Here is a 909,737-nt window from a genome sequence, read left to right on the forward strand (position 1 = left end):
GGCGCTTCCGCGGGCCTCCTCGCGGGAGGCATCGTGCTGCGCCTCACGGGGAGCGGCGATGCGGACGCCCCCGGCAGCGACGCCCCCGAGGCGGATGCGGGGCCCCGCCATGCTTGACGCCCTCGCGATCCTGCTCGGCGCGGTCACGACCTACCTCACGCGCGCCCTCTTCCTCGTGTCGAAGAAGCTCCGCCCACCGCGCGCGATCGCGCGCTACCTGCCGCTCGTCGGCCCCGCGGTGCTCGGCGCGATCGCCATCCCGGGGCTCATCGCGCCGGGAGGCGAGCTGTCGTTCGCGGCGACCGCGCCATCCGTCGTCGCGGCGCTCGCGGCGTGGGGCGCGTGGCGACTCGCGCGCAAGCAGATGATCGTGGGCCTGCTCGTGGGTCTCGCCGTGTGGTGGACGCTGTACTGGGCGGTCGCCCAGCTCGGCTGGTGACCGCCCAGTACGGCGTCTGATCAGGGGATCCCGCGAAGCGAGCCGTCAGGCCTTCTGCTCGGCGTGCTTGCCCTCGGCGATCTCCTCGACGACCTTCTCGCAGAAGGCGGGCAGGTCGTCGGGGTTGCGGCTCGAGACGAGCCCCGCATCGACGACGACCTCCTGGTCGACCCAGTTGGCGCCCGCGTTCTTCAGGTCGGTCTTGAGCGACGGGTAGCTCGTGATCGTGCGGCCGTCGACGACGCTCGCCTCGATGAGCACCCACGAGCCGTGGCAGATGACCCCCACGGGCTTGTGCTGCTCGAAGAACGCCTTCGAGAACTCGACGGCGTCGGCGTCCATACGCAGGTGGTCGGCGTTAACGACGCCACCCGGCAGCACGAGCGCGTCGAACTGGTCGGCGACCACGTCGGCCACCTGCCGGTCGACCGTCTGCGTGTGGCCCTTCTCGCCCGTCACCTCGCCCGACTTGGGGGCCACGAGCACCGCCTCGGCTCCGTGCTCCGTCACGGCCTTCCAGGGCTCCGTGAGCTCCGAGTCCTCGAAGCCGTCGGTCAGCAGGAAGGCCACCGTCTTTCCGGTCAGATGCGACATGTTGCTCCTCTTTCCTTCATCGGTTCTTCCACGCTAGGGAGCCGACGGGGGAGCGTCACGGGGCTTGCCGCCCGGATGCCGGTGCGCTACTCGGGGTCGAGTCGCCTCCGGCGCTCCTCGGCTCGCGCGAGCACGTCACCCGCCTTCTCGAGCTCGCGCTCAAGGCGTGGCCCTTCGCGCCCGATCGCCCGCAGCTCGGCCTCCGCATCGTCGAGGCGGCGCTTCGCCGCGGCGAGCTCCGCCTCGAGTCGACGCACCTCGTCGGCCTGTTGGTCGCGGTCGGCGCGGGCCCCGTCGACGCGTTCGTCATGCTCGCGCCGGGCGGCTTCCGCCTCCGCGTGCCGCGCCCGCGCCGCCTCGAGCACCTCGTCGGCCTCCGCGCGCGCCCGCGCGAGCTCGGCATCCGGATCCTTCACGACCCGCAGCCGGGGGCGCGGCGGCACCGAGGGGGCGTCCGCGTCGAGCGCGACCGCGCCCTCGAGGTCGACGGCGTCGAACCCGGCGGGCTCGAGCGCCCGCACGAGCAGCCCCGAGCGCACGGCGGCCGCGGCATCCGCGTCGCCCATCGCCGCCTGCAGCGTCTCGGCGACATCGTCGAGCACCGCACGGGTCGCGTTCACGCCGTGCTCCTCCGCGATCGCCGCCGCGACCTCGGATGCGTCGCGCAGCGCCGCGCGCCGCTCGTCGGTGAGCCGCGTAAGTGCCTCGCGATCCGCGTTCTCGAGCGCGGCGCGCAGCTCGTCGCCGAGCGCCACGAGCTCCTCGAGCAGCTGGGAGTCCTCGGCGGCGAGCATCGTCACGAGCCACGCGGCGGGGGAGGCGCGCTTCAGGGCGCCGATCGCGTCGGAGAGCGCCCGATCGGATGCGCGCAGCTCGGCCCGGCGTGTGTTGCGGGCCGCGACGAACTCCGCGGGCGGGAGCCGGTAGAGCTCGCGCGCCTCGTCGGCCAGCGTCCGCGCCGCCATCGGCTACTTCTGCTTCGGCGCCCGCAGCCGGAGGAACCGCTGTTGGCCCTCCTCACGCAACTCGACCTGCCCGGAGCGCGACTTCACGAACTCGGTGAAGCTGTCGAAGCCGAGGCTCTTCTCGGCGAACTGCGAGTTGAGGCGCTTCATCTGCGTCTTGACGGCCCCCGCGGGGCTCCAGCCGTCCGCGTCCTTCGCCACCAGCGCGAGCGCCTTGATGAGCAGCTTCGAGGCACCCGGGCCGCCGATCGCCTGCCCGGCCGCGCCCGTCTGCGCGGGCGCGGGGGTGGCATCCGGCTTCTGCGCTCCCTCGTCGGCCTCGGCGACCTCGCGCTCGTCGGCGGCGCGCGTGGCGCGCTCCTCCTCCTGCGCGACGTCGTCGTAGTACTCGAACTCGTCGCACGCAGAGATGAGCGCGCGGCTCGTGCCGCCCGCGACGCCGATGCCGACGACGACGCGGCCGAGACGGCGGCAGCGCTGCGCGAGCGCGATGTAGTCGGAGTCGCCCGCGACGATCACGACGTGGGTGATGTCGGGCAGCCGGAAGAGGTCCTCGAGCACATCGACCGAGAGGCGGATGTCGGCGCCGTTCTTGGTGCCGGATGCCGGGAAGAGCTGGGTCAGGTCGATCGCGCGCTCGACGAGCTGCTCCTTGTAGCGGGCGTTCGCGGCGACCGACCAGTCGGCGTAGGCGCGCGTGACGGCGACCGTGCCGAAGGAGGAGGCGTAGTCGAGGATGGCGCTCACGTCGACGCGGGCCTCGTCGAGCTTCTCGACGACGGCGGGTCCGGCCTTCCACGCGTTCGTCTTGCGCCACGAGCCGTCGCCGTGCAGCTGGTCGAAGCGGGAGATGACGATGTTGTCGAAGTCGATGTAGACGGCGACGCGGTCGGTGTCCGTGAGATCGGGCATCCGGGCCTCCTTCGGTTCGCTCCCGACCCTACCGCCGGGCTCCGCGCGGCTCAGGGGGTTGCGGAGAGGAAGATGAACGCCGCGAAGAGCACGAGATGCACGACGCCCTGGAGGCGCGTGGCGCGCCCGGGCACGATCGTGAGGGTCGCGACGGCGACCGTGAGCAGGAACTCGACGATCTGCACGGGCCCGAGCCCGAGGGTGAGCGGCGTCGGCAGCCAGATGGAGGCGACGGCGATCGCGGGGATCGTGAGACCGATGGATGCCATGGCCGAGCCGATGCCGAGATTGAGCGAGGTCTGCAGGCGGTTGCGCGCGGCTGCTTTCGTCGCGGCGAGGCCCTCGGGCAGCAGCACGACGAGCGCGACGACGACGCCGACGAAGGTGTCGGGGATGCCGGCCGACTCGACGATGCCCTCGATGGCGGGAGACATCCCTTTCGCGAGGCCGACGACCGCGACGAGCGAGGCGAGCAGGAGCGCGAGGCTGATCCAGGTCTGACGGTTGCTCGGCGGATCCGAGTGGCTGTCTTCGTCGATGATCTTCCCCGACTTGCTGACCGGCAGGAAGAAGTCGCGGTGGCGTCCCGTCTGCAGGAGGATGAACGCGCCCCACAGCACGATCGCCGCGACGGCGACGAATGCGAGCTGCAGGGGGGTGAACTGGGCACCGGGCTCGGAGACGGTGAACGAGGGCACGACGAGCGTGAGCGTCGTGAGGGTCACGACGACGGCGAGCGCCCCTCCCGCGCCCTCCGGATTGAAGCGCGGGGTGTTGTGCCGCAGCGAGCCGACGAGGATCGAGAGGCCGACGATGCCGTTAAGCGTGATCATGACGGCCGCGAACGCGGTGTCGCGTGCGAGGGTCGAGGCGTCCTCCGACGACTTGCCGAGCATGAGCGTGATGATGAGCGCGACCTCGATGACGGTCACCGCGACGGCGAGCACGAGGGAGCCGTACGGCTCGCCGACACGCGCCGCGATGACCTCCGCGTGGTGAACGGCCGCGAGCACGACGCCGACCAGCACGGCGCCCACGACGACGTAGCCGATGGTCGGCAGCTCGCGCTCCCAGCTGCCCGCGAGGGCGGCGAGACCGAGCAAGGGGACGACCCACACCCAGGAGCGGCCGATGCGGCTGATGGTCGAGGTCGGGGTTGTCGAGGCGTCGGCCATTCACTCATTCTCCCAGAGGCATGCTGAACGTCGCGCGCGCTTGACGCGAACGGTCACGCGTGCACCGCGTCGGGTGCGGTGGGGCGCGCGGCGGGCGGTAAGGTGGGCGCTATGAAGGTCGTCGTCTTTGTGGTCGCGTTCGCGATCTTCGTCGCGTCGCTGTTCGCGTTCGGGTACTCGTTCCAGTTCCCCGACGAGCAGGGTCTCCTCGCGATGGCGCTGTTCCTCGCCGGCATCCTCGGCGTCTCGGCGTCGTTCGCGATCCCGTTCCACCTGCTGCCCGCGCTCGACTGACGCTGCGGGTCGCGCCGCCACCTCGCCGGTCGAGTAGCGGCGCAGCCGCGTACCCCCGCTGGTTGAGTAGCGGCGCAGCCGCGTATCGAAACCCGACGAGCGGATGACGTCGGCTACGCCAGCACCCGCGACGCGAACGCGTCGAGCCGCCGCAGCAGCCCCGCTCCCCGGTCGGCGACCACGGCATCCGGGTTCGGGTCCCACGGGCTCCCGTGCGGCGCGATGCGGATGAGGTGCGAGCACCCGAGGTCGGCGCAGATGTAGGTGCCGACGCTGTCGCCCGCGTCGCCGGCGTCGCCCGCGCGCAGCGCCGAGAACAGGCGCACCTGCCCGGCGGGCTGCGAGATCTGGCACAGCGAGCACATCGCGGAGCCGCCCGCGAGCCGCGTCGAAGCGGCACGCAGCACCATGCCGACGAGCCGGTCGTCGCGCCAGTACACGAGGTAGCCGCGGTTGGCGGTCGAGCCGTCGCGCCATCCGAGGAACTCGCGGTCGTCCCACAGCACCTCGTGGAGGCCGGGGAGCGGGATGCGGTCGCGGTCGAGCGACCCCGCGTTCACGAAGGAGTCGCGGATCTGCTCTGCGGTGACGGGAAGCATGTCCCGCCAGGCTAACCCGAGCGGATGCGGCGGCGCTCAGATGCCGCGGACGACCATCTCGACGACGCCGCGTCCCGCCATGAGGCGCACATCATCCGGGAGCTCGTGGAGCGGGCCCTCGAGCACGAGCATCGCGAGGCCGTGCACGGCCGACCAGGCGAGCAGCTCGGCGCCGGGGCGGCGCTCCTCGGGCAGCGCGCCGAAGCGCACGAGCTCGTCGAGGGCGTCGGCGAGCAGCCCGAAGGGGCTCGCGCCGCCGGGCCCGGCTTTCTCGGCCACGAAGGCGCGCTCGAGGTTGCCGGGCACACTGAACGCGGCACGGAAGAGCCCGGGCTCGTCGCGCGCGAAGCGCAGGTAGCCGATGCCGACGGCGCGGAGTCGTTCCTGGGCGCTCGCGACGTCGGTCGCTCGGGGGACCTCGGCCAGCTCCGCCTCGATGGCGGCGGCCGCGGCGCCCTGCGCGGCGTCGCTCACGGCGTCGACGAGCGCGGCGCGGTCGGCGAAGTGCCGGTAGGCGGCGTTGGGGGAGACCCCGGCGCGGCGCGTGACCTCGCGCAGCACCACCGCATCCGGGCCGCCCTCGCGCGCGAGCTCGACGCCCGCCTGGATGAGGGAGCGGCGCAGGTCGCCGTGGCGGTAGGTCGCGCGCGCGGTGCTCATGACGCTCGTGGCCCTCCTCGATCGGGTCGCGTCGCCGTCGACGCTCGATGTGGACAGTGTACACATGGTCTGCGGGGTGCCCGTGGGTCCGCCATCATCGGATGGTGACCGCGCAGCCCGAGGCGACCCGCGAGGACGAGAACGTCCGCGACCGGCTGCCGCGCGCGCTGCGCCCCTTCCGGTTCGGACAATACCGGCTGCTGGCCGTCGCCCTGACGCTCTCGCTCTTCGGCGCGGGGGTGTGGCTCATCGCGGTCGTCTTCCAGATCCGCGCGACGGGCGGCGGCCCCGTCGAGGTGTCGTTCGTCGCGACGGCGAACGCGATCGGCCTTTTGCTCGCGGTGCTCGTGGGCGGGGCGGTCGCCGACCGCGTGCCGCAGAAGCTCATCCTGCTGACGGTCGAGATCGTCAAGGGCGTGCTCGTGACGGCGGTCGCGGCGCTCGCGTTCACGGGCGGCCTCGAGGTGTGGCACCTCGCCCTCGTCGGCCTCGTGCTCGGCGTCGCCGACGGCTTCTTCATGCCCGCCTACTCGGCGATGCTGCCAGCGATCCTGCCCGAGCAGCAGCTGCTCGCCGCCAACGGCTTCGAGGGGATGCTGCGCCCCGCGATCCTGCAGGCCGGCGGCCCCGCGGTCGCGGCCGGTCTCATCGCGCTGTGGTCGCCCGCCGCCGCCTTCGCGATCATCGCCGTGACGCAGCTCGGGGCGATCGCCCTGCTCGTGGTGCTGCGCCGCACGGCCGTGCGCCGCGAGGTGCCGAGCGAGCGGCATCCGGCGATCGAGCTACTCGTCGACGTGCGCGACGGCTTCCGCTACCTCGTGCGCACCCCGTGGCTCTTCGCGACCCTCGTCTTCTCGTGCGCGCTCGTGCTGCTCATCATGGGCCCGTTCGAGGTGCTGCTGCCGTTCGCCGTGACCGAGCAGACGGGCGGCGACGCGGGCAGCTACGCGCTCGTGCTCGTCGCCTTCGGCGTCGGCGGTGCGGTTGCGGCGATCGCCGTCGCGTCGTGGCGCCTGCCGCGGCGCTACCTCACGACGATGACGCTCGCGTGGGGCTTCGGATGCCTCCCGCTGCTGCTCGTGGCGTTCACGAGCTCGCTGTGGGTCATGGTGATCGCGGCGTTCGCGGTCGGCATGGTGTTCTCGGGTGCGGGCGTCATCTGGGGCACGCTTCTGCAGCGCCGCGTGCCGCCCGCGATGCTCGGGCGCGTGTCGAGCCTCGACTTCTTCGTGTCGCTCGCCCTCATGCCCGTCTCGACGGCCGTCGCGGGCCCGCTCGGCGAGGCGATCGGCTACGGCCCCGTCTTCGTCGTCGCCGCCGTCGTGCCGCCCGTGCTCGCCGTCGTCGCGGTGCTCGCGGCCCGCATGCCCCGCGACGAGCTCGCCCACCCCCTCGACGCCTGACAATGGACTCGTGACGATCCCCACCCTCCGCGCCGACCTCGAGGCCGCCCGCTACCGCGTCGATCGGCTCGACGAGCTGTGGGGCGCCGCGGCGGGGGCGGCTCTGCAGCGCGGCAACCGCGTGCCGGCCTCGCGAGCCCTCGCGGCATCCGCCGATCCCGCGGCCCTGCTCGCGCGCCTCTTCGTGCTCGGCGAGAGTGCGGATGACGCCGAGCTCGCCGCCGCCCTCCCGACCCTCGGCATCGCGGGAGCCGTCGAGCTCGGGCTCGTGACCGTCGACGGCGACCGCGTGCACCCCCTGCTCGACCTGCGCCCCTACGCCTTCGTCGATCCGCACGGCGCGGGGGAGTGGTGGATCGCCTCCGACCTCGGCGAGCTCGCGACGGGCGCCGCGCTCCGCGTCGACCACGTGCTCGGTGTCGGCGGCGCCTCGACGACGCTCGCCTCGCTGCAGTTCCCCGACGACGTCGAGAGCGTGCTCGACCTCGGAACCGGATGCGGCATCCAGGCCCTCCACGCCCGTCGCTTCGCGAAGCACGTCGTCGCGACCGACATCTCGCGGCGCGCCCTGGACTACGCGCGCCTCAACGCCGAGCTCAACGGCGTCGACGGCATCGAGTTCCGCCTCGGCAGCCTCTACGAGCCCGTCGCGGGCGAGCGCTTCGACCGCATCGTCTCCAACCCGCCCTTCGTCATCACGCCGCGCACGCCGGGCGTGCCCGAGTACGAGTACCGCGACGGAGGCCTCGAGGGCGACGCGCTCGTCGCATCCGTCGTCGCGGGCGCCGCCGAGCACCTCGTGCCGGGCGGCACGGCGCAACTGCTCGGCAACTGGGAGTACCGCTGGAACGCCGACGGTCTCGAGCGCGCGGCCGACTGGGCGACGGACGCGGGACTCGACGTGTGGGTCATCGAGCGCGACCTGCTCGACCCCGCCCGCTACGCCGAGACCTGGATCCGCGACGGCGGAACGCGCGCAGGCACCGCCGAGTTCGAGCGGATGTGCGCCGCCTGGCTCGACGACTTCGCACGTCGCGAGGTGGCGCAGGTGGGATTCGGCTACCTCGTGCTGCGCGCCCCCGACGGCACGGTGCCGTTCCGCCGTGCCGAGCGCGCGAGCGCCCCGCTCGACGGCGTCGCGGGCATCGGGGCGCACCTGTCGACCGCGCTCGCGGCGCGCGACCGGGTCGCCGCGCTCGATGACGACGCCCTTCTGGCGATCGAGCTCACGGTCGCCCCCGACGTCACCGAGGAGCGGAGCCACTGGCCGGGCGAGCCCGACCCCTCTGTCATCGTGCTGCGGCAGGGCGGCGGCCTGCGCCGCGAGCTCAAGGTCGACGCGGCGCTCGCGGCCGTCGTGGGCGCGTGCGACGGCGAGCTGCCGCTCGGCGCCATCGTGGGCGCGGTCGCCCAGCTGCTCGACGTGGATCCGGATGCGATGCGCCCCGCGATCCTCGTGGAGCTCCGGGAGCTCGTCGCCGACGGATTCCTGCTGCCTCCCGGCGCCTGAAGCGGATGCCGGGCGCGCTGACAGTCGCGTCCCAGCCCTCGCCCAGCCCGCATCCGTACCGTGAGCGACGGAGGCACTTTCATGGGATTCCTGGATCGGCTGTTCGGCAGCGGAGAAGACCAGGCGCGCGCCGTCCAGCCGGCTCCGTCCGCGGCGCGCACCGACGACGAGCGGGCGGTCGAGCGCTACCGCTACCTCATCCGCACGGCTCCGCCCGAGACGATCGAGCAGGTGCACGCGGAGGCGTTCTCCCGCCTCACCGACGGCCAGCGCGCCCTCATCTACGAGGAGCTGAGCCGCGGCGCCGGCACGGGCGAGCGTCCCCTGTCGAGCGAGCCCGCCACCCTCGCTCGCGCCGCGACGCGCGCCGAGATGCGTCAACCCGGCTCTCTCGAGCGCGCCCTCTCGGGCAGCTCCGCCGGCGTCACCCCGGGTGCCCCGGGCTTCGGGTCGATGCTCGCGAGTTCGATGCTCGGCACGGTCGCGGGCTACGTCATCGGCTCCGCGCTCGTGAGCGCCTTCCTCCCGTGGGACGCCGGCTACGACGCAGCGGCGTCCGAAGCCGACGCCGGAGCGGGCGACGGAGCGGATGCGGCGGGCTCCGACTTCGGGTCGGCGGACTTCGGCGCGGCCGATTTCGGCGGCGCGGACTTCGACCTCGGCTTCTGACCCGCCGCGAGCATCGCGACCGCGATCGCGTAGCCGACGGCCGCGACGAGCGCGAGCCAGACGTCGAGGCCTTCGATCGCGATCGCGACGACGGGCGGGATCGTGAGCAGCGCCGCCGCCGCGAGCACGACGACGCTCGCCGGGCGCGAGAAGGCCGGAGGACGCTCGAAGCGCCCGAGCGCCAGTGACAACAGGGAGACGAGTCCGAGCACGACGAGGAAGACGATCGGGCGCGTCCCCCACCACGCAGCCGTGCCCGCATCCGGTGCGACGGCCGGCACGAGGAGCCCGAGGCCCGCGATAGCGAGGATGAGCGGGAGGTGCCACAGGTACACGGTCATGAGGCGGGTGCCCACGACGAACACGATCGCCTGCATCGCGCGCGTGCGCATGAGAGCCGCGAGCGGCGGCTTGAGCAGCTGCAGGAGGGCAGCCTGCCCCGCGCCGAGCGCGACGAGCGGCACCGTCGGCGGGTTGAGGTTCGTGAGCATGTCGTCGGAGTACGGCCCCCACGCCGTGAGCGGCACGAGCGCCGCCCAGCCCGCGGCGGCGATGAGCACGAGCTGCCACCAGGCACGACGTGCGAACCAGCCGTCGGCGTACCAGAAGCCCAGTTGCTGCACGAGCGGCCAGACGAAGAGCAGGTTGAGGTAGCCGACGACGCTCGCGCCCGCCTGGTCGACGGGAGCGCCCGAGATGCCGAAGCGCGCGACGTCGACGGCCACGACCGCCGCGAACAATACGGCGAGCGTCGCGCGCGGTGCGCGCTCGTGCCACGCGAGGAGGGATGGAGCCGCGAGCTGGCAGATGAGGTACGCGCCGAGGAACCACAGCGGGCTCCCGACACCGGTCGCGACGGCGTCGAGCAGCCCTGCGTCGACGCCGAGGAGCGTCGCGACGCCGAGCGCGACCGCGAGGAAGACGAGCAGCGGAAGCGAGGGTCGCGCGAGGCGCTGCATGCGCGTGTGCACATAGGTGCGCGCCACGGCATCCGTACCCCGACCCGCCTCGATCGCCGGTCGCCGTGCGCTGCGCAGCGACGTCGCCGTCGCGAAGCCGCCCACGACGAAGAAGAGCGGCATCACCTGGCCGACCCACGTCGCGGCCGCGAACCACGGCAGCTCCTCGAGCGGGCGGCTCACCGAGATGCCGCCATCGGCATCCGGCCCCACGCCCACGAAGAGCAGGTGCACGGCGACGACGACGAGCACGCAGAACACGCGCGCGAGATCGAGCGTGAGATCGCGACCGCTCAGGTCGACGCTCTTGCGGGAGGTGTGCTCCGTCGTCACGAGCACACTGTAGCGGCGGGGCTGTCAGGCCTCCGCGAGGATGCGCACGGCCGTGTTGAGGTCGTACGACTGGCCGACCTCGACCGAGGTGTTGAACACCGGGCCGCTGAGGCTCACGAACACGGGACCCGCCTCGAGCACGTACCCGATGACGTGCGCTCCGTCGCGCACACGATGCACGTCCTCCAGCACCCGCTCCACATCGAGCTCGGTGCGTGTCGAACGCGATTCGACCGTCAGATGCATCAGCCACCACCCCTTCCGACCCTGCCCCGTGTTCGGGGGGCATACCCCGTCGCTGTCCCCCATTGAACGCCCGCCCGAACCCCGCGACAAGAGGCTTTACAGGGAATCCACCGCGTGTTACATGCGCGTTACATCAAGACACCGCTCCCACGGGATGCGGAGGCTGATGCCAGGCTTCTGCCAGGTACATCCGTCAACGTTGATGACGGCCCGGGCGCCCGGTGTGACCATCACCACCGTTCCCATCGCCCGACAACACGGCCCGACCGATGATCCGACGGCGCGCAGCTGCGCTCTCCCGCCCCGAGGCGGGACAGAAACCCCGAGAGACCCGTTTTCCGTGCCCCTTTCGTTCCCGAACGCTTCCGTGCGTCCTTCCGACGCCTCCCACATCCGACTCGGCATCTTCCGCCGCATGAGCCGCCGCCGCCTCGGCGTGTTGACCGTGCTGCTGAGCATGTCGCTCGTCGTCATCCACGACCTGCCCGCCTCCGCGACGACGATCGCGCAGGAGGAGAGCTCGACCCTGCCCGGCCAGGAGCTCGTGCTCACCGACGCGTCGTTCGCCGCCTCCGCGATGAAGGTGCCGGTCATGAACGACCGCGACGACTTCTCGCTCACCTACTACACGCCCGTGCAGTGGCCCATCAACCCCGGCAGCCCCATCTCGAGCTACTTCGGCGGCCGCGCCGCCCCGTGCGCGGGCTGCTCGACCAACCACCACGGGGTCGACTTCACCCCGGGCGCCGGCGTCCCCGTCCACGCGATCGCCGACGGCGTCGTCGTGTCGATGCCGATCGGGGGCCTCGGAACCCAGGTGGTCATCAAGCACGTCATCGACGGCCAGACGGTCTACAGCGCCTACGGCCACATGCAGTCGGGCTCCGCCACCGCCGTGGGCACCCGCGTGCGGATGGGCGACGTCGTCGGGCGCGTGGGCAACACGGGCATGAGCTCGGGCACCCACCTGCACCTGGCGATCATGGTGGGCGACTGGAACTTCATCGACCCGCTGCCGTGGATGCGCGCGCACGTGACCGAGGCCTGGAACGGCTGATCCCGGCGTTCCGAACGGGGCGTCTGAGGGCTACTCCTCGCGCGGCCGGTCGCCGGTCTCGTCGTCGAGCAGGTCCTGAAGGGCTCGGTCGACGTCGTCCTGCTCCGGCTCGTCGCCCGTGAGGCGCGCGATGAGCAGCGTCGGGTCGTCGATGTCGGCGTCGCTCGGCACGATGTCGGGGTGCGCCCACAGGGCGTCGCGGGAGTCGGCGCCCACGGCATCCGTGACCGCCTGCCACATGGCGGCGGCCTCGCGCAGCCGACGCGGACGCAGCTCGAGTCCCACGAGCGTCGCGAAGGCCGACTCGGCTGGACCACCCGCGGCACGGCGGCGGCGCACCGACTCGGCTACCGCGACCGACTTCGGCAGGCGCACGGTGGCCTGCGCGGTCACGACGTCGACCCAGCCCTCGACGAGGGCGAGCATCGTCTCGAGGCGGTGCAGCGCCGCGACCTGCTCGTCGGTCTTCGGCGGGATGAGCTTGCCGCTCGTCATCGCCTCGCGCAGCGACTCGGGGTTGGCGGGATCGAAGTCGGCCGCGAGCTCCTCGAGCGGCGCCGTGTCGATGCGGATGCCGCGCGCGTAATCGGTGATCTGCGTCAGCAGGTGCAGGCGCAGCCACTTCGCGTGCCGGAAGAGGCGCGCGTGGGCGAGCTCGCGCACGGCGAGGTAGAGACGCACCTCGTCGACGGGGATCTCGAGGCCGCGGGCGAAGCCGTCCACGTTCTGGGGTACGAGCGCTGCCTGGCGCTGCTCGCCGTCGAGCAGCGGGATGCCGATGTCGCCGCCCGAGACGACCTCCTGCGCGAGCTGCCCGACCACCTGGCCGAGCTGCATCGCGAAGAGCGTTCCGCCGACGTTGCGCATGAGGCGGCCGGCGTCGCCGAGCATGCTCGTGAGCTCCTCGGGCGCCTGCTCCTCGAGCACCTCGGTGAGAGCGGATGCGATGGAGTCGGCCACGGGCTCGGCGAGCTGCGTCCACACGGGCATGGTCGCCTCCGCCCAGCCCGCGCGCGTGAGCAGCGTGGGCTCGGTCGTGAGGCCCGTGATGCCGGTGGCCTCGTCGAGCCAGAGCGCCGCAACGTGGAGCGCCTGCTCGAGCGCGGAGACCTCGGCGGGCGTCGCCGTGACGGCCGAGCGGGAGGCGAGGGCCGTGGCCTGGTCCTTCGCGAGCGACCAGTTGATGCCGTCGCCCGAGTTCTGGAGGGCCGCCTGCAGCTGACCGATGAGGCGCTGTACGAGCTCGGGGTCGTTGGGGAGCCCGGCGGCGCTCGCGAGCTGCGCCGGGTCGAGGTCCGAGTTGCCGGCGAGGAAGTCGCGCAGCATGTCGCGGAACTCCTCGCCGGGGTCGTCGCCCGATCCGGAGAACGGGTCGCGGGGCTCGTCTGCCATGCGATCCACGGTAGTGCGCCGCCCGGGTGACGCACCGGTGGAATGCCCTAGGCTGACCCGGTCTTTGCTGCGCCCGCAGCGAACACGGAGGACCCTGTGACGACCGACCCGGTCACCTCGAGCGCTGCCGAGCCCCGCGAGCCCGCGCCGCGCCGACAGCTCGTCGGCCAGGGTCTGCTCATCGCCGGTCTGCTCGGCACGGCGCTCGTCGGGATCTCGCCCGCGCCGTACGTCATCGAGCGCCCCGGACCGGTGTACGACACCCTCGGCGATACGACCGTCGACGGCGACGAGGTGCCCGTCATCGAGGTCGAGGGTGCCGAGAGCTTCCCGACCGACGGGCGCCTCGACCTCCTCACGGTGTACCTCGACGGCTCGCGCGAGAACCCGCTCGACTGGTTCGAGGTGCTCGGCGCATGGCTCGACCCCCGGCGCGCGCTGCTGCCCGTCGAGGCGGTCTTCCCCGAGGGTCGCACGGAGCAGGAGTCCGACGAGAAGAGCGCACGCGACATGACGGCGTCGCAGCGCGCCGCGATCGCCGCGACCCTCACGCAGCTCGACGTCCCGTTCACGTCGACCGTCGTCGTCGACGAGGTGTCGCCTGGCGACCCCGCCGACGGCGTGCTCGAGGCCGACGACGAACTGCTCACGATCGACGGGCGTCCTGTGACGACCGACGCCGAGCTCCGCGCGGCGATCGCGGATGCGGGGGTCGGCGCTCAGCTGGAGCTCGGCATCCGCCGCGGGGGCGCTGAGAGCACCGTCACCGTGATGACCGCGGCGCGTTCCGCCGCCGACGAGACGCCCATCATCGGCGTCGTGCCGCGCATCGAGTACGACTTCCCGATCGACGTGACCATCAACCTGCCCGACGTCGGTGGCCCGAGCGCGGGCATGATGTTCGCCCTCGGCATCTACGACACCCTCACGCCCGGCCCGCTCACGGGCGGCGAGCACGTCGCCGGCACCGGCACGGTCGACGCCGAGGGCCGCGTCGGGGCGATCGGCGGCATCCGGCAGAAGATGATGGGGGCAGCGGATGCGGGGGCCGAGTGGTTCCTCGCGCCCGTCGCCAACTGCCGCGAGGTCGTCGGGCACGTGCCGGCGGGACTCGAGGTCTTTGCGGTCTCCGAGCTCTCCGATGCGATCGACGTCGTCACCGCGATCGCCTCGGGCGGCTCCACCGGGGGCTTCGCGCGCTGCACCTGACGGCGCCCGCTCCCAGAGCGCGCCCAGCGCAGCGCCCCTAGGATGGTGCGCGAGCCGCCGGGGCCGAGACGCCCCGACTGACCCGCAGGAGCGCACCCCGTGACATCCGCAAGTCCCTCCGACGTCCGTTCCCGTGGACGCAGCACCGCCGCGATCGTCATCGCCATCCTCGCGGTGCTGGTCGTCGGATTCCTCGCCTTCTCGTACCTCTACGCCGACGTGCTGTGGTTCGACCAGCTCGGCTTCCTCGGCGTGCTGACCACGCAGTGGTGGGCGGTCGCCGTGATGTTCCTCGTCGGCTTCGCCGCGATGGCGATCGTCATGTGGGTGAGCATCTACATCGCGTTCCGCTCGCGCCCGCTCTACCAGAAGCTCGGGTCGCAGCTCGACCGCTACCAGCAGGTCGTCGAGCCGCTGCGCCGCCTCGCGATGATCGGCATCCCGGTGCTGCTCGGCCTCTTCGTCGGCGTCTCGACCGCCGCGCGCTGGACGACGGTGCTGCAGTTCGTCAACCGCACGCCCTTCGGCGAGAAGGACCCGCAGTTCGGCCTCGACGTGTCGTTCTTCATCTACGAGCTGCCGTTCTACCGCGGGCTCGTGGCGTACGCGTCGGCCATCGTGCTCATCTCGGGGCTCGCCGCGATCGCCACCCACTACCTCTACGGCGGCATCCGCATCAACGGCCGCGAGGTGCGCGTGACGCGCGCCGCACGCGTGCAGATCGCCGTGACGGCCGCGGTCTACATCGCGCTGCAGGCGGCGAGCATCTGGCTCGACCAGTTCGCGACGCTCACGAACGACTCGGGCGTCGTCACGGGCGCCACCTACACGGATGTCAACGCCGGCATCCCCGGACGCGCGATCCTCGCGGGCATCGCCGCGCTCGTCGCCGTGCTGTTCATCGTCACGGCGGTCATCGGCCGCTGGCGCCTGCCGCTCATCGGCACGGGCCTCCTCATCGTCTCGAGCCTCGTCGTCGGCACCGTCTATCCGGCGATCGTGCAGCGCTTCACGGTCGACCCGAACGCGAAGCGCGTCGAGGCGGAGTACATCCAGCGCGCCATCGACGCGACGCGCAAGGCGTACGGCATCGACGACATCGACGTCGTCTCCTACGACGCCGTCACGACCGCGACCGAGGGTCAGCTCAAGGAGGACGCCCAGACCACGGCGAACATCCGCATCCTCGACCCCGCGATCGTGGGCGACACGTTCAAGCAGCTCGAGCGCGTCAAGCAGTACTACCAGTTCCAGAACCACCTCGACGTCGACCGCTACGAGATCGACGGCCAGACTCAGGACACCGTCATCGCGGTGCGCGAGCTCAATCCGGCGGGACAGAGCAACAAGAGCTGGTACAACAACACGCTCGTCTACACGCACGGCTTCGGCGTCGTCGCGGCGTACGGCAACAAGCGCACGGTCGACGGCCAGCCGGAGTTCCTCGAGTCGGGCATCCCGTCGCAGGGCGAGCTCGGCGAGTTCCAGCCGCGCGTGTACTTCGGCGAGAACTCGCCCGTCTACTCGATCGTGGGCGCGCCCGCGGATTCGACGGCGATCGAGCTCGACTATCCGAGCGGCGGCGAGGACAGCGACGTCAACGCGACGTTCACCTTCGACGGCGACGGCGGGCCCGTGCTCGACAACGTCATCAAGAAGCTCGTCTACGCCCTCAAGTTCCAGTCGGCCGATCTCCTGCTGTCGGACGCCGTGACCGCCGAGTCGCAGATCCTGTACGACCGCAACCCGCTCGACCGCGTCAAGCGCGTCGCGCCGTACCTGACGCTCGACACCGACACGTACCCGGCCGTCGTCGACGGCAAGATCGTGTGGATCGTCGACGGCTACACGACGACCGCGGACTACCCGTACTCGAGCATCCAGCAGCTGTCGTCGACCATCGCCGACACCTACACGCCGAGCCCGGACTTCCCGCTCGACGACGTCAACTACATCCGCAACTCGGTGAAGGCGACCGTCGACGCGTACGACGGCTCGGTCACGCTCTACGCATGGGACACCGAGGACCCGCTGCTCAAGACATGGCAGAAGATCTTCCCGACGACGCTCAAGCCGGCATCCGAGATGAGCGACGACCTCACGGCGCACGTTCGCTACCCGGCCGACCTCTTCAAGGTGCAGCGCGCGATCCTGCAGACCTACCACGTCGACGACGCCGGAACGTTCTACTCGGGCGACGACGCGTGGGCGACCCCGAACGACCCGACCGTGCCGCAGGCGCAGGCCAAGTCGCAGCCCCCGTACTACCTGACGATGCAGGTGCCGGGAGCCGACAAGCCGTCGTTCTCGATCTACTCGACCTACATCCCGCAGGCGCAGACGGGCGACGCCGGCCAGAGCATCCTCACCGGCTTCCTCGCGGCGAACGCGGATGCGGGGGAGGACTACGGCAAGCTCACGCTGCTCACGCTCCCGAAGCGCGACACCGTGCCCGGCCCCGGCCAGGTGCAGAACTCGTTCAACACCGACACCGTCGTGGCGAACGAGATCAACATCCTGCAGCGCGGTGACACGACCGTCGTCTACGGCAACCTGCTGACGCTCCCGGTCGGCGGCGGTCTGCTCTACGTGCAACCCCTCTACGTGAAGTCGACGGGTGAGACGAGCTACCCGCTGCTGCGCAAGGTGCTCGTGGCCTTCGGCGACCAGGTCGCCTTCGAGGACACCCTCGACCAGGCCCTCGACGCCCTGTTCGGCGGCGACTCCGGCGCGCCCGCGGGCGACACGGATGCCGAGCCCGAGCCCGGCACGGACGAGCCCGGTACCGAGGAACCCGGCACGGGCGAGCCCGGTACCGGTTCCGACGCCGACAACGCGGCCCTGCAGGAGGCCCTCGCGGACTACAAGAAGGCGCTCGACGACCGCACGAAGGCCTACGCGGAGGGCGACCTCGTCGCCGCCGCCGAGGCCGATCAGCGGATGCGCGACGCCATCGAGGCCGCGATCGAGGCCGCCGGCTGATGTCCGAGGAGCGCGAGACGGGCGAGGATCCCCGGGAGCCCGTCGACCGGCACAGCGGGGAGTGGCTCGACCGCAACCGCGCCCGCTGGGACGAGCTCGTCCCCATCCACATCGCGTCGCCCATGTACGACCGCACCGCCCTGCGCGAGGGCCGCGGCCGCTTCATGACGCCCATGGAGGAGGACGAGCTCGCCGCCTACGCCCCGGACGGCTGGGCGGGCAAGCGCGTGCTGCATCTGCAGTGCCACTTCGGCCAGGACACGCTCGTCTTCGCGCAGCGAGGCGCCGAGGTCGTGGGACTCGACTTCTCGATGCCCGCGATCGAGGAGGCGCGGGGGCTCGCATCCGAGCTCGGCCTCGCCGACACCGCGCGCTTCGTGCACGCGAACGTCTACGACGCTCGTCACGTGCTGCCCGAGCCCGGCAGCTTCGACGTCGTCTACTCCACGTGGGGCACGATCGGATGGCTCCCCGACGTGCCGGAGTGGGCGCGCATCGTCGAGTGGTTCCTCAAGCCCGGCGGCCGCTTCTACTTCGCCGACAGCCACCCCGCCGCGTGGGTGCACGAGGACCGGAAGTCGGGTCGCGGGCTGCCGGAGCTGCGCTACGAGTACTTCGCCGACGGCCGTGCGGACGTCTGGGACGAAGAGGGCGACTACGCCGACGACGACGCGGTCGTGGAGAACACGATCACGTGGGAGTGGGCGCACACGACGGGGGAGGTGATCAGCTCGGTGCTCGACGCCGGTCTGCGCCTCGACTTCTACCACGAGCACGATCTCGTGCCGTGGCGCTTCTTCCGCGCGCTCGAGGAGAAGCAGGAGGGGCTGTGGGGCTGGCCTGCCGAGCGCTGGCTGCCGCTCACGTACTCGCTCGGCGCCACCCGCCCCACCGCTGGTTGAGTAGCGGCGAAGCCGCGTATCGAAACCCCGCGACGGTCAGCACCCGTCTCCGACCCGTGCTAGGCTTTCATCTTGTGCCGCGGGGTGGAGCAGCTCGGTAGCTCGCTGGGCTCATAACCCAGAGGTCGCAGGTTCAAATCCTGTCCCCGCAACGAAAAGAAGAAGGTCGTCCGCAAGGGCGGCCTTCTTCGTATGTCAGAGCTCGATGTGCTCGGGGCGCGTGAGCAGCCGCCATGCAGCAGGTCGCCGCGCTCCCGTCACCGGACTCAGCCGATCGGCTGCGGCGAGATGCCCGACATCGAGGTGCGCGAGCGCACCGATCTCCGTGACGGGCACCTGGTACGTGAGGTACGGCTCGATGGGCGGTGGCTCGTCGCCGATCCCCGCCCGACCGCCGATCCCGATCGACTCCAGCGCGGGCGTCTGGTCGAGCAGGAAGCCGGCCGCGCGTAGCTCGCGGGAGCCGGCCCCCGCATCCGCAGTCCACGCCGCGATCTTCCAGAAGCGCCGGGGGATGCGGATGCCGCGGTACGGCGGGTCGTCGGGCTCGAGCACGGGCCCGGTGAACACGCTCACACGGTGCGCGTGGGCGCGCGCGTAGGCGAGCACGTGGTCCTCGAGGCCCACCCACAGCGTCGGGCCCTGGTTGAACGGGGCGGCCTGCGGTGCCGCGTTGGTGTACGCGAAGGTCGCCTCGTTCGCAGCCGCTGCCACCGCGCGATCGCCCCACACGGGGTCGCGCCGGCGCACGAGGTGCCCGCGGTCGAGGTCGTTGCGCGTGTACACCTCGGGCCCCGCCTGAGCGGATGCCGGAACGCGCTCGTCGAGGTGCCACGCGCCGGCGCGGCCGAGGTCGAGCAGCGCTGCGCCGTCGATGTTGACGCCCGTGCTCGCGGCGAGCCGCCGCTCGGGGTCGAGCAGCACCGTGAAGTGCGGCGACGGCAGCTCGACGACGGCCCGACCGTCGGACGGACGGGGGAGCGCGACGGGGACCCCGAGGAAGGCCGCGTCGTATCCCGTCGTCTCCGTCACGGCTGCGGCGTCACTCCAGCACGAGCGACTCGTGGATCGACATGAAGATCGTGCCGATCTTGTCGCCGTTCGGGAGGAACGAGATGAGCGTGCCGGAGTCGGAGACGCCGACGACCGCTTCGGCGGGGAAGAACTGGCCGTAGGAGGCGCTCGCCGCGTAGCCCGACAGCACCTCGGGGTCGAGGTCGAAGTCCCACACGCCGACGCCCGGCTGCACGTAGTCGATCGCGAGCACGGCGTCGACGGGGTCGTACTGGATGTCGGCCTCGCTCGCCGCGATGACGACGCGCGTGGGGTCGGTGAGGTAGCCCTCGATCGCGGCGGTGTTGCCGCTCGCGACGGCGTCGGCGAGGTTCTGTGCGCGCTCGTCGCCCTCCGCATCCGCGTCGTCGGCGGGGTCGACGCTCGGGCTGTCGCTCGGGTCGACGGCGCCGTCGCTCGGCTCGGTGTCGAGGGGCGAGGGCGTGCCGACGGGCGACGCGGGCTCGGGGGCGCACGCGGTGAGCGCGACCGCGGCGAGCGCCACGGCGGCGAGCGGCGCGAGCACGCGCGCGACGAGCGGAGCGGAGAGGGGACGGCTGGGCGACGCGGACATCCTGCACCTCGCGACTGGGGGGTGTGTGCTGTGGTGGGTCGATGATATCTCGGTTGTCGTCCGCGACCCGGGCGTAGGCTGACGACATGAACGCCGATGACGCGCCTTTCGCGGTGGCGGTCGCGCAGTTCGCGCCGAGCGCCGACACCGCGGCCAACCTGGAGGAGATCTCGCGCCTCGCCGTCGATGCCGCCTCGCGCGGCGCGATGCTCGTGGTCTTCCCGGAGTACTCGTCGTACTTCACGCCCACGATGGGCGAGGACTGGGTCGAGGCGGCGCAGACGCTGCACGGCCCCTTCGTGCGAGGGCTCGCGGAGATCTCGGCCGAGCTCGGCATCCACCTGGTCGCCGGCCTCCTCGAGGTCGTGCCGGGTGAGCCCGCGCGCGCGGCCAACACGATCGTCGCGCTCGACCCCGACGGCGAGCTCGTGGCGCACTACCGCAAGCAGCACCTCTACGACGCCTTCGGTCAGCGGGAGTCCGACTGGATCGTCGCGGGCGCCATCGAGGAGCCCCGCACGTTCGTCGCGGGCGGCTTCACGGTCGGCATCCAGACCTGCTACGACGTGCGCTTCCCCGAGGTGACGCGTCGCCTCGTCGACGCGGGCGCCGAGATCGTCGTGCTGCCGGCCGAGTGGGTGCGTGGCCCGCTCAAGGAGTCGGCCTGGCGCACGCTCGTGACGGCGCGCGCGATCGAGAACACCGTCTTCGTGGCGGCCGCCGACCAGGCGCCGCCGATCGGCGCCGGCAACAGCATGATCGTCGACCCCATGGGCGTCGAGCTCGCGACGATCGGCGACGCGACGGATACCGCGGTCGCCTGGATCACGCGGGCGCGACTCCGCCAGGTGCGCCACCTCAACCCGGCGCTGCAGCTGCGTCGCTACCGGGTCGAGCCGGTGCCCCCGGGGGCGTAGCCGCTAGACGGCGACCTCCGTCTTGCCCGAGGTGCGCGCGCGGATCGCGATGACGACGAGCACGACGCCCGCGATCACCGCGTACCAGCCGAGCATGAAGATGAGGCCGATGAGGGCCGACACGGGCGTCACGAACAGCAGGATCGCGAGCAGGACGCCGAAGAGGATCGTCACGACCGAGAACACGATCCCGAGGGTCTTCGCCGAGCCGCTCGCGAGCGAGGCGGCGGCCGGGATGCCGAAGATGCCGTCGACGATGGCCCAGATCGCGATCGTCCAGAGCAGCACGAGCAGTGCGAGCGCGCCCGCCGCGGCGGGGAAGATCATCGCGACGAGGCCCGCGATGACGCCGACGGCGCCGATCGCGAGCAGCCACACCCACTTGGAGTCGGTGCGCCGCACCGAGATGGCGTGGCCGATCGTGAACACGCCGTCGACGAGGGCGTAGACGCCCCACACCCACACGAACGCGACGGCGGTCGCGACGGGCCACACGAAGGCGAGGACGCCCAGGATGATGGCGAAGACGCCGCGCAGCAGCACGAGCCACCACACGGACCTGATGAGACTGCTGTCGGCCCCGAGGGCCGCATCGTTCGACATGGCGGTTCTCCTTCGATCCCCGGCGGGTCGCGGTGGCCCGTCGACGAGGCAGAGCCTAGCGACGCGGCCCGTTGACGGCCACCCTCTCGGCGTACCGCGCGAAGATCTGCTTGCCGGGGGTCGTGTCGTCCACATCCGCGTCGACGGCGCGCTCGAGCAGCATCTTGAGCCCGTCGGCGACGACGTCGATGAGCTGGCCGGGCGCCGACATGGCGACCCCCGAGCCCATGACGCTGATGACGGCGGCCACCGCGTGCGGGTCGGCGTCCTCGCGCACCATCCCGGCGTCCTGCAACGCGGGGAGCAGCTCGGGGTGCACGGTGAGGTCGGGCACCGCGGCGACGCCGTCGATCGACCGCATGACACGGTTGAGGCCCGCCGGGTCGTCGATGTAGAGCGCTCGCGCGAACGGATGCTCGAAAACGGCCACGAGCGCGTAGCCGAAGATGCGTGAGGGGAGGCCGCCGCGCGGGTCGCGTTCGACGTTGTCGACGACCCCGTGCAGCAGCTCCTGCGCCTCGCGCGTGAAGAGCGCGGCGAGGAGGTCCTCGAAGACGGGGTAGACGCGCCTGACGGCGTCGACATCCGTCCCGAGACGTTGGGCGAGGGTGGTGTAGCGGAGCGTTTCGACGCCGTCGCCGATCACGATTGCGGAGGCCGCGTCGAGGATCTGCTCGGCGGTGGGAGTGGTGGTGTCCATTCGCTGCCGATCGAGTGTGGTGTGAGGCAAGCCTAAGGGGGCCTCATGCCGCAACGTGCACCCCCTTCGGGGGCGCGTCCTCAGGCGGGACGGATGTCGGCACCCGCGAGCCGCTCGGCCGCCTCCCGCAGCACCTCGACGCGCTTGCAGAACGCGAACCGCACAAGGGACCGGTACGGCGCACGCCGGTCGGGGTGCACGAAGGCGGTGAGGGGAATGCCGACGACGCCCGCGAGCTCGGGGAGCCGACGGCACAGCTGCTCGGCGTCGTCCACCCCGAGCGGCGCGGCATCCGCGATCACGAAGTAGGAGCCCGACGGGCGGCTGACCTCGAAGCCGGCCGCGCGGAGCCCGTCCGACAGTAGGTCGCGCTTGGCCTCGAGCGTCGCGGCCGCGTCGTGGAAGAACGCGTCGGGGAGGTCGAGCCCCGTCGCGACGGCGGGCTGGAAGGGCGCGCCGCCCACGTAGGTGAGGAACTGCTTCACGGCGAGCACGGCATCCCGCAGCTCGGGCGACGCCGTGAGCCAGCCGATCTTCCATCCCGTCGTCGAAAAGGTCTTGCCGGCACTCGAGATCGTGATGACCCGGCCCGCGGCCCCGGGCCGGGTCGCGGCGGGCACGTGCGCCCGTCCGTCGAACACGAGGTGCTCGTAGACCTCGTCGGTCACGACGAGGGCGTCGTGCCGGTGTGCGAGCTCGATCGCGAGGTCGAGCAGCCCGGTGTCGAGCATCGCGCCCGTCGGGTTGTGGGGCGTGTTGAGCAGGATGATGCGCGTGCGATCGGTGACGGCGGCGCGCAAGGCGTCGGGGTCGGGCAGGAAGTCGGGGGCGGTGAGCGGCACGGGCACGTGGCGTCCGCCCGCGAGGGCGATGATGGCGCCATAGGAGTCGTAGACGGGCTCGAGGGTCACGACCTCGTCGCCCGGCTCGACGAACGCGAGGAGCGTCGCGGCGAGGGCCTCGGTCGCGCCCGCGGTCACGAGCACCTCGCGCTCGGGGTCGACGTCGAGCCCGTAGAAGCGCTTCTGGTGACGGGCGATCGCCTCGCGCAGCACGGGCATCCCGAGTCCCGGCGGGTACTGGTTGACGCCCGCCGCGATCGCGTCGCGCGCCGCCTCGAGGATCTCGGCGGGGCCGTCCTCGTCGGGGAAGCCCTGGCCGAGGTTGAGGGCGCCGGTCGCCGCCGCGAGGGCCGACATCTCGGCGAAGATGGTGGGCCGCGCGACGCCGTCCGGGCCGATCAGCAGGGCTCCGCGCGCGGCTCGCCTCCAGGGTGCGTCGGTCACCCGCACACGCTACCCGGAACCGGGATGCACAGGCGAAGTAGGCTCGAAGGCCGAGCATAGGGATCGTTCAGCTTGGCACCTCACGCTGGCGACTGCGTGAAAGGAGCGCCCCCATGTCCGACCTCGAGTCGTCTGAGAACACCACCCCCGAAGCCACCGAGCCTGCCGCCCCCGAGCAGCCGGCCGCCGCGCCCGTCGAGCCCGCTCCCGTCGCTGCGGCGTCCGCCCCCGCGGAGACCGCCCCCACGGAGCCCTTCGTGCCGCTTCCCGGCACCCCCGCCGCGTCCGCCGCCCCCGCATCCGGCCAGGTGCCGCCGAGCCTCGGCGGTTCGGCGGCGCAGCCCTCCCCCGCCGCAGACGCGCCGAAGCGCCAGCGCTCGGTCGCCGTGCCCGTCATCGCGGCCGCGATCGTCGCCGCCCTCCTCGGCGGCGGAGCGGGTGCGGGCGTCGCGGCGTGGGCCATCACGAGCCAGCAGGCCGAGCAGTCGCAGGGCCAGTCGCAGCCGCAGACCATCACGGTCAACAACCCCGACGGCGCCGACGTCGTCACCGCCGTCGCCGCGAAGGCCCTCGACTCGGTCGTCACGATCCGCGTCTCGTCGAGCAGCTCGGGCGGCTCGGGCTCGGGCGTCATCCTCAGCTCCGACGGCTACGTGCTCACCAACACCCACGTCGTGACCCTCGACGGAGCCTCCGCCGACGGCACGATCGAGGTCACGACCGCCGACGGTCGCATCTTCCCCGCGAAGGTCGTGGGCCTCGACCCGCTCGTCGACCTCGCCGTCATCAAGCTGCAGGGCGCATCCGGGCTCACCGCCGTCGAGTGGGGCGACTCCACGAAGCTCGACGTCGGCGACCAGGTCGTCGCGATCGGCGCGCCGCTCGGCCTCTCGAACACCGTCACCGACGGCATCGTGAGCGCGCTCGGCCGCAGCATCCAGATCCAGTCGTCGGCCGTGCCCGACTCGGGCGACGACGACGCGACCCCCGACGACCGTCAGAACGGCGGCCAGGGCCCGTTCGACTTCTGGAACTTCGACCCGGAAGGCGGCGACGGCGAGCCGCAGCAGCGCCAGCAGTCGTCGACGATCTCGCTGCCCGTCATCCAGACCGACGCGGCCATCAACCCCGGCAACTCGGGCGGCGCGCTGCTCAACGACACGGGCCAGCTCGTCGGCATCAACGTCGCGATCGCCTCCACCGGGGGGTCCCTGTCGAGCAGCCAGAGCGGCTCGATCGGCGTCGGGTTCGCGATCCCGTCGTCGCTCGCGAAGCGCGTCGCCGAGGAGATCATCGAGAACGGCGAGGCCACGCACGGCCTGCTCGGCGCGACCGTCAGCACTGCCACCTCGGCCGAGTCGGACGTCGTGGGCGCCGTGATCCAGGACGTCACCCCCGGCGGCGCCGCCGACAAGGCCGGTCTCAAAGAGGGCGACGTCGTGACGCGCTTCAACGGCACCGCGATCACGAGCAGCACCGACCTCACGGCCCAGGTGCGCGCCCTCGCGGCGGGTGCGGATGCCGAGCTCGTCTACCAGCGCGGCGGCGCCGAGCGCACCGTCGACGTGACCCTCGGCGAGCTCCAGCTCTGACACGCACCGCGGGCCCCCGCTGCGCCCTCCCCGTTCCTCCGGGGCGCTCGGCGGGGGCCCGTCGCGCGCTGCCGTGACACCCCGCGTTGCTAGGCTCGACCGAGCCGCATCCGCGGACACAGGAGGACGCATGGCACTGCCGGACCCGGCGCCCGGCGTCTCGTACGTCATGCCGGTGCTCAACGAGGTCGCGTACATCGCGGACGCCGTCGGCTCGGTGCTCCGCCAGGAGTACGACGGCCCCGTCGAGGTGATCCTCGCGCTCGGCCCGTCGACCGACGGCACAGCGGATGTCGTGGCCGGGCTCGTCGCCGCCGACCCCCGCATCCGCATCGTCGAGAACCCGGGGATGGACATCCCGATCGGGCTCAACCTCGCGATCGAGGCGGCCCGCTATCCCGTGATCGTGCGCGTCGACGCGCACACCGAGCTCGCGCCCGACTACACGGCCCGCGGCGTGGAGACGCTCGCGCGCACGGGGGCGGCGAGCGTCGGCGGAGTCATGGCGGCGGTCGGCAAGCCGGGCGTGCAGGCCGCGATCGCGCGGGCCTACAACAGCCGCTTCGGCCTCGGCGGGGCGAGCTACCACGACGACGACGCCGTCGAAGAGGGTCCGGCCGAGTCGGCGTATCTCGGGGTCATGGATGCCGCGGTGCTGCGCGAGATCGGCGGCTACGACGGCAGCCTCCGCCGCGGCGAGGACTGGGAGCTCAACTTCCGTCTGCGCAGCCAGGGCCACCTCGTGTGGTTCGACCCCGCACTGCAGGTGCGCTACTGGCCTCGGTCGACGTGGGGCGCCCTGACCCGCCAGTTCTGGGCGACAGGAGTGTGGCGCGGGGAGCTCGTGCGGCGCCTCGGCGGCCGCAACTCGCTGCGCTACTTCGCCCCGCCGCTCTTCGTGCTCGACCTCGTGCTGTGCGTCATCGCTGCGCCCCTCCTGCTCACGGGCCTCGTCTCGGGCTGGGTCGCCTGGGTCCTCGCGCTCGTCTATCTCGGGCCCGTGCTCTACCTCGCGCTGCTCGCCTTCGCGGCGCTCCGCTCGCAGGGCGGGCTGCTCGACCGGCTGCGCGTCGCCTACGCGATCGCCGTCATGCACGTGAGCTGGGGCTCGGGCTTCATCGTCGGCGTCACGCGCGGCGCGGGCGACGCCGTCGACACGTCGCGCACGGAGTCCTGAGCCTGCGACCGAGCCTCGGGCTACAGCCAGCCCGCGTCGATCATGCGCTGCACGAGGCGGCGTCCCGCGTCGCCGTCGTCGAGGGGCGTGAACCGCTCGCGCCACCGCGTCGCCTGCTGGCGGTACCGCGCCCGCGCGACCTCGGCATCCGCGATCGCGTCGAGCAGCTCCTCGCGCGTGCGCACGACGGGCCCGGGAGCCTCGGCGAGCAGATCGAAGTAGAACCCGCGCAGGTCGGAGCTGTAGTGGGCGAGGTCGGGCGTGAAGAACACGATCGGCCGACCCGTGGCCGAGAAGTCGAACATGACCGAGGAGTAGTCGGTCACGAGGACGTCCGAGACCTCGAGCAGGTCGGCGACGTTCGGGTAGCTCGTGACGTCGATGAGCCCGTCGGCCTCGAGGTCGCGCCCGTAGCGCAGGGTGCGCGAGTGGCCCCGCACGAGCAGCACGTGGTCGGGGCCGAGCTCGCGCGCGAAGCTCGTGAGGTCGAGGTAGTCGACCATCTCGGTGCGGTCGTCGCGCCAGGTGGGCGCGTAGAGCACGACGCGCGCGTCGTCGGGGATGCCCACCGCGCGGCGGATGGAGTCGGCGTCGGCGCCCGAGACGAGGCGGTCGTTGCGGGGATAGCCCTCGTCCCACGTGCCGCGCGTGAACGCGTACGCGGAGCGGAAGATGCGCGCGCTGTAGGCGTTCTGTGCGAGCAGCGCGTCCCAGCGGTCGCTCTCGCGCTTGACGGCGATGCGCGTGCGGAGCCCGACGTTCGGGCGGTCGAGGCCGAGGCGCTTGAGCATCGTGCCGTGCCACGTCTGCAGCACGTGCTGATGCGGGCGCTTGCGGTAGCGCTTGCGCAGCCAGTCGTTGACGACGAGCACGCGCGCGGCGGCCCGCACGCGCCACCACTCGCGGCTTCCCTCGATGAGGCGGATGTCGCCCTCAGGAATCGCGACCGAGCCGTCGACGACGCTCCAGTACCGCGCGACGTCGGGCCGCATCCGGCGCAGCGTGCGCGCGATGCCGAGCGGGTTGTCGGAGGCCGACTGCCCGTAGAAGCTCTCGAGGAAGACGGCGTCCTCGGGCGTCGGCGCCGAGCGGCGGTACGCGCGCTCGAGTCGGCGCTGCGCACGCGGGCCGCGCTCGTCGTCGGCGAGCGGCGCCGACACGCGCAGCACGAGCCCGCCGGCCTCCGCCCCCAGCTCGGCGTGGAAGAGCGGATGCGCGAGGCGCCCCGGCAGCTCGGTGTCGACGTGCAGGCGGCTCGTCGGGACCTCGCCCTCGAGGAACACGCGGTACTCGCCCGAGGGGAGCGCGAGCTCGGACGAGCCCCAGCGTTCCGCGAGGAGGGGCAGCAGCACGCTGAGGCTCCCGCCCGCCTCGACGGGCGCGTCGACGCGCGCCCGCGAGCCCTCGAGCCGCACCGCCGCGACGGGCCGCGTGGGGTCGGCGATCGTGAGACGCAGCGCCGGGCCGTCGGCCGCATCCTCGAAGTGCGCCTCCACGACGCGCGCGCGGGGCAGTCGACCGTCGGGCACGTGCGCCTCCGACGGCGTGCCCGTGCGCGCGAGGATCTCCGCGAGCACGCGCTCGGCGCTGCGGCCATCGAGCCGGTCGACATGCTCCTCGCGCAGCCACACCGTGTGGTGTGCGATGCTGCGGCCGAGCTCGGTGTCGGTGCCGGCCGCGTCGAGGTGCTCGAGCACGTGCTGCCAGCGGTTGACGTAGCGGTCGTCGCTGAAGACACGGTAGTTCTCGTAGAGGCCGCGCTTGCGCGCGTAGAGCTCGACGTCGGGGGCGAAGAACACGACGGGGCCGTCGGTGAGGGCGTAGTCGTAGGCGATCGACGAGTAGTCGGTCACGAGCGCGTCGACGCCCGCGAGCGCGGGGGTGACGTCGACGAGCCGGTTGTTTCCGAGCATGCGGATGCGGTCGGAGACCGCGGGACCCGCCGCGTAGTCGCCGAGGCCGAGCGGATGCGCGCGCACGAGCAGCACGGCGTCGCGCGCCTCGAGCCAGCGGGCGATCATCGCCCACTCCTCGCCCGTCGGCGCACCCGGGTCGGGGGCGCCGTCGCGCCACGTGGGGGCGTAGAGCACGACGCGCGCGGCATCGTCGATCGGGCCCGCGGCATCCGCGAGCAGCATGCGCGCATCGGCGCGCACCTCGGCGGGGTCGCGGCCGAGCAGCGCGTCGTCGCGGATGTCGCCGATCGCCGGGATGCGGTCGGGGCGCACCCCGAACGCGCTCGCGATGCGGGGCGCCACGAGCTCCGACGCGACCGGGAACAGGTCGATGCCGCGCCCCGCGAAGCGGTACGCCCGCGCGAGCAGCGCGCGCACGTAGCGGTGGTCGGGCACGCCGCGGATCTTGAGCGTCGCGGGGGAGTCGAGGTGCAGCTTCTTGAGCGGGATGCCGTGCCACAGCTGCACGACGAACGCGCCGCTCGTCGCGTAGCGGTTGACGTCGCCGAAGCCGTGCGTGACGACGACGACACGGGCGCGCAGCGTCAACCAGAAGCCGCGCCACGAGCCCTTCGCGACCGCGTCGAGGCCGCGCGAGGTCGCCTCGGCGAGCTCGGCATCCGTGGTCGCGAGCCACACGAGCCGCGTGCGCTCGTCGAGCGTCTCGCGCGCCAGGCGGTAGAGCGGCAGCGCGCCCTCCGCGAGCCCGATGCCGCATCCGAACACCCACACCCGAGCGGTGCGGGGCACGAGCAACGCGGCAAGCGCGCCGAGGGCGTAGAGCGGCAGGCGGAGCAGCTTTCGGGCGTTGCCCGCGCCGAAGGTGAAGGTCGCAGGCATCGGCACGATTCTGTCACGCGCACCCCCGGGTGCGGGGCATGTCCCGACGCGCCGCGCCGCGCCCGCCGACGCGTCAGATCGTGTAGGTGCGGGGGCCCGGCGCGTCGGCGTAGGCGGCCGAGGGCGGGGGTGGCGGGGGAGTGGTCGGCTGCTCCGTGAGCACGAAGTGGCGACCCGAGACCTGCGTCGGCTCGATGCGCACCCAGATGGGCTTCTCGGTGTTCAGCTGGTTGCGCAGACCCGCGCGCTCGGCCTCGGCGATCTCGACCGGGCTGGTGATCATGCGGGCCTTGCCCTTGAGCACGACGCTCCACGCGAACCCCGGCTCGCGTCCGTCGATCTCGAAGGCCACATCCGGGTTGACGGTCAACTCGAGCAGCTTCGAGCCGGGCGCCGTGCGCAGCAGGATCGTGCGGTCCCAGGCGAGGTAGTTGATCGGGGTGATGTCCATGACGCCGAGCGCGTTCGTGGCGAGGCGCCCGAAGCGCTCGCGTTCGAGCAGAGCCCAGCACTGGTCATCGGTCAGACGGGTGATCGGAGAGGTGGCCATGCTCTCATCCGATCGGATGCCGCGGGCGGCCGGGGAGTGCCGAAGGTCCCGCGCTGCGGCAACCGATCGGTAACGATGCCCGCTCGCGGGCCGTCGCCCCCAGGGTCGCCTGGTGTAATTGTTCGGGCGCCCCGGCGCCTGCTGACGGGGGAGGACCACGCATGGGCATCGCGAGCGACCTGAAGGCCGCGCGGAAGGTTCTGACCAACGCGCTGCGGTCGCGCACGACGCGTCGCGAGCTCGCGCACCGCATCGAGACCGAGGGCACGGGCGAGCCGCGCGAGGTGCAGATCGCTGTGTACTTCGCCGACACCCGCGTGAACCTCTATCAGATCCGGCAGTGGTACGGGCCGCTCGCCGAGCTCGCGAAGACGCACCCCGTGACGATCCTCACGCGCAGCCCCGGCGCGACGCTCACCCTCAAGGACGAGGCTCCCGTTCCCGTCGTCTACTGCCGCCGCGTGACCGACCTCGAGGCCTTCGTCGGCCGGCACGACGTGCGCATCGTGTTCTACGTCAATCAGAACATGAAGAACTTCCAGATGTTCCGGTACGGGCGCATGTGGCACGTGTTCATCAACCACGGCGAGTCCGACAAGATGTACATGACCACGAACCAGTTCAAGGCGTACGACTACGCCCTGGTCGCCGGTCAGGCCGCCATCGACCGCCTCTCGGCGAAGCTGTGGGGCTACGACGTCGCCACGAAGGCCATCCCCATCGGTCGCCCGCAGGCCGACCACTTCGCGGGCGAGGTGCCCTACCCGAAAGACGGCCGCACGGTCGTGCTCTACGCGCCCACGTGGGAGGGCGACCGCCCCGCCGCCGCCTACGGCTCGATCGCATCGCACGGCGTCGCGCTCGCGGATGCCGTGCTCGCGTCGCCCGCGCACCGGCTCGTGTACCGGCCGCATCCGCGCTCGGGCGTCATCGACCGCGAGTACCGCGAGGCGAACCAGCGCATCATCGCCGCGATCGCGGCCGCGAACGCCGCCGACCCCGATGCCCACCACGTGTTCGACGACGGGCCGCAGCTCGGCTGGCAGCTCGCCGACGCCGACGTCGCCATCACCGACATCTCGGCGATGGTCTACGACCGTCTCGCGGTCGGCAAGCCCATTCTCGTGACGCGTCCCGTGTCGCCGGATGCCGAGGTCGACGAGCAGGGCTACCTCGGCGCGGCTGAGTGGCTGACGGCGGCCGACGCCCCGAACGTGCTCGCCGCGGTCGACCGCGCCCTCAACGACCCGAAGGCGCGCGAGACGCTCGCCCATTGGTCGCAGCACCACTTCGGCGACACGAGCCCGGGTGCCGCGACCGAACGCTTCCACGCGGCCGTCGAGAAGCTCATCGCCGAGTGGGATCGCTACGCGGCGCTCCACGCGGGCGACCCCCGCACATCCGAATCCGACCCGTTCGACGACGACGAGGACGACGAGGGCATGCCCGCCTCGGGCGACTGATCGACGGCTAGAACGCGACGCGCCACAGGTACTCCTCGCCCGTCGGGCGCAGCCAGCGGATGACGAGGGTCGCGTTGCGCGCGAGGTCGTCGTCGCGGATGACGAACGCGAGCTCGTCGCCGGGTGCGAGCGCGCGGGGGTGGCCCGCGGGCATGACGCCGCTGCCGAGCAGGGTCGCCGTCACGCCGCGCACGGTCTCGACGCCGCGGTTGCGCAGCACGTAGCGCGGGGCGTCTCGACGGTCGAACGCGAACGGGATGCGATACGGCTCCATGCCGCGCACGCTAGAACCCACCCCGGACCCGAACACCCTTTCGAGGGATAACTCGCCGCATCCGCCCCTGTGCACGACCCATCTCTCACTGACCGGTCGGTTTCTCGCTCTATACGGGCCGAATGAGACCGGAAACCGACCACTCAGCGGGGGACGACGGGGCGCGGGGTGCTCAGGCGGGCGGTGGCGGTGGTGGGGATGCGGGGGGCGGGGGCGGGCTGCTGCGCTTCGCGGCGCGGAGTGCGCGGCGCTCGCCCGCCGCGACGGCTCGCTCGGCGCGGCGCGAGGCGCGCGGGCCCGGGGCGACGACCTTCGGCTGCGTGCTCACGGGGAACGCGGCAGGGGGCGGCCCGAACGCCGTGCGCGCCGTCTTCACGACGCGTCGTCCGAGGATCTGGTTCGCTGCGCCGCCCACGACCGCGCCGACGCCGAACGGCAGCACACGCCCGACGATCCCGCCGCCCGCGGATGCCATCATGCGCGGCAGGTACACCTTGCGCACGCGGTCCATGAACTGTGCGACTGCGGTGCGCGGCAGGTTCTTCGCGATGAGCGTTCCCCAGAACTCGGGTTTCGCGGGGCCGCGGCCGGTCGCCTGGCCGGTGAACTGCATGATGAGCTCCTGCGACGGCCCACCGACGACCATCGCGAGCACGAGGGCGCGCCCGCGGTCGGGATCCTCGACGGGGATGCCGTGCAGCTCGGCGACCGACTGCGCGAAGAGCGCCGTCGACTCGAGGAACAGCACCGTCTCCGCACCCGAGAGCGCGAGAGCCGCACCCGTGCCGACGGCGGGTACGGCAGCGGCGACGCCCACCCCGGCACCGCTCGTCGTGACGGTCGTCAGGTAGCGCCGCTCGAGCACGCGCAGCACCTGCTCGGGAGTCGCATCCGGGTACTTGGAGCGGATGCCGCGCAGATGCGCGAGGACGGCCGGCCGGTGCACCGACATGACCCGGTCGAGGATCGCGTCGATGCGCGAGAGGCTCACGGCATCCGACGCGCCCGTCTGGCCGTCGTCCGCGACGGGCGCACCGAGGTCGCCCGGCAGCACGGAGTCGGCAGGCAGCACGGAGGGCGTGACGGGCACGAGCTCGCCCCCCGCCGCGTCGCGGGGTGAGGCGTCATCGGCCGGGACCTGCATGCCTCCCACGGTACGCGACGCGAGCGGCGCGATCCTGGGATCGCGCCCGACGTCTCAGCGGTTGCCGTAGTCGGCGTTGTAGCGGTCGACGACCTCGCGGATGGAGGCGTCGAGCACGAGGGCGCCCTTGTCGAGGTAGAGGCCGCGCTTGCAGAACCGAAGGAGGTCGCGCTCGCTGTGCGAGACGAAGAACAGCGTGCGACCGCCCGCGAGCAGCTCCTCGATGCGCGTGTAGCACTTCTCGCGGAACGCCTTGTCGCCCACCGCGAGCACCTCGTCGACGAGGATGACGGGCTCCTCCAGCCGCGAGATGACGGCGAACGCGATGCGCACCTTCATGCCGCTCGAGAGGTGCTTGTAGGGGGTGTCGACGAAGTCCGCGATCTCGGCGAACTCGATGATCTCGTCGAAGCGCTCATCGATCTCGCGCTTCGTCATGCCGTGCAGGCCCGCCGTCAGGTAGACGTTGTCGCGCACCGAGAGGTCGTTGACGAAGCCGCCCGTGATCTCGATGAGCGGCGCGACGCCCGCGTCGACCGACACGCGCCCCTCGTCGGGGTAGACCACCTGCGCGACGAGCTTGAGCAGCGTCGACTTGCCCTGGCCGTTGCGGCCGACGACGCCGATCGCCTCGCCCGGCATGACGTCGAAGCTCACGTCGCGCAGCGCCCAGAACTCGCCGGGCCGCGTGCGGCGGTTGCGGCCCGCGAAGAGGTCCTTGAAGCTGCGGCGCGACGAGCGATTGCGTTTGAAGCGGATGCCGGCCTCCCGCACCGAGATGACGGGAGCGGCATCCGTTCCCGGCCTCGTGGGGGCTTGGGTGACCTCGGCCATCAGATCTCCTTCAGCACGGTGCGGATCGTGCGCTGGTAGACGGCGAGGCCGATGACGAACGCGAGCACGCTCATGCCGGCGCTCACGGCGACCGCGAACCAGTCGAGCTGCTCGGGGAAGAACGCCGCACGGTAGAGGGTGAAGATGCCGGCGAGCGGGTTGAGCGAGCCCCAGAACTCGAGGCCGATCGCCTCGAGATCCTTGAGGCCGTAGATGATCGGCGAGGCGTAGAAGAGGAAGCGCAGCACGAGCTTCACGGCGCGCTCGAGGTCGCGGAAGAACACGACGAGCGGGGCGACGATGAGCCCGATGCCGACGGTGAGGATCGCCTGCAGCACGACCGCGAGGAGCGACCACAGCGCCTCGACGTGGAAGTGGGCGGGGTTCGCGGTCCACGTCGTCGCGATGGCGAACGCGATCACGACGGGGATGCTCAGCACGAACTCGATGCCCTTCGACAGCACGAGACGCGCCACCCAGATGGTGCGGGGGATCGTCGTGGAGCGGATGAGCTTGGCCTCCTTCGTGAAGGCGCGCGTGGCATCCGTGATGGCCCCGTTGAACCACATCCACGGCAGCAGGGCCGTGAGGAGGAAGACGATGTACGGCTCGGCGCCGACGGTGCGCTGGAACACCTGCGTGAAGACGAACCAGTAGATGGCGCTCATCGCGAGCGGGTCGAGGATCGACCAGAAGTAGCCGAGGAACGACGTGGAGTAGCGCACCTTGAGGTCGCGCGTCGTCAGCAGCCACAGCGAGCGCCGGTACCGAGTGAACGGCGACCAGTCGCGTCGGGACAGCGCGGCGGAGGTCACCGCCTCAATCTAGGCGATGCGAACGACGAAACCGGTTAACGTGCGGATGCCGCGACTCTCGAGACACTCGCGCCCGATCGGCAGTCGTTTTCGGGCGCGACCGCGCTCGTGCCCGAAAACGGCCGGCGCCGCGGATTACCGCGGCGCTCAAACAAACAGATTCGCGCGCTCGAGGTCTTCGGCGAAGTCGATCTCGACCGCGTAGAGGTCGGAGATGTCGACCGGCTGGAAACGGACGCCGTCGTGCTCGATCGCGAGCTCGATGCCGCGCTCGAAGTAGTCCTGGGCGTCGACGCGCTGCAGCTGGCGCACGAGGGCGGCCTTGTCGCGGCTCGACACGAAGTTGATGCCGACCGCCTCGCCGAGGCCGCCGCGCACCGTCTTGGAGAGCAGCTTGATGTAGCCGCTCTCGTCGACCGTGTACTTGACCTCCTCGTCGGACACCTTCGAGGTGTTGACGGAGACGAAGCTCTGGTCGCGGGCGACGAGGTCGCCGGCGCGCACGAGGGCCTCGGGGTCGAAGACGACGTCGCCGTTCATCCAGAGCACGGGCGCGTCCTTGGTCGCCTGGAGGGCGCGGAGGAGGCTCTTGGAGGTGTTGGTCTGGTCGTAGGCCTCGTTGTAGACGAAGTCGGCCTGCGGGAACGCCTCGATGATGTGCTCGAGCTTGTAGCCGACGACGATCGTGACCTTGACGTCGCGTCCGAACGCCTGGTGGATGTTGTCGAACTGCTGCTGCATGATCGTGCGGCCGTCGCTCAGCTCGGTGAGCGGCTTCGGAAGCGAGCGGCCCAGGCGGCTGCCCATTCCTGCGGCAAGGATCACGATCTGCGTGGTCACGGGGTCTCCTCAGTGGTCTGTGCTGCGGGGTTCCGTGGTGCTGTGGGCCCCGCGCATCGGTATCGGGACACGCCGTTGTGCTCGTGAGAGTTTATCGGCGGGGGTTGGGAAGTCACGGGGAGTTCACCGTTTGTTCTCGTTTCGTGATAACCGTTTCACTCCACTCGTGAGCCGCGAGTCCTCCTCGGGGATGAATCTGCGAGGGGCCGTCAGTCCCGCGGTCGCCGTGTTGATACGGTGGGCCGGTGGAGTCAGAGCCCACCACGCCCACCACTTCTGCCCGACGCCCGTCGGGCTCTTCCGCGCGTCGCGGCTCGGCTTCCGCGGCGTCGCGTGCCCGCTCCGGTGCGGCCCGTGTCGACCCGCCCCGCCCGGCTGCCGCCGTCGCCCTCGAGATCGAGGCGGATGCCGCGGCGCTGAGCGAGGCGGAGGTCGAGTCGGCCGCGCCCGACGCGGCAGTCGACGAGACCGTCGCCCCCGTCGAGAAGCCGGCACCCAAGTCGAAGGGCCGCTCGTCGCGCACGAAGGCCACTCCGCCGCCCGTCGAGGAGGAGACCCCCGAGACCGCGACCGTCGTCGAGCCCGAGACGACGGAGGAGGAGCCGCAGCCGGAGCCGGAGGTCGCATCCGAAGCCGAGGCCGCATCCGACGCCGAGGCCGACGTCGCCACCGACGTGCCCGTCAAGCCCTCCCGCCCCAAGCGCAAGCCCGTGCGCGCCGTCGCACCCGAGGTGCCCGCGTCCGCCCCCGCCGGCCTCGAGGTGGCGCTCTCGGTGCAGGGCCTCACGAAGTTCTTCGGCGACCGCCCCGCGGTCGACGGCATCGACCTCGAGGTCGCGCCCGGCTCGTTCTACGGCATCGTCGGCCCGAACGGCGCCGGCAAGACGACGACCCTGTCGATGATCACGGGCCTCCTGCGCCCCGACGCGGGCGTCGTGCGGGTGTTCGGGCTCGACGTGTGGCACAACGCGACGCTCGCGAAGCGCAAGATCGGCGTGCTGCCCGACCGCCTGCGGCTGTTCGACCGGCTCACGGGTGCCGAGTTCCTGCACCACGCGGGCGCGCTCCGCGGCCTCGACCGCGCCACGATCGCGCAGCGCTCGGCCGACCTGTCGGCCGCCTTCGGTCTCGACCACTCGCTGCACCGTCTCGTCTCCGACTACTCGGCCGGCATGACGAAGAAGATCGCGATCGCCGCGGCGATGATCCACGCGCCTCGCCTGCTCGTGCTCGACGAGCCGTTCGAGTCGGTCGACCCGGTGTCGACGGCGGTCGTGCTCGAGGTGCTGACGAAGTTCACGCAGGCGGGCGGCACCGTCATCCTGTCGAGCCACAGCATGGAGCTCACCGAGCGCGTGTGCGACGCGATCGCGATCATCGCCGACGGGCAGGTGCTCGCATCCGGCCCGCTCGCCGACGTGCTCGAAGGGCGCAGCCTCGAGGAGCGGTTCGTGGAACTCGCCGGTGGCGAGGCGGCCGTGGAGGGCATGGAGTGGTTGCAGAACTTCTCCGACTGAGGCTGCGGATCCTCGCGAACGGATTCCGGCGGCCGCCCCTGCAGGTCGTCGCGATCGTCGTCGGCCTGCTCGTGGCGATCGTCGGCGTCGTGCTGCTCTGGCAGGGTGCCGCGTGGGTCGGCAGCCTGCAGGACGACACCTTCGCGATGCGCGCCAACACGGTCGTCGGATCGTGGCTCACGCTCGCCGCGATCCTCATCCCGCTCATGGCCGTGCGCCGCGTCGTGCTGTCGCCGCGCGCGTTCCTCGGGTACCCGATCAGCTCGGTGGGTGTGGGTGTCACGATGCTCGCGTACACGCTCATCGGCCCGGGCATCCTGCTCGTGCCGATGGCGCTCGCGACCGTGCGCGCGTGGCCGGATGCGTCGTCGGTGCAGGTCGCGTGGGCCGCCGCGCCGCTGCTGTTCCTGCAGACGCTGCTCACCATCCAGCTCGCGCGCGAGCTCGGCGTGGCGCTGCGCCGGCATCCGCGGATCGCCGGGTGGGTCGACTTCGTCTCGGTGCTCGTGCTGCTGCTCGGCGGCGCCGTGGTGCTCGCGATCATCGCGCCGCGCGTCCCCGCGCTGCTCGACGTGGTGCGCGCCGTGCGGCCGCTCAACCACTTCCTGCTCGCCGTGCCCGACGTGCTCGCCGAAACGCCCCTCGGGATGCTGTGGGCGGCCCCAGGCCATGCCTCGACGACCCTGCGCGACCCGTCGAGCGCCTGGCAGCTCCTCGGCCTCTCGGCGCTCATCGTGCTCGCCCTGCTGCTCGCGTGGCTCGCGGTCATCGCCGTCAAGCTCCGTCCCACGCGCCGCCTCCCCGCCCCGCGCCGCACGCGCGTTCCCGGGTGGTTCCGCCACTTCCCGGCCACGGCATCCGGTGCCATCGCGGCCCGCTCGGCGACGTACTGGCTGCGCGACCCGCGCTACCGCGCCGTGTACGAGGTGCTGCCGTTCGTGCTCGTGGTGACGTTGCTCGCGCTGTGGATCGGCGGCGTACCGTTCGCGTGGGCCGTGCTCGTTCCGCTGCCGCTCATGACGGTGCTGCTCGCGTGGTCGACGACGCACAACGACGTCGCCTACGACAACACCGCGGTGTGGCAGCACGTGGCGGCGCAGACGGCCGGATCGGACGACCGCCGGGGTCGCTCGGTGCCCGTGCTCATCCTCGGGTTCCTGCTGCTCGCGATCGGCATCCCGCTGACCGTGTGGGGCCACGGCGACATCGCGATCGCGCCCGCGCTGACGGGGTTCTGCGTCGCGTTGCTGCTCGGCGGCATCGGGGTCGGCAACCTCTACTCGGCGCGCTTCCCGTACGCGGCGCCGCGCCCGGGCGACCAGGCGTGGGAGACGCCGCAGGCGGCCACCAATCAGGGCGTCGTGGCGCAGGGGATGTCGGTGCTGCTCGTGCTGCTGGCCGCCGCGCCGACGTTCGCGCTCGCGATCATGTGGTGGGTCCGCGGCGGCACGTGGGGCTGGCTGGCCCTCGCAGTCGGCGTCGTGAGCGGTGTGCTCGTGTACCTCGTCGGCGTGCGGTCCGGCGGCCGCACCTTCGACGCGCGCGGCCCCGAGTTGCTCGCGTTCACGCAGCGCAACTAGGGGAACGTTCAGGCGAGGCGCCCGCGATCCGTCGTAATCTGGGCGGATGAGCGAGCTGGATGCGGATCGGATCGGCGGGGGCACCGACGTGCTCGACCGGGAGCTCGAGAAGCTCCTCGAGGGCGAGCTCACGGAGGACGGTGACCACGACCGCTTCGCGCACTACGTGAAGAAGGACAAGATCGTCGAGTCGGCGGTCACCGGCAAGCCGGTGCGCGCGCTGTGCGGCAAGAAGTGGATCCCAGGACGCGATCCGTCGAAGTTCCCCGTGTGCCCGGAGTGCCAGAAGATCTACGACCTGCTCAAGTAGCAGCGTCACCCCAGGTGGTCGAGGAGCGCCGCGCGCAGCGCGACGCGTTTCGAGACCACCGTGCGGGGCAGCCCCCTACAGGTACCGCGTAGGGATCGCCGCGTCGCCCCGCGACAGCCGCAGCGCGTTCCGCGGCAGCTCCGCCACCGCCGACGCGTGGTGCTCCCGCGCCGCCTGCACACCCTCGGCTCCGAGGGCCCCGGATGCCGTCTCGCCGTCGACGACGAGCGGCACGTGCAGCGCACGGCCGACTGAGGCGTCGAGCGCCTCGACGGGTGGGTCGTCGACGTGGATGTCCTCGGAGACGGCAACGCCGTCGCGCAGTCCCCGGATGGGCTGCTTGCGGCCGCCGACGGTCGACTTGCCCGCGGAGGTCTTGCCGACGCCCACCCAGCTGCCGTCGGCATCCTGGCGCGACACGAGCTTGTAGACCATGCCGGCGGCGGGCGCTCCCGATCCGGTGACGAGCGCGGTGCCGACTCCGTACGAGTCGACGGGGGCGGATGCGAGCGCCGCGATCGCGTGCTCGTCGAGGTCGTTGGTGACGGTGATGCGGGTGCCGGTGGCGCCGAGCGCGTCGAGCTGCTCGCGCACCTCGCGCACGACGACGGCGAGGTCGCCCGAGTCGATGCGCACGGCGCCGAGCTCGGGGCCGGCGGCGCGGATGGCGGTCTCGACGCCCGCGCGGATGTCGTAGGTGTCGACGAGCAGGGTCGTGTCGGTGCCGAGGGTGGCGAGCTGGGCGCGGAACGCCTGCTCCTCGTCGGGGAAGAGCAGTGTGAACGCGTGGGCGGCGGTGCCCATGGTCGGGATGCCCCAGGTGCGTCCGGCTTCGAGGTTGCTGGTGGCGGCGAACCCGGCGATGTAGGCCGCGCGTGCGGCCGCGACGGCGGAGCGTTCTCCGGTGCGGCGGGATCCCATCTCGGCGAGCGGGCGTCCTTCGGCGGCGGACACCATACGCGCCGCGGCGCTCGCGACGGCGGAGTCGTAGTTGAGCGTCGAGAGGGCGAGGGTCTCGAGCACGACGCCCTCGGCGAAGCCGGCCTCGACGACGAGGATCGGCGATCCGGGGAAGTAGAGCTCGCCTTCACGGTAGCCGCGGATGTCGCCGGTGAAGCGGTAGGCCTCGAGCCAGTCGAGGGTGTCAGAGGAGACGACGTTCTCGCGCTTGAGGTAGGCGAGCTCGTCGGGTTCGAAGCGGAAGTCGGCGATCGCTTCGAGCAGGCGACCGGTGCCGGCGACGACGCCGTAGCGGCGGCCGGTGGGGAGTCGGCGGGCGAACAGCTCGAAGACGCACGGGGTGTCGTGGGTGCCGGCCTGGAGGGCGGCGTCGACCATCGTGAGCTCGTATCGGTCGGTGAGCAGCGCCGTCGACGTCATGTGCCCAGCGTAGGGCGGGGCGTCGTGCGCTGGTGGCGCCTACTGAAGTGGTCGAGGAGCGCCCGGCGCAGCCAGTCGCGTCTCGAGACCACCGCCCGGGTGCCTCAACACCCCGGCCCGCGAGGCGCGACGGTGCAGTCGCGGTCCACGAGCACGGTCTTCGCGCCGCCCGCGGTGATGTGCAGCTCGTTGGCCGGCAGCACGATCGTGCCCGCGATGGGCACGAAGGCGCCGCCCGCGATCCGGTACTCGGCGCGATACCGGATGCTGAGGGTGATCGTGTAGTTCCCCGGCGCCCGGTAGACGTGGCTCGTCGGCGTCGCGTCGAACTCGCGGAGCCCGAGGCCGGACCACGTGTCTCCTTTCGTCAAGAGTGTCGCGCGCGTGCCGTCGCCGTAATCCCAGTGCCACGAGATGGGCGTGAACCGCACGTCGGCCGACTGCCCGAGCAGCTCACCCGGCACGACCTCCCGGTCGACGAGCGAGTAGATGTTCGCCGGCAGCCCCACGACGACCCACCCGTCCGGCTCCATACGCTGTACCCCCGGTGTGGGCCGGAATCGGGCGATGTCGGCGAGAGTGATGACCACGACGTCGAAGCCGTCGCGAGGGTCGCAGTCGTCGATGCGGGGGCCCGGCGGGCAGATCGAGCCCTGGATAGCGCCGGGCGGGGCATAAGCGCCATCGCCGACGTCATTCCTGGCAGACGTCCCAGACCCGTCGTCGTTCACCACAGCATCGAGCACTGCCTCGTTGCGCTCGATGCCCGACCCGATCGCACAAAGCCCCGCGTCAAACTCGACACGCGTGCATGGTTCGCCGCTCGCCACGGCGCCAACGAACGCCATGGACAAGAGGGCGATAGACAGGCTTCCCGCTAGCACACCCCACCCCCGTCCCAGGCTTCTTGTGACGAAAGAACCAGCGAATCGTGCCACACAAACTCAACGACGGACGCCGCGAGATCAGGGCGGTCGCCCAAGACCACGGAGCGCCCCTCCGCATCGACGATGTCCAGGCCAGAACGGTCGTCACATACATAGGCGACAACACCGCCAGCCGCGAGATCAGCGCGCTGGAGTTGCATCGTGAACGTCGTAGAGCCAACGCCCCGCCAACCGTTCGACGCAAACTCCTCATAACCAGCGGACTCTTGCTCGAATAGCTCCTCGGTGAGGAGAGGCCGAAGTCGCTCCGGCTTGGCGCCACCATCGGCCATTACCACTGCGACTGTTTCGAGGTACTTGCCGTATGCCTCTTCCGCCGCTGCCAGCGCCTCCTCCTCCGACGCGAAGACGGGAGTCGCGTCCGGCGTGGGTGGGGGAGTCGGCGTCGGATCGGAGGGGACGCATCCGCTCAACAAGAGCGCGGCGAGCATCGCGGGGGCGACGAGACGGTGGGATCGGCGCATGCCCGACACGTTAGGGCACGCAGGTTTGTCCACAGCAGGGGTATCCACAGGCGCTGGTCGATCGAGGTGTCGGCGAGGGCCGCTGAGCATGGCGCGCGCGGTCAGCGCCAGCGGGCGGTGATGCCAGCACGCGGCGGGAGTAGCTACTCCCGCCTGGCCTACGTCGCCGCCCCCGCGTGCGGTTGCTCCCGCCGAAGGGGATGTTGCTCCCGCCGCTAGGGGGCGAGGGTGGGGGTGGTGCGTCGGCGGTGGTCTCGAGACGCGTCCGGCTTCGCCGGGCGCTCCTCGACCGCCTTGGTGGGAGCGGGCGCTCCTCGACCACCTCAGGAAGAGCGGGCGCTCCTCGACCACCTCGTGGGGCACGCGGCGGCGCCCGGTGGCGACGGCGGGCGCGGGTACGCTGGGAGACCGTGACCGCATCCGACCCGTCGAGCGCAGCAGCGGGGGTTCCCACCGACGCGCCGATCGGCGTGTTCGACTCCGGTGTCGGCGGGCTCACGGTGGCCCGCGCGATCCTCGACCAGCTGCCGAACGAGGCGATCCTGTACGTCGGCGACACGGCGAACGGGCCGTACGGTCCGCGTCCGATCGCCGAGGTGCGGGCGCTCGCGCTCGGTGTCATGGACGACCTCGTCGCGGAGGGCGTGAAGGCGCTCGTGATCGCGTGCAACACGGCGTCGTCGGCCGTGCTGCGGGATGCACGCGAACGCTATGAGGTCGGCGCCGGCATCCCGGTCGTCGAGGTCATCCAGCCCGCCGTGCGCGCTGCCGTACGTGCGACGCGCAACGGCCGCGTGGGGGTGATCGGCACCGTTGGCACGATCCAGTCGCGCGCCTACGACGACGCGTTCGCCGCCGCCGAAGGGCTCGAGCTCGTGAGCCGCGCGTGCCCGCGTTTCGTCGAGTTCGTCGAGGCGGGCGTCACGAGCGGCCCCGAGCTCTTCCAGGTCGCGCAGGAGTACCTCACGCCCCTCATCGCGGCGGATGTCGACACCCTCGTGCTCGGCTGCACCCACTACCCGCTCATGTCGGCGGCCATCCAGTACGTCATGGGCCCCGGCGTGCGGCTCGTGTCGAGCGCCGAGGAGACCGCGGCCGACGTCTACCGCACGCTCGTCTCGCACGGCATCGAGCGCACCGCGTCGACCCCGCCCCGGCACCGCTTCGAGTCGACGGGGGATGACGAGCGCGCCTTCCGCAGCCTCGCGGCCCGCTTCCTCGGCCCCGAGGTGCGCCACGTCGAGAACTTCCCGACGGGCGCCATCCACCTTCCCGCGGGCGCGCTCGCGCCCGACGCCTGACCGCCAGCCCACCGCATCCGCCCGATCGGAGATCCACCCATGACCGAGACCCGCGCCGACGGCCGCACCCCCGACCAACTCCGCCCGGTCACCATCGAGCGGGGCTGGAGCGCCCAGGCCGAGGGCAGCGCCCTCATCTCCTTCGGCAACACGAAGGTGCTGTGCACCGCGAGCTTCACGAACGGCGTGCCGCGCTGGCTCACCGGCAAGGGCACCGGATGGGTGACCGCCGAGTACGCGATGCTGCCGCGCTCCACGAACGAGCGCATGGACCGCGAGTCGGTGAAGGGCCGCGTCGGCGGCCGCACCCACGAGATCTCGCGCCTCGTGGGCCGCAGCCTGCGCGCCATCATCGACACGAAGGCGCTCGGCGAGAACACGATCGTCATCGACTGCGACGTGCTGCAGGCCGACGGCGGCACGCGCACCGCCGCCATCACGGGCGCCTACGTCGCGCTCGCGGATGCCGTGGAGTGGGGCCGCGCGAAGGGCTTCATCGGCAAGAACTCGCGTGCGCTCATCGACACCGTCTCGGCGGTGTCGGTCGGCATCATCGACGGCGTGCCCATGCTCGACCTCGCCTACGTCGAGGACTCGCGCGCCGAGACCGACATGAACGTCGTCGTCACGGGCCGCGGTCTCTTCGTCGAGGTGCAGGGCACGGCTGAGGGGGCTCCCTTCGACCGCCGCGAGCTCGACGTGCTGCTCGACCTCGGGCTCGCGGGCAACGCCGAGCTCGCTCGCATCCAGACGGAGGCGCTCGCGGGCTAGTCGGCTTCGCCGGGTGCCTCGGTTCCGCGAGCCGCGCCGTCGTCGGCGGGCGGCATCCGCCCCATGAGCCGGAAGGTCGCGAGGAACCGCCGCACGAGGGGCGTGTGCAGCCCCTCGCCGACGTGCAGGTAGCCGGGCCAGCGGTTCGCCTGCTGCCACGCGCCCGCCGCGCACAGCAAGCTCGTGCCGATGTCGCGACGTCGGAACTCTGGCACGACGTGGATGTGGTGCACGAGCCCGTCTCGGAACCAGCGCACCTCGCCGAGCTGCGCATCCGCCGCGACCCCGAGCTGCGCGAAGCCGTGCGGGCCGACGATCGTGCCCTCGGGCAGCTCGCCGCTCGCGAACGCGGCCAGCACGCACGCCGGCGGCAGCCCGCGCGGCTCGTCGATCGCGACGTACCAGAGGGCGGGCGCGTCGGGCGCGCGCTCGAACGGGATGCCGACGTGCAGCAGCCCCTCGGGCGTCGAACTGCTGCGCCAGACGAGCGCCGCGTCGCCCGGCTCGTCGTCGACGTAGGCGCCCTCGAGACGGCCCTCGCCCTCCCACGCCTCGGCGACCCGCAGACCCTCGGGCGTGGAGCCGAGCTCCCGATACCAGATCGCGGGTCCGCCCTGAGCGTGCACAGCCTCGACCCCCTCACGCGGAGTCGGGCCGCCGCCTTCCTGCGTCACCGCCGCCGGTGCCGTACCCGGATGGTACGTCCGCCCGCGAGCGGAGGCCACCCCCCCGAACGAGCTCGGAGACGTTTCAGCGGTGCGATCCGCGGCCGCCTCTAGGCTCGACGGGTGACCACGTTCGTCCTCGCCACCCACAACGCCCACAAGGTCGGGGAGCTGCGCCGCATCCTCGGCGAACGCCTCGGCACCCACGAGCTCATCGGCTACGACGGCCCGGAACCCGTCGAGGACGGCGACACCTTCGAGGCGAACGCCCTCATCAAGGCGCGCGCCGCGAACGCCCACACCGGTCTCCCCGCGATCGCCGACGACTCCGGCATCTCGGTGCGCGCCCTCGGCGGCGCCCCCGGCATCCACTCCGCGCGCTACGCGGGCACGCGCAGCGACGTCGACAACTACACGCTCCTGCTCGAGAACCTGAAGGGCGAGACGGATCGCGCTGCCGAGTTCGTGTGCGCCGCAGCGCTCGTCGACGGCGACCGCGAGGTCGTCGTGCGCGGGGTGTGGCCGGGCGAGGTGCTCGAGGCGCCGTCGGGGGAGCACGGGTTCGGCTACGACCCGGTGTTCAAGCCGGAGGGGGTCGCGACGAGCTCGGCGGAGCTCACGGCCGACGAGAAGAACGCGATCAGCCACCGGTCGCGGGCGTTCGGGGCCCTCGTGGAGGAGCTTCGGCGGCTGTACGGGTAGGGCCTCGAGGCGGTGGTCTCGAGACGCGTCGCTTCGTGGCGCTCCTCGACCACCTGGGCGCGCGGCAACTGAGAACGGTGCTCGTTCCCGAGAAGAGCGGATGCGCCTCCCGGGCTCCCGGCGCGGCCTAGCCTGGACGGGTGGGGCACGATCACGCGCATGAGCACGCGGCCGCGGCGGGAGGCAACCGCACGCGGCTCGCGATCGCGCTCGCGATCACGGCATCCGTTCTCATCGCGCAGCTGATCGGCGCCGTCGCGTCGGGATCGCTCGCGCTGCTCGGCGACGCCGGCCATATGTCGAGCGACGGCATCGGGCTCGCGGTCGCCCTCGTCGCATCCGTCATGGCCGCACGCCCCGCGACCGACCGCCACACCTTCGGCTTCCAGCGCATGGAGGTGCTCGCGGCGCTCGCCAACGGCGTCATCCTCGTGGTGGTCGCGGCACTCGTCGGATTCGAGGCGGTGCGCAGGCTCGTCGAGCCGACGACGGCCCACATCGAGGCGGTCCCGATGCTCATCGTGGCATCCGTCGGTCTCGCCGCGAACGTGGTCGCCTACCTGGTGCTGCGTGGGGGCGACCGTCGTTCGCTCAACCTGCGGGGAGCCCTGCTCGAGGTGCTCGGCGACATGCTCGGCTCGATCGCCGCGATCATCGCCGCGGTCGTCATCCTGCTGACCGGCTTCGCCGAGGCGGATGCGATCGCCTCGCTCGCGATCGCCGCGCTCATCGTGCCGCGCGCGTTCGTGCTGCTGCGTGACGTCGTGCGCGTGCTGACCGAGTCGGCGCCGCACGACCGCGACGTCGCGCAGATCCGCGACCACCTGCGTGGGGCCGCGGGGGTCGTGGCCGTGCACGACGTGCACATCTGGAACATCACCTCCGGTGCCCCCGTCTTCACGGCCCACGTCGTCGTCGAGCCCGAACTGTTCGAGCGCGGCGACACGCACGCGCTGCTCGACGAGCTCGGGGGGTGTCTCGCCGAGCACTTCGACGTGGCCCACTCGACCTTCCAGCTCGAGCCCGCAGGGCATCACGAGCACGAGGAGCACGCTCATCGCTAGAACCGCGTCGTCGACCATCGAGGACTACCTCAAGGTCATTTACAGCCACACCGAGTGGCAGGAGACCCCCATCACGGGCTCGCAGCTCGCCGCGCGTCTGGGGCTCGTGCCGTCGAGCGTCACCGAGATGATCAAGAAGCTCGTGAGCCAGGGGCTCGTGACGCACGCGCCGTACGGGGCGATCACGCTCACCGACGCCGGCCGCGCCGAGGCGCTGCGCATGGTGCGCCGTCACCGGCTCGTGGAGACGTGGCTCGTGGAGGGCTTCGGCTACACGTGGGACGAGGTGCACGACGAGGCCGAGGTGCTCGAGCACGCGCTGAGCGACCGACTGCTCGCGGCGATCGACGCCCAGCTCGGCCACCCCGTGCGTGACCCGCACGGCGACCCGATCCCCGACGCCGACGGCGTCGTGAGGAGACCGGATGCCGTGCTCGCCTCGCAGCTCGAGCCCGGCACCCGCGGCCGCGTGGCCCGCATCAGCGACCGCGACCCGGAGGTGCTGCGCCGGCTCGGCGACGAGCGGATCGGCCTCGACACCGTCGTCGAGGTGGGCGAGCTGCCGGATGGCGCCGCGGACTCCGTATGGGTTGAGGTCATCCGCTAGGTTTTCGGTATGCCGAAAACTCGACGTCGGAGTGGGCTGTGGCCTCTCCTGGGTCCCGCGATGGTCGCGGGCGTCGCGTACCTCGACCCGGGCAACGTCGCGAGCAACGCGAGCGCGGGCGCCGAGTACGGCTACCTGCTCGTGTGGGTCGTCGTGCTCGCGAACGCGATGGCGTGGCTCATCCAGTACCTCTCCGCGAAGCTCGGCGTCGCGACGGGCAGCAGCCTTCCCGCCCTGCTCGGGAAGCGCATCCGCAGCCGCCCGGGCCGCTACGCCTACTGGCTGCAGGCCGAGCTCGTGGCGATGGCGACCGACATCGCCGAGGTGATCGGCGGCGCGATCGCGCTCAACCTGCTCTTCGACCTGCCGCTGCTGCTCGGCGGCGTCATCACGGGCTCGGTGTCGATGGCGCTGCTCGTGCTGCACAGCCGACGCGGTCCGCAGATCTTCGAGCGCGTCGTGGTGGGGCTCGTCGCGATCATCGCGATCGGGTTCTGCGCGGGGCTCGTCGTCGCGCCCGTCGACGGCGCCGAGGCCGTTGGGGGTCTCGTGCCGCGCTTCACGGATGCCGGCTCGGTGCTGCTGGCCGCATCGATCCTCGGCGCGACGGTCATGCCGCACGCGATCTACGCGCACTCCGCACTGACGCGCGACCGCTTCGGCCGCGTCGAGGAGGGTCCGCGCCGGCGGCTCGTGCTGCGGGCCACCCGCGTCGACGTGACGATCGCCCTCGCGATCGCCGGAACCGTCAACCTCGTGATCCTGCTGCTCGCGGCGGCGACCCTCCCGGGCGTCGCGGGAACCGACACCCTCGAAGGCGCGCACGAGGCGATCGGCACCGCCCTCGGCCCCGTCGTCGCGACGCTCTTCGCCGTCGGGCTGCTCGCATCCGGGCTCGCGTCGACGTCGGTGGGCGCCTACGCGGGCGCCGAGATCATGCAGGGGCTGCTGCGCGTGCGCATCCCGCTCATGGTGCGCCGACTCGTGACGCTGCTTCCGGCGCTCGGGCTGCTCGTCGCGGGCGCGCCGCCGACGCTCTCGCTCGTGCTGAGCCAGGTGGTGCTGTCGTTCGGCATCCCGTTCGCGCTCGTGCCCCTCGTGTGGCTCACGACGCGACGCGAGCTCATGGGCGACGCGCGCAACAGCGCCTGGACGACCGTGCTGGCATCCGTCTCCGCGGCTCCGCTCATCGCGCTCAACGCGACGCTGCTCGTGCTGCTCGCGACGGGGGCCTGACCCGCGCTGCGGGCCGACGACCCTCAGTCGTCGAGCAGGTCGGGGTCGAGCACGATCTCGGCGTCGGTGAGCGGCTTCTCGCCCTCGCGGCGGGCCTTGCGCGCCTTGATGACGCCCTGGATGTAGTGGAACACCGTCGGGATGACGGCGAGCGCGATCGCGCACAGCAGGATGACGTCGATGTACTCGGTGACGAACGCGGCGACGGGCGGGATGAAACCGAGCAGGAAACCTGCGAAGGTGAGGCCCGCGCCCCAGATGAGCGCGCCGACCGCGTTGTAGAGCGAGTAGCGCTTGTAGTTCATGTGCGCGACGCCCGCGGCGACAGGGGCGAAGGTGCGCACGATGGGCACGAAGCGGGCGATGATGATCGCGATCGGGCCCCAGCGCTCGAAGAACTTGTTGGTGCGGATGACGTTCTCCTTCGAGAACAGTCCGCTGTCTTTGCGCTCGAAAATGCGCGGCCCGCCCTTGTGGCCGATGAGGTAGCCGACTTCACCGCCGAGGAACGCGGCGACCGCGATCGAGAGGCACACCCACCAGATGGGGATCTGGATTCCGGTGCCCGACTCGGTCATCGTGCCGGCGAACGTCACGAGGCCCGTGATGATGAGCAGGGTGTCGCCGGGGAGGATGAACCCGACGAGCAGACCCGTCTCAGCGAACACGATGAGGCACACGATGAGCAGGGCCCAGGGGCCGCTCTCGACGATGGCGCGGGGATCGAGCCACGGGATGAGCGCGGCGGGGAGTGCTGCGATGAAGGTCAGTACGGCGGTGGTGAAGGGCACGCGGGAGTCTCCTGTGCGTCGGTCGCTGAGCGATCGGCGGGGGTTCGGTTCAGCGTAGCCGCTCGCACGGGCGGTCTACCTGGGGGTTCACCCCCGGAAACCGGTCAGCTCTCGGTGCAGGGCCCCTCGAGCGGCTCGGGGTGGACCTCGATGCGCTGCTGCACGGGGATCTTGCCGTGGTTCTCGTCGTCGATCCAGAGGCGGAAGGGCGGCTCGCCGTCGGCGGGGTTCGGCACCTCCTCGTAGACGAGAATGGCGCGGTCGCCGCGCGTCACGGCGCTCGCCTCGGTCGGGGCGTAGCTGCCGGTCGCGCTCGGCGAGGCGGGCGCGCTGCGCAGCTGCCAGTCGAACTGCCACGGCCCGCGGAAGTCGCCGCACACCCGGCCGGTCCACGTGATCTCGACCGCGATGCCGCTGCCCTCGAGCGTGTAGCCGTAGGTGACGCCCTCGAACTTCCACCCCGGGGCACCGTAGCGCACGGTCGCCTGGTGGCCGCCCTTCGGCGTCCGGGTGCTGAGGTGCACGCGGTACTCGGGGTCGCCGGATGCCGTGAAGGTGAACGTGCCGTGGCCGGTCGCGGAGGCGGGGGAGACGGAGCCGTCGCTCGTGGCGGCCTCGATCACGGCATCCGGGATCTCCTCGCCCGTCTTCGGGTCGATGACGCGCGCGTCGAAGCGCGCCTCGTCGCCGTCGGCGAGCGTCGTCTCGCCGCGGGTGTCGACGACGATGCGCACGCACAGGCCCTGGCGCTCGCGCAGCTCCTCGGCGCGATCGGCGACATCGGAGGCGGCGCCCGCGAAGGCGTCGAGCTGCGCGCCGGCGAGTGTGATGGCGTCCTTCTCCGTGACCCCGGGCCCGGTGGTGGCCGACCATGTGCCGCGCGTGTCGCTCAGGTCGCCGCGCCCATCCCATCCGGTGAGGTCGGCGTCGACCGTGAACTCGATGCCCGTGACGCTCGTGCCGTCGGCGCCCTCGCCGCCGCCGCCCATGTCGACGCGCACGTCGCGCAGCGAGATCGTGCCGTCGGACTCGGGCACGACGGTACCCGACGTCGTGATGTCGACGTTCACCATCGCCCCGCCCGAGAGGATGCGCCGGCTCACGACGACCTCGAACTCGCCGGCCGGCTCGCCGGGTGCCGCGCACGGCACCGTGGTGCTCGTGCGCCTGATCGACTCGATCGATCCGCGACCCGTGTCGGGATCGCCCGTCGTGCCCACCTGGTCGTGCACCGACACCTCGCGCTGGTCCCGGATGGTGCTCGTGCGCGTGTCGGTGATCACGGTCGGTCGGCCGCTCACCGTACCGGTCGTCGTCGTGCTGTGGTCGGTGACGACGGGCAGGTCGACCCCCGGGGTCCCGGTCGCGGCGACGGGCGTGATCGCGAATGCCGCGGGTTCCGTGCCGCTCATGCCGGCATCGCTGATGGCGCGTGCGAGCTCGCCGTCCACCCGCTCGGCGAATGCGGCCGAGCCGTCCGCGAGCGCCGCGATGCGCTCCTCGAAGGCCGCCTCGAGCGCATCCGCGTCGGGGCCCGCGTCGAGCCCGAGCACCTCGAAGACGCTGCCGCGCGGCGGCTCGGGGAACGGGTCGCCCGCGGGGGCGGTCGCGCACCCGGCGAGGAGGGCGACGGTGGCGATTGCGGGCAGCACGGTACGGTGCAGGCGTCGGGACCTGAGCATGATCCCAGGGTCGGCGGCCCGGTGTCCCGGATGCGAGGGGCGGTCGTCCTCGATCGCGCGGCGGTTCGGGCTTTCGTGCGGGAGGCGGGGCTCGAACCCGCACGCCGTGAGGCACAGGAACCTAAATCCTGCGTGTCTACCGTTCCACCACTCCCGCGGCCGGTTCAGTCTACGGCCGGGCCTCCCGGGTGGCGGCGGCATCCGCGGCCCCACGCAGCACGCGCAGCACGCTCTCGGCGGGCACCTCGCACGGCCGCAGCGCGGCGCCGCGGGAGGTGAGCCAGATGTTCGCGCCGAGGAGCTCGCCGTCGGCGAGCCGCTGCGCGTCGAACGTCACGACCCCGCCCCCGGCGCGCGTCGTGCGCGTGATGCCCCACGCGTCGCCGTCGAGCCGCATCCGCGTCCAGCCCTCGGGGATGGCATGTACGAGCGCCGCGAGGTCGTCGCGCTGCGCGTCGCTCATGGGGTGCTCCTCGCTCGGCGGCCGGTTCCGACGACACCCGATGCAACGCCGGATGCCGCACGTGCCTTCCCGACGACCTGTGGACAACGCGCGCGGCGGGTCGGGGCGGCGCGGCATCCTGTGCGGGTGACGAGCGCGGTCGGGGTCATCGCCGAGCAGGTGCGCGAGCGCGTGCGCCGCGACGGGGTCGACCTGCACGGCGACCGCGAGCTCGCGGCGCGGCTCGTGCGCGACGAGGTGCAGCGGTACGCCGAGCGCGCCCTCGGCGGCTCGGTCCCGCTGCTCGACGACGAGGCGCGCATCGCGCGACAGGTCGTCGATGCGCTCACCGGCCTCGGCCCACTGCAGCCCTACCTCGACGATCCGACCGTCGAGGAGCTCTGGATCAACGCACCCGACCGCATCTTCATCGCCCGCGACGGCGTCTCCGAGCGCGTGCCGCTCGCCCTCACCGACGCCGAGGTGCGCGAACTGCTCGAGCGGATGCTGCACCGCACGGGCCGCCGCGTGGACCTGAGCTCGCCGTTCGTCGACGCATCCCTGCCCGACGGTTCGCGCCTCCACGCCGTCATCCCCGACGTGACGCGCGGGCACGTCTCCCTCAACATCCGCCGCTTCCGCACGGGGATGCGCAGCCTCGTCGACCTCGTCGCGCTCGGTTCGCTCACGAGCCAGGCGGCGGGTTTCCTGCACGTCGCGGTGCGCACCGGCCACAACATCCTCGTGACGGGCGCCACCCACAGCGGCAAGACGACGCTGCTCGGCGCCCTCCTCGGCTCGTGCCGCCCCGCCGAGCGCATCGTGACCGTCGAGGAGACCTTCGAGCTCGCCCTCGACGCCGAGGACCACGTCGCGATGCAGTGCCGGCAGCCTAGCCTCGAGGGCACGGGCGAGATCAGCCTGCGCCGACTCATCAAGGAGTCGCTGCGGATGCGCCCCGACCGTCTCGTGGTCGGCGAGGTCCGCGAGGCGGAGGCACTCGACCTGCTCATCGCGCTCAACTCCGGGATCCCGGGCATGTGCTCGCTGCACGCGAACAGCGCCCGCGACGCGCTCGCGAAGCTCTGCACCCTGCCGCTGCTGGCGGGGCGCAACATCGACGTGTCGTTCGTGACGCCAACCGTCGCCTCGGCGATCGACCTCGTCGTGCATGCCGAGCTCGCGCGTGACGGACGCCGCCGCATCGTCGAGATCGTCGCGCCCACGGGCCGGGTCATCGCGGGCGCCGTCGAGTCGGTCGTGCTCTTCCGGCGCGAGTCCGGCGGTCTCGTCGCGACGGGTGAGCTGCCCCCGCGGATGGCGGGCTTCGAGCGCGCGGGCGTCGACCCCGCGGCGATCCTCCGCGAGACGCCGCGGGCGACGGATGCGGAGCCCGCCGCATGATGCCCGCCGCTCTCGGTCTCGCGCTCGGCGTCGGCCTCGTGCTCGTCGCGGCGCCGTGGCTGTGGCCGGCGAAGGCAGTCGAGCGGCGGCTGGCGGCGCGGCGCGGGCCGATCGCCCGGCTGGGGGAGCGCATCCGTCAGGCGGGGTTCGGTCGGGTGTCGGTGCCGACGGTCGTCGCGGTGGCTCTGCTCATCGGGGTCGCTGCCGCCGCCGTCGTCTTCGCGTTCGTGCCGGTCGTGGCGCTCGCGATCGCCGCGGGAGCCGCCGCGACCGCGCTTCCGTTCGCGGCGATCTCGGCGCGGGCGCGGGCGCGCCGCCGCGCGATGCGCGCGGTGTGGCCCGACGCGCTCGACCACCTCGTGGCGGGCCTGCGTTCGGGGCAGTCCCTCCCCGACGCGCTCGCGGCGCTCGGCGAGAGCGGACCGACGCCGTTGCGGCCGTCGTTCGTTTCCTTCTCCGCCGACCTCACCGCCACGGGTCAGCTCGCCGTCGCGCTCGACGCCCTCAAGCAGCGGCTCGCCGACCCCGTCGCAGATCGCGTCGTCGAGACGTTGCGGGTGGCACGCGAGGTCGGCGGCACCGAACTGCCCGGGGTGCTGCGGGCGCTCGCGGCTCACCTGCGAGCGGATGCCGCCATCCGCTCCGAGGTCGAGGCGCGGCAGAGCTGGGTCGTGAGCGCCGCCCGACTCGGCGTCGCCGCACCGTGGGTCGTGCTGCTGCTGCTCGCGGCGCGCCCCGAGGCCGTGCGCGCCTACAACTCGCCCGCGGGGTTCGCCGTGCTCGCCGTCGGGCTCGTGGTCACCGTCGTCGCCTATCGCGTCATGGTGGCGATCGGCCGTCTTCCCGAGGAACGGCGGTGGTTCGCATGAGCCCCACGCTCGCGGCAGCCGTCGCGCTCGGCGTCGTGCTCGGGCTCGGACTCTGGACGCTCGTCGCCCTGCTGCCTCGCATGGGCGCGGGTCGACTCGCCGACCGGGTCGCGCCGTACGTGCTCGACGTCTCCGCGGATGCGCGCGAGTTGCGGTCGCGCCGCGGCGGCGAACCCGCCACGGTGCTCGCCGAGCTCGTCGCGCCCACCATCCAGCGGCTGACCCGCGGTGTCGCCGCACTGCTCGGTGGGGATGCGACGGTCGCGCGCCGCCTCCGACAGGCCGGGTCCGGCGCGACGGTCAGCGCCTTCCGTGCGCGGCAGCTGCTGTGGGCGGCGGGAGGGGCCGCCGCGGGTGTCGTCGTCGCCATGCTCGCATCGCGTTCGACGGCGGTGTCGCCCGTCGTGCCGGTGGTCCTCGTCGCCGTGGCCGCGGCATCCGGCCTCCTGCTTCCCGAGCAGCTGCTCGCTCGCCGTGCGCAGGCGCGCCTCGCGCGGATCGCCGACGAGCTGCCGACCGTGCTTGAGTTCCTCAGCCTCGCGCTGTCGGCGGGTGAGACCGTGCGCGACGCGCTGCGCCGCGTGGCCCGCATCGGCTCGGGCGACCTTGCGCGCGAGCTCGGTCACGCGATGGCCGACGTCGAGGTCGGCGTACCGCTCACCGAGGCGCTGCAGCGCTGCGCCGCATCCCTCGAGCTCCCCGCGCTCAGTCGCACCGTCGAGCAGCTCACCACGGCGCTCGACCGCGGCAGCCCGCTCGTCGAGGTGCTGCGCGCGCAGTCGCAGGACTCGCGGGATGACGCGAAGCGCCAGCTGCTCGAATCGGCAGGCCGCAAGGAGGTCGCGATGCTCGTGCCGCTCGTGTTCCTCATCCTGCCCGTCACGATCGTCTTCGCCCTGTTTCCGGCGACGCTCGTGCTCGAGCTCGGGCTCTGACGCCACCTCACGGGGCGGCTGTGGACAACTTCCGCGGCGCTCACACGTCCCGCACCACACTGTCCGCATGCGCCGACTCCTGCACCGCCTCGCCGACGACCGGGGCGACGTCCCCGGCTGGGTTCTCATCACGCTCATGACGGCTGCGCTCGTCATCCTCATCTGGGCGCTCGCGGGCCCCGCGCTCGCCGACATCTTTCAGAACGCGATCGACAAGGTCTCCGGGATCTGAGGTGCGGATGCCGCAGCTGGCCGACGACCGCGGCTCGGCGCCCGTCGAGTTCGTGCTCGTTGGGGTGCTGCTGACCTTCCTCGCGCTCGCCGTCGTGCAGCTGACGCTCGCCCTCCACATCCGCAACACCGCGCTCGACGCCGCGGCCGAGGGCGCCCGCTACGGCTCGCTCGCCGACAACGAGCCGGCGGATGCCGTGCCGCGCACCGTCGAGCTCATCACGACCGCGATCGGCCCCGACTACGCGAGCGATGTCAGCGTGCGCGAGGGGGAGTGGATGGGGGTGCCCTCGGTGATCGTGTCGGTGCGCACGACGCTTCCGCTGCTCGGGCTGCTCGGCCCCGATCGCGCACTGGAGGTGGAGGGGCATGCGGCGCGCGAGACGCTGGAGTGAGGTGCGCGAGCTGCGCGACGACTCGGGTTCGGCGTCGCTCGAGTTCATCACGGCGGGCGTGATGCTGCTCGTGCCGCTCGTCTACCTCGTGCTCGTCGTGTCGGCGGTGCAGGCCGGGTCGCTCGGCGTCGAAGGCGCCGCGCGCCAGGCGAGCCGCGTGTTCGTGCAGGCGCCCACCGAGGCGGATGCGCGCGCGGCCGCCGAGCGTGCCATCCGCGTGACCCTCGCCGACTACGGCGTCGACGCGGCGCAGGCGCAGGTCGCGGTGACGTGCCGCCCCGATCCGTCGGACTGCCTCGCACGGCAGGGCTTCGTCACCGTCGAGATCGCGGCCGTCGTGCCGTTGCCGTTCGCCCCGCCCGTGCTCGGACTCGACGTCGCCCTCGCCGTGCCGGTGCACGCCGTCGCGACCGAGCAGGTCTCGCGCTTCCGGGCGGGACCGTGAAGCGGATGCGGGCGGCGCTCGCCGCCGACGACGGGTCGACACTGCCGCTCGTGGCGTTCTTCACCTTTCTCGGACTGCTCATCGTGCTGCTCGTGACGGCCGCCACGTCGCTGTACCTCGAGAAGAAGCGTCTCTTCACGATCGCCGACGGCGCGGCACTCGTCGGGGCCGAGTCGTTCGAACTCGAGTCGGTGCAGGTGGGACCGGGCGGGCCGCGACCCCTCCTCGACGACGCGGGGGTCGCATCCGCTGTCCACGACTACCTCGCCGGCAACCCGGCACCCGATCTCCACGGGCTCGGCGTCGAGCGGGCGTTCACCGCCGACGGGCTCAGCGCGACGGTCACGATGTCGTCGTACTGGCGGCCGCCCGTCGTGACGGTCTTCGTGCCCGAGGGCATCCGCGTCGAGGCGACGGCCACCGCCCGCTCCGTCTTCGGCTGACGTCACCCGCCCGCGCGCCAGTCTTCGGCCGAGCGCGCCCGTCTTCGGTCGAGCGCGCCCGTCTTCGGTCGAAAGGGCGCCAGTCTTCGGCCGAGCGCGCCAGACATCCCTGGCGCGGCGAGCCAAGGGCTGCAGCGTTTGGCGAAACCGGCCTACGGTGACTGCGTGGACGTGAGCGCGTGGATCGAGCACCGGCGAGCCGACGGGGAGCTGGTCGGGTGGATGCGGCCCGAGGGGGACGGGTTCGTGCCGGTCGACCTGCTCGGGCGGGATCGCGCGGGCGTGCTCGACTGGCTCGCGGCGGAGGAGCTGCTCGACGGGCTCGGGATCGGGTACCTCGCCGACGCGTACGTGCTCGAACGGCCGGGGCGCGCGCCGCTGCGCGTGCGGATCCTCGAGATGTCGACCGACCGCATCCGGGTGAAGCGCGACGACTTCGGGGCGATCGACGTGCCGCTCGAGTCGCATGAGCTCGCATGGCCCATGCCAGCCGAGCTGCGGCCGCTCGAGCCGGGTGAGCACACGGGGGAGTGGCCGTTCGCCGCCGAGGCGTGACCTGATCGTGCCTTGACCACCGCGCGGCCGAGCGGCGAGGCTGCGTCGAGAGAGCGTGTCATCCCCCCCTCGAGCCCCGAAAGGGACCGCCATGAAGACCTCGCCCCGCACCACCACCGCCACCACCGCAGCAGCCGCCGCGGCGCTCCTGCTGCTCGTCGCCCTCGCCGGGTGCGCGCCGACCGAGGCCGAGCCGACGGCGACGCCCACGGCATCCGCGACGCCCGACGAGGCCGAGACGGAGACGCCGACGCCCACGCCGACGCCCGAGGAGCCCGTGCTCGACGCGTCGGAGCGTGCTGCGATCGTCGAGGGCGTCGAGACGGGCGAGCCCGCCGCGATCGGGCCGCACCTGGCCGACCCGGTGACCTACATCCTCGCGTCGTCGGAGTGCTGCGGGCCGCTCACCCCCGTCGACGCGCTCTCGGAGCTGCTGTCGTACACGGCCGGATCGAGCGGGTGGAGCACCGACGTCGACCCGGCGTACCTCGACCAGGTGCGGGTGAGCCCGTACTACGCCGACTACGTGCCCGCCGACGTCATCGCGATGAAGGCGTCGTCCGACGACCTCGTGGTCATCTTCGGCGTCGAGGGCGAGTACATCACCTCGGTGCTCGTCGGCTTCGAGGACATCCTGCTGTTCAGCTAGCGGCTCGGCCGGGCTCAGCCGCCCCGCGCGCCGCTCGCTCGACGCGGCCGCCCGCGTAGCGCGGCACGAACACGCGCAGGTCGAGCGCGCCCGCGAGGCCGAGCGCGCCCATGACGGCGGCGGCGACGGGCAGCGACGCGGCGGCCGTCAGCGCGGCGATGAGCACGGGCGCGACGGCTGCGCCAGCATCCGCCGTGAACCGCCACGCGCCGAGGAAGGGACCCGGATGCGCGGGGTCGGCGAGGTCGGCCCCGAGCGTCATGAGGATGCCCGCGCCGATCCCGTTCGAGAGCGACAGCAGGCCCGCGACGACCGCGAACCACACGACCGCGCCGGGCACGTCGTGCGTGAACGCGAGCAGCAGGTGCGAGACCCCGAGGCCGATCATCGACGGCACGGCCGTCCACAGGCGCCCGAAGCGGTCCATGATCCAGCCGCCCGCATAGAAGAGCGCGACGTCGAGGCCCGCCGCGGCGCCGATGATGATCGCGGTCGTCACCTCGTCGACGCCGATCGAGAGCGCCCACAGCGGCAGGATGACGTTGCGGCTCGCGCGCAGCGCCGCCACGAGCGCGGCGCCGAGGCCCAGCGTGCCGAGCACACGGCGGTTGTCGGCGATCGTGCGGAACAGGCCCTTCTGCTCGCCGGCTGCCTCGCGAGCCGCGGGTCCCGGGCGGGTCGTGACGACATCCGCCGGGTCGTGAAGCACGAGCAGCACGATGATCGCGGCGACGCACGCGGCGAGGTGGATCCAGAACGCGTTCGCCGCGATGCCGGTCGCCTGGATGACACCCGCGGTCGCGAAGGGGCCGATGAGATAGCCGAGGCGGAACGTTCCGCCGAGCGTCGAGAGGGCGCGGGCGCGGTAGACGGGCGGCACGAAGCTCGTCATGAACGCGTGCCGCGCGAGGCCGAACGCGGCCGTCGCGACGCCGATCACGAGGATGCCGATGCCCAGCACCCACGGGTTCGGCGCGGCGAAGGCGATCGCGACACCGGCGATCGACAGCACGGATGCGCCGATCATCGCCGTGCGCTCGCCGATGCGCGCGACGAGCGCGCCCGCGGGGAGGTCGCCGAGCAGCTCGCCGATCACGATCATCGCCGCGATGAGACCCGCACCCGAGAGCCCCGCCCCGAGGTCGTGCGCGACGACGGGGATGATCGGCAGGATGGCGCCCTCGCCGATCGAGAAGAGGATGGTGGGCAGGAACGCCGCGACGACGACCTGCCGCCACGGGAAGCGATCTGGGGGAGCGGCATCCGTCATGGGCGATTCCACGTTACGCCCCTGTCGCGGTGAACACCGCGACGGCGCCGCTCCCGGCACGCGCTTACGTGAGGCACACCTCGTCGAGCGGCTCGGGGTGGATCTCGACGCGGCTGTGGGTGGGGGAGCGCTCCGAGTTGACCTCGTCGGTCCAGAGGCGGAACGGCGGCTCGCCCGGCGCGGGCTCCTCGACCTCCTCGTAGAGCAGGATGGCGCGTTCGCCGCCCGGGGGCGAGTCGAGCCGCGCGGGCGTCATGGGCAGCGTGAAGCCGTGACTCGCGACGGGGCTCGTCACGAGCACCGTCACCTCCCACTCGTCGTTGAACACCCCGCACACACGACCGCTCCACACCGAGCTCGTGCCGACGGGGCCGAGCACGGTGTCGACGATGTAGTCGTACGAGACGCCCTCGAACCGCCAGCCGGGCGCGTTGAACTGCAGCAGGGCGCTGTGCCCGCCGAGGGGCGTCGTGGTCGTGAGGATGCCCAGGTACGACGGCTTGCCGCGCGCCGTGAAGTCGAACGTCGTGCGGCCGACGCCCGAGTCGGGCGTGATCCTGCTCGACATGCCGCCCGCCTCGAGCGGCGCATCCGCGATCACCTCGCCCGTCGCGACCTCGACGACCCACGCGTCGAACGGCGTGGTGTCGCCCTCCGCGAGCTCGTGCACGCCGTGCGTGTCGACCTGGATGCGCACGCACAGCCCGCCCTCCTCGCGCAGCTTCTGGGCGCGCTCGACCGCGCCCTCGACGACGTCCTCGTAGGCGCTGAAGGCGAGCACGGCCGCGGCGACCGCCTCGTCCGCATCCATCCCCTCCGGCAGCTCGACGGCGCGGAACTCGCCGCGCGTCTCGGTGATCGACTGCTCGGGGTCCCACGCGTTCACCTCGACCGCGACCTCGATGTGCCGTCGTGCCGTCGTCGTGCCGCCGCTCCCCGTCGAGGAGTCGAGCGTCGCGCGCACGCCCCGCAGGTCGACCGTGCCGTCGGGCCGACGCTCGAAGCGGCCCTCGAACCGCATCCGGATCTCCGTCGTCTCGCCGTTCCTCGTGACCGTCTGCACGCGATCGACCTCGAACTCGCCCGAGACCTCGGCGCCCTTCTCGCACACGGTCTTGCGCGTCGTGGCCTCGACGCTCTCGCGCGCGCCGTCGGTCGCGGGGTCGCCGACCGTCTCGACGGTGCCGAGCGTCGTCGTCTCGACCTGCTGCTCGATGCGCCCGGATGCGGTGGTCGTGCGCGTCGCGGGCCTCCCGCCGATCTCGCGGTCCGACACCTCCTGGCTCTGCGTCACGATCGGCCGGTCGAGGCCGGGCACGCCGGCGCGTCCGAGGGCGCTCGACTGCACCGCAATGGCCGGCGCGGCGCCCGGCGCGGGGGCCTTCGCGGCCGTCGGCTCGTCGAAGACCGCCGCGCGCAGCTCACGGTCGGCGCCTGCTGCGGCGTCCTCGGCGCGCACCACGGCATCCGCGATCCGCTCGCCGAGCGTCTGCTCGAGCAGCTCGTGGTCGGGCCCGGGGTCGACGCCGAGCACCTCGGCGAGCACGATGCCGTCGGTCGACGGCCACGGCTCGCCGTCCGGCTCGGGCGCGGGGGAACCCGGAGTGCACGCCGCGAGCGACGCGACGAGGCAGAGGGAGAGGACGACGGATGCGGTGGAGGCCGCTCGGGTCGGGCGCATGCCCGAGAGCCTCGCGAGCCCGCCGTCCCGGAACCCAGAGACGCGTGTCCTCGAAATCATCGTCAGCGTCCGCACGGCCGCGCATCGCTAGGCTGGGTGGGCCATGCTCGATGATCTCCCCGGCCAGCTCGCCGCCCTCCGCAGCACCTTCGACGACATCCGCGCAGTCGTGGGGGTGGAGCGACTCGAGAAGGAGATCGCCGAGCTCTCCGAGAAGGCGGGCGCGCCCGACCTGTGGGACGACCCCGAGGCCGCGCAGAAGGTCACGAGCTCTCTCAGCCACCGCCAGTCCGAGCTCGCCCGCGTGACCGCGGTGCAGCGCCGCCTCGACGACCTCGACGTGCTCGTCGAGATGGCGCGCGAGATGGACGACGCCGACACGGCGGCCGAGGCGGAGGCCGAGTTCGAGTCGCTCAAGAAGACCGTCGCCGACCTCGAGGTGCAAACGCTCCTCGACGGCGAGTACGACGCCCGCTCGGCCGTCGTCACCATCCGCTCGGGCGCCGGCGGCGACGACGCCACCGACTTCGCCGAGATGCTCATGCGCATGTACCTGCGCTGGGCGGAGCGCCACGGCTACCCCGTCAAGGTCATGGACACCTCCTACGCCGAGGGCGCGGGCATCAAGTCGGCCACCTTCGAGGTCGACGCTCCCTACGCCTACGGCACCCTCTCGGTCGAGGCGGGCACGCACCGCCTCGCCCGCATCAGCCCCTTCGGATCTGCCGACAAGCGCCAGACGAGCTTCGCGGCCGTCGAGGTCATCCCCGTCATGGAGGAGGCGCAGGAGGTCGACATCCCCGAGAGCGACATCCGCGTCGACGTGTTCCGCTCCTCGGGCCCCGGCGGCCAGAGCGTCAACACGACCGACTCGGCCGTGCGCATCACCCACCTTCCGACGGGCCTCGTCGTGTCGATGCAGAACGAGAAGTCGCAGATCCAGAACCGCGCGGCCGCCATGCGCGTTCTGCAGACGCGACTGCTGCTGCTCGAGAAGGAGAAGGAGGCCGCCAAGAAGAAGGAGCTCGCGGGCGTCATCACCGCGAGCTGGGGCGACCAGATGCGCTCCTACTTCCTCTACGGGCAGCAGCTCGTGAAGGACCTCCGCACGGGCTTCGAGTCGGGCAACCCGGCGACCGTCTTCGACGGCGACCTCGACGGCTTCATCGCGGCCGGCATCCGCTGGCGCAAGTCGTCGCACGACGAGGACTGACCCGGGACGGCTGCCTCCGCCGACGTCCCGAGACGCGGGACGGATGAGGGACCGGGCTCCCTGCCGACGGGACGCACCCCGTTCCTAGCGTCGGGGGCATGACGAATCCCACCACCACCCCCGCGCGCACCACCCCCGCCCCCACCACCACCGCGCGCCGCCGGACGCGGCGCACCCCCGTCGCGGCCCTCGCATCCGGGCTGGCCGCATCCGGCCTGGTCGCGAGCGCCGTGCTCGCCCCGATCGCGGCATCCGCCGACCCCGGCGACGACACGACCGCACCCATCTCGACCGTGCACCGCGGCACGCCGCCGGCCTCCGGCTGGTACACGAGCGCATCGGTGCCCGCGCGCATCACCGCCTCCGACGCGGGCGCGGGCGTCGCGTCGATCAGCTACGCGATCAACGGCGGCGCACCCGTCACGGTCGCGCGTGACGACGTGAGCATCGCGCTCGTCGACGAGGGCACGACGACCCTCACCGTGTGGGCGACGGATGCGGCGGGCAACGTCGAGGAGCCGCACGACTCGGTCTTCCGCATCGACCGCAGCGCCCCGACCGTCGAGGTCGTCGCGCCGACGCTCGTCGAGCGGGGAGCCGCCGTGCTGTTCCAGTACCTGTGCGCCGACGCCGCCTCGTACGTCGTCTCGTGCTCCGCGCCGATCGCGGCGGGCACCCCGCTGCCGACCGACGAGCTCGGCGAGCACACGATCGACGTCACGGCGACGGATGCGGCGGGCTTCACCACGACCACGACCCACCGCTACCTCGTCGCCCCCGACCTCACGGCGCCCGAGGTGTCGCTCGCGATCGCCCCGACGCCCGCGAACGGCTGGCACACGATGCCCCTCGGCATCGGGATCGTCGCGAGCGACGCATCCGGCATCGCGTCTCGACACTGGTGGACGGATGGCGCGGTCTCGATGAACGGCGACGTCACGCGGGAGGAGGAGGACGCGGTCTTCACGCTCGACTTCGACGGCGTCACCGACATCTCCTTCTGGGCGTACGACGTGCACGGCAACCGCTCGGACGGGCGTCACCGCGTGCAGCTCGACACCGTCGCCCCGACCGTCGCCGTGGGCGGGGCGCTCCCCGAGCTCGCCGCGCCGGCGACCCCGAGCTACCGCCAGGGCGAGGTCGCCACGATCCGCGCCGTCTGCGACGACGTCACCTCGGGCGTCGCTGAGTGCGGCATCCTCGAGTCGCCCTCGGGCGTCGTGCCGACGGGCGCCCTCGGCGACCACAGCCTCACCCTCTACGCGGTCGACGTCGCGGGCCACCGCACCGAGCTCGCCTACGACTACCGTGTCGTCGCCGCACCGGCCGGGGGCGGGGCCACGGCGGGCGGCCAGGCGGGCGGCCAGACCCGCGGCCAGACGGGCGGCCAGGCGGGCGGCCAGACCGGCGAGCTCGCCGCGACGGGTGCCGACCCCGGCGGCCTCGCGGGGCTCGTGATGCTCGGCGGCCTGCTCATGGGCGCCGGCGTCGCGGCCCTCGGACTCCGGCGGATCGCCACGAGCTGAGCACGCGGTTCCCGGCGGGGGGAGTGTCGCGACCCCCGTCGGGAAAGCGCGTGCTTAGGCTGGCTCCGCCATGATCCGTTTCGACCAGGTCTCCAAGACCTACCCCGGCACCACGCGTCCTGCCCTCAACAACGTCGACCTCGAGGTGCTGAAGGGCGAGTTCGTGTTCCTCGTCGGGGCCTCGGGATCCGGCAAGTCGAGCTTCCTGCGGCTCATCCTCAAGGAGGAGCGGCCCAGCAAGGGCAAGATCCACGTGCTCGGCAACGACCTCACGACGCTCGCGAACCGCAAGGTGCCGTACTTCCGCCGCAACCTCGGCGTCGTCTTCCAGGACTTCCGCCTGCTGCCCGCGAAGACCGTCTTCGACAACGTCGCCTTCACGCTGCAGGTGATCGGCAAGTCGAAGGGCTTCATCCAGGAGGCCGTGCCCGACGTGCTCAAGATGGTGGGACTCGCCGGCAAGTCGAGCCGCTTCCCGCACGAGCTCTCGGGCGGTGAGCAGCAGCGCGTCGCGATCGCGCGCGCCATCGTCAACAAGCCGGCCATCCTGCTCGCCGACGAGCCCACGGGAAACCTCGACCCCGCCACGAGCGCCGGCATCATGACGCTGCTGTCGACCATCAACGCCAACGGCACGACCGTGCTCATGGCGACCCACGACTCGGGCATCGTCGACACGATGAAGCGCCGCGTCATCGAGCTCATCTCGGGTCAGGTCGTACGCGACGAGCGCCAGGGCGGCTACCAGACGCAGGCGATCCCCGTGCAGGAGTTCCGCGACCAGCTCGAGCGCGAGCAGCTCAAGGTCGCGGGCGCCCCGGCTCCGGATGCGCTGCGCGCCTCGGTCCCGCCGCCCGCGCCCGCCCCGTCCCCGGCCGCCGCGCCCGCCCCGGCCACAGCGACGGCGCCGCCCGCCTCCGCGTTCGCGCCCGCCGCATCCGCTGCGCCCGCGCGTGAGCAGCCGCCGCTCACGGCGTCGTTCTTCGTGCCCAAGCAGCCCGCCGCGTCGACCGAGTCCACGCCGCCCACCACGGCATCCGCACCACCCGTGCCGCCGCCGCTCGTCGAACCGGGAGGCCAGTCGTGAGGCTCGGGCTCATCCTGTCGGAGGTCGGGCAGGGCTTCCGCCGCAACCTGTCGATGGTCGTCTCGGTCATCCTCGTGACGTTCATCTCGCTCACGTTCTTCGGCGCCGCGATCCTGCTGCAGATGCAGATCGGCGAGATGAAGGACTACTGGTACGACCGCGCCGAGGTCACCGTCTACATGTGCATCCCCGCGGTGCCGAGCTGCGAGGGCGCCACGGCGACCCAGGAGCAGATCGATGCCGTCGCGGCGCAGCTCGACGGGCCCACGCTGTCGGAGTTCGTCGAGAAGTGGACGCTCGAGACGCCCGAGGAGGCGTTCGCGCGGTTCCAGGAGCAGTTCGCGGGCAACGACGTTGTCGACCTCGCGACGATCGAGTCGTTCGCGTCCGACTTCCAGATCAAGCTCGTCGATCCGAGCAACTCCGACGTCATCATCGACGCCGTGAGCGGTATGCCGGGCGTCGACGAGGTCGCCGACCAGCGCGCGCTGTTGCAGCCGATCTTCGACGTCATGAACGCGGCGAGCTACACGGCCGTCGGCATCGCGGCGCTCATGCTCGTCGCGGCCGTGCTGCTCATCTCGACGACCATCCGGCTGTCGGCGTTCTCGCGCCGCCGCGAGCTCGCCATCATGCGGCTCGTGGGGGCGTCGAACCGCTTCATCGAGACGCCGTTCATCCTCGAGGGCGTGCTCGCGTCGCTCGTCGGCTCGCTCCTCGCGAGCGGCGCCGTCATCGCGATCGTGCACTTCTTCGTGGGCGGCTACCTTGCGGAGCGCATCACCGACTACACCTTCATCGGGCTGCCGGAGGCGGTGCTCGTGGCGCCCATCCTCATCGGCGTGGGCGCGCTGCTCGCCGCCCTCTCGGCGAGCGTCGCCATCCGTCGCTACCTCAAGGCCTGACCCTCAAACGCTGCAGCGGTTGGCCGAACGCGGCAGAGATTCCTGCCGCGCGACGTCGAGGGCTGCAGCGTTTGGTTAGACTGAACGGCTGCCCGCGGTCGGCGCGGGCACCGGATGCGAACGCAGGGAGGTGCGTCATGCCCCGTGAGAAGGGGGAGAAGGTCGTCGCGACGAACCGCAAGGCGCGCCACGACTACCTGATCGAGGACACCTACGAGGCCGGCATTGTGCTGTCGGGCACCGAGGTGAAGTCGCTGCGCGAGGGAAAGGCGTCGCTCGTCGACGGCTACGCCTACATCGACGGCGGCGAGCTGTGGCTCGACGCCGTGCACATCCCCGAGTGGGGTTCGGGCTCGTGGACGAACCACGCCACCCGCCGCAAGCGCAAGCTCCTGCTGCACAAGGCGCAGATCGTCAAGATCAGCCACCGCACGAAGGAGGGCGGCTACACGCTCGTGCCGCTCTCGATCTACTTCAAGGACGGCCGCGCCAAGGTCGAGCTCGCGGTCGCGAAGGGCAAGCGCGAGTACGACAAGCGCCAGGCGCTGCGCGAGCGGCAGGACAGGCGCGAGGCCGACCGCGCCATGGCGAGCCGCCGCCACCTGGGGGAGTAGCGGCTCAGCTCGCCTCGAAGCGCGCGTCGACCGAGACCGCGACCTCGATGTCCTCGGGCGTGAAGTCGAAGGATGCGCCGCCCGGCGCGGGCGCTGCGAACGCGGCCGCGCGCATCATGCTCGGTGCGGGGTTCTCGCCGCCGCCCTGCACGCCGAGCATGCCGGGATCGGCGATCGCCGTGGCCGAGACGTTCGCGAGGCCGATCGCCTGCGCGAACACGCGCGCCTTGTCGGCCGCGTCGCGCACGGCGCGCGAGCGCACCTCGGTCGTGACGGCCGTGCGCTTCGCCTCGGTGAGCGTCCAGTCGATGCCGTTCACCTGCACGCCGGGCACGTTTGCGATCTCGGCGAGCCACTCCGAGAGCGCGTCGAAGTCCTTGAACTTGACCGAGATCGAGATCGCCGCGTGGTGCACGGGCGCGAGCTGCTTGCCCTCGTTGTTCCAGGGGCGCTGCGCCCACACGCGGATGCGGTCGGACGACCACCACGTGACGGGTCCGGCATCCGCGTCGTGGAGCCGCTTCACGGAGTCGGTGACGGTCTGCACGGCGGCGCTCGCGGAGGCGAGCACCTCCTCCCGCTTCGCACCGTCGAAGCCGACGGCGAGTCGGACGGTGGCGCGCTCGGCGGGGTACCACGCGGTGAAGTGCCCCTGAACGGTGATGACGGTGCTCATCGCCTCATCCTGCCAGGGTGGGGTCGGCTCGGCTATCATGAAGGGCTGCGCCGGAATCCGGCGCGGTTTGGAAACTCCACAGCGCGTGATGACGGCCCACCTCTCAGGGACGAGCTCCCGAGGTGAGCATGGGGATGATCGGTTTCGACATCGCCTGTGAAACTGCGAGAAGCGGGCCGAGGATGCAGGGTTATCTCGTTAACGATCTCTGCAAACCATAGGTGCCAACGTTAAGCGCACCGACGTCGCTCTCGCTGCCTAAGCAGAGTTGAACGTCCGTCAGACCGGACTCGCCCTCGATCCGGCTCCTGGCGTCATCTAGAGGGCTTGCTGCGCGGCTGAGTTCCAGGGTCGCGCGGGACTTTCACTGGGGCTGGGCTCGTCGACCTAGGTGTTCGTGACAAAGGTCGGAGCCGAGTAGAACGTTCTCACGGACTGCGCCCGGAGAAGGCGCAGGATCTCAGCGATGGACGGGGGTTCAATTCCCCCCATCTCCACCATCATCGGTCGTCATCACGCGCTGTGCGAGCCCCTCGTCGACGGCCTCCGCGGCCCACCCTGGTCTTGCGTTCTGGGGTCGGTTGCCGGTGTCGCTTCGGCATCCGCGGGAACACACTGGTGCTCCGGCCGGGTCCTCGCCCGGTCGGCACCTTCCCCGGATGGAGTCCTCACATGTCCTCGCACCACCACGCACCGGCGCGCCGCGCGATCAGCGCAGCCGCCCTCATCACCGCATCCGCGGCCGTCCTGACCGGCTGCAGCCTCCTGCCCTCGGGCGGCTCCGACGCGAAGGCCGTCGACTTCGACGACGTGCAGTCGGCGACCGTCTACTTCAAGGGCCAGGGAACGTACATCATGCCCGGCACGACGAGTTCGTCGGAGGTCGCCTGGATCGGCTCCGGCTTCCTCATCGACGAGAACGGCCTCGCCGTCACCAACAATCACGTCGTCGTGGGCGCCGGCACGCTCTCGGGCTTCATCGGCGGCGACCCCGACGAGGAGGTGGGCGTGAAGGTGCTCGGCGCCTCCGAGTGCCTCGACCTCGCGGTCGTGCAGCTCGACGGCGCGGGCTTCCCGTTCCTCGGATGGCACAAGGGCGAGATCAAGTCGGGTCTCGACGTGTACTCGGCCGGCTATCCCCTCGGCGCCGCCGAGGAATTCACGCTCACGCGTGGGATCGTCTCGAAGAACGACTTCCCGTTCGACACCCAATGGGCCTCGCTCGGGCACGTCATCGAGCACGACGCGCGCATCCGCGGCGGCAACTCGGGTGGCCCGCTCGTCGACGCGCAGGGTGCCGTCGTGGGCGTCAACTACGCGGGCGACGACTCGCTCGACTACAACTTCGCGATCCACCGCGATGTCGCCCTCGACGTCGTCGACGAGCTCGCGAAGGGCGAGCGCATCTCGTCGATCGGCATAAACGCGAAGGCGTGGGTGAGCGAGGACGGCTCGCTCGCGGGCGTCTGGGTGCAGTCCGTCGAGGCCGGCGGACCCGCGGATGTCGCGGGTGTCGAGCCGGGCGACCTCATCTACACCTTCGGCGGAGTGAGCGTCGGCACCGACGGCACGCTGCGCGACTACTGCAAGGTGCTCGACACGCAGGGCGCCGACGCGACGATCGACCTCGAGGTCTACCGCCCCACCGCGGATGCCGTGCTGAGCGGACAGGTGAACGGCAAGGAGCTCGAGGTCACGGCGACGAACGTGCTCGGCGGCGACACGACGACGACCTCAGGCGGCTTCTCGACCGTCGCGGACGACACGGGAACTGTCTCGATGAGCGTGCCGAGCGAGTGGCGCGACGTCGATGGCTCCTCGGTCACGGGCGGCGACGGGCGCACGTGGTACAGCGTGGCCGCGTCGAGCGACCTCGCGGGCTTCCAGTCGAGCTTCACGACTTCGGGCGCCCAGCTCGTGGCTACCGAGGGCAGCCTCTCGGCGGCGGACGCGCTCGCGATGTTCGACTTCTCGTCGCAGTGCTCGGTGGTGACCGCGAGCGGCGCCTACGACGACGGCTACTACGCGGGCGTCTACAACGAGTTCGACTGCGCAGGCACCTACGAGCTCGTGCTCGCGACGCAGGACACGGGCGGCGTCGGCACGGTCGTGCTCATCGCGCAGCTCAACTCCGACTACGAGAAGGACGCGGTGCTCTCGCAGCTGCTGAACACCTTCCAGCTCGGCTGACCGGTGCCCGGGCCGGGTCGCACGAGGACCGGCCCCGCCCGGGCGCCCCTCACCGCATCCGTCCTCGACCGCCGCCGCAGGCGCCCCGACCACCACGGGCGCCTGCGGCTCGGCGTGTGGGGCGCGTCACGTGCGGCGTAGTCTGCGGGGGCGACCACATCGGTCCGAGACGATCGGGCCGCGCGCGTCGCCGCACGGCATCGTCGATGGGGAAGGGAGTCACCGTGATCAGCGCGCTCAACCACCTCGTTGACGTCGTCGAGTCCCGACTCGACGGCGAGATCGATGTCGCCGGGCTCGCCTCGCGGTACGGCACGACCGAGTACCACGTGCGGCGGATGTTCTCGTCGCTCGCCGGGATGCCGCTGTCGGAGTACGTGCGGCGGCGCCGCATGACGCTCGCGGCCGCGCACGTCATCGACGGCGACGAGCTGCTCGGCATCGCCGTGCGGTTCGGCTACGGCTCGACCGAGGCGTTCTCGCGCGCGTTCCTCGCCGTCCACGGCGCACGCGTCGCTGATGTGCGCGCCCACGGCGGCCCCCTTCGCACACAACCACAGCTCAGGTTCCGCCTGACCGTCGAAGGGAACACCCCCATGAATGCACGCATCGTCGACCGCCCCGCCTTCCGTCTCGCCGGCCACAGCGCGCGGGTGCCGCTCGTCTACGAGGGCGTCAATCCGCACATCCAGGCCGTCGTGGCATCCATCCCGCCCGAGGAGCACGCGCGGCTCAAGGCGCTGAGCGACACCGAGCCCGCGGGCCTGCTGCAGGTGAGCGCGGATGTCGAGCCGGATGCCGCGGAGGGGAGCGAGCTCACCTACCTGCACGGTGTCGCGCTCGACGCCGCTACCGAGACCCCGGCCGACCTCGACGTCATCGAGGTGCCCGAGGGCGCCTGGGTCGTCTTCCGCGTCGAGGGGGAGTACCCCGCGGCGCTGCAGAACGCCTACGCGGCGTCGGCGACCGACTGGTTCCCGTCGAACCCGTGGCGACTGCGGCCTGGGCCGTCGATCGTGGCCGTGCTCGAGCGCGCCGAGGACTTCAGCGCCGCGACGTGCGAGCTGTGGTTTCCCGTCGAGCGCGACACGCCCCGCGGGGATCAGCCGTAGTCGGGCGCCGCGGGGAGCCCGTAGTACTCCTCGAGCGTCTTGATGCCCTTCTCGTGCATGTCGGTCGCGACGTCGACGCCCACGTAGCGGTAGTGCCACGGCTCGAACGTGTAGCCGACGATCGGGTTCCACCCGTCGCCGTAGCGCAGGATGAAGCCGTACTTCCAGGCGTTCGCCGCGAGCCAGATGCCGCCCGGCTTGTCCTTGAAGCACACGCTGAGGTTGCAGCCGGTGCCGTCGTCGAGGTCGAGCGCCAGGCCCGTCTGGTGCTCGGAGTTGCCGGGGCGGGCCGAGTGGGTGTCGGCGCCCGCGACGCCCTCGTTGCGCACGAAGCGGTTGTAGATCGACTGCTGGTCGGCGTAGCTGCGGTAGGCGCTGCCGATGCGCAGCGTGATGCCCTCGGCGGCCATGTCGGCCTGCATGCGCAGCAGGTCGGCGACGAGCACCTGGCGCACGGGCTGGCCGTTGTTGTTCGGCACGCCCGCGGGCATCACGAGATCCGGCGGCACGTAGTCCGCGGGGAGGCCGCGTCGCTTGTTGACGACAACCGTGACGGATGCGGGGTCGGGGACGCGCACGCCGGAACCTCCCGGGGTGGGGGCGCGGGCCGCCTCCGACGACGCGATGACGGCGTCGACCGCGGCGCGGTAGGCGACGAGCGCGTCGGCGAACCCGGAGGGCTCGGTCGTCGGGACGGCGTCGAGCTGGGACTGGAGGGCGGCCTTCGTCGTGTCGTCGGCGTCGCCGCGATCGGCGAGCACGGCGGCGCCGACGGCCGCGGCGCTCTCGAGGTAGGCCGTCATGGCCTCGCCGAGCGAGGTCGCGGCCGCGTCGGCGCGCTCGGCGCGCGCGGTCTCGGATGCGACGTTCGCCTCGAGCGCGTCGGCCCGCGCCCGGAAGGCGGCAGCGTTCTCGCGGTCGCCGATCCGCGGGTCGAGTGCCGCATCCGGCACGTCGGTGAGGCCGGATGCCTCGGCGACCTCGGTCGCGACCGTCTGCGCGGCGTCGCGCGCCTCCTGCAACGCGGGGCGGGCGGCCTCGTCGAGGCCTTCGCCCGCAATGGCGAGGCCCGCATCCGCGACGGCCACGAGCGCCGTGAGCGCGGCGACCGACTCGTCGGCCGCGGCCGTCGCCGAGGCGAGCTCGGCATCCGCATCCGTCGCCGCCCCCTGTGCGGACGCCAGCTCGTCGGCGGCCGACTGCGCGCCGATCGCGTTCGCGACGAGCAGGCCCGCGACGAGCGCGACGACGACCGCCACCGCGATGCCGACGATGAGCAGAACGCGGCCGCGCTTCGTGAGGCGCAGCTTCGGCGACCCGCCGCGGTTGTCGCGGGGGCGACGCAGCTCCTGCTCGGGCTGCGGCGCGGGGGCTGGGGCGAGCACCTCGGTGGGCGGTGCGGCCGACGGTGCGGCAGGCGTCGCCGCAGGGGGCGCAGCAGCAGGGGCCGCCGTCGGCAGCACGCGCGTGGGCTCGTATCCCGCGGGGATGAGCTGCGTGGGCTCGTCCGCGGGGATGCTCGGGTCGTTCGGGTAGGTCATCGTCCCTTGAAGAGGTTCTTGAGCACGTCGCGGGCGATCCTCATGCCGCCCGAGACCACTTCCTTCTGGATGCGCTCGGCCTGACGGCGCTTCTCGCGTGCCTCGCGCTCCGCCGCCTCCTTGGCCTTGCGCTCGGCGCGCGCCTCGGCCTCGGCCTGCTTGCGCTGCTGCGCCGGGGTGAGGGTAGCACCGGCTGCCGTGCCCGAGCCGGACGCGGCAGCCGCATCCGCCGGGGCCGCGGCCTGCTGTGCCCGCTCGGCGAGGATTGCGGCGGCGCCCTTCGTCGCGGTCGACGCGGCGTACTTCGCCGAGAGCGGCGACGCGGCGACGGCGGCCAGAAGGGTCGCATCCGGGGTCGGGTCCATCGAGCCCTCGGGCGCGCGCATGCGCGTCCAGGCGACGGGCGTCGGGGCGCCCTTCTCGTTCATGACCGTCACGATCGCCTCGCCCGTCGCGAGCGTCGTGAGCACCTCGCCGAGGTCGTACGGCGAGTTCGGGTAGGTCGAGATGGTCGCCTTGAGCGCCTTCGCGTCGTCGGGGGTGTGGGCGCGCAGCTGGTGCTGCACGCGGCTGCCGAGCTGCGCGAGCACGTCGCTCGGCACGTCCTTCGGGGTCTGCGTCACGAAGAAGATGCCGACGCCGCGCGAGCGGATGAGGCGCACGGTCTGCGTGACGATCGCGAGGAAGTCCTCGCTCGCGTCGCGGAACAGCAGGTGCGCCTCGTCGAAGAAGAACACGAGCTTCGGCTTCTCGACGTCGCCCACCTCGGGGAGCGTGGAGTAGAGCTGCGTGAGCAGCCACATGAGGAACGTCGAGAACAGCTCCGGCCGACCGAGCTGCGTTCGCACCTCGAGCAGGCTCACGACGCCGCGTGTGACGCCGTCGGGCCCGAGCTCGGTGCGGAAGAAGTCGGCCGTGTCGATCTGCGGCTGGCCGAAGAACACGTCCGCTCCCTGCGAGGCGAACGCGACGAGCTCGCGCAGGATGACACCCGCCGTCGCCTTCGAGAGGCCGCCGAGGCTCTCGAGCTCGGCCTTGCCCTCGGCGCTCGTGAGGTGCTGCAGCACCGCGCGCAGGTCGTCGAGCGTGACGAGCGGCAGCTGGTTCTGCTTCGCGTAGTGGAACACGAGCCCGAGGCTCGACTCCTGCGTCTGGTTGAGGCCGAGCACCTTGCTGAGCATGACGGCGCCGAAGCCCTCGACGCTCGCCCGGATCGGCACGCCGATGCCGTCGCCGCCGAGCGCGTAGAGGGTCGTGGGGGAGGGGTGCGCGACCCAGTCCTGCCCGAGCGCGCGCGTGCGCGCCAGGAGCTTCTCGCTCGAGGTGCCGGGCGAGGCGATGCCCGAGAGGTCGCCCTTGATGTCGGCGGCGAACACGGGTACGCCCGCGGCGCTCAGCTGCTCGGCGAGCACCTGCAGGGTCTTCGTCTTGCCCGTTCCCGTCGCGCCCGCGACGAGCCCGTGCCGGTTGACCATCGAGAGCGGGATGCGCACGGGCACGTCGGCGCGCGCGTCGCCGTTGACGAGCGCGCCCATCTCGATCGCGGGGGCGTCGAAGGCGTAGCCCGCGCGGATGGCGTCGACTGCCGCCTCGGGGAGCGGCCCGGCGGGCGGCTCGGCGGATGCGGCGGGCGCTTCGGGTGCGGCGGGCGCGGCGGATGCGGCGGGCGGTGCCGGCGCGGCGGATGCGGCGGGCGGTGCGGTCCGGGCGGCGGCCTCGGCGGCGGCGAGGGCGGCCTGCGCGTCCTCGAGGGCCTTGCGGGCAGCCGCGACCGCGTCATCCGTGTCGGTCATGGCACGAGCCTAGCGACGGCAAACGCGGTCGTAAGGCCGTCCACCTCTCGTGACGCAGGTGGTCGAGGAGCGCCGCCGGAGGCGACGCGTCTCGAGACCACCCGTCCGGCTCACTCCTCGCGCGGGAGCGCCGCGAACTTGCCCTCGGGGTCGAGCTTGCGCGTGATGGCGCTCGCGATGGCGGCGAGTTGGCCGAGCTGCTCGCGGTCGAGCGAGTCGATGACGGTCCGGCGCACGAAGTCGATGTGCCCGGGGGTCGCGCGCACGAGCTCGCGGCGGCCGGCATCCGTGAGGCGCGCGTTGGTCGCGCGACGGTCGTCGGCGCTCGGGAGGCGCTCGACGAGCCCGCGGTTCTCGAGGCGCGTGACGACGTGCGAGAGGCGGGGGAGCGTCGCATTGGTCGCGACGGCGAGGGTGCTCATGCGCTGCGTCTGCTCGGGGGAGAAGCGCAGGTTCGAGAGCACCGCGAACTCGAAGTGGGTGATTCCGGAGTCGCGCTGCAGCTGCGAGTCGAGGGCGCTCGGGAGCAGCTCGAGGAGCGTCACGAGCGAGAGCCAGGCCTCGGACTCCTCGGCGTCGAGGCGGGGGACGAGTCGGGTCATGCGCTCGAGTCTAGCGGAATAGTTGCACCGACAACCATGTTGCACTTATTGTTGATACAACAACCTTTTGGAAAGGAACTCGTCATGACTTCGATCAGCATCATCGGCACGGGCAACATGGGCGGCGCGATCGCCGGACTCGCGGGCGCGGGCGGCGCCGACGTGCAGCTCGTCGCGCGCGGCCACCACGAGCTCACGGGCGACATCGTCGTGCTCGCCGTCCCGTACCCGGCTGTCGACGACGTCATCGAGACCTACCGCGAGCAGCTCGCCGGCAAGGTCGTCGTCGACATCACCAACCCGCTCGACTTCGCCACCTTCGACGGCCTCGTCGTGCCCGCCGACTCCTCGTCCGCCGCCGTCATCGCCGCGAAGCTGCCGCAGTCGAAGGTGCTCAAGGCCTTCAACACCAACTTCGCCGCGACTCTCGCGTCGGGCGTCGTGGGCGACCAGCCGACGACCGTGCTCGTCGCGGGCGACGACCAGGACGCGAAGGATGCGCTGCTCGCCGTCGTGCGCGCGGCCGGCCTCCGGGGTGAGGACGCCGGCGCCCTCAAGCGCGCTCGCGAGCTCGAGGCGCTCGGCTTCCTGCAGCTCACCCTCGCCGTCGGCGAGAAGGTCGGCTGGACGGGCGGGTTCGCGGTCGTCAAGTAACCCGCAGACACAAGGAAGGCCCCGCTTGTATACAAGTGGGGCCTTCTTGGGCTATTCCGTAGCGTAACCAGGCTTCAGTGTATACATTGAAGCTGTGAGTATGCCCGGGGCGCGCGCGAGCGATCGCGCCTACGAGACGCTGCGGGACGAGATCCTGCAGTGGCGGCTCGCGCCCGGCACCGTGCTCGGCGAGGTCGAGCAGGCCGCCCGCCTCGGCGTCTCCCGCACTCCCATCCGCGAGGCGCTCTCGCGACTCTCCGCCGAGGGGCTCGTCGAGGCCCAGTCCGGCCGGGGGCTCGTGGTCTCCTCCGTCGATATCGCGGATGTGCGCGGCCTCTTCGAGCTGCGCGAGGCCCTCGAGACCGCCGCCGCCGCGATCGCCGCCGAGCGCCGCGACGCCGAGACGTTCGCGCAGCTCGCATCCGAGTTCGACGGAGCCGCGACCCTCGTGCGCACGCACGAGCTCGAGGCCTACTACGGCCTCGTCGCGCGCTTCGACGACGCCATCGACGCGAGCATCGGCAACGCCGCCTTCGCGAGCGCTCTCCGCGGCGTGCGCACCCACCTGCAGCGCATCCGCCGCCTCGCGCAGGACGACCCCGCGCGCCTCGAGCGCGCTGCCGCCGAGCACCGCCTCATCGCCGAGGCGATCCGCGACGGCGACCCCGACCTGGCCCGCCACGCGACCGCCGTGCACCTGCACGCGAGTCTGCGCCACATCCTCGAGGCCACCGCCTCATGAGCAAGAAGGAGAGCGCATGAAGCTCCACACCGTCCGCACCCACCGCAGCGACGAGGGCCTCGCCCGCGAGGACGAGCTCGCCTGGAAGGTCGCGCAGGTCGCGGTCGACCCGGTCGCCGTCGAGCCCGAGGTGACGGAGATGATCATCAACCGCGTCATCGACAACGCGTCGGTCGCGGTCGCCTCCCTCGCGCGCGGGCCCGTCGTCGCCGCCCGCGGTCAGGCGCAGGCGCGCCCCCAGGCGGATGCGCGCCCCGGCCGCGCGGGAGCCCGCGTCTTCGGCGTCGAGGGCGACTACCAGCCCGAGTGGGCCGCGTGGGCGAACGGCGTCGCCGTGCGCGAGCTCGACTACCACGACACCTTCCTCGCGGCCGAGTACTCGCACCCGGGCGACAACATCCCGCCGATCCTCGCCGTCGCCCAGCACGCGGGTGCCGACGGTGCGGCCCTCGTGCGCGGCATCGCGACGGGCTACGAGATCCAGATGGACCTCGTGCGCGCCATCAGCCTGCACAAGCACAAGATCGACCACGTCGCGCACCTCGGCCCCTCGGCCGCGGCCGGCATCGGCACCCTCCTCGGCCTCGACGCCGAGGTCATCTACCAGGCCGTCGGCCAGGCCCTCCACACGACGACCGCGACGCGCCAGTCGCGCAAGGGCCAGATCTCCACGTGGAAGGCCCACGCCCCGGCGTTCGCGGGCAAGATGGCCGTCGAGGCGATCGATCGCGCGATGCGCGGCCAGACCTCGCCCGCGCCCATCTGGGAGGGCGAGGACGGCGTCATCGCGTGGCTGCTCGACGGTCCAGAGGGCCGCTACGAGGTGCCGCTGCCCGAGTGGGGCGAGGCGAAGCGCGCCATCCTCGACAGCTACACGAAGGAGCACTCGGCCGAGTACCAGGCGCAGGCGTGGATCGACCTCGCCCGCCGTCTCGGCAACGAGCACCCCGAGCTGCGCAACCCCGACGCCATCCGCGCGATCGTGCTGCACACGAGCCACCACACGCACTACGTGATCGGCTCGGGCTCGGGCGACCCGCAGAAGTACGACCCGACGGCGAGCCGCGAGACGCTCGATCACTCGATTCCGTACATCTTCACGGTCGCCCTGCAGGACGGCGCGTGGGACCACGTCGGCTCGTACGCCCCCGAACGCGCCGGCCGCGCCGACACCGTCGCCCTGTGGAACAAGGTCACGACCGCCGAGGACCCGGAGTGGACGCGCCGCTACCACTCGGAGGACCCCGATGAGAAGGCCTTCGGAGGCCGCGTCGAGATCGAGCTCGCCGACGGCGGCCGCATCGTCGAGGAGATCGCCGTCGCCGACGCGCACCCGCTGGGTGCGCGCCCCTTCGTCCGCGCGGACTACGTCAAGAAGTTCCGTACCCTCGCCGCCGGCGTGCTCGCCGACGCCGAGATCGAGCGCTTCCTCGGCCTCGCCGAGCGCCTGCCCGAGCTGACCGCGTCCGAGGTCGCCCAGCTCAACGTCGTCGCGTCGGGCCTCCCGACCGCGCCGGAAGGACTCTTCTGATGCTGCACTCCACCCTCACCGCATCCGCCAAGCGCCGCGCGTTCCGCGAGAGCCTCGCCTCGGGCGAGCTCGTGCGGATGCCGGGCGCCTTCAACCCGCTCTCGGCGAAGCTCATCGAGGACAAGGGCTTCGAGGGCGTCTACATCTCAGGCGCCGTGCTCTCGGCCGACCTCGGGCTTCCGGATATCGGGCTCACGACCCTCACGGAGGTCGCGGGCCGCGGCGGCCAGATCGCGCGCGTGACCGACCTGCCGACCCTCATCGACGCCGACACGGGCTTCGGTGAGCCCATGAACGTCGCGCGCACCGTGCAGATGCTCGAGGATGCCGGTGTCTCCGGCATGCACCTCGAGGACCAGGTGAACCCGAAGCGCTGCGGTCACCTCGACGGCAAGGCCGTCGTCGACGAGTCGACGGCGATCAAGCGCATCCGGGCCGCCGTCGAGGCGCGTCGCGACCCCGACTTCCTCATCATGGCGCGCACCGACATCCGCGGCGTCGAGGGGCTCGAGGCGGCCAAGGACCGCGCGAAGAAGCTCGTCGACGCGGGCGCCGATGCGATCTTCCCCGAGGCGATGGCCGACCTCGCCGAGTTCGAGGCCATCCGCGCCGCGGTCGACGTGCCGATCCTCGCCAACATGACCGAGTTCGGGAAGTCCGACCTGTTCACGACGCAGCAGCTCGCCGACGTCGGCGTGAACATCGTCATCTTCCCCGTGAGCCTCCTCCGTCTCGCGATGGGCGCGGCCGAGCGCGGGCTCGAGACGATCCTCGCCGAGGGCTCGCTCACGAGCCGCGTGCCCGAGATGCAGACCCGTGCGAGGCTGTACGAACTCGTCGACTACGCCGCGTACTCCGAGTTCGACGCGGGCGTCTTCACCTTCGATCTGACCAACAACAGGAGCTGACATGGCAGACACCGACATCAAGAAGGGGCTCGCGGGCGTCGTCGTCGACGTGACCGCGATCTCCAAGGTCAACCCCGAGACGAACTCCCTGCTGTACCGCGGCTACCCCGTGCAGGAGCTCGCCGACACGTGCACGTTCGAGGAGGTCGCCTACCTGCTGTGGCACGGCGAGCTGCCGACGCCCGTGCAGCTCGAGGAGCTGCAGGAGTTCGAGCGCGCGCACCGCGCGCTCTCACCCGTCGCGAAGCACGCGATCGACCTGCTGCCGCTCGAGGCGCACCCGATGGATGTCGTGCGCACCGCCGTCTCCGCGTACGGCGCCGCCGACCCCACCGTCGCCGACCAGAGCCCGGAGGCGCAGCTCGAGCAGGCCAAGCGCCTGTGGGCCCAGCTGCCCGCGATCGTCGCCTACACGCAGCGCCGCTTGCGCGACGAGGAGGTCGTGGAGCCCCGTGACGACCTCGGCTACTCGGCGAACTTCCTGCACATGACGTTCGGCGAGGTGCCCGACCTCGTGGTCGTCACGGCGTTCGACGTGTCGATGATCCTGTACGCCGAGCACTCGTTCAATGCGTCGACCTTCACGGCGCGCGTCGTGACCTCGACCATGGCCGACCTCTACTCGGCGGTCGTCGCCGCGATCGGCGCCCTCAAGGGCCCCCTGCACGGCGGCGCCAACGAGGCCGTCATGCACATGTTCGACGAGATCGTCTTCGCCGACCGCGCGGAGGAGTGGCTGGATGCCGCCCTCGCCGAGAAGCGCAAGATCATGGGCTTCGGGCACCGCGTCTACAAGAACGGCGACTCGCGCGTTCCCACGATGAAGGCCTCGCTCGACACGCTCCTCGCCGAGTACGACCGCCCCGACCTGGGCGAGCTCTACGCGGCGCTCGAGAAGGCGATGGACGACCGCAAGGGCATCAAGCCGAACCTCGACTACCCGTCGGGTCCGGCCTACCACCTCATCGGCTTCGACACCGAGCTCTTCACGCCGCTCTTCGTCGCGGCGCGCGTGACGGGCTGGACGGCGCACATCCGCGAGCAGGCGGCGGCGAACGCGCTCATCCGCCCGCTCTCGGAGTACGTCGGCGTCGAGCAGCGCAGCGTCGGCTGAACCCCGGGCGGGGCGTCAGCGCGTGATGTCGCGCACGACGCCCCGCTCGAGCCGCAGTCGCCGGCCGGCGCGCTTCGCGACTGCCGAGTCGTGGGTCACGACGATGAGGGTGAGCCCCTCGGCGTTGAGCTTCTCGAGCACCGCGAGCACCTCGTCGCGCGTGGCCTCGTCGAGGTTCCCGGTCGGTTCGTCGGCGAGCAGCACGCGCGGCCGCTTGGCGATGGCGCGCGCGATCGCGACGCGCTGCTGCTGGCCGCCCGAGAGCTCGCCGGGCAGGTGACCCGACCGCTCGGAAAGGCCCACGTGCGCGAGCGCCTCCGTGACGCGCTCGCGACGCTCGGCGCGCGGGATGCCGAGCGGTTCCAGCCCCATGTCGACGTTCTCCGCCGCCGTGAGGGTCGGGATGAGATTGAACCCCTGGAATACGAAGCCGATCTCCTCGGCCCGCACCCGCCCGAGTCGTGAGGCCGAGGCGCTCGCGAGGTTCAGTTCCCCCAAGCGCACGTCGCCGCTCGTGGGCCGGTCGAGCGCGCCGAGCAGCTGCAGAAGCGTCGACTTGCCGCCGCCGGTCGGGCCCTGGATGGTGATGAACTCGCCCTCGGCGATGTCGAGGTCGACGCCGTCGAGCGCGGTCACGTCGCGCTTGCCCTGCACATAGCGACGGCTGACGCCTGCCAGGCGATAGAGGAGAGCGGATGCGGGGGAGGCCGCCTCGGCGGCGATGGCGTTCGTGTCGGTCATGGTGATCCCCTGTCGTGTCGTGTCGTGTCGTGTCGTCGATGCCGCGGGGTCAGGCGACCGAGCGCAGCGCCTCGGCGGGGCTCAGGCGGGCGGCGCGCCAGCCGCCGAAGGCTCCCGCGAGGAGACCGGCCACGACGGCGAGGCCCACGGCCACCACGAGGATCCAGCCGGTGAGGGGCGCGTTCAGCACGATCTCGGTCGTCGACGACGCGCCGGCGCCGTCCATCAGGCCGGTCGGTCCGCCGCCCCCGGGACCGAAGCCGCCCGAGTCGGGGCCGAACGCGCCCGGGCCCGCCTGCGGCTCCGATGCGCCCGCGGACGTCGCGATCGTCGGCGAGATCGCGTTGATCGCCCAGATCGCCCCGAGGCCGAGCACGAGACCCGCGACGCCGCCGATGAGACCCTGGACGAGCGACTCGCCCGCCACCTGGCCGACGACACGGCGGTTCGACCAGCCGATCGCCTTGAGGGTGCCGAGCTCCCGTGTGCGACGCGAGACGCCCGAGATCGTGAACAGCACGGCGAGCAGCACGGCCACGGCGAGCACGATGATCGAGAGCCACGTGCCGAGGTTCTGGATGAGCGACGACGCGCTCGAGAGCGACCCCGAGATCCCCGCCGCGAGGTCCGACTGGGAGCTCACGGTGGCATCCGGCAGCAGCTCCTCGAGCTCGGCCTGGACGGCCGCGATGTCGTCCGCGCTCTCGGCCTGCACGTACACGGTGGAGACGACGCCGTCCGCGTCGGCCAGCTCCTGCGCGAGGGCGATCGGCAGGTAGACCTCCGCAGCGGTGTCCGCCTCGCTCGACGTCGATGCGACGGTGCCGACGATCTGGATCGTCGTGCCCGCGACCTCGATCGTGTCGCCGACCGAGAGCTCCTCGCTCGTCGCGTAGGACGCATCCAGCACCGCCACCCGGGCGTCGGCATCGTCGGCGTCGAGAGCCCGCCCGTCGGCGACCTCGACCGCGGAGAGCGGTCCGACGCCCGAGGCGGCGGGGTCCACACCGAGCACCGTGAAGGTGTCGATCCCGAACGAGCCGCCCGCGAAGCCGCCTTGTGCCGGCGGCTGACCGGGGCCGCCCTGGCCGCCCTCGGTCTGGCCGCCTTCGGAGGTGGGAGCCTCGGGCAGCTCACCCGAGAAGGTCATGTGGCTGAGGCTGAGGGCGCTCGTGGCCGCCGCGACGCCGTCGACGCCGGAGACCTCGTCGAGCACCGAGGCATCGAGGGTACCGCGGCCGGGCTCGACCGTGAGCCGCGACTGCGAGAGCGACGTCGTGCCGTCGTCCTCGGTGCGTCCGCCGTCCTCGCCGAACTCGAAGCGGCCGGGGCCGCCCTCGCCGGGCTCGCCGGGGACGGCGGCGGCACCGGTCACCGTCAGGTCGGTGCCGACGCCGTAGACGGATGCGAGCGCCGCATCCTGTGCCTGGCGCACGCCCGCAGACAGGGCGTTCACGACGATCACGAGCGCGATCGCGACGGCGAGGCCGGCGGCGACGATGACGGTGTGCTTCTTGCGCCCGCCGAGCTCGCGGCGCAGGTAGGTCCAGTACATGGGTCTCCCTCTCGGCATCTCGGGTGATGCCGTCGGCGAGACGCTATGGGTGTCGGCTGAGCCGCTCATTCACCGGACCTTGGTCGCGGATGTGAGCGCCGCCGGAACGCCGAGGGGCCGCCCGCTTCGTGCGGACGGCCCCTCGGAATCAGTCGACCTAGGTGCGCATGATCGAGCCGCCCGCGCGCACGCGCGACACGGCGTCGACCGTCGCGGCGAGCACGAGCACGCCGCCCGTGACGATGTAGTTCACGCCCGCGGGCAGGTTGAGCAGGCCGAGGCCGTTCGCGATGACGGCGATCACGAGCGCGCCGATCGCGGCGTGCATGAGGCGACCGCGGCCTCCGAAGAGGCTCACGCCGCCGACGACCGCGGCCGCGACGCCGCTCAGCACGGTGTCCGTTCCGAATCCGGCGTTGATCGAGCCGACCTTGCTCGCGCTGAACACTCCCGCGACGACCGCGAGCACGGAGCACACGATGAACGCGATCCACCGGATCGTGATGACCTTGACGCCCGAGCGGCGCGCGGCCTCGGCGTTGCCGCCGATCGCGTAGATGTAGCGTCCGAACTTGGTGCGGTCGAGCACGAACGTGCCGATCCAGAGGATGAGCAGCACGATCGGCACGACGATCGGCACGCCCTCGATGACCTTGATGCTCGACGAGCGGTTCGAGCTGAGCACCGCCACGACGAAGCCGCCCGCGAGCGCGATGACCGCGAGCTTGGCCCACACGAGGGCGATCGTGCGGTTGGGCACTCCCGCGCGCGTGCGCAGCCGCCGGTCCCACATCGACATGCCGAACGAGACGAGGAGGATGACGCCGAGCATCGTCCAGCCGGCCCAGATCGGCAGGTTCGCGTTCTGGATGGCCAGGAACTCGGGGATCTGGATGCGGAACACGCCGCCGTCGCCCAGCACGATGAGCGTGACGCCCTGGAGCCCGATGAAGAGACCCAGCGTGACGACGAACGACGGGATGCCGACTCTCGCGACGAAGAAGCCGTTGAAGGTTCCGATCGCGACGCCCACGAGGATCGCGATGACGAGCGCGAGCACCCAGTTCATGTTGATGCCGTCGGGCTTCGTGAGCACGACGAACGACGAGAGCGCGACGCCGGCGGTGACACCCGCCGACAGGTCGATCTCGCCGAGCAGGATCACGAACACGAGCGCCATCGCGAGCATCACGAGCGACGCCGCCTGGGTCAGCAGGTTCGCGAAGTTGCGCTCCGTGAGGAAGAACTGCTGCCCGAGCATCGTCTGGCTGAGGATCGAGAACAGGATGACGAGCACGACGAGTCCGCCGATGGCGGGCAGGGCGCCCATGTCGCCATGGCGCACGCGCTGGAACCAGGCCTGCACCTGGTCCCGGATGCCGCCCTCCTGGCCGCTTCCGATGAAACCGCCCTCGGCGGGGAGGTTCGTGGTGTCCTCGGTGGGAGGAGGCGGGGTGGCGGGTGTGGTGGTCATACGTTCACTCCGTCGTAGGTCTTGCTGCCGGTGATGTAGCCCACGACGTCGTCGCTCGTGGTCTGGCTCGTCGGGATCGAGGCCACCATCGTGCCGAGGTAGAGCACGCTGATGTAGTCGGCCACCTTGAAGACGTCCTGCAGGTTGTGGCTGATGATGATGACGGCGACGCCCTGATCGGCGAGGCGGCGCACGAGGTTGAGCACCTGCTCCGTCTGGGCGACGCCGAGGGCGGCGGTCGGCTCGTCGAGGATGACGAGCTTGGCCTTCTTGAGCACCGAGCGCGCGATCGCGACGGTCTGGCGCTGGCCGCCGGAGAGCGACGAGACCTTCTGACGCACCGACTTGACGGTGCGGACGGAGAGCGAGCGCAGCGTCTCGCTCGCCTCGCGCTCCATCTGGCCCTCGTCGAAGACGCCGCCGACGGTCTCCTCGCGGCCGAGGAACATGTTCTGGACGATGTCGAGGTTGTCGCACAGTGCGAGGTCCTGGTACACGACCTCGATGCCGAGAGCGGATGCGTCGCGCGGCGAGTGCAGGTGCACCTCCCGGCCCTCGAAGCGGACGGTGCCGCCGTCGTAGGGCTGCACGCCCGCGAGGCCCTTGATGAGGGTCGACTTGCCGGCGCCGTTGTCGCCGACGAGGGCCGTGACCTTGCCCGGGAACGCCTTGAGATTCACGCCCTTGAGGACGCTGACCGGCCCGAAGCTCTTGACGACGTCGGTGAGCTCGATGAGGGGGGTATCAGCCATGGGGGCCCCTCCTTTCTGGGACGCCTGCGTCCCGTGAGTGTGATGTTCCCACTCGAGAGCGGGTACCGCCGTAGGAAGGGCCCCGCGTCACGGATCTCTCCCGACGCGGGGCCCCACCACGGTGGTGTTACTTGATGCCGAGCTCCTCGCACTTCGCGGCGACCTCACCGGTGCAGATCTCCGACGCGCTGGCGTTGCCGTCGTCGATGACCTGCTGCACCTCGTCCGGTCCGACGAGGACCGGGGTGACCGCGATGTACGGCGTGCCGTCGTCGAGGGTCTTGTCGGCCGTCGGGGTCTCGCCGTTCAGGAGCTTGATGGCGAGGTCCGAGGCGGCCTTGGCCTCGAGCTGGAACGGCTTGTAGACCGTCGCGGTCTGCTTGCCGAGCAGCACGTTCTGCAGACCGGCGACCGAGGCGTCCTGACCCGAGACGGGAACGACGAGGCCGTTCTTGTCGAGGATCGAGATGACGCCGGCGGCGTTCGCGTCGTTGGCCGACCACACCGCGTCCACCTTGCCGCCGAGCGAGGTCAGCGCCTGCTCGAAGTTGGTGGCCGACTTCTCGGTGTCCCACACACCCGTGGGCTCGGCGGCGGGCTTGATGCCCGCGGCCTCCATGACGGAGACGGCGCCGTCGTGGAACATCTTCGCGTTGCCGTCGGAGGCGTCGCCGCCCATGTAGACGACGATCGCGGTGGCCGGGTCCTTGCCGGCGGCCTTGAGACCGTCGACGACCGACTGGCCCTCGAGCTCGCCGACCTTCACGTTGTCGAACGAGACGTAGTAGTCGGCGCCCTCGATGGGACGGTCGTAGGCGATGACCGGGATGCCCTCGGCCTTGGCCTTCTCGACGACGGCCACGCCCGCGCCCTGGAAGTCGGTGACGAGCATGACGCCGCAGCCCTTCGAGAACTGCTGGTCGGCGATCGTCGCCATCTTGTCGGTCGAACCCTGGGCGTTCTGGATGTCCGCCTCGAAGCCGGCGTCCTTGAACGCCTTCTCGAGCGCGGGGCGGTCGCCGTTCTCCCAGCGGTCGGACGACTCGGTGTCGGGCAGGATGACGCAGGCGCGCGTGGAGGCGGTGCCGCCTCCACCTCCGCCGTTGCCGTTGTCGGTGGCACAGCCGGTCAGAACCAGCGCGGAGGCGCCGGCGAGTGCAGCGATGGAAATCAGCGATGACTTCTTCACGTCACTCCCTTTCTCATGGTGGTGAGGGGGAACTTCCTCGAAGTACCACTCTCGGCATTGAACAGTGGCAGTGCGATTGTGCACTGACTTCAAGAGTTGAAGATACCCGCCGCGAGAAGAATTCGGTAACTATTCGATAACAGCCCTGGAAACCAGGGGAGGCGTCACCGTGCGACGACGCATGCCCTCTCGCGCATTCACTTCACGATGTGAACGATTAACCTGCGAAGGCGCCGAGGACCTCGTCGTGGAGCAGCCCGTTGGTCGCGACGACGTTGAGCTCGTCGAGCGCGGGCGAGCCCGAGATCGTCGTGACGCGACCTCCGGCCTCCGTCACGATCGGCACGAGCGCCGCGATGTCCCACGGCTTCACGTCGAACTCGCCCGCGATATCGATCGAGCCCTCGGCGAGCAGCATGTACGACCACAGGTCGCCGAAGGCGCGCGTGCGGCCCACCCGACGGGAGAGGTCGACGAGGGTGTCGAGATGCCCGTACTGGTCCCACGTCTGCAGGTTGTTGTAGCTGAGGGTCGCATCCGTCAGCCGGTCGATCCTGCTGACCCGGATGCGCTGCGCCTCGCCGCCGTGGTGCTGCACCCACGCCCCGAGGCCCGCCGCGCCCCACCAGCGGCGCTCGAGCGCAGGCGCGCTCACGACGCCCACGACGGGCACGTCGTCGACGAGGAGCGCGATGAGCGCGCCCCAGATGGGCACGCCGCGCGCGAAGTTGCTCGTGCCGTCGATCGGGTCGACGATCCACTGCCGGTTCGAGGAGCCCTCGCTGCCGAACTCCTCGCCGAGCACGGCGTCGTGCGGTCGGGCCTCGGCGAGGTGCGCGCGGATCATCCTCTCGACGCGCGTGTCGGCATCCGTCACGATCGACTTGTCGGCCTTCGTCTGGATGCCGAGGTCCTGGGCGCGGTAGCGGTCCATCGCGATGAGATCGGCCTCGGCGGCGAGGGTCAGCGCGACCGCCAGGTCGTCGGCGACGGAATAGTCGGGGGAGTCGCTCACGCCTCGAGCCTAGCGAGCGACGCGAGCAGCCTCCGGAGCGAGTCGACGCGCGCGGGGTCGAGCTCGCCGCGCTCGACGGCCTCGTCGAGCGCGCAGTCGGGTGCATCGGCGGCGTGCGTGCACCCGCGCGGGCAGTCCTCGGCAACGGCCGCGAGATCCGGGAACCCGCGCATGACGTTCGCGGGGTCGACGTGCCCGAGGCCGAAGGAGCGCACGCCGGGGGTGTCGATGATCCAGCCGCCGGTCGGCACGCGCAGCGACACCGTCGACGAGGAGGTGTGGCGTCCGCGGCCCGTGACCGCGTTGACGACACCCGTCGCGCGATCGGTGCCCGGCACGAGCTCGTTGACGAGCGTCGACTTGCCGACGCCGGAATGTCCCACCGCGACGGTCGTGTGGCCCGCGAGCAACGGGGTGAGCTCGTCGACGGGCCACGCGCCCTGCGCGCTCCGCACGACGGGGATGTCGAGGCCCGCGAAGTTCGCGAGGAACGGCTCCGGGTCGGCGAGGTCGGTCTTCGTGATGACCATGAGCGGCTGGATGCCCGCGTCGTAGGCGGCCACGAGATAGCGGTCGACGAGGCGCGGGCGCGGCTCCGGATTGGCGGCCGCGACGACGATCATGAGCTGGTCGGCGTTCGCGACGATGACGCGCTCCACGGCATCCGAGTCGTCGGCGCTGCGGCGCAGGAGCGTCGTGCGGGGACGGATGCGCACGATGCGGGCGAGCGTGCCGGGCTCGCCCGAGACGTCGCCCACGAGGTCGACGCGGTCGTTCGTGACGATCGCCTGGTCGCGCAGCTCGCGCGCACGTGTCGCCGTCGCGGTGTGCTCGCCGGGCGTGTCGGCATCGACGAGCACCGTGTAGCGGCCACGGTCGACCGAGAGCACGCGGCCCTCGACGGCGTCCTCGTGCGCGGGGCGCACCTTCGTGCGCGGTCGGTTGCCCTTCGGGTTCGGCCGCACGCGCACATCCGACTCGTCCCACGCGTCGAAGCCGTCGGGCTCGTCGTCGTCGCCGTCCAGCCAGCTCATCGGACACGCCTCAGGGTCGACCTCACCGTGCTCGCCTCACCGTGCGTTCCTCACAGTGCGAGCGTCTCCCAGCGCGTCGCGGCGGGCTCGCGCCCCAGCATCCGCGCCCACAGCTCGGGGAACTCGGGGAGCGTCTTCGCCGTCGTCGCGATGTCGTCGACCGTCACGTCGGGAACGACGAGACCGGCGAGCGCTCCGGACGTCGCCATCCGGTGGTCGGCGTAGGCCTCCCACGCGCCGCCGTGCAGGGGGCGCGGGCGGATCTCGAGACCCTCGTCGAGCTCGACGACCTCACCGCCCAGGCGCCCGATGTCGGATGCGAGGGCCGCGAGGCGGTCGGTCTCGTGCCCGCGCAGGTGACCGATGCCCGTGATCGCGCTCGGGCCGTCGGCGAACGCGAGGAGCGTCGCGATCGTCGGGGCGAGCTCGCCGCCCGTCGAGAGGTCGAGGTCGACCGCGTGAACGGGGGAGCCCCCGAGCACGCCCGCGCCGCCGTCGACCGTCACGGCGTCGCCCTCGCGCGACACCGTCGCGCCGAGCATGGGCAGGATGCGGAGGAGGTCGTCGCCCACCTGCGTCGTGCTCTCGGGCCAGCCGCCGATCGTGACCGTGCCGCCCGCGACGAGCGCCGCCCCGAGGAACGGGCCCGCGTTCGAGAGGTCCGGCTCGATCGTCACGTCGACGGCTCGGATCGGCTGCGGCGCCACGACCCACACCCCCGGCTCCGGCTCCTCGACCGTCACGCCGCGCGCCCGCAGGCATTCGATCGTCATGCGGATGTGGGGGAGGCTCGGCAGGCGCTCGCCCGTGTGGCGCAGCGTCAGGCCCTCGTCGAAGCGCGGCGCCGCGAGCAGGAGGCCCGACACGAACTGGCTCGACGCCGACGCGTCGATCGCGAGCTCGCCGCCGCGCACGCCGCCCGTGCCGTGGACTGTGAACGGCATCGTGCCGCGCCCATCGTCCTCCACCTCGACGCCGAGGCCGCGCAGGGCGTCGACCGTCGTGCGCATGGGCCGCTTCCGCGCGTAGGGGTCGCCGTCGACGTTCGACGGGCCGAGCGCGAGGGCCGCGACGATCGGCAGGAAGCGCATGACCGTGCCGGCGAGCCCCGTGTCGATCGTGCCGCCCAGCAGCTCGCCCGGCGTCACTCGCAGGTCGGGGCCGAAGTCGCCGTCGCCCGGCACCTCGTCGAAGCCGACGCCGAGCGCGCGCAGGCCCTGGATCATGAGCGCCGAGTCGCGCGAGTGCAGGGGGCGGCGGATCGTCGAGGGGCCGTCGGCGAGGGCAGCGAGCACGAGCTCGCGGTTGGTGAGGCTCTTCGACCCCGGCAGCGTCAGCCGGGCCGAGAGGGGGCCCTCGGCGACGGGAGCCGCCCACGGGCCCGCGGGCGCATCCTGCACGTGCACGACGCCGTACAGCGGCACCGGCGGCTCCTCCTTGCCCGGGATCTGGAGGTGCAGTTCCTCATCGCGGCCGGAATATCCAAGAACGCCCATCGGTTGACAAGGGTAGTGCCCGAGAGGGCGGGAAGGAGTCGCGGTGCTGGTACTCGACGTGCCGACCATCGGCCGGGTGGGAGCGCTCGGCATAGACTCGACGCCGATGGCAGACAGCGCACGCCCCGAGCACACCCCCGACGAGCTGCGGAGGCTGTTCGCCGAGCAGGCGATCCCCTTCATGGACCAGCTCTACGCGGCGGCGATGCGCATGACCCGCAACCCCGCCGACGCGGGCGACCTCGTGCAGGAGACCTACACGAAGGCCTACGCGGCGTTCGCGGGCTTCGAGCAGGGCACCAACCTCAAGGCGTGGCTCTACCGCATCCTCACGAACACCTACATCAACAGCTACCGCAAGAACCAGCGCAACCCCTACCAGGGCACCCTCGACGACCTCGAGGACTGGCAGCTGGGCTCCGCGGAATCCCTCACCCAGGGGCGCACCACCCGATCCGCCGAGGCCGAGGCGATCGACCACCTCCCCGACAGCGATGTCAAGGAGGCCCTGCAGTCGATCCCCGAGGACTTCCGGCTCGCCGTCTACCTCGCCGACGTCGAAGGATTCTCCTACCAGGAGATCGCCGACATCATGAAGACCCCCGTCGGCACCGTCATGAGCCGACTCCATCGCGGACGCCGCATGCTGCGCGAGCGCCTCGCCGAATACGCCCGCGAGCGTGGGTACACCGCCGCGGACACGTCATCCGGGAGCAAGAAATGACCGACTGCGGTTGCGACAAGGCCAAGGCCGAGCTCGAGGAGTTCCTGCACCGCGAGCTCTCCGAGCAGGACCTCGCCGACATCCAGGAGCACCTCGACGGGTGCGAGGACTGCTCCACGGAGCACCTCGTGGGGCTCACGCTCATCCAGAAGGTGCAGCGCGCCTGCCAGGAGAAGGCGCCCGACGAGCTCCGCGCCTCGATCCTCGCCAAGCTCGACGCGTAACTCGGGGCGGCCGGGGTCACCCGGGGCGGACGGGAGGCGATCCGTCCCCGAGCCGCATGCCCCCGCGTGCCGCCTTCGACGGCACGCTCCCGTCAGTCCCGATGCCAGCGTCTCGGGAACGGATCGCCACCCGTCCTCGATGTCATCCCGCCGTGCGACCCCAGGTGGTCGAGGAGCGCCGGGCGCAGCCCGACGCGTCTCGAGACCAGCGCCCCTGGTACGCGAAGAGCGCCGACCCCTTGGGGGCCGGCGCTCTTCTGCGTGAGGCTCGTTAGACCTCGAGAGCCTTCGCGATGAGCGCGGTCTGCTCGCCGGCACTCCGCTTCGAGGAGCCCGTCGCGGGCGACGCGGATGCGGCGCGCGACGAGACCAGCAGCTTGCGGTCGCCGAGCTGCGGCGCGAGCTCGACCGCGAGGAACGGCCAGGCGCCCTGGTTCTCCGGCTCCTCCTGAACCCACATGATCTCGGCATCCGCGTAGCGCTGGAGGATCGGCATGAGCTGGGCCGTCGGCAGCGGGTAGTACTGCTCGAGCCGCACGAGCGCGAAGGCTCCGGCATCCGCGCGCTTGGAGACCTCGTTCAGCAGGTCGTAGTGGATCTTGCCCGAGTGCAGCAGCACGCGCTTGACCGTCGACGGGTCCTGGATGCGGGCGTCGTCGATGACCGGCTCGAAGCGGCCCTGCGTGAAGTCGGCGACCTCGCTCGTGGCACCGCGCAGACGCAGCATCGACTTCGGCGTGAAGACGACGAGCGGGCGGCGCGGACGCGCGTAGGCCTGGCGACGCAGGAGGTGGAAGTACGACGCGGGCGTCGACGGACGCGCGATCGTCATATTGTTCTCCGCCGCGAGCTGCAGGTAGCGCTCGATGCGCGCCGAGGAGTGGTCCGGCCCCTGGCCCTCGTAGCCGTGGGGGAGGAGCATGACCACACCGGAGCGCTGGCCCCACTTCTGCTCGGCGCTCGAGATGAACTCGTCGATGACCGTCTGGGCGCCGTTCGCGAAGTCGCCGAACTGCGCCTCCCACAGCACGAGGGCATCCGGGCGCTCGACCGAGTAGCCGTACTCGAACGCGAGGGCCGCGTACTCCGACAGGAGCGAGTCGTAGATCGCGAGTCGCGCCTGCGTGTCGGAGAGGTTGCCGAGCGGCAGCCACTCCTGGCCGTTCTCACGGTCGTGGAACACGGCGTGGCGCGAAACGAAGGTGCCGCGGCGCGCATCCTGGCCGACGAGGCGCACGGGGGTGCCCTCGAGCAGGAGCGAGCCGAGGGCGAGCAGCTCGCCGAAGCCCCAGTCGATCGAGCCGTTGCGGCTCATGTCGAAGCGCTTCTTGATGAGCTGCTGCAGCTTCGCGTGCACCGTGAAGTTCGCCGGCGGGTTCGCGTGCGCGTCGCCGATGAGCTCGACGACGCCCTGGTCGACGGCCGTCGACGCGGGCTCGCCGGATGCGTCGTCCTGCTGCGACACGGGACGCTCGAGGTCGGCGACGGGGCTCTGGTCCTTCGCGACGACCGGGATCGAGCCGGTCTGGGCGGCGTGCGTCTCCGCGAAGGCGCGCTCGAGGCGCTCCTGGAAGTCGGCCTGCGCCTGCTCGAACTCCTCCTGGGTGATGTCGCCGCGACCGACGAGCGCCTCCGTGTAGAGGGTGCGGACGCTGCGCTTCGCCTCGATGAGGTTGTACATGAGCGGCTGCGTCATCGACGGGTCGTCGCCCTCGTTGTGACCGCGGCGGCGGTAGCAGACGAGGTCGATGACGACGTCGCGCTTGAACTTCTGGCGGTACGCGAAGGCGTGCTCCGCGACGCGCACGACGGCCTCGGGGTCGTCGCCGTTCACGTGGAAGATCGGCGCCTGGATGGTCTTGGCGACATCCGTCGAGTAGACCGAGCTGCGCGCGTCCTGCGGGGTCGTCGTGAAGCCCACCTGGTTGTTGATGACGACGTGGATCGTGCCGCCCGTCTTGTAGGCGCGCAGCTGCGACATCTGCAGCGTCTCGACGACGACGCCCTGGCCCGCCATCGAGGCGTCCCCGTGCACGAGGATCGGGAGGGTGCCGAACTGGCCGTCGCCCTTGCGGTCCTGCTTGGCGCGGACGATGCCCTCGAGCACGCCGTTGACCGCCTCGAGGTGCGAGGGGTTCGCGGCGAGGTACACCGGCACCTCCTTGCCGCTCATCGCGGTGAAGGTGCCCTCGGTGCCGAGGTGGTACTTGACGTCACCGGAGCCCTGCACGGACTTCGGGTCCTGGGTGCCCTCGAACTCGCGGAACACCTGACCGTACGTCTTGCCCGCGATGTTGGTGAGCACGTTGAGGCGACCGCGGTGCGCCATGCCGATGGCGACCTCGTCGAGGCCGTCCTCGGCGGCACCCTGCAGGATCTCGTCGAGCAGCGCGATGGTCGACTCGCCGCCCTCGAGGCTGAAGCGCTTCTGGCCGACGTACTTCGTCTGCAGGAAGGTCTCGAAGGCCTCCGCCTCGTTGAGCTTCGCGAGCACGCGCAGCTGCTCGTCGTGCGTGGGCTTGACGTAGGGCTGCTCGAGGCGCTCCTGGAACCAGGCCCGCTGCTCCGGGTCCTGGATGTGCATGTACTCGACGCCGACGGTGCGGCAGTACGAGTCGCGCAGCACCCCGAGGATGTCGCGCAGCAGCATAGTGCGCTTGCCGCCGAAGCCGCCCGTCACGAACTCGCGGTCGAGGTCCCAGAAGGTGAGACCGTGGCTCGCGATGTCGAGGTCGGGGTGCGAGCGCTGGCGGTACTCGAGCGGGTCGATGTCGGCCATGAGGTGGCCGCGCACGCGGTAGGAGTTGATGAGCTCCTGCACGCGGCTCGTCTTGGAGATGCGCTCCGAGAGGTCGACGTTGATGTCCTCGGCCCAGTGGATCGGGTCGTAGGGGATGCGGAGGGCCGCGAAGATGCCCTCGTAGAAGTCGCGCTGCCCGATGAGCAGCTCGTGCACCTTCTTGAGGAACTCGCCCGAGCCGGCGCCCTGGATGACGCGGTGGTCGTAGGTGCTCGTGAGGGTGATCGTCTTGCCGATGCCCATCTCGACGAGCGTCTTCGGCGAGGAGCCCTGGAACGCGGCCGGATACTCGAGGGCGCCGGCGCCGATGATGCAGCCCTGGCCCTTCATGAGACGCGGCACCGAGTGCTCGGTGCCGATGCCGCCGGGGTTCGTGAGCGAGATCGTGACGCCCTGGAAGTCGGCGGCCGTGAGCTTGTTGGCGCGGGCGCGGGCCACGACATCCTCGTAGGCGGCGAGGAACTCGGCGAAGTTCATCGTGTCGGCGCGCTTGATGCCCGGCACGAGCAGCGATCGCGTGCCGTCGGGCTTCGGGAGGTCGATCGCGATGCCGAGCGTCACGTGGGCGGGCGCGACGACCGACGGCTTGCCGTCTTCCGTCTCGCGGTAGAACACGTTCTGGCTCGGGAACTCCTTGAGCGTCTGCACCATCGCCCACGCGATGAGGTGCGTGAACGACACCTTGCCGCCGCGGGCGCGACGCAGGTGGTTGTTGATGACGATGCGGTTGTCGATCATGAGCTTCGCCGGCACCGTGCGCACGCTCGTCGCGGTCGGAACCGTGAGGCTCTGGTCCATGTTGGTCGAGAGCGTCTTCGCCATGCCCTTGAGCACGGTGACGGTCTCCTCGGGCTCCGCCGACTCCGCGACGACCGGGTTCGAGGCCGTCGTGGGCGCCTGGGCCGGGATCGGCTGCGGCTTGGCGGGCGCGGAGGTGGTGCGCGCGATGGGCGTCGTCGGCGGGGCCGCCTCGGACGGCGCGGATGCGGGCGCGACAGCCGCCGCGGGCTCGGTCACCGCCTCGGGCACCTGCGACTCGCCGCCCACCTGGCTCTTGGGGGCCTCCGCGTCGGCGGGAGCCGCATCCGGTGCCGCGGGAGCGGTCTCGGGCTGGGCGGGCGCCTCGGGCTGGGCGGGCGCCTCGGGCTGCTGCGCCTCGGGGGACGCCACGACCGGGATCGCCGAGGTGGGCGTGGGGTCGTCGACGGGCCGGTAGGACTCCAGGATGGGCCACCAGCTCTTATCGACAGATTCCTTGTCGACGAGGTATCGCTCGTACATCTCGTCGACGAGCCACTCATTGGCTCCGAACTCTCCCGAGGCGTTCTCCTCGGGCGTCACTCCGGTGACGGGGTTGGACACAGCCGACCGCCCACTCTCACTACTCGCCGGTGCCAGGGATCCGGGTGATCCCCGCTGGTCACACCGACGACAAGCCTAACGTTTCACGGAGGCCTTCGCGGACGTTCTGCGGGGTGTCAGGGAAGCTCCCAGTTGCGCCCCGTGCGGGCGCCGGTCGCACGCCCTACCGTGGAGGCATGCGCTTCACGGGACAGGTTCCGGCACACGACCTCACCTACTCCGACGTCTTCCTCGTCCCGAGCCGCTCCGCGGTCACGAGCAGGCTCTCCGTCGACCTCGCGACGACCGACGGCACGGGGGCGCAGCTCCCCATCGTGTCGGCCAACATGAACTCCGTCACGGGCCCGCGCCTCGCCGCGACGCTCGCTCGCCGCGGCGGCCTCGGCGTGCTGCCGCAGGACCTCCCGCTGCAAGAGCTCGACGCCGCCATCCGCTCCGTCAAGGCGCAGCCCGTCGGCTGGGACGCGCCCATCGAGCTCTCCGCGGATGCGACGGTCGCCGACGCGCTCCGCATCGTGCCCGCGATCGCCGCGGGTGTCGTGGTGCTGCGCGACGCCGCGGGGGAGGAGGCCGGATGCGTCCCCGCCGCACGCCTCGCGACCGCGCTCCCCGACGCGCGCCTCGGCGACCTCGTGCACGGAGGCGTCACGTCGCTCGACGCCGACGACCTCGAGGGGCCGCGGGCCGCGTTCGACCTCCTCGTCGACGCGGACGTCGAGGTCGCTCTCGTGCGCCACCACGGCCACATCGTCGGTTCGGTCACGCGGCGCAGCGCCCTGCGCTCCACGATCTACCAGCCCGCGGTCGACGCCTCCGGGCGCCTGCGTGTCGCCGCGGCCGTCGGCATCAACGGCGACGTCGCCGCGAAGGCGCGTGCGCTCGCCGACGCGGGGGTCGACGTGCTCGTCGTCGACACCGCCCACGGCCACCAGGAGGGCATGCTCGCCGCCCTCCGCACGATCTCCGGGCTCGGCCTCGACGTCCCCATCGTCGCGGGCAACGTCGTGACGGCCGACGGCGTGCGCGACCTCGTCGACGCGGGCGCCTCCATCATCAAGGTCGGCGTCGGCCCCGGCGCGATGTGCACGACGCGCATGATGACCGCCGTCGGCCGCCCGCAGTTCTCGGCGGTGCTCGAGACGGCGCAGGCCGCACGCGAGCTCGGCGCGCACGTGTGGGCGGATGGCGGAGTGCGCTACCCGCGCGACGTCGCCCTCGCGCTCGCGGCGGGCGCTGCATCCGTCATGATCGGCTCCTGGTTCGCGGGCACGATCGAGGCGCCCGGCCGGCTCGAGTCGGACGCGAGCGGCCGCCTCTACAAGGAGAGCTGGGGCATGGCCTCGACGAAGGCCGTGCAGGAGCGCTTCGGCCGCCTCGAGCCCTACGAGCTCGCTCGCAAGGAGCTCTTCGCCGAGGGCATCTCGAGTTCCAAGATCTACCTCGACCCGAACCGCCCCTCGCTCGAGGACCTGCTCGACATGATCACCTCGGGCGTGCGCAGCTCGTTCACGTACGCGGGCGCCGCGAACCTCGCCGAGTTCCACGACCGCGCCGTCGTGGGCTTCCAGTCGGCCGCGGGCTACGAGGAGGGCAAGGCGCTCCCCGTCAGCTGGTGACGCGTCATCCGTTCCTCGTCGCCAAACGCTGCAGCGTTTGGCCCGGCGCGCTAGGAATGGCTGGCGCGGGATGCCGAAGTGTGCCGCGCCAGCCGCCGAGATGAGGCGTGCAGCATTGCGGGCGCCTCGGCGAGCGTCGCCCAGGTGGGCCGCGGCAGCGAGCTCGGAAGGCCCGCCCCGCGCAGGATGTCGTAGAAGCGGGCGAGCGGGCGCAGGTCCGCCGGGTCCCAGTGGAGCACGCTCCGCACGAGCGGATGCGCCATGAGCTCTCGATCCCTCGACTTCTCGGCGCGGAAGACGTCGGCGGGCTCACGTCCGCGCAGGTAGGCCGGGTCGAGGTACTTCGCGCGCCCGTCGCACTCGCCGGCGATGCCGTAGTGCTCCCACCAGAGGTCCGCCCGCCTCCTGCCCGAGGGCGTCTCGAACTCCCGCTGGAGCTCGGGGCGCGGGAACCCCAGCAGCACGGCCGCGAGACGGGATTCCGTCTCGGGCGGTGACTCGGCCCGGCCGTCCGCCTCGGCGACGACAGCTCGGGCGCGTCCCAGTCCACGGCCGCGCGAGGCGGCGTCGAGTCGGGCCCACAGCAGCTCCTTCGACGTCAGACTCGCCCGACCGAACGACGTGCCGAGGGCGGAATCGGCGGCGACGACCCCGTCGACGAACGGGAGGATGCGGGCGAGATCGACGATCGTCTGAGCGGGTGAGGTGACAAGCAGGCCGTCGAGTTCGACGATCTCGCGGTCGTCCAACCCCAGAGCGCGGCGGCGCACGCGTCCGCTCGATCGGCCGCCACCTGCGGGTTCGACGAGCACGTCCACCACGGACGGCCACGCACCGCGGATGCGGATGCCCCACAGCGCGGCGGCGGCGAGGTGGGAGTAGACCTGCTGGCCCTCGGCTCGCTCGGCCGTGCGGAGGACGAGCTCGCGATGCTGAGCGAGCCGGTCCACGGCAGCCCATTCGTCGACCAGGGCGAACTCGCCCGGCCGGACACGATGGAGAGTCCCGGTTCGAACGAGCTGGGAGAGCTGCCGATCGGTGATCCCTTGATCGAGAGCCTCTGAGCGGGTGATGCGGCGGAGCGTGCTGTGCATCGCTGCAGCGTCCGACAGATCGGAGCGGTGTGTGAGGCCTCCGTCCACGATGGGGGAGTCCGCATCCGGAGTCCGTCCGTGGACGAGAGGACCGTCGGCGCGGACGGATGCCAAGCCGCGGCCGTCGGACGCCGAGCAGCGGCCGTCGGACGCCGGATAGCGCGGCAGTTCTCGGCCGAGCGCTGTTGTGATCACTGCGGCGCTCGGCCGAACGCTGCAGCGTTTGGCGAAGAACCCGCGACCGAGGTGCTTGGGCGGGCGCACTGGCTCGGGCGGGCGCACAGACGCGGGCGACGAGGCCCCGGCATCCGCACAGCGACCGGGTTCGCCCTCCCTGTAGGCTGGCGCGATCATGGATGACCCTCCGTCTTCGACGTCAGAGCCCCATCACAGTCCCGCGCCGGTGAGCACCGCAGGGGGTGACGCCCGATGAGCCCCGAATGGTGGATGTTCATCGCCGGCATGCTCCTCACGGTCGGCACCGGCCTCTTCGTCGCGAGCGAGTTCGCGCTCGTCAACCTCGACCGGCACGACCTCGAGAACCGTCAGAGCAAGGGCGAGACGATGCTCGGGCCCACCATCCGGGCTCTCAAGGTCACCTCGACCCACCTGTCGGCGGCCCAGCTCGGCATCACCCTCACGACGCTCCTCGCGGGCTTCACGCTCGAGCCGGCGTTCAGCGCGTGGCTGCAGCCGCTCTTCGACGCATGGGGCCTCGGCGCCGCCAGCTCGCGCGTCGTCGCATCCGTCGTCGCAGTCGCCGTCGCCACCCTGCTGTCGATGATCATCGGCGAGCTCGTGCCCAAGAACTTCGCCCTCGCGCTGCCGCGTCAGACGGCGAAGCTCGTCATCCCCTTCCAGATCGTCTTCACGACGGTGTTCAAGCCGTTCGTGGCCCTCCTCAACGGCACCGCCAACGCGGTGCTCCGGGCCGTCGGCATCGAGCCGAAGGAGGAGCTCAGCTCCGCCCGCACCGCCGACGAGCTCAAGAGCCTCGTGCGGCGCTCCGCGAGCGAAGGCTCGCTCGACCGCGACACCGCGACGCTCCTCGCCCGCACCCTCGCGTTCTCCGAGCACACCGCCGCCGACGTCATGACGCCGCGCCCGCGCCTCGCCGCCGCACGCCGCACCGACACGGCCGAGACCGTCATCGAGCTCGCGCGACGCACCGGCTACTCGCGGTTCCCCGTCATCGACGAGAGCCCCGACGACATCGTCGGCGTCGTGCACATCAAGCAGGCCGTCGCCGTGCCGCGCGAGCGGCGCGCATCCGTGCCCGTCTCCGCCCTGCAGACGGATGCGCTGCGCGTGCCCGAGACGATGAAGCTCGACACCCTGCTCGGCGAGCTGCGCGCCCGCAGCTTCCAGATCGCGGTCGTCGTCGACGAGTACGGCGGCACCGCGGGCGTCGCCACGCTCGAGGACCTCGTCGAGGAGCTCGTCGGAGAGGTGTCCGACGAGCACGACCGCTCCCGCCCCGACGTCGTGCGCAGCCGCGACTGGCTCACCTTCCCCGGCGCCCTGCGCCCCGACGAGCTGCTCGACCGGGCGGGCGTCACCGTGCCCGAGGACGGCCCCTACGAGACCGTCGCCGGCTACCTCATGAGCGAGCTCGGCCGCATCCCCGCCGTCGGCGACACCGTCGACATCGACGCAGGCACCTTCCGCATCGAGCGGATGGACGGCCGCCGCGTCGACCGCGTGCGCTTCACACCCCGGCCCGCCGACGAGCAGGAGGAGGGACGATGAGCGCCAACGACTGGTGGGGCATCGCGTGGCTCTTCATCCTGCTCGCCGCCAACGCCTTCTTCGTCGGCGCCGAGTTCGCCGTCATCTCCGCGCGCCGCTCCCAGATCGAGCCGCGTGCCGAGGCCGGATCGCGCGCCGCGAAGACGGCGCTGTGGGCCATGGAGCACGCGACCCTCATGCTCGCGACGAGCCAGCTCGGCATCACCGTGTGCTCGCTGCTCATCCTCAACGTGTCCGAGCCCGCCATCCACCACCTCCTCGAGGTGCCCTTCGGGCTCACCGGATGGCCCGAGGAGGCCATCGCGACCGTCTCGTTCATCGTCACGCTCGTGCTCGTCTCGTTCCTGCACGTCGTGTTCGGCGAGATGGTGCCGAAGAACATCTCGTTCTCCGTGCCCGACCGCTCCGTGCTCCTGCTCGCCACGCCGCTCGTCGCCATCGCGACGGTGTTCCGCCCGATCATCCGGGCCCTCAACGCGACCGCCAACGGCGTGCTGCGGCTCTTCCGCGTCGAGCCGAAGAACGAGGCCACGAGCGCCTTCACCGTCGACGAGGTCGAGCTCATCGTGCGCACCTCCACGCGCGAAGGCGTGCTCACCGACACCACCGGCACCCTCAGCAACGCCTTCGAGTTCACCACCAAGAAGGTCGCGGATGTCGCGGTCGGCATGGACGCGCTCGTCACCCTCCCCGAGGACGCCACCCCGTCCGACGTCGAGCACGCCGTCGCCCAGCACGGCTACAGCCGCTACGTGCTCGTCGACGACGACGGCCTCCCCAGCGGCTACGTGCACCTCAAAGACGTCATCGACCTGCGCGACGACGAATACGACGACCCCGTGCCGCCCAAGCGCATCCGCCAGCTCATCTCGCTCTACCGCGGGATGGAGCTCGAAGACGCGCTCGCCATGCTCCGCCGCGCCGGCAGCCACGTCGCGCGCGTCTTCGACGAGAGCGGGGCGACGCGGGGGGTGCTGTTCCTCGAGGACATCATCGAGGAGCTCGTCGGCGAGGTGCAGGACGCGACGGATCGTCGGTCCCGGTAGTCATCACGGGGGTCGGGTCGGGGATCCGCTTCCGAGTCGCATGCCCTCGCGTGCCGCCTGTCGGCGGCGCGCTCCCGCCCGACCCGGTGCCAGCGACTCGGAAACGGATCCCCGACCCTCCTGCTCGTGACTGCACGTGCGGGCACGGCGTTCTGTCGGGCGTCGGGGGCGTCGAGGGCTCCGTCGGCGGGCTAGGGGCGGGGCTTGGCTCGGAGGTACTGCGGGGGCCAGTAGGGGAGGTCGACGCCGAGGGCCGCGGCGGCGCGCAGGGGGAAGTGCGGGTCGCGCAGGAGCTCACGGCCCATCATGACGGCGTCCGCACGGCCCGAGCGGATGATGTCGTCGGCGTGGGCGGGATCGGTGATGAGACCGACCGCCGAGACCTCGACATCCTCCTCGGAGACACGCTCCGCGAGCGGCACCTGGTAGCCGGGGGAGAGCGGGATGCTCTGGTGCGCCACGAGGCCGCCGCTCGACACGTCGAACAGGTCGGCGCCTGCCTCCCGCGCCCACGCCGCGACCGTCGCGGTCTGCTCGGCATCCCAGCCGCCCTCCGCCCAGTCGGTGGCGGAGAAGCGCACGAGCAGGGGCACGTCGTCGCCGACCGCCTCGCGCATCCCCCGCACAGCCTCCAGCAGCAGCCGCGCCCGGTTCTCGAGCGAGCCGCCGTACGCATCGTCGCGCAGGTTCGACAGCGGCGACAGGAACTGGTGCAGGAGGTAGCCGTGCGCCGCGTGCAGCTCCACGACGCCGAAGCCCGCGCGCACGGCGCGACGCGCCGCATCCGCGAAGCCCCGCACGATCGCGGGCAGCTCGTCGACGTCGAGGGCGCGCGGCACGGCGTAGCCGTCGAACGCGACGGCCGAGGGCGCGACCGTCTGCCAGCCGCCGTCGTCGGGCGGCACGGTGCCGTGCTGGTCGAAACCCCACGGGGCGAACGTCGACGCCTTCCGGCCGGCGTGCGCGAGCTGGATGCCGGGCACGGCGCCCTGCGACCGCACGAACGCGGCGATACGCGCCCAGGCGGCCTCCTGCTCATCGTTCCAGAGCCCGGTGTCCTGCGGCGTGATGCGGGCGTCGGGCGAGATCGCCGTCGCCTCCGCGATCACGAGACCCGCGCCGCCGCGAGCGAGCGCGCCGAGGTGCACGAGGTGCCAGTCCGTCGGCACGCCGTCGCGCTCCGGCACCGAGTACTGGCACATGGGCGCGACCCACAGCCGGTTGCGGATGTCGGTCGAGCGGACGCTGATCGGGTCGAAGAGCCCCGGCATCTCAGGACTCCTGCGCGAGCGACTCGAGGAAGGTGCGGAGGCCCTTCACGCTCGTGAAGACGTGGCCCGTGACCCCGAGGGCCGTCGCGCTCTCCACGTTGGCGACCTTGTTGTCGACGAACACCATCTCGGCGAGCTCGATGCCGAGGCCCTCGGCGGCGCGGCGGTAGATCTCCGGGTCGGGCTTGAGCAGCCCCATCTCGGCGCTCACGAAGACCTTCTCGAAGCCGTACGAGAACGGCGCGTTGCGGAATGCGTCGCCGAAGTCGAAGCCCGCGTTCGACAGCAGCGCGAGGCGTGTGCCGCCCTGACGCAGCTCGTCGATGAGCTGCACGGTGCCCGGTTCGACCGTGATCCAACCGCGGAAGTCGATCGCCCACAGGCGCTGGATCGTCGGGAGATCCCACGAGGCCCCGAGATCGGCCGCGACGCGCTGCCAGTACTCGACGACGCGGATGCTGCCCGAGTCGAGCGCGTCGCGGTGGTGCCAGTAGACGGGCCAGAAACGACCGGCCTCCTGCTCGGCGGCACCGAGCAGCGCGAGCGTGTCGTGCTCGCTCGGAGACATCGAGATGACCTCCCCGTAGTCGAAGACGACGACACGACCGGGGATGCTGATGCTCACCGTCCCAAACTATCGTGGCGCCATGGGTGCTGATTTCACGCCGGAGCGGGCACGCGACTGGATCGCGGTCCCGGGTCCGGATGACGACAAGTACTCGCGCGGGGTCGTCGGCTTCGCGACGGGCTCGGCACGCTATCCGGGCGCCGCGGTGCTCGGCGTCGAGGCCGCGCTGCACACCGGCGTCGGGATGGTGCGCTACCTCGGAGCGGGGCGTCCGACGCGGCTCGTGCTGCAGCGCCGCCCGGAGGCTGTCACAAGCGTCGGCCGCGTGCAGGCGTGGGTCGTCGGCTCGGGGCAGGACCCGGATGCGCTCGACGAGTACTCGGCGTCGGTGCGCGACCGCGCGCTCGCCGACGCCGTGCCGACCGTCATCGACGCCGGCGCGCTCGGGCTCGTCGACCGTGCCGAGGGCACGCGCGTGCTCGTGCCGCACGCGGGGGAGCTCGCCCGGATGCTCGGTCGCGACCGCGACGAGGTGCTCGCGGATGCGCCGGGCGCGGCCCTCGAGGCGGCGTCGCGCTGGCAGGCGGTCGTGCTGCTCAAGGGCCACACGAGCTACGTCGCCGACCCCGACGGCGGCCTGCTCGACGTGAACTGCGCGCCGCCGTGGACCGCGACGGCGGGCGCGGGCGACGCGCTGGCGGGCGTGCTCGGAGCGCTCCTCGCGACCCACCATCTCGAGCTCGACGCCGACCCCGGCGCGGCCGCTCCCGTCGCGGCGACCGCCGCCGTGCTCCACGGCCTCGCGGCGGAGCGTGCGAGCCGGGGCGGACCCTTCACGGTGCTGCAGCTGTGCGCGGAGCTGCCCGGCGTCATCCGGGACCTGCTGCGCGGCTGAGCCCGTCCGGCCACCAGGCCGGCCGCCCCGACGGCCCGGCCGTCAGCCCCCGAGCCGCGCGAGGAACTCGCGCGTGCGGGCCTCGCGCGGCGACGCGAAGAGCTCGTGCGCCTGCCCCTCCTCGACGACGACCCCGCCGTCGAGGAACAGCACGCGGTGCGCGACGTCGCGCGCGAACGCCATCTCGTGCGTCGCCATGAGGATCGTCGCGCCGTCGGCTGCGAGCTCGCGCACGAGGTCGAGCACCTCGCCCACGAGCTCCGGATCGAGGGCGCTCGTGATCTCGTCGAGAAGCAGCACCTCGGGGTCGGTCGCGATGGCGCGCACGATCGCCGCGCGCTGCTGCTGGCCTCCCGAGAGGCGGTCGGGGTGCTCGCGCGCCTTGTCGGCGAGGCCGATGCGCTCGAGCAGCCGCATCCCGCGCTCCTCCGCCTCGCCACGCGGGGTGCCGTGCACGACGCGCGCCGCGAGCGTCACGTTGTCGAGCACCGAGAGGTGCGGGAAGAGGTTGTAGTGCTGGAAGACGACGCCGAACCGGGCGCGCACGGCATCCGGCTTCACGCGTGGATCGGAGATGTCGTCGCCGCCGAGCAGGATGCGCCCGTCATCGATCGGCTCGAGCAGGTTGAGGCAGCGCAGCAGAGTCGACTTGCCCGAACCGCTCGGCCCGATGAGGGCGACGACCTCGTGCTGCTGCAGCTCGAGCGAGATGCCGCGCAGCACCTCCTTGTCGCCGAACGCCTTCCAGAGGTCGGTCGCGGTCAGCACGGCGCTCATACGATCGACCCCATCTGCTCGCGGTCGCGCAGGCGCGCCGAGTACCAGTCGGTGAGACGGATGGTGGGGATCGCGAGCAGGATGAACAGCACGCCTGCCACGATGTAGGGCGTGAAGTTGTAGCTCTGCGCTGCCGCGTTCTGGGCGGCGCGCACGGCGTCGACGGCGCCGAGGATCGACACGAGTCCCACGTCCTTCTGCATCGACAGGAAGTCGTTCATGAGCGGCGGCGTGACCTTGCGCACCGCCTGGGGCAGCACGATCCGTCCGAGCGTCTGGGTGTAGCCGAGCCCGAGCGCGCGTGCGGCGAGCCGCTGGGAGGGGTGCACGGCCTCGATGCCCGCCCGCAGCACCTCGGCGACGTAGGCCGAGTAGGTGAGCGTGATCGCGAGCACGCCGAGCACGACCGGGGGGAAGCGGGTGTTCGTGATGGTCGGGATGCCGTAGCCCACGATGTAGAGCACGATGATGAACGGCAGCCCGCGGAACAGGTCGGTGTAGCCCGCCGCGAGCACGCGCAGGGGGAAGAAGACGGGGCCGCGGAGGGTGCGCAGCGTCGCGAGCAGGAGCGCGACGACGCCGACCGTCAGCACCGAGATGCCGAGCACCTGCAGGTTGAAGAGGAAGCCGTCCCACACCTTCGGCAGGAAGCGCCAGGCGATCTCGGGGTCGAGGAAGAACCGCTGGACAGCGGCCCAGCCCTCGGTGTTGATGACGGTCGCCCACACGATGACGGCGACGACGACGGTCGACAGCGCGGCGATGAGCACCGAGCGGATCTGCTGACGGCGCCGGTAGGCACGACGTTCGACCTCGAGCCGGCTCGGCTCGCGAAGAGCCGGCCGGCCCGAGGCCGGAAGCGGAGAACTCACGTGGTGACGCTAGCGCGTTGTCACTTGAGCAGGGTCACGCCCTGACCCGAGCCGAGCCACTCATCCGTGATCTTCGCGAGCGTGCCGTCCTCGCGGAGCTCGTCGAGGGCCTTCGTGACCTTCGCGGTGAGCGGCGAGTCCTTCGGCAGCAGGAGGCCCCACTCGTCGGGGATGCCCGCGCCGGGCAGCTCACCGACGATGAACGAGCCCTCGATATAGACGCCCGTCGCGTAGTACGCGGTCGGCAGGTCGAGCACGAGCGCGTCGATCTGGCCCGCCTTGAGCGCGGCCACGGCGTCGTCGTTCGAGTTGTAGAGCTGCGGCGCGACGTTCGGCGCGATGGCCTCGTCGATCGTCGTCGCGCTCGTCGAGCCGGCCATGGCGCCGATCACGAGGTCCTTGAGGCCCGCGATCGAGTCGACGCCGTCGGCGGCGCCGCCCTCGATGGCGACGACCGCCTGGCTCGCCTGGTAGTACGGCGACGAGAAGTCGACGGCCTGCTTGCGCTCGTCGGTGATCGTGTACTGCTGGATGTTGAAGTCGAAGTTCTTCGGGCCGGGCGCGATGGCCGACTCGAAGCTCGTGCGCACCCACTCGACGTCGTCGGCGTCGAAGCCGAGCTTCTCGGCGACGGCGTACGCGACGGCGGCCTCGAAGCCCTCGCCCGAGGCGGGGTCGTCGTCGATGACATACGGGTAGTACGCGGTCTCGCCGGTGGCGATCGTGAGCTTGCCGGGCGTGACGTAGCCCTCGTCGTCGCCGGAGGGCGTCGACGACGGCGAGCTCGCGCACGCGGCGAGGCTCAGGGCGAGCGCGGCGGCGCCGGCTGCGGCGATGAGGGGACGGATGCGGGACACGGGACCTCCCAGGGCTGTGGTCGTGAAGGGTGCCTGGCTATCATCCCGCGTCGCGCATTCCGCCGCCGGGCCGCGCGTCATGTCGCGTCATCGTCGCCGTTACGCTGGATCCCATGACGGATGCGGCGCTGGCCTCCGGCGTCCGCGAGCGGGCGCGCGCCGTCGTCGTGCACCCGGTCACCCTGTGGTCGGCGTTCGTGCTCGTGCATCTCGTGCTCGGGCTCATCTGCCTCACGCATCCGAGCCTCCCCATGGGAGACGTCACGATCGTCTACGAGTTCTGGATGCGGCGCGGCGTCGAGGCGGGCCAGTGGGTCGGCATCGACACGGCGTGGGTCTACCCGCTGCTCGCCATCGTGCCGATGCTGCTCTCGGCGGTGTTCGGGTGGACGTTCTTCGCGAGCACGTGGCTCACCCTCGCGCTCGCGGTCGACGCCGCGGCGTTCGCCGTGCTGTTGCACCGCGGCCGCCCCGATCGCGCGACGTCGGGAGTCGCATGGTGGTGGATCGCCTTCCTCGTCGCGGTCGGGCCCATCGCGCTCGGACGCATCGACGTCTTCGCGACCTCGGTCGCGATCATCGGCGTGCTCGTGATCGTCGGGCGCCCGGGACTCGGGGGCGCGCTCCTCACGATCGCCGCGTGGATCAAGGTCTGGCCCGCCGCGCTCGTCGCCGCCGCGGTCATCGCGCTGCGCCAGCGCCTCGTCGTCGTGAGCGCGGCCGCCATCACGACGGCCGTCGTGCTCGTCGTGGGCGTCATCCTGGGCGGCGGCGTGAGCCTCTTCAGCTTCATCACCGAGCAGACGGGCCGCGGGCTCCAGATCGAGTCGGTGCTCGCGGTGCCGGCCATGTGGGCCGCGTGGGCCGGGGCGGGAACCTCCATCTACTACGACCGCGGCATCCTCACCTACCAGCTGCAGGGGCCGGGAACAGAGCTCGCCGCCGCGCTGTCGACGCCGCTGCTCGTGCTCGCCGTCGGCGCGATCGTCGTGCTCGGCGTCGTCGGCGCCGTGCGCCGCGTGCCGGAGGAGCGGATGCTGCCCCTCCTCGTCCTCGCGCTCACGGTCGCGCTCATCGCGTTCAACAAGGTGGGCTCGCCCCAGTTCGCGGTGTGGCTCGCCGCGCCCATCGTCTTCGGGCTCGTGAGCGCGCGCCTCGCGGGCGGGCCGTCGTTCCATGTGCCGGCGCTCCTCGCGCTCGCGACCGCGGCGCTCACCCAGGTGGTCTATCCGTACTGGTACGGGAAGCTCCTGGGCCTCGACGTGGTTGTGCTCATCGCGCTCTCCGCGCGCAACGTCCTCTACCTCGTGCTGTTCGCCTGGTCGATCGCGGCACTCGTCGTCACCATCCGCAACGCCATCCGATCGGAGCCCCAGCTCGCGTGAGCACCTCGTCCCTCACCGCCCCCGTCCCCACGCCCGCTCCCTCGCCGTCGCCGCTCCGCGTCCGCCTCGCACTGCTCGCGCTCGCGCTCGGCGGGTTCGGCATCGGCGCCACCGAGTTCGTCGCGATGGGGCTGCTGCCGCAGATCGCGCGCGACCTGCTGCCGGCCGCGTGGGCGGCATCGTCCGACGACGCGATCGCGCAGTCGGGCACGATGATCGCGGCTTACGCGCTCGGCGTCGTCGTCGGGGCCCCCACGATCGCGGTGTTCGCGGCCCGGCTGCCGCGCCGCCGCATCCTGCTGGGGCTCGCGATCGCCTTCACGGTCGGCACCGCGGCATCCGCTCTCGCGCCCACCTTCGAGCTCGTCGTGCTCTTCCGCTTCCTCGCGGCGCTGCCGCACGGCGCGTACTTCGGCATCGCGGCGCTCGTCGCGGCGTCGCTCATGGGACCGGGCAAGCGCGGCCAGGGCGTCGCGCTCGTGCTGTCGGGCCTCACGGTCGCGAACGTCGTGGGTGTGCCGCTCATCACCTTCCTCGGCCAGCAGGCCGGATGGCGCGTCGCCTACCTCGCGGTCGCCGGGATCTTCGCGCTCGCGGTCGTCGCGATCGCCGTCACGGTGCCGTGGCAGCCTGGCGACCCCGCGGCGACGGCGCGGCGCGAGCTCGGCGCGTTCCGCCGTCCCGCGGTGTGGTTCGCGCTCCTCACCGGTTCGATCGGCTTCACGGGCTTCTTCGCGGTGTACAGCTACGTCGCGCCGCTGACGACCGAGGTCACGGGCCTTCCGGAGACATGGGTGCCGTTCGCACTCGTGACCCTCGGCCTCGGCATGACGGTCGGCAATCTCGCGGGCGGATGGGCGGCCGACCGCGGCGTCCTGCGCGCACTCTTCCTGTGCTTCGGCGTGTTCGCCGTCGCGCTCCTCGGCCTCGCGCTCACGGCGCAGACGCTCGTCGGGCTCTTCGCGTTCCTGTTCGGCGTCGGGGCGGCGGCGGCCGCGCTCTCGCCCGCGATCCAGACGCGGCTCATGGACGTCGCGGGCGACAGCCAGACGCTCGCCGCGGCCGTCAACCACTCGGCGCTCAACATCGGCAACGCGCTCGGCGCAGCCCTCGGCGGGGCCGTCATCGCGGCGGGCTGGGGCTACGTCGCGCCGACGTGGCTCGGCCTCGCGATGTGCGCACCCGGCGTGCTCCTGGCCCTCGCTGGAACGTGGGTGACCGCATCCGCCGCTCGCCGCGCAGCGGGAGCCACGACCGCGTAGCGGGAGGCGTTTCTCCCGCCGTCGTGTCGCGGCTCCAGCCGCGCCACGGGACCGATCAGAAGGTGCCGGTGGGGGCGTCCTGGATGAGGATGCCGTCCTGGATGGCGCGGCGACGCAGGGCGACCTTCGTGCCCACGTCGATGCCGGCCACGCGGTACTTCTCGCGGATGCGCTTGAGGTAGCTCTTCGCGGTCTCCTCGGAGATGCCGAGCTGGAAGGCGACCGACTTGACTGGCTCGCCGCCGCCGTAGAGCGCCATGACGCGGCGCTCCTGTGCCGAGAGCTTCGGGGCGCCCCCGATGTCGCTCGCGTTGATCGCGAGGTCGAGCTCGGCGGAGATGAAGCTCTCGCCCTGCGCGGCGGCGCGGATCGCCTCGACGATCATCGCGGCATCCTCGCTCTTGACGAGGTAGCCGAGCGCGCCCGCGGCGAGGGCCTCCCGCACGACGTTCGGCTCGGAGTACGTGCTCATGAGCACGACGCGCACGCCCGTCGACTTGAGGGCCGAGATCTTGACGGCGACCGGGATGTTGTCCTTGAGATCGAGGTCGAGCAGCACGACGTCGACGGGGAAGGCCGGGTGCGTGAGCAGCTCGGGCCACGTTGCGAGCTCGGCGACGACGTCGATCTCATCCGACGCGCTGCGGATCCAGTTCGCGAGACCGCTCAGGATCATGCGGTGGTCGTCGACCACGGCGAGTCGGATCGGGGCGGCCATTCGGTCTCCTTCGGAGGTACGGGGGGGGTTCAGACGTCGGCGGGGTTGTCTACCGCCGCCTCGATATCGACGCGGAGGCTTCCACCCTCGGTGGAGTCAGAGTATCGCCCGACTCGACCGAGAGCGGCCCAGATCGAGGGATCGACGCGATTCCGCCGGATGCCGGAGCTCGTGATCGTGATCGGCACGATGATCTTGTGGTCGGTTCGGGGCGTGCCCGTGGGGGCGAGCGGTCCGAGCTGGATCGTGATGCTGCGGTTGAGCGCGGCCTTCTTGCGCGTGTCGCTTACGAGCATCCACGCCGCCGACAGGAGGCCGTCGCGCTGCGGGGCGTCGAGCAGCCCCGCGAGGGCGGACTTGTCGACGAGCGTCACGGAGCGGCCGAGCAGCTCCGACTCGCTCACGGCGTGATAGAGCCAGGTCTCGCGTCGGCCCTCGATGAGGTGCAGCCGCAGCTCGGTCGCGAGGGATGCCGCGAGCGAGGCCGTCTTCGGCGTGAGGGGGAGGGCGGTCTTCTTGGTCGCGATCGAGTCGAGGAGGCGTTCGGCGGCGAGGTCGAGGCGCGCGAGCTCCTCGGAGGCGAGCATGCCGACCGCGTAGCGCGGAGCCGAGACGTTGCTCTGCACGAGCACGCGGTCGAGCTCGAGCTGCACCATGCGGCGGTAGCCCTGCACGACGGTGACGCCGATGACGGCGGGCAGCACGGCGAACGCGATGGCGGCGAGCTGGGGCGCGAGGTGGTCGGCGTCGAACGGGGTACCCGGCGGCGTGTTGATGAAGATCGCGACCGCGAGCCCGAGCCCGAGGGTCCCAGCGGCGATGAGCAGCTCCGCGGCCCCGCGTTGCGTGACGACGAGCAGAAGCGCGGCGCCCGCGGCCGTCGCGGCGGTGAGCGTGCGCCCGAGGTCATGGAGGTCCCAGACGGCGATGACGTCGAGCACGACGGTCGCCGCGATGCCCGTGAGCACGAGCGCGAACGTCCAGGTCGGCATCGTGTCACCGCCGACGCGGGAGGCGATCGCCGTGCCCGCGATGACGAGGATGAGCACGCCCCACGCGGATGCGGCCGCCCCCGGCACGGGGTAGCGGTCCCAGAGCGCGACGAACCAGCTGAGGCCGTACACGGCCCGCAGCACGACGAGCACGTCGGCGCCGAGGGCGAGGAACGAGGATCCGAGGCTCGGACGGGCGCCCGCGCGGCCGAGGCGCTTGGCGGTCTTCGAGACCGCGCGCGCGGCGTTGCCGACGACGATGCCGAGGGTGTTCTCCTCGGGGATGCCGGCGGTCATCGGGGCACCTCCAGCACGACGGTCGTGCCCGCGCCGGGTGAGGAGAACAGGCGCGCGTTCCCGCCCACGTCGCGCAGACGCGCCACGACCGACTCCGCGAAGCCGAGCTTCGCCTCGTCGATGTCGGCGATGTCGAAGCCGATCCCGGCATCCGTCACCATCGCGCGCACGGTGGTCTCGTCGTCGGTGATCGTCACGTGCGCCTCGGTGACGCCCGAGTGCCGCCGCACATTCTCGAGGCACTCGGCGAGGGCGAGCAGGAAGGCGTCGAGCACCTCGCTCGGCAGCAGCACCTGGCCTGTGCCGTGCCAGCTGACCGTGAGCCCCATCCGTCCGAAGCGCTGCTTGACCGACTCGAGGGTGCGGCCGAGCACGGGCTCGGGCTCGCCGCCCGACTCGAGCTGGTAGCTGCCGGAGGCCTGCGGCGTCGGGGTGGAGCCGAGGCGAAGCTGGCGCAGGAGGCGCGCGTCCTCGGCGGCCTGCTCGCGGAGCGCCTGCGGCGTGACCCCGACGCCCGAGTGGGCCAGCAGCGTGAGCGTCGCGAGGACCGTGTCGTGCAGGAGGCGCGCCGACTGACGGCGCTGCGCCTCGAGCTCGCTCGCCTGCCGCTCGGCGCGGTGCGCGCGGCCGATGCTCGCGATGCGCTTGCTCACCTGCGGCACACCCGCGGTCACCCAGAGACCGATGCCCGCGGCGAGGATCCAGCCGAGCAGAAGGAGCCCCGCGGTGCGCAGCGAGGCCTGCGACTCGGGCGTCACGAGCAGGAGCGTCGCACCCGCGACGCCGAGGAACGCGACGCCGAGGCCGATGACGCGCCAGACGGTGCCGGTGAGCACGATCGCGACCGATGCGAGCGACCCCGACACGAGCAGCTGCATGGCCGTCATGCCGCCCTCGCCGAGGGCGTGCGAGCCGAATCCCGTCGCGGCGGCCACGATGCCGAGGCCCGCCGCGAGGGCGAGCACGGCCCACGCGGGGTTGCGGCTCACGCCGACGACGAATTGGGCGCCCGCGAGCACGAGGTAGAGCACGCCGCCGATCACGAGGGCCGTCGTCGTGGGGGCCGCGCCCGGCAGGACGAAGCACAGGGCGGAGGCGAGCGTGAAGCCGAGACCGTACACGCGCGCGCCGCGCTGCAGTACGCGGTCGCGTTCCTTGGCGATCAGATCCATCGGGCACACACCACCGGTTCGGGCGACCGGGGCCTCCTTGGCACCATCGTGGCAGATCGCGGCACCCGAATGGGGGGAGGACGGGGCCGCGTGTCTCCGCTCAGGCCTCGAGGAGGCGCGCGAGCTCGGCGCCCACGAGGGCGTCCTCGATGAGGAACGCGTCGTGGCCGAACGGCGAGGAGATGACGACGGGTTCGGGGCCGCTCAGGCTGTTCGGCAGGTGGCGCGCGATGACGCGCTGGCCAGGCACGGGGAAGAGGCGGTCGCTGTCGATGCCGAGCACGAGGCCGAGGCCCGTCGCGCGACCGAGCGCCGCGGCGACACCCTCGCGGTCGCGGCCGATGTCGTGAGAGTTCATCGCGTCGACGAGCACGAGGTAGCTGTTCGCGTCGAAGCGGCGCGTGAACTTGTTGCCGTGGAAGTCGAGGTAGCTCTCGACGGCGAACCGGCCGCCGCCGCCCATGGGGTTGATGCCGCTCTGCCAGCTGCGCGCGAAGCGGTCGTCGAGCTCAGTGGGGGAGCGGTAGTTGAGCAGCGCCATGCGGCGCGCGAGCGCGAGGCCACGGTGGGGCCCCTCGCCGTCCTCGGCGTTGTAGTAGTCGCCGCCCGCGTATGCGGGGTCCATGCGGATCGCCTCGCTCTGCACCGAGTTGAGCGCGATCTGGTCGGCCGACGAGGTCGGGGGCGCCGCGAGCACAGCGAACTTCTCGACGCGGTCGGGGTGGCTCACGGCCCACTCGAGCGACTGCATGCCGCCCATCGAGCCGCCGATGACGACCGCCCAGCGCCGGATGCCGAGGGCGTCGCTCAGGAGCCGCTGCGCCTCCACCTGGTCGCGGATCGTGAGGTACGGGAATCGGGCGCCCCACTCGACCCCGTCGGGGGCGACGGATGCGGGCCCCGTCGAGCCCTGGCATCCGCCGAGCATGTTGGGGGCCACGATGAACCAGCGCTCGGGGTCGAGCACCTTGCCGGGGCCCACGAGACCCGACCACCAGCCGGCCGTCGGATGGCCGGGGGAGGCCGGGCCCGTGACGTGGCTGTCGCCGGTGAGCGCGTGCAGCACGAGCACGGCGTTGTCGCCCGCCTCGTTGAGCCGTCCCCACGTCTCGTAGGCGATCGTGACGTGCGGGAGGCTGCCGCCGCGCTCGAACTCCATGGGGCCGAGGGGCTGGAAGATGCGCTCGCCCGGGTCGTCGCCGATGCGCCACGCCCCGGATGCCGGGGGCTTCGCCGAGATCGCCCGGCGGTTGGACTCGGTGACGAACGCCGACGGTACGGCGTCCTCGGGTGTCTGCCAGTCCATCCCGCCATTCTCTCGGGTGCGCGGGACGTGTTACGCCACATCCGGCCTGTCGGGGCGTGGGCGCAGCCGAGGGGCCGGGCGCTCGCGCGCCCGGCCCCTCGACGCAGTGCGGCGGATTATCGCCGCGCGGATTCAGCGCTGGCGCGGCGCGCGGCGTCGAAGCCTGCCTGCAGGTCGGCCTTGAGGTCGTCGACGTTCTCGAGGCCCACCGAGAGGCGCACGAGGCCGGGCGTGACGCCCGTCGTGAGCTGCTGCTCGGGGGTGAGCTGCGAGTGCGTCGTCGACGCCGGGTGGATGATGAGGCTGCGCACGTCGCCGATGTTGGCGAGGTGGCTGAAGAGGCTCACGTTCTCGACGAGCGCGCGGCCGGCGTCGACGCCGCCCTTGAGCTCGAACGACAGCACCGCTCCGACGCCGCGCGGGGCGTACTTGTTGGCGGCCGCGTACCACGGGCTCGACGGGAGGCCGGCGTAGTTGACCGAGGCGACATCCGGGTGCTGCTCGAGCCACTCGGCGATCTCCTGCGTGTTCTGCACGTGGCGCTCGATGCGCAGCGAGAGCGTCTCGACGCCCTGGATGAGGCTGAACGCGCTGTCGGGCGAGAGGGCCGCGCCGGTGTCGCGCAGGAGCGTCACGCGCGCCTTGATGACGTAGGCGATGCCGTCGCCGAGCACGCCCGTGTAGCTCGCACCGTGGTACGAGGGGTCGGGCTCGGTGAGGCCGGGGAACTTGTCGACGTGCTGCGACCAGGGGAACTTGCCGCCGTCGACGATGAGACCCGCGATGACGGTGCCGTGACCGCCGAGGAACTTCGTCGCCGAGTGCACGACGATGTCGGCGCCGTGCTCGAACGGGCGGATGAGGTACGGCGTCGCGATCGTGTTGTCGACGATGAGCGGCAGGTCGTTCTCGTGCGCGATGCCCGAGACGAGCTCGATGTCGAGCACGTTGATGCGCGGGTTGCCGATGGTCTCCGCAAAGAACGCCTTCGTGTTGGGGCGCACGGCTGCGCGCCACTCGTCGGCGTCGTCCTGGTTCTCGACGAAGGTGACCTCGATGCCGAGCTTCGCGAGCGTGTACTTGAAGAGGTTGTAGGTGCCGCCGTAGATGGAGCTCGACGAGACGATGTGGTCGCCGGCGCTCGCGATGTTGAGGATGGCGTAGGTGATCGAGCTCGACCCGGATGCCGTGGCGAGCGCCGCGGTGCCGCCCTCGAGCGCCGCGATGCGGTCCTCGATGACCGCCTGCGTCGGGTTCATGATGCGGGTGTAGATGTTGCCGAACTCGGCGAGCGCGAAGAGGTTCTTCGCGTGGTCGGCGTTGTTGAAGACGTACGACGTGGTCTTGTAGATGGGCGTCGCGCGCGCGTTGGTGACCGGGTCCGGCGCCGCGCCGGCGTGGATCTGCAGGGTCTCGAACTTCCAGTCCGACATGGTTCGCTCCTCGTTCGGGTCGGCGGGCTCGATGCTCGCCCGCTTGCCGGGAACGTTACGTGCGCCCCGGTCACGCGGCAATTCCCGACGAAACGCCGCGTCACATCCGCTCGTCCGGGGGTCAGCCACGGCGGCGCGCGCCCGTCGGGTCGGTGCGGGATGCGGCAGCCGGCCTCTCGTCGCGGTCGACGAAGAGCCAGTTCGGCTTCGGCTCGATGAGCGGACGGAAGACCTTGCGCACCCACGGGCTCGCGAGCGCGACCGAGATCGCGAGCGACGCGAAGACCATCGTGAGCAGCCAGATCGCCGAGGAGTGGTCGTCCTTGAGCACTCCCGACTCGCGGATCGGGTACAGCACGAACGAGTGCAGCAGGTAGACGTACATCGTCGCCTGGCCGAAGCCCGTGAAGAAGGTGCCGCGTCGGGGGATGAGAGCGAGGAACGCCGCCGTGAGCAGCACCGCGAGGCCGATGAGCCCGAGGCGCAGGAGGCCCGCCCACCACTCGGGCTCGCCGAGCGCCTGGTACGAGTCGTCGTAGAAGAACCAGAACCGCAGGTCGAAGGCGCGGAAGGCCTGGATGTTGACGATCACGACGCCGAGCCACGCGAGCAACACGCCGATCGCCACGAGCCGCCCGCCCCACACGGCGCCCGTCGGCAGGTGCCGCCACCGGTCGACGATGCCCCACGAGCGCAGCTTCCAGCCGAGCACGAAGAACGGGAGGATCCCGATCGCGCGCGAGAGCGAGAACGTCGAGTCGACGTTGGCGAGGTAGCCGACCCCGACGGATGCGACGACGGCCCACAGGAGCGGCCAGCGCAGGAGCGCGAGGTAGGGCAGCACGGTGCGGAAGATCGCGAGGGCGAGCAGGAACCACAGCGTCCAGTGCGGCTCGCTCGGGTTGAAGGCGTTCTTGCCCTCGACGAGCCACTGCACGAGCGACCAGATGCCCTGCATGATGACGTAAGGCAGAACGATGTCGGTGAGCACGCGGCGCATCTGGCGGATGCCGGGCGGTGTCGCCTTGGAGAAGAACCCCGACACGATCGCGAACGCGGGCATGTGGAACGCGTAGATGAACAGGTAGAGCGTGAGCGCGTTGTCGGAGTCGCTCGTCTGCCGCTGGATCGCGTGGCCGATCACGACGAGCACGATGCACGCGAAGCGCGCGTTGTCCCAGAACGGCACGCGCACGCGCGGCTTCGTCGGCACGGACGCGGTGTCGGTCATCCGTCCAGCGTAGGTGCGCATCCCCAGGTGGGCGAGGAGCGCCCGTGCAGCGGACGCGTCTCGAGACCGCGGGCGCGCCGGTACCGTGAGGGCATGGCATATCGCGTGGTCGTGACAGGGGCGAGCTCGGGCATCGGGGAGGCGACGGCGCGACGGTTCGCCGCGCACGGCTGGGACGTCATCGGCGTCGCACGTCGCGCCGAGCGTCTCGACGCGCTCGCGGCGGAGGGCGTGCTCACGCCGATCGTGGCCGACATCACGGTCGAGGAGGATGTCGCGCGCGTGCGCGCCGAGGTCGAGGCGGGCGGTCCGCTCCACGCTCTCGTCAACAACGCCGGCGGCGCGCTCGGCACCGAGAGCGTCGAGGACGCGATCCCCGACGACTGGCGCGCGATGTACGAGGTCAACGTGATCGGCACCCAGCGGATGATCGCGGCGCTGCTCCCGGCGCTGCGGACCGGCTCGGTCGAGCGCGGCTCCGGCGACATCGTGGCGGTCACCTCGATCGCGGGCCACACCGTCTACCTCGGTGGCGGCGGCTACAACGCCGCGAAGCACGCGCAGCACGCGCTCATGGCGGTGCTCCGTCTCGAGCTCGGGGGAGAGCCGCTGCGCGTCGTCGAGATCGCGCCGGGCATGGTCAAGACCGACTTCTCGCTCGTGCGCTACCGCGGCGACCAGGAGGCCGCCGACGCCGTCTACGCGGGCGTCGAGAATCCGCTGCGCCCCGAGGACATCGCCGAGGCGATCGTACACGCCGTCGAGCTGCCGAGCCACGTCGACCTCGACCTCGTCGTCGTGAAGCCCGTCGCCCAGTCGGCCGTGCGCACGATCCACAAGGGCGCGCTCGCACCCAAGGCGTAGCGGCGGCTCACGCGGCGGGCTCGACCTCCGGCAGCAGGTCCTCCTCGACGTCGGCGAACGCGAGCTTCGGCACGAAGAACAGCAGCACCATCGCGACGAGCGCGCCGCCGCCGCAGATCGCCCACACGGTCATGTAGCCCGCGAGGGGCGCGACGGTCGTCTCCGCGACATCCGCCGCGGCCGTCACGAGCACGACGCCGAACACGGCCGACGCGAACGCGCCGCCGATCGTCTTCGTCGTGTTCGTCATGCCGGATGCGACACCCGTCTGGCCCTGCGGCGCTGCGGCCGCCGCGGCCGCGGGGAGCGCCGCGACGAGGGCGCCCGAGCCGAGGCCCGCGACGACCATGTTCGCGATGACCTGCCACACCTCGAGGTGGAAGGGCAGGAAGGCGAGGTAGCCGACGGCGACGAAGGCCGTCGCGACGATGAGGGCGAGGCGCGGGGCGACGCGGCGCGAGATGGCCGCGAACAGCAGCGCGCCGATGATCATCGCGACGAGGTAGGCGCCCACGAGGTAGGAGCGGGTGTCCTCGTCGAGCCCGAGGCCGTATCCGTGCACCTCGGGGTCGGTCGCGGAGTAGGTGAGGAGCGGCGCCTGCGCGCCGAGCACGCTGATGCCGAAGAGGCCCGCCGTGACGAGCACGGGCCACATCGCGGGCTGCCGCATGACGCGCAGGTCGATCGCGGGGTCGGGGTGCCGCAGCTCCCAGCGGGCAAAGGCGTAGAGCACGGCGCCGCCGACGACGACCGCGACGGCGAGCGCGATGACGCGCGCCTCCATGAGGATCTCGACGTCGCCGATCGTCGAGATGCGCAGGAAGACGAGGCCCGCGGTGATCGTGAGCAGGCCCACCGTGAGCAGCGCGAAGCCCACGCCGTCGAGGCTGCGGCGGCCCTGCGGTTCCGACTCGGGAACTCCGAAGAGGATCGCGAAGAACACGAGCGTCACGGCGATCGCGGGTACGAAGAGGGTGAGCATGAGGTCGCCGTCGACCGCGCGGAGCACGCGGCTCGCGCCGAGCGCGCCGATGATGGCGCCCGCCTCGAGCGCGACCACGAGGAAGCCCGCGGCGCGGCGGGTCTGCGAGCGGCCCGAACCGCTGCGGCGCCCGCGGTCGAAGATGAGCGCGACCTCGAGCGGCAGCCACACGACGTAGAACGCCTGCAGCGACCACGCGAGCAGGAACGAGGTGAAGTCGCCCGCGACGGCGAGCCACCACGTGGCGCCGGCCGTGAGCGCGGTCGTGACGAGCAGCATCCGCTTGTGCCCGTACATGTCGCCGAGCTTCGAGAAGATCGGCACGACGATCGCCGAGAGCAGCAGCTGCGCGGCCTCGAACCAGTTGAAGTCGCCGTCGTGGATCTCGAGGTGGCTCACGATGTTCGGGATGAGGGGCACGTAGAACCCCTGCAGGATGCCGCTCGTGAGCTCGACGAGGAACAGGTAGCCGATGAGAGAGAACGTGATCGCACCGGTCGTGCGGGCTCGGGTCGCCATGATCGGATGCTAGACCCCGCGGAGGGTCGGTACCGTTGAGGCATGGCGGATGCGGAGCGCGAGATCCTCGACTGGGAGCTGTTCGGGCGCGCGTCGCGCGAGCTCGCGGAGACGATCGCCGCCGACAGGTTCCGCCCGGATGCGATCGTCGCGATCGCGCGCGGCGGACTCCCGCTCGCGGGTGCGCTCGGCTACGCCCTCGACGTCAAGATGCTCGGCAGCCTCAACGTCGAGTTCTACACGGGCGTCGAGACGCGGCTCGACGAGCCCGTGCTGCTGCCGCCGACGCTCGACCAGGAGTCGCTCGTCGGCAAGCGCATCCTGCTCGCCGACGACGTCGCCGACTCGGGTCGCACGCTCGCGCTCGTGCTGCAGCTGCTGCAGGCGGGCGGGGGAGAGGTGCGCACGGTGTGCCTCTACGCGAAGCCCGGAACGGTGCACGAGCCGCACTACACGTGGCGGCGCACCGACCGCTGGATCATGTTCCCCTGGAGCTCGGCGGGTCCCGTGGCCTTCCCCGACGACACCGACGGCGCCGCCGGGGCCGAAGCGGCAGAGGGCGCCGCGTGAGCGTGCACCTCGTGGGCGGCGGATGGTCGCCGGGCGGCGACCCGGAGGTCACGTCGGTCTTCCTCGCCGAGGCTGCCGCGCGCGCCGCGGTGAGCGGGCGCCTCGTGCCGCGCGTCGGCGTGCTCATCGTCGTCGACGACGACACCCCGTCAGAGGAGTACCGCGCGGGCTACCCCGAGTCGTTCCGCCGCGTCGCCGCGTGCGAGCCCGTCGTGACGATCGTCCCGTCGGGGGAGACGTTCCCCGCGAGCGTGCTCACGGGCATCGACGGCCTCGTCATCGGGGGCGGCCTGACGCCCGCCTACCTCGCGGCGGTCGACCCGCTCGTGGAGGAGATCCGGCTGCTCGTCGCCGACGGCCTCCCGTACCTGGGCTTCTCGGCGGGCGCGATGATCGCCGCCGACCGCGCGATCGTGGGCGGCTGGCGCATCAACGGCATCGCCGTGTGCCCCGAGGAGACGGCGGAGGACCTCGACGAGGTCACCGTCGTCGAAGGCCTCGGCCTCGTCGACCTCGCCGTCGACGTGCATGCCGCGCAGTGGGGCACGCTCAGCCGCCTCGTCGCGGCCACCGAGGCGGGGCTCGTCGACGGCGGCGTCGCGATCGACGAGAAGACGGCGCTCGTCGTGGGCGACGACGGCTTCGCGGTGTTCGGCGAGGGCAGCGTATGGCAGGTGCTCGACGAGCCCGCGGGCGTCATCGTGGGCACGCTCGGCGCATGACGCCGCCCCGCCCCCTCTCCGAGCTCGTCGACCGGGGCTGGGCCGCGGCGCTCGAGCCCGTCGCACCCCAGATCGCGCGGATGGGCGAGCTGCTGCGCGCGGAGGTCGCCGAGGGCCGCCCTTACCTGCCGGCCGGGCCGAACGTGCTGCGCGCGTTCACGCATCCGTTCGACGACGTGCGTGTGCTCATCGTCGGCCAGGACCCGTACCCGACCCCGGGGCATCCGATCGGACTGTCGTTCGCCGTCGAGCGCGACGTGCGGCCCCTCCCGAAGAGCCTGCAGAACATCTACAAGGAGCTCGCCTCCGACATCGGCGTGACGCCGCCCGAGCACGGCGACCTCTCGGGGTGGAGCGGCCAGGGCGTCATGCTGCTCAACCGCGTGCTCACGGTGCGCGCGGGCGCATCCGGATCCCACCGCGGGATGGGGTGGGAGGCCGTGACCGAGCACGCCATCCGCGCCCTCGTCGCGCGACACGCCCCGCTCGTGGCCATCCTGTGGGGCCGCGACGCGGGAACGCTGCGACCGCTGCTCGGCGAGACGCCCGTCATCGCCTCGGCGCATCCGAGCCCGCTCTCGGCGCACAACGGCTTCTGGGGCTCGCGGCCGTTCAGCCGCGCGAACGAGCTGCTCGCGGCGGCCGGCGCGCAGCCCGTGAACTGGGACCTGCGCGCGCTCGACGTCGTCTTACCCGCCTGAGCGACGTGCCGCCTCCGCCAGAAGGGGGAGGCGCGCGGATGCGGGTCTCGATAGCGTGGGCGCCATGGCCGGGCCTGTCATCGAGATCCAATCCCTGACCAAGCGTTTCGGCGGCACGACAGCCGTCGACGATCTGAGCTTCCGCGTCGAACCCGGCGTCGTGACGGGCTTCCTCGGCCCGAACGGCGCGGGCAAGACCACGACGCTGCGTTCGCTCGTCGGCCTCGTGAGCCCGACGAGCGGGCGCGCGACCTTCGACGGCCGCAGCTACCACGAGCTCGAGTCGCCGCTGCGCACGGTCGGCACCGCGCTCGAGGCGGCGAGCTTCCACCCCGGGCGCACGGGCCGCGACCACCTGCGTGTCATGGGCGCCGCCGCGGGCATCCCGACCGGCCGGGTCGACGAGGTGCTCGCGTGGGTCGGACTCGCGGATGCCGGCCGCCGTCGCGTGGGCGGCTACTCGCTCGGCATGCGGCAGCGTCTCGGGCTCGCGGCCGCCCTGCTCGGAGACCCGGGGGCGCTCGTGCTCGACGAGCCCATCAACGGCCTCGACCCCGAGGGCATCCGCTGGATCCGCGTCTTCCTGCGCGACCTCGCGGCGCAGGGGCGCACGGTGCTCGTGTCGTCGCACCTGCTGAGCGAGGTGCAGCAGACCGTCGACCGGGTCGTCATCATCTCGCACGGCAAGCTCGCCTACGAGGGCACGCTCGACGGGCTCGAGAACGGGGGCACGACAGCACGCGTGCACGTGGACGCGGCCGACCGCGAAGCCCTCGCGCGCGCGTTGCAGGCGGCGGGGGCGCACGTCGACGCGGCCGCGGACGGCCTGCACGTGACCGGGCTCGACGCCGACGCGATCGGCCGGGCCGCGCTCGCCGCGGGCGTGCCCTTGCGATTGCTCGTGCCGCAACGGGAGGGGCTCGAGAACGTGTTCCTCGGGATCGTCGGCGAGGGGGAGATCCGCTGATGCTGCGTTCACTGCACTCCGAGCTGCTCAAGATCGCGACGACGCGCGCGTGGTGGCTGCTCGCGCTCATCCTCTTCGTCTGGACCGGCTTCAACGCGGGCGTCATCGCGGCGCTCGGCGGCGTGCTCGTCGAGGAGTCGGGCGGCATGATCGGCGAGGGCTCGATCCCGCCGCTCGTCTACAGCACCGCGACGTCCGTCGGCTACGTGTTCCCGCTGCTGTTCGGCGCGCTCGCCTCCACCTCCGAGGCCCGCCACCAGACGCTCACCCCGACCTTCCTCGCGACGCCCCGCCGCGGCATCGTGCTCGGCGGCAAGATCGGCGCGGGCATCGTGTGGGGTGCCGTCTTCGGCATCGTCGGCCTCGTGGCCGCCGCGGGGCTCGGCGGGCTCATCCTGCAGCTCGTGGGCGTCGACCCGGGCTTCGGCTCGAGCGACACGTGGGCGCTCATCGGGCGCGCGCTCCTCGCGATGGCGCTGTGGGCGGTCATCGGCGTCGGGCTCGGCGTGCTCATGCCGAACCAGGTCGCCGTCATCGTGACGGTGCTCGCCTTCACGCAGTTCCTCGAGCCGCTCCTGCGCCTCGGGACCTCGTTCTGGGAGTGGACCGCCGCGGTGGGCCGCTTCCTGCCGGGCGCCGCGACCGACGCGCTCGTCGGCTCGAGCATCTACTCGCTCGTCGCCGGCGGTGCCGCGGACGCCCTCGAATGGTGGCAAGGTGGACTCGTGCTCGCGGGCTACGCCGCGCTGTTCCTCGCGATCGGCGGGCTCACGACGTGGCGCCGTGACGTGACCTGACGCTCGAGGAGGCGGGATGCTCGAAGAGGAATACAACCCGAGACGTCAGCTGCCGCCCCACCTGCGCAAGAAGCCGGACCCCGAGCCCGACTTCTCGTTCACGATCCGCGACGCGACCGAGCAGGACCTGCCCGACATCCGGGAGATCTACAACCACTACGTGGCCAACTCGACGGTGACGTTCGACGAGGAGCCGCAGACCCTGCGGGAGCTGCGCTCCAAGTTCCGCCACAACGAGAAGCTCGGCTACCCGTGGCTCGTCGCGGTGTCGCCCTCGGGCCAGATCCTCGGCTACGCGAACGCGTCGCCGTGGAAGCAGAAGGCCGCCTACCGCTACACGGTCGAGAACTCGATCTACCTCGGCCCGGCGTCCACGGGCAAGGGCCTCGGGAAGGCGCTCATGGCCGAGTTCCTGACGCGCGCCAAGGATGCGGGCATCAAGGAGGTCATCGCCGTGATCGCCGACAAGGGCGCGGAGGCGTCGATCGCCATGCACCGGTCGTTCGGCTTCAAGGAGATCGGGCACATGGGCAAGGTGGGCTTCAAGTTCGACCGCTGGCTCGGCACCGTGCTCCTGCAGAAGAGCCTCAAGTGAGCGCACTGCAGCTGCGGCTCGTGCTCGAGACCGACGATATCGACGCCGCGCTCGCCTTCTACCGCGACGCCCTCGGGCTGCCGGTGCAGGAGGCCTACGAGGCCGAGGGCGATGCGCGCGTCGTGATTCTCGGCATCCCGTCGGCGACCCTCGAGATCGCGAACCGCTCGCAGATCGACTACATCGACCGTGTCGAGGTGGGCCGTCCCGCTGCGCACGCCTACCCGCTCACGATGCGGGTCGCGCTCGAGGTGGCGGATGCGGGGGCGGCGACGGATGCGGCGGTCGCCGGGGGTGCGCAGCTCGTGGCCCCGCCGACCGAGACGCCCTGGCGCTCGCTCAACGCGCGCCTCGAGGGCCCGGACGGGGTCGCCCTCACCCTGTTCCAGGAGCTGGAGCAGAGCGAGGGCGACGGGGCCTGAGCGGTCAGCTGCGCGGGGTGGCCCTCCGCAGCAGCAGGTGGCCGAGGCCGGCGGCGAGCACAGCGGGCACGAGGAGGCAGCTCGCGACGCCGAGCGTGCCGAGCTCGACGACGCCCTCCCAGAAGGCGGGCCAGCTGCTCGTGAAGGTCAGCAGTGCGACGCCCGCGACCACGAGCACGCCCAGCACGAGCAGTGCTGTGGTGAGACCGACGGCCTTCCAGCGCACGAACACGGCCGCGAAGATCATGCCCGTGAAGAAGAAGAACACGAACCAGCAGAAGTAGATCCACCACTGGGCGAGCCAGCCGGCGTCGGTCGCGAAATAGAACGAGCCGAAGAAGCTCCCTCGCACACCCCAGCCGCCGGTGAGCTGCTCGAGCCACCGACCGACCGTCATGACGAGCGCGTAGCCCGCCGAGAGCATGAGGAAGGTCAGCCCGGCTCCTGTGCTGAACGCCCTCCGCGTGGAGCCGTAGCCGAGCGCGAGCGGGAACGCGAGGTTCACGGCCTGCACCGCGACGACGAGCATGTAGAAGAAGATCCACGCGCTCGCGCCGTTGTACTGGATGCCCTCGGCCGCGTCCGCGGCGTCCGACGGAGACACCGAGGCCATGATCATCCACCAGATGAACCAGGTGCCCAGGAAGATGAGCCCGAGGATGAGCAGCGGCATCCCGATCGTCGTGGCCGGGTTGGCCGTGAGCAGGCGCACGATGCGCCAGATGCGCGTGCCCGGTGAGGCGGGCGAGTGGGTGGTGGTCGTGACGGCGGTCATGCGACTTCTCCGTTCGTGCGATCGGCGGTCTCGCCGGTGGTCGTGCGGATGACGAGCTGCTGGAGCGAGACGGGCGCGAGCTCGAGCCCCGCCTCACGGGCCGCGGCCCGGCCGGCCTCGTCGAGGCCCGCGATGGTGGCGGTTGCGAGGCCGCCGAGGGCGCTGCGGTGCAGCACCTCGCGGCCCGAGGTGAAGGACTCGACGGCGCCGCGCGCCCCCACGACGTCGATCGCCGATCCGCGCAGGTCGTCGGCATCCGCGTCGATGATGATGCGGCCCTCGTCGATGACGACGACGTGCTCGAGCAGGTTCGAGACCTCGTCGATCAGGTGCGTCGAGAGCACCACGGTGCGGGGGTGCTCGGCGAAGTCGGCGAGCAGCGTGTCGTAGAACAGCTGGCGGGCGACGGCGTCGAGGCCGAGGTAGGGCTCGTCGAAGAACGTCAGCGGGGCGCGGCTCGCGAGGCCGACGATGACGCCGACCGCCGAGAGCTGTCCGCGGGAGAGCTTCTTGACCCGCCGGTTCACGGGGAGGCGGAAGCGCTCCACGAGGTCGTCCGCGAAGTCCTCGTCCCACTCGGGGAAGAACCACGGGGCGCTGCGCAGCACGTGCTTGACGCGGAAGTCGTCGGGGTAGCGCTGGCTCTCCTTGATGAAGCACACGCGGTCGAGCACGCGGGCGTTCTCGACGGGGGACTCGCCGAAGACCTCGACCGTCCCCGCGTTCGCGAACTCCTGCCCCGTGAGCAGCTGCATGAGGGTCGTCTTGCCGGCGCCGTTGCGTCCGAGGAGGCCGTGGATGCGGTTCTCCTCGAGCGCGAAGCTCGCGTCGGCGACGGCGCGTACGGTGTTGGCACCGTGGCCGTAGGTCTTGCCGAGTCCTTCGACGCGGATCACCGTGCTCATCGTCCGTCCTCCCGGATCATGGTGGCGAGCTGGTCGGGCGTGATCCCGAGCCGCTCGGCTTCGGTCAGCAGGGGAGCGAGGTACTGCTCCCGGAATCGATCGCGGCGCTGGGCCACGAGGCGGGCGCGCGCGCCCTCGGCGACGAACATGCCGATGCCTCTCTTCTTGTAGAGGACCCCCTGGTCCACGAGCAGGTTGACGCCCTTCGCGGCCGTGGCCGGATTGATGCGCAGGAACGCGGCGAGCTCGTTGGTGGAGGGGACCTGGGTCTCTTCCGGGAGGCGGCCCGCGACGATGTCGTCCTCGAGCTGTTCCGCGATCTGCAGGAAGATCGGGCGGCTGTCGTCCACGTGCGGCTCCCAGTTGGTGGGTGGGTTCATTACTTGAGTAACTAACCAACCATCTGACGCGGCGGATGTCAAGTCCGGCGTCGGCCTACGCTCGGGAGGGTGTTCGAACTCCACCACCTCACCGCCGTCGAGCAGCTGGACTGGCTGCGCCGCGGCGAGGTGACCGCGCGTGAGCTCGTCGAGCACTACCTCGCCCGCATAGCGCGGCTCGACCCCGAGCTCGGCGCGTTCGCGCTCGTGGATGCGGATGCCGCCCTCCGCCGGTCGGACGAGGTCGCGGCGCTCCCGCACGCGCTCGCCCTGTGGGGCCTCCCGCTCGCCGACAAGGCGCTCCTCGCGCGGGCCGGGCGCGAGACGACGTTCGGCTCGCGCGCCTTCGCGGGCTTCGTGCCCGAGGAGAGCGACGAGCTCGTGAGCGTGCTCGACGGTGCGGGCGCGGTGAGCCTCGGGGCGACCGCGTCTCCCGAGTTCGGCTTCCCGAGCTACACCGAACCCCTCGCCGGGCGACCGGCGCGGAACCCCTACGACCTCGCGCTCGGCGCGGGCGGCTCGAGCGGCGGGGCCGCCGTCGCGGTCGCCGCGGGCCTGCTTCCCGTCGCGCCCGGCTCCGACGGCGGAGGATCGATCCGCATCCCCGCGGCTGCGACGGGGCTCGTGGGGCTCAAGCCGTCGCGCGGGCGCGTGCCCGCGGCATCCGGGTTCTCGTCGCTTGCGGGGCTCGTGCAGGCGGGGCCGCTCGCGCGGACCGTCGCGGATGCGGGCCTGCTGCTCGACGCGCTCGCCGCGCCACCCGGCACACGGGCCTCGTGGGCCACCGTTCCCCCCAACGAGGGCGGCGACGGGCCGTTCCTCGCGGCCGCGACGCGCGGTGAGGGGCGGTTCCAGCTCGCGGTGACGTTCGACTCGCCGTGGGCGACCGCGTACGAGCTGACGATCGACCCCGGGGCGCGCGCGGCCGTCGAGCTCGCGCTCGCCGAGCTCGACGCGCTCGGCCACGGCGTCGAGGAGCTGCGCGTGCCCGACGAGCCGGGCTATGCATCCGCGTTCCGCGCGATCTGGCAGGCCGGGGCTGCGACCCTTCCGCTCGACGACGACAGACTCGCGCTCGTCGAGCCGCTCACGCGCTGGCTCGTGGACCAGGGGCGCGCGCTCGGCGCGCGCGAGCTGGGGGAGGCCCTCGACTGGCTCGCGGGGTTCGAGCGCCGCACGATCGCGCGGTTCGCGCCCTACGACGCCGTCGTCACGCCCGCCCTCGCGCTCACGCCCCGGCCGGTGGGCTGGTACGACGCGGACGACGGCGAGGAGAACTTCGCGCAGCAGGTGCGCTACACGCCGTTCACGAGCTTCGTGAACGTGTCGGGGCTGCCGGCGATCACGCTGCCGGTCTCCGTGACCGACGACGGGCTGCCGATGGGCGTGCAGCTCGTGGGGCGTCCGGGTGGGGAGCGGACGCTGCTCGCGATCGGCGCGCAGCTCGAGCGGCGGCTCGGCTGGCAGCGCCGGCATCCGCCCGCCTGGAGCGCGTGAGGTGGAAGCCTCGGCGGACTTGCAGCCACGTTAGGTAAGGCTGACCTATACTGATGGCGATGCTCCTCTCCGACGTGCTCCCCGCCACCATCGCCTGGAACCCCAGCCAGGGCGACTCGGTGCTGCTCGGGGCCGTCGACGCCGACCTCGCGATCGTCGAGACCGTGCTCGCCACGCTCCCCGCGAAGGCCCGCGGCCAGGTGTTCGTGGAGGTCGCCGACGAGGCGGCCGTCCGCACCATCGCGGCCCCCGGTCGCGTGTGCGTCACGTGGCTGCGCCGCGACCTCGGCCAGAGCCTGCGCTCGGCCCTCGACGCGTGGCTCTCGGAAATGCTCCCCGTCGAGGCTGAGCGCGAGCACCAGGTGTACGCGTGGATCTCGGGCGACCGGGCCGCCCACTCGCTCACCTCGTACTGAGCCGAACCGAGGACGGCCGCGTCATCCGTCGGATTCGACGTGGCTGTCGAGTGCGGGGCCGGGGCGCAGCACGCCGTTGACGATCGCGGTGATCGCGAACTCGCTCGCCTCGCCGAGATCGATCGAATCGGGATCGAGCAGCCACTGGAGCTGCAGCCCGTCCATGACCGCGAGGATCGAGGCGCTCGCCGTTGCGATCGTCGAGCGATCGGTGATGCCCTCGTGAGCGCACAATTCCTCGAACGCCGCTCGTACTTCGCCGCGAAGGGTGCGGAACCGATTCTGGAAGTACTCGCGTGCGGGGTGGTCGTCGGTCACCGACTCGGATGAGAGCACGGCGTAGACCTGCACGATGCCGGGACGGAGAGCATTCGCGTACGCCGTGCGCACGAGGTGACGGAAGAGCTCCGGTCCGCCCGGGATGTGCTGGTCGACGAGCTCCGCCACGTCCGACTCGTCGCGATAGGTGAGCACTTCGAGCAGCAGCTTCTGTTTCGAGCCGAAGTGATGGAGCACGCCCGCGTGCGTCATGCCGACCTGCTCCGCGATATCCGCGAGGGTGCCGTTGGTCGACCCCTTCGCACCGAACGTCTCGATCGCGGCCTGCAGGATCTCGGTGCGCTTGCGTGCTGTCTCGGGTCGGCTCCGCGTCGCGCCGGTGCTGCTTCGCGTCAACGGAACCCTCCTCGCACGCCGGTCTTGCCACCGGACTTTCCGGTCTGTAACCTTAGCGCGTCAGTTTACTTACTAAGTGGTAAGTAAGGTGCAACCCCGCCCAAGGAGAAGCAATGAAGCTCAGAAAGTCCTTGATCGCCGTCGGTGCGATCCTCACCCTCGGTGCCACAGCCCTCGCCGGATGCTCCGCAAGTACGGACTCGGGATCGGCGGGCGGCGCAGCCCTCACGATCGCCAAGCCCGACGGCGCGATCACCACCGAGTCGCACAACCCGTTCCTCGGTGACTCGTCGGCGTCGAAGTACGGCTACGCGAAGGTCATCTTCGAGCCCCTCGCGCTCGTCAACCCGACTGGCGACCTCGGCACGACGCCGTGGCTCGCCGAGTCCGTCGAATGGAACGACGACTACACCCAGCTGACGGTCGTGCCGCGCAGCGGCGTGAAGTGGAGCGACGGCGAGGACTTCACCGCCGACGACATCGTCTTCACCTTCGACATGCTGAAGACCGGCAAGCTGACCGACGGCGGCGCGCTCAAGGTCGCCGACGTGACGACCGACGGCGACAGCGTCGTCATCAGCTTCGACGGCTCGAAGTACACGGCGCAGTCGCGCGTGCTGCACACCGCGATCGTGCCGGAGCACATCTGGGCGGACATCGACGACCCCAACGCCGACCCTCTCACCGGCGAGGGGATGGCCGTCGGCACGGGTCCGTACGTGCTCGACAGCTGGACGACCGAGTCTGTCACCCTCACGGCCAACCCCGACTACTGGGGCGGCGACCTCGCCGTGCCGGAGCTGCACTACGTCTCCTACGGCGACAACGCCGCCCTCACGACGGCTCTGTCCTCGGGCGAGGCCGACTGGGCGCAGGCGTTCATCCCGCAGATCGAAAGCAGCTACCTCGCCGCCGACGAGGACAACCAGTTCCTGGCCTCCCCGACCCTCGGTTCCGGGACGCTCTTCCTGAACCTGCAGGCCAAGCCGTTCGACAACGTCGCGCTGCGCCAGGCGCTCGCCTGGACGATCGACCGCGACGCGTACGTCGACATCGCCCGCGAGGGCGCCAGCACGCCGATCTGGAGCAAGACCGGCCTGAGCGAGCTCCTCGACGACGAGATCCTTCCGGAGTACAAGGACGACACGTACTCGGTGGACGTCGACAAGGCCAAGCAGATCCTCACCGACGCGGGCTACTCGTGGGCCGACGGCAAGCTCATCGACCCCGACGGCGAGGCCGTCAGCTTCTCGATCTCCGTGCCCGCCGGTTGGAGCGACTGGAACACCGAGCAGGCGCTCATCGCCGAGGAGCTCAAGGAGGGTCTCGGCATCGAGGTCAAGATCGACCAGCCCGACTGGGGCGGCTGGGACGCCGCGCGCCAGGAGGGCACCTTCCAGGCGATCATCCACTGGCTCGAGGACACCGGCAACGCGTACGGCCTCTACACCTCGACGATGGACCCCAAGTGGATCGTCGACGGGAAGGCGCAGTTCGACTTCGGTCGCTTCGACGACCCGAAGGTGACGGCGGCACTGAACGAGTACGCCAACGCGTCGGACGACGCGAGCCGTCAGGCTGCGCTCGCCGTCGTGCAGAAGGCGTTCGTGGACAACGTGCCCGCCATCCCGCTGGGGTCGCACCCGCTGCTCGGCGAGTTCAACACCCGCAACTACGTCGGGTGGCCGTCGGAGGACGACCTCTACGCGTCCGCCGACCCGACGCAGCCGGGCATCGTCCAGATCCTCACCAAGCTCAAGCCCGCCGAATGAGGATGTCGCACGGGGCGGCCGCTGTGCGTGCAGCCGCCCCGTGCGCACGAGAGACGAAAGCAACACCGACGATGCACGAACCCCTCCTCACCGTGCGCGACTTCTCGGTCGTGTACGACGTCGACCCGCCCGTCGCGGCCGTCAGAGACGTCACCCTCGAGCTCCACCGAGGTGAGATCCTCGGACTCGCCGGCGAGAGCGGATGCGGCAAGACGACTCTCGCCTACGGAGTGCAGCGGCTGCTCAAAGCCCCCGCAGTGATCACGAGCGGCTCCGTCGTCTTCCACGACGCATCCGGCACCGACATCGACGTGAACGCGCTCGACGCCGAGCAGATGCGCCGGTTCCGCTGGGACAAGATCTCGATGGTCTTCCAGGGCGCGATGAACGCCCTCAACCCCGTCGCCCCGATCGGGCGCCAGCTCGAGGACGTCTTCGAGGTGCACCGTCCCGGGATGCCGCGGGCGACGCGCCGCGCGGAGGTCGCCGAGCTGCTCGAGATCGTCAAGGTGGGCGCGGCCCGTGCCCGATCCTTCCCGCACGAGCTCTCGGGCGGGATGCGGCAGCGCGTCATGATCGCCATGGCGCTCGCGCTGCGGCCGCAGCTCATGGTCATGGACGAGCCGACCACGGCGCTCGACGTGCTCGTGCAGCGCGAGATCCTGCGACAGATCTCGCAACTGCGGCACGAGTTCGGGTTCTCGGTGATCTTCATCACCCACGACCTCCCGCTGCTGCTCGAGATCAGCGACCGCATCGCGATCATGCGCGAGGGGGAGATCGTCGAGCTCGACACGGCTGAGCGCATCTGGGCCGAACCGCGGGACGAGTACACGAAGACGCTGCTGTCGTCGTTCCCCCGGCTCACGGGGGAGAGAGGGGTCGTAGCGCGATGACCGTGCTCGAGTTCGACCACGTCACCAAGATCTACAACGTGCGTGGCGCCGGCCAGATGAAGGCGCTCGACGACGTGAGCTTCACCCTCGAGTCGGGCCGCACGCTCGGCCTCGTCGGGCAGTCCGGCAGCGGCAAGTCGACGATCGCGAAGATCCTCACGCAGCTCGAGACGCCGACGACAGGACGGGTGCTGCTCGACGGCGCGCCGATCCCGCGCCGCGGCAAGGCGCTGCGCCGCTATCGGCAGCAGCTGCGGATGGTCTTCCAGGATCCCTTCGCGTCCCTGAACCCGTACCACTCGATCCGCTACCACCTGGAGCGTCCGCTGCGGCTCGACGCCGTCGTGCCGCGCGATCAGGTCGAGACCGAGGTGCGTCGCCTGCTGGAGCGCGTGCGCCTCGACGCGGATGCCGTGATCGAGCGCCGCCCGCACGAGCTGTCCGGCGGCCAGCGACAGCGAGTCGCGATCGCCCGGGCGCTGGCGTCGCGCCCCCGGCTGCTCGTGGCCGATGAGCCGGTGTCGATGCTCGACGTGTCGATCCGACTCGGCGTGCTGCGCCTGCTCGCCGAGCTGCAGCGCGAGGAGGGGCTCGGGGTGCTCTACATCACCCACGACCTGGCCACGGCGCGCCACTTCAGCGACGACATCATGGTGCTCAACCAGGGCAGGGTCGTCGAGCACGGCCCGGCCGACGACGTGATCCTCAATCCGCAGGACCCCTACACGCGGGAGCTGCGCGCGGCGTCCCCGGACCCCGAGAGGCACTTCGCCGCCACGGGCCGCATCGAAGGAGGCAGCCGATGACCGCGGTCCAGCCCACGCTCGCCGAGACCGGGCCCGACGCGCTCGAGGTCGGCACGACCGCGACGAACACCACGAAGGGGCGCGGCCGCATCCCGTGGCGCTTCCTCGGGGGCCGCGCCGCGTTCTACCTCTTCACCTTGTGGGCGGCGATCACGATCAACTTCTTCCTGCCGCGCCTCATGAAGGGTGACGCGGTCGACCAGTTCCTCGCCCGCAACCGCAACGTGAGCCCCGAGGCGGCGGAGGCGCTCCGCGCGCTCCTCGGTCTCGATACCGACAAGTCGCTCGTCGAGCAGTACATCGACTACTGGGCGCATCTGGTGCGGGGCGACCTCGGGGTCTCGCTCCTGCACGGGCTGCGCCCCGTGACCGAGGTGGTCGGCCAGGCCCTCCCGTGGACGGTCGGCCTCGTCGGCTTCGCGACGATCGTCGCGTTCACGATCGGCACCGTGGGCGGCGCGATCATCGGCTGGCGCCGCGGCAGCAGGCTCGACGTCTTCATCCCGATCACGACGTTCCTCAACACCATCCCGTACTTCTGGCTCGGGATGCTCGCGATCGCCGCGTTCTCCGTCAACCTGCGGTGGTTCCCCATCGGCAAGGCCTACGGGGTCGGCGTGCGGCCGGAGTGGTCCTTCGAGTTCATCGGGCAGGTCGTGCACCACGGCACGCTCCCGGTGCTGACGATCGTCGTCGCATCCCTCGGCGGATGGATGCTCGGTATGCGCAACATGATGCTCACGGTGCTCGACGAGGACTACATCACCGTCGCGCAGGCGAAGGGCATGCCGAACCGCCGTGTGCTGTGGGGGTATGCCGCACGCAACGCCGTGCTGCCGCAGATCCAGAGCTTCGCGCTCTCGCTCGGATTCGTCGTCGGCGGGACCATCGTGATGGAGATGGTGTTCAGCTATCCCGGCATCGGAAAGCTGCTGCTCGACGCCACGAATGCGAAGGACTACGCGCTCATGCAGGGCGTGTTCCTCGTCATCACGCTCTCCGTGCTCATCGCCAACGTGCTCGCCGACATCGCCTACGCGTTCCTCGACCCGCGCACCCGTCAGACCGAGGCCTGAACCATGACCGACAAGAGATCCGAGGGGCGTCGCGCGGCCAACGCGCCCGAGACCTTCCTGCTGCGCACCGTGACCTCCCGCAGCGGCGAGCGCGACACGGGCTGGTGGGCGCGTCTCGGTTCCGCGTTCGCCATGTTCCGCAACGGCAAGTCGGTCACGGGACTCGCCATCCTCGCGTTCTTCGTGCTCGTCGCGATCTTCGCCGACGTGCTCGCCCCGTACTCGCCGACGAAGATCGACCCGACCCAGCGCCTCCGTCCGCCGTCGCCCGAGCACTGGCTCGGCACGACCCACATCGGCGAGGACGTGCTGAGCCAGGTGATCCACGGCACCCGCGGCGTCATCGTGGTCGGCTTCCTCGCGGCGGCGATCGCGACGGTCATCGCGATCACGGTCGGCGTCATCGCCGGCTACCTCTCGGGCTGGAAGAGCGAGGCCCTCTCGGCCCTCACCAACGTCTTCCTCGTCATCCCGGGCATCCCGCTCATCATCGTCGTTGCGTCGATCTTCGAGGACCCGCCCCTGTGGGCGATCGCGACCGTGCTCGGACTCATCGGCTGGGCCTGGGGCGCGCGCGTGCTGCGTGCCCAGACGATGTCGCTGCGCAATCGGGACTTCGTGCTCGCGGCGCGCGCGAACGGCGAGCCGCTGCGGCGCATCATCCTCGTCGAGATGCTGCCGAACCTGCTCGCGCTCATCGCCGCGAGCTTCGTGGGCACCGTGACCGCGGCGATCCTCGGGCTCACGACGCTCGCCTACATCGGCGTCATCCCGGTGACGGCCTACAACTGGGGCACGATCCTCAACTGGGCCTCGGCGCAGGGCGCGTTCCAGCAGAATCAGTGGTGGTGGTACCTGCCGCCGGGTCTCTGCATCGCCCTCATCGGCGTCGCGCTGTCGCTCATCAACTTCGGCATCGACGAGTACGTCAACCCCCGCCTGCGCTCGGCGGGGGAGCGCGCTCGCGCCATGCGGACGAAGGGGCTCGACGTCAACGACGCCGTGACCGCCGTCCGCACCGACCTCTCCATCCCCACCGACGACCCCGAGCCCACCGACACCGCGGCGACCCGCGAGAAGGCCACCGCATGACCGAGCCGTACCGCGATCCGACCCTCTCGACGTCGGAGCGCGTCGCCGACCTGCTCTCGCGCATGAGCATCGAGGAGAAGGTCGGGCAGATGCTCCAGCTCGACGCGCGCGGCGATCTGATCGACGTGGTGCGCACACGACATGCGGGGTCGATCCTGCATACCTCGCCCGAACGCATCCTCGAGGCGCGACGGCTGACGCTCGAGACTCGCCTGCGGATCCCGCTCCTCGTGGCCGAGGACTGCATCCACGGCCACTCCTTCTGGCCGGGGGCGACGATCTTCCCGACGCAGCTCGGCATGGCCGCCTCGTGGGACCCCGAGCTGCTCGAGCGCGTCGCCCGCGTGACGGCGATCGAGGTGGCGGCGACCGGCATCCACTGGACGTTCTCGCCCGTGCTGTGCATCGCGCGCGACCTGCGCTGGGGCCGCGTCGACGAGACGTTCGGCGAAGATCCCCACCTCATCGGGGAGTACGCCTCCGCGATGGTGCGCGGGTACCAGGGCGACGGGCTCTCCGACGAGACGGCGATCCTCGCGACCGCGAAGCACTTCGCGGGCTACAGCGAGACGCAGGGCGGGCGGGACGCATCCGAGGCCGACATCTCGCGTCGCAAGCTGCGCTCGTGGTTCCTGCCGCCGTTCGAGCGCGTCGCGCGTGAGGGGTGCCGCACATTCATGCTCGGATACCAGACGACCGACGGCGTGCCCATCGTCGTCAACGACTGGCTGCTGAGCGACGTGCTCAAGAACGAGTGGAGCTACTCGGGCGTGCTCGTCACCGACTGGGACAACGTGGGCCGGATGGTGTGGGAGCAGCGCGTGCAGCCCGACTACGCCCACGCGGCGGCCGCTGCGACGCGAGCGGGCAACGACATGATCATGACGACGCCGAGGTTCTTCGAGGGCGCCCTCGAGGCCGTCGAGCGCGGGATGCTCGCGGAGGACGCCTTCGACGCCGCCGTCGCGCGCATCCTCGCCCTCAAGTTCGACCTCGGTCTCTTCGAGGATCCCCGGCTGCCGCGCGCGGGTCATGAGTCGATCGTCGGCCAGGCGGCGCACGCCGAGCTCAACCTCGAGACCGCACGGCGTTCGATCGTGCTGCTCGAGAACGACGGCACGCTCCCCCTCGGGGTGGAAGCGGGTGCCGCGGGCGCGGCGTCCCGACCGCTGCGGATCGCGGTCGCGGGCCCTCTCGCCGATGACGCGCAGTACCAGCTCGGCGACTGGGCGGGCGGATCCGGGCAGGCGGGCTGGCTCGACGGCCAGCCGCGGGAGATGATCACGACCGTGCTCGACGGGCTGCGCGAGCTCACTCCCGAGGGGTCGCACGTGAGCTACGCCCGCGGGGCCGACATCCTGACGCTCGAACCGCATCCGGACGGCCCGTTCTTCCCCGACGGCCAGCCCCGGCCGCCCGTCGTGCGGGCGTGCCCGCCCGACGAGGCGCTCATCGCCGCGGCCGTCGAGCACGCCCGCGACGCGGATGCCGTGGTCGCCGTCGTGGGCGACCACATCGAGCTCGTGGGAGAGGGGCGCTCGACCGCGACGCTCGAGCTGCTGGGCGGCCAGATCGCACTGCTCGACGCGCTCATCGCGACGGGCACCCCCGTGATCGTCGTGCTGATCGCCTCCAAGCCGCTCGTGCTGCCGGCGTCCGTCGAACGGGCGGCCGCGGTCGTGTGGGCGGCCAATCCGGGCATGCAGGGCGGGCGCGCGATCGCAGAGATCGTGCTCGGCCACGTCGAGCCCTCGGGTCGCCTCCCGATCTCGTTCGCCCGCCACGTGGGTCAGCAGCCGACCTACTACAACCAGATCCGCGGGCAGCACGGCGACCGCTACGCCGACCTCACCCAGTCGCCCGCCTGGGCGTTCGGGGAGGGGCGCTCCTTCACGAGCGTGGCGTACTCCGACCTCCGCCTCTCGGGCGCCGAGTTCGGCGCGGACGACACGGTCGTCGCCGAGGTGACGGTGGCCAACACGGGAACGCGTCCCGTGCGCGAGACCGTGCAGCTCTACCTGCGCGACGACGTGACGAGCGCGAGCTGGGCCGACAAGGAGCTCAAGGGCTACCGCCAGGTGACGCTCGAGCCGGGCGCATCCGAGCATGTGCGACTCGAGCTGCGGGTCTCCGACTGCACGATCGTCGACGCGCGGGGTGAGCGGGTCGTCGAGCCGGGGGAGTTCGACGTGCTCGTCGGTCCGTCGTCGCGTGACGAGGTGCTGCTCGCGGCGCGCTTCAGCGTCCGCTAGCCGCGTCGGGTCAGGCGTAGCCGCCCTTCTCGAGCCCCGCCTCGACCTCGAAGCGGTTGGTGCGCGCGACGCGCCCCGCTGCGAGGTAGAGAACGGGCATGCTGAGCCCGTAGCGCCGCCATTGCGCGCGATGCACGGCCTCGTGCTCGAGCACGCTGTCGGTCAGGTTCTCGCGCGTGAGGTAGATCGCGCCGATCGTCGTGCCGCCGCGGCCGAACGACCAGCGGGGGAGTCGGTAGATGACATGCAGTCCGTGGCTACGTCGGTGCCGCCCGAACAGGACCGTGCCCCACACGAAGGCGCAGCCCGTCGCGAACCAATAGCCGGGGAGGGCGACGACGCGCGACAGCAGCACGCGCCGCATCCCGGGCACGCGCACGACGCCGCGCACGAGCGAGGCCGCGGCCCGCTCCATCCGATTCGGATGCTCGGGGCGCACGGGTGCGATCACGTGCCGGCCCCGGGGCGGCCGAGCGCCTCGAGCCAGCGCAGCCAGACCTCGCTCACGGTCGGGTAGGCGGGCACGGCGTGCCAGAGGCGGTCGAGCGGCACCTCGCCGACGATCGCGATTGTCGCCGCCTGCAGCAGCTCACCCACATCCGGACCCACGAAGGTGGCCCCGACGAGCACGCCGCGGTCGAGGTCGACGACGGCGCGTGCCTGTCCGCGGTAGTCGTCGGCGTAGACGGTCGCGCCCGCGATCCACGAGAGGTCGTAGTCGAGCACGCGCGTGCGCAGGCCCGCCTTCTCGGCGGCGGCGGCCGTGAGACCGACGGATGCGACCTCCGGGTCGGTGAAGGTCACCTGCGGCACCGCGCGATGATCGGCGGTCGCGACGTGCGCGCCCCACGGGGCGTCGCCGACGGCTCGGCCCGCGGCGCGTGCGGCGATCGCGTCGCCCGCGGCGCGCGCCTGGTACTTGCCCTGGTGGGTGAGCTTCGCGCGGCCGTTGACGTCGCCGACAGCGTAGAGCCAGTCGTGGCCGGGAACGCGCATCGTGTCGTCGACCTCGATCGCCGTACCGGCCTCGAGACCGAGCTCTTCGAGCCCGAGATCGTGGGTGCGCCCGACGCGGCCCGTCGCGACGAGCACGCGTTCGGCGAGCACGCGCGAGCCGTCGCCGAGCGTCAGCACGGCGTTCTTCTCCGCCCGGTGGGCCTCCACGACATCCGTGTCGGTCAGCACGCGCACGCCCTGCGCCTCGAGCCCGTCGCGCACGAGCTCGCCCGCGAACGGCTCCTCGCCGCCGAGGAGCCCGTGGCGGGCGATGAGCGTGACGCGGCTCCCGAGACTCGCGTAGGCGGTGGCGAGCTCGCAGCCGACGACGCCGCCGCCGAGCACCGCGAGCGTGTCGGGCACCTCGGATGCCGCGGTCGCGTCGCGCGAGGTCCACGGATCGAGCTCGGCGAGGCCCGGCACGTCGGGCAGCACGGGCACGGATCCTGTGCACACGGCGACGGCGTGACGGGCCACGAGCTCGGTGACGGTGCCGTCGGATGCCGTGACGGTCATGCGGCGGGGCCCGGCGAAGCGTGCGTGACCGCGGATGAGCTCGATGCCGGCGCCGTCGACCCACTCGACCTGCGAGCTGTCGTCGCGGTCGTGCGTGATGCGGTCGCGGCGGCGGAACACGGCGCGCGGATCGACCTCGCCCGTCACCGCCTCGGCCGCTCCCGCGACGGCGCGTGCGGCGCGGATGGCGGCCCCCGCCCGCAGGAGCGCCTTCGACGGCATGCACGCCCAGTACGAGCATTCGCCGCCCACGAGCTCGGCCTCGACGAGCACGGTGCTCAGCCCGCCCTGCACCGTTCGGTCGGCGACGTTCTCGCCCACCGCTCCGGCACCGATCACGACGACGTCGACCTCGCGCGCGCTCATCCCCCGAGCGTATGCCTCGCGCCCGCGGGCGGTCGAGGCACGTCGCGCTCCTCGACCAGCGGTGTTCGCGCAATCGCCTGACTCGCCAGTTGAGTAGCGGCCGGAGGCCGCGTGTCGAAACCAGCCGTCGGATGACCCACCCGTGGTCGGCGCGTCAGCCGCGTAGCGCCGCGATGAGCCGCAGGATGGTGGGCGCGTCGTCGACCGCGCGGTCGGCCGACTCGGGTGCGAACGACGCGATCGTCGCTCCCGCGAGCGGCAGACGGGCGACGAGCGCCTTGACGGCGGCGGCGAGCTGCGCGGCCGACACCCCGAAGGGGATGGGCTCGAGCAGCCCGTCGAACTCGGCGGGGTCGAGCACGTCGAGGTCGATGTGCACGTAGACGCGTGTCGCACCCGTCGCGGCCACGGCATCCGCGAACGCCGCGGCATCCGCGAGGCCCGCCACGTCGACGGATGCGATGCCCTTCTCGGCCGCGAAGTCCTCCTCGGCGGCGTCCCACTCGCGAGCGCCCGCGACGATCACGCGGGCGGGGTCGACCGCACCGTCCTCGATGATCGATGCGAGCACCATGCCGCCGAACGCGCCCGAGGGCGACGTCGACGGGGTGTTGAGATCGGGGTGCGCGTCGAACCACACGACGGCGAGATCGGGCCCGGCGACGTGCGCGACCGCGGCCGCCGAGACGCCGCAGTCGCCGCCGATGACGACCGCGGCATCCGGGAGCGCACGCAGGGTCTCGGCGAGCCGCTCGCGCACGATCTGCAGCGAGCCGAACCGCGCGACTCCCGTGCCCTGCTCGTCGCCCGCCTCGAGCGGCACCTCGACGTCGCGCGTCGAGGATGCCGGGAGGTCGGAGCGGATGGCGTGCGCGCCCTCGGCGAGGCGCATCGCGCGGCTCGAGGGGGAACCCTGCCACTGCGGGACGACGACGAAGGTCATGCGCGCTCCGGTCTCTCGCGCGACGCTCGCGCGATGTTCGGCATCCTATTCCGCGCCGCGCCAGGTCACCCGACCGTGAGCTCGCCCACGATCCCGTCGACGGCGACCCACGTGCTGCCGTCCCGCGACGCGAGCGAACCCTGTGCGACGACCTCGTACACGCCCGCGGGGAGGTCGACCGCGCGCTCGGGCTCGGCGACGTCGCACCCGCGCAGCACGAAGCTCACGGGCACCGCGTCGGCGCCGGCGGGCACCGCGTACGTGCCGCCCACGGCATCCGAGGTGCCGTAGCCCGACACGACGCCGTCGCGCACGAGCACGAGCCCGCGCACCTGGAGTTCGGCGGGGACCTCCTGCACCGACGCCGCGTCGATCGCGAGCTCCGCGCCGAGCAGGCCGGCCGCATCCGCCGTGACCGAGGTCGGCACGAGCGCGAGCACGGGGGAGTCGGCGGACGACATCGCGGCTCCGCAGGGCACCTCGACGGAGGTCGAGAGCGCGCCGGCCTCGCCGTCCGCCTCCCACTCCTTCGCCGTCTCGGGGGCGAGCGCGGCGCCGCCGCTGTCGTCCATCGCGCTCATCTCCTGCGGCACGCCGACGCCGACCCCGACGGCGACCGGCACGACGACCGCGGCCGCCGCGAGCCCGCTGAGAGCCCCGATGGCGACGCGCTTCGGCCGACGACGCGCACGTGCCAGGCGGATGATGCGGTCCGCGTCGAGGCGGCTCCCGTCGCCGCCCTCTCCGTGCAGCAGGGCGCGCAGCTCAGATTCGGTGGGCACGATCGCCCTCCTTCGCGTCGGGTGCGGCGGACGCGGCGGGTGCGGCTGGACCGGCACCCGCGGTGTCGCGCCGCAGCGACGGCGTGCGCAACGGAGTCGTGCCCGTGCCGGGTCGCGCCCCGCCGGGCCCGAGCCGGTCGGCCGCGGTGCCGTCGTCGGCGAGGGCGATCGCCATCTTCGCGAGCCCGTCGCTCAGGTAGCGCTTGACGGCCCCCGAGCTGATGCCGAGGGTCTCGGCGATGTCGTCGACCTTGAGGTCGTCGTAGTAGCGCAGCACGAGGCACGCGCGCTCGCGCGGGCTGAGCTTCTGCAGCTCGCCGTGCACGTCGATGCGCAGGTCGGTCGCGGCGTCGGACGACGGCAGCTCGTCGGGCTCGTACTGGGTCGGGGCGACCTTGCGCCAGCGGGTCACGCGGCGCCCGCGGTCGACGGATGCGTTGAGGATCGCCCGGCGCACGTACGACTCCGCGCTCGCGACCGTGAACCCGTTGCGCAGCCGCCCGAAGGTGCGCACGAGCGCGTCCTGCACGAGGTCGGCCGCGTCGTCGGCGCTGCCCGTCAGCAGGGTCGCGTAGCGCAGGAGGGCGTCGCCACGCTCGGCGACGAGCTGCGTCACGACACGCTCCCACTGGGCTTCGCTCACGGCGTCCTCCCTCCTACCTACTCAGACGGACGGTACGCGCGAAACGTTGCCCCCGGGAGCGAGGCGCTCCGCGAGCTCGGCGCCGGCGCGCTCGAGCCAGCGCGGGGCATCCGTCATGGCCGCGTCGGCGGAGCCCGCGAGCTCCGTGAGCGACACGGCAGCACGAGCGGATGCCACCCCCACGTCGATCGAGCCCGCGACGATCGCGACGGGCACGCCGGCATCGTCGGCGCGGCGCATGATGGCGCCCGCGACCTTGCCCGTCGCGGTGGCGGCATCGACGCGTCCCTCACCCGTCACCACGAGATCGGCGGTGGGGATCGCGGCGTCGAGCCCCGTGAGCGCCGAGACGGCCGCGGACCCGGATGCGACGCGCGCACCCCACGCCGACACGAGTCCGTAGGCGGTGCCCCCGGCAGCCCCCGCACCCGGTGCGTCGGGATCGCCGCCGAGCACGCTCGCGAGCCGCGCGAGCGCCGCGTCGAGCACGCGAACGTCGTCGGGCGTCGCACCCTTCTGCGGCCCGAAGACGGATGCCGCCCCGCGTCGACCGGTGAGCGGCGCCTCGACGTCGCACCACAGCTCGATCTCGGCCGGGGGAGTGCGCAGCGCGGACAGGTCGATGCTGTCGAGACGAGCGAGCGCGGTGCCGCCGTCCGGGAGTTCGCGCCCCTCGGCGTCGAGGAACCGCGCGCCGAGCGCCGCCAGTGCTCCCGTGCCGCCTTCGGTCGAGCCGGAGCCCCCGAGACCGATCACGATGCGCGTCGCGCCCGCGTCGAGCACGCGCCCGAGCAGTGCGCCGAGGCCGCGCGTCGAGGCGCCGAGCGGGTCGGGGCGCTCCATGCGCCAGAGCCCGACGCAGTCGGCGAGCTCGACGAGCGCGCGCCCGTCGGGCAGCGCGAGCCAGCGACCGGGCGCGGGGCGACCGTCCGCGCCCGTCACCTCGCCCGCGTCGTGCAGCACGGCATCCGGCACCGCCTCCGCGACGACGTCGAGCGTGCCGACGCCGCCGTCGGCCTGCGGCAGCACGAGCAGCTCGTCGCCGGGGCGCACCGATCGCCAGCCGCGCGCGATCACGAGCGCGGCGTCGCGTGCCGAGCACGAACCAGTGAAGGAGTCGGGGGCGAGGACGACGCGCATGAGAACAGTGTGGCCGGTCGTGCCCTCGCGCCCCACCGGCACGGCCGTCACGCGGCTGCGCCGCGCGCCGGAACCGGCGGCGGGGACCCCGGTGTAGCGGCTGCCTAGATGTAGAGAAGGCCCCGCTTGCAGCGGGGCCTTCTCTACATCGTGCCCTCGACACGATTCGAACGTGCGACTTCTTCCTCCGGAGGGAAGCGCTCTATCCACTGAGCTACGAGGGCGCGGCACTTAGGCTATCAGCATGCCGTCCGCCCCCTCCGCCGTCAGACGCCCGTGACGCTCCGGCGCGAGGTGCGTTCGAGTCTGACCCTCCGGGTCGGCGATCCGACCGCCTTCGCGCTCGCGCTCGCGGTCGCCGAGGGGGTGCCGACGACGGTCGAGACGCTCCGCGTGTCGCTCGACGGCGAGCCCGTCACGACCCGACCGCTCGCCGACGCGCACGGCACGCGCCTCGACCTCTTCGAGACGGCCGCCGACGGCATCCTGCAGGTCGACTACACGGCGACCGTCACGGGCCGCGCCGCTCCGGCATCCGTCGACCCCCTCGACGCTGTCGTCTACCTGCGCCCGAGCCGCTACGTGCCGTCGGACGCCCTCGTGACCTTCGCCCGCGACACCTTCCCGGGGCTCGAGGGCTGGCCGCTCGCGCGCGCCGTGGGGGAGTGGGTGCACGACCATCTGCGCTACGACGCCTCCGCGACCTCGCCGGCGGGCGGGGCCGCCGAGACGCTCGAGGCGGGCGCAGGCGTCTGCCGCGACTTCGCGCACGTGACCGCGGCCATCCTGCGCGCTCTCGACCACCCCGCGCGCCTCGTGTCGGTGTACGCACCGCAGCTCGAGCCCATGGACCTGCACGCGGTCGTCGAGGTGCTCGTCGGGGGCCGCTGGGTCGTCGTCGACGCGACACGGCTCGCCCCGCGCGCGGGCCTCGTGCGGATCGCGACGGGCCGCGACGCCGCCGACACCGCGTTCGAGACCAACACGCTCGCCGACGTCGAGCTGCTCGCGATGTCGATCGACGCACGCGCCGACCGCGAACTCGACGACGACCCCGACGAGCCGGTCGAGCTCCGCTGACGTCCGGGCGCCCGCGGCGTCAGAGCGCCGAGAGCGCCGCGTCGACGAGCGGTGTCGCGTCGCCCGGGTCGGTGAACCACACCGAACGCACCACGAGCCAGTACGAGCCGTCGAAGGCGATCGCCTCACCCGCGCCGTCCGCCATCCGGAACCAGCCGTAGGGCGCGCTCGTGCCGGATGCGGCATCCGCCTGTTTCTCGGCGATGCCCGCCTCGTCGAACGACGCCACCGAGACGTCGATCGTGTCGCCGCTCGTGTCGTTCTGCCAGCGGCAGGCGACGCCGTCGGCGGCCACCGCCTGCCCCGCCGCCGAGCCGGCGGAGGGCGACCAGGAGTCGATCAGCGAGAAGTTCGGGTTGAAGTCGTACATCGCCTGCGGCGTCACGAGCTCGTCGCAGCGGATGTCGACCGGGCGCGAGCTCGGCGTCTCCGACGGCTCGGGCGACGGCTCGGGGGTCTCGCTCGCGCTCGGTGAGGTGCTCGAGGTCGGAGCGGGCTCGGGCTCGGGCGTCGTGCACGCGGCGAGCAGGGCCCCCGCGAGGACGAGGACGGATGCGGACGACACGAGCTGCAGGGGACGGCGCATGGGCCCATCATCGCCGCTGCTCGACCGCTCACGGGGGAGCGACGGGCGGGACGACTAGGATCGAACCTCGTGAATCCCGCCGAACTCGCCGCCGTCCTGCTCGATCACGTACGCCGGGCGGCCGCCGAGCGAGGCACCGACCCGGATCAGATCGCCCCCGAGGACGTCGCGCTCGAGCGCCCCCGCAACCGCGACCACGGCGACTGGGCCTCGAACGCGGCCCTCAAGCTCGGCAAGCGCCTCGGCATCGCCCCGCGCGAACTCGCGGAGCAGCTCGCCGCATCCCTCGCCGAGGTCGACGGCATCGCGGGCGCCGAGGTCGCCGGGCCCGGCTTCCTCAACATCACGCTCGACGCGGCGGCCGCGGGCCTGCTCGCGGCGCGCATCCTCGAGCAGGGTGAGCAGTACGGCCGCGGCACGCTCTACGACGGCGTGCGCATCAACCTCGAGTTCGTCTCCGCCAACCCGACGGGCCCCATCCACATCGGCGGCACCCGCTGGGCGGCCGTCGGCGACAGCCTCGCCCGCCTCATGGAGGCGCAGGGCGGCCTCGTCACGCGCGAGTACTACTTCAACGATCACGGCGCCCAGATCGACCGCTTCGCGCGCAGCCTCGTCGCCGCGCACCGCGGCGAGCCGGCGCCCGAGGACGGCTACGGCGGCGCGTACATCCTCGACATCGCCGCGCGCGTCGAGCAGGACTACCCGGGCGACCTCGACGCCCTCCCGCGCGAGGAGCAGCAGGAGGTCTTCCGCGAGCTCGGCGTCGCCCAGATGTTCGGCGAGATCAAGGCGAGCCTGCACGACTTCGGCGTCGACTTCGACGTCTACTTCCACGAGAACTCGCTGCACGAGTCGGGAGCCGTCGACCGCGCCGTCGCGCGGCTCCGCGAGCTCGGCCACATCTACGAGGCGGACGGCGCGACGTGGCTGCGCACGACCGAGTTCGGCGACGACAAGGACCGCGTCGTCATCAAGTCCGACGGCGAGGCGGCCTACATCTCGGGCGACCTCGCGTACTACCTCGACAAGCGCGAGCGCGGCTTCGACCGCTGCCTCATCATGCTCGGCGCCGACCACCACGGCTACGTCAAGCGCCTCATGGCCATGACGGCCGCGTTCGGCGACGTGCCCTACGTCAACCACGAGATCCTCATCGGCCAGCTCGTCAACCTCCTGAAGGACGGCGAGCCGCTGCGGATGTCGAAGCGCGCGGGCACGGTCGTCACGATGGAGGACCTCGTCGACGCGGTCGGCGTCGACGCCGCGCGCTACGCCCTCGTGCGCAGCTCGATCGACTCCAACATCGACATCGACCTCGACCTGCTGGCGAAGAAGACGAACGACAACCCCGTCTTCTACGTGCAGTACGCCCACTCCCGCACGCGCGCCGTCGCACGCAACGCGGAGGGCGCGGGCGTCACGCGCGACGGCTTCGACCCGTCGCTCCTCGAGCACGAGACCGAGAGCGAGCTGCTCGGCGCGCTCGCCGAGTTCCCGCGCATCACGCTGCAGGCCGTCGAGCTGCGCGAGCCGCACCGCGTCGCGCGCTACCTCGAGGAGCTCGCGGGGTCGTACCACCGTTGGTACGGCTCGTGCCGCGTCATCCCGCTCGGCGACGAGCCCGTCGAGGCCGTGCACCGCGCCCGCCTGACCCTCAACGACGCGACGGGCCAGGTGCTGCGCAACGGCCTCGCCCTCCTCGGCGTGAGCGCCCCCGAGCGGATGTGACGTGACGTCGACCGCGCCCCTCGCCTCGCCGGAGCTCCCGCCTCGGCGCCGTCGGGTGTGGCCGTGGGTGCTCCTCGTCGTGGGCGCGCTCATCGTCGCGGCGGGCGTCGCGCTCGACGTCCTGGCCCGCAGCCTCGCCGAGAACGCGATCGCCGACCAGGTGCGCTCGTCGCTCGAGGTGCCCCCGGGCACCGAGGTGCGCGCGTCGATCGGGGGCGGCCCCATGTTCGTGCAGGCGCTCTCGGGCGGTCTCGAGCGCGTCGACGTCGACGTGCCGGGTCTCGCGCTCGGCGCGCTCACGGGCGACCTCGAGATCGTCGCACAGGGGGTGCCATTCGACACCGCGGCGCCCACGCGGGACATTGAGGTGCGCTACGCCGTACCCGAGGAGGCGCTCGTCGCCGTCTCGCCGGAGCTCGCGGGCGTGACGGTCGAGCGCGTCGCGATCGAGGGCGGCGAGGTCGTCGCGTCCGGCAGCACCAGCGTCTTCGGCTCCTCCTTCTCCCTCGGCCTCGGGCTCACGCCGTCGGCGGTCGACGGCGAGCTCGCGTTCGACCCCACGAGCATCCGCATCGGCGACTCGACCCTCACCGCGGAGCAGCTGCGTGCCGACCCGCTCTTCGGCGGCCTTGCCGACGCGCTCCTGCAGGCGCGCCGCATCTGCATCGCCGACGCCCTGCCCGCGGCGCTCGTGCTCGAGAAGCTCGAGATCGACGGCTCCCACCTCGTCGCGACGCTCGACGCGTCGGGCGCGGCGATCGGCGGCGAGGGCTTCAGCGCCAAGGGCGTGTGCGCGTGAGCGCACCCGACGCCCCCGTCGCGCCGCGGCTCCGGAGCATCGCGGCGCGCCTCGCCTGGGTCTCGGCGCTCGGCGGCGTGCTGCTCGCGCTCGTGCTCGCCCTGCTCGGCGTGGGCGCGGCGAAGGGCGACGGCGAGCTCTTCGCCTCGCTTCTGCCGGCCGTGCTCGCGATCGGCCTCGGGATGGCGGTTCCCCCGTTCCTGCTCGCCGTCGCCGCGATCGCCCTCGCCGGCCTCCGGCGCTCGCGCCGCGCCGACATGATCGCAGCGGCCATCGGCGCAGTCGTCGGTGCGTTCATCTCACCCGTCGTCTTCTACCCGGCGTCCGCGACGCTCGGGCTCTCCGTCGCCCTCGTGATCGCGGTCGCGGCAGGATGCGGCTACCCCCTCCTCGTGCGCGGCCTCTGGCGGCGGGCGTCCTGAGCGCCCCCTCCGCCTCGGCTAGACTCGTCACGGCTTCAGGGACCAAGCCGGGTTCGCTCGCCTCACTCTTCGTTCCGACGTCCCCGTGAGGTTCGCATGACCGCCAGCCCTCTCGCCCCCGAGCGGCTCGCCCATCCCGACGACGCGAACGCGCTCGATCCGCGCGTGTGGCCCGCATCCGCCGGCCGCGCCGCCTCCGGTGCGCTCGTCATCGGCGGCGTGAGCGCCCCCGCCCTCCACGCCGCATACGGCACGCCGCTCTACGTCATCGACGAGACCGACGTCCGCGCGCGCGCTGCCCGCATCCGCGACGCCTTCGCCGCAGCGTTCGCTCCCCTCGGCGTGCGCACGACCGTCTACTACGCCGGCAAGGCCTTCCTCTCGATCGAGGTCGCGCGCTGGATGGCCGAGGAGGGGCTGAGCCTCGACGTGTGCAGCGGGGGAGAGCTCGCGGTCGCGGAGGCCGCCGACCTCGACCCGCGCCGGCTCGGCTTCCACGGCAACAACAAGAGCCTCGCCGAGATCGACCACGCCGTCGAGATCGGCCTCGGCACGATCGTCATCGACAGCCTCGCCGAGATCGAGCGCGTCGCCCAGGCGGCCGAGCGTCACGGGCGTCGGCAGAACGTGCGCCTGCGCATCAACAGCGGCGTGCACGCCTCCACCCACGAGTACCTCGCGACCGCCCGTGAGGACCAGAAGTTCGGCATCCCGCTCGCCGATGCCGCGGATGCCGTGGCGCGCATCCGCTCGCACTCCAGCCTGCGCTTCCTCGGCCTGCACTCGCACATCGGCTCGCAGATCTTCGAGTCGGGCGGGTTCCTCGAGGCGGCCCGGCGCCTGCTCGAGCTGCACGCGACGCTCCTCGAAGGCGGCGAGGTGCCCGAGCTCAACATCGGCGGCGGGTTCGGCATCGCCTACACGAGCGCCGACGAGGTGGCGCCCATCGAGACGATCGCGGCCGACTTCGCGGAGGTCATCGGCTCCGAGTGCGCGCGCCTCGGCATCCCCGTCCCCGCGATCGCGATCGAGCCCGGCCGCGCCATCATCGGCCCCGCGGGCATCACGCTCTACGAGGTCGGAACCATCAAGGACGTGCTCGTCGAGGGTGCCGCCGTACGCCGCTACGTGAGCGTCGACGGCGGCATGAGCGACAACCTCCGCACGGCGCTGTACCACGCCGACTACACGGCCCGCCTCGCGAACCGCGTGACGGATGCCGACCCGGCCCTCGTGCGCGTCGCCGGCAAGCACTGCGAGTCGGGCGACATCGTCGTGCGCGACGAGTACCTCCCGGGCGACGTGCGCCCGGGCGACCTGCTCGCGGTCGCCGCGACGGGCGCCTATTGCTGGTCGCTCTCGAGCAACTACAACTACCTCGGACGCCCCGCGGTCGTGGCCGTCCGTGACGGGGGGAGTCGCGTGCTCATCCGTCGCGAGAACGCACACGACCTCCTGCGGCGCGACTCCGGCTACTCCTCGGGCGCCGAGGAGATCGACATCGACACCATCCTCGACCGGGAACACTGAACCACGACATGATCGAGTACCGAAACCTGAGAATCGCCGTCCTCGGCGCCGGATCCGTCGGCGCGCAGGTGGCCTCGCTGCTGCTCACGCACAAGGAGGAGCTCGCCGGGCGCGTCGGCGCCGGGCTCGAGCTCGTCGGGATCGCCGTGCGCGACCTCGACGCCCCCCGCACGGCGGAGCTGCCGCGCGAGCTGCTGACGACGGATGCGCGCTCGCTCATCCTCGGCGCCGACATCGTCATCGAGGTCATGGGCGGCCTCGAGCCCGCGCGCGAATACCTCGAGCTCGCCCTCACCTCGGGCGCCGACGTCATCACGGCCAACAAGGCGCTCCTCGCGACCCACGGCCCCGAGCTCTTCGCGATCGCGGAGCAGGTCGGAGCGCAGCTCTACTACGAGGCGGCCGTCGGCGGCGCGATCCCCATCATCCGCCCCCTGCGCGACAGCCTCGCGGGCGACCGCGTCAACCGCATCCTCGGCATCGTCAACGGCACGACGAACTACATCCTCGACCGCATGGACCGCGAGGGCGACACCCTCGAGCAGGCGCTCGCGATCGCGACGGAGCTCGGCTACGCCGAGGCCGACCCGACGGCCGACATCGAGGGCTACGACGCCGCGCAGAAGGCCGCGATCCTCTCGAGCCTCGCGTTCCACACGACCGTTCCGCTCGAGTCGGTGCACCGCGAGGGCATCACGTCGATCACGCACGACCAGGTGCTCTCGGCGAAGAAGGGCGGCTTCGTCGTCAAGCTGCTCGCGGTGTGCGAGCGCCTCGTCGACCCGGAGACGGGGGAGGACGGCGTGAGCGCGCGCGTGCACCCCGCGCTCATCCCCGCGACGCATCCGCTCGCCGCGGTGCACGGCGCCAACAACGCCGTCTTCGTCGAGGCGGAGGCCGCGGGCCCGCTCATGTTCTACGGTGCGGGCGCGGGCGGTGTCCAGACCGCGTCTGCCGTGCTCGGCGACCTCGTGTCGGCCGCGCGCCGCCACGTCGTCGGTGGCCCGGGCGTCGCGGAGTCGACCCACGCCGACCTGCCGATCCTGCCCATCAGCCGCGTCTCGACGCGCTACCAGATCACCCTCGCGGTCGTCGACCTGCCCGGCGTGCTCGCGCAGATCGCGACGCTGTTCGCCGAGCACGGCGTCTCCGTCGAGGCCGTCCAGCAGACCGTCGGCGGGGAGCCCGGTCCGGACGGGCATACGCCCGGCGCTACGCTGGTCATCGGCACGCACCAGGCGACCGAGGCCGCGCTCGCCGCGACGGTCGCCGATCTCGCCGGCAGCCCCGTGGTCGAGCGGGTCGAGAGCGTGCTCCGGGTCGAGGGACTGTAAGGAAGACAATGGCTCACCAGTGGCGCGGCGTGCTGCGCGAATACGCGGATCGTCTCGACGTGACGGATGCGACGCCGATCATCACGCTCGGCGAGGGCGGCACGCCCCTCATCCCCGCCCCGGCGCTCTCCGCGCGCACGGGCGCGAAGGTGTGGGTCAAGTTCGAGGGCATGAACCCGACGGGCTCCTTCAAGGACCGCGGCATGACGATGGCCGTCTCGAAGGCCGTCGAGCACGGCGCGAAGGCCATCATCTGCGCGTCGACCGGGAACACCTCGGCGTCCGCCGCCGCCTACGCGACCCACGCGGGCATCACGGCCGCCGTGCTCGTGCCCGAGGGCAAGATCGCGATGGGCAAGCTCGCGCAGGCGATCGCCCACGGCGCCGAGCTCCTCCAGGTGCGCGGCAACTTCGACGACTGCCTCGACATCGCGCGCGATCTCGCGGCGAACTACCCCGTGCACCTCGTGAACTCGGTCAACAACGACCGCATCGAGGGCCAGAAGACCGCCGCGTTCGAGGTCGTCGAGGTGCTGGGCGACGCGCCCGACTTCCACTTCATCCCGGTCGGCAACGCGGGCAACTACACCGCCTACTCGCGGGGCTACAAGGAGGAGGCCGACCGCGGCGTCACGACGAAGCGCCCGCGGATGTTCGGCTTCCAGGCCGAGGGCTCGGCGCCCATCGTGCGCGGCGAGATCGTGCGCGACCCCGACACGATCGCGAGCGCCATCCGCATCGGCAACCCCGCCTCGTGGGAGCTCGCCCTCACGGCGCGCGACGAGACCGACGGCTACTTCGGCGCGATCAGCGACGCGAAGATCCTCGAGGCGCACCGCATCCTGTCGAGCGAGGTCGGCGTGTTCGTCGAGCCCGCGTCGGCCGCGTCGGTCGCCGGCCTGCTCGACCGTGCCGAGGCTGGGGTCATCCCGCAGGGCGCCACCGTCGTGCTCACGGTCACGGGCCACGGCCTCAAGGACCCGCAGTGGGCCCTCAAGGCCGCCGACGGCTCGGACGTGCAGCCCACGAGCGTCTCCGTCGACGTCGCCGAGATCGCCCAGGTGCTGGGCCTCGCCTCGAGCTCGGCGTCTGCATGAGCCTCGTCGGCCGCTCCGTCACGGTCCGGGTCCCCGCGACGACCGCGAACCTCGGTCCGGGCTTCGACACGCTCGGCATGGCGCTCGCCGTCTACGACGAGCTGCAGGTGACCGCGCGTGAGCAGCCGGGTGCGACCGTCCGCGTCATCGGCGTCGGCGAGGGGGAGGTGCCGACCGACGAGTCGAACCTCGTCGTACGTGCGATCGCCCACACCTTCGCGTCGGTCGGCCAGGAGCTCCCCGGCCTCGACCTCGTCGCCCACAACGCCATCCCGCACGGTCGGGGCATGGGCTCGTCGGGCGCCGCGATCGTCTCGGGCATCATGGCCGCGAAGGGCCTGCTCGAGGGCGTCGTCGAGTTCACCGCCGACGACCTGCTCGCGCTCGCGACGGAGCTGGAGGGCCACCCCGACAACGTCGCCCCGGCGCTCTTCGGCGGGCTCACGATCACGTGGGTCACCCCCGACGGCCCCCGCTACAAGAAGCTCATCGTGCACCGCGGCGTGAGCCCCCTCGTCGCCGTGCCGCACGAGCGCACGATGTCGACGGCGCTCGCACGCAGCCTCCAGCCCGACTCGGTGCCGCACGAGGACGCCATCTTCAACGTCTCCCGTTCGGCGCTGCTCATCGCGGCGCTCGTCCAGAGCCCCGAGCTGCTGCACGCCGCGACCGAGGACAAGCTGCACCAGAGCTACCGCGCGAGCGCGATGCCCGAGACGGATGCGCTCATCCAGCTCCTGCGCGCCGACGGCCTCGCGGCGGTCGTATCGGGCGCAGGGCCGTCGATCCTCGTGCTCGGCTCCGACCCCGCGCAGCGCCTGCGGGCGGCCGAGCTCATCGCCGGAAACGCCGAGTCGACCTGGGAGTGCCTCATGCTCGCCGTCGACTTCCGGGGTGCTACAGTGGTGCTGCACTCGGACGACGCCGCGGCTTAGACCGGCGCGGAGTGCATTCCACCGGCACTCGCCAACCGCGGTTTCCCGCATCCTCATGCAACCCGAACCGCAGCGAGCGGTGCCGCCATCCCGGGAAGTTCTGTGCCCGGGCCGAAAGGACGATTCAGTCGTGACCGACACCACCATTCCCGCGAACCCCGCGGGAGATCGCGCCGCCCTCAGCCGACTGCGGCTGGCCGAGCTCCAGGCTCTGGCCGCCGCCCGCGGCATCAGCGGCGTATCCCAGATGCGCAAAGGAGATCTCGTGGACACTCTCTCCGGACTTCCCGCCGACGCCGACGAGGCCGTGACCGAGCAGGTCGCGCCCGAGCAGTCCTCGCCCGAGGGCGAGGACGCTCCCGTCGAGGAGACTCCCGTCGAGGAGACTCCCGTCGAGGAGACCCCGGCCGAGGAGACCCCGGCCGAGAGCGCCGCCGCGGAGGACGCCCCGATCGAGGAGGCCGCCGTCGAGGCGCCGGCCGAGGAGGCTTCCGCGGAGACGCCCGCAGAGGAGACCTCTGCGGAGACCCTCGCCGACGCTCCCGCCGCGCAGGAGGCGCCCGCCGCCGAGCAGCCCGCCGGCCGCAGCCGCCGCGGCTCGCGCCGTGCGAGCGTGCCCTCGGCCGACGCCGCCGCGATCGCCGCCGCGCTCCCGCAGATCGAGCTCCCGGAGCCCGCCCAGCGCCGCAGCGCCGCGCAGCACGCCGCGCAGGCCGAGCTGGGCCTCGAGCTCGACAAGCTCGTTCCCGCCTCCGAGCAGCCCGAGTCCGAGGGCGAGACCGAGGGTCAGCCCTCGGGTCGCCGCAACCGCAACCGCCGCGGCGGCCGTGGTGGCCAGAACGGTCAGAACGGTCAGCAGCAGGACGCCCAGCAGGCCGCCGAGGGCGAGGACCAGAGTCAGGGCGGCAAGGGCCAGAACGGCCAGAGCGGCCAGGGTGGCCAGAACGGCCCCGCCCAGCAGCAGGAGGGCCAGGGCGAGGGACGTCGCGGGCGCAACCGCGACCGCAACCGCAACCGTCGTGGTGGCGGCGCGGTCGACGAGATCGAGCCCGAGATCTCCGACGACGACGTGCTCATCCCGATCGCCGGCATCCTCGACGTGCTCGACAACTACGCCTTCGTGCGCACGACCGGCTACCTGCCCGGCCCGAGCGACGTCTACGTCTCGCTCGGCCAGGTCAAGAAGTACAACCTGCGCAAGGGCGACGCCGTCGTCGGCGCCATCCGCCAGCCGCGCGACGGCGACCAGCAGGGCGGACGCCAGAAGTACAACGCGATCGTGAAGATCGACTCGATCAACGGCCAGTCCGTCGACGAGGCCGCGAACCGCGTCGACTTTGGCAAGCTCACGCCCATCTACCCGAACGAGCGCCTGCGCCTCGAGACGACGCCCGAGAAGCTCTCGACGCGCATCATCGACCTCATCGCGCCCATCGGCAAGGGCCAGCGCGGCCTCATCGTCGCGCCGCCGAAGGCCGGCAAGACGCTCATCCTGCAGGCCATCGCCAAGGCGATCGCGGTCAACAACCCCGAGGTCCACATCATGGTGGTGCTCGTGGACGAGCGGCCCGAAGAGGTCACCGACATGCAGCGCTCGGTCAAGGGCGAGGTCATCGCATCGACCTTCGACCGTCCCGCCGAGGACCACACGACCGTCGCGGAGCTCGCGATCGAGCGCGCCAAGCGCCTCGTCGAGCTCGGCAACGACGTCGTCGTGCTGCTCGACTCGATCACGCGCCTCGGCCGCGCCTACAACCTCGCGTCGCCGGCATCCGGTCGCATCCTGTCGGGCGGGGTCGACGCGTCGGCGCTCTACCCGCCGAAGCGCTTCTTCGGCGCCGCGCGCAACATCGAGGGCGGCGGCTCGCTGACGATCCTCGCGACGGCGCTCGTCGAGACCGGCTCCAAGATGGACGAGGTCATCTTCGAGGAGTTCAAGGGCACCGGCAACATGGAGCTCCGTCTCTCGCGCGCCCTCGCCGACAAGCGCATCTTCCCGGCGGTCGACATCTACGCGTCGAGCACCCGCCGCGAGGAGGAGCTGCTCTCGGCCGACGAGGTCAAGATCACGTGGCGTCTGCGCCGCGCGCTCGCAGGGCTCGAGCTGCAGCAGCAGCTCGAGGTCGTGCTGTCGAAGCTCAAGGAGACCGGTTCCAACACCGAGTTCCTCGTGCAGATCCAGCAGTCGCTCCCCAATGGGGGCGCGGGCAACGGCAACGGCCACAAGGGCTGACGTGTTCGAGTCGGTCCAGTCGCTGCTGGCCGAGCACGAACAGCTCCAGCAGCTGCTCGCGGATCCCGCGATCCACGCGGATGCGGCGCGCGCGAAGAAGGTCAACCGGCGCTACGCCGAGCTGAGCCAGATCGTCGCGGCGCACGACGCGTGGCAGCAGGCGCAGTCCGACCTCGAGGCGGCGCGCGAGCTCGCCCGCGAGGACGAGGCGTTCGCCGAGGAGGTTCCCGCGCTCGAGGAGGGCGTGCAGGCGTCGCAGGAGAAGCTGCGGCGGCTGCTCATCCCGCGCGACCCCGACGACGGCCGCGACGTCATCATGGAGATCAAGGGCGGCGAGGGCGGCGAGGAGTCGGCGCTCTTCGCGGCCGACCTCCTGCGCATGTACCTCCACTACGCGGAGTCGCGCGGCTGGAAGACGGAGCTGCTCGAGCGCACCGAGTCCGACCTCGGCGGCTACAAGGACGTGCAGGTCGCGATCAAGTCGAGCTCGTCCGATCCCGCCGACGGCGTGTGGGCGAGCCTCAAGTACGAGGGCGGTGTGCACCGCGTCCAGCGCGTGCCGGCCACCGAGTCGCAGGGTCGCATCCACACCTCGACGACGGGCGTGCTCGTCTTCCCCGAGGTCGACGAGCCCGAAGAGATCCACATCGACCCGAACGACCTCAAGATCGACGTCTTCCGCTCCTCGGGTCCCGGCGGCCAGAGCGTCAACACGACCGACTCGGCCGTGCGCATCACGCACGTGCCGACGGGCATCGTCGTGTCGATGCAGAACGAGAAGTCGCAGCTGCAGAACCGCGAGGCCGGCATGCGCGTGCTGCGCGCCCGTCTGCTCGCGAAGCAGCAGGAGGAGCTCGCCGCGGTCGCGTCCGACGCGCGCCGCAGCCAGATCCGCTCCATGGACCGCTCGGAGCGCATCCGCACCTACAACTTCCCCGAGAACCGCATCGCCGACCACCGCACGGGCTACAAGGCGTACAACCTCGACCAGGTCATGAACGGCGCGCTCCAGCCCCTCATCGACTCCTGCATCCAGATGGATGAGGAGGCCCGGCTCGCCGCGCTCGGCGGCGCCGAGGGCTGAGGCGCCGATGACCGCGCCGATGATCCCGAAGACGGTCGCCGAGCTCCGTGCGCACGGCATGCGCGTGCTCGAGGGCGCCCACGTGCCGACGCCCGAGGCGGATGCCGAGCTCCTGTTGGCGCACGTGCTCGGCCTCAGCCGCGGCCAGGTCCAGGCGAAGGTCGTCACGGGTGCGGGCGTCGGATCGGATGAGCGGGTCGCGTACCTCGAGGCCGTCGAGCGCCGCGCCGCGCGCGAGCCGCTGCAGCACATCACGGGCGTCGCGCCGTTCCGCTCGATCGAGCTCGCCGTGGGACCCGGAGTCTTCGTGCCGCGCCCCGAGACCGAATTCGTCGCCCAGCTCGCGATCGACGCCCTCCAGGCCGTCGCGTCGCCCTCGCCCGTCGCCGTCGACTTCGGCACCGGATCGGGCGCGCTCGCCCTCGCGATCGGCACCGAGGTGCCGCACGCGACCGTCGTCGCCGTCGAGAACTCGCCGCGCGCCTTCGTGTGGGCGAAGGAGAACGTGCGCCGCGTGGGCGCCGAGAACGTGCGCCTCGTCTTCGCCGACCTCGCCGAGGCGCTGCCGGAGCTCGACGGAACCGTCGACGTGCTCGTCTCGAACCCGCCCTACATCCCCGACGACGCCATCCCGCGCGACCCCGAGGTGCGGCTCCACGACCCCGCCGCGGCGCTCTACGGCGGTCCCGACGGGCTCGACGTCGTGCGCGCCCTCTCGCAGCGCGCCCTCGCGCTCGTGCGGCCCGGGGGAGCGCTCGTGCTCGAGCACGGCGAGCTGCAGGGCGCCGAGCTGCGCGCCCTCCTCGAGGCCGACGGCTGGCGCGCCACCGCGACCCACCGCGACCTCCTCGGCCGCGACAGAGCCACGACTGCTGTGGCGCCGCGATAATCCGCGGCGCGTGCCGGAAACGGGCACGAGCGCGGTCGCACCCGTTTCCGGGGTGACCATCGGGATGCGTGAACGCAGGTGGTCGAGGAGCGCCGCGCAGCGACGCGTCTCGAGACCGCCGTCACGCCGCGAGGCGCTCCGCCGCGAACCCCTCGATCGCGGCGTGCAGCCCCTCGGCCGTGCCGTAGAGGTACGTCGTGATGCCGAGGGATGCCGCGGCCGCCACGTTCTCCGGCAGGTCGTCGACGAAGAACGCGTCGGTCGCATCCGCGCCGTAGTGCGCGAGCACGCGCTCGAAGACGCGCGGGTCGGGCTTGCGCGCCCCGTAGCGGCTCGTCGTGCGCAGATGCTCGCCGAAGATGGGGGCGATCTCCGGCGCGATCGTCGCGAGGTGCTCGTCGAGCAGGGGGCCGTTGTTGGTCAGCAGGCTCACTCGTCCGTGCCCGGCCGCGCGCTCGACGGCGGCGATGGCATCCGGTCGCGGCGTCATCGCCGAGCGGCGGTTCGCGACCCACTGCTCCGCCGTGACCTCGACGCCGAGCGCCTCCACGAGCGCGAGGCGGTACGTGTCGCCATCGGCGAAGCCGCCGGCCTCGGCCGCCCATTCGCCCTCCTCGTGCCACCAGCGACGCCGCAGCTCCGCGACCTCGAGGCCCGTGAGCGCGCTGAGCCCCCGCATCCGGGCGCGCCAGTCGTAGTCGTAGAGCACGTCGTCCATGTCGAAGAGGAAGAGGAGAGTCATCCCGACCATCCTCGCGCACGGTCCCTGGGTGAGGCGTGGAGCGGGCTCCCCGCTTCCCGCTCCTAGGATGGGTACGCCATGGCGATCTACGACACGGGCGTCCCCGAGCAGCTGATGACAGGGATGCGTCTCGCCCGCGGCGCTATCGCGCGCGGGGAGCTCGTCGTCATCCCCACCGACACGGTCTACGGCGTCGCGGCAGACGCGTTCTCGCCCGAGGCCGTGCAGCGCCTCCTGGATGCGAAGGGCCGCGACCGCACGGCGCCGCCGCCCGTGCTCGTGCCGGGCGTCGCGACGCTCGACGCGCTCGCCGACCCGATCCCGGATGAGGTGCGCGCCCTCGTGGAGGAGTTCTGGCCCGGCGGCCTCACGGTCATCCTGCGCGCGCGGGCGATGCTCGACTGGGACCTGGGGGAGACCCGGGGCACCGTCGCGCTGCGCATGCCGTCCGACAAGGTCGCGCTCGAGCTGCTCGCCGAGACGGGGCCGCTCGCGGTCTCGAGCGCCAACCTCACGGGACAGCCCGCCGCCCTCACGGCGGCGGAGGCGCAGGCGATGCTCGGCGAGAGCGTCGCCGTCTACCTCGAGGCGGGGCGCGCGGGGGCGTCCTACCCCGACGCCGCGGCGCACACCGGCTCGACGATCGTCGACGCGACCAACCTCGAGCATCCCGACGGGCGACTCCGGATCGTCCGCCACGGCGTCGTGCCGGACGAGGAGATCATCCGGGTCGTCGGGGCGGATCGATGCGCGTAATCGCCTACATCGCCACGGCGGGCGTCGCCGCGATCATCTCCTTCGCCTTCTCGATGGTGATCTGGAAGCTCTCGCACCGCTACCGGCTCTACCCGAAGATCCGCGAGCGCGACGTGCACACGCGTCCGACGCCGCGTCTCGGCGGCGCGGCCATGTTCCTCGGCGTCGTCGCCGCGTTCGCGGTCGGGGCGCTCATCCCCGAGCTCGCGATCGTCTACTCGCAGCCCGCCCACGTGTGGGGTCTCCTCGGCGGCGCGCTCATGATCGTGCTCATCGGCGTGGCCGACGACATCTGGGACCTCGACTGGCTCACGAAGCTCGCGGGGCAGATGCTCGCGGCCGTCCTGCTCGCGTGGAGCGGCATCCAGTTCCTCTCCTTCCCGCTGCCCGGCATCATCGTGCAGCTCGCGCCCTGGCAGTCGCTCGTCATCACGGTGTTCGTGATCGTGCTCGTGATGAACGCCATCAACTTCATCGACGGCCTCGACGGCCTCGTCGCGGGCGTCGCGATCATCGCCAACGGCGTCTTCTCGGTCTACGTCTTCGTGATCTCCTCGGGGCCCACGGGCCAGAGCGACTACTTCAACCTCGCGCAGCTCATCTCGGCGGTGCTCATCGGGGCGTGCCTGGGCTTCCTGCCGCTCAACTGGCACCGCGCGCGGCTCTTCATGGGCGACGCGGGCGCGCTCCTCACGGGCCTCCTCATGGCGGCGTCGACGATCGCCGTGACGGGGCAGATCGACCCCGGCGCACTCGAGGAGACGGTCGGCAGCGCGCGGCAGTTCCTGCCGGCGTTCATCCCCCTGCTGCTGCCGTTCGCCATCCTCATCGTGCCGCTGCTCGACTTCGGCCTCGCGGTCGTGCGTCGCCTTCGGGCGGGCAAGTCGCCGTTCACGGCCGACCGCAAGCACCTGCACCACCGCCTGCTCGACATGGGCCACTCGCACCTGCACGCCGTGCTCATCCTCTACGGGTGGACGGCCGCCGCGTCGATCGGCATGCTCCTGTTCCTCTTCATCGACACGTGGTGGGCGGCTCTCGCGACCCTGCTGGGTCTCGTGACCTGCACTCTCATCACCCTCGCCCCGCTCAGCAGACGCAAGGCCGTCGAGGCGGCCGCCCAGAGCACGCCGACGGATGCGGAGCTCGCCCGGTTCGACCCGCTCGACGCCGCCGCGGAGGACGCGCCCGCGCCCACCGCCGACGACGCCCGCGAGGTGCTCGAGGCGATCCACGAGCACGACAAGGAAGGCACGGCATGAGCGCCGCCCCCAACCGCATCCTCACGACCTCTCTGCGCTGGGGCGCCCTCTTCGCGACGGGCCTCGCGGTCGTCGCGGGCGGGATCGGCGTCCTCGTCGCCGGTCTCCCCGGACTGTGGGGCGGCCTGCTCGGCGCGCTCCTCGCGTTCGCGTTCCTCGCGCTCACGGCGGGAAGCATCCTGCTCGGCCAGCGGCTCACGGTCGACGACCCGAACAGCCCGCTGTTCTACGGCGTCGTGCTCGGCGCGTGGCTCGTCAAGCTCATCGTCTTCTTCGTGTTCATGTTCTGGCTGCGAGGCCAGTCGTGGCTCGACCCCTGGGTGTTCTTCCTCACCGTGATCGTCGCCGTGCTCGGCTCCCTCGTGATCGACGCCCTCTCGTTCGTGCGCTCGCGCACGCCGTACGTCGACGTCGAGCTGCCGGGCGACGAAACCGGCAAGTGAGGACGTCCTGACGACCGCCTCAGCACTGATAGGCTGAGATCAACCCCATTCCATCGCCGCGTGCGCGCACGCCCCGAGTCTGGAGTCAGCGCTGCTAGCTTCCGCCTTCATCCCCCTGGTTCGGTCCAGCGACGACACCGACGGCGGATTCCACGGCCCGTCGCTCGAGGAGTTCTTCCCGCCCGCCGTGCTCTTCGCGGACACGCCGTTCGAGATGAACCGCATCATGATCATCCGCGTGGTGATCACGGCGCTGCTCATCCTCTGGATGGTGCTCGCGACGCGCCGCATGCGCATCGTCCCGACGCGCGGCCAGGCCGCCAACGAGTTCCTGTTCGGCTTCGTCCGCAACAGCATCATCATCGAGACGCTCGGAGAGAAAGACGGCCGCCGCTTCATGGCGCCTCTCTTCGCGATGTTCTTCCTCATCCTGGGGCTCAACCTCACCGGTATCGTCCCCGGCCTCAACATCGCGGGAACCTCGGTCATCGGCACGCCGCTCGTGCTCGCGGTCGTCTCCTACGTGATGTTCATCTACGCGGGCATCCGCAAGCACGGGTGGAAGTTCTTCAAGAACTCGCTCTTCCCGAGCGGGGTCCCGTGGTTCCTCTACATCGTCGTGACGCCGATCGAGCTCATCTCGACCTTCATCCTGCGCCCGGTCACGCTCACCCTCCGTCTCCTCATGAACATGGTCGCGGGCCACATGCTGCTCGTGCTGTGCTTCTCGGCCACGCAGTTCTTCTTCTTCACCGTCCTCGCGGACGGCAACTTCCTGGGCCTCCTGGGCGTGGGCACCTTCGCCTTCGGCGCCGCCTTCACGCTCTTCGAGCTCATGGTCGCCGCCCTCCAGGCCTACGTCTTCACCTTCCTCGCCGCCGTCTACATCCAGCTCTCGCTGGCCGACGAGCACTGACCATCCGGCACCCGCCGGGACCAACCCCGCAACACATCACAGAAAAGGAAATCCCGTGATCGTTGGATACCTCGCCCCCATCGCGTTCGGCCTGGCCTCGATCGGCTCGGCCATCGGCGTGGGCCTCGTCGTCGGCAAGACGATCGAGTCCGTCGCCCGCCAGCCGGAGCTGCAGGGTCGCCTGACCGGTCTGATGTTCCTCGGCATCGCGTTCACCGAGGCGCTCGCCTTCGTCGCGATCGCCGTGGGCTTCATCCCCTTCACCGCCCCCGCCTGATCCGCATCCCCACTGACCGAAGGAGGCTGGGATGCTGACAGCATTCCTCGCTAGCGCGCCCACTAAGGATGTGAACCCTCTGCTGCCGGCCGATTACGACCTGCTGTGGTCGTCGGTGATCTTCGTCGCGCTGCTCATCGTCGTCGCCGTCTACGTGCTGCCGCGCCTCAACAAGGCGCTCGACGCACGTGCCGAGGCGATCGAGGGCGGGCTGAAGAAGGCCGAGGAGGCCCAGGCCGCCGCGGCCGCCGCGCGTGACGAGTACACCGCGCAGCTCGCCGAGGCCCGCGCCGAGGCCGCCCGCATCCGCGAGCAGGCTCGCACCGACGGCCAGGCGATCCTCGCCGAGCTCAAGGAGAACGCGCAGGCGGAGGCGGCTCGCATCGTCGCGAACGCCCAGACGCAGATCGAGGCCGAGCGTTCGGCCGCGATGGTGTCGCTGCGCGCCGAGGTCGGCAGCCTCGCGCTCGACCTCGCGTCGGGCGTCATCGGGGAGACCCTCTCGGACGACAAGAAGGCCGCCGCCGTCGTGGACCGCTTCCTCGCGGACCTCGAGGCGGACGAGAAGGCGAAGGCGGGCAAGTAGATGGGATCGGCGTCACGCGTCGCGCTCCAGTCGGCGACGCAGCAGCTCTCGGGGGCGACGGGCGTCAACCTCGCCACCGGTGAGCAGCTGCTCGCCGCGAGCCGGGCGATCGAGTCGTCGGCGCAGCTGCGCTCGGCACTCGCCGACCCCGCGGTCGAGAGTGCACGCAAGAGCGGGCTCCTCACGGCGATCTTCGGCTCGCTCGACGGCGCCGCCTCGCAGGTTCTCACCGGCGCTGTGTCGTCCCGCTGGTCGTCGCCTGACGAGCTCGTCGACGGCATCGAGCAGCTCGGCATCCGCGCGATCGCGCAGGCGGCCGGGGCCGACGCGGGGATCGAGGGCGAGCTCTTCGCCTTCGGCCGCGCCGTCTCGAGCGACAACGAGCTCGAGCTCGCCGTCGGCAGCAAGCTCGGCTCACCCGAGGCGAAGGCCGCGCTCGTCGACACGCTGCTCGCCGGCAAGGCGCAGCCCGCGACCGCCGCGATCGTGCGCCACCTCGTGCAGAGCCCGCGCGGACGCCGCATCGGGCAGCTCCTGAGGGGCGCCGCCGACATCGTGGCCGACACCGCGGGCGCGCGCATCGCGACCGTGACCTCGGCAGCACCGCTCACGGCCGCCCAGCTCACCGCGCTCGAGAAGACCCTCGGTGCGCGCTACGGCCAGGCGCTGCGCATCAACCTCATCACCGACCCCACCATCGTGGGCGGCCTGCGCGTGCAGATCGGCGACGACGTCATCGACGGAACCGTCGCCGCCCGCCTCGCCGACCTCCGCATCCGACTCGCCGGCTGACCCGGCGCACCGACGCACCACTCCAAGGAAGAGACATGGCAGACATCACGATCAGCCCGGACGAGATCCGTTCCGCGCTCAAGGACTTCGCCGCCGGCTACCAGCCCGCTGCGGCCACGACGACCGAGGTCGGCACCGTCATCGACGCCGCCGACGGCATCGCGCACGTCGAGGGCCTCCCGGGCGCCATGGCGAACGAGCTCCTGCGCTTCGAGGACGGCACGCTCGGCCTCGCGCTGAACCTCGACGAGGACTCGATCGGTGTCATCGTGCTCGGCGAGTTCACCGGCATCGAGGAGGGCCAGCCGGTCACCCGCACGGGCGAGGTGCTCTCGTCGCCCGTCGGCGACGGCTTCCTCGGCCGCGTCGTCGACCCGCTCGGCAACCCGATCGACGGTCTCGGCGAGATCAAGGCCGAGGGGCGCCGCGCCCTCGAACTCCAGGCTCCCGGCGTCATGCAGCGCAAGTCGGTGCACGAGCCGCTCCAGACCGGCATCAAGGCCATCGACGCGATGATCCCCGTCGGCCGCGGCCAGCGTCAGCTCATCATCGGCGACCGCCAGACGGGCAAGACCGCGATCGCGATCGACACGATCATCAACCAGAAGGCCAACTGGGACTCGGGCGACGTCAACAAGCAGGTGCGCTGCATCTACGTCGCGATCGGCCAGAAGGGCTCGACCATCGCCGCGGTGAAGGGCGCCCTCGAGGACGCCGGCGCGATGGAGTACACGACGATCGTCGCGGCTCCGGCCTCCGACCCCGCGGGCTTCAAGTACCTCGCGCCCTACACCGGCTCGGCCATCGGGCAGCACTGGATGTACGGCGGCAAGCACGTCCTCATTGTGTTCGACGACCTGTCGAAGCAGGCCGAGGCCTACCGCGCCGTGTCGCTGCTCCTCCGCCGCCCGCCGGGCCGCGAGGCGTACCCGGGTGACGTCTTCTACCTGCACTCGCGTCTGCTCGAGCGTTGCGCGAAGCTCTCGGACGAGCTCGGCGCCGGCTCGATGACGGGTCTGCCGATCATCGAGACGAAGGCGAACGACGTGTCGGCGTACATCCCGACCAACGTCATCTCCATCACCGACGGCCAGATCTTCCTGCAGTCCGACCTCTTCAACGCGAACCAGCGTCCCGCGGTCGACGTCGGCATCTCGGTGTCGCGCGTCGGCGGTGACGCCCAGGTCAAGTCGATCAAGAAGGTCTCCGGCACGCTCAAGCTCGAGCTCGCCCAGTACCGCGCCCTCGAGGCGTTCGCGCTCTTCGCGTCGGACCTCGACGCCACGAGCCGCCGCCAGCTCGAGCGCGGTGCGCGCCTGACCGAGCTCCTGCGCCAGCCGCAGTACTCGCCGTTCCCGGTCGAGCGCCAGGTCGTCTCGATCTGGGCTGGCACCAAGGGCAAGCTCGACACGATCCCCGTCGAGGACGTTCTGCGCTTCGAGGCGGAGCTGCACGACTACCTGGCCCGCAACACCCAGGTGCTCGACACGCTGCGCGACACGAACGTGCTCGACGACGCGACCGAGGCCGAGCTCGAGAAGGCGGTCGACGCCTTCGTGCTCGAGTTCCAGCCCGGCGAGGGCGCCCCGGGCGTCGGCAGCGAGGAGTTCGAGGCCGCCGAGGTCGAGGACGTCAACCAGGAGCGCATCGTGAAGGGCAAGCGCTGATCCGCCTCGGCGGCAGCGTCCTCGACGAGACTCACGACAGGAAGAGATAGGACATGGGAGCCCAGCTTCGGGTCTACCGGCAGAAGATCCGCTCTGCCCAGACGACCAAGAAGATCACCCGTGCCATGGAGCTGATCGCGGCGAGCCGCATCCAGAAGGCGCTCCAGCGGGTGTCGGCGTCCGCGCCGTACGCCCGCGCGGTGACGCGCGCCGTCTCGGCGGTCGCCACGTACTCGAACGTGAGCCACGTGCTCACGACCGAGCCCGAGGTCATCCGCCGCGCAGCGGTCGTCGTCTTCACCTCCGACCGCGGTCTCGCGGGCGCGTTCAACGCGAACGTGCTGCGCGAGAGCGAGGAGCTCACCAAGCTGCTCACCGAGCAGGGCAAGGAGGTCGTCCACTACGTGGTCGGCCGCCGCGGTGTGAGCTACTTCAACTTCCGCAAGCGCACTCCGGAGCGCGCGTGGATCGGCGACACCGACACCCCCTCGTTCTCGACCGCACAGGAGATCGGCGAGGAGATCGTCGCCCGCTTCGTGCAGCCGACGGACGAGGGCGGCGTGGACGAGATCCACATCGTCTACAACCGCTTCGTGTCGATGCTCACGCAGCAGCCCGAGGTCGTGCGCCTCCTGCCGCTCGAGATCGTCGAGGGGGTCGAGGAGCCCGGCGACGCCGAGATCTTCCCGCTCTACGAGTTCGAGCCGGAGCCCGACGCGGTGCTCGACGCCCTGCTTCCGGTCTACATCGAGTCGCGCATCTTCAACGCGCTCCTGCAGTCCGCGGCCTCCAAGCAGGCCGCCACGCAGAAGGCGATGAAGTCCGCGAGCGACAACGCCGACAAGCTCATCCGCGACTACACCCGCCTCGCGAACAACGCGCGCCAGGCGGAGATCACCCAGCAGATTTCCGAGATCGTGGGCGGCGCTGACGCCCTGGGCTCGGCGAAGTAATACGACAGGAAGAGAAACCATGGCTACCGCTACCAAGAAGGCAACGGCGTCGGAGGCTCCCGCCGCGGGCGGCGTCGGACGCGTCGCGCGCGTCACGGGCCCCGTCGTCGACATCGAGTTCCCGCACGACGCGATCCCCGAGATCTACAACGCGCTGCACACCGACATCACGATCGGCGACTCCACCACGACGATCACGCTCGAGGTCGCGCAGCACCTCGGCGACGACCTGATCCGCGCGATCGCGCTCAAGCCGACCGACGGCATCGTCCGCGGCCAGGAGGTGCGCGACACCGGCGCCGCCATCTCGGTGCCCGTCGGCGACGTCACCAAGGGCAAGGTCTTCAACGTCACGGGCGAGGTGCTCAACGGCGCCCCCGGCGAGACCATCGAGGTGAGCGAGCGCTGGCCGATCCACCGCAAGCCCCCGGCCTTCGACCAGCTCGAGTCGAAGACGCAGCTCTTCGAGACCGGCATCAAGGTCATCGACCTCCTCACCCCCTACGTGCAGGGTGGCAAGATCGGCCTTTTCGGTGGTGCGGGCGTCGGCAAGACCGTCCTCATCCAGGAGATGATCCAGCGCGTCGCGCAGGACCACGGTGGTGTGTCGGTGTTCGCCGGCGTCGGCGAGCGCACCCGTGAGGGCAACGACCTCATCCACGAGATGGAGGAGGCGGGCGTCTTCGACAAGACCGCGCTCGTCTTCGGCCAGATGGACGAGCCCCCGGGAACGCGTCTGCGCGTCGCCCTCTCGGCGCTCACGATGGCCGAGTACTTCCGCGACGTGCAGAAGCAGGACGTGCTCCTCTTCATCGACAACATCTTCCGCTTCACGCAGGCGGGTTCCGAGGTGTCGACGCTGCTCGGCCGCATGCCCTCCGCGGTGGGCTACCAGCCGAACCTCGCCGACGAGATGGGCATCCTCCAGGAGCGCATCACCTCGACGCGCGGTCACTCGATCACCTCGCTGCAGGCGATCTACGTGCCGGCCGACGACTACACCGACCCGGCCCCGGCGACGACCTTCGCGCACCTCGACGCGACGACCGAGCTCTCGCGTGAGATCGCGTCGAAGGGTCTGTACCCGGCGGTCGACCCGCTGACGTCGACCTCGCGCATCATGGACCCGCGCTACCTGGGCGAGGACCACTACCGCGTCGCCACCTCGGTGAAGGCGATCCTCCAGAAGAACAAGGAGCTCCAGGAGATCATCGCGATCCTCGGTGTCGACGAGCTCTCCGAAGAGGACAAGATCACCGTCTCGCGCGCGCGTCGCATCCAGCAGTTCCTCTCGCAGAACACCTACATGGCGAAGAAGTTCACGGGCGTCGAGGGTTCGACCGTCCCGCTGCGCGACACCATCGAGTCGTTCGACGCGATCGTGCGCGGTGACTTCGACCATGTCGCCGAGCAGGCCTTCTTCAACGTGGGCTCGATCTCGGACGTCGAGGAGCGCTGGGCGCAGATCCAGAAGGAGAACGGCTGATCATGGCGCTCAACGTCGCCGTCGTCTCGGCGGAGCGCGAGCTGTGGTCGGGCGAGGCCACGCAGGTCGTCGCCCGCACCACGGAGGGCGAGATCGGCATCCTGTCCGGTCACGAGCCCGTGCTCGCGATCCTCGCGCCGGGGGAGTCGCGGGTCACCGCGACCGACGGCACCGTCGTCACCGCGCGCCTCGAGGACGGGTTCCTCTCGGTTCAGGGTGACACGGTCACCCTCGTCGCGGGCAACGCCGAGCTCGTCTGAGCATCCCCCACCCGGGGGATGCGCCGACGCGCGCGAATCGTAGAGTAGAGCCATGCTCATCGTGATGGCGGGCCTCCCGGCAGCCGGGAAGAGCACGATCGCCGAAGTGGTCGGCAACCGCATGGGAGTGCCGGTCGTGTCGGTCGACCCGATCGAGGCGGCGATCCTCTCCGCGGGGATCGACGCCGACCAGCCGACCGGGCTCGCGGCGTACCTCGTCGCGGAGGCGTTCGCCGACGCCGTGCTGACCGGCGGCGGCAGCATCATCGTCGACGCCGTGAACGCGGTGAACCCCGCGCGCGAGCAATGGGTGAAGCTCGCAGAGCGCCAGAAGGCCGAGCTGCGCTTCATCGAGGTGATCTGCTCCGATGGCGAGCTGCACGGCGAGCGTCTCGCCGCGCGCACCGCGCGTCTGGAGAAGACCGCGCTGCCCGGTGCCTTCGCCGTCGAGCAGAGCCTCGACGAGTGGGAGGACTGGTCGGGCGCGAGCGGCGCGATCGCCCGCATCACGCTCGACTCGGTCGAGCCGCTCGGCATCAACGTGGAACGCGCGATCGCGTTCCTGCAGCGCTGACGTGCTGATCCTGCTGCCGCCCTCCGAGACCAAGCGGGAGGGCGGAGCCGAGGGGAGCGGGCTCGACCTGAACGCGCTCGGCTTCGCCGGGCTGGCATCCGCTCGTCGCACCGCGCTCGACGCCCTCGAGGAGCTCGCGAGCGACCCGGAGGCGTCGGCGAAGGCGCTCAAGCTCGGCAAGACGCAGGCGCACGAGGCGGAGCGCAACCGCCGCATCCGCACCTCGCCCGTCATGCCGGCGCTCGACCGCTACGACGGTGTGCTCTACGACGCCCTCGATGGCGCGACCCTCGACCGCAGCGCACGCGGGTTCGCCCACCGGCACGTCGCGATCGCCTCCGCGCTCTTCGGGATCACGCGCGCGCTCGACCCGATCCCCGCGTACCGCCTCTCCGCCGACTCGCGCCTGCCCGGTGTGCCGCTCAAGAAGCTGTGGGCGCCCGCGATCTCGACCGAGCTCGCCCGGGAGCCGGGGCTCGTGCTCGACCTGCGGTCGGAGGCGTACGCCTCTCTCGGCCCCGTTCCGTCGCGCCCGGATTCGGTGTTCGTGCGCGTCGTGACGGAGGACGGCGGGCGCCGTCGGGCGCTCAACCACTTCAACAAGGCGGGCAAGGGGCGCCTCACCCGCGCACTTGTGCTCGCGGGGATCGACCACCCGGACGTGGACGCGCTGCTCGCCTGGGCGGCGTCGGAGGGCATCCGACTGGAGCCGGGCGCGCCGGGAGAACTCGACCTCGTGGTGTGAGACGCGCCGGCGCGGTGAGCGGCGGGGGTCAGCCCTCGGCGCGCCAGCAGCCGGCGACGTGGTCGTCGACGAGGCCGGCCGACTGCATGAGGGCGTACATCGTCGTGGGGCCGACGAAGCGGTAGCCCTGCTTCTTGAGCGCCTTGCTGAGGGCCGTGGCCTCGGGCGTCACCGCGGGGATGTCGGCGAGTGCGCTCGGTCGCGCGCCCGGCTCGGGCGCGAACGACCAGATGAGCCGGTCGAGCGCTCCTGGATCGTCCGCGACGAGTTCGCGCGTCACGCGCGCGTTCGAGATGGTCGCTTCGATCTTGGCGCGGTTGCGGATGATGCCCGTGTCGGCCAGGAGGCGTGCGATGTCGTCGTCACCGAACTCGGCGACCGCCGCGTAGTCGAAGTCGTGGAACGCGGCGCGGAAGGTGGACCGCCGGCGGAGGATCGTGATCCAGGAGAGCCCCGCCTGGAACCCCTCGAGCGACATCTTCTCGAAGAGGGGCCGGTCGCCGTGCAGCGCGTGGCCCCATTCCTCGTCGTGATAGCGGCGGTACTCCGCGTCGTGGCCGACCCAGCCGCAGCGCGCTCGTCCGTCGTCGCCCACGACGACGTCGGCGCGGCTCACGCGGCCGACTCCGCGCCCGGGATGTCGAGCGTCGGCGCCTCCTCGGGCCGCATGAGACGCGGCACGCGGTGCGGGATGTTCTCGTGGTCGAGGAGCCACGACTTCGTCGGGATGCCCTCGCCACCGGAGTAGCCCGTGATGACGCCCGTGGAGCCGAGCACGCGGTGGCACGGGACGATGATCGGCACGGGGTTGGCGCCGACGGCGCCTCCGACGGCGCGGCCCGCCGTGGGCCGGCCCGTGCTGCGTCCGAGCTCGCCGTAGGAGACGACCTCGCCCCACTGCAGCTCCACGAGCCGCTCCCACACGTCGAGCTGGAACTCGGTGCCGTGAAGTGTGACGGGCACGTCGAACTCCCGGCGCGCCCCCGCGAAGTACTCGCGGAGCTGCGCGACCGCGAGCCGCGTGACGTCGTCGGGTCGCTCCGCGAGCTCGTCGTGGGGGAGGAGCCCATCGCGTTCGATCGACAGGGCGATGATCGCGGCGCCGTCGCTCACGACCTCGATGCGCCCGATCGGGCTGTCGAGACGCTCGAGGGCGACCGGGTGCGCGGGCACGGGCACCGGGGTGGTGGCCGGATCGTAGACCGGCTCGGAAGCCGGGGCGACGGATGCGGTGTCGGGCGTGGTCATGGCACGAGCGTAACCCCGGCATCCGACGCGCACCGGCGGGAATCGGACATGGCGTGGACGGTCGTCATACAGCCGATCGGGGGAGGAGCGGACGCGTAGTCTCGGGGCATGCAGACGCGCGAACTCGGCACATCCGGCATCCTCGTCTCCGTCGTCGGCCTCGGCTGCAACAACCTGGGACGCAGCGGCACCCGCACCGAGACGCAGGAGGGGGCGACCGCCGTCGTGCACGCCGCGCTCGACGCGGGGGTGACGCTCTTCGACACGGCCGACATGTACGGCGCGACGTTCGGCCTGAGCGAGACGCTGCTCGGGCAGGCCCTCCGCGGCCGTCGCGACGAGGCGGTCGTCGCGACCAAGTTCGGCCACCAGCAGTTCCCGACCCCGCTCGCCGACATCGGCCCGCGCGGCGGCCGCGCGTACATCCGCGCCGCCGTCGAGGGCTCGCTCGCGCGCCTGCAGACCGACCGCATCGACCTCTACCAGCTGCACACGCCCGATCCCGTGACGCCCATCGAGGAGACCCTCGGCGCGCTCGACGAGCTCGTGCGCGAGGGCAAGGTGCGCGCCATCGGGCATTCGAACCTCGACGGCGACGCCATCCGCGCGGCCGACGACGCGGCCACCGAGCTCGGCACGGCGCGCTTCGTCACGGCGCAGAACGAGTACAGCCTCCTCGCGCGCGGCGCCGAGGCGGATGTGCTGCCCGCCGTGCGCGAGCGCGGCCTCGGCTTCCTGCCGTTCTTCCCCCTCGCGAACGGGCTCTTCACGGGCAAGTTCAGCCGCGCCGAGCGCCCGGCCGACAGCCGCATCGCGCGGCAGCGCCCGCACATCGCCGACCAGGCGCCCTGGGACGCGATCGAGGCCTTCGAGGCCTTCGCGGCCGAGCGGGGCATCGGCATCCTCGAGGCGACCTTCGGCTGGCTGCTGTCGCGGCCGGAGCTCTCGAGCGTCATCGCGGGCGCGACGAAGCCCGAGCAGGTCGTCGCCAATGTGCGCGCGGGCGACGGATGGCGCCCCACGTCCGATGAGGTGGCCGCGATCGACGCGCTCTTCCCGGCTGCGTAGGCGGGTCTCGAGACGCGTCCGCTGCGCGGGCGCTCCTCGACCAGTCGGGACGTCGCGGCTCAGTGCCCGACGAGCGGCCCCATGACGCGCGCGACGAACGAGCCCCGGCGCGTGACGCGCTCCTCGACGTCGGCGGCCGTCATCGCGACGAGCCCCGCGTTCGCGCCGAGGAACCGCAGCGGCTCGATCTCCCAGTCGGGGGAGCGGTGCCCCGCCCATGGCAGGCGCGTGAGCTCCGTGTCGGCACCCGTGAGCAGGTCGGCGAGGGTGCGGCCCGCGAGGTTCGTCGTCGACAGGCCGTCGCCGACGTAGCCGCCCGCCCATCCGATGCGCGTCGCGGGGTCGAACCGCACGGCCGCGTGCCAGTCGCGCGGCACGCCGAGCGGCCCACCCCACGTGTGGCTGACCTGCGCGTCGCCGATCGCCGGGAACAGCTCGCCGAGGGTGCGCCGCAGATGCGCGAAGACGCGGTCGACACGGTCGTAGTCGGGCTTGATGGCGCTGCCGAAGTGGTAGCGGGCGCCGCGGCCGCCGAAGGCGAAGCGGTCGTCGGCCGTGCGCTGCCCATAGACGAGCAGGTGCCGGTAGTCGCTGAAGGTGCGCCCGTGCGGGATGCCGACCTCGTCCCAGAACGCGGCGGGCAGGGGCTCGGTCGCGATCATGAGCGAGTAGAGGGGCAGGATGCGGCGGTGTGTCTGGGCGAGCGCGGCGCCGTAGCCCTCCACGGCGATCACGACGCGGTCGCACGTCACGACCCCGCGGTCGGTCTCGACGCGACCGGGGTCGACGCGCGTGACCGTCGTGCCCTCGGCGATCCGCACGCCGCGCGCCTCGACGGCCGCGGCGAGCCCGCGCACGAGCTTCGCGGGGTGGAGTCGCGCGCACGCGGGGTCGTAGACCCCGCCGACGGCGCCGACGGCGGCGACCCGCTCGGGGCCCCACCACTCGAGCTCGTCGACGCCCCACTCCGCGGCATCCGCGACCTCCGCGCGCGCCGCCCGCTCCTGCACCGCCGAGCGCGCGTAGACGACGGTGCCGGCGCGCACGTAGTCGCAGTCGATGCCCGCCTCGACGGATGCACGGCCGACCTCGTCGACCGTGTCGATCATCGCGCGGCGCATCGCGAGGGCGGCGTCGCGTCCGTGCTTCTTGGCGAGCGAGGCCGTCGAGCGCGGGAAGAGCGCCGAGCACCAGCCGCCGTTGCGGCCCGAGGCGCCGAAGCCCGCGATCTCCTTCTCGAGCACGAGGATGCGCGCATCCGGTTCGCGCTCGGAGAGGTACCACGCGGTCCAGAGGCCCGTCAGCCCGCCGCCCACGATGACGACGTCGGCATCCGCATCCCCGTCGAGGCCCGGGCGACGCTCGAGAGCGTCACCCGCGGCCGCGACGGAGTCGTGCCAGTACGAGAGCGCGCGGTAGCCCGCGGTCGGCGCGTCGGTCACGCGAGACTCAGAGCCGAGACCAGGCCTCGGTGAGCACCGAGCGCAGGATGCCCTCGATCTCGTCGAACTCGGCCGGCCCGATCGTGAGCGGCGGCGCGAGCTGGATGACGGGGTCGCCGCGGTCGTCGGCGCGGCAGTAGAGCCCCGCGTCGAAGAGCGCCTTCGAGAGGAAGCCCCGCAGCAGCCGCTCCGACTCGTCGTCGTCGAAGGTCTCCTTCGTGGCCTTGTCCTTGACGAGCTCGATGCCGAAGAAGTAGCCCGCGCCGCGGACGTCGCCGACGATCGGCAGGTCGGTGAGGCGCTCGAGCGCCGCGCGGAACAGCGGGGAGTTCTGCTTGACGCTGTCGGTCAGGCCCTCCTCCTCGAAGATCGCGAGGTTCTCGAGGGCGACTGCGCTCGAGACGGGGTGACCCCCGAAGGTGTAGCCGTGGTAGAACGCCGTCGTGCCGTGGCGGAAGGGCTCGTAGAGCCGGTCGCTCACGATGCACGCGCCGATGGGGGAGTACCCGCTCGTCATGCCCTTCGCGCACGTGATCATGTCGGGCTCGATGCCGAGCGTCGTCGACGCGAACATGTCGCCGATGCGCCCGAAGCCCGTGATGACCTCGTCGGCGACGAGCAGCACGTCGTACTTGTCGCAGATCTCGCGCACGCGCCGGAAGTAGCCCTTCGGCGGCGGGAAGCATCCGCCCGAGTTCTGCACGGGCTCGAGGAAGACGGCCGCGACGGTCTCGGGGCCCTCGAAGACGATCATCTCCTCGATGCGGTTGGCGGCCCACAGGCCGAACTCCTCCTCGGTGCCGCCCGGGAAGCCCATCTCCTCGGCGCGGTAGAAGTTCGTGTTGGGCACGCGGAAGCCGCCGGGGGTGACGGGCTCGAACATCTCCTTCATCGCGGGAATGCCCGTGATGGCGAGGGCGCCCTGCGGCGTGCCGTGGTAGGCCACGAAGCGCGAGATGACCTTGTGCTTCGTGGGGCGGCCCTGGAGCTTCCAGTAGTACTTCGCGAGCTTGAACGCCGTCTCGACGGCCTCGCCGCCGCCCGTGGTGAAGAACACGTGGTTCAGGTCCCCGGGCGCGTAGTCGGCGAGCCGGTCGGCGAGCTCGATCGCGGCGGGGTGCGCGTACGACCACAGCGGGAAGAAGGCGAGCTCCTCGGCCTGCTTCGCGGCGGTCTGCGCGAGGCGCTTGCGGCCGTGGCCGGCGTTGACGACGAAGAGGCCCGAGAGCCCGTCGAAGTACCTGCGCCCCTGGGAGTCCCAGATGTGGTGCCCGTCGCCCTTCACGATGATGGGCGCCCCGTGCTCCTCGAGCACCGACTGGCGTGCGAAGTGCATCCAGAGGTGGTCCTTGGCCTTCTGCTGCAGCTCCGCCTCGGTCTGCGCGCTCAGGGCGTTGTCGGTCATTGTCATGGTGCGATCACCTGGTTCCCCAGTTGTAGTGCTGCTTCTGCAGCTTCAGATAGACGAAGGTCTCGGTCGCCTGCACGCCCTCGACGCGGCGGATGCGCTCGTTGAGCAGCTCGATGAGGTCGTCGTCGTTCTCGCACACGATCTCGGCGAGGATGTCGAAGCTCCCCGCGGTGAGGACGATGTAGTCGACGGCGTCGATCTCCGCGAGGCTCTCGGCGACCTTCCGGCTGTCGCCCGTGACGCGGATCCCCACCATCGCCTGGCGGTAGAAGCCGAGCTGCATGGGGTCGGTGACGGCGACGACCTGCATGACGCCGGCCTCGGTGAGCTTCTGCACCCGTTGGCGGACGGCCGCCTCGGAGAGGCCGACGGCCTTCCCGATCTCGGCGTAGGAGCGGCGGCCGTCCTCTTGCAGCTGCTCGATGATCCCCTTCGACACATCGTCGAGGGCGATGGGTCGGTTGCGCGGCGTCATGCGCTCGATTCTCTCATCACGGTGAGGCCTCGACAAGCGATTCCGCAATGTCGGCGGGTCGCGGCGACGGAATCAGAAGTTCCGAGCGGGTCGACGACGGGTTAGGGTGTGCACATGGCCGAACGGATCCTGCGCAACTTCATCAATGGCGAATACGTCGACGCGCGCGCCGACGACAGCTTCGAGGTCATCGATCCCGCGACGGAGCAGAGCTACGCGAGCTCGCCCGTGTCGGGACAGGCGGATGTGGACGCCGCGTTCGCCGCGGCATCCGCCGCCTTCGAGACGTGGGGCGAGGCGACCCCTGCGGAGCGTCAGCTCGCGCTCTTCCGCATCGCCGACCGCATGGAGGAGCGGGCGGAGGAGTTCGCCGACCTTGAGTCGCAGGACACGGGCAAGCCGCGCACGACCCTCGTCGACGACGAGATCATGCTGTCGGTGGACCAGATCCGCTTCTTCGCGGGCGCCGCGCGCAACCTGGAGGGCCGCGCGACCGCCGAGTACATGAAGGACCACACGAGCTCCATCCGCCGTGAGCCGATCGGCGTCATCGGCCAGGTGACCCCGTGGAACTACCCGCTCAACATGGCGGTGTGGAAGTTCGCCCCCGCCGTCGCGGCGGGCAACACGACGGTCATCAAGCCGTCCGACACGACGCCGCAGACGACGCTCCTGCTCGCGGAGATCGCGGCGGAGTTCCTGCCGCCGGGCGTGCTCAACGTTATCACGGGCGACCGCACGACGGGCGCGAAGATGATCGAGCACAAGACGCCGCAGATGGTGTCGATCACGGGCTCGGTTCGCGCGGGCATGGAGGTCGCGCGCGCGGCCTCGTCGGACCTCAAGCGCGTGCATCTCGAGCTCGGCGGCAAGGCGCCCGTCATCGTGTTCCCGGATGCCGACATGGCGAAGGCCGCGGAGGGCATCGCGATCGCGGGCTACTTCAACGCGGGCCAGGACTGCACGGCCGCGACGCGCGTGCTCGTGCACAAGGACGCGCACGACGCCTTCCTCGCCGCGCTCGCCGACTACGTGAAGGAGAACGTCACGACGGGCGCGCCGAGCGACCCCGACACCTTCTTCGGACCGGTCAACAACGCCAACCAGCTCGAGCGCGTCATGGGCATGCTCGACGCCCTCCCCTCGCACGCGCAGGTCGTCGCGGGCGGTGCCCGCAAGGACGGCGCCGGCTACTTCATCGAGCCGACGATCGTCGACGCGCTGCGCCAGGACGACGACGCCATCCAGACCGAGATCTTCGGGCCGGTCATCACGGTGCAGACCTTCTCCGACGAGGCGGAGGCCCTCGCGTGGGCGAACGGCGTGCAGTACGGCCTCTCGTCGAGCGTCTGGACGAGCGACCACGGCCGCGCGATGCGCTTCGCGAAGCGCCTCGACTTCGGATGCGTGTGGATCAACACGCACATCCCGCTCGTCGCCGAGATGCCGCACGGCGGCTTCAAGCACTCCGGCTACGGCAAGGACCTCTCGATGTACGGCTTCGAGGACTACACGCGCATCAAGCACGTCATGAGCTACATCGGGGAGTGATCGGCGAGTAGTCCCGACCGCCTCCCCCTCTGGGGATACGGTTGCCCGGGTCGGGCGGGAGAGAATGGACGTTCGACCCGGGAGGGGGTGAGCCGCGCCGTGCACGAAGACACCGACGACACCGTCCCGCACGCCGTGCGGGACCGCCTCGCGCGCCAGGTCGTGGACGTCGACGAGGTCGAGGTCGCTCTGGGCGACACCGTCGTGCGCGCGGGCGGCGGGCTCGAAGTGGCCGTCGCTCCCGAGCCTCGCGAGCATCCGGAGCTCCCGCCCGTGCCGGCGGCTCTGCGCCCGCGTCACCGTGTGCGGGTGGGGCTCGAGGAGCCCGTCGAGCTCGATCGGCCCGTGCTCATCGGGCGCCATCCCCGTCCGGGCCGCGTGCCGGCGGGCGAGCCGCCGCGCCTCGTGAGCGTCGAGAGCGCCGACGGCGGCATCTCGAGCACGCACCTCGAGGTGCGGGAGCAGGGGTCGGTGGTCGTCGCGACCGACATGCGCACGCTCAACGGGAGCGAGGTCATGGTGCCGGGCTCGCCCGTGCAGTCGCTGCAGCGCGGCGCATCCGTCGTCGTCACGCCGGGCACCCGCATCGATCTGGGAGAGGGTGTCGTCGTGGAGGTGCTGGGACCCGTGCGCGCGGTGCCGAGAGCGGGGGGTGCGGCATGACCCGCCATGGTGCAGACGAGCAGCGTCGCGAGTTCGCGATCCCCGGGCGTCCGGACGAGCACGTCACGCTCGCGTGGGCCGCCGTGACGGACGTGGGCCGCCGCCGCCACGCGAACGAGGACAGCCTCATCGTGCAGCCGCCCGTGTTCGCCGTCGCCGACGGGATGGGCGGGCACGCCGCGGGCGACCGCGCGAGCGCCGCGGCCGTCGACCGGCTCCAGGAGCTCGCCGACCGCGGCGTCGTCGACCGCTCGGTCGTCGCGGAGGCGCTCACGCTCGCCGCGCAGGACATCGACGACCTCGCCGAGCACCTGCCGCTCGGCGCGGGCACGACGGTCACGGGCGCCGTGCTCGACATCACGGCCGACGACTCCGCCTTCGTCGTCTTCAACGTCGGCGACAGCCGCGTGTACAGCTTCCAGGGCAACGACCTCGCGCAGATCACCCACGACCACTCGGTCGTGCAGGAGCTCGTCGACGCGGGCATCATCTCGGCGGACGACGCCGAGGGGCACCCCGAGTCGAACGTCGTGACGCGCGCGCTCGGCTTCCGTGAGATCCCGCGACCCGACTACTGGCGGGTCCCCATCCGGGCGGGGCTGCGGCTGCTGCTGTGCTCGGACGGGCTCACGAAGGAGCTGCCCGCCGACCGGCTGCGGCTCCACCTCGCGGCGCGTCTGTCCGCGATCGAGACGGCGGGCGCGCTCGTCGACGCGGCCCTCGCGGCGGGCGGTCGCGACAACGTGACGGTCATCGTCATCGACGTGCTGGAAGCGCCCGACGGGGCGGAACGGTCTGCCTACAATGAGGGCACGACGGGGGCGAGGGGGTAGTCGTGGCACGACGTCTGCCGTCTCAGCCGCCTGTGCTCCCGGGCTTCTCGTACGTGCACGTGCTCGGGTCGGGCGGTTTCGCCGACGTCTTCCTGTACGAGCAGAACATGCCGAGGCGCCAGGTCGCGGTCAAGGTCATGCTGAGCGAGGTCGTCAACGACCAGGTGCGCCAGATGTTCCAGGCCGAGGCGAACCTCATGGCGCAGCTCAGCACGCATCCGTCGATCCTCACGGTCTACCAGGCGAGCGTGTCGAGCGACGGGCGCCCCTACCTCGTGATGGAGCTGTGCTCCTCGTCGCTCTCCGAGCGCTACCGCCGCGAGCCGATCCCCGTGCCGGAGGTGCTGCGCATCGCCGTGAAGATCGGCTCGGCCGTCGAGACGGCGCACCGTGCGGGCGTGCTGCACCGCGACATCAAGCCCTCGAACATCCTGCAGACGGCCTACGGGCACCCCGTGCTCTCGGACTTCGGCATCGCGTCGACCCTCGGCAGCCAGAAGGACGAGGACTCGGTGGGTCTCTCGATCCCGTGGTCGGCTCCCGAGGTGCTGCTCGACGAGACGCCCGGCTCGATCGCGTCGGAGGTGTGGTCGCTCGGCGCGACCGTGTACTCGCTCCTCGCGGGGCGGTCTCCCTTCGAGATCCCGGGCGGCGCGAACACCTCGAGCGATCTCATGGGTCGCATCGCTCGCGCGAAGCCGCAGGCCATCGGGCGCCCGGATGTGCCCGCGAGCCTCGAGGCCGTGCTGCGGCGCGCGATGTCGAAGCGCCCCGAGCACCGCCCTGCGAGCGCCCTCGAGCTCGTGCGCGAGCTGCAGCTCGTCGAGTCGGAGCTCGGCCTCCCGCAGACGGCGGCCGAGATCGCGATGGACGACTGGGCCCTCGGCACGGTCGCCGACCAGGAGGAGCGCACACGTCTGCGCCCCGTGAGCACGGGCAGCACGGTGCCCAAGCCCGGCCGTCGCCGTCGGCGCCCTGCCGCGGCCGAGCAGTACGCGCCCGTCGGCACGGTGCGCGAGCGCAGCGGCCCCGAGAGCCCGTTCTCGCGCAGCACGCCCGAGGCGAGCCCGGGGATGCGCCGGATGGCGTGGGTGCTCGCAGGGGCGGCCGCGCTCGTGACGGTGCTCGGCGTCATCGCCCTCGTCGTGCTCGTGCGCGCCGTCGGCGAGGGCGTGCCGACCGTGTCCGACATCCGCGCCGAGCTCGGCGCCGGCGGCCGCGTCGAGTTCAGCTGGCGCGACCCCGGCATCGTGGCGGGCGACCGGTACCAGATCACGGTCACGGAGGACGGCATCGCCTCGACGCCGGCGCTCCAGGAGGCCGACCGCTTCGTCGTCGACGCCGACCCGGGCAGTACCGTCTGCCTCTCGGTCGCCGTCAACAGGAACGGCACGACGGGACCCGCGAGCGCGCAGAAGTGCGTCGACGCGGTCGGGGGCTGACGGTGCGCCGCTGGCTCTCCGCCCACCGCTCGTCGTTCGCGGCCCTCGCGAGCGGCACGGTCGTCGCTGCCCTCGTGGCGGCCCTCGCGATCGTCTCCACGGGCTATACCGCGCAGCGCATGGACCTGAGCGACCCCTCGGTGTGGGTGTCGTCGCGCGAGGAGCAGGCCGTCGGCCGCGCGAACACCCAGGTCTTCGAGCTCGACAGCGTCGTCCCGGTCGACGCCGACGCGCCCGAGGTCGTGCAGTCCGGTTCGACCGTGCTGCTCGTCGACCCGGGCAATGCCACGGTGCGCCCGATCGACCCCGCGACGGCCGAGCTCGGCGAGGACGTCGCGCTCCCGCCGCAGGGCCCCGAGCTCTTCCTCTCGGGCGACCGTGTCGTCATCGTCGCGCAGGGCACGGGCGAGGTGTGGTTCGTGCCGCTCGCCGACCTCGCAGCGTTCGACGCCGCGGCGCCGTCGAACCTGAGCCTCGGCGCGGATGCCGTCGTCGCGGTGAGCGAGACGGGCGCCCTCTTCGCGTACGTGCCCGAGACCCGCCAGGTGTGGCGCGTCGCCCCCGACGACGTCGCCGTGGGCGAGCGGTGGGAGGTCGAGTGGGGGGCGGACGCCGAGGCATCCGACTCCGTGCAGCTCACCACGGTGGGCGAGCACTGGGCCGTGCTGGACGTCACGACGCTCGAGGTCGCGACGGAGGCGGGCGTCCGCAGCGTCGGCGACGAGGTGACGGGCGGCTCGGTGAGGATCCAGCGGCCCGGGCAGGCGAACGCGCGCGTGCTCATCGCGCACTCCGAGGGCCTCGTCGCGGCGGACATGCAGGCGGGTGCGCCTACCGTGCTCGTCGACGACGCATCCGGTGTGCCCGCGGCGCCCGTCGTCGTCGCCGGATGCCGCTTCGCCGCCTGGAGCTCGGGCGACGCGTGGCGCCGCTGCGGCTCGGCCGCGGCCGACACGCTCTCGCTCGCGGGCATGCGCGGGGGAGCGGCGCTGTCGTTCGCCGTCAACGGCGCGAGCGTCGCGCTCACGGATGCCACGAGCGGCTCGAGCTGGGCCGTGCAGTCGCGCGGCGAGCTCATCGACAACTGGGCCGACCTCATCACCGACGAGGAGACCGAGCAGGAGGAGCCCGAGGCGGACGAGGACACCCCGCCCGAGCTCGAGGAGCTGCAGCAGCCGCCCGTCGCCGTCGACGACGTCTTCGGCGCGCGGCCCGGGCGCTCGAGCCTGCTGCCCGTGCTGCTCAACGACTACGACCCGAACGGCGACGTGCTCGTCGTGACCCAGGTGACGCCGATCGACGAGAGCATCGGCCGCCTCGACCTCGTGAGCCGCAATCAGCAGCTGCAGATCACGCTTGCGCCCACGGCATCCGGCTCCTTCACCTTCGGCTACACGATCAGCGACGGACGCGGCGGCACGGCGAGCGCGACCGTGACCCTCGAGGTGCGAGGCGAGGACGAGAACTCGCCGCCGCGTCAGGTGCGCACCTCGGATGCGACGGTCGGCCAGGGCGGCCGCGTCTCGACGCAGGTCATCGGCGACTGGGTCGATCCCGACGGAGACGCCATCTACCTCACGGGCGCCTCGATCGCCGCGCCCGACCAGGTCGCCTACAAGCCCGACGGCGTCGTCGTCTACACCGACGGCGGAGAGGCCACGGGCCTCAAGACCGTCGCGCTCACCGTGTCGGACGGACGCGTCGAGGCCGCGGGCGTCCTGCAGGTGACGGTGCGCGCGCGCGGCGACGTGCCCATCCAGTTCCAGCCGTGGGTCGTGCTCGCGACGGCGGGCGACGAGGTGACGGTGCGACCGCTCCGCTACGTGCGCGGCGGCAACGGCGCCATCCGCCTCGGCGGCGTGCCTCCGAAGTCGGGCACGACGATCGTGCCGAGCTTCGAGGCGGGCACCTTCACGTTCCAGTCCGAGCAGGTCGGCACCCACTACGTCGAGTTCACGGTGACCGACGGCACGCAGACCGCGACCGGCACCGTGCGCATCGACGTCGCCGCACCCGCCGACGCCTCGACGCGGCCCGTCACGGTGCCGAAGACGATGTTCATCACCTCGCAGAGCTCGCAGACGGTCGACCCGCCGACGACCGACATCGACCCCGCGGGGGGTGTGCTCGTCGTGACGGGCGTCATGAACATCCCGCTCGGCTCGGGCATCCAGGCCGAGGTGCTCGACCAGCGCCTCATCCGCGTGACGCTCACGGCACCGCTCGACGCGCCCGCGATCTTCAACTACCGCATCAGCAACGGTCTCGCGGAGGCCGAGGGCACGATCACGGTCGTCGAGATCCCGACGCCGCAGCGCCTCCAGCCGCCCATCGCGACCGACGACCAGATCACGGTGCGCGTGGGCGACACCGTCGACATCCCCGTGCTCGACAACGACGAGCAGCCCGACGGCTTCGACGTCACCCTCCTGCCCGAGCTCGCGCAGCAGCTCGCCGACGACGCCGGCCTCCTCTTCGTTTCGGGCGACCGCCTGCGCTACCTCGCGCCCGAGGTCGCCGGCAACTACACCGCCATCTACTCGATCGCGGGCCCCGACGGCCAGACGGCGCAGGCGCGGGTGACGATCTCGGTGCGCGAGCGCAACGCCGCGACCAACAACCCGCCCGTGCCGCGCACGGTGACCGCACGTGTGCTCGCGGGCAACACCGTGCGCATCGAGGTGCCGACGAGTGGCATCGACCCCGACGGCGACGCCGTGCAGCTCATCGGGCAGGTGACGAACCCCGAGAAGGGCAGCGTGCTCTCGGTCGAGGGCAGCACGATCGAGTACCAGGCGGGCGACTACTCCTCGGGCACCGACGTGTTCCAGTACGCCGTCGTCGACGGGCTCGGTGCGCGAGCGACGGGCACCGTGCGCGTCGGCATCTCGCCCGCGCTCGAGGGCGGCCGCAACCCCGTCGCGAACCTCGACTCCGTGCTCGTGCGACCCGGGCGCACGATCTCGGTGCGCGCGCTCCTCAACGACTCCGACCCCGACGGCTCGCCTCTGCGCATCCGTCAGGTCGAGCCGACCACACCGGACGTCGCGGCCGAGATCGCGGGCGACGACGTCGTGACGATAACCCCGCCCCGCGAGCCGGGCGACTACAGCGTCATCTACACGATCGAGAACGAGACCGGCGGGACGAGCTCCAACTTCATCCGCGTGACCGTCGACGAGAACGCGCCGCTGTCGCGGCCGAGCGTCAGCGACTCGGTGCTGAGCGTGACCGATGTGCTCGACCGCGAGACGATCGACGTCGCCGTGCTCGACCGCGTGTTCTTCGCCGACGGCGAGGTGGGGGAGCTCGGCGTCGAGCTCGTCCCCGGCTTCGGTTCCTCGGCGAGGGTGCTGAGCGACAAGCGCATCCGCGTCGAGATCGGCGACCGCAGCCAGATCATCCCGTTCGCCGTCGTGCACCCCGAGAACTCCGCCGTCCGGGGCTACGCCTTCATCCGCGTGCCCGGTTACGACGACGCCCTCCCGCAGATCAACACCAAGGCTCCGCCGCTGCGGGTGAACAGCGAGTCGACGCTGCGCATCGACCTCGCGGAGTACGTCGTCGCGCTCGGCGGGTCGAGCGTGCGCATCACCGACCCGAGCACGGTGCGCGCGACGCACGCCGACGGCAGCTCGCTCGTCGTCGACGAGAGCACCCTGCAGTACCGCTCGGCCGACCGCTACTGGGGCCCGGCGTCGATCAGCTTCGAGGTCACCGACGGCGAGTCGGCATCCGACCCCGAGGGCCACGTGACGACCCTCTCGCTCCCCATCGAGGTGCGCCCGCGCGAGAACCAGCCGCCGATCTTCACGGGCGGCGTCGTCGAGTTCGAGCCCGGGCAGCAGAAGGAGCTCGACCTCGTCAAGCTCACCAAGTACCCCTACGACGACGACATCGACGAGCTCACCTACACCGTGCTCGAGCCGCTTCCCGTCGGGTTCAGCTACCAGCTCAACGGGCAGCGGCTGCTCATCACCGCCGACGCGGCGGCCGTCAAGGGCACGTCGACGAGCATCACCCTCGCCGTGCGCGACGCCCTCTCGGAGGGGCAGACGGGGCGCGTGCAGCTGCGCGTCGTGCCGTCGACACGGCCGCTCGCCCGACCCGCGCCCGACCGCGCCGTGACGAAGCGCGGCGAGACGACGGTCGTCGACGTGCTCGCGAACGACGCGGCGACCAACCCCTTCCCGGAGGTGCCCCTGCGGGTCATCGCCATCCGCGGCCTCGACGGCGCCTCGCTGCCCCCGGGCATCAGCATCACGCCGAGCGCCGACCGCTCGCGCCTGTCGGTGACCGTCTCCGAGACGGCCGAACCGCTCGACGCGACCCTGCAATACCAGGTGGCGGATGCGACGGGCGACCCCGAGCGCTTCACATGGGGGATCGCGACGATCTCCGTGCAGGACGTGCCCGATCCCGTGAGCAACCTGCGGGTCACCGAGTTCGGCGACCGGATGCTGCGCCTCTCGTGGGCGCCGGGCGCCTTCAACAACTCGCCCATCACCGAGTACCGGGTCACGGCATCCGACGGTGCCGGCGGGGTCGTCTCGACGACGAGCTGCACGATCACGGCGGGCTGCACGATCACGACGCCCGGCAACGGCCCGGACCACGCCCTGCGCATCTCGGTCGTCGCCGTCAACGCGATCGGCGACTCCGACCCGACCCAGCTGCCCGGCACGATCTGGTCGGACGTCATCCCGCCGCCGCCCGCATCCGTCGCCGCGACCCCCGTCGACCACGGCCTGCGCGTCGTGTGGCGCAAGCCCGCCTCGAGCGCGGGCACGCCCATCGACTCGTACGTCGTGACGGTCGCGGGCAACCAGGTCGTCGTCTCGGTCTCGCCGAACGACCCCGTCGGCACCGAGTACAGCCGCATCGTCACCAACCCCGCGATCCAGAACGGCAGCGCCGCGGGCTTCAGCGTGAGCGCGCGCAACAAGGCGCCCAACTCCCTCGCGACCTGGAACGAGGCGGGCGGCACCGCGACGCCCGCGGGCCCGCCGATCCTCACGGCGAACCCGAGCGCCGCGGCGTCGACGACCGACGGCACGACCGCGACCGTCAACTGGGCGGGCTCCTTCGCCGACAACGGGCGCGCGATCTCCGCGTACTACGTCGCGCGCCACGGCGGTACGCCGCCCGCCTGCACCGTGACGGGCGTCGACACGGGCTCGCCGAGCTTCACGCCGCCGTCGGGGCCGAACGTGCAGTCCGTCGGCACCGGCACGACCGCGACGTTCACGGGTCTCTCTCCCGACCAGACGTACAGCTTCACGGTCTACGCGTACAACGGTCAGGGCTGCACGGCATCCGGCACGGTCACCGCCATTCCGCGCGCCCAGCCCGGGCCCGTGGTCGACATCGCCTACGATCCGGCCGCGCCGCGAGACGGCGGCTACTGGGACTACCGGCTCACGGGCGTGACCACCTCCGGCGGGTCGTCGCCCGACTCGTTCATCTACCGCCTCACGGGCGGCACGACCGACGCGAGCCAGATCGGGCCCGTGGACTTCAACACCTACCTCACCTCGGGTGTCACCCACTACGGCAACGACATCTCCGTCGAGGTGAAGGCATGTCGGCACTACGAGGTGCTGCTGTGCAGTGAGAACTGGTCGGCGCCGTTCCACCTCGGACGCGCCATCAGCATCCAGCTCGGCGGCCTGCAGGCGATCGAGACCAAGCCGCCGCTCACCGCGCTCGACCCCGGCGAGGGCTACTGGACGTGGACCGCGGCGCCCGGCCTCGCGGGCGGCGGCCCCGGATACGACAGCGTGTCGATCGCGTGCGGCCCGTCCGATGACCCCGGCACCCCGAACCAGTGCGAGGTGATCGGCGGCGGTCTGCTCGGAGCCGACTACCCGGACCTCGTCGTCACGGTCGGGGCCAACGGAACGACCTATACGCGAACATACAACTGGGCCGGCGCCCCCCACTGACCCCGACCCGACCACTCGAGAGGACACCCCATGACGATGACGCCCGAGCAGGCGAGCGCCTTCCACGAGACGTTCGGCCGCCTCGTCTCCGGCGTCGAGCAGGTACTGCTCGGCAAGACCTTCGTCGTGCGGCTAGGCTTCATCGCGCTCTTCAGCGAGGGCCACCTGCTGCTCGAGGACTTCCCCGGCACCGGCAAGACGTCGCTCGCGCGCGCGATCGCGCAGAGCGTCGACGGCACGAGCAACCGCATCCAGTTCACCCCCGATCTGCTGCCGGGCGACATCACGGGTGTGAGCATCTACGACCAGCGCGCGGGGCGCTTCGACTTCCACGAGGGCCCCGTCTTCGCGAACGTCGTGCTCGCCGACGAGATCAACCGCGCGAGCCCGAAGACGCAGGCCGCGCTCCTCGAGGTCATGGAGGAGGGGCGCGTGACGGTCGACGGCGCGACCCATCCCGTCGGCTCGCCGTTCATGGTCATCGCGACCCAGAACCCCATCGAGCAGGCGGGCACCTACCGACTGCCCGAGGCGCAGCTCGACCGCTTCCTGCTCAAGGCCTCGATCGGGTACCCCGACCATGCAGCGACGGTGCGCATCCTCGAGGGCTCGGGCGTGCGCGCCCACGACACCGTCATCCCGTCGGTCATCGGGGCCGCCGAGGTCGTCGAGCTCGCTGCGCTCGTGCGCACCGTGCACGTCGACCCGACCATCAACGACTACGTGTCGCGCCTCGTCGAGGCCACGCGCTCGGCCACCGAGGTGCGCCTCGGCGTGAGCGTGCGCGGCGCCCTCGCCCTCGTGCGCGCCGCGAAGACCCTCGCCGCCGCGAGCGGTCGCCACTACGTCGTGCCCGACGACATCAAGTCGCTCGCCGAGCCTGTGCTCGCGCACCGGCTCGTGCTCGACCCCGAGGCCGAGTTCGACGGCGTCACCGCGTCGAGCATCATCGCCCAGCTGCTGCTCGAGACCCCGCCCCCGAGCGATCGGCAGGCCGTGTGAGCAGTACCGGTCGATCGACGCGCACCCGGGAGTCGACGAGCACCGACACGACCGGGCTCGGGACGACGCGCGCCCGCATCGTGGGCGCGCGGACGGGCGTGCTCGCGGACAGCATCGTCGCGGTCGTGCGGGGCGCTCGTGCGGTCGGCCGGGGGTTCGCGCGCGTCGGCCGACGCCTGAGCGGTGTCATCACGCCGCTCGGCTGGGTCGTGCTGCTCGTCATCCCCGCCGCCCTCGCCGCGGGCTACCTGCTCGGCTGGCTCGAGTTCGTGGCCGTCGGATGGGGTGCGCTCCTCCTCGCGCTCGCCGCGTCGTGCTTCCTCATCGGCCGCGCGCCGTACCGGATGACGCTCACGCTCCCGCACCGCCGGGCCGTGGTCGGCGAATCGGCGCGGGGGGCGATCACCGTCGACAACCCCGCCGGACGCCGCCTCGGCACCGTGCTCGAGGTGCCGGTGGGGGAGTCGGTCGTGGAGCTCGCGCTGCCCGGCATGCGCCGCCGTACGAGCCACACGCAGGACTTCGCGATCCCCACCGAGCGACGCGGCGTCATCGCCGTCGGACCCGTCCGCACCGTCGTGGGCGACCCCCTCGGGCTCATCCGCCGCGAGCACAGCTGGACCGACCGCCTCGAGCTCGTCGTGCACCCGCGCACGGTGAGTGTGCCCTCGACGAGCACGGGCCTCATCCGCGACCTCGAGGGCACCCCGACGCGCGACCTCACCGCGAGCGACGTCGCGTTCCACGCGCTGCGCGAGTACCAGTCCGGCGACGACCGGCGCTACATCCACTGGAAGTCGACCGCCAAGACGGGCACCTACATGGTGCGCCAGTTCGAGCAGACGCGCCGCAGCCACCTCGTCGTCGCGTTGAGCCTCTCGACGCACGACTTCGCGAGCGAGGACGAGTTCGAGCTCGCCGTGAGCGTCGCCGGCTCCCTCGGGGTGCGCGCGATCCGCGACGGGCGGACGGTTTCGGTCGTCGTGTCGGCCGTGACGCCCGAGTTCGCGAAGCGTCGCGTCTACGCCGTGCATCCGCTCGCGACGCACCAGCCCGACCGCCTCCTCGACGAGCTGGCCGTCGTGGGGGCGTCGATCGACGCGCTCCCGATCCGCGACGTCGCGCGCATCGTCGCCGACGGCACCCCCGGCATCTCGGTCGCCTTCCTCATCTGCGGGTCGCGTACGGGCACCGCCGAGCTGCGCGCGGCGGCCGCGGGCTTCGCTCAGGACGTCGAGGTCGTCGCCGTCGTCTGCGACCCGGATGCCGTGCCCGGCATGCGACGCCTCGCGGGTCTCAACGTGCTCACGATCGGCTACCTCGACGAGCTGCGGCTCGCCCTCGCACGATCGGCGGCGGTGGCATGAGAGGCCGCCTGACGCTCGCCTCGCTCGGCGACGTGCTGCAGCTGTGGCTCATGCTGGCCATCGCATCCGCCACGCTGTGGCCCGTCTACCGCTCGGCGTCGTTCGTCGTGCTCGCGGTCTCCGCCGTGCTCATCGGGACCCTCATCGCGGCGCTCGGCGCTCTCTTCCGCTGGAAGGCGTGGATCGTGCTCCTCATCACGGTCGGGGCGTTCACGGCCGTCGGCGTGCCGCTCGCGGTGCCGTCGAAGACGGTCTCCGGCGTCCTGCCGACCGTCGACGGGCTCGTCGACCTCTATGCGGGCGTCGCCCTCGGCTGGAAGCAGCTGCTCACCATCACTCTCCCCGTGGGCGACTACCAGGCGCTCCTCGTCCCTGCGCTCGTGCTCCTGCTGTCGTCCACGGTCGTCGCGATGAGCATCGGGCTCCGCTCGCGATACGGCGAGTACGCCGTCATCCCGCCCGTCATCGTGTTCATCGCGGGCATCGTATTCGGCCCCGCGACCGCGACCATCCCCATCCCGCTCGGAATCGGGCTGCTCGTCTCGGGCATCGGCTGGATCAGCTGGCGGCGCTGGCGGCGCCGCCGAGAGGCGACGCGCGGGCGCGAACGGGAGATCGCCGCCGGGCTGCGGATCGGGGTCGAGACGCGCGCGCTCATCGGGGGCATCCTCGTGTTCGCGATCGCCGCCTTCGGATCGGTCGCCACGGCGAGCGTACTGACGCCCGAGGCCGACCGGCACGTGCTGCGCACGGTCGTCGAGCAGCCCTTCGAGCCCCGCGATCACACGAGTCCCCTCGCGGGCTTCCGCCGCTACCTGCGCGACGACCGTGTCGACGAGGTCATGATGCGCGTGACGGGCCTGCCCGCCGAGGCGCGCATCCGGATCGCCGCGCTCGACAGCTACGACGGCGTCGTCTACGCCGTCGGCAGCGCGAGCGTCGACTCGGCGTCGGGCGTCTTCGTGCGCGTGCCCTCCCGCGTCGACCAGTCGGCATCCGGAGGCGAGCGGGTGCGTCTCGACGTCGCGATCGACGGCTACGCGGGCGTGTGGGTTCCCACGGTGGGGCTCCTCGAGGACATCGCGTTCCGCGGCGACGACCGCTCGCGCCTCGAGGACGGCTTCGCCTTCAACACGACGAGCGGCACCGCCGTCGACCTCGAGGGCGTCGGGACGGGGGACCGCTACCTGCTCGACGCCGTCGTGCGCCGTCCCGTGCCGCTCGAGCGCCTCGCGACCGCCGTACCCGGCTCGGCCGACGTGCCCCGCGGCCCCGAGGCGCCCGAGGAGCTCGCGACCGCGCTCGAGGTGTACCTCGAGGGGGTCGACGGCGCGGGCGCCCAGCTCGTCGCGGCGATCGAGAACCTCCGCGCGGAGGGCTACATCAGCCACGGGCTCTCACCCGACGAGCCGGCGAGCCGCGCCGGCCACTCGCTCGACCGGATCGCGGAGCTCTTCGACGGCTCGCGCATGATCGGCGACGCCGAGCAGTACGCCGTCGCCGCCGCGCTCATCGCGACGCGGCTCGGCTTCCCTGCCCGCGTCGTCGTCGGGTTCGCCCCCGAGGTCGCGCCCGACGGGGGAGAGACGATCGTGCGCGGCGGCGACATCACGGCGTGGATCGAGGTCTCGACGGCGCACGACGGCTGGGTCGCGATCGACCCCGTGCCGCCGGAGCGCCCCATCCCCGAGGAGGAGCCCGAGGAGCCGACCCCCATCTCGCGCCCCGAGTCGATCGTGCCGCCGCCCGTCGACCGGCCGGAACCCCGCGAGGAGCAGGTCGACTCCGACACGACGGCCGACGAGCCCGCCGTGCCCGACTCGACCCTCGAGGTGCTGCTGCAGGCGGCGCGCATCATCGGCATCGGCGCGCTCGTCATCCTCGTGGCGCTCTCGCCCTTCCTGCTCGTGATCGGTGCGAAGGCACGTCGACGCCAGCTGCGTCGGAAGGCCCCCACGCCGCTCGACCGCATCCGCGGCGGGTGGGACGAGTTCGCCGACATCGTCGTCGACCGCGGGCTCGCGGCGCCGCCGTCGGCTACGCGCGCGGAGTTCGCGGCCGCCGTCGGCACGCTGCCGTCGCGCGTGCTCGCGGCCGTCGTCGACCGCGCCGTGTTCGCGCCCGAGCCGCCGAGCGACGCCGATGCCGAGCGTGTGTGGAGCGCCGTCGGGGAGCTGCGCCATTCGCTCGATGCGACGCGCACCCGGCGGGAGCGCGTCCGCGCCCTCGTGTCGGTACGCTCCCTGGGCGGGGGAGCTGTCCGGCAGCTGCTCCGACGACCGAGGAGCGTCCGATGAACTGCGCGTACTGCGGCACCCCGCTGCCCGCGGGGGCCCTCTTCTGCGTCGAGTGCGGCCGCTCCGTCGCGGACCCCGCGCCGGTCGTGCGCGCGACCGTGCGCGCGCCGCTGCCGCCCGCCGCGATCGAGCTGCACGCGCCGCACTGCCCGCAGTGCGGCACCGCGATCGACGAGGGCGACGTGTTCTGCGGCGAGTGCGGGTTCGTTCTGCGGCCCGTGACGGCGGCCGTGCCGGTCGTGGCGCCGATCAAGGAATCCGCGGGCGACGAGCCCGCGGCCGAGGAACCGGCCGAGCCGCCGTCGGAGCTGGAGTGGAGCGAGGACCGGGTGCCCGAGACGGCGTTCCTGGGCGTCGTCGAGGCTCCGGCTTCGGCGTTCGCGCCCGAGACGGCGTCCGCGCCCGCGCCCCCTGCGGAACCGGCGACCCCCGCCGAGCCGCTGCCCGCAGAGCCGAGCCTCGCGGTCGCTTCTGACGCGCATCCGCTCGAGGACATCGAGAGCACTCGCATCGTCGCCCGTCGCGCGCCCGGCGAACGCTACGTGCTGCAGTTCAGCACGGGCGAGAGCGTCGTCGTCGCGGGAACCGGCCTCATCGGCCGCAACCCCGCGCCCGAACCGGGGGAGTACGTCGACGAGCTCGTGCCGATCTTCGACGTCGGCAAGTCCGTGTCGAAGTCGCATGTCGAGTTCGGGCAGGAGAGCGGGCGCTTCTGGGTCGCCGACCGGTTCTCGACGAACGGCACGGTCATCCGACAGCCCGACGCGGAGCCCGTGCGCTGCGAGCCCGGGAAGCGCTACATGATCGCGCGGGGCAGCCGCGTCGAGATCGGCGAGCAGTTCTTCGTCGTGAGCTGATCCTCCCCAGCCGCCGCGCTGCCGGTTCGTCCCCGGATGCGGCGGGTGGCGATCCGCGCGGCTCTCGGGCGTGCTGCGATGGTCCGGATGACCCCGAACGTCGATCGCATCGCCCTCCCCGTCGTGCCGGCGCCGCCTCGACGCACCGGGGTGCCGATCGTCGCTACGGTCGCGCCGCTCGGCCTCGCCGTCGCGCTGTGGCTCGGCACGGGCTCACCCTACGCGCTCCTCGTGGGGCTGCTGGGCCCGCTCATGGCGGTCGGCACGCTCGTCGACGGGAGGAGGGCCGCCCGTCGCTCGCGACGGAAGGCGGTCGCCGAGGCGCGGCAGGAGCTCGAACGGATCGGCGCCGACGTGGCCGACCGCCTCGCCACGCGAGCCGCGCAGCTGCGGGCGGCCGCGCCCGAGCCCGACGAGCTCGTGCTCGCAACCGGGCGACGGGGCTGGCGGGTGGGGACGGGCCCGGTCCCCTCGGGGATCGAGTTCGCGGGCGAGGTGCCCACTGAGCTGGCCGATGAGATCGAACGCCTCCGCGCATCGTGCGCCGAGATCGCGGAGGCTCCGCTCGTGGTCGACGACGGCGAGGAGTTCGCCGTGCTCGGGGTGGAACCCCTCGTGCGAGCCTTCGCCCGCGGGCTCGTGCTGCAGGCCGTCGCACGCTGCCCTGTCGGCACCGCGCGCGTCGAGGCGCCCGACGGGGAGGCCTGGGCGGACGAGCTGCCGGCGCCGGTCGCGGCGGGTCCCGACTGGAGCGTCTCGAGCGACGGTTCGGTCGTGCTCCGCATCCGGGGCGTCTCGGAGGGTTCGGCGGCCAGGCGCGTGGAGTTCCCCGCAGATGGTTCCGCGCCGCGCCTCGACGGTGCACCGGGGGAGTGGACCCCGGCGCTCCTGTCCGCTCCCGAGGCGGCGCACATCGCATCCCGGCTCACGGATGCGGCGCGCGCGGCGGGTTGGCGGGCTGCGGGCGATCTCCCGCGCGAGGTCGCGCTCGGCGAGCTGCTCGACGGGGCGGCGGGTGCGGAGTCGGCTGCCTGCGTCGGCGTCGACGACGCGGGCGTGGTGCTCGTCGACCTCGAGCACGACGGGCCCCATGCGCTCGTCGCGGGCACGACCGGCTCGGGTAAGAGCGAGCTGCTCGTCACGTGGGTGCTCGCCCTCGCCGCGCGTCGGCCGCCCGCCGAGCTCGCGTTCCTGCTCGTCGACTTCAAGGGCGGTGCCGCCTTCGCACCGCTTCACGCGCTCCCGCACGTCGTCGGGGTCGTGAGCGATCTCGATGAGACCCTCGCCGCGCGGGCCGTCCAGAGCCTCCGCGCGGAGCTCCGGCGCCGCGAGGCCGTGCTCGCGGGGCATGGAGCCCGCGACGTCGCCGAGCTTCCGGCGGGTGCGCTTCCGCGGCTCTACGTCGTCGTCGACGAGTTCGCAGCCCTCGTCGGGGCGGATGCCGAGCTGCACGCGGTCTTCACCGACCTCGCGGCCCGCGGCCGCTCGCTCGGCATGCACCTCCTGCTCGGCACGCAACGCCCCGCAGGCGTCGTGCGCGACGCGCTGCTCGCCAATGTGACGGTGCGGGCGTGCCTGCGTGTGCTCGAGCCCGGCGAGAGCACGGCGACGGTGGGAGTGCCGGATGCGGCGGCCATCGACGCCGACGCCCGCGGCCGGGCGGTGCTCGCCGACGGCTCGGGGCGCCGGCTCGTCCAGGTCGCGCTCGCAGATGCCGTCCTCGTCGATCGCGTCGTCGAGCGCTGGCGCGACGCGCCCGTGCCCGCCGCGCGACCCTGGGTCGACCCGCTGCCCGCGGTCCTCCCGCTCACCGCCGTACCCAGGGGTGCCGTCGGACTCGTCGACAGGCCCGAGCTGCAACGGCGCGAGCCGCTCGTGCTCGACCCGTGGCGCGCCGGCGCCGTGCTCGTCCTCGGCGGCGCCGCATCCGGCCGCACGGGCGCGCTCGCGACGCTGGCCGCCGTCGCCCGCGAGCACGCGCGCGCGGAGGTGCGCTGGGTTGCTGGTGAACCCGCCGAGCTGTGGCAGGCGATCACGACGCCGTCGAAGGCCCCCGTGCTCGTGATCGCCGACGACCTCGACGCGCAGCTCGCCCGCGGCGACCCCGAGCAGCGTGCAGAGCTCGCCGAGCTCATCGCGCGCGCGGCGCGGGAGGGAGGTCGCCGCGGCCTCGCGGTCGCCGCCTCGGCACGCGGCGCGGGAGGAGCCCTGCTCACGGCCGCGGCCGCCTTCGAGCAGCGCGTGCTCCTGCGCCTCCCGAATCGCGAGGAGCACCTCCTCGCGGGCGGGGAAGGGCGCGGGTACCGTGTGGATCGCGGCCCGGGTTCGGGGCTGTGGCACGGTCACGAGGTGCAATTCGCCCTCGACTCGGGCACGCCTGCAGCCTGGCGTGCCGCACTCGAGGCCGTGCGGCCGGCGGGTGGCGGGTGGGGCGTCGTGACATCCCGACCCACCACGTGGCTCGCGCGACTCGACGCCGCCGGCGTGCGCGCGGCATCCGTCGACCGCCCGGATGCCGACCCGGCCGACGTGCTCGTCGGCGACCCCGACGGCTGGCTCGCCGCTCACCCGGCCCTCACGGGCATCCGCCGCTCGGGGCGGCTGCTTCTGCACGGCTGCGCGCGCGCCGACCACCGACTGCTCACGCGTTCACGTGAGCCGCTGCCGCCGCTCGGGGGCGATGACGAGGCGTGGCTCCTCGAAGACGGCGCCACGCGCCGCGTGCGCATCGGCGGGACGGATGTGCGGCCCGCCTGAGCGGTCAGGCGAGGCCGAGCGCGGAATGCTCCGACTCGAGGCCGTGCGCCGCCGCGACCGCGGCGTTCACGACCTTGCCCGCGTGCACGTTGAGTCCGCGTGCGAGGGCGGAGTCGGCCCGCAGAGCCTCTTGCCATCCCGCGTTCGCGATCGCGCGCACGTAGGGGAGCGTCGCGTTCGTGAGGGCGTACGTCGAGGTGTTCGCGACCGCGCCCGGCATGTTGGCGACGCAGTAGAAGAGCGACTGGTGCACCGTGAACGTCGGGTCGGCGTGCGTCGTCGCGTGCGAGTCCTCGAAGCAGCCGCCCTGGTCGATCGCGATGTCGACGAGCACGCTGCCCGGCTTCATGCGGGCCACGAGTTCGTTCGTCACGAGCTTCGGGGCCTTCGCACCCGGCACGAGCACCGAGCCGACGACGAGATCGGCGTCGAGCACGGCGCGTTCGATCTCGAAGCTGTTCGAGGCGATGGTGCGCACGCGGCCCGCGTAGTGCGCGTCGAGCTCGCGCAGACGCTGGATGTTCGTGTCGAGCACCGTCACCTGGGCGCCGAGGCCCGCCGCGACCGCGACGGCATTCGTGCCGGCGACGCCGCCGCCCAGCACGACGACGTTCGCGGGGCGGGTGCCGGGCACACCGGGCACGAGCAGGCCGGGGCCACCGTGCGGCCGCATCATGACGTTCGCGCCGACGATGGGGGCGAGGCGTCCCGCCACCTCGCTCATGGGGGCGAGCAGGGGGAGCGCACCGGATGCGAGCTGCACCGTCTCGTAGGCGATGGCCGTGACGCCGCTCGTCATGAGCTCGCGCGTCAGGCGCTCCTCGGCGGCGAGGTGCAGGTACGTGAAGAGCACGAGCCCCGACCGGAAGTGGCGGTACTCGGGCTCGATGGGCTCCTTGACCTTGAGCACGAGCTCGGCCTCGCCCCACGCGGCGTCGGCATCCGCGACGATGCGGGCGCCGGCCGAGGCGTAGTCGTCGTCGGTGATCGACGAGCCGAGCCCCGCTCCGCTCTGGATGAGCACCTCGTGGCCCGCGGCGGTCAGGTCGTGCACCCCCGCCGGGGTGATGGCCACCCGGAACTCGTTGTTCTTGATCTCGCTCGGAACTCCGATCCTCATGGCGTCAGGCTACTCGTCGAGACAGAGGAATCCGAAGGAGAAATCGTCGAACAGTGCTGATTTCGTGAAATCTATGTTTCGAAATGGACGCTTTTGGCAGTTCCGTTCATCTAAGCCTCCATCGTGTGCCAATATCGACCCACGGCATCGCCGCCTGTGCCCGACGCACCCCGTGAAGGAGTCCTCTCAGATGTCCCGGTCTCTTCCCGAAGATCCCCTGATCCGCAGCCTTGTCATCCAGGCCCGTCGCGCGCAGGTGAGCCGCCGCGCGATGCTCCAGGGAACCGGCATGGGCGCCGCCGCCCTCACGCTCGCCGCGTGTTCGACCGGCGGATCCGGCAAGCCCGAACCCGCGAAGGACAACTCCGCGAACGACCCCACCCTCACGTGGGCGAACTGGGCCCTCTACCTCGACGAGGACGACGACGGGAACCACCCGACGCTCGACCGCTTCGTCGAGGAGACCGGCATCTCCGTCGACTACCGTGTCGACGTCGACGACAACAACTCGTACTACGCGAAGGTCAAGGACCAGCTCGCGCTCGGCCAGGACATCGGCGCGGACACCGCGTGCCTCACGGACTGGATGGCCGGCCGCTGGGTGCGCCTCGGCTACACGCAGGAGTTCGACGACGCGAACCTCCCCAACAAGAAGAACCTCGAGCCGAGCCTGCTCGACGTCGACTTCGACAAGGGCCGCAAGCACACCCTTCCGTGGCAGGGCGGCTTCGCGGGCATCTGCTGGAACAAGGCCAAGGTGCCGCAGGGCCTCCGTACCGTGAGCGACCTGTGGAACCCCGCCCTCAAGGGACGCGTGGGCGTGCTGAGCGAGATGCGCGACACGATCGGCCTCATCATGCTCGAGAACGGCGTCGACATCTCCGGCGACTTCAGCAACGACGACTTCTCGGACGCCATCGAGGTCTTCCGCAAGCAGGTCGAGGTCGGCCAGATCCGCAACATCAAGGGCAACTCGTACATCGACGACCTCGCCAACGAGGACACCCTCGCGGCGATCGTGTGGTCGGGCGACGTGACGACCCTCAACGCGGAGAACGGCGACCGCTGGGAGTTCGCGATCCCGGAGGCCGGCGGCACGATCTGGAACGACAACTTCCTCATCCCGATCGGCTCGCCCCGCAAGGCCAACGCCGAGAAGCTCATCAACTACTACTACGACCCCGAGGTCGCGGCCGAGGTCGCGGCGTGGGTGAACTACATCACCCCCGTCGTGGGCGCCAAGGAGGCGGCCGAGGCGATCGACCCCGAGCTCGTGGAGAACCAGCTCATCTTCCCGAACGAAGAGACTCTCTCGACGGTGAAGCGCTTCCGCACCCTCACGCCGGCCGAGGAGCAGTCGTTCGGCGCCGAGTTCCAGTCGGTCCTGATCGGCGCCTGATGGCAGGATCGTTCGACGAATCCGGTGCCGACCTCGAACTGGTCGGCGTCACCAAGCGTTTTCCCGGGTTCACGGCGATCGAGAACCTCAACCTGACGATCCCTGCGGGGTCGTTCTTCGCGCTGCTCGGTCCGTCCGGGTGCGGCAAGACGACCACGCTGCGGCTCGTCGCGGGGCTCGAGGAGCCGACGGCCGGACGCATCCTCATCGGCGGCAAGGATGTCACCGCGACGAAGCCGCACCAGCGGCCCGTCAACACGGTGTTCCAGAGCTACGCGCTCTTCCCGCACATGACGGTGCTCGCGAACGTCGAGTTCGGCCTCAAGCGCCGCGGCATCGCGAACGCGCACGCTCTCGCGCACGAAGCCCTCCGCCTCGTGGAGCTCGACCACGTCGCGGGCCGCAAGCCGAGCCAGCTCTCGGGCGGTCAGCAGCAGCGCGTCGCGCTCGCGCGCGCGGTCGTCAACCGGCCCGCGCTGCTGCTGCTCGACGAGCCGCTCGGCGCGCTCGACCTCAAGCTGCGCCGGCAGATGCAGATCGAGCTCAAGGCGATCCAGGGCGAGGTCGGTCTCACCTTCCTCCACGTGACCCACGACCAGGAGGAGGCCATGACGATGGCCGACACGGTCGCCGTCATGAACAAGGGACGCATCGAGCAGATGGGCGCGCCGGAGGAGCTCTACGAGCTGCCGCGCACCACGTTCGTCGCGAACTTCCTCGGCCAGTCGAACCTCTTCACGGGCGACGTCGTCGAGTCGGGCTCTGACGCGATCACGGTCGACGTCGCGGGCGTCGGCGTGAAGGTTCCGCGCGAGCGCGCGCAGCGCCACGCGGGCGAGGTGACCATCGGCGTCCGTCCCGAGAAGCTCACGCTGCACACGCGCAAGCCGGATGCGGCTGCGGGCGTCAACGTGCTCGGCCCCGGCACGATCACGGATGTGTCGTTCACGGGCGTCAGCACGCAGTACCTCGTGCAGATCCCCGGGCTCCCCGTCGTCACGGTGTTCGCGCAGAACATGGCGTTCGGCCCGGTCGCCGAGCAGGGCGCCGAGGTGTGGGTGTCGTGGCGCGTCGAGCACGGCTTCGGACTCGCCGACGAGGCGGGGCCCGAGCCGCGGTTCGCGGACGACGACGACACGCGCTCGATCGCCGTCCAGCGTCGGCAGAGCCTCGAAGACGAGCTGGACGAGGCCTGACGTGGCATTCGGTGCGTTCGCCAACACGGGCCCCGATCTCTCGGCTTCGGCGCCCCGTCGGCGCAGCTACGTCGCGCTCATCCTGCTCGCGCCCGGCATCCTGTACCTCGTCGCGACGTTCGTCGCGCCGCTCGGCTCGCTCGTGCTCACGAGCTTCAAGGAGCCCGGCGGCGACTTCGAGGTCGGCGAGTACGTCTACGCGTTCCGCTGGGAGAACTACGCCGAGGCGCTCGGCCGCTTCGGCGAGATCTTCCTGCGCACGTTCGGGTACTCGCTTCTCGCGACGATCTTCGCGCTCATCATCAGCTACCCGCTCGCGTACTTCATCGGCGTGACGCTGCGGCGCTTCCCGCTCTGGCAGAGCCTCGTGCTCATCCTCGTGATCGCGCCGTTCTTCATCAGCTTCCTGCTGCGCACCCTCGCGTGGAAGGCGGTCTTCTCCGACGAGGGCCCCGTCGTGGGCTTCCTCCAGGCGATCGGCGTGTTCGGGCCGGAGCAGTACCTCAACGGCACCGCGTTCACGGTGGTGTTCGGACTCACCTACAACTACATCCCCTTCATGACCCTCCCGATCTACGCATCCCTCGAACGGCTCGACCTGCGCTACGTCGAGGCCGGCGGCGACCTGTACGCGGGCCCCGTCCAGCGGTTCTGGCGCATCATCCTGCCGCTGTCCCTCCCGGGCGTCGTCTCGGGCACGCTCCTGACGTTCATCCCGGCATCCGGCGACTACGTCAACGCGAGCAAGGACTTCCTCGGGTCGACGAACACGGTCATGGCGGGCAACGTCATCAACGACCTGTTCTTCCAGAGCTTCTACCCGGTGTCGGCGGCGGTCTCGATCCTCCTCATGGTCGCGATCCTCATCCCCGTCATCGCGTACGTCGCCAAGAGCGGATCGGAGGACCTGCTGTGACCACCCAGGAGGCCGCGGCGATCGCCGAGGCGGACACGGCGCCCCGCCCGCGCGGTCGCGCACGCAGCGGACGCGGCGGAGCCGGATCGTGGGTCGTCGGGGCGTACTCGCTCATCGCGCTCGCGATCATGATGATCCCGATCGTCTACACGATCGTGTTCTCGTTCAACGACGCCCGCCGCACCAACATCGTGTGGCGCGGGTTCACGCTCGACAACTGGCTCGGCATCTGCGACGACGACCGCGTGTGCGAGGCGTTCGGCAACAGCATCGTCGTCGGCGTCACGGCGACCATCGCGGCGACCGTGCTCGGCACGATGATCGCCATCGCGATCGTGCGCTACACCTTCCGCATGCGCACCCTCATCACGGTGCTGCTGTTCCTGCCGATGGCGACCCCCGAGGTCGTGCTCGGGTCGGGTCTCGGCTCCCAGTTCGTCAACATGGGCGTCGAGCGCGGCCTCTGGACGATCATCGTCGCCCACATCATGTTCTGCATCAGCTTCGTCGTCGTGACGGTGCGGGCACGCGTCGCGAGCCTCGACCCCTCGCTCGAGGAGGCCGGACGCGACCTGTACGCGAGCCCCGGCCAGGTGTTCTGGCGCGTCACGCTGCCGCTGCTCATGCCGGGCATCCTCGCCGCTGCGCTGCTGTGCTTCGCGCTCAGCTTCGACGACTTCATCATCACGAACTTCGTCTCGGGCAACGCCGAGACCTTCCCGAAGTTCGTCTACGTCGCGGCCAGCCGCGGCATCCCGCCCCAGTCGAACGTCATCGCGTCCGCGGTGTTCTTCCTCGCGATCATCCTCGTGGTCATCGCGCAGCTGTCGGCGGGCGCCCGGCGCCGCAAGCTCGCCAAGACGGGGTGACGATGTACGAGGACCGCACGCGTCTCGCGAAGCTGTGGGAGGCGGAGCTCGAGCTGTTCCGCAGCCTGCACCCGCGCTCGGGGCGGCTCTGGCAGGAGGCCCGGGCCCACCTCCCGGGCGGCGTGCCGATGCTCTGGATGTCGAAGTGGCCGGGCGACTGGCCCGTCTACGTCGAGGAGGCGCAGGGCGCGCACTTCCGGTGCGCCGACGGCATCGACCACGTCGACCTGTGCCTCGGCGACACGGGCGCCATGGTGGGCCACGCACCCGCCGCATCCGTCGCCGCGATCGCCGAGCGGCTCGCGAAGGGCTCGACCTTCATGCTGCCGACCGAGGATGCCGCGGTCGCCGCGTCGCTCCTCGCGGAGCGCTTCGGGCTGCCCGAGTGGCAGTTCACGCTCTCGGCGACGGATGCCAACCGCCACGTGCTGCGCTACGCGCGCCAGGCCACCGGTCGGCGCAAGGTGCTCGTGATCGACTACTGCTACCACGGCACCGTCGACGAGGCCTACGCGACGCTCGACGACGACGGCCGCGTCGTGTCCCGCCGCCGCAACATCGGCCCGCCCGTGCCGCTCGACGAGACGACGGTCGTGGTCGCGTTCGACGACATCGCCGGGCTCGAGGCCGCGCTCGAGACCGGTGAGGTCGCGGCGGTGCTCGCCGAGCCGGCCATGACCAACATCGGCATCGTGCTGCCCCAACCGGGTTGGCACGAGGCCGTCCGCGCGGCGTGCGACCGCACGGGCACGATCCTCGTCATCGACGAGACGCACACCCTGTGCGCCGGCCCCGGCGGGATGACAGCGCGCGACGGGCTGCGACCCGACGTCGTCGTCGTCGGCAAGACGATCGGCGGCGGCATCCCCGCGGCGGCGTGGGGCATGACGAGCGAGCTCGCCCGACGCGTGCGGGAGAGCCTCGACTGGGCGGGCGAGGGCCGCGAGGACCTCGACGTCGGGGGAGTGGGCGGCACGCTCGCGGGCAACGCCGTGTCGATGGCCGGCATCCGCGCGACCCTCAGCGAGGTGCTCACGCCCGAGGTCTACCCCGGCATGATCGACCGCGCAACCGAGTGGACCGCCGGCGTGCAAGCGGCGATCGACGAGTTCGGGGCCCCGTGGCAGGTGACGCAGATCGGATGCCGTGCCGAGTACAGCTTCCGGCCCACGCCGCCCGCGAACGGGCGCGAGGCGGCGGAGGCCGACGACTTCGAGCTGCAGCAGTACCTGCACCTGCATGCCCTCAACCGCGGCATCCTCATCACCCCGTTCCACAACATGGCGCTCATGTCGCCCGCCACGACCTCGGAGGATGTGGCGCGGCACACGGAGGCGTTCCGCGAGGCGGTCGCGTCGCTGTACGCGTAGCGCGGTCGCGCGAGTTCACCGCTGGTTGAGTGCCGCGCGCCGCGCCCGCAGGGCGTGACGCACGGCGTATCGAAACCCGACGGACGGATGACGTGCGGAGGTCTCGTCTGCTTGGCCCGCTGTTGAAACGTCGGTGCGAGGGTTTCGATACGCGTCGCGCACTTCGCGCGCGGCGCTACTCAACCAGCGGGATGGGGGTGCTCCCGCACGTCATCAGAGGTGCGGTCTCGATACGCGCACTCGACCAGCGGTAAAGCGGTCGCGCGAGTTCACGCTGGTTGAGTGCCGCGCGCCGCGCCCGGAGGGCGTGACGCACGGCGTATCGAAACCCGACGGACGGATGACGTGCGGAGGTCTCGTCTGCTTGGCCCGCTGTTGGAACGTCGGTGCGAGGGTTTCGATACGCGTCGCGCGCTGCGCGCGCGGCGCTACTCAACCAGCGGAGAAGGGAAGGGTTTCGATACGCGTCGCGCGCTGCGCGCGCGGCGCTACTCAACCAACGGAGAAGGGAAGGTTTTCGATACGCGTCGTGCCGCGCGGAAGCGCGTCGCGGCGCTACTCAACCGGCGGGAAAGTGGACCCCTCTCAGGGCGCCCGTGCCTAGAAGGCCACGCGCAGCGTCGTCCACGGGTCGGCGAGGGCCGCGAGGGTGTCGTCGGCGACCTCGCGCGCGAGCAGACCCTCGCGCACGAGCAGCTCGAGACCGACGGGGGTCGTCGCACGGTGCGCGCCGTCGAGGGACTTCACGGCGACGGCCTCACCGCCGGGCGTGACGAGCACGAGCACGCCCTCCGCGCCGAGCTTCGCGACGAGGCCCGTGCGCTCGATCGTGACGGTGTTGGCCCGTCCGGGGCCGTCGATCGCCCACGGGTGGCGGCGGATGGCGTCGCCGAGGTTCGTGCCCCCGCGCGCTGTGCGCGACGCGACACGCGCGAGACCGGTGAGGCTCAGCGTCGGGATCGGGGCGCCGCATCCGTCGACCCCCACGTGCCGGATGGTCTCGCTCGCGAGCGCCTCGACGGTCGTCAGCACCTGCTGCTGCACGGGGTGCCGTGTGTCGAGGTAGTCCGCGGTGTCCCAGCCGCGTTCGACGCACGCCGCGAGGAACCCGGCGTGCTTGCCGGAGCAGTTCATCGTGATGCGACGGGGTCCGGATGCCGCACGGCGGGCCGCGGCGTCGCCCGGCCAGTCGGCGGGGCACCCGAGCGCGTCCTCGTCGAGCCCGGCGCCTTCGAGCATCCGCTCGACGACGGCGACGTGGGCGGGTGTGCCCGCGTGGCTCGCCGCGGAGAGCACGGTCTGCTCCTCGTCGAACACGACGCCGAGCAGCTCGACGGCCGTCGCCTGGGCGAGCTTGAGCGTCGAGCGCGGGTAGATGAGCGCGTCGGAGTCGCCGAGGGCACGCACGACCGATCCGTCGGCGTCGACCAGGACGGCCGCGCCGAGGTGCCGCGACTCGGGCACGGCCGAGCGCTCCACGAGCGCGAGCTCGACCGAGCCCGCGGCGTCGAGCGGATGCGTCACGCGCCCGCCGCCGCGAACGACTCGGCGAGCACCTCGACGGCGTCGGCGAGGAGCGCCTCGTCGAGCGCGAGGCTCGGCAGGAAACGCAGCACGTTGCCGTAGGTGCCGGCGGTGAGCACGAGCACGCCGCGCTGGGCGGCCTCGGCCGCGATCCGCGCGGGGAGGTCGGCCCGCGGCTCGTGCGTCTCCGGGTCGAGCAGCTCGACGGCGAGCATGGCGCCGATGCCGCGCACCTCGGCGATGACGGGGTAGCGCTCGCGCAGCGCCTCGAGGGCGGGTCGCAGCCCCGCCTCGATGCGCGCCGCCTCCGCGAGGAGACCATCGCGCTCGATGCGGTCGAACACGGCGACGGCGGCGGCGCACGCGACCGGGTTGCCGCCGAAGGTGCCGCCGAGGCCGCCGGGCTGTGCGGCATCCATGATCTCGGCGCGTCCCGTGACGCCCGCGAGCGGCAGGCCGCCCGCGATGCCCTTCGCCGAGAGCACGAGGTCGGGCACGAGGCCGAAGTGCTCGCTCGCGAAGTACGCGCCCGTGCGGGCCATGCCCGACTGGATCTCGTCGGCGATGAAGACGACGCCGTTCGCGGTGCACCACTCCTGGAGCGCGGGCAGGTAGCCCTCGGCGGGCACGATGAAGCCGCCCTCGCCCTGGATGGGCTCGACCACGAGGCACGCGAGGTCGGCCGCCCCGACGGTCTTCTCGAGGTACGAGATGGTGCGGGCCGCGGCCTCCGCGCCCGAGAGGCCGTCGTGCAGCGGGTAGGAGTTGGGGGCGCGGTAGACGTCGCCCGCGAGCGGGCCGAAGCCGGCCGCGTACGGCATGGCCTTGAAGTTCATGGCCATCGTGAGGTTCGTGCGGCCGTGGTACGCGTGCTCGAGCACGGCGACACCGCGGCGGCCGGTGTACTTGCGCGCGATCTTGACGCCGTTCTCGACGGCCTCGGCACCCGAGTTCACGAGCACGGTCTTCTTCGCGAAGTCGCCGGGGGTGTGCTCGGCGAGCAGCTCCGCGACGCGCACGTACTCCTCGTAGGGCGTGATGGTGAAGAGCGTATGCGTGACCTCGGCGAGCTGGGCGGCGGCGGCGGCGACGACCGCGTCATCCGTGTGCCCGATCGTCGTGACGCCGATGCCCGCGCCGAGGTCGATGAACTGGTTGCCGTCGACGTCGACGAGGATCGCGCCGTGCGCTCGCTCGATGAAGACGGGCAGGGCGCTCGAGACGCCGTCCGACACGACCTGTCGACGTCGCTCCTGCAGCTCGGTCGACCGCGGTCCGGGGATCGCGGTGACGACGCGACGCTCGAGCTCGAGCGGCGCTACCGTGGGAGGGGTCAGCGTGTCGGTCATGGCTGCGATCCTACCTCCGAGCCCGGATGCTCGGATGCTGCTGATTCCGCAGCCGTGGCCTGCTCAGAGTGAGGAATCACATGCACCACCGCCACGAATACGCGGTTTCCGTCGAATGGACGGGCAACCGCGGCACGGGCACGTCCGGCTACCGGGACTACGGGCGCGACCACATCGTGCGCGCGGAGGGCAAGCTCCACGAGCTCGCGGGCTCGAGCGACCGCGTCTTCCACGGCGACCGTGAGCGCTGGAATCCGGAGGAGCTGCTGCTCGCGGCGCTCAGCCAGTGCCACCTGCTGAGCTACCTGCACGTCGCGTCGTCCCGCGGCATCGTCGTCGTCGGCTACACCGACGAGGCGACCGGCACGATGGAGCAGACCGCGAACGGCGGCGGCCACTTCACGGAGGCGACGCTGCGTCCCGTCGTGACGATCGCGGCGGGCGACCCCGCCGTCGCCCTCGAGGCCCACCACGAGGCCTCGGAGAAGTGCTTCATCGCGGCATCGGTCAACTTCCCCGTGCACCACGAGCCGCGCATCGTGCTCGCGGACGACCCCGCGAACGCGTAGCCCCGCGCCGGGCTAGGTGGCGGGCGCCGACCGGCTGTCGAGCTGCGAGTACAGCTCGGCGCGCTGGGCGTCGAGCGATTTGAGCTCCTCGATCTTCGCGTTGTACGCGTCGACGTCGGCGTTGAGCTGCACGCGCTCCTGCTCGAGCGCCTCCTGACGCTCGAGCAGCTTCGCGCGCTCGCGCTGGAACGCCTCCTGCGAGGGGAAGGCGCCCACGGTGTCCGCGCGGCGGTTGAAGTCCTCGATGTCGGTGTCGAGCTCGGCGATCGCCGCGTCGTAGGCGGCGGAGCGCTGCTCGAGGTCGGCGAGGCCCGCGTCGAGCTCCGCGCTCAGCTGCTCGATGCGCGCCGAGTACTCGTCGATCTGCGCCGTGCGCGCCTTCTCGAAGGCGACGACGCGGGAACGGTCGGCGAAGATCCGCGCGTAGTGCTCCTCGAGCTCCGCGGGCAGCTCGAGGTAGCCCGTGCCGATGCGGGAGTGCCACTCGTCGGCGTGCTGCTTCTCGGCGTAGCCCGCGACCGTCGCGATGTTGGGGTCGCCCTCGGGCAGCGACGCGACGACCTCGGCGACGATCGCGTCGACGCGCGCGCGGTCGTCGCGCGACATCCGGTCGTACACGGCGTGCAGCAGCTCGTGCGCCGCGGTCGCCTCGACGGTGCCCGAGAGGCGCTCGTCGGTCACCTCGTAGATGAAGATGCCGCCGCCGCCGTAGCAGCCGAGCACGACGCCGCCCTCGAGGGGGCAGTGATCCTGGAAGTCCGTCGCGCCGTCGAGCTGAGGTCGGCTCGCGAAGAAGATGCGCCGCCCGGTCTCGGTGAGCGTGAGGTCGACGGCGAGCTGCTCGATGCGCTCCGGCGGCGGCTCGGTCCAGACGACCCACTGGTCCGCCCACGCCTGCCGGTTCTGCGGGTTCCACGGCGCGGCGATCGCGACGGCGACGGCGAGCGCGGCGACGAGCACTGCCGCGATCCAGCGGCCGGCGCGTCGACGCCGCCGCCGCGGGCGCAGCAGGGGCGCCCCGGCATCCGGGCCCTCGTCGGGCTGCGGGAACGGGTCGGTCACCGTGGGGATGCGGTCGGCGGGAGCGTCGGCCATGTCGTCCTCGTGCGGGGCGGCTTACAGGGCGGCGAGGGCCTCTTCGAGCACACCCGCCGCGTCGTCGATCAGCTCGTCGCTGATGACGACGCTCGGGAGCAGCCGCAGGACCGAGTCCCACGATCCCGCGTCGAGCGGGATGACGCCGTTCGCGGTCGCGTGCCGCAGCACGGAGGCGAGAGCGGGGGCGTTGGGCTTCGTCGTGCCCGGCTCGACGAGCTCGATGCCGAACATGGCGCCCTTGCCGCGCACCTCGCCGACGACGTCGAAGCGCTCGGGCCAGTCCCCGATGCGTGCCCGGATGCTGCGCTCGACGCGCTGCGCCTCGGCGATGAGCCCGTCGCGCTCGATGATCTCGAACACCTTGAGCGCGGCGGCCGTCGAGACGGGGTTGCCGCCGAAGGTGCCGCCGATGCCGCCGGGCTGCACGGCATCCATGATGTCGGCGCGGCCCGTGACGGCGGCGAGGGGCAGACCGCCCGCGATTCCCTTCGCGGTCGTCACGAGGTCGGGCACGACGCCGTGATGCTCGATCGAGTACCACGCGCCCGTGCGCGCGATGCCGGCCTGGATCTCGTCGGCGACGAAGACGATGCCGTTCTCCTCGCAGAAGCGCTTGATGGCGGCGAAGTAGCCGGGGGCGGGGATGACGATGCCGCCGTCGCCCTGGATCGGCTCGGCGAAGAAGGCCGCGACCTCGGAGGCGCCGATGTGGGTCTCGATGTAGTCGATCGTGCGGGCGGCGGCCTCCTCGCCCGTGAGCCCGTCGCGGAACGGGTACGAGACGGGGACGGAGTACAGCTCGCCCGGGAAGGGGCCCATGCCGGCGCGCTCGGGCCACGGGCGGTAGGTCATCGCCATCGTGAGGTTCGTGCGGCCGTGGAAGGCGTGGTCGAGGCTCACGATCGCGCGGCGTCCGGTGAAGCGGCGCGCGATCTTGACGGCGTTCTCGACCGCCTCGGCACCCGAGTTGACGAGGATCGTGTGCTTCTCGAAGTCGCCGGGGGTGATCTGGGCGAGCTTCTCGGCGACGCGCACGTAGTTCTCGTACGGCGTGACCGTGAAGAGCGTGTGGGTGAGCTTCGCCGCCTGCTCGGCGACGGCCTCCGCGACCTCGGGATGCGCGTGGCCGATCGTCGTGACGCCGATGCCGCAGCCGAGGTCGATGAGCTGGTTGCCGTCGACGTCGACGAGGATCGCGCCCGAGCCGTGGTCCATGTAGATGTTGGCGAGGGTCCCGGCGCCACGGGAGACGGATGCGACCCGTCGTTCCTGGAGGGCGCGGGACTGGGGGCCGGGGAGTTCGGTGACGAGCTTCCGCTCCTGGGGGACGCTGAAGGCCATGCCCTCGAGTCTAGGCGGCGTCTGCTGGGGTCCCGCCGGGCGCGGCCGCGCGATGCACCCCGATGCACCCCGATACACACCTCGCACCGAGGAACCATGGGGCAGGATGGAGCCTCCTGCTTCGCACCCCGAGGAGTCACCGTGCCCCGCGTCCTTCCCGTCCTGACCGTCGCCGCGCTCGCGGTCGCCCTCGCCGGGTGCACCACCGGCGACCCCGACACGGGCTCGACGCCCGACCCCTCGGCCTCCGCATCGGGCGAGCGCGTGTGCGCCACGCCGGGCGACGGCACCGACAAGGTCGACGTGACCGGCGAGTTCGGCGCCGTGCCGACGGTCGTCGTGGACTCGCCCATCGAGGTCGACGACACGGAGCGCCGCGTGCTCATCGAGGGCGAGGGCGAGGCGGCCGCCTACGGCGACACCGTGCGCGTCGACTTCACCCTCTACAACGGCACGACGGGCGAGGCCGCCACCCAGACCGACTACGCGGAGGGCGCCCAGGCGCAGTTCGTGCTCAACGAGGCCGCGTTCATCCCGGGTCTCGTGAAGACGATCGAGTGCTCGAAGCCCGGCGCCCGCGTCATCGGCGTCGTGCCCGCGGCGCAGGCCTTCGGCGAGAACGGCCTCGCCGACTTCAACATCTCGGCGGGCGACACGGTCGTGTTCGTCGTCGACGTCGTGTCGGTCGACGCTCCGCTGCAGCCCGCGGAGTGGACCGAGAACGTGCCGACCGTCGAGCGCGACGCCGACGGCATCCCGGTCGTGACGCTGCCCGAGGGCGCCGCGCCGACCGAGCTGCTCGCGACCGTGCTCGAGGAGGGCGACGGTGCGACCGTCGTCGCCGGCGACAGCGTCACCCTGAACTACCAGGGCACGAGCTGGGAGAAGAACGAGATCTTCGACCAGAGCTTCGGCGGCGACCCCGCGACCTTCGCGACGACGCAGGTCGTCCAGGGCTTCGGCGCGGCCCTCGTCGGGCAGAAGGTCGGCTCGACCGTGCTCGTCGTGATCCCGCCGTCGCTCGCCTACGGCGACGACCCGCAGGCGCACCAGCTCGGCGGCCAGACGCTCGTGTTCCTCATCGACATCCTGGGCGTCAACGGGGTCTGAGCGCCTCGGCCGGTCACGGCCGCTCGCTAGGCTCGCGGCATGAGTCGTCGCCGCGTCCTCGTCCTCGGATCCACCGGATCGATCGGCGTCCAGGCCCTCGAGGTGATTGCGGCGAACCCCGACCGCTTCGAGCTCGTGGGCATGGCGGCGGGGCGGAACGCGGATGCGCTCGCCCGCCAGGCGGCCGAGACGGGCGTCGCGCGCACGGCCCTCGGCATCGACGAGGCCGTCGCGCTCGTGCGCGAGCTCGAGGCGGATGTCGTGCTCAACGGCATCACGGGCTCGGTCGGCCTGGGGGCGACCCTCGCGGCGCTCGAGACGGGCGCGACCCTCGCGCTCGCCAACAAGGAGAGCCTGATCGTCGGCGGTGAGCTCGTGCTCGCGGCCGCGGCGCCCGGCCAGATCGTCCCCGTCGACTCCGAGCACTCGGCGCTCGCCCAAGCCCTCCGCGCGGGGGAGCACGGCGAGGTGCGCCGCCTCGTCGTCACGGCATCCGGCGGCCCGTTCCGCGGGCGCTCGCGGGAGGAGCTCGCGGCGGTGCGGCCGGAGGACGCCCTCGCGCATCCGACGTGGGACATGGGGCGCGTCATCACGACGAACTCCGCGACGCTCATCAACAAGGGCCTCGAGGTGATCGAGGCCCACCTGCTCTTCGGCATCCCGTACGACCGCATCGACGTCGTCGTGCACCCGCAGTCGATCGTGCACTCGATGGTCGAGTTCGTCGACGGGTCGACGATCGCGCAGGCCTCGCCGCCCGACATGCGGCTGCCCATCTCGCTCGGCCTCGACTGGCCGCACCGGGTGCCGGGAGTCGGCGCGCCCATCGACTGGACGATGGCGCAGCAGTGGACGTTCGAGCCGCTCGACGACGACACCTTCCCGGCCGTCGCGCTCGCGCGCCGCGTGGGTGAGCTCGGCGGCACGTTCCCCGCGGTCTACAACGCCGCGAACGAGCAGGCCGTCGACGCCTTCCACGAGGGCCGCGTGTCGTTCCTCGGCATCGTCGAGACCGTGCGGCGGGTCGTCGACGCGCACGAGCCCGGGCCTGTCACCCTCGAAGGGGTTCTCGCCGCCGAGCGCTGGGCGCGCGACGAGGCCGATGCGCTGCTCGCGGAAGGGGTCGACGGATGACGAGACGGTTCTTCGCGGGATCGGCTGCGGCCGCGCTCGTCGCGGCGGTGCTCACGGCTGTCGGTCTCGCGTCGCCCGCGGCGGCGTGCGCGTGCGGCGCCCCGACGCCGCCGGGAGGGATCAGCGTCTCGGTCGGCGAGGAGCGCGCCATCGTGACGTTCGACGGCGCGGTCGAGCGCATCGACCTCGTGCTCGACATGCTCGCCGACGGCGCCGACACGGGCCTCGTCATCCCGACTCCGACGCCCGCGACGGTGAGCCTCGGCGAGCGCTCGCTCTTCGAGGCACTCGAGCGGCAGACCGCGCCCCGCGTCGAGTACGTCGAGGATTGGTGGGGCGGCATGGGTGACGGCTCGGCCGGCGGCGCCCCCGAGGTGCTCTCGGAGGTCGATCTGGGGCCCATCTCGGCCGTCACGCTCGCCGCATCCGACGCCGCGGGCCTGCAGGCCTGGCTCGACCAGAACGGCTACGGCATCGACCCGGCCGTGCAGGCGCTCTTCGCCGACTACATCGCGCGCGGCTGGTCGTTCGCGGCGTTCAAGCTCACGGGCGAGGAGCCCCTCGACGGCGCGCTCGACCCCGTGCGGCTCGAGTTCCCGGCGACCGACGTCGTCTACCCGCTGCTGCTGTCGCAGGCGGCGCAGACGCCCCAGACGGTGCGCCTCTACCTCTTCGGCGACGACGGCATGCAGGCGACGTTCCCCGACGGCACCGTCGCGGGCGAGGTCGTGTGGGCGGGCCGCGTGACGCAGGCAGGGCTCACGCGACTCGGCGCGTACCTCACGGTCATCGAGGCCTACTTCTTCGACCCCGCCACCCAGATCACGGGCGACCTCACGATCACCTCGACGGGTGCGCGCGACGACTTCACGCCCGTCGAGACGCGCGTGAAGTACGTCGACATCGGGGGAGTCCCGCTGGGTTACGCGATCGCGGGCGTGGCCTCGGTGTTCGGCCTCATGCTGCTCATCGTGGTCGTCGGCGCGATCGTGCACGCGCGCTCCGAGAAGCGGCGGCGGCGGGCCTACTAGCCGCGCGGCGGCGCAGGGCTCGCGGGCACTTCGCGTGCACACGGCGCGCGCATAGCCCCGCCTCGGCACGCTCCCAGCGCGTGTGGCCTAGGGTTTCGCCGTGGAAACCGTGCTGCTCTACGTGCTCGGCGTCGTCATCGTCGCGATCGGGCTCGCCCTCTCGATCGGTCTCCACGAGATCGGCCACCTCCTCCCCGCGAAGCGCTTCGGCGTCAAGGTCGGCCAGTACATGATCGGCTTCGGGCCGACGCTGTTCTCCCGCCGCAAGGGCGAGACCGAGTACGGCGTCAAGCTCATCCCGCTCGGCGGCTACATCTCGATGGCGGGCATGTACCCGCCCGCCCGCGAGGGCGAGGGCGCACGCACCTCGAGCACGGGATTCTTCGACACCCTCGTGCAGGATGCCCGCGACCAGTCGGCCGAGACGGTCACGCCGGGCGACGAGGAGCGCGTCTTCTACAAGCTGCCCGTGCACAAGCGCATCATCATCATGCTCGGCGGACCCGTCATGAACCTGCTCATCGCGATCGTGCTCTACGCCGTCGTACTGTGCGGTTTCGGCGTGTACCAGTACTCGACGACACTCGGGAGCGTCAACGAGTGCGTCGCGACGGATGCCACGCAGACCGAGTGCACTCCCTCCGACCCCGCAGCCCCCGCCGCCGAGGCGGGCCTCCTGCCCGGCGATCGGCTCGTGTCGATCGCCGGCACGGAGGTGACGGACTGGGACCAGGCGAGCGGCATCATCCGCTCCCACCCCGAGGAGACAATCCCGTTCGTCGTCGAGCGCGACGGCGAGCTCCTGACGCTCGACGTGACCCCCATGCTGAGCGAACGGCCCGTCGTCGACGACGCCGGGCAGGCGGTGCTCGACGAGGACGGCGAGGTCGTCACGCGTGAGGTCGGCTTCATCGGCGTGGGGCCGGCGACCGAGAAGGTTCAGCTTCCCGTGACGGCCGTGCTGCCCGCCGTGTGGGACAACTCGGTCGGCGTCGGCAAGATCATCGTCACACTGCCGCAGAGGCTCGTGCAGGTCGCGCAGGCGGCCTTCGGGGGCGACGAGCGCGACCCGAACGGGCCCATCAGCGTCGTGGGCGTCGGACGCCTCGCGGGCGAGATCTCCTCGCTCGACGCGGCGCCCGTCGCCGATCGCGCGGCGAGCCTCATCCAGATGCTCGCGGCCCTCAACGTGGCGCTCTTCGTGTTCAACCTCATCCCGCTGCTCCCGCTCGACGGCGGGCACGTCGCCGGGGCGATCTGGGAGGCCATCCGCCGCGGCGTCGCGAAGCTGCGGGGCAAGGCCGATCCCGGTCCCATCGACATCGCGCGCTTCATCCCCGTCACGCTCGTCATCGTCGCGGTGCTCGGCATCTCGAGCGCGCTGCTCATCTACGCCGACATCGTCAACCCCGTCACGCTGCAGTAGCCCCTCGCGAGCGTCGGGGGGCGGTGGCAGGATGCCGCCATGGGCGATGAGCTGCGCGTGGTGCCCGCGAACGAGGCGAGCTGGCACGAGCTGCAGACCGTGCTCGGTGCGCGCGGCGAGGCCGCGTCGTGCCAGTGCCAATGGTTCTTCCTGCGCGACAAGGAGTTCACCCCGATGCCGCGGGAGGAACGGGCGGCGCGCTTCCGCGAGCAGACCGCGTGCGGGCATCCGCACGCCGAGACGACGAGCGGCATCGTCGCCTTCCTGGGCGACGAGCCCGTCGGGTGGTGCGCCGTGCAGCCGCGTGCCGACTACGTGCGGCTCGCACGCATGCGCGTGCCCTGGGCGGGGCGCGAGGAGGACCCGGGCGACGACGGCGTGTGGGCGATCGTGTGCTTCGCGATCCGCTCGGGCTACCGGCGGCAGGGGGTCGCGACGGCGCTCGCGATCGCGGCCGTCGAGCACGCGCGCGCCCGCGGGGCTCGCGCGGTCGAGGGCTACCCGAAGCAGCTCGCGCCCGGCAAGGAGGAGATCTGGGGCGAGCTCTACGTCGGCACGCCCGGCATGTTCGAGGCTGCCGGCATGCGCGTGGTGTCGCGTCCGACGTTGCGTCGCCTCGTCATGCGCCGCGACTTCGCGTGAGCCGTCAGGCAGGAGCGGCGGCTCCGGTCGCCGTGCCGAGCAGCTCCGACTGCACGTGGCGCAGGCGTTCGCGCAGCGCCCCGACGAACGCCTCGATCGCCGGCTGCCGGAAGGTGTCGGAACGGGCGACGAGCCAGTAGGGGAGCGTGCGCGCGATGCGGTCGGGGAACAGGCGCACCAGGTCGGGGTGCCGGTCGGCGAGGAAGCACGGGAGCAGCCCGAAGCCCGCACCCGCACGCGTCGCCTCCACGTGCACGTAGACGTTCGTGCTCGTGACGGCGTCGAACATCGCAGGGATCGTGCGGCGCGCATCGTCGAGGCTGTCGACGTGCAGCATCGACTCGATGAAGTACACGAGCGGCTTTCCCGTGAGCGCGCTCGGCGACTCCGGTGTGCCGATCCGTTCGAGCAGCTCCCGGCTCGCGTAGAGCCCGAGCACGTAATCGGCGAGCTTGACGGCCTCGGCGCGGCGCACCTCCGGTCTCCCCACGACCACCTCGAGGTCGGCGGCCGCGCGCTGCCGCGAGGCCTGCCGTGTGACGGCGACGATCTCGAGCGCGAGCTGGGGGTGCCGCGCGCGCAGCTCGGCCATCGCGGGCGCGGCGATGTAGCCGCTGAACCCGTCGGTGGCGGACAGACGGATGAGGCCCGCGAGCTCTCCGCCCGGCTCGGCGCCCGTGAGGCGGCCCATCGCGCTCTCGACCTCGCTCGCGACGGCGACGGCACGCTCTCCGAGGGGCGTGAGCATCCATCCGGCGGGGCCTCGCCGCAGCACCGGACCGCCGAGGGCCGACTCGAGCGAGGCGATGCGGCGCGCGATCGTCGTGTGGGTGACGCCGAGTTGCTGGGCGGCCGTCGTGTAGCGGCCCGCTCGAGCGACGGCGAGCAGCACGAGGAGGTCGTCGGGGCTCGGGGGGAGCGTGGAGAAACGAGCATCCATATGTGCAAGATCGCACAGTCTCCCGCCGATTGCGAGCGCTTGTTGTGCACTAACGTGCACAGCATGCAAGGTGGCACGTCGGAGCTGACGGGGCGCCGCGCCCTCATCACGGGCGGCGGCAGCGGGATCGGAGAGGCGTGCGCGCGCGCTCTCGCCGGCCGAGGCGCCCACGTCGTCGTCGCCGACGTCGACGCTGCGGCCGCCGAGCGCGTCGCCGCGGAACTCGATGGCGAGGCGTGGGTCGTCGACCTCACGGACACGCCTCGTCTCGAGGGGATGCGGCTCGACGCCGACATCCTCGTCAACAACGCGGGCATCCAGACCGTCGCCCCCATCGAGCAGTTCGACCCCGAGCGGTTCCGCCTCATGCTCGATCTCATGCTCGTCGCCCCGTTCCTGCTGATCCGGGCCGCGCTGCCCGAGATGTACGCGCGCGGCTGGGGTCGCATCGTCAACGTGAGCTCGGTGCACGGCATCCGGGCGAGCGCCTACAAGTCGGCCTACGTCACCGCGAAGCACGGGCTCGAGGGGCTCTCGAAGGTGACGGCGCTCGAGGGCGCGGCGCACGGCGTGACGAGCAACTGCGTCGATCCCGGCTACGTGCGCACCCCGCTCGTCGAGAAGCAGATCGCCGACCAGGCGCGCGTGCACGGCATCCCGGAGTCCGAGGTCGTCGAGAAGATCATGCTCACCGAGGCGGCCGTCAAGCGCCTGCTCGAGCCGGCCGAGGTCGCCGACCTCGTGGCGTGGCTGTGCGGGCCGACTTCCGGCATGGCGACGGGCGCCTCCTGGGTGCTCGACGGCGGCTGGAGCGCCCGATGACGACCGTCGCGACGTGGCGGGCGGATGCCGTGCCCGTCGAAGGCGGACGGCTCGCCCTCGGCGTCGCGGGCGACGCGGACGGCCCCGCCGTGCTCGCCGTGCACGGCACGACCGCGAGCCACCGCGCCTTCACGGCCCTCGCGCGCCGCATCCCCGACCGCCTGATCGTCGCGCCCGACCTGCGGGGCCGCGGACGCAGCTCGGAACTGCCCCCGCCCTACGGCCTGCGACGCCACGCCGAGGACCTCGAGGCGGTGCTCGACGGCATAGGCGACGAGCCGGTGACGGTCGTCGGGCACTCGCTCGGCGCCTTCGTCGCGGTCGCTCTCGCCGCTCGGGCGCCCGAGCGCGTCGCGCGACTCGTGCTCGTCGACGGCGGGATGCCGCTCCGGCCCACGACCGGTCGCCCCGTCGAGGAGGAGGTCGCCGCCGTGCTCGGCCCCGCGGCCGAGCGTCTCCGCACGGTCTTCGCGGGTCGCGAGGAGTACCGGGCCTTCTGGCGCGCCCACCCCGCCGTCGGGGCAGCGTGGAGCGCCGACCTCGAGGACTACGTCGACTACGACCTCGTCGAGGCGCCGGACGGGTTCCGCCCCGCGACGGCCGAGCGCGCCGTGCTCGACGACGGAGCCGAGCTCTACGGGCCGGACTGGTATCTGGAGGCGCTGCGCGGCATCCGCGTGCCCGTCGTCCTGCTGCGCGCCCCGCGCGACCTGCTCGACCGCGAGGGCGGGCTCTACCCGCCCGGAAGCCTCGACGACTCGACGCGCCTCGTGCCGCAGCTCGAGCTCGTCGAGGTCGCGGGCGTCAACCACTACACGATCCTCTTCGACGGCCCCGGCCTCGACGCGGTCGTCGCCGCCGTCACCGCACCCACCGAACCGTGACCCCCCGAACCGTGAACCACCGAACCGTGAACCACCTGAGACCCGAGACGAAGGAGTCCCGATGACCGCCACCGCCACCCTCCTCGACGGCATCGTCGCGCACCGCGTGACGACGCCCCGCCTGACCGCGAACGTGCTCGAGCGCCCCTCCGACGGGGCGACCGACACCGTCGTCTTCGTGCACGGCAACGTGTCGTCGTCGCTCTTCTTCCAGCCGCTCATGCGCGAGCTCCCGGCGCACCTGCGCGCCCTCGCGATCGATCTGCGCGGCTTCGGCGAGAGCGAGACGCTCCCCGTCGATGCGACGCGCGGTGTGCGCGACTTCTCCGACGACGTCGCGAGCGTGCTCGACGAGCTCGGCATCGCATCCGCTCACCTCGTCGGCTGGAGCATGGGCGCGGGCGTGCTCATGCAGCTCATGATCGACCGCCCCGAGCTCGTCACGACCGCGACGCTCGAGGCACCCGTGTCTCCTTACGGCTTCGGCGGCACGGGCCACAGCGGCGTGCTCCTCACCCCGGATGCCGCGGGCACCGGAGGGGGAGCGGCGAACCCCGACTTCGTCGCGCGCATCGACGCGGGCGACACGGGCGACGAGGCGCAGACCTCGCCGCGCGCCGTCTACCGCAGCTCCTACGTCAAGCACCCCGAGTCGATCGCGCACGAGGACCTGTGGGTCGCGTCGATGCTCTCCACGAAGACGGGGGAGACCAACTACCCGGGCGACCTCGTCGCATCCGAGAACTGGCCCGGCTTCGGTGCGGGCACGCGCGGCGTGCTCAACACCATGGCGCCCACGCACTTCGACACGACGGGCATCGTCGACATCGCCGCGAAGCCGCCCGTGCTGTGGATCCACGGGACCGACGACGCCATCGTCTCCGACGCGTCGTTCTTCGACCTCAACTACCTCGGCAAGCTCGGCGTCGTGCCCGGCTGGCCGGGCGACGAGGTCGCGCCCCCGCAGCCCATGAAGCAGCAGATGCGCGAGGTGCTCGCGCGCTACCGCGACGCGGGCGGCGAGATCACCGAGCTCGAGCTCCCCGACTGCGGCCACGCGCCTCACCTCGACCGTCCCGCCGAGTTCCGCGCCGCGCTCCTCGAGCACATCGCGCGGTGAGCCGTTCACCGGCGCCTCTCGGCGAGCGGTCCTAAGCTGGACCAGTGCCTGCTGTGAATATCGGGATGCCGAAGCCTCCGCCCGAGGTGCTGGCTCCCCGTCGCAAGTCCCGCCAGATCAAGGTCGGGAAGGTGCTCGTCGGAGGCGACGCCCCCGTGAGCGTCCAGTCGATGACGACGACGCCGACGACGAACATCAACGCGACGCTCCAGCAAATCGCCGAGCTCACGGCATCCGGATGCGACATCGTGCGCGTCGCCGTGCCGAGCCAGGACGACGCGGATGTTCTGCACATCATCGCCAAGAAGAGCCAGATCCCGGTCATCGCCGACATCCACTTCCAGCCGAAGTACGTGTTCCAGGCGATCGACGCGGGCTGCGCGGCCGTGCGCGTGAACCCGGGCAACATCCGTCAGTTCGACGACAAGGTCGGTGAGATCGCGAAGGCTGCGAAGGACGCGGGCGTCTCCCTGCGCATCGGCGTGAACGCGGGCTCGCTCGACAAGCGCCTGCTCGAGAAGTACGGCAAGGCCACGCCCGAGGCGCTCGTCGAGAGCGCCGTGTGGGAGGCGAGCCTGTTCGAGGAGCACGACTTCCACGACTTCAAGATCTCGGTCAAGCACAACGACCCCATCGTCATGGTGAAGGCGTACCGCATGCTCGCCGAGCGCGGCGACTGGCCCCTCCACCTCGGCGTGACGGAGGCCGGCCCCGCCTTCCAGGGCACCATCAAGTCGGCGACGGCGTTCGGCATCCTGCTGTCGGAGGGCATCGGCGACACCATCCGCGTCTCCCTCTCGGCGCCGCCCGCCGAGGAGGTCAAGGTGGGCCTGCAGATCCTGCAGTCGCTCAACCTGCGAGAGCGCAAGCTCGAGATCGTGTCGTGCCCGTCGTGCGGTCGCGCCCAGGTCGATGTCTACACGCTCGCCGACTCGGTGACCGAGGGGCTCAAGAACGTGACCGTGCCGCTGCGCGTCGCCGTCATGGGATGCGTCGTCAACGGCCCCGGCGAGGCGCGCGAAGCCGACCTCGGGGTCGCCTCCGGCAATGGCAAGGGCCAGATCTTCGTGAAGGGCGAGGTCATCAAGACCGTGCCCGAGGCCGAGATCGTCGAGACCCTCATCGCCGAGGCGCGTCGCATCGCCGACGAGATGGGCGCGGACGCCCCCGTCGGCGAGCCCGTCGTCGTGACGAGCTGACGCCCCGGGAACGTTGGGTAGCGGATACCGGGCGCGCCCTCGTAGCGTGACCGCATGGTCCAGCGCCCTCTCCTCGCGCTCGCCGCGGCGGCCCTCGCGGCATCCGCTCTCTCGGCATGCGGCCCGACGGCGCGCACGTGCGTCGACTGGGTCGTGTTCGACGACGCGCAGGGCGCGTTCGACGAGGCGACGCTCGTCGTGATCGGCGTCGCGGACGAGGCCGACGGTTCGATCGAGCTGCTGCCCGGCCCGGGCGAGCTGCACCGCGTCGACGTCGAGCGCGTGCTCAAGGGCGAGCTCGCGGTCGAGGAGCTGCGCGCGGCGGCCCCGCGCGACTACTGCGTCGCCGAACCGCCGCAGCCCGCCGACGACCCGATCCCGGCGGGGGAGCGCGTCATCCTCTTCCTGCACCCCGCGAGCGCCGACCCGGAGGCGGTGCGGCCCGACGACCTCGCCGAGGTCGAGCATTGGGCCGGGCTCACCCCGCAGTGGACCGCGATCCGGCTCCTCGAGGGCGAGGACGTGCCGTTCGACACGGGCGGGTGAGTCCGCGCGGCTAAAGTTGACGCGTGCCCACGCTCCTCTCCCAGCTCTTCGTCCGCACCCTGAAGGAAGACCCCGCCGACGCCGAGGCGACGAGCCACAAGCTGCTCGTCCGCGCCGGCTACATCCGCCGCCAGGCGCCGGGTGTCTTCGCGTGGCTGCCGCTGGGGCTGCGCGTGCGCGCCAACATCGAGCGCGTCATCCGCGAGGAGATGGCGGCAGCCGGTGCGCAGGAGGTGCTCTTCCCCGCGCTGCTGCCCCGCGAGCCCTACGACGCGACCGGTCGCTGGGAGGAGTACGGCGACAACATCTTCCGCCTCCAGGACCGCAAGGGCGCCGACTACCTGCTCGCCCCGACGCACGAGGAGGTCTTCACGCTCCTCGTGAAGGACCTCTACTCGTCGTACAAGGACCTGCCGCTCACGATCTTCCAGATCCAGGACAAGTACCGCGACGAGGCGCGTCCCCGCGCGGGCCTCCTGCGCGGCCGCGAGTTCACGATGAAGGACGCCTACTCCTTCGACTACACGGATGCGGGGCTCGACCTGTCGTACCAGGCCCAGCGCGACGCCTACGAGCGCATCTTCGCGCGCCTCGGTCTCGAGTACGTCATCGTGCAGGCGGATGCGGGCGCCATGGGCGGGTCGCGCTCCGAGGAGTTCCTGCACCCGACACCCATCGGCGAGGACACCTTCGTGCGCTCGCCCGGCGGCTACGCGGCGAACGTCGAGGCGTTCACGACCGTCGCCCCCGAGGCGCTGCCGATCGACGGCCTCCCCGAGGCGGTCGTGCACGACACCCCGAACACGCCCACGATCGCGACGCTCGTCGACGTCGCCAACGCGCAGGTCGCGCGCGACGACCGCGCGTGGACCGCCGCCGACACGCTCAAGAACGTCGTGCTCGCGCTCACGCACCTCGACGGCACCCGCGAGCTCGTCATCGTCGCCGTGCCCGGTGACCGCGAGGTCGACATGAAGCGCGCCGAGGTCGCGTTCGCGCCCGCCGAGGTCGAGCCCGCGACCGAGGCCGACTTCGACAAGAACCCCGCGCTCGTGAAGGGCTACATCGGGCCCTGGTCGCCGACCGGGCCCGTCCTGGGGGAGGAGTCGGCATCCGGCATCCGCTACCTCGGCGACCCCCGGGTCGTCGACGGCACGAGCTGGGTCACGGGCGCCAACGTCGAGGGCAAGCACGTCTTCCACCTCGTCGCGGGCCGCGACTTCACCTTCGACGGCACGGTCGAGATCGCCGAGGTGCGCGAGGGCGACCCGGCGCCCGACGGCTCAGGCCCCGTCGAGCTCGCGCGCGGCATGGAGATCGGCCACGTGTTCCAGCTCGGCCGCAAGTACGCCGAGGCGCTCGGGCTCAAGGTGCTCGACGAGAACGGCAAGCTCGTGACGGTCACCATGGGCTCGTACGGCATCGGCGTGACGCGCATCCTCGCGGCGATCGCCGAGACGACGGCCGACGACCGCGGTCTCCTGTGGCCGCGCGGCATCGCGCCGTTCGACGTGCACGTCGTCGCGACGGGCAAGGACGACGTCGCCTTCGACCTCGCCGCGAAGCTCGCGGGGGAGCTCGAGGCAGCGCGCTTCGAGGTGCTCTACGACGACCGACCCAAGGTCTCGCCCGGCGTGAAGTTCGGCGACGCGGAGCTGCTCGGCGTGCCGACGATCGTCATCGTGGGCCGCGGCGCCGCCGACGGCCTCGTCGAGCTGTGGGACCGCCGCACGAACGAGCGCACCGAGGTGGCCGCAGCGGAGCTCGTGGCGCGCTTTCAGGCGTCGCTCTAAGCGGCGAGCCCGAGCTCCTCGGCGAGCTCGACGCGGATGCGGTCGCGCTCCTCGACGAGCCACGGCACGCCGTCGAGGAAGGCGAACTTGTCGGCGACCGTGCCCGAGCCCTCGGTGACGTCCTCGACGACCCACGTCATGAAGGTCTCGGCGAAGTCCTCGACGACGTTCGACGCGGCGTAGTCGCTCACGAAGTCGTCCTCGTAGGCCTCGTAGAACGCGTCGATCTCGTCCTGGTCCTCGCCCGGGATCTCGTCGCCGTAGCCCGCCCAGAACTCGGCCCGAAACGCCTCGAGCACGGAGCCCGGCAGCGGGCATCCCTCCCACAGACGCTGCTCGTCGGGGCACTCGCCCGCGGGGTCGAGTTCGTCGACCGCGAGGCTCAGGATGTGGGCGTACTCGTGCACGAGCGTCGCGATGAGGTCGGTGCGGTCCTCGCTCGTCGCGAGGTTCGCCGCGAGGATCCACAGCGACGGGTCGGACTCGTCCTGGTACACGTAGGCGAGCGTGTCGCTGTCGGGCGCGTCGCCGACGCGGAACTGCACGAGGGATGCCGAGGTCGCCTCGGGGGTCGCGATGCGTGTGAAGAGCTCCCAGATCTCGGCGGTGAGCCCGCCCGCGTCGGGGGAGAGGCGACCGGCGTCGTCGACCTCGTAGACCTCGACGGTGCCCCAGTCCTCGTCGTCCTCGACCGCGACGGCGCTCGGGGCGCGATCCGAGCCGGTCGCCGTACCCGGATCCCACCCCGTGACCCAGACGATGGCGCCCGAGACGAGCGCGCCCACGAGCACGGCGGAGCCGATGACGATCCAGAGCAGACGTTGCACGGCTCGACGCTAGCGGCGCACGACAGCACGAGAGGCCGCGCCGAGCGCCCCAGAAGCGGGGCAGAACCCGCGGTCCCTCCCGCGGTCCCTCCCGCGCGCGGAACGCGGAACGGCCGGGTCGAGGGAGTCGACCCGGCCGTCCGGTGAACCCGCGCGCTTACGCGGCGGGGTCGATGAAGGGCTCGATCTGCATCGGCTCGGGGAGCTCGATGACGCCCTCGACGAGCGACACGATCGTCGTCCAGAAGTCGCCCTCCGGGTTCTGGAAGGCGTAGCCGGGCACGAGCCAGGCGTTGCCGTCGACGTCCCACAGCAGCAGGAGCGTGGCCTCGGCGCGGTCGAGCGTCACGGTGACGGTCTCGGGCGTCGGCTCGGGCAGGGGCTCCTCGGTGGGTTCCTCGGCGGGCACCTCGGGGTCCGTCACGGGGGCGTCGGGCTCGCCGGGCGTCGGCTCGGGGAGAACGACACCGGGGTCGCCCGGGTCGCCCGGCTCGGACGTGCCCGGCTCGACGGGTGCGACGGGGTCGGAGCCCGCGCCGGCGCCCGAGCTGTCGGCGGTGTCGCCGCCCCCGGCCTCGCGGGCGAGGCCCGCATCCGCCGCGTACATGACCATGCCGCCCAGGTAGTCGGGGCCGGCCGCGCCGTACCAGCGGCCGTCGGCGATGCGATCGACCGCCGCGACCTGCGACACCGTGTCGAAGCCGCCGCGCTCGACGACCTCGACCGAGTGCCCCGTGGCCCACGAGATCGCGCCGAGCGGCGACCACGCGACGCTGTACTCGAGGGCCGCGGCCGTGCCGTCGACGACGAGGTTCGCGCTCGCGAGCGTCTGCCAGCTGTCGACCGAGACGCGGATGTCGGACTCGGCGACGTCGAGGCCCGTCGCCTCGAAGATCTCGGCGGCGAGGGCGCGCGCCTCCGCCTCGGAGGGCGCCTTCGACTCGGACGCCGGGATCTCGGGCTGCGTGCACTCCGGGTAGGTCGCACCCTCGGCGGCGCCCTCGATCTGCACGTCGACGCACACCGGCGCGGGGTAGGCGCCCGGGTCGTTGTACCACCAGCTGCCCGTGCCCGACCAGCCGAGCGTGATCGAGGGGCCGGTGCCGTCCTCGGGCCCCACGACGTAGCTCGGGTACTGCGGGTCGGAGTACTGCGACTCCTCGGGCGAGCCCGAGACGCCGAGCGCCCGCGCCGCGTCCGCGAGCACGCCCTCGGGGGTGCCGACGCGCTTCAGCTGGTAGACCGAGCCGCGGCCGCCGTCCGAGGAGAGACCGGGGCCCGCGACGTAGCGGTAGTCGACCCACCATGCGAGTTTCGTGTCATTGAGCGCCGCGGCCTCCTGGCCGCCCGCCGAGCCCGAAGCGGCCGCGAAGAGCGGGGCCCGTGGGGCGAGCACTCCCGGCACGACGAGCGCGCCGACCGAGACCGCGGCGATCGCGGTGAGCGAGATGCCGGCGGCCCGAGCGGCACGTCCGCGACGGACGAGACGCGGGGCGCGGCGATCGGGGGCGCCCGTCACGAGCGCGGGGTCGAGCTCGGGGGCGACGGGAGCGGATGCGGCACGCCGGAGGCGGGCCTCGGCGTCGTCGAAGAGGTCGTTCATACCCTGTCTATGTCGCGGGGGCGGCGGATCTTTCACCTGGCGCATCCGGATTCCCGCCGGGCGCGCGCAGGGCGTCGGCGAGTGCCTTCTTCGCGCGGTGCAGACGGATGCTCGCGGCGTTCGCGGAGACGCCGAGCGCGATCGCCGCCTCGGAGACGGCGAGCCCGTCGAGCACGACGTGGGCGAGCACCTCGCGCTGGGCGCCCGTGAGGGAGCGCCAGGCGCGCGCGAGCTCCGGGTCGCCGTCGAAGGCGGCGTCGGCGGCGGGAGCCGCATCCGGGGCCGAGAAGAGGGCGAGCGCGTTCGCCCGCACGGCGGCGCGGCGGCGGTGGTTCGCCACCTGGTACGACGCGATCCGGTAGAGCCACGGCAGCTCCTCGCCCTCCGTGACGGCGCCGCGCTTGCGCCACGCGATCGCGAAGACGTCGGCAGCGAGGTCCTCGACGTCGGCTCGATCGACACGGCGCGCGAGGTACGCGCTCACAGCGGGAAGGTGCCGTCGGTACACGGCCTCGAACTCGGCGCGCGCGTCGGGCATGGTGCCAGTCTGGAGGCACGGGCGGCGGATGTCGTCCCAACGTTCGCGGCGAGCCGGACGTCTCGTGCTCTCTCACGCAGGCTCGGGTAGAGTGGGCGGTCGCGGCATGCAGGGCGATGCCGTTCGAGATCTGAATATCGGAGGCTGACGTGGACATCGACCTCGCCGTTTTGCGGCTCATGGAGCGAGAGCGGGAGATCCCCTTCGACGAACTCGTCCAGATCATCGAGCAGGCCATCCTCACCGCCTACCTCAAGCACACCGGACAGGGCCCCGACTCGGGCGCGCGCGCCGAGCTCGACCGCAAGACCGGGCACGTCGCCATCTACGTCCCCGAGCGCGACGACGAGGGCGAGGTCATCGGCGAGGCCGTCGACAGCCCCGACGACTTCGGCCGCATCGCCGCCTTCGCCGCGAAGCAGGTCATCAACCAGCGTCTGCGCGACATCGGCGACGACAAGGTGCTCGGCGAGTTCCGCGGCAAGGAGGGCGACATCGTCGCAGGTGTCATCCAGCAGGGCCCCAACCCCCGCATGGTGCACATCGACCTCGGCACCGTCGAGGCGATCCTGCCGCCCGAGGAGCAGGTGCCCGGCGAAGAGTACCCGCACGGCCAGCGCATCCGCGTCTACGTCACGAGCGTCGCGAAGGGCCTCAAGGGCCCGTCGATCACGGTGAGCCGCACCCACCCGGGGCTCGTGCGCAAGCTCTTCGCACTCGAGGTGCCCGAGATCGCGTCGGGCGTCGTCGAGATCGCGTCGCTCGCCCGCGAGGCCGGCCATCGCACCAAGATCGCCGTGCGCGCGACCCAGCCGGGCGTCAACGCGAAGGGCGCCTGCATCGGCGAGCTCGGCGCGCGCGTCCGCGCGGTCACGAGCGAGCTCGGCGAGGAGAAGATCGACATCGTCGACTGGTCCGACGACCTCGCGACCTTCGTGTCGAACGCCCTCAGCCCTGCCAAGGTCACGAGCTCGTTCGTCGTCGACCCGAACCTCAAGGCCGTGCGCGCCCTCGTGCCCGACTACCAGCTGTCGCTCGCGATCGGCAAGGAAGGGCAGAACGCGCGCCTTGCCGCGAAGCTCACGGGCGCGCGCATCGACATCCAGCCCGACTCCGTCATGGAGGCGTAGGCCGCGTCGGAGACACGCGACGCAGCGGGCGGCGGCCGACAGGCCGCGACACGCCCGAGCCGGAACCGGAACGGGGGAGGGGGTAGGATGGAACCCGTCAGAACCTGCCTGGGTTGTCGGCAGCGCGCTCCCCGCCCCTCACTCGTGAGGGTCGTCGCGCGCGACGGACGGGTCGCGGTCGATACTGCGGCACGGCTCCCGGGTCGCGGTGCATGGGTCCATCCGGATCTCGGATGCGTCGCGAACGCCGTCCGGAGACGCGCCTTCGGGCGCGCGCTCCGCCAGGAGGGCCCGCTCGACACGAGCGAGCTGACGAACCTCTATCCAGTCCCTGAAGAACAGGCTGAACGGCACATGGACAAGTAATGAGCGGCTCGAAATGAGACCCCTCCACCACTAACGTCCGCTCCTGCCTGGAGCGGAACCCAGACAGGAGAATTGTGGCCAACCCCCGCGTGCACGAGATCGCAGCAGAGCTCGGCATCGAATCCAACATCGCCCTTGAGAAGCTCAAGGAGATGGGCGAGTACGTGAAGTCGGCGTCGTCGTCGATCGCGCCGCCCGTCGCGCGCCGCCTCAAGCAGCAGCTCGAGGCCGACGGCGTCGCCAAGCCCAAGCCGGCGCAGCCCAAGCCGGCCCCGAAGCCGGCCGAGGCCAAGCCCGCGCCCGCGCCCGCCCCGGCCCCCGCAGCCGAGAAGCCGGCCGCGCCCGCGGCCCCGGCCCCGGCATCCGAGGCGCCCGCGGCTCCCGCAGCGCCCGCCGCCGGTGGTGGCGACCGCCCGGCCCCGGCCGCCCCGCGTCCCGCGGGAGCACCGCGACCCGGCGCGCCTCGGCCCGGCAACAACCCGTACGCGCCGAGCCAGGGTATGCAGCGCCCCGGCGCCCCGCGCCCGGGCAACAACCCCTTCTCGTCGACGCAGGGCATGCCGCGTCCGGGCGGCGGCGCGATCCCGCGTCCGGCCGCTCCGCGTCCCGGTGCCCCGCGCCCCGGCGCACCCCGTCCCGGCGCTCCGCGTCCGGGCGCCCCGCGTCCCGGCGCCCCGTTCCAGCAGCGCCCCGGCGGCCCCGGTCGTCCCGGCGGTGCCGGCGGCGGCTTCGCCGGTCGCCCCGGAGGCGGTGGCGGCTATGCCGGACGCCCCGGTGGTGGCGGCGGCCGCGGCCGTGGACCCGGCGGTGGAACCGCGGGTGCGTTCGGCAAGGGCGGCGGCAAGTCCAAGGCCCGTAAGTCGAAGCGGACGAAGCGCGCAGAATTCGAGATGCGGGAGGCCCCGCAGCTCGGAGGCGTCGCGATCCCGCGCGGCGACGGCAGCCGCGTCATCCGCCTGCGCCGCGGTGCGTCGATCAGCGACCTCGCCGACAAGCTCGAGACGCTCACCGGCTTCTCGGTGCAGCCGGGCTCGCTCGTGACCGCGCTCTTCCACCTGGGCGAGATGGCGACCGCGACCGAGTCGCTCGACGAGGCCACCTTCTCGATCCTCGGTGAGGAGCTGGGCTACAAGATCCAGATCGTCAGCCCCGAAGACGAGGACAAGGAGCTCCTCGAGGGCTTCGGGCTCGACCTCGAGCAGGAGCTCGAGGACGAGGACGACGCCGACCTCGAGATCCGGCCCCCGGTCGTCACGGTCATGGGCCACGTCGACCACGGAAAGACCAAGCTCCTCGACGCCATCCGTCAGGCGAACGTCGTGGCGGGCGAGGCCGGCGGCATCACCCAGCACATCGGTGCGTACCAGGTGTGGACCGAGCACGACGGCATCGAGCGCGCCATCACCTTCATCGACACCCCGGGTCACGAGGCGTTCACCGCCATGCGTGCCCGCGGTGCCCAGGTGACCGACATCGCGATCCTCGTCGTCGCGGCCGACGACGGCATCATGCCGCAGACGGTTGAGGCACTGAACCACGCGCAGGCGGCCGGTGTGCCGATCGTCGTCGCGGTCAACAAGGTCGACAAGGAGGGCGCGAACCCCGCCAAGGTGCGCCAGCAGCTCACCGAGTTCGGTCTCGTGGCCGAGGAGTACGGCGGCGACACGATGTTCGTCGACGTCTCGGCGCTCAACAACATCGGCATCAACGAGCTGCTCGACGCGGTGCTCCTCACCGCCGACGCCGGACTCGACCTGCGCGCCAACCCCAACAAGGACGCGCGCGGTGTCGCCATCGAGGCGAAGCTCGACAAGGGCCGCGGCGCCGTCGCGACCGTGCTCATCCAGTCGGGAACGCTGCGCGTCGGTGACGCGATCGTCGCAGGCACGGCCTACGGCCGCGTCCGTGCGATGCACGACGAGAACGGCGACCCGGTCGAGGAGGCCGCACCGTCGCGTCCGGTTCAGGTGCAGGGTCTCTCGACCGTGCCCCGCGCCGGCGACACCTTCCTCGTCACCGAGGAGGACCGCACGGCCCGGCAGATCGCCGAGAAGCGCGAAGCCGTCGAGCGCAACGCCCAGCTGGCCAAGGCCCGCAAGCGCATCTCGCTCGAGGACTTCACCCGCGCGCTCGAAGAGGGCAAGGTCGACTCGCTCAACCTCATCATCAAGGGTGACGTCTCCGGTGCCGTCGAGGCGCTCGAGGAGTCGCTGCTCAAGATCGAGGTCGACGACAGCGTCCAGCTCCGCATCCTGCACCGCGGTGTCGGTGCGATCACCGAGTCGGACATCGACCTGGCGACGATCGACAACGCGATCGTCATCGGCTTCAACGTGCGGCCCGACGTCAAGGCACGCGAGCGCGCCGCCCGCGAGGGCATCGACGTGCGCTTCTACTCGGTCATCTACTCGGCGCTCGACGACATCGAGTCGTCGCTCAAGGGCATGCTCAAGCCGGAGTACGAGGAGGTCCAGTCGGGCGTCGCGGAGATCCGCGAGGTGTTCCGCTCCTCCAAGTTCGGCAACATCGCGGGTGTGCTCGTCCGCTCCGGCACGATCACGCGCAACGCCAAGGCGCGCGTCATCCGCGACGGCGTTGTCGTCGGCGACAACCTCGCCATCGAGTCGCTGCGTCGCTTCAAGGACGACGTCACCGAGGTCAAGACGGACTTCGAGGCCGGTATCGGCCTCGGCAAGTTCAACGACATCCAGATCGGCGACGAGATCGAGACGATCGAGCTGGTCGAGAAGCCGCGCGGCTAGTCATCACGGGTGACGGCGGCTTCGGGGGACGGATGTCCCTTCTGAGTCAAGAGCGGGGGCCCCTTCCCCGATTGACTCAGAAGGGACATCCGACCCCCTCCGCCGCCTGAGTCCTTTTTCCGGCCGCGCTTGCGACCACCTCATCGAGAGGGCAGGAGAGAACAATGGGTGAGAACCCTCGGGCGGCCAAGGTCGCCGACCGCATCCGCGAGATCATCGCGCAGCGCCTCGAGCGGGGGCTGCGCGACCCGCGCCTCGGTTTCGTGACCATCACCGACGTGCGCGTCACGGGCGACCTGCAGCACGCGAGCGTCTTCTACACGGTCTACGGCACCGAGGAGGAGCGCGCGGACTCCGCCGCGGCGCTCAAGGCCGCCACCGGCATGCTGCGCACCGAGGTCGGACGCAACCTCAACCTGCGTCTCACGCCGAGCCTCGAGTTCATCGCCGACGCGATCCCCGAGAACGCCGCCGCGATCGACGCCCTGCTCCGCGAGGCGACCGAGCGCGACAACGAGGCCCGCGCCCTCGCCGCGAACGCGGCCTACGCGGGCGACGAGGACCCCTACGTCAAGCCGCGCGAGCTCGACGACGAGGACGAGGAGTGACCGCTGGGCTGATCTCGACACGCGGCTGCGCTGCTACTCGATCAGCGAGTTGCACGCTGGTTGAGTAGCCCGCGCAGCGGGCGTGTCGAAACCAGCCCCCGGAATGACCCCGCGTCCGCTCGCGTTAGGCCCAGGGTGACACCCGCGCTCTCCGTCCTCGACCTCGTGCCGGTCCGCACCGGCCAGACCTCCGCGGATGCCGTGGCCGCGTCGCTCGCGCTCGCCCGCCTCGCCGACGAGCTCGGCTACGAGCGCTACTGGTACGCCGAGCACCACAACATGCCGTCCGTGGCGTCGACCACGCCGCCCGTGCTCATCGCCGCGACCGCCGCGCGCACCGAGCGCATCCGCGTCGGATCGGGCGGCGTCATGCTGCCGAACCACGCGCCGCTCGTCGTCGCCGAGCAGTTCGCCGCGCTCGAAGCTCTCGCGCCCGGTCGCATCGACCTCGGCATCGGGCGAGCCCCGGGCTCCGACCCCGTGATCTCCGCGCTGCTGCGCGCGAGCGGCCCCACGAGCGAGGTCGACCGCTTCGAGGGGCACCTCGGCGACATCCGCGCCCTCGCCGGAGAGGGCGCGACCGTCACGGTCAACACGCGCGACGGCCTGCGCGACTACGAGGTGCGTGCGACCCCCGCCGCATCCGGTCTGCCGGAGCTGTGGCTGCTCGGCTCGTCCGACTACTCGGCGCACCTCGCCGCCAAGCTCGGCCTGCCGTACGTCTTCGCCCACCACTTCTCGGGCGAGGGCACCGAGCGCGCGCTCGCGATCTACCGCAGCGAGTTCCGGCCCTCCGAGACGCTCGCCGCACCGCGCACCTTCCTCACCCTCAACGTCGTCGTCGCCGACACCGCCGAGGAGGCGTACGCACGCGCGCTCCCATCGCTGCAGAACATGGCGCGCCTGCGCACGGGAAAGCCGCTGCGCCCGCTCGACACGGTCGAAGTCGCCGAGCGCGAGGAGCTCGACGTCGCCTCCCGCCACGTCATCGACGCGATGCTCGAGCGCTGGGTCGTCGACGCGCCGGATGCCGCGGCAGGCCGCATCCGGGAGCTCGCCTCGCGCTTCGGCGTCGACGAGGTCATGGTGTCGCCCGGCGCCGGCTCGCGCGAGCACGAGCCCGCCGGCCGCGCGCTCGGTCGCGAGCGCACGCTCGAGCTGCTGGCCGCGTCACTCGCCGGTTGAGTAGCTGCGGTCTCGAGAGGCGTCCGCTGCGCGGGCGCTCCTCGACCACCCGGGTGCGGCCCTACTTCAGCAACCGGTCCATCACGCGGTCACTGAGCTTCTTGCCGCCCGTCTGACACCCCGGGCAGTACTGGAAGGTGCGGTCGGCGAAGATCACCTGCTCGATGCGCGTTCCGCACACGGGGCACGGCTCGCGAAAGCGCCCGTGCACGCGCAGGTTCGACTTCTTCTCGGCCTTGAGCTCGGATGCCGGCGTGCCCTCGGCGCGTGCCACCGCATCCGCGAGCGTCGTGCGGAGCGCCTCGTAGAGCGCGGCCGAATCGTCGTCGCCCATTGCGGCGGGCTTGAACGGCGACATGCGCGCGACGTGCAGGATCTCGTCGGAGTACGCGTTGCCGATGCCGGCGACGACGGACTGGTCGCGCAGCACGCTCTTGAGCTGAGCGCGGCCCTGTGCGGCGAGGATCTCCCGGAAGCGCGCGAGGGTGAAGTCGTCGGCGAGCGGATCCGGCCCGAGGCGGGCGATGCCCGGCACCTCTGCGGGGTCGCGCACGACGTAAAGCGCGAGGCTCTTCTTCGTGCCCGCCTCGGTCACGTCGAAGCCCGATCCGTCGTCGAGCACGAGTCGCGCCGCGAGGGGGCCTGCGCCCGGGCGCCCCGAACTCTGCGGCGCCGCGGCGCGCCAGCGGACCCAGCCCGCGCGTGCGAGATGCATGACGAGGTGGAGCCCGCCGTCGGTCGCGAGGTCGAGGAACTTGCCGTGGCGCGTCACCCCGGCGATCCGCTCGCCCGCGAGCGACTCGACCGGCGGGTCGTAGGTCTTGAGCGCCGGGAAGGCGACGATCTGCAGGCGCGCGATCTCGCGACCACGCAGCCGCGCATCCAGGTCGGATGCCAGCGCGTGCACCTCGGGCAGCTCCGGCATGCCGACAGTGTGCCGCAGTCCGCCGACGCGCGCTGGATCAGGCGCCCGTGACGACGCGCGGATCGCGTCAGGCGCTCGGGAGGGCGTAGCCCGCGTCGCCCGCCTCCACGAGGCCGTCGGCGAGGAGCCCGGCGAGGGCGCGCTCGCGCTGCACGGCATCCGGCCAGAGCTCCGCGATCCGCTCGGCGGGCACCGGCAGTTCGCTCGCGCGCAGCTCGCGCAGGATGCGTCCGCGCACCTCGCGGTCGGACCCCGCGTACGGCTTCTGCTTGGGCGCCATCGGGCCCGTGTAGGCGGGGTAGCCGGCCGCCCGCCACACGCACGCGTCGGCGATCGGGCACGCCTCGCACGCGGGAGCGCGGGCCGTGCACACCGTCTGACCGAGCTCCATCATCCCGGCATTGGCGAGCCGCGCCCGCCCGGCATCCTCGGGCAGCAGCGACTCCATGAGCGCGTGCTCCTCGCGCGTGCGCGCCGGACCCGGCTCGCCGACGCCGCGCACCGCCCGCGCGAGCACGCGGCGCACGTTGACGTCGACGACGGGCACTCGGATGCCGTACGCGAACGCCGCGACGGCGCGCGCCGTGTAGGGGCCGACGCCGGGCAGCGCGAGCAGAGCGTCGACGTCGGCGGGCACCTCTCCGCCGTGCCGCTCGGTGATCGCGACGGATGCCGCGTGCAGGTTGAGCGCGCGCCGCGGGTAGCCGAGGCGGTCCCACGCGCGCACCGCCTCGCCGGGCGGAACGGCCGCGAGGGCGGCAGGGGTCGGCCAGCGCGCGAGCCATTCCTCGAGGCGCGGGATCACGCGCGCGACGGGGGTCTGCTGCAGCATGAACTCCGACACGAGCACGCCCCACGCGGGGAAGCCCGGCGCCCGCCAGGGGAGCGGGCGGTGACCCGCTGCGAACCAGGAGGCGACGCGCTCGCCGATCCCGGCATCCGTGCGTCCCGCCACCCCTCCAGCGTAGGCGGGGCCGCGCGTAGGCTGACGCCATGGCGAGATGGGCACCGCAGCGCCGCGACGTGATGGCCGCGACCGTCGACGAGATCCTCGGCAACTACCGACGCGGCCGGATCACGATCGGCGTCGACGGCCGCACGGCCTCGGGGAAGTCGACGTTCGCCGACGACCTCGCGCGCGAGTTCGAGCGGCGCGGGTACGTGACCGCCCGCGCGTCGCTCGACGACTTCCTCAACCCCGCCGAGCAGCGCTACCGGCGCGGACGGTACTCGCCCGAGGGCTACTACCGCGACGCGTACGCCTACGACGTCTTCCGGCGCGTGCTGATCGAGCCGTTCCGCATGGGCGGCTCGGCCGCGTTCGTGACGGCCGCCTACGACAAGGTGCGCGACGTGCAGCTCGAGCCGAAGTGGCGCACGGGGCCCGACGACGTCTTCCTCGTCGTCGACGGCGGGTTCCTCGACCGCCCGGAGCTGCGCGGCGTCTGGAACTACACGATCTGGCTCGACGCCGACGACGACGTCCGGGCGAAGCGCCTGCACGCGCGCGACGGCATCGAATCGGCGTCCGAGCTCGCCGCGCGCTACGAGGGCGCCCACGAGCTCTACGAGCGCGACGCGCATCCGCGTCAGACGGCGACGGCGATCATCGACAACACCGATCCCGAGCACCCGAGACGCGTCTTCGCCGACGCGTGCTGAGCAGCTAGCGCGGCGGCACGCGTCGCACGACCTCGGCGGGCGGGATGAACGAGCCCGTGCGCTCGACCTCGTGCACGAGCTCGACGATCGCGCTGTTGACGGGCGCCGCGAGGCCGTGCTCGGCGGCGGCGTGCACGGTGGCGCCGTTGAGGAACTCGATCTCGGTGAGCTGTCCGCGACGGATGCTCTGGAGCGTCGAGCCGGGATTCGGCACCGAGCCCATGCGGCGCGCGAGCAAGCGCGGGAACTGCTCGCCGAGCGCGAGGGGGAGCACGCCGAGCAGCCCGATGACCGCGCCCGACACGCCCTGCACCTTGCCGAAGCGCACCCCGATGCGGCGTGCGACGCGCACCGTCTCGCGCATGCTCGCGGTCATGATCCGCCGGAGCCCGGCATGCGCGACGACCTCCTGCACGCTCAGCCCCGTGATGGCGGGCAGGGCGTTGACGTGGTTGATGAGGAGCTTCGTCCACTGCGCGCCGGTGATGTCGTCGGTCACCTCGACGGGGAGCGCCTCGCCGATCGTCGCGGCGACGCTCTCGAGGAGGGCGCGGTCGGCACCTGGGCCGGCGCCGATGACGGTGGGGTTCGGGCCCGTGACGGTGACGTGGCCGGGCTCGAGGTACGACGCGGCGAAGAGCGCGAGCGCGCCGAGCACGGGGGAGTCGGGCAGCTCGCGGTGCGCGACCTCGAGCCCGCCGAGCCCGTTCTGCACGACGAGGAGCGGCACCCCCTCGAGAGGCGTCGCGTTCGCGGCGAGGGCGGTCGCCGCATCCTGCGCCTTCGTCGCGAGGATCGCGAGTTCGGGGCGCTCGGTGAGGGTCGCGTTCGCCGCGACCCGCACGCGGCGCTCGCCCCAGCCGCCGTCGAGCAGCAGCCCGCTCGCGTTGATGGCCTCGAGCTGCGCGCCGCGCGCCGTCACCTCGACGTCGTGGCCCCTCGCCGCGAGCAGCGCCCCGAAGGTGCCGCCGACCGCTCCCGCCCCGATCACGCCGATCCGCATGCCCCGAGCCTAGGCGTCGGCGGCACCGGGGCCGTGTTTGTAAAGCGTGCTAACATTCGGCGCAACGCGAACGACGACGTGACCGGGGCGGTGATGGCGCGCAGTTCTCCTCAGCCCGCTCGTCACGCCCTCGCCGCGCCCGACAACGGTTCGGCGGTCGAGGGCTCGTTCGACGCCCTGAGGGTCCTCGAGGCTCACGCCGTCCCCGTGGCGCCCACCGTCGCCACCCGACTGCATCGTGAGCTCCGCGGCGATCCCGCCGCGATCGTGCAGACCGCCGCGTGGATGACGGAGGCGCAGCGGCGCGGCACGGAGTCGCTGCCCGACCCGCTGCCGCTCCTCGACGCGGTCGAGGATGCGGTGGGCGACGGACGCCTCGAGCCGTGGGAGTTCGAGGTGCTCGTGGCGGCCTGCGTGTGCGTCGACGACCGCACCGAGGTGCTGCTCGAGTTCGCCGCGCGACCGATCGACGAGCTCATCGCGGGAGGCGTGAGCCGCCACCTCGCGTTCGTGGCGGGGCACTTCGCCTTCGCCGATCCGCGGATGCGCGTGTGGGTGCACGGGAGCGCATCGCTCGCGGAGCGCACGTCGGTGCACGCCGCCCTCGCCGCGATCTATGCGCGACACCGCGACGACGACCTCGCGACGTGGCACCGCGCGCTCAGCACGCTGCAGGGCGATGCGGCCCTCGTTCCGCCGCTCCTGCGCATGGCGCGCGACGCCCTCGCGCGCGGCGAGGCGGAACGAGCGCACGCCGTCGCGCGAGAGGCGACGAGTCACGCGCCCGATGGACCACCGCGCGAGCAGGCGCTCCTCGTGACGGGTGTCGCGGCCGCGGCGGCCGGGCTCGTCGACGACGCCGTGCGCGCCCTCGCGGCCGTCGTCGGCTCGGCGGATGCCGAGGTCGCCGCCGAGGCGATGCCGGCCTACCTCGCGTGCCTCGCGTGGCGGTCCGGAGGGGAGCCGGGCGCGGCGCTCGAGGGGCGTCTGGACGAGCTCGCGCGCGGCGGTGTGCGCGCGCGTCGAGCCGTCGCCCGGGCCCGCGCCCTCGCGGCGTGCCTGTGCGCCGAGCGCGGCGAGCGGGCGGCGGCTCGCCGATGGGCCGCGGCGATCGACGAGGTCGAGCATCCGGGCGAGCATCGCGTCGCATACGCGTGGATGGCCGTGCACGCGCCCGACCACGATCCGTCCGCGATCGTGGCCCTCCCGGTCGGGCAGGGGCTCCTGCCGGTGCTCGCGGGGTCTCTCCTCCTCGCGCTCGGCGGTGACGTCGCGACGGCCGTCCGTCACGCGGGCCAGGCCGTGCCCGCGGGCCTCGTCCGGCGCGACGACGTGATCGCGGGGCTCGAGTGCTCACCCGTGGCGCGTGCGTATCGGGCCGTCGTCACGGCGCTCCTGCGGACCTGGGCGGGAGACGTCGCGGGTGCGCTCGATGCTCTCCGCCGCGGGTCGCTCGAGGGGCCCGTCGCGACGCCGTTCGACGGGCTCGCGCTGCGCCTCGCGCGCAGACTCGAGATCTCCGTCGACGGGCGGCCGGGCGTGCTCTCCCGTTCGCTCGCGACGACGGGCGCCGGCACGAGCCCCGCCGACGCGCTCCTCGACCGCGCGCTCGTCGACTTCCTCGCGGGCCGGGACGACGAGTCCGCGACCCGGGCGACGCTGCATCGCGAGCTCCACGGCCCGCGCGGCGTGCTCGCGATCCCCGGCGTCGACGAGCTGCCGGTCGGCGACGAGCACGGCCCGGATGCCGGCGTGGGCGAGCGCATGCCGCCGGACGCCGCGCTCGCCCGCCGCGCACGCGCCCTCGCGGCCGGCGCGACGCATCCGCGCGAGCTCGAGGCGTCGATCGCGCTCGCACGCGACATCGAGTCGCCCTTCGAGCGCGCGCGCGCAGAGGCCGCTCTCGGCGCCGCGTGGGCCTCATTCGGCGAGCACCTCGTCGCGCGCCGCCACCTCGTCGCGGCCGAGACGCTCTTCGAGGAGGCGGGTGCGGATGCGTGGCGCGCCCTGGCACGTGAGCGCATGGCGCGCCTGCCGCACGAGCGCGACGCCGCATCCGTCTCCACGCACGACACCGCGAGCAGCCGCACGGACGTGCTCGCATGGAGCGACGTGCTCACCGAGCGCGAGCTGGAGGTGGCGCGGCTCGTCGTCGAAGGCGCGGGGAACCGCGAGATCGCGGCGCGGCTGTTCGTCTCCGTGCGCACGGTCGAGGTGCACGTGGGCAGGATCCTCGCGAAGCTCGGAGCCCGCTCACGCGTCGAGCTCATCGTGCTCGCACATCGCGCAGGCGTCACGACCTGACGCGACGTACGTGGGAACACGTACGCGCGAGCTCCTCCCGCCCCGCTTCATGTGGAAGCCCCGGACGCGCGCCTCCCGCGCGCGCTCGTAGCGTGGGCGGCACCAGGCGCGTCGACGCCCTGTCGCCGCGCCGACCTGAAGACAAGGATCGACATGACGAGAACGAGATACCGCACGCGCGGCATCATCGCCGCGCTCGCGACGGGTGCGATGGTGGCGACGCTCGCGGGGGTGACGGCGGGTTCCGCGGTCGCGGCTCCCGGGGCGGCGACCGCCGCTCAGGAGACCGCGGTCAACGGCTACCGCAACGTCGGCTACTTCGCCCAGTGGGGCGTCTACGGGCGCGGCTACAAGCTGAGCCAGCTCGACCGCTCGGGCGGCGCCGACGACCTGACGCACATCAACTACGCCTTCGGCAACATCCACTATCAGAGCCTCGAGTGCTTCATCGCCAACAAGGCGCAGGGAACGGGGCCGAACGGCTCCGACGGCGCGGGCGACGCGTGGGCCGACTTCGGCATGGGGTACTCCGCGGCCGACTCGGTGTCGGGGGCCGCGGATGCGTGGGATCAGCCGCTCGCGGGCTCGTTCAACCAGCTCAAGCAGCTCAAGGCGAAGCACCCCGGCCTCAAGGCGCTCATCTCGCTCGGCGGATGGACGTGGTCGAAGAACTTCTCGGCGGCCGCGGCCACGGATGCGTCGCGCAAGAAGCTCGTGAAGAGCTGCATCGACCTCTACATCCGCGGCAACCTGCCCGTCATCGACGGGCGCGGGGGCGCGGGGGCCGCCGCGGGCGTGTTCGACGGCATCGACATCGACTGGGAGTGGCCCGGTTCGCCGAACGGGAACGAGGGCAACATCGTCGACCCCGTGAACGACCGGAACAACTTCCGCCTCCTGCTCAAGGAGTTCCGCACGCAGCTCGACGCCCTCGGCGCCCAGACCGGCAAGCACTACCTGCTGTCGGCCTTCCTGCCCGCGAACCCCGCCGACATCGCTGCGGGAGGGTGGAACGACCCCGAGATCTTCGACTACCTCGACTACGGCAACATCCAGGGCTACGACCTGCACGGAGCGTGGGACCCCTCGCGCACCGGGCACCAGGCGAACCTGTACGACGACCCCGCCAACCCGCTCCCTGCGGACAAGCGGTTCAGCGTCGACAAGGCCGTACGTGCCTACACGGGCGCCGGCATCGACCCCTCGCAGCTCGGCATCGGACTCGCGGCGTACGGACGCGGCTGGACCGGTGTCGCCTCGTCGACGCCGTGGTCGGCCGCCGGGGGAGCGGCTCCCGGAACCTACGAGGCGGGCATCGAGGACTTCTACAAGCTCGCGAGTGTCGGCACGGGCTACTACAGCTCGACGGTCGGCGCGGCCTGGCGCTACGACGGCTCGCGGTGGTGGAGCTACGACAACACGCAGACGACGCAGCAGAAGGCGCAGTACGTGATCGACAAGCGCCTCGGCGGCACGATGTGGTGGTCGCTCGACGGCGACCGCGACAGCGTGCTCGTCTCGGCCGCCGCCGACAAGCTGCGCTCGGGCGTGCCGGGAGAGGGGACGGATCCGACGGACCCGACCGACCCGACCGACCCGACCGACCCCACCGATCCGACCGATCCCACCGATCCGACCGACCCGACCGACCCGGGCGAGTGCAGCGCTGCCGCGTGGAGCGCCGGTGCGGTCTACACGGGCGGCGCGACGGTGTCGTACAACGGCACCGAGTACCGCGCGAAGTGGTGGACGCAGGGTGAGACGCCGGGAACGGCCCAGGTCTGGGAGCTGCTCGCGGCGTGCGACGACGACGGCTCGGACCCCGGCGATCCGGGCACGGGTGCCGCCGCCTGGAGCTCGACGAAGGTCTACGTCGCGGGTGACCTCGTGACGTACCAGGGCTCCACCTGGCGCGCCAAGTGGTGGACGCAGGGCGACACCCCGGGCGCCGGGGAGTGGGGACCGTGGGCGAAGCAGTAGTCGCACGGTGAGCTGACGGTGCGGGCGTCCGGGTGGCCGGACGCCCGCACTTCCTGTCGTCAGGGCTGCGCGACGAGCTCCCGCTCGGGAGCCGCCGCGGCGGTCGGTCGGCGAGGAAGCCGCCCCGCGGGGAGCAGCACGGCGGCGAGGGCGGTCGCGGCGACGACAGCGGCTCCCGTGAGCACCGCCGGCACGGCCGCGTCGACGTAGCCCGTCGGGGTGAGCTGTCCGCCCGCGCCCGTGAACACCGCGGTCAGCACGGCGATGCCGAGCGCCACGCCCACCTCGCGCACGGTCGAGTTGGTGCCGGATGCCTTGGCCGAGTCGCTCTCGGCCATGTTCGCGAGCACGGCGGTCGACGAGGGCGCGAAGACGAGCCCCATGCCGACTCCCGCGAGCACGAACGGCACGACGAGCTCGGTGTAGGCCACGTCGGCGCTCATCACGAGGCCGATCCACGCGAGCGCGGAGGCCTGCAGCGTGAGGCCCGTGACGATGAGGGCGCGCGTTCCGACGCGGCCGGATGCGAGGCCCGCGAGCGGCGCCACGACCATGGGCGCCATGGTCCACGGCATCGTGAGCACGCCCGCCTCGAGCGGTGAGTAGCCCTGCACGATCTGCAGGAACTGGATGAGGATGAAGACCGAGCCGAACATCCCGAAGCTGAAGCCGAGGCCGACGACGTTGGCGATCGCGAAGGAGCGGTCGCGGAAGAGCCGCAGGGGGAGCAGCGGCGCGGGGGCGCGCAACTGCCACAGGATGAAGAGCGCGATGAGCACGCCGCCGCCGATGAGGCCCGTGAGCACCTCCGCGCTGTCCCAGCCCGCCTCGTTGCCGCGCACGATGCCCCACACGAGGCCGAGCACGCCGAGGCCGGCGAGCACGACGCCGAGCACGTCCGCGCGCACGTGCTGACCGAAGGGATTGGGCAGCAGCGCGAGCACGACGGGGATGGCGAGGATGCCGATGGGCACGTTGAGCCAGAAGATCGCGTTCCAGTTCCAGCCCTCGACGACCGCGCCGCCCACGAGCGGTCCGAGTGCGACGGCGAGGCCCGCCGTGCCGCCCCAGATGCCGATCGCGAGGCCGCGTCGGCGCTCGCTCACGGCGCCCGCGAGGAGCGAGAGCGAGAGCGGCATGATGGCCGCTCCGCCGAGGCCCTGCACGGCGCGCGCGACGATGAGCTGCGTGGGGTCGGTCGCGAGCGCCGCGGCGGCGGAGGCGAGCGTGAAGAGCGCGATGCCCGCGGCGAAGACGCTGCGGCGCCCGAGGCGGTCGCCGAGCGCCGCGGCCATGAGGATGAAGCTCGCGAACGCGAGAGTGTACGCGTTCATGAACCACTGGAGCTCCTCGATGCTCGCGCCGAGGTCGAGGCGGATCGCCGGGAGGGCGTTCGTCATGACGAGGTTGTCGAGGGTCGCCATGAACATGGGGAGCCCGGTCGCGAGGAGCACGAGGCCGAACGGCACGCGGCGCTGCGGGCGGGTCGCGGTGGCGGGGGCGGGGGTGGCGGACATGATGGCTCCGTGGGATGGATGCGCGGTAGTTGTAATCGGATGATTACAAGACCGGACATTAGTAATCGGTTGATACCATGTCAACCATGAGTTCGCCGATGACGGAGCAGGGCGCCACGCGCATGCGCTCCGACGAGCGCCGCGCCCTCGTGCTCGAAGCCGCCACGCGCGTCTTCGGCGAGCGCGGGTACCACGGCGCCACCACCGACGCCGTCGCGCGCGAGGCGGGCGTGAGCCAGCCCTACGTCGTGCGGATGTTCGGGGGCAAGGAGGCGATGTTCCTCGCCGTGCTCGACCGCGCGATCGACCGCATCCTCGGCGCCTTCGAGGCCGACATCGTCGCGCTCGAGGCCGAGGGCCGCGCGTCCGACGAGGACGCCGTGAGCGCGTGCCTCGGCCGCAGCTACGTCGATCTGCTCGGCGACCGCGGCCTGCTGCTGAGCCTCATGCAGGCCTTCATGCTCGGCTCCGAGCCCGTCGTCGGCCGCCACGCCCGTGAGGGTTTCCGTCGCGTCTACGCCTACCTGCGCGAGCGCGTCGGTCTCGACCCCGACGCCGCACAGGACTTCCTCTCCCGCGGCATGCTGCTCAACACCGTCGTGGGCCTCCGGATGGTCGACGACTACGAGAGCGACGCGAACGTGCACGAACTGCTCGACGAGCTGCTCCCCACGAAGATCGACGTGCTGCTCGCGCTCAGGGGCGACGCGACGTGACGAGCGGCATCCTGCTCGTCGACAAGCCCCAGGGCGTCACGAGCCACGACGTGGTCGCGCGCGCGCGACGCCTGCTCGGCACGCGCAAGGTCGGGCACGCCGGCACCCTCGACCCCATGGCGACGGGCCTGCTGCTTCTCGGCGTCGACAGCTCCACGCGCCTGCTGACCTACCTCGTGGGCCTCGACAAGGAGTACACCGCGACCATCCGGCTCGGCGTCGCGACCGACACCGACGACGCCGAGGGCGAGATCGTCCGGTCGACGGATGCGTCGGAAGTCGCCGACGACGCGATCGAGCGGGGCATCGCCGCGCTCACGGGCGCCATCGAGCAGCGCCCCTCGAGCTACAGCGCCATCAAGGTCGACGGACGCCGCGCCTACGACCGTGCGCGCGCGGGGGAGCAGGTCGATCTCGCCGCCCGACCCGTCACGATCCACGCCTTCGAGCTGCTCGCGACCCGCCGCGACGGCGCCGACGTCGACCTCGACGTGCGCGTCGAGTGCAGCTCGGGCACCTACATCCGCGCTCTCGCGCGCGACCTCGGGGCGGACCTCGGCGTCGGCGGCCACCTCACGGCGCTCCGCCGCACGCGCATCGGGCCGTTCGCGGTCGCCGACGCGATCGAGCTGCCCGACCCGCGCGCGCATCCGGATGCCGTGGCCCCCGAGCTGCGGGACCCCGCCGAGGTCGCGGCGCGGCTCTTCCCCGTCGTGCGGCTCGACGCCGACGCGACGCGCGATGTCGCCCACGGCAAGCGCGTCGAGCTGGACGCGCCCGACGCCGAGCTCGCGGCGGCCCTCACCCCCGACGGGCGGCTCGCCGCCCTCGTCGAGCTGCGCCGCGGACGGCTCCGCGTGCTGCTCGGCCTGCCGACCCAGGAGGTCCTCCCGTGATCCTGCCCTTCACGATCGTGCTGCTCGCGGTCGCGTGCCTCGTCGGCCTCGTGTGCGTCGCGCTCGGGCTCGCGGGGCGCAAGCCCGACGACCTCACGGTGCTCTCCGTCGCGCTCGTCGGCGTGCTCGTCATCGCGCAGGTCGTCATCGCGATCGTCGCGCCGCTCGTCGGCAACCAGCCGACGGGCAACCTGCTCGAGTTCTGGATGTACCTCGGCACGGCCGCGATCATCCCGCCGCTCGCGATCGTGTGGTCGCTCATCGAGCGCAACCGCTGGTCGAACGTCGTGCTCGGAGCCGCCGCGTTCGCGATCGCCGTCATGACGTGGCGCATGGAGCAGATCTGGAGCGTGCAGCTGGCCTGAGGCCGCAGGCGCGGCGCACTACGCTGGAGGGCGATGTCCGCCCAGTCCCGCACCCGCGTATCCGGTATCGGCCGCGTTCTCGTCGCCGTCTACGCCGTGCTCGCGATGGCCGCCCTCGGGCGATCGATCTTCCAGATCATCGACCGCTTCGACGACGCCCCCATCGCCTTCTCGCTCTCGGCCGTCGCGGCCCTCGTCTACGTGCTCGCGACCATCGCCCTCGCCGCCGGCTGGGACCGCCTCGCGTGGGTCACGGTGAGCTTCGAGCTCGCGGGCGTGCTCATCGTGGGCGCGATCTCGGTCGTCGCGCCGCAGCTGCTCGGCCTCGAGGAGGTCGACCCGTTCGGCCGTGAGGCCACGGTGTGGAGCGTGTTCGGCGCCGGCTACCTCTTCATCCCGCTCGTGCTGCCCGTGCTCGGCATCCTGTGGCTGCGCAAGCGCGCCCGGGTGGCGGTCGAGGACTGATGGAGTTCTTCGACGGGCTCGCCGCGGTGCCCGCGGGCTACGGCCCCAGCGCGGTGACCATCGGCAAGTTCGACGGCGTGCACTCGGGGCACCGCGCGATCCTCGCGCGCCTGCGCGCCCTCGCCGAGGAGCGCGGCGACCTCGCCTCGGTCGTCGTGACGTTCGACCGGCATCCGCTCTCCCTCCTCGCACCCGCGTTCTGCCCGAACCCGCTCGTGAGCAACCCGCAGAAGGTCCACCTGCTCGCCGACTCGGGTATCGACGCGACCCTCATGCTGACCTTCGACCAGGCGCTCGCCGACCTCGAGCCGGAGGAGTTCGTGCGCCGCGTGCTCGTCGAGGCCCTCGACGCGCGCCTCGTGCTCGCGGGAAGCGACTTCCGCTTCGGCCGCGAGGGCGCGGGCGACGTGACGGTGCTCAAGGAGCTCGGCCGGGTCCACGGCTTCGAGGTCGCGCTCATCGACGACGTGCGCGAGGGCTCGGAGCGCGGCGAGCGGCGCGCATCGTCGACGTGGATCCGCGAGGCCCTCGAGGCCGGTGCCGTCGACGAGGCTGCGCGCGTGCTCGGACGTCCGCCCGTCGTACGCTCCGTCGTCATCGAGGGGGAGCGACGCGGGCGCGAGCTCGGCTTCCCGACCGCCAACCTCGACCCCGCACGGCTCGAGGGCTTCCTGCCCGCCGACGGCGTCTACGCCGCATGGGCCACCGTCGACGGGGTGCGGTACCCGTCCGCCGTGTCGATCGGCAACAACCCGACCTTCGAGGGTGTGCCGCAGCACCAGGCCGAGGCCCACCTGCTCGACGTCGACCTCGATCTCTACGGCCGAACGATCGAGCTCGCCTTCGTCGCGCGCCTGCGCGGCATGGCGCGCTTCGACTCGCTCGACGAACTCATCGCCGCGATCCGCGCCGACGCCGACGCCGCGCGCCGCGCTCTCGCGGTGAACGGGTGACGGCTCCGCGGCTCTGGCAGGGCCGCACACTCGCTCTCGTGGGTGTCGTGCTCGTGTCGCTGAGCCTCCGCACGCCCGTCGCCGCGTTGTCGCCCATCCTCGATCGCGTGGCCGCCGACATCCCGCTCGACGCGTTCGCCCTCGGCCTCATCGGCGCGGCGCCGCCCCTCGCGTTCGCCGCGAGCGGCCTCGTGGCGCCGGCGCTCGCGCGACGCATGGGCCTCGAGCAGGCGCTCGTCGCATCCCTCATCGCGATGGTGCTCGGTCACCTCGCGCGCGCGGTCGCTCCCGAGGTCGTGTCGCTCGCACTCGGCACGGTGCTGGCCCTCGTGGGAGTGGGTCTCGGCAACGTGCTGCTGCCGCCCGTCGTGCGGCGCTGGTTCCCCGACCGGGTCGGGTTCGTCACCTCGCTCTATGCGACCCTGCTCTCGATCTCGACGGCGGTGCCGGCCCTCGTGGCCGTTCCCGTCGCCGACGCCGTGGGATGGCGCGCCTCGCTCGGCACCTGGACGCTCGTGGCGCTCATCGCGGCCGTGCCGTGGGTGACGGTGCTCGTGCAGCGCCGCGAGCCCGTGCAGCCGACCCTCGACACGGGCGCCGTCGACCTCGCGCCCGCGCCGGGCCGGCTCGGGCTCCGGATGCTGCGCTCGCCCACCGCGTGGGCCATCGGCGTCGCGTTCGGCTCGTCGAGCCTCGGCGCCTACGCCGCGTTCGCGTGGCTGCCGCAGCTCCTCGTCGACCGCGCGGGCGTCGACGACGCGGCCGCGGGCGCGCTCCTCGCCGTCTTCTCGATCATGGGCTTCCCGGGCGGCCTGCTCGTGCCGGTGCTCGTCGCCCGCTTCCCGCGCAGCACCGCGCCCCTCGTGCTGCTCGGCGGCGTGCTGTTCGCGATCGGCTACCTCGGCCTTCTCGTGGCGCCCGAGACGGCGCCCGTCGTGTGGGTCGTGAGCGCGGGTCTCGGACCGCTGCTGTTCCCGCTCGCGCTCGTGCTCATCAACCTCCGGTCGGCCTCGCAGCGCACGACCGTCGCGCTGTCGGGCTTCGTGCAGACGGTGGGCTACCTGCTCGGCGCCGTCGGGCCCTTCGTCGTCGGCATCCTGCACGACGCGACGGGCGACTGGACGGCGGCGCTTGTCTTCCTCCTGGCCGCCCTCGTGCTCGTGCCGTTCTCGGCGATCGTGCTCGCGCGCGGCCGCCTGGTCGACGCCGAGGTGCGCCCGGCGGGAGTCGGCGGCGCGGCGTAGCGTGGTGCCGTGGAGGCGATCCGGCTCGAGCGCGACATCGACCTCCCGCGCGCCATCGTGTGGGAGGCGCTCGTCGATCCGGTCCTCGTCGAGGGCTGGCTGCATCCGAGCGAGCGGCTCGTGGCGGGCACGACGCCCGTCGAGTTCCGCGAGCCCGACGCCGCATCCGAGCCCGCCGTGCTCGAGGTCATCTCGCCCGCCTTCGGCGACGTGCGCATCGTGCTCGACCGCGTCGACGGGGGAACGCGGGGTGAGGGCACGCGCGTCGAGCTCACGGTGAGCGACGAGTGGGGGAGGCGTTCGGAGCGCGAGGCGCTGTGGGCCCTCCGGCTCGAGCAGCTCGCCGAGCTCGTGCGCGGGCATCCGGTCGACTGGGCCGACTGGCCGACGCGTCACCGTCTCGAGGATCGGGCCGCGCGCAGTGAGGCCGCCCACCGCGCGGCACGCTGACGCGCATCCGCGTGCGTGCCTCCGGCGCTCTGCGCATATGAGCAGCGCCGTACGCGGATGTTGGCGCACGGCCCCCGGCGGGATACCGTCGAAGGGAAATGATGGACGACGAACTCCTCGCTGTCCGCGTCGCGGAGCTCTACTACGACGAGAACAAGACGCAGGACGAGATCGGCGCGCTGCTCGGCATCTCGCGCTGGAAGGCCGGGCGCCTGCTCGCGCAGGCGCGCGAGCAGGGCATCGTGCGCATCGAGATCGTGCACCCGCGCGCCCGCCGCCTCGCGATCGAGCGCGCCCTGCGGGAGCGCTTCGGTCTCGCCGACGCCGTCGTCGTGCCCACCCCCGAGAACGAGGTCGGCGTGCAGGGGCGTGTCGCCCAGGCCGCCGCCGACTTCCTCACGGGCCTGCGGCCCGTTCCGCGCGTGCTCGGCGTCAGCTGGGGTCGCACCCTCACCGACGTGGCCGACCGCATGCCGGACGGCTGGGCGACGGGCGTCACGGTCGTGCAGATCAACGGCGGCGTGAGCCTCAACCGTCGCCCCGGCACCGCGGCGACGCTCGCCTCGACGATCGCCCAGCGCGGTCGGGGCCACGCCGTGCTCCTGCCGAGCCCCGCCATCCTCGAGCGTCTCTCCACGAAGAAGGCGATCGAGGGCGACCGCACCGTCGCCGCCGTGCTCGACCGCGCGGCGAACGCCAACGCGTTCCTCTACAGCGCGGGGGTCGTGGGCGCCGACTCGGCTCACGTCGAGAGCGGCTACCTGCGCCCCGAGGACATGGAGGAGCTCGCTCTGCGCGGCGCGATCGGAGACGTCGTCGGCCGCTACATCGACGCCAACGGCAACATCGTCGACCCCTCGCTCGACGAGCGCACCCTCGGCATCTCGCTCGAGACGCTGCGCGCCGCCGCCACCGCGATCCTCGTGGTCGCGGGAACCCCTAAACACGACATCGCGCGAGCCGTCGTCACGGCCGGCCTGTGCACCGTGCTCATCACCGACGAGGCCACCGCCCGTGCCCTCCTGGAGGACTCATGACCATGCAGACCACCTCGCTCGCCCCCGCGGAGCGCGCCGTGCGCGTGCTGGGCGGCGACCTCACGGAGCGCAGCCTCCGTCAGTACCTCGAGGGGCTGAGCGGTGTCGACGCCGTCGGCCTCGAGCAGCGCGCCGCGGGGCTCGCGACGCGCTCGATCAAGACGAGCTCGAAGGCGTGGGCGCTCGACCGCATCATCGAGCTCATCGACCTCACGACCCTCGAGGGCGCCGACACCCCCGGCAAGGTGCGCTCGCTCGTCGCGAAGGCGCTCACTCCCGACGCCACGGACCCGTCGACGCCGCGCGTCGCCGCCGTGTGCGTCTACGGCGACATGGTGCCCGCCGCCGTCGAGGCGCTGGGCTCGGCCCACGGCGACCCGGATGACGGCCTCATCTCCGTCGCGGCCGTCGCGACCGCCTTCCCGTCGGGTCGCGCCTCGCTCGCCGTCAAGCTCGGCGACACGCGCGACGCCGTCGCCGCGGGAGCCGACGAGATCGACATGGTCATCGACCGCGGCGCCTTCCTCGCCGGTCGCTACGGCAAGGTCTTCGAGGAGATCGTCGCCGTCAAGGAGGCGTGCCGCCGCGACGACGGCAGCTACGCGAGCCTCAAGGTCATCCTCGAGACGGGCGAGCTCACCACCTACGACAACGTGCGCCGCGCCTCGTGGCTCTCGATCCTCGCGGGAGGCGACTTCATCAAGACCTCGACGGGCAAGGTGACCCCCGCCGCGACCCTCCCGGTGACGCTCCTCATGCTCGAGGTCGTGCGCGACTGGCACCGCCTCACCGGCGAGTACGTGGGAGTCAAGCCGGCGGGCGGCATCCGCGCCTCCAAGGACGCCGTGCGCTACCTCGTGACGGTCGCCGAGACCGTCGGTGAGCAGTGGCTGCAGCCCCACCTCTTCCGCTTCGGCGCGTCGAGCCTGCTCAACGACGTGCTCCTGCAGCGCCAGAAGCTCCGCACCGGCCACTACGCCGGCCCCGACTACGTGACGATCGACTAGGACGGCATCCGCTCTGCCGCCGGTCGAGTAGCCGCGCAGCCACCCCACCGCTGGTTGAGTAGCCGCGAAGCGGCGTATCGAAACCCCCACGAAGGACATGAACATCATGAAAGACATCGAGATCAGCGGCCGCGGCTTCCTCGACTACGCCCCGGCGCCCGAGTCGACGTCGGTGCTGCACCTGCGCGACTCGTACGGCCTCTTCATCGACGGAGAGTTCCGCGACGGCACGGGCGGGTCGTTCACGACGATCTCGCCCGCCACCGAGAAGACGATCGCCGAGATCGCGAACGCCTCCGATGCCGACGTCGACCAGGCGGTCGCCGCCGCGCGCCGCGCCTACGACAAGACGTGGTCGCGCATGTCGGGCGTCGACCGCGGCAAGTACCTGTTCCGCATCGCCCGCCTCGTGCAGGAGCGCGCCCGCGAGCTCGCGGTGGCCGAGTCGCTCGACAACGGCAAACCCATCAAGGAGAGCCGCGACACCGACATCCCGCTCGTCGCCGCGTGGTTCTTCTACTACGCGGGCTGGGCCGACAAGCTCGACTACGCGGGCCTCGGCGCGAACCCGCGCGCGCACGGCGTCGCCGCGCAGATCATCCCGTGGAACTTCCCGCTGCTCATGCTCGCGTGGAAGATCGCCCCTGCCCTCGCGGCGGGCAACACGGTCGTGCTCAAGCCCGCCGAGACGACGCCGCTCTCGGCGCTCCTCTTCGCCGAGATCCTGCAGCAGGCCGACCTCCCGCCCGGCGTCGTCAACATCGTCACGGGCGCGGGGGAGACCGGCCAGGCGCTCGTGCGGCATCCGGATGTCGACAAGGTCGCGTTCACGGGCTCCACCGCCGTGGGCCGCGAGATCGCGAAGGCGATCGCGGGCACGCGCAAGAAGGCGACGCTCGAGCTCGGCGGCAAGGCCGCCAACATCGTCTTCGACGACGCACCCATCGACCAGGCCGTCGAGGGCATCGTTAACGGCATCTTCTTCAACCAGGGTCACGTGTGCTGCGCCGGCAGCCGCCTGCTCGTGCAGGAGAACGTGCACGACGAGGTCGTCGACCGCCTCAAGCACCGCCTCACGACGCTGCGCCTCGGCGATCCGCTCGACAAGAACACCGACATCGGCGCCATCAACTCGGCCGAGCAGCTCGAGCGCATCCGCACGCTGAGCGACATCGGCGAGCAGGAGGGCGCCGAGCGCTGGACGGCGCCGTGCGACATCCCCGAGAACGGATTCTGGTTCGCGCCGACCGTCTTCACGAACGTGCAGACCTCGTCGACGATCGCGCGTGAGGAGATCTTCGGCCCGGTGCTCTCGGTGCTGACCTTCCGCACGCCCGCCGAGGCGATCGCGAAGGCCAACAACACGCCCTACGGGCTCTCCGCGGGCATCTGGAGCGACAAGGGCTCGAAGATCCTCGCGGTGGCCGACAAGCTGCGCGCGGGCGTCATCTGGGCCAACACCTTCAACCGCTTCGACCCGGCGAGCCCCTTCGGCGGCTACAAGGAGTCGGGCTACGGCCGCGAGGGCGGCCGCCACGGGCTCGGCGCCTACCTGCAGCCCGCCACCACCGCCGTCGCCCCGAAGGGAGCCTCCAAGTGAGCCGTCTCACGATCCCCAAGACCTACAAGCTCTACATCGGCGGCAAGTTCCCGCGCAGCGAATCGGGCCGCAGCTACGAGATCCGCGGCGCCGACGGTGCGTTCCTCGCGAACGCGTCGCTCGCCTCCCGCAAGGACGCCCGCGACGCCGTCGTGGCCGCGCGCGCCGCGGTCTCCGGATGGGGCGGTGCGACCGCCTACAACCGCGGCCAGGTGCTCTACCGCGTCGCCGAGGTGCTCGAGGGTCGTCGTGCCCAGTTCGTCGAGGAGCTCCGCGCGTCGGAGGGCCTCTCGGCCGCCGAGGCCGCGCGTCAGGTCGACGAGACGATCGACACGTGGGTCTGGTACGCCGGATGGGCCGACAAGTTCGTGCAGGTCGCGGGCTCCGGCAACCCCGTCGCGGGCCCCTTCTTCAACCTCTCGGTGCCGGAGCCGACGGGCGTCGTCGCGATCGTGGCGCCGCAGGGCGAGGGGAGCCTCCTCGGTCTCGTGCGCGTCGTCGCCCCTGCGCTCGTCGCGGGCAACGCGGTCGTCGTCGTGGCCGACGAGGCGCATCCGCTCTCCGCGATCAGCCTCGCCGAGGTGCTCGCGACGAGCGACGTGCCGGGCGGGGTCGTCAACGTGCTCACGGGCTCGCCCGCCGAGATCGTGCCGTGGCTCGCGTCGCATGCCGACGTCAACGCGCTCGACCTCGCGGGTGCGGGGGAGCTCGACTGGGTCGACCTCGAGATCGCGGCCGCGGACACGCTCACGCGCGTGCTGCGTCCCGAGCCGGGCGTGCCCGCTGCGACGCTCGACCGCATCCTCGCGTTCACCGAGACGAAGACGGTCTGGCACACGAAGTCGCTCATCTGAGGTGTCGAGGTGGTCGAGGAGCGCCGCCGCAGGCGACGCGTCTCGAGACCACCGACCCCCACTGGCACGCCGTAACGATTGAATAACAGAACGGTAACGTTCGTGCTACAGTCGGCACACCTCGCGAGGTTGCGGGGAACCCGACTCGAAAGCGGATGTGCCGATGGTGACGCACCCTGCACGACGGATGGTCGCATCCGCCGTCGTCATCCTCGCCCTCGTGGCGGTGCTGCTGCTCGTGCCGGATGCCGTGCGCGTCTACGCGACGAACATGATGGGGTCGCTGCGCGCGCCGGGTGAGCCCGCCTTCATCGCGGGGCACCGCGGGGATCGCGCGCACGGGCCGGAGAACACGATGCCCGCCCTCCAGAAGGCGCTCCAGTCGCGCCTCGAGTTCGTCGAGACCGACGTGCGGCTCACGGCCGACGGCGTGCCCGTGCTCATCCACGACGACACGGTCGACCGCACGACCGACGGCACGGGCGCGGTCGCCGACCTCAGGCTCGAGCAGGTGCGGGCACTCGACGCGGGCGCGTGGTACGGGCCCGAGTTCGCGGGCACGCGCGTGCCGCTCTTCGACGAGTTCCTCGACTCGCTCGCCGTGCACCGCTCCAAGAAGGCGCTCGTCGAACTCAAGGGCCACTGGGGGCCCGAGGGGCTGCGCACGGTGCTCGACGCGATCTACCTGCGCGGCGTGCAGAACCGCGTCGTGTTCGCGAGCTTCAACCTCACGACCGTGGCCCGCCTCGCCGACACGGCGCCCGCCATCCCGCGCGTCATCATCAAGCGCGATCTGCCCGAGGACCCGGTGGGCCTCGCGCAGTACTACGGCGCGATCGCGATCATCACGACGCCGAACTCGCTCGAGAGCGACCCGGAGGCGGTCGCGCGCATGCACGAGGCGGGCCTCGGCGTGCTCGTCTACACGCTCAACAGCGAGAAGCGCTGGTCGGAGGCGCTCGCCTACGGCGTCGACGGCATCATCACCGACCGCCCCTCGAAGCTCGACGGCTGGATCGCCGCGACCGCGCCCGGCACCTAGGTCCTCCGTTCCTCGCCAAACGCTGTAGCTTCTGGCCAGGGGACGCAGAGATGACGCGCGCACAACGCGCAAAGGTGGCGCGCACAGTGTCGGGACCGGCACATCCGTGTCTCGTGAGGCTCGCCTGGCGCTCCCGGCGCCCCGGACACGCGCTACATGTCTTGGCTTCGGGCGGCAGAGATGACGCGTGCGGGAGCCCGAACGCTGCAGCGTTTGGCCGGGAACGACTAGAGGCGTCCGACGAGGGTGTCGAAGAACGCGATCGCGCGGCGGTAGGTCGCGACGCGGATGCGCTCGTCGATGCCGTGGATCGACTCGAGCTCCTCCTGGCGCAGATCGAACGGCAGGAAGCGGTAGACCCGGTCGGAGATCGCCGCGAAGTGGCGGGAGTCGCTCGCCTGCAGCATGACGTACGGCGCGACCGCGGCATCCGGGAACACCTCGCGGATGCTCGCCGCGATCGCGTGCCACGCGGGGCCGTCGGCGGGGGAGACGGGCGCGGGGTCGGTGCCCTCGAGCACGCGCACCTGCACGGCCGGGTCGTCGATCGTCCGCACGATCGCGGCGACGGCCGACTCGACCGTCTCGCCCGGCAGGATGCGCGAGTTGATCGTCGCGGTCGCCCGTTCGGGCACGACGTTGCGGCTCGACGAGCCGCGCAGCTGCGTCACGGCCCGAGTCGTGCGGGTCATCGCGGCGAGCTGCGGGCTCGTCTTCGCGAGGGTCTTCGCGAGCGGGCCGCGGAAGGTGCGCGCGTGCCGCAGCATCCAGCCGCGTGCACCGCCCAGCCGCGCGCCCATCGACTCCAGGAGCCCGACGACGGGCTCGATGAGGTGCGGAGGCTCGGGCTGGTTCTCGAGCCGCAGGATGGCGCGTGCGAGCACCGCGGTCGAGCCCCCGGGCAGCGGGATGGCCGCGTGGCCGCCCGACTGCTCCACGGAGAGCTCGACGTTCATCATGCCCTTCTCGGTGACGCCCACGACGGCGGTCGGTCCGAGACCCGGCAGCAGCTGGTCCATGACGGCGCCGCCCTCGTCGATCACGAGCCAGGGGCGGATGCCGCGCTCGTCGAGCAGCGCGACGAGCTGCGCGACGCCGGAGCCGCCGGCCTCCTCGTCGTGTCCGAAGACGAGGTAGACGTCGGATGCGGGCCGGAAGCCCGCCTCGAGCCGCGCCTCGACGGCCTCGAGGATCGCGACGAGCGTCGCCTTGTCGTCGAGCGCCCCGCGCGCCCAGATCGTCGCCTCGTCGCCCTCGCCCGTGAGCTCGGCGGAGAAGGGCGGATGCGTCCACCGGCTGTCGTCGTCGACAGCCACGACGTCCTGGTGCGCCATGAGCACGGCGGGAGCCCCGTCGCCCGAGCCGCGCCAGCGGTAGAGCAGGGTGCGGCCCGCGACGACCTCGCGCTCGAGCTCCGCGTGCACGCGTGGGAACAGCCGCTCGAGCGCCGCATGGAAGCCCGCGAACGCCTCCTCGACGCCCCCGGCGCCCTCGTGCGAGTAGGTGGGGAATCGCAGCAGCTCGCGGAAGCGGTCGAGGGTCGGGTCGCTCATGCTCCGATCGTAGGCTGCGCCGAACCGGCGACTCGGCTGGTTACCCTGAGGGGGTGAGCTCATCCCGCCCCGCTTCCCGTTACGGCGACCCCGGTTGGCGCAGGATGGCGCTGGCCCCCGGTCTCATCGCGGCCGTCGTGCTGTTCGTGGGCATCGCCCTCATCGGCCAGGACGCCTTCGTCTTCGTGAGCTGGGGGGTCGCGGTGCTCGCCCTCATCGTGCTCGTGTTCTCCATCCAGGCGCGCCACTGGTGGTGGGCGCCCGTCTTCGCCGCGATCGCCGTGCTGTGGAACCCCGTCGCCCCGTTCGGCTTCGACGGGCCGCTGTGGCTCGGAGCGCAGTACGTCGCGATCGCGGCGTTCATCGCGGCGGGCGTTCTCATCAAGGTGCCGACGCCGGGGGAGGGCTCGCGCCGATGACGGATGCCGCCCCCGCGCCGGCCGCCTCCGCTCCGGTCGTGGAGCAGACGGGCCCTGTCGCGCCGCGTCGTCGGCGTCCGGGCCCCGGCTGGTTCATCGCGGGCGGCGTCGTGCTGGCCCTCGCCGCTGGCGCGCTCGTCGCGATCCCGCTCGGCGGCTGGGACACGGTCGAGCTCGAGACCGCGGCGGTGCCTGAGCTTCCCGCGGGCGACATCTACGAGGGCAGGCACTACTCCGTGCGCCTCGACGAGGCGTGGGTGGGCGACGTCATGCCCGACGAGTACGACGTGCCCGAGGAGGGCATGACCTTCGTCGTCGTGCGCGCGATGCTGCGCAACGAGTGGCGGGAGCCCGATGCCGCGGGAACGCGACTGCTGAGCTTCGCCGCCCTCGAGGAGCTGCCGAACGTCGACCGCCGCGCCGACATCCGCGTCGCCTCCGACGGCGTGTACTCGGGCGTGCTCCCGCCCGGCGTCGACATGGAGGTCCTCATGTTCTGGGAGGTCCCCGTCGGCTCCGTGCGCGCGGGCGAGCCGATCGCGTTCGGGGTGACCGACGGCCGACCCGACGAGGCCGTGCTCTACAGCGGCACGGCGTGGCGCGACGAGCACACGGCGGTGCAGACGACGCTCGTGCCGCGACCCTCCGGCGAGCTGGAGTACCCGTGGGAGCGTTGACCCGCCCCGTGCGCATCGTCGCGGCCCTCGGCCTCGTGGCGCTCGCCTTCGTCGTCGCGCGCACCGAGCCGCAGGAGGAGCTCTCCTTCGCGCCGTTCGCGGTGCGCGTCGATGAGGGGGAGCTCGGCGAGGGTCGCGACCTGCAGGCGGTCGTCGACGAGGTCCTCCTCGCCGACGAGGTGGCGCTGGGTTCGTGGACGGGCGAGACGGCGGGCGTGTGGCTCGTCGTCGCGACGCGCATGGCGACGACCGAGAACGGCTCGCTCGGCTACGCGACGCTCACGGTGGGGGAGAGGCGCTGGACCGCGAGCACGCGCCCCGGCCTCCCGGCCATGTCGTCGGCGTCCCTCGACCCCGGCCTGCCGATGGCGGGCTCGTTCTTCTTCGAGCTGCCGGCGGACATCGCCGACGACCCCGGTGCGCGACACGCCGTCGTGCGGCTCGCCCAGGACTCCGACGCGCGCCTGCGCACGGTCGTCGAGACCGAGGTCGACCTCACGGCCATCCCGCACGAGGCGTTCGCCGAGGTCGCCACGAAGGAGCGGATCACGTGGTGAGCGGGCTGGGCTGGTGGCGGCGTTCGAGATGGGCGCTCCTGAGCCTCGTCGTGCTCGTCCCCGCGGCGATCGCGGCCGCGCTGAGCGTCGACGCGTTCGACTACCTCCTCACACGTCCGAGCGCGGTGACCGTCGTCGAGCGCGGCGAGACCGGGCAGATCCGCGACGGGGCGACGATCCGCGTGATCGACAGCTGGGCGGTCGGCGCCGGATCGCCCGCCGGCGAGGAGTACGGGGTGCCGGAGGGCGCGGTGCTCGTGTCGGTGACGCTCGAGCTCGACGCGAGCGCGGCATCCGACGCCTTCCTCTGCCGCGTGCAGCTGCTCGAGGCCGACCGCAGTCGCCGCTGGACCTCGAGCTACAGCACCGACTACTTCCCGGGTCGCGGGCTGCCCGACGACGTGCCGAGCGGATGCGCGTGGCACGACACCGCGTACCCGTTCGAGGAGACGTTCCTCATCCCGCTCGACGCGCAGGACCGCGTCGTGCTCGAGGTCATCGAGCCGGCCGGTCTGCCTCGCGTGCTGCACCTGAAGCTGTGACGGGCTCGCCCCCGTCGGTCCCGGGCCGGGAGCGGGCGAGGGCCGTGTCGTAGGTCGACGCGACGAGCGCGAGCTGCAGCGGCACGACGAGCGCCACGACGAGCAAGCCCACGGGGTCGTCGACGGCCGTCCAGAACGCGAACTCGTGCGGCCCGAGCAGCCGCAGGATGCCGACGGCGAGCCACTCGCCCGCGGCGTGGACGACCGCGTAGGCGAGCAGGAAGCCGCCGAGTGCGAGGGGCCCCACCGACCACACGAGCCGGAGGGCGCCCGCGATCGGCAGCCAGCGTTCCTGGAATCCGCCCGTCACCGATGTGAGCACGGACCGCAGCCAGCGGGGGAGCCGCGCCCAGCGCGCGGTGACGGCGGCGCGGGCGCGTGCCACGCGCGCGTTCGGGGCGGGTGCCGCGGCGCGTGTGCGGGCTCCCGCGAAGACGACGGCCGCGAGCGCGACCCATGCGAGCGGCTGGAAGACGACGTCGCCGAGCTGCGTCATGAGCCACGAGAAGGCGTCGCCGAGCACACGGAACCACTCCTGGTCGTCGCGCCAGCGCGCGATCGCGTCGGCGACCGGGGCGAACATCCGTCGCGTCGCGATCCAGCCGGGCACGCCCGCGAGCAGCTCGCGGATGATGAGGAGGGCGACGAGCACCCACACGGCCTCGAGGTAGGCCGAGAGGGCCGTCGTCCAGCGGGGGAGGCGATCGCGGAAGCGCTGCAGCAGGAAGCGGCCCGCGAAGGCGACCGCGACGATGCCGAGCGACCACACGTCGACGACGACGTCGAGCGCGTTCGCGGAGTCGCCCGCCCAGAAGTCGGTCTGGTCGAGGGCGGCCGCCGCGTAGTCCTTCGAGTCCTCGGAGATCATGCCCCACGCGGCGTAGATGACGAAGAACGGCAGGATCGCGGCCGACACGGCCCCCGCCCACCGCGCGAGGAAGCCGAGGCGCGTGCCGTCCGCGCGCGGCGGGTCGGCATCCTCGACGTTCGGGAGCGCGGAGCGCAGCACGAGGAACATGGCGACGTAGCTCGCGAGACGCGCGATGACGGCGAGCGGAAGGATGAGCTGGCCCACGAGGGGCAGGTCGTTGCCGACGGCGGCCGCGAGCCGCAGGAGCAGCAGCCGCGCCGTCCAGCCCGCGAGGAACCACGCGAGGAGCGCCGGCCAGCAGCGCGCATAGGCTCGGGCGGCGGTCGTCAGCACATCCTCACCCTAACCGGCGGTTCGGATGCCGCCGCGGGCGCCGTGCGCTAGACTCGAAGCGCCCACCGCCCCGCCGGCCAAGCCGGATCAGGGGATCAGCGGTGGCGATCTGCACCGAGAGCCCGGTCCGGCGGATTCTGCCGGATCGCCACGAGAGGCGACGTGATTCGTCGCGATGGGGCCGCACAGCCCCCGAGGAGAACGATGGCCACATCCGGCCAGAAGACCCGCAGCGGGTCGAAGTCGTCCGCGTCCCGCAGCACGCAGCGGCGCCGCGCCCACCAGGACGAGACGGGCATCATCCCCGTGCTCGCGCGCGTCGTGCGCGGCATCGAGAACGCCGCCGAGCGTGGCAAGGTCAACGCCGCGAACCGCGTGCGCTACCGCGTCGTCGCGGTGCTCGCGCGCGAGGAGCGCGCCCGCATCAAGGCGGATGCGGGCCTCTCCGAGGCGGAGCGCACGAAGGAGCTCACGCGCCTCGACGGCATCGCGACGATCATGGCGAAGACGGCCGCACGCGACGCGAGCCTCATCCAGCTGCTCACCGACACGGCGCCGCTGAGCCCCGCGGCGCAGGAGGTGCGCCGCACGCTCCTCATGGAGGCCGGAACGCCGCTCGCGCCCGAGGACCTCGTCGTGGTCACGGAGCCCGAGGCGAAGCCCGTCGTCGAGGAGAAGCAGGTCGTGCCGGTCTCGGTGCGCCAGTACCAGATGTCGAACCCGTTCCTCGCGCCCGACTTCGCGGCCTACCAGCAGCCGAAGCCCAAGCCGCGCGGCGACCTCGACAGCTGGGAGCTCATCGAGCCGCTGTTCCGCTCCTTCGAGGTCGGTGCGGGCGGCGGCGCCGCGAGCATGGAGCTCCCCGAGGCCCGCTCGCTCGCGACGCCCGGCGGCATCGAGCTCATGCGCCACCAGGCACGCTTCGTCGAGTCCGCGCGCGAGGGCCACCGCACCTACCTGCTCGCCGACGAGCCGGGCCTCGGCAAGACCGCCCAGGCGCTCCTCGCGGCCGACGTCGCGAACGCCTACCCGCTCCTCGTCGTCGTGCCGAACGTCGTCAAGGTCAACTGGGCGCGCGAGGTCGAGAAGTGGACCCCGCATCGCACGGCGACCGTCGTGCACGGCGACGGCGACGACGTCGACGCGTTCGCCGACATCGTGGTCGTGAACTACGAGATCCTCGACCGTCACGTCGCGTGGCTCTCGCGTCGCGGTTTCCGCGGCATGATCGTCGACGAGGCGCACTTCATCAAGAACAAGGAGTCGCAGCGCTCCAAGAACGTGCAGGCGCTCTCGGCATCGATCCGCCGCCAGTTCCCGAACCCGCTGCTCGTCGCCCTCACCGGCACGCCCCTCATCAACCAGATCGAGGACTTCCGGATGATCTGGCAGTACCTCGGCTGGATCGACGAGAAGAAGCCGCTCCCGGCGCTCATGGAGCGCCTCGAGGAGACGGGCCTCACGCCCGTCGACCCGGGGTTCTTCGCCGCGGCGCGTCGCGTCGTCGTCGACATGGGCATCGTGCGCCGCAAGAAGGTGGATGTCGCGGCCGACATCCCCGCGCGCCGCATCGCCGACATCCCCGTCGAGCTCGACGGCGAGGCCGGCCGCTCGATCCGCGAGGCCGAGCGTGCGCTCGTCGGCCGCCTGCTCGAGCGTCTGCGCCGCCTCCGTGCGTCGCGCCCGGACTCGGAGCTCGCCGACCTCATCCGCCTCGTCGCGGCGGCCGAGCTCGAGGAGTCGAAGCAGTCGGAGTCGTCGGGAGTCAACGTCTTCGCGATGGTGCGCCGCATCGGCCAGGCGAAGGCCACACCGGCGGCGGACTACACCGTCAACCTCGCGCGCAACGTCGGCAAGGTCGTGTTCTTCGCGAAGCACATCGACGTCATGGACGCGGCCGAGGCGCACTTCGCGAAGGCGGGCCTCAAGACGATCTCGATCCGCGGCGACCAGAACTCGAAGGTGCGCCAGGCGGAGATCGACGCGTTCCAGAACGACCCCGAGGTCTCGGTCGCGGTGTGCTCGCTCACCGCGGCGGGCGTCGGCGTCAACCTGCAGGCGGCGTCGAACGTCGTGCTCGCGGAGCTCAGCTGGACGAACGCGGAGCAGACGCAGGCGATCGACCGCGTGCACCGCATCGGCCAGGAGCTGCCGGTCACGGCGTGGCGCATCATCGCCGCTCAGACGATCGACGGACGCATCGCGGAGCTCATCGACGCGAAGGCCGGTCTCGCGGCCCGCGCGCTCGACGGCGAGGCGGGCGAGGCGGCCGAGGGCTCGGTGCAGCTCGAGGCGCTCGTGGCGCTTCTGACGGATGCGGCGCGCTCCCTCTGACCCTCAACCATCTAGCGAGACTTCACGTCTTGTGCCGCATCGGCGGCTGAGTAATCTCTTCATCACTGGAAGGCACGGATCCCCTCGGGGGTCGGCCAGAAGGTGACAGAAAGGCCCCCGGGCTCGACGAACCCCGGCGCTTCGGCGCAGGCGGAACGCGGCGACGGGGGCCTTTCGTCGTGCCGGCGTACGGGGCGAAGAGTGGCACGCCGCGCGCGGCCGCGTCAGTCCCCCGCTCTGGGGGGAGCGGTCGCGGGGAGCGTGCTCATATCGTGATGACTGCACTAGTTGGGGGACTAGCAGGCGGCGGTGATCCTGTCATCATCGCGATTCCGATACGGGGGTATGAGGGATCGCGGACAGCATCACCGCCGCCAGTATTTAACCCGTCGGGCACCCTCAACCATCTAGTGAGACTTCACCTCTTGCGGCCCCTCCGGCGCTGAGTAATCTCTACTCAACCGATGAGGCGCGAACCCGAAGCCACCGGAGAGATCCGGAAGCCGAGGGGCTCGCAGCCGACGTCGGCGGTGATCTCCACGAACCGAGCGGGTCAGCCCGCGCGGGGTGTGGAGCGGCCCCAAGGGTATGCGGAGCGAGAGTTCCGTCCGTGGGGCAGCACCGGTGGTACGGATGACGTCCCGCAGCCGAACGACGGCGGGCCCCTGGGCCTGTCGACGACCGAGCGGGACCGATTCCGCGGGGCCGAGAGGCTCCGCGGGGGAGATCCCGCCGCCGGCGCCGCCTCGGGTGCACGCGGTCCGCCGCGCGCCTCCGAGCTGCCGCCGACCTGGCGAACGCCCGACCCGAGAGCTCGCGGGACGCGGCGGCCTCACCGACACAGAAGGGCCCCGGACCAGCTACCCGGGGCCCTTCGTCGTGTGCGCTGGATGCGAGGTCACTCCGTGCGCGCATCGAGCGCGGCGTTCATGCGCGCCGTGAGCTCCGCGTCGATGGCGCGAGCGGCGCCGTCGACGGCGCGCACGGGCGCGACGTGACGCACGCTCGAGACGAGCCACGCCGCATCCGCCGCTGCGAGGTCGTCGGGCGTCAGCAGCTCGTAGCCCGTCGCGAATCCGGCCGACTCGGCCCACGCGAAGAGGTCGGCCTGCGTCGTGCCGGCGAGGATGCCGATGTCGACGCGCGGCGTCACGAGACGGCCGCCCATGCGCATGACGAGCGTCGACGTCGGGCCCTCGAGGAGGTAGCCGTCGCTCGAGACGAAGAGCACGTCGTCGGCACCGCGTCGCGCGGCCTCGCGCTGCACGGCGCGGTTGACGGCGTAGCTGAGGGTCTTGGCGCCCGCGAGGAGCCACGGCGAGGTCTGGGAGACGTCGTGGCGGTAGCCGCGGTCGAGGAGCACGATGCGGATGCCGTCCGTGCGATCCGCCGTGAAGTCGGGTGAGTCGGTGCCGAACACCCAGCCGGTCGGCACCCCTGCGCCCTCGACGCCGCGCGTGAGAACGAACTTGATCGACCCCTCGGTCACCCCGCCCGCGGTGAGGGTCGCACCGACCTCGCGCACGGCATCCCGCCACACGTCGATGTCGGGTGCGGGGAGCTGGAGCATCGCGGCGGACTGCACGAGCCGCTGCAGATGCGCCTCGAGCGCCTGGACGCTGCCGTGGACGAGGCTCGCGGTCTCGAAGATGCCGTCGCCGCGCGTCGCGCCGAGGTCGGTCACGAGCAGCTGCGGCGCATCCGGGTCGACGAGGCGGTGGCCCGTCGCGGCGCCCGCGGCGTCGAAGTCGATGAGGGCGACGACGTTCATGCGGTCCTCCGTCGGGTGCGGTCGGCGTCGAGCATGCTCCAGACGGTCGTCGACAGCGGCGGGTAGGCGAGCGCGATCTGGCGCAGCATCCGGTAGTCGACCTCGCGGCTCGGGCGGCGGTCGTTGTCGGCGTGGATGAGTTCCGCGCGCAGCGTCAGCACGACGAGCTCGTCCACCGTGGGCAGCTCCTGCATGAACTCCCACGGGTCCTCGCCGGCGCGCAGGCGCTCGTGCACGACCGTGCCCAGCTCGTCGCCGGCCTCGGCGCGCAGTACCTCGAGGCTCGCGCGGCGGCGCACGCCGGTCTCGTCGCGGGAACTCACCCCTCGAGCCTATGTCGCCCTCGCGCGCGGCACGCGCACCGCGCCCTACGATCGATGCGTGCCCGACAGTCCGCTCGCCGCGTCGCCCTACGAGGTGCTCGGCGTCGCTCCGACCGCGAGCGAGGCCGAGCTGCGGCGCGCGTACCGCAAGAGGCTGCGGGAGACGCATCCGGATGCGGGCGGTCGCGCCGACGAGTTCCACGCCGTGCAGGACGCCTGGGAGCTCGTGGGAAGCCCGGAGGCGCGCGCGGCGTACGACGCGCGGGGTCTGCGCGTGTCGACCCCCGAGCGGCCCGCCTACGCGCCGCAGGCGCCTCGCGCGCGCACCGACTCCCGCCCCCAGGCTCGCTCGAGCGGGCATCCGGGCGGTTGGTACCGCGAGCGGTACCTCGCCGAGCTGCGCGAGTGGGCGGGTCGCGGCGTCGAGATCCCCGATCCCTACGACGTCGCCCTCGTGCGCTCGGCCCCGCGGCAGGTGAAGCACCTCCTCGCCGCCGCGATCGCGGAGGAGCGCTCGGCGCGCGAGCTCACGATGCTCGGCATCGGATACAGCGTGTGGCACGACGTCGCCACGCGCGCGGGCAAGATCGACCACATCGTGCTGGGCCCGAGCGGCCTCTGGGCGCTCCTGAGCGAGGACTGGGGCGGCGAGGTGCGCACGAAGGGCTCGGAGCTCGTGGGGCCGGCCGTGGGCGGCGAGAAGCCCGTGCACGAGCTCTCGGTGCGGGCGCGCGCGTTCGGCCGTGAGGCGCGCGTCAAGTTCTCGGCCATCGGCGTCGTCGTGCCGGATGCCGACGCACCCTCCGTCGTCGACCTCGGCTCGCTGCGCGGATCCCGCGCCCTGCTCATCCCGCAGCCGCAGCTCGCCCACGTCGTGCGCACGGGCATCCCGGGCGTGGGCACGGGCGGAACCGACCTCTTCGAGCTGCGCTCGCGCATCCAGGCGGCCGTGCGCTTCGCCTGACCCACGCCGTCTGCCCCGGGTGCCAGGATGACGGCATGGATCCCGAGGTCGTCCGAGCTTCTCGTCACACCCCGTTCAGCGATCCCGGCGCGTTGCGCGCCCGCTGGGAGGCGCTCCCCGCGGATGCGGACGTCGCCGCGATCGGCGCCGTCGTGCGCAACCTGCTGTACCACTACCGAGCAGATGGGATCGAGGTGCCCGAGGAGCGGCGGTCCGACATCGACGCGCGCTGGGTGCGACGCATCCTCGCGCTCGACGCGCAGCGGCATCCGGAGCCCCTCGACGTGCCGCGCGAGCGCGCCGAACGGGTCGCGGGGTGCTGCCGCGACTACACGCTCCTCGCGGTGTCGGCCCTGCGGGAGCGCGGCGTGCCGGCCCGCAGCCGCGTGGGGTTCGCGGGCTACTTCGGCGAGGGGTTCCACCACGACCACGTCGTCGTCGAGTTCCATGACGGCGGGCGCTGGGTGCGGGCGGATGCGCAGCTCGAGCCCGCCTGGCATCCCTTCGACACATGCGACCTGCCCGCGGCGGGACTCGCCGGCTTCGCGACCGCCGCGGAGGTGTGGCGGGCGATCCGGGCGGGGGAGGCGGATGCGCGCTCGTTCGGCGTGTTCCCGGGCTCGCCGTTCGCGGGTGAGCCGTTCGTGTTCGACTACGTCCTCCGCGATCTCGCCCACCGCATGGGCGACGAGCTGCTGCTGTGGGACATCTGGGGCGCCATGTCGGAGCAGCCGACGGATGCCGAGGCGGCCTGGATGGACGGGCTCGCCGCTCTCACGATCGCGGCCGACGCGGGGGACGACGACGCGGCGAGCGAGCTCGCGCGCCGGTACGAGCGAGACGATCGCCTCAACCCGCGCGGGCGCGTGCTGCAGGCGAGCCCGTACGGTCAGCCCGACGTCGAGGTCGACCTCGTGGCCGACGCACCCTGAGGTGCGTCAGATGCGGTGCAGCGGGGCTCCGAAGTCACCGCGGTTGTCGGGCGCGAGGTCCATGCCCGGGTGACCGCCCGCCGACGGGAGCGAGCGCGCGGTCGACGGGGCGGTGCCGAGCGGCCCGCCGTCGTTCGGCAGCGGAACCGGCTGCGGCCCCGTGCGTGGCGCGGCGCTGTCCGCGGATCCTGCCGAGGTGAACCCGAGCGACGCGAGGTGCGCCGAGTTGCCGTCGACGGCGCCGGACGGGGAGTTCGGGGGGAGCTGCGACACCGACGGCACCGTCGCCGGAGGCGCCATCGTGGGGTGGGGCGCGTCGGGGGCCGACGCGGGGGTCGGCACAGACGGTGCCGCAGCGCTCGTGGGCGATCCGCCGCCGAGGAGGGCGGGGAGCGCGAGGATCGTGGGTGCCGGGGTGAAGCCGGGGATGCTCGAGCCGCTCGACGGCCCCGCCTCGAGCTCGAGGGCGGGCGACGACGCGGGCGCGGGCGCCGAGGCGTAGGCGGAGGGTGACGGCGCGGCCGAGTACGCGGAGGCGCCGATGCCGGGGGGCGCGACGCGCGGGAGCTCGGGTGCGGGCGGCGCAGCGGATGCGGCGGGCGCGACGGGCACACCCTGCGCGGGAGTCGCGGGGCCGAGCACGGTGGGCGTCACGGCGGGCGTGACGGACGGTGCGACGGACGGTGCGCTCGTCGGCGCCTGCCGGTTCAGGAACTCGGCGGGCACCTCGGGCACGCGGGGTGCGGCGGGCTGCGCCTGGGCCGCCGGCGCGACGGGCGCGACAGGAGGGGCGGTGGGTGCCGCGGCGGGCGGGACCTGTGCTGCGGCGGACGGCGCGGGCTGGCCGGCATAGGCCGGCTGAGCAGCGCTCGGCTGAGCCGCGGCCGGCGGCGCCGGGGGAGCGGAGTTCGCCCACGGAGCCGGGGCGGGAGCGGCCGCGGCGGGCGGTGCGACGCGCTGCGGCTCGGCTGCGGCGGGTGCAGGCGCCGCCACGGCGGGTGCTGCGGGCGGGGGCGCCGACGCGAGCGCCGCGGCGGGTGCCTGCGGTGCGACGGCCTCCGGGCGCGCGGGGGCGGGCTGCGCTGCCACGGGCTGCGACTGCATGGGCTGGGGCTGGGCCGGCTGCGCCTGCACGGGCTGAGCGGCGACCGGCGGGTATGCGGGCGCGGCGGGAGCCTGCTGCTGCTGCGCGACGGGCTGCTGCTGCACGACGGGCTGCTGCGGAGCGGCAGGCTGCTGCGGAGCGGCAGGCTGCTGGGGAGTCGCCTGCTGTACCGGCTGCGGGGCCTGGTGGACGGGCTGGGCCTGCGGGGTGGCGTGGACGGGCTGGGCCTGGGCAGGCTGGGCGACCGGAACAGGCTGCTGAGCCTGGACGGCCGGAACAGGCTGCTGTGCCGAGGGCTGCTGCGCGGGCTGAGCGGGATGCTGCTGAGCAGGCGGAGCAGGCGGAGCAGGCGGAGCAGGCTGGGCGGCAGGCTGCTGCGACAGCTGGTACGGGGCCGGCATGTCGCTCGACGGCGCCGTGGTCGGCGCGGGCATCGGGGGAGGCGGCGGTAGCGGCGACGTGTACGCGGTCCAGGCGCGTCCGTCCCACCAGCGCTGCATCCCTGCGTCGCTCGGGTCGGGATACCAGGCCGCTCGAGGCGACGTCCCCATCATGTTCGACACGTTCAAAGCCCCCACAGTGTCCGTGATGCCTTGAGCCTATGTGTCGGCGAGCGAACCGCTCAGTCCCCCATTCGGGTGATGATCGCGGTCCGCTCGCCGGGTAGCAGGTGGATCAGGGCAGCTTCGGCAGATGCCACTTGCGCTCGGTCGTCGCCGTCTCCGTCTCGGGGACGCCGAGCTTCGCGGCCTCGGCCTTCGCCTTGGCGGCGGCGGCGCGCGCGGCAGCGACCGAGATCGGGCGGCCGTCGTCGTTCGGGGCGAGGCTCTGCAGCGCGGGCGCCTCGGGCTCGGGCTCCGGAGCGGATGCGGCGGCAGCGGGCTCCGAAGTGCCGGCGTTCTTGGACGCGCGCTTGGCGGCGAACGCCGCGCGGGCCTGCGCGACCGAGGTGAAGTGCTCCTCGCCGCCGCCGGCCGCCGGAGGTGCGGGTGAGGCGGACGGGGCGGCGGGAGTCGTGGCGCCGGCGGCCTCGACCGCGGCGAGTCCTGCGGCTGCCTGAGCGGCTACCTGGGCGGCGGCCGCGGCCGCGGCAGCGGCCTTCTCCGCCTGCGCGGCGGCGAAGGCGGCGCGGGCGGCGGCGACGGACTGGCTCTCGTCGACGGCGGGCGCTGCGGGCGCGACGGGAGCGGCGGGCACGACGGCCTCCACCGGGGCCACCTCGGCCACCGGTGCGGCGGCGGGCACCTCGACGGGCGCCGGCGCGACCGCAGCCGCCTCGACGGGCGCCGCGGTCCCGGGTGCGGGCGGAGGTGCCGCGGCGATGCCGGCGGTGCCCGCGGCGGGAGCCGGGGCGGCGGCGAGGGCCGCCGCGAGCTGAGTCGGGTCGGGCGCGGCCACCGCGGGCGCGGGCGGGGCGGCGGGCACGGGCGGAGCGGGCGCCGCGGCGACGGGGTCCGGCTGCACGGGAGCGGAGGTCGGCGGCGCCTCCGGGATGTAGGCCGTCGCCGGGTCGGGCGTCGGCAGGCTCTGCGGCACCTGGGCAGGGCGCGGGCGCGTGTGCGAGGTCCAGCCGAGACCGTCCCACCAGCGCAGCGAGTCGGCGTCAGTCGGGTCCGGGTACCAGGCGGCGACCGGAGCAGCGGCGCTGAGGCTCACAAGTTCCTCCCCCTCGAGATGCAGCCTCCCCTTCGGCTGCTGTGAGGAGTCTAGGGACGCCCGAACGGGGCACGTGAGCCCCATTTGGGGTGACCCCGGTCGTGGGGTAGACAGCCCCGTCAGGCGTCCGAGCCGTCGCCCTCCGCGTCGGACTGCAGCTCGCGGCCCTCGTCGAGGGGCACGACGGGCTCGTACAGGTGCTCTGCTCGCCCCGCGCCGCCCTCGAGCAGCTCGCCGGGCGAGAACGACTCGCGCGCGAGCGACTCGCGGGCGCGCAGCGCGTCGTCGACCTGGTCTCGATCGGATCGGTTCTCGCTCATGGCCCGAGGGTACCCCGCGGCGCCGCCGGCGTCAGGGCCGACGGGTCGGAGTCGAGCGGTCAGCGGATCAACGGATCGCGAAGGAGTAGCTGTAGTCGCCGTGGTCCGAGTCGATGCTGACCCACAGCTTGCCCTCGCCGCCATCGGGGCGCGTCACGGCGCACGTGTAGATCGAGCCGACCGTCATGGTGTCGGCGATCGGCGGGCACGACACGGCCGAGGCCTGTCCGCTGCCGACGAGCTCCTGCCGGATCTCGTACTGGATCTTCGTCGCGATCTCGACGCTCGTGAGCGCGCCGGCGCCCCACGCCGCGGCGGGGCCCCCGAGCAGCAGCACGGCCGAGATGGCCCAGCCGATGAGCTGTCCCCAGCTCTTGGGGAGCTTGAGGGCGCGGATGAGCAGGTAGACGGGCGCCGTCAGGAGCACGGCCGCGAACGGCGGCGGCGTGTGCCCCCATCGGGCGAGCTTGCGGCGGTCGAGGATCGCCACGACGACCGTGACGAGGTAGACGAACGCGAGCACGATGCCCGCCACGAGGAACGTCGGCTCGACATAGAGCCAGGCCCACACTCCGACGAAGAGCGCCGCGAACAGCAGCACGGGCGTGAACGCCACGATCCAGCTCTCCATCGTGGCGGTCGGGCGGATGCGCGTGCGGCTGCGCACGGCGGCGGGCCCCGCGAAGCTCTCCTCGAGGTCGTCCGCGGCGTCGAGGTCGGGCTTCGACTGCGTGTGGTCGGTCCAGGCGATGCCGTTCCACCAGCGCACCTGAGCGGGGTCGGACGGGTCCTCGTACCAACCGGCCGGAACCACGCGGATCGCCTGATCGGTCACGCGGGTCACCTCTTCTTCTCTCGGGTCGGACTCGGAGCGGTCGTACTCGACCATGTCGGGGAGACTCATCGGTTCGTCGAGAAGACGCCCCAGTCGTCGACGCGCCAGTCGATCCAGCCGTTCTTGCGCTGGAGGCTCACGACGACGTTCGCCACCTTGGTGGGCGTGACGGCGCTGCAGACCATGGTGTCGCCGACGAGCAGCGGCGGCACGTCCGGGCACGTGGCGTTGACGTTCGCTCCGATGAGGGTCGCCTGCTCGGAGATCGACTGCTCGGCCTCGTCCGAGAACACGCCGGGCGCGAGCGCCATGACGATGCCCGGGATGGCGACGGCGGAGCCGATGAGCACGATCGTGAGGGCCGACCAGGTGAGGAACGGACGCAGGCCACGGCCGGTCTCGCGGACGACGTTCGACATCCGCGCGATGAGGTAGACGGGGGCTCCGAGGAACGCCCAGTCCCAGTTCGCCGTGCGCGTGTGGCCCATGCGCGTGAGCATGACGCGGTCGATGACCGCGAGCACGATCGTCGTGAGGTACGAGCCGCCGAGGATGATGCCCGCGAAGAGCGTCGAGTCGCGCCCTGCGTCGCCCGCGACGAGGAACATGAGCGCGAGGATGAGCATGATGATCGGCATGAGCGCGATGATCCACACGGGTCCCGTGTTGATCGAGAGGCCGTTCTCGGCCATGACCGCGCGGCGCGTGAGCGGCTGCGCGGGGTCGTGGTCGGCGAGCACCGAGGGTGTGTAGGTGAAGTTGCTGAACGACGACGGGTCGAAGTTGGTCGTCGTGAAGGTGCCGACGCCGGCGGCCGCGTTCGGGTCGACCTGGAAGGTCGGCATGGGCTCGAACGAGGGCGTGAAGGCCGGACGCGCCGCGGGCTGCTGCGCCTGCGTCGGGTCGATCGGTACGCCGAGCAGGTCGTCGTAGCTCGTGTCGAGGAGGAACGGCGCGCTCGTCGGCGCGTCCTCGATGACGTGCTCCTGGGCGTACTTGAGTCCGGGGGAGACGACCTCCTCCTCGAGCCGCAGCTGGGCAGCGGGAGCCTCGAGCGACTTGACGGGGTCGGCGGCCGCGAAGGCGGGCTCGGCGGTCGGCTGAGCCGAGCCGCTGTCGGTCGCGAGGTCCTCGCGCTGCGTCAGGGGCTCGTCGTCGTCGGCGTAGGCGAGCTTCGCCGTGACGGTCTCCTGGGCGACCATCGGCTGTCGCGCATCCGAGGTGTGCTCGGTCCAGGCGTGGTTGTCCCACCAGCGCAGCTGGGGAAGCCCGAGCGGATCGGGGTACCACCCCGCCGGCACATGGCCTTCCTCTTCCGCCATGAGATACCTTCCTCACCGCGTCCCTCGGGGAGGGAGTTCGGATGCTTCCCCCCGGCGGAACGACTCGTTCGTCGTCCGTCATGATATGGGCGGCCTCCCGGGCCCCGATAGGTATGAGGCTCCCCCCAAGCCTGGGGACACGGGCGTCCACCCCCGTCGTGGGGCAGACTCGTCGGATGGCCTCTGACGACCTCGTGTCGCGTCTCCCGCATCCGTGGGATCCCGACGCGTTCCTCGAGGCGTTCGACGCCTGGGCCCGCTCGCGCGGTCTCGCGCTCTACCCGGCGCAGGAGGAGGCCGTGCTCGAGCTCGCGCTCGAGAGGCACCTCGTGCTCAGCACGCCGACGGGCACGGGCAAGTCGCTCGTAGCGGTCGCGGCGCACGCGATGGCGATCGCGCAGGGGCGCCGCTCCTTCTACACGGCGCCCCTCAAGGCGCTCGTGAGCGAGAAGTTCTTCGAGCTCGTGGCGCTCTTCGGAGCCGAGAACGTCGGGATGGTCACGGGCGACTCGAGCGTCAACCCCGACGCGCCGATCGTGTGCTGCACGGCGGAGATCCTCGCGAACATCGCGTTGCGGCGCGGGGCGGATGCCGAGGTCGACTCGGTCGTCATGGACGAGTTCCACTTCTACGCCGACCCGGAACGCGGATGGGCGTGGCAGGTGCCGCTGCTCGTGCTGTCCCGCGCGCGCTTCGTGCTGCTCTCGGCGACCCTCGGCGACGTGTCGCCGATCGCCACGGACCTCGAGCGGCGCACGGGACGCGAGGTGGCGCGCGTGACAGGCGTCGAGCGCCCCGTGCCGCTGCACTACCGCTACCTCGTGCAGCCCGTGCAGGAGGTCGTCGAGGAGCTCCTCGCGGACGGCCTCGCCCCCGTCTACATCGTGCACTTCTCGCAGGCCGCGGCGGTCGAACGGGCGCAGGCCCTCGCGAGCGTGCGCGTCGCGACGCGCGAGCAGCGCGACCGGATCGCCGAGGCGATCGGGGGCTTCCGCTTCTCCACGGGCTTCGGGCAGACGCTCGGCCGCCTCATCCGCTCCGGGATCGGCGTGCACCACGCGGGAATGCTGCCGCGCTACCGACGGCTCGTCGAGCAGCTCGCCCAGCAGGGACTTCTGCGGGTCGTGTGCGGCACCGACACCCTCGGCGTCGGCATCAACGTGCCCATCCGCACCGTGCTGCTCACAGGGCTCACGAAGTTCGACGGCACGCGCATGCGCCAGCTCACGGCACGCGAGTTCCACCAGGTGGCGGGCCGCGCGGGGCGCGCGGGCTTCGACACGGCGGGGGAGGTCGTCGCGCTCGCGCCCGAGCACGAGATCGAGAACGCGCGCGCGGCGGCCAAGGCCGGCGACGACGCGAAGGCCAAGCGCAAGATCGTCAAGAAGCGGGCGCCCGACGGGTTCGTGAGCTGGGGTCCCGCGAGCTTCGAGCGGCTCATCGCGGCAGAGCCCGAGCCCCTCGCGAGCTCGATGCGGATGACCGCCGCCATGCTCCTGCAGCTGCTGTCCCGTCCGGGCGCCGACGCGCCCGCATCCGAGCCCGGGAGCGCCTTCCGCACCGTGCGCGACCTCGTGCGCGACAACCACGAGCCGGCGGCGCGCCGCGCGGCCCTCGCCCGCCGCGCGATCGCCCTGTACCGCACTCTCCGCACGGCGGGCGTCGTCGAGCAGTCGGGCGGCGGATTCGACGGGACGGCTCGCGTGCGCCTCACGGTCGAGCTCCAGCCCGATTTCGCCCTCAACCAGCCGCTCTCGCCCTTCGCGCTCGCTGCTCTCGAGCTGCTCGACAGGGATGCGCCGGGCTACGCCCTCGACGCCGTGAGCGTCATCGAGGCGACGCTCGACGACCCGCGGCCCGTGCTCGTGCAGCAGGAGTTCCGCGCGCGCGGCCAGGCCGTCGCCGCGATGAAGGCGGAGGGGATCGAGTACGAGGAGCGCATGGAGCTCCTCGAGGAGATCACGTGGCCCAAGCCGCTCGCGGAGCTGCTCGAGCAGGCCTACGAGACCTTCGCGTCGAGCCAGCCCTGGATCCGCGACTACGAGCTGCGCCCCAAGTCGGTCGTGCGCGACCTCTACGAGCGCGCGATGGGCTTCGGCGACTACGTCTCGTTCCTCCAGCTCGGCCGCAGCGAGGGGCTCGTGCTGCGCTACCTGAGCGACGCGTACCGTGCCGCGCGGCAGACCATCCCCGACGACGCGAAGACCGAGGAGCTGCGCGACGTCGTCGAGTGGCTCGGCGAGCTCGTGCGCCAGGTCGACTCGAGCCTGCTCGACGAGTGGTCGGCGCTCATCGACCCCGAGCGCGCGACCGAGGAGGCCGCTGGGCCCGCCCTGCCGCCCCCGCCTCCCGACGTCACGACGAACCGCCGCGCCTTCATGGTGCTCGTGCGCAACGAGCTGTGGCGACGCGTGCAGGCCGCCGCGCTGCAGAACGACGACGAGCTCGTCGCGCTCGACCCCGACGCGGGGTGGCCCGAGGCGCTCGACGCCTACTACGACGAGCACGACGTCATCGGCACCGGTCCGGATGCGCGTTCCTCGGCGCGCATCGTCGTGACCGAGCACGCCGACCGCTGGGAGGTGCGGCAGATCGTCGACGACCCGGCGGGTCATCACGACTGGGGCATCGACGCGGTCGTCGACCTCGAGGCGTCCCGCGCGGAGGGCACCGCGGTCGTGCGCGTCGCGGGGCTCAGGCGGCTCTGAGGGGCGTCAGCGGGTCGTCGACTCCTCGTCGTCCTCGTCGTCGCGCACGCGAGCGGACGGGCCGCGGGAGTAGTCGACGTCGGTCTGCCGCGCCTCGCGGCGCGTGCTGAGGTTCTGCACGATCCAGAGGACGGCGGGCACGACGGCCCCCACGAGTGCGACCGCTCCCACGAGTGCGAACGCCGTGGCGACCCCCGGCGTGACGCGGTCGGTGCACGGGTCGGTGGTGTCGAGGCAGCCGCTCGCGGCCGAGGTCGAGATGTCGACCACGGCGAAACTGACTGCTGCGACGATGATCGCCGCGATGGCGATCACGCCGAGCGCTCGAGAGCGCATGCGAGCTTCTCCTGCCGGTTCGGGCCGACTCCTGGTCCGGATGCTAGGGCCGCGTCGCGCGGCGCGACATTCCCCCGTCCGGGGGTTTCGGTCACGAGTTGCCGGGCATTCCCACGGCATGTTTGGATAGCCCGCAGTGGACCCCCTGATTCTGGTAGCGCTCGTCATCGCGCTGGCCCTCTTCTTCGACTTCACCAACGGCTTTCATGACACCGCCAACGCGATGGCGACCCCCATCGCGACAGGCGCCATCAAGCCGAAGGCCGCCGTCGCCCTCGCGGCGGTGCTCAACCTCGTCGGTGCGTTCCTCAGCACCGAGGTGGCGAAGACGATCTCGGGCGGCCTGATCCGCGAGGGCGACGGCGGTGTGCAGATCGGGCCGGAGCTGATCCTCGCGGGACTCATCGGCGCGATCGTCTGGAACCTCGTCACGTGGCTCCTCGGGCTGCCGTCGTCGTCGAGCCACGCGCTCTTCGGCGGCCTCATCGGCGCGGCGATCGTCGGCGCCGGCATCGGCGCGATCGACGGCGGCGTGCTCACCTCCAAGATCCTCATCCCGGCGATCCTCGCGCCCGTCACGGCGGGCCTCGTCTCCTACCTCGCCACGAAGATCGCGTACAAGATCACGCGCAAGCGCGAGCGCGACGGGTTCAAGAAGGGCCAGATCTTCACCGCGAGCCTCGTGTCGCTCGCGCACGGAACCAACGACGCGCAGAAGACCATGGGCGTCATCACGCTCGCGCTCATCGCGGCGGGCTTCCAGGAGGTCAACAGCGGTCCGGAGTTCTGGGTGATCGCGGCGTGTGCGGTGGCGATCGCGGCAGGCACCTACTCGGGCGGCTGGCGCATCATCCGCACGATGGGCCGCGGCATCACCGAGGTCGAGCCCGCGCAGGGCTTCGCGGCCGAGTCCGCGACGACCGCCACGATCCTCGCGTCGACGCACCTCGGCTTCGCCCTCTCGACGACCCAGGTCGCGTCGGGCTCCGTCATCGGAACGGGCCTCGGCCGCAAGGGCGCCTCGGTCAAGTGGCGCACGGCGGGTCGTATCGCCCTCGGCTGGCTCATCACGATCCCCGCGGCAGGTGCCGTGGGCGCCGCCGCGGCGCTCCTCGTGAGCCTCGGCGTGTGGGGCATCGTCGCGGCCGTCGTGCTCGCGCTCATCGCGATCGGCGGCATCTTCCTCTGGTCGCGCCGCAGCCACGTCGACCACCGCAACCTGCACCAGCCCGAGCCCGGCGTGTTCGTGCGTCCCAAGAAGCGGAAGGCCCGCCGATGACCATCGACTGGTTGGCGTTCTTCACGGTCGTCATCGCATCCCTCGTGTCGGCGTGCCTCGTCGTGACGCTCTTCTCCCTCGGTCTGCGTCTCGGCGACGGCAAGGCGGCCTGGCGTCGCCCCGTGTCGGTCACGATGTTCGTGCTGTGCGGCATCGCCGTCGTCTTCGGGCTCTACCTCATCGTGGGCGACCATCTCATGGTGCTCTTCGGCGCCGCCTGATCGCTCATCCGAGCCGACCGACGGGGCCCGCGCGCTCGGACGCGCCCCGCGGGGCGCACATGCGCACGCCGACATAGACTCGCATCACACCCCATCGAAGGAGATGCGCGATGTCCGACACGACCGGTCTGACCGCCTCCGAGCAGTTCATGGTCGTCGAGGGCGACCACATCACGACGGGCCCCGATCGGGCTCGCGAACTGCTCGCAGGCGACGGCCCCACCCGCACCGAATCCGACTCCCTCGGGAGCTTCGAGATCCCCGCCGACGTGTACTGGGGGATCCATACCGCGAGGGCGCTCGAGAACTTCCCGATCACGCGCCGCGCGATCTCGAACTACCCCGACCTCATCCGGGCCCTTGCGCGCGTCAAGCAGGCCGCGGCACGCGCCAACCGCGAGATCGGCGTGCTCGACGCGACGAAGGCCGAGGTCATCGACCGGGTGTGCGAGCGCATCGTCGCGGGGGAGCTGCACGACCAGTTCGTCGTCGGCGTCATCCAGGGCGGCGCCGGCACGAGCACCAACATGAACACCAACGAGGTCATCGCGAACGCGTGCCTCGAGGAGCTCGGCTACGAGAAGGGCGACTACGCCCACCTGCACCCGATCGACGACGTCAACCGCAGCCAGTCGACGAACGACGTCTACCCGACGGCCATCAAGCTCGCGATGGTGTTCAGCCTGCAGCGCCTGCTCGCCGAGCACGTGCTGCTCACGGCGAGCTTCCGCGCGAAGGGACGCGAGTTCGCCCACGTGCTCAAGGTCGGCCGCACGCAGCTGCAGGACGCCGTGCCGATGACGCTCGGTCAGGAGTTCGCGGGCTTCGCGACGACCCTCGCCGAGGACCACGACCGTCTCTCCGAGGTGGTCAAGTGGCTCAACGAGATCAACATGGGCGCGACGGCGATCGGCACGGGCATCACGGCCGACCCGCGCTACGCGGAGGCCGTGCGACGCCACCTCGAGGAGGTCACGGGCATCCCGCAGGAGACGGCGCCCGACCTCATCGAGGCCACCGCCGACGCGGGCATCTTCATGACCCTCTCGGGCACGCTCAAGCGCGCGGCGGTCAAGCTCTCGAAGATCTGCAACGACCTGCGCCTGCTCTCGTCGGGCCCCCAGGCCGGGCTCGGCGAGATCCACCTGCCCGCGCGCCAGGCGGGGTCGTCGATCATGCCCGGCAAGGTCAACCCCGTCATCCCCGAGGTCGTCAACCAGGTCGCCTTCAGCGTCATCGGCGCGGATGCGACGGTCACGGCGGCAGCGGAGGCCGGGCAGCTGCAGCTCAACGCGTTCGAGCCGGTCATCGCGCACTCGCTCCTGCAGTCGCTCTCGTGGATGACGAACGCGTGCCGCACGCTGCGCGTCAACTGCGTCGACGGCATCACGGCCAACGAGTCGCGGCTCGCGGGCCAGGTGGCGTCGAGCGTCGGCGTCGTCACGGCGCTCACGCCGTACATCGGCTACACGGAGGCGGCGGCGCTCGCCCACACCGCCCTCACGACGAACGAGTCGATCGCCGACCTCGTCGTGGGTCGCGGGCTCATGGCGCGTGACGACGTCGAGCGCGTGCTCTCGCCCGAGCGGCTCTCGGGCATCGTGCCGCCGACCGGGGCGATCCCCGTCGTCGTCGGCAAGATCGTCGAGTAGCGGATCGGGCGGGCGCGCGGCTCAGGCTGGACGCTCGTCGTCGAGGGGGACGTCCTCGTCGTCGTCCTCCTCGATCCGCTCCTCGGGATCGATCGTCGGCGGGGGAGAGGGCTCCTCCTCCTCGAGCGGGACGGGGCGCTCGTCGTCGAGGTTGGGCTCGTAGTCGATGCCTTCGCGGTCCATGCGTGCTCTCCTTCCCCTCATCCCATTGTGCTCTCCCACCGCACGTCGGCGGGGGACTTGTCGTGGCGCCAGCCGCGCCACACCGGATGCCGGAGACGCCCGTCGCCGGTCGCCTCGCTGTACTCGACCTCGCCGACGAGCTCGGGGCGCACCCAGCGGGCGTCGCGGGCGTCGGCGGCGGGCACGCCCTCGATGCCCGGGGTCTTGCGAGCGAGGGCGTCGAGGCGCTTCCGCGCGGCCGTGAGGTCGCGGTCGCTGAATCCCGTGCCGACGCGGCCCGCGTAGCGCAGGCTCCCGTGCCCGTCGGGCACGGCGAGCAGGAGCGACCCGATCGTGTCGGCGCGCGCCCCGTTACCGGGACGCCAGCCCGCCACGACGACCTCCTGCGCGAGGGTGTGCCGGAACTTGAGCCAGTCGCGGCTGCGTCGGCCCTCGCGGTAGGGCGAGTCGACGCGCTTCGCCATGACGCCCTCGAGCCCCAGCTCACGACTCGTCGCGAGGGCGGCCTCGAGGTCGTCGCCCGCGTCCGGCGGGACCTTCACGAGGTCGTTCTCACGCACGAGCTTCGCGAGGCGCGCACGGCGGTCGGCGTAGGGGAGCGACGTGAGAGAGCGGCCCGCCTCCTCGATGACGTCGAACGCGAAGAACTGCACCCCGACGGCCTTGCGGGCTCGCTCGACGTCGCGCGGGTTGGTGAGCCCCGCCCGCTGCTGGATGCGCGAGAAACGCGGCACGCCGTCGTCGTCGGGCGCCACGATCTCGCCGTCGAGCACGGCGTCGCCCCGCACGGCCTCGGCGAGCACGGAGAGCTCGGGGAACGTCGGCGTGAGGTCGAGGCCGTTGCGCGAGGTGAGCGTGACCTCGTCGCCCGAGACGCGCGCGACGGCGCGGAAGCCGTCCCACTTCATCTCGAAGCGCCATCCGTCGCTCCCCGCGAGCTCGGAGGGCTCGGCGGCCGTCGCGAGCATGGGGTGCACCATTCCCGCGCTCTGCTTGCGCGAGCCGACGACCGTCTTGCCGCGGCGGAGGCCCCGCCCCGCGGACGTCGACGGCGGCTTGCGGTAGGGCTTCGCGTCGTCGTGCTCGGGGTGGGGCGTCTGGTCCTTCATGAGGTGGATGAGCCACTGCGGTTTGGCGTCGTCGCCGCCCGTGCGGATGAGGGCGAGCCGGTGCGAGCCGTGGTTGCGACCGTGGATGGTCACGATGACCTCCTCGCCCTCGCGCCACTTCTCGAGCTCGTACGTGCCCGTGTCCCAGATCGTCACGGTGCCGGCGCCGTACTCGCCCTTCGGGATCGTGCCCTCGAACGAGCCGTACTCGATCGGGTGGTCCTCGGTCTGCACGGCGAGGCGGTTCTTCCCGGGGTCGGTGGGCAGGCCCTTCGGGATGGCCCACGAGACGAGCACGCCCTCGTGCTCGAGGCGGAAGTCGTGATGCAGGCGCGTCGCGTGGTGCTCCTGGATGACGAACATCGGCTCGTCGGCGTCGCCCGCCTCGCGCCCGCCGCCCATGGGCTCGGGCGTCTTCCCCGCGTCGCGCATCGAGCGGTAGGTGCCGAGGCGCTCGTCGACCTCAGTCCCGAGGTGGGTGGCTCGCCGAGAGTTCGGCGAGCGGATCCCCCTTCTTCGCGAGGCGCTCGAGCACCTCGCCGAACTCGAGCTGACGGAGGTTCGGCGAGAGCAGCTCCCGCCACGTGCGCGGCGCCGCGACCGTCGGGCGGAGCCGCCCGCGCAGCGAGTACGGCACGATCGTCGTCTTCGAGCCGTTGTTCTGGCTCCAGTCGAGCAGCACCTTCCCGCCGCGCAGCGACTTCTTCATGTCGCTCACGACGAGGTCCGGGTGGTCGGCCTCGAGCGAGCGTGCGAGCTCGTGCGCGATCGCCGACACCTGGTCGCTCGACTGCTTCCCGTCGAGCGCGGCGTACAGGTGGATGCCCTTGCTGCCGCTCGTGACGGGCAGCGGGTCGAGGCCGATGTCCTTCAGGATGTCGCGTACGAGCTTCGCGACCTCGACGCACTCGGGCAGCCCCGCGCCCTCGCCCGGGTCGAGGTCGAGCACGAGCCGGTCGGGGTTGCGGCGCGTGCCGCCGCGCCCGAAACGCCACTGCGGCACGTGCAGCTCGAGCGCGTTCTGCTGGGCGAGCCACACGAGCGTCGGCAGGTCGTTGATGAGCGGGTACGTGTTGACGTGGTCGCTGTGCTGGATCTCGCGCCGTGCGATCCACGAGGGCGCCGAGTCGGGCAGGTTCTTCTCGAAGAACACCTGCCCGGGCTTCTCCGAGGTGCCGACGCCGGACACCCAGCGTTTGCGCGTCGCGGGTCGGTCCTTCGCGTGCGGGATGAGGAAGTCCGCGACGCGCGTGTAGTAGTCGATGACCTCGGCCTTGGTCGTCCCGGTCTCCGGGTACAGCACCTTGTCGAGGCTCGTGATGCGCAGGCGGTGGCCGCCGACGCTCACGTACTGCTCCGCGTTCCGATCGCTCGGGGGTGTCATCCGGGCACCCTATCCCGCGCTCCACGGGCCGACAATGGGGTTCCCAGCGGGGGCGCGGGGGACGACAATGACGGGATGCGCTCGATCTGGAAGGGCTCGCTGAGCTTCGGCCTCGTGAACGTGCCGGTGAAGCTCTACTCGGCCACCGAGGACCACGACGTGCCGCTGCACCAGGTGCACGACAAGGACGGCGGGCGCATCCGCTACAAGCGCGTGTGCGAGATCGACGGGGAGACCGTCGACTACGAGCACATCCAGAAGGCGTACGTGGACGGCGACCAGACGGTCGTGCTGACGGCCGACGACTTCGCGGCGCTGCCCGTGGAGCGCTCGCGCGACATCGACGTCGTCGAGTTCGTGCCGACCGAGCAGATCGATCCGATCATGTTCGAGAAGAGCTACTACCTCTCGCCCGACTCGAAGTCGACGAAGGCCTACGTGCTGCTCATGCGCACGCTCGAGGAGTCCGACCGTACGGCGATCGTCAAGTTCGCGCTGCGCCAGAAGACGCGCCTCGCCGCCCTGAGGGTGCGCGACGGGGTGCTCATGTTGCAGACGCTCCTGTGGGACGACGAGGTGCGCGAGGCACGTTTCCCCGAGCTCGACGAGACGCCGCGCATCTCCGAGTCCGAGCTCAAGATGTCGAAGCAGCTCGTCGAGAGCTTCGCATCCGACTTCACGCCCGAGAAGTTCACCGACGACTACCAGGAGCAGCTGCGCACGCTCGTCGAGGCGAAGCTCGAGCAGGGCGACGCCCTCGACACGGAGGCGACCTTCGGCCGCGAGACGGAGGAGGGCGGCGAGGTGCTCGACCTCATGGAGGCGCTCAAGCGCTCCGTCGAGAAGCGCCGCGGCGGCGATGCGCCGGCGAAGAAGGCCCCGGCCAAGAAGGCCCCGGCGAAGAAGCCCGCGGCGAAGAAGGCGTCCTCGTCGTCGTCGAGCTCGACGAAGAAGGCCCCGGCCACGAAGTCGACGACGGCGTCGAAGACCTCGACGAAGTCGGCGACCAAGAAGACCCGCAAGTCGGCCTGACGACGTCCGGCGACGCCGCGGCGAACTGGCATGCTGGGGACGTGGAGCCCGTCGCCGTCGCCCGAGACCCGCGTGCGCTCATCGCGGCGTCGGGCGTCGCGGCATCCGCTCTGCTGCTCTTCGGCTTCCAGCTGCCCGGCTGGGGTCACCTCGTGCTCGTCGCCTCGATCGTCTTCGCGTCGTGGGTCGACCGCGAGCTCTCCGTCGACCTCACCCTCGTCGGCGTCGGCATCGCGATCGTCTCGTCGACCTCGGTCGAGGCGGATGTGTCGTGGCCGTCGTTCTTCCGCATCGGCATCGTGCTCGCGCTCGCCGTGGCCGCGCCGTTCGTGCTCGACAGGTTCCTGCTGAGGCGGCGCGAGATCCGCTTCCCGTGGCGCAGCCGCGAGAAGAAGACGCGCCTCGAGATCGCCTACCTGTTCCTCGTGCCGTTCCTCGGCTGGCTCATCCTGCCGTTCTACTTCATCCGCTCGGGCGCCTACGCGAACTGGCCGCACATCACCGACGCATCCCAGCTCGGGCGCTTCTTCGTCGGCGTCAACGCGGTCGGCACGTGGGACGAGCTGTTCTTCATCTGCACGGTGTTCGCCCTGCTGCGCCGGCACTTCCCGGTGTGGCAGGCGAACCTCGTGCAGGCCGTGATCTTCGTGTCGTTCCTGTGGGAGCTCGGCTACCGGGCGTGGGGACCGCTCCTGACGTTCCCCTTCGCCCTCCTGCAGGGGTACCTGTTCGCCCGCACGCGGTCGCTCGGGTACGTGCTCGCGGTGCACCTGCTGTTCGACGCGATCGTGTTCCTCGCGATCGTGCACGCGCACAACCCCGAGTGGATCCCGATCTTCATCTATTGACGGGCGGAGCCCGGGCGGCGCGGTCAGTGGTTGCGGATCATGTCCACGAGCTCGGACTTCCTCTTGCCCGAGTAGCCCGAGATCCCGAGCTCCTTCGCGCGCGAGCGCAGCTCGGTCACCGTGCGGTCCTCGAGGTTCTCGGCCTTGCCCCCCTTGCGGCTGACCGACTTCTGGCCGCGGGAGGCGACGGCGTTCGAGATGCGCGCGGCCTTCTCCTTGCTGTTCCCCTTGTCGCGAAGCTCCTCGTAGAGCTCCGGCTTCTTGAGGGAGTTGTTCCGCGATCCAGGCATCAGAGCCCCTTTCCGCCCGTCACGGGCACGATCGCCCCCGATACGTAGGAGTTCTCGGGGGAGGCGAGGAAGACGTAGGCGTGCGCGAGCTCCGCCGGCTGACCGGCGCGGCCGAGCGGTGTGTCCTGGCCGAACTCCGGCAGCGACTCGGGCCAGCTCGTCGCGGGGATGAGCGGCGTCCAGATCGGCCCCGGCGCGACCGCGTTGACGCGGATGCCGCGGCCTCCCAGCTGCTGCGCGAGCGCCTTCGTGAAGGCCACCTGGGCTGCCTTCGTCATGGCGTAGTCGATGAGCTTGGGCGAGGGGTTGAAGGCCTGGATCGACGACGTCGTGATGATCGAGGCGCCCGGCTTGAGGTGCGGGATCGCCGCTCGCGCGATCCACATCGGCGCGAACAGGTTGGTGTCGAAGACGCGCTCGATCTCGCGCGTCGGGATGTTCTCGAGCCCGTCGCGGTTCTCCTGGTAGGCCGCGTTCAGCACGAGGATGTCGAGCCCGCCGAGTTCCGAGATCGTGCGGTCGACGAGCGCGTTGCACTCGTCCTCCGAGCGCACGTCGCCCGCGTAGCGGCACGCCTTGCGCCCGGCCTTCTCGATCCACGAGGCCGTCTCGACGGCGTCGTCCTCCTCCTCGGGGAGGTAGGAGATCGCGACGTCGGCGCCCTCGCGGGCGAACGCGATGGCGACGGCCCGACCGATGCCGGAGTCGCCGCCCGTGATGAGGGCGCGCATGCCCTCGAGCCGACCCGACCCGCGGTAGCTCTCCTCGCCGTGGTCGGGCGTGGGCTCCGTGCGCGAGGTGAGGCCGGGCTGCTCCTGCTCCTGCGGGCGGAACCCGTCGGACGGGAAGCGGGTCGCGGGGTTGATCAGTTCGTCGCTCATGACACCAGCCGACCCCCGGCGAGTCGATGCCTCAAGGGGGTTCCGCATCCCCCGGGTGCGTGCTAGCCGTGGACTCCCGGGCGTCCCGCGCCGTCGTCGCGGGCCTCCTCGAGGATGCGGCGGGCGGCGGCGACGTCCTCGTCGCGCTGACGGGCGATCCAGTGGTCGCGCGTCACGTCGCGCGCCGGGAGGCGGATGCTCTCGGTCGCGTCGATGCCGCGCGCGAGCTGGCGCAGGCGCACGAACTCCGCGTCGAGCTCGGCGCCCGCGACGAGCGCGAGGTTCGTGATGTAGCCCCACAGCAGCGCGACCAGCAGCGTTCCGATCGACCCGTAGAGGGCGCCGTACGCGCCGACGATCGTCACGTAGAGCGCGTACCCGCCCGTCGCGACCGCCCACGTGCCGATCGCGAAGAGCGTGCCGACGCTGACCCACACGATCCGTTCGTGCCGCACGTTGGGGGTGAGCGCGTAGAGCGTCGCGACGAACAGGAGTGCGAGCAGCACGAGCAACGGCCACCGCGCCCAGTTCCACACCGTCGCGGCGATCGGCGCGAGGCCGCGTCGGCCCAGGATGTCCTCTGTCGCCGAGGGCGTCGCGAGCAGAGCGAGCACGATCGTGGTCGCGAGCACCAGGAGCAGCACCGCGACGAGCAGCATGCGCCCCCGGAACGCCCAGAACGGCCGGCCCTCCTGCACCTCGTAGACCGCGTTGACCGCGCGCCCGAAGGCCGTGGCGTAGCCGGACGCCGTCCACAGCAGCAGGATGAGCGCGACAGCGAGCGCGATCCCCGCGTTCTCGAGCCCCAGGAGCTCCTCGAGGGGCGCCGCGAGCGTGTCGGCGATGTCGGCGGGCAGGAGCGTGCCCGCGAAGGCCACGAGGTCCTGCACGGCCCGCTTGCGGTCCGCGGCGAGCGCGAACCCGGATGCGAGGGCGAGCGCCGCGGGGAACGCCGCGAGCGTCGTGAAGAACGTGAGCGCTGCGGCGGCGTCGATGCCGCGGTGACGCACGAAGCCGTGCCACGCCCGCACGACCGCGACGCGCCAGCTGCCGCGGGGGAGCGTGGCCTTGCGGGGACGGGCCGACGCCTCCATCAGGTGCGCCGCATCCGGATGCGCGCGAGGCCGGGCGCCACGAACCACGCGCAGATGCCGAGCACGAGCACGGCCGCGCCCGCGATGAAGCCGATGCCGTGCCCGACGACCATGTCGAAGATGAGCACCGCGGTGCCCGAGAGCGTCACGAGCACGGCCGCGAGGGTCGCGATGAGCAGCACGTTCGCCGTCGCGACGATGTGCTTCTTGGCGCGCTGACGGAAGAGGGTGCGGTGCAGGCTCACGGGTGCGATGGCGAGGATCGTCGCGAGCGCAGCGAAGCTCACGAGCACGAGGTACACCGTGAGCTGGTAGCCGTCGAGGTCCTCGAAGCGCTGCTGGAAGGCGATCGCGAGCAGGAAACCCGTGAGGATCTGCGTGCCGGTCTGCACGACGCGGGTCTCCTGCAGGATGTCGTTCCAGTTGCGGTCGAGGCGCTCCGTCTCGGTCTCCTCGCGCCCGTCTCCCGGCATGGCGTCGTCGTCTAGGGCCATGGCGGCATGCTACGGCTATCGTGTTCGCGTGACCGCCCCGTTGCCCGACCCTGCGGCGGATGCTAGCGCCGCCGCAGCAGCCGATCCCGTCGCGCTCGACGCCGCCATCGGCCCGACCGACTGGGCCGCTCCCGTGCCCGGTTCCGTGCGGTCGGTGTTCGAGGCCCCGAGCGGTCCGCTCGCCGTCGTGTCGCTCGGCGACCCGTCGCATCCGCGCGTGCTCCTCGCCCCCGGGGCGACCGGGTCGAAGGAGGACTTCGCGCTCATGCTGCCCCTGCTCGCGGAGGCGGGCTACTACGTGCAGGCCTACGACCTCGCGGGCAACTACGAGTCGGCCTCGGCCGGTCCGCCCCGCGGCGGCCACTACGACTACCCGCTCTTCACGGCCGACCTCGAGGCGCTGCTCGAGTCGGGCGGCCCCGCGCACCTGCTCGGGTACTCGTTCGCGGGCATCGTCGCGCAGCTCGTGACCGCCCGCCGCCCCGAGCTCGTGCGCTCGCTCACCCTCCTCACGACGCCGCCCGACGCGGGCAACTCCTATCGCCACGTCAAGCGGATCGGCTGGATCTCGCACCTCGTGACGCCGCGGCAGGGCGCCGGCCTCATGATCTGGGGCATCGGGTCGAACCTCAACAAGGTCGACGCGTCGCGCCTCGCCTTCGTCATAGGCCGCTTCGACCTCACGCGCCGCGAGTGCATCGACGACATCGTGGGGCTCATGAAGGCCGCGCCGGATGTCGCCGAGCGCGTTCGCGCATCCGGCGTGCCCGTGCTCGTGGCGACGAGCGAGCACGACCTGTGGCCCGTCGAACGCTACGCGCTGCACGCCGAGCGGCTCGGGGCGCGGATGGCCGTCTACCGCACCGGCCACAGCCCGTGCGAGACGACGCCGCACCAGCTCGTGCGCGACATGCTGCGCCTCTACCGCGACGCCGAGGGGCGCTGAGCCTCTGCCTCAGCCTCTGCCTCAGCCGCGGCGGATGCGCGCCGGCGGGCGCTGGGACGCGTTCCAGCGGCGACGCGAGCGCCGACGCGCCCACGGCGTCTCGTGGTCGCGCAGCGTCGGCACGACCCAGCTGACGCGGCGCTTGAGGCCCGCAAACGTCGCGAACGGCCGCGCCGACACCTGCACGCGGAACTGCGCGTCGTAGACGACGCGCATCCACGGCTTGATGTGGAGGCTCAGGTCGAGGTCGTCGTGGATCTCGCGCGTGTTGCGGTGCACCTCGGTCGCGAGCTCCTCCCACACCTCGCGACGCATGACGAAGTTCGAGCCGAAGATCGGCGGGTGGCCGAGGTAGGGCGTGAGGGCGACGAGCATGCCGCCGAGGTAGATGACGCGGCCGAGCGTGTGCACGAGCGGCGTCGCGCCGTAGAAGTCGCCGATGCCGGTGAGCACCCCGAGCTCGGCCTCGCGCTCGAAGCGCTCGACGGCGTGCTGGATCCAGTCGGCGGGCGGCACGCTGTCGGCGTCGAGCCGCGCGATGAGCTCGCCCACGGCGGCGTCGTAGCCCGCCGAGGCGGCCTGCGGGATGCCGGGCTCCGCCTCGAAGACGACCCGCGCCCCCGCGGCACGCGCCACGAGCGCGGTCGTGTCCCAGCTGCCGTTGTCGACGACGACGACCTCGTCGGCGGGGCGCGTCTGCGCCGCGAGCGCCTCGAGACAGGCGGCGAGCATCTCAGCGTCGTTGCGGGCCGGGATGACCACGGAGATCGTCGTCACGGCTGACAGATTACGCCCGGCGGGCGCTCGCGCGCGCGGGCCGCGCCCGCCACAGGTGCAGTGCCGCGTAGCTGCGCCACGGTGACCACCGCACGGCGTGCCGCGCGAGGCCCGTCCGGTCGTCGGGGAGCCCGAGCGCGGCGGCGCTCTGGCGGATGACGAGGTCGTCGACGGGCAGCACGTCGGGGGCGCCGAGCGAGCGCATCGCGAGGTAGTCGGCGGTCCAGGGCCCGATGCCGCGCTGGGCGAGCAGGGCGGCGCGGAAGTCGGCAAGCGGCATGCCGATGTCGAGCACGAGGCGGCCCTCGGCGAGCGCCTCCGCGACGCCCACGATCGCGTCGATACGGCTCGCGGGGCCGCGCAGCACCTCGCGTCCGCGCGCTGCGATCGTCTCGGCGCTCGGGAACGCGCCGCCGCCGAGGTCGGCGACGAGCCGGCCGAGCGTCGTGCGGGCCGAGGCGACCGAGATCTGCTGGCCCACGAGGGCGCGGAAGAGCGCCTCCGCCGGGTCGAAGGAGCCCGCGATGCGGATGCCGGGGATCGCCGCCGCGAGCGGCGCGAGCACGGGGTCGGCGCCGAGTGCGTCGTCGATCGCGACGGCGTCGGCGTCGAGGTCGAAGGCGCGACGGATGCGCGAGACCGCGACCCCGACATCCGCGAGCCGCGCGAGCCGCACGGTCGCGCGCAGCCCCGAGCGCTCGCGGTCGGCGCGCACCTCGATCGTCGCGGGCCCGCCGGGCAGGGCGAGCGGACGCGTGAACGAGGTGTCGTCGCCGTGCTCGAGCCCGGGCACGGCGTGGTCGGCGAAGAAACGGAAGAGGCCCGCCGTGTCGAGCGGTGCGCGCGCCGCGAGGTGGAGCGTGAGCGCGCCGCCCGCCGCATCCGGGTCGACGGCCGCCCCCGCGCGCCCGCGACGGCTCAGCGCGCGCAGCTCGCTCGGCGTCGCACGGTACACGGCGGCGATCGTGTCGTTGAACTGGCGGAGGCTGCCGAAGCCCGCCGCGAACGCGATGTCGGCGATGGGCAGCTCGGTCGAGGCGAGCAGCGTGCGGGCAGTCTGGGCGCGGTGCGCGCGGGCGAGGGCGAGGGGACCTGCGCCGAGCTCCGTCGTGAGCACGCGCGTGAGGTGGCGGCTCGAGTAGCCGAGGCGGCGGGCAAGCCCCTCGACCCCCTCGCGCTCGACGACCCCGTCCTCGACGAGGCGCATCGCGCGGGCAGCGAGGTCGTCGCGCAGGTTCCAGTCGGGGGAGCCGGGGATCGCGTCGGGCTGGCAGCGCTTGCACGCGCGGAGCCCGGCCTCGTGGGCGGCCGCGGCCGTGCGGTAGAAGGTCACGTTGCCGGGCTTGGGCGTGACGGCGGGGCAGCTCGGGCGGCAGTAGATGCCCGTCGAATGCACCCCCGCGATGAACTGGCCGTCGAAGCGCGAGTCGCGCGAAGCGAGCGCGCGGTAGCGCGTGTCGAACAGCGTCTGCTCCTCACCCATGCCTTCACCCTCGCACGCGCCGGCGACATCGACTCGCGGTTTTCGGACACAAGCTCCCGGGGCGGCCACCACCCGGGTGGTCGAGGAGCGCCACCGCAGGCGACGCGTCTCGAGACCATCGACCCGGCTAGCCTCGAACCGTGCTGGACGAACTGCGAGCCGAGCTCGGCGAGGCCCTCGTGACCGCCCCCGCGGCGCTCGACGCCCTGCGCGCCGACAAGTCGGGACGCGTGTCGGCATCCGCGCCCCTCGCGCTCGTCGAGGCGCGCGAGCTCGCCCACGTGCAGGCCGCGCTGCGCTGGGCGAGCCGCCACGGCGTACCGGTCGTGCCGCGCGGCGCCGGCACGGGTCTCGCGGGCGGCGCGATCGCGGAGCAGGGCGAGCTCGTCGTGTCGACGGCGCGCATGAACCGCATCCTCGAGATCTCGCCCGACGACGAGCTCGCCGTCGTCGAGGCGGGGGTCGTCAACGCCGACCTCAACACGGCGCTCGCCGCTCACGGCCTCTGGTATGCACCCGACCCTGCGAGCCGCGCCATCTCGACGATCGGCGGCAACATCGCGACGAACGCCGGCGGGCTCATGTGCGTCAAGTACGGTGTCACGCGCGAGGCCGTGCTCGGGCTCAAGCTCGTGCTCGCCGACGGCCGCCTCCTCGAGCTCGGGCACCGCACGGTCAAGGGCGTCACGGGCTACGACCTCACGGCCCTCGTGATCGGCTCCGAGGGCACCCTCGGCATCGTCGTCGAGGCGACCCTGCGGCTGCGTCCGCTCGCGCGCGGCGAGGTCGTCACGGTGAGCGCCGCGTTCCCCGACGTCGAGAGCGCCGCGCGCGCCTCCGCTGCCATCACGGCATCCGGTGTGCGCCCCGCCGCGCTCGAGCTGCTCGACGCCTCCGCGACCGCCGCGATCGGCGAGTACCTGGGCATCGAGCTCGCGGGCACTCAGCTCCTCGTGCAGACAGACGGCGCGTCCGCGGGGGAGGAGGCGGATGCCGTGGCCGCGCTCATCGCGGAGCACGGCGGCGTCGCGCGTCGCGCCGCCGACGCGGCCGAGGGCGAGCGCCTCTTCGCGGTGCGTCGCGCCTTCCACCCCGCGATGGAGCGTCTGGGCGCCGTGCTCATCGAGGACGTCGCCGTGCCGCGCACCGCCCTGCCGGCCATGTTCGCGGCGATCGGGGACATCGAGCGGCGGTACGGCATCCGGATCCCGACGGTCGCCCATGCGGGCGACGGCAACCTGCACCCCAACTTCGTCGTCCCGGACGCGGGCGCGGGCGGGCACCTCGAGGTGCCCGACCACGTGTGGGCGGCCGCCGACGAAATGTTCCGCGCGTGCCTGCGCCTCGGCGGCACCCTCACGGGCGAGCACGGCGTCGGCACCCTCAAGCGACGCTGGCTGCGGGAGGAGCTCGGCGACGACGGGTTCGAGCTGCAGCGCCGCATCAAGGCCGTCTTCGACCCCGCGGGCATCATGAACCCCGGCAAGGTGTTCTGAGCACTCGCAGGGTGCTCACAGCCTGCGCTCGGGAATGATCCGGCCCCGGGGGATGTTGTAGCAGTCGATATGACTACGCGCCTCGCCGTCCCGCGCCCGACCACGGGCGTCCTCCGCCTGCGCCCGACCCTCCGGGGCCGGGGCTTCGTCGTCGGCACCGTGGATGCCGCCGGACCCGACACCAACGGCTTCGCACCCCGCGATCGCGTCGCCTGGCGCGACTCGGGCGAGGAGCTGGGTGAGCTCGTGCTGCGCCCGCAGCGCGACGTGCTCGGCGTGCCGCGCTGGATCACCGACGAGCAGGTCGTCTCGTACCTCGGCCCGGGACTCGTCGCACGAGCCCTCGTCCGCACGCGCCCGTTCAGCCGCGGCGACGGCGTGCGCGTCGTCTCGCAGGAGCCCATCGTGGCCGAGATGACCGCCGCGTGGGCTCGCTCGCTCGGCGCCCGCATCGTCGACGGCGAGGGCGACCTCGCCATCCATGACGACCTCCGCGCCCGTCGCGCGGTGCTCGCGGGCCACGGCAAGCTCGCCGAGGCCGCCGTCGAGGTCTTCCAGGCGATCCGACGCGGCGTGTTCGACGAGGTGCCTCCCGTCGACACGTCGTCCGCCGTCGCAGCCTGACGTCGCGGGCCGAGGTGCGTCCTAGGCTGGGCGCATGACCTTCCTGCCCATGTCCGAGGACGCGGAGCTCTCCGCGGAGGCCCTCGCCGCGGCCGAGCGCCAGGTCGAACTGCACGGCGGCCGCATCACCAACATGAAGCGCACGCTGCTCGGCCACGTGCCGAGCTTCGACGCCTACATGGAGTGGTACACGCTCAAGGACGAGCTCGAGCCGTACATCGGCGAGCGCGCCGTGTCGCTCTTCTCCTACGCGATCTCGGATGCCAACGACTGCCTCGTGTGCTCGGTGTTCTTCCGCCGCATCCTCATCGAGTCGGGCGACGACCCCGACAACCCCCAGGTCACCGAGACCGAGCAGCTGCTGCTCGAGTGGGGGCGCATGATCGCGACCGAACCCAACAACATCCCCGCGGAGTTCCGCGCGCGGCTCGAGCAGGCCTTCTCGCCCAAGCTGCGCCTCATCCTCGTGGCCTTCGCGGGGCTCATGGTCGCGACGAACCTCTTCAACACGGTAGGCCGCGTGCCGCTCGACGAGGTGCTCTACGACTTCCGCAAGCCCGGGGACACGCGTGTCGACTGAGCGTCCGCTCGCGGGACGCACGGCCCTCGTGACGGGCGCCGCGCACGGGCAGGGTCGCGCGATCGCGCTCGCCCTCGCCGAGGACGGCGCGAACGTCGTGGCGCTCGACGTGGGCGCGCAGCTCGAGTACCCCGCGTACGCGCAGGGCACGACGGCCGAGCTCGAGGAGCTCGTCGTCGCGATCGGCGAGGCGGGCGGCCGCGCCATCCCCGCCCTCGCCGACGTGCGCGACGCGGATGCCGTGCAGCGGGCCGTGGACGCGGCCGTCGCGGAGTTCGGCGGCATCGACATCCTCGTCAACAACGCGGGCATCGTCGCCTACGCCGAACTCGAGTCGATGACCGACGCCGAGTGGGACGCGATGATCGGCATCAACCTCACGGGTCCGTTCGTCGTCGCGCGCGCGGCCGTGCCCCACCTCAAGCGCTCGGAGCACGGCGTCATCGTCAACAACTCGAGCGTCATGGGGCTGCGCGGCGGCAACCGCCTCTCGCACTACGTCGCCTCGAAGCACGGCCTCACGGGCCTCACGAAGGCGTGGGCGATCGAGCTCGCGCCGTTCGGCGTGCGCGTCGTGTCGATCCACCCGACGGGCGTCGACACACCCATGAACGACGGGCTCGCGGCGATGGAGGGCGCGACGCCGCAGGAGATCGCGGAGCGCAGCGCCGGCAACCTGCTGCCCGGCGTGCCGTGGATCGAGACCTCGGACGTCGCAGAGCTCGTGCGCTACCTCGTGAGCGACCGCGCCCGCTACGTCACGGGCGCGCAGTACACGCTCGATGCGGGTCTTCTCACGCGTTAGGCCAAACGCTGGCGCGTTTGCCGTGCCGCGCCAGCTATCTCTGCCGCCCGACGCGAAGGGCTGCTGCGTGTGACCGCTCGGTGAGTTGGGGTCAGGGTGACCTGAAGTGATAGGATGCTCCTGTTCGGGTCATTCTGACCTTTACCGGAGTCCCCATGAGCACAGGCATCGACCTCGCGGTCTCGACCGTGATCTTCGCCCTGCGCCCGGACTCCGCCGGCACGCTCGTTCTCTCGATCCCGCTCGTGCGCCGCACCCGCGACCCGTTCGAAGGCCTGTGGGCGCTGCCGGGCGGCGCCGCGGATGCGGGGGAGAGCCTCGCCGACACCGCCGCCCGCAAGCTCGCCGAGACGACGGGCGTGACCCCTGCCTACCTCGAGCAGCTCTACTGCTTCGGCGAGCCCGACCGCTCACCGTCGGGCCGCGTCGTCTCGGTCGTCTACTGGGCCCTCGTGCGCGGCGACGAGGTCGAGCTCGTGACCGACGACAACGTCGCGTGGTTCCCCGCCGACGAGCTCCCGCAGCTCGCCTTCGACCACAACCTCATCGTCGAGTACGCGCTGTGGCGCCTGCGCACGAAGCTCGAGTACTCGCGCATCGCACACGCCTTTCTGGGCCCCACCTTCACGCTGACCCAGTTGCGCCAGGTGCACGAGATCGTGCTGCAGAAGCCCCTCGACCCCGCCAACTTCCGACGCCAGATCGAGGCGAGCCGCGTGCTCGTGCCGACCGGCGAGCACGTCACGGGCGGGCGGCACCGACCGCCGCGCCTCTACCGCTACGACGCATCCGTCGAGCTGGTCGACAACGGCCCGCTCACCTCGGCCGGCGTCCGCTGAACCCCACCACCCGACAGAAAGTACGACCGTGGCCTCCGTCGACACGACCATCCAGCTGATCCGCACGACCGGGCGGGATGCCGCAGGCAAGCCCGCCGAGGCGTGCAGCCCCGCGCTCGCCAAGGCTCCGTGGGAGTTCGACGGCGTGCTCCAGTACGGGCCGGGCTCGTCGATGGGCGACGTCATCCCCGTCGGCTCGCCGCGCCAGGGCGCGCTGCCCGTCGAGTACCAGCGCGCGTCGACCGAGGAGCTGCACGCGCGCATCCGGGCCGCGAAGCAGACGCTCGGCGACCGCGTCGTGATCCTCGGGCACTTCTACCAGCGCGACGAGATCGTGCAGCACGCCGACTTCCTCGGCGACTCGTTCCAGCTCGCGAACGCCGCCCAGACGGTGCCGAACGCCGAGGCGATCGTGTTCTGCGGCGTGCACTTCATGGCCGAGACGGCCGACATCCTCGCTCAGCCGCACCAGCAGGTGATCCTGCCGAACCTCGCCGCCGGCTGCTCGATGGCCGACATGGCCGACATCGACTCGGTCGAGGAGTGCTGGGCCCAGCTCGAGGCGCTCTACGGCACCGAGCCGGATGCGGATGGGCGCGTGCCCGTCATCCCCGTGACCTACATGAACTCCTCGGCGGCGCTCAAGGGCTTCTGCGGTCGCCACGGTGGCATCGTGTGCACGAGCTCGAACGCCGAGACGGTGCTCGAGTGGGCGTTCGAGCGCGGGCAGCGGGTGCTGTTCTTCCCCGACCAGCACCTCGGCCGCAACACCGCGAAGAAGATGGGTGTGCCGCTCGAGGCGATGCCCATGTGGAACCCGCGGAAGCCCCTCGGCGGCAACGCGGGCGACGACCTGCTCTCGGCGCAGGTCATCCTGTGGCACGGCTTCTGCTCGGTGCACAAGCGCTTCACCGTCGATCAGATCGACCAGGCCCGCGCCGAGCACCCGGGCGTGCGCGTCATCGTGCACCCCGAGTGCCCCATGCCCGTCGTCGACGCGGCAGACGAGGCGGGCTCGACCGACTACATCCGCAAGGCCGTCGCCGCGGCGACCGAGCCGACGACCTTCGCGATCGGCACCGAGATCAACATGGTCAACCGCCTCGCGGCCGAGTACCCGCAGCACGAGATCTTCTGCCTCGACCCCGTCGTGTGCCCCTGCTCGACGATGTACCGCATCCACCCCGGCTACCTCGCGTGGGTGCTCGAGGCGCTCGTCGCGGGCGAGACGCTCAACCGCATCGAGGTGCCCGCGACCGTGGCCGCGGATGCGCGGGTCGCCCTGCAGCGCATGCTCGACGCGAAGCCGAAGGCCTGACATGCGCGTCGTCGTCGTCGGCACGGGCATCGCCGGTCTCATCGCCGCCTACCGGGCGAGCGCCCGTCACGACGTCGTGCTCGTGACGAAGGCGGAGCTCGCGGAGTCGAACACGAAGTACGCGCAGGGCGGCATCGCGGCGGCGCTCTTCCCCGACGACTCGGCCGCGTCGCACATCGAGGACACGCTCCGCGCGGGCGCGGGCCTGTGCGACGTGCCGGCCGTCGAGGTGCTGTGTACTGAGGGACCGCAGCGCGTGCGCGACCTCATCGCGCTCGGGGTCGAGTTCGACCGGGCCGCCGACGGCGAGCTCGCGCGCGGACACGAGGCGGCGCACTCGGCGCGGCGCGTCATCCATGCGGGCGGGGATGCGACGGGGCTCGCGATCGAGGTCGCGCTCCTGCGCGCCGTGCGCTCGATCGCCGTGGAGGTGCACGAGCACACCTTCATGCGCGACCTCGTCGTCGCGCGCGACGCGGACGGTGTCGAGCGAGTGGTCGGGATCGATGCCGTCGGCCCCGACGGCACGGGGTTCCGCCTCGACGCGGATGCCGTCGTGCTCGCCTCGGGGGGCGCGGGGCAGCTCTACCGTCACACGACCAACCCGGCCGTCACGACGGGCGACGGCATCGCCGCCGCATGGCGTGCGGGCGCGGAGCTCGCCGATGTGGAGTTCTACCAGTTCCACCCCACGGCCCTCGCGGTGCCGGGCAGCCCGCTCGTCTCCGAGGCCGTTCGCGGCGAGGGTGCCGTGCTGCTCGACGAGCACGGGCATCGCTTCATGTTCGACGTGCACCCTGATGGCGAGCTCGCGCCCCGCGACGTCGTGGCCCGCGGCATCGCGGCGGCCATGGCGCGCCAGGAGGGGCGCCCCGTGCTGCTCGACGCGACGGGCGTGGAGGCAGCGCACGAGCCCGGCTTCCTCGCCGAGCGGTTCCCGAGCATCACGCGCGTCACGCGCGAGCACGGTTTCGACTGGACACGCGAGCCCGTACCCGTCACCCCCGCGGCGCACTACTGGATGGGCGGTGTGCGCACCGACCTCGACGGACGCACGAGCGTGCCGGGCTTGTACGCCGTCGGCGAGGCGGCGTGCACGGGCGTGCACGGCGCGAACCGCCTCGCGTCGAACTCGCTGCTCGAGTCGCTCGTGTTCGCGTGGCGCGCGGCGGACGCGCTGGATGCGGATGCCGCTGCCGCACCGCAGGCGGTCGAGGAGCGCGCGGCGCAGCCGCACGCGTCTCGAGACCACCGCCTCCAGGTCCTCCATTCCGCTGATCTCGAGGCGCGGCCGCCCGCGGCGGACGCCCCTCGATCACCTGGTCGGGCCGACATCCAGAACCTCATCTGGGCCGCCGTCGGCCTCGAGCGCGACGCCACCACGCTGCGCGCCGCGGCCGAGACGCTCGCCGAGTGGTCGGTCGACGCGACGACGGTCGCCGAGCTCGAGGACCGCAACCTCCTCGACCTCGCGCGCCTCGTGACCCACGCGGCGCTCGTGCGCGAGGAGTCGCGCGGCGCCCACGACCGCACGGATGCGCCCGAGACGCGCGAGGAGTGGCGGCACTCGCTCGCGTGGCGGCTCGAGACCGCCGCCCTGACCGAGGAGGTCCCCGCGTGAGCGAGCAGGTCGACGACATCATCCGCCGCGCCCTCGCCGAGGACGCCCCGTGGGGCGACCTCACGAGCGAGGCGTTCGTGCCGGAGGCGGCCACGGCATCCGCTCTCCTCGTCGCGCGGGAGCCGGGCGTGTTCTCGGGTGCGGAGGTCTTCGCGCGCGTCTTCGAGCTCGTCGACGCAGGCACGACGGTCGAGCTGGGCCTCGCGGACGGCGAGCCGTTCGCGGCGGGCGCCGTGCTCGCGAGCGTCGACGGCCCGGCGCGGGCGGTGCTGCGTGCCGAGCGCATCGCGCTCAACCTCGTGCAGCGCATGAGCGGCATCGCGACCCTCACCGCGCGCTACGTCGCGGCGATCGACGGCACGAGCGCTCGCATCGTCGACACGCGCAAGACTACGCCGGGCCTCCGCATCCTCGAACGCCAGGCGGTGCGCGACGGCGGCGGGCGCAACCACCGGTTCTCGCTCTCGGATGCCGTCATGGCGAAGGACAACCACCTCGCCGTGCTCGCCGCCCAGGGCATGGGCGTCGGCGACGCCATCCGCCGCGCACGCGCGCACCTCGGGCACACCGTGCACCTCGAGGTCGAGGTCGACCGCATCGACCAGGTCGAGGAGGTCGTGGCGGCGGGGGTCGACACGATCATGCTCGACAACTTCACGCCCGACGAGCTGCGCGAGGGCGTGGCCCTCGTCGCGGGCCGGGCGATCGTCGAGGCGTCGGGCGGTGTCAACCTCGACTCCGTGCGGGCGATCGCCGAGAGCGGGGTCGACGTCATCTCGGTCGGCGCCCTCACCCACAGCGTGCGCTCGCTCGACCTGGGGCTCGACGTCACGGTCGCCTGACATGGACGAGCTGCTCTACCTCGACACCGCCGCGACGACGCCCGTGCGCCGCGAGGTGCTCGAGTCGATGTGGCCGTACCTCACGGGCGACTTCGGCAACCCCTCGAGCCACCACCAGCTGGGGGAGCGCGCGGCGCACGCCGTGCAGGCGGCGCGCGCGACGATCGCCGAGCAGCTCGGATGCCGCCCCTCCGAGATCGTGTTCACCTCGGGCGGCACGGAGGCCGACAACCTCGCGATCAAAGGCATCGCGCTCGGCGCCCCGCGAGGTCGCCACGTCGTCACGAGCGTCGTCGAGCACGAGGCGGTCGCGGAGTCGGTGGACTACCTGAGGCGCCTGCACGGCTTCGAGGTCACCGTGCTGCCCGTCGACGGCGAGGGGCTGGTGTCGCCCGACGAGCTGTCGGCGGCGCTCCGCCCCGACACGACCCTCGTGAGCATCCAGCACGCGAGCAACGAGATCGGCACCGTGCAGCCGATCCGCGAGCTCGCGGCCGTCGCACACGAGCTCGCCGTGCCGTTCCACACGGATGCCGTGCAGTCGGCCGACGCGCTCGACGTCGGTCTCGAGGCGCTGGGCGTCGACGCCGTGTCGATCGCGGGCCACAAGCTCGGCGCACCCAAAGGCATCGGCGCCCTCGGCGTGCGCGGGTCGCTGCCGCTCGAGCCGCTCCTGCACGGGGGCGGCCAGGAGCGCGGCAGGAGGTCGGGCACCGAGAACGTCGCGGGTGTCGTGGCACTCGCGACGGCGCTCGCCCTCGCGGCGCTCGAGCGCCCGCACAAGCAGAACGTGATGGCGGCGCGCGACACGATCATCGACGGCGTGCTGTCGCGCGTGCCGGGCGCCTTCCTCACGGGCTCGCGCACCGAGCGCCTCCCGGGCCACGCCTCCTTCTGCTTCCCGGGCACGAGCGGCGAGGCCGTGCTGCTCGAGCTCGAGGCCCGCGGCATCGTCTCGTCGTCGGGGTCCGCGTGCGCCGCGGGCAGCGACGAACCCTCGCCCGTGCTCCTCGCCCTCGGCATCGCGCCCGAGGTCGCCCAGACCGCCGTGCGCTTCACGCTCCCGTCCGACGTGACGCCGGCGCAGGCATCCGAGGTCGTCGATCGTGTCGTCGCCGCCGTCACCACTCTCGGCAGCCTCGACACTCGCCGTTAGTTCCCGTTCCGCGCGATAGTCGCCGAAGGAACGGGTGCAAAGACGCGGAACGGGAACTATGGAGGTCAGGGGTGCGGGGTGGCGGTGAGGCCCCAGTCGCGACCGTCGAGCGCCGCGACGACGTCGAGCACGGCGGCGATCGAGGGCACCCGGCGGGAGCCGTGCTGCGCGACGACCTGGATCGAGCGGTCGCTCGACGGCGAGGTCGCCCGCACGGCGGCGCCCTCGGGCGGCACGGCCGTCGCGAGTGCGAGGCGGGGGAGCAGCGCGACCCCGAGACCTGACGCCACGAGGTTGAGCACCGCGATCGCGTTGTCGGTCTCGAGCTCGATCTCGGGCTCGACGCCCACCGCCTCGCACGCCGCGAGCAGGTGGCCGCGGCACAGCGGGCATCCGGCGATCCAGCGCTCGCCCCCGAGGCGTGCGAGCTCGACGGGGCCGCCGTCGAGGGCGAGCGGATGCGACTCGGGCAGCGCGATGACGACCGGCTCCGTGTAGAGCAGCTCGGTCTCGACGGGACCCTCCGACTCGCGGTGCGGGTCGGCGCGGTCGCCGGGATAGGCGAAGGTGATCGCGAGGTCGACGAGCCCGTCGCGCAGCATCCCGAGCGCCTCGGGCGGCTCGGCCTCGACGTAGCTCACCGTGAGCCCCGGATGCCGCTCCCGCAGCCCGCGCAGGAGCCGCGGCACGATCGTCGACGACGCCGTGGGGAACGCCGCGAGGCGCACGGTGCCGGTGCGGAGCCCCACGATCTCGGCGAGCTCGCCGCGGGCGGCGTCGAGCGCCTGCCCGATGGACTGCGCGTGGCGCGCGAGCACCATGCCGGGCTCGGTGAGGCGCACGCCGCGGCCCGCGCGCACGACGAGCGGTACGCCGAGGCGCTGCTCCGCGCGGCGCAGGTGCTGGCTCACGGCCGGCTGGCTGTAGCCGAGGGCGCGTGCGGCGCGGCTGATCGAGCCGTGCTCGGCGATCGCCCGCACGATGCGCACCGACTGCAGGTCGAGGTCGACGTCCATTCCATAACGCTACCGAATGGATGCCATCCGAGACATGACCTTGTGCGATACATCATGGGCACCCACGCTGGAGGGGTGAGCATCCTGACCGCGCCCTCCCGCGAGCTGGCCGCAGCGATCGCCGAGTTCGGCGAGCCCCGCGGCTACGTCGCGACCGCGTCCATCGGCATCCCGCCGCGCCGCGCCGTCGAGGCGCTGCGCGCCGATCTCGACGCCTGGGCCCGCGCCGACCGCGACCCCCAGGGCTACGACCCCGTCATCGAGCGCACGCGGGCGTCCTACGCGCGGCTCGTCGGCGTCGATGCCTCGCGCGTCGCGATCGGCTCGCAGACCTCCGTGCAGGCGGCGGTCGTGGCGGCATCCGTTCCCGCGGGCGCCGAGGTGCTCATCGCCGAACGCGACTTCTCGTCGCTCGTCACGCCCTTTGCGCAGCGTCCGGGCGCGAGCGTGCGCGCCGTGCCCCTCGAGGCCCTCGCCGAGAGCATCACCGACGACACCTTCCTCGTCGTCTACTCGCTCGTGCAGTCGGCGACGGGGGTCGTCGCGGATGCCGCGGCCATCGGCGAGGCCGCCGCGCGTCACGGCGCCCTCACCTTCTGCGACACGACCCAGGCGACGGGCGTGCTGCCGGTGCGCGCCGACGACTTCGACATCACCGTGTGCCACGCCTACAAGTGGCTCTGCTCGCCGCGCGGAGTGAGCTTCCTCACGGTCGGCTCGGCCGCGGAGACCCTCCTGCGCCCCACGCAGGGCGGCTGGTACGCGGGCCAGGAGGTCTGGCAGAGCTGCTACGGCCACGACATCACGCTTGCCTCCGACGCGCGCCGCTTCGACGTCTCGCCCGCGTGGCAGGCGTGGATCGGCGCGGAGCAGTCGATCGGCCTCTTCTCCGAGCTCGACATCGCGGAGATCTGGGACCGCGCCGCGGGGCTCGGCGAGCTGCTGTGCGCGGAGCTCGGACTGCCGCCGCAGCGCCAGGCGATCGTCTCGTGGCCCGACCCCGACGGCGCGCAGCTCGCTGCGATGGCGGCCGCCGGCATCCGCATCTCGGGCCGCGCAGGCCGGGCGCGTGCGTCGTTCCACCTGTGGAACACGGAGGAGGACGTCGCCGCGATCGTGCAGGCCGTGCGCCGAAGCTGAGCGCGCCGCGGCGGTGCGATGCGGCCTGGCCCGGATCGGTAGGCTGGGAGTTCTCATCTCGCACCGCGCAAGCCGGCGCGGCCCGATCATCAGGAGCTCCCCGTGGCGACGCCCAACCCCCTCGACCAGGTCATCTCCCTCGCGAAGCGCCGAGGTTTCGTCTACCAGGCGGGTGAGATCTACGGCGGCTCGCGCTCGGCGTGGGACTACGGCCCGCTCGGCACCGCGCTCAAGGAGAACATCAAGCGCGAGTGGTGGAAGTTCATGGTGCAGCGCCGTGACGACATCGTCGGCATCGACTCGTCGGTCATCCTGCCCCGCCAGGTGTGGGAGGCATCCGGCCACGTCGAGGTGTTCTCCGACCCGCTCATCGAGTGCCTGCACTGCCACAAGCGCTACCGCGAGGACCACCTGCTCGAGGCCTACGAGGAGAAGAAGGGCCGCGCGCCTGAGAACGGCCTCGCCGACATCTTGTGCGAGAACTGCGGCACGCGCGGTCAGTGGACCGAGCCGCGCGCGTTCTCCGGACTGCTCAAGACCTTCCTCGGCCCCGTCGACGACGAGGAGGGCATGCACTACCTCCGCCCCGAGACGGCCCAGGGCATCTTCGTCAACTTCGCCAACGTGCTCTCGAGCGCGCGCATGAAGCCCCCGTTCGGCATCGCCCAGATCGGCAAGAGCTTCCGCAACGAGATCACGCCCGGCAACTTCATCTTCCGCACGCGCGAGTTCGAGCAGATGGAGATGGAGTTCTTCGTCCAGCCCGGAACGGACGAGGAGTGGCACCAGTACTGGATCGACGCGTCGTACGACTGGTATCGCGGCCTCGGCATCCGCGAGGACAACCTGCGCTTCTACGAGCACCCCAAGGAGAAGCTCAGTCACTACTCGAAGCGCACCGTCGACGTCGAGTACCGCTTCAACTTCGCCTCGGGAGAGTGGGGCGAGCTCATGGGCATCGCGAACCGCACCGACTTCGACCTCAAGACGCACTCGGAGCACTCCGGCAAGGACCTGTCGTACTTCGATCAGACGACCGGTGAGCGCTGGGTGCCGTACGTCATCGAGCCGGCGTTCGGTCTCACGCGCGCCCTCATGGCCTTCCTCATCGACGCGTACCACGAGGACGAGGCCCCCAACGCGAAGGGCGGTGTCGACACCCGTACCGTGCTGCGCCTCGACCGTCGCCTCGCGCCCGTCAAGGCCGCCGTGCTCCCGCTCTCGCGCAACGAGCAGCTGTCTCCCGTCGCGCGCGAGCTCGCTGCCGACCTCCGCGAGGACTGGATGATCGAGTTCGACGACGCGGGCGCCATCGGCCGCCGCTACCGCCGCCAGGACGAGATCGGCACGCCGTTCGCCGTGACGGTCGACTTCGACACCCTCGACGACAAGGCCGTGACCGTGCGCGAGCGCGACACGATGGCGCAGGAGCGCGTGTCGCTCGACCGCCTGCACGGCTACCTCGCCGAGCGCCTGCGCGGCGCCTGATGAGCTGGGGGGAGCCCGCGGACGCTGCGCAGCCGTCGGACGCAGCGGGCGCCGTGCCGCCGCCCTACCCGGCGGGCGGACCCGTCCCGTACGAGCTCGCGCGATCGGCGCTCCCGGCCCCGGTTGAGGATCCGGCGCCCTACCACCGCCTGTTCCGCACCGGCCCGCGCTACGCGTGGTGGCGTCCGCTGGTGGCGGTCGCGCTGTTCGGCGTCTTCTTCCTCGTCGCGTCGGTCATCGTCGCGGTCATCTGGTTCATCATCGCGTTCGCGACGGACGACGTCGACTTCACGACGGTCTCCGACCAGAACGCGCTGCTCGCGCACCTGAGCGACACGTCGAACCCGTTGAGCCTCGGCTACCTGCTCGTCTCGGTCGCGATCATGCTGCCGTGCGTTCCGCTCGCGATGCTGTGCGCGGGACTGCGCCCCGTCGGGCTGCGGCACTCGGTGACGTTCCGGCTGCGCTGGGGATGGATGCTGTGGTGCGCGATCCCGGCGCTGGCCATCACGGTCGCGAACGTGGGGCTGTCGTTCGTGCCGCTCGCCTTCGGCGAGACCCTCGAGCCCGTGCCCGTCGACGCGGGCGTCTTCGTGGCATCCGTCGTCATCATCCTGCTGCTCGTGCCGCTGCAGTCGGCGGCCGAGGAGTACGTGTTCCGCGGGCTCATCATGCAGACGCTCGGCGCGTGGGTGCGGCCCGTGTGGATCGGCATCGTGCTCTCGACGATCATCTTCACGGTCGGCCACACCCAGTACGAGCTCTGGGGGATGCTGTCGGTCGCCGTCATGGGCGCCGGCTTCGCGATCGTCACGTGGCGCACGGGCGGCCTCGAGGCCGCCATCGCGCTCCACGTCGTCAACAACGTCATCTCGTTCCTGCTGCTCGCGAGCGGCGTCCTCGGCACCACCGTCATGAGCTCGGAGGGCAGCACCGTGCTCGCACCGCTCATCCAGCTCGTCTTCACGGTCGGGTACCTCGCGTGGGTCGAGTGGGGCGCGCGGCGGCGGGGCATCGCGCGCGTGCGAGAGCTCGCATCGGGCGCTCCTGCCTGACCCCGACGGATCCTCACCCGAGGTCTCTCGCCAGGAAGATGTCACGGGGATTACACCGAAGCCCCTCGTGTGAACTCCGTGTGAACATCGCGCCGTTGGGCACCCGGATGCGTTGACATCCCGCTCGGGCCGGTGAGACAGTCTGCCATCAGCCGATGGCGTACCGGATACGCGCCCCCGATCTCGCGTTCCCGATGCTCTCTCGCCAGCGGTCGACGGCGACCCCACCGCGGATGCGCGTGACCTGCGCGCCGCCGCGGTGTCGGTAGACAGCAGTTCGACGTCCTTTCCCCCCGAGGAGTCCCGATGCGTCATTCCGTCGTTCCCGCTTCCCCCGCACCGACCGCGCCGTCCGACTGGATGGACGACGTCCAGTTCAGCTGGGCGTACCTCGGCGACCTCGTCGCCGGCATCGCGCCGTACTTCCCGCTCGCGGTCGCCGGCCTCATCGTCTGGTCGCTGTGGCTCTATCGCGTCATCCTCTCGGCGCGCAGCAAGGCGATCGTGACCGACTTCCGCACGACGACCTCGGTCATCGTGCCGTCGTTCCACGAGGATCCCGACATCCTCATGCGCTGTCTCGAGACCTGGCGCGCGCAGAACCCGACCGAGATCATCATCGTGCTCGACGTCGCCGACCTCGATGCGTACGACCGGATCGTCGCCCTCGGCGACGATCGCATCCGCCCCATCCTCTTCCACCACGCGGGCAAGCGCTCGGCGCTCGGTGTCGGCATCCGCCTCGCGACGAGCGAGATCCTCGTGCTCGTCGACTCCGACACCTCGTGGACACCCGGACTGCTCGAGAACGTCCAGATGCCCTTCGCGGACCCGCTCGTCGGCGGCGTCAGCACCCAGCAGAACGTGTATCAGCGGCACACGAGCCTCTGGCGCATGGTCGCCGATTGGCTCGTCGACCTCCGCTACTACAACTACGTTCCCGCGATGGGCAGCAAGGGCGCCGTCGCGTGCATCTCCGGCCGCACGGCGGTCTATCGGCGGGCGGCCGTGCTGCCCGTGCTCGACAATCTCGAGAACGAGTTCTTCCTCGGGCGTCGCTGCATCGCGGGCGACGACGGGCGCCTGACCTGGCTCGTGCTCGCCTCCGGGTACAAGACGGTGCACCAGCGCTCCGCCAAGGCGCTCTCCATGTTCCCCTCGAGCTTCCGGGCGTTCGTCAAGCAGCGGGTCAGGTGGAGCCGCAACTCGTACCGCACCTACCTCACGGCGATCTTCAAGGGATGGCTGTGGCGCGTGCCGTTCGTCACCAAGATCACGGTGCTCCAGATCCTCCTCACTCCCGTCACGATGGGCCTCACCGTCGGCTACATCCTGCTCAGCCGCCTCGAGCTCACGACCGTGGGCATCTGGGCGGTCGTCGCGTGGCTCCTCATCGGGCGCGGCATCCGCGGGATGTCGCACCTGCGGCGCAGGCCGCTCGACCTCCTGATCCTGCCGATCGTGACGCTCACGGTCATCCTCATCGCGCTGCCGCTCAAGGCGTACGCGTTCGTGACCTTGAACAAGCAGGGCTGGCTCACCCGGCACGCCGACACGGTCGGGGGCGACGGTCAGACCGCGCGCACGCTCGTCCCCGAGGTGGCGTGATGTCGCGCCGCGCGCCGCTCATCGGAGCCCTCGCCGTCGGACTGGCGCTGACCCTCGTCCCGCTCCCGGCTCACGCGGCGGGTCCCGCCGACCCCGAGGTCATCACGGGCGACCCCTATCCCGGCGACCCGGCGCTCGAGGCGCTGCTCGTGGGGAACGAGGAGCGACGGCTCATCGAGGTGCGGTCCATCTCGAATGCCGTCGGCTGGACGAACGTCAACCAGGGGCGCCCGTACCGCCTCGTGACGGGCAACACCTACACGCTCGTGCTCATCCGCCGGGAGTCCCCGTACACCCTCGACGACCTGCTCGAGTACGCGCCGAGCACCTTCGTGCGGCAGCCGGACGGCAGCTACCTGCTGAGCGAGAACATCGTCGTCGAGCAGGGTGCGACCCTCCGGCTCGCGTCCAAGGACGGGCTCGTGCTGCACATGGAGAGCACTCCCGACGCCTTCGTGTCGATCGTGACGATCGGGGGGAGCGTCGAGATCGTCGGCACGGCCGATCGCCCCGTCGAGGTGAGCGGATGGGATCCCGTCGCGCAGGGACCCGACACCGAGACCGCCGACGGACGCGCGTACCTGCGCGTGACGGGCGGCCACGCGAGCTTCTCGCACGTGCGATTCCACGACCTGGGTTTCTGGTCGGGTGCGACCGGCGGCATCGCCCTCACCGGGACGGCGCCGCCCGACACGCTCTCCGAGCACGCACCCGACAACCGCGTCGTCGACGTCGAGGCGCCGTCCGTCTACGGCACCGAGCTCTTCCCGGTCGGCGCGGCCGAGGTGCTCGACATGCCGCCGGACCTCGGTGCCTACAGCTTCGTGTCGGCCGACATCGACGACGTCGAGAGCCGCGACAACGCCTTCGGCATGTTCGTCACGAGCGCCGCCGGCGTCGACATCCGCGACTCGACCTTCTCCCACAACCTCGTCGACGGCCTCGTGCTCCACCGCGGCGTGACGAAGACGGTCGTGCACAACACCTCGACGTCCGACAACGGCGTCGACGGGCTGCGCGTCACGCGTGCCGCGACGGGGGTGCAGATCGACAGGCTCACCTCCGAGGCCAACGGACGCAATGGCGTGACGATCGAGGGCGGGCCGCTCGCCGACGGTCCCAGCGCGACGGGCACCCCCCTCGGCAGCTACGGCAACAACGCCGTGGGCGACTCGCTCGTGGCCGGCAACGGCCGCTACGGGATCGAGGTCGTCGGCGGGCGCCAGATCGTGCTCGACGGCAACACCGTCGAGGGTCACGAGATGGGCATCGTCGTGGCCGATGACGTGATCGGCGTGACGATCACCGACAACATCGTGGAGGATTCCGCCGAGCACGCGATCGCCCTGCGCGACGGAGTGAGCGAGGCGCTCGTGCAGGGCAACGCCGTGTCGGGCGGCGAGGTCGGCATCTACCTGCGCGACGCATCGGGCACGATCGACCGGAACACGATCACCGACGTGAGCAACCACGGCATCACGCTCATCCGCGACCTCGGCACCTCCACGATCAGCGACAACTCCGTCGCCGGCCGCGGGCCGAGCGCCATCGACACCGCGCGCGCCGAGACGGAGCCGATCGTCGACGGAAACGACGTCGGCGCCTGGCAGGGCACCAAACCGCTCGACGTCATCCTGCGCAGCATCTTCCAGCCCCTCACCCTCGTGTGGATGCTGCTCGGGCTCATCGTGCTCGTCACGGCCATCCGCGGGTTGCGGAGGCGGAAGCCGCGCCGTGAGATCACGCACCCGTACAGCACGCACGTGCCGCTGTCGGACCTCACGGCCGGGATCGCGGATCCGCGCGACTTCGGGCGCGAGCCGGTCGAACTGCATCGGGCCACGCGCGAGCCCCGCGAGGAACGACCGGGAGAAGCCGCATGATCGCCGCGCTCGTCTCGCGTCCGTGGCTCCTCGCGGCCATCGCGTTCGTCGCCGGCGGCGTCGTCGTCGCGCTCGTCTGGACGGTCAGCACGCTCGCCTCGACGCCGCGCACGCCCGTCGCCGTGTCGACGGCGACGCCCGGCCGCACCGAGTCGCCGCGACCGACCGAGACCGCCGGGGGAGAGGCGCCGGCATCCGTCCAGGAGGTGGTCGGGTGCCCCGCGCCCACCGTCGACGTCACCGACGCCGACGAGCTCTCCGCGGCGCTCACCTCGGCTGAGCCGGGAGACGTGATCGTCATGCAGCCCGGCACCTACGCGGGGAAGTTCGTCGCGACGGCTTCCGGCACCCAGAACGAGCTCGTCACCCTGTGCGGCCCCCAGGACGCCGTGCTCGACGGCGAGGGGGTCAAGGGCGGCTACGTCTTCCACCTCGACGGCGCGCAGTACTGGCACCTCATCGGCTTCTCGGTCACGAACGGGCAGAAGGGCGTCATGGCCGACGGCACGGTCGGCACGACGATCCAGAACCTCACGGTCTTCCACATCGGCGACGAGGCGATCCACCTGCGCAAGCACTCGACCGACAACCGCGTCGTGGGCAACGACATCAGCGACACGGGTCTGCGCCGCGACAAGTTCGGAGAGGGCGTCTACGTGGGCTCCGCCGACAGCAACTGGTGCACGATCACCGACTGCGAGCCCGACCGTTCCGACCGCAACCTCGTCGAGGGCAACTACATCCACGGCACGACCTCCGAGGCCATCGACATCAAGGAGGGCACGACCGGCGGTGTCGTTCGCGGGAACACCTTCGACGGCTCGCGCATCGTCGCGGCCGACAGCTGGGTCGACGTCAAGGGCAACGACTGGATCATCGAGGGCAACACCGGGCGGAACTCGCCGCTCGACGGATTCCAGACGCACGAGATCGGCACCGGCGGATGGGGCACGCGCAACGTGTTCCGGGCCAACGTCGCGATCGTCAACGGACCCGGCTTCGGGTTCTCCCTCACGCCCGTCAACGACAACCGCGTGACGTGCGACAACCAGGTCTCGGACGCGGGAGAAGGGTTCAGCAATGTGACCTGCCGCTGATCCCGCCTCGCGCGCCCGCAGCCGCCAACCCGATCCGTGCGGCCCCCTCGAACACACCCCCGCATCACCTCACACCCTGGAGGTTCCGTTGACCCACCCCACCGCGCCCCACGTCGAGAAGCCCCGGATGACCGTCATCGGCACCGGCTACCTCGGCGCCACCCACGCCGTCTGCATGGCCGTGCTCGGCTTCGAGGTGCTCGGCGTCGACGTCGATCCCGCGAAGGTCGAGCTGCTCGCGTCCGGTCGCGTCCCGTTCTACGAGCCCGGCCTGCCGGAGAAGCTCCAGGATGCGCTCGCGTCGGGCCGGCTGCGCTTCACGACCTCGTTCGACGAGGCCGCCGCGTTCGGCGACGTGCACTTCGTGTGCGTCGGCACCCCGCAGCAGCCGGGTTCCCACGCGGCCGACCTCCGGTACGTCGATGCGGCCTTCACGGAGCTCGCCCGGCGCATCGACCGCAAGACGCTCCTCATCGGCAAGTCGACCGTCCCGGTCGGGACGGCCGCGCGCCTCGCGCAACTCGTGCGCTCGGTGTCGCCGCTCGGCGACGAGCTCGAGCTCGCCTGGAACCCGGAGTTCCTGCGTGAGGGTTTCGCGGTCGAGGACACCCTCCACCCCGACCGCCTCGTCTTCGGCGTCGACTCGGAGTGGGCGGAGCGTCAGCTGCGGGTCGCCTTCCGGCCGCTGCTCGACGAGGGCACGCCCCTCGTCGTCGCCGACACCGCCACCGCGGAGCTCGTCAAGGTGGCGGCGAACTCGTTCCTCGCCACCAAGATCTCGTACATCAACGCGATGGCCGAGGTGTGCGAGGCCACGGGGGCCGACGTCAACCTCCTCGCGACGGCGCTCGCCTACGACGACCGCATCGGCGGTCGCTTCCTCAAGCCCGGTCTCGGTTTCGGCGGCGGCTGCCTGCCGAAGGACATCCGCGCCTTCCGTGCGCGCGCCGAGGAGCTCGGGGTGGGGCAGGCCGTGCGCTTTCTCGACGAGGTCGACCAGATCAACCAGCGGCGGCGGTCGCGCACCGTCGACCTCGTGCGGGAGCTCGCGGGCGGCTCGTTGCAGGGCGCCCGCATCGCGGCCCTCGGGGCGGCTTTCAAGCCGAACTCCGACGACGTGCGCGACGCGCCGGCGCTCGACGTGGCCCGGATGCTGTACCTCGAGGGAGCGCGGGTCGTCGTGTACGACCCCGAGGCGAACGCCAACGCCCACCGCGTCTATCCGGACCTCGACTACGTCGGCACCCTCGCCGAGGCCGTCATGGACGCGGATGTCGTGGTGCTCCTCACGGAGTGGGACGAGTTCCGTCGTGCCGACCCCCGCGACCTCGGCGCGCTCGTCTCCGGACGCCGCATCGTCGACGGTCGCCACGCCCTCGACGCGAGCCGCTATCGCGCCGCCGGGTGGGAGTACCGCGCCCTCGGGCGCCCCGCGGAGGCCGCGACCGCGCAGCTCGTCGAGAACGACAAGGACTCGGTCGCCCACGCCTGATCACGCCCGCAGAGTTCTGCCGGGGCCCGGCTGATCGGGAGCCGAGCCCCGGCAGACGCCTGCCCGGGAATGGTCCGCGGGTCGCCGGCGTTGACACTCATCGTGCCCGAACCTCTCAAGATCGACATCTGGTCCGACATCGCGTGCCCGTGGTGCTTCATCGGCAAGCGCCGCTTCGAGGCGGGAGCCGCCGAGGCCGGCGTGCCCGTCGAGATCGAGTACCACTCCTTCGAGCTCTCCCCCGACACGCCCGTCGACTTCGAGGGCAGCGAGGTGGAGTTCCTCGCACACCACAAGGGCATCCCCGAGGCGACCGCGAAGCAGATGATCGACCGCGTCACCGGAATCGCGGCATCCGTGGGACTGCACTACGACTACGACGCGCTGCAGCACACCAACACCGTCAAGGCGCACCAGCTGCTGCACTATGCGAAGCTCCGCGGGCGCCAGCTCGAGATGAAGGAGCGCCTGCTCTCCGCCTACTTCCAGGAGGGCCGCCACGTCGGCCGCATCGAGGACCTCGCCGACCTCGCGGCCGAGCTCGGCTTCGACCGCGACGACGTCATCCGCTCGCTCGAGGCCGATGAGCACCTCGCCGACGTGCACGAGGACCAGGCCGTCGCGCGTGACTTCGGCATCCAGGGCGTGCCGTTCTTCGTCATCGACCGCAAGTACGGCGTCTCGGGCGCGCAGGAGTCGGCGACCTTCGCCGAGGTGCTGCGCCAGGTCGCTGCGGAGAAGGCGGATGCGGGGGTCGCGTCGTGAGCGGCCTCATCCCGCTCGGCGACCCGTCGGCCGTCGCGTGCGAGGGCGACGTGTGCGAGGTCCCGCAGGCCCCGCCTCGCGAGAGTTCCCGTTCCGCGTCTTAGTCGCCGAAGGAACGGGTGCGAACACGCGGAACGGGAACTATGGACGGGCGGGAGCGGGGTCGCTGATATCGGCGACAGCGGCGCCGAGCCCCGCGATGAGCGCGTCGGCGTCGACGAAGAGGCTCGTGCCGTGCTCGCCCGCGCCCATCGAGACGCGACGTCCGACGATCCGCTCGTCGACATAGACGGGCCACGCGTTGGTGGAGCCGAGCGGCGTGATCGTGCCGCGCTCGTATCCGGTCGCCTCGAGGGCGACGGATGCGTCGGGCAGCTGCAGCTTGTTGACCCCGACGAGCGCGCGCAGCTTCGGCCACGAGATGACGCGGTCACCCGGGATCTCCGCGAAGAGGAAGGTGCCGTCGCTGCGCTTCACGACGAGCGACTTGACGATGTCGGCGGGCGTGATGCCGAGGATCGCGGCGGCCTCCTCGAGCGACGCCGCCGCCTGGCGCTCGACGAACTCGACCTCGATGCCGCGCGCGGCCGCATCCTCCGCCACGCGTTCGCGTCCCGTGCCCATGTCCGGTCTCCTCACGGCGTCATCTGAAAGAATCGAGGGGATGTCCACCCTATTCGCGCCCCCGGCGCCCGCGCTGTCGATCGGCCCGCTGCGCCTCGACGTGCCCGTCGTACTCGCGCCCATGGCGGGCATCACCAACACGGCGTTCCGCCGCCTGTGCCGCGAGTACGGCGCGGGCCTCTACGTGTCCGAGATGATCACGAGCCGCGCGCTCGTCGAGCGCACGCCCGAGTCGATGCGCCTCATCAAGCACCACGAGTCGGAGACGCCCCGCTCGATCCAGCTGTACGGCGTCGACCCGAAGACGATGGCCGAGGCGGTGACGATGCTCGTCGCCGAGGACCGTGCCGACCACATCGACCTCAACTTCGGCTGTCCCGTGCCGAAGGTCACGCGCAAGGGCGGGGGAGCGGCGCTCCCGTGGAAGCTCGACCTGTTCCGCGGCATCGTCGAGGCAGCCGTCAAGGCCGCCGGCCCGCTGCCGCTCACGGTCAAGATGCGCAAGGGCATCGACGCCGACCACCTCACCTACCTCGAGGCGGGCCGCATCGCCGAGGGCGCCGGCGCCGCCGCCGTGGCCCTCCACGCGCGCACGGCCGCCGACTTCTACTCCGGCACGGCCGACTGGTCGGCGATCGCGACGCTCAAGCAGACCGTCACGAGCATCCCCGTGCTCGGCAACGGCGACATCTGGTCGGCGGCCGACGCCGTGCGCATGGTCGAGGAGACCGGATGCGACGGCGTCGTCGTCGGACGCGGGTGCCTCGGGCGCCCGTGGCTCTTCGGCGACCTCGCGGCCGCGTTCTCGGGCCGCGAGCACAAGGCCGAGCCGACGCTCGGCGAGGTCGCGTCCGCGTTCCGTCGCCACGCGGAGCTGCTCGTCGACTTCTTCGACGGCGACGAGGGCCGTGCGTGCCGCGACATCCGCAAGCACGTCGCGTGGTACTTCAAGGGCTACGCCGTCGGCGGCGAACTGCGCGCGGCGCTCGCGCGCTCGTCGAGCCTCGACGAGATCGACGAGCTGCTGGGCCGCCTCGACGTCGACCAGGCCTACCCGGGCGCCGACGCCGAGGGCCAGCGCGGCCGCGCCGGCACCCCGAAGCAGCCGGCGCTGCCCGAGCGCTGGCTCGACTCGCGCGAACTCCAGGAGACGCACCGCGTCGCCCTCACGGAGGCGGAACTGGACACGAGCGGTGGCTGAGCTGACCCCCGGGTACTCCGCGGCCGACGCCGAGCGGATGCTGCCCGAGGAGCACTCGACCCGCCGCAGCGACTTCGCGCGCGACCGCGCCCGCATCCTGCACTCGAGCGCGCTGCGGCGCCTGGCCGTCAAGACGCAGGTGCTGAGCCCCACCGCCGGGCTCGACTTCGCGCGCAACCGCCTCACGCACTCGCTCGAGGTCGCGCAGGTGGGCCGCGAGCTCGCGCTCAACCTCGGCCTCGACCCCGACGTCGTCGACACGGCGTGCCTCGCCCACGACCTCGGGCATCCGCCCTACGGCCACAACGGCGAGCGCGCGCTCAACGACTGGGCGGCCGACATCGGCGGCTTCGAGGGCAACGCGCAGACCCTGCGCCTGCTGACGCGACTCGAACCGAAGGTCTTCGATCGCGAGGGCCGCGCCTACGGCCTCAACCTCACGCGGGCGAGCCTCGATGCGAGCTGCAAGTACCCGTGGCCCGAGCAGGAGGGCATCCCCGACCCCTCGGGCCGCAGCAAGTTCGGCTTCTACGCCGACGACACCCCGGCCTTCGCCTGGCTGCGCGCGGGCGCCCCGCCGCGCGTGCGCTGCATCGAGGCGCAGGTCATGGACCTCTCCGACGACATCGCCTACTCGGTGCACGACCTCGAGGACGCCATCATCACGGGCTACCTCGACGTGCGCGCCCTGTCCGCACGCGTCAACCACGACGAGCTCGTCGACAGCATGGTGGAGTGGATCGGGGGAGAGCTCGACCACGAGACTCTCATGGCCGCCTTCGACCGCCTCGACAACCTGCCCGACTGGGTCGACTCGTGGGAGGGCTCGCGTCGCGACCAGGCGCGACTCAAGAACCTCACCTCGCAGCTCATCGGCCGCTTCGCGGGCGAGGCCGTGCGCGCCACGCGCGAGGCCTACCCGCAGGCGTCGCTCGCGCGCTTCGGGGCGGATGTCGTGGTGCCGGTCGAGACGCGCGCCGAGATCGCGGTGCTCAAGGGCATCGTCGCCGCGAACGTCATGTCGACGAACGCCCGCAAGCCGATCTACGCGCAGCAGCGCCGCATCCTCAAGGAGCTCGCCGATGCGCTGTGGGCCGCCCCGTCGCACCTCGACGCCGGTTTCGCGGCCGACTTCGCGGCGGCCCCCGACGACACGGCGCGCAAGCGCGTGATCGTCGACCAGGTCGCGTCTCTCACAGATCCCTCCGCCAACGCCTGGCACGAGAGGCTGTGCTAGTTCGACGGCGTCGGGCGCGGGTCGCACCGGCTCCCTAGAATCACTGACATGCCCGGTCTCATTCGTCGAAGCGACATCGACGAGGTCCGGTCCCGGGTGAACATCGCCGACATCGTGGGCGACTACGTCACCCTCAAGTCGGCGGGCGTCGGCTCGCTCAAGGGCCTCTGCCCGTTCCACGAGGAGCGCAGCCCGAGCTTCCACGTGCGGCCCGGTGTCGGCCGGTACCACTGCTTCGGCTGCGGCGAGGACGGCGACGTCTTCACCTTCCTGCAGCGCATGGACCACGTGAGCTTCCAGGAGGCCGTCGAGCGCATGGCGGCGCGCGCCGGCATCGAGCTGCACTACGAGGACGGCGGCGCCGCAGCATCCGATCACGGCAACCGCGCCCGGCTGCTCGCGGCGAACGCGGCCGCCGAGCAGTTCTTCCGCGCGCAGCTCGCCGAGCCGGGCGCCCAGCCCGGTCGCGACTTCCTCGGCGGGCGCGGCTTCGACCAGGCCGCCGCCGAGCGCTTCGGCGTCGGCTACGCGCCCAAGTCGTTCGACGCGCTCAAGAACGCGCTCACGAAGCAGGGGTTCTCGATCGAGGACCTCACGGCGGCCGGGCTCCTGTCGACGGGCGACCGCGGCAACAGCTACGACCGCTTCCGAGGCCGTGTCATCTGGCCCATCCGCGACGTCACGGGCCAGACGGTCGGCTTCGGCGCACGCAAGCTCTTCGACGACGACCAGGGCCCCAAGTACCTCAACACCCCCGAGACGCTCGTCTTCCACAAGTCGCAGGTGCTCTACGGGCTCGACCTCGCACGACGCGACGTCGCGAAGTCGAAGCAGGTCGTCATCGTCGAGGGCTACACGGATGTCATGGCCTGCCACCTCGCGGGCGTCACGACCGCGGTCGCGACGTGCGGCACGGCGTTCGGCGTCGACCACATCAAGGTCGTGCGCCGCGTTCTCGGCGACCACGACAACGCCGCCGTGTCGCAGACGGGCGAGGTGGTTTTCACCTTCGACCCGGACGAGGCGGGCCAGCGGGCGGCGAGCCGTGCGTTCGCAGAGGAGCAGCGCTTCGCCGCGCAGACCTTCGTCGCGGTCGCTCCCGGGGGCCTCGACCCGTGCGACCTCCGCATCCACCGCGGCGACGAGGCCGTGCGCACGCTCATCTCCGACCGCAAGCCGATGTTCGAGTTCATGATCCGCCGGAGCCTCGCGGGCCACGACCTCGAGACGGTCGAGGGTCGTGTCGCGGCTCTCCGCGCGGGCGCGCCCGTCGTGGCAGGCATCCGCGACCCCGCACTGCGCGGCGGCTACGTGCGCAATCTGGCGGGCTGGCTCGGCATGGACCCGGGGGAGGTGTCGCGCGCCGTCTCGAGCGCGGGCAACGCCTCGCGGCGCGCCGAGCCGCGCGCGGAGGGCAACCGACGACCGGAGGGGCAGCCCGTCGAGGAGCAGCGGCCGCGACAGGCGAACCTCATGGAGCTGCCGACCGACCCCGTCACGCGTATGGAGCGCGACGCGCTCATGGCGATCCTGCAGTACCCCCAGTTCGTCGGGGCCCCCCTCGTCGCGAAGGCCGTCGAGGCGCGCTTCACGAACGCGACCCTCGCGATCGTGCGCGACGCGGTGCGCGCGCAGCTCGACCAGCTCGAGTCTCCCGAGTGGCTCCAGCGCGTGGGGGAGGAGGTGCCCGCGGGTTTCGAGTCGCTCGTCACGCAGCTCGGCGTCGCCCCCATCCCGGAGCGCGCGGAGCAGCTCGGGGTGTACTGCCGCGGCGTCGTGACCTCGCTCGTCGACCGCGACCTGCTGCGCCGCAAGGGCGAGCTGCTCGGTGCGATGCAGCGTGCGCGCTCGGAGGGCGACCGCGAACGGGAGGCAGCGCTCAGCCGCGAGTCCGTCGCGCTCGAGGCCGAGCGACGCGAACTGCGCGGTGAGTGAACGCTCTTCGGCTATTTTGTCGCAGGATCTTGCAACATGCGTGCGTAGACGCACGAAACATGCGCTGAACATTTCACCGACGTTAACTGCGTGCACTCCGGTCATCCGGTTGTGCGAGCGTGCCTCGACACCGTGGTAGACCTGATGGTCGGGCGACTCTGAGGTCGCCCGCCCTTTCACATCCCAAGGAATGAGGTCCACGGACATGGTTTCCGTCTCTCACAAGACCCGCGTGCTCGCCGCGGTGGCGCTCCCCGTCACCGCTGCTCTCGTGCTCGCGGGCTGCGCCTCGGACGCCGGCGACAACGGCGGATCCGACGGCGACAGCATCATCGTCGGCACGACCGACAAGGTCACCTTCCTCGACCCGGCCGGGTCGTACGACAACGGCTCCTTCGCCGTCATGAACCAGGTGTTCCCGTTCCTGCTCAACTCGAAGCAGGGCACCTCGGACGTCGAGCCCGACATCGCCGAGTCGGCCGAGTACACCGCCGACGGCGAGTACACGGTCATCCTCAAGGAGGGCCTCAAGTTCGCGAACGGCAACGACCTGACCTCGTCGGACGTCAAGTTCAGCTTCGACCGTCAGCTCGCGATCGCCGACGACAACGGCCCCTGGTCGCTGCTCGGCGCGATCGACAGCATCGAGACGCCCGACGACGTGACCGTCGTCTTCCACCTCAAGAACGGCAACGACCAGACCTTCCCGCAGGTGCTCTCGAGCCCCGCCGGTCCGATCGTCGACGAGGAGGTCTTCTCGGCCGACGCGATCACGCCCGACGACGAGATCGTCGCGGGTGAGGCGTTCGCCGGTCCGTACACGATCACGAGCTACAAGTTCAACGAGCTCATCCAGTTCGCCCCCAACGAGGCGTACGAGGGCGTGCTCGGCGCTCCGGCGAACGCCGGCGTCACGCTCAAGTACTACACCGACGCGTCGAACCTCAAGCTCGACGTGCAGGAGGGCAACATCGACGTCGCGCACCGCAGCCTCTCGGCGACGGACATCGCCGACCTGCGTTCGCAGGACTCGGTGAAGGTCGTCGACGGCCCCGGCGGCGAGATCCGCTACATCGTGTTCAACCTCAACACGCAGCCCTTCGGCGCGACGACCCCCGAGGCCGACCCGGCCAAGGCCGTCGCCGTGCGCCAGGCGATCGCCTCGGTGGTCGACCGCGAGGAGATCGCGTCGCAGGTCTACAAGGACACCTACACCCCGCTGTACTCCTACGTGCCCCAGGGCCTGACCGGCGCCACCGAGGTGCTCAAGGACCTCTACGGCGACGGCGACGGCGGCGCGGACATCGAGAAGGCCAAGGCCACCCTCGAGGCCGCGGGCATCTCGATCCCGGTCGCGATCAACCTGCAGTACAACCCCGACCACTACGGTGAGTCGTCGGCCGACGAGTACGCGCTCGTCAAGGACCAGCTCGACGCGAGCGGCCTCTTCACGGTGAACCTCGGCTCGACCGAGTGGACCCAGTACTCGAAGGACCGCACCGCCGACCTGTACCCGCTGTACCAGCTCGGTTGGTTCCCGGACTACTCGGACGCCGACAACTACCTCACGCCGTTCTTCGTGACGGACAACTTCCTCCAGAACCACTACAGCAACGCGGAGGTCGACGACCTCATCGTGAAGCAGCAGACGGAGACGGACGCCGACGCGCGTACCGCGCTCATCGAGGAGATCCAGGCCAAGGTGGCCGCCGACCTGTCGACCCTGCCGCTGCTGCAGGGCGCGCAGGTCGCGATCACCGGCACGGATGTCTCGGGCGCGGTGCTCGATGGCTCCTTCAAGTTCCGCTTCGGTAGCCTGACCAAGGGCTGAGCGAAGCCGGACACGTCCGCAATGTGAACGGGGCGGCCACTCGCTGGCCGCCCCGTTCCCCGCGTCGAGAGAGACGAAGCAACGACATGACGACGGTCACGGCCCCGGCCGCGCCCCCCGGCGCGGGAACCGCGGGCATCAAGAAGGCGCGGGGCGGGGGCTTCTGGCGCTACCTCCTGGTGCGCTTCCTGCTCATTTTCCCGACGATCTTCATCCTCGTCAGCCTCGTGTTCTTCCTCATGCGGCTGACGGGCGACCCCATCACCGCGTCGCTCGGAGACCGCCTCTCGCCCGACCAGCTGGCGGAGCGCATCCACGCCGCCGGCTACGACCGCCCGATCCTCGTGCAGTACCTCGAGTACCTCGCGAACGTCTTCACGGGCAACTTCGGCAGCTCGATCACCGACGGCCGACCCGTCACCGAGATCCTGTGGACCTACGGCTCGGCCACGCTCGAGCTCGTCTTCTACTCGCTCATCGTCGCGTTCATCGTCGGCATCCCGCTCGGCATGGTCGCCGCCTACTATCGCGATCGCTGGGGCGACGCCTCGCTCCGCGTGTTCGCGATCCTCTCGTACGCGACCCCCGTGTTCTTCGCGGGCCTCGTGCTCAAGCTCGTCTTCGCCGTGTGGCTCAAGGTGCTCCCCGTCGCGGGCCGCGCCTCGACGCGCACCGAGATCAAGCTGCAGGGCCTCGACGACCCGACGGGCATCTACCTCATCGACGCGATCCGCACGGGCAGCTCGGCCGCCGTCGGCGACGTGCTCGCGCACGCGGTGCTGCCCGCTCTCGCGCTCGGCCTGCTCACGGCGGGCGTCTTCCTGCGCCTCGTGCGCACGAACGTCATCGGCACGCTCTCGCGCGACTACGTCGACGCCGCCCGCTCGCGCGGCGTCCGCGAGTTCCGCCTCGTGCGCCGCCACGCGCTCAAGCCCGCGCTCGTGCCGATCATCACCGTCATCGGCCTCCAGATCGCGATGCTCCTCGGCGGTGCCGTGCTCACCGAGACGACGTTCGAATGGAAGGGCCTCGGCTTCCAGCTCGCCGAGTACCTCGCGAAGCGCGACTTCGTCGCCGTCCAGGGCATCGTGGCGCTCCTCGCCGTCATCGTCGCCCTCACCAACTTCATCGTCGACATCGTCGCGGCGATCCTCGACCCGCGGGTGAGGTACTGATGACCACCCAGACACAGAACCCGGCCGCCGAGGGCGCGGCCCGCATCCGTCCGCCGTGGTGGCACCGCCTGCCCGTGCTGCAGCAGCTGAGGCAGAGCGTCGGGCTCCAGCGCGGCATGCTCGTCGTCGGCCTCGTGGTCACGTCGGTCTTCGTGCTCGTCGCGATCCTCGCGCCGCTGCTCGCGCCCTACGGCTACAACCAGCTGCGCGGACCCGAGGGCCTCTTCGGCGCGCAGCAGCCGCCGAGCGCCGACCACCTGCTCGGCACGACGGTGGGCGGCTACGACGTGCTCTCGCGCGTCATCTGGGGCGCGCAGACGGCGCTGCTCGTGATCCTCGTGGCGATCGTGCTGTCGGTCTTCATCGGCATCGCGCTCGGCCTGCTCTCCGGCTACATCGGAGGCTGGTTCGACCGCATCACGATCGTCATCGCCGACGCGATCTACGCGTTCCCGAGCCTCCTGCTCGCGATCGTCGCGGCCATCGTCATCTCGGGCGGGCAGTCGAGCCTGTGGGGCGGCATCCTCGCGGCCGCGATCTCGATCACGGTCGTGTTCATCCCGCAGTACCTGCGCGTCGTGCGGGCGGAGGTCGTGCGCGTGAAGTCGGAGGCGTTCGTCGAGTCGGCGCGCGTCATCGGGGCGAGCAACCGCCGCATCATGTTCCGCCACGTGCTGCGCAACTCGACGCGCACGCTGCCGCTCGTCATCACCCTCAACAGCTCCGAGGCGATCCTGACGCTCGCGGGCCTCGGCTTCCTCGGCTTCGGCATCGAGCCGAGCGCCGCGGCCGAGTGGGGCTACGACCTCAACAAGTCGCTCTCGGATGTCACGAGCGGCATCTGGTGGACGTCGATCTTCCCGGGCCTCGCGATCGTGCTCGTCGTGCTCGGCATCACGCTCGTGGGCGAGAGCCTCAACGACCTGGCCGACCCGCGCCTGCGCGCACGGCGCAAGCCGGCCGAGACGCCCGCGCAGGCGGTCGCCGCCCAGCAGCCCGCCGCGCGCGAGGAGATGGGGGACGTGGTCTGATGGCGACCCATGACACGGCTGTCGACATCCGCGACCTGCGGGTGAGCTTCGACACGGACGGCGGCACCGTCGAGGCGGTCCGCGGCGTCGACCTGCAGGTCGCGCCCGGCGAGGTGCTCGCGATCGTCGGCGAGTCGGGCTCCGGCAAGTCGGTGACCTCACGCAGCATCCTGCGCCTCCTGCCCGAGACGGCATCCGTCAAGGGCGCGGTGCTCGTCGGGGACGAGGATGTCGTGCGCCTCGACCCGGCCCGGTTGCGGCAGCTGCGCGGCACGAAGGCCGCGATGATCTTCCAGGAGCCGTCGACGGCGCTCAATCCCGTCTTCACCGTGGGGTGGCAGATCGCCGAGGGCCTGCGGGCTCACGGCAGCTACTCGAAGAAGCAGGCGCGCGCCCACGCGATCGAGATGCTGCGCAAGGTCGGCATCCCCGAACCCGAGCGCCGCGTCGACGACTACCCGCACCAGTTCTCGGGCGGTCAAAAGCAGCGCATCGTCATCGCGATGGCGCTCGCCCTCGACGCATCCGTGCTCATCGCCGACGAGCCGACGACCGCGCTCGACGTGACCGTGCAGGCCGAGATCCTCGACCTGCTGCGTCGCTGCCGCGACGAGTTCGGCACGGCCATCGTGCTCATCACGCACAACATGGGCGTCGTCGCCGACCTCGCGGATCGCGTCGCGGTCATGTACCTCGGCGAGATCGTCGAGACCGCGCCCGTGCGCGAGCTCTTCGCCTCGCCGCAGCACGAGTACACGAAGAAGCTGCTCGCGGCCGTGCCGCGCGTCGAGCTCACCGAGCGGGCCGCGCCCGAGACGGCTGCCGCCGAGGCCGTCGTGGAGGCGACGGGGCTCGAGATCGAGTACCCGGGCCGTCTCGGCAAGAAGGCCTTCCGCGCCGTCCACGGCGTCGACCTGCGCATCGGCCTCGGCGAGGTCGTCGGCCTCGTCGGCGAGTCGGGCTCGGGCAAGACGACGATCGGGCGCGCGATCGCGGGCCTCGCCCCCGTCACGGGCGGCTCGCTGCGCGTGCTCGGCACCGAGATGCGCGGCGTCAAGGAGCGCGCGTTCCGCGCGAAGCGCCGCGAGCTCGGCTTCGTCTTCCAGGACCCGGCGACGAGCTTCAACCCGCTCCTCACGATCGCGGAGTGCGTCGCCGAGCCGCTCATCGTCCACGGGGTCGCGAGCTCGGCATCCGATGCGCGCGACCGCGTCGACGAGCTGCTCGACGCCGTGCAGCTCGGCGGCGCCTACGGCGAGCGCTACCCGCACGAGCTCTCGGGCGGCCAGCGCCAGCGCGCGAGCCTCGCCCGCGCCCTCGCGCTCGACCCGAAGCTGCTCATCGCCGACGAGCCGACGAGCGCGCTCGACGTCTCGGTGCAGGCGCGCGTGCTCGAGCTCTTCGAGGAGCTGCAGGAGCGCTTCGGCTTCGCCTCGCTCTTCATCACGCACGACCTCGCCGTCGTCGACCGCGTCGCGCACCGCGTCGTCGTGCTGCACCACGGTGAGATCGCGGAGGAGGGGCCGACCCCCCAAGTGCTCGGGACCCCGCAGGATCCCTACACGCGGCGGCTCCTCGCATCCCTCCCCGTGCCCGACCCGGACGAGCAGGCGCGCCGCCGCGAGGCACTCGCCGCCCTGCAGGGAGACGCCGGATGAGCCGTCGCCCGGTCACGGATGCGGCGGTGCTCGCCGACGACCTCACGCTCGGCTACGGCCGCGACGAGGCGCCGGCGATCAACGGGGTGTCGTTCCAGGTGGCGCCGGGGGAGACCCTCGGGCTCATCGGCGAGGCGGGATCGGGCAAGTCGACCCTCGCGCGCGCGATCGCGGCCCAGTCGGCGCCGGGGGAGCGGGAAGCGCCCGAGATCCGCGGCGGCAGGCTCGCCGTTCTCGGCCAGGACGTGCGCGGCGCGAGCCAGCGCGCGCGCGACCGGCTCGCCCTCCGCGTCGGCTACCTGCCGCAGGACGGCGGCTCGTCGCTGCGGCCGCACTTCACGGTCGGCGAGAACGTCGCAGAGCCCATCTTCCAGCGCGACAAGGACTTCGACCGCGTCGAGGCGGGCTCGGCCGTCGCGACCCTCGTCGACGCCGTGCGCCTGCCGCTCTCGGTCATCGAGAAGTTCCCGCACGAGCTGAGCCGCGGTCAGCGTCAGCGCATCGCGCTCGCGCGCTCGCTCGTGCTGGAGCCCGAGCTGCTCGTCGCCGACGACCCGACGATGGGCGTCGACGTTCTCGTGCGCGGCCCGATCCTCCAGGTCGTGTCGGAGCTCCAGAAGCAGCTCGGCTTCAGCGCCCTCATCGTCGGTCACGACCTGCGCGAGCTGCGCACGATCGTCGACCGCATCGCCGTGCTCCACGCGGGCCTCATCGTCGGCTACGGCACGGTCGACGACGTGCTCGCGAACCCGCTGCACGCGTACACGCGCACGCTCGCGAGGATCCACGCGTGACCTCGCTCCTGATCGGCGCGTACGGACCCGACATGGGCGGGACCGCCCGCGGGATCGCGGCAGGGGCATCCGTCGTCGACGGGCCGATCGCGCTGACGGGCGTGGAGAACGCGGTGCTGTCGCCGTCGTGGCTCGCCGTTCGAGGTGACCGCCTCGTCGCGACGCTCGAGGGCGAGGGTTCGCTCGCCTGGTTCGTGCGCGAGGCAGACGGATGGCGCGCCGACGGCGTCACGCACCTCGCGGGAGACTCGCCGTGCCACGCGGCCTTCCTCGACGACGACACGGTCGCGGTCGCCTGCTACGGCGACGGAGCGGTCGTCGTCGCGCGCGCGGCGGAGTCCGCACCCGTGCAGCGGCTCGACGGCTCGGGCTCCGGCCCGCTCCCGGCCCAGGAGGGCCCGCACGCCCACCACGTGCACGTGCTGCCCGACGGCCGCGTGCTGACCCTCGACCTCGGTGCGGACCGACTGCACGTGCACGTGCGCACGGATGCCGGCCTCCTCGAGCGGGTCGACTCGCTCGCGCTGCCCTCCGGCACCGGTCCGCGCGACCTGCGCGCCCTGCCGTCGGGCGAGCTCGCGCTGCTCGGCGAGTGGAGCTGCGAGCTGCTCGTGCTCGACCCCGCCGGCCACGAGTTCGAGATCGAGCAGATCCTCGCGCTCCCGGATGCGACCCCCGGCGAGGATCAGGCGGCCGCGCTCGGCGTGAGCGACGACGGCCGCTTCCTGTACGCCGGCATCCGCGGTGCCGACCGCGTGGCGGTCGTCGCCCTCGAGGACGACGGCGTGCGCGCCCTCGGCTCGGTGCCCTCGGGCGGGCGTTGGCCTCGCCACCTGATCGTCGACGGTGGTCTCTTGCACGTCGCGAACCAGCAGTCCGACGAGGTCTCCACGTTCCGCCTCGGGGGCGACGGGATGCCCGTGCTCATCGGCTCGACGACGACCCCCTCGCCGACGTGCGTGGTCAAGAACACCCCCGAAGCTTTGCTAAGCTAGCGAAGCTGTTTTCGCAGCGATCCTCGGTAGCTCAATTGGCAGAGCAATCGGCTGTTAACCGATAGGTTCTTGGTTCGAGTCCAAGCCGGGGAGCCAAAACTGGCTTCTAACCAGGGCTTTTCCTGAGTGCTGCATCCGCACCTTCGGGTCTATTCGCCATCTATCCGCTACAAACGGTGATCGACGACGGCGAATGACGCCAAGTCTCGGGGCTCCGGAGACACGAAGAAGCCCCGACAGCGGGGCTGCCGGGGCTCTCTTCTGGGCGGTTTTCACCGAAGCAGGTGCGAGTAGTCGGGCACCTGCACCGTCGTCTTCTCGACGTAGTGCCTCTTCGCGACCATGGGGTCGTCACCGATGGCGAACGCTGCGGCCTCGATGCCGGCCGACTCGGCGATGCGCGTCGCGACCGTGCGGCGCAGCGCGTGGAACGTGAAGTTGGTGCGCTCGGGGTTCTGAATGCCGGCAAGCTCCATCATCCGGCGGAGACGTCGACCGACGTTCGCCTGCGTCTGGAAGCCGCCCTTGTCGTTCGGGAGGATGTACTCGGACGTACGGGGGAGACGCCGGAGGAGCTCGATGTGCCGCTCGCCGAGTGGCACGCGCCGGTCGACGCCGTTCTTCGTCCCGTCTTTCACCTGGTAGGAGCCGCGGAGCTGCCGACCCATGAGCTCCGACTTCTCTCTCGACACGCGAGACACGCTCTTGCGGACGGTGATGTACACGCGTCCGTCCGAGAGCGGCTCGTCCAATCCCTCGACGTCGTCCCATCGGAGGCTGAGGACCTCTCCGATGCGACCGGCGATGGCGTACCCGAGCTCGATGAGCGGAGCGACCGGCACGAGGGCGTGACGGCCGGACGTGCGGAACTCGCCCCGGTCGTATCGGGCGGCCGCGTCCCGGAGGGCCGCGAGCTCCGCCTCGTCGACGACGCGCGGCTGGTGGCCGCTGCCATGCGCGTACGGGTCAGAGAACTTCGCGGCGCCCGTGACGGGGTTGCGCTCGATGAGCCCGAGGGTGACCGCATGGCCGGCGGCGAGGCTCAGGAGCGTCCGCAGCGTTTTCACCCGGCCCGGCGTCGTGCTGTGGACCTTCGCGAGGAGACGGCTCACGTCCGCGGTCGTCAGCTCCGTGATGGGCTTTGCGCCGAGCGACCCGGGGACTGGCCCGTCGCCCGGCTCCGCCGCGGGCGCGTCGCCGAGCGGCATCCCGTTGATGAGACCGCTGATGGTGGACCGGTATGCGATGCAGGTGGCGTCGGACCACCGTCGTGCCCGCTCGCGGAACACCTCTTCGACGAGCTCGGCGACGGTCGGCGAGGTTGGGGCGCTCGATTGCGCTTGCCAGTCGGCGAGCGCACGCACGAGTGCGCGGCGGGCGGCCGCGGCGGACTTGCCATCGCGGGCGACCCGGACCCGACGGGTCTCGGACTCCCGATAGTACGTCTCGGCGCTGAACACGCCCGGGCGTCGTTCGCGGACGGAGATGGCGCCGTACGCGCCCACGGGGGTCGCAGGACGACCCATCAGGCGACCGCCTCGGCGCGGGCCGCGAGCCACGCCTGGACTTCGCTGCGATGGTAGCGGATGTGCCGGCCGATGCGGATGCCACGCGGGCCTTCGCCGAGCGTGCGCCACTTGTAGAGCGTCGCGACTGGGATGACGAGATATGCGGAGAGGTCCTCGACCGTCATCAGCGGCTCGGTGTCACCGAACGGCAGGTGAGAGATGGTTGCGGGGTTGTTGGTCACGGATGGTCCTTCTCGGTGGTGGGAGCCACCCGGTGTGGCTTCCGTTCCACTCCTCTATGGGCGGCATCGGCCTCACCTGAACGGTGATGGCCTGTCAGCGGCATCCGTGCCCAGGGTCGAGAGCTTAGGCTCGACGTCAGACACGGTTGTCCGACGGTCCCTATGCCGGTCCTCCGGGAGCGGGTGCGACCTCGCCCGGATCGAGCATCGTCCGCGCTGCGGTCCTCATCGCTTCGCGCTACTTTGGCGTCCGGATGCGATCTGGTCGCGAGGCGGAAGACGCTACCTTTGGCCCCATGCGCACCAACCACGCGGACGACCCCGGTGCCGTCTACGACGCGATGCGCGAGGCGGCGAACAGACTCCTCGGGGTCCTCGTATCCCGCAGCGACCTGCGCGCTACCGGGCTCACCGATGAGCTCCTGCGGGCGCAGGACGTGCGCCGCCGCATCCGCGCTGTCGACCTCGACGACCTGGACGCGCAGCGGAAACTTGCGGCGGAGCTGCGTGCAGAGCGCGAACGCCTGACCTGACCGGGCGCTCACGCGCCCGGCGCCGCGACGTGTCGTCGTCTCGTTCGGCGGTGGGTCGCCTGGCGCTGCGGTGCGTGTGCGGGGTGTTGGTTACCCGCTGAGGTCAGCACCGGCGATGTAGGCGCCGTCGAGATCGACGGTGTGGAGCTCGAGGAGGTTGAGAGCCTTGTGAGCTGCGTCTCCGAGGGGCATGCCGGCGTCGCGCTCGATCTCGAACTCCTCTCGGTCGGCGAGGGCGAAGTCGATGGCGTCGTCCAGCGGCAGGTCGTGCGCGACATCCGCGACGAGCCATGCGACCTGCGTCGAGTACGCGTTGAGGTCGAGGTCATCGGCCGAGTAGCGCGGGAGGGAAGGGCTCACGCCGTGGCGCGAGGGTCGGCGACTCGTGCGACGGGAGCCGGAGCGGATCAGGTGGGGCATTGGGAATGTCTTCAGTGTCAGGCGGTCGTGCTCGGGCATCGCCGTAGCGGCTGCGGTTGTGGGCGACCGCGAGGACTTCGGTTTTGAGGAAGAGAGCGCGCTACTCTCAGCGACATGCCAGCGATCGCGCGCTACGCCATGCGAAATCTGAACGCCATGTCGGCGGTCGACCACCTGGTACTAGCCGCACGTGACTGGGACGCCGGAGACCACGTTGTGCTCGATATGGGACGTGTCCGCACCACGTGGCCAAACACGACCGCGTACTTCTCCTCCGTGCTCGCATACCTCCGTCGGGAGCGTGGAATCACTTTCGCCGTCGATCACCTACACCCGAACCAGGCCAAGGTGCGGCTCGTGCAACCAGGTTCGATCGGCGATCTCGGACCACTCGCTCACCCAACTAACACGGTTTGGGAGTATTCGTCAGAGGAGGAGGCGCACAAGATCGCGGATCACTTCATGACCTCGCTCACCGACATGGTCGTGTGCCAGGCCGGCGTGATCGACGCATTCAACTGGTGCCTATTCGAGGTTCTCGACAACGTGTTCCAACACAGTCAAGCCACAAGTGGATTCGTAATGATGCAGGTCCACATCGCGAACCGCACGTGCGTCATCGCTGTTACCGACTCCGGCAGAGGGATCCACCGCGCAATGGTCGATGCGGCGCAAGGAAGTTCGGTTGATCGAACGCGGGTGGTCAGGGCGGATGCCGCGATCGCACATGCTCTCGAGCAGGGCGTCACTAGCAAGGGCAAGCTCAATCAAGGCAATGGGCTGCACGGCCTGCGACGAGCCGTTGGCATCAACGGCGGGCAACTCACCGTGCAGTCGGGACGAGGCACCTGGCGATACGAGCACGGTGCGGAGTCCACGAGCCTTGACATGAACCGGCCCCTTCTCGACCGCAACGCGAGTCATTCGACGACAATCGACTGGCGACTCGACTGCGCCCGGCCCGTAAGCATCAACGAGGCACTCGGGCGCCCGGAGCAGCCGAGCCCATTCCTCGAGACCATTGAGGTAAGTGCGCACCACTATCGCATCGACGCCGCAGAGCTCGAAGCACTCGTTGGGTCTCGCGCGCAAGGCACTGAAGTGCGAAACCGCATCCTCAACTACCTTGCTGCGGGCGCCCGTGAGATCGTGCTCGATCTCAGGGGTATACCGATCGTCTCTTCGAGTTTCGCCGACGAGGTGCTTGGCAAACTCGCACTCGAACTGGGGGAACTCGAGTACCGACGGCGAATCTTCCTCGACGGAGCCTCTGCCACGAATAGGGGACTGATCGAGCGGGCGATCGAGCTCCGACTGCAGGCCGGGGCTTGAGAGCATCGAGGCGTAGTGCGTTTCTGAGCCACGGTCATACCCGGTCATGCGCGGGACGTTGCGCCTCTCGCCGACCTGGACGGATGGACCTTCCTCTGAGACGCGAAGTACCTGCTCCGACGTAAGGCGTAGCACCATGCCTCCGAGGGCTGGCCGCGCCAGAGACGATGAAGGCGCTATGCCGCGAGGTTCGACCGGGTGTGACCTCGTATGGCGGGCCTGCTCGACGCAGGTGGGGCGACCCGGCAAAGAGTGGTTGCCGAGCCGCACCGCCTGCGCGAGCCGCTACCAGTTGCGGAGGATCTCCTCGGCGATGGCGGTGGCAGGCGTGCCGGCGTAGCGCTCGATCTCGAACCTCGTTCGGTCGGCGATGGCGAGGTCGATGGCGTCATCCAGCGGCAGGTCGTGCGCGACCTCCGCGACGAGCCACGCTACCTGCGTCGCGTACGCGACGAGCTCGCGGTCATCCACGCCCATCTCGAGCCAGGCGCGGTGCATCCTCAGGAGGGCGCGGTCGAGGTCGCCGGCCGAGTAGCGCGGGAGGGGGCGGCTCGCGCGGTGGCGCGAGGGGCGGTGACTCGTGCGACGGGAGACGGAGTGCATCAGGTGGGGCATTGGGGTTGTCCTCAGTTTCAGGCGGTCGTGCTTGCGCACGGAAGCAAGCAGGCTGCGTGCTTCGCTCGCCTCTATGCCGCCGTTGATCGACCGGGTGTCAGCTCGAATCGGGAGGCGCCGCTCTCGTCTTCGAGCGCGACCCTTTCCGTCTGTGACTTGGGTGCGACCGAGCCAGGGAGGGACTTCGATGGCGGGTGTCGAATGGCGGGAATCTCTATGGAACCCGTGCTTCGTACTAGGCACCGCAGTGGCGACACGATCCAGTAGACGCCTGGGCTGCGCAGGAGCCCCACGTGGAGGTCTCTCCATGCCGCTCCTAGACGCGGACTTCTCGCGAATCCGGCACTACCGCAGGTCGGCCGTCGGCCTGGTGGGAATCCCGACGGGGGACGGGCTGGAAGGGGTGTCCTGTCAGGAGGCAGGCGCGCTCACCGGCGGGCGATGCACGGGCTCCGGTGGAGTCGCGAGCCGTTGGGTCAAGGCGTACGCGATTGCGAGGTCGCTTACGTTGTAGAGCAGGGCGTTCGAGGCGGCGTCGCGCACGCTGGGTTCTGGATCGTCTGCTAGCGCGAGGCGCAGACTTTGTGGCAGCGACGGGTGATAGGCCGCCGCAACGCGAAGCTGCGGATCATTCGCGCGCGCCGCAGCCGTCAACGCGGTGAGGCTCGCATTCATCGGGAGTCGTGGGCGGGACAACTCATCGTCTTGAGGCTGGGGACGAGGCACGGAGAACTCCGGTTCTGCGTCGCGGGTTGCGACGCTCGCCCTGAGAACATGCGGCAAACGGGGCCCTCGACCCTCCGCGTGCCAGCGGGGACCTCTGCGAACGGCCAGGTGGGCATCATGGATGCTGTTCGTGGGTTCTTCGGCCGTGCTCTACCGGAGCTGATCATCAGGGGACTGATGACGACCGAACCCTAGTAAGTAGGGGCCTCGGGGCGCTTCCAGAACCCACATCATCTGTCCCTTACCTCTTTTTCGAGAAAGTAGAAGAGGAAGAAGAAGAAGAGAAGAAGCGGGCCCACAGAAGGGGTTCATTCATGGCCCTCAGCGCAGCCGCAGATCCCGCTGATGACACTGGTGATCTGATGACAGGTCGGCGAGGTCGCACCTGGTTGAAGGGTGCCGGCATAGGGCGGGTATGACCACAGAAACCCGGCCCACGAGAGCACAGCTGTACGACAGCATCCGCGTCGCGCGCGGTGCCATCGCCATCGACCACGACGCTGCAGAGTCCTACTGCAAGAAGTGGGACCTTGGCGCGAAGAACAGCAAGCTCGCTCGACGCTTCCTCACCCGCTTCCGCGGGGGAGAGCAGACGGTCACCGTGGTTCCCTGGTTCGACCCCACCGAAGATACCGGTTTCGTCGACCTCGAGCTCGCTGCCACCGGCATCGACCCACGTGACTTCCTGTTCGACAAGCCCTCCGCCATCGACGTTCATCCGTCCACCCCGCGAGAGTGGCTGCACTCGGCTCCCACGGTGCTGGTAGTGCCGGGATGCGAGGAAGCTGACCGCGCTCTGGCTTCCTTGCTGCAGCCGCACTCTGTCGCGAGCGACATCGCCGCGCTGTCGGCCGACCCCGCAAAGCACGTCGCTGCGATGCTGGCGCGCCTGCCCGAAGCACAGCGGACGCTCGTCATCGCCGCTCGTCCTCAGGCGTTCACGTCGGGACACCCTGTCTGGTTCAAGCTGCCGTTCGCCGGCCGGACCGTGTGGATTCATCCCGAGCGTGACGTGCACGCTGACCTGGGCGCGTGGCGGAGGACACAGCATCTGTTCTCCATGCTGGAGTCGAGCTGCGGCGCACAGCCACTGCTCGTGGACCTCTGGCAGAGCGAGACCGCAGGTCGCGCGCTCACCACGCGAGCGTCGTACGGGCTGGCTGAGTTCCTCGCCGAAGCGGACTCCTGGCAAGACTTCAAGTCCCTCGCCGTCGCAGACCTTCCACCGCGCCCGAACAGGTCAGCCGACGAGGCACCTGTCGGGGCATGGCGCGTCACCGAGGACGGCCTCAATATCGAGGAGCAGGTGCAGCTCTACGACGCGCTCAACCGACCTGCCGGCACCCGGTGGGAGGTTCGGGCGGACATCGCAGCCCAGGTGATTGGCAGCGACGCTATCCGACGCCCTACGCGCGACGAACGTCACGGAGGCGCATTCGACGAGCGCGCGAACGTTCGCGCGAACCGCACCTGTCGGGTCAAGGTGCGCTGGCTGGACGACAACGGCTACTCGCTGGAAGCCGAGGTCGAGGGACCTGAGGTCATCCTCGAACACCCGCCGACGGAGTGGAGCTCGCTCGGAGCGAAGGTCCCCAGCGAACTCCGGCTGAGCTCAGTGTGGCCTATCGCGGGCCAGGATGGTCGCCGGTGGCTCCGAGCCATAAAGGCGTACCGGCCGGAACAACCCGTCTTCCGGACGAGCTGGGAGACCATGGGATGGGTACCCGTTCCCAACGACACTGTGCACGCGTTCATCGTCGGCACTCAGGTGCTCGCTGACAACCCTCGTGCCGAAGAGCTCACCATCGCTGGGGTGGCGAACGTTCTTGCTGGTGCGGACCGTTTCGGAGTGGATGACTCGCTCGGAGCTGAAGTGCTCGCAGACGCCGCGGCCCTCGAGCGGCTCCGTAGCGACCTGCGACGGCTTCTCGACTGCTACATCGAGTCATCGCCCTGGTCGGCGGCTACGGCAGCCATCAACCTCGCCGTCGGCCTCCGGCCCGCGATGCCCGTTCCGACGCACGCCGTCGTCTACCATCACGGCCCGCCTCAGAAGGGGAAGACCTGGAGTGCGAGGCAGCAGCTCGCCTTCTGGCAGGCCCGACCTGGCACCTGGCAGCACAGCGTCACCGGCAGCGCAGGAGACACGCCTGCAGCTTCCGAGGATGCAGCTTCGCGCACGCCCATCTGGGTCCTGGACGACCTGGCCCCATCGAGCGACCGCCGGCGCGCAGCCGCGCAAGAGGACGCTACGGGCAGCATGGTCCGTGCCGTCCACAACGAGTCGGCAAAGCGCCGCATGGCCCCCGACATGACCACCCGAGTGGTCAACGAGCCCATCGCGCTGCTGGTCGTCACCGCTGAGAATGAGGCGAGCATCAGGTCTATCGGGCAGCGCATGCTCCGCGTCCAGTACGACGGGCTCGTCAGCGAGAACATTCTCGCGATGGAGACGCTCAACTATCGGAGCACCACGGCCTCGCGTGTCACCGCGGCACTCATCCGCTACCTCATGGCGGAGGGGCGTCGAGAGGGGTGGCGCGAACTGGTTCGACAGCTGCAAACGACCATGGCTGACGACTGGGAGCGCGCCCGCGCAGTGCTGGTCGAGAGCGGCGTGAAGCCCGAGAGTTCGACCCGCGCTGCCGGCATCGCCGCCGACCTCATGCTCGGATTGCGCGGCCTTGAGATGCTTCTGCGTCACATCGGAATGCAGGACGACGCGAACCGATTCTCGTGGAACGAGGGTGGGCTGTATCGGAGCCTCGCGCTGCACGCGGCCGAGAACGCAGGCGACGATGTCGCTCCTTCGCCGGGCAAGGGACTCCTCGACAGCATCCGCGGCGTGCTTCGTGCCGGGCACGCGCACATCGACAACTGGGACCACCCCGGACAGCCCCCTGCGGGGCCCCCTGCTTCGGGGAGCACTCACTCCCACGCGGAGTGTCCGGCGCCGGTCGGAGAGACCTCCTGGAACCAGCTCCTCGGCTGGCATGTCGAGGACGACACGTGGAAGCCGCGCGGTCGACGCATCGGCACGGTGAAGCACGTGAAGAACAAGGGGTGGGTCGTCATCATCTTCGATGAAGAAGCGTTCAACCTCGCGCAGCGCCAGTACCCGGAAAGGCTTCCGCACGGCACCAAGTCGCGCAGCGCCTGGAAGGACCTCTGGCAGAGCGGCCTCGGCCACCCTGCCTGGCCAAACCGTCAGGGCGGCCGCAACAACGTCCAGTTCCGGCTCGGCGACGCCGCCCACTACGGCCAGCCGTTCACGCTCGAGCAGCTCGTGAAGTAGCGACTCGCCGGCGGCCGAACACCATGCCCCGAGCGAAAGTGACCACGACGCGGGTGCATGCCGATCGAAGTGCCTCAGGATGTACCCCGCTGGTGTCGGTGCCGGTCGGACGCTGTTGCTTCGTATCCATCGAAGGCCCCGGCAGGATACCGGAACCCCGATGGGCCAACGGTCCCTCGGTGGGGCAGCTGGCGCAGATCGAGTCGGACCCGGTTCAGTGACCATCGATCAGGCGCGTGATCGAAGTGACTTCGGTGGTGATCCGGGTCGTCATCGGTACACCGGGGAGCGAGAGGTCGACGAGGAGAGCAGCAGGCTCGCCCATCCTGCACGCCATCAGGGCCAGCAGACGGAATGTCGCGCCATCCCGTCGAAGGGCAGCGGAGTCCGTGTCGGCGCCGGCCGGGAGGCGTACACCTTCTCGTTTGTCGAGGTCCAGGAGATAGGCCGTGCCGGACGCTGTCGTCACACGCCAGGTTCCGTCGTCTTCGTCGTTGAGCTCTGATGATCCGACGTTCTCGATGTGCCTGGTAGCCATGCTGTCATTATCTACGGACGCACCGACACTCGAGTTCAGGGGTCGGGAGTGCGATCGAGTGGCGGCCAGAGGTCCCCGAGGTGCACCTCGAGCTTTCGCAGGGACTCGGTATCGAGCCACGCGCTTCCGTCGAGGGCCGCCTTGATGCTCATGCGTGAGACACCGGTAGCCGCTTCGATGTCTCGAAGGGAGCGGTCGCCGACGGCGTTGCGCAGGTTGACGGCGAGCTGTCGCGCCGCCTCGGCGGGGGCGTCCATGCTGCGCACTTGAGGCCATCCCGGGCTGCGATCAGCTGGGCTGCTGCGCTTCGGGCGAGGCATGTCGTCAGAGTACCGCTTGAGATGACCGGCAGCGATTGCTACAGTCCCGATCCATGTCAGTAAGAACTGCACCTCGTCGGCGGGGAGAGTTGCGGCGCGCGATCGAAGCGCGCGATGCCGCCACGATCCTCCGCCTGATCAGGGAGCGGGTTCATGAGGACCCCGCGGGCTGCTGGATCTGGCGGCGAGTGTCTCCTCAAGGCTACCCAGCGGTCTCCCGTGACCCCTCGGTGCCGGTGCACCGGCTGGTCGTGTGGGCGACGCGGATGGGCTGCAAGTCGGAACTCTCGGCTCTGCCTCCGGTTCATCACACCTGCGCGCGAACGGCATGCGTCAACCCCGACCATCTCGTGCCGGTCAGCTCGGCGTTCAACAGCCTCGAAGCTCTCGCGCGCAAGGCTGCGCTCTCTCGAATCGAGGCACTCACGCGCGCCCTCGAGCAGGCGGCTCCCGACCACCCGGTGCTCAAGGAGTGGCCCGAGATCGAGCTACTCCCGCTCGGCCAGCTCATCCAGGAGCGGCGACGCAGGCCGGCATCGATGTCGTCCGCGCTCCTGCAGCGGAAGCAACGCGAAGCCGAGCACGCCAGACACCGCTTCGCCCAGGTCGCCGAGGCCAACAAGCTGCTCGAGCAGGGTCTCACCCGTCGAGAGGTCGCCCAGCGGCTGGCCATCGGCGTAGCGACGCTAGACGCGTGGCGCCGCAAGGTTGCCGAGGCCTCGCGCGCCCCCGAAGATGCCGTCGTAAGCGATGCGGCCTAGACACGGCAGCTGGCCCCCAAACGAGGCTCTCTGGAGCACTGCCCCGTAGAACGATATGGGACCGCCAAAACGCGCCGTGAAAAAGGGCGGAGCTGATCGCCATCGCCGCGATGAGAATGCCCATTTTCACCCAGGGCACGGTGTACTGCGGGGGCGGACTCGCTCCGCATTCCTCCTTGACGTCGGAAGTGCGTCGCTTCTGCCGACCAAGCCCCGTGCAGGTGGAGGCGTGCGCCGCCGTCACGCCTGCGGCGTGCCGTCGTCGCGCCTCGGTGGACGCTGTTCGCGTCCACGCTCGGCGGGCTCGTCTCCCTTACGGTCGACGCGCCCTCGGGGGCCCGCAGAACTGTCACCCCGTCGGGGTGCCTGTTCTGCTCGGTCGCCGGGGCGGCTTCCGCTCGCGTCCCGCGGGCGTCCCGTCGCCGGTCCGCTGCTCCGCAGCATCGCCCGGTGACGGCACCACGGGAGCACGGGCGCTCCGCGCCCGTGGCAGACGTATCGCCGAACGCCGAGCTGGCGAGCCGACGTCGATACGCGTCCCGCCCCCGTGCCGCCACCGTGCCGCCCGCGCCTCGCAGGCGTCGGGGCCGCAGGCCCCGAGTCGCAGGCGCACCGCCCACGCCAAGCACGCGCCCCGCACGCACGGGGCCGAAGGCCCGGCCACCGCCCCCGCAACGCCACCACCACGACCCACGTGCCGCAGGCGGGCGAGCCGCAGGCGAGCCCCGAAACGACACCGCCACGCTGCGTGGACCGGTTGTGGACGGTTGTCGATCCCGGGAGGAGGGGTCGTGATTCCCTCAACGCGCGCGTGCGCGGGAGATGGCGCGCCTGGTGACTTCTGCAGCGTCGATCACGCCCTCGACGTACTCCGAGAGATCGGCGTTGAACTGGGGTGAATGTTGCACCCCGTCGAGGCGGGAAGAACCGATCACGTCTCGAACCGCGCGGGCACTGCCGGTGCCTTCCAGGCATAGTCGTCTCCGAAGATCGCGACGCACTCCTCGAAGATGCGTTGAGCGGTGATGTCCACCTCCTCGCGCGAAACGTTCGTCTCGTTCATTGGGGTAGCCCCTTCGTTCAACACCGATTCCGTCGGCGGAGCGGGGCCTCCCTGATGCGGCAGACCGACCCGTTCTCAATGACTCAAGAAAGCGTCGGTCTCCCGCAGGGCGAGATGGTGAAGGTATCTCACAAATGAGAATAATTGTCAATAGATGTTGACTCGCTGACGCTATGTGCCTCGCCCATCTCTACGAGAACCTCGCGCGTCTGTCGATCGAGACAGCGCACTAATCCCTACAGTCGGGACATGGCCCAAGTCCGTGTCACCGCCTTGCGGTTCTCCAGCATGTTGGAGAACCGCGGCATGCAGGCGACGCACGTACGGGACGGGCTCAAGGTAGAGGTCGATGTCGAGCGGCTGGCCTCGGAAGATCTTGACCTTGAGTTCGAGCAGCTCGTGGCCCTGGCCAAGCGGTTCAAGAAGCCGTGGCCTTACCTGCTTGTTGACGCACCTGAAACGCTCGGGGCACGTCCGCGCGACAACCGCACGCTCGCCAATCGGCGGCACCCGCTCTCGCCGGAGTTGGTCGACGAGGTGATGCGCGTTGAGGCGATGCTCGAGGCTTCCGCGGACTTGTTCCCCGAGATTGCTTTCGAGGTACCGACGAGCGCGATCACGCTGAATACGCCTGTGGTGGACGCGGCCGCCGCAATCCGGGAACTGCTCGGTGTCTCGTGGGAGGCCCAGATCGGCGCGCGCGGCGACTACGCCTCGCTGCGGCTCTGGAGTCTCGCTCTCCAGGAGCGCGGCATCTACGTCTCGATGCGTCGGCTCGAGGACGCGACCGTGCGCGCCTTCAGCCTGGTCTCCGGCGAGCAGGCGGTCGTGGTGGCTGACACCCAGGACGTCCCCTATGCGCGAATCTTCTCGCTTCTGCACGAGTACACCCATGTCGTGCTCCGCACGGCTGGGGTCTGCGATCTCGATGATTACGACACAGTGGAGCGCTATTGCAACGCGGTCGCCGCCACGGTTCTCATGCCTGGAGCACTGCTGCGTCGGGAGCTTCCGAAGCGCACGTGGGGGACGTCGATCGAGGCGGACGAGAAGGAGATAGCCGCCCTCGCAAACCGGCTGGGCGTCAGCAAGGCCAGCCTGCTCATTCGGCTGCGGGACTACGGAACGCTTTCCCAGGAGCAGTACGACGTGCTGGAGCGCCGCCGCAGCGAGCGCCGAGGCGGCGACGAGAAGCCGGGAGGCACCTACTACCCGGCGGCAATCAACAAGGTCGGCCGCCGGTTCGCCCGCGGCGTCGTCGGGGCGTATGAGGCCGGCACGATCGACCGGCAGGACGCGAGCACCCTGCTCGAGATTCCCGAGCACAACTTCCACTCCTTTCGCGTCGAACTCGCGAAGGCAGGACGGGGTGAATGATGTCCGACCCTTCGGCGCTGTTCACGATCGATCCCCGCTACTGCATCGACACCAACGTGATCGTCTCGTTCCTGCACGAGGACGACGAGGAGCCCTATCGCCGGGACGCGTTCGCCGACCAGTGGGATCGGATCGAGCAGATGATCAACTCCGGCGAGATCGTGGCACCGCGCCGGGTCGAGCTGGAACTCGTCAAGTGGGAGAAGGAGATCCCCTCGATGAAGGGCTGGCTCGCCAAGAGGGGTGGGATGTTCGTCGACATGACGACCGAGCAACTCGTGGTCGCCAAGCGCATCGTCAATGACTTTCCCGCCTACGGCAGCAGCGACAACTACATCGCCGATCTCGAAGTGATGTCGCTCGCCAGCACCCGAGCGCTGGCGGTGGTCACCAACGAACGAGTCCGGCCGACCATGAGTCTTGACACCCCGAAGATCCCCGAGGTCTGCGGGAAGTACGGCATCGAGTGCTTGTCGGTCTCGGGGTTCCTTGCCCGTGAGATGCCGAAGCGTGCATCGTAGAGAATCGCTGCATGGACGTCTCTGGTGACCTCGACGAGCCGCCGGTTTGTGAGCAGTGCGGCCTCGTGTTGGAGCTGGTCCCGGATAGGGCAGGCGAGCACCTCGCTGTCCGCCTCGACTGCCTCTTGCACGGCCCGCAGCTGATGTGGACGCCCTTCGGAGACGATGCGGAGAGGGGGCGCCCTTCGATGGAGTGGAGCCGCGCCGGCCTTCAAGCAGCTGGCTTCAAGGGCTTCGTATCCTTCGCCAAGCTGAAGGCCGCCAAGGTCCCGCCGGATCCTGGCATCTACGTCGTGCTGCGTCCGAGCACCTCAGTGCCGGAATTCGTCGAGCGTACGGTGGCCGGGGATCACCATGGCAGAGATCAGTCCGTGCCGGTGTCGCTCCTGCGGGAGAAGTGGGTGCCCGATGCGGAGGTCGTCTATATCGGCAAGGCCAACGCCAGGAAGCCGCGTCCGGGGCGAGCCGCACCGCGCCCAGCGCTGCGCACGCGTCTTGCTGAGTACCGGCGCCTGGGGGAAGGTAAGGACTCGCCGCACCGCGGTGGCCTCTACATTTGGCAGCTTGCCGACTACGACGACCTACTGGTCGGCTGGAAGACGTTGCCGGACGAGTTCGTGAAGGCGGAGGAGACGCGGCTCATCGCGGAGTTCGTCAAGACCTACGGACGCCGGCCGTTCGCCAACCGGAAGGACTGATCACCAGCTCGGCAGCGCCTCGCGCCATTCATGCTCAGGTGGCAGCCCGACGCGCGGGTCGGTCGCGAGGTCCCGGTAGTGCTTCGGGAGCAGGACGGGAGCCTTGTCCTGGCCATCGAGGAGCAGGTCCCAGCGTCCCTCGTAGTCCTTCAACGTCATCATCCACACCCGCGCACGCTCGACCGGCGCGTTGCGCTGGCCCGCCGGGATGCCCGGCTTCGTGAGCCAGTCCATATGTTCTATCCACGCGGCAGCCGCGACGTGAATGCGCGGCACGACGAAGTCCCGGGGCGGCAGCGACAAGTCATCGGGGATCGCGACCATGACGAAGAACTCGTGCGGGCCGCGGCTCGGGCCCTGCGACTTCGGGCCGAGCGGCCAGCTGATGCGCTCGACTTTCGGACCGCGAGCCGCCTTGACCTGGATTTCCACCGGACGGCGATGATCTCCCTCGGCAAGCACCGCCAGGATGTCGGTGCGCTCCAGGCCGTCCCGCGTCAGGGCGGGTGCCCAGCCGCGGCGCGCCAGCTCCGAGGCGACGTGATGCTCGCCGATGGTCTTGGTCTGCTTGGTGTCGGCCATCGCGATGAGGCTACCTGGCAGCGCGGAAGCCGATGTATGTGAACGTGCCTGATGCAGAGAAGCTCAGATTGAGCGCCATGACCCCGGCAAGTGAGCCAATGTTCCAGAACCCGCCCCGGAGGAACGCGCGAGGTGCCGAGTCCGCGTAGTTGGCAAATATCTGACCAGTGCCGTTGCTTGCCTCCCACGCAATTCCAGTAAGGGTGGGGGTCGAGTTGAGGGTCTCCGGGCGGGAGACGGGAGCGAGGTTCCCGAGAGATAGGGAGCCGTTGCTGTAGTCGCGCCAGTCGAAGCCGCTATCGCTAGAGACCCCGATGTTCGAGACGGTCAATGTTGGCGTGCCGAGGGCTTGCTGCGTCCATTCCCAGACATTGCCGGAGAGATCACAGATCGCCTCACCACTCCTCAGCCACAGGATGCGGGAGCTGTTGGTGCCTGGTGTCGTGCCGGTGCCGCCCGTGATGCCGAACAGCCCTGGCTGTCATTCGTCGACGCTGCGAGGCTGCTGGCGGGGTTGTTGTTGACGTGGCCTTGGTAGATGTGGCCGGAGCCGACCGCGCCGCCGCTCCAGTTGTGCTTGACCGACAGCACATCAGCGGCAAGAGTCATCCACTCCGCCTCGGTGAGGAGGTGGCAGCCGGAACAAGCTGCGGCCGCGACAGCGATGGCGTTGGTCTGTGAGATCGAGACCCACGGCGTGCCGGCGGCAGTAGAGACAGCGTTGCCGGAGCCGTCGTTCTTGGCCTCGTACTTCATGACGCAGAATTCGGAGGTCCCGAGCGTGCTGTTGCCGTAGACGAAGACGTAGCCGACCGGGCACTCGATGCTGTTCCGAGTCTTGTGAACATCCGCCGCGCGCTTCCACTGGGCGAGGTCAGATTGCATCGTGGCTGTCTTCGCCTGATTGGTGATGCCGGTGGCGGAGACCCATTCAGTTATGCAAATGGGGGAGCGAGTACTGCGGCCACCGGCGGAGGTGGCGCCCATAACGTCCTTGATCCGTACATCGTCTTGCGTATGGCGATCAAGTACTAGCGCACATTGAAGAGGCGCCAGCCGGCCCAGACGAGACCTCGTGAGTCTCTAGTCCGGGCCGAGCTGGCGCATTGTTAGTTGCCGAGCGTCGGCAGCGGCGGGATGGGCGTGAACGGGAGTCGCTCCGCCTTCTCGGCGGGGACGACGTCCACGTCCTCGATCTCGGGCTCACGGGAGAGCTTGATCATCGCCCAGTGGACGGCTTCCCAGTAGTCTCGGTTGGTCACGCGGGTGCGATGCCTGACTCCGGCGAGTTTCACCGTCACGACATGCGGCACAAAGGTTGTGAGCAGCTCGAGCACGTCGGATGCGACGTCCGTGGTGTTGCCATCGGCGTCGGGATAGCCCACCAGCGCGACATCGCCGACGAGCGCCGAGCGGTCCCGGATCTGCGGAACGTGGTACCACCACAGGAACGTCGCGCGCAGGTTGGGCTCCAGCCCTTCGGCGATGCCGTTCTCGTTGACGTACATCGTGACCGGTCCGAAGCTCGGCACGTCCGCCGCTTCGATCCAGCCGCCCACGGCGGCCCGGTAGTCCTCGAGCGTGCGGTAGTCGCGCTCCTCGACCTTCTTATTGCCGTCCGCCGGGACGAACAGTCCTCTGACCATGTCCTTACTCCTTGATGCGTGCGGCCGGCGATCCCGGTGGATCTCCGAACGAGCCGCGGCGCAGCAACGAGGGGATGGGGGAGAGCCGCCCCGGGAGAAAACTGGCGGGAAGCGATCCCGCTGTTCTCGATCCCGGGGCGACTCGTGGTCAGGCGTCGTCGGCCTGCTTGGCACCGCGCGGGCTCGACTTGGGGCCGGCCTTCCCGGTGCTCTCGCCGAAGATCGCGGCGATGGCGTTGCGCTTGGTCTCCGCCTCGCGCTCGATCTCAGCGCGGACGGACTCGGCGCGTTCCTTGACGGACGGATCCGTCTTCGACCGCTCCACCCAGTGCTCCAGCGCGACGCGAGTCTCCTCGGTCAGGGAGCGGTCGTTCAGCTGGCTGAGGACCTCGAGCTGCGCCCGCGTGTCCTCATCCATCCGAATAGAGAGCACCCGGTACGCGGCCGCGTAACCGGGGATCTGGCTGTCACTCATCGAGTGGCCTCCTCGGTGTTGATGCGGCCGGCGAACCCGGTGGTTCCCCTGACAAGCCGCACGGCACCGAGGAAGAGAAGCGCCCCGCTCCGTCGCTGGGCAGCCCTTGTTATACGCGCCGCGGCGGAGGGTGCAAGAGTCCGGCCGGGTGTCTTTTCGCTCGAACTTCACGAAAATCCCTGGTCATGTCATATTTAGGCCAGCATTCAACCGCCGGTTCGAGCAGAGCTCCCGGCGGGCGAATCACCCGAAAGCGGGACGTGGGTATGTCGGCGGTCGCCGGTAGCCTGAGAAACCCCTGTACTACGAGCAATCACACCGCGCATCGAGGCGCGAAGGAGACCAAACACAGCCATGGCGCGACCCGCGAAACCCAAACCTCAGAAGACGCTGGAGCAGACGCTCTGGGAGGCGGCCGACAAGCTCCGCGGCAATCAGGAGCCGAGCGAGTACAAGCATGTCGTCCTCGGTCTCGTGTTCCTGAAGTACGTCTCGGACCGTTTCGAGGAGCGGCGCAAGACACTCGAGCAGGAGCTTGTCGCGGACGGCATCAAGCCCGAGCGCCTCGCCTCGTTCCTAGAGAACCGGGACGAGTACGCGAGCCACAACGTGTTCTGGGTGCCGGAGCAGGCCCGCTGGGGTTACATCCAGAGCCGAGCCAAGCTGCCGAGCGTCGGCCAGGACATCGATCAGGCTATGGATCTGGTCGAGAAAGAGAACCCTTCGATCCGTGGCGTGCTGCCGCGCAATTACGGTCGCGACGGCTTGGACAAGCGCCGCCTCGGCGAGTTGGTCGACCTCATCGGCTCGATTGGTTTCACCAGTACCGACGACCACGGAGCGGATGACGTCCTCGGGCGGGTCTACGAGTACTTCCTCGGCCAGTTCGCCGGCAAGGAGACGGGCAAGGACGCTGGAGCCTTCTACACGCCCCGCTGGGTCGTCCGGACGCTCGTCGAGATGATCGAGCCCTACAAGGGCCGCGTCTACGACCCTGCCGCAGGATCCGGAGGCATGTTCGTCCAGTCGGCGGAGTTCGTGAAGGCGCACGGCGGTAAGCGCACCGACATCTCCGTCTACGGCCAGGAGTTCACCGACACCACCTGGAAGCTCGCGAAGATGAACCTCGCGCTGCGAGGCATCGAAGCCGATCTCGGCACCCACTCCGCGGACTCGTTCACCGAGGATCTGCACCCTGACCTGCGGGCCGACTTCATCCTCGCCAACCCGCCCTTCAACGTTTCCGACTGGTGGGACGCGAAGCTCGCCGACGACCCCCGCTGGAAGTACGGCACGCCTCCGCAGGGCAACGCCAACTTCGCCTGGGTGCAGCACTTCATCTACCACCTCAGCCCCAAGGGCACGGCTGGCTTCGTTCTTGCCAACGGCTCTTTGTCGTCGAAGAGCAGTGGTGAGGGAGAGATCCGCCGCAAGCTCGTCGAGGCCGACCTCGTCGACTGCATCGTGGCGATGCCGGACAAGCTCTTCTTCAACACCGGCATTCCGGTATCGCTCTGGTTTGTCTCCAAGGACCGGCACGGCAACGGCCACCGCAAGCGTGAGGGCGAGGTGCTCTTCATCGATGCTCGCAAGCTCGGTGTGATGGCCAGTCGACGCCTCCGCGAGCTGACCGAGGACGACATCCAGAAGATCGCGGGCACGTACCACGCCTGGCGCAACCACGACGGCGGCTACGAGGACATCCCTGGCTTCGCTAAGGCTGCCTCGCTCGAGGAGATCACCAAGCACGGCTTCGTCTTGACGCCGGGCCGCTACGTCGGTGCCGAGGACGCCGAACTTGACGAGGAGCCGATCGAGGAGAAGATCGAGCGGCTCACCAGTGAGTTGTTCGCCGAGTTCGAGCGGGGGCGTGAGCTGGAGGAAGAGGTCCGAAAGCGGTTGGGGGAACTCCGCTCATGACGACTCATTGGGCGACGACGACCTTGGGACGGGCCGGGGTATGGGTGTCTGGCGGGACGCCGTCGACGTCGACGTCCGAGTTCTGGGACGGCGACATTCCTTGGATGAGTTCCAAATCGCTCACCGAGTTCTATGTTCGAGATTCCGACCGTCGCGTCACCGAGCGCGGAGCCGCCAACGGTACTCGCCTGGTTCCGGAGAACACGATCCTGATGGTCGTGCGCGGAATGAGTCTCAAGACCGAATTCCGCATGGGCATCACCCGCCGCGAAGTGGCACTCAGCCAAGACCTCAAGGGGTTGCTGCCGTCTGATGGTTTCGATCCGTTGTTCCTCGCGTACGCGATTCGCGCTCGCACGCGTGACATTCTCGACATGGTCGATGAGGCAGGGCATGGCACCGGGCGACTCCAGACCGATCGTCTCTTTGCGCTTGAGCTTCCTGTGCCGCCGATGCCGGAACAACGGTCCATCGCCGCAACGCTCGGTGCGTTGGACGACAAGATCGGCTGGGTGCTTCAAGTTGCCGAGCGGGAGCGATTCTTGGCAATCACTCGCCTGTCAAATGGGGATGAGCGTGTCCGCGTCGGCGACGTCGCCGAGCTCCAGAAGGGGCTTTCATACAAGGGCTCGGGCCTCAATGACGGCTCAAGCCCGAATGCCCTGAAGATGATCAATCTTGGCAACTTCTCCTTGAACGGTGCCCCGAAGCTCGACGGCACGAAGTACTACACGGGTGATTACAAGTCCAAGAACTTGTTGTCGACATGGGACTTGGTCGTGGCCAATACCGATCTAACGCAGGACCGGGAAGTCCTCGGACGAGGGTTCCTCGTGCCTTCAGTACTGGACGGGGCGATCCACACGCATCACACCTCTGCTGTGCGATTTACGAGTCGGCCTGAGCTGGCGCTTGTCTTGTGGGCGCAACTGCAGTCGCTCGACTTCCGAGATCGAGCCAAGGGCTACGCGACGGGAACAACGGTGACCGCGTTGCCTCCAGCCGCAGTTCTGGATTTCGAAGTTCGTGTTCCAGAGGACCTCGAACGAAAGCTTGAATCCGCTCGATCGCTCATCGAGCATTCGTGGCAGCTCGAAAGCGAAGCGGCGGCGCTTCGCCGCACCCGAGACGCGCTACTCCCCGAACTGCTCTCCGGCCGCGTCCGTGTCCCTGCGGAGGCCGCGGCATGAGCGTCATAGATGTGGCCTGGGCGATCACGTGTTTGAAGGATTTCATCCATGCCACCGATCAGGTGCCCTACGACAACTCCGGCGGCGGTGTGCTCGTGCTCGGCACCCATCAACGTGTCCCTGACGCGAAGGCTGCCGAACATGCCTACGTGGCAGAACAGATCCTCGATCGCGTGCTCCCCGAATGGCGCGCGGCCGACAAGGACGGCGAGCCCAAAGGTAAGGGCCGCTGGAAGCACCTCCGCGATTGGGCTGGTCGGGCCATTGCAGCACTTGAGCGAGAGTCCGAGCTCCGCGAGAAGCTCGGTGACACGGCGCCGCGCGTGTCGGCTGGTGACTTTCATCCCTGGATCTGGAGCGGGGCGCAATCTCTCTGGCAGTCTGGCCACTATCGCTCAGCCGTCGAGGACGCCGCTAAGAAGCTGAACGCTGAGACTCAGAACAAGCTCGGCCGCCGAGATGTCAGCGAAACTGATCTCTTCAAGCAGGCTTTCAGCCTCGACCCGCCTGTGCCTGGCAAGGCCCGCCTGCGCCGGGCGAAGGACGACGGCAGCGACACCTATAGGTCGATGCAGCGCGGAGCTATGGCGCTGGCCGAGGGAATCTACGCGGGCATCCGCAATCCGTTCAATCATGAAGACCCTCGCGATATCGACGAGCAGATCGGGCTCGAATACCTCGCCGCGCTGAGTGTTCTGGCACGCTGGGTGGACGAGTCTGAACTGGAGGTTGCCCCGTGACCTCCTTCAACGAGAACACCGTCGAGCTCGCTGCGCTGGAGTACTTCGCCGAGCTTGGCTACCACACCCTCCACGGCCCGACCATCGCGCCCGGTGAGCAGTTCGCCGAGAGGTCTTCCTACGAGGACGTCTTCCTCTGGGAACGGCTGCGCGACGCCATCGGGGTGATCAACCCCGGATTGGATCGATCCGTCCGCGACGAGGCGGTCAAGCGGGTTCAGCGCGCCGAGTCGCAGAGCGCCATCGACGAGAACTTTCGCCTCCACAAGCTCATCACCGAGGGCGTGCCGGTCGAACACCGCGGCTCCGACGGCCAGGTCCGCACGACCCGGGTATGGCTGATCGACTTTAAGCGGCCGAGCAGCAACGACTGGCTGGCCGTCAATCAGTTCACAATCATCGAGAACGGCAAGAACCGCCGGCCCGACGTCCTCGTATTCATCAACGGGTTGCCGCTCGCACTACTCGAGCTGAAGAATCCGGCCGCCGAGCACGCGACGCTCAAGTCAGCCTGGAATCAGATGCAGACGTACCGCTCGGACATCCCATCGGTGTTCGTGCCGAACGCCGTGACGGTCATCTCTGACGGCACCTCCGCGGCGATGAGTAGTTACACCGGAGGCTTCGAGCACTACGCACCGTGGAAGACCATCGAGGGCAGGGAAGTCGTCACCGATCGACCGGCTCTCGAAGTGCTCATCAAGGGTGTCTTCGACCAGAAGCGATTCCTCGATCTTCTGCAGAACTTCATCGTCTTCTCGGACGAGACCGCGACCGACAAGAAGTCTGGTCAGCCGATCCGGGCGTTGGTCAAGCGGGTGGCGAAGTATCACCAGTACTGGGCGGTCAACGCGGCCGTCGAGAGCACCGTGGAAGCATCGAGCCCGACTGGCGATCGTCGTGGTGGTGTCGTCTGGCACACCCAGGGCTCAGGCAAGAGCTTCGAGATGGTGTTCTATGCCGCCAAGATCATGCGCGACCCGCGGATGAGCAACCCGACGCTGGTGTTCATCACGGACCGCAACGACCTCGACGACCAGCTCTTCGGCGAGACCTTTGCACCGGCGCGCATTCTGCCGGAGACGCCCGTGCAGGCGGAGACTCGGACTGATCTCCGCACCAAGTTGAAGCGGGCATCGGGCGGCATCATTTTCACCACGTTGCAGAAGTTCGCCCCGGGGGAGGACGGAGACGCCAACCCGGTTCTGACCGACCGCCGCAACGTCGTCGTGGTGGCAGACGAAGCCCACCGCAGCCAGTACGGGTTCGGCGAGACCATCGACTCGCACGGACGTATCAAGGCCGGCCTTGCCAAGCACATGCGCGACGCGCTGCCCGGCGCGACCTACCTCGGCTTTACCGGAACGCCGATCGAGTCGGGCGACAAGAGCACTCGCTCCGTCTTCGGCGACTACATCGATGTCTACGACCTGACCCGCGCTGTCGAAGACGGCGCCACGGTCAAGATCTTCTACGAGTCGCGCCTGGCCAAAGTCGATCTGTCCGTCGACGACCTAGCGGCACTCGATGACTTGGCTGACGAGATCACCGAGACCGTCGAGGAAGACGCGGCCACGGCGGCCAAGTCGCGCTGGGCTCGACTGGAGGCCATCGTGGGCGCGGAGGAGCGCCTGGACCTCATCGCCCGCGACATCGTCGAGCACTGGGAGAAGCGCCGGGAGGCTCTCTTCGGCAAGGGCATGATCGTTGTCATGAGCCGCCGCATCGCGGTGAAGCTCTACGAGAAGATCACCGCCCTGCGCCCCGACTGGCACTCCGACGACCCGGCCAAGGGGAAGATCAAGGTTGTCATGACCGGCTCGGCTGCCGACCCCGCCGAGTTCCAGCCGCACATCCACTCGAAGGATGTCCGGAAGGACCTCAAGCTCCGGGCCAAGGACCCGGACGACGAGCTGGAGCTGGTGATCGTCCGAGACATGTGGCTGACCGGCTTCGACGCTCCGAGCATGCACACGATGTACGTCGATAAGACGATGCAGGGCGCCGGACTGATGCAGGCCATTGCCCGGGTCAACCGCACCTTCCGCGACAAGCCCGGTGGCCTCATCGTTGACTACATCGGCGTTTTCGCCAACCTGCAGGCTGCACTCGCCGAGTACAGCCCGTCCGACCGTGACCAGGCCGGCGTGCCGATCGACGAGATGGTTGCCGTGATGATGGAGAAGCACGACATCGTCCGCGGCCTGCTGCACGGCGTTGCCTACGATGCCTCGCCGCTGCTGTCGGCGTCGCAGCGGTTGGCGGAGTACGCCAAGGTGCTCGACTTCGTCATGGCCGATCCGGACCGCACCAGTCGTTTCAACGACCAGGTGCTGGCACTGGCCAAGGCGTTCGCGCTGGCTGGCGCCCGTGATGAGGCCGCCGCCATTCGCAACGACGTCCGGCTCTTCACTGACGTCCGCGCTGCCATCCTTAAGATCCAGAACCCCGACTCCGGGCGTGGTGGGTCCGGCGCGGTTGCGGTCGACACCGCGCTCGGGCAACTGCTCAACGAGGCGGTCGCTGCTGATCAGGTGATCGACATCTACAAGCTCGCGGGTGTCGACACGCCGGAACTGTCTATCCTCAGCGACGAGTTCCTCGACTCGTTGGCGCAAAAGGAGAAGCCCAACCTCCAGATGGGACTGCTTCGCCGCCTGCTCAACGATCAGATCAAGACGGTCCAGCGAACCAACCTGGTGCAGGCACGCAAGTTCTCCGAGCAGCTCGAGGAAGCCATCAACCGCTACACGAACCGCTCCCTGACCACGGCGGAGATTATCGCCGAGCTGGTCAAGCTGGCCAAGCAGATGCGCGACGACCAGAAGCGGCATTCCGAGCTGGGGTTGCGCGAGGACGAGATCGCGTTCTACGACGCCATCGCCCAGAACGATTCAGCAGTGCTCGAACTTGGCGACGAGACCCTAAAGGCCATCGCCCGCGAACTTGTGACGGCAGTGCGAGCTTCGGCAACCATCGACTGGAATCTCAAAGACTCAGTACGCGCCGCCATGCGGTCCAAGGTGCGACGCCTGCTGGCCAAGTACGACTACCCGCCAGATGCCGAAGAGAAGGCTATCGAGCTGGTGCTAGAGCAAGCGGAAGTGTTTGCGCGAGGCGAATCCGAACCGTGAGCGATCCGAACTGGCTTCTCTCGACGCTCGCGCAATCGACGGCTGCGATCGTGGCGATCGTGGGCGGGTTCCTCGTGAGCCGCCTGGTTCAGCTATCGAGCGAGAAGGAGGGGCTCCGACGTCGGCTCACCAACGCGCGCGATGAACAGAAGCACGTTGCCCAGCTCTTCGAGGTGGCGCATGAGTACCGCCTGGAGAACAGCAGGGAGGCCTTCTTCGGGTGGGTGCTGGACGATCTGGTGAAGCGCGACGAGGACTTCGATCCCCAGGCTCTGCTGGAGAAGAACATCCCCCGGGGCAGCTCTCTCAATGAGATGGCGGAGTACCTCGACGAGATCATTCCGCGAGTCGACGCCGCGCTCGCCAACGTAGGCGCCTACCTGAGCCCGAGCGACACGCGAGACGTCACGATAGAGGACCTGGAAGCACGCGGCATGAAGGTGCCGCCTGAAGACCGGGAGATCTACGACAACATCGAGTACAACGTGCTCGACGACCTGCCTGAGCGAACCTATGACGCAGGCCCGCACGGACTGCTCATCAATCCTGTGCCGCACTTGCGGGTGCCGCTGATGGAGTCTCCCGCGATCACCACGACGGAGCTGCGGCGGCTCGACGATTCCATCCGTGAGGAGCAGGAACTGCTGAGCCGCCGGTCGATGCTCGAAGCGGAGATTGCCCGACTGGCCGCCGCTATCGAGCAGATCGGCAAGCCCGTGGCCGTCACGCCTGCCGTCTGGATTCTCGGCATCTACTCGGTCCTCGGCATCGTCGCTCCGGTGGCGGTCATGGCGTTTTTCCCGTTGACGATCGACGCCTGGCTGGCCTGGGCGCTCGTCGGCATGTTCGTCGTCGGCCTGGCGCTCGTGGTGATCTACATCTATTGGTACGCCAGGTCGCTCAATGCGGGCGCCTCCAAGCAGCCGGTCGGGGGCGAGAAGTAGTGGCCTCCGTCGATAGCCAGATCCTGAACGCGAGCGCGACGATCTCGGAGAACATCGAGGTGCTCGCTTCGAACCGGAGCCTCCTGTCTCGCAATGTCCTCAAGCAGCTGCGCGACCTCACCGAGGGCGTCATCGTTCGGATGCATCTGCGGGACGGGTCGGCCGAGTTCAGCCAGGACGCCATAGAGGCTGCGACGTCATGGGTTGGTTCGGCGAGCAAGAAGGTCAACTTCCTTCACCGCTTCCACAAGCTCCTGCAGATGAGCGAGTCGCACTACACGTTCGAGGGGGACATCTCCGAGCGGCTGATGCTCAAGTACTACGAGTACCTCCTCCGCATCCGAACCCTGCTCCACGACGAGTGCGGCATCGATGTGCTCGACAATCTCGAGAAGTTCCCCGTCGACCTTGACCCGTCGCTACGGGAGTACCACGAGAAGATCGCCGAACGAATCGACGCGGTCGGTCTCACCCCGCCAGACGCCGCGAAGGAAGACCACTACTACGTGCGCGCCGTGCGCCCGTTCATCACGGGCGGGCGTGTGTTCTACGAAGTCACCTTCTCGCACATCACCGATCGGCCCAACAAGTTCGACCGCATCATCGCCTTCACCGACATCGATATGACGTCAAGGTACGCGGCCAACCTCCGCCTCGAAAGCGATGAGATCGAGGTGCTCGGCCGGCGCATGCCGATCATCATCATCCGCGGATGGAAGGTGGCGATTCGGCCGTGCGAGTTGAACCACTTCGCCGAGATACTCGGGATGTCGACCTCGGACAGCCGCACCGTCGAGTACCACGCCCTGATGCAATACCTGACCGACACCGGCGCGAGCCTGCTCGATCTCGTGGATATGCCGGACGCGCTGTATGAGCACATCAAGGCGCGCGCGACGGCCAGCGCGAAGCCGCCGCGGATTTTCCCGGCGTTCGACAAAGCACGGGCGATCATCCGGGCGAAGGCCCCGGGGACGAACGTGCTGCGCTACCTGCTGTTGGAGATGAACAACCGGATCATCAAGCTGCAGCAGGACGGACTGCCGAATCGCTACCTGTCGAGCCTCCACCTAACGAGCAGCGCGCGTCCCTTCGACACGATGCCCTTCGCCGCGGCACCGCGGGGGCATGTGCCTCGCATGGCAGATCTTCTCGAATGCATCGATACGACCGGGCGCGAGCACGAGCTCTTGGCGAAGCGCATCAAGACGAACGTTGAGCGGCACGGCATGTTGTATACGCCCGCGGCCGACCTCGGGAGCTTCGGCGCGCTCGAGGATCTGATTGCGACGCACAACCGGACGATCCCGCCGACACCTTCCCACGCTGGCAGGGTTCTGGAGATGGACCGGGACCACGTCTTCATGCACGAGTATGAGGACGGCACGGTCGCGATCATCGAGAAGCTGCAGGCGCTGGCGACCGAAGGCGTGGACGGCTGGGAGGTCTCCGTCGAACGGTGGCTCGACGAGACGCCGCTCAAGATCGACGACGAGGTCAAGAAGGCGGCGCTGAGGGCGCTCTTCGCCTCCTCGCGCGTGGCGCTCATCTACGGTGCGGCAGGTACCGGCAAGTCGACGATGGTCAACTACATCGCCAACTACTTCGGCGAGAATTCCAAGCTCTTCTTAGCTCATACCAATCCCGCCAAGGCAAACCTGGAGCGCCGGGTGACGGCACAGCAGAACGCCGAGTTCCGTACCATCAGCAGCCAGATCGGGAGGACGGGGCCGCAGCCCAACTATGACGTCTTGGTTATCGATGAGTGCAGCACGGTCAGCAACTCCGACCTGCTCAAGGTGCTGGACAACACCGACTTCAAGCTGCTGGTGCTCGTCGGGGACGTCTTCCAAATCGAGGCGATCCAGTTCGGTAACTGGTTCAGCATCGCGCCGAACTTCCTGCCGCGCGGATCCTCGTTCGAGCTGACGAAGCCGTGGCGCACCGACGATCGCTCGCTGCTCGACTTCTGGGCGAAGGTGCGCGGGCTGGAGGAGGGGATCGACGAAGTCCTCGCGCACTACGGCTATTCCGGCGTGCTCGACGAGTCGCTGTTCGCCCCTAAGCGCGATGACGAGATCATCCTCTGCCTGAACTATGACGGGCTGTACGGGATCAACAACATCAACCGCTTCCTCCAGGCCGGCAACCCCGGGAAGGCAGCGACATGGGGTGCCGCGACGTACAAGGTGGGTGACCCGGTGCTCTTCGGTGAGTCCGGCCGGTTCCATCCGCTGATCCACAACAACCTCAAGGGGCGGATCGCCGACGTCGAGGCGTTCGCTGATCGGATCCAGTTCGACATCTGGTTGGACCGCCGCGTCACCGAGCTGGACGTGTGGGCGTACGAAGGTCTCGAGTACGTCGGTGACTCGACAGTGCGGTTCAGCGTGGTGCCGCGGGCAAACACGGACCAGGACAACGAGGACCTCGGGTCGATCGTGCCGTTCCAGGTCGCGTATGCGGTGTCCATTCACAAGTCGCAAGGTCTGGAGTATGACTCGGTCAAGGTCGTCATCACCGATGCAAACGAGGACGACATCACGCACGCCATCTTCTATACGGCCATCACCCGGGCGCGCGAGTCGCTCACGATCTACTGGACCCCGGAAACGCAGCGTGCCGTCCTCAGCGGACTCAAGCGGGTTGGCAACGGCCGGGACGTCGGTCTACTGAAGGCGCGGCGAGGGCTCAAGCGCATCGGGGCTGGCTCGGGGGCGCAGTGAGCGGGCGGAGAGCGAAGGCCGCGCGCCGCGCTGCCCGTATCGCGGCTTCCGACATCAGAACCATCATGATCGAGACCGCCCAGCGAGTCCTCGCCGTGGACCTCAGCATGGTGCCTGCCACCCGCACGGTCCAGTTCGTTGTCGGCTGGACACGAGCTGCGTTCGAAGAGTCTCGGGCGATCGCCGTGCTGACTCGGGAGGGACTCGCGCACGCCGCCGCCCCCAATCGCCGAAGCTTCGCCGAGCTGATCCTCCGCCTGCAGTGGCTCCATTCCGTCAAGCCCGACCAACGTGCGGGGGCGCTCGACGGCATGATCGAGGAGGAGAAGGGCCTGACGCGCAAGTTCTACGGGCATCTCAAGCACATGGGCTACGACGCGCAGCCAGACCTCTCGGACATGGAGCAGGTGCTGACGGACGTCATCCAGGACGGGCGGCTCGTCGATCAGGCGAAGCGGATCCTTGCAGCGGCCAAAGCCACCGATGGTGCGGCGATAGGCATGTACTACGCCTGGCGGGAAGAGACGCAGTACATGCACGCGACGGCTCAACTTGCTGCCGCCTACGCTCCCGAGATTGAGGGGCGACTTGGATCTGGACGACCGCCGGTCGTAGACCTCGAATTCGAGGGGCATCGGACGGCCACAGTTCTTGCTGTGGCGCTGGCGTACCGGCTCCTTGTCGAAGAAGGAGTCGACGAGCACACGGCCTCGTTGCTCATTGACGCGTTCTTCGGCTGAGCCACTTCAGGGTGTATGCAGCTCCTACCAGTCCTGCGGAGGCGCCCGACTTCGGACAATTGACCCCGTTGCGCTCATGCTTCAGAATCAGGCGCAGATATGGCGCGACGGGCATCCCGCACCAGTTCTGGTCCTGTCTCCTCGGCACGTCGAGGCTTGGAAGACATACGGGGCTTCACCATCGTGGAGCTCCTGATCGTCATCGTTGTGATCGGCATCTTGGCCGCGATCACGGTCGTGGCGTACACGGGCATCACCAACAGCGCCAGTGTCCGCGTCGCTCTTGATCTCCCATCCGCTCAAGAAGGAACCCACTACCGCGACATCCACCCGACGGCGGCCTTCCTCGAGTCCCAACTCATGTCGTACGAGCGCACCAGGCTCCATCGACAGGGTTAGGAAACGGTCGAGGGCAAGACGGATCTCCACGTCGCGCACACCCCGAGGATAGGTGCACTTACGTCAGCCACCCGCGTGCCTATCCGTGGGCCGCGTCTCGTCGATGGCCAGCCCGAGGCCTTTGAGCTACCACGTACCGGTCCGCTTCGCCTTGTAGCCGTCGCGAGGAAGACCCCCCGTTCTTGGAGTGCCTGGATGAACGAGCGGAGCGTCCACGCACGGGCGCGGCCCTCTGCCTCGCAGAACTCTTGGAAGCGCTGTAGATGAGCTCGGCCTTTTCTCGGTGGGATGCCCTGGCAAGTCGAGGGGCGCCGTTCTCAGCCCTGAAGCACGCCCCGGCGGCACCCTGGTTGCTCTGGTGTGCCATCGAGGTCGCACCCGGTCTCCGCCAGGCGGCATAGGGGCGGGTGGAAGCAACCGCTCCCATCCGTACCCAGTAGAAAGGCACACCCGTGCACACCGACCTCGAGCTCGAGCTCCTCGACGCCATGCCCGCGACCTTCACCCCTGACACCTGGCACCCCGCCGTCGCCCTCATGGAACTCCAGGCGGCCTTCAGCGCCCACTGGACCGAGGAGCCCGCCGACAAGCTGCCGGCCCCGACGGAGGCGGGCGCCTACGGCATCAGCTTCGCGCAGTACGCCGCGTGGCTCGCCCTCCTGCTGATGGCCGACGGCGCCCCCACCCGCGACGCCTACGATGCCGTCCACGCCAACGCCCACAACCTCGTGCGCGTGTTCCGCGAGGGCAAGTCGCCCGTGGTGCTCGTCGAAACCGTCCGCGAGTTCATGTAGCGCCCACTCGCGGTGTCGCCTCGGGACATGGCCGTGCTACTGCGAGGTGGCGCGTGTCCCGGGGCGGGACAGCGCGCGTGGGACGGTTGGTGCCACGTCACACCAGGCGCTGTCGTGGGACGTGTCCCTAGGCAACCGTGTCGGCGGACCGCACTAGCGGGCTGCAACTGGAACCGGTGTCGCCAAGTCCGCTACTGCGGTACCGCACGAGGGGCACACCGGTGATGCAAAGTCGTCACCACTGAACGGGTCGATAGCCGCGACAAGGCCATCCACTCGCAGCTCCTCTCCTCGGCCAGAAACTTAGCGGCCGGACACCTGCCAAATGTCGTGGCCGATCTCCGCCGCATGTACCTGCAGGACACCCTGGACAGAACGGACAACTCATGAGACGCGACATCGGCTCGACCAAGGATGCGAAGGCGCGCCGCGTCTTCTGGCGTCGGCCGGACGCGACCATTACCTTCGAGCGCGCGGACGACGGCACCATCCTCGAGATCGAGCTGCCCGGCGCCTCGACCGAGGGCTACTACGTCGATGAACACGGTCAGCGCGTCAACAACGTGACCGCTGCCGAGCGAGCGGCCGCTGCAGGCGCTGCCGATCCGGCGTCGCGGGCCTCGGCGGCGGAGTGAGACCGACGATGCATCCGCCCGCACCGCGACGGGTTCCGACGTGCTGAGCTATACGCCGCTGCGTGCGGCCGTCTACCTCATGGGCGGCGAGGAACTGGTTGAGTTCCAGCGCGAGGAGTTCATGGAGGGCGTGCCGTTGAGGATCGTCGTCATCGGGTTGCCAGACCATCGCGTTCACCTCCTTGGCCTTGTCGGCGACATCGTCGAGGACAGCGTCACTTTGCCCACGGAAGAGTACGGGGCCGCCGTACTCGAGATGGGCAGGCGCCTGATCGGGGAGTGATTGTTCTGCAGGAAAACCTGCAACTTGGAGTGCAGGAAAACCTGCAACTTCGTTCGACTTTCAGCCCCAGATCGGGTAGACACCAGCCGTAGCCGTGTGAAAGCGCCCAGTGCCGCGCATAGACAAGAAGACGGAGCATCAGGGCCTTGGGGGGCTACGCTCCGCAGTTCCTTCCGGAGACAGCGGGAGGGCATCGTGCGTGGTGTCCGGTGCCCTCCGCTGCCGGTGCGGCCTCGTAGACTGAACACCTAGCGGCGGCCGGGCCGGCACTACCAGCTCAGCCAACCCGGAGAAGACCTGATGGGGTCGAACAGGCGGTACGCCGATCACTACGACCGGCTCATGGACGCTCGTGTCGCCGAGGTCGTCGCCCGCGGGCACGAGCCGGACACGCTCACCGCGGAGGAGCTCGACCTCACACACGAGCCGCTCACCCGCACCCCTATCCCGCGGCCTGTGCGCGCGTGGGTGAGATACGGCGGTGTGCCGTTGCGCGTCGACGCCGAGCTTGTCGCGTGGACTCGTGCTGCGGCGGCGATCAGGTGGCGACTCGGCGACATCCAGCACCGGGCATGGGTGTGGGGGCCCGCGGTGGAGGACCGCAACGACACCGGCGGGCGGTAGCGTGAGCGCGATGTCCGATCCCGACCTCTTCAGCGTGTCGGCACCGAGCTGTACGCACGGCTACCACCATCCCCACGGCGCACCTCACGCGTGCGATGGCTGCTGTCGTGCACCGGCCCCCCAGGGCGAGCGGCTCGTGATGCCGGTCTCGGGCCGGACGACCGTTGTGATCTTCGCGCCGACGTGGAGCGCCATCATGGCCGAGGCGCGACGCCGGGACCTCTCGTTGGCCGCGTGGACGGGTGCCGTCGTACGCGGGCTCGCGGAACCGCTCGTTCTCGAGCATGACCCCACCCCGTCCGTCACCGGCGTCACTGCCGCCGTCGCTGCCTCGGCGATCGCCGCCGAGCTCGCTGAGGGGCGACCCGACCAGGCGTTCCGCAGCTTCATCTCATATTCGGACGCGCTGGCGAAGGCCGACGCCGCTGGCCGCGTCATCCTCAGCGCCGCAACACCGGCGACGACCGACGACGCCGCCTGGGACGCCGCACTCGCCGCCGCGACCGAGTACTGGCTCGACGCCGCCACCGCCCCGAAGCCGGCATGGCTCGCCGACCCCTGGCGGCGCCTGGACGCGCCACAGACCCTCTCGTACAGCCGGTACGTCGAGCCGCCTGACCCTGCCGAGGTCCCGCCGCAGTTCATCGCGCGGAACATCCTCGTCGCCAGCTCGACGCTCGAGAGCGTCTGACACCCAACCCCAACCCAGCCCGCTCGCGGCGCGAACAGCGCCGCCCTCGCTGCCCACAAGCGACCAGACCGGGGGCCTCCGCCCGTTGCGCGTGCTCCGACCCCCGGCGCTGGCGGAACGCCTGGTCGGGTCGCTGCCGGAACCCCGCTGGCGTTGCGTCTCGCGGGAAGCGTGCGCGTCGCCTGGTCGTGCAGGGGCGTGACGCGGGCGTGACGTGAGGCTGCGCGCCGCTGGGCGTTCCGTCGACGTACTGCGGGGCGTGACGGTGACGGTGAGCTGGCGGAGAGGGCGCCGTGTCGCCGGAACGTGTCGGTGCGCTACGCGGGCAGGAAGAGCCCACACCGCAGGCCCGGCACCGCAGGTGACGCCACCGTCGACGACACGCAGGCGGAAGCGATGCACGCCCCGCAGGCAGCGGCCGAAGGCCGCCGCAGGCGCACCGCAGACCACCGTGAACGCAACGCGGCGCCGGCGGAGCCCGGAACGACCGGAGCGAACGGCGAGAGGAGCGACGCGACGGAGGACGAGCGCCAGCGAGGACGACGGGAGCGAGAGCGACGAACGCAGAGAGCGCAGGGAGCGGAGGGCGGAGCCGGTCTACTGAGGTTCGCCCCCGAGCTCGAGCTCATTCTTGATCTGGTCCGCAGGGATCTCGCCGGCGATCCAGCGCCCGACGGCGCGGTTGAACCTTTCCGAGTGCGGGGCGCCGTCAAGGGCACCGCTTGCGAGCACCTGCCGTGCGACCTCCGCACGGCGGGACCTCTCAGCGTCCGTGTACTCGTCGGGCATGCAGCCCACGATACGACCACACGCCGACCTCTCCCGACCCAGGGGGAGCGTCGTGCGTTCCGCGGACGCCCGCCGTGAGCAGCCGGCGGTGGGGGCCGTGCGCCTCGTGAACTTGCCCGCCGGCTGGGAGCGGTGTGGCGCTCCGGGAGCGCGCAGAGCGTCCCCACCCTCGCCTGCGCGGCCGCTCTGGCGGGTTATCCGCCACTTATCCGCTATATATACGGCGGACGAGCGCGATACACCGACGAGCAATGAGAGGTCTCGCGGGTGGACTACGCTGGAAAACCACCGGTTCACCTGGGATTTTGCAGGTCTCGATCAACGATGACAGGTGTCGAGAACACTCCGAGAGATTAGGGATGTTTATCGATAGGTTCTTGGTTCGAGTCCAAGCCGGGGAGCAGAATCCCAGGTCAGGCCCCGGTTTTCGGGGCCTTTCCCATGTGCACCGCCGCTCGGGTGCAGCGCGGGGTCGTCGTTCGCTCGACATCGGGCCCCGTGCGGCACGCCGAGTCGTATGCGCGCGGGCTGCCAGTACGGTGGATGCGCACGTCCGTGCAGACGTCTCCTGATTCGTGCGACCGAGGCGACACCCGTGACGAATGTCCAGATCAGTTTCGATCTCGGGTATCTCGAGCTCATCGGACGCCCGGAAGCAGACGACGCGAGCGAGCCCGCGCCGACGAGCATGGCCGGGCTGATCGCCTCGCGAAGGGGCGGCGTCCGGCTCGCGACAGGCGCGTGGCTCGGCATCGCCGACGTCGGCGTCACGGTCGCCGGCGAGCGGCCCGAGTCGGTCGAGGCAGGTTGGGATGTCGACGGCGAGTGCTCGACCGAGTTCACGACCGTCGAGCTCGTCCTCTGTCACCCGTCTCGCGAGGAGATGGTCGCCATCCGCGAGAGGCTGGGTCGGACGGGCTGGCATCGGGTGCGCGCACACGCCAGGAGGCGAGGTGACGACGTCGATGGGGTCGCGCTTCGTTCCGCTGAGGAGCGGTACCACCTCGTGATCTGGCCATCCGCGGGCGACGAGCCCCCCGCGCTGCTGATCGGAGAACCTGTCGTTCCTCGCCCGGCGCCGACGACGCCTCTCCGAACACGCACGCGCGTCGGTTCCGAACCCGATGACGCGGCCCGGCCGCTCAGCGAGTCGGAGCGTGCTGATCTCAAGACGGCGAGCGTGGCGCGGCTGCGCGAGGAGATCGACGCGCTCGACGAGCAGATCGCCCGGCTCGCTGCGCGGAAGCGCTCCCTTCGCCAGCTCGTCGCGATGCTCGAGGCGGGAGAGCCCCCGCGCTCGTGACGTCCGGAGTACTCCCATGGGAGTACCCCGCCCCCGACCCTCGGCGGATCCACGCGCCCACGGCCGCCGCGTAGCATGTCGCCATGCCCGGGCCGCACACGCATGCCGACGGCCCTCGTCGGGGCGGCGGACCCTGGGCGCTCGGAGAGAGCGATGGACGTCGGCCGGGCGGATCGCCCGCCCTGCGGCTGTGGATCCCCGTCATCCTGAGCGCTCTCGTGCAACTAGCGGGCGTCGCCGCCCTGCTGCGGTTCGGCCACCATCCGCCGGGCGTCGCGGCCCTCACGGTCGCGCTCGCCCTCGCGGGTCCTGCGGCGCTCATCGGCGCGCGGCGGTTCCCCGGACCGATCGTCGTCATCACGGCCGTGCTCGCGGTCGCCACGATGGCCTTCGGCGCGCTCGGGGGCCCCATCCCGCTCGCCTTCGCGTTCGCCCTCGCGGGTGCCGTCGTGCGCGGCGCACGCGTCTGGGCATGGGCCTCGCTCGCGGGCGCGTGGCTCGTCGTGCTCGTGCTGTCGCTCACCCTCGAGCAGCTCGCGTGGCCGCCGCCGCGCGTCATCGGCACCGCGCTCGGTCTCGTCATCGCGATCGGCTTCGGCGAGATGCTCGCGGCCCGACGTCAGCGGATGGCGGCGTTCCGCGCCGCCGCGGCCCGCCGCCGCCAGACCGCCGCGGAGGAGGAGCGGATGCGCATCGCACGCGAGCTGCACGACGTGCTCGCGCACTCCCTCAGCCAGATCAACGTGCAGGCCGGCGTCGGCCTCCATCTCGCCGACACGCAGCCCGGCAAGGCCGTCGAGGCGCTCGCCTCGATCAAGCAGGCGAGCAAGACGGCGCTCGACGACGTGCGCGCCGTGCTCGGCGTGCTGCGCGAGGACGGCGAGGCGCCTCGCGCACCCCAGCCCGATGCCGCGCGCATCGCCGATCTCGTCGCCGCGACCGACGTCCCCGGGGCCGAGGTCGTGCTCGACGACGGTCTCGAGGGCGAGCTGCCCTCACCCGTCGGGGCCGCGGCCTACCGCATCGTGCAGGAGGGCCTCACGAACGTCGCACGCCACGGCGCCGACGTCACGCGCGTCGAGGTGCGGCTCTCGCCCGAACCGGGCGGCATCCGCGTCGAGGTCGCCGACGACGGGCGCGCCGCATCCGTCGTCCCCGGCCGCGGGCTCACGGGGATGCGGGAGCGCGTCGAGCAGCTCGGCGGCGCGTTCGAGCTCGTGCCGGGCGAGGGCCTGACCGTGCGCGCGCATCTGCCGACGACCGCCTCGACGGGGGAGGAGCGCCCGTGATCCGCGTCGCGATCGCCGACGACCAGCAGCTCATCCGCGCGGGCTTCCGCAGCCTGCTCGCGGCCGAGCCCGACCTGCTCGTCGTGGGCGAGGCGGCGACGGGCCGCGAAGCGGTGTCGCTCGCGAAGCGCGAGCGCCCCGACGTCATGCTCATGGACATCCGGATGCCGGACGGCGACGGCCTGTGGGCCACGGAGCGCATCGTGTCCGACCCCGCCCTCGCCGGTGTGCACGTCGTCGTCGTGACGACGTTCGAGCTCGACGAGTACGTCGCGCAGGCGATTCGCGCGGGCGCGAGCGGCTTCCTCGTGAAGGACACCGAACCCGTCGAGCTCATCCGCGCCGTGCACGTCGTCGCGGCGGGCGACGCTCTCCTGAGCCCGAGCGTCACTCGCACGCTGCTCTCGCGCGTCGCAAGCGGCCTGAGCGCCCCGCCCGACACGGCGCGTCTCGCAGACCTCACCGAACGAGAGCGCGAGGTGCTCGCCCTCGTCGGTCACGGCCTCACGAACGAGGAGATCGGCGCGCGCCTGTTCCTGAGTCCGCTCACCGCGAAGACGCACGTGTCCCGCATCATGTCGAAGCTCGCAGCGCGCGACCGCGTGCAGCTCGTCATCGTCGCCTACGACACAGGCCTCGTCACCCCCGGCTCCTGAACCTGCGGAATGCTCCCGGGGGAGTAGGCACACGACGCCCTCGGGCGGATCCGCGGATGCGCGCGTGCGACGAGCCTGAGATCGCCGGCTCATCCGGGTCGGCGACGAAAGGAGACCCGACATGTTCACGACCATCGCCCTCGCCGGCGCCGTCGCACATCCCGGATGGGGGTGGGGCCCGGGGTTCTGGATCGTGCCCGCCGTCTTCTGGCTGCTCTTCATCGGCCTCATCGTGACGTTCATCGTCACGCGTCGCCGCCGCTGGCGTCAGGCCGGGTGGAGCGGCCCGTGGGGACAGGGCCCGTGGGGACAGGGCCCGTGGGGACAGGGCCCGTGGGGTCCCGGCGGCCCGTGGGCAGCGGCGCAGGCCGCGAAGAGCGCCGAGGCGGTGCTCGCCGAGCGTTTCGCGCGCGGCGACATCGAGGAGGTCGAGTACCGCGCCCGCCTCGAGGTGCTGCGCAGCCAGCAGCCGCAGCCGCCGACCGACTGAGGCTCCACGCCGCCGTCCGCTCCCACGGGGGCCGCGTCTCAGACGCGGCCCCCGTTCCACTACCATCGTGACGGCGCGACAAGCCTGCGGATCGCGCGCGACAGGAGGACGACGTGGACGCCTGGCTCGACGCGAACGCGACGTCCCTCGTCGTGATCCTCGCGGTCGCAGCCGCCGTGCTGCTGCTCATCGTGCTCGTGCTGATCGTGCTGTGGCTGCGCGCGCGACGCGGCGCCAGGCTCGCCGCGCGTGAGCGCGCTGCCGCGGAGCGCGACCGTCTCGATCTCGAGCTCACGCTCGCCGAGCAGGGCGGGCGGCTCCGGATGGTGCGCGAGCTTCACGAGGTCGCCATCCGCGCCCTCACGGTCATCATCGCGCAGGCCGAGGGCGCTCGATCGGCGGCCGCTCAGGACCCCGCCGTCGCCGCCCGCACCGCCGGCACGATCGCCGACTCGGCGCGCGCCGTCGTCGCCGACCTGCGCCGGGTCACGGATGTCGCCCTCGACGCCGAGAACGAGGCCGGTCCCGCGCCGGAGCTCTCGAGCGTCCAGGAGCTCGTCGACGCCACCCGCGCCGAGGGCATCGAGGTCGAGCTCGTCGAGAACGGTGAGCCGCACGCGCTCCGCGAGGGCGCCGAGGTCGCGGTGCTCCGCATTCTGCAGGAGGCGCTCGCCAACGCCGTCGCCCACGGCGGCCGGGGAACCCACGTGCGGGTCACGCTCGGCTGGACCGACGACGGCCTGCAGCTGCTCGTCGAGGACGATGGGGCGCGCGCGGCGGCGATCCGTGACGGCCTCGACCCGTACGAGGAGGCCCAGAAGCAGGGCTACACGGTCGAGGACGACCTCGCCGCGCTCACCCAGACGCCCGCCGGTCGCGGCATCACCGAGATGCGCGAGCGCGCCGAGCTCTTCGGCGGCGTCTTCGACGCGCATCGCGTCGCGGGCGTCGGCTTCACGGTGCAGGCGGTGTTCCCCGCGCTGCGCTTCCACAACGCGGTCGACGAGACGAGCCCGGGGCACCGGTGACCGACGCAGCACCACCCGCGCGGAGCCGCTCCGACGCGACGGGCGCCGCCGTACGCGCCGCGCTGAGCGTCGGCATCGCCGTCTCCGCCTACGGCGTCTCGTTCGGCGCCCTCGCCGTCGCGTCGGGCCTCGACGTCTGGCAGGCGTGCGTGCTGAGCCTCTTCATGTTCTCGGGCGGGTCGCAGTTCGCCCTCGTCGGCGTCATCGCCTCGGGCGGCGCCGCGGCGGGACCGGCCGCGATTGCGAGCGCGACCCTGCTCGGCATCCGCAACGGCCTGTACTCGATGCGGATGTCGCCCGTCGTCGGCGGGCCCTGGTGGCGTCGCGTGCTCGCCGCGCAGTGGACGATCGACGAGTCGACCGCCGTCGCGAGCGCCCAGCCGACGTTGCGCGGTCAGCGCGTGGGCTTCTGGGTGACGGGCGCCGTCATCTACGTCGGCTGGAACCTCACGACGCTGCTCGGCGCCCTCCTCGGCGACCTCGTGGGCGACGTGCGCCAGTACGGGCTCGACGCCGCCGCAGCGGCCGCGTTCCTCGGGCTCCTGTGGCCACGGCTCACCGCCCGCCAGCCGGTCGCCGTCGCCGTCGCCGCCGCCGTCATCGCCGCAGTGCTCGTCCCGGTGCTCCCGGCGGGGCTGCCCGTGCTCGTCGCCGCCGTCGTCGCGATCGTCGTGGGTGTCACGAACGTGCTCGGGAGGCGATCCGCGTGACCGTGTGGCACGTCATCCTGCTCGCGTCGATCGCGGTGTTCGCGCTCAAGCTCGTGGGCTATCTCGTGCCGCCGAGCCTGCTCGAGCGGCCCACGCCCGCGCGCGTCGCCAACCTGCTGACGGTCGCGCTCCTCGCGGCGCTCACGGCGACGCAGACCCTCGAGTCCGCAGGCGGCATCGTGCTCGACGCACGCGTGCCGGCCGTCGTGCTCGCCGCCGCGCTCTACGCGCTGCGTGTGCCGTTCATCGTCGTCGTCATCGCGGCCGCGGCACTCGCCGCCCTCGTCCGCCTGCTCGGCTGGATGCCCTGACGACGCGAGGACGCGGCGAGCGGATGCGTCACGCGATCGCGCCGGGACGCAGGAACTCGCGCTCGTGGTACAGCAGCGCGTCGTCGGGCTCGCCGAGCCCGCCATCCTCGATCTGCACGACGACGACGGCGTTGTCGTGCACGGGGTAGCGGCCGACGATCCGGCCGAGCATCCACGCCGGCACATCGCGCAGCAGGGGGAGGCTGAGCGGGCCGGGCTCCCAGTGGTCGCCGTCGAAGCGTCGATCGTGGTCGCCCGCGAGCTTCGCACCGACGGCCCGGTTGCGCGCGCCGAGGATGTGCACGATCACGTGGTCGGTCTGCTCGATCGCGGGCCACGTGCTCGCGACGCGCGCCATGTTGAAGGTCGCGAGGGGCGGCACGGCGGCGAGCGACGCGAGCGAGGTCGCCGTGAAGCCCACGGGTCGGCCGTCGGGCGTTCGGGCCGTGATCGCCGAGACGCCCGCGGCGAGCCGGCGGAACGCGAGCTTGAAGGCGGAGAGGTCGTCGACGATCCGGGGCTCGCTGCTGTCTTCCATCGTCACTTTCAACTGCTCTCGGCGTCCGGGCATTCCGGCTGCACCTACCATTGTCTCGCGATGATCCAGACCCTCGACCTCCGTGGCACCCGTCCGACCCGCGCCGAGCTCGGCGCCCTCATCCCGCGTGCCCGGGTCGACGTCTCCGTCGCGACGGAGGCCGCGCAGACCCTCATCGAGGACGTCCGCGAGCGCGGTTCCGAGGCGCTCCTCGAGCAGTCGGAGCGCTTCGACCGCGTGCGGCCCGCGCGCCTCCGGGTCTCGGCCGACGAGATCGCCGCCGCCGTCGAGTCGCTCGACCCGCGGGTGCGCGCGGCGATCGAGGAGTCCATCGGGCGCGTGCGCCTCGCATCCGCCGCCCAGGTGCCGGCGCCCGCGGTCACCGAGCTCGGTCCGGATGCGCGCATCGAGCAGCGCTGGCAGCCCGTGCGCCGCGCGGGCTTCTATGTGCCCGGCGGCAAGGCCGTCTACCCGTCGAGCGTCATCATGAACGTCGTCCCGGCGCAGGTCGCGGGCGTCTCGTCCGTCGTGCTCGCCTCGCCGCCGCAGGCCGAGTTCGGCGGCTCGGTGCACCCGACGATCCTCGCCGCCGCGGGCCTTCTGGGGGTCGCCGACGTGTTCGCGATGGGCGGCGCCGGTGCGATCGGCGCGTTCGCGTACGGGGTGCCGGATGCGGGCCTCGAGGCCGTCGACGTCGTCACCGGTCCCGGCAACGTCTTCGTCGCGGCCGCGAAGCGCCTCGTGCGCGGTGTCGTCGGCATCGACGCCGAGGCCGGCCCGACCGAGATCCTCGTGATCGCCGACGGCTCGGCCGACCCGGCGCTCGTCGCGGCCGACCTCCTGAGCCAGGCCGAGCACGACGAGCTCGCCGCCGCGATCCTCGTGACGGATGCGCCCGCCCTCGCCGAGGCCGTCGCCGCCGAACTCGATCGTCAGCTCGCAGGCACGACGCACCGCGAACGCGCCGCGGCGGCGCTCGACGGCCCGCAGTCGGCCGTCGTGCTCGTCGACGACCTCGCGGCCGCCGCCGAGTTCAGCAACCTCTACGGCCCCGAGCATCTCGAGATCCAGACGTCCGACGACGACGCCGTGCTCGCCGACATCAGCGACGCCGGCGCGATCTTCCTCGGCGCGTTCTCGCCCGTGAGTGTCGGCGACTACCTCGCGGGTTCCAACCACGTGCTGCCGACCGGCGGGCAGGCGCGCTTCTCCTCGGGCCTCGGCGCCGCGACGTTCCTGCGACCGCAGCAGGTCGTCCGGTACGGGCGCGAGGGGCTCTCGGAGGTCGCCGAGCGGCTGCGCGCCTTCAGCGACGCCGAGCAGCTCCCCGCCCACGGCGACGCGGTCGACATCCGTTTCCGGGGTCAGCCCATCTGAGCATCGCTTCCGAGCCGCGCAGCTGCGCGCGGGATACCCTGGACTCGATGTTCTGCCCCTTCTGCCGTCACCCCGACAGCCGCGTCATCGACTCACGGACGAGCGACGACGGGCTGTCGATCCGCCGACGCCGCCAGTGCCCCGAGTGCGGGCGGCGGTTCTCGACGACCGAGACCGCGAGCCTCAACGTCATCAAGCGCTCGGGCATCGTCGAGCCGTTCAGCCGCGAGAAGATCGTGTCGGGTGTGCGCAAGGCCTGCCAGGGCCGCCCGGTGAGCGACGCTGACCTCGCCCTCCTCGCGCAGCGCGTCGAGGAGACGATCCGCGCCACGGGCGTCGCGCAGATCGACGCGAACGACATCGGCCTCGCGATCCTGCCGCCGCTGCGCGAGCTCGACGAGGTCGCGTACCTGCGCTTCGCGAGCGTCTACCAGGCGTTCGACTCGCTCGACGACTTCGAGTCGGCCATCACCCTGCTGCGCTTCGAGCACGAGCAGGCCGCCGCCCGCACGGCCGAGGCCGGCGACACCGCGCCGGCCGCCGCCGACTGAGCCGCTAGCCTGGGGGCGGCATGTACCGTCTCCTCTTCCGGCTCGTCCTGTCGCGTTTCGACCCCGAGACCGCCCACCACCTCGCGTTCGTCGTCATCCGCGTGCTCGGATGGCCCGTCCTGCGGTCGATCACGCGTGCGCTCACGAAGCCGGATGCGTCGCTCGCCGTGCGCGCGCTCGGGCTCGAGTTCCCGACGCCCTTCGGGCTCGCGGCGGGCTTCGACAAGGAGGCGCGCGGCATCGCTGGCCTCGGTGCACTCGGCTTCGGCCACGTCGAGGTCGGCACGATCACTGCGCAGGCGCAACCCGGCAACCCGCGGCCGCGTCTGTTCCGGCTCATCCCCGACCGCGCGGTCGTCAACCGCATGGGGTTCAACAACGCCGGCGCCGTCGCGTGCGCGCCCCGCATCGAGCGCGCCCGCCGCGCCCGCATCCGTCCCGTCATCGGCGTCAACATCGGCAAGACGAAGGTCGTCCCGGTCGAGCACGCCGTGGCCGACTACCTCGAGAGCACGCGACTGCTCGCGCCGCACGCCGACTACCTCGTCGTCAACGTGAGCTCGCCCAACACGCCCGGGCTGCGCGGTCTCCAGGAACTCGACCGGCTCGAGCCGCTGCTCACGAGCGTGCGCGACGCGGCCGGGGGAGTGCCCGTGCTCGTGAAGATCGCACCCGATCTCACCGATGAGCAGGCCCTCCGCATCGCGGAGCTCGTCGTCCGCATCGGTCTCGCCGGCATCGTGGCGACCAACACGACCCTCTCGCGCGAGGGACTCACGACGGATGCCGCGGTCGTCGCCGCCGCGGGGGAGGGCGGCCTCTCGGGGGCACCCCTCGCGGCCCGCTCGCTCGAGGTGCTGCGACTGCTGCGCGCGGCCGTGGGACCCGAGCTGTGCCTCGTCTCGGTCGGCGGCGTCACGACGGCCGCCGACGTGCGCGAGCGGCTCGACGCGGGTGCGACGCTCGTGCAGGGGTACACGGCGTTCCTCTACGAGGGGCCGTTCTGGGCGCGCGCGATCAACCGCGGGCTGCGCCGCGCGGCCTGACGCCCGTGGGACGCGCGATCAGGCGGGGAACTCGCCGCGCTTGACCTGCGGCTTCGGCAGACGCAGCGGGCGCAGCTGGGCGGCGCGCATCGCCGCGTACCAGCCGACCTTCTCGACCTTGTCGGCGCCGAACTTCGCGGCGAGCTTCTTGCGCAGCGTGCGCGCGAGGAAGATGCAGTCGATCACGACGATGAGCAGGAAGCCCCACACGGCGGCGAGCGCGTAGATCGCCACGTACTCGTTGGGGATGAAGTAGGTGAGGATGACCAGCACCATGAGGGGCAGCAGGATCTCGCCCACGTTCCAGCGGGCGTCGACGTAGTCGCGCACGAACTTCTTCTGCGGTCCCTTGTCGCGCAGGGGCAGGAACCGCTCCTCGCCCCGCTCCATGCCGAGGCGCGCACGGTCGCGCTGCGCGTTGAGCTCGGCGCGCGAGGCCTGGCGGGCCGCCTTGCGGTCGTCCGGCACGAGCGGGCGCTTGCGCGCGGCCTCGCGCTCCTTGCGGGTCGGCGTGGGGCGTCCCTTGCCGAGCGCGCCGTCGACCTCCGAGCTCTCGGGAGTGGGCGTCGCGTCGTCGGGGGTCTTCTTGGGCACGGGATTCCTCGCTGGTCGGGAGACTTAAGATTACCTGCATGGCTGAGACCGACCCGTCGACCGTGTCCGCATCCACCCCCCGAGCCGAGGAGCTGCGCGAAGCGGTCGCGGCGGGGCTGCCCGCGGCGATCGCCGACCTGTCGGGTCTCGTGCGCATCCCGTCGGTCTCGTGGGACGGCTTCGACTTCGCCCACGTGCGCGCGAGCGCCGAACGCGTCGCCGAGCTCGCGCGTGAGCTGGGCGTCTTCGAGGCTGTCGACGTCGTGCAGCTGCCGGTCTCCGAGCCCGGCTCCGACGCCCTCGGGCAGCCGGCCGTCGTCGCGACGCGCAAGGCCCGGAACGGCAAGCCCACGATCCTGCTCTACGCCCACCACGACGTGCAGCCCCCGGGCGACGAGGCGAACTGGGACTCGAAGCCCTTCGAACCCACCCTGCGCGGAGACCGCCTCTACGGTCGCGGCGCCGCCGACGACAAGGCCGGCGTCGTCGCCCACATCGCCGCCATCCGCGCCTACCAGCAGGTGCTCGGCGACCCCGAGATCGGGCTCGTGCTCTACGCCGAGGGGGAGGAGGAGTTCGGCTCCCGCTCGATCTCGACCTTCCTCGAGCACTACAAGGACACCTTCGACGCCGACGTCATCGTCGTCGCGGACTCGGGCAACTGGTCGAAGGAGATCCCCGCCATCACCGTCGGGCTCCGGGGTGCGTGCGCCTTCAACCTCCGCATCACGACGCTCGAGCACGCCTCGCACTCCGGCATGTTCGGGGGAGCGGTGCCGGATGCCATGCTCGCGGCCGTGCGCCTGCTCTCGACGCTCTGGAACGAGGACGGCTCCGTGGCCGTCGCGGGTCTCACCTCGCGCGACGCCGAGACGCCCGAGTACGACGAGGCGCAGCTGCGCGAGGAGACGGGTCTCCTGCCCGGCGCGACCCCCATCGGCCACGGTGAGATCATCTCCCGGATCTGGAACCAGCCGTCGATCACCCTCACGGGCATCGACGCGCCGAGCGTCAAGGACGCCTCCAACACGCTCGTCCCGACCGTGCGCGTGCGCATCAGCGCCCGCGTGGCCCCGGGCCAGCGCGCCGAGGAGGCCTACGAGGCGATCATGGCCCACCTGCGCGCCAACACGCCGTTCGGGGCGGAGCTCGAGGTCGACGGCCTCGACCTCGGCCAGCCGTTCCTCGTCGACACGAGCGGATGGGCGGTCGCGGATGCCAAGGCCGTCCTCGAGGAGGCCTTCGGCAACGAGACGGTCGAGATGGGCGTCGGCGGGTCTATCCCGTTCATCGCCGAGCTCGCGGAGCGGTTCCCGAACGCGCAGATCCTCGTGACGGGGGTCGAAGACCCCGACTCGCGCGCGCACAGCCCGAACGAGTCGGTGCACCTCCCGAGCTTCGAGAAGGCCATCCTCGGCGAGGCCCTGCTCCTCGCGCGCCTCGCGTCGCGGTGACCAGCGGGTTCCCGGAGTCAGCGGATACAATCGCGACATGACCGACACGCTCGAGACGACCCACGGGGTCTCCCTCTCCGACACCGCCGCGCAGAAGGTGCGGTCGCTCCTCGAGCAGGAGGGCCGTGACGACCTGCGCCTTCGCGTCGCCGTGCAGCCGGGCGGCTGCTCTGGCCTCATCTACCAGCTCTACTTCGACGAGCGCCTCCTCGACGGAGACGCCACGCGCGACTTCGACGGCGTCGAGGTCGTGGTCGACCAGATGAGCGTCCCGTACCTCGACGGCGCCTCGATCGACTTCGAGGACACGATCTACAAGCAGGGCTTCACGATCGACAACCCGAACGCGCAGGGCAGCTGCGCGTGCGGAGACTCCTTCCACTGAGATTTCCACATCGCCCCCGTACGGGGCACCGGACACGAGCCGTCCTCCGCAAGGAGGGCGGCTCGTTCGGCTATAGACTGAGTATCGAATCACCACGTCGAAAGTCCGAGAGGTTCCAGGTGCGATCCAACCGCCCACAGCGTTCACGACTCGCCCGCTGGGCGGTTGTCCCGATCGGCCTCGCCGTCGCGGTCATCCTCGCCGGCTGCACGCAGGAGCAGCTCAACGGCTACCTGCCCGGCGGCGCAGGCACGACCAACCACACCGACAACGTCATCGGGCTCTGGGTGACCTCGTGGGTCGTCCTGCTCGGCGTCGGCGTCGTCACGTGGGGCCTCGCCCTGTGGGCGGCCATCGTCTACCGCCGCCGCAAGGGCCAGACGGGCCTCCCGGTGCAGCTGCGCTACAACATGCCGATCGAGATCTTCTACACGATCGTGCCGTTCATCCTCATCATCGGCTTCTTCGCCTTCACGGCGCGTGAGCAGGCTGCCATCGAGAACGACCCGGGCAACCCGGATGTGCGCATCGAGGCGTTCGGAAAGCGCTGGTCGTGGGACTTCAACTACCTCAACGAGGAGGTGTACACGAAGGGCGTCCAGGGCCAGCCGAGCCGCACGGGCGAGCTCGACGAGGACACCCTCCCCGCGCTCTACCTGCCGGTCGGCCAGAAGGTCGAGATCCAGCTCGAGTCGCGTGACGTCGCCCACTCCTTCTGGGTCATCGACTTCCTCTACAAGAAGGACATGATCCCGGCGAAGTCCAACTACATGTACTTCACGCCCCTCAAGGAGGGCGTGTTCCGGGGCAAGTGCGCCGAGCTCTGCGGTGAGTACCACGCGGACATGCTCTTCACGGTGCACGTCGTGTCCCAGGCGGAATACGAGGCCCACATCGAGGAGCTCCGTGCCGCCGGCAACGAGGGCCGACTCGGACCCGAGTACAACGTGAACCAGAACCTGCCGGGCAACGGCGAGTCCAGCGAGAACGAGGACTGATCCCGATGACGACCACGGCTCCGGCCCCCGGCCAGACCACGACGCAGACGCGCACCGTCGCGCCCGCGAAGCCGACCCGCAAGGGCAACACCATCGTCAAGTGGCTCACCACCACCGACCACAAGACGATCGGCTACCTGTACCTCATCACCTCGTTCGTCTTCTTCTGCATCGGCGGCGTGCTCGCGCTCGTCATCCGTGTCGAGCTCTTCACGCCCGGCGTCGACGTGCTGCCCACGAACGAGGCGTACAACCAGCTGTTCACGATGCACGGCACGATCATGCTGCTCATGTTCGCGACCCCGCTCTTCGCGGGTTTCGCGAACGCGATCATGCCGCTGCAGATCGGGGCCCCGGACGTCGCGTTCCCGCGTCTGAACGCCTTCGCGTACTGGCTCTTCAGCTTCGGATCGCTCATCGCGATCGGCGGGTTCCTCACGCCTCAGGGCGCCGCGGGCTTCGGGTGGACGGCCTACACGCCGCTCTCGACCACGACCTTCTCGCCGGGCATCGGCGGCAATCTCTGGGTCTTCGGCCTCGCGCTCTCGGGCTTCGGCACGATCCTCGGTGCGGTCAACTTCATCACGACGATCATCACGATGCGCGCCCCCGGCATGACCATGTGGCGCATGCCGGTGTTCACCTGGAACATCCTCGTGACGTCGATCCTCGTGCTGCTCGCCTTCCCGGTGCTCGCCGGCGGCCTCTTCGCCCTCGGTGTGGACCGCGTCTTCGGTGCTCACCTGCTCGACCCCGCCAACGGCGGCACGATCCTGTGGCAGCACCTGTTCTGGTTCTTCGGCCACCCCGAGGTCTACATCATCGCGCTGCCGTTCTTCGGCATCGTCTCCGAGGTCTTCCCGGTGTTCAGCCGCAAGCCGATCTTCGGATACAAGACCCTCATCTTCGCGACCATCGCGATCGCTGCCCTCTCCGTCACGGTGTGGGCCCACCACATGTACGTCACGGGCTCCGTGCTGCTGCCGTGGTTCGCGCTCATGACGATGCTCATCGCGGTGCCGACGGGCGTGAAGATCTTCAACTGGATCGGCACGATGTGGCGCGGCTCGGTGACCTTCGAGACCCCGATGATCTGGGCCCTCGGCTTCCTCGTGACCTTCGTCTTCGGCGGTCTCACGGGCGTCATCCTCGCCTCGCCGCCGCTCGACTTCCACGTGTCCGACTCGTACTTCGTGGTCGCGCACTTCCACTACGTGGTGTTCGGAACCGTCGTCTTCGCGATGTTCTCCGGCTTCTACTTCTGGTGGCCCAAGTGGACGGGCAAGATGCTCGACGAGCGCCTCGGCAAGATCCACTTCTGGCTGCTGTTCATCGGCTTCCACACGACCTTCCTCATCCAGCACTGGCTCGGTGTCGAGGGCATGCCGCGCCGCTACGCGGGCTACCTCGCGGGCGAGGGCTTCACGTGGGAGAACCAGCTCTCGACGATCGGCTCCGCGATCCTCGCGGTCTCGATGATCCCGTTCTTCCTGAACGTCTGGATCACGGCGCGCAAGGCTCCCAAGGTGACCGTCGACGACCCGTGGGGCAACTCGCGCTCGCTCGAGTGGGCCACCTCGTGCCCGCCGCCCCGCCACAACTTCACGTCGATCCCGCGCATCCGCTCCGAGTCGCCGGCGTTCGACCTGCACCACCCCGACACGGTGCAGGTGGGCATCGGGCCCGCCAAGGACGCCCCGGACCGCCCGGTCGTCGACGTCGCCGATGGAGAGGTGAAGTAGCGCCATGCGCACCAATGCGAACCTGATGTGGATCCTGGGGGTCTTCTTCCTCCTGGCCGCTGCCGCGTACACGATCTGGGTCGGCATCACCGTCGAGTGGGACCTCAACAAGTTCGAGTGGGTCGGCACTGTCGCGATGACGCTCTCGGCGATCCTCGCGTTCTTCCTCGCGTTCTACCTCGGGCGTACGCACAAGGCGCAGGGCGGCGAGCTCGCGCAGGACACGCTGACCGCCGACATCGACGACGACGACCCCGAGCTCGGGCACTTCAGCCCGTGGAGCTGGTGGCCGCTCGCGCTCGCGTTCGGCCTCGCGTTCGTGTTCACCGGACTCGCTGTCGGCCCGTGGGTGTCGTTCATCGGCGGCCCGATCGTGCTCATCGCGATCGTCGGCTGGAACTACGAGTACTACCGGAACCACTTCGCCCGCTGATGACGGTGCGTGAGGCCCGCCCGGGCGACGAGGATGCGATCTTCGGCCTCGTCCAGCAGCTCGGCCACGCCTTCCCTCCGGACCGCGCAGCGTTCGACGCGACGATCGCGTCGTACCTCGCGGGGGAGCACCCCTCGGTGTTGCTCTACGTCGTCGACGACGATGAGGGCATCCGCGGCTACGCGCTGACGACCATCGTGCCGCTGCTGTCCACCAACGGTCCGTCGGCGCAGCTGCAGGAGATCGTGGTCGCAGCGGATGCCCGTGGTCACGACTACGGCACGAAGCTCGTGAAGGCCGTCGAGGCCGAGTGCGAGCGCCGTGGGGTCACACAGCTGACCGTCGCGAGCCGTCGTGCAGGCGGGTTCTACGACCGACTCGGCTTCCACGAGTCGGCGGAGTACATGCGCCGCTTCTTCTGACGCCGGCACCGTAGTGAGCCCAGGAGGGCCGCGTCAGAACGGCCGTCCGTTGTTGGACATGCTCGTCATCTGACCGGCTGTCGCCTCCTCGTGCAGCTTGACGCTCTTGAGCGCCTCCGCGCGGTCCCTCGGGTCGATGTGCTGCTTCGCGGCGCGCTTGTGCATGACGATCGTGCCGGCCATCCAGCCGGCGAGCCCCAGCACGGTCACGCCGAGGCCGAGCACGAGTGAGAAGGTCATGTCTCGTCTCCCTACGGGCGGCGCACAGACGTCATCTTGCCGGCCGCCGCGGCCTCGTGGAGACTCTTCGACTGCAGGGCGGCCGCGCGGTCGGCCGGCGGCACGAAGGTCTCGCCCGCATCGCGCTCACGACGACGCACGAGCACCGAGATCGCGATCCAGGCGCCGATCGCGACGATCGGGAAAGCGACTCCGATGATGAGCGTGAACTCCATGTGTCATTCTCCCACGGGGGAGCGGTCGCACGCGAGAGGGGCGGCACCTTTCGGCGCCGCCCCTCTCGTACCGAGCGGACTCAGTGGTGGTCGTGCTTCGAGGCTTCGAGCTCGGAGCGCGTCACCGGGGCGATGCGGTCCTCGAAGAACCAGCGCGACAGCACACCGCGGATGCGGCTGGCCACCGTGATCTTGCCCTTTGCGTTCGGGCGCACCATGAGCGGCGCGTAGTCGTCGTAGCTCACGAGACGCCAGCGCTCGTAGTCGGAGAGCTGCTCGTGCACCTCGATGTACTCGCCGCCCGGCAGGCGCACGATACGACCCGACTCGAAGCCGTGCAGCGCGATCTCGCGGTCCTTCTTCTGGAGCGAGAGGGCGATGCGCTTCGTGAGGAAGTACGCCGCGATGGGGGCGAGGATGAGCGCGAACTGCAGCACGTGCGTCACGCCCTCGATCGAGAGCCTGAAGTGCGTAGCGATGAGGTCCGAGCTCGCCGCCGCCCACATGACCGCGTAGAAGGTGACGCCTGCGGCGCCGATCGCGGTGCGGGTCGGGGCGTTGCGGGGGCGGTCGGCGATGTGGTGCTCGCGCTTGTCGCCCGTGATGAACGCCTCGATGAACGGGTACAGGGCCACGAGGATGATGAACAGCACCAGAACCGCGATGGGGATCAGGATGTACATCGTGAACGTGAAACCCCACAGCTCGAACTCGAGGTGCGGCGGGATGAGTCGCAGCATGCCGTCCGCGAAGCCGATGTACCAGTCGGGCTGGGTGCCGGCGGAGACGGGCGACGGGTCGTACGGGCCGTAGTTCCAGATCGGGTTGATCGTCACCGTCGAGGCGACGAGCATGATGACGCCGAAGACGATGAAGAAGAAGCCGCCGGCCTTGGCCGCGAACACCGGCATGATCGGCACGCCGACGACGTTGCCCTCGGTGCGACCCGGTGCCGCGAACTGCGTGTGCTTGTTCACGACGAGCAGGATCATGTGCACGCCGATCGCCGCGACGACGAGCGCCGGCAGCAGCAGGATGTGCAGCGTGTAGAGGCGTCCGACGATCGCCTCGCCCGGGAACTCGCCGCCGAACAGCAGGTACGAGATCCAGGTGCCGACGATCGGCACGCCCTTGACCATGCCGTCGATGATGCGGAGACCGTTGCCCGAGAGCAGGTCGTCGGGGAGCGAGTAGCCCGTGAAGCCCTCGCCCATGGCGAGCACGAAGAGCACGAAGCCGACGACCCAGTTGATCTCGCGCGGCTTGCGGAACGCGCCCGTGAAGAACACGCGCAGCATGTGCAGGCCGATCGAGGCCACGAAGAGCAGGGCCGCCCAGTGGTGCACCTGGCGCATGAGAAGGCCGCCGCGCACGTCGAAGGAGATGTCGAGGGTCGAGGCCATGGCGGCCGACATCTCGACGCCCTTGAGCGTGGGGTAGGAGCCCTCGTAGATGACCGGGGTCATCGACGCCTGGAAGAAGAACGTCAGGAACGTTCCCGAGAGCAGGATGACGATGAAGCTGTAGAGCGCGACCTCGCCGAGCATGAACGACCAGTGGTCGGGGAAGATCTTGCGACCGAGCTCCTTGACGAGGCCCGACATGCTCGTGCGGTCCTCGATGTAGTTCGCGCCCCAGTTGACGAAGCGCATGCCCTTGCCCGGTGCAGGGCGGGCCTCGGTCGTCTCCGCGGTGGACGTGGCGGTGGCGGTCACAGCGAACGCTCCCAGAAGCTCGGGCCGACGGGCTCCTGGAAGTCGCTGCGCGCGATCAGGTAGCCTTCCTCGTCGACGGTGATGGGCAGCTGCGGCAGCGGGCGCTTGGCCGGGCCGAAGATGACGGCGGCCTCACGCGTGATGTCGAACTGCGACTGGTGGCAGGGGCACAGCAGGTGGTGGGTCTGCTGCTCGTACAGGGCGACGGGGCAGCCGACGTGCGTGCAGATCTTGGAGTACGCGACGATCCCGCGGAAGTTCCAGTCCTCGCGGCCCTCGGAGACCTGGAGGTCCTCGGGCTTGAGGCGCATGAGCAGCACGGCCGCCTTGGCCTTCTCCTCGAGCGGGTGCGACGACTCGTGCAGGTTCTCGGGGATGACGTGGAAGACCGAGCCGAGCGTCACATCCGACGCCTTGATCGGGATGCCGTTGGGGTCGCGCGCGAGGCGGACGCCCTTCTCCCACAGGGTGTGCTTGAGGAGCTTCACGGGGTCTTCGGCGGGGGCGAAGTCGCGGAAGATGACGATCGCCGACAGCGGGGCGAGCGCGAGCGCGCCGAAGAGGCTGTTGCGGATGAGCTTGCGTCGCGTGAAGCCGGACTCCTTGTTGCCGAGCGTGAAGATCTCGGCGGCGCGCGCGATCGTCTCGGGCTTACCGCGGGTCTCGTGGCGCTCCTCGACGAGGTCGTGGCCGTCCATGAGCGACTTCGACCAGTGCACCGCGCCGAAGCCGATGCCGAGCAGGCCGAGCGTGAAGCCGAGGCCGAGGAGCAGGTTGTTCACCCGCACGGACTCGATGTCGCCCTCGTGGATGGGGAACACGATGTACGCGACGACCGCGAACACGCTTCCCACCATCGAGGCGAGGAACAGCCAGAAGATGCGCCGCTCGTTCTGGCGCTCCTTCACCGGGTCGATGTCGGAGACGCGCGGACGGAACGGCGGGAATCCCGGGTTCTCGACGCGGTCATCCGTGACGACGCCGACGCCCGCGGGCAGAGGCGCGCTCTCGTGCCTCTCGACTGCGGTGCCGGTTTCGGCCCCGTCGGTCCCTGCCATGCGCTTCCCTTCCTGTGCTTCCGTGCTCACGCGTCAGTTCGACTTCGCGGTGAGCCAGACGGTGATCGCCACGATCCCGCCGAGGGCGAAGATCCAGACGAACAGACCCTCCGAGACCGGTCCGAGGCTTCCGAGGTCGTAGCCGCCGGGCGAGGGGTTGTTCTCGAGGTACTTGAGGTACGTGATGATCGCCGACTTGTCTTCGGGCGTGATGTTGGCGTCGTTGAACACCGGCATGTTCTGCGGGCCGGTGATCATCGCCTCGTAGATGTGCTTGGCGCTCACGCCCATGAGGCCCGGGGCGAACTTGCCCTGGGTGAGCGCGCCGCCCGCGCCGGCCACGTTGTGGCACATGGCGCAGTTGATGCGGAAGAGCTCGGCGCCCGCCGCGAGGTCGCCGTCGCCCTGCAGGTAGCGCTCGTCGGGGATCGACGGGCCGGGGCCGAGGGATGCGACCCACGCCGCGAGCGCGGCGATCTGGGGCTCCGTGAACTGGATCGGCTTCTCTTCGGCCTGCGGGCCGTTGGCGGCCATGGGCATCCGGCCCGTGCCGACCTGGAAGTCGACGGCGGCGGCGCCGACGCCGATGAGCGACGGGGCGTCCTCGGTGCCCTCGGCCTGGAGGCCGTGGCAGCTCGCGCAGTTGGCGGCGAAGAGCTTCTCGCCCTCCTCCGTGAGCTTGGTCACCTGCGTCTCGCTCGCGGCGCCCGCGGAGGAGCCCGCGGTGAACGCCGTGTAGGCGCCGCCGGTCGCGAGGAGACCGATGAGCAGGAGGGCACCCGATGCGAGCGGGGAACGCCGTCCGGCGCGGCGGGAACGTGAGTTGTGAGCGGTAGTCGCCATGATCGTGGAGTGGATCCGTTCTGCCGGGCTATCTGAGGACGTAGATGACGAGGAACAGACCGATCCAGACGACATCGACGAAGTGCCAGTAGTAGGACACGACGATCGCGCTCGTCGCCTCCTTGTGCGTGAATCGCTTGACCGCGTAGGTGCGGCCGATCACGAGGAGGAAGGCGATGAGGCCTCCCGTCACGTGCAGGCCGTGGAAACCGGTCGCGAAGTAGAAGACCGAGCCGTAGGAGTCGGATGCGAGGCCCACGTGCTCGGAGACGAGCATGCCGTACTCGAAGATCTGGCCCGTGACGAAGACCGCGCCGAGGGCGTAGCTGAGGAAGAACCACTCGACCATGCCCCACTTGGTGAGGGCCAGGATGCCGCCCGTGCGCTTCGGCTGCATGCGCTCGGCGGCGAAGACGCCGAACTGCGCCGTGAACGACGACGCCACGAGGATGATCGTGTTGACGAGCGAGAACGGGATGTTCAGCTTCGCGGTCTGATCGGCCCACAGCTCGGGCGAGACGGCCCGCAGCGAGAAGTAGACGGCGAACAGGCCAGCGAAGAACATGACCTCGCTGCCGAGCCACACGATGGTGCCCACGGCGACGGTGTTCGGCCGATGGATGACCGGTGTGCTCGGGGCGCTGACGGCAGAGGAAGTGGTCACCTGACCATTATGGCCGATATCGCTCACGGCGAATTCACACCCGGGGGCCTGTCGCGCATCCATCCCCGGATTGGGGACATCGGCGACTCGCTACGATCGTCGCCATGCCCACCGAACTGACCTGGCCCGCCGTGCTCACCGAGCTCCTCGCAGGGGGAGACCTCTCGATCGCCGAGGCCGAGTGGGCGATGGGCCAGATCATGTCGGGCGACGCGACCCCCGCGCAGATCGCGGCCTTCCTCATCGCGCTGCGCGCGAAGGGCGAGACCGTCGACGAGATCGTCGGCTTCCGCGACGCGATCCTCGCGGCGGCGAAGCCGCTCCCCGTCGACCCCATGGGGCTCGACATCGTGGGCACAGGCGGCGACCGCTTCGGCACCGTCAACGTCTCGTCGATGTCGTCGTTCGTGTGCGCCGCCGCGGGGGTGCCGGTCGTGAAGCACGGCAACCGCGCGGCGAGCTCCGCATCCGGCTCGTCCGACACGCTCGCGGCGCTCGGCGCCGATCTGCTCATCGAGCCCGAGCGCGTCGCGAAGGTGCTCGAGGAGACGGGCCTCACGTTCGTGTTCGCCTCGCACTTCCACCCGGGGTTCAAGAACGCGGGTCCCGTGCGGGCGGAGCTCGGCATCCCGACGGTCTTCAACTTCCTCGGCCCGCTCTGCAACCCCGCGCGCCCCGAGGCCTCGGCCGTCGGTGTCGCGAACCTCGACAAGGTGCCGCTCATCACGGGCGTGTTCCAGACGCGCGGCGCGACGGCGCTCGTCTTCCGCGGCGACGACGGGCTCGACGAGCTCACGACGACCGGTCACAGCCACGTCTGGGAGGTGTCGCGTGGCGCCGTCGACGAGCACGACATCGACCCCGCCGACCTCGGCCTCCCGCGCGCGTCGATCGACGAGCTGCGCGGCGGCGACCCCGCGACGAACGCCGCGATCGCACGACGCGTGCTCGCGGGGGAGACGGGCCCCGTGCGCGACATCGTGCTGCTCAACGCCGCGGCCGGCCTCGTGTCGTGGGACCTCGCGCTCGACCACACGAAGGGTCAGGAGGACATCCGCTCGCGGTTCCGCGAGAAGATCGCCGTCGCCGCGTCGGTCATCGACTCGGGTGCGGCGATCGCGAAGGTCGACGAGTGGGTGGCGGCGACGCGCGCCTGATCGTCGACGCGGCTCACAGCCGCACGACGTCGTCGGGGCCGAACTCCGCGACCGTGCGATGGCCCGAGAGGCCGAGCACGAGATCCGTCTCCGCGAGGATGTCGCGCAGCACCTGACGAGCGCCGTCCTCGCCCGAGATCGCGAGTCCGTAGACCCACGCGCGTCCGACGCCCACGGCCGTCGCGCCGAGCGCGAGAGCCCGCACGACATCCGCTCCTCCCCGTACACCGGAGTCGAGCAGCACGGGGAGGCGGCCCTCGACCGCCTCGACGACACCCGGCAGCGCGTCGAGCGAGCCGATGGCGCCGTCGACCTGCCGCCCGCCGTGGGTCGAGACCATGACGGCGTCGACGCCCGAGTCGACCGCGCGCCGCGCGTCGTCGGGATGCTGGATGCCCTTGAGCACGATCGGCAGGCGCGTGCGCTCCCGCAGGAACGGCAGGTCGGCCCAGCTGAGCGACGGGCGCGAGAAGACGTCGAGGAAGGTCTCGACCGCCACCCGGGGTTCGCCCGTGCGGAGGTTCTGCCAGAACGGGCCGGGGTACCGCCGCGTCATCTCCACGAGCGTGCGGATCGCGGCGGGCGTGACGCGCGGCCGAGGGGCATTTGAGGTCCGCGACATCCGGGCGCGCACGAGCTCCCGGAAGACGGGGTCCGAGGTGTACTGCGCGATGCCCATGCCGCGGATGAAGGGCAGGAATGCGCGGTCGAGGTCGCGCGGGCGCCAGCCGAGCATGCCCGTGTCGAGCGTCACGAGGATCGCCTCGGCGCCCGCCGCCTCGGCCCGGCTCACGAAGCTCTCGACGAGGGCGTCCTCGCTCGACCAGTACAGCTGGAACCACCACGGGCCCGCGCCGTCGGCCGCGATGCGCTCCATGGGCTGCGAGGCCTGGCTCGACACGATGCTCGTGATGCCGAGCGAGCCGGCGGCACGCGCGATCGCGAGGTCCGCATCCGGGTCGACGAGCTCGAGCACGCCGATCGCCGAGGTCAGGAGGGGTGTCGGGTGCCGCCTCCCGAAGAGCTCGATCGAGAGGTCGCGCTCGGCGACGTCGCGCAGCATCCGCGGCACGAGCCGCCAGGCGTCGAAGGCGTCGTAGTTCGCCTCGGCCGTCGACTCGCGACCCGCAGCGCCCGCGACGTAGGCCCACGCATCCTGCGACATCGTGCGCTCGGCGGCGCCGACGAGGGCCGCCCATCCGGTCGGGACGGCGGGTCGCGTGCCGGATGCGCCTGCGCGGAAGATCTCGGACTGCCGGGCGCGGCCCGGGGCGGGGGAGCGGACCTCGTCGTCCATGTGTGCGTCTCCTGTGGTGATGGGTGTCGCTAGGCCTGCCCGTGCGCTGCGCGGGCCCGCCGCGACAGCGAGTCGATGATGACAGCGAGCAGGAGCACGCCGCCCGTGATCATGTAGCGGATCGAGGAGTCGAGATTGAGCAGGGTGAGGCCGTTCGAGATGGACTGGATGACGGCGATTCCGAGCAGTGCGCTCCACGCGGAGCCGCGGCCGCCGAAGAGGCTCGTGCCGCCGATGACGGCGGCGGCGATCGCGACGAGGTTCGTGTCGCCCGCGCCCGAGTTGAGGTTGACGGACATGAGTCGCCCCGCCGCGAGCAGACCGCCGACCGCAGCGAACGTCGAGCACAGCACGAAGACGGAGATGTAGACGCGGTCGACGCGGATGCCGGCGCGGCGCGCGGCCTCGACGGAGCCTCCGACGGCGTACACCTCGCGCCCCCACCGGGTGCGCGTGAGCACGACGTGCATGACCGCGACGAGCACGATGAAGAAGACGAACATGACGCCGACGCCGCGGTTCGTCGCGAGGTAGGCCACGGCGAGGGCGCACAGGGCGAAGAGGCCTCCCGCCTTCGCGGCCTGCCATCCGAGAGGCGAGGTCGTGAGGCCCGCGCGGAGGCGCCGGCGCCGGCGCAGCACGGCCGCGGTGAAGATGCCGCCCGCCCAGAGCGCGGCGAGCAGGTAGGCGACCCACGGCGGCAGGAACCAGCTCGTCGCGAAGAGCACGATGGGCGAGTCGGCCGGGAGGTTGATCGACCCGTTCGGACCGAGCACCTTGAGCTGGAGGCCGAGCACGCCGAGGAGGCCGGCGAGCGTGATGATGAAGCTCGGCACGCCGAAGCGCGTGAAGAGCACGCCGTAGAGGAGCCCGACGGCGGCGCCGGCCGCGACGGCGGAGACGATCGCGAGCGCGAGCGGCCAGCCGAGCTGCGTGAGCCCCACCCCGAGGATCGCCGCCGAGAGGCCGCTCACCGAGCCGACGGAGAGGTCGATCTGTCCGAGCAGGAGCACGAGCACGACGCCGATCGCGATCGTGCCCGTCGCGGCGCACTGGAGCGTGAGGTTCACGAGGTTGTCGGCCGAGAGGAAGCTCGGGTTCATGACCTGGAACGCGGCCCAGATGACGACGAGCCCGACGATGACGGGGAGAGACCCGAGGTTTCCCGTGAGCCGGGAGCGCGCGTCGTCGACGAGGCTCGTGACGCGCGCACGCATGCCGGGCGCCTCCGTGATGTCGCTCATCGCAGGGGTCCGATCCGGCGGGGGCGGGGGAACGGCGGATCGGGCATCGGGCGCGCGTGCTCGGTGGCGCCCGTGATGGCCGCGATGATGTCCTCGTAGCCCACGTCCGACGCGAAGAAGTCGCCGTTGTTGCGCCCGAGCCGCAGCACGACGATCCGGTCGGCGACCGCCTGCACGTCGGCCATGTTGTGGCTGATGAGCACGACGCCGTGGCCGCGTTCGCGCAGACGCTCGATGAGGTTGAGCACCTCGGCCGTCTGCGCGACGCCGAGCGCCGCCGTCGGCTCGTCGAGGATGACGACGCGCGGATCCCCGATGAGCGAACGCGCGATCGCGACCGTCTGCCGCTGGCCCCCCGAGAGCGCCGCGATCGGCACGCGCACCGACGGGATGCGCGCCGAGAGCTGGCGGAGGAGCTCCCACGCCTCGCGCTCCATCTCCTCCTCGTCGAGCGCCATCCCGGCGATCTCGCGGCCCAGGAAGAGGTTCGCGACGACGTCGAGGTTGTCGCACAGGGCGAGGTCCTGGAACACCGTCGCGATGCCGAGGGCGCGGGAGGCCGTGGGGTCGGGGATCTGCACCGACTGGCCCTCGAACTCGATCTCGCCGTCGTCGGCGGGGTGCACGCCCGCGAGGATCTTCACGAGCGTCGACTTGCCCGCGCCGTTGTCGCCGACGATCGCGACGACCTCGCCGGCGTGGATGTCGAGGTCGATGTCGTCGAGCGCCTGCACCTTGCCGAAGCTCTTCGAGATGCCGCGCATCGAGAGCACCGGGACCCGCCCGGGAGGACCGGGCACGGGGAGGGGCACGACGGCCTCGACGCTCACGTGAGCCCCGCCTCGCGGCACGCCGACGCGTAGTCGGAGGTGCACAGCTGCGCGACCGTGAAGAAGCCGTCGTCGATGACGACGGAGGCGATCTCGCCGCGCCTGACCGGGAGCGGCTCGAGCAGGAACGAGGGGATCCGCGCGTCGCCGACCGCGACCTCGACCTCGCCGGCGGGGCGGCGGTCGTTGACGAGGTCGATCGCGAGCTCGGCCGCGAGGAAGGCCTGCGGGCGCAGCGCCTTGTAGACGGTCATGTACTGGTCGCCCATGAGGATGCGCTGGAGGCCCGCGAGCTCCGCATCCTGACCCGTGACGGGCGGCAGGGGCGCGACCCCGGCCGCCTTGAGCGACGCGATCGCGCCTCCGGCCGTCGGGTCGTTCGCGGCGTAGACCCCCACGATGCGCGAGCCGAAGCGCGTGATCTGGCCCGACACCCAGTCCTGCGCCTTTCCGGGGTCCCAGCCCGGCGTGTCGAACTCGGCGAGCACCTCGTAGCCGCTCCCGTCGATGACGGCGTGCGCACCGCGCTTGAACTGGGACGCGTTGTTGTCGGTCGGCGAGCCGTTGACCATGAGGATGCCGCCGTCGGCCGGGTCGACGTCGAGCTCGCGCAGGCGGTCGACGAGCGCCTCCGCCTGAAGGCGGCCGACGAGCTCGTTGTCGAACGAGACGTAGTACGCGACGTCGGGGCTCTGGATGAGGCGGTCGTACGCGATGACGGGGACGCCGCGCGCGGATGCGAGGCCCACGATCGAGGCGGCCGAGACGCCGTCGAAGGGGTCGAGCACGAGCACGCTCACGCCCTGTGTGAGCATCGACTCCGCCTGCTGCTGCTGCTTCGCGGCGTCGCCGTCGGCGTTCGCGTAGAGCACCTGGCAGGAGGGGCACAGCTCGCCGATGCGCTCCTCGAAGTAGGGGCGGTCGGCGCTCTCATACCGTGCCGTGACCGAGTCGGGGAGGAGCAGCCCGATCTTGGCGGTGTCGGGGTCGCCCGTCGCGCCCGTCGTGACCCCGTTCGTGCACCCCGCGAGGGTGAGGACGGCGACGAGTGCGGCGGCCGCGAGTGCGAGCGCCCGGGGCGTGCGTGTCATCGCGTCACCCGAGCGCCACGCGGATGTCGGCCGTGCCCGCCGCGGGGAACGCGCTCGAGTGCTCCGCGGCGACGGCGAGTGCGCCCATGAGCGCGGCGCGCGGGCCGAGCTGCCCCGCGACGATCTCCGGGGCGGGGGCGAGGCGGCTCGCGAGCGAGCGGTCGACGACCTGGCGGATCGGCCCGAGCAGCAGCTCGCCGGCGCGCGCGAGGTGGCCGCCGACGACGACCCGTGCGGGGTCGAACATGCTCGCGACGTTGGCGGCGGCGACGCCGATGTGGGCGCCCGCCTCCGCGATCGCCCGGATGCAGACGTCGTCGCCCGCCATGGCGCGCACGATGACGTCGCTCAGCTTGAGGCCCGAGTAGTGCGACTTGAGCGACTCGACGACCGCATCGCCGCCCGCGATCGCCTCGAGGCATCCGAGGTTGCCGCAGCGGCACAGCGGGCCGTTCTCGACGATGACCATGTGACCGAACTCGCCCGCGCTGCCGCTCGCGCCGCGATAGCCGCGCCCCGCGACGAGGATGCCCGCGCCGATGCCGTCGCTCACCTCGACGAACATCGCGTCGTCCTGGCCCCGCAGCGCGCCGAGGCGGTGCTCCGCGAGGGCGGAGAGGTTGGACGAGTTGTCGACGACGACGGGCACCCGCAGTGTGCGCTCGACGGCGTCGGCGATCGCGATGCCCTCCCAGCCGCGCAGGATGCCGGGGCGCGCGACCATGCCGCTCGCGGCATCCATCGGGGCCGAGATCGCGACCCCCGTCGCGAGCAGTTCGTCGCGCTCGGCGGAGACGTTGTCGAGCATGTCGGCGAGCAGCATCCCGACGCGGCGGATCTCGTTGTCGGAGCGGTGGTCGCGCGCGAGCGGCATCTCGTGCTCCGCGACGACCGTGAGGCCCGTGTCGGCGAGCGCCACGCGCAGGTGGCGCTGGGAGAAGTGGATGCCGCACACGAGACCCGAGGCGTGCGCGAGCGTGACGTACTGGGCGCGGCGTCCGGAGCGCATCGACTTCGACGTGCTCAGCACGCCCGACTCGGAGAGCTCCTTGACGATGTTGGAGACGGTCGCGGGGGAGAGGCCCGTGGCTCCCGCGAGCTCGACCTGCGTGAGCCCGCCGTGCTTCTTGACGGCGTCGACGATGCGGCCGCGATTCGCCTCGCGCAGAGAGGTCTGCGACCCGGGGGTGCGCCGCTGGTCCGCCATGCCCGAAAGGATACCGGCGGAACGGCTCCGACCGGGGGAATCCGCTCGACCCGAACGGGGGACGCGCGTCCGGAGGAGGCCCCGCGGCGTTCTAGGCTTGACGGGTGACCAAGGTCTTGAGCTCCCTCCCCGTCGGCGAGCGCGTCGGCATCGCGTTCTCCGGCGGCCTCGACACCTCCTGCGCCGTCGCGTGGATGCGCGACAAGGGCGCGGTGCCGTGCACGTACACCGCCGACCTCGGGCAGTACGACGAGCCCGACATCGACGCCGTGCCCGGGCGCGCTCTCGAGTACGGCGCGGAGATCGCGCGTCTCGTCGACGCGAAGCGCGCCCTCGTCGAGGAGGGCCTCGTCGCCCTCCAGTGCGGGGCGTTCCACATCCGCTCGGGCGGCAAGACGTACTTCAACACGACGCCCCTCGGCCGCGCCGTGACGGGCACGATGCTCGTGCGCGCCATGAAGGAGGACGGCGTCGAGATCTGGGGCGACGGCTCGACCTACAAGGGCAACGACATCGAGCGGTTCTACCGTTACGGCCTGCTCGCGAACCCGCGCCTGCGCATCTACAAGCCGTGGCTCGATGTCGACTTCGTCACGGAGCTCGGCGGCCGCAAGGAGATGAGCGAGTGGCTCGTCGCCCACGGCTTCCCGTACCGCGACTCCACCGAGAAGGCCTACTCGACCGACGCGAACATCTGGGGCGCGACGCACGAGGCGAAGAACCTCGAGGAGCTCTCGAGCGGTCTCGACATCGTCGACCCGATCATGGGCGTCGCGTCGTGGCGCGACGACGTCGAGGTCGCGACCGAGGAGGTGTCGGTGCGGTTCGAGGCCGGTCGCCCCGTCGCGATCAACGGCGTCGAGTTCGACGACCCGGTGGCGCTCGTGCTCGAGGCCAACGCGATCGGAGGCCGCCACGGTCTCGGCGCGTCCGACCAGATCGAGAACCGCATCATCGAGGCGAAGTCGCGCGGCATCTACGAGGCCCCCGGCATGGCGCTCCTGCACATCACCTACGAGCGCCTGCTCAACGCCATCCACAACGAGGACACCGTCGCGAACTACCACGCGGAGGGCCGCCGCCTCGGCCGCCTCATGTACGAGGGCCGCTGGCTCGACCCGCAGTCGCTCATGCTGCGCGAGTCGCTGCAGCGCTGGGTGGGCTCGGCCGTCACGGGCGAGGTCACGCTGCGTCTCCGTCGCGGCGACGACTACACGATCCTCGACACGACCGGCCCGCACCTCAGCTACGCGCCCGAGAAGCTCTCGATGGAGCGCGTGGGCGACGCGGCCTTCGGGCCCGACGACCGGATCGGCCAGCTCACGATGCGCAACCTCGACATCGCCGACTCGCGTTCGCGTCTCGAGCAGTACGCCGCGCAGGGCCTCATCGGCGGCCCGACGGGCGAGCTCGTGGGGCGTCTCGAGCAGGGCTCGGCCGACGAGATCCTCGGTGCCGTCGAGGCGACGACCGCCGACGAGGAGGCCATCGACGCGCGCGTCGACGCGGCCAACGAGGCCTCGGCATTCGACCTCGGAACCGACTGAGCGCAGCCCCGGCGCGCGCCGCATCCGCCGATAGGCTGGGCTCTCTGAGAGCCACGCGAGAGAGGATGCGGCCATGCGGGAGCTGCAGAGCCAGATCATCGAGTCCCTCGGCGTCACGCCGCAGATCGACCCGGCCGCGGAGGTGGCCCGTCGGCGGGACTTCCTCGTCGACTACCTGCGCGCGACCGGTGCCAAAGGACTCGTGCTCGGCATCTCGGGAGGGCAGGATTCGACGCTCGCGGGGCGCCTCTCGCAGCTCGCGGTCGAGCGCATCCGCGAGGAAGGCGGCGAGGCGACCTTCACGGCCGTGCGTCTGCCGTACCGCGTGCAGGCGGACGAGGCGGATGCGCAGCTCGCGCTGAGCTTCATCCGCCCCGACGAGTCGGTCGTGTTCGACATCGCGGACGGCGTCGACGGCGTCGCGGCGGAGTTCGAGCGGGAGGCCGGGCGGCCGCTCGCCGACTACCACAAGGGCAACGTCAAGGCCCGCCTCCGCATGGTCGCGCAGTACGCGATCGCGGGCGAGCGCGGCGCGCTCGTCGTCGGCACCGACCACGCGGCGGAGGCCGTGACGGGGTTCTTCACGAAGTACGGCGACGGGGGAGCCGACGTGCTGCCCCTCAGCGGGCTCACGAAGAGGCAGGGGCGCGAGCTCCTGCGCAGCCTCGAGGCCCCCGCGCGGCTGTACGAGAAGGCGCCCACGGCCGACCTTCTCGACGACCGACCCGGACAGACCGACGAGACCGAGCTCGGCATCAGCTATGCGCAGATCGACGCGTACCTCGAGGGGCGCGAGATCGGCGTCGAGGCCGCCGAGGCGCTCGAGGCGCGCTACCTCGCGACGCGCCACAAGCGCACGGTGCCCGTCGGACCGGACGACGCGTGGTGGCGCGCGGTCTGAGCCGCTCGCGCTTGCGCGTCAGAGACCGAGCTTCGCGCGCAGGAAGTCGTTGACGAAGACGCCGCGCGGATCGTGGGTGCGTGCGAGCTCGCGGAAGTCGGCGAGCCGCGGGTAGAGGCCCTCGAGCACGTCGACGTCGGCGTGGAAGCGCTTGCCCCAGTGCGGGCGGGCGCCGAGCGGGAGCAGCCGATCCTCGAGTCGGGGGAGGAGCGCGTCCACAGCGGGCTGGTCGGGGAGCCAGGTGAAATGGAGGGCGACCGCATCCGTCCCGAAGGCGCCCGAGAGCCACAGCTCGTCCGCGGCGATCTCGCGGAGCTCCGACACCTGCAGGACGGGACGGATGGCGGGCGCGAGCCCACGCACCGCGCGGACGGCCTCGACGGCGTGCGTGCGGGGGAGGAGGTACTCGGTCTGCAGCTCGTCGCCCGCCGAGGGCGTGAACTCGAGGCGGAAGTGCGGAAGGCGGTCGAGCCACGGTCCGGCCACGCCGAGCTGAGGCGTGCAGTTGACGGGGTCGACACCGGCGATGGGGTGCATCTCGACGGGCGAAGGCCGCGAGCCGAGCACGCCCGAGGGTGGCTCGGGGTCGCGGTCGACGCGGCGCTTGAGCCAGAGCTGGTCGACCGTTTCGGGATCCGACCACGACGAGAAGAGGCTCACGCTGTAGCCGAGCGAGGTCACCTCGTCGAAGTGCTCCAGGACGAGGGCGAGCGGAAGGTCTCGGTACACGGTCTGCGCGACGGCGAAGCTCGGCTCGACGTCGAGCTCGAACGCGACGACGACGCCGAGCGCGCCGAGCGAGACGACAGCACCGTCGAAGCCGACATCGCCGCGGCCCAGGGCGACGAGCTCACCGGTGCCGTCGACCAGCTCGAGGGCGCGCACGGAGGTCGCGAGCGAGCCGTTCCCGACGCCCGAGCCATGCGTCCCCGTCGCGACCGCGCCGGCGACGGAGATGTGGGGGAGCGAGGCGAGGTTCGCGAGCGCGAGACCCTGCGCCTCGAGCACGCGCGCGAGCTCGCCGTAGCGGATGCCGGCGGGCACGCGCACGCTCGTGCGGGCCTCGGCGATCACGACGTCGGCGGGGTCGGCGAAGCCGCCCGACGAGACGAGCGTGCCGGGCGTGTCGGCGACGGGGGAGAAGGAGTGCCGCGTGCCGAGCGGGCGCAGGGAGCCCGGATGCGCCTCCCGCACGAGCGCGCGCACCTCGTCGACGGTGCGCGGGGTCGACAGGCGCTCCGCCGCGAACTCGAGGTTCCCTGCCCAATTGTGCTCGCGCATCCGTCTTCCGCCCACCGGACGATCGTAGGCGGCGGAGACGGGCGCCGGGTCGACGTCAGCCCGAGACGCCCGCGCCGATGGGGCGCATCGTGATGCCGAGCCCGTCGCGCCACGCCCGCACGGTCGTGCGCTGGCGGTCGTCGCACACGTAGCCGTAGCCGACCTCGACGTCCCAGTACTCGAAGCTGCTGACCCACACGCGGTGGTCGAGCGTCCAGCCGTCGAGGTAGGTGAGGGCGAAGCAGTCGGCCATCCGCTCGTGATCGCCCGCGAACGCGAGCAGCGCGCTCTCGGTCTCGACGGGGTTCGTGAACTGCAGCACGTGGGCGAACTCGTGGTAGGCGAGTCCGGTGCGGATCCAATCGGTCATCCACGGCGCCGCGTCGTCGGCGGCGTCGACGTGCACGAGGAGCGGGTCGTCGGACATGACGCACGCGAGCACGTCGGAGGCGCACAGCGCGTCGGCGTCGTCGCGCACCCAGGTCGCGTAGCCCGCCCCGAGGGCGTCGAGGTGCGTCTCGTAGGGGTTGCCGGTCGCGTCGACGGACGCCTCCGCCTCGGCCGCCGCACGGCGCTCGGCGAGCTCGGCGCGCGCATCCTCGACGCTCGCGATCGTCGTCTCGAGGGCATCCGCGTCCCATCGGCGGGCCCAGCCCTGCGCGGCGAGGGTCTGGAGGTGGTCCCACGAGACGAGCGTCGCGAAGGGCAGGCCCTCGTACGTCTTGACCTCTTCGAGGAGGCCCTGCATGGAGGCGGAGAAGGTGTCCTTGCGGTCGACGTACTCCTGCTGCTCCTCGATGCGGCGCTCGTTCTCGACGATCGTCGCCTTCGCCTCCTCGAGCTGCAGCACGTACCAGACGAGCGCACCTGCGGCGCCCGCGAGGCCGAGCGAGAGCAGGACGACGGCGACGATGAGGCCGAGGGGGCGGCGGGGCGGTTCCGGCGCTGGGGGCACGTACTGCAGCGGCGCCACCTGCGGGGCGAGGTACTGGGGAGGCGGAGCCTGGGGAGGCACGTACTGGGGAGGCACGTCCTGCGCGGGGGTGGGGGAGGCCGGCGGCGGGGGCGCGGACGGATCGGGCGCGGGCTGCAGGGGATCGGTCACGTCTGGTGGGCCTCCTCGTCGGTCGCGTCAGACTACCGCCGCCGCAGCACCGCGCGATGCGCCGAGTTCGGGGGAGAGTGCACCGACCGCCGCACGGCATCCGTGGCGCATGCACTCCTCGGTGGATGAGCAGTGCGTGAGAGGTCCCGTTCGCACCAATCTGACATAATCGCGCTTATCAGTGCTGCACCCGTATCCCAGACGCCGCAGGCGCGCCCCACCTGCCCATAGTTCCCGTTCCGCGTGATAGTTCCCGTTCCTTCGGCGACAAACACGCGGAACGGCAACTCTCGACGCCGCGGGTGCGCGTCACCTCGGGATGCGTCGTGCCGCGTCGTGCCGCGTCGCGTCGTCAGAAACGTCTTGGTGTGTGCGGGTCTGCGACGGGACGCTCGTACGGCGCGGGCACGGGCGCGTCGCCCGTGACGTGGAACGGATTCGCTGCTGCCGAGACGGGCGGTGCCCACGCCGGATCGGAAGCTGACATAACGCTGTGCTGCCCTGCGGGCGTCATGGGCGGCTGCGCGGGTGTCTGCGCGACGACCGGCGGCGGTGCCTGCGGCGTCACGGGCTGCCCTGACGGCGTCGGCGGATGCCGAGGTTGCGTCAGGGACGGCTGCGCCTGCTGCTGCTGCGGCACAGGCGCCTGCTGCTGCGCTGGCGCCTGCTGCGGCACCGGCGCCTCCTGCGGCGCAGGGGCTTGCTGCGGCACAGGTGGCTGCGCGGGCGCCGCCTGGGGCGTCAGAAGCTGCGGAGCGGGCGCCTGCGCGTTCGTGGTCTCGGCGGGACGCGACTGGAACAGCGCCGCGGCCGCGGCCGCCGCGTTCGGCTGGACCTGCGGGCGTTGCGGCACCGGCGCCGGGTCCTGCAGCGCGTTGGCCGATGCGTACGGCGTTGTTGCGTACGGGGCTACCGGCTGGGCGATTCCCGTGGGCGGCGCGAGCGCGCCCGTGGGCTGTGCGACGGGCGCGAGCGGCGCCCCGGGCGCGCTCGGCGAGATCGACACGATCGCGGCACCGTCGGCCGTGCGGGGCGCGAGCGCATCCGCGGATGCCTGCCGCTCCCCCGCATCCGTCCTCGACGGAGCCGCCTCGGCACCGGTGCGGCGCGGGCCGGCGACCGCGGCATCCCGCGCCCGCCGCTTCTCGTGCGCCCTGAGAGCGCTCAGCACCGCTGAGCGGATGACGAGCCACAGCAGCAGGAAGCCCACCGCGACCAGTCCGGCCGTGATGGCGAGCGACGTCAGAGCGTCGGATGAGAAGAGCTCGGGTAGCTCCATGCGTACAGGGCGCGCCTCGTCACGCGGGTTCACCAGCCCCGGTTCGGGGCACGCGGATGCCAGCTCAGGCCGTGCAGGACGGCAGCTCGCGACGGATGAGCTCGAGAAGCTGCGGCGGCTCGAAGCGAGGACGCTCGGCGAGCAGCTCGGCGAGGCTCCACCAGCGGTGCTCGAGCACGTCGACCTTCTCGTCGTCGGTCCACCCGTCCGGCGAGGGCTCGAACGCATCCGTCACGTGCGTGAAGAACTCGGCGTGACCGGTGTCGTGGTCTGCCGCATCCCACTCGACGTCGTAGTCGTGCGCCCACACGGGCCCGCGGAGGGTGTCGACGACGAGCCCCGTCTCCTCGGAGAGCTCGCGCCGGGCGGCTTCCTCGAACGTCTCCCCCGGGTCCACCCCTCCCCCGGGCGTGAGCCAGCGGGCGACTCCGGATGTATCGGGCGCGGTCGTGAGGAACAGCAGCACGCGATCGTCGCGGTCGAAGAGCAGCACGCGCGACACGAGACGGTGCCGGTGCGCGCTCACCATAGGACGACCCCGGTCAGTCGCCGACGAAGGAGCTGACGTCGCCCACGAGACGCGTGTTGTCCTCGGGGATCTCCTCGACCGCGGCGCGCGCGACCTCGGCGGCGAACTCCGCGACGTTGTAGAGCTTGCCCGCGGCCTCTCGGCGCGACTCGATGGCGCCCGGGTTGACGCGCTCGAGGAGCGTCGCCGTGATGGTGCCCTCGATCATGTCGCCCGACACGACGACGAACGAGACGCCGGCCGCCTGGAGCTCGGGGATGCGCGAGCGCAGGGCGTCCTCGCCGGCGCGCTTGCTGCGGGCGACGGCCTCGTACTCGGGCATGGTCGGCACGGTCTCGATGAAGTGCGCCTGGTGGCTCGTGACGAAGACGACCCGCGAGCCCGCGCCGAGCAGCGGGAGCGCCGCGTCGAGCACGCTCACCTGCGCGTCGCGGTTGAGGCGCATCGCGTAGTCCTCGCCGAGTCCCGACTCCATACCGCCCGAGGCGTTGAGCACGAGCAGGTCGAGGCCGCCCCAGCGCTCGCGCACCTCGGCGAACATCGCCGCAACCGACGACGGGTCGGTCAGGTCGGCGCCGACCGCGATCGCCTCTCCCCCGCGCTCCTCGATGCCCGCGACGACCTTGAGCGCGCGGGCCTCCTTGTTGCGGTAGTTGATGACGACCTTGGCGCCCGCGTCGGCGAGGTAGCCGGCGGTGTCGGCGCCGATGCCGCGGGACGAGCCGGTGACGAGGGCGCGCACGCCGCGCAGGGAGTCAGGGGGGAGCACGTTGTTCACGATCCTCCACACTAGCGACCGCCTCCGCACGCCCGGGCATCCGGTCCGCATCCGGTCCGCCCGCGCCCGCGGTGCTAGTTTCGAAGCACGACGTCGAAGGGATGCCGCCGTGGAACCCGATGTGATCTCGAGCTGGGCGTGGGTCTTCTGGCTGGGCCTCATCCTCGTGTTCGTCATCATCGAGGTGAACACTCTCGAGTTCACCTTCCTGATGCTCGCCCTGGGCTCCGTCGGCGGTCTCGTGGCGGGCCTCGTGGGCGCACCGTGGTGGCTCCAGCTCATCGTCGCCGCCGTGCTCTCCCTCGTGCTCGTGCTGTTCGTGAGACCGCCGCTCCTTCAGGCCCTGCGCAAGAACGCCGACCCAGCGCGCAGCAACGTCGACGCGCTGCTCGGCATCGGCGGCGTCGTGACGGTCGACTTCCGCTTCGGCGCCGGCCAGGTCAAGCTCGCCAACGGCGACGTCTGGACCGCCCGCGTCGCCGAGGGCATCGCGCCCGTGGGGCTCGACGAGGGCTCGCGCATCATCGTCACGGCGATCGACGGCGCGACGGCCGTCATCGTGCCCGCAACCGACCCCGCCCCTGAGGAGGCAGCTCAGTGAACGACACCGACCTCATCCCGACGGTCGTGACGATCGCGATCGTCGTCGTCATCGTCATCTTCGTGCTGACGATCCTCTTCAAGTCGATCCGGATCATCCCGCAGGCCTACGCGGGGGTCGTCGAGCGCCTCGGCCGGTACCACAAGACGCTCACGCCGGGCCTCAACATCCTCGTGCCGATCATCGACCGGCTGCGCCCGCTCGTCGACATGCGCGAGCAAGTCGTCTCGTTCCCGCCGCAGCCCGTCATCACCGAGGACAACCTCGTCGTCTCGATCGACACCGTCGTCTACTTCCAGGTGACGGATGCGCGCGCCGCGACCTACGAGATCGCCAACTACCTGGGCGCCGTCGAGCAGCTCACGACGACGACCCTGCGCAACGTCGTCGGCGGTCTCAACCTCGAGGAGGCGCTCACCTCCCGCGACAACATCAACGGCCAGCTGCGCGTCGTGCTCGACGAGGCGACCGGCAAGTGGGGCATCCGCGTGAGCCGCGTCGAGCTCAAGGCGATCGACCCGCCCGCCTCCATCCAGGACTCGATGGAGAAGCAGATGCGCGCCGAGCGCGACCGCCGCGCCGCGATCCTCACGGCGGAGGGCACGAAGCAGGCCGCGATCCTCAACGCCGAGGGCGAGCGGCAGGCGGCGATCCTCAAGGCCGAGGGTGACGCGAAGGCCGCCGTGCTACGCGCCCAGGGTGAGGCCGAGGCCATCCAGACGGTGTTCCACGCGATCCACGCGGGCGACCCCGACTCGAAGCTGCTCGCCTACCAGTACCTGCAGACCCTGCCGAAGCTCGCCGAGGGCGAGTCGAACAAGCTCTGGATCATCCCGAGCGAGCTCACCGAGGCGCTCAAGGGCATCGGGCAGGGCTTCTTCGCGCCGCGCGACGCGGCAGGCCCCGGGACGGATGCCTTCCCGCGCGCGTAAGGGTGAGGACGCCGGGTACTTCTCCCCCGCTCCGCCGCGGGTGCTCGCGCACCGCGGACTGGCCCTCGACGCGCCCGAGAACACGCTCCTCGCCTTCCTGCACGCCGTCAATGCCGGCGCCTCGCACATCGAGACCGACGTCAACGGCTCGGCCGACGGCATCGCGATGGTGAGCCACGACGCCGACCTCAAGCGGGTCGCCGGGCGCGACGTGCGCGTGAACCAGCTCACGGCATCCGAGCTGCGCCGGGTGTCACTCGGCGCGGGTCAGGGCTTCTGCTCGCTCGCGGAGGCGCTCGACGCCTTCCCCGATACGCGCTTCAACATCGATGTGAAGTCGGCGGATGCCGTGGCCGGCACCATCAAGGCCGTGCGCGACGCGCGCGCGACCGACCGCGTGCTCATCGGCTCCTTCTCGACGGCCCGTCGGCTGGCGGTCGTGCGGGAGCTGCCCGGGGTCTCGACCTCGGTCTCGGCGGGCGGTGCGCTCACCGCCGCCCACGCGGCGCGCGCGGGGGCCATGCGCCTCCTCAGGCGCGTGCTCGCGGGCGTCGACGCCGTGCAGCTGCCCGTCAAGGTGGGCGGTGCGTCGATCGCGACCGAGCGTGCCATCCGGAACTTCCACGCGGCGGGCGTCGAGGTGCACATCTGGACGATCAACGAGCCCGCCGAGATGCGCCGGCTGCTCGAGCTGGGTGTCGACGGCATCGTCACGGACCGCGCCGACCTCGCGCTCCCGATCGTCGCCGAGCGCCGCCGACCCCGCTGAGCGGCAGCGCTCGCGACGCCCTCCCCCACGCTCGTCCCCCGTCCGCTGCCAATGCGGGATGAGCGACCTGGGAATGCACTGTAAACGCTCTCACTCGGGGATGGGATCGGCCACGGTAGACGTTGTACATCGGGCGACGTGCGGTCCCACCGGATCGCGTCGTCCTCGCGCGTCCACGAACGCGCACACCTACCCCACACGGCGCACAGAGGAGGCCACACGATGGCGGATCGCAGTCTGCGCGGGATGCGACTCGGAGCTCAGAGCATGCAGAGCGAAGAGGGAGTCGAGTTCTCGCCCCGGAAGAAGGCCGTGTACCGCACGGACGACGGCTCGACCTTCGAGGTCGTCTTCGCCGCCGAGGCGGAGATCCCCGACACCTGGGAGTCCCCGCGCACCGGCCAGGAGGGTCGCCTCGTCGGCGACGACGGCCAGCTCGTCGAGAGCGAGGCCGCCGATGCGAAGGCCCCCCGCACCCACTGGGACATGCTGCTCGAGCGCCGTACGCGCGCCGAGCTCGAGGAGCTCCTCGAGGAGCGCCTCGCCTACCTGCGCGCCCGTCGCGGCGAGGCGGCGAAGAGCAGCAAGAGCGCCTGACGCTCAGGTCCTGACGCTCAGGCTCGGCGGCGACGCACGCCGAGAGCCGCGCCGATGAGCGCCCCGAGCGCCATGACGGCGACCCCCCACTCGACCCCCCGGCCGATCACGACCGCGGGGGTCGTCGTCGTGCTGAGGGGCACGTCGACCACCATCGCGCCCGCCTCGTAGCGCGGGAGCTCCGCGGCCGTCGAGCCGTCGGGCAGGATCACGGCGCTCGCGCCGACCGTCGAGATGTTGACGACCGAGCGACCGAGCTCGATCGCGCGGATGCGGGCGATCGCGAGCTGCTGCACGCTCTCGTCGGTCTGCCCGAAGTCGGCGTTGTTGGTCTGGGCGAGCACGAGCTGCGCGCCCTCCTCGACGCCCTGGCGCATGAGGGCGTCGTCGACGATGTCGAAGCAGATCGCGAACCCGGCGAGCACGCTCTCGCCGTCCGAGCCGATGTCCATGACGGCATCCGTCGTGCCCGGCGTGTACTCGCGTTGGATGAGGTCGATGAGGTCGGGCGCGAAGCCGCGCCACACGGCCCGGTCGGGCACGTACTCGCCGAAGGGCACCGGGTGCCGCTTGTCGTAGTGGTCGAGGGCGCCCTCCCCCGCGCGCCACAGGAGCGCGGTGTTGAAGTACTCGTCCCCGCGGTTCGTCACGGCCCAGCCGACGAGCGGCGCATCCGCGGAGCGCGCGACGGAGTCGAAGACGCGGGCCGCGAACTCGTTGCGCAGCGGGTCGATGTCGGTCGCGCCCTCTGGCCACACGACGACGTCGACGTCGTCGTCATAGACGGGCGTCGTGGCGTCGTACTGCGCCATGAGGTTGTCGGTCGCGTTCTCGGCGTGGTGGAAGTAGCCCGTCTTGCCGTTGCCCTGAACGGCCGCGACGCGCAGCGTGCCGTCGGATGCCGTCGGGAACGCCGGGAAGGCCACGAGCACCGCGGCGAGAGCCGTCACAAGCATCGCGCGAAGGAGCATGGGTGTGCGGTACTCGCGCACCGCCACGACACCGACGGCGACGACGAAGACCATCGCGAAGCCCACGCCCGAGATACCGAGCCACGCGAAGAGCGGCGCGAGCGGGCTCTCGGACTGCGACTCGGAGATGCGACCCCACGCGAATCCGCCGTACGGCCAGATGCTCGAGACCGCCTCGCGCGCGGTCCAGAGGCCGGCGACGACGAACGGCACGAGCAGCATCCGTCCGAGGGCGCTGCCCACGGCGCGCGGGACGATGCGCGTCGCGACCGCGATGAGCATCGTGCCGAGGCCGCACCACAGGGCCATGACCGCGCTCAACGCGAACCACGGCACCGCGCGCACGAGGAACGGCAGGCCGGGGTCGAGGAACTCGGTCATCCACGGGATGTGCACGAGGTAGAACGTGAGACCGAAGACGAGTCCGACGAGGAAGCCCCCGCCCGCTCGGCGGCCGTAGGCGGCGACGAGCACCATCGCGACGGCGACGAAGGCGAGCGGCCACCACCCGATGTCGGGGAAAGCCGCATCCGTGATCGGACCGGCGACGAGCGCGAGCAGCACGGCGCCCCACAGCGGCACGACCGGCCGTGCGGGTTCGGGTGCGAGGGCGGGCGCGGACATCGGAAGACTCAGCCTACGGCGGTGAGCCTGAGCGCATGCGGCGCCCGCCCACGCGCGTCAACCGTGCGGGTTGCTGGCCTTCCCGTCGAGCCACAGCTCGTTCGTCGGATCGGCGTGGGTGCCGCCGCTGCCGACGTGCTTGTCGGAGATCTGCGGGCCCTTGGTGATGACGTGCACGAGCGCCATCGCGTGACCCCGGCCGAGGCCGTAGTCGTCTGCGAGCCACTGCACGATCGGCGTGGCCTTGGTCGAGGCGTCGAAGCCCTTCTCCTGCGCCTTCTCGATGAACTGCCGGGGCGTGAGGCCCGTCTTCTCCTCGATGTTGTCGAGATATGCCTGGAACGACATGTCTAACTCCTCTGCTCGTCATCACGGTCGCTCACCGCATGCGAAAGCGCACGAGCTTTCGATCCATGTCGAAACCCTACGGCGGGACGCGGGCGGGAGGGTCAGGCGACGCTCGAGTACGCCACGATCCCCCGTCGCACGTCGTCGATCGCGTCGCGCGCGGTGCGGCCGAGCGCACCGTCGGCGACGATCGAGATCTGGTCGAGCAGGTCGATGACCTGCTTCATCCACCGCACGAAGTCGCCCGCCGCGAGGTCGGTGTCGCGCAGCACGGCGTCGAGGCGACCGCCGCGCGCCCAGCGATGGGTGGCGGATGCGAGAGCCGCCGAGAGCGGTTCGGTGCCGGGGAGCTTGCGGTCCTCCTCGAGGATGCTGAGCTCCGACCACGCCTGCTCGGTGCGACCGAAGACCTCCGCGAAACGGCCTCGCGGGTAATCGCGCACGATGCCGGCGTCCTCGCGGCGCGGCTCGTAGACGAGCGCGCTCACGAGGGCCGCGAGGGTCGGCGCGTCGACGCCGTCCCACAGCCCGCGCCGCAGGCACTCGGCGACGAGCAGGTCGCGCTCCCCGTAGATGCGCCGCAGGCGGCGCCCCTCGAAGGCGACGCCCATGCGTCCGTGCTCGTCGCGCTCGAGGTAGCCGAGCTCGAGCAGGAGCTCCGTGATGCGGTCGAAGACCTGCGCGACGGCGCCCGTGCGGCCGCGCACCTGCTTCGAGAGGCGGTCGGTGTCGCGCTTGAGGCGGAACCAGCGCTCCGCCCAGCGCGCGTGCGCCTCGCGGTCGCTGCACGCGTGGCAGGGGTGCTGCTTCATGCGCCGCCGCAACTGGTCGATCTGCCGCTGTCGGCGGTCGCGCTCGGCGCGCGAGCCCTCGTGCGCGCGCGACTGCTTGCGCTCGAGGTCGCTCAGCTCGCGACGGATGCCGGCGTACTCGCCGAAGTCGCCCAGGTGGCACCGCATCGCCTCGGCGTAGCCCGCGAGCGACTTCTCCTGCTCCCGGATCTTGCGGGCGAGGTCGACGACCGCCCGGTCGGCCTGGAACTGCGCGAAGGAGCTCTCGAGGATCTCGCGCGTGCGCTCCCGCCCGAACTGCTCGATGAGGTTGACCGCCATGTTGTACGTGGGGCGGAAGGCCGAATTGAGCGGGTAGCTGCGGCGCGACGCGAGCTGCGCGACGGCCTGCGGGTCGAGCCCCGCCGCCCACTGGATGACGGAGTGCCCCTCGACGTCGATCCCACGGCGCCCCGCGCGGCCCGTGAGCTGCGTGTACTCCCCCGGAGTGATCGGCACGCGCGCCTCGCCGTTGAACTTCTCGAGCTTCTCGAGCACGACCGTGCGAGCGGGCATGTTGATGCCGAGGGCGAGCGTCTCGGTCGCGAAGACCACCTTGAGCAGCTTGCGTTGGAAGAGCTCCTCGACGACCTCCTTGAAGGTCGGGATGAGGCCGGCGTGGTGGGCGGCGATCCCCCGTTCGAGGCCCTCGAGCCACGAGAAGTAGCCGAGTACGCCGAGATCCTCGTCGCGCAGGCCCGCGCAGCGCTCCTCGACGATGTGGCGGATCTCGTCCCGCTCCCAGCGCTCGGTGAGTTGCACATCCGACCGCAGCAGCTGCTCGACAGCCTGGTCGCATCCGTTGCGGCTGAACACGAAGAAGATCGCGGGGAGCAGGTGGCGGTCGTCGAGGAGCTTGACGACCTCGGGTCGTGCGATGCGGTCGCGCGGGACCTCGCCCTTGCGCTGGTACCGCCCCGCGTGCGGACCGCGATAGGTGCCCGGACCGCGGCCGCCCGCGATCGCGAGGCGTGCGAGTTCGGGGTTGACGCGCGGCGGGGCGTCGGGCGACTGCGCGCCGTCGAAGAGGTCGGCGAGCTTGCCGCGCACGAGCACGTGCTGCTGGAGCGGCACGGGGCGCCGTTCCGACACGATCACGTCGGTCTCGCCGCGCACGGCCTGCAGCCAGTCGCCGAACTCCTCCGCGTTCGACACCGTGGCCGAGAGCGACACCATGCGCACCTCGCGCGGCAGGTGGATGATGACCTCCTCCCACACGGGACCTCGGAAGCGGTCGGCGAGGTAGTGCACCTCGTCCATGACGACGAACGCGAGATCGCGCAGGAGCGGCGAGTCGGCGTAGAGCATGTTGCGCAGCACCTCGGTCGTCATGACGACGACCCGCGCGCCCGAGTTGATGTTGGTGTCGCCCGTGAGCAGACCGACGTTCTCGGCCCCGTGCTCGGCGGCGAGCTCCGCGTACTTCTGATTGCTGAGGGCCTTCATGGGCGTCGTGTAGAACGCCTTCGCCGAGCGCTCCGCGAGGGCGAGGTGCACCGCGAACTCCGCGACGATCGTCTTGCCGGCTCCCGTCGGCGCGGCGACGAGCACGCTGCGCCCCTCCTCGAGCGAACGGCAGGCCTCGACCTGGAAGTCGTCGAGCTCGACCGGCAGACTCGCGCGGAAGGTCTCGAGCTGCGGCGTGCGCGACCGCGCCTTGAACGCCGCGTAGCGTTCCGCGGGCGAGAGGTCGGCGTCGTCGCGAGGGGTCATGCGCCCGAGAGGCCCGCCTCGAACGAGGCCTGCCGTCGTGCGGCGACCCTGTCGTGCCAGAGGGCGATCCCGACGGCCGCGAAGTAGAGCACGACCATCGGCAGGGCGAGCAGGATCATCGAGATCGGGTCGGCGGCCGGCGTCGCCATCGCCGTGAAGACGACGATGATGAGCACGGCCCAGCGCCAACCCTTGAGGATCGTGGCGCCCTGCATGACGCCCGCGAAGTTGAGCAGCACGAGGAACACGGGCATGACGAACGCGACGCCCGTCGCGAGCAGGAGCTTGAGGATGAAGTCGACGTAGGTCTTGGTGTCGTAGAGCTGGGATGCCCCCGGCGGCACAAAGCGGAACATGAACTCGACGATGCGCGGGAGCACGAGCCAGCCCGCGGCGCAGCCGAGCAGGAAGAGCGGCACGGCCGAGAAGAAGAAGCCGAAGACGTAGCGGCGCTCCTTCTTCGTGAGTCCGGGCACGAAGAAGGCGAAGATCTGGTACAGCCAGACGGGGCTCGACAGGATGATGCCCACGACGATCGACACCTGGAACTGGATGTCGAGGGCGCCCGTGAGGCTCGAGAAGTTGAGCGTGATCTTGTCGGGGTCGAGTCCCAGCTCGTCGGCGATGTGGAAGACGGGACCGGAGATCGCCGCCCACGTGCCTCGGCCCGCGAGAGCTTCGGCCGCCCCCGGCACGACCGGCTCCAGCAGCTCGCCGAACCAGCCGAGGTCGTAGATCATCCACCCGAGGATGGTGCCCCCGAGCACTCCGAAGGCGCTCCGTGTGAGCCGCTTGCGCAGCTCGATGAGGTGCTCGGCGAGCGACATCCGCCGCTCGGGGTTGTTCTTGCGGGGATGCGTCCGGGTCGTTCCGGTCACGCGCCTAGGACTTGTCGGACGGCGTGCCGTCGACCGGCTTCGCCGGCTCGGAGGCGTCCGAGCTCGCCGTGCCCTCGGTCTTCGCGTCGCCGTCCGTCTTGATCTCGCTGCGGAAGATCTTGACCGACTGGCCGAGGCTCTTCGAGAGCGCCGGGAGTCGCGTCGCACCGAAGAGCACGAGGACGACGACGAGGATGATCAGCCAGGTCTGCCACTGGTTGACGAACAGGGGAAGCGTGTACATGGGAACGTCCTCGTCGGTAGGCGGGTCGGGGCAAGTCTACGCGTAGCGGGCGAGTCCGGCCGCGGCCCACTCGGCCACGGCGCGGCGCGCCTGCTCGGGCGCGACGACGCGCACCGTTCCGGGCATTCCGGCGATGAGTCGCTTGAGGCCGTGGTAGTGCGATACCCGCAGGGTCGTACGGATGCGGTCGCCCACCTCGCTCGTGAGCGCGCCGTCGGGGATGTAGTCGGCGAGCAGGCCGATGACCTCGGGCGCTGCCTCGATCGTCACCTCGAGGTCTTCGGCGGACGGCTCGAAGAGCGTGTCGGGAAGGCGCACCTCGGATGCGTCGTGCTCGATCGGCTCGTCGGTCACGACCATGTCGCTCATGCGGTCGAAGCGGAAGGTGCGGAGGGCCTTGCGCAGGTGGCACCAGCCGCGCAGGTACCAGTCGGAGTCGATCGACTCGACGCGCAGCGGGTCGACGTCGCGCTCCTCGCTCTCGCCGCGCGAGTTGAGGTAGCCGAAGCGCACGCGGCGGCCCTCCGCGACGGCGCGGCGCACGAGTCGCAGCACCTCGCTGTCGGGGTCGCCCGCGACCGCGAGCTGGCTCGGCACGCCGGAGGCGCCGCGCGACAGCTTCTCGACGAGGCCGCGGATGGCGACGCGGTCGGCGTTCTCGGGGAGCGACTGCAGGTACTGAAGGCCCGCGATGAGGGCGGCGGCCTCGCGTGCCGAGAGTCGCGGCGCGTCGTCGATCGCGACGTGCTGCGTGATCGCGATCTCGTCCTGCTCCTCGAAGGCGTCCCAGTCGATGTCGAAGAGGTCCTCGTGCTGGTACGTCGACGTCGACCCCGGCACCCCGCTCATGGCGACGAGCGACACCGAGCTGCGGATGTCGTCCTCGCTCACGCCGAAGTGCGCGGCGGCCTCCTGCACCGTCACGCGGTCGTGCTCGAGCAGCCACGGCACGAGCGCGAGCAGGAAGGCGAGCTTGTCGCGCGATCCGGTGGGCGGCACGGCGCGCGCCGGCACGCGGTGGCGCTTGTCAGCCATGGTCGGCCACCGTCCTCTCCAGGCGCTCGATCACGGCCTCGCGCAGCGCGGGCGGCGAGACGACGAGAACCTCGGGGCCGAAGCCCGCGAGCTCGTCGGCGAGGATCGCGAGGTCGACGTAGTGCACGCGAAGGATGCCGGGGGCGACCTCCTCGGTGCCGCGCCGGTGCGCGAGGCGCAGGGCCGCATCCGATCCGGCGCGCACCTCGATGTCGGCGATGCCGCGCTCCCACACGGCCTCGAGCTCGGCGAGCGAGCGGGCGGTGTGGTCGCCGAGACGCGGCGGTGCGGCCTTGCCCACGGTCACCTTGCCGACGATGCGCCGGAGCAGGAACGTCTTGCCCTCGCCCGTCGCGAGCTCCTCGGCCGAGAGATGCCAGCGCCCGTCGTACTGCACGAGCGCGAGCGGGATGACCTCGCGCGTGCGGGCGCGCTCCTCCCCCGGCTTGAGGTAGTCGAAGCGCACGACCTGGTGGCGGTCGATCGCCTGCGTGAGCGGCTCGAACGCGGCGTCGCGCAGCCGCAGGCGCGGCGCGTAGCCGAGCACGGGCTCGTCGGCCGAGATGCCGAGCGCGCGTAGTTTCACGAGGGCGCGACGCGACTCGGCGTTGAGCGAACCCTCGCGCCACGCCATCGCGGCGAGGCCGAGCAGCGCGATCTCCTCCGAGTCGAAGCGCACGTCGTCGGGCAGCTCGTAGGCGCCCTTCGGGATGCGGTAACGCAGGTTGTGGTTGTCGCCCGGCTCGCCGAGCGGCTCGATCGTCTCGAGCGGAACGCCGAGCTCGCGGATGTCGTCCTTGTCGCGCTCGAACTGGCGCTCGAGGTTCGCGTTGTCTCCGCCCGGTGTGTAGCGCTGCGCGTAGCCGCGGACGCTCGACAGGATCTCGGTCTTCGTGAGGCCGGACTCGGTCGCGAGCAGCGCGAGGACGAGGCTGAAGAGCCGATCCTCGACGGGAACCGGCGCGGGGGCGGGGTTCGCGCTCGTGGGGGCCTACTTCGCGACGGGGGCGGACTGGATGCCGACGACGTCGATCACGAACACGGTCGCCTCGTCCGTGCCCTCGGCGGGCGGGACGACCGCGAGCAGCTGCGAGCCGACGGGGAGACCGATGAGCGCGTCGAGGAGCTCCTCGGGGAGCGCCATCTCGCCCTCGCGCGCGAGCTCGAGCGTGTTCGGCGTGCGGCCGATATTCCACGTCGACGACTTCTCGGTGACGTCGGCGCCCTCGCCGGTCGGCCAGCTCCAGCTCGCGAGCTGGATGACGGCGAGGTCGCCCTCGGCGAGCTTCGCGCCCGAGCCGAGCTTGATGTTCGCCGTGCGGTAGTCGGTGGGGGGCTTCACACCCGACGGGACGGTGATGCCGACGGTGCCGTCGGGGGCCGTCACGACGACGGGAAGGCCGTCCTGCGGCAGCTGGTTGACGCCGTCGGCCTTGCCGAGGAAGACGTCCTGGACGTCGATCACGAAGACGAGCGAGCTGTCGGCGGCGGTGCCGACGTTGAGGCCCGTGTCGGCGGCGGTCGTCGTGAGCACGATGCGCTGGCCCGGCTGCGCGCACACGAGCGCCTGGGCGACCGAGGTCGGCTGCTCCTGCTGATCCGTGGTCTCGAGGCCCGCGCGGTAGCGCACGGCCTGCGTGCCGTCGAACGCGGTCTCGTTGATGAGGTCGCCCGTCGCCGCGTCGTAGACGGCCGCGTCGAAGTCGACGGTCATGCCGACGTGCGCCACGAGGCCCTCGCCCTCGTCGATCACGGTGCGCTGCGCCTCGGTCGAGACGAGCGGCGTGGGGATGGTGACGCGCGGCGCCGACCCGACGTCGCCCTTCACCGTCACGAGCGACGACGCGTTGCCGGGGGCGAGCACCGGCTCGCAGGCGTCGACGTCATCGGGCGAGGCAGCGCATCCGGTGAGCGCGGCGGAGAGCACCGCCACGACGGCGACGGAGCTGGCAAGCGCGGTGGTACGGCGCACGAGGCCTACTTTCACTGACAGGCGGCGGAAGGGGTGCACAGAGGCGAGAACGAGTCTACTGTTCCGTCGCGGCCGCACCCGACGCGCCCGGCTCGGTGCGTCGCGCGGTGCGTTCGGCGAGCTGCTGGGCGTCGCGGACGACGCGGCGGATGCGCTTGTCGGTCTTGTCGCGCACGCCGAGGGCGCCCGGCGTCCACAGCTCGACGTCCTCGTCGTCGTAGTCGGACTTCGAGGCGCGACGGGCCGGCTTCGGGAGCACGGCGCCCGGGGCGAGACGGCGCGCCGAGATGAGGAACGCCGTGTGCGCGACCATGCGGTGGTCGGGGCGGACGGCGAGACCCTCGACGTGCCACCCGCGCACGAGCGTCTCGGTCGAGCTCGGCTCGGTGTAGAGGCCCGTCGCGCGGATGGCCTCCGCGACGCGCGAGAGCTGGGTCGCCGTCGCGACGTAGCAGATGAGCACGCCGCCGGGCGCGAGGGCGTCCGAGACGGAGTCGAGGCACTCCCACGGCGCGAGCATGTCGAGCACGACGCGGTCGACGGTGCCGGGCTCGGCGGCGGCCGGGAGCTCCTCGGCGAGGTCGCCGATGCCGATCGACCAGTTGGCGGGGGTCTCCCCCGTGAACGCCGTCACGTTGGCGCGGGCGACCTCGGCGAACTCCTCGCGGCGCTCGAACGACAGCAGCCGGCCCTCCGCGCCGATCGCGCGCAGGAGCCAGAGCGAGAGGGCGCCCGAGCCGACGCCCGCCTCGACGACGGTCGCGCCCGGGAAGATGTCGGCGATCGCGAGGATCTGGGCGGCATCCTTCGGGTAGACGATCGCGGCACCGCGCGGCATCGACATGACGAAGTCGGAGAGCAGCGGCCGCAGCGCGAGGTAGGCGTCGCCGTTCGACGCCTCGACGACCGAGCCGTCCGGCAGGCCGATGAGCGCGTCGTGCTCGAGCGTGCCGCGGTGGGTGTGGAACTGCTTGCCGGACTCGAGGGTGATCGTGTGCAGACGGTTCTTGGGCCCCGTGAGCTGCACGCGGTCGCCGGCGGCGAAGAGGCTCATCGGGCTGTCTCCGGCGTCGTACGGGCGGCGTGACGGGCCGCGTGGCCCGCCAGGAGGTCGGCGGCGCGCACATCCGCGAGGCCGTCGGCGAGGAGCTCGTAGGCGGGGCTCGGCGGGATCGGCACGTGGAACGGCACGGCGAACGTCGTGGCACCCGACGCGACGGCGGCGGCGACACCCGGCTCGGAGTCCTCGATCGCGATGCAGTCCACGATGGGGGCGCCGAGCAGCTCGGCGGCGCGCAGGTAGGCGTCCGGGTACGGCTTCGGACGCTCGACCTCGTCGCCTGCGACGACCTCCTCGAAGGCCCGTCCCCCGAGCTCGCGCTCGAGCGCCGCGACGATCGTGTCGGCCATCCGGCGGATCGACATCGTCACGAGGACCGTGCGGATGCCGGCTGCGCGCACCTCCGCGAGCAGCTCGCGCGCCCCCGGGCGCCACGGCACGTGCTCCGCGATCTGGGTCAGCACGCGGTCGGTGAGGGTGTCGATGATCTGCTGCGGCTCGAGGCCGACGCCGCGCGACTGGATGATGAGCGCCGAGCTCCACAGTCCCTGCCCGACGAGCTCCATGCCGTCGTCATGCGTCCAGGTGCCGCCCCACTCGGTGATGAGCTCGGTCTCGGCAAGGAGCCAGTAGGGCTCCGTGTCGACGAGTGTGCCGTCCATGTCCCACAGGACGGCGGACGGGGATGCGGGGGCGGGAGTGCTCACGACCGGCAAGTCTACGGGCGCGGGACTACCCTGAGACCGACGCCCGGGTCGGGCGGAGAGGCGGAGCGGTGCAGGCAGAGGACGACTGGGGTCACGGCGGCTCGACGCTCGTCGTCGCCTTCGAGGGCTGGAACGACGCGGGTGAGGCGGCCTCGACGGCCGTCCGGTCCCTGCGCGAGCAGCTCGGCCTCATCCCCCTCATCGAGCTCGAGCCCGAGGACTACTTCGACTACCAGTTCAACCGCCCCGTGACGACCTTCGACGAGAAGGGCGAGCGGGTCATCGCGTGGCCGAGCGTCGTGCTCTCGGGGCCCGTCGACCGCGGCGAGGGCGTGCACGTGCTTCTCGGCACCGAGCCCTCGCGCGGATGGAAGACGTTCGCCGAGGAGGTGCTCGACGCGATCGCCGTCGCGGGCATCGAGCGCGTCGTGTTCCTCGGCGCGATGCTCGCCGACGTGCCCCACACGCGGCCGATCGCCGTCTTCGCGTCGAGCGAGAACGCATCCGTGAGGGAGCGCTTCGGCCTCGAGCGCTCGAGCTACGAGGGCCCCGTCGGCATCATCTCGGTGCTCTCGGATGCCGCGGAGCGCGCCGGGATACCGACCGTGTCGATCTGGGCGTCTGTGCCGCACTACGTGCACAACGCCCCGTCGCCCAAGGCGACCCTCGCGCTCGTCGAGCGCCTCGAGGACTTCCTCGACGTGCCGATGGAGCGCGGCACTCTCGTGGAGGACGCCGAGGCGTGGGAGCGCGGCATCGACGAGCTCGCGAGCGACGACGACGACATGACCGCGTACATCGAGCAGCTCGAGCAGGCCCGCGACACCGTCGACTCCCCCGAGGCGTCCGGCGAAGCGATCGCCGAGGAGTTCGAGCGCTACCTGCGCAAGCGCGACGGCGGCGAGCAGCCGCCGACTCCGTAGGCCGTCATGACTACGGCTGGAGCACGCCCGTCGACAGCAGCGCGATGAGCGCGCCGCCGAGCAGGATGCGGTAGATCACGAACGGCAGGAACGAGCGCGTCTCGAGGTAGCGCATGAGGAACGCGATGACGGCGTACCCGACGACGAACGCGACGACCGTCGCGGCGATCGTGGGGCCGAGGCCGTAGCCCGCGCCGCATCCGGCGTCCACGCCCGGCTCGCACGTGAACGCCGTGTAGGTCTCGTAGAGGCCCGAGCCGAAGACCGCCGGCACCGCGAGCAGGAACGCGAAGCGCGCGGCCGCGGGGCGCGTGTAGCCGAGCGCGAGTCCCGCGCTGATCGAGGCGCCCGAGCGGCTCACGCCGGGGATGAGGGCGAGCATCTGCGCGAAGCCGATGAGGATGCCGTCGCGGTAGCTCATCTGCTCGATCGGCTTGATGCGGCGGCCCAGGATGTCGGCGAGCCACAGCAGGATGCCGAACGCGATGAGCACGATCGCGACGATCCACAGCGAGCGGAGCGCCGTGCGGATGGTGTCCTGCAGGAAGAAGCCGACGAGCACGATCGGCACGGTGCCGATGATGACGAGCCAGCCGAGCCGCACATCCGGATCGCCCTTCTGGATGCCCGCCGAGCGCTTGCCGCCGCCTCCCGGCGCGAGCGAGCGGAACCACTTCCCGATGATGCGAGTGATGTCCTTCCAGAAGTAGATGAGCACCGCGGTCTCGGTGCCGAGCTGCGTGATGGCCGTGAAGGTCGCGCCCGGGTCGCCCCAGCCGACGAGGTCGCCGAACACGCGCAGGTGCGCGCTCGACGAGATCGGCAGGAACTCGGTGAGTCCCTGGATGAGGCCGAGGAGGATCGCTTCGAGGAAGTCCACGGGGTCCGATTCTGTCAGGGGCGGGGGCGGATGCCGTCCGCCGCGCGGATGACGCTCAGGCCTCGAGGAGCAGATCGGTCAGCACGGCGCGCCCGAAGGCGAGCGCGTCGAGCGGCACGCGCTCGTCGACGCCGTGGAACATGGCCGGGAAGTCGAGGCCCGGGCCGAGGCGCAGGGGTGCGAACCCGTAGCCCGTGATGCCGAGCTCGCTGAGCGCCTTGTTGTCGGTGCCGCCCGAGAGCAGGTACGGCAGCACCTCGGCCTCGGGGTCGTGGCGCGTGAGGGCGCCGACCATCTTGCCGACGAGCTCGCCCGAGAACGGGGTCTCGAGACCCACGTCGTGGTGCACGATCTCGACCTCGACGTCGGGGCCCGCGAGCTCGCGCAGCTCGGCGAGCACGGCATCCTCCTGCCCTGCGAAGGGCCGCACGTCGACGAGCGCCTCCGCGCGGTCGGGGATGACGTTGTGCTTGTAGCCGGCCTGCAGCACGGTCGGGTTCGACGTCGTGCGCACCGTGCCGCGCAGGAATCCGGCGGCGAGGCCCGTGCGCTCGATGAGCTCGGCGGGGTCCTCGTCGGGGCTCGCGGCGAGGATGCGGCGCACGCCGTCGAGCATCGCGCTCGCGGTCATGCCGAGCTGCACGGGCCACTCGTGGCGCCCGATGCGCGCGACGGCCTCCGAGAGCTTCGTGATGGCGTTGTCGCGGATGACGCGCGAACCGTGGGCGGCGACGCCGCGGGCGACGAGACGCACCCACAACAGCGCCTTCTCCCCCGTCTGGAGCAGGTAGGCGCGCTGCCCGCCCAGGTCGACCGAGTAGCCGCCGACCTCGCTGATGGCCTCCGTCGCGCCCCGGAAGACCTCGGGGTGCTCGGTCACGAGGTGATGCGAGCCGTACACGCCCCCGTTCTCCTCGTCGGCGAAGAACACGACGACGAGATCGCGGGCCGGGCGGCGGCCGGAGCGCAGGATGTCGCCGAGGCTCGTGAGGATCATGGCGTCCATGTCCTTCATGTCCACGGCGCCGCGGCCCCACAGCATCCCGTCCCGGATCTCGCCCGCGAAGGGGTCGACGCTCCAGTTGGCGGGGTCGGCCGGAACGACGTCGAGGTGCCCGTGCACGACGAGCCCGGGGCGCGTGGGGTCGGTGCCCTCGACGCGCGCGACGACGCTCGTGCGGCGCGGCGCGGCGTCGTAGAGGCGGGGTTCGAGCCCGAGGGCGCGGAGTTCGGCCTCGACGTACTCGGCCGCCTCCGTCTCGCCCTTCGAGCGGCCCCCGCCCCAGTTCGTCGTGTCGAACCGGATGAGGTCGCGGGCGATGCGGGCGGTGTCCTCGAGTGCGCCGTCCATGGCGTACACGGTACCCGGCCCTCTGTGTCCGCACTGCGGACGCCGACGTGGTTCGAGAGGGGTCGCGGACCGTGCTAGTGTCTATCTCCGGTCCTCCTGGTGAGGATCGGACTCGCGCGGGTGGCGGAATTGGCAGACGCGCTAGCTTGAGGTGCTAGTGCCCGTATAGGGCGTGGGGGTTCAAGTCCCCCCTCGCGCACGCGAGTCGAAGGCCCCGGACATCATGTCCGGGGCCTTCGTCGTTACCGGGCCCCACTGCATCCGCCGTACCCCGATAAGGGCGGAAGCTGTACCCCGTCTATAGGGGAGAGGGGACAGGTCTGCCCCCGGACTCGGGGTACGCGACGCGCCGCGCGCGTCTGTCTCCGCGCGGGATGCCGACGTAGCATCACGACACCATGAAACCCGGCCCGGTGCGGATGAGCGGCGTGCTGACGACCTGGAACGACGAGCGCGGATTCGGCTTCGTCGCCCCGGCCGTCGGCGGGCCCGACGTGTTCGTGCACATCTCCGCCTTCGGACCGGACGACCCGCGCCCCGCGCGCGGCGACGAGATCGGCTACGAGCTCGAGTACTCGCCGGAGGGCAAGCCGCGGGCCGGTCGCGCATCCGTGCTGGCGCTCGTCGGCGATCGCCCCTCCCCCGAGCCCCCGCCGCTCGCGAAGCTCGTGCCCACGAGACGCGCGAGCCGCCTCGGCTACCTCGCGATCGTCGGATTCGTCGGCATCGCGTTCGTCGTCGCGCTGATCCGCCCCATCCCGTTCTGGGTGTGGGTGCTCTACCTCGGCATGTCGTTCGCGACCTTCGTCGCGTACGCCCTCGACAAGCGGGCCGCGGCATCCGAGGGGTGGCGGCTGAGCGAGGGCTCGCTGCTCGCCCTCGGCCTCGCGTGCGGGTGGCCGGGCGCGATCGTGGCGCAGCAGGTCGTGCGGCACAAGACGGTCAAGATGAGCTTCCAGGTCGTGTTCTGGATCACGGTCGTCGTCAACGTCGTCGCGTTCGTCGTGTTCAGCTGGGTCGCGACGCTCGCGACCCCGGATGCGGCTCCCGCGCTCCCGCTGCTCCCCTAGCTCTCGGCCTCGGTGCCGACGTCGCACCCTCGGCGTATCATCGAACGCATGTTCGAGACGGCTCGCGCGGAGGAGATCCGGCGCCTGCAGGACCGCATCCGCGGCATGCAGCGCACGCGCCTCGCCGACCGCACGCTGCCCACCTCGGAGGCGCTCGCCGAGCTGCTGCCCGAGGGCGCCCTCGCGGCGGGCGGCAGCTATGTCGTCGACGGCTCGACGGCCCTCGCCCTCGAGCTGCTGCGTGAGCCGAGCCGCGCGGGCTCGTGGTGCGCCGTCGTCGGCGTGCCCGACCTCGGCCTCGAGGCGGCGGCCGCGGCGGGGCTCGACCTCGAGCGCCTCGTGCTCGTGCCCCAGCCGGGCGATCAGTGGCTCTCGGTCGTGTCGGCGCTCGTCGACGCCGTCGCGGTCGTGCTCGTGCAGCCTCCCGCACGCGCCCGCGTGGGCGACGCCGCCGCATCCCGGCTCGCATCGCGGCTGCGGCAGCGCGAGGCTGTGCTCGTGTCGACGCGCGACTGGCCCCGCGCCCACGCGCGGTTGAGCGTCGCGGAGAGCGACTGGGCGGGCATCGGTGCGGGCTTCGGCCATCTCGCGGCACGGCAGGTGACGGTCGCGTCGAGCTCGCCCTCCTGGCAGGGGCGCACGCGATCGCGTCGACTCTGGCTCCCGGATGCGACGGGCGCGGTCTCCCCCGTCGTCGGCCGCGCCGCCGGGGAGCGCACCGCCGTGCCCGCGCCCCTGCGGGCCCTCGGCTGACGCGCCTAGGCTGACGGCATGCGGTTCCGATTCACCTCCGAGCTGCGGCGCTGGGAGGCGCGCGTGCACGACGACTGGTACTTCGTCGACCTGCCGCCCGAGCAGGCGGCCGAGGTGAAGGAGTGGGCCGACGCGCTCCCCCGCGCGGGCTTCGGGGCGGTCAAGGTCATGGCGCGCGTGGGCGGCACGAGCTGGTCGACCTCGATCTTCCCCACGGCGTCCGGCGTCTACAGCCTCGTGATCGGCGCGCGCGTGCGGAAGGCGGAGGGCATCGAGCCGGGCGACGTCGTGGAGGCCGAGGTCGAGCTCGCCTGACGCGCTCGCGAGTTGACGCATTCGAACACATGTTCGAGAATGGAGTATGAGCTCCGCGCCCCGCCTCCTCGTGCTCCACGTGCCCGACTGGGCCGTGCGCGCGCAGGCGCGCGAGCACCGCGTGCCCGAGTCGGAGCCCGTCGCGCTCATCGCCGCGGGCGCCGTCACGGCGTGCACCGCCGCGGCCCGCGCGCAGGGCGTGCGCATCGGCATGCGGCAACGCGAGGCGCAGGGGCGGTGCCCCGGGCTGCGCATCGAACGCGAGGAGCCGGCGATCGCCGCGCGCGCCTTCGAGGCCGTGCTCGCGGCGCTCGAGGAGGCGCTGCCGGGCTGGCATCCGCTCTCCCCCGGCACGGCCGCCGTGCGCGCCCGCGGCCCCGCCCGCTACTACGGCGGCGAGCTCGCCGCCGCCCGCACCGTCGTCGGCATCGTCGCGGGCGTCGGCGCGACGGGCGCGCGCGTGGGCGTCGCCGACGGTCTGTTCGCCGCCGAGCTCGCGGCACGCGGCACGGGCGGGGCGGAGTCGAGCGCCGTGCGCATCGTCCCCGCGGGCGGGGCGGGCGACTTCCTCGCCCCGCTCCCCGTCTCGGCGCTCGGCGACCCCGAGCTCGCGTCGCTCCTGCCGCGCCTCGGCATCCGCACCCTCGGCGCCTTCACGGCTCTCGACGAGGGGGATGTCGCCGCCCGCTTCGGTCCGCTCGGCGCGCGGCTGCACGCGCTCGCCCGCGGACGCGATCCCCGCCCCGCGACCCCCCGCATCCCGCCGCGCGACATCGACGCCGTCGTCGACTTCGAGCCCCCCGTCGAGCGCGTCGACGAGGTCGCGTTCGGCGTGCGCGCCGCGTGCGACGACTTCGTACGCGCCCTGCTCGGCGAGCGGCTCGTGTGCACGGCCCTGCGCGTCGAGCTCACGGGCGAGAACGGCGAGCTCGACGAGCGCGTGTGGCTGCACCCGCGCTCCTTCTCGTCGGCCGAGGTCGTCGACCGCGTGCGCTGGCAGCTGCAGGCCACCGAGGTGCTGCGCTCGCCCGTCGCCCGCGTGCGTGTGAGCCCCGACGCCGTCGACCCCGTGCACGTGCACGAGTCGGGACTGTGGGGCACGGGCCCCGACGAGCGCGTGCACTCGGTGCTCTCGCGCGTGCAGGGCATGGTGGGGCACCGCGGCGTGCTCACGCCGCAGCTCGCGGGCGGCCGCCGCCCCGCCGACCGGCAGACGCTCGTGCCGTGGGGCGACCGCGCCTCCGTCTCCCGTGGGCGCGAGCATCCGTGGCCGGGCGCCCTGCCCGACCCGCCGCCCACGACCGTCTACGCCGTGCCGCGCCCGCTGCGCGTGGAAGACGTGCACGGCCGACCCGTGACGGTCGACGACCGCGGCCGGGTGAGCGCCGCGCCCGCCGTCATCGTGTCGCAGACGGGCACCCGCCGCGACCTCACCGCGTGGGCGGGCCCGTGGCCCCTCGAGGAGCGCTGGTGGGATCCGGCCACGGCTCGCGCCGCGCATCGCGTGCAGGCCGTCGACGCGAGCGGATGCGCGTGGCTGCTCGTGCTCGACGGCGAGGGCTGGTGGGCCGAGGGGCGGTACGACTGATGGATCGGCACGAGCCGGGGGCCCGCTGATGGGCTGGAACAACCCGCCCGTTCCGTGGTCGGAGTTCGAGCGCGCCCTCTCGGGCCGCCGCCCCGAGCACGACGAGACGCGCGACGGCGGTGACGGCCCCGCGTTCTCGCGCAAGCGCGGTCCCTACCTGCCGCCGCGCGAGCTCGTGCGCGACCCCGAGGCGCTCCCCTACGCCGAGCTGCACGCGCACTCGAGCTTCAGCTTCCTCGACGGCGCCTCCTCGCCCGAGGAGCTGCTCGAGGAGGCCGAGCGGCTCGGCCTGAGCGCCCTCGCGATCGTCGACCACGACACCTTCGCGGGCATCGTGCGCTTCGCGGAGGCAGCCGAGAGCTCGAGCGTCGCGACCGTGTTCGGGGCCGAGCTCTCGCTCGGGCTGTCCGGGCCGCAGAACGGCGAGCCCGACCCCGAGGGAGAGCACCTCGTCGTGCTCGCGCGCGGCACGGAGGGCTACCACCGCCTCGCGCGCGCCATGACCGAGGCGAACCTGCGCGGCGGCGAGAAGGGCCGGCCCGTCTACGACCTCGACGAGCTCGCCGGCATCGGCAGGGGCCACTGGGCCGTGCTCACGGGGTGCCGCAAGGGCGCCGTGCGCCGAGCCCTCGAGGCGGAGGGACGGGATGCCGCGGGTCGCGCCCTCGACGAGCTCGTCGCGCGGTTCGGGCGCGACGCCGTGCACGTCGAGCTCATCGACCACGGCGACCCCCTCGACACCGACCGCAACGACGTGCTCGCCGAGCTCGCATCCGCTCGAGGGCTCCCCGTGCTCGCGACGGGCAACGTGCACTACGCGAGCCCCGACCGGCGGCACCTCGCGGCGGCGATCGCGGCCGTGCGCGCCCGGCGCAGCCTCGACGAGCTCGACGGCTGGCTGCCCGCGACGGGCGGCGCCCACCTGCGCTCGGGGCGCGAGATGCGCGAGCGCTTCGCACGCTACCCGGGTGCGATCGAGCACGGGCTCGAGCTGGCATCCGAGCTCGCGTTCCCCCTGCGCCGCGCGAAGCCGGCGCTGCCGAAGCAGCACGTGCCCGAGGGGCACACGCCCATGTCGTACCTGCGCGAGCTCGTGTGGGCGGGGGTGCCCGAGCGCTACCCCGACCTCTCCGACGCCGACCGCGCACGCATCGAGGCCGAGCTCGACGTCATCGAGAAGAAGGACTTCCCGGGCTACTTCCTCATCGTGCACGACATCGTCGCCTTCGCGCGCAGCCGCGGCATCCTGTGCCAGGGGCGCGGATCGGCCGCCAACTCGGCCGTCTGCTACCTGCTCGGCATCACGGCGGTCGACGCGATCGCCTACCGACTGCCGTTCGAGCGCTTCCTCTCGAGCCTGCGCGACGAGGAGCCCGACATCGACGTCGACTTCGACTCCGACCGCCGTGAGGAGGTCATCCAGTGGGTATTCGAGAAGTACGGGCGGCGCAACGCGGCCCAGGTCGCGAACGTCATCCAGTACCGCCCAAAGAACGCCGTGCGCGACATGGCGAAGGCGCTCGGCCACAGCCCCGGCCAGCAGGACGCGTGGTCGAAGCAGGTCGACGCGCACTCGTGGAACCTCGAGCCGGATGCCGTGGCCGACTCCGACATCCCGCGTCCCGTGCTCGAGCTCGCGCGCGAGCTGCTCAAGGCTCCCCGGCACCTCGGCATCCACTCGGGCGGCATGGTGCTCACCGACCGGCCCGTGGGTGAGGTCGTGCCGATCGAGCACGCCCGCATGGAGAACCGCACCGTCATCCAGTGGGACAAGGACGACGCGGCCTGGATGGGGCTCGTCAAGTTCGACCTGCTGGGCCTCGGCATGCTCGCGGCGCTCCAGCACTGCATCGACCTCATCCGCGAGGCGACGGGCGAGCACTGGGAGCTCGCGACGATCCCCAAGGAGGAGCCGGCGGTCTACGACATGCTGTGCCGCGCCGACTCGATCGGCGTGTTCCAGGTGGAGTCGCGCGCCCAGATGGGGCTGCTCCCGCGACTGCAGCCGCGCGCCTTCTACGACCTCGTCGTGCAGATCGCGCTCGTGCGGCCGGGCCCCATCCAGGGCGGCGCCGTGCACCCCTTCGTGCGCCGGAAGCTCGGCAAGGAGCCCGTCGAGTACGCGCATCCGAAGCTCGTGCCCGTGCTCGAGCGCACGCTGGGCGTGCCGGTGTTCCAGGAGCAGCTCATGCAGATGGCGATGGCCGTCGGCGAGTGCTCGGGCGAGGACGCCGACCTGCTGCGTCGCGCGATGGGCTCCAAGCGCGGCCTCGAGCGCATCGACCGGCTGCGCGAGAAGCTCTACGCCGGGATGGCCTCGAACGGGCTCACGGGCGCCGCCGCCGACGACATCTACGCCAAGATCCAGGCCTTCGCGAACTTCGGTTTCGCCGAGAGCCACTCGCTGAGCTTCGCGCTGCTCGTCTACGCGAGCTCGTGGATCAAGCTGCACTACCCCGCGGCGTTCCTCGCGGGCCTCCTGCGCGCGCAGCCCATGGGGTTCTACTCCCCCGCGTCGCTCTCCGCCGACGCCCGACGGCACGGGGTGCGCGTGCTGCGGCCCGACATCCTGCGCTCGGGAGCGGATGCGGGGCTCGAGCCGCTCGACCCGGACGCGCCCGTCGCACCCACGGGCCTCGACTCATGCCGCGAACGGCATCAACCGCATCCGGGCGATTTCGACCCGACCGCGCCCGATGAGTCGCGCGCCCACCGCCGCGACGGGGGCTCGGCCGTGCGCCTCGGCCTCGCGGCCGTGCGGGGCATCGGGATGCCGCTCGCGAAGCGCATCGTCGCGGAGCGCGAGGAGGGCGGGGCCTTCCGCAGCATGGAGGACCTCGTGCGCCGCGTCGGCCTCACGACGGCGCAGCTCGAGGCGCTTGCGACGGCGGGCGCCTTCGAGCCGTTCGGCCTCGCGACGCGCGAGGCGCTGTGGCGCGCCGGCTCGGCCGCAGAGGACCGCGCCGAGTACCTCGCGGGCACGGTCGTCGCCGTGCAGCCGCCGCTCTTCCCCGACCCGACGGCGTTCGAGACTCTCTCGGGCGACCTGTGGGCCACCGGCATCTCCCCCGACGACCACCCCGTACGCCACCTGCGGCCGGGGCTCGACGCACGCGGCGTGCTGAGCGCCGAGCGGCTGCGCACGGCCGAGTCGGGTCGCCGTATCGAGGTCGCGGGGCTCGTGACCCACCGCCAGCGGCCCGCGACGGCATCCGGCATCACGTTCATGAACATCGAGGACGAGACGGGCCTCGTGAACGTCATCTGCGGCGCCGGGTTCTGGGCACGTCACCGTCGCGTGGCCCGCGACGAGCCCGCCGTCATCGTACGCGGCATCCTCGAGCGCTCGCCCGAGGGCGTCGTCAACGTGCTCGCGGATGCGATCGAGCCGTTGCGAGCGGGCGTCGCGCACCGCTCGCGGGACTTCCGCTGAGGCGCGGGAGTGGGACGGGGCAGTGAGACGGGGGCTGGTTTCGACACGCCCGCTGCGCGGGCTACTCAACCAGCGGCAACACTCGCTGGTTGAGTAGCGCCGGAGGCGCGTGTCGAAACCAGCCCGTGGAACCCGCGTCAGCGAGAGACCGCGAGCTCCGCCTCCGCGAGCAGCACGCACACGCACAGCGCCTCGATCGCCTGCTCGAGCTCCGCCTCGGGCGGCATCGACGGTGCGATGCGGATGACGCTGTCGCGCGGGTCGTCGCCGTACGGGAACGCGGCGCCGGCGGGCGTCACGGCGACACCGATCGACTTCGCGAGCTCGACCGCGCGCGACGCGGTGCGCGCGGGCGCATTGAGGGTCACGAAGTAGCCGCCCGTGGGCTTCGTCCATGTCGCGTGGCCCGTGAGCCGCTCGCTCAAGACGCGATCGACGATCGCGAACTTGGGCGCGAGCAGCGCGCGGTGCTTGCGCATGTGCGCCCGCACGCCCTCCGCGTCGCCGAAGAAGCGCGCGTGACGCAGCTGGGTGAGCTTGTCGGGGCCGATCGTCTGAACGGACGCGTTCTTCTTGTGCCACGCGATGTTGGCGGGGCTCGAGGCGAAGAACGCGACGCCGGCGCCCGCGTGGGTGATCTTCGAGGTCGACGCGAACACGAACACGCGGTCGGGGTTGCCCGCCTCCGCGGCGAGTCCGAGGATGTCGATCGGTGCGGGCTCGTCGTCGGTGAGGTGGTGCAGCGCGTAGGCGTTGTCCCAGAAGATGCGGAAGTCGGGCGCGGCCGCAGGCATCGCGACGAGCGCACGCGCCGTGGCCTCGTCGACGGTCGAACCGGTCGGGTTCGCGTACATCGGCACGATCCACATGCCGCGCACGGCGGAGTCGGCGAGGTGCTTCTCGATCGCCGGAAGGTCGAGCGAGCCGTCCTCGAGGTACGGCACCGAGATCATCCGGATGCCGAGCGCCTGGGTGATCGCGAAGTGCCGGTCGTAGCCGGGCGACGGGCACAGGAACGCGATGTCCTTGCCGACCCAGGGCTCGCCGCCGGGCGTGCCGTGGAGGAGCAGCTCGACGACCGTGTCGTGCATCTTCTGCAGGCTCGCGTTGCCACCCGCGAGCAGCTGCGGCACGGGGATGCCGAGCAGCTCGGAGAAGATCTCGCGCAGCTCGACGAGGCCGTCGGTGCCGCCGTAGTTGCGCAGGTCGGTGCCCGCCGTGTCGCGGTGGTCGGTCGAGAGCGGGATGTCGAGGAGTCCGTTCGCGAGGTCGAGCTGCGCCGCCGAGGGCTTGCCGCGCGTCAGATCGAGCGCGAGGCCCTTCTCGCGCAGCGTCTGGTATTCGGCACGGAGGCTCTCGAGGGTGTCGGACATGCCCTCAACGCTACCCGTTCGGCATGCCCCTTCTCGGATGCCGCACGGCGCCTGGCGCCCGTCGGCGGAGCCTCAGCGGGGCGAGCCGAGACGCTTCCGTAGCAGGTCGATGCGGGCCTGCAGCTGGGCGACCGTGCAGCGGGCGACCTCAGGCCCTCCGCACAGGCGACGCACCTCCGCGTGCACCTGCGCGTGCGTCTGCCCCGTACCGCGCGCGTGGATGCTCACGAGGCTGTTGAGCAGCCGCCGCTGTTCGGTGAGCGTGCGGTGGAGGGGCTGGGGCTGCGTCTCGGGCTCGCCGAGCTCCCTGCGGTCCTCGCCGCGGCGCGCCTGCCGCTGCTGGCGGTGCTTGAGCAGCTCCGACACCTGCTCGGGGTCGAGGAGTCCCGGGATGCCGATGAAGTCCCACTCCTCGGGGCTTCCGGGCGTCGCGAGGCTGCCGTACTCCTCGCCGTCGAACATCGCCTTCTCGAAGGTCGCGATGGAGGCGAGCGCCTGCCACTCGAACTCGTCGGCGAGCTCCGACGACGACTCCTCCTCGCGGTTGGCCTCGTCGACGAGCGCGTCCTCGAGCAGGGCGCCCTCGGGCGTCTCTCGGTCGAGGGCGTGGTCGCGCTGGCGCTCGAGCTCGGCGCCGAGGCGCAGGAGCACGGGAACGCTCGGCAGGAACACGGTCGCGAGCTCGCCGCGACGTCGGGCGCGCACGAAGCGCCCGATGGCCTGGGCGAAGTAGAGCGGCGTCGAGGCGCTCGTGGCATAGACGCCGACGCACAGGCGCGGCACGTCGACGCCCTCCGACACCATCCGCACGGCGACCATCCACCGCTGGGTGCCCTGCGCGAACTTCGTGATGCGCTCGCCCGAGCCGGCGTCGTCGGAGAGCACGAGCGTCGGGGGCGTGCCCGTGAGCTCGGTGAGGATCTTCGCGTAGGCGCGCGCCGCCGCCTGGTCGGTCGCGATGACGAGACCGCCCGCATCCGGGATGTGCTGGCGCACCTCACGCAGGCGGCGGTCGGCCGCCGAGAGCACGGCCGGCATCCAGTCGCCCCCGGGGTCGAGCGCCGTGCGCCACGCCTGGGCGGTGACGTCCTTGGTGTCGTCCTGGCCGAGCGCGGCCTCCATCTCGTCCCCGGCGCGAGTGCGCCAGCGCATCGAGCCCGCGTAGCTGAGGAAGACGACGGGGCGCACGACGCCGTCACGCAGCGCGCGTCCGTAGCCGTAGGCGTAGTCGGTCTGCGACATCCGGATGCCGCGCTCGTCGCGGGCGTACCTCACGAACGGGATGGGCGAGGTGTCGCTGCGGAACGGGGTTCCCGTGAGTGAGAGCCGCCGCTCGGCGCCCTCGAACGCCTCCCGCACGGCGTCGCCCCAGCTGAGGGTGTCGCCGGCGTGGTGGATCTCGTCGAGGATGACGAGGGTGCGGGCCGATTCGGTGAGCTCACGGTGCAGGCTCGCGCGCACGGCGACGCCCGCGTACGTCACGACGACGCCGTGGAACTGCCGCGACTCCCGTCCGTGGCGGTTGCTGAAGCGGGGGTCGAGGCGGATGCCGGCGCGATGCGCGGCGTCAGCCCACTGCACCTTGAGGTGCTCGGTCGGCGCGACGACCGTGATGCGGTCGACGATCCGGCGCTGGAGGAGCTCGGATGCGAGCCGCAACGCGAAGGTCGTCTTGCCGGCGCCGGGGGTCGCGGAGACGAGGAAGTCACGTCGGCTGGCCGGATTGACCGTGGGGTCGAAGTAGGCGGTGAGCGCCTCCTCCTGCCACGCACGCAGCTTGCCGGCGGTACCCCACGCGGCACGCTCGGGGAAGCTCGGGGGCAGATGGTCGGCGGCCGCGGTGGCGCGGAACACCCGCTCTGCCGACGACTCGCTCACTCGACCCGATCGTAGTCGAGGGCGACGGGACGTCGGGGCGTGTCGGGCACGTCAGTCGTCTCCGTGTCCGACGCGGCGCTTGATGACGGGCTTGAGCAGGGCGGCGGGCCGCACCGCGCCCGCGCCGAAGCGCTCCGCGATCGCATCGACGGTCTGCTCGGCCTCGCGCCAGTCCTCGTCGTCGTCCCACAGTCCGAGCGCGGCGACGTCGCCCGTGAGCTGCTCGGCGCGCACGCCGATGAGCCGCACGGGGCGCCGCGAGGTGTTCGCCTGGTCGTAGAGCGAGCGCGCCTCTTCGTAGAGCCGACGGCCGAGGTCGGTCGGCTCGGCCAGGGTGCGCGAGCGCGTGATGGTCGTGAAGTCGTCGAACCGCAGCTTGATCGAGACCGTGCGCCCCATGACGCCCGCGCGACGCAGCCGCTGGCCCACCGCATCCGCGAGCTGCAGGAGCACACGATGCAGCTCGGCGGGGTCGGTGCGGTCGGTCTCGAAGGTCGTCTCGTGCCCGATGGACTTCTCCTCGTGCCCGGGCGTGACCGGACGCGGGTCGCGGCCCCAGGAGAGGTCGTGAAGGCGCTGGGCACCGGCCTCGCCGATCGCCCGACGCAGCATGTCGAGGGGTGCGTGGGCGAGGTCGCCGACCGTGCGGAGGCCGAGACGCACGAGCACCTCCTCGCTCTTCCCGCCGACGCCCCACAACGCGGACACGGGCAGCGGATGCAGGAAGTCGACCGTGCCCGCAGCGGGCACCACGAGCAGGCCGTCGGGCTTCGCGCGGCTCGAGGCGAGCTTCGCGACGAACTTCGTGGCGGCGGCGCCCGCCGAGCAGCGCAGACCGGTCTCCGAGTAGACGCGCTCGCGCAGCCGCGTTCCGATAGTCCAGGAATCGCCCATGAGGCGACGCGCCCCCGCGACGTCGAGGAACGCCTCGTCGACGCTCAGCTGCTCGACGTGCGGCGTGATGTCGCCGAGGATCTGCATCACTCGCTTGGAGTAATAGGCGTATCGGTCGAAGTGCGGCTCGAGCACGATCGCGTGCGGGCAGCGGCGCAGGGCCACGGCCATGGGCATCGCCGAGTTGACGCCGTAGCGCCGCGCCTCGTACGTCGCGGCGGTCACGACCGAGCGCTGCGAGCGGTGACCGACGATGACGGGCTTGCCCACGAGATCGGGGCGCTCGAGCAGCTCGACGGACGCGAAGAAGGCGTCCATGTCGACGTGCATGACGTGAGCCGCGGGGTCGTCGACGCGGTCGGCGCTCACCTCGCGCGACGACCCGTCCTGCTTGCTCACGGGGTCATCCTGTCACGCACCTCGGACGCCCCCGGACGTGCGGACGGCGCCCGTCCCGCGCGCGTGGTGGCAACGGGAGGGGCGCCGTCGGCGATGGTCTCAGGCGCGCGACTTGCGCCCCGTGATGAGACCCCAGATGAGCAGCACGATGATCGAGCCGCCGATGGCGAGCAGCCACGTGCGCCAGTCCCAGAACTCCTGCAGGCCGACTCCGAAGAGAGCCGATCCGATCCAGCCGCCGAGCAGGGCGCCGACGATGCCGAGCAGCAGCGTGACGATCCACCCGCCGCCCTGGCGTCCGGGGAGGATGAGCTTCGCGATGGCGCCGGCGATGAGGCCGAGCACGATCCAACCGAGGATTCCCATGGGTCACTCCGTTCCGTCGCCCCTCGTTCGGGGGGTTCCGACGCGACCCACTCAACTCCGGGCGCGGCGGCCCGGCAAGACCCTGGCGCGATGCGGCATCCTGGTGCTATGGCCAAGCAGCACCCCTGGCGTCGCTACGTCGCGATCGGAGACTCGTTCACGGAGGGCATCGGCGATCCCGAGCCCCGCGTGCCGGGTGGCAACCGCGGATGGGCGGACCGCGTCGCGGAGGTGCTCGACGCGCAGGCCGAGGGCTTCGCGTACGCCAACCTCGCCATCCGGGGTCGCCTCCTGCAGCAGATCCTCGACGAGCAGGTCGAGCCGGCGCTCGCGCTGCAGCCCGACCTCATCACGATCTCGGCGGGCGGCAACGACATCATCCGCCCCGGCACCGACCCCGACGAGGTCGCCGCTCGGCTCGAGGGCGGTATCGAGCGGCTGCGCAGCGGCGGCGCGACGGTCGTGCTCTTCAACGGCCCGGACATCGGCGGCACGCCCGTGCTCGGGCGCATCCGCGGCAAGGTCGCGATCTACAACGAGAACCTGCACTACATCGCGAAGAAGCACGACGCGATCGTCGCCGACATGTGGGCGCTGCGCGAGCTCGCGGACCCGCGGATGTGGGCGCCCGACCGCCTGCACTTCTCCCCTACCGGCCACCACACGATCGCGATCATGGTGCTCGACTCGCTCGGCGTCGAGCACGACCTCGCGCCGTTCCAGCCGGAGCCCCTGCCCGCGACGCCGTGGCGGCAGGCGCGCATCGACGACATCGTGTGGGCGCGCGAGCACTTCGCGCCGTGGATCATCCGCCGCATCCGCGGCACCTCCTCGGGCGACGGCATCACGCCGAAGCGCCCCGTGCCCGAGCGCGTGGTCGTCGACACCGACGGCGCCGCGGACTGACCTCAGCCCATCCCGAAGATGATCTCGGGATGTCCGAGGCGCCACCAGGGGCCCGGGTCGTCGACCTCCTGCGCGAGCACGAGCGGCACCGAGACCGTCGTCGTGCCCGCCGTGAAGACGAGCTCGCCGACCTCCTCGCCCTGCTCGGCGAGCCGGATGTCGTCCGCCGTCACGCGCGCCGTGATCGGGGTGTCGCCCCACACGACGACCGAGGCATCGTGTGCCGCGACGGCATCCGCTCGGTCGCCCCACGGGGTCTCGTAGCTCGCGAGCACCTCGCCCGCCGCGACGAGGGGCACCTCGCGGTAGCCCGCCTGCACCTGCTCGATCATCGAGCGGATGGCGGCGTTGATCGTCGCGTGGTCGGGGCCGTCGAGGACGACGCCCACGAGGTCGATCTCGCGCGAGCCGACGGTGATCGTCGCGGAGAACAGCAGGTTCGCACCCTCGAGGGTGCCCGTCTTGATGCCGTCGATCCCGTTCACGCCGAGGAGCTTGTTGGTGTTCTCGACCGCCCCGATGTTGCTGAGCGACGCGCTCGGCATCGCGACGATCTCGGCCACGACGGGGTGCTCGAGTGCGAGCTCCCCGAGCCGGAGCAGCTCGGTGGCCGTCGCCGTGCTGCCCTCGTCGAGCCCCGAGGTGTCGACGACCTGGATGCCGGGCAGCCCGTGCGCGTCGAGCCACGTGCGCGCCGCCGCGAGGTAGGCGTCGACGGAGCCGAACGCCCACACGGCGAGCGACGTCGAGTAGTTGTTGGCCGACGGGATGAGCATGAGCTCGAGCAGCTCCCGTTCGCTGTACACCTGCCCGGCGCGCACGGGCTTCACGGAGCCGTTCCGCATGAGGTAGTCGCGGTAATAGCCCACGTCGGTCGAGGTCATCGTGATCGAGGGGCCCGGCTCCCCCGGCGCGAGCGGGTGCGCGTCGAGCACGACGAGGGCCGTGATGACCTTCGTGATGCTCGCCATGGGCAGCGGCGCGGTCGTCCCGGCCTGCGCGAGCACGCCCTCCTGCCCGATCGCCGCGATGGCGGATGCGCCGTAGCCGGGCAGGCTCGTCGTGGCGGCGGCAGGCGTCGCGATCTGCGGGGCCGCGACCACGGCATCCGTCTCGGCGACGGGCGCGAGGAGCGTCAGCGGCAGGTAGGCGATACCGCCCAGCACGGCGAAGAGGCCGCCGAACACCGCGATGCGCCGTCGTCGGTAGACCTGGCGTCGGGTGAGGGGCACCGGAGCATTATCCCGGTCGCGCGCCGGGAGGTTGCCGAGGCGCCGCCGCACGCGTCGATCCCTCGCTCCCCACCCCCCAGAGATAGTTCCCGTTCCGCGCGTTTGCACCCGTTCGTTCGGCGACTAACACGCGGAACGGGAACTATGGCACGACGCGGAGTGCCCAGAGGGCGACAGCGGATGCCGCGGCGACGTTGAGGGAGTCGATGCCCCGCTGCATGGGGATGGTGACGACGCGGTCGGCGTTCGTGAGAGCCGCGCGGCTCAGGCCGTCGCCCTCCGTGCCGAACAGCAGAGCGACCCGCTCGGGAGGATCGGCCGCGTAGGCGTCGAGGCTCACGGCCTCGTCATCGAGCGCGAGGGCGGCGATCTCGAACCCGGCCGCGTGCAGCTCGTCGGCACCCTGCGGCCACTCGGGCAGCCGCGTCCACGGCACCTGCAGCACGGCGGCCATGCTCACGCGCACCGAACGGCGGTAGAGCGGGTCGGCGCAGCGCGGCGTGACGAGCACGGCATCCGCTCCGAGGCCCGCGACGGCGCGGAAGATCGCCCCGACGTTGGTGTGGTCGACGATGTCCTCGAGCACGACGACACGCCGGGCGTCGCGCAGCAGCTCGGCGACGCTCGGGAGCTCGGGGCGGTGCATCGACGCGAGGGCACCGCGGTGCAGCACGAAGCCTGTGATCTGCTGGAGCAGCTCGGGTGGCGCAACGTACACGTCGACGTCGACGTCGGCGAGCAGGGGCTCGAGGTCGGGAATCCACTTCTCCTGCAGGAGCACCGAACGGGGGCGGTGGGCCGCCTCGAGCGCGCGCTGGATGACCTTCGTCGACTCGGCGATGTAGAGCCCGCCCTCGGGCTCGGAGAGTCGGCGGAGCACGACGTCGGTGAGGCGGAGGTAGTCGGTGAGCCGGGGGTCGGCGGGGTCGTCGACCGGCACGAGCTGCATGCGTCGATTCTGCCAGCCGAAACATCCCGGAAAACTCCGGGGCCTACGCTGAGGGGGCGGAAGGAGGCACGGATGTCGATCGCGACGCTTCCCGCACCGGGCGATGCGACGGGCACGCTCGCGCCCGCGCTCGACGCCGCGGAGCGCCTCCTCGCCGGGCGCCGCATCGCCGTGCTGACGGGCGCCGGCATCTCGACCGACTCCGGCATCCCCGACTACCGCGGCGCGGGGGCTCCCGTGCACCGCAAGCCCATGGACTTCTCCGCCTTCCTCGGCGACGAGCGCTCCCGTAAGCGCTACTGGGCGGGCAGCCACCTCGGCTGGAGCCACTTCTCGACCGCGACGCCCAACGCGGGCCACCGCGCCCTCGCCGAGCTCGAGGCGGACGGGGTCGTCACGGGCATCGTCACGCAGAACGTCGACGGCCTCCACGCGCGCGCCGGCTCGCGCCGCGTCGTCGAGCTCCACGGGGCGATGCGCCGCGTCACGTGCCTCACGTGCGGTCAGACCTTCGCTCGCGCGGACATCGCCGAGCGCATGACGCGCGAGAACCCCTGGCTCGGCTACCCGGATGCCATCGAATCGGGCCCCGACGGCGACGTGCAGATCGACTACGTCGACCAGATGATCGTGCCGACGTGCACGGTGTGCGGCGGCATGCTCAAGCCCGACGTCGTCTTCTTCGGCGAGTTCGTGCCCCAGACCGTCTTCGCCTCGGCGCGCGCGATCGTCCGGGGATCTGACGCGCTCATCATCGCCGGCTCCTCGCTCGTCGTGAACTCCGGCATCCGCCTGCTCGATCAGGCCGTCAAGGCCCGGATGCCCGTCGTCATCGTCAACCGAGGCGAGACGAGGGGCGACCGACGCGCGAGCCTCAAGATCGACGCGGGCGCCTCCGAGGTGCTGGGCGCCCTCGCCGCGCGGCTTCGGTAGTCTCGTTCCTCCGGGCCGACGGGCCCGCACCGGAGGACCCATGACCGAGCTGTACCTCGTGCGCCACGGCGAGACCGACTGGAACGCGGCGCGCCGCATCCAGGGGCGGACGGACATCCCGCTCAACGACGCGGGCCGCGCGCAGGCGCGCCAGGCCGCCGAGCTGCTCGCGCGCCGCCGCTGGGACGCGGTCTACTCGAGCCCGCTGTCGCGCGCGCACGAGACCGCGAGCATCATCGCCGAGCGTCTCGGCATCGACGAGGTGACGGATGTCGCCGAGCTCGTCGAGCGCGACTACGGCGACGCCGAGGGCATGAGCTTCGAGCAGATCGAGGCGCTCTACCCCGAGGGCGTCCGCGCGCCCGGGCAGGAGACGCGCGCCGAGGTCGCCGCGCGTGTCGTCCCCGCCCTCCTCGCACTCGCGGAGCGGCATCCGGGCGAGCGGATCCTCGTCGTGAGCCACGGCGGCGCCATCCGCTCGGTGCTGCAGACCGCAGAGCCCGAGACGCAGCATCCGCGCATCACGAACGCCTCCGTGCACAGCTTCCGCGTCGAGGACGGCGCGCTGCGGCTCATCGCCTTCGACGACCCGATCGAGGAGGAGTCGATCCTGCCCGAGTGCGAGGACATCGACGCCCAGAACGCCGTCGAGGCGGCCGAGGACGGCGAGCCCCTGCAGGCGGTGGACGCCTGATGGGGGCTGCGGACACCTATGCCGAGCGCCTGCGCGCGCTCGGTCTCGAGGTCGAGATCCGCGAGTTCCCCGAGGGCACGCACACGGCGCAGGATGCGGCGGATGCGATCGGCTGCCCCGTCGCGGCGATCGTCAAGAGCCTTGTCTTCACGCTCGACGGCGAGCCGCTGCTCGCGCTCGTGTCGGGTGCGAACCGCGTCGACACGGATGCGCTCGGCGCGCGTCTCGGCGGCACGCTCGGCAAGGCCGACGCCCGCACGGTGAAAGAGGCGACGGGCTTCTCGATCGGCGGCGTCCCGCCGCTCGCGCACGCCCGTCCGCTCCACACCGTGATCGACGAGGATCTCCTGACGCTCGAGGTGCTGTGGGCCGCCGCGGGCACGGCGTCGAGCGTCTTCGCGATCGCGCCCGGCGACCTCGTACGTCTCGCGGGCGGCGAGGTGCTCCCCGTCGCCCGTTGATTGGTCGGTTTCCCGCCTCATACGGCCCGGATGAGGCCGATCACCGACCGGTCAGCGAGGGGTGCGCGCCACCCGGTCGAGCAGCTCGAGCAGCACCGCGGCGGAGCGGTTCCAGTCGAAGTGGGCGGCCTGCGCGCGTGACGCGTCCGAGCGGCGCTTCCATTCGGCGGGGTCGCCGAGGGTGCGGATGGCGGATGCGACGGAGGCGTCGTCGCGCGGGTCGGCGTAGACGGCGGCCTCTCCCCCGATCTCCCGGAAGATGGGGATGTCCGAGACGACGACAGGCGTACCGCGCACCATGGCCTCGACGAGCGGCAGACCGAAGCCCTCGTCGAGCGACATCGTGACGAGCGCGAGCGCGCCGTCGAGCAGCGCGCCGTACTCCTCGTCGGTCACGCCGTCGTGGATCACGAGCGACCCCGCGGGGGCCAGCGCTTCGAAGCGGGCGCGGTCGGCGGGCGAGATGCGGCTCAGAAGGTGCAGTCGGTGGCCCGGCAGCTCGTGGAGCGCCCGTGCGAGCGCCTCGACGTTCTTGTACGGCATGAACGAGCCCATGTAGAGCAGGTCGCGGCCCTCCGGCTGCGTGCGGGCGGCATCCGCCTCCACGGGGTCGGCGGCGTTCGAGACGATCGTGATCGGCCGGTCGGTGAGCCGGTGCTCGCGCATGAGATCGCGCGTCGTCGCGGAGACGGTCGCGACGGCGTCCGCGCGGTTGAGGAGCACCCGCTGGGGCCACCACGCGAGGTGGTAGAGCCGCCACAGGATGCGCACCGGCCACGGGAGGTCACGCGGGGGCGTGCGGTTCCGGTAGTAGATGAGGTCGTGCAGCGTCAGCACGAGGCCGTAGCGGCGGCCCCACGACCCGATCGTCTGCATGGGGCTGAAGAGCACATCCGGCTCGAGGCGGTTGAGGCGCCGTGCGATCGTGAGCTCGCGCGGACTCGTGGGCGAGGTCGCGAGCTCCCACGGCAGCTCGGGCAGCATCGCGAGCTGGCCCTCATCGGAGACGACCATGACGACCTCATGCCCCGCATCGTGTGCGAGGGGCGCGAGCGACGCCACGAGGTTGGCGGTGTAGCGGCTGATCCCGTCGTGCCGCGGGAAGCGGATGTAGCGGCAGTCGACGAGGATCCTCACCGGGCGGCCCCTGGCGGCGTTCCCGCGGGAAGCGATGCGAGGAAGTCGCGGATGGCATCGGCGACGGGCCCGGGGGTCTCGTAGTGGGCGAGGTGGCCCGTGCCGGGCACCTCGACGAGGCGCGCGTCGGGGAAGAGGGCGACCGCCTCCCGCTGCCCCTCGATGGGCGCGATGCGGTCGACGGCGCCCGCGATGAGCACGGTCGGCACCTGCACGCGCGGCGCGGCGGCGCGCACGTCCGTGCTGACCGACGCGTCGAACGCCTCGGCGACCGTGCGGGCGTCGGAGAAGCCGTTGAAGTAGCGGTGATGCTCCTCGTGGATCCACCTGCGCAGGGTGCGGTCGGGCGTCTTCACGAGGTTCATGCTCATGAACTGCACGATGACGGGGTTGCCGAGCCACACGCGCGCGAGGCTCTCGGGCATGGCCCGCGTCACGCCGTAGAAGGCGCGCGTGAGCCCCGTGATGCCCCGACCGGCCGCGACCTTCGGGTCGGTCGTGATGGGGTTCACGAGGATGAGCGCGCGAGCGGGCATACCGCCCGCGATCGCGTGCGACGACACCATCGAGCCGAAGGAATGCCCCAGCACGACCGGCGGCGCCGGCAGCTCGAGCGACGCGATGAAGGCGGCGAGCCAGCGACCGTAGCCCTCGATCGAGTGCGGGGCCTCGGTGAGCGGCGTCGACACGCCGAAGCCGGGCAGGTCGGGGCTCACGATCCGGATGCCGTCGAGCTGCGCGACGACCGGCTCGAGCCCGTGGTGGTCGCCCCGGTACCCGTGCACGAGCACGACGACATCGCGGGCATCCGCAGGTCCGAAGTCCCAGTAGCGGGTGCGCGAGCCGAGGATCTGGGCCTCTCTCTCGCGGACCGGGATGCGGGCGAGGGCCTCGGCGTGCGGGGTCGGGACGGACATCGTTGCGATTCTAGGCGTGCGTCCAGTGCAGAAGGTGTCAGACTCGATCCGTGACGTTCACGGCTCCCATCACGCTGCCCGGCCTCACCCTCGATCCGCACTGGTACCGCCGTGCGGTGTTCTACGAGGTCATGGTGCGGTCCTTCGTCGACTCCAACGGCGACGGCTCCGGCGACCTCGGCGGCCTCATCTCGAAGCTCGACTACCTGCAGTGGCTCGGCGTCGACGCGCTCTGGATCCCGCCGATCTACCAGTCGCCCCTGCGCGATGGCGGCTACGACGTCGCCGACTACCGGGCGATCCTGCCCGAGTTCGGCACGCTCGAGGAGTTCCGCGAGCTCGTGACGAAGGCGCACGAGCGCAACATGCGCATCATCATCGACCTTCCGCTCAACCACACGTCCGACCAGCACGAGTGGTTCCAGCAGTCGCGCAGCGACCCCGAGGGCCCCTACGGCGACTTCTACGTGTGGCGCGACACCGACGAGGGCTTCCCCAACGTCCGCATCATCTTCACCGACTACGAGGACTCGAACTGGGCCTTCGACTCGGAGCGCCGCCAGTTCTACTTCCACCGCTTCTTCTCGCACCAACCCGACCTCAACTTCCGCAACCCCGCGGTGCACGAGGCGGTCTTCGAGATCATCCGGTTCTGGATGGACATGGGCGTCGACGGTTTCCGTCTCGACGCGATCCCCTACCTCTACGAGTCGGAGGAGGGCAACGGCGAGGGCGAGCCCGAGACCCACGAGTTCATCAAGGCCGTGCGCCGCATGATGGACGAGGAGTACCCGGGTCGCGTCATGATCGCCGAGGCGAACCAGTGGCCGGCCGAGGTGGTCGAATTCATGGGCACGGACGAGGCGCCCGAGTGCCACATGGCCTTCGACTTCCCCGTCATGCCGCGAATCTTCTACTCGCTCCGCTCGCAGTCGGCGCAGGAGCTCCAGCGCGTGCTCGCCGACCAGACCGAGGTGCCGACGGGAGCCGGCTGGGGTGTGTTCCTGCGCAACCACGACGAGCTGACCCTCGAGATGGTCTCCGAGGAGTACCGCCAGGCGATGTACGGCTGGTACGCCTACGACCCCCGGATGCGCGTCAACGTGGGCATCCGGCGTCGCCTCGCACCGCTCCTCGACAACTCGCGCGCCGAGCTCGAGCTCGCCCACGCACTGCTGTTCTCGCTGCCCGGCTCGCCGTTCCTGTACTACGGCGACGAGATCGGCATGGGCGACAACATCTGGCTGCCCGACCGCGACTCCTCGCGCACGCCCATGCAGTGGACGCCCGACCGCAACGCGGGCTTCTCGACGGCCGACCCGGGCAAGCTCTACCTGCCCGTCGTCCAGTCGCTCGTCTACAACTACGCGATGGTCAACGTCGAGTCGCAGCTGGCCCAGTCGCGCTCGCTCCTGCACTGGGTGCGCAACGTCATCCACGTGCGGAAGGCGCATCCGGTCTTCGGCCTCGGCACGCTCCGCGTGCTGCGCACCAACCACGAGTCGGTGCTCGCGTTCGTGCGCGAATACGAGGGCGCGGGTACGGCCTTCGGCGACGCCCCGGAGCGCGTGCTGTGCGTCTTCTCGTTCTCGCACAACCCCGTCTCGGTGTCGATCGAGATGGAGGGCGACGAGGGTGTGACGCTCTACGACCTGTTCGGCGGGGGCGCCTTCCCCTCGGTCGACGACCAGGGCGTGCTTACCTTGACGCTCGCGACCCAGAGCTTCTACTGGCTGCACCTGGGCGAGCCCCGCGTGGCCCTCCCGCGCGCCTTCTGAGCGGCGTCGTATCCCGCCTCTAGGCTTCGGCCATGACGAGTTGGGCCGATCGCCTGGGCGTGTTCGACCTGGAGACCACCGGTGTCGACGTGGAGACCGCTCGCATCGTGACCGCGTGCATCGCCGTCATCGACGCGAGCGGTGAGGTCGTCGATCGCTGGGACTGGCTCGCCGACCCCGAGGTCGAGATCCCGGAGGCGGCGTCGGCTGTGCACGGCATCACGACCGAGCGGGCGCGCGCCGAGGGTCGCCCGACCGGCGTCGTCGTCGCGGAGATCACGCAGACGCTGCGCACCCTCTTCGGGCTCGGCGTCCCCGTCGTCGTCTACAACGCGCCGTACGACCTCTCGCTGCTCGATCGGGAGTGCCGCCGCAACGAGCTCGAGCCCCTCATCGACCCGTCGCCCGTGGTCGACCCGCTCGTGCTCGACAAGCAGGTCGACACCTACCGCAAGGGCAAGCGCACGCTCGAGGCCGCGGCCGCCCACTACGGTGTGACGCTCGACGACGCGCACGACGCGGGAGCGGATGCCATCGCAGCCGGGCGCGTCGCGCAGGCTCTCGTCGCGGCCCGCCCCGAGGAGCTCGACATCCCCATCGCCGACCTCCACGGTCGGCAGGAGATCTGGTACGCCGAACAGGCCCGCCGCTTCCAGGACTACATCCGACGCCGCAAGGGAGACGAGAGCTTCACGGCATCGACGGCGTGGCCCGTCAAGTACCCCGCGCATCCGGGGGCCTACCGCGACACGCAGCCGATCCCCCCGCTCGAGCCGCGCCTGGGCCGCGTGCCCGTCATCGACTTCAGTCGGCCGCTCGGGCTGCAGCTCGCGGCCCCGCCGAGCGCTCCTCCGCCGCCCGCGGCCCTCGACGCGGCTCCCCCCAACCCGAGCGAGGCGTATCCGGGGCTCGTGCCGACATCCGAGCCTCCCGTCGTCGTGGAGCCCGTCGTCGAGCCCGCGCCGGAACCCGTACCTGAGCCCGAGCCGATCGTCGAGCCCGTCGCGGACGAGCCGGTCGTCGAGGCGGCACCCGCCGAGATCCCCGAGGAGCCGGAGCCCGAGCGCACGGGCGGCAGGCCGGCCGTGCTCCGCATCGCCGCGGCGATCGTCACCGATCCCGACGGACGCACCCTCCTCGTGCGCAAGACAGGCACGACGAGCTTCATGCAGCCGGGCGGCAAGATCGAGGAGGGCGAGAGCGCGATCGAGACGCTCACGCGCGAGCTCGCCGAGGAGATCGGCGTCGAGCTCGACGTGTCGACCGCCGAGTACCTGGGGCTCTTCCGCGCCGTCGCGGCCAACGAGGAGAACACCGTCGTGCTCGCCGCCGTCTTCGCGATGGCGGTCGAGGGCGAGATCGCCGCATCGGGCGAGATCGAGGAGCTGCTGTGGGTCGACGACCCCGACCTCGACCTCGACGGCGTCGAGGTGGCGCCCCTCACCGTCGACGAGCTGCTGCCGCTGTGGGAGCGTCGCCGCGCTCAGGCCTTCGGCTTCTGAGCCCCGGCATCCGCTCCCCGGGAATGCACTCGCCGGGAATGCACTCCCCGGGCACACGAAACGGCCCCGTCGCAGGACGGGGCCGTTTCTGGCAGGTGCTCCTGCGGCTTACTTGCCGAAGTTCTTGTAGCGCGTGTTGAACTTCTCGACGCGGCCGGCGCTGTCGAGGATGCGCTGCTTGCCCGTGTAGAACGGGTGCGAGGCCGACGAGATCTCGACGTCCACGACCGGGTAGGTCTCGCCGTCCAGCTCGATGGTCTTGTCGCTCGTGAGGGTCGAGCGCGTGAGGAAGGTCTCGCCGCTCGCCAGGTCGCGGAAGACGATCGCCTGGTAGTCGGGGTGGATGTCGGTCTTCATGAGGTACCTCAGTCGGAGATGGGTGAAAGGGGAAGTCGGCGGCACGATGGGCCGACTGTCGAGTCTAGCAGACGAGAGTCAGTCCCATTGAGCACGCGCCGCGAAGCGGCCGTCCTCGCTCGTCGAGACCACGAGGGGGAGCCCGAACGTCTCGGAGAGGCGCTCGCCCGTGATGACCTCGGCGATGGGACCGGCGGCGTGGATGCGCCCCTCGCGCAGCAGGAGCGCGTGGGTGAAACCGGCGGGGATCTCCTCGACGTGGTGGGTCACGATGACCATCGCGGGAGCGTCCGGCGTGGAGGCGTACTCCCCCAGCAGCCGCACGAGCTCCTCGCGCGCGCCGAGGTCGAGGCTCGCGGCGGGCTCGTCGAGCAGCAGGATCTCGGGGTCGGTCATGACGGCGCGACCGATCTGCACGCGCTTCTGCTCGCCGTCGGAGAGCGTTCCGAAGAGGCGGTCGCGCAGCCCGTCGAGACGCCACTCGCGCATGACGCGCTCGGCGCGGCGGGAGTCGACGTCCTCGTAGGCCTCGTTCCAGCGGCCCGTCACGGCATACGCTGCCGTGAGGACTGTGTCGTAGACGGTCTCGTCTCGCGGGATGCGGCGCGCCATGGCGGTCGAAGCGAGGCCGATGCGCGGACGCAGGTCGAACACGTCGACGCGACCGAGGCGCTCGCCCAGCACATGGGCCGCGCCCGAGCTCGGGTGGAGGTGGGCCGACGCGAGGCCGAGGATCGTCGACTTGCCCGCCCCGTTGGGTCCGAGGATGACCCAGCGCTCATCGGACTCGACGGTCCAGTTCAGCCGATCGAGGATCGTGTTCCCGTCGCGGACGTACGAGACGTCCTCGAGCTCCAGCACCCGCACCATGATGAACCCAGCCTAGTCGTCCGCCGAGGCGTCCGTGCCCTCCTCGGGGGGCAGGAGGCTCTCGTAGACCGCACGCGTGCGCTCGGCGATGCTCGCCCAGCTGAACTCGGCCTCGGCGCGGAGCCGACCCGCCTCGCCCATGAGCCGCGCGGTCGCGGTGTCGGCGAGCACCTCGCTCAGCACGGATGCGAGATCGGCGATGAAGCGCTCGGGGTCGACGGGTGTGCCCGTGCCATCCGTCGCCTGCTCGATCGGCACGAGGCGGCCCGTGAGCCCGTCGGCGACGACCTCGGGGATGCCGCCCGTCGCGGTGCCGACGACGGGGAGCCCGCACGCCATCGCCTCGAGGTTGACGATCCCGAGGGGCTCGTAGACCGAGGGGCACACGAAGACGGTGCCGGAGGTGAGCACGGCCGCGAGCTCGTGCTGCGGCAGCATCTCCTCGATCCAGACGACGCCCTCGCGCTCCTCCTGGAGCACGCGCACGCCAGCCTGCACCTCGGCCATGATCTCGGGCGTGTCGGGCGCACCCGCGCACAGCACGAGCTGCACGTCGGGCTCGAGCCGGCGCGCCGCCTCGAGCAGGTACGGAAGGCCCTTCTGGCGCGTGATGCGGCCCACGAACACGACGCTGCGGCGCTCGGGGTCGATGCCGTAGCGCTCGAGCACGGATGCGTCGTCGGTCGGCTTCCAGCGCTCGAGGTCGATGCCGTTGTGCACGACGTGCACGCGCTCGGGGTCGATCGCGGGGTAGCAGCGCAGGATGTCGGCGCGCATGCCCGCGCTCACGGCGATCACGGCATCCGCCGCCTCGAACGCCGTGCGCTCGATCTCGCTCGACACGCGGTAGCCGCCGCCGAGCTGCTCGGCCTTCCACGGCCGGAGCGGCTCCAGCGAGTGGGCCGTGACGACGTGCGGGATGCCGTGCAGGAGCTTCGCGAGGTGGCCGGCGGCGTTCGCGTACCACGTGTGCGAGTGCACGATGTGGGCGCCCGCGACGTCCTCCGCCATCTGCAGGTCGACGCCGAGCGTCGCGAGGGCCGGGTTGGCATTGGTGAGCTGCGGCGGCACGAGGTAGGCGTAGGTGTGCGGCTCGTCGCGCGGGAGGCCGAAGCAGCGCACGACGACGTCGACGTCGCGACGCAACGCCGCGACCAGCCCGGCGACGTGGACGCCTGCTCCCCCGTAGACCTCGGGCGGATACTCACGGCTCAGAACATCGACTCGCATGCCTGTCGACGCTAGTACACCCAGGAACGCTGGCCTACTGTTGTGCCATGGCAGCACCGCCCAAGGTCTTCGGCATCGTTCTCGCGGGTGGGGAGGGCAAGCGGCTCATGCCGCTGACCGCCGACCGCGCCAAGCCCGCCGTCCCGTTCGCGGGCGGCTATCGCCTCATCGACTTCGCGCTGTCGAACCTCATCAACTCGGGACTGCGGCAGATCGTCGTGCTCACGCAGTACAAGTCGCACTCGCTCGACAGGCACGTCTCGCAGACCTGGCGGCTCTCGGGGATGCTGGGCGCCTACGTCGCATCCGTTCCCGCGCAGCAGCGGCTCGGCAAGCGCTGGTTCGCCGGCTCGGCCGACGCGATCCTGCAGAGCCTCAACCTCATCCGCGACGAGAAGCCCGACATCGTCGTCGTCGTCGGCGCCGACCATGTGTACCGCATGGACTTCAGCCAGATGATCCAGGCGCACATCGAGGCGGGCGCGGGCGTCACGGTCGCGGCCATCCGCCAGCCGATCTCGCTCGCCGATCAGTTCGGCGTCATCGAGCTCGACGAGAAGGACCCGACGCGCATCAAGGCGTTCCGCGAGAAGCCGAAGGATGCCGTGGGCCTCGCCGACTCTCCTGGCGAGATCCTTGCCTCGATGGGCAACTACGTCTTCGACGCCGACGTGCTCATCGACGCCGTGCAGCGCGACGGCGCGCGCGCCGACTCGAACCACGACATGGGCGGCGACATCGTGCCCGACTTCGTCAATCGCGGCGACGCCGCTGTCTACGACCTCAACCAGAACCAGGTGCCGGGCTCGACGGATCGCGACCGCTTCTACTGGCGCGACGTCGGCACGATCGACTCGTTCTTCGAGGCCCACCAGGACCTCATCGCGGCGCTCCCCGTGTTCAACCTCTACAACCAGGCGTGGCCGATCTACAGCCAGCAGCTCAACTCGCCGCCCGCGAAGTTCGTGCGCGACGGCAAGAACACGGTCGGCACGGCGATCGACTCGATCGTGTCGCTCGGCTGCGTCGTGTCGGGTGGGCACCTCGAGCGCTCCGTGCTGGGGCCCTGGGTGACCGTCGCGTCCGGTGCGCGCGTGACCGATTCGGTCGTGTTCGAGCGGGTGCAGATCGGGGAGAACGCCACGGTGCAGCGCGCTATCCTCGACAAGGACGTCGTCGTCGCGCCCGGGGCCACCGTCGGGGTCGACCACGACGCCGACCGCACCCGCGGCTACACGGTGACCGAGTCGGGCATCACGGTGGTCGGCAAGGGCGTCCGCGTCGACTGACGCCGACCCGCGCCCGCCCGCTTCCTCGAAGGACCTCCCCCGGATCATGGCCCGCTTCCTCGTCGTGCTCGATGTCGACTCCACCCTCATCGAAGACGAGGTGATCGAGCTCCTCGCGGATGCCGCGGGCTCGCTCGAGGACGTCGCACGGATCACCTTCCGCGCCATGAACGGCGAGCTCGACTTCGCGGAGAGCCTGCGCGAGCGCGTCGCGACGCTCGCGGGGCTCCCGGCATCCGTGTTCGCCGAGGTGGGCGCTCGCGTGACCGTGACGCGCGGCGTGCCCGAGATGATCGCGGGCGTGCACGCCGCGGGCGGGAAGGTCGCCGTCGTGTCGGGCGGGTTCCACGAGATCATCGACCCGCTCGCCGAGCGTCTAGGGCTCGACCACTGGCGCGCCAACCGGCTCGAGGTCGAGGACGGCGTGCTGACGGGTCGCGTGCTCGACCCGATCATCGACGCCGCGGCGAAGGCCGAGGCGCTTCAGGAGTGGGCGGATGCCGCGGGCATCCCCGTGGCGCAGACGCTCGCGGTGGGCGACGGCGCGAACGACCTGCCGATGATGGCGCTCGCGGGACTCTCGGTCGGCTTCGACGCCAAGGCGCCCGTGCGCGATGTCGCCGACGTGCTGCTCGACGAGCGCGACCTGTCGATGCTGCTGCCCCTCATGGGCATCGGGCGCTAGGCCCGGCGAACGGGTGCGTCGGGCGTCAGTGCCCCATGCCGAGGCCGCCGTCGACCGGGATCACGGCGCCCGAGATGTATCCCGCGTCGTCCGACGCGAGCCACGTGATGACGCGCGCGACCTCGGTCGGCGACGCGAAGCGGCCCGCGGGGATCTGCGAGAGGTACGCCTTCTGCTGCTCCTCCGGCAGCTCCGCCGTCATGTCGGTCTCAATGAAGCCGGGCGCCACGACGTTCGCCGTGATGCCGCGCGATCCGAGCTCCCGCGTGAGCGAGCGGGCGATGCCGACGAGACCCGACTTGGACGCGGCGTAGTTGATCTGGCCGGCGCTGCCCAGCAGGCCCACGACGCTCGAGACGAGCACGACGCGCCCGAAGCGCGCCTTGAGCATGCCCTTCGAGGCGCGCTTGACGACGCGGAAGGCGCCGGAGAGGTTCGTGTCGATGACGTCGGTGAAGTCCTCCTCCGTCATGCGCAGCAGGAGCGTGTCGCGCGTGATGCCGGCGTTCGCGACGACGACCTCCACGGGCCCGAGCTTCTCCTCGACCTCACTGAACGCGGCGTCGACGGATGCCGCGTCGGTCACGTCGGCGCGCACCGTGAGCGAGCCCTCGGGGCCCTCGCCCGAGCGGGCGGTGACGGCCACACGGTGGCCCTGCGCGAGGAACTCGGCGGCGATGGCGTAGCCGATGCCGCGGTTGCCGCCGGTGACGAGGACGGTGCGAGAGGTCATGGTTCAGGAGCCTACCGGCGTCGCGACGTAGGCTTGAAGCATCGCCAGTCACAGCACGCACGTCGTCACGGAGCTCCCGCCCTCACCGGACGAGGAGCGCCGCTCGCGCATGCTCAAGTACTCCCTCGCGATGGGCATCCGCGTCGTGTGCATCGTGTTGTGCATGGTGACCCCCGGCTGGTGGCTGCTGATCCCCGCGGCGGGCGCGGTCTTCCTGCCGTACTTCGCCGTCGTCATCGCGAATAACGTCGGATCGGGTGCGAGCAGCCGCGTGCGGAGGCCCGGAGCCCTCGTGCGACGCGACCCGGGAGACCGACCGTGATCGGGCTGGGCATCGGCGGGGCGGGCGATCCCGGCATCCGCTGTTCCGCGGCCGGGTGCACGCGCGACGCGGAGTTCCGCGTGAACTGGCGCAATCCGCGCATCCACGGTGCCGAGCGGGTCAAGGTGTGGCTCGCGTGCCCCGAGCACCGGGACACGCTCTCCGAGTACCTCGCCTCGCGCGGCTTCCCCGTGCGCGTCACGGACGTCGACGTCGAGCTCGACCGGGTGCCGGATCCCGCATGAGCGATCAGGTGCGGCCGCCCGTGACGGGCTGGCGGAGATGGAGCGCGTACCTCGCGCTCACGGTCGTGTTCGCGGTCACGTGCGGACTGCTGTCGTGGTGGCAGTGGGCCCGACGCGCCGAGACGGCGGCCGAGAACCAGCGCATCGAGCGCAACTACGACGCCGAACCGCGCCCGATCGACGAGCTGCTCCCCCGTCTTGACGCGTGGGACGATGACGACGAGTGGACGCGCGTCGAGCTGCGCGGCGAGTACCTCGTCGACGAGCAGCTGCTCGTGCGGAACCGCGTGCTCGGCGGGCAGCCGGGCTTCGAGCAGCTCGTGCCGTTCCTGCTCGACGACGGGGTCGTCGTCGTGCTCGACCGGGGCTGGCTGCCGCTCGGCAACGGCGAGCACGCGCTCCCGGATGCCGTGCCCGCTCCGCCCGAGGGCGAGGTGACGGTCGTCGCCCGGCTCCGCGGGGCCGAACCGGAGCTGCCAGGACGCACGGCCCCCGAGGGACAGATCCCCTCGATCGACGTCGGCTCGATCGTCGACGAGCTCGGGATCGAGGGCTACACGGCGTCGTACGCGCTCGTCGCGAGCGAGGACCCGGCCGTCGAGCCGATGCCCGCGCAGCGCCCGCGCCCCGAGGAGGACGAGGGCCTGCACATCTCGTACGCCCTGCAGTGGATCTCGTTCGGCGTGCTCGCCTTCGTCGGCCTCGTGTGGGCGTACCGTCGGGAGAAGCGGATCGCGGCCCTCCCCGAGGAGGAACGTGCCGCCGCGCGCGCCCCCAAGCGCCGCCACGACGACGCCGACGCCGAGGACGCCGTGCTCGACCGCCTCGGTTGATCAGCCGACCCAGCGGAGCCGGGCCCTCGCGCGGGGCCGGCGGAGCGCGCGCCGCGTCGCGCCCCGCGCGCCGCCTATCGGCGCCGATCGCAGCGCCTAGCTAACCCAGCGGAGCCGGGCCCTCGCGCGGGGCCGGCGGAGCGCGCGCTGCCGATCATGGCAGCGCCTAACTGACCCAGCGGAGCCGGGCCCTCGCGCGGGGCCGGCGGAGCGTGCGCTGCGGATTATCGCAGCGCCTAGCTAACACTGATCAGGTCGGCGTACTCGGGGTTCCAGTGGTCCTCGACGCCGTCGGGCATGATGAGCACGCGCTCGGGGTTGAGGGCCTCGACGGCGCCCTCGTCGTGCGACACGAGCACCACGGCGCCCGTGTAGCTCGCGAGAGCGCCGAGGATCTCCTCGCGGGATGCCGGGTCGAGGTTGTTGGTGGGCTCGTCGAGCAGCAGCACGTTCGCGCCCGAGACGACGATCATCGCGAGGGCGAGGCGCGTCTTCTCGCCACCGGAGAGCACGCCCGCGGGCTTGTACCCGTCGTCGCCCGTGAAGAGGAACGAGCCGAGAACCTTGCGCGCTTCGGTCTCGGTGAGGTCAGGCGAGGCCGACGTCATGTTCTCGAGCACGGTGCGCTTGACGTCGATCGTCTCGTGCTCCTGCGCGTAGTAGCCGATGCGCAGGCCGTGCCCCTGGATGATGTGCCCGGTGTCGGGCTTGTCGACGCCTCCGAGGATGCGCAGCAGGGTCGTCTTGCCGGCGCCGTTGAGACCGAGCACGACGACCTTCGAGCCGCGGTCGATCGCGAGGTCGACGGCCGTGAAGATCTCGAGCGAGCCGTACGACTTGGAGAGGTCGGCGGCCTGCAGCGGCGTCTTGCCGCACGGCGCGGGTTCGGGGAAGCGCAGTTTCGCAACGCGGTCGACGGCGCGCTCCTCCTCGAGTCCGGCGAGGAGCTTCTCGGCGCGCGCGACCATCTGGTGGGCCGCCGCGGCCTTGCTCGCCTTGGCACCGAACCGCGCGGCCTGCAGCTGCAGGGCGGTCGCCTTCTTCTCGGCGTTGGCGCGCTCCTTCTTGCGGCGCTCCTGGTCCGCCTCGCGCTGGCGCAGGTAGTGCTTCCAACCCATGTTGTAGATGTCGATGACCTGGCGGTTGGCGTCGAGGTAGAACACCTTGTTGACGACCTCCTCGACCAGGTCGACGTCGTGCGAGATCACGATGACGCCGCCCTGGTAGGCCTTGAGGAATTCGCGCAGCCAGATGATCGAGTCGGCGTCGAGGTGGTTGGTGGGCTCGTCGAGGATCATCGTGTCGGCGCCCGAGAACAGGATGCGCGCGAGCTCGATGCGGCGGCGCTGTCCGCCGGAGAGCGTCTTGAGCTGCTGGTCGAGGATGCGGTCCGGCAGGGCGAGGTTGGAGGCGATCGCGGCGGCCTCGGCCTCGGCCGCGTAGCCGCCGAGGGAGAGGAAGCGGTCCTCGAGGCGCGAGTAGCGGGCCATCGCGGCGTCGGCGACCGCGGCATCCGTGCTCGCCATCTCCTCGGTCGCTGTGCGCAGGTCGGAGACGACGCGTCCGAGGCCGCGGGCATCGAGGATGCGGGTGCGCGCGGTCTCCTCCGGGTCGCCGGAGCGCGGGTCCTGCGGGAGGTAGCCGATCTCGCCGACGCGGTCGATCTTGCCGGCGGTGGGCAGGGTCTCCCCCGCGAGCGTCTTCGTGAGCGTCGTCTTGCCGGCGCCGTTGCGCCCCACGAGCCCGACCTTGTCGCCCTTGTCGACGCGGAACGTCACGCCCTCCATGAGGAGGCGCGCGCCCACGCGGATCTGCAGGTCATGCACGGCGAGCACAGGGGTGTCCTTCGGGAGTCGGGGTGGTGTGGTGGGTCGCGGCCGATGGGCCAGCCTCCCAGTCTACGTCGTGCGTCCGATTGTCGGATGCGGGCGCCTCGTGGCCCGTGTCAGTCGACCCCGCGGGCGGTCAGGGCGTCGGCGACATCGTCGGCGTGCCGTAGCGCGAGCACGAGCACCGGCACGACGATGCGCGGCCCGAGTCTCGCGCCCCGGGCGCGCTCGGCATCCCGGACGCGTTCCGCGATCCCCGCGACGACCGGCAGCATCGCGATCGTGAGCGAGAGCGTGAGACCGATGCGACGCGGGTCCACTCCGAGGCGGGCGAGCGGGCGCATGCCGCTCTCGAGCGCCGCGAGCAGGTCCTCGGTGCGGGTCGTAAGGGTCAGGAGCGCCGCGAGCAGCACGATCGACACGACGCGCACCGTGTTGACGAGCGCGTCCCACGGGGTGAGGAAGACGAGCTGCGTGAGGACCATGATCGCGACGATCCACTTCGCGAGCCACAGCTGCCGGGGAAGGGTCGCGGGCGGCAGGCCCGCGACGACGTAGAGCCCGATGACCACGGCGGCCGTCGCGACGAGCGACGGGAGCGTGTGCGGGAAGAGCGAGATGAGGAGAGCGAGCGCGAACAGGGTGAGCAGCTTCGCGCCCGCGGGAGCGCGGTGCAGGATGCTGCCCCCCGGAACGTAGAGCGCGATCACGCGAACTCCTTGCGGTAGGCGCCCACGACCTCCGTCGGCTCCCCCACCTCGACGAGCCGGCCCCTGTCGAAACGCAGCGCGATGTCGCAGCGCTCCGCGAGCTCGAGGTCGTGGGTCACGACGACGAGCTGCGCGTCGAGGTCGTCGAGCAGGATGCGGCCGATCCGCCGGGCGTTGCCGAGATCGAGGAGCGTCGTGGGCTCGTCGGCCACGACGAGCCGTGGCTCGCGCACGAGCACGGATGCGAGGGCGAGCAGCTGCTTCTGGCCGCCCGAGAGGCTGAAGACGGGTGTCTCCGCGTGGTCGGCGAGGCCGTAGGCGTCGAGCACGATCGCGACCCGCTCGTCGATCTCGGCGCGCGTGAGCCCCGCGCCGCGCAGGGACAGCCGCACGTCCTCCGCGACGGTCGGCATGAGCAGCTGCGCGTCCGGGTTCGTGAAGACGAAGCCGACCGACGCGCGGGCGCGCTTGGGCTCGCGCGCGACATCGACGCCGTGCACGCGGACGGTGCCCGACATCGGGCGCACGAGGCCGTTGAGTAGTCGTGCGAACGTCGACTTCCCCGAACCGTTGGCACCCACCACGGCGATCCGTCGGGCGTCGAGGCGCACGTCGACGTCTTCGAGGATGCGGCGGCCGTCGAGGTCGACGGTCACCGCCTCGAGCTCGATCGCGTGCGCGGCATCGCTCATCGGGCGGGTGCGCCCTCGGGGGCCCGCCGCGCTTCTGCTGTGCGCTCCCGACGGCGGCCGAAGACGGGCGGGTACGCGCGCCAGAGCGCCATCGTGATGATCGTCGCGAGCACGACCTTGATGAGGTCGCCCGGGATGAACGCGAGGCTCGTAAGGGCGGTGGCGCCGAGCGGCAGTCCCGTGACGGCGGCCTGCACGGGGATGCCGAGCGCGTAGACGACGAGGATGCCGCCCACGACGGCGCCGACGGCGACGCGCCACGCGGCGAGACGGCCCCGCCCGGAGTGGGCGATGAGGCCCGTGACGAATGCGCCGGGGATCCAGCCGACGAGGTAGCCGGCCGTGACGCCCACGAAGACGGCTGCGCCGCCGTGGCCGCCCGCGAGCAGCGGCAGCCCGACGAGCACGAGCAGCTCGAAGACGAGCACCGCCGCGGCGCCGCGCCAGGCCCCGAGCACGGTGCCCGCGAGGATCACCCCGAGGGTCTGCGCCGTGATCGGCACGAGCCCGGGCACGGGGATCGGCGCGATGAGCCCGAGGGCCGCGATGAGAGCGGCGAAGACGGCGATGCGCGCGATGTCGCGCGTGTCGAAGCGGCGCGTGTCGAAGCGGCGGGGTGCGTCGGTCATGGTGGTCCTCGCGGTCGGTGGTGAACGCTGTTCAGGTGAACGGCGTTCAGTATAGTGAGGGCCATGGCCGACGCAACGCACGCACGTCACGATCGCGACTCCGTCGTCGCTGCGGCGCTCGGCATCCTCGACGAATGGGGGCTCCCCGAGCTCACGATGCGCCGCCTGGCCGGCGTCCTCGCCGTGCAGGCCAGTGCGCTCTACCACCACTTCGAGAACAAGCAGAGCCTCCTCGCGGCCGTATCCGACCGCATCCAGGACGCCATGCGGCCGGCGCCCTCCCCCGAGGTGGGCTGGTACGAGGCGACTCTCGTGGAGGCCGTCAACGTGCGCGACAGCCTCTTGGCCTACCGCGACGGTGCCGAGGTCGTGCTGAGCACGCGAGCGCTCGGCCTCGGGACGGATGCCGCGCACGCCCGCCTGACGGCGGCGCTCGCGCGCGGGCACGACCCCGAGACAGCCGGCCTCGTCGCGACGGCGCTTCTGCACCTCATCCTGGGCGACGCCTCGCACGCCCAGCAGCGACTTCAGGCCGACAGCCTGGGAGCGGTGGCGCCGGGAGTCGACGACGCGAGCGACCCGGGGCTCGTGTTCCGGCTGGGCGTCGAGCTGCTCCTGAGCGGACTCGAGCTCGCCGTGCAGAGCGCCCGCCGCGAGTGATCAGCGGGCTGGTTTCGACACCCGGCCTGCGGCCGCTACTCAACCAGCAACAGAACCCCGCTGGTTGAGTAGCCCGCGAAGCGGGCGTGTCGAACCAGCCCGGCGCAAGACTAGATCGAGAACCCGATCGCGCGCATCATGTCGCGCCCGTCGTCCGTGATGCGCTCGGGGCCCCACGGCGGCATCCACACCCAGTTGATGCGGAACCGCTCGACGATGCCGTCGAGCGACTGTGCGACCTGCTCCTCGATGACGTCGGTGAGCGGGCAGCCGGCCGAGGTGAGCGTCATCGAGATGATGAGCGCGTCGTTCTCGTCATCCCAGGCGAGGTCGTAGACGAGGCCGAGGTCGACGATGTTCACCCCGAGCTCGGGGTCGATGACGTCCTTCAGCCCCTCCTCGACCTGGTCGAAGAGCGCGGGTTCGAGCGATGTGGGCATGGTTCCAGGCTACGCGGGTCGGGGCGGTTACGCCTGGGCGACGAGGTAGCGGTCGTAGCCCTCGTCCTCGAGACGCTCGGCGAGCTCGGGCCCACCCTCCTCGGCGACCTTGCCGTCGACGAAGACGTGCACGAAGTCCGGCTTGATGTAGCGGAGGATGCGCGTGTAGTGGGTGATGAGCAGCACCCCGAGACCGGTCTCCTCGTGGGCGCGGTTGACGCCCTCGGAGACGATCTTGAGGGCGTCGACGTCGAGACCCGAGTCGGTCTCGTCGAGCACCGCGAACTTCGGCTTGAGCAGCTCGAGCTGCAGGATCTCGTGGCGCTTCTTCTCGCCGCCCGAGAAGCCCTCGTTGACGTTGCGGGCCGCGAACGACGGGTCCATGCGCAGCTTGCCCATGGCGTCCTTGACGGTCGCGCCCCAGTGGCGGATCGAGGGCTCCTCGCCGTCGATCGCCGTCTTGGCGGTGCGCAGGAAGTTGGTGACCGTCACGCCCGGGATCTCGACGGGGTACTGCATCGCGAGGAAGAGGCCCGCGCGGGCGCGCTCGTCGACGCTCATCTCGAGCACGTCCTGGCCGTCGAAGGTGATCGAACCGCCCTCGACGTTGTAGCGCGGGTGGCCGGCGATCGTGTACGCGAGGGTCGACTTGCCCGAGCCGTTGGGGCCCATGACGGCGTGGATCTCGCCCTCGTTGATGGTGAGGTCGACGCCCTTGAGGATGTGCTTGGTGCCCTGGTCGGTCTCGATCGAGACCTTGAGGTCGCGGATTTCGAGGGTGCTCATGTCTGCTGCCTTCCTAGACCGCGAGCCGCACGGCCGGGTCGATGTACACGTCGCCGTCGATGATCTCGACCGCGAAGACGGGGACCGGCTCATAGGCCGGGAGGTTGAGGGGCTTGCCGGTGGTGAGGGAGAACTTCGAGCCGTGCGCCCAGCACTCGAGCCCGTCATCCTCCACGAAGCCCTCCGAGAGGGAGATGTCGCCGTGGGTGCAGGTGTCGCCGATCGCGTGCACCTCGCCCGCGGAGTCGCGCACGACGGCGATCGCGACGCCGTCGAGCTCGACACGACGCGCCGACGAGACGCTCAGCTCGTCGACCGCGCACACCTTCTGAGCGGTCATCGGGCCGCCGCCAGCTCGGCCTCGAGCGCGGCGTGCAGCCGGGCCTCGAGCACCGGCTCGCCGATCTTCTGCACGACCTCGCTCAGGAAGCCGAGCACGACGAGACGACGCGCCTCGTCCTCGGGGATGCCGCGCGCCTGCAGGTAGAACAGCTGCTCGTCGTCGAAGCGCCCGGTCGCGGACGCGTGGCCGGCGCCCTCGATGTCGCCCGTCTCGATCTCGAGATTCGGGATCGAGTCGGCGCGCGTGCCGTCGGAGAGCACGAGGTTGCGGTTCTGCTCGTAGGTGTCCGTGCCGGTCGCCTCGCGGCCGATGAGCACGTCGCCGATCCACACGGTGTGCGCGCCCTCGCCGTTGAGCGCGCCCTTGTAGGTCACGCGGCTGCGCGTGTGGGGCGCGTCGTGGTGCACGTAGACCTGCTGCTCGAGGTGCTGACCGGCGTCGGCGAAATAGACGCCGTAGAGCTCGGCCTCGGCACCCTCCTCGGCGAGGTGCGCCGAAGGGTTCACGCGCACGACGTCACCGCCGAGCGACACGACGATGTGCGTGAGGGTCGCGCCGTGCCCGATGCGGGCGAACTGGCTCGCGAGGTGCAGGGCGGTGTCGTCCCACTGCTGCACGGAGACGACGGTGACGTTCGCGTCGTCCTCGAGCACGATCTCGAGGTTCTCGGTGAGCTTCGCGTCGCCCTGGCTGTCGAGCACGACGAGGCCCGTCGAGCCCTTCGCCGCCGAGACGACCGTGTGGGCGGCGCGCGCCGTGTCGCCGAGGCCCGTGCGCTTGAGCGAGATGGTCTCCGCCTCGCCTTCGACGCGGATGTGGAGCGCCTTCTCGAAGCTCGTCCACGCGTTGGCGGCGGCGCGGTCCTCCGGGGTGCCCGCGGAGCCCACGGGTGCGTGGCTGCGGTCGATCCACTCGACGGTCGTGCCTGCGGCCTCCGGGTAGAGCACCGCGTACGGACTGCCGTCGAGCTCGCCGTCGATGAGCTCGCGGAGCTTGGCGACCGGGGTGTACTTCCAGTTCGCCTCGCGCCCCGTGACCTCGGGGAAGTCGGCGTGCGCGGTCGAGGCGAAGCGTTCCGAACGGGTCTGCACGGGCACAGTGGCCCCTGCTCCGTGCGAGTGCTCCGTCAGGCCGTGCTGTTCAGTCTGAACGGGGGTCGACACTTAGCCCACGGATCCTTCCATGCTCATCTCGATGAGCTTGTTGAGTTCGAGCGCGTACTCCATCGGCAGCTCGCGCGCGATCGGCTCGATGAAGCCGCGCACGATCATCGCCATCGCCTCGTCCTCGGGCATGCCGCGGGACTGCAGGTAGAAGAGCTGCTCCTCGGACACGCGCGAGACGGTCGCCTCGTGGCCGAGCTGCACGTCGTCGACGCGGATGTCGATGGCCGGGTAGGTGTCCGAGCGCGAGATCGTGTCGACGAGCAGCGCGTCGCAGCGCACGGTGTTCGCCGAGTGGTGGGCGTTCGCCTCCACGCGCACCTCGCCGCGGTAGCCCGCGCGGCCGCCGCCGCGGGCGATCGACTTCGACACGATCGAGCTCGTCGTGTACGGCGCCATGTGGATCATCTTCGCGCCGGCGTCCTGGTGCTGGCCGGGGCCCGCGAAGGCGACCGAGAGGGTCTCCCCCTTGGCATGCTCGCCCACGAGGAAGATCGAGGGGTACTTCATCGTCACCTTGGAGCCGATGTTGCCGTCGATCCACTCCATCGTCGCCCCCTCCTCGGCGCGGGCGCGCTTCGTGACGAGGTTGTAGACGTTGTTCGACCAGTTCTGGATCGTCGTGTAGCGCACGCGGGCGTTCTTCTTCACGATGATCTCGACGACGGCCGAGTGCAGCGAGTCGGACTTGTAGATCGGGGCCGTGCAGCCCTCGATGTAGTGCACGTACGAGCCCTCGTCGGCGATGATGAGCGTGCGCTCGAACTGGCCCATGTTCTCGGTGTTGATGCGGAAGTAGGCCTGCAGCGGGATCTCGACGTGCACGCCCTTCGGCACATAGACGAACGAGCCGCCCGACCACACGGCCGTGTTGAGCGCGGCGAACTTGTTGTCGCCCGAGGGGATGACGGTGCCGAAGTACTCCTCGAAGATCTCCGGGTGCTCCTTGAGCGCCGTGTCGGTGTCGAGGAAGATCACGCCCTGGGCCTCGAGGTCCTCGCGGATCTGGTGGTAGACGACCTCGGACTCGTACTGAGCGGCGACTCCCGCCACGAGACGCTGGCGCTCCGCCTCCGGGATGCCGAGCTTCTCGTAGGTGTTCTTGATGTCCTCCGGGAGCTCCTCCCAGCTTGTCGCCTGCTTCTCGGTCGACCGGACGAAGTACTTGATGTTGTCGAAGTCGATGCCCGTGAGGTCGGCACCCCACGTGGGCATGGGCTTCATCTCGAAGAGCTTGAGGGCCTTGAGACGGGTCTTGAGCATCCACTCCGGCTCGTTCTTGAGACGCGAGATGTCGGTGACGACCTCCTCGGAGAGCCCGCGGCGCGCGGAGGCGCCTGCGACATCCGAGTCGGCCCAGCCGAACTCGTACTGCCCGAGGCTTGCGAGCTCAGGACGATCGATGAGCACGTCTGACATGGGGCTGAACCTCTCTTCCGCCGAAGCGAACCATTCCGCTCGTGTCGGCATTCCGGGTCGGACCGCGCGACCCGCGTGGCGCATCCGCGGCCCCATCGACGCGGTGCTCGCGAATTCGCGATCCAACCTCTCGAGTCTACAGGGTGGACCCGCTCAGAGGCTGGCCGTCGCGCTCGCCTCGGGGCGCGCGTCGACGAGGTGATGCTCGCGCACGGCCCACAGTCGCGGGTCGGTGTCGAGGAGCACGCGCAGCGCCCCGACCCACACGAGTGCTGCGAAGACGACATGCGCGACGACGAGCAGCTCGGGGAGGCCGAGGAGCGACTGCACGACGCCGAGCCCCATCTGGGCGAGCAGCACGAGCAGGAAGACGCCGACGCGGCCGAGGGCGAGGCGACCGCCGTCCTCGCTGCGCAGCCGGAAGGCGAGTGCGGCCGCGAGGGCGAGCACGATGACGGCGAGGAAGCCGTGCAGGATCGTGACCGAGGTCCAGTCGAAGCCCATGCGCGGCACGTCGCTCGAGTCGCCCGCGTGGGGCCCGGAGCCCGTCACGAGGGTGCCCGCGAGCACGAGCCCTGCCGTGGCCGCCACGAGCGCCCAGGCGATGCCGCGCGAGAGGGGGCCGGGCCGCGGTCCGTCTCCCCCGGTCCAGCGGGCGCGATGCCACGTGAACGTCGCGCATGCCAGAAGGCTCATCGCGAGAACGAAGTGCGTCGCGACCATCCACGGGTTGAGCTCGAACCACACCGTGAAACCGCCCGCCACCGCGTTCGCGACGACGAGCCAGAACATCGACCACGCGAGACGTGTGAGCGTGCGGTCGCGCGGCTTCTGCAGGCGTGCCGCGATGATCGCCCATCCGACGGCGACGATGAGCAGGCCCGTCACGAGACGGTTGCCGAACTCGATGGCGCCGTGGATGCCGAGCTCCGGCGTCGCGATGAGCGAGTCCTCGGTGCATGTGGGCCACGTCGGGCATCCGAGGCCCGAGCCGGTCACGCGCACGGTCGCACCGCCGAGCACGATGAGCACTGCAGTCACGAGGGCCGTCGTGGTGCCCCAGCGGAGAGCGCGCGCGCCGAGCGTCCAGCGGGATGCCGCCCAGCCGAGCGGGGTACGCCAGGTCACGGCAGCAGGGCGGGGAACGGGATGAACACGAGCGGGTCGACGCCGACCGCGATGAAGACGAGCGTGAGGTACGTGATGCTCGCGTGGAACACGCGCATGGGCTTGACCTCGCCCGGCCGGATCGCCGCGGCATAGAGGCGGTGCGACTCGATGAGGAACCACGCGCCCGACAGGGCGGCGAGCACGGTGTAGAGCACGCCCATCGGCGCGAGGGGGATGAGCAGGAGCGAGCACGCGACGGTCGCCCACGCATAGAGCACGACCTGGAGCCCTACGGCGGTGCGCCCGCGCACGACGGCGAGCATCGGCACCTCGGCGGCCGCGTAGTCGTCCTTGTAGCGCATGGAGAGCGGCCAGTAGTGCGGCGGCGTCCAGAGGAAGACGATGCCGAACAGGATGACGGGGGCCCAGTCGAGCGAGCCCGTCACGGCGGCCCAGCCGATGAGCACGGGCATGCAGCCGGCGATGCCGCCCCAGACGATGTTCTGCGGCGTGCGGCGCTTCAGGATGAGCGTGTAGATGAGCACGTAGAACGCGATCGCGACGGCCGAGAGCACCGCGGCTAGCCACGTCGTGAAGATCCACAGCACGGCGATCGAGACGACGCCGGTGACCCACGAGAACACGAGCGCCTCGCGCGGCGAGAGCTCCCCCGTCACGAGCGGCCGCTTCTGCGTGCGCTTCATGAGGCGGTCGATGTCGCGGTCGATGTAGCAGTTGAACGCGTTCGCGCTGCCCGCGGAAAGCGATCCGCCGATGAGCGTCGCGACGAGCAGCCCGAGGAATTCGAGGTCGAGGTGGCCCTGCGCGGCGAGCACCATGACGGGCGCCGTCGTGACGAGCAGCAGCTCGATCACGCGCGGCTTCGTGAGCGCGACGTAGGCGAGGGCTTTGCGACGGAAGCCGATGCGGCCGAGCGACGGGACGGCGTCCGGGGTGTCGGGCGATGCCGGCGCGGGCGCGCTCTGGGCGGACTGCTGCATGGCTCCTCGGATCGGATCGGCTGCCCCTCAGTCTACGGGAGCGCGAGTGGCCCCCGGGCACCCGCACCGGGCCCTTCGACCCTTGACGTCGTCATCCGACGGCGGAATGGGCTTCTCGCTATGCTGGCCTTGCTCGCCGACCGCGTGCGCCTCCCCCACCTCCGACCCCCGGACGATGTGCGGCGCGTGCGGTGCGCCGTCGAAGTCCGATTCGGTGAGCGGACACCACCCCGGGGCGCGTGAAAGCTGCCCCGCCTGCGAAAGGTCGACATTCAGTGGCAGCACTCTCCTGGGACGAGCTCGACAAGAAGGCGGTCGACACGGCGCGCATCCTCGCCGCGGACGCCGTGGAGAAGGTCGGCAACGGCCACCCGGGAACGGCGATGAGCCTCGCGCCCGCCGCCTACCTCCTCTTCCAGAAGGTCATGCGTCATGACCCGTCCGACACGCACTGGGTCGGGCGTGACCGCTTCATCCTCTCCGCGGGCCACAGCTCGCTGACCCAGTACGTCCAGCTCTACCTGGGCGGCTTCGGACTCGAGCTCGACGACCTCAAGTCGCTCCGCACCTGGGGCTCGAAGACCCCCGGTCACCCCGAGTACGGCCACACGGACGGCGTCGAGATCACGACGGGCCCGCTCGGCCAGGGCATCTCCTCCGCCGTGGGCTTCGCCTACGCGCAGCGCTTCGAGCGCGGTCTCTTCGACCCCGAGGCGGCCGACGGCGCGAGCCCGTTCGACCACTTCACCTACGTCATCGCGGGCGACGGCGACCTGCAGGAGGGCGTGAGCGCCGAGGCATCCTCGCTCGCCGGCCACCAGCAGCTCGGCAACCTCATCGCGATCTACGACTCGAACCAGATCTCGATCGAGGACGACACCAACATCGCCTTCACCGAGGATGTGGCCAAGCGCTACGAGGCGTACGGCTGGCAGGTGCAGACCGTCGACTGGAAGAAGACGGGCGAGTACGTCGAGGACGTGCAGGCCCTCTACGACGCGATCCTCGCGGCGCAGGGCGAGCGCGACAAGCCGAGCCTCATCATCCTCAAGACGATCATCGGATGGCCGAGCCCCAAGAAGCAGAACACCGGCAAGATCCACGGATCGGCGCTCGGCGCCGAGGAGCTCGCCGCGGTCAAGCAGGTGCTCGGCTTCGACCCGGCCGAGACGTTCGTCGTCGCGGACGAGGTCATCACGCACACGCGCGCGCTCGTCGAGCGCGGCCAGGAGGCGCACGCCGAGTGGCAGAAGGCCTTCGACGCCTGGGCTGCCGCGAACCCCGAGAAGAAGGCGCTCTTCGACCGCATCGAGTCCGGCGCGCTGCCCGAGGGCATCGAGGACGCGCTCCCCGTGTTTGAGGCGGGCAAGGACCTCTCGACGCGCGCTGCGAGCGGCAAGGTGCTGGGCGCGCTAGGCGCCGTCATCCCGGAGCTGTGGGGCGGATCCGCCGACCTCGCCGAGTCGAACCTCACGACGATCGAGGGCGCCAAGTCGTTCGTGCCGCCGCAGTGGTCGACGCACGAGTGGTCGGGCGACCAGTACGGCCGCGTGCTGCACTTCGGCATCCGCGAGCACGCCATGGGCGCGATCCTCAACGGCATCGTGCTGCACGGCAACACGCGCGCCTTCGGCGGCACGTTCCTCATCTTCAGCGACTACATGCGCCCGGCGGTGCGTCTCGCGGCCCTCATGAAGGTGCCGTCGATCTTCGTCTGGACGCATGACTCCGTCGCGCTGGGCGAGGACGGCCCCACGCACCAGCCGATCGAGCAGCTCACGGCCCTCCGCGCCATCCCGGGCCTCGACATCGTCCGCCCCGCGGACGCCAACGAGGTCGCATGGGCGTGGAAGACGATCCTCGAGCGCCGCAACGGTCCGGCGGGCATCGCGCTCAGCCGGCAGAACCTCCCCGTGTTCGCGCGCGGCGAGGGCGCGGCCGAGGGCGACACCCTCGCCTCGGCGCAGAACGTCTCGCGTGGCGCGTACGTGCTCGCCGAGGCTCCCGGCGGCACGCCCGACGTCATCCTGCTCGCGACGGGCTCCGAGGTGCAGTTCGCCCTCGAGGCGCGTGAGCAGCTGAAGGCCGAGGGTGTCAACGCGCGAGTCGTGTCGGTGCCGAGCCAGGAGTGGTTCGCCGAGCAGGACGCCGCGTATCGCGAGTCGGTGCTGCCGTCGTCGGTCACCGCGCGCGTGTCGGTCGAGGCCGGCCTCTCGCTCACGTGGGCGCCGTTCCTCGGCGCGCACGGCCGCGCCGTGTCGATCGAGCACTTCGGCGCGTCGGCCGACTACAAGACCCTCTACCGCGAGTTCGGCATCACGACGGAGCACGTCGTCGCGGCCGCCAAGGACTCCCTCGCCGCGGCGAGCAACTGACCCGAACCCCCTCCACGGAAGAAGATCCACATCATGTCCGAGAACACCAAGACCGCCGAGCTGTCCGCACTCGGTGTGAGCATCTGGCTCGACGACCTGTCGCGCGAGCGCATCGCCTCGGGAGGGCTCGAGAAGCTCATCGCCGAGCGCGACGTCGTCGGCGTCACCACCAACCCGACGATCTTCGCCGCGGCCCTCGCCAAGGGCCAGGCCTACGACGAGCAGGTCGCGGGCCTCGCGAAGTCGGGCGCGAGCGTCACCGACGCCGTCTTCGAGATCACGACGGATGACGTGGCCACTGCGTCCGACATCTTCCGCCCGGTGTACGACGCCACGAACGGCGTCGACGGCCGCGTCTCGATCGAGGTCGAGCCGGGCCTCGCGCACGACGCCACCGGCACGATCGCGCAGGCCGAGCAGCTGTGGGCCAAGGTCGACCGCCCGAACGCGATGATCAAGATCCCCGCGACCATCGAGGGCCTCGAGGCGATCACCGAGACGATCGCGAAGGGCATCAGCGTCAACGTGACCCTCATCTTCAGTCTCGAGCGCCACCGGGCCGTCATCGAGGCTTACCTCGCGGGTCTGGAGAAGGCCCAGGCCGCCGGCCACGACCTCTCGACGATCCACTCGGTCGCCTCGTTCTTCGTGTCGCGCGTCGACACCGAGATCGACAAGCGCCTCGAGGCGATCGGAACGGATGAGGCGGTCGCCCTCAAGAGCAAGGCGGGCGTCGCGAACGCCCAGCTCGCCTACCAGCTCTTCGAGGAGGAGTTCGCGACCGACCGCGCGAAGGCGCTCCTCGCCGCCGGTGCGAACCTGCAGCGGCCGCTGTGGGCGTCGACGGGCGTCAAGGACCCGGCCCTCCCCGACACGCTCTACGTCACCGAGCTCGCGGTGTCGGGCGTCGTCAACACGATGCCCGAGAAGACCCTCGAGGCGACCTTCGATCACGCTCCCCTGCACGGCGATGCCGTGACGGGCTCCTACGCCGCGGCCCGCAAGGTGCTCGACGACCTCGCGGCCGTCGGCGTCGACTACGACGACGTCACCGAGACCCTCGAGCGCGAGGGCGTGGAGAAGTTCATCGTGTCGTGGAACGAGCTGCTCGACACGGTCACGGCGGCGCTGGAGGCAGCGAAGTGACCGTCACGGTCGCCGTGACGGGTGCGGCGGCCGAGGCCGTCGCACGGCACGTCCCCCAGCTCGTGGCGGACGGCGTGGCCGGTCGCATCACGACGCAGGACGAGACCCTGTGGGGTGCCGCGGCCGAAGACGAGGCGTCGAAGCGCCTCGGCTGGACGGAGGCCGTCGCGGTCTCAGAGGGCCTCGTCGACGACATCCTGGCCCTGCGCGACGAGCTGCGAGGGAAGGGCGTGAACCACATTGTGCTCGGCGGCATGGGCGGCTCCTCGCTCGCGCCCGAGGTCATCGCGAACACCTACGGTGTCGCCCTCACGGTGCTCGACTCGACCGACCCCGCCCAGGTGCGCGCGGCCCTCGAGGACCGCCTCGCCTCGACGGCCGTCGTCATCTCGTCGAAGTCGGGCTCGACCGTCGAGACCGACAGCCAGAAGCGCGTCTACGAGAAGGCCTTCCGCGACGCGGGGATCGACCCGACCGAGCGCATCGTCGTCGTGACCGACCCGGGCTCGCCGCTCGACCAGTCGGCGCGCGCCGACGGCTACCGCGTCTTCAACGCCGACCCCACCGTGGGCGGACGCTACTCGGCCCTCACGGCCTTCGGCCTCGTGCCGACAGGCCTCGCGGGCGTCGACATCGCCGAGCTGCTCGACGAGGCCCAGGCCGTGACGCTCGAGCTCGCCCTCGACGACGAGCGCAACCCGGGCCTCGTGCTCGGCGCCGCGATCGCAGGCACCTCGCCGCTGCGCGACAAGCTCGGGATCGTCTCGGACGGCACCCACATCGTCGGCTTCGGCGACTGGGTCGAGCAGCTCATCGCCGAGTCGACCGGCAAGGACGGCACCGGTGTGCTCCCCGTCGTGCTCGACGTCGACTCCTACGAGGTCACGGCGGGTCTCCCCGACGTCCAGATCGTGCGGCTCGTCGCCAACGAGCGAGAGACGCGCGAGGTCCGCGCGGGCGAGATCGAGGTGTCGGGCTCGCTCGGCGGCCAGCTCCTCGTGTGGGAGTACGCGACCGCGGTCGCGGGGCGCCTCCTGGGCATCAACCCGTTCGACCAGCCCGACGTCGAGTCGGCGAAGATCGCCGCGCGCGGTCTCCTCGACGCACGCCCGGAGCCCGTCCCCGCGCTCTTCACGAGCGAGGGCGTCGAGGTGCGCACGGCCGGCGGACTCGAGGTCGCCGACGAGACCCTCGACGGCGCCATCGACGCGCTCCTCGCGGCTCTCCCCGAGAACGGCTACGTCTCGGTGCAGGCCTACCTCGACCGCCCCGCCTTCCCGGGCCTCCCCGCCATCCGCGAGGCGCTCGCGCGCCGCTCGGGTAGGCCGGTGACCTTCGGATGGGGCCCTCGGTTCCTGCATTCGACCGGCCAGTTCCACAAGGGCGGGCCCGCGATCGGCGTGTTCCTGCAGATCGTCGGCGCCGGTGGCGAGGACCTCGAGATCCCCGAGCGTCCGTTCACCTTCGGCCAGCTCATCCAGGCGCAGGCCGCGGGCGACGCGAGCGTGCTCGCCGACCACGGCCGCCCTGTGCTGACGCTCACGCTCCCGGACGTCGTCGACGGTGTCGCGACGCTCCGCGAGCGGATCGGCTGAGCGATGCCGGCGGAGATCTCGCGGAATCACAACCCGCTCCGGATCCCGACGGATCGGCGGCTCAACCGCATCGCGGGCCCGTCGAGCCTCATCATCTTCGGTGTGACGGGCGACCTGTCGCGCAAGAAGCTGATGCCGGCGGTCTACGACCTCGCCAACCGCGGACTGCTCCCGCCGGGCTTCGGCCTCGTCGGCTTCGCGCGCCGCGACTGGGCCGACCAGGACTTCGAGAAGGTCGTGCACGACGCGGTCAAGCAGTACGCGCGTACGCCCTTCGACGAGGACGTGTGGCGCCAGCTCAAGCAGGGCATCCGGTTCGTGCAGGGCGAGTTCGACGACGACAGCGCGTTCGACCGGCTCAAGCAGACGCTCTCCGACCTCGACGAGACGCGCGGCACGAACGGCAACCACGCCTTCTACCTGTCGATCCCGCCCAAGTCGTTCCCCGTCGTCACCGAGCAGCTGCGTCGCTCGGGCCTCGCCGAGCAGGTGCCCGGTCAATGGCGTCGCGTCGTCATCGAGAAGCCGTTCGGGCACGACCTGCAGTCGGCCCGTGAGCTCAACGACGTCGTCGAGTCGGTGTTCCCCGCCGACAGCGTGTTCCGCATCGACCACTACCTCGGCAAGGAGACCGTCCAGAACATCCTGGCGCTCCGCTTCGCCAACCAGCTCTACGAGCCGATCTGGAACGCCAACTACGTCGACCACGTGCAGATCACGATGGCCGAGGACATCGGCGTCGGCGGCCGCGCGGGCTACTACGACGGCATCGGCGCGGCGCGCGACGTCATCCAGAACCACCTCCTGCAGTTGCTCGCGCTCACGGCCATGGAAGAGCCGGTGTCGTTCGACGCCGCCGACCTCCGTGCCGAGAAGGAGAAGGTGCTCTCGGCCGTGCACCTGCCGAAGGACCTCGGCACCGCGACGGCCCGCGGCCAGTACGCGGGCGGATGGCAGGGCGGCGAAAAGGTGCTCGGGTTCCTCGACGAGGACGGCATGAACCCCCAGTCGGTCACCGAGACCTACGCGGCGCTCAAGCTCGAGATCAACACGCGCCGCTGGGCGGGGGTGCCGTTCTACCTGCGCGCCGGCAAGCGCCTTGGACGCCGCGTCACCGAGATCGCGGTCGTGTTCAAGCGCGCACCGCAGTACCTGTTCGCCGAGTCGCAGACCTCGGCGCTGGGCTCCAACGCGCTCGTCATCCGTGTCCAGCCCGACGAGGGCGTCACCATCCGCTTCGGCTCCAAGGTGCCGGGTGCGGGGATGCAGGTGCGCGACGTCACGATGGACTTCGGGTACGGCCACGCCTTCACGGAGGCGAGCCCCGAGGCCTACGAGCGGCTCATCCTCGACGTGCTGCTCGGCGACCCGCCGCTCTTCCCGCGCCACGAGGAGGTCGAGCTCAGCTGGAAGATCCTCGACCCCGTGGAGCAGTACTGGGAGTCGCTCGGCGGCCCCCTCGAGCAGTACAAGCCCGGCACGTGGGGTCCCGCGTCCGCCGACGAGCTGCTCGCGCGCGACGGCCGCACCTGGCGTCGTCCATGATGCGGAAGGCCTCGGACCTCCGCATCGAGATGCGGCACATCAGGAGAGAACCATGATCGTCGACCTTCCCGACACCACCACGAGCGCCATCTCCAAGGCCCTCGTGAAGATCCGCGAGGAGGGCGGCGCGGTCGCCCTCGGCCGCGTGCTGACCCTCGTCATCGCGACGACCCTCGGCGACGAGGAGGAGGCCATCGAGGCCGCCAACGACGCCTCGCGCGAGCACCCGATGCGCGTCATCGTGCTCTCCCGCCGCGCCGAGCCCGCCGACGACGAGGAGGCCCGCATCGACGGGCAGATCCGCGTGGGCGGCGACGCGGGCGCGAGCGAGGTCGTCGTGCTGCGCGCCTACGGCGCCGCCGCATCCGACGAGGAGGGGCTCGTCATGAGCCTCCTGCTGCCGGATGCGCCCGTGGTCGTGTGGTGGCCGCGGCAGGCGCCCGAGGTGCCGAGCGCATCCGCTCTCGGTCGCATCGCACAGCGCCGTATCACGGATGCCGCGGAGCACCCGCGCCCCGTCGAGGCTCTCGCGACGCTCGGCCGGACCTACCGCCCCGGCGACACCGACTTCGCCTGGACGCGGCTCACCCTGTGGCGCGCCCAGCTCGCGGCGGTGCTCGACCAGCCGCCGTACGAGCCCGTCGAGCGGATCGCCGTGAGCGGCTCGTCCGACTCCCCGTCGACCGAGCTCCTCGCCGCCTGGCTGCGCCTGCAGCTCGACGCACCCGTCGACCTCGAGACGACGGATGTGCGCGGCTCGACCGGCATCCACGGCGTGACGCTCACGCGCGCGTCGGGCGACGTCCGACTCGAGCGCGAGCAGCCCGGCATCGCGACGCTCGCGCAGCCGAACCAGCCGTCCCACGACATCTCGCTCCCCCGCCGCAGCCTGCGCGACTGCCTCGCCGAGGAATTGCGTAGGCTCGACCCCGACGACCTCTTCGGCGAGGTCGTGCAGAAGGGGCTCGCGCTCATCGAGGCGCCCGCCACGGGAGCCGGGTCCGGAGGGAAGTGACCGTGAGCGAACGACGTGTGCGCGTCTACGACGGCAAGGCGAGTCTGGCGACTGCGGTCGCGGCCCGCTTCGTGAAGCGGATGCGCGAGATCCTCGACGAGAAGCCCGAGGCGCACGTCGTGCTCACGGGTGGCACGATGGGCGAGGCCGTCCTCGCGGCCGTCGCCGGCGCGAAGGGCTCCGACAAGGTCGACTGGTCGCGCGTCACCTTCTGGTGGGGCGATGAGCGCTACCTCCCGAAGGGCGACCCGGAGCGCAACGAGACGCAGTCGCGCCGCGCTCTCCTCGACGCCCTCGACCTCCGCCCCGAGCAGATCAAGGCCTTCCCCGCACTCGGCGAGCACGCCACGATCGAGGAGGCAGCCGAGGCGTACGCTGCAGAGCTCGCGGCCGCGGCGCCGGACGGCGCCGACCACCCGGTCTTCGACCTCACGTTCCTCGGCGTCGGACCCGACGGGCACGTCGCATCCCTCTTCCCCGACCACGAGGCCGTGCGCGACCGCGCGAACGTCGTGCTGCCGGAGACGAACTCACCGAAGCCCCCGCCCGAGCGCCTCACGCTCACGCTGCCCGTCATCAACTCCTCGGAGCGCGTGTGGCTCGTTATGGCAGGCTCCGACAAGGCGGGCGCTCTGGGCCTCGCACTCGCCGATGCGAACCCCGCCGACGTTCCCGTCGCGGGCGTGCGCGGCAGACTCCGCACGGTGTTCTTCGTCGACGTGGACGCCGCGGCCGAGGTGCCCGAGAACCTGCTTACGCGCGAGCGCTTCTGGACCGCGGCGCACGAGGTCCCGCAGGCCTGAGCGCCGCGCCCGCGCAGCGTCGAAGCCCGCGGGAGCGATCGCTCAGACGGGCTGACCGGGATGCGTCAGGAGGCGGGAGCGGCGGTACCGCGACGCTCGCGCAGCTGACGGAGCGCGTCCTCGAGGATCTGCTCCGCCTCCTGCTCCGTGCGGCGCTCCTTCACATACGCGAGGTGCGTCTTGTAGGGCTCCGTCTTCTGGAGCGCGGGAGGGTTGTCCTTGTCGCGACCCGCCGGCAGACCCGTCGAGGGGCTGTCGATGATGTCGGGGATCTCCTCCTCGGGGAGGTTCGCCGCGAAGTAGCGGACCGTCTCGTTGCCGAGCGCGTCCCAGTACGAGACCGCGACGCGGTCGGCGTGATAGCCGCGATCCTGCTCGCCCATGGGGCCGGATCCGACGCGGGAACCGCGGATGGCGCTGCCGCCCGATGCCATAGCTCTCTCCTCGGGTGTGGTGGTCGCGGCGCGGCTTAGACGCCGACGCCGAACTTGGTGAGAAGGCCCAGCACGACGATGGAGAAGAACCACGTGATGCCGAGCGCGACCGTGATGCGGTTGAGGTTGCGCTCCGCGACGCCGGAGGCGCCCAGGTTGCTCGTCACACCGCCGCCGAACATGTCGGACAGGCCGCCACCGCGTCCCTTGTGCAGCAGGATCAGCAGCGTCAGCAGGAGGCTGGTGATGCCGAGCAGGATCTGGAAGGCGACCTGCACGATCGACCAGAGAACGTCCATGACGAGTGTCTTCCTGACTTTCGGGCTTGCGGGTCGGCCGAAGGGCCGAGGTTCAGTATAAGCGAGGGGCCGGTTCAGAGCGTGCCGACGTGGCTCTTGAAGCGCACGATGCTCGCGAACTCCTCGAGCTGGAGGCTCGCGCCGCCCACGAGGGCGCCGTCGACATCCGGCTCCTTGAGGAAGCCCGCGATGTTCGCGGCCTTCACCGAGCCGCCGTACAGGATGCGCGTGGCCGCGGCGGCCTCGTCGCCCTGCACCTCGGCGAGCACGGTACGCAGAGCCTCGCACACCTGCTGCGCCTGGGCGCTCGTGGCCGCCTGGCCGGAGCCGATCGCCCAGACGGGCTCGTAGGCGACGACGATCTCCTTGCCCGCGACGGCGCCTTCGAGCGCGGCGCGCAGCTGCGCGACGGGTACGGCGCTCGGGCCGTGCTGCTCGAGGTCCTCGGCGGTCTCCCCCACGCAGATGACGGGCACGATGCCGTGACGGTGGGCCGCGGCGACCTTCGCCGCCACGATCTCGTCGGACTCGGCGTGGTACTGGCGACGCTCCGAGTGCCCGATGATGACGTACGCGGCGTCGAGCGAGGCGAGGAAGGCGCCCGAGACCTCACCCGTGTAGGCGCCCGAGTCGTGCTGCGACAGGTCCTGCGCGCCAAACTTGAGCTCGAGCTTGTCGCCCTCGATGAGCGTCTGCACGGAGCGCAGGTCGGTGAACGGCGGGAAGACGGCGACCTCGACGTCGGAGAAGTCGTGGTTCTTGTCCTTGAGCGTCCACGCGAGCTTCTGCACGAAGGCGATCGCCTGCAGGTGGTCGAGGTTCATCTTCCAGTTGCCGGCGATGAACGGTGTGCGGGTGGCGTTCGCCATCAGTTCTCCCATCCGAGGACCTCGAGGCCCGGAAGCTTCTTGCCCTCGAGGAACTCGAGGCTGGCCCCGCCGCCCGTCGAGACGTGCCCGAACTGGTCGTCGGCGAAGCCGAGCTGGCGGATCGCGGCGGCGGAGTCGCCGCCGCCCACGACGCCGAGACCCTCCACGTGGGTGAGCGCCTCGGCGACGGCGCGCGTGCCCGCGGCGAAGGCCGGGAACTCGAAGACGCCCATGGGGCCGTTCCAGAACACGGTCTTCGAGCTGCGCACGCGCTCCGCGAAGGCCGTCGCCGTGTCGGGCCCGATGTCGAGCCCGATGCCGGACGCGCCGAAGGCGGTGTCCTCGATGCCGTCGGCGGGGGCCACGACATGCTCGGCGTCGGCCGAGAAGCCGGAGGCGACCACGACATCCGTCGGCAGCACGAGCTCGACGCCGCGCTCGGCCGCCTCGGAGAGGTAGCCGCGGACGGTGTCGAGCTGGTCCTCCTCGAGAAGGCTCGAGGCCACCTTGTGGCCCTGGGCCGCGAGGAAGGTGAAGAGCATGCCGCCGCCGATGAGCAGCGCGTCGACGCGGGGCAGCAGGTGCCCGATGACGCCGAGCTTGTCGGAGACCTTGGAGCCGCCCAACACGACCGTGTACGGCCGCTCGGGGGTCTCGGTGAGCTTGTCGAGCACCTCGAGCTCCGCGGCGATCAGCAGGCCCGCCGCGCTCGGGAGCGCCTTCACGAGCTCGTAGACGCTCGCCTGCTTGCGGTGCACGACGCCGAACCCGTCGGACACCACGACGTCGCCGAGGGCCGCGAGCTCCGCAGCGAAGGCCTCGCGCTCGGCGGCGTCCTTCGACGCCTCACCCGCGTTGAAGCGCAGGTTCTCGAGCAGCACGACGCCGGGGGTCGGGGTCGCCGCGATGACGCCGGCGGCCGACTCCCCCACCGTCTCCGGCGAGAACGCGACATCGACGCCGAGCAGCTCGCCCAGGCGCACCGCGACGGGTGCGAGCGAGTACTTCGGGTCGGGTGCGCCCTCCGGACGACCGAGGTGGCTCATCACGACGACCTTCGCGCCCTTCTCGAGGAGAAGGCGGATGGTCGGGACGGATGCGCGCACGCGCCCGTCGTCGGTGATGACACCGTCCTTGAGGGGAACGTTGAGGTCGCAGCGCAGGAGCACGACCTTGCCGGACAGCCCTCCCAGGCTGTCGATCGTCCGGAGGGCCATCGCTTAGAGGCGCTCGGCGACGTACGCGGTGAGGTCGACGAGGCGGTTCGAGTAGCCCCACTCGTTGTCGTACCAAGACGACAGCTTGACCTGGTCGCCGATGACGCGCAGGAGGCCCGCGTCGAAGATCGACGAGTGCGGGTCGGTGACGATGTCGCTCGAGACGATCTCGTCCTCGGTGTACTTCAGGATGCCCTTGAGGTACCCCTCGGCAGCCTCCTTGTAGACCGCCTTGATCTCGTCGACGGTGGCCGACTTCGTCGCGGTGACGGTGAGGTCGGTGATGGAGCCGGTCGGCACCGGGACGCGCAGGGCGAAGCCGTCGAGCTTGCCGACGAGCTCCGGGAGCACGAGGCCGATGGCCTTCGCGGCGCCCGTCGAGGTCGGGACGATGTTGACTGCGGCGGCGCGCGCACGACGGAGGTCGCTGTGCGGGCCGTCCTGCAGGTTCTGGTCGGCCGTGTAGGCGTGGACCGTCGTCATGAGGCCGCGCTCGATGCCGAAGTTGTCGTTGAAGACCTTGGCGAGCGGCGCGAGGCAGTTCGTGGTGCACGACGCGTTCGAGATGATGTGGTGCTTCTCGGGGTCGTAGGTGTCCTCGTTCACGCCCATGACGAACGTGGCGTCCTCGCCGGTGGCGGGGGCGGAGATGAGCACCTTCTTGGCGCCGCCGCCGTCGATGTGCTTGCGCGCGTCGGCGGCCTTCGTGAAGCGGCCGGTCGACTCGATGACGATGTCGACGCCGTAGTCCGACCACGGGAGCAGGGCGGGGTCGCGCTCCTCGAAGACGCGGATGGCCTTGCCGTCGACGACGATGTTCTCGTCGTCGTACTCGACCTCGGCGCCGAGACGACCCGTGATCGAGTCGTACTTGAGCAGGTGCGCGAGCGTCTTGTTGTCCGTGAGGTCGTTCACGGCGACGATCTCGAGGTCGCTGCCCTGAGCGAGTGCGGCGCGGAAGTAGTTGCGACCGATCCGGCCGAAGCCGTTGATGCCGATCTTGACGGACACGTGTTCTCCTTGATTGCGCTGGGGGCGCGGTGTGTCTAGTGGTGGGGTGATTGTGGGGGGATGCGGCCGGAGCGCGGGCTCCGGCCGCCTCGCCTGCTACGACAGTAGCAGCAGCCCCGCGCCGCCCGAGCGGGCCGCCTCGAAGCGGGCACCCGCATCCGCCCAGTTGGCGATGTTCCAGAACGCCTTCACGTAGTCGGCCTTGACGTTGACGTAGTCGAGGTAGAACGCGTGCTCCCACATGTCGAGCTGCAGGATGGGCGTGATGCCGAGCGGGGTGTTGTTCTGCTGGTCGTAGAGCTGGTGCACGAGCAGACGCGAGCCCACCGGGTCCCACGCGAGCACGGCCCAGCCGGAGCCCTGGAGGCTGTTCGCGGCGGCGCTGAAGTGGCCGACGAACTTGTCGAACGAGCCGAAGAACTCGTCGATCGCAGCCGCGAGCTCGCCCACGGGCTTGTCGCCGCCGTCCGGCGAGAGATTGTTCCAGAAGATCGAGTGGTTGACGTGGCCGCCGAGGTGGAAGGCGAGGTCCTTCTCGAGCTTCGGCACGTTCGTGAAGTCGCCCGACTCGCGCGCCTCCTCGAGCTTCTCGAGGGCGGTGTTCGCGCCCGCGACGTAGGCCGCGTGGTGCTTGTCGTGGTGCAGCTCCATGATGCGGGCGCTGATGCTCGGCTCGAGCGCCGCGTAGTCGTAGGGCAGATCCGGGAGGCTGTAGACGGCCATGGTTCTCCTTCTTCCTTCTTGAGGTCCAGCGGCCCAGGGCTCTAGTCGTCGAGCTCGGGAGGCAGGTTGGCGTCGGTGCCGGGCACCCCGAGGTCGACGGCGCGCTTGTCGGCCATCGCGAGGAGTCGGCGGATGCGGCCGGCGACCGCATCCTTCGTCATGGGCGGGTCGGCGAAGTGGCCGAGCTCGTCGAGACTCGCGTCGCGGTGGCCGAGGCGCAGCTCGCCCGCGTACCGCAGGTGGTCGGGCACCTCGTCGCCGAGGATCTCGAGAGCGCGCTCGACGCGTGCGCATGCCGCGACGGCCGCCTGGGCGGAGCGGCGGAGGTTCGCGTCGTCGAAGTTCACGAGGCGGTTGGCGGTGGCGCGCACCTCGCGGCGCTGGCGCATCTCCTCCCATGCAGCGACGGTCGCGGCGGCGCCCATGAGGCGCAGCATCGCGGCGATCGCCTCGCCCTCGCGCACGACGACGCGGTGCACGCCGCGCACCTCACGCGCCTTTGCCGGGATGCGAAGGCGGCCGGCCGCGCCGACGAGCGCCATGGCGGCCTCGTTGCCGGGGCACACGACCTCCAGCGCCGCCGAACGGCCGGGGTCGGTGAGGCTGCCGCGGGCCAGGAAGGCGCCGCGCCAGATCGCCGCGAGATCCTCGCGGTTGCCCGTCGTGAGGCGGTTCGGGAGGCCGCGGATGGGGCGGCGGCGGGCGTCGAGCAGTCCCGTCTGACGCGCGAGGGTCTCGCCGCCCTCGACGACACGCACGACGTAGGTCGCGCCCTTGCCGGCGCCTGAGCTGATGACCTTGCCCTCGGAGCGGACGCCGTAGAGCTCGGCGAGGTCGCGGCGCACGCGCTGCGCGACCTTCTGCGAGTCGAGCTCCGACTCGACGGCGATGCGTCCCGAGATGATGTGCAGGCCCCCCGAGAAGCGCAGGAGCGCCGCGAGCTCGGCCGCCCGCACGCTCGTCTTGCTCACCTCGACGGCGACGAGCTCGTCCTTCACGTCCGCCGTCAATGCCACCCGCTCATCCTCGTCTCTCGTCGTCGTCTCGATGCCATGTCACTCACGCTGTCACTCGCGTCCCAGGTCGCGATGCCGCACGGTGACGGAGACCCCGGGAATCGCGCGGAGGCGGCGCGCCACCTCCTCGGTGGCCGCCACGGAGCGGTGCTTTCCGCCCGTGCATCCCATGGCGATCGTAGCGTGGCGCTTGTTCTCCCGCCTGTACCCGTCGGCCACCGCGGTGAGCGCGGCGACGAAGTGCTCGATGAACTCGGGCGCGTCGGGCTGGCTCAGCACGTAGTCGCGCACGGGCTCGTCGAGGCCCGTCTGCGGCGCGAGCTCGGGAACCCAGTAGGGGTTCGGCAGGAAGCGCATGTCGGCCACCATGTCGGCGTCGGGCGGAAGTCCGTACTTGAAGCCGAAGCTCATGACCGTGAGCTTGAGCGAGGGCGCGGACTCCTCGCGGAAGAGCTCCGCGACCCGGTTCGCGAGCTGGTGGATGTTGAAGTCGGTCGTGTCGATGACGAGGTCGCTCTGCTCGCGCAGGCCCGCCATGCGGGAGCGCTCGGCGAGGATGCCGTCGAGCAGCGTGCCGTCCCCCTGCAGCGGATGCGGACGCCGCACCTGCTCGAAGCGGCGGACGAGCGCCGAATCCGTCGCGTCGAGGAACACGAGGCGGGCGTCGCTCGACTCGCGCAGCTCGGCGATGGTCTGCTGCGCATCCGCGAAGAGCCGGCCGCCGCGTACGTCGATGACCGCGGCGATCTTGGGGATCGCCTCCCCCGTGTGCGCGCCGAGGTCGACGAGCGGGCGCAGCATCTGCGGCGGGAGGTTGTCGACGACGTACCAGCCGAGGTCTTCGAGGGCGTTGGCGACGGTCGAGCGGCCCGCGCCGGACATGCCCGTGACGATGAGCATCTCGCGTTCGTTCGCGTCGCTCATGCCTCGTCTTCCTGCTCCTCGGGCTGGTCGGCGGCATCCGCCTGACCTGCACCCAGCCTAGTCGCGATGGACTGGGCGAGCTGCGGCCCGATACCCCGCACCTCGGCGATCTCGTCGAGGCTCGCGGCCCGCAGACGGCGGACCGAGCCGAAGTGCCGCAGGAGCTCCTTCGAGCGGGCCGGGCCGAGGCCGGGGATCTCCGAGAGCACGGTGCCGATGTCGGCGCGCCGCTTCTGACGCTGGAAGGTGATCGCGAAGCGGTGGGCCTCGTCGCGGATGCGCTGGAGCAGGAAGAGCGCCTCACTGCCGCGCGGCAGGATGACGGGGAACTCGTCGTCGGGCAGCCACACCTCTTCGAGGCGCTTCGCGAGCCCCACGAGGGGGATGTCGTCGATGCCGAGCTCCTCGAGCACCGCGGCCGCCGCCTGAACCTGCGGCTGTCCGCCGTCGACGATGATGAGCCCGGGGCGGTAGGCGAAGCGCCGCTTCTGGCGCACGCCCTCCTCCGCGGGCGGGGCGTCGTCCTCGTCGAGGCGCGAGAGGCGGCGCCGCAGCACCTGCGCCATCGACTCGGTGTCGTCGACGGTGTCGTGCACGGCGAACTTGCGATAATCGCTCTTCTTCGGCAGCCCGTCCTCGAAGACGACCATCGATGCGACGACGTTCGTGCCGCCGAGGTGCGACACGTCGTAGCACTCCATCCGCAGCGGTGCCTCGGCGAGGCCGAGCGCCTCCTGCAGCTCCGTGAGGGCCTGCGTACGCGCCACGTAGTCGGCCGTGCGACGTGTCTTGTAGAGCGCGAGGGCCTGCTTCGCGTTGAGGGTCGCCGTCTGCAGCACGGCGGCCTTGTCTCCGCGCTGAGCCGTCTTGAGCGTCACGGCGCCGCGCTCACGACGGCCGGCGAGCCAGAGCTCGAGCGCCCCGGCATCGTCCGGGATCACGGGCACGACGATCTCGCGCGGAGGCACGTCGGTCTCGTACGCCGTCTCGAGCACCGACTCGACGAGGTCGCCCGAGCTGATGTCGAGCTCCTTGTCGACGACCCAGCTGCGCACTCCGCGGATGCGCCCGCCGCGCACCGTGAACTGCTGCACGGCGGCTGCGAGCTCGTCCTCCTCGATGCCGAACACGTCGAGGTCGGTGCCGTCGGGCAGCACGACCGCGCTCTTCTCGAGCACGTTCTCGAGCGCCTGGATGCGGTCGCGGATGCGCGCCGCGCGCTCGTACTCGAAGGCGTCGGCGGCATCCTTCATCTCGCGCTGCAGGATGCCGATGACGCGTCGGTCATGGCTCGCCATGAACGCGACGAACTGGTCGACGATCTCGCGGTGCTCCTCGATCGTGACCTTCTGCGAGCATGGCCCGCCGCAGCGTCCGATCTGGCCGGGGAAGCAGGGGCGTCCGGTCTGCATCGCGCGCTTGTAGCTCGAGTCGGAGCACGTGCGGATCGGGAACGCCTTGATCATCAGGTCGATGGTCTCGCGCACGGCCCACACCTTCGGGTACGGCCCGAAGTAACGCGCGCCCGGGATGCGGTGGTTGCGCGTGACCATGACGCGCGGTGCCTCGTCGCCGAGCGTCACGGCCATGTAGGGGTAGCTCTTGTCGTCGCGGAACTTGACGTTGTACGGCGGCGCGAACTCCTTGATCCAGGTGTACTCGAGCTGAAGGGCCTCGAAGTCGCTCGAGACGACCGTCCACTCGACCTTGGATGCCGAGAGCACCATATGACGCGTGCGCTCATGCAGGCTGCGGAGCGGCTGGAAGTAGTTCGACAGCCGCTGCCGCAGGTTGACGGCCTTGCCGACGTAGAGGATGCGTCCGGAGGAATCCGAGAAGCGGTAGACGCCCGGGGCGGTCGGGATCTCCCCCGCCTTCGGACGCCAGGGCAGCACGTCCGCGCGGGGCGCCGCCGCCACCTCAGCCGGCCTTCCGGCGGCCCTGACCCGCGGCCTCCGCGTCGAGGAGCTCGGCGAGGAACACGCCCGTGTGGCTCTTCGGGTTTCGGGCGACCTGCTCGGGCGTGCCGGTCGCGACGATCGTGCCGCCTCCCGAGCCGCCCTCCGGTCCGAGGTCGACGATCCAGTCGGCGCTCTTGATGACGTCGAGGTTGTGCTCGATCACGATGACCGAGTTGCCCTTGTCGACGAGGCCGTTCAGCACCTCGAGGAGCTTGCGCACGTCTTCGAAGTGCAGACCCGTCGTCGGCTCGTCGAGCACGTAGATGCTGCGACCGTTCGAGCGCTTCTGCAGCTCGGTTGCGAGCTTCACGCGCTGCGCCTCGCCGCCCGAGAGGGTCGTGGCGCTCTGGCCGAGGCGCACGTAGCCGAGACCGACGTCGACGAGCGTCTTGAGGTAGCGGTGGATCGCCGTGATGGGCTCGAAGAACTCGGCCGCCTCGGAGATCGGCATGTCGAGCACCTCGGCGATGTTCTTGCCCTTGTAGTGCACCTGCAGGGTGTCGCGGTTGTAGCGCGCCCCGTGGCACACCTCGCACACGACGTAGACGTCGGGCAGGAAGTTCATCTCGATCTTGATCGTGCCGTCGCCCGCGCAGTTCTCGCAGCGCCCGCCCTTGACGTTGAAGCTGAAACGACCCGGCTGGTAGCCGCGCGCCTTCGCCTCGACCGTCTCGGAGAAGAGGGTGCGGATGCGGTCGAAGACGCCCGTGTAGGTCGCGGGGTTCGAGCGCGGGGTTCGCCCGATGGGCGCCTGGTCGACGTGCACGACCTTGTCGAGGTGTTCGAGGCCCGTGACGCGCTTGTGGCGGCCGGGGACCTGGCGGGCCCCGTTGAGCTGGTTGGCGAGCACCTTGTAGAGGATGTCGTTGACGAGGCTCGACTTGCCCGAGCCGGAGACACCCGTAACCGAGACGAACACGCCGAGCGGGAAGTCGACCGTGACGTTCTTGAGGTTGTTGGCCTGCGCGCCCTCGACCGTGAGCTTGCGGTTCTTGTCGATCGCGCGGCGCTTCGCCGGCATCGCGATCGCGCGGCGACCCGCGAGGTAGTCGCCCGTGACCGATCCGTGGTTGCCGAGCAGTGCCTCGTACGAACCCGAGTGCACGACCTGGCCGCCGTGCTCCCCCGCACCCGGCCCGATGTCGACGACCCAGTCGGCCGTGCGGATCGTGTCCTCGTCGTGCTCGACGACGATGAGCGTGTTCCCGAGGTTCTTGAGCTTGACGAGGGTGTCGATGAGGCGTCGGTTGTCGCGCTGGTGCAGGCCGATCGACGGCTCGTCGAGCACGTACAGCACACCCGTGAGGCCCGATCCGATCTGCGTCGCGAGCCGGATGCGCTGGGCCTCGCCGCCCGAGAGCGAGCCCGCGGCGCGCGCCATGGTCAGGTAGCCGAGGCCGACCTCGAGCAGGAACTCGAGGCGAAGACGGATCTCGCGCAGCACCTGGGCGGCGATGCGCGCCTCCCGCTCGGTCAGCTCGAGGCGCTCCATGAAGGCGTACGCGTCGCTGAGACTCAGCTCTGCGACATCCGAGATGCTCGTGTCGGCCACGAGCACCGCGAGCACCTCGGGCTTGAGCCGCTTGCCCTCGCAGACGGGGCAGGGCACCTCGCGCAGGTACTCGCCGTAGCGCTGCTGCGACCAGTCGGACTCCGCCTCCTGGTACTTGCGTTCGATGTAGGGCATGACGCCCTCGAAGCCCGTCGAGTACTTCATGGTGCGGCCGAAGCGGTTGCGCCACTGCACGACGACCTCGAAGTCGTTGCCGTGCAGGATGGCGGACTTGACCTCGTCGGGCAGGTCTTGCCAGGGGGTGTCGAGCGAGAAGTCGAGGTCGCGCGCGAGCCCCTGCAGGAGCCGCTGGAAGTAGCTGTAGAGGCCCTTGCCACCCTGGTTCCACGGCAGGATGACGCCCTCGTTGAGCGAGAGCTCCGGGTCGCCGATGACGAGACTCGTGTCGACGGCCATCTTCGTGCCGAGGCCCGAGCATTCGGGGCACGCGCCGAAGGGCGCGTTGAACGAGAAGGTGCGCGGCTCGATCTCGGTGAGCTGGATGGCGTGGCCGTTGGGGCACGAGAGCTTCTCGCTGAAGCTGCGACGGCGGGTCTTCGAGCCCTCCGGCTCGTCGACGAAGTCGATCTCGAGCACGCCGCCCGCGAGGCCCAGCGCGGTCTCGACCGAGTCGGTCACGCGCGTCAGCAGGTCGTCGGCCGCGACGAGGCGGTCGACGACGACCGCGATGTCGTGCTTGTACTGCTTCTTGAGCTTCGGGGGCTCGGAGAGCTGGATGACTTCGCCGTCGACGACGGCGCGCGAGTAGCCGGATGCAGACAGCTCCTTGAAGAGGTCGACGAACTCGCCCTTCTTCTGCGAGATGACGGGCGCGATGACCTGGTAGCGCGTGCCCGTGGGCAGCTCCATAAGCTGGTCGGCGATCTGCTGCACGGTCTGGCGCTGGATGCGCTCCCCGCAGACCGGACAGTGCGGCTCGCCGATGCGCGCCCACAGGAGGCGCATGTAGTCGTAGATCTCGGTGATCGTGCCGACCGTCGAGCGGGGGTTGCGGTTGGTCGACTTCTGGTCGATCGAGACGGCGGGGCTCAGACCCTCGATGAAGTCGACGTCGGGACGATCTACCTGGCCGAGAAACTGGCGTGCGTACGCCGAGAGCGACTCGACGTAGCGGCGCTGGCCCTCGGCGAAGATCGTGTCGAACGCGAGGCTCGACTTGCCGGAGCCCGAGAGGCCCGTGAACACGACGAGGGAGTCGCGCGGGATCTCGAGATCGACATCCTTGAGATTGTGGACGCGGGCACCCCGGACACTGAGCTTCTGGGCGCTTTCGACAGGGGTGATCGACATTGCATCGATTCTACCGGGGGCCTCTGACATCCCGCCGGGAGCGGCCGCGACGGCCCGGGCTTGACCCTGCCCCATGGGGCAGGCTCTACAGTCGCCCCAGGAGGTCGACATGAGGATCGGAGAGCTCGCGGATCGCGCGGGGGTGTCGCTCAAGGCGCTGCGCTACTACGAGGGCCTGGGGCTGCTCGAGGCGGAGCGGCTGCCGAACGGCTACCGGGATTACGACGAGACGGATGTGCGGCTCGTCGAGGAGATCCGTCAGCTCACGGCCCTCGGCATCCGCGTCGAGGACACGCGGCCCTTCGTCGAGTGCCTCGTCGCGGGACACGACAACGGCGACGACTGCCTCGCATCCGTCGAGGCGTACCGGGATGCGATCGCGACCCTCGACGCGCAGGCGCGCGAGCTCGCCGTGCGCCGCGTACGACTCGCCGAACTGCTCGCGCGCGCCGAGGAGCGGGCCGGATGCGGATGCGAGGTGGGCGCGTGAGCCTGCGGAACGTCGGCGAGGCCGACTTCGACGAGGTCGTGCTGGCCTCCCCGCGGCCCGTGGTCGTCGACTTCTGGGCCGAGTGGTGCCCGCCGTGCCGCGCCATGAACCCCGTGCTCGAGGCGATCGCCGCCGACCACGCCGACCGCATCGACATCGTGAAGGTCGACGTCGACGCGAACCCCGAGCTCGCCGTGCGCTACAACGCGCTCGCGCTCCCCGTCATGCTCGTGTTCGAGGGCGGTGAGCAGGTGCGGCGCGTGCTCGGCGCGAAGCCGCGTCACGCCCTCGAGGCCGATCTGGCGGCCTACCTGGCGTGAGCCGGGCGGGTCGCCGGCCGTCGCATCCGCTCAGCGGACATGGCCGACCGACTCCATCTGCCGCAGCTCCTTCTTGAGCTCCGACAGCTCGTCGCGCAGTCGAGCCGCGAGCTCGAACTTGAGCTCACCCGCCGCCTGGAGCATCTGCTCGTTGAGGTCGGCGATGAGCGTCTCGAGCTCGGCCGCACCGGATGCGCCCACGCCCTCGCGGCGCAGGTTCGGTGTGGGCGAGCGGCGCTTCGAGCCGTCCTGGCCGCGGCGACCGGCGAGGAGCTTCGCCGTGTCTGCCTCCTCGCGCGCGAGCACGTCGGTGATGTCGGCGATGCGCTTGCGGAGCGGCTGCGGATCGATGCCGTGCTCGACGTTGTAGGCGATCTGCTTCTCGCGGCGGCGGTTCGTCTCGTCGATCGCGAACTTCATCGAGTCGGTGAGCTGATCGGCGTACATGTGCACCTCGCCCGAGACGTTGCGGGCCGCGCGGCCGATCGTCTGGATGAGCGACGTCGAGCTGCGCAGGAAGCCCTCCTTGTCGGCGTCGAGGATCGCCACGAGCGACACCTCGGGCAGGTCGAGGCCCTCGCGCAGCAGGTTGATGCCGACGAGCACGTCGTAGACGCCCGCGCGCAGCTCGGTGAGCAGCTCGACGCGGCGGAGCGTGTCGACATCCGAGTGGAGGTAGCGCACGCGCACGCCCGCCTCGGTGAAGTAGTCGGTGAGCTCCTCCGCCATCTTCTTCGTGAGCGTCGTGACGAGCACACGCTCGTCGCGCTCGGTGCGCACGCGGATCTCGTCGAGCAGGTCGTCGATCTGCCCCTTCGAGGGCTTGACGACGATCTGCGGGTCGACGAGGCCCGTCGGGCGGATGATCTGCTCGACGACTCCGTCGCCCATCGAGAGCTCGTAGCGGCCGGGCGTGGCGGAGAGGTAGACCTTCTGACCGACGCGATCGAGGAACTCCTCCCAGCGCAGCGGCCGGTTGTCGAGCGCGCTCGGAAGGCGGAAGCCGTGCTCGACGAGCGTGCGCTTGCGGCTCGCGTCGCCCTCGTACATCGCCCCGATCTGGGGCACCGTGACGTGCGACTCGTCGATGACGACGAGGAAGTCGTCGGGGAAGTAGTCGAGCAGGGTGTTCGGCGGCTCCCCCGGCCTGCGGCCGTCGATGTGCCGCGAGTAGTTCTCGATGCCGTTGCAGAAGCCGATCTGCTCCATCATCTCGAGGTCGAAGCCCGTGCGCATGCGGAGGCGCTGCGCCTCGAGCAGCTTGCCCTGCTTCTCGAGCTCGGCGAGGCGCTCGGCGAGCTCCTCCTTGATCGTGCGGATGGCGCGGTGCATCGACTCGGGGCTCGCGGCGTAGTGCGTGGCCGGGAAGATCGAGACGGCCTCCATTTTCTTCATGACCTCGCCCGTGAGCGGGTGAAGGGCGTAGAGCGCCTCGATCTCGTCGCCGAACATCTCGATGCGCACGGCGAGCTCCTCGTAGACGGGGATGATCTCGATCGTGTCGCCGCGCACGCGGAATTTGCCGCGCGAGAAGTCGACGTCGTTGCGCTCGTACTGCATGTTGATGAACGAGCGGACGAGTTTGTCGCGCGAGATGCGGTCGCCCACCTGGAGCGCGACCATCGCGCCCAGATACTCCTCCGCGGCGCCGAGGCCGTAGATGCACGAGACCGTCGAGACGACGACGACGTCGCGGCGGCTCAGGAGCGAGTTGGTCGTGGAGTGGCGCAGACGCTCGACCTCGGCGTTGATCGAGGAGTCCTTCTCGATGAAGGTGTCGGTCTGCGGGACGTACGCCTCGGGCTGGTAGTAGTCGTAGTAGCTGACGAAGTACTCGACGGCGTTGTTCGGCATGAGCTCGCGGAACTCGTTCGCGAGCTGGGCCGCGAGCGTCTTGTTGTGCGCGAGCACGAGCGTCGGGCGCTGCACCTGCTCGATGAGCCACGCCGTCGTCGCCGACTTGCCCGTGCCGGTGGCGCCGAGCAGCACGATGTCGCTCTCACCGGCCTGCACACGATGTGCGAGCTCGGCGATCGCGGCGGGCTGGTCGCCGCTCGGCTGGTACTCGGAGACCACCTCGAACGGACGCACGGAACGCGTCGGCTGCATGAGACCAGCCTAGGCACGGCCCCTGACAGTGCGCAGGGTCGCCCACACCTCGTCGACCTGGGCGAGCGTCTGCTCGAGGCTGTCGTTCGCATCCACGACGATGTCGGCAATCGCGAGGCGGGCGGACTCGGGAGCCTGGGCGGCGACGCGGCGCCGCGCCTCGGTCTCGTCGAGACCGCGCAGCTCGACGAGGCGCCGCACACGCGTCTGCTCGTCGGCGCTCACCGCGATGACGTGCTCGAATTCCTCGGCACGGCCCTCGCCCCGCTCGTTCACGAGGAGAGGGACGTCGTAGACGACCACGGCATCCGGATCGGCCGCCAGCGCCTCGGCGAAGAGGGCACGCGAGCGCTCCCCCACCGCCGGATGCGTGATGGCGTTGAGCTTCGCGCGTGCGGCCTCGTCGCCGAAGATGATCGCGCCGAGCGCCGCGCGGTCGAGGGAGCCGTCGGCCGCGATCACGTTCGGGCCGAACTCCCGCGCGATGGCCGCGAGCCCCGGGGTGCCGGGCTCGACGACCTCGCGCGCGATGACATCCGCATCGACGACGACGGCCCCGAGCTCCGCGAGGCGTCGTGCGACCGTCGACTTGCCGGAGGCGATGCCTCCCGTGAGCGCCACGAGCATGTCTCCATCGTGGCAGGTGGGTGATGCCCAACGCTGCAGCACCTGCCTTCCCGCGGCAGCTATGACTGCAGCGCTCGGGCAAGGGCTGCCGCGTTTGAGCACACCCCACCCGTAGCATGGCGGCATGCTGGAGCTGCTGACCGGAGCGGGGCTCGCGGCCGCCGCGGGGCTCAACGCCTACATCCCCCTGCTCGTCATGGGGCTCGCGGCGCGATTCGACTGGATCGTCCTCCCGGGCGGCTGGACGTGGCTCTCCAACGAGTGGGTGCTCGTCATCATCGGCGTGCTGCTCGTCGTCGAGATCGTCGCCGACAAGGTGCCCGCGGTCGACAGCGTCAACGACTGGATCCAGACCGTCGTGCGCCCGGCATCCGGCGGCATCGTCTTCGCAGGCGGCATCGGCACCGAGACCGTCGCCGTCGAGGATCCCGAGAGCTTCTTCACCTCCGGCGCATGGATCCCGATCGCCATCGGCATCGGCCTCGCGCTGCTCGTGCACCTCGGGAAGATGCTCGTGCGCCCCGTCGCGAACCTCGCAACGGCCGGTGTCGCGGCCCCCGTGCTGAGCACGGCCGAGGACGGCCTGAGCCTCGGCATGGTGCTGCTCGCCCTCGTCGCGCCGGTGCTCGTGCTCATCGGCCTCGTGCTCATGGTCGTGGGCTTCTTCCTGCTGCGCCGCAGCATCCGCCGCCGCCGTCGCGAGCGCGAGACCGCTGCCGCCTGAGGCCCGGGGCCCAGACGCCGGATGGCCGGCCCCCGAGGGGACCGGCCATCCGGTGAGAGCGGGTCAGCTCAGTTGTTGCTGCTGAGCTTCTCGCGAAGAGCCGCGAGCGACTCGTCGTCAGCGAGCGTGCCGCCGATCGAGCCCTCGGACGAGAACGAGTTGCCCGACGGGCGCGCCTCGAGCTCGGCCTCGGCCTCCTCGGCCGCGACGATCTGCTTCTTGTGGGCCTCCCAGCGAGCCTGGGCAGCCGCGTACTCGGCCTCCCACGCGTCGCGCTGGGCCTCGAAGCCCTCGAGCCACTCGCCCGAGGTCGGGTCGAAGCCCTCGGGGTACTTGTAGTTGCCCTGCTCGTCGTACTCCGTGACCATGCCGTAGAGCGCGGCGAGGCCCGAGTCGAACTCGTTGCTGTGCGGGTCGATGCCCTCGTTCGCCTGCTTGAGCGAGAGGGAGATGCGACGACGCTCGAGGTCGATGTCGATGACCTTGACGAACACCTCGTCGCCGACCGACACGACCTGCTCGGCGAGCTCGACGTGCTTGCCCGACAGCTCCGAGATGTGCACGAGGCCCTCGATGCCGTCCGCGACGCGCACGAAGGCACCGAACGGAACGAGCTTGGTGACCTTGCCCGGCGCGATCTGGCCGATCGCGTGGGTGCGAGCGAAGACCTGCCACGGGTCCTCCTGGGTCGCCTTGAGCGAGAGCGACACGCGCTCGCGGTCGAGGTCGACCTCGAGGATCTCGACGGTGACCTCCTGGCCCACCTCGACGACCTCGGACGCGTGCTCGATGTGCTTCCACGAGAGCTCCGAGACGTGCACGAGGCCGTCCACGCCGCCGAGGTCGACGAACGCGCCGAAGTTGACGATCGAGGACACGACGCCCTTGCGCACCTGGCCCTTCTGGAGGTTGTTGAGGAAGGTCGAGCGCGACTCCGACTGGGTCTGCTCGAGCAGCGCACGGCGGCTGAGGACGACGTTGTTGCGGTTCTTGTCGAGCTCGAGGATCTTCGCCTCGATCTCCTGGCCGAGGTACGGCGTGAGGTCGCGGACGCGGCGCAGCTCGATGAGCGAGGCCGGGAGGAAGCCGCGGAGGCCGATGTCGACGATGAGACCACCCTTGACGACCTCGATGACCTGGCCGGTCACGACGCCGTCGGACTCCTTGATCTTCTCGACGTCGCCCCAGGCGCGCTCGTACTGGGCGCGCTTCTTGGACAGGATGAGGCGACCCTCCTTGTCCTCCTTCTGGAGGACGAGAGCCTCGACGCTGTCGCCGACCGAGACGACCTCGGTCGGGTCCACGTCGTGCTTGATGGAGAGCTCGCGCGAGGGGATGACACCCTCGGTCTTGTAGCCGACGTCGAGGAGGACCTCGTCGCGGTCGATCTTGACGACGGTGCCTTCGATGAGGTCTCCGTCGTTGAAGAACTTGAGGGTCAGTTCGACCGCGGCCAGGAAGTCTTCAGCAGATCCGATGTCGTTGATGGCGACCTGCTTGGTAGCCGAGGCGGTCGTTGCGGTAGTCATGTAGTGGGTGCTCCGGAGGATGGACATGTCGGGGCCCGAGAAGCGATGTTGCTCTGGATGCTCCGCGGGCACGCGGATAGGGACGTCACGAAAGTGACTCTCCAGACTACCGCACTCCCCCGCGTTCTGCGACGATCCGCCGGATCGCGTCTCCCACCGACGCGTGTCGGAACGCGTAGCCGGCGTCGAGCAGCCGCTCGGGCGCGACCCAGCGGCTCTTGAGCAGCAGCTCGGTCTCGGTGCGGATGAGCCACGCGCCCACCTCGAGGACGGGACGCGGCGCGGGCAGCCCGATCGGCATCCGGACGGCGCGGCGGATCGCGCGCATGAGCTCGACGTTGGTGACCGCTTCGGGTGCCGAGAGGTTGACGACCCCCGCGAGCTCGGCGCGGGTCTCGATGAGGTCGAGCGCTCCCGCGACGTCGTCGAGGTGGATCCAGCTGAAGCGCTGGGCGCCCCACCGGGCGCGGAATTCGTGCTGCGTGCCGGACTCCCGCCGCGCGCGGGTCGCGAACCACGGCGTGTCCCACTGCGGGCCGCCGAGCCCGAAGCGCGCGAGGCGCAGCAGCGGCACGAGCGCGCTGCCGTCGCCGAGCACGATCGCCGTACGGATGGCGGTGCGGCGTGTCTGCGGAGTCTCCGCGGCGAAGAACGCCTCCTCCCACGCCTGGGCCACCGAGACCGAGAAGCCCTCGCCCAGCTCTCCGGTCGCCTCCGTCTGCGGGCGGTCCTCGGCGTGCCGGTAGATGGTCGCGGTGGACGAGTTGATCCACACGGGCGGCGGCGTCGCGCTCATCGCGACCGCATAACCCAGCTCCGCCGTCGTCTCGACGCGCGAGCGCAGGATCTCCGCCCGGTTCTCCGGGCCGTAGCGGCAGTTGACGCTCTTCCCGGCGAGGTTCACGAGCAGGGCGCTGCCGTCGAGCACGCGACGGATGCCGTCGGTGTCGCCCCAGCGCGCATCCGCCGCGCCTCGGCCGATCGTGCGCACCTCGCGGCCCGCGGCGCGCCAGCGATCGACGAGGAACGAGCCCATGAAGCCGGATGCGCCCGCGACGACGACGGGACCGCCCGGCGGCGCGGTGCTCACTCGAAGCCCCGGTGCGCGTCCTCGACGCGGTACGCGAAGGCGCCGGCGAACTCGTAGAGACGGCCGACGAGAGGGAGGTCGAGGGTGAGCGAGACGTGCTGGCGACCGTCGGCGAGCGTGCGCTCGTGCACCGTGATGCGCGGCGACCAGGCGGCGGGGAGCGAGAAGCGCAGCCCCAGCATCCGGACGCCCACGCGACGCGACACGATGCGCAGGCCGCCCTCCTCGGGCTCCACGTGCAGCTCGGCCACGACGCGCTCGCCTGCGCCGAGCCGCTCACGGAGCCCGCGACGTGTCCAGAGGATGCGGTCGGTCATCGTGCGGTCGCCTCCCGCGAAGCGGAAGCGTCGCACCGAGACGAGGCCGTGCGGCGTCGGCACGTTCACGATCGTGAACGGCACGTTCGTCTCCCACACGGGCCACGCGATGTTCCACCGGCCGAGCAGAGCGAGCACCGGCCACAGCACGCGGCGCGGCGAGCCGACGACCGTGAAGACGCCCTCGCCGATGCCGTGAGCGCCGAACGGCACGCCGCCGAAGTACGCCCGCAGCGCCGGCGACAGCTCCTCCACGCGGTCCCCGAGGGCTGCCGCCCAGGGTGCGCCCGCGTGGCGCTGCCGCGTCACGATGCGAGGGCGCGACGGAGGGTGTCGAGTCCGACGCCGCCCAGGTCGAGGGCGTTCTTGTGGAAATCGCGGAACGAGAACGCGGCGCCCTCGCGTCGCTGCGCCTCGTCGCGGATCTGCTCCCAGATGCGCTGACCCACCTTGTACGACGGCGCCTGGCCCGGCCAGCCGAGATAGCGGTTGACCTCGAAACGCACGAACGCGTCGTCCATGTTGACGTTGCGGCGCATGAACTCGAGCGCGAAGTCCGCGTCCCACACGCCGTCGGTCGGCAGGCCGTCGAGACCCTTCACGCGCGGCTTCGGCTTGCCGAGGTGCACGCCGATGTCGAGCACGACGCGGGCCGCGCGCATCCGCTGCCCGTCGAGCATGCCGAGGCGGTCGGCCGGGTCGTCGAGGTAGCCGAGCTCCTCCATGAGGCGTTCGGCGTAGAGGGCCCAGCCTTCGGCGTGGCCGCTCGTTCCGGCGAGCTGCCGACGCCAGGTGTTGAGCTGGGCGCGGTTGTAGACGGCCTGGCCGATCTGCAGGTGGTGCCCCGGCACGCCCTCGTGGAAGACGGTCGTCTTCTCGCGCCAGGTGTCGAACTCGGTGACGCCCTCGGGCACGCTCCACCACATCCGTCCCGGTCGCGAGAAGTCGTCGGACGGCCCGGTGTAGTAGATGCCGCCCTCCTGCGTCGGCGCGATCATGCACTCGAGCGCGCGCACGGGCTCGGGGATGTCGAAGTGGCTGCGGCCGAGCTCGTCCACGACGCGATCGCTCAGCTCCTGCATCCACGCCTTGAGTGCGTCGGTGCCGTGGAGCTTGCGGCTCGGGTCGGCCTCGAGGTGGGCCACGGCCTCCTCGACGGTCGCGCCGGGCAGCACCTCGTGCGCGACGCGCGTCTGCTCCTCGATCATGCGCTCGAGCTCGGCGATGCCCCACTCGTACGTCTCGTCGAGGTCGATCTCGGCGCCGAGGAAGTAGCGCGAGCGCAGCACATAGTGCTCGCGGCCGACGCCGTCCTGATCGGAGGCGGCGGGCAGCAGCTCGCGCTCGAGGAAGTCGCCGAGCTCGCGGTAGGCGGCCGCGGCGACCTCCGCGTTCGTTGCGAGATCGGAGCGGAGGCTCCCGGGCAGCTCGCCCGACTCGGGGGCGGCACCGCCCGCGAAGTCCGCGAAGAAGCCGTCGGGCCGGCCGTTGCGGCGCGCCTGCTCGGCGACCTCGCGCACCTGACGCTTGGCGGGGACGACGCCCTCGGCGATGCCGGCGCGCAACGTTTCGATGTAGCCCGACACAGCCCCCGGCAGATTGCCGAGCCGCTGGGCGATCGTCGCCCAGTCGTCGACGGATGCCGTGGGCATGAGATCGAAGGTGTCGCGGATCTCCTGCGCGGGCGAGGCGATGACGTTGAGGTCGCGGAGGTGCAGCTTCGCCTCGTGCGCCGCAAGCGAGAGCTTCGACTCGCCCAGCAGGTCGGCCTTCGTGACCTCGTCGACCGCGTCGACGGGCTCGGCGGCCTCGAGGCGGCGCACCATGTCGCGCGTCGCGTCGGCGAGACGGTCGTGGCCCGCGGGCGTGAGGTCGGCGTACTCCCCCGTTCGACCGGGCGCGCCGATGTAGATCGCGACGTCGGGCACGAGGTCGATGAGGGTCGTGACCCACTCCTCGGCGATGGCGTCGATGGGCGTGGTGGGGCGCTCGGTCGTCATGCGTTCCACCCTACGGGCGAGCGCCGACCGCGGTCAGGATCTGGGTCCTGTCGCGCGCGCGGCTGGCCGCTACTCCTGGCCGCTACTCCTGGTCGAGATCGCGTTCGAGCATCGCGACGAGCTCGTCGAGCGTCGCGGTGTCGTCGCTCGCGAGGGTGACCCGCTCGCCGTGGTCGATGCCGAGCGACAACACGCCCAGGATGCTCGCCGCGTTCACCGTGCGACCGGATGCCGCGGTGAGCGTGACGGGGGCGGGTGCCTTCGCGGCGGCCTGCGAGAAGAGCGCCGCGGGGCGCGCGTGCAGGCCGACGCTCGAGGCGACGACGACTGTCCGTTCCGGCATCAGCTCTCCCTCTCGGCTCCATCGCCCGCGCGGCGGTTCGCGGATGCGTTCCGTCTAGTGTGCTGCAGCGTCCCAGTTCGGGCCAGTCCCCACCTGGACCTCGAGCGGCACCGAGAGCTCTGCGGCGCCCGCCATGCCCGTCGTGACGATGGCCCGCATCCGCTCGAGCTCGCCCGGTGCGACCTCGAACACGAGCTCGTCGTGCACCTGCAGGAGCATGCGCGAGTCGAGCTGCTGGGCGCGGATCTCGGCGTCGATCGCGAGCATGGCGCGCTTGATGATGTCGGCCGCGGAACCCTGGATGGGCGAGTTGAGCGCCTGACGCTCGGCGTTCTCGCGCAGCACCCGGTTCGTCGAGCTGAGGTCGGAGAACGGCCGGCGACGGCCGAAGATCGTGGTCGTGTAGCCGTCGATACGCGCCTGCTCGACGACGCCGCGCAGGTAGTCGCGTACGGCTCCGAAGCGCGCGAAGTAGTCGGCCATGAGCTCCTTGGCCTCGGACACCTCGATGCGCAGCTGCTTGCTGAGGCCGAAGGCCGAGAGGCCGTAGGCGAGGCCGTACGACATCGCCTTGACCTTGGTGCGCATGACGGGCGTGACGTCCGCGGGGGCGACGCCGAAGATGCGCGCGCCGACGAAGCGGTGCAGGTCCTCGCCGGAGCGGAAGGCCTCGATGAGTCCGGCGTCCTCGGAGAGGTGCGCCATGATCCGCATCTCGATCTGCGAGTAGTCGGCCGTGAGCAGCGTCTCGAAGCCCTCGCCCGCGAGGAACGCCGAGCGCACCTCGCGCCCGACCTCGGTCTTGATGGGGATGTTCTGCAGGTTCGGGTCGTTCGACGAGATGCGGCCCGTGGCCGATCCGGTCTGCTCGTACGTCGTGTGGATGCGATTGTCGGCGCCGACCGCGGTCTGGAGCGTCTCGACGATCTGGCGGATCTTCGTGGCGTCGCGGTGCTGCAGCAGGAGCGCCAGGAACGGATGCGGGTGCTGCTCCTGCAGGTCGGCCAGCGCCTGCGCGTCGGTCGAGTAGCCGGTCTTGTTGGAGCGCGTCTTCGGCATGCCGAGCTGGTCGAATAGCACTTCCTGCAGCTGCTTGGGCGAGCCGAGGTTGACCTCGCGACCGATCTCGGCGTAGGCGCGCTGCGCGATGTCGGCGGCCTGCGCACCGAGGCGCGAGTTGAGCTCGCCGAGCACGTCGGCCGACACCGTGACACCCTGCAGCTCCATGCGCGCGAGCACGGGAACGAGCGGCACCTCGATGTCGCGTTCGACCGAGAGCGAGCCGGCGTCGAGGCGGGCGTCGAGCTCTGCCTGCAGGCGAACGAGGAACCAGGCCTCGGTGGCGGGGCTCAGCGCCTCCGTCTCGGGCACGAGCTGGCTCGGGTCGGGCTCGGGGAGCGTCTCGCCGAGGTAGTAGTACACGAGGCCGCCGAGGCTGTCTGCCTTGGTCGACGGGCGGAGCAGCCAAGCGGCGAGGGCCGTGTCGCCCGCGACCCCGCCGAGCTCCAGACCGGCCGCGTGGAGGGTCTTGAGCTGGCGCTTGGCGTCGTGCAGGTACTTGGGGGCGTCGGATGCGAGCCACTTCTCGAGCGCGACGTAGTCGGGGCGGCCGGGCGCCCACGGCACCCACGCCGTCTCGGTCAGGCTCGCGATGCCGAAACCCTCGACCTGGCCGTTGAGCGTCGCGATGCGAAGGCCGAGCGGCCCGGCGCCGCCCTGCGACTGCGTCTCGAGCCACTTCGCGAGCTCTTCGTCGATCATCGTGCGCACGACGGGTGCGACGACCGCGTGCGGCGCGTCGGCATCCGGCTCGACGATCCCCGCATCCGCGGCTGCGCCCTCGATCTTGAAGACGCGGTCGAGGAGCGTGCGGAACTGCAGGCGGTCGAACACGGCGCGCACGGCCGTCGGGTCGATGGGCTGACGCTCGAGGTCGGCGGGGCCGAGCGGCAGCTCGACGTCGCGCACGAGGCGGTTGAGCTTGCGGTTGCGCACGACGCGGTCCTGCTGGTCGCGCAGGTTCTGGCCCACGACGCCCTTGATCTCGTCGGCGTGCGCGAGCAGCTGCTCGACGGTGCCGTACTGCTGGATCCACTTGACGGCGGTCTTCTCGCCGACCTTGTCGACGCCGGGCAGGTTGTCGCTCGTCTCCCCGACGAGGGCGGCGATCTCGGGGTACTGCTCGGGACGGATGCCGTAGCGCTCGATCACCGCGTCGGTGTCGTAGGTCTTGAGCTCCGAGACGCCCCGCACGTTCGGGTAGAGAAGCGTGATGTCGTCGTCGACGAGCTGGATCGTGTCGCGGTCGCCCGACACCACGAGCACTCGGTAGCCCTGCTCCTTGCCGCGCGTCGCGAGCGTGGCGAGGATGTCATCCGCCTCGAAGTCCTCCTTCGAGAGCGTGCGGATGTTCATCGCCTTGAGCGCCTCCTCGAGGAGCGGCACCTGGCCGACGAACTCGGGCGGTGTCTCGCCGCGCGTGCCCTTGTACTCCGCGTACTCGCGCGTGCGGAACGAGTAGCGCGAGATGTCGAACGCGACCGCGAGGTGCGTGGGCTTCTGGGCCTGCAGCAGGTTGAGCAGCATCGAGATGAACCCGTGGATGGCGTTGGTGTGCTGACCGTCGCGCGTCACGAAGCTGTCGACCGGGAGCGCGTAGAACGCCCGGAACGCCAGCGAATGGCCGTCGATGAGCAGGAGCGTAGGCTTTTCTTCCGGCACGGGGCCAGCCTATCCGGAGGGCCCGACACCCCACCGACCCGAACCGATGGAGCGCTCATGGTCATCCTCCCGCCCGACCTCGACCCCGAGCTCGTCGCCCGCATCGGCGACTCCGGCGGCGGGGAGCTCGCCCGCAAGATGGGCATCGAGTTCCTCGAGCTCTCGGCGTCGCACTCGCTGGCGCGGATGCCGGTCGACGGCAACCGTCAGGTGGTCGGTCTCCTGCACGGCGGCGCGCACGTCGTGCTCGGTGAGTCGCTCGGCTCCATCTCGTCTGCGATTCACGCGGGCCCCGGCCGCTATGCCGTCGGCATCGAGATCAACGCGACCCACAGCCGCTCGATCACGGAGGGCTGGGTGACCGGCACGTGCACGGCGCTCGTGCTCGGACGCACGCTCTGCACGCACGAGATCGTCATGACCGACGAGGAGGGTCGTCGGCTGTCGACGGTGCGGATGACGAACTACCTCAAGGACCGGTGAGCGCCGCGGATGACGAATTACCTCAAGGACCGCTGAGCGCCGCGGATCGCCGCCCTACCGCTGGTTGAGTAGCCGCGAAGCGGCGTATCGAAACCCGACGGACGCCTGACGCCCACCGAGATCTCGACACGCGTCGCGCTGTCGCGCGGCGCTACTCGATCTGAGCGCTCCGGGCTCAGGCCGCGCGCGGCCGTGAGCCCTGCGCGCTCACTTCTTCGGCGCGAGCTGGTCGATGATCGCCTGCGCGACGTCGTGCATGGTGAGGCGGCGGTCCATCGACGCCTTCTGGATCCAGCGGAACGCCTCCGGCTCGCTGAGCCCCATCTTCTCGTTGAGCAGGCCCTTCGCGCGGTCGACGAGCTTGCGGGTCTCGAAGCGCTCGACCATGTCGGCGACCTCGGCCTCGAGCGTCACGATCTGCTGGTAGCGGCTGAGCGCGATCTCGATCGCCGGCAGCAGGTCGTTCGGGGTGAACGGCTTGACGACATAGGCGAGGGCGCCGGCCTCCGACGCGCGCTCCACGAGCTCCTTCTGGCTGAACGCGGTCAGCAGCACGACAGGCGCGATGTGGTTCTTGGTGAGGCGCTCGGCAGCCGAGATGCCGTCGAGCTGCGGCATCTTCACGTCCATGACGACGAGGTCGGGCCGAAGCTCCGTGGCGAGGGCCACGGCGGTCTCGCCGTCACCGGCCTCCCCCACGACGTCGAATCCGTTGTCGCGCAGGATCTCCACGATGTCGAGCCGGATGAGGGACTCATCCTCGGCGACGACGACACGGCGGGGGGCCTGGGGGGTTGCGTCGGTCTCACTCACCCTTGAATCCTACGGTAACGTCGGGATGCCGCGAGGTCCGGATGCGGGCGTCGCACGCACCGGCCGGTGTGGCGGAATGGCAGACGCGACCGACTCAAAATCGGTTGTCCGTGAGGACGTGTGGGTTCGACCCCCACCACCGGCACCGTCGTCCGGCGTGTCAGGCAGAGTGGACGCATGCGGCTCGTCCTCCTCTCCGACACCCACCTCCCCGTGCGCGCCAAACGGCTGCCCGACCAGCTGTGGGCAGCGATCGAGGCAGCCGACGTCGTGTTCCACGCGGGCGACTGGGTCGGGCTGGAGCTGCTCGACGAGCTCGAGGCGCGATCGCGTCGGCTCATCGCGTGCTGGGGCAACAACGACGGGAACGAGCTGCGGGCGCGCCTGCCGGAGGTCGCCCGCGTGACGCTCGACGACGTCCGCTTCGCCGTCGTGCACGAGACGGGTCAGGCGGCGGGTCGCGAGCGGCGCATGGACGCCGAGTACCCGGACGTCGACGTGCTCGTGTTCGGGCACAGCCACATCCCGTGGCACACGACCACGCCCCGCGGTATGCGGTTGCTGAACCCGGGATCGCCCACGGATCGGCGGCGGCAGCCGCACGGCACGTACATGACGGCCTCGATCGCATCCGGGGCGCTCCGAGACCTCGAGCTGCATGCGGTGCCACCTCGCGTCGGCTCCTAGAGCCACGACGCCTTTCGTCCTCTCCCGTCACCTCGCCGCTCCACCCGCGACCGGCTGTTGCTCGCTGGTTGAGTAGCACCGCAGGCGCGTGTCGAAACCAGCCCCGTGGTGACGCGGTGCGTCGGGGTGGTTTCGACACGCCCGCTCGCGCGGGCTACTCAACCACCGGGGCGGGGCCGTGCCGCGACGGGCTCCGTCACCGACGGGGCGAGCGCACCACCCCGCGCACAGCCACGCCGGCGAGCACTCCCAGGAACACCCAGGGGCCCGCGACGAGCAGAGGATCGAGCCACGCGTGCTTCACATCCGCGCGGTTGCGGCCTAAGCGCGAGCTCAGGCCGCCGCGACGACCCTCGGTCAGCACCCCGGTCTGCGTCACGGGATTGTCGGGATGCTTCGTCGCGAGCGAGCGCACGTGACTGCCGAACGCATCCACCCGATCGCCCGCGACGAGCAGCAGCCAGTGCGCGGCCCTCGGAAGCCGCCGCGCCGTCGGAGAAGTTGATGTACTCGTAGTGCACGTCCTGGTTCTCCTTCGCCTGCGGGAAGTTGCTCGGCACGGGCAGATCCTCGACGCCCTCGGCACGCAGCTCGGCCGCGGCCGCGATCCACTGGCTCTGGTGCATCGTGTCGCGCGCGATGAGGAAGCCGAGCAGGTCCCGCACGCCCCGCGTCGTCGGTCATGTGGTAAAGCCGCGCCGCCTGCAGGCGCCCCTGCATCTCGCCGTTCGCGTTCGCGGTGAAGTCGGCGAGCAGGTTGCCGCTCGCGGTGATGTACGAGCCGCTCCACGGGTTGCCGTTGCTGTCGACGGGGCGGGCGCCGGCGCCCGCGACGATCGCGTGCTGCACATTCATACCCCCGACGACCGCGGCTACGACCGGGTCGTCCCGCACGGCATCCTCGACTCCTCGGTCTCCACCCGCCGGGAAGCCCCGCTCGGGGCCGGATGTCCTCACAACGCTAAGAACCATCGACAGGATGCGTGAGGGTGTTGATTCCGGATGCCGTGAGTGCTACCGCGCGCGCGATTCGCTCCCGAGGTGGCCCGCTTCCCCCGATGGAACCGTACGGCCCCCTCTCCGCTAGTCTCCGAGTGAGGCTGCTGTTTCGGATCCAGCCCTGTCGAGGGAGCAACGTGGACCCATCTGAACTCGCAACCCACCCGGATGAACTGCGTCGGCTCGAGGAGTGCGCACGCGAGCCCATCCGCACACCCGGCATGATCCAGGCGCACGGGACGCTGTTCGCGGTCGACCCCGAGAACGGCGAGATCGTCGTCGTGAGCGATGACGTCGCCGAGTGGCTCGGGCACGACATCGACGAGCTCGGGGTGCCGGAGCTCTCCCGCGCGGCGCGCAGAGCCGAGGCGCTCGACCCCGTCCGCCTCACTTGGCGCGGCGAGCCCGCCGACGCGATCGTGCACCGCGCCGGTGGGCTCAGCATCCTCGAAATCGAGCCGATGCCGTCGGGCGAGGAGTACGCGCGCGTGCCGGTCGTCACAGCCATCCAGAAGCTCGCGAACGCGACATCTGTGGCGGAGCTGCGGGATATCGTGGTGGCCGAGCTGCGCCGGATCACAGGCTTCGACCGCGTCATGATGTACGAGTTCCAGCACGACGGTCACGGCATCGTCGTCGCAGAGGATCATCACCCCGAACTCGAGTCGTACCTCGGGCTGCACTTCCCGGCGTCGGACATCCCCACGCAGGCCCGCGCCCTCTACCTCTCGAAACTCGGGAGGGCGATCGCCGGCACCGAGGCGGCGCCGCGGCCGCTGCTCTCCACCCGCCTCGATCCCGCCTCGATCGACCTCTCGGGCGCCGAGCTGCGCGCCGTGTCGCCGTACCACATCCAGTACATGCGGAACATGGGCCAGGCGTCCACCTTCTCGCTGTCGCTCGTCGACCACGGTCGTCTTGTCGGCATGATCACGTGCGCCCATCGAACGGAGCGCCGCATCCCCGTGCTGCTGCGCCGTTCGCTCGAGGTGCTCGCGGGACAGCTCTCGCTCCAGGCGGCGTCGATGCGGGAGATCGAGCGTCTACGCCACACCGTCGAGATCAGCGAACGTCGTGCGGCGCTGCTGGCCCCCCTCTTCGCCTCCGACGACGTCACGGCGGCGCTGTTCCAGGGTCGCGAGACGATCCTCGACCTCGTGCCCGCCGACGGCGTCGTCGCCCGAATCGGAACATCCTGGCGCGTCGCGGGGGTCGTGCCGCCGCTGGCCCCCATCGCCGGCATCGTCGAGCGGCTCGGCGACACGCCGATCGCGACCGACGCGCTCGAGCGCGACCGACCCGATATCGCGGCGCTCATGCCGGGGGTAGCGGGACTGCTCGCCGTCCCGCTCGCACAGAACGAGGGTGCGCTGCTGTTCTTCCGCGGCGAGGTGGCACAGAGCATCACCTGGCTCGGCGATCCCGGTCCCGACAACCGTCCGAGCGGCCTCTCCCCGCGCGCGTCGTTCGCCCTGTGGAAGCAGCAGGTGCGCGGCCGCTCGGAGCCGTGGGGGGATGTCGCGGCCGAGGCGGTCGAGCTCGCCCACGACCTCGACCACGCCCTCAGCCGCCGGGCCGAGTCCCGGCTCGCGGAGCTCGCGATGCGCGACGCCCTCACGGGCCTTCACAACCGTCGTTACCTCGTCGACCGTCTCGCGACGCGCGGTCCGGTCGGCCCCGACGGCAAGGCGCTGCTCTTCGTCGACCTCGACGACTTCAAGGGCGTCAACGACCGGTACGGCCACGAGACGGGAGACGCGGTCATCCTCGAGGTCGCACGGCGACTCCGGGCCAACTCGCGCGACCGCGACGACGTCGTGCGGCTCGGCGGCGACGAGTTCGTCGTGCTCATGGACGGCGTCACGGGCACCGATGTGCACGCGATCGCGGAGCGCCTCGTGGAGGCCGTCGCCGAGCCCATCGTCACCTCGTCGGGCGTCCTCCAGATCACCGCGTCGTGTGGCGTCGTCGTCGCCGAACCCGGAACACCGCGCACGGGCCTGCTCGAGGCTGCGGATGCGGCGATGTACCGCGCGAAGCGCGCGGGCCGCAACCGCATCGCGAGCTGAGCGGTCGCCCGGCGGCCCCTAGGGCTGCGCTGCGGGCTCGGGCGTGATGCGCATGCCGTTCGCCGAGTTGGCCGAGTCGATGAGCTCTTCGAGCCACGCGCGGTTGATGTCAGTGACGACGGAGCCGAACTTGAAGCGCAGCGTCGCGGCGCTGCTGAGCCACACGCGCTCGCGTGAGCCGTCGGGCTGGTCGATCGTGAGCGCGAAGCTCTCGTTGCGACGCAGCTTGGCCAGGATGACGTACTCGACGTGCGCGAGCGTGCGGTCGGGGAGCTCGAACGAGGCGGGCGGCGAGCCGTAATGCAGGTGTCCCATCACGGCGATCCTACGCGGGGTAGCCTGGTGAACGTGACGATCGTTAACCGCCTCACCGTAGATGGCCGCGACTACTTCCTGCCGGAGCCCGTGACGGAGCTCAAGCAGCAGATCCTGGCGGCCATCCAGGCCGGCGGCGGCTACGTGAACATCCCGCCGCTGCGCGGGGGCCCGGGCATCGACATCCTCTTCTCCCCCGGCATGCCCGTGACCTGGTCCCAGATCGACGTCGGCGGGGTCGACGGCAATGTCGTGACGGATGAGGCGCCCCCTTCCGCCGTCGACGACGACTTCGGCCTCTAGCACCGTCGGGGCGGCTTCCGCCCCCTCGACGTACGACGGCCGAGCTCAGCTCACGACCGTCGCGAGCACCGGTTCGAGCGCGTCCGCGGGAAGCGGGGGCGAGAAGTAGAAGCCCTGCCCCCGGTCGCACCCCCACGAGAGCGCACGTGCCAGATCGACCTCGTTCTCGATGCCCTCCGCGACGATGTGCGCCCCGCGCTCGTGGGCGATCTCGCGCGCCTGGGCGACCAGCTCATCCACTCCCGCGCTGCGGTCCGCGAGGAGCGAGCGGTCGATCTTGAGCTCGGTGAACGGCACGTGCCGCAGGAGCTCGAGCGAGGTGTGGCCGGCACCGAAGTCGTCGATCGACACTCCGACACCGCCGTCGATGAGCTCCTGGAGCCAACGGGTCTCGTCGTCGGTCTCGCGCATCGCAGGCGACTCGGTGATCTCTACCGTCACCGCGCCGCGGGGCAGGCCGAGCTCTTCGACGCGCCGCAGGATGCGGCGTGAGAACTCCGCGTCGAGCTCCGACGGGGAGACGTTGAGCGCGACGCCCACGGCGACTCCGCGGCGGTGCCAGTCGGCGAGCTGGCGGCCGGACTCCTCGAGCATGACGCGCCCGATGTCGGCGATGAGGTGATGCTGCTCGGCGAGGTGGATGAAGCGGTCCGGGAGCAGGAGGCCGTGGTCCGGATCGTTCCAACGGCACAGTGCCTCGAGCGCGACGACGCGTCCCGTCTTGAGGTCGTACTGGGGCTGGAAGTGCGCCGTGAGCTGCCCGGTCTCGAGCGCACGCCGAAGTCTGCCCGCGAGCTCGTCGTCTCGCTTCTCGCCGATTCCTTCGTGCACGGACCAAGCCTCCTCCACCTGGATTTCCGCAGCAAACCCGTGACAGGGGGCCATGAGCGAGATAACATGCCCCGCCCCCTCCGGGTCAAGGCCCGGCCCGGCGGACGGTCTAGCGGCGCCGCACCGGTAGTCTGCAAGGGATGGGCACGCTCACCTACGACTCCAAGCTCCAGGTCTCGTTCGACGACCGTGTGCTCGCGCACCTGCAGGCCGTCATCTGGTCGAAGCTCCGCCGAGGCGAGCACTTCGCCTTCACCTGGACGGAGGCCTCCCGCGGCGCCTTCGGACGCACGTCGATCTGGCTCTCGCCCGGCATCCCCGTGGCATTCGAGTACTTCGGGAGCCGCGCGCCGCGCCTCAACCCGGCGTGGATCCAGGTGCTCACGAAGTCGGCGAACTCCGCGGCCGGGCTCACGATCCTCCCCGAGCCCCCGGACCCCGGCGTACGCACCTCCTGATCAGGTGGTGGCGTCCGCCTCTTCCACCTCGGGCAGCGGCACGAGACCGCCGGGCGAGTTGGCGGCCTTCGTCAACCGACGGATCCAGTCGGCGTTGAGCGGCACCTCGCGCTGGTCGAAGAACTCGAAGGTCAAGGGCGTGTCGGGGCCGATCCACAACGAGTTCCGCCCGCTCCCCTGAGCCGGCGTCTGCTCCCACGAGAACGAGAACGTCTCGCCGCGGCGGAGCTTCGCGAAGATCACGGCCCGCAGATGGGCGAGGAGCCGGTCGTCGAGCTCGAGTGTGCGGCTGGAGTTGTACGTCAGGATGCCCACGCTCCCAGCATGACACGTCTCGAACGGCGAACGGCGCCGCCCCGAGGGGACGGCGCCGTTCGAACGAGCGGGTGTCAGTCGGCGTGCTCGCCGGACTCCCACACGGGCACGACCTTGTTGATCGCGTCGCCCACGACGTGGACGCGCAGGTCGTTGGTCGAGCCGGGGATGCCGGGAGGGGATCCCGAGATCACGACGACCTTGTCGCCGATCGACGCGATCTTCTTCTCGATGAGGATCTCGTCGACCTGCTTGTACATCGCATCCGTGTGCTGCACGCGCTCGACCTTGAAGGACTCGATGCCCCACGTGAGGTTCATGCGACGACGGATGCCCTCGTCGGGCGTGAACGCCTTCATCGGGATGCGGAAGCGCAGACGCGACATGCGGCGCGCCGAGTCGCCCGACTCGGTGAAGACGCACACGTACTTCGCGTCGACGAACTCCGCGACCTCGGCGGCGGCGAGGGTGATCGCACCGCCCTGCGTGCGCGGCTTGGTGCCGAGCGGCGCGATGCGCTCGAGGCCGTGCTCCTCGGTCGATTCGATGATGCGGGCCATCGTCTGGACGGTGATGACGGGATACTCGCCGACGCTCGTCTCGCCGGAGAGCATCACGGCATCCGCTCCGTCGAGCACGGCGTTCGCGACGTCGGATGCCTCGGCGCGGGTCGGGACGGGCGAGTGGGTCATCGACTCGAGCATCTGCGTCGCGACGATGACGGGCTTCGCCATGCGGCGGCAGAGCTCGACGGCGCGCTTCTGGACGACCGGCACCGCCTCGAGCGGCAGCTCGACCGCGAGGTCGCCGCGGGCGACCATGATGCCGTCGAACGCGTCGATGATCTCGTCGAGCGCCTCGACGGCCTGCGGCTTCTCGATCTTGGCGATCACGGGGACCTTGCGGCCCTCCTCCGCCATGATCTCGTGCACGCGCGTGATGTCGGCGGCGTTGCGCACGAACGAGAGCGCGATGTAGTCGGCGCCGAGCTTGAGGCCCCAGCGCAAGTCGGCCTCGTCCTTCTCCGAGAGGGCGGGCACGTTGACCGCGACGCCCGGGAGGTTGATGCCCTTGTTGTTCGACACGGGGCCCGCGACGACGACCTCGGTGCGCACGCGCACACCGTCGGTGTCGAGCACGCGCACCTTGACCTTGCCGTCGTCGATGAGGAGGAAGTCGCCCGCCTTCACGTCCTGTGGGAGGCCCTTGAACGTCGTGCCGACGAGCTCCTTGGTGCCGACGACGTCCTCGGTCGTGATCGTGAAGATGTCGCCGACCGCGAGCTCGTGGGGTCCGTCGGCGAACTTGCCGAGGCGGATCTTCGGGCCCTGCAGGTCGACGAGGACGGCCACGGGCTGACCCGCGTCCTCCGCGGCCCGACGCACGTTCGCGTAGACCTCCTCGTGCACCTCGTAGGTGCCGTGGCTGAGGTTCATCCGGGCGACGTTGACGCCCGCCTCGATGATGGCCCGCAGATTCTCATAGCTCGACGTGGCGGGTCCCAGCGTCGCGACGATCTTGGCTCGTCTCATTGTTCCTTCAGTGTGGTGTGGGGGTGTTGGTCGGGGGTGGCTTCGGCGCGAGCGGGGCTCAGAGCATGAAGCCGCGGTCGGTGGGACGCACGGGAGCGGGGAGCTCCGTGTGGCCCTCGAGGTAGCGGTCGACGGCGGCGGCCGCGGCGCGGCCCTCCGCGATCGCCCAGACGATGAGCGACTGGCCGCGTCCGGCGTCGCCGGCCACGAAGACGCCGGGCTCGTTCGTGGCGTAGAGCTCGTCGCGCACGACGTTGCCGCGGTCGTCGAACGGAAGGCGCAGCTGCTCGTCGATCAGGTCGCGCTCGGGGCCCGTGAAGCCCATCGCGATGAGCACGAGGTCGGCGGGGATCTCGCGCTCGGTGCCCGACTTCGGCACGCGGCGACCGTCGACGTACTCGGTCTCGGCGACGCGCAGGGCGCGCACCTCGCCGGCCTCGTTGCCGAGGAACTCGACGGTCGACGCGAGGTACACGCGCTCGCCGCCCTCCTCGTGCGCCGAGGACACCTCGAAGATCGTCGGGACCATGGGCCACGGCTGGTGCTCGGGGCGCTCGACGGGCGGCTGGTAGCCGATCGCGAGGTTGGTGACGCTCAGCGCGCCCTGACGGTGCGCGGTGCCGATGCAGTCGGCACCCGTGTCGCCACCGCCGATGACGACGACGTGCTTGCCGTGGGCCGAGAGCTGCTCCGGCAGGGTGTCGCCCGCGACGACCTTGTTCTGCTGCACGAGGTAGTCCATGGCGAAGTGCACGCCGAGGAGGTCGCGACCCGGGATGGGCAGGTCACGCGGCACGGTCGCACCCGTCGCGATGACGACGGCGTCGTAGCGCTCCTTGAGCTCGGCCCACGAGATGTCGACACCGATCTCGACGCCCGCGCGGAAGCGGGTGCCCTCGGCCTGCATCTGGGCGATGCGCTGCTCGACCTGGCGCTTCTCCATCTTGAAGTCGGGGATGCCGTAGCGCAGCAGTCCGCCGATGCGGTCGTCGCGCTCGTACACGGCCACGGTGTGGCCGGCGCGCGTGAGCTGCTGGGCGGCCGCGAGGCCCGCGGGGCCCGAGCCGACGACGGCGACCGTCTTGCCGGTGAGGCGCTCCGGCGGATGCGGCTGCACCCATCCGTTCTGGAACGCCTGGTCGATGATCGAGACCTCGACCTGCTTGATCGTGACAGGCGGCTGGTTGATGCCGAGCACGCACGACGACTCGCAGGGCGCCGGGCACAGACGGCCCGTGAACTCCGGGAAGTTGTTGGTGGCGTGGAGACGCTCGATGGCCTGGCGGCCCTCGCCGCGCCACATGAGGTCGTTCCACTCGGGGATGAGGTTGCCGAGCGGGCAGCCCTGGTGGCAGAACGGCACACCGCAGTCCATGCAGCGGCCGGCCTGACGGCGCAACTGCGACGGGTCCTGCGCCTCGTAGACCTCCTTCCAGTCCATGATGCGGACCGGAACTGGGCGACGGGCGGGGAGCTCACGCTGCTGGACCTTGAGGAATCCCTTCGGATCGGCCATGGTCAGCCCCCCGTCACTTCGAGGATGCGGTTCCAGACGACTTCGCCGTCCGGGTCGAGCCCCTCGTCGGCGGCCTGGCGCCGGGTCTCGATGACCGCCGCGTAGTCACGCGGCAGCACCTTCACGAACTTGGACATGGTCTCCTCGGTGTTCTCGAGCAGGCGCTTGGCGAGGGCGGAATCCGTCTCGGCGATGTGCTTCTCGAGGAGGTCGGTGACGATGGCGACGTCGGCCGACTCGAGCGGAAGGAGCTCGAGCTCGCCGCTCGCGAGCGAGTCGCGGTTGACGCGCTCGGGCCGCAGGTCGTAGACGTAGGCGGTGCCGCCGGACATGCCGGCACCGAGGTTGCGGCCCGTGCCGCCCAGGATGACCGCGAGGCCGCCCGTCATGTACTCGAGCGCGTGGTCGCCCACGCCCTCGACGACGGCCGTGGCGCCCGAGTTGCGGACGAGGAACCGCTCACCCACGACGCCGCGGATGAAGATCGATCCACGGGTCGCGCCGTAGCCGATGACGTTGCCCGCGATGACGTTGCGCTCGGCGGGGAACACGGCGCCGCGCGGCGGGCGCACGACGATCTGGCCGCCCGAGAGACCCTTGCCGACGTAGTCGTTCGAGTCGCCCTCGAGCCGCAGGGTGATCCCGTTCGGCATGAAGGCGCCGAGCGACTGGCCGGCCGCGCCGCGCAGGGTCACCTGGATGGTGCCCTCCGGGAGGCCGTGCTCGCCGTGGCGCTTCGTGACCTCGTGGCCGAGCATTGTTCCCACGGCGCGCTCGGTGTTCTTGATGGGCAACTCGATCTCGACGGGCGTGCCGTGCTCGAGCGCGTCGGACGCGAGTCGGATGAGCTCCTGGTCGAAGTGCTCCTCGAGCTCGTGGTCCTGCGTACGGCGGTTTGCGCGCGGCTCGTCCTCGGGGAACTCGGGTCCGATGAGCACGGGTGTGAGGTCGAGGCCGTCGGCCTTCCAGTGGCGCACGGCGCGGTCGACGTCGAGGAGCTCGCTGCGACCGATCGCCTCGTCGAGGGAGCGGAAGCCGAGCTCCGCGAGGTACTCGCGCACCTCCTGCGCGAGGTACTCGAAGAACGTCTCGACGAACTCGGGCTTGCCCGTGAAGCGGGCGCGCAGCTCGGGGTTCTGGGTCGCGACGCCCACGGGGCACGTGTCGAGGTGGCAGACGCGCATGAGGATGCAGCCCGACACGACGAGCGGGGCCGTCGCGAAGCCGTACTCCTCGGCGCCCAGGAGCGCCGCGATGATGACGTCACGGCCGGTCTTCATCTGACCGTCGACCTGCACGACGACGCGGTCGCGCATGCCGTTGAGCATGAGGGTCTGCTGCGTCTCGGCGAGACCGATCTCCCACGGCGTGCCCGCGTGCTTGAGCGAGTTGACCGGGGATGCGCCCGTGCCGCCGTCGTGGCCGGAGACGAGCACGACATCCGCGAGGGCCTTCGTCACGCCCGCCGCGACGGCGCCGATGCCCGACTGGCTCACGAGCTTGACGTGCACGCGCGCCGAGGGGTTGGCGCGCTTGGCGTCGAAGATGAGCTGCTTGAGGTCTTCGATCGAGTAGATGTCGTGGTGCGGCGGCGGCGAGATGAGGCCCACGCCCGGGGTCCCGCCGCGCGTACGCGCGACCCACGGATACACCTTCTGCGGGGGCAGCTGTCCACCCTCGCCCGGCTTCGCGCCCTGCGCCATCTTGATCTGGATGTCGGTCGCGTGCGTCAGGTACATGCTCGTGACGCCGAAGCGACCCGAGGCGATCTGCTTGATGCGGCTGCGACGCTCGGGGTCGAGCAGGCGCTCGACGTCCTCGCCGCCCTCACCGGTGTTGGAGCGCCCGCCGATGCGGTTCATGGCGATCGCGAGGGTCTCGTGCGCCTCCTGCGAGATGGAGCCGTAACTCATCGCACCCGTGTTGAAGCGCGCGATGATCGAGGAGATCGACTCGACCTCGTCGATCGGCACGGGCGGCCGCTCCCCCGTCTTGATGCGGAAGAGGCCGCGGAGCGTCATGAGGCGCTCGGCCTGCTCGTCGACCGACTTCGTGTACTCGCGGAAGATGTCGAAGCGCCGGTTGCGCGTCGAGTGCTGCAGCTTGAACACGGTCTCGGGGCTGAAGAGGTGCGGCGGGCCCTCGCGGCGCCACTGGTACTCGCCGCCCGTCTCGAGCCGCTCGTGGGCCTTCTCGCCGGCGTTCTCGGGGTAGGCCGAGGTGTGGCGGGCGAGGTTCTCCTCCGCGATGACGTCGATGCCGACGCCGCCGAGAAGGGTCGTCGTGCCCGTGAAGTACTTGTCGACGAACTCCTGGCTGAGGCCGACCGCCTCGAACGCCTGGGCGCCCGCGTACGAGCCGATGACCGAGATGCCCATCTTGGACATGATCTTGAGCACGCCCTTGCCGAGCCCCTTGATGAGGTTCTTGACGGCCTTCTCGGGCGTGATGCCCTGGATCATGCCGGTCGCGACGAGCTGCTCGGCGGTCTCCATCGCGAGGTACGGGTTGATCGCCGAGGCGCCGTAGCCGAGCAGGAGCGCGGCGTGGTGCACCTCGCGGGCGTCGCCCGTCTCGACGATGAGCCCCACGCGCATCCGCGTCTCCTGGCGGATGAGGTGGTGGTGCACCGCGGACAGCATGAGAAGCGACGGGATGGGCGCGAGGTCCTTGTTGGAGTCGCGGTCGGAGAGCACGAGGAACTGGGCTCCCGCCTCGATCGCCGCGTCGGCCTCCGCGCACAGCTCCTCGAGACGGATCTCCATGGCGTCGCGCCCCGCGTCGAAGCGGTAAAGGCCTTTGAGCGTGTGCGTGAGGCGCTGTCCGCTCTCCTTGCCGAGGCGCAGGATCTTCGCGAGCTCGTCGTTGTCGATGACGGGGAAGTCGAGCACGATCTGGCGCGCGTGCTCGGGGGTCGCGTCGAGCAGGTTGCGCTCGGGGCCGAGCCCGAGCTTCATCGACGTGACGACCTCCTCGCGGATGGAGTCGAGCGGCGGGTTGGTGACCTGCGCGAACGCCTGCGTGAAGTAGTCGAAGATGAGCCGCGGCCGGTCGGACAGCACCGCGATGGGCGTGTCGGACCCCATGGCGCCGAGCGGCTCGGCACCGTTCTGCGCCATCGGCGAGATGAGGATGCGCACCTCCTCCTCCGTGTACCCGAAGGTGCGCTGACGGCGCGTGACGGAGGCGGCGGTGTGGATGACGTGCTCGCGCGGCGGGAGCTCGGCGAGCTCGATGCGGTTCTCCTGCACCCACTGCGCATAGGGGTTCTCGGCCGCGAGGCTCGTCTTGATCTCGTCGTCCTCGATGATGCGACCCTCGACGGTGTCGATGAGGAACATCTTCCCGGGGCGCAGGCGGCCCTTGCGGACGACGCGGTCGGCCGGGAAGTCGAGCACGCCGATCTCGCTCGCGAGCACGACGAGGCCGTCGTCGGTCACGAGGAAGCGGCCGGGGCGGAGACCGTTGCGGTCGAGCGTCGCGCCGACGAGCGACCCGTCGGTGAAGACGAGGGCGGCGGGGCCGTCCCACGGCTCCATGAGCGCCGAGTGGTAGTCGTAGAACGCGCGGCGGGCGGGGTCCATGTCGACCTGGTTCTCCCAGGCCTCCGGCACCATCATCATGATCGCGTGCGGGAGGCTCCGGCCCCCGAGCGTGAGCAGCTCGACGACCTCGTCGAACGAGGCGGAGTCGCTCGCGCCCTCCGAGACGATCGGGAACAGCGGGCGCAGGTCGCCGAGGTCGTCGGAGCGGAGCTGGCTCTGGCGCGCGCGCATCCAGTTGCGGTTGCCCTGCACGGTGTTGATCTCGCCGTTGTGGGCGATCATGCGGAACGGCTGCGCGAGCGGCCACGACGGGAACGTGTTCGTCGAGTAGCGCGAGTGCACGAGCGCGAGCTTCGTGGCGAACCGCTCGTCCGACAGGTCGGGGTAGAACGGCTCGAGCTGGAGCGTCGTGACCATGCCCTTGTAGACGAGCGTGCGGCTCGACAGCGACGGGAAGTACGACCCGAGCTCACGCTCGGCGCGCTTGCGCAGGCGGAACGTCTGGCGGTCGAGCACGATGCCCGAGACCGGCTTTCCGGACGCGTCGCTGCGCTCGGATGCCACGAACAGCTGCTCGAAGGCCGGTGCGGCGTCGCGCGCGAGGGTTCCGAGGTGCTCGGGGTCGGTCGGCACCTCGCGCCAGCCGAGCACCCGCAAGCCCTCCTCGACCGCGATGCGGCCGATGGCATCCTTCTCGGCCGCCCGGGCCTCGTCGTCGAGCGGCAGGAACGCCATGCCGACCGCGTACTGGCCGACGGGCGGCAGCTCGAAGTCGACGACCGCGCGCAGGAACGCGTCGGGGATCTGCGTGATGATGCCCGCGCCGTCGCCGGTGCCCGCATCCGAGCCGACGGCTCCGCGGTGCTCGAGGTGGCGGAGCGCGTCGAGCGCGTTCGTGACGATGTCGTGGCCCGCGGTGCCGCGCAGGGTCGCGACCATCGCGAGACCGCACGCGTCCTTCTCGAGGCGAGGGTTGTACATGCCCTGCGCGCGGGGAACAGCGCTGAAGCGCGCGAAGGCGTCCGGCCGGCCGGGTACGGGCGTCGTCTCGGGGAGCGCCATGGATACCGTCCTCACGTGATTGCGGGAAGTGGGACGACGATGGCCCAACTGAGAGAGGGGTGACCGGATCCGTCGGGACGGGCCGGTTCGTCAGCGAGGTGTGTGCGGAACGTCAGCTTGATCGGGTCGAACCGCTTGTGGCGGCAGCTTCGGTGAGCTCCGCGGCGCCATCGCCCGGCTCGTCATCATCCGAATCCGAATAGGTGTCCTCGGAGTCTACCCCAGAGGCGCCCCCAGGTCGGCGACCGCGCTGGTAGACGTCCGGTTCGACGCCCGGGTGACGGCGAGTCTGCACCGCGATGATGAGGAGTCCGACGACGATCGCGGCCAGTGCGGCCCACACGTTCGAGCGGATGCCGAGGAACGTCTCGCTCGGGTCGAGGCGGATCGACTCGAACCACGTGCGACCGACGCCGTACCAGATGAGGTACAGGCCGAGCACCTTGCCCCACTGCCAGAACGGCTTGCGCGTGAACTGCGGGATGAGCTTGCCCGCGACGCGCGTGATGCGCTCGGTGACGAGGATGATGAGCGCGAAGCCCGCGAGGTTCCACAGGATCTCGTAGAGGAAGGTCGGGTGGAACAGCACGTCGTCGGGGAGCCCCTCGGGGATCGCCGAGTTCGGGCGGGTGATCTCGAGGCCCCACGGGAGGTCGGTGGGGAGGCCGAAGAGCTCCTGGTTGAACCAGTTGCCGAGGCGACCGAACGCCTGCGCGACGAGCAGGCCCGGTGCGATCGCATCCGCGACGCTCCAGAAGCGCAGGCCCGTGAGCTTGCAGCCGATCGCGACGCCGATCGCGCCGCCGATGAGCGAGCCGAAGATCGCGCCGCCGCCCTCCCAGATGGCCCAGATGCTGCCGGGCTGGAAGGGGTTCCAGGGGTTGTCGTTGCCGGGTCCGAAGTAGTCGCCCAGGTGGGTGGCCACGTGGTACAGGCGCGCGCCGACGATGCCGAGCACGACGGCCCAGATGCCCACGTCGACGATGATCCACGGCTCGGCGCCGCGCGCCGTGAGGCGGAGGTTCGCGATGACGACCGCCGCGAAGATGCCGACGATGATCACGAGCGCGTACGTCGTGATCCGGAGGTTCCAGTCGGCGGGCAGGAACGGCAGGATGGCGCGCAGCCAGTCGCCGAGCGGAAGGTACTTCCACTCTTCCGGCGGGCTCGGGATGCTCAAGGGCGCTGCGATCACGTTCGCGAGTCTACTTTCCGTGAGAGAGGGCGGATGCCAGGCGGGCGACGCCCGCGACACCGTCCTCGGCCAGGGCGCTGACGAGTGCGGAGCCGACGATCGCGCCGTCGGCGTAGCCGAGCACCTCGCTCACCTGCTCGGGGGTCGAGATGCCGATGCCGACGCACGCGGCGATCGTCTCGGGGCCCGTGGCTCCCGCCGCGCGCAGGCGGGCCACGAGGTCGCGGGCCTTCGCGTCGACGTCGGCGCGAGCACCCGTGATGCCCATCGTCGACACGGCGTACACGAAGCCGCGGCTCGCGGCGACGGTCTCGGCGAGGCGCGCATCCGTCGACGACGGGGCGGCGAGGAACACGCGGTCGAGGCCCGCGCGGTCGCTCTCGGCGATCCACTCCTCGGCGGAGTCGGGGGTGATGTCCGGCGTGATGAGACCCGCTCCCCCGGCGTCGCGCAGAGCGTCGGCGAAACGGCTGACGCCGTACTGCACGACGGGGTTCCAGTACGTCATGACGAGCACGGGCGCGTCGACGCGCGCGCGCACGGCCTCGACGGCCGTGAACACGTCGCGCACGCGGAAGCCGGCCTGGAGGGCCGCCTGCGTCGCCTTCTGGATCGCGAGACCGTCCATGACGGGGTCGCTGTAGGGAAGGCCGAGCTCGAGGGCGTCGACGCCGTTCTCGACGAGGGCGACGGCCGCATCGACGCTCGTCTGCAGGTCGGGGAAGCCGACGGGCAGGTAGCCGATGAGCGCGCCGCGGCCCGTGATGGCCTGCGCGACACCGCTCACGACTGCACCGCCCCGTCGTCGAAGAGGTCGAACCAGCGCCCGGCGGTCGCGACGTCTTTGTCTCCGCGACCCGAGAGGTTCACGAGGATGACGGCGTCGGGGCCGAGCTCGCGCCCGAGGCGCAGCGCGCCCGCGAGAGCGTGCGCCGACTCGATCGCCGGGATGATGCCCTCCGTGCGGCTCAGGAGACGCAGCGCCTCCATGGCCTCGGTGTCGGTCGCCGGGAGGTAGCTCGCGCGGCCGATATCGGCGAGGTACGCGTGCTCGGGACCGACGCCCGGGTAGTCGAGGCCGGCCGAGATCGAGTGCGACTCGATCGTCTGGCCGTCCTCGTCCTGCAGCAGGTAGCTGCGCGCGCCGTGCAGCACACCGGGGCGACCGCGCTCGATCGACGCCGCGTGCTTCTCCGTGTCGACACCGTCGCCCGCCGCCTCGATGCCGTAGAGCGCGACGCCCTCGTCGTCGAGGAACGCGTCGAAGATGCCGATCGCGTTCGAGCCGCCGCCGACGCACGCGACCACGGCATCCGGGAGACGCCCGATGGTCTCGAGCAGCTGCTCGCGGGCCTCCTCGCCGATGACGGCCTGGAAGTCGCGCACCATCGCGGGGAACGGATGAGGGCCCGCCGCCGTGCCGAAGATGTAGTTGGTGGTCTCGACGCTCGTGACCCACTCGCGGTACGCCTCGTTGATGGCGTCCTTGAGGGTGCGCGAGCCCGTCGTGACCGAGACGACCTCGGCGCCGAGCAGCCGCATGCGCGCGACGTTGAGCGCCTGGCGCTGCGTGTCGACCTCACCCATGTAGATCGTGCACTCGAGGCCGAAGAGCGCGGCCGCGGTCGCCGTCGCGACGCCGTGCTGGCCCGCGCCCGTCTCGGCGATGACGCGCGTCTTGCCGATGCGTCGCGTCAGGAGCGCCTGGCCGAGAACGTTGTTGATCTTGTGGCTGCCCGTGTGGTTGAGGTCCTCGCGCTTGAGGAAGACCCGCGCGCCGCCCGCGTGCTCGGCGAAGCGCGGCACCTCTGTGATGATCGACGGCCGGCCGGTGTAGCTGCGGTGCAGCTCGGTCAGCTCCGCCTGGAACGCGGGGTCGGCCTTCGCCTCGTCGTACGCAGCGGCGAGCTCGTCGATCGCGGCGATGAGCGACTCGGGCATGTAGCGCCCGCCGTATTCGCCGAAGAACGGGCCGGGCAGCCGGCGCAGGCTCTCGCGGATGCTCTCGCTCATCCTGCCGCCAGGAAGCTCTCGAGGGTCGACACGGGGTCCTCTCCTGTCACGAGCGCCTCGCCGATGAGCACGACGTCGGCGCCCGCCTCGCGGTAGTGGGCGACGTCGGCGGGCGAGGTGACCGCGGACTCGGCGATGCGGATGACGCCCGCCGGGATCGACGACGCGAGCGACCCGAAGAGGTCGCGGTCGAGCTGGAAGGTCGACAGGTCGCGCGCATTGACGCCGACGACCTGCGCGCCGATCTCGAGCGCACGATCGACCTCCTCGGCGCTGTGCGTCTCGACGAGCGCGGTCATGCCGAGCTGGCCGATGAGCGTGTGCAGCTCGGCGAGCACGCTCTGCTCGAGCGCGGCGACGATGAGCAGCACGAGGTCGGCGCCCGCGGCGCGCGCCTCGAACACCTGGTACGGCTCGGCGATGAAGTCCTTGCGCAGCACGGGGATGTCGACCGCCGCGCGCACATCGCGCAGGTCGGCGAGGGAACCGCCGAAGCGACGCTGCTCGGTGAGCACGCTGATCGCGCTCGCTCCCCCGGTCTGGTACGAGACGGCGAGCCCCGCGGGATCGCGGATCTCCGCGAGGGCGCCGCGGGACGGGCTCGCGCGCTTCACCTCGGCGATGATCTTCACGCGCTCGGCGGGCGCGAGCGCCGCGAGGGCGTCACGCGGCGCGGGCGCGGCGAGCGCATCCGCTTCGACGTCGGCGAGGCTGCGCGCAGCGCGACGATCCGAGGCGTCGGCGAGAGCCCCGGCGACGAGATCCGAGAGCACGCTAGTCGTGCGCCTTCGCGACGTACTTGGGGCCCTTGACGCCGTAGCCGAGCTTCGACATCACGACACCGACGATGACGCCCACGACGAGCAGGCCCGCCGAGGCCCACACGAGGGCGGGCATCTCGAGCCAAAAGAAGACCGTGCCGGCGGCGAACGCGACGAGCATGATGGTCACCGCGACCCAGGCGGCGGGCGAGTTGCCGTGTCCGGGATCGTGCGTGTCGCTCACAGGTGGATCTCCTTCTCGAGTGCGTACGGGCGTCTCGCCCGCGGGAAGCCCGGTTCTCCGGGCCTCGTCAGTCTAGCGGGAGGGCGCGGTGGGGTCGTCGCCCTCGCTCAGCGCGTCCCACTCCGCGACGGGGTCGGATGCGGCGCTCTCGGCGGGCTCGATGCGCGTGCGGGAGTACTTGCGGCCGGAGACCGGCCAGCGCCGGGCCGTGACCGCGACGAACGCGCCCGTGATCGCGATGAGGATGCCGAAGACGATCGCCGTGCCGGGCCAGACGGACACCGCCACGCCGGACACGAGTCCGGCCACTGAGTCGCTCCCCGCGACGCCCGTGACATCCGTGACGGCGGATGCGGACGCCTGGACGGGATCGCCGAGGCTCACGATCGTGACGGCAACGACTGAGGCCCCGACGAGCGCCTCGAGCACGCCGAAGACCGTCCGCAGCACGGGTCCCGCGAGAGCGAGCGCCGCGACGATCGCGAGCACGGTGAGCGCGAGCGGTGCGAGCGCGGACGCGGCGACGTCCCCGCGTACCTCGAGCGGCGCGGGGTCGCCGCTCGAGGCGACGAGCGTCAGCGTGAACCACGGCTGCGACCAGGCGAGGAACACGAGCCCCGCGAGGAGGGCGGTGCCGCCGAGAAGGGCGCCCCGCAGCCGGGAGGGGCTCACGACTCCTCGATCCGCCGCATCGCGTTGGCGACCGCGACCGCGCGGAGCGGCGCGGCCGCCTTGTTGACCGCCTCGTGGTGCTCGGATGCGGGGTCCGAGTCCGCCACGAGACCCGCTCCCGCCTGCACGTACGCCGTGTCGCCCACGAGCGTCGCGGTGCGGATCGCGATCGCGAGGTCGGCATCGCCCGCGAGGTCGAAGTAGCCCACGACACCGCCGTAGAGGCCACGCTGAGCCACCTCGAGCTCGTCGATGATCTCGAGTGCACGGGGCTTGGGCGCGCCCGAGAGCGTGCCGGCGGGGAACGTCGCGCGGAAGACGTCGACCGCGCTCGCCTCGGGCCGCAGGTCGCCCTCGACGCTCGAGACGAGGTGCATGATGTGGCTGAAACGCTCGACCTGCATGAACTCGGTGACCTCGACGGTGCCCGCGCGGCACACGCGCGAGAGGTCGTTGCGCGCGAGGTCGACGAGCATGAGGTGCTCCGCCTGCTCCTTGGGGTCGGCGAGCAGCTCGTCGGCCAGCTCGAGGTCGCGCTCGGGCGTCTCGCCGCGCGGACGCGATCCCGCGATGGGGTGCGTGAACACACGACCGCGCTGCACCTTGACGAGGGCCTCGGGCGAGCTGCCGACGATCGAGTACGGCTCGCCCTCGGGCGTCTCGAGCGCGAGCAGGTACATGTAGGGGCTCGGATTGAGCACGCGCAGCACGCGGTAGACCTCGAGCGGCGTCGCAGACAGCTCGTGGTCGAAGCGCTGCGAGATGACGACCTGGAAGACGTCGCCGTCGCGCACGAACTCCTTCGCACGCACGACCGAGGCCTCGAAGGCCGCGCGCTCGATGCGGTGCCGCGCATGCGGGGCCACCGCGAGGTCCACCTCGGCGAGCTGCGCGGGCGAGGGCTGGGCGAGAGCCGCCTGGAGCGCGTCGAGACGTTCCTGCGCGGCCGCCCAGGCGGCATCCGGATCCTCGGTGCCGTCGTTGAGCACGGCCGCGATGAGCGTCGCGGTGCCCGTGCGGTGGTCGAGCGCGACGAGCTCGGAGACGAACGCGAGCGCCTGGCCGGGGATCGGCACCTCGGCGGGCGGGATCTCGGGGAGGTGCTCCAGCTGGCGCACCGCCTCCCAGCCGATGAAGCCCACGAGGCCGCCCGTGAGGGGCGGATGCCCGTCCTGCTGGGGCGTGCGCCAGTTGGCGTAGAGCGCGTCGACGGCAGCGAGCGGGCTCGTCGGCACCTCGCCCGCGAAGGCGCGTGCGGCATCCAGCCCGTAGTCGATCCACACGGCTCGGTCGCCGTCGGCGTCGCGACGTTGCGTGAGCACGCCGAGCGAGCCCGCGCCGACGAACGACCAGCGCGACCAGATGCCGCCCTGCTCCGCCGACTCGAGCAGGAAGGTGCCCGGGCGGTCGGCGGCGACCTTGCGGTACACGCCGACGGGCGTCTCGCCGTCGGCGAAGAGCTCCCGCAGCACGGGCACGACGCGGTGACCGGCGGCGATGGCGGCGTCGAACTCGGCTCGAGCGGTGGTGGTCACGCGGTGGCCTCCGAGGGGTCTCCGATCGCGGGATCGAGGGGGTCGACGTCGAAGCAGCTGTGCGAGCCCGTGTGACACGCGGGTCCGAGCTGCTCGACCTGGACGAGCAGCGTATCGCCATCGCAGTCGAGCGCGGCGCCCTTCACGTACTGGCGGTGGCCGCTCGTGTCGCCCTTGCGCCAGTACTCCTGACGGCTGCGCGACCAGAACGTCACGCGGCCCTCGGAGAGCGTGCGGCGCAGCGCCTCGGCGTCCATGTAGCCGAGCATGAGCACGCGGCCCGTGTCGTGCTGCTGGATGACGGCGGGCAGCAGCCCGTTCGCGTCGAAGCGCGCACGCTCCACGACCTCGTCGACGGTGCTCATCGGACCTCGATTCCCGCGTCGCTCAGGGCGCGCTTGACGTCGCCCACGGTGAGCTCGCCGTTGTGGAAGACGGATGCGGCGAGCACGGCGTCCGCGCCGGCCTCGACCGCGGGCGCGAAGTGATCGACCGCTCCCGCTCCCCCGCTCGCGATGACGGGCACGCGCGAGAGCTCGCGCATGGCGCGGACGAGCTCCAGGTCGAAGCCCTCCTTCGTGCCGTCGGCGTCGATCGAGTTGACGAGCAGCTCGCCCGCGCCGCGCTCGATCGCCTCGCGCGCCCACTCGAGGGCGTCGCGGTCGGTCTCGGTGCGGCCGCCGTGGGTCGTCACGACGAAGCCGGACGGCGTGCGGGGCGAGCGCTTGACGTCGAGCGAGAGCACGCACACCTGCGCGCCGAAGCGGTCGGCGATCTCGCCGATGAGCTCGGGGCGCGCGATCGCGGCCGAGTTGACGCCGATCTTGTCGGCGCCGTGGCCGAGCAGCCGCGCGACGTCGTCGACGGAGCGCACGCCGCCGCCCACCGTGAGGGGGATGAACACCTGCTCCGCCGTGGCCGTCACGGTTTCGTACATCGTCGAGCGGTCCTCGACCGTCGCGGTGACGTCGAGGAAGGTGATCTCGTCGGCGCCCTGCTCGTAGTATTTCCGTGCCAGCTCGACGGGGTCGCCCGCGTCGCGGAGGCCCTGGAAGTTGACTCCCTTGACCACGCGTCCGGCGGCGACGTCGAGGCACGGGATGACGCGCACCAGGACGTCCATCAGATCCTCGCGGCGTGGATGGCGCTCACCAGGATGGCGCGGGCGCCGAGCGCGTAGAGCTCGTCCATGACCTGGTTCATCTCGCTGCGCGGCACCATGACGCGCACGGCGACCCAGCCGCTGTCGCGCAGCGGCGACACGGTCGGCGACTCGAGGCCCGGCGTGACCGCGGAGGCCTTGTCGACGAGCTCGGCGGGCAGGTCGTAGTCGATGAGCACGTACTGGTGCGCGACCATGACGCCCTGGATGCGGCGGCGCAGCGTCTCGACACCCGGGATGTCGTCGCGCGCGGCGATCACGACGGCGCTCGACTCGAGGATGACGGGCCCGAAGATCTCGAGGCCCTGCTTGCGCAGGGTCGAGCCGGTCTCGACGACGTCGGCCACGGCATCCGCGACCCCGAGCCGCACGGCAGACTCCACGGCGCCGTCGAGGCGCACGACCGTGGCGTTCACGCCCTCGGCCTCGAGGAAGTCGCGCACGAGCGCGTCGTAGCTCGTCGCGACGCGCACGCCCTCGAGGTCGCGCAAGGTCTGGAAGCGGCCGATCGGGCCCGCGAAGCGGAACGTCGAGGCGCCGAAGTCGAGCTCGTCGATCTCGACCGCGGCCGAGTGCGAGTCGAGCAGCAGGTCGCGTCCCGTGATGCCCACGTCGAGGGCTCCGGAGCCGACGTAGGTGGCGATGTCGCGGGGGCGCAGGTAGAAGAACTCGACGTCGTTGCGCGGGTCCGCGACGATGAGCTCCTTGGGGTCGCGGCGCGTGGCATAGCCGGCCTCGCGCAGCATCGAGGTGGCGCTCTCCGACAGCGTGCCCTTGTTGGGCACGGCGATTCTCAGCATGTCTGTGCTTTCTGGTGGTGAACGGTCATCGGGGCGGATGCGCGTTCACAGATGTCGGTTGACGTCCTCGAGGGTGAGGCCCTTCGCGATCATGAGCACCTGCAGGTGGTAGAGCAGCTGCGAGATCTCCTCGGCCGTCTCGGCGTCGGACTGGTACTCGGCCGCCATCCAGACCTCGGCGGCCTCCTCCACGATCTTCTTGCCGATCGCGTGGACGCCCGCGTCGAGCTCCGCAACGGTGCGCGACCCCTCGGGACGCGCGACGGCCTTGGCGGAGAGCTCCTCGAAGAGGGCGTCGAACGACTTCACCCGCCTAGGTTACCGGGCCCTGACCCGTCTCTCCGTCGTGGAGTCGGCCAAACGCTGCAGCGGTTGCCTTCGCGCGCCAGCTATCACTGGCGCGCTGGGCGAAACGCTGCAGCGTTTGGCAGAAAGACGGGTCAGCGGACGCCGAGGAGGTCGATGACGAAGACGAGGGTGCGGCCCGAGAGGCGGTGACCCGCACCCGCGGGGCCGTAGGCGTACTGCGGCGGGCACACGAGCTGGCGGCGACCGCCGACCTTCATGCCCGGGATCCCGTCCTGCCAGCCCTTGATGAGGCCCGCGAGGGGGAACTGGATCGAGCTGCCGCGGTCCCAGCTCGCGTCGAACTGCTCGCCGGTCTCGAAGTCGACGCCCACGTAGTGCACGTCGACCGTCGCGCCGGGCGTCGCCTCCGCCCCGTCGCCGACCTCGAGGTCGGTGATGACGAGCTCGGTGGGCGCCGGGCCCTCGATGAAGTCGATCTCGGGCTTGGTCTTGTCGGTCATGGGGTCAAGTCAATCAGACGTCGGGCTCGGGGTCTCGAGACCCGTCGCCCCGCTGCGCTCCTCGACCGCCTGCGACGGCGTCAGTGCGCGTGCATGGCGGCGGCGCGGAGTCCCGCGATCGCGGCGTCGACATCCGCTGCCCCGTAGACGGCGGAGCCCGCGACGAAGGTGTCGGCGCCCGCCTCGGCGGCGATGCCGATCGTGTCGGCCGCGATGCCGCCGTCGACCTGCAGCCACACGTCGAGGCCCTCGCGGTCGGCGACCTCGCGCAGCAGGCGCAGCTTGGGCATGACCTCGGGCATGAAGCTCTGGCCGCCGAAGCCCGGCTCGACGGTCATGACGAGCACCTGGTCGAACTCCGGCAGCAGCTCGAGGTACGGCTCGACGGCCGTGCCGGGCTTGAGGGCGATCGACGCGCGCGAGCCGATCTCGCGGATGCGGCGCGCCAGAGCGACGGGATCGCTCGCCGCCTCCGCGTGGAACGTGACCGAGAAGACGCCGAGCTCGGCGTACCCGGGGGCCCAGCGCTCCGGATCCTCGATCATGAGGTGCACGTCGAGCGGCACGGGCGACACGCGCTGCACCGTCTCGACCATCTGCGGCCCGAAGGTGAGGTTCGGCACGAAGTGGTTGTCCATGACGTCGACGTGCACCTGATCGGCGTTCCGGATGCGCTCGACCTCGCCGCGCATGTCGGCCCAATCGGCCGCGAGGATGCTCGGCTGGATACGGGCGGGTCGGGTGCTCGTGCTCACGGATCGACCCTAGCGAGCAGCTGCACGAACATCGCATCCGTGCCGTGGCGATGCGGCCAGAGCTGCGCGGAGACGGCCTCGGGCAGCCCAAGGGGTGCCGTCGCGACGGCCTGGAGCACAGCGGGCGTGTCGAGCGCCCGCAGCCCGGGGTGCCGGGCGAGCGCGGCGGCCACCTGCGCGCGCGTCTCCTCCGGATGCGGCGAGCACGTCACGTAGGCGAGCACGCCGCCCGGAGCGAGCGCGGCGACCGCGGCGTCGATGAGCTCGGCCTGGAGTGCGACGAGCTCGGCGAGATCCTCCGGCGACTTGCGCCAGCGCGCCTCCGGGCGGCGGCGCAGGGCGCCGAGGCCCGAGCACGGCGCGTCGAGCAGGATGCGGTCGAAGGTCTCGGCGCCGTCGGCGAAGCGGCGACCGTCGCCCTCGACGACGACGGGGGCGTCGGGCAGGTCCGCGAACGGCGCGATGGCGTTGCGGACGAGACCGGCACGCGCCGGCACGACCTCGTTGGCGACGAGGGACGCGCCCCCGAGCGCGGCCTCTGCGGCGAGAAGCGCCGCCTTGCCGCCCGGCCCCGCGCACAGATCGAGCCAGCGCTCCCCCGCCGTCACGGGCCGGGCGCGCGTGAGAGCGAGCGCCGCGAGCTGCGATCCCTCATCCTGCACACGCACGCGGCCCGCCGCGACGTCCGGGAGCAACGAGGGGTCCCCGCCTGTCGACCCGAGGGCCACGGGCGACAGCCGCCCGGGCAGGTACGCGTCCCCCGCGAGCTGCGCGGCATCCGCGAGACCCGGGAGCGCGGCGAACGCGACGCGCGGCGGGTTGTTGTCGGCCGCGAGGAGTGCCGCGAGCTCGTCGGCGGCGCCCTCCTGGGCCAGCGCCTCCTCGAGCGCCTCGACGACCCACGCGGGATGCGAGAACTCGACGGCGGCGCGCTCTGCGCCTCGGAGGCCCTCGAGTGTGCGCTGCCGCCACACATCCAGGGTGTCGCGCGACAGCGTGCGCAGGACGCCGTTGACGAAGCCCGCAGCGGAGGCCTTGCGCGCGCGCCTGACGAGCTCGACCGACTCCGAGATGACGGCGTGCGGAGCCGTGCGAAGAGACAGCAGCTGGTGCGCGCCGAGGCGAAGCACGTCGAGCACAGGACCGTCGATGCGCGACGCGTCACGGCGCGCGGCGAGCGCGATGACGCGGTCGTAGTAGCCCTGCATGCGCAACGTGCCGTAGACGAGTTCGGTCGCGAAGCCCGCATCCGGCCCTGCGAGACGCGCGTCACGGATGCGCGCGGGCAGCAGCAGGTTCGCGTACGCGTCCGACTCGCGCACCGCCGCGAGCACGTCGGCGGCGACGCGACGCGCGGGCTGGATGCGGCTCATGCGAACACCGTGGGCGCGCCGGCGGGGCGGCCGCGCCACCAGTCCGCGGCGGGCATCGCGCGCTTGCCCGCGGGCTGCACGACGAGCAGCTCGAGCGGCGTGTCGCCCGTGCCGACGTGCACGGCCTTGCCGCGCACGGCGACGTGTCCGGGCTCGAGGCGTGGGGCGTCGTGGGCGATCGCGGCATCGAGGATCTTGAACCGCTCGCCGTCGAGCGTCGTCGTCGCGCCGGGCTCCGGCGTCACGCCGCGACGGCGGGCGTCGACGCGCGCCGCGGGCTGCGACCAGTCGAGGCGGCCGTCGTCGAGCGTGAGCTTGGGGGCGAGCGTCACCTCGCCGTCCTGCGGGGTCGCGACGGCCGAGCCGTCGGCGATCGCGTCGACGACGCTCGCGAGCAGTCGCGCACCCGACTCGCTGAGCGACTCGAGCAGATGCCCCGCGGTCTGCACGCCGCCGACCGTCACGCGCTCCACCGCGAAGACGGGCCCCGCGTCGAGCTCGGGCACGAGCTGGAAGACCGCGGCGCCCGTCTCGGTGTCGCCCGCGATGATCGCGTGCTGCACGGGTGCGGCGCCCCGCCAGCGCGGCAGGAGCGAGAAGTGCAGGTTGATCCAGCCGTGCCGCGGCGCGCTCAGGATGGGCTCGCGGATGAGGCCCCCGTACGCGACGACCACCCCGAGCTCGGCGTCGAGCGCGAGCAGCTCGTCCTCGACGTGGGCGAGGCGGTTCGCCTTGATGACGCGGATGCCGACCGCCTCCGCCACCTCGGCCACGGGCGTCGGCGTGAGCACGCGCTTGCGACCCTGCGGGGCGTCCTCGCGCGTCACGACGGCCACGACCTCGTGCGGGCCCTCGAGGAGGGCGCGGAGGCTCGGGACGGCGGCGGCGGGGCTCCCCGCGAAGATCAGACGCACCCCTCCATCCTGCCGTGCCGCGGCCTCACGTCTCCTCGAAGGGCTCCGGGTCGTCGAAGTGCGCGCGCAGCGGCAGGGGTGCGCGGCCGTTGCGCGGGCGGCCGGGCACGGGCTTCCGGCGCTTGGCGGCCTGCCGGATGATCTCGCCGCGCACCGCGCGCGCGACAGCAGCGCCGTGGGCGTAGTCGAAGCGGATGATGGCGCGCGTCCGTCCCTCGGCCGTGCGCTCCGCGAGGGTGTCGCTTCCCTCCGGGAGCGCCGCGATCGCCGCCTCCACGGCATCCGCCTCGCCCTCGAGGGTCGCGACGCGCATCGCGGGCGGGAAGCCGAGGGCGCGCCGGTCGGCGAGCTCCTGGCGCGCGAACGCCACGATGCCGTTCGTCGCGAGTGCCGTCGCGAGGCGACCGCCGACGCCGACGAGGAAGACCTTCGCGTCGTCGGCGGCGAGGGCCGCGGCGTCGCTCCACCAGCGGAGGCAGTCCTCCGCGACGCGCAGGGTCTCGCGCGCGACCATCCGCTCGCCGTCGAGCAGCAGCACGGCGCGGTAGCCGCCCGCGGCCACCGGCTCGGCGCCGCGCGTCGCGACGACGAGGGCGGGGCGATCGTCGACCTCGAGCACCCGGCGCTCGCCGTCGGCCACGATGACGCGGATGCCGGGGAATGCCCGGCCGAGCTCCTCGGCCGTGCGCGTCGTGCCCGCCCCGACGCGCACGAGCTTCGTGGAGCTGCACTCGAGGCAGCGGAACGAGCGCTCGTCGACGCCGCACCACAGGCAGCTCGGTGGGCCGCCCTGGCGCTCGACGCGCAACGGCCCACCGCAGCGCCGACAGCGCGCGGCCGTGCCGCATTCGCCGCAGCGCAGACCGGGCGCATAGCCGGGCCGCGCGACCTGCACGAGCACGGGGCCCGTCTTCGCGGCCGTCGCCGCCTCGCGCCACGCCATGCTCGGGATGCGCGCGTGGTCGTCGGCGGCCGCTCCTGCCGCGTGGGCCGTCGGCAGGACGTTGACCCGCCGCGGACGCTCGGGTGCGAGCCCCGTGAGCCACCCGAGCTCGACGAGGCGCTGCACCTCGGTCGTGCGCGTGCTGCCCGCGAACACGAGCGCGCTGCCCTGCTGCTCCTGGCGGATGAGCGCCGCGTCGCGCGCGTGGACGTACGGCGTGAGCGGCTCGGCGAGGAGCGGGTCGCCGTCGTCCCACACGGCGATGAGGCCGAGCCGCGTCGCCGGCGCGTAGACCGCCGAGCGGTTGCCGAGCACGACGACGGGGCTCTCCCCCATGGCGCGCAGCATCGCGCGGTAGCGGTCGGCCTCGGGCTGCGCCGAGTCGAAGCGCACGACGCGATCCTCGGGCAGGACGCTCGCGAGGGCCGCCTCGAGTTGCCGGATGTCGCGGTGGTCGGGCGCCACGACGATCGCCGAGGCTCCACCCACGACCGTGCGGGCGGCGAGCTGCGCGAGAGTCAGGGCCCATCGGCCGACCCACACCTCGCCCAGCTGCACGACGCCGGGGTCGACGGCGAGGGCCGAGCGGCCGCCCTGCAGGAGCCGGTCGACAGCCTCGGAGCGGTAGCCCGCGACCTCGGGTGCCGGGATCGCGAGCGGCGCCGGCTCCGACCGGCCGGCCGCGCGGGCCGTGAGCCACGACTTCTCGACGCGCACCTGGCGCTTCGGGATGGCGAGCCGCAGCACGTCGATCGCCGATCCCGCGGCGCGGTCGGCGACGGCGCGCGCGAGCCGCCACACCTCCGGCCGCAGCACCTCGGCGCTCGACACGACGGAGTCGAGGTCGGAGAGGGGACCCGGATGCTCCTGCTGGGTCGTGAGTTCGACGACGAAGCCCTGCGTCATCCGGTTCGCGGAGCGCAGCGGGGCCGTCACCCGCACGCCGGGCACGACGCCCTCCATGCCCGCGGGGATGCGGTAGTCGAGCAGGCGGTCGAGCTGAGGAAGCGGCGTCTCGAGCACGACGCGCGCGATCGTCGGCGCCCCCGGGTGCTCGTCCCCGCCCGCGTCGGCCGCCCCCATGGTCAGAGCGCTGCGGCGGCGCGCAGCTCCTCGACGCGGTCGAGCCGCTCCCACGTGAAGTCGGGCAGCTCTCGGCCGAAGTGGCCGTACGCCGCGGTCTGACCGTAGATGGGTCGCAGCAGGTCGAGGTCGCGGATGATGGCGGCGGGCCGCAGGTCGAAGACCTCGCGGATGGCCTCGGTGATGGTCTCGTCGGAGACCGCGCCCGTGCCGAAGGTCTCGACGTAGAGCCCGACGGGGGCCGCCTTGCCGATCGCATAGGCGACCTGCACCTCGAGACGGTCGGCGAGGCCCGCGGCGACGGCGTTCTTGGCCACCCAGCGCATCGCATAGGCGGCCGAGCGATCGACCTTCGACGGGTCCTTGCCCGAGAACGCCCCGCCGCCGTGGCGCGCCGCGCCGCCGTAGGTGTCGACGATGATCTTGCGGCCCGTGAGGCCCGCGTCGCCCTGCGGTCCGCCGATCTCGAAGCGGCCCGTGGGGTTGATGAAGCGCTGCGCGTCCTCCCACGGCAGGTCGACGCGCTCGAGCACGGGGCGCACGACGAGCTCGAAGAGCTCGGCCCGCAGCTGCTCGTTCGCGACCTTGGGCGAGTGCTGCGCCGACATGACGATCGTCTCGATCGTACGGGGCGTCACCCCGTCGTAGCCGACGGTGACCTGGGTCTTGCCGTCGGGGCGCAGGTAGCCGACGAGGCCCTCGTGGCGCACCTCGGAGAGCCGCTCGGCGAGGCGGTGAGCAAGCCAGATCGGCAGCGGCATGAGCTCGGGCGTCTCGCGCGTCGCGTAGCCGAACATGATGCCCTGGTCGCCCGCGCCCTGGCGGTCGAGGTCGTCGACGCTCGTGCCCTCGCGGGTCTCGAACGCGGCGTCGACACCCTGTGCGATGTCGGGCGACTGACCGCCGATCGACACCGAGACACCGCACGAACGGCCGTCGAACCAGACGTCGGACGAGTCGTAACCGATCTCGGTGATCTTCTTGCGCACGATCTGCGGGATCTCGACGTAGGCGGTGGTCGACACCTCGCCCGCGACATGCACGAGGCCCGTCGTGACGAGGGTCTCGACGGCGACGCGCGCGTTCGGGTCGGCCGTGAGAAGGGCGTCGAGGATCGAGTCGCTCACCTGATCGCAGAGCTTGTCGGGGTGCCCCTCCGTGACGGATTCGGAGGTGAAGAGACGCAGAGAACTCACGTGCCAGCCTGTTTCGGTCGAGTCGCGGGTGGGCGGACGGATCGATCAGCCCAGCAGATCGAGGATCGCGTCGGCGACCTCGCGCTTGGTGCCGTCTGCCCGGGTCACTATATCGCCGCCCCTCGACACGATGACGACCGCGTTGCCCTCGGTTGCGAAGCCCTCGCTCCAGCCGACCCTGTTGACGACGAGATAGTCGCAGCCCTTGCGGGCGATCTTCGCGCGGCCGAGCTCGAGGAGCGCCTCGTCGTCCGTCTCGGTCTCGGCGGCGAAGCCGATGACCGTGCGTCCGTCGACGGGCGCCGACGACAGTTCGGCGAGGATGTCGGGGTTGCGCACGAGGCGCAGCGCGAGCTCGTCGCCCTGCTGTTCCTTCTTGATCTTCGCGTCCGAGACGTTCTCGGGCCGGTAGTCGGCGACGGCGGCGGCCATGACGACGGCATCCGCGCCCTCGGCCGCGGTGAGCACCGCCGCGCGAAGCTCCTCGGCAGTGCCGACGCTGCGCACGTCGATGCCGCTCGGCGGGGGCACCTCGAGGTGCGCCGCGACGAGCACGACGTGGGCTCCGCGATCGCGCGCGGCCTCGGCGATCGCGACGCCCTGACGGCCGCTCGAGCGATTGCCGAGAAAGCGCACGGGGTCGAGCGGCTCGCGCGTGCCGCCCGCCGAGACGACGACGCGGCGGCCGACGAGGTCACGCGGACGCAGCGCCGCGAGGGCCGCCTCGACGATGTCGACCGGCTCCGCCATCCGTCCGGGGCCGCTGTCGCTTCCCGTGAGCTGACCGGATGCGGGGCCCACGACGTGCACGCCGCGGCGGCGGAGCGTCGCGATGTTGTCGCGCGTCGCCGCGTTCTGCCACATCTCGGTGTGCATCGCGGGCGCCACGACGAGGGGCGCCGTCGAGGCGAGGATCGTCGTGCCGAGCAGGTCGTCGGACAGGCCCGCCGCGAGCTTCGCGATCGTGTTGGCCGTCGCGGGCGCGACCACGACGAGGTCGGCGGACTGGCCGAGGGCGACGTGGCGCACCTCGGCGACCCCCTCGAAGAGCTCGGTCTCGACGGGGTTGCGGCTGATCGCCTCGAGTGTCGGCCGACCCACGAAACGCAGGGCGGCCTCCGTGGCCACGACGTGGACGTCGTGACCACGCAGCACGAACTCCCGGGCGACGCCGACGGCCTTGTAGGCCGCGATGCCGCCCGAGATGCCGACGACGACGCGCAGCGGAACGCTCATGGGCGCGACGCTATCGCAGGCGTCTGCTACTCGCTGAGCGGGGTGAGGACGAGCTTGTCCTCGTTGATCTCGTGGAGGGCCACCGAGAGCGGCTTGTCGTCGATCGTCGAGTCGACGAGCGGGCCGACGTTGTCGAAGAGCGAGCCCTCGTGCAGGTCGGCGTAGTAGTCGTTGATCTGGCGCGCGCGCTTGGCGGCGAAGATGACGAGCTGGTACTTCGAGTCGACCTTCGACAGCAGCTCGTCGATGGGCGGGTCGATGATGCCCTTGTTGTCAGCCATTCGGGCTCTCCTCACGATCGCGTGCGCGCGGACGGGGTTCCGGGCACTGCCAGCAATTCTACGACCTCCTGCGCCGCCCGGCCGACGTCGTGGTTGACGATCTTCACGTCGAACTCGTCCTGGGCCGCCAGTTCGACCTTCGCGGTCTCGAGTCGTCGAGCCTGCTCGGCCGCCGACTCCGTGCCGCGGCCCGTGAGGCGGCGCACGAGCTCCTCCCACGTCGGGGGCAGGAGGAACACGAGGAGGGCCTCCGGCATCGCCTTCTTGACGGCACGGGCGCCCTGCAGGTCGATCTCGAGGAGGACGCTGCGGCCGGTCGCGAGAGCCGCGTCGATCGGCGGGCGCGGGGTGCCGTAGCGCGACGCGTTGTGCACGGTCGCGTACTCGAGGAACTCGCCCTGCTCGATCATGCGGTCGAAGGTCTCGTCGTCGACGAAGTAGTAGTGGCGTCCGTCGACCTCTCCCGGGCGCGGCGGGCGCGTCGTCGCGGACACGCTCAGGAGCACCTCGGGGTAGTTCTCGCGGATGTAGCTCGACACGGTGCCCTTGCCGACCGCGGTGGGCCCGGCGAGCACGACGAGGCGGCTGCGCACGTGGGGGCCCCCCTCGCGTGACTCGAGCCAGGCACGGAGCTTCTCGCGCTGACGCGCGCCGAGGCCCCCCACGCGCTTCGCGTCGGCGATGCCGAGCTCGTCCATGGCGCGGGCGACGCGCGTGGGACCCATGCCGGGGATGCTCTGCAGGAGCTCCCGCACGCGGAGCGTGCCCTCGGGCGTGGACGCGTCGCCCCACGCGGTCTCGGCCACGTCGAGCGCACGCCGTTCGCGGCGATGCACCGCGTCCTTCACGGCGGCGCGGGCGCGTCGCGCCGCGATCGCGGCACGACCGGCAGCCGCGCGGTCGACCTCGGGCATCCTCACCTCGGCCACGATGCCACCTCCTGGGCGGCAGCGGCGACGGCGGCGGCGACCCCGTCGGGGCCCGCGCTCAGCACCGAGCGCGACACGTTGGGCAGCACCTGGCCGAGCACGGCGCCGAACAGTCGCGGCGCATCCGCGAGCTCCGCGCCCTGGGCGCCGAACCCGGGCGCGAGGATGGGCGCGCGCGTCAGCAGGGCGTCGTCGAGGCCGACGGCGTGGCGGTCGATCGTGGCGCCGACCACGAGCCCGATCGAGCCGAGGCCCGCGCCCGCGCCGTTGATGGCCCGGGCGTGCCGCGCGACGAGCCCGGCGACCGTCTCGCCGCGGAGGGCCGCGAGATCGGAGACGAGCGCGCTCTGCAGCGTGTACGCCTCCGGGTTGCTGGTCGCCGCGAGCAGGAAGAGCCCCTTGCCCACCTCACGGGCGCGTGCGGCGGTGTCGACGAGCGACTCCGGTCCGAGGTACGAGCTCACCGTGAGGGCGTCCGCCTCGAGCGGCGAGCCGGGGGTGAGCCAGGCCCCGGCGTAGCCGTCCATGGTCGAGCCGATGTCGCCGCGCTTGGCGTCCGCGATCACGAGCAGCCCGGCCGCGCGCGCCGCGCCGAGCACCTCCTCGAGGGCCGCGAAGCCGGCGGAGCCGAAGCGCTCGAAGAACGCGACCTGCGGCTTGACGACGCCCACGCGGCCGACGACCGCCTCGACGACCCGCAGCCCGAACTCGCGCGCGCCCGCCGCGGAGTCCGCGAGACCCCAGGAGGTGAGCAGGCGCGCGTGCGGGTCGATGCCGACGCACAGCGGGCCGCGGTCATCGACCACGGCGCCGAGGCGCTCCCCGAACGACGTCATCCGGCCGCCTGCACGCGAGCCGCGCGATCGGCGGCGTAGTCCTGCAGGCTGCGCACGCGCACGGGCGCGTTGCGCGCCTCGAGCGAGCCGACGGCCGCCCCGAGCTGCGCGATGGTCGTGAAGAGCGGCTTGTCGGCCGCGACCGTCGCGGTGCGGATCTCGACTCCGTCGGCGCGCGCGCTGCGGCCGCTCGGCGTGTTGATGACGATGTCGATCGCGCCCGTGTTGATGAGGTCGACGATCGTGCCCTCGACACCGCCCTGACCCATCGAGAACTTGCGCACCGTCGTGGCCCGGATGCCGTTGCGGGCGAGCACCTCGGCAGTGCCCTCCGTCGCGACGATGTCGAACCCGAGCTGCTGGAGGCGCAGGACGGGCAGCACGACGGCGCGCTTGTCGCGGTCGGCGACCGACACGAAGACGGTGCCCGAGTCGGGCAGCCCGCCGTACGCGGCGTCCTGGCTCTTCGCGAACGCGCGCGGGAAGTCCGCGTCGATGCCCATGACCTCGCCCGTGGAGCGCATCTCCGGGCCGAGCACGGAGTCGACGACGTGGCCGTCGCGCGTGCGGAACCGCTTGAACGGCAGCACCGCCTCCTTGACCGAGACCGGCGAGTCGAGCGGCACACGCGATCCGTCCTCGGCGGGCAGCAGGCCCTCCTCGACGAGCTGGGCGATCGTGCGCCCCGCCATGAGGAGGGATGCGGCCTTCGCGAGCGGGATGCCGAGCGCCTTCGAGACGAACGGCACCGTGCGGCTCGCACGCGGGTTCGCCTCGAGCACGTAGAGCACTCCCGCGCCGATCGCGAACTGCACGTTGAGCAGGCCGTTGACGCCGATGCCCTCGGCGATCTTGCGCGTCGCCTCCACGACCCGGTCGAGCACGTCGCGGCCGAGCGTCACGGGAGGCAGGGTGCACGCGGAGTCGCCCGAGTGGACCCCGGCCTCCTCGATGTGCTCCATGATGCCGCCGACGTAGAGCTGCTCGCCGTCGAAGAGGGCGTCGACGTCGATCTCGAGCGCGTCGTCGAGGAAGCGGTCGACGAGGAGCGGCGATCCGGGGCCGATGATGGCCTGATCGCGCACGCGGTCGAAGTAGTCCTCGAGGCTCGGGGTGTCGTAGACGATCTCCATCCCGCGGCCGCCGAGCACGAAGCTCGGGCGCACGAGCACGGGGTAGCCGATCGCCTCCGCCACCGCGACGGCGCTCGGCGCGTCCGTCGCCGTGCCGTTGCGCGGGGCGACGAGGCCCGCGGCGTCGAGGATGCCCGAGAAGAGGCCGCGCTCCTCCGCGAGGTCGATCGCGGACGGGCTCGTACCGAGGATCGGCACGCCCGCCGCCTCGAGCCCCTTCGCGAGGCCGAGAGCGGTCTGTCCGCCGAGCTGCACGATGACCCCGACGAGCTCGCCCGAGAGCGACTCCGCGTGGATGACCTCGAGCACGTCCTCGAGCGTGAGCGGCTCGAAGTAGAGCCGGTCGCTCGTGTCGTAATCGGTCGAGACCGTCTCGGGGTTGCAGTTGATCATGATCGTCTCGAAGCCCGCGTCGTGCAGCGCGAAGCTCGCGTGCACGCACGAGTAGTCGAACTCGACGCCCTGCCCGATGCGGTTGGGGCCGGAGCCGAGGATGACGACCTTGCGCTTGTCGCTCGGCGCGACCTCCGTCTCGAGGTCGTAGCTCGAGTAGTGGTACGGCGTGAGCGCCGGGAACTCCCCCGCGCACGTGTCGACCGTCTTGTAGACGGGGCGCACGCCGAGCTGCCAGCGGATGTTGCGCACCTCGGCCTCGGTGAGGCCGCGCAACTGCGCGATCTGCGCATCCGAGAACCCGTGGTCCTTCGCGAGGCGGAACAGCGCCTCGTCGAGCGGGCGGAGGCTCGCGATCTCGTCGGCGACCTCGTTGATGAGCACGATCTGGTCGATGAACCAGGGGTCGATGCCCGTGGCCTCGAAGACCTCCTCGACGCTCGCGCCCGCGCGCAGCGCCTGCTGCACCGTGACGATGCGGCCGTCGGTCGGGGTCTTCGCGATCTCAAGCAGCTCGCCCTTCGGCGCGATGTGCGCGTCCCAGTGGAAGCTCGACCCGCGCTTCTCGAGCGAGCGGAGCGCCTTCTGCAGTGCCGTCGAGTAGTTGCGGCCGATCGCCATCGCCTCGCCGACCGACTTCATGGTCGTCGTGAGCGTCGCATCCGCCGAGGGGAACTTCTCGAACGCGAAGCGCGGCACCTTCACGACGATGTAGTCGAGCGTGGGCTCGAACGACGCGGGGGTGACCTTCGTGATGTCGTTCGGGATCTCGTCGAGGCGGTAGCCGATCGCGAGCTTCGCCGCGATCTTCGCGATCGGGAAGCCCGTGGCCTTGGAGGCGAGCGCCGAGGAGCGCGAGACGCGCGGGTTCATCTCGATCACGATGACGCGGCCCGTCGAGGGCTCGACGGCGAACTGGATGTTGCAGCCGCCCGTGTCGACACCCACCGCGCGGATGATGTCGATGCCGATGTCGCGCAGGCGCTGATACTCGCGGTCGGTGAGGGTGAGCGCCGGGGCGACCGTGATCGAGTCGCCCGTGTGCACGCCGACCGGGTCGACGTTCTCGATCGAGCAGACGACGACCGTGTTGTCGGCCGTGTCGCGCATGAGCTCGAGCTCGTACTCCTTCCAGCCGAGGATCGACTCCTCGAGGAGCACCTCGGTCGTGGGCGACTGGTGCAGACCGTCGCCGACCATGCGCACGAGCTCCTCGCGATCGTGCGCGAAGCCCGAGCCGAGGCCGCCCATCGTGAACGAGGGGCGCACGACGAGCGGGTAGCCGAGGTCGTCGGCCGCCGTGATCGCCTCGTCGACCGTGTGCACGATGTACGAGCGCGCGACGTCGGCGCCCGCCTCGATCACGAGATCCTTGAACTGCTGGCGGTCCTCGCCCTTCTTGATGGCCTCGACCTTCGCGCCGATGAGCTCGACGCCGTACTTGTCGAGGATGCCGGCCTCGTCGAGCGCGATGGCCGCGTTGAGCGCCGTCTGGCCGCCGAGGGTCGGGAGCACCGCATCCGGGCGCTCCTTCTCGATGATGGCCTCGAGGTGCTCGTTCGTGATGGGCTCGATGTAGGTCGCGTCGGCGAAGTCGGGGTCGGTCATGATCGTGGCCGGGTTGGGGTTCACGAGGATGACGCGCACCCCCTCGGCGCGCAGCACGCGGCACGCCTGGGTGCCGGAGTAGTCGAACTCGGCGGCCTGTCCGATGACGATCGGGCCGGAGCCGATCACGAGGACGCTCTGGATGTCGGGGCGCTTGGGCATCAGTTGCTCTCGTTCTCGGCGGTCGCGGATCTCGACACGCCCGTCTCCGACGGGCTACTCGATCTGCGGGCCTGGTGTGTACGCACCAGGTCCGCAAACCGGTCGAAGAGGTAGTTGGCGTCGTGCGGGCCGGCGGCCGCCTCGGGGTGGTACTGCACCGAGAACGCGGGGATGTCGAGCGCCCGGAGGCCCTCGACGACGTTGTCGTTGAGTCCGACGTGGCTCACCTCGAGTCGGCCGTAGCCGTTGGGGCTCTCGATGACGCCCTCGAGCGGCGCGTCGACGGCGAATCCGTGGTTGTGGGCCGTGATCTCGACGCGACCGGTCTCCTTGTCGAGCACCGGCTGGTTGATGCCGCGGTGCCCGTACGGGAGCTTGTAGGTGCCGAGTCCGAGCGCACGCCCGAGCAGCTGGTTGCCGAAGCAGATGCCGAAGAACGGCAGCTCCTGGTCGAGCACGCCGCGCAGCAGCTGCACATGATCGTCGGATGCGGCGGGGTCGCCGGGGCCGTTCGAGTAGAAGACCGCGACGGGCTCGATCGCGAGCAGCTGCTCGAGGGTGACGTCCTGCGGGAGCACGTGCACCTCGAAGCCGCGGTCGGCGAGGTTGTCGATCGTGGCCTGCTTGACGCCGAGGTCGAGCACCGCGAGGGCGCCCAGGCGCTCGCCGCGCGCGGGGGTGACCGTCACCTCGGCGACCGAGACGGCCGCCGAGAGGTTCTGGCCCGCCATCTGGGCGCCGGAGCGCACGATCTCGAGCTGCTGCTCGGGGGCGAGGGCGGCATCCGCACCGGAGAAGATGCCGGCGCGCATGGAGCCCGTGTCGCGCAGGCGGCGCGTGACGGCGCGCGTGTCGATGCCGCTGATGCCGACCACCTCGTTGCGCGCGAGGTCGTCGGCGAGGCTGCCGTTCGCGCGGAAGTTGGAGACGACGCGCGAGGGGTCGCGCACCACGTAGCCCGAGACCCAGATGCGACGCGACTCGGGGTCCTCGTCGTTGACGCCCGTGTTGCCGATGTGGGGCGCCGTCATGACGACGATCTGGCCGGCGTAGCTCGGGTCGGTGAGGGTCTCCTGGTAGCCGGTCATGCCGGTCGCGAAGACGGCCTCGCCGAGGGTGCGGCCGCGGGCACCGTAGGCGCGTCCCGTGTACCGGGTGCCGTCCTCGAGGACGAGGACCGCGGGGTCGGTGTCGATCATTCGGAGGCCTCTCCGTCGGGGGTCGATGTGGTCGTTGCGGCGCTCTCGGCCTTCGCGGCCGCGGCGGCCGTGGGCGAGAGCTCGGTGAGGGCGTCGAGGAGCTCCTGGGAGCGCTCGGAGCGCAGGTAGGTGTCGACGGCCTGGCCGCCGAGCTCCCAGCGCAGGAAGACGAGCCCGCCGTCCTCGACGCCGCGGTCGATCGTCCAGGTCGCGAGGCCGACGCCGCGGATGTCGGCGACGGGGATGAAGGCGGGGCGCGAGCCGCGCAGGTCGAGCACGAGGCCGTTCGCGGCGATGCGCACCTCGCCCTTCGCGCGGAAGGCGAGGCCCTCGACGACGACGCGCTCGAGCGGCTGCTCGGCGAGCGTCGTCGCGACGTAGAGCACGCTCTCGCGCGCGAGCTCCTCGCCGATCTCGGCGGGCGGGACGGCGACGACGTCGAGCGCAGTCTGGCGTCGCCGGCGGTTGCGCCAGCCGAGCGCCATGAACACGAAGGCGATGACGAGCAGCGCGAGCACGGCGAGGGCCGGGATCAGACGCTCATCCATGGGAGACCTCCTCTGAGGGACGGAGCTCGCCGTCGAGCACGGTGGCGGCGCCCGCGTGGATCGTGGCGATCACGCGGCCGGGGAGCTCGCGGCCGAAGTAGGGCGAGTTGACGCCCTTGCCGCGAAGCGATGCGGGGCCGAACACGCTGCGCGCGGACGGGTCGACGAGGGTGAGGTGCGCGGGGCTGCCGATCTCGAAGGGCGCGTCGTAGCCCTCGAGGCGGCCGATCTCGGCGGGCACACGCGACAGGACGCGGGCGACGTCCGCCCAGCCGAGCAGACCCGTGTCGACCATCGCGGCCTGCACGATCGAGAGCGCGCTCTCGAGGCCCACCATGCCGAAGGACGCCTCCTGCCAGGCGCACTCCTTCGTCTCGATGGGGTGCGGGGCGTGGTCGGTCGCGACGATGTCGATCGTGCCGTCGGCGAGGGCGGCGCGCAGAGCGTGCACGTCCTCGTCGCGGCGCAGCGGCGGGTTGACCTTGAAGCGCGCGTCGTAGCGCGGCAGGTAGGGGTCGGCGGCGTCGGCGACGAGCTGCTCCGTCAGCAGCAGGTGGTGCGGCGTCACCTCGGCGGTCACGCGGATGCCGCGCGCCTTCGCCCAGCGCACGACCTCGACGCTGCCCGCCGTCGACAGGTGGCAGATGTGCAGGCGGGCGCCCACGGCATCCGCGAGCAGCACGTCGCGCGCGATGATCGACTCCTCGGCGACCGCGGGCCAGCCGGCGAGCCCGAGCTCGGAGCTCAGCGCGCCCTCGTTCATCTGGGCGCCCTCGGTGAGGCGCGGGTCCTGCGCGTGCTGCGCGATGACGCCGTCGAAGGTCGCGACGTACTCGAGCGCGCGGCGCATGAGGAGCGAGTCGGCGACGCACTTGCCGTCGTCGCTGAAGACGCGCACGGCGGCGCGCGAGCGTGCCATGGCGCCGATCTCGGAGAGCCGCTCCCCCGCGAGGCCGACCGTGACCGCGCCGATGGGGCGCACGGTCGCGTATCCGTGCTGCGCGCCGAGCGAGGCGACCTGCTCGACGACGCCCGCCGTGTCCTGCACGGGCGAGGTGTTCGCCATCGCGTGCACGGCCGTGAAGCCGCCCGCGGCGGCGGCGCGCGTGCCGGTCAGCACGGTCTCGCTCGCCTCGAAGCCGGGCTCGCGCAGGTGGGTGTGGAGGTCGACGAGACCGGGGAGCGCCACGAGGCCGTCCGCATCCACGACCGTCGCGCCCTGCTTCGTGAGGCCGTCACCGCGCTCGGCGACGACTCCCCCGTCGATCAGGAGGTCGGTGCGCGTGCCGTCGGGCAGCTGGGCACCGCGGATGAGCAGCGTCGTCATGCCGCGGCCTCCCGCGGATCCGAGCCTGAGAGCACGAGGTAGAGCACCGCCATCCGTATCGACACCCCGTTCGCGACCTGGTCGAGGATGACCGACCGGGGCGAGTCGGCGGCTCGCGCCGAGATCTCGAGCCCGCGGTTCATGGGTCCGGGGTGCATGACAATCGTATCGGCCGGAAGACGTTCCAGCCGGTCGTCGCCGAGACCCCACGCGTTGGAGTACTCGCGCTCGTGCGGGAAGTACGCCGCGTGCATGCGCTCCTGCTGCACGCGCAGCATCATGAGCGCGTCGGGGGCTGCGGCGATCGCCTCGTCGAGGTCGGTGCCCGTCGTCACGGGCCACGTCTCGACGCCGACCGGGAGGAGCGTCCGCGGCGCGACGAGGCGCACGCTCGCGCCGAGGGTCGCGAGCAGCCACACGTTCGAGCGGGCGACGCGCGAGTGCAGCACATCGCCCACGATCGTGACGCTCACCCCGTCGAGGTCGCGCCCGCGCGAGGCGTTGCCGTGCAGGCTCTTGCGCAGCGTGAAGGCGTCGAGGAGCGCCTGCGTGGGGTGCTGGTGGGTGCCGTCGCCCGCGTTGACGACGGCGGCGTCGATCCAGTCGGATGCCGCGAGCACCTCGGCGGCGCCGGATGCGGAGTGCCGCAGCACGACCGCGTCGACGCCCATCGCCGCGATCGTCTGCGTCGTGTCTTTGAGGCTCTCGCCCTTCGAGACGCTCGATCCTTTCGCGGAGAAGGTCACGACATCCGCCGAGAGCCGCTTGGCGGCCGTCTCGAAGCTCAGGCGCGTGCGGGTCGAATCCTCGAAGAAGACGTTCGCGACCGTGCGCCCGCGCAGCGTGGGGAGCTTGGGCACGGCGCGGGTCGCGACCTCGCGCATGTCCTCGGCGACGTCGAGGATCGCGATCGCCTCCTCACGCGCGAGGGTCTCGGTCGTCAGCAGGTGCCTCATGCGCGATCCTCCCCCTCGGGCCCCTCGATCGCGACGGCGTCCTCGCCGTCGACCTCGTCGAGGCGCACGTAGATGCGCTCGGCGACAGCCGTGGGCAGGTTCTTGCCGACGAAGTCGGCGCGGATGGGCAGCTCGCGGTGACCCCGGTCGACGAGCACCGCGAGGCGCACGGCACGGGGGCGGCCGAGGTCGCCGATGGCGTCGAGGGCCGCGCGGATGGTGCGCCCGGAGTAGAGCACGTCGTCGACGAGCACGACCGTCTTGCCGTCGATACCGCCCGCGGGGAGCTTCGTCGGCCGCGGCGTGCGCGTGGGGTGCCGGTCGAGGTCGTCGCGGTACATCGTGACGTCGAGGGAGCCGACGACTCCCGACCCCGGCTCGAAGCGCTCGAGGTTCGCCGCGATCCGCTCGGCGAGCACGACGCCGCGCGTCGGGATGCCGAGGAGGACGAGATCGGAGCCGCCGCGATTGGATTCGAGGATCTCATGCGAGATGCGCGTCAGAGCGCGCGCGATGTCAGCCTGCTGCAGCACGACACGTGCCGGCATCCTGACCTCCTTCCCCGCCTCACGGGACGGAACTTAAAGGTGGTCGTGGTGCGCCCCGGCGGGGCGTCCTCACTCAGGTTACCGGATGCGGCGCGGCGTCCCGAGCGCGTCCCGCTCCGAGTCCCGCGCACGTGCCCGGCAGGAAAGGGCGCGGGACCCTGGGGGCCCGGGTCGCGGGACGGCGAATGTGGAATCACCAACCACCTCCACACCCCACGGAAGCGAATCATGACCACCACCTCCACCCCCACCCTGTCCACCCCGACCCACTCCACCGCCACCCAGCCGCCGGCGCTGCAGCCGCCGGCCGAGCGCCCGGCACACTCGACCGTGCCCGCGCGCCCGGCGCCCGGCATCCGCGCGGTCTTCGCCTGGGTCTCGCGCACCGAGCAGGCCGTGCTCGACGTGCTCGCGCGCTACGGCATCCTGGCCCTGCGTCTCTCGCTCGCCTTCGTCTACGTCGCGTTCGGCGCGCTCAAGATCGTGGGTCTCAGCCCCGTCGCCGAGCTCGTCGCCTCGATGGTGCCGTTCCTGCCGGCCGACCAGGCCGTCATCGCGATGGGTGTCTTCGAGGTCGTCGTCGGCGCGCTGCTCGCCGCGGGCGTCTTCGTGCCCTGGGTCGCGGCCGCACAGGTCGTGCACCTGCTCGGCACGTTCCTCGTGTTCCTCGTCTACCCCGCTCTGACCTACAGCGACGGCAACCCGCTCGCCCTCACGGTCGTCGGCGAGTTCATCGCGAAGAACGTCGTGCTCATCGCGGGCCTCTTCGTGGTCGCGGCCTTCAGCCGCCGCCGCGTGCGCGACTGACCTCCGCGACAGCAGAAGGCCGGGACGACACCACGGGGTCGTCCCGGCCTTCGCCTACGTCGGTGCGGGTCAGCATCCCGCGCGGGTCACCGTGCGCGGATCAGCCCCAGCGCCTGAGGAGCCAGCGCTCGAGCAGGCCGATGAGCGCGTCCGTCGTCTTGCCGAGCACCGCGAGCACGATGATCGCGAGGAAGATGCGGTCGACGCGGCCGTTGTTGCCGGAGTCCATGAGCAGGAAGCCGAGACCCATCGAGCTGGCGAGCAGCTCGGCCGCCACGAGGAAGAGCCACGACTGCGCGAGAGCGAGCCGCAGGCCGCTCACGAGCGCGGGGATGACGGCGGGCAGCTGCACGGTCGTGAGGAGCGAGAGCTTTCCGAGGCCGTAGGCCCGGCCGAGCTCGACGAGGTGCGGGTCGACGTGCCGCAGAGCGATCGACAGCGTCGTGAGCACGGGGAAGGCCGCGCCGATCGTGATGAGGATGACCTTCGACGGCTCGAAGATGCCGACGTAGAGCACCAGAAGCGGCACCCACGCGAGCGACGGGACGGCGCGGAGCGCGCCGATCGTCGGCGAGAGCAGGATGCTCGCGGTGCGCGAGAGGCCGATGAGCGAGCCGATGACGATGCCGATGAGCGAGCCCAAGGCGAAACCCTGAAGCACCCGCTGCGTCGAGATCGCGACGTCGCGCCACAGCTGGCCCGAGGAGGCGAGCTCCCCCGCCGCGTTCACGACGTCGGCGGGCGACGGCAGGCGGTACGACGGGATGTCGGTGAACTCCGTCGCCGCCCACCAGAGCGCGAGCACCGCGAGCGGGATGAGCGCGCCGCCCACGACGGGCCACCAGCGCCGTTCCCGGCGAGGCCGGCGTCGGTCGGCGAGGCCCGGCCCCGCCGCGGAGTAGCCGTAGACGCCCACCTGCTGGTACGCCGATCCGGCGGCCCCCTCTGCAGGGGCCGCCGTCTCGGTCGTCTTGGTCGCGCTCATCGCGTGATGTCCGTTCTCCCGACGCCTCAGAGGGCGCTCGGGTCGGCCGCCTTCGCGAACTTCGGCTCGAGGAGCGACGCGAGGGCGTCGTCGATCGCGTCCTGGTTCGCGACGTCACCCGACTCGACGAACACCGGTCCGATGATCGCGAGCACGTCGAGCTGGGCCTGGCCGGGAATCGGGTCGACCTCGAGGTTGGTGCGGTCGGCGATGACGGCCGTCGCGATCGCGATGTCGATGCCCGCGACCTCCGCGAGGATCTCGGCGGTCTCCTCGGGGTTCTCGACGGCCCAGGCGCGCGCCTTCTCGTAGGCGTTCACGACGAGCTGCGCGAGGTCCGCGTGGTTCGTGATGAAGTCCTCGGTCGCGTTGAGGAAGCCGTAGCTGTTGAAGTCGATGTTGTCGTAGATGATCTTCGACGCGCCGTTCGCGACGCTCGTCGAGAGCAGCGGGTCGAGGCCCGACCACGCGTCGACGGCGCCGGCCTCGATCGCGGCCTTGCCGTCCGCGTGCTGCAGGTTCTCGACGACGACGTCGTCGAGCGTCAGGCCGTGCTCCTCGAGCGTCTGCAGGAGGAAGAAATAGGGGTCGGTGCCCTTGGTCGCCGCGATGTGCTTGCCCTTGAGCTCCTCGACCGAGGAGATCGACGAGCCGGCGGGCACGAGGATCGCGGCCCAGTTGGGCTGGCTGTAGATGTCGATGACCTGGATGGGCGAGCCGTTCGAGCGCGCGAGGAGCGCGGCCGAGCCCGCCGTCGAGCCGACGTCGATCGCGCCGGCGCGGAGGGCCTCGTTGGCCTTGTTCGAGCCCGCCGACTGCACCCAGTTGACGGTGACGTCGTCGCCGAGCGCCTCCTCGAGCCAGCCCTGGTCCTTGATGATGAGGCTCAGCGGGTTGTAGGTCGCGAAGTCGATGTTGAGGGTCGTCCCGCTCCAGCCCTCCTCCGACGGCTTGTCGGCGGCGGCGGGCGTGCCCTCGCCCGAGACGCAGCCCGTCAGGGCGAGCGTCGCGGCGACGGCGGCCGCAGCGGCGGCCAGGATGCTCTTCTTCATGGGGTCCTCTTGCTGTGTGAGTGTGATCGGGTCGCGGGTGGAGCGGATGACGTTCAGGCGCCGGTGCGCTTCGCGCGCTGGGCCTTGATCGCCTTGGTGATGTAGTCCTCGGGGTGGTGGCTCTCGACACCGAGCAGCGACAGCAGCTCGGCGCGCAGCACGGCGAGCTGGGCGTCGCCACGGTCGCGCGGGCGCTTCTTGCCGACCTCGAGCACACGACGGATGGTCGCGCCCGGCGTGACGTCATCCGAGCCGAGCAGCACGATGCGGTCGGCGAGCTGGAGGGCCTCGTCGACGTCGTGCGTCACGAGCACGATCGTCGTGGGCTCGGCCGCGTGCACCTCGAGCAGGAGGTCCTGCATCGTGAGGCGTGTGAGCGCGTCGAGGGCGCCGAAGGGCTCGTCGAGAAGCAGAACGCGCGGGTTGCGCGCGAGGGCGCGTGCGAGCGAGGCGCGCTGGGCCATGCCGCCCGAGATCTGGCGGGGACGCAGGTTCGTCGCGTGGTCGAGCTGCACGAGGCGCAGCAGCTCGGCGACACGCTCTCGCCCCTTCTCCTTCGCGGTGCCGCGGGGAAGGCCGAGCTCGACGTTGCGCGAGATCGTGCGCCACGGCAGCAGCCGCGGCTCCTGGAAGGCGACGGCACACCGCTGGTCGACGACCGCGACGGGCGAGTCGCCGATCGACAGCTGCCCCGCATCCGCCCGGTCGAGACCCGAGATGAGCCGTAGCAGCGTGGACTTGCCGCAGCCCGACGGGCCGAGCAGGGCGACGATCTCGCCGGCACGGATGTCGAGGTCGATGTCGCGCAGGACGACGCGGTCGCCGCCGTCGGGCGCGGGGAAGCGCCGGCCGACGCCCGAGATGCGCACGGGCAGCGCGGGGACGGCGGGAGCTTCGACGACGGTCACGCGCTCGACCGTAGGGAACCGCGGGAAGGCCCCGCAAAGCGGGCTGTCACGGAATGAAACATGACGCCTCGCGGCGTCACACAAGCGTCAGCGGTCGCGCGCGATGGCCGAGAGCACGCCGTTCACGAAGCTCCCGGAGTCGTCGGTCGAGAGCTCGCTCGCGAGCTGTACGGCCTCGGAGATCGCCACGGCATCCGGCACCTCGTCGTTGTGCAGGATCTCCCACACGCCCGCGCGCAGGATCGCGCGGTCGAGCACGGGCATGCGCTCGAGCGTCCAACCGAGGGCGTGCGCCGTGATCGCCTCGTCGATCGACTCGCGGTGCTCGTCGACTCCTTCGACGATCTCGCGGGCGTAGCGCCACGACGCCTCACGGGCGGGCTGGTCGGCGGCGCGGCGCTGCTCCTCGACGAGGGCGTCGGCGATCGAGCGCTGACGGAGGTCGGCGCCGTAGAGCAGGTCGATGGCCCGCTTGCGGGCCTTGGTGCGTGCGCTCACCGGGGGTCAGACGCGGCCGAGGTAGTCGCCCGAGCGGGTGTCCACCTTGACCTTCGTGCCCGTCTCGAGGAAGAGCGGCACCTGGATCTCGTAGCCGGTCTCGAGCGTCGCGGGCTTCGTGCCGGCGCTCGAGCGGTCGCCCTGGAGGCCCGGCTCGGTGTACGTGACCTCGAGCACGACCGAGGCGGGGAGCTCGACGTAGAGGGGCTCGCCCTCGTGGAGCGCGATCTGCACGGCCTGGTTCTCGAGCATGAAGTTGGCGGCGTCGCCGACGATCTCCGGGCTCACCGAGACCTGGTCGTAGTCGGTCTGGTCCATGAAGACGAAGCTCGTGCCGTCGTTGTAGAGGTATTGGAAGTCGCGGCGGTCGACCGTCGCGAAGTCGATCTTCGTGCCCGCGTTGAACGTGCGGTCGACGACCTTGCCCGACATCACGTTCTTGAGCTTCGTGCGCACGAACGCGCCGCCCTTGCCCGGCTTCACGTGCTGGAACTCGACCACGTTCCAGAGCTGTCCGTCGATGCTGAGGACGCTGCCGTTCTTGATGTCGTTCGTCGTGGCCATGCTTGTTCGCTGTTCCGTTTCGTGGGGTCTGAGAGGCGGATGCGCCCGTACGAGTGTAACGACCGCTAGCCGAGGCGGCGCACGGCCTCGAGCGCGAGCACGTAGGAGTCGAAGCCGAACCCGGCGATGACCCCCGACGCGATGCCCGAGATCACGCTGCGGTGGCGGAACTCCTCGCGCGCGTGCGGGTTCGAGATGTGCACCTCGACCAAGGGGATGCCGGCCTTCGTGACGAGCGCCGCCGCATCCCGCAGCGCGTAGCTGTAGTGCGTGAACGCCGCCGGGTTGAGGATGACGGGGGTGCGCTCGTCGACGGCCTCGTGCAGCCAGTGCACGAGCTCGGCCTCGTCGTCGGTCTGACGCAGGTCGACCTCGACGCCCTCGCCCGCCTCCTCGACGAGGAGCACGCGGAGGGCCGAGAGGTCCTGGTCGCCGTAGACGTCGGGCTCGCGGCTGCCGAGGCGGCCGAGATTGGGTCCGTTGAGCACCATGACGCGCGACATGACGACGAGCCTATCCGTGGTGCCGGTCGCCGGTGGTCTCGAGACGCGTCGCTGCGCGGCGCTCCTCGACCATCTGAGGTGCTCAGCTCGCGATCTCTTGGTACGCGGAGAAGAGGAGCGACTCGTCAGGGCCCTGCAGCGTCGTCGGCCGCGCGATGTCGTCGAGCACGATGAAGCGCATGAGCGCGCCGCGCGCCTTCTTGTCACGCCGCATCGTCGCGAGGAGCGTCGGCCAGCGGCCCGCCGGGTAGGTCGTCGGCAGGTCGAGGGAGTCGAGGATGCGGCGGTGCCGGTCGACGGCCTCGTCCGAGAGGTGCCGCGTGAGCCGCGAGAGCTCGGCCGCGAAGACCATGCCGATGGAGATCGCGGCGCCGTGACGCCAGCGGTAGCGCTCCGCGTGCTCGATCGCGTGACCGAGGGTGTGCCCGTAGTTGAGGATCTCGCGCAGGCCCTGCTCGGTGAAGTCCTCCCCCACGACGCGCGCCTTCATGGCGATCGCGAGCTCGACCGTGCGGCGGAACTCGGGCGTCGTCGGGTCGGTCGCACGCTGCGGATCGGCCTCGACGATGTCGAGGATCTCGGGCTCGGCGATGAAGCCCGCCTTCACGACCTCGGCGTAGCCCGCGAGGATCTCGTTGCGGGGCAGCGTGTCGAGCAGCTCGAGGTCGCACAGCACCGCGCGGGGCGCCCAGAACGCCCCGACGAGGTTTTTGCCCTCGGCCGTGTTGATGCCCGTCTTGCCGCCGACCGCGGCGTCGACCATCGCGAGCACGGTCGTCGGCACCTGCACGAGCGCGATGCCGCGCAGCCACGTCGCCGCGACGAAGCCCGCGAGGTCGGTCGTCGCGCCGCCGCCGAGGCCCACGATCGCGTCGCTGCGCGTGAAGTCGGTCTGGCCGAGGATCTGCCACAGGAACGCGGCGACCTCGACGCGCTTGGCGCCCTCGGCATCCGGGATCTCGGCGAGCATCACCTGACGCGTGCCGTCGGCGGCGAGCTGCTCGCGCAGGGCCTCGGCTCGCGCACCGAGGGCGGGCGCGTGCACGATGAGCACCTTCTCGGCGCGCGGCGGCAGCAGCTCGCCGAGGGTGCTCAGGATGCCGCGGCCGACGCGGACCGCGTAGTCCTTCATGCCGTCGGTTCCCGTGACGGGGATGACGGTGGTCTCGCTCATCGGTACTCCAGTCCGTTGCGTCGGATCCAGTCGACGACGTCCTCGGCGATCCTGTCGATCGGCAGGCGCGAGGTGTCGAAGGTGACGCGTGCGAGGCCCTCGTAGACCGAGCGGCGCGCATCGAGGATGCGCTGCCAGTCGCCGACGCCGCCGCGCGCGAGCGGGCGCTTGCCGTCTCCGAGGCGCGACGCCACGGCATCCGCTGAGATCGTCAGGTAGACGACGGGCAGCTCGCGCAGCTCGTCACGGGTCGCCTCGGCGAGCACGGCTCCCCCACCGAGCGAGACGACACCCGAGCCCTGCAGGGCCTCGTGCACGACGTCGCGCTCGAGCGCCCGGAAGTGCGGTTCGCCGTGCGTGTCGAAGATGTCGGCGATCGCGCCGTGCCGCGCGACGATGACCTTGTCGCTGTCGGTGAACGGCACGCCGAGGGCCTTCGCCACCCGCTTGCCGACGCGGGTCTTGCCGGCGCCCATGGGGCCGATGAAGACGGCGAGGGGGCCGCTCATGCGGAGACGGTGCCCGTGCGCAGCGCGTCCGGGATGGCGGCGAGGTAGGCCTCGAGGTTGCGCTTCGTCTCGCCGACCGAGTCGCCGCCGAACTTCTCGAGCACGGAGTTCGCGAGCACGAGCGCGACCATCGCCTCCGCGACGACGCCCGCCGCGGGCACGGCGCACACGTCGGAGCGCTGGTGGTGCGCCTGCGCGGCCTCGCCCGTCGCGACGTCGACTGTGCGGAGGGCGTGCGGAACCGTCGCGATGGGCTTCATGCCCGCGCGCACGCGCAGGATCGTGCCCGTCGACATGCCGCCCTCGGTGCCGCCCGCCTTGTCGGACTCACGACGGATGACGCCGTCGTCCATGACCATCTCGTCGTGCGCCTGCGAGCCCGGGCGGCGCGTCGTCTCGAAGCCGTCGCCGACCTCGACGCCCTTGATCGCCTGGATGCCCATGAGCGCGGCCGCGAGCTGCGCGTCGAGGCGGCGGTCCCAGTGCACGTAGCTCCCGAGCCCCGGGGGCACGCCGTAGGCGAGCACCTCCACGACGCCGCCGAGCGTGTCGCCCTCGTCGTGAGCGCGGTCGATGCGGGCGACCATCGCATCCGAGGTCGCCTTGTCGAAGCAGCGCAGCGGATCGGCGTCGAGCACGTCGACGTCGTCGGGCGTCGGCAGGGCCGAGCCCTCGGGCACGCGCACCGTCTCGATGGAGAGCGTGTGGGAGACGAGACGGATGCCGAGCTCGCCGAGGAAGGCGCGCGCGACCGCGCCGAGGGCGACACGCGCCGCGGTCTCGCGAGCGCTCGCGCGCTCGAGCACGTTGCGCGCCTCGGGGAAGTCGTACTTCTGCATGCCGACGAGGTCGGCGTGGCCGGGGCGCGGGCGCGTGAGGGCGGCGCCTCGGCCCTTCGGGAGCGTCTCGGGGTCGACCGGGGTCGCCGACATGACGTCGACCCAACGCGGCCACTCGGTGTTGCCCACGCGCAGCGCGATGGGGCTGCCCATCGTGCGCCCGAAGCGGATGCCGCCCGAGATCGAGAGCTCGTCCTGCTCGAACTTCATGCGCGCGCCGCGGCCGTAGCCGAGCTTGCGGCGCTGCAGATCGGCCTGGATCTGCTCGGGCGAGATCGGCACGTCGGCCGGCAGCCCCTCGAGGATGGCCACCAGTTCGGGTCCGTGCGACTCACCGGCCGTCAACCAACGCAGCATGCCTCCGATCATCCCACAGCGGCGCGCATGGCCCGGATGACGGCGGCCTCGTCGGCGAGCGGTACCGACGCGTCGCCCGCGACGAAGATGCGGATCTGGTGCACCGCCTGGTGCAGGAGCATCTCGAGGCCGTGCACGACCGTGCCGCCGGCATCCGTCCACGCCGCGGCGAGGGGGGTCGGCCACGGGGCGTAGGCGACGTCGAGGAGCGTCTGTGACCCGCGGAGCGCCGGCAGCGCCACGGTGAACTCCGCCCCGGGCGGGATCGTGCTGACCGCGGCGTCGCTCTCGGCGAGGGCGGCATCCGTCTCGGGTCCGAGCGCGACGACGCGCGACGACGCGAACGTGCCCGAGCCGACGACCTTCGCGACGTCGCGCACGGCGACCGTCACCTCTGCGCCGAGGCTCTCGAGGGCGAGCACGGCGCTCTCGGCCGTCGCTCCCCCGCCGAGCACGGTCGCGCGACGAGCGGATGCCACGCCCGCATCCGCGAGGGCGGCGACGATCCCGTGCACGTCGGTGTTGAACGCCTTCACGGGGCGCCCGTGGTCGAGCAGGATCGTGTTGCCCTGGCGCGTGCGACGCGCGACGTCGTCGACCTCGGGGACGAGCTCGGCGACGCGGCGCTTGAGCGGCATCGTGAGCGACAGCCCGCGCCACTCGGGGGCGAGGCCGGCGAGGAAGCCCTCGAGACCGGCGTCGTCGACCTCGACGCGGTCGTACTCCCAGTCGAGCCCGAGCACCGCGTACGCAGCGCGATGGAGCTGCGGCGACCGGGAGTGCCCGATGGGAGAGCCGAGCACCGCGAGGCGCGTGCGATCAGCCACAGTAGGCGGCGTTCTCGTCGCTCTCCTCGCACCACGCGTACAGCTGCTTCGCCGCGCGGTCGTGCTCCGCGAGCGTGTTGGAGAACACGGTCTCGCCCGTCTTGAGGTTCACCGTCACGAAGTACAGCCACGTGCCGTCGGCAGGGCCCACGGCCGCGTTGACCGCGTCGGCGCCTGGGAGGCCGATGGGCCCGATGGGGAGCCCGGGGTTCGCGTAGGTGTTGTACGGGTTCGACGCGTCGGCGCGCTCCTCGGGCGACGTCCACACGCTCGACATGTCGCCGAGGCCGTAGTGCACGGTCGCGTCCGACTGCAGGAGCATGCCGCGGTCGATGCGGTTCTGGAACACCCGCGCGATCTTCGGCATGTCCTCAAGGTTCGGGCCCGACTCGCGCTGCACGATCGACGCCATCGTGAGTACGGTCAGCCGGTTCTCGGGGGCCACGCCCGCGGCGTCGAGCGTCGCGTACATCTGGTCGACGAGCATCTTGATCGCGCCGTTCGCGGTCACACCGGGGTCGAACGTGTACGTGGCCGGGAACAGCCAGCCCTCGATGCTCGGCGAGTTCGCGGGGATGCCGAACTGCGTGAAGTTCGCGGCCTCGGCCTGCAGCTCCTCGAGCGGGATCTCCGTCGACGCGGCGATGAGCTCGAGCGCCGTCGCGGCGCTCACCCCCTCGGGGATCGTCACGCGGTTGATGATGCGGTTCGCCGGGTCGCGCAGCGCCTCGAGCGCCGCGGCGGCGCTCATCTCCTTCTGCAGCTTGTAGTTGCCCGGCTCGAAGGTGATGCTCGAGTCCTCGAGCAGGAGCGCGTAGAACGCGTCGAAGGTCTTCGTGACGCCCGCGCGCTCGAGCTTCGCGGCGACATCCGACCCGATGTCACCGGGCTCGATGACGATCGTGATCTCCTCGCCGTTGCCCGCGCCCTCGTAGTCGTTGGGCGGGGCGATGCCGAGCACCTCCTGGATCTTCTCGCCGTAGTTGCTCCAGACGTAGACGCCGCCCGCGGTCACGAGACCGAGGATGACGAGCACGGCGATGATCCAGCCCCACGGGCCGCGACCGCGGCGCTTCTTCTTGCGGGGTCGCGCCCCCGCGCCGCCGTCCGAGCCCTCGCGGAGCGCGCGACGCGACAGCGGTGCGGGCTCGCCCGGGTCGGCGACGCTCGTCGCGATCGCCGTCGGGGTCGGGGTCGTCGCCGGGGTCGACGGAGTGAGCGATCCGGGGCCGAAGATGTCGTCCCAGCTCGGTTCAGAGGCCACGTTCAGGGTCCTTCATGCGGGGGACGACGGATCCGGGGGGACGATCCGACATCCGCTCGGAGTCGAGGGCGTTCTGCAGGATGATAACAGCGGCCACCTGGTCCACGACGGAGCGCGAGCCCTTCGTCTTGCGGCCGTTCGCGTGCAGCTGGCGCTGCGCCGACACGGTGCTCATGCGCTCGTCCACGAGGCGCACCGGGGTCTCGGATGCCGCGGCCAGCGCTGCCGCGAACTCGCGCGCATCCGTCGTCGACGGGGTGTCGCCGCCGCTCAACGAGAGGGGCAGCCCGACGACGAGCTCGATCGCGTCGAGCTCGGATGCGTGGGCGAGCACGGCCGCGACCGTGCGGTCGTCGCGCGGCAGCGTCTCGATCGGGGTCGCGATGAGCCCGTCGGGGTCGCAGCGCGAGACGCCGACGCGGGCCCGGCCGACGTCGACGCCGACACGGACGCCTCGACGCATCAGCCGAGGAGCGCCGAGCGGACGCTCTCGAGCGCCGCGGGGAGCGCGGACGCATCCGAGCCGCCGCCCTGCGCCATGTCGTCCTTACCGCCACCCCCGCCGCCGAGCACGGCGGCCGCGCCCTTCGCGAGAGGGCCTGCCTTGACGCCCGCGTCACGGGCGCCCGCCGTCGTCGCGACGATGACCGAGGGCTTGCCCTCGACGCGCGCTGCGAGGGCGACGACAGCCGCCTCCGCCTGCAGGCGCTCGCGCACGGCCGTCACGAGCTTGCGGAGCTCGTCGACCGAGGCGAGCTCGCCGAGATCCTCGATCACCGCGAGCACGTCGCCGACGCGCTTCGCGGCCTGGGCGAGCTCGGGCACGCGGCCCTGCAGCTTGCTCGCCTCGAACGCGGCGATCTTCTTCTCGGCCGCCTTGAGCTGCGACACGAGGTCGGCGATGCGGTCGGGCAGCTGCTCGCGCGGCGTCTTGAGGCTCGACGTGAGCTGGCTCACGATCGCGCGCTCGGCCGCGAGGTCGCGGAAGGCGTCGAGGCCCACGAGCGCCTCCACACGGCGGTTCGCCGAGCCGACGCTCGACTCCGACACGAGGTTGACGAGGCCGACCTCCGCCGAGGTGCGCACGTGAGTACCGGCGCACAGCTCACGCGACCACGGGCCGCCGATGTCGACCATGCGCACGGTGTCGCCGTACTTCTCGCCGAAGAGAGCCATCGCGCCCGCCTTGCGTGCCTCGTCGAGGGGCAGGATGCGCGTCACGACCTCGAGGTTGTCGCGCACCGCGTTGTTGGCGATCTCCTCGATCTCGCTGCGCGTCTCGTGGCTCAGCGCCTGGTTCCAGGAGAAGTCGAGGCGCATGTACCCGGCCTTGTTGAAGGAGCCCGACTGGTGGGCGTCCTGACCGAGAGTCTGGCGGAGCGCCGCGTGGATGAGGTGCGTGGCCGAGTGGGCCTGCGCCGCCGAGTGGCGGTACTCGCGGTCGACGACCGACGTCGCCGGGCGGCCGACGCCGACCTCGCCCGAGCGCACCCGCACGGTGTGGCTCACGAGGCCCTTGACCGGGCGCTGCACGTCGAGCACCTCGAGCTCGAAGCCGTCGCCGACGATGGAGCCCTTGTCGGCCGCCTGGCCGCCGGACTCCGCGTAGAGCGCGGTCTCGGCGAGGATGACCTCGACGGTCTCCCCCGCCCGCGCCGCGGTGACCGAGACGCCGTCCTTGATGAGGCCCAGGATGCGCGACTCGGTCTCGAGGTAGTCGTAGCCCGTGAACACCGTCTCGCCGAGGGCACGCAGCTCGGAGTACACCGAGAGGTCGGCGAGACCGGCCTTCTTCGACTTGGCATCCGCCTTCGCACGTGCCCGCTGCTCCGACATGAGCGCGTCGAACGCCGAACGGTCGACCGAGAGGCCCGCCTCCTCCGCGACCTCGAGCGTGAGGTCGATCGGGAAGCCGAAGGTGTCGTGCAGCAGGAACGCCGTGTCGCCCGAGAGCTTGTCACCGCCCGCCTTCTTCGTGTCCTCGACGGCGACGTCGAGGATCGTGGTCCCGGATGCGAGCGTGCGCAGGAAGGTCTCCTCCTCGCCGAGAGCGAGGCGCGAGGTGCGCTCGTACTCCGCGTCGACCTCCGGATACGCGTCGCGCATCGCGAGGCGCGACGCGTCGAAGAGCTCCGCGAAGCTCGGCGCGTCGACGCCCAGCAGACGCATCGCGCGGACGACGCGACGCAGGAGGCGGCGCAGGATATAGCCGCGGCCCTCGTTCGACGGCGCGACGCCGTCGGTCATGAGCATGAGACTCGAGCGCACGTGGTCGGCGATGACGCGCATCCGCACGTCGTCGTCGTGCTGGGCCCCGTAGCGGCGCCCCGAGAGCTCCGCTGCCATGTCGAGCACCGGGCGCACCTGGTCGATCTCGTACATGTTGTCGACGCCCTGCTTGAGGAACGCCACGCGCTCCATGCCCATGCCGGTGTCGATGTTCTTCTTCGGCAGCTCGCCCGCGATGTCGAAGTCGGTCTTCGAGCGCACCTCCTTGAGGAGGTACTGCATGAAGACGAGATTCCAGATCTCCAGATACCGGGAGTCGTCGACCGCCGGGCCGCCGTCCGCACCGTACTGGGGGCCGCGGTCGAAGTAGATCTCCGAGCACGGTCCGCCGGGGCCCGGCTGGCCCGTGTGCCAGTAGTTGTCCGACTTGCCGAGGCGCTGGATGCGCTCCTCGGGCAGACCGGCGATCCGCTTCCAGAGCTCGATCGCCTCGTCGTCGTCCTCGTAGACCGTCACCCACAGGTCGCGCTCCTCGAAGCCGAGGCCGCCATCCGACTCCGCCGTCGTCAGCAGCTCCCACGCGTAGGAGATCGCCCCCTCCTTGAAGTAGTCGCCGAAGGAGAAGTTGCCGTTCATCTGGAAGAACGTGCCGTGACGGGTGGTCTTGCCGACCTCCTCGATGTCGAGCGTGCGGATGCACTTCTGCACGCTCGTGGCACGGGGGAACGGCGCGGGCACGACACCCGTGAAGTACGGGATGAACGGCACCATGCCGGCCACCGTGAACAGCAGCGTCGGGTCGTCGGTGACGAGGGATGCCGACGGGACGACGGTGTGGCCGCGGTCGCCGAAGAAATTCAGCCAGCGACGTTGGATCTCAGCGGTCTGCACAGGAACTCCGTAAAGATGTCCCGTCGGGACGAGGCCTGCGGGCCGCCGGCCCGACGGCGGGTGGGATCAGGACTTGGCGCGCTGGGCGAGGTCGTCGATCGCGTCCTGAGCGTTCGCGACGGCCTGCTTGAGCTCCGCCTCGCGGGCCTTGTAGCCCGTCACGACGGCGTCGCCGAATTCGCGGGCCTTGTGATCGACCTCATCGAAGAACTGCTTGCCCTGAGGGGTCTTGGCGACCTCGTGTGCGACGACGAAGCCGATGGCGACTCCGGCGATCAGAAGCAGTGCACCCTTCATCGTGTTCCTCACTTCTCGTTCGCGGACGTCGAGCGGCGGATGCCGCGCAACTCCCCTAGCCTATGCCGTTCTCGGCGACCCCGTTTGGTGAGCGCCGAATGCAGAACGCCCCGGGAGCATGTCCCGGGGCGTTCGGTGCTGAGTGCTTAGCGGGCCGCGTAGTACTCGACCACGAGCTGCACGTCGCAGGTCACGGGGACCTCGGCGCGCTTCGGGCGACGCACGAGGCGCGCCTGCAGCTTGTCGAGCTCGACCTCGAGGTAGCCCGGGGTCTTGGGCAGCACGTCGACGTGACCGCCGGCAGCGGCGACCTGGAACGGCTCGGTCGACTCCGAGCGCTCCTTGACGTGGATGAGCTGACCCGGCTTCACACGGAACGACGGGCGGTCGACGATCTTGCCGTCGACGAGGATGTGGCGGTGCACGACGAACTGGCGCGCCTGCGCCGTGGTGCGGGCGAAGCCGGCACGCAGCACGAGGGCGTCGAGACGCATCTCGAGCAGCTCGACGAGGTTCTCACCGGTGAGGCCCTGCGTGCGACGGGCCTCGTTGAAGACGATGCGCAGCTGCTTCTCGCGGATGCCGTACTGCTCGCGCAGACGCTGCTTCTCGCGCAGACGCACCGCGTAGTCGCTGTCGGCCTTGCGCTTGGTGCGACCGTGCTCGCCCGGGGCGTAGGGACGCTTCTCGAGGTAACGGGCGGCCTTCGGCGTCAGCGGGATGCCGAGCGCGCGCGAGAGGCGGACCTTGCGGCGGTCCTGGGACTTGGTGGTCATGGATGTCCTTCCAACACGTGGCCGCGGCTTTCGCAGCTCACAGACGTGCATCCCTCCGTCCGGCGTTCCGGGCGCACGTCGACGCGACCGGCGGAACTGAAGGTGGGATGTGTTCGGACTCGAACCGGTACAGCCTACCAGAAGGGGGCTACTCCCCCGGCGTCTCCTCGCGCTTGGGCAGCGGCTTGCCCGTGAGGAGCGCGCGCAGCCGCTCGAGGCGCGCAGACAGCTCTCGCTCGTAGCCGTTGCCCGTCGGCGCGTAGTAGCGCGTGCCGCGCAGCTCGTCGGGGAGGTACTGCTGCTCGGCGACCCCGAACGGCGCGTCGTGCGCGTACTGATAGCCCTTGCCGTGACCGAGGCGCTTGGCGCCCGGGTAGTGCGCGTCGCGCAGGTGCTTCGGGACGCGCCCGATGCGGCCCGCCCGCACATCCGCGATCGCCTTGTCGACGCCCAGGTACGACGCGTTCGACTTGGGCGCGGTCGCGAGGTACACGACCGCCTCGGCGAGCAGGATGCGGCCCTCGGGCATGCCGATGAGCTGAACGCCCTGCGCGGCGGCGACCGCGATCTGGAGCGCCTGCGGGTCGGCCATGCCGATGTCCTCGGCGGCCGAGATCATGATGCGCCGTGCGATGAACCGCGGGTCCTCGCCCGCCTCGATCATGCGCGCCAGGTAGTGCAGCGACGCGTCGACGTCGGAGCCGCGGATCGACTTGATGAAGGCGCTGATGACGTCGTAGTGCTCGTCGCCCTGTCGGTCGTAGCGCAGGAGCGCGCGGTCGACCGTCGCCGCGACGATCTCGGGGGTGATCTCGGGGGTCTCGCCCTCCTGCGCGGTGTCGGGCGCGGCCGCGACGATCGCGGCCGCCTCGAGCGCCGTGAGGGCGCGGCGGGCGTCGCCGGATGCGAGCCGCACGATCGCGGCGCGCGCATCGTCCGAGAGCGACACGGCCCCGCCGAGCCCGCGCGGGTCGGCGACGGCGCGGTCGACGAGCATGCCCAGGTCGTCGTCCGAGAGCGGCTCGAGGGTGAGGAGCAGCGAGCGGGACAGCAGGGGCGCGACAACGGAGAACGACGGGTTCTCGGTCGTCGCGGCCACGAGGATGACCCAGCCGTTCTCGACGCCCGGGAGCAGCGCATCCTGCTGGGCCTTCGTGAAGCGGTGGATCTCGTCGAGGAAGAGCACGGTCGAGATGCCGTAGAGGTCGCGCGTCGAGCGCGCCTCGTCCATGACCTGGCGCACGTCCTTGACGCCCGCGGTCACGGCCGAGAGCTCGACGAACCGTCGGCCCGAGCTGCGCGCGATCGCCTGCGCGAGAGTCGTCTTGCCGGTTCCCGGCGGACCCCACAGGATCACGGACACCGAGCCCGACTCGCCCGTCTGGTCGCGCGCGAGGTTGACGAGCGGCGAGCCGGGTGTGAGCAGATGCCGCTGCCCCGCGACCTCGTCGAGCGAGGTGGGCCGCATCCGCACCGCCAGCGGGGTCGACCCCGTGCGGAGTCCCTGCTGGCCGGTCATGCGCTCATGCTAACCGCGGCGCCCGACGCGCGCCGTCGCCGGGTTTGGAGCGCCACGGGGCGCTCGTTAGAGTTCACGGTGGGCCGCGCGGGATGCGGCCCGACCCGTCGGAGAGGACCGCGAGTGGCATCGAGTCGGCAGCAGCGCGAGCAGCGCGAGGCGCGGGAGCGCCTCCGGGCGTACCAGGCTCGACAGGAGGTGCACGACCGGCGCATCAAGCGGCGCCGTCGTGACAACGTGCTCGCGGTCGCGGGCGGCCTCCTCGTCGCCGCTCTGGCGATCACGACGCAGGTCGTCTACTTCACCGCCGGTCCCGGCGCCCCGGCGCCCGCGCCGAGCGCCTCGCCCTCCGAGACGCCGAGCGCGCAGGCGGGTGAGAACGTGGGCGCTCCGGATGCCGACCTCGCCGAGGACCGGGTCTGGACGGGTGAGCTCGTCATCAACGACGTCGCGCTCGGCATCGAGCTCGACGGCACGAAGGCTCCGCAGGCGGTCGCGGGCTGGGTCCAGGACGTCCAGGACGGCTACTACGAGGGCAAGACCTGCCACCGCCTCGCCACCAACGACGGCTTCTCGTTCCTGCAGTGCGGCTCGCTCGACGGCACGGGCGCGGGCGACCCCGACTTCCGGTACGGCCCCATCGAGAACGCCCCGGCCGACAGCATCTACCCCGCGGGCACGATCGCGATGGCGCGCGCCGGCGGCGACGCCTACAGCAACGGTCACCAGTTCTTCGTCGTGACGGCCGACACGATGCTCCCCGCCGACCAGGCGGGCGGCTACACCGTCGTCGGCACGGTCACGAGCGGCCTCGACGAGCTCATCGCCCAGGTCACCTCGGCGGGCGTCGACGAGGCCACGGTCGGCAGCGACGGCACGGGCAAGCCCGTGGTCCCCGCCACCATCACGCGGGTGACGCTGCAATAGGCTGTCACGGGCCGGGGAGACGAACCGGCCACGAGGCGAGAGCAGGAGATGCAGTGAGCGACGAGCAGACGGGCCCCTGGGGCCGCGTCGACGACGACGGCACGGTGTACGTCCGCGGGGCCGCCGGCGAACGGGCCGTCGGCCAGTACCCGGATGCCACCCCCGAGGAGGCGCTCGCCTACTACGAGCGCAAGTTCGCCGAGCTCGAGGGTCAGGTGAGCCTCCTCGAGCAGCGTCTGCGCGGCGGTGCGCCCGCTCAGGACGTCGCGAAGGCCGTCGCGGCCCTCGCGCCTTCGATCCCCGAGGCGAACGCCGTGGGCGACCTGCAGGCTCTCTCCGACCGCCTCGCGAAGCTCCAGGAGACACTCGGCGAGGCCGCCGAGAAGCAGAGCGCCGAGGCGCAGCAGGCCGTCGCGGATGCGATCGCCGATCGCGAGGCGATCGTCGCCGAGGCGGAGGCCCTCGCCGCGCAGGATCTCTCCAAGGCGCAGTGGAAGCAGGTGTCGGCGCAGCTCGACGCACTGTTCGCCCGCTGGCAGACCGCTCAGCACAGCAGTCCCCGCATCCCGAAGAAGGACGGCGATGAGCTGTGGAAGCGGTTCCGCACCGCGCGCTCGACGATCGAGGCCGCCCGCAAGGCGTTCTTCGCGGAGCTCGACACGGTGCACCGCGACGCCCGCGCCCGCAAGCAGGCGCTCGTCGAGAAGGCCGAGGCCCTCGCCGACAAGGGTGCCGCGGGCATCCCCGACTACCGCCGGCTGCTCGACGACTGGAAGGCCGCGGGCCGCGCCGGCAAGAAGGCCGACGACGCCCTGTGGGCCCGGTTCAAGGCGGCGGGCGACGTGCTCTACGGCGCGAAGGCCGAGGCCGACGCCATCGAGAACGTCGAGTTCGGCGAGAACCTCGAGAAGAAGCTCGCGCTCCTCGAGGAGGCCGAGCCGCTGCTCCAGGCGACCGACCGCACCGCGGCGCGCACGAAGCTCACCGACATCCAGCGCCGCTGGGACGAGATCGGCAAGGTGCCGCGCGACCAGGTACGCGTCATCGAGGACCGCCTCCGGAAGATCGAGACGGCCGTGCGCAAGCTCGAGGAAGAGCACTGGAACCGCACGAACCCCGAAAAGCAGGCGCGGAGCGAGGGTTTCGCGGCCCAGCTCGAGCAGGCGATCGCGAAGGCCGAGGAGGACCTCGCCGCCGCGCAGAAGGCGGGCGACAAGCGCAGCATCCAGAAGGCCGAGGAGGAGCTCGCCGCCAAGCGGGCCTGGCTCTCGGCCCTCGGCTGAGCGCCCGCCCCCCTCCGACGGTTCTCCACAGGGCCGGTTCCGCACAGATCGGCTGATCCCGCGCATCCGGGACGGCGGACCGCGGCACGCTGAGCGGGTGACACCGTTCCCCGTGCTCCACGAGCTCGCCGAGGTCGAGCTGCAGGCCGCCGTCCTCGACGGCGAGTGCTACCGGCTCGCCGACGCATACGTGCCCATCGGGGTCGCACCGTCGACTCCCGTGCGTGCCGCCGCAGCCGTCGGCACACGCTCACCGCGGCTCGTCGCGGCGCTCGCCTCGGCCGCGTGGGTCTGGCACGCGCTCCCGGCGCCGCCGAGCCGACCGGAGTTCCTCGTCGACATCCGCGCCCGCTGGCGCCCGCCCGCGGCCCAGCGCATGCACATCACCGAGAGCGTCCTGCGCCCCGGCGACGTCGTGCGGTACGGAGCGGCCGGCGTCACCTCTCCCCTGCGCACCGCGCTCGACCTCGCCCGTTTCCGCGAGGCCTTCGGCGACGAGGAGCGCGCGATCGTGCGCGCACTCGCCGAGATCGGGGGCTTCGGGCTCGCCGAGGCGGTCTCCGCGATGGAACGCGGCCGCCACCTGCACGGCAAGGTCGAGGCGCGACGGCGCCTGCGCGCCGCGCTCAGCCCGAGTTGACCCGGTAGACGTCGTAGACGGCGTCGATGCGGCGCACGGCGTTCAGCAGCCGGTCGAGGTGCACAGTATCGCCCATCTCGAACACGTAGCGGCTGATCGCGAGCCGATCGCTCGAGGTCGACACGTTCGCCGAGAGGATGTTGACGTGGTGCTCCGAGAGCACGCGCGTGATGTCCGAGAGCAGCCCCGCGCGGTCGAGAGCCTCCACCTGGATCTGCACGAGGAAGAGGCTCGACGAGGTCGGAGCCCACTGCACGTCGATCATGCGGTCGGGCTGCGTCAGGAGCGTCTTGACGTTGACGCAGTCGGAGCGGTGCACCGAGACGCCCGCGCCGCGCGTGACGAATCCGACGATCTCGTCGCCCGGCACGGGGGTGCAGCACTTCGCGAGCTTGACGAGGATGTCGGGGGCGCCCCGCACGAGCACGCCCGAATCGCTCGGGCGCAGTGCACGCTGCCGCGTCTTCGGGGTGAAGGCGAGCTCGTCCTCGGTCTCGACGTCCGTCTGGAGCGAGGCCAGCACCTTCTCGATGACCGACTGCGTCGACACATGCCCCTCGCCGACCGCGGCGTAGAGCGCCTCCACGCCGTCGTAGCGCATCTGCGCCGCGACCGCGTTGACGACGTCCTGGCTCATGAGCTTCTGGAGCGGGAGGTTCTGCTTCCGCATCGCGCGCGCGATCGACTCCTTGCCCTGCTCGATCGCCTCCTCGCGGCGCTCCTTCGTGAACCAGCCGCGGATCTTGTTGCGCGCTCGGGCGGACTTGACGAAGTTGAGCCAGTCCTGGCTGGGGCCGGCATCCGGGTTCTTCGACGTGAAGATCTCGACGACGTCGCCCGAGTTGAGCACCGACTCGAGCGGCACGAGGCGTCCGTTCACCTTCGCGCCCATCGTGCGGTAGCCGATCTCGGTGTGCACCGCGAACGCGAAGTCGACGGGCGTCGCACCCGCGGGCAGACCGATGACCTTGCCCTGCGGAGTGAAGACGTAGACCTCCTTGGCACCGATCTCGAAGCGCAGGTTGTCGAGGAACTCCCCCGGGTCCGAGGTCTCGGCCTGCCAGTCGCTGATGTGGGCGAGCCACGCCATCTCCGTGCCCGAGCGGTCGGCCCCGGCATCCGAGCGACCGGTCGCCATGCGCTCCTTGTACGCCCAGTGCGCGGCGACACCGAACTCGGCGCGCTCGTGCATCTCGTGCGTGCGGATCTGGATCTCGACCGCGCGGCCCTTCGGACCGATGACCGTCGTGTGCAGCGATTGGTAGAGGTTGAACTTCGGGGTCGCGATGTAGTCCTTGAAGCGGCCCGGGATGGGGTTCCAGCGCGCGTGGATCGCACCGAGCACGGCATAGCAGTCGCGGATCGAACTCACGAGCACGCGGATGCCGACGAGGTCGTAGATCTCGTCGAATTCGCGTCCGCGCAGCACCATCTTCTGGTAGATCGAGTAGTACTGCTTCGGCCGGCCGACGACCTGGCCCTTGATCTTCGAGCTGCGCAGGTCGTCCGTGACGGCGTCGATGACCTGCTGCACGAACTGCTCGCGCTGCGGCGTGCGGTCGCGCACGAGGCTCTCGATCTCGACGTAGAGCTTCGGGTAGAGCACCGCGAAGCTCAGGTCCTCGAGCTCCCACTTGATGGTCTGGATGCCGAGGCGGTGCGCGAGCGGCGCGTAGATCTCGAGGGTCTCCTGCGCCTTGCGCGCGGCCGACTCCTGCGGCACGAAGCCCCACGTGCGGGCATTGTGCAGGCGGTCGGCGAGCTTGATGATGAGCACGCGGATGTCCTTCGACATCGCGACGACCATCTTGCGCACCGTCTCGGCCTGCGCCGAGTCGCCGTACTTGAGCTTGTCGAGCTTCGTGACGCCGTCGACGAGCATCGCGATCTCGTCGCCGAAGTCGGCACGCAGCATGTCGAGCGTGTACTCGGTGTCCTCGACGGTGTCGTGCAGCAGCGCCGCCGCGATCGTCTTCGGACCGATGCCGAGGTCCGCGAGGATCTGCGCGACGGCGACCGGATGCGTGATGTACGGCTCGCCGCTGCGGCGCTTCTGCCCGTCGTGCGCACGCTCCGCGGCCGTGTAGGCACGTTCGATGAGCGCGATGTCGGCCTTCGGGTGGTGCGATCGCACCGTCTTGTACAGACGGTCGACGGCGCCCGTCGGCTGCGACCGCGAGAACAGCCTCGGAAGCAGCGCGCGCCGGGACGCGGTGTTCTGCGTCTCGGTGCTCATCGCGCGTCCTCCTGGAACTTCGATTCTAGAAGGCGCACGCGACGGTCACCGGCTCACGCCGCCTGGAGCTCGCCGCGGCGCTGCAGCACGCGCTTGTCGCGCTTGGCGATCTCCGGCTCGCGCTCACGGAACACCGAGTACAACGGCGCACCGAAGGCGGGCGTCGAGTAGGTGCCCGCGATCGTGCCGACGAGCAGAGCGAGCGAGATGTCGCGCAGCGTGTCGGCACCGAGCACGAACGCGCCGATGAACAGGATCGCCGCGACCGGCAGCGCCGCCACGACACCCGTGTTGATCGACCGGACGAGCGTCTGGTTGACCGCGAGGTTGACTGCCTCGCCGAAGGTGCGCGACGAGTCGTCGCCGAGCTCCGCTGTGTTCTCGCGGATCTTGTCGAACACGACGACCGTGTCGTACAGCGAGTAGCCGAGGATCGTGAGGAAGCCGATGACGGCCGCGGGTGTGATCTCCCAGCCCGTCGCGGCGTAGATGCCGACGCTGATGATGAGGTCGTGCAGGAGCTTGAGGATCGCGGCGATCGACATCTTCCACGTGCGGAAGTAGAGCGCCATGAACACGAGCGCGAGCACGAGGAACACGAGGAGGGCGCGGAGCGCGCTCTGCGTGATGTCCTCACCCCACGTGGCGCCGATGAACGAGGCCGAGACCGAGTCGGTCGCGTAGGCCTCCTCGAGGTTCGCGGTGACATCGCGCGTCTCGGTGTCGTTCAACTGGTCGGTCTGCACGCGCACGCCGCTGTCGCCGACCGTGCTCACGCGCACCACGGCCTCGGGGACGACCTCGTGCACGGCGTCCTCGGCGAGCGTGATGTCGATCGGGTCGCGGTTCTCCGCCGGGATCTCCGACACGAGGAACTGCGATCCGCCGCGGAACTCGATGCCGAAGTTGAACCCGTTGAGGAAGTCGCCGCCACCGCGGACGAAGGGCACCGCGACCGAGGCGATCATGAGGATCGCGGCGATCGCGAACCAGATGCGGCGCTTGCCGACGAAGTCGACGCTGCGCGCACCGGTGTAGAGGTCGTTGCCGAGTCGCTGGAACGGGCCGGCCATCAGCGTGCCTCCTTCTTCCCGGTCGAGTTCTTCTTCGGGCCGGTCGCAGCGGATGCCTCGAGCTCGGCGGCCTTGCGCTCGGCGATCGTCTGGCGACGCTCCGCCTCACGGCTCGCGCCCGCACGGCGCGCATCCTTCGTGACGCGGAACTCCGCGCGGCCCCGGTAGACGGCGCCGAGCGCCGTGGGGTCGAGGCCGGATGCGGGGTGCCCGCTCGCGAAGAACTTGGTCGTCGCGAGCAGCTGCATCATCGGGTGCGTGAAGAGGATGACGATGATGACGTCGATGATCGTCGTGACACCGAGCGTGAGCGCGAAGCCGCGCACCGAGCCGACGGCGAGGACGAAGAGGATGATCGCGGAGAGCAGGTTGACGCTCTTCGCCGCGAGCACCGTGCGCAGGGCGCGCTTCCATCCGGCCTCGACGGCTCCCACGAGGCTGCGGCCGTCGCGGAGCTCGTCGCGGATGCGCTCGAAGTACACGATGAACGAGTCGGCCGTGAATCCGATCGCGACGATGAGACCCGCGATGCCGGCGAGCGACAGTCGATAGCCCTCGCGCCACGACATGATGTTCACCACGAAGTAGGTGATGACTCCCGCGACGATGAGCGATGCGATCGTGACCGTGCCGAGCAGTCGGTACTGGAACAGCGAGTAGATGAACACGAGGATGAGGCCGATGAGGCCCGCGATGAGACCGCTCTGCAGCTGCGTCTGACCGAGGGTGGCCGAGATCGTATCGGTCGACTCGACGGTGAAGCCCACGGGGAGCGCACCGAACTTGAGCTGGTCGGCGAGCACCTTCGACGACTCCTGCGTGAAGCCGCCCGAGATCTGCGCGCGTCCGTCGTTGATCGGGTCGTTCGCCGACGGCGCGAGCACCACCGCGCCGTCGAGCACGACCGCGAAGCGGTTGCGCGGCGACTCGAGGTTGACGAGGCGCTTCGTCACCTTCGAGAAGGCCTCGGTGCCGTCGCCGTTGAAGGTCAGGTTGACGATCCACTCGCCCGTCGAGACACCCGTCGAGGTCGTGCGGATGCCCGCGGTGGCGTCGGAGATGTCGCCACCCTGCACCTCGACCGGTCCGAGGAGGTACTTCTCCTGCCCGTACTGGTCGCACGTGATGAGAGGCTCGGCCGAGGGGGCCGCGCTCGCCGTCGCGCTGTCGAGCTGGTCGCAGCTGAAGGCGTCGTACTGCTCCTGCAGCTCGGGCGTGACCCACGCGAGGTCGGAGCCGTCGGTCGGGTCGGCCGTCGGCGTGGCGGCCGGTGCCGGGGTCTCCGTGACCTCCGGCTGCGCGGGGGCGTCGGTCGCCTCCGGATCGGCCGGCGCGTCGGTCGCGGCGGGGTCCGCCGTGGAGCCGTCGGACGGCTCGTCGGTCGGGGTGACGACCGACGAGGTCGGTGCGCCCGCGAGCAGCACGGCGCGGAAGTCCATGCGCGCGGACTGCTTGATGCGGTCGAGCGTCGCCTGATCCGGGGTCTTGCCGGGGATCGAGATGACGATCTTGTCGCCGCCCTGCGTCGTGATCTCCGACTCCGAGACGCCCGCGGCGTCGATGCGGTCGCGGATGATCTGCACCGACTGCTGCAGCTGCTCGTCGGTGACCTGCTGCCCGTCCTCGAGGGTCGGGGTCAGGATGATCTGCGTGCCGCCGTCGAGGTCGAGCGCGAGCTTGGGCGCCCAGCCCCAGCCCCACCACAGCGCACCGGCCGTGTTGAGCCCGACGAGCAGGACGATGATGCCGGCCAGCCAGCCGAGCGAGCGCCAGGCCTTCCGGACCGGCGTGGAACGTGCCGCCACCGCTTACTCTGCGGTCTCGGTGGGCTTCTGGCGCGGCGCGCGCTTCGGCTTCTCGACGCGCTCGCCGAACTCGGGCTCCACGGCGTCGGCAGCGGGCGACTCGACCTCGGTCTCCGCCTCGGCCGTCACGTCGGCGTCGCCGGCGAGCTCGTCCTCGGCGACGGGCGCCTCGTCCTCGACGACGCGGACGATGGTCTGGCGGTGCAGACGGAGCTTGGTGCCGGGCGTCGTCTCGATGACGGCCTCGTTGGAGTCGTCGTCGATCGACACGAGGGTGCCGAAGATGCCGTGCTGGGTCATGACCTCGGCACCGGGGACCAGCTTCGTCTGAAGGGTCTCGGCCTCGGCCTTGCGCTTCTTCGAGCTGCGCCACGTGAAGAAGATCATCACCACCAGCAGGCCGGCGAGCAGGATCAGCGTGTAGTCCATGAGGAGAAGGGTGCCTTCCGGGATGTGAGGGGAACGGCGTATCAGCCTACGGGTGCGCGGCTTCGCGGTCCCCGAGAATCATACGTCATCGTCGAAGAGCGTCTCGGCGGTCGCGCGAGCGGCGCCCGCGGGCCGCTTACCGAGGTGATCCCAGGCCCGCGGCGTCGCGACGCGACCGCGCGGCGTACGGCTGATCATGCCGATGCGCACGAGGAACGGCTCGACGACCGACTCGATCGTCTCCGGCTCCTCGCCCACCGACACGGCGAGCGTCGAGAGCCCGACCGGTCCCCCGTCGAAGCGTGTGAGGATGGCGTCGAGCACGGCGCGGTCGAGGCGGTCGAGGCCGAGCGGGTCGACGTCGTACAGCTCGAGCGCGGCCTGCACCGCGGCGTGGTCGGCGGACCGCTCGTGCACGAGCGCGTAGTCCCGCACGCGGCGCAGCAGGCGGTTGGCGATGCGAGGCGTGCCGCGGCTGCGCGAGGCGATCTCGGCGCGCGCATCCGGGGCGAGGTCGAGCCCGAGCAGGCGCGCGGCCCGTGCGAGCACCTCGTCGAGCTCGCCGTCGTCGTAGAACTCGAGGTGCGCCGTGAAGCCGAAGCGGTCGCGCAGCGGGTTGGGCAGCAGGCCCGAACGCGTCGTCGCGCCGACGAGGGTGAAGGGCGCTAGGTCGAGCGGGATGCTCGTGGCACCGGCGCCCTTGCCCACCATGATGTCGATGCGGAAGTCCTCCATCGCGAGGTACAGCATCTCCTCGGCGGAGCGCGCCATCCGGTGGATCTCGTCGATGAAGAGCACCTCGCCAGGGACCAGGCTCGAGAGCAGCGCGGCGAGGTCGCCCGCGTGCTGGATGGCGGGGCCGCTCGACATGCGGAGCGGGCGCGCGCCCTCGTGAGCGACGATCATCGCGAGCGTCGTCTTGCCGAGCCCGGGAGGGCCCGCGAGCAGGATGTGGTCGGGCGTGCGCTGCTGGAGCTCGGCCGCGCGCAGAAGCAGCTGGAGCTGACCGCGCGCCTTCGCCTGGCCGACGAACTCGGCGAGCGAGCGAGGACGCAGGGCGCCCTCGAACGCGAGCTCGGCCTCCGACTCCGCGCCGGGGGCGGTGATCGGGTCGCTCACGCGCGCACCCCCGCCCGCTGGGGCCCGATCCGGCCGAGGGCGAGCCGCAGAAGCGCCGCCGTCTCGGTGGGCGCCGTGTCGCCGAGCTCGGCGAGGAGCTCCTCGACGGCCGCGGCCGCGGTGCGCTCGGGCCAGCCGAGGCCGACGAGCGCGGCCACGACATCCGCATCCGGCGCGACGACCGGCACTCCGGCCCGCGCGGGACTCGGCGCGACGACCTTGCCGGCGAGCGACACCGTGATGAGCTTCGCGGTCTTCGGGCCGATGCCGGAGACGCGGCGGAAGGGCGCGTCGTCCTCGTCGGCGACCGCGCGCGCGATCTCCTCGGGGCTCAACTGGGCGAGCACGCCGAGCGCGGACTTCGGACCGACGCCCGAGACGCTGCGCAGGAGGTCGAAGAGCTCGAGCTGCTCGCGCGTCGAGAAGCCGAAGAGGCTCAGCTCGTCTTCGCGGACGATGAGCGCCGTGTGCACGAACGCCTCCGAGCCCGTGCGCAGCGAGAGCGCGTGGTCGGGCGTGAGGGCGACGTGCATGCCGACGCCGCCGACCTCGATGACGGCGCTGCCGCCCGCGACGTGCAGGACCGTGCCGCGGACACTCGAAATCATGTTCTAGAGTCTACGTTTGCCCGCGGACTTCTCGGCGTCGCGCCACGCCCGTTGCGCCGGGGTCAATCCGCCCGCCGCACCCGCATCCGGAGCGGTCGCTCCCCCGCGCCAGCCGTGGCAGATCGCGAGCGCGAGGGCGTCGGCCGCATCCGCGGGCTTCGGGATCTCGGCGAGCCCGAGCACCCGCGCGACCATCGCCCCGACCTGCGCCTTGTCGGCCGAGCCGTAGCCCGTGATGGCCGCCTTGACCTCGCTCGGCGTGTGCAGCGCGACCTGGAGGCCCGCCTCCGCAGCCTTCGCGACGGCGATGCCGCTCGCCTGCGCGGTGCCCATGACGGTGCGCAGGTTGTGCTGCGCGAACACGCGCTCGACCGCCACGGCATCCGGCCGGTGCTCGGCGATCGCCGCCGCGATGCCCTCGGACACCGCGAGCAGCCGTGCGGGCAGTTCGGCATCCGGGGGCGTGCGGATGACGCCCACATAGACGAGCGACACCCGGCGGTCGGGCAGCACGTCGACCACGCCCACGCCGCACCGCGTCAGCCCGGGGTCGATCCCGAGCACGCGCAGCGCCTGGCCGGCGATGTCAGTCCTCGGCGTCGAGCTCGGCCTGCACGTCGGCCGGGATGTCGAAGTTGCTGAACACGTTCTGCACGTCGTCGCTGTCCTCGAGGGCGTCGATGATGCGGAACACCTTCTTCGCCGTCTCGGCATCGACCTCGACCTTGAGGTTCGGCACGAACTCGGCCTCGGCCGAGTCGTAGTCGAGCCCGGCCTCCTGGAGGGCGGTGCGCGCTGCGACGAGATCGCTCGGCTCGGTGATGACCTCGAAACCGCCGCCCTGGTCGACGACGTCCTCGACGCCCGCCTCCATGACGGCCTCGAGGATCGCGTCCTCGGTGACGCCGTCGGCCTTCGTGATCGAGATGACGCCCTTGCGGCTGAAGTTGTAGGCGACCGAGCCGGGGTCGGCGAGCGTGGCGCCGTTGCGGCTGAGAGCCGTGCGCACCTCGGCGGCGGCGCGATTCTTGTTGTCGGTCAGACACTCGATCATGAGGGCGACGCCGTTGGGGCCGTACGCCTCGTACATGATGTTCGTGTACTCGATGGCCTCACCCGAGATGCCCGCGCCGCGCTTGATGGCGCGGTCGATGTTGTCGTTCGGCACCGAGGTCTTCTTGGCCTTCTGCACCGCGTCGTACAGCGTCGGGTTGCCGCTGAGGTCGGCGCCGCCGAGCTTCGCGGCGACCTCGATGTTCTTGATGAGCTTGGCGAACGACTTCGCGCGGCGTGCGTCGATGACCGCCTTCTTGTGCTTGGTCGTCGCCCACTTGGAATGCCCGCTCACGGTGCTCCTCTCGAAGAAAATGCGGGGGCCAGTCTAGTCGGGCCCGTTCAGGCGGGCTGTGCACGCGCTCCCGCGCGGCGCTCCGGGAGCCGGATGCCGGCGTCCCGCGCCTCGAGCTCGGCGAGGCGGTGCACCACCTCCGCGTCCTGGGCCAGCCAGGCGCGCACGGGGCGGGGCGAGATCCGGGCGAGCTCCTTCGCCGTGGCGTCGTCGAGCGCCCGCAGCGCGAGCAGGGAGTGGCCGTCCTCGAGCGCGAGGAGCGCGCGGGTCGTGCGCGCGCGGAGCACGAAGCGGACCCGCGGCAGCAGCCACACGAGCAGCACGATCGCGATCGGCAGCGCGGCGACGCCGACTCCCGCGCCCACCGCGATCGACTCGATGACCGCCTGCCCGTTGCGCCCGGCGTCCGCGAGGGAGCCGCCCGCGCCCGCCGCGGAGTCGAGGATGCCGCGCACCCCGTCGCCCAGGAGCGGCAGGCCGCTGAGCGACTCGCCGAGCTCCCCCATCGTGTCCTGGAAGCCGGTGCCCGCATCCTCGAGTCGCCCGAAGGCCTTCCCGAAGGCGGCGATCACGCCGTGCACCGTGACGCCCGCGACGATCGCGAGGGCGAGGACGACGACCGCGGAGAGGTCGGCGATGATCTGCCGCGCACGGCGCGGGGCGAAGTCGGCGTAGAGCGTCATGCGCCCAGCATGGCAGCGCTCGCTGTTATGCAGGAGGCCGGAAGCTGTTGTGCAGGACTCGCGCCCGGCACCCCTGGATTCTCAGGGCACTGCCGACAGGCACACCAGCGGACTCCTGCACAACAGCGGACTCCTGCACAACAGCGGACTCCTGCACAACAGCGAGTTCCCGCACAGCGAGTTCCTGCACAACAGCGTCAGGATGCGGCGCGCACGCGATCGAGGAAGCGGACGTGGAAGCGGTGCTCGCCCGTGACCTCCGGGTGGAACGAGGTTCCCAGCAGGTTGCCCTGCTCGACCGCGACGACCCGCCCGTCCGGGAGGGCCGCGAGCACGCGGGCGCGCTCCCCCACCGACTCGACGACCGGTGCGCGGATGAACACCGCGTGCACGGCGGGCTCCCCGAGCTCCGGGACGTCGAGGTCGGTCTCGAAGGAGTCGTTCTGGTTGCCGAACGCGTTGCGGCGCACCACGACGTCGAGCCCGCCGAGGCTCTGCTGCCCGGCGATCGCGTCGATCACGGTGTCGGCGAGCATGATGAGTCCCGCGCACGTGCCGTACACGGGCATCCCGGCGGCGATGCGCGCGCGCAGCGGCTCGGCGACCCCGAACATCCGGCTCAGCTTGTCGATGACGCTCGACTCGCCGCCCGGGAGGACGATCCCCGCGACGTCGTCGAGCTCCTGCGGACGGCGCACGGGCACCGCATCCGCTCCGAGGGCGCGCAGCACCGCGAGGTGCTCGCGCACGTCGCCCTGGAGGGCGAGGACGCCGACCCGGAGACCCTCGCCGGGGTTACCAGCCACGTTCGGCGAGGCGGTGCGGGGCGGGCAGGTCGGCGACGTTGATGCCGACCATGGCCTCGCCGAGACCGCGCGACGCCTCGGCGATGACCGCCGGGTCGTCGAAGAAGGTCGTGGCCTTGACGATCGCGGCCGCGCGCTTCGCGGGCTCGCCCGACTTGAAGATGCCGGAGCCGACGAAGACGCCGTCCGCGCCGAGCTGCATCATGAGCGCGGCATCCGCGGGCGTCGCGACGCCGCCCGCCGTGAACAGCACGACCGGGAGCTTGCCCGTCTCGGCGATCTCGGCGACGAGGTCGTACGGCGCCTGCAGCTCCTTGGCCGCGACGTAGAGCTCGTCCTTCGTCTTCGAACGCAGCACGTTGATCTCGCTCGTGATGGTGCGGATGTGCTTGGTCGCCTCCGACACGTCGCCCGTGCCCGCCTCGCCCTTCGAGCGGATCATGGCCGCGCCCTCGGTGATGCGGCGCAGCGCCTCGCCGAGGTTGGTCGCGCCGCACACGAACGGCGTCGTGAACTGCCACTTGTCGATGTGGTTGACGTAGTCGGCGGGCGAGAGCACCTCCGACTCGTCGATGTAGTCGACGCCGAGTGCCTGCAGCACCTGCGCCTCGACGAAGTGGCCGATGCGCGCCTTCGCCATGACGGGGATCGAGACCGACGCGATGATCTCGTCGATGAGGTCGGGGTCGCTCATGCGGGCCACGCCGCCCTGGGCGCGGATGTCGGCGGGAACGCGCTCGAGGGCCATGACGGCGACGGCGCCCGCGTCCTCGGCGATGCGCGCCTGCTCGGCGGTGACGACGTCCATGATGACGCCGCCCTTGAGCATCTCGGCGAGGCCGCGCTTGACGCGGTCGGTGCCGCGCGAGGCGGGGGTGGCGGTTCCGGGTTCGGGGGTGGTCATGGTCGGAATCCTATTCCGCGCGCGCGAGGGCGATCCGCCCCGCGTGACATACGCGGCCACATGACGCGCAGTGGCATCATCGGACGGTGAAGATCCTCTCGATCCAGTCAGCGGTCGCCTACGGCCACGTCGGCAACTCGGCCGCCGTCTTCCCCCTCCAGCGCATCGGCGTCGAGGTGCTGCCCGTCTACACGGTGAACTTCTCGAACCACACCGGGTACGGCGCGTGGCGCGGCCCGCTCATCCCGCCGGAGGACGTGCGGGAGGTCGTGACGGGCATCGAGGAGCGCGGTGCGTTCCCCGCGATCGACGCCGTGCTGTCCGGCTACCAGGGATCGGAGGGCATCGGCGACGTCATCGTCGACGCCGTCGCGCGCGTCAAGGCCGCGAACCCCGATGCCGTCTACGCGTGCGACCCCGTCATGGGCAACGCGAAGTCCGGATGCTTCGTCGCCCCCGCCATCCCCGTGCTGCTGCGCGAGAGGGTCGTGCCCGTCGCCGACATCATCACCCCGAACCAGTTCGAACTCGGCTTCCTCACCGAGACCGAGCCCGACACGATCGAGTCGACCCTCGCATCCGCGGACCTCGCGCGCGCCATGGGCCCGCGCACGGTGCTCGTGACGAGCGTCGAGCGGCCCGACCGCGAGCCCGACACGATCGAGATGATGGTCGTCGACGACTCCGGCGCCTGGATCGTGCAGACGCCGCTCCTCCCCATGAAGGCGAACGGCTCGGGAGACGTCACGGCGGCGCTCTTCACCGCGCACTACCTCGCGACGCGCGACGCGGCCGAGGCCCTCGCGCGCACGACGTCGAGCGTGTGGGACCTGCTGCGCACGACCCACGAGTCGGGCGAGCGCGAGCTCAAGCTCGTCGAGTCGCAGGACTTCTACGCGAACCCGCGCATGCAGTTCGAGGTGCGCCGCCTGCGGTGAGTCACCGCGGGCTGGTTTCGACACGCCCGCTCCGCGGGCTACTCAACCAGCGGTCATGCTCGCTGGTTGAGTAGCGCCGCAGGCGCGTGTCGAAACCAGCCCCCGGCCTACTTCGGCCAGGCGTCCGCGATCTCCTGACGCACCTCGCCGAGCAGCTTCGGCAGCGCCTTCGTGCGCGCGACGATCGGGAAGAAGTTCGCATCCGTCGCCCAGCGCGGCACGACGTGCTGGTGCAGGTGCGCCGCGATGCCCGCGCCCGCGATGGCGCCCTGGTTCATGCCGATGTTGAAGCCGTCGGCGCGCGAGGTCTGACGGATGACGCGCATCGCCGTCTGCGTGATGGCGCCGATCTCGGCGACCTCGGCGTCATCGGCCTCGTCGTAGGTCGCGATGTGGCGGTACGGCACGACGAGCAGGTGGCCGCTGTTGTACGGGAAGAGGTTGAGGAGCGCGTAGACGCGCTCGCCCCGGTGCACGATGAGCGCCTGCTCGTCGCTCAGCGTCGGAGCGGTGCAGAACACGCAGTCGTCGCCCGGCGGCCCGCCGCCCTGCTCGATGTAGGCGATGCGGTGCGGCGTCCACAGCCGGCCGAAGCCATCGGGGATGCCGGCGAAGTCGCTCGAGGGCTCGGCGTGGGGGTACTCGGTGCCGTCGTAGTCGCGTGTCATCGCTGCCAGGCTACCGGCGCACGGATGCCGGGCGCGCGGATGCCGGGCGCGCTCGAGGCGACGCCCGGCATCCGCACCCGCGTCACTTCACGCGGATCTTCGTCACCTCGATCGGGACGGTGTCGATCGCGTCCGATCGCAGCGTCGCCGAGGTCGACCACGTGCCGCGCAGCAGACCCTTGACCGTGTAGTCGAAGGTCACGACACCGCCCGCGGTCGGGGGGCTCGTGCGCACGACGTACGCGGACTCGGTGTCGACGTCGGAGAGGCTCACGCCGCTCGTGCCGTTGCGGTTCTCGGCTCCGGCGAGCCACCCAGACGCGGTGTCGGGCGTGAGCTCGCCGCCGTAGGTCATCCAGTTGTTCTCGGTCGCGCCGAGCTGGATCCAGACCTGGAACGAGTTGCCGTCACCGCCGCTCCACGCGTGGATGTCCTCCCAGTCGACGACGAGGTACTGCGTGCCCGTGTCGTCGCTGAGCGTGCCCACGCGGATGCCGCCGCCGTCGGCCGGGTTGAGGTCCGTCCAGAACGGCGCGATGACGTTGTTCGGCGTCGCGGGGTCCGGGAAGGATGCCGGCGGCTCGTACTCGACGTCGCCCGCCGTGCCGCCGCCGATCACGACGTAGCCGTTCGAGACGACGCCGATGCGGTCGTACACCTCGCCGCCGTAGACGAAGCTCGGCACCGTGAAGTTGACGATGCTCTCGTCGCCGACCCCGGCCACGGGCGCGATCCCGAAGTCGGAGAGCGGCAGGTAGCCGCCGCTCACCGTCTCAGCCGGGTCGACCGCGTCGATCGCGTCGATCGTCGGCGGCAGGGCCGCGGTGAGCGTGCCCTTCCACGTCGCGCCGAGCGCGTGCTTCTTCGCCGGGGCCGTCACCTTCGTGACGTGCAGGACGGGGTTCGCGAGCACGTCGATCGTGGCCTGCACATCGACGGGCAGCGAGCTCGACGCCGTGACGGTGCACGTCGAGGTGCCGTTCCGCTTGATCTCGGTCGGCTCGCACGACTGGGCGAGCGACAGCGACGCCTCCCCGACGTTGACGGCGACCGGCAGCACGACGGCGTTGCCGCCCCTGCGCGGCGTGAGCACCAGCTGACCCTCGTGCCATCCGTCCGCCGCCCCGATGCCCGTGATGAGGATCGTGAGCTTCTTCGACGAGCCCGCGGCGAGCGTGAACGACGAGGGGCTCACGAACGCCTGCACGCCACCCGAGATCGACGAGCTCGCCGAGAACGTCTGCGGCGAGCCGGTGACGTTCTTGACGGTGCGCGTGACGACGACCGCGCCCGGGAGCGGGTCGATGAGCACGCTCGGGATGTTGAGGTCGTTCCGGCTGAGCGGGTCGGCGGCGCTCGCCGCGAACCGGTCGGCCGTCTCGCTCACTGTCAGCACGGGTGCGACCGCACGGTCGGCCCGGATGCTGCCCGCGCCCCGGTCGAAGACGCCCGCGGGGCTCCCGTCCGCGTTGACGACGCTCTGCACCGACGAGGTCATGAGCGCCGACTTGACCTGACCCGGCGTCCAGTCGGGGTGCGCCGCGATGACGAGCGCCGAGACGCCCGCCGCGTGTGGCGACGACATCGAGGTGCCCGCGATCGCCTGATAGAGCTCGCCCTGCGGGCCCGTCGCGACATCCGTCGACTCGGGCGTGTGACCCGCGAGGATCTGCACGCCCGGCGCGGTCACGTCGGGCTTGAGGAACTCGCCGATGGGTCCGCGCGAGCTGAAGCCCGCCATGACGTCGCCCTGCGCGGGCGCCGCCTGCCCCTCCGCCCACGTCGCCGTGATGTCGGGGTGACCTGCGAGGAACGCGAGCAGCTCGTCGTTCGGCCCTTCGAGGTGGATCGTCGGGAGGAAGTGGTTGTCCGTCTCGACATCGCTCGCCGTGGGGTTGTAGAGGATCATGCCCTCTGCGCCACCCTGCGCGGCGTTGTAGCCCTTCTCGACGCGGCCGTTCTCACCGCGCTCGCAGACCACGACGTAGCCGCTGAGCGAGCCCTCCGGGAACGGCTCCAGGCAGCGCGCGCCGCCCGTATAGCCGGGCACGACGGCCGCGAGCACGACGGGCGTGTCGGTGACCCCCTGCGTGAGCGTCGAGCCCTCCTTCGCGTACGTCGCGCCGTCGCTCGAGGTGAGCGTGAGGGTCGAGGCGTACTGCCGGTCGTAGGTCGAGGCCGCGACCGTCGTGACCCACGGTCCCGCGTGGTTCGCCGTCGAGGCGCCCGGGCCATCGTTGCCGGCCGAGGCGTTCACGGCGATGCCCGCGGCGTACGCGTCGAGGAACGCGAGCTCCACGGGGTCCGTGTAGACCGACGCGGAACCGCTGATCGAGTAGTTGATGACGTCGACGCCGTCGATGATCGTCTGCTGCACGGCGGCGAGCAGGTCGGAGTTGTAGCCGCCGCCGGGGCCGAGTGCGCGGTAGGCGATGACGGATGCGCCCGGTGCGATGCCGCTCACGGGGCCGCGGTCGACGCCGAAGACGGGCGCGCTGTCGACGTAGGAGCCGGCCGCGGTCGTCGCCGTGTGCGTGCCGTGGCCGTCGGAGTCGCGCGCGGAGCACTCGCCGCCGGAGCAGAAGTCCTCCTCGCCGATCTCGTTGAGCGCGGCGTAGGTGTCGAGGAAGGCGTACGCGCCGACAAGCTTGTCGTTGCAGGCGAACGCCGGGTCGCCGCCGTCGCCGAAGTCGCAGTCCCACGGGCCGCCGTCGGGACGCGGGATGCCGTTGTCGGCGAGCATCGGGTGCTCGGGCCAGATGCCCGAGTCGATGACGCCGACGATGACGCCCTGGCCGGCGAGGTCGCGGCCGCCGAGCGAGGGCCACACGGCGTCGGCGCCGATGAACGTGCTCGCGTCGTTGTCGATCGTGCCGTCGCCGGCCGCGACCGCCGCGCCGCTCGCGCCGACCGCCGCGACGGATGCCGCGAGCGACCCGCTCTCCGACGACGGGAGGCGGCGCAGCGCGTTGTCCTGCACGGCGGCGACGCCCTCGACGCCCAGGATCGCCTTCGCATCACGTGCCTGGACGGTCATCGAGAGCCCGCCGTACGCCACCGCGTACGTGCCCAGGCCCTTCGCGCTCGGCACAGCGGCGGTGATCGCCGCCTGCGTCTCGGCGAGCACGCTCTCGACGTGCGCCAGGTACTTCTTCACCGCCGCATCCGAGAGCGAGAGCTCCTTGCCCGTGACCGACGGGCTCGTCGCCGCGAAGCCGTCGAGGTCGCCCGTGTAGGAGGCGACCGGGTCGACGTCGACCTTGATCATGACGGGCACGACCGCCCCGTCCGAACGGGCGAGCAGCGCCTGGTCGCTCTCGGCGAGCTGACCGGTCTTCGTGCGCGCGCCCTCCTGCGGTGGTCCCTCCGGACTCACGCTCGTTCCGGTGAAGCCGGACCCCGGATCGGCTGCGTACGCGGGTGCGGCGACCGCCCCCACGACGAGCGCCGATGCGGCGCAGACGGACACGAGGACAGATCGACGAGAGCGCATGCTTCCCCTCCGCGGATGGTGGTGCGGTGTGCGGCGCCACTACCCCCTTACGCGGGTAGACCCCCCTGTCTGGGCGACGCCCGATCGACACCGTAGCCGCCGCTCGGAGCGCAGCGCTAGAGCGGATCACGCACGAATGCCGCGTCTGTGCGCACGGGAAGTGCGCGCCCCGCGAGCAGACGCGGGAAACGTGCTCGTGAGGTCAGACCTGCGCGTGCGTGTCGATCGCGTCGCGGATGCGGCGCACGGCCTCGTCGACCGGCACGCCGTTGTCCTGGCGGCCGTCGCGGAAGCGGAAGCTGACCGTGCCGGCGTCGCGGTCCTGGCTGCCCGCGATGAGCTGGAACGGCACCTTCATGAGGGTGTGCGTGCGGATCTTCTTCTGCATCCGCTCGTCGCTCGCATCCAGCTCGGCGCGCACGCCCTCGGCGCGCAGTCGGCCGATGATGTCGCCGAGGTAGTCGGCGAACTCCTCGGCCACGGGCACACCCACGACCTGCACGGGCGAGAGCCACACCGGGAACGCGCCCGCGTAGTGCTCGAGCAGGATCGCGAAGAAGCGCTCGATCGAGCCGAAGAGCGCCCGGTGGATCATGATGGGGCGCTTCTTCTGGCCGTCGCGGTCGGTGTACTCGAGCTCGAAGCGCTCCGGCAGGTTGGGGTCGACCTGCACGGTCGAGAGCTGCCACGTGCGGCCGATCGCGTCGCGCGTCTTGAGGTCGATCTTGGGGCCGTAGAACGCCGCCTCGCCGGGCATCTCGGTGAGCTTGAGCCCCGAGGCCTTTGCGACGTTGCGGAGCGCGTTCGTCGAGTACTCCCAGAACTCGTCGGATCCGATCCACTTCGACTTCTCGTCGTCGCGCATCGAGAGCTCGAGCTCGAAGTCGTCGAGCCCGAAGTCGCGCAGCATCGAGATGACGAACTCGAGGACCTTGGTCGCCTCGTCCTCGAGCTGCTCGGGCGTCACGAAGAGGTGGGAATCGTCCTGGGTGAAGCCGCGCACGCGCGTGAGCCCGTGCAGGGCGCCCGAGAGCTCGTTGCGGTACACGGTGCCGTTCTCGGCGAGCCGCATGGGCAGGTCGCGGTAGCTGCGCGCACGCTCCTTGTAGATGAGGATGTGCATCGGGCAGTTCATGGGCTTCAGGTAGTAGTCCTGGCCCTGCTTCGTGACGTTGCCCTCGTCGTCGCGCTCCTCGTCCATGACGATGGGCGGGAACATGCCCTCCTTGTAGGTCACGAGGTGGTTCGACTGGAGGAACAGGTCCTCCTTGGCGATGTGCGGCGTGTACACGTAGGTGTAGCCGGCCTCGACGTGACGACGGCGCGCGTGCTGCTCCATCTCCATGCGGATGACGCCGCCGCGCGGGTGCCAGACCGAGAGGCCCGAGCCGATCTCGTCGGGGAAGCTGAAGAGGTCGAGCTCCTTGCCGAGCTTGCGGTGGTCGCGCTTGGCGGCCTCCTCGAGGCGCTCGAGGTACGCGCGCAGCTCGTCCTTGCTCGCCCACGCGGTGCCGTAGACGCGCTGCAGTTGCGGGTTCTTCTCCGAGCCGCGCCAGTAGGCGGCGGCCACGCGCATGAGCTTGAAGTGGCCGAGCGCGCCCGTGTTGGGCACGTGGGGGCCGCGGCAGAGGTCCTTCCAGACCGTGTTGCCGTCGCGGTCGACGTTGTCGTAGATCGTGAGCTCGCCTGCCCCGACCTCGACGCTCTCGCCGTCCTTGCCCGACTCGGCGCCGCCCTTGAGTCCGATGAGCTCGAGCTTGTACGGCTCGTTCGCGAGCTCGGCGTGCGCCTCGTCCTCGCTCACGACGCGGCGCACGAAGCGCTGGCCGGAGCGGATGATGCGCTCGGCCTCCTTGGTGATGGCGCCGAGGTCGTCGGGCGTGAAGTGCTCGGCGACGTCGAAGTCGTAGTAGAAGCCGTCCTGCACGGGCGGGCCGATGCCGAGCTTCGCCTCGGGGTTGATGCGCTGCACCGCCTGCGCGAGCACGTGCGCCGTCGAGTGGCGGATGATGGCGAGGCCGTCGGGCGAGCTCGCCTCGACGGGCTCCACGGCATCCGTCTCGGTGACCGCCGTGGCCTTGTCCTTGAGCTCGCCGTTCACGCGGATCGCGATGACGGCGCGGTCGGGGAACAGGTCGAAGCCGGTCTGCGCGCTCATTCCCCCAACTTTAGTGCTGGCGGAGGATCGTTCCGTCCGCGGGGACCTAGGCTCGGCGCCCGACGTCGGGAAGGTCCGGGTGGACGCTGAGGAGGGCCGTGCGCATGACCGCCGCGAGGCGGGCCGAGAACTCCGCGCTCAGGTGGTGGCTGTCGATGCGGATCGCGGTGCCGTCGACGCTCCAGGGGCACATGGAGGCGGGCGTGCAGACCCACGAGCGCGTATCGATGTAGGGGACGTCTGCGGCTGCCGCCGCGGCTCGTTCGGCCGACGCCTGCCTCCACCAGTCGTCGCTGATCGGGACGCGGCACCGTGTTCCGCCCGGCTCGAAGTCGGCCGAGCCGCAGCCCTCGGTCCCGAGGGGCGGAGCACCGACCACGACGACAGGAGCGCCGCCGCGGGAGAGCGACGAGAGGGTTCGCATCATCCCGGCCTCCCACTCGGCTCGGGCGGCATCGCCCGACGCGCCGCTCACGAGACGAGCGAGCGTGCGCGTCGAGTTCGACACGAGCACGAGCTCCGGCTCGGCCGCGACGGCCCCCGCGATGAGATCGGCGCGTATGGCGGCACACTCTTCCGCCCACGCTGGATCGGTCGATCCGACGGTGTACGCGGGCACATCGGCCGCGGGGCACGCGCCGCGCGTCGCAGTCACGATCCGCCACTCCGCACCCAGCGCATCCCGCACGGCCGGCAGCCAACTGGCGGCGATCGAGTCCCCGAGGATGACGGCCGAGTGCGGGGCGTCCGGGTCGCCGACCACGCACGCGGCCTCCCATCCGGCGACCGTGACGCACGCACCCGACTCTGCATACGCAGGGGTGGCCGCGTCGGCGAGAGCTGCCGTGTCCATCGGCAGCTGCGTCCATGAGGCCGACGACGTGAGCGCCGCCCGAAGAGCGGCGAGGTCGGGGTAGACGCCGGGCGCGTCGACGTAGCGGTCGGTGCCCGTCGTCGGCGCGGCGGGAATCGACGGTGGCGCCGACGGGGACGCGAGGGATGCGGTCCGAGATCGTCCTATGGCCGCAGCTCCGAGCGCCCCCGCCCCGAGGGCCGCGATGAGCACGATCGCGATCACGGCGGCCCACGGCGTGCGCTGGCCCCAGCGCTGCCACGGCTGCTCGAGCACGTGCTTCATGACCCACGCAGCGATGAGCGAGGCGAGCACGATCGTGACGCCCTCCTCGATCGTGAAGGTGCGACGGTTCTGCAGGATCGCGAGGGCCGAGATGACGGGCCAATGCCACAGGTACAGACCGAAGGCGAGGCCGCCGAGCCACACGGCGGGCCGCGAGCCCAGCAGCCGGTGCGCACCGACGGGCGATGCCGAGTTCGCGCCGACGAGCACGAGCGCCGTGCCGAGCACGGGCCAGACGGATGCGATGCCCGGGAACCACGGATCGAACTCCCCCAGGAAGCCGAGCCCGACCACCATCGCGAGCCCCAGCCATCCGAGCACCGCGCCCCACAGCCGGTTCGGCACGAGCCGCGCGCCGAGCAGCGCCAGCAGGGCGCCGACCCCGAACTCCCAGATGCGGGCGGAGGTGTCGAGGTAGGCGATCGGCTGGTCGCGGAGGGTCTCGACGACGCTCCAGGTCCACGAGGCGAGCGTGAGGGCCGCGATCGCCGTCGTCGCCGCGCGCAGCCGTCGGGTCGCGCTGCTCCCCCGGCGCAGCCCGAGCGCGAGCACGGCGACGAGCGCGAGCCACACGAGGTAGAACTGCACCTGCATCGAGAGCGCCCAGAAGTGCTCGGCGGGGTTGAGCAGGCGATCGGCCGAGAGGTACCCGTCGGTCGCGAGCGCGAGGTACCAGTTCTCGCCGAAGAGGGCCGCCCATCCGGCTCCGCGCAGCACGTCGGAGGCGAGCGACGGCCGGGCCTCGAGCAGGATCCACGTGCCGACGACGATCGTGCCGAGCACGAGGAGCGCCGCCGGGATGAGGCGCGCGCCGAGGCTGCGCAGGTAGCGGATCGCGCCCACCTCGCCCGTGCGCACCCAGCGGATGACGAGCGTGACGGTGATGAGGTATCCCGAGACGACGAGGAAGACGTCGATGCCGCCCGAGATGCGCCCCCACCACAGGTGCGACGCCGCGACGAGGAGGATCGCGACCGCGCGCAGACCCTCGAGCTCCGGCCGGTAGGGGGCGCGGAATCCGGATGCGGCGGGCGCCGCCCGTGGCTCGTCGCCCATGAGAGCGGGAGCGGCCACGGTCATGACCTCATGGTGCGCCAGAGCGCGACCCGCTCGCGCGATCGCGCGCGGCGCGTCCGCGAGCGCTCGGGTTAGTCGGCGCGCGGACCTCGGTCGTCGTCCGCGTCGGGGTCCGTGTCGGGCTCGCCTTCCGCGTTCGCGGCGCCTCCCTTGCGAGCCCCGTCGAATGCGGGCCCGAGCGCGACACCGATCGCGACGCCCATGCCGATGCCGACGCCGATGTTGCCGAGTGCCACGCCGAAGCCCGCGCCGATCGCCAGGCCGATCGCGATCCCGATGGCGAGCCCCGAACCGGCGTTGCTACGGGGTTCGGGCTTCTCGTCGTTCTCGCTCATACCGGCAACCTAGGAACGGCGCCGGGAGCACGCCTCCGCCCCAAGACGGAGATGCAGGAGGAAGACAAGTGGTGGTGGGCGATACTGGGATCGAACCAGTGACCTCTTCCGTGTCAGGGAAGCGCGCTACCGCTGCGCCAATCGCCCGTCTCCGAGGCTCGCGCTTCGGTTTCGGTGAGTGAGGTGGCGACGGGATTCGAACCCGTGTGGACGGCTTTGCAGGCCGCTGCCTCGCCTCTCGGCCACGCCACCAGGTGTGCGGTCTGTGCACTTGGTAGTGCAGCGGACCGTGAGACTCCTAACTCGAGCGGATGACGAGACTCGAACTCGCGACCCTCACCTTGGCAAGGTGATGCGCTACCAACTGCGCTACATCCGCGTTGCTCACCGTTTCCGGTGTGCGTCATTGACTGTAGCCGATTCCCGCGCGACGTCAAAACCGGGACACGCTCACGTTACGGAGGCGGTCGAGTGTGCGGAACGGCCCCTCCGGATATGGCAGGATGGTCGTCGCGGGCGATTGGCGCAGTTGGTAGCGCGCTTCCTTCACACGGAAGAGGTCATCAGTTCGAGTCTGGTATCGCCCACCAAGAAACCCCCGGTCAGCCGGGGGTTTTCTCGTTTCGCGGAGCTGTCGCATCCGGTGCTCGACGCGCGTCGCGCGCGAGCAGCCAGCTCGGCACGCTCAGCACGAGGCCGAGCGCCGCAGCGGATGCGAAGGCCGCCACGGGAGGCAGCAGCGCCGCTATCCGGCCGGTGAAGACGAATCCGATCGTGTCGCCCGTGATCGCCGGTGCGAGGTAGCCGATCGCCGTCGACGCGAGCACGACGAGGGCCCAGTGGCCCGCACGCCCGCCCGACGAGAGTCGGCGCGATCCGTAGACGACGGCAGCAGCAGCGCCCGCGAGCACGCCCACGACGAGCGACCAGGGGAACGATATCCCCGCGACGCCCGGCACGATCGCCACGAGCCCCGCGAGGGCGCCGTCGGCGGCCGAACGGACGGGATGCCGGGGCGTGCCCTTCAGCAGATCGACGAGCAGCCATCCGGCCGCTCCCCCGGCCGGCGCGACGACCGCGGCGAGCAGGATTCGCGGCGTGTACGCGTCGATGACGCCCTCGAGGCTCGCGAGCCACACGACCGCCGCGAGCCACACGACGAGCGCCGGGAGGGCGAAACGCGCCCAACCCTCGCGGACCCCGGATGACGGCGCACGCCACGCGGGCAGCACGGCGGCCGCCGACGTCACGAGCAGGGCGAGCGCACCGCCGAAGTCCTCGGCCCGGCACTCGCTCGCATCGCAGCCGGCGAGCACGAGCGGCGGAACGACCGACGCGACAGGGAAGACGATCCCGGCCCACGTCAGCACGAGTGCCCACGCGACTCCCCCGCGGCCCGGAGCGACCTCCTGGGCGGCGCCGCCCAGGAGCACGGAGACGGGTCCTGCGGCGAAAGCCGACGCGAGCAGGTACGACGTCGTCTCCGCGCCCGTGACGGCGCCGAGAGGCACCACGACGGCCGCTGCGACGGCTGCGGCGGCGAGGGCGCGCACGACCGCCGCCGAGCGCCGGGGTGGGCGCAGCATCCGCACGAGGCCGGCCGTCATGATGGCGCACGCGAGCGCCGAGACGAGCAGCAGTTCGGGCACAACGCCTCCGGTCCGGGTCGAGCACGTCGGTCGCTACGACGATACGGGGCGCCGCCTCCGGAGAGACGGCGCCCCGCGCCGGTTCGAGGATGCCGATCAGTCGGCCAGGACGTAGCCCTCCTCGCCGTGCACGACCGTGTCGACGCCGGCGAGCTCGTCCTCGCTCTTGATGCGGAAGCCGATCGTCTTCTCGATCGCGAAGCCCACGATGAAGGCGACGACGAAGGAGTAGAGCATGACGGCGACCGCGGCGACGGCCTGCGACGCGAGCTGACCGAAGTCGCCCGAGAACACGAGGCCCGTGTCGATGGCGAAGAAGCCGAGGTACAGCGTGCCGATGAGGCCGCCGACCATGTGGATGCCGACCACGTCGAGCGAGTCGTCGAAGCCGAGCTTGAACTTGAGCTCCACCGCGAGGGCGCAGAGGGCACCCGCCACGACACCGAGCACGAGGGCCCAGATCGGGTCGAGGTTCGCGCACGACGGGGTGATCGCGACGAGACCCGCGACGGCACCCGAACCGGCGCCGACCGAGGTGGCCTTGCCATCCTTGAGCTTCTCGACGACCAGCCAGCCGAGCACCGCGGCAGCGGTCGCACCGAGCGTGTTGATGACGATGAGGCCGGCACCCGTGTTCTCGGGGCCGAGGAGGCCGAACGTGCCCTCAGCACCGGTGTTGAAGCCGAACCAGCCGAACCACAGGATCGACGCGCCGAGGAGCGTGAGCGGCACGTTGTGCGGCTTCTGGATGCCCTTGGCGAAGCCGATGCGCTTGCCGAGCACGAGGGCCAGCGCGAGGGCCGCGGCACCCGCGTTGATGTGGACCGCGGTGCCACCGGCGTAGTCGATGACGCCCGGGAGGCCGGTCTCGGCGCCCCAGTTGAGGATCCAGCCGTCGCCCCACACCCAGGCCGCGACCGGGAAGTACACGAAGGTGGCCCAGATGCCGGCGAAGATCAGCCACGAGCCGAACTTCGCGCGGTCGGCGATGGCGCCCGAGATGAGCGCGACGGTGATGATCGCGAACGTCGCGCCGAACGTCGCGCCCACGAGGGTCGCGCTGTCCGCGCCGTTCACGAAGCCGAAGTTCTCGAACGGGTTGCCCGAGAAGGCGAAGGTGCCGCCACCGAGGGTCATGTTGAATCCGTAGAGGATCCAGAGCACGCTCACGAGGCCGAGGGCCCCGAAGCTCATCATCATCATGCTGACGACGCTCTTGGCCTTGACAAGACCGCCGTAGAAGAAGGCGACGCCGGGGGTCATGAACAGGACGAGTGCCGTCGCTGTGATGGACCAGGCGAAGTTGCCGCTATCCATGTGGTTGTTACCTCTCTCGTTGCATCGGACCGATGCGGTGGGAACCGCCGGATCCTTCGGGTACGGGGAAGAGTCTGGGGACGCGACGTTTCCGTTCGACGCGTGCGGTGTTTCGCGAGTGTTACGGCGGCGGCGCACATGTAAACATCACGTTTCCTGCCGCTGCCGCTTTCCCGCGAAACGACCCCGTAGACGCATGAAAGGGTTGAGGGATGCAGCTTTTCCGCTCGGAACGCACCGCCGCCCTCGTGCTCGCGGCAGCCGCCGCGGTCGGTCTCGCGCTCGCGAACAGCCCCTGGGGCGAGGCGATCATCGGCCTCCGCGACGCGCATCCGGCGACCGGCATCACGGTGCTCGACCTCTCGATCGGCCACTGGATCGCGGATGGGCTGCTCGCGATCTTCTTCCTCGTCGCGGCGATCGAGCTGCGGCACGAGCTCACGCACGGCGAGCTCGACACCCCGCGCAAGGCCCTCGCGCCGGCGGTGGCCGCGACGGCGGGGGTCGTCGTGCCGGCGATCGTCTTCCTCATCGTCGTGCGCGAACCCGCGCAGGCGGCCGGATGGCCGATCCCGACGGCGACGGACATCGCGTTCGCGCTCGGCGTACTCGCCCTCCTCGGTCGCGGTCTCCCCCGGCGGGTGCGCGCGTTCCTGCTCGCACTCGCCGTGCTCGACGACCTCATCGCGATCGGCATCATCGCCGTCTTCTTCACGCGCGATCTCGAGCCGCTCCCCCTCCTGCTCGCCGTGCCGCTGATCGCGGCGTTCGGCTGGCTCAGCGCACGGCGGCGCCCTGCGCACCCGTGGCGCGGCATCCTGCTCGCCGTGCTCGGCGTCGCGTCGTGGGCGCTCGTGCTGCAGTCGGGCGTCCACGCGACGATCGCGGGCGTCGCGCTCGGCCTCGTCTACGCGCCGAAGCCCGCCGGGCGCGTGCGGCACGCCCTCGAGCCCGCGGTCAACGGCCTCATCCTCCCCGTCTTCGCCCTGAGCGCCTCGATGGTGCGCATCCCCGAGGTGCGGGAGGGGGGACTCGAGCCGGTGTTCTGGGGCGTGCTCATCGCGCTCCCGGTCGGCAAGCTCGTCGGGATCACCGCCGGCGCCCTCCTCGCGCGCGGGATGGTGCCGAGGGGCGAGCGGCGCGCAGCGCTGCGGCTGCCCGAGGTGCTCGTCGTCGCGACGCTCGGCGGCGTGGGCTTCACGATCTCACTGCTCATGGGTGAGCTCGCCTTCCGCGGCTCCGAGGAGCTCATCGCCTCGTCGACCCTCGGCGTGCTCACGGGATCGCTCATCGCGATCGTGCTCGGCGGCGTCACGACCGCCGTGGTCGCGCGCCGCGCGCGGCTCAGCTCGTGAGCGCGATGAGGCGCGACACGGCGCGCAGATACTTCTTGCGGTAGCCGCCCGCCATCATCTCGGCCCCGAACACCTCGTCGAGGGGGACGCCGGAGGAGACGATCCGCACCTGCTCGTCGTAGAGGCGGTCGACGAACGCGACGAAGCGCAGCGCATCCGCCTGGTCGACGAGCGTGCGCACGCCGCGCAGCCCGACACCCGCGAGCCCGTCGACCATCCGCACGTAGCGGGACGGGTGCACGCGCGAGAGGTGCTGCAGGAGGGCGTCGAAGTCGTCGACCGTCGTGGACCCTCCGAGCTCGGCGAGCACGGGCTCGATGCGGTCGGCCTCGGTCACGGCGGCGTGGCCCTCCACCTCGCGGCGGCGGTAGTCGAGGCCGTCGATGCGGACAATGTCGAAGCGGTCGGAGAGCGCCTGGATCTCGCGCAGGAAGTCGACGGCCGCGAACCGCCCCTCGCCGAGGGCGTTCGGAGGCGTGTTCGACGTCGCGGCGATACGCGTGCCATCGCCCGCGAGCTCGCCGAGCAGGCGCGTCATCATCATGGTGTCGCCCGGGTCGTCGAGCTCGAACTCGTCGATCGCGACGAGCGAGGCGCCGCGCAGGAGCGACACGGCGTTCGCGTAGCCGAGGGCGCCCACGAGAGCCGTGTACTCGATGAAGGTGCCGAAGTACTTGCGACCGGGTGCGCGGTGCCAGAGCGACGCGAGCAGGTGGGTCTTGCCGACGCCGAAGCCGCCGTCGAGGTAGATGCCGGGTTTCGCCTCGGGCGCCTTCCGCCGACCGAACAGGCCGCGACCGCCTCCGCCTCCGCCGCGCATGGCATCCGAGAACGCCCGCACCTTCTCGACCGCCTCGGCCTGCGACGGGAAGTCGGGATCGGGCCGGTAGCTCTCGAGCGTCGCCTCGGCGAACTGCCGCGGCGGCACGAGCGCGGCCGCCATCTCGGCACCCGTCATCTCGGGGGCGCGGTCGAGGAGCGACGCGGGATGCTGCGGCATGCGGGTCCTTCGGCTGGCCTCGCGGGCCGTGACGGGGGCGGCGACGACGTGTGTCGAACTCTTACGGCACACCAGCGCCGAGGGAGGCGGATGCCTACCCTGGACAATGGAAAGCCTACCCGCAAGGAGATACCGCCATGGCTGTCGAGACCGACCCGAATCCCGCCTTCAGCTCGTTCGCACACCCCGAGCGCCTCGTGAGCACCGAGTGGCTCGCCGAGCACCTGGGAGAGCCGGGCCTCGTGGTCGTCGAGTCCGATGAAGACGTGCTCCTCTACGAGACCGGCCACATCGAGGGCGCCGTCAAGATCGACTGGCACACCGACCTCAACGACCCTGTGCTGCGCGACTACCTCGACGGCGCGGGCTTCGCGAAGCTCCTCGGCGGCAAGGGCATCTCGCGCGACGACACCGTCGTCATCTACGGCGACAAGAACAACTGGTGGGCCGCCTACGCCCTGTGGGTCTTCACGCTCTTCGGCCACGAGGATGTGCGCCTCCTCGACGGCGGCCGCGCCAAGTGGGAGGCCGAGGGCCGCCCCTACACGACCGAGGTGCCCGTGCGCGAGAGCGTCGAGTACCCCGTCGTCGAGCGCGACGACAGCGCCGTGCGCGCCTTCAAGGAGGACGTGCTCGCGCACCTCGGCAACCCGCTCATCGACGTCCGCTCCCCCGAGGAGTACGTCGGCGACCGCACGACCGCTCCCGCCTACCCCGAGGAGGGCACGCTGCGCGCGGGCCACATCCCGAGCGCCCAGAACGTGCCGTGGGCGAAGGCCGTCGCCGAGGACGGATCCTTCAAGACGAAGGAGGAGCTCGACGCCATCTACCGCGACGGTGCCGGTCTCAAGGACGGTGATAGCGTGATCGCCTACTGCCGGATCGGCGAGCGCTCGAGCCACACCTGGTTCGTGCTCACCCATCTTCTCGGCTTCGAGGGAGTGCGCAACTATGACGGGTCGTGGACCGAGTGGGGCAGCGCCGTGCGCGTCCCGATCGTCAAGGGCGCTGAGCCCGGCACGGTCCCCGCGCGCTGAGCGCGTGACCGCGCGCCGCACGCGATCGGCGGTGGCGTCGTGAGCGCGGCGCTGCCGGCGAAGCTCGCCGAGATCCGCGACGACTTCCTCGCGCTCGAGGTGCCCGACCGGCTGCAGCTGCTGCTCGAGTTCTCGCACGAGCTCCCCGAGCTGCCGGAGCGCTACGCCGACCACCCCGACCTGCTCGAACGCGTCGAGGAGTGCCAGTCGCCGGTCTACATCTTCGTGGAGATCGACGACGACCGGATCGTGCACCTGCACGCGACGGCGCCCCGCGAGGCGCCCACCACGCGCGGCTTCGCGTCGATCCTCGTGCAGGGTCTCGCGGGCCTCACGGTCGAGGAGGTGCTCGCCGTGCCGTCGGACTACCCGCTCACGATCGGGCTCACCGAGGCCGTGAGCCCGCTCCGCATCCGGGGCATGACGGGTCTGCTCGGACGGGCCCAGCGGCAGGTGCGCGAGAAGACGGCGGCGTGATCCTCCGACCGGTGCATCCGGCCGCCGGGGAGGCCATCCCCGTCGGCGAGCCCGAGACGCGCGAGCGTCTGCGCGAGCTGTACCGGCGCGACGACGGCGCCCCCGGCATCCGTCTCAACCTCGTGGCGAGCGTCGACGGCAGTGCGCGCGGCGACGACGGCACCTCGGAGACGCTCTCGAGCCGCGCCGACCGCGCCGTGCTCGGCGCCATCCGCGCGGAGAGCGACGTCGTGCTCGTCGGCGCGGCGACCCTGCGCGCGGAGGGCTACCTGCTCCCCCGTACGGCGCGCCTCGCCGTCGTGACGGCATCGGGCGACCTGAGCGGCGCGTCGACGGGCGGCGCGACGGATGCCGACCGCCTGCTCGTGCTCGGGCCCGGCTCGGCGGGAGCGCGCGTCGCGGAGACGCTGCCCACGCCGCACACCTTCGTCGAGCTCCCCGCCGGCACCGACGGCCGAGTCGACCTCGCCGTCGCGCTCGACGCCCTCGCGGAGGTGGGCGCGCCGCGCATCGTGTGCGAGGGGGGCCCTGCTCTCGCGGCCGAGCTCATCGCCGCGGGACTCGTCGGGGAGGTGTGCCTCTCGACGAGCCCGCGCCTCGTCGGCGGCGGGCTCCCCGTGCTCGGCGGCGTGCCGCATCCGGCGATCGACCTCGAGCTCGCGAGCCTCCTCGTCGACGACGCGGGCGGGCTCTACGCGCGCTGGCTCGTGCCGTCTGCCCGCTGATCGCCCGCGGATGCCGCCGAGGCATCGAGCGCCTCGAGCCAGTTGACGATCGCATCCTCCCAGCGCGTGCGGTCGTAGTTCCACAGCTTCGTGTGGCGCGCGATCGTGAACTCCTCGAAGGTCACGATGTCGGGGCGCGCGGCCGCGAGGGCGATCGACGCCGTCGCGGGCACGAATCCGTCGTCGACGCTGTGCAGGAGCAGGATCGGGCGGTCGAGCTCGGCGGCGCGCGTCACGAAGTCGAGGCGGCCGAGGTCGAGGGGCTCGGCGAGACCCGTGACGACGCGGCCCCAGCGCGAGCGGATGATCGTGTAGACGCCCCAGCGCACGATACCGGGGAGGCGGCGCATGCGGGCCTGGAAGTCGAGCGTCGTGATCCAGTCGACGACGGGCGATTCGAGCACGACGCCCGTGACGAGCGCCGAGCGCGGGGAGCGGGTGAGCGCCTGCAGCACCGTGGCACCGCCCATCGACCAGCCCATGAGCACGATCTCGCGCGCGCCCCGGGCGATCGCGTACGCCATCGCGGCGTCGACATCCACCCACTCCCGGTCGCCCAGCGCGTAGCGGTAGTCGGGGCTGTGCGGCGCCTCTCCGTCGTTGCGGTACGAGACGACGAGCGAGTGGTAGCCCGCGTTGCGGAAGGGCACGATGCCGCGGAGGGTCTCGGCGCGCCGCACCGCACGCCCGTGCACCTGGATGACCCAGCGCTCCGACTGCGTCGCGGGCGGGATGTGCCACGCGGGCGCCGGGCCGAGCGGCGTCGTGATCGTGACGTTCTCGTAGGGCACCCCGAGCTCGCGCGGCGTGAGCCAGAACCAGCCCGAGAACCGCCCCCGGCGCGACACCGCGATATCGCCGAAGTCCACGCCCAGGAGCTCGCGCGTGACGCCGTCGCGATCGGTGCCGACGATCTCGCCGACACGCGCGTGTCCCGTGTCGCCCGAGAACCAGAGGCTGTAGTCGCCGGGGAGCAGGGAGTCCGGCGTCGCCGAGAGGCGGATGCGGCGGGCCACGAGATCGACGTCGAGGATGCGGATGTCGTCGTCGCGTCGCGAGGGCGGGATGAGCACGGTGCGGGCGACGAGCGCGCTGAGCACCGCGATGACGGCTGCGATCGTCGCGCCCAGGCCGAGCGCGGTCCAGACCGCCGCGAGAAGCGGCGATCGACGCGTACCCCGACGTCGCGGCACGGCGACCTCCCCTCCGGCGACGGCGTGGCATCGCTGCGCCCCTGTCCCAGAATCCTAGGCTTCCCTCGTGACCACCCCCGAGTCCGGCCCCGGCGACGCCGGCGTCCCCGCGGAGTTCGCGCAGGCCGTCGCGTCGATGCGCGCCGCGCAGCCGCGCGCGGAGATGGAGGTCGTCGAGATCCCCTCTCCCTCGGGGCTCGCCCCGCACTCCTTCGCGCTCGCCGCCGACGTGCGGCCCACGGTGCACGGCATCGACTCGGTGCTCGGCACCGGCAGGTTCGTGCTCCTCTACGACCCCGAGGAACCCGAGGCGTGGGGCGGCGCCTTCCGCGTCGTCGCCTACGCTCAGGCGCCCCTCGAGACGGAGATCGGCGTCGATCCCTTCATCGCCGAGGTAGCGTGGTCGTGGCTCGTGGACGCGCTCGACGCCCGGGGTGCCGCCTACAGCGCCCCGTCCGGGACAGCCACGAAGGTGCTCTCGGCCGGTTTCGGCGAGCTCGCGGGCCAGGGCGACTCGGCGCAGCTCGAGCTGCGCGCATCGTGGTCGCCCGAGACGCCCGACGTCGGCGCCCAGGTCGAGGCCTGGTGCGACCTGCTCTGCATGCTCGCGGGACTCCCGCCGTCGTCGGACGCCGTTTCCCTGCTCCCCCACCGACGGGTTCCACGTGACTGACGCTCCCTCCCTCCCCACGGCCGATGCCGACCACCCCGAAGTCCACGTCATCGACACCCGTGAGGAGTACCTCGAGGCCGTCCGCGCGCTCGCCGGCGGCACGGGGCCCTTCGCGGTCGACGCGGAGCGCGCATCCGGCTTCCGCTACTCGCAGCGCGCCTACCTCATCCAGGTCTTCCGCCGTGGCGCCGGCGTCCACCTCTTCGACCCGCCCGCGATCGGCGACTTCTCGGAGCTCCAGGAGGTCATGAGCGGCGAGGAGTGGATCCTGCACGCCGCGAGCCAGGACCTCGCGTGCCTGCGCGAGGTCGGCCTCGACCCCGCGACCATCTTCGACACCGAGCTCGGGGCGCGCCTCGCGGGGCTCCCCCGCGTCGGCCTCGCGACGGTCGTCGAGGAGCTCCTCGGCATCCACCTCGCGAAGGCGCACTCCGCGGCCGACTGGTCGACGCGTCCGCTCCCCCAGGGCTGGCTCGTCTACGCCGCGCTCGACGTCGAGCTGCTCCCCGACCTGCGCGACCGCATCGCCGAGCTGCTCGTCGCGGCCGGCAAGGGGGAGATCGCGCGCCAGGAGTTCGCCGCGGTGCTCGAGAAGGAGACGCCCGTGCGCCTCGAGCCGTGGCGCCGCCTCTCGGGCATGCACTCGCTGCGCACCCCGCGTCAGCTCGCGATCGCACGCGCGCTGTGGACGGCGCGCGACGAGCTCGCGCAGCAGCTCGACAGCGCCCCCGGTCGCCTCGTGCCCGACCTCGCGCTCGTGGCCGTCGCGAAGGCGCAGCCGCAGAGCAAGCGCGACCTCGCATCCCTCAAGGACTTCACGGGCCGCGCGAGCCGCCGTGAGCTCGACCGCTGGTGGGCCGCCGTGGAGGCGGGCGTCGCGGATCCCGAGCCCCCGAGCATGCGCGGCACGGGCGACGGGGTGCCCGCGCCCCGGGTCTGGGCGGAGAAGAACCCCGAGGCCGATCGCCGCCTCAAGAAGGCCCGCGCCGCGGTCACCGCGCGCGCCGAGGAGCTCGCGATCCCCGTCGAGAACATGCTCACGCCCGAGACCCTGCGCCGGGTCGCGTGGGCCCCGCCCGCCGAGGTCACACGCGAGTCGATCGCCGCCGCCCTCGCCGAGCACGGCGCCCGCCCGTGGCAGTTGGAGGAACTCTCCGGACTCTTGGCCGATGCGTTTGTCGAGGCGCGCCAAGCGCCGGGCGCCGCCCCCGCGGAGGCGTAGTAGCTTCCGTCGAACGATTCGGGCCGCTCGCTGTAGGTCTGCATAGGATCGACACGACACCCGGGTGCGTATTCGCGCGCCCGCAACCGTCCCTCGAAATGTGGAGGCATCGTGGCCCATTCGCCCTCGGCTCACCGCTCGGACGTCGTGTTCGTCGACGGGGTGCGTACCCCGTTCGGACGCGCCGGCGAGAAGGGCCAGTACTGGAACACCCGCGCCGACGACCTCATCGTCAAGGCGATGATCGGTCTCCTGGAGCGCAACCCCAACCTGCCCAAGGAGCGCGTCGACGACGTCGCGATCGCGGCGACGACGCAGCAGGGCGACCAGGGCCTCACGCTCGGCCGCACCTCCGCGATCCTCGCGGGCCTCCCGAAGACCGTCCCGGGCTACGCGCTCGACCGCATGTGCGCGGGCGCCATGACGACCGTCACGACGATCGCGGGTGCCATCGCCTTCGGCGCCTACGACATCGGCATCGCGGGCGGCGTCGAGCACATGGGTCGCCACCCGATGGGCTTCAACGCCGACCCGAACCCGCGCTTCCTCGCGGAGAAGCTCGTCTCGCCCGACTCGCTCAACATGGGCAACACGGCCGAGCGCCTGCACGACCGCTTCCCGCAGCTCACGAAGGAGCGCAGCGACCGCTACGCCCTCGCGAGCCAGCAGAAGGTCGCCTCGGCGTACGCGGCGGGCAAGATCCAGCCCGACCTCGTGCCCGTCGCCATCAAGACGGACAGCGGATGGGGCCTCGCCACCCAGGACGAGGGCATGCGCCCCGAGACCACCATGGAGGGCCTCGCGGGCCTCAAGACCCCGTTCCGCCCCCACGGCCGCGTGACGGCCGGCAACGCCTCGCCCCTCACCGACGGCGCGACCGTGTCGCTCATCGCGAGCGCGGAGGCGGCCGCCGAGCTCGGCCTGCCCGTCAAGATGCGCATGGTCTCGTTCGCGTTCGCCGGCGTCGACCCCGAGGTCATGGGCATCGGTCCGATCCCGTCGACCGAGAAGGCCCTCCGCAAGGCCGGCCTCACGATCGACGACATCGGGCTCTTCGAGCTCAACGAGGCGTTCGCCGTGCAGGTGCTCTCCTTCCTCGACCACTTCGGCATCGACGACGCCGACCCGCGCGTCAACCCGTGGGGCGGCGCGATCGCGATCGGCCACCCCCTCGCGTCCTCGGGCGTGCGCCTCATGATCCAGCTCGCGCGTCAGTTCGAGGAGCACCCGGAGGTGCGCTACGGCCTCACCGCGATGTGCGTCGGCCTCGGCCAGGGCGGCACGGTCATCTGGGAGAACCCCCACTACGGAAAGGGACGGAAGTGACGATGAGCAAGCTGCCCGACTACAGCGCATCCGACTTCTCGAAGCTCGTCGCACTCGACCCCGACGAGGTCGTGACGCACTCGTTCGTGCGCGACATCCGCCTTCCGAGCGGCAAGACGATCGCTCTGCTGACGCTCGACAACGGACGCGACTACAACCGCCCGAACACCCTCGGCCCGGCGACCCTCACCGAGCTCGGCGAGCGTCTCGACGAGCTCGCGGCGCGGGCCGCCGCGAAGGAGATCGACGCCGTCGCCGTCACCGGCAAGCAGTACATCCTCGCCGCGGGCGCCGACCTGTCGCGCGTGGGAGAGATCGAGGACTACGAGACGGGCCTGCTCATGGCCCAGCTCGGTCACAAGACCCTCGGCAAGCTCGGCGAGCTCGGCGTCCCGTCGTTCGTGTTCATCAACGGCCTCGCCCTCGGAGGCGGCGTCGAGATCGCGCTCAACGCCGACTACCGCACGATCGACTCGTCGGTGCCGGCCCTCGCCCTGCCCGAGGTCTTCCTCGGCATCATCCCGGGCTGGGGCGGCGCGTGGCTGCTGCCGAACCTCATCGGCATCGAGAACGCCCTCGAGGTCGTCATCTCGAACCCGCTCAAGAACAACCGCATGCTCAAGGGCCCGCAGGCGTTCGAGCTCGGCATCGCGGATGCGATGTTCGGCCCGGCGAACTTCCTCGAGGACTCTCTGCGCTGGGCCGACGGCGTGCTCACGGGTGCGGCGAAGGTCAAGCGCCCGAACGAGCCCGGCAAGCTCGAGCGCCTCGCCAAATGGGATGTCGCGATCGGCATCGCGGAGAAGACGCTCAAGAGCCGCATCGGCCAGGTCGCCAAGAGCCCCTACACGGCGCTCGAGCTGCTCAAGGCGGCGAAGAACACCGACAAGAAGGCGGGCTTCCTCGCCGAGGACAAGGCGCTCGCCGACCTCATCTCGGGCGACCAGTTCCGCGCATCCATCTACGCGTTCAACCTCGTGCAGAAGCGCGCGAAGAAGCCCGCGGGCGCGCCTGACAAGGAGCTCGCCCAGAAGGTCACGAAGGTCGGCGTCATCGGTGCGGGCCTCATGGCGAGCCAGTTCGCGCTGCTCTTCGTGCGTCGCCTGCAGGTGCCTGTCGTCATCACCGACCTCGACCAGGCGCGCGTCGACAAGGGCCTCTCCTACATCCACGGCGAGATCGACGAGCTGCTCGGCAAGGGCCGCATCGACTCCGACGAGGCGAATCGCCTCAAGGCGCTCGTGACCGGCACGACCGACAAGGCCGACTTCGCCGACTGCGACTGGGTCATCGAGGCCGTCTTCGAGGAGCTCGCCATCAAGCAGGACGTCTTCGCCGACGTCGAGCAGTACATCTCGCCCGAGGCGATCCTCGCGACGAATACCTCGTCGCTCTCGGTCGAGCAGATCGGCGCGAAGCTCAAGAACCCCGAGCGCCTCGTCGGGTTCCACTTCTTCAACCCCGTCGCGGTCATGCCGCTCATCGAGGTCGTGAAGACGCCGCAGACGACGGATGCCGCCCTCGCGACCGCGATGGCGACCGCCGCGAAGCTCAAGAAGACCGCCGTCATCACGAGCGACTCCCCCGGCTTCGTCGTCAACCGCGTGCTCGCGAAGGTGCTCGGCGAGGCGATGCACGCCGTCGAGCAGGGCGCGTCGTTCGAGGACGTCGTCGAGGCCGCGCGCCCCTTCGGCCTCCCGATGGACCCGTTCGTGCTGCTCGACCTCGTGGGGCTCAAGGTCGGCGCCCACGTGCTCGACACGCACCACAACGCGTTCCCCGAGCGGTTCTTCGACAGCCCCGCCCTCCACGAGCTCGCCGAGTACGGCGCGATCTTCGAGAAGGACGCGAAGGGCAAGATCAAGGGCTACGACAAGAAGGCGATCGAGATCGTCAAGAAGCACCGTCCCGCGGACGCCGTGGCGCTCACCCCCGAGCAGCTGCGCGACCGTCTCGAGGTCGGCCTCGCCGACGAGATCCACCGCATGCTCGAGGACGGCGTCGTGGCCGCGGCGGAGGACATCGACCTCTGCATGATCATGGGCGCGGGCTGGCCGTTCCAGATGGGCGGCGCGACGCCGTACCTCGACCGCGTCGGGGCGAGCGAGAAGGCGTTCGGCGGCACGTTCCACAACCCGCCCATCCGCGGAGTCCGCTGATCGACTGAGGTAGCTCAGCACAGCGCCTGAGGTAGGCCGTCCGGAGAAATAGGGCATCGTCCCGATCCGGGCGGCCTACCTCATTCACGACGCTGGAGTCATGGATATCGGCAGCAGCTCTCGCATCTGGATCTCTGACTCCCGCGACGTCGACCTGGCGGTCGCGGCCGAGCGCGCTCGCGTCGCTGCGGAACGCGTCGCCTCGGATCGCGGTGACGCCGCGGGCGGGAACCTCCTGTCCCGCCTGCGGCGTCGCCTGCCCCTCCGCCTTCACCCGGTGACGCGCTGAGCGCCGCCGCCGCGGCTCGCGGCCCTGCCCGTGACGCACGCGGGTGGCACGATGAGGGGGTGCGCATCCCGTCCGTCTCCCCCATGGTGGGCCGCGACGCCGAGCTGGGCGCCCTCGAGGCGGCGCTCGACGACGCGCGCGGCGGCACCCCCCGCCTCGTCGTGGTCGGTGGCGAGGCCGGCATCGGCAAGTCGCGCCTCATCGACGAGTTCTCGAGCACCGTCGGCGACGAGGTCGTGATCGCGCGCGGCCAGTGCGTCGAGTTCGGCACCGTCGGCATCCCGTACGCTCCGCTCGTGGGCGTGCTGCGCGACCTCGTCGCGGCCGTCGGGTCGGATGCGGTCTTCAGCGCCGCGGCGGGCGGTGCGCCGACCCTGCGTGGGCTCGTGGAGGCGAGCACGCCCGTCGAGCGCGACGAGCGCCTCGGCGCGGAACGGCTCGACGAGGTCGTGACGACGATCCTCGAAACCCTTTCCGAGGCGCGCGACGTGGTCGTGGTCATCGAGGACGTGCACTGGGCCGATCCCGCGACGCTCGACGTGCTGCGCTTCCTCGCCCGGATGCTGCGCGGCGGTCGGCTGCTCGTCGTCGTGAGCTACCGTAGCGACGACGTGGGCCGCGGCCACCCACTACGGGGACTCCTCGCCGAGTTCGAGCGCAACCGGCGCGTCACGCGCGTGCTCCTCGACCGGCTCCAGGTCGGCGACGTGCGGCGACAGCTCGAGGCCCTGCTCGGGGCGAGGCCGCATCCCGAGCACGTTCGCGAGGTCTTCCAGCGCAGCGAGGGTGTGCCGTTCTTCGTCGAGGAGCTCGTCGACTACGGGGCGGGCGCGCCCGTGCCCACCACTCTGCGCGAACTGCTGCTCGCACGCTACGAGAACCTCACCTCGCAGGCGCGCCTCCTCGTCCGCGTGCTCGCGGCCGGCGGCGGCGCGGTCGACCACGGCCTGCTCGCCGAGGTCGCGCGGTTCTCCCCCGACGAGCTCGACACGGCGCTCCGCGAGGCGATCGACGCGGGCGTCATCGTCGTCGCCGGGCGCGGCTACGACTTCCGGCATGCGCTCGTGCGCGAGGCCGTCGTGGACGAGCTGCTGCCCGGCGAACGGGCCGAGGTGCACGCGCGGTACGCCCGAGCGCTCGAATCCGGCGACGTCGACCCCGCGGGCCGTGCCGCCCGGGCGGTGCTCGTCTCCGCGCACTGGCTCGAAGCGCACGACCTCGAGCAGGCCTTCCGGTCGTCGGTCGAGGGCATGCGCCTCAGCCGCACGGCGTTCGCGTACGCGAGCGCTGCGCAGCTCGGCGAGCGAGCCCTCGCCCTGTGGGATCGCGTGACCGACGCGCAGGCTACGGCGGGCATCGGCCACGTCGAACTGCTCGACCTCGTGGCGCGCTCGTGGCGCAGCGCCGGCGAGCCGACACGCGCCGTCGCGACGATCGAGCAGGCGCTTGCGGAGTCCGATCCGAACGACCGCGCCGCCCACGCGCGGCTGCTGCGCAACAAGGCCCTCATGCTCGACGCCGAGGGTCGCGCCGAGGCCCTCGCGACGCTCGAGCAGACCCTCGAGATGCTGGGCGACGCCGAGGAACCCGCACTCCGCGCCAACGTGCTCGCCGAGATGTCGAGCAAGTACATGCTCCGGGGCCACTCGGACAAGGCGATCGCCGCCGCGACCGAGGCGATGCGGATCGCGCCTCCCGACGCGCCGCGAACGCGCTCGATCGCCGCCAACGTGCGCGCCGGCACCTTGGTCCACCTCGGGAGGGTCGACGAGGGTCTCGCCGACTACGAGCTCGCGCGCCGCGAGGCGGGCGACGATCGCGACGCGCGTCTGCGCTACCACGTCAACTTCTCCGACACGCTCTACCTCCTCGGCCGCTACGCCGAATCGATGGAGGTCGCCCTCGAGGGAGTCCGGATCGCCGAGGCCTCGGGCGTCGCCCGCACCTCGGGCGCGATCCTCGCCCTCAACACGGTCGACCCGCTCTTCGCCCTCGGCGAGTGGGACCGCGCCGACGAGCTCGTCGAGAACTCGCTCGGCCTGGATCCCCCCGCCGTCTTCCGCGTGTACCTGCGGCGCGCCCGCATCCGCTCGGTGCTGCGGCGCGGCGACCCCCGCGCGGCGCTCTCGCTCTTCGAACGTTGGGCCCGGCCCATGCGTCAGCTCGCCGAGTTCGAGGATCAGGTGGCGGCCGGCCTCGCCCAGGACATGTCCGACGTCCACCTCGCCCTCGGCGACCTCGACGGCGCCTGGGCCTGGGCGGGCGCCCTCGTCGAGCGCGATCGACTCGCCTCGCCGCCCTGGGAGCTGCCCCTCGCCCCCACGGTCGCCCGCATCGTCGCGCGGCGACGGATGCTCGCAGGCGACAGCGGCGTCGGTGCGGATACCGTGGATCGGCTGCGGTCGGTGATCGAGCGCGACGCCTGGCCGACCCGGCCCCTGTGGGCCGCCTTCGCCGAGGCGGAGCTCGGAGGCCCGAGCGGGGCGGGCGACGACGTCGAGCTGTGGCGCGAAGCGTGCCGACTCGCCGAGGCGCCCGAGGCATCCGTGCTCACGCGGCTGCTCATCGAGCAGGGCCTGGCGACGGCGCTCGTGCGCACGGGTGACCGAACGGCAGCGGCCGACGTGCTCGTCGCCCTGCGCGATCGCTCCCACGCGCTCGGCGCCGGCCTGCTCGTGCGCGAGGCTGGCGAGCTGTTGGCATCCGCCGGTCTCGCCCGCGGCGAGTCCGCCTCGAGCGACCCCGAGGAGCTGACCGCTCGCGAGCGTCAGGTGCTCGAGCTCATCGCGGAGGGACTCAGCAACGGGCAGATCGCCGAGCGGCTCTACATCAGCCGAAAGACCGTCTCGGTGCACGTCTCCGCGATCCTGCGGAAGCTGGGTGCGGCCTCCCGGACGGAGGCCGCACGCCGCTACCTCGCGCGCGGCTGACCCGCGCGCAAGCGCTCAGTGCCCGACGTGCTGGCCCGCCGGCGCGTCCTTCGGTGCACGCACGAAGAACGAGAGCGCGACGACGGCGAGCGAGATGAACGCCCCCGCGAGGAACGCGAGATGCACGCCGCCCGCGATCTCGGACGCACTCGCGGTCGCGACGTCGTCGCCGCCCGAGGCGAAGATGCCCACTGCGAGGAGGGCGATGTAGAGCGCCGTGCCGGCCGCGCCCGCGACCTGCTGCAGCGTCGAGACCGTCGCGCTGCCGTGCGAGTAGAGCGAGCGGTCGAGCGAGCCGAGTCCCGTCGAGAACAGCGGCGTGAAGAGGAACGCGAGGCCGAGGCTCATCGCGACGTGGCACGCCAGCACGACCCACAGCTCGGTCTCGGGACCGAGCAGCAGGGCCATGGCCCACAGCGCGGCGCTCAGCATGATCGAGCCGGGCACGAGGAGCGGCGTCGGGCCGACCTTGTCGTAGAGGCGACCCACAAGGGGTCCGAGGAGGCCCGAGATGAGCCCACCGGGCAGCAGCAGGGCGCCGATGACGACGGGCTGGAAACCGAGGGCGTTCTGCAGGTACTGCGGCAGGAGGATGACCGTTCCGAAGAGCGACATCATCGCGACCGCGAGCATCACGAGGGAGGTCGTGAACTGCACCGAGCGGAACGTGCGCAGGTCGAGGAACGCCCGGTCGTCGCGCTGCAGACGCAGCTGGCGCAGCACGAACACGCCGAGGGCGAGGACGCCGACGACGATCGGGATCCACGGCGGCATGAGCGTCGCCTCACCGGCCGACTCGCCGAGGCTCGAGAGGCCGTAGACGACCCCGCTGAAGCCGAGTGCGGACAGCACGACAGAGAGGGCGTCGAGACGCATGCGACGGGGCTCGTTGACGTTCGGCACGTTGAGCGCGCCGACGACGAGCATCGCGACGGCGAGCGGGAGCATCACGTAGAAGAGCCCGCGCCAGGAGAGCACGGTGAGCAGCACGCCCGAGACGGCCGGGCCCAGGGCGGGCGCCATCGACATGACGATCGCGATTCGACCCATGATGCGGCCGCGGCTCGCGGGCGGCACGATCTCGAGCACCGTCGTCATCATGAGCGGCATCATGATCGCGGTGCCGGAGGCCTGGATGACGCGTCCGATGACGAGCACCGAGAAGGTCGGGCCGACGGCCGCGAGCAGCGTGCCGGCCGTGAAGAGCGTCATGGCCGCGACGAAGAGCGTGCGCGTCGAGAAGCGCTGCAGGAGCCAGCCCGTGGTCGGGATGACGACGGCCATCGTGAGCGCGAACGCGGTCGTGAGCCACTGACCGGTCGACGCGGACACGCCGAGGTCGGTCATGATGTCGGGGATCGCGACGCTCATGAGCGTCTCGTTGAGGAAGGTGACGAACGTCGCCGCGAGCAGCAGGACGAGTGCGCGGCGCGCGGGCGCGTCGAGCCGGTCGGCGGGCGCTGCGCTCGTGGCGGGCACCTGGACGGCGTTGGTCGACAAGAGTCCTCCGATGGGGGTGGTGGTGATGAACGGGGCGTCGCGCCCGCGTGGGACACACGAATGTGAACGTCGTCCACATTAGTCGAAGCCTCCGACAACGGGTCAGTGACCCGCGAAAGGGCGGAGACGTACGGGCTACTTAACGCTCCCGTTCGACGTCGTATTCCCGGCTCGCATCCTCCGGCAGCGGTCGGGCCACCGGGATGCGCGTGCCGAGCACCTGAGCAACGATATCGCGTGCGATCCGCTGGTCGGTGAGCCCCGCATCCGCGAGGATCTCGTCGCGCGAGGCGTGCTCGAGGAACTCGTCGGGCAGGCCGAGCTCGTCGACGGCCGTGTCGACGCCCGCGGCGCGCAGGTCCTGACGGATGCGCGTGCCCACGCCGCCGACGCGGATGCCGTCCTCGATCGACACGACGAGGCGGTGCGAGCGCGCGAGCTCGACGACGCTGCCCGGCACCGGGATGACCCAGCGCGGGTCGACGACGGTCGCCCCGATGCCCTGGTCGGCGAGCCGGTCCGCGACGCGCATCGCGAGGCCCGCCATGGGGCCGACCGCCACGAGCAGCACGTCGCGGTGCGGGGCCTCCCGCAGCACGTCGACGCCATCCTCTGTGCGGCGCACGGCGTCGTACTCGTTGCCGACCGAGCCCTTCGAGAAACGCAGCACGGTGGGGCCGTCGTCGATCGCGACGGCCTCGGCGAGCTCCTCGCGCAGGCGCGTGGCGTCCCGCGGCGCCGCGATGCGGATGCCGGGCACGACCTGCAGGATCGCGAGGTCCCACATCCCGTGGTGGCTCGGACCGTCGGGGCCCGTCACGCCGGCGCGGTCGAGCACGAAGGTGACGCCCGCGCGGTGGAGCGAGACATCCATGAGCACCTGGTCGAAGGCGCGGTTGACGAACGTCGCGTAGAGGGCGACGACCGGATGCAGCCCGCCGAATGCGAGACCGGCGGCGCTCGTCGCGGCGTGCTGCTCGGCGATGCCGACATCGAACACGCGCTCGGGGAACCGCTCCGCGAACTTGTGCAGGCCCGTCGGACGCAGCATGGCCGCCGTGATGCCCACGAGCCGCGGGTCGCGCTCGGCGAGCTCGAGCATCTCGTCGGCGAACACCGAGGTCCACGACGGCCTGCTCGGGTGCTCGAGCGGCTCGCCCGTCTCGGGGTCGATCTGCCCGACGGCGTGGAACTGATCGGCGACATCGGCGACGGCGGGCTGGTAGCCGCGTCCCTTCTGCGTGATGACGTGCACGATGACGGGTGCGTCGTACGCCTTCGCCTGGCGCAGCGCCTCCTCGAGCGACCCGAGGTCGTGTCCGTCGACGGGTCCGAGGTACTTGATGTCGAGGTTGGAGTAGAGCGCTTCGTTGTTGGAGAACCGCGAGAGGAAGCCGTGGATGGCGCCGCGCGTGCCGCGGTAGATCGCCTGACCCGGCCGCCCCATCCGGTCGAAGAAGCGCCGGCTGGAGAAGTAGAGCGAGCGGTAGGCACGACGCGTGCGCACGGTGTTGAGGAACCGCGCCATGCCGCCGATCGTCGGCGCGTAGGAGCGACCGTTGTCGTTGACGATCAGCACCAGGCGACGCGAGTTGTCGTCGGAGATGTTGTTGAGCGCCTCCCACGTCATGCCGCCCGTGAGCGCGCCGTCGCCCACGACCGCGACGACGTAGCGGTCGCCCTGCCCCGTCATCGCGAACGCGCGTGAGATGCCGTCGGCCCAGCTGAGCGAGCTCGACGCGTGGGAGCTCTCGACGATGTCGTGCTCCGACTCGGCGCGCTGCGGGTATCCCGCGAGACCGCCGCGCTCGCGCAGTCGGCTGAAGTCCTGGCGCCCCGTGAGCAGCTTGTGCACGTAGCTCTGATGCCCCGTGTCGAACACGATCGCGTCGTGCGGCGAGTCGAAGACGCGGTGCATCGCGATCGAGAGCTCGACGACACCGAGGTTCGGCCCGAGGTGGCCGCCCGTCTTCGAGACCTCGCGCACGAGGAACTCGCGGATCTCGGCGGCGAGCTGCACGAGCTCGTCGCGGCTCAGTCCGTCGAGGTCTCGCGGACCCCTGATGGACTCGAGAATGCTCACGATCCCGACCCTACGCCTCTCCCCTGGATGCCCCGCATTCGAACCCGCCCCTGGTGCGGGGGTCGCGCGTGCGCTACTGTCCTGCGCCACCCGCGGCGACGCGACGAACCCGCCGGAGTCTCTACCGCGACACGGCGCGACCGCGCTCGTGCCGTGTCGCGGAGCGACGCGCGGCGGACTACCGCCGCGCCATCAGACGAGCGAGCGCAGCACGTACTGCAGGATGCCGCCGTTGCGGTAGTAGTCGGCCTCACCGGGGGTGTCGATGCGCACGACGGCGTCGAACTCGACGGTCTGCTTGCCCTCGGGCGAGAACTCGCTCGGCTCGGCGACCACGTGGACGGTCTTCGGCGTGACGCCCTCGTTGAGCTGCTCGAGGCCCGTGATCGAGACGATCTCGGTGCCGTCGAGGCCGAGCGACTTCCACGACTCGCCTGCCGGGAACTGCAGCGGCACGACGCCCATGCCGATGAGGTTCGAGCGGTGGATGCGCTCGAAGCTCTCGGTGATGACCGCCTTGACGCCGAGGAGGCTCGTGCCCTTGGCCGCCCAGTCGCGCGAGGAGCCGGAGCCGTACTCCTTGCCGCCGAACACGACGAGCGGGGTGCCCTGCTCCTGGTAGTTCATGCACGCGTCGTAGATGAACGACTGCGGGCCGCCCTCCTGCGTGAAGTCGCGCGTGTAGCCGCCCTCGACGATCTGACCGTCGTTGACCGCCGCCACGAGCTCGTTCTTGAGGCGGATGTTGGCGAACGTGCCGCGGATCATGACCTCGTGGTTGCCGCGTCGCGAGCCGTAGGAGTTGAAGTCCTTGCGCTCGACGCCGTGCGCCTCGAGGTACTGCGCGGCCGGGGTGCCGGCCTTGATGTTGCCCGCGGGGCTGATGTGGTCGGTGGTGACCGAGTCGCCGAGCGTCGCCATGACGCGCGCGCCGGTGATGTCGGTGACGGGCGTGAGCTCCATCGACATGCCGTCGAAGTAGGGCGCCTTCCGCACGTAGGTCGAGTCGGCATCCCACTCGAAGGTCGGGCCGGTCGGGGTGGGCAGGTTGCGCCAGCGGTCGTCGCCGTCGAAGACGGTCGCGTACTGCTTGATGAACTGCTCACGCGAGATCGAGGAGTCGATGATCTCCTGCACCTCGTCGGGGGCCGGCCAGATGTCCTTGAGGAACACGTCGTTGCCGTCCGCGTCCTTGCCGAGCGGGTCGACCTCGAAGTCGAAGTTCATCGTGCCGGCGAGGGCGTAGGCGACGACGAGCGGCGGCGACGCGAGGTAGTTCATCTTCACGTCGGGGCTGATGCGGCCCTCGAAGTTGCGGTTGCCGGAGAGCACCGCGGTAACGGCGAGGTCGTTCTCGTTGATCGCCTCGGAGACCTCCTCGATGAGGGGTCCCGAGTTCCCGATGCAGATCGTGCAGCCGTAACCGACGGTGTAGAAGCCGACGCCCTCGAGCGCCTTGTCGAGGCCCGACTTCTCGTAGTAGTCGGTGACGACCTTGGAGCCGGGGCCGAGCGTCGTCTTGACCCACGGCTTGCGCGTGAGGCCCTTGTCGAGCGCCTTCTTGGCGAGCAGGCCCGCCGCGATCATGACCGAGGGGTTGGAGGTGTTCGTGCACGACGTGATGGCCGCGAGCGTCACGGCGCCGTTGTCGAGCAGGTAGGGCTGGCCCTCCGGCGGGGTGACCTTGATGGGGTTCGATGCCGGGTGGGCGCTGCCCGAGGAGAGGAGCCCCGCGTGCACGTGCTCGCCCTCGTGCTGGTGCGAGACGCCCTCCGCGGCGACGTGCTCGTGCTCGACGCCGGGCGTCGTGCCGGGGTCGGAGGCCGGGAAGGTGCCCTCGATCTCGACGGTCGCGTCGTCGGCCTGGGGCACGTCGGAGACGTAGTTGAGGATGTCCTGCTGGAACTGCGACTTCGACTCCGAGAGGAGGATGCGGTCCTGCGGGCGCTTGGGGCCGGCGATCGACGGCACGACGGTGCCGAGGTCGAGCTCCATGTACTCGCTGTAGGAGGCCTCGCGCGAGGCGTCGTGCCACAGGTGCTGCTGCTTCGCGTAGGCCTCGACGAGGGCGACGGTCTGCTCGTCGCGGCCCGTGAGGCGCAGGTAGTCGAGCGTGACGTCGTCGATCGGGAAGATCGCGGCGGTCGAGCCGAACTCGGGGCTCATGTTGCCGATCGTGGCGCGGTTGGCGAGCGGCACGGAGGCGACGCCGGCGCCGTAGAACTCGACGAACTTGCCGACGACGCCGTGCTTGCGGAGCATGTCGGTGATCGTGAGCACGACATCCGTCGCCGTCACGCCCGCGGGGATGTCGCCCGTGAGCTTGAAGCCGACGACGCGCGGGATGAGCATCGAGACGGGCTGGCCGAGCATGGCCGCCTCGGCCTCGATGCCGCCGACTCCCCAGCCGAGCACGCCGAGGCCGTTGACCATCGTCGTGTGCGAGTCGGTGCCGACGCACGTGTCGGGGTAGGCCTGCAGCACGCCGCCGTTGACGCGGTCGTAGACGACCTTCGCGAGGTGCTCGATGTTGACCTGGTGCACGATGCCCGTTCCGGGGGGCACGACCTTGAAGTCCTGGAAGGCCGTCTGGCCCCAGCGGAGGAACTGGTAGCGCTCGCCGTTGCGCTCGTACTCGATCTCGACGTTGCGCTCGAGGGCGTTCTCGGTGCCGAACAGGTCGGCGATGACGGAGTGGTCGATGACCATCTCGGCCGGCGAGAGCGGGTTGATCTTGTCGGGGTCGCCGCCGAGGGCTGTGACGGCCTCGCGCATCGTGGCGAGGTCGACGATGCAGGGGACGCCGGTGAAGTCCTGCATGACGACGCGGGCCGGCGTGAACTGGATCTCGGTGTCGGGCTCGGCGTCGGGGTTCCACGAGCCGAGCGCCTCGATCTGCGCCTTCGTGACGTTGGCGCCGTCCTCGGTGCGGAGGAGGTTCTCGAGCAGCACCTTGAGGCTGAAGGGGAGCTTCTCGTAGCCGGGGACCGTGTCGATCCGGAAGATCTCGTAGTCGGTCTCACCGACCTTCAGGGTGTCCTTCGCGGAAAAGCTGTTGATGCTCGACACGGTCGTCTCCTCTGGCGAATGTCAGGATGCGCTGCCTCAGCCATCCTGACGGCCGACGCAGGCACGTTCCAGCAAGGCAAGCCTAAGCCTGTCCGCCCCGGCGCACCCGAGTCGATTTATCTTGACGTCGAGATATCTTACGCCTTCTCGGTGCTCTCCGCGTCCGACGCGCCGGTCCATGCGCTGCGGATGAGCAGCCACGTGACCCACAGCACGATCGCGTAGGGCGGGATCCCGAGCAGGAGCTTCATGGCCGCGAGACCCGCCGCGTCGTCCGCGACGTAGAGCGGCACCTCGACCGCGAGGCGCAGGGCCGGCAGCGCCGCCCACACGATCGTCGCGATGAGGGCGACGCGGGCCTTCGCGGGGTCGTCCCGCCAGTGCGGGTCGTTCGTGAGCAGGCCCGCCATGACGCCGATGAGGGGTCGCCGCACGGCGATGCTCACGAGCATCGCGACGAGCAGCACGACGTTGATGATGAGCCCGGGCAGGAAGTTGTCGGATGCGCGGCCGCTGAACAGCGCAAGGCCCGCCGAGACTCCGACACCGAGCGCGCCCACGACGGCCGTCATGACGGGCTGCCTCATGACGAGGCGCGCCGCGATGAACACGACGGCGAGACCGAGCGGCGCGAGCACCGACGGGACGAGCTGCTGGGTGATCGTGTAGACGACGAGGAAGAGCAGCGGCGGCAGGATCGACTCCACGAGGCCCCGGATGCCGCCCACGGCTGCGAGCAGCGCGCGCCCGCTCGGCGCCTCGCCCGGCTTCACATGCCCGAGGCCCGAGCGCCGGGCGGCGACGGCCATGGCATCCGAGAAGCTCGGGGTCGCCTCGACTGCCGGCTCCTCGGCGCGATCGTGCGCGCCGGGCTCCCCCGACGCGTCGCCCGAGGACATCAGGCCTGGCCGCCCGGCTGCACGTTCGCGGGAACGGTCAGCGGGATGAGGTCGCGCGGCGGCATCGGGGTGTTGCCGCGCACGACGACGATGCTGCGGAAGAGGTCCTCGACCTGCGCCGCGGCATCCGGGTCGACCGCCGCCTTGCCGCTGATGACGCCGCGCAGGAACCAGCGCGGACCGTCGACGCCGACGAAGCGCGCGATCCGCACGCCCGGGGCGTTGCCGGCGGGAGCGGGGATCTCCGCGCGCAGCTCCGGACCGAAGGGCCCCTCGACCGTCTGCGTCGTGCCGCCCTGACGGGCGATCTGCTCGACGATCTGCTCGCGGATCTCGTGCCAGAGGCCGCTCGAGCGCGGGGCCGCGAACGGCTGCACCTGCAGCGTCGACTCCGCGTAGTCGAGGGCGACGGCGACGACGCGCTTGCTGCCCTCCTCGATCTCGAGACGCAGAGCGAGTTCGGGGCGCGGGAGGATCTTGACCCCGCCGAGGTCGACGTAGGGGCGCACGGCGTTCGCCTCGGCGACGTCGAGCGGGCCGTTCTCGGCGCGGTCGGCCGGAGCGGACTTCGGCTGTTCGACGGGCGCGTCATCCATCGGGACGTCGCTCATGGGGTTCCTCCTCGGGTCGAGTAGCCGGTGGAGCCGAAGCCGCCCTCACCGCGGTCGGAGCCGGGGAGGCGTTCGACCGGGATGAAGCGCGCCCGGCTCACGGGCATGACGATGAGCTGCGCGATGCGGTCACCCGCGGCGACGGCGTAGCTCTCACGCGCGTCGGTGTTGAGCAGGGTGACCCGGATCTCTCCGCGGTAGCCCGCGTCCACCGTTCCGGGACTGTTGACGATCGTGATGCCGTGCTTGGCGGCGAGGCCGCTGCGCGGCACGACGAAAGCGACGTATCCGTCCGGCAGCGCGATCGACACGCCCGTGCCGACGACGGCGCGCTCACCGGGGGCGAGCACGACATCGTCTGTGGAGACGAGATCGGCGCCCGCGTCGCCCGGGTGCACGTACTCGGGGACGGTGTCGCCGCGGAACAGCACCTCGACGGACTCGGTCACCCCACGACGATAGTCCATGGTCGAATAAGGGTGATGTCCTACCGTGAACGACTCTGGCCCGCCCCGTGGATCTACATCGCGACCGCGCTCGTGATCCCGGCGTCCCTTCTCGTGTTCCTGCCGATCGACATGATCGTCGGGATCATCGTCGCGATCGTGCTGTACGGCGGGATCGTCGGGCTGCTGCTGTTCACGACGCCCACGGTGGAGGTCGCCGACGGCGTGCTCCGCGCGGGCCGCGCCCGCCTGCCGCTCTCGGTCGTCGGCGAGGTCGTCGCCGCGAAGGGCGCGGATGCGGTGCGCGAGCGCGGAACAGGGCTCCACGCGGACGCGTGGCTCCTCATCCGCGGCTGGATCCCCGACGTCGTGCGGGTCGAGCTCGTCGATCCCGCCGACCCGACGCCCTACTGGCTCGTGTCGAGTCGACGTGCGGACGAGCTCGCCGCGGCGATCAGCTCAGCCCGCGCTTAGGCGGCGCACTCCGCGCAGATCGGACCGAGGTCCGAGTTGTGGTCGAACTGCGACTGGTGCTTGACGAGGAAGCAGTTCATGCAGGTGAACTCGTCCTCCTGCGGCGGGAGCACGACGACGTCGAGGTCGACGTCGGAGAGGTCCTGTCCTGCGAGCTCGAAACCCGGGTTGTCGGCGTCATCGACGTCGACCACGCCCGACAGCTTGTCGGGGACACGCTCCTGGAGGGCCTGGATCGACTCGGTGTCGTCGTCGGTCTTCCGAGGGGCGTCGTAATCGGTAGCCATTCCCATCCATTTCCATCGGCGCGTGCGGGTGAAGCGGCGTCAGTCTGCATCATCGGATGCCGAAGCGCAAACCCTCCCAGCCGGCTCCCAGACACGCCGGGAACCGCGGGCAATGCAACTCGCGGCACGCCCGCGTTATTCCCCGGATCCGGACCGAGCTCGTGTCATCCTGGCCTCGAATCCTGACGCCTGGAGGTCGGTTCAGCATGCAAGAACTCAAGGTCATCGGAGTCGAGAACGGCTCGCTCCTGGTCGCCTCGGATGACGGGGAGCAGTTCCGCGTCGAGGTCGACGAGACCGTGCAGTCGCGCCTGCGCGCTTCCATGCCCGATCCCGGGCCCATCCGCCGCCTCGCACCGCGGGAGATCCAGGCGCAGATCCGCGCCGGCATGACCGCCGAGGACGTCGCCCGTGTCACGGGCGCGTCGCTCGAGTACATCCGCCGCTTCGAGGGCCCCGTCGTCGCCGAGCGCGAGTACGTCATCGAGTCGGCCCTCAACGTGCCCGTGCACATGGCCGTCGAGACCGACCCGCTCGCCTCTGGCGCGACGTTCGGCTCCGTCATCCGCGAACGGCTCGCCGACGCGGGTGCGCAGGGCGAGCGCTGGGCGAGTTGGAAGGAGCAGGGCGGCGGCTGGATCGTCAAGCTCACGTTCACGGCCGCCGAGATCGAGCGCGACGCCCGCTGGGGCTTCGATCCGAAGAAGCAGTCGCTGCAGCCCCTCAACCAGGAGGCCGTGCAGCTCTCGCAGCAGGGCGAGCTCCCGCCGAGCCTCATCCCGCGCCTGCGCGCCGTGCCGCTCGACGAGCGCGACGACGCGCGCTTCGACTCGGGCGCCTTCGCCGTCGAGACGGATGGCGACGACACGGTCGTGACGCCCGTCGAGTTCACGCAGCTCGAGTTCGGCGGCCGCCCCGCGGTCGCCGAGGAGCCGAGCACGACCCACCACACGGCCGATCTGCTCGAGGCGCTCCGCCGTCGCCGCGGTGAGCGCGAGCCGCTCGACCTCGACGAGGGCGAGCAGGGCCTCGCGGCGCACCCCTCGACGGGGGTCGTGAAGCTCGTCGACGTGCCGCTCGAGGGCGTGCCCGACGAGCCCGTGCCCGCCGCCTTCACCTCGGCTCCGAGCTCGGCGCCGACCGCGAAGGCCTCGGGCTCCTCGGGAGCGACAGGGCCGCTCGGCAAGCGCCGCGGCCGTGCGTCGATGCCGAGCTGGGACGAGATCGTCTTCGGCGCCCGCGGCGACGAGGACTGACCGCCCGCTGACCGGCCGACCGTCCGGCCTCAGGCGAACGCGCCGAAGCGCAGGAACGGCACCACCGTCTCGCCCGGCGTGAGCGAGCCGTGCTGCCCGACCATGCCGCGCGCACGGTCGTCGGCGTCGGCGTAGTACGCGTGGTCGCCGCGCGCAGCGACGAAGACCTCCCCGATGCGCGGCAGCACCTCCGGGTCGACCGCGCCGAACCAGCCCGATGCGAGCGCCTCGTCACGCGTGCCCACCCACGCGCGCTTGCCCTCCGACGCGCGCCAGGCGGACGCCACCCCCGCGGGGTCGACCCCCCGCTCGAGGTGCAGCTGCAGGCACCGCGGCTCCCCCGCGACGTGACGCACGCCTTCCAGCAGGTCGGCGGATGCGATGCGCTGGGCGTGCAGGGGCACGTCGACCATCCCGTGGTCGGCCGTCACGGCCATGCCGTGGCGCGGGCCGAGCGCGCCGGCCACGAGGGCGAGCTCGGCGTCGAGCGCCTCGAGCGCCGACACCCACTCGGACGAGGCGACGCCCTTCGCGTGCCCCGCCATGTCGAGGTCGGGAACGTAGTAGTAGACGAGCGCGGGTCCGGGGTCGGCGAGCACGCCGCGCAGGAGCGCGAGGCGCTCCCCCGAGTCCCCCGCCCCCAGGAACTCGGCGCCTCGCAGCACCGCATGCGTGAACGCCGAATCGCGGTAGCGGGGGTGGGTGATCGCCACGCTCCGCACGCCCTCGGATGCCGCCCGCTCGAAGAGGGTCGGCATCCGCTGCCAGGTGGCCGGGTCGAGCCCGTCCCAGCCGCTCAGCTGGTTGACGACGCGGTCGTGGTCGGGGTCGTAGACGCGGTAGCCGACGAGACCGTGGCGGCCGGCGGGCTCCCCCGTCGTGAGGGTCGCGAGGGCCGCGACGGTCGTCGTCGGGAAGCCCGCGCCGATCGCCGGGTCGTGGTCGAGGCGCTTCGCGAGGGTGCGCGCGTGGCCGCGGTGCGCCTCGAGCTGCGCGTGACCGAGTCCGTCTACGACCACGACGACGACCTTCTCGACGGGCGGGAGCCCCATCGGGCCCCTCCTGCCCGCGAGGGCGTCGAGGCAATTCGGCACGACATCCGCGAGGCTCAGCCTGTGCGTTTTCGCCGCCGGTAGCATGGCGACGATCCTATGACTCCGCCCGAAAAGACCTCGCCCACACCTGCCTCCGGCGAACGTATCGAAGACGTCGACGTCTCGACCGAGATGCAGGGCTCGTTCCTCGAGTACGCCTACTCCGTCATCTACTCGCGCGCGCTCCCCGACGCCCGCGACGGGCTCAAGCCCGTGCAGCGCCGCATCCTCTTCCAGATGAACGAGATGGGCCTGCGACCCGACCGCGGGCACGTCAAGTCGGCTCGCGTCGTGGGCGACGTCATGGGCCGCCTGCACCCGCACGGCGACACCGCCATCTACGACGCGCTCGTGCGCATGGCGCAGGACTTCACGATGCGCGTTCCGCTCGTCGACGGGCACGGCAACTTCGGCTCGCTCGACGACGGGCCCGCCGCACCCCGCTACACCGAGGCGCGCATGCAGGCCGCGGCGCTCGCGCTCGTCGAGTCGCTCGACGAGGACGTCGTCGACTTCGTGCCGAACTACGACAACCAGCTGACGCAGCCCGAGGTGCTGCCGGCGGCGTTCCCGAACCTGCTCGTCAACGGCGCGAGCGGCATCGCGGTCGGCATGGCGACCAACATGGCGCCGCACAACCTCATTGAGGTCGCGGGAGCCGCGCGCCACCTGCTCGAGAACCCCGAGGCGACGCTCGAGGAGCTCATGGCCTACGTGCCCGGTCCCGACCTGCCGACGGGCGGCACGATCGTGGGGCTCGACGGCATCCGCGACGCGTATGCGACGGGCCGCGGCTCGTTCAAGACGCGCGCCAAGGTGTCGATCGAGCAGATCTCCGCGCGCCGCACGGGCCTCGTCGTGACCGAGCTGCCGTACCTCGTCGGCCCCGAGAAGGTCATCGAGAAGATCAAGGACGGCGTTAACGCCAAGAAGATCACGGGCATCGCCGACGTCACCGACCTGACCGACCGCAAGAACGGCCTGCGGCTCGTCATCGGCATCAAGACGGGCTTCTCGCCTGAAGCGGTGCTCGAGCAGCTCTACCGGCTCACGCCGCTCGAGGACGGCTTCTCGATCAACAACGTCGCGCTCGTCGACGGGCGCCCGCAGACGCTCGGCCTCCGGGAGATGCTGCGCGTCTACCTCGACCACCGCGTCGAGGTCGTCACGCGCCGCTCGCAGTACCGCCTCGCCCGCCGCCAGGAGCGCCTGCACCTCGTCGACGGCCTCCTCATCGCGATCCTCGACATCGACGAGGTCATCCAGGTCATCCGCTCGAGCGACGACACCGCCCAGGCGCGTGCGCGCCTCATCGACGTCTTCGACCTCTCGACGCTCCAGGCCGACTACATCCTCGAGCTCCAGCTGCGCCGGCTCACGAAGTTCAGCCGCATCGAGCTCGAGGCCGAGCGCGACAAGCTGCGCGCCGAGATCGCCGAGCTCGAGGCGCTCCTCGGCGACCCCGCGCGCATCCGCACGCAGGTGGGCGTCGAGCTCGACGACGTCGCCGAGCGCTTCGGCACGCCGCGCCGCACCCTCCTCACCGAGGCGGGCGCACAGGTGAAGGCCACGGCGGCGTCGCGCAAGGCGGGTGCCGTCTCGCTCGAGATCCCGGATGCGCCCACGCTCGTCGTGCTCTCGACGACCGGCCGCGCGGTGCGCGTCGACCTGCCCGAGGGCACCGAGGCCCCGCTGCCGTCGACGCGCCGCTCGAAGCACGACGCGATCCTCTCCGCGGTGCGCGGCACGACGCGCGGCGAGCTCGGCGCGATCACCTCGCACGGGCGCCTCATCCGCTTCACGCCCGTCGACCTGCCCTCCGTGCCCGCGAACTCGGTGCAGCTCGCGGCGGGCGCGCGCATCAACGACTACCTCGGCATCGACAAGAAGGAGCGCGTGCTCGGGCTCGTCTCGCTCGGGGCCGAGGTGCCCATCGCGATCGGCACCCGCCAGGGCGTCGTCAAGCGCGTCGCGCCCGGCGGCTACCCGAGTCGGCCCGACTTCGAGGTCATCGCGCTCAAGCCGGGCGACGAGGTCGTGGGCGTCGCGCAGGCAGGCGACAGGGCCGAGCTCGTATTCGTCGCATCCGACGCCCAACTGCTGCACTTCTCCGCGTCGCAGGTGCGCCCGCAGGGCGTTGCCGCGGGCGGCATGGCGGGCATCAACCTCTCGGCGAAGGCCACCGTGGTGTTCTTCGGCGCGGTCGACCCCGAGGATGCCGTCGTGGTGACGATCTCCACCCCGACCGAGACGCTCCCCGGCACCGACCCCGGTCGCGGCAAGGTGTCCCACTTCGCGGAGTTCCCCGCCAAGGGCCGCGCCACGGGCGGCGTGCGCTCGCACTCGTTCCTCAAGGGCGAGAGCGCGCTCGCGCTCGCGTGGGTGGGCCCTGCTCCCGCACTCGCGGTCACCCCCGACGGCGCCGCACGCACGCTCCCCGAGGCGGGTGCGAAGCGCGATGCATCCGGCACGCCGCTCGACGCGGTCGTCGGCTCGATCGGGCGGGCGCTCTAGTCGCGAATCACCGCTGGTTGAGTGCGCGCGTAGCGGGCGTATCGAAACCAGCCGCGCGAGTGGCATCGGGGCTGGTTTCGACACGCCGCCTCCGGCGGCTACTCAACCAGCGGGGTGAGCCGCCTCCGGCGGCTACTCAACCAGCGGGGTGAGCCGCCTCCGGCGGCTACTCAACCAGCAGCGCGGTCACACGTCGACGCGCGAGCGGTCGAGCCCCTGCCCCGCGATGATGAAGTCCTTGCGCGGCGCGACGTCGTTGCCCATGAGCAGCTCGAACACGCGGTTCGCGGCATCCGCATCCTCGATGCGCACGCGGCGCAGGGTGCGGTGCGCGCGGCTCATGGTCGTCTCGGCGAGCTGGTCGGCATCCATCTCCCCGAGGCCCTTGTAGCGCTGGATCGGGTCCTGGTAGCGCTTGCCCTGCTTCTTGAGCGTCGCGAGCACGGTCTGAAGCTCCTGCTCGGAGTACGTGTAGATGATGTCGTTGGGCTTCGAGCCCGGGTTCACGACGACGACGCGGTGCAGCGGAGGCACAGCCGCGAAGACCCGTCCGTCTTCGATCATGGGCCGCATATAGCGGAAGAAGAGCGTCAGGAGCAGGGTGCGGATGTGCGCGCCGTCGACGTCGGCGTCGCTCATGATGATGACCTTGCCGTAGCGCGCCGCCTCGAGGTCGAAGCTGCGGCCCGAGCCCGCGCCGATCACCTGGATGATCGAGGCGCACTCGGCGTTGCCGAGCATGTCGGCGACGGACGCCTTCTGCACGTTGAGGATCTTGCCGCGGATGGGCAGGAGCGCCTGGTGCTCGGAGTCGCGCGCGAGCTTCGCGGTGCCGAGGGCGGAGTCGCCCTCGACGATGAAGAGCTCGGTGTCGGCGACGTCGTTGGAACGGCAGTCGACGAGCTTGGCGGGCAGCGACGAGTTCTCGAGCGCGTTCTTGCGGCGCTGCGTCTCCTTGTGGGCGCGCGCGGAGATGCGCGACTTCATCTCGGCGACGACCTTGTCGAGCACGAGCGCCGACTGGGCCTTGTCGTCGCGCTTCGTGCTCGCGTAGCGCGCCTGGAGGCCCTTGACGATCGCGTTCGAGACGATCGCGCGCACAGCAGGGGTGCCGAGCACCTCCTTCGTCTGGCCCTCGAACTGTGGCTCGGGGAGGCGCACCGTCAGCACGGCCGTGAGGCCCGCGAGCACGTCGTCCTTCTCGAGCTTGTCGCTGCCTGCCTTGAGGCGGCGGGCGTTCTTCTCGACCTCGGCGCGCAGGAACTTGAGGAGCCCCTGCTCGAAGCCCGCCTGGTGCGTACCGCCCTTGGGCGTCGCGATGATGTTGACGAAGCTCTTGAAGACGGTGTCGTAGCCCGTGCCCCAGCGCAGCGCCACGTCGACCTGGCACTCGCGCTCGAGCTCCGTGGGCACCATGTGCCCGTTCTCCTGCAGCACGGGGACGGTCTCCGTGTAGCCGCCCGTTCCCTGGATGCGCCACACATCGGTGAGCGCCGCATCCGGGGCGAGGTGCTCAACGAACTCGCTGATGCCGCCCTCGAAGCGGAAGCTCTGGACGGTGGGCTCCTCGGCCCGCTCGTCCGTGATCTCGATGCCGAGGCCGGGCACGAGGAACGCCGTCTGGCGCGCGCGCCCGAGCAGTTCCTCGGTCTGGAACCCGGCGCCCTTCGTGAAGATCTGACGGTCGGCCCAGTAGCGGATGCGCGTGCCGGTCACGCCCTTGGCGACCTTGCCGACGACGCGCAGCTCGCTGCCCGAGACGAACGGGGTGAACGGGGCGTCGGGCGTCGGCTCGCCCGTGTCGGCGAAGACGCCGGGCTCGCCGCGGTGGAACGACATCGCCCACGTCTTGCCGTCGCGGTCGACCTCGACGTCGAGCCGCTCCGAGAGGGCATTGACGACCGACGCGCCCACGCCGTGCAGACCGCCCGACGCGGCGTACGAGCCGCTGCCGAACTTGCCGCCCGCGTGGAGCTTCGTGAACACGACCTCGACGCCCGTGAGCCCCGTCTTGGGCTCGATGTCGACGGGGATGCCGCGCGCGTGGTCGCGCACCTCGACCGAGTCGTCGGGGTGCAGGATGACCTCGATCTGCGAGCCGTGGCCCGCGAGGGCCTCGTCGACGGAGTTGTCGATGATCTCCCACAGGCAGTGCATGAGACCGCGCGAGTCGGTCGAGCCGATGTACATCCCGGGGCGCTTGCGCACCGCCTCGAGACCCTCGAGGACGGAGAGATGACGGGCGGAGTAGTCGGTCACCGGACGAGCCTAACCGCGGCCGCCCACGCCGCCGTGGAGGCTCACCCGGGGCGACGCGTCAGGCCCCGAACTGCTGCACCCAGTACACGCGGCCCGTGCTCGACGTCGACGAGCAGGCGCCCATCATCGTGTACGTGCCGTTGAGGATGTTCGCCCGGTGCCCGGAGGAGTTCATCCACCCGTTGACGACGCCGGAGGCGCTCCCGTAGCCGTAGGCGACGTTCTCGGCCCAGGCACGGAAGCCGCTCGACCAGCCCGAATGGTAGAGGTCGCCGTTGCGGGCCGCGAGCTCGGCCGCGAAGGAGCAGGACCGGCTCGCGAGGGTGCCGTTCCACACGAGCGCGCCCACGCCGTTGGCGCCGCGATGCGCGTTGGTCTCGGTGAGCACTCCGCGCTGCTCGCTCGCGGAGGTCACGCTGCCGCCACCACCGCCGGCGCCGCCACCGCCGCCGCCGGCGCGGGGGCTGCCGCCGCGCGCGCGTTTGGCCGCCTCGGCGGCCGCCTGCTCCGCGGCGATCCGCGCGGCCTCGGCGTCGTGGGCCGCGATCACGGCCGCCGCCGCGGACGCGTAGCCCGCGAACAGCGGCGGCAGCTCGGCGGGCGTCTCCGCGGCGGTCAGCGCCTCGGCGGCCGCGACGGCCGCGCTTCTGCTGTCACCGGATGCGAGCGTGCGGGCGGCGAGGAGTGCGTCGTTGACGCCTCCGATCGTGCCGGCGAGGTTCGCGAGCGCCTCGCCGAGGGCACCGTTCACCTCGCCGATCCGCCCCGACTCCTCCTCGAGCTCACCGCGCGACTCCGCGGCGGCCGCTGCGTCCGCGCCGAACCCCTCGGTGAGCTCGCGAAGCGCCTCGGTCGGCGCGGCCTTGTCGATGGGCGCGGGTGCGGGGAAGGGACGGATGCCGAGCTCGGCATCCGCTCCCGGCGCCTCCGTGCCGAACAGCTCCGCGAGCGCGAGCGCGAGATCCTCGTGAGCCGCGACCACCGGCGCGACGGCCTCGGCACCGCCCAGCAGGCCGGTGTGAGGGAGCACCTTCGCTGCGACGGCGTCGCGCAGCGTTATCGCAGCGTCCGCATCCGCGCCGAGCTCCTCGAGCACGCTGCGCTGCCCCACGACGGCCTCGACGGCGTCGGCACGCGCATCCGTCGCGAGAGCGAGAGCCTCGTCATGGGCGCGCTGCTCAGCCCACGCGACGCCTCCCCAGATGCCGCCCGCGGCGACGAGCGTCACGGCGACGGCGATGACGACCGCGCCACGACGCCCGATCCGGCCCCGCCGCCGAGCTGTCTGCTCGGCGTCGGCGGCCTCGACCTCGGGCACGGCGTCGAGGACGGCTCCCTGCTGCTCCCCCATGGCCCGCCACCCTAGACCGTGCGCCTGGGAGCGACCAGGCCCTCATGAGAGGGGTGTGTCGTACGCCACGGGCGAAATACCCGCCGCCTGCCCGGCATTGTCAGAGACCTCGTGCTTACATGGACGCACGGCACCACACCGCGACCCGAGGGAAGGAGCAGGACATGTCTCAGATCACGACCGATGGCACCGTCGAGCTGGAGCGTCCCGCCCTGAGCGCGGCCGACCGCTGCGACATGTGCGGCGCCCAGGCCTACGTCCGGGTCACTCTCGTGTCGGGCGAGCTGCTCTTCTGCGCCCACCACGGCACCGAGTACAAGCCGAAGCTCATCGAGAGCGCGCTGGAGTGGCACGACGAGAGCGGCCGACTCGCCGAGGAACGCTGAGTGGCTGAAGCCCCCGGCGGCCTCGGCCGCCGACTGCGGTACCTCGCGAACCGCGCAGCACGACTCAACCCCGCGAACGTCTGGCGGATCGCCGGCGCCGCACGCTCCCTCACCCGCAAGCCGCGACTGCTCATCGTCGCCGACATGCTGTGGTGCTCGGTGCGCTACGAGTTCGGCTTCCAGGACTACCTCGACTGGGATGTCGTCATGCTGACCGCCGCCGAGCGGCGCACGTACATCACGCATCCGAAGTCCAACCACCTCGCGATGACGCTCAACCATCCTGAGCTGCGCCGCATCTTCGCCGACAAGCTGCGCTTCAACGCGCGCTTCTCCGACTTCATCGGCCGCGACTGGATCGACCTGCGCGAGGCCGACGCGGATGCCGTGCGCGCCTTCCTCGACGACCACGGCCGCGCGATGCTCAAGGTGCCCGACAGCCTCTCGGGCAAGGGCATCGAGAAGGTCGAGGCCTCGGCGGTGACGGATGTCGACGCGTTCGTGGCCGAGGCGATCGCGGAGCGTCAGTTCCTGCTCGAGGGCTACATCGTGCAGCACCCCGAGATGGCATCGCTGTGCCCGACGAGCGTCAACTCGCTGCGCGTCATCACCTACTTCGACGGTGAGACGCTCCACGTGCTCGCAAGCGTGCTCAAGATGGGCAACGGCGGCGACATCGACAACTTCTCGAACGGCGGCATGTACACGATGCTCGACGAGACGGGCACCGCGCACTTCGCGGCCTTCGACGAGAGCGGCACGAGCTACGCGACGCATCCGCTCACCGGCACGTCGATCGTCGGCTTCCGGGTGCCCCTCTACGACGAGGTCGTGCCGATGCTCGAGCGCGCCGCCCGTGTCGTGCCCGAGGTGCCGTACGTCGGCTGGGACGTCGCCATCACGCCCGACGGACCCGTCATCATCGAGGGCAACCCGAACTCGGGCGTCTACCAGGCGAAGCCCTCGGTCTCGGGGGTCCGCGAGGGGCTTCTCCCCCGCTACCGCGCCGCGATCGGCTTCTGAACGCGCTCACCGGGATGCCACCGGCGCTCGTCGCGGAACTCGCGTAGGCGCGCCTCGTAGGCGGCGGTCGCGTACTCCTCATGGGCGAGCACGGGCTCGGTGTCAGGGTCGAGCCGCTTGAGCAGTGCGCGCGTGAAGTGCGGGTTGACGACGAGCAACGGGCCGATGAGCGAGGTGCCGATGAGTCCGCCCATCCGCACGCCCTCGACGGGCGTCGTCGTGTTGCGCCCGATGCCGCGCTCGGCCGTGAGGAACCCCTCGACGCCCGGCGCGACTTCGAGCATCGAGAACTGCGACTTGTAGCCGACGATCGGCTGCTCGACGGGCAGCTCGGGCACCGCGCCCATGACCTTGCCGCTGTAGCGGCCCATCATCGCGAGGGTCGACTCGAGCTCGACGAGGCCGAGCCCTTCCACGTCGTAGCCCATGTCGGCGTTGCGGATGCGCGTGCCGAGCACCTCCACGGCGTTGTGCGTGAAGAGCGTGAGGGCGCCGGATGCGATGCGCGCCTCGAGCGCGTCGCGGTGCGGCCGCAGGCGGTCGATCGCCTTGAGCTGCCCGCGCTCCGTGAGGGGGCCGAGGTAGAGCAGGTCGACGTCGCGGTCGAGGAACGTGGGGCGCTCGTTGAGGCCCGTGCGCACGACCTCGGCGTCGGGACGGCACTGCGCGAGGTAGGTGATGTTGGCGTTGTCGCCGTGGAGGTTCGCGACCTCCGGGAACAGCATCTCGATCGTGAGGCCGCTCACGCGCCGCCTCCCGCCCGATCGGCGAGGCGCGCCCGCAGCCGCTCCTGAACCCGGTTGCCGGTCGTGAGCGCGTTGTGCACGCTGTGGAGGTTGAACACGACGTCGGCGCCGGCGACGTCGATCCGCTCGGCGGGCTCCGTCTCCGACTCGAGCGTAACGATGCGCGCGGGGTCGACACCCGCGATCGCGAGACGCAGCGCCTGGTCGTAGCGGCGGTTGCCGCCCACGACGAGCTGCTCGATGCTCTCGTCGGCGAGGTACTCGTAGTCGGCGTCGTAGATCCAGGCCGTGTTCTCGACCTCGTTCTCGCGCTCGCTCCACTCGTCGATCGTCATGACGACGGCCTTGCGGCCCGGGAACGACCGCAGGTACTCGAAGGCGCGCGAGCACGCGACGCCCACGAGTCCCTTCGTGAGGAGGCGTACGAGCAGCGCGTCGCCGATGCGCTCGGACGCGAACCGGGTCGTCGGCGGCGCGAGGGTGTCGAAGGCGCGCACGATGCGGTCGCGCGGCACCTCGAGCACGTCGAGCACCGCCGCGACGGCGATCTCGTTGTAGACGTTGACGATGTTGTCGTTGACGAGCCGCGCCTCGCGGGCGTCGCCGTCGAGGTCGAGCACGACGCGCTCGCCCGCGGGGTCGATGTCGCGCGCGCGGTAGGCGGCCTCGGGCGAGCGGAAGCCGCACGCCGGGCAGTGGGCGCGGCCGATGTGGTTGAAGCGCCAGTGGTCCCACGCGAGGCGCGTGTCGCACACGGGGCACGTCATGGCGTCGAGCGCGGCGCCCGTCGGGGCGTCGGTGTCGCTCGGCAGGCGATCGACCGCGAAGTGCACGCGCGGGTTGGCCTCGCCGCCGAGCGACGACGCGATGAGGTCGTCGGCGTTGAGCACGAGCGTCGTCTGCTCGGAGAGCTCCGAGCTGAGGATCCACGCGATGTACTCGGGGTGGGCGTTGCGCTTGATGGAGTCGCGCGTGAGGTTGGTGCAGACGAGCACGTCGGGTCGCAGCCCCGGCAGCACGAGGCGCCCCGAGCGCTCGTCGAGCTCGAACACCCCGACGTCGGCACGCGGCCGGCCGCGCCAGTCGACGGCGGCGATGAGCGCCGCCGCGATGCCCGGCGCGAGGTTCGACCCCGTTCGGTTGCTCGCGACCGTGAGCCCCTCGCCGAGAAGCGCCTCGGCGAGCAGGTTCGACACGGTCGTCTTGCCGTTCGTGCCCGTCACCGCGATGACGCGCTTCGGGTGCTGCACGGCGCCCAGGATGCCCGGGTGGATGCGGCGGGCGATCTTGCCGGGCACGTGCGTCCCCTGACGCCCGATGGCCCGCAGCAGGCCGGCCGCGAGCTTGGCAGCCCAGACGGCCAGCAGCACGCGCACGCGGCGCCCCTTACTCGAGGTAGTCCCGCAGCGACTGCGAGCGGCTCGGGTGACGCAGCTTCGCCATCGTCTTCGACTCGATCTGACGGATGCGCTCGCGCGTCACGCCGAAGGTGTCGCCGATCTGGTCGAGCGTCTTCGGCATCCCGTCTCCGAGGCCGAAGCGCATGCGGATGACGCCCGCCTCGCGCTCCGAGAGCGAGTCGAGGAGCGACTCGAGCTGCTTCTGCAGCATCGTGAAGCCCACGGCGTCGGCCGGGACGACCGCCTCGGTGTCCTCGATGAGGTCGCCGAACTCGCTGTCGCCGTCCTCGCCGAGCGGGGTGTGCAGCGAGATCGGCTCGCGGCCGTACTTCTGCACCTCGATGACCTTCTCCGGGGTCATGTCGAGTTCCTTCGACAGCTCCTCGGGGGTGGGCTCGCGGCCCAGGTCCTGCAGCATCTGGCGCTGCACGCGGGCGAGCTTGTTGATGACCTCGACCATGTGCACGGGGATGCGGATCGTGCGGGCCTGGTCGGCCATCGCGCGCGTGATCGCCTGGCGGATCCACCACGTCGCGTAGGTCGAGAACTTGAAGCCCTTGGTGTAGTCGAACTTCTCGACGGCGCGGATGAGGCCGAGGTTCCCCTCCTGGATGAGGTCGAGGAACTGCATGCCACGGCCCGTGTAGCGCTTCGCGAGCGACACGACGAGGCGGAGGTTGGCGCCCAGCAGGTGGTTCTTGGCGCGCTGGCCGTCGCGCGCGACCCAGGAGAGCTCGCGACCGAGCTGGCTGCGCTTCTCCTGGTCGGTCATGTGCGAGAGCTTCTCCTCGGCGAAGAGACCGGCCTCGATGCGCATCGCGAGCTCGACCTCCTGCTCCGCGTTGAGGAGGGCGACCTTTCCGATCTGCTTGAGGTAGTCCTTGACGGGGTCGGCCGTCGCGCCCGTGATGGCGGCGGAGTAGACGGGGACCTCGTCGTCCTCGTCCGTCATCGACAGACGCAGGGCGCCCGTCGGAAGCGGCTCGTCGCGCGCGGTCGAGACCTCCTCGGTCTCCTCGTCGTCGGACTCCTCCTCGGAGTCGTCCTTCGCCTCGGGGGTCTCCGGCTCCTCGGCCTCGTCGGCGTCGCCGTCGGCGGCGACCTCCTCGGTCGCCTCCTCGATGTCGCCGTCGAGCTCGAGCTCGGCGTCGTCCTCGAGCTCGTCGCTCTCGAGCTCCGGGTCCTTGGCCTTCGCCGCGGACGCCTTGCCCTTGGGGGCGGCCTTGGCCGGCGACTTCTTCGCGGCGGGCTTGGCGGCAGCCTTCGCGGGCGCCTTGGCGGTGGTCTTCGTGGTGGTCTTGGTCGCCGACTTGGTGGTCTTGGCGGCGGCGGTGGTCTTCTCGCGGTCGTCCTTGACCGCTTCCTTCGTCGATGTGGAGCGGGGGGTGGCCATGCTGACCCCTTTCGCGGGTGGGGAGGTGCGTCTGGGCAGTACGTAGACCCGTGTCAAGTCCCCCACGCGATCGAGACGGGCTCTCGCCTGTCTGTCACGCGCGAGACGGGGATTCGACCGGGTCTCGGTTGTCTATTCTCGCACACGCGGGGGACGCCTCCCGACGCGCGCGCTGAAGAGTGCAACCCACAGGGGGGCTATCTGTATTCCCTCCTCCGCGGCGAGTCGCCTCCGGGCCCTCGTGCGGGTCCACAGCACGCCCACCGTGCCGACGAGCGCGACGAGGAAGACCGAGAAGAAGGCGTACCGGAACCCGTCGAGGCTGTAGAGCTCCGACGGCAGTCCGGATGCGACGCGCACGTCGTCGACGACGTCGAGCACCGCGCCGACGAGCAGCATCGCCACGAACCCGCCGACGAAGCCGCCCGAGTTCGCGATGCCCGTCGCCGAGCCGTGGGCGTGGCTCGGGTTCTCGCTGCGCGCGACGTCGAGGCCGATGAGCGACGCCGGCCCGCACACGCCCACTCCGAGGAAGAAGAGCGACACGAGCCACACGGGCGGAACTGGCTGCCACAGCAGCACGACGGCCCACACGAGGAACACGGCCCACGTGAGGGCGAGCACGACGTCGCTGCGACGCAGGGGATGCCGCGCGACGAGCAGGCCGATGACGGGGCCCGAGACGAGCGTGCCGACGACCATGAGGGAGAAGACGCCGGATGCCGTCCCCGCGTCGTAGCCGAGCCCCGCGGTGAGGAAGGGGTAGCCCCACAGGATGCCGAGCATCGTCGGCAGGGAGCCGCCGAGCAGGTGCGCCCAGAAGCCGAGACGCGTGCCGACACGGCGGAGGCTCGCGCGCAATCCGAGCTCCGTGGGGTCGATCGCGGCGATCTCGGCCGTCGTCGTGAGCGCGGCACCCCGCCGCAGGAGGCCGGCCGCGACGACGGCCGCGACGACGCTCGCACCGGCGGCGGCGAGGAAGCTCGGGGTCCAGCCCGCGAACCCGAGCAGGAGCGCGAAGGGGAAGGCCGAGACGATCTGCCCGAACTGCCCCGTCATCCCGACCCACTGCGAGAGCTGCGGGAGGATGCGCCCCTGGAACCACGCGGGCAGCAGGCGCAGGACGCTCACGAAGGTGGCCGCATCCCCCGTCCCGACGAGCACGCGCCCGAGGATCGCGAGCCCGACGCCGTCGGCGAAGGCGAGGGTCGCCTGGCCCGCCGCCATGACGACGGCGCCCGTGACGATGAGCACGGGCGCGCCGAACCTGTCGGCGAGCACGCCGACGGGGATCTGCAGCACGGCGTAGACGACGATCTGCACGACGGCGACGGCGGAGATGACGGCCGCGCTCACCTCGAACCGCTCGGTGGCCTCGACTCCCGCGACGCCGAACGTCGTGCGCTGCAGCACGGCGACGAGGTATGCGAACGCGGCCCCGGCGAACACGAGCCAGGACCGCGCGGAGTTCACTCCCCCAGGCTACGCGGCGCCGCAGCCCCGTCTCTCAGGGGCGCGGCTCGTCGCGCCGGGTCGCGAGGAAGCGCTCGAGCTCGGCGGCGATCGTGTCGGCGCTCGGCAGCTCGCCGTCCTCGTCGACGAGGGGCGACGGGAGGGGGTTCTCCTCCATGTAGCTGTCGTGACGCTCCTCGAGCGTGCGCACGAGGCGCTCGAGCTCCGAGTTGCCCGTCACCTGCTCCTCGACCTTGAGCGTGAACTCGCGGCCCTCCTCGCGCAGCTCGTCCGTGGGCAGGATGAGCCCCGTCGCGGCGCCGATGCTCTCGAGCGCGGCGACCGCGGCGAGCGGGTACTCGGTGTCGGCGAGGTAGTGCGGCACGAGCAGCACGAAGCCCGCGGTCGGGTGGCCCGCCTCCTGAAGGCGGTACTCGAGCAGGTGCAGGATGTTGCCCGGCACCTGGGTGCGCGGGCGCCAGATCGAGAACGCGTCGATGAGCTCCGTGCGGTTGCCGCTCACCGTCACGCCGATGGGGCGCGTGTGCGGCGTCGGCATCGGGATCGCGTTGATCCACGTCGTGTCGGCCACGTCGAACCGCTCGATGAGATCGATGACCGCGCGCGTGAACCCCTCCCAGCGGAAGTCGGGCTCGTAGCCGCTCAGCAGGAGGAAGGGCTGGTGGAGCTCGTCCTCGACGAGCGAGAGCACGAGCCGGGAGGGCTCGTAGGAGGCGAGGTGATCCTCGTCGAAGTACATGACGGGGCGGCGCGCGCGGTAGTCGAGCAGCGCGTCGTTGTCGAACACCACGAGGTCGCGCACGACGGGCAGTCCGCGCAGCAGCTCCGTGACCTGCGCGACCGCCGAACCGGAGTCGGTGAACCCCGTGAGACCGGCGACGAGATGCAATCCCGTGGGCACGTCGGAGACGTCTCCGACGACCTCGTAGAGCGGGTTCTCATCCATGGCTCAGAGTCTAGAAGCCGCCCCGCGGGAGCCGCCGGATGACGGGGCCCGCGGCGTCATGCTCACAGCGAACAGGCGACAGCCGGGGACTAGCCTGACCGCATGACCGCACCCGAGCTCTCCGTCACATCCGCCCCTCTCGCCGACATCGAGGCCTCGCTCCTCGTGCTCGGCGTGACGAAGGGTGCCGACGGTCCGGTGCTCGCGGACGACGTGCCGGCCGAGGTCGCCGAGCTCCTCTCCCCTCTCGGGGTGACGGGTGCCCCCGACGAGTTCCGCCGCGGCCCCGTGCTGCCGGGCGGACGCAGCCCCATCGCCTTCGTGGGCCTCGGCGCCGAGCCCGGCCGCGCCGCCATCCGCTCGGCCGCGGGCACCGCGGGGCGGCTCGCGAGCGGGCTCGAGTCGGTCGTGCTCGCGCTCCCCGTGGCCGACGACGAGACGGCGGAGGTCGCCCTCGAGTCGGCGGCGAGCGGCGCCTACGCCTACCTCGCCTACCGCACGGGCGACACCTCCGCGCGGCGCCCCGTCGGCAGCATCGCGCTGCGCGTGCCGGACGGGATCGACGGCGACGCCCTCGTCGCCGGCGCCGCAGCGACCGCGACCGCGACGCACCTCGTGCGCGACCTCGTCAACGAGCCGGCATCCGATCTCTACCCCGAGACCTTCGTCGAGCGCGTCCGGCAGCTCGCCGACGGGCTGCCCGTCGAGGTCGAGGTGTACGAGCCCGAGCGTCTCGCCGCCGAGGGCTTCGGCGGCATCCTCGGCGTCGGGAGCGGCTCGAGCCGCGCACCCCGCCTCGTCGTCGTGCGCTACGCCCCCGAGGGTGCCGGGCAGCACCTCGCCGTCGTCGGCAAGGGCATCACGTACGACTCGGGCGGGCTCTCGCTCAAGCCGCCGGCCTCGATGGCGACCATGAAGTACGACATGACGGGCGCCGCGACCGCGCTCGCGACGGTGCTCGACGCCGCCCGCCGCGGCACTCCCGTGCGCGTGACGGCGTGGCTGTGCCTCGCCGAGAACATGCCGTCGGGCACGGCGCTGCGACCCGGAGACGTGCTGCGCACCTGGAGCGGCACGACGGTCGAGGTCACGAACACGGATGCCGAGGGTCGCGTCGTGCTCGCGGACGGCCTCGCGGCCGCCGCCGCCGAGCGCCCCGACCTGCTCGTCGACGTCGCGACCCTCACGGGGGCCGCGCGCGTCGCCATGGGCGAGCGCACCGTCGCCGTCATGGGCGACGAGCCCGCCGTCGAGCGGGTGCTCGCCGCGGCGGAGCGCGCCGACGAGGCCATGTGGCCGATGCCCCTCCCGCCCGAGCTGCGCTCGGTGCTCGACTCGGACATCGCCGACCTCGCAAATGCGAAGCTCGGCCACACGGCGGGCGGCATGCTCGTCGCCGGGCACTTCCTGCGCACCTTCGTGGGCGAGTCGGGCGGCGAGGGCCCCGGCGCGCGGATCGGCTGGGCGCACCTCGACATCGCGGGACCCGCCTACAACACCGGCGGCCCCTACGGCGCGGTCGGCAAGGGCCCCACCGGCGTCGCCGTCCGCACGCTCATCGGCCTGACGGCGGACCTCGCGGGAGCGTAGTAGGGTCGACTCGGCAAGGAACACCTTGCCCTTTTCCCGCTCCGCGACACCACCTATCTCGCGGGCAATCGACACGCGAAGCGCAAGGGAGTTTCTCCAGTGTCCGAGCAGACCTTCGACCTCGTCGTCCTGGGAGCGGGAAGCGGCGGATACGCCGCCGCCCTGCGCTACGCCCAGCTCGGCAAGTCCGTGGCCCTCATCGAGAAGGACAAGGTGGGCGGCACGTGCCTCCACGTCGGGTGCATCCCGACGAAGGCCCTGCTCCACTCCGCCGAGGTCGCGGACGTCTCCCGCGAGGCCGCCAAGTACGGCGTCGCCACCCAGTTCGGCGGGATCGACATCGCCGCCGTCACGGCATACCGCGAGGGCATCGTCGCCGGCAAGTGGAAGGGCCTCCAGGGCCTCATCAAGGGCCGCGGCATCACGACGATCGAGGGCACCGGCCGCCTGACCTCGCCGAACACGGTGCAGGTGGGCGACCAGGTCATCCGCGGCACCAACGTCATCCTCGCCACGGGCTCCTACTCGCGCACGCTCCCCGGTCTCGAGATCGGCGGGCGCGTCATCACCTCGGAGCAGGCCCTCGCGCTCGACTTCGTGCCGAAGAAGGTCGCCGTCCTCGGCGGCGGCGTCATCGGCGTCGAGTTCTCGAGCGTCTGGAAGAGCTGGGGCGCCGACGTCACGATCATCGAGGCGCTCCCCCACCTCGTCCCCAACGAGGACGAGTCGATCTCGAAGCACTTCGAGCGCGCGTTCCGCCGCCGCGGCATCGAGTTCAAGCTCGGCGTGCGCTTCTCGGGCGTGACGCAGAACGAGAACGGCGTCGTCGTCTCCCTCGAGAACGGCGAGACCGTCGAGGCCGACCTGCTGCTCGTCGCGGTGGGCCGCGGCCCGCTCACGGCGAACATGGGCTTCGAGGAGGTCGGCGTGCAGCTCGACCGCGGCTTCGTCGTCGTCGACGACAAGCTCCAGACGACGGTTCCCGGCGTCTACGCCGTCGGCGACATCGTGCCCGGCCTGCAACTCGCGCACCGCGGCTTCCAGCAGGGCATCTACGTCGCGGAGGTGCTCGCGGGCCTCGACCCCGTCAAGGTGGAGGACGTCAACATCCCCAAGGTCACCTACTCCGACCCCGAGGTCGCCTCGGTGGGTCTCACGCAGGCCAAGGCGGAGGAGCAGTACGGCGCCGAGAACATCACGGCCGTCGAGTACAACCTCGCGGGCAACGGCAAGAGCCACATCATCGGCACGTCGGGCGTCATCAAGGCGATCCGCGTCAACGACGGCCCCGTCGTCGGCGTGCACATGATCGGCGCGCGCGTGGGCGAGCTCATCGGCGAGGCGCAGCTCGTCGTCGACTGGGACGCCTACCCCGAGGACATCGCCCCCTACATCCACGCCCACCCGACTCAGAACGAGGCGCTCGGCGAGGCCTTCCTGGCCCTCGCAGGGAAGCCTCTGCACGGCTGAGTCCGACGGCTAAGCTAGAACGACACGGCTGAACACGGCTGAATAAGGAGCATCACCGATGAGCGAATCCGTCAGCCTCCCGGCGCTCGGAGAGAGTGTCACGGAAGGTACGGTGACCCGCTGGCTGAAGAAGGTCGGCGACCGCGTGGAGGTCGACGAACCTCTGCTCGAAGTCTCGACCGACAAGGTCGACACCGAGATCCCCTCCCCCGTCGCCGGCGTCATCGAGGAGATCCTCGTGGCCGAGGACGAGACCGTCGAGGTCGGAGCGCCGCTCGTGCGCATCGGCGACGGCTCGGGTGGCGGCGAGGCGGCCCCGGCCGCCGAGGCGCCTGCCGCCGAGGCCCCTGCTGCTGAGGCGCCTGCCGCCGAGGCTCCTGCCGCTGAGGCTCCTGCCGCGACTCCGGCTCCCGAGGCGGCTCCGGCCCCTGAAGCCGCTCCGGCTCCCGCGTCGGGTGGCTACGGCTCGCCGGACGCGGCCGTCGAGGCCCCCGCCGAGGCGCCCGCCGCAGAGGCTCCGGCCGCCGTGCCCGCGCCGACGCCCGCTCCCGCGACGGAGGCCCCCGCTGCGGAGGCCCCCGTCGACACCCCGTCCGCCGAGCAGCCCGTGGGCGCCGAGCAGCCCGCGGCCGAGGCGCCCGCCGCACCGGCTCCGGAGGCCTCGGCTCCCGAGGCGCCCGCCGCCGAAGCCCCCGCCGCCGAGGCCCCTGCGGCTCCGGCCGCCGAGGCTCCCGCGGCATCCGCGTCGCACGCCGGCTACGTGACCCCGATCGTGCGCAAGCTCGCGAACGAGAAGGGCGTCGAGCTCGACAGCGTCACCGGCACCGGTGTGGGCGGTCGCATCCGCAAGCAGGACGTGCTCGCGGCCGTGGCGACCGAGGCTCCCGCCGAGGCCGCTCCGGCGCAGCCCGCCGCTGCCGCTGCTCCGGCCGCCGCCGAGGTCTCGCCGCTGCGCGGCACGACCGTGCCGATGTCGCGCCTGCGCAAGGTCGTCGCCGAGCGCGCCGTCGTGTCGATGAACTCGACCGCGCAGCTCACGACGGTGGTCGAGGCCGACGTCACGAAGATCGCCCAGCTCCGCGACGAGGTCAAGGCCGCGTTCCAGGAGAAGACCGGCACGAAGCTCTCCTTCATGCCGTTCTTCGCCCTCGCGGCCGCGGAGGCGCTGCGCGCCTACCCGATCATCAACGCGACGGTCGACGGCGACAACATCGTCTACCCGGAGACCGAGAACGTCTCGATCGCGGTCGACACGGAGCGCGGCCTGCTCACGCCGGTCATCCGCAACGCGGGCGACCTCGACATCGCGGGCCTCGCGAAGGAGATCGCCGACCTCGCGGAGCGCACGCGCGACAACAAGCTGAAGCCCGACGAGCTCGCCGGCGGCACGTTCACGCTGACCAACACCGGTTCGCGTGGCGCGCTGTTCGACACCCCCGTCGTGTTCCTGCCGCAGTCCGCGATCCTCGGCACCGGTGTCGTCACGAAGAAGCCCGTCGTCGTGAGCGACGGCGGATCGGACGCCATCGCGATCCGGTCGACCGTGTACCTCGCGCTCTCGTACGACCACCGCATCATCGACGGTGCGGACGCCGCCCGCTTCCTCGCCGCCGTCAAGGCGCGTCTCGAGGCCGGCGACTTCCGCTCCTCGCTCGGCATCTAGGCGACCGCGACCCAGTCGCGGATCCGCCACCCGGCCTCGCTCCTCACCAGCAGGAGCGAGGCCGGAGCCGTCTCCGGACCCACGCGCACGAGCGCGCTGTCGCCGAGTCGCTCGACCAGCTGCGCGTCGACGGGTTCGACCCCGGAGGGCTCGGCCTCTCGCCCCTCGCGCAGCGCCGTGACCGCACGACGATCGTCCGCGAGTGCCGCCGAGCCCGCCTGATCGACCTCCTCGAGGCAGAGGAAGGACAGCTCCGCGAGGCACCGCTCGCGGCGGTCCAGGAGCGCGACCGCAGCGGCGAGCGGATCGTCGCCGGCGATCGCCGCGGAGCCGGCATCGGCGGCGGACTCCGGCTCGGCCGTCCGCTGCGCGTCGGCCGTGGGCTGCGTCTCGGGCGCGGCTCGCTGCGTCTGCGCGAGCGGCTCGGGGCCGGCATCCGCCCGCCCGTCGCTCCCGGACGGCAGCACGGCGAGCATCACGGATGCGACGGCCAGCGCCGCGCCCCCGCCGACGGCGAGTCGGCGGCGCGCCGCGGGCAGCGCGTCGAGCCGTGCACGCACGCCGGCCACGAGGGCGGGCACGCGAGCTCCGAGAGCGAATCGCACGGGGGTGTCGGGACGGTCGTCGATACGGGCCGGCTCTCGAACGACAGGCACGAGGCGCGGCGCGGCGTCCTCTCGCGGCGCAGGTCCCTCCCGCTTCGCGATCCCCAACGGTGTCGCCGCGGCGAGCTCCGAGAGCCCCTGAGCCAACTCCTCGAGCACTCGGGCCCCGGATGCTGCGCCGACCAGCGCACCGAGCTCCCGCGCGGCGGCCGAGCGCGGCCCGTCGACACGTGCGAGGAGCAGCGCTGCGAGCTCCCGCACGGCCTCGCGATCGGCGGCGACGCCCGGCAGCCTCTCGCGGACGACCTCGGGCGAGCCAGGCGCGAAGAGCTCGGCGTGCAGGAGCCCGTCGAGCACGGGTCCCCTGTCGCTCAGCACCAGTCGAGCGGCTGAGACCGCGCCGTGCGCGACGCCCGCGTCGTGAAGCCTCCCGATCGCGTCCGCGAGCGGCGCGAGCACGGTCACCGCCTCGCCCGCGCGCCAGACCTGCCGGTCGGCGACGACCGCGGCGAGCCTCGGCCCCGCGAGGCGTTCGACGAGGGCCGCGGGTGCCGTGTCGTCGCCGACGACGTCGAGCACGCGGATGACGCCGTCGCCGCGCGCGCGGTCGAGGGCCGCGAGCTCCCGCCGCCGCATCCGCGCCCCCACGTCGTCGAGAGCCCGCAGCAGCACCGCCGGATGCGGCTCCCGCAGCCCCAGGCGCACGAGCAGCGCCTCCGTGTGGGCGTCGCGTTCGAGCACCCGCACGACGCGGATGCCGGGGCGCTCACGGAACGTCGTCACCCGGAGATCCTCGCTCCGCCACCCTCCGCGGGGTCCCCGAGCGACAGCCGATCGTGCAATACCTCGCCGTCATCCGATGTGGACGACCCGACTCCGCATAGAGTGGACACGTGGTCGACTACGTCGACGCGGGGCTAAGCGCCAACTCCGTGTCGTATTCGACGGCCCTCGAGCGTCAACGTGCCCTGCACGCCGACGTCGCGACCGGCCGGGCGCCCGATACCGTGCTCCTCCTCGAGCACCCCTCCGTCTACACCGCGGGGAAGCGCACAGCACCCGACGAACGGCCCGATGACGGCACCCCCGTCGTCGACGTCGACCGGGGCGGCAAGATCACCTGGCACGGACCCGGGCAGCTCGTCGGCTACCCGATCGTGCGGCTCGCCGACCCCGTGGACGTCGTCGCCTACGTGCGTCGTCTCGAGGGGCTGCTGATCGGCGTGCTCGCCGACCACGGCATCCACGGCACGCGCGTCGAGGGGCGCAGCGGCGTCTGGATCGAGCGGCCGGGACGGCCGGCCGACAAGATCGCGGCCATCGGCATCCGCGTCGCCGACGGCGTCACGATGCACGGCTTCGCGCTCAACTGCAGCAACGACCTCGAGCCCTACGCCCGGATCGTGGCGTGCGGCATCCGCGACGCGGGGGTCACGACGATGAGCCGCGAGCTCGGCCGCCTCGTCACCCCGTCCGATGTCGTGCCGGATGTCGTCCGTCGCTTCGAGGACGCCCTCGCGGGCAGCCTGCTCCCGGCTCGCGCGGGGGTGCTCGCATGAGCGCCGAGCCCGGAGGCCGCAAGCTCCTGCGCCTCGAGGTACGCAACGCCCAGACGCCCATCGAGCGCAAGCCCGAGTGGATCAAGACGCGCGCCAAGATGGGCCCGGAGTACACGGCGCTGCACTCCCTCGTGAAGTCGGAGGAGCTGCACACCGTGTGCCAGGAGGCCGGCTGCCCCAACATCTACGAGTGCTGGGAGGATCGCGAGGCCACGTTCCTCATCGGTGGCAGCCAGTGCACGCGACGCTGCGACTTCTGCCAGATCGACACCGGCAAGCCCGCGCAGTACGACACCGACGAGCCGCGACGCGTCGCCGAGTCGGTGCAGCGGATGGGCCTGCGCTACGCGACCGTCACGGGCGTCGCGCGCGACGACCTGCCCGACGAGGGCGCGTGGCTGCACGCCGAGACCGTGCGCGCGATCCACACCGCGAACCCCGGCACGGGAGTCGAGATCCTCGCGACCGACTTCTCGGGCAACCCCGAGCTGCTCGCCGAGGTCTTCGAGAGCCGCCCGGAGGTGTTCGCGCACAACGTCGAGACGGTCCCGCGGATCTTCAAGCGCATCCGTCCGGCCTTCCGTTACGAGCGCTCGCTCGGCGTGCTGACGATGGCGCGGGATGCCGGACTCATCACGAAGTCGAACCTCATCCTCGGCATGGGCGAGGAGCGCGAGGAGGTCAGCCAGGCGCTGCGGGACCTGCGCGACGCGGGATGCGACATCATCACGCTCACGCAGTACCTGCGGCCGTCGCCGCGGCACCTGCCCGTGGCGCGGTGGGTGCGGCCCGAGGAGTTCGTGGAGCTCAAGGAGGAGGCCGAGGAGCTCGGCTTCCTGGGCGTGCTCGCCGGCCCTCTCGTGCGGTCGAGCTACCGCGCGGGTCGGCTGTGGGCGCGATCGATGCTCGCGAAGGGGCGCGACATCCCCGAGACCCTGCGGCATCTCGCCGAGAGCGAAGCGGCTTTCGCGCAGGCGGTGTCGTAGCACGCCCTAGGCTGGAAGGCATGGCACGCAGCACCCCCGAGAAGGAACCCGGCCGCCTCAAGCAGATGTGGCAGGTCTTCCAGATGACCCGCCGGTACGACCCGGCCATCACCTGGCTCCTCATCCTCGCCTTCATCGCGCCCATCGCCGTCACGATCGTGCTGTCGGTGGTGTTCTTCGGCGACAACTGGCTCGGCATCGTGCTCACGATCATCACGGGCGTGCTCGCGGGCATGCTGCTCGCGCTCCTCGTGCTCGGTCGCCGCGCCGAGCGCGCCGCGTACTCGCAGATCGCCGGTCAGCCGGGTGCCGTCGGCGCGGTGCTCAAGAACGGCCTGCGTCGCTCGTGGATCGGCAGCGAGGAGCCCATCGCGTTCAGCCCGAAGACCCGCGACGCCGTGTACCGCGCGGTGGGCCGCGCCGGTGTCGTGCTCATCGGCGAGGGCCCGCGCTCGCGCACTCAGCCGATGGTCGACAAGGAGCGCGCCAACGTGGCCCGCCTGCTGCCGAACGTGCCCGTGCACCTCTTCTTCGCGGGCCCGGATGCCGACGCGGTGCCGCTGCACAAGATCGCCTCGAGCCTCAACAAGCTCCCGCGCAAGCTCACGAAGGCCGAGGTCATCCAGGTCGACAAGCGCCTCACGTCGGTCGCCAAGGTCAAGGGCTTCAAGATCCCCGGCGGCATCGACCCGATGCGCATGCGGGCTCCGCGCCCGCGTTGATCTGACGCTCGCGCCGGGTCAGGCGCGCTCGAGCAGCCACACGGCCATGTTGGAACCGCTGCCGCCGATGCAGGTCTGGTAGTAGCCCGCGTAGCCGCGCGGGATCGCGGATGCGTCGGCGCCGTACACGAGCCCGCTGACGACGCCCGCGACGCGGTAGGTGCCGTAGCCGGAGAACTCGACGAGCGAGCCCGCTCCGATGCGCCCCCAGGCGCTCCCGCCGCAGCCCCAGTGCTCGGCGGCGTAGAAGGCGCCCCCGAGGTATCCGGCGATCTGCGGCACGTTGACGGAGCCGCGGCACGCGTCGATCTGGCCCTGACCTCCGGACGTCCAGATGCCCTCGACGTGCGCGACGCCCCCCGCGACGGATGCCGGCGCGGCACCGCGGGAGGCCCCGACCCAGCGTGCGTGAGGTGCTGCCGCGGCCGCGGCAGCGGCCGCACGGGCGGCCTCCTCAGCGGCGATGCGGGCCTGCTCGGCCTCCCAGGCTGCCACCGCCGTGGCGAGCTCCTCCTGCGCGGCCACGAGGGCGGCCTCGCCCTCCTCGACGAGCAGCAGCGCGGCCTCGGTGAGCCCGGCGCGCAGCGACTCCTCGGGCCACACGAGCAGCGATCGTGCGTCGACGAGGGCCTGGTGGGCGAGCTCGATCTCGCTCGTGAGCGCGACGCGCACCGCGTCGTCGAGCACGCGGCCGTCCGCCGCCTCGTGAGCGGCCGCGGCATCCGCGAGCTCCGCCTCGAGTGCGCCCGCCCGCTCGACGAGCACGGCACGAGCGGACTCGGCCACGGCGGCGGTGCGCGCGGCCCGCGTGCCCGCCGTGGCGGATGCGTCGGCCGGGGCGGCTGCGGGGCTCACGACGGAGACGGCCACGAGCGTCGCGGCGGCGAAGAGGGCGCCGCGTGCGGCGACGCCCGCCGAGACCGTGCGCTGCCGGCGCGCGGGCGGCGTCCGCAGCAGATGCCGTGGCGCCGACGCTGTGCCGTGCCAACTGTGACCGACGGTGGTCATACCCGTACCTCGCCATCCGCTTTCGCGTGGTGAGACGTCGGGTACGCCTCGTTCTGCGCTCAGTCTGGCGCGTTTTGTCCCCTACGACAAATTTCGGGGTACAGGGCGCTCAGACGCGCACGAGGACGGTGCCTGCGGCCTTGTCGTGGAAGCCTCGCTGGTCGCGATCCCAGATGAGGGCGGGGATCGCGAGGCACAGCAGGAGCGTGCGCACGAGCGGCCGCCAGAGGCCGAGGTAGCCGCCCACCAGCGGCACGACGCGAAGACGCACGATGAGGTGCCCGAGGCTGCCGTTGGCCACGAGCAGGAACACGAACTGCAGGGCGGCGAAGATGCCGAGCGTGATGAAGGGGTCGGCGCCGATCTCCGGCGAGCGGAAGAACGCCCATGAGAGCAGGTAGGCGATGCCCCAGTCGATGAGGATCGCGACGACCCGCCGGCCGAGACGCCCGATCGAGCGCGGGCCGTGCTCGGGGAGCCCGAGACGCTCCCCCGGCCAGCGGTTCTCGACGGGCTGGGCGGATGGGGAGCTCACGCTCCAACTCTAGGGTCCGGTGTGTAACACGCCCGAAACAATGCGGTCATGGTCGGGAAATGCCGCGCACATACCCTCTCACGTGGCTGCACCCGTAGCCGACCCGTTCCACGCCCTTGGAGTAATCCCCTATGTCCAAGCCTCTGTTCAGCGACTCCTCCGAGGTGCTGAAGTTCATCAAGGACACGGATGTCAAGTTCATCGACATCCGCTTCACCGACCTTCCCGGTGTGCAGCAGCACTTCAACATCCCCGCCGCGACGGTGGATGAGGACTTCTTCACCGTGGGCCAGCTCTTCGACGGCTCGTCGATCCGCGGCTTCCAGTCGATCCACGAGTCCGACCTCCAGCTCATCCCGGACATCTCGACGGCGTACGTCGACCCGTTCCGCACCGAGCGCACGCTCGTCATCGTCTTCGACATCTACAACCCGCGCAACGGCGAGATCTACGGTCGCGACCCGCGCCAGGTCGCGAAGAAGGCGGAGAAGTACCTCGCGTCGACGGGCATCGCCGACACGGCGTACTTCGCGCCCGAGGCCGAGTTCTACATCTTCGACGACGTGCGCTACGAGGTGAAGCAGAACAAGTCGTACTACGAGGTCGACTCGTCGGAGGCCGCGTGGAACTCGGGTCGCGCCGAGGAGGGTGGCAACCTCGCCAACAAGACCCCCTACAAGGGCGGCTACTTCCCCGTCACGCCGGTCGACCAGCACGCCGACCTGCGCGACGACATCGTCCTGAAGCTCCAGGAGGTCGGGCTCGAGGTCGAGCGCGCCCACCACGAGGTCGGCACCGCCGGCCAGGGCGAGATCAACTACAAGTTCGACACCATGGTCCACGCCGGTGACGACATCCTGAAGTTCAAGTACATCGTCAAGAACACGGCGCTCGAGTGGGGCAAGACGGCGACCTTCATGCCGAAGCCGCTCATGGGCGACAACGGTTCGGGTATGCACACGCACCAGTCGCTGTGGAACGACGGCAAGCCGCTGTTCTACGACGAGCAGGGCTACGGCGGCCTGTCGGACATCGCGCGCTGGTACATCGGCGGCATCCTCAAGCACGCCGCGTCGCTCGCCGCGTTCACGAACCCGACGGTCAACTCCTACCACCGCCTCATCCCGGGCTTCGAGGCCCCCGTCAACCTGGTCTACTCGGCCGGCAACCGCTCCGCCTCGATCCGCATCCCGATCACGGGCACCAACCCGAAGGCCAAGCGCATCGAGTACCGCGCGCCCGACGCCTCCGGCAACCCGTACCTCGCGTTCGCGGCCCAGCTCATGGCGGGCATCGACGGCATCAAGAACAAGATCGAGCCGCACGAGCCCGTCGACAAGGACCTCTACGAGCTCCCGCCGGAGGAGGCCAAGGGCATCCCGCAGCTGCCCGGCTCGCTCGGCGAGGCGCTCGACGCGCTCGAGGCCGACCACGACTACCTCCTCGAGGGCGGCGTGTTCACGAAGGACCTCATCGACGCGTGGCTCGACTACAAGCGCGAGAAGGAGCTCCTCCCCTTCGCGCAGCGTCCGCACCCCTTCGAGTACGAGCTGTACTTCGGGGTCTGAGCTCCCTGCACAGCACAGCAGCGAAACGGACGGGCCGTCTCCTTCGGGAGGCGGCCCGTCCGTCGTGTGCAGCGGTTGCGGCGGGCGTCAGGCGAGCGCGGCGACGGATGCGCGGAGCGGCTCGTGCACGCCCGTCCCGAGGCCGATGACGGTCCAGCCGGCGGCGGTCCAGCGGTCGACGTCGAGCTTGGTGCGCGCGTCGATGATGGTACGTGTCCGCACGAGCGCGCCGAGCTCGACGGGGTCGGCGTCGAGGAACTCGCGCCACTCGGTGAGCAGCAGCACGACGTCGGCACCCGGGAGCGTGTCGCGCATCCCGTCCGCGAACGACAGGGTCGGGAAGGTGCGCCGCGCGGTCTCCCCCGCAGCCGGGTCGAAGACCGAGACCTGGGCGCCGCGGAGGTGCAGGGCCGCCGCGACGTTGAGGGCCGGCGAGTCGCGCACGTCGTCGGTGAGGGGCTTGAAGGCCGCACCGAGCACTCCCACGCGCGCGTTGAGCACCGATCCCCCGCACGCCTGCAGCGCGAGGTCGACGACGCGCTGACGCTGGGACATGTTGATCTCGTCGACTTTCTGCATGAGGCCGACGACCTCGCGCGCTCCGAGCTCGCCGGCGCGGTGCATGAGGGCACGGATGTCCTTCGGGAGGCAGCCGCCGCCGAAGCCGAGGCCGGCGTCGAGGAAGCGGCGCCCGATCCGTCCGTCCAGGCCGATCGCGTCGGCGAGGGCGTTGACGTCGGCGTCGGCCGCCGTGCAGAGCTCGGCGATCGCATTGATGAACGAGATCTTGGTGGCGAGGAACGCGTTCGCGCTCACCTTGACGAGCTCGGCGGTCTCGAGACCGACCGTGAGGAACGGCGCGCCCTCGGCGATCGGCGCGGCGTACACCTCGCGCATGGCGGTCTCGGCCGCATCCGACGCCCCGCCGATCACGACCCGGTCGGGGTGCAGCGTGTCGTCGACCGCCTTGCCCTCGCGCAGGAACTCGGGGTTCCAGATGAGCTCCGCCTCGATCCCGGCGGGCGCGAGCGCGCCGAGCAGCTCGCGCAGACGCGCGGCGGTGCCGACCGGCACCGTCGACTTGCCGACGACGATCCCGTCGTGGCTGAGCGCCCGGGCGATTCCGGCGACCGCCGACTCGACGAAACGCAGGTCGGCCGCGTGGCTCGTCGCCTGCTGCGGGGTGCCGACGCACACGAAGTGGATGTCGCTCATCGCGACGGCCTCCGCGAGGTCTGTCGTGAACCGCAGGCGCCCCGACTCGAGGTGCGTCGCGATGAGCTCCTCGAGGCCGGGCTCGTAGAACGGCACCCGGCCGCGCGAGAGCGCCTCGATCTTCGCGGGGTCCGTGTCGACGCCCACGACGTCGAAGCCGAGCTCCGCCATCGCCGCGGCGTGCGTCGCCCCGAGGTAGCCCGTGCCGATGACGCTCACCCGCGGCCGCGGCGCTCCAGCCCCCTGCGCGCCCGACGTCTCGGCGTCGTCCCTCATCATCCCGAACATCCGCTTCTCCTCCCGTGTGCGGTGCCGTCAGCCGAGCGGCTGCGTCTGGATCCGGCCGCCGAGCCCCGCGAGCCCCTCGCGGAATGCCGCGAGCGAGTCGGCGCGCGAGTCGATGCGCCAGTCGTTGGTGGCGCGCTCGCCCTGCACGTACGTCGTGATGGCGAGGCTGAACCACGAGAAGCCGACGATGTCGTCGTTGGCGGGATCGGCGAGCCCCTCGAAGAAGCTCTGCACCCATTCCGCCTTGTGGCCCTCGATCTCGGATGCTCCCACCTCGGCGAGGACGATCGGCTTGTCGGTGAGGTCGCGCAGCTGGGCGAGGGTCGCGCCGAACGTCGAGTCGAAGGAGATGTCCTCGCCGTTCCGGAACGGCGGCCTCAAGTAGCCGGACATGCCGACCCAGTCGACGTACTCGTCGCCGGGATAGAGGCTCGCGAGGTGCTCGGGCGAACGCAACACGCCGGGGAGCTTGTCGATGCGGTTGGGCGCCCACACCCAGATGACCAAATCGTTCGCACCCTCCTGCTCGAAGATGTCGTGCACGTAGCGCCACACCGCCGCATAGTCGCCCGGGCGGTTGCCGTTGATCGAGGAGCCCGACTCCCGTCGCTCCGACCACGGGTACCACGTGCCGTTCATCTCGTGGTTGAGCCGGATCGCGAGGGGCAGTCCCGTCTGCGCGATCGACTGCGCGTAGCGGCGGAGGTAGTCGTCGAAGGCCCCGTCGAGAATGCGCGGGAGCGAGTACTCGGGCTCCTCGACGACGTCGTTCTGCGCGGCGATGGGCCGCGACTCCCACGTGAGCAGGGGCAGCATCCCGCGCGACCACGCGCGTGTCACGGCATCCGGGCGGAAGTCCTGGTCCCAGCCGCCGAAGTAGCCCACCATGCTCGGCAGCGCGCCGACCTTCGTCGACGTCGCGTCGAACGTCGCCCAGTTGTGCGGCGCCTGCTCCGTGTACATGCCGTAGTACATCGCGTTCGGTGCCACGAGCTCCGCCCGGGTCGGCGCCGTGACCTGCACAGGCGCGGGCGCCGCCTTCGCGGGCGGCTGCGGCTTCGGGGCGGCCGGCACGCCGTTGCGGTTCGCGGGCGCATCCCGCAGGAGCGCGAGCTCCTTGAGCGCCGCCTGGAGCGCGCCGTCGTTCTCCGCGAGGGCCTGCTCGGCGTCGATCTTGCCCTCGGTGACGGATGCGACTTCCGCCTCGAGCGCGTCGATCCGGGCGAGCAGGTTCTCGCGCTCCTTCGCCGCGGCGTTCGCCTTCTGCACCTCCTCGGCGGCGCGGATCGTCTGCTGCACGGGCGAGATCTCGGGCGAGGTCCAGACGACGACGCTCACGGCGGTGAGGGTGAGCACGAGCACGGCCGCGGCGACCGCGGTGACGCGCGAGCGCTTCGGGGAGTCGGCCCACCACGTGCGGGCTGCGGTGGCGCTAGACAAGGAGCATCGCCTCCAGTGCGAAGATCGTGAACCCGATGAGGTACGGGATGGCGGCGAGCGGGTTGAGCCGGCGCCGCCGCCGCGGCCGTGCGGACGGGTCGCTCGGGCTGAGCGCCGTGATGGATGCGACCCCCACGGGGGCGGCGGCCGCGCGCGTGAGCACGGCGGTCGCGCGGCTCGGAGCGGCGGGCGGGAGCACGGCGCGCTCCGGCGCGGGCTCGATCGCGGGATCTCCGCCCGCGTACGCACCCGCGCGTGTGCCCCATCCGCTCGCGTGCGCCATCCGGAAGAACCCGAGCAGGCGGATCGGCATCAGGAACAGCGTCGACACGAGGATGAACACCGGCAGTCGCAGGAAGTCGCTCGGCTTCTCCGAGAGGTGCCGCAGCTGCCGGATGGCCATGCTCAACACCGACGACACGATCATGAGCGCGGCCACGAGCACGACGCCCGACTGGATGCCGTACTGCTCGAGGAACCCCGCATAGAAGTTGTAGCCCTGCCCCGTGAGCGCGCGATACGTCCAGCCGGCGATGACGCCCCACAGCAGGAAGGGCAGCAGGATGTCCATGACGAAGAAGAGCGCGAGCACGGGCGCGTGCCCGAGCATCCAGGGGAGCATCCGGAGCGTGTTGTACTGGCTCCCCCGCGCCCAGCGCAGCTGCTGCTTGAAGAGCTTCTTCACCTTGAGCGGCGCATCCGTGTACACGAGGCTCGTGTACTGGTACACGGTGCGGTAGCCCGCCTTGAGCGTCAGGTTGGTGAGGGTGCGGTCGTCGGACACCTCGAGGAAGACGCCGAGGAACCGCTGCGTCATGAAGTCGTGCATGACCCGCATGAGGATCGAGCGGCGGAACGCGATCGTGCGTCCCGGGAGGCAGCCCACCTGGCCGAGCACGCTCTGCGCGGGCATCGAGTAGAGCGCTCGCGAGTTCTCGAGCCAGTCGGCCCAGCGGGTGATCCAGCTGCGCGTGGGCTCGAGGATGCGCTGGCGCGTCGTGACACCGCCGACCGTCTCGTCGGCGAAGGGCTTCACGAGCTCCGCGAGCGTGCCCTCCGTCCACACCGTGTCGGAGTCGACGAGCACCGTGATGTCGCCCGACGAGAGCTCGGTGCCGATCCGGACGGCGTTCCGCTTGCCGGGAATGGGCGTGTGCACCCAGCGCACGAGCGGCGCGAACTCCTCGCACACCTCGACGAGCGCGTGGTTGGGGGCGCCGTTGATGACGACGATGATCTCGTGAGGCCGCTGCTCGACCATCCGCCCGATCACGTCACGGAAGAGGTCGACCGGCTCGTCGACGACCGGGACGACGACGCTCGCCGTGCCGTGGAACTCGCCCGTGAAGGGGCGGTAACGCGACGAGAGCACGACCTTGAGAACCCAGAGCCCCCAGATGAGCGCCGAGTACACGGCGAACAGGTAGAGCTCGGGATGCCCCTCCGTCATGTGGCGCAACTGCAGCAGGAAGATGAACATCCGATCCCCTCTCTCGTCGTCCGCCCGCTCGGCCCACGGGGGGCCTTACGGGGATCCGCGACTCTGGGGACCATGTCCTGTCAGTTCGTGGCTCGATTCTGAGCGCGCTCTCATGGCCCCCGCAAGAGGGTCATGGACGAGGCGGATGAGCGCGCTCTCATAGATGACGGCTGCTCGTCTCGCTGTGTCGGCAGAATGACCGACACGCTCCCGCGGTGCGTGAACCGCCCGAGGCGGGTGCGCCTCCACGTTGCAGATGGCCCGGTCAGAGGGCCCTTCCGCGCCGCACGTCGCGCGACCGGCCGCGCGTCGTCTGGGAGGTCTCCGCGGGCACGAGGCACGCCGATCGGGGTACAGCCGAGCGAGCGTCGTTCTTCTCATCTTCCGGCTCGCCCGCCTCGGCGTGTCGCGCCGGGCCGTCGGCGTGTCGGCTAGAGCCGCGAGCCGTAGAAGAGCCGCTCGAACACCTGCCGCGCGAGACGCGTCGTGCGCAGGTAGTCCTCCTCGAGCTGCGTCGCCGAGTGCGGCGGGTACTCCATGATCCGCGCGACGCCCTCGAGGGTGCGCCGGTCGGGGGGCAGCACGTCGGCGGTCTTCGCGGTCCACAGCGTCATCGCCGAGCGGGCACGCGATGCGATGATCCACGCCGCGCGCAGGCGGTCGCCGTCGGGCTCCGTCACGAGCCCCGCGCGCACGGCGGCCGCGAGGGCGACGAGGGTGGACGGCGTGCGCAGCTCCGGCACGGAATGCGCGTGCTCGAGCTGCAGCAGCTGCACGAGCCACTCGACATCCGAGAGGGAACCCCGGCCGAGCTTGAGGTGGCGCGCGGGGTCGGCGCCCTGCGGGAGGCGCTCGGACTCGACGCGCGCCTTGATGCGCTTCACCTCGCGGACGGCGTCCTGCGTGATATCGGCCGGGTAGCGCACCGCGTCGGCCATCTCCTCGAAGTCGGCGAGGAGCTTCGCATCCCCGGCGACGCCCCGGGCGCGCAGAAGCGCCTGGGCCTCCCACGTGAGCGACCAACGGTCGTAGTAGGCGCGGTAGCTGTCGAGCGAGCGCACGATGACGCCGTTCTTGCCCTCGGGGCGCAGGCCGAGGTCGAGTTCGAGCGGGAGCCGCAGGTCCTCGGTGAGGCGCTTGATCTCGTGCACGATCTGCTCGGCGCGCTTCTGCGCCACCTCGGGCTCGCATCCGGCCGGGCGGTAGACGTACATGAGGTCGGCGTCGCTGCCGAAGCCGAGCTCCGCTCCCCCGTAACGCCCCATCGCGATGATGCCGAACTCGACCTCGTCACCCCAGTGGTGCGCGAGCCGCAGCGCCCCCGTGAGGATCGCCGTCGTGACGTCGGAGAGCGCCTGGCCGAGCTCCTCGATACGGATGAGTCCCACGATCGCCGCGAGCGAGAGCCGCAGCACCTCGCGCCGCCGCGCCGTGCGCAGCGCCTTCGCGGCCGCGTCGACCTCGTCGGCGTAGCGGGCGATCGTCGCATCCGCCTCCTCGAGCAGCTCCTCGAGCGTGCGAGGGGTCAGCTCGGCGTCGTTCTCGAGCCACGCGGCGGCTTCGGGGATGCGCTCGAAGAGCCCGCCGACGTAGCGCGAGCTCGCGAGCACGTGCGTGAGCCGCTGCGCCGCACCCGAGGAGTCGCGCAGCATCCGCAGGAACCAGTACGCCTCGCCGAGGTCGTCGGAGAGCCGGCGGAACGCCAGGAGGCCGTAGTCCGGGTCGGCGCCCTCTGCGAACCACTGCAGCATGACGGGAAGGAGGGTGCGCTGGATCGCGGCACGGCGTGAGACACCGCCTGTGAGGGCCGCGATGTGGTGCAGGGCGCCCCGCGGGTCCTGGAACCCGATCGCCGCGAGACGCGCCTCGGCCTGCTCGCTCGTGAGCGCATAGCCGTCGTCGGGCAGCGCCGCGACGGCGGACAGCAGCGGTCGGTAGAAGAGGCGCTCGTGGAGGCCGCGCACCTGCTGCTGCACCTCGCGCCATGCCTCGACGAGCCCGGATGCCGTGGTCGCGATGCGCGAGCCGCGTGCGATCGCGCGCTGCTCGGATTCCCCGCGCGGCATGAGATGCGTGCGGCGCAGACGGGCGAGCTGGAGTCGATGCTCGATGAGCCGGAGGAAGCGGTAGTCACGCGCGAACTCGGCGGCCTCGACGCGGCCGATGTAGCCGCGCTCGGCGAGGGCCGCGAGGGCGTCGAGCGTGGAGCGCTGACGGATCTCGGGGTCGGCCTGCCCGTGCACGAGCTGCAGCAGCTGGATCGTGAACTCGACGTCCCGCAGGCCCCCGGGGCCGAGCTTGAGCTGCACGTCGACCTCGTCGCGCGGGATGTTCTGCAGCACGCGCTCCCGCATCCGCTGCACCGACTCGACGAAGCCCTCGCGCGACGACGCCGACCACACCTTCGGGGCGACACCCGCCACGAACTGCTCGCCGAGCTCGAGGTCACCGGCCATCGCGCGCGCCTTGAGCAGCGCCTGGAACTCCCAGTCCTTCGCCCAGCGGTCGTAGTACGCGAGGTGCGACTCGAGGCTGCGCACGAGCGCGCCGTCCTTGCCCTCGGGTCGGAGGTTCGCGTCGACCTCCCACAGCGGCGGCTCGAGCGCGAGCTCGTGGATGGCGTGCATCGTGTCGACCGCGAGGCGCGTCGCGATCTCGATCGCACGTGCGTCGGTCACGCCGTCGCCGCACGCGACGAAGATGACGTCGACGTCGCTCAGGTAGTTGAGCTCGCGCGCGCCCGCCTTGCCCATGCCGATGATCGCGAGCCGTGTCGCCGCGACCTCCTCGGCCGGGAAGCGGGAGTCGGCGCGCGCGACGAGGAGCGCGGCGTCGAGCGCCGCCGCCGCGAGGTCCGCGAGGGCCGCGGCGACGCGCGGCACGACCTCGATGGGCTCGGCCTGATCGAGGTCCCACGCGGCGAGGCGCGTGAGCTCGCGGCGGTAAGCGACGCGCAGGGCGTTTCGGGCGCCCTCCCCCGCGAGACCGTCGACGGCCGCGGCCAGCACCGCACGGTAGTGCGAGACGGCGGGGGGCGCCGAGTACGGCTCGGAGAGCACCGCGAGCTCGGCCGGATGCCGCACGAGGAATGCGGCGAGGCCCTCGGATGCGCCGAGCACCTCCACGAGGCGGCGTGCGGCATCCGCGTCGGCGAGCACGGCATCCGTCGCCGCCGGATCCTTCTCGCGCAGGGCGAGCAGATCACGCAGCGCCTGATCGGGATCGGCGGCCGCCGAGAACGCGGGGACGACGTCGTCGGGGACCCCGCGGAGCACGGCTGCGGCGCCCCCGAGATCCGCGAACCCGAGCCGTGCGAGCTCGGTGAGGGTCACCGCTCTGCGGGTCAGAGCGCCTCCAGGTTCGCTTCCAGCTCGAACGGCGTGACCTGCGACCGGTAACCCGACCACTCCCGGCGCTTGTTGAGCAGCACGTAGTTGAAGACCTGCTCACCGAGCGTCTCGGCCACGAGCTCCGACTCCTCCATGAGGCGCAGGGCACGGTCGAGGCTCGACGGGAGCGCCTGGTAACCGAGGGCGCGGCGTTCGGCGCCCGACATGTTGAACACGTCGGAGTCGGCCTCGGGCGGCAGCTCGTAGCCCTCCTCGATGCCCTTGAGGCCCGCCGCGAGCATGAGCGAGAACGCGAGGTAGGGGTTCGCCGCCGAATCGATGCCGCGGTACTCGACGCGCGCGCTCTGGCCCTTGCCGGGCTTGTAGAGGGGCACACGCACGAGCGCGGAGCGGTTGTTGTGGCCCCACGTGACGTAGCTGGGCGCCTCGTCGCCGCCCCACAGACGCTTGTAGGAGTTGACGAACTGGTTCGTGACGGCCGTGATCTCGGGCGCGTGCTGCAGGAGGCCTGCGACGAACTGCCGGCCGATCTTCGACAGCTGGTACTGACCGCTCGGGTCGAAGAACGCGTTCGTGTCGCCCTCGAAAAGGGAGACGTGCGTGTGCATGCCCGAACCGGGGTGCTCGGAGAACGGCTTGGGCATGAACGTCGCGTAGACGCCCTGCTCGATCGCGACCTCCTTGACGACCGTGCGGAACGTCATGATGTTGTCGGCCGTCGTGAGGGCGTCGGCGTAACGGAGGTCGATCTCGTTCTGGCCGGGGCCCGCCTCGTGATGGCTGAACTCGACCGAGATGCCCAGGTCCTCGAGCATCCGCACGCTGCGGCGACGGAAGTCGTGCGCGGTGCCGCCGGGCACGTTGTCGAAGTAGCCCGCCGAGTCGACGGGCACGGGGCGCCCGTTCTTCAGCTTGCTCGACTTGAGCAGGTAGAACTCGATCTCCGGGTGCGTGTAGAACGTGAAGCCGCGATCGGCGGCCTTCGCGAGGGCGCGCTTGAGCACGTTGCGCGGGTCGGCGACGGCCGGCTGCCCGTCGGGCGTCGTGATGTCGCAGAACATGCGCGCGGTCGGGTCGACCTCGCCGCGCCACGGCAGGATCTGGAACGTCGTGGGGTCCGGATGCGCGAGCACGTCCGCCTCGTAGGCGCGCGTGAGGCCCTCGATCGCGGAGCCGTCGATCCCGACGCCCTCCGAGAACGCGCCCTCCACCTCGGCGGGGGCGAGAGCGACCGACTTGAGAGTGCCCACCACGTCGGTGAACCACAGTCGCACGAACTTCACGCCGCGCTCCTCGATCGTGCGCAGAACGAAGTCTCGCTGCTTGTCCATCCGGGTCCCTTCCTCGGCGCACCGCGCGCTCGTCCTAGGCTAGCGTCACGGCCCCCTCCGGGCGGTCACCGACGTCATGTTCATGACGCTCGGATACGATGCAGGTGGCCGACCCCGCAACACGTCTCGTCGGTCCTCCTCTTGACGCGCCGCACGCTGCCGCAGGCCCGACGATCTCGGGACCGGCCCCCGGCCCGACACCGCCGTCTCCCCCACCTCCGTGCGGGTCGAACTCCGCGCGCACCGTCCCGCCCCTCGGGCGGAGAAAGCTCCACCCTCGTGCTCCAGGCCTACATCGACAACGTCTACCGCACCGCCGTCACCCGCAACGCCGGCGAACCCGAGTTCCACCAGGCGCTCCACGAGGTGCTCGCGAGCGTCGAGCCCGTGCTCGCGCAGCATCCCGAGTACATCGAGGCGGGCATCCTCGAGCGCCTCGTCGAGCCGGAGCGACAGATCATCTTCCGTGTGCCGTGGGTCGACGACTCGGGCACCGTGCAGGTGAACCGCGGCTTCCGCGTGCAGTTCAACTCGGCGCTCGGGCCCTACAAGGGCGGTCTGCGCTTCCACCCGAGCGTCAACCTCGGCATCATCAAATTCCTCGGGTTCGAGCAGATCCTGAAGAACGCCCTCACCGGTCAGGGCATCGGCGGCGCGAAGGGCGGCAGCGACTTCGACCCGCACGGCCGCAGCGACCGCGAGATCGAGCGCTTCTCCCAGAGCTTCATGTCGGAGCTCTACCGGCACCTCGGCGAGCACACCGACGTGCCCGCGGGCGACATCGGGGTCGGTGCGCGCGAGATCGGCTACCTCTTCGGCCAGTACCGCAAGATCACCAACCGCCACGAGTCGGGAATGTTCACCGGCAAGGGCGTGCAGTGGGGCGGCGCCGAGGTGCGCACGGAGGCCACGGGCTACGGCGCCGTGTTCTTCCTGCAGGAGATGCTCGCGCGCCGCGGCGAGGACCTCGAGGGCCGCACGGCGGTCGTCTCCGGTTCGGGCAACGTCGCGATCTACGCGATCGAGAAGCTCGCCCAGCTCGGCGCGAAGGCGATCACGGCATCCGACTCGAGCGGCTACATCGTCGACGAGGCGGGTGTCGATGTCGAGCTGCTCAAGCAGGTCAAGGAGGTCGAGCGCGCCCGCATCGCGGAGTACGCCGAGCGCCGCCCGTCCGCCCGGTTCGTGGCCGGGCGCCGCGTGTGGGAGGTGCCCGCGCAGTTCGCGATCCCCTCGGCCACGCAGAACGAGCTCGACGGCGACGATGCTGCCGCCCTCATCCGCGGCGGCGTGGTCGCCGTGAGCGAGGGCGCCAACATGCCGAGCACTCCGGAGGCCGTCGACGCCTTCCAGCAGTCGGGCGTGCTGTTCGCGCCCGGCAAGGCCGCGAACGCGGGCGGCGTGGCGACCTCGGCCCTCGAGATGAGCCAGAACGCCTCGCGTCAGCACTGGGGCTTCGACGACAGCGAGGCGCGCCTGCGTCAGATCATGCGTGACGTGCACGACGCGGCATATGCTGCCTCCGAGCGCTACGGCCGCCCCGGCGACTACGTGCTCGGTGCCAATGCCGCCGGATTCGTCCGGGTCGCGGATGCGATGCTCGCCCAGGGGTTGATCTAGAGGATGCCGAGAGTCCCGCTGCTGCTGGGGGCGTTCGCGCCCTTCTTCGCGGTGTCGGGATTCCACCTCGCTGTCAAGCTCGCGGGTCTCGTCGAGCTCGACAGGGCGACGAAGGGCCTCACGATCCCGGCGCTCCTGCTGGGCACGCTGGCCGTGCTGTGGTTCGGGCGCCTCGCGCTGCGGCCGCCCGTGCTCGCGCTCCTCGTGGCGGGGCTCGGGCTCTCGTGGCTCGGCGACCTGACGCTCGCGTTCTTCGAGCTCGGCGTCGTGCTCTTCCTCGCGACGCAGTTGGTCTACGCGGCGCTATTCCACGTCGCGTTCCTGCGACGGCCCTCGTGGTGGGCGATCGGCCTCGTGCCCTGGTACGCGGGGCTCCTGCTCGCGCTATGGCCCTACCTCGGCGACCAGGTCGCGATCGTCGCCGTCTACGGCGCCGCGCTCGCCTACATGGCGGCTGCTGCGACGCGCGGCAACTCGCTCACGACGATCGGCGGCGCCCTCTTCGTCGGCAGCGGATCGCTCATCGCCTTCCGCATGTTCACGCCGCTCTTCCAGACCCCCGGCGAGGACGCCCTCATCATGGGCCTCTACCTCGCGGCGCAGTTCTGCGTCGTCGCGGGAGTGCTGCGCACGGCCGTGCGGCGGGCGCCGCGTCGGAGGGATGCCGCGCGTCCGGCCTAGACTGGCGAAATGGCAGACGAGGTCGTCAAGAAGGTACGCACCCGGCATTTCCACAATGCCAAGGCCAACGGCATCAAGATCACGGGGCTCACGAGCTACGACCAGCTGACCGCTGCGATCTTCGACAAGGCGGGCATCGACTTCCTCCTCGTCGGCGATTCGGCGGGCAACAACGTCTTCGGCTACGACACGACGCTTCCGGTCACGATCGACCAGCTCATCCCGCTCACGCGCGCCGTCGCGGGCGCCGTGAAGCGCGCATTCGTCGTCGCCGACATGCCGTTCGGGTCGTATGAGACCGGCCCCGACGAGGCACTCCACACTGCGTTCCGCTTCATGAAGGAGACGGGGGCCCACGCGGTCAAGCTCGAGGGCGGCGTGCGCTCAGCCGAGCAGATCCGGCGCATCGTGTCGGCCGGCATCCCCGTCATGGCGCACATCGGCTTCACACCGCAGAGCGAGCACCAGCTCGGCGGCCACGTCATCCAGGGCCGCGGCGAGCAGGTCGAGCAGCTGCTCGCCGACGCGCGGGCCGTGCAGGACGCGGGCGCGTTCGCCGTCGTGCTCGAGATGGTGCCCGCGGAGGCCGCGAAGCGCGTCACGGAAGAGCTCGCCATCCCGACCATCTCGGTCGGGGCGGGCCCGCACACCGACGGCCAGCTCCTCGTCTGGACCGACTGGGCAGGGCTCACGACGGGACGCATCCCGAAGTTCGTCCAGCAGTACGCCAACCTCGCCGAGGTGCTCACGGATGCCGCGAAGGCCTGGACGGCCGACGTCGCGGCGGGCGTGTACCCGGGCCCCGAGCACTCCTACGAGGACTAGCCCGCCACGGGCCCGTCAGCCGAGCGAGAACAGCGCCACGATCGCTGCGAGGGCGACGAGCAGCGAGTTCGTGCCGAGCACGACTCCCGCCGTCGTGAGGCCCCTGCCCGGCACGGCGATCCCGCGCCGCGCGTACTCCCCGGCCTCCCCCGTCCGGTGGACGCAGACCGAAGCGGGGTTCAGGATGGGACGATGGCGACCGCGCGGGTGGGCATCTCCGGGTGGACCTACGCGCCCTGGCGGGGCGTCTTCTACCCGAAGGGACTGCGCCAGGCCGACGAGCTGAGCTACGCCGCCGGACGGATGACCTCGATCGAGCTCAACGGCTCGTTCTACTCGCTGCAGAAGCCCACGAGCTGGCGCAAGTGGCGCGAGGAGACCCCGGACGACTTCGTGTTCGCGATCAAGGCGCCGCGGTTCCTGACCCACATCCGGCGGCTGGAGGACGTCGAGGAGCCGCTCGCGAACTTCCTCGCGTCCGGCCTGCTCGGCCTGGTCCCGAAGCTCGGTCCCATCCTCTGGCAGCTCCCGCCGAACCTCGACTACGACCCCGAGCTGCTCGCCCGGTTCCTCGCTCTGCTCCCCCACGACACCGAGGCCGCGGTCGAGGTCGCACGCGGCCGAGGCGAGCGGATGCGCGGCAAGGAGCTGCTCGATATCGATGAGCCGCGCCCGTTGCGACACGCGATCGAGCCCCGCGCCCAGAGCTTCGACGACCAGGAGTTCGCCGACCAGGCCGCCGCATCCGGGGTCGCGGTGGTGCTCGGCGACTCCGCGGGTCGCTGGCCGCGGCTCGACTGGGTCACCGCCGACTTCGCCTACGCGCGCCTTCACGGCGACAAGGAGCTCTACACCTCGGGCTACGACGAGGCGGGCCTCGATCAGTGGGAGGAGTGGACGCGCGACCATCTCGACCATGACCGCGACGTCTACGTCTACTTCGACAACGATCAGAAGGTGCGTGCTCCCGTGGATGCCATGGCTCTTCTGCAACGATTGGCGAGATGACCACCACCGTCGACCCCAACGCCCCCTCGCCCTTCCGGCTGCCGCCTGCACCCGCCGACCTCCGACTGGAGACGGAGCGGCTGGAGCTCCGCCTGCTCGAGGAGTCCGACTTCGAGGCCATGACGGTCTACCGCGGAGACCCCGAGGTGTGCCGCTTCCTGCCGTTCCCTCCGCAGAGCGTCGACGACATCCGCGGTCGCATCGGTCGTGCGATCGGCAGCACCAGCCTCGAGGTCGAGCCCGGAGCAGTGACCGTGGGCATCGTGCGCCGCGAGGACGGCCTGCTCATCGGCGACCTCGTGCTCTTCCACCTCCAGCCCGAGCACGGCACCGCCGAGGTCGGCTGGGTCATGCGCCCCGACGTGGCCGGCCGCGGCTACGCGACGGAGGCCGTGCGCGCGCTGCTCGGCGCCGCTTTCGGCGTGTACGGCCTGCGGCGCATCGTCGCGCGCATCGACGCCGAGAACACGGCATCCGCGCGCCTCGCGGAGCGTCTCGGGATGCGACTCGAGGCGCACCTCGTCGAGAACGAGTGGTACAAGGGGCGCTGGGGCGACGAGCTCGACTACGCGATCCTGGCGCGCGAATGGGCTGCCGGCGCCCCCGTCGCGTAACGGTCGCACGCGCGGCGGAGAAGATGCGCTAGCCTCAGTTCGCTCCCGCCGTGGGAGCGCTCCCATCCACCGCAACAGAAGGCCATCCCCCCATGACCGAACCCACCCCGCTCTCCGACTGGCTCAAGGCGCAGACCGACACCTTCGAGACGAAGAAGCGCCTGCTCGTCTTCACCGACATCATCCACAAGCCCACGGGCGAGAAGGTCGTCGAGGGGTTCCGCTACTTCCACGCCGACATCGACGACCTCGTGGCCGCCTTCGACGCGGATGACGTGGACGCGATCCGCGCCCTCCCCTACGCCGTCGACGACGAGGGCGATGTCGACACGAGCGCCGTGTGCCTGCTCGTCGCCTACACGCCGAGCGGCGCGTTCCTCGCGGCGCAGCCGCAGGTCTACGTCGACTACGTGCCCACGCTCGTGCGCGAGCCGAAGTACCTCACGGTCTCGCAGCCCGTGCGCGAACTCGCGGCGGCGATCGACCAGTCCGCCTGAGGCGTCGGCTGTGCGGCGCTCCGGCGTCGCACAGCCTGACCCGGGCGGGTCGCCGATCAGCGCTCGGCTTCCTCCTCGGCCGCCCACTTCCTGGCGCGCTCGCGCGCGATCTCGGGGGCGCGCGCCGCCTCCTCGCGCGTCGCGAAGGGTCCGTCGCGGTCCGAGCCGAGCGACTGCGGACCCTCCTCGACCTCGCCGGTCCTGTGGTTGTACCACCACTCGGTCATCGGCTCCTCCTTCGGCTCGGTACGCTTGAGCCTATGCCTCGCGACGCCGCCGGTCACCTCATCCCGGGCCGGATCTCACCGCCGCGGCCGGTGCCGAAGTCCATTCCGCGACCCGAGTACGTGGGTCGCCCCGGGCCCCGCCCGTTCGACGGATCGGACGTCTACACACCCGAGGAGATCGAGCGCATCCGCGTGAGCGCCCGCATCGCCGCCCAGGCGATCGACGCCGTCGGCGCCGCCATCCGCCCCGGCGTCACGACCGACGAGCTGGACGCCGTCGCGCACGAGTTCCTCGTGGCCCACGACGCCTACCCGTCGACGCTCGGCTACCGCGGCTACCCGAAGTCGTCGTGCACCTCGGTCAACGAGGTCATCTGCCACGGCATCCCCGACGACACGGTGCTCGAAGACGGCGACATCATCAACATCGACATCACGGCGTACCACGACGGCATGCACGGCGACCTCAACGCGACCTTCCTCGTGGGCGACGTCGCGCCCGAGGTCCGCGACCTCGTCGACCGCACGCGCGAGGCGCTCAACCGCGGCATCAAGACCGTCGCGCCCGGTCGTCAGGTCAACGTCATCGGCCGCGCGATCGAGAGCTACGCGCGCCGCTTCGGCTACGGCGTCGTGCGCGACTACACCGGACACGGCGTCGGGCGCGCCTTCCACACGGGGCTCATCATCCCCCACTACGACGCGGCGCCCGACTACGACACCGTCATGGAGCCGGGCATGGTCTTCACGATCGAGCCCATGCTCACCCTCGGCACGCCCGAGCAGCCCGGCACGATCGCATGGGACGCGTGGGACGACGACTGGACCGTCGTCACGCGCGACCGCAGCATCACCGCGCAGTTCGAGCACACTCTCGTCGTCACCGAGTCGGGCGCCGAGATCCTGACCCTGCCCTGACCGCACACGCACGGAGGACCCCATGAGCACGCTCGCCGTCGGAATCGACATCGGAGGAACCGGCATCAAGGGCGCCCTCGTCGACGTGTCGACGGGCGAGCTCGTGAGCGACCGCGTCAAGGTCGCGACGCCCGAGGGCGGTGACCCGGATGCCGTGCTCACCGCTGTCGCGGAGCTCGTCGACGGCTTCGGTGCGACCGCCGACGGGGTGCCGCTCGGCGTCTGCTTCCCCGCGATCGTGCGCCACGGCCGCACGATGTCGGCCGCGAACGTCTCGAAGCGCTGGATCGGCCTCAAGGCGGAGCGCCTCTTCGAGCAGACGCTCGGCCGCGACATCCACTTCGTCAACGACGCGGATGCCGCGGGCGTCGCCGAGGTCCGCTTCGGCGCCGCGGGCGGCTCCGACGGTCTCGTCATCATGACGACCCTCGGAACGGGCATCGGGAGCGCCTTCATCCACGACGGCGAGCTCATCCCCAACACCGAGCTCGGCCATCTCGAGCTCGACGGCGTCGACGCCGAGACCCGCGCCTCGTACGCAGCGAAGGAGCGGGAGGACCTCGACTGGACGTCGTGGGCCGCGCGTCTGCAGCGCTTCTACGCGCACGTCGAGTTCCTCTTCTCCCCCGAGCTGTTCATCGTCGGCGGCGGCGTCTCGAAGCACCACACCGAGTTCCTGCCCCTGCTCGAGCTCGCGACGCCCATCGTGCCGGCCGTGCTGCGCAACAACGCGGGCATCCTCGGGGCGGCGTGGCTCGCCGCGGGACCCGGCCGCGCCTGAGCCCGTTTCGTTTCAGTTCGATGAAATCTGTCGAAACCCTCTGCCGGGGGGCACGGCACGTGCACTAAGTTGGGCAGACGCCCCCGGGTTGGGGGGCGCTTGCACCAGAAGAAAGCAGTCACATGCCCAGTGGAACCGTGAAGTGGTTCAACGCCGAAAAGGGATTCGGCTTCATCACCCCCGACGACGGAGCTCAGGACGTATTCGCCCACTACTCGGCGATCGACTCCAAGGGCTACCGGACCCTCGAAGAGGGCCAGCGCGTCGAGTTCGAGGTCACCGAGGGCCAGAAGGGCCCGCAGGCCGCGAACATCCGCCTCTCCTGAGGCGTTCCCGCCTTCCCGGAGGCGGATCCACCATGAGGAAGCGCCTCCGGGGACGATCCCGGGGGCGCTTCCTCGATGGGGCGAACGGGCCGGCCGATACGCCGGGTTCTGTCAGTCGACGTGAGCCGACCGGACGGCCATCTCTCTCGGGGCTACGTTGCCGCAGCCCTCTAGCGGTCTACCCGGTGCCTCGGCGAGCAACCTCAACGGCACCTGTCTGACCTTGCTCCGGGCGAGGTTTACCCAGCGAGCCCGATCACTCGGGCCCCTGGTGGTCTCTTACACCACCGTTTCACCCTTACCCCGCCGCTTGCGCGACGTGGCGGTCTGCTCTCTGTTGCACTTTCTCGCGGATCACTCCGGGTGGGCGTTACCCACCACCCTGCTCTGCGGAGCCCGGACGTTCCTCGGCGCGCACACGGCGCCTTCGAGAGGCACCGGGCACGCGACGCGACCGTCTGGCCGACCCGTTCGCGACCCTCAGCGTAGCGCGTCGTGCGTCAGAGGCCGGATTCGGCGGTGCGCACGAGAATCGCGCTCGACTCCGGGCACAGCAGCACATCGTCGGGTGCGGCCGCGCGCACGACGCCGAGGTCGCTCGCGTTGAGGGCCACGCCGCTCGCGCTCGAGACGCCACCGCGCAGGTGCGACGCACCGACACCGTAGCGGGCGCGCTGCTTCTCGTAGAGGGCGAGCAGCTCCTCGGGCACGCGCGCGGCGACCGTCGCGCGGTCCTTGGCGACGTGCGCCTTCTCCTGCTCGATGGATGCGGCACTCGCGTCGCGCGAGGACGTCGCCTCGGCGATGCGCGCGTCGAGCGCGGCGAGGGCCTCGCGGGCGGTGGCGACCGCACCCTCGAGCTCCTCGACGCGCTCCATGACGACGAGCTCGATCTCCTCGAGCTCGTCGCGGCGACGCGCGAGGGCGGCGAGCTCCTGCTCGAGCGCCTGCACGTCCTTCACCGACGACGTCGCCTGCAGGCGGTCCCTGTCGCGTTCGATGCGCGCCTCGACGACCTTGACATCCGCCTCGACGCGCCCGAGCTCGGCCTGCGCGTCCTCGAGGGTGCCCGTGCGCTCTACGACGTCGCGGCGCAGCGTCTCCGACTCCTTGGCGAACTCGGCGAGCTGGGCCGTCTCGGGGAGCGTGCGCAGCCGGTGGCCGAGCTGCTGCAGTCGGGTGTCGAACTCCTGCAGCTCGAGCAGCAGCGCCTGGTCTTCGGGTGCGGCCTTGAGGCCCATGCGGTTTCCGTTCTGTCGTGTCGTGAGTCAGACGAGGGCGAAGTCCCACGGGTCGGTGCGCAGCTCGCTCACCGTGACCGTGAGTTCGGGGAGCGCCTCGCGCAGAGCCGTGGCGGCGGCGTCGAGCCACAGCCACTCGGACGCCCAGTGCGAGACGTCGAGGAGGGCGGGGCCGCCCGCGACGCGCGCCTCCTCGCGAGCCTCCGAAGCGGGATGGTGCCGGAGGTCGCTCGTGATGTAGACGTCGGCGCCGCGCACCTCGGGGTGCACGAGGAGCGAGTCGCCCGCGCCCGCGCACAGCGCGACGCGGCGTACTTCGCCGAAGTAGTCGCCGGCGCCGCGGATGCCCTGGGCGGTGGGCGGGAGGATCTCCTGGAGTCCGCGGGCGAGCTCCCCGAGCGTCATCGGCTCCGGCAGCTCGCCGACGCGCCCGAGGCCGAGGGCGGGGTCGTCCGAGGACGGCACGAGAGGGCGCGCCTCGCGCAGCCCGAGGCGGGCGGCGAGCACCGCGGAGGTGCCGTCGGCGACGATGTCGGCGTTCGTGTGTGCCGCGAGCAGCGCGCAGCCGCCGCGGATGAGCCGCGCGAGCACGGCGCCCTTGTAGCGATCCTCCGCGATCGAGGTGACACCGCGCAGCAGGAGGGGGTGGTGCACGAGCAGCAGCTGCGCGCCGCGCTCGACGGCCTCCTCGGCCGTCTCGACGACCGCGTCGACCGCGAGGTGCACGGACGAGATCTCGGATGCGGGGTCGCCCGCGACGAGTCCGGGCGCGTCCCACGCCTCGGCGCCCGAGAGCGGCCACAGGGTGTGCGCGACCTCGGTCACGCGCGCGAGAGTGGGGGCCACGGCCTCAGTCTACGAGGGGCGCGGCGACCGTCCCGGCCGGGGCGGCATCCGTCTCCTCGCGGTCGCGCTCCTGCCTGCGGATCGCGGGGATGCCGGCCACGAGCGGGAGGACGATGCCGAGCGCGAGCGCGATGAGCACACCGACATCCGTGCCCGCGAGCGGGTCGCCCGCCGCGACGCCGAGCGGCCCGAAGAGGTAGCCCTGCCACGTGAAGCCCGCGAGCTCGGCCGAGGTGAAGCCGTAGCCGACGGCCGTGATGACGAAGAGCCCGACGAGGTTCACCCAGCGCACCGCCGGGTAGACCCCACCCGGCGCGAGGAGCGACGGGGCGTGGAAGCGACGGAGGCGGATCATCATCTCGGCGCCGAAGATGCCGGTCCACGCCGCGACGGGCACGGCGACGGTCGTCGCGATGTCCGCGACGATGTCGCGCGTGTCGGCGCCGATGAGCAGCACACCCGCGGCGACCGCGGGCACGAGTACCGCGGCGATGACGGCCCCGACAGGGCGCGGAGCACGCAGGCCCGTCGCACCGAGCGCGAGGCCTGCCGAGTAGATCGCGACGATCGCCCCCGCCACGAGCCCGAAGGCCGCCGCAGCGAAAAGCGGGATGACGACGACGGCCGGCACGAGATCGAGGAGCGTCGCGAGGGGCGCGCTCGCGAGGTCGCCCGCGAGCTCGGGGTCGGATGCCGCGAGCACCGCGCCCCACGAGATGATCGCGAGGGTCGGCACGATCGCGCCGAAGCTCCCCCACAGCATGTTCGCCGCACCCGACCCGGCGGGGTTCTGGTAGCGCGCGAGGTCGGAGCTCGACTGCGCCCACGCGAGGCCCACGACGCTGAAGACCGTCACGACGCCGCCCAGGGCGAGAAGCCACGATCCGTCGTCGGTGCGCAGGGCGACCTCGATGTCGACGTGCGACGCGGTGAAGCCGATGACGACGATGAGGAGCACGGTCGACAGGATGCCGAGCACGCGCTGCACGCGGTGCAGCAGGCCGTACCCGAGCACGGCGACGATCGCCGCGACCACGGCACCCACGGCGAGCGCGACGAAGGCGGTGGCGCCCGCGCCCTCGCCCGGCGCGAACATCGCACCGGCGGTCGCGGCGAGCAGCCACAGCAGCACGCCGCCCCACAGCACGCGGCCGACGACCGCGAGCACGGCGGGCACGATGTTGCCGACGAGCCCGAACGTCGCGCGCGAGACGACCATGGTCGGCTGACCGCTCCACTTGCCCGCGAGCGACCCGAGGCCGAGCGGCAGCGCCGAGAGCGCGACGCCGGCGACGACGGCGACGAGCGCCTGGCGCAGGCTCATGCCCGCGGCGAAGAGGGTCGCGCCGACGGCGAGGGTCACGATCGACGAGTTGGCGGCGAACCACAGCCAGAACAGGCGGGCGGCGTGGCCCGCGCGCTGCTCGACGGGGGTGGGCTCGACTGACGTCGCCTCGACCGCCATCGCGGGCGGGTCGCTCGGTGCCTCGGGCGCGAGCGGCTCGCCGACGGCCACGACGGTCGCCGTCGACAGCGGGACGGGCGCGACGGATGCCACCCCGGTCTCGTCGACGGGGATGGGCGCCGGCAGGTCCGCGCGGTCGAGCGGGTCGATGCCCTCGACGTCCGGGTCGGCGTCGTACGGCGCGGGCGCGCCCGTGAGCACGATCGCCTCCGCGGGCGGCGGGGGCGCATCCTGGAACCCGGCGGGCGCGACGTCGACCGCGTGCGCCGTCGGCGGGGGCAGCTGCGAGACGTCGACGGGACCGTCCGGACCGTCCACGGTCGTGACGGGCGGCGGCAGCACGGGCGCCGGGAGCTCGGAGACCGGCGGCGGGGTGAGCGTCGTCGCGTCGAGGGGGACGGGGGCCGGTGCCGGGGGCTCGACGAGCGGAGGCGGTGCGAAGGTGGGCGGCGGCGCGCTGAGCCACGCCTGGTCGTCGCCGGCGGGCGTTGCGGGGGCGGCGGACGCCTCGACGTGCAGCTCGTACGCCGGCGCGCTCGGCGCGGGCTCCTCCACCGGCAGCTCGTACACGGGCGCGTCGGCCGCGGGCGCCTCGACCGGCTCGGGGAGCGACGGCGCAACGGTCGGCTGCGAGGGCCCGAGGTCCCACACGGGCGCCGCGACCGTCTCGGCGGCGGGCGCCGCGAACGCGTCGAGGCTCTCGCCCTCGCGCGTCGGGTCGGGGGCGTCGATCCAGCCGGGGGGCGCGGCGGTCGGGGCCGCGGCGAACGCGGCGGCGCCGAAGACGGCTCCGACCTCGGCGGGAGGAGCGCTCGTCTCCTCGGCGGGCGGCAGTCCCTGGCGGCGGCGCAGCTCGTTCTCCAGCAGCAGGATCGCGTCGAGCGTCGAACCCGCCGCGACCTCCTCCTCGATCGTGCGGCTCAGGTCGTCGTCGGCGAGCGGCGGCTCGGACGTGGGCTGCTGCACCTCGACCGCGGGCGCCTCGTATGCAGGCGCAGGCGGCTCGTACGAGGGCGCGGCGGGCGCCTCGTACGAGGGCACAGGGGCCGCCTCGTAAGCGGACGCCTCGTACGCGGGCGGCGCGGATGCGGCGGGCGTCACGTCGACGGGCGCCGTGAACTCCGACGGCGCGGGCCACTCGGCGGCGGGCGGAGCGGCGTCGGCGACGACCTCGGGGTCGGAGGCGACAACATCCGGCGCGATGTACTCGGGCGCAGGCGGCGGAGGCGGCACGGGCACGGGCGGGAGTGCGGGCTCGTGGGCGACGGGAGGCTCGGATGCCGGCGCCGCGGGCTCGGGTGCGAAGTCCGGCTGCGCGACGGGCTCGGGGGCGCTCTCCGCGGGAGGCGGCGGCACGTCGCTCTGCACCTGGCCGGGGTCGGGCCGGAAGGCGGGATCGGAGTTGAGCACGGGGATCGTGATGGGTCCCGTGTACATCGCCGTCTGCGCGGCGAGCGCCGCAGCGAGCTCGTCGTCGCTCACCGTGGGCGTCGCAGCGCCGTACGGCGGCGGGTAGCCCGCAGCGGCGGGAGCTCCCTCGGGGGCGGCTCCGTCGGCATCCTCCCGCGGCGGCTCGCCGCCCGGCACCTCGGTCATGCCTCGGAGTCTAGGGCTGCTCGCGTCTCCGACCGGGGAGGACGAGCCGTCACGAGCACGATGATGCCCGCGAGGATCGCGGCGACCCCCGCCCATGCGAGCGGCTCGAGCCGCTCCCCCACGACGGCGACGGCGAGCACGGTCGCGAACACCGGCTCGAGCAGCGCGATCGTCGTCACGGTCGACGAGCGAAGCATGCGCAGGGCGACGCCGACGAGCAGGTACGCGATGAGCGTGGGGCCGAGGGCGAGGTAGGCCGCGATGCCGACCGACCGCGCATCCGCGAGCAGCGGACCGCCCAGCACCGCGAGCACGGGCAGCAGGAGCAGGGCGCCGCATCCGAACATCGCACCCATCGCGCCCCGCGAGCTCGCGCCCGTGGTGATGACGCGTCCCGAGGCGTACGTGTACAGACCGTAGGCGATGCCCGCGAGCAGCCCGAGCAGCACGCCCGGCAGCACCGCGCTGCCCTCCTCACCCGGGTGACGCACGGTCGACACGAGCACCATGCCCCCGAGCGCGAACGCCGTGGCGACCATCCAGCGCACGGAGAGCGGATGCCGCTCCACGAGCCACTCGAGCAGCGCGGTCACGATGGGGCCGGTGCCGAGGGCGACGACGTTGCCGATCGCGACGCCTGCGAGATCCATGCCCGAGTAGAAGGCGAGCGGGTAGACGAAGACCCCGATGCCGCCGATGATCGCCCACCCGCGCGTCGCGGGGTCGCGGAGCACGCCGAGGCTCAGGCGCGGCGCGGTCGCGAAGAGGAGGAGGCCTCCGACGCCCATCGTCGCGGCGCCCGTCGCGAGCGGGCTCACGCTGTCGGGGAGGAAGGTCGCGGCCGTGCCGGTGGTTCCCCAGAAGAGGGACGCGAGGACGATCGCGAGCGCGGCTCGCCCTCTTCCGATCTGCACGTGGGCGCTGAGGGACTCGAACCCCCGGCATCTTCGGTGTAAACGAAGCGCTCTACCAGCTGAGCTAAGCGCCCGGACCTCCCGATGCTATCGGGGAGCGGGGCGCCCGGATCGCCGGGCGGGTCAGACGGAGACGGGAAGCACGTCGTCGAGCGCCGCGCGGTACTCCTCGATCGAGCGCGCCTGGCCGGGCGCCGTGATGAAGGACGCGCGGATGATGCCCTTCGCGTCGATCACGAAGGTCGCGCGGTTCGCGAAGCCCTTCTCCTCGAGGAACACGCCGTACTCCTTGGCGACGGCGCCGTGCGGCCAGAAGTCGGCGAGGAGGGTGAAGTCGTAGCCCTCCTGCTCGGCCCAGGCGCGGAGCGCGGCCTTCGAGTCGACCGAGATGCCGATGAGCTCGACGCCGTGCCGCTGGAACTCCGCGAGGTTGTCGCGCAGCACGCACAGCTCGCCCGTGCAGGTGCTCGAGAAGGCGAGCGGGAAGAAGACGAGGGCGACCGGCTTGCGGCCACGGAAGTCGCTGAGTCGGACGTGCTCGCCGTACTGGTTCGGCAGGTCGAAATCGGGGGCCTGCGTGTCATTCTCCAGAGCCACGAGCGACGATCATACGCCGCACTCCGCGGATGCGCCGGTGCGGATGCGGGGTGGCGGTATCGGACGGCCTCCCGGGCCTAGACTCGACGATGGCCATGACACGATCAGGAAGAGGTCAAGGGTGACGGTGAACGACCAGGATCCGTACTCGGTGAACAACACCGATCAGGACCCGGAGGAGACCGCCGAATGGCAGGAGTCCCTCGACGCGCTCGTCGAGGAGAAGGGACACCAGCGTGGTCGCGAGATCATGCTGAGCCTGCTCAAGCGATCGAAGGATCTGCACCTGGGCGTGCCCATGGTGCCGACGACGGACTACATCAACACGATCGCGCCGGAGAACGAACCGGAGTTCCCGGGCGATGAGGAGCTCGAACGCCAGTACCGCCGCTGGATCCGCTGGAACGCGGCCGTCACGGTGCACCGCGCGCAGCGTCCCGGCATCGCGGTCGGCGGGCACATCTCGACCTACGCGTCGAGCGCGTCGCTCTACGAGGTCGGACACAATTGGTTCTTCCGCGGACAGGACCACGCCTCGGGCGGCGACCAGATCTTCTACCAGGGCCACGCCTCCCCGGGCATGTACGCCCGTGCGTTCCTCGAGGGCCGCCTCACCGAGGAGCACCTCGACGGGTTCCGCCAGGAGAAGTCGCGCGCACCGTACGGGCTGAGCTCGTACCCGCACCCGCGCCTCATGCCGGAGTTCTGGCAGTTCCCGACGGTCTCGATGGGCCTCGGCCCGATCAACGCCATCTGGCAGGCGCAGAACAACAAGTACCTCACCAACCGCGGGATCGTCGACCGCTCCGACAGCCGCGTCTGGGCGTTCCTCGGCGACGGCGAGATGGACGAGGTCGAGAGCCGCGGTGCGCTCCAGTGGGCAGCGAACGAGAAGCTCGACAACCTGACCTTCGTCATCAACTGCAACCTGCAGCGTCTCGACGGTCCGGTGCGCGGCAACGGCAAGATCATCCAGGAGCTCGAGAGCTTCTTCCGCGGTGCCGGCTGGAACGTCATCAAGGTCATCTGGGGTCGCGAGTGGGACGACCTGCTCGCGCGCGACAACGGCGCCCTCGTCAAGCTCATGAACGAGACGCCCGACGGCGACTACCAGACCTACAAGGCCGAGGACGGCGCCTTCGTGCGCGAGAACTTCTTCGCCCGCGACCCCGAGGCCCTCAAGCTCGTCGACGGCTACAGCGACGAGCAGATCTGGAACCTCAAGCGCGGCGGCCACGACTACCGCAAGGTCTACGCAGCATTCAAGGCCGCGGTCGAGCACGAGGGTCAGCCGACCGTCATCCTCGCGAAGACGATCAAGGGCTACGGCCTCGGCAAGAGCTTCGAGGGCCGCAACGCGACCCACCAGATGAAGAAGCTCACGCTCGACAACCTCAAGCAGTTCCGCGACGAGCTCCGCATCCCGATCACGGACGCGCAGCTCGAGGAGAACCCGTACCTGCCGCCGTACTACCACCCGGGTGAGAACGACCCGGCGATCCAGTACCTGCAGGAGCGCCGCCGCGAGCTCGGCGGCTACCTGCCGGAGCGCCGCTCGAAGTATGTCGACCTCAACCTCCCGGGCGACTCGGCCTACGAGATCGCCCGCAAGGGGTCGGGCAAGCAGGAGGTCGCCACGACGATGGCGTTCGCCCGCCTGCTCAAGGACCTCCTGAAGGATCCGGGCATCGGCCAGCGCATCGTGCCGATCATCCCGGATGAGGCGCGCACCTTCGGCATGGACGCCTACTTCCCGACGGCGAAGATCTACAACCCGAACGGCCAGCACTACACCTCGGTCGACCGGGAGCTGCTCCTCGCCTACAAGGAGAGCCCGCAGGGCCAGATCGTCCACGTCGGCATCAACGAGGCGGGCGCGTTCGCGGCGTTCACCGCGATCGGCTCCTCGTACTCGACGCACGGCGAGCCGCTCATCCCGGTCTACGTCTTCTACTCGATGTTCGGCTTCCAGCGCACGGGCGACGCCATGTGGGCTGCGGGCGACCAGATGGCGCGCGGCTTCGTCATCGGCGCGACCGCCGGACGCACGACGCTCACGGGCGAGGGCCTCCAGCACGCCGACGGCCACTCGCCGCTCATCGCGTCGACGAACCCCGCGGTCGTCTCGTACGACCCGGCATACGGCTACGAGATCGGGCACATCGTGCGGGCGGGCCTCGACCGCATGTACGGCGGCCAGCACCCCGACCCGAACGTCATGTACTACCTCACGGTGTACAACGAGCCGATCGTGCAGCCGGCCGAGCCCGAGGACCTGGATGTCGACGGACTGCTCCGCGGCATCTACAAGCTCAAGGACGCCACCATCCGCGGGCCGAAGGCGCAGATCCTCGCCTCGGGCGTGTCGGTGCCGTGGGCCCTCGAGGCGCAGGAGCTGCTCGCGAAGGACTGGGGCGTCGCCGCCGATGTCTGGAGCGTCACCTCGTGGGCCGAGCTGCGCCGCGACGGCATCGCCGCCGACGAGCACAACTTCCTCAACCCGACCCAGCAGCCGCACGTGCCCTACGTGTGGCAGAAGCTGAGCGGGGCGGAGGGTCCGTTCCTCGGCGTCACCGACTACATGCACGCCGTGCCGGACCAGATCCGCGCGTGGGTGCCCGGTGAGTACGCGACGCTCGGCGCCGACGACTTCGGCTTCAGCGACACGCGTCCGGCCGCACGACGCCACTTCAAGATCGACGGTCCGTCGATCGTGGTGCGCATCCTGCAGTCGCTCGCTCGTCGCGGCCAGGTCGACCCGGCGTACGTGCTGCAGGCGATCGACAAGTACAAGCTGCACGACGTGAACGCCGGCACGACCGGTTCCGCGGGCGGCGAGAGCTAAGTCGACACCGAAGGTGCCGGAGAGGACGAAGGCGCAGACGCTCGCCTGGCTGCGGACGCTGTCAGGCGAGCTCGCGACCACGACGCTCAAGCGTCTCGACGAGACGCTGCCCTGGTACCGCGAGATGCCGCCCGGGCGACGCAGCGCCGTCGGCCTCGTCGCCCAGGCGGGCATCACCTCGTTCATCTCCTGGTACGACGACCCGAGCTCGACGCCGTGGATCGCAGCGGACGTCTTCGGCGCCGCGCCGCGTGAGCTGCTGCGTTCGGTGAGCCTGCAGCAGACACTGCAGCTCATCCGGGTGACGGTCGAGGTCGTCGAGGAGCGGGTCACGAGCTCGAGCGACGAGCTGCGGGAGGCGGTCCTGCTCTACTCGCGCGAGATCGCGTTCGCGGCCGCCGACGTCTACGCCCGCGCCGCCGAGGCGCGCGGTCTCTGGGACGCGCGCCTCGAGGCGCTCGTCGTCGACTCGATCCTCACGGGCGAGTACGACAGCGAGCTGCCGAGCCGCGTCGCGGCGCTCGGCTGGAACGGCCACGGAGCGGTGTCGGTGCTCGTCGGCACGGCCCCGCGGATGCTCGACGTCGACCAGCTGCGTCGCACGGCGCGTCACCTCGACGCCGACGTGCTCATCGGCGTGCAGGGCTCGCGCCTCGTGCTCGTCATCGGCCGCGTCGAGCCGCGCGAGGACGAGGAGGCGCGCGAGCCGCTCCCCTTCAGCGACATCGCGCGCCAGCTCGAGCCCGGCTTCGGCCCCGGTCACCTCGTGCTGGGCCATGAGGTGCCCTCGCTCGTCGACGCGGCCCGCAGCGCGCGTGCCGCCCTCGCGGGTTTCGCCGTCGCGAAGTCGTGGCGCGGCGCCCCGCGTCCCGTGCTCGCCGACGATCTGCTGCCCGAGCGAGCGCTCGCGGGCGACGCCCTCGCGCGCCAGACCCTCATCGCGCGCATCTACCAGCCGCTCAAGGACCACTCGGGCGAGCTACTCCTCACGCTGTGGTCGTACCTCGACAACGGCCGCTCGCTCGAGGCGACGGCCCGCGAGCTCTTCGTGCACGCCAACACCGTGCGCTATCGCCTCAAGCGCATCAGCGAGATCATCGGCTGGGATGCGACCGGCGCACGCGAGGCGCTCATCCTGCAGACCGCGCTCATCGTCGGGTCGATCGCCGACACGGGCCGCAAGCACGACTGATGTAGGCATCCGCCAAGGTCGCGCCGGATTTCTCGTGGACCATATGCCGCCGCCGCGGCCGCATCTTGGCAGGATGGACGGGTGACCGTCGTGATCGTCGCGCCCGGACAGGGCTCGCAGACCCCCGGATTCCTCGAGCCGTGGCTCGCCGAGCCGCACTTCGCCGACCACCTCGCCGAGCTCTCGGATGCGGCAGGCGTCGACCTGCGCGCGCACGGCACGGTGTCGGATGCCGACACCATCCGCGACACCGCGGTCGCTCAGCCGCTCATCGTCGGCGCCTCGCTGCTCTCGCTCGCGGCCGTGCTCGACGGCCGCCGCGACAAGGTCGCCGGCATCGCGGGCCACTCGGTCGGCGAGGTCGCCGCGGCGGCGGGCGCCGGCATCCTGAACGAGGCCGACGCCATGCGCTTCGTCGCCGCGCGCGGACGCTCGATGGCGGATGCCGCCGCGATCACCGAGACCGGCATGAGCGCCGTCATCGGCGCCGGCGAGGCGGAGCTGCTCGCCGCGCTCGAGCCGCTCGGCCTCTCCCCCGCCAACATGAACGGCGGCGGCCAGATCGTCGTCGCGGGTGAGCTGCACGCCCTTGCCGCCCTGCAGGCGAACCCGCCGGCGGGTGCGCGCGTCATCCCGCTGCAGGTCGCCGGCGCGTTCCACACGCGCTTCATGGAGCCGGCGGTCGACACGATGCGCGAGGTCGCGTCGGGCATCGTCGCGGAGCATCCTCAGCTGCGCATCTGGACCAACCGCGACGGCTCCGTCGTCGACGACGGCCCCCGCTACCTCGAGCTGCTCGTCGGGCAGATCGCGTCGCCCGTGCGCTGGGACCTCGTCATGGAGTCCTTCGCCGCGAACGGCGTCACGGGCATCGTCGAGCTGGCACCCGCGGGCGCCCTCGTCGGCCTCGCGAAGCGCGCCCTCAAGGGTCTTCCGACGGTGGCCGTGAAGACGCCCGACGACATCCCCGCCGCACACGCCCTGATCGACCAGGAGGCCGCCGCGTGACCGTCCACCTCAAGCAGGCGCAGGGAGCGCCCGGCAGCCGCATCCTCGCCCTCGGCGCCGCCCGCGGCGACCTCGTCGTGCCGAACGACGACCTCGTCGGGCCGATCGACTCGAGCGACGAGTGGATTCGTCAGCGTACCGGCATCATCACCCGCAAGCGGGCCTCGAAGGGCGTTGACGCGATCGACCTCGCCGAGACGGCGGGCCGTGAGGCCATCGAGAAGTCGGGCATCGACCCGTCGCGCATCGGCGCCGTGCTCGTGTCGACCATCAGCAACGTCGCCGTCACGCCGTCGATGTCGACGCTCCTCGCCGAGCGGCTCGGCGTCGCCCCCGCGCCCGCCTATGACATCGGCGCCGCGTGCGCCGGCTACACCTACGCGATCGCGCAGGCCGACGCCCTCATCCGCGCCGGTGCCGCCGAGTACGTGCTCGTCGTGGGGGCCGAGAAGCTCTCGCAGTACGTGCACCCCGAAGACCGCTCCATCTCCTTCCTGCTCGGCGACGGCGCGGGCGCCGCGGTGCTCGGCCCCTCGGACGAGCCCGGCGTGTCGAAGACGGTGTGGGGCTCCGACGGATCGAAGTGGGACGCCGTCGGCATGAACGCGACGTTCGAGGAGTACCTCGACAAGATCAAGCCCTGGCCGACGATGCGCCAGGACGGTCAGACGGTCTTCCGCTGGGCTGTCTGGGAGATGGCCAAGGTCGCGCGTCAGACGCTCGAGGAGGCCGGGGTCGCCCCCGAGGACCTCGCCGCCTTCATCCCGCACCAAGCGAACATGCGCATCATCGACGAGCTCGCGAAGCAGCTCAAGCTGCCCGAGCACGTCGCCATCGGCCGCGACATCGAGACGACGGGCAACACCTCCGCCGCCTCCATCCCCCTCGCGACGCACCGTCTGCTCGAGGAGCACCCCGAGCTCTCGGGCGGACTTGCCCTGCAGATCGGCTTCGGCGCGGGCCTCGTCTTCGGGGCCCAGGTCGTGCGCCTCCCCTAAACTTGTCCCCGGTCACTCGACACCCCTAGGAGAAAACGAACATGGCACTGTCCACCGAAGAAGTCCTCGCCGGCCTGGCTGAGCTCATCAACGACGAGACCGGCATCGCGGCGGACACCGTCGAGCTCGACAAGTCGTTCACGGATGATCTCGACATCGACTCCATCTCGATGATGACCATCGTGGTCAACGCCGAGGAGAAGTTCGACGTGAAGATCCCCGACGAGGAGGTCAAGAACCTCAAGACCGTCGGCGACGCCGTCACCTACATCGTCAACGCCCAGGCCTGACGTCGAGCGGGGGCGGATCGCTCCGCCCCCGCTCTCTCACCTCTCCCGTTCCGCACACCCCCGCGGAGCGTGTTCCACCACCCCCTCGGAGTTCCTCGAATGACCAAGAAGATCGTCGTCACCGGTATCGGCGCGACCTCGCCGCTCGGAGGCACCGCCTCCGACAGCTGGAACGCGCTGCTCGCCGGCGAGTCGGGCACGAAGGCCCTCACCCACGAGTGGGTGTCGCAGTACGAGCTGCCCGTCACGTTCGCCGCCGAGGCAAAGGTGCGCCCCGAGGAGGTGCTCGAGCGCCAGGAGATCAAGCGTCTCGACCCCTCGAGCCAGTTCGCGCTCATCTCGGCGCGCGAGGCGTGGGCGGATGCGGGCGCGCCCGACGTCGCCCCCGAGCGTCTCGGCGTCGACTACTCCACGGGCATCGGCGGTGTCTGGACGCTGCTCGACGCGTGGGACACGCTCAAGGAGAAGGGCCCGCGTCGCGTCCTGCCGATGACGGTCCCCATGCTCATGCCGAACGCGGCGGCCGCGGCCGTCTCGATGGCCCTCAACGCACGTGCCTTCGCCCGCACCGACGTCTCGGCGTGCGCGTCGAGCACCGAGGCGATCGCGAACGCCTACGAGCACCTGCAGCTGGGGCTCGCCGACGTCGTCCTCGCCGGTGGAACCGAGTCGGCCATCCACCCCATCACCGTCGCCTCGTTCGCCTCGATGCAGGCGCTCTCGAAGCGCAACGACTCCCCCACGACCGCCTCGCGCCCCTACGACGTCACGCGTGACGGCTTCGTCATGGGCGAGGGCGCGGCGACGCTCGTGCTCGAGACCGAGGAGCACGCGAAGGCGCGCGGTGCGCGCATCTACGCCGAGCTCGCCGGCACGGGCGTCACGAGCGACTCGTACCACATCACGGCCCCCGACCCCGAGGGCTGGGGCGCCTCGCGCGCCGTGCGTGCCGCGCTCCTGCAGGCAGGCGCCTCGCCCGACGACGTGACGCACGTCAACGCGCACGCGACGAGCACCCCCGTCGGCGACATCGCCGAGTACAGGGCGCTGCTGGCCGTGTTCGGCGACCGCGCCCACGAGATCCCCGTGTCGGCCACGAAGGCGTCGACGGGCCACCTGCTCGGCGGCACGGGAGCGCTCGAGGCGATCTTCGCCATCCTGGCCGTTCAGCAGCGTCTCGCGCCGCCGACGATCAACCTGACGGAGCAGGACCCGGAGATCCCGCTCGACGTCGTGACGTCGCCGCGTGCGCTCGGGGACGGCCCGCAGCTCGCGATCTCGAACTCGTTCGGCTTCGGCGGCCACAACTCGGTCGCCGCGTTCCGCTCCGTCTAGGAGATGACGCGGCAGCCGTCGTGCTGTGTGCACACTCCGTCGAAGTCGTCGTCGGCCTCCTGAGCCTCGACGACGTCCTCGACGTGGATGAGCGGTTCCTCGAGCTCGTCGAGGATCGCGCGCAGGTCGATGTCCCCTGTCTTCAGCATTGGAACTTCCTCTCTGTGTCTGTCCGATGGACGGCGCGACCACGCTCGGGCCGTACATCGGCACCGCGCCGCGGATTATCGCGGCGCCAGCCGACAGCGCGCGGCGCTAACCAACCTTGTGCAGCCAGATGACCGGGCTGTCCTCGCCCGCGTAGCGGAAGGGTTCGAGCTCGTCGTCCCACGCCTGGCCGAGCGCGAGTCGCAGCTCACGGTGCAGCTCGAAGGCGTCCGAGCCGGCGGTCTCCATGGCGGCACGGATGCGGTCCTCGGGCACGACCATGTTGCCCGCGGTGTCGGTCTGCGCGTAGAAGATGCCGAGGTCGGGCGTGTGCATCCAGCGGCCGCCGTCGGTGCCGAGCCCGGCATCTTCGGTGACCTCGTAGCGGAGGTGCTCCCAGCCGCGGAGGGCGGAGGCGAGGGCGGCGCCCGTGCCTCGCGGGCCCTCCCAGTAGTACTCGGTGCGCTGGGCGCCGGGCAGTACGGGCTGGGGCCGCCAGTCGAAGTTCACGGCGCGCCCGAGCGCTCGTCCCGCGGCCCACTCGACATGCGGGCAGAGAGCACGAGGAGCGGAGTGGACGTACACCACTCCGCGCGACATCGCAGCAGCCACTTTTCTCTCCGTTCGTCAGATGCGACTTCCCCATCGACCTGACGTACGTACGCTGTTGCTTGTTGCGATTATGCCCGGTCGGAGGCCGGAATGACAAGCGTGTGATGCGGGTGTCGGCTACTTCGCGTCGGCGTAGCTGTCGACGACGGCGACCGTGACGGGGAACTCGACGGGAGCGGTGCCGAAGAGGATGCGGCCCGCCTCCGCTGCGGCCGCCCGCATCGCATCTGCGGCCGCGTCGGCGAGCTCCGCGGGCGCGTGCACGATGAGCTCGTCGTGGAGGAAGAACACGAGGTGCGGTCGCTCGGTGAGCGGGCGCGCGTCGGCGTCTCCCCCGCCGAGCTGCCACAGCATCCGGCGCAGCGACCCCATCCAGCACAGCGCCCACTCGGCCGCCGTGCCCTGCACGACGAAGTTGCGCGTGAAGCGGCCCCACGCGCGCCCGTCGCTGCGGGCGCGGGCCCGCTCGGCGTCGGTGCGGGTCTCGTCGTAGGCGGCGTCTCGGCCCGGCGGCGAGGTGCGGCCGAGCCACGTGCTGACGACGTCGCCCGCCTCGCCCGCTCGTGCGGCGGCCTCGACGTACGCCATGGCGCGCGGGAAGGCGCGCTCGATGCGAGGGCGCATCCGTCCCGACTCCCCCGTGGTGCCGCCGTAGATCGCGCCGAGCATGCCGTACTTCGCCTGCTCGCGGGTCTCGACCGCGCCCGAGTCGACCATGCCCTGGTAGAGGTCGTGCGCCCGCCCCGCACGCGCCATCGCCACATCGCCCGACATCGCCGCGAGCACGCGCGGCTCCAGCTGGGCCGCGTCGGCCACGACGAGCTTCCAGCCCGGGTCGGGCACGACGGCCGCGCGCACCTGCTTCGGCAACTGGAGCGCCCCGCCGCCGTCGGACGCCCAGCGTCCGGTCACGACGCCCGCGGGCACGTAGACCGGGCGGAAACGGCCGTCGCGCACCCACTCGCCGAGCCACGCCCATCCGTTGGCCGTGTAGAGGCGCGCGAGCTTCTTGTAGGCGAGCAGCGGCGCGACCGCGGGGTGGTCGATGCCCTTGAGCTCCCAGCGGCTCGTGCTGCCGACGCGGAGGCCCGCGCGCTGCAGGCTCTTGAGCAGGGCAGGGGGCGAGTCGGGGTTCACGTCGGGGTCGTCGAGGGCTGCGCGGATCTCGGCTGCGAGCGTCTCCATATGCGCGGGGCGGGCGCCCGGCATCCGCTCGCCGAGCAGCTCGACGAGGATGCGGTCGTGACGCGCCGGGTCCCACGGGAGTCCGGCGTGCTCGAGCTCGACGGCCACGAGGGCGCCGACGCTGTCGGCGGCCGTGAGCAGCGAGAGGCGACCCGGAGAGGTGCTCGCGGCGATCGCGGCGCGCTGCCGGCGCAGCTCCTCGGCGGGGTCGTCGTCTGGCTCGGGCTCCTCGAGCTCGAAGAGGGCGTCGGAGGCGGCGGAGGCCGCGTGCGCGGGCCCGTCCCAGCGGTCGCGGGGCGCCCGTGCGAGCTCCGTGCCCGCGGCGGCGGACGCGGTGCGCAGGATGAGGCGGCACATCCGCAGGTCGATGCAGCGCTCGACGCGCACGCCCGCACGGAGCAACGCCGGATACCAGCGCTTGGTGTCGGACCACACCCACCGGGGGTGCGCGCGTTCCTCCTCCGCGGCCCACGCCGCGAACCGATCGCGCGGGATGAGCTCGCGGGAGACCTCAGCACCGTCGGCGTCGAGCCGCACCACCTCGACGAGGTCGGGCGCGGGGGCGCTCACGGCGAGGAACACGCATCCATCCTCCCGCGCGCTGCCGACATCGCGCGCACGATGCAGCTTGGCGCCGCCCCGTAGCCTGGTCGAGTGCGCACCCTTCTGCTCCGGATCGTGTTCGCCGCGTACCTCGTGGCGCTCGGGTTCCTCGTGTGGTCGCCGCAGCCGCTCGGCGGCGAGTCGAGCATCCTCGCCGTGCCGGCGCGGTGGATCGCGTCGTGGGGCGTGCCGTACCGGCTCGCCTACGACGTGCTCGAGGTCGGCGGGAACATCGCGCTCTTCGTGCCGTTCGGCGTGTTCGCCCTCACCGCCTACCGCTGGATGCGGGTGTGGTCGGCGACGCTCGCGGGCCTCGTCACGAGCGGGATCATCGAGGGCGTGCAGCTGTTCCTGCCGACGCGCTTCTCGACGGTCTCCGACCTGATCGCCAACACCTCGGGCGCGCTCCTCGGCGCGCTCCTCGTGGCGGGCGGGCGCCGCATCCGGGACCGCCGCGACGAGCGCGACGCGGCGCTCAGTGCAGCGGCGAGCCGTCCTTCTTGAGCGGGAGCTTCTCCCCCGCCTCGATCGCGAACGGGAACCGGTTCTGCTTCGGCGGCAGCGGGCAGTTGAACGCGTAGCTGAAGGCGCACGGCGGCAGCACGGCGCGGTTGAAGTCGAGCGTGATCGTGCCGTCGGGGTTCGGTGCGACGTACAGGAACCGGCCGACGCTGTAGGTGCTGTCGCCGTTCGTCGCATCCGCGAACACGAGCTGCAGCGCGCGGCCCGACTTGAACGCCGCGAGGTCGTAGTCGACGCCGTCGCGCGTGAAGGTGATGCGGCCCGGCACGACCTCGTCGCGCGTCTTGCCGTCGTCTTTGAGGTGCTCGAAGCCGAGGGTCGTGCCCTCGGGATTGAGCGACCAGTCGGCCGTGATGACCCACTCGGGGTCGTAGGCGAACGCGTCGATCTGCCCGAACTCCTGGATGGCCTCCGACTCGGCGTCGAACACGCGCACCGCGTAGAGGCCGCCCTCCTGCGAGATGACGAAGCCCGTGACCGTGTCGCTGAAACGGATGTCGGACGGCTTCGCGTCGTCCTTGCCGCGCACCTCGACGGTGCCGTCGACGAGCGCACCGTCGACGCGGATGCCGTCGGAGGCCGCCGCGGTGAGCAGCACGCCCGAGCCGCCGTCGGTGCGCGGAGCCCACGTTCCCGGCACGCCCCACACGGTCTGCTCGGCGTCGATCACCTGCGTCGTCGTGAGCGCGAGGCTGCCCTGCGGCTGCACGACAGCGAGCTCCCGGCGCGAGTGGAAGAACGCGAACTGCTCCTCCGGGGTCTGCGGGGCGGCGGGTGCTGCGGTGTCGGTCATGGTCTCCATCCTGGTCGACTCCCGAGGTGCAACCGCGCGGGACACGGGAGTATTTCGTCACACGACGTCCGACGCGCGATCCATCCCCATCAGCCTCGCGGATGACGAGCGTCGCTCGCTCCTCTCACTAGGCTCCGACCATGACCTGGACCGACGACGTCGCGCGCTTCGTGCTCGACGTGGACGCCTGCCCGCGCTGTCACACCCGCACCTGGGGCGGTCTCCCGGCCCTCCGCGATGGGGTCTGCGCGCGGTGCGGCGCGGATGTGCGCGAGGCCGGCGCCGAGCTCTGGGAGGCGTCCCAGGAACTCGTCGCGGCGGCACGGCGGCGCCAGGCCATCGTCGACGCGCTCCCGACCGCGGTGGCGGCCGCGGCATCCGCTTCCCCTGTTGCGACGGCGGCTGCGGCGGCACCCCCTGCGGTCGCCGGGGCCGCGCCCGTCGCGAAGCCCGTCGAACGCCCCCGCTCCGCCGTGAGCCTTCAGTCGGTGCTCGCCGTCGTCGGCGCGGGGCTCCTCGCGGTCGCGGCGATCGTCTTCACCTTCCTCAACCCCGACCTCACCGACTTCTCGACGCGCACGACGATCATCGGAGTCGTCACCGCCGTGTTCCTGGGCGGCGCGTGGCTGCTGCACAGCCGCCGCCTGCAGTTCTCGGCCGAGGCCGTCGGCGCGCTCGGCATGGTGTTCCTCGCGCTCGACGTCTGGGCGTTCTCGCGCGTCGCCCCCGACGGGCTGAGCGCCTGGTTCTTCGGCGCGCTCGGCCTCGCCGTGAGCGGCGCCGTCATGGTGGCCGTCGGTGCGTGGCTTCGGATGCGCACCTGGCTGTGGTCGGGGCTCGTCGGCCTCGCGCTCGTGCCGGCCCTCGTCGGCTACGGCTTCGACGAGCTGCGTGTGTTCTCCCCCGCCGACGTCGCGACGGCGTGGGGCCACGTCGCCGTCCTGCTCGTCGGATGGGGCCTCATCGAGCTCACGCGCCCGCTCGGGCGGCGGATGGCGTCGCCGCTGCGCGCGGACCGCGTGGCGATCACGGTGCTGCAGCTGCTGGCGATCCTCCTCACGCTCGTCATCGCGGCCACCTGGATGTTCCGCGGCGACGACCTGCGGCTCGCGAGCGCTGCCGTGCTCGGGGCGCTCGCCGTGGGCGCGCTCCTCAGCACCCGAGGTGTCGCCCCCGTGCTGTGGAGCATCGTCTCGGGCCTGCTCGTGTCGGGCGCCCTCGTCCAGCTCGCGCTCACCGTGCCCGTGCGCGACGGCTGGCAGCCCGTCTCCCTCGCCGTCGCCGTGACGCTCCCCGTCGTCGCAACGGCGGTCATCCGCCGGATGGGCAGCATCAACCGCTCGGCTCTGCTCGTGACCCAGCTGATCGTCGCCGCCTTCCTCGCGCTGCCCGCGATCGTGCTGATCCTCGCGTACGGGGCGACCGCACTCGCCCTCACGTGGATGTCGCGCCGCGAGCCCTGGGTCGTCGAGCCCGTGACCGCGGAGGGCGCACTCGTCGCGGTGATCTCCCTCGGCGTCATCGCGACGGGCGTCTGGGCGGCCTCGCGCGGCGTGCGCACCCCCGCAGCCGCCGGGCTCCTCGCAGCCACGGCGCGCTGGGTGCTCGTGCCGGCCGCCGCGGGGCTCCCCCTCGTCGCCCCCGCTCACGTCGCCGCCGTCGTCGCCATCTCGCTCGGGCTGTCGGCGGCGTCGTCGCTCGCGCTCCTGTTCGTGCCGCGCGTGCGCGACTCGCGGCTCACCCTGCGGGCGCCCATCGCCATGGTCGCCTACGGCGGCGTCGTCGAGGCCATCGGGTTCTCGTGGCCGCATGCCGAGCTCGCGGGCGTCGCGGGAGCCCTGGCGGTCGGGGCGATCGCGCTCGCGGCCCGGTCGGCGTCGCCCCGCATCCGCCCCCTCCACACGGGGCTCGGCTTCGGCTACGCCATCATCGCGGGCGCCGCGGCGCTCAGCCTCACCGAGCTGGGCACGCTGCCGGTGCTGTGCCTGCTCACGAGCGGCGCCGCACTCGTCGCGATCGCGGCATCCGTCACCTCGTGGCTGCCGGTCGGCAGCTGGTACGCCGTGCTCGGCGTGACCGCCGTGCCGTTCGGCATCGGCGTCTTCTCGGTTCTCACCGAGCGCAGCGGCTGGACAGCGCTCTCGACGGGCGTCATCCTGCTGCTCGCCGTGACGCTCCTGCTGACGCGGCGCACGGGTGCGGGGCTGCTGCTGCGCGCGGGGGCGGCGGCGCTCATCGTGCCGACGCTCGCCGTCGTCGTCGTGTGCCTCACGGCGCAGCTGCTGACCGTGAGCGGCTCGCCGTACGCGCTCGTCATCATCGCGGTGCTCGTCGCGTGCGCGCTGCCCACCACGGGCCTCGTGCGCGCCGGTCTCTTGCGTTACGGCATGCCGGAGCCGATCGCGGACGCGGTGCGGCTCGCGATCGAGGCGTCGTCGCTCGTCACGGGGGCGATCGCCGTCGTGCTCGCCCTTGTGCGTGCCGCCGCGGGCCTCGAGATCGCTTTCGTCGTGCTGCTCGTGCTCGGCATCGGCGCCGCGGCCACGGCCCTCTGGATGCGGCGACGCTACGGCTGGTGGACGGCCGCGGCATCCTGGACGGGCGCCCTGTGGTGCGCGTGGGCGCTCGCGGGCGTCACGGTCGTCGAGCCCTACCTGCTGCCGCCCGCCCTCGCGGCGATCACGGTCGGCACGATCCTGCTCGCGCGCCGTCGCACCGCGGCTCCGCGCTCAGCGGCGGCGCTCGTCGCGACGGGCCTGGGCATCGCCGTCGTGCCGTCGCTCGCCCTGCTGGCGATCACGGGCAACGGCACGGGCACCTCGTTCGAGGCGGCGTCGGAGCTGTGGCGCGCCTACGCGCTCCTCGCGGGCGGTGTCGTGCTCGTCGTGCTCGCAGCGCTCGTGACGCGCCCCGCGGGAGTCGTGCCGACGCGCTTCGAGAGCATCCGTCCGGCCCTGCTGCTCGCCGCCGTCGTGGCGGGCGCCGCCGGCACGGTGCAGGGGGTGCGCCTCGCCTGGGAGGTCGACGCGCTGCCGATCGCCGACATGCACCAGATGGCGCAGGTGTTCGGCTTCGCGATCCTCGGCGCGGGTATCGCGGGCGCGGCTGGTGTGCTCGCCGTCACGGCGGGCACGCGCTCGCGCTGGGTGTTCGCGCCCGCGTTGCTCTTCCTCGCGATCGGACCGATGGCGGCGATCCGCAACGACCCCGCCGCGATCTGGACGCTGTGGGGCCTCGAGCTCGCGCTCCTGCTCGCCATGATCGCCACCGTATGGCGGGCGCGCGAGGGTGCCGTGCACCTGCCGCCCGTGTGGTTCCAGTGGGCGCTCGCGTGGACGGTCGCCGTGACGGCGTGGAGCCAGCGCGAGATCCTGCGCGTCGAGGGCTTCTCGATCCCGCTCGGCATCGCGCTCGTCATCGTCGGCGCGATCGCGTTCGCGCGGGGGCGACGCGACAGCGAGCCCCGCACGCTCCACACGTGGCCGATCGGCTTCTCCGGCTCCTGGGCGACCCTCGCGCCCGGCATCATCGCGACGCTCCTGCCCTCGGTCATGGCGACCTTCACCGACCCGCAGACGTGGCGCGCCATCCTCGTGATCGCGTTCGCGCTCATCGCGGTGCTCGTGGGCGCCCGCAAGACGCTCGCGGCGCCGTTCATCCTCGGGATCTCGGCGCTCCCGCTCGAGATCCTCGTGGTGTTCCTCGTGCAGCTCGGCGACACGATCAACCCGCTCCTGTGGTGGATCACGCTCGCGACGGCGGGCATCGTGCTGCTCGTCATCGCGGTCGGCTGGGAGCGCCGGACGGGAGCGGATGCGTCGCTCGCCGCCCGCATCCGCGACCTGCGGTAGCCGCCTACCCTGGAAGCATGCCCTGCTCTGAGGCGCGTCCGCGATCAGGCCCGCGAGGTGCGGGCCGTGCGCCGACTCAGCGGCAGCCCGACGAGCAGCCAGGCGAGCGCGCCGACGACGGGAGCGACGACGATCGTGGCCGTCCAGATGATGAGGTGAAGGGGCGCCATCCGGTCGCGGGCCCCGACGAGCGTCGCGATCGCCGCCACGAAGAGCACGCAGAGCAGCACGACCGCGATGCTCCAGACGATGTCGTACCCGCTCGGCAGCAGGGGGTTCGTGTCCATGGCAGCACCCGCTTTCTCGTAGGGCGGACGGGACTTGAACCCGTGACCGACGGATTATGAGTCCGCTGCTCTAACCGGCTGAGCTACCGCCCCGCGACAACGCTACCGGCTGAGCGGGTCGTCGCCGGTCAGGCCGCGGCGGGCGCGCTCACCCGCAGCCTCGACGAGCCACTCGACGCGGCGCGCGTGGGCGCGGCGGCGGGCGATCCAGCCCCACAGCGCGAGGGCGCTCAGGGCGACACCGACGATCGTCGCGGCGACGCCGACGGGCACGGGACCGTAGCCCTGGGCGAGCGCCACGGGACCGCCGATGACGGCGAAGAACGCGACGATCGCGAGCACCATGAGACCCACGGCGCCCATGCGACCGCCGGGCGCCCGCAGCCAGGCCGCGTGGAACGCGTCGGGCAGGCCCCGACGGCGCTGCGCCTCGGATGCGAACGCGAGCCAACGCTGCGACTCGGCACGGCGGCGCGCGTCGTCGACGTCGGCGGCTGTAGCCCACGCGATGCCGGCGAGCAGGGCGACACCGATCGCGATCGACATCGCCGCTGTGAGCGGGTCCTCGTCGGCGGCGCCGAAGTCGACGCCCGTGCTCTCCATGACGACGAGCAGCGCGAGGAGCCCGGCCGCACCGAGGGTCGCGACGGCGAGCACCCAGAACGCGATGCGGCGCGCGAGCGCGGTCGAGCGGGTCGCAGCAGCGAGCTCGCGCTCGACCGCGGTGTCGTCGACGGGCTGAGCGGAGGAAGCGGACGCGGCAGCGGTCTCCGGCGCGGACGGCGCGACGTCGAGCACCGCGGCATCCACGGCATCCGCGGCATCCGCTGCGTCCGCGAGCGGCTCCTCGACCCCGAGCCCCGCGAACCGCACTCCGCGCAGCTCGTCGAGCTCGCGCAGCACGAGCCCGCGGTCGACATCGACGCGGCGGCCGCTCGCGAGCACGTTCTCGCTCAGGAAGGCCCGCTCGCTCTCCGAGGTGCGCACGACGGGGATCGCGGACGCGGCGACGACCTCGCGAAGGACACCGAGCTGCGCGGGGTCGAGCCCGCGGATCGGCACACCCGCGACGAGCACGCGGATGCCGCGCCCGGCATCCGTGCGCAGCGTCAGCACGAGATACGCAGAGCCGCCGCCCGCGGACACGGAGCGGCGCGCGGCGACGATCTCGGACGGCCGAACGACGCGGCCGCGCACGCGGAGCGCCCCGTCCGCATCCGCGACCACGCGCGGGTACGCGGCCGAGAGGCCGAGCACGACCGCCGCGACGATCGGCACGGCGATCGCGACGAAGACGAGCACACGCGGCGTGCCGTCGGGAAGGAGCTCCGCGACGGGCTCTTGCAGCACGACGCTCAGCACGAGCACGGCGACGACGATGGGCGCGATCGCCCGACGCCACGCGGCCGGTTGCAGCACGCGAGGCGTCGCCGAGGCGCTCACCGGGTGAGCTCCCCCTCGGTGTCGGGGTCGACGACGGTCTCGCCGCGGTAGAGGGCCTCGAAGATGTCGAGCGTGCGCTGGATGTCGTGCGGCTCGACGGTGCGCAGGGCGCCCCGGCGCAGGCGGTCGAGCTCCTCGGGGGTCGCCGTGAGCACGGCGCGCAGGTGGCGCGCGAACTCGTCGACGTCGCCGGGCTGGTACAGGTAGCCGTTGAGCCCCGGGTGCACGAGGTGCGGCAGCGCCATGGCGTCGGCGGCGACGACGGGCAGACCCGACGCGAGCGCTTCCATCGTCGCGATCGACTGCAGCTCGGCGCGCGACGGCATCGCGAAGACGGATGCGCCGGTGAGCTCGCGGCGCAGCTCGTCGTCGGAGACACGGCCCGTGAAGCGCACGCGGTCGGTGACGCCGAGCTCTCGCGCACGCGCCTCGAGCCGCGGGCGCATCTCGCCGTCGCCGATGATGACGAGCTTCGCGTCGAGGTCCTGCAGCTTCGCGACGGCCTCGATGGCCTCGTGGATGTACTTCTCCTCGTCGAGGCGCCCGAGAAAGGCGACGATGTTCTCCTCGCGCGGCGAGAAGTCGGGCGTGTAGAAGCTCATGTCGATGCCGCACGAGATCGCGTGCACGCCCGTGAGGCCCGTGCCGCGCTCGAAGAAGTCGGCCGCACGGCGCGTGGGCGCGGTGATCGCCTCGGCCATCTCGAACCACTTGCGTGCGGCGCGCCACTGGATGCGCGCGAGCCAGTCGAGGGTCGCCTTCGGCAGCACCTCGACGTGCTGGAGGATGTTCTCGGGCATCGTGTGGTTCGTTCCCACGAGACGGATGCCGTGGCGCTTCGCCGAGGTCGCGAGCCCGCGGCCCACGACGATGTGCGACTGGAAGTGGATGGCATCCGGCTTCACCTCGCGCACGATGCGCTCGGCGTTCGCCTTGACCCGCCACGGCAGCATGAAGCGCAGCCACGGGTGCGGGAGCCAACGCCAGGAGTACACGCGGTGCACGGTCATCGGCACGCCTTCGTGGACCTCGGTGAACGTTCCGGCGGCCCCCTTCTGGGCGGGCGCCATGACGTGCACGTCGTGCCCGCGCGAGGCCAGCCCGGCCGCGAGGTTGCGGCTGAACGTCGCGGCACCGTTCACATCGGGGGCGAACGTGTCGCACCCGATGAGGATGGTGAGGCGGGCTTCGGTGGGGGGCGTCGACGACGGTGCGTCGGTCACTCGATCAGTCCCTCGGTCGGCGGAAAGAACCCCTCTAAGTTACCGCAGCGGGGCGAACTCGCCCGGCTCATCGCGCCGGTGGGTCTGGGGGTGGTGCTTCGCGAGCTGGAAGACGCCGAAGATCGCGACGCCGCCGGCGACGATCCACACGAGCGCCGCCCAGAGCGGGGTGTTCGAGGCCTCGCCGAGCACGAAGATGCCGATCGCGACGGCGACGAGCGGGTCGATGACGGTGAGGCCCGCGATCACGAGGTCGGGAGCGCCCACCGAGTACGCGGTCTGCACGAAGTAGAAGCCGAGACCGAGCGCGAGCAGCAGGGCGATGCCGCCGACGACCGTGACCCAGTCGAGGTTGCCGGTCAGGATGCGGTTGATGACGACCTTCGCGATCGACGCGACGAAGCCGTACAGGATGCCGCCCGCGGCGATGTAGAAGAGCGCGTTGACGCGCTTGCGGAAGAAGGCGAACGCGGCGCCGAGCGCGAGGAGCACGACGCCGAGGATCGCGAGCACGATGATGAGCTGCGTCTCCTTGAGCACGTGCTCGGTCGCGTAGAACGCGGCGACCGTGACGAAGACGCCGATCCCGACGACGCACATGAGGATCGCCGTGATCGCGGGGCGCTCGAGCTTCACCTTCGAGACGCGCGCGTTGAGGATCGAGGTGAGCACGAGGGCGACGATGCCGATGGGCTGCACCACGATGAGGGGCGCGAAGCCGAGGGCGACGAGCTGGAAGACGATCGCGAGGCCCAGCATGAGCGTGCCGAAGAGCCAGCTCGGGCGGGCGAGGAGGCGCACGAGCTGACCGCCGGAGAGACCCGCCTTCTGTCCGGAGCCGTGCGAGGCCTCGACCTTCTCGACGCCGCGATGCTGCAGCTGGGCGCCGAGCGACAGGAACACGGCGCCCACGATCGCGATGAGGATGCCGATGGGCGCGGAACCCTCGAAGAGTCGCACGACGTCGTCGGCGAGCGGAAGGACGTCAGGCACCCGACGAATCTACCCGTCCCGACGCCGATATCCTGTGCGAATGGCCGTTCTCCCGATCCGGATCACCGGGGACCCCGTGCTGCACGAGCGCGCCCAGGAGGTGGAGGAGATCGACGAGGGCCTCTCCGCCCTCGTGCACGACATGGAGGACACCATGTCGGCCGCACCGGGCGTGGGCCTCGCGGCGCCGCAGGTCGGCATCCCGCTGCGCCTCTTCGTCTACAACTGGCGCGACGAGGACGGCGTGCTGCACGCCGGCACCGCCATCAACCCGCAGCTGCTCATCTCCCCTCCGCCGGTCGGCATCGCCGACCCCGACGAGGACTCCGAGGGCTGCCTCTCCATCCCGGGCGAGCGCTTCCCGCTGCTGCGCTCGCACACGGCGCTCCTTCGCGCCGTCGACCTCGACGGCAAGCCGTACGAGATCCTCGCGACGGGTTGGCTCGCGCGCATCTTCCAACACGAGTTCGACCACCTCGACGGCGTGCTCTACGCCGACCGGCTCGCCGACGCGCACGGGCGCGCCGCAGCACGGGCGGTGCGCCGCAACAAGTGGGGCGTGCCGGGCAAGTCGTGGCTTCCGGGCCGCGACCACCTCGAGGACTAGCCCTCAGACGACGCAGTTGGGCCCGAGGAGGCTCTTGAGCTCGCCGTAGAGGTCGGCGGTCACCGACACCGGGTACGGGATCTCGAAGAGCCGCGCCGTGTCGCCGCGCACGAGGCGCAGCCGCACCTCGTTGTCGCCGCGGTGGCGGATGAGCACGTCGCCGAGCGCCGAGACGACCTCGGTGGTCGCGCGGTGCTCGGGCACCTGGATGACAAGCGGACCCGAGCCGAGGCTCTGACCCGTGTCGGGCATGAACATGCTCTGCGCGTGCAGGCCGATGCCGTCGTCGCGCTGGCTCACGCGCGCCTTGATGACGGCGATGCTGTCGCCCTGCAGGCCCGGCGCGAACTCCTGGTAGGTCTTGCCGAGGAACATGACGCTCACCTCGCCGGTGAAGTCCTCGATCGTGACGACGCCGTACGGGTTGCCCGACTGCCGCGCCGTGCGGTGCTGCACGCTCGTGAGGAGGCCCGCGACCGTGACCGACTCGCCGTCCTGGATGCTGTCGGACGCGAGCAGGTCGCCGACCGTGATCGACGCGTGCTTCGCGAGCAGCACCTCGAGGCCGTCGAGCGGATGCTCGGAGACGTAGAGGCCGAGCATCTCGCGCTCGAAGGCGAGCTTGTCCTTCTTCGACCACTCGGGCCGCTCGGGCACGTGGTCGACGGCAGCGGGCTCGTCCCAGAGCGAGTCGAAGTCGAACCCGACCTGGCCGTTGGCCTCGTTGCGCTTGACCGAGACCGCCGACTCGACGGCCTCCTCGTGGATCTCGATGAGCGCGCGGCGGGTCGTGCCGAGCGAGTCGAAGGCGCCCGCCTTGATGAGCGACTCGATCGTGCGCTTGTTGAGAGCCGCGAGCGGCACCTTGCGCAGGAAGTCGTGGAAGGACGTGAACTTGTCCTTCTCCTCGCGCGCTGCCCGGATCTGGTCGACGACGCCGAAGCCCACATTGCGCACGGCGCCGAGACCGAAGCGGATGTCCTCCCCGACGGCCGCGAAGAAGCCGATCGACTCGTTGACGTCGGGCGGGAGCACCTTGATGCCCATGCGGCGGCACTCGTTGAGGTAGACGGCGAGCTTGTCGCGCGCGTCGCCGACGCTCGTGAGGAGGGCCGCCATGTACTCGGCCGGGTAGTGCGCCTTGAGGTACGCCGTCCAGTAGCTCAGCACGCCGTAGGCGGCCGAGTGCGCTTTGTTGAACGCGTAGTCGGAGAAGGGCAGCAGGATGTCCCACAGCGTCTTGATGGCCGTGTCGGAGAAGCCGCGCTCCTTCATGCCCGCGCTGAAGCCCTCGTACTGCTTGTCGAGCTCGGACTTCTTCTTCTTGCCCATCGCGCGGCGCAGGATGTCGGCTTGGCCGAGCGAGAAGCCCGCCACCCGCTGCGCGATCGCCATCACCTGCTCCTGGTAGATGATGAGGCCGTAGGTCGTGTCGAGGATGTCCTTGAGGGGTTCCTCGAGCTCCGGGTGGATCGGCACGATCGGCTGCTGCCCGTTCTTGCGCAGCGCGTAGTTCGTGTGCGAGTTCGCACCCATGGGGCCGGGACGGTAGAGCGCGATGACGGCGGAGATGTCCTCGAAGTTGTCGGGCTTCATGAGGCGCAGGAGCGCGCGCATGGGCCCGCCGTCGAGCTGGAACACGCCGAGCGTGTCGCCGCGGCCGAGGAGCTCGTAGGCGGCCGGGTCGTCGAGGGCCAGTTCCTCGAGCACGGGCCGGAAGCCGCGGTTGGCCTCGATGTTGTCGAGGGCGTCGTCGATGATGGTGAGGTTTCTGAGCCCCAGGAAGTCCATCTTGATGAGGCCGAGGGCCTCCGCCGCGGGGTAGTCGAACTGCGTGACGATCTGGCCGTCCTGCTCACGGCGCATGATCGGGATGATGTCGATGAGCGGCTCGCTCGACATGATGACGCCTGCGGCGTGCACACCCCATTGGCGCTTGAGGCCCTCGAGGCCGCGCGCCGTCTCGAAGACCGTGCGCGCCTCCGCGTCGGTGTCGAGGATGGCGCGGAAGTCACCCGCCTCCTTGTAGCGGTCGTGGGCGGGGTCGACGATGCCCGAGAGCGGGATGTCCTTGCCCATGATCGCGGGCGGCATCGCTTTGGTGAGCTTCTCGCCCATCGAGAACGGGAAGCCGAGCACGCGGCCGGAGTCCTTGAGTGCCTGCTTCGCCTTGATCGTGCCGTAGGTGACGATCTGCGCGACGCGCTCCTCGCCGTACTTCTCGGTGACGTACTTGATGACCTCGCCGCGGCGACGCTCGTCGAAGTCGACGTCGAAGTCGGGCATCGAGACGCGGTCGGGGTTGAGGAAGCGCTCGAAGATGAGGCCGTGCTGGAGCGGGTCCAGGTCGGTGATCTTCATGGCGTACGCCGCCATGGAACCGGCACCCGAGCCGCGGCCGGGGCCGACGCGGATGCCGTGGTCCTTCGACCAGTTGATGAAGTCGGCGACGACGAGGAAGTAACCCGGGAAACCCATCTGCGTGATGACGCCGACCTCGTACTCGGCCTGCTTGCGCACGTCGTCGGGGATGCCGGCCGGGTAGCGCTCGTGGAGGCCGCGCTCGACCTCCTTGATGAACCAGCTCTCCTCGGTCTCACCCTCGGGCACCGGATAGCGCGGCATGTAGTTGGCGCTCGTGTTGAACGTCACGTCGCAGCGCTCGGCGATGAGGAGCGTGTTGTCGCACGCATCCGGGTGGTCGCGGAACAGCTGCCGCATCTCGGCGGGCGACTTGAGGTAGAACTCCTGCGAGTCGAACTTGAACCGCTTCGGGTCGGCGAGCGTCGAGCCCGACTGCACGCACAGCAGGATCTCGTGCGCCGAGGAGTCGTGCGCGTGCGTGTAGTGCAGGTCGTTCGTGGCGACGAGCGGGAGGCCGAGGTCTTTCGACAGCCGCACGAGGTCGGTCATGACGCGGCGCTCGATGCCGAGGCCGTGGTCCATGATCTCGACGAAGAAGTTGTCCTTGCCGAAGATGTCGCGGAACTCGGCGGCCGCCTCGCGCGCGAGCTCGTACTGACCGAGGCGCAGGCGCGTCTGCACCTCGCCCGACGGGCATCCGGTGGTCGCGATGATGCCCTTGCCGTAGGTCTGCAGCAGTTCGCGGTCCATACGTGGCTTGAAGTAGTAGCCCTCGATCGACGCGAGGCTCGAGAGACGGAAGAGGTTGTGCATGCCCTCCGTGTTCTCGGCCCACATCGTCATGTGGGTGTACGCGCCGGAGCCCGAGACGTCGTCCTCTCCCCCGTCGCCCCACCGCACGCGCGTCTTGTCGGTGCGGTGGGTGCCCGGCGTGAGGTAGGCCTCGGTGCCGATGATCGGCTTGACGCCCGCGTTGTTCGCCTGCGACCAGAAGTCGAAGGCGCCGAAGTTGTTGCCGTGGTCGGTGATCGCGATGCCCGGCATGCCCTGGGCCGCGACCTCCTTCATGAGGTCGGACACGCGGGCAGCGCCGTCGAGCATGCTGTATTCGCTGTGCACGTGCAGGTGCACGAAGGAATCGCTGCTCGTCACGCCTTCTCCGCCTCGATCCGGACTCGTGGGAAGGTCCGGGGTTCCAGACTAATCCGCACGGAGGACGTCGAGCGCGTGCTGGAGATCGTCGGGGTACCGTGTCTCGAACTCGACGTACTCCCCCGACCCGGGGTGGCGGAATCCGAGCCGCACGGCGTGCAGCCACTGCCGCGCGATGCCGAGCCGCGAGGCGAGCGTCGGGTCCGCGCCGTAGAGGATGTCGCCGACGCACGGGTGGCGCTGGGCCGACATGTGCACGCGGATCTGGTGCGTGCGTCCCGTCTCGAGGTGGATCTCGAGGAGGGTCGCCGCGCGCATCGCCTCGAGCGTGTCGTAGTGGGTGACGGCGTGCTTGCCGTCGGCCGTGACCGCGAACTTCCAGCTGGATCCCGGATGCCGTCCGACGGGCGCGTCGATCGTGCCCGAGAACGGGTCGGGGTGCCCCTGCACGACGGCGTGGTAGATCTTGTCGACCTCGCGGTCGTGGAACTGCCGCTTCATCTCGCTGTAGGCGCGCTCGCTCTTCGCGACGACCATGAGTCCGCTCGTGCCCACGTCGAGCCGGTGCACGATGCCCTGCCGCTCGGCGGATCCGGATGTCGCGATGCGGTACCCGGCGCCCGCGAGGGCTCCCAGCACGGTCGGCCCGTCCCATCCGCTCGCGGGGTGCGCGGCGACGCCGACGGGCTTGTCGATCACGACGATGTCGTCGTCGTCGTGCACGACGTGGAAGCCGGGCACGAGCTGCGGCACGACCGCGGGCTCGAGCTTGGGCGCCCACTCGACCTCGAGCCAGCCGGGGCGCACGCGGTCGGACTTACCGAGCACGGCGCCGTCGAGCGTCACCCCGCCGGCCTCGAGCACCTCCTGAGCGAAGGTGCGCGAGAACCCGAGCAGGCGGGCGACCGCGGCATCCGCTCGATCGCCGACGAGCCCGTCGGGGATCGGCATCCCACGACGCTCCATCAGCGCTCTCCTGTCACGGATGCCGTCACTCGTCGGCGGCGGGCGGCGTCGGAACCCGCTCGATCGTGTCGGAGGCCCTCGTGCCGTCGAGGTGCACGCCGCGGAGCGTCAGCAGCAGGAACAGCCCCATCGCGGTGGAGATCGCGATGTCGGCGATGTTGAAGATCGCCGGGAAGCCCCACACCCGGATGAAGTCGATGACGTGCCCCTGGCCGAAGCTCGGCTCTCGGAACAGGCGGTCGGTCACGTTGCCGAGCGCTCCGCCGAGGAGGAGGCCCAGCATCCAGGCCCACGCGGCGGACTTGATGCGCTTCGCGAGCACGATGATCGCGACGATGACGCCGACGGCGACGATCGAGAGGATCCACGTGAACCCGCTCGCGAGCGAGAACGCCGCGCCCGAGTTGCGCACGAAGTGGAACTGGAGCAGCTGCCCGATCACCTCGATCGACTCGCCCTCCTCGAGGTTGGCGACGATGAGGAACTTCGCGAGCTGGTCGAGGGCGAGGATCCCTGCCGCGACGACGCCGAGCAGCACGAGGGCGCGCACGCTCACGCGCGCGCGCCCCGTGAGGTCCGGCGTGCCCTGCGGCTCAGTTGCCGCCAAAACCGGGGAACTCGGTGTTGCGCTGCGAGTACGCGGGGTACTCGGGCTGCTGCGAGGACTGCTCGGGCTGCGAGGCCGGGTACTCGTTCGTCACCTGCGGCGCCGGGAAGCCGGCGTACGCGGGGGGCGTCGAGCCGCTCGCGGGCTGCGGGGCGGGAGCCTGGCTGTAGTCGCCGCCGTAGGCGGGCGCCGCGAACTCCTGCGGAGCGGGCTGCTCGGCGGGCGCGGCATCGGCCGGGGCCTCGTACGACGGCGGGTTCTCGACGACGGGCGACTCGTACGACGGGGCCTCGTAGCTCGGGGCCTCGTACGACGGCGGGTCGTAGCTGGGCGCCGCGAACGCGGGGGCCTCGGATGCCGGGGCCTCGGATGCGGGCGCGCCGAAGACGGGGCCGGCGGAGCCGAGCGCCGGCTGAGCGGCAGCCTCGGGCGCCGAGATCGGCGCGGCCGACTCAAGCTCACGCAGCTGACCCTCGATGTAGCCCTTGAGCTGGTCGCGGTACTCCGACTCGAAGATGCGGAGCTCCTCGATGCGGCGCTCGAGGCCCGACTTCTCTGCCTCGAGGGCCTCGATCGCGGTGCGCTGCTGCGTCTCCGCCTCGGACACGAGACGTGCGGCCGTCGCGTGGCCCTCGGCGATCAGCTGGTCGCGCTTCTCCATGCCCTCGCGCACGTGCTCCTCGTGGAGGCGGCGGGCGAGCTGGAGCAGGTTGTTGGTGTTGCTCTGGTCCATCGAGCCGTCCTGCTGGCCGAGGTCGGCGGCGGGAGCCGGAACCGGGGCGGGAGCGGGGGCCGCGACGGGCGCGGGCATCGCGGCGGGCGCCGGCGCCGGGACGGGGGCGACGCTCGGAGCGGCCGGCGCGGGAGCCTGGCTCGCGGAGCGCTGCAGCTCGCTCACGCGGGCGTCGGCGGCCACAAGGCGCTGGCGCAGCTCCTCGTTCTCCTGATTGAGGCGCCGGAGCTCGACGACGACCTCGTCCAGGAAGTCGTCGACCTCGTCCTGGTCGTAACCCTCACGGAACTTCGTGGGATTGAAACGCTTGTTGACGACATCTTCCGGCGTCAGAGCCATGACCGCACCTCGATTGCTTTCCTCATCCGGTTGGCGAATCCATCAACCGTAGCAAGGTTCAGGCCCCGGTTGAGAGTCGCGCGGTGACCAGATTACCGCCGTGCGGCTGAGAGGACGCTGCCCCCCGTTCGGTTGCCAGTGTGACTGGTGTGACTCGTGAGGAAAGCGGATGCCGGGAGGGCTCAGTGGGTCTCGAAGAAGCCCGCGTCGACCTCGGCGTCGGCCTCGGCCTGGTCGCCGCTCACGGCCACGTGCTCGGGCGAGAGCAGGAAGACCTTGTTGGTGACGCGCTCGATCTTGCCGTAGAGGCCCATCGAGAGGCCGCTCGCGAAGTCGATGAGGCGACGAGCCTCGGGCTCGCTCATCTGCGAGAGGTTGATGATGACCGGCACGCCCTCGCGGAAGCTCTCGGCGATCGTCTGCGCGTCCTTGTAGTGGCGCGGGTGCACCGTGAGGATCTCGTTCATGCCCGAGGGGGCCGTCCGGGGCGCGGCGGCGCGACGCAGCGGCGTCACGGGCGCGGGGCGCGAGTTCACGGGAGCGGACGCGGCAGCGGCCGTCTCGCGGGGCGCGGGCGCCGCCTGCTCGGGCGCGACGTCGTCGTACTCCTCATCGGCCAGGCCGAGGTAGACCATCGTCTTGCGCAGCGGGTTCGCCATGACATCCTCCGGATCGTGCGGTTCTGTTCCCGAGATTAACCGCGGTCCGGACGCTTTCCCGTGATTGCCGTGCCGATCCGCAGGTGTGTCGCGCCTTCGAGGATGGCCTCGGCGTAGTCGCCGGACATGCCCGCCGAGATGCGGTCGGCATCCGGCGCGAGCGACCGCACGCGCTCCGAGAGGGCGCGCAGACGCGCGAACGCGGCGCGCGGCTCCTCCCCGAGCGGCGCGACCGCCATGACGCCCACGAGACGGATGCCCGCGGTGCCGAGCACGCGCTCGGCGAGCCGTTCGGCGTCGGCCGGGTCGGCCCCGCCGCGTCCGGGCTGCCCCGAGAGGTCGATCTCGAGGAAGACGTCGACGGGGTCGTGGTCGGGGCCGGCGAGGGCGTCGACGAGCGAGTCGCGGTCGACGGAGTGGATGGCCCTCGCGTAGCGCCGCACGGCACGCGCCTTGTTGCTCTGGAGCTGGCCCACGAAGTGCCAGCTCAGCTCGAGGTCGGCCGTCTCGGCGGCCTTCGCCTGCGCCTCCTGGTGGCGGTTCTCCCCCACGTCGCGCACACCGAGGGCGGCGAGTTCGCGCACGAGGGAGGCGGGGTGGAACTTGGTGACGACGATGCGCGTGAGCTCGCCGGGGTCGCGGCCTGCGGCGCGTGCCGCATCCGCGATCCCGGCGTCGACCGTCGCGAGCCGCTCGGCGAGCGGGGCGTCGGCGCTCATGGGCTACTTCAGGAAGTCGGGGATGTCGAGGTCGCCCTCGTCGTCGAAGTCGTCGAGCGACGCGACGACGGGCACCTCGGGCTCACGTGCCCAGCCCTCGGGCGCGGCCGGGGCTGCGCCCTCCTCCGTCGACGCGGCGACCGCGACGGGCACGGGGGCCTCGACGAAGTTGCTGCGACGCTCGGTCTGCGGCTTCGGGGCGGGCTCGCCTCCGTCGAAGCCCGCGGCGATGACGGTGACGCGCACCTCGTCGCCGAGGGTGTCGTCGATGACGGCGCCGAAGATGATGTTCGCCTCGGGGTGCACGGCCTCCTGCACGAGGCGCGCGGCGTCGTTGATCTCGAAGATGCCGAGGTTCGAGCCGCCCTGGATCGAGAGGAGCACGCCGTGGGCGCCGTCGATCGAGGCCTCGAGCAGCGGGCTCGCGACGGCGAGCTCGGCCGCCTTGATGGCGCGGTCGGCTCCCCTGCTCGCCCCGATGCCCATGAGCGCCGAGCCCGCGCCCTGCATGACCGACTTGACGTCGGCGAAGTCGAGGTTGATGAGGCCGGGAGTCGTGATGAGGTCGGTGATGCCCTGCACACCGGCGAGGAGCACCTGGTCGGCGGTCGAGAACGCCTCGAGCATCGAGATGCCGCGGTCGCTGATCTCGAGCAGGCGATCGTTCGGCACGACGATGAGGGTGTCGACCTCGTTCTTGAGGGTCGCGACGCCGATCTCGGCCTGCGCCTGGCGGCGCTTGCCCTCGAAGCCGAATGGCTTCGTGACGACACCGATCGTGAGGGCGCCGATGGACTTCGCGATGCGGGCCACGACGGGCGCGCCGCCGGTTCCCGTGCCGCCGCCCTCGCCCGCGGTGACGAAGACCATGTCGGCGCCCGCGAGGGCCTCCTCGATCTCCTCCGCATGGTCCTCGGCGGCGCGACGGCCGACCTCGGGGTCGGCGCCGGCGCCGAGTCCGCGGGTCAGCTCACGCCCCACGTCGAGCTTGACGTCGGCGTCGCTCATGAGCAGCGCCTGAGCGTCGGTGTTGATGGCGATGAACTCGACGCCGCGCAGGCCGAGCTCGATCATCCGGTTCACCGCGTTCACGCCACCGCCGCCGATACCGACGACCTTGATGACGGCGAGGTAGTTCTGGTTCGAAGTCACGTCCGGCCTCCCGGAGAAAACCCTCAACCTCTACTTGAGGTTTGGAGTCTTTCTCAGTACTCTTGTGTGCCCTCACGGTAAGCGCGGCGACCCGCACCCTCGGCGCGACACCCCGCGTGTCGCGAAACGGAGCAGCGCTCAGCCCGCGTTGAAGACCGCGGTGCCCGGAGCGGACACGTCGTAGGTGCCCGGGCCGGAGCCGCCGTGGATCGCGACGAGCGCCGCGAGCACGCGCGCCTTGTGCTCCGAGTCGTCGGCGCTCCCCCACACGACCCGCTGCGTCGAGCCCGCGAGCGTGAGGGTCACGTCGTCGCGCGTCGTCGCCGAGATCGCATCGAGCTGGTCGCGCACGGACGTCGGCAGCACGAGCAGCACCTCGGCGATCGAGCCGAACGCGGCCCCGCCGACATCCGAGGCCTCGAGGTCGATGAGCGGCAGCCCCGCGGGACGCTGCGGGCTCGTCGCGAGCACGACGCCCGCCGCATCGACGATCTGGAACCTGCTGCCCTTCACCATCGCGCCGACGGGTGTGCGCTCGACGACGTGGATGATGAGCGTGCCCGGCGGCAGGATCTCGGTCGAGTAGCTGCGGATGAGCGTGAACTCGCCGAGCTGGTCGCGCAGCTCGCCCTCGTCGAGGAGCGCGAGGGGCGTGCCGAGCTGCCCGTCGACGGCGTCGACGATCTGCGCCGGGTCGAGGCTCGTCGTGCCCTCGACGCGGATGTCGCGGAGGGCGAGGAGCGGCGAGTAGACGGCCATGAGGCTGATGCCGACGAGGCTCCCGACGAGAGTGAGCCCGATCGCCCACGCGATGCGGCGGCGGCGCACGCGGCGCGTGAAGCGGCGCAGCTCGCGCTTCTCGGCGCGCTTGCGGGCGCGCTCCGCGGCGCGCAGCTCGGCCTCGGCGACGCGGCTCGCGGATGCGCGGCGCAGCCTGCGCGGGGGCTGGGTCGTGCGGGGTCGCTCGGGGTCGGTCGCCTCGACGGGCTTCGGCTGTCGCGGGGGCTTCGGCTGCTTCGCGGGCTTCGTCGGCTTCGGCTTCGCCGACTTCGGCTCCGTGGGCGGCTTCGGGCGCGCCTGCGCGGACGGCTTCGGGAGCCCGCGGCGCTTCGGCTCCGCGGATGCCGCGCTCGGCACCTCGGCGCGGGCCGGCTCGTCGAACCCCTCGGGCCGCCTCATCCGTCCCGCCCGGTCACGTCCGGTCGGCCGCGAGGGCGTCGAGCACCTGCGGGATGATGCGGTAGACGTCGCCGCAGCTGAGCGTCATGACGAGGTCGCCCTCGCGCGCGATCTCGGCCACGCGGTCCGCCGCGGCCTGCCAGTCGGGCAGGAAGTCGACGCGCGACGGGTCGGTGAAGCGCTCGGCGACGAGCGCGCCGGTGACACCGGGCTCCGGGTCCTCGCGGGCGCCGTAGACGTCGAGCACGACGGTGTGGTCGGCGAGGCGCTCATAGACCTCCGCGAAATCGCCCGCCATGAGGCGCGTACGGCTGTAGAGATGCGGCTGGTGGATCGCGATGACGCGACCCGAGCCGACGACCGAGCGCGCGGTCGAGAGCGCGGCCTCGACCTCCGTGGGGTGGTGGGCGTAGTCGTCGTACACGCGCACGCCGCGCACCTCGTCGTGGAGCTCGAAGCGGCGACCCGTGCCGGCGAAGGCCTCGAGACCGCGCACGACGGCCTCGGGGTCGTGGCCGAGGGTCACGAGCACCGCGAAGGCGCCCGCGGCGTTGAGGGCGTTGTGCGCTCCCGGGATCGCCATCTGCACGCGGTACTCGCGGCCCGCGTAGGCGATCGCGAAGGAGACCGGGCCCTCTGCGACGACGGAGTGCACGCGCACCTCGGCGTCGTCGGCGAGGCCGAAGCTCACGATGCGCTTGCCATCGAGGCGGCGCGTCACCGCGAGAGTGCCCGCGTCGTCGCTCGAGGCGACGACGAACTCGGTCGCCTCCTGTGCGAAGCGCACGAAGGCGTCCTCGAACGCCTTCTGCGTGCCGTAGTGGTCGAGGTGGTCGGCGTCGACGTTCGTGATGAGCGCGACCGCCGTGTCGTAGAGCAGGAAGGATCCGTCGGACTCGTCGGCCTCGACGACGAACAGGTCGTCCGAGCCGTAAGCCGAGCTGCGACCGTAGCCCGCGATGACGCCGCCGTTGACGAAGCCCGGGTCGGCGCCGATCTCGCGCAGCGCCGTCACGATCATGCCCGTCGACGTGCTCTTGCCGTGGGCACCCGCGACCGAGACGACGCGGTGGCCGCGGATGAGCCAGTTGAGCGCGAGCGAGCGGTGCAGCACGGGGATGCCCTCGGCGAGGGCGCGCTGGTACTCGGGGTTGTCCTCCCACAGGGCGCCCGTCACGACGACCGTGTCGGCGTCGCCGACGTTCGCCGCGTCGTGCCCGATCGCGATCGTCGCGCCCGCCTTGCGCAGCTCGGCCACGGCATCCGACTCCCGCGCGTCCGACCCCGTCACACGGTGGCCGGCCTCGAGCAGCAGACGCGCGATCCCGCTCATGCCGGAGCCGCCGATGCCCACGAAGTGCACGGCGCCGAGCTCCTCGGGGAGCTCCTGGTCGAGGTCGGGCTTGATCATCCTGTCAACGCTACCCGTCCGCCCCGGGTGCCGCCGACGCGGCCGGGTGCTCACGGAGGGCCCGCTCGACGAGGTCCACGAGGCGGTCGGCGCCATCGCGGCGGCCCGTCTGCGCCATGCGCGCAGCCATGTCGGCGACGAGCGCCGGGTCGTCGAGAAGACGCTGGAACGGGCCGCGCACCCACTCGGCGTCGAAGTCGGCGTCGGCCACGAGCAGCGCGCCGCCCGCGTCGACCGACTCGCGCGCGTTGAGCGCCTGCTCGCCGTTGCCGACCGCGTAGGGCACGAACACCGCGGGGATGCCGAGGGCCGCGAGCTCGCTCACGGTCGCCGAGCCGGCCCGCGAGATCGCGAGGTCGGCGGCGGAGAGGGCGAGGTCCATGCGGTCGCAGTAGGTGAGGATGCGGTAGCCGGGCAGCCCGGGATCCTCGACGGGTGCGCGGTCGCCCGTGATGTGCAGCACCTGCCAGCCCGCGGCCAGCACGGAGTCGACGGCGCCGGAGACGCCCTCGTTGAGGCGACGCGCGCCGAGCGATCCGCCCGTCACGAGAAGGGTCGGGCGCCCCTCCGCGAGGCCGAGCTCCGCGAGGGCCTGGGGGCGCACGGCGAAGCGGTCGAGCGCCTCGATCTCGCGCCGGAGCGGAAGGCCGACGACCTGGCCGTTCCGCAGCCGCGTGCCGGGGAACACCGTGCCGACGTAGCGGGTGCGGAGGGCGCCGTAGCGGTTGGCGATGCCGGGCCGTGCGTTGGCCTCGTGGATGACGAGCGGAAGCCCCGCGCGGTGGGCTGCGGCATAGGCGGGCGCGGCGACGTAGCCGCCGAAGCCGACGACGGCGTCGACGTGGCGCTCACGCAGGATGCGCTCGACCTCCTCGACCGTCGCGCGCCAGCGCTTGGGGAAGCGCAGCGCATCCGTGTTCGGGCGGCGCGGGAACGGCAGCCGCGCGACCGTCACGAGCTCGTAGCCGCGCTGCGGCACGAGCCGCGACTCGAGCCCCTCGGCCGTGCCGAGCACGAGCACCTCGGCGTCGGGCTGGCGCTCGCGGATGCGGTCGGCCGTCGCGAGCAGCGGGTTGACGTGGCCCGCGGTCCCGCCGCCGGCCATGAGGTACACGGTCACGACAGCACGCTACCCGGGGCGTCGACGCGGCGCGGGTCGCGGCGGGCGAACGACAGCACGATGCCGACCGCGAGGAGCGTCGTCACGAGCGAGGAACCGCCCGCGGAGATGAACGGCAGCGGCACGCCGAGCACCGGCAGGAGTCCGAGCACGACCGCGATGTTGACGAGCGCCTGGCCGATTATCCACACCATCGCGATGCTCGTCGCGAGCCGCGCGAACGGGTCGACCTGGCGGCGCACGATGCGCACGAAGCACACGGCGAGCACGAGGAAGAGCGCGACGACGAGGAGCGCGCCGACGAGGCCGAGCTCCTCGCCGATGACGGCGAAGATGAAGTCGGTCTCGGCCTCCGGCAGCCAGTTCCATTTCGCCTCGGAGTTGCCGAGACCCAGGCCGAAGAGGCCCCCGTTCGCGAGCGCCTGCCATCCGTGCAGCGGTTGGTAGCAGAAGCGCCCGATGAGCTGCGGATCGCCCTCGAGGCAGCCCGTGAGCCACGCGTCGATGCGGTCGCTGCGCGAGTCGCTGATGCGGATCGCGACGAAGGCCCCGAGGGCGAGCAGCGTCGTGATGACGCCGATGATGCGCAGGCGCACTCCCCCGAAGAAGAGGGCGCCGAGCACCATGGCCGTGAGGATGATGGTCGTGCCGAGGTCGTTGCCGAGCATGACGAGCATCAGCGCGCCGCCCGCGACGGGCACGATCGGCAGCACGTACTGGCGCCACTCGCTGGTGCGCCAGTCGTTGATGGCGCCGACCTTGCGCGTCACGATCATGCCGAGCCAGATGACGAAGCCGAGCTTGATGAACTCCGACGGCTGGAACGAGAACCCGCCGACGCTCAGCCAGTTGTTGTTGTAGCCGCCCGAGCCGATCGCGACGACGAGCACCTGCAGGGCGAGCGCGCCGATCATGAGGTGCCACGCCCAGCGCTTCCAGAAGATCGCGGGCGCGCGCGCGGCGATGAGCATGAGCGGGATGCCGATCGCGGCGAGGATCGCCTGACGCGTCGCGCGCGCGAAGAAGTCGTTGTCGGACACCCACGACTCGATCGACGACGACGAGAGCACCATGACGAGCCCGAAGACGACGAGGAAGAGCGTCGTGCCGAGCAGCAGGAAGTACTCCGGCGTCTCCGCCGCGAAGATGCGACGCACGCCGACGACGGCCGCGCGGCCCTGCCGTCCCTTCGACGGCTCGGGGTCAGGCGCGGGGTCCGCTCCCGGGCGCGGTCGGGCCGGGGGTCTGGTCGTCGTCATGCGCCGCCTCTCCCAGGTGCCTCCGCACCGCCTCGGCGAACCGCCTGCCGCGATCCGCGTAGTCCGTGAACTGATCCATCGACGCCGCCGCCGGGGCGAGCAGCACCACGTCGCCCGGCAGGGCGACGGATGCGGCCGCGCTCACCGCGGCGGACATCACGTCCCCAGTCTCCGATTGCTCCACCTCGAGCACCCGCACGTGGGGCGCGTGTCGCTGGAACGCGGCGCGCAGGGCGTCGCGGTCGACGCCGATGAGCACCGCGGCGCGCAGACGCGACGCGTGGCGCTCGACGAGCGGCGCCGGGTCGACGCCCTTGAGCAGTCCTCCCGCGATCCACACGACGCTCTCCGCGGCCCGGAGCGACGCATCCGCCGCGTGCGCGTTGGTGGCCTTCGAGTCGTCCATCCACACGACCCCCGACGCGACGGCGACGACCTCGGTGCGGTGCGCATCCATCCGGAACCCGGCGATCGCCGAGCGGATGCGGTCGGGCTCGACCCCCGCGGCGCGCGCGAGGGCGGATGCCGCGAGCACGTTCTGCACGGAGTGCGGCGCCGCGAGTCCCGCCGCCGCGAGCTCCTCGAGGGTCGTGAGTTCGAGCGCCGAGTTCCTGCGGTCGTCGAGGAAGGCGCGGTCGACGAGGATGCCCTCGATGACGCCGAGCGCGCTCGGTGAGGGCACGCCCACGCCGAAGCCGATCGCGCGGCATCCCTCCTGCACCTCGGCGTCCTCGACGAGGTGCATCGTGGCGTCGTCGGCGAGGTTGTAGACGCACGCGATGCGCGTGTTCTCGTAGACGCGGCCCTTCGCCGCGACGTAGGCCTCGCGCGAGCCGTGCCAGTCGAGGTGGTCGTCGGCGATGTTGAGGCACACGCTCGCGAGCGGGGCGAGCTCGCCGCCCGCGTTGCGGTGGCTCCAGTGCAGCTGGTAGCTCGAGAGCTCGACGACGAGCACGTCGAAGCCCGCGGGGTCGCGCACGGCGTCGAGCACGGGGATGCCGATGTTGCCCGCGGGCGCCGCGCGGAGGCCGCCCTCGACGAGCATGTGCGCCGTCAGCTGGGTCGTCGTCGTCTTGCCGTTCGTGCCCGTGACGAGGATCCACTCCATGGGCGTGCCGTCGGGTCGCAGCACCTTGTCGCGCACGCGCCAGGCGAGCTCGATGTCGCCCCACACGGGGATGTCGGCATCCGCCGCCCACATGAGCAGCGGGTGGTCGGGGTGGTAGCCGGGCGACACGACGACGAGGTCGGGCCCGAACGTCAGGAGCTCTTCGGGCACGCCCGCGTCGTCGGCGTGCTGCAGGAAGCCCGCGCCGATGACGCTCAGCAGCTCACGGTGCTCCTCGCTGCCGCGCGCCGCGACGACGAGGACGTCGGCCCCGAGCTCCACGAGGGTGTCGGCGACCGAGAACCCGGTCACCCCGAGCCCGAGCACGGCGACGCGGAGGCCCGACCAGTCGGCACGCCAGCTGGTCAGCTCCGCGAGCGGCGCGCTCAGCGGACCGCCCATTCCAGGTAGAACGTGCCGACGCCCGCGGCGACGCACAGAGCGCCGATGAGCCAGAAGCGCACGACGACCGTGATCTCGGCCCACCCCTTGAGCTCGAAGTGATGGTGCAGCGGGCTCATGAGGAAGATGCGTCTGCCCTGCCCGAATCTCCACTTCGTGACCTTGAAGTAGGCCCTCTGCAGGATGACGGAGCCGGTCGTGATGATGAAGAGGCCGCCCGTGAGCACGAGCAGCAGTTCCGTGCGGCTGAGGATCGCGAGGGCCGCGAGGGCGCCGCCGAGCGCGAGGGAACCCGTGTCGCCCATGAAGAGCTGCGCGGGCGAGGTGTTCCACCAGAGGAAGCCGACGAGGCTGCCGGCGATCGCCGCGGCCACGACCGCGAGGTCGATGGGGTCGCGCACGGTGTAGCACTTGTAGAGCACGTCGGCGTCGATGTTGGGGTTGAAGCACGACTGGTTGAACTGCCAGAACCCGATGAAGATGTAGGCCGAGATCGCGAACATCGACGCGCCCGTCGCGAGACCGTCGAGACCGTCGGAGACGTTGACGCCGTTCGACGCCGAGATGCTGATGATGTTGACCCACAGCAGGAACAGGATGACGCCGACGACGGGCCCGAAGGTGAAGAGGTCGAGCCACGGGATGTCGCGCACGCCCGAGATGTAGGTCGAGGCGGGCGTGAGGCCGTTCTCGTCGGGGAAGTTGAGCGCGAGCACGGCGAAGACCGTCGCGACGATCGCCTGGCCGACGACCTTCGACCATCCGCCGAGGCCCAGGCTGCGCTGCTTGCGGGTCTTGAGGAAGTCGTCGACGAAGCCGACGAGGCCGAGCCCCACCATCATCCCGAGCACGAGTGCGCCGACGCCCGTCCACGGCACGTCCCACAGGAGGTGCCCGACGATGTAGCCGAGCACGGTGCCGAGGATGAAGACGATGCCGCCCATCGTGGGCGTGCCGCGCTTCGTGTGGTGCGACTCCGGACCGTCGTCGCGGATGAACTGGCCCCAGCCGAGCCTCTTGAAGAGCCGGATCCAGAGCGGCGTCGTGAGGAGCGTGAAGACGAGCGAGAAGCTCGCGGCGGTCAGGAGGACGATCACGGCTGCTCCCCCACTCCCGCGAGGCGGTCACCGAGCAGGCGCAGTCCCGCGGAGTTCGACGACTTCACGAGCACGATGTCACCGGGACGCAGCTGCTCACTCAGCACATCGTAGGCCGCGTCCTGGTCGGGCACGAGCATCGACTCCCCGTCCCACGACCCCTCGAGGCCCGCGGCGGCGTGGATGTGGCGGGCGCCCTGGCCGACGACGACGAGCTGGCGGATGTCGAGGCGCACGACGAGACGCCCGATGCGGTCGTGCTCCTCCTGCGCGAACTCGCCGAGCTCGGCCATCTCGCCGAGGACGGCGACCGTGCGGCGCCCCTCGTCGCGGCCGAGCTGCGCGAGGGTCTTGAGGGCGGCGGCCGTCGAGTCGGGGCTCGCGTTGTAGGCGTCGTTGATGACGATGACGTCGTCGCCGCGCTCGAGCAGTTCCATGCGCCAGCGCTCGGCGCGGGGCACGCCCGCGAGGGCGGCGACGGCGCGGTCGAGGTCGACGCCGAGCTCGCGCGCGACCGTGAGCGTCGCGAGCGCGTTCATGACGTGGTGCTCGCCGAGGATGCGCAGCTGCACGCGCCAGCGCTCGCCGTCGGCGACGAGCGTGAAGGCCGTGCCGCGCACGCTCGTCTCGACGTCCTCCGCGCGCACCTCGGCATCCCGCGAGAGGCCGAAGCCCACGACGCGGGCGGCCGTGCGCCCCGCCATGCGGGCGACGCGCTCGTCGTCGACGTTGAGCACGGCGACATCCGTGGGGAGCAGGTCGGTGACCATCTCGGACTTCGCGGCCTCGGTCGCCTCGATGCCACCGAACTCGCCCGCGTGGGCGAGGCCCACCTTGAGCACGACCGCGACGTCCGGCCGTGCGATGCGCACGAGCCGCGAGATGTCGCCGGGGGCGCCGGCGCCCATCTCGGCCACGAGATAGCGCGTGCCCTCGTCGATGCGCAGCATCGTGATGGGCGCACCGACGTGGTTGTTGAAGGAGCCCTGCGGCGCGACGGTCGGGCCCTCGGCCTCGAGCACGGCGCGCAGCAGGTTCTTGGTCGTCGTCTTGCCGTTCGAGCCCGTGATGCCGATCACCTTGAGCCGCCCGAGCGACCGGACGCGCGTGACGACCTCGTGCGCGAGGGATGCGAGGGCGGCGTAGCCGTCGGCGACGACGAGCTGCGGCACCGAGAGTCCGAGGTCCTCGCGGCAGACGACGAGCGCCGCGCCGTTCTCGACCGCGACGGGCGCGAAGAGGTGCCCGTCGGTCTGCTCGCCGGGGAGGGCGAAGAAGATCGACCCGTCGGTCACGCGGCGCGAGTCCGTCTCGACCGTGCCGGAGACGATCGCATCCGCCGCGACGCCCGGCGGGAGCACGAGCTCACCGTCGAGGATGCCCGCGAGCTCCTCGAGACGCAGCGGGATCATGCCCAGCCCGCCTCGCGGAGGGCGGCGCGAGCCTCCTCGCGCGCCGAGTACGGGGTGCGGACGCCCTGGATGTCGCGGTAGTCCTGGTGGCCGGGGCCCGCCCAGAGGATCGAGTCCCCCTCCTTCGCGAGGCCGACCGCGACGCGGATGGCCTGCTCGGGCGGGCTGACCTCGTGGATCTCCGGCTTGTTCTGGGCGAGCGCCGCACCCTCGAGGAGCGTCTTGCGGATCGACTCCGGGTCCTCGAAGCGCGGGTGGTGGTCGGTGATGACGAGGATGTCGCACCCCTCGGCGGCGACGCGCGCCATGTCGTGCCGCTTCGTGGTGTCGCGGTCTCCGTCGGCGCCGAACACCATGATCGTGCGACCTGTCGTGAATTGCCGCACGGCCGCGAGGGTGTTCTCGAAGGCGTCGGGGCTGTGACCGAAGTCGACGTAGACGCTCGGACCGCGGTCGCCCGACACCCGCTCGGTGCGGCCGGGGAGGTAGGCCTCGATGCCGCCGTCGGCGTCGAGCGCGGCGCCGATCGCCTCGAGCTCGAAGCCCGCCTCCACGAGCATGACGATCGCGAGGGCCGCGTTGGCCGCCATGTGCCAGCCGATGAGCGGCTCGCGCGTGACGAGCTCGCGCCCGTCGGGGCCCGTGAGCCGGAACTCGGTGTACGCGGCGGTCTCGTCGAGGATGTCGACGCGCCACTCGGCGGATGCGACGTCCTCGTCGCTCGCGTGGCCGACCGTCGCGATCGTCGTGACGGGGATGCGCGACCCCTCGACCACGCGGCGTCCGTACGCGGTATCGAGGCACACGACGCCGCGGCGCGCGTGTTCGGGCGTGAAGAGCGGGAGCTTCGCCTGGAAGTACTCCTCCATGTCGGCGTAGTCGTCGAGGTGGTCGTGGCTGAGATTCGTGAAGCCCGCGACGTCGAACACGAGGCCGTCGACGCGGTGCCGCGAGAGGGCCTGAGCGCTCACCTCGACGGCGACCGCGCGGACGCCGGCCTCGCGCATCCGGGCGAGCAGGGCGTGCATCTCGCTCGCCTCGGGCGTCGTGAGGAGGCTCACGACCGAGAGCTCGCCGATGTGGCGCTCGGCCGTCGTCGAGAGGCCCGTCACGAGACCGAGCTGGCGGAGGACGGCCTCGAGCAGGTAGCTCGTCGAGGTCTTGCCGTTGGTGCCCGTCGTCGCGAACAGGAGCGGTGGGTCGTCGTCGGTGCGGTAGACCCACGCCGCGATCTCGCCGAGCGCCGCGCGGGGCGACGGCACGAGCACGACGGGGAGTCCGCTCTCGGCGGCGAGCTCGGCACCGGCCTCGTCTGTCACGATCGCGACCGCGCCGCCCTCGGCGGCCTTGGTCGCGTAGGCCGCGCCGTGCTGCTTCGCGCCCGGCACGCCGACGAACAGGTCACCCGGATGCAGGTCGCCCGTCGCGAGGGTCACACCCGTGACCTCGACGCCGTCCAGGTCGCCTCGGTACTCGAGCCCGAACTCCTGGACGAGGGTCGCGAGCGGTCGCGGGGTGGGGTGCTCGGGGCGGAGGATCGGAGGGATCCGTGAGCTCACGCTGCGTGGCCTCCTGTGTCTCGAATCGTCCGCCCGTTCGCCCCGCTCTGCGGACTCACCAGGTGAGCGGGTTGTCCGGTGCGGGGACCGTCGACGGGGTCACCCGGTAGGTCTTGATGACCTGCTTGATGATCGCGTTGAAGGTCGGAACCGCCGCAGCCGATGTCTTCATCGTAACGGGCTTCGCGAAGGTCACGACAACGGCGTACTGCGGGTCGTCGACCGGGAACATGCCCGCCATCGACACGATGCGGTCGGTGCCGTAGGCGTTGCCCGAGGCCACCTCGGCCGTTCCCGACTTGGCGGCGATGCGGTAGCCCGGCACGGCGAGCTGGGACGCGTACGGGTGCTGGGTCGTCATGCCCTCGAGCATCGTCACGACGTCGTCGGCGGCCTGCTCCGACACGACGCGCGTGCCCTGCGGGTCGGGAACGCCCGTGTACGTGCCGTCGGGCAGCTCGCATCCCTCGACGAGCGTGAGCGGGATGCGCACGCCGCCGTTCGCGAGGGTCTGGTAGAGGCTCGCGACCTGCGCGCTCGTCGCCGTCATGCCCTGCCCGAACTGCTGCGCGACCGCCGTCACCGGGTCGCTCTCCGAGACGGATCGCACGAAACCCTTGCTCTCGCCGAGGAAGTCGGCCCCGGAATACTGGCTGCCGAAGCCGAAGGCCTTGAGGTACTCGATGCGGCGCTCGAGCGGCATGAGCTCCGACATCTGCGCGATGCCGATGTTGGAGGAGTTCACGAGGATGCCGGCCGTCGTGTAGTTGACGTCGCCGTGCCAGAAGGAGTCGGTGATGCGCGTCCCCGTGCCGGGCACGGTGTAGCTCGACTTCACGGTGAAGGGCGTCGTGCGGCTGATGAGCCCCGCGTCGAGGAGGGATGCGACGGTCGCCGCCTTGATGACGGAGCCCGGCTCGAACGGGGCCACGAAGCTGCGCGCGCCCGCATCCTCCGCCGAGGCGGAGTTCAGGTCGTTGGGGTCGACCGCAGGCCAGTCGGCGGCCGCGCGGATCTTGCCGGTCTTGACCTCGACGACGAAGGCCGTGGCCCACTCCGCGCCGATCGCCGCGCCCTGCTCGGCGAGGGCCTGCTGCGCGAACCACTGCAGGTCGGAGTCGATCGTGAGGTGCACGGTGCCGCCGTTCGTGGCGGGCTGCTCGACGACCTCCGAGCCCGGCATGCGCACGCCGTCCTCGCTCATCGTGTAGCTGACCTGGCCGTTCTCGGAGGCGAGGCACTCGTCCCACTGCAACTCCGTGCCCGAGAGCGGGCGATCGCGTCCCATGAGGCCTACGAGGTTGCCCGCGATCGCTCCGTTCGGGTAGCTGCGAGCCGGCTGCGGCTCGCTGTACACCCACGGGATGCCGAGCTTCTTGACCTTCTTGAACGCCTCGAGGTCGACGGCCTTCACGAGCAGCGCCCAGGGCGCGTCCGGATCGGCGGTGAGCGCGTCGAACATGGCCTGCACGTCGGCGCCGCCCACGGCATCCGAGATCTCGCCGAGTGCCTCCATGACGCCCACGTGCTCGGTGCGCTTCTCGCCGTCGACCTCGATGCGACGGTAGAAGCCCTCGAGGTCGACGTTGATGGGCGCGGCCGTGATGTTGAAGCGGTCGACGCTCGTCGCGAGCACCGTGCCGTTGGCGTCGACGATGCTGCCGCGCGTGCCCCACAGGGTGGCCGAGTAGTAGTTCGAGCCGGCGGCCTCGCGGTAGGTGTCGGCGCGCACGAGCTGGATGTCGACGAGCCGGATCGAGAACACGGCGACGATCGCGAAAACCGCGAGCACGGCCACCGCGAGCCGTCGACGGGATCTGCGGGCTTCGATCACGATCCTCCCCCGGTCAACGCGTCGTCGGCGACGGTAGCGTGCCGGATGCTCCCCCCACGGGAGCGACACCCGGCGCCTGGGTGGTGCCCGGCTGATCGGTGGTGGTCGTGGTGGTGGGCGTGCCGTTCTGGCCCCCGGCCGCGGCCGCGATCGTCGCGGGGTCGAGCAGCGTCGAACCGTCGGCGATGAGCGCGTTGCCGATGAGGTTGCCGCCCGTGCCGACGAGTTGGCCGTTCGGCTCCGACGCCCAGCCGAGCGCCTGCCCGGTCGCGACGTCGAGGAAGACGGGGTTGCCGCTTGACACCATGCCGAGCGCCGCGGCGTTCGCCATGAGGCTCTGGGTCGAGCTCACCTGGTCGAGCACCTCGGATGCCGCGTGCTTCTCGCGCACGAGGTCGCGCTTCTCGCCCTGGAGGCTCGAGATGCGGTAGGCGCCCTCGGCGAGCACGAGGCTCATGAGCAGCTGGGCGAGCAGGATCGCGCCGATGCCCGAGATCGCCACGAGCGCCGCGTAGATGCGCGGGCGGGCGCGGCGCTGGGCGCGCGTGGGCGCGATGTCGAGGTGCCGACGCGGCGCCTCGTGCTCCCGCTCGGGGACGGGTAGCCGGACGGCTGCTGTGGCGGTGCTCATGCGGCCTCCCGGATCCGCTCGGCGGCGCGCAGGCGCACCGGCGTGGCGCGCGGGTTGCGCGCGCGCTCCTCATCGGATGCAAGCTCGGCGCCGCGGGTGAGCAGCGTGAGCTCGGGTCGGTGCTCGGGCAGCTCGACGGGCAGCCCGCGCGGGGCCGTCGAAGTCGAGCGGGCCTGGAACTCGCGCTTGACGATGCGGTCCTCGAGCGACTGGTACGCCATCACCACGATGCGTCCGCCGACCTCGAGGCAGTCGATCGCCGCCGGCACGGCGCGCTCGAGCACCGACAGCTCCTGGTTGACCTCGATGCGCAGCGCCTGGAAGACGCGCTTCGACTGGTGGCCCGCGCGGCGCGCCGCCGCGGGGGTCGCGGCGTCGATGATCGCGACGAGCCGGGCGGAGGTCTCGATGGGCGCGACTTTGCGTTCCTCGACGATGCGGCGTGCGTAGCGCGGGGCGAGCTTCTCGTCGCCGTACTCCCAGAAGATGCGACGCAGCTGCGCCTCGTCGTACTCGGCGAGCACGCGTGCGGCCGTGAGTTCGGCGGTGTCGTCCATGCGCATGTCGAGCGGCGCGTCGTGCGAGTACGAGAAGCCGCGGTCGACCTCGTCGAGCTGCATCGACGAGACGCCGAGGTCCATGAGCACGCCCGCGACGCGCGCGATGCCGAGCCCGTCGAGGGCCTCCGGCATCCGGTCGTAGACCGTGTGCACGAGGTGCACGCGCTCGCCGAACGGAGCGAGCCGCTCGCCCGCGAGCGCGAGGGCGTGCCGGTCCCGGTCGAGGCCCACGAGCTGGATGCGGTCGAAGCGCGCGAGGAGCGCCTCGGCATGCCCGCCGAGGCCGAGGGTCGCGTCGACGACGACGGCGCCCGGCGCGCTGAGCGCGGGCGCGAGGAGCTCGACGCAGCGGTCGAGGAGCACGGGGACGTGGCGGTCGTTCATGGTCTGCAGTGGTCCTCGTCCCCCGGATCCGATCCCCATCCGCCGCCACCTGGCACCGGGGAAGGTGCGCCAGGGAGCGCGGCTGAGGGTCGCATCCGGGGGTCAGAACAGTCCCGCGATCACCTCCTCGTCGGTCTCGGCGAAGCCCGCCTCGGTCTCCTCGTAGTAGGAGTTCCAGGCGACGGAATCCCAGATCTCCGCGCGGTTGCCCGCGCCGATGACGACGAGCTCACGGCCGAGGCCGGCGTACTCGCGGAGCATCGACGGGATCGTCACGCGGTGCTGCTTGTCGGGCATCTCCTCGGATGCGCCGCTCAGGAACAGGCGCAGGAAGTCGCGGCCCTTCTTGCCGGTCACGGGCGCCTGCCGGGCGCGCTCGTGGAGCTCTTCGAACTCCCGCTGGCTGAAGAGGTAGATGCAGCGCTCCTGACCGCGGGTCATCACGACGCCGTTCGCGAAGTCGCCCATGAACTTCGCAGGCAGGATGATCCGCCCTTTCTCGTCGAGCTTGGGAGCGAACGTGCCGAGCAGCATGTCGTCCCCCTTCGCTCCGGCCAGATACGGGTTTGCTCCACTTTACTCCACACTCCACCACCAGCCAAGCGATTTCACGCGAGATCGGCACCCAAAGCGAAGATCTTCCCTTGAAACTCAAGGGAAGCAGGGGGTGGAGGGATGTGGAGGAGAAATGGAGGAGGCGAGCCGCGTCAGGGCAAACAAAAAGGCCGGCCCGAAGGCCGGCCTTTCGAGGTCCGGATCAGCGCGGGGTCGTCCCGCGCGGGGTGGCGTGCGTCAGCGGTGCGTGCGCGGTCGCGACGGGACCGTGAATCGCAGCGGCGGCGCCACGACGAGCACGACGCCCGCGAACATCGCCACGAAGCCGAGGAGGCCGACGAGCGGCTGACGGATGACGACGCCCGTGACGAGCAGCCCGAGACCGACGAGGAGACCGACGGCGGCGAGAACGATCGCGGTCCCGTTGGCACGACCGGGTCGCGAACCGACCGTCGCGACGTCCTCCGCCTCACTGTGGTAGAGGTTGCGCTCCATCTCGTCGAGGAGGCGCTGCTCCTGTTCCGAAAGCGGCATCTCGAGCTCCTTGCAGACAGCCGGCGAGTGCGGGTGCCGCCGGTGACTCGATTGTAGGCGTGTCTCGGCTGGCTAGGCTAGGCGCGTGCCTGGGAGTACGCGGTTAGTCGACCTGATAGCTGCTCGGATCGACGACGCATTCGACGGTCACGAGACGGCTCTCGCCGAGATCGCGCCCGATCTCGCCCCCCTCGTCACTCAGGCGCGCGGCCTTCTGGCGGGCGGCAAGCGCTTCCGTGCGCTGTTCTGCTACTGGGGCTGGCAGTCCGTCGCGTCGATCGCCGGCGACGGCGAGCTCGCCGAGCTCGACGGGCCCGACACCGCGCGCGCCCTCCCCGCCGTCGTCTCCGTCGCGGCCGCGCTCGAGCTCTTCCACGCTGCCGCACTCGTCCACGACGACATCATCGACAAGTCCGACATCCGCCGCGGCCGGCCCGCTGCGCACCGCGCGTTCGAGTCTCTCCACCGTGAGCAGGGCTGGGACGGCGACGCCGCCGCCTTCGGCACCTCGACCGCGATCCTGCTGGGCGACCTCCTCCTCGGGTGGGCCGACGAGCTCTTCGAGGACGGTCTCGCGATGCTCGACGACCCGGAGGCCGCGCGTGCGGCGCGCGCCGAGTTCTTCACGATGCGCACCGAGGTGACGGTCGGCCAGTACCTCGACGTGCTCGAGGAGGACTCCTGGAAGTCCCGGCCCGACAGCGAGGCCCTCCCCCGCGCCCACCGCGTCATCGTCTACAAGTCGGCCAAGTACAGCGTCGAGGCGCCCCTCGCGATCGGCGGCGCCCTCGCAGGCGGCTCGCTCGCGCAGCTCGCGGCCCTGCGCGAGTTCGGTCTCCCGCTCGGTGTCGCCTTCCAGCTGCGCGACGACATGCTCGGCGTCTTCGGCGACCCGGAGTTGACGGGCAAGCCCTCGGGCGACGACCTGCGCGAGGGCAAGCGCACGGTGCTCATCGGCCTCGCGCGCCAGAAGATGCCCCCCACCGCCGTGCGCGTGCTCGACGAGCTGCTCGGCGACCCCTCGCTCGACGACGCGCAGGTGCGGATGCTCCAGAACACGATGCGCGACAGCGGCGCCGCCGACCAGGTGGAGCGGATCATCGCGCACAACGTGCGGATCGCGCTCGAGTCGCTCGAGAACGCGCCCCTCAGCTCCTCCGCCCGATCGGAGCTCTCGCGGCTCGCGGACCGCGTGACGCGTCGCGACGCATGACGTCCGCGGGGTTCCAGGATACCCCCCGAACCTCGACGGTGACCCGGTGATAAGTCGCGGCATCCGTGTGACGATGGCAGGCCGACGTCCTCGCCGCACGACCCGCCCCGGAGCCGCCCCGTGACCGTATCCGTCTTCGACCTCCCCGAACGCCTCGCCGCGAAGGCCGAGCCCGCCCTCATCGCCGACGACGAGCGGCGGTTCCGGGCGATCGCGGCGGCAGTCGAGCGGCAGCTCTCCGAGCTCGAGGCCCGCCTCGACGAGACGCGTCTCCGCGGCGGCGACAACAACCAGGAGGTGCTCGAACGCGACCTCGCGGTGCACGAGCTGAGCGCGCGCATCCGGATGCTGCACCGCTTCGGCCTCGACGTGTGCCTCGGGCGCATGGTCGCCGAGGACGACCCCGAGCCCGTGTACATCGGCCGCCTGAGCCTCGCGGACGAGGACGGCACGCGTCTGCTCGTCGATTGGCGCGCCCCTGCAGCCGAGCCGTTCTTCGCCGCGACCCACGCCAACCCGATGGGCCTCGCGAGCCGTCGCCGCTACCGCTGGACGCGCGGGCGGGTCACCGACTACTGGGACGAGGTCTTCACCGCGGAGGGGCTCGAGCACAACGCGGCGCTCGACGACCAGTCGGCGTTCATCGCGAGCCTCGGTGCGAGCCGCTCGCCGCAGATGCGCGACGTGCTCGCGACGATCCAGGCGGACCAGGACGCCATCATCCGCTCCCCTTCGCGCGGCCCGCTCGTCGTCGACGGCGGGCCCGGTACGGGCAAGACGGTCGTCGCGCTGCACCGCACGGCCTACCTGCTCTACGCCGATCCGCGCCTCGGCCATCGCCGCGGTGGCGTGCTTTTCGTGGGGCCGCACGAGCCCTACCTCTCCTACGTCGCCGACGTGCTGCCGAGCCTCGGCGAGGAGGGCGTGCAGACCTGCACCCTGCGCGACCTCGTGCCCGAGGGGCGCACGGCGGGTGTCGAGACCGATCCGGAGGCCGCACGCCTCAAGGCCTCGGCTCGGCTGGTCGACGCCGTCGAGAACGCCGTGCGCGCCTACGAGCGACCGCCCGAAGAGGAGCTCACGGTCCAGACGCCATGGGGCACCGTGTGGATCGGTCCGTCCGAGTGGGCGGAGGCGTTCGACGCCGTCGAGCCCGGCACGACGCACAACGAGGCGCGTGCGGTCGTGTGGGAGTCGGTGCTCGAGATCCTCGTCGACCAGGTCGATGCGCAGACCCCGCCGCACCTCGTGCGTCGCGCGCTCGCGCAGCACCGCGAGCTCACGCGCACCTTCACGCGGGCGTGGCCCGTGCTCGACCCCGCGGGGGTCGTCGCCGACCTGTGGTCGGTGCCCGCGTACCTGCGCCTCCACGCGCCCTGGCTCGACGCGGGAGAGGTGCGCGCCCTCACCCGGCAGGACGGACGTGCGTGGACGACGGCCGACCTGCCGTACCTCGACGCGGCCCGTCGGCTCATCGGCGACCCGGATGCCGTGCGCGTCGCCCGGCGGCGGGCTGCGGCCCTCGAATCCGAGCGCGAGGTGCGGGAGCGCGTCGTCGAGGAGCTCATCGCGGCCGACGACGACCGCGAGGGCGAGGTGCAGGCCCTCCGTCAGCAGCCCTTCGCCGACCGCCTGATCGACGAGGCGGCGCTGCCCTCGCTCGCACCCGACGAGCTCGCGGGACCGTACGCGCACGTCGTCGTCGACGAGGCCCAGGAGCTCACGGACGCCGAGTGGACGATGCTCCTGCGCCGCGCACCCTCGCACAGCCTGACGATCGTGGGCGACCGCGCGCAGGCTCGGCACGGATTCCACGAGAGCTGGCAGGACCGGCTCGCGCGCGTCGGGCTCGACGACGTGCGGATGTCGACCCTGACCGTCAACTACCGCACGCCCGAGGAGGTCATGGCGGAGGCGGAGCCGGTCATCCGCGCGGCGATCCCCGACGCGAACGTGCCCGTCGCGGTGCGGAGCAGCGGCATCCCCGTGCTGCACCTGCCCCTGAGCGCGCGCGACGGCGTGCTCGAGGAGTGGCTCGCGACCCACGGGGAGGGCGTCGCGTGCGTCATCGGCGACGGCACCTTCGCCGGGATGCCGCGCGTTCGCTCTCTGACCCCGGAGCTCGCGAAGGGGCTCGAGTTCGACCTCGTGCTCGTCGTCGACCCCGAGACGTGGGGCGACGGCGTCGAGGGTGCCGTCGACCGCTACGTCGCGATGACGCGCGCGACGCAGCAGCTCGTCGTGCTGCGCTCGGAGGGTGCGGAGGGCGCAGACGCCTAGAAGGCGAGCGCCTGGGCGACCCGCCTCACCTCGGCCTTCCGGCCGGCCCGCAGCGCCTCGATGGGCGCCGTGCCGAGGGTGTCGTCCTCCTCGAGCAGCCAGTGCAGGGCCTCGTCGTCCGTGTAGCCGGAGTCGGCGAGAAGTACGAGCGTGCCGCGCAGCTCGTGCAGCGGCTCCCCATCGCGCAGGAAACTCGCGGGCACGCGCAGCACGCCGTCGACCCGCGTGCCGAGGAGGTGCTTGTCCTCCAGCAGACGGTGCACCTTGGAGGGCGTGAGGCCCAGCAGGTCGACGAGTTCGGGAACGGTGAGCCACTCGGAGGCGGGTTCGGTCACCTTCCTAGCGTGCATGACTTCGGCGTCCGATGCACAAACGGCGAATGTTACGAACAGATGAACTCAAACCACAGCAGCCACAGTAATTGACACTGTTAAACATCTGTGACACGTTATCCCGAGACCGGATACGCCCTCGGGCCGGAGGGGAAGGCAGGACGGCGATGCAGCAGACGCAAGAGGTGGGGGACCGCGCACGCGCGGTCTTCGCGGGGCTCACCCCCAGCTACACGGCGCCCGTGCGCGAGAACGCGATGCCCGCGGCGCTCGCGAAGGGCATGATGGCGACGATGCCGATCGTGCTCACCGGTGCGCTCAGCGTCACCGGCGTCGTCTCCCCCGTCGATGCCGCCCCCGCCGCCGAGCGCAAGCCCGCGAAGCCCAAGACCACCCTCGGCAGCACGGTCCGTGCGGCGGTCGCCGCGGCATCCGCCACGACCGCCAAGCAGGTCGCCGTCCCGCCGACCTACACGGTCAGGTCGGGCGACACGGTCTCGAGCATCGCCGGCCGCTATGGCCTCGCGACCGCGAGCGTGCTCGCGCTCAACGGCCTCGGCTGGAAGTCGCTCATCTTCCCCGGGCAGGTGCTCAAGCTGACGGGCGCGGCAGCCCCGGCCCCCGTGGCACCCGCCGCGCCGGCAGCCGGTGGCCGCTACACGATCCAGAAGGGCGACACGATCAGCGGCATCGCCGCCCGCTTCGGCGTCTCGACCCAGTCGGTTCTCACGGCCAACGGGCTCAGCTGGTCGAGCATCATCTACCCCGGCCAGACCATCGCGATCCCCGGCTCGACCCTCCCCGCGCAGAACGTCTCATCCGTGACGCCCGCGCCCGCCGCGCCCGCGCCCGCGCCCGCACCCGCCGAGCCGACGACGCCCGTGGTCTCGACACCCGCGCCGGTGCTCAACTCGAGCTACGCCATCAAGTCGGGCGACACCATCTCGGGCATCGCGAAGAAGTTCGGCGTGAGCATCCAGTCGCTCCTCGACGCCAACGGCCTCGGCTGGTCGAGCATCATCTACGCCGGGCGCACGCTCACCATCCCGGGCGTCGCCGTCGTCCAGGACGGCGGCACCGTCACCCCTCTCACCGAGGAGATGGCTGCCAACGCGCGCATCATCATCCAGGTGGGGCGTGAGCTCGGCGTGCCGGACCGCGGCATCGTCATCGCCCTCGCGGCGGCCATGCAGGAGTCGAGCCTCCGCAACATCAACTACGGCGACCGCGACTCGCTCGGCCTGTTCCAGCAGCGCCCGAGCACCGGATGGGGCACGCCGGAGCAGATCCTCAACGCCTCGCACGCCGCCCGCCTCTTCTACGGCGGCCCGTCGAACCCCAACAAGGGCAAGACGCGCGGCCTCCTCGACATCCCCGGGTGGCAGTCGATGAGCCTCACGCAGGCGGCGCAGGCCGTGCAGATCTCGGCCTACCCCGACGCGTACGCCAAGTGGGAGACGAGCGCGACCGCATGGCTGGCGCAGCTGGGCTGACGGAGCCGCTCGACACGGTCCCGGTCGAGGCCGAGCGCGCCGTGTCCGTCGAGCCGGGGGCCGCGTGGCTGCCCGGTGGCGACGACGCGTCCTCCTACACTCGAAAGGTGACCACGAGCACCACCGATCCCATGATCGGGCGCCTCATCGACGGGCGGTACCAGGTGCGCTCTCGCATCGCCCGCGGCGGCATGGCGACGGTGTACCTCGCGACCGACCTGCGCCTCGAGCGCCGCGTCGCGGTCAAGGTCATGCACGGGCACCTCGCCGACGACGACCAGTTCAAGCAGCGCTTCATCCAGGAGGCGCGCTCGGCCGCGCGACTCGCCCACCCCAACGTCGTCAACGTCTTCGACCAGGGGCAGGACGACGACTCGGCCTACCTCGTCATGGAGTACCTGCCGGGCATCACGCTGCGCGACCTCCTGCAGGAGCACGGTGCCCTCACCGCCGAGCAGACGATCGACATCGCCGAGTCGGTGCTGTCGGGTCTCGCCGCCGCCCACAAGGCGGGCATCGTCCACCGCGACCTCAAGCCCGAGAACGTGCTGCTGGCCGACGACGGCCGCATCAAGATCGGCGACTTCGGCCTCGCGCGCGCGGCATCCGCCAACACGGCCACGGGTGCTGCTCTGCTGGGCACGATCGCGTACCTCTCCCCCGAGCTCGTGACCCGCGGCATCGCCGACGCACGCAGCGACATCTACGCCGTCGGCATCATGATGTTCGAGATGCTCACGGGCGAGCAGCCCTTCAAGGGCGAGCAGCCCATGCAGATCGCCTACCAGCACGCGAACGACTCGGTTCCCCCGCCCTCGAACGCCAACCCGCGCGTGCCCGCCGAGCTCGACGAGCTCGTGCTGTGGGCGACCGCGCGCGACCCCGAGGAGCGCCCGCGCGACGCGCGCGTCATGCTCGACCAGCTGCGCGACACCGAGACCCTCCTCCACACGGCCCTGCCCACGCAGGCGACGGCGCTGCAGCGCACGATGGTGTTGCCGTCCGCCCGTCAGAACACCGCCGAGACCCAGGTGCTCGGCGCCCGGGCACCCCAGCCCACGCAGGAGACCGCCCCCGTGAGCGCCAACGCGGCCAAGCTCGGCGAGAAGGCGGGCTCGCGCCGCACGCGCGGCTGGCTCGCCTTCGTGCTCGTGCTCGTGCTCGCCCTCGCGGCGGGCGGCGCCGGCTGGTGGTTCGGCGCGGGGCCCGGCGCGCACGTGACGATCCCGACGTCGATCCAGAACCTGACCCCGGATGCCGCGACCGCCGAGCTCGCGGAGCTCGGCATCGAGGTGGAGGGCACCGCGGAAGACTGGAGCCTCGACGTGGCTGCGGGCCTCGTCATGGAGAGCGACCCCGCTCTCGGCTCGAGCATCCGCAAGGGCACGCCGATCACGCTCATCGTGTCGAAGGGGCCGCAGCCCACGGCCGTGGGGCAGCTCGCAGGCCTCTCGCTCACCGACGCGGATGCGCTGCTCGAGCAGGCGGGACTGGAACGCGGCGAGACCCCCGACTACGTCTTCAGCGACCAGCCGAAGGACGTCGTGCTCGCCGCATCCGTCACCGTCGACGGCTCCCCCGTCGACGTCTCGCAGGGCTCCGACGCGCTCTTCCAGGGCCAGACGGTCGAGCTGCGGGTCTCGGCCGGTGTGCTGCCGGAGCTCCGCGGGAAGAGCGTGGACGAGGCGCGGGGGGCGCTCACGGACGCGGGGCTCGACGTGGCAGACGAAGTGCAGCGCAATTACAGCGACGACGTGCCGAAGGATGCCGTCATCGGCATCGTCGATCAGGGCGAGATCCGCCCCGGCGACACCGTCATCCTCAACGTCTCCGACGGGCCGCAGCCCGTCGACGTGCCCGACATCGTCGGCCTCAACTGGATCGACGCGAAGAAGAAGCTCGCCGAGGTCGGGCTGAAGTACGAGTACTGGAACAACCCCAGCAAGGCGGTCGGCGAGAGCGAGCTGGCCGGATTCGCGATCGTGCAGCAGATCGACCCCGACAGCGGTCAGCTCCCCAAGGGCAGCACGATCCGCGTGCGCCTCTCGATCGGCTGACCCTCGCGCGCGGTGGTCTCGAGACGCGTCGCCTGCGGCGGCGCTCCTCGACCACCTGAGGAGAGCGCGACCGCTAGCGGGCGCTGAGCTCCTCGGCCACGAGGAACGCGAGCTCGAGCGACTGCATGTGGTTGAGCCGCGGGTCGCACAGCGACTCGTACTTCGTCGCGAGGGTCGCCTCGTCGATCATCTCGGAGCCGCCGAGGCACTCGGTGACGTCGTCGCCCGTGAGCTCGACGTGGATGCCGCCCGGGTGGGTGCCCGCGTTGCGGTGGGCCTCGAAGAAGCCCCGCACCTCGTCGACGACGTCGTCGAAGCGACGCGTCTTGTAGCCGGTCTCCGTCGTCATGCCGTTGCCGTGCATGGGGTCGGTGACCCACAGCGGTGTCGCGTCCATGCTCTTGATGGCCTCGAGCAGCGGGGGCAGGGCGTCGCGGATCTTGCCGGCGCCCATGCGCGTGATGAACGTCAGGCGGCCCGGCTCGCGCTCGGGGTCGAGCTTGTCGATGAGCTTCTCCATCGTCTCGACCGTCGTCGACGGGCCGAGCTTCACGCCGATGGGGTTGCGGATGCGCGAGAAGTAGTCGACGTGCGCGCCGTCGAGGTCGCGCGTGCGCTCCCCGATCCACAGGAAGTGGGCGGAGGTGTTGACGGCGGTGCCGTTGCGCGAGTCGATGCGCGTCATGGGGCGCTCGTAGTCCATGAGCAGGCCCTCGTGCGAGGTGTAGAACTCGACGCGCTTGAGCTCGTCGAAGTCGGCACCCGCGGCCTCCATGAAGCGGATGGCGCGGTCGATCTCCTTCGCGAGGCCCTCGTAGCGCTGGTTCGCCGGGTTCGACGCGAAGCCCTTGTTCCACGAGTGCACCTCGCGGAGGTCGGCGAAACCACCCTGCGTGAAGGCGCGGATGAGGTTCAGCGTCGACGCGGCCGTGTGGTAGCCCTGCACGAGGCGGCGCGGGTCGGCCTCGCGCGACTCCGGCGTGAAGTCGTAGCCGTTGACGATGTCGCCGCGGTACGCCGGCAGCGTCACGTCGCCGCGGGTCTCGAAGTCGCTCGAGCGGGGCTTCGCGAACTGGCCCGCCATGCGGCCCATCTTCACGATCGGCATCGAGGCGCCGTACGTGAGCACGACGGCCATCTGCAGGAGCGTCTTGACGCGGTTGCGGATCTGGTCGGCGGTCGCCCCCGCGAAGGTCTCGGCGCAGTCGCCGCCCTGCAGCAGGAACGAGTCGCCGCGCGCCGCGCGCGCGAGCCGCTCGCGGAGGATGTCGACCTCACCGGCGAAGACGAGCGGCGGGAGCGCCGCGATCTCCGCGGATGCCGCGGCCACCGCATCCGCGTCGGCCCACTCCGGCTGCTGCTTGATCGGCAGCTGGCGCCAATAGTCGAGACCGGCGATCACGGCGGGATCTGCCTGAACAACGGTCTCGGACTGCTCTGCCACGGGAGGTTCCTCTGTATCGGATGTGGGTGAAGGGTGGGCGAACTCGCCCCAGCGAGTCAGCCTAACCGAGGGCGCATGCCCCTGCTGACGGGGTCGGGGTGCCGATGGGGTCAGGCCTGGGACTTGGTCTGCGGGCGGCCCTTGACGCTCGAGGCGTAGACGTCGACGTACTCCTGGCCGCTCAGGTGCGAGAGCTCGTACATGATCTCGTCGGTGATCGAGCGGAGCACGAAGCGGTCGCCCTCCATGCCCGCGAAGCGCGAGAAGTCGAGGGGCTCCCCGAACACGATGCCGACGCGGCGCACCTTCGGGATCTTCACGCCGACCGGCATGACCTTCTCGGTGTCGATCATCGCGACCGGCACGACCGGCGCGCCCGCCTCGAGCACCATGCGCGCGATGCCCGTACGGCCGCGGTAGAGGCGTCCGTCGTGGCTGCGGGTGCCCTCCGGGTAGATGCCGAGCCATCCGCCGGACGACAGGTGGTCGAGGCCCGTGTTGAGCGACGCCTCCGAGGCCTTGCCGCCCGAGCGGTCGATCGGCAGCTGCCCGACGCCGAGGAAGAACCAGCGGATGATGCGGCCCTTGATGCCGCGCCCGGTGAAGTACTCGCTCTTCGCGAGGAAGCGGATCTGCCGGTCGACGATGAGCGGCAGGAAGATCGAGTCCATGAAGGACAGGTGGTTGCTCGCGAAGATGACGGGGCCGCTCGTGGGCACGTTCTCGAGCCCCTTCGTCCAGGGCCGGAACACGGACAGCAGGAACGGACCGACGATGACGTGCTTCAGGAAGAGGTAGAACACGTCATCCATCCCATCGCGCCGACCGCCGGCTCCGTCGTACGAGTCTAGGCGCGACGGATTCCGAGCCCGTCATGCGCCCCGGGCCTCCGCGTGCGTCCGCGCGATGTCGGCGGCGCCCACGACACCCGCGTCGTTCACGAGCTCCGCCGTCGCGAACGCGGGCTCCGGGTGGAAGCCGCGCGCCGGCAGGTGGGCGTGGAACGCCTCGCGGATCGGCTCGAGCAGCAGCTCCCCCGCCGCCGCGACGCCGCCGCCGAAAACGAACACCTGCGGGTCGAGCACGGCGCTCAGCGAGGCCGCAGCCTGACCGAGCCAGCCGCCCAGCTCGCGCAGCGCGAAGAGAGCGCCCGGGTCCTGCGCGACGATGAGCTCGTAGACGGCGTGGCCGTCGAGCTCGCCGTTCCGCTCGCGAGCGGATGCGAGGGCCTGCCCGATGCCGCGCTGGTCGGCGATCTCGTTGGCGAAGCGCAGCAGCGCCCGCCCCGAGCCGTACTGCTCGATGCAGCCGCGCTGGCCGCATCCGCACGGGAGCCCGCCCGGAACGACGCGCATGTGGCCGATCTCCGCGGCCGTGCCGAAACCGCCGCGCAGCAGACGCCCGCCCGTGACGATCGCGCCGCCCACGCCCGTGCCGATCGTCAGGAGGGTCATGTCGCGGTAGCCGCGGCCCGCGCCGAAACGGAACTCCGCCCATCCGGCCGCGTTCGCGTCGTTGTCGATCGTGATGTCGAGCCCGGGGAGGCGCTGCGACAGATCCGCGCGCAGCGGCTCGCTGCGCCACGGGATGTTCGGGGTGTAATACACGGTCGACTGCTCGGCGTCGATGAAACCGGGTGCCGCGACGCCCACCGCCGCGACATCCTGACCGCCGCGCAGGCTCTCGACGACCTCGACGACGGCGTCGATGATCGCCTCGCCGTCACCCGCCGGGGTGGGTCGCCGCTCCTGGTGCACAATCGTGCCGTCGTCGGAGACGAGTCCGCCCGCGATCTTCGTTCCGCCGATGTCGATTCCGATGGCATGCACGAGCGACGAGTCTAGCCAGCGCGCCCCGTTCGCGGGCCTTCCGGCGCGGTGAGGCGGGTACCGGCACGGATGGGGGACGCGCCGGGTTACAGTGGTGTCCTAGCCCGAGCCCATTCCGGTACCGAAGGAGCTGCCGTGAACGAGATCTACGTCCCCGCTGTCGTACCCGCGGACCCGGAAGCGAACGCATCCGATCTGCTCGTCGATCGAGTGGCCAAGACGCCCGACTCACCCCTCTTCGCCCTGCCCACCGCCGACGGCGGCTGGGAGGACGTGTCGGCCGCCGAGTTCCACCGGCAGGTCGTCGCCCTCGCGAAGGGGCTCATCGCCGCCGGCGTGAAGCCCGGCGACAAGATCGGCTTCATCTGCCGCACGCGGTACGAGTGGACGCTCGTCGACTTCGCCACCTGGTTCGCCGGCGCCGTGCTCGTGCCCATCTACGAGACGTCGTCGCCGTCGCAGATCGCCTACATCCTGACCGACTCGGGAGCCAACGCCATCATCGTCGAGACCGCCGAGCACTTCGCGCGCTTCGACGAGGTGCGCGCCGACCTCGCGGACGTCGAGAAGGTGTGGCAGATGCACCTCGGCGACCTCGAGAAGCTCGTCGAGGGCGGCAGCGGCATCACCGACGCAGAGGTCGAGGAGCGCCGCACCATCGCCAAGGGCTCCGACCTCGGAACCCTCATCTACACCTCCGGCTCCACCGGCACCCCCAAGGGCTGCATCCTCACCCACTCCAACTTCGTCGAGCTCTCGCGCAACGCGGCCGTCGCGATGAAGGAGGTCGTGGAGCCCGGATCGTCGACCCTCCTCTTCATCACCACGGCGCACGTCTTCGCGCGCTTCATCTCGATCCTCGGCGTCCACGCCGGGGTCAAGGTCGGCCACCAGGCCGACACGAAGCAGCTGCTCCCCGCGCTCGGCAGCTTCAAGCCGACCTTCCTCCTCGCGGTCCCCCGCGTGTTCGAGAAGGTCTATAACTCGGCCGAGCAGAAGGCCGAAGCCGGTGGCAAGGGGAAGATCTTCCAGAAGGCCGCGGATGTCGCCATCGCGCACTCGAAGGCCCTCGACGCCGGCAAGGTGCCGCTCGGCCTCAAGCTGCAGTTCGCGCTGTTCGACAAGCTCGTGCTCAGCAAGCTGCGCGCCGCCATGGGCGGCAACGTCAAGTACGCCGTCTCCGGTTCCGCGCCGCTCGGCCAGCACCTCGGCCACTTCTTCCGCAGCCTCGGCGTCAAGATCCTCGAAGGCTACGGACTCACCGAGACCACCGCGCCCGCCACGGTCAACATCGTCGCCAAGTTCAAGATCGGCACCGTCGGCACCCCGCTCCCCGGCGTCGGCATCAAGATCGCCGACGACGGCGAGGTGCTCGTCAAGGGCGTCGACGTGTTCGAGGGCTACTGGAACAACCCGGAGGCGACCGCGGAGGTCTTCACCGACGAGTGGTTCCACACCGGCGACATCGGCTCGCTCGACGACGAGGGCTACCTCACCATCACGGGCCGCAAGAAGGAGATCATCGTCACCGCGGGCGGCAAGAACGTCGCCCCCGCGGGCCTCGAGGACCCGATCCGCGCCAACCCGATCGTGGGCCAGGTCGTCGTCGTCGGCGACCAGAAGCCGTTCATCTCGGCGCTCGTCACCCTCGACTCCGAGATGCTCCCCGTGTGGCTCAACAACAACGGCGAAGCCGGCGACATGAGCCTCACCGAGGCCGCCCGCAACCCCAAGGTGATCGCCGAGGTGCAGCGCGCGATCGATGCCGCGAACGCGAAGGTGTCGCGTGCCGAGTCGATCCGCAAGTTCAAGATCCTCGACATCGAGTTCACCGAGGCGTCGGGCCACCTCACGCCGAAGCTCTCGATCAAGCGCAACGTCATCATGAAGGACTTCGCACCGGTCATCGAGGAGCTCTACTCGAGCGCCCCGGTCACCGAGGGCATCTCCCTGCGCTGAGTTGTCCGGCGCCGCGATAATCCGCGGCGCAGCGCCGTAGGGCCGGCCGCGCGCGAGCGGCCGGCCCTACGAGTGCGCACACCCTCACGTTTCACCCTGCCCCGACCGCGAGAGCGGCGTGCCGCGGGGTGATTTCTGCGCTCAGAGCTACTGCTGGAACCAGGGGGCCTGGCGGATGGCGCGCATGGCCTCGCGCTTCGTCTCGGGCTCGAGGCCCTCGATGTAGAGCTTGCCGTCGAGGTGGTCGCACTCGTGCTGGAGCGCCTGCGCCATGAGACCCTCCCCCTCGAGCACGACCGGGTTGCCGTCGACGTCGACACCCGTGACGCGCGCCCACGGGTGACGCAGGCGCGGGAAGTAGAAGCCGGGCACCGAGAGGCAGCCCTCGTCGACGAGCTCGGGCTCCCCCGCGACCTCGAGCACGGGGTTGAGCACGTAGTCGATGTCGCCGTCGATGTTGACGCTGAAGGCGCGCAGGCCGACGCCGATCTGGGTGGCGGCGACGCCGGCGCGACCCGGGAGGCGCACGGTGTCGACGAGGTCCTCGGCGAGGGCGCGCACGCGCGGGTCGCCGGGGTCGCTGATCGGGTCGGTCTTCGAGCGGAGCACGGGGTCGCCGAAGATGCGGATCTGTCGTTCGGTCATCGCGGGTTCGTCACACGTTCCGGGTCGTGGGAAGGCCGTCCATGACGAGCGCCGCGAGGTCGCGCGCCGAGGAGCGGGTGAAGGGCTTGAGCTTGCTCCACCGCACGACGGAGCCGGCGGCGAGCTCGGGGTCGTACGGCATCCGCACGACCGCGCGGACGCGCGAGGCGAAGTGGGCGTCGATCTCGTCGAGCTTCACGAGGTTGGTGCCGTGGGTGGCGGTGTTGATGGCGACGACGGCGTTGCGCACGAGGTCGCCGTAGTTGTTCGCCTCGAGCCACGTGAGGGTCTCGGATGCCAGGCGCGCCTCGTCGACGCTGCCGCCGGAGACCACGACGATGCCGTCGGCCCGCTGCAGGGTCGCGCGCATGACGGAGTGCACGATGCCGGTGCCGCAGTCGGTGAGGCAGATCGAGTAGTAGCGCGACACGAGGTCGGCGACGACGTTGTAGTCGTTCTCGTCGAAGGCCTCCGACAGGAGCGGGTCGGTGTCGGATGCGAGCACGTCGAGGCGGGTCTCGTCGCGCGAGACGTGGCTCGAGAACTCGTTGAAGTCCTTGATGGCGGCGGCGTGCGTGACGATGTCGCGCACCGTGGAGCGCGTCTGCCGGGCGACGCGCTCGGAGAGGGTGCCGCGGTCGGGGTTGGCGTCGACGGCGATGATGCGGTCCTCGCGCACGTCGGCGAGGGCCATGCCGAGGAGCGTCGTGACGGTGGTCTTGCCGACGCCGCCCTTGCGGGTGAGCACGGGGACGAAGCGGGTGCCGCCCTCGAGACGCTTGGCGATGCGGGCCTCGAGCGCCTTGCGCTCGCGCGCCGCGGGCGAGTCGCCGAGGTTCACGAGGTGCAGCGTGGCGGCGTAGACGAAGGCGGGCCAGGCGCCCTCGGGCGCGTTGCGGTTGCGCTTCGGTTCGAGGAGGCGGTCGGCGGTGAGCATGGCCGAGGGCTCGGGGGCGGTCGCGGGCCCGCGCTTGCGCTCCCGGCGCGAGTACAGGTCGTCGTCGCCGGGGAGCGGCACGACGGGGTTCTCGGCGGTCGGCACCACCTCCTGGTCGGCGACGTGCACGATGTCGGGCACGACCTCGATCGTGACGGTGCCGCCACCGGGGGCCACGACGGGCGTCACGGCGGCGGGCGTCGTGACGACCTCGTCGAGCGCGACCTGCGCCTCGTCGTCGGGTGTCTCGTGCTGCTGCTCGGGCAACTCGATGCTGACGGTGAGGCTCTCGGGGAGCGCCGATGCGAGCGCGGCGTCGCCGTCGCCCTCGAGCGCACCCGTCGCCTGGGGGTCCTCCCCCGCGGTATTCCGCACCATGTGTGCGACCCTACTCGACGACGACGAGCAGGTCTCCGGCGTCCACCTGCTGCGTCGCGGGGATGGCGAGGCGCGCCACGGTGCCCGAGACGGGCGAGGTGATGGCGGCCTCCATCTTCATGGCCTCGATGGTCGCGACCGGCTGACCCGCCTCGATGCGGTCGCCCTCGGCGACCTTGAGGGTGACGACGCCCGAGAACGGGGCGGCGACGTGGCCCGGCTTCGACGTGTCGGCCTTCTCGGCGCTCGCGGTCTGCACCGAGATGGAGCGGTCGCGCACGAACACGGGTCGCAGCTGGCCGTTGAGGGTCGTCATGACGGTGCGCATGCCCTTGTCGTCGGCCTCGCCGATCGCCTCGAGACCCACGAACAGGCTCACGCCCGGCCCGATCTGCACGGTGTGCTCGACGCCCGGTTTGAGGCCGTACAGGTAGTCGACCGTGTCGAGCACCGAGAGGTCCCCGAAGAGCTCGCGCACCTGCTCGAACTGGCGCGTCGGCGCGGCGAACAGCAGGCGGTTGAGCGTCTCGCGGCGGGCGGCGGTGTCGCCCTCGAGGCCCGCACGATCGGCGTCGCTCAACTGCTCGACACCGATGCGCACCTCGCGCCCCTTGAGCACCTTGCTGCGGAACGGCTCGGGCCATCCGCCGGGGAGGTCGCCGAGCTCGCCCGCCATGAAGCCGATGACCGAGTCGGGGATGTCGTACTTGTCGGGGTTCTGCTCGAAGTCGGCCGGGTCGGCGTTCGTCGCGGCGAGCTGCAGCGCGAGGTCGCCGACGACCTTCGACGAGGGAGTGACCTTGGTGGGACGGCCCAGGATGCGGTTGGCCGCCGCGTACCAGTCCTCGACCTTCTCGAACTGGTCGCCCAAGCCGAGGGCGATCGCCTGCTGACGCAGGTTCGACAGCTGACCGCCGGGGATCTCGTGGTGGTAGACGCGCCCGGTGGGGCCGGGCAGGCCCGACTCGAACGGCTTGTAGGCGCGCCGCACGGCCTCCCAGTACGGCTCGAGGTCGCTCACGGCGTCGAGCGAGAGGCCCGTGTCGCGGTCGGTGTGCGCGGTCGCGGCGACGAGCGCCGAGAGGCTCGGCTGGCTCGTCGTGCCGGCCATGGGCGCGCTGGCGGCGTCCACGGCATCCGCACCCGCGCGGCTCGCCGCGAGGAGCGTCGCGAGCTGGCCGCCCGCGGTGTCGTGCGTGTGCACGTGCACGGGAAGGTCGAAGTTCTCGCGCAGCGCGGCGACGAGCTTCTCGGCGGCGCCGGCGCGCAGGAGGCCCGCCATGTCCTTGATCGCGAGGATGTGGGCTCCCGCGTCGACGATCTGCTCCGCGAGGCGCAGGTAGTAGTCGAGCGTGTAGAGCTTCTCCTCGGGGTCGAGCAGGTCGCCCGTGTAGCAGAGCGCGACCTCGGCGACGGTCGTGCCCGTCGCGAGCACGGCGTCGATCGCGGGGCGCATCTGGTCGACGTCGTTGAGGGCGTCGAAGATGCGGAAGATGTCGACGCCGGTCTCGGCGGCCTCCTTGACGAACGCCTCGGTGACCTCGGTCGGGTACGGCGTGTAGCCCACCGTGTTGCGGCCACGCAGGAGCATCTGGATGGCGATGTTCGGCAGCGCTTCGCGCATCTTCGCGAGCCGCTCCCACGGGTCCTCGCCGAGGAAGCGCAGCGCGACGTCGTAGGTCGCGCCGCCCCACGCCTCGACCGAGAGCAGCTCGGGGGTGAGGCGCGCGACGTGCGGCATGACCGAGACGAGGTCCTTCGTGCGCACACGCGTCGCGAGGAGCGACTGGTGGGCGTCGCGGAACGTCGTCTCGGTGACGGCGAGCGTCGTCTGCGCGCGCAGGGCGGACGCGAAGCCCTCGGGTCCGAGCTCGAGGAGGCGCTGGCGGGAGCCGGCAGGCGCGGGCTGCGTGAGGTCGACATCCGGGAGCTTGAGCGCCGGGTCGATCGCGCCCTCGCCCGCGCCGTTCGGCTGGTTGACGGTGACGTCGGCGAGCCAGTTGAGGATCTTCGTGCCGCGGTCGCGCGACTCGCGGCCGCGGACGAGCCACGGGCGCTCGTCGATGAACGACGTCGACACGTCGCCCTTGAGGAAGTCGGCGTCGTCGAAGACGGCCTGCAGGAACGGGATGTTGGTCGAGACGCCGCGCAGGCGGAACTCCGCGAGGCCGCGGCGGGCGCGGCGCACGGCCGACGGGAAGTCGCGGCCGCGGCAGATCATCTTGACGAGCATCGAGTCGAAGTAGGGCGAGACCTGAGCGCCCGCGGCGACCGTGCCGCCGTCGAGACGGATGCCGGCGCCGCCCGGCGAGCGGTACGTCGTGATCTTGCCCGTGTCGGGGCGGAACCCGGCGGCCGGGTCCTCGGTCGTGATGCGGCACTGGATCGCGAATCCGCGCGGCTGCAGCTCCTCCTGGCGGAGCCCGAGGTCGGCGAGGGTCTCCCCCGCGGCGATGCGCATCTGCGCCTGCACGAGGTCGACATCCGTGACCTCCTCGGTCACCGTGTGCTCGACCTGGATGCGCGGGTTCATCTCGATGAACACGTGCTGTCCGGCGCGCTCGCCCGCCGTGTCGAGCAGGAACTCGACGGTGCCCGCGTTAACGTAGCCGATCGACTTCGCGAACGCGACCGCGTCGCGGTACATCGCCTGACGGATCGAGTCGTCGAGGTTCGGAGCAGGCGCGATCTCCACGACCTTCTGATGGCGGCGCTGCACCGAGCAGTCGCGCTCGAAGAGGTGGAAGGTCTCGCCCGTCGCGTCGGCGAGGATCTGCACCTCGATGTGGCGCGGACGCACGACGGCCTGCTCGATGAACATTCGGGCGTCGCCGAACGCGCTGTCGGCCTCGCGCATGGCGGCCTCGAGCGCGGGGCGCAGCTCCTCGCGCGTGTCGACGCGACGCATCCCACGCCCGCCGCCGCCCGCGACGGCCTTCGCGAAGACCGGGAAGCCGATCTCGTCGGCGCCGCGCAGCAGCTCCTCGATGTCGGTCGTCGCCGGGGTGGACTTGAGCACGGGGACGCCCGCCGAGATGGCGTGCTCCTTCGCCGTGACCTTGTTGCCCGCCATCTCGAGCACGTGCTCGCCGGGTCCGATGAAGGTGATGCCGTTCGCGGCGGCCGCGGCGGCGAGCTCCGGGTTCTCGGAGAGGAAGCCGTAGCCGGGGTAGATCGCGTCGGCGCCCGAGAGCTTCGCGACGCGGATGATCTCGTCGACGTCGAGGTAGGCGCGGACCGGGTGGCCCTCCTCCCCGATGAGGTACGCCTCGTCCGCCTTGAGGCGGTGCATCGAGTTGCGGTCCTCCCACGGGTACACGGCGACCGTGCGGGCGCCGAGCTCGTACGCGGCGCGGAAGGCGCGGATCGCGATCTCTCCTCGGTTGGCGACCAGGATCTTCGAGAACATGCGGTCCTTCCTGCCGGGGGTTCCCGACGCGAGGGGGAGGCTTTGGGTTCTTTCAGACTAGTGAAGGTAGGGTGACTTCTCGTGCACGTTCTGAGCGTCAGCTCCCTCAAGGGGGGCGTGGGGAAGACCACGGTGACACTCGGGCTCGCATCCGCGGCCTTCGCGCGGGGCATCTCGACGCTCGTGGTCGACCTCGACCCGCAGTCGGATGTCTCGACCGGCATGGACATCGACGTCGCCGGCCACCTCAACGTCGCGGATGTGCTGGCCTCCCCCAAGGAGAAGATCGTCCGCGCCGCGATCGCCCCATCCGGGTGGACACGCGGCCGCAGCGGCAAGATCGACGTGCTCATCGGGTCGCCGTCGGCGATCAACTTCGACGGGCCGCACCCGTCGATCCGCGACATCTGGAAGCTCGAGGAGGCGCTCGCGCACGTCGAGAAGGAGTACGAGCTCGTGCTCATCGACTGCGCTCCCTCGCTCAACGCGCTCACGCGCACGGCGTGGGCCGCATCCGACCGCGTCGTCGTCGTGACGGAGCCTGGCCTCTTCTCGGTCGCGGCCGCCGACCGCGCCCTCCGCGCGATCGAGGAGATCCGCCGCGGCATCTCGCCGCGCCTGCAGCCCCTCGGCATCATCGTCAACCGTGCTCGCGTGCAGTCGCTCGAGCACCAGTTCCGCATCAAGGAGCTGCGCGACATGTTCGGGCCGCTCGTGCTCGCCCCGCAGCTGCCCGAGCGCACCTCGCTGCAGCAGGCGCAGGGCGCAGCGAAGCCGCTCCACGTGTGGCCGGGCGAGGGCGCGCAGGAGATGGCGCACAACTTCGACGTGCTGCTCGAGCGCGTGCTGCGCACCTCGCGTCTCCACGAGACGCAGCCGACGAACTAGTCGCGCGGGCGGCGAGCTAGCTGGCGGCGCGCTTGGCGCGACGCGCGGCGAGCTCGTCGGCCGGGTCGACGCTCGTGGAGTCGAGCTCGACGAGGCTCGACTCGACCTCGCGCAGCACCTTGCCGACGGCGATGCCGAAGACGCCCTGGCCTCGGCTCACGAGGTCGATGACCTCGTCGTCGGAGGTGCAGAGGTAGACGCTCGCGCCGTCGGACATGAGGGTCGTCTGGGCGAGGTCGTTGACGCCGGCCTCGCGCAGCTGACCGATGGCGGTGCGGATCTGCTGCAGCGAGATGCCCGTGTCGAGCAGTCGCTTGACGAGCTTGAGCACGAGGATGTCGCGGAAGCCGTAGAGGCGCTGCGAGCCGGATCCGGCGGCGCCGCGGATGGTGGGCTCGACGAGTTCGGTGCGGGCCCAGTAGTCGAGCTGGCGGTAGCTGATGCCCGCCGCACGCGCCGCGACCGTGCCGCGGTAGCCGGCGCTGTCGTCGAGGTCGGGAAGACCGTCGGTGAAGAGGAGGCCGAGGTCGTAGCGCGGTGCCGCGTCGCGTGCGCTCTGCTCGCCGCTGTCGCTCATGTCGACTGTCCTCCCTTGCGGGTCCGCCACTTAACCCTCAGGTTGAAGTTGAAGTTCAGACTCGCTGTCGTCCTCCACGGTACCCACCCGGAGGGGCACCATCAATCACATCCGCACGAGCGCTCGGCGTGTCGCGACGAATTGCCGCATCCGCTCCCCCGCTCGGGGGCCTAGAGCCGCCCGAGGGCCGAGCGGATGAGGCTCGACCGCACGACCTCGAGCTGGCCGGCGATCTCGCGAGCGAGCTCCTGAGCCTTCGCACGGCTCGACGCGTCCTTGCGGCGCGCGATGGGGATGAGGGCCGACTCGATGAGGCCGAGCTCGCGCTCCGCCGCCGCGCGGAAGCCGCGCAGGTGGCGGGGCTCGATGCCCGAGCGCTGCAGTTCGACGAGCGCCTTGAGCACCGCGAGTGCGTCCTCGCTGTAGTGCTCGGCGGGGACGATGAGGGATGCCGAGATCGCGTCCTGCAGGAGCATCGCGTTGGCACCCGCCTCACGGATGAGCTCCTCGCGCGACAGGCGGCGCTCGCTCGGGAGCATCGACGGTGCCGTGACCGTGATGCCGCCGGGGAGGGTCGGCTCTCGACCCGCGTCGAGCTCGTCGAGGTAGGTGCGGATGATCTTGAGCGGCAGGTAGTAGTCGCGCTGCATCGAGAGCACGAGCCGCAGGCGCTCGACATCCGCCGGCGAGAACTTGCGGTAGCCCGACTCGGTGCGCGCCGGGGTGACGAGCTGGCGCTCCTCGAGGAAGCGGAGCTTCGAGGGGCTGAGGTCGGGGAACTCGGGGTTGAGGCGCGCGAGCACCTGGCCGATGCTGAGGAGCTGAGGCCCGCTCTGCGAGCGGGCCGCCGATGTCGCCGCCATCAGCGGGTCGGCACCCGGTCGGCGCGCGAAGCGTAGAACGTGAGCCGGAACTTGCCCACCTGCACCTCGGCCCCGTCGCTCAGCAGTGCGGAGTCGATGCGCACGCCGTCGAAGTAGGTGCCGTTGAGCGAGCCGAGGTCGTGCACCTGGAACACCGTGCCCGTGCGCACGAACTCGGCGTGACGGCGCGACACCGTCACGTCGTCGAGGAAGATGTCAGCGTCGGGGTGACGGCCGGCGACCGTCGAGTCGGCGTCGAGCAGAAAGCGCGCGCCCACGTTGGGTCCACGGCGGACGACGAGAAGAGCGGACCCCGACGGCAGCGCGGCGATCGCCTCGCGCTCCTCATCCGATACCCCTGCCTCCATCGCAGCGAGCTGCTGGCGGAAGTCCTCGGTGAAGTGCGCGGTCGTGTCGTTCGAGACGGGATCGGGCTTCGCGGGGGTGTTCACCGCGTCGTCAGCTCCCGAACCGCCCGGAACGTCTGTGGCGTCGTCGACCATCGCGCCCTCCTTCAGTTCCCCAGAGTATCGGATGCGGCCGCCCCGTCTACCCGGTCCTGACGCACGAGACGGATCGTCTCGCGGAGGTAGATCGCACCCGCCCACCAGTAGAGGAACGCACCCCACAGCGCGAGCGCCCAGCCGAACGGATCGCTCACGGCGGCGATCGACGGCACCGCCGCACCGAGCACGAGCGTCGGGAGCGCGAACAGCAGCGAGAACGTCGCGACCTTGCCGAGGTGGTGCACCGGGAGGGGGCCGTAGCCGTGCGTCGCGAGCACAGGACCGAGCAGCACGATGCCGATGTCGCGCAGCACGATGAGGATGACGAGCCACCACGGCAGGAAGTCCTGCCACGCGAGGCCGATGAGCGTCGAGAAGATGAAGAGCCGATCGACCGCGGGGTCGAGCACCTGCCCGATGCGGCTCACCTGGTTGAAGCGGCGGGCGACGAAGCCGTCGACGAAGTCGGTGACGCTCGACACGACGATGACGATGAGGGCCCATCCGTACTGCTCCGTTCCGAGCAGCCAGAGGAAGACGGGGATGAGCACGAGGCGCACCGCGCTGAGCACGTTGGGAACCGTCACGACGCGCGAGCTGACAGCCTCCATCCGACCTCCTCGCCGCGAGTCTATCGATGCGTAGGATGCCGCCATGAACCCGCTCCTGATCGTCGTGCTCGTCGCGGCCGCGGTGTGCGCCTTCTGCTGGATCGCCTCGCTCGTGACGAAGGACACGTCCTGGGTGGACCGGCTGTGGTCGGTCGTGCCGGTCGTCTACGTGTGGATCTTCGCCGCCGCATCCGGGCTCTCCGACCCGCGCCTCGTCGTCATGGGCGTGCTCGCGACGCTGTGGGGCGCGCGCCTCACGTTCAACTTCGCGCGCAAGGGCGGCTACACGGGGATGGAGGACTACCGCTGGGCGATCCTGCGCGAGCGGATGTCGCCCGCGCAGTTCCAGGCGTTCAACCTGCTGTTCATCGTGCTGTACCAGAACGCCCTGCTCGTGCTCATCACGCTGCCCGCGCTCACGGCGCTCGAGAGCTCCCGCCCGTTCGGTCCGCTCGATGTCGCGCTCGCCGTGCTCTTCCTCGCGGCCCTCGTGGGCGAGACGGTCGCCGACGAGCAGCAGTGGCGCTTCCACCGATGGAAGGCGGCGGAGGTGGCGGCCGGCCGCGAGCCGTCGCCTCGCTTCCTCCAGACGGGCCTCTGGAGCTGCTCGCGGCATCCGAACTTCTTCTTCGAGCAGGCGCAGTGGTGGCTGTTCTTCCTGATCGGGGCGGTCGCCGCCGGCACGGTGCTCGTCTGGACGGTCGTGGGCGCCGCGCTGCTCACGGTGCTCTTCATCGGGTCGACGATGTTCACCGAGTCGATCACGCGCGGCAAGTACCCGGAGTACGCGGAATACCAGTCGCGGGTCTCCCCGATCGTGCCGTGGTTCCCCCGGCGACACGCCGTAGCGGTTCCCGAGGGCTGAGCGCAAGGGGTTTTCGCGTTTTCGCCTGCGGCGGTTGACTGTTCACGGTCGAACGGACCGCCCAACCGGCACCCCGGAAGGGCACCCCGACCGCGACGGAACCCCGACCGGGGAGCCGAGAAGGAGATGCCACCATGAACATCCTCGCCATCATCATCGCGATCGTCGCCCTGATCCTGCTGTTCACGGGCGGTTTCGTGCAGTCCCTGAACTTCCTCCTGTGGGTGGGGATCGTGCTGCTCGTGATCGCGGCCATCGTGTTCCTGATGCGTTTCATCAGCGGACGCCGCGTGTAACGCACACCACGAGTCGAGCCGGGTGCGGACTCGCCGTCTTCGAGACGGCGGCCGCACCCGGCTCACGTTAACGTGGGGTGATGTCGTGCATCCGCTTCAACACCCCGGCCCAGCGGGCGCAGATGGCGGCGCTCGCCCCGCGCATGCTGACCCCCGAGGAGGTCGCCGCGCAGCATCCGGCTCCCCCCGTGACGGAGTCGAAGCTGCGCCGCCTGCGGCTGCTCGCGGATGACGCGAACCCCAAGATCCGCGAGGCGGCCGCGAGCTCGTACCACGCGCCCGTCGACCTGTACGAGAAGCTCGCCCACGACGACGACGAGGGCGTGCGCGCCGTCGTCGCCCGCAACACCGCCACGCCGTGCGACGTGCTGCGCGAGCTCGCGCACGACGATTCGCCCGTCGTGCGCGGCTGGGTCGCCGTCAACTACTTCGTGCCGGCGGATGTCATGGACGAGCTCGCGGAGGACGACGACCCCGTCGTGCGCGGGCTCGTGCAGTGGAAGGCGACGCTCGCCGAGGAGGCCGCCGCGGAGGCGGCCGCGCAGCGCGAGACCGCCGACGCGCACTAGACGCTAGCCGGCGATCGCGACCGCGAGCTGCGGGTCCAGCTCGGCGAGTTCGGCACGCCATCCGGGCCAGCCCGCGGCGACGCCGGGATGCAGCGGCAGGTGCTCGACCTCGTCGAACGGCACCCAGCGCAGCGACACCGACTCGGCGTCGCCGATGACGGGCTCGAAGACCTCCGTCGCGAGCGCGAGGACGGTCGTGTACGACCAGTAGCCGAAATCGAGGGCCGACTCGGCGAGCACCGTGACGAACTCCGGGCGGACGCCCGCCTCCTCCTCCGCCTCGCGGAGGGCCCCGTCGACGGCGCTCTCATGCTCGTCGTGCCGGGCGCCGCCGGGGATGCCCCACGTGCCGCCGAGGTGGCTCCACTCCGCGCGCAACTGCAGGAGCACACCCGCATCCGGGTGAGCGAGCAGCAGCCCGGCGGCCCCGAAGCGGCCCCAGTAGCGCCCCTGCGGTCCGTCGACCCACGCGTCTCCGGGACCGTGCGGCCGTCGGGCGCGCGGGTCGTGGGCTGCCCGGGTCATGCCGCCAGCCTACGTGCCCGAGCGCCGCGGAACGGCGGATGCGACGCCGCGTGAAGACGCCGGTCGCGATCTCGGGGGTGTGACGTAGGCTCCCCCGCATGGCTGCCGGCATCGTCCCCCCGTACCTGCTCCAGCGCATCGCGGGCGCCGATGCCGAACGCTTCCCGACGGCGACGGCGGCGGCGCGCCGCACCCTCCGCATGGACGAGCCGCGCAGGTCGGCGCGGCTGACCCTCACGGTCGAGGGCGACACCCTCGTCGCCGAGCTGTCGGCCGCCCCCGATCGCGAGATCAGCGACGCCGGCGGGCGGGAGACGCTGCCCGGCCGCGTCGTGCGACGCGAGGGCGGGGCTCCCACGGGCGACGAGGCGGCGGACGAGGCCTACGACGGCCTCGGCGCGACGTTCGACCTCTTCTCGGAGGTGTACGGACGCGACTCGATCGACGGCGCCGGAATGCCGCTGCGCGCGACCGTGCACTTCGGTCGCCTCTACGACAACGCGTTCTGGGACGGCGAGCGCATGGTGTTCGGCGACGGCGACGGCGAGGTCTTCGGCCGTTTCACGCGCTCGCTCTCCGTCATCGGGCACGAGCTCGCCCACGGGGTGACCCAGTTCGCGTCGGGGCTCGTCTACCGCGGTCAGTCGGGCGCCCTCAACGAGTCGGTGTCGGACGTGTTCGGGGTGCTCGTCGAGCAGTACGCGCGCAAGCAGACCGCGACCGAGGCGAGCTGGCTCGTGGGCGAGGGTCTCTTCACCGACGAGGTGGAGGGTTCCGCTCTGCGCTCGATGCGACATCCGGGCACCGCGTACGACGACGACGTGCTCGGCAAGGACCCGCAGCCCGCCCACATGGACGACTACATCGACACACACGAAGACGACGGCGGCGTGCACCTGAACTCGGGCATCCCGAATCGCGCGTTCGTGCTCGCCGCGGAGGCCATCGGCGGGTACGCGTGGGAGCGCGCGGGGCAGATCTGGTACGACACGCTCACCGGCGGGCTCGCGCCTGACGTCGACTTCGCGGCCTTCGCGGCCGCGACGGCGCGCGCGGCCGCAGCGCGTTACGGTGAGACATCGGCGGAAGCCGACGCGGTGCGCGCCGGCTGGGAGCGTGTGGGAGTGACGACGGATGGCGCACGAGCCTGACACGGAGGGCGGTGCGGCCGCGCTCGAGCCGGCCGTCGACATCCGTGTGACGCGTACGGGCGGTGTCGCGGGTATGCGGCGCGGCTGGTGCGTCGAGTCGCCCGAGCCGGAGGCCTGGGAGCCGCTCGTCGAGGCGTGCCCGTGGGACGACGTGCCGGATGCCGAGCTCACCGACGCGGAGCGCGCGGGCGCCGACCACTTCGAGTGGATCATCGAGGTGCTCGCGCCCGAGCCGAGCCGCAGGGCCGCGCTTCCCGACGGGCAGGTCGACGGCCCGTGGCGGGAGCTCGTCGACCGCGTGCGCGGCGAGGGTCGGGCCGTGCGCCCGGCACCCCCGAGGCGTCGCGGCTCCGAGGAGGGCGACCATGGCTGACGCGGGCGTGCGCATCGACGCGTGGCTGTGGGCGGTGCGCGTGACGAAGTCGCGCTCGGCCGCGACGGCGCTGTGCAAGGCGGGCCATGTGAAGGTCGGGGGTGACACCGCGAAGCCCGCGCAGGCGGTGCGCCCGGGCACCGAGGTGCGCGTCGTCACCCCGCACGGGACGCGCATCCTCGTCGTGCGGCAGCTGCTCGTGAAGCGCGTGAGCGCGGCCCTCGCTGCGGCGGCCTTCGACGACCTGACGCCCGCTCCCCCGCCCCGCGAGGAGCGCACCGTCTTCGCGCAGCGCGACCGCGGCATGGGCCGCCCGACGAAGCGCGATCGGCGCGAGATCGAGCGGCTGCGCGGCTACTGATGGCCGTCGCACCCGTGCCGAGCGACCGCGTCTTCGCGGATCGCGTCGAGGCGGGGCGACTGCTCGGCGAGCGGATGCGGGCCGAGCTCGCGACGGACGGCGCGGACCTCGTGCTTGGGCTCCCCCGCGGTGGCGTGCCGATCGCGGCAGAGGTCGCGCGCGCCCTCGACGCACCGCTCGACGTGCTCGTCGTGCGGAAGCTCGGCGCCCCGGCAACCCGGAGTACGCGATCGGGGCGATCGGACCGGGCGGTGCGGCCGTGCTGCCCGCGGAGGGCGAGGTGACGGACCGGGACCTCGCGCGCATCCGGGACCGCGAGCTCGCCGAGCTCGAACGACGGGAGCGTCGCTACCGGGCGGGGCTCGAACCCCTCGCGCTCGACGGGCTGCGGGTCGTGCTCGTCGACGACGGCATCGCGACGGGAGCGACGATGCTCGTGGCCGTGCGGGCATCCCGTGCCCTCGGGGCGCGCGGGATCGTCGCCGCGGCGCCTGTCGCTGCCGCCGATGCGCGTGATGCCGTCGCCCGCGAGGCGGACCGCGTCGTCGTGCTCGAGACCCCCGCCGACTTCTGGGCGGTCGGGCGCTGGTACCGCGACTTCCGTCAGACGGAGGATGCGGAGGTGCTCAGCGCTCTGCGGGCTGCGCGGGGAGCGCCGCCTCGATCGCCGCGATGACCGCGGGGTCGTCGGGCTGCGTCGACGGGCGGAAGCGCGCGATCGTGCCGTCGGGGGCGATGACGAACTTCTCGAAGTTCCAGCTGATGCGGCCGGTCTTGCCGTCGGCATCCGGCACCTTGTGGAGCGTCGCGTAGAGCGGGTGCTTCTTCGGACCGTTGACGCGCGTCTTCTCCATGAGCGGGAAGCTCACGCCGTAGGTCGTCGAGCAGAACTCCTTGATGTCCTCGGCCGAACCGGGCTCCTGGCCCATGAACTGGTTGCACGGGAACCCGACGACGGTGAGGCCGCGGTCGGCGTACTCGCGCTGCAGCTGCTCGAGCTTCTCGTACTGCGGGGTGAGGCCGCAGCGGGACGCCACGTTGACGACCATCACCGCCCCGTCACCGAAGTCGGCGAGCGTCTTACTCTCGCCGTCGATCGTCGTCAAGGGGATGTCTCGAATGCCCACCCGCTCAGCCTACGAGCGGCATCCGTCCTACGCTGGATGCATGGGGATCGAGTTCGCGCACGAGCCTGACGCGCACCGCTACACGATGCGGCGGAACGGCGCGATCGTGAGCGTGCTCGAGTACCGCGACCACGGCTCGAGCGTCGTGTTCCACCACACGGTGACGGTGCCGACCCACCGCGGCCACGGCTACGCGGCGCAGCTCGTCGAATACGCCGTCGACGACGTCGAGCGCTCGGGTCGTCGCATCACGCCGACGTGCTGGTACGTGGCCGAGTGGTTCGACGCGCATCCGGAGCACGCGGGAGCGCTCGCCCGCTGAGATCCGGCTCGCGGAGCGCACCGTCGCACCGTTGCTCAGCGCGGCACGAGGCGGAAGATGCGCAGCGTGCGCCCCGAGGAGCGCTCGTAGCCGCGATAGCCGGGCCAGTTGTCCTCGAGGATGCGCCACACCTCCTCGCGCTCGTCGTCCGTCACAAGCTCGGCGTGCACGCGACGACGCGCGCCCCGGAAGTCGATCTCCGCATCCGGATGCGCGAACAGGTTCCAGGTCCACGCGGGATGCTCGGGGCGCGCGAAGTTCGAACCCGTGATGTAGATGATGCCGTCGCCGAGGGGACAGCACATGAGGAGGGTCTCGCGCGGCAGCCCCGACTTCGCACCGACCGTGTGGAGTCGCAGCGACGGCACGACGGCGCCGCTGATCGGCCCGCGGCGCCCTCCCGTGATGCGCGCCGCGAACCGCTCGAGCGGGGGCATGATCCGGGGTCCGAATGTGCGGAAGAGCCGTGTGCGGCTGACCCACGCGACGGCTGCACGGACGGGGCGGATGGCTGCCACCGTCCCACCCTACGCAGCGCTCGACCCATGCGGGCAGCCTGGTCGGTGCTCCCCTCGTTTTGGGGTGTGCTCGACTTCGAGCGGTGACGTGGCTGTAACACGCCCGAGACAATCGGCTCCTTGACTGGGTGCACCAGCTCATCACCGCACCGTTGCGGGCACAACGGAAGGCGACGACATGATCGACGACATCCTCGGGGAGTGGGATCTCATCCTCGGCGAGAACGGCCGCGGCGAGTGGGACGGCCGCATCGTGTTCCGCCTCGGGGAGGGCCGCATCGTGGTGGCGGACGCGGACCCGGATGCGAGCGGACGGCCGAGCCGCGTGGAGCTCGCCGGCGACACCGTGCGCTTCGAGATGCTCTCGGCAGGGTCCTCGCGCGGGAACGTGCACCACACCTTCGAGCTGACCCTCACCCCCGACGGCACCCTGCGGGGCACGCGACGGCGCGGACTGCTCGCCCGGACGCCCCTCGTGGGTCGCCGCGTGGTCGCCGAGACGGGCGCACAGGCACCGGAGGCGCTCGGCGGCGACACGCACGCGGCGTCCGTGCCCCCGGAGTCGGACGCGCTCGCCGAGATCAGGGCGCGCGCGGCCGCCGCGGCGGAACGCGCGCGCTTCGCCGCGGCGCAGGCCGCCGCAGCGGCAGCCGAGGCAGAGGCGGCCGAGGCGCTCGAGTTCGCGCGACAGGCCGCGGCGCGGGTGGCGGCGGCGCGCGCCGCCGTCAACGAGCTCGGCCGGCCCGCCGACGCGGCGGCGGAGCCGCGCACCGAGGTGCCCTCCGAGGTGCTCGCGATCCTGCCTGCGCCCTCGCAGCCGCCGGTCTTCGCCCCCGCGCCCGGCGCAGCCGCGCCCACCGCGCCCGTCGCGCCCGTCTCCCCTGCGCCCGTCTCCCCTGCGCTCCTCTCCCCCGGGGAGCACGCGCCGGCATCCGTGCTGGACGACTCGTCCGCGGCGGAGGGGCACGAGCCCGAGGACTCGGACGAGGAGTTCAGCGGCTCGCTCGCCGGGTGACCGGGCGGCCGCCGCGCGGTTCGGTCGATGCGCTCGGTGCGCCCGGTGCGCTCACGGGCGCCAGGGCTCGTGCTGGTGCGCGAGCAGCACCTCGGCCGGGTCGAGCGCGAGGATGAGGCGCTGCCCGTCGGTGGTCGGCTCGTCGAGCTCTCCCGACCAGACGGCGGTGTCACCCGCGATGACGACGCGCCCCGCATCCGTCTCGACGACGACGATCTGACTGCCGCGCGTGTGACCCGGCGCGGGCACGAGGAGCACGCCGGGCAGCAGCTCGAGCTCGCCGTCGACGGGCACGTAGTCGAGCGCGGCGTCCGGCGGGTCGACCCACTGGGGCACCGTGTACTCGGGCCCGAGGGCACGTGCGTCGTCGAGCTCGGCCCGCTGCACGTACACGGGGCGGCCCGCGAACATGCGGTTGCCGCCGCAGTGGTCGAAGTGCAGGTGGGTGTTGACGACGATGTCGACCGAGGCGACGTCGAGCCCCCACTCCTCGAGCGGGCGCACGCGGGGGTCGAGGTCGGCGGCCGCCGGGTGGGTCTCGAGCAGGCCCGTGTCGACGAGCACGCGCGCGTCGGGGTGCTCGACGAGGTAGGCGAGCACCGGCATGAGCTCTCCCTCGGCGACGAGGTCGGCGGTGTGGATGGGCGTGATGGTGGCGTGGACCATGGCGCGACTCTAGGGGCGGGCGGCGGCGCGTGTCACGGGTCACGTCACGGGTAACACTGGAGGCATGGCGCGTATCACGGTCGTCCAGGGCGACATCACGACGCAGGAGGTGGACGCGGTCGTCAACGCCGCCAACCGCGCGATGCGGGGCGGCGGCGGGGTCGACGGCGCCATCCACCGAGCCGGGGGTCCCGCGATCCTCGAGGACTGCATCCGTCGCTTCCCCGACGGGCTCGCGACGGGCGACGCCGGCTGGACGACGGCCGGCGAGCTGCCCGCGCGCTGGGTGATCCACACCGTCGGGCCCGACTACGGTTCCGGCGAGCGCGATCGCTCCCTGCTCGTCTCGTGCTACCGGCGCTCGCTCGAGGTCGCCGACGAGCTCGGGGTGCGCACGATCGCCTTCCCGCTCGTGAGCGCGGGCGTCTACGCGTGGCCCCTCGACGACGCGATCGACGCCGCCGTCGGCACCGTCGCATCCGCCGAGACGCCCGTCGACGAGGTGCGCTTCGTCGCGCTCAGCGCGGATGTCGTGGAGCGGATCGCGGCGCGGATCGCGGCCGCCTGACGCGAGCTGGACGCAGAAGAGGGCCACCCGAAGGCGACCCTCTTGCGTTCTGTCGGGCTGACAGGATGACCCGCATGATTGCGGGCCTCTCCTCATGCAGATCATGTCATGGGATGCATGATCTGCATGGTCTTGGTCCCCTTCTGGTCCCCCGCTGGGAGTCGATTGGCGCGGCGGATGCAACATGCAGAGCTGCCTTCCGCGTCATGCTAATCAAGAAACTCTGAGCGTCATCCTGAGCTCGCGTTGCCGAGTGTATAGATGAACTTGCCGACCGCATCAGGGGCTGGCAGGTCGATTCGGAGTCGGATGCTTCCAGCTTTCGGTCCGGTGCCGTTGACGATTGCCGCTCCGCCGAGTTGGTCGAGAAGCGGGCCCATGACGTCTGCTGCATCGGCGGGCAGATGTCCGACGCCGCGTCCGTTGGAGGTGACGGCGACCCCGGCAGGGGATCGTCGCGTGCGGGACTGGGTGCGCAGGACGTAGGCGCGAGGCGCTTGACCGTCGCGTTCACGATCGTTCACCAGGTAGTGGGTTCGTTCCAGCACGACAGGCCGTGTCGGAAGGTGCCGGAGATCGGGTAGTTCGTGGTGGCGGCTGATGCGACCGGTTGTGATGTGCAGAAGTTGTTCCCACCATGCGGGCATGAGCGCCCCTTCTCCTCGGATCGGTATGCCATCACCGAGGCGGAGCACTCTCTCACTATGTCAGCCCGTGCTGCGAATCCTCCGGCCAGCCGCAGGCCCGAACAGATCACGCAGAGGCAATGTCGTTGATCAACGGTATTCTCGGGCGATTGAGCGTAGCGTGAGGAGCATGTGGACAGTTCTTCTCATCTTGCTTGTGGCTTGGGTGGTGCTGTCGATCGTGGGATTCGTGTTCGAGGGCCTGCTCTGGTTGGCCATCATCGGAATCGTGCTCTTCATCGGCACCCTGATCTTCGGGATACTCCGGCAGCGGGCCAAGCGCGCCAAGGCGTAGTCGCCCCGCGCGGGACGCACGGGGCGCGGTCCACCTTCCTTGCCGTTGCGCCCGGGTTTCTACGGGCGTGACGGCCGCTGCCGGGCTGTGGTGCTCTTCTCCACCGAGTTCGTTCGGGCCGGCACGCGTACGTGCAGGGCGCCTGGGCGGACGCTGACGCGGACACGGGTGATGTGGCCGAAGCTGTCGCCGTCGAGTTCGATGAGGTGAGGGGCGTCGAACCGGGCTTCGAACCGGGTTCCTTGAACGTATGCGAGTGCGTGGAGGTCGGGCGTCCGCTGGAGGAGTCGGCGGCTGAGCGGGGAGCGGCGGGCGAGGCCTTGCAGGGTGAGGCGGGTTCCGATCCGTGCCCACCCGAAGCGTCCAGTCGGGCGCATCATCACGACGTCCAACAGCCCGTCATCGATGATCGCAGCGGGGATCAGGAGCATGTTCCCGGTGAGTGTTCCGCAGTTGCCGACGATGACCGTGTGCGCCCGGGTCGACCTCACTCGCCCTGCGTCGATCCGGTAGTCGAGATGGAAGAGCTTGTTCGCGATGACCGAGCGGGCGATCGGTGTGACGTACGCGAGCCAGCCGAGGTGCTTCTTCGCAATGGTGCTCGTGCTCTCCGCCATCTCCGCATCCAGTCCGATACCCGCCATGACCATGAACGTATGCGAACGCCGGGCGCCGCTCTCGTCCTCGAGCTCAGCCACCCCGACATCCACGGACCGGTCCTCACCTGCGAACGCAGCGGAGACGCAGGCGGAGATGTCGTTGAGCGGCGCGCCGACATCACGTGCGAGGAGATTGCCGGTGCCCAGGGGAACCAGCGCGACCGGGATGCGCGTCCCTTGCATCACCTCCGCGACGGCTCGGACCGTGCCGTCGCCGCCGGCGGCCATCACCACCGCCGGAGCAGCAGCGAGAGCGTGCTCCGCGGCGGCCCGGCCCGCGTCGTCGCTGCGGGTCTCGTACCAGCGCGTCTGCGCCCACCCGTGCTGGACTTCATACTCCGCGACCACGGGCCGAAGCCGCTCCAGCGGGGTCTTCACGGGGTTGTAGACGACGGCGGCGTGCCGTCGCCCGGCTGCCGGGTGGTCCCGCGTGCTCACTGCGGGACTGCGGTGACGTAACGGCGCTGCTCGACCAGGGGACAGGTGAACACGTCACGCTCCCCCAGGCCGACACGGTTGATGTACCGCACGATGATCGCATAGGACGCCAGCAACCCGGTCTGCACATACGGCACATCATGGCTCCGGCAGTACGCGGCGATGATGGGCGCTGCCTTGCGCAGGTGAGGACGCGGCATGGACGGGAACAGGTGATGCTCGATCTGATAGTTCAGCCCGCCCATCGCGGTGTCGAGCAGACGACCGCCGCGGACGTTCCGGCTCATCATCACCTGGCGGCGCAGGAAGTCGAAGCTCGCATCGCGCGGCACGATCGGCATCCCCTTGTGGTTCGGGGCGAACGAGACGCCCATGTAGAACCCGAAGAGCCCGAGCTGGACAGCGAGGAACACGAATGCGATACCCGGCGACAGCACGAGGAAGACGAGCACCGGGAACCCGACCAGCCGGATCAGGAGGAACCCGATCTCGACCCATCGCCTGCTCAACGGCCCGCGCGTGACCACCCGACGCACCCCGGACGCATGCAGCGAGACACCTTCCAGGAGCAGGATCGGGAAGAAGAAGATCCCCTGATGCGAGCGCAACCACGACAGGACCCGCCCTCTCGGCGCGGCACGCTCCGGGGCCACGACGATCACCGGCAGCTCAATGTCCGGATCGGACCCCAGCTTGTTCGGGTTCGCGTGGTGGCGGGTGTGCTTGTGCTGCCACCACCCGTAGCTCATCCCCACCAGCAGGTCGCCGAGGACAAGGCTCACCCAATCGTTCCACTTGCCCGAGACGAAGATCTGCCGGTGCGCCGAATCATGCCCGAGAAAGGCGATCTGCGTGAACACCACCGCCAGGAACACCGCCGTGAACAGCTGCCACCAGGTGTCACCGATCCACACGAACACCAGCAGACCACCGGCGAGCACAAGCGGCAGACCGATCAGCTTCGACCAGTAATACCCATACCGGCGACGCAGCAACCCCTGATCCCGGATCGTCTTCGCCAGGGCCGTGAACTCGCTCCCGGCCCGACCGCCGTGTCGATCTGCAGAGCGCGGTGTGGTCGAACGGATCCCATCCATGATGCGCCTCGCATCCTCGGGTCACGGACGTCATCAACGCCCGTGACCACCCTCGTCAGTCCAGTCATCGATGCGGGCACGATCGTCGGTCGCCGCGGCACGCCGATCCCGCTCAGACACTCGTGTCCCGGAGGTGCGGAACGTTACTGATTCCGCGAGAGCCGCGACAGAGGCCGCTCTGTCATGCTCGCCCGCGGCCGCCTCGCGGAACCGGAGCGCCGCCGCATCCTGCCTGGCCCGGACACCCTCGCTGATCTCCGCGAGCCGGTCGGCGAGCACCCCACCGAGACCGTCGCGCAACTCCTCGAGATTCGTGTTCGCGATCTCCAAGCGACGATCCGAGATCGTCACCTCTACGGTCGAGTACCCAGCCTTCGCAAGACGTTCCCGCGTCTCGCTCCCCAGGATCTCCGTGATCTCGTCCCGTTCGGGGCGGCGCGTGAACACCGCCTCCACCGTGTAACGATCCGGGGCCTCATCAGTCATCAGCGCCGCAGGCAACGAACCCACCAGCACCGATCCCAGGCCCAGCGTCGCGGTATCTGCACCGCTCGTTCGTGTCTGTGTCTCCATAGCCCGACGTTACGCCCCCAACATGTACGCCTCACAGGTTCAACCAAACCCGCGCGCGCCGCAGAAACTGAACTGAGAAGCTGACATCGTCGGGGCGTGAGGAACGAATCGGTGACAACTGATCGTTAGTGCCGGGAGGCGCTGGCGGGGAGGATGTCATCATGCCCGGTCCCTATCCGAAAGAGTTCCGCGAAGACGTCGTCGCGGTCGCTCGTAGCCGTGAGAGCGGCGTCACCATCAAACAGATCGCCACCGACTTCGGCATCAGCGAAGCAACGCTGCAGAATTGGCTCCGCCAAGCCGATATCGAAGACGGCAACCGTCCCGGTCGGACCGCCGCCGATGCCGCCGAGGCCCGGGAGTTGGAGAAGCGGATCCGCCTGCTCGAGCAGGAGAACGAGGTCCTTCGCCGTGCAGCGGCGTATCTGTCGAAGGCGAACCTGCGGCTCGGTGGCTCCCCAAAATGACGTACCCGCTCGTATCTGAGCTCGCCGAATCGGGAATCCCCGTGACGGTGTCGTGCCGGGTCCTCAAGCTCGCAAGACAGCCCTACTACCGGTGGCGAAACGATCCCGTCAGGGACGCGGACATGCTCCGCGCGTATCGGATCAACGCGCTGCATGACGCGGGCAGGAGCTGCGGCTCGCGATCGTCCCATCGAGTTCGAAGCCAAGCTAGCCGAGCCGCTCACACTCGCGGCCTAAACCGAACCTGTCACCAGTTCGTTCCTCACGCCCTCAACGCGGCCTCGGCAGACTTACCCCCATCGAGTTTGAGATGATCTACAAGACGCAGAAGCGGCCTGATCACCCCAAACCCCGACTGTCAACGAGACTCGGGGCAGACCCCATGAAAGTCAACAGACTGTTGATGCGCTGGTGGAATGTGGCGAAGACCGCAGCGAGCTCGGGCGGCTCAGAACCGTACAAATCGACAAAGGCGTCAGGCGCGCCGTCGTACTCAGACTGGAGTCGCCGTAGCAGCACATCACGGTCGGGTATGGCGGCAGAATCCCACATCCGCCGGGTTCTGGACGGATCGGCGCGGAGGGAAGGTGAAAGCCCCGACAGGAATCTCAGTCCTATCGGGGCGTTCCGTCGGGCTGACAGGATTTGAACCTGCGACCCCTTGACCCCCAGTCAAGTGCGCTACCAAGCTGCGCCACAGCCCGTGGCTTGTGCCGATGACCGGCACGGCTACCTACCTTACCGTGTCCGGAGGGTGCCGGATGCCGCATCCGCCTCCGCGCGCCACGCGCCGCATCCGCCGCTCCCCCGCGTCGGCACCCGGGCGTATTCTCGATGCCGCGGAGGCCGGCCGCTCGTCACGAGAGGAGAGGCAGGCATGGTCGTCAACGGCGACCCGCAGGACGGGCTCGACGCCGCCACCCGGGCGCGCGCCGGCTACCGCGGAGAGTGGCATCCGATGCTCGCCGCGGTCGAGGGGCCCGTCGGCACGTGGACGATGACGGCGCCCGACGGCGGGCGCTACGCGGTCATCCGGATGCTGCGGCTCGGCGACGAGACCGGGTACCGCGCCGTCACGTGGGCGGAGCGCTCGCCCGACCGGCAGCTCATCGGCTACTACCGCAGCCTTCGAGCGGCTGCGGCGGCCGCCCACCGGCGCTATCTCGCGGGCCACGGGCCGCGCGGGTTGCCTGCCGTCGGGCACGCCTCCGCGCGGCGCTAGCCTCGGCTCATGCCCTCCGATCGTGCCCGATCCCTCGACGCCACCGACCCGCTGCGGGCCTACCGCGGGCGCTTCGTGCCGAGCGAGGGGGTCGTCGCGTACCTCGACGGCAACTCCCTCGGGAGGCCGCTCACGGCATCCGTCGAGCGCCTCGACCGCTTCGCGCGGGAGGAGTGGGGCGGGCGCCTCATCCGCGGCTGGGACGAGGGCTGGCTCGACCTGCCGCTCATCCTCGGTGACGCCCTCGGCGAGCACGTGCTCGGCGCGGCGCCCGGCCAGGTCGCGGTCGCCGACTCGACGTCCGTGCTCATCTACAAGCTCGCCCGTGCCGCTCTCGACGCACGCCCGGGACGCGACGAGGTCATCGTCGACCGCGGCAACTTCCCGAGCGACCGCTACCTCCTCGAGGGCATCGCCGCCGAGCGCGGGCTCACGCTGCGCTGGCTCGACCCCGACCCCGCGGGCGGCGTCACGCCGGAGGCCGTCGCGGATGCCGTGAGCGAGCGCACGGCGCTCGGACTCTTCAGCTCGGTCGCCTACCGCTCGGGCCACCTCGCCGACATGCGCGGAATCACCACCGTGCTGCACGACGCGGGCGCACTCGCCATGTGGGACCTGTGCCACAGCGCGGGCGTCGTGCCGACACCGCTCGACGCGTGGGGCGTCGACCTCGCGGTCGGGTGCGGGTACAAGTACCTGAACGGCGGCCCGGGCGCACCCGCGTTCCTGTACGTGCGGCGTGAGCTGCAGGGCGAGCTGCGGCAGCCCGTCCAGGGCTGGATGGGCTCGCACGCGCCCTTCGAGATGGGGCAGGGCTACCGGCCGGCCGACGGCATCCGCGGCTTTCTCACGGGCACTCCCCCGATCCTCGCGATGCAACCCCTCGTCGACATGGTCGCGCTCATCGCCGAGGCGGGCCTCGACGTCATCCGGGCCAAGTCGATCGCGCTCACTGAGTACGCGATCGAGCTCGTCGACGCCGAGCTGCCGGATGCGCGCCTCGCCTCCCCGAGCGACCCGGCGCAGCGAGGCGGTCACGTCACGATCGACCACCCGCGGTTCGCGGAGCTGCTGCCGCGTCTCTGGGCGGCGGGCGTCATCCCGGACTTCCGTCGGCCCGACGGGCTGCGGCTCGGCTGCTCGCCGCTCTCGACGTCGTTCGCCGAGGTCGAGGCGGGAGTGCACGCGATCCGCGAGGCCCTGGCGGCGTAGCCCGGCGCGAAACCTCGTCGCCACACGGGCCGCGTAGCCTGAACGGATGACCGACGCCACCTCGTACCTCGACGCGCTCACGCGCGTGATCCCCGACTTCCCGGAGCCCGGCATCCGGTTCCGCGACCTCACGCCCGTGTTCGCCGACGGTGCCGCTCTCGCGGCCGTCGCGGATGCGCTCGTCGCGCCCTTCGAGGGTCGGTTCGACGTCATCGCGGGCGTCGAGGCGCGCGGCTTCGCGCTCGCCGCCGCCGCCGCGGCACGCTCCGGGCACGGGCTGCTGCTCGTGCGGAAGAAGGGCAAGCTGCCCGGCGAGACGCTCAGCGAGAGCTACGCGCTCGAGTACGGCGAGGCGACGCTCGAGGTGCACACCGACCAGCTGCCGGCGGGCACGCGCGTGCTGCTGGTCGACGACGTGCTCGCCACGGGTGGCACGCTCGGCGCGTCGCAGCGGCTCATCGAGCGCGCGGGGTGGGTGCTCGCGGGCACAGCCGTCGTGCTCGAGCTCGACGGCCTCGGCGGGCGCGAGAAGCTCGCACCGCGCGAGGTCGTCGCGCTCCAGCGCGCCTGAGCGTCCTCTGCGGCTCGGCGTCAGGACGGGGACGCGGCCAGCTCGTCGGGGTGGTTCGGCGTCCACGCGAACCAGCCGCCGTCGGACGGGACGACCGCCCAGTCACCGCACGCCCACACGTCGTCGGCCTTGAACACATCCGGGGCCCCCTCGACGGCGAACGCGGGAGCGGAGCGGCGCTCCACCTCGGCGCACAGCGACTCGTCGAGCTTGGAGTCGCTCGTCAGCAGGATCGTGACGACCTCGCCGTCGGTCTTCTCGCGGATGCGGATGTCGGCCGCGTCGTCGGGCACCCAGGGCGCCGAGCCCGCCCACTCGGTCGTGAGGTCGGCTGCGGACGCGAACTCGACGCTGCGCTCCTGATAGAGCACCTCGTCGACGATCGAGCACCCGCTCAGCAGGACGGCCGCGGGGATGACGGCGGCGAGGGCGAAGGCTGCGGGGCGACGGTTCTTCATCATGCATCCAGCCTCGCGGGGGCGGGGTGTCGCGGGCGTCGGGCGGGCGTCGGAAGCGGGTCCGCCCAGAGGATGACGCGCCCCCGCTGCTCGCGCACCGCCCCGCCGCTCCCCCGCTGGTTGAGTAGCGCCGCGCCGTGCGCGCAGCGCTCGGCACGACGCGTATCGAAACCCTCGCACCGCGTATCAACAGCGGGCCATGGATGCAGTCCCTCCGCACGTGATGCGTCCCTCGGGTTTCGATACGCCGTGCGTCGCGCCCTCCGGGCACGGCGCGCGGCACTCAACCAGCGGTGAACCAGCGCGATTGCCTATCGAAACCCCGCGTCCGGCGACGTGCCCCCCTCCCGTTGGTTGAGTAGCGCCGCGCGCGAAGCGCACGACGCGTATCGAAACCCTCGCACCCGCGTATCAACAGCGGGTCACGGGATGCGTTGCCTCCGCACGTCATCCGTCCCTCGGGTTTCGATACGCCGTGCGTCGCGCCTCCGGCGCGGCGCGCGGCACTCAACCAGCGGTGAACCAGCGCGATTGCCTATCGAAACCCCGCGTCCGGAGACGTGCCCCCCCTCCCGTTGGTTGAGTAGCGCCGCGCGCGAAGCGCACGACGCGTATCGAAACCCTCGCACCCGCGTATCAACAGCGGGTCACGGGATGCGTTGCCTCCGCACGTCATCCGTCCCTCGGGTTTCGATACGCCGTGCGTCGCGCCCTATGGGCGCGGCGCGCGGCACTCAACCAGCGGTGAGACGTGCGCGGCCGCGAAGCGGCCACGTCGGCGTAGCCGACCGAGTGCGGAGTCGGCGAAGCCGGCCGCTGCTCGGCGTCAGCGCGGGTTACGTCAGCGACCCCGTCATCCCCATGCGCGCGAGCACCGCGTCCTCGATGACCTGCACGACGTTGTAGAGCACGAGGGTCACGAGGGTGATGACGGCGACCGACGCCCACAAATCGTCAAAGCGCGCGGAGGCGGAGAACTTCTGGATCATCCCGCCGATGCCCGTTCCTGTCGACAGCCACTCGGCGAGCAGCGCACCCGTGACGGCGCCGGGCACAGAGACGCGCGCCGCGACGAAGAGCGACGGCAGGGCACCTGGGATGCTGACCTTCCGCAGCTGCGTGAGCCGCGATCCGCCGTACACCGCGACGAGGTCGAGGCTCTCCCGGTTCGCCCGCGACAGCCCGAACATGACGGATGCGAGGGCCGGGAACAGCACGACGATCGACCCGATGACCGCGACCGACGCGACCGTGCCGCGTCCCGTGAGCAGGATGATGACGGGCGCGATCGACACGAGCGGCACGGTGCGCAGCACGAGCGCGAGCGGCATGACCCCCGCCTCGACGGCACGTGAGAGCGAGAAGAGCACGGCGAGCAGGATCGCGACCGCCATGCCCACGACCCAGCCGAGCGCGGCATCCTGAAGCGTCTGCGCGAGCAGCGGCGCGAGCGCCGCCCGATGGGCCTCAGCTGACTTCTCAACCGCCACGCCGGGGGCGTCGACGAAGAGGTGGTCCCACACGTCGAGCGGTCCCTTGGCGACGTAGGGCGAGATGCCCGTGAGGCTCACGACCGCCTGCCACAGCAGCAGCACGATCGCGAGCGTCAGGAGCGCGTTGAGGAGCGAGCGCCCGACGGTGCGTGCGACGATCACGGCGCCGCCCTCCCCGCGACCCACGGCGTCACGAGCCGCGAGACGAGCCCCACGAGCGCGTAGCCGATGAGGGCGACGACCGCGCACAGCAGGAATACGACCCACACGCGCGTCGAGTCGAGGTTGCCCTGCAGGCGGATGAGGGTGATGCCGACGCTGCGGTCGGTCGCGCCCATGTACTCCCCCAGCACGGCGCCGAGGAAGGCGCTCGGCACGGCGATCTGCAGGGCGTTGAGGATGCTCGGGGCCGCCGCGATGAGGCGCACCTTGGTGAGCTGCGTCCACCGCCCGCCGCCGAAGACGCGCACGACATCGAGGCTCGCGCGATCGGCGGCGCGGAACCCCGCGAGCGCGCCCACGACGGTCGTGAAGAATACCGCGAGCGCCGCGAGGAACACGGCGGTCGCCGACGGGTCTCCCGCGCGCTTCGCCCCGCCGAGCACGACGATCGCGATGCCGCCCACGGCGACGACGGGCAGGCAGTACGACACGACGGCGATCTGCGTCACGATGGGCTCGATGCGCGGCACGAGCAGCACGGTCGCGGCGAGCAGCAGCGCGATGCCGTTGCCCCACGCGAAGCCCAGCAGCGCCTCGGTGATGGTCACGCGGAACACGTCCCAGTACGCGACCGGCCCGTCGGCCACGAGCTGCGAGAGCACCGCGTACGGGCTCGGCACGGGTGTGAAGTCGGTGCCGGCGGGCGGTGTGAATACAGTCGCCGAGAACAGCCACCACACCGCGACGAGCGCGACCGCGCCCACGACCCCCGCGAGCCAGCGCGGCATCCCGCGACGCCGTGAGCCGGATGCTGCGGCCACGTCACGCCTCCGCTTCGGCACGCCCGTCGGCGCCGAACAGCAGCTCGGATACGCGGTCGACGAGGGCGTGGAACTCGGGGGTGCGCATGAGCTCGGGCGTGCGCGGACGCGGCAGGTCGACCTCGATGATCTCCTTCACCCGTCCCGGCCGCGGCGACATCACCGCGACGCGGTCGGAGAGGAAGATCGCCTCCTGGATGCCGTGCGTCACGAGGAGCGTGGTGGCGGGCTTCTCGGTCCAGATGCGCAGGAGCTCGAGGTTGAGGTTCTGGCGCGTCATGTCGTCGAGGGCGCCGAACGGCTCGTCGAGCAGCAGCACGGAGGGCTTGAGCGCGAGGGCGCGCGCGATCGAGACGCGCTGCCGCATCCCGCCCGAGAGCTGCGCGGGCTTCGCCTTCTCGAACCCCGTGAGCCCCACGAGGGCGATGAGCTCGTCGATGTACGCCTCGTCGGGTTTGCGGCCCGCGACCTCGAAGGGCAGGCGGATGTTGGCGCGCACGCTCCGCCAGGGAAGGAGCGCGTGGTCCTGGAACGCGATGCCGAGCTCGCTCGCCCTCCGCAGCTCGTGCGGCGTCTTGCCGTCGACGCGCACCTCGCCCGTCGTCGGCTCCTCGAGGTCGGCGAGGATGCGCAGGATCGTCGACTTGCCGCATCCGGAGGGCCCGAGCAGCGCGAGGAACGAGCCCTGGTCGGTGTGCAGCTCGGTGTCCTGCAGCGCCTGCACGGTGCGGCCCCGCCCGACGCTGAACGTCTTGCTGAGGCCGTCGATCCGGATGCCGGTGCCCGGGGTCACCCGAGCACCGGCATCCGCTGTTGCTTCGATCGTCATGTCAGCCGAGGTAGGCCTTCAGCTCGGGGAGCTCGGCGTAGATCTCGTCGAGGATCGAGGTGTCGAAGAGCTGCTCGACCGTGACCTCCCAGCCGGCGGCCGCGAGCGACGCGACCGTCTGCGCCTTCAGCTCGTCGGAGATCGTGAAGAGGCCGTTCGCCTCGGTCTCCTCCGTGCTGATGAGCAGCTTCTGCGCGTCGAGGCCCATGCCGGTCTTGACCGGGTCGAGCGCGCCGAAGACCGACTCGAGCCCGTCGGCGTTCTCGGCCGCGGCCTTGTTGTAGTAGGTCTCGATGAGCGAGACGGTCGCGTCGGTCGGCTGCTGGAACACGTCGGTCCAGCCCTTGATCTCGGCGATGAGGAACGCCTTGAGCAGCTCGCGGTTCTCGGCGAGGAACTGGTCGGTCACCGAGAAGGTCTCGGCCACGTACGGCACGCCATTGTCGGCGTACGGCAGGTTGGTGACCGCGTAGCCCGCGAGCTCGACCGTGAGGGCCTCGTTCGTAAGGTAGGCCATGAAGCCGTCGACCTCGCCGTTCATGAGGGGCGTCGGGTCGAAGTCGACCGGCACGACCTCGACCTCGTCGGGCGAGATGCCGTTGGCGTTGAGGATCGCCGCGAAGACGCTCGCGTTGGAGTCCTGCACGCCGATCTTCTTGCCGACGAGGTCGGCGGGCGTCTGGATGTCGGCGCCGTCGGTGAGCGAGAGGATCGTGAAGGGGTTCTTCTGGAACGTCGCGCCGATGATCTTGAGCGGGGCGTCCTGCTCGGCGATCGCGGCGCCGATCGAGGCGGCGTCGGAGAGGGCGACCTGCACGGTGCCCGAGAGCAGCTTCGCGACGCCCGTGTCGGGGCCCGAGATGCCGATGACCTCCGAGAAGCCGGCCTCGTCGTAGTAGCCGTTCTCGTAGGCGTAGAACTCGCCCGCGAACTCCTCGTTCTTGATCCACGAGTACTGCACGCTGATCTCGCCGTAGGAGGCGCCATCGGCGTCGTCGCCGGCCTCGGCGGAGTCGCCCGGCGCGCACGCCGAGAGCACGAGCAAAGAAGCGGCGGATGCGGCGAGCGCGGCGGCGAGGCGCCGTGCGGTCGTGCGGGTGGTGGAGCGGGCGGCGGTGCCTGTCGTGGGTGCCATGCGGCGGTGATCCCTTCGGGTGATGAGGGCTGGGAATGCGATTGCCGCCGACGGTAGCGACGCCACGTTTCCGCCTGCGTGCGTGGGTGTTTCCGCGCTGTTACGCCCACCTCCCGAAGTCGATCAGAAATGAGGAAGCCCGATGTCCGCATCCCTCGTTAGCGTTTCGGTATGACCACCACGCACCCCGCAGACGGCCACGACACCATCCGCGTCACCGGCGCCCGCGAGAACAACCTCAAAGACGTGAGCCTCGAGCTGCCGAAGCGGCGGCTCACGGTCTTCACGGGCGTCTCGGGTTCCGGCAAGAGCTCGCTCGTCTTCGGCACGATCGCCGCCGAGTCGCAGCGCATGATCAACGAGACCTACCCCGCGTTCGTGCAGGGCTTCATGGCCTCCCTCGCGCGCCCCGACGTCGACGGACTCGAGGGGCTCACGACGGCGATCATCGTCGACCAGGAGCGCCTCGGCGCGAACTCGCGGTCGACCGTCGGCACGGTCACCGACGCGAACGCGCTCCTGCGCATCCTGTTCAGCAGGCTGGGCGAGCCGCACATCGGCTCGCCGCAGGCGTTCTCGTTCAACATCCCGACCGTGCGGGGCGGCGGTGCCATCACGATCGAGAAGGGCGACGGCGTCAAGAAGGTCGTGCGCGACTTCGCGCAGCTCGGCGGCATGTGCCCGCGCTGCGAGGGCATGGGGCAGGTGAACGACATCGACCTCGCGCAGATCTACGACGCCGACAAGTCGCTCAACGAAGGCGCCATCACCGTGCCGGGCTACACGGCCGACGGGTGGGGCACGCGCATGTACGCCGACTCGGGATTCTTCCCCGCCGACCTGCCGATCCGCGACTTCACCGAGCAGCAGCTGCACGACTTCCTCTACAAGGAGCCCACGAAGGTCAAGGTCAGCGGCATCAACATCACCTACGAGGGCCTCGTGGCGCGCATCCAGAAGTCGATGCTCTCGAAAGACCCGGATGCCATGCAGCCGCACATCCGCGCGTTCGTCGAGCGGGCGGTCGCCTTCCAGCCGTGCCCGGAGTGCGCGGGCACGCGCCTCAACGAGGGCGCGCGCTCGTCGAAGATCGCGGGGATCTCGATCGCCGATGCGTGCGCCATGCAGATCACCGACCTCGCGGAGTGGGTGCGGGGCCTCGACGAGCCGAGTGTCGCGCCGCTCCTCGCCACCCTCCGCCACCTGCTCGACTCGTTCGTGAGCATCGGCCTCGGCTACCTCTCCCTCGACCGCGCCTCGGGCACGCTCTCGGGCGGCGAGGCGCAGCGCACGAAGATGATCCGCCACCTCGGGTCGTCGCTCACCGACGTCACCTACGTCTTCGACGAGCCGACCGTCGGCCTGCACCCCCACGACATCCGCCGCATGAACGAGCTGCTGCTGCGCCTGCGCGACAAGGGCAACACGGTGCTCGTCGTCGAGCACAAGCCGGAGGCGATCGCGATCGCCGACAACGTCGTCGACCTCGGCCCGCGCGCGGGCTCGGCGGGCGGGCAGATCGTCTTCGAGGGCACCGTCGACGAGCTGCGGAAGGCCGACACCCTCACGGGCCGGCACCTCGACGACCGCGCGCGGCTCAAGGATGCGGTGCGCGCGCCGAACGGCAGCCTCGAGATCCGCGGCGCGTCCACGCACAACCTCCAGGACGTCGACGTCGACATCCCGCTCGGCGTGCTCGTCGTCGTGACGGGCGTCGCGGGGTCGGGCAAGAGCTCGCTCATCCACGGCTCTGTGTCGCCACGCGAGGGCGTCGTGACGGTCGACCAGGGCGCCATCCGCGGGTCGCGCCGCAGCAACCCCGCCACCTACACGGGCCTTCTCGAGCCGATCCGCAAGGCCTTCGCGAAGGCGAACGGCGTGAAGCCGGCTCTCTTCAGCGCCAACTCGGAGGGCGCGTGCCCCAACTGCAACGGCGCGGGCGTCATCTACGTCGAGCTCGGCGTCATGGCGGGCGTCGAGACCCCGTGTGAGGTGTGCGAGGGCCGCCGCTTCGACTCCTCCGTGCTTGAGTACCGCCTGGGCGGCAAGGACATCAGCGAGGTGCTCGCGATGCCCGTGAGCGAGGCGCTCGAGTTCTTCTCGGGCGGCGAGGCGAAGCTGCCCGCCGCATCCGCCGTGCTCCAGCGCCTCGTGGATGTGGGTCTCGGCTACCTCAACATCGGGCAGCCGCTCACGACCCTCTCGGGCGGCGAGCGGCAGCGGCTCAAGCTCGCCGTGCACATGGCGGAGGAGGGCGGCCTCTACGTGCTCGACGAGCCGACGACCGGCCTCCACCTCGCGGATGTCGAGGCCCTTCTCGGCCTGCTCGACCGCCTCGTCGAGGCGGGCAAGTCGGTCATCGTCATCGAGCATCACCAGGCGGTGATGGCGCACGCCGACTGGATCATCGACATCGGCCCGGGCGCGGGGCACGACGGAGGTCGCGTCGTGTTCGAGGGCACGCCGGCGCAGCTCGTGGCCGACCGCTCGACCCTCACGGGGCAGCACCTGGCGGAGTACGTCGGCGCGGTGTAGGCATGGAGGCATGCCCACCGTGCACCTCACCGGCGATCCGGATGCCGACCGACTCCTCTCCGACAGCCCGCTCGCGCTCCTGATCGGGATGCTGCTCGACCAGCAGGTGCCCATGGAGACCGCGTTCGCGGGGCCCGAGAAGCTGCGTACACGGATGGGCGGCGAGCTCGACGCGGCCGCGATCGCGGACGCCGACCCCGAGGCCCTCGCGGAGCTCTTCAAGGAGTCCTCCGCCATCCACCGCTTCCCCGGGTCGATGGCGGCGCGTGTGCAGGCGCTGTGCCGCACGATCATCGACGACTGGCACGGCGACGCAGCGGCGATCTGGACCGAGGGCTCCCCCGACGGCGCGACCGTGCTGCGCCGCCTCAAGGCCCTCCCGGGCTTCGGTGACCAGAAGGCCCGGATCTTCCTCGCGCTCCTCGGCAAGCAGTACGGCTTCGACGGCGCCGGCTGGCGCGAGGCCGCCGGCGCCTACGGCGAGGAGGGCTCGTACCGCTCGGTCGCCGACATCGTCGACGCGGAGTCGCTGCAGAAGGTGCGCGCGGCGAAGAAGGCCGCGAAGGCCGCCGCGAAGACCGCCAAGGCCTGACGTGCGGCCGACCCCGCTCGTTCTGCGTCTCGCCCGGCGCTACTGGGCGGTGACGCTGACCCTCGCGGTCGGCCTCGCCGGCATCCTGCTCGCCCTCGCGGGCGCGGGCCGGCTCGTGCAGTGGGTGTTCAGCGCCTACGCCCTCGCGATCGCCGTCTGGCAGGCGATCGGGATGCTGCGCGAGCTGCTGCGAGGGCACTTCGGCCTCGACGTGCTCGCCGTCACGGCGATCGTCGCGACCGTCGCCGTGGGAGAGTTCGTGGCCGCGCTGGTCGTCGTGCTCATGCTCACGGGCGGCGAGGCGCTCGAGGACTACGCGAACCGACGCGCCAAGCGGGAGCTCGACGCGCTGCTCGCCCGCGCTCCCCTGCGCGCGCACGTGCAGCGCGACGGCGGCATCCACGACGTCGACGTCGCGGAGGTCTCCGTGGGCGACGTGCTGCTCGTGCGGCCGGCGGAGCTCATCCCCGTCGACGGGGTGCTGCTGTCGCCCTCGGCGAGCGTCGACCAGTCCTCGCTCACGGGCGAGAGCATCCCGGTCGAGAAGACCGGGGGCGACGAGCTGCTCTCCGGCTCGGTCAACGGCGCGGATGCCGTCGAGCTGCGCGCCACCGCGACGGCCGCGGCGAGCCAGTACCAGCAGATCGTGGCGCTCGTCGCGGAGGCCTCCGCGAGCCGCGCCCCCGTCGTGCGCCTCGCCGACCGCTTCGCCGTGCCGTTCACGCTCTTCGCGCTCGCTCTCGGCGCCGTCGCGTGGATCGTGTCGGGCACGCCCAACCGCTTCGCCGAGGTGCTCGTCCTCGCGACGCCGTGCCCGCTGCTCATCGCGGCCCCGGTCGCGTTCGTCGGCGGCATGAGCCGTGCGGCGCGCGACGGCATCATCGTCAAGGGCGGCAGCGTGCTCGAACGCCTCTCCGCGGCCCGCACCCTCGTGTTCGACAAGACGGGCACCCTCACCCACGGGGCCCCCGTCATCACCGCCGTCCGCCCCGAGCCCGGATTCACGGAGGACGAGCTGCTCGCGGCCGTCGCGAGCGCCGAGGAGTACTCCTCGCACGTGCTCGCCGCCTCCATGATCCGCGCGGCGGAGGAGCGGGGCCTCACGCGCACCGAGGCGACGCGCGCCCGTGAGGTCGCGACGAACGGCGTCGACGCGGAGATCGCCGGCCGTCGGGTGGTCGTCGGCAAGTTCCGCTTCGTCGCCGAGCACGCCCCGGATGCGCGACGCACCCGCATCGAGCCCGGCGAGCTCGCCGTCTACGCCGCGATCGACGGCGCCTACGCGGGCGCGATCCTCGCGAGCGACACGGTGCGGGAGAACGCGGGCGCGACGCTCGATCGCCTGCGCGCCCTCGGCATCCGTCGCGCCGTCATGCTCACGGGCGACGCGCGCGAGACCGCCGAGCACGTGGCGGCGGGCCTCGGCATCGCCGAGGTGCGCGCCGAGTGCCTGCCCGCCGACAAGGTCGAGACGGTCGCGGGCATCGAGGAGCGCCCGGTCGTCATGGTCGGCGACGGCGTCAACGACGCCCCCGTGCTCGCCGCGGCGGATGTCGGCATCGCGATGGGCGCGAAGGGCGCGACCGCGGCGAGCGAGTCCGCCGACGCCGTCGTCCTCGTCGACGACATCGCGCGCGTCGCCGACGCGGTCGTCATCGGCCGACGCACGGTCTCCGTCGCGCTGCAGAGCATCTGGCTCGGCATCGCGGTCTCCGTGGGCCTCATGCTCGTGGCGGCGTTCGGCTTCATCCCCGCGACGGCGGGCGCCCTGCTGCAGGAGGCCGTCGACCTCGTGACGATCCTCGCGGCCCTGCGCGCGATCGGCTCACGGCGCGACGACACCCGCCTCGCGTCGGCGGCCGCGATCCGCGAGGCCGCCCCGGTCAGCTGATCCCGAGCCGCTCGAGCGAGCTGCGGATGGTCGCTGCCGACTCCGCGAACCGCTCGCGCTCCTCGTCGTCGAACGGCACCTCGATGACGCGCCGCACACCCGTCGCGTCGACGACGCTCGGCACCGAGAGGGCGACGCCGCTGACGCCGAGGTAGCCGTCGAGCACGCTCGACACGGGCAGCACGGCGCCCTCGTCGCGCAGGATCGCCTCGACGATGCGCGCCCCCGAGAGCCCGATCGCGTAGTTCGTCGCGCCCTTGCCCGCGATGACCGCGTAGGCCGCGTTCTTCACCTCGTCGGCGATGCGATCGAGCTCGTCGCGCGCGAGCGGGCCGCCGCCGGCATCCCAGTGCCCGAGCGGCACCGGACCGATACGCGCTTGCGACCACAGGGCGAACTCGGAGTCGCCGTGCTCGCCGACGATCATGGCGTGCGTGCTCGATGCCGCGACGCCGAGCCGCTCGGCGAGCAGCCAGCGCAGGCGGGCGGAGTCGAGCACGGTGCCCGACGCGAAGACGCGCGAGGCGGGCAGTCCCGAGAACCGCTGGGCGGCCACCGCGAGCACGTCGCACGGGTTCGACACGATCACGAATACGGCCTCCGGTGCGCGCTCGACGAGCTCGGGCATGAGGTCGCGGATGATTCCCACGTTGACGCCCGCGAGCTCGAGCCGCGTCTGGCCGGGCTTCTGCTTCGCCCCCGCGGTGATGACGACGACGTTCGAGCCGGCGACGATCGACAGGTCGGCGCCGCCCGTGATGCGCGAGGCGCCCGTGAAGGGCGTGCCGTGGGCGAGGTCGAGCGCCTCCGCATCGACACGCGCCTTGTCGATGTCGTAGAGCGCCACCTCGCGTGCGGTGTTGCGGATGAGGGCGGCGTAGGCGGTCGAGGTGCCGACGGCGCCCGCCCCGATGACGCTGAGCTTCGCGTTCTCGATGACGGCCATGCGACGATCCTGACGGATGCCGTGGGCGCGCGACAGGCCTGAGGTCCCGCGATCCGAGGGGGCTCAGGTGCGCACGAGCGGGAGGAACACCTCGTCGACGATCGCGAGGATCTCCTCGTCGGGCACCGGACCGAGACGCAGGATCGCCTCCGACCGGAACAGGTCGAAGGGCACCCGGAGCACGCGCTCGCTCAGATCGGGGCGCGCCTCGCCGCGCTCGACGGCGCGGGCCACGATCTCGGGCACGAGGCTCGGACGGTCGCCGAGGAGTCGGGCGCGGAGATCGGCGGGTGTGACGCCGGTCTCGGCGTAGAAGCCGGCGAGCTGCACGCTCAGCACGACCCACATCCCGAGCCGGTGGGAGTTCGAGTAGCGCAGCAGCTCGATCATGTCCTCGCGGAGGCTGCCCGTGTCGGGCGCGACGCGCGGCGTGCGGCGGCCGAGGCGCGCGACCGTCGCGAGCACGAGATCCGTGCGCGTGGGCCAGCGCCGGTAGAGCACGGCCCGGCTCGTGCGAGCGCGCGCGGCGACGCCCTCGTAGGTGAGGCCGCCGTAGCCCTTCTCGCTGATCTCGTCCCAGACGGCATCGAGGATCGCGTTCTCGAGTTCCTCACCGCGTCGTCGCGTCGCCTTCTCAAGAGTCACTTGCGTATCTTATCGCGCCGGCGTATCTTCCCAAGAGACATTTCTGTTTCTTATTCCCCATCCGAGGTCCCCATGACGCGCACCCCCGCCACCTCACCAGCGTCCGCCTCCACCAAGGAAGTCGAGGACGGCCGCATCTCCCGCGGGGTCATGAGCACCGCATGGGTGCTCATCATCGGCGGCTTCGCCGGCATTCTCGACACGACGATCGTCGCGATCGCGATCGACACCCTCGCGCGCGAGTTCGCCGTGCCCGTCGCCACCATCCAGTGGGTCTCGACGGGCTACCTGCTCGCCCTCGCCGTCGCGATCCCCCTCACCGGATGGGCGCAGACGCGCTTCGGCGGCAAGCGGCTCTGGATCGCCGCGCTCGCGCTCTTCCTCCTGGGCTCCGTGCTGTGCGCCGTCGCGTGGGACGCGACGAGCCTCATCGCGTTCCGGGTCATCCAGGGCCTCGGCGGCGGCGTCATGTTCCCGCTCATGCAGTCGCTCGCCGTACAGGCGGCAGGCGGGCGCATGAAGGGTATGGGACGGATGATGGCGATCGTCACCGTGCCCGTCGCGCTCGGCCCCATCCTCGGCCCCGTCATCGGCGGGCTCATCCTGAGCGACCTCACGTGGCAGTGGCTCTTCCTCGTCAATGTGCCCGTCGTGCTCGTCGGCATCGCCCTCGCGGCCTGGAAGCTGCCCGACGACTCCGCGCGGCGCACGCGGGCCCGCCTCGACATCCTCGGCCTGCTGCTGCTCGCGCCGGGGCTCGCGCTCGTGCTGCTGGGGCTCTCGAACGTCGAGTCGGGCGACGGCGTAGGCAGCCTCGCGGTGCTGCTGCCCGTCGTCACCGGCGCGGTGCTCGTCGCTGCGTTCGTCTGGTGGTCGATCGCGCACCGCGAGCGTTCACTCGTGCAGGTGCGGATGCTGGCCCGCCGCACGGTCGGAAGCGCCGCCGCCGTGCTGTGGCTCTCGGGCGCGGCGCTCTACGGCGCGATGCTGCTGTTGCCCCTCTACTGGCAGATGCTGCGCGGCGAGACCGTGCTGACGGCCGCGCTCCTGCTCATCCCCCAGGGGATCGGATCGCTCGCGGCCCGCCCCGTCGCGGGCCTGCTCATCGAGCGCGTCGGCCCGCGCGTGCTCTCGATGATCGGCTTCGGCGTCATGGCGGCCGGCACGCTCCCCTTCGCGTTCGCCGACGCGGGCACGTCGAACGTCTGGCTCTCGGCCGTGCTCGTGCTGCGCGGACTGGGGCTCGGCACCGTGCTCATCCCCCTCATGACGGTGTCGATGACGGGGCTCACGCACGATGAGATCCCGCAGGCCACGATGATCACGCGGATCGCGCAGCAGGTCGGCGGCGCGTTCGGCACGGCGATCCTCGCGGTCGTGCTCACCTCGATGCTCACCGCCGATCCCGCCGCAGCGTTCGACGCCTTCCATGTCGCGTTCTGGATCGCGACCGGGGTGGCCGTTCTCGCGCTGCTCGCCTGCCTCGTACTGCCGGGACGCGAGCACGACGCCACGCCGCCGACGGTCGCTGAGGCCGAGGTCGCGGAGGGCGAGCTGGCGGGCTAGCGTCCGGGGCGAAGGTCAGCAATGACCTTCGCGGAAGCGCAAGCTCAGCGCTTGCGCTCCTCCCGGATCCGCCGGCGCTGCGCGCCCCATGGCGGACCGCGGCCGAGACGGCCGCGGCGCGTCCGGCGCGAAGGTCAGAAATGACCTTCACGGAAGCGCAAGCTCAGCGCTTGCGCTTCTCCCGGACGCGCATGTTGACGACGATGGGGGTGCCCTCGAAGCCGTACACCTCGCGCAGGCGACGCTGGATGAAGCGGCGGTACTGCGGGTCGAGGAAGCCCGTCGTGAACAGCACGAAGGTCGGCGGACGCGTCGACGCCTGGGTGCCGAAGAGGATGCGGGGCTGCTTGCCGCCGCGCACGGGGTGCGGGTGCTCCGCGGTGAGCTCGGCGAGCAGGGCGTTGAACTTGCCGGTCGGGATGCGCGTGTCCCAGCTCTCGAGGGCCGTCTCGAGCGCGGGCACGAGCTTCTCGAGGTGGCGACCCGTGCGCGCGGAGATGTTGACGCGCGGCGCCCACGTGACGTGGGCGAGATCCTGCTCGATCTCGCGCTCGAGGTAGCGGCGGCGGTCGTCGTCGAGCAGGTCCCACTTGTTGAACGCGAGCACGAGCGCGCGGCCCGACTCGAGCACGAGGTCGATGATGCGCAGATCCTGCACGCTGATCGGCTCGGTCACGTCGAGCACGACGACGGCGACCTCCGCCTTCTCGAGCGCGGCCGAGGTACGCAGCGAGGCGTAGAAATCGGCGCCCTGCTGGAGGTGCACGCGCTTGCGGATGCCGGCGGTGTCGACGAAGGTCCAGATGCGGCCCGCGAGCTCGATCTGCTCGTCGACCGGGTCGCGGGTCGTGCCCGCGAGCTCGTTGACGACGACGCGCTCCTCGCCCGCGGCCTTGTTGAGCAGCGAGCTCTTGCCGACGTTCGGGCGGCCGAGGATGGCGACGCGGCGAGGTCCGCCGATCTCCTGCTTGGCGACCGCCGACACCTCCGGCAGCACCGTCATGACGTGGTCGAGCAGGTCGGCCACGCCGCGACCGTGGAGGGCCGAGACGGGCCACGGCTCGCCGAGCCCGAGGCTCCAGAGCTCGGCTGCCTGCGGATCCTTGATGGCATCGTCGGCCTTGTTGGCGACGAGGATGACGGGCTTCTTCGCCGCGCGCAGCATCCGCACGACGTGCTCGTCGGTCGCGGTCGCACCGACGTTGATGTCGACGACGAACAGCACGGCGTCGGCGAGGTCGACCGCGACCTCCGCCTGCGCGGCGACGGAGGCGTTGATGCCCGCGGCATCCGGCTCCCAGCCGCCCGTGTCGACGACCGTGTAGCGACGCCCGAGCCACTCGGACTTGTACGAGACGCGGTCGCGCGTGACGCCCGGCACGTCCTCGACGACGGCCTCGCGACGGCCGATGATGCGGTTGACGAGCGCCGACTTGCCGACGTTCGGCCGGCCGACGATCGCGAGCACCGGAAGCGCCGGAAGGTAGGTGATGCCGTCGGGCCCCGCCTCGGCGGCCTGCAGCACCTCGAGGTCCTCGTCGTCGAGCTCGTAGTCGGCGAGGCCCGCGCGCAGGGATGCGGCACGCTGCTCGGCGAGGTCGTCGTCGATGTCGGCGAGGCGCTCGGCGAGGCCGGGGTCGGCCTCGAACTCATCGGCGGCGTCGAACTCGGGGTCGAACGGGGCGTCCGGCTCGCGCTCGGTCATGTCGTGTCCTGTCAGTGAGGGGAGATGGTCGCGTGCACCAGCTCGACGACCGCCTGAACGGTCTGATCGAAGTCGAGCTCGGTGGAGTCGATCGTGGTGACCCCGGGTGCCGCCGTCATGAAGTCGACCACCTGGGAGTCGCGGGCGTCGCGCTCGCGCAGCTGCTCCGCCGTGGAGGCGGTGCCGGGCGCCAGCTCCGCCGATCGCCTGGCAATTCTAACCGCCTCGTCGGCCGTGAGCAGGATGCGCACCTGGGCGTCGGGCGCGACGACCGTCGTGATGTCGCGCCCCTCGACGACGATGCCGGGCGCCGAGGTGCCCGCGATCATCCGTCGGAACGCGTCGTTGAGGGCGAGCCGCACCTCGGGCACGCGCGCGACGTCGCTCACGACGGCCGAGACACGGGGCTCGCGGATGGCGGCCGTGACATCCGTCTCGCCCACGCGCACGCGCGTGCCCTCGTCGGTCACCTCGGTCGTGTAGGCGAAGCCGTCGAGCAGCGCGACGACGGATGCCGCATCCGCGGTATCGAGGCCGCTCTCGAGGGCGAGCCAGGTGAGCGCGCGGTAGGCGGCGCCCGTGTCGAGGAAGGCGTAGCCGAGGCGCCGCGAGGCCGCCTTGCTGACGCTCGACTTGCCCGAGCCCGCGGGGCCGTCGACGGCGACGACGACGGGGCGACCGAGGTCGGGGCGGCCGAGGTCGGGGCGGCCGAGGTCGGGGCGGCCAAGGTCGGGGCTCACCGCTCCGCCTCCATGAGCGTCCAGCCGCGCTGCTCGAGCGCGGTCGCGAGCGGATGCGCGGCCTCCGGCAGCACGGAGATCTCGGCGAAGCCGACGCGTGTCTCGGGCGAGTGCTCGATGCGGAGATCCTCCATGTTGACGCCCTCCTCGCCGATCTCGGTGAGCAGGCGCGCGAGCTCGCCGGGCTTGTCGTCGACCTTGACGACGAGGGAGGCGTAGCGCTTGTCCTGACCGTGCTTGCCGGGGATGCGCGACACTCCGTCGTTGCCTGCCACGAGGGCCTCGGCGATGACGCGGCGCGACGCAGGGGCCTCGGGGTCGTCGAGCGCGGCGATGACGGCGTCGAGGTCGTCGCGCAGCGGGCGCAGCACGGCGGCCACCTCGGCGGCGTTGGCGCCGAGGATCTGCACCCACAGCTCGGGGCTGCTGCCCGCGATGCGTGTCGTGTCGCGCAGGCCCTGGCCCGCGAGGCCGAGCGCCGTGCCCGACCCCTCGCGCAGGCGGCTCGCGAGGAGGCTCGCGACGAGCTGCGGCGCGTGGGAGACGAGGGCGACGCTGCGGTCGTGCACGGCGACATCCATCTCGATCGGCACGGCGCCGAGGTCGAGCACCATGTCCTCGATCGCGGCGGCGCGACGGTACGTGATGCCGTCGTGGCCCGCGAGGATCCACGGGCGGCCGATGAACAGGTCGGCGCGTGCCGAGACCGCTCCCCCGCGCTCGCGACCCGCCATGGGGTGGGAGCCGAGGTAGCGCGAGAGGTCGGCGCCGCGCTCGCGCAGCTCGGTGAGGGGCGCGAGCTTGACGCTCGCGACATCCGTCACGAGGGCGTCGGGGTAGCGCTCGAGCTCGGCCGCCACGACGTCGGCGACGACGTCCGGCGGCACGGCGACGACGATGAGTCCCGGGGCGTCGCCCTCCGCGGGCGCGCGACCGGCGCCGTAGGCGATCGCGAGGGCGCGCGTCGACGGCGAGGCGTCGTCGAGGATGACGTCGACGCCCTTCGCCGAGAGCCCGAGGCCGATGCTCGCTCCGAGCAGCCCGGAGCCGACGACGCGCACCTGCTCGATGAGGCGGCGGTCGTTCATCGGGGGCCTCGCTTTTTGGTGCTCGGGGTGCGGGCGGGCGCGCCGGATGCGGTGGCGCCGCCGCGCGCGTCGTGTGCCTTCGCATCGCGGGCGAGGGCGAGGAGCGCGCCGACCTCCACCTTAGTGAGATCGCGCATCCGCCCCGCCCCGAGCGAGCCGAGGTGCAGCGGACCGAAGGATCGGCGCACGAGCTCGATGACGGGGTGGCCGACGGCGGCCATCATGCGGCGGACGATGCGGTTGCGACCCGAGTGCAGGGTGATCTCGACGATCGTGCGACCGCCCGAGGGCTCGCCCACGACACGCACGCGATCGGCGGCGATGGGCCCGTCGTCGAGCTCGACGCCCTGGCGGAGGCGACGCAGCGCATCCTGCTTCACGACGCCGCGGACGGTCGCGAGGTAGGTCTTCTCGACGCCGTACGACGGATGCGCGAGCACGTGAGCGAGCTCGCCGTCGTTCGTGAGCACGAGCAGCCCCGTCGTCTCGGCGTCGAGGCGGCCCACGTTGTACACGCGCTCCCCCGCCTGCTCGGCGTAGCGGGCGAGATCGGGGCGCCCCTGCTCGTCGGACATCGAGCTCACGACGCCCTTCGGCTTGTTGAGCATGAGGTAGCGCTTCCCGACGTCGAGCTGCACGGGCACGCCGTCGACCTCGACGGCGTCGGTCGCGGGCTCGATGCGGCGCCCGAGCTCGGTCACGACGCTGCCGTTGACGCTCACACGCCCCTCGACGATGTACTGCTCGCACACGCGGCGCGAGGCGACGCCCGCGGCCGCGAGCACCTTCTGCAGACGCTGTCCTGAGCCCGTCGAAGGGCGTTCGCCCTCGGGGCGCTCGTCCCACGGATGTGTCATCGCGCGCCGAGCTCCTCGAAGCCCTCGACGCCGTCGGGCAGCAGGGGCGAGATGGGCGGCAGCTCGTCGAGCGAGTTGATGCCGAGCTGGGTGAGCAGCAGCGGCGTCGTCTCGTAGTGGATGGCGCCCGTCTCGGCGTCGGTGTAGGCCTCGGTGATGAGGCCGCGTCCGAGCAGCGTGCGCACGACCGAGTCGACGTTGACGGCACGGATGGCGGCGATCGAGCTGCGCGCGATCGGCTGCTTGTAGGCGATCACGGCGAGGGTCTCGAGGGCCGCCTGCGAGAGCTTGGTGGGGCTCTGCGTGAGCACGAAATCGCGCACGAGGTCGTCGTGCTCCGCGCGCACGTAGAGGCGCCATCCGCCTCCCACCTCGCGCAGCTCGAAGCCGCGGCGGGGGCCGCCCGACTCGCCGTCGTAGTCGGCCACGAGACGCTCGAGCGACTGGCGCACGGCCGGCACGGGCGCGCCGAGAGCCGTCGCGAGGGTCACGAGAGGGAGCGGCTCGTCGGCGACGAGCATGATCGCCTCGAGGCGCCGCTCGAGGTCGGCCTCACCCCGCTGATCGCGTGCCGGCGAAGCCGGCGCCTCACCCCGCTGATCGAGTGCCGGCGAAGCCGGCGTATCGAGATCCTCATCGGTCATAGTCGGCCCCCAGGGTCGCGAGTTGGTCGTCGTTCCAGTGCGCCGCCGTCCAGCGCAGGGTGATCTCGCCGAGCGGCTCGAACTGCTCGAAGCCGATCGCGGCGTGCCGGTAGAGCTCGAGCACCGCGAGGAACCGCGCGATGACGACGCCGCGCTGGTCGGCGCCCGCGACGAGCTCGCGGAACGTCGTGGCCGCCCCCGACCGCAGGAGCGTCACGACGACGGCCGCCTGCTCCCGGATGCTGACGAGCGGCGCGTGCAGGTGGTCGAGCCCGACGACGGGGATCTCCCGCGGCGCCATGGCGAGTGCGGCGAGCGCCGCGAAGTCGTGCAGGCTGAGCGTCCACACGAGCTCGGGTGTCTGCCGTCGGTACTTCTCCTCGAGCCGCACCGAGCGTGCGTGCCGACCCGACTCGGCATCGAGGTGCTGCTCGAACCAGCGCGCGGCCTCCTTGAACGCCCGGTACTGCAGCAGTCGGGCGAAGAGCAGGTCGCGGGCCTCGAGCAGCGCGACGTCCTCGGCGTCGACGAGCTCGCCCTGCGGCAGAAGCCCCGCGACCTTGAGGTCGAGGAGCGTCGCGGCGACGACGAGGAACTCGCTCGCCTGATCGAGCTCCTCGGGGCCGTCGAGGCCCTTGAGGTACGAGATGAACTCGTCGGTCACCTTCGAGAGCGACACCTCGGTGATGTCGAGCTCGTGCTTCGTGATGAGCGACAGCAGCAGGTCGAAGGGGCCGTCGAAGTTCGCGAGGGTGAGGCGGAATCCGCCCGTCTCCGGCTCCGCCGCAACCGCCTCCTGCATGGGGGCGAGTCTAGTTGTCGACGGGGCCTCGGCCCGTCCGGGCTCGCCCCGTCGGGCCGCCGCGCTCAGCGGTACGAGGCCGCCTGCAGCTCGTAGAGCTCGGCGTAGAGCCCGCCCGCCGCCATGAGCTCCTCGTGGCTGCCCGCCTGCGCGATGCGGCCCCCGGCGACGACGACGATGAGGTCTGCCATCCGCACGGTGGAGAAGCGGTGGGACACGAGCACGGTGACGGCGCCGGTTCGCTCCCCCACCCGCCGTGCGGTGTCGGCGTACTGCTCGAAGAGCTCGTGCTCGGCCTGGGCGTCGAGGGCGGAGGTCGGCTCGTCGAGCACGAGCAGCAGCGGCTCCGGGCGCATCATGGCGCGCGCGAGGGCGACCTTCTGCCACTGCCCGCCCGAGAGCTCGGTGCCGTCGTGGTAGCTCTTGCCGAGCAGGGTGTCGAGGCCGTCGTCGAAGCGCTCGAGGAGCGAGTCGGAGCGGGCGCGCGTGATCGCGCCGCGCACGGCGGGCTCGTCGTCGAGGGCGTCGAGCTCGCCGATGCCGATCGACTCCCGCGCGGGCAGCTCGAAGCGCACGAAGTCCTGGAACCCGGCCGAGATGCGCGTGCGCCACTCGTCGACCGCGAACTCGCGCACGTCGATGCCATCGACCGTGAGCGCGCCCTCGTCGACGTCATAGAAGCGACACAGCAGCTTCACGAGGCTCGTCTTCCCCGCGCCGTTCTCGCCCACGATCGCGACCGTCGATCCGGCGGGCAGCACGAGGTCGACGCCCTCGAGCACGCGCGCGTCGGTTCCCGGGTAGCCGAACGCCGCGCGCTCGAGGCGGATGCCGTGCTCGAGCCGCGCGGGCACGGGTCGCGGCTCGGCGGGGTCGTCGCGATGCACGAGGCGCTCGACCCACGCGACGGTGCGCATCATCCGCGACCCCCGCTGCAGCTCCTGCAGCACCCCCACGGCGGCCGCGACCTGCTGGTTGACCTGCCCCGCGAGGATGATGACGAGGATGACGTCGCCGACGCTCGCGCGCCCGTCGACCGCACGCGAGATCACGAGCAGCGTCGCCCCGATGTACGCGACGGCGAAGATGAGCTGCCCGAGCAGGCGCGGCACGAGAGCGCGACCCTGGGCCCGGTTCAGCACCCGGGCGGCGGCACTCCACGAGTCGGCCTGACGGCGGCGGATCTCGCCGTCGAGCCCGCACGCGCGCAACTCCTTCGCGGGGCCGGCGGATGCCGCGAGCCGCAGCAGATGCCACGAGCGTCGGATGTGGCCCGCCGAGGCCTCGCGGCCCTCCGCGAGGATGTCCTCCGCGCGGCGACCGAGCAGGAGCGGCGGCACGGCAGCGATCGGCAGCAGGAGCAGCCACGGCGACACGAGGGCGAGCATGACGGCGGTCGTCGCGATGGCGATCGCGAGCGAGAACGCGGTGAAGAGCGTCTCCACCTGCTGACGTGTGCGCGACACCTCCTGGCGAAGCACCTGCAACCGGTCCGCGTAGTCGGCGCGGTCGTGGTGCGCGAGGCCCGCCGAGCCGTTCGAGAGCAGGATGAGGCGGCGCTGCATCGCGAGCTCCGCGGCCTCGCCGAGCTCGAAGTGGAAGATGTGCGCGAAGTGCCCCGCGGTGAGCGCCGCGATGAGCAGCACACCCGCGGCGACCGCCGCGCCGACGGCGCCCTGCGCGTCTCCCGCGAGCGCACGGTCCGTGAGCGCGCTGAGCGCACCCGCGCCGAACGGGATGGCCACGGCCTGCACGACCATGAGCGCGCCGGCCACGAGCATCCGTGCGGGGCTCTCGCGCCAGCTCGTGGCGACGAGGGCGCCGATGCCGCGCAGCAGGCCCCCGCCCACCGCGGTGTCGGGATCCCGCCGCGTCATGCGTCCTCCTCCTCGGCGTCGAGTCCGCGCGCGAAGCGCTCGGCCTGCAGGCGGAAGAGGCGGGCGTAGTGGCCGTCGGCCGCCAGGAGCGCCCCGTGGTCCCCCGCCTCGACCGCGCGCCCCTTCTCGATGACGACGATGTGGTCGGCCCGCCGCACCGACGAGAAGCGGTGCGAGATGAGCAGCGCCGTCGCGCCGCGCGTGATGTCGACGAAGTGGTCGAAGAACTCCACCTCGGCGCGCACGTCGAGGGCGCTCGTCGGCTCGTCGAGCACGAGCACGCCCGCGCCCTGCGCGAGGGCGTAGAGCGAGCGCGCGATCGCGACGCGCTGCCACTGGCCGCCCGAGAGGTCGACGCCGCCCTCGTAGCCGCGCGACAGCACGGTGTCGTACGTCGCGGGCAGCGCCTCCAGCACGTCGGCGATGTCGGCGCGACGGGCGGCGGTGCGGATGGCCCCCGCGTCGTGCGGCGCCCAGGCGGCGCCGAGTGCGATGTTGTCGGCGGCCGAGAGCTCGTAGCGCACGAAGTCCTGGAAGATGACCGACACCGCCCGCCGCCACAGCACGGGGTCGAACTCGCGGATGTCGACGCCGTCTGCCGTGATGCGGCCGCCGGTCGGCTCGTAGAGGCGCGTGAGCAGCTTGACGAGCGTCGTCTTGCCGGCGCCGTTGACGCCGACGAGCGCTGTGGAGCGTCCCGCGACGAGCTCGAGGTCGAGGCCGTCGAGCACGGGTCGCTCGCTGCCCGGATAGCGGAACGTCACGTTCTCGAAGCGGATGGTGAGGGCGCGTCCGAGCGCGAGGCCGGCATCCGAGCCCTCGCCCGGCGTCGTCTCGCCCGCGAGCAGCTCGTCGCGGCGGGCCTCGAGGCGGCGGAGCGCGCTGAGCGTCTGGGCACCGAACTGCGTGAGCACGTCGGCCTCCGGGTAGTACTGGCCGAGCAGCACGGCGAGCGCGACCGCCTGGGTGCCGAGCGCGAGACCCGCGACGTCGATGCCGCCGTCGCTCGCGACCACCGCGATCGCGACGAGCACCGCCAGGATGACGGCGAGACCGATCGCCGTGAACGCGATGTACGGGCGGAAGAAGATCCGGCGGCGCTCGGATGCGACCTGGCCGAACATCGCGAGGTAGGGCGTGCGGGTGCGATCGGCGACCCACGACGCGAGGTCGAAGACGCGCAGCTCCTTGGCCGACGCGGGGCCCGTGCCGAGCCCGAGGAAGTACTCGTACTCGCGCCCCTCGCGCTCGACGCGGTCCCACACCGTCGAGTACTTGCGCATGCCGCCGCGCTGCCCGTAGCGGAAGACGAGCGTCACGACGCAGATGCCGACCGCGGCCCACCAGCCGACGACGACAGCCACGAGCACGACGAGACCGAGCAGCTGCGTGTAGCGCGCGATGAGCGCGAGCATGCCCGCACCTCCCGAGCCGGGGGTCGCCCAGTCGTTCTCGAGGAACCGCGTCGTGCCGCCGAGGTCGTCGAGGAAGCCCTGGTCCTCGAGGATGCCGATGCCCGTCGTCGACGACACCGCGGCCACCAGATCATCGCGCACGAGGGCGTCGAGCCGCAGGCGCAGGCGCTCTGAGAGCGCTCCCACGATGGGCGCCACAAGCTGCTGGAGTGTGAAGACCACGGCGGCCGCGACGAACGACGCGACGAGCGAGCTCCAGGCCTCTCCCCCGACGCCGTCGGCGACAACACCGGGCACCTGGGCGATCAGCAGGCTCGACGCGACCACGAAGGCCACGGGCAGCACGCCCGCGACGAGGTTGAGCACCACGAGCGCCGCGATGAGAGCGCGCGGGCCGCGGCGCAGCAGCGACAGCAGCAGCAGGCGCGGGCGCACGGCCTCGTCCCACCACTGCGCGACCATCCGTGCTCCCTTCTGTCGGCGACGACCGGCCGCCCACACTACCTCCGGGCGGAGCCGATCACCAGAGGTCTGCCGCGAGCCCGCGGGTGACCGCGTCAGGCGACGGCGCTGCGGTGCACGAGCTCGCGCGCGAGCTGGCGGTACTGCTCGGCGGCGTGGTGATCCGGCGCGAACTCGGTGATCGGGGTGCCGGCGACCGACGCATCCGGGAACTTCACGGTGCGATTGATGACCGTCTCGAGCACCTTGTCACCGAACGCCTCGACGACGCGCTCGAGCACCTCGCGCGAGTGCAGCGTGCGCGGGTCGTACATCGTCGCGAGGATGCCGTCGAGCGTGATCGCGGGGTTCAGGCGGTCGCGCACCTTGTCGATCGTCTCGACGAGCAATGCGACGCCACGGAGCGCGAAGAACTCGCACTCGAGAGGGATGAGCACGCCGTGGGCGGCCGTGAGCGCGTTGACGGTGAGGAGGCCGAGCGAGGGCTGGCAGTCGATGAGCACGACGTCGTAGTCGGCCGTCACCTGGCGCAGCACCCGCGCGAGGATCTGCTCGCGCGCGACCTCATTGACGAGGTGCACCTCGGCGGCCGAGAGGTCGATGTTGGCGGGGATGACGTCGAGGCCCGGCGTCGAGGTCTGCTGAATGGCGCCGGCGACGTCCTTCTGCGAGCCGAGCAGCAGGTCGTAGATCGTCGTGACGTCGTGCGTCTGCACGCCGAGCCCCGCCGAGAGGGCGCCCTGCGGGTCGAAGTCGACCGCGAGCACCTTGCGGCCGTAGGCCGCGAGCGCGGCGCCGAGGCTGATGGTCGTCGTCGTCTTGCCGACGCCGCCCTTCTGGTTGCAGAGCGAGATGATGCGGGCGGGGCCGTGCGTCGTGAGGGGTGCGGGCACGGGGAACTCCGTGACGGGTCGCCCCGTCGGCCCGATCTCGACGGCCAGGTCCTCGAGCCCGGCGAGTTCGTTCGCGACCTCCCGCTGCGCAGTCATATCGCGAGTGTACGTCCGGCCCCGGAGACGCCCGGGCGGCGACAGGCGGGGTCCGGACGGTTCGCCTCAGGTTCAACCAGAGGTTGAATGCGGGGCGCCGCGGTCTCGAGACGCATCGCTCCGCGGCGTTCCTCGACCAGCTGCGTCGGGGCCTACCGGGCGCGCGGGTGGGCCTGCTGGTAGACGTCGCGCAGTCCGTCGATCGTCACGTGCGTGTACAGCTGCGTCGTCGCGACGGATGCGTGGCCCAGCAGCTCCTGGACGACCCGCACATCCGCTCCCCCCGCGAGAAGGTGCGTCGCGAACGAGTGCCGCAGGCTGTGCGGCGACACCTCGACCGTGAGGCCCGCGCGCTCGGCCGCGGCGCGGATGATGAGCCACGCGTTCTGCCGGCTCAGCCGTGCGCCGCGCGCGCCCAGGAAGAGCGCGGGCGTCGACCGCGTGCCCGAGCCGAGCAGCGGCCGCGCGCGCACGAGGTACGCCTCGATCGCGGCACGGGCGAACGAGCCGAGCGGCACGATGCGCTGCTTGTCGCCCTTGCCCACCACACGGATGAGCTCGGGCGTGCCGTCCTCCCCCACGAGGTCGTCGACGTCGAGCGCGACCGCCTCCGAGACACGCGCGCCCGTCGCGTAGAGGAGCTCGAGGAGCGCCTTGTCGCGCAGGCGCACGGGGTCATCGCCATCCGTCGCCGCGAGCAGCGCCTCGACCTGCTCGCGTGTGAGCGCCTTCGGGAGGCGCTTCGGCAGCTTCGGCGCCGTGAGCGCCTCGGCGGGATCCGACTCGAGCAGTCCCTCCTCGACGAGGAACCGCGTGAACCCGCGGATCGACGAGATGACGCGCGCCGTCGAGCTCGCCGCGAGCGGCACCTCGCGGTCGCGCAGGCCGACCACGTAGGCGCGCACGGCATCCGCGTCGAGGGCCGCGGCATCCGTCACCCCGCGCTCCGCGAGCGCCGTGAGGAACGCCGCGAGATCGCGCCGGTAGGCCGCGACCGAGTTCGCCGACAGGCCCCGCTCGATCGAGAGGTGCCGCAGGTAGCGGTCGCGCTGCCGCTCGAGCTCAGCCGCGGGCATGGGCGGCGAGCACCGCGATGAGCAGGATGGAGTTGCGGATGCGTCCCGCGAGCGCCGCCTCGACGGCCTCGTCGAGCGGCACCCAGCGCAGCACGATCTCGGCCTCCTCCTCGGTGCGGGCGTACACCTCGGGCGCCGCCTCCACGCCGCGCGCCTCGAAGACGTGGATGACCTCGTCGCTGCCACCCGGCGACGTCGCCACGTCGATGAGCGGGGTCCACTCCCTCGCCACGAGGTCCGCCTCCTCGGCGAGCTCGCGCTTCGCCGCCTCGAGCGGGTCCTCCCCCTCCATGTCGAGGAGGCCAGCGGGCAGCTCCCAGTCGCGCGTGCGGATGGCGTGACGGTACTGGTTGATGACGAGCACACGGCCGTCTTCGTCGCGCGCGAGCACCGCGACGGCGCCCGTGTGGTCGACGTAGTCGCGCACGACGTCGTGACCGCCGAAGCGGAAGGTGTCGCGTCGCACGTCCCACACCCGACCCTCGAGCACCCGGTCGGATGCGACGACCTCCGCGGGGTCGGGCAGATCCGCGAGCGGACCCGAGAGCAGCGCCTCGCGCTCCGCGGGCGTCACTCAGACCTCGGCGGGCTCGGTCGCGGTGACGACCGGAGCCGCCGCCTCGCCCTCGGGCGCGTCCGCGCCCTCGACCTCGAAGAGGCGCGTCGCCTTCTGACGCTCGAGCGCCGCGCCCACGAGGCCGCGGAACAGCGGATGCGCGCGGTTGGGCCGCGAGCGCAGCTCCGGGTGGGCCTGCGTGCCGACGTAGTACGGGTGCACCTCGCGCGGGAGCTCGACGAACTCGACGAGGCCGTGCTCGGGGTTGGTGCCCGAGAACACGAGACCCGCCTCGCCGATCTGGCCGGTGTAGTGGTTGTTGACCTCGTAGCGGTGGCGGTGACGCTCGTAGACGACCTCGGAGCCGTAGGCCTCGGCGACGACCGAACCCGGCTTCAGGTGCGCCTCGTAGAGGCCGAGGCGCATCGTGCCACCGAGGTCGCCGTGGTCGAGGATGTCGACCTGCTCCGCCATCGTCGCGATGACCGGGAACTCGGTGTCGGGGTCGAACTCCGACGAGCTCGCGCCCGGGAGGCCCGCGACGTCGCGCGCGTACTCGATGACCATGCACTGCAGGCCGAGGCACAGGCCGAGGGCCGGGATGCCGTTCTCGCGCGCGAAACGCAGCGCGCCGAGCTTGCCCTCGATGCCGCGCACGCCGAAGCCGCCCGGCACGCAGATGCCGTCGACATCCCCGAGCATCTTCGCCGCACCCTCGGGCGTCTCGCACTCGTCGGACGGCACCCAGCGCACGGACACCTTCGCCTGGTGGGCGAACCCGCCCGCGCGGAGCGCCTCGGTGACCGAGAGGTAGGCATCGGGAAGGTCGATGTACTTGCCGACGAGGGCGATCGTCACCTCGTGGGCGGGCTCGTGCACGGCCTTGAGCAGCTGCGACCAGCCGCTCCAGTCGACGTCGCCCGCCTTCTCGGCGAGGCCGAGCTGCTCGATGATGTACGCGTCGAGACCCTGCTGGTTGAGCATCGTCGGGATGTCGTAGATCGAGGGCACGTCGACCGCGTTGACGACGGCGCGCTCGTCGACGTCGCACATGAGCGCGATCTTGCGCTTGTTCGACTCGGAGACGATGCGGTCGCTGCGGAGCACGAGCGCGTCAGGCTGGATGCCGATGCTGCGGAGCGCGGCGACGGAGTGCTGCGTCGGCTTCGTCTTCTGCTCGCCCGAGGCGCCCATGAACGGCACGAGCGAGACGTGCACGAAGAAGACGTTGTTGCGGCCGAGCTCGTGGCGCACCTGACGCGCCGACTCGATGAACGGCTGCGACTCGATGTCGCCGACCGTGCCGCCGATCTCGGTGATGATGACGTCGGGCGCGGGGGTGCCGTCCTCGCCCGGCTGCGCCTGCAGCCGCATCCGGCGCTTGATCTCGTCGGTGATGTGCGGGATGACCTGCACGGTGTCGCCGAGGTACTCGCCGCGGCGCTCCTTCGCGATGACGTTCGAGTAGATCTGGCCCGTCGTGACGTTCGCCGCCTGGTCGAGGTTGATGTCGAGGAAGCGCTCGTAGTGGCCGATGTCGAGGTCGGTCTCGGCGCCGTCGTCGGTCACGAAGACCTCGCCGTGCTGGAACGGGTTCATCGTGCCCGGGTCGACGTTGAGATACGGGTCGAGCTTCTGCATTACGACGTGCAGACCGCGCGCGGTGAGGAGGTTGCCGAGACTGGCGGCGGTGAGGCCCTTACCCAGCGAGGAGACGACGCCCCCGGTGACGAAGATGTGCTTGGTAACGGCTGATCCCGGATTGTTCACCACGGGGTTTCAGCATATGTCACGAATCCGGGCGCGCGCTGCGACACGCGTCCCGACGGGCCCGCATCGGCGTGTCGCGCGGTTCACCCCCGCGCCCCACCCGCTGGTTGAGTAGCCGCGAAGCGGCGTATCGAAACCCGACCCGCGCCCTACCCCCGCGCGAGCTCCAGCAGCTCCCGCGCGTGTGCGAGCCCCGACTCGGAGTCCGAGAGCCCCGACAGCAGACGCGCCATCTCGGCCGCGCGCTCGGACTCGTCGACCTGCCGCACGCTCGACGCCGTCACGAGGCCGTCGCTGTCCTTCTCGACGACGAGGTGGTTGCCCGCGAACGCCGCGACCTGGGCGAGGTGCGTCACGACGATGACCTGCGCCGACTCCGCGAGCCGTGCGAGCCGTCGCCCGATCTCGATGGCCGCGGCGCCTCCGACGCCGGCGTCGACCTCGTCGAACACGAACGTCGGCACCTCGCCGCCCGCCGCGAGCACGACCTCGAGCGCGAGCATGACGCGCGAGAGCTCTCCCCCGGATGCGCCCTTCGCGAGCGGACGCGGCTCGGCGCCCTGATGCGGTCGCAGCAGGAACGCGACGCGATCGCGCCCGTGCGCCGTGAGCTCGGCATCCTCGACCTCGACGACGAGCCGCGCGTCGGGCATCGCGAGCGCCGCGAGCTCGGCCGAGACCTCGTCCGCGAGCCGCGCGGCCGCGGCACGACGGCCCTCCGAGACGGTCGCCGCGAGAGCACCCACGCGCTCGAACGCGGATGCGACCTCGCCCTCGAGTGCGCGGATGCGGTCGTCGTCGCCGTCGAGCTCGACGAGCCGCAGACCCGCCTTCTCGAGGCGCTCGACGACCTCGTCGAGCGGGGCGCCGTGCTTACGCGAGAACGCCGCGAGCGCCGCGCGGCGCTCCTGCACGGCCTCGAGCTCCCCCGCTGCGTCGACGTCGAGACCGGCCAGGTAGTGCGAGAGCTCGGTCGACACCTCGGCGAGCTGGAAGGAGATCGCGTCGAGGCCCTCGCGCGCCGGCGCGAGAGCGGGGTCGTGGTCGCCGACCCGCGCGAGGGCCCGGCGGGCCTCCTCGACGAGCGCGACGGCATCCGGGCGGTCCTCCCCCGACTGCGACGAGACGGCTTCCTGCGCGAGCACGGCGGCGAGGCGCAGCTCCTCGAGGTTGCCGAGGCGCTCCGCCCGGGCGGCGAGGTCGTCGTCCTCGCCCGGCTGCGGCGCGAGCTCCTCGAACTCGGCGAGGTCGAGGCGCAGCTGCTCGGCCTCGCGAGCGCGGTCGTCGCGGTCGCTCGTGAGCCGTTCGAGCTCGGATGCGAGCGCGCGCCAGCTCTCGAAGGCGCGTGCGAACTCCGCGACGCGCGCGAGATGCTCGGGCCCCGCGGATGCGTCGAGCGCGTCGCGCTGGGCCGCCGCGGAGCGCAGGCGCAGCTGATCCGACTGCCCGTGCACGACGACGAGCCGCTCGCCGAGCTCGGCGAGCACGCCGACCGGCGTGGACCTGCCGCCGACGACGCCGCGGCTGCGGCCCTCCGCCGACACGGTACGGGCGAGGATGAGCTCGGCGCGGCCGTCGCCGATCGGGTCGAGGTCGCCGCCCGCCTCGCGCACGCGCTCGGCGACGGCTCCGTCGTCGGCCACGAGCCAGCGGCCCTCGACGCTCGCCTGGGCGCTTCCCGCACGGACGCTCCCCGCATCCGCCCGTTCGCCCAGCAGCAGCGCGAGCGCCGTGACGACCATGGTCTTGCCTGCGCCCGTCTCGCCCGTGACGGCTGTGAACCCGGGCCCGAGCGGCAGGCGCGCCTCGCCGATGACGCCGAGGCCGCTGATCGACAGCTCCTCGATCACGCGCGCCCCCGCTCCTCCGCAGCCGCCTCCGACGCGGGACCGCGCCATCCGTCGACCGGGAGGCCGAACTTGTTCACGAGCCGGTCGACGAAGGGGCGCGGCGCGAGACGCGCCAGCAGCACGGGCTTGGGCGAGCGTCGCACGACCACGCGCGCGCCCGGCGGCAGCTCGAACATGCGGCGGCCGTCGCACCACAGCACCCCGTGGCCCTGCGAGCGCTCGAGCAGTTCGATCGCGACGGGCGAGTCGGGAGCCACCACGAGGGGGCGGGCGAAGAGCGCGTGCGCCGAGAGCGGCACCATGAGGATCGCCTGAAGCCCGGGCCAGACGACGGGGCCGCCCGCCGAGAACGCGTAGGCGGTGGAGCCGGTGGGCGTCGACATCACGACGCCGTCGCATCCGAACGTCGACAGCGGACGCTGGTCGACCTCGACGACGACCTCGAGCGACCGCTCGCGGCTCGCCTTCTCGACGGTCGCCTCGTTGAGCGCCCACGTCTCGAAGACGACCTCGTCGCCCTGCTTCACGCGGACAGAGAGCGTCATGCGCTCCTCGACGACGTAGTCTCCCTCGAGTGCGCGCTGGACCACCTCGTCGAGGTCCTCGCGCTCGGCCTCCGCGAGGAAGCCCACGTGCCCGAGGTTGACGCCGATGAGCGGGGCGTCGCACCCCCGCGCGAGCTCCGCGGCCCGCAGGATCGTGCCGTCCCCGCCGAGCACGATCACGAGCTCGAGCGACGACGCGGGCACGTCGACCCCGAGCAGCGCGAGCGGCGCCAGGTCGGGCGCGGCCGCACGCAGGTCGGCGAGCTCGTCATCCGATACGACGGGCGTCAGGCCCGCGTCGATGAGCCGACGGCACACGTGGATGCCGGCCTCGAGCGAATCCGCGCGGCCGGTATGCGCGACCACCAGCAGATGTCGGGCGGCGTCGGTCATGTCCCCATTCTGTCGGATGCGCCCGACCCGCGCCGCGCTCGACGTCGCTCTCCTGTGCATCAGTGGGGCGCTCCGCGGTCGCGCGGGATGGGTCTCGCGATCCGGCCGCGGCGGGGGCGCCCACCTGGAGGGCGGAGATCCCGCGGCGGCTCAGGCCAGCGCGGCGACCGCGTCGCGCAGGTGCGAGGGGTCGGGCGCGCCGCGACGCAGGTGCACGAGGTACTCGCGGTTGCCGCTGCCGCCCGGGATCGGGCTGTCGACGATGCCGAGGGCGCCGAGTCCGGCGTCCCAGGCCGACCACAGCACGGTCGAGGCCGCCTCCTGGCGGCGGGCTCGGTCGCGCACGATGCCTTCCTTGATGCCGCCGCGCCCCACCTCGAACTGCGGCTTGACGAGCAGCAGGAGGTCGGCATCCGGTTCGGCGAGGGCGAGGAGCGGATGCAGCACCTGCGTGAGCGAGATGAAGCTGAGGTCGCCGACGACGAGCGTCGGCCATCCGGAGAGCGCGAGCTCGGCACGGTAGCTCAGAAACGCGGGAGATTCTCGCGTCAAGTGCCGGAGGTTCTGGCCCTCGAGGTTCGCGACGCGCGGGTTCTCCCGCATCTCCCGCACGAGCTGGCCGTGGCCGACGTCGACCGCGAACACCCGCGCGGCGCCCCGCTCGAGCAGCACCTGTGTGAACCCGCCCGTCGAGGCGCCCGCGTCGAGGCACACCCGCCCGGAGGGGTCGACCCCGAAGGCGTCGAGCGCACCGATGAGCTTGTGCGCGCCGCGGCTCACGTAGTGGTCGGCGCCCGCGACGGCGAGCTCGGCATCCGCACCGACGCGCAGCGACGCCTTGGCCGCCGGGGCGCCATCGACGGTCACGAGCCCCTGGGCGATCGCCTCGACCGCGATCGCGCGCGAGCGGGCGAGGCCGCGTCGCACGAGCTCGGCGTCGAGCCGGGCCCCGGATGCGGCGGCGTCAGGCATGCGGACGCGGCGCGTCCCCGGATTCGAGCCGCGCGCGCAGCTCGTCGTGGAGCTGCGAGAGCGCTGCGGCGCGGTCGGCGAGGGGCTGGTCCTCGATGACGCGGAGGCGCGACAGCAGCGCGCTCGGCTCGCGGTCCTCCGGCGCGTCTGGCTGCATCGTCTCGTCGGTCACGGTCACGAATATAGTTCCGGCGCGACGTCGAGCGCGTAGATGGGCACGCCCGCACCCCACACCGCGGCCGCGGCGGCGCGGACGCGGTCGATGCCGCTTCCGGGAGTCTCGAGTGTGAGCCGCTCGCCGTCGTGGCGCACGACGGCGGTTCCGACGCGCACACGGCGCACACCCGTGATGTCGCGCACGTCCTCCGTCGCCGGGTAGTCCTCGGCGAGGCCACGCAGGTCCTCGAGGATGTAGTCCGGACGCGAGTCCGCCGCGGCCGCGAGCAGCTGCTTCGGACCGTCGATGCCGGTCAGCACGAGCGCCGACTGCATCCCGGCGCGACGCGCGCCCATGATGTCGGTGTCGAGCCGGTCGCCGATGAAGAGCGGATGCCGCGCCCCGAAGCGCGCGACGGCGACGTCGAAGAGGGCTCGTTCGGGCTTGCCCGCGACGACGGGCAGTCGACCGACGGCCGTGTGCACCGCCGAGACGAGCGTGCCGTTGCCGGGCGCGGTGCCCCGCGCCTGCGGGATGGTCCAGTCGGTGTTCGTGGCGACCCACGGGATGCCGGCGTCGCCGCCCCGGAGCGCGAACGCGGCCTCGGCCAGGTCGGTCCATGCGACCGCGGGGGCGAAGCCCTGCACGACCGCGGCGGGATCGTCGTCCGCCGACCGCGTGACGCGGAAGCCGGCCTTCTCGACCTCGGAGACGAGGCCGTCGCCGCCGACGACGAGGATCGTCGACCCCGCGGGCACGAGGTCGGCCAGCAGCACGACCGCAGCCTGCGGCGAGGAGACGATCTCGTCGGGCGTCGCGTCGAGCCCGAGCTCGCGCAGCTGACCCGCGACCGTCTCTGGCGTACGCGACGCGTTGTTCGTGAGGTAGCCGAGCCGGATGCCGTACGCGGCCGCCGCGTTGAGCGCCTCGACTGCGTACGGGATCGCCTGGTGGCTCGCATAGACGACGCCGTCGAGGTCGGCGAGCAGGACGTCGACGCCGGCCAGTGGCGCCGACGGAGCGATAGCCGTCACTCGGGCTCGCCCTCCGCGGTCTCGTCCTCGAGTTCGACGATCTCGACGTCGTCGTACTCGTCGTCGAGGATCTCCTCGACGATCTCGATCGTGTCCTGACCCTCCGGAACGGACGCCTCCTCGAGCGCCTCCGCGGCGCGCTCCGAGCGGGCATACCACTCGGCGGCCTCCTCGCCACGGCCGAGCTCCTCGAGCACGGTCGCGTAGGCGTCGAACAGCGCAGGGCTGTACGAGAACGCGCGGTCGGGGTCGAGCTGCGGGATCTCGAGCTCCGTGAGCGCCAACTCGGGCTGCCCCAGATCGAGGCGGGCACCCGACATCGCGATCGCGAGAGCGACCTGGACGGCGGGCTCGAGGTCCGCGCGCGGAACCGACCGGCCGAGCTCGAGGGCCTGCTGCGGTCGTCCGACGCCGCGCTCGGAGTCGACCATGAGAGGAAGCTGATCGTCGCGCCCCGTGATGCGACGGTAGGTGCGCAATTCGCGCAAGGCGAGCGCGAAGTCGCCCGTCGCGTACGCCGTGATCGCCGAGGTCTCACGCACGACACCGATGCGCCCCGCCCGACGCGCCGCAGCGAGCGCGTGCCGGTGTGCGAGCTCGGGATCCGTGTCGATCAGCCGCCCCGCCATGACGAGGTGCTTCGCGACCCAGTCGGCATTGTCCTTGCTGAGCGTCTTGAGCTCGGCACGGGCGGCGCGATCGAGCTGGTTCGCCGCGACATCCTCGGGGATGAGCGGGTCGTCGTGGCGCGGACGGTCGTCCTCGCGAGGCCGCGGCGGCCGGTCGGCGCGGTCTCCCGACCTCTCGCCCTTCTTCTCCCACGGCTTGCCACCGGGCTTGCCATCGCGCTTCTCCCAGGGCTTCCGCTCACCGCGCGCCTTGTCGCCCGGCTTGCCATCGCGCTTCTCCCAGGGCTTCCGCTCACCGCGCGCCTTGTCGCCCGGCTTGCGATCGCGCTTCTCCCAAGGCTTGCGGTCACCCGCGGGCTTGCCGCCGTCAGCGGAGTCGCGCTTCTTCCACGCGGGCTTGTCGCCGGCTCGTCCGGCGGGGCCGCCGGGCTTGCGCGGTCCGCGGGCGCCGTCGCCCGGACGCTTACCCTGCGGCCGCTTGCTCTCGTCAGCCATCGTTCTCCCGTGGTCGGTTCATGCTACGGCCGGATCGAGCTCGATCGCGGGCCGAAAACGGTCCTTAAACGAAGAAGGCCCACCCGATGTACGGGTGGGCCTCCTCGAAAGAAGTCCGGCGGTGTCCTACTCTCCCACAGGGTCACCCCTGCAGTACCATCGGCGCTGAAGGTCTTAGCTTCCGGGTTCGGAATGTAACCGGGCGTTTCCCCTTCGCTATGGCCGCCGAAACACTATTGATTTCTCAGTCAAAGTGCTTCGATGAATCTCGAAGCGTTCCCGACCGTCAATCGGGAACCACAAAGTGGACGCGAGCAACACGATTCTAAGAACTCATGTGTTGTCAAGTTATCGGCTTATTAGTACCGGTCAGCTCCATGGGTCTTTAGTCCCCACTTCCACATCCGGCCTATCAACCCAGTAGTCTAGCTGGGAGCCTCTCCCCCGAAGGGATGGAAATCTCATCTTGAAGCCGGCTTCCCGCTTAGATGCTTTCAGCGGTTATCCGTTCCGAACGTAGCTAATCAGCGGTGCTCTTGGCAGAACAACTGACACACCAGAGGTTCGTCCGTCCCGGTCCTCTCGTACTAGGGACAGATCTTCTCAAATTTCCTACGCGCGCAGCGGATAGGGACCGAACTGTCTCACGACGTTCTAAACCCAGCTCGCGTACCGCTTTAATGGGCGAACAGCCCAACCCTTGGGACCTACTCCAGCCCCAGGATGCGACGAGCCGACATCGAGGTGCCAAACCATGCCGTCGATATGGACTCTTGGGCAAGATCAGCCTGTTATCCCCGAGGTACCTTTTATCCGTTGAGCGACAGCGCTTCCACAAGCCACTGCCGGATCACTAGTCCCGACTTTCGTCCCTGCTCGAGCCGTCACTCTCACAGTCAAGCTCCCTTGTGCACTTACACTCGACACCTGATTGCCAACCAGGTTGAGGGAACCTTTGGGCGCCTCCGTTACTCTTTGGGAGGCAACCGCCCCAGTTAAACTACCCACCAGGCACTGTCCCAGAACCGGATTACGGTTCGTAGTTAGACATCCAGAGTGACCAGAGTGGTATTTCAACAACGACTCCACGAACACTAGCGTGCCCGCTTCATAGTCTCCCACCTATCCTACACAAGCCACACCGAACACCAATACCAAGCTGTAGTAAAGGTCACGGGGTCTTTCCGTCCTGCTGCGCGTAACGAGCATCTTTACTCGTAGTGCAATTTCGCCGAGTTCGCGGTTGAGACAGCTGGGAAGTCGTTACGCCATTCGTGCAGGTCGGAACTTACCCGACAAGGAATTTCGCTACCTTAGGATGGTTATAGTTACCACCGCCGTTTACTGGGGCTTAAATTCAGAGCTTCGCCGAAGCTAACCCTTCCTCTTAACCTTCCAGCACCGGGCAGGCGTCAGTCCGTATACATCGTCTTGCGACTTCGCACGGACCTGTGTTTTTAGTAAACAGTCGCTTCCCACTGGTCTCTGCGGCCCTGCAGCGCTTCCGGAGCAAGTCCGTACACGCCTTAGGCCCCCCTTCTCCCGAAGTTACGGGGGCATTTTGCCGAGTTCCTTAACCACGATTCTCTCGATCTCCTCGGTATTCTCTACCTGACCACCTGAGTCGGTTTGGGGTACGGGCGGCTGGAACCTCGCGTCGATGCTTTTCTCGGCAGCATAGGATCACCGAATTCCCCCGTGAGGGGTATGCGTCAGATCTCAGGCTATGTGAGAGACGGATTTGCCTATCTCTCGCCCTACGTCCTTACACCAGGACAACCATCGCCTGGCTCGGCTACCTTCCTGCGTCACACCTGTTAATACGCTAGCCGCACCAGCACGGGGTCGAGCGTTAGGCCGGCCGCTTCACCCCGAAGGGATCCGTCAGCCGGATTAGGACTCTTAGCACTACTGGATTAGCTTGGGCGGTTCTTCGCCGGTACGGGAATATCAACCCGTTGTCCATCGACTACGCCTGTCGGCCTCGCCTTAGGTCCCGACTTACCCAGGGAAGATTAGCTTGACCCTGGAACCCTTGGTCTTTCGGAGGACGTGTTTCTCACACGTCTTTCGCTACTCATGCCTGCATTCTCACTCGTGTGGCGTCCACGGCTGGGTTACCCCGCCGCTTCACTCGCCACACGACGCTCTCCTACCGATCCGCACGGCTGGACCACGAAGGCCTACCTATAATGCGAATCCTACGACTTCGGCGGTGTGCTTGAGCCCCGTTACATTGTCGGCGCGGAATCACTTGACCAGTGAGCTATTACGCACTCTTTCAAGGGTGGCTGCTTCTAAGCCAACCTCCTGGTTGTCTCTGCAACTCCACATCCTTTCCCACTTAGCACACGCTTAGGGGCCTTAGTCGGTAGTCTGGGTTGTTTCCCTCTCGACGATGAAGCTTATCCCCCACCGTCTCACTGCTGCGCTCTCACTTACCGGCATTCGGAGTTTGGCTGACGTCAGTAACCTTGTAGGGCCCATCGGCCATCCAGTAGCTCTACCTCCGGCAAGAAACACGCAACGCTGCACCTAAATGCATTTCGGAGAGAACCAGCTATCACGAAGTTTGATTGGCCTTTCACCCCTATCCACAGCTCATCCCCTCGGTTTTCAACCCAAGTGGGTTCGGCCCTCCACGACGTCTTACCGTCGCTTCAGCCTGGCCATGGATAGATCACTTCGCTTCGGGTCTAGGGCATGCGACTCAATCGCTCTATTCGAACTCGCTTTCGCTACGGCTACCCCTCACGGGTTAACCTCGCCACATACCGCTAACTCGCAGGCTCATTCTTCAAAAGGCACGCTGTCACAGCTACTAGGGCTGCTCCAACGGTTTGTAAGCAGACGGTTTCAGGTACTATTTCACTCCCCTCCCGGGGTACTTTTCACCTTTCCCTCACGGTACTTGTCCGCTATCGGTCATCTGGGAGTATTTAGGCTTACCAGGTGGTCCTGGCGGATTCACACGGGATTTCTCGGGCCCCGTGCTACTTGGGATCCCTTCCGCCGCTGCTCGACATTTCGGTTACGGGACTGGCACCCTCTGTGGTCGGCCTTTCAATGCCGTTCACCTATATCGAGCAAGTCAACGTGTACTTCGGCAGAAGCACGTGAAGGTCCCACAACCCCGACCATGCAACGCCTGCCGGCTATCACACATGATCGGTTTGGCCTGTTCCGGTTTCGCTCGCCACTACTAACGGAATCACGGTTGTTTTCTCTTCCTGTGGGTACTGAGATGTTTCACTTCCCCACGTTCCCTCTACCCGCCCTATATATTCAGGCGGGAGTCATCAGGTCGTGTTGCCACGCCTGACGGGGTTTCCCCATTCGGAAATCCTCGGATCAAGGCTCTGTTATCAGCTCCCCGAGGCTTATCGCAGATTCATACGTCCTTCTTCGGCTCCAGATGCCAAGGCATCCACCGTCTGCTCTTAGAAACTTGACTACATGAGTTTTTAGAATCGATCGGCCGTACCGAAGTACGGCAGATTGACCAATGATCTATAAATCAGATCATCTTGTAGATCGAAGCGCTCTGTTCCGAAGAACATCGCGGCTTCGTTCTAAGATGCTCGCGTCCACTGTGTAGTTCTCAAATGACGGGCGGTATCCGCCGAGTCGAGCAAGTCATGCTCGCCCCGTCCGGATCCGAAGGTCGTTACGCCACCGAAGTGGCTGCCCGGTCCTTCAGGACCCAACAGCGTGCATGTCGTCCGATTCCGCTTCCGACCCGTTCCTGCCGGCAAGCCGGCGTACTAGCGTCTCGAGGTTCCTCGAACGACCTATGTCAATGTTCCACCCATGAGCTCCGGTCGAGAGCATTCGTCTCGAATCCGGCTCTGTCACTCCGAAGAGTGCAGTGCTCCTTAGAAAGGAGGTGATCCAGCCGCACCTTCCGGTACGGCTACCTTGTTACGACTTAGTCCTAATCACCGATCCCACCTTCGACAGCTCCCTCCTTGCGGTTGGGCCACTGGCTTCGGGTGTTACCGACTTTCATGACTTGACGGGCGGTGTGTACAAGGCCCGGGAACGTATTCACCGCAGCGTTGCTGATCTGCGATTACTAGCGACTCCGACTTCATGAGGTCGAGTTGCAGACCTCAATCCGAACTGAGACCGGCTTTTTGGGATTCGCTCCACCTTACGGTATTGCAGCCCTTTGTACCGGCCATTGTAGCATGCGTGAAGCCCAAGACATAAGGGGCATGATGATTTGACGTCATCCCCACCTTCCTCCGAGTTGACCCCGGCAGTCTCCTATGAGTTCCCACCATTACGTGCTGGCAACATAGAACGAGGGTTGCGCTCGTTGCGGGACTTAACCCAACATCTCACGACACGAGCTGACGACAACCATGCACCACCTGTATACGAGTGTCCAAAGAGTTCTCTATTTCTAGAGCGTTCTCGTATATGTCAAGCCTTGGTAAGGTTCTTCGCGTTGCATCGAATTAATCCGCATGCTCCGCCGCTTGTGCGGGCCCCCGTCAATTCCTTTGAGTTTTAGCCTTGCGGCCGTACTCCCCAGGCGGGGCGCTTAATGCGTTAGCTGCGACACGGAAACCGTGGAATGGTCCCCACATCTAGCGCCCAACGTTTACGGCGTGGACTACCAGGGTATCTAATCCTGTTCGCTCCCCACGCTTTCGCTCCTCAGCGTCAGTTACGGCCCAGAGAACTGCCTTCGCCATCGGTGTTCCTCCTGATATCTGCGCATTCCACCGCTACACCAGGAATTCCATTCTCCCCTACCGCACTCTAGTCTGCCCGTACCCACTGCAGGCCCGAGGTTGAGCCTCGGGTTTTCACAGCAGACGCGACAGACCGCCTACGAGCTCTTTACGCCCAATAATTCCGGACAACGCTTGCACCCTACGTATTACCGCGGCTGCTGGCACGTAGTTAGCCGGTGCTTTTTCTGCAGGTACCGTCACTTTCGCTTCTTCCCTACTAAAAGAGGTTTACAACCCGAAGGCCGTCGTCCCTCACGCGGCGTTGCTGCATCAGGCTTGCGCCCATTGTGCAATATTCCCCACTGCTGCCTCCCGTAGGAGTCTGGGCCGTGTCTCAGTCCCAGTGTGGCCGGTCACCCTCTCAGGCCGGCTACCCGTCGTCGCCTTGGTGAGCCGTTACCTCACCAACAAGCTGATAGGCCGCGAGCTCATCCCGAACCGAAGTTCTTTCCACGCGCAGAAGATGCCTTCGCGCGTCGTATCCGGTATTAGACGTCGTTTCCAACGCTTATCCCAGAGTTCGGGGCAGATTGCTCACGTGTTACTCACCCGTTCGCCACTGATCCGGAGGGAGCAAGCTCCCTCGTTCACCGTTCGACTTGCATGTGTTAAGCACGCCGCCAGCGTTCGTCCTGAGCCAGGATCAAACTCTCCGTAAAGGTTTGGTAGCACGGCACCGAAGTGCCGGCAGAACCGTTGCGTTCACCGCGGGGAAAACCGCGGATCCTGCGAGTTGATCTGACTGAAAGGATCGTCTACTGACAATCCGTCAATCCAAAGGAATCTCTCTAGTGACCGAGGTCACCAGTCGAGGTTTTTGGCATTTGACATAGTGCACGCTGTTGAGTTCTCAAGGATCGGGCGCTCCTGTCGCTCACCGTCTCCGGCTCGCCCTCAGGGCAACTTCTCCATCCTAACCATCTCGTTCCGTCTGTCAAATCGACGCGCCGGGAGCGAAGCTCCGGGCTGCGATCGACGACCGCGGTCTCCGAGAGGAGGACTCCCATCCTAGACCATTCGGTCACACGGATGCTGGATCCGATTCAGATGGGGGTTGGTTCTCCGCTTGAGGGGGCGGGGCCTTGGCCTCTCCGCTCTTCCCTTTGGGGCGAACAAGTAAGAGATTACGTGGATTCGGGGGTCGTGCCAAATCGCGGTTGCATCCCGGGCGTGTCGCGACTGACTGCCCCGGAAAATCAGGCCAGTACGACTCCCGCGAGAGTCTTCTTCCCGCGGCGCAGCACGGCCCGGCCGCCCGCGAGGCCGGCGCCGGCGAGGGTCGCGTCGGGATCCTCGACCTTCGCGTTGTTCAGGTAGACGCCTCCCTGGGCGATCGCCCGCCGCGCCTCGGAGAGGCTCTGGCAGAGCTTGGTGGCCACGAGCGCCTGCACGACGGTCGCGTCCTCCCCCAGCTCCGCGTTCTCGAGCTCCTCCACGGCGGCCGCGAGGGTCGCCGCATCGAGCGACGACAGATCGCCCTGACCGAACAGGGCCTCGGATGCGGCGATCACCGCATCCGTCGCCCCCCGTCCATGGACGAGCGTCGTCACCTCGCGTGCGAGCGTGCGCTGCGCCTCACGACGGAACGGCTGCTCGCGCACCTCGTGCTCGAGCGCCTCGATCTGCTCGCGTGTCAGGAAGGTGAACACCTTGAGCCGCGCGATGACGTCCGAGTCGTCGGTGTTGAGCCAGAACTGGTAGAAGCGGTAGGGGCTGCACATCTCGGCGTCGAGCCAGATGGCGTTGCCCTCGCTCTTGCCGAACTTGGTGCCGTCGGAGTTCGTGATGAGCGGCGTGCCGATCGCGTGCACGCTCCTGCCCTCCACCCGGTGGATGAGGTCGGTTCCGCTCGTGAGGTTGCCCCACTGGTCGCTTCCGCCCGTCTGCAGCACGCAGTCGTACTGGCGGTACAGCTCGAGGAAGTCCATGCCCTGCAGGATCTGGTAGCTGAACTCCGTGTAGCTGATGCCCGCGTCGGAGTTGAGCCGCGCCGCGACCGCGTCCTTCTTGAGCATCGTGCCGACGCGGAAGTGCTTGCCGATCTCGCGCAGGAAGTCGATCGCGCTGAGCGGCGCCGTCCAGTCGAGGTTGTTCACGATGCGCGCCGCGGCGTCACCCTCGAACGACAGGAACCGTTCGATCTGCCCCTGCAGCCTCCCGACCCACTCGGCGACCGTCTCCCTGTCGTTGAGGGTGCGCTCGGCGCTCGGGCGCGGATCGCCGATGAGGCCCGTCGAACCGCCCACGAGGCCGAGCGGCCGGTGGCCGGCGAGCTGGAGCCGCCGCAGCACGAGCAGCTGCACGAGGTTGCCGAGGTGCAAGCTCGGCGCCGTCGGGTCGAACCCGCAGTAGTACACGATCGGCGGCCCCGCGAGCAGCTCCTTGAGAGCATCGGGGTCGGTCGACACGTGAACGAGGCCGCGCCAGTTCAGCTCCTCCCAGATGTCCGGGAAGGAGGGGTCGTTACGCTGCGCGCTGAGGATCTCGGATGCGGGCACCCGGCCAGGCTATCGCGTCGCCTGAGTAGGCTCGGGCCGTGCGCGACCACCACCCCCGCCGTCCCGTCCGCGCCGCCGCGCTCCGCGTCGCCGGCGCCCTCGCCCTCGTGCTCGCGGCCGCCGCGCCCGCGGGCTCCGCATCCGCGGCGCCGGCATCCGCGGCACCTGCCCGCCCGGCGCCCGCGCCCGCATCCGCGTGGGGAGCCGCGAGCGTCGACGACTTCGAGTTCGCGTCGTTCCACGCCGACTACCTGCTCGACCGCGACGCCGCCGGCCGGGCGTCGCTCAGCGTCACCGAGACGCTCGTGGCCGTGTTCCCCGCCGTCGACCAGAACCACGGCATCGAGCGCGCGATCCCCCGCAGCTACCAGCGCGCGAGCCTCGGCCTCGAGATCCGCTCGGTGCGCGACGCCGAGGGGCTCCCTCTCCCCTACACGCTCATCGACGACGGCGACTTCCTCGTCGTGCGCATCGGAGACGCCGACGTCTTCGTGCACGGCGAGCAGAGCTACGTCATCGAGTACGCGGCGCACGACGTCGTGCGCTCCTTCTCCGACACGGGGGTCGACGAGTTCTACTGGGACATCAACGGCACCGGGAGTCCCCAGCCGTACGGCGAGGTCACGGCCGTGCTCGAGCTCTCCCCCGAGCTGGAGGCCACCCCGACGGGCGCGGCGCGCTGCTACGTCGGTGGCGAAGGTGCGGAGGACGCCTGCGACGTCGAGGTGACGTCGACGGGCGCGTCGGTCGAGGTCGCGGGAGTCGGCCCGCAGGAGACCGTCACGTGGGCCATCGCCTTCCCCACGGGCACCTTCCGCACCCCCGCGCTGCCCGCGGACTCCTGGGTCGTGCGGGTCGTCCCGTGGGTGCTGCTCGGCATCACGGGCGCGTGCCTGCTCATCGTGCTGTGGTTGCGCGTCGTCGTCTTCCGCGACGCCCCCGGTCGCGGCGTCGTCGTGCCGCAGTACGAGCCCTTCCCGGAGCTCGGGGTCATGGAGGCCGCGGTGCTCATGCGCCGCCAGCCGCGCGACCTGCCGGCGCAGTTCGTGCAGCTCGTCGTGACGCGCGCGGCACGGCTCATCGACAGAGGCGAGGAGGTCGCGAAGCGCAAGCGCTACCGGCTCGAGCTGCTCGACACCTCGACGCTCGACCGCGACGACGCGATCGCCGTCGCCACGCTCTTCGGCCGCACCGGCAAGCGCACGGGCATCGACCTCGACACGGACGACCGCAAGCTGGGCGACCGCATCGCGACCCTGCGGGCGAAGGTGCGCGTCGAGGTCGCGAAGCGCTACCGCACCCGCATCCGCTCACCGTGGACGTCGGTCGTGCGCATCGCCCTCGCCGTGAACGCCGTCGCGGCGCTCGTGGTCGCGTTCTGGGCGGCGGAGACGGATGCGGGCAGCCCGCTCCTCGTGTGGCAGCTCGTGGCGGTCTTCGTCGCGGGCGTGCTGCTCATGGGCTTCGCGGGATCACCCGACGTGCTCACGGCGGAAGGCGCCCTCGCGCGCGAGCATCTGGACGGCATCCGCGACTACCTCGAGCTCGCCGAGGCGGACCGCATCCGCGTGCTGCAGAGCCCCGACACCGCGGAGCGCACGCCCGTCGACACCGACGACCGGGAGGCGGTCGTGCGGCTGTACGAGCGCCTTCTGCCCTACGCGATGATCTTCGGGATCGAGGAGCGCTGGCAGAAGGAGCTCGGCACGCTCTACGAGACGACGCCGACCGAGATCGCGCCCGTGCTGCAGTCCACGCCGCTCTCGGGCTTCGTGTCGGGCTACGCGGCGGCGAGCTTCGCGACGGCTCCCCCGCCGACGTCGTCGTCCTCGTCGTGGTCGGGTTCCGGCGGCAGCAGCTCGTTCGGCGGCTCGAGCGGCGGTGGGTTCGCGGGCGGCGGCGGCGGTGGCGGCGGCGCCCGCGGGTGGTGAGCCCGCGGCTGGTGAGCCTGCGGGGTTGATGCGGCCGTCATCTACCCTCAAGGGTTGATATCGGGAGAATCATGCTTGTAGGCTTGATGCGGGAGTGACCATGTTCGCCATCACCGCAGACCAGATCGACAGTCGCATCCGCCCCGACCACGCCGACGAGGCCCTCGCCATCCTCGCCCACGTCGGCGGAGACCGCCTCGCCCTGCCCGCAGACCGCACGGCGGGCGACGAGGTGCAGGCGCTCACCGAGGACCCGCGCACGGCGCTCGACATCGTTCTCGCCCTCGCCCGCACGGGACTGTGGAGCATCGGGGTGGGAATCGGCGACGTGCGAGCCCCGCTCCCCACCGCGACCCGCGCCGCGACCGGCGACGCGCTCGTCGCGGCGCGCGAGGCCGTCGAGGCGGCGAAGCGCCGACAGTGGCGGCTCGCCGTCGCGGGCGACCGCATCGCACCCGCCGCCGAGACCCTCCAGGCGATGATCGAGCTCCTGCTGCAGCTGCGCGAGCGCCGCTCCCCCGAGGGGTGGGAACTGTACGATCTCGTGGAGGCCGGCCTCACACAGGCGGAGGCCGCCGAACGGCTCGGCATCACCCCGCAGGCCGCCAGCAAGCGGGCGCTCGCCGCGGCCGTCCGCCTCGACGCGGCGGCCCGCGACGGGATCGTCGAGCTGCTCGCACTCGCGAACGGCACGGATGCCGGGCGCGAGCCCGGAACGGAGGACAACGCGTGATCGTCATCGGCTACCTGTTCTGGGCGCTCTCCCTCCTCGTGATCGGCGGGGCCGTCGCGGCGACCGTGCTCGCGGCCCGCCTCGGCAAGCCCTGGCTCGCGCTCTTCGCCCTCGCGCCCGTGGGCCTCGGGCTCCTCGGCGCCGCCTTCGGCATCCGCCTGCTGCCCGAGCCGTCGGCCTTCGCCGTCGTGCTCGCGCTCGGCATCGCGACGCTCGCGATCCTCGCGGGCAGCCCGCTGACGACGATCGTGCTCGACCTCGCCAGTCGGGGCGCCCCGGTGCGCCGCGGCGCCCACGGCGGCATCCTCATCCGGCGCGAGCGCACCGGCGAGGAGCAGGAGGTGCTGCGCGGCGGCACGACGATCGGCCTGCTCGAGCGCGCCGCGATCGTCGGCGCCATCGCCGTCGGGCACCCCGAGGTCATCGCAGCGCTCATCGCCATCAAGGGCCTCGGCCGCTTCAACGAGCTCGACTCCTCGGCCGCCCGCGAGCGGTTCATCATCGGCACGCTCGCGAGCATGCTGTGGGCCGGCGCGTGCGCCGTGCTCATCACCGTCACCGTGGCGTGACGCGCCTCCGCGGCACCGCCGCCCGGTAGGGCGACACCGTCGGGTCGCCGGGGATCCAGAACCGCAGGGGGAAGGCATCCGTGCCTCCCTCGCCCGAGACACCCACACGCGGCCCTGCCGCGACGGGCGACGGATGCGGGGCGGGCTCGAGCGCGAACGGCGCGCCGTCGAGGGGCGCGGTGTCGTCGCCGAGCACCATGCCGAGCGCCTTCGTGAGCCGCGCAGGCCCGCGGGCGAGCTCGGCATCCGTCTTCGCGGTGGGACGCCGCTCGCGCGCGAGCTCGATCCCGTCGACGACCTCCCCCGCACGCAGCAGCACGGCGCTCGCGGTGCCCGCGGGCGAGCACACGACGTTCGCGCACACGTGCATGCCGTAGCTGAAGTACACGTACAGGTGCCCGGGCTCGCCGAACATCGTGCGCGTGCGCGGCGTGAGCCCGCGGAACGCGTGCGAGCCGGGGTCGGCCTCGCCGAGGTACGCCTCGACCTCGGTGAGCCGCACCGAGACGCCCCGCCCCGTCAGCAGAGCGCCGAGCAGGAGCGGCGCGACCTCGTCGGCCGGACGCTCGAGGAACGCGAGGGGTGCGGTCAGGACCCGATCCCGTTCACGACCGTGTAGACGACCGCGGCGCCCACCGCGACGACCGCGAGGCCGACGAGCAGCCACAGCAGCCACGGTCGGCGCGCGTCGAGGTCGCGCCGGTACTCCTTGGCGCGCTCACGGCGGACGCGCGGGTCGCCGTCGCCCGAGAGCGTCATCCGGCGACCTCCGCCACACGCGCCGTGAGCGCGGCGAGCTGCTCCGCGACGCGCGTCGGCGCGGTGCCGCCCGTCCCGGCGCGGCTCGCGATCGAGCCCTCGACCGTGAGCACATCTCGCACGTCGGGCGTGAGGCGCGCGTCGATCGCCGCGTACTGCTCGTCGCTCGGCTCGTCGAGCTCGAGACCCTCCGCCTCGCAGAAGCGCACGAGCGCCCCCGAGATCTCGTGGGCCTCGCGGAACGGCACGCCCTGGCGCACGAGGTGGTCGGCCACGTCGGTCGCGAGCGAGAAACCCTGCGGCGCGAGCTCCGCCATCCGCTCGGTGTCGAACTCGAGCGTCGCGATCATGCCCGCGAACGCAGGAAGCAGCACCTCGAGGGTGCGCACCGAGTCGAAGATCGGCTCCTTGTCCTCCTGGAGGTCGCGGTTGTACGCGAGGGGCAGGCCCTTGAGCGTCGTGAGCAGCCCCGTGAGGTTGCCGATGAGCCGGCCCGACTTGCCGCGCGCGAGCTCGGCGATGTCGGGGTTCTTCTTCTGCGGCATGATCGACGACCCCGTCGAGTAGCCGTCGTGCAGCCGGACGAAGCCGAACTCGCGGGTGTTCCAGATGATGACGTCCTCCGCGAGGCGCGAGAGGTCGACGCCGATCTGTGCGGCGATGTAGGCGAACTCGGCGACGACGTCGCGGCTCGCCGTCGCGTCGATCGAGTTGAGCATGGGGTGCGTGAGTCCGAGCTCGTACGCGATCGGCACGGGGTCGAGGCCGAGCGCTCCCCCCGCGACGGCGCCCGCGCCGTAGGGCGACTCGGATGCGCGCACGCGCCAGTCGCGCAGGCGCTCGAGGTCGCGCACGAGCGGCCACGCGTGCGCCAGCAGGTGGTGCGCGAGCAGGATCGGCTGCGCGTGCTGCAGGTGCGTACGGCCCGGCATGACGGCGGCGGGGTGCGCCTCCGCCTGCGCCGCGAGGGCGTCGACGAGCTGCACGACGAGGTTCCGGATGCGCGCGGCGTGGTCGAGCAGGTAGAGCCGCACGAGCGTCGCGATCTGGTCGTTGCGGCTGCGGCCCGCGCGGAGCTTGCCGCCGAGCTCGGGGCCGACGACGGCGATCAGCTCGCGCTCGAGCGCGAAGTGCACGTCTTCGTCCTCGGGAAGCGGGCGGATGACGCCGTCGCGGATGCCGCGGTCGAGCACGTCGATGCCCTCGAGCATGCGGGCGAGCTCGGCGTCGTCGAGGAAGCCCGCCGCGGCGAGCGCGCGAGCGTGCGCGCGCGAGCCCTGCAGGTCGTAGTGCGCGAGCTCCCAGTCGAAGTGGGTGGAGCGGCTCAGCTCCTGCAGCTCGGGCGACGGGCCGCTCGCGAAGCGACCTCCCCAGAGGCTCGCGCCCCCTGCCCGGGGCTCGTCGGCGTTCGCGCCTGCGGTGTCGGACCCGGACGTCGTGGGGCCTTGTGGCATCGGTTCTGGTCTCCTCGTGTCGTGTCCAGTCTAGAAGCGGGGCGCGCCCGTTAGGGTGGCGTCATGTCCGAGCCGAGCCAGTCGCCCGTCCCGCCCGCCGAGGGGTCCGTCCCGCCCGTCGAGCCCGTCGCATCCGCACCCGTCGCCGGTGTGCCGGCGCCGCGTTACGGGGAGTTCGCCCCCGTCGAGACGACGACCGCGACGCCTGACGCGTCGACCGCTCAGCCCGTGGCGCCCGGCGAGCAGCAGGGTGTGCCCGCGGCGCCCGGCCAGCCCGTCATGTACTCGGGCGCCCCCGCGGCGCCCGCCTACCCGCAGCAGGGCTACCCGCAGCAGGGTCAGTCGCCGACCTACCCGCAGCCCGGATACGGCCAGGCCGGCTACCCCGCCCCCGGCTACGCCCAGCCCGCCTACGGTCAGCCGGTCTACGGCCAGCCCGGTTTCGCCGGCACGCCGCTGCCCCGCCGTCGCACGTGGGACGTCGTGCTCACGATCGTGCTCCTCGTGCTGGGCCTCGGCGGCACGCTCCTCGGCGTGCTCTACGGCGTGCTCTTCAGCTCGCCCGAGGTGCTCGACGAGGGCTTCCGCGACCAGGGCCTCGGAGGTTTCGACGGCGAGATCGGCGCCGCCCCGCTCGTGCTCATCGGAAGTCACGTCGTGCTCTACCTCGTGGCTCTCGGGGTGTCGATCCTGCTGCTCGTGAAGAAGAAGATCGCGTTCTACGTGCCGCTCATCGCGGGCGTCATCGCGGCGATCGTCTTCTGGGCGACGATCTTCGCCGTCGTGGCGAGCGATCCCGACTTCGCGCGGATGTCGGGGCTCTGAGCCGCCTCAGGCGGCCGCGCGCTCCAGCAGCCACACGAGCAGCGCCTTCTGGGCGTGCAGGCGGTTCTCCGCCTCGTCCCAGATGACGCTCTGCGGGCCGTCGATGACGGTCGACGCGACCTCGTAGCCGCGGTCGGCGGGGAGGCAGTGCAGGAAGATCGCGTCGGACTTCGCCAACTGCATGAGCTCGTCCGTCACCTGGTAGCCACCGAAGGTGGCGACCCGATGCGCCTTCTCCTCCTCCTTGCCCATCGACACCCACGTGTCGGTCACGACGACGTCGGCTCCCGCGACCGCCTCGAGCGGGTCGGTGAAGATCGCGACGGAGCCGCCCGTCTCGCTCGCGCGGCGGTCGGCATCCGCGACCACGGCATCGGCGGGGCTGAACTCCTCGGGCGCCGCGACGCGCACGTGCATGCCGGCCGTCGCGCCCGCGAGCAGGTAGCTGTGCGCCATGTTGCTCGCGCCATCGCCGAGGAAGGTGACCGTGAGGCCCTTCAGCTCGCCCTTGTGCTCGCGGATCGTGAGCAGGTCGGCGAGCAGCTGGCAGGGGTGGAAGTCGTCGGAGAGCGCGTTGACGACGGGCACCTTGGTGCCGGCCGCCATCTCCTCGAGGCCCGCCTGGGCGTAGGTGCGCCAGACGATCGCCGACACCATCCGCTCGAGCACCCGGGCGGTGTCGGACGGCGTCTCCTTGCCGCCGAGCTGGCTGTTGGCGGTCGAGATGATGAGGGGGCTGCCGCCGAGGTCGGCGATGCCGACGGCGAAGCTCACGCGCGTGCGGGTCGACGACTTGTCGAAGATCACGGCGACCGTCTGGGGCCCGGCGAGCGGCTTGCGCCCCCAGCGGTCGGCCTTGATCTGCTCGGCGAGGTCGAGGATCTGGGCCTGCTCGGCGGGGGTCAGGTCGTCGTCGCGCAGGAAGTGGCGGGTCATTCGTGGTCTCCGGGGTCGGTGTGGGGGACGTCGATCGCCTCGGCGAAGAGGCGGGTGAACTCGTGCAGCTCGTCGTCGCCGACGATGAGCGGCGGGGCGAGGCGGATGCGGTGCTCGTTCGCCGCGTTGACGATGAGCCCGCGGTCGAGGGCGCGGCTCGCGACGATGCCCGCGACGGGCTGAGAGAGGCCGATGCCGAGCAGGAGGCCGCGGCCCTGGATGTCGGTCACGAGCGGAGACCCGATGAGCTCGATGCGCGCGCGGAGCTCGAGGCCTCGCGTGCGCGCGTTCTCGACGAGGCCCGCCCGCTCGATCTCGCCGAGCACGGCGTTCGCGGCGGCCGCGGCGAGCGGGTTGCCGCCGAAGGTCGAGCCGTGGTGGCCGGGGCCGAAGAGCGTCGACGCCTCGCCGAAGGTCACGAACGCGCCGATCGGGAAGCCGCCGCCGATGCCCTTCGCGAGCGACACGGCATCCGGCACGATGCCCTCGTGCTGGAAGGCGAACCAGTCGCCCGTGCGGCCCGCGCCGGTCTGGATCTCGTCGAGGATGAGCAGCGCGCCGTGCGCCCTCGTGAGCTCGCGCGCGGCCCTCAGGTAACCCTCGGGAAGCTCGACGACGCCCGCCTCGCCCTTGATGGGCTCGACGACGAGCGCCGCGACGTCGCCCGCGGCGAGCGCCCGCTCGAGCGCCTCGATCGTCGACGGGATGTGCTCGACGCCGGGCACGAGCGGCTCGAAGGGGCCGCGCAGCGCCGGCTTGCCCGTGAGGCTCAGCGAGCCCATCGTGCGGCCGTGGAACGCGTTCTCGAGCGCGAGGATGCGTGGCTTGCGCGTGAGGCGCGCGAGCTTGACCGCCGCCTCGATGGCCTCGGCCCCCGAGTTGCACAGGAACACGCGGTCGCCGCCTGTGAGACGCGTGAGGCGCTCGGCGAGCTCGAGCTGCGGCTCGGTCGCGAAGTAGTTCGACACGTGCGCGAACTTCCCCGCCTGCGTGCTCACCGCCTCGACGAACGCCGGATGCGCGTGGCCGAGCGCGTTGACGGCGATGCCCGCGAGGAAGTCGAGGTACTGCTTGCCCTCGATGTCCCACACGTGCGCACCACGGCCGTGCGAGAGCACGGCGAGCGGCGCGGGTGCCGAGCGCATCATGACGCGCGAGAAGAGCTCCTGGTAGTACTCGGTGCCCTCTGCCGTTCCGGTCTCCGCGTTCATGCGGGCACCACCTCCGTGCCGATGCCGGCATCCGTGAAGATCTCGAGAAGGATCGAGTGCGGGCGGCGGCCGTCGATGATCGCGGCCTTCGGCACTCCCCCGTCGACGGCCTCGAGGCACGCCGCCATCTTGGGGATCATGCCCGACTCGAGGCTCGGCAGCAGCTCCGCGAGCTCGTCGCGCGTGATCTGCGAGACGAGGGAGTCGCGGTTCGGCCAGTCGCGGTAGAGGCCCGCGACATCCGTCAGCACGACGAGCTTCTCGGCGCCGAGGGCGACCGCGAGGGCCGCCGCGGCGGAGTCGGCATTGACGTTGAGCGACTGCCCGGGCACGTCGACGTCGGGCGCGATCGACGACACGACGGGGATGCGGCCCGCCTCGATTTCGGCGAGCACGGCCGCGGGGTCGACCTGGATGACGTCGCCCACGAGCCCGATGTCGACGGGCTGCCCGTCGACCACCGCCTCGCGCTTGCGCCCCTGGAAGAGCCCCGCGTCCTCGCCCGAGATGGCGGATGCGAGGGGCCCGTGCCGGTTGATGAGCGTCACGAGCTCGCGGCTCACCTGTCCCGTGAGCACCATCCGCACGACCTCCATGGCCTCGGGCGTCGTCACGCGGTAGCCCCCGCGGAACTCGCTCGGGATGCCGAGCCGGTCGAGCATGGCCGAGATCTGCGGGCCGCCGCCGTGCACGACGACGGGCTTGAGGCCCACCGAGCGCAGATAGACCATGTCTTCCGCGAACGCGCGCTGCAGGTTCTCGTCGACCATGGCGTTGCCGCCGAACTTGACGACGACGATGCGTCCCGCGAAGCGCAGCAGCCACGGGAGCGACTGGATGAGGGTGTCGGCCTTCACCGCCGCGTCGCGGGTGCGCTCGTCGAGGTCGTCGACGGGGTTCTCGTTCGTCATGAGGAGTAGGCGCTGTTCTCGTGGACGTAGTCGTGCGTCAGGTCGTTGGTGAGGATGATCGCCCCGAAGTGGCCCGCGTGGAGCTCGAGCTGCAGGTGGAGGCGGCGCGGGCGCAGGTCGACCTCGGTGCGCGGGCGGTCGGGGCCGCCCTTCGTGCACACGCGCACGCCGTTCATGATGACGTCGACGTCGTAGGGGTCGAACTCCGCCTGCGTCGTGCCGATCGCGGCGAGCACACGGCCCCAGTTGGGGTCGTTGCCGAACACGGCGGCCTTGAAGAGGTTGTTGCGCGCGATCGAGCGGCCCACCTCGACCGCGTCGTCCTCGCTCGCGGCGCTCATGACCTCGATGACGATGTCGTGGCTCGCGCCCTCGGCGTCGGCCTGCAGCTGGAACGCGAGGTCCATGCACACCTCGGTCAACCCGGCCGCGAACAGGTCGAGGTCGGGCTCGATGCCGGATGCGCCGCTCGCCATGAGCGTGACCTGGTCGTTGGTCGACATGCAGCCGTCGGAGTCGAGGCGGTCGAAGCTCACGCGCGTCGCGCGGCGCAGCGCCTCGTCGAGCTGCGCGGGCAGGAGCACGGCGTCGGTCGTGATGACGACGAGCATCGTCGCGAGGCCCGGCGCGAGCATGCCCGCACCCTTCGCCATGCCGCCGATCGTCCAGCCGTCGCGGCGCACGACCGCGGTCTTCGGCTTCGAGTCGGTCGTCATGATGGCGCGCGCCGCATCCGCGCCGCCCTTCTCGGTGCGCTCGGCGGCCGCGAGGTGCGCGCCCGCGATGACCTTCTCGCGCGGCAGCTGCTCGCCGATGAGGCCCGTCGAGCACACGAGCACGTCGCCCGCGGAGACGCCGAGCGCCTCGCCGACGGCCTCGGCGGTCGCGTGGGTCGTCTGGAAGCCCTCCGGTCCCGTGAAGCAGTTGGCGCCGCCCGAGTTGAGGATGATCGCGCTCACGGTGCCGTCGGCGATGACCTGCTGCGACCAGATGATCGGGTTCGCCTTCGCGCGGTTGCTCGTGAACACGGCGGCCGCGCTGCGCAGCGGACCCTCGTTGACGACGAGCGCGAGGTCGAGCTTCTCGAAGCCCTTGAGGCCCGCCGCGACGCCTGCGGCGGTGAATCCGGATGCGGCGGTGACGCTCACGGCGCGACTCCGTTCACGGGGAGGCCCGCGGCCTCGGGCAGCCCGAGCGCGAGATTGGCGGACTGGATGGCGGCACCCGCGGTGCCCTTGACGAGGTTGTCGATCGCCGAGACGACGACCACGCGGCCCGCGTTCTCGTCGACGGCGACGCCCATGAGGGCCGTGTTGGCGCCCGTCGTGTCGTTCGATCGAGGGAAGGAGCCCTGCGGCAGCACGCGCACGAAGGTCTCCCCCGCGTACGCGCCCTCCCAGGCCTCGCGCACATCCGCCGCCGAGACGCCGGGCGCGAGCCGCGCCGTCGACGTCGCGAGGATGCCGCGCGACATCGGCACGAGCACGGGCGTGAACGAGATGCTCACGCCCTCGCCGCCCGACGCCGTGAGGTTCTGCACGATCTCGGGTGTGTGCCGGTGCACGCCGCCGACGGCGTAGGCCGAGGCGGAGCCCATGATCTCGCTCGCGAGGAGGTCGGTGCGCAGCGACTTGCCCGCGCCCGAGGTTCCGACCGCGAGCACCGACACGAGGTCATGCGCCTCGACGACGCCCGCGGCGACGCCCGGCGCGAGACCCAGGGTGATCGCGGTGACGTTGCAGCCGGGGACGGCGATGCGCGTCGCGCCCGGGAGGTTGTCGCGCTGCTTGGCGGCGCCGCCGTCGAGCAGGAGCTCGGGCATGCCGTAGGCCCAGGCGCCGTGGTACTCACCGCCGTAGAACGCGTCCCACGCGTCCTGCGAGGTGAGCCGGTGGTCGGCGCCGCAGTCGACGGCGACGACGTCGTCGGGCAGCTCCGCCGCGATGGCACCGGATGCGCCGTGCGGCAGCGCGAAGAAGACGAGGTCGGCATCCGAGAGCACGGATGCCGTGGTCGGCTGGAGCTCGAGCTCGGCGAGGCTCACGAGGTGCGGATGCACGGCGCCGAGGCGCTGACCCGCGTTCTGGTGGGCGGTGACGACGCGGACCTCGAACTCGGGGTGGCCGGCGAGGAGCCGCAGCAGCTCGCCGCCCGCGTAACCGCTGGCGCCTGCGACGGCGACGGAGATGGGCATGACTTCAACCTTATTGTCGTGTGGACGGGGCCGGAGGCGGCGACGTCACGCGACGGGCTGAGACGGGTCAGCGGCGCGACGTCGCCGAGATTCGGCGCACGCGGCGGACGCGACGGAGCTCCACGCTCTCGAACGGCATCCGCTGACCCACGCGTCGAGGGTAGCAGAGCGCCGCTGCGCGATTACTCCCGCAGAGTCGCGCCGAACCGCTCGGCCGCACGCGCGAGGCCCGCGAGCTTCGCCTCGGTCGCCTCGGCGGCCGTGAGCGTGCGGTCGGCGGCTCGGAAGCGCAGCGCGAAGGTCAGCGACTTGCTGCCCTCCGCGACGCCCTGACCCCGGTAGTCGTCGACGAGCCGGATGTGCTCGAGCAGCTCGCCCGCACCCTCGGCGACCGCGTCGCGCACATCGCCCGCGGGCACCGCGGCGTCGACGACGAGCGAGAGGTCCTGGGTGGCGGCCGGCAGCGTGCCGATCGGCGTCGCGTGGCGGTCGACGTCGCTCAGCTCGATGAGCGCGTCGAGGTCGAGCTCGTACACGGCGACGACGCGCGGCAGGTCCGACTCGAGCGCGACGGCCGGCAGCAGCTCGCCCGCGACGCCCACGACGGTCTCGCCGACGCGCAGCTCGGCCGTGCGGCCGGGGTGCAGCGCGGGGTGCGAACCCTGAGCGACGCGGATGTCGAGGCCGAGTGCGAGGCCCACCTGGCGTACCGCGTCGAGCGCATCCGGGAGGCCCGCCGCGACGGGCGCCTCGCCGGGCTGCTTCGGCACGACGTCGCCGAGGAACAGGCCGCCCACGTGACGCGACTGCGGCGGGATGCCCGCACCGAGGCGCTCGAGGGTGTCATCGCCGGGGCGCTCCGCCCCGACGGGGATGAAGTCGGTGCCGTACTCGACACCCGCCTCGGGGAGGAACACGGTGCCGATCTCGAAGAGCGCGAGGTCGGTGAGGCCGCGCGACAGGTTGCGGTGCGCGGTCTCGACGAGGCCCGGCAGCAGCGTGCGACGCAGGAGCGACACCTGCTGGTCGAGCGCGTTCGCGAGGCGCACGGATGCGGCGCCCGGCTCGTAGCGCTCGGCCACCGCATCCGACACGAACGGGTACGCGAGCACCTCGGTCGAGCCCGCGGCCGCGAGCGTCTGCGCGACGCGGCGGCGCGCGCGCTGGGCCCGCGTGAGACCGCGGCCCGCGGGGGCGATCGGCAGCTCGGCGGGGATACGGTCGTAGCCCGTGATGCGGGCGATCTCCTCGATGAGCGAGACGTCGTCGACGAGGTCGGGCCGCCAGCTCGGCGGCGTGACGGTCGCGACGTCGCCGTCGAGCTCGACGGTCGCGCCGATCATGGCGAGCGTGCCGACGACCTCGTCGCGCGTGTACGGCACGCCGACGATCGCGGCGGGGCGGTCGAGCGGCAGGCGCACCGCGGGAAGCGGCGTCGACGCGTCGTAGAGCACGCCGAGCTCGTCGAGCGTGCCGCCCGCGAGCTCGACGAGCAGCTGGGCGACACGCGCCGTGGCGAGCTCCGCCACGCGCGGGTCGACGCCGCGCTCGTTGCGCTTCGCCGCCTCGCTCGGGAGCTTGTGACGGCGCACCGTGCGAGCGACCGACACCGGGTCCCAGATCGCGGCCTCGATGAGCACGTCGGTCGTGTCGTCCGAGAGCTCGCTGTAGGCGCCGCCCATGACGCCGCCGAGACCCAGGGGGCGCCGCGCGTCGGCGACCACGAGATCGGCCGGGTCGAGCGTGCGCACCTTGCCGTCGAGCGTCTCGAGCTGCTCGCCCGGCTTCGCCCGACGCACGATGAGACCGCCCTCGTCGACCTTCGCGAGGTCGTACGAGTGGTTCGGCACGCCGAGCTCGAGCATGACGTAGTTGGAGATGTCGACCGCGAGCGAGATCGAGCGGATGCCGGCGAGCCGGAGCCGCGAAGCCATCCACGGCGGCGTGGGGCGACTCGGGTCGATGCCGCGCACGACGCGCACCGAGAAGACCGTGCAGCCCTGGCGGCCACGGATGGGGGCGTCGTCGGTGATCGCGAGCGGGTAGCCGGAGACGGGCGCCGCCTGGACGGCGGCGGCGGGGTCGCGGAACGCCGCGCCCGTCGAGTGCGAGTACTCGCGCGCGATGCCGCGAATCGAGAACGCGTAGCCCCGGTCGGGCGTGACGTTGACCTCGACGGCCGCGTCGTCCAGACCGAGGAGCGCGATCGCATCCGTGCCCACCTCGGGGTCGAGCCCCAGCTCGGCGAGCCGCAGGATGCCGTCGTGCTCGTCGCCCATGCCGAGCTCGCGCGCGGAGGCGATCATGCCGTCCGACACGTGACCGTAGGTCTTGCGCGCCGCGATCGGGAAGGGCCCGGGCAGCACGGCGCCGGGAAGCGTCACGACGACCTTGTCGCCGGGGCCGAAGTTGTGCGCGCCGCACACGATGCCGCGCGGCTCCGCCTCGCCGACGTCGACCTGGCACCAGTTGATGGTCTTGCCGTTCGACTGCGGCTCGGGCTCGGCCGAGATCACCTGCCCCACGACGATGGGGCCCGTGAGGGCGAAGCCGTGGGTGTCCTCCTCCTCGAGGCCGACCTTCACGAGCGCCGCGTGCAGGTGCTCGAGGGTCACATCCTCGGGAAGGTCGGTCCACTCCCCCAGCCAGCTGATCGGGACGCGCATCACACCACCATTCCGAACTGCTGCGAGAAGCGCACATCGCCCTCGACCATGTCGCGCATGTCGTTCATGTCGTTGCGGAACTGCAGGGTGCGCTCGATGCCCATGCCGAACGCGAAGCCCTGGTACTCCTCCGGGTCGATGCCCGCCGCGCGCAGCACGTTGGGGTTCACCATGCCGCATCCGCCCCACTCGACCCAGCGGGCGCCGCCCTTGGCGTTCGGCTGCCACACGTCCATCTCGGCGGACGGCTCGGTGAACGGGAAGTAGTTGGGGCGCAGGCGGATCTGCGCGCCCTCGCCGAACATCGCGCGAGCGAGGTGCTCGAGCGTGCCGCGCAGGTGCGCCATCGTGAGGCCCTTGTCGATCGCGATGCCCTCGATCTGGTGGAAGACCGGGGTGTGGGTCGCGTCGAGCTCGTCGGTGCGGTACGTGCGGCCGACGGCGGCGACGTAGACGGGCAGCGGGCGCGACAGCAGCGAGCGGATCTGCACGGGGCTCGTGTGCGTGCGCATGACGAGGTGCCGGTCGGCGGGCTCGACGAAGAAGGTGTCCTGCATCGCGCGGGCCGGGTGGTCCTCGTCGAAGTTGAGGGCGTCGAAGTTGAACCACTCGTGCTCGAGCTCGGGGCCCTCGCCGACCTCCCAGCCCATGCCGACGAAGAGGTCGCTCATCTCCTCCATGAGGAGAGAGAGCGGATGCCGGGCGCCGCGGTTCCAGCGCGACGGCACCGCCGTCACGTCGACCGTCTCGGCGGCGAGCCGGGCCTCCTCCTCGGCCGCGAGCACGCGCTCCTCGGCCGCGGCGAGCGCCTGGCTCACCTGGGCGCGGGCCTGGCCGACGAGCTTGCCGGCGGCGGCCTTCTGGTCGCCGGGGAGGTCGCGGATGGCGGCGTTCAGCTGGGCGAGCGGCGACGACTCTCCGGCGTGCGCGCTGCGCGCCGCCTTGAGGCTCGCCGAGTCGCCGGCCTCGCCGATCGCGGCGAGCGCCGCCTCGACGGCAGCGGTGACCGCCTGCTCGGTGATGGGGTTCGACACGAGGATCGAGTCTATCGGCGTGCGGCTGTGCGCCGTTTCAGGGGGTGCCCGGGCCGCCGCCCTGCAGGCTCTGATCCTGCACGCGCGTCGCGAACGCGTCGTCCACGCGCTTCCTCGACTCCGCCTTCCGCGAGAACGGCGTCGTGCCCTTCGGCATCCGCCCCGCATCCACGCGTCGCGCGACGATGCGCGCGATCCACGACAGCAGCAGGTTCATCGTGAGGTAGATCGCGAACGTCACGAAGAAGAGCGTGAAGAGGTAGCGCGAGCCGTAGTAGTTCGCGAGCTGGTTCGTCGTCGTGCGCAGCAGCTCGTTGTAGCCGATGACGTAGGCGAGCGAGGTGTCCTTCAGGAGCACCACGAGCTGCGCGATGATGATCGGCAGCATCTGCCGGAACGCCTGCGGGAACTCGATCGAGAGCCGCGTGCGCACGGGGCCGAGACCGATCGCGAGGCCCGCCTCGCGCTGACCGCGCGGGAGCGACGCGATGCCCGCGCGCAACGCCTCGCCGATGATGGCGCCGTTGTAGAGCACGAGCGCGATGACGCCCGCCCAGTACGCCCCCGTCGAGAAGATGAGGAGCACGAAGAGCATCATGAGCAGCACGGGCATGCCGCGCAGGAACTCGAGCACGACGACCATCGGGTAGCGGATCCATCCCGTGCGCGCCGTGCGCAGGAACGAGATGAGCACGCCGAGCACGACGGCGCCGACGGCGGCCACACCGGCCATCTGGAGCGTGTTGAGCACGCCCACGCCGATGCGGCGCCACACGGCGCGGTCGCCGAGGATGTCCCAGCGGCTCGGGTCGAACATGCCGGGGAGCTCGGCGCCCGTCGCCGTGATGCGCGGCGCGGCGAGGGCCCAGACGAGGGCCGCGAGGCCGACGGCGATCGCGACGATGCCGACGACCGAGATGATGCGCGAGCGGCGCCGGGCCTTGGGGCCGGGCACGTCGTAGAGCACGTTCGTCATCGCAGCACCGCCACTCGACGCTCGACGACGGCCGCGACGCGGCCGAGGGTCACCGTGATGATGAGGTAGAAGACGGCGACCGCGATGAGGATCGCGAAGACCTCGTCACCGCGGATGTTGATGACGTCCTGAGCGGACGCGAAGAGCTCCTTCACGAAGAACGCGCCCGCGACGGAGGTGTTCTTGGTGAGCGCGATGAGCACGTTGATGAGGGGCGGGATGACCATGCGGATCGCCTGCGGCAGCACGACGATGCCGAGCGTCTGGCCGAAGCCGAGACCGATCGAGCGAGCGGCCTCCGCCTGGCCGACGGGCACGCCGTTGACGCCGGAGCGCACGGCCTCCGCGACGAAGGGCGAGGTGTAGGCCGTGAGGCCGATGCTCGCGAGGATGAAGAAGTCGATGCGCACCCCGAGATACGGGAGGATGAACGCGCAGAAGAAGAGCACGAGCGTGAGCGGCGTGTTCCGCAGGATCTCCGTGTAGACGGTCGCGAAGCCGCGCAGCGATGCGACGGGAGAGATGCGCATCGCGGCGACGAGCGTGCCGATCACGAGCGCGCCGGCACCCGCGATGCCGAGCAGCGCGAGCGTCGTGCCGAAGCCGCGCAAGAACGTCGGCAGATTGTCGAGGACGGCGTCCACGCTCCTCCTTCCTCAGGTCTCAGGTGTCTCAGGGGGCGGATGCGGCGCCCGCGCGAGGCGGACGCCGCATCCGTTTCGATCAGCGCGTGTAGCGGTCGACCGACGGGGGCTCCGGCGTGTCGAGCACGACGCCCGCCGTCTTCTCCCACGCGGCGGCCCAGCTGCCGTCGGCGTAGGCCTCCTCGAGCACGTCGTTGATCCAGTTGCGGAACTCGTCGTCCTCGAGCGCGAGGCCGATGCCGTAGGGCTCCGAGGTGAACGGGTTGCCCACGACCTCGAACTCGCCCTCGTTCTGGGCCGCGAGGCCCGCGAGGATGACGTTGTCGGTCGAGACGGCGACGACCGCGCCGTTGCGCAGCGGCTCGAGGCACTCGCTGTAGCCGGCGGCCGGGAGCACGTTGACGCCCGCCGCGATCAGGTTCTTCTCCGAGGTGGAGCCGGAGACCGAGCAGACGTTCTTGCCCGCGAGGTCCTCGACGCCCGTGATGCCCTCGGGGTTGCCCGCGGCGACGAGGATGTCCTGGCCGGCCGTGTAGTACGGGCCCGCGAACGAGACGACCTTCTTGCGCTCGTCGTTGATCGTGTAGGTCGCGATGACGATGTCGACCTCACCCGCCTGGATGAACGGCTCGCGGTTCTTCGAGACCGTCTCGGTCCACGTGATGTCCTCGGGGGCGATGCCGAGCTTGCCCGCGATGAGCTTGCCGATCTCGACGTCGAAGCCCTCCGGGGTGCCGTCGGGGCCCGCGAGCCCGAACAGCGGCTGGTCGAACTTGGTGCCGATCGTGATGGTGCCCGCCTCGGCGAGCTCCGCCATCGTGGTGCCCGCCTCGAACTCCGGCGTCTCCTCGACGGTGGGCTCGTCGCCCGGCGCCTCCGAGTCCGCACAACCTGCCAGCGCGATCGCCGTCGCGAAGGCGAGGGCCGCGATGCTGAACGACTTCGTGAGTCTCATCTCTGCCTCTTTCTCTCGGTGCGCCCCGGGTATGGCGCGGTGGGTGGGTAAGCGGTCGGGGGGACCCGTCTCAGTGGGTCAGCACCTTGGCCAGGAAGTCCTTGGCGCGGTCGGTCTGCGGGTTCGTGAAGAACGCCTCGGGGGTGCCCTCCTCGACGATCGCGCCGTCGGCCATGAAGAGCACGCGGTCCGCGACCTTGCGGGCGAAGCCCATCTCGTGGGTGACGACGATCATCGTCATGCCCGAGCGGGCGAGCTCGGTCATGACGTCGAGCACCTCGTTGATCATCTCGGGGTCGAGAGCGGATGTCGGCTCGTCGAAGAGCATGAGCTTCGGCTCCATCGCGAGCGCCCGGGCGATCGCGACGCGCTGCTGCTGGCCGCCCGAGAGCTGGGCGGGGAGCTTGGCCGCCTGGTTGGCGACGCCGACGCGCTCGAGCAGCTCCATCGCGCGCTTCTCGGCGTCCTTGCGCGAGAGGCCGCGCACCTTGATGGGGCCGAGGGTCACGTTCTGCAGCACCGTCTTGTGCGCGAAGAGGTTGAACGACTGGAACACCATGCCGACGTCGGCGCGCAGCTTCGCGAGATCGCGGCCCTCGGCAGGCAGGGGCACCCCGTCGATGCGGATCTCGCCCGAGTCGATCGTCTCGAGTCGGTTGATGGTGCGACAAAGGGTCGACTTGCCCGACCCGGAGGGCCCGATGACGATGACGACCTCGCCGCGACCCACGGACGTGTTGATGTCCTTGAGAACGTGAAGCTCACCGAAATGCTTGTCGACGTGGTCGATCTCGACGAGGGCGTCCATGTTGTCACCCTCTCATCCCCCCGGGGGCCGGTCAAACCGCGGGCGGCAACCGTGACCGCACTGCGACCTGGGCAGGCGCGGGGTCTCCACGCCTGCCCGGGGCGCGTCAGCGCGCTGCTGCGAGGTCCTCGCGACGCGCGGCGGGCGCGTCGAACGCCCCGCGGTACTGCGCCGCCGGGTGCCGCTCGTTGAGCCGCGCGGAGCCGAAGAGCTTCTCCCGCAGGGGACCCGGCGCGTACTCCGTCTGGGCGAGGCCGCGCCGCTGGAGCACGGGCGTCACCTTCTCCGCGAACTCCGTGAACGATCCCGGGATCACCCAGTTGATGACGTTGATGCCGTCGACCCCCGCCGCCTGCCACTCCTCGATGCGGTCGGCGATCTGCTCGGGCGTGCCGACGACGCGCGTCGAGCCGGACGACATCCGCGCGAGGTCGCGCACGGTGGGCTCGCGGTCGGTGATGGCGGCGCGCGTCCACTCGAGGAAGCCCTTCGCCGTGTTCGTCTCGACGTCCTTGAGGAGGGTCTCGGGCCGGTACACGCGACCGTCGGGGTCGACGACCGCCGAGTGGGCGAGGTAGCCGTCGACGCTGATGTAGCGCTCGTACTCCTCGGCCTTCGCGCGGGCCTCCTCCTCGGTGTCGCCGATCACGAAGCTCAGCCCCTGGTAGAAGGTGATGTCGCCGGGCTCGCGGCCCGCCTCGACCGCGCGGCGGCGGGTGTCGGCGATCTGCGCGGCAGCGACATCCGGATTCGGCGCGATGATGAAGGTCGCCTCGGCGTGCCGCGCGGCGAAGTCGCGCCCCGAGGACGAGGAGCCGGCCTGGAACAGCACGGGCGTGCGCTGCGGCGACGGCGACGGCAGGTGCGGGCCTTCGACGCGATAGCGCTCCCCCACATGGTGGATCTTGTGGATCTTCGCGGGGTCGGCGAACCAGCCGGACTTGTCCTGCAGCAGGGCGTCGTCCTCCCACGAGCCCTCCCAGAGCTTGTAGACGACGTCGACGTACTCCTCGGCCCAGCGGTAGCGCTCCGCGTGGTCGGTGAGGCGGTCGAGCCCGAAGTTGCGGGCGCCGTTGTCCTGCACGCCCGTCACGATGTTCCACGCGACGCGGCCGCGCGAGAGGTGGTCGAGGGTCGACACCTGGCGCGCGAAGTGGAACGGATGCGACTGGGCGACGTTCGAGGTGAGCGCGAGCCCGATCTCGCTCGTCGACACCGCGAGCGCGCCGAGCAGCACGGTCGGGTCGTTGCTCGGGATCTGGAGCCCCTCGCGCACGTACACCGACCAGTCGCCGTCGGCGTCGCCGTAGAGGCCTGTGACGTCGGCGAAGAACATCGCGTCGAACTTGGCCGCCTCGAGCTGCCGGGCGAGGTCGATCCAGAGCCGCACGTCCGCGAACTCGTGCTGACGCGCATCCGGCCGGCGCCACTGGCCGTGGTGGATGTGCGACGCCGTGTTCATGACGAAGGCGTTGAAGCGCAGGGGCGTGGTCATGCGGGGTCTCCTGTCGAGGGGGTCTGGGCCGGTGCGGGCGCGTCGAGGCGCGCGAGCGCCCCGACGAGATCGCGGGTGTAGGGGTGCTGCGGTCGGTGGAAGATCGCGTCGGGATCGCCGTGCTCGACGACGAGGCCGTCTTTCATGACGAGGATGTCGTCGCTCATGTGGTGGATGACGCCGAGGTCGTGCGAGATGAACAGGTAGCTCACGCCGAGCGCATCCTGCAGGGCGACGAGCAGGTCGAGGATCTGCGCCTGCACCGAGACGTCGAGAGCCGACACCGCCTCGTCGAGCACGATGAGCTCGGGCTCCCCCGCGAGCGCCCGGGCGATCGCGACGCGCTGCCGCTGCCCGCCGGAGAGCGTGAGGGGCGACCTGCCGAGCACGGCATCCGGGAGCGCCACGAGGCGCAGAAGCTCGCGGATGCGGGCGTCGCGCGCCGCCGGGCGCTGCGCGGTGCCGAGGGCGTCGCGCAGGATCTGCTCGACCGTCCAGCGCGGGTCGAACGAGCTCAGGGGGTCCTGCGCCACGACGGACACCCGGCGGCGTCCGGGCCGACGGCGGGACTCGCGGATGCCGGACCACGGCTTCCCCGCGATCCGCACCTCCCCCGCATCCGGCTGCTCGAGCGCGAGCACGAGACGGGCGGTCGTCGACTTGCCGGAGCCGGACTCGCCGACGATGCCGACGGTACGGCCGTGCTCGATCGTGAACGAGACGCCCCCGACGGCGGTGCTGCGGCCCCCGCCCGGCACGGGGTAGCTCTTGCGGAGACCGACCGCCTCGACGAGCGGGGAGGCGTCGTCATGCGGAGGCCGGTGACGCGCCGGGAACGCGGGCAGCTCGAAGTGCGGGGCGAGGCGCGTGTCGCGCGTGTGCCCGCCGGGCACGGCCGCGATGAGGTCGCGCGTGTACGGGTGCTGCGGATCGCCGAGCACCCGCGCGGCCTCCCCCTGCTCGACGACCTCGCCGGCCCGCATCACGAGGATGTCGTCGGCGAGGTGCGCGACGACCGAGAGGTCGTGCGAGATGAGCACGAGCGAGACGCCGCGCTGTTTCATCGCGGCGAGCTGCGCGAGCACCTGCGCCTGCACCGACACGTCGAGGGCGGTCGTCGGCTCGTCGGCGATGACGATCTCGGGCTCGAGCGCGATCGCCGAGGCGATGAGCGCCCGCTGCCGCAGCCCGCCCGAGAGCTCGCCGGGTCGCTGCCGCGCCCGGCGCTCGGGCTCGGGCACGCCCACGGCCTCGAGCAGGTCGACGACGCGGGCTCGTCGCGCGCGACGGTCGCCCCAGCCGTGCAGCCGCAGCGCCTCCGCGATCTCGGCGCCGACCGGGCGCAGCGGGTCGAGCGACACGAGCGCGTCCTGCAGCACGACGCCGATCCGGCGTCCCCGGATGCCGCGCCAGCGACGCTCGCGGAAGCCGCGCAGGTCCTCGCCGTCGAGCGAGAGCTCCTCGGCCTCGACGACGGCGCCGCGGCCCGTGAGCCCCACGAGCGTGCGCGCGGTGACGGACTTGCCCGAGCCGGACTCCCCCACGATCGCGAGGCAGCGTCCGGCGTGCAGCTCGAACGACACGTCGCTCACGACGCGACGTTCGCCCGAGGGTGTCGCGAAGCCGACCGACAGGCCGCGTGCCCGGATGCGGGGCTCGCCCCGCCGTCCGGACGCGCGCTCCGCGAGCGCGGCCGGAGTGGGCTCGGTGGTGAGCGTCATGACCTGTCTCCCTTCTCGAGAGCCGTACGGAGGTGACCGCCGAGGCTCGTCGCCGCGAGTGCGAGCGCCACGATCACGAGCCCCGGGATGACGACGAGCCACGGCGCACGCGTGATGTACGCGCGGCCCGCATCGAGCAGGGCACCCCATTCCGACGAGGGCGGCGCGACGCCGAGTCCGAGGAAGGCGAGGCTCGACGCCCACACGATCGACTGGCCGACCGAGAGCGCGAAGATCGCGACGAGAGGCCGCAGCGCGTTCGGCAGGATCTGCCGCAGCACGATCCGCCACCGCGGGTGACCGAGCGCGACGGCCGCCTCGACGTAGCCCGAGGTGCGTGCGGCGAGCACCTGGCCGCGCACGATGCGCGCGTATCCGGGGGCCGTGCCGATGCCGACCGCGAGCACCTGGGTCCAGGCGGAGGGGCCGAGGATCGCCACGAGCAGCAGCGCGAGCAGGAGCGCCGGGAAGGCGAACGCGACCTCGAGCACGAAGCCGACGGCCCCCGAGAGCACACGCCCGCCGAGCGCGCCGGCCGTGCCGAGCACGATCGCGAGGCTCAGGCTCACGGTCGCGGCCCCCGCGCCGATGAGCAGCGACTCGCGCGCGCCCCACACGACGCGGCTGTAGAGGTCGCGGCCCGCCTCGTCGGTGCCGAACCAGTGCGCGAGGCTCGGCGACTGCAGCGCCGCCGCGAAGTCGTTGGCCGTCGGAGAGTGCGTCGAGAGGATCGCGGGCCAGACCGCCGCGACGAGCAGGAACGCGATGAGCGCGAGCGACGCCACGAGGCTCGGCGCGGGCCTGCGGCGAGCGCGGACCACGGATGCCGGCGCAGGCAGCGCGGGCGGCGCGGAGGGGGCGGGCGCGAGGCGGGTCATGCGATCCTCACTCTCGGGTCGACGACGGTGTAGAGCACGTCGACGACGAGGTTCGCGACGACGTAGACGGCGGCGATGAGCACGACGATGCCCGTCACGACGGGGATGTCCTGCGAGCTCACGGCGGTCACGAGCACCCGTCCGATGCCGGGTCGGTTGAAGATGCTCTCCACGACCACGGCGCCCGAGATCGTGGCGCCGAGCGCCCAGCCGCTGAGCGTCACCGCGGGCAGCACGGCGTGACGGAGGACGTGCCGGAGCCGCAGCTCCGTCTCGCCCATGCCCCGCATCCGCGCCGACACGACGAAGGGCTGCTCGAGCGCGCGCTCGAACTCGGTGCGCGTCGCCTGGCCCATGGAGCCCGCGAGCGGGATCGCGAGCGTGAGCGCGGGCAGCGCGAGCGCCTCGATGCCGCCACCGCCCATGACGGGCGCCCAGTGCAGCGTGAGGGCGAACACGAGCAGCAGCACGGTGCCGAGCCAGTACGGCGGCAGGCCCGCCGCGACGGTGTCGACCGTCTGACCGAGGCCCCGCACACGCGGGCCGCGGCCGGCGGTCAGCACGACCCAGACGACCATGAGCAGCCACGCGAGCGCGATCGCCGTGAGCGTGAGCACGAGGGTCGCCCCGAGCTGCTCGCCGATGATGTCCCACACGGGACGGAACTGCTGGTACGAGGAGCCGAGGTCGCCGCGCGCGAGCCCCGCGAGGTAGTCGAGGTACTGCCGCACGAGCGGCCGGTCGAGGCCGAACTGGGCGATGATCGGCGCGAGCTCCTCGGGCGTGCGCGCCACCGCCTGGCCGCTGCGGATGTTGAGGATCGTCGTGGCGCGGTCGCCCGGGAGCGCCGTCTGCGCGAGGAAGGCTGCGGTCGCGGCGCCCACGAGCACGGCGACGGCCGACACGACCCGGAGGCCGATCGTGCGGAGGCGGGCGGTCCCGGTGCGGGGCGGGGCGGCATCCGGTGCCGCCTCGCCCCGCTCGAGGACCTCAGCCGAGGAGGTACGCGTCATGGAAGACCGGCCCTCCCTGCGAGTGCTCCTGCCAGACGTTCTTGAGCTTCCCGCCCACCGCGAGCGTCGACAGCCGGTCGTACACGCCGATCGCGAGCGCGTGATCCGCGATGTACTCCTGTGCCCGCTCGTACGCGGCGTGCTGCGTCTCGAGGTCGGGGGCCGAGTTGCCCTCGAGGATGAAGGCCTCGAGCGTCGCGTCGTCGTAGAAGGCCTGGTTCCAGTAGTTGGGGTGGCCGTCGGTGCTCTGGCGCCAGTTGACGTAGAGGATGCCCGCCGTCACGGCCGTCCAGTACCCGACCGAGATGTCCTTCTCCTCCGAGGTCGAGTACGCCCCCGCGAATAGCTCGCTCTGCGGCACCGGGATGAGGTCGACATCGAAGCCGACCTTCGTCGCCTGCTCCTGAAGCGCCTGCAGGATCGCGGCGCCGTCCGCGTTGATGATCGAGCCCGCGCCGTAGGGCAGCACGACCGTGAGCCGCTCGCCGTCCTTCGTGCGCGTGCCGTCGTCGTCGCGGCCCGTCCAGCCCGCCTCGTCGAGCAGCGCATCCGCCTTCTCGGGGTCGTAGGAGTAGCGATCCGCCGCCTTCTGGCTGTACTCGGGCGTCGACCGGCTCACGCCGCCGTTGCCCTCGAACGGGATGAGGCCCTGTCCGATCGTCTCGACCGCCGACTCGCGGTCGAGACTGTAGGCGAACGCCTGACGCACCTTCTCGTCGGCGAAGACGCCGCGGGAGGCGTTGAACGTGAGCTGCTGCGGGCGACCCGGGGTGACGTACTTCTCGAGTTCGTAGCCTTCGTCGCCGAGCGGCTTCCACTCGACCGCGGGCACGTCGTAGACGGCGTGCACCTCACCGCTGCGGAGCGCCGCGACGCGCGTCGTGGCATCCGCGACGAACTTCCACTGCACCGTCTCGACGATCGCCGGCCCCTCGTGCTTCGCGTTCGCGGGCCACGAGGTGTAGTCGGGGTTGCGCGTCAGCACGATCTGCGAGCCGCGGTCCCACGACGCGACCGTGAACGCGCCCGTACCGATCGGGGCCTCGCAGTTCTCCTCGTCGCTGCGGTTCTCGAGCGCCTTCTGCGACTGGATGCCGAAGTACCCCTGCGTGATCGTCTCGGCGAGTCGCGGGTAGGGCCGCGACAGGTGAACGACGAGCGTCAGTTCGTCGACGGGCTCAGCCGACTCGTAGTAGCCGTCGAGCCACACCTGGGCGGTCGAGTTGCCGCCCGCGATCCAGTAGTCGAAGTTGTAGGCGACGACCTCGGCCGTGAGCGGGGTCCCGTCGGTGAACTCCACGCCCTCCTTGAGGCGGAAGGTCCAGTCGAGCCCGTCGTCGGAGGTGTCGAAGCTCTCCGCGAGCCACGGCACCGCGGTGCCGTCCTCGTCGAGCGACAGCAGGCTGTCGAGCACCTGGTACGAGAGGTACGCCTGCTCGATCCATCCCCCGAAGACGCACGCCGGCTCCTGCTGGTGGGCGTAGACGATCGTGCCGCCCTCGAGCGGCTCCCCGCCGCCGGACGCCGAGGCGGGGGCGCAGCCCACGAGCGCGAGCAGGGTGCCTCCCGCGGCGAACGCGAGGAGGGGGCGGACGGGGCGTGCGGTGCTGATCATCGCGAGGGGCTCCAGGTCGAGAGGGTGCCTCCGGTCGAAGGCACTCGGGAACCATAGGAAGCCCGGAGGGGACACGTCGATCCGACCCGTCACACGCCGACCCGTGCCGTCGCCGGCCGTCGCCGAGGGTCACAGTGCGTCATGCGAGACGCACCGGAGACGACGTTCCGCGACCCCGCGTTACGCGGCGTCGCGGCTCAGGATCGCTGCGCGAACGCCGACTGGTAGAGGCACACGGATGCCGCGGTCGCGAGGTTCATCGACTCCGCGTGCCCGTAGATCGGCACCCGCACGGCCTGATCAGCCCACGAGAGGTTCTCGTCGGTCAGCCCGTGTGCCTCGTTGCCGAACAGCCACGCCGTCGGCTCGGCGAGACGCTCGCGCAGGGTCGGCAGCTCGTCGCCCGAGATATCGGCCGCGAGCACCTGCATTCCGGCCTTCCGCACCGCCTGCAGTGCGTGCTCGAGAGTGCCGCCCTGGGCGATCGGCAGGTGGAAGATCGAACCGGTCGTCGAGCGCACGACCTTCGGGTTGTAGGCGTCGACGCTCTTGCCCGTGAGGATCACGCCGTCGGCGCCCGCAGCATCCGCCGCCCGGATGATGGTGCCCGCGTTGCCGGGGTCGCGCACCTCCTCGAGGATCGCGACGAGCTTCGATCCCCGCGCGAGCAGATCCTTGATCGTCACGGGGAACTGGCGTGCGACGGCGACGACCCCCTGCGGGGTGACGGTGTCGGCCATCGCCTCCAGCACGGCATCGGTCACCTGCTCGGGCTCGATGCCCGCCGCTGCGAGGCCGCGGCCGAGCTCCGGATGCCGTTCGAACACCCCGCGGACCGCGAAGACCTCGACGAGCAGCTCTGGGTGGAACGAGAGCGCCTCGCGCAGCGCCTGCGGGCCCTCGACGAGGAAGAGACCCGTCTCCTCACGCGCGGCGCGCTTGGCGAGCTTCGCCACGGCGCGCACGCGAGGTGAACGGGGGTTGTCGATCATATGCCGATCGTAGAAAACGAAGACGGTGCGCGCCCGGAGGCGCGCACCGTCTTGATCGTAAAAAGCGGGTGAACCCGTGCTTACGCGGCGCTCTTGGGAGCGTTGACGTCCGTCGGGAGAGCGGCCTTGGCCGCCTCGACGAGACCCGCGAAGGTCGCCGGCTCGTTGACCGCGAGGTCGGCGAGGATGCGGCGGTCCACCTCGATGCCCGCGAGGCCGAGGCCCTGGATCAGGCGGTTGTAGGTGATGCCGTTCGCGCGGGCGGCGGCGTTGATGCGCTGGATCCACAGGCGACGGAACTCGCCCTTCTTCGCGTGACGGTCGCGGTAGGCGTAGACGAGCGAGTGGGTGACCTGCTCCTTCGCCTTGCGGTAGAGACGCGAGCGCTGACCGCGGTAGCCCTCGGCGCGCTCGAGCGTGGTGCGGCGCTTCTTGGCGGCGTTGACCGCCCTCTTGACACGTGCCATTTCTCTGAAGTCCTTCTAACTCGCCCGGGCTTACTTGCCCAGGAGGCCCTTGATGACCTTGGCGTCCTGCGGGGCCAGGATGACGTCCTGGTTGAGGCGACGCGTCACGCGCGACGACTTGTGCTCGAAGTTGTGGCGCATACCCGCGCCCTGCTTCTTGACCTTGCCGCTCCCGGTGATCTTGAAGCGCTTCTTCGCACCGGAGTGCGTCTTCTGCTTGGGCATTACTCTTCCTCTGTCTTGTCGGCAGCTGCCGCGTTGTCGGCGGATCCGTCGGGATCCTCCGGGCTCTGGGGGCGCGCCTTGTTCGCCGCGCGCTTGGCGTTCTGCTCGGCCTTCGCATCCACCTTGCTCTTGAGCGGGGCGATGATCATGACCATGTTGCGACCGTCGATCGTGGGGGTGGACTCGACCGTGCCCCACTCCGCGACATCCTCGGCGAAGCGCTGCAGCAGTCGGACACCCTGCTCCGGACGGGACTGCTCACGACCGCGGAACAGGATCATGGCCTTCACCTTGTCCCCGGCCTGGAGGAAGCCCTCCGCGCGCTTGCGCTTGGTCTCGTAGTCGTGCTTGTCGATCTTCAGGCGGAAACGGACCTCCTTGAGGATCGTGTTCGCCTGATTGCGCCGTGCTTCCTTGAGCTTCTGGGCCTGTTCGTACTTGAACTTGCCGTAGTCCATGATCTTGACCACGGGAGGCTTGGAGTTGGGCGCCACCTCGACCAGATCCAGATCGGCCTCCTGCGCCAGGCGCAGGGCGTCCTCGATGCGGACGACGCCGACCTGCTCTCCGCCAGGACCCACGAGGCGGACCTCGGGAACGCGGATACGGTCGTTGGTTCTGGGATCGCTGATGCGGGTCTCCTTCACTCGTTTCTGCAGGCACGCACGTGAAGAGATCCGCACCCGTGCAACCGGCTGCCGTGAAAGGCCTGCCGGCGGAGTGCGCCACCGGGCCGTACGGCCCGGTTGCCAACTCGAACCCGATAACCTGAAGAGGCGGTCAGCGGGTGGGATTGCTCCACTTGCGTTTCCGGGGAGATGGCCCCGGAGCCCGCATAAGGATAGCAGAGGAAACCCCGTGACCGTAGAGCCCGTGCCCGCCGACGATCAGAGCGCCGTTGGGGAGGAGATCCGGGACATCGCCGACGTCCCCGCCGTCGAGGTCATCAACACCGTCGCCGTCCACCTCCTGAGCGCCACCGCGGTCAAGGTCGGCCTCGCCGACGACCCCGAGACGCAGACCGATCTCGACGAGGCGCGCAAGCTCATCGACGCCCTCGCGGGCCTCGTCACGGCATCCGCCCCGAGCCTCGGCGACCACCACGCCCGCGCCCTGCGCGACGGCCTGCGCACGGTGCAGCTCGCGTTCCGCGAGGCCTCCCCCTTCCCCGACGAGCACGGCAAGGGCCCCGGCGAGAAGTGGACGGGCCCGGTCGCCTGACCGTGGCCACGCCGAGCGACGCTCAGGCGAAGCGGACGGCGATCGAGTCGACGCGCTCCGCGATGAGCTCGTCGGCGCCCCAGCGCTCCTGGAGGCGCGCGAGCAGGGCGTGACGGTCGGTGTCGGACAGCTCGGCCAGCTGCAGCACGACGACGAGCTCGGGGCCCGCGAGACGCGCCGCGGGGTCGCCGGGCGCGAGGCCGATCGCGACGACGGCATCCTCACCCGCGGTGGAGGCGCCGAACGCGTGCGCGACCTCGGTGTCCTCGAACGACGGCGTCCAGACCTCCCCCGTCGCGAGCGCCGGGAGGGCCGGCCGCCGCACGACGAGCTGCGTCTCCGAGCCCGGGTCGACGACCACGAGGGGCGTGCCCTCGGATGCCGCGGCGAGCGCGATCCGGCTCGCCTGGATCGGGACGGGGCGCGCCTGGGCGTCCCAGCGCTGCATGGCCTCGACCGAGCTGAACGCCGGGAGCACCGCGCGGCCGTCCGGCCCTTCGACCGTGACGATCGACAGCTCCTGGGTCTTGTCGACCCTCTGTCCGTGAGGCCCGATGCCCTCGTCGCCCGCCTCCGCGACGAGCGGCACGAGCAGGCGCTCCTCGTGGAGCACCGCGACGACGTCCTGGATGCCGGTCTCGCCCGCCCGGAGGCGACGGATCGCCTCGATGAGACGCTCGGGCGCCGAGCCGTCGTCACCCGCTGCGGGGTTCTCGTGGAAACGTCGCCCCTCCCACGGGATGCCGGCGCTGTCGGCGTGCCGGTGGTCCACGGGCGAGGCCTCAGTCGCTCGCGACGTCGATGGCCTCGGCGAGCGTGAACGCGCCCGTGTAGAGGGCCTTGCCGACGATGGCGCCCTCGAGGCCCTGCGGCACGAGGGTGCGGAGCGCCGCGATGTCGTCGAGCGACGCCACACCGCCCGAGGCGATGACGGGCTTCGGGGTGCGGTTCATGACCTCGGAGAGCAGCTCGAGGTTCGGGCCGCGGAGGGTGCCGTCCTTCGTGACGTCCGTGACGACGTAGCGCGCGCATCCCGCGTCCTCGAGGCGGGCGAGCACCGTCCAGAGGTCGCCGCCCTCCTTCGTCCAGCCACGGGCCGCGAGGGTCGTGCCGCGCACGTCGAGGCCGACGGCGATCGCCTCGCCGAACTCGGCGATGACGTGGGCCGCCCACTCGGGGTTCTCGAGGGCCGCGGTGCCGAGGTTGATGCGCTTGGCGCCCGTCGCGAGCGCGACCTCGAGGCTCGCGTCGTCGCGGATGCCGCCCGAGAGCTCGATGTTGACGCGCCGCGGGGTGTTCTTGATGACCTTCTTGATGACGGCGTGGTTGTTGCCGCGGCCGAAGGCAGCGTCGAGGTCGACGAGGTGGATCCAGTCGGCGCCCTGGTCGGCCCACTCCTGCGCGGCGTCGATCGGGTCGCCGAAGCTCGTCTCGGTGCCGGCCTCTCCCTGGGTGAGGCGCACCGCCTTGCCGTCGGCGACGTCGACCGCCGGGAGGAGGGTCAGGGCGGGAGAGGTGTTGAACTCGGTCATCTCCGGGCTTTCCGCGGGACGGACGCCCGCACACAAGGTTCAGATACTAGTTCAGGTGCCGGGGCGTTCCGCGTCAGAGCGTGCCGAGCCAGTTGCGGAGCAGGCGGATGCCGGCTTCGCCCGACTTCTCGGGGTGGAACTGCGTGGCCGAGAGCGGGCCGTTCTCGACGGCGGCGACGAAGGGCTCGCCGTGCTGCGCCCACGTGACGCGGGCCTGCGGGAAGGGGCCCGAGGGCTCGAGGTCCCAGCTGCGCGCGCCGTAGGAGTGCACGAAGTAGAAGCGCTCGTCGCGGATGCCCGCGAAGAGCTCGGAGTCGTCGGGGGCCTGCACGGCGTTCCAGCCGATGTGCGGGAGCACGGGCGCGTCGAGCTCCTCGACGGTGCCCGGCCACTCCCCCAGGCCCTCGGTCTCGACGCCGCGCTCGACGCCCCGCTCGAACAGCACCTGCATGCCGACGCAGATGCCGAGCACCTTGCGTCCGCCCGCGAGGCGACGCTCGATGAGCTCGGCGCCGCGCGCCGCGTTGAGGGCGTCCATGACGGCCGCGAACGCGCCCACGCCGGGCACGAGCAGCCCGTCGGCGGCCATCACGGCATCCCGGTCGGCGGTGAGCTCGACACGCGCGCCCGCCGCCTCGAGGGCCTTCGCCGCCGAGTGGACGTTGCCGGAGCCGTAGTCGAGGACGACGACGGAGGGGGCGGTCATGTCAGAGGGCGCCCTTCGTCGACGGCACGCCGGTCACGCGCTCGTCGCGGGCGACGGCCTGACGGAACGCGCGCGCGAACGCCTTGAACTCGGCCTCGGCGATGTGGTGCGGGTCGCGACCCGCGAGCACGGTGAGGTGAACCGTGAGACCCGCGTTGAACGCGATCGCCTCGAAGACGTGACGCACCATCGATCCGGTGAAGTGCCCGCCGATGAGGTGGAACTCGAAGCCCGCGGGCTCCCCCGAGTGCACGAGGTACGGGCGGCCGGAGATGTCGACGACGGCCTGCGCGAGGGCGTCGTCGAGCGGCACGAGCGCGTCGCCGAAGCGGCCGATGCCGCGCTTGTCGCCGAGCGCCTGCTTGATCGCGGTGCCGAGCACGATGCCCGTGTCCTCGACGGTGTGGTGCACGTCGATCTCGGTGTCGCCCTCGGCGCGCACCGTGAGGTCGACGAGGGCGTGCTTCGCGAACGCCGTGAGCAGGTGGTCGAAGAACGGCACCGTCGTCTGGATGTCGGACGTTCCGGTGCCGTCGAGGTCGATGCTCAGCTCGATGCTCGACTCGCTCGTCTGACGGCTCAGACGCGCGGTGCGGTGCGTGGTCATGCCCCCACCCTACCGAGCCCCACCGGGGCCGAGGGCGGCGAGGCTCTCGAGGAAGAAGCTCGTCTCCTCGGCGGTGCCCGCCGTGACGCGCAGGGTGTTCGGGATGCCGACGTCGCGGATGAGGATGTCGCGCTCGAGGAGGGCGCGGAACGTCGCCTGCGGGTTCTCGACGCCCTCGAAGAGCACGAAGTTCGCCTCGGTCGGCCAGGGCCGGTAGCCGAGCGCGGGGAGCTCGGCGACGATGCGGTCGCGCTGGGAGGCGATGTCGTCGACCATCGCGAGCATCTCGGGCGCGTGGGCGAGCGCCGCGACGGCGGCGGCCTGCGTGAGGGCCGACAGGTGGTACGGCAGGCGGACGAGACGCAGGGCGTCGGCGATGACGGGGTCGGCGGCAAGGTAGCCGACGCGCACGCCGGCGAACGCGAAGGCCTTGCTCATCGTGCGCGACACGACGAGCCTCTCGCGACCCGGCAGGAGCGTGAGCGCCGAGGGCTTGTCCTTCGGCATGAACTCGGCGTACGCCTCGTCGACGAACACGATGCCGTCGGTCGCGTCGTAGGCGGCCTCGATCGTCTCGAGCGCCAGTCCCGTGCCCGTCGGGTTGTTGGGCGCGCACAGGAAGACGAGGTCGGGACGGTGCTGCTCGATCGCCCGCACGGCCGTCTCGGGGCGGATGTCGAAGCCGGCGTCGCGGTCGGCCGTGACCCACGCGCTCCCGACGCCCGCCGTGATGATCGGGTGCATCGAGTAGGTGGGCGGGAAGCCGAGCACGCTGCGACCGGGACCGCCGAAGGCCTGCAGCAGCTGCTGGATGATCTCATTCGAGCCGTTCGCCGCCCACACGTGGTCGGCGGTGAGGCCGTGACCGAGGTACCGCGCGAGCGACTCGCGAAGCTCCATGAACTCGCGGTCGGGATAGCGGTTGGCGGTGAGTACCGCGTGGGCGAGCGACTCGATGATCTCCCGAGCGACCGGCTCGGGGATCGGGTGCGTGTTCTCGTTGACGTTGAGGGCGTACCGCACGTGCTTCTGCGGCGCGCCGTAGGGGGTGAGGCCCCTCAAGTCGTCGCGGATCGGGAGATCGGAGAGGGAGGCCACCCCGCGATTCTAGTGAGCGGCCCTGTGCCCTCTCCCCGGCGACCGGGGGCTACTCCGCCGAGTACTCGGCGGGGATCGCGAGGCGCTGACCGGGCTGCACCTCGGTCGTCGGCAGCTGGTTGAGCTCGACGAGGGCCGCGACGACCTCGCGCGGATCGGACTCCGGAGCGACCCACGCCGCGAGATCCCACAGGGACTCGCCCGAAGCCACGGAGATGTACTCGAAGGTGGTCGTCGACGCCGTCGAGCCCGCCTGCGCCGGAGTGCCCGAGAGGGCGGAGAGCGTGAGGGCAGCCGCGATGGGCGCGCCGAGGAGGGCTCCGAGCACGGCGCGACCCCGACGCGTGATGCGCAGGCGCGGGCGCGCCGCGGGACGGGCAGCCGCTCGCGCGGAGGGGAAGCCGGCGGTGGTGAGGGTGACGGTGCTCATCTGGTCCTCCTGGGGGTGCGGGCCGTCTGGCCCGGTGGACAGCTTCCGCATCCGGCCTCGGCCGGGAGGCCGGATGCGAAGCTGTGTTCCGAATGTATCTTCGATCGAACAAACGTTCAAGTCCTCCGGCGGAATTCCCCGGATCCCTGGATTCCCGGGGATCCGATCCGACGACACACTCGAACGGATGTTTGCCCGCACCCGCCGGAGCGGATACAGTTTCGATCGACGGGATGAATCCGATCACGGACCACCGACATCGCATCCCTCACCCGTGAGAACCGAGCCGTAGGAGGCCCCAATGAGCGACATCGAGCAGGCCGACGAGCGCCCCGCCACGCGGCGCCGCAAGAGCCTCAGCGAGAAGCAGCTCGCCATCCTCGAGGTCATCCAGCGCTCGGTGTCGAGCCGCGGATACCCGCCGAGCATGCGCGAGATCGGCGACGCCGTCGGGCTCGCCTCGCTCTCGAGCGTGACGCATCAGCTCAACCAGCTCGAGCTCGCGGGCTACCTGCGCCGCGACCCCAACCGGCCGCGCGCGCTCGAGGTGCTCATCGACATCCCCGTCGCCGAGGACGCGGGCTCAGCCGCCCCCGTGGGCGACGCCGCGATGGTGCCGCTCGTCGGCCGCATCGCCGCGGGCGTGCCGATCACGGCGGAGCAGCAGGTCGAGGAGATCTTCCCGCTCCCGCGGCAGCTCGTCGGCAAGGGCGAGCTCTTCATGCTCAAGGTCTCGGGCGACTCGATGATCGACGCCGCCATCTGCGACGGCGACTGGGTCGTCGTGCGCTCCCAGAACACGGCCGAGAACGGTGAGATCGTCGCCGCGATGCTCGACGGCGAGGCGACCGTGAAGGTCTTCCGTCAGCGTGACGGTCACACCTGGCTGCTACCGCGGAACACCGCGTTCGAGCCGATCCTCGGCGATCAGGCCGAGGTGCTCGGCAAGGTCGTGGCGGTGCTTCGCTCGGTCTGAGCCACGTGGCGGGCGAGCCACTCCTCCACGACGTGCATGAAGCGCGCGTGGTCGTCGCGGAAGACGGTGTGGCCCGCGCCCTTGATGGTCTCGACGGTCATGCCGAGCCTGCGCAGGCCGGCAGCCGCCGCATCCGTGATGAGAAGGCTCCTCTCGGCGAGCACGACGAGGCTCGGCGCCACGAGCCGCAGAGGCGGCACGATCGGGCGCGAGTCGGCGAAGCCGAGGATGGTGCGCTTGTCCCAGTCGCGCAGCGTCGCGAGTTCGATGTCGACGTCCTCGGGGCTCCAGCGGGGGTTCCAGCGCACGAGGGCCGAGCGGCGCGGGCGAGGCGCGAGCGCGAAACCGACCTTGAAGAGCACCCCGCGGATGCCGCGCGGGAACGCGAAGGCCGGGTCGACGTAGATGGCGGCGCGGGGCGCGAGCCGGTCGGCCGCGAGCGAGGCGACGAGCCCGCCGAGCGAGTGGCCCATGACGAGGTCCGGCGGACCCTCGAGCAGCGGCGTGACCGTCTCGACGACGTCGTCGGCCCATCCGCGAGGCGTGTAGCGGCGCGACCGCGGTGAGGCGCCGTGCCCCGCGAGGTCGACCGCGAGCACCCGGAAGCCCTTCGCCTCGAGCTCGGCGCTCACGCGGTGCCACGCGCGATGGTCGGACATGATGCCGTGGACGAGGATCGCGGTGCGCGGGCCCTCACCCGACGCGTGGACAGCCAACTTCACCCTCCGAGGCTACGTCGACCGGCTGGGCGGCCGCCCTGCCCCGTCTGAGGGATACGTGGGAGAGGCTTACGCGGGTGTCGTCGCCGACTCGAGCTGGTGCGCCACGGCCTCGCTCGCCTGCACGCGCATCCGGGTGCCCGTCTCCTCGTAGCTCGTCTCGAGCACGCGCGCGCGGTCGTGCGCAAGCGCCACGAGGTCGCCGCGGTCGTACGGGATGAGCACCTCGAGCTCGACGTCGGGCAGCGGGAGGCGGCGGGCGATCTCCTCGAGGAGCTCCTCGACGCCCTCGCCCGTGCGGGCCGACACGAACACCGAGTCGGGCTCGAGGCCGCGCAGCAGCATCCGGCGATCGTCGTCGACGAGGTCGCCCTTCGTGAAGACGATGAGCTCGGGCACGTCGCGCGCACCGGCATCGCCGAGCACGTCGCGCACGGTCGCGATCTGGGCGGCCGGGTCGGGGTGGCTGCCGTCGACGACGTGCAGCACGAGGTCGGATGCGGCGACCTCCTCGAGCGTCGAGCGGAACGCCTCGACGAGCTGGTGCGGGAGGTTCCGCACGAAGCCGACGGTGTCGGCGATCGTGAAGACGCGCCCGTCGGGCGTGCGGCTGCGGCGCACGGTCGGGTCGAGCGTCGCGAACAGAGTGTTCTCGACGAGCACGCCCGCGCGCGTGATGCGGTTGAGGAGGCTCGACTTGCCCGCGTTCGTGTAGCCGGCGATGGCGACGGCCGGCACCTGGTAGCGGTCGCGGTTGGCGCGCTTGGCCTGGCGGCCGGGCGCGAAGCCCTTGATCTGGCGGCGCAGCTTCGCCATGCGCGAGTGGATGCGGCGGCGGTCGAGCTCGATCTTCGTCTCACCCGGACCGCGCGAGCCCATCCCCTGGCCGCCCGCGGCCTGGCCACCGGCCTGACGGGACATCGACTCACCCCAACCGCGGAGGCGCGGGAGCAGGTACTCGAGCTGCGCGAGCTCGACCTGCGCCTTGCCCTCGCGGGATTTGGCGTGCTGGCTGAAGATGTCGAGGATGACGGCCGTGCGGTCGATGACCTTGACCTTCACGGCATCCTCGAGCGCACGCCGCTGGCTCGGCGCGAGCTCGGTGTCGGCGACGACCGTGTCGGCGCCGACGGATGCGACGATGTCGGCGAGCTCGGCGACCTTGCCTCGGCCGAGGTACGTCGCGGGGTCGGGGTGCGGCCGACGCTGCAGCACGCCGTCGAGCACGACGGCACCCGCCGTCTCGGCGAGGGCCGCGAGCTCGCGGAGGGAGTTCTCGGCGTCCTCGAGCGACTCGGACGGCGTGTAGACGCCGATGAGCACGACGTTCTCGAGGCGCACCTGCCGGTACTCGACCTCGGTGACGTCGGCGAGCTCCGTCGAGAGACCGGCGACGCGACGCAGCGCGGCACGCTCCTCGCGGTCGAACTGCTCGCCGTCGCGGTCGCTGCCGACCGCCGTCGCGTCGTCCTGGAGCGCCGCGGCACGGCCTCCGAAGACGCGCACGCCGGCGTGCGCACCCTCCGTCGCGAGGATGCGATCCAGTGCGTCGCGCGGGGCCTCGTCGCCCTGCACGGCGTCGCCCGACTCGATCGGGGCTGTCTCGCGGAATTCGCTCATGTTCCGGTTAACCCTAGTTCCTCGTTTTCGGTAGGTTCTCAGCATGTCGTCCGAGCACTACTTCTCGACGTCGCCGTCCGGCGACGCCGTGCTCCGGACCATCTCGGTGCGGCTCGCGGGCCGCGATCTGCAGGTGACGACCGCGAACGGCATCTTCAGCCCCGAGCGTGTCGACACGGGCACCCAGGTGCTGCTCGCCCACACGCCCGCCCCGCCCCCCGGCGGGAACTTCCTCGACCTCGGCTGCGGGTGGGGTCCCATCGCGCTGAGTCTCGCGCTCGAGTCACCCCGTGCGACCGTGTGGGCGGTCGACGTGAACGAGCGAGCACTCGACATGGTCAGGCGCAACGCCGAGGCCCTGGGCCTCGACAATGTCAACGCCTGCCGGCCCCAGGATGTTCCCGCGGATGTGCGGTTCCGCACGATCTGGTCGAACCCGCCCATCCGCGTCGGCAAGAACGAGCTGCACGCGATGCTCTCGCACTGGCTCCCGCGCCTCGACGCGGGCTCGGATGCGTGGCTCGTCGTCGCGCGCAACCTCGGCTCGGACTCGCTGCACCGCTGGCTGCAGGGCGAGCTGCCCGCCGACTTCGCCGTGCTGCGCGCCGCCACGAGCAAGGGCTACCGTGTGCTCCGCGTGCGTCACCGCTCCGGCACGGGGCTCACACAGCCCATCGACGTCGTGGGCTGAGCGGCCGACGTCATCCGTTCGACGGTCTCGATACGCCGCCTGCGGCGGCGCTCGACCGGCGGGAGAGCGCGGCTACTCGGTCGGCGGGAGAGCGCGGCTACTCGGTCGGCGGGAGAGCGCGGCTACTCGGTCGGCGGGAGAGCGCGGCGCTCGACCGCGGGTGACCACGGGGCTGGATTCGACACGCCGCCTCCGGCGGCTACTCAACCAGCGGTGAAGCCGACACGTCGCACGAGCGGGCAACTCGCACGTCGCACGAGCGAAGCGGGGGTGCGGGGTCGGTTTCGAGACGCTGGCATCGGGACGGGCGGGAGCGCGCCGTCCAGGCGCGCGGGGGCATGCGGCTCGAAACCGACCCCGCTCCGCCGCGATGCGGCTCGGGGCGCGTCAGCGGACGGCGGGCTCTACGGCAGCGTGACCGCGCCGTCGAAGACGAGGGTCGCGGGGCCGCTCAGATGCACGTGGCCGTCGGCGACGCGCACGCCGACCTCGCCCCCGGGAACCCGCACACGCCAGACGTCGGGGGCGCCCTCGCCCGCCCACGAGCGCGTCGCGAGGGCCGCAGCGGCGGCGCCCGTGCCACACGAGAGGGTCTCGCCGCTGCCGCGCTCGTGCACGCGCATCCGGATGCGGCCGACGCCGCCGGAGATGAGGGGCTCGCCGGGCACGACGAATTCGACGTTGGCGCCCTCGGGGGGCGCGGGGGCGATGACGGGGGCCTCGCTCAGGTCGAGCGCGTCGAGCTCGTCGTCGTCGGCGAGCGCGACGACGACGTGCGGGTTGCCGACGCCGACGGCGAGCCCGGGCCGGTCGACATCGAGGCGGCGCGCGGAGACCATGGCGTCGCCTGCGACGACGTAGGGGCCGAGGTCGACCTCGAAGCCGTCCTCGGTGCGCGTGAGCACGCGCACGCCGCCGCGCGTGCCGATGTGCACGGCTTCGCCGATGGCGAGGTCGAGCAGGCCCTCGGCCAGCAGGTAGGCGCCGTAGACGCGGATGCCGTTGCCGCACATCTCGGCGGGGCTGCCGTCGGCGTTGTGGTAGTCCATGAACCATTCGGCGCCCGGGTCCTCGGCGAGTGCGGCGGCGCCCTCGGGCAGGCTGGCGGAGCGCACGGCGCGGATGACGCCGTCGCCTCCGATGCCGAAGTGGCGATCCGCGAGGGCGGCGAGCTGCGTCGCGTCGAGCTCGAGTCGGCCGTCGGGGTCGCTGTACAGCACGAAGTCGTTGCCCGTGCCGTGGCCCTTCGTGAAGGCGATGTCGATGCTCACCCGGGAAGCCTATCCGCGGCGGCCTGCACGGCGTCGTACGCGGCATCGACGCGCGAGGGGTCGTCGGCATGCAGCCACGTCGTGTCGCGCGAGCGGCCGAACCACGACACCTGGCGGCGCGCGTAGCGGCGCGTGAGGGCCTGGGTCTCGGCGATCGCCGCGGCGGCGTCCATCCGCCCGTCGAGCTGGGCGAGCGCTTGCGCGTAGCCGATGGCGCGGCTCGCGGTCGTGCCGAGCCCGGCGGGGCGCAGGCGGGCGACCTCGTCGACGAGACCGGCGTTCCACATCCGTTCGACGCGCGCGTCGAGTCGCGGCACGAGGGCTTCGCGCTCGAGCCGGAGGCCGAGGAGCGTTGTGGGGCGCCACGTGCCGCCCTCCTCGGGCAGGCCGGAGCCGAAGGGCTCCCCCGTGAGCTCGACGACCTCGAGGGCGCGCACGATGCGCCGCCCGTTGTGCGGGCCGATGGCCTCGGCTGCCTCGGGGTCGAGCTCGCGCAGGCGCGCGTGCAGGGTGCCGGGCCCGTGCGCGTCGAGCTCGGCCTCGAGCCGCGCTCGGATGGCGGGGTCGGTGCCCGGGAAGCGGAAGTCGTAGACGACGCTCGACACGTACAGGCCGCTGCCGCCCACGAGGATCGGCACGGCCCCGCGTGCCAGCATGTCGTCGACGACGGCGCGCGCCTCGACCTGGTAGCGCGCGACGCTCGCCTCCTCGCGCGGCTCGAGCACGTCCAGGAGGTGGTGCGGGATGCCGCGGCGCTCGTCCGCGGGCACCTTCGCCGTGCCGATGTCCATGCCGCGGTAGAGCTGCATGGCGTCGGCGTTGACGATCTCGGCGGGGGTTCCGGATGCCGCGAGTCGCTCGGCGAGGTCGAGGGCGAGATCCGTCTTGCCGGTGCCGGTGGCGCCGACGACGCCGACGAGCAGGCTCACTCGGGACGCAGGCCCGGAAGACCGAGGTTCACGGTGCGTCCGCCGCCCGTGCTGCCGTGGCTGGGGACGGCGCACGACTCCGCCTCGGCGCGGTCCCATGCGTCGCCCGCACGCGTTCGGCGGATCGGCAGCGCGGGACCGTCGGGTGCGGCGATGAGGTAGTGCGGCGTCGCGCGCGTGACGGTGACGCTCACGATGTCCCCGGGGCGCGGCGCGGGGCCGCCCTCGGGCACGTCGAAGTGCACGAGACGGTTGTCTTCGGCGCGGCCCGACATGCGGCGGGTCTCCTCGTCGCGGCGGCCTTCGCCGTTGGCGACGAGCACCTCGACGGGGGTGCCGACGAGCTTCTGGGCCTCCTCGCCCGAGACGCGCTCCTGCAGCTCGATGAGGCGGTCATAGCGCTCCTGCACGACCTCCTTCGGCAGCTGGTCGGGCATCGTCGCAGCCGGCGTTCCGGGGCGGATGGAGTACTGGAAGGTGAACGCGGATGCGAAGCGGGCCTGCTCGACGACGCGCAGCGTCTCCGCGAAGTCCTCCTCCGTCTCCCCCGGGAAGCCGACGATGATGTCCGTCGAGATGGCGGCGTGCGGGATGCGGGCGCGCACGCGGTCGAGGATGCCGAGGAAGCGCTCGGAGCGGTACGAGCGGCGCATCGCGCGCAGGATGCGGTCGGACCCGGACTGCAGCGGCATATGCAGCTGCGGCATGACGTTGGGCGTCTCGGCCATGGCGTCGATGACGTCGTCGGTGAAGGCGGCGGGGTGCGGGCTCGTGAAGCGCACGCGCTCGAGGCCCTCGATCTCGCCGGCCGCTCGGAGGAGCTTGCTGAAGGCCTGACGGTCGCCGAACTCGACGCCGTAGGAGTTGACGTTCTGGCCGAGGAGCGTGACCTCGATCGCGCCGTCGTCGACGAGGCTCTGGATCTCGGCGAGGATGTCGCCGGGGCGGCGGTCCTTCTCCTTGCCGCGCAGCGACGGCACGATGCAAAACGTGCATGTGTTGTTGCAGCCGACGGAGATCGAGACCCAGCCGGAGTAGGTGTTCTCACGCCGCGTGGGGAGCGTCGAGGGGAACACCTCGAGAGCCTCGAGGATCTCGAGCTGCGCCTCGCCGTTGTGGCGCGCGCGCTCGAGGAGCGTCGGGAGCGAGCCCATGTTGTGCGTGCCGAAGACGACGTCGACCCACGGCGCCTTCTCGAGGATGACGTTCTTGTCCTTCTGGGCGAGACAACCGCCCACGGCGATCTGCATGCCCTCGTGGGTGCGCTTCGTTGCGGCGAGGTGGCCGAGCGTGCCGTAGAGCTTGTTGTCGGCGTTCTCGCGCACGGCGCACGTGTTGATGACGACGATGTCGGCCTCGCCGTCGGTGGCGCGCACATAGCCGGCGGCCTCGAGAGAGCCGGAGAGTCGCTCGGAGTCGTGGACGTTCATCTGGCAGCCGAAGGTGCGCACCTCGTAGGTGCGCGGAGCGGAGGTGGACCGTCCCTCCGTGGCGGCGTCGAGCAGGGTCATGGTGCCGCCAAGTCTACGTCGGCGGGGGCGCTCAGCATGCCCCGCGAGCCGCGTCAGTCACGTGTGAGCGTCATGGCGAATCCGCCGCCCTCGTAGGCCGCCGTCGCCTCCATGGGCGCATCGAGCCCGGCGTAGACCGCCGAGATGTCGACCGGGCCGTCGACGAACTCGATGTGGATGACGACCTCGTCGCCCTCGTGCGCCCAGGTGTCGCCCGCGTCGTCGTAGCTGCTCTCGAGGAACGTGAACGCGACCGTTCCGTCGTCTTGGAACTCGAAGGTCCACGGGTCGCCGTCGGTGTCGATGCCGGTCCACGTCGTGCCCACAAGCTCGGATGCCGGGCTGCTCGACGCGGTCGGCGTGGGCGAGGGCGCCGGCTGGCTCGCGTTCGGGGCGCATCCGACGAGCGCGTCCAGCCCGAGCAGGGTTCCCGCGCCCGCCGCGAGCATGCGCAGTCGGACGGGGGCGGTCGTCATGCCAGCGACCCTAGCGGAACCGCACCACGGAGCCCGAGGGGCGCGAGGCGAGCGCCTCGTCGACGGCGGCGCGCACCGTGCTGCCGGAGTAGCCACGGCGGGCCAGGTAGGAGCTCAGGCGGCGGACCGCCGCGTCACGATCGAGGTCGCGCAGCTGTCCCGCCCGCTTGCGGGCGAGCTCGCGGGCGCGGGCGAGCTCGTCGCCCGTGTCGACGAGCTCGAGGGCGTACTCGATCGCCGAGGGTGCGAGCATGCGCCGCGTGAGCTCCGCGGCGATCGCCGTGCGCCCGAGGCCCTTGCGCTCCTGCAGGGTCGCGACGAGCTTCTGCGCGAGGGCGGCATCGTCGATGAGGCCGACGCGTGCGAGGCGGTCGCACTCACGCTCGACGCTCTCGTCGTCGATGTCCGCGTCGCGGAGAACGCGCTCGAGCTCCCGGCGCGAGAGGTCGCGCCGCGTGAGCGCCTTGAGCGAGATCTTCCCCGCGTCGAGGGCGACGTCGCGTTCGGCGTCGCTCAGACGAGCGCACGCGTCGTCGACGTCGGAACCCCAGGCGTCGTTCCACTCGGGCTCGTACACCTCGCCGGTGTCGTCATCGTCGTCGAACGCCCGCGGCTGCGGCACGCTCGCCGGAGCGGACGAGACCGACGACCGGGGGCCGAACAGGTAGCTGACGGGCGCGAGCCGGCCGTCGGTCTCCTCCATGGTCATGCTCCTTCGCGCGTCACTCGCCTGCGGCCTTGCGGGCCGCGAGCTTGCCCTCGAGCGACTCGACGTTGGCGCCCTCCTGGGCGGCCTTGCCTGCCGCGCCGATACCGAGCTTCGCGAGGATCTTCTGCTCGATCTCCGCGGCCATGTCGGGGTTCTCGAGGAGGAAGTTGCGCGCGTTCTCCTTGCCCTGGCCGAGCTGGTCGCCGTCGTAGGTGTACCAGGCGCCCGACTTCTTGACGATGCCGTGCTCGACGCCGTAGTCGATGAGGCTGCCCTCGCGCGAGATGCCGACGCCGTAGAGGATGTCGAACTCGGCCTGCTTGAAGGGCGGGGCCATCTTGTTCTTGACGACCTTGACGCGCGTGCGGTTGCCGACCGCCTCGGTGCCGTCCTTGAGGGTCTCGATGCGGCGGATGTCGAGGCGCACCGAGGCGTAGAACTTGAGCGCCTTGCCGCCCGCGGTGGTCTCGGGGCTTCCGAAGAACACGCCGATCTTCTCGCGCAGCTGGTTGATGAAGATCATCGTGGTCTGCGTCTGGTTGAGACCACCGGTGAGCTTGCGGAGGGCCTGCGACATGAGGCGGGCCTGGAGGCCGACGTGGCTGTCGCCCATCTCGCCCTCGATCTCGGCCTTCGGCACGAGCGCCGCGACGGAGTCGACGACGATGAGGTCGATCGAGCCCGAGCGCACGAGCATGTCGGCGATCTCGAGAGCCTGCTCACCTGTGTCGGGCTGCGACACGAGGAGCGAGTCGATGTCGACGCCGAGCTTCTTGGCGTACTCGGGGTCGAGCGCGTGCTCCGCGTCGATGAAGGCGGCGATACCGCCGGCGCGCTGCGCGTTCGCGATCGCGTGCAGCGTGAGGGTCGTCTTACCCGACGACTCCGGGCCGTAGATCTCGACGATGCGGCCGCGGGGCAGTCCCCCGATGCCGAGCGCGACGTCGAGCGCGATGGAACCCGTGGGGATGATGGCGACGGGCGCGCGCTCGTCGCTGCCGAGCCGCATCACGGTTCCCTTGCCGAACTGGCGGTCGATCTGCGCGAGGGCGACCTCGAGGGCCTTCTCGCGGTCTGCAGGTGTAGGCATCTGCCCTGTCTCCTTCTGTGTCGTGTTCCATGCGCCCAACGGCTGTCGGCCCTTCGTCGACCGGTGGTGCAAGGTCGGCGCTCTCGCGACAGGGCTGTCGTCTCCATCTCGGTGACGTGGCCGACGCTACGCCCGCCCACCGACATCCGGAGGGAGCGACGGGCGGAACTGTCGACAACGGCTCTTCGACGGATCCTGTGGAGGAGACTACAGAGAATCGAATCGATGTTCGAGAGGTCGGCGGCGTGTCGCCGCCCGGCCGGTTGCGCTCAGTCGCGCGGGTCGCGGAGCCCCGCGCCGTGCCAGCGCTCGCGCGGCACCTCCTGCGCGCGACACAGCGCGAGCCAGACGTCGCGGGCCGGGATGCCCGCCGCGAGGGCAGCCTCGGGCGTGCGGTTGCCGAGCGCGACGATCACCGAGTCGCGCACGAGGACACGACCGAACGGCCCGAACTCGTCGGCGACGGCCCGGTGGAACTCGCTGACCTTCAGCGGACTGCGAGGTCGGCGTCGAACTCCGCGACGAGCTCGTCGGGCAGCGTGTCGGGGACCGTCGTGAGGCCCTCGATGACGGCGAGGCGGTCGCCCACCTCGCGCATGATGACCGACACCGGGGTGTCGAGCGCATCGGCGACGGAGGCGAGGATCTCGGAGCTCGCCTCCTTCTGGCCGCGCTCCACCTCGCTCAGGTAGCCGAGGGCGACGCTCGCGCGGCTCGCGACCTGGCGCAGCGTCATGGCCTTCTGCAGACGGAAGTCGCGGAGGACATCGCCGAGTTCCTGTCGAACCAGAACCATGTGGTGTTCCTCCTTGTCTGTGACCTGCGGGGGCCGATCGGGTGGCCCAGGCTACCCCGTGCGTTGCAGAAACTCTAATTCCTGCTACCTCGGATCCCGCCGTGAAAGTCACCAGGATTAACGAGATCGAAACCGTCGTTTATTCCCACACCCCGTCGACGTCGATCCCGAGGCGGCGGGCGAGCAACGCGAGCGCCGCCTCGACGGCGGAACGGCGGATGCCGTCGCGGGTTCCCGGGAGCGAGAGCAGCTCGGCGTGGGTGCCCGCCGCATCCGCGTAGCCGAGCCACACGGTGCCGGGCGGGTGCCCGTCCTGCGGGTCGGGGCCGGCGGCACCCGTCGTCGCGACGCCGTGGTCGGCCGGTCGTCCGTCGACCGCGAGGCGCGTTCGGGCGCCGTGCGCCATCTGGCGCGCGACCTCCGCGTCGATCGCCCCGCGCTCCGCGAGGAGCCCCGCATCGACGCCGAGGAGCGAGGCCTTGAGCGGCGTCGCGTAGGCGACCACTCCCCCGGACACGACGGCCGAGGCACCCGGCACGTCGACGAGCGCCGAGGTCAGGAGACCGCCCGTGAGCGACTCCGCGACGGCGACGCGCTCACCGCGTCGCGCCAGCTCGGCGACGATCCGCACTGCGAGCGGGTGCGGACTCACCCGGCGGCCTTCGCGCCGCGCGTCACCCGCCAGGCGTCCCACAGGTACTGCAGGCCGCTCACGACCGTGAGAGCGAGCGCGATGCCCATGAGCACCCAGTTGATCCACAGCACCCAGTCGCCGAGCACCGTCCACAGGGGCGTGAGCGCGAACGACACGGCGACGGCCTGGAACACCGTCTTGAGCTTGCCGAGGAAGCCCGCGGGGATGACGTGGTTCCGCAGCATGAGGAAGCGGAAGATCGTGATGCCGAACTCGCGCGCGAGGATCACGATCATGACCCACCACCACAGCTCGCCGATCCACGACAGGGCGACGAGCGCCGCGCCGACGAGGATCTTGTCTGCGATCGGGTCGACGAGCTTGCCAAAGTCGGTCACGAGGTTGCGGCTGCGCGCGAGGAAGCCGTCGACCGAGTCGGTCGTGATCGAGAGGATGAAGAGCGCCGCGGCGACCCAGCGCCAGACGCCGAGCTCGCTGTCGTCGAGCACCATGAGCCAGACGAACACGGGCGCCAGCAGGATGCGCACCACCGTGATGATGTTGGCGATGTTGCCCATGCTCGCGGGCGTCTCGCCCGCGCTCACGACGCGACCCCGCATGGGGTTCGTGCGTGCGCTCGGGGCGGGCGACGGATCCGGAACGGGATCGGTCACGCGTCACTCCCTGCCGGTCAGCCCCCAGGCGTCCTCGTCCGAGTCGCCCTCCTCGACAGGATAGCCGTCGAACTGCGCCTCCACGGGATCGCCGGATGCGGGAGCCGCATCCGGCGCCCCGCCCGCTGTCGGCGCGGCGGCCGTGGCAGGGGCCGCGGGAGCCGGCTCCCCCCGCAGCTGCGCGAGCACGCCGGGCAGCTGCTCGGGCGTGATGAGCACATCGCGGGCCTTCGACCCCTCCGACGGCCCCACGATGTCGCGCGACTCGAGCAGGTCCATGAGACGCCCGGCCTTCGCGAAGCCGACGCGCAGCTTGCGCTGCAGCATCGACGTCGAGCCGAACTGCGTGTTGACGACGAGCGTCGCCGCCTCGAGCAGGAGCTCGAGGTCGTCGCCGATGTCGGCGTCCACCTCGCGCTTCTCGACGACCGCGGCGACGTCGTCGCGGTACTCGGGGCGCGCCTGGTCGGTGACGTGCTTGACGACGGCGTGGATCTCGTCCTCGGTGACCCACGCGCCCTGCACGCGGATGGCCTTCGACGCCCCCATGGGCAGGAAGAGGCCGTCGCCCTGGCCGATGAGCTTGTCGGCACCCGGCTGATCGAGGATGACGCGGCTGTCGGTCATGCTCGACACCGCGAAGGCGAGGCGCGACGGCACGTTGGCCTTGATGAGGCCCGTGACGACGTCGACCGAGGGGCGCTGCGTCGCGAGCACGAGGTGGATGCCGGAGGCGCGCGCGAGCTGGGTAATGCGCACGATCGAGTCCTCGACGTCGCGCGGGGCGACCATCATGAGGTCGGCGAGCTCGTCGACCACGACGAGCAGGTACGGATACGGCTGCAGCACGCGCTGCGAGCCCTCGGGAAGCACGATCTCGTTCGCGAGCACCGCGCGGTTGAAGTCGTCGATGTGGCGGAAGCCGAACGACGCGAGGTCGTCGTACCGCATGTCCATCTCCTTCACGACCCACTGGAGTGCCTCGGCGGCCTTCTTGGGGTTCGTGATGATGGGGGTGATGAGGTGCGGCACGCCCTGGTAGGCGGCGAGCTCGACGCGCTTCGGGTCGACGAGCACCATGCGCACCTCGGCGGGCTTCGCGCGCATGAGCACCGAGGTGATCATCGAGTTGATGAAGCTCGACTTTCCGGAGCCCGTGGAGCCCGCGACGAGCAGGTGCGGCATCTTCGCGAGGTTCGCGACGACGAAGCCGCCCTCGACGTCCTTGCCGAGGCCGATCGTGAGCGGGTGGTTGCTCTTCGCGGCGGGGCCCGAGCGCAGCACGTCGCCGAGCGACACGATCTCGCGGTCGCGGTTGGGGATCTCGACGCCGATCGCGCTCTTGCCGGGGATGGGCGAGAGGATGTTGACCTCGTTCGAGGCGACCGCGTACGCGAGGTTGCGGGTGAGCGCCGTGACGCGCTCGACCTTGACGCCCGGGCCGAGCTCGATCTCGTACCGCGTGACCGAGGGACCACGGGTGAAGCCCGTGACCTTGGCGTCGACGCCGAACTGCGTGAGCACGCTCGTGATCGCGGCGATCATCTCGTCGTTGACGGCCGTGCGCGCCTTGGGCGGCGTGCCCGCACCGAGCACGGATGCCGCGGGCAGTCGGTAGGGACGCGCGGCCGGGGTCGCGGCCTTCGCGGCGGGCGCGGGGGTGGCATCCGCGAACTCGCCCGCGTCGCCGCGCTCACTGGCCGTGCCGAAGCCCGGGAGCGTGCCGGAGTCGTCGCGCAGCGAGGTGGCGACCGGGTCGACCTCACCCGTGAAGCGCTTGACGGCGTCTTCCGCGCGCACGAGCTCCTCGAGCAGGTCGACGTCGAAGTCGGCACCGCCCGGCTCGACGGGGTCGACGATCTCGGTCTCGAGCTCGCGGCCGAGCACCGGGGTGTCGAACGCCGGCTCGGGCTTGGGCTTGTTACGCCGCCACCAGGGCATGGACTCCGGGTTGTCGGGCTCGAGTCCGAGGTCGGAGAGCGTGCCGAACTCGGCCGTCTGGGTGTCGCCCTCATCCTTCCTGCCCTTGGCCGGCTTCGCCTCGGGCTCGGGCAGCTCGGCGCCGAAGAGGTAGGCGTAGAGCTCGCGCAGTCGGTGGCCGATGCGGTTCGGCGGCGTCTTCGTGAGGATGAAGAGCGAGAGCGCGAGCACGGCGAAGCCGATCGCGCCCGCGAGCCATGCGGCGCCGATCGTCACGAGCGGCCACGTGACGACCCACCCGACGATGCCGCCGCCCGCTGCGAGCGCGGGGGCGCCATCCGACGGCGCAGGCAGGGCGCCGAACACCTGGCAGAGGGCGGAGAGGCTCGAGATGAGCAGCACGAGGCCGACGCCGATGCGGCCGTTGTCGTGCACGCTCGACGGGTGGCGGAAGAGCCACACCGCGAGCACGAGCAGGATGACGGGGAGGGCGAAGGCGACGCGGCCGAGCAGCCCGCCGAAGCCGTAGTTGTCGAGAGCGCGGGCGACGTCGCTCGCGGGCGCGAACCACTCGACGATGGCCGTGACGATCGCGAGGAGGAAAAACAGGAAGGGGACGCCGTCGCGGCGCTCCTCCTTCGCGAGGTGCTCCTTGCCGAAGAGGCGTGCGGCGCCTCCCACGACGTGCGCCAGTCCCATCCAGGCGGCGCTCAGCAGACCCGGCTTCTCCTGGGCGACGGGCAGCTTCTTGGTGCCCTCCGGGCCCCGCGACGACGAGCGGGACGACGAGGAGCGCGATCCGCTGCTCGTGCGGGCGCGCGACGACGTCGACCGGGTGCTCGTGGCCATGCGCTCACGGTAGCCGCGGCATCCGACCGCACCCGGGAGCGACACCCGCGGATGACCCGTTGGTGTGCGCACCCGGGAGCCGGCGCGACCGCGCTCGTGCCGGCTCCCGGCACGCGCCGCGGATGATCGCGGCGCCGGATCTACAGCCGCAGGGCGTCGATCACCTTCACGCGCACGGCGACGAGGGCGGGGAGGAGTCCCGCAAGCGCGCCCACGGCGGTCGCGGCCACGAGGCCGACGATGGCCGCCTCCGCGGGGAACGCGGGCACATCCTGCAGGTAGGCGTCGAGCCACTCGGTCACCCACGGGTTCTTCACGAGCGCGACCGCGACGAGCACGCCGACCGCACCCGCGACGGCCGTCGCGACGACCGACTCCATCATGACCGAGAAGAACACGCGCCCCGCGGTCGCGCCGAAGCTGCGCCGGATGCCGATCTCGCGGATGCGATGGCGCACCGTCACGAGCGCGATGTTGACGAGGCCGAGGGCCCCGAGCAGGAGCACGAGCACCGCGACGCCCCCGACCGAGAGCTTGAGCACGAGCAGCGGGTCCTCGCTCGAATAGGCGAGGTAGTCGGAGCGGTACATGTCGGCGATCCAGCCCTCGCCGAGCGCACCGGCGACCGCCGACGAGATGCGCGCGCTGAGCTCGTCCGCCGTGTCCGTCGGGAGCCAGAACTCGAACTGCGTGTACATCTGGTCGGGCGGGGTGAGGGACAGCTCGGTGGCCATGAACGGGCCCGTGAGCATGAAGCTGCTGAGGTCGCCTCCCTCGGTGCCGGGCGGCGACTCGAAGACGCCCGTCACGACCGCGACGACGTTGCGTTCCGCGGTCACGATCTCGAGCGTTGGATGCGTGCGCAGGTCGGGCGCGCCGATCCGGTTCCAGAGGTCGCTCGAGACGATGATCGCGGGCGCGAGTCGGGCGGCGTCGCGCTCGGTGAACCATCCGCCCTCCATGAGCCGCGTGCGGTGGATCGCGGCGTACGGTTGGTCGACGACCTGCACCGACACGAAGTACACGCCGTCGGCCAGCTGCACCTGGACGCTGTCGCCCGACATCCGGGACCAGTAGCGGATGTCGTAGCGCTCGGCGAGGTCCTCGACGATGGGCGAGATCCGCGACGGCGGTGCGCTCTCCCCCGTCTCGGGCTGGTAGGCCTGCAGCTGGTAGGTCGCGGGGCGCCCGCCCCAGCGCTCCGACTGCTCGATCTGCACCTGCGTCGCGATCGCCCCACCCGCGACGACGACCGTGAGCGCCGCGACGGCCACGCCGACGCCGATGAGGCTCAGAAGCACGCGCGTGCGGTGCACGCGCAGCTCGCCCCAGGCCTCGACGATCGAGCCGATGAGGCCCGTCCACAGGTTCACCAGGCGACCTCCGGGGCGGGCTGTCCGACGGGCTGCTCCGGCGGGCCGGCCAGCACGGGCTGCCCGAGCTCCGTGAGGGTGCCCGCGTCGAGGCGGAAGTGCCGACGGGCCATCGCGGCGATGTTGGGGTCGTGCGTGATCGTGATGAGCGCAGCACCCGTCGCCTCGGCGACCTCGTCGAGAAGCGTCATCACGCGCGCACCCGTCTCGACGTCGAGGGCGCCCGTGGGCTCATCGGCGAGGATGAGGCGCGGGCCTCGCACGAGCGCCCGCGCGATCGCGACGCGCTGCTGCTCACCGCCGGAGAGCTGATCGGGTGTCGACTGCAGGCGCGCACCGAGCCCGACGCGCTCGAGCATCTCCGTCGCGAGGCGCTCCCGGCGCCAGAACTGTCGGCCCGGCGCGTAGAGCAGGGGCGTCATGACGTTCTCGAGCGCCGTGCGGCGCGGCAACAGGTTGAACTGCTGGAAGATGAACCCCACGTCGCGACCCCGCCTGCGGTCGCGGGCGCCCATCCGGAGCTTCTCGAGCGGCACGCCGTCGAACTCGAGGGAGCCCGAGGTCGGCGTGTCGATGAGCCCGAGGATGTTGAGCAGCGTCGACTTGCCGCTGCCCGAGCGGCCCACGATGCTCACGTGGTCGCCGACGGCGACCTCGAGGTCGACGCCGCGCAGGATGTCGAGGCGCGAGCCGTCGGGGAGGTCGACCGAGCGCGTGACCTGCTCCAGCCGGAGGAAGCTCACGCTCAGCCTCCCCATCCGATGCCCATGTCGGGGTCGGCGGGGGCGCCCGGGACGAACTGCAGGATCTCCTCGCCCTCCTCGAGGCCGCTCGTGACCTCGACCATCGAGCCGTCGGAGAGGCCGAGGGTCACTTCGCGCGCCTCCGGCTCGCCGCCGTCGAGGGCCGGCAGGTAGACGATGCCCGTGCCGCTTCCACCCTCGACCGCGGTCGTCGGGATGACGAGCACGTTCTCGGCGACGCCGCCGGCGATCGTGAGCTTCGCGGCGAGACCCGCGAAGACGCGCACGTCGGCGGGGACCGCGCACCGCACCGTCGCGACGGGGCTGCCACCCTCGTCGCCCGAGGGCGCCGCCGCGGCCGTGATCGTGAGGCCCGTGCACGTGAACGGCGCGGGGCCGCCCGTGATCGCCACGCTCGCCTCCGTCGGCTGCGTCGTGAGGCGGTACTGCTGCTCGGGCGGGAGACTCGCGGTGACGCTGAAGGTCGGCGGGGCGACCTGCGCGAGCGTCTCGCCGAGGCCCACCCCCTGACCCACCAGGAGTCCGAACGAGGTGAGCACGCCCGAGATGGGCGCCTTGAGGATCGACCAGCGGTTGCTGCCGTCCTCGTTCATGCCGCGGATCTGCGCGAGCTCGGCGCCCGCGTCGACCCACTGCCCGGCGGCCGCCGAGACCTTTCGCACCTCGCCGTTGATCGCCGCGCGCGCCGGAATCGCCGCATCCGCCCCGACCGTGCCGTCGATCGTCACGTCGTTGCGGATGGTGCCGAGGCCGACGACGACCGTCGGGTCGAAGATCATGCCCGTCGGCTGCTCGGGGGCGCTCTCGGCGGTCGTGTCGGCGAAGAACGCGAGCTTCACGAGCGCGGCGCCGATGACGGCGAAGATGACCATCCAGATGATGGGGAAAACCCAACGGCGCGCGATGCCCACGCGGCCCTCCTGTCGACGTGCGGAAGGCACGCCTGCGGCGCACCCGTATCGAGCCAATCAGCGACGGGCGGTGACCACATCCCAACGTTCTGCGGACATCGAGCGTCGCTCGGATCGACGCTAGGGCACGCGGCGGCTCACAGCCGTCATCCTCGGGGTGGATTCCGGGTCGAGTCAGGGTCTTCCCCCTCGATCAGGCGGGGCAGGGCCCGCCGCCGTCACCACCGCCGATGCCGTACACCGCGATGTCGTCGAGCTCCGCCCACATCCAGAGCACCTCGTCGACGATCACGGAGCCGTCCTCTCGGGTCCAATACGGATACCCGGGGTCCTCGGCGACCTCGAACACCAGCCGGTTGGCGCCCTCGTGCAGCGCATAGACCATGGAGATGTCTCCGTGCGGAATCGCCTCGAGCCGGTCACCGTACGCGTCCACGAGCTCCGCGCGCGTGCTGCCCGCGCCGATGCCCTCAGCCGTGCGGATCGCCTCGTCGAAGACCCGGATCGCGAGCACGCGGGTGTCGCCGAGGCCGTCCTCGGTGATGGGGAAGAACGCGTGGGTGCCCGCGAGCCCGGGAACGGGATACCACGCACCGGCCCACGGGTCGCCCACGGCGGGGGTCCCCTCCCAGCTGCACGCGTCCGCGACCCACTCCACGATCGCGAGCGACGGATCCACGTCCGCGATGGGCTCGCCCACACGCACGTGACCGAGACCTCCCGGCTCGAGCACGAGCTCTCCGAGGGCCGGGCGCGTCGGCGTGGGGGTCGGAGTCGGCGTCGGCGTCAGCGTCACGGAGACGGTGGGCGTCGGCGTCGGCTCGGCAGCGGGCCCGGGAGCGCAGGACACGAGCGCGAAGGCGACCGCAAGCGCCGCGGCTCCCCCGAGCACGCGGGTGGTGGTGTGCATGGAACGACCCTAGACGTGCGCGCCGCGCGGCAGGGTGCTCAGGGGGTCACGCTTCGATGACGACCGGGATGATCATCGGGCGGCGACGGTGCTGCGTGTTGACCCAGCGGCCCACCGTGCGGCGCACCGCTTGGCTGTAGCCATGCTGGTCGTTGACGCCGTTGCGCGCCGCCTCCGCGAGCGCCGCGACGATCTGCGGGCGCACGTCGTCGAAGACCGACTCATCCTCCGCGAAGCCGCGGGCCTGGATCTCGGGCCCGACGAGCACGCGTCCCGTCTGCCGGTCGATCGCGACGAAGATCGAGATGAAGCCCTCCTCGGCGAGGATGCGGCGGTCCTTGAGGTCGGCATCCGTGATCTCCCCGACGGTCGAGCCGTCGACATAGACGTAGCCGACGTCGAGCTGGCCCGTGACGCGCGCGACGCCGCCCGCGAGGTCGATGACGACGCCGTTCTCGCCGACCACGATGTTCTCTCGCGGCACGCCCGTCTCGACGGCGAGGTCGGCGGATGCCATGAGCATGCGGTACTCGCCGTGCACCGGGAACACGTTGCGCGGCTTCAGGATGTTGTAGCAGTAGAGCAGCTCGCCCGCGGCCGCGTGACCCGAGACGTGCACGCGCGCCGAGCCCTTGTGCACGACGTTCGCGCCCAGCTTCGTGAGGCCGTTGATGACGCGGTAGACGGCATTCTCGTTCCCGGGGATGAGGCTCGACGCGAGGATGACGGTGTCGCCCTGGCCGACCTCGATGCGGTGGTCGCCGTTCGCCATGCGCGCGAGCACGGCCATCGGCTCGCCCTGGGACCCCGTGCTCATGAACACGACGCGGTCGTCGGGCAGCTCGAGCGCCGTCTTGAGATCGACGAGCACGCCGTCGGGCACCTTGAGGTAGCCGAGCTCGGCCGCGATGCCCATGTTGCGCACCATCGAGCGCCCCACGAGGGCGACGACGCGCTCGTTGGCCGCCGCCGCATCCAGAACCTGCTGCACGCGGTGCACGTGGCTCGAGAAGCTCGCGACGATGACGCGCTTCTGCGCCTTCGCGATGACGCGCTCGAGCACGGGCCCGATCTCACGCTCGAGGGCCGTGAAGCCGGGGATGTCGGCGTTCGTCGAGTCGGGCAGGAAGAGGTCGACGCCCTCCTCGCCGAGCCGCGCGAAGGCGCGGAGGTCGGTGATGCGGCCGTCGAGCGGCAGCTGGTCCATCTTGAAGTCGCCCGTGTGGAGCACGAGGCCCGCGACCGTGCGCACGACGATCGCGAGCGCATCCGGGATCGAGTGGTTGACCGACACGTACTCGAGGTCGAACGGGCCGAGCGTCGTGCGCCCGCCCTCTTTCACGACGTTCGTGATGGGCTGGATGCGGTGCTCCTTGAGCTTCGCCTCGACGAGCGCGAGGGTCAGCTTCGAGCCGTACAGCGGGATGTCGCCGCGCAGCTTGAGCAGGTACGGGACGGCTCCGATGTGGTCCTCGTGGCCGTGCGTGAGCACGATCGCGAGCACGTCGTCGAGACGCTCCCGGATGGGGTCGAAGTCGGGCAGGATCAGGTCGACACCCGGGTGGTTCTCCTCGGGGAAGAGCACACCGGCGTCGATGATGAGCAGCTTGCCGTCGATCTCGTAGACGGTCATGTTGCGCCCGACCTCGCCCACTCCGCCGAGCGGGAGAACACGCAGGGTGCCGGGCGCGAGCTCCGGCGGGGACACGACGTCGATGGCCATGGAGGCCTCCTCGGGGTCTAGCGGGTGGTGCCGGCGACCTTCGGGAGCGCGCCGCCTGCGGCTGCGTTCCGGTCGGGGCGGAAGTTGCTGAAGTCGACGCCCTCGATCTCGCGGACGAGAGCGATCTCGTCCTCGATGAGGGCGGCCTCCGACTCCTCCGGCCCGACGAGCGGCAGGCGCACGCGCGGGCTCGAGATGCGGCCGAGGCCGTGGAGGATGTACTTCGTCGCGACGGTGCCGGGCACGTGCGTCATAGTCGCACGTACGAGCGGCTCGAGCGCGCGGTGCGCCTCGGTCGCCGTCTTGAGGTCGTTGGAGTTCACCGCGTCGATCATCGTGCGGTACGGCGCGGGCGCGATGTTGGCGGTGACGCCGATGAGGCCCGTGCCCCCGATCGCGAGGGTCGGCAGCGCGTTCGCGTCGTCGCCCGCGAAGTAGAGCAGGTCGGTCTGGTTCATGACGCGGCTGACCTCGCTCAGGTCGCCCTTGGCGTCCTTCACGGCGCGGATGTTCGGGTGCTTCGCGGCGCGCAGGATCGTCTCGTACTTGATCGGCACGCCCGTGCGGCCCGGGATGTCGTAGAGGATCACCGGCAGATCGGTCGCGTCCGCGACGAGGCGGAAGTGCGTGAGGATGCCAGCCTGCGTGGGCTTGTTGTAGTACGGGGTGACGACCATGATGCCGTCGGCGCCGACCTTCTCGCTCTTCTTGTAGAGCTCGATCGCGTGCGCGGTCTCGTTCGAGCCGCCGCCCGTGATGATCTTCGCGCGGCCACCCGCGACATCCTTGGCGACCTCGACGAGCTTGACCTTCTCGGGGTCGGTCAGCGTCGAGGTCTCGCCCGTCGTGCCCGTGACGACGATGCCGTCGGCACCGTGCGTCACGACGTGGTCGACGTGCTTCTCGACGTCTGCCCAATCCACCTCGCCGTCGGCCGTGAACGGGGTCACGAGCGCGACGAGCACCTGTCCGAAGGGGTTCTCTGGCGTCGACACGGTCTACAGGCTATCGGTTCTGCTTGCCGCACCTTGCTCGCTGCTTGCTGTTGTGCAGGACATCGCGATTGTGCAGGACTTCCCGGCCCAGGCCGCGCTGCCGGCCCCAGGAAAGCGGGGTTTCTGGCGGTTCTCCTGCACAACCGCGGGAAGTTCCTGCATAACGGGGCGAGTTCGCGGCAGGTGGTGGGTTCTCGACGGGCGTCAGGCGGCGCGGTGGTCGCCGCGCTCGATCGCGGCCCGGATGGCGCGGAGCACGGCCGGCCTGTCGAAGACGATCTGCGAGTACATGAAGCGCAACGTGCGGTAGCCGGCCGCGCTGGCCGCCGCATCCCTCTGCCGGTCGCGGGTGGGGTCGGAGTGATGCGCCTTGCTGTCTGCCTCGACGATCAAGCGATCACCGATCAGGAAGTCGACGAATCCCACATCCGGCACCCGCACCTGTTGACGGAAGGGGATGCCCACGCGAGTGAGCAGGAGGGCGAGCAGCGACTCCGACCCCGTGTCGGAGAGGTCCCCCGCCAGGAGCAGAACCTCTCGCGAGGCGCGGGGCGTCCGCGCCGCGAGGTCGCGGGCCTCCTGCCGATTCATCCGTCCCTTCCGCATTGCTGACTCGAGCACCGCGAATGCAGGGTCCGGCCCGAGACAGCTCGCGATGCACGCCACGGCGTCGGCGACAGAGGTGACGAGATCGTAGGGCGCACGGTGATCCGCGCTCCAATGAAGTACGACGTCGGAGGCCGTCGATGCGAGACGCTTGTGATGGTCGGCGGCGCTCCGGAGGCGCGAGCCGTTGGCCGGCACCGCGACGTGGAGTCGCTGGTCGTCGGGCACCCACAAGCCATGGTGTGCGGCGGCGGTCACGCACGCCAGCACCCCGCCCACTCGGGACGCACGGATCACGCTCTCCGGCAGGTCGAACAGCGCGTACCAGCCCTTCCGGAAACGCAGGATGGCGTGGTCCTCCGTTGCGATTCGGATGGCGTTGGCGCTCACCCCGGCGGCCATGAGGTCGCGCGCCGGGGCGATGCCTCCCAGTCGAGCCAGGGCGGCGACCGTGGGAAGGTGATCTGCTCGTCGGCGCATGACCGCATCGTGGCGCGTGCGGATCGGGCTGGGGTTGGGCAGCGGGAGGGCGCGGTCCTAGGGTGAGGGCAGCATCCGAAAGGCGGCAGCCATGGATACCACCCCCCGCCTGCTGCAGGCAGGCCCGTTCCGGTTCGGCTTCATCGCGGCGTCGGGGGTGCTCCTCGCTCTCGCGCTCGGCTTCGCGATCGCGTCGCTCGCCCAGGCCCTCACGCTCATCTTCCTCGCGCTCTTCATCTCGCTCGGGCTCAAGCCGCTCGTCTGGCGGCTCGAGCAGTTCGGGTTGTCGAAGGTCGTCGCCCTGCTCATCGTGCTCGCGGGGTTTCTCGTGCTCGTGGCGCTGCTCGTGTGGCTCGTCGTGCCCGTCGTCGTCGACGAGCTCGGCAAGCTCATCAACTACCTCCCCGAGGGTCTCGACCAGATCGAGGAGCAGGAGTGGTTCGAGTCGCTCAACGCGAGCTTCGGCGGCGTGCTCACCGGGTTCGTGGAGCTGCTGCAGGAGACCGTGGCCGACCCCGCCTTCTGGCTGACGGTCGGCGGCGGCGCGCTGCGCATCGGGCTCGGCGTCGTCAACGGCGTGTTCTCGGTCATCTTCGTCGTCGCGCTGACCCTCTACTTCGTGATCGGCCACGACCAGATGAAGGAGGCGCTCGTGCGGCTCGTGCCCGCGAGCAGGCGCATCGGCTTCCGCGAGCTCGCCGAGCAGATCATCACCTCGGTGGGCCGCTACCTCAACGGCATGGTGATCCTCGCGATCATGAACGCCCTCTTCACGTTCATCGTGCTGACGGCCGCGGGCGTGCGCTACGCGGGGCTGCTCGCCGCCCTGGCACTGCCGATCACGTTCATCCCGCTCGTCGGCTCGGTGATCTCCACGATCGTCTGCACGACGGTCGCGTTCTTCACCTCGCCGACCGTGGGTCTCATCACGCTCATCGCGCTGCTCGTCTACATGCAGGTAGAGGCGTACGTGCTGACCCCGCGCATCGTCGGCAAGGCCATCCAGATCCCCGGCTCGCTCGTGCTCATCGGGGCGCTCATCGGAGGTACCCTGCTGGGCCTCCTGGGCGCGCTCGTCGCGTGCCCCGTATCCGCGTCGCTCGTGCTGATCGTCAAGAAGGTGATCATGCCGATCCAGGACGCGAAGTAGGACGGATGCGGGAGGGCGCTACGGCGCGACGCGGCCGTTCGCCTGGAAGGCGGCGTGGGTGAGCGGCATGAGCTCGGCCCAGAAGGACTCCATCTGCTCCGCGACCATCTCGATCTCGCGCTGCGGGAACGACGGGAAGTGCGAGTCGGGGTGCTTCGTGCGCAGGGAGAGGAAGTTCATGAGCGAGCGCGCGTTCATCGTCACGTACATCGAGGAGTAGGTCGACACGGGCAGCACGCCGCGGGCGACCTCGCGCGCGATTCCCGCCGCGAGCATCCGCTGGTAGGCCTCGTACGCGAACGTGGCCGCGGCCTTCGACTCGGAGACGGCGAGCTCGGTCTGCTCGGGCGCACCCTCGACGAACTCGTAGGCACCCGGCTTGCCGACCTGAACCAGGCGGCGCTCGGGGCCCGGCACGTAGAAGACGGGACGCAGCTCGCGGTAGCGGCCCGACTCCTCGTTGTAGGAGGCGATGCGGTGCCGCATGAACTCGCGGAACACGAAGATGGGCGCCTGCACGTAGAACGTCATCGAGTTGTGCTCGAAGGGCGAGCCGTGGCGGTCGCGCATGAGGTAGTTGATGAGACCGCGGTCGCGGTCGGTGGCCTCCGTGCCGGCGGCGGCAGCGTCGAGGGTCTTCTCGCCCTGCGTCGACACGCGCGCCGCGAACAGCACGTCGGAGTCGTGGGCGCTCGCCCGCACGAGCTCGACCGTCATGTCGGAACGGAACTGGATGGGGGTCGCGTCGCTCGAGGTCTCCGGCACGGCCCTCACGATATCCGGGCCCGCCGACGCAGCGACAGCGCCGCGCCGGACCCCTCCGCCGCACACCGCGTGTCGCGGCGTGTCACGGAAGGTCACACTGCCGCCGAGGCTCCCTCGGCCTGGCTACCGTGGCGCCATGGACCCGCTGCTCGCCCTCGCGATCGTCGGCGCGCTCGTCGCGGCGACGACGGCGGCAGGCCTCGCGTGGCGCGCCGCGCAGGGACGCGTGCGCCGCGTGGGCACGACGGATGCCGTGGCCGTCGAGGGCGTGGAGCTCGCCCCCGGCGCGACCCTCCTGCAGTTCTCGAGCGAGTACTGCGCCCCGTGCCGCGCGACGGCCCGCGTGCTCGCAGACATCGTTGACGGCGCGCCCGACCTGGCACACGTCGAGGTCGACGTGGCCGAGCGCCCCGACCTCGCGGCGCGCTTCGACGTGCTGCAGACGCCGACGACGCTCGTGCTCGACTCGGCGGGTCGCCCGCGCGCCCGCATCGCCGGCGCCGTGCGCGCCGAGCAGCTCCGCGCCGAGCTCGACCGCCTGGCCGCCTCGCGCACGACCGTGCCCGCCTGACCCCAAGGAGCCCCGTGAGCTCGACCACCGCATCCGCCCGCCCCGCCGCGATCGACCCGCGCGGCGCCCGCTTCACGGCGAGCATCACCGCCGTGCTTCTGCTCGTCGCCGTCGGCCTCGGGCTCATCGGCGGCGTCGCGGCGACGATCGCCGAGCGCGCGACACAGCCCGCGTTCGTGCTGCTCGTCGTGCTCGCGGCGATCTTCGTGTGGAGCGCGGTCGCGGGCGTCGCGCGCAACCCGTGGGCGGTCGTCTTCCGGCGGCTCATCCGCCCGCGGCTCGCCGCGCCCGCCGAGCTCGAGGATGCCGCTCCCCCGACCTTCGCCCAGGGCGTCGGGGCGCTCGTCACGGTCGCGGGCGTCGTGCTGCACCTCGCGGGGGTGCCCTACGGCCTCGTCGGTGCGGCGGCCGCCGCCTTCGTCGCGGCGTTCCTCAACGCGGCCTTCGAGTACTGCCTCGGCTGCCAGCTGTACCTCCTGCTCGTGCGCGCGGGCGTCATCCGGAAGCGGGCGGCGACCGCCTGACCCTCGACCGTCCCCGGCCTTCGACCTAGGCTGGCCCCATGGCGATCACGAGTGAAGCGACCACCCTCTGGTTCGGCGACCTGTTCAGCGGGTCCGGCACGACCTCGCTCGATTCGAGCGACGCCGCCGAGTTCCCCGTCACCTGGAAGGCGCGCTCCGAGGGCGAGCTCGGCCGCACCAACCCCGAGGAGCTGCTCGGCGCGGCGCACTCGGCGTGCTTCTCGATGGCCTTCTCGAACGCCCTCGCGCAGGCCGGCTTCCCGCCGGAGAGCCTGCAGGTGACGGCAGCCGTCACCTTCCAGCCCGGCGAGGGCATCACGGGCAGCCACCTGCTGGTGAGCGCGAAGGTGCCGAATATCGGCGAGGCCGACTTCGAGCGTCTCGCCGAGGACGCGAAGGCGAACTGCCCCGTCTCGAAGGCGCTCGCGGGCATCCCGATCACGCTCGAGGCGAGCCTGGCCTAAGGCCGCAGCCCCGAAGCGCCACCGCGCTCGAGACGGATGGCGGTGCGCGTCGCCCAGCGCGCGCGCCGTCGGTCTCCCGCGGCGTCGTACGCGAGCGCGAGCCGGAACCAGGCGCGCCAATCCTCCGGCGCAGCCTCGACGGCTGCGCGGTAGCGCGGGAAGACCTCCTCGGCCGCGGCGCGCTCGACGCGTCCGCTCGCGCCGACGGGCAGCTGCTCCTCGGGCAGCCCACCCTCCTCCTCGAGCCGACGGGCGAGACGCTCCGCACGCACACCGAAGACGACCTCGGCCGCGATGAACCCACCGCCGATGAGGGCGAAGACGAGCAGGCCGACGCCGATCGTGATCGCGATGCCGTCTCCCGTGCCGAAGAGCACCGTGGCGTAGTAGACCGCGAAGACGAGATAGAGCGCGAGGAGGACCGCCATGACGACGGTGCCGATGCGCGTCGTCACAGGCCGAGCAGCGTGTCGAGGCCGACGACGAGTCCGCGTGTGCCGGGCAGGGCGCGCAGCGCGAGCAGGATGCCGGCCTCGTACGACGCGTCGGAGACGGTCTGGTGGCTGATCCGCATCGTCTCGCCGACGCCGCCGAAGATCACCTGCTGCTCGGCGAGCACGCCGTCGAGCCGGAGGCTGTGCACCGGCACGCTCGCGACCTGCTGCCCGCGGGCGCGCTGGTCGGCGTGAGGGGCGGCGACGGGCCCGCGCTCGGCGCGCGACTCCGCGATGAGCTCGGCCGTGCGGATCGCGGTGCCCGAGGGCGAGTCGGACTTGCCGGCGTGGTGCGCCTCGATGATCTCGATCGAGTCGAAGTAGGGCGCGGCGATCGTCGCGAGGCGCGTCGCGACGACGGAGCCGAGCGAGAAGTTGGGGACGACGATGACGCCGAGCTCGGGCTCGTCGCCGAGGCGGCTGCGCACGCGCTGGAGGCGCTCGGCCGTCCAGCCTGATGTGCCCACGAGCACCGGGATGCCGCGCGAGACGGCGGCCTCCACGACTTCCGGCGACACCGCGGGCAGCGTGACGTCGAGCACCAGGTCAGCACCCTCGATCGCGTCGAGCGAGTCGCGCGACCCGAGACGCGCGTGCACCTCGAAGTCGTCACTGCCCTCGATGAGGCGGGTCGCGAGGGTGCCCATCCTGCCGCTCGCTCCGACGACGGCCACCGAGTACGCCATGCCGTCCAGCCTATCTACGCTGGGAGTCGTGCATCCCGCCTTCCGCGTCGCCACCGTGACCGACCCCGACGCCCACGAGCTGCTCGCCGAGTACTTCTCGATGCGCGCCGCCGGCTTCGACCCCGCGGCGGGCACCTACCGCACGGTCTTCCCCGACCCCGCGCGCTTCACCGAGCCCGCGGGCGTCTTCCTCGTCGTCGACGACGAGGGCTCCCCCGTCGGCTGCGGTGGCATCCGGATGCTCGACGCCGACCGCGCCGAGGTGAAGCACCTGTACCTGCGCGACGCGGTGCGGGGACGCGGATGGGGTCGGCTGCTGCTCGCGGAGCTCGAGCGCCGCGCACGCGAGCTGGGCGCGAGGGAGTCCGTGCTCGACACGAACGTCGCGCTCGAGGCCGCGGGCTCGCTCTACCGATCGAGCGGCTACGTCGAGATCCCGCCGTACAACGACAACCCGAACGCGACGACGTGGTTCCGCAAGGAGCTGTGACCGGGTGACGGAGGTCTCGAGACGCGTCGCTTCGCGGCGCTCCTCGACCACCTGAGGTTCCCGCGTCAGTAGGGCTGCTCCACCGACAGGCCCGTTCTCAATTCCGGCAGCAGGTGGCCGAGGTCGTTGTGGGTCACGAGCACGGGAGGCTTCGCCGAGCGCACACGGATGATCGTGAGCCCGCAGTTCGCCTGGTTGATGCCGAGCCAGCGCCAGCTCGCCGCACCGAACACCTCGCGCACGAACCAGCCGATCACGAAGTTGTGCGTGATGAGCAGGTCGTGCCGGTCCTCGCGCGTGGGCGTGAGCCACTCGGCCGTCGCATCCGCCATCTGGGCCTCGCCTGCCTCGATCTCCTCGCGCGTGACGGAGCCGAAGAAGTGCTCCCACGCGTGCGGAAGGTCGGGCGTGGGGCCGGACGGGATGCAGTCCATGAGCAGGGCGGACGGCTCGGGCTCGATCGCCGGCATCCGCTCGGTCATGATGCGCGCCGTCTCCTGCGCGCGCTGCAGCGGCGAGGTCCAGGCGCCCGTGATGGGCACGCCGCCGAGGCGCTCGGCGATCGCCTGGGCCTGGCGCACACCGCGCGCCGAGAGGGGGCCGTCGGGCAGACCGTGCTCCGCGTCCTGCTGCTCGCCGTGGCGCACGAGGTAGAGGAATCTCGACATGATGCAGCCCCTACGCCGCCGCCGGCTCGCCGTCGAGGCCCGCGAACGCCGCGGGCGCCACGGGGCCGACCGCCGCGACCGACAGCGGGCGGTCGACGAGCTCGGCCGCGAGCTCGCGGACATCGGATGCCGTGACGGCCTCGATGCGCCGCAGCGTCTCGTCGAGGTCGGCGAACTCGCCGAGGGTCAGCTCGCTGCGGCCGAGGCGGCTCATGCGGGTGTCGGAGTCCTCGAGCGCGAGGGCCGACGCGCCCGCGAGCTGGCCGCGCGCGCGGCGCAGCTCGTCGTCGGTGATGCCGTCGGCCGCGAGGCGCCGGAACTCGGCGAGCAGGAGCTCGGCGACGTCGCTCGCTCGCTTCGGCGAGCATCCCGCGTAGAGCCCGACGATGCCGGTGTCGGAGTAGCTCGAGGCGAAGGAGTACACGGAGTAGGCGAGTCCGCGCTTCTCGCGCACCTCCTGGAAGAGCCGGGAGCTCATGCCGCCGCCGAGCACGGAGTTGAGCACCGTGAGCGCGGGGCGGCGGTCGTCGGCGGCCGCGAGGCCCGCGACGCCGAGGTAGAGGTTGACCTGCTCGAGGGGACGTTCGACGAGCGCGAGCGGCGAGCCGCGCTCGATGAGGCCCTCCGCGGGGTCGCGGCGCGGCACGGGCTGTCGGGGGGTCTCGAGGTCCCAGCCTGCCTCGCCGAGCGCCTCCAGCGCGACCTCGACGATGCGGTCGTGGTCGACGGCACCCGCGACCGTGATGACGAGGTCGCGCGGGCCGTAGTTCTCGCGGTAGTGGCGCCATACGGCGTCGCGCGTGACGGCGCCGATCGACTCGGGGCTGCCGCCGATCGGGCGACCGAGCGGATGCCCGCCGAAGACCGCCTCGAAGAAGCGCTCCCCCGCGACATCGCCCGGGTCGTCGTCGGCCATCGCGAGCTCCTCGAGGATGACGCCGCGCTCGTTCTCGAACTCCTCGGGGTCGAGCACCGAGGACGCGAACATGTCGGCGAGCACGCGCACCGCCATCTCGAGGTCCCGGTCGCGCACCTTCGCGTAGTAGCAGGTGTGCTCCTTCGCGGTGAGCGCGTTGTGCTCGCCGCCGACGGAGTCGAAGGCGACCGCGATGTCGAGCGCGCTGCGGGTGGCAGTGCCCTTGAAGAGCAAGTGCTCGAGGAAGTGGGTCGAGCCGTAGGTCACGGGCTCCTCGTCGCGGGAGCCGACGGCGACCCAGAAGCCGACAGTCGCGCTCTGCGAGCCGGGGACCCGTTCGGTCAGCACCCGCACCCCGCTGGGGAGCACCGAGCGCCGGACGAGCGTGCCGCCGGATGCGTCGATGGCGAGTTCCGGGAGGTCGAGAGGGAGCTGCACCGCGCCGTTCATCGTGCCGAGCCTACGCCATCGCGCGCGCGGCATCCGGCGACTCATCCCCCGTACTGGGGGCTGGGATGAGGACAAACAGACAAGTCTGTCTGTCCTCATCGTGCTAGCGTGTGTCTCGCGGAGAGCGACGGAAACCCGACCGATCGGCCTTCCCAGCCGGGTGACCCGTGCCCGGGCCCTCGTGGCACCGATCGTCGGAAACCGATCGCCCGTGCCGCGGCCTCCCCCGGGTGGCCGCGGCACCCTGCTCCGCGCACGACCCAGAACGAAGGAGCCCCGGGTTGCCGATCGACATCGTGAAGCCGCCGAAGCGTCTCACCCTCGCGCCCGCGAAGCAGCGCATCCTCGACACCGCCGACCGGCTCTTCTACGACGAGGGCATCCGCGCTGTCGGCATCGACCGCCTCATCGCCGTGTCGAGCGTCACGAAGGCGACGTTCTACAAGCACTACGGCTCGAAGGACCGGCTCATCGTCGAGTACATCGCCTACCGGCACCTGCAGGTGGCGGAGGCCGTCGACGCGGCCGCGCAGCAGACCGACGACCCCGAGCAGCTGCTGCGCGACATCCTCGCCCTGCAGATGCGCTGGATCGCCGCCACGGGCTTCCGCGGCTGCCCCTTCCTCAACGCGGCCACCGAGTTCACCGACGCGTCGCATCCCGTGCGCCGCGCCGTCGAGGAGCATCGCGAGTGGTTCCACGAGCTGCTCGAGTCGCTCCTGCGCGAGATCGGACACCCGCTGCCGGGCGACGCCGCCGACGACCTCATGCTCGCGCACGACGGCGCCATGCTCGGCGGCTACGCGAGCGACCCGATCGCCGCGACGGCCGCTCTGCAGCGCATGTACGACCGCGTGCTCGCGGCCGTACCGGAACGCGCCGCGGCCTGATCTAGTGCACGCGCGCCACCTCACGCAAGGGGGTGGGCGTTTCCGGCTGCCGCCGACACGGCCTCGCTAGGGTGAACGCCGCGCGGCTCCCCCGCCGCGTCGGAGCCGTCAGCGGCTCTGCGACCCGGAAGGGAGCACCGCCATGATCGTCCTGCCCGCCATCACGGTCCTCACGCTGATCTACCTGATCGCGACCGTCGTCGCCCTCATCGACGGCATCATCCGCGCCCGCGGACGCGGCACCGCGATCCTCGCGATCGTCGAGATCGTCGTCGCCGCCCTCATGATCCTCGCGCTCTTCGTCGCGATCCCGTTCGGCACCGTCGTGCTCGGCGTCGTGCTGCTCGTCGTGCTCGTGCTGCAGCTCGTGCTGCGCGGACGCGTGCGGCGCGGAGGCGTCGCCCTCACGGTCGTCGCCCTCGTCGCGACCGTGCTCTGGCTCGTGCTCTCGCTCGGCTGGATCCAGATCCCCGGCGTGAACTGAGCCCGCGGGCCCCGGCTACGCGCTCGCGCGGTCGAGCGCCGCGAGCTGGTGACGCGTCGGGCGGAGGTCGGGCGCGGCCATGACGTCGAAGAGCTGATCGGCCGAGCGCACCTCGACGACGGGGGCGATGACGCCCGGGCGGCTCAGCAGCCAGGCGATCGCGACGCCCGCGAGGCTCGCGTCGAGCTCGGATGCGACCCGCTCGAGAGCGGCGAGCACGCGGCGTCCGCGGCGCCCCAGGTGCGGCGCGATGTAGGCGGGCGAAGGCGCGGATGCGAGATCGGCACGCGTGCGGTACTCGCCCGTGAGGAAGCCGTCGGCGAGCGGGAAACGCGGCATGATCGCGAGGCCCTGCTGGAGCGCCACCCCCGCGGGGCCCTTCTCGTAGCCGACGCGGTGCATGAGCGAGTACTGGTTCTGGAGGGCGGTCATCGGCGCGACGCCGAGCAGCCCGCAGGCGACGCGTGCGGCCAGCAGGCGGTTGCCGGTGTGGTCCGACATGCCGAAGGTCAGCACCTTGCCGCGGCGGATGAGCCCGTCGACCGCGAGCAGCGTCTCCTCGAACGGCACCTCGGTGTCGTCGACGTGCAGGTACAGGAGATCGATGCGGTCCGTGCCGAGGCGTCGGAGGGAGGCGTCGACCGCCGCCGTGATCGCAGTCGCCGAGAGGCCCGGATGCGCGGCGGACTTGCCGACCTTGGTGGCGACGACGAGCCCGTCGCGATTGCCGCGGCGCCGCATCCAGTCGCCGATGAGCTGCTCGCTGCGCCCCTCGCCGTAGGCGTCGGCCGTGTCGATCATGTTGCCGCCGAGCGCCGTGTACGCGTCGAGGATCTCGCCGACGGCCGCGTCGGAGACGCTCGAGCCGAAGTGCTTGCCGCTCATCGCGGTCGGGAAGACGCGGAGCTCGGTGCCGGGGATCTGGCGTCGGGGCGGGTTCGCACGACCGACGATGGCGGCGGTCTCGAGCGTGGTGGGGACGGGCGCGAGGGCGGATGCCACGGGCGGCACCGACCGCATCTCCATACCCCACCTCCTCGGGTTGGTGCGAGGTTATCGCCCGGCGCGCCGGCGGACGGGCAGGTGCGCCGGATCGTCGTCGATCGTCACCATTTCGTGATGGGCCTCGACGTGGGCGAGCCCGGGTGGCAACGTGGGGGCATGGCGAACGATCCGTTCTGGAGGCTTCCGCAGGTCGGCGCGCTCGAGGTGCGCAGCCCGGACTTCGAGGAGGGCGGCGAGCTGCCGACCTGGGCACGCGCCCGGGACGCGGGCGGTCAGGACCTCTCCCCCGAGCTGCGCTGGCTCGGCGCCCCCGAGGGCACGCGCAGCTTCGTCGTGCGCGCCTACGACCCCGACGCCCCGACGATGAGCGGTTTCTGGCACTGGGCGGCCTACGACCTCCCCGCGAGCACCGACGGCCTCCCGCGCGGGGCCGGGACCCCCGCATCCGGCCTCCTGCCCGCGGGCGCCGTCACGGTCGCCAACGAGGCGGGCGCCGAGGAGTACACGGGAGCCGCTCCTCCGGCCGGGCACGGTGAGCACCGCTACTTCTTCGTCGTGAGCGCGCTCGACGTCGAGCACCTCGAGCTGCCCGCCGGAATCACGCCCGCCGTGCTCGGCTTCGTTCTGCGCGAGCACGAGCTCGCGCGCGGGGCGACCGTCGGCACGAGCGTCACGCCGGGGTAGAACGACGGATGCCCGCCCCGCTGAGCGGGACGGGCATCCGGGGTCCGGGATCAGGACTCGGCGGGAGCCTCGGGAGCCTCCGTGGCCTCGGCCTCGGCGGACTCGGTCTCCTCGACCACCGGGGCGAGCGACAGCTTGCCGCGGTCGTCCATCTTGGTGATCTCGACCATGATCTTCTGGCCGACCGAGAGCACGTCCTCAACGTTCTCGACGCGCTTGCCGCCGGCGAGCTTGCGCACCTCGGAGATGTGCAGCAGGCCGTCCTTGCCGGGGAGCAGCGAGACGAACGCGCCGAAGGTCGCGAGCTTCACGACCGTGCCGAGGAACCGCTCGCCGACCTCCGGGTTGACCGGGTTGCCGATCGCGAGCACCTGGGCGCGCGCGGCCTCGGCCGACGGGCCGTCGACGGCGCCGATGTAGACGGTGCCGTCCTCCTCGATGGAGATCTCGGCGCCGGTCTCGTCCTGGATCGCGTTGATCGTCTTGCCCTTGGGGCCGATGAGCTCGCCGATCTTGTCGACCGGGATGTTCACCGAGATCACGCGCGGAGCGGTCGGAGCCATCTCGTCCGGACCGTCGATCGCCTGGTTGATGACCGCGAGGATCGCCGTGCGGGCCTCCTTGGCCTGCTTGAGCGCACCGTCGAGCACCGACGAGGGAAGACCCGCGAGCTTGGTGTCGAGCTGGATCGCCGTGACGAACTCCGAGGTGCCGGCGACCTTGAAGTCCATGTCGCCGAGCGCGTCCTCGGCGCCGAGGATGTCGGTGAGCGCCGCGTAGCGGGTCTCCCCGTCGACCTCGTCCGAGATGAGGCCCATCGCGATGCCGGCCACGGGCGCCTTGAGGGGCACACCCGCGTTGAGCAGCGAGAGGGTCGAGGCGCAGACCGAGCCCATCGACGTCGAGCCGTTGGAGCCGAGGGCCTCGGACACCTGACGGATCGCGTAGGGGAACTCCTCGCGGGTCGGCAGCACCGGCACGAGGGCGCGCTCGGCGAGGAAGCCGTGCCCGATCTCGCGACGCTTCGGCGAACCCACGCGGCCGGTCTCACCGGTCGAGTAGGGCGGGAAGTTGTAGTGGTGGAGGTAGCGCTTCTTGGTGACGGGCGCGAGCGAGTCGATCTGCTGCTCCATCTTGAGCATGTTGAGCGTCGTGACGCCCAGGATCTGGGTCTCGCCGCGCTGGAAGATCGCGGAGCCGTGGACGCGCGGGATGACCTGCACCTCGGCGTCGAGCGCACGGATGTCGGTGAGCCCGCGGCCGTCGATGCGGACGCCCTCGGTGAGCACGCGCGTGCGCATGACCTTCTTGCTGACCGACTTGTAGGCGGCGCTCACCATCGGCGGCACCTCGCCCGACAGCTCGCCGGCCTCGACCTTCTCGTTGATCGCGAGCTTGACGCGCTCCTTGAGCTCGTCGTCGGCGGCCTGACGCTCCTGCTTGTCGGCGATCTGGTAGACGGCCTTAAGGTCGTCGTAGGCGAGCTCGGCGACGGCGTTGTAGGCCTCGTCGGAGTACGGCGGGAAGAGCGGAAACTCCTGGATCGCCTTCGCCGACTGCGCGGCGAGCTCCTGCTGGGCCTTCACGAGCTGCTTGAGGAACGGCTTCGCCGCCTCGAGGCCCTGCGCGACGACGGCCTCGTCGGGCTTGGTCGCACCGGCGCGGATGAGCTCCCAGCTCACCTCGGTGGCCTCGGCCTCGACCATCATGATCGCGACGTCCTCGTTGCCGTCCTTGTCGGTGACGAGGCGGCCGGCGACGGTGAGGTCGAAGACGGCCTCCGCGAGCTGGCTGTGCTTGGGGAATGCGACCCACTGGTCGCCGATGAGCGCGAGGCGCACGCCCGCGACGGGGCCGTAGAACGGCAGGCCCGAGATCTGGGTCGAGGCGCTCGCCGCGTTGATGGCGAGGGCGTCGTAGAACTCGTCGGGCGCGATGCTGAGCACGGTGATGACGATCTGCACCTCGTTGCGGAGACCCTCGACGAAGGTCGGGCGCAGCGGGCGGTCGATGAGACGGCAGACGAGGATCGCCTCGGTCGAGGGGCGGCCCTCACGGCGGAAGAACGAGCCGGGGATCTTGCCGGCGGCGTAGGAACGCTCCTCGACGTCGACCGTCAGCGGGAAGAAGTCGAAGCCGTCGCGGGGGTGCTTCCCGGCGCTCGTCGCGCTCAGGATCATCGTGTCCTCGTCGAGGTACGCGGCGACGGCGCCCTGCGCCTGCTGGGCGAGACGACCGGTCTCGAAACGGATGGTGCGGGTGCCGAACTTGCCGTTGTCCAGAACGGCTTCGGCGAACTTGATCTCGGGGCCTTCCACGAGGTCTTACTCCTTGCTGCCGCGATTCGCACGGCATGACTTCGGAGCAGGAGCGGGCAGGAAGGGCGTGACGCGCGCAGTGCCGCGCGCCGGCCGCCTGGATCTGGTCAACAGTAGAAGGGCTCCGACTCCGTGTTCGGAGAACCACCACCGGTGACCAGCTTCGTGCCGGCCTGCTCCGTTTCAACCTCCGCCGAATCGTTGCTCGGCGGAGAAGCCGCCGGATGGCGACCGTGGTCAGCCTACCAGCCGGTCCTGCGCGGAGCGAGGAATGCTCTCGCGCCCGCGCGCCGTGGGCCCGAGTCAGGCGAGTTCGAGCACGGCGCGGGCAGCCTCGCCGAGCGCCGCTCCGTAGGCGGGGCCGTGCCCCGCGGCGTGAACCGCGAGCGGATGCAGCTGGTGCAGCGGGATGCGCTCACGCCACGCCGCGCGCAGCGGGCGCTCCCGCTCGTAGCCGTCCGCGATGTCGTCGAAGTACGGAACGCCGAAGAGGGCGAGCATCGCGAGATCGGTCTCACGGTGCCCGCCGTGTGCGGCCGGGTCGATGAGCACGGCACCCTGCTCCGTCCACAGCACGTTGCCGTTCCAGAGGTCGCCGTGGATGCGCGCAGGCGGCTCGCCGTCGTCGAGCGCACCGGTGCGGATGAGCGCGCAGGCCGCGCGGGCGTCGCGCTCGTCGCGCGGGTCGAGGCTGCCCGCGCGCACCGCGACGTCGAGGTACGGCTCGACGCGGTCGCGGGCGTAGAACAGGCCCCAGGAGTCGGTCGCGGGACCGACAGGCAGTTCGCGGCGGCCGATGAAGATCGGGCCGTGCCATCCGCTCGGGCGAGCACCGAATCCGTCCGCCCCCGCCGCGTGCGTGCGGGCGAGCGCCGCACCGAACGCGGATGCCGCCTCGCGCGTCGCGCGTGCCTGCTCGACGCGCTCGAGATCGATCCAGCCCTCCCCCACGTCGGTCACGCGGACGACGCGAGCTCCGCCGTCGGCCTCCGCCTCGGCCAGCCAGCGCAGCCCCGCCGCCTCGGCCGCGAAGAACCGCGGAGGGGCATCCGCGCGGTGCTTGCGGAAGGAGTTCATGGTCGCCGCCACCGCCTCACAACGCGTAGGGCTGGGACCCGACGCCGCACTCCCGGCGAGCGGCGAGCACGTCGTCGAGCTCGGCGTCGCCGAGGCTGTAGTAGCTGTACCAGGGTGCCTGCTCCTCGTCGAGGTAGGCGTCGGGCCCCACCATGTAGCCCGGGTCTGCGGCGTGTCCGACGATGCACGGGATGAGCCACCGGGCAGCGACGTCGTACGCGAGGAGCCGCTCGGCGGGGCCGTCGATGCGCCGGGCGTCGTAGTCGTAGAGCTTCTGCCGGATGGCATAGCGCGAGAGGCACTGGTTGACCCCGTCGACGTAGGCGCGATCCTCCTCGGGGAGCGGGCTCGTCCCGATCGCCTCGACGTGAAGCGAGCCGTCGGCGTAGCTCACCGACCAGGCGCTGATCGACCGTGTCCACTGCTCGTCCGGCGGGTTGCAGTGCTCGAACACCGCCCACGCGACGTCCTCCGGCACGAGGTCCGAGTCGCGCGCGGGATGAGGCGCGGGGCGGGCGCCGTTCCCGGCGAGGAACGCCGCCCCACCGGCGATCGCCCCCACGACGAGCACGGCGCCTGCCCACATCGTGATCCGCTCGGTGCGCCGCATCCCGCCATTCTGCCGGGCGGCGCCTCAGAGAAGTCGATATGGCTGCGTCGGCGGGCCGCAGTCGCGGCGCGCATCGAGCAGGTCCTCGAAGTCGACCGCGCGGTTCAGATAGAGGTCGAACCATGTCGCGCGCCGAGCGTCGAGGTAGTCGCGCACGCCCGGCACGACGTCGGGCAGAGCGTCGTGCCCCTCGATGCACGGCAGGAGCCAGCGGGTCGCGACGTCGTACGCGAGGAGCCGCTCGGCGGGCGACTCGATGATCGGCTGGTACGCGAAGCCGACCGTCGCCGGGTCGCCGATGCGGTAGTCGTCGAGGCACCCGTTCACCTCGCGCTCGTAGGCGTCGACCGCGTCCGCGGGCGACTCCGACTCGGACACGTCGACGCTCAGCAGCCCGTCCTGGAGGTCGATCGACCACGCGCCGAGGATGTTGTGGCGCCCGTCGGCGGGGCGGCTGCAGAGCTCGAAAACCGCCCATGCGAGATCGGCTGGCACGGAGCCCGACGGCTCGCGAGCGGGGAGCGGTCGGGCTCCGTTGGACACGAGAACGGCCGCCGCGGTGACGGATGCCGAGGCCACGAGCGCGGCTCCGCACCACATCGTGAGGCGCTCGCTCCGTCGCATGCCGCCATTCTGCCTGTCGCCCGCGGGAAACCCGGGCCTATGCTGGCGGGATGAGTTCCGACGAGAAGCCCGGCGCCGCATCCGAGGACATGAAGGCGAAGTTCCGCGAGGCCCTCGAGCGCAAGAAGCAGCAGTCGCACGATCGCCCCGCGCACCTCGACGGCGAGAGCGCCGTCCACGAGGCGCACTCGCGTGCGGGCGGCAAGCGGGAGTTCCGCCGCAAGTCCGGCTGAACCCCCGCCACGCGACTACTCCCCCGCGAGGCCGCCCAGCAGGTGGCCGAACGAGCGACCCTCGCCCAGGAACGCCTCGGGCGAGAACGGGTCGACGACCGTGCGCTCGTCGCGCCGCGCGATCGCCTCGGCGAGTTCGCGCGCGCCGCGCTCGATGCGGGAGGCGAGCGGCTTCACGTCGTCGGCCTGCGCACCCCAGTCGCTCGAGGCCGCGAAGACGCCCGTCGAGACCGGCTCGGCGTGCAGGTAGGCGAAGAGCGGGCGGATCGCGTAGTCGATCGCGAGCGAGTGGCGCGCGGTGCCGGCGTTCGCACCGAGCAGCACCGGCATCCCCGCGAGCGCGTCGGGGTCGATCACGTCGATGAACGACTTGAACAGGCCCGAGTAGCTCGTCGAGAAGATCGGCGTGACGGCGATGAGGCCGTCGGCCGATACGACGCGGTTGATGGCGTCCTCGAGGGCGGGCGGGGCGAAGCCCGCGAGCAGGTTGTTCGTGATGTCGTGCGCGAGCTCGCGGAGTTCGATCATGTCGATCTCGGCGTCGATGCCCCGCGCGGCCAGCTCGGCGACCGTCGCCTGGGCGAGGCGGTCGGCGAGCATGCGCGTCGACGAGGGGTTCGAGAGGCCGGCGCTGACGACGGCGATGCGGCGTGTCATCGTGCCACCTCCTTCTGGGTAGCGGCGGGCTTCCGGGTCGCGGCGGGGCCGAAGGCCGAGCCGGTGGAGGCCGCGGGAGCCGCGACCGGGGCGGACACCGGGGTGTCCTGGTAGGGCCCGCCCACGGTGAGGTTGTTGCCGCCGGCGGATGTCGGACGCGCCTGGCGCGAGGGGCCGTCGCCGTACACGGCCGCGACGCGCGCGGTGTGCGTGGGCGCATCCGGCACCTCGGCGGGACGGTTCTGCGCGAGCTCCTTGCGGAGCACCGGCACGACCTCGCCGCCGAGCAGGTCGAGCTGCTCGAGCACCGTCTTGAGCGGGAGGCCCGCGTGGTCGAGCAGGAACAGCTGACGCTGGTAGTCGCCGAAGTGGTCGCGCATGGCGGCGTAGCGGTCGATCACCTGCTGGGGCGAGCCGACCGTGAGCGGCGTGAGCTCCTGGAACTCCTCGAGCGACGGGCCGTGACCGTAGACGGGCGCGTTGTCGAAGTACGGACGGAACTGCCGCACGGCATCCTGCGAGTTCTTGGCCATGAACGCCTGGCCGCCGAGCCCGACGATCGCCTGCTCGGGCGTGCCGTGCCCGTAGTGGGCGTAGCGCTGACGGTAGAGCGTGATGAGGCGCTGGTAGTGCTCCTTGGGCCAGAAGATGTTGTTCGCGAAGAAGCCGTCGCCGTAGTACGCGGCCTGCTCGGCGATCTCAGGCGTGCGGATGCTGCCATGCCACACGAACGGCGGCACGCCGTCGAGGGGGCGCGGCGTCGAGGTGAAGCCCTGCAGCGGGGTGCGGAACTTGCCCTCCCAGTCGACGACGTCGTTCTCCCACAGTTCGCGCAGGAGCGCGTAGTTCTCGATCGCGAGCGGGAGCCCCTGGCGGATGTCCTGGCCGAACCACGGGTAGACGGGCCCCGTGTTGCCGCGGCCCATCACGAGGTCGACGCGGCCGCCCGTGAGGTGCTGCAGCATCGCGTAATCCTCTGCGATCTTCACGGGGTCGTTCGTCGTGATGAGGGTCGTCGCGGTCGAGAGGATGAGGCGCGAGGTGCTCGCGCCGATGTAGGCGAGCGTCGTGGTCGGCGAGCTCGAGAAGAACGGCGGGTTGTGGTGCTCGCCGAGGGCGAAGACGTCGAGACCCACCTCCTCCGCGTGCTTCGCGATCGCGACGATGTCGCTGATGCGCTGCGCCTCGCTCGGCGTCTCGCCGGTCGTGGGGTCGCGCGTGATGTCGCTCACGCTGAAGATGCCGAACTGCATCTGGCCGCTCATGGCAGGTTTCCGTTCCTCGAATATCTATGCGTTTGCATCGATATCGCATGAAACCGGGAGCTGCCCGCAGGTATTCCCGCGAGCCAGCGCGGCATCCGCCCCTCCCCTAGCCTGGGACGATGGCGACCGTCGAACTCACCCGAGACACCTTCGAGAGCACCGTGCTGGATGGCGACATCGTGCTCGTCGACTTCTGGGCCGCGTGGTGCGGCCCGTGCCAGGCCTTCGGCCCGGTCTTCGAGGCGTCGAGCGACAAGCACCCCGACATCACGTTCGCGAAGGTCGACACGGATGCCGAGCAGGAGCTCTCGGGCGCGCTCAACATCCGCTCGATCCCGACGCTCATGGCGTTCCGCGACGGCATCGGTGTCTTCGCCCAGGCGGGCGCGCTGCCGGGCCACGTGCTCGAGGACCTCATCTCGCAGATCCGCGCGCTCGACATGGACGAGGTGCGCGCGAAGATCGCCGAGGCCGAGGCGGCCGAGCCGTCCGCTACTTGAGCGCCCCCATCAGCAGCACCACGCGGTAGCCCTCGCGACGCTTGTCGATCCGCACCGGGATGCGCGCCTTGAGCCCCTTGTCGTCGAGGCGTCGCAGGTTCTCGTCGACGACCGACTCGAGGCCGCGCGGCACCATGCCGACGGGACCGCTCACGCGACGCCCCGTGAAGAGGCGCACCTCGATGGGCGCGTCCTGGCCCTCGGCCTGGACCGTGCGCGGCGAGATCGCGGTCTCGAAGTTCGACTCACCCGACTCGGCGAGCTCGCGCAGCTCCTCCTGGTACGGGTCGGAGTTCGCGAGCACGATCGTCACGCGCTTGTTACGCGGCGTCAGGTTGTAGACGTAGTCGTCGAAGCTGCCGAAGCCGCGATCCTCACGGGGGAGGCTCGTGTCGACTCCGCGACGGCGGAAGAGTCCCATGGGGCGATCCTACGGGCGGTTCGTGGCGGTCAGCGCCCCGACGGACCGGTGCCCGCCAGCTCGCGTCCGGGAGCGGGCACCGCCGCCTCCTCGGCGGCGCGGCAGCACACGGCGCACACCGCCGCGATCAGCCCATGCCGGCATTCATCCATGGCAGAAAGTGTGCGCCGGGCGAACAGGTGCGACCACCCCCAGACGGGGTGCCCCGCGTGGGGGTGCGCACGGATGTTCGAGACTTGCGGTCAGCCCTGGGCCGCGAAGGAGGCGAGCAGCGTGTCCACGTCGCACGCGGCATCCGTCACGCACGTGAGTCGGCCGTCGACGACCGACAGCTGCACGGGAGCGAGGCCCGGCAGCTCGACGTCCACGCCGAGCGGCAGCTCCACCTCGCGAGTCTCCGCGCCGAGCGCCTCCGTGAAGACGATGCGGCCCCGGAAGTCGGCGGAGCTCTGCAGCAGCAGTGCGAACTGGCCGTTCTCCCCCGGTGCGAGGTTGAAGACGAGCGGGTTGTCGGGCAGCGACCTGTCGGGCTGCACGTAGACGGCGCCTGTGCCGGATGCCGGGTCGAGCACGGCGGTGCGCAGCCCCGACGCGCCCGCACCCGTCATGTCGCACGTCACAGCGACGTGCGACGCGACCGCCGTCGCCTCGCCCTCGCCGCGGAAGCCCTTGAGGCTCAGCATCGCGCCCTCGCTCGCGACGTTCGCGACCGAGACGAGGTGACGCTGCGCGAGCGGTCGGCCGTTCGCCTCGAGCCACGCGAGCTGCGATGCGTCGCATCGCGACGGCGACTCGGGGAACGACGCCCAGTCGGCGGAGATCGGCACGGCGAAAGCAGGGGCGAGCTGCGGCTCAGCCGACTCGACCGCGATGGTGAGGGAGTCGAGCGTCGTCGCGTCGCGGAAGAGCAGCGGCCATACGCCGATCACGCCCGTCACGGCGCCGATGACGCCGACCGCAGCCGATACGAGAGCCCACGTGCGGCGCCACCAGGGTACGCCGGCGGCCGGGGACGGCGGGGCGGGAGTCGTCTCGGCGACCTCGGGAGCCGTCTCGACGACCTCGGGAGCCACCTCGCTCGGGATGTCGCTCACGGCGCCGCCAGGACGGCGAGCCAGTCCGCGAGAGAGCAGACCTGACTGCTGCTGGTGCGGTCGGCGGTGCAGCGCGTGTCCTCGGCCATCGCAGCGATGTAGAGGTACGGCAGCGGTCGCGTCACCGCGGGCGAGACGACATCCGCGGCATCCGGCGACAGGTCGATCGTCGACTTCTCGCCGCCCACGGTCACGGTCGCGACGAATCGGCCGACGAAGTCGATCGTCTGCTCGTAAACGAGGTTGAGCGTGCGCGTCTCGCCCGGCTGCACACCGAAGACGACGGGCTCGCCCGCGACAGGCGGCACCGGGTCGGACGAGAAGCAGGAGCCGATCGTGTAGCAGTCGTCGTAGACCGCGATCGGGTCGACGCCCAGTCGCAAGTGGGCGAAGATCCCGTCGTCACCGCCGCCCGAGCACGTGTAGTAGCCGACCCTCACCGTGTCGGTGGTCGGCGGCGTGAGCTGCCCCTGGGCTCGGATGTCGCTCACGACGATCTCCGAACCGCTCGTCGCGGTGTTCGTGATCGACGCGGTCACGAAGTTCGGCGGGATGACCGTGCCATGCTCCTGCAGCCACGCGAGCTGGCGGGAGTCGGTGCAGTGGCTGTCGGGGTTCTGCTGGTAACTCCAGAGCTCCTCCCACGGCGCGTCGATCGGCACGGCGTACTCGTCGAATCCGGAGGCGAGCGAGCGGTCGACGTTGATGCCGAGGGCGTTCGTGCCGACGCCGCCCGCGATCGGCTCGAGCAGCGGGGCGGATGCCGCCCCCGCCGCACCGGACCCGTCGCCGTCGCCTTCACCCTCGCTCGCGCCCGGGCTCGTCACCGCGACGGTGTCGGTCGACGAGGTCGTCGTCGACGCCGCGACCGCGAGCGGCACGACGATCGACACGACGCCGATGATCGTGCCGGCGATCGAACCCGCGGCGATGAGCTGAGGCTTCGTGAAGCGGCTGAGGAAGGACTTCCTCTGCGGCGACTGCGCGCTCTCCGGGTGATCCTTGGCGGCCGATGCCTCGGCGTCCGGGGTGGTCGGGGGCACGTCGGTCACGCGTGAGCTCCAGCGATGTCGAGTTGTCGATACGGGCTCCCGAACCCTATCGACGCAAGGCATCCCGGGCGCAGACCCCAACACGGGGGCAAACGGGGCGACCGCGCGGGCTCAGCCCTCGGCGAGCACGATGACACGGTCGTCGGACGCGAAGGTGCGGCGCTCGTCCTTCCGCGGGTTGACGACGACCCCGTAGTCCGCGGAGCTGCGGTGCCGGTCGGCGCCCACGCGGTAGCCGATCGCCGTCTCGCCGAGCCGGGCGGCCGCCTCGACGACCGTCGCGAAGTCGCTCTCGGCACCCGCACGGATGTAGCGGGACGCCGGTCGGAGGTAGATCTCGCTCCCCTCGGCCGTGAACAGCTCGTCCAGCACGGCCGCCAGTCGTCTGTTCTCGCTCAGCTGCGTGAGCGTGAGCGCGACGAGCTTGTCGGAGACGATGAAATCGTCGGCGTCGGTCACCTCCGCGAGCTCGCGATTGCGATCATCGAGCATCTCGCTCACGACGTTGAGATCCACACCGGCGCGCTCGGCGATGTCGCGGAGGTGCAGGAGCGTGATGAGGGTACGGGCGTCCGCCTGCTGAATGGGCAGCCGGGTGTCGGCGACGACCACGGTGTGATCCACGCGAGCCACGTCGAGCCCGTCGAGCAGGCGCCGGCTGGTCGGGTCACCGCGGTGGAATCGCACCTCGAGGTTCGCGAGCTCGGGGAACTCGACGCCCTCGATGTCGGCCACGATGTCCGCGCTCGAACCCGGCGCGACGTAGCCGTCGAGCTCGCCGAGCATGAACGGGAGCGCGCCGCTGTAGCCGAGGAAGAGCGTGCGCTCGGGCGCGACGGGCACGTCCACCGGATCCGCGATGGCGGCCTCCTCGAATGCGATCGCGGGAGCGACGCGCACGGAGGACTCGTCCTCCGCGATGACGATGAGCTCGTCCCCCGCTGCGACGCGGGTCTCGGCCGGCGGGTTGAGCGTGCTCGAGCCGTTCGCGACGACACCGATGACCGTCGAGTCGAGGAACGACATCCGCGCCTCGTGGAAGGTGCGGCCCGCGAGCTCCGGCACGGCGACCATGTAGATCTCGCCGCCGTCGAAGCCGAGCAGCTCCGAGTAGACGACCGAGAGGCCCGATTGACGGGAGGTCTGAACCGCGATGCGACTGATGAGCTCGTTGGCGGGCACCCATTCGACCTCGTCGCGACCCACGAGGCGCGCGACATCGAGGTTCGCGGGGTCCTTGAGCTCCGCGACGACGTGGTAGCGGTCTCCCTCCGGCCGGTTCTGGTCGCCGAGAAGGGCGAGCGCCGACTTGACGACCGCAGCATCCGACCCGTCGCTCTCGGAGGGGGCGAGCAGCACGATGCTGCGCGCCCCGTGCGGGCTGCCGAGGCGCAGATCGCCGGGCGTCATGGGGTCGCCCGAGCGGCAGATCACGCGGGTCTTGCCCGTGTCGCCGACGGCGTCGCGGATCGCCTCCTCCATCTCGACCTTGTCGCGGTCGGCGAGGATGACGACGGCGCTGCGCCCGCGCGACTCGTTGGCGATCGCGAGCTGCGCGACGATCGTGAAGACCTTGTCGTTCCAGCCGACGATGAGCGTGTGATCCTTCTCGATGACTCGCGAGCGGCCTTTGCGCAGCTCCGCGACCTTCGCGTCGAAGCCGCCCGACACGATGCCGATGAGGCTCGCGACGATCACGAGGCCGCCGAGGGTCACGACGAGCATCGCGATGCGGAAGCCCCACCCCGTGTCGCCGCCCATGGTGCCCGGGTCGAGCGTGCGCATGAGGTTGCCCCAGAAGATGTCGAGGAAGTCACCCTCGGGCTCGTCGGCGGGATGCAGCGGCAGCGCCCACACGATGACCGCGACGACGGTGACGAAGACGAAGGACACCGCGGCGAGCAGGCCGATGAGGGCGATCGTGCCCGCGGACATCCAGGTGTCGAAGCGGTAGCGGAGGCGCTCCGCGCGCGTGGGCTCGGTCATGTGGTGGTCCCCTCGGGCGGTCGGGATGAGGGGAAGACTAGCGCCCTGCGGGAATGACGAAGGCCGCCACCCGCAGGTGACGGCCTCCGCAAGAAGTTCGCGTTGTCAGCGACGAGATTGCTCGGCACGGCCGAGCAATCCGAAAAGGCTCTGCCCTTTCGGGGACTTCGCCTATCGGCGCAGTCCGAGACGCTCGATCAGCGAGCGGTAACGCTCGATGTCGACGTCCTGGAGGTAGCCGAGCAGCCGGCGACGCTGGCCCACGAGGAGCAGCAGACCACGACGCGAGTGGTGGTCGTGCTTGTGCTCCTTGAGGTGCTCGGTGAGGTCCTTGATCCGCTTGGTGAGGATCGCGACCTGCACCTCGGGGGATCCGGTGTCTCCGGGGTGGGTGGCGTACTCGTCGATGATCGCCTTCTTGACGTCTGCATCCAGTGCCATAGAGGGATCCCCTTTCTCTCGTTGCGCGGTGCACCCCGCCCGATGCGGGGGCTCTCTCGATCCGCGGCCGTTTGACGGCAACCTGCCAAGACTACCAGACAGGGCGCGCGACGGATGCGGCCGTCACTCGAGCGCGAGCACGAGCGTGAGCAGGAACGACAGCACGACGAGCACCGCGAACGTCGCCGACACGATGATGCCCGCGAGCGCCCACCCGCGTCTGCGCAGCATCCCGTCGGCGGTCTCGCGGATGCCTCGCACACCGAAGCGGATCGACGCGGCCGCGAGCCCCCACACCACGAGGAGCTTGATCCCCTCGAGCGCGAGCGCCGCCTCCATGAGGCGCGTGGCGTCGGCGACGAGCATGACGACGCCGAGCGTGAGGGCGCCGATGACGGCGTTCGCGACGACGAGCAGCAGGGCGAGCTGCAGGCTGCGGGTGGCGGCGAGCCCGGCTGGTCGACGCCCGGCCGTCGCGATCACGACGCGCGAGCCGCAGCGCCCGCAGAACGGCTGCTCGGCGGATGCTGCGGCACCGCACGCGGGGCACGCCAGCCCCCTGCGCACGCGCTCGATCGTCGCGCCGAAGGGGGCGAGCGTCGAGGGGGCGGCGACCGTCATGACCCCCATTGTGGGGGTACGCTCTCGGGTGCGGCAAGCGGGCGCCCACGACCCTCAGGAGACTGGGAGGATGCGCGCGGCGCGGCGCGCTCGACCCCCTGGGAGACTGGACACGTGATCGCCGCGCGCCTGCTCGACCTGCTGCTCGTGCTCGTGCTGTGCGTGTATCTCGGCGAGGGCTGGCGCAACGGGATCGTGCGCAGCGTCAGCGCCATCCTGGGCGTCGCCGCGGGCGGCGTCGCGGCGTTCTTCGCGATGCCGATCGTCGCGGCGGCGATCCCCTCCCCCGAGTGGCGCCTCACCGTCTCGGTCGCCCTCGGCGTGCTCCTGCTCATCGGCGGCCACCTGCTCGGCGTCGCGATCGGGCGCTCGATCGAGGGCCGCCGCCCCGACGACCGGAGGCGGAGCACCGACCTCACGACCGCGGAGCGGCTGCTCGGTGCCGTCGCGAACGTCGTCGCCTCGGCGCTCGTCATCACGCTCGTGGCCGGCAGCGTCGCCCAGCTCGGCGTGCCCGTGCTCTCGCAGGCGGTCAACCGCTCCGTCGTCATCGGCACGATCGACCGGATCACACCCGGCCCCGTGGCCGAGGGGCTCGCGCGCGTGCGCTCGGCGATCTTCGAGCAGGGGCTCCCGACGATCGACGACGCCCTCGGCGGGATCGCGGCGAGCCAGGATCCGCCGGATGTCGACACGGCATCCGACCCCCTCGCGGCGGCCGCGCGATCGGTCGCCCGCATCAACGGCACGGCGTTCGCGTGCGGCCAGAACCAGACCGGCAGCGGGTTCGTCGTGGCACCGGAGCGGGTCGTCACGAACGCTCACGTCGTCGCGGGGGTCGTGCAGCCCATCGTCGAGCTGCCCGACGGGCAGACCCTCGACGCACGCGTCGTGTGGTTCGACCCCGAGGGCGACATCGCGATCCTCGCCGTCGACGGCCTCGACGCGGCGCCGCTCGAGCTCGCCGACCCCGCGATCGGCGACGACGCCGTCGTCGACGGCTACCCGCACGGCGGCCCGTTCACCTCGAAGCCCGCGAAGGTGCTCGCGATCTCGAACGAGCGCGTCGCCGACATCTACGGCGACGGCTGGAGCACGCGCGAGGTCGCGACGGTCGCTGCGGAGGTGCAGCCCGGCAACTCGGGCGGCCCGCTCATCACGCTCGACGGTCGTGTCGCGGGGGTCGTGTTCGCCCGCAACGCCGAGCACGCGAACCTCGGCTACGCCACGACCGTCGGGCAGCTCTCCGAGCTGTTCGCGGGCGCGGGTGAGCTCACCGCGCCGGTCGAGCCGGGCAGCTGCGTCGCCGGCTGAGCCCTCAGGACCCCTCGGGACGCTTCATGTACCACTCGACGAAGCTGCGCGCGCGGCCGTCGGCGTCGAGCTCGATGAGCCACAGATTGTCGTAGAGCCTGCCCTCGCGGTAGTCGACGCGCAGCTGCACGACGCCGAGGTCGCCGTCGACGGCGATGACGCGGCTCTCGTAGGTGGTGTCGCCGGGCTGGTCGGCCGCCTCGATCCACTTCGCGACGATGTCGTCGTGGCCCCGCCACGGCGCATCCGAGGGGCCTGTGCGGTACTCGGCGTCGGGGGTGAAGAGCGAGCGGATGTCGTCGGGGTCGTTCGACTCCCACGCGACCCGGTAGCGGCTGACCCAGTTCTCGATGCTCGTGCGATCGGTCATGGCACAGGTCTACCCCGCGCCGCCGACACGGAGGGTTGACGACACGGGGTGACCGGGTGCACCCTGGAATCAGTTCAACTCATCGCCCAGCAGAGCCGGAGTCATCGACCCGCCACTGGGCGATGAGTCTTTCAGCGGGGCGTCGCCGCCTGGAGCGCCTGCCTCGACGACGTGAGCTTCATCAGCAGCTCGTGCTCGTCGCGCTGCGCGCCGATGCGGTCGCGGCCCGTGATGATGCGCTGCCGAGTGAAGGCGAGGGTCGTCGAGTCGCGGATGTACGCCTTCATGAGCGGCGCGACGCCGTGCGCGCGCGCCCACGTCATCGCCTGCTTGCGGCCCGCGCCCGTGCCGAGCGTGCCCACCTCGGCATGGCTCAGCCATCCGGCATTCGCGTACTCCGCGAGCCGCTCCTGCGTGAGCTTCGCCTCCCGCTTGCGCAGCTGCACCACGAGCACGATCGACGCGGCGAAGAGCGGAACCTGCAGCACGAGGTAGAGCAGGAACCAGCCGCCGAGGCCGAGGTACGAGGTGCCGTTCCACAGTGCGTGGAGGCCCATCGCGGGCAGGAGGCCCACGAAGAAGCCGCCGATGCCGCCCGCGATCGACTTGCGGCCCCACAGGCCGATGAAGAGGCCCGTCATGGCCGTGAACATCGCGTGCGCGAAGGGAGACATGATGCCGCGGACGAAGAAGGTGAGAAGCGTGTCGACCGAGAGGAGACCCGAGTAGGCCATCGCCTGCGAGAAGTACAGGATGTTCTCGGTGAAGGCGAAGCCGCCCGCGACGACCGCTGCGTAGACGATGCCGTCGACCGGGCCGTCGAAGTACTTGCGCGCGATGAGGAAGATGAGCAGCACGCCGAACCCCTTGGCGGCCTCCTCGACGACGGGCGCCTGCACGACCGTGCCGAGCACGTCGAGCGCGTCCGCGTCGATGCCCGCCGCGTAGCTCGTGAGCTGGATGCCGATGTCGACGATGAGCGCGATCGCGACCGACATGACGGCGCCCCACAGGAAGCCGAACACGAGCAGGCCGCGCGGCTCCGGCTCCCAGCGGTCGATCCACCAGACCCCGAGCAGGACGATCACCAGGGGGATGATCGCGAGCACGCCGCCGAGGAGGAGCAGCACGGGACCGAGGGCGAGGAACAGGTACGCGAGGAGCGCGAGGCCGAAGACCCCGACGACGATGAAGCCCGCGATCGCCCAGCCGAAGAGCGCATGGCGGGGCTTGGCGGGCTGCTGGAACGTCGGGACGGGCGGGGTCTGCGCCTGGGCCTGCACCTCGGCGGGTGCTGCCTCCGGCTGTCGGGCGGAGGGGTTCGTGGTGGGTTCGAAGGACATAGCCGTCACCCTACAGAGGCGACGGCCCGTACCCCGGGAACCGCTCGCGCGGGGCTACTTCTGCTGCTCGCGCAGGATCGCGAGGGCGCGGCTCACGCGGTCGCGCAGGCCGGGCACGTTCTTGCGCTGCGGGATGCGGGCCCGCTCGAGCAGGGCGACCACCTCGGCGCGCTGGGAGGCGCGCACGGCGTCGATGGCCTCCTGGCGCACGACGGCGGCGCGAACGGCCACGATGAAGGCGGCGACGCTGAGCGCGGCTGCGACGATCGCGCCGACAGCGAGACCGACGATCCCGTCGGCGAACGCGGCGATCGCCGCGGCGACGCCGAGGCCGAGCACCGCGAGCAGCGCGACGAGCCGCAGCGTCGGGGCTGCGGCCGAGCGGCGCGCGAGCAGGCGGTCGGCGTCGGCGAGGCGGTTGTCGAACGACTCGAGCTCCTCGGGCGTGAGCTGCAGCACCGCGCGGTCGCGCAGGTCTCGGCGGATGCGGGCGTAGGTCGGGCGGTCGCGCCGCACGACGGCGAGCACCGCGAGCAGGCCGATGCCGAACGCGAGCACCGCGACGGCGACGAGGATGAGGAACGCCGCCACCGGGCGGTGCTCGTCGAGGAGGAGGCGCGCGGCGACGTCGACGCCGAAGGTCAGCAGCACCGCCGTGACGGCGGCGACCGCCATCGTCCAGGTGAGCTCGCGGACGGTGTTGCGCGTGATGACCTCGGGGTCGTCGGTGTCGCGCACACGGCGCGCGTCGATGAAGCCCGTGATCGCGTCGCCCACCTGGAGGGCGACGATCGACGACTGCAGCAGCAGCGCGACGACGAGCAGCGGCACGAGATCCACGAAGCGACCCTAACCCAGGCCGGATGCCGCTCTACGACTGCGGGTCGGAGACGGGCGTCGGCGTATCGACCGCGCCGCCGAAGCGGCGGGCACGACCGCTGTAGAGCTCGATCGCGCGCCACAGGTCCTCGCGGCTGAAGTCGGGCCACAGGGTGTCGAGGAACACCATCTCGGCGTAGGCGGACTGCCACAGCAGGAAGTTGCTCGTGCGCTGCTCGCCCGAGCTGCGCACGAACAGGTCGACGTCGGGCATGTCGGGGATGTACAGGTGCCGCGCGATCGTCTTCTCGCCGATGCGCTCGGGGTTGAGCCTGCCGGCGGCGACCTCGCGCGCGATGCCGCGCACGGCATCCTGCAGCTCGGTGCGTCCGCCGTAGTTGACGCACATCGTGAGGGTGAGAGTCGAGTTGTGCGCCGTGAGCCGCTCGGCGAACTGCAGCTCGTCGATGACCGAGCGCCAGAGCTTCGGGCGGCGGCCGGCCCAGCGCACGCGCACGCCCCACTCGTTGAGCTGGTCGCGGCGACGGTGAAGCACGTCGCGGTTGAAGCCCATGAGGAAGCGCACCTCGTCGGGGCTGCGCTTCCAGTTCTCGGTCGAGAACGCGTAGACCGAGAGGTGCTTCACGCCGACCTGGATGGCGCCCGCGACGACATCGAGCAGGGCCGCCTCCCCCGCCTTGTGCCCCTCGATGCGCGTGAGGCCGCGACGGTTCGCCCAGCGGCCGTTGCCGTCCATGACGATCGCGACATGCTGCGGGACGGCGGATGCGGGCAGGTGCGGCGGGTACTTGCCGGTCCAGTCGAGCGGCACGAAGTCGACGGCGTCGGGGTGGGTCTTGCGTACCGGTGCCACACGTCGACCTTAGTTGTGCCGCCTACGCGGTCGTGCGGTCGACGTGCTCGAGCGAGCGCAGGCCGCGCTCCAGGTGGAACTGCGTGTACGCCGCCGTGACGCCGGATGCCTGGGCGCGCGTGCGCTCGTCGGCCGCCTCCGCGGTCTCCCAGTCGCCCGCGAGCAGGGCGGCGAGCAGCTGCAGGGTCGCGGGGTCGAGCCGAGGCGCGCCGGGCGGGGCCGCGGCATCCGCGACGACGCCGCCGAGGTGCACGACGAAGGCGCTGTGCGGTCCGGGGGCGCCCGTGACGGCGCAGTCGACGAAGCTCGGAGCCCAGCCGGCGACCGAGAGCGCGCGCAGCAGGTAGGAGTCGAGCGTGAGGCCCGCGGCGTGCTCGCCGCGGCTCAGCGAGCGCAGGGCGCCCACGAGCAGCAGGTAGTGCTGCAGACCCGCCTCGTGGTCGGTGAGGCGGTCGGCCGTCTCGACCATCGCGTTCGCCGCCGTGTAGCGCGCGTAGTCGCCCATGATGTCGCCGCCGTAGGGCCCGAGCATCTCGACTTGCTGCACGATGTCGAGGCTGCGGCCGATGTAGCACTGCACGTCGACGACCATGAACGGCTCGAGACGGGCGCCGAAACGGGAGCCCGTGCGGCGCACGCCCTTCGCGACGGCACGGATCTTGCCGTGCTGCCGGCTGAGCATCGTGACGATGCGGTCGGCCTCACCCAGCTTGTGGGTGCGCAGCACGACGGCTTCGTCACGGTAGGTGGGCACGGTGTCCTCTCTGCGCGCCGACGTATGCGCGGCGCGCCCGTTGCGCGGCACGAGCGCGGTCGCGCCGCTCACTGGCATTCTCCCTCGCCGGGCTGACATCCGCCCGGATGCCATGATGAGGGCGTGGCGACGGATGCGGCACTCGCGGTCTTCGAGCACGCGCGACCCCGGCTCTTCGGCATCGCGTACCGGATGATGGGGACGGTCGCCGAAGCGGAGGACCTCGTGCAGGAGGCCTGGCTGCGCTGGCAGCGGGCCGACCGCGAGAGCGTGCGCGAGCCCGCCGCGTTCCTCGCGACGACCGTCACGCGCCTCGCCCTCAACGAGCTCGACTCCGCGCGCGCCCGCCGCGAGCAGTACGTGGGACCATGGCTGCCCGAACCCGTCGACACCTCCGCGGATCCCGCGCTCGGGGCCGAGCGGGCGGAGGCGCTGTCATTCGCCGTGCTCCTGCTGCTCGAGCGCCTCTCCCCCGCCGAGCGCGCCGCCTACGTGCTGCACGAGGCCTTCGACTACCCGTACCGGCGGATCGCCGAGGTGCTCGAGACGAGCGAGGCCAACGCGCGGCAGCTCGCGAGCCGGGCGCGAGCGCACCTTGCCCGCGAGCGCGCGGCATCCGTCACCCCCGCGGAGCGCGAGCGCCTGCTCGGAGCGTTCCTCGCGGCCGCGCAGTCGGGCGACCTCGAGGGGCTCGAGGCCGTGCTCGCGGAGGACATCGTCGCGTTCTCGGACGGCGGCGGAGTCGTGCACGCCGCGCGTCGGCCCGTCGTGGGGCGCGAGAAGGTCGCCGCGTTCCTGCTCGGCGTGGCCGAGAAGTTCCTCGACGGGGTCTCGTTCGTGCCCGCGAGCTACAACGGCGACCTCGCGTTCGTCGGCGTGCGCGAGGGTGCGCCCATGTCGGTGTTCGCGCTCGACTTCGGGCCCGAGGGCATCCGCGGCTTCTACAACGTCATGAACCCGGCCAAGCTGTCACGAATCGAGGTGCTGTCCGGTCAGAGCGGGTGAACCTCCACGAAAGGACACCCATGGACATCCTCGTCACGGGCGGCACCGGCCGCCTCGGCCGTCACGTCGTCCCCGCCCTCCGCGACCGCGGACACACGGTACGCGTGCTGAGCAGGAGGCCCGGAGAGGGACACCGGGTCGGCGACCTCGACAGGGGCGCGGGCATCGCGGCGGCGGTCGCGGGCGTCGACACGGTCGTGCACCTCGCGTCGACGTCGAAGGACGACGCTCGGCAGACACGCGCACTGCTCGACGCCCTCGAGGGCTCGCGGGCGCATCTGCTCTACGTCTCGATCGTCGGCGTCGACCGCGTGCCGCTCGGCTACTACCGCTCGAAGCTCGCCGCGGAGGAGGCGATCGGGGCGTCCGGGGTTCCGCACACGATCATCCGCGTCACCCAGTTCCACGACTTCGTCGTCAGCATGTTCCTCGCGCCGCAGCGGCACCTGCCCGTGACGTGCGTCATCCCGGGCACGGCGCAGCCGATCGACCTGCGGGATGTCGCTCCGCGCATCGTCGAGCTCGTCGAGGCGGGGCCGTCTGGACGCGTCGACGACCTCGCGGGCCCCGAGATCCGCACCCTCGCCGAGTTCGCGGCCGAGTGGCAGCGCTCCCTCGGCAAGCGTCGCCCGATCTGGACGCTGCGGCTGCCGATCGGGTTCGTGAAGGGCGCGGCCGCGGGCGGGCTCACGACCGGGCGCCCGGGCGCCGGCCGTATCACCTTCGCGGAGTTCCTCGCGGCGGAGGCGGAGCGATGACCGTCGTCACGCGCATCGCGCTCGCCGTGCTCGCCGCCAACGAGCTGCTCGTGGGCGTGTGGAACCAGTTCTGGCCCGACGGCTTCTACGCCGACTTCCCGACCGTGTCGCTCGACCCCGAATACAGCGAGCACTATGCGCGCGACTTCGGCGGCGCGACGCTCGGCATCGCCCTCGTGCTCATCGCGGCCCTCATCGCCCCGACGGGCGCGCTCGTGACGACCGCGGGCGCGGCCTACACGGTGTTCGCGCTCCCGCACTTCGTGTTCCATGCCGCGCATCTCGAGCACGCGAGCCCCGCGGATGTCGCCTTCCTGCTGATCGGCAACGGTCTCGGCGCGCTCGTGGGCCTCTTCGTGATCGTGCTCGGCGTGCTACGAATGGGGCGTGAACGACGCCGTCTTCGTGCTCCCTCTGTGGATGGACCTGCTCGCGGTGGGGATCGGCAGCGTGCAGGGGGCGGCGTTCGCGGCGCAGTTCCGTGACCGCCGGCTCGACCTGCTCGGCGTCGCGATCGTCGGCATCGCGACGGGCTTCGGCGGCGGTCTGCTGCGCGACATCCTGCTCGGCCAGGTTCCCCTCGCGCTGCAGAGCAACTGGTACCTGCCCGTCGCGACCGCCGCGGCCCTCATCGGCATGCTGCTGCAGCGACTGGTGCACAAGCTCGGCGTCACCCTCAACGTGCTCGACGCCGTGTCGATCGGCCTCTTCGGGGCGCTCGGCACGACCAAGGCGCTCGCGCTCGGACTACCCGAGGTGCCCGCGGTGTTCGTCGGCGCGATCGCCGCGGTCGGCGGCTCGGTGCTGCGCGACGTGCTGCTCAACCTGCCGATCGCGATCATGCAGGTCGGGTCGCTCTACGCGGTCGCCGCGATCGTCGGATCGGCGACTCTCGTCGTGCTCGACCGTTTCGGTGTGGACGTGCTCGTCTCGGGCATCGTGTGCGTCGTCGTGACCTTCGGGGTGCGGGTGCTCGCCGTCGCGTTCCACTGGCAGCTTCCCGAGCAACGGCACCTGCCCACCGGGGCGATCCGCATCATCCGCCGCCCCAAGAAGGATCGCCCTGCCGGCGCCTGACGGTGAGGACGGCGGGAGCATCACCTCGGCGAGCGAGCGGCGGAGCCAGGCGAGATAGCGCTCGTCGTCGTAGCCGGCGTGCCCGGTGAGGCGCGCGTAGGTTTCGGGCATCGTGACGATCCAGACGGATGCGACGAGCTCGTCGCGAGGAAGGTCGGTGCGCGCCCAGCCGCGGTCGATCCAGATGCCGACGAGCTCGTCGAGCTCGCGGCGGCGCGCGCCGAGCAGCTCTGCCCACCGGCGTCAACCTGCGCACCGGCACGCCCAGCGCATCCGCCGTGCGCGACGCCGTGCGTACGGTGCTCGCGGACGGGCGCTACGCGGAGGCGAGCGCCCGGATCGGCGCCGACATCCGCGTCTCCCCCGGGGTCGACGGCCTCGCCGACCTCGTGCGCACCCTCGCGCCCGTCAGGGCGTGATGATCGTCCGGGAGGACGACGCGCTGCCGCAGGGCCTTGTGGGCCCAGGGCGCGCCGCGTCGTCCTCCCGGACGAAGAACGGGAACCGGATCAGACGGCGGCGAGCTCGCGGTCGCCCGACTCGAGGCGCACGGCGCGGTTGACCGCAGACACGACCGCCTTGAGGGATGCCGTCGAGATGTCGGCGTCGATGCCCACGCCCCACAGGCGCTTCTCGCCCACCTGCAGCTCGACGTAGGCCGCGGCCTGCGCGTCGCCCGAGGCGCTCAGCGCGTGCTCGACGTAGTCGTAGAGCTTGATCTCGTGCCCGGCCGTCTGCAGGATGCCGAGGAACGCCGCGATGGGGCCGTTGCCCTCGCCGTGCGCATCCGACACCTCGTCGCCCACGCGCCAGCGGATGTCGAGGTTGACGACCCCGGTCAGCTCGCTCGCCGTGCGGGTCGAGAGCAGCTCGTAGCGGCCCCACTTGTCGTCGTCGGCCGCGGCCGGCAGGTACTCGTCCTGGAAGATCGCCCAGATCTCCTCGCTCGTGACCTCGCCGCCCTCGGCATCCGTCTTCGCCTGCACGACGCCCGAGAACTCGATCTGCAGCTTGCGCGGCAGGTCGAGGGCGTGGTCGGTCTTGAGCAGGTACGCGACACCGCCCTTGCCCGACTGCGAGTTGACGCGCACGACGGCCTCGTAGCCGCGGCCGAGGTCCTTCGGGTCGACGGGCAGGTAGGGCACCGCCCACTCGAGCTCCGAGACGGGAACGCCGCGGCGGGCCGCCTCGGCGTCCATCGCCTCGAAGCCCTTCTTGATGGCGTCCTGGTGCGAGCCCGAGAACGCCGTGTAGACGAGGTCGCCGGCCCACGGGCTGCGCTCGTGCACCTTGAGCTGGTTGCAGTATTCGGCGGTCACGCGGATCGAGTCGAGGTCGGAGAAGTCGATCTGCGGGTCGATGCCCTGCGTGAACAGGTTGATGCCGAGCGCGACGAGGTCGACGTTGCCGGTGCGCTCGCCGTTGCCGAACAGGCAGCCCTCGATGCGGTCGGCGCCCGCCTGGTAGCCGAGCTCGGCGGCCGCGATCGCGGTGCCGCGGTCGTTGTGCGGGTGCAGGCTCAGGATGACGTTCTCGCGGTGGTTGAGGTGGCGACTCATCCACTCGATCGAGTCGGCGTAGACGTTGGGCGTGGCCATCTCGACCGTCGAGGGCAGGTTGATGATGACCTTGCGCTCGGGCGTCGGCTCGAACACCTCGAGCACCTGGTTGCAGACGTCGACCGCGAACTCGAGCTCGGTGCCCGTGTAGCTCTCGGGCGAGTACTCGTAGTAGACGTTCGTGCCGGGCACGGTGGCCTCGAGCTCGCGGCACTTGCGCGCGCCGTTCAGGGCGATGTCGATGACGCCCTGCTTGTCGGTGCGGAACACGACCTCGCGCTGCAGCACGCTCGTCGAGTTGTACAGGTGCACGATGACGTTCTTCGCGCCGCGGATCGACTCGTAGGTGCGCTCGATGAGGTGGTCGCGCGCCTGCGTCAGCACCTGGATCGTGACGTCGTCGGGGATGAGACCCTCCTCGATCAGGAGGCGCACGAAGTCGAAGTCCGTCTGACTCGCCGAGGGGAAGCCCACCTCGATCTGCTTGTAGCCCATGCGCACGAGCAGCTCGAACATGATGCGCTTGCGCTCGGGGCTCATCGGGTCGATGAGGGCCTGGTTGCCGTCGCGGAGGTCGACGGCGCACCACATGGGGGCCTTCTCGATGTGCCTGTCGGGCCAGGTGCGGTCGGGCAGCTCCACACGGAACTGCTCGTGGTACGGGCGATACCGATGCACGGGCATCGAGGAGGGCTGCTGGGTGTTCTTCATGGTCTGTTCTCCGTCTTCCGGTCGGGATGGTCAGCCAACGACGAACTCCGCGACGGGGAAGGCCTGAGAACTAGGCCCCGTCGCGGCAGCTAAGAAGAAGCAGGCCGAAGCGCACGGAAAAAGGGTAGCACTACGAACCGAGGCGCTCGTCGAGCGCCGGGCGCAGCTCGTCCGCGAAGAAGTCGAAGAAGCCGTCGACGTCGGGCCCAGCGTTCATGAGGGCGACATGGTCGAAGCCCGCGTCGGCATACGGGACCACCGCGTCGACGTGGGCCGCGACATCCGGGCCGGCGGGCACGCCCGCCGCGACGTCCTCCTTGTGGACGACGGCGCTCACGGCCTCGAAGTTGACCGGGTTGGGCAGTTCCGACATCACCTTCCAGCCCGTGACGCTCCACGCGTTCATGCGCCACGCGTGCTCGAGCGCCGCATCCGCGTCGGGACCCCACGCGAGCGACGCCTCCGCGTATCGCGGCCCTGTGCCGCCCGCGTCCTCGAACGCCGCGACGAGGTCCGCATCCGGCTCGACCGCGAAGAGCCCGGAGCCGAACTCGGCCGCGATACGGGCGGATGCGGGGCCGCCCGCCGCGACGGCGATCGCGGGCAGCTCGTCGGGGAGGTCGAACACGCGGGCGTCCTCGAGGCTGAGGTACTCGCCGTCGTAGCTGTGGTAGCCGCCCTGCCAGAGCAGGGAGATGATCTCGAGCGCCTCGCGGAGCATCGTGTGGCGCACCCGCGCGGCCGGGAAGCCGAGCCCGACGACGTGCTCGTTGAGCCGCTCCCCCGCGCCGATGCCGAGCGTGAACCTGCCGTCGGAGAGCAGGGCGACGGTCGCGGCGGCCTGGGCGATGATCGCCGGGTGGTAGCGGACGGTGGGGCACGTGACGCCCGTCGCGAGGCCGATGCGGTCGGTCGCCGTCGCGATCGAGCCGAGAACCGACCATGCGAACGGCGAATGCCCCTGCCGCTCGAGCCAGGGGTGATAGTGATCGCTGATCTCCACGAAGTCGAAGCCCGCCTTCTCGGCGAGCGTCGCCTGCCGCACGAGCTCGACCGGCCCGAACGCCTCCGCCATGAGCTTGTAGCCGTACCGCATCCGCTGCTCCCCTCGTGCGCCACCTACCGGTTCACGTCGACGCTAGGAAGCGGATGCGGGAGGGGACAGCGGGTTGACCGGCGTCGGGGCCGCGGCGAGAATGCCGCGACCCCGACCCGGATCACTCGACCGCGAGCGCCGTGATGGGCGACACGCGCGTCGCGCGGCGGGCGGGCGTGACGGTCGCGACGGCGGTCAGCACCGCGGCCGCGCCCACGACGATCGCGAGGACCGTCCACGGCACGCCGGGGGCGACGATGCCGGGCATGCCGCGCGCCGAGCCGAGCAGCGACTGCGCACCGACCCATCCGTAGAACGCGCCGAGCACGAGCCCCACCATGACGGCCGTCGCCGTGAGCTGCACGCTCTCGGAGAGGATCATGCGGCGAAGCTGACCCCGCGAGAAGCCGAGGGCGCGGAGCAGGCCGAGCTCGCGTGTGCGCTGCAGGACGCTCAGCGAGAGCGCGTTGACGAGACCGACGGCGGCGATGAGGGCGCTCACGCCGATGAGCACCGAGAACACGGCCGTGATGCTGTCGATCATCGACTCGGTGCCCCGGTAGACGTCGGGCTCGTTCGCCGCTGCCTCGCGGATGAGGTTGCGGAAGCTCTCCATCGTCACGCCGAACATCGTCACGAGCGTCACGCCGATGACGACGCCGATCGTCGTGCGCGAGGCGCGTTCCGGGTAGCGGAGGGCGTTCGCGGCGGCGAGGCGGGCCGACGGGGAGCGGCCCAGCATCCGTCCGACCAGCTTGAGGGCCGGCGGCATGACGAGGTGCGCGCCGATCACGACGCCTGTGAACGACAGGATGCCTCCGACGACGCCGAGGAGCACCGCGAGGGGCGTCACGAGGCCGAGGAGCATCGAGAGCACGAGGATCGCGGTGCCGACGGAGAAGAGCACGATCGCCACGGCGTTGCGACCGGGACGCGACGTGAGCTCGTCGTGCGAGAGCGGCTGCGAGCCGCCGATCGCCTCGAGGGGCGTCACCGAGAGCACGCGGCGCGAGCCCACCCACGCGGCGAGCCAGGTCGTCAGCACGACCGTGACGATCGGGAAGACGAGCCCGACGTCGGCCCAGTCGTGCGGCACGTCGGGCAGCCAGCCGATGAGCACCGCGACGCGCTCGAGACCGACGGCGATGCCGGTGCCGACCGCGGCACCCGCGATCGAACCGATGATGCCGACGACGAGACCCTCGCGAGCCACCGCTCGACGCTGCTGGCGGGCGCTCGAGCCGACGAGGCGCAGGAGCGCGATCGTGCGCGCGCGGCCGGCGACGATCGTAGCGAAGGTGTTCGAGGTGACGATCGAGCCGACGTAGACGGCGATCGCGATGAACACCCACGCGACGATCGCGAGCATGAGGAGCGCCGTGCCGCTCGCGCCCGTCACCGGGTCGGCCTTGATGGCGTCGCCGAGGACGCCCGTGACCTGCAGGAGCGCGACGCCGAACGCCGACGACAGCAGCGCGACGACGATCGAGGATGCGTGCTCGCGCAGCCCCGTCGAGGTGGATCCGGCGGCCATCACGCCACCTGCTCCATCGAGAGCATGAACGACGCGATCTCGGACGCCTCCATGCGGGCGCGGTCGGACACGACGCGGCCGTCCGCGAGGAAGATCACGCGGTCGGCGTAGCTCGCCGCGACCGGGTCGTGCGTGACCATGGCGATCGACTGGCCGTAGCTTCGCGTCGCCGCCTGCAGCACCTGCAGCACCTCGCGGCCCGTGCGGGAGTCGAGGTTGCCGGTCGGCTCATCGGCGAAGACGAGCTCGGGGCGCGTGACGAGGGCGCGCGCGATCGCGACGCGCTGCTGCTGCCCGCCCGACAGCTCATGCGGGCGGTGGGCGAGACGGGAGTCGAGGCCGAGCACGTTCTCGAGCTCGTCGATCCACTCGCGCTCGCGCACGCTCGGGGTGCGACCGTCGAGCTCGAAGGGCAGCAGGAGGTTGCCCTCGACGTCGAGCGTCGGCACGAGGTTGAACGCCTGGAAGACGAACCCGATGCGACGACGGCGCAGGAGGGTGAGCTGCTCGTCGCCGAGGCCGCCGATCTCGGAGTCGCCGAGCCACACGCGGCCCGAGGTGGGCGAGTCGAGGCCGGCCATGATGTGCATGAGCGTCGACTTGCCGGAGCCCGAGGGGCCCATGATGGCGGTGAACTCGCCGCGGCGGATGCCGAGGGTCACGTCGCGGAGGGCGTCGACGCGCGCGCCGTGGGCGCCGTAGCTCTTGGTGAGGTTCTCGACGCGGGCCACGAGGCTCGCGGTGGGGGGCTCGGCCGCGGTCGGGATGCTGGTGGTGATGTCCATGCTTCGACGTTAGGAACGCCGGCCTGTCGCGCGCGTCCGCCTGGATGCGTGATCCCATCCGCCTGAAGGATGACCTCGCGCCTACCCGCTGGTTGAGTAGCGGCGAAGCCGCGTGTCGAAACCAGCCCGGCGTCAGACGTGGGCTGGTTTCGACACGCCCGCTGCGCGGGCTACTCAACCAGCGGGTCTCCTACACGAGGCGGTTCTCGAAGGCGTAGACGACGAGCTGCACGCGGTCGCGCAGGCCGAGCTTCGCGAGGATGCGCGAGATGTGGGTCTTGACGGTCGCCTCCGACACGAACTCGCTGCGCGCGATCTCGGAGTTCGAGAGTCCGCGGCCCGCGAGCAGGAAGATGTCGCGCTCGCGCGAGGTGAGCGCGGCGAACTCGGGCGGCTCTCCCCCGTTGCCCGCGCGCGAGTCGAAGTGCTCGAAGAGCTCGCGCGTCGCCGACGGCGCGATGACGGCCGTTCCCGCGTGCACGGTGCGGATGGCGGCGAGCAGGAACTCGGGGTCGGAGTCCTTCAGCAGGAAGCCGCTCGCCCCCGCGCGGATGGCGCGCGTCGCGGCCTCGTCGAGGTCGAAGGTCGTGAGCACGACGACCTTCGGGGCGGGCCGGCGCGCCGCATCCGCCGCCGCGAGGATGCGCTCGGTCGACTCGATGCCGTCCATGACGGGCATGCGGATGTCCATGAGCACGACGTCGGGGCGTGCGCTCTCGACGAGGGCGACGCCCTCGCGGCCGTCGCCCGCCTCGCCCACGTACTCGAGGTCGGGCTGGGAGCTCACGAGCATCCGGATGCCGGTGCGGAAGAGCGCCTGGTCGTCGACGAGGGCGACGCGGATGGGCTCGGTCATGCGGTGGGTTCCTCCAGGACGATCGGCTGGTGCACCCCCGTGGGCGCGTAAGGCAGCCACGCGGTGACGGTGAAGCGGGTCTCGTCGGCGTCGGCGCGCAGCCAGCCGCCACCGAGCGCCGCACGCTCGGTCATGCCCGCGATGCCGTGCCCGACGGGCGGCACCGCGAGCGGGATGATGCCCGTACGTGTCTTCGCCTCGACGAGGTGGCTCACGATCGACGCCTCGACCCCGTGCGAGGTCCAGCTGAACCTCACAGCGACGGGCTTGCTGACATCGGCGTGACGGAGGGCGTTCGTGAGCGACTCCTGCACGATGCGGTAGAGCGCGATCTGCTGCGCCGTACCGAGCGGGAGCGGCTCGCCGCTGTCCTCCCGCGAGACGTCGAGGCCGGATGCGCGCAGCTGCTCGATGAGGCGGTCGAGGTCGCCGAGGGTCGGCTGGGGCCCGTCCTCCTGCTGGTAGCGCAGCTGGGCGAGCAGCACACGCACGTCGGCGAGCGCCTCCCGCGCGGTCGTCGCGATCGTGCGGAGCGCCTCCTCGGCGGCCGCCGGGTCGGTGCGGGCGGCGTAGCGCGCGCCATCCGCCTGGGCGACGACGACCGCGAGCGAGTGCGCGACGACGTCGTGCATGTCGCGTGCGATGCGCGTGCGCTCCTGCTCGGCCGCGACCTCCTGGTTGGCGGCGATCGCGACGGCGCGGCTCTGCCGCGCGCGGCCGAGGGTGCGCACGAGCAGACCGACCGACCACGACAAGCCGAAGCTCACGAGCGAGGAGACGAACGCGGCTGCGCCGAAGCCCGACAGCAGCTCGGTCATCCACCCGCTCCAGTCGCCCGTGCGGAGGCTGTCGAAGGCGGTGACGTAGAAGGTGATCGTGAGCGAGCCGACGAGGATCGATGCGAAGCCGAGCCACATGACGAGGCGCGAGCCGTAGGCGGCGGTCGCATAGAGCACGGCGAGGATCGCGAGGTTCGCGAAGGTCGGCGACAACCCGAGGAGCATCTGCGCGATCGCGGTGATCCACGCCATCGCGAGCGAGAACCCGGGGCTCAGGCGGCGGAGGACGAGCGCGACCGACATGCCGAACAACACGAGCATCGACGGCAGCCCCTGGGCGGAGTACGGGATCAGGAGGAACAGGAACAACACGCCCGGCACCGCGATGTCGACCGCGAGCTGCCGCCGGGTGAGCGTCCTCCACATGCTGTTCACGGTACGCGCCCGCCGACGCGCGGATGGCCGCGGACCGTGGAAATCATCCGCTCGATGTATCCGCGAAAGTACGTGCTTTTCGGCGAATCGGGGCCGAATCGAGCGAAAAGTACGTACTTTCGCGGACCCGTCAGAAGCCGAGGCGCGAGAGGTACTTGGGGTCGCGCTGCCAGTTCGCGGCGACCTTCACACGGATCGACAGGTACACCTGCTTGCCGACGAGCGGCTCGATGCCCTCTCGGGCCCTCGCGCCGACCTCCTGCAGACGCGCGCCGCCCTTGCCGATCACGATGCCCTTCTGCGAGTCGCGCTCGACCCAGAGGTTCGCGTACACCTCGACGAGCTCCTTGTCGTCGCGCTCCACGATGTCGTCGATCGTGACGGCGAGCGAGTGGGGCAGCTCGTCCGAGACGCCGTCGAGCGCGGCCTCGCGGATGAGCTCCGCGATGCGGTGCTCGAGCGTCTCGTCGGTGACGGCGTCGTCGGGGTAGAGCGCGGGCGACTCGGGCAGCAGCCCGATGAGCTGCGACTGCAGGGTGTCGAGCTGGATGCGGCTCGTCGCCGACACGGGGATGATCGCCTCCCACTCGCGCAGCTGGCTCACGGCGAGCAGCTGCTCGGCGACAGCCGGCCGCGAGGTCGCGTCGATCTTCGTGACGATCGCGACCTTCTTGGCGCGGGGGAACTTGTCGAGCTGCTCGTTGATGAAGCGGTCGCCCGGGCCGATCTTCTCATCGGCGGGGATGCAGAAGCCGATGACGTCGACATCGCCGAGGATCGACGTGACGACGGCGTTGAGCCGCTCGCCGAGCAGCGTGCGCGGGCGGTGGATGCCCGGGGTGTCGACGATCACGAGCTGCCCCTGGCGCGTGTGCACGATGCCGCGGATGGCGGAGCGCGTCGTCTGCGGCTTCGGCGAGGTGATGGCGACCTTCTCGCCGACGAGGGCGTTGGTGAGGGTCGACTTGCCGACGTTCGGGCGACCCACGAAGGTCGCGAACCCGGCGCGGAATCCTGCTGCGTCGTTCATCGGCGCTCCTCGCTGTCGAAAGCCTCCTCGGCGTCGAGCAGGGCCTCGTCCCGCTCCACGACGACCGTCGCGAGCCGCTTGCGGCGGCCCTCCGTGCGCTCCGCCGTGAGCACGAGCCCCGACACCGTCGCGCTCGACCCCGGCACGGGAAGGCGGCCGAGCGCCTTCGTGAGCAGTCCGCCCGCGGAGTCGACGTCGTCGTCCTCGAGCTCGACCCCGAAGAGGTCGCCGAGCTCGTCGATCGGCAGACGCGCGCTCACGCGGTAGACGCCCTCGGAGAGCTCCACGACATCCGGCACCTCGCGGTCGTACTCGTCGGAGATGTCGCCCACGAGCTCCTCGATGAGGTCTTCGAGGGTGACGAGGCCCGCGATGCCGCCGTACTCGTCGACGACCATCACGAGGTGGGTCGACTCCCGCTGCATCTGGCGGAGCGTCTCGTCGGCCTTCTTCGACTCGGGCACGAAGGTCGCCGGCCGTGCGAGGTCGACGACGGGGAGCGGGGTGCCCTCGAGCGGCTGCTCGTGGCGCACGCGCGCGACATCGCGCAGGTACAGCACGCCGAGCACCTCGTCGGCGTCCCGGCCGATGACGGGGATGCGCGAGACGCCCGTGCGGAAGAACTGGCCGAGCGCGGCGCCGATCGTGGCGTCGTGGTCGATCGTGATCATGTCGGTGCGCGGCACCATGACCTCGCGCACGACCGTGTCGCCCCACTCGAAGATCGAGTGGATGAGCTCTCGGTCGTCCTCTTCGAGCACGGCGAGCTCGGTGGCCTCGTCGACCATCGAGAGCAGCTGCTCCTCGCTCGAGAAGCTCACCGACGCCTTCGGCCGGCCCGGCGTCACACGGTTGCCGAGGGCCACGAGACCCGCCGCGAGCGGGCCGAGGGCGACGCGGATGGCGCGCACCGCGAGCGCCGAGAAGGCCACGATGCCCTTCGCGTGCGCGCGGCCGACGCTGCGCGGGCTCGAGCCGACGAGCACGAAGGAGATGCCCGTCACGACGACGACCGAGGCGAGCAGCACCCACCACCACTCGTCGAACACGGCGGCGAAGGCGAGCGTCACGAGCACCGCGGCGAGCGACTCCGAGAAGACGCGCATGAAGTTGACGGCGTTGAGGTGGGCGCCGAGGTCCTCGGAGATCGCGATGAGCGACCTCTTCGCGCGGTGCTGCGTCGCGAGCTCGGCGATGTCGGCGCGCGAGAGCACGCCGAGCGCCGCGTCGACCGCGGCGAGCAGGCCGCCGAAGGCGACCGCGACGAGCGCGACGGCGATGAACAGGCCGAGCATCGCCGCCTACCGTCGTCGCTGCGAGTGGGCGTAGCCCACGAGGATGTCGCGCTGCAGGCCGAACATCTCGCGCTCCTCGTCGGGCTCCGCGTGGTCGAAGCCGAGGAGGTGCAGGATGCCGTGGGCCGTGAGCAGCTGCAGCTCGTCCTGGGTCGAGTGGCCGGCCGACTTCGCCTGCTCGATCGCGACCTGCGGGCACAGCACGATGTCGCCGAGGAGGCCCGCGGGGGTCAGCTCGTCCTCGTTGCCCGGGCGCAGCTCGTCCATCGGGAAGCTCAGCACGTCGGTCGGTCCGGGCTCGTCCATCCACTGCACGTGGAGCTGCTCCATGGCGGCCTCGTCGACGAGCACGATCGCGAGGTCGGCATCCGGATGCACGTGGAGGAAGTCGAGCGCGTACGACGACAGGCGCACGAGGGCGGCCTCGTCGACCTCGACGCCCGACTCGTTGTTGATCTCGATCGACATCAGCTCTTCCTCATGCCCCGTCTGCGCTCGGCGCGGTTCGCGAACTCGGCTGCCTCGCGCCGCTCGTGGGCGCGCGCCTGCTTCTCGGCGTCGTACTTCGTGTAGGCGTCGACGATGCGGCCGACGAGGCTGTGGCGCACGACGTCGTCGCTCGTGAGCCGTGTGAAGTGGATGTCGTCGATGCCGTCGAGCACGCGCGTCACGAGCTGCAGGCCCGAGGCGCCCGTCGGCAGGTCGATCTGCGTGATGTCGCCCGTGACGACCATCTTCGTGCCGAAGCCGAGGCGCGTGAGGAACATCTTCATCTGCTCGGGCGTCGTGTTCTGCGCCTCGTCGAGCACGACGAACGAGTTGTTGAGCGTGCGCCCGCGCATGTAGGCGAGGGGCGCGACCTCGACCGTGCCGGCCGCGAGGAGCTTCGGCACGAGCTCGGGGTCCATCATCTCGTTGAGAGCGTCGTAGAGCGGCCGCAGGTACGGGTCGATCTTGTCGGTGAGCGTGCCGGGCAGGAAGCCGAGCCGCTCCCCCGCCTCGATGGCCGGGCGGCTCAGGATGATGCGGTCGACCTCCTTACGCTGGAGAGCCTGCACGGCCTTCGCCATCGCGAGGTAGGTCTTGCCGGTTCCGGCGGGGCCGATGCCGAAGGTGATCGTGTTCTCGTCGATCGCGTCGACGTACGACTTCTGGCCGAGGGTCTTCGGACGGATGGCCTTGCCGCGCGCCGTGAGGATCGCCTGGCTCAGCACCTCCGCGGGGGCTCCCCCGCCGTCGAGGATGCGGCGCGACGTCGCGACCTCCGCGGGGCCGAGGTCGACGCCCTTGCGCACGAGCTCGACGAGCTCGCTCACGAGGCGCGTCGCGGCCTCCACGTCGGCGGCGGGGCCGTCGAGGCTCACGCGGTTGCCGCGCACGAGCACCGTCACGGCGGGGTACTGGTGCTCGAGGGTCGTCAGCAGGCGGTCCTGCGGCCCGAGGAGCCGCACCATCGCGACGCCGTCGACCTCGAACTCGGCGTGGCCCTGCTCGGCACGCGCGGGCGTGCCCTCTTCGGGATATCCGTCAGCCAAGGGTGCCTTCCGCCAGTCCTCCCGCGAGCACGTGCGCGTGCACGTGGAAGACCGTCTGACCGGCGTTCGCACCGGAGTTGAACACGAGCCGGTAGTCGCCGTCGGAGTGCTCGCCGGCCAGGCGCTTCGCGGTCGCGACGACGTGGGCGAGCAGCTCGGGGTCGGCCGCGGCGAGCGAGGCGACATCCGCGTACTCGGCCGTCTTCGGCACGACGAGCAGGTGCACGGGCGCCTGCGGGGCGATGTCGCGGAACGCGATGACGTGATCGTCCTCGTAGACGATGTCGGCGGGGATCTCGCGCGCGATGATCCGCTCGAAGATCGAAGGGGCGTCCGGCATGCCTCCAGTCTACGGATGCCGCGGGCGCGTCGCCCGGTCGGGAGTGCGCTGGCTGGGCGCGACTACCAGCGGCCGAGGCCGGCCGCGATGACCGCGAGGGCGGCGGGGCCGGCGGTCGAGGTGCGCAGCACCTCGTGGCCGAGGCGCGCGAGCACGGCCCCGGCATCCGCGAGCCTGTCGAGCTCACGCGGGGCGATGCCGCCCTCGGGGCCGACGACGAGCGTGACACGGTCGACACCGTCGAGCGCGACGCCCGTGAGGGGCACCTCGGCGCTCGGCTCGAGCACGATCACGAGCCCCGGGAGCGACGCGAGCTGGGCCGTCGTCGCGAGCGGCGCGACCTCCGGCACGTGCGCGCGGATGGCCTGCTTGCTCGCCTCGCGCACGATCGTGCGCCAGCGCTCCCCGTTGCGGGCGACCTTCGCGCCCTCCCAGCGGGTCACCGAGCGCTCGGCCGCCCATGGGATGACGCCCGCGACGCCGAGCTCGGTCGCGGCCTGCACGGCGAGCTCGTCACGGTCGCCCTTCGCGAGCGCCTGCGCGAGCCACAGCGCGGGGACGGGCGCGGGTTCGTAGGAGACCTCGTCGACGTCGACCGCGAGCACGCCCGGCTCCGCGGCGGCGACCGCCCCGCGCACGAGAGTTCCGCGCCCGTCGCCCACCGCGATCCGCTCGCCCGGACGGATGCGCGCCACCTGCAGCGCGTGCCGCGCCTCGTCGCCCGTCACCTCCACGCGTGCGCCGACGCGCGCATCCGCGAGGTCGTCGGTCAGGTAGAGGCTCGCCATGCGCGGCCTAGCCGAGGAAGCGGTCGCGCAGCTTCGCGAAGAGGCCCTGCTGGAACTTCGAGAACTGCGGCTTCGCGGGCGGGCGCTTCGACGCGAACTGCTTGATGAGATCGGTCTCGCTCGAGTTGAGGCGCACGGGCGTCTGCACGTGCACGCCCACCCGGAGGTCGCCGCGGCCGCCGCCGCGCAGGCGCGTGACGCCGCGGTCCTTGATCGTGACGACGTCACCCGACTGGGTGCCCGGCTTGATCTCGATCGAGACGGGGCCGTCGAGCGAGTCGAGGCTCACTCGCGCGCCGAGGATCGCATCCGTCATCTGCACCTCGAGCGTCGCGAGGAGGTCGTCGCCGTTGCGGCTGAAGATGTCGTGGTGGCGCACCTTGACCTCGAGGTAGAGGTCGCCGTTGGGGCCGCCGGCGGGGCCCGCCTCGCCCTCCGCGGGGAGGTGCAGGCGCATGCCCGTGTCGACGCCCGCGGGCACGTCGACCGCGACCTTGCGCTTCGCACGCACGCGCCCCTGGCCCGCGCACGTCGGGCACGGGTTCGGGATGATCGTGCCGTAGCCGCGGCACGTGCCGCAGGGGCTCGAGGTCATGACGTTGCCGAGGAGCGAGCGCACCGAGCGCTGGATCTGCCCCGTGCCGCCGCAGATGTCGCACGTCGCGATCGAGGTGCCGGGCGCGCAGCACGAGCCCTCGCACGCCTTGCAGAGCACGGCCGTGTCGATCTCGAGCTCGTGGGTCGTGCCGAAGATGACCTCGTCGAGGTCGATCTCGATGCGCAGGAGCGCGTCCTGGCCCCGCTCCGTGCGCGAGCGCGGACCCGCCGAGCGGCCCGCGGCGGCACCGAAGAAGCTGTCGAAGATGTCGCCGAAGCCGAAGCCCTGACCGCCGAAGCCCGTCGCGCCGCCCATGTCGTAGCGCTCGCGCTGCTCCGGATCGCTCAGCACGTCGTACGCGTGCGTCACGAGCTTGAAGCGCTCGGCAGCCTCCTCCGACGGGTTCACGTCGGGGTGCAGCTCGCGCGCAAGGCGCCGGTAGGCCTTCTTGATCTCCTCGGGTGACGCGCTGCGCTCGACCCCGAGCACCTCGTAGTGATCGCTCAACGTTCCCCTTGTCCGATGTCGTCGCCCAGCAGGCGCGAGAGGTAGCGGGCCACGGCGCGCACCGCGACCATGTTGCCCGAATAGTCCATGCGGGTGGGTCCCAGCACGCCGAGACGAGCGACGGAACCACCCGGAGCCGAGTAGCCGGATGCGAGCACGCTCGTCTCCGAGAGGCCGTACTCGGCGTTCTCGCGGCCGATGCGCGCGGTGACCTCGTCCGACTCGAGGTGCATCTCGCCGAAGAGCTTGAGGATCGTGACCTGCTCCTCGATCGCCTCGAGCACGGGGAAGATCGAGCCGCTGAAATCGCGCTCCGTGCGCGCGAGGTTCGCGGCGCCCGCCATCACGAGACGGTCGTGGCGGTTCGCGGCCACCTGCTCGGCGAGGCTCGTGAGCAGCGGCGCCGCCGCATCCCGATCCCCCGGCTCGATGTGGTCGATCGCGGCGGCGAGCTGCGCGGAGGCGTCGGCGAGCGCCACGCCCCCGAGCTCGGCGTTGATGCGCTCTCGCAGGCGCGCGAGCTGCTCGGCGTCGGCGCCCGCCGTGGTCTCGACGATGCGCTGATCGACGCGGCCCGTGTCGGTGATGAGCACCGCCATGACGCGGTGCGAGCCCAGGGCGACGAACTCCACGTGGCGCACGCGCGCCGTGCCGAACGAGGGGTACTGCGCGAGAGCCACCTGGTTGGTGAGCTGCGACAGCAGGCGCACGGTGCGACCGAGCACCTCGTCGAGGTCGGCGCTCTCGCCGAGGAACGTCTCGATCGCGTTGCGCTGCGCGCCCGACAGCGGACGCAGCTCGCTCAGCTGATCGACGAAGACGCGGTAGCCCTTGTCGGTCGGCACACGACCCGAGGAGGTGTGCGGCGCCGTGATGAGGCCGTCCTCCTCGAGCTGCGCCATGTCGTTGCGGATCGTGGCGCTCGACACCCCGAAGGAGTGGCGCTCGACGATCGATTTCGAGCCCACGGGCTCGCTCGTGGCGACGTAGTCCTGCACGATGACGCGCAGCACGGCGAGACTCCGGTCCGAGACCATGGCATCCCCCTCCGCGATCCCCCGGAGGTCACCGCCAGCGGGTCTGGCACTCCGGGTATGTGACTGCCAGCAACTCTACCTCGCGACCGCGCGGCGAGCCCGTTGCACGCGCGAGACACCGGGCGCTAGCGTGAGTGACTGCTCCCCCCGAGTCTGCTTTTGACGAAAGAAAGGCACCACCACCATGACCGACCCCGCGCAGCCGGCCCAGCCGACGCCCGCCGCCCCCCTGACGGAGGCGGAGGACAAGCAGTGGGCGTCCTTCGCCCACCTCGGCGGCATCCTCGGATTCCTTCCGGCCCTCATCATCTGGCTGATCTTCAAGGACCGTGGCCCGAAGACGAACGTCGAGGCCAAGGAAGCCCTCAACTTCCAGATCACCGTCACGATCGGCTACATCGCCTGCATCATCCTCGGCACGGTTCTCGCGATCGTGTTCATCGGATTCCTCTTCTACCTGATCCAGTTCGCGATCTGGGTGGCGGCGATCATCCTCTCGATCATCGGCTTCACCAAGGTGAACGCGGGCGGCAGCTACCGCTACCCGTTCGCCATCCGTCTCATCAAGTAAGACGGATCACGCGGAGCGCCGGGACCCTCGGGCCCGGCGCTCTTGCTTTAATGGCGTCATGACTGCCACTCCCCCGCCTCCTCCGCCTCCCCAGACCCCCGGCCCCGTGCCCGGTCAGGAGATGACCCCCGCCGACCAGCGCCTGTGGTCGACGCTCACCCACGTGGGAGGCATCCTCTTCTCGTGGCTCGCGCCGCTCATCGCGTACCTCGTGCTCAAGGACCGCGGCGCCTTCGTGCGCGCGCACACCGCGACGGCGCTCAACTTCCAGCTGACGCTGCTGATCGTGTACGTGGTGGGGTACATCACGTCGTTCTTCATCATCGGGTTCCTGATCCTGCTCGCGGCATGGGTGCTCGCGATCGTGTTCGGGATCATGGCGGCCCTGGCCGCCAACAAGGGCGAGTTCTACACGTACCCGCTCAGCATCAAGTTCGTCCGCTAGTCCAGAAGGCGGCGCACCACAGCGTCCGCCAGCAGCCGGCCGCGTCGTGTCAGCACGATGCGGCCGGCTATCGCTTTCTGGCCGTCGACGAGCCCGTCGGCGATGAGCCCCGCGACGGCGGAGCGGCCGGATGCGTCGAGCACGTCCGTCGGGAGCCCGTCGACGATGCGGCTGCGCAGCAGCACGTCCTCGACGTGGCGTGTCTCGTCGTCGAGGGTCTCGCGGCCGGCCGCCGGCGAGACGCCCGCGGCGAGACGCTCCGCATACGCGGCGGGGTGCTTGACGTTCCACCAGCGCACGCCGCCCACGTGGCTGTGCGCGCCGGGGCCGACGCCCCACCAGTCCTGGCCCGTCCAGTAGGCGAGGTTGTGGCGCGAGCGATGTGCGGCATCCGTCGCCCAGTTGCTCACCTCGTACCAGTCGTAGCCGGCGGCCGCGAGCAGCTCGTCGGCGAGCTCGTACTGGTCGGCCTGCAGCTCCTCGTCGGGCTGCGCCACCTCGCCGCGCGAGATCTGCCGCGCGAGCTTCGTGCCCGCCTCGACGATGAGCGCGTAGGCCGAGAGGTGGTCGGGCCGCTGCGCGAGGGCGAGCTCGAGCGAGCGGCGCCAGTCGTCGAGGCTCTCGCCGGGCGTGCCGTAGATGAGGTCGAGGCTCACCTGCAGGCCCGCGGCGCGCGCCCACTCGACGACGAGCGGGATGCGGGCGGGGTCGTGGGTGCGCTCGAGCGTGCGCAGCACATGCGGCACGGCCGACTGCATGCCGAAGCTCACGCGCGTGAAGCCCGCCTCGGCGAGCTCGACGAGCCCCGCCTCGGTGACCGAGTCGGGGTTCGCCTCGGTCGTGACCTCGGCGCCCGGCGCGAGGCCCCACGCGTCGCGCACGGCGTCGAGCATGAGGATGAGATCGCTCGTCGGGAGCAGGGTCGGCGTGCCGCCGCCGAAGAAGACGGTCGACACCTCGCGCTCGACGACCCCGGCATCCGCGAGCACGCGCCGGGCGAAGCCGACCTCGGCCGCCGCCTGCCCCGCGTAGTCGCTCTGCCGCACGCCGCGGATCTCGGACGCCGTGTAGGTGTTGAAGTCGCAGTAGCCGCATCGCACGCGGCAGAACGGCACGTGCAGGTAGACGCCGAGGTCGCGCTCGGCAGATCCCTCGGCCACGGATGCGGGGAGCGCGCCGTCGGCGGGGGCGGGGTCCGCGATCGGGAGGGCGCTCGGCATCCGTCCATTCTCTCCCGGGTGACGGGGGACCGCTCGCGCGGGGCGGACGAGCCGCGCGCTCAGGCGGGAAGCGGGCCCGTGAGCTCGCGGAGGTAGCGGCGCACGAGCATCGACTGCACGAGGCGCAGGGCGGGCAGCACGGCCGTCCAGAAGAGGTTGGCGGGGCGCGAGAAGATGCGCACCGTGAGCCACACCGAGTCATCGTCGCGCCGCTCGACGATGAAGAGCTCCTCGCCCGCGAGCGGATGCCCGGGCAGGGTTCCGAAGGCGGCGCCACGGCGCGTGGGCTGGTCGACCACGAAGACGACGCGCACGGGGAAGGCCTTGGGCCAGAACGAGGCGCGCAGCATGCCGGTGTCGCCCGCGCGCACGATCGCGTCGCCCTCGGGCGTGTAGAGCGCCTCTCCCCCGGCGCCGACGGTCGCCGGCGTGACGGGGTTGCCGTCGTCGTCGAACGCCACGGGCACGTACGCGGCCTGGGTCGCCTCGGCGGGCGCCTCGACGGGCGTCACGTGGAAGCCGGCGCCGCGCTGGATACCCCAGCTCATGACGCGCATCCACGCGTACTCCCAGCGCTCGGGTCCGTGCCCGACGCGCACGGTGCGCTCGAAGGGGCGGTAGCCGCGCGGCGGGTAGCGCATGAGGTCGGGCGCCTGGGTGGCGCCGACGGCGCCGTAGGTCACGGGTACGCGCCAGAGCCGGGCGAGCTCGCCGTGCGCGGAGGCGGCGGGGGCCGTCGACCGTCGCGGGGCGTCGCCGGGGGGCGCGGACGCGGGTGACACGCGTCGATTCTCCCAGATTTCCGGATGGAAGCGCTAACGATTCGAGGAAGAGTCGCTTTCACCGCCGCGCAGCTCCCACGGGAGCTCATCCGCGTCGAGTTCGACGGGCTCCTCGGGCGGGCGGTCGAAGGGCCCGGGCGCGGGACCCAGCCCGTAGCCGAGGCGCGCGATGCCGTCGACGCCCGACGGGCCCTCGCCCACCATCCGGCGACGTGCGCGGCGCAGGCCCGGCAGCGGCGCATCCGTGCCGAGGATGAGGCGCACGGCGCTCTCGGCATAGCGGCGCTGGAAGATGCGGACACCGGCGCGCACGGCGGGCGCAAGCCACCGCCAGGGGCCGCGCGAGACGCGCGTCACGGTGCGCGTGATGAGCCACACCGCGCCATCCGCGTCTCGCTCGACGAGGAAGCACTCCTCCCCCGTGAGCGGATGCGCGGGTCGCGTGCCGTAGCCGAAGCCGCGCATCCGGGGCTCCTCGGCGACCCAGACGACCCGCACGGGCTCGAACTGGCGCACGAGCCGCGAGCGGTACGTCGTGTCGTAGTAGCGGCCGGCCACGACGCGCTCGTCGTCGGGCACGACCTCGAAGCCGATCGCCGTCTTGATGCGCCACCCCGAGACGACCGCGACGGCCCGCTTCCACAGGGCATCGCCCTCGCCGAGGCGGATGCGCCGCTCGCGCACGCGGAATCCGGGCGGCACCTCGGCGCCCGGCCGCGACATCCCGACCTCGGAGTAGGTCAGCCCCGCGGGCGGCTCGGCACCCATGCGGGCTACTTCTTGTCCTTGGCCTTCTCGACGTCGCCCGAGAGCGCGGCGATGAACGCCTCCTGAGGGACCTCGACGCGACCGACCATCTTCATGCGCTTCTTGCCCTCCTTCTGCTTCTCGAGCAGCTTGCGCTTGCGCGTGATGTCGCCGCCGTAGCACTTGGCGAGCACGTCCTTGCGCATCGCGCGGATGTTCTCGCGCGCGATGATGCGGGCGCCGATCGCCGCCTGGATGGGCACCTCGAATTGCTGGCGCGGGATGAGCTCGCGCAGGCGCGTCGCCATCATCGTGCCGTAGGCGTAGGCCTTGTCCTTGTGCACGATCGCGCTGAACGCGTCGACGGTCTCGCCCTGCAACAGGATGTCGACCTTCACGAGCTCGCCCGGCGCCTCGCCCGCGGGCTCGTAGTCGAGCGACGCGTAGCCCTGCGTCTTCGACTTCAGCTGGTCGAAGAAGTCGAACACGATCTCGCCGAGCGGCAGCGTGTACTTGAGCTCGACGCGGTCCTCGCCGAGGTAGTCCATCGACTTGAGGGTGCCGCGACGCGACTGGCAGAGGTCCATGATCGCACCCACGTAGTCCTTGGGTGCGAGGATCGACGCGTTGACGATCGGCTCGAGCACCTCGGCGATCTTCGTGCCGGTCGGGTACTCGGAGGGATTCGTGACGGTGACCGTCTTCCCGTCGTCGGTCGTCACCTGGTACGGCACGCTCGGCGCGGTCGTGATGAGGTCGAGGTCGAACTCGCGGCGCAGGCGCTCCGTCACGATCTCGAGGTGCAGGAGGCCGAGGAAGCCGCAGCGGAACCCGAAGCCGAGCGCGACCGAGGTCTCCGGCTCGTACTGGAGGGCGGCATCCGAGAGCTTGAGCTTGTCGAGGGCCTCGCGCAGCTCGGGGTAGTCGGCGCCATCGATGGGGTAGATGCCCGAGAACACCATCGGCAGCGGGTCGGTGTAGCCGGGCAGGGCCTCGGATGCGGGCTTCGCGGCGCTCGTGACGGTGTCGCCGACCTTCGACTGGCGCACGTCTTTCACGCCCGTGATGAGGTAGCCGACCTCGCCCACGCCGAGCCCCTTGGAGGGCGCGGGCTCGGGCGAGCTCACGCCGATCTCGAGGATCTCGTGGGTGGCCTTCGTCGACATCATCTGGATGCGCTCGCGCGGGCTCAACTGCCCGTCGACCATGCGCACGTAGGTGACGACGCCGCGGTACGAGTCGTAGACGGAGTCGAAGATCATCGCGCGCGCGGGTGCGTCGGCGACGCCGACGGGAGCGGGGATGCGCTCGACGACGCGGTCGAGAAGCTCCTCGACGCCCATGCCGGTCTTGCCCGAGACACGCAGCACGTCATCCGGGTCGCCGCCGATGAGCTGCGCGAGCTCGCGCGCGTACTTGTCGGGATCGGCCGCCGGGAGGTCGATCTTGTTGAGCACCGGGATGATCTCGAGGTCGTTCTCGAGGGCCAGGTAGAGGTTGGCGAGGGTCTGCGCCTCGATGCCCTGCGCGGCGTCGACGAGCAGGATGGCGCCCTCGCACGCGGCGAGCGAGCGGCTCACCTCGTAGGTGAAGTCGACGTGGCCGGGGGTGTCGATCATGTTGAGCGCGAAGGTGTCGGCACCCAGCTGCCACGGCATGCGCACGGCCTGGCTCTTGATCGTGATGCCGCGCTCGCGCTCGATGTCCATGCGGTCGAGGTACTGGGCGCGCATGTCGCGGTCGGCGACGACGCCCGTGATCTGCAGCATCCGGTCGGCGAGCGTGGACTTGCCGTGATCGATGTGCGCGATGATGCAGAAGTTGCGGATGCGCGCCGGGTCGGTGGCGGCAGGCGGCAGGGGCTTCAGGGCGCGGGGTGACATATCCGGACGATTCTCCCATGCCCCGGGGGTTCGCCGCGCCGCGGGCGCTCCCGGGCCGCGCGCGTCGAGGGGGACCCATGCTGTACCCCAAGGGGGACACGTTTGTCCCCCGAAGGTGGGCGCGCGGAGGAGGCGCCCGACACGGCAGCGTGGGGGTATCGATCGGGACGCTCGGTTCCGTCGACCACCGGCTCGCGTCGCCCCCTGCACGACGTGACCCGGCCCCACGGCGGAGGGCGGGCGGCAATGCCGCCCGCCCTCCGTTACAGGGGGATCACCCGACTCAGAACAGGTCGAAGAACCCGACGTCGAGACCGGGCCACGCGAACGCACCCCACAGGGCGAACGGCGCGAAGAACGCGAGGCCGAGGATGCCGACGATGAGCCAGCCGAACGCGCCGACGAAGCCGAGCGCGAGGCCCCAGTTCGCCATCGTGCGGCCCTGCGGCTCGCGCGAGCGGGCGACGAAGCCGAACACGATCGCGGCGACGGATGCGAGCCACCAGCCGGTGGGGATCGCGGCGATGCCGAGCACGAGCGCGGCGATGCTGAAACCGGGGGTTGGGGTGACGGTCGCGCCCACCGGCTGAGCGGCGGGCTGGGCCTGCGTCGCGGCGTACGGGTTCTCGGGGATCGAGGTCGTTGAGGTGGTCGGGGTCGTCGAGGCGCCGGTGGTGGTGTCGGTCGCCGGGGTCTCGGCCGTGGTGGCGGTGTCGGCGGAGTGCTCGGGGGCGCCCGCCTCGGGGAGGGAGGTCGTTTCGGTCATGCATCCAGACTCGTCGTCCGGCCCCTCCCCCGGAATCCGGACAACCCCCGGATCGGCGGGCGGGCATCCGTCCGACCCGTGCGGAGGCGCGCCGCCGCACGTTGGCACCGGCCCGCGGTGCCTGGTAACGTAGACCCTTGGGTCTGGGCTCAGGACGCTACGCGTCGTGGCCTCGATCTATAAGTTTCCGCGTGACCCACAACACGCGATACGCCGGGATGCGCCCCTCTACCGCAGACGGCACACACCATCCGTTCCAGAACGAAAGACACATCCATGGCGAACATCAAGTCGCAGATCAAGCGCATCAACACCAACAAGAAGGCGCAGGAGCGCAACAAGGCGGTCAAGAGCGAGCTCAAGACCGCCGTGCGCGCCACGCGCGAGGCCATCGCCGCGGGCGACAAGGCCACGGCCGAGACGGCCCTCCTCAAGGCGACCAAGAAGCTCGACAAGGCCGTCAGCAAGGGCGTCATCCACAAGAACCAGGCCGCGAACCGCAAGTCGGCGATCGCGAAGCAGGTCGCGTCGCTCTAAGCGCTCCGATCTTCGAACGGGCCTCGCACCTCCGGGTGCGGGGCCCGTCTCGTTTGCGGCGGTGCGCCCCTCGACGCGGCCCCCGTTCCCGTCTCAAGGACCCCGGGTCAGCGGGTGGTGCCGCGGGCGGCGATGACGCCGATCATGCGCTCGAGCGCGAAGACGGGGTCGCGGCCGGCGCCCTTGACCTGGGCGTCGGCGAGGGCGAGCGCCTCGATCGCGCGGGCGAGGCCCTCATCCGTCCAGCCCTGGAGGTCGCGGCGGGCTCGGTCGACCTGCCAGGCCTGCAGGCCGAACTGGCGCGCGAGGTCGTTCGACGAGCCGCGGGCGCCGGCGAGCTTCGCCATCGTGCGCACCTTCATCGCGAACGCGGCGACCATGGGCACGGGGTCGGAGCCGGATGCGAGCGCGTGCCGCATGAGGCCGAGCGCCTCGCCGGGGCGGCCGGCGATCGCGGCGTCGGCGACGGCGAAGGCGGTGACCTCGGTGCGGCCCGCGTAGTAACGGTCGACGACGGCCTCGGTGATGTCGCCGTCGGTATCGGAGACGAGCTGGCGGCACGCGGCGGCGAGCTCGGCGAGGTCGTCGGTGAAGGCGGACACGAGCGCGCGCACGGCGCCGGCGGTGGCCTTTCGCTTCGCAGCACGGAACTCGGCCGAGGCGAATGCGACCTTGTCGTCGTCGCGGTTGAGCTCGGCGCACACGACCTCGACGCCCCGGCCCGCTCCCCCGCGGATCGCGTCGAGCAGCTTCTTGCCGCGCACACCGCCGCCGTGACGCAGCACGAGCACGGTGTCGTCGGCGGGCGACTCGAGGTACGAGAGCGTCTCCTCGAGGAACGCGTCGGTGCACTTCTCGACCTGGCTCACGCGGATGAGGCGCGGCTCGGCGAAGAGCGACGGGCTCGCGAGCGTGAGCAGCTCCCCCGGCGCATAGGCGCCCGCGTCGATGTCGGACACCTCGAGGCTCGGGTCGGCGGCGCGCAGCTTCTCGCGCACGGCGCGGATCGCGCGCTCGGCGAGCAGCTCCTCGGGGCCCGTGACGAGCACGACGGGCGCCGGCTCGATGCGGTCCCACGACAGCTGCGGGATGACGGTCTTCGCGCTCTTCGCCGCTGTCGCACGTGCCGCCATACTCTCAGCCTAACGAGCGCCGCCGACCTCGCCGCGCTCCGTCCAGACACGCGGCCCCTCCCCAGGCGCCACAGGCGCGGCGACGAGGATGAGGCCGTCGAGGTCGGTGCGGAATGCGGCCGTTCCCGAGGCCGCGAGCGCATCGAGGGCGGCGTCGGTCGGGTGGCCGTAGTCGTTCTCCGCTCCGACGCCGATGAGGCCGACCGATGCCGCGGCGGCCGCGTAGAGCTCGGCGCTGAAGTCGGCGGAGCCGTGGTGGGCCACCTTGAGCACGTCGACGCGCGGCAGGCGCGTCGCGCCGACCATCCGGCGCTGAGAGGTCTCGTCGAGATCGCCCAGCAGGAGCGCGCTGAGGCACGGGTCGCATCCGTCGCCCGGGGTCACGAGCAGGGCGACGGATGCCGCGTTGCCAGGCTCGACGCCACGCTCGGACGGCCACAGCGCGCGCCACGCGAGGGCCCCGATGGCACCCGTCATGCCCTGCTCGGCGTCGACGACGCGCGCGCCGCGGGTGCGGAGCTCGTCACGGAGGCGGGTGTCGTCGGGCTCCGCCACGGGACCGACCAGGGCGACGTCGACGCGGCCGACCACGGCATCCGCTCCCCCGACGTGGTCGTGGTCGTAGTGGGTGAGCACGAGGAGGTCGATGCGCGCGACGCCCAGCTCGTCGAGGCACGCGGCGAGCAGCTGCGGGTCGGGGCCCGTGTCGACGAGGGCGACGACGTCGCGCGAGCGGATGAGCGTCGCGTCGCCCTGCCCGACGTCGCACATCGCGTACTGCCAGTCGACGGGCTGCGAGAGCGTCGTCGCGATGCGGATACCGGCGAGCGCTCCCCCGTAGCCGAGGAGGCCCACACACACGACGCCCGCCGCGAGGCGACGCCAGTGGGCGCCCGGCGAGCCCAGGGCGGCCACGAGCGCGACGGCGCTGAGCACGACGAGCGCGGCGACGCCGACCGCGCCGGCCGGCCACGGCATCCGCGCTCCCGGCAGCCCCGCGAACAGCTCGGCGACGGCTGCGATCCACGCGGCGGGGAGCCACGCGATGCTCGCGACGGCCTGCGCGAGCGGAGGCGAAAGCGGCGCGAGCAGGCACGCGATGAGGCCGAGCACGGTCGCGAGGGGCGCGGCAGGGCCCGCGAGCAGGTTGGCGGGCACGCCCCACAACGGGAGCGTGGGACTCAGGAGCAGCAGCACGGGCTGGCACGCGAGCTGTGCGGCGAGCGGCACGGCGATGACGAGCGCGAGCGGCGACGGCATCCAGCGCGCGAGCACGGATGCGAGGGGCCCCGCGAGCAGCAGCAGCCCCGTCGTTGCGAGCACCGAGAGCGCGAAGCCGTAGGAGCGCGCGAGCCACGGATCGATCACGAGGAGCACGACGACGGCGAGGCTGAGCGCCGCAACGCCGCGGGTGGCTCGGCCGAGCGAGAGGGCGAGCAGCACGACACCCGCCATGACGGCCGCGCGGAGCACACTCGGCTCGGGCGTGACGAGCACGACGAAGCCCGCGAGGGCGGCGAGCGAGACGGCGACGCGGGCGCCTCGCGACATCCCGAGCAGGGCGCAGGCAGCGAACACCGCGCCGACGACGACGGCGCAGTTGGCGCCCGACACCGCCGTGAGGTGCGTGAGGGACGACGCTTTCATGGCGGCGTCGAGCGGGCCGTCGACGCGGCTCGTGTCGCCGACGGCGAGACCCGGCAAGAGCAGCGCTCCAGCCCCCGGCAGGTGCTCGCTCAGAGCCACGAGCCCCTCGCGGAGCTCGGCCGCGGCCGCGAGCAGCGGGGGCGAGCGGCCCACGTGCTCGGCGGGCCCCGACGCGAACGCGAGCAGGGCGACCTCGTCGCCCGGGGCTGCGGGCCGCAGCCGCGCCTCGAGACGCCAGGTCTCCCCGATCCGCACGGTCGCTGCCGCGTCGAGGAAGACGAGCACGGGCGCGGAGCCTGCGGCGGGATCGTCGACGAGCGTCGCGTCTCCGCGGGCGCGGCCGTCGACGACGCCCCCCGTCACGACGACGTCGAGCTCGACCGCGGGGCCGCCGACCGCATGCGCCAGGTTCGTCGGCACTCGGGTGGGGAGCTGCAGCGCGACGACGGTCGCGACGAGCGCGGCGGCCGTGAGCCCGAGGGAGAGGTAGGCGCACGCCCGCACGCGCAGGGCCGCGACCGCGGCACCCGCGGCCGCCGCCCACAGCACGCACGTGACGACGCCGAGCGGAACGTCGGGCGCGAACCCGATGAGCACGCCGGCGGCCGCCCACGCGCCGAGCGCCGCGGGGACGAGACGCAGCTCGGCCGCACCGACGGGGCGCCCCACCGAGGCGACCACCTCATCCGTCACCGACACCCTGCTCACGGCGCCACCAAGGGGCGCAGCGCCTCGACCGTCTTCGCCCCGATGCCGCTCACGGCGAGCAGGTCGTCGACCGAGCGGATCGGGCCGTTCGCCTCGCGCCACTCGACGATGCGCTGCGCCATCGCGGGGCCGATGCGCGGCAGGGTGTCGAGCGTCGAGACGTCGGCCGTGTTGAGGTCGACGCGGCCGTCGGATGACGTGCCGACCGCCGAGGGAGGCACCTCGCCGACGGCGGGCACGAGGAGCTGCTCGCCGTCGGCGATCACGCGCGCGAGGTTGACCCCCGCGGGGTCGGCGCCGTCGGTGAGACCACCCGCCGCCGAGACGGCGTCGATGACGCGCGCGCCCTCGCGCAGCTCGTAGAGACCCGGACGCTCGACCTGCCCGAGCACGTGGATGAAGATCGGGGACTCGGATGCGGAGGCGACGAGGGCGGGGTCGGCGAGCGCATCCGGCGAGCCGTCGGGCGCGACGGTGCGCTCGGCGCCGCGCGGGGTGATCGCCGTCACGAAGACCGCGACGGCGGCGCCCGCGAGGAGGACGACGAGCGCCGCCCCGACCCCGCGGCGCACCCGGGCGCGTTGGGTGCTGGGGTCGGGACGGACGCTCACCCGGGGAACGGTACGGGCGGGGTGCGGGGGCGCGTGGGGGTGACGGTGGGAAGTGGGGATGGGAGCGCGGCGGGGCGGGTGGGGAGGACGGGTTACGGGGCGCACGAGGTCAGACGTGGGCTGGTTTCGACACGCGCCGTCGGCGCTACTCAACCAGCGGGGATTGCGGCCCCCGTCCGCTACTCAACCAGCGGGGATTGCGGCCCCCGTCCGCTACTCAACCAGCGGGATGGGCGGCGTCAGCCCCGCGTCGCGATGTTGACGACCTTGGGGGCGCGCACGATCACGTTGACGATCTCGCGGTCGCCGATGGCGCGCTGCACCGCGGCAGAGGCGCGGGCCAGGGCCTCGAGCTCGTCGCCGTCGATGTGGGGCGAGACCTCGAGACGGTCGCGCACCTTGCCGTCGACCTGCACGATCGCGGTGATCGACTCCTCGACGAGCAGCCGCTCGTCGGCCTTCGGCAGCGTCTGCAGCGCGACGGTGGCCTCGTGACCGAGCTTCGCCCACATGTCCTCGGCCGTGTACGGCGAGAAGAGCGACAGCAGCACGGCGAGCACCTCGGCGGCCTCACGCACAGCCGGGTCTCCCCCGCCCACGCCCGTGTCGATCGCCTTGCGCACCACGTTGACGTGCTCCATGAGGCGCGCGACGAGCACGTTGAACTTGAACGACTCGACGAGGCCCGGCGCATCCGCGAGCAGGCGGTGCGTCGCACGGCGCAGGGCCGTGTCGCCCACACCGAACTCGACGCCCGGCTCGGAGGTCACGTCGCCCGCGACGCGCCAAGCACGCGCGAGGAACTTCGCCGAGCCCGAGGGCGAGACGTCGGCCCAGTCGATGTCGTCCTCCGGCGGGCCGGCGAACGCCATCGTGAGGCGCACGGCGTCGACGCCGAACTCGTCGAGCTGATCGGAGAGACGCACGAGGTTGCCGCGGCTCTTCGACATCGCCGAGCCGTCCATGAGCACCATGCCCTGGTTGAGCAGCGCCGAGAACGGCTCGGTGAAGCTCACGTAGCCGAGGTCGAACAGCACCTTCGTGATGAAGCGCGCGTACAGCAGATGCAGGATCGCGTGCGTCACACCGCCCACGTACTGGTCGACGGGGGCCCACTTCTCGGCCTCCGCCACGTCGAACGCCTGCGTGTCGTCGTTCGGCGAGAGGAAGCGCAAGAAGTACCACGAGCTGTCGACGAAGGTGTCCATCGTGTCGGGGTCGCGGCGGGCCTTCGTGCCGTCGGGCAGGGTCACCTCGACCCAGTCGGTGGCGGCGCCGAGCGGCGAGGTGCCCTTCGGCTGCAGGTCGAGGCCCTCCGACGGCGGCAGCGCGACCGGCAGGGCGTCCTCGGAGACGGGGATCTCGCGTCCGTCCTCGGTGTGGAGGATCGGGATGGGCGTGCCCCAGTAGCGCTGGCGCGAGATGAGCCAGTCGCGCAGGCGGTAGGTCTTGGCGGCGCGGCCCGTGCCGGCCTCCTCGAGCAGCTCGATGACGCGACGGATGGCGTTCTGCTTGCTGAGGCCGTCGAGCGGGCCGGAGTTCACCATCCGTCCGTCGCCCGCGAGCGCCTCGCCCGTGACGGCCGGGTCCATCGACGCGAGGTCGGCCACGGCATCCGGGTCCTCGATCATCTCGGGCGTGATGACGGGGATCGCGCCGGTGATGGGCGCGGTCACGTCGACGACGACCTTGATCGGGAGGTCGAACTTGCGCGCGAAGTCGAGGTCGCGCTGGTCGTGCGCGGGCACGGCCATGACGGCGCCGTGGCCGTAGTCGGAGAGAACGTAGTCGGCCGTCCACACGGGGATGCGCTCGCCGTTGACGGGGTTGATCGCGTAGCGCTCGAGCGGGATGCCGGTCTTCTCGCGCGTCGTGTCCTGGCGCTCGATCTCGGTCTTCTTCTGCACCTGCGCGAGGTAGTCGGCGAACGCCGCCTGCACCTCGGGGGTCGAGCCGGCGGCGAGCTCCGCCGCGAGCTCCGAGTCGGGCGCGACGACCATGAAGGTCGCGCCGAAGAGCGTGTCGGGGCGCGTCGTGAAGACCGTGACCTTCTCGTCGTGGCCCTCGATGACGAAGTCGACGTCGGCGCCGACCGAGCGGCCGATCCAGTTGCGCTGCATCGCGATGACCTTGCTCGGCCAGTGGCCCTCGAGCTGGTTCAGGTCGTCGAGCAGACGGTCGGCGTAGTCGGTGATCTTGAAGTACCACTGCGTGAGCTTCTTCTTCGTGACGACGTTGTCGCAGCGCTCACAGCGCCCGTCGACGACCTGCTCGTTCGCGAGCACCGTCTGGTCGAACGGGCACCAGTTCACCCAGCTCGCCTTGCGGTACGCGAGGCCCTTCTCGTAGAGCTTGAGGAAGAGCCACTGGTTCCACTTGTAGTACTCCGGGTCGGAGGTGTGGATGACGCGGTCCCAGTCGAAGCTCGTCGCGTAGCGGCGCATCGACGAGCGCTGCTGGGCGATGTTGTCGTACGTCCACTCGCGCGGGTCGATGCCGCGCTTGATGGCGGCGCCCTCCGCGGGGAGGCCGAACGAGTCCCAGCCGATCGGGTGCAGCACGTTGAAGCCCTGCAGGCGCCAGTAGCGCGCGATGATGTCGCCGAGGGCGTACGCCTCCGCGTGGCCCATGTGCAGGTCGCCCGACGGGTACGGGAACATGTCGAGCACGTACTTGCGCGGACGCTTGTCGTCGGCATCCGAGGTGGAGAACGGCTTGAGCTCGTCCCACACGGGGAGCCAGCGCTCCTGGATGCGACGGAAGTCGTAGCCCTGCTCGTCTCCGGTGTGGTCGTGCTCGCTCACTGCGGTGTCTCTGCCTCTCGGGATTGCAACCTTTACAGAGTAGTCAACGTTCGCCGAGCGCTTCGTGTGCCCGTGCGAGGTGCTCACTCGATGGCGTGGTCGTGCACGGTCGTGCTGAGCGTCGTGCCGTTGAGCTCGAGGTAGAGCTGCTTCTCGGTGACGGAGACGGTCATCTCGTTGCGCCGCTCGAGCGCGCGCGTCGCGTCGTCGACGAAACCGGGGTCGAAGCTGTGCAGCACGATGTGCTCTGCGCGGTGGATCTTCTTGCCCGCCCACTGCGGCAGCAGCTTCGCGGGGTCGCGGTGCGTGTAGATGGTGGCGCGGCCGGCGGCCTTGCTGCCCGTGTGCAGGCGGGCGGCATCCGGTGCACCCACCTCGATCCACGCGGTCAGGCGGCCCGTGAGGTCGCGGATGACGACGGCCGGCTCGTCGGTGGCGGAGACGCCCTCCGTGAAGGCGATGCCCTCCTCGTACTCGAGGCAGTAGGCGAGCACGCGCGTGAGCATGAACGCCTCGGTCTCGGACGGATGCTGCGCCACGCGCAGCGCGAGCTCCTCGTAGACGCCGCGGTCGACATCCGCGAGGTGCACCGTGAAGGTGTGGATCGTCGCGCCGGCAGCCATGGCCCCCGAGCCTACGCGGACTCCGGATGCGCGCCGAGCGCGGCGAGCAGCGCGGCGGCCTTGAGGCGCGCCTCGGCGAGCTCGGCATCGGGGTCGGAGAGCGCCGTGATGCCGCCGCCCGTGCCGACGGATGCGCCCCTCGCGTCGAGCACGATCGTGCGGATCGTCATGGCCAGGTCGGCGGAGCCGTCGGCGGCGAGGTAGCCGAACGCGCCCGCGTAGGGGCCGCGGGGGCGGGCCTCGAGCCGCTCGAGGAGGTCCATCGCGCGGCGCTTGGGAGCGCCCGTCATCGAGCCGGCCGGGAAGCACGCCGCGACGGCGTCGACCGCGCCGAGGCCGTCGCGCAGGCGGCCCTCGATCGTCGACACGAGCTGGTGCACGTGCGCGTACGACTCCACCTCGAGCAGCCCCGTCACGGCGACCGAGCCCGTCTCGCACACGCGCGAGAGGTCGTTGCGCATGAGGTCGACGATCATGAGGTTCTCGGCGCGCTCCTTCTCGCTCTCGACGAGCTCGGTGCGCAGGCGCGCGTCGTCGGCGGGGTCCACACCGCGCGGGCGGGTGCCCTTGATGGGGCTCGTGCGCACGACGCCGTCGGACGCGACCTCGAGAAAGCGCTCGGGCGACGCCGACGCGAGGGTCGTGTCGCCGATGCGCAGGAGGCCTCCGTGGTGGGTCGCGCTCGACGCGCGCACGGCGTCGAACACGTCGAGCGCGTCGAAGTCACCCTCGACGCGGGCCTCGGTCGTGAGGCACAGCTGGTACGCCTCGCCCTCGCGGATCGCGTCGCGGCACGCCTCGATGTTGGCGAGGTAGCGGGCGGGAGTGTCGTGCCAATGGACAGAGGTGGTCGAGGAGTGAGCCGGAGGCACGCGTCTCGAGACCACCGGCTCGAGTCCTGCGTCCGCGGTGGTCTCGAGACGCGTCGCTTCGCGGCGCTCCTCGACCACCTGGATCGTGCGCTCCCGCCACTCGGCGAGCTCGCCCTCCCACGCGTCGCCGAGCGCGAGCAGCTCCGCCGAGCCATCGGCCTCCACGACGACGAGCCGGTCGACGCGCAGGAACGCGGCATCCGGATGCGGCCCCCGCGCGGCCACGGGCATCCCGACGGTCTCGCCCCGCAGCTCGTAGCCGAACCATCCGACGAGACCGAGCGGCACCGCCCCGAGCGGCTCGTCGACGCGCAGCGTCGTGAGCTCGCTCCGGAGTGTCGCGAGCACCTCCCCCTGCGGAGGCACGACCCGCGCCCCCGACCCGACGAAGGCACGACCCCCGGGCCCCGAATCGAGCCAGAACGCATCCCCCTCGGGATGCAGAGCGGCGAAGAGATCGCGTGCCCGATATACCTCTCCGAGCGGATGCCGCAGGAGCCGGGGACGCATAGCCTGAGTCTATGAGCGCGCCGTCATCCGCCCCCGTGGCGACCACGTCGCTGTGGCAGCGCGGGGAGCTCGTGGCGCGCGAGGACTGCGACATCGCGCCCGCGATCGTCGAGGTCGCCGATTCGTGGCTCGTCGAGGAGGGCGCCGTGCGCGGCCTCGACCTGCACCGCGAGCGCTTCCTCACCTCGATCCCCCGCTCCCGGGCGCGCGATCTCGACCTCGAGGCCTTCTGGGACGCCGCCATCGCGAGCATCCCGCGCCACGGCACCTGGTTCCCCCGCGTGGAGCTGCGCGAGCAGCTCGGAGCACCGCAGCTGCTCTTCCGGCTGCGCGAGGCGCCCGCCCTGCAGCGCTCGCTCGTGCTCACGACCCACACGGGCCGCGACCCCCGCACGACACCGACCGTCAAAGGCCCCGACCTCGCGTCGATGGTGCGGCTGCGCACCGAGGCACAACGCCGTGGAGCGGATGAGGCGGTGCTCGTGACGGCGGACGGTCACGTCGTCGAGGGCTCCACGACGAGCATCGTCTGGTGGGAGGGCGGCACGCTCGCCGTCGTCGACCGCGCGCTCCCCCGCATCCCCTCGACGACCGAGCGCACGGTCGTCGCGCTCGCGACCGCGCTCGGCGTGCCCGTCGAGGAACGCCGCGTGCGTCCCGAGGAGCTCGACGGGCTCGAGGTGTGGGCGCTCAACGCGCTGCACGGCATCCGCATCGTCACGGCGTGGCAGGGCGGGCCGCCGGCGACCGCCGAGGAGCCCGGCCGGCTCTCGCGCTGGCGCCTGCGTCTCGACGCGCTCCGTCGTCCGCTCCCCGAGGGGAAGGGCGGCACCGCGGCGTGAGCTGGTTCAACGAGATGCTCATGGCGATCCTCGACGCCGTGCAGTCGGTCGACCCCGTGCTGCGCACGCTGCTCGCGGGCGTCGGCATCATGCTCGAGACCTCGGTGCTCGTCGGGCTCGTCGTGCCCGGCGACACGATCGTCATCGTCGCGGCGACGGCCGTCGACAGCCCCCTCGAGTACGCGGCGCTCGTGGCCGTCGTCATCATCGGCGCTCTCGCGGGCGAGTCGATCGGCTTCGCGCTCGGGCGCTTCTTCGGCCCGCGCATCCGGCACTCCCGCCTCGGGCGCCGCATCGGCGAGACGCACTGGCAGCGCGCCGAGAACTACGTCGACCGGCGCGGCGGCATCGCGGTGTTCATCTCGCGGTTCCTGCCCGTGCTGCACTCGCTCGTGCCTCTCACCGTCGGCATGAGCACGATGAGCTACCGCCGATTCATCTCGTGGACGGCGCCCGCGTGCGTGCTGTGGGCGTTCGCCTACGTGACGGTCGGCTCGGTCGCCGCGGGGTCGTACCGCGAGCTCGCGAACCAGCTGCACTACGCCGGGTACGTGTTCGTCGGCGTCATCGTGCTGTTCCTGATCGTCGTGGTCGTCGTGAAGAAGCTGCTCGAGCGCTCCGAGGCGCGGCACTGGGCGCGGCCGGGCGACGGGGACGCGAACACGGTCGAACTGCCGGAGGAGTGAGAGCGGGTCAGGCGGGGGGCTGGTTTCGACACGCCGCCTCTGGCGGCTACTCAACCAGCGAGTGATCGCCGCCGGGTTGAGTAGCGAGCGCAGCTCGCGTGTCGAAACCAGCCCCCCTGAACCCCCTAGATCAGCCCCTGCTCCCTGAGCCACGCCGTCGCGATCGCCGCGGTCGACTCCTGGTCGACGGTCGACTTCACGTTGAGGGCGACGAGGCCCTCGGGCGTGAGCTTCGCGCTCACGGCGTTGATGACATCCGCGATCTCGTCGGCGATGTCGGCGTTCACAAGCGGCACGACGTTCGACGCGAGGAAGAGGCCCTTCGGGTCGTCGAGCGTCACGAGCTCCTCGGTCTGGATGCGCGGGTCGGCGCTGAAGACGTTGGCGATGTTGACGGTGCCCGCGACGAGGTCCTCGACGGTCGTGTCGCCCGTGGCCTGGAACTGCACCTCGACGCCGTACTTCTCCTGGAGGCCGCTCGGACCGTAGGGGCGCTCCTCGAGCTCCGGCGGACCCCCGAGCACGAGCGGCACGCCGATGCCGGCGAGGTCGTCGAGGCTCGAGAGACCGTGCTCGTCGGCGAAGGCCTTCGTGACGTTGTAGGAGTCCTGGTCGGTCGCGGGCGACTGGTCGAGCACCGTGAGACCGTCCGGCAGCGCCTCCTGGAGCGCGGCGTAGACGTCCTCGGAGGCGGTCGCCTCGGTCGTGTCGTCGTAGAACTGCAGCAGGTTGCCCGTGTACTCGGGGAACAGGTCGACGGTGCCGTCCTCGAGGGCGGGCAGGTAGGCGTCGCGCTGGCCGATGCTGAACTCGCGCTCGACCTCGAAGCCGGCGTTCTCGAGCGCCTGCGCGTAGATCTCGGCGATGATCTCGTTCGAGTAGTAGGCCTGCGACCCGACGACGATGGTGCTGCTGTCGGAATCCGGTTCCGTGGTGCCCGAGTCGAGCGGGTCCCCGGTTGCGCACCCTGAGAGGGCCAATGCCGCCCCCACCGCGGCCGCACCGAGTGCGAGCCGGCCCTTGTTCCGTGCTGTGAACATGTCGTTCTCTCTTCTCTACTTGGTGGCAGGTTCCACCGCCGCACGACGCCGGGACGGCGCCTCGCGGACGTCGGGGGTGCGTCCCGCGGTGACCCCGCGCGGGACGACGAGGTGCTGCGCGAGCGCGAAGAGCCCGTCGAGCACGAGGGCGAGCGCGACCACGATGAGCGCCCCGCCGAGGATCTGGTCGAAGCGCCGCAGCTGCAGCCCCTGGATGATGTAGTAGCCGACCCCGCCGAGGTTGACGTACGCGGCGATCGTGACGGTCGCGACGACCTGCAGGGCCGCCGAGCGGAGCCCGCCGATGAGCAGCGGCAGGCCGAGCGGCACCTCGATGCGCCACACGATCTGCCACTCGGTCATGCCCATCGCGCGGCCCGCGTCGATGACGCGGCGGTCGATCGCCTCGAAGCCCGAGTAGGCGCCCGCGAGGATCGACGGGATCGCGAGCAGCACGAACGCCGTCACCGCGGCCTCCGGCTTGTGCAGCACGCCGAACAGCAGCACGAGCAGCACGAGCAGGCCGAACGACGGGATCGCGCGCGCGGCTCCCGAGACGGCGACGGCGACCTCGCGCCCGCGTCCCGTGTGGCCGATGAGCCAGCCGAGCGGGATCGCGATCGCGGCCGCGACCGCGAGCGACACGAAGGTGTAGAACAGGTGCTCCCCGATCGCGCGGTCGATCGGGTGCGACCCCGTCATCCGATCGGGGCTGAAGATCCACGCGAAGGCGTCGGCGAAGAGGTTCATGCGGCACCCCCGTCCGGCAGGGCGACGCGTGCCGCCCGCACCGCGCGGCGCCCGCGATCGCGTCGCGCCCACGGCATGAGCAGCCGCCCCGCGAGCACGAGCAGCGCGTCGACGATGAGCGCGATCGCCATGACCGCGACGACCCCCGCGAACACCTCGGGGATGATGCGCCGCTGGAGGCCGTTCGTGAAGAGGTAGCCGAGGTTGTCGACGCCGATGAGGATGCCGACGGTCGCGAGCGAGATCGTCGAGACCGCCGCGACGCGCAGGCCCGCGAGCACGACGGGCCCCGCGAGCGGGAACTCGACGGTCCAGAAGCGCCGCCACGGGCCGTAGCCGATCGCGACGGCCGCCTGCCGCACAGCCGGATCGACCGAGCCCAGCGCATCCGCCACCGACCGTGCCAGGATCGCGACCGCGTAGATCGTGAGCGCGATGACGAGGTTCGCCTCGGACAGGTAGCTGATGCCGAGCGTCGGCGGAAGCAGCGCGAAGAGCGCGAGCGACGGGATGGTGTAGAGCAGGCCCGTGACCGTGAGCACGGCCCCGCGCGTGAGCCTGTAGCGGAACGCGACCCAGCCGAGCGGGATCGCGATGAGGAAGCCGAGAACGATCGGCAGCGCGCTCTGCCGCAGGTGCTCGAGCGCGAGCCCGGCGATGAGGTCGAGGTTCGCGAGCACCCAGGTCATGCCTCGCCCTCCAGCAGCACCCCCTGGGTGCGACCGGCCGTGTCGACGAGCACCGTGCCGTTCGGCGTGCTCTTGGTGCGCAGGGCGCGCGACCCCCGCTCGGCGCCGATGAACGAGGCGACGAACTCGCTCGCGGGCGCCTCGATGATCTCGGACGGCGAGCCGAGCTGTGCGATCTGGGCGCCCGTCTCGAGGATCACGACCTGATCGCCCAGCAGGAACGCCTCGTCGATGTCGTGCGTCACGAAGACGACGGTCTTGTCGAGCTCGCGCTGCAGACGGATGGTCTCCTGCTGCAGCTCGGCGCGCACGATGGGGTCGACGGCGCCGAAGGGCTCGTCCATGAGCAGGATGTTGGGGTCGGCCGCGAGGCCGCGCGCGACGCCCACGCGTTGCTGCTGACCGCCCGAGAGCTGGCTCGGGTAACGCTTCGCGAGGGAGCGGTCGAGCCCGACGGTGTCGAGCAGCTCGAGCGCGCGCAGGCGCGCCTCACGCCGCGGCACGCCGTTCAGCACGGGCACGGTCGCGACGTTGTCGACGACCGTGAGGTGCGGCAGGAGGCCGCCGTTCTGCATGACGTAGCCGATGCCGCGCCGCAGCTTCACGGGGTCGCGCCCCTGCACGCTCTCGCCGTCGATCTCGATCGTGCCCGAGGTGGGTTCGACCATGCGGTTGATCATGCGCAGGAGCGTCGTCTTGCCGCTGCCCGACGAGCCCACGAGCACCGTAGTCTTGCGCGCCGGGATGACGAGGCTGAAGTCGTCGACCGCCACGGTGCCTTCGGGGAAACGCTTCGTCACCGACCGGAACTCGATCATGCCCGCCCTCCGCTGGACCGGTGCGGGGTGACCGGTCTGCCTCCACTCAACCGTATGGAGGCCCACCGACGCTGGGCATTACGAAAACGTCACCCGTGCGCTATGCAGCGCACGACGGATGCCGCCCCGCGGCTCAGGAGGGAAGCGGCAGGTACTCGGCGAGAACGCTGCGCATGACCGCGCGTGCCGCGTCGAGGCGTGCGGCGTCGCCCTTCGCGTCGCGCGCGAAGGCACGCGCGATGAGCGCGTCGGCGGCCTCGTAGGCGAGCTCGAAGCCCGTGCGGGCGCGCTCGTCGTCGGCGAGCTCGAAGCGGTCGACGAGCGCCTCGAAGATCGTGCGGGCGACGACCGAGTTGCGGGGCTCGCCCTCGGCGGGGCGCAGGTCGAGCACGTCGCCGAGGCGGATCGAGGCGAACCCGGTCTCTGTGCGGAAGAACTCGACGAGCGCGTCGAACGACGCCGAAAGCGCGGCGAACCAGTCCTCGTGCTGCGGCTCGGCGACGACCGCGAGGAGGCGCTCGGTGAGGCGCTCCTCGTTGCGGGCCGCGAGGCTCTGCAGCACGGCGATGCGGTCGGGGAAGTAGCGGTAGACGGTGCCGATCGAGGCGCCCGCACCATCCGCGACCATCGCGGTCGTCAGGCGCTCGTATCCGATCTCGGCGACGACCGCCGCGGCGGCGTCGAGAAGCGCAGCGAGCCGCGCGGTGCTGCGGGCCTGCATGGGCTCGTTGCGGATCAGGCTCGCGTGGATGTCGCGGGCAGCGGACAGAGTCTCGGGCACGGGTTCACTCCTCGTCGTCGTCGCGATTCTAGCCCGTAGAACCCTTTGTCTGGGCTGAAGGATGACGTGACACACTGGACGGATGGAGCCCCCCGCCGAGGCCTCGCCCGCCGCCCCGGCGAAGCCGCCGCGACATCACCTCGCGTCCCGCATCGAGGACGCCGTGCACCGTTTCCGCGAGCGCCGCGGACGCCGTCGCGGGCTCGTGCCCACGATCGTGCCGTTCCCGGGCTACGGGGGCGACGGATGGATGCGCGTGCTCGGCCGAGTCGTGCTCGTGAAGCCCGGCCGCCGCGCCCCCGACAGGTACACGAGCATCCGGGGTTGGCGCAGCTTCACGAGCATCCCCGTGGGCGCCGCCGAGATCCACGTGCAGGCGGGCGACGTCGAGCACGTCATCCACGCCGACCGCGGCGGTGTCATCGACGCACGCGTCGAGGCGGAGCTCGCGCCGGGCTGGTCGTCGGTGCTCCTGACGCTCGAGGGGGCGGATGCCATCGAGGCGCCCGTCTTCGTCGTCGGCGGGGACGTGCGGTTCGGCCTCGTCTCCGACATCGACGACACGGTCGTCGTCACGGCGCTCCCCCGCCCCCTGCTCGCAGGCTGGAACACCTTCGTCGTCAACGAGCACGCGCGGCGGCCCGTGCCCGGGATGCCGGTGCTCTACGACCGGCTCATGGCGGCGCATCCGGGCTCCCCGATCATCTACCTCTCGACGGGCGCGTGGAACACCGTGCGCACGCTCGACCGCTTCCTGTCGCGCAACCTCTACCCGCGCGGCACCTTCCTGCTGACCGACTGGGGGCCGACGCCCGAGCGCTGGTTCCGAAGCGGTCAGGAGCACAAGAAGCAGAACCTCGCGCGCCTCGCCGCCGAGTTCCCGCACGTGCGCTGGCTGCTCGTCGGGGACGACGGTCAGCACGACGAGCTGCGGTACCGCGAGTTCGCGGATGCGCACCCCGGCAACGTCGCGGCGGTCGCGATCCGCGAGCTGACGCCGGGCGAGGCGGTGCTCGCGGGTGGTCGCTCGCAGCGCGCGTCGCACGACGACTCGGCCCCGTGGGTCTACGGGGTCGACGGCGCGGAGCTCGCGGAGCAGCTCGCCGAGCTCGGGATCCTCTCCACGCCGCGCGCCTGAGACCCGGTTCTTTCCAGCCGCGACGCGACCGTTGTCCCCCGCTCGGGGGCCCTGCTACCGTGGTGCCACCCCCGCGCCGGCTCCCCCGTCGGCACCACCCACCCCCACCCCCATCCCGGAGCCCCGAATGTCCGGTCTGCTCGCCCTGCTGCTCGTCGCCCTCGCCGCGGCCGCCCTCGCGGCCATCGCGAGCGCCCTCGTCGTGCTGCGCCGTGCGGGTCGGCTCGGGATGCGGCAGGCGCTCGCGTCGGGCGGTCTCGCCGTGCTCACGGCGCTCGCCACGACGGCCGGCATCGCCGCGCTGCAGCCCGCAGCCCCGGTGGCGACGGTCGTGGAGCCCGCTGCGGTCGTCGACGTGCAGCTGCCGACGCTCGCACTCGAGGAATAGCGGCGAGATCGCGCCGACCTGGTGGGAGTCTCGAGACGCGTCGGGCTGCGCCCGGCGCTCCTCGACCACCTGAGTCTCCGGTACGGATGTCGCCCGCCCCCGCCAGACTGTGCCCATGACCACGCGACCCCCCGCACGCGCCCGCCGGCTGCTCACGGGCCTGCGCCTCGCCGCTCAGCACATCGCGCGCCCGCTCGCCGACCCGGTCGAGGCCGTGCGGTCGATGCTCGCGATGCAGGGCCAGGACTACCTCGGGGTGCTGTGCTCGGCGGGCCTGCGCAGCGGCGCGAGCGAGTCCGAGGTCGAGGCGGCCCACGCATCCGGCGCCCTCGTGCGCTCGTGGCCCATGCGCGGCACGCTGCACCTCGTCGCCGCCGAGGACCTCGGATGGCTGCTGTCGCTCACGAGCGAGCGCATCGTGCGGATGACGGCGGGTCGGTACCGCGAGCTCGAGCTCGACGAGCGCGACTTCGCGCGCGCCGCGGCCGTGGCACGCGACCGGCTCGCGGGCGGCGGGCGCGCGGACCGCGCAGAGCTGCTCGCCGCCTTCCAGGAGGCCGGCATCGGCACCGAGGGCCAGCGCGGCCCGCATCTGCTCGGCCATCTGGCCTACACAGGACTCATCGTGCTGAGCGGGCGCACCGAGTACGCGCTGCTCGACGAGCACGTGCGCGAGCCGCGACGCCTCGACCCGCAGTCCGCGGCCGACGAGCTCGCGCTGCGCTACTTCACGGGCCACGGCCCCGCGACCGTGCGCGACCTCGCGTGGTGGTCGGGGCTGCCGCTCACGCGCGTGCGCGAGGCGGCGGCGCGCGTGCGCGACCGCCTCGACGCGATCGAGGTCGAGGGTGTCGAGTACCTCATGCGCCCGGGGCTCGAGGCCGACGGCGACGGCGTGCACCTCCTGCCCGGCTTCGACGAGTACCTGCTCGGCTACACCGACCGTTCGGCGGCGCTCGCGCCCGAGCGCGCGGATGCGGTCGTGCCGGGCGGCAACGGCATGTTCCGGTCGACGATCGTGGCGCGCGGCGAGGTGCTCGGCGTGTGGACGCGCGAGCGGCGCAAGGCCGCGGTGCGGATCGCGCTCGAGCCGTTCGCGCCGCTCAGCGGGCGCGACGAGCGCGGGGTCGCATCCGCCGCGCGGCGGTACGGGCGGTTCCTGGGGAGTGCGGCCGAGGTGGATGGCCTCGAGGCGCGTCCGCCGCGCGGGCGCTCCTCGATCGCCTCGTGACGCCTACCCCACCGCGTCGAGGCACGCGCCCTCGCACCGCGCGAAGGCGGCATCCGAGGTCGCGACCGAGCGTCGCAGCTCCAGCACGCGCCGCGCGGCCTCCTCGAGGCGCATGAGCGGCACGGTCCCGTCGACGATGACGGCGCGCTCGATGCGCTCGGCGAGCGCCCACGGGTCGATCGGGCCCACGTACAGCAGAAGGTCGGCGCCCGCCGCGAGCGCCGCGACGCCGTCGACGTACGGATCCTCGTAGGCGGGCTCTCCGCTCGACGTCAGCATCCAGAGGTCGTCGGTGACGGCGACACCCTCGAAGCCGAGGTCCTCGCGCAGCACGCGGTACCACTCGCGCGAGAGGGTCGCGGGCACGGGGTCGACCGCCGTGAAGCGCAGGTGCCCCATCATGACGAGCTCGGCACCCGCCGCGATGCCGGACTCGAACGGCGGGGCGTGCACGGCTCGCCACTCCCCCGCCCCCATGTCGGTCGTCGGGATGAGCGCGTGCGAGTCGCCCGCGGCGGCCCCGTGCCCCGGGAAGTGCTTGAGCGTCGAGAGCACCGTGCCGTGCTCCCCCGCGACCGCCGCGGCGACGCGCTCCGACACCGAGGCCGGGTCGCCTCCGAACGCGCGCGGGGCGAGGAACGAGCGGGGGTCGCCCACGACATCCGCGACGACGCCGAAGTTGACGGTGAACCCGCCGGATGCCGCGAGCCGCGCGCGCTCGGCGAACGCGGCCTGCGTGGCATCGGGCGGCATCCCCGCGAGCGTGGCGGCGCTCGGCCCGGCGTCGGGCAGACGCGCGACGATGCCGCCCTCCTGGTCGACGGCCGTGAGCGGCGGAAGGCTCGAGTCGGCCGTGAGCGCCCCGGTGAGGGCCGCCGCGTAGGAAGGCGAGCGCTGCGTGTCGTCGCCCATGAGGATGACGCCGCCCACCCCAGATGCCGCCACGAGCTCGCGCGCGGACGCCGGGTCACGGCTCGGCACGCGCATCATGATGACGCTCGCAGCGAGCTCGCGCACCGACATCCGCGCGAGGGCCGCCTCGACGTAGGCGGCATCCGCGTCGACGGGCGAGGCGGGTGGCGCATCCGCCCACGTACGCGGCGGCGCCGCCGAAACCGGTCGAGCGCCCTGCGTGCAGGCGAGCAGGGCCGCGGCGGCCACGAGAGCCGCCGCGAGCCCCGCCGCCCGCATCCGCATGCGACGAGCGTAGAAGGCGCTAGCCCTTCACCGCTCCCCCGAGCCCCGCCCCGCGCAGGAACACGCGCTGGAAGACGAGGAACAGCACGACCGGGATGATCGTCGAGATCGCGAGCGCCGCGAGCGTCACATCGAGCTCGGTCTGCGACTGGATGTTCGGGAGCCGCACGCCGAGCGGTTGCACGGCCGCATCCGGCAGCACGAGCTTCGGCCACAGGTAGTCCTTGAGCGACGCGATGATGATGAACACCGACACGACGCCCACGATGGGGCGCGACATGGGAAGCACGATCGACCAGAACATGCGGAACGGCCCTGCCCCGTCGGTGCGTGCCGCCTCGAACACCTCGTACGGCAGGCTGTCGAAGAACCGTTTGACGACGAGGATGTTGAACGCGTTCGCCGCCGTGGGGAGCCACACGCCGAGGTAGGTGTTGAGCAGGCTCGGGCCGAACGCGGGCCGCGCGACCGTGATGAAGAGCGGCACGAGCAGCACGACCGACGGCACGAAGAGCGTCGCGAGCACGGCCGCCTGCAGCACCCGAGCGTAGGCGGGCCGGAGGATCGACAGCACGTAGGCGCCGCTCGTCGCGACGACGAGCCCGATGACCCACTGGCCCGCCGCGAGCGCGATCGTGTTGAAGAAGTACTTCCCCACCTCGACCTCGACCCACGCCTGCTCGAGGTTCGCCCAGTCGATGCCGCTCGGCCACAGGGCGAGGGGGTGCTGGATGGTGTCCTGCGTCGTCGAGATCGCGGCCTTCGCGAGCCACAGGAGCGGCCCGAGGCCCACGATCACGAGACCGACCAGCAGGAACACGTGCGACGCCACCTGCCCCGCCCGCACCGGCCGGCGGCGCCGGTCGTGCAGCGACAGGATGCCGCGCTCGGTGTCGAGGTCGGGGTTCTCCTTCGGCCCGCGGCCTCGCGCCCGCAGCGCGGGCAGCTTGAGGGTCGTGCTCATCAGTCGGTGCTCCACTTCTGCGTGGCCTTGAAGTACAGGAAGGATGCGGCGGCGAGGAAGAGCGCGAGCATGACCGAGAGCGCGGTCGCCTCGCCGTACTTCCCGCCGAGGCTGTTCTCGAACGCGTAGCGGTAGATGAGCAGCAGCACCGTCACCGTCGCGTTGTTGGGCCCGCCGCCCGTGAAGAGGTACGGCTCGAGGAACACCTGCGCGGTCGCGATGATCTGCAGGATGAGCATGACGAAGATCACGCCGCGCAGCTGCGGGAGCGTCACGTGCCACACCTTGTGCCAGATGCCCGCGCCGTCGACCTCGGCGGCGTCGTACAGCTCCGGCGGCACCGCGAGCAGCGCGGCGAGGTAGATGATGATCGAGCCGCCCGCGGCGGCCCACGTCGCCTCGAGCACGAGGGCCGGCATGGCCTGGGCGGCATCCTGGATCCACGGCTGGGGCGGAATGCCGACCCAGCCGATGATCGTGTTGAAGACGCCCGTCGGCGAGGCGGAGTAGAAGAACTTCCACAGCAGCACCGCCACGACGGGCGGCACGATGACGGGCAGGTACGCGAGGGCCGAGTAGAGGCCCTTCATGCGCTTCACCTCGCTCATGAGCACCGCCATGAAGATCGGCAGCGGGAAGCCGAAGACGAGCGCGAGGAGCGCGAAGTACGCGGTGTTGACGATCGCGCGGCCGAGCAACGGGTCGCTCAGCACGTTGATGAAGTTGTCGAGCCCGACGAACTGGTAGGTGATGAGGTTCGTCTTCTGGAAGCTCATCCACAGCGACTGCAGGATGGGCCACCAGCTGTAGACGCTGAAGACGAAGATCATCGGCAGGGCGAACAGGAGCGTCACGAGGCCGCCGCGGCTCACCCAGCCCCGGATGCTGCGGTTGCGCCGCCGAGGCTGCGGGGCCCGCGGACGCAGGCGCTGCTCGACGGCACGCCGTTCGTCGAGGACGGTCATGGTGTTTCCTTCGGGTCGGGGTGGGGCCGCCGGACGCACGCACGGCATCCGGCGGCCCCTGACGGGTCAGCCGCCGATGAGCGCCTGGGCGTCCTTGTCGGCCTGGGCGAGGAGCGCGTCGATGTCGGCGTTCTCGTCGGTCAGCACGGCCTGCACGACCGGGTCGAGGAGCGCGTAGACCTCCTGCGTGTGGCTCTTCGGCTCGCCCACGGGGGTCTGCTCGAAGATGTGGTCGATGAAGCCCTGCATCTGCTCGCGCGGCACGTTGACGTACGGCTCGATCCAGGTGAGCGACTCCTCGTAGGTCTCCTGGTCGAGCACCGGCAGCACCGGGGTGCCCACCGCCTGGCCGGCGTCGGCGAGCGCCTTCGCGTCGGCGACCGCGGCATCCTCGTTCAGGAGCTTCTGCATGTAGTACCAGTCGATCCACTTCACCGCGGCGTCCTTGGTGGAGTCGTCGAGGCTCGGGGGGATGACGGCGATGTCGCCGCCGCCGAGCACCTTGCCGCCGTCCTCCATGGGGATCGTCGTGAGGCCGTACACGGATGCGTCGAGCGAGAAGTCGCGCACGAGCGCCGTGTAGAGGTCGGACCCGGAGGTGTACATGCCGATGTTGCCGGCGGCGAACTCCTGGTTGATCGAACCCCAGTCGAGCAGGAAGTTGTCACCCATCGAGTCGTCCTCCCAGCGCAGGTCGTGGAAGAACTCGAGGGTCGCCTTCACGCCGTCGTTGGCGATCGTCGAGGTCGTGCCGTCGTCCGACTGCATGAAGCCGCCGCGCGACGCCGCCTGCGCGGTGAGCTGCCACCCGCCCGTGTTGTTCTGGGTCATCGTGGCGTAGCCCGCCTTGCCGGTCTTCTCGGCGATCTGCTTGGCGTACTCGCGCACCTCGTCCCACGTCGTGGGCGGGGAGTCGGGGTCGAGCCCGGCCTGCTCGAAGAGCTCGCGGTTGTACTGGAGGCCGAGCGCGTACGCCTGGCGCGGGAACCCGTACAGGTGCCCGTCGCCGCCCGTCACGGCGTCGAGGATGATCGGGTTGAACTTGTCGGCGTAGCCGAGCTCGTTGATCTCCTCCGTGACGTCGCCGAGCTGGCCGTTCTCGAGCAGGGTCTTCGCGTCGGTGAAGGGCACCGTGAAGACGTCGGGCAGGCTGCCCGCGGCGAGCTGAGCGGTGAAGGTCGGGCCCTCCCACTCGTACTCGACGCCGATGACGTCGATGTCGGGGTACTTCTTCTCGAACTGCTCCTCCTGCGCCGCGAACGCGTCGTACGCGGCCTGGTCGGCGCCGGGCGGGAAGGTGGCGACGCGGAGCTCGACCTTGCCGTCGGAGGAACCTCCGGTGCTGCAGGCGGCGAGCGAAGCGACCGTCGCGAACGCCGCGGCGATCGCGATCACCTTGGTGGGTGACTTCATTGTCTTGCCTTTCATCGTTGGGTGGTGGGGTGTGTTTCTCCGGGCTCGTGCTGTGGTCGTAGCCATGCCGTGGAGTTCGGGGGGAGGACGCCGTCGGCGACCTCCGAGCTCGCGAGGAGCACCTCGCGGTGGGGCGGGAGCTCGACGGGCTCGTCGAAGCTCGTGACGCTCACGAAATCGTCGCCGCGGCGGAACGCGAGCGCGGCGGGGCCGAGCTCGAGCCACGAGAAGGCGGCGTCGTGCAGGGCGTGCTCCGCCTTCCGGATGCGGAGGGCCGCCCGGTAGAGGCTCAGCATCGAGTCGGGGTCCGACTCCTGCGCCTCGACCGTGTAGAGCGCCCACTGCCGCGGCTGGGGCAGCCACGGTGTGCCGGGCGCGTGCGGGGTGCTGAAGCCGAACGGCGCCCGCGTGCCCGACCAGGGAAGCGGCACACGGCATCCGTCCCGCCCGGGGTCGACGCCGCCCGAGCGGTAGTGCATCGGGTCCTGGATGAGCTCGCGCGGGATGTCGGCCTCGGGCAGGCCGAGCTCGTCGCCCTGGTAGATGTACAGCGAGCCGGGCAGGGCTGCCGTGAGCAGGGCGGCCGCACGGGCGCGCCGCGTGCCGAGCGCGAGATCCGTGGGCACGCCGAAGCGCTTCGCGAGGAACGCGAACGAGCTGTCCTCGCGGCCGTAGCGGGTGACGGGGCGCGTCACGTCGTGGTTCGACAGCACCCACGTGCTCGGGGCGCCGACGGGCGCGTGGGCGCCGAGGGTGAGCTCGATCGAGGCGCGCAGCTCGGCGGCATCCCACGGGCGTGCGAGGAAGTCGAAGTTGAACGCGGTGTGCATCTCGTCGGGCCGCAGGTACTTCACGAAGCGGTCGAGCTCGGGCAGCCAGATCTCGCCGACGAGCACGCGCGTGCCCGGGTACGAGTCGGCGATCGCGCGCCATCCGCGGTACACGTCGTGCAGCTCGTCGCGGTCCTGCGTGGGGTGCTCGCCGGGGCCCGGGTTCTCGGGCACCTCGCCGAGCTCGGGGTCCTTGATGAGCAGGGCGGCGGAGTCGATGCGCACGCCCGCGACGCCGCGGTCGAACCAGAACCGCAGGATGTCCTCGTGCTCGCGGCGCACATCCGGGTGGTTCCAGTTGAGGTCGGGCTGCTCGGGCGTGAACAGGTGCAGGTACCACTGGCCGGGCGTGCCGTCGGGGTTCGTGGTGCGGGTCCACGTGTCGCCCGCGAAGGGCGACACCCAGTGGGTGGGGAGCTCGTCGGAGTCGACGAACCAGAACCGCTCGCGCTCGGGGCTGCCGGGGCCGGCGGCGAGGGCCGCCTGGAACCACGGGTGCTCGGCCGACACGTGGTTCGGCACGACGTCGATGATGGTGCGGATGCCGAGGGCGAGCGCCTCGCGGATGAGCAGCTCCGCCTCGGCGAGGGTGCCGAAGTCGGGGTGGATGGCGCGGTAGTCGCTCACGTCGTAGCCGCCGTCGGCGAGGGGGCTCGCGTACCAGGGCGTGAACCAGATGGCGTCGACGCCGAGATCCCTCAGGTAGCCGAGCCGGCTGCGCACGCCCGCGAGGTCGCCCGTGCCGTCTCCGTTCCCGTCCGCGAAGCTGCGCGGGTAGATCTGGTAGATGACGGCCGAGCGCCACCAGTCCGGGTCGTCGGTGCTCGGCGCGGGGGCGTGCACGGATGCGGCCTGCTCCGTGCGCTGGTCCGGTGCCGTGGTCGACAGGACGTCTGCGTCCAACGCGGTGTTCCTTCGGGCTCTCGCGACGCCCGGGTCGGCGCCGACAGCCCGAATGTAGGGAACGCGACAAGATGACGCAAGAACTAAACAATCTGCAAGAAACTTGCGAACTCTTGCGCGCTACCGCGGCCTCCTCGCGGGGGTTTCACTGCGGGCGCCGCGGTTCACCGCGGGTTGAGTGCGGCGCGCCGCGCGAACGCGCGACGCACCGCGTATCGAAACCCGCGCACCGCGCTCAACCCAGGGCCGGGTGACCTCGGTCTCAACCGCAGCAGGTCATCAGTCGGTCGGGTTTCGATACGCCCGCTTCGCGGGCTACTCAACCAGCGGTGGGGCGCCCGCTTCGCGGGCTACTCAACCAGCGGTGGGGCGCCCGCTTCGCGGGCTACTCAACCAGCGGTAGGGCGCCCGCTCCGCGGGCTACTCGACCAGCGGTACAGCGCCCTCTCAACCGGCGGCGACCCGCCCCGTCGACCCCCGCACGACGAGCTCCGGCTCGAACAGGTACTCCTCCGTCGACGCCTTGCCGCCCTGCAGCTGCGCCACGAGCAGCTCGATCGCGAGGCGCCCCATCGGCTCGATGGGCTGACGCACGGTCGTGAGCGCGGGATCCGTGGCGTTCATGAGGGCCGAGTCGTCGTAGCCGACGATCGACACGTCATCCGGCACCTGCTTGCCCGCCCGGCGCACCGCCCGAACGGCCCCGAGGGCGAGCGGGTCTGACGCGCACAGGATGCCCGTGACACCCGCCCCGAGCAGCCGGCTCGCTGCCGCCTGCCCCGCCTCGAGCGTGTAGTGCGAGTGGGCGACCTCGATGGGGAGGCCGGCCGCATCCGCGAGACGCTGAGCGGACGCGAGCTTGCGCTGCGACGGCACGTGGTCCTCCGGCCCGAGCACGAGGCCGATGCGCTCGTGGCCGAGCTGGCGCAGGTGGCTCCAGCCGAGCTCGATCGCGACGGCGTCGTCGGTCGACACGGTCGGGAACTCGAGGGCGTCGACGCGCGCGTTGACGAGCACCGTGGGGATGCCGAGCTCGGCGAGCCGATGGTAGTGGTCGTGCGGGGAGTCGCCCTGCGAGTACTGGCCGCCGACGAAGACGACGCCCGAGACGCGCTGTTGCAGGAGCAGCTCGATGTAGTCGGCCTCGCTGATACCGCCGGCGGTCTGGGTGCAGAGCACGGGCGTGTAGCCCTGCTGCACGAGCCCGCCGCCCACGAGTTCGCCGAACGCGGGGAAGATCGGGTTGGTGAGCTCGGGCAGGAACAACCCCACGAGCCGCGCCCGTTCGCCCCGCAGCTTGCTGGGGCGTTCGTAGCCGAGCACGTCGAGCGCCGCGAGCACGGCCTCCCGCGTGGTCTCGCTCACCCCCGGCTTCCCGTTGAGCACGCGGCTCACGGTGGCCTCGCTGACCCCGACCTTCTTGGCGACCTCGGCAAGACGACTCGTCATGTCGGGAACTCTACGCAATCGGCGCAATTTCTTGCAGCATGCGCGTTTCCGGCGCGTCTGCAGCCCCGCATCCGCTCCCCGCCGTGACCATTTCGTTACCGACGGCGCCGCCAAGAACCCCCGCCCACCTCAGAACAGCAGGAGACGTGCGCGCGGATGCGGCGCTCAGCTCGCCGATCCGGGAGCGGACGGCGAATCGTCCTGCATCTCTGCGGTTGTGGCGGAATCGGCAGCGGCGGCCGGCGCCGCGGGCAGCCGACGGATGCCGACGAGCGACACGACGCCGCCGATCGCCATGAGCGCCGCGATGACCCACAGCGATCGGTGCAGTCCGTCGAGGTCGAGCACGCCGCCCGTGATGAGGCCGAGCATCGCGACGGCGAGCAGACCCGCGATGCGCGCGACCGCGTTGTTGACGGCGGATGCGATGCCCGAGCGGGCGGGCTCGATGGCCCCGAGGATCGCGGCCGTGAGCGGCGAGACCGTGACGGTGAGGCCGACGCCGAAGAGCACGATGCCGGGCAGCAGCTGCGTCCAGTACTCGAACGGCTCCCCCACCGCGAGCATCATGACCGAGGCGACGCCCATGATGATCGGGCCGACCGTCATGGGGATGCGAGGCCCGATGCGCCCCGCGAGCGCGCCCGCCCACGACGAGCCGATCGTCATGAGGATCGAGATCGGCAGGCTCGCGAGGCCCGCGAGCGTCGCGGAGAGGCCCGCGCCCTGCTGCAGGTACACGCCGATCACGAAGCCGTTGAGGCTCAGCGCCGCGTAGACGAAGAAGGTGGCGATGTTGCCCCACCCGAAGTTGCGCACGAGGAACAGGCTCAACGGCATCATCGGTCGCGCGGCGAGCCGCTGACGCACGATGAAGCCTGTGAACGCGACGGCTCCGCCGACGCCCGCCGCGATGACGGCCGCGTGCCAGCCGAGCCGCGGCTGCTCGATGAGGGCGAATACGATGCCGCCGAGCCCCACCGCGCACAGCACCGCGCCCAGCAGGTCGATCGACGCATCCGGTCGCCGCTCGTCGCGGTGCCCCAGCACGACGAGCAGCCACAGCACGACCGCGATCGGCACGACGTTGATCACGAACGCCCACCGCCACGACGCGAGGTCGACGAAGAGCCCGCCGACGAGGGGGCCCGCGAGCATCGTGGCGGAGGTCAGCGCCGTCCAGATGCCGATCGCCTTCGCCTGCAGCGCACCCGACATCGTCGAGGTGATGAGGGCGAGCGAGCTCGGCACGAGCAGTGCGCCGCCGACGCCCTGCACGCCGCGCGCGAGGATGAGCACGAGCGGGTCGGGCGCGAGGGCGATCGCGAGCGAGGCGACGCCGAACACGACGATGCCGACCCGCAGCATCCGGATGCGGCCGAAGACGTCGCTGAACGCGCCGGCCACGAGGATGAGCGAGCCGAGCGTCAGCAGGTAGGCGTCGACGATCCACTGCTGCGCCGCGAGCCCGCCGCCGAGCTCGCGCTCGATCGCGGGGAGGGCGACGTTGACGATCGTGGAGTCGAGGAACGCGACCGTCGACGCGAGCACGGCGATCGCGAGCACGAGCCGCTGATCGCGGTTCACGTGCCGAGCTCGCGTTCGACCTCCTCGACCACGACCTGGGGCAGGCGCGGGTCGAGCAGGATGCGGAAGTGACCGACGACGGGCAGTGTCACGTTGCGCCCGCCCACCACGGTCGACCCGTCGGGGATGTGGGGATCCCAGCGCGGGGCGATCGAGATGATGCGCGAGTTGACGTCTTCGACCGTGAGCAGGCGCGAGATGACGGGGTTGTCGGGGCGGAACTCGCGCACGGCCTTCGCGACGACGTAGTACGCCATCCGCGAGCCCGAGAACGGCGTCGCGATCGCGACGACGCGGTCGACGCGGCCCTCGACGTCGTCCTGCGCGAGCACGTGCTTGCCGATGAGGCCGCCCTTCGAGTGCGCGACGATCGCGACGTCGTGCAGGTCGAGCTCGCGGATGCGGCGCCACACGATGTCGGCCGACTCGGGGATGGGGCGGTGGTTGAACCCGAGGCCGGGCACGGTGAACACCGGATGCCCCGCCGCGTTGAGCGCATCGGCCACGAGCCGCAGGTAGTGCCACGTCTCGTACACGCCCGGCGCTACCACGACGGGGCGCTTGTCGCCCTCGGCGTAGTGCGGCGGCACGGGCCACGCGCGCGCCGCGCGGGCGCGGAATCGCATCGCGTTCGGGAAGTCGCCCGCGATCGCGAGGGCGTGCCGCCGGAACGACGGATGCGGGCGCTGCTCGCTCATGACACCTCCCCCTCGAGGCTACGCGCGCCCGGCGACACGGCGCTGGGGGCTTGCGCCCGCGCCGCCAACCGTCGCTCGAGTGCCGCGCGCCGCCCCGCGGGTCAACGCGCACCGCACCACCACCGTTGGTTGAGTGCAGCGCCCCGCCCCCGCCGGTCGACGCGCACCGCACCACCACCGTCGGTTGAGTGCAGCGCCCCGCCCCCGCCGGTCGACGCGCACCGCACCACCACCGTTGGTTGAGTGCGGCGCGCCGCGCCGGAGGCGCGACGCACCGCGTATCGAAACCCTCGCACCCCCTGGTGCGAGAAGCGGCAGGAGTCCTGCACCCCCACGTGATCAGGCCCGGGGGTTTCGATACGCCGCTGCGCGGCTACTCAACCAGCGGTGAAAGCGGGCCCCGCGGCTACTCAACCAGCGTGAGAGCGGTTCCCCGCGGCCGCTCAACCAGCGGGAGCGCCCCACACCGCCCGCGCCACCGCATCCGGGTTCGTGTACTGCACGACGTGCGGGCCGGGCACTTCGACGTACGGCGCCGCGGCGCGCGCCGCGAGCGTGCGCCCCCACTTCCCCGACACGATCGGGTCGCGGTCGCCACGCACGACGACGACGGGCATGCTGAGCCCGCCCACACGCTCCTCGAGCGCGTCGTCGAGCACGAGCGACAGCTGACGGATCGTGTACGCGGGACCCGCGCGGAACACGTAGTCGCTGAACACGATCCCGTTGACGGCGAGCGGCTCGCGCGTGCCGTCGAGCAGCAGCCGGCCGATCGCCTGCGCGGCGGTGCGACGCGACGGCTCCATCGTGGGCCCGACGAGCACGATGCGCGACACGAGCTCCGGATGCCGCTGCGCGAGCGACACGGCGACCTGCGCACCCATCGAGTGGCCCACGACGACCACCTCGGGGGCCGAGAGCGTGCGGATGAACGCGGCCACGGCATCCGCGTGGTCGGCGAGGCTCACATGCCGCTTCGGGTCGGGGGCCGCGCCGTAGCCCGGCAGGTCGACGAGGTGCACGGTGCCGTCGTCGATGAGCCGGGATGCGAGCGGCCGGAAGTAGCGCGACGAGACACCGATGCCGTGCACGAGCACGAACGCCGGGCCGTCGGGGATGCCGCGCTCGGGCAGGCGCGTGACGGCGACCCGGAGGCGCTCGTACTCCTCGTGCGTCGTGACGAAGAGCGTGCCGCGGAAGCGGCGGCGGCGCTCACGGGGCATGTGATCGATGCTATGTCGCCAGCAGCTCGCGCACGCGCGGCACCACGACGCCGCCGTAGAGCTCGATCGTGTGCATGAGGCGCTCGTGCGGCACCGTGCCGGATGCGTACTTGAAGTCGAAGCGCTGCACGCCGAGCGTGCGCACGGTCGCCGCGATCTTCTGCGCGACGGTCTCGGGGCTTCCGACGTACTGGGATCCGTGCTGCACCTCGAGCTCGAACGAGTCGCGCGTGATGGGTCCCCAGCCGCGCTCGCGCCCGATCCGCTCCGCCATCGTGCGGTAGTGCGGCCACGCGATCTCGATCGCCTCCTCGTCGGTGTCGGCGATGAAGCCGGGCGAGTGCACGCCCACGGGGAGGTCGTCGGCGCCGAGCTGCGCGAGGGCGCGGTGGTAGAGGTCGACGTAGGGCGCGAAGCGCGCCGGGTCGCCGCCGATGATGGCGAGCGCGAGCGGGAAGCCGTAGCGCGCCGCGCGCACGACCGACTCGGGGCTGCCGCCCACGCCGACCCACGTGCGGATGGGGCCGCCCTCGGTCTTGGGGAACACATCCGCGTCGACGAGCGGGGCGCGCGTCGTGCCCTGCCACGTGACCGGCTTCTCCTTGAGCAGCTCGGCGAGCAGGTCGATCTTCTCCTCGAAGAGCACCTCGTAGTCGTGCAGGTCGAAGCCGAACAGCGGGAACGACTCGGTGAACGAGCCGCGGCCGAGGGTGATCTCGGCGCGTCCGTTCGACACGGCGTGGAGCGTCGAGAAGCGCTCGAACACGCGGACGGGGTCGTCGGATGACAGCACGGTCACAGCCGTCGAGAGCTTGATGCGCTCGGTGCGGGCTGCGATCGCCGCGAGCAGGATCTCGGGCGAGCTGACGGCGAAGTCGTCGCGGTGGTGCTCGCCGATGCCGAACACGTCGACGCCGAGCTTGTCGGCGAGCACGCCCTGCTCGACCGTGTTGCGGATCACCTGGGCGTACGGGAGGCGGTTGCCGTCGGCGTCGACCGTCACGTCGCCGAAGGTGTCGAGGCCGAGTTCGAGCTGCTGCGTCATGGTCGATGCAACTGCATAGACCTCGCGCGCATTCCGCGTGACTATACGGCCTGCGGGTACCGCACCGCGGGGGTCGGCACGTCGCCCGTCGAGGTGAGCTCGCTGCGCAGCGCGTGGCTCGCCACCTTGAGCTCGAGCTCGTCGGTCAGGAGGGCCGCGAGGTCGATGAGCGACTGCAGCTGCCCGTCGCCGAGCGTGCGCGCCTTGAAGTCGACCACTGAGATGACGCCCACGTTGTAGCCCTGCGGCGACTTGATGGGCACGCCCGCGTAGAACCGCATCCCGAATTCGCCCGTCACGAGCTCGTGCTCCGACGAACGCGGGTCGAGCAGGCAGTTCTCGACGACCCACGGCTCGTCGTGCGCGACGACCGACGAGCACAGTCCGTCCTCGCGGGCGAGGCTCGAGAGCTCGGATGCGCGAGGAAGCGGATGTCGTCGTGCTCGATCATGCTGACGATCGCCACGGGCGTCTCGGCCACGCGACGCGCGAGGTTCGCGACGCGCTCGAACACCTCGTCGCCGGGCCGCGCGTACGGCTGGTAGCGGTGCACGGCGTTCATGCGCGCCGTCTCCTCGATCGGCACGGGCGCGGGGCGGTTGCGGTGGCGGCCCGCGTCGTCGACGATGATCTGCCGCAGCGCGAGCTGCACGTCCCGCATGGGCGGCCGCTGCGCGGGGTCGCGCTGCAGCATCGCCGTGAGGAGGCTGCGCCATGCGGTGCTCAGGTCGGCCGGCACGACGGGGTCGGTCTTGAGGCGGGATACGGCGGATGCCGACGGGTCGCCCGGGTACTCGATGTGCCGCGTGAAGCACTCGAGCAGCACGAGTCCGAGCGAGTACACGTCGGATGCGGGCCCCACGAGGTCGCGGAGCACCTGCTCGGGGCTCAGGTACGCGGCCGTGCCGGTCGTGTTGGTCTCCTCGGGGCCGAGCGCGGCGGCCGCGTCGAAGGCGATGCCGAAGTCGGTGAGGCGGGCGCGCGTGCGCACGTCACTCGTGCCGTAGTCGACGAGCATGACGTTGCTGGGCTTCAGGTCGCGGTGCACGACGCCCCGCGTGTGCACGTAGTCGAGGGCCTCGGCGAGGTCGTACCCGATCTCGGCGATAGCACGCGGCGCGAGCTCGCCCGTCTTGATCGCCTCCTCGAGGTCGGGCCCGTTGACGAGCTCCATGATGAGGAACGGATGCGGCTCCTCGGGGACGGAGTCGTCGATGCCCGCGTCGAGGAGCGTGACGATGCCGTGGTGGTTGAGCGAGGCGAGCATCCGCAACTCCGCCGTGAAGACGGGCGTCGCCTCGGTGCCGGCGGGGATCGCTGCGAAGAGCTTGAGCGCGACCTCGCGCCCGAGCTGCTCGTCGCGTGCCCGGTAGACCTTCGCCATGCCGCCGCGGCCGATGAGGTCGGCGGGCCGATACCGCCCTTTGAGCATTACGTCGGCATAGGAACCGTACGGACGATCCATATTCCCCACCCCCTTGTCCCCGATGGTACCGGCTGACCGGCCATTTTGAACTATGCCGTCTACCCCTTGACAGGCGACGACATGTGTTCGATGCGTTCGCATGAATATCACCGCGGTGAACGGCGGTTCACACGCGATGAGCGGTCAGAGACCGGCCGCGAGCTCGGCGTAGACGTCGGCGACCTCGGCGTGTCGCGCGAGCGGCGCGGCCTGCCCCGCCCAGAGCGAGAGGAGCTCTCCCTCGTCGCGCTTCGCGGCCTCCGCGCGGAAGGTGCCGGTCGCCCAGTTCTGCGCGGGGAACGGAGCAATCGCATCCGCGTGCTCGATCTCGCGCACGGCGCGGTTCGGGATGCCCCGGGCGAGCCGCCCGCTCATGGCGCGCGTGAGCACGGTGCCGTCATCAGTGGACGAGCGGATGGCGCGGCGGTGCGCCTCGGTGGCGGCCGACTGGCGCGTGGCGAGGAAGGCCGTGCCGACGAGCACGCCGTCGGCACCGAGGGCGCGAGCGGCGGCGACACCGCGGCGGTCGGCGATGCCGCCGGCCGCGATGACGGGCACGCTCACGGCGTCGACGACCTGCGGCACCAGGGCGAGCGTGCCGACGAGCGACTCATCCGCGCGCCGCAGGAACGAGACGCGATGCCCGCCGGCCTCGGCGCCGCTCGCGATGATCGCGTCGACGCCGCCGGTCTCGAGCGCGCGCGCCTCGGCGACGGTCGTCGCCGTGCCGATGACGCGGATGCCGCGGTCGTGCGCGGCCGCCACCACCTCCGGCGCGGGCACGCCGAAGACGACGCTCAGCACCGCCGGGCGAGCCTCGAGCACGGCGTCGAGCTGCTGCTCGGCGGGCGGGAGGAACGCGGCGGGCGGGTTCGGCGGCGTCATGCCGAGTTCGGCATAGAAGGGCGCGAGGGCCGCAGTGACGGCGCCCGCGTCGACCTCAGAGGGCGTCACCTCATCGCCCGTCGGCAGCCAGAGGTTGAGCCCGAAAGGCCGGTCGGTGACGGCCCGGAGCGCTGTCGCCGTCTCGCGGATGCGCTCGGCGGAATATCCGTAGAGCCCGTACTGCCCGAGCCCTCCGAGCTCGCTCACTGCGGCCGTGAGCTCGACGTTCGAAAGCCCCCCGAAGGCGCCGAGCAGGATCGGCTGCCGGATGCCGAGCAGCTCCTCGAGGCGGCCCGTCATCCGTCCGCCTCCGGCAGCTCGGCCCCGCACCGGGCGCACACGGACGCCGGCTCGCGCGACTCGTCGAGGGCGCCGCACTCGGGGCACACGCGCCCGAGCCAGCAGGCGGCGTCGCCCACGGGCTCCGGAAGGCGGATGAAGCCGTCGGTCACGCGTTCGACGCTACTCCCCCGCGTCCGGAGTGTTACGGGGGCGATGCCGACCTAGGTGGTCGAGGAGCGCCGCGAAGCGACGCCTCTCGAGACGACCCCGACGCAGAACCCCGCCCCGTCGGCCCCGCCCTGTCTCCCCCCGCCCTGGGGCCACCCCCGCGTATTGACACCGGGAGCGCTCCCGGGATAGCGTCTCGCACCAACCGGGAGCGCTCCCGGAAATGCCCGAAAACATCCGGACCCGAGCGCATACCGGCGGGCCCCCGCGCCTGAACCTTCACCGACACAAAGGAGTGACCATGAGGACGACCCTGCGCGCACGCACCGCGCTCGGCATCGCCACCATCTCGAGCGTCGCGCTCATCGCGAGCGGCTGCGCCTCGGACGGCGGCAGTGGCGGCGAGGGTGGTGACATCACCCTCACCATCGCCACGTTCAACGACTTCGGCTACACCGACGAGCTGCTCAAGGAGTACGAGGCCGCGAACCCCGGCATCAAGATCGTTCACAACCGCGCCGCCACCAGCAACGACGCGCGAGCGAACTTCTTCCAGAAGCTCGGCGCCGGCTCGGGCCTCGCCGACGTCGAGGCGATCGAGGTGGACTGGCTGCCCGAGATGATGCAGTACTCCGACAAGCTCTTCGACCTCACCGACGCATCCGTCGAGGGCCGCTGGCTCGACTGGAAGACCGCGGCGGCGACGGATGCCGACGGTCGCCTCGTCGGCTACGGCACCGACATCGGCCCCGAGGCGATCTGCTACCGCGCCGACCTGTTCGCAGAGGCCGGCCTCCCGACCGACCGCACCGAGGTCGCCGCCCTGCTCGAGGGCGACTGGGACCGCTACTTCGAGGTCGGCCAGCAGTACGTCGACAAGACCGGCAAGGCCTGGTTCGACTCGGCCGGCGCCACCTACCAGGGCATGAGCAACCAGTTCACCAACTTCTACGAGGAGAACGACGGCACGGTCATCGCCACCGAGAACCCCGACGTCGAGGAGACGTTCCGCGCGGTGCTCGAGGCCTCGGCCGACCTGTCGGCGAAGCTCGGCCAGTGGTCGGACGACTGGTTCGGCGCCCTCTCGACCGGCGAGTACGCCACGATGCTCTGCCCCGGCTGGATGCTCGGCGTCATCTCGGGCAACGCGGCCGACACGACCGGCTGGGACATCGCCGACGTCTTCCCCGGCGGCGGTGGCAACTGGGGCGGCTCGTACCTGACCGTTCCCGCGCAGGGCAAGAACACCGAGGAGGCGAAGAAGTTCGCCGCCTGGCTGACCGCGCCCGAGCAGCAGATCAAGGCGTTCACGAACGCCGGCACCTTCCCGAGCCAGGTCGCCGCCTACGACGACGCCGCGCTCACCGGGTCGATCAACGAGTACTTCAACAGCGCGCCCGTGGGCGAGATCCTCGCCAACCGCGCGAGCGCCGTGAACCCCGAGCCCCCCTTCAAGGGCCCGAAGTACTTCCAGATCAACGACGCCGCACAGCAGGCGCTCACCCGCGTGGAAGAGGGTCAGCAGACCATCGACCAGTCCTGGGAGCAGTTCGTCAGCGAGGTCGAAGCCCTCGGCTGAGGCCGCTGAGCTGAGCTGACACTGAGCTGAGCTAACACTGAGCTGAGCTGACACCCCTGCGGGGGCGGGCACATGGATGGGATGCCCGCCCCCGCACCACACCACCCGACCCTGCACCCGCATCCGCACCCGCACGCGGGCGGGCACCCACGCACCGAGGACTCTCCATGACCACGCACACCGCCGCACCGCCGCGGCGCCCGCGCGGCGGCTCACCGCTCACGGGCCGGCAGCGCTTCGCCAACTTCAGCTACAAGGCGACGCCCTACGTCTACATCTCGCCGTTCTTCATCCTGTTCGCGATCGTCGGCCTGTTCCCGCTGCTCTACACGGCCTACGTGTCGCTGCACCAGTGGAGCCTCATCGGGGGCGACGGCGGCTGGATCGCCTTCGACAACTACGCGGCGGTCCTCGGCGACAAGAAATTCTGGATCGCGCTCCGCAACTCGGTGAGCATCTTCCTGCTCTCCTCGGTGCCGCAGATCATTTTCGCGCTGCTCATCGCATCCGCTCTCGACACCAACCTCCGCGGCAAGACCTTCTGGCGGATGGGCGTGCTGCTTCCCTACGTCGTCGCACCCGTCGCGGTGGCCCTCATCTTCGGGCAGCTGTTCGCCGACCAGTTCGGTGCGATCAACAACCTGCTCGGCACGTTCGGCATCCCGCCCGTGCGCTGGCACGTCGACCCGCTCGCGAGCCACGTGGCGATCGCGACGATGGTGAACTTCCGCTGGACCGGCTACAACTCGCTCGTGCTGCTCGCCGCGATGCAGGCGATCCCGCGCGACTACTACGAGGCGGCCGTCATCGACGGCGCGGGGCGCATCCGGCAGTTCCTGTCGGTGACGATCCCCGGCATCCGCCCCACCCTCATCTTCGTCATCATCACCTCGACGATCGGCGGCCTGCAGATCTTCGACGAGCCGCGCCTTTACGACCAGTTCGGCCAGGGCGGCTCCGACTCGCAGTGGCTGACGCTCACCCTCTACCTCTACAACCTCGGCTGGGACCGCTTCGACTTCGGCAAGGCCTCGGCGGTCGCGTGGCTGCTGTTCCTCGTGATCGCGATCTTCGGCCTCGTGAACCTGCTGCTCTCGCGCCGCATCTCGACGGAAGGAACCCGCTGATGTCCGCCGGACCCGCACCCGCGCCCGTGCTCTCCCCCGCGCAGCTCGCGCGCAACCGCCGTCGACGGATGCGTCGGCTCACGGTCGCGCAGCGCAAGCCCGGCATCCTGGGCTACGCCTTCCTCGGGGCGGTGCTGCTCATCAGCATCCTGCCGCTGTACTGGTCGTTCCTCGTCGCGTCGGGCGACTCGACGTCGGCGCGCGACCCGAACCTCTCGTGGTTCCCGGGGGCGCACTTCATCGAGAACGCGTACGCCGCGATCACGAACCCGGCCGTCAACTTCTGGAAGGCGCTCGGCAACTCGCTCTTCGTCTCGGTGACGGTGTCGGCCTCCGTCGTGTTCTTCTCGACGCTCGCCGGCTACGCCTTCGCGAAGCTCAAGTTCAAGGGCCGCGGGCCGCTGCTCGTGTTCATCGTCGCGACGATGGCGGTGCCGACGCAGCTCGGCGTCGTGCCGCTCTACCTGCTCATGGCCCAGTTCGGCTGGATCGACAGCATGCAGGCGATCATCGTGCCGGCGCTCGTGAACGCGTTCGGGGTGTTCTGGATGACGCAATACATCTCGCAGGCGATCCCCGACGAGATCATCGAGGCGGCCCGTGTCGACGGTGCGAGCGCGTTCCGCTCGTTCTGGTCGATCGCCCTGCCGATCGCGCGGCCCGCCGCGACGATGCTCGCCCTCTTCACCTTCGTGGCGACGTGGACGAACTTCTTCTGGCCGTTCATCGTGCTCACGCCGCAGAACCCGACGCTGCCGGTGGCGCTCTCGCTGCTGCAGGCGAACTACTTCGTCGACTACTCGGTCGTGCTCGCGGGCACGCTCGTGGCGACCGTGCCGCTGCTCGTGCTCTTCGTGGTGGCCGGCAAGCAGCTCGTGACGGGCATCATGCAGGGGGCGGTGAAGGCGTGAGCTCGCTCTCCTCTCCCGCTCTGTCCTCCCTTCCTCGCGACTTCGTGTTCGGGGCCGCCACCGCCGCCTTCCAGATCGAGGGCGCCGCGTGGACGGATGGCCGCCGCGACTCGATCTGGGACGCCTTCTGCCGCGTGCCCGGCGCCGTGATCAACGGCGACGACGGGTCGGTCGCGTGCGACCACTACCACCGCTACCCGGAGGACGTCGCGCTCATGAAGCAGCTCGGGCTCGACGCCTACCGCTTCTCGATCTCGTGGGCGCGCGTGGTGCCGGATGACGTGGCAGTGAACTCCGCGGGGCTCGCGTTCTACGACCGGCTGGTCGACTCGCTGCTCGAGGCCGGCATCCGTCCGTGGCCCACGCTCTACCACTGGGACCTGCCGCAGGCGCGGGAGGAGCTCGGCGGCTGGCCGGCGCGCGACACGGCGGAGCGGTTCGTCGAGTACGCGCTCGCCGTGCACGGTGCGCTCGGCGACCGGCTCGACACCTGGACGACTTTCAACGAGCCCTGGTGCTCGTCGTTCCTCTCCTACACGGCGGGGGCGCACGCGCCCGGGCGCCGATCGAAGGAGGACGGCGTGGCCGCGGGGCATCACCTGCTCCTCGCGCACGGCCTGGCCGCGCGCGAGTTGAAGGCCGCGGGGGCTGCACAGGTGGGCATCACGCTCAACCTCGCGCCTGTGCGCCCCCTGCGCGCCGACGACCCGGGCGACCTCGACGCCGTGCGCCGCATCGACGGGCAGTTCAACCGCTTCTTCCTCGACCCGCTGTTCCGGGGTGAGTACGCACAGGACCTGCGGGAGGATCTCGCGGGCCTCGGTCTCGAGAACGTCGTGCACAGCGGCGACCTCGACGTCATCCGCGACTCGGCCGACTTCCTGGGCGTGAACTACTACCACGGTGAGACGGTGTCGGTGCTGCCGCCTGTGCAGGAGCAGAGGCAGGAGGCGCCGACCGAGCGCGAGACCGGCTCGCCGTTCCCCGCCGACGAGGGAATCCACTGGCATCCGACGGGCACCGCGGTGACGTCGATGGGCTGGGAGATCGAGCCCGACGGCCTCGTCGAGCTGCTCGAGCGTGTGCAGCGCGACTACACGGGCCCCGCCGGCATCCCCGTGTTCGTGACCGAGAACGGGGCCGCGTTCGACGACGAGGTCGCCGCCGACGGCTCGGTGCCGGATGCCGACCGCGTCGGCTTCCTGCGCGGCCACCTCGAGGCGGTCGCGGAGGCGCGCTCGCGCGGTGTCGACGTGCGCGGCTACTTCTACTGGTCGCTGCTCGACAACTTCGAGTGGGCGTGGGGGTACGAGAAGCGGTTCGGGCTCGTGCGGGTCGACTACGGCACGCAGCAGCGCACGCTCAAGCACTCGGCGCTCGCCTACCGCGAGCTCATCGCGGGCGCGCGTGCCGCATCCGCGGGGGCGTCGGGCCCGTCTGCTTCGGGCGCGTCGGTACGCTGATCCGGTGGCCAAGCCGACGACAGCCTCGCGTCGCCCCACCCTCGAGATGGTGGCCGCCGAGGCGGGGGTGACCCGTTCGACGGTGTCGCGTGCCCTCAACGGCGAGCCGGATGTGTCTGCCGCCACGATCGAGCACGTGCGGCAGGTGGCGGCGCGCATGGGCTACGTGCCGAACCGCGCGGCGAAGTCGCTCGCCTCGGCGCGGTCGATGGCGATCGCGCTCGTGATCCCGGAGCCCGGGCAGCTCGCGCTCGCCGACCCGCACCTCATCTCGATCATGGCGGGGGTGTCGCGGCGCATCGAGCAGTCGGACTACCTGCTCAACCTCATGGTGTCGGGCGGCACGGGCTCGGCGGGTGCGGATGCCGCGCTCGGCTCGAAGCTGCAACGCTACCTCTCGAGCGGCGTGGTCGACGGCGTGCTCATCGCGTCGCAGCACACGCGCGACGAGTGGCTGCTGCACCTGCACGACACCCTGCCGGTCGTCTTCGGCGGTCGCCCCTCGGCCCAGACCGACCCCCCGAACTACTTCATCGACGTCGACAACCGCGGCGCCGCCGCCGCGGCCGTGCAGCACCTCGTGTCGCTCGGCCGCCGTCGCATCGCGACGATCACGGGTCCCGCCGACATGTCGGCCGCATCCGACCGCCTCGAGGGGTGGCGGGACGCGTTGGGCTCGGCAGGGTTGCCCGCCGACCTGGAGATCCCGGGCGACTTCACCGCCGCATCCGGAACCGGGGGCGTTTCTCGGTTGCTTTCGTCTGCGCCGGACGTGGACGCGATCTTCGCCGCGAACGACGTGATGGGCGCGGCCGCGGTCGCCGCGCTGCTGGATGCGGGCCGCCGCGTGCCCGAGGACGTGGCCGTAGTCGGTTTCGACGACTCCTCCGCGGCGCTCACCGCGCGTGTGCCCCTCACGACCGTGAACCAGCCGTCGGAGCGCATGGGCGAGCTCATGGCCGACACCCTCCTCCGCATCCTCGCGGGTGAGAATGTGCCGGTGTCGACGGTGGTGGAGTCGCGCCTGGTGCGGCGGGCGTCGGCGTAGTCACGGCCACCATTAGGAGCTGGCCTGCGAATACCCGGGCGTTCTCATCACCTTCGCGGCACCCGCGTTCCGTCGGCGCCGACGCTCAATTGCTGCCTTGACCGGGCGCGACACCCGGTAGAGGCTCCAGCGCGCTCGGTGCCGGCCAACCTTTCGGTACACGCGCGACCAGTACCAGCGTTCGGCTCCAGCCTTGATTGGCCATAGGACCGCGGGGGCGACGAAGCCCGCTAGCACGAGCCACAAGGCCGGATCCTCCCATGCGCTGCCGACGTCCGGGTGCCCAAGCCTGTAGCTGATCCCAGCTAGTGCACCGGCTGTTGAAGTGACCACGAGGAGCAGAGCCGACATGCGGTAGACCCACTGGCGCGATATCAGCAGCCACACAACCACGCCGATCGCACCTACTGCCAGCCAGAGGATGGCCTCGGGACTTTCAAGCCAACGCTGTGTCTGCCGAAGCAGCTCGATGCCCTGGACGTCGGCGGGAATGAGTGCGATGAGCGGTTCTCCGAATATTCGCATGAACACGCTCGTGGCGAGCGCCGACAGGATCGACACAAACACCACGCCGATGGCCCTAGACATAGCTCATTATGAGAAGAGACCTCCGACATCCGCTGCTGGCGCGCCGCCGCGCGACCGCCGTCTCGGAGACCCCAATCCCGATACACCTGCGGGCCTACTGCTGTTTGACTGCGCAGCGTTCAGCAGCGCGTGTCGAGATCTGATCCAGGTGTAGCTGCCACCACAAAGCGGGGATTCGCCGCCAGGCTCCCGTCGCTAGCGTCAGGCCATGGCAGACCTCACCCCTGCGCAACTCGCCCTCGAACTGGGCGTCACCGCTAAGCGCGTCCGCACGATCCTCCGCGCTCGCTACGGCACACTGCCATCGCACGAGACCCGCTGGCAGCTCACCGACGAGCAGGCCGCGCACGTCCGCGCTGAGCTGGCAGGCAAGGCTAACGACTCAGACGCATGGCCCTTGGAACCCGGAGACGTCGTACTCCGCCGCGAGCTTCACGAGCGCTTCGGCGGCTCACGCCAGAACGGGATCGTCACGCTGCCGGGCCAGGACGACATCCTGATCTTCTCCGGCTCGGGCGGGTCAAGCCACGGCTACGCGGTTCACGAGGGATACCGCGAGGACGGTTCCTTCGGCTACACCGGCGAGGGCCAGGTCGGCGACCAGGAGTTCCTGCGTGGCAACAAGGCGATCCGCGACTCCGCCGCCAACGGCAAGCGGCTTCAGCTCTTCACGGTCGAGGGAACGCGAGCCCAGTACGTCGGCGAGTTCACCACGGGCGAGCCCACCTACCGCGTCGAGACCATTCCGGATCGCAACGGCAGCCCGCGGAAAGGCATCATCTTCAACCTCGTTCCCGTGAGCGCTGACATGTCGCTCCTGGGCGAGCCCGAGGGGCCGCTGCTCAACGGTGCCGAGGTGCTGTCGTGGATGCCGCCGGACGCCTCCGACATCGTCATCGCGCAGACCGAAGAGGCGCCGCCAGGCGAACGCGTGGTGTCGCGCATCGAGATGCAACTGCAGGCGGACTTCGGCGAGTGGTCGCGCGAACGGAACGATCCGCCGTCGCGACTTCTCCTGCGATCCGACGGCGCCACCATCGAACCCGATCTCTACCTCGCAGGGTCTGGCTTCATCGTCGAGGCGAAGAAGTCGATCAGCCGCAATCTCGTACGGACGGCGATCGGGCAGGTCCTGGACTACACGCATGTTGCCGAGCGACACGGAACGGCCGCACGGCCAATGGTGTTGCTCCCCGGCCGCCCCGCCCCCGACCTGATGACCCTCATGTCGAAGCTCGGCATCACGGTCGCGTTCCGCGGTGACGGTGACTTCGAGGTAGTGGAGCCCGCTAGCGCTGACTAAGCAGCCGGACAAACGGCACGTCGGGCTCCGCCCACTCGACACTCTCAAGGTCAGCGGGGTCGAGCCACTGGAGTTGATCGTGGTCGGTGCTGTGGGTGGGTAGTTCGGCCTGCGCGGTGGCGCGGTAGCAAGTCAGCCGGATGATTCGTTCACCAACGATCGTGTCGTGCGTGCCGAGCGAGGTCCCGACTCGGATGCGGGCGCCGAGCTCCTCAAGAATCTCGCGCTCAAGGGCCGCCGCCGGCTGCTCGCCCGGCTCGACCTTGCCACCCGGGAATTCCCACGCCCCGCCCGCGGCAATATCCGAGCGGCGCCTGCACGCAAGCACACGGCCGTCCTCGAGGGTCAACACCGCGGCGACGACCTCGAGAACCTTCACGCGGTTCAGTATGTCGGGGCGGGAGCCGCGCCGCGCCTCCGAGCCCGCTACGACGTGGGCGCGCGGCCGCGAGCGAAGCGAACGATGATCGCCGACAGCAGCACAACCACCGCGATCACGATCGCCGTGATCCCGATACCGGTGCTCTCCGGCTCCCCTGCCAGTCGCCCGACGGCCAGCCAGCTCAGCCCCCACGTGAGCGCAAGCGCCGGCGCGACCCGCCCGCGGCTGAACGACGCGATTGCCACCCCGATCAGCCCGACGACGACGAGCACCACGATGCCGACCGGAGTGGCGGCGTCGCCCCACGCATCCGGTGCGATGTCCGTCAGGAACGCCGTTGTATTCGCGACAGTCGCGAGCGTCACCCAGCCGAGGTGCAGCCCGTTGGCGCCATCGATGAGGAGCGAGTCGAGCACTCCCCCGCCGGCCTCGCGGGTGCCCACCGCGATCCGGAAGATGATGCAGAGCACGACCAGCAGGGCGACGATGCCGATCACGGTGAGCAGCAACGTCGTGAACTGCGCGAACACGAGCCACAGCCCGTTGAGCACCATGCTGAGCGCGATCCACCACCCGAGCGCGCGCTGCCGTTCGCTGGCGCGCTGGCCCGGCAGCGCCTGCCGCACCGTGTAGGCGAGCAGTCCGACGTAGATGACGCTCCAGATCGAGAACGCCTGCTGCGCCGGCGCGAGGAAGCTGTACTCGGCGCTCAGCTTGCCGTCTTGCAGGTCTTCTACGGGCGTGCCCCCGAAGATACCTGTGCCGACGAGCGCGGCGATGATCATGAACGCGGCCGCTGAGATGACCGCGACCTGGCGGGCGATGTCGGACGGGCGGGATGTTCGCTCGATCATGGTTCGACGGTATGGGGCACGATCGGATGCGTCAGGGGCCTTGACACGAATCGGACCAAGGTGGCCGGCGTCCACCCCGTGGGAGACAACCGGGTAGGTGCGCCGCAGCACACACGCATAGTTGGCACAACCGAACTCGCAGCCCGCCGATGGCTACCGGTCGAGTCCATCGTCGAAGCGGCCTCTGCGGCGTCTTCGCCACGGTACGAAGAGCGAGCAGACCTCGGTCGCGGACTCGTCTGACCAGAGCGGGCAGAAGAGGTCAGAGCTTCCACGCTCCCGGAACCGCACGCGCGTAGTCGCCGACGCCGATCGCCTCGAAATGTCGCTTCGCGGCCTTGATCTTGGCCAGCTCGGTCGGCCGAAGTTTCGAGTCGTCGAGCGTGCTCTTCGTTTCGCGGATCATGTAGATCCGGTCCTCGCCGTCCTCCTGCTTGATGATCGCCCAGTCGGGGTTGTAGGGGCCGACCGGGGTGTCGATCTTGAACTTCGCGGGCAGCTTCATGAACAACTTGATGTCCTCGCGGGAGTCGAGTAGCTCTGCGAACTTACGCTCCACGTCCGAGTCGAAGACGACGTAGTCAAAGTCGGTCTTCTGGGTGTGCTGCACCTTGTACATCTGGTCGAGGAAGCGCTCCTTTTCCTCCTCACCGTCCCGCTGCAGCTCACGTAGCTCGTAGACCGAGCCCGCGATCCGCTCGTACTGGATGCCGTCGACCACGATCTTCGCCAGCTCACTTTGGAGGGCGCGCTTGGCCATCGAGATGAAGTCGTTGGGGTTGCCAATGAACTCACCCAGTCGCTCGCTGCCGATCAGGATGTCGACGATGGTCTTGCGGGTGAGGGAGGTAGTCTCCTGCAACTCGGTAACGATGTCGGGCAGGTCATAACTGCCCTTGAGATCGGCTGAGCGGGTGCTGAGTTCCTCGCCCTTCGCCCCGCCGCGAAGCACCTTTACTCCGGCGCGGGTGACCTGGATGCGCAGCGGGTCGATCTCGGGCGCTTCACGGATCGCCCGGATGGCGTTCTCAATCAATTGCTCGCGCTCGACCCTGACGCGGTAGGTGGTTCTCTGACTGATGGTCTCCCAAAATTCCTCGAACCCCGGGGTGGAGTAGAGCCGCTTATTGAGCACGCGCGCTTGACGCTTGCCAACCGGCTTGACGTACTTGCCGATGTTCGCGCGCTCGACCAGCTCGATGATCATCGCCTCAGCCCAGGCGAAGTCGACAGGCAGGTCGAGCGTGAAGCCGAGCTGGCTCGGCTGGAACTTCGAGGTGACGACACCGTCCTCGTCGATGAAGCCATGGCCTTTGAGGTGCTCCCATACGAGGAGGGAGCGCTGATAGCCGAACAGGTGGTCGGTGATCGCACCGTTCGTGTCCTGCAGCGGAATCTTCGAGAACTCGGCCTTGCGCACCCGGCCGATCTCAACCCCGGCGTCCTTGTACTCGCGCTGGAGTGCATCCGCGAACTTCGTGTAGGACTCGTTCGCCACGACCGTCAGAGTCGCGACGCCACGGTCAGCGACACGGGTGTACCCGTCGTGGGTCTTGGCGACAGGCAGACGAAGGCCACGGCCGAGGGTCTGACGACGCTCAACCTCTTTGCCCATTTCGCGCAGGGTGCAGATCTGGAATACGTTCGGGTTGTCCCACCCCTCACGCAGGGCAGAGTGACTGAAGATGAATCGCACGGGCTCGTTCTCATCAAGCAGTCGAGCCTTGTCCCGCATGATCAGCTCATAGGCGTCGTCATCGGCCTTGGTCGTGCCGGACGAATCCTGGAAGGTCGTCGTCTTGCCGCGCTTGATCTGGGAAAAGTACGCGCGGCGAAGCTCACTCGGCGCCTGCGGCAGCAGCTCCTGGTAACGCGAAGACCTCGCGCGCTCCTCGGCGAAGACCTCGTCGAACCACTGCACGAATTCGCCATTCGCGTCATCGTTGTTCCTGCCGACGCCCAGGTAACCGGCGACCTTATCAACGAAGAAGAGGCTGAGCACCTTGATACCCTTGGCGCGCAGCATCGACTCCTTGCGCAGGTGCTCGCGGACGGTCTCGCGGATCATCTCCTTGTAGATCGCACCGGCGGAGGCACCAATACTCTCGCCCTCATAGAGGAAGCCGTGCGAGGTGAGGTCGACGTAGGCGGGCTCGATGCTCATCTCGTTGATGCGCCAGCCCCCGTAGATCGGGTTGTTCGTCAAGCGCACATCCGACAGTTCCTGGTGTTGCTTCACGCTCACGACCCGGCGCTCGAGCGAGCCGTCGACCTTGCGGCACGAAAGCTCCAGGCGGGCCGACCACGACGGCTCGCGCCGCACCTCAACCAGCTTGATATACGGTGTCGCGTCCGCGCCCTCCTGGGCCACCTCGGCCACAACGATCTGCTTCACCAACCCGAGGTCGTGGGCATCCACCGGGTCAAGCCGGAAGACGACGTTGCGTTGCTTCTTGTGGGTCGCGCTGTAGCGCAAAGTAAAGACCGGATCGAGTTCGCCCACCGCCGACTGCGAGAGCTGCGACTCCATGTTCTGCGGCTCATCCATGATCACGACCGGATGGGTCGCCTTCAGGTAGTCGATCGGCCGCAGCCCGTTCAGCTTGTCGCGCGTCTGATGGATAATGCGGGTGTTCTTGTCACCGCGGATCGAGTCGATCGTCATGATCAGCACCTGCACGTTTGTGGATGTCGCGAACGACTGCACCTCCTCGGCGCTCTTGCCGCTGTAGATCGAGGCATCAAAGGTGACGCCCCGCGGCTTGTAGAGCTTCTCGAAGTGCTCGCGCATGAGCCGGATGCTCGTGCTGACGCCCTCACGAATCGCCACGCTCGGCACAAGGATCACGAACTTCGTGAAGTTGTAACGTACGGCCAGCTCGAAGATCGTGCGGAGGTAGACATACGTCTTGCCCGTGCCGGTCTCCATCTCGATATCGAAGTCAAGCGCGTCGCCCGAAAGCGACGGCGCGACCTCGAGGCCATTTCGATCCTGCACACGCTGCAGGTTCGCGAGGATCAGGTCGCGATCGAGCACCAGGCTGTTGCCGACTGCACCTACCTCCTGCGTGAGGTCGATATCGAGGGGCGCCTGATCCGAGTCGGGCAACACTGCCGTACCACGCAGGGTCGTGACCAGATTCTCCGCATCCTTCGGTTGCCCGTCGAACAGGTCAACCACGGACGCGATCGCATCCAGCTGGTACGGCTGACTGGCGTCGAACTGAAACCCTGATCCGCTCATCACGCCGTCCAGACCTCGATGCCTTTGCTCTTCGCGAGCTGGGACATGTTGGTCTTGAGTTCGTCGTCGCCCTGGAAAGCATCCTCGAGCACGATGATCCTCGTCGGCGCTTCATCAACGAGCGCTCGGAGCTGCTCAAGTGTCGGCTTGACGTGCTCGTTTAGGTATGCCAGCACTGCGACGTCACCGTCTCGGTCGCGCACAAGCCGGACTTCGAGTGCGCCGATCTCCGCAGACGAGACGGCCTCGGTCAGCGAGTAGCCCTGCTTGAGCAGGATCTCGGTGAGCAGCTCATCGGCAGTCGCATCGTCGGTTGCGCTATCGCGAAGGCTGAGGAGATGCTGCTGCAAAGCGTCTTCCTCGACCTCGCTAGACAACCGCCATTTCGCGAAGTTGGTGTCCGAGAGTTTGTAGGAGCGGAATCCAATGTCGAGCGGGGGACCTCCATCGACCTGAAGCTGGTTCTTTCGCGTGCCGGCGAGCGAATCGCCAGCCTTATCGATACGCCGACGCGCGAGATCTGCAATTGTGCCTCCGGTCCCGTCGCCCACGGGCTCTGGCAACTGGACCTGAATATGACGACGTCGACCCGAGTCCCTCAAGTTGGCTGACATCACAGCGTGCGCGGTCGTCGCCGACCCCGAGAAGAAGTCAAGAATCAACGCGTCTTCGTCGGGGCGCGTGAAGACAGCGACGAGATACTCGATCAGACCGAGGGGTTTCGGGTAGGAGAACGTCAACCCCCATGAGGCAAGAAGCGAGCTGTTCTGCTTGGTCGTCCCGAGATTCCGGAGGACAGACAGGACATGACCCTGATCTTCCGCGCGGCGCTTCATCATGTAGATCGCACCCGTATCCCTCAGCTCGAACCACGTCTCGCGGCCATCCGCGTCGTCGATGGGTGAGCATCCGTTGCGGATGAATAGATCAAGCAAGTTCCGAGAACTCCAACCGCTACGCACGCGTGCAGGAGTTACGACCTTCCCATTCTCGACGAGGATCTCGTCCAACACGTGCGGGTACGAGTCCTCCCTAATGCCAATCCGACCGGAGGTAAAATTCGCAGGGAAGCCCACGGGCAGCTCGACCTCAGAAGGCGGGTTCGCCGGACCATTCTTCGTGATCGAGTTCTCAATCAGTTCGCGGTACAGCTTGCTCTCTTCGCCGATGTTGGGGTCGATCACAGTCGGGCGCGCAAACTTCGATGTGTTCCGGGCGTAGGCGAGCACGTACTCGTGGACGCCCTTGATCTTGCTCTGCTGGTCGACGTTGCCGTCGTTGAGCCACACGAACTGAGCAATGAGGTTGTTCTCTCCAAACACCTCGTCACAGAGCCGACGCAGCTGCGCCTGTTCGACGTCATTGATCGAGATCAGAATCACGCCATCGTCCGTCAGCAAGTTGCGAGCAAGTTTGAGACGCGGGTACATCATGTTCAGCCAGGCCGAATGGTAGTGAGGATTATCCGAGGTATTCTTCGCGATGGTGCTCTTGGCGTTGCCGTCATCACCGATCAGCCCGGCGTACTCCAGGTAGGTCTGGAGCCCTTCGCGGTAATTATCCGGGTAGACGAAGTCCTTGCCGGTGTTGTACGGAGGGTCGATGTAGATCAGCTTGATCTTCGCGTGGTAGTGCTTCTGTAGGATCTTGAGCACTTCGAGATTGTCGCCCTCGATGAAGACGTTCTGCGTCGTGTCCCAGTCCTTCGAGTTTTCGAAGTCAGGACGCAGCGTCGCCGTGGTCGGCTCCTGTGCCGCGCGTAGCGCGCGCCTCTTGCCGGGCCAGAATAGTCCGAACCGCTCGCTGGTCTCGACTGCGTCACCGTCGAGCAGCTCCTTCAGCTTCTCGACGTCCACCTTGCCATCTGCGATGGCCTCGGGAATCAAGAAGGCAAGCTGCGCTGCCAACTCGGTCCGGAAGTGCGGGGTCGTCGCTGGTGTCTCGTGCACGTCTCAGAGTCTCCCACGCCGCGACGACGACACATGTGTCGCCGAGCGCTCGTGCCTACTGCCGTACGCTTCCCACTATGCCGACGACACCACCGTCCTGGGACCCGCAAAGCTACTTCAAAGCTTGGGAGCGTTCGGTCGATAGTTGGGCGAGACTTGAGGAAGAGCTCAAGAACGTCGAATGGGTGTCTGACGGAAGAAAACTAGTTTGGCGGGGCGTTCACGACAGCAGTTACGGCTTATTAAGTTCAGCTTACCGCTGGCTGAAGCGCCACGACAATAGGATCCCTTCGGAAGCACGGTTGCGCGACCTAGAGTCCAAATTGCTGACCATCTCCCGGACCACTTGGCCGGATAGGGGGGGCAGCGCCCTGGAAACATTGGCACATATTCAACACTATGGTGGCCCTACGCGGCTGATCGATGTCAGCCATTCCGTGGAAGTTGCGGTGTTTTTTGCGACGGAGCAGAGATTCGATAAGGACACTCATAAGCCTCTCGAGGATGTCGATGGGCGGCTCTTTGCATTCCAGTCTGACGATCGGGTTATCGATCTCGACTCGAACTGGGGCTCACGGGAGATACCTTGGGCGCATTGGGAACGAGAAGAGAATGGTTGGGAGACATCCCTTCCATTCGTTTGGAACCCGCCACGCGCCTTGAATGAACGAATCACTGCTCAGCATGGAGCGTTCCTAGTGGGCGGAGTGCCGTCGCTTCCGCACGGTCAGAACTCGCGGTATCGAATGCCTGGCGCCTGGCAACACGGAAACATGAAAACAATGCCTGCTGCCGATGTACGGGAAATCACATCTGTTTCAGTCTTTTTGAAAAGTCTCGACCGCCGAACTACCAAGAAGTCTCAGGCGGCCTACACGTTGAGAATCGCAGCAAAGGCGAAACCTGAAATCAGGAAGAAGCTGCTGGAAAAACGCGGCCTGCATCATGGATCAATCTATCCAGATCTCTATGGACTCGCAGAGCACGGCGCAAGCCTGGCATCGTTCGCTTAGCCACCGCTTCTCCCCGTGGACTAGAGGAGACCGGGAATGAATGCGGGCGGCTCATCCTGCCGCTCACTTCGAGAGTTGCCAGCGAATCGTGAACAGGTGCTCGTTCTCCTGGATGCCCTGGAGCGACTGCTCGATCAGTTCGAGATACTTGTCAGCCTCGGCGCGGAGCTTCTTGCGCGTGTCTCGGAAGTCCTCGTCGGCTTCCTCGGCACGCTGCTCCCACTTGCGTGCCTCTTTCTTGAGGCGTAGCTGCTCCATCGGGTCGTCCGCCTGTCGGGCGAGCTTGCGGGCTTCCTTCTCCTTGGCCCGGTACTCGCGGATCCTGCCTTCGTGCTCGGCCTTGCGATCCTGCTGGTTGCGGTATAGCAGTTCCTCCTGCTGGTCGTAGTAGCGGGAGTTGCGTCCCTGGACTTCCTTCTCCAGCTCAGCCCGACGGGCATCAAGGTACGGCGTGAAACGTGCCGCTTCGATCGACACCGGCTGCTCGCCAACCTCGATGCAAGCCAGGTCGAGGATGTCTGCGACATACTCCTCGTCGAGCCACCGGCCGTCGTCGGTCAGGGCGCCGGCGAGCATGTAGGACTCGGAGATGTCCTCATCGCGTGCCTTCATGCGGAAGGTCACAACGTTCGCAGTTAGCTCGCCGCTGGTTCCTTCCAGCGCGCGGATTGCGCTACTCACCCGCTCCGACTGCCAAAGCGAAAACTTCACCTCTCGTGCCGGAGTGTCGTGGGCCTTTGCCGTATCGATGACGTGCCTTGCGAGCGGGCTCGCGTAGCGGTACTGGTGGGCGTTCTCCAGCGGCTGGGATTTGAAGAAGTAGCGGCCGGTCGGCGCGTCCTTCACCGGGGACTGGTTCAGTACGAAGATGCGCCCGTCGCCCTCGAAGGTCGCGTGCCCGTGCAGTTCGTGTCGGGTTACCGCGAGCAACAAGCGCTCGAACTTGTTGAGTACCTCGCCGGACTGCGTGTCGTACGCCTTGAGCCGATCCTGGACGTGCGGGTCAAGGTTGTCGAAGACCTTCGCCTTGGCGCTGGCCATCTCATGCGAGATCTCGGTCGCGTACTGCGCCTCCAGCTCGCGGAACGCGGCATCCAGCTCGTCGGCGGTTCTGCAGTGGGTGAGAATATCGCTGATCGTTTTCTCAAAGTCCAGGCCATCCTCGATCGCTCCGAGCACCTCGTCGCTGGCACCGAAGACGCTGGAGAACAGCTGGAACTTGTTCGTCAGCAGTTCCAGGATGCGCTGCTCGGCAATGTTGCCCTTGTTCGAGAAGTTCACGACGACAACGTTGTGCTTCTGCCCGAAACGGTGCACCCGGCCGATGCGCTGCTCGACCCGCTGTGGGTTCCACGGCAGGTCATAGTTGACGAGCATCGAGCAGAACTGCAGGTTGATGCCCTCTGCGGCAGCCTCAGTCGCGATCATGATCGTCCCGTCGGTGCGGAAGTAATCCACGAGCGCCTTGCGACGATCCACTGCCGCGATGCCGGTGATCAGGTCACTGTCTCTGTTCTTTTCTAGCCACGCCTGGTAAATCGCGGTCTGCTCGGGTCCGCTGTTCGAGCCATTGAACAGGACAAGCCCCTCGCCACGACCAGCCTCACGCAGCGATCGGGCGATGTACTCCTGCGTCTTGGTCGAGTCGGTGAAGATGATGGCCTTCTCCGGAGCGCCCAGCTGACGCAATCGCTCAAAGCCCCGGTCGAGTGCCTCACCGAGCTTGACCGCCTTCTGGTTCACAGTGATCGAACGGGCAAGCGCAGCGTACTCGCGCAGCTCGACAACCTCAGCCCGCGTCGCCTCCAACAGCGACTCATCACGGGGCATCGATGAGGCACGGGAACCAGTGCCAGTATCCTCGAGCTCCTCCGCCTCTTCCAGTTCCTCGCTGGTGATCTCATCGTCAATGGCGAAGTCGGCTGCAACGAGGCCGCCACGCCCATGGTGACGCTGTCCGGTCGCGACTTCGTCAGCCAGGCGATTCGCGATGTTTTCGAGCGTGCTCGCGACCGCATAGGTCGACGAGCCGAGGCGCTTACGGATGATCAGGGCAGAGAGGTGACGTTGGCTGCCCGCGAAGGCGAATAGCTCGTCGCGCTGCAGGTAGTCGTTCACCAGGTCGTAGAGCCGCGCCTCGTCCGGCGAGGGAGTGAACTCGACCGTCAGCGGCAGGCGCTGGGTGAAGTGAATGTACTTGTCAGCGTCACGACGCAGCGTGCGCTTCGATATGGTCGCGACACGTTCCGCCAAGTCGCTTGAGTCGTCAAGCCATTCACGCGCGCGATCTGCATTGCGCGGGTCGGACAGGGACCCAAAATGACGGGACACATCGATCTTCTTGACGTATCGCTCGCGGAACGCGTCTAGAGAGTGGAAGTAGTCCGGATAAAAAATCGCTACCAATCCATATAGTTCCTCGAGCTTGTTCTGCAACGGTGTCGCCGTCAGCAGAACTGTCTTGTGCGCGCCCGAGACTATGTGCGCCACCGCCTCGGCAGCCTTGGTCTTGCCTGTCCAGTAGTTGCGCAGCCGGTGGGCCTCGTCCGCGACCACGAGATCCCACGCCTTCAGCAGCGACGTCTCATGTCGGAGCGCGAACTCGTAGGAACAGATCAGCACTTGCGTCGAGCGCCCACCCGCTGCGGCAAGCAGTGATTCTTTCGACTTCGGGTCGAGGATGGCGGACGGGATCAGGAACTTCTCGTATAGCTCCTGCTGCCACTGCTGCCGCAGACTCGACGGGGCAACGATCAGGATGCTGCGGCGGCGCTCCGCCCAGTGCTGAGAGATGACGATCCCCGCCTCGATCGTCTTTCCGAGGCCCACCTCGTCAGCCAGGATCACGCCCGGCAGGAACGGTGTCTGCAAAGCAAAGAGGGCGGCGTCGATCTGGTGCGGCTTCGGCTCCACCTGGGCGTCGAACAGCAAGCCAGCGAGCTTGCCGACGTGGTCATTGGCGTAGCTGCGCTGAAGCTCGTGCGCGTAATACTTCGCCTGGTAGTGGCTGATTCTGGTCACACACGTCTCCGGACCGGCGGCGTGCGCAACCGGGATAGCGACGCGCTACGCAGCGTTCCGTCCTTGGACACGTACCTCCGCCTTCGTTGCTCGAGGGCATCCACCCGTGACCTCCTTCAGGGTATCCATCGACGTCGAACGTTATGCGTCCCCACATCTGGGGCAATTGGGGTTGTCATCTCGCCGGAGACTTAGTCGTTGGAAAGGAGAACGTCGATCGCACGCTTCCAGCGAGCTCTCAACGGCGTCGGCGTGAGCATGGAAGCGAGCTTCTGGATGTCTCCTTCAATCTGCACCGTCTGACGTTGCGACAGCCAGACCGCAGCCCTCGCCGCACCGTCGCGCACAGACCACCCGGACCATGTCATTGTCCCGCTCAGAATCACAACCAGTTGACCACCGATCATCGCGACGACGAGCGGATAAACACTGCTCCAGTGCAATATTCCAATCCCAATGAGCAACGCGAGGGATACGTGCACGGCAGCGGCGGGAAGAAAGGCGATGGACCGCGCGTAGCGGTCATCGGCGAGGTTGTGCAGCAGGCGCGACACCCAGGTCGCGACGGTCAGGAGCGCTGCGCCGAGGAAGATCCAAGATAGGACGACGAGGTCGAACGCCGCTTCCGGATACGTGAGCGCGAGCGCAGCAAGCACGACTACGACCACGGCGCCGAGGTTGGCGACGAGAACAATCCAGACCTTCTGCCGCGCCTGCACTTCGAGCCGCTCGATTCGAGTCGTCAGGGATTGTTCGCGAGCACGCAACTCAGCAATGTGATCGGCAGCAGGCGGCGAACCGAACGTCCCCAACTGCGCTGCCAGGAACCACACAATGATGCTGACCAACAGCGACATTGCGAAGGCAACTGCCCCATCGACCTCGCGCACGCGAATTGCTAAGAGCGCTATAAGCGGAAACGTCGTGGCCGCGAGCATCTCTCCGAACAAGGCGATAATCCGTCGCCGGTCGCCCACCTGTCCGGCAATCGCAGACACATAGAGAGCCAGAAGTGCGGTGAGGTGAGCGGTCAGTGCCCACCCGATTTGCGTCCCGACTGCCTCACTCACCTGCATTGCGACTTGCCCCGCGTCTGGCCCCGCGAGCAAGAAAAGACTCGGTAGCAAGGCGACTAGACCCAAGCCAGTGATCGTGAACTCCACGAAGACTGCGATGGATCGCCGCGGCAGGTATAGCGACTCAACGTTGGCCATGGCGAACGGCCTCCTCCCCGACGGACGCCGCCAAAACTACCGTCTGCCAGCGAGGCGATCACCTTTGGCCCCCGGCTCGACTCGGAGGGGTGTCGGCTCAATCACCGGCATTGACGAGCCCGATTGGGCTCGTCAGCGCCTCGCTCACTTCGCTCAACCGCACATCGATCGTGCTGGCCATGCCGATCGCCCAGGCGTCGACTCGAGCAAAATGAGCGCGCAGCGCCCTGCCGGAGACAGCGGTCCTCGTACTCAAGCGGCGCCAGTATCGTGATCCTGTAACCGCCGTTCAGAGCGAAAGTCGCCGATGACTACCGAATCTCGTACACCTCAGCGCCTCCGCCGAGCCATAGAACTGCTATCCGAAGGCAGCCCCGCGAACACGCGTGCGACCCTCTGGGCGGCCGTTCGCACTGAGATCCCGCTCACGGAATACGAGGCCGCCTTGCTCAGCAATGGCGTGACGCGCGCCGAAACCGACTGGGCATTCGCATCGTCGAACCTCGTGAAGAGCGGATGGTTGGTCAAGGACGGCAACGGCGGATGGGCGATCACGGAAGCCGGCCGCGGTGCGCTCCGCAACTTCCCGGACCCGGTGGAGTTTGCGCGGACGGCAGCGGCGGCGTACAAGTCGTGGCGCGATGAGCAAGCTGCAGCACTTTCCCGCGGAATCGTGCCCGCAGACGACAAGCAAGCACTGATCGTAGACACAGCCAAGCTCTTCGCCGAGCGCGGGCTCGCTGAGCTCAGCTCCGTCTTTTCCCCCGGGCGGTCCGTTTGGAATGAGCGCACAACAGCGGAACTCATCGCGAAGTTTGTGGACTCTGACGGATCCGGCGCCGGCAGTTTTGTGGAGAAGGTGGCCCAGCAATTGTCGGACGCAACCGACGACGCGCGGCTGCTCATGGCGGAACTCGTCGCCCTACAGCTGCTGCCGGCCAGCACCGACACGATCGGCGCTGACAAGAAGCTGGCGCGGGTCCAAGCCGTCCTCGACCTCATGGACCACCCGGTGCAGGTCCCGGCCGAGATCCGCGCGGCGTTCGGCGCAGGAGCTTTCAACCCCGGCGTCGCGATGGCGAACAGTCTTGGGGCCGCGATGACGATCATGGTGAACTTCGCCGACTCATGGGTGCGCCTGCCTGAGGAAGAACGCATTCGGCTCCTGGAGGATCCGTGGGAGTTCCGCGACTTCGTCCACGCTGTGCCGGGCACGTCCTTCCCATCCCAACGGCTGTCGCTGATGTATCTCATGCACCCGGAGACCTTCACCAGCATCGTGCAGGCGGACGCGCGCGAGCGTATCCGGAACGCATTCATCGGGGAGATCGATCGTGGGCCGAGCGACCTGGATCGAGACCTCCGCGACATCTGGGTAGCTCTGCAGGTAAAGCACAAGAAGCGCATCCACTTCTGGATGCCGGAGTTCCTCGAGGTCTGGAGCAAGGAAGACGCATCGTCGACGAAGGTCGATGCGCCGATACCCGCCGCGCAGGTGACCCTCCCTGCACCTGATGAAGCACTGGCCGGCGAGCTCCTGATCTCGCGAGAGTGGCTCGACCAGGCGATGCACCTGCTCGCGAGGCGAAAGCAGGTCGTTCTCTACGGCCCTCCGGGCACCGGCAAGACCTATCTCGCAAAGGCACTTTCTCGATACGCGAGCGGCGGAGTTGCTCCCTCGATCGTTCAGTTCCACCCGAGCTACTCCTATGAGGACTTCGTCGCCGGGTACCGACCGGCGACGGTCGACGGGCAACTGCACTACCGACTGAAGGCTGGCCCCCTCCTTCGGCTCTCCGAAGAGGCTGCCAAGAATCCCGAGCGACCACACTTCCTCGTCATCGACGAGATCAACCGGGGGAATCTCGCCAAGGTTTTCGGAGAGCTGTACTTCCTCCTCGAATACCGCAACGAGGAGATTGACCTCTTGTACGGCCATCCCGATGGAGACGGAGCCAAGTTCGCGTTGCCAGCCAATTTGTTCATCATCGGCACGATGAACACGTCCGACCGTTCCATCGCGCTGCTCGATGCAGCGATGCGGCGTCGCTTCGGGTTCCTCGAACTCCACCCTGACCGTGAGCCCATCCGGGGCTTGCTTCCGGCCTGGCTACGACAGCACGGGCAGGACGCCGGGCATGCCGAGGTTCTCGCTGAGCTGAACCGTCGAATCGCCGACCGGTCACTTCGCGTGGGCCCCAGTTACCTCATGCCGCGAGACGGGATCCTTGACGAACCCCGCCTCCGAGAGATCTGGGCGTACGAGATCTTGCCGCTGCTGGAGGAGATGCACTTCGGTGAGGACATCAACCTCGAGGCGGAGTACGGGCTCGACTCTCTCCGTCGATCCATGGCTGCAGCACGCGGCGACGAGGCGGCGGACTCCCCGGAAGAATGACACGCTACGAGGTGCGGGAGGCCGACACGGCCTTCCTGAAGATGCCGTTGGCCGCTGTCCAGGCCCTCACCTCGCTCGGCGTCTGCACGGCCAGCCCGGCCGGCGACGCGGGTTGGCGCGTCTCCAATGTCGCAAAGGTCGGGGCGATCAGCTTCCCCGGCGGCGAGGTACACATTCAGCCGAAGCTCGAGATCTCCAGGCTCTTCTGGATGCTGGGAACGGGCAGGCAGTGGGGCGACTGGCGGGACGGCGACGTTGAGCTCAACCGATCTGACACTCTCAGCGCTGCTATCGCAGAGAGCTTTGCCCATTTCGCCGAGGCGGCACTACGGCGAGGGATCCTTCAGGGCTACCGCTCGACGGAAGCCACCGAGACCGCAGTTCGCGGCAAGTGGTTGATCTCCGAACAGGTGAGACGCCGCTCTGGGCTCGTTCTGCCTGTCGAACTGCAGTACGACGACTACGTCGCCGACATCGCCGAGAACCGCGCAATCAGAGGTGCGGCGATCCGCGCCCTACGGTTCCCCAGCCTCCCGCCAAGTCTGCGACGACGCCTTGAGCGCATCGAGCGGGAGCTTTTCGAAGTTGCTCCGGGCACACACAAGAGCTCGCAGTCTGTCTTCTTCGATCGACGAAACTCCCACTACCGCCCCGCAATCGAGCTCGCGGGGCTCATCTTGGCGGAGGACGGCATCGATCACGGCGCGCAGGGAGCGCGATCGCGAAGTTACCTCCTCGACCTCGCCAAGATGTTCGAGGACTTTATCGAGGCGGAGGTTCGGCGCGCGGCTCGGAACTTCCCGGGGACGATCACCGCTCAGCACAGAGGAACGCTCGACCAGGCGCAGCGGGTCGACATTCGACCCGACCTCGTCTGGAGCAAAGGTGGTCGCGTGCGGGCGATCCTCGACGCCAAGTACAAGACCGAGAAGCCGCACCGAGGTCATCCCAACCCTGACATCTATCAGATGCTGGCGTATTGCATCCGGTATGGCGTCCGCGCCGGGCACCTTATCTACGCCAAGGGCAATGCAGACCCTGCGCGCTACGTCATCGAGCAGGCAGGCGTGACCATCGTGTGTCACGCGCTCGACCTGTCGGCCGAACCCGCACAGATCGAGCGTCAAGTCGATTGGTTGGTCGCGGACGCACTCGGTCCTGATCTCCAGCAGGACCTGCCATGACCCGCAACACAACGTGCCCTCTTCTGGGTCATGACACGTTCGCACCGCCCACCTAGCGTGCAGTCATGGCGACGTGGAAGAGCGACGTGATCGCGGCCCTTCGCAGCCTCGGGGGCGAAGCTAACCTCAGCGACATCTACGCCGCGGTGGCGGCAAGGAGAAGGACGCTCCCTGAATCGTGGCAGGCGATTGTCCGGCAGGTGATCGAGTCCCACTCCTCGGACTCGAACAACTTCAAGGGGAAAGACGTCTTCTACTCAGCCGGTGGCATCGGCAGCGGCCGGTGGGGGCTCCGTAGACCCTGACACTTGAAGCGCCTAGGTCACGCCTCGGCGCCCACGAGCCCGATCGGGCTTGTCGGCGGCTCGCTGTCTTCATTCGTTCGCGCCGACGAAACCACCTGCATCCGCTCCCGCCCCCGCAGGGTCCGCCGGATCCGCCACGCCGCGTACAGCGCCGCGAGGCTGATCGCGATGTGCAGCCCGAGGAACGCGTCCGCCAGCCCCGCACCGAGCAGCACGCCCGCCACGAGCGGCCCCGCGGCCGAGAACGCGGTCTGCAGGGCGCCGATCGTGCCGAGAGTCTGGCCGACCATGCCGCGCGGCGCGAGCGACGCGGTGAGCGGGTTGAGCACGGGGCTGTACATCGTCTCCCCCACCGCGAACACCCCGTAGGTGGTGATGAAGATCGCCGCCGCGAGGCCCGGCGCGAGGTGCGCGGCCGACAGCAGCAGCCACGAGAACACCCAGATGCCCGCCACCACCATGAGCAGCGTCGGCGCGCTGCGCTTGGCCGTGACTTTCACCACGACGACCTGCAGCGCCACGATCACGAGGCAGTTCACGGCGGCGGCTATTCCGATCGCCGAGGCGTCGACGTCGAGCACCGTGAGGGCGTACGCGGGCAGGCCCGACTCGAACTGGGCGTAGAAGCCGAGGGCGAGGGTTGTGGTGAGAACGGCCGTCCAGCGCAGGGCGGGGTCGGCGAAGATCGTGCGCAGCGCGCCGCGCTGGCTGCGGCGGCCGGATGCGTCGACCACCGCGATCGCGCCGGTGTTCGCCTCCTGGATCGCCGCAGAAGAAGCGGATGCCGGGGTCTCGTCGCCGAACGACTCGTCGGAGCCGAGCACGGCATCCGCCACTCCCCCGCGCACACGGCCAGCGGCCCAGATGATGACCGACGACAGCACGAAGCCGCCCGCGGCCATGATGAAGCCCACGTTGAGCCCGTCGGCACGGTCGAGATCGACCACGAGGCCCGCGAGGAATGCGCCCGCGGCCATGCCGAGCGACTCACCCGTGAACTTGTAGGCGAAGATCTTGCGGCGGTCGCCGCTCGACGACCACTGCAGCGCGAGCACCTGCTTGGCGGGCACGGCGGCGGCGAGGCCGAGTCCGAAGACGAGCATGCCGACGAGGAACGTCACGGCGTCACCGATGAACACGAGCGCGCCGACGCCGGCGGCACCCACGAGCTGCGAGACGACGGCGACCGTCACCGGGTTGTGGCGGTCTGCGAGGCGTCCGGCGAGCGGTGCAGCCACGAGGGCGCCGACCGAGAAGAGGGAAGCGGATGCGGCGGCGAGCAGCACACCCCACCCGCGCGTCTCGGCGGCGTAGGCGAACTGGTACGGCAGCACGGCGCCCCAGCCGAGCGAGCCGATGCTGGACGCGAGCACGAGAAGCCGGGCGCGCATGGGTGGATCTCCTCCGTCGAAGTGGTGCGGGTGGTTCGGGTGATGCGAGTTCAGGCTTCGACGTCGAAGCTTTCGATGTCGAAATGTTAGCATTCGAACATCCATGGGACAATCGGGCATGGCCAGAGCCCCCCAGAGCGTGCAGGCGCAGTACCGCCGCGACGTCGCCACCTACGTCAAGGCGGGCGGCGAGGAGTCGGTGCAGCGCGTCATCACCGCAGTGCAGAGCCTCAACCGCAAGCTCGACCAGTGGTACGCGCGGCAGCTCGCCGACCTCGACATCGCCCCCGGCGAGTGGAGCGTCGTCACCGCGCTCGCCAAGGCCGGCGCGGCGCTCACCCCGAGTCAGCTGGCCGACCTCACGAACGTGGCCCCGTCATCCATGACCCACCGCCTCGACAAGCTCGCCGAGCGCGGCCTCATCGAGCGCGCCCCCGATCCGCAGAACCGCACGCGCGTCTACGTGAACCTCACCGACGACGGGTGGCAGCTGTTCTCGCTCGCGATCCGCGGGTCGAACGTCGTCGAGTCGGATGTGCTGCAGGACTTGAGCGATGAGGAGCGCGGGGAGCTGGCGCGCATGCTCGAGGTCGTGATCGCGCGGCTCGACGAGGTGGACGCGTGATCGCTGGCTGAGGAGCCCGCCTCACCCGCTGGTTGAGTAGCCCGCGCAGCCTCACCCGCTGGTTGAGTAGCCCGCCCAGCGGGCGTGTCGAAACCGCGTTGGTTGAGTAGCCCGCGAAGCGGGCGTGTCGAAACCAGCCCGCCGATCACCCCCAGCACCCCGAGCCAGCACCTCTCCACAGATTCCTCCTAACCAGGCCCGCACCGCCGCGCGCACCGCGAATCTGGCTCCATGCCCACGGCCGAACCCCACATCCTCCGCGCCTCGACGAGCGCCGACTTCCTCGCCTCGGTGCCCGCGATCTGCGGCTTCACCGCCCGGAACAGCGTGGTGGTGGTGCCTTTCGCAGGAAAGCAAGGCCGGGGCGCGTTCCGCTTCGACCTTCCCGTCGACGACCGCACCGCGACGACGGCCGCGCTCGCCAAGTCCATCCCCGAGTTCGTGCGGCGCATGCCGGGCACCGACGGGGTCGCGGTCATCGTCTACACCGACGGCACGTTCGCTGAGCGCCGTGGAACGCCGCACCTCGAGCTCTGGAGGGCGATCCGCCCCCGGTT

The 909,737-nt window shown here is 71.1% G+C and carries 851 protein-coding genes, 13 tRNA genes, 3 rRNA genes, 2 other RNA genes and 5 pseudogenes (2 of these 874 running past the window's edge); 374 read left to right on the plus strand and 500 right to left on the minus strand.

Annotated features, from left to right (window positions below):
- Together H4J02_RS05070 and H4J02_RS05075 are read left to right on the plus strand one after the other, a co-directional pair.
- On the plus strand, positions 1-117 hold the 3' end of the coding sequence (locus H4J02_RS05070) for an AzlC family ABC transporter permease (RefSeq protein ID WP_187676011.1). The gene continues 666 nt to the left of window position 1, outside the view; only the last 117 of its 783 coding nucleotides appear in the window; the start codon falls outside the window, past its left edge; the stop codon is at positions 115-117.
- Positions 110-439, plus strand: a complete 330-nt coding sequence (locus tag H4J02_RS05075) for an AzlD domain-containing protein (protein WP_187676012.1) — start codon at positions 110-112, stop codon at positions 437-439. Before H4J02_RS05070 ends, H4J02_RS05075 begins: the two co-directional genes overlap by 8 nt.
- Before the next feature lie 45 nt (positions 440-484).
- On the opposite strand, the gene H4J02_RS05080 is transcribed toward H4J02_RS05075, so the two are convergent.
- The 4 genes from H4J02_RS05080 to H4J02_RS05095 form a co-directional block, all read right to left on the minus strand.
- Positions 485-1,033 carry a type 1 glutamine amidotransferase domain-containing protein gene (locus tag H4J02_RS05080; protein WP_187676013.1) on the minus strand — a complete coding sequence of 183 codons (549 nt, stop codon included), beginning with the start codon at positions 1,031-1,033 and terminating at the stop codon, positions 485-487.
- 86 nt (positions 1,034-1,119) lie between these two features.
- Positions 1,120-1,998, minus strand: coding sequence for a hypothetical protein (locus H4J02_RS05085; RefSeq protein ID WP_187676014.1), 879 nt, complete (start codon positions 1,996-1,998; stop codon positions 1,120-1,122).
- Between the two features lie 3 nt (positions 1,999-2,001).
- Complete coding sequence (locus H4J02_RS05090) at positions 2,002-2,910, minus strand: NYN domain-containing protein (RefSeq protein WP_187676015.1); 909 nt, start codon at positions 2,908-2,910, stop codon at positions 2,002-2,004.
- Positions 2,911-2,960: 50 nt separating this feature from the next.
- On the minus strand, positions 2,961-4,085 hold the full coding sequence (locus H4J02_RS05095) for a calcium:proton antiporter (RefSeq protein WP_187676016.1): 1,125 nt from the start codon (positions 4,083-4,085) through the stop codon (positions 2,961-2,963).
- 111 nt (positions 4,086-4,196) lie between these two features.
- Between H4J02_RS05095 and H4J02_RS05100 the strand changes: the two genes are divergently transcribed.
- The gene (locus H4J02_RS05100; RefSeq protein ID WP_187676017.1) at positions 4,197-4,379 is read left to right on the plus strand and encodes a hypothetical protein; all 183 of its coding nucleotides are present in this window, start codon (positions 4,197-4,199) and stop codon (positions 4,377-4,379) included.
- A 113-nt stretch (positions 4,380-4,492) separates the two neighbouring features.
- Here H4J02_RS05100 and H4J02_RS05105 read toward each other — a convergent pair whose 3' ends face one another.
- Both H4J02_RS05105 and H4J02_RS05110 read right to left on the minus strand, forming a co-directional pair.
- A complete protein-coding gene (locus tag H4J02_RS05105; protein WP_187676018.1) occupies positions 4,493-4,978 on the minus strand; it encodes an FBP domain-containing protein in 486 nt (161 codons plus the stop codon).
- Positions 4,979-5,014: 36 nt separating this feature from the next.
- Positions 5,015-5,638: a TetR/AcrR family transcriptional regulator gene (locus H4J02_RS05110; protein WP_187676019.1), complete on the minus strand. Its 624-nt coding sequence runs from the start codon at positions 5,636-5,638 to the stop codon at positions 5,015-5,017.
- Positions 5,639-5,742: 104 nt separating this feature from the next.
- Here H4J02_RS05110 and H4J02_RS05115 point away from each other — a divergent pair, with 104 nt between their 5' ends.
- From H4J02_RS05115 to H4J02_RS05125, 3 genes are all read left to right on the plus strand, one after another.
- Entirely contained in the window at positions 5,743-7,041 is a 1,299-nt protein-coding gene (locus H4J02_RS05115) for an MFS transporter (RefSeq protein ID WP_262406226.1), read from the plus strand.
- Between the two features lie 10 nt (positions 7,042-7,051).
- Complete coding sequence (locus tag H4J02_RS05120) at positions 7,052-8,551, plus strand: class I SAM-dependent methyltransferase (protein ID WP_187676021.1); 1,500 nt, start codon at positions 7,052-7,054, stop codon at positions 8,549-8,551.
- An 81-nt stretch (positions 8,552-8,632) separates the two neighbouring features.
- Positions 8,633-9,220 (plus strand): hypothetical protein, encoded by a 588-nt coding sequence (locus H4J02_RS05125; protein ID WP_187676022.1) that lies wholly within the window; start codon positions 8,633-8,635, stop codon positions 9,218-9,220.
- Positions 9,221-9,474: 254 nt separating this feature from the next.
- Here H4J02_RS05125 and H4J02_RS05130 read toward each other — a convergent pair.
- Positions 9,475-10,518: pseudogene (locus H4J02_RS05130) on the minus strand (acyltransferase); the annotation flags it as partial.
- 18 nt (positions 10,519-10,536) lie between these two features.
- Positions 10,537-10,758 (minus strand): hypothetical protein, encoded by a 222-nt coding sequence (locus H4J02_RS05135; RefSeq protein WP_187676023.1) that lies wholly within the window; start codon positions 10,756-10,758, stop codon positions 10,537-10,539.
- A 415-nt stretch (positions 10,759-11,173) separates the two neighbouring features.
- Here H4J02_RS05135 and H4J02_RS05140 point away from each other — a divergent pair, with 415 nt between their 5' ends.
- Positions 11,174-11,815 (plus strand): M23 family metallopeptidase, encoded by a 642-nt coding sequence (locus tag H4J02_RS05140; RefSeq protein ID WP_187676024.1) that lies wholly within the window; start codon positions 11,174-11,176, stop codon positions 11,813-11,815.
- A 30-nt stretch (positions 11,816-11,845) separates the two neighbouring features.
- Here H4J02_RS05140 and H4J02_RS05145 read toward each other — a convergent pair whose 3' ends face one another.
- A complete protein-coding gene (locus H4J02_RS05145) occupies positions 11,846-13,207 on the minus strand; it encodes a zinc-dependent metalloprotease (RefSeq protein ID WP_262406227.1) in 1,362 nt (453 codons plus the stop codon).
- A 96-nt stretch (positions 13,208-13,303) separates the two neighbouring features.
- On the opposite strand from H4J02_RS05145, the gene H4J02_RS05150 reads away from it, so the two are divergent.
- The 4 genes from H4J02_RS05150 (at position 13,304) to H4J02_RS05165 (ending at position 18,452) form a co-directional block, all read left to right on the plus strand.
- Positions 13,304-14,416, plus strand: a complete 1,113-nt coding sequence (locus H4J02_RS05150) for a PDZ domain-containing protein (protein ID WP_187676025.1) — start codon at positions 13,304-13,306, stop codon at positions 14,414-14,416.
- 99 nt (positions 14,417-14,515) lie between these two features.
- The gene (locus tag H4J02_RS05155) at positions 14,516-17,398 is read left to right on the plus strand and encodes a UPF0182 family protein (protein WP_187676026.1); all 2,883 of its coding nucleotides are present in this window, start codon (positions 14,516-14,518) and stop codon (positions 17,396-17,398) included.
- Positions 17,398-18,300, plus strand: coding sequence for a bifunctional 2-polyprenyl-6-hydroxyphenol methylase/3-demethylubiquinol 3-O-methyltransferase UbiG (locus H4J02_RS05160; protein WP_187676027.1), 903 nt, complete (start codon positions 17,398-17,400; stop codon positions 18,298-18,300). The genes H4J02_RS05155 and H4J02_RS05160 overlap by 1 nt, the downstream gene beginning before the upstream one ends.
- Positions 18,301-18,378: 78 nt before the next feature.
- Positions 18,379-18,452, plus strand: a tRNA-Met gene (locus H4J02_RS05165).
- A gap of 43 nt (positions 18,453-18,495) precedes the next feature.
- On the opposite strand, the gene H4J02_RS05170 is transcribed toward H4J02_RS05165, so the two are convergent.
- Positions 18,496-19,332: a DNA/RNA non-specific endonuclease gene (locus tag H4J02_RS05170; protein WP_262406228.1), complete on the minus strand. Its 837-nt coding sequence runs from the start codon at positions 19,330-19,332 to the stop codon at positions 18,496-18,498.
- A gap of 10 nt (positions 19,333-19,342) precedes the next feature.
- Positions 19,343-19,927, minus strand: a complete 585-nt coding sequence (locus H4J02_RS14000) for a hypothetical protein (protein WP_262406229.1) — start codon at positions 19,925-19,927, stop codon at positions 19,343-19,345.
- Positions 19,928-20,013: 86 nt separating this feature from the next.
- Between H4J02_RS14000 and H4J02_RS05175 the strand changes: the two genes are divergently transcribed.
- Entirely contained in the window at positions 20,014-20,844 is an 831-nt protein-coding gene (locus H4J02_RS05175; protein WP_187676029.1) for a carbon-nitrogen hydrolase family protein, read from the plus strand.
- Between the two features lie 3 nt (positions 20,845-20,847).
- Here H4J02_RS05175 and H4J02_RS05180 read toward each other — a convergent pair whose 3' ends face one another.
- The 3 genes from H4J02_RS05180 to H4J02_RS05190 all read right to left on the minus strand — a co-directional run bounded on the left by H4J02_RS05180 (position 20,848) and on the right by H4J02_RS05190 (position 23,439).
- Positions 20,848-21,447, minus strand: coding sequence for an HdeD family acid-resistance protein (locus H4J02_RS05180; RefSeq protein WP_187676030.1), 600 nt, complete (start codon positions 21,445-21,447; stop codon positions 20,848-20,850).
- Between the two features lie 55 nt (positions 21,448-21,502).
- Positions 21,503-22,147, minus strand: coding sequence for a TetR/AcrR family transcriptional regulator (locus H4J02_RS05185; protein ID WP_187676031.1), 645 nt, complete (start codon positions 22,145-22,147; stop codon positions 21,503-21,505).
- A gap of 80 nt (positions 22,148-22,227) precedes the next feature.
- Positions 22,228-23,439, minus strand: coding sequence for an aminotransferase class I/II-fold pyridoxal phosphate-dependent enzyme (locus H4J02_RS05190; RefSeq protein ID WP_262406230.1), 1,212 nt, complete (start codon positions 23,437-23,439; stop codon positions 22,228-22,230).
- Between the two features lie 107 nt (positions 23,440-23,546).
- Here H4J02_RS05190 and H4J02_RS05195 point away from each other — a divergent pair, with 107 nt between their 5' ends.
- Both H4J02_RS05195 and H4J02_RS05200 read left to right on the plus strand, forming a co-directional pair.
- Complete coding sequence (locus tag H4J02_RS05195) at positions 23,547-25,025, plus strand: S1C family serine protease (protein ID WP_187676032.1); 1,479 nt, start codon at positions 23,547-23,549, stop codon at positions 25,023-25,025.
- A gap of 130 nt (positions 25,026-25,155) precedes the next feature.
- Complete coding sequence (locus H4J02_RS05200) at positions 25,156-26,202, plus strand: glycosyltransferase family 2 protein (RefSeq protein WP_187676033.1); 1,047 nt, start codon at positions 25,156-25,158, stop codon at positions 26,200-26,202.
- A 20-nt stretch (positions 26,203-26,222) separates the two neighbouring features.
- Here the strand turns inward: H4J02_RS05200 and H4J02_RS14005 are convergent, their stop codons facing one another.
- Positions 26,223-28,997: a CDP-glycerol glycerophosphotransferase family protein gene (locus H4J02_RS14005; protein WP_262406231.1), complete on the minus strand. Its 2,775-nt coding sequence runs from the start codon at positions 28,995-28,997 to the stop codon at positions 26,223-26,225.
- Between the two features lie 73 nt (positions 28,998-29,070).
- The gene (locus H4J02_RS05215) at positions 29,071-29,547 is read right to left on the minus strand and encodes a pyridoxamine 5'-phosphate oxidase family protein (RefSeq protein WP_187676034.1); all 477 of its coding nucleotides are present in this window, start codon (positions 29,545-29,547) and stop codon (positions 29,071-29,073) included.
- A 161-nt stretch (positions 29,548-29,708) separates the two neighbouring features.
- Between H4J02_RS05215 and H4J02_RS05220 the strand changes: the two genes are divergently transcribed.
- Positions 29,709-31,010: a CDP-glycerol glycerophosphotransferase family protein gene (locus H4J02_RS05220; protein WP_187676035.1), complete on the plus strand. Its 1,302-nt coding sequence runs from the start codon at positions 29,709-29,711 to the stop codon at positions 31,008-31,010.
- 7 nt (positions 31,011-31,017) lie between these two features.
- On the opposite strand, the gene H4J02_RS05225 is transcribed toward H4J02_RS05220, so the two are convergent.
- The 5 genes from H4J02_RS05225 to H4J02_RS05245 all read right to left on the minus strand — a co-directional run bounded on the left by H4J02_RS05225 (position 31,018) and on the right by H4J02_RS05245 (position 34,917).
- Complete coding sequence (locus H4J02_RS05225; RefSeq protein WP_187676036.1) at positions 31,018-31,284, minus strand: hypothetical protein; 267 nt, start codon at positions 31,282-31,284, stop codon at positions 31,018-31,020.
- A 172-nt stretch (positions 31,285-31,456) separates the two neighbouring features.
- Entirely contained in the window at positions 31,457-32,428 is a 972-nt protein-coding gene (locus tag H4J02_RS05230; protein ID WP_187676037.1) for a hypothetical protein, read from the minus strand.
- Between the two features lie 54 nt (positions 32,429-32,482).
- The gene (locus H4J02_RS05235) at positions 32,483-33,262 is read right to left on the minus strand and encodes an ABC transporter ATP-binding protein (RefSeq protein ID WP_187676038.1); all 780 of its coding nucleotides are present in this window, start codon (positions 33,260-33,262) and stop codon (positions 32,483-32,485) included.
- Positions 33,262-34,077: an ABC transporter permease gene (locus tag H4J02_RS05240; protein WP_187676039.1), complete on the minus strand. Its 816-nt coding sequence runs from the start codon at positions 34,075-34,077 to the stop codon at positions 33,262-33,264. Before H4J02_RS05240 ends, H4J02_RS05235 begins: the two co-directional genes overlap by 1 nt.
- Before the next feature lie 147 nt (positions 34,078-34,224).
- Positions 34,225-34,917, minus strand: a complete 693-nt coding sequence (locus H4J02_RS05245; protein ID WP_187676040.1) for an NTP transferase domain-containing protein — start codon at positions 34,915-34,917, stop codon at positions 34,225-34,227.
- A gap of 245 nt (positions 34,918-35,162) precedes the next feature.
- Here H4J02_RS05245 and H4J02_RS05250 point away from each other — a divergent pair, with 245 nt between their 5' ends.
- Genes H4J02_RS05250 through H4J02_RS05260 form a run of 3 tightly spaced genes read left to right on the plus strand, consistent with a single transcriptional unit; the run spans position 35,163 to position 38,324 of the window.
- Entirely contained in the window at positions 35,163-36,434 is a 1,272-nt protein-coding gene (locus H4J02_RS05250; RefSeq protein ID WP_262406232.1) for an ABC transporter ATP-binding protein, read from the plus strand.
- Positions 36,410-38,014, plus strand: a complete 1,605-nt coding sequence (locus tag H4J02_RS05255; protein WP_187676041.1) for a hypothetical protein — start codon at positions 36,410-36,412, stop codon at positions 38,012-38,014. The genes H4J02_RS05250 and H4J02_RS05255 overlap by 25 nt, the downstream gene beginning before the upstream one ends.
- 46 nt (positions 38,015-38,060) lie before the next feature.
- Positions 38,061-38,324 carry a DUF3039 domain-containing protein gene (locus tag H4J02_RS05260; RefSeq protein ID WP_187676042.1) on the plus strand — a complete coding sequence of 88 codons (264 nt, stop codon included), beginning with the start codon at positions 38,061-38,063 and terminating at the stop codon, positions 38,322-38,324.
- 75 nt (positions 38,325-38,399) lie between these two features.
- Here the strand turns inward: H4J02_RS05260 and H4J02_RS05265 are convergent, their stop codons facing one another.
- From H4J02_RS05265 to H4J02_RS05275, 3 genes are all read right to left on the minus strand, one after another.
- Positions 38,400-39,704 carry a nicotinate phosphoribosyltransferase gene (locus H4J02_RS05265; protein ID WP_187676043.1) on the minus strand — a complete coding sequence of 435 codons (1,305 nt, stop codon included), beginning with the start codon at positions 39,702-39,704 and terminating at the stop codon, positions 38,400-38,402.
- 104 nt (positions 39,705-39,808) lie between these two features.
- Positions 39,809-40,237, minus strand: a complete 429-nt coding sequence (locus H4J02_RS05270) for a PKD domain-containing protein (protein WP_187676044.1) — start codon at positions 40,235-40,237, stop codon at positions 39,809-39,811.
- Positions 40,238-40,581: 344 nt separating this feature from the next.
- A complete protein-coding gene (locus H4J02_RS05275) occupies positions 40,582-41,115 on the minus strand; it encodes a hypothetical protein (RefSeq protein WP_187676045.1) in 534 nt (177 codons plus the stop codon).
- Between the two features lie 410 nt (positions 41,116-41,525).
- On the opposite strand from H4J02_RS05275, the gene murI reads away from it, so the two are divergent.
- Together murI and rph are read left to right on the plus strand one after the other, a co-directional pair.
- Positions 41,526-42,416 (plus strand): glutamate racemase, encoded by an 891-nt coding sequence (gene murI / locus H4J02_RS05280; RefSeq protein WP_262406233.1) that lies wholly within the window; start codon positions 41,526-41,528, stop codon positions 42,414-42,416.
- A 39-nt stretch (positions 42,417-42,455) separates the two neighbouring features.
- Complete coding sequence (rph, locus tag H4J02_RS05285) at positions 42,456-43,187, plus strand: ribonuclease PH (RefSeq protein WP_187676047.1); 732 nt, start codon at positions 42,456-42,458, stop codon at positions 43,185-43,187.
- Here rph and H4J02_RS05290 read toward each other — a convergent pair.
- Positions 43,184-43,813 (minus strand): hypothetical protein, encoded by a 630-nt coding sequence (locus H4J02_RS05290; protein WP_187676048.1) that lies wholly within the window; start codon positions 43,811-43,813, stop codon positions 43,184-43,186. The two genes, rph and H4J02_RS05290, sit on opposite strands and share 4 nt — an antisense overlap.
- 162 nt (positions 43,814-43,975) lie before the next feature.
- Here H4J02_RS05290 and rdgB point away from each other — a divergent pair, with 162 nt between their 5' ends.
- The 4 genes from rdgB to H4J02_RS05310 all read left to right on the plus strand — a co-directional run bounded on the left by rdgB (position 43,976) and on the right by H4J02_RS05310 (position 47,461).
- Positions 43,976-44,554: an RdgB/HAM1 family non-canonical purine NTP pyrophosphatase gene (rdgB, locus tag H4J02_RS05295; RefSeq protein ID WP_187676049.1), complete on the plus strand. Its 579-nt coding sequence runs from the start codon at positions 43,976-43,978 to the stop codon at positions 44,552-44,554.
- A 140-nt stretch (positions 44,555-44,694) separates the two neighbouring features.
- A complete protein-coding gene (locus tag H4J02_RS05300; protein ID WP_187676050.1) occupies positions 44,695-45,618 on the plus strand; it encodes a cation diffusion facilitator family transporter in 924 nt (307 codons plus the stop codon).
- Positions 45,611-46,225 carry a metal-dependent transcriptional regulator gene (locus H4J02_RS05305; RefSeq protein WP_187676439.1) on the plus strand — a complete coding sequence of 205 codons (615 nt, stop codon included), beginning with the start codon at positions 45,611-45,613 and terminating at the stop codon, positions 46,223-46,225. The genes H4J02_RS05300 and H4J02_RS05305 overlap by 8 nt, the downstream gene beginning before the upstream one ends.
- Before the next feature lie 60 nt (positions 46,226-46,285).
- Complete coding sequence (locus tag H4J02_RS05310; RefSeq protein ID WP_397420153.1) at positions 46,286-47,461, plus strand: Nramp family divalent metal transporter; 1,176 nt, start codon at positions 46,286-46,288, stop codon at positions 47,459-47,461.
- 23 nt (positions 47,462-47,484) lie between these two features.
- On the opposite strand, the gene H4J02_RS05315 is transcribed toward H4J02_RS05310, so the two are convergent.
- The 4 genes from H4J02_RS05315 to H4J02_RS05330 form a co-directional block, all read right to left on the minus strand.
- Entirely contained in the window at positions 47,485-48,252 is a 768-nt protein-coding gene (locus H4J02_RS05315; protein WP_262406234.1) for a DedA family protein, read from the minus strand.
- 104 nt (positions 48,253-48,356) lie between these two features.
- Positions 48,357-49,934: a hypothetical protein gene (locus H4J02_RS05320; RefSeq protein ID WP_187676052.1), complete on the minus strand. Its 1,578-nt coding sequence runs from the start codon at positions 49,932-49,934 to the stop codon at positions 48,357-48,359.
- A 76-nt stretch (positions 49,935-50,010) separates the two neighbouring features.
- Positions 50,011-50,091 (minus strand) — tRNA-Leu (locus H4J02_RS05325).
- A gap of 12 nt (positions 50,092-50,103) precedes the next feature.
- Positions 50,104-50,397 (minus strand): peptide methionine sulfoxide reductase, encoded by a 294-nt coding sequence (locus H4J02_RS05330; protein WP_187676053.1) that lies wholly within the window; start codon positions 50,395-50,397, stop codon positions 50,104-50,106.
- A gap of 126 nt (positions 50,398-50,523) precedes the next feature.
- Between H4J02_RS05330 and H4J02_RS05335 the strand changes: the two genes are divergently transcribed.
- The 9 genes from H4J02_RS05335 (at position 50,524) to H4J02_RS05375 (ending at position 56,302) form a co-directional block, all read left to right on the plus strand.
- Positions 50,524-51,780, plus strand: a complete 1,257-nt coding sequence (locus H4J02_RS05335; RefSeq protein ID WP_262406235.1) for a CpaF family protein — start codon at positions 50,524-50,526, stop codon at positions 51,778-51,780.
- Positions 51,777-52,649: a type II secretion system F family protein gene (locus tag H4J02_RS05340; protein WP_316250705.1), complete on the plus strand. Its 873-nt coding sequence runs from the start codon at positions 51,777-51,779 to the stop codon at positions 52,647-52,649. The genes H4J02_RS05335 and H4J02_RS05340 overlap by 4 nt, the downstream gene beginning before the upstream one ends.
- On the plus strand, positions 52,646-53,584 hold the full coding sequence (locus H4J02_RS05345; RefSeq protein WP_187676055.1) for a type II secretion system F family protein: 939 nt from the start codon (positions 52,646-52,648) through the stop codon (positions 53,582-53,584). Before H4J02_RS05340 ends, H4J02_RS05345 begins: the two co-directional genes overlap by 4 nt.
- A gap of 67 nt (positions 53,585-53,651) precedes the next feature.
- The gene (locus H4J02_RS05350) at positions 53,652-53,816 is read left to right on the plus strand and encodes a hypothetical protein (protein ID WP_187676056.1); all 165 of its coding nucleotides are present in this window, start codon (positions 53,652-53,654) and stop codon (positions 53,814-53,816) included.
- 7 nt (positions 53,817-53,823) lie between these two features.
- Entirely contained in the window at positions 53,824-54,210 is a 387-nt protein-coding gene (locus H4J02_RS05355; RefSeq protein ID WP_187676057.1) for a TadE/TadG family type IV pilus assembly protein, read from the plus strand.
- Positions 54,185-54,655, plus strand: coding sequence for a hypothetical protein (locus H4J02_RS05360; protein WP_187676058.1), 471 nt, complete (start codon positions 54,185-54,187; stop codon positions 54,653-54,655). The genes H4J02_RS05355 and H4J02_RS05360 overlap by 26 nt, the downstream gene beginning before the upstream one ends.
- Before the next feature lie 5 nt (positions 54,656-54,660).
- A complete protein-coding gene (locus tag H4J02_RS05365) occupies positions 54,661-55,098 on the plus strand; it encodes a pilus assembly protein TadG-related protein (RefSeq protein ID WP_187676059.1) in 438 nt (145 codons plus the stop codon).
- 165 nt (positions 55,099-55,263) lie between these two features.
- Positions 55,264-55,653: a hypothetical protein gene (locus H4J02_RS05370; RefSeq protein ID WP_187676060.1), complete on the plus strand. Its 390-nt coding sequence runs from the start codon at positions 55,264-55,266 to the stop codon at positions 55,651-55,653.
- Between the two features lie 91 nt (positions 55,654-55,744).
- Positions 55,745-56,302 carry a hypothetical protein gene (locus H4J02_RS05375; protein WP_187676061.1) on the plus strand — a complete coding sequence of 186 codons (558 nt, stop codon included), beginning with the start codon at positions 55,745-55,747 and terminating at the stop codon, positions 56,300-56,302.
- On the opposite strand, the gene H4J02_RS05380 is transcribed toward H4J02_RS05375, so the two are convergent.
- Both H4J02_RS05380 and H4J02_RS05385 read right to left on the minus strand, forming a co-directional pair.
- Entirely contained in the window at positions 56,295-57,584 is a 1,290-nt protein-coding gene (locus H4J02_RS05380; RefSeq protein WP_316250706.1) for an MFS transporter, read from the minus strand. The genes H4J02_RS05375 and H4J02_RS05380 overlap by 8 nt on opposite strands.
- Positions 57,585-57,636: 52 nt before the next feature.
- Complete coding sequence (locus H4J02_RS05385) at positions 57,637-59,253, minus strand: hypothetical protein (protein WP_187676062.1); 1,617 nt, start codon at positions 59,251-59,253, stop codon at positions 57,637-57,639.
- A 103-nt stretch (positions 59,254-59,356) separates the two neighbouring features.
- On the opposite strand from H4J02_RS05385, the gene prfB reads away from it, so the two are divergent.
- The 5 genes from prfB to smpB all read left to right on the plus strand — a co-directional run bounded on the left by prfB (position 59,357) and on the right by smpB (position 64,598).
- Positions 59,357-60,466: a peptide chain release factor 2 gene (prfB, locus tag H4J02_RS05390; protein ID WP_187676063.1), complete on the plus strand. Its 1,110-nt coding sequence runs from the start codon at positions 59,357-59,359 to the stop codon at positions 60,464-60,466.
- 98 nt (positions 60,467-60,564) lie between these two features.
- Entirely contained in the window at positions 60,565-61,992 is a 1,428-nt protein-coding gene (locus tag H4J02_RS05395; protein WP_187676064.1) for an OmpL47-type beta-barrel domain-containing protein, read from the plus strand.
- 70 nt (positions 61,993-62,062) lie between these two features.
- Positions 62,063-63,079 carry a cell division ATP-binding protein FtsE gene (gene ftsE / locus H4J02_RS05400; RefSeq protein WP_187676065.1) on the plus strand — a complete coding sequence of 339 codons (1,017 nt, stop codon included), beginning with the start codon at positions 62,063-62,065 and terminating at the stop codon, positions 63,077-63,079.
- Positions 63,076-63,984: a permease-like cell division protein FtsX gene (gene ftsX / locus H4J02_RS05405; protein WP_187676066.1), complete on the plus strand. Its 909-nt coding sequence runs from the start codon at positions 63,076-63,078 to the stop codon at positions 63,982-63,984. The genes ftsE and ftsX overlap by 4 nt, the downstream gene beginning before the upstream one ends.
- Before the next feature lie 137 nt (positions 63,985-64,121).
- Positions 64,122-64,598 carry an SsrA-binding protein SmpB gene (gene smpB / locus H4J02_RS05410; protein WP_187676067.1) on the plus strand — a complete coding sequence of 159 codons (477 nt, stop codon included), beginning with the start codon at positions 64,122-64,124 and terminating at the stop codon, positions 64,596-64,598.
- 4 nt (positions 64,599-64,602) lie between these two features.
- Here the strand turns inward: smpB and H4J02_RS05415 are convergent, their stop codons facing one another.
- Positions 64,603-65,274, minus strand: a complete 672-nt coding sequence (locus tag H4J02_RS05415) for an SIMPL domain-containing protein (protein WP_187676068.1) — start codon at positions 65,272-65,274, stop codon at positions 64,603-64,605.
- Positions 65,275-65,404: 130 nt separating this feature from the next.
- Here H4J02_RS05415 and ssrA point away from each other — a divergent pair.
- The 3 genes from ssrA to H4J02_RS05430 all read left to right on the plus strand — a co-directional run bounded on the left by ssrA (position 65,405) and on the right by H4J02_RS05430 (position 68,576).
- Positions 65,405-65,774: a transfer-messenger RNA gene (gene ssrA, locus H4J02_RS05420) on the plus strand.
- 172 nt (positions 65,775-65,946) lie between these two features.
- Positions 65,947-67,464 carry a S1C family serine protease gene (locus tag H4J02_RS05425; protein WP_187676069.1) on the plus strand — a complete coding sequence of 506 codons (1,518 nt, stop codon included), beginning with the start codon at positions 65,947-65,949 and terminating at the stop codon, positions 67,462-67,464.
- Positions 67,465-67,688: 224 nt separating this feature from the next.
- Positions 67,689-68,576, plus strand: coding sequence for a GyrI-like domain-containing protein (locus H4J02_RS05430; RefSeq protein ID WP_187676070.1), 888 nt, complete (start codon positions 67,689-67,691; stop codon positions 68,574-68,576).
- Here H4J02_RS05430 and H4J02_RS05435 read toward each other — a convergent pair.
- The 3 genes from H4J02_RS05435 to H4J02_RS05445 form a co-directional block, all read right to left on the minus strand.
- Positions 68,567-70,117 (minus strand): M15 family metallopeptidase, encoded by a 1,551-nt coding sequence (locus H4J02_RS05435; RefSeq protein ID WP_187676071.1) that lies wholly within the window; start codon positions 70,115-70,117, stop codon positions 68,567-68,569. The genes H4J02_RS05430 and H4J02_RS05435 overlap by 10 nt on opposite strands.
- Complete coding sequence (locus H4J02_RS05440; protein ID WP_187676072.1) at positions 70,114-71,910, minus strand: helicase HerA-like domain-containing protein; 1,797 nt, start codon at positions 71,908-71,910, stop codon at positions 70,114-70,116. The genes H4J02_RS05435 and H4J02_RS05440 overlap by 4 nt, the downstream gene beginning before the upstream one ends.
- A gap of 110 nt (positions 71,911-72,020) precedes the next feature.
- Positions 72,021-72,512 carry a MarR family winged helix-turn-helix transcriptional regulator gene (locus H4J02_RS05445; protein WP_187676073.1) on the minus strand — a complete coding sequence of 164 codons (492 nt, stop codon included), beginning with the start codon at positions 72,510-72,512 and terminating at the stop codon, positions 72,021-72,023.
- Positions 72,513-72,596: 84 nt separating this feature from the next.
- Here H4J02_RS05445 and H4J02_RS05450 point away from each other — a divergent pair, with 84 nt between their 5' ends.
- The 5 genes from H4J02_RS05450 to H4J02_RS05470 all read left to right on the plus strand — a co-directional run bounded on the left by H4J02_RS05450 (position 72,597) and on the right by H4J02_RS05470 (position 77,461).
- Positions 72,597-73,166 (plus strand): NADPH-dependent F420 reductase, encoded by a 570-nt coding sequence (locus tag H4J02_RS05450; protein WP_187676074.1) that lies wholly within the window; start codon positions 72,597-72,599, stop codon positions 73,164-73,166.
- A 100-nt stretch (positions 73,167-73,266) separates the two neighbouring features.
- The gene (locus H4J02_RS05455; RefSeq protein WP_187676443.1) at positions 73,267-73,908 is read left to right on the plus strand and encodes a GntR family transcriptional regulator; all 642 of its coding nucleotides are present in this window, start codon (positions 73,267-73,269) and stop codon (positions 73,906-73,908) included.
- Positions 73,909-73,924: 16 nt separating this feature from the next.
- Positions 73,925-75,439: an MmgE/PrpD family protein gene (locus H4J02_RS05460; protein WP_187676075.1), complete on the plus strand. Its 1,515-nt coding sequence runs from the start codon at positions 73,925-73,927 to the stop codon at positions 75,437-75,439.
- Positions 75,439-76,347: a methylisocitrate lyase gene (gene prpB, locus H4J02_RS05465; protein ID WP_187676076.1), complete on the plus strand. Its 909-nt coding sequence runs from the start codon at positions 75,439-75,441 to the stop codon at positions 76,345-76,347. The genes H4J02_RS05460 and prpB overlap by 1 nt, the downstream gene beginning before the upstream one ends.
- 1 nt (position 76,348) lies before the next feature.
- On the plus strand, positions 76,349-77,461 hold the full coding sequence (locus H4J02_RS05470) for a bifunctional 2-methylcitrate synthase/citrate synthase (protein WP_187676077.1): 1,113 nt from the start codon (positions 76,349-76,351) through the stop codon (positions 77,459-77,461).
- A gap of 15 nt (positions 77,462-77,476) precedes the next feature.
- Here H4J02_RS05470 and H4J02_RS05475 read toward each other — a convergent pair whose 3' ends face one another.
- From H4J02_RS05475 to aroA, 8 genes are all read right to left on the minus strand, one after another.
- The gene (locus H4J02_RS05475; RefSeq protein ID WP_187676078.1) at positions 77,477-78,202 is read right to left on the minus strand and encodes an ABC transporter ATP-binding protein; all 726 of its coding nucleotides are present in this window, start codon (positions 78,200-78,202) and stop codon (positions 77,477-77,479) included.
- Between the two features lie 49 nt (positions 78,203-78,251).
- The gene (locus tag H4J02_RS05480) at positions 78,252-79,757 is read right to left on the minus strand and encodes an ABC transporter permease (RefSeq protein WP_187676079.1); all 1,506 of its coding nucleotides are present in this window, start codon (positions 79,755-79,757) and stop codon (positions 78,252-78,254) included.
- 157 nt (positions 79,758-79,914) lie between these two features.
- Positions 79,915-81,231 (minus strand): sugar ABC transporter permease, encoded by a 1,317-nt coding sequence (locus H4J02_RS05485; RefSeq protein WP_187676080.1) that lies wholly within the window; start codon positions 81,229-81,231, stop codon positions 79,915-79,917.
- Entirely contained in the window at positions 81,228-81,983 is a 756-nt protein-coding gene (locus H4J02_RS05490; protein WP_187676081.1) for an ATP-binding cassette domain-containing protein, read from the minus strand. The genes H4J02_RS05485 and H4J02_RS05490 overlap by 4 nt, the downstream gene beginning before the upstream one ends.
- 127 nt (positions 81,984-82,110) lie before the next feature.
- On the minus strand, positions 82,111-83,172 hold the full coding sequence (locus tag H4J02_RS05495; RefSeq protein WP_187676082.1) for a sugar ABC transporter substrate-binding protein: 1,062 nt from the start codon (positions 83,170-83,172) through the stop codon (positions 82,111-82,113).
- Between the two features lie 217 nt (positions 83,173-83,389).
- Positions 83,390-84,187: an inositol monophosphatase family protein gene (locus tag H4J02_RS05500; RefSeq protein ID WP_187676083.1), complete on the minus strand. Its 798-nt coding sequence runs from the start codon at positions 84,185-84,187 to the stop codon at positions 83,390-83,392.
- Positions 84,184-85,221: a ribosome small subunit-dependent GTPase A gene (gene rsgA / locus H4J02_RS05505; protein ID WP_187676084.1), complete on the minus strand. Its 1,038-nt coding sequence runs from the start codon at positions 85,219-85,221 to the stop codon at positions 84,184-84,186. Before rsgA ends, H4J02_RS05500 begins: the two co-directional genes overlap by 4 nt.
- Before the next feature lie 50 nt (positions 85,222-85,271).
- Positions 85,272-86,717, minus strand: coding sequence for a 3-phosphoshikimate 1-carboxyvinyltransferase (aroA, locus tag H4J02_RS05510; RefSeq protein ID WP_187676085.1), 1,446 nt, complete (start codon positions 86,715-86,717; stop codon positions 85,272-85,274).
- A 106-nt stretch (positions 86,718-86,823) separates the two neighbouring features.
- Between aroA and H4J02_RS05515 the strand changes: the two genes are divergently transcribed.
- Positions 86,824-87,441, plus strand: coding sequence for a sigma-70 family RNA polymerase sigma factor (locus H4J02_RS05515; protein ID WP_187676086.1), 618 nt, complete (start codon positions 86,824-86,826; stop codon positions 87,439-87,441).
- Entirely contained in the window at positions 87,438-87,665 is a 228-nt protein-coding gene (locus H4J02_RS05520) for a zf-HC2 domain-containing protein (RefSeq protein WP_187676087.1), read from the plus strand. The genes H4J02_RS05515 and H4J02_RS05520 overlap by 4 nt, the downstream gene beginning before the upstream one ends.
- A 271-nt stretch (positions 87,666-87,936) precedes the next feature.
- Here the strand turns inward: H4J02_RS05520 and H4J02_RS05525 are convergent, their stop codons facing one another.
- Entirely contained in the window at positions 87,937-91,827 is a 3,891-nt protein-coding gene (locus H4J02_RS05525) for a multifunctional oxoglutarate decarboxylase/oxoglutarate dehydrogenase thiamine pyrophosphate-binding subunit/dihydrolipoyllysine-residue succinyltransferase subunit (protein ID WP_187676088.1), read from the minus strand.
- 176 nt (positions 91,828-92,003) lie between these two features.
- Between H4J02_RS05525 and H4J02_RS05530 the strand changes: the two genes are divergently transcribed.
- Positions 92,004-93,443, plus strand: coding sequence for a GuaB1 family IMP dehydrogenase-related protein (locus H4J02_RS05530; RefSeq protein WP_187676089.1), 1,440 nt, complete (start codon positions 92,004-92,006; stop codon positions 93,441-93,443).
- Positions 93,444-93,493: 50 nt separating this feature from the next.
- Here H4J02_RS05530 and H4J02_RS05535 read toward each other — a convergent pair whose 3' ends face one another.
- The gene (locus H4J02_RS05535) at positions 93,494-94,393 is read right to left on the minus strand and encodes a hypothetical protein (protein WP_187676090.1); all 900 of its coding nucleotides are present in this window, start codon (positions 94,391-94,393) and stop codon (positions 93,494-93,496) included.
- Between the two features lie 573 nt (positions 94,394-94,966).
- On the opposite strand from H4J02_RS05535, the gene H4J02_RS05540 reads away from it, so the two are divergent.
- Both H4J02_RS05540 and H4J02_RS05545 read left to right on the plus strand, forming a co-directional pair.
- Entirely contained in the window at positions 94,967-96,286 is a 1,320-nt protein-coding gene (locus H4J02_RS05540) for a hemolysin family protein (protein ID WP_187676091.1), read from the plus strand.
- The gene (locus tag H4J02_RS05545) at positions 96,283-97,332 is read left to right on the plus strand and encodes a hemolysin family protein (RefSeq protein ID WP_187676092.1); all 1,050 of its coding nucleotides are present in this window, start codon (positions 96,283-96,285) and stop codon (positions 97,330-97,332) included. Before H4J02_RS05540 ends, H4J02_RS05545 begins: the two co-directional genes overlap by 4 nt.
- Before the next feature lie 191 nt (positions 97,333-97,523).
- Here H4J02_RS05545 and H4J02_RS05550 read toward each other — a convergent pair whose 3' ends face one another.
- Together H4J02_RS05550 and H4J02_RS05555 are read right to left on the minus strand one after the other, a co-directional pair.
- Positions 97,524-98,603 carry an NADH:flavin oxidoreductase/NADH oxidase gene (locus tag H4J02_RS05550; RefSeq protein ID WP_187676093.1) on the minus strand — a complete coding sequence of 360 codons (1,080 nt, stop codon included), beginning with the start codon at positions 98,601-98,603 and terminating at the stop codon, positions 97,524-97,526.
- Between the two features lies 1 nt (position 98,604).
- On the minus strand, positions 98,605-99,228 hold the full coding sequence (locus H4J02_RS05555; RefSeq protein ID WP_187676094.1) for an HAD family phosphatase: 624 nt from the start codon (positions 99,226-99,228) through the stop codon (positions 98,605-98,607).
- A 22-nt stretch (positions 99,229-99,250) separates the two neighbouring features.
- On the opposite strand from H4J02_RS05555, the gene H4J02_RS05560 reads away from it, so the two are divergent.
- Positions 99,251-100,066: an ADP/ATP-dependent (S)-NAD(P)H-hydrate dehydratase gene (locus H4J02_RS05560; RefSeq protein WP_187676095.1), complete on the plus strand. Its 816-nt coding sequence runs from the start codon at positions 99,251-99,253 to the stop codon at positions 100,064-100,066.
- 42 nt (positions 100,067-100,108) lie between these two features.
- On the opposite strand, the gene H4J02_RS05565 is transcribed toward H4J02_RS05560, so the two are convergent.
- From H4J02_RS05565 to H4J02_RS05575, 3 genes are read right to left on the minus strand one after another with little or no spacing between them, the layout of a single operon-like run.
- Positions 100,109-100,843: an amino acid ABC transporter ATP-binding protein gene (locus H4J02_RS05565; RefSeq protein ID WP_187676096.1), complete on the minus strand. Its 735-nt coding sequence runs from the start codon at positions 100,841-100,843 to the stop codon at positions 100,109-100,111.
- Positions 100,840-101,715: an amino acid ABC transporter permease gene (locus tag H4J02_RS05570; protein ID WP_262406236.1), complete on the minus strand. Its 876-nt coding sequence runs from the start codon at positions 101,713-101,715 to the stop codon at positions 100,840-100,842. The genes H4J02_RS05565 and H4J02_RS05570 overlap by 4 nt, the downstream gene beginning before the upstream one ends.
- A 20-nt stretch (positions 101,716-101,735) precedes the next feature.
- Entirely contained in the window at positions 101,736-102,572 is an 837-nt protein-coding gene (locus H4J02_RS05575; RefSeq protein ID WP_262406237.1) for a transporter substrate-binding domain-containing protein, read from the minus strand.
- Between the two features lie 113 nt (positions 102,573-102,685).
- Here H4J02_RS05575 and H4J02_RS05580 point away from each other — a divergent pair, with 113 nt between their 5' ends.
- Complete coding sequence (locus H4J02_RS05580; RefSeq protein ID WP_187676098.1) at positions 102,686-103,957, plus strand: glycosyltransferase 87 family protein; 1,272 nt, start codon at positions 102,686-102,688, stop codon at positions 103,955-103,957.
- Positions 103,954-105,219: an MFS transporter gene (locus H4J02_RS05585; RefSeq protein ID WP_222942215.1), complete on the plus strand. Its 1,266-nt coding sequence runs from the start codon at positions 103,954-103,956 to the stop codon at positions 105,217-105,219. Before H4J02_RS05580 ends, H4J02_RS05585 begins: the two co-directional genes overlap by 4 nt.
- Positions 105,220-105,274: 55 nt before the next feature.
- Here H4J02_RS05585 and H4J02_RS05590 read toward each other — a convergent pair whose 3' ends face one another.
- The 6 genes from H4J02_RS05590 to H4J02_RS05615 all read right to left on the minus strand — a co-directional run bounded on the left by H4J02_RS05590 (position 105,275) and on the right by H4J02_RS05615 (position 112,368).
- Positions 105,275-105,937: a response regulator transcription factor gene (locus H4J02_RS05590; RefSeq protein ID WP_187676099.1), complete on the minus strand. Its 663-nt coding sequence runs from the start codon at positions 105,935-105,937 to the stop codon at positions 105,275-105,277.
- A 29-nt stretch (positions 105,938-105,966) separates the two neighbouring features.
- On the minus strand, positions 105,967-107,226 hold the full coding sequence (locus tag H4J02_RS05595) for a hypothetical protein (RefSeq protein WP_187676100.1): 1,260 nt from the start codon (positions 107,224-107,226) through the stop codon (positions 105,967-105,969).
- Positions 107,223-108,398 carry a sensor histidine kinase gene (locus H4J02_RS05600; protein ID WP_187676101.1) on the minus strand — a complete coding sequence of 392 codons (1,176 nt, stop codon included), beginning with the start codon at positions 108,396-108,398 and terminating at the stop codon, positions 107,223-107,225. Before H4J02_RS05600 ends, H4J02_RS05595 begins: the two co-directional genes overlap by 4 nt.
- A 100-nt stretch (positions 108,399-108,498) precedes the next feature.
- On the minus strand, positions 108,499-109,704 hold the full coding sequence (locus tag H4J02_RS05605) for a homoserine O-acetyltransferase (RefSeq protein WP_187676102.1): 1,206 nt from the start codon (positions 109,702-109,704) through the stop codon (positions 108,499-108,501).
- A gap of 116 nt (positions 109,705-109,820) precedes the next feature.
- Positions 109,821-111,137, minus strand: a complete 1,317-nt coding sequence (locus H4J02_RS05610) for a bifunctional o-acetylhomoserine/o-acetylserine sulfhydrylase (RefSeq protein WP_187676103.1) — start codon at positions 111,135-111,137, stop codon at positions 109,821-109,823.
- 121 nt (positions 111,138-111,258) lie between these two features.
- Positions 111,259-112,368 (minus strand): acyltransferase family protein, encoded by a 1,110-nt coding sequence (locus H4J02_RS05615; protein ID WP_187676104.1) that lies wholly within the window; start codon positions 112,366-112,368, stop codon positions 111,259-111,261.
- A gap of 93 nt (positions 112,369-112,461) precedes the next feature.
- On the opposite strand from H4J02_RS05615, the gene H4J02_RS05620 reads away from it, so the two are divergent.
- Positions 112,462-113,232 (plus strand): SDR family NAD(P)-dependent oxidoreductase, encoded by a 771-nt coding sequence (locus tag H4J02_RS05620; protein ID WP_187676105.1) that lies wholly within the window; start codon positions 112,462-112,464, stop codon positions 113,230-113,232.
- A 7-nt stretch (positions 113,233-113,239) separates the two neighbouring features.
- On the opposite strand, the gene H4J02_RS05625 is transcribed toward H4J02_RS05620, so the two are convergent.
- Positions 113,240-114,733 carry an MFS transporter gene (locus H4J02_RS05625; protein ID WP_187676106.1) on the minus strand — a complete coding sequence of 498 codons (1,494 nt, stop codon included), beginning with the start codon at positions 114,731-114,733 and terminating at the stop codon, positions 113,240-113,242.
- 42 nt (positions 114,734-114,775) lie between these two features.
- Here H4J02_RS05625 and H4J02_RS05630 point away from each other — a divergent pair, with 42 nt between their 5' ends.
- The 7 genes from H4J02_RS05630 (at position 114,776) to H4J02_RS05660 (ending at position 119,507) form a co-directional block, all read left to right on the plus strand.
- Positions 114,776-115,303, plus strand: a complete 528-nt coding sequence (locus H4J02_RS05630) for a phosphoribosyltransferase (RefSeq protein WP_187676107.1) — start codon at positions 114,776-114,778, stop codon at positions 115,301-115,303.
- On the plus strand, positions 115,300-116,025 hold the full coding sequence (locus H4J02_RS05635) for a Type 1 glutamine amidotransferase-like domain-containing protein (RefSeq protein WP_187676108.1): 726 nt from the start codon (positions 115,300-115,302) through the stop codon (positions 116,023-116,025). The genes H4J02_RS05630 and H4J02_RS05635 overlap by 4 nt, the downstream gene beginning before the upstream one ends.
- The gene (locus H4J02_RS05640) at positions 116,022-116,726 is read left to right on the plus strand and encodes a uracil-DNA glycosylase (protein WP_187676109.1); all 705 of its coding nucleotides are present in this window, start codon (positions 116,022-116,024) and stop codon (positions 116,724-116,726) included. The genes H4J02_RS05635 and H4J02_RS05640 overlap by 4 nt, the downstream gene beginning before the upstream one ends.
- A 64-nt stretch (positions 116,727-116,790) precedes the next feature.
- Entirely contained in the window at positions 116,791-117,693 is a 903-nt protein-coding gene (locus tag H4J02_RS05645; protein WP_187676110.1) for an ABC transporter ATP-binding protein, read from the plus strand.
- Positions 117,693-118,490, plus strand: a complete 798-nt coding sequence (locus H4J02_RS05650; protein WP_187676111.1) for an ABC transporter permease — start codon at positions 117,693-117,695, stop codon at positions 118,488-118,490. The genes H4J02_RS05645 and H4J02_RS05650 overlap by 1 nt, the downstream gene beginning before the upstream one ends.
- A gap of 16 nt (positions 118,491-118,506) precedes the next feature.
- Complete coding sequence (locus H4J02_RS05655) at positions 118,507-119,085, plus strand: GNAT family N-acetyltransferase (protein WP_187676112.1); 579 nt, start codon at positions 118,507-118,509, stop codon at positions 119,083-119,085.
- Entirely contained in the window at positions 119,082-119,507 is a 426-nt protein-coding gene (locus tag H4J02_RS05660) for a VOC family protein (RefSeq protein ID WP_222942216.1), read from the plus strand. The genes H4J02_RS05655 and H4J02_RS05660 overlap by 4 nt, the downstream gene beginning before the upstream one ends.
- A gap of 4 nt (positions 119,508-119,511) precedes the next feature.
- On the opposite strand, the gene H4J02_RS05665 is transcribed toward H4J02_RS05660, so the two are convergent.
- Genes H4J02_RS05665 through H4J02_RS05675 form a run of 3 tightly spaced genes read right to left on the minus strand, consistent with a single transcriptional unit; the run spans position 119,512 to position 121,567 of the window.
- Positions 119,512-120,282: an ABC transporter permease gene (locus tag H4J02_RS05665; RefSeq protein WP_187676113.1), complete on the minus strand. Its 771-nt coding sequence runs from the start codon at positions 120,280-120,282 to the stop codon at positions 119,512-119,514.
- Complete coding sequence (locus H4J02_RS05670; protein ID WP_187676114.1) at positions 120,279-121,187, minus strand: ABC transporter ATP-binding protein; 909 nt, start codon at positions 121,185-121,187, stop codon at positions 120,279-120,281. Before H4J02_RS05670 ends, H4J02_RS05665 begins: the two co-directional genes overlap by 4 nt.
- The gene (locus H4J02_RS05675) at positions 121,184-121,567 is read right to left on the minus strand and encodes a GntR family transcriptional regulator (protein WP_187676115.1); all 384 of its coding nucleotides are present in this window, start codon (positions 121,565-121,567) and stop codon (positions 121,184-121,186) included. Before H4J02_RS05675 ends, H4J02_RS05670 begins: the two co-directional genes overlap by 4 nt.
- A 69-nt stretch (positions 121,568-121,636) precedes the next feature.
- Between H4J02_RS05675 and H4J02_RS05680 the strand changes: the two genes are divergently transcribed.
- Positions 121,637-123,064, plus strand: a complete 1,428-nt coding sequence (locus H4J02_RS05680) for an amidase (RefSeq protein ID WP_187676116.1) — start codon at positions 121,637-121,639, stop codon at positions 123,062-123,064.
- Between the two features lie 59 nt (positions 123,065-123,123).
- Complete coding sequence (locus H4J02_RS05685) at positions 123,124-123,480, plus strand: SIP domain-containing protein (protein WP_187676117.1); 357 nt, start codon at positions 123,124-123,126, stop codon at positions 123,478-123,480.
- 21 nt (positions 123,481-123,501) lie between these two features.
- On the opposite strand, the gene H4J02_RS05690 is transcribed toward H4J02_RS05685, so the two are convergent.
- Positions 123,502-124,155, minus strand: coding sequence for a TetR/AcrR family transcriptional regulator (locus H4J02_RS05690; RefSeq protein WP_187676118.1), 654 nt, complete (start codon positions 124,153-124,155; stop codon positions 123,502-123,504).
- A 113-nt stretch (positions 124,156-124,268) separates the two neighbouring features.
- Between H4J02_RS05690 and H4J02_RS05695 the strand changes: the two genes are divergently transcribed.
- From H4J02_RS05695 to H4J02_RS05720, 6 genes are all read left to right on the plus strand, one after another.
- A complete protein-coding gene (locus tag H4J02_RS05695; protein ID WP_187676119.1) occupies positions 124,269-125,927 on the plus strand; it encodes an ABC transporter substrate-binding protein in 1,659 nt (552 codons plus the stop codon).
- A gap of 71 nt (positions 125,928-125,998) precedes the next feature.
- Positions 125,999-126,823, plus strand: a complete 825-nt coding sequence (locus H4J02_RS05700) for an ABC transporter ATP-binding protein (RefSeq protein WP_187676120.1) — start codon at positions 125,999-126,001, stop codon at positions 126,821-126,823.
- Entirely contained in the window at positions 126,820-127,629 is an 810-nt protein-coding gene (locus H4J02_RS05705; protein ID WP_187676121.1) for an ABC transporter ATP-binding protein, read from the plus strand. The genes H4J02_RS05700 and H4J02_RS05705 overlap by 4 nt, the downstream gene beginning before the upstream one ends.
- On the plus strand, positions 127,626-128,705 hold the full coding sequence (locus H4J02_RS05710) for an ABC transporter permease (RefSeq protein WP_187676122.1): 1,080 nt from the start codon (positions 127,626-127,628) through the stop codon (positions 128,703-128,705). Before H4J02_RS05705 ends, H4J02_RS05710 begins: the two co-directional genes overlap by 4 nt.
- Positions 128,706-128,837: 132 nt before the next feature.
- On the plus strand, positions 128,838-129,797 hold the full coding sequence (locus tag H4J02_RS05715) for an ABC transporter permease (RefSeq protein ID WP_262406264.1): 960 nt from the start codon (positions 128,838-128,840) through the stop codon (positions 129,795-129,797).
- Complete coding sequence (locus H4J02_RS05720) at positions 129,794-132,049, plus strand: glycoside hydrolase family 3 N-terminal domain-containing protein (protein WP_187676124.1); 2,256 nt, start codon at positions 129,794-129,796, stop codon at positions 132,047-132,049. The genes H4J02_RS05715 and H4J02_RS05720 overlap by 4 nt, the downstream gene beginning before the upstream one ends.
- A gap of 10 nt (positions 132,050-132,059) precedes the next feature.
- On the opposite strand, the gene H4J02_RS05725 is transcribed toward H4J02_RS05720, so the two are convergent.
- The 7 genes from H4J02_RS05725 to H4J02_RS05755 form a co-directional block, all read right to left on the minus strand.
- Positions 132,060-132,500 (minus strand): hypothetical protein, encoded by a 441-nt coding sequence (locus H4J02_RS05725; protein WP_262406238.1) that lies wholly within the window; start codon positions 132,498-132,500, stop codon positions 132,060-132,062.
- The gene (locus H4J02_RS05730; RefSeq protein ID WP_187676125.1) at positions 132,497-133,927 is read right to left on the minus strand and encodes an NAD(P)/FAD-dependent oxidoreductase; all 1,431 of its coding nucleotides are present in this window, start codon (positions 133,925-133,927) and stop codon (positions 132,497-132,499) included. Before H4J02_RS05730 ends, H4J02_RS05725 begins: the two co-directional genes overlap by 4 nt.
- 154 nt (positions 133,928-134,081) lie before the next feature.
- Positions 134,082-134,870, minus strand: a complete 789-nt coding sequence (locus H4J02_RS05735; RefSeq protein WP_187676126.1) for an arginase family protein — start codon at positions 134,868-134,870, stop codon at positions 134,082-134,084.
- A 65-nt stretch (positions 134,871-134,935) separates the two neighbouring features.
- Entirely contained in the window at positions 134,936-135,652 is a 717-nt protein-coding gene (locus tag H4J02_RS05740) for a hypothetical protein (protein WP_187676127.1), read from the minus strand.
- Positions 135,636-136,295 (minus strand): SigE family RNA polymerase sigma factor, encoded by a 660-nt coding sequence (locus H4J02_RS05745; RefSeq protein WP_187676128.1) that lies wholly within the window; start codon positions 136,293-136,295, stop codon positions 135,636-135,638. Before H4J02_RS05745 ends, H4J02_RS05740 begins: the two co-directional genes overlap by 17 nt.
- A gap of 21 nt (positions 136,296-136,316) precedes the next feature.
- Positions 136,317-137,435 carry a glycerate kinase gene (locus H4J02_RS05750; RefSeq protein WP_187676129.1) on the minus strand — a complete coding sequence of 373 codons (1,119 nt, stop codon included), beginning with the start codon at positions 137,433-137,435 and terminating at the stop codon, positions 136,317-136,319.
- A gap of 151 nt (positions 137,436-137,586) precedes the next feature.
- A tRNA-Arg gene (locus H4J02_RS05755) sits at positions 137,587-137,659 on the minus strand.
- Between the two features lie 70 nt (positions 137,660-137,729).
- Between H4J02_RS05755 and H4J02_RS05760 the strand changes: the two genes are divergently transcribed.
- Positions 137,730-138,515 carry a transglutaminase family protein gene (locus H4J02_RS05760; protein ID WP_187676130.1) on the plus strand — a complete coding sequence of 262 codons (786 nt, stop codon included), beginning with the start codon at positions 137,730-137,732 and terminating at the stop codon, positions 138,513-138,515.
- Between the two features lie 19 nt (positions 138,516-138,534).
- Here the strand turns inward: H4J02_RS05760 and H4J02_RS05765 are convergent, their stop codons facing one another.
- Positions 138,535-139,101, minus strand: a complete 567-nt coding sequence (locus H4J02_RS05765) for an arginyl-tRNA synthetase (protein ID WP_187676131.1) — start codon at positions 139,099-139,101, stop codon at positions 138,535-138,537.
- Positions 139,102-139,170: 69 nt separating this feature from the next.
- Here H4J02_RS05765 and argS point away from each other — a divergent pair, with 69 nt between their 5' ends.
- From argS to prmC, 10 genes are all read left to right on the plus strand, one after another.
- Positions 139,171-140,832 carry an arginine--tRNA ligase gene (gene argS / locus H4J02_RS05770; protein ID WP_187676132.1) on the plus strand — a complete coding sequence of 554 codons (1,662 nt, stop codon included), beginning with the start codon at positions 139,171-139,173 and terminating at the stop codon, positions 140,830-140,832.
- A 1-nt stretch (position 140,833) separates the two neighbouring features.
- The gene (locus H4J02_RS05775; protein WP_187676133.1) at positions 140,834-141,631 is read left to right on the plus strand and encodes a DUF2993 domain-containing protein; all 798 of its coding nucleotides are present in this window, start codon (positions 140,834-140,836) and stop codon (positions 141,629-141,631) included.
- Positions 141,628-142,053, plus strand: coding sequence for a hypothetical protein (locus H4J02_RS05780; protein ID WP_187676134.1), 426 nt, complete (start codon positions 141,628-141,630; stop codon positions 142,051-142,053). The genes H4J02_RS05775 and H4J02_RS05780 overlap by 4 nt, the downstream gene beginning before the upstream one ends.
- Before the next feature lie 96 nt (positions 142,054-142,149).
- Positions 142,150-143,583 carry a diaminopimelate decarboxylase gene (gene lysA, locus H4J02_RS05785; protein WP_187676135.1) on the plus strand — a complete coding sequence of 478 codons (1,434 nt, stop codon included), beginning with the start codon at positions 142,150-142,152 and terminating at the stop codon, positions 143,581-143,583.
- Positions 143,584-143,591: 8 nt separating this feature from the next.
- On the plus strand, positions 143,592-144,917 hold the full coding sequence (locus H4J02_RS05790; protein WP_187676136.1) for a homoserine dehydrogenase: 1,326 nt from the start codon (positions 143,592-143,594) through the stop codon (positions 144,915-144,917).
- A gap of 8 nt (positions 144,918-144,925) precedes the next feature.
- Positions 144,926-146,014, plus strand: coding sequence for a threonine synthase (thrC, locus tag H4J02_RS05795; RefSeq protein ID WP_187676137.1), 1,089 nt, complete (start codon positions 144,926-144,928; stop codon positions 146,012-146,014).
- A complete protein-coding gene (gene thrB, locus H4J02_RS05800) occupies positions 146,011-146,949 on the plus strand; it encodes a homoserine kinase (RefSeq protein WP_187676138.1) in 939 nt (312 codons plus the stop codon). The genes thrC and thrB overlap by 4 nt, the downstream gene beginning before the upstream one ends.
- Before the next feature lie 130 nt (positions 146,950-147,079).
- Complete coding sequence (rho, locus tag H4J02_RS05805) at positions 147,080-149,182, plus strand: transcription termination factor Rho (RefSeq protein ID WP_262406239.1); 2,103 nt, start codon at positions 147,080-147,082, stop codon at positions 149,180-149,182.
- Between the two features lies 1 nt (position 149,183).
- The gene (prfA, locus tag H4J02_RS05810; protein ID WP_187676140.1) at positions 149,184-150,266 is read left to right on the plus strand and encodes a peptide chain release factor 1; all 1,083 of its coding nucleotides are present in this window, start codon (positions 149,184-149,186) and stop codon (positions 150,264-150,266) included.
- 7 nt (positions 150,267-150,273) lie between these two features.
- Positions 150,274-151,155: a peptide chain release factor N(5)-glutamine methyltransferase gene (gene prmC, locus H4J02_RS05815; RefSeq protein WP_187676141.1), complete on the plus strand. Its 882-nt coding sequence runs from the start codon at positions 150,274-150,276 to the stop codon at positions 151,153-151,155.
- Between the two features lie 121 nt (positions 151,156-151,276).
- On the opposite strand, the gene H4J02_RS05820 is transcribed toward prmC, so the two are convergent.
- Positions 151,277-151,897: an HAD-IA family hydrolase gene (locus H4J02_RS05820; protein ID WP_187676142.1), complete on the minus strand. Its 621-nt coding sequence runs from the start codon at positions 151,895-151,897 to the stop codon at positions 151,277-151,279.
- A gap of 78 nt (positions 151,898-151,975) precedes the next feature.
- Between H4J02_RS05820 and H4J02_RS05825 the strand changes: the two genes are divergently transcribed.
- From H4J02_RS05825 to H4J02_RS05885, 13 genes are all read left to right on the plus strand, one after another.
- Positions 151,976-152,653: an L-threonylcarbamoyladenylate synthase gene (locus H4J02_RS05825; RefSeq protein ID WP_187676143.1), complete on the plus strand. Its 678-nt coding sequence runs from the start codon at positions 151,976-151,978 to the stop codon at positions 152,651-152,653.
- Positions 152,644-153,915 (plus strand): MraY family glycosyltransferase, encoded by a 1,272-nt coding sequence (locus tag H4J02_RS05830; RefSeq protein WP_187676144.1) that lies wholly within the window; start codon positions 152,644-152,646, stop codon positions 153,913-153,915. Before H4J02_RS05825 ends, H4J02_RS05830 begins: the two co-directional genes overlap by 10 nt.
- A complete protein-coding gene (locus H4J02_RS05835; RefSeq protein ID WP_187676145.1) occupies positions 153,912-154,358 on the plus strand; it encodes a hypothetical protein in 447 nt (148 codons plus the stop codon). The genes H4J02_RS05830 and H4J02_RS05835 overlap by 4 nt, the downstream gene beginning before the upstream one ends.
- Positions 154,359-154,545: 187 nt before the next feature.
- A complete protein-coding gene (atpB, locus tag H4J02_RS05840) occupies positions 154,546-155,274 on the plus strand; it encodes a F0F1 ATP synthase subunit A (RefSeq protein ID WP_262406240.1) in 729 nt (242 codons plus the stop codon).
- Positions 155,275-155,329: 55 nt separating this feature from the next.
- Positions 155,330-155,551: an ATP synthase F0 subunit C gene (gene atpE, locus H4J02_RS05845; RefSeq protein ID WP_187676146.1), complete on the plus strand. Its 222-nt coding sequence runs from the start codon at positions 155,330-155,332 to the stop codon at positions 155,549-155,551.
- A 31-nt stretch (positions 155,552-155,582) separates the two neighbouring features.
- Positions 155,583-156,137, plus strand: coding sequence for a F0F1 ATP synthase subunit B (locus tag H4J02_RS05850; RefSeq protein WP_187676147.1), 555 nt, complete (start codon positions 155,583-155,585; stop codon positions 156,135-156,137).
- Positions 156,138-156,929: a F0F1 ATP synthase subunit delta gene (locus H4J02_RS05855; protein ID WP_187676148.1), complete on the plus strand. Its 792-nt coding sequence runs from the start codon at positions 156,138-156,140 to the stop codon at positions 156,927-156,929. It abuts the gene before it with no gap.
- Positions 156,930-156,964: 35 nt separating this feature from the next.
- Entirely contained in the window at positions 156,965-158,596 is a 1,632-nt protein-coding gene (atpA, locus tag H4J02_RS05860) for a F0F1 ATP synthase subunit alpha (protein WP_187676149.1), read from the plus strand.
- A gap of 53 nt (positions 158,597-158,649) precedes the next feature.
- Positions 158,650-159,549 (plus strand): F0F1 ATP synthase subunit gamma, encoded by a 900-nt coding sequence (locus H4J02_RS05865; protein WP_187676150.1) that lies wholly within the window; start codon positions 158,650-158,652, stop codon positions 159,547-159,549.
- 19 nt (positions 159,550-159,568) lie between these two features.
- Positions 159,569-161,035, plus strand: coding sequence for a F0F1 ATP synthase subunit beta (gene atpD / locus H4J02_RS05870; protein ID WP_187676151.1), 1,467 nt, complete (start codon positions 159,569-159,571; stop codon positions 161,033-161,035).
- Positions 161,036-161,037: 2 nt separating this feature from the next.
- Positions 161,038-161,295, plus strand: a complete 258-nt coding sequence (locus H4J02_RS05875) for a F0F1 ATP synthase subunit epsilon (RefSeq protein ID WP_187676152.1) — start codon at positions 161,038-161,040, stop codon at positions 161,293-161,295.
- 52 nt (positions 161,296-161,347) lie between these two features.
- Complete coding sequence (locus tag H4J02_RS05880) at positions 161,348-161,869, plus strand: ATP-binding protein (RefSeq protein ID WP_187676153.1); 522 nt, start codon at positions 161,348-161,350, stop codon at positions 161,867-161,869.
- 1 nt (position 161,870) lies between these two features.
- Positions 161,871-162,614 carry a YaaA family protein gene (locus H4J02_RS05885; protein ID WP_187676154.1) on the plus strand — a complete coding sequence of 248 codons (744 nt, stop codon included), beginning with the start codon at positions 161,871-161,873 and terminating at the stop codon, positions 162,612-162,614.
- 28 nt (positions 162,615-162,642) lie between these two features.
- Here H4J02_RS05885 and H4J02_RS05890 read toward each other — a convergent pair whose 3' ends face one another.
- Entirely contained in the window at positions 162,643-163,230 is a 588-nt protein-coding gene (locus H4J02_RS05890) for a DNA-3-methyladenine glycosylase I (protein WP_187676155.1), read from the minus strand.
- Complete coding sequence (locus H4J02_RS05895; RefSeq protein ID WP_187676156.1) at positions 163,227-163,862, minus strand: methylated-DNA--[protein]-cysteine S-methyltransferase; 636 nt, start codon at positions 163,860-163,862, stop codon at positions 163,227-163,229. Before H4J02_RS05895 ends, H4J02_RS05890 begins: the two co-directional genes overlap by 4 nt.
- Before the next feature lie 108 nt (positions 163,863-163,970).
- On the opposite strand from H4J02_RS05895, the gene H4J02_RS05900 reads away from it, so the two are divergent.
- Complete coding sequence (locus tag H4J02_RS05900; RefSeq protein WP_187676157.1) at positions 163,971-164,930, plus strand: aldo/keto reductase; 960 nt, start codon at positions 163,971-163,973, stop codon at positions 164,928-164,930.
- 59 nt (positions 164,931-164,989) lie between these two features.
- On the opposite strand, the gene H4J02_RS05905 is transcribed toward H4J02_RS05900, so the two are convergent.
- The 3 genes from H4J02_RS05905 to H4J02_RS05915 are packed head-to-tail and all read right to left on the minus strand — an operon-like array spanning position 164,990 to position 168,258.
- Positions 164,990-166,372, minus strand: coding sequence for an FAD-binding oxidoreductase (locus tag H4J02_RS05905; RefSeq protein ID WP_187676158.1), 1,383 nt, complete (start codon positions 166,370-166,372; stop codon positions 164,990-164,992).
- Between the two features lie 7 nt (positions 166,373-166,379).
- Positions 166,380-167,777: an aspartate aminotransferase family protein gene (locus H4J02_RS05910; protein WP_397420157.1), complete on the minus strand. Its 1,398-nt coding sequence runs from the start codon at positions 167,775-167,777 to the stop codon at positions 166,380-166,382.
- A gap of 13 nt (positions 167,778-167,790) precedes the next feature.
- Positions 167,791-168,258 (minus strand): Lrp/AsnC family transcriptional regulator, encoded by a 468-nt coding sequence (locus H4J02_RS05915; protein WP_187676160.1) that lies wholly within the window; start codon positions 168,256-168,258, stop codon positions 167,791-167,793.
- Between the two features lie 114 nt (positions 168,259-168,372).
- Here H4J02_RS05915 and H4J02_RS05920 point away from each other — a divergent pair, with 114 nt between their 5' ends.
- The 10 genes from H4J02_RS05920 to H4J02_RS05965 all read left to right on the plus strand — a co-directional run bounded on the left by H4J02_RS05920 (position 168,373) and on the right by H4J02_RS05965 (position 186,972).
- Positions 168,373-169,809, plus strand: coding sequence for an aminobutyraldehyde dehydrogenase (locus H4J02_RS05920; RefSeq protein ID WP_187676161.1), 1,437 nt, complete (start codon positions 168,373-168,375; stop codon positions 169,807-169,809).
- A gap of 99 nt (positions 169,810-169,908) precedes the next feature.
- On the plus strand, positions 169,909-170,472 hold the full coding sequence (locus H4J02_RS05925) for a hypothetical protein (RefSeq protein ID WP_187676162.1): 564 nt from the start codon (positions 169,909-169,911) through the stop codon (positions 170,470-170,472).
- Positions 170,469-171,305 (plus strand): PP2C family serine/threonine-protein phosphatase, encoded by an 837-nt coding sequence (locus H4J02_RS05930; RefSeq protein ID WP_187676163.1) that lies wholly within the window; start codon positions 170,469-170,471, stop codon positions 171,303-171,305. The genes H4J02_RS05925 and H4J02_RS05930 overlap by 4 nt, the downstream gene beginning before the upstream one ends.
- Before the next feature lie 2 nt (positions 171,306-171,307).
- Positions 171,308-172,747: a serine/threonine-protein kinase gene (locus tag H4J02_RS05935; protein ID WP_187676164.1), complete on the plus strand. Its 1,440-nt coding sequence runs from the start codon at positions 171,308-171,310 to the stop codon at positions 172,745-172,747.
- A 2-nt stretch (positions 172,748-172,749) separates the two neighbouring features.
- Positions 172,750-178,692, plus strand: coding sequence for an Ig-like domain-containing protein (locus tag H4J02_RS05940; RefSeq protein ID WP_262406241.1), 5,943 nt, complete (start codon positions 172,750-172,752; stop codon positions 178,690-178,692).
- A gap of 30 nt (positions 178,693-178,722) precedes the next feature.
- On the plus strand, positions 178,723-179,694 hold the full coding sequence (locus H4J02_RS05945; protein WP_187676165.1) for a MoxR family ATPase: 972 nt from the start codon (positions 178,723-178,725) through the stop codon (positions 179,692-179,694).
- Positions 179,691-181,061: a DUF58 domain-containing protein gene (locus H4J02_RS05950; RefSeq protein WP_187676166.1), complete on the plus strand. Its 1,371-nt coding sequence runs from the start codon at positions 179,691-179,693 to the stop codon at positions 181,059-181,061. Before H4J02_RS05945 ends, H4J02_RS05950 begins: the two co-directional genes overlap by 4 nt.
- Positions 181,058-183,358: a transglutaminase-like domain-containing protein gene (locus H4J02_RS05955; RefSeq protein WP_187676167.1), complete on the plus strand. Its 2,301-nt coding sequence runs from the start codon at positions 181,058-181,060 to the stop codon at positions 183,356-183,358. The genes H4J02_RS05950 and H4J02_RS05955 overlap by 4 nt, the downstream gene beginning before the upstream one ends.
- The gene (locus H4J02_RS05960; protein ID WP_187676168.1) at positions 183,355-184,215 is read left to right on the plus strand and encodes a zinc-ribbon domain-containing protein; all 861 of its coding nucleotides are present in this window, start codon (positions 183,355-183,357) and stop codon (positions 184,213-184,215) included. Before H4J02_RS05955 ends, H4J02_RS05960 begins: the two co-directional genes overlap by 4 nt.
- Positions 184,216-184,302: 87 nt before the next feature.
- Positions 184,303-186,972: an FtsK/SpoIIIE domain-containing protein gene (locus H4J02_RS05965; RefSeq protein WP_187676169.1), complete on the plus strand. Its 2,670-nt coding sequence runs from the start codon at positions 184,303-184,305 to the stop codon at positions 186,970-186,972.
- 4 nt (positions 186,973-186,976) lie between these two features.
- Here the strand turns inward: H4J02_RS05965 and ald are convergent, their stop codons facing one another.
- Positions 186,977-188,092: an alanine dehydrogenase gene (gene ald, locus H4J02_RS05970; RefSeq protein WP_187676170.1), complete on the minus strand. Its 1,116-nt coding sequence runs from the start codon at positions 188,090-188,092 to the stop codon at positions 186,977-186,979.
- Positions 188,093-188,363: 271 nt separating this feature from the next.
- On the opposite strand from ald, the gene H4J02_RS05975 reads away from it, so the two are divergent.
- The 5 genes from H4J02_RS05975 (at position 188,364) to H4J02_RS05995 (ending at position 193,842) form a co-directional block, all read left to right on the plus strand.
- A complete protein-coding gene (locus H4J02_RS05975; RefSeq protein ID WP_316250707.1) occupies positions 188,364-189,491 on the plus strand; it encodes a spermidine/putrescine ABC transporter substrate-binding protein in 1,128 nt (375 codons plus the stop codon).
- On the plus strand, positions 189,491-190,687 hold the full coding sequence (locus H4J02_RS05980) for an ABC transporter ATP-binding protein (RefSeq protein ID WP_187676172.1): 1,197 nt from the start codon (positions 189,491-189,493) through the stop codon (positions 190,685-190,687). The genes H4J02_RS05975 and H4J02_RS05980 overlap by 1 nt, the downstream gene beginning before the upstream one ends.
- 1 nt (position 190,688) lies before the next feature.
- Positions 190,689-191,603, plus strand: a complete 915-nt coding sequence (locus H4J02_RS05985) for an ABC transporter permease (RefSeq protein ID WP_187676173.1) — start codon at positions 190,689-190,691, stop codon at positions 191,601-191,603.
- A 131-nt stretch (positions 191,604-191,734) separates the two neighbouring features.
- Positions 191,735-192,472 carry an ABC transporter permease gene (locus H4J02_RS05990; RefSeq protein ID WP_187676450.1) on the plus strand — a complete coding sequence of 246 codons (738 nt, stop codon included), beginning with the start codon at positions 191,735-191,737 and terminating at the stop codon, positions 192,470-192,472.
- A gap of 2 nt (positions 192,473-192,474) precedes the next feature.
- Positions 192,475-193,842, plus strand: a complete 1,368-nt coding sequence (locus tag H4J02_RS05995; protein WP_187676451.1) for a transaminase — start codon at positions 192,475-192,477, stop codon at positions 193,840-193,842.
- 600 nt (positions 193,843-194,442) lie between these two features.
- On the opposite strand, the gene H4J02_RS06000 is transcribed toward H4J02_RS05995, so the two are convergent.
- Both H4J02_RS06000 and gabT (H4J02_RS06005) read right to left on the minus strand, forming a co-directional pair.
- A complete protein-coding gene (locus tag H4J02_RS06000; RefSeq protein WP_187676174.1) occupies positions 194,443-195,366 on the minus strand; it encodes an asparaginase in 924 nt (307 codons plus the stop codon).
- Positions 195,363-196,715 (minus strand): 4-aminobutyrate--2-oxoglutarate transaminase, encoded by a 1,353-nt coding sequence (gene gabT / locus H4J02_RS06005; protein WP_187676175.1) that lies wholly within the window; start codon positions 196,713-196,715, stop codon positions 195,363-195,365. Before gabT (H4J02_RS06005) ends, H4J02_RS06000 begins: the two co-directional genes overlap by 4 nt.
- A gap of 80 nt (positions 196,716-196,795) precedes the next feature.
- On the opposite strand from gabT (H4J02_RS06005), the gene H4J02_RS06010 reads away from it, so the two are divergent.
- Positions 196,796-197,284 carry an OsmC family protein gene (locus H4J02_RS06010; RefSeq protein ID WP_187676176.1) on the plus strand — a complete coding sequence of 163 codons (489 nt, stop codon included), beginning with the start codon at positions 196,796-196,798 and terminating at the stop codon, positions 197,282-197,284.
- Positions 197,285-197,296: 12 nt separating this feature from the next.
- Here the strand turns inward: H4J02_RS06010 and H4J02_RS06015 are convergent, their stop codons facing one another.
- Both H4J02_RS06015 and gabT (H4J02_RS06020) read right to left on the minus strand, forming a co-directional pair.
- Positions 197,297-198,379 (minus strand): hypothetical protein, encoded by a 1,083-nt coding sequence (locus tag H4J02_RS06015; RefSeq protein ID WP_187676177.1) that lies wholly within the window; start codon positions 198,377-198,379, stop codon positions 197,297-197,299.
- 21 nt (positions 198,380-198,400) lie between these two features.
- The gene (gene gabT / locus H4J02_RS06020) at positions 198,401-199,723 is read right to left on the minus strand and encodes a 4-aminobutyrate--2-oxoglutarate transaminase (RefSeq protein ID WP_187676178.1); all 1,323 of its coding nucleotides are present in this window, start codon (positions 199,721-199,723) and stop codon (positions 198,401-198,403) included.
- A 141-nt stretch (positions 199,724-199,864) separates the two neighbouring features.
- Between gabT (H4J02_RS06020) and H4J02_RS06025 the strand changes: the two genes are divergently transcribed.
- The 5 genes from H4J02_RS06025 to H4J02_RS06045 all read left to right on the plus strand — a co-directional run bounded on the left by H4J02_RS06025 (position 199,865) and on the right by H4J02_RS06045 (position 205,066).
- A complete protein-coding gene (locus tag H4J02_RS06025) occupies positions 199,865-200,833 on the plus strand; it encodes an FKBP-type peptidyl-prolyl cis-trans isomerase (protein WP_187676179.1) in 969 nt (322 codons plus the stop codon).
- A gap of 39 nt (positions 200,834-200,872) precedes the next feature.
- Positions 200,873-201,967: a 1-deoxy-D-xylulose-5-phosphate reductoisomerase gene (gene dxr, locus H4J02_RS06030; protein ID WP_187676180.1), complete on the plus strand. Its 1,095-nt coding sequence runs from the start codon at positions 200,873-200,875 to the stop codon at positions 201,965-201,967.
- Entirely contained in the window at positions 201,964-202,998 is a 1,035-nt protein-coding gene (locus tag H4J02_RS06035) for a DUF2330 domain-containing protein (RefSeq protein WP_187676181.1), read from the plus strand. The genes dxr and H4J02_RS06035 overlap by 4 nt, the downstream gene beginning before the upstream one ends.
- 100 nt (positions 202,999-203,098) lie before the next feature.
- The gene (locus H4J02_RS06040; RefSeq protein WP_222942217.1) at positions 203,099-204,424 is read left to right on the plus strand and encodes an RIP metalloprotease; all 1,326 of its coding nucleotides are present in this window, start codon (positions 203,099-203,101) and stop codon (positions 204,422-204,424) included.
- A gap of 39 nt (positions 204,425-204,463) precedes the next feature.
- The gene (locus tag H4J02_RS06045; RefSeq protein ID WP_187676182.1) at positions 204,464-205,066 is read left to right on the plus strand and encodes a GNAT family N-acetyltransferase; all 603 of its coding nucleotides are present in this window, start codon (positions 204,464-204,466) and stop codon (positions 205,064-205,066) included.
- Positions 205,067-205,070: 4 nt separating this feature from the next.
- Here H4J02_RS06045 and H4J02_RS06050 read toward each other — a convergent pair whose 3' ends face one another.
- Positions 205,071-206,006, minus strand: a complete 936-nt coding sequence (locus H4J02_RS06050) for a LysR family transcriptional regulator (protein ID WP_187676183.1) — start codon at positions 206,004-206,006, stop codon at positions 205,071-205,073.
- 63 nt (positions 206,007-206,069) lie between these two features.
- Between H4J02_RS06050 and H4J02_RS06055 the strand changes: the two genes are divergently transcribed.
- The 6 genes from H4J02_RS06055 (at position 206,070) to H4J02_RS06080 (ending at position 212,370) form a co-directional block, all read left to right on the plus strand.
- Positions 206,070-206,828: a 3-hydroxybutyrate dehydrogenase gene (locus H4J02_RS06055; RefSeq protein ID WP_187676184.1), complete on the plus strand. Its 759-nt coding sequence runs from the start codon at positions 206,070-206,072 to the stop codon at positions 206,826-206,828.
- Positions 206,825-207,712, plus strand: a complete 888-nt coding sequence (locus tag H4J02_RS06060; protein WP_187676185.1) for an alpha/beta fold hydrolase — start codon at positions 206,825-206,827, stop codon at positions 207,710-207,712. Before H4J02_RS06055 ends, H4J02_RS06060 begins: the two co-directional genes overlap by 4 nt.
- Positions 207,713-207,773: 61 nt before the next feature.
- Complete coding sequence (locus tag H4J02_RS06065) at positions 207,774-208,832, plus strand: alpha/beta fold hydrolase (protein ID WP_187676186.1); 1,059 nt, start codon at positions 207,774-207,776, stop codon at positions 208,830-208,832.
- Between the two features lie 65 nt (positions 208,833-208,897).
- Positions 208,898-210,031, plus strand: a complete 1,134-nt coding sequence (gene ispG, locus H4J02_RS06070; protein WP_187676187.1) for a flavodoxin-dependent (E)-4-hydroxy-3-methylbut-2-enyl-diphosphate synthase — start codon at positions 208,898-208,900, stop codon at positions 210,029-210,031.
- Positions 210,032-210,085: 54 nt separating this feature from the next.
- Positions 210,086-210,577: a hypothetical protein gene (locus tag H4J02_RS06075; protein ID WP_187676188.1), complete on the plus strand. Its 492-nt coding sequence runs from the start codon at positions 210,086-210,088 to the stop codon at positions 210,575-210,577.
- 23 nt (positions 210,578-210,600) lie between these two features.
- The gene (locus H4J02_RS06080; protein WP_187676189.1) at positions 210,601-212,370 is read left to right on the plus strand and encodes a proline--tRNA ligase; all 1,770 of its coding nucleotides are present in this window, start codon (positions 210,601-210,603) and stop codon (positions 212,368-212,370) included.
- On the opposite strand, the gene H4J02_RS06085 is transcribed toward H4J02_RS06080, so the two are convergent.
- From H4J02_RS06085 to H4J02_RS06095, 3 genes are all read right to left on the minus strand, one after another.
- Entirely contained in the window at positions 212,367-213,197 is an 831-nt protein-coding gene (locus H4J02_RS06085; protein WP_187676190.1) for an NADH:ubiquinone oxidoreductase subunit 4 (chain M), read from the minus strand. The genes H4J02_RS06080 and H4J02_RS06085 overlap by 4 nt on opposite strands.
- A 157-nt stretch (positions 213,198-213,354) precedes the next feature.
- The gene (locus tag H4J02_RS06090; protein WP_187676191.1) at positions 213,355-214,800 is read right to left on the minus strand and encodes a hypothetical protein; all 1,446 of its coding nucleotides are present in this window, start codon (positions 214,798-214,800) and stop codon (positions 213,355-213,357) included.
- Positions 214,801-214,807: 7 nt separating this feature from the next.
- Positions 214,808-215,338, minus strand: a complete 531-nt coding sequence (locus H4J02_RS06095) for an RNA polymerase sigma factor (RefSeq protein ID WP_187676192.1) — start codon at positions 215,336-215,338, stop codon at positions 214,808-214,810.
- A gap of 149 nt (positions 215,339-215,487) precedes the next feature.
- Between H4J02_RS06095 and nusA the strand changes: the two genes are divergently transcribed.
- The 5 genes from nusA (at position 215,488) to H4J02_RS06120 (ending at position 221,389) form a co-directional block, all read left to right on the plus strand.
- Positions 215,488-216,468 carry a transcription termination factor NusA gene (gene nusA, locus H4J02_RS06100; protein ID WP_187676193.1) on the plus strand — a complete coding sequence of 327 codons (981 nt, stop codon included), beginning with the start codon at positions 215,488-215,490 and terminating at the stop codon, positions 216,466-216,468.
- An 87-nt stretch (positions 216,469-216,555) separates the two neighbouring features.
- Complete coding sequence (locus H4J02_RS06105) at positions 216,556-216,834, plus strand: YlxR family protein (protein ID WP_187676194.1); 279 nt, start codon at positions 216,556-216,558, stop codon at positions 216,832-216,834.
- 74 nt (positions 216,835-216,908) lie between these two features.
- Positions 216,909-219,596 (plus strand): translation initiation factor IF-2, encoded by a 2,688-nt coding sequence (infB, locus tag H4J02_RS06110; protein ID WP_187676195.1) that lies wholly within the window; start codon positions 216,909-216,911, stop codon positions 219,594-219,596.
- A gap of 164 nt (positions 219,597-219,760) precedes the next feature.
- Positions 219,761-220,204, plus strand: a complete 444-nt coding sequence (rbfA, locus tag H4J02_RS06115; protein ID WP_187676196.1) for a 30S ribosome-binding factor RbfA — start codon at positions 219,761-219,763, stop codon at positions 220,202-220,204.
- A 135-nt stretch (positions 220,205-220,339) separates the two neighbouring features.
- Positions 220,340-221,389, plus strand: coding sequence for an LLM class flavin-dependent oxidoreductase (locus H4J02_RS06120; RefSeq protein ID WP_187676197.1), 1,050 nt, complete (start codon positions 220,340-220,342; stop codon positions 221,387-221,389).
- A gap of 61 nt (positions 221,390-221,450) precedes the next feature.
- Here the strand turns inward: H4J02_RS06120 and H4J02_RS06125 are convergent, their stop codons facing one another.
- The gene (locus H4J02_RS06125; RefSeq protein ID WP_187676198.1) at positions 221,451-222,314 is read right to left on the minus strand and encodes an Fpg/Nei family DNA glycosylase; all 864 of its coding nucleotides are present in this window, start codon (positions 222,312-222,314) and stop codon (positions 221,451-221,453) included.
- A 67-nt stretch (positions 222,315-222,381) separates the two neighbouring features.
- The gene (locus tag H4J02_RS06130; RefSeq protein WP_262406268.1) at positions 222,382-223,245 is read right to left on the minus strand and encodes an A/G-specific adenine glycosylase; all 864 of its coding nucleotides are present in this window, start codon (positions 223,243-223,245) and stop codon (positions 222,382-222,384) included.
- A gap of 62 nt (positions 223,246-223,307) precedes the next feature.
- Between H4J02_RS06130 and H4J02_RS06135 the strand changes: the two genes are divergently transcribed.
- Positions 223,308-223,976, plus strand: a complete 669-nt coding sequence (locus tag H4J02_RS06135; protein ID WP_187676199.1) for a uridine kinase — start codon at positions 223,308-223,310, stop codon at positions 223,974-223,976.
- Between the two features lie 4 nt (positions 223,977-223,980).
- Here H4J02_RS06135 and H4J02_RS06140 read toward each other — a convergent pair whose 3' ends face one another.
- Positions 223,981-224,979, minus strand: a complete 999-nt coding sequence (locus tag H4J02_RS06140) for a ketopantoate reductase family protein (RefSeq protein WP_187676200.1) — start codon at positions 224,977-224,979, stop codon at positions 223,981-223,983.
- Positions 224,980-225,057: 78 nt separating this feature from the next.
- Here H4J02_RS06140 and H4J02_RS06145 point away from each other — a divergent pair, with 78 nt between their 5' ends.
- Together H4J02_RS06145 and H4J02_RS06150 are read left to right on the plus strand one after the other, a co-directional pair.
- The gene (locus H4J02_RS06145) at positions 225,058-227,283 is read left to right on the plus strand and encodes a helix-turn-helix transcriptional regulator (protein WP_187676201.1); all 2,226 of its coding nucleotides are present in this window, start codon (positions 225,058-225,060) and stop codon (positions 227,281-227,283) included.
- A 153-nt stretch (positions 227,284-227,436) separates the two neighbouring features.
- The gene (locus H4J02_RS06150) at positions 227,437-229,263 is read left to right on the plus strand and encodes a glycosyl hydrolase family 18 protein (RefSeq protein ID WP_187676202.1); all 1,827 of its coding nucleotides are present in this window, start codon (positions 227,437-227,439) and stop codon (positions 229,261-229,263) included.
- A gap of 59 nt (positions 229,264-229,322) precedes the next feature.
- Here the strand turns inward: H4J02_RS06150 and H4J02_RS06155 are convergent, their stop codons facing one another.
- Complete coding sequence (locus H4J02_RS06155) at positions 229,323-230,780, minus strand: DHA2 family efflux MFS transporter permease subunit (RefSeq protein WP_187676203.1); 1,458 nt, start codon at positions 230,778-230,780, stop codon at positions 229,323-229,325.
- An 86-nt stretch (positions 230,781-230,866) separates the two neighbouring features.
- On the opposite strand from H4J02_RS06155, the gene H4J02_RS06160 reads away from it, so the two are divergent.
- From H4J02_RS06160 to H4J02_RS06215, 12 genes are all read left to right on the plus strand, one after another.
- Positions 230,867-231,496 carry a TetR/AcrR family transcriptional regulator gene (locus H4J02_RS06160; RefSeq protein WP_187676204.1) on the plus strand — a complete coding sequence of 210 codons (630 nt, stop codon included), beginning with the start codon at positions 230,867-230,869 and terminating at the stop codon, positions 231,494-231,496.
- Positions 231,493-232,392, plus strand: a complete 900-nt coding sequence (truB, locus tag H4J02_RS06165; RefSeq protein WP_187676205.1) for a tRNA pseudouridine(55) synthase TruB — start codon at positions 231,493-231,495, stop codon at positions 232,390-232,392. The genes H4J02_RS06160 and truB overlap by 4 nt, the downstream gene beginning before the upstream one ends.
- Positions 232,389-232,757 (plus strand): hypothetical protein, encoded by a 369-nt coding sequence (locus tag H4J02_RS06170; protein WP_187676206.1) that lies wholly within the window; start codon positions 232,389-232,391, stop codon positions 232,755-232,757. The genes truB and H4J02_RS06170 overlap by 4 nt, the downstream gene beginning before the upstream one ends.
- Before the next feature lie 33 nt (positions 232,758-232,790).
- A complete protein-coding gene (locus tag H4J02_RS06175) occupies positions 232,791-233,222 on the plus strand; it encodes a hypothetical protein (RefSeq protein ID WP_187676207.1) in 432 nt (143 codons plus the stop codon).
- Entirely contained in the window at positions 233,222-234,175 is a 954-nt protein-coding gene (locus H4J02_RS06180; RefSeq protein WP_187676208.1) for a bifunctional riboflavin kinase/FAD synthetase, read from the plus strand. The genes H4J02_RS06175 and H4J02_RS06180 overlap by 1 nt, the downstream gene beginning before the upstream one ends.
- The gene (locus H4J02_RS06185) at positions 234,172-235,419 is read left to right on the plus strand and encodes an MFS transporter (RefSeq protein WP_187676209.1); all 1,248 of its coding nucleotides are present in this window, start codon (positions 234,172-234,174) and stop codon (positions 235,417-235,419) included. Before H4J02_RS06180 ends, H4J02_RS06185 begins: the two co-directional genes overlap by 4 nt.
- A gap of 9 nt (positions 235,420-235,428) precedes the next feature.
- Positions 235,429-235,869 carry an SRPBCC domain-containing protein gene (locus tag H4J02_RS06190; protein ID WP_187676210.1) on the plus strand — a complete coding sequence of 147 codons (441 nt, stop codon included), beginning with the start codon at positions 235,429-235,431 and terminating at the stop codon, positions 235,867-235,869.
- A 101-nt stretch (positions 235,870-235,970) separates the two neighbouring features.
- Positions 235,971-236,906 (plus strand): sugar-binding transcriptional regulator, encoded by a 936-nt coding sequence (locus tag H4J02_RS06195; RefSeq protein ID WP_187676211.1) that lies wholly within the window; start codon positions 235,971-235,973, stop codon positions 236,904-236,906.
- Positions 236,903-237,913 carry a deoxyribose-phosphate aldolase gene (gene deoC / locus H4J02_RS06200; protein ID WP_187676212.1) on the plus strand — a complete coding sequence of 337 codons (1,011 nt, stop codon included), beginning with the start codon at positions 236,903-236,905 and terminating at the stop codon, positions 237,911-237,913. The genes H4J02_RS06195 and deoC overlap by 4 nt, the downstream gene beginning before the upstream one ends.
- 106 nt (positions 237,914-238,019) lie before the next feature.
- Positions 238,020-239,513, plus strand: a complete 1,494-nt coding sequence (locus tag H4J02_RS06205) for an aldehyde dehydrogenase family protein (RefSeq protein WP_187676213.1) — start codon at positions 238,020-238,022, stop codon at positions 239,511-239,513.
- Positions 239,510-240,367 (plus strand): aldehyde dehydrogenase family protein, encoded by an 858-nt coding sequence (locus H4J02_RS06210; RefSeq protein ID WP_187676214.1) that lies wholly within the window; start codon positions 239,510-239,512, stop codon positions 240,365-240,367. The genes H4J02_RS06205 and H4J02_RS06210 overlap by 4 nt, the downstream gene beginning before the upstream one ends.
- Before the next feature lie 163 nt (positions 240,368-240,530).
- Positions 240,531-241,409, plus strand: a complete 879-nt coding sequence (locus H4J02_RS06215) for a glycerophosphodiester phosphodiesterase family protein (protein ID WP_187676215.1) — start codon at positions 240,531-240,533, stop codon at positions 241,407-241,409.
- Positions 241,410-241,636: 227 nt separating this feature from the next.
- Here the strand turns inward: H4J02_RS06215 and H4J02_RS06220 are convergent, their stop codons facing one another.
- Positions 241,637-242,962 (minus strand): M20/M25/M40 family metallo-hydrolase, encoded by a 1,326-nt coding sequence (locus tag H4J02_RS06220; protein WP_187676216.1) that lies wholly within the window; start codon positions 242,960-242,962, stop codon positions 241,637-241,639.
- Positions 242,963-243,015: 53 nt separating this feature from the next.
- Between H4J02_RS06220 and H4J02_RS06225 the strand changes: the two genes are divergently transcribed.
- Genes H4J02_RS06225 through H4J02_RS06240 form a run of 4 tightly spaced genes read left to right on the plus strand, consistent with a single transcriptional unit; the run spans position 243,016 to position 245,157 of the window.
- Positions 243,016-243,381, plus strand: coding sequence for a DUF6804 family protein (locus H4J02_RS06225; protein WP_262406242.1), 366 nt, complete (start codon positions 243,016-243,018; stop codon positions 243,379-243,381).
- Positions 243,378-244,058, plus strand: coding sequence for a hypothetical protein (locus H4J02_RS06230; RefSeq protein WP_187676217.1), 681 nt, complete (start codon positions 243,378-243,380; stop codon positions 244,056-244,058). The genes H4J02_RS06225 and H4J02_RS06230 overlap by 4 nt, the downstream gene beginning before the upstream one ends.
- On the plus strand, positions 244,055-244,615 hold the full coding sequence (locus H4J02_RS06235) for a hypothetical protein (RefSeq protein ID WP_187676218.1): 561 nt from the start codon (positions 244,055-244,057) through the stop codon (positions 244,613-244,615). Before H4J02_RS06230 ends, H4J02_RS06235 begins: the two co-directional genes overlap by 4 nt.
- Positions 244,609-245,157 carry a hypothetical protein gene (locus H4J02_RS06240; RefSeq protein ID WP_187676219.1) on the plus strand — a complete coding sequence of 183 codons (549 nt, stop codon included), beginning with the start codon at positions 244,609-244,611 and terminating at the stop codon, positions 245,155-245,157. Before H4J02_RS06235 ends, H4J02_RS06240 begins: the two co-directional genes overlap by 7 nt.
- On the opposite strand, the gene H4J02_RS06245 is transcribed toward H4J02_RS06240, so the two are convergent.
- A complete protein-coding gene (locus tag H4J02_RS06245; protein ID WP_187676220.1) occupies positions 245,111-246,361 on the minus strand; it encodes a hypothetical protein in 1,251 nt (416 codons plus the stop codon). The genes H4J02_RS06240 and H4J02_RS06245 overlap by 47 nt on opposite strands.
- A 204-nt stretch (positions 246,362-246,565) precedes the next feature.
- On the opposite strand from H4J02_RS06245, the gene H4J02_RS06250 reads away from it, so the two are divergent.
- On the plus strand, positions 246,566-248,695 hold the full coding sequence (locus H4J02_RS06250) for a DEAD/DEAH box helicase (protein WP_187676221.1): 2,130 nt from the start codon (positions 246,566-246,568) through the stop codon (positions 248,693-248,695).
- Positions 248,696-249,593: 898 nt separating this feature from the next.
- On the opposite strand, the gene H4J02_RS06255 is transcribed toward H4J02_RS06250, so the two are convergent.
- The gene (locus H4J02_RS06255) at positions 249,594-250,466 is read right to left on the minus strand and encodes an aminotransferase class IV (protein WP_187676222.1); all 873 of its coding nucleotides are present in this window, start codon (positions 250,464-250,466) and stop codon (positions 249,594-249,596) included.
- Entirely contained in the window at positions 250,463-250,789 is a 327-nt protein-coding gene (locus H4J02_RS06260) for a tryptophan synthase subunit alpha (protein WP_262406243.1), read from the minus strand. Before H4J02_RS06260 ends, H4J02_RS06255 begins: the two co-directional genes overlap by 4 nt.
- Before the next feature lie 58 nt (positions 250,790-250,847).
- Between H4J02_RS06260 and H4J02_RS06265 the strand changes: the two genes are divergently transcribed.
- The gene (locus H4J02_RS06265) at positions 250,848-251,753 is read left to right on the plus strand and encodes a DnaJ domain-containing protein (RefSeq protein ID WP_187676223.1); all 906 of its coding nucleotides are present in this window, start codon (positions 250,848-250,850) and stop codon (positions 251,751-251,753) included.
- A 35-nt stretch (positions 251,754-251,788) separates the two neighbouring features.
- Positions 251,789-252,685: a transglutaminase-like domain-containing protein gene (locus tag H4J02_RS06270; RefSeq protein ID WP_187676224.1), complete on the plus strand. Its 897-nt coding sequence runs from the start codon at positions 251,789-251,791 to the stop codon at positions 252,683-252,685.
- Positions 252,686-252,691: 6 nt separating this feature from the next.
- Here the strand turns inward: H4J02_RS06270 and H4J02_RS06275 are convergent, their stop codons facing one another.
- The 6 genes and pseudogenes from H4J02_RS06275 to H4J02_RS14010 form a co-directional block, all read right to left on the minus strand.
- On the minus strand, positions 252,692-254,224 hold the full coding sequence (locus H4J02_RS06275; RefSeq protein WP_262406244.1) for a hypothetical protein: 1,533 nt from the start codon (positions 254,222-254,224) through the stop codon (positions 252,692-252,694).
- A 45-nt stretch (positions 254,225-254,269) separates the two neighbouring features.
- Positions 254,270-254,344: pseudogene (locus tag H4J02_RS14105) on the minus strand (DUF2510 domain-containing protein); the annotation flags it as partial.
- 121 nt (positions 254,345-254,465) lie between these two features.
- Entirely contained in the window at positions 254,466-255,446 is a 981-nt protein-coding gene (locus H4J02_RS06280; RefSeq protein WP_187676226.1) for a DUF2510 domain-containing protein, read from the minus strand.
- A 119-nt stretch (positions 255,447-255,565) separates the two neighbouring features.
- Positions 255,566-255,766 (minus strand): hypothetical protein, encoded by a 201-nt coding sequence (locus tag H4J02_RS06285; protein ID WP_187676227.1) that lies wholly within the window; start codon positions 255,764-255,766, stop codon positions 255,566-255,568.
- Positions 255,767-255,833: 67 nt separating this feature from the next.
- Positions 255,834-256,670, minus strand: a complete 837-nt coding sequence (locus H4J02_RS06290) for a DUF2510 domain-containing protein (protein WP_187676228.1) — start codon at positions 256,668-256,670, stop codon at positions 255,834-255,836.
- Complete coding sequence (locus tag H4J02_RS14010; protein ID WP_262406245.1) at positions 256,667-257,923, minus strand: DUF2510 domain-containing protein; 1,257 nt, start codon at positions 257,921-257,923, stop codon at positions 256,667-256,669. Before H4J02_RS14010 ends, H4J02_RS06290 begins: the two co-directional genes overlap by 4 nt.
- A 176-nt stretch (positions 257,924-258,099) precedes the next feature.
- Here H4J02_RS14010 and H4J02_RS06300 point away from each other — a divergent pair, with 176 nt between their 5' ends.
- The gene (locus H4J02_RS06300) at positions 258,100-260,631 is read left to right on the plus strand and encodes an RNA helicase (protein WP_187676229.1); all 2,532 of its coding nucleotides are present in this window, start codon (positions 258,100-258,102) and stop codon (positions 260,629-260,631) included.
- Between the two features lie 6 nt (positions 260,632-260,637).
- On the opposite strand, the gene H4J02_RS06305 is transcribed toward H4J02_RS06300, so the two are convergent.
- On the minus strand, positions 260,638-260,967 hold the full coding sequence (locus H4J02_RS06305; RefSeq protein ID WP_187676230.1) for a hypothetical protein: 330 nt from the start codon (positions 260,965-260,967) through the stop codon (positions 260,638-260,640).
- A 136-nt stretch (positions 260,968-261,103) separates the two neighbouring features.
- Between H4J02_RS06305 and H4J02_RS06310 the strand changes: the two genes are divergently transcribed.
- The 3 genes from H4J02_RS06310 to H4J02_RS06320 all read left to right on the plus strand — a co-directional run bounded on the left by H4J02_RS06310 (position 261,104) and on the right by H4J02_RS06320 (position 264,119).
- Positions 261,104-262,246 carry an inorganic phosphate transporter gene (locus tag H4J02_RS06310; protein WP_187676231.1) on the plus strand — a complete coding sequence of 381 codons (1,143 nt, stop codon included), beginning with the start codon at positions 261,104-261,106 and terminating at the stop codon, positions 262,244-262,246.
- Positions 262,243-262,467: a hypothetical protein gene (locus H4J02_RS06315; RefSeq protein WP_187676232.1), complete on the plus strand. Its 225-nt coding sequence runs from the start codon at positions 262,243-262,245 to the stop codon at positions 262,465-262,467. Before H4J02_RS06310 ends, H4J02_RS06315 begins: the two co-directional genes overlap by 4 nt.
- Positions 262,468-262,616: 149 nt before the next feature.
- On the plus strand, positions 262,617-264,119 hold the full coding sequence (locus tag H4J02_RS06320; protein WP_187676456.1) for an aspartate ammonia-lyase: 1,503 nt from the start codon (positions 262,617-262,619) through the stop codon (positions 264,117-264,119).
- A gap of 21 nt (positions 264,120-264,140) precedes the next feature.
- Here the strand turns inward: H4J02_RS06320 and H4J02_RS06325 are convergent, their stop codons facing one another.
- Together H4J02_RS06325 and H4J02_RS06330 are read right to left on the minus strand one after the other, a co-directional pair.
- Positions 264,141-264,302 carry a hypothetical protein gene (locus tag H4J02_RS06325; RefSeq protein ID WP_187676233.1) on the minus strand — a complete coding sequence of 54 codons (162 nt, stop codon included), beginning with the start codon at positions 264,300-264,302 and terminating at the stop codon, positions 264,141-264,143.
- A 17-nt stretch (positions 264,303-264,319) separates the two neighbouring features.
- Positions 264,320-266,795, minus strand: a pseudogene (locus H4J02_RS06330) (ATP-dependent DNA ligase).
- 75 nt (positions 266,796-266,870) lie between these two features.
- Here H4J02_RS06330 and H4J02_RS06335 point away from each other — a divergent pair.
- Entirely contained in the window at positions 266,871-267,827 is a 957-nt protein-coding gene (locus H4J02_RS06335; protein WP_187676234.1) for a Ku protein, read from the plus strand.
- A gap of 41 nt (positions 267,828-267,868) precedes the next feature.
- Positions 267,869-268,675 carry a CPBP family intramembrane glutamic endopeptidase gene (locus tag H4J02_RS06340; RefSeq protein ID WP_187676235.1) on the plus strand — a complete coding sequence of 269 codons (807 nt, stop codon included), beginning with the start codon at positions 267,869-267,871 and terminating at the stop codon, positions 268,673-268,675.
- Positions 268,676-268,698: 23 nt separating this feature from the next.
- Here H4J02_RS06340 and H4J02_RS06345 read toward each other — a convergent pair whose 3' ends face one another.
- From H4J02_RS06345 to H4J02_RS06360, 4 genes are all read right to left on the minus strand, one after another.
- On the minus strand, positions 268,699-268,965 hold the full coding sequence (locus H4J02_RS06345; protein ID WP_187676236.1) for a Rho termination factor N-terminal domain-containing protein: 267 nt from the start codon (positions 268,963-268,965) through the stop codon (positions 268,699-268,701).
- Positions 268,965-269,846 (minus strand): SDR family oxidoreductase, encoded by an 882-nt coding sequence (locus H4J02_RS06350; protein WP_187676237.1) that lies wholly within the window; start codon positions 269,844-269,846, stop codon positions 268,965-268,967. Before H4J02_RS06350 ends, H4J02_RS06345 begins: the two co-directional genes overlap by 1 nt.
- A gap of 62 nt (positions 269,847-269,908) precedes the next feature.
- Complete coding sequence (locus H4J02_RS06355; RefSeq protein ID WP_187676238.1) at positions 269,909-270,940, minus strand: YihY/virulence factor BrkB family protein; 1,032 nt, start codon at positions 270,938-270,940, stop codon at positions 269,909-269,911.
- Positions 270,940-271,434 carry a DUF6328 family protein gene (locus tag H4J02_RS06360; RefSeq protein ID WP_262406247.1) on the minus strand — a complete coding sequence of 165 codons (495 nt, stop codon included), beginning with the start codon at positions 271,432-271,434 and terminating at the stop codon, positions 270,940-270,942. The genes H4J02_RS06355 and H4J02_RS06360 overlap by 1 nt, the downstream gene beginning before the upstream one ends.
- A 28-nt stretch (positions 271,435-271,462) precedes the next feature.
- Here H4J02_RS06360 and H4J02_RS06365 point away from each other — a divergent pair, with 28 nt between their 5' ends.
- On the plus strand, positions 271,463-272,380 hold the full coding sequence (locus H4J02_RS06365) for an alpha/beta fold hydrolase (protein ID WP_262406248.1): 918 nt from the start codon (positions 271,463-271,465) through the stop codon (positions 272,378-272,380).
- Between the two features lie 21 nt (positions 272,381-272,401).
- Here H4J02_RS06365 and H4J02_RS06370 read toward each other — a convergent pair whose 3' ends face one another.
- Together H4J02_RS06370 and H4J02_RS06375 are read right to left on the minus strand one after the other, a co-directional pair.
- On the minus strand, positions 272,402-273,157 hold the full coding sequence (locus H4J02_RS06370; RefSeq protein ID WP_187676240.1) for a glycosyltransferase family 2 protein: 756 nt from the start codon (positions 273,155-273,157) through the stop codon (positions 272,402-272,404).
- A 10-nt stretch (positions 273,158-273,167) separates the two neighbouring features.
- On the minus strand, positions 273,168-274,640 hold the full coding sequence (locus H4J02_RS06375) for an AlkA N-terminal domain-containing protein (protein WP_187676241.1): 1,473 nt from the start codon (positions 274,638-274,640) through the stop codon (positions 273,168-273,170).
- Between the two features lie 140 nt (positions 274,641-274,780).
- Between H4J02_RS06375 and H4J02_RS06380 the strand changes: the two genes are divergently transcribed.
- The 9 genes from H4J02_RS06380 (at position 274,781) to H4J02_RS06420 (ending at position 283,921) form a co-directional block, all read left to right on the plus strand.
- Positions 274,781-276,136: an FAD-binding oxidoreductase gene (locus H4J02_RS06380; RefSeq protein WP_187676242.1), complete on the plus strand. Its 1,356-nt coding sequence runs from the start codon at positions 274,781-274,783 to the stop codon at positions 276,134-276,136.
- A gap of 69 nt (positions 276,137-276,205) precedes the next feature.
- Complete coding sequence (locus H4J02_RS06385) at positions 276,206-276,760, plus strand: hypothetical protein (protein ID WP_187676243.1); 555 nt, start codon at positions 276,206-276,208, stop codon at positions 276,758-276,760.
- A gap of 34 nt (positions 276,761-276,794) precedes the next feature.
- On the plus strand, positions 276,795-277,340 hold the full coding sequence (locus H4J02_RS06390) for a hypothetical protein (protein WP_187676244.1): 546 nt from the start codon (positions 276,795-276,797) through the stop codon (positions 277,338-277,340).
- Positions 277,330-278,145: an SDR family NAD(P)-dependent oxidoreductase gene (locus H4J02_RS06395; protein ID WP_187676245.1), complete on the plus strand. Its 816-nt coding sequence runs from the start codon at positions 277,330-277,332 to the stop codon at positions 278,143-278,145. The genes H4J02_RS06390 and H4J02_RS06395 overlap by 11 nt, the downstream gene beginning before the upstream one ends.
- Before the next feature lie 155 nt (positions 278,146-278,300).
- Complete coding sequence (locus H4J02_RS06400) at positions 278,301-278,984, plus strand: NrtR DNA-binding winged helix domain-containing protein (RefSeq protein ID WP_187676246.1); 684 nt, start codon at positions 278,301-278,303, stop codon at positions 278,982-278,984.
- A 28-nt stretch (positions 278,985-279,012) separates the two neighbouring features.
- Positions 279,013-280,302: a quinolinate synthase NadA gene (nadA, locus tag H4J02_RS06405; protein WP_187676247.1), complete on the plus strand. Its 1,290-nt coding sequence runs from the start codon at positions 279,013-279,015 to the stop codon at positions 280,300-280,302.
- A gap of 1 nt (position 280,303) precedes the next feature.
- On the plus strand, positions 280,304-281,923 hold the full coding sequence (gene nadB / locus H4J02_RS06410; protein ID WP_187676248.1) for an L-aspartate oxidase: 1,620 nt from the start codon (positions 280,304-280,306) through the stop codon (positions 281,921-281,923).
- On the plus strand, positions 281,920-282,765 hold the full coding sequence (gene nadC, locus H4J02_RS06415) for a carboxylating nicotinate-nucleotide diphosphorylase (protein WP_187676249.1): 846 nt from the start codon (positions 281,920-281,922) through the stop codon (positions 282,763-282,765). Before nadB ends, nadC begins: the two co-directional genes overlap by 4 nt.
- Positions 282,766-282,775: 10 nt before the next feature.
- Positions 282,776-283,921: a cysteine desulfurase family protein gene (locus tag H4J02_RS06420; protein WP_187676458.1), complete on the plus strand. Its 1,146-nt coding sequence runs from the start codon at positions 282,776-282,778 to the stop codon at positions 283,919-283,921.
- 65 nt (positions 283,922-283,986) lie between these two features.
- Here H4J02_RS06420 and H4J02_RS06425 read toward each other — a convergent pair whose 3' ends face one another.
- Positions 283,987-284,937: a LysR family transcriptional regulator gene (locus tag H4J02_RS06425; protein ID WP_187676250.1), complete on the minus strand. Its 951-nt coding sequence runs from the start codon at positions 284,935-284,937 to the stop codon at positions 283,987-283,989.
- A 75-nt stretch (positions 284,938-285,012) separates the two neighbouring features.
- On the opposite strand from H4J02_RS06425, the gene H4J02_RS06430 reads away from it, so the two are divergent.
- The 8 genes from H4J02_RS06430 to H4J02_RS06465 all read left to right on the plus strand — a co-directional run bounded on the left by H4J02_RS06430 (position 285,013) and on the right by H4J02_RS06465 (position 295,465).
- Positions 285,013-286,077: an aminotransferase class V-fold PLP-dependent enzyme gene (locus H4J02_RS06430; RefSeq protein ID WP_262406249.1), complete on the plus strand. Its 1,065-nt coding sequence runs from the start codon at positions 285,013-285,015 to the stop codon at positions 286,075-286,077.
- Between the two features lie 102 nt (positions 286,078-286,179).
- Complete coding sequence (locus tag H4J02_RS06435) at positions 286,180-287,565, plus strand: glycine--tRNA ligase (RefSeq protein WP_187676252.1); 1,386 nt, start codon at positions 286,180-286,182, stop codon at positions 287,563-287,565.
- Positions 287,565-288,620, plus strand: a complete 1,056-nt coding sequence (locus tag H4J02_RS06440; protein WP_187676253.1) for a CPBP family intramembrane glutamic endopeptidase — start codon at positions 287,565-287,567, stop codon at positions 288,618-288,620. The genes H4J02_RS06435 and H4J02_RS06440 overlap by 1 nt, the downstream gene beginning before the upstream one ends.
- Positions 288,621-288,926: 306 nt before the next feature.
- On the plus strand, positions 288,927-290,228 hold the full coding sequence (locus tag H4J02_RS06445) for a glycosyltransferase (protein ID WP_262406250.1): 1,302 nt from the start codon (positions 288,927-288,929) through the stop codon (positions 290,226-290,228).
- Entirely contained in the window at positions 290,228-292,111 is a 1,884-nt protein-coding gene (locus H4J02_RS06450; RefSeq protein ID WP_187676254.1) for a right-handed parallel beta-helix repeat-containing protein, read from the plus strand. The genes H4J02_RS06445 and H4J02_RS06450 overlap by 1 nt, the downstream gene beginning before the upstream one ends.
- Positions 292,108-293,208 carry a nitrous oxide reductase family maturation protein NosD gene (locus H4J02_RS06455; RefSeq protein ID WP_222942218.1) on the plus strand — a complete coding sequence of 367 codons (1,101 nt, stop codon included), beginning with the start codon at positions 292,108-292,110 and terminating at the stop codon, positions 293,206-293,208. The genes H4J02_RS06450 and H4J02_RS06455 overlap by 4 nt, the downstream gene beginning before the upstream one ends.
- Before the next feature lie 127 nt (positions 293,209-293,335).
- On the plus strand, positions 293,336-294,700 hold the full coding sequence (locus H4J02_RS06460) for a UDP-glucose/GDP-mannose dehydrogenase family protein (protein ID WP_187676255.1): 1,365 nt from the start codon (positions 293,336-293,338) through the stop codon (positions 294,698-294,700).
- Between the two features lie 102 nt (positions 294,701-294,802).
- Positions 294,803-295,465 carry a DsbA family protein gene (locus tag H4J02_RS06465; protein ID WP_222942219.1) on the plus strand — a complete coding sequence of 221 codons (663 nt, stop codon included), beginning with the start codon at positions 294,803-294,805 and terminating at the stop codon, positions 295,463-295,465.
- A 141-nt stretch (positions 295,466-295,606) separates the two neighbouring features.
- On the opposite strand, the gene H4J02_RS06470 is transcribed toward H4J02_RS06465, so the two are convergent.
- Positions 295,607-296,089, minus strand: a complete 483-nt coding sequence (locus tag H4J02_RS06470; RefSeq protein ID WP_187676257.1) for an aminoacyl-tRNA deacylase — start codon at positions 296,087-296,089, stop codon at positions 295,607-295,609.
- 40 nt (positions 296,090-296,129) lie between these two features.
- Here H4J02_RS06470 and dusB point away from each other — a divergent pair, with 40 nt between their 5' ends.
- From dusB to H4J02_RS06520, 10 genes are all read left to right on the plus strand, one after another.
- Entirely contained in the window at positions 296,130-297,290 is a 1,161-nt protein-coding gene (gene dusB / locus H4J02_RS06475; protein WP_187676258.1) for a tRNA dihydrouridine synthase DusB, read from the plus strand.
- 37 nt (positions 297,291-297,327) lie between these two features.
- Entirely contained in the window at positions 297,328-298,527 is a 1,200-nt protein-coding gene (locus tag H4J02_RS06480) for a deoxyguanosinetriphosphate triphosphohydrolase (RefSeq protein ID WP_187676461.1), read from the plus strand.
- 48 nt (positions 298,528-298,575) lie between these two features.
- Entirely contained in the window at positions 298,576-300,462 is a 1,887-nt protein-coding gene (gene dnaG / locus H4J02_RS06485) for a DNA primase (protein WP_187676259.1), read from the plus strand.
- Between the two features lie 205 nt (positions 300,463-300,667).
- Positions 300,668-302,293 (plus strand): ABC transporter substrate-binding protein, encoded by a 1,626-nt coding sequence (locus tag H4J02_RS06490; RefSeq protein WP_187676260.1) that lies wholly within the window; start codon positions 300,668-300,670, stop codon positions 302,291-302,293.
- 86 nt (positions 302,294-302,379) lie between these two features.
- The gene (locus H4J02_RS06495) at positions 302,380-303,468 is read left to right on the plus strand and encodes an ABC transporter permease (protein WP_187676261.1); all 1,089 of its coding nucleotides are present in this window, start codon (positions 302,380-302,382) and stop codon (positions 303,466-303,468) included.
- On the plus strand, positions 303,468-304,499 hold the full coding sequence (locus tag H4J02_RS06500; RefSeq protein ID WP_187676262.1) for an ABC transporter permease: 1,032 nt from the start codon (positions 303,468-303,470) through the stop codon (positions 304,497-304,499). Before H4J02_RS06495 ends, H4J02_RS06500 begins: the two co-directional genes overlap by 1 nt.
- Positions 304,499-306,157 (plus strand): ABC transporter ATP-binding protein, encoded by a 1,659-nt coding sequence (locus H4J02_RS06505; RefSeq protein ID WP_187676263.1) that lies wholly within the window; start codon positions 304,499-304,501, stop codon positions 306,155-306,157. Before H4J02_RS06500 ends, H4J02_RS06505 begins: the two co-directional genes overlap by 1 nt.
- Positions 306,154-306,951 carry an ATP-binding cassette domain-containing protein gene (locus H4J02_RS06510; protein ID WP_187676264.1) on the plus strand — a complete coding sequence of 266 codons (798 nt, stop codon included), beginning with the start codon at positions 306,154-306,156 and terminating at the stop codon, positions 306,949-306,951. Before H4J02_RS06505 ends, H4J02_RS06510 begins: the two co-directional genes overlap by 4 nt.
- Positions 306,948-307,946, plus strand: coding sequence for a beta-propeller fold lactonase family protein (locus tag H4J02_RS06515; RefSeq protein WP_187676265.1), 999 nt, complete (start codon positions 306,948-306,950; stop codon positions 307,944-307,946). The genes H4J02_RS06510 and H4J02_RS06515 overlap by 4 nt, the downstream gene beginning before the upstream one ends.
- Before the next feature lie 20 nt (positions 307,947-307,966).
- Positions 307,967-308,042 (plus strand) — tRNA-Asn (locus H4J02_RS06520).
- Between the two features lie 176 nt (positions 308,043-308,218).
- On the opposite strand, the gene xerC is transcribed toward H4J02_RS06520, so the two are convergent.
- Both xerC and H4J02_RS06530 read right to left on the minus strand, forming a co-directional pair.
- Complete coding sequence (gene xerC, locus H4J02_RS06525; RefSeq protein ID WP_187676266.1) at positions 308,219-309,472, minus strand: tyrosine recombinase XerC; 1,254 nt, start codon at positions 309,470-309,472, stop codon at positions 308,219-308,221.
- Complete coding sequence (locus tag H4J02_RS06530; RefSeq protein WP_262406251.1) at positions 309,472-309,696, minus strand: AlpA family transcriptional regulator; 225 nt, start codon at positions 309,694-309,696, stop codon at positions 309,472-309,474. The genes xerC and H4J02_RS06530 overlap by 1 nt, the downstream gene beginning before the upstream one ends.
- Positions 309,697-309,992: 296 nt before the next feature.
- Here H4J02_RS06530 and H4J02_RS06535 point away from each other — a divergent pair, with 296 nt between their 5' ends.
- Positions 309,993-310,229, plus strand: a complete 237-nt coding sequence (locus H4J02_RS06535) for a hypothetical protein (protein ID WP_187676267.1) — start codon at positions 309,993-309,995, stop codon at positions 310,227-310,229.
- 90 nt (positions 310,230-310,319) lie between these two features.
- On the opposite strand, the gene H4J02_RS06540 is transcribed toward H4J02_RS06535, so the two are convergent.
- The gene (locus H4J02_RS06540; protein ID WP_187676268.1) at positions 310,320-310,589 is read right to left on the minus strand and encodes a hypothetical protein; all 270 of its coding nucleotides are present in this window, start codon (positions 310,587-310,589) and stop codon (positions 310,320-310,322) included.
- Positions 310,590-310,763: 174 nt separating this feature from the next.
- Between H4J02_RS06540 and H4J02_RS06545 the strand changes: the two genes are divergently transcribed.
- Complete coding sequence (locus H4J02_RS06545) at positions 310,764-311,981, plus strand: STAS-like domain-containing protein (protein WP_187676269.1); 1,218 nt, start codon at positions 310,764-310,766, stop codon at positions 311,979-311,981.
- Positions 311,982-312,266: 285 nt separating this feature from the next.
- Here H4J02_RS06545 and H4J02_RS06550 read toward each other — a convergent pair whose 3' ends face one another.
- A complete protein-coding gene (locus H4J02_RS06550) occupies positions 312,267-312,596 on the minus strand; it encodes a hypothetical protein (protein ID WP_187676270.1) in 330 nt (109 codons plus the stop codon).
- Positions 312,597-313,737: 1,141 nt separating this feature from the next.
- Here H4J02_RS06550 and H4J02_RS06555 point away from each other — a divergent pair.
- Positions 313,738-316,617, plus strand: coding sequence for a hypothetical protein (locus H4J02_RS06555; protein WP_187676271.1), 2,880 nt, complete (start codon positions 313,738-313,740; stop codon positions 316,615-316,617).
- A gap of 214 nt (positions 316,618-316,831) precedes the next feature.
- On the opposite strand, the gene H4J02_RS06560 is transcribed toward H4J02_RS06555, so the two are convergent.
- Positions 316,832-317,155 carry a hypothetical protein gene (locus tag H4J02_RS06560; protein WP_187676272.1) on the minus strand — a complete coding sequence of 108 codons (324 nt, stop codon included), beginning with the start codon at positions 317,153-317,155 and terminating at the stop codon, positions 316,832-316,834.
- Between the two features lie 35 nt (positions 317,156-317,190).
- Positions 317,191-317,412: a hypothetical protein gene (locus tag H4J02_RS06565; protein ID WP_187676273.1), complete on the minus strand. Its 222-nt coding sequence runs from the start codon at positions 317,410-317,412 to the stop codon at positions 317,191-317,193.
- A gap of 152 nt (positions 317,413-317,564) precedes the next feature.
- Here H4J02_RS06565 and H4J02_RS06570 point away from each other — a divergent pair, with 152 nt between their 5' ends.
- Positions 317,565-318,236, plus strand: a complete 672-nt coding sequence (locus H4J02_RS06570; RefSeq protein WP_187676274.1) for a hypothetical protein — start codon at positions 317,565-317,567, stop codon at positions 318,234-318,236.
- A gap of 800 nt (positions 318,237-319,036) precedes the next feature.
- Here H4J02_RS06570 and H4J02_RS14110 read toward each other — a convergent pair.
- Both H4J02_RS14110 and H4J02_RS14015 read right to left on the minus strand, forming a co-directional pair.
- Positions 319,037-319,171: an antitoxin VbhA family protein gene (locus H4J02_RS14110; RefSeq protein ID WP_187676275.1), complete on the minus strand. Its 135-nt coding sequence runs from the start codon at positions 319,169-319,171 to the stop codon at positions 319,037-319,039.
- Positions 319,168-319,299, minus strand: a complete 132-nt coding sequence (locus H4J02_RS14015; protein ID WP_262406252.1) for a hypothetical protein — start codon at positions 319,297-319,299, stop codon at positions 319,168-319,170. The genes H4J02_RS14110 and H4J02_RS14015 overlap by 4 nt, the downstream gene beginning before the upstream one ends.
- A 249-nt stretch (positions 319,300-319,548) precedes the next feature.
- Between H4J02_RS14015 and H4J02_RS06580 the strand changes: the two genes are divergently transcribed.
- Genes H4J02_RS06580 through H4J02_RS06590 form a run of 3 tightly spaced genes read left to right on the plus strand, consistent with a single transcriptional unit; the run spans position 319,549 to position 321,895 of the window.
- Positions 319,549-320,676, plus strand: coding sequence for an ImmA/IrrE family metallo-endopeptidase (locus tag H4J02_RS06580; protein ID WP_187676276.1), 1,128 nt, complete (start codon positions 319,549-319,551; stop codon positions 320,674-320,676).
- Positions 320,673-321,197 carry a DUF4411 family protein gene (locus H4J02_RS06585; RefSeq protein ID WP_187676277.1) on the plus strand — a complete coding sequence of 175 codons (525 nt, stop codon included), beginning with the start codon at positions 320,673-320,675 and terminating at the stop codon, positions 321,195-321,197. Before H4J02_RS06580 ends, H4J02_RS06585 begins: the two co-directional genes overlap by 4 nt.
- A gap of 11 nt (positions 321,198-321,208) precedes the next feature.
- Positions 321,209-321,895, plus strand: a complete 687-nt coding sequence (locus tag H4J02_RS06590) for a hypothetical protein (protein WP_222942220.1) — start codon at positions 321,209-321,211, stop codon at positions 321,893-321,895.
- On the opposite strand, the gene H4J02_RS06595 is transcribed toward H4J02_RS06590, so the two are convergent.
- From H4J02_RS06595 to H4J02_RS06610, 4 genes are all read right to left on the minus strand, one after another.
- Positions 321,896-322,477 carry a hypothetical protein gene (locus H4J02_RS06595; RefSeq protein WP_187676278.1) on the minus strand — a complete coding sequence of 194 codons (582 nt, stop codon included), beginning with the start codon at positions 322,475-322,477 and terminating at the stop codon, positions 321,896-321,898.
- 405 nt (positions 322,478-322,882) lie between these two features.
- Positions 322,883-323,362, minus strand: a complete 480-nt coding sequence (locus H4J02_RS06600) for a hypothetical protein (protein WP_187676279.1) — start codon at positions 323,360-323,362, stop codon at positions 322,883-322,885.
- 224 nt (positions 323,363-323,586) lie between these two features.
- On the minus strand, positions 323,587-324,123 hold the full coding sequence (locus tag H4J02_RS06605; protein ID WP_187676280.1) for a DUF3846 domain-containing protein: 537 nt from the start codon (positions 324,121-324,123) through the stop codon (positions 323,587-323,589).
- A gap of 148 nt (positions 324,124-324,271) precedes the next feature.
- The gene (locus tag H4J02_RS06610; protein ID WP_187676281.1) at positions 324,272-324,598 is read right to left on the minus strand and encodes a hypothetical protein; all 327 of its coding nucleotides are present in this window, start codon (positions 324,596-324,598) and stop codon (positions 324,272-324,274) included.
- Positions 324,599-324,952: 354 nt separating this feature from the next.
- Here H4J02_RS06610 and H4J02_RS06615 point away from each other — a divergent pair, with 354 nt between their 5' ends.
- From H4J02_RS06615 to H4J02_RS06710, 20 genes are all read left to right on the plus strand, one after another.
- A complete protein-coding gene (locus H4J02_RS06615) occupies positions 324,953-326,518 on the plus strand; it encodes a class I SAM-dependent DNA methyltransferase (RefSeq protein ID WP_187676282.1) in 1,566 nt (521 codons plus the stop codon).
- The gene (locus H4J02_RS06620) at positions 326,515-327,708 is read left to right on the plus strand and encodes a restriction endonuclease subunit S (protein ID WP_187676283.1); all 1,194 of its coding nucleotides are present in this window, start codon (positions 326,515-326,517) and stop codon (positions 327,706-327,708) included. The genes H4J02_RS06615 and H4J02_RS06620 overlap by 4 nt, the downstream gene beginning before the upstream one ends.
- Before the next feature lie 11 nt (positions 327,709-327,719).
- The gene (locus tag H4J02_RS06625) at positions 327,720-328,448 is read left to right on the plus strand and encodes a TIGR02391 family protein (RefSeq protein WP_262406253.1); all 729 of its coding nucleotides are present in this window, start codon (positions 327,720-327,722) and stop codon (positions 328,446-328,448) included.
- Positions 328,445-331,582, plus strand: a complete 3,138-nt coding sequence (locus H4J02_RS06630; RefSeq protein WP_187676285.1) for a type I restriction endonuclease subunit R — start codon at positions 328,445-328,447, stop codon at positions 331,580-331,582. Before H4J02_RS06625 ends, H4J02_RS06630 begins: the two co-directional genes overlap by 4 nt.
- Positions 331,579-332,526 carry a hypothetical protein gene (locus H4J02_RS06635; protein WP_187676286.1) on the plus strand — a complete coding sequence of 316 codons (948 nt, stop codon included), beginning with the start codon at positions 331,579-331,581 and terminating at the stop codon, positions 332,524-332,526. Before H4J02_RS06630 ends, H4J02_RS06635 begins: the two co-directional genes overlap by 4 nt.
- Positions 332,526-335,252: an ATP-dependent RecD-like DNA helicase gene (locus H4J02_RS06640; RefSeq protein ID WP_187676287.1), complete on the plus strand. Its 2,727-nt coding sequence runs from the start codon at positions 332,526-332,528 to the stop codon at positions 335,250-335,252. Before H4J02_RS06635 ends, H4J02_RS06640 begins: the two co-directional genes overlap by 1 nt.
- A 65-nt stretch (positions 335,253-335,317) precedes the next feature.
- Entirely contained in the window at positions 335,318-335,992 is a 675-nt protein-coding gene (locus H4J02_RS06645) for a hypothetical protein (protein ID WP_187676288.1), read from the plus strand.
- Between the two features lie 183 nt (positions 335,993-336,175).
- Positions 336,176-336,391, plus strand: coding sequence for a hypothetical protein (locus H4J02_RS13885; protein WP_222942221.1), 216 nt, complete (start codon positions 336,176-336,178; stop codon positions 336,389-336,391).
- Between the two features lie 452 nt (positions 336,392-336,843).
- Entirely contained in the window at positions 336,844-337,185 is a 342-nt protein-coding gene (locus H4J02_RS06655) for a hypothetical protein (RefSeq protein WP_187676289.1), read from the plus strand.
- A 386-nt stretch (positions 337,186-337,571) separates the two neighbouring features.
- Positions 337,572-337,820, plus strand: a complete 249-nt coding sequence (locus H4J02_RS06660; protein WP_187676290.1) for a hypothetical protein — start codon at positions 337,572-337,574, stop codon at positions 337,818-337,820.
- Positions 337,821-337,860: 40 nt separating this feature from the next.
- Positions 337,861-338,103 carry a hypothetical protein gene (locus H4J02_RS06665; protein ID WP_187676291.1) on the plus strand — a complete coding sequence of 81 codons (243 nt, stop codon included), beginning with the start codon at positions 337,861-337,863 and terminating at the stop codon, positions 338,101-338,103.
- A gap of 342 nt (positions 338,104-338,445) precedes the next feature.
- Positions 338,446-338,727, plus strand: coding sequence for a hypothetical protein (locus tag H4J02_RS06670; RefSeq protein ID WP_262406254.1), 282 nt, complete (start codon positions 338,446-338,448; stop codon positions 338,725-338,727).
- A 10-nt stretch (positions 338,728-338,737) separates the two neighbouring features.
- Entirely contained in the window at positions 338,738-339,418 is a 681-nt protein-coding gene (locus tag H4J02_RS06675; protein ID WP_187676293.1) for a hypothetical protein, read from the plus strand.
- A gap of 1,384 nt (positions 339,419-340,802) precedes the next feature.
- A complete protein-coding gene (locus tag H4J02_RS06680; protein WP_187676294.1) occupies positions 340,803-341,510 on the plus strand; it encodes a hypothetical protein in 708 nt (235 codons plus the stop codon).
- An 83-nt stretch (positions 341,511-341,593) separates the two neighbouring features.
- On the plus strand, positions 341,594-342,799 hold the full coding sequence (locus H4J02_RS06685; RefSeq protein WP_187676295.1) for a sensor histidine kinase: 1,206 nt from the start codon (positions 341,594-341,596) through the stop codon (positions 342,797-342,799).
- Positions 342,796-343,455, plus strand: coding sequence for a response regulator transcription factor (locus tag H4J02_RS06690; protein ID WP_187676296.1), 660 nt, complete (start codon positions 342,796-342,798; stop codon positions 343,453-343,455). Before H4J02_RS06685 ends, H4J02_RS06690 begins: the two co-directional genes overlap by 4 nt.
- A 121-nt stretch (positions 343,456-343,576) precedes the next feature.
- Entirely contained in the window at positions 343,577-343,945 is a 369-nt protein-coding gene (locus H4J02_RS06695) for a hypothetical protein (protein WP_187676297.1), read from the plus strand.
- 113 nt (positions 343,946-344,058) lie between these two features.
- Positions 344,059-344,973, plus strand: a complete 915-nt coding sequence (locus tag H4J02_RS06700) for a sensor histidine kinase (RefSeq protein ID WP_187676298.1) — start codon at positions 344,059-344,061, stop codon at positions 344,971-344,973.
- Positions 344,970-345,683 (plus strand): AzlC family ABC transporter permease, encoded by a 714-nt coding sequence (locus H4J02_RS06705; protein WP_187676299.1) that lies wholly within the window; start codon positions 344,970-344,972, stop codon positions 345,681-345,683. Before H4J02_RS06700 ends, H4J02_RS06705 begins: the two co-directional genes overlap by 4 nt.
- Positions 345,680-345,994, plus strand: coding sequence for an AzlD domain-containing protein (locus tag H4J02_RS06710; RefSeq protein ID WP_187676300.1), 315 nt, complete (start codon positions 345,680-345,682; stop codon positions 345,992-345,994). The genes H4J02_RS06705 and H4J02_RS06710 overlap by 4 nt, the downstream gene beginning before the upstream one ends.
- Before the next feature lie 28 nt (positions 345,995-346,022).
- On the opposite strand, the gene H4J02_RS06715 is transcribed toward H4J02_RS06710, so the two are convergent.
- The gene (locus H4J02_RS06715) at positions 346,023-346,532 is read right to left on the minus strand and encodes a flavin reductase family protein (protein WP_187676301.1); all 510 of its coding nucleotides are present in this window, start codon (positions 346,530-346,532) and stop codon (positions 346,023-346,025) included.
- Between the two features lie 60 nt (positions 346,533-346,592).
- On the opposite strand from H4J02_RS06715, the gene hisD reads away from it, so the two are divergent.
- Genes hisD through H4J02_RS06730 form a run of 3 tightly spaced genes read left to right on the plus strand, consistent with a single transcriptional unit; the run spans position 346,593 to position 349,506 of the window.
- A complete protein-coding gene (gene hisD / locus H4J02_RS06720) occupies positions 346,593-347,909 on the plus strand; it encodes a histidinol dehydrogenase (protein WP_187676302.1) in 1,317 nt (438 codons plus the stop codon).
- A gap of 47 nt (positions 347,910-347,956) precedes the next feature.
- Positions 347,957-348,460, plus strand: a complete 504-nt coding sequence (nrdR, locus tag H4J02_RS06725) for a transcriptional regulator NrdR (RefSeq protein WP_187676303.1) — start codon at positions 347,957-347,959, stop codon at positions 348,458-348,460.
- Positions 348,461-348,480: 20 nt separating this feature from the next.
- Entirely contained in the window at positions 348,481-349,506 is a 1,026-nt protein-coding gene (locus tag H4J02_RS06730; protein WP_187676304.1) for a quinone-dependent dihydroorotate dehydrogenase, read from the plus strand.
- Positions 349,507-349,524: 18 nt separating this feature from the next.
- Here H4J02_RS06730 and H4J02_RS06735 read toward each other — a convergent pair whose 3' ends face one another.
- A complete protein-coding gene (locus H4J02_RS06735) occupies positions 349,525-350,100 on the minus strand; it encodes a DUF3043 domain-containing protein (RefSeq protein WP_187676305.1) in 576 nt (191 codons plus the stop codon).
- A 38-nt stretch (positions 350,101-350,138) separates the two neighbouring features.
- Here H4J02_RS06735 and H4J02_RS06740 point away from each other — a divergent pair, with 38 nt between their 5' ends.
- The 6 genes from H4J02_RS06740 to H4J02_RS06765 all read left to right on the plus strand — a co-directional run bounded on the left by H4J02_RS06740 (position 350,139) and on the right by H4J02_RS06765 (position 355,534).
- Entirely contained in the window at positions 350,139-351,554 is a 1,416-nt protein-coding gene (locus tag H4J02_RS06740; RefSeq protein ID WP_187676306.1) for a dipeptidase, read from the plus strand.
- A 37-nt stretch (positions 351,555-351,591) separates the two neighbouring features.
- Positions 351,592-351,939, plus strand: a complete 348-nt coding sequence (locus H4J02_RS06745) for an iron-sulfur cluster assembly accessory protein (protein ID WP_187676307.1) — start codon at positions 351,592-351,594, stop codon at positions 351,937-351,939.
- Positions 351,940-352,058: 119 nt separating this feature from the next.
- The gene (gene coxB, locus H4J02_RS06750) at positions 352,059-352,937 is read left to right on the plus strand and encodes a cytochrome c oxidase subunit II (protein ID WP_262406255.1); all 879 of its coding nucleotides are present in this window, start codon (positions 352,059-352,061) and stop codon (positions 352,935-352,937) included.
- A gap of 5 nt (positions 352,938-352,942) precedes the next feature.
- On the plus strand, positions 352,943-354,679 hold the full coding sequence (gene ctaD / locus H4J02_RS06755) for a cytochrome c oxidase subunit I (protein WP_187676308.1): 1,737 nt from the start codon (positions 352,943-352,945) through the stop codon (positions 354,677-354,679).
- 4 nt (positions 354,680-354,683) lie between these two features.
- On the plus strand, positions 354,684-355,112 hold the full coding sequence (locus tag H4J02_RS06760) for a cytochrome c oxidase subunit 4 (RefSeq protein ID WP_187676309.1): 429 nt from the start codon (positions 354,684-354,686) through the stop codon (positions 355,110-355,112).
- A complete protein-coding gene (locus H4J02_RS06765) occupies positions 355,112-355,534 on the plus strand; it encodes a GNAT family N-acetyltransferase (RefSeq protein ID WP_187676310.1) in 423 nt (140 codons plus the stop codon). The genes H4J02_RS06760 and H4J02_RS06765 overlap by 1 nt, the downstream gene beginning before the upstream one ends.
- Before the next feature lie 33 nt (positions 355,535-355,567).
- On the opposite strand, the gene H4J02_RS06770 is transcribed toward H4J02_RS06765, so the two are convergent.
- From H4J02_RS06770 to H4J02_RS06795, 6 genes are all read right to left on the minus strand, one after another.
- Positions 355,568-355,774, minus strand: a complete 207-nt coding sequence (locus tag H4J02_RS06770) for a hypothetical protein (RefSeq protein ID WP_187676311.1) — start codon at positions 355,772-355,774, stop codon at positions 355,568-355,570.
- An 11-nt stretch (positions 355,775-355,785) separates the two neighbouring features.
- Positions 355,786-355,989, minus strand: coding sequence for a hypothetical protein (locus H4J02_RS06775; RefSeq protein ID WP_187676312.1), 204 nt, complete (start codon positions 355,987-355,989; stop codon positions 355,786-355,788).
- Between the two features lie 80 nt (positions 355,990-356,069).
- Complete coding sequence (locus H4J02_RS06780) at positions 356,070-357,704, minus strand: cytochrome bc complex cytochrome b subunit (RefSeq protein ID WP_397420158.1); 1,635 nt, start codon at positions 357,702-357,704, stop codon at positions 356,070-356,072.
- Positions 357,701-358,762 (minus strand): ubiquinol-cytochrome c reductase iron-sulfur subunit, encoded by a 1,062-nt coding sequence (locus H4J02_RS06785; protein WP_187676313.1) that lies wholly within the window; start codon positions 358,760-358,762, stop codon positions 357,701-357,703. Before H4J02_RS06785 ends, H4J02_RS06780 begins: the two co-directional genes overlap by 4 nt.
- Positions 358,763-358,795: 33 nt before the next feature.
- The gene (locus H4J02_RS06790) at positions 358,796-359,605 is read right to left on the minus strand and encodes a c-type cytochrome (protein WP_187676314.1); all 810 of its coding nucleotides are present in this window, start codon (positions 359,603-359,605) and stop codon (positions 358,796-358,798) included.
- A 28-nt stretch (positions 359,606-359,633) separates the two neighbouring features.
- Entirely contained in the window at positions 359,634-360,269 is a 636-nt protein-coding gene (locus H4J02_RS06795) for a heme-copper oxidase subunit III (protein WP_262406256.1), read from the minus strand.
- A gap of 104 nt (positions 360,270-360,373) precedes the next feature.
- On the opposite strand from H4J02_RS06795, the gene trpD reads away from it, so the two are divergent.
- A complete protein-coding gene (gene trpD, locus H4J02_RS06800) occupies positions 360,374-361,426 on the plus strand; it encodes an anthranilate phosphoribosyltransferase (RefSeq protein WP_187676316.1) in 1,053 nt (350 codons plus the stop codon).
- A gap of 13 nt (positions 361,427-361,439) precedes the next feature.
- On the opposite strand, the gene H4J02_RS06805 is transcribed toward trpD, so the two are convergent.
- The 5 genes from H4J02_RS06805 to H4J02_RS06825 form a co-directional block, all read right to left on the minus strand.
- The gene (locus H4J02_RS06805; RefSeq protein WP_187676317.1) at positions 361,440-362,723 is read right to left on the minus strand and encodes an alpha-hydroxy-acid oxidizing protein; all 1,284 of its coding nucleotides are present in this window, start codon (positions 362,721-362,723) and stop codon (positions 361,440-361,442) included.
- 29 nt (positions 362,724-362,752) lie between these two features.
- Complete coding sequence (locus tag H4J02_RS06810) at positions 362,753-363,940, minus strand: sugar ABC transporter permease (protein WP_397420160.1); 1,188 nt, start codon at positions 363,938-363,940, stop codon at positions 362,753-362,755.
- A 23-nt stretch (positions 363,941-363,963) separates the two neighbouring features.
- On the minus strand, positions 363,964-364,731 hold the full coding sequence (locus H4J02_RS06815; protein WP_187676466.1) for an ATP-binding cassette domain-containing protein: 768 nt from the start codon (positions 364,729-364,731) through the stop codon (positions 363,964-363,966).
- Between the two features lie 62 nt (positions 364,732-364,793).
- Complete coding sequence (locus H4J02_RS06820) at positions 364,794-365,888, minus strand: sugar ABC transporter substrate-binding protein (RefSeq protein ID WP_187676319.1); 1,095 nt, start codon at positions 365,886-365,888, stop codon at positions 364,794-364,796.
- A 4-nt stretch (positions 365,889-365,892) separates the two neighbouring features.
- Entirely contained in the window at positions 365,893-367,095 is a 1,203-nt protein-coding gene (locus H4J02_RS06825; protein ID WP_187676320.1) for an ROK family transcriptional regulator, read from the minus strand.
- Positions 367,096-367,199: 104 nt separating this feature from the next.
- On the opposite strand from H4J02_RS06825, the gene argG reads away from it, so the two are divergent.
- Together argG and nadE are read left to right on the plus strand one after the other, a co-directional pair.
- Entirely contained in the window at positions 367,200-368,642 is a 1,443-nt protein-coding gene (argG, locus tag H4J02_RS06830; protein ID WP_187676321.1) for an argininosuccinate synthase, read from the plus strand.
- Between the two features lie 73 nt (positions 368,643-368,715).
- On the plus strand, positions 368,716-369,543 hold the full coding sequence (gene nadE / locus H4J02_RS06835) for an ammonia-dependent NAD(+) synthetase (RefSeq protein WP_187676322.1): 828 nt from the start codon (positions 368,716-368,718) through the stop codon (positions 369,541-369,543).
- An 18-nt stretch (positions 369,544-369,561) separates the two neighbouring features.
- On the opposite strand, the gene H4J02_RS06840 is transcribed toward nadE, so the two are convergent.
- The 5 genes from H4J02_RS06840 to H4J02_RS06860 form a co-directional block, all read right to left on the minus strand.
- Positions 369,562-370,839, minus strand: coding sequence for an FAD-binding protein (locus H4J02_RS06840; protein WP_316250708.1), 1,278 nt, complete (start codon positions 370,837-370,839; stop codon positions 369,562-369,564).
- A 40-nt stretch (positions 370,840-370,879) separates the two neighbouring features.
- A complete protein-coding gene (locus H4J02_RS06845; RefSeq protein ID WP_187676323.1) occupies positions 370,880-371,929 on the minus strand; it encodes a hypothetical protein in 1,050 nt (349 codons plus the stop codon).
- Between the two features lie 352 nt (positions 371,930-372,281).
- Positions 372,282-373,208 carry a hypothetical protein gene (locus tag H4J02_RS06850; protein WP_187676324.1) on the minus strand — a complete coding sequence of 309 codons (927 nt, stop codon included), beginning with the start codon at positions 373,206-373,208 and terminating at the stop codon, positions 372,282-372,284.
- A gap of 64 nt (positions 373,209-373,272) precedes the next feature.
- Positions 373,273-373,737 carry an NUDIX hydrolase gene (locus tag H4J02_RS06855; RefSeq protein WP_187676325.1) on the minus strand — a complete coding sequence of 155 codons (465 nt, stop codon included), beginning with the start codon at positions 373,735-373,737 and terminating at the stop codon, positions 373,273-373,275.
- A 13-nt stretch (positions 373,738-373,750) separates the two neighbouring features.
- Positions 373,751-374,515 carry an SDR family oxidoreductase gene (locus H4J02_RS06860; RefSeq protein WP_187676326.1) on the minus strand — a complete coding sequence of 255 codons (765 nt, stop codon included), beginning with the start codon at positions 374,513-374,515 and terminating at the stop codon, positions 373,751-373,753.
- 109 nt (positions 374,516-374,624) lie between these two features.
- Here H4J02_RS06860 and H4J02_RS06865 point away from each other — a divergent pair, with 109 nt between their 5' ends.
- The 4 genes from H4J02_RS06865 to H4J02_RS06880 all read left to right on the plus strand — a co-directional run bounded on the left by H4J02_RS06865 (position 374,625) and on the right by H4J02_RS06880 (position 377,414).
- On the plus strand, positions 374,625-375,116 hold the full coding sequence (locus tag H4J02_RS06865; protein WP_262406257.1) for an NfeD family protein: 492 nt from the start codon (positions 374,625-374,627) through the stop codon (positions 375,114-375,116).
- Positions 375,113-376,048 (plus strand): SPFH domain-containing protein, encoded by a 936-nt coding sequence (locus tag H4J02_RS06870; RefSeq protein ID WP_187676328.1) that lies wholly within the window; start codon positions 375,113-375,115, stop codon positions 376,046-376,048. The genes H4J02_RS06865 and H4J02_RS06870 overlap by 4 nt, the downstream gene beginning before the upstream one ends.
- Entirely contained in the window at positions 376,029-376,817 is a 789-nt protein-coding gene (locus H4J02_RS06875) for a glycerophosphodiester phosphodiesterase family protein (RefSeq protein WP_187676329.1), read from the plus strand. The genes H4J02_RS06870 and H4J02_RS06875 overlap by 20 nt, the downstream gene beginning before the upstream one ends.
- Positions 376,818-377,039: 222 nt before the next feature.
- Entirely contained in the window at positions 377,040-377,414 is a 375-nt protein-coding gene (locus tag H4J02_RS06880) for an RNA polymerase-binding protein RbpA (protein ID WP_187676330.1), read from the plus strand.
- A 17-nt stretch (positions 377,415-377,431) separates the two neighbouring features.
- Here the strand turns inward: H4J02_RS06880 and lnt are convergent, their stop codons facing one another.
- The 10 genes from lnt to H4J02_RS06930 all read right to left on the minus strand — a co-directional run bounded on the left by lnt (position 377,432) and on the right by H4J02_RS06930 (position 387,751).
- Positions 377,432-379,009, minus strand: a complete 1,578-nt coding sequence (gene lnt, locus H4J02_RS06885; protein WP_187676331.1) for an apolipoprotein N-acyltransferase — start codon at positions 379,007-379,009, stop codon at positions 377,432-377,434.
- A 57-nt stretch (positions 379,010-379,066) separates the two neighbouring features.
- On the minus strand, positions 379,067-379,357 hold the full coding sequence (locus tag H4J02_RS06890; RefSeq protein WP_187676332.1) for a DUF4287 domain-containing protein: 291 nt from the start codon (positions 379,355-379,357) through the stop codon (positions 379,067-379,069).
- A gap of 101 nt (positions 379,358-379,458) precedes the next feature.
- Positions 379,459-381,900 (minus strand): RNA helicase, encoded by a 2,442-nt coding sequence (locus H4J02_RS06895; protein ID WP_187676333.1) that lies wholly within the window; start codon positions 381,898-381,900, stop codon positions 379,459-379,461.
- Positions 381,897-382,778 carry a twin-arginine translocase subunit TatC gene (gene tatC, locus H4J02_RS06900; RefSeq protein WP_316250709.1) on the minus strand — a complete coding sequence of 294 codons (882 nt, stop codon included), beginning with the start codon at positions 382,776-382,778 and terminating at the stop codon, positions 381,897-381,899. Before tatC ends, H4J02_RS06895 begins: the two co-directional genes overlap by 4 nt.
- A gap of 4 nt (positions 382,779-382,782) precedes the next feature.
- Entirely contained in the window at positions 382,783-383,022 is a 240-nt protein-coding gene (tatA, locus tag H4J02_RS06905) for a twin-arginine translocase TatA/TatE family subunit (RefSeq protein WP_187676334.1), read from the minus strand.
- Positions 383,023-383,058: 36 nt separating this feature from the next.
- Positions 383,059-384,057 carry a YafY family protein gene (locus H4J02_RS06910; RefSeq protein ID WP_187676335.1) on the minus strand — a complete coding sequence of 333 codons (999 nt, stop codon included), beginning with the start codon at positions 384,055-384,057 and terminating at the stop codon, positions 383,059-383,061.
- Positions 384,050-384,736, minus strand: coding sequence for a WYL domain-containing protein (locus H4J02_RS06915; RefSeq protein WP_316250710.1), 687 nt, complete (start codon positions 384,734-384,736; stop codon positions 384,050-384,052). The genes H4J02_RS06910 and H4J02_RS06915 overlap by 8 nt, the downstream gene beginning before the upstream one ends.
- A 312-nt stretch (positions 384,737-385,048) precedes the next feature.
- Positions 385,049-386,029, minus strand: a complete 981-nt coding sequence (locus H4J02_RS06920) for a hypothetical protein (RefSeq protein ID WP_187676336.1) — start codon at positions 386,027-386,029, stop codon at positions 385,049-385,051.
- 55 nt (positions 386,030-386,084) lie between these two features.
- Positions 386,085-387,083 carry a tRNA (adenine-N1)-methyltransferase gene (locus H4J02_RS06925; RefSeq protein WP_187676337.1) on the minus strand — a complete coding sequence of 333 codons (999 nt, stop codon included), beginning with the start codon at positions 387,081-387,083 and terminating at the stop codon, positions 386,085-386,087.
- The gene (locus tag H4J02_RS06930; protein ID WP_187676470.1) at positions 387,080-387,751 is read right to left on the minus strand and encodes an HAD family phosphatase; all 672 of its coding nucleotides are present in this window, start codon (positions 387,749-387,751) and stop codon (positions 387,080-387,082) included. Before H4J02_RS06930 ends, H4J02_RS06925 begins: the two co-directional genes overlap by 4 nt.
- Before the next feature lie 113 nt (positions 387,752-387,864).
- Here H4J02_RS06930 and H4J02_RS06935 point away from each other — a divergent pair, with 113 nt between their 5' ends.
- The gene (locus H4J02_RS06935) at positions 387,865-388,719 is read left to right on the plus strand and encodes a PAC2 family protein (RefSeq protein WP_262406259.1); all 855 of its coding nucleotides are present in this window, start codon (positions 387,865-387,867) and stop codon (positions 388,717-388,719) included.
- Between the two features lie 10 nt (positions 388,720-388,729).
- On the opposite strand, the gene H4J02_RS06940 is transcribed toward H4J02_RS06935, so the two are convergent.
- Both H4J02_RS06940 and H4J02_RS06945 read right to left on the minus strand, forming a co-directional pair.
- Entirely contained in the window at positions 388,730-389,599 is an 870-nt protein-coding gene (locus H4J02_RS06940; RefSeq protein WP_187676339.1) for an undecaprenyl-diphosphate phosphatase, read from the minus strand.
- A gap of 55 nt (positions 389,600-389,654) precedes the next feature.
- Positions 389,655-390,950 (minus strand): M20/M25/M40 family metallo-hydrolase, encoded by a 1,296-nt coding sequence (locus tag H4J02_RS06945; protein WP_187676340.1) that lies wholly within the window; start codon positions 390,948-390,950, stop codon positions 389,655-389,657.
- A 114-nt stretch (positions 390,951-391,064) separates the two neighbouring features.
- On the opposite strand from H4J02_RS06945, the gene H4J02_RS06950 reads away from it, so the two are divergent.
- From H4J02_RS06950 to H4J02_RS06975, 6 genes are all read left to right on the plus strand, one after another.
- Positions 391,065-391,149, plus strand: a tRNA-Leu gene (locus H4J02_RS06950).
- A 199-nt stretch (positions 391,150-391,348) separates the two neighbouring features.
- Complete coding sequence (locus H4J02_RS06955; protein WP_222942222.1) at positions 391,349-392,020, plus strand: cold shock and DUF1294 domain-containing protein; 672 nt, start codon at positions 391,349-391,351, stop codon at positions 392,018-392,020.
- 48 nt (positions 392,021-392,068) lie between these two features.
- Positions 392,069-392,773 (plus strand): hypothetical protein, encoded by a 705-nt coding sequence (locus H4J02_RS06960; protein ID WP_187676341.1) that lies wholly within the window; start codon positions 392,069-392,071, stop codon positions 392,771-392,773.
- Positions 392,774-392,791: 18 nt separating this feature from the next.
- Positions 392,792-393,088, plus strand: coding sequence for a DUF1905 domain-containing protein (locus H4J02_RS06965; protein ID WP_187676342.1), 297 nt, complete (start codon positions 392,792-392,794; stop codon positions 393,086-393,088).
- A gap of 46 nt (positions 393,089-393,134) precedes the next feature.
- A complete protein-coding gene (locus H4J02_RS06970; protein WP_187676343.1) occupies positions 393,135-394,676 on the plus strand; it encodes a DNA polymerase Y family protein in 1,542 nt (513 codons plus the stop codon).
- A gap of 28 nt (positions 394,677-394,704) precedes the next feature.
- The gene (locus H4J02_RS06975) at positions 394,705-398,109 is read left to right on the plus strand and encodes an error-prone DNA polymerase (protein ID WP_187676344.1); all 3,405 of its coding nucleotides are present in this window, start codon (positions 394,705-394,707) and stop codon (positions 398,107-398,109) included.
- Between the two features lie 137 nt (positions 398,110-398,246).
- On the opposite strand, the gene H4J02_RS06980 is transcribed toward H4J02_RS06975, so the two are convergent.
- The 4 genes from H4J02_RS06980 to H4J02_RS06995 all read right to left on the minus strand — a co-directional run bounded on the left by H4J02_RS06980 (position 398,247) and on the right by H4J02_RS06995 (position 403,019).
- Entirely contained in the window at positions 398,247-399,482 is a 1,236-nt protein-coding gene (locus H4J02_RS06980; protein WP_187676345.1) for an aminotransferase class I/II-fold pyridoxal phosphate-dependent enzyme, read from the minus strand.
- Positions 399,483-399,554: 72 nt separating this feature from the next.
- Positions 399,555-401,360, minus strand: a complete 1,806-nt coding sequence (locus H4J02_RS06985; RefSeq protein ID WP_262406260.1) for a DEAD/DEAH box helicase — start codon at positions 401,358-401,360, stop codon at positions 399,555-399,557.
- Between the two features lie 51 nt (positions 401,361-401,411).
- On the minus strand, positions 401,412-402,653 hold the full coding sequence (gene dinB / locus H4J02_RS06990; protein WP_187676346.1) for a DNA polymerase IV: 1,242 nt from the start codon (positions 402,651-402,653) through the stop codon (positions 401,412-401,414).
- A 99-nt stretch (positions 402,654-402,752) separates the two neighbouring features.
- The gene (locus H4J02_RS06995) at positions 402,753-403,019 is read right to left on the minus strand and encodes a GlsB/YeaQ/YmgE family stress response membrane protein (RefSeq protein WP_187676347.1); all 267 of its coding nucleotides are present in this window, start codon (positions 403,017-403,019) and stop codon (positions 402,753-402,755) included.
- Positions 403,020-403,127: 108 nt separating this feature from the next.
- Between H4J02_RS06995 and H4J02_RS07000 the strand changes: the two genes are divergently transcribed.
- Positions 403,128-403,925, plus strand: coding sequence for an SGNH/GDSL hydrolase family protein (locus tag H4J02_RS07000; protein ID WP_187676348.1), 798 nt, complete (start codon positions 403,128-403,130; stop codon positions 403,923-403,925).
- Between the two features lie 2 nt (positions 403,926-403,927).
- On the opposite strand, the gene H4J02_RS07005 is transcribed toward H4J02_RS07000, so the two are convergent.
- Entirely contained in the window at positions 403,928-405,157 is a 1,230-nt protein-coding gene (locus H4J02_RS07005) for a D-alanyl-D-alanine carboxypeptidase family protein (RefSeq protein WP_187676349.1), read from the minus strand.
- A 142-nt stretch (positions 405,158-405,299) separates the two neighbouring features.
- Positions 405,300-406,106, minus strand: coding sequence for an RNA methyltransferase (locus tag H4J02_RS07010; RefSeq protein WP_187673938.1), 807 nt, complete (start codon positions 406,104-406,106; stop codon positions 405,300-405,302).
- Positions 406,107-406,178: 72 nt separating this feature from the next.
- Here H4J02_RS07010 and H4J02_RS07015 point away from each other — a divergent pair, with 72 nt between their 5' ends.
- The 3 genes from H4J02_RS07015 to H4J02_RS07025 are packed head-to-tail and all read left to right on the plus strand — an operon-like array spanning position 406,179 to position 408,194.
- Positions 406,179-407,039: a Sir2 family NAD-dependent protein deacetylase gene (locus H4J02_RS07015; protein ID WP_187673939.1), complete on the plus strand. Its 861-nt coding sequence runs from the start codon at positions 406,179-406,181 to the stop codon at positions 407,037-407,039.
- A gap of 40 nt (positions 407,040-407,079) precedes the next feature.
- Positions 407,080-407,733 (plus strand): histidine phosphatase family protein, encoded by a 654-nt coding sequence (locus H4J02_RS07020; RefSeq protein WP_187673940.1) that lies wholly within the window; start codon positions 407,080-407,082, stop codon positions 407,731-407,733.
- On the plus strand, positions 407,733-408,194 hold the full coding sequence (locus H4J02_RS07025; protein WP_187673941.1) for a YbaK/EbsC family protein: 462 nt from the start codon (positions 407,733-407,735) through the stop codon (positions 408,192-408,194). The genes H4J02_RS07020 and H4J02_RS07025 overlap by 1 nt, the downstream gene beginning before the upstream one ends.
- A 51-nt stretch (positions 408,195-408,245) precedes the next feature.
- Here the strand turns inward: H4J02_RS07025 and H4J02_RS07030 are convergent, their stop codons facing one another.
- A complete protein-coding gene (locus tag H4J02_RS07030) occupies positions 408,246-409,331 on the minus strand; it encodes a glycosyltransferase family 1 protein (RefSeq protein ID WP_187673942.1) in 1,086 nt (361 codons plus the stop codon).
- Positions 409,328-410,248 carry an alpha/beta fold hydrolase gene (locus H4J02_RS07035; RefSeq protein ID WP_187673943.1) on the minus strand — a complete coding sequence of 307 codons (921 nt, stop codon included), beginning with the start codon at positions 410,246-410,248 and terminating at the stop codon, positions 409,328-409,330. Before H4J02_RS07035 ends, H4J02_RS07030 begins: the two co-directional genes overlap by 4 nt.
- 50 nt (positions 410,249-410,298) lie before the next feature.
- Here H4J02_RS07035 and treS point away from each other — a divergent pair, with 50 nt between their 5' ends.
- Both treS and H4J02_RS14115 read left to right on the plus strand, forming a co-directional pair.
- On the plus strand, positions 410,299-412,026 hold the full coding sequence (gene treS, locus H4J02_RS07040) for a maltose alpha-D-glucosyltransferase (RefSeq protein WP_187673944.1): 1,728 nt from the start codon (positions 410,299-410,301) through the stop codon (positions 412,024-412,026).
- A 32-nt stretch (positions 412,027-412,058) separates the two neighbouring features.
- Entirely contained in the window at positions 412,059-413,528 is a 1,470-nt protein-coding gene (locus H4J02_RS14115; protein WP_187673945.1) for an exonuclease domain-containing protein, read from the plus strand.
- Between the two features lie 108 nt (positions 413,529-413,636).
- Here the strand turns inward: H4J02_RS14115 and H4J02_RS07050 are convergent, their stop codons facing one another.
- The 3 genes from H4J02_RS07050 to glgA all read right to left on the minus strand — a co-directional run bounded on the left by H4J02_RS07050 (position 413,637) and on the right by glgA (position 415,985).
- Positions 413,637-413,885 carry a type B 50S ribosomal protein L31 gene (locus H4J02_RS07050; RefSeq protein ID WP_120763407.1) on the minus strand — a complete coding sequence of 83 codons (249 nt, stop codon included), beginning with the start codon at positions 413,883-413,885 and terminating at the stop codon, positions 413,637-413,639.
- Positions 413,886-413,963: 78 nt separating this feature from the next.
- Positions 413,964-414,755, minus strand: a complete 792-nt coding sequence (locus H4J02_RS07055) for an ABC transporter ATP-binding protein (protein ID WP_187673946.1) — start codon at positions 414,753-414,755, stop codon at positions 413,964-413,966.
- A gap of 12 nt (positions 414,756-414,767) precedes the next feature.
- Positions 414,768-415,985: a glycogen synthase gene (gene glgA, locus H4J02_RS07060; protein WP_187673947.1), complete on the minus strand. Its 1,218-nt coding sequence runs from the start codon at positions 415,983-415,985 to the stop codon at positions 414,768-414,770.
- Positions 415,986-416,032: 47 nt separating this feature from the next.
- Here glgA and glgC point away from each other — a divergent pair, with 47 nt between their 5' ends.
- The gene (gene glgC, locus H4J02_RS07065; RefSeq protein WP_187673948.1) at positions 416,033-417,274 is read left to right on the plus strand and encodes a glucose-1-phosphate adenylyltransferase; all 1,242 of its coding nucleotides are present in this window, start codon (positions 416,033-416,035) and stop codon (positions 417,272-417,274) included.
- Positions 417,275-417,320: 46 nt separating this feature from the next.
- Positions 417,321-417,959: a phosphoserine phosphatase SerB gene (gene serB / locus H4J02_RS07070; RefSeq protein ID WP_187673949.1), complete on the plus strand. Its 639-nt coding sequence runs from the start codon at positions 417,321-417,323 to the stop codon at positions 417,957-417,959.
- A 25-nt stretch (positions 417,960-417,984) separates the two neighbouring features.
- Here the strand turns inward: serB and fabG are convergent, their stop codons facing one another.
- Positions 417,985-418,692, minus strand: coding sequence for a 3-oxoacyl-ACP reductase FabG (gene fabG, locus H4J02_RS07075; protein ID WP_187673950.1), 708 nt, complete (start codon positions 418,690-418,692; stop codon positions 417,985-417,987).
- 109 nt (positions 418,693-418,801) lie between these two features.
- Between fabG and H4J02_RS07080 the strand changes: the two genes are divergently transcribed.
- Genes H4J02_RS07080 through H4J02_RS07090 form a run of 3 tightly spaced genes read left to right on the plus strand, consistent with a single transcriptional unit; the run spans position 418,802 to position 420,092 of the window.
- Positions 418,802-419,014 carry a DUF3099 domain-containing protein gene (locus H4J02_RS07080; RefSeq protein ID WP_187673951.1) on the plus strand — a complete coding sequence of 71 codons (213 nt, stop codon included), beginning with the start codon at positions 418,802-418,804 and terminating at the stop codon, positions 419,012-419,014.
- Complete coding sequence (locus tag H4J02_RS07085; protein WP_262405954.1) at positions 419,011-419,259, plus strand: hypothetical protein; 249 nt, start codon at positions 419,011-419,013, stop codon at positions 419,257-419,259. Before H4J02_RS07080 ends, H4J02_RS07085 begins: the two co-directional genes overlap by 4 nt.
- Entirely contained in the window at positions 419,256-420,092 is an 837-nt protein-coding gene (locus H4J02_RS07090; RefSeq protein WP_187673952.1) for an SURF1 family protein, read from the plus strand. The genes H4J02_RS07085 and H4J02_RS07090 overlap by 4 nt, the downstream gene beginning before the upstream one ends.
- A gap of 236 nt (positions 420,093-420,328) precedes the next feature.
- Here the strand turns inward: H4J02_RS07090 and H4J02_RS07095 are convergent, their stop codons facing one another.
- The 4 genes from H4J02_RS07095 to H4J02_RS07110 all read right to left on the minus strand — a co-directional run bounded on the left by H4J02_RS07095 (position 420,329) and on the right by H4J02_RS07110 (position 423,952).
- Complete coding sequence (locus H4J02_RS07095) at positions 420,329-421,927, minus strand: ABC-F family ATP-binding cassette domain-containing protein (RefSeq protein ID WP_187673953.1); 1,599 nt, start codon at positions 421,925-421,927, stop codon at positions 420,329-420,331.
- A gap of 110 nt (positions 421,928-422,037) precedes the next feature.
- On the minus strand, positions 422,038-422,631 hold the full coding sequence (locus H4J02_RS07100) for an energy-coupling factor transporter transmembrane protein EcfT (RefSeq protein WP_187673954.1): 594 nt from the start codon (positions 422,629-422,631) through the stop codon (positions 422,038-422,040).
- Complete coding sequence (locus tag H4J02_RS07105; RefSeq protein ID WP_187673955.1) at positions 422,628-423,323, minus strand: energy-coupling factor ABC transporter ATP-binding protein; 696 nt, start codon at positions 423,321-423,323, stop codon at positions 422,628-422,630. The genes H4J02_RS07100 and H4J02_RS07105 overlap by 4 nt, the downstream gene beginning before the upstream one ends.
- On the minus strand, positions 423,320-423,952 hold the full coding sequence (locus H4J02_RS07110; RefSeq protein WP_187673956.1) for a biotin transporter BioY: 633 nt from the start codon (positions 423,950-423,952) through the stop codon (positions 423,320-423,322). The genes H4J02_RS07105 and H4J02_RS07110 overlap by 4 nt, the downstream gene beginning before the upstream one ends.
- A gap of 63 nt (positions 423,953-424,015) precedes the next feature.
- Here H4J02_RS07110 and H4J02_RS07115 point away from each other — a divergent pair, with 63 nt between their 5' ends.
- Positions 424,016-424,612 (plus strand): TetR family transcriptional regulator, encoded by a 597-nt coding sequence (locus H4J02_RS07115; RefSeq protein ID WP_187673957.1) that lies wholly within the window; start codon positions 424,016-424,018, stop codon positions 424,610-424,612.
- Positions 424,613-424,722: 110 nt separating this feature from the next.
- Here the strand turns inward: H4J02_RS07115 and H4J02_RS07120 are convergent, their stop codons facing one another.
- From H4J02_RS07120 to H4J02_RS07150, 7 genes are all read right to left on the minus strand, one after another.
- On the minus strand, positions 424,723-425,052 hold the full coding sequence (locus tag H4J02_RS07120) for a metal-sulfur cluster assembly factor (RefSeq protein ID WP_187673958.1): 330 nt from the start codon (positions 425,050-425,052) through the stop codon (positions 424,723-424,725).
- Between the two features lie 27 nt (positions 425,053-425,079).
- Entirely contained in the window at positions 425,080-425,838 is a 759-nt protein-coding gene (sufC, locus tag H4J02_RS07125) for a Fe-S cluster assembly ATPase SufC (protein WP_187673959.1), read from the minus strand.
- A 13-nt stretch (positions 425,839-425,851) separates the two neighbouring features.
- A complete protein-coding gene (locus tag H4J02_RS07130; RefSeq protein ID WP_187673960.1) occupies positions 425,852-426,178 on the minus strand; it encodes a non-heme iron oxygenase ferredoxin subunit in 327 nt (108 codons plus the stop codon).
- A complete protein-coding gene (gene sufD / locus H4J02_RS07135; RefSeq protein ID WP_262405961.1) occupies positions 426,175-427,278 on the minus strand; it encodes a Fe-S cluster assembly protein SufD in 1,104 nt (367 codons plus the stop codon). Before sufD ends, H4J02_RS07130 begins: the two co-directional genes overlap by 4 nt.
- Positions 427,279-427,344: 66 nt before the next feature.
- Positions 427,345-428,763, minus strand: a complete 1,419-nt coding sequence (gene sufB, locus H4J02_RS07140; RefSeq protein WP_187673961.1) for a Fe-S cluster assembly protein SufB — start codon at positions 428,761-428,763, stop codon at positions 427,345-427,347.
- A gap of 153 nt (positions 428,764-428,916) precedes the next feature.
- Positions 428,917-429,891: a heme A synthase gene (locus H4J02_RS07145; protein ID WP_187673962.1), complete on the minus strand. Its 975-nt coding sequence runs from the start codon at positions 429,889-429,891 to the stop codon at positions 428,917-428,919.
- Positions 429,888-430,874, minus strand: a complete 987-nt coding sequence (locus H4J02_RS07150; RefSeq protein WP_187673963.1) for a heme o synthase — start codon at positions 430,872-430,874, stop codon at positions 429,888-429,890. The genes H4J02_RS07145 and H4J02_RS07150 overlap by 4 nt, the downstream gene beginning before the upstream one ends.
- A gap of 275 nt (positions 430,875-431,149) precedes the next feature.
- Here H4J02_RS07150 and tkt point away from each other — a divergent pair, with 275 nt between their 5' ends.
- Genes tkt through pgl form a run of 6 tightly spaced genes read left to right on the plus strand, consistent with a single transcriptional unit; the run spans position 431,150 to position 439,353 of the window.
- Positions 431,150-433,249, plus strand: a complete 2,100-nt coding sequence (tkt, locus tag H4J02_RS07155) for a transketolase (RefSeq protein WP_187673964.1) — start codon at positions 431,150-431,152, stop codon at positions 433,247-433,249.
- A 33-nt stretch (positions 433,250-433,282) separates the two neighbouring features.
- Complete coding sequence (tal, locus tag H4J02_RS07160) at positions 433,283-434,395, plus strand: transaldolase (RefSeq protein WP_187673965.1); 1,113 nt, start codon at positions 433,283-433,285, stop codon at positions 434,393-434,395.
- Complete coding sequence (locus tag H4J02_RS07165; RefSeq protein ID WP_187673966.1) at positions 434,392-435,990, plus strand: glucose-6-phosphate isomerase; 1,599 nt, start codon at positions 434,392-434,394, stop codon at positions 435,988-435,990. Before tal ends, H4J02_RS07165 begins: the two co-directional genes overlap by 4 nt.
- A gap of 3 nt (positions 435,991-435,993) precedes the next feature.
- Complete coding sequence (gene zwf, locus H4J02_RS07170) at positions 435,994-437,535, plus strand: glucose-6-phosphate dehydrogenase (RefSeq protein WP_187673967.1); 1,542 nt, start codon at positions 435,994-435,996, stop codon at positions 437,533-437,535.
- A gap of 52 nt (positions 437,536-437,587) precedes the next feature.
- On the plus strand, positions 437,588-438,550 hold the full coding sequence (locus H4J02_RS07175; RefSeq protein ID WP_187673968.1) for a glucose-6-phosphate dehydrogenase assembly protein OpcA: 963 nt from the start codon (positions 437,588-437,590) through the stop codon (positions 438,548-438,550).
- 2 nt (positions 438,551-438,552) lie between these two features.
- The gene (gene pgl, locus H4J02_RS07180) at positions 438,553-439,353 is read left to right on the plus strand and encodes a 6-phosphogluconolactonase (protein ID WP_262405969.1); all 801 of its coding nucleotides are present in this window, start codon (positions 438,553-438,555) and stop codon (positions 439,351-439,353) included.
- A 65-nt stretch (positions 439,354-439,418) separates the two neighbouring features.
- Here the strand turns inward: pgl and H4J02_RS07185 are convergent, their stop codons facing one another.
- The 10 genes from H4J02_RS07185 to uvrA all read right to left on the minus strand — a co-directional run bounded on the left by H4J02_RS07185 (position 439,419) and on the right by uvrA (position 450,670).
- Positions 439,419-439,787: an RNA polymerase-binding protein RbpA gene (locus H4J02_RS07185; protein ID WP_187673970.1), complete on the minus strand. Its 369-nt coding sequence runs from the start codon at positions 439,785-439,787 to the stop codon at positions 439,419-439,421.
- A gap of 35 nt (positions 439,788-439,822) precedes the next feature.
- Positions 439,823-440,086, minus strand: coding sequence for a preprotein translocase subunit SecG (gene secG / locus H4J02_RS07190; RefSeq protein ID WP_187673971.1), 264 nt, complete (start codon positions 440,084-440,086; stop codon positions 439,823-439,825).
- A gap of 74 nt (positions 440,087-440,160) precedes the next feature.
- Entirely contained in the window at positions 440,161-440,955 is a 795-nt protein-coding gene (gene tpiA, locus H4J02_RS07195) for a triose-phosphate isomerase (protein WP_187673972.1), read from the minus strand.
- The gene (locus H4J02_RS07200) at positions 440,955-442,172 is read right to left on the minus strand and encodes a phosphoglycerate kinase (RefSeq protein ID WP_187673973.1); all 1,218 of its coding nucleotides are present in this window, start codon (positions 442,170-442,172) and stop codon (positions 440,955-440,957) included. The genes tpiA and H4J02_RS07200 overlap by 1 nt, the downstream gene beginning before the upstream one ends.
- A 3-nt stretch (positions 442,173-442,175) precedes the next feature.
- Positions 442,176-443,183 (minus strand): type I glyceraldehyde-3-phosphate dehydrogenase, encoded by a 1,008-nt coding sequence (gene gap, locus H4J02_RS07205; protein ID WP_187673974.1) that lies wholly within the window; start codon positions 443,181-443,183, stop codon positions 442,176-442,178.
- Between the two features lie 96 nt (positions 443,184-443,279).
- Positions 443,280-443,906 carry a superoxide dismutase gene (locus H4J02_RS07210; RefSeq protein ID WP_187673975.1) on the minus strand — a complete coding sequence of 209 codons (627 nt, stop codon included), beginning with the start codon at positions 443,904-443,906 and terminating at the stop codon, positions 443,280-443,282.
- A 41-nt stretch (positions 443,907-443,947) separates the two neighbouring features.
- Positions 443,948-444,922, minus strand: a complete 975-nt coding sequence (gene whiA, locus H4J02_RS07215) for a DNA-binding protein WhiA (protein ID WP_187673976.1) — start codon at positions 444,920-444,922, stop codon at positions 443,948-443,950.
- A 51-nt stretch (positions 444,923-444,973) separates the two neighbouring features.
- Positions 444,974-445,846, minus strand: coding sequence for an RNase adapter RapZ (gene rapZ, locus H4J02_RS07220; RefSeq protein WP_187673977.1), 873 nt, complete (start codon positions 445,844-445,846; stop codon positions 444,974-444,976).
- Positions 445,843-447,765 (minus strand): excinuclease ABC subunit UvrC, encoded by a 1,923-nt coding sequence (gene uvrC / locus H4J02_RS07225; RefSeq protein WP_187673978.1) that lies wholly within the window; start codon positions 447,763-447,765, stop codon positions 445,843-445,845. Before uvrC ends, rapZ begins: the two co-directional genes overlap by 4 nt.
- A gap of 1 nt (position 447,766) precedes the next feature.
- On the minus strand, positions 447,767-450,670 hold the full coding sequence (uvrA, locus tag H4J02_RS07230) for an excinuclease ABC subunit UvrA (RefSeq protein WP_187673979.1): 2,904 nt from the start codon (positions 450,668-450,670) through the stop codon (positions 447,767-447,769).
- Positions 450,671-450,779: 109 nt separating this feature from the next.
- On the opposite strand from uvrA, the gene H4J02_RS07235 reads away from it, so the two are divergent.
- Together H4J02_RS07235 and trxA (H4J02_RS07240) are read left to right on the plus strand one after the other, a co-directional pair.
- Positions 450,780-451,160, plus strand: coding sequence for a MerR family transcriptional regulator (locus H4J02_RS07235; RefSeq protein ID WP_187673980.1), 381 nt, complete (start codon positions 450,780-450,782; stop codon positions 451,158-451,160).
- Entirely contained in the window at positions 451,157-451,480 is a 324-nt protein-coding gene (gene trxA / locus H4J02_RS07240) for a thioredoxin (RefSeq protein WP_262405972.1), read from the plus strand. Before H4J02_RS07235 ends, trxA (H4J02_RS07240) begins: the two co-directional genes overlap by 4 nt.
- A gap of 30 nt (positions 451,481-451,510) precedes the next feature.
- Here trxA (H4J02_RS07240) and uvrB read toward each other — a convergent pair whose 3' ends face one another.
- Entirely contained in the window at positions 451,511-453,589 is a 2,079-nt protein-coding gene (gene uvrB, locus H4J02_RS07245) for an excinuclease ABC subunit UvrB (RefSeq protein WP_187673981.1), read from the minus strand.
- 9 nt (positions 453,590-453,598) lie between these two features.
- Positions 453,599-454,216, minus strand: a complete 618-nt coding sequence (coaE, locus tag H4J02_RS07250) for a dephospho-CoA kinase (protein ID WP_187673982.1) — start codon at positions 454,214-454,216, stop codon at positions 453,599-453,601.
- Between the two features lie 124 nt (positions 454,217-454,340).
- On the opposite strand from coaE, the gene H4J02_RS07255 reads away from it, so the two are divergent.
- Entirely contained in the window at positions 454,341-454,940 is a 600-nt protein-coding gene (locus H4J02_RS07255; protein WP_187673983.1) for a DUF4126 domain-containing protein, read from the plus strand.
- Between the two features lie 68 nt (positions 454,941-455,008).
- Here H4J02_RS07255 and rpsA read toward each other — a convergent pair whose 3' ends face one another.
- The 6 genes from rpsA to polA form a co-directional block, all read right to left on the minus strand.
- Complete coding sequence (gene rpsA / locus H4J02_RS07260; protein ID WP_187673984.1) at positions 455,009-456,469, minus strand: 30S ribosomal protein S1; 1,461 nt, start codon at positions 456,467-456,469, stop codon at positions 455,009-455,011.
- Between the two features lie 106 nt (positions 456,470-456,575).
- Positions 456,576-457,559 (minus strand): epimerase, encoded by a 984-nt coding sequence (locus H4J02_RS07265; RefSeq protein ID WP_397420122.1) that lies wholly within the window; start codon positions 457,557-457,559, stop codon positions 456,576-456,578.
- Positions 457,556-458,131: a DUF4166 domain-containing protein gene (locus tag H4J02_RS07270; protein WP_187673985.1), complete on the minus strand. Its 576-nt coding sequence runs from the start codon at positions 458,129-458,131 to the stop codon at positions 457,556-457,558. The genes H4J02_RS07265 and H4J02_RS07270 overlap by 4 nt, the downstream gene beginning before the upstream one ends.
- 50 nt (positions 458,132-458,181) lie before the next feature.
- Positions 458,182-459,876: a DUF885 domain-containing protein gene (locus tag H4J02_RS07275; RefSeq protein WP_187673986.1), complete on the minus strand. Its 1,695-nt coding sequence runs from the start codon at positions 459,874-459,876 to the stop codon at positions 458,182-458,184.
- An 82-nt stretch (positions 459,877-459,958) separates the two neighbouring features.
- On the minus strand, positions 459,959-460,219 hold the full coding sequence (locus H4J02_RS07280) for an HPr family phosphocarrier protein (protein WP_187673987.1): 261 nt from the start codon (positions 460,217-460,219) through the stop codon (positions 459,959-459,961).
- A 54-nt stretch (positions 460,220-460,273) separates the two neighbouring features.
- Complete coding sequence (polA, locus tag H4J02_RS07285) at positions 460,274-462,940, minus strand: DNA polymerase I (RefSeq protein WP_222942149.1); 2,667 nt, start codon at positions 462,938-462,940, stop codon at positions 460,274-460,276.
- 57 nt (positions 462,941-462,997) lie between these two features.
- On the opposite strand from polA, the gene H4J02_RS07290 reads away from it, so the two are divergent.
- Positions 462,998-463,423: a PaaI family thioesterase gene (locus H4J02_RS07290; RefSeq protein WP_187673988.1), complete on the plus strand. Its 426-nt coding sequence runs from the start codon at positions 462,998-463,000 to the stop codon at positions 463,421-463,423.
- A gap of 207 nt (positions 463,424-463,630) precedes the next feature.
- Here H4J02_RS07290 and H4J02_RS07295 read toward each other — a convergent pair whose 3' ends face one another.
- Positions 463,631-464,236, minus strand: coding sequence for an ANTAR domain-containing response regulator (locus H4J02_RS07295; RefSeq protein ID WP_187673989.1), 606 nt, complete (start codon positions 464,234-464,236; stop codon positions 463,631-463,633).
- 62 nt (positions 464,237-464,298) lie between these two features.
- On the opposite strand from H4J02_RS07295, the gene H4J02_RS07300 reads away from it, so the two are divergent.
- Positions 464,299-464,381, plus strand: a tRNA-Leu gene (locus H4J02_RS07300).
- Between the two features lie 32 nt (positions 464,382-464,413).
- The gene (locus H4J02_RS07305) at positions 464,414-464,923 is read left to right on the plus strand and encodes a metallophosphoesterase (RefSeq protein WP_187673990.1); all 510 of its coding nucleotides are present in this window, start codon (positions 464,414-464,416) and stop codon (positions 464,921-464,923) included.
- Positions 464,924-465,119: 196 nt separating this feature from the next.
- Here H4J02_RS07305 and H4J02_RS07310 read toward each other — a convergent pair whose 3' ends face one another.
- Positions 465,120-465,302, minus strand: a complete 183-nt coding sequence (locus H4J02_RS07310) for a hypothetical protein (RefSeq protein ID WP_187676608.1) — start codon at positions 465,300-465,302, stop codon at positions 465,120-465,122.
- 91 nt (positions 465,303-465,393) lie between these two features.
- A pseudogene (locus H4J02_RS07315) lies at positions 465,394-465,826 on the minus strand (manganese catalase family protein); the annotation flags it as partial.
- A 233-nt stretch (positions 465,827-466,059) separates the two neighbouring features.
- On the opposite strand from H4J02_RS07315, the gene H4J02_RS07320 reads away from it, so the two are divergent.
- Positions 466,060-467,991, plus strand: a complete 1,932-nt coding sequence (locus H4J02_RS07320; RefSeq protein WP_262405973.1) for a sensor domain-containing diguanylate cyclase — start codon at positions 466,060-466,062, stop codon at positions 467,989-467,991.
- An 18-nt stretch (positions 467,992-468,009) separates the two neighbouring features.
- Here the strand turns inward: H4J02_RS07320 and H4J02_RS07325 are convergent, their stop codons facing one another.
- A complete protein-coding gene (locus tag H4J02_RS07325; protein WP_187673992.1) occupies positions 468,010-468,306 on the minus strand; it encodes a hypothetical protein in 297 nt (98 codons plus the stop codon).
- A 33-nt stretch (positions 468,307-468,339) separates the two neighbouring features.
- On the opposite strand from H4J02_RS07325, the gene H4J02_RS07330 reads away from it, so the two are divergent.
- The gene (locus H4J02_RS07330; RefSeq protein WP_262405974.1) at positions 468,340-468,609 is read left to right on the plus strand and encodes a hypothetical protein; all 270 of its coding nucleotides are present in this window, start codon (positions 468,340-468,342) and stop codon (positions 468,607-468,609) included.
- 45 nt (positions 468,610-468,654) lie between these two features.
- Here the strand turns inward: H4J02_RS07330 and H4J02_RS07335 are convergent, their stop codons facing one another.
- Positions 468,655-469,440, minus strand: coding sequence for an EAL domain-containing protein (locus tag H4J02_RS07335; RefSeq protein WP_187673993.1), 786 nt, complete (start codon positions 469,438-469,440; stop codon positions 468,655-468,657).
- A 140-nt stretch (positions 469,441-469,580) separates the two neighbouring features.
- On the opposite strand from H4J02_RS07335, the gene H4J02_RS07340 reads away from it, so the two are divergent.
- Positions 469,581-469,898 carry an ATP-dependent DNA ligase gene (locus H4J02_RS07340; RefSeq protein ID WP_187673994.1) on the plus strand — a complete coding sequence of 106 codons (318 nt, stop codon included), beginning with the start codon at positions 469,581-469,583 and terminating at the stop codon, positions 469,896-469,898.
- On the opposite strand, the gene H4J02_RS07345 is transcribed toward H4J02_RS07340, so the two are convergent.
- The 31 genes from H4J02_RS07345 to pyrR all read right to left on the minus strand — a co-directional run bounded on the left by H4J02_RS07345 (position 469,899) and on the right by pyrR (position 504,479).
- Positions 469,899-470,213, minus strand: coding sequence for an ATP-dependent DNA ligase (locus tag H4J02_RS07345; RefSeq protein ID WP_187673995.1), 315 nt, complete (start codon positions 470,211-470,213; stop codon positions 469,899-469,901).
- Between the two features lie 74 nt (positions 470,214-470,287).
- The gene (gene pyk, locus H4J02_RS07350; RefSeq protein WP_187673996.1) at positions 470,288-471,745 is read right to left on the minus strand and encodes a pyruvate kinase; all 1,458 of its coding nucleotides are present in this window, start codon (positions 471,743-471,745) and stop codon (positions 470,288-470,290) included.
- 58 nt (positions 471,746-471,803) lie between these two features.
- Positions 471,804-473,261, minus strand: coding sequence for a glutamate synthase subunit beta (locus tag H4J02_RS07355; RefSeq protein WP_187673997.1), 1,458 nt, complete (start codon positions 473,259-473,261; stop codon positions 471,804-471,806).
- A 2-nt stretch (positions 473,262-473,263) separates the two neighbouring features.
- Positions 473,264-477,868: a glutamate synthase large subunit gene (gltB, locus tag H4J02_RS07360; protein ID WP_187673998.1), complete on the minus strand. Its 4,605-nt coding sequence runs from the start codon at positions 477,866-477,868 to the stop codon at positions 473,264-473,266.
- Between the two features lie 112 nt (positions 477,869-477,980).
- On the minus strand, positions 477,981-479,060 hold the full coding sequence (lgt, locus tag H4J02_RS07365) for a prolipoprotein diacylglyceryl transferase (protein WP_397420161.1): 1,080 nt from the start codon (positions 479,058-479,060) through the stop codon (positions 477,981-477,983).
- A 13-nt stretch (positions 479,061-479,073) separates the two neighbouring features.
- Positions 479,074-479,850, minus strand: coding sequence for a tryptophan synthase subunit alpha (trpA, locus tag H4J02_RS07370; RefSeq protein WP_187673999.1), 777 nt, complete (start codon positions 479,848-479,850; stop codon positions 479,074-479,076).
- The gene (gene trpB, locus H4J02_RS07375) at positions 479,847-481,076 is read right to left on the minus strand and encodes a tryptophan synthase subunit beta (RefSeq protein WP_187674000.1); all 1,230 of its coding nucleotides are present in this window, start codon (positions 481,074-481,076) and stop codon (positions 479,847-479,849) included. Before trpB ends, trpA begins: the two co-directional genes overlap by 4 nt.
- A complete protein-coding gene (trpC, locus tag H4J02_RS07380) occupies positions 481,073-481,849 on the minus strand; it encodes an indole-3-glycerol phosphate synthase TrpC (RefSeq protein WP_187674001.1) in 777 nt (258 codons plus the stop codon). Before trpC ends, trpB begins: the two co-directional genes overlap by 4 nt.
- A 1-nt stretch (position 481,850) precedes the next feature.
- Positions 481,851-482,081, minus strand: coding sequence for a DUF6704 family protein (locus tag H4J02_RS07385; RefSeq protein ID WP_187674002.1), 231 nt, complete (start codon positions 482,079-482,081; stop codon positions 481,851-481,853).
- Positions 482,082-482,153: 72 nt separating this feature from the next.
- Positions 482,154-482,753 carry a Trp biosynthesis-associated membrane protein gene (locus H4J02_RS07390; protein ID WP_187674003.1) on the minus strand — a complete coding sequence of 200 codons (600 nt, stop codon included), beginning with the start codon at positions 482,751-482,753 and terminating at the stop codon, positions 482,154-482,156.
- A complete protein-coding gene (locus H4J02_RS07395) occupies positions 482,750-484,288 on the minus strand; it encodes an anthranilate synthase component I (RefSeq protein ID WP_187674004.1) in 1,539 nt (512 codons plus the stop codon). Before H4J02_RS07395 ends, H4J02_RS07390 begins: the two co-directional genes overlap by 4 nt.
- Positions 484,285-484,653, minus strand: coding sequence for a phosphoribosyl-AMP cyclohydrolase (hisI, locus tag H4J02_RS07400; RefSeq protein ID WP_187674005.1), 369 nt, complete (start codon positions 484,651-484,653; stop codon positions 484,285-484,287). Before hisI ends, H4J02_RS07395 begins: the two co-directional genes overlap by 4 nt.
- Complete coding sequence (gene hisF, locus H4J02_RS07405) at positions 484,650-485,411, minus strand: imidazole glycerol phosphate synthase subunit HisF (protein WP_187674006.1); 762 nt, start codon at positions 485,409-485,411, stop codon at positions 484,650-484,652. Before hisF ends, hisI begins: the two co-directional genes overlap by 4 nt.
- On the minus strand, positions 485,411-486,250 hold the full coding sequence (hisG, locus tag H4J02_RS07410; RefSeq protein WP_187674007.1) for an ATP phosphoribosyltransferase: 840 nt from the start codon (positions 486,248-486,250) through the stop codon (positions 485,411-485,413). The genes hisF and hisG overlap by 1 nt, the downstream gene beginning before the upstream one ends.
- A gap of 45 nt (positions 486,251-486,295) precedes the next feature.
- Entirely contained in the window at positions 486,296-486,559 is a 264-nt protein-coding gene (locus H4J02_RS07415; RefSeq protein ID WP_187674008.1) for a phosphoribosyl-ATP diphosphatase, read from the minus strand.
- A 131-nt stretch (positions 486,560-486,690) separates the two neighbouring features.
- A complete protein-coding gene (locus H4J02_RS07420; protein WP_187674009.1) occupies positions 486,691-487,059 on the minus strand; it encodes an FKBP-type peptidyl-prolyl cis-trans isomerase in 369 nt (122 codons plus the stop codon).
- An 80-nt stretch (positions 487,060-487,139) separates the two neighbouring features.
- A complete protein-coding gene (rpe, locus tag H4J02_RS07425; RefSeq protein WP_187676479.1) occupies positions 487,140-487,751 on the minus strand; it encodes a ribulose-phosphate 3-epimerase in 612 nt (203 codons plus the stop codon).
- A gap of 59 nt (positions 487,752-487,810) precedes the next feature.
- Positions 487,811-489,187, minus strand: coding sequence for an RsmB/NOP family class I SAM-dependent RNA methyltransferase (locus H4J02_RS07430; protein ID WP_187674010.1), 1,377 nt, complete (start codon positions 489,185-489,187; stop codon positions 487,811-487,813).
- Entirely contained in the window at positions 489,184-490,101 is a 918-nt protein-coding gene (gene fmt, locus H4J02_RS07435; RefSeq protein ID WP_187674011.1) for a methionyl-tRNA formyltransferase, read from the minus strand. Before fmt ends, H4J02_RS07430 begins: the two co-directional genes overlap by 4 nt.
- A 25-nt stretch (positions 490,102-490,126) precedes the next feature.
- Positions 490,127-492,127, minus strand: coding sequence for a primosomal protein N' (locus H4J02_RS07440; RefSeq protein ID WP_187674012.1), 2,001 nt, complete (start codon positions 492,125-492,127; stop codon positions 490,127-490,129).
- A 2-nt stretch (positions 492,128-492,129) separates the two neighbouring features.
- On the minus strand, positions 492,130-493,323 hold the full coding sequence (gene metK / locus H4J02_RS07445; protein WP_187674013.1) for a methionine adenosyltransferase: 1,194 nt from the start codon (positions 493,321-493,323) through the stop codon (positions 492,130-492,132).
- A 45-nt stretch (positions 493,324-493,368) separates the two neighbouring features.
- Positions 493,369-494,559 carry a bifunctional phosphopantothenoylcysteine decarboxylase/phosphopantothenate--cysteine ligase CoaBC gene (coaBC, locus tag H4J02_RS07450; RefSeq protein ID WP_187674014.1) on the minus strand — a complete coding sequence of 397 codons (1,191 nt, stop codon included), beginning with the start codon at positions 494,557-494,559 and terminating at the stop codon, positions 493,369-493,371.
- Positions 494,560-494,585: 26 nt separating this feature from the next.
- Complete coding sequence (rpoZ, locus tag H4J02_RS07455; RefSeq protein WP_187674015.1) at positions 494,586-494,840, minus strand: DNA-directed RNA polymerase subunit omega; 255 nt, start codon at positions 494,838-494,840, stop codon at positions 494,586-494,588.
- 11 nt (positions 494,841-494,851) lie between these two features.
- Positions 494,852-495,754, minus strand: coding sequence for a guanylate kinase (gene gmk, locus H4J02_RS07460; protein ID WP_187676480.1), 903 nt, complete (start codon positions 495,752-495,754; stop codon positions 494,852-494,854).
- 2 nt (positions 495,755-495,756) lie between these two features.
- Complete coding sequence (gene pyrF / locus H4J02_RS07465) at positions 495,757-496,605, minus strand: orotidine-5'-phosphate decarboxylase (protein ID WP_187674016.1); 849 nt, start codon at positions 496,603-496,605, stop codon at positions 495,757-495,759.
- Positions 496,602-499,901 carry a carbamoyl-phosphate synthase large subunit gene (gene carB / locus H4J02_RS07470; protein ID WP_187674017.1) on the minus strand — a complete coding sequence of 1,100 codons (3,300 nt, stop codon included), beginning with the start codon at positions 499,899-499,901 and terminating at the stop codon, positions 496,602-496,604. Before carB ends, pyrF begins: the two co-directional genes overlap by 4 nt.
- On the minus strand, positions 499,901-501,100 hold the full coding sequence (carA, locus tag H4J02_RS07475) for a glutamine-hydrolyzing carbamoyl-phosphate synthase small subunit (protein WP_187674018.1): 1,200 nt from the start codon (positions 501,098-501,100) through the stop codon (positions 499,901-499,903). The genes carB and carA overlap by 1 nt, the downstream gene beginning before the upstream one ends.
- Positions 501,097-501,648, minus strand: a complete 552-nt coding sequence (locus H4J02_RS07480) for a hypothetical protein (protein ID WP_187674019.1) — start codon at positions 501,646-501,648, stop codon at positions 501,097-501,099. The genes carA and H4J02_RS07480 overlap by 4 nt, the downstream gene beginning before the upstream one ends.
- A complete protein-coding gene (locus H4J02_RS07485) occupies positions 501,641-502,975 on the minus strand; it encodes a dihydroorotase (protein ID WP_187674020.1) in 1,335 nt (444 codons plus the stop codon). Before H4J02_RS07485 ends, H4J02_RS07480 begins: the two co-directional genes overlap by 8 nt.
- A complete protein-coding gene (locus H4J02_RS07490) occupies positions 502,972-503,931 on the minus strand; it encodes an aspartate carbamoyltransferase catalytic subunit (RefSeq protein ID WP_187674021.1) in 960 nt (319 codons plus the stop codon). The genes H4J02_RS07485 and H4J02_RS07490 overlap by 4 nt, the downstream gene beginning before the upstream one ends.
- Positions 503,928-504,479, minus strand: coding sequence for a bifunctional pyr operon transcriptional regulator/uracil phosphoribosyltransferase PyrR (pyrR, locus tag H4J02_RS07495; RefSeq protein ID WP_187674022.1), 552 nt, complete (start codon positions 504,477-504,479; stop codon positions 503,928-503,930). Before pyrR ends, H4J02_RS07490 begins: the two co-directional genes overlap by 4 nt.
- 228 nt (positions 504,480-504,707) lie before the next feature.
- Here pyrR and H4J02_RS07500 point away from each other — a divergent pair, with 228 nt between their 5' ends.
- Entirely contained in the window at positions 504,708-505,286 is a 579-nt protein-coding gene (locus tag H4J02_RS07500) for a DoxX family protein (RefSeq protein WP_187674023.1), read from the plus strand.
- A 100-nt stretch (positions 505,287-505,386) separates the two neighbouring features.
- Here H4J02_RS07500 and H4J02_RS07505 read toward each other — a convergent pair whose 3' ends face one another.
- The 16 genes from H4J02_RS07505 to H4J02_RS07580 all read right to left on the minus strand — a co-directional run bounded on the left by H4J02_RS07505 (position 505,387) and on the right by H4J02_RS07580 (position 520,478).
- The gene (locus tag H4J02_RS07505; RefSeq protein WP_187674024.1) at positions 505,387-506,271 is read right to left on the minus strand and encodes an ABC transporter permease; all 885 of its coding nucleotides are present in this window, start codon (positions 506,269-506,271) and stop codon (positions 505,387-505,389) included.
- Between the two features lie 26 nt (positions 506,272-506,297).
- Positions 506,298-507,323, minus strand: a complete 1,026-nt coding sequence (locus H4J02_RS07510; RefSeq protein ID WP_187674025.1) for an aliphatic sulfonate ABC transporter substrate-binding protein — start codon at positions 507,321-507,323, stop codon at positions 506,298-506,300.
- Between the two features lie 53 nt (positions 507,324-507,376).
- Positions 507,377-508,231: an ABC transporter ATP-binding protein gene (locus H4J02_RS07515; RefSeq protein ID WP_187674026.1), complete on the minus strand. Its 855-nt coding sequence runs from the start codon at positions 508,229-508,231 to the stop codon at positions 507,377-507,379.
- 87 nt (positions 508,232-508,318) lie between these two features.
- Positions 508,319-508,729 (minus strand): transcription antitermination factor NusB, encoded by a 411-nt coding sequence (nusB, locus tag H4J02_RS07520; RefSeq protein ID WP_187674027.1) that lies wholly within the window; start codon positions 508,727-508,729, stop codon positions 508,319-508,321.
- Between the two features lie 6 nt (positions 508,730-508,735).
- Positions 508,736-509,293, minus strand: coding sequence for an elongation factor P (gene efp / locus H4J02_RS07525; protein ID WP_187674028.1), 558 nt, complete (start codon positions 509,291-509,293; stop codon positions 508,736-508,738).
- Positions 509,294-509,358: 65 nt separating this feature from the next.
- A complete protein-coding gene (locus H4J02_RS07530; protein WP_187674029.1) occupies positions 509,359-509,796 on the minus strand; it encodes a type II 3-dehydroquinate dehydratase in 438 nt (145 codons plus the stop codon).
- Positions 509,797-509,878: 82 nt separating this feature from the next.
- Entirely contained in the window at positions 509,879-510,970 is a 1,092-nt protein-coding gene (gene aroB / locus H4J02_RS07535; RefSeq protein ID WP_187674030.1) for a 3-dehydroquinate synthase, read from the minus strand.
- Positions 510,967-511,479: a shikimate kinase gene (locus H4J02_RS07540; RefSeq protein ID WP_187674031.1), complete on the minus strand. Its 513-nt coding sequence runs from the start codon at positions 511,477-511,479 to the stop codon at positions 510,967-510,969. Before H4J02_RS07540 ends, aroB begins: the two co-directional genes overlap by 4 nt.
- The gene (gene aroC, locus H4J02_RS07545; protein WP_187674032.1) at positions 511,476-512,675 is read right to left on the minus strand and encodes a chorismate synthase; all 1,200 of its coding nucleotides are present in this window, start codon (positions 512,673-512,675) and stop codon (positions 511,476-511,478) included. Before aroC ends, H4J02_RS07540 begins: the two co-directional genes overlap by 4 nt.
- Positions 512,676-512,683: 8 nt before the next feature.
- Positions 512,684-513,502 (minus strand): shikimate dehydrogenase, encoded by an 819-nt coding sequence (locus H4J02_RS07550; RefSeq protein ID WP_187674033.1) that lies wholly within the window; start codon positions 513,500-513,502, stop codon positions 512,684-512,686.
- Positions 513,495-514,766, minus strand: a complete 1,272-nt coding sequence (mltG, locus tag H4J02_RS07555) for an endolytic transglycosylase MltG (RefSeq protein ID WP_262405975.1) — start codon at positions 514,764-514,766, stop codon at positions 513,495-513,497. Before mltG ends, H4J02_RS07550 begins: the two co-directional genes overlap by 8 nt.
- Positions 514,756-515,229 carry a Holliday junction resolvase RuvX gene (ruvX, locus tag H4J02_RS07560; protein WP_187674034.1) on the minus strand — a complete coding sequence of 158 codons (474 nt, stop codon included), beginning with the start codon at positions 515,227-515,229 and terminating at the stop codon, positions 514,756-514,758. Before ruvX ends, mltG begins: the two co-directional genes overlap by 11 nt.
- Positions 515,229-517,886 carry an alanine--tRNA ligase gene (alaS, locus tag H4J02_RS07565; protein ID WP_187674035.1) on the minus strand — a complete coding sequence of 886 codons (2,658 nt, stop codon included), beginning with the start codon at positions 517,884-517,886 and terminating at the stop codon, positions 515,229-515,231. The genes ruvX and alaS overlap by 1 nt, the downstream gene beginning before the upstream one ends.
- 66 nt (positions 517,887-517,952) lie before the next feature.
- A complete protein-coding gene (locus H4J02_RS07570; RefSeq protein ID WP_187674036.1) occupies positions 517,953-518,183 on the minus strand; it encodes a hypothetical protein in 231 nt (76 codons plus the stop codon).
- Positions 518,184-518,329: 146 nt separating this feature from the next.
- On the minus strand, positions 518,330-518,959 hold the full coding sequence (gene rpsD, locus H4J02_RS07575) for a 30S ribosomal protein S4 (RefSeq protein WP_187674037.1): 630 nt from the start codon (positions 518,957-518,959) through the stop codon (positions 518,330-518,332).
- Between the two features lie 148 nt (positions 518,960-519,107).
- The gene (locus tag H4J02_RS07580) at positions 519,108-520,478 is read right to left on the minus strand and encodes a replication-associated recombination protein A (RefSeq protein ID WP_187674038.1); all 1,371 of its coding nucleotides are present in this window, start codon (positions 520,476-520,478) and stop codon (positions 519,108-519,110) included.
- Positions 520,479-520,601: 123 nt separating this feature from the next.
- Between H4J02_RS07580 and H4J02_RS07585 the strand changes: the two genes are divergently transcribed.
- The 3 genes from H4J02_RS07585 (at position 520,602) to H4J02_RS07595 (ending at position 523,328) form a co-directional block, all read left to right on the plus strand.
- The gene (locus H4J02_RS07585) at positions 520,602-521,405 is read left to right on the plus strand and encodes a peptidylprolyl isomerase (protein WP_262405976.1); all 804 of its coding nucleotides are present in this window, start codon (positions 520,602-520,604) and stop codon (positions 521,403-521,405) included.
- A 53-nt stretch (positions 521,406-521,458) separates the two neighbouring features.
- Positions 521,459-522,688, plus strand: coding sequence for a DUF349 domain-containing protein (locus tag H4J02_RS07590; RefSeq protein WP_262405978.1), 1,230 nt, complete (start codon positions 521,459-521,461; stop codon positions 522,686-522,688).
- Between the two features lie 97 nt (positions 522,689-522,785).
- Positions 522,786-523,328 carry a hypothetical protein gene (locus tag H4J02_RS07595; protein ID WP_187674040.1) on the plus strand — a complete coding sequence of 181 codons (543 nt, stop codon included), beginning with the start codon at positions 522,786-522,788 and terminating at the stop codon, positions 523,326-523,328.
- On the opposite strand, the gene H4J02_RS07600 is transcribed toward H4J02_RS07595, so the two are convergent.
- The 11 genes from H4J02_RS07600 to pdxS all read right to left on the minus strand — a co-directional run bounded on the left by H4J02_RS07600 (position 523,315) and on the right by pdxS (position 534,339).
- The gene (locus H4J02_RS07600; protein WP_187674041.1) at positions 523,315-525,564 is read right to left on the minus strand and encodes a bifunctional (p)ppGpp synthetase/guanosine-3',5'-bis(diphosphate) 3'-pyrophosphohydrolase; all 2,250 of its coding nucleotides are present in this window, start codon (positions 525,562-525,564) and stop codon (positions 523,315-523,317) included. The genes H4J02_RS07595 and H4J02_RS07600 overlap by 14 nt on opposite strands.
- 53 nt (positions 525,565-525,617) lie before the next feature.
- Positions 525,618-526,637 carry a protein translocase subunit SecF gene (secF, locus tag H4J02_RS07605; protein ID WP_187674042.1) on the minus strand — a complete coding sequence of 340 codons (1,020 nt, stop codon included), beginning with the start codon at positions 526,635-526,637 and terminating at the stop codon, positions 525,618-525,620.
- Entirely contained in the window at positions 526,637-528,442 is a 1,806-nt protein-coding gene (gene secD / locus H4J02_RS07610) for a protein translocase subunit SecD (protein ID WP_187674043.1), read from the minus strand. The genes secF and secD overlap by 1 nt, the downstream gene beginning before the upstream one ends.
- A gap of 3 nt (positions 528,443-528,445) precedes the next feature.
- On the minus strand, positions 528,446-528,871 hold the full coding sequence (yajC, locus tag H4J02_RS07615; protein WP_187674044.1) for a preprotein translocase subunit YajC: 426 nt from the start codon (positions 528,869-528,871) through the stop codon (positions 528,446-528,448).
- A gap of 78 nt (positions 528,872-528,949) precedes the next feature.
- Positions 528,950-529,990, minus strand: coding sequence for a Holliday junction branch migration DNA helicase RuvB (gene ruvB / locus H4J02_RS07620; RefSeq protein ID WP_187674045.1), 1,041 nt, complete (start codon positions 529,988-529,990; stop codon positions 528,950-528,952).
- On the minus strand, positions 529,987-530,598 hold the full coding sequence (gene ruvA, locus H4J02_RS07625) for a Holliday junction branch migration protein RuvA (protein WP_187674046.1): 612 nt from the start codon (positions 530,596-530,598) through the stop codon (positions 529,987-529,989). Before ruvA ends, ruvB begins: the two co-directional genes overlap by 4 nt.
- Positions 530,599-530,601: 3 nt before the next feature.
- On the minus strand, positions 530,602-531,162 hold the full coding sequence (gene ruvC / locus H4J02_RS07630) for a crossover junction endodeoxyribonuclease RuvC (protein WP_222942150.1): 561 nt from the start codon (positions 531,160-531,162) through the stop codon (positions 530,602-530,604).
- 22 nt (positions 531,163-531,184) lie between these two features.
- The gene (locus tag H4J02_RS13890) at positions 531,185-531,946 is read right to left on the minus strand and encodes a YebC/PmpR family DNA-binding transcriptional regulator (RefSeq protein WP_222942151.1); all 762 of its coding nucleotides are present in this window, start codon (positions 531,944-531,946) and stop codon (positions 531,185-531,187) included.
- Positions 531,947-531,993: 47 nt separating this feature from the next.
- Positions 531,994-532,629, minus strand: coding sequence for a hypothetical protein (locus tag H4J02_RS07635; RefSeq protein WP_187674048.1), 636 nt, complete (start codon positions 532,627-532,629; stop codon positions 531,994-531,996).
- A 197-nt stretch (positions 532,630-532,826) separates the two neighbouring features.
- A complete protein-coding gene (pdxT, locus tag H4J02_RS07640; RefSeq protein WP_187674049.1) occupies positions 532,827-533,435 on the minus strand; it encodes a pyridoxal 5'-phosphate synthase glutaminase subunit PdxT in 609 nt (202 codons plus the stop codon).
- Positions 533,425-534,339 carry a pyridoxal 5'-phosphate synthase lyase subunit PdxS gene (gene pdxS / locus H4J02_RS07645; RefSeq protein ID WP_187674050.1) on the minus strand — a complete coding sequence of 305 codons (915 nt, stop codon included), beginning with the start codon at positions 534,337-534,339 and terminating at the stop codon, positions 533,425-533,427. The genes pdxT and pdxS overlap by 11 nt, the downstream gene beginning before the upstream one ends.
- An 86-nt stretch (positions 534,340-534,425) precedes the next feature.
- On the opposite strand from pdxS, the gene pdxY reads away from it, so the two are divergent.
- Positions 534,426-535,277 carry a pyridoxal kinase PdxY gene (pdxY, locus tag H4J02_RS07650; protein ID WP_187674051.1) on the plus strand — a complete coding sequence of 284 codons (852 nt, stop codon included), beginning with the start codon at positions 534,426-534,428 and terminating at the stop codon, positions 535,275-535,277.
- A gap of 107 nt (positions 535,278-535,384) precedes the next feature.
- Here the strand turns inward: pdxY and H4J02_RS07655 are convergent, their stop codons facing one another.
- The 8 genes from H4J02_RS07655 to H4J02_RS07690 all read right to left on the minus strand — a co-directional run bounded on the left by H4J02_RS07655 (position 535,385) and on the right by H4J02_RS07690 (position 544,525).
- Positions 535,385-535,945 carry an HIT domain-containing protein gene (locus tag H4J02_RS07655; RefSeq protein ID WP_187674052.1) on the minus strand — a complete coding sequence of 187 codons (561 nt, stop codon included), beginning with the start codon at positions 535,943-535,945 and terminating at the stop codon, positions 535,385-535,387.
- Positions 535,946-536,027: 82 nt separating this feature from the next.
- The gene (locus tag H4J02_RS07660; RefSeq protein WP_187674053.1) at positions 536,028-539,414 is read right to left on the minus strand and encodes a S8 family serine peptidase; all 3,387 of its coding nucleotides are present in this window, start codon (positions 539,412-539,414) and stop codon (positions 536,028-536,030) included.
- 226 nt (positions 539,415-539,640) lie between these two features.
- Positions 539,641-541,596 (minus strand): threonine--tRNA ligase, encoded by a 1,956-nt coding sequence (gene thrS, locus H4J02_RS07665; protein ID WP_187674054.1) that lies wholly within the window; start codon positions 541,594-541,596, stop codon positions 539,641-539,643.
- Between the two features lie 46 nt (positions 541,597-541,642).
- Positions 541,643-543,814, minus strand: coding sequence for an acyltransferase family protein (locus H4J02_RS07670; protein ID WP_187674055.1), 2,172 nt, complete (start codon positions 543,812-543,814; stop codon positions 541,643-541,645).
- Between the two features lie 68 nt (positions 543,815-543,882).
- A complete protein-coding gene (locus tag H4J02_RS07675) occupies positions 543,883-544,146 on the minus strand; it encodes a hypothetical protein (protein WP_187674056.1) in 264 nt (87 codons plus the stop codon).
- 72 nt (positions 544,147-544,218) lie between these two features.
- Positions 544,219-544,293: transfer RNA gene (locus H4J02_RS07680), tRNA-Val, on the minus strand.
- A gap of 34 nt (positions 544,294-544,327) precedes the next feature.
- Positions 544,328-544,398, minus strand: a tRNA-Cys gene (locus tag H4J02_RS07685).
- 54 nt (positions 544,399-544,452) lie between these two features.
- Positions 544,453-544,525: transfer RNA gene (locus H4J02_RS07690), tRNA-Gly, on the minus strand.
- A 135-nt stretch (positions 544,526-544,660) separates the two neighbouring features.
- On the opposite strand from H4J02_RS07690, the gene H4J02_RS07695 reads away from it, so the two are divergent.
- Positions 544,661-544,736, plus strand: a tRNA-Val gene (locus tag H4J02_RS07695).
- 12 nt (positions 544,737-544,748) lie between these two features.
- Here the strand turns inward: H4J02_RS07695 and H4J02_RS07700 are convergent.
- Both H4J02_RS07700 and H4J02_RS07705 read right to left on the minus strand, forming a co-directional pair.
- Complete coding sequence (locus H4J02_RS07700) at positions 544,749-545,795, minus strand: hypothetical protein (RefSeq protein ID WP_187674057.1); 1,047 nt, start codon at positions 545,793-545,795, stop codon at positions 544,749-544,751.
- Positions 545,796-545,891: 96 nt separating this feature from the next.
- Positions 545,892-547,112, minus strand: coding sequence for an ammonium transporter (locus tag H4J02_RS07705; protein ID WP_187674058.1), 1,221 nt, complete (start codon positions 547,110-547,112; stop codon positions 545,892-545,894).
- A 212-nt stretch (positions 547,113-547,324) separates the two neighbouring features.
- On the opposite strand from H4J02_RS07705, the gene H4J02_RS07710 reads away from it, so the two are divergent.
- A complete protein-coding gene (locus H4J02_RS07710) occupies positions 547,325-548,467 on the plus strand; it encodes a Na+/H+ antiporter NhaA (protein ID WP_187674059.1) in 1,143 nt (380 codons plus the stop codon).
- On the opposite strand, the gene zapE is transcribed toward H4J02_RS07710, so the two are convergent.
- Positions 548,457-549,467: a cell division protein ZapE gene (gene zapE / locus H4J02_RS07715; RefSeq protein ID WP_187674060.1), complete on the minus strand. Its 1,011-nt coding sequence runs from the start codon at positions 549,465-549,467 to the stop codon at positions 548,457-548,459. The genes H4J02_RS07710 and zapE overlap by 11 nt on opposite strands.
- A gap of 137 nt (positions 549,468-549,604) precedes the next feature.
- Between zapE and H4J02_RS07720 the strand changes: the two genes are divergently transcribed.
- The 3 genes from H4J02_RS07720 to H4J02_RS07730 are packed head-to-tail and all read left to right on the plus strand — an operon-like array spanning position 549,605 to position 551,706.
- The gene (locus H4J02_RS07720) at positions 549,605-550,504 is read left to right on the plus strand and encodes a sulfurtransferase (RefSeq protein ID WP_187674061.1); all 900 of its coding nucleotides are present in this window, start codon (positions 549,605-549,607) and stop codon (positions 550,502-550,504) included.
- A gap of 39 nt (positions 550,505-550,543) precedes the next feature.
- Positions 550,544-550,981, plus strand: a complete 438-nt coding sequence (locus H4J02_RS07725) for a SufE family protein (protein ID WP_187674062.1) — start codon at positions 550,544-550,546, stop codon at positions 550,979-550,981.
- Complete coding sequence (locus tag H4J02_RS07730) at positions 550,978-551,706, plus strand: dihydrofolate reductase family protein (protein WP_187674063.1); 729 nt, start codon at positions 550,978-550,980, stop codon at positions 551,704-551,706. The genes H4J02_RS07725 and H4J02_RS07730 overlap by 4 nt, the downstream gene beginning before the upstream one ends.
- On the opposite strand, the gene H4J02_RS07735 is transcribed toward H4J02_RS07730, so the two are convergent.
- Complete coding sequence (locus H4J02_RS07735) at positions 551,673-552,899, minus strand: S9 family peptidase (protein WP_262405979.1); 1,227 nt, start codon at positions 552,897-552,899, stop codon at positions 551,673-551,675. The genes H4J02_RS07730 and H4J02_RS07735 overlap by 34 nt on opposite strands.
- A gap of 67 nt (positions 552,900-552,966) precedes the next feature.
- Here H4J02_RS07735 and H4J02_RS13895 point away from each other — a divergent pair, with 67 nt between their 5' ends.
- The 5 genes from H4J02_RS13895 to H4J02_RS07755 all read left to right on the plus strand — a co-directional run bounded on the left by H4J02_RS13895 (position 552,967) and on the right by H4J02_RS07755 (position 561,498).
- Positions 552,967-553,572 (plus strand): DUF3000 domain-containing protein, encoded by a 606-nt coding sequence (locus H4J02_RS13895; protein ID WP_397420123.1) that lies wholly within the window; start codon positions 552,967-552,969, stop codon positions 553,570-553,572.
- On the plus strand, positions 553,565-554,794 hold the full coding sequence (locus H4J02_RS07740) for a ribonuclease D (protein WP_222942152.1): 1,230 nt from the start codon (positions 553,565-553,567) through the stop codon (positions 554,792-554,794). The genes H4J02_RS13895 and H4J02_RS07740 overlap by 8 nt, the downstream gene beginning before the upstream one ends.
- A 147-nt stretch (positions 554,795-554,941) precedes the next feature.
- Positions 554,942-556,120 (plus strand): thiolase family protein, encoded by a 1,179-nt coding sequence (locus H4J02_RS07745; RefSeq protein WP_187676484.1) that lies wholly within the window; start codon positions 554,942-554,944, stop codon positions 556,118-556,120.
- Positions 556,121-556,122: 2 nt separating this feature from the next.
- Positions 556,123-558,279 (plus strand): 3-hydroxyacyl-CoA dehydrogenase NAD-binding domain-containing protein, encoded by a 2,157-nt coding sequence (locus tag H4J02_RS07750; protein ID WP_187674065.1) that lies wholly within the window; start codon positions 556,123-556,125, stop codon positions 558,277-558,279.
- Between the two features lie 348 nt (positions 558,280-558,627).
- Positions 558,628-561,498, plus strand: a complete 2,871-nt coding sequence (locus tag H4J02_RS07755) for a helix-turn-helix transcriptional regulator (RefSeq protein ID WP_187674066.1) — start codon at positions 558,628-558,630, stop codon at positions 561,496-561,498.
- Positions 561,499-561,513: 15 nt separating this feature from the next.
- Here H4J02_RS07755 and H4J02_RS07760 read toward each other — a convergent pair whose 3' ends face one another.
- From H4J02_RS07760 to dut, 6 genes are all read right to left on the minus strand, one after another.
- A complete protein-coding gene (locus tag H4J02_RS07760) occupies positions 561,514-562,998 on the minus strand; it encodes an MDR family MFS transporter (protein WP_187674067.1) in 1,485 nt (494 codons plus the stop codon).
- A 139-nt stretch (positions 562,999-563,137) separates the two neighbouring features.
- A complete protein-coding gene (dxs, locus tag H4J02_RS07765) occupies positions 563,138-565,081 on the minus strand; it encodes a 1-deoxy-D-xylulose-5-phosphate synthase (RefSeq protein WP_187674068.1) in 1,944 nt (647 codons plus the stop codon).
- Between the two features lie 192 nt (positions 565,082-565,273).
- Complete coding sequence (locus tag H4J02_RS07770) at positions 565,274-568,150, minus strand: aconitate hydratase (protein WP_187674069.1); 2,877 nt, start codon at positions 568,148-568,150, stop codon at positions 565,274-565,276.
- Positions 568,151-568,287: 137 nt separating this feature from the next.
- Entirely contained in the window at positions 568,288-569,049 is a 762-nt protein-coding gene (locus H4J02_RS07775; protein WP_187674070.1) for a DUF3159 domain-containing protein, read from the minus strand.
- Complete coding sequence (locus H4J02_RS07780; RefSeq protein WP_187674071.1) at positions 569,049-569,660, minus strand: DUF3710 domain-containing protein; 612 nt, start codon at positions 569,658-569,660, stop codon at positions 569,049-569,051. Before H4J02_RS07780 ends, H4J02_RS07775 begins: the two co-directional genes overlap by 1 nt.
- Positions 569,657-570,127 (minus strand): dUTP diphosphatase, encoded by a 471-nt coding sequence (gene dut, locus H4J02_RS07785; RefSeq protein ID WP_187674072.1) that lies wholly within the window; start codon positions 570,125-570,127, stop codon positions 569,657-569,659. Before dut ends, H4J02_RS07780 begins: the two co-directional genes overlap by 4 nt.
- Before the next feature lie 15 nt (positions 570,128-570,142).
- On the opposite strand from dut, the gene H4J02_RS07790 reads away from it, so the two are divergent.
- Complete coding sequence (locus tag H4J02_RS07790; protein ID WP_222942153.1) at positions 570,143-570,580, plus strand: DUF3093 domain-containing protein; 438 nt, start codon at positions 570,143-570,145, stop codon at positions 570,578-570,580.
- Here H4J02_RS07790 and H4J02_RS07795 read toward each other — a convergent pair.
- Positions 570,577-570,867, minus strand: coding sequence for a DUF4193 domain-containing protein (locus H4J02_RS07795; protein WP_187674074.1), 291 nt, complete (start codon positions 570,865-570,867; stop codon positions 570,577-570,579). The genes H4J02_RS07790 and H4J02_RS07795 overlap by 4 nt on opposite strands.
- 206 nt (positions 570,868-571,073) lie before the next feature.
- Here H4J02_RS07795 and sepH point away from each other — a divergent pair, with 206 nt between their 5' ends.
- The gene (gene sepH / locus H4J02_RS07800) at positions 571,074-572,123 is read left to right on the plus strand and encodes a septation protein SepH (protein ID WP_187674075.1); all 1,050 of its coding nucleotides are present in this window, start codon (positions 571,074-571,076) and stop codon (positions 572,121-572,123) included.
- A 29-nt stretch (positions 572,124-572,152) separates the two neighbouring features.
- Here the strand turns inward: sepH and H4J02_RS07805 are convergent, their stop codons facing one another.
- Positions 572,153-573,175, minus strand: a complete 1,023-nt coding sequence (locus H4J02_RS07805) for an alkaline phosphatase family protein (RefSeq protein ID WP_262405981.1) — start codon at positions 573,173-573,175, stop codon at positions 572,153-572,155.
- 99 nt (positions 573,176-573,274) lie between these two features.
- On the opposite strand from H4J02_RS07805, the gene H4J02_RS07810 reads away from it, so the two are divergent.
- Positions 573,275-575,731, plus strand: a complete 2,457-nt coding sequence (locus tag H4J02_RS07810) for a DNA topoisomerase (ATP-hydrolyzing) subunit A (RefSeq protein WP_187674077.1) — start codon at positions 573,275-573,277, stop codon at positions 575,729-575,731.
- Positions 575,732-575,917: 186 nt separating this feature from the next.
- Here the strand turns inward: H4J02_RS07810 and H4J02_RS07815 are convergent, their stop codons facing one another.
- Together H4J02_RS07815 and H4J02_RS07820 are read right to left on the minus strand one after the other, a co-directional pair.
- Positions 575,918-577,990, minus strand: coding sequence for a type IIA DNA topoisomerase subunit B (locus H4J02_RS07815; RefSeq protein ID WP_187674078.1), 2,073 nt, complete (start codon positions 577,988-577,990; stop codon positions 575,918-575,920).
- A gap of 58 nt (positions 577,991-578,048) precedes the next feature.
- Positions 578,049-579,341, minus strand: a complete 1,293-nt coding sequence (locus tag H4J02_RS07820) for a CAP domain-containing protein (RefSeq protein ID WP_187674079.1) — start codon at positions 579,339-579,341, stop codon at positions 578,049-578,051.
- 164 nt (positions 579,342-579,505) lie between these two features.
- Here H4J02_RS07820 and H4J02_RS07825 point away from each other — a divergent pair, with 164 nt between their 5' ends.
- Positions 579,506-579,727, plus strand: coding sequence for a hypothetical protein (locus tag H4J02_RS07825; protein ID WP_187674080.1), 222 nt, complete (start codon positions 579,506-579,508; stop codon positions 579,725-579,727).
- Positions 579,728-580,750 carry a sugar-transfer associated ATP-grasp domain-containing protein gene (locus H4J02_RS07830; protein ID WP_187674081.1) on the plus strand — a complete coding sequence of 341 codons (1,023 nt, stop codon included), beginning with the start codon at positions 579,728-579,730 and terminating at the stop codon, positions 580,748-580,750.
- Here the strand turns inward: H4J02_RS07830 and H4J02_RS07835 are convergent.
- The 5 genes from H4J02_RS07835 to H4J02_RS07855 all read right to left on the minus strand — a co-directional run bounded on the left by H4J02_RS07835 (position 580,726) and on the right by H4J02_RS07855 (position 586,708).
- Positions 580,726-581,496 carry a hypothetical protein gene (locus H4J02_RS07835; RefSeq protein ID WP_187674082.1) on the minus strand — a complete coding sequence of 257 codons (771 nt, stop codon included), beginning with the start codon at positions 581,494-581,496 and terminating at the stop codon, positions 580,726-580,728. The two genes, H4J02_RS07830 and H4J02_RS07835, sit on opposite strands and share 25 nt — an antisense overlap.
- Complete coding sequence (locus H4J02_RS07840) at positions 581,493-582,872, minus strand: Mur ligase family protein (RefSeq protein ID WP_187674083.1); 1,380 nt, start codon at positions 582,870-582,872, stop codon at positions 581,493-581,495. The genes H4J02_RS07835 and H4J02_RS07840 overlap by 4 nt, the downstream gene beginning before the upstream one ends.
- Positions 582,873-582,882: 10 nt before the next feature.
- Entirely contained in the window at positions 582,883-584,289 is a 1,407-nt protein-coding gene (locus H4J02_RS07845) for an RNA polymerase sigma factor (protein ID WP_187674084.1), read from the minus strand.
- Between the two features lie 132 nt (positions 584,290-584,421).
- Entirely contained in the window at positions 584,422-585,762 is a 1,341-nt protein-coding gene (locus tag H4J02_RS07850) for a nitrate/nitrite transporter (protein ID WP_187674085.1), read from the minus strand.
- Positions 585,763-585,796: 34 nt separating this feature from the next.
- Positions 585,797-586,708, minus strand: coding sequence for a proteasome assembly chaperone family protein (locus H4J02_RS07855; RefSeq protein WP_187674086.1), 912 nt, complete (start codon positions 586,706-586,708; stop codon positions 585,797-585,799).
- 102 nt (positions 586,709-586,810) lie between these two features.
- Between H4J02_RS07855 and H4J02_RS07860 the strand changes: the two genes are divergently transcribed.
- The 3 genes from H4J02_RS07860 to sucB all read left to right on the plus strand — a co-directional run bounded on the left by H4J02_RS07860 (position 586,811) and on the right by sucB (position 591,431).
- Entirely contained in the window at positions 586,811-588,298 is a 1,488-nt protein-coding gene (locus H4J02_RS07860; protein WP_187674087.1) for a leucyl aminopeptidase, read from the plus strand.
- A gap of 99 nt (positions 588,299-588,397) precedes the next feature.
- Positions 588,398-589,768 carry a dihydrolipoyl dehydrogenase gene (gene lpdA / locus H4J02_RS07865; protein ID WP_187674088.1) on the plus strand — a complete coding sequence of 457 codons (1,371 nt, stop codon included), beginning with the start codon at positions 588,398-588,400 and terminating at the stop codon, positions 589,766-589,768.
- A 58-nt stretch (positions 589,769-589,826) separates the two neighbouring features.
- A complete protein-coding gene (gene sucB, locus H4J02_RS07870) occupies positions 589,827-591,431 on the plus strand; it encodes a 2-oxoglutarate dehydrogenase, E2 component, dihydrolipoamide succinyltransferase (protein WP_187674089.1) in 1,605 nt (534 codons plus the stop codon).
- Here sucB and H4J02_RS07875 read toward each other — a convergent pair.
- Positions 591,428-592,819, minus strand: a complete 1,392-nt coding sequence (locus tag H4J02_RS07875; RefSeq protein ID WP_187674090.1) for a hypothetical protein — start codon at positions 592,817-592,819, stop codon at positions 591,428-591,430. The genes sucB and H4J02_RS07875 overlap by 4 nt on opposite strands.
- A 110-nt stretch (positions 592,820-592,929) precedes the next feature.
- Here H4J02_RS07875 and lipB point away from each other — a divergent pair, with 110 nt between their 5' ends.
- From lipB to H4J02_RS07890, 3 genes are read left to right on the plus strand one after another with little or no spacing between them, the layout of a single operon-like run.
- Positions 592,930-593,595, plus strand: a complete 666-nt coding sequence (lipB, locus tag H4J02_RS07880; RefSeq protein WP_187674091.1) for a lipoyl(octanoyl) transferase LipB — start codon at positions 592,930-592,932, stop codon at positions 593,593-593,595.
- A complete protein-coding gene (gene lipA / locus H4J02_RS07885) occupies positions 593,592-594,581 on the plus strand; it encodes a lipoyl synthase (protein WP_187674092.1) in 990 nt (329 codons plus the stop codon). The genes lipB and lipA overlap by 4 nt, the downstream gene beginning before the upstream one ends.
- 20 nt (positions 594,582-594,601) lie before the next feature.
- Positions 594,602-595,303, plus strand: a complete 702-nt coding sequence (locus H4J02_RS07890) for a DUF4191 domain-containing protein (protein WP_187674093.1) — start codon at positions 594,602-594,604, stop codon at positions 595,301-595,303.
- Positions 595,304-595,321: 18 nt separating this feature from the next.
- Here H4J02_RS07890 and H4J02_RS07895 read toward each other — a convergent pair whose 3' ends face one another.
- Both H4J02_RS07895 and H4J02_RS07900 read right to left on the minus strand, forming a co-directional pair.
- Positions 595,322-596,311, minus strand: a complete 990-nt coding sequence (locus H4J02_RS07895; protein WP_187674094.1) for a hypothetical protein — start codon at positions 596,309-596,311, stop codon at positions 595,322-595,324.
- A gap of 109 nt (positions 596,312-596,420) precedes the next feature.
- Positions 596,421-596,846 carry an RDD family protein gene (locus H4J02_RS07900; RefSeq protein WP_187674095.1) on the minus strand — a complete coding sequence of 142 codons (426 nt, stop codon included), beginning with the start codon at positions 596,844-596,846 and terminating at the stop codon, positions 596,421-596,423.
- A gap of 143 nt (positions 596,847-596,989) precedes the next feature.
- Here H4J02_RS07900 and glnA point away from each other — a divergent pair, with 143 nt between their 5' ends.
- Positions 596,990-598,414, plus strand: coding sequence for a type I glutamate--ammonia ligase (gene glnA / locus H4J02_RS07905; protein ID WP_187676485.1), 1,425 nt, complete (start codon positions 596,990-596,992; stop codon positions 598,412-598,414).
- Between the two features lie 87 nt (positions 598,415-598,501).
- Here glnA and H4J02_RS07910 read toward each other — a convergent pair whose 3' ends face one another.
- The 5 genes from H4J02_RS07910 to H4J02_RS07930 form a co-directional block, all read right to left on the minus strand.
- The gene (locus H4J02_RS07910; protein WP_262405983.1) at positions 598,502-599,908 is read right to left on the minus strand and encodes a UDP-glucose/GDP-mannose dehydrogenase family protein; all 1,407 of its coding nucleotides are present in this window, start codon (positions 599,906-599,908) and stop codon (positions 598,502-598,504) included.
- A 36-nt stretch (positions 599,909-599,944) separates the two neighbouring features.
- Positions 599,945-601,357, minus strand: a complete 1,413-nt coding sequence (locus tag H4J02_RS07915; RefSeq protein ID WP_187674096.1) for a glycoside hydrolase family 26 protein — start codon at positions 601,355-601,357, stop codon at positions 599,945-599,947.
- Positions 601,350-602,837 carry a glycosyltransferase gene (locus tag H4J02_RS07920; protein WP_187674097.1) on the minus strand — a complete coding sequence of 496 codons (1,488 nt, stop codon included), beginning with the start codon at positions 602,835-602,837 and terminating at the stop codon, positions 601,350-601,352. The genes H4J02_RS07915 and H4J02_RS07920 overlap by 8 nt, the downstream gene beginning before the upstream one ends.
- Before the next feature lie 431 nt (positions 602,838-603,268).
- On the minus strand, positions 603,269-606,184 hold the full coding sequence (locus H4J02_RS07925) for a bifunctional [glutamine synthetase] adenylyltransferase/[glutamine synthetase]-adenylyl-L-tyrosine phosphorylase (protein WP_187676487.1): 2,916 nt from the start codon (positions 606,182-606,184) through the stop codon (positions 603,269-603,271).
- Positions 606,181-607,518 carry a glutamine synthetase family protein gene (locus tag H4J02_RS07930; protein WP_187674098.1) on the minus strand — a complete coding sequence of 446 codons (1,338 nt, stop codon included), beginning with the start codon at positions 607,516-607,518 and terminating at the stop codon, positions 606,181-606,183. Before H4J02_RS07930 ends, H4J02_RS07925 begins: the two co-directional genes overlap by 4 nt.
- Positions 607,519-607,797: 279 nt before the next feature.
- On the opposite strand from H4J02_RS07930, the gene gdhA reads away from it, so the two are divergent.
- From gdhA to H4J02_RS07960, 6 genes are all read left to right on the plus strand, one after another.
- Positions 607,798-609,138 carry an NADP-specific glutamate dehydrogenase gene (gene gdhA / locus H4J02_RS07935; RefSeq protein WP_187674099.1) on the plus strand — a complete coding sequence of 447 codons (1,341 nt, stop codon included), beginning with the start codon at positions 607,798-607,800 and terminating at the stop codon, positions 609,136-609,138.
- Between the two features lie 3 nt (positions 609,139-609,141).
- Complete coding sequence (locus tag H4J02_RS07940) at positions 609,142-609,819, plus strand: lysoplasmalogenase family protein (RefSeq protein ID WP_187674100.1); 678 nt, start codon at positions 609,142-609,144, stop codon at positions 609,817-609,819.
- 9 nt (positions 609,820-609,828) lie between these two features.
- Positions 609,829-610,644, plus strand: a complete 816-nt coding sequence (gene panB / locus H4J02_RS07945; RefSeq protein ID WP_187674101.1) for a 3-methyl-2-oxobutanoate hydroxymethyltransferase — start codon at positions 609,829-609,831, stop codon at positions 610,642-610,644.
- Between the two features lie 192 nt (positions 610,645-610,836).
- Positions 610,837-611,652 (plus strand): DUF72 domain-containing protein, encoded by an 816-nt coding sequence (locus tag H4J02_RS07950; protein ID WP_187674102.1) that lies wholly within the window; start codon positions 610,837-610,839, stop codon positions 611,650-611,652.
- Entirely contained in the window at positions 611,649-612,266 is a 618-nt protein-coding gene (locus H4J02_RS07955; RefSeq protein WP_187674103.1) for a GNAT family N-acetyltransferase, read from the plus strand. Before H4J02_RS07950 ends, H4J02_RS07955 begins: the two co-directional genes overlap by 4 nt.
- A 92-nt stretch (positions 612,267-612,358) precedes the next feature.
- Positions 612,359-612,763 (plus strand): hypothetical protein, encoded by a 405-nt coding sequence (locus H4J02_RS07960; protein WP_187674104.1) that lies wholly within the window; start codon positions 612,359-612,361, stop codon positions 612,761-612,763.
- A gap of 56 nt (positions 612,764-612,819) precedes the next feature.
- On the opposite strand, the gene H4J02_RS07965 is transcribed toward H4J02_RS07960, so the two are convergent.
- Positions 612,820-612,990 carry a methionine aminopeptidase gene (locus H4J02_RS07965; RefSeq protein ID WP_187674105.1) on the minus strand — a complete coding sequence of 57 codons (171 nt, stop codon included), beginning with the start codon at positions 612,988-612,990 and terminating at the stop codon, positions 612,820-612,822.
- Between the two features lie 33 nt (positions 612,991-613,023).
- Between H4J02_RS07965 and map the strand changes: the two genes are divergently transcribed.
- From map to H4J02_RS07980, 3 genes are all read left to right on the plus strand, one after another.
- Complete coding sequence (gene map, locus H4J02_RS07970; RefSeq protein ID WP_187674106.1) at positions 613,024-613,908, plus strand: type I methionyl aminopeptidase; 885 nt, start codon at positions 613,024-613,026, stop codon at positions 613,906-613,908.
- A gap of 22 nt (positions 613,909-613,930) precedes the next feature.
- Entirely contained in the window at positions 613,931-614,689 is a 759-nt protein-coding gene (gene ppgK / locus H4J02_RS07975; RefSeq protein WP_187674107.1) for a polyphosphate--glucose phosphotransferase, read from the plus strand.
- Positions 614,690-614,811: 122 nt separating this feature from the next.
- Positions 614,812-615,015: a cold-shock protein gene (locus H4J02_RS07980; RefSeq protein ID WP_187674108.1), complete on the plus strand. Its 204-nt coding sequence runs from the start codon at positions 614,812-614,814 to the stop codon at positions 615,013-615,015.
- An 81-nt stretch (positions 615,016-615,096) separates the two neighbouring features.
- Here the strand turns inward: H4J02_RS07980 and rnpB are convergent.
- The 7 genes from rnpB to H4J02_RS08015 form a co-directional block, all read right to left on the minus strand.
- An RNA gene (gene rnpB, locus H4J02_RS07985) (RNase P RNA component class A) lies at positions 615,097-615,485 on the minus strand.
- Positions 615,486-615,515: 30 nt separating this feature from the next.
- A complete protein-coding gene (locus H4J02_RS07990; RefSeq protein WP_187674109.1) occupies positions 615,516-616,256 on the minus strand; it encodes a zinc ribbon domain-containing protein in 741 nt (246 codons plus the stop codon).
- 27 nt (positions 616,257-616,283) lie between these two features.
- Positions 616,284-617,102: a Nif3-like dinuclear metal center hexameric protein gene (locus H4J02_RS07995; RefSeq protein WP_187674110.1), complete on the minus strand. Its 819-nt coding sequence runs from the start codon at positions 617,100-617,102 to the stop codon at positions 616,284-616,286.
- Positions 617,103-617,106: 4 nt separating this feature from the next.
- Entirely contained in the window at positions 617,107-620,163 is a 3,057-nt protein-coding gene (locus H4J02_RS08000; RefSeq protein ID WP_187674111.1) for a cytosine permease, read from the minus strand.
- Positions 620,160-621,077 carry a DMT family transporter gene (locus H4J02_RS08005; protein WP_187674112.1) on the minus strand — a complete coding sequence of 306 codons (918 nt, stop codon included), beginning with the start codon at positions 621,075-621,077 and terminating at the stop codon, positions 620,160-620,162. Before H4J02_RS08005 ends, H4J02_RS08000 begins: the two co-directional genes overlap by 4 nt.
- Position 621,078: 1 nt before the next feature.
- Positions 621,079-621,151, minus strand: a tRNA-Val gene (locus H4J02_RS08010).
- Between the two features lie 49 nt (positions 621,152-621,200).
- Positions 621,201-621,674: a peroxiredoxin gene (locus tag H4J02_RS08015; protein ID WP_187674113.1), complete on the minus strand. Its 474-nt coding sequence runs from the start codon at positions 621,672-621,674 to the stop codon at positions 621,201-621,203.
- Positions 621,675-621,795: 121 nt separating this feature from the next.
- Between H4J02_RS08015 and aceE the strand changes: the two genes are divergently transcribed.
- From aceE to fabF, 6 genes are all read left to right on the plus strand, one after another.
- A complete protein-coding gene (aceE, locus tag H4J02_RS08020) occupies positions 621,796-624,519 on the plus strand; it encodes a pyruvate dehydrogenase (acetyl-transferring), homodimeric type (RefSeq protein ID WP_187674114.1) in 2,724 nt (907 codons plus the stop codon).
- 13 nt (positions 624,520-624,532) lie between these two features.
- Complete coding sequence (locus H4J02_RS08025) at positions 624,533-625,711, plus strand: CdaR family transcriptional regulator (RefSeq protein ID WP_262405984.1); 1,179 nt, start codon at positions 624,533-624,535, stop codon at positions 625,709-625,711.
- Between the two features lie 81 nt (positions 625,712-625,792).
- The gene (locus H4J02_RS08030) at positions 625,793-626,719 is read left to right on the plus strand and encodes an ACP S-malonyltransferase (protein WP_187674115.1); all 927 of its coding nucleotides are present in this window, start codon (positions 625,793-625,795) and stop codon (positions 626,717-626,719) included.
- Entirely contained in the window at positions 626,716-627,717 is a 1,002-nt protein-coding gene (locus H4J02_RS08035) for a beta-ketoacyl-ACP synthase III (protein ID WP_187674116.1), read from the plus strand. The genes H4J02_RS08030 and H4J02_RS08035 overlap by 4 nt, the downstream gene beginning before the upstream one ends.
- 41 nt (positions 627,718-627,758) lie before the next feature.
- Positions 627,759-628,007, plus strand: coding sequence for an acyl carrier protein (locus H4J02_RS08040; protein ID WP_187674117.1), 249 nt, complete (start codon positions 627,759-627,761; stop codon positions 628,005-628,007).
- 99 nt (positions 628,008-628,106) lie between these two features.
- Entirely contained in the window at positions 628,107-629,342 is a 1,236-nt protein-coding gene (gene fabF, locus H4J02_RS08045) for a beta-ketoacyl-ACP synthase II (protein WP_187674118.1), read from the plus strand.
- Here the strand turns inward: fabF and H4J02_RS08050 are convergent.
- From H4J02_RS08050 to H4J02_RS08060, 3 genes are all read right to left on the minus strand, one after another.
- A complete protein-coding gene (locus tag H4J02_RS08050) occupies positions 629,339-629,491 on the minus strand; it encodes a hypothetical protein (protein WP_187674119.1) in 153 nt (50 codons plus the stop codon). The genes fabF and H4J02_RS08050 overlap by 4 nt on opposite strands.
- 106 nt (positions 629,492-629,597) lie before the next feature.
- The gene (locus H4J02_RS08055; RefSeq protein WP_187674120.1) at positions 629,598-630,089 is read right to left on the minus strand and encodes a DUF3145 domain-containing protein; all 492 of its coding nucleotides are present in this window, start codon (positions 630,087-630,089) and stop codon (positions 629,598-629,600) included.
- A 129-nt stretch (positions 630,090-630,218) separates the two neighbouring features.
- Positions 630,219-631,868: a bifunctional 3'-5' exonuclease/DNA polymerase gene (locus H4J02_RS08060; RefSeq protein ID WP_187674121.1), complete on the minus strand. Its 1,650-nt coding sequence runs from the start codon at positions 631,866-631,868 to the stop codon at positions 630,219-630,221.
- A 72-nt stretch (positions 631,869-631,940) separates the two neighbouring features.
- Between H4J02_RS08060 and H4J02_RS08065 the strand changes: the two genes are divergently transcribed.
- Positions 631,941-632,393, plus strand: coding sequence for a VanZ family protein (locus H4J02_RS08065; RefSeq protein ID WP_187674122.1), 453 nt, complete (start codon positions 631,941-631,943; stop codon positions 632,391-632,393).
- Here the strand turns inward: H4J02_RS08065 and H4J02_RS08070 are convergent.
- A complete protein-coding gene (locus H4J02_RS08070; RefSeq protein WP_187674123.1) occupies positions 632,365-633,204 on the minus strand; it encodes a DUF1684 domain-containing protein in 840 nt (279 codons plus the stop codon). The genes H4J02_RS08065 and H4J02_RS08070 overlap by 29 nt on opposite strands.
- A gap of 140 nt (positions 633,205-633,344) precedes the next feature.
- Between H4J02_RS08070 and H4J02_RS08075 the strand changes: the two genes are divergently transcribed.
- Positions 633,345-637,055 (plus strand): SCO7613 C-terminal domain-containing membrane protein, encoded by a 3,711-nt coding sequence (locus H4J02_RS08075; protein ID WP_187674124.1) that lies wholly within the window; start codon positions 633,345-633,347, stop codon positions 637,053-637,055.
- A 44-nt stretch (positions 637,056-637,099) separates the two neighbouring features.
- Here the strand turns inward: H4J02_RS08075 and H4J02_RS08080 are convergent, their stop codons facing one another.
- From H4J02_RS08080 to H4J02_RS08100, 5 genes are all read right to left on the minus strand, one after another.
- Positions 637,100-637,342 carry a PLDc N-terminal domain-containing protein gene (locus tag H4J02_RS08080; RefSeq protein ID WP_187674125.1) on the minus strand — a complete coding sequence of 81 codons (243 nt, stop codon included), beginning with the start codon at positions 637,340-637,342 and terminating at the stop codon, positions 637,100-637,102.
- A gap of 19 nt (positions 637,343-637,361) precedes the next feature.
- Positions 637,362-637,435 (minus strand) — tRNA-Ile (locus tag H4J02_RS08085).
- Positions 637,436-637,444: 9 nt separating this feature from the next.
- Positions 637,445-638,785, minus strand: coding sequence for a hypothetical protein (locus tag H4J02_RS08090; protein WP_187674126.1), 1,341 nt, complete (start codon positions 638,783-638,785; stop codon positions 637,445-637,447).
- Positions 638,782-640,008, minus strand: a complete 1,227-nt coding sequence (locus H4J02_RS08095) for a glycosyltransferase (protein WP_262405985.1) — start codon at positions 640,006-640,008, stop codon at positions 638,782-638,784. Before H4J02_RS08095 ends, H4J02_RS08090 begins: the two co-directional genes overlap by 4 nt.
- Before the next feature lie 39 nt (positions 640,009-640,047).
- Positions 640,048-641,001: a DMT family transporter gene (locus H4J02_RS08100; RefSeq protein ID WP_262405986.1), complete on the minus strand. Its 954-nt coding sequence runs from the start codon at positions 640,999-641,001 to the stop codon at positions 640,048-640,050.
- Between the two features lie 40 nt (positions 641,002-641,041).
- On the opposite strand from H4J02_RS08100, the gene def reads away from it, so the two are divergent.
- The gene (gene def / locus H4J02_RS08105) at positions 641,042-641,608 is read left to right on the plus strand and encodes a peptide deformylase (RefSeq protein WP_187674127.1); all 567 of its coding nucleotides are present in this window, start codon (positions 641,042-641,044) and stop codon (positions 641,606-641,608) included.
- A 3-nt stretch (positions 641,609-641,611) separates the two neighbouring features.
- Here def and dnaE read toward each other — a convergent pair whose 3' ends face one another.
- From dnaE to H4J02_RS08205, 20 genes and pseudogenes are all read right to left on the minus strand, one after another.
- Positions 641,612-645,073: a DNA polymerase III subunit alpha gene (gene dnaE, locus H4J02_RS08110; RefSeq protein WP_262406271.1), complete on the minus strand. Its 3,462-nt coding sequence runs from the start codon at positions 645,071-645,073 to the stop codon at positions 641,612-641,614.
- Between the two features lie 99 nt (positions 645,074-645,172).
- Positions 645,173-646,090: an RluA family pseudouridine synthase gene (locus tag H4J02_RS08115; protein ID WP_187674129.1), complete on the minus strand. Its 918-nt coding sequence runs from the start codon at positions 646,088-646,090 to the stop codon at positions 645,173-645,175.
- 25 nt (positions 646,091-646,115) lie between these two features.
- Positions 646,116-646,646, minus strand: coding sequence for a signal peptidase II (gene lspA, locus H4J02_RS08120; RefSeq protein WP_262405987.1), 531 nt, complete (start codon positions 646,644-646,646; stop codon positions 646,116-646,118).
- A gap of 37 nt (positions 646,647-646,683) precedes the next feature.
- Positions 646,684-647,769 carry a DivIVA domain-containing protein gene (locus tag H4J02_RS14095; RefSeq protein WP_187674130.1) on the minus strand — a complete coding sequence of 362 codons (1,086 nt, stop codon included), beginning with the start codon at positions 647,767-647,769 and terminating at the stop codon, positions 646,684-646,686.
- Between the two features lie 182 nt (positions 647,770-647,951).
- Positions 647,952-648,428, minus strand: coding sequence for a cell division protein SepF (locus tag H4J02_RS08130; RefSeq protein WP_187674131.1), 477 nt, complete (start codon positions 648,426-648,428; stop codon positions 647,952-647,954).
- A 35-nt stretch (positions 648,429-648,463) separates the two neighbouring features.
- Positions 648,464-649,147, minus strand: a complete 684-nt coding sequence (locus H4J02_RS08135) for a YggS family pyridoxal phosphate-dependent enzyme (RefSeq protein WP_187674132.1) — start codon at positions 649,145-649,147, stop codon at positions 648,464-648,466.
- A 3-nt stretch (positions 649,148-649,150) separates the two neighbouring features.
- Entirely contained in the window at positions 649,151-650,299 is a 1,149-nt protein-coding gene (gene ftsZ, locus H4J02_RS08140) for a cell division protein FtsZ (RefSeq protein ID WP_187674133.1), read from the minus strand.
- Positions 650,300-650,437: 138 nt separating this feature from the next.
- Positions 650,438-651,478, minus strand: a complete 1,041-nt coding sequence (locus H4J02_RS08145; RefSeq protein WP_187674134.1) for an FtsQ-type POTRA domain-containing protein — start codon at positions 651,476-651,478, stop codon at positions 650,438-650,440.
- Positions 651,467-652,889: pseudogene (gene murC, locus H4J02_RS08150) on the minus strand (UDP-N-acetylmuramate--L-alanine ligase); the annotation flags it as partial. The gene H4J02_RS08145 and the pseudogene murC, both read right to left, overlap by 12 nt.
- 10 nt (positions 652,890-652,899) lie before the next feature.
- Positions 652,900-654,009 (minus strand): glycosyltransferase, encoded by a 1,110-nt coding sequence (locus H4J02_RS08155; RefSeq protein ID WP_187674136.1) that lies wholly within the window; start codon positions 654,007-654,009, stop codon positions 652,900-652,902.
- Positions 654,006-655,268 carry a putative lipid II flippase FtsW gene (gene ftsW / locus H4J02_RS08160; RefSeq protein ID WP_187674137.1) on the minus strand — a complete coding sequence of 421 codons (1,263 nt, stop codon included), beginning with the start codon at positions 655,266-655,268 and terminating at the stop codon, positions 654,006-654,008. The genes H4J02_RS08155 and ftsW overlap by 4 nt, the downstream gene beginning before the upstream one ends.
- Positions 655,213-656,778 (minus strand): UDP-N-acetylmuramoyl-L-alanine--D-glutamate ligase, encoded by a 1,566-nt coding sequence (gene murD / locus H4J02_RS08165; protein WP_187674138.1) that lies wholly within the window; start codon positions 656,776-656,778, stop codon positions 655,213-655,215. The genes ftsW and murD overlap by 56 nt, the downstream gene beginning before the upstream one ends.
- Positions 656,763-657,875: a phospho-N-acetylmuramoyl-pentapeptide-transferase gene (gene mraY, locus H4J02_RS08170; protein ID WP_187674139.1), complete on the minus strand. Its 1,113-nt coding sequence runs from the start codon at positions 657,873-657,875 to the stop codon at positions 656,763-656,765. The genes murD and mraY overlap by 16 nt, the downstream gene beginning before the upstream one ends.
- Positions 657,872-659,287, minus strand: coding sequence for a UDP-N-acetylmuramoyl-tripeptide--D-alanyl-D-alanine ligase (gene murF / locus H4J02_RS08175; RefSeq protein ID WP_187674140.1), 1,416 nt, complete (start codon positions 659,285-659,287; stop codon positions 657,872-657,874). The genes mraY and murF overlap by 4 nt, the downstream gene beginning before the upstream one ends.
- Positions 659,284-660,846 (minus strand): Mur ligase family protein, encoded by a 1,563-nt coding sequence (locus tag H4J02_RS08180; RefSeq protein ID WP_187674141.1) that lies wholly within the window; start codon positions 660,844-660,846, stop codon positions 659,284-659,286. The genes murF and H4J02_RS08180 overlap by 4 nt, the downstream gene beginning before the upstream one ends.
- Before the next feature lie 55 nt (positions 660,847-660,901).
- Positions 660,902-662,680: a penicillin-binding protein 2 gene (locus H4J02_RS08185; RefSeq protein ID WP_187674142.1), complete on the minus strand. Its 1,779-nt coding sequence runs from the start codon at positions 662,678-662,680 to the stop codon at positions 660,902-660,904.
- Positions 662,681-662,693: 13 nt separating this feature from the next.
- The gene (locus H4J02_RS08190; protein WP_187674143.1) at positions 662,694-663,311 is read right to left on the minus strand and encodes a hypothetical protein; all 618 of its coding nucleotides are present in this window, start codon (positions 663,309-663,311) and stop codon (positions 662,694-662,696) included.
- Positions 663,308-664,255 (minus strand): 16S rRNA (cytosine(1402)-N(4))-methyltransferase RsmH, encoded by a 948-nt coding sequence (gene rsmH, locus H4J02_RS08195; RefSeq protein ID WP_222942154.1) that lies wholly within the window; start codon positions 664,253-664,255, stop codon positions 663,308-663,310. The genes H4J02_RS08190 and rsmH overlap by 4 nt, the downstream gene beginning before the upstream one ends.
- Positions 664,256-664,357: 102 nt before the next feature.
- Positions 664,358-664,789 carry a division/cell wall cluster transcriptional repressor MraZ gene (gene mraZ, locus H4J02_RS08200; protein ID WP_187674145.1) on the minus strand — a complete coding sequence of 144 codons (432 nt, stop codon included), beginning with the start codon at positions 664,787-664,789 and terminating at the stop codon, positions 664,358-664,360.
- 258 nt (positions 664,790-665,047) lie between these two features.
- Entirely contained in the window at positions 665,048-665,344 is a 297-nt protein-coding gene (locus tag H4J02_RS08205) for a DUF3040 domain-containing protein (protein WP_187674146.1), read from the minus strand.
- Positions 665,345-665,429: 85 nt separating this feature from the next.
- Between H4J02_RS08205 and H4J02_RS08210 the strand changes: the two genes are divergently transcribed.
- A complete protein-coding gene (locus H4J02_RS08210; RefSeq protein WP_187674147.1) occupies positions 665,430-666,557 on the plus strand; it encodes a polyprenyl synthetase family protein in 1,128 nt (375 codons plus the stop codon).
- A gap of 120 nt (positions 666,558-666,677) precedes the next feature.
- A complete protein-coding gene (gene helR / locus H4J02_RS08215; protein WP_187674148.1) occupies positions 666,678-668,837 on the plus strand; it encodes an RNA polymerase recycling motor ATPase HelR in 2,160 nt (719 codons plus the stop codon).
- Here helR and H4J02_RS08220 read toward each other — a convergent pair.
- Entirely contained in the window at positions 668,834-669,187 is a 354-nt protein-coding gene (locus H4J02_RS08220; RefSeq protein WP_187674149.1) for an Rv2175c family DNA-binding protein, read from the minus strand. The genes helR and H4J02_RS08220 overlap by 4 nt on opposite strands.
- Positions 669,188-669,336: 149 nt before the next feature.
- Between H4J02_RS08220 and H4J02_RS08225 the strand changes: the two genes are divergently transcribed.
- Both H4J02_RS08225 and pknB read left to right on the plus strand, forming a co-directional pair.
- The gene (locus tag H4J02_RS08225; RefSeq protein WP_262405989.1) at positions 669,337-670,662 is read left to right on the plus strand and encodes a LysM peptidoglycan-binding domain-containing protein; all 1,326 of its coding nucleotides are present in this window, start codon (positions 669,337-669,339) and stop codon (positions 670,660-670,662) included.
- Between the two features lie 107 nt (positions 670,663-670,769).
- Entirely contained in the window at positions 670,770-672,719 is a 1,950-nt protein-coding gene (gene pknB / locus H4J02_RS08230) for a Stk1 family PASTA domain-containing Ser/Thr kinase (RefSeq protein WP_187674150.1), read from the plus strand.
- A 73-nt stretch (positions 672,720-672,792) separates the two neighbouring features.
- On the opposite strand, the gene H4J02_RS08235 is transcribed toward pknB, so the two are convergent.
- The 3 genes from H4J02_RS08235 to H4J02_RS08245 all read right to left on the minus strand — a co-directional run bounded on the left by H4J02_RS08235 (position 672,793) and on the right by H4J02_RS08245 (position 675,992).
- Positions 672,793-674,121, minus strand: coding sequence for a class II 3-deoxy-7-phosphoheptulonate synthase (locus H4J02_RS08235; RefSeq protein ID WP_187676493.1), 1,329 nt, complete (start codon positions 674,119-674,121; stop codon positions 672,793-672,795).
- Positions 674,122-674,273: 152 nt separating this feature from the next.
- Entirely contained in the window at positions 674,274-674,966 is a 693-nt protein-coding gene (locus H4J02_RS08240) for a 1-acyl-sn-glycerol-3-phosphate acyltransferase (RefSeq protein ID WP_187676494.1), read from the minus strand.
- A gap of 69 nt (positions 674,967-675,035) precedes the next feature.
- A complete protein-coding gene (locus H4J02_RS08245; RefSeq protein ID WP_187674151.1) occupies positions 675,036-675,992 on the minus strand; it encodes an ROK family glucokinase in 957 nt (318 codons plus the stop codon).
- 135 nt (positions 675,993-676,127) lie between these two features.
- On the opposite strand from H4J02_RS08245, the gene H4J02_RS08250 reads away from it, so the two are divergent.
- Positions 676,128-677,951, plus strand: coding sequence for a long-chain fatty acid--CoA ligase (locus H4J02_RS08250; RefSeq protein WP_187674152.1), 1,824 nt, complete (start codon positions 676,128-676,130; stop codon positions 677,949-677,951).
- A 147-nt stretch (positions 677,952-678,098) separates the two neighbouring features.
- Here H4J02_RS08250 and H4J02_RS08255 read toward each other — a convergent pair whose 3' ends face one another.
- Genes H4J02_RS08255 through H4J02_RS08265 form a run of 3 tightly spaced genes read right to left on the minus strand, consistent with a single transcriptional unit; the run spans position 678,099 to position 683,320 of the window.
- On the minus strand, positions 678,099-678,596 hold the full coding sequence (locus H4J02_RS08255; protein WP_187674153.1) for a peptide deformylase: 498 nt from the start codon (positions 678,594-678,596) through the stop codon (positions 678,099-678,101).
- A gap of 10 nt (positions 678,597-678,606) precedes the next feature.
- Complete coding sequence (locus H4J02_RS08260) at positions 678,607-679,911, minus strand: MinD/ParA family protein (protein ID WP_187674154.1); 1,305 nt, start codon at positions 679,909-679,911, stop codon at positions 678,607-678,609.
- Positions 679,912-679,921: 10 nt separating this feature from the next.
- The gene (locus tag H4J02_RS08265) at positions 679,922-683,320 is read right to left on the minus strand and encodes a pyruvate carboxylase (protein WP_187674155.1); all 3,399 of its coding nucleotides are present in this window, start codon (positions 683,318-683,320) and stop codon (positions 679,922-679,924) included.
- Between the two features lie 81 nt (positions 683,321-683,401).
- Between H4J02_RS08265 and H4J02_RS08270 the strand changes: the two genes are divergently transcribed.
- The gene (locus H4J02_RS08270) at positions 683,402-684,208 is read left to right on the plus strand and encodes a ParA family protein (RefSeq protein WP_187674156.1); all 807 of its coding nucleotides are present in this window, start codon (positions 683,402-683,404) and stop codon (positions 684,206-684,208) included.
- 16 nt (positions 684,209-684,224) lie between these two features.
- Here the strand turns inward: H4J02_RS08270 and H4J02_RS08275 are convergent, their stop codons facing one another.
- The 4 genes from H4J02_RS08275 to H4J02_RS08290 form a co-directional block, all read right to left on the minus strand.
- A complete protein-coding gene (locus H4J02_RS08275; RefSeq protein WP_187674157.1) occupies positions 684,225-684,785 on the minus strand; it encodes a MerR family transcriptional regulator in 561 nt (186 codons plus the stop codon).
- 170 nt (positions 684,786-684,955) lie between these two features.
- On the minus strand, positions 684,956-685,648 hold the full coding sequence (locus H4J02_RS08280) for a MerR family transcriptional regulator (RefSeq protein ID WP_187674158.1): 693 nt from the start codon (positions 685,646-685,648) through the stop codon (positions 684,956-684,958).
- Positions 685,648-686,151 carry an FHA domain-containing protein gene (locus H4J02_RS08285; protein WP_187674159.1) on the minus strand — a complete coding sequence of 168 codons (504 nt, stop codon included), beginning with the start codon at positions 686,149-686,151 and terminating at the stop codon, positions 685,648-685,650. The genes H4J02_RS08280 and H4J02_RS08285 overlap by 1 nt, the downstream gene beginning before the upstream one ends.
- A gap of 11 nt (positions 686,152-686,162) precedes the next feature.
- Positions 686,163-686,765, minus strand: a complete 603-nt coding sequence (locus H4J02_RS08290) for a CDP-alcohol phosphatidyltransferase family protein (protein WP_187674160.1) — start codon at positions 686,763-686,765, stop codon at positions 686,163-686,165.
- A 43-nt stretch (positions 686,766-686,808) separates the two neighbouring features.
- Between H4J02_RS08290 and H4J02_RS08295 the strand changes: the two genes are divergently transcribed.
- The 3 genes from H4J02_RS08295 to H4J02_RS08305 all read left to right on the plus strand — a co-directional run bounded on the left by H4J02_RS08295 (position 686,809) and on the right by H4J02_RS08305 (position 688,495).
- The gene (locus H4J02_RS08295; RefSeq protein WP_187674161.1) at positions 686,809-687,630 is read left to right on the plus strand and encodes a DUF1295 domain-containing protein; all 822 of its coding nucleotides are present in this window, start codon (positions 686,809-686,811) and stop codon (positions 687,628-687,630) included.
- 134 nt (positions 687,631-687,764) lie between these two features.
- Positions 687,765-687,926, plus strand: coding sequence for a hypothetical protein (locus H4J02_RS08300; protein ID WP_187674162.1), 162 nt, complete (start codon positions 687,765-687,767; stop codon positions 687,924-687,926).
- Between the two features lie 80 nt (positions 687,927-688,006).
- Positions 688,007-688,495, plus strand: a complete 489-nt coding sequence (locus H4J02_RS08305) for a hypothetical protein (RefSeq protein WP_187674163.1) — start codon at positions 688,007-688,009, stop codon at positions 688,493-688,495.
- 3 nt (positions 688,496-688,498) lie between these two features.
- Here H4J02_RS08305 and H4J02_RS08310 read toward each other — a convergent pair whose 3' ends face one another.
- A complete protein-coding gene (locus H4J02_RS08310) occupies positions 688,499-689,020 on the minus strand; it encodes an NUDIX domain-containing protein (protein WP_187674164.1) in 522 nt (173 codons plus the stop codon).
- 98 nt (positions 689,021-689,118) lie between these two features.
- On the opposite strand from H4J02_RS08310, the gene H4J02_RS08315 reads away from it, so the two are divergent.
- The 5 genes from H4J02_RS08315 to H4J02_RS13905 are packed head-to-tail and all read left to right on the plus strand — an operon-like array spanning position 689,119 to position 691,581.
- A complete protein-coding gene (locus H4J02_RS08315) occupies positions 689,119-690,171 on the plus strand; it encodes a M4 family metallopeptidase (RefSeq protein WP_187674165.1) in 1,053 nt (350 codons plus the stop codon).
- Complete coding sequence (locus H4J02_RS08320; RefSeq protein ID WP_187674166.1) at positions 690,155-690,544, plus strand: protealysin inhibitor emfourin; 390 nt, start codon at positions 690,155-690,157, stop codon at positions 690,542-690,544. The genes H4J02_RS08315 and H4J02_RS08320 overlap by 17 nt, the downstream gene beginning before the upstream one ends.
- Positions 690,537-690,905, plus strand: coding sequence for an RNA-binding S4 domain-containing protein (locus H4J02_RS08325; protein WP_187674167.1), 369 nt, complete (start codon positions 690,537-690,539; stop codon positions 690,903-690,905). The genes H4J02_RS08320 and H4J02_RS08325 overlap by 8 nt, the downstream gene beginning before the upstream one ends.
- Positions 690,905-691,189 (plus strand): phosphoribosyltransferase family protein, encoded by a 285-nt coding sequence (locus tag H4J02_RS13900; protein ID WP_222942155.1) that lies wholly within the window; start codon positions 690,905-690,907, stop codon positions 691,187-691,189. The genes H4J02_RS08325 and H4J02_RS13900 overlap by 1 nt, the downstream gene beginning before the upstream one ends.
- Entirely contained in the window at positions 691,186-691,581 is a 396-nt protein-coding gene (locus H4J02_RS13905) for a phosphoribosyltransferase family protein (protein WP_222942156.1), read from the plus strand. Before H4J02_RS13900 ends, H4J02_RS13905 begins: the two co-directional genes overlap by 4 nt.
- Here the strand turns inward: H4J02_RS13905 and H4J02_RS08335 are convergent.
- Positions 691,532-692,032 (minus strand): glutathione peroxidase, encoded by a 501-nt coding sequence (locus H4J02_RS08335; RefSeq protein ID WP_316250691.1) that lies wholly within the window; start codon positions 692,030-692,032, stop codon positions 691,532-691,534. The genes H4J02_RS13905 and H4J02_RS08335 overlap by 50 nt on opposite strands.
- Between H4J02_RS08335 and H4J02_RS08340 the strand changes: the two genes are divergently transcribed.
- Positions 692,025-692,354, plus strand: coding sequence for a GNAT family N-acetyltransferase (locus H4J02_RS08340; RefSeq protein WP_397420125.1), 330 nt, complete (start codon positions 692,025-692,027; stop codon positions 692,352-692,354). The two genes, H4J02_RS08335 and H4J02_RS08340, sit on opposite strands and share 8 nt — an antisense overlap.
- Positions 692,355-692,389: 35 nt before the next feature.
- On the opposite strand, the gene H4J02_RS08345 is transcribed toward H4J02_RS08340, so the two are convergent.
- Positions 692,390-692,872, minus strand: a complete 483-nt coding sequence (locus H4J02_RS08345; RefSeq protein ID WP_262405990.1) for a nitroreductase family deazaflavin-dependent oxidoreductase — start codon at positions 692,870-692,872, stop codon at positions 692,390-692,392.
- 178 nt (positions 692,873-693,050) lie between these two features.
- Here H4J02_RS08345 and H4J02_RS08350 point away from each other — a divergent pair, with 178 nt between their 5' ends.
- Positions 693,051-693,887 carry a hypothetical protein gene (locus H4J02_RS08350; protein WP_187674169.1) on the plus strand — a complete coding sequence of 279 codons (837 nt, stop codon included), beginning with the start codon at positions 693,051-693,053 and terminating at the stop codon, positions 693,885-693,887.
- Between the two features lie 51 nt (positions 693,888-693,938).
- Here H4J02_RS08350 and H4J02_RS08355 read toward each other — a convergent pair whose 3' ends face one another.
- Positions 693,939-694,553, minus strand: coding sequence for an N-acyl homoserine lactonase family protein (locus H4J02_RS08355; RefSeq protein ID WP_187674170.1), 615 nt, complete (start codon positions 694,551-694,553; stop codon positions 693,939-693,941).
- 64 nt (positions 694,554-694,617) lie between these two features.
- Between H4J02_RS08355 and H4J02_RS08360 the strand changes: the two genes are divergently transcribed.
- Positions 694,618-695,121, plus strand: a complete 504-nt coding sequence (locus H4J02_RS08360) for an O-acetyl-ADP-ribose deacetylase (protein WP_187674171.1) — start codon at positions 694,618-694,620, stop codon at positions 695,119-695,121.
- A 230-nt stretch (positions 695,122-695,351) separates the two neighbouring features.
- Here the strand turns inward: H4J02_RS08360 and H4J02_RS08365 are convergent, their stop codons facing one another.
- Positions 695,352-695,768 (minus strand): hypothetical protein, encoded by a 417-nt coding sequence (locus H4J02_RS08365; RefSeq protein ID WP_187674172.1) that lies wholly within the window; start codon positions 695,766-695,768, stop codon positions 695,352-695,354.
- A 169-nt stretch (positions 695,769-695,937) separates the two neighbouring features.
- On the opposite strand from H4J02_RS08365, the gene H4J02_RS08370 reads away from it, so the two are divergent.
- Positions 695,938-696,102, plus strand: a complete 165-nt coding sequence (locus H4J02_RS08370) for a hypothetical protein (protein WP_187674173.1) — start codon at positions 695,938-695,940, stop codon at positions 696,100-696,102.
- A gap of 59 nt (positions 696,103-696,161) precedes the next feature.
- Here H4J02_RS08370 and H4J02_RS08375 read toward each other — a convergent pair whose 3' ends face one another.
- Genes H4J02_RS08375 through H4J02_RS08385 form a run of 3 tightly spaced genes read right to left on the minus strand, consistent with a single transcriptional unit; the run spans position 696,162 to position 698,869 of the window.
- Positions 696,162-697,139, minus strand: a complete 978-nt coding sequence (locus H4J02_RS08375; protein WP_262405991.1) for a diacylglycerol kinase family protein — start codon at positions 697,137-697,139, stop codon at positions 696,162-696,164.
- Between the two features lie 56 nt (positions 697,140-697,195).
- Complete coding sequence (locus H4J02_RS08380; protein ID WP_187674175.1) at positions 697,196-698,296, minus strand: acyl-CoA desaturase; 1,101 nt, start codon at positions 698,294-698,296, stop codon at positions 697,196-697,198.
- 33 nt (positions 698,297-698,329) lie between these two features.
- Positions 698,330-698,869, minus strand: coding sequence for a hypothetical protein (locus H4J02_RS08385; RefSeq protein WP_187674176.1), 540 nt, complete (start codon positions 698,867-698,869; stop codon positions 698,330-698,332).
- A gap of 161 nt (positions 698,870-699,030) precedes the next feature.
- Between H4J02_RS08385 and H4J02_RS13910 the strand changes: the two genes are divergently transcribed.
- The gene (locus H4J02_RS13910; RefSeq protein ID WP_222942157.1) at positions 699,031-699,336 is read left to right on the plus strand and encodes a transposase; all 306 of its coding nucleotides are present in this window, start codon (positions 699,031-699,033) and stop codon (positions 699,334-699,336) included.
- A 630-nt stretch (positions 699,337-699,966) separates the two neighbouring features.
- Here the strand turns inward: H4J02_RS13910 and H4J02_RS08395 are convergent.
- Positions 699,967-700,040, minus strand: a tRNA-Pro gene (locus H4J02_RS08395).
- A 173-nt stretch (positions 700,041-700,213) separates the two neighbouring features.
- Between H4J02_RS08395 and H4J02_RS08400 the strand changes: the two genes are divergently transcribed.
- Genes H4J02_RS08400 through H4J02_RS08410 form a run of 3 tightly spaced genes read left to right on the plus strand, consistent with a single transcriptional unit; the run spans position 700,214 to position 702,341 of the window.
- On the plus strand, positions 700,214-700,558 hold the full coding sequence (locus tag H4J02_RS08400; RefSeq protein WP_262405992.1) for a hypothetical protein: 345 nt from the start codon (positions 700,214-700,216) through the stop codon (positions 700,556-700,558).
- A gap of 9 nt (positions 700,559-700,567) precedes the next feature.
- Positions 700,568-701,770, plus strand: coding sequence for a kynureninase (locus H4J02_RS08405; protein WP_187674177.1), 1,203 nt, complete (start codon positions 700,568-700,570; stop codon positions 701,768-701,770).
- Positions 701,771-701,816: 46 nt separating this feature from the next.
- Positions 701,817-702,341 carry an adenine phosphoribosyltransferase gene (locus H4J02_RS08410; protein ID WP_187674178.1) on the plus strand — a complete coding sequence of 175 codons (525 nt, stop codon included), beginning with the start codon at positions 701,817-701,819 and terminating at the stop codon, positions 702,339-702,341.
- Between the two features lie 20 nt (positions 702,342-702,361).
- Here H4J02_RS08410 and H4J02_RS08415 read toward each other — a convergent pair whose 3' ends face one another.
- The 5 genes from H4J02_RS08415 to H4J02_RS08435 form a co-directional block, all read right to left on the minus strand.
- Complete coding sequence (locus H4J02_RS08415) at positions 702,362-702,802, minus strand: hypothetical protein (RefSeq protein ID WP_187674179.1); 441 nt, start codon at positions 702,800-702,802, stop codon at positions 702,362-702,364.
- An 833-nt stretch (positions 702,803-703,635) separates the two neighbouring features.
- On the minus strand, positions 703,636-704,454 hold the full coding sequence (locus H4J02_RS08420; protein WP_262405993.1) for an ABC transporter permease: 819 nt from the start codon (positions 704,452-704,454) through the stop codon (positions 703,636-703,638).
- Positions 704,451-705,275, minus strand: a complete 825-nt coding sequence (locus tag H4J02_RS08425; RefSeq protein WP_262405994.1) for an ABC transporter permease — start codon at positions 705,273-705,275, stop codon at positions 704,451-704,453. The genes H4J02_RS08420 and H4J02_RS08425 overlap by 4 nt, the downstream gene beginning before the upstream one ends.
- Before the next feature lies 1 nt (position 705,276).
- On the minus strand, positions 705,277-706,104 hold the full coding sequence (locus tag H4J02_RS08430) for an ABC transporter ATP-binding protein (protein ID WP_187674180.1): 828 nt from the start codon (positions 706,102-706,104) through the stop codon (positions 705,277-705,279).
- A gap of 1 nt (position 706,105) precedes the next feature.
- On the minus strand, positions 706,106-707,239 hold the full coding sequence (locus H4J02_RS08435) for an ABC transporter substrate-binding protein (protein WP_187674181.1): 1,134 nt from the start codon (positions 707,237-707,239) through the stop codon (positions 706,106-706,108).
- A 171-nt stretch (positions 707,240-707,410) separates the two neighbouring features.
- Between H4J02_RS08435 and H4J02_RS08440 the strand changes: the two genes are divergently transcribed.
- Genes H4J02_RS08440 through H4J02_RS08450 form a run of 3 tightly spaced genes read left to right on the plus strand, consistent with a single transcriptional unit; the run spans position 707,411 to position 712,257 of the window.
- Positions 707,411-709,774 carry an excinuclease ABC subunit UvrA gene (locus H4J02_RS08440; RefSeq protein WP_187674182.1) on the plus strand — a complete coding sequence of 788 codons (2,364 nt, stop codon included), beginning with the start codon at positions 707,411-707,413 and terminating at the stop codon, positions 709,772-709,774.
- Between the two features lie 10 nt (positions 709,775-709,784).
- Positions 709,785-710,366 carry an HhH-GPD-type base excision DNA repair protein gene (locus H4J02_RS08445; RefSeq protein WP_187674183.1) on the plus strand — a complete coding sequence of 194 codons (582 nt, stop codon included), beginning with the start codon at positions 709,785-709,787 and terminating at the stop codon, positions 710,364-710,366.
- Between the two features lies 1 nt (position 710,367).
- Positions 710,368-712,257 carry a heavy metal translocating P-type ATPase gene (locus H4J02_RS08450; protein WP_262405995.1) on the plus strand — a complete coding sequence of 630 codons (1,890 nt, stop codon included), beginning with the start codon at positions 710,368-710,370 and terminating at the stop codon, positions 712,255-712,257.
- Here the strand turns inward: H4J02_RS08450 and H4J02_RS08455 are convergent.
- Together H4J02_RS08455 and H4J02_RS08460 are read right to left on the minus strand one after the other, a co-directional pair.
- Positions 712,250-713,203, minus strand: coding sequence for an L-lactate dehydrogenase (locus tag H4J02_RS08455; RefSeq protein WP_187674184.1), 954 nt, complete (start codon positions 713,201-713,203; stop codon positions 712,250-712,252). The two genes, H4J02_RS08450 and H4J02_RS08455, sit on opposite strands and share 8 nt — an antisense overlap.
- Before the next feature lie 63 nt (positions 713,204-713,266).
- Positions 713,267-713,848, minus strand: a complete 582-nt coding sequence (locus tag H4J02_RS08460) for a TetR/AcrR family transcriptional regulator (RefSeq protein WP_187674185.1) — start codon at positions 713,846-713,848, stop codon at positions 713,267-713,269.
- Positions 713,849-713,920: 72 nt separating this feature from the next.
- Between H4J02_RS08460 and H4J02_RS08465 the strand changes: the two genes are divergently transcribed.
- Positions 713,921-715,414 carry an MDR family MFS transporter gene (locus H4J02_RS08465; protein WP_187674186.1) on the plus strand — a complete coding sequence of 498 codons (1,494 nt, stop codon included), beginning with the start codon at positions 713,921-713,923 and terminating at the stop codon, positions 715,412-715,414.
- Positions 715,415-715,577: 163 nt separating this feature from the next.
- Here the strand turns inward: H4J02_RS08465 and der are convergent, their stop codons facing one another.
- From der to tyrS, 22 genes are all read right to left on the minus strand, one after another.
- Positions 715,578-717,119: a ribosome biogenesis GTPase Der gene (der, locus tag H4J02_RS08470; RefSeq protein WP_187674187.1), complete on the minus strand. Its 1,542-nt coding sequence runs from the start codon at positions 717,117-717,119 to the stop codon at positions 715,578-715,580.
- Positions 717,120-717,130: 11 nt separating this feature from the next.
- Positions 717,131-717,859, minus strand: a complete 729-nt coding sequence (gene cmk / locus H4J02_RS08475; protein ID WP_187674188.1) for a (d)CMP kinase — start codon at positions 717,857-717,859, stop codon at positions 717,131-717,133.
- Positions 717,856-718,947, minus strand: coding sequence for a prephenate dehydrogenase (locus tag H4J02_RS08480; protein WP_187674189.1), 1,092 nt, complete (start codon positions 718,945-718,947; stop codon positions 717,856-717,858). Before H4J02_RS08480 ends, cmk begins: the two co-directional genes overlap by 4 nt.
- Positions 718,944-719,804, minus strand: a complete 861-nt coding sequence (locus H4J02_RS08485) for a pseudouridine synthase (RefSeq protein WP_187674190.1) — start codon at positions 719,802-719,804, stop codon at positions 718,944-718,946. The genes H4J02_RS08480 and H4J02_RS08485 overlap by 4 nt, the downstream gene beginning before the upstream one ends.
- The gene (gene scpB / locus H4J02_RS08490) at positions 719,801-720,448 is read right to left on the minus strand and encodes an SMC-Scp complex subunit ScpB (protein WP_187674191.1); all 648 of its coding nucleotides are present in this window, start codon (positions 720,446-720,448) and stop codon (positions 719,801-719,803) included. The genes H4J02_RS08485 and scpB overlap by 4 nt, the downstream gene beginning before the upstream one ends.
- Positions 720,438-721,250 (minus strand): ScpA family protein, encoded by an 813-nt coding sequence (locus tag H4J02_RS08495; RefSeq protein ID WP_187674192.1) that lies wholly within the window; start codon positions 721,248-721,250, stop codon positions 720,438-720,440. Before H4J02_RS08495 ends, scpB begins: the two co-directional genes overlap by 11 nt.
- Before the next feature lie 65 nt (positions 721,251-721,315).
- Positions 721,316-723,127, minus strand: coding sequence for an ABC transporter ATP-binding protein (locus tag H4J02_RS08500; RefSeq protein ID WP_187674193.1), 1,812 nt, complete (start codon positions 723,125-723,127; stop codon positions 721,316-721,318).
- Positions 723,124-725,004, minus strand: a complete 1,881-nt coding sequence (locus tag H4J02_RS08505; RefSeq protein ID WP_187674194.1) for an ABC transporter ATP-binding protein — start codon at positions 725,002-725,004, stop codon at positions 723,124-723,126. Before H4J02_RS08505 ends, H4J02_RS08500 begins: the two co-directional genes overlap by 4 nt.
- Before the next feature lie 95 nt (positions 725,005-725,099).
- Complete coding sequence (locus H4J02_RS08510; protein WP_187674195.1) at positions 725,100-725,993, minus strand: ParA family protein; 894 nt, start codon at positions 725,991-725,993, stop codon at positions 725,100-725,102.
- A gap of 152 nt (positions 725,994-726,145) precedes the next feature.
- Positions 726,146-727,069 (minus strand): site-specific tyrosine recombinase XerD, encoded by a 924-nt coding sequence (xerD, locus tag H4J02_RS08515; protein WP_187674196.1) that lies wholly within the window; start codon positions 727,067-727,069, stop codon positions 726,146-726,148.
- Entirely contained in the window at positions 727,056-727,643 is a 588-nt protein-coding gene (locus tag H4J02_RS08520) for an NUDIX hydrolase (RefSeq protein WP_316250692.1), read from the minus strand. Before H4J02_RS08520 ends, xerD begins: the two co-directional genes overlap by 14 nt.
- Positions 727,644-729,398, minus strand: a complete 1,755-nt coding sequence (locus tag H4J02_RS08525; protein ID WP_187674197.1) for a CTP synthase — start codon at positions 729,396-729,398, stop codon at positions 727,644-727,646.
- Between the two features lie 146 nt (positions 729,399-729,544).
- On the minus strand, positions 729,545-731,245 hold the full coding sequence (recN, locus tag H4J02_RS08530; protein ID WP_187674198.1) for a DNA repair protein RecN: 1,701 nt from the start codon (positions 731,243-731,245) through the stop codon (positions 729,545-729,547).
- Complete coding sequence (locus H4J02_RS08535) at positions 731,242-732,183, minus strand: NAD kinase (RefSeq protein ID WP_187674199.1); 942 nt, start codon at positions 732,181-732,183, stop codon at positions 731,242-731,244. The genes recN and H4J02_RS08535 overlap by 4 nt, the downstream gene beginning before the upstream one ends.
- Positions 732,184-732,333: 150 nt before the next feature.
- Positions 732,334-733,155 carry a TlyA family RNA methyltransferase gene (locus H4J02_RS08540; protein WP_187674200.1) on the minus strand — a complete coding sequence of 274 codons (822 nt, stop codon included), beginning with the start codon at positions 733,153-733,155 and terminating at the stop codon, positions 732,334-732,336.
- On the minus strand, positions 733,148-733,327 hold the full coding sequence (locus H4J02_RS08545) for a hypothetical protein (RefSeq protein ID WP_187674201.1): 180 nt from the start codon (positions 733,325-733,327) through the stop codon (positions 733,148-733,150). Before H4J02_RS08545 ends, H4J02_RS08540 begins: the two co-directional genes overlap by 8 nt.
- Positions 733,328-733,329: 2 nt before the next feature.
- Entirely contained in the window at positions 733,330-734,337 is a 1,008-nt protein-coding gene (locus tag H4J02_RS08550) for an HAD-IIA family hydrolase (RefSeq protein WP_187676502.1), read from the minus strand.
- A gap of 5 nt (positions 734,338-734,342) precedes the next feature.
- Positions 734,343-735,470 carry a hypothetical protein gene (locus H4J02_RS13915; RefSeq protein ID WP_222942159.1) on the minus strand — a complete coding sequence of 376 codons (1,128 nt, stop codon included), beginning with the start codon at positions 735,468-735,470 and terminating at the stop codon, positions 734,343-734,345.
- A gap of 113 nt (positions 735,471-735,583) precedes the next feature.
- Positions 735,584-735,700, minus strand: a 5S ribosomal RNA gene (rrf, locus tag H4J02_RS08560).
- A gap of 109 nt (positions 735,701-735,809) precedes the next feature.
- A 23S ribosomal RNA gene (locus H4J02_RS08565) occupies positions 735,810-738,924 on the minus strand.
- 425 nt (positions 738,925-739,349) lie between these two features.
- Positions 739,350-740,874, minus strand: a 16S ribosomal RNA gene (locus tag H4J02_RS08570).
- The 16S, 23S and 5S rRNA genes sit together here, the layout of an rRNA operon.
- Before the next feature lie 537 nt (positions 740,875-741,411).
- Positions 741,412-742,713, minus strand: coding sequence for a tyrosine--tRNA ligase (gene tyrS / locus H4J02_RS08575; protein WP_187674202.1), 1,302 nt, complete (start codon positions 742,711-742,713; stop codon positions 741,412-741,414).
- A gap of 38 nt (positions 742,714-742,751) precedes the next feature.
- On the opposite strand from tyrS, the gene H4J02_RS08580 reads away from it, so the two are divergent.
- The 3 genes from H4J02_RS08580 (at position 742,752) to H4J02_RS08590 (ending at position 745,946) form a co-directional block, all read left to right on the plus strand.
- Positions 742,752-744,644, plus strand: a complete 1,893-nt coding sequence (locus tag H4J02_RS08580; RefSeq protein ID WP_187674203.1) for a DUF2207 family protein — start codon at positions 742,752-742,754, stop codon at positions 744,642-744,644.
- Between the two features lie 100 nt (positions 744,645-744,744).
- Positions 744,745-745,377 carry a DNA-binding protein gene (locus H4J02_RS08585; RefSeq protein WP_187676503.1) on the plus strand — a complete coding sequence of 211 codons (633 nt, stop codon included), beginning with the start codon at positions 744,745-744,747 and terminating at the stop codon, positions 745,375-745,377.
- Positions 745,374-745,946, plus strand: a complete 573-nt coding sequence (locus H4J02_RS08590) for a hypothetical protein (protein WP_262405997.1) — start codon at positions 745,374-745,376, stop codon at positions 745,944-745,946. The genes H4J02_RS08585 and H4J02_RS08590 overlap by 4 nt, the downstream gene beginning before the upstream one ends.
- Here H4J02_RS08590 and H4J02_RS08595 read toward each other — a convergent pair.
- The 3 genes from H4J02_RS08595 to argH are packed head-to-tail and all read right to left on the minus strand — an operon-like array spanning position 745,933 to position 748,159.
- Positions 745,933-746,538, minus strand: coding sequence for a DNA-3-methyladenine glycosylase (locus H4J02_RS08595; RefSeq protein ID WP_187676505.1), 606 nt, complete (start codon positions 746,536-746,538; stop codon positions 745,933-745,935). The genes H4J02_RS08590 and H4J02_RS08595 overlap by 14 nt on opposite strands.
- The gene (locus H4J02_RS08600) at positions 746,535-746,705 is read right to left on the minus strand and encodes a hypothetical protein (RefSeq protein WP_187674204.1); all 171 of its coding nucleotides are present in this window, start codon (positions 746,703-746,705) and stop codon (positions 746,535-746,537) included. The genes H4J02_RS08595 and H4J02_RS08600 overlap by 4 nt, the downstream gene beginning before the upstream one ends.
- A complete protein-coding gene (argH, locus tag H4J02_RS08605) occupies positions 746,702-748,159 on the minus strand; it encodes an argininosuccinate lyase (RefSeq protein WP_187674205.1) in 1,458 nt (485 codons plus the stop codon). The genes H4J02_RS08600 and argH overlap by 4 nt, the downstream gene beginning before the upstream one ends.
- 63 nt (positions 748,160-748,222) lie before the next feature.
- Here argH and H4J02_RS08610 point away from each other — a divergent pair, with 63 nt between their 5' ends.
- Entirely contained in the window at positions 748,223-748,984 is a 762-nt protein-coding gene (locus H4J02_RS08610) for a DUF6264 family protein (RefSeq protein ID WP_187674206.1), read from the plus strand.
- 6 nt (positions 748,985-748,990) lie between these two features.
- Here the strand turns inward: H4J02_RS08610 and argF are convergent, their stop codons facing one another.
- From argF to infC, 20 genes are all read right to left on the minus strand, one after another.
- Positions 748,991-749,920 (minus strand): ornithine carbamoyltransferase, encoded by a 930-nt coding sequence (gene argF, locus H4J02_RS08615; RefSeq protein ID WP_187674207.1) that lies wholly within the window; start codon positions 749,918-749,920, stop codon positions 748,991-748,993.
- Positions 749,917-751,131 carry an acetylornithine transaminase gene (locus tag H4J02_RS08620; protein WP_187674208.1) on the minus strand — a complete coding sequence of 405 codons (1,215 nt, stop codon included), beginning with the start codon at positions 751,129-751,131 and terminating at the stop codon, positions 749,917-749,919. Before H4J02_RS08620 ends, argF begins: the two co-directional genes overlap by 4 nt.
- On the minus strand, positions 751,128-752,042 hold the full coding sequence (gene argB / locus H4J02_RS08625) for an acetylglutamate kinase (RefSeq protein ID WP_187674209.1): 915 nt from the start codon (positions 752,040-752,042) through the stop codon (positions 751,128-751,130). The genes H4J02_RS08620 and argB overlap by 4 nt, the downstream gene beginning before the upstream one ends.
- Positions 752,039-753,190: a bifunctional glutamate N-acetyltransferase/amino-acid acetyltransferase ArgJ gene (argJ, locus tag H4J02_RS08630; protein ID WP_187674210.1), complete on the minus strand. Its 1,152-nt coding sequence runs from the start codon at positions 753,188-753,190 to the stop codon at positions 752,039-752,041. The genes argB and argJ overlap by 4 nt, the downstream gene beginning before the upstream one ends.
- Positions 753,187-754,236 carry an N-acetyl-gamma-glutamyl-phosphate reductase gene (argC, locus tag H4J02_RS08635; RefSeq protein WP_187674211.1) on the minus strand — a complete coding sequence of 350 codons (1,050 nt, stop codon included), beginning with the start codon at positions 754,234-754,236 and terminating at the stop codon, positions 753,187-753,189. Before argC ends, argJ begins: the two co-directional genes overlap by 4 nt.
- Before the next feature lie 182 nt (positions 754,237-754,418).
- Positions 754,419-756,902, minus strand: coding sequence for a phenylalanine--tRNA ligase subunit beta (pheT, locus tag H4J02_RS08640; RefSeq protein ID WP_187674212.1), 2,484 nt, complete (start codon positions 756,900-756,902; stop codon positions 754,419-754,421).
- On the minus strand, positions 756,902-757,936 hold the full coding sequence (gene pheS, locus H4J02_RS08645; RefSeq protein ID WP_187676609.1) for a phenylalanine--tRNA ligase subunit alpha: 1,035 nt from the start codon (positions 757,934-757,936) through the stop codon (positions 756,902-756,904). Before pheS ends, pheT begins: the two co-directional genes overlap by 1 nt.
- Before the next feature lie 37 nt (positions 757,937-757,973).
- Positions 757,974-758,912, minus strand: coding sequence for an amino acid ABC transporter permease (locus H4J02_RS08650; RefSeq protein ID WP_187674213.1), 939 nt, complete (start codon positions 758,910-758,912; stop codon positions 757,974-757,976).
- Positions 758,909-759,556, minus strand: coding sequence for an amino acid ABC transporter permease (locus H4J02_RS08655; protein WP_187674214.1), 648 nt, complete (start codon positions 759,554-759,556; stop codon positions 758,909-758,911). Before H4J02_RS08655 ends, H4J02_RS08650 begins: the two co-directional genes overlap by 4 nt.
- 79 nt (positions 759,557-759,635) lie before the next feature.
- Complete coding sequence (locus H4J02_RS08660) at positions 759,636-760,511, minus strand: glutamate ABC transporter substrate-binding protein (RefSeq protein ID WP_187674215.1); 876 nt, start codon at positions 760,509-760,511, stop codon at positions 759,636-759,638.
- Between the two features lie 70 nt (positions 760,512-760,581).
- On the minus strand, positions 760,582-761,319 hold the full coding sequence (locus H4J02_RS08665) for an amino acid ABC transporter ATP-binding protein (protein ID WP_187674216.1): 738 nt from the start codon (positions 761,317-761,319) through the stop codon (positions 760,582-760,584).
- A 106-nt stretch (positions 761,320-761,425) separates the two neighbouring features.
- A complete protein-coding gene (locus H4J02_RS08670; protein ID WP_187674217.1) occupies positions 761,426-762,814 on the minus strand; it encodes an LLM class flavin-dependent oxidoreductase in 1,389 nt (462 codons plus the stop codon).
- Positions 762,811-764,535, minus strand: a complete 1,725-nt coding sequence (locus tag H4J02_RS08675; protein ID WP_222942160.1) for an ABC transporter ATP-binding protein — start codon at positions 764,533-764,535, stop codon at positions 762,811-762,813. Before H4J02_RS08675 ends, H4J02_RS08670 begins: the two co-directional genes overlap by 4 nt.
- Positions 764,532-765,413 carry an ABC transporter permease gene (locus H4J02_RS13920; RefSeq protein WP_222942161.1) on the minus strand — a complete coding sequence of 294 codons (882 nt, stop codon included), beginning with the start codon at positions 765,411-765,413 and terminating at the stop codon, positions 764,532-764,534. Before H4J02_RS13920 ends, H4J02_RS08675 begins: the two co-directional genes overlap by 4 nt.
- On the minus strand, positions 765,410-766,426 hold the full coding sequence (locus H4J02_RS08680; protein WP_187674219.1) for an ABC transporter permease: 1,017 nt from the start codon (positions 766,424-766,426) through the stop codon (positions 765,410-765,412). Before H4J02_RS08680 ends, H4J02_RS13920 begins: the two co-directional genes overlap by 4 nt.
- Positions 766,404-768,041: an ABC transporter substrate-binding protein gene (locus tag H4J02_RS08685; RefSeq protein WP_187674220.1), complete on the minus strand. Its 1,638-nt coding sequence runs from the start codon at positions 768,039-768,041 to the stop codon at positions 766,404-766,406. Before H4J02_RS08685 ends, H4J02_RS08680 begins: the two co-directional genes overlap by 23 nt.
- 197 nt (positions 768,042-768,238) lie before the next feature.
- Positions 768,239-769,033: an RNA methyltransferase gene (locus H4J02_RS08690; protein ID WP_187674221.1), complete on the minus strand. Its 795-nt coding sequence runs from the start codon at positions 769,031-769,033 to the stop codon at positions 768,239-768,241.
- Positions 769,034-769,113: 80 nt separating this feature from the next.
- Positions 769,114-769,500: a 50S ribosomal protein L20 gene (gene rplT / locus H4J02_RS08695; protein ID WP_187674222.1), complete on the minus strand. Its 387-nt coding sequence runs from the start codon at positions 769,498-769,500 to the stop codon at positions 769,114-769,116.
- A 30-nt stretch (positions 769,501-769,530) separates the two neighbouring features.
- Positions 769,531-769,725, minus strand: coding sequence for a 50S ribosomal protein L35 (rpmI, locus tag H4J02_RS08700; protein WP_147901363.1), 195 nt, complete (start codon positions 769,723-769,725; stop codon positions 769,531-769,533).
- A complete protein-coding gene (infC, locus tag H4J02_RS08705) occupies positions 769,725-770,372 on the minus strand; it encodes a translation initiation factor IF-3 (protein ID WP_187674223.1) in 648 nt (215 codons plus the stop codon). The genes rpmI and infC overlap by 1 nt, the downstream gene beginning before the upstream one ends.
- A 211-nt stretch (positions 770,373-770,583) precedes the next feature.
- Here infC and H4J02_RS08710 point away from each other — a divergent pair, with 211 nt between their 5' ends.
- Entirely contained in the window at positions 770,584-770,946 is a 363-nt protein-coding gene (locus H4J02_RS08710; RefSeq protein WP_222942162.1) for a DUF1844 domain-containing protein, read from the plus strand.
- A gap of 22 nt (positions 770,947-770,968) precedes the next feature.
- On the opposite strand, the gene H4J02_RS08715 is transcribed toward H4J02_RS08710, so the two are convergent.
- From H4J02_RS08715 to H4J02_RS08740, 6 genes are all read right to left on the minus strand, one after another.
- The gene (locus tag H4J02_RS08715) at positions 770,969-771,718 is read right to left on the minus strand and encodes an SseB family protein (RefSeq protein WP_187674224.1); all 750 of its coding nucleotides are present in this window, start codon (positions 771,716-771,718) and stop codon (positions 770,969-770,971) included.
- 10 nt (positions 771,719-771,728) lie between these two features.
- Positions 771,729-772,478 carry a bifunctional 1-(5-phosphoribosyl)-5-((5-phosphoribosylamino)methylideneamino)imidazole-4-carboxamide isomerase/phosphoribosylanthranilate isomerase PriA gene (gene priA, locus H4J02_RS08720; protein WP_187674225.1) on the minus strand — a complete coding sequence of 250 codons (750 nt, stop codon included), beginning with the start codon at positions 772,476-772,478 and terminating at the stop codon, positions 771,729-771,731.
- Positions 772,479-772,551: 73 nt separating this feature from the next.
- Complete coding sequence (gene hisH, locus H4J02_RS08725; RefSeq protein WP_187674226.1) at positions 772,552-773,184, minus strand: imidazole glycerol phosphate synthase subunit HisH; 633 nt, start codon at positions 773,182-773,184, stop codon at positions 772,552-772,554.
- Position 773,185: 1 nt separating this feature from the next.
- Positions 773,186-773,791, minus strand: coding sequence for an imidazoleglycerol-phosphate dehydratase HisB (gene hisB / locus H4J02_RS08730; protein WP_187674227.1), 606 nt, complete (start codon positions 773,789-773,791; stop codon positions 773,186-773,188).
- Positions 773,792-773,800: 9 nt separating this feature from the next.
- Positions 773,801-774,889 carry a histidinol-phosphate transaminase gene (locus tag H4J02_RS08735; RefSeq protein WP_187674228.1) on the minus strand — a complete coding sequence of 363 codons (1,089 nt, stop codon included), beginning with the start codon at positions 774,887-774,889 and terminating at the stop codon, positions 773,801-773,803.
- Between the two features lie 49 nt (positions 774,890-774,938).
- The gene (locus tag H4J02_RS08740) at positions 774,939-775,319 is read right to left on the minus strand and encodes a LysM peptidoglycan-binding domain-containing protein (RefSeq protein ID WP_187674229.1); all 381 of its coding nucleotides are present in this window, start codon (positions 775,317-775,319) and stop codon (positions 774,939-774,941) included.
- Between the two features lie 301 nt (positions 775,320-775,620).
- On the opposite strand from H4J02_RS08740, the gene lexA reads away from it, so the two are divergent.
- A complete protein-coding gene (lexA, locus tag H4J02_RS08745) occupies positions 775,621-776,295 on the plus strand; it encodes a transcriptional repressor LexA (protein WP_187674230.1) in 675 nt (224 codons plus the stop codon).
- Here lexA and H4J02_RS08750 read toward each other — a convergent pair.
- Both H4J02_RS08750 and hflX read right to left on the minus strand, forming a co-directional pair.
- Entirely contained in the window at positions 776,247-777,017 is a 771-nt protein-coding gene (locus tag H4J02_RS08750; RefSeq protein WP_222942163.1) for an alpha/beta fold hydrolase, read from the minus strand. The genes lexA and H4J02_RS08750 overlap by 49 nt on opposite strands.
- Positions 777,018-777,083: 66 nt before the next feature.
- Positions 777,084-778,634 carry a GTPase HflX gene (gene hflX / locus H4J02_RS08755; RefSeq protein ID WP_187674231.1) on the minus strand — a complete coding sequence of 517 codons (1,551 nt, stop codon included), beginning with the start codon at positions 778,632-778,634 and terminating at the stop codon, positions 777,084-777,086.
- 43 nt (positions 778,635-778,677) lie between these two features.
- Between hflX and H4J02_RS08760 the strand changes: the two genes are divergently transcribed.
- Positions 778,678-779,325: a class I SAM-dependent methyltransferase gene (locus H4J02_RS08760; protein ID WP_187674232.1), complete on the plus strand. Its 648-nt coding sequence runs from the start codon at positions 778,678-778,680 to the stop codon at positions 779,323-779,325.
- 404 nt (positions 779,326-779,729) lie between these two features.
- Here H4J02_RS08760 and dapF read toward each other — a convergent pair whose 3' ends face one another.
- The 18 genes from dapF to H4J02_RS08850 form a co-directional block, all read right to left on the minus strand.
- Positions 779,730-780,590, minus strand: coding sequence for a diaminopimelate epimerase (gene dapF, locus H4J02_RS08765; protein WP_262406272.1), 861 nt, complete (start codon positions 780,588-780,590; stop codon positions 779,730-779,732).
- Positions 780,591-780,592: 2 nt separating this feature from the next.
- A complete protein-coding gene (gene miaA, locus H4J02_RS08770; RefSeq protein WP_262406000.1) occupies positions 780,593-781,525 on the minus strand; it encodes a tRNA (adenosine(37)-N6)-dimethylallyltransferase MiaA in 933 nt (310 codons plus the stop codon).
- Positions 781,522-783,036 (minus strand): tRNA (N6-isopentenyl adenosine(37)-C2)-methylthiotransferase MiaB, encoded by a 1,515-nt coding sequence (gene miaB / locus H4J02_RS08775; protein WP_187674235.1) that lies wholly within the window; start codon positions 783,034-783,036, stop codon positions 781,522-781,524. The genes miaA and miaB overlap by 4 nt, the downstream gene beginning before the upstream one ends.
- A 53-nt stretch (positions 783,037-783,089) precedes the next feature.
- Positions 783,090-783,512 carry a hypothetical protein gene (locus H4J02_RS08780; protein ID WP_187674236.1) on the minus strand — a complete coding sequence of 141 codons (423 nt, stop codon included), beginning with the start codon at positions 783,510-783,512 and terminating at the stop codon, positions 783,090-783,092.
- Positions 783,513-783,522: 10 nt separating this feature from the next.
- Positions 783,523-784,215, minus strand: coding sequence for a regulatory protein RecX (locus H4J02_RS08785; RefSeq protein ID WP_187674237.1), 693 nt, complete (start codon positions 784,213-784,215; stop codon positions 783,523-783,525).
- Positions 784,216-784,234: 19 nt separating this feature from the next.
- Positions 784,235-785,311 carry a recombinase RecA gene (gene recA / locus H4J02_RS08790; protein ID WP_187674238.1) on the minus strand — a complete coding sequence of 359 codons (1,077 nt, stop codon included), beginning with the start codon at positions 785,309-785,311 and terminating at the stop codon, positions 784,235-784,237.
- Positions 785,312-785,580: 269 nt separating this feature from the next.
- Positions 785,581-785,739 (minus strand): DUF3046 domain-containing protein, encoded by a 159-nt coding sequence (locus H4J02_RS08795; RefSeq protein ID WP_316250693.1) that lies wholly within the window; start codon positions 785,737-785,739, stop codon positions 785,581-785,583.
- Positions 785,740-785,798: 59 nt separating this feature from the next.
- Entirely contained in the window at positions 785,799-786,107 is a 309-nt protein-coding gene (locus H4J02_RS08800; RefSeq protein ID WP_187674239.1) for a helix-turn-helix domain-containing protein, read from the minus strand.
- Between the two features lie 139 nt (positions 786,108-786,246).
- A complete protein-coding gene (locus tag H4J02_RS08805; RefSeq protein ID WP_187674240.1) occupies positions 786,247-786,759 on the minus strand; it encodes a CinA family protein in 513 nt (170 codons plus the stop codon).
- The gene (gene pgsA, locus H4J02_RS08810; RefSeq protein WP_397420126.1) at positions 786,756-787,415 is read right to left on the minus strand and encodes a CDP-diacylglycerol--glycerol-3-phosphate 3-phosphatidyltransferase; all 660 of its coding nucleotides are present in this window, start codon (positions 787,413-787,415) and stop codon (positions 786,756-786,758) included. The genes H4J02_RS08805 and pgsA overlap by 4 nt, the downstream gene beginning before the upstream one ends.
- Before the next feature lie 3 nt (positions 787,416-787,418).
- Complete coding sequence (locus H4J02_RS08815) at positions 787,419-790,184, minus strand: DNA translocase FtsK (RefSeq protein WP_187674241.1); 2,766 nt, start codon at positions 790,182-790,184, stop codon at positions 787,419-787,421.
- A gap of 140 nt (positions 790,185-790,324) precedes the next feature.
- Positions 790,325-791,557, minus strand: a complete 1,233-nt coding sequence (locus tag H4J02_RS08820; protein WP_262406001.1) for an ABC transporter permease — start codon at positions 791,555-791,557, stop codon at positions 790,325-790,327.
- Positions 791,554-792,300, minus strand: a complete 747-nt coding sequence (locus H4J02_RS08825) for an ABC transporter ATP-binding protein (protein ID WP_187674242.1) — start codon at positions 792,298-792,300, stop codon at positions 791,554-791,556. The genes H4J02_RS08820 and H4J02_RS08825 overlap by 4 nt, the downstream gene beginning before the upstream one ends.
- Positions 792,301-792,302: 2 nt before the next feature.
- Positions 792,303-793,232 (minus strand): efflux RND transporter periplasmic adaptor subunit, encoded by a 930-nt coding sequence (locus H4J02_RS08830; protein ID WP_187674243.1) that lies wholly within the window; start codon positions 793,230-793,232, stop codon positions 792,303-792,305.
- Positions 793,233-793,425: 193 nt separating this feature from the next.
- On the minus strand, positions 793,426-794,142 hold the full coding sequence (locus tag H4J02_RS08835; RefSeq protein WP_187676610.1) for a hypothetical protein: 717 nt from the start codon (positions 794,140-794,142) through the stop codon (positions 793,426-793,428).
- Positions 794,143-794,188: 46 nt separating this feature from the next.
- The gene (locus H4J02_RS08840) at positions 794,189-795,865 is read right to left on the minus strand and encodes a ribonuclease J (protein WP_187674244.1); all 1,677 of its coding nucleotides are present in this window, start codon (positions 795,863-795,865) and stop codon (positions 794,189-794,191) included.
- A 17-nt stretch (positions 795,866-795,882) separates the two neighbouring features.
- Positions 795,883-796,860, minus strand: a complete 978-nt coding sequence (gene dapA / locus H4J02_RS08845) for a 4-hydroxy-tetrahydrodipicolinate synthase (RefSeq protein WP_187674245.1) — start codon at positions 796,858-796,860, stop codon at positions 795,883-795,885.
- Between the two features lie 204 nt (positions 796,861-797,064).
- Positions 797,065-797,946: a DUF559 domain-containing protein gene (locus H4J02_RS08850; RefSeq protein WP_187674246.1), complete on the minus strand. Its 882-nt coding sequence runs from the start codon at positions 797,944-797,946 to the stop codon at positions 797,065-797,067.
- Between the two features lie 91 nt (positions 797,947-798,037).
- Here H4J02_RS08850 and H4J02_RS08855 point away from each other — a divergent pair, with 91 nt between their 5' ends.
- Positions 798,038-799,096, plus strand: a complete 1,059-nt coding sequence (locus H4J02_RS08855; protein ID WP_187674247.1) for an AI-2E family transporter — start codon at positions 798,038-798,040, stop codon at positions 799,094-799,096.
- A gap of 18 nt (positions 799,097-799,114) precedes the next feature.
- Here the strand turns inward: H4J02_RS08855 and thyX are convergent, their stop codons facing one another.
- Entirely contained in the window at positions 799,115-799,813 is a 699-nt protein-coding gene (thyX, locus tag H4J02_RS08860; RefSeq protein ID WP_222942243.1) for an FAD-dependent thymidylate synthase, read from the minus strand.
- 184 nt (positions 799,814-799,997) lie between these two features.
- On the opposite strand from thyX, the gene H4J02_RS08865 reads away from it, so the two are divergent.
- From H4J02_RS08865 to H4J02_RS08875, 3 genes are read left to right on the plus strand one after another with little or no spacing between them, the layout of a single operon-like run.
- Positions 799,998-800,432, plus strand: coding sequence for a thioredoxin family protein (locus H4J02_RS08865; RefSeq protein WP_187674249.1), 435 nt, complete (start codon positions 799,998-800,000; stop codon positions 800,430-800,432).
- A gap of 14 nt (positions 800,433-800,446) precedes the next feature.
- Positions 800,447-800,956, plus strand: a complete 510-nt coding sequence (locus tag H4J02_RS08870) for a DUF4395 domain-containing protein (protein WP_187674250.1) — start codon at positions 800,447-800,449, stop codon at positions 800,954-800,956.
- A 38-nt stretch (positions 800,957-800,994) separates the two neighbouring features.
- Complete coding sequence (locus H4J02_RS08875) at positions 800,995-801,420, plus strand: OsmC family protein (RefSeq protein WP_187674251.1); 426 nt, start codon at positions 800,995-800,997, stop codon at positions 801,418-801,420.
- Here the strand turns inward: H4J02_RS08875 and H4J02_RS08880 are convergent.
- Entirely contained in the window at positions 801,417-801,875 is a 459-nt protein-coding gene (locus H4J02_RS08880) for a tetratricopeptide repeat protein (RefSeq protein WP_187674252.1), read from the minus strand. The genes H4J02_RS08875 and H4J02_RS08880 overlap by 4 nt on opposite strands.
- Positions 801,872-802,600: a 4-hydroxy-tetrahydrodipicolinate reductase gene (gene dapB, locus H4J02_RS08885; protein WP_187674253.1), complete on the minus strand. Its 729-nt coding sequence runs from the start codon at positions 802,598-802,600 to the stop codon at positions 801,872-801,874. Before dapB ends, H4J02_RS08880 begins: the two co-directional genes overlap by 4 nt.
- Positions 802,601-802,628: 28 nt before the next feature.
- Between dapB and H4J02_RS08890 the strand changes: the two genes are divergently transcribed.
- Positions 802,629-803,090: a GNAT family N-acetyltransferase gene (locus H4J02_RS08890; RefSeq protein ID WP_262406002.1), complete on the plus strand. Its 462-nt coding sequence runs from the start codon at positions 802,629-802,631 to the stop codon at positions 803,088-803,090.
- A 65-nt stretch (positions 803,091-803,155) separates the two neighbouring features.
- Here H4J02_RS08890 and H4J02_RS08895 read toward each other — a convergent pair whose 3' ends face one another.
- The gene (locus H4J02_RS08895; protein WP_187674255.1) at positions 803,156-803,758 is read right to left on the minus strand and encodes a histidine phosphatase family protein; all 603 of its coding nucleotides are present in this window, start codon (positions 803,756-803,758) and stop codon (positions 803,156-803,158) included.
- 10 nt (positions 803,759-803,768) lie between these two features.
- Positions 803,769-805,124, minus strand: a complete 1,356-nt coding sequence (locus tag H4J02_RS08900) for a pitrilysin family protein (protein ID WP_187674256.1) — start codon at positions 805,122-805,124, stop codon at positions 803,769-803,771.
- Positions 805,125-805,405: 281 nt separating this feature from the next.
- Between H4J02_RS08900 and H4J02_RS08905 the strand changes: the two genes are divergently transcribed.
- Together H4J02_RS08905 and H4J02_RS08910 are read left to right on the plus strand one after the other, a co-directional pair.
- The gene (locus tag H4J02_RS08905) at positions 805,406-806,014 is read left to right on the plus strand and encodes a TetR/AcrR family transcriptional regulator (RefSeq protein WP_262406003.1); all 609 of its coding nucleotides are present in this window, start codon (positions 805,406-805,408) and stop codon (positions 806,012-806,014) included.
- Between the two features lie 142 nt (positions 806,015-806,156).
- Positions 806,157-806,498: a hypothetical protein gene (locus H4J02_RS08910; RefSeq protein ID WP_187674257.1), complete on the plus strand. Its 342-nt coding sequence runs from the start codon at positions 806,157-806,159 to the stop codon at positions 806,496-806,498.
- A gap of 15 nt (positions 806,499-806,513) precedes the next feature.
- On the opposite strand, the gene H4J02_RS08915 is transcribed toward H4J02_RS08910, so the two are convergent.
- Entirely contained in the window at positions 806,514-807,524 is a 1,011-nt protein-coding gene (locus H4J02_RS08915; RefSeq protein ID WP_262406004.1) for an aldo/keto reductase, read from the minus strand.
- Positions 807,525-807,659: 135 nt separating this feature from the next.
- Between H4J02_RS08915 and H4J02_RS08920 the strand changes: the two genes are divergently transcribed.
- Positions 807,660-808,187 carry a YbhB/YbcL family Raf kinase inhibitor-like protein gene (locus H4J02_RS08920; protein ID WP_187674258.1) on the plus strand — a complete coding sequence of 176 codons (528 nt, stop codon included), beginning with the start codon at positions 807,660-807,662 and terminating at the stop codon, positions 808,185-808,187.
- Between the two features lie 50 nt (positions 808,188-808,237).
- Here the strand turns inward: H4J02_RS08920 and H4J02_RS08925 are convergent, their stop codons facing one another.
- From H4J02_RS08925 to H4J02_RS08940, 4 genes are all read right to left on the minus strand, one after another.
- Complete coding sequence (locus H4J02_RS08925; RefSeq protein WP_187674259.1) at positions 808,238-810,505, minus strand: polyribonucleotide nucleotidyltransferase; 2,268 nt, start codon at positions 810,503-810,505, stop codon at positions 808,238-808,240.
- A gap of 303 nt (positions 810,506-810,808) precedes the next feature.
- On the minus strand, positions 810,809-811,582 hold the full coding sequence (locus H4J02_RS08930; RefSeq protein ID WP_187674260.1) for a fructosamine kinase family protein: 774 nt from the start codon (positions 811,580-811,582) through the stop codon (positions 810,809-810,811).
- A gap of 16 nt (positions 811,583-811,598) precedes the next feature.
- Positions 811,599-812,192 (minus strand): hypothetical protein, encoded by a 594-nt coding sequence (locus H4J02_RS08935; RefSeq protein ID WP_187674261.1) that lies wholly within the window; start codon positions 812,190-812,192, stop codon positions 811,599-811,601.
- A gap of 24 nt (positions 812,193-812,216) precedes the next feature.
- Positions 812,217-812,816 carry a hypothetical protein gene (locus tag H4J02_RS08940; RefSeq protein ID WP_187674262.1) on the minus strand — a complete coding sequence of 200 codons (600 nt, stop codon included), beginning with the start codon at positions 812,814-812,816 and terminating at the stop codon, positions 812,217-812,219.
- A gap of 50 nt (positions 812,817-812,866) precedes the next feature.
- Between H4J02_RS08940 and H4J02_RS08945 the strand changes: the two genes are divergently transcribed.
- Complete coding sequence (locus H4J02_RS08945) at positions 812,867-813,049, plus strand: DUF5302 domain-containing protein (RefSeq protein ID WP_187674263.1); 183 nt, start codon at positions 812,867-812,869, stop codon at positions 813,047-813,049.
- Between the two features lie 15 nt (positions 813,050-813,064).
- On the opposite strand, the gene H4J02_RS08950 is transcribed toward H4J02_RS08945, so the two are convergent.
- Both H4J02_RS08950 and H4J02_RS08955 read right to left on the minus strand, forming a co-directional pair.
- Positions 813,065-813,706, minus strand: coding sequence for an FMN reductase (locus tag H4J02_RS08950; RefSeq protein ID WP_187674264.1), 642 nt, complete (start codon positions 813,704-813,706; stop codon positions 813,065-813,067).
- Positions 813,703-814,959 carry an LLM class flavin-dependent oxidoreductase gene (locus H4J02_RS08955; protein ID WP_187676513.1) on the minus strand — a complete coding sequence of 419 codons (1,257 nt, stop codon included), beginning with the start codon at positions 814,957-814,959 and terminating at the stop codon, positions 813,703-813,705. The genes H4J02_RS08950 and H4J02_RS08955 overlap by 4 nt, the downstream gene beginning before the upstream one ends.
- A 131-nt stretch (positions 814,960-815,090) precedes the next feature.
- On the opposite strand from H4J02_RS08955, the gene trxA (H4J02_RS08960) reads away from it, so the two are divergent.
- Positions 815,091-815,471: a thioredoxin gene (gene trxA, locus H4J02_RS08960; RefSeq protein WP_187674265.1), complete on the plus strand. Its 381-nt coding sequence runs from the start codon at positions 815,091-815,093 to the stop codon at positions 815,469-815,471.
- On the opposite strand, the gene H4J02_RS08965 is transcribed toward trxA (H4J02_RS08960), so the two are convergent.
- The 6 genes from H4J02_RS08965 to H4J02_RS08990 form a co-directional block, all read right to left on the minus strand.
- Entirely contained in the window at positions 815,464-815,892 is a 429-nt protein-coding gene (locus H4J02_RS08965) for a hypothetical protein (RefSeq protein ID WP_187674266.1), read from the minus strand. The genes trxA (H4J02_RS08960) and H4J02_RS08965 overlap by 8 nt on opposite strands.
- 242 nt (positions 815,893-816,134) lie before the next feature.
- Complete coding sequence (locus tag H4J02_RS08970; protein WP_187674267.1) at positions 816,135-816,986, minus strand: hypothetical protein; 852 nt, start codon at positions 816,984-816,986, stop codon at positions 816,135-816,137.
- Positions 816,983-818,038, minus strand: a complete 1,056-nt coding sequence (locus H4J02_RS08975; protein WP_187674268.1) for a hypothetical protein — start codon at positions 818,036-818,038, stop codon at positions 816,983-816,985. The genes H4J02_RS08970 and H4J02_RS08975 overlap by 4 nt, the downstream gene beginning before the upstream one ends.
- 111 nt (positions 818,039-818,149) lie before the next feature.
- Complete coding sequence (locus H4J02_RS08980; protein ID WP_187674269.1) at positions 818,150-820,024, minus strand: CASTOR/POLLUX-related putative ion channel; 1,875 nt, start codon at positions 820,022-820,024, stop codon at positions 818,150-818,152.
- A gap of 171 nt (positions 820,025-820,195) precedes the next feature.
- Positions 820,196-820,465: a 30S ribosomal protein S15 gene (gene rpsO, locus H4J02_RS08985; protein ID WP_187674270.1), complete on the minus strand. Its 270-nt coding sequence runs from the start codon at positions 820,463-820,465 to the stop codon at positions 820,196-820,198.
- A 123-nt stretch (positions 820,466-820,588) separates the two neighbouring features.
- Positions 820,589-821,086 (minus strand): zinc ribbon domain-containing protein, encoded by a 498-nt coding sequence (locus H4J02_RS08990; protein WP_187674271.1) that lies wholly within the window; start codon positions 821,084-821,086, stop codon positions 820,589-820,591.
- A gap of 114 nt (positions 821,087-821,200) precedes the next feature.
- Between H4J02_RS08990 and H4J02_RS08995 the strand changes: the two genes are divergently transcribed.
- Positions 821,201-822,400: a MarP family serine protease gene (locus H4J02_RS08995; RefSeq protein ID WP_187674272.1), complete on the plus strand. Its 1,200-nt coding sequence runs from the start codon at positions 821,201-821,203 to the stop codon at positions 822,398-822,400.
- Positions 822,401-822,404: 4 nt separating this feature from the next.
- On the opposite strand, the gene H4J02_RS09000 is transcribed toward H4J02_RS08995, so the two are convergent.
- The 5 genes from H4J02_RS09000 to recO all read right to left on the minus strand — a co-directional run bounded on the left by H4J02_RS09000 (position 822,405) and on the right by recO (position 826,560).
- Entirely contained in the window at positions 822,405-822,770 is a 366-nt protein-coding gene (locus H4J02_RS09000; RefSeq protein WP_187674273.1) for a nuclear transport factor 2 family protein, read from the minus strand.
- Positions 822,771-822,901: 131 nt separating this feature from the next.
- Entirely contained in the window at positions 822,902-824,113 is a 1,212-nt protein-coding gene (locus H4J02_RS09005; protein ID WP_187674274.1) for a PrsW family intramembrane metalloprotease, read from the minus strand.
- Positions 824,114-824,167: 54 nt separating this feature from the next.
- Positions 824,168-824,953, minus strand: coding sequence for a hypothetical protein (locus H4J02_RS09010; RefSeq protein WP_187674275.1), 786 nt, complete (start codon positions 824,951-824,953; stop codon positions 824,168-824,170).
- Between the two features lie 31 nt (positions 824,954-824,984).
- A complete protein-coding gene (locus H4J02_RS09015; RefSeq protein WP_187674276.1) occupies positions 824,985-825,806 on the minus strand; it encodes an isoprenyl transferase in 822 nt (273 codons plus the stop codon).
- A gap of 22 nt (positions 825,807-825,828) precedes the next feature.
- Positions 825,829-826,560, minus strand: coding sequence for a DNA repair protein RecO (recO, locus tag H4J02_RS09020; RefSeq protein WP_187674277.1), 732 nt, complete (start codon positions 826,558-826,560; stop codon positions 825,829-825,831).
- 123 nt (positions 826,561-826,683) lie between these two features.
- On the opposite strand from recO, the gene H4J02_RS09025 reads away from it, so the two are divergent.
- The 5 genes from H4J02_RS09025 to H4J02_RS09045 all read left to right on the plus strand — a co-directional run bounded on the left by H4J02_RS09025 (position 826,684) and on the right by H4J02_RS09045 (position 829,819).
- Entirely contained in the window at positions 826,684-827,565 is an 882-nt protein-coding gene (locus tag H4J02_RS09025) for an RNA polymerase sigma-70 factor (RefSeq protein WP_187674278.1), read from the plus strand.
- A gap of 20 nt (positions 827,566-827,585) precedes the next feature.
- A complete protein-coding gene (locus tag H4J02_RS09030) occupies positions 827,586-828,323 on the plus strand; it encodes an SDR family oxidoreductase (protein ID WP_187674279.1) in 738 nt (245 codons plus the stop codon).
- Complete coding sequence (locus H4J02_RS09035; RefSeq protein WP_187674280.1) at positions 828,320-828,808, plus strand: hypothetical protein; 489 nt, start codon at positions 828,320-828,322, stop codon at positions 828,806-828,808. The genes H4J02_RS09030 and H4J02_RS09035 overlap by 4 nt, the downstream gene beginning before the upstream one ends.
- Complete coding sequence (locus H4J02_RS09040; protein ID WP_397420127.1) at positions 828,711-829,400, plus strand: trimeric intracellular cation channel family protein; 690 nt, start codon at positions 828,711-828,713, stop codon at positions 829,398-829,400. Before H4J02_RS09035 ends, H4J02_RS09040 begins: the two co-directional genes overlap by 98 nt.
- A gap of 278 nt (positions 829,401-829,678) precedes the next feature.
- The gene (locus tag H4J02_RS09045; protein ID WP_187674281.1) at positions 829,679-829,819 is read left to right on the plus strand and encodes a hypothetical protein; all 141 of its coding nucleotides are present in this window, start codon (positions 829,679-829,681) and stop codon (positions 829,817-829,819) included.
- Between the two features lie 90 nt (positions 829,820-829,909).
- On the opposite strand, the gene leuA is transcribed toward H4J02_RS09045, so the two are convergent.
- The 14 genes from leuA to hrcA form a co-directional block, all read right to left on the minus strand.
- Positions 829,910-831,670 (minus strand): 2-isopropylmalate synthase, encoded by a 1,761-nt coding sequence (gene leuA, locus H4J02_RS09050; protein WP_187674282.1) that lies wholly within the window; start codon positions 831,668-831,670, stop codon positions 829,910-829,912.
- A gap of 130 nt (positions 831,671-831,800) precedes the next feature.
- Positions 831,801-832,766, minus strand: coding sequence for a TIGR03557 family F420-dependent LLM class oxidoreductase (locus tag H4J02_RS09055; protein WP_187674283.1), 966 nt, complete (start codon positions 832,764-832,766; stop codon positions 831,801-831,803).
- A gap of 121 nt (positions 832,767-832,887) precedes the next feature.
- Positions 832,888-834,300 carry an ABC transporter permease gene (locus H4J02_RS09060; RefSeq protein WP_187674284.1) on the minus strand — a complete coding sequence of 471 codons (1,413 nt, stop codon included), beginning with the start codon at positions 834,298-834,300 and terminating at the stop codon, positions 832,888-832,890.
- Complete coding sequence (locus H4J02_RS09065; protein ID WP_187674285.1) at positions 834,300-835,085, minus strand: ABC transporter ATP-binding protein; 786 nt, start codon at positions 835,083-835,085, stop codon at positions 834,300-834,302. The genes H4J02_RS09060 and H4J02_RS09065 overlap by 1 nt, the downstream gene beginning before the upstream one ends.
- Before the next feature lie 190 nt (positions 835,086-835,275).
- On the minus strand, positions 835,276-835,941 hold the full coding sequence (locus H4J02_RS09070; RefSeq protein ID WP_187674286.1) for a response regulator transcription factor: 666 nt from the start codon (positions 835,939-835,941) through the stop codon (positions 835,276-835,278).
- A complete protein-coding gene (locus H4J02_RS09075) occupies positions 835,938-837,146 on the minus strand; it encodes a sensor histidine kinase (protein WP_187674287.1) in 1,209 nt (402 codons plus the stop codon). Before H4J02_RS09075 ends, H4J02_RS09070 begins: the two co-directional genes overlap by 4 nt.
- Positions 837,147-837,285: 139 nt before the next feature.
- On the minus strand, positions 837,286-838,185 hold the full coding sequence (gene era / locus H4J02_RS09080; RefSeq protein ID WP_187674288.1) for a GTPase Era: 900 nt from the start codon (positions 838,183-838,185) through the stop codon (positions 837,286-837,288).
- Positions 838,182-839,480, minus strand: a complete 1,299-nt coding sequence (locus H4J02_RS09085) for a hemolysin family protein (RefSeq protein WP_187674289.1) — start codon at positions 839,478-839,480, stop codon at positions 838,182-838,184. The genes era and H4J02_RS09085 overlap by 4 nt, the downstream gene beginning before the upstream one ends.
- A gap of 6 nt (positions 839,481-839,486) precedes the next feature.
- Positions 839,487-839,948, minus strand: coding sequence for an rRNA maturation RNase YbeY (gene ybeY / locus H4J02_RS09090; protein WP_187674290.1), 462 nt, complete (start codon positions 839,946-839,948; stop codon positions 839,487-839,489).
- Positions 839,948-840,934, minus strand: coding sequence for a PhoH family protein (locus tag H4J02_RS09095; RefSeq protein ID WP_187676515.1), 987 nt, complete (start codon positions 840,932-840,934; stop codon positions 839,948-839,950). The genes ybeY and H4J02_RS09095 overlap by 1 nt, the downstream gene beginning before the upstream one ends.
- Before the next feature lie 73 nt (positions 840,935-841,007).
- Positions 841,008-841,355, minus strand: coding sequence for a histidine triad nucleotide-binding protein (locus tag H4J02_RS09100; RefSeq protein ID WP_187674291.1), 348 nt, complete (start codon positions 841,353-841,355; stop codon positions 841,008-841,010).
- Positions 841,356-841,417: 62 nt separating this feature from the next.
- Entirely contained in the window at positions 841,418-842,143 is a 726-nt protein-coding gene (locus H4J02_RS09105; RefSeq protein ID WP_187674292.1) for a 16S rRNA (uracil(1498)-N(3))-methyltransferase, read from the minus strand.
- 7 nt (positions 842,144-842,150) lie between these two features.
- Entirely contained in the window at positions 842,151-843,248 is a 1,098-nt protein-coding gene (dnaJ, locus tag H4J02_RS09110) for a molecular chaperone DnaJ (RefSeq protein ID WP_187674293.1), read from the minus strand.
- Positions 843,245-844,285 (minus strand): heat-inducible transcriptional repressor HrcA, encoded by a 1,041-nt coding sequence (hrcA, locus tag H4J02_RS09115; RefSeq protein ID WP_187674294.1) that lies wholly within the window; start codon positions 844,283-844,285, stop codon positions 843,245-843,247. The genes dnaJ and hrcA overlap by 4 nt, the downstream gene beginning before the upstream one ends.
- A gap of 184 nt (positions 844,286-844,469) precedes the next feature.
- On the opposite strand from hrcA, the gene H4J02_RS09120 reads away from it, so the two are divergent.
- Both H4J02_RS09120 and H4J02_RS09125 read left to right on the plus strand, forming a co-directional pair.
- A complete protein-coding gene (locus H4J02_RS09120; RefSeq protein ID WP_187674295.1) occupies positions 844,470-844,856 on the plus strand; it encodes a DUF4870 domain-containing protein in 387 nt (128 codons plus the stop codon).
- A 58-nt stretch (positions 844,857-844,914) separates the two neighbouring features.
- The gene (locus H4J02_RS09125) at positions 844,915-845,301 is read left to right on the plus strand and encodes a DUF4870 domain-containing protein (protein ID WP_187674296.1); all 387 of its coding nucleotides are present in this window, start codon (positions 844,915-844,917) and stop codon (positions 845,299-845,301) included.
- Here the strand turns inward: H4J02_RS09125 and hemW are convergent.
- From hemW to H4J02_RS13925, 5 genes are all read right to left on the minus strand, one after another.
- On the minus strand, positions 845,298-846,521 hold the full coding sequence (gene hemW, locus H4J02_RS09130; protein ID WP_187674297.1) for a radical SAM family heme chaperone HemW: 1,224 nt from the start codon (positions 846,519-846,521) through the stop codon (positions 845,298-845,300). The two genes, H4J02_RS09125 and hemW, sit on opposite strands and share 4 nt — an antisense overlap.
- Before the next feature lie 59 nt (positions 846,522-846,580).
- On the minus strand, positions 846,581-847,303 hold the full coding sequence (locus tag H4J02_RS09135) for a DUF1990 family protein (RefSeq protein ID WP_262406009.1): 723 nt from the start codon (positions 847,301-847,303) through the stop codon (positions 846,581-846,583).
- 33 nt (positions 847,304-847,336) lie between these two features.
- Entirely contained in the window at positions 847,337-848,071 is a 735-nt protein-coding gene (locus H4J02_RS09140; RefSeq protein WP_187674298.1) for a DUF1990 family protein, read from the minus strand.
- 5 nt (positions 848,072-848,076) lie between these two features.
- Positions 848,077-849,933 carry a translation elongation factor 4 gene (gene lepA / locus H4J02_RS09145; protein ID WP_187674299.1) on the minus strand — a complete coding sequence of 619 codons (1,857 nt, stop codon included), beginning with the start codon at positions 849,931-849,933 and terminating at the stop codon, positions 848,077-848,079.
- 283 nt (positions 849,934-850,216) lie between these two features.
- Complete coding sequence (locus H4J02_RS13925; protein ID WP_222942164.1) at positions 850,217-850,699, minus strand: DUF4190 domain-containing protein; 483 nt, start codon at positions 850,697-850,699, stop codon at positions 850,217-850,219.
- A gap of 276 nt (positions 850,700-850,975) precedes the next feature.
- Between H4J02_RS13925 and rpsT the strand changes: the two genes are divergently transcribed.
- Positions 850,976-851,236, plus strand: a complete 261-nt coding sequence (rpsT, locus tag H4J02_RS09155) for a 30S ribosomal protein S20 (RefSeq protein ID WP_187674300.1) — start codon at positions 850,976-850,978, stop codon at positions 851,234-851,236.
- Between the two features lie 107 nt (positions 851,237-851,343).
- Here the strand turns inward: rpsT and holA are convergent, their stop codons facing one another.
- From holA to H4J02_RS09185, 6 genes are all read right to left on the minus strand, one after another.
- Positions 851,344-852,369, minus strand: a complete 1,026-nt coding sequence (gene holA / locus H4J02_RS09160; RefSeq protein ID WP_187674301.1) for a DNA polymerase III subunit delta — start codon at positions 852,367-852,369, stop codon at positions 851,344-851,346.
- A gap of 9 nt (positions 852,370-852,378) precedes the next feature.
- Positions 852,379-854,709, minus strand: coding sequence for a ComEC/Rec2 family competence protein (locus tag H4J02_RS09165; RefSeq protein ID WP_187674302.1), 2,331 nt, complete (start codon positions 854,707-854,709; stop codon positions 852,379-852,381).
- Positions 854,710-854,720: 11 nt separating this feature from the next.
- Positions 854,721-855,335, minus strand: coding sequence for a ComEA family DNA-binding protein (locus H4J02_RS09170; RefSeq protein ID WP_187674303.1), 615 nt, complete (start codon positions 855,333-855,335; stop codon positions 854,721-854,723).
- A 239-nt stretch (positions 855,336-855,574) separates the two neighbouring features.
- Entirely contained in the window at positions 855,575-858,139 is a 2,565-nt protein-coding gene (leuS, locus tag H4J02_RS09175; RefSeq protein ID WP_187674304.1) for a leucine--tRNA ligase, read from the minus strand.
- An 83-nt stretch (positions 858,140-858,222) separates the two neighbouring features.
- Positions 858,223-858,762 (minus strand): YaeQ family protein, encoded by a 540-nt coding sequence (locus tag H4J02_RS09180; protein ID WP_187674305.1) that lies wholly within the window; start codon positions 858,760-858,762, stop codon positions 858,223-858,225.
- A gap of 11 nt (positions 858,763-858,773) precedes the next feature.
- Positions 858,774-860,000, minus strand: coding sequence for an anthranilate synthase component I family protein (locus H4J02_RS09185; RefSeq protein WP_262406010.1), 1,227 nt, complete (start codon positions 859,998-860,000; stop codon positions 858,774-858,776).
- A gap of 155 nt (positions 860,001-860,155) precedes the next feature.
- Between H4J02_RS09185 and H4J02_RS09190 the strand changes: the two genes are divergently transcribed.
- Complete coding sequence (locus tag H4J02_RS09190; RefSeq protein WP_187674307.1) at positions 860,156-860,986, plus strand: aminotransferase class IV; 831 nt, start codon at positions 860,156-860,158, stop codon at positions 860,984-860,986.
- Between the two features lie 14 nt (positions 860,987-861,000).
- Positions 861,001-861,672: a DedA family protein gene (locus H4J02_RS09195; RefSeq protein ID WP_187676518.1), complete on the plus strand. Its 672-nt coding sequence runs from the start codon at positions 861,001-861,003 to the stop codon at positions 861,670-861,672.
- A gap of 125 nt (positions 861,673-861,797) precedes the next feature.
- Here H4J02_RS09195 and H4J02_RS09200 read toward each other — a convergent pair whose 3' ends face one another.
- The 5 genes from H4J02_RS09200 to H4J02_RS09220 form a co-directional block, all read right to left on the minus strand.
- Entirely contained in the window at positions 861,798-862,712 is a 915-nt protein-coding gene (locus H4J02_RS09200) for an ABC transporter substrate-binding protein (RefSeq protein WP_187674308.1), read from the minus strand.
- Between the two features lie 15 nt (positions 862,713-862,727).
- Positions 862,728-863,462 (minus strand): ABC transporter permease, encoded by a 735-nt coding sequence (locus H4J02_RS09205; RefSeq protein WP_187674309.1) that lies wholly within the window; start codon positions 863,460-863,462, stop codon positions 862,728-862,730.
- Entirely contained in the window at positions 863,459-864,151 is a 693-nt protein-coding gene (locus tag H4J02_RS09210) for an ABC transporter permease (protein ID WP_187674310.1), read from the minus strand. The genes H4J02_RS09205 and H4J02_RS09210 overlap by 4 nt, the downstream gene beginning before the upstream one ends.
- Positions 864,148-864,969 (minus strand): ABC transporter ATP-binding protein, encoded by an 822-nt coding sequence (locus tag H4J02_RS09215; protein ID WP_187674311.1) that lies wholly within the window; start codon positions 864,967-864,969, stop codon positions 864,148-864,150. The genes H4J02_RS09210 and H4J02_RS09215 overlap by 4 nt, the downstream gene beginning before the upstream one ends.
- Positions 864,970-865,102: 133 nt before the next feature.
- Entirely contained in the window at positions 865,103-865,750 is a 648-nt protein-coding gene (locus tag H4J02_RS09220; protein WP_222942165.1) for a TetR/AcrR family transcriptional regulator, read from the minus strand.
- A gap of 82 nt (positions 865,751-865,832) precedes the next feature.
- Between H4J02_RS09220 and H4J02_RS09225 the strand changes: the two genes are divergently transcribed.
- The 3 genes from H4J02_RS09225 (at position 865,833) to H4J02_RS09235 (ending at position 868,507) form a co-directional block, all read left to right on the plus strand.
- Positions 865,833-866,888, plus strand: a complete 1,056-nt coding sequence (locus H4J02_RS09225) for an App1 family protein (RefSeq protein ID WP_187674312.1) — start codon at positions 865,833-865,835, stop codon at positions 866,886-866,888.
- A gap of 127 nt (positions 866,889-867,015) precedes the next feature.
- Positions 867,016-867,276 carry a hypothetical protein gene (locus tag H4J02_RS09230; protein ID WP_187674313.1) on the plus strand — a complete coding sequence of 87 codons (261 nt, stop codon included), beginning with the start codon at positions 867,016-867,018 and terminating at the stop codon, positions 867,274-867,276.
- A 115-nt stretch (positions 867,277-867,391) separates the two neighbouring features.
- Positions 867,392-868,507, plus strand: a complete 1,116-nt coding sequence (locus H4J02_RS09235; RefSeq protein ID WP_187674314.1) for a winged helix DNA-binding domain-containing protein — start codon at positions 867,392-867,394, stop codon at positions 868,505-868,507.
- A gap of 3 nt (positions 868,508-868,510) precedes the next feature.
- Here the strand turns inward: H4J02_RS09235 and H4J02_RS09240 are convergent, their stop codons facing one another.
- The 14 genes from H4J02_RS09240 to H4J02_RS09305 all read right to left on the minus strand — a co-directional run bounded on the left by H4J02_RS09240 (position 868,511) and on the right by H4J02_RS09305 (position 883,583).
- Entirely contained in the window at positions 868,511-869,704 is a 1,194-nt protein-coding gene (locus H4J02_RS09240; protein ID WP_187674315.1) for a glycoside hydrolase family 3 N-terminal domain-containing protein, read from the minus strand.
- 19 nt (positions 869,705-869,723) lie between these two features.
- Positions 869,724-870,668, minus strand: coding sequence for a carbohydrate ABC transporter permease (locus H4J02_RS09245; RefSeq protein ID WP_187674316.1), 945 nt, complete (start codon positions 870,666-870,668; stop codon positions 869,724-869,726).
- Complete coding sequence (locus tag H4J02_RS09250; RefSeq protein WP_187674317.1) at positions 870,668-871,633, minus strand: carbohydrate ABC transporter permease; 966 nt, start codon at positions 871,631-871,633, stop codon at positions 870,668-870,670. The genes H4J02_RS09245 and H4J02_RS09250 overlap by 1 nt, the downstream gene beginning before the upstream one ends.
- Positions 871,634-871,699: 66 nt before the next feature.
- Positions 871,700-873,046 (minus strand): ABC transporter substrate-binding protein, encoded by a 1,347-nt coding sequence (locus H4J02_RS09255; RefSeq protein WP_187674318.1) that lies wholly within the window; start codon positions 873,044-873,046, stop codon positions 871,700-871,702.
- 11 nt (positions 873,047-873,057) lie between these two features.
- Positions 873,058-874,719 carry an alpha-amylase family glycosyl hydrolase gene (locus H4J02_RS09260; protein ID WP_187676520.1) on the minus strand — a complete coding sequence of 554 codons (1,662 nt, stop codon included), beginning with the start codon at positions 874,717-874,719 and terminating at the stop codon, positions 873,058-873,060.
- A 507-nt stretch (positions 874,720-875,226) separates the two neighbouring features.
- Entirely contained in the window at positions 875,227-876,228 is a 1,002-nt protein-coding gene (locus H4J02_RS09265; protein ID WP_187674319.1) for a LacI family DNA-binding transcriptional regulator, read from the minus strand.
- A gap of 165 nt (positions 876,229-876,393) precedes the next feature.
- The gene (locus H4J02_RS09270) at positions 876,394-877,815 is read right to left on the minus strand and encodes an MFS transporter (protein WP_187674320.1); all 1,422 of its coding nucleotides are present in this window, start codon (positions 877,813-877,815) and stop codon (positions 876,394-876,396) included.
- Entirely contained in the window at positions 877,812-878,513 is a 702-nt protein-coding gene (locus tag H4J02_RS09275; RefSeq protein ID WP_187674321.1) for a triacylglycerol lipase, read from the minus strand. Before H4J02_RS09275 ends, H4J02_RS09270 begins: the two co-directional genes overlap by 4 nt.
- Positions 878,514-878,956: 443 nt before the next feature.
- Positions 878,957-879,736 carry an alpha/beta fold hydrolase gene (locus tag H4J02_RS09280; RefSeq protein WP_187674322.1) on the minus strand — a complete coding sequence of 260 codons (780 nt, stop codon included), beginning with the start codon at positions 879,734-879,736 and terminating at the stop codon, positions 878,957-878,959.
- A gap of 10 nt (positions 879,737-879,746) precedes the next feature.
- Positions 879,747-880,781 (minus strand): LLM class flavin-dependent oxidoreductase, encoded by a 1,035-nt coding sequence (locus H4J02_RS09285; RefSeq protein WP_187674323.1) that lies wholly within the window; start codon positions 880,779-880,781, stop codon positions 879,747-879,749.
- A 41-nt stretch (positions 880,782-880,822) separates the two neighbouring features.
- A complete protein-coding gene (locus tag H4J02_RS09290) occupies positions 880,823-881,164 on the minus strand; it encodes a GAF domain-containing protein (RefSeq protein ID WP_262406273.1) in 342 nt (113 codons plus the stop codon).
- The gene (locus H4J02_RS09295) at positions 881,077-882,213 is read right to left on the minus strand and encodes a serine/threonine-protein kinase (RefSeq protein ID WP_187674324.1); all 1,137 of its coding nucleotides are present in this window, start codon (positions 882,211-882,213) and stop codon (positions 881,077-881,079) included. Before H4J02_RS09295 ends, H4J02_RS09290 begins: the two co-directional genes overlap by 88 nt.
- A gap of 177 nt (positions 882,214-882,390) precedes the next feature.
- The gene (locus H4J02_RS09300; protein ID WP_187674325.1) at positions 882,391-883,431 is read right to left on the minus strand and encodes a nitronate monooxygenase family protein; all 1,041 of its coding nucleotides are present in this window, start codon (positions 883,429-883,431) and stop codon (positions 882,391-882,393) included.
- Positions 883,428-883,583, minus strand: coding sequence for a hypothetical protein (locus H4J02_RS09305; protein WP_187676612.1), 156 nt, complete (start codon positions 883,581-883,583; stop codon positions 883,428-883,430). The genes H4J02_RS09300 and H4J02_RS09305 overlap by 4 nt, the downstream gene beginning before the upstream one ends.
- A gap of 299 nt (positions 883,584-883,882) precedes the next feature.
- Between H4J02_RS09305 and H4J02_RS09310 the strand changes: the two genes are divergently transcribed.
- The 5 genes from H4J02_RS09310 to H4J02_RS09330 all read left to right on the plus strand — a co-directional run bounded on the left by H4J02_RS09310 (position 883,883) and on the right by H4J02_RS09330 (position 889,709).
- Positions 883,883-885,160, plus strand: coding sequence for an ABC transporter substrate-binding protein (locus tag H4J02_RS09310; RefSeq protein ID WP_187674326.1), 1,278 nt, complete (start codon positions 883,883-883,885; stop codon positions 885,158-885,160).
- 167 nt (positions 885,161-885,327) lie between these two features.
- Positions 885,328-886,287, plus strand: coding sequence for a carbohydrate ABC transporter permease (locus tag H4J02_RS09315; protein WP_187674327.1), 960 nt, complete (start codon positions 885,328-885,330; stop codon positions 886,285-886,287).
- Positions 886,287-887,198 (plus strand): carbohydrate ABC transporter permease, encoded by a 912-nt coding sequence (locus H4J02_RS09320; protein ID WP_187674328.1) that lies wholly within the window; start codon positions 886,287-886,289, stop codon positions 887,196-887,198. Before H4J02_RS09315 ends, H4J02_RS09320 begins: the two co-directional genes overlap by 1 nt.
- Positions 887,195-888,661 carry a GH1 family beta-glucosidase gene (locus H4J02_RS09325; RefSeq protein WP_187674329.1) on the plus strand — a complete coding sequence of 489 codons (1,467 nt, stop codon included), beginning with the start codon at positions 887,195-887,197 and terminating at the stop codon, positions 888,659-888,661. The genes H4J02_RS09320 and H4J02_RS09325 overlap by 4 nt, the downstream gene beginning before the upstream one ends.
- Before the next feature lie 4 nt (positions 888,662-888,665).
- A complete protein-coding gene (locus H4J02_RS09330) occupies positions 888,666-889,709 on the plus strand; it encodes a LacI family DNA-binding transcriptional regulator (protein WP_222942167.1) in 1,044 nt (347 codons plus the stop codon).
- A 12-nt stretch (positions 889,710-889,721) separates the two neighbouring features.
- On the opposite strand, the gene H4J02_RS09335 is transcribed toward H4J02_RS09330, so the two are convergent.
- Complete coding sequence (locus H4J02_RS09335) at positions 889,722-890,297, minus strand: hypothetical protein (protein ID WP_187674330.1); 576 nt, start codon at positions 890,295-890,297, stop codon at positions 889,722-889,724.
- 208 nt (positions 890,298-890,505) lie between these two features.
- Between H4J02_RS09335 and H4J02_RS09340 the strand changes: the two genes are divergently transcribed.
- Positions 890,506-891,600 carry a hypothetical protein gene (locus tag H4J02_RS09340; RefSeq protein WP_187674331.1) on the plus strand — a complete coding sequence of 365 codons (1,095 nt, stop codon included), beginning with the start codon at positions 890,506-890,508 and terminating at the stop codon, positions 891,598-891,600.
- Here the strand turns inward: H4J02_RS09340 and H4J02_RS09345 are convergent.
- From H4J02_RS09345 to H4J02_RS09360, 4 genes are all read right to left on the minus strand, one after another.
- On the minus strand, positions 891,587-891,979 hold the full coding sequence (locus H4J02_RS09345; RefSeq protein ID WP_187674332.1) for a (deoxy)nucleoside triphosphate pyrophosphohydrolase: 393 nt from the start codon (positions 891,977-891,979) through the stop codon (positions 891,587-891,589). The two genes, H4J02_RS09340 and H4J02_RS09345, sit on opposite strands and share 14 nt — an antisense overlap.
- 47 nt (positions 891,980-892,026) lie before the next feature.
- The gene (locus H4J02_RS09350; protein ID WP_316250694.1) at positions 892,027-892,947 is read right to left on the minus strand and encodes a TspO/MBR family protein; all 921 of its coding nucleotides are present in this window, start codon (positions 892,945-892,947) and stop codon (positions 892,027-892,029) included.
- A gap of 151 nt (positions 892,948-893,098) precedes the next feature.
- A complete protein-coding gene (locus H4J02_RS09355) occupies positions 893,099-896,080 on the minus strand; it encodes a DEAD/DEAH box helicase family protein (protein WP_187676523.1) in 2,982 nt (993 codons plus the stop codon).
- Positions 896,080-898,029: a site-specific DNA-methyltransferase gene (locus H4J02_RS09360; RefSeq protein WP_187674333.1), complete on the minus strand. Its 1,950-nt coding sequence runs from the start codon at positions 898,027-898,029 to the stop codon at positions 896,080-896,082. Before H4J02_RS09360 ends, H4J02_RS09355 begins: the two co-directional genes overlap by 1 nt.
- 77 nt (positions 898,030-898,106) lie before the next feature.
- Here H4J02_RS09360 and H4J02_RS09365 point away from each other — a divergent pair, with 77 nt between their 5' ends.
- Positions 898,107-899,042: an FRG domain-containing protein gene (locus H4J02_RS09365; protein ID WP_187674334.1), complete on the plus strand. Its 936-nt coding sequence runs from the start codon at positions 898,107-898,109 to the stop codon at positions 899,040-899,042.
- 63 nt (positions 899,043-899,105) lie between these two features.
- On the opposite strand, the gene H4J02_RS09370 is transcribed toward H4J02_RS09365, so the two are convergent.
- Complete coding sequence (locus H4J02_RS09370) at positions 899,106-902,063, minus strand: SNF2-related protein (RefSeq protein WP_187674335.1); 2,958 nt, start codon at positions 902,061-902,063, stop codon at positions 899,106-899,108.
- Positions 902,064-902,254: 191 nt separating this feature from the next.
- The gene (locus H4J02_RS09375) at positions 902,255-903,277 is read right to left on the minus strand and encodes a hypothetical protein (RefSeq protein WP_187674336.1); all 1,023 of its coding nucleotides are present in this window, start codon (positions 903,275-903,277) and stop codon (positions 902,255-902,257) included.
- A gap of 307 nt (positions 903,278-903,584) precedes the next feature.
- Here H4J02_RS09375 and H4J02_RS09380 point away from each other — a divergent pair, with 307 nt between their 5' ends.
- From H4J02_RS09380 to H4J02_RS09390, 3 genes are all read left to right on the plus strand, one after another.
- The gene (locus H4J02_RS09380) at positions 903,585-905,675 is read left to right on the plus strand and encodes an AAA family ATPase (RefSeq protein WP_187674337.1); all 2,091 of its coding nucleotides are present in this window, start codon (positions 903,585-903,587) and stop codon (positions 905,673-905,675) included.
- The gene (locus H4J02_RS09385) at positions 905,672-906,859 is read left to right on the plus strand and encodes an McrC family protein (RefSeq protein WP_187674338.1); all 1,188 of its coding nucleotides are present in this window, start codon (positions 905,672-905,674) and stop codon (positions 906,857-906,859) included. The genes H4J02_RS09380 and H4J02_RS09385 overlap by 4 nt, the downstream gene beginning before the upstream one ends.
- Positions 906,860-906,924: 65 nt before the next feature.
- Positions 906,925-907,164 carry a hypothetical protein gene (locus tag H4J02_RS09390; protein ID WP_187674339.1) on the plus strand — a complete coding sequence of 80 codons (240 nt, stop codon included), beginning with the start codon at positions 906,925-906,927 and terminating at the stop codon, positions 907,162-907,164.
- Positions 907,165-907,181: 17 nt separating this feature from the next.
- Here the strand turns inward: H4J02_RS09390 and H4J02_RS09395 are convergent, their stop codons facing one another.
- Positions 907,182-908,555, minus strand: a complete 1,374-nt coding sequence (locus tag H4J02_RS09395) for an MFS transporter (protein WP_187674340.1) — start codon at positions 908,553-908,555, stop codon at positions 907,182-907,184.
- 118 nt (positions 908,556-908,673) lie between these two features.
- Here H4J02_RS09395 and H4J02_RS09400 point away from each other — a divergent pair, with 118 nt between their 5' ends.
- Both H4J02_RS09400 and H4J02_RS09405 read left to right on the plus strand, forming a co-directional pair.
- Complete coding sequence (locus H4J02_RS09400) at positions 908,674-909,180, plus strand: MarR family winged helix-turn-helix transcriptional regulator (protein ID WP_187674341.1); 507 nt, start codon at positions 908,674-908,676, stop codon at positions 909,178-909,180.
- Between the two features lie 231 nt (positions 909,181-909,411).
- Positions 909,412-909,737, plus strand: the start of a protein-coding gene (locus tag H4J02_RS09405; protein ID WP_187674342.1) for a DUF4192 family protein. The gene runs 841 nt beyond the window's last position; the window shows 326 of its 1,167 coding nt (coding positions 1-326); its start codon is at positions 909,412-909,414; its stop codon lies beyond the right edge, outside the window.

Origin of the sequence: Protaetiibacter sp. SSC-01 (assembly GCF_014483895.1) — a bacterium.
Taxonomy (GTDB): Bacteria; Actinomycetota; Actinomycetes; order Actinomycetales; family Microbacteriaceae; genus Homoserinibacter.

What these genes read in the sequence shown, in the direction of transcription:
- H4J02_RS05075 (WP_187676012.1), top strand. Translation starts at nt 110, where the DNA reads ATGCTTGACGCCCTCGCGATCCTGCTCGGCGCGGTCACGACCTACCTC.
- H4J02_RS05080 (WP_187676013.1), bottom strand. Translation starts at nt 1,033, where the DNA reads ATGTCGCATCTGACCGGAAAGACGGTGGCCTTCCTGCTGACCGACGGC.
- H4J02_RS05085 (WP_187676014.1), bottom strand. Translation starts at nt 1,998, where the DNA reads ATGGCGGCGCGGACGCTGGCCGACGAGGCGCGCGAGCTCTACCGGCTC.
- H4J02_RS05090 (WP_187676015.1), bottom strand. Translation starts at nt 2,910, where the DNA reads ATGCCCGATCTCACGGACACCGACCGCGTCGCCGTCTACATCGACTTC.
- H4J02_RS05095 (WP_187676016.1), bottom strand. Translation starts at nt 4,085, where the DNA reads ATGGCCGACGCCTCGACAACCCCGACCTCGACCATCAGCCGCATCGGC.
- H4J02_RS05100 (WP_187676017.1), top strand. Translation starts at nt 4,197, where the DNA reads ATGAAGGTCGTCGTCTTTGTGGTCGCGTTCGCGATCTTCGTCGCGTCG.
- H4J02_RS05105 (WP_187676018.1), bottom strand. Translation starts at nt 4,978, where the DNA reads ATGCTTCCCGTCACCGCAGAGCAGATCCGCGACTCCTTCGTGAACGCG.
- H4J02_RS05110 (WP_187676019.1), bottom strand. Translation starts at nt 5,638, where the DNA reads ATGAGCACCGCGCGCGCGACCTACCGCCACGGCGACCTGCGCCGCTCC.
- H4J02_RS05125 (WP_187676022.1), top strand. Translation starts at nt 8,633, where the DNA reads ATGGGATTCCTGGATCGGCTGTTCGGCAGCGGAGAAGACCAGGCGCGC.
- H4J02_RS05135 (WP_187676023.1), bottom strand. Translation starts at nt 10,758, where the DNA reads ATGCATCTGACGGTCGAATCGCGTTCGACACGCACCGAGCTCGATGTG.
- H4J02_RS05140 (WP_187676024.1), top strand. Translation starts at nt 11,174, where the DNA reads ATGAGCCGCCGCCGCCTCGGCGTGTTGACCGTGCTGCTGAGCATGTCG.
- H4J02_RS05145 (WP_262406227.1), bottom strand. Translation starts at nt 13,207, where the DNA reads ATGGCAGACGAGCCCCGCGACCCGTTCTCCGGATCGGGCGACGACCCC.
- H4J02_RS05160 (WP_187676027.1), top strand. Translation starts at nt 17,398, where the DNA reads ATGTCCGAGGAGCGCGAGACGGGCGAGGATCCCCGGGAGCCCGTCGAC.
- H4J02_RS14000 (WP_262406229.1), bottom strand. Translation starts at nt 19,927, where the DNA reads ATGTCCGCGTCGCCCAGCCGTCCCCTCTCCGCTCCGCTCGTCGCGCGC.
- H4J02_RS05175 (WP_187676029.1), top strand. Translation starts at nt 20,014, where the DNA reads ATGAACGCCGATGACGCGCCTTTCGCGGTGGCGGTCGCGCAGTTCGCG.
- H4J02_RS05180 (WP_187676030.1), bottom strand. Translation starts at nt 21,447, where the DNA reads ATGTCGAACGATGCGGCCCTCGGGGCCGACAGCAGTCTCATCAGGTCC.
- H4J02_RS05185 (WP_187676031.1), bottom strand. Translation starts at nt 22,147, where the DNA reads ATGGACACCACCACTCCCACCGCCGAGCAGATCCTCGACGCGGCCTCC.
- H4J02_RS05195 (WP_187676032.1), top strand. Translation starts at nt 23,547, where the DNA reads ATGTCCGACCTCGAGTCGTCTGAGAACACCACCCCCGAAGCCACCGAG.
- H4J02_RS05200 (WP_187676033.1), top strand. Translation starts at nt 25,156, where the DNA reads ATGGCACTGCCGGACCCGGCGCCCGGCGTCTCGTACGTCATGCCGGTG.
- H4J02_RS14005 (WP_262406231.1), bottom strand. Translation starts at nt 28,997, where the DNA reads ATGCCTGCGACCTTCACCTTCGGCGCGGGCAACGCCCGAAAGCTGCTC.
- H4J02_RS05215 (WP_187676034.1), bottom strand. Translation starts at nt 29,547, where the DNA reads ATGGCCACCTCTCCGATCACCCGTCTGACCGATGACCAGTGCTGGGCT.
- H4J02_RS05220 (WP_187676035.1), top strand. Translation starts at nt 29,709, where the DNA reads ATGGGCATCGCGAGCGACCTGAAGGCCGCGCGGAAGGTTCTGACCAAC.
- H4J02_RS05225 (WP_187676036.1), bottom strand. Translation starts at nt 31,284, where the DNA reads ATGGAGCCGTATCGCATCCCGTTCGCGTTCGACCGTCGAGACGCCCCG.
- H4J02_RS05230 (WP_187676037.1), bottom strand. Translation starts at nt 32,428, where the DNA reads ATGCAGGTCCCGGCCGATGACGCCTCACCCCGCGACGCGGCGGGGGGC.
- H4J02_RS05235 (WP_187676038.1), bottom strand. Translation starts at nt 33,262, where the DNA reads ATGGCCGAGGTCACCCAAGCCCCCACGAGGCCGGGAACGGATGCCGCT.
- H4J02_RS05260 (WP_187676042.1), top strand. Translation starts at nt 38,061, where the DNA reads ATGAGCGAGCTGGATGCGGATCGGATCGGCGGGGGCACCGACGTGCTC.
- H4J02_RS05265 (WP_187676043.1), bottom strand. Translation starts at nt 39,704, where the DNA reads ATGACGTCGACGGCGCTGCTCACCGACCGATACGAGCTCACGATGGTC.
- H4J02_RS05270 (WP_187676044.1), bottom strand. Translation starts at nt 40,237, where the DNA reads ATGGAGCCGGACGGGTGGGTCGTCGTGGGGCTGCCGGCGAACATCTAC.
- H4J02_RS05275 (WP_187676045.1), bottom strand. Translation starts at nt 41,115, where the DNA reads ATGCGCCGATCCCACCGTCTCGTCGCCCCCGCGATGCTCGCCGCGCTC.
- rph (WP_187676047.1), top strand. Translation starts at nt 42,456, where the DNA reads ATGACCGAGACCCGCGCCGACGGCCGCACCCCCGACCAACTCCGCCCG.
- H4J02_RS05310 (WP_397420153.1), top strand. Translation starts at nt 46,286, where the DNA reads ATGGTCGCGGGCGTCGCGTACCTCGACCCGGGCAACGTCGCGAGCAAC.
- H4J02_RS05320 (WP_187676052.1), bottom strand. Translation starts at nt 49,934, where the DNA reads ATGCTCAGGTCCCGACGCCTGCACCGTACCGTGCTGCCCGCAATCGCC.
- H4J02_RS05330 (WP_187676053.1), bottom strand. Translation starts at nt 50,397, where the DNA reads ATGAGCGACGCGCAGCGCGACGACCTCGCGGCGCTCGTACATGCCATC.
- H4J02_RS05340 (WP_316250705.1), top strand. Translation starts at nt 51,777, where the DNA reads ATGATGCCCGCCGCTCTCGGTCTCGCGCTCGGCGTCGGCCTCGTGCTC.
- H4J02_RS05345 (WP_187676055.1), top strand. Translation starts at nt 52,646, where the DNA reads ATGAGCCCCACGCTCGCGGCAGCCGTCGCGCTCGGCGTCGTGCTCGGG.
- H4J02_RS05350 (WP_187676056.1), top strand. Translation starts at nt 53,652, where the DNA reads ATGCGCCGACTCCTGCACCGCCTCGCCGACGACCGGGGCGACGTCCCC.
- H4J02_RS05355 (WP_187676057.1), top strand. Translation starts at nt 53,824, where the DNA reads ATGCCGCAGCTGGCCGACGACCGCGGCTCGGCGCCCGTCGAGTTCGTG.
- H4J02_RS05360 (WP_187676058.1), top strand. Translation starts at nt 54,185, where the DNA reads ATGCGGCGCGCGAGACGCTGGAGTGAGGTGCGCGAGCTGCGCGACGAC.
- H4J02_RS05365 (WP_187676059.1), top strand. Translation starts at nt 54,661, where the DNA reads ATGCGGGCGGCGCTCGCCGCCGACGACGGGTCGACACTGCCGCTCGTG.
- H4J02_RS05375 (WP_187676061.1), top strand. Translation starts at nt 55,745, where the DNA reads ATGAAGACCTCGCCCCGCACCACCACCGCCACCACCGCAGCAGCCGCC.
- H4J02_RS05385 (WP_187676062.1), bottom strand. Translation starts at nt 59,253, where the DNA reads ATGCGCCCGACCCGAGCGGCCTCCACCGCATCCGTCGTCCTCTCCCTC.
- prfB (WP_187676063.1), top strand. Translation starts at nt 59,357, where the DNA reads ATGCTCGATGATCTCCCCGGCCAGCTCGCCGCCCTCCGCAGCACCTTC.
- H4J02_RS05395 (WP_187676064.1), top strand. Translation starts at nt 60,565, where the DNA reads ATGACGAATCCCACCACCACCCCCGCGCGCACCACCCCCGCCCCCACC.
- ftsE (WP_187676065.1), top strand. Translation starts at nt 62,063, where the DNA reads ATGATCCGTTTCGACCAGGTCTCCAAGACCTACCCCGGCACCACGCGT.
- smpB (WP_187676067.1), top strand. Translation starts at nt 64,122, where the DNA reads ATGCCCCGTGAGAAGGGGGAGAAGGTCGTCGCGACGAACCGCAAGGCG.
- H4J02_RS05415 (WP_187676068.1), bottom strand. Translation starts at nt 65,274, where the DNA reads ATGAGCACCGTCATCACCGTTCAGGGGCACTTCACCGCGTGGTACCCC.
- H4J02_RS05425 (WP_187676069.1), top strand. Translation starts at nt 65,947, where the DNA reads ATGTCCTCGCACCACCACGCACCGGCGCGCCGCGCGATCAGCGCAGCC.
- H4J02_RS05435 (WP_187676071.1), bottom strand. Translation starts at nt 70,117, where the DNA reads ATGACCTACCCGAACGACCCGAGCATCCCCGCGGACGAGCCCACGCAG.
- H4J02_RS05440 (WP_187676072.1), bottom strand. Translation starts at nt 71,910, where the DNA reads ATGACCGACACGGATGACGCGGTCGCGGCTGCCCGCAAGGCCCTCGAG.
- H4J02_RS05445 (WP_187676073.1), bottom strand. Translation starts at nt 72,512, where the DNA reads ATGACCCGACTCGTCCCCCGCCTCGACGCCGAGGAGTCCGAGGCCTGG.
- H4J02_RS05450 (WP_187676074.1), top strand. Translation starts at nt 72,597, where the DNA reads ATGACTTCGATCAGCATCATCGGCACGGGCAACATGGGCGGCGCGATC.
- H4J02_RS05455 (WP_187676443.1), top strand. Translation starts at nt 73,267, where the DNA reads ATGCCCGGGGCGCGCGCGAGCGATCGCGCCTACGAGACGCTGCGGGAC.
- H4J02_RS05460 (WP_187676075.1), top strand. Translation starts at nt 73,925, where the DNA reads ATGAAGCTCCACACCGTCCGCACCCACCGCAGCGACGAGGGCCTCGCC.
- prpB (WP_187676076.1), top strand. Translation starts at nt 75,439, where the DNA reads ATGCTGCACTCCACCCTCACCGCATCCGCCAAGCGCCGCGCGTTCCGC.
- H4J02_RS05470 (WP_187676077.1), top strand. Translation starts at nt 76,349, where the DNA reads ATGGCAGACACCGACATCAAGAAGGGGCTCGCGGGCGTCGTCGTCGAC.
- H4J02_RS05475 (WP_187676078.1), bottom strand. Translation starts at nt 78,202, where the DNA reads ATGACCGACACGAACGCCATCGCCGCCGAGGCGGCCTCCCCCGCATCC.
- H4J02_RS05480 (WP_187676079.1), bottom strand. Translation starts at nt 79,757, where the DNA reads ATGTACTGGACCTACCTGCGCCGCGAGCTCGGCGGGCGCAAGAAGCAC.
- H4J02_RS05485 (WP_187676080.1), bottom strand. Translation starts at nt 81,231, where the DNA reads ATGACCACCACACCCGCCACCCCGCCTCCTCCCACCGAGGACACCACG.
- H4J02_RS05490 (WP_187676081.1), bottom strand. Translation starts at nt 81,983, where the DNA reads ATGGCTGATACCCCCCTCATCGAGCTCACCGACGTCGTCAAGAGCTTC.
- rsgA (WP_187676084.1), bottom strand. Translation starts at nt 85,221, where the DNA reads ATGAGCTGGCTGGACGGCGACGACGACGAGCCCGACGGCTTCGACGCG.
- aroA (WP_187676085.1), bottom strand. Translation starts at nt 86,717, where the DNA reads ATGGGCGTTCTTGGATATTCCGGCCGCGATGAGGAACTGCACCTCCAG.
- H4J02_RS05515 (WP_187676086.1), top strand. Translation starts at nt 86,824, where the DNA reads ATGGCAGACAGCGCACGCCCCGAGCACACCCCCGACGAGCTGCGGAGG.
- H4J02_RS05520 (WP_187676087.1), top strand. Translation starts at nt 87,438, where the DNA reads ATGACCGACTGCGGTTGCGACAAGGCCAAGGCCGAGCTCGAGGAGTTC.
- H4J02_RS05530 (WP_187676089.1), top strand. Translation starts at nt 92,004, where the DNA reads ATGCGCTTCACGGGACAGGTTCCGGCACACGACCTCACCTACTCCGAC.
- H4J02_RS05540 (WP_187676091.1), top strand. Translation starts at nt 94,967, where the DNA reads ATGAGCCCCGAATGGTGGATGTTCATCGCCGGCATGCTCCTCACGGTC.
- H4J02_RS05545 (WP_187676092.1), top strand. Translation starts at nt 96,283, where the DNA reads ATGAGCGCCAACGACTGGTGGGGCATCGCGTGGCTCTTCATCCTGCTC.
- H4J02_RS05550 (WP_187676093.1), bottom strand. Translation starts at nt 98,603, where the DNA reads ATGCCGGGGCTCTTCGACCCGATCAGCGTCCGCTCGACCGACATCCGC.
- H4J02_RS05560 (WP_187676095.1), top strand. Translation starts at nt 99,251, where the DNA reads ATGGGTGCTGATTTCACGCCGGAGCGGGCACGCGACTGGATCGCGGTC.
- H4J02_RS05565 (WP_187676096.1), bottom strand. Translation starts at nt 100,843, where the DNA reads ATGAGCGCCGTGCTGACCGCGACCGACCTCTGGAAGGCGTTCGGCGAC.
- H4J02_RS05580 (WP_187676098.1), top strand. Translation starts at nt 102,686, where the DNA reads ATGACGGATGCGGCGCTGGCCTCCGGCGTCCGCGAGCGGGCGCGCGCC.
- H4J02_RS05590 (WP_187676099.1), bottom strand. Translation starts at nt 105,937, where the DNA reads ATGGCCGCCCCGATCCGACTCGCCGTGGTCGACGACCACCGCATGATC.
- H4J02_RS05595 (WP_187676100.1), bottom strand. Translation starts at nt 107,226, where the DNA reads ATGACCGCCGGCATCCCCGAGGAGAACACCCTCGGCATCGTCGTCGGC.
- H4J02_RS05600 (WP_187676101.1), bottom strand. Translation starts at nt 108,398, where the DNA reads ATGGATCTGATCGCCAAGGAACGCGACCGCGTACTGCAGCGCGGCGCG.
- H4J02_RS05605 (WP_187676102.1), bottom strand. Translation starts at nt 109,704, where the DNA reads ATGGACTGGCAGACACCCGAGGACGCCGTACCGTCGGCGTTCGTCACC.
- H4J02_RS05610 (WP_187676103.1), bottom strand. Translation starts at nt 111,137, where the DNA reads ATGTCGGACTGGAAGTTCGAGACCCTGCAGATCCACGCCGGCGCGGCG.
- H4J02_RS05615 (WP_187676104.1), bottom strand. Translation starts at nt 112,368, where the DNA reads ATGACCGACACCGCGTCCGTGCCGACGAAGCCGCGCGTGCGCGTGCCG.
- H4J02_RS05620 (WP_187676105.1), top strand. Translation starts at nt 112,462, where the DNA reads ATGGCATATCGCGTGGTCGTGACAGGGGCGAGCTCGGGCATCGGGGAG.
- H4J02_RS05625 (WP_187676106.1), bottom strand. Translation starts at nt 114,733, where the DNA reads ATGGCGACCCGAGCCCGCACGACCGGTGCGATCACGTTCTCTCTCATC.
- H4J02_RS05630 (WP_187676107.1), top strand. Translation starts at nt 114,776, where the DNA reads ATGGCGGATGCGGAGCGCGAGATCCTCGACTGGGAGCTGTTCGGGCGC.
- H4J02_RS05640 (WP_187676109.1), top strand. Translation starts at nt 116,022, where the DNA reads ATGACGCCGCCCCGCCCCCTCTCCGAGCTCGTCGACCGGGGCTGGGCC.
- H4J02_RS05645 (WP_187676110.1), top strand. Translation starts at nt 116,791, where the DNA reads ATGGCCGGGCCTGTCATCGAGATCCAATCCCTGACCAAGCGTTTCGGC.
- H4J02_RS05650 (WP_187676111.1), top strand. Translation starts at nt 117,693, where the DNA reads ATGCTGCGTTCACTGCACTCCGAGCTGCTCAAGATCGCGACGACGCGC.
- H4J02_RS05655 (WP_187676112.1), top strand. Translation starts at nt 118,507, where the DNA reads ATGCTCGAAGAGGAATACAACCCGAGACGTCAGCTGCCGCCCCACCTG.
- H4J02_RS05665 (WP_187676113.1), bottom strand. Translation starts at nt 120,282, where the DNA reads ATGACCGCCGTCACGACCACCACCCACTCGCCCGCCTCACCGGGCACG.
- H4J02_RS05670 (WP_187676114.1), bottom strand. Translation starts at nt 121,187, where the DNA reads ATGAGCACGGTGATCCGCGTCGAAGGACTCGGCAAGACCTACGGCCAC.
- H4J02_RS05675 (WP_187676115.1), bottom strand. Translation starts at nt 121,567, where the DNA reads ATGAACCCACCCACCAACTGGGAGCCGCACGTGGACGACAGCCGCCCG.
- H4J02_RS05685 (WP_187676117.1), top strand. Translation starts at nt 123,124, where the DNA reads ATGCTCCTCTCCGACGTGCTCCCCGCCACCATCGCCTGGAACCCCAGC.
- H4J02_RS05695 (WP_187676119.1), top strand. Translation starts at nt 124,269, where the DNA reads ATGAAGCTCAGAAAGTCCTTGATCGCCGTCGGTGCGATCCTCACCCTC.
- H4J02_RS05700 (WP_187676120.1), top strand. Translation starts at nt 125,999, where the DNA reads ATGCACGAACCCCTCCTCACCGTGCGCGACTTCTCGGTCGTGTACGAC.
- H4J02_RS05705 (WP_187676121.1), top strand. Translation starts at nt 126,820, where the DNA reads ATGACCGTGCTCGAGTTCGACCACGTCACCAAGATCTACAACGTGCGT.
- H4J02_RS05710 (WP_187676122.1), top strand. Translation starts at nt 127,626, where the DNA reads ATGACCGCGGTCCAGCCCACGCTCGCCGAGACCGGGCCCGACGCGCTC.
- H4J02_RS05715 (WP_262406264.1), top strand. Translation starts at nt 128,838, where the DNA reads ATGTTCCGCAACGGCAAGTCGGTCACGGGACTCGCCATCCTCGCGTTC.
- H4J02_RS05720 (WP_187676124.1), top strand. Translation starts at nt 129,794, where the DNA reads ATGACCGAGCCGTACCGCGATCCGACCCTCTCGACGTCGGAGCGCGTC.
- H4J02_RS05730 (WP_187676125.1), bottom strand. Translation starts at nt 133,927, where the DNA reads ATGAGCGCGCGCGAGGTCGACGTCGTCGTGATCGGTGCCGGAGCGGTG.
- H4J02_RS05735 (WP_187676126.1), bottom strand. Translation starts at nt 134,870, where the DNA reads ATGACCTTCGTCGTCGTCCCGCAGTGGCAGGGTTCCCCCTCGAGCCGC.
- H4J02_RS05750 (WP_187676129.1), bottom strand. Translation starts at nt 137,435, where the DNA reads ATGCGCGTCGTCCTCGCCCCCGACTCCTTCACTGGTTCGTGCTCGGCA.
- H4J02_RS05765 (WP_187676131.1), bottom strand. Translation starts at nt 139,101, where the DNA reads ATGCGCCGTCCCCTGCAGCTCGTGTCGTCCGCATCCGTCCTCGTCCTC.
- lysA (WP_187676135.1), top strand. Translation starts at nt 142,150, where the DNA reads ATGACCGCCAGCCCTCTCGCCCCCGAGCGGCTCGCCCATCCCGACGAC.
- H4J02_RS05790 (WP_187676136.1), top strand. Translation starts at nt 143,592, where the DNA reads ATGATCGAGTACCGAAACCTGAGAATCGCCGTCCTCGGCGCCGGATCC.
- thrC (WP_187676137.1), top strand. Translation starts at nt 144,926, where the DNA reads ATGGCTCACCAGTGGCGCGGCGTGCTGCGCGAATACGCGGATCGTCTC.
- thrB (WP_187676138.1), top strand. Translation starts at nt 146,011, where the DNA reads ATGAGCCTCGTCGGCCGCTCCGTCACGGTCCGGGTCCCCGCGACGACC.
- prmC (WP_187676141.1), top strand. Translation starts at nt 150,274, where the DNA reads ATGACCGCGCCGATGATCCCGAAGACGGTCGCCGAGCTCCGTGCGCAC.
- H4J02_RS05820 (WP_187676142.1), bottom strand. Translation starts at nt 151,897, where the DNA reads ATGACTCTCCTCTTCCTCTTCGACATGGACGACGTGCTCTACGACTAC.
- H4J02_RS05825 (WP_187676143.1), top strand. Translation starts at nt 151,976, where the DNA reads ATGGCGATCTACGACACGGGCGTCCCCGAGCAGCTGATGACAGGGATG.
- H4J02_RS05830 (WP_187676144.1), top strand. Translation starts at nt 152,644, where the DNA reads ATGCGCGTAATCGCCTACATCGCCACGGCGGGCGTCGCCGCGATCATC.
- H4J02_RS05835 (WP_187676145.1), top strand. Translation starts at nt 153,912, where the DNA reads ATGAGCGCCGCCCCCAACCGCATCCTCACGACCTCTCTGCGCTGGGGC.
- H4J02_RS05850 (WP_187676147.1), top strand. Translation starts at nt 155,583, where the DNA reads ATGCTGACAGCATTCCTCGCTAGCGCGCCCACTAAGGATGTGAACCCT.
- H4J02_RS05855 (WP_187676148.1), top strand. Translation starts at nt 156,138, where the DNA reads ATGGGATCGGCGTCACGCGTCGCGCTCCAGTCGGCGACGCAGCAGCTC.
- atpA (WP_187676149.1), top strand. Translation starts at nt 156,965, where the DNA reads ATGGCAGACATCACGATCAGCCCGGACGAGATCCGTTCCGCGCTCAAG.
- H4J02_RS05865 (WP_187676150.1), top strand. Translation starts at nt 158,650, where the DNA reads ATGGGAGCCCAGCTTCGGGTCTACCGGCAGAAGATCCGCTCTGCCCAG.
- atpD (WP_187676151.1), top strand. Translation starts at nt 159,569, where the DNA reads ATGGCTACCGCTACCAAGAAGGCAACGGCGTCGGAGGCTCCCGCCGCG.
- H4J02_RS05875 (WP_187676152.1), top strand. Translation starts at nt 161,038, where the DNA reads ATGGCGCTCAACGTCGCCGTCGTCTCGGCGGAGCGCGAGCTGTGGTCG.
- H4J02_RS05880 (WP_187676153.1), top strand. Translation starts at nt 161,348, where the DNA reads ATGCTCATCGTGATGGCGGGCCTCCCGGCAGCCGGGAAGAGCACGATC.
- H4J02_RS05895 (WP_187676156.1), bottom strand. Translation starts at nt 163,862, where the DNA reads ATGACCACGCCCGACACCGCATCCGTCGCCCCGGCTTCCGAGCCGGTC.
- H4J02_RS05900 (WP_187676157.1), top strand. Translation starts at nt 163,971, where the DNA reads ATGCAGACGCGCGAACTCGGCACATCCGGCATCCTCGTCTCCGTCGTC.
- H4J02_RS05910 (WP_397420157.1), bottom strand. Translation starts at nt 167,777, where the DNA reads ATGACCGACAACGCCCTGAGCGCGCAGACCGAGGCGGAGCTGCAGCAG.
- H4J02_RS05915 (WP_187676160.1), bottom strand. Translation starts at nt 168,258, where the DNA reads ATGACGCCGCGCAACCGACCCATCGCCCTCGACGATGTGTCGAAGGGG.
- H4J02_RS05920 (WP_187676161.1), top strand. Translation starts at nt 168,373, where the DNA reads ATGGCCGAACGGATCCTGCGCAACTTCATCAATGGCGAATACGTCGAC.
- H4J02_RS05930 (WP_187676163.1), top strand. Translation starts at nt 170,469, where the DNA reads ATGACCCGCCATGGTGCAGACGAGCAGCGTCGCGAGTTCGCGATCCCC.
- H4J02_RS05945 (WP_187676165.1), top strand. Translation starts at nt 178,723, where the DNA reads ATGACGATGACGCCCGAGCAGGCGAGCGCCTTCCACGAGACGTTCGGC.
- H4J02_RS05955 (WP_187676167.1), top strand. Translation starts at nt 181,058, where the DNA reads ATGAGAGGCCGCCTGACGCTCGCCTCGCTCGGCGACGTGCTGCAGCTG.
- H4J02_RS05960 (WP_187676168.1), top strand. Translation starts at nt 183,355, where the DNA reads ATGAACTGCGCGTACTGCGGCACCCCGCTGCCCGCGGGGGCCCTCTTC.
- H4J02_RS05965 (WP_187676169.1), top strand. Translation starts at nt 184,303, where the DNA reads ATGACCCCGAACGTCGATCGCATCGCCCTCCCCGTCGTGCCGGCGCCG.
- ald (WP_187676170.1), bottom strand. Translation starts at nt 188,092, where the DNA reads ATGAGGATCGGAGTTCCGAGCGAGATCAAGAACAACGAGTTCCGGGTG.
- H4J02_RS05975 (WP_316250707.1), top strand. Translation starts at nt 188,364, where the DNA reads ATGCTCCAGGGAACCGGCATGGGCGCCGCCGCCCTCACGCTCGCCGCG.
- H4J02_RS05980 (WP_187676172.1), top strand. Translation starts at nt 189,491, where the DNA reads ATGGCAGGATCGTTCGACGAATCCGGTGCCGACCTCGAACTGGTCGGC.
- H4J02_RS05990 (WP_187676450.1), top strand. Translation starts at nt 191,735, where the DNA reads ATGATCCCGATCGTCTACACGATCGTGTTCTCGTTCAACGACGCCCGC.
- H4J02_RS05995 (WP_187676451.1), top strand. Translation starts at nt 192,475, where the DNA reads ATGTACGAGGACCGCACGCGTCTCGCGAAGCTGTGGGAGGCGGAGCTC.
- gabT (WP_187676175.1), bottom strand. Translation starts at nt 196,715, where the DNA reads ATGACCGACACGCTGACCCCTCCCACGGTAGCGCCGCTCGAGCTCGAG.
- H4J02_RS06010 (WP_187676176.1), top strand. Translation starts at nt 196,796, where the DNA reads ATGCACCACCGCCACGAATACGCGGTTTCCGTCGAATGGACGGGCAAC.
- H4J02_RS06015 (WP_187676177.1), bottom strand. Translation starts at nt 198,379, where the DNA reads ATGGCCGACGCTCCCGCCGACCGCATCCCCACGGTGACCGACCCGTTC.
- gabT (WP_187676178.1), bottom strand. Translation starts at nt 199,723, where the DNA reads ATGGCCTTCAGCGTCCCCCAGGAGCGGAAGCTCGTCACCGAACTCCCC.
- dxr (WP_187676180.1), top strand. Translation starts at nt 200,873, where the DNA reads ATGAGTCGTCGCCGCGTCCTCGTCCTCGGATCCACCGGATCGATCGGC.
- H4J02_RS06035 (WP_187676181.1), top strand. Translation starts at nt 201,964, where the DNA reads ATGACGAGACGGTTCTTCGCGGGATCGGCTGCGGCCGCGCTCGTCGCG.
- H4J02_RS06045 (WP_187676182.1), top strand. Translation starts at nt 204,464, where the DNA reads ATGGGCGATGAGCTGCGCGTGGTGCCCGCGAACGAGGCGAGCTGGCAC.
- H4J02_RS06050 (WP_187676183.1), bottom strand. Translation starts at nt 206,006, where the DNA reads ATGGATGCTCGTTTCTCCACGCTCCCCCCGAGCCCCGACGACCTCCTC.
- H4J02_RS06055 (WP_187676184.1), top strand. Translation starts at nt 206,070, where the DNA reads ATGCAAGGTGGCACGTCGGAGCTGACGGGGCGCCGCGCCCTCATCACG.
- H4J02_RS06060 (WP_187676185.1), top strand. Translation starts at nt 206,825, where the DNA reads ATGACGACCGTCGCGACGTGGCGGGCGGATGCCGTGCCCGTCGAAGGC.
- H4J02_RS06065 (WP_187676186.1), top strand. Translation starts at nt 207,774, where the DNA reads ATGACCGCCACCGCCACCCTCCTCGACGGCATCGTCGCGCACCGCGTG.
- ispG (WP_187676187.1), top strand. Translation starts at nt 208,898, where the DNA reads ATGCCGAAGCCTCCGCCCGAGGTGCTGGCTCCCCGTCGCAAGTCCCGC.
- H4J02_RS06075 (WP_187676188.1), top strand. Translation starts at nt 210,086, where the DNA reads ATGGTCCAGCGCCCTCTCCTCGCGCTCGCCGCGGCGGCCCTCGCGGCA.
- H4J02_RS06090 (WP_187676191.1), bottom strand. Translation starts at nt 214,800, where the DNA reads ATGAACGACCTCTTCGACGACGCCGAGGCCCGCCTCCGGCGTGCCGCA.
- H4J02_RS06095 (WP_187676192.1), bottom strand. Translation starts at nt 215,338, where the DNA reads ATGCCCGACGCGCGCGCCGAGTTCGAGGCCGTGTACCGACGGCACCTT.
- H4J02_RS06105 (WP_187676194.1), top strand. Translation starts at nt 216,556, where the DNA reads ATGGAACCCGTCAGAACCTGCCTGGGTTGTCGGCAGCGCGCTCCCCGC.
- rbfA (WP_187676196.1), top strand. Translation starts at nt 219,761, where the DNA reads ATGGGTGAGAACCCTCGGGCGGCCAAGGTCGCCGACCGCATCCGCGAG.
- H4J02_RS06125 (WP_187676198.1), bottom strand. Translation starts at nt 222,314, where the DNA reads ATGCCGGAGCTGCCCGAGGTGCACGCGCTGGCATCCGACCTGGATGCG.
- H4J02_RS06135 (WP_187676199.1), top strand. Translation starts at nt 223,308, where the DNA reads ATGGCGAGATGGGCACCGCAGCGCCGCGACGTGATGGCCGCGACCGTC.
- H4J02_RS06140 (WP_187676200.1), bottom strand. Translation starts at nt 224,979, where the DNA reads ATGCGGATCGGCGTGATCGGGGCGGGAGCGGTCGGCGGCACCTTCGGG.
- H4J02_RS06150 (WP_187676202.1), top strand. Translation starts at nt 227,437, where the DNA reads ATGACGAGAACGAGATACCGCACGCGCGGCATCATCGCCGCGCTCGCG.
- H4J02_RS06155 (WP_187676203.1), bottom strand. Translation starts at nt 230,780, where the DNA reads ATGTCCGCCACCCCCGCCCCCGCCACCGCGACCCGCCCGCAGCGCCGC.
- H4J02_RS06160 (WP_187676204.1), top strand. Translation starts at nt 230,867, where the DNA reads ATGAGTTCGCCGATGACGGAGCAGGGCGCCACGCGCATGCGCTCCGAC.
- H4J02_RS06175 (WP_187676207.1), top strand. Translation starts at nt 232,791, where the DNA reads ATGTCCGCCCAGTCCCGCACCCGCGTATCCGGTATCGGCCGCGTTCTC.
- H4J02_RS06180 (WP_187676208.1), top strand. Translation starts at nt 233,222, where the DNA reads ATGGAGTTCTTCGACGGGCTCGCCGCGGTGCCCGCGGGCTACGGCCCC.
- H4J02_RS06195 (WP_187676211.1), top strand. Translation starts at nt 235,971, where the DNA reads ATGGACGACGAACTCCTCGCTGTCCGCGTCGCGGAGCTCTACTACGAC.
- deoC (WP_187676212.1), top strand. Translation starts at nt 236,903, where the DNA reads ATGACCATGCAGACCACCTCGCTCGCCCCCGCGGAGCGCGCCGTGCGC.
- H4J02_RS06205 (WP_187676213.1), top strand. Translation starts at nt 238,020, where the DNA reads ATGAAAGACATCGAGATCAGCGGCCGCGGCTTCCTCGACTACGCCCCG.
- H4J02_RS06215 (WP_187676215.1), top strand. Translation starts at nt 240,531, where the DNA reads ATGGTGACGCACCCTGCACGACGGATGGTCGCATCCGCCGTCGTCATC.
- H4J02_RS06220 (WP_187676216.1), bottom strand. Translation starts at nt 242,962, where the DNA reads ATGAGCGACCCGACCCTCGACCGCTTCCGCGAGCTGCTGCGATTCCCC.
- H4J02_RS06230 (WP_187676217.1), top strand. Translation starts at nt 243,378, where the DNA reads ATGACGGATGCCGCCCCCGCGCCGGCCGCCTCCGCTCCGGTCGTGGAG.
- H4J02_RS06250 (WP_187676221.1), top strand. Translation starts at nt 246,566, where the DNA reads ATGGCCACATCCGGCCAGAAGACCCGCAGCGGGTCGAAGTCGTCCGCG.
- H4J02_RS06255 (WP_187676222.1), bottom strand. Translation starts at nt 250,466, where the DNA reads ATGAACGTCGTCGCCCTCATCGACTTCGACGCCGCGGGCGCCGCGACG.
- H4J02_RS06270 (WP_187676224.1), top strand. Translation starts at nt 251,789, where the DNA reads ATGGATCCCGAGGTCGTCCGAGCTTCTCGTCACACCCCGTTCAGCGAT.
- H4J02_RS06275 (WP_262406244.1), bottom strand. Translation starts at nt 254,224, where the DNA reads ATGCCCGCGCCGACCACGGCGCCGTCGAGCGACATGCCGGCCCCGTAC.
- H4J02_RS06285 (WP_187676227.1), bottom strand. Translation starts at nt 255,766, where the DNA reads ATGAGCGAGAACCGATCCGATCGAGACCAGGTCGACGACGCGCTGCGC.
- H4J02_RS06290 (WP_187676228.1), bottom strand. Translation starts at nt 256,670, where the DNA reads ATGAGTCTCCCCGACATGGTCGAGTACGACCGCTCCGAGTCCGACCCG.
- H4J02_RS14010 (WP_262406245.1), bottom strand. Translation starts at nt 257,923, where the DNA reads ATGGCGGAAGAGGAAGGCCATGTGCCGGCGGGGTGGTACCCCGATCCG.
- H4J02_RS06300 (WP_187676229.1), top strand. Translation starts at nt 258,100, where the DNA reads ATGGCCTCTGACGACCTCGTGTCGCGTCTCCCGCATCCGTGGGATCCC.
- H4J02_RS06305 (WP_187676230.1), bottom strand. Translation starts at nt 260,967, where the DNA reads ATGCGCTCTCGAGCGCTCGGCGTGATCGCCATCGCGGCGATCATCGTC.
- H4J02_RS06315 (WP_187676232.1), top strand. Translation starts at nt 262,243, where the DNA reads ATGACCATCGACTGGTTGGCGTTCTTCACGGTCGTCATCGCATCCCTC.
- H4J02_RS06320 (WP_187676456.1), top strand. Translation starts at nt 262,617, where the DNA reads ATGGTCGTCGAGGGCGACCACATCACGACGGGCCCCGATCGGGCTCGC.
- H4J02_RS06325 (WP_187676233.1), bottom strand. Translation starts at nt 264,302, where the DNA reads ATGGACCGCGAAGGCATCGACTACGAGCCCAACCTCGACGACGAGCGC.
- H4J02_RS06335 (WP_187676234.1), top strand. Translation starts at nt 266,871, where the DNA reads ATGCGCTCGATCTGGAAGGGCTCGCTGAGCTTCGGCCTCGTGAACGTG.
- H4J02_RS06345 (WP_187676236.1), bottom strand. Translation starts at nt 268,965, where the DNA reads ATGCCTGGATCGCGGAACAACTCCCTCAAGAAGCCGGAGCTCTACGAG.
- H4J02_RS06350 (WP_187676237.1), bottom strand. Translation starts at nt 269,846, where the DNA reads ATGAGCGACGAACTGATCAACCCCGCGACCCGCTTCCCGTCCGACGGG.
- H4J02_RS06355 (WP_187676238.1), bottom strand. Translation starts at nt 270,940, where the DNA reads ATGGAGGCGTCGGCCCGTCCCCGCAAGGCCACGCTCCCCCGCGGCAGC.
- H4J02_RS06360 (WP_262406247.1), bottom strand. Translation starts at nt 271,434, where the DNA reads ATGGCCCTAGACGACGACGCCATGCCGGGAGACGGGCGCGAGGAGACC.
- H4J02_RS06375 (WP_187676241.1), bottom strand. Translation starts at nt 274,640, where the DNA reads ATGGGTGAGGAGCAGACGCTGTTCGACACGCGCTACCGCGCGCTCGCT.
- H4J02_RS06385 (WP_187676243.1), top strand. Translation starts at nt 276,206, where the DNA reads ATGACTACGCGCCTCGCCGTCCCGCGCCCGACCACGGGCGTCCTCCGC.
- H4J02_RS06390 (WP_187676244.1), top strand. Translation starts at nt 276,795, where the DNA reads ATGACCTTCCTGCCCATGTCCGAGGACGCGGAGCTCTCCGCGGAGGCC.
- H4J02_RS06400 (WP_187676246.1), top strand. Translation starts at nt 278,301, where the DNA reads ATGAGCACAGGCATCGACCTCGCGGTCTCGACCGTGATCTTCGCCCTG.
- nadB (WP_187676248.1), top strand. Translation starts at nt 280,304, where the DNA reads ATGCGCGTCGTCGTCGTCGGCACGGGCATCGCCGGTCTCATCGCCGCC.
- H4J02_RS06425 (WP_187676250.1), bottom strand. Translation starts at nt 284,937, where the DNA reads ATGGACGTCGACCTCGACCTGCAGTCGGTGCGCATCGTGCGGGCGATC.
- H4J02_RS06440 (WP_187676253.1), top strand. Translation starts at nt 287,565, where the DNA reads ATGAGCTGGGGGGAGCCCGCGGACGCTGCGCAGCCGTCGGACGCAGCG.
- H4J02_RS06445 (WP_262406250.1), top strand. Translation starts at nt 288,927, where the DNA reads ATGCGTCATTCCGTCGTTCCCGCTTCCCCCGCACCGACCGCGCCGTCC.
- H4J02_RS06450 (WP_187676254.1), top strand. Translation starts at nt 290,228, where the DNA reads ATGTCGCGCCGCGCGCCGCTCATCGGAGCCCTCGCCGTCGGACTGGCG.
- H4J02_RS06455 (WP_222942218.1), top strand. Translation starts at nt 292,108, where the DNA reads ATGATCGCCGCGCTCGTCTCGCGTCCGTGGCTCCTCGCGGCCATCGCG.
- H4J02_RS06460 (WP_187676255.1), top strand. Translation starts at nt 293,336, where the DNA reads ATGACCGTCATCGGCACCGGCTACCTCGGCGCCACCCACGCCGTCTGC.
- H4J02_RS06470 (WP_187676257.1), bottom strand. Translation starts at nt 296,089, where the DNA reads ATGGGCACGGGACGCGAACGCGTGGCGGAGGATGCGGCCGCGCGCGGC.
- dusB (WP_187676258.1), top strand. Translation starts at nt 296,130, where the DNA reads ATGTCCACCCTATTCGCGCCCCCGGCGCCCGCGCTGTCGATCGGCCCG.
- H4J02_RS06480 (WP_187676461.1), top strand. Translation starts at nt 297,328, where the DNA reads ATGCTGCCCGAGGAGCACTCGACCCGCCGCAGCGACTTCGCGCGCGAC.
- dnaG (WP_187676259.1), top strand. Translation starts at nt 298,576, where the DNA reads ATGCCCGGTCTCATTCGTCGAAGCGACATCGACGAGGTCCGGTCCCGG.
- H4J02_RS06490 (WP_187676260.1), top strand. Translation starts at nt 300,668, where the DNA reads ATGGTTTCCGTCTCTCACAAGACCCGCGTGCTCGCCGCGGTGGCGCTC.
- H4J02_RS06495 (WP_187676261.1), top strand. Translation starts at nt 302,380, where the DNA reads ATGACGACGGTCACGGCCCCGGCCGCGCCCCCCGGCGCGGGAACCGCG.
- H4J02_RS06500 (WP_187676262.1), top strand. Translation starts at nt 303,468, where the DNA reads ATGACCACCCAGACACAGAACCCGGCCGCCGAGGGCGCGGCCCGCATC.
- H4J02_RS06505 (WP_187676263.1), top strand. Translation starts at nt 304,499, where the DNA reads ATGGCGACCCATGACACGGCTGTCGACATCCGCGACCTGCGGGTGAGC.
- H4J02_RS06510 (WP_187676264.1), top strand. Translation starts at nt 306,154, where the DNA reads ATGAGCCGTCGCCCGGTCACGGATGCGGCGGTGCTCGCCGACGACCTC.
- xerC (WP_187676266.1), bottom strand. Translation starts at nt 309,472, where the DNA reads ATGGGTCGTCCTGCGACCCCCGTGGGCGCGTACGGCGCCATCTCCGTC.
- H4J02_RS06535 (WP_187676267.1), top strand. Translation starts at nt 309,993, where the DNA reads ATGCGCACCAACCACGCGGACGACCCCGGTGCCGTCTACGACGCGATG.
- H4J02_RS06545 (WP_187676269.1), top strand. Translation starts at nt 310,764, where the DNA reads ATGCCAGCGATCGCGCGCTACGCCATGCGAAATCTGAACGCCATGTCG.
- H4J02_RS06550 (WP_187676270.1), bottom strand. Translation starts at nt 312,596, where the DNA reads ATGCCCCACCTGATGCACTCCGTCTCCCGTCGCACGAGTCACCGCCCC.
- H4J02_RS06555 (WP_187676271.1), top strand. Translation starts at nt 313,738, where the DNA reads ATGACCACAGAAACCCGGCCCACGAGAGCACAGCTGTACGACAGCATC.
- H4J02_RS06560 (WP_187676272.1), bottom strand. Translation starts at nt 317,155, where the DNA reads ATGGCTACCAGGCACATCGAGAACGTCGGATCATCAGAGCTCAACGAC.
- H4J02_RS06565 (WP_187676273.1), bottom strand. Translation starts at nt 317,412, where the DNA reads ATGGACGCCCCCGCCGAGGCGGCGCGACAGCTCGCCGTCAACCTGCGC.
- H4J02_RS14015 (WP_262406252.1), bottom strand. Translation starts at nt 319,299, where the DNA reads ATGAACGAGACGAACGTTTCGCGCGAGGAGGTGGACATCACCGCTCAA.
- H4J02_RS06580 (WP_187676276.1), top strand. Translation starts at nt 319,549, where the DNA reads ATGGCCCAAGTCCGTGTCACCGCCTTGCGGTTCTCCAGCATGTTGGAG.
- H4J02_RS06585 (WP_187676277.1), top strand. Translation starts at nt 320,673, where the DNA reads ATGATGTCCGACCCTTCGGCGCTGTTCACGATCGATCCCCGCTACTGC.
- H4J02_RS06590 (WP_222942220.1), top strand. Translation starts at nt 321,209, where the DNA reads ATGGACGTCTCTGGTGACCTCGACGAGCCGCCGGTTTGTGAGCAGTGC.
- H4J02_RS06595 (WP_187676278.1), bottom strand. Translation starts at nt 322,477, where the DNA reads ATGGCCGACACCAAGCAGACCAAGACCATCGGCGAGCATCACGTCGCC.
- H4J02_RS06600 (WP_187676279.1), bottom strand. Translation starts at nt 323,362, where the DNA reads ATGCAATCTGACCTCGCCCAGTGGAAGCGCGCGGCGGATGTTCACAAG.
- H4J02_RS06605 (WP_187676280.1), bottom strand. Translation starts at nt 324,123, where the DNA reads ATGGTCAGAGGACTGTTCGTCCCGGCGGACGGCAATAAGAAGGTCGAG.
- H4J02_RS06610 (WP_187676281.1), bottom strand. Translation starts at nt 324,598, where the DNA reads ATGAGTGACAGCCAGATCCCCGGTTACGCGGCCGCGTACCGGGTGCTC.
- H4J02_RS06615 (WP_187676282.1), top strand. Translation starts at nt 324,953, where the DNA reads ATGGCGCGACCCGCGAAACCCAAACCTCAGAAGACGCTGGAGCAGACG.
- H4J02_RS06620 (WP_187676283.1), top strand. Translation starts at nt 326,515, where the DNA reads ATGACGACTCATTGGGCGACGACGACCTTGGGACGGGCCGGGGTATGG.
- H4J02_RS06645 (WP_187676288.1), top strand. Translation starts at nt 335,318, where the DNA reads ATGATCGAGACCGCCCAGCGAGTCCTCGCCGTGGACCTCAGCATGGTG.
- H4J02_RS06660 (WP_187676290.1), top strand. Translation starts at nt 337,572, where the DNA reads ATGAGACGCGACATCGGCTCGACCAAGGATGCGAAGGCGCGCCGCGTC.
- H4J02_RS06670 (WP_262406254.1), top strand. Translation starts at nt 338,446, where the DNA reads ATGGACGCTCGTGTCGCCGAGGTCGTCGCCCGCGGGCACGAGCCGGAC.
- H4J02_RS06675 (WP_187676293.1), top strand. Translation starts at nt 338,738, where the DNA reads ATGTCCGATCCCGACCTCTTCAGCGTGTCGGCACCGAGCTGTACGCAC.
- H4J02_RS06685 (WP_187676295.1), top strand. Translation starts at nt 341,594, where the DNA reads ATGCCCGGGCCGCACACGCATGCCGACGGCCCTCGTCGGGGCGGCGGA.
- H4J02_RS06695 (WP_187676297.1), top strand. Translation starts at nt 343,577, where the DNA reads ATGTTCACGACCATCGCCCTCGCCGGCGCCGTCGCACATCCCGGATGG.
- H4J02_RS06715 (WP_187676301.1), bottom strand. Translation starts at nt 346,532, where the DNA reads ATGGAAGACAGCAGCGAGCCCCGGATCGTCGACGACCTCTCCGCCTTC.
- hisD (WP_187676302.1), top strand. Translation starts at nt 346,593, where the DNA reads ATGATCCAGACCCTCGACCTCCGTGGCACCCGTCCGACCCGCGCCGAG.
- nrdR (WP_187676303.1), top strand. Translation starts at nt 347,957, where the DNA reads ATGTTCTGCCCCTTCTGCCGTCACCCCGACAGCCGCGTCATCGACTCA.
- H4J02_RS06730 (WP_187676304.1), top strand. Translation starts at nt 348,481, where the DNA reads ATGTACCGTCTCCTCTTCCGGCTCGTCCTGTCGCGTTTCGACCCCGAG.
- H4J02_RS06740 (WP_187676306.1), top strand. Translation starts at nt 350,139, where the DNA reads ATGGCTGAGACCGACCCGTCGACCGTGTCCGCATCCACCCCCCGAGCC.
- H4J02_RS06745 (WP_187676307.1), top strand. Translation starts at nt 351,592, where the DNA reads ATGACCGACACGCTCGAGACGACCCACGGGGTCTCCCTCTCCGACACC.
- ctaD (WP_187676308.1), top strand. Translation starts at nt 352,943, where the DNA reads ATGACGACCACGGCTCCGGCCCCCGGCCAGACCACGACGCAGACGCGC.
- H4J02_RS06760 (WP_187676309.1), top strand. Translation starts at nt 354,684, where the DNA reads ATGCGCACCAATGCGAACCTGATGTGGATCCTGGGGGTCTTCTTCCTC.
- H4J02_RS06765 (WP_187676310.1), top strand. Translation starts at nt 355,112, where the DNA reads ATGACGGTGCGTGAGGCCCGCCCGGGCGACGAGGATGCGATCTTCGGC.
- H4J02_RS06770 (WP_187676311.1), bottom strand. Translation starts at nt 355,774, where the DNA reads ATGACCTTCTCACTCGTGCTCGGCCTCGGCGTGACCGTGCTGGGGCTC.
- H4J02_RS06775 (WP_187676312.1), bottom strand. Translation starts at nt 355,989, where the DNA reads ATGGAGTTCACGCTCATCATCGGAGTCGCTTTCCCGATCGTCGCGATC.
- H4J02_RS06785 (WP_187676313.1), bottom strand. Translation starts at nt 358,762, where the DNA reads ATGGCAGGGACCGACGGGGCCGAAACCGGCACCGCAGTCGAGAGGCAC.
- H4J02_RS06790 (WP_187676314.1), bottom strand. Translation starts at nt 359,605, where the DNA reads ATGGCGACTACCGCTCACAACTCACGTTCCCGCCGCGCCGGACGGCGT.
- trpD (WP_187676316.1), top strand. Translation starts at nt 360,374, where the DNA reads ATGCCCACCGAACTGACCTGGCCCGCCGTGCTCACCGAGCTCCTCGCA.
- H4J02_RS06805 (WP_187676317.1), bottom strand. Translation starts at nt 362,723, where the DNA reads ATGGACGACGAGGTCCGCTCCCCCGCCCCGGGCCGCGCCCGGCAGTCC.
- H4J02_RS06810 (WP_397420160.1), bottom strand. Translation starts at nt 363,940, where the DNA reads ATGCGTGCGCGCGTCACGAGCCTCGTCGACGACGCGCGCTCCCGGCTC.
- H4J02_RS06815 (WP_187676466.1), bottom strand. Translation starts at nt 364,731, where the DNA reads ATGCGCGGCATCTCGAAGAGCTTCGGCAAGGTGCAGGCGCTCGACGAC.
- H4J02_RS06820 (WP_187676319.1), bottom strand. Translation starts at nt 365,888, where the DNA reads ATGACACGCACGCCCCGGGCGCTCGCACTCGCGGCCGCCGCACTCGTC.
- H4J02_RS06825 (WP_187676320.1), bottom strand. Translation starts at nt 367,095, where the DNA reads ATGGCGGACCAGCGGCGCACCCCCGGGTCGCAGACCTCTCTGCGCGAG.
- nadE (WP_187676322.1), top strand. Translation starts at nt 368,716, where the DNA reads ATGCGGGAGCTGCAGAGCCAGATCATCGAGTCCCTCGGCGTCACGCCG.
- H4J02_RS06850 (WP_187676324.1), bottom strand. Translation starts at nt 373,208, where the DNA reads ATGGAGCTACCCGAGCTCTTCTCATCCGACGCTCTGACGTCGCTCGCC.
- H4J02_RS06855 (WP_187676325.1), bottom strand. Translation starts at nt 373,737, where the DNA reads ATGGTGAGCGCGCACCGGCACCGTCTCGTGTCGCGCGTGCTGCTCTTC.
- H4J02_RS06875 (WP_187676329.1), top strand. Translation starts at nt 376,029, where the DNA reads ATGCCTTCCCGCGCGCGTAAGGGTGAGGACGCCGGGTACTTCTCCCCC.
- H4J02_RS06880 (WP_187676330.1), top strand. Translation starts at nt 377,040, where the DNA reads ATGGCGGATCGCAGTCTGCGCGGGATGCGACTCGGAGCTCAGAGCATG.
- lnt (WP_187676331.1), bottom strand. Translation starts at nt 379,009, where the DNA reads ATGTCCGCGCCCGCCCTCGCACCCGAACCCGCACGGCCGGTCGTGCCG.
- H4J02_RS06890 (WP_187676332.1), bottom strand. Translation starts at nt 379,357, where the DNA reads ATGTCGTTCCAGGCATATCTCGACAACATCGAGGAGAAGACGGGCCTC.
- H4J02_RS06895 (WP_187676333.1), bottom strand. Translation starts at nt 381,900, where the DNA reads ATGACCCCTCGCGACGACGCCGACCTCTCGCCCGCGGAACGCTACGCG.
- tatA (WP_187676334.1), bottom strand. Translation starts at nt 383,022, where the DNA reads ATGTACACGCTTCCCCTGTTCGTCAACCAGTGGCAGACCTGGCTGATC.
- H4J02_RS06910 (WP_187676335.1), bottom strand. Translation starts at nt 384,057, where the DNA reads ATGGCTGACAAGCGCCACCGCGTGCCGGCGCGCGCCGTGCCGCCCACC.
- H4J02_RS06925 (WP_187676337.1), bottom strand. Translation starts at nt 387,083, where the DNA reads ATGAGCCTCTTCGCCGCCGGCGACCGCGTGCAGCTCACGGGGCCCAAG.
- H4J02_RS06930 (WP_187676470.1), bottom strand. Translation starts at nt 387,751, where the DNA reads ATGGACGGCACACTCGTCGACACGGAGCCCTACTGGCTCCTTGCCGAG.
- H4J02_RS06945 (WP_187676340.1), bottom strand. Translation starts at nt 390,950, where the DNA reads ATGGACGGCGCACTCGAGGACACCGCCCGCATCGCCCGCGACCTCATC.
- H4J02_RS06955 (WP_222942222.1), top strand. Translation starts at nt 391,349, where the DNA reads ATGAAACCCGGCCCGGTGCGGATGAGCGGCGTGCTGACGACCTGGAAC.
- H4J02_RS06960 (WP_187676341.1), top strand. Translation starts at nt 392,069, where the DNA reads ATGTTCGAGACGGCTCGCGCGGAGGAGATCCGGCGCCTGCAGGACCGC.
- H4J02_RS06965 (WP_187676342.1), top strand. Translation starts at nt 392,792, where the DNA reads ATGCGGTTCCGATTCACCTCCGAGCTGCGGCGCTGGGAGGCGCGCGTG.
- H4J02_RS06970 (WP_187676343.1), top strand. Translation starts at nt 393,135, where the DNA reads ATGAGCTCCGCGCCCCGCCTCCTCGTGCTCCACGTGCCCGACTGGGCC.
- H4J02_RS06975 (WP_187676344.1), top strand. Translation starts at nt 394,705, where the DNA reads ATGGGCTGGAACAACCCGCCCGTTCCGTGGTCGGAGTTCGAGCGCGCC.
- H4J02_RS06980 (WP_187676345.1), bottom strand. Translation starts at nt 399,482, where the DNA reads ATGTCCGACACCCTCGAGAGCCTCCGTGCCGAATACCAGACGCTGCGC.
- H4J02_RS06995 (WP_187676347.1), bottom strand. Translation starts at nt 403,019, where the DNA reads ATGGGAATCCTCGGTTGGATCGTGCTCGGCCTCATCGCCGGCGCCATC.
- H4J02_RS07000 (WP_187676348.1), top strand. Translation starts at nt 403,128, where the DNA reads ATGGCCAAGCAGCACCCCTGGCGTCGCTACGTCGCGATCGGAGACTCG.
- H4J02_RS07010 (WP_187673938.1), bottom strand. Translation starts at nt 406,106, where the DNA reads ATGCAGCTCGTGCCGGTCGACGACCCCGCCGACCCCCGGCTCACCGAC.
- H4J02_RS07015 (WP_187673939.1), top strand. Translation starts at nt 406,179, where the DNA reads ATGTCGATCGCGACGCTTCCCGCACCGGGCGATGCGACGGGCACGCTC.
- H4J02_RS07020 (WP_187673940.1), top strand. Translation starts at nt 407,080, where the DNA reads ATGACCGAGCTGTACCTCGTGCGCCACGGCGAGACCGACTGGAACGCG.
- H4J02_RS07025 (WP_187673941.1), top strand. Translation starts at nt 407,733, where the DNA reads ATGGGGGCTGCGGACACCTATGCCGAGCGCCTGCGCGCGCTCGGTCTC.
- H4J02_RS07035 (WP_187673943.1), bottom strand. Translation starts at nt 410,248, where the DNA reads ATGTCCGTCCCGACCCCGCACGCCGAGGCCCTCGCCCGCATCCCGGTC.
- H4J02_RS14115 (WP_187673945.1), top strand. Translation starts at nt 412,059, where the DNA reads ATGACGAGTTGGGCCGATCGCCTGGGCGTGTTCGACCTGGAGACCACC.
- H4J02_RS07050 (WP_120763407.1), bottom strand. Translation starts at nt 413,885, where the DNA reads ATGAAGACCGACATCCACCCCGACTACCAGGCGATCGTCTTCCGCGAC.
- H4J02_RS07055 (WP_187673946.1), bottom strand. Translation starts at nt 414,755, where the DNA reads ATGGTGCGGGTGCTGGAGCTCGAGGACGTCTCGTACGTCCGCGACGGG.
- glgA (WP_187673947.1), bottom strand. Translation starts at nt 415,985, where the DNA reads ATGCGAGTCGATGTTCTGAGCCGTGAGTATCCGCCCGAGGTCTACGGG.
- glgC (WP_187673948.1), top strand. Translation starts at nt 416,033, where the DNA reads ATGGCAGCACCGCCCAAGGTCTTCGGCATCGTTCTCGCGGGTGGGGAG.
- serB (WP_187673949.1), top strand. Translation starts at nt 417,321, where the DNA reads ATGGCCCGCTTCCTCGTCGTGCTCGATGTCGACTCCACCCTCATCGAA.
- fabG (WP_187673950.1), bottom strand. Translation starts at nt 418,692, where the DNA reads ATGACCTCTCGCACCGTCCTCGTCACCGGCGGCAACCGCGGCATCGGC.
- H4J02_RS07080 (WP_187673951.1), top strand. Translation starts at nt 418,802, where the DNA reads ATGCTCAAGTACTCCCTCGCGATGGGCATCCGCGTCGTGTGCATCGTG.
- H4J02_RS07090 (WP_187673952.1), top strand. Translation starts at nt 419,256, where the DNA reads ATGAGCGATCAGGTGCGGCCGCCCGTGACGGGCTGGCGGAGATGGAGC.
- H4J02_RS07105 (WP_187673955.1), bottom strand. Translation starts at nt 423,323, where the DNA reads ATGAGCGATGCCGCGCACGCGATCGAGCTCGAGGCGGTGACCGTCGAC.
- H4J02_RS07110 (WP_187673956.1), bottom strand. Translation starts at nt 423,952, where the DNA reads ATGACCGACGCACCCCGCCGCTTCGACACGCGCCGCTTCGACACGCGC.
- H4J02_RS07115 (WP_187673957.1), top strand. Translation starts at nt 424,016, where the DNA reads ATGGCCGACGCAACGCACGCACGTCACGATCGCGACTCCGTCGTCGCT.
- H4J02_RS07120 (WP_187673958.1), bottom strand. Translation starts at nt 425,052, where the DNA reads ATGCCCACATCGCTCGAACCCGCGCTCTTCGACCAGGTCGAGGAGGGG.
- sufC (WP_187673959.1), bottom strand. Translation starts at nt 425,838, where the DNA reads ATGAGCACCCTCGAAATCCGCGACCTCAAGGTCTCGATCGAGACCGAC.
- H4J02_RS07130 (WP_187673960.1), bottom strand. Translation starts at nt 426,178, where the DNA reads ATGACCGCTCAGAAGGTGTGCGCGGTCGACGAGCTGAGCGTCTCGTCG.
- sufB (WP_187673961.1), bottom strand. Translation starts at nt 428,763, where the DNA reads ATGTCAGACGTGCTCATCGATCGTCCTGAGCTCGCAAGCCTCGGGCAG.
- H4J02_RS07150 (WP_187673963.1), bottom strand. Translation starts at nt 430,874, where the DNA reads ATGCAGCAGTCCGCCCAGAGCGCGCCCGCGCCGGCATCGCCCGACACC.
- tal (WP_187673965.1), top strand. Translation starts at nt 433,283, where the DNA reads ATGTCCGAGAACACCAAGACCGCCGAGCTGTCCGCACTCGGTGTGAGC.
- zwf (WP_187673967.1), top strand. Translation starts at nt 435,994, where the DNA reads ATGCCGGCGGAGATCTCGCGGAATCACAACCCGCTCCGGATCCCGACG.
- H4J02_RS07175 (WP_187673968.1), top strand. Translation starts at nt 437,588, where the DNA reads ATGATCGTCGACCTTCCCGACACCACCACGAGCGCCATCTCCAAGGCC.
- H4J02_RS07185 (WP_187673970.1), bottom strand. Translation starts at nt 439,787, where the DNA reads ATGGCATCGGGCGGCAGCGCCATCCGCGGTTCCCGCGTCGGATCCGGC.
- secG (WP_187673971.1), bottom strand. Translation starts at nt 440,086, where the DNA reads ATGGACGTTCTCTGGTCGATCGTGCAGGTCGCCTTCCAGATCCTGCTC.
- tpiA (WP_187673972.1), bottom strand. Translation starts at nt 440,955, where the DNA reads ATGGCGAACGCCACCCGCACACCGTTCATCGCCGGCAACTGGAAGATG.
- H4J02_RS07200 (WP_187673973.1), bottom strand. Translation starts at nt 442,172, where the DNA reads ATGGCCCTCCGGACGATCGACAGCCTGGGAGGGCTGTCCGGCAAGGTC.
- H4J02_RS07210 (WP_187673975.1), bottom strand. Translation starts at nt 443,906, where the DNA reads ATGGCCGTCTACAGCCTCCCGGATCTGCCCTACGACTACGCGGCGCTC.
- rapZ (WP_187673977.1), bottom strand. Translation starts at nt 445,846, where the DNA reads ATGAGCGACGCGAACGAACGCGAGATGCTCATCGTCACGGGCATGTCC.
- uvrA (WP_187673979.1), bottom strand. Translation starts at nt 450,670, where the DNA reads ATGTCGATCACCCCTGTCGAAAGCGCCCAGAAGCTCAGTGTCCGGGGT.
- H4J02_RS07235 (WP_187673980.1), top strand. Translation starts at nt 450,780, where the DNA reads ATGAGGATCGGAGAGCTCGCGGATCGCGCGGGGGTGTCGCTCAAGGCG.
- uvrB (WP_187673981.1), bottom strand. Translation starts at nt 453,589, where the DNA reads ATGCAGCCGACGCGTTCCGTGCGTCCGTTCGAGGTGGTCTCCGAGTAC.
- coaE (WP_187673982.1), bottom strand. Translation starts at nt 454,216, where the DNA reads ATGCTCGTGGCGCTCACGGGAGGCATCGCCTCCGGCAAGTCGACGGTC.
- H4J02_RS07255 (WP_187673983.1), top strand. Translation starts at nt 454,341, where the DNA reads ATGCTGGAGCTGCTGACCGGAGCGGGGCTCGCGGCCGCCGCGGGGCTC.
- rpsA (WP_187673984.1), bottom strand. Translation starts at nt 456,469, where the DNA reads ATGACTACCGCAACGACCGCCTCGGCTACCAAGCAGGTCGCCATCAAC.
- H4J02_RS07275 (WP_187673986.1), bottom strand. Translation starts at nt 459,876, where the DNA reads ATGACGACCGAGCGCCCCACCACGCCCATCGACGCCATCGCCGAGGAG.
- H4J02_RS07280 (WP_187673987.1), bottom strand. Translation starts at nt 460,219, where the DNA reads ATGCCGGAACGGACAGTCGTCGTCGCCTCGAGCGTCGGCCTGCACGCG.
- H4J02_RS07290 (WP_187673988.1), top strand. Translation starts at nt 462,998, where the DNA reads ATGGTCATCCTCCCGCCCGACCTCGACCCCGAGCTCGTCGCCCGCATC.
- H4J02_RS07305 (WP_187673990.1), top strand. Translation starts at nt 464,414, where the DNA reads ATGCGGCTCGTCCTCCTCTCCGACACCCACCTCCCCGTGCGCGCCAAA.
- H4J02_RS07325 (WP_187673992.1), bottom strand. Translation starts at nt 468,306, where the DNA reads ATGGGACACCTGCATTACGGCTCGCCGCCCGCCTCGTTCGAGCTCCCC.
- H4J02_RS07340 (WP_187673994.1), top strand. Translation starts at nt 469,581, where the DNA reads ATGGGCACGCTCACCTACGACTCCAAGCTCCAGGTCTCGTTCGACGAC.
- pyk (WP_187673996.1), bottom strand. Translation starts at nt 471,745, where the DNA reads ATGAGACGAGCCAAGATCGTCGCGACGCTGGGACCCGCCACGTCGAGC.
- H4J02_RS07355 (WP_187673997.1), bottom strand. Translation starts at nt 473,261, where the DNA reads ATGGCCGATCCGAAGGGATTCCTCAAGGTCCAGCAGCGTGAGCTCCCC.
- gltB (WP_187673998.1), bottom strand. Translation starts at nt 477,868, where the DNA reads ATGGCGCTCCCCGAGACGACGCCCGTACCCGGCCGGCCGGACGCCTTC.
- trpB (WP_187674000.1), bottom strand. Translation starts at nt 481,076, where the DNA reads ATGAGCGAGAGCATCCGCGAGAGCCTGCGCCGGCTGCCCGGCCCGTTC.
- hisI (WP_187674005.1), bottom strand. Translation starts at nt 484,653, where the DNA reads ATGAGCACCGTCGACGAGGTCGTGGAGCGTGCGCGCTTCGACGCGAAC.
- hisF (WP_187674006.1), bottom strand. Translation starts at nt 485,411, where the DNA reads ATGGACGTCCTGGTGCGCGTCATCCCGTGCCTCGACGTCGCCGCCGGA.
- hisG (WP_187674007.1), bottom strand. Translation starts at nt 486,250, where the DNA reads ATGCTGAGAATCGCCGTGCCCAACAAGGGCACGCTGTCGGAGAGCGCC.
- H4J02_RS07420 (WP_187674009.1), bottom strand. Translation starts at nt 487,059, where the DNA reads ATGACCGACAAGACCAAGCCCGAGATCGACTTCATCGAGGGCCCGGCG.
- rpe (WP_187676479.1), bottom strand. Translation starts at nt 487,751, where the DNA reads ATGCGCGGCGAGGTCGAGCGCATCCGGAACGCCGATCAGGTGCACGTC.
- H4J02_RS07430 (WP_187674010.1), bottom strand. Translation starts at nt 489,187, where the DNA reads ATGAGCCGCATCCAGCCCGCGCGTCGCGTCGCCGCCGACGTGCTCGCG.
- H4J02_RS07440 (WP_187674012.1), bottom strand. Translation starts at nt 492,127, where the DNA reads ATGGGGGCGGCCGACGCGGGCGGGGACGAGCACCCGGGGGCGCCGACG.
- coaBC (WP_187674014.1), bottom strand. Translation starts at nt 494,559, where the DNA reads ATGAGCGTTCCGCTGCGCGTCGTCGTCGGCATCTCGGGCGGCATCGCG.
- rpoZ (WP_187674015.1), bottom strand. Translation starts at nt 494,840, where the DNA reads ATGGCTGACAACAAGGGCATCATCGACCCGCCCATCGACGAGCTGCTG.
- gmk (WP_187676480.1), bottom strand. Translation starts at nt 495,754, where the DNA reads ATGCCCGAGGTCGACCGCGCGGCTGCCGGTCGTGCCGCGATCGCGGCG.
- pyrF (WP_187674016.1), bottom strand. Translation starts at nt 496,605, where the DNA reads ATGACGTCGTTCGGGGAGCGCCTCGGCGCCGTGGTCGATGACCGCGGC.
- carB (WP_187674017.1), bottom strand. Translation starts at nt 499,901, where the DNA reads ATGCCCAAGCGCCCCGACATCCAGAGCGTCCTCGTGATCGGCTCCGGC.
- carA (WP_187674018.1), bottom strand. Translation starts at nt 501,100, where the DNA reads ATGATCGACACCGACCCCGCGGTCCTCGTCCTCGAGGACGGCACCCGG.
- H4J02_RS07480 (WP_187674019.1), bottom strand. Translation starts at nt 501,648, where the DNA reads ATGGATGAGCGTCTGATCCCGGCCCTCGCCGTGCTCGCGCTGCTCGTC.
- H4J02_RS07485 (WP_187674020.1), bottom strand. Translation starts at nt 502,975, where the DNA reads ATGACGACGCTGCTCATCCGCGGTGCCCAGCTGCCCGACGGCACGCGC.
- H4J02_RS07490 (WP_187674021.1), bottom strand. Translation starts at nt 503,931, where the DNA reads ATGAGGCACCTGCTGACGACCGAGACCCTCGCGCGTGAGGAGGCGATC.
- pyrR (WP_187674022.1), bottom strand. Translation starts at nt 504,479, where the DNA reads ATGCCGGCACGTGTCGTGCTGCAGCAGGCTGACATCGCGCGCGCTCTG.
- H4J02_RS07500 (WP_187674023.1), top strand. Translation starts at nt 504,708, where the DNA reads ATGACCACCACCTCCACCCCCACCCTGTCCACCCCGACCCACTCCACC.
- H4J02_RS07505 (WP_187674024.1), bottom strand. Translation starts at nt 506,271, where the DNA reads ATGAGCGCGACCAAGACGACCGAGACGGCGGCCCCTGCAGAGGGGGCC.
- H4J02_RS07510 (WP_187674025.1), bottom strand. Translation starts at nt 507,323, where the DNA reads ATGAAGAAGAGCATCCTGGCCGCCGCTGCGGCCGCCGTCGCCGCGACG.
- efp (WP_187674028.1), bottom strand. Translation starts at nt 509,293, where the DNA reads ATGGCCACGACGAACGACATCAAGAACGGCAGCGTCCTCAGCATCGAC.
- H4J02_RS07530 (WP_187674029.1), bottom strand. Translation starts at nt 509,796, where the DNA reads ATGTCGCGCGTCATGGTGCTCAACGGACCCAATCTCGGCCGCCTCGGC.
- aroB (WP_187674030.1), bottom strand. Translation starts at nt 510,970, where the DNA reads ATGAGCGAGACCACCGTCATCCCCGTCACGGGAACCGACGGCATGAAG.
- H4J02_RS07540 (WP_187674031.1), bottom strand. Translation starts at nt 511,479, where the DNA reads ATGAGCGGCCCCCTCGCCGTCTTCATCGGCCCCATGGGCGCCGGCAAG.
- aroC (WP_187674032.1), bottom strand. Translation starts at nt 512,675, where the DNA reads ATGCTGCGTTGGTTGACGGCCGGTGAGTCGCACGGACCCGAACTGGTG.
- ruvX (WP_187674034.1), bottom strand. Translation starts at nt 515,229, where the DNA reads ATGCGTCGAGGCGTCCGTGTCGGCGTCGACGTCGGCCGGGCCCGCGTC.
- H4J02_RS07570 (WP_187674036.1), bottom strand. Translation starts at nt 518,183, where the DNA reads ATGAAGGGTGCACTGCTTCTGATCGCCGGAGTCGCCATCGGCTTCGTC.
- rpsD (WP_187674037.1), bottom strand. Translation starts at nt 518,959, where the DNA reads ATGACCACCAAGTCCCAGGACCGCCGCAAGGTCCGCCTCTCGCGCGCG.
- H4J02_RS07580 (WP_187674038.1), bottom strand. Translation starts at nt 520,478, where the DNA reads ATGACCGGCCAGCAGGGACTCCGCACGGGGTCGACCCCGCTGGCGGTG.
- H4J02_RS07600 (WP_187674041.1), bottom strand. Translation starts at nt 525,564, where the DNA reads ATGAGCACCGAGACGCAGAACACCGCGTCCCGGCGCGCGCTGCTTCCG.
- secF (WP_187674042.1), bottom strand. Translation starts at nt 526,637, where the DNA reads ATGGCCGGCCCGTTCCAGCGACTCGGCAACGACCTCTACACCGGTGCG.
- yajC (WP_187674044.1), bottom strand. Translation starts at nt 528,871, where the DNA reads ATGGACTACACGCTGATCCTGCTCGCCGGCCTGCTGGTGGTGATGATC.
- ruvA (WP_187674046.1), bottom strand. Translation starts at nt 530,598, where the DNA reads ATGATTTCGAGTGTCCGCGGCACGGTCCTGCACGTCGCGGGCGGCAGC.
- H4J02_RS07635 (WP_187674048.1), bottom strand. Translation starts at nt 532,629, where the DNA reads ATGACGCTCTACGCCGACTTCGCCCCGCGCCGTGCGCGGCAGATCATC.
- pdxS (WP_187674050.1), bottom strand. Translation starts at nt 534,339, where the DNA reads ATGACCACCCCCGAACCCGGAACCGCCACCCCCGCCTCGCGCGGCACC.
- H4J02_RS07655 (WP_187674052.1), bottom strand. Translation starts at nt 535,945, where the DNA reads ATGACACGCGACTACGACGGCACCGAGTACCCCCACGCCGAGCCCTCG.
- thrS (WP_187674054.1), bottom strand. Translation starts at nt 541,596, where the DNA reads ATGAGCGCGCAGACCGGCTTCGACCTGTTCCCCGACCGCGCCGTCATC.
- H4J02_RS07670 (WP_187674055.1), bottom strand. Translation starts at nt 543,814, where the DNA reads ATGACCGTGGCCGCTCCCGCTCTCATGGGCGACGAGCCACGGGCGGCG.
- H4J02_RS07675 (WP_187674056.1), bottom strand. Translation starts at nt 544,146, where the DNA reads ATGAGCGAGAACGACGAGAAGCCCGAACCCCGTAGCAACGCCGGTTCG.
- H4J02_RS07705 (WP_187674058.1), bottom strand. Translation starts at nt 547,112, where the DNA reads ATGGATAGCGGCAACTTCGCCTGGTCCATCACAGCGACGGCACTCGTC.
- H4J02_RS07710 (WP_187674059.1), top strand. Translation starts at nt 547,325, where the DNA reads ATGCAGCTTTTCCGCTCGGAACGCACCGCCGCCCTCGTGCTCGCGGCA.
- zapE (WP_187674060.1), bottom strand. Translation starts at nt 549,467, where the DNA reads ATGCCGCAGCATCCCGCGTCGCTCCTCGACCGCGCCCCCGAGATGACG.
- H4J02_RS07720 (WP_187674061.1), top strand. Translation starts at nt 549,605, where the DNA reads ATGGCTGTCGAGACCGACCCGAATCCCGCCTTCAGCTCGTTCGCACAC.
- H4J02_RS07750 (WP_187674065.1), top strand. Translation starts at nt 556,123, where the DNA reads ATGAGCAAGCTGCCCGACTACAGCGCATCCGACTTCTCGAAGCTCGTC.
- H4J02_RS07775 (WP_187674070.1), bottom strand. Translation starts at nt 569,049, where the DNA reads ATGTCCTCGGGCGACGCGTCGGGGGAGCCCGGCGCGCACGATCGCGCC.
- H4J02_RS07780 (WP_187674071.1), bottom strand. Translation starts at nt 569,660, where the DNA reads ATGAGCGACGTCCCGATGGATGACGCGCCCGTCGAACAGCCGAAGTCC.
- dut (WP_187674072.1), bottom strand. Translation starts at nt 570,127, where the DNA reads ATGGACTATCGTCGTGGGGTGACCGAGTCCGTCGAGGTGCTGTTCCGC.
- H4J02_RS07790 (WP_222942153.1), top strand. Translation starts at nt 570,143, where the DNA reads ATGTCCTACCGTGAACGACTCTGGCCCGCCCCGTGGATCTACATCGCG.
- H4J02_RS07795 (WP_187674074.1), bottom strand. Translation starts at nt 570,867, where the DNA reads ATGGCTACCGATTACGACGCCCCTCGGAAGACCGACGACGACACCGAG.
- sepH (WP_187674075.1), top strand. Translation starts at nt 571,074, where the DNA reads ATGCAAGAACTCAAGGTCATCGGAGTCGAGAACGGCTCGCTCCTGGTC.
- H4J02_RS07805 (WP_262405981.1), bottom strand. Translation starts at nt 573,175, where the DNA reads ATGGGGCTCCCGCCCGTCGAGAAGGTCGTCGTCGTGGTCGTAGACGGA.
- H4J02_RS07810 (WP_187674077.1), top strand. Translation starts at nt 573,275, where the DNA reads ATGACTCCGCCCGAAAAGACCTCGCCCACACCTGCCTCCGGCGAACGT.
- H4J02_RS07820 (WP_187674079.1), bottom strand. Translation starts at nt 579,341, where the DNA reads ATGGGGGAGCAGCAGGGAGCCGTCCTCGACGCCGTGCCCGAGGTCGAG.
- H4J02_RS07825 (WP_187674080.1), top strand. Translation starts at nt 579,506, where the DNA reads ATGTCTCAGATCACGACCGATGGCACCGTCGAGCTGGAGCGTCCCGCC.
- H4J02_RS07845 (WP_187674084.1), bottom strand. Translation starts at nt 584,289, where the DNA reads ATGGCCACCCCCCGCTCCACATCGACGAAGGAAGCGGTCAAGGACGAC.
- H4J02_RS07855 (WP_187674086.1), bottom strand. Translation starts at nt 586,708, where the DNA reads ATGGATGAGAACCCGCTCTACGAGGTCGTCGGAGACGTCTCCGACGTG.
- H4J02_RS07860 (WP_187674087.1), top strand. Translation starts at nt 586,811, where the DNA reads ATGACCGCACCCGAGCTCTCCGTCACATCCGCCCCTCTCGCCGACATC.
- sucB (WP_187674089.1), top strand. Translation starts at nt 589,827, where the DNA reads ATGAGCGAATCCGTCAGCCTCCCGGCGCTCGGAGAGAGTGTCACGGAA.
- lipA (WP_187674092.1), top strand. Translation starts at nt 593,592, where the DNA reads ATGAGCGCCGAGCCCGGAGGCCGCAAGCTCCTGCGCCTCGAGGTACGC.
- H4J02_RS07890 (WP_187674093.1), top strand. Translation starts at nt 594,602, where the DNA reads ATGGCACGCAGCACCCCCGAGAAGGAACCCGGCCGCCTCAAGCAGATG.
- H4J02_RS07895 (WP_187674094.1), bottom strand. Translation starts at nt 596,311, where the DNA reads ATGACCACCGTCGGTCACAGTTGGCACGGCACAGCGTCGGCGCCACGG.
- H4J02_RS07910 (WP_262405983.1), bottom strand. Translation starts at nt 599,908, where the DNA reads ATGATGAGGGACGACGCCGAGACGTCGGGCGCGCAGGGGGCTGGAGCG.
- H4J02_RS07920 (WP_187674097.1), bottom strand. Translation starts at nt 602,837, where the DNA reads ATGTTCATCTTCCTGCTGCAGTTGCGCCACATGACGGAGGGGCATCCC.
- H4J02_RS07930 (WP_187674098.1), bottom strand. Translation starts at nt 607,518, where the DNA reads ATGGACAAGCAGCGAGACTTCGTTCTGCGCACGATCGAGGAGCGCGGC.
- H4J02_RS07940 (WP_187674100.1), top strand. Translation starts at nt 609,142, where the DNA reads ATGCCGAGAGTCCCGCTGCTGCTGGGGGCGTTCGCGCCCTTCTTCGCG.
- panB (WP_187674101.1), top strand. Translation starts at nt 609,829, where the DNA reads ATGGCAGACGAGGTCGTCAAGAAGGTACGCACCCGGCATTTCCACAAT.
- H4J02_RS07950 (WP_187674102.1), top strand. Translation starts at nt 610,837, where the DNA reads ATGGCGACCGCGCGGGTGGGCATCTCCGGGTGGACCTACGCGCCCTGG.
- H4J02_RS07955 (WP_187674103.1), top strand. Translation starts at nt 611,649, where the DNA reads ATGACCACCACCGTCGACCCCAACGCCCCCTCGCCCTTCCGGCTGCCG.
- H4J02_RS07960 (WP_187674104.1), top strand. Translation starts at nt 612,359, where the DNA reads ATGACCGAACCCACCCCGCTCTCCGACTGGCTCAAGGCGCAGACCGAC.
- H4J02_RS07965 (WP_187674105.1), bottom strand. Translation starts at nt 612,990, where the DNA reads ATGACCGAGTGGTGGTACAACCACAGGACCGGCGAGGTCGAGGAGGGT.
- map (WP_187674106.1), top strand. Translation starts at nt 613,024, where the DNA reads ATGCCTCGCGACGCCGCCGGTCACCTCATCCCGGGCCGGATCTCACCG.
- ppgK (WP_187674107.1), top strand. Translation starts at nt 613,931, where the DNA reads ATGAGCACGCTCGCCGTCGGAATCGACATCGGAGGAACCGGCATCAAG.
- H4J02_RS07980 (WP_187674108.1), top strand. Translation starts at nt 614,812, where the DNA reads ATGCCCAGTGGAACCGTGAAGTGGTTCAACGCCGAAAAGGGATTCGGC.
- H4J02_RS07990 (WP_187674109.1), bottom strand. Translation starts at nt 616,256, where the DNA reads ATGGGCCTCAAGGCCGCACCCGAAGACCAGGCGCTGCTGCTCGAGCTG.
- H4J02_RS08000 (WP_187674111.1), bottom strand. Translation starts at nt 620,163, where the DNA reads ATGACCGAGGTGCCGGGCGGCGAGCCGCCGCGGGAGGATGCCGACGGA.
- H4J02_RS08040 (WP_187674117.1), top strand. Translation starts at nt 627,759, where the DNA reads ATGGCACTGTCCACCGAAGAAGTCCTCGCCGGCCTGGCTGAGCTCATC.
- fabF (WP_187674118.1), top strand. Translation starts at nt 628,107, where the DNA reads ATGACCAAGAAGATCGTCGTCACCGGTATCGGCGCGACCTCGCCGCTC.
- H4J02_RS08050 (WP_187674119.1), bottom strand. Translation starts at nt 629,491, where the DNA reads ATGCTGAAGACAGGGGACATCGACCTGCGCGCGATCCTCGACGAGCTC.
- H4J02_RS08055 (WP_187674120.1), bottom strand. Translation starts at nt 630,089, where the DNA reads ATGTCGCGCGGAGTGGTGTACGTCCACTCCGCTCCTCGTGCTCTCTGC.
- H4J02_RS08070 (WP_187674123.1), bottom strand. Translation starts at nt 633,204, where the DNA reads ATGACCGACACCGCAGCACCCGCCGCCCCGCAGACCCCGGAGGAGCAG.
- H4J02_RS08075 (WP_187674124.1), top strand. Translation starts at nt 633,345, where the DNA reads ATGACCTGGACCGACGACGTCGCGCGCTTCGTGCTCGACGTGGACGCC.
- H4J02_RS08080 (WP_187674125.1), bottom strand. Translation starts at nt 637,342, where the DNA reads ATGGACACGAACCCCCTGCTGCCGAGCGGGTACGACATCGTCTGGAGC.
- def (WP_187674127.1), top strand. Translation starts at nt 641,042, where the DNA reads ATGGCCGTTCTCCCGATCCGGATCACCGGGGACCCCGTGCTGCACGAG.
- dnaE (WP_262406271.1), bottom strand. Translation starts at nt 645,073, where the DNA reads ATGCTCGACGGCGCTGCCCGCGTGTCCGACCTCATGAAGGAGGTCGCG.
- H4J02_RS08115 (WP_187674129.1), bottom strand. Translation starts at nt 646,090, where the DNA reads ATGGAGCGTCGTGGGATGCCGATCCCCGACGGGCTCGTCGGCGATCGA.
- H4J02_RS14095 (WP_187674130.1), bottom strand. Translation starts at nt 647,769, where the DNA reads ATGGCTCTGACGCCGGAAGATGTCGTCAACAAGCGTTTCAATCCCACG.
- H4J02_RS08130 (WP_187674131.1), bottom strand. Translation starts at nt 648,428, where the DNA reads ATGGCGAACCCGCTGCGCAAGACGATGGTCTACCTCGGCCTGGCCGAT.
- H4J02_RS08135 (WP_187674132.1), bottom strand. Translation starts at nt 649,147, where the DNA reads ATGAGCGCCGACGCCCCGCTCGCCGAGCGGCTCGCGACGGTCGACGCC.
- H4J02_RS08145 (WP_187674134.1), bottom strand. Translation starts at nt 651,478, where the DNA reads ATGAGGCGGCCCGAGGGGTTCGACGAGCCGGCCCGCGCCGAGGTGCCG.
- ftsW (WP_187674137.1), bottom strand. Translation starts at nt 655,268, where the DNA reads ATGACGACGACCAGACCCCCGGCCCGACCGCGCCCGGGAGCGGACCCC.
- murD (WP_187674138.1), bottom strand. Translation starts at nt 656,778, where the DNA reads ATGGGCGGTCCGCTGAGCGCGCCGCTCGCGGAGCTGACCAGCTGGCGT.
- murF (WP_187674140.1), bottom strand. Translation starts at nt 659,287, where the DNA reads ATGATCCCGCTGCGTCTCGAGGAGCTCGCGGGCATCCTCGACGGTGAG.
- H4J02_RS08190 (WP_187674143.1), bottom strand. Translation starts at nt 663,311, where the DNA reads ATGAGCACCGCCACAGCAGCCGTCCGGCTACCCGTCCCCGAGCGGGAG.
- rsmH (WP_222942154.1), bottom strand. Translation starts at nt 664,255, where the DNA reads ATGAACGACCGCCACGTCCCCGTGCTCCTCGACCGCTGCGTCGAGCTC.
- mraZ (WP_187674145.1), bottom strand. Translation starts at nt 664,789, where the DNA reads ATGCTGCTCGGCACGTTCGCTCCCAAGCTCGACGAGAAAGGGCGGATC.
- H4J02_RS08205 (WP_187674146.1), bottom strand. Translation starts at nt 665,344, where the DNA reads ATGCCGCTTTCGGAACAGGAGCAGCGCCTCCTCGACGAGATGGAGCGC.
- H4J02_RS08220 (WP_187674149.1), bottom strand. Translation starts at nt 669,187, where the DNA reads ATGCACGCTAGGAAGGTGACCGAACCCGCCTCCGAGTGGCTCACCGTT.
- H4J02_RS08225 (WP_262405989.1), top strand. Translation starts at nt 669,337, where the DNA reads ATGCAGCAGACGCAAGAGGTGGGGGACCGCGCACGCGCGGTCTTCGCG.
- H4J02_RS08255 (WP_187674153.1), bottom strand. Translation starts at nt 678,596, where the DNA reads ATGACCGAACGACAGATCCGCATCTTCGGCGACCCCGTGCTCCGCTCG.
- H4J02_RS08260 (WP_187674154.1), bottom strand. Translation starts at nt 679,911, where the DNA reads ATGGTGCGGAATACCGCGGGGGAGGACCCCCAGGCGACGGGTGCGCTC.
- H4J02_RS08265 (WP_187674155.1), bottom strand. Translation starts at nt 683,320, where the DNA reads ATGTTCTCGAAGATCCTGGTCGCCAACCGAGGAGAGATCGCGATCCGC.
- H4J02_RS08275 (WP_187674157.1), bottom strand. Translation starts at nt 684,785, where the DNA reads ATGAGCGACAGCGGCGAGCAGAGCGCACGCGACGCGGCACCGCGCTAC.
- H4J02_RS08280 (WP_187674158.1), bottom strand. Translation starts at nt 685,648, where the DNA reads ATGGCGGCGACATCGGCGGCCCGCTCGCAGAGCGGGCCTCAGCTCCTC.
- H4J02_RS08285 (WP_187674159.1), bottom strand. Translation starts at nt 686,151, where the DNA reads ATGGTCGACGACGCCACAGACGTTCCGGGCGGTTCGGGAGCTGACGAC.
- H4J02_RS08290 (WP_187674160.1), bottom strand. Translation starts at nt 686,765, where the DNA reads ATGGAGGCTGTCAGCTCGCGCGTCGTGACGGTTCCCAACGTGCTCAGC.
- H4J02_RS08295 (WP_187674161.1), top strand. Translation starts at nt 686,809, where the DNA reads ATGAACCCGCTCCTGATCGTCGTGCTCGTCGCGGCCGCGGTGTGCGCC.
- H4J02_RS08300 (WP_187674162.1), top strand. Translation starts at nt 687,765, where the DNA reads ATGAACATCCTCGCCATCATCATCGCGATCGTCGCCCTGATCCTGCTG.
- H4J02_RS08305 (WP_187674163.1), top strand. Translation starts at nt 688,007, where the DNA reads ATGTCGTGCATCCGCTTCAACACCCCGGCCCAGCGGGCGCAGATGGCG.
- H4J02_RS08310 (WP_187674164.1), bottom strand. Translation starts at nt 689,020, where the DNA reads ATGACCCGGGCAGCCCACGACCCGCGCGCCCGACGGCCGCACGGTCCC.
- H4J02_RS08315 (WP_187674165.1), top strand. Translation starts at nt 689,119, where the DNA reads ATGGCTGCCGGCATCGTCCCCCCGTACCTGCTCCAGCGCATCGCGGGC.
- H4J02_RS08320 (WP_187674166.1), top strand. Translation starts at nt 690,155, where the DNA reads ATGGCGCACGAGCCTGACACGGAGGGCGGTGCGGCCGCGCTCGAGCCG.
- H4J02_RS08325 (WP_187674167.1), top strand. Translation starts at nt 690,537, where the DNA reads ATGGCTGACGCGGGCGTGCGCATCGACGCGTGGCTGTGGGCGGTGCGC.
- H4J02_RS13900 (WP_222942155.1), top strand. Translation starts at nt 690,905, where the DNA reads ATGGCCGTCGCACCCGTGCCGAGCGACCGCGTCTTCGCGGATCGCGTC.
- H4J02_RS08340 (WP_397420125.1), top strand. Translation starts at nt 692,025, where the DNA reads ATGCCCACCCGCTCAGCCTACGAGCGGCATCCGTCCTACGCTGGATGC.
- H4J02_RS08350 (WP_187674169.1), top strand. Translation starts at nt 693,051, where the DNA reads ATGATCGACGACATCCTCGGGGAGTGGGATCTCATCCTCGGCGAGAAC.
- H4J02_RS08355 (WP_187674170.1), bottom strand. Translation starts at nt 694,553, where the DNA reads ATGGTCCACGCCACCATCACGCCCATCCACACCGCCGACCTCGTCGCC.
- H4J02_RS08360 (WP_187674171.1), top strand. Translation starts at nt 694,618, where the DNA reads ATGGCGCGTATCACGGTCGTCCAGGGCGACATCACGACGCAGGAGGTG.
- H4J02_RS08365 (WP_187674172.1), bottom strand. Translation starts at nt 695,768, where the DNA reads ATGCCCGCATGGTGGGAACAACTTCTGCACATCACAACCGGTCGCATC.
- H4J02_RS08370 (WP_187674173.1), top strand. Translation starts at nt 695,938, where the DNA reads ATGTGGACAGTTCTTCTCATCTTGCTTGTGGCTTGGGTGGTGCTGTCG.
- H4J02_RS08380 (WP_187674175.1), bottom strand. Translation starts at nt 698,296, where the DNA reads ATGGATGGGATCCGTTCGACCACACCGCGCTCTGCAGATCGACACGGC.
- H4J02_RS08385 (WP_187674176.1), bottom strand. Translation starts at nt 698,869, where the DNA reads ATGGAGACACAGACACGAACGAGCGGTGCAGATACCGCGACGCTGGGC.
- H4J02_RS13910 (WP_222942157.1), top strand. Translation starts at nt 699,031, where the DNA reads ATGCCCGGTCCCTATCCGAAAGAGTTCCGCGAAGACGTCGTCGCGGTC.
- H4J02_RS08400 (WP_262405992.1), top strand. Translation starts at nt 700,214, where the DNA reads ATGGTCGTCAACGGCGACCCGCAGGACGGGCTCGACGCCGCCACCCGG.
- H4J02_RS08405 (WP_187674177.1), top strand. Translation starts at nt 700,568, where the DNA reads ATGCCCTCCGATCGTGCCCGATCCCTCGACGCCACCGACCCGCTGCGG.
- H4J02_RS08410 (WP_187674178.1), top strand. Translation starts at nt 701,817, where the DNA reads ATGACCGACGCCACCTCGTACCTCGACGCGCTCACGCGCGTGATCCCC.
- H4J02_RS08415 (WP_187674179.1), bottom strand. Translation starts at nt 702,802, where the DNA reads ATGATGAAGAACCGTCGCCCCGCAGCCTTCGCCCTCGCCGCCGTCATC.
- H4J02_RS08430 (WP_187674180.1), bottom strand. Translation starts at nt 706,104, where the DNA reads ATGACGATCGAAGCAACAGCGGATGCCGGTGCTCGGGTGACCCCGGGC.
- H4J02_RS08435 (WP_187674181.1), bottom strand. Translation starts at nt 707,239, where the DNA reads ATGGCACCCACGACAGGCACCGCCGCCCGCTCCACCACCCGCACGACC.
- H4J02_RS08440 (WP_187674182.1), top strand. Translation starts at nt 707,411, where the DNA reads ATGACCACCACGCACCCCGCAGACGGCCACGACACCATCCGCGTCACC.
- H4J02_RS08445 (WP_187674183.1), top strand. Translation starts at nt 709,785, where the DNA reads ATGCCCACCGTGCACCTCACCGGCGATCCGGATGCCGACCGACTCCTC.
- H4J02_RS08455 (WP_187674184.1), bottom strand. Translation starts at nt 713,203, where the DNA reads ATGGCCGTCATCGAGAACGCGAAGCTCAGCGTCATCGGGGCGGGCGCC.
- H4J02_RS08465 (WP_187674186.1), top strand. Translation starts at nt 713,921, where the DNA reads ATGACGCGCACCCCCGCCACCTCACCAGCGTCCGCCTCCACCAAGGAA.
- der (WP_187674187.1), bottom strand. Translation starts at nt 717,119, where the DNA reads ATGACCGAGCGCGAGCCGGACGCCCCGTTCGACCCCGAGTTCGACGCC.
- H4J02_RS08480 (WP_187674189.1), bottom strand. Translation starts at nt 718,947, where the DNA reads ATGAACGACCGCCGCCTCATCGAGCAGGTGCGCGTCGTCGGCTCCGGG.
- H4J02_RS08485 (WP_187674190.1), bottom strand. Translation starts at nt 719,804, where the DNA reads ATGACACATCCGTGGGACGAGCGCCCCGAGGGCGAACGCCCTTCGACG.
- scpB (WP_187674191.1), bottom strand. Translation starts at nt 720,448, where the DNA reads ATGACCGATGAGGATCTCGATACGCCGGCTTCGCCGGCACTCGATCAG.
- H4J02_RS08495 (WP_187674192.1), bottom strand. Translation starts at nt 721,250, where the DNA reads ATGCAGGAGGCGGTTGCGGCGGAGCCGGAGACGGGCGGATTCCGCCTC.
- H4J02_RS08500 (WP_187674193.1), bottom strand. Translation starts at nt 723,127, where the DNA reads ATGACGCGGCGGGATCCCGACACCGCGGTGGGCGGGGGCCTGCTGCGC.
- H4J02_RS08505 (WP_187674194.1), bottom strand. Translation starts at nt 725,004, where the DNA reads ATGGTCGCGCAGTGGTGGGACGAGGCCGTGCGCCCGCGCCTGCTGCTG.
- H4J02_RS08510 (WP_187674195.1), bottom strand. Translation starts at nt 725,993, where the DNA reads ATGACTGCGCAGCGGGAGGTCGCGAACGAACTCGCCGGGCTCGAGGAC.
- xerD (WP_187674196.1), bottom strand. Translation starts at nt 727,069, where the DNA reads ATGCCCGCGGCTGAGCTCGAGCGGCAGCGCGACCGCTACCTGCGGCAC.
- H4J02_RS08535 (WP_187674199.1), bottom strand. Translation starts at nt 732,183, where the DNA reads ATGACCGACGCCGCCCGACATCTGCTGGTGGTCGCGCATACCGGCCGC.
- H4J02_RS08540 (WP_187674200.1), bottom strand. Translation starts at nt 733,155, where the DNA reads ATGCCTGACGCCGCCGCATCCGGGGCCCGGCTCGACGCCGAGCTCGTG.
- H4J02_RS13915 (WP_222942159.1), bottom strand. Translation starts at nt 735,470, where the DNA reads ATGGCTGACGAGAGCAAGCGGCCGCAGGGTAAGCGTCCGGGCGACGGC.
- H4J02_RS08585 (WP_187676503.1), top strand. Translation starts at nt 744,745, where the DNA reads ATGTTCGCCATCACCGCAGACCAGATCGACAGTCGCATCCGCCCCGAC.
- H4J02_RS08600 (WP_187674204.1), bottom strand. Translation starts at nt 746,705, where the DNA reads ATGACGCTCTCGGGCGACGGCGACCCGCGCGTCCGCCGTGAGCGCGCC.
- argH (WP_187674205.1), bottom strand. Translation starts at nt 748,159, where the DNA reads ATGCCACAAGGCCCCACGACGTCCGGGTCCGACACCGCAGGCGCGAAC.
- H4J02_RS08610 (WP_187674206.1), top strand. Translation starts at nt 748,223, where the DNA reads ATGTCCGAGCCGAGCCAGTCGCCCGTCCCGCCCGCCGAGGGGTCCGTC.
- argF (WP_187674207.1), bottom strand. Translation starts at nt 749,920, where the DNA reads ATGACCCGCCACTTCCTGCGCGACGACGACCTGACCCCCGCCGAGCAG.
- H4J02_RS08620 (WP_187674208.1), bottom strand. Translation starts at nt 751,131, where the DNA reads ATGAACGCGGAGACCGGAACGGCAGAGGGCACCGAGTACTACCAGGAG.
- argB (WP_187674209.1), bottom strand. Translation starts at nt 752,042, where the DNA reads ATGACGAACGAGAACCCCGTCGACGACCTCGACGAGCGCACCCGCGAC.
- argC (WP_187674211.1), bottom strand. Translation starts at nt 754,236, where the DNA reads ATGCCCATCTCCGTCGCCGTCGCAGGCGCCAGCGGTTACGCGGGCGGC.
- pheT (WP_187674212.1), bottom strand. Translation starts at nt 756,902, where the DNA reads ATGCGCGTCCCGATCAGCTGGCTGGGGGAGTGGACCGACCTTCCCGAG.
- H4J02_RS08650 (WP_187674213.1), bottom strand. Translation starts at nt 758,912, where the DNA reads ATGACGAACGTGCTCTACGACGTGCCCGGCCCCAAGGCCCGGCGCCGC.
- H4J02_RS08660 (WP_187674215.1), bottom strand. Translation starts at nt 760,511, where the DNA reads ATGAGACTCACGAAGTCGTTCAGCATCGCGGCCCTCGCCTTCGCGACG.
- H4J02_RS08665 (WP_187674216.1), bottom strand. Translation starts at nt 761,319, where the DNA reads ATGGACGCCCTCGTCGAGATCGACCACGTCGACAAGCATTTCGGTGAG.
- H4J02_RS08670 (WP_187674217.1), bottom strand. Translation starts at nt 762,814, where the DNA reads ATGACCACGCCCCTGCGCTTCAACGCCTTCGTCATGAACACGGCGTCG.
- H4J02_RS08675 (WP_222942160.1), bottom strand. Translation starts at nt 764,535, where the DNA reads ATGACGCTCACCACCGAGCCCACTCCGGCCGCGCTCGCGGAGCGCGCG.
- H4J02_RS13920 (WP_222942161.1), bottom strand. Translation starts at nt 765,413, where the DNA reads ATGACCCGCCTCGCGCCCGCCCCCTCCGCGCCGCCCGCGCTGCCTGCG.
- H4J02_RS08680 (WP_187674219.1), bottom strand. Translation starts at nt 766,426, where the DNA reads ATGACGCGTACCTCCTCGGCTGAGGTCCTCGAGCGGGGCGAGGCGGCA.
- H4J02_RS08685 (WP_187674220.1), bottom strand. Translation starts at nt 768,041, where the DNA reads ATGATCAGCACCGCACGCCCCGTCCGCCCCCTCCTCGCGTTCGCCGCG.
- H4J02_RS08690 (WP_187674221.1), bottom strand. Translation starts at nt 769,033, where the DNA reads ATGATCGACAACCCCCGTTCACCTCGCGTGCGCGCCGTGGCGAAGCTC.
- rplT (WP_187674222.1), bottom strand. Translation starts at nt 769,500, where the DNA reads ATGGCACGTGTCAAGAGGGCGGTCAACGCCGCCAAGAAGCGCCGCACC.
- rpmI (WP_147901363.1), bottom strand. Translation starts at nt 769,725, where the DNA reads ATGCCCAAGCAGAAGACGCACTCCGGTGCGAAGAAGCGCTTCAAGATC.
- priA (WP_187674225.1), bottom strand. Translation starts at nt 772,478, where the DNA reads ATGACCGAGTTCAACACCTCTCCCGCCCTGACCCTCCTCCCGGCGGTC.
- hisH (WP_187674226.1), bottom strand. Translation starts at nt 773,184, where the DNA reads ATGACCGCCCCCTCCGTCGTCGTCCTCGACTACGGCTCCGGCAACGTC.
- hisB (WP_187674227.1), bottom strand. Translation starts at nt 773,791, where the DNA reads ATGACCACGCACCGCACCGCGCGTCTGAGCCGTCAGACGAGCGAGTCG.
- H4J02_RS08740 (WP_187674229.1), bottom strand. Translation starts at nt 775,319, where the DNA reads ATGAGCACCGTCACCCTCACCACCGCCGGCTTCCCCTCCGCGCGAGCG.
- lexA (WP_187674230.1), top strand. Translation starts at nt 775,621, where the DNA reads ATGAGCGACATCGAGCAGGCCGACGAGCGCCCCGCCACGCGGCGCCGC.
- hflX (WP_187674231.1), bottom strand. Translation starts at nt 778,634, where the DNA reads ATGAGCGAATTCCGCGAGACAGCCCCGATCGAGTCGGGCGACGCCGTG.
- H4J02_RS08760 (WP_187674232.1), top strand. Translation starts at nt 778,678, where the DNA reads ATGTCGTCCGAGCACTACTTCTCGACGTCGCCGTCCGGCGACGCCGTG.
- miaB (WP_187674235.1), bottom strand. Translation starts at nt 783,036, where the DNA reads ATGACCCTGCTCGACGCCGCCACGGAGGGACGGTCCACCTCCGCTCCG.
- H4J02_RS08780 (WP_187674236.1), bottom strand. Translation starts at nt 783,512, where the DNA reads ATGACGACCGCCCCCGTCCGACTGCGCATGCTCGCGGCGGGCGCGGGA.
- H4J02_RS08785 (WP_187674237.1), bottom strand. Translation starts at nt 784,215, where the DNA reads ATGGAGGAGACCGACGGCCGGCTCGCGCCCGTCAGCTACCTGTTCGGC.
- recA (WP_187674238.1), bottom strand. Translation starts at nt 785,311, where the DNA reads ATGCCTACACCTGCAGACCGCGAGAAGGCCCTCGAGGTCGCCCTCGCG.
- H4J02_RS08800 (WP_187674239.1), bottom strand. Translation starts at nt 786,107, where the DNA reads ATGGTTCTGGTTCGACAGGAACTCGGCGATGTCCTCCGCGACTTCCGT.
- H4J02_RS08815 (WP_187674241.1), bottom strand. Translation starts at nt 790,184, where the DNA reads ATGGCCACGAGCACCCGGTCGACGTCGTCGCGCGCCCGCACGAGCAGC.
- H4J02_RS08835 (WP_187676610.1), bottom strand. Translation starts at nt 794,142, where the DNA reads ATGCACACCACCACCCGCGTGCTCGGGGGAGCCGCGGCGCTTGCGGTC.
- H4J02_RS08840 (WP_187674244.1), bottom strand. Translation starts at nt 795,865, where the DNA reads ATGGCCATCGACGTCGTGTCCCCGCCGGAGCTCGCGCCCGGCACCCTG.
- H4J02_RS08850 (WP_187674246.1), bottom strand. Translation starts at nt 797,946, where the DNA reads ATGCGCCGACGAGCAGATCACCTTCCCACGGTCGCCGCCCTGGCTCGA.
- H4J02_RS08855 (WP_187674247.1), top strand. Translation starts at nt 798,038, where the DNA reads ATGGATACCACCCCCCGCCTGCTGCAGGCAGGCCCGTTCCGGTTCGGC.
- thyX (WP_222942243.1), bottom strand. Translation starts at nt 799,813, where the DNA reads ATGACGGTCGAGCTCGTGCGGGCGAGCGCCCACGACTCCGACGTGCTG.
- H4J02_RS08865 (WP_187674249.1), top strand. Translation starts at nt 799,998, where the DNA reads ATGGACCCGCTGCTCGCCCTCGCGATCGTCGGCGCGCTCGTCGCGGCG.
- H4J02_RS08875 (WP_187674251.1), top strand. Translation starts at nt 800,995, where the DNA reads ATGGCGATCACGAGTGAAGCGACCACCCTCTGGTTCGGCGACCTGTTC.
- dapB (WP_187674253.1), bottom strand. Translation starts at nt 802,600, where the DNA reads ATGGCGTACTCGGTGGCCGTCGTCGGAGCGAGCGGCAGGATGGGCACC.
- H4J02_RS08895 (WP_187674255.1), bottom strand. Translation starts at nt 803,758, where the DNA reads ATGTCGAGATTCCTCTACCTCGTGCGCCACGGCGAGCAGCAGGACGCG.
- H4J02_RS08900 (WP_187674256.1), bottom strand. Translation starts at nt 805,124, where the DNA reads ATGAACGGCGCGGTGCAGCTCCCTCTCGACCTCCCGGAACTCGCCATC.
- H4J02_RS08910 (WP_187674257.1), top strand. Translation starts at nt 806,157, where the DNA reads ATGATCGTCCTGCCCGCCATCACGGTCCTCACGCTGATCTACCTGATC.
- H4J02_RS08915 (WP_262406004.1), bottom strand. Translation starts at nt 807,524, where the DNA reads ATGGAGATGCGGTCGGTGCCGCCCGTGGCATCCGCCCTCGCGCCCGTC.
- H4J02_RS08920 (WP_187674258.1), top strand. Translation starts at nt 807,660, where the DNA reads ATGGCGAACGATCCGTTCTGGAGGCTTCCGCAGGTCGGCGCGCTCGAG.
- H4J02_RS08930 (WP_187674260.1), bottom strand. Translation starts at nt 811,582, where the DNA reads ATGAACTCCTTCCGCAAGCACCGCGCGGATGCCCCTCCGCGGTTCTTC.
- H4J02_RS08935 (WP_187674261.1), bottom strand. Translation starts at nt 812,192, where the DNA reads ATGCGGCGCACCGAGCGGATCACGATGTGGGCAGGCGCCGTGCTCGTC.
- H4J02_RS08940 (WP_187674262.1), bottom strand. Translation starts at nt 812,816, where the DNA reads ATGCGACGGAGCGAGCGCCTCACGATGTGGTGCGGAGCCGCGCTCGTG.
- H4J02_RS08945 (WP_187674263.1), top strand. Translation starts at nt 812,867, where the DNA reads ATGAGTTCCGACGAGAAGCCCGGCGCCGCATCCGAGGACATGAAGGCG.
- H4J02_RS08950 (WP_187674264.1), bottom strand. Translation starts at nt 813,706, where the DNA reads ATGACACGCCGCATCGCCGTCGTCAGCGCCGGCCTCTCGAACCCCTCG.
- H4J02_RS08955 (WP_187676513.1), bottom strand. Translation starts at nt 814,959, where the DNA reads ATGCAGTTCGGCATCTTCAGCGTGAGCGACATCACGCGCGACCCCACG.
- trxA (WP_187674265.1), top strand. Translation starts at nt 815,091, where the DNA reads ATGGCGACCGTCGAACTCACCCGAGACACCTTCGAGAGCACCGTGCTG.
- H4J02_RS08965 (WP_187674266.1), bottom strand. Translation starts at nt 815,892, where the DNA reads ATGGGACTCTTCCGCCGTCGCGGAGTCGACACGAGCCTCCCCCGTGAG.
- H4J02_RS08980 (WP_187674269.1), bottom strand. Translation starts at nt 820,024, where the DNA reads ATGACCGAGCCCACGCGCGCGGAGCGCCTCCGCTACCGCTTCGACACC.
- rpsO (WP_187674270.1), bottom strand. Translation starts at nt 820,465, where the DNA reads ATGGCACTGGATGCAGACGTCAAGAAGGCGATCATCGACGAGTACGCC.
- H4J02_RS08990 (WP_187674271.1), bottom strand. Translation starts at nt 821,086, where the DNA reads ATGACGGTCGCCGCCCCCTCGACGCTCGCCCCCTTCGGCGCGACGATC.
- H4J02_RS09000 (WP_187674273.1), bottom strand. Translation starts at nt 822,770, where the DNA reads ATGACCGATCGCACGAGCATCGAGAACTGGGTCAGCCGCTACCGGGTC.
- H4J02_RS09005 (WP_187674274.1), bottom strand. Translation starts at nt 824,113, where the DNA reads ATGTCCTTCGAACCCACCACGAACCCCTCCGCCCGACAGCCGGAGGCA.
- H4J02_RS09030 (WP_187674279.1), top strand. Translation starts at nt 827,586, where the DNA reads ATGGACATCCTCGTCACGGGCGGCACCGGCCGCCTCGGCCGTCACGTC.
- H4J02_RS09035 (WP_187674280.1), top strand. Translation starts at nt 828,320, where the DNA reads ATGACCGTCGTCACGCGCATCGCGCTCGCCGTGCTCGCCGCCAACGAG.
- leuA (WP_187674282.1), bottom strand. Translation starts at nt 831,670, where the DNA reads ATGAAGAACACCCAGCAGCCCTCCTCGATGCCCGTGCATCGGTATCGC.
- H4J02_RS09055 (WP_187674283.1), bottom strand. Translation starts at nt 832,766, where the DNA reads ATGCGGTACGGCTACAAGCTCATGGCGGAGGCGTTCGGGCCGGTCGAG.
- H4J02_RS09060 (WP_187674284.1), bottom strand. Translation starts at nt 834,300, where the DNA reads ATGGCCGCCGGATCCACCTCGACGGGGCTGCGCGAGCACGCATCCTCG.
- H4J02_RS09065 (WP_187674285.1), bottom strand. Translation starts at nt 835,085, where the DNA reads ATGGACATCACCACCAGCATCCCGACCGCGGCCGAGCCCCCCACCGCG.
- H4J02_RS09070 (WP_187674286.1), bottom strand. Translation starts at nt 835,941, where the DNA reads ATGACCGAGCCCATCCGCGTCGCCCTCGTCGACGACCAGGCGCTCTTC.
- H4J02_RS09075 (WP_187674287.1), bottom strand. Translation starts at nt 837,146, where the DNA reads ATGTGGAGGACGCTCACCCGGCGGCAGCTCGCGGTCGACATCGCGGTG.
- era (WP_187674288.1), bottom strand. Translation starts at nt 838,185, where the DNA reads ATGAACGACGCAGCAGGATTCCGCGCCGGGTTCGCGACCTTCGTGGGT.
- H4J02_RS09085 (WP_187674289.1), bottom strand. Translation starts at nt 839,480, where the DNA reads ATGCTCGGCCTGTTCATCGCCGTCGCGCTCGTCGCGGTCGCCTTCGGC.
- ybeY (WP_187674290.1), bottom strand. Translation starts at nt 839,948, where the DNA reads ATGTCGATCGAGATCAACAACGAGTCGGGCGTCGAGGTCGACGAGGCC.
- H4J02_RS09095 (WP_187676515.1), bottom strand. Translation starts at nt 840,934, where the DNA reads ATGGTGCGGCTCCTCGGGCCGCAGGACCGCCTGCTGACGACCCTCGAG.
- H4J02_RS09100 (WP_187674291.1), bottom strand. Translation starts at nt 841,355, where the DNA reads ATGCCGGACGCCCCTTCGATCTTCGAGCGGATCATCGCGCGCGAGATC.
- H4J02_RS09105 (WP_187674292.1), bottom strand. Translation starts at nt 842,143, where the DNA reads ATGGCGAGCCTCTACCTGACCGACGACCTCGCGGATGCGCGCGTCGGC.
- hrcA (WP_187674294.1), bottom strand. Translation starts at nt 844,285, where the DNA reads ATGGTCTCGGACCGGAGTCTCGCCGTGCTGCGCGTCATCGTGCAGGAC.
- H4J02_RS09120 (WP_187674295.1), top strand. Translation starts at nt 844,470, where the DNA reads ATGACCGACCCCGCGCAGCCGGCCCAGCCGACGCCCGCCGCCCCCCTG.
- H4J02_RS09125 (WP_187674296.1), top strand. Translation starts at nt 844,915, where the DNA reads ATGACTGCCACTCCCCCGCCTCCTCCGCCTCCCCAGACCCCCGGCCCC.
- hemW (WP_187674297.1), bottom strand. Translation starts at nt 846,521, where the DNA reads ATGCCGAGCGCCCTCCCGATCGCGGACCCCGCCCCCGCCGACGGCGCG.
- H4J02_RS09140 (WP_187674298.1), bottom strand. Translation starts at nt 848,071, where the DNA reads ATGGGTGCCGAGCCGCCCGCGGGGCTGACCTACTCCGAGGTCGGGATG.
- lepA (WP_187674299.1), bottom strand. Translation starts at nt 849,933, where the DNA reads ATGTCACCCCGCGCCCTGAAGCCCCTGCCGCCTGCCGCCACCGACCCG.
- H4J02_RS13925 (WP_222942164.1), bottom strand. Translation starts at nt 850,699, where the DNA reads ATGACCGAAACGACCTCCCTCCCCGAGGCGGGCGCCCCCGAGCACTCC.
- rpsT (WP_187674300.1), top strand. Translation starts at nt 850,976, where the DNA reads ATGGCGAACATCAAGTCGCAGATCAAGCGCATCAACACCAACAAGAAG.
- holA (WP_187674301.1), bottom strand. Translation starts at nt 852,369, where the DNA reads ATGGCGGCACGTGCGACAGCGGCGAAGAGCGCGAAGACCGTCATCCCG.
- H4J02_RS09180 (WP_187674305.1), bottom strand. Translation starts at nt 858,762, where the DNA reads ATGGCTGCCGGCGCGACGATCCACACCTTCACGGTGCACCTCGCGGAT.
- H4J02_RS09190 (WP_187674307.1), top strand. Translation starts at nt 860,156, where the DNA reads ATGAGCGCGCCGTCATCCGCCCCCGTGGCGACCACGTCGCTGTGGCAG.
- H4J02_RS09195 (WP_187676518.1), top strand. Translation starts at nt 861,001, where the DNA reads ATGCTCATGGCGATCCTCGACGCCGTGCAGTCGGTCGACCCCGTGCTG.
- H4J02_RS09200 (WP_187674308.1), bottom strand. Translation starts at nt 862,712, where the DNA reads ATGTTCACAGCACGGAACAAGGGCCGGCTCGCACTCGGTGCGGCCGCG.
- H4J02_RS09205 (WP_187674309.1), bottom strand. Translation starts at nt 863,462, where the DNA reads ATGAACCTCTTCGCCGACGCCTTCGCGTGGATCTTCAGCCCCGATCGG.
- H4J02_RS09210 (WP_187674310.1), bottom strand. Translation starts at nt 864,151, where the DNA reads ATGACCTGGGTGCTCGCGAACCTCGACCTCATCGCCGGGCTCGCGCTC.
- H4J02_RS09215 (WP_187674311.1), bottom strand. Translation starts at nt 864,969, where the DNA reads ATGATCGAGTTCCGGTCGGTGACGAAGCGTTTCCCCGAAGGCACCGTG.
- H4J02_RS09225 (WP_187674312.1), top strand. Translation starts at nt 865,833, where the DNA reads ATGGAGCCCCCCGCCGAGGCCTCGCCCGCCGCCCCGGCGAAGCCGCCG.
- H4J02_RS09230 (WP_187674313.1), top strand. Translation starts at nt 867,016, where the DNA reads ATGTCCGGTCTGCTCGCCCTGCTGCTCGTCGCCCTCGCCGCGGCCGCC.
- H4J02_RS09235 (WP_187674314.1), top strand. Translation starts at nt 867,392, where the DNA reads ATGACCACGCGACCCCCCGCACGCGCCCGCCGGCTGCTCACGGGCCTG.
- H4J02_RS09240 (WP_187674315.1), bottom strand. Translation starts at nt 869,704, where the DNA reads ATGCGGATGCGGGCGGCGGGGCTCGCGGCGGCTCTCGTGGCCGCCGCG.
- H4J02_RS09245 (WP_187674316.1), bottom strand. Translation starts at nt 870,668, where the DNA reads ATGAGCACGACCCTCAAGCTGCCCGCGCTGCGGGCGCGAGGCCGCGGG.
- H4J02_RS09250 (WP_187674317.1), bottom strand. Translation starts at nt 871,633, where the DNA reads ATGACCGTCCTCGACGAACGGCGTGCCGTCGAGCAGCGCCTGCGTCCG.
- H4J02_RS09255 (WP_187674318.1), bottom strand. Translation starts at nt 873,046, where the DNA reads ATGAAGTCACCCACCAAGGTGATCGCGATCGCCGCGGCGTTCGCGACG.
- H4J02_RS09265 (WP_187674319.1), bottom strand. Translation starts at nt 876,228, where the DNA reads ATGACGAGTCGTCTTGCCGAGGTCGCCAAGAAGGTCGGGGTCAGCGAG.
- H4J02_RS09275 (WP_187674321.1), bottom strand. Translation starts at nt 878,513, where the DNA reads ATGAGCGAGCAGCGCCCGCATCCGTCGTTCCGGCGGCACGCCCTCGCG.
- H4J02_RS09280 (WP_187674322.1), bottom strand. Translation starts at nt 879,736, where the DNA reads ATGCCCCGTGAGCGCCGCCGCCGCTTCCGCGGCACGCTCTTCGTCACG.
- H4J02_RS09285 (WP_187674323.1), bottom strand. Translation starts at nt 880,781, where the DNA reads ATGACGCAGCAGCTCGAACTCGGCCTCGACACCTTCGGCGACGTGACG.
- H4J02_RS09295 (WP_187674324.1), bottom strand. Translation starts at nt 882,213, where the DNA reads ATGCTCAAAGGGCGGTATCGGCCCGCCGACCTCATCGGCCGCGGCGGC.
- H4J02_RS09300 (WP_187674325.1), bottom strand. Translation starts at nt 883,431, where the DNA reads ATGACGGGCCGCCTCGAGGAGCTGCTCGGCATCCGGCAGCCGATCCTG.
- H4J02_RS09310 (WP_187674326.1), top strand. Translation starts at nt 883,883, where the DNA reads ATGAGGACGACCCTGCGCGCACGCACCGCGCTCGGCATCGCCACCATC.
- H4J02_RS09315 (WP_187674327.1), top strand. Translation starts at nt 885,328, where the DNA reads ATGACCACGCACACCGCCGCACCGCCGCGGCGCCCGCGCGGCGGCTCA.
- H4J02_RS09320 (WP_187674328.1), top strand. Translation starts at nt 886,287, where the DNA reads ATGTCCGCCGGACCCGCACCCGCGCCCGTGCTCTCCCCCGCGCAGCTC.
- H4J02_RS09335 (WP_187674330.1), bottom strand. Translation starts at nt 890,297, where the DNA reads ATGTCTAGGGCCATCGGCGTGGTGTTTGTGTCGATCCTGTCGGCGCTC.
- H4J02_RS09340 (WP_187674331.1), top strand. Translation starts at nt 890,506, where the DNA reads ATGGCAGACCTCACCCCTGCGCAACTCGCCCTCGAACTGGGCGTCACC.
- H4J02_RS09355 (WP_187676523.1), bottom strand. Translation starts at nt 896,080, where the DNA reads ATGAGCGGATCAGGGTTTCAGTTCGACGCCAGTCAGCCGTACCAGCTG.
- H4J02_RS09365 (WP_187674334.1), top strand. Translation starts at nt 898,107, where the DNA reads ATGCCGACGACACCACCGTCCTGGGACCCGCAAAGCTACTTCAAAGCT.
- H4J02_RS09375 (WP_187674336.1), bottom strand. Translation starts at nt 903,277, where the DNA reads ATGGCCAACGTTGAGTCGCTATACCTGCCGCGGCGATCCATCGCAGTC.
- H4J02_RS09380 (WP_187674337.1), top strand. Translation starts at nt 903,585, where the DNA reads ATGACTACCGAATCTCGTACACCTCAGCGCCTCCGCCGAGCCATAGAA.
- H4J02_RS09385 (WP_187674338.1), top strand. Translation starts at nt 905,672, where the DNA reads ATGACACGCTACGAGGTGCGGGAGGCCGACACGGCCTTCCTGAAGATG.
- H4J02_RS09390 (WP_187674339.1), top strand. Translation starts at nt 906,925, where the DNA reads ATGGCGACGTGGAAGAGCGACGTGATCGCGGCCCTTCGCAGCCTCGGG.
- H4J02_RS09395 (WP_187674340.1), bottom strand. Translation starts at nt 908,555, where the DNA reads ATGCGCGCCCGGCTTCTCGTGCTCGCGTCCAGCATCGGCTCGCTCGGC.
- H4J02_RS09400 (WP_187674341.1), top strand. Translation starts at nt 908,674, where the DNA reads ATGGCCAGAGCCCCCCAGAGCGTGCAGGCGCAGTACCGCCGCGACGTC.